Source organism: Microbacterium sp. SLBN-146 (genome assembly GCF_006715145.1).
In the GTDB taxonomy this organism is placed as follows: domain Bacteria; phylum Actinomycetota; class Actinomycetes; order Actinomycetales; family Microbacteriaceae; genus Microbacterium.
On sequence record NZ_VFMR01000001.1, the window covers coordinates 2,916,953 to 3,608,896 of the forward strand.

Annotated in this window: 648 protein-coding genes, 4 tRNA genes, 3 rRNA genes, 2 pseudogenes and 2 riboswitches; of the genes and pseudogenes, 266 read left to right on the forward strand and 391 right to left on the reverse strand. The window is 67.9% G+C overall.

Features of this window, described 5'->3' with window-relative positions:
* The first annotated feature begins 62 nt into the window (after nucleotides 1–62).
* From pdxS to FBY39_RS13100, 10 genes are all read left to right on the forward strand, one after another.
* Nucleotides 63–953: a pyridoxal 5'-phosphate synthase lyase subunit PdxS gene (gene pdxS / locus FBY39_RS13055; protein WP_141932690.1), complete on the forward strand. Its 891-nt coding sequence runs from the start codon at nucleotides 63–65 to the stop codon at nucleotides 951–953.
* The gene (gene pdxT, locus FBY39_RS13060) at nucleotides 947–1,549 is read left to right on the forward strand and encodes a pyridoxal 5'-phosphate synthase glutaminase subunit PdxT (protein ID WP_141932691.1); all 603 of its coding nucleotides are present in this window, start codon (nucleotides 947–949) and stop codon (nucleotides 1,547–1,549) included. Before pdxS ends, pdxT begins: the two co-directional genes overlap by 7 nt.
* Before the next feature lie 72 nt (nucleotides 1,550–1,621).
* Complete coding sequence (locus tag FBY39_RS13065; protein WP_141932692.1) at nucleotides 1,622–2,380, forward strand: YebC/PmpR family DNA-binding transcriptional regulator; 759 nt, start codon at nucleotides 1,622–1,624, stop codon at nucleotides 2,378–2,380.
* A gap of 57 nt (nucleotides 2,381–2,437) precedes the next feature.
* Entirely contained in the window at nucleotides 2,438–3,007 is a 570-nt protein-coding gene (ruvC, locus tag FBY39_RS13070; RefSeq protein WP_396652280.1) for a crossover junction endodeoxyribonuclease RuvC, read from the forward strand.
* A 52-nt stretch (nucleotides 3,008–3,059) separates the two neighbouring features.
* Nucleotides 3,060–3,686 carry a Holliday junction branch migration protein RuvA gene (gene ruvA / locus FBY39_RS13075; RefSeq protein WP_141932694.1) on the forward strand — a complete coding sequence of 209 codons (627 nt, stop codon included), beginning with the start codon at nucleotides 3,060–3,062 and terminating at the stop codon, nucleotides 3,684–3,686.
* Nucleotides 3,679–4,707 (forward strand): Holliday junction branch migration DNA helicase RuvB, encoded by a 1,029-nt coding sequence (gene ruvB / locus FBY39_RS13080; protein ID WP_141932695.1) that lies wholly within the window; start codon nucleotides 3,679–3,681, stop codon nucleotides 4,705–4,707. Before ruvA ends, ruvB begins: the two co-directional genes overlap by 8 nt.
* An 81-nt stretch (nucleotides 4,708–4,788) precedes the next feature.
* Complete coding sequence (yajC, locus tag FBY39_RS13085; protein WP_141932696.1) at nucleotides 4,789–5,244, forward strand: preprotein translocase subunit YajC; 456 nt, start codon at nucleotides 4,789–4,791, stop codon at nucleotides 5,242–5,244.
* A gap of 36 nt (nucleotides 5,245–5,280) precedes the next feature.
* Nucleotides 5,281–7,029 carry a protein translocase subunit SecD gene (gene secD, locus FBY39_RS13090; RefSeq protein ID WP_141932697.1) on the forward strand — a complete coding sequence of 583 codons (1,749 nt, stop codon included), beginning with the start codon at nucleotides 5,281–5,283 and terminating at the stop codon, nucleotides 7,027–7,029.
* Complete coding sequence (gene secF / locus FBY39_RS13095) at nucleotides 7,029–8,018, forward strand: protein translocase subunit SecF (RefSeq protein ID WP_141932698.1); 990 nt, start codon at nucleotides 7,029–7,031, stop codon at nucleotides 8,016–8,018. The genes secD and secF overlap by 1 nt, the downstream gene beginning before the upstream one ends.
* Nucleotides 8,019–8,073: 55 nt before the next feature.
* Complete coding sequence (locus tag FBY39_RS13100) at nucleotides 8,074–10,323, forward strand: bifunctional (p)ppGpp synthetase/guanosine-3',5'-bis(diphosphate) 3'-pyrophosphohydrolase (protein ID WP_141932699.1); 2,250 nt, start codon at nucleotides 8,074–8,076, stop codon at nucleotides 10,321–10,323.
* Here FBY39_RS13100 and FBY39_RS13105 read toward each other — a convergent pair.
* From FBY39_RS13105 to FBY39_RS13115, 3 genes are all read right to left on the reverse strand, one after another.
* Nucleotides 10,302–10,859: a hypothetical protein gene (locus FBY39_RS13105; protein ID WP_141932700.1), complete on the reverse strand. Its 558-nt coding sequence runs from the start codon at nucleotides 10,857–10,859 to the stop codon at nucleotides 10,302–10,304. The genes FBY39_RS13100 and FBY39_RS13105 overlap by 22 nt on opposite strands.
* Before the next feature lie 73 nt (nucleotides 10,860–10,932).
* Nucleotides 10,933–12,651 (reverse strand): DUF349 domain-containing protein, encoded by a 1,719-nt coding sequence (locus FBY39_RS13110; RefSeq protein WP_141932701.1) that lies wholly within the window; start codon nucleotides 12,649–12,651, stop codon nucleotides 10,933–10,935.
* Nucleotides 12,652–12,755: 104 nt separating this feature from the next.
* Nucleotides 12,756–13,076 carry a dioxygenase gene (locus FBY39_RS13115; RefSeq protein WP_141932702.1) on the reverse strand — a complete coding sequence of 107 codons (321 nt, stop codon included), beginning with the start codon at nucleotides 13,074–13,076 and terminating at the stop codon, nucleotides 12,756–12,758.
* Between the two features lie 126 nt (nucleotides 13,077–13,202).
* Here FBY39_RS13115 and FBY39_RS13120 point away from each other — a divergent pair, with 126 nt between their 5' ends.
* From FBY39_RS13120 to FBY39_RS13250, 27 genes are all read left to right on the forward strand, one after another.
* Complete coding sequence (locus FBY39_RS13120) at nucleotides 13,203–14,531, forward strand: replication-associated recombination protein A (protein WP_260837974.1); 1,329 nt, start codon at nucleotides 13,203–13,205, stop codon at nucleotides 14,529–14,531.
* A gap of 184 nt (nucleotides 14,532–14,715) precedes the next feature.
* Nucleotides 14,716–15,345 carry a 30S ribosomal protein S4 gene (gene rpsD / locus FBY39_RS13125; protein WP_141932703.1) on the forward strand — a complete coding sequence of 210 codons (630 nt, stop codon included), beginning with the start codon at nucleotides 14,716–14,718 and terminating at the stop codon, nucleotides 15,343–15,345.
* 109 nt (nucleotides 15,346–15,454) lie between these two features.
* The gene (locus FBY39_RS13130) at nucleotides 15,455–15,730 is read left to right on the forward strand and encodes an ATPase (protein ID WP_141932704.1); all 276 of its coding nucleotides are present in this window, start codon (nucleotides 15,455–15,457) and stop codon (nucleotides 15,728–15,730) included.
* Between the two features lie 59 nt (nucleotides 15,731–15,789).
* On the forward strand, nucleotides 15,790–18,450 hold the full coding sequence (gene alaS / locus FBY39_RS13135; protein ID WP_141932705.1) for an alanine--tRNA ligase: 2,661 nt from the start codon (nucleotides 15,790–15,792) through the stop codon (nucleotides 18,448–18,450).
* Nucleotides 18,447–18,914, forward strand: a complete 468-nt coding sequence (ruvX, locus tag FBY39_RS13140; protein ID WP_141932706.1) for a Holliday junction resolvase RuvX — start codon at nucleotides 18,447–18,449, stop codon at nucleotides 18,912–18,914. Before alaS ends, ruvX begins: the two co-directional genes overlap by 4 nt.
* A 1-nt stretch (nucleotide 18,915) precedes the next feature.
* The gene (gene mltG, locus FBY39_RS13145) at nucleotides 18,916–20,577 is read left to right on the forward strand and encodes an endolytic transglycosylase MltG (protein ID WP_141932707.1); all 1,662 of its coding nucleotides are present in this window, start codon (nucleotides 18,916–18,918) and stop codon (nucleotides 20,575–20,577) included.
* A complete protein-coding gene (locus FBY39_RS13150) occupies nucleotides 20,547–21,410 on the forward strand; it encodes a shikimate dehydrogenase (RefSeq protein ID WP_313901704.1) in 864 nt (287 codons plus the stop codon). Before mltG ends, FBY39_RS13150 begins: the two co-directional genes overlap by 31 nt.
* 4 nt (nucleotides 21,411–21,414) lie before the next feature.
* Nucleotides 21,415–22,647 carry a chorismate synthase gene (aroC, locus tag FBY39_RS13155; RefSeq protein WP_141932708.1) on the forward strand — a complete coding sequence of 411 codons (1,233 nt, stop codon included), beginning with the start codon at nucleotides 21,415–21,417 and terminating at the stop codon, nucleotides 22,645–22,647.
* On the forward strand, nucleotides 22,631–23,155 hold the full coding sequence (locus FBY39_RS13160; protein ID WP_141932709.1) for a shikimate kinase: 525 nt from the start codon (nucleotides 22,631–22,633) through the stop codon (nucleotides 23,153–23,155). Before aroC ends, FBY39_RS13160 begins: the two co-directional genes overlap by 17 nt.
* Entirely contained in the window at nucleotides 23,152–24,228 is a 1,077-nt protein-coding gene (aroB, locus tag FBY39_RS13165; protein ID WP_141932710.1) for a 3-dehydroquinate synthase, read from the forward strand. Before FBY39_RS13160 ends, aroB begins: the two co-directional genes overlap by 4 nt.
* A gap of 23 nt (nucleotides 24,229–24,251) precedes the next feature.
* Entirely contained in the window at nucleotides 24,252–24,707 is a 456-nt protein-coding gene (locus FBY39_RS13170; protein WP_141932711.1) for a type II 3-dehydroquinate dehydratase, read from the forward strand.
* Nucleotides 24,708–24,851: 144 nt separating this feature from the next.
* A complete protein-coding gene (gene efp / locus FBY39_RS13175; protein WP_141932712.1) occupies nucleotides 24,852–25,412 on the forward strand; it encodes an elongation factor P in 561 nt (186 codons plus the stop codon).
* Between the two features lie 4 nt (nucleotides 25,413–25,416).
* Nucleotides 25,417–25,827, forward strand: a complete 411-nt coding sequence (gene nusB / locus FBY39_RS13180) for a transcription antitermination factor NusB (RefSeq protein WP_141932713.1) — start codon at nucleotides 25,417–25,419, stop codon at nucleotides 25,825–25,827.
* A gap of 75 nt (nucleotides 25,828–25,902) precedes the next feature.
* On the forward strand, nucleotides 25,903–27,477 hold the full coding sequence (locus FBY39_RS13185; protein ID WP_141932714.1) for a Rieske 2Fe-2S domain-containing protein: 1,575 nt from the start codon (nucleotides 25,903–25,905) through the stop codon (nucleotides 27,475–27,477).
* Between the two features lie 111 nt (nucleotides 27,478–27,588).
* The gene (pyrR, locus tag FBY39_RS13190) at nucleotides 27,589–28,119 is read left to right on the forward strand and encodes a bifunctional pyr operon transcriptional regulator/uracil phosphoribosyltransferase PyrR (RefSeq protein ID WP_141932715.1); all 531 of its coding nucleotides are present in this window, start codon (nucleotides 27,589–27,591) and stop codon (nucleotides 28,117–28,119) included.
* A complete protein-coding gene (locus FBY39_RS13195; RefSeq protein ID WP_141932716.1) occupies nucleotides 28,116–29,102 on the forward strand; it encodes an aspartate carbamoyltransferase catalytic subunit in 987 nt (328 codons plus the stop codon). Before pyrR ends, FBY39_RS13195 begins: the two co-directional genes overlap by 4 nt.
* On the forward strand, nucleotides 29,099–30,427 hold the full coding sequence (locus FBY39_RS13200; RefSeq protein WP_141932717.1) for a dihydroorotase: 1,329 nt from the start codon (nucleotides 29,099–29,101) through the stop codon (nucleotides 30,425–30,427). The genes FBY39_RS13195 and FBY39_RS13200 overlap by 4 nt, the downstream gene beginning before the upstream one ends.
* Nucleotides 30,424–30,933, forward strand: coding sequence for a hypothetical protein (locus tag FBY39_RS13205; RefSeq protein WP_141932718.1), 510 nt, complete (start codon nucleotides 30,424–30,426; stop codon nucleotides 30,931–30,933). The genes FBY39_RS13200 and FBY39_RS13205 overlap by 4 nt, the downstream gene beginning before the upstream one ends.
* A complete protein-coding gene (gene carA / locus FBY39_RS13210; RefSeq protein WP_141932719.1) occupies nucleotides 30,930–32,102 on the forward strand; it encodes a glutamine-hydrolyzing carbamoyl-phosphate synthase small subunit in 1,173 nt (390 codons plus the stop codon). The genes FBY39_RS13205 and carA overlap by 4 nt, the downstream gene beginning before the upstream one ends.
* Entirely contained in the window at nucleotides 32,102–35,389 is a 3,288-nt protein-coding gene (carB, locus tag FBY39_RS13215; protein ID WP_141932720.1) for a carbamoyl-phosphate synthase large subunit, read from the forward strand. The genes carA and carB overlap by 1 nt, the downstream gene beginning before the upstream one ends.
* Nucleotides 35,386–36,249: an orotidine-5'-phosphate decarboxylase gene (gene pyrF / locus FBY39_RS13220; protein ID WP_141932721.1), complete on the forward strand. Its 864-nt coding sequence runs from the start codon at nucleotides 35,386–35,388 to the stop codon at nucleotides 36,247–36,249. The genes carB and pyrF overlap by 4 nt, the downstream gene beginning before the upstream one ends.
* On the forward strand, nucleotides 36,242–37,138 hold the full coding sequence (gene gmk, locus FBY39_RS13225; RefSeq protein WP_141932722.1) for a guanylate kinase: 897 nt from the start codon (nucleotides 36,242–36,244) through the stop codon (nucleotides 37,136–37,138). The genes pyrF and gmk overlap by 8 nt, the downstream gene beginning before the upstream one ends.
* 128 nt (nucleotides 37,139–37,266) lie before the next feature.
* Nucleotides 37,267–37,521, forward strand: coding sequence for a DNA-directed RNA polymerase subunit omega (gene rpoZ, locus FBY39_RS13230; RefSeq protein ID WP_141932723.1), 255 nt, complete (start codon nucleotides 37,267–37,269; stop codon nucleotides 37,519–37,521).
* Nucleotides 37,522–37,617: 96 nt separating this feature from the next.
* On the forward strand, nucleotides 37,618–38,811 hold the full coding sequence (gene metK / locus FBY39_RS13235) for a methionine adenosyltransferase (protein ID WP_141932724.1): 1,194 nt from the start codon (nucleotides 37,618–37,620) through the stop codon (nucleotides 38,809–38,811).
* A gap of 32 nt (nucleotides 38,812–38,843) precedes the next feature.
* Nucleotides 38,844–40,805, forward strand: coding sequence for a primosomal protein N' (locus FBY39_RS13240; RefSeq protein ID WP_260837979.1), 1,962 nt, complete (start codon nucleotides 38,844–38,846; stop codon nucleotides 40,803–40,805).
* A gap of 7 nt (nucleotides 40,806–40,812) precedes the next feature.
* Nucleotides 40,813–41,736 carry a methionyl-tRNA formyltransferase gene (gene fmt, locus FBY39_RS13245; RefSeq protein ID WP_141932726.1) on the forward strand — a complete coding sequence of 308 codons (924 nt, stop codon included), beginning with the start codon at nucleotides 40,813–40,815 and terminating at the stop codon, nucleotides 41,734–41,736.
* Complete coding sequence (locus FBY39_RS13250) at nucleotides 41,733–43,136, forward strand: RsmB/NOP family class I SAM-dependent RNA methyltransferase (RefSeq protein ID WP_141932727.1); 1,404 nt, start codon at nucleotides 41,733–41,735, stop codon at nucleotides 43,134–43,136. Before fmt ends, FBY39_RS13250 begins: the two co-directional genes overlap by 4 nt.
* 9 nt (nucleotides 43,137–43,145) lie before the next feature.
* Here the strand turns inward: FBY39_RS13250 and glsA are convergent, their stop codons facing one another.
* Genes glsA through FBY39_RS13265 form a run of 3 tightly spaced genes read right to left on the reverse strand, consistent with a single transcriptional unit; the run spans nucleotide 43,146 to nucleotide 47,826 of the window.
* Nucleotides 43,146–44,324, reverse strand: coding sequence for a glutaminase A (gene glsA / locus FBY39_RS13255; protein ID WP_141932728.1), 1,179 nt, complete (start codon nucleotides 44,322–44,324; stop codon nucleotides 43,146–43,148).
* A gap of 35 nt (nucleotides 44,325–44,359) precedes the next feature.
* Nucleotides 44,360–45,427, reverse strand: a complete 1,068-nt coding sequence (locus FBY39_RS13260) for a hypothetical protein (protein ID WP_141932729.1) — start codon at nucleotides 45,425–45,427, stop codon at nucleotides 44,360–44,362.
* Entirely contained in the window at nucleotides 45,427–47,826 is a 2,400-nt protein-coding gene (locus tag FBY39_RS13265) for a metallophosphoesterase (protein ID WP_141932730.1), read from the reverse strand. Before FBY39_RS13265 ends, FBY39_RS13260 begins: the two co-directional genes overlap by 1 nt.
* 166 nt (nucleotides 47,827–47,992) lie before the next feature.
* Here FBY39_RS13265 and rpe point away from each other — a divergent pair, with 166 nt between their 5' ends.
* The 16 genes from rpe to FBY39_RS13345 all read left to right on the forward strand — a co-directional run bounded on the left by rpe (nucleotide 47,993) and on the right by FBY39_RS13345 (nucleotide 64,196).
* A complete protein-coding gene (gene rpe, locus FBY39_RS13270; protein ID WP_141934203.1) occupies nucleotides 47,993–48,679 on the forward strand; it encodes a ribulose-phosphate 3-epimerase in 687 nt (228 codons plus the stop codon).
* Between the two features lies 1 nt (nucleotide 48,680).
* Entirely contained in the window at nucleotides 48,681–49,184 is a 504-nt protein-coding gene (locus tag FBY39_RS13275; protein WP_141932731.1) for a hypothetical protein, read from the forward strand.
* A 40-nt stretch (nucleotides 49,185–49,224) separates the two neighbouring features.
* Nucleotides 49,225–49,488 carry a phosphoribosyl-ATP diphosphatase gene (locus tag FBY39_RS13280; protein WP_141932732.1) on the forward strand — a complete coding sequence of 88 codons (264 nt, stop codon included), beginning with the start codon at nucleotides 49,225–49,227 and terminating at the stop codon, nucleotides 49,486–49,488.
* Nucleotides 49,489–49,533: 45 nt separating this feature from the next.
* Nucleotides 49,534–50,376, forward strand: a complete 843-nt coding sequence (gene hisG, locus FBY39_RS13285) for an ATP phosphoribosyltransferase (protein WP_141932733.1) — start codon at nucleotides 49,534–49,536, stop codon at nucleotides 50,374–50,376.
* Nucleotides 50,376–51,146 (forward strand): imidazole glycerol phosphate synthase subunit HisF, encoded by a 771-nt coding sequence (gene hisF / locus FBY39_RS13290; RefSeq protein ID WP_141932734.1) that lies wholly within the window; start codon nucleotides 50,376–50,378, stop codon nucleotides 51,144–51,146. Before hisG ends, hisF begins: the two co-directional genes overlap by 1 nt.
* Entirely contained in the window at nucleotides 51,143–51,508 is a 366-nt protein-coding gene (gene hisI, locus FBY39_RS13295) for a phosphoribosyl-AMP cyclohydrolase (RefSeq protein ID WP_141932735.1), read from the forward strand. The genes hisF and hisI overlap by 4 nt, the downstream gene beginning before the upstream one ends.
* A complete protein-coding gene (locus FBY39_RS13300; protein ID WP_141932736.1) occupies nucleotides 51,505–52,098 on the forward strand; it encodes a Trp biosynthesis-associated membrane protein in 594 nt (197 codons plus the stop codon). Before hisI ends, FBY39_RS13300 begins: the two co-directional genes overlap by 4 nt.
* Nucleotides 52,099–52,140: 42 nt before the next feature.
* Nucleotides 52,141–52,371: a DUF6704 family protein gene (locus FBY39_RS13305; protein ID WP_141932737.1), complete on the forward strand. Its 231-nt coding sequence runs from the start codon at nucleotides 52,141–52,143 to the stop codon at nucleotides 52,369–52,371.
* A 1-nt stretch (nucleotide 52,372) separates the two neighbouring features.
* Complete coding sequence (gene trpC / locus FBY39_RS13310) at nucleotides 52,373–53,149, forward strand: indole-3-glycerol phosphate synthase TrpC (RefSeq protein WP_141932738.1); 777 nt, start codon at nucleotides 52,373–52,375, stop codon at nucleotides 53,147–53,149.
* Complete coding sequence (gene trpB, locus FBY39_RS13315; protein ID WP_141932739.1) at nucleotides 53,146–54,354, forward strand: tryptophan synthase subunit beta; 1,209 nt, start codon at nucleotides 53,146–53,148, stop codon at nucleotides 54,352–54,354. Before trpC ends, trpB begins: the two co-directional genes overlap by 4 nt.
* On the forward strand, nucleotides 54,351–55,130 hold the full coding sequence (trpA, locus tag FBY39_RS13320; protein WP_141932740.1) for a tryptophan synthase subunit alpha: 780 nt from the start codon (nucleotides 54,351–54,353) through the stop codon (nucleotides 55,128–55,130). The genes trpB and trpA overlap by 4 nt, the downstream gene beginning before the upstream one ends.
* 26 nt (nucleotides 55,131–55,156) lie before the next feature.
* The gene (lgt, locus tag FBY39_RS13325) at nucleotides 55,157–56,116 is read left to right on the forward strand and encodes a prolipoprotein diacylglyceryl transferase (protein WP_141932741.1); all 960 of its coding nucleotides are present in this window, start codon (nucleotides 55,157–55,159) and stop codon (nucleotides 56,114–56,116) included.
* Between the two features lie 69 nt (nucleotides 56,117–56,185).
* Nucleotides 56,186–60,781, forward strand: coding sequence for a glutamate synthase large subunit (gltB, locus tag FBY39_RS13330; RefSeq protein ID WP_141932742.1), 4,596 nt, complete (start codon nucleotides 56,186–56,188; stop codon nucleotides 60,779–60,781).
* Nucleotides 60,774–62,240 (forward strand): glutamate synthase subunit beta, encoded by a 1,467-nt coding sequence (locus tag FBY39_RS13335; protein WP_141932743.1) that lies wholly within the window; start codon nucleotides 60,774–60,776, stop codon nucleotides 62,238–62,240. The genes gltB and FBY39_RS13335 overlap by 8 nt, the downstream gene beginning before the upstream one ends.
* Nucleotides 62,241–62,286: 46 nt before the next feature.
* Nucleotides 62,287–63,729: a pyruvate kinase gene (gene pyk / locus FBY39_RS13340; protein WP_141932744.1), complete on the forward strand. Its 1,443-nt coding sequence runs from the start codon at nucleotides 62,287–62,289 to the stop codon at nucleotides 63,727–63,729.
* Nucleotides 63,730–63,815: 86 nt separating this feature from the next.
* Nucleotides 63,816–64,196 (forward strand): SHOCT domain-containing protein, encoded by a 381-nt coding sequence (locus FBY39_RS13345; RefSeq protein WP_141932745.1) that lies wholly within the window; start codon nucleotides 63,816–63,818, stop codon nucleotides 64,194–64,196.
* A gap of 8 nt (nucleotides 64,197–64,204) precedes the next feature.
* On the opposite strand, the gene FBY39_RS13350 is transcribed toward FBY39_RS13345, so the two are convergent.
* Nucleotides 64,205–64,287 (reverse strand) — tRNA-Leu (locus FBY39_RS13350).
* A gap of 57 nt (nucleotides 64,288–64,344) precedes the next feature.
* Here FBY39_RS13350 and FBY39_RS13355 point away from each other — a divergent pair.
* Nucleotides 64,345–64,953 carry an ANTAR domain-containing response regulator gene (locus FBY39_RS13355; RefSeq protein WP_141932746.1) on the forward strand — a complete coding sequence of 203 codons (609 nt, stop codon included), beginning with the start codon at nucleotides 64,345–64,347 and terminating at the stop codon, nucleotides 64,951–64,953.
* On the opposite strand, the gene FBY39_RS13360 is transcribed toward FBY39_RS13355, so the two are convergent.
* Nucleotides 64,954–65,391, reverse strand: coding sequence for a hotdog fold thioesterase (locus FBY39_RS13360; RefSeq protein WP_141932747.1), 438 nt, complete (start codon nucleotides 65,389–65,391; stop codon nucleotides 64,954–64,956).
* Nucleotides 65,392–65,435: 44 nt separating this feature from the next.
* Between FBY39_RS13360 and polA the strand changes: the two genes are divergently transcribed.
* Genes polA through FBY39_RS13385 form a run of 5 tightly spaced genes read left to right on the forward strand, consistent with a single transcriptional unit; the run spans nucleotide 65,436 to nucleotide 73,060 of the window.
* Complete coding sequence (gene polA / locus FBY39_RS13365) at nucleotides 65,436–68,075, forward strand: DNA polymerase I (protein ID WP_141932748.1); 2,640 nt, start codon at nucleotides 65,436–65,438, stop codon at nucleotides 68,073–68,075.
* Between the two features lie 40 nt (nucleotides 68,076–68,115).
* Nucleotides 68,116–69,789, forward strand: coding sequence for a DUF885 domain-containing protein (locus FBY39_RS13370; protein WP_141932749.1), 1,674 nt, complete (start codon nucleotides 68,116–68,118; stop codon nucleotides 69,787–69,789).
* Between the two features lie 56 nt (nucleotides 69,790–69,845).
* Entirely contained in the window at nucleotides 69,846–70,877 is a 1,032-nt protein-coding gene (locus FBY39_RS13375) for an LLM class flavin-dependent oxidoreductase (protein WP_141932750.1), read from the forward strand.
* A 27-nt stretch (nucleotides 70,878–70,904) separates the two neighbouring features.
* On the forward strand, nucleotides 70,905–72,272 hold the full coding sequence (locus FBY39_RS13380; protein WP_141932751.1) for an MFS transporter: 1,368 nt from the start codon (nucleotides 70,905–70,907) through the stop codon (nucleotides 72,270–72,272).
* A 20-nt stretch (nucleotides 72,273–72,292) separates the two neighbouring features.
* Nucleotides 72,293–73,060, forward strand: coding sequence for an SGNH/GDSL hydrolase family protein (locus tag FBY39_RS13385; protein WP_141932752.1), 768 nt, complete (start codon nucleotides 72,293–72,295; stop codon nucleotides 73,058–73,060).
* Here FBY39_RS13385 and FBY39_RS13390 read toward each other — a convergent pair.
* A complete protein-coding gene (locus FBY39_RS13390; RefSeq protein WP_141932753.1) occupies nucleotides 73,043–73,627 on the reverse strand; it encodes a dihydrofolate reductase family protein in 585 nt (194 codons plus the stop codon). The genes FBY39_RS13385 and FBY39_RS13390 overlap by 18 nt on opposite strands.
* A 152-nt stretch (nucleotides 73,628–73,779) precedes the next feature.
* On the opposite strand from FBY39_RS13390, the gene FBY39_RS13395 reads away from it, so the two are divergent.
* Nucleotides 73,780–74,034 (forward strand): DUF6458 family protein, encoded by a 255-nt coding sequence (locus tag FBY39_RS13395; RefSeq protein ID WP_141932754.1) that lies wholly within the window; start codon nucleotides 73,780–73,782, stop codon nucleotides 74,032–74,034.
* On the opposite strand, the gene FBY39_RS13400 is transcribed toward FBY39_RS13395, so the two are convergent.
* The gene (locus FBY39_RS13400; RefSeq protein ID WP_141934205.1) at nucleotides 74,035–75,291 is read right to left on the reverse strand and encodes a nitrate/nitrite transporter; all 1,257 of its coding nucleotides are present in this window, start codon (nucleotides 75,289–75,291) and stop codon (nucleotides 74,035–74,037) included. It abuts the gene before it with no gap.
* 212 nt (nucleotides 75,292–75,503) lie between these two features.
* On the opposite strand from FBY39_RS13400, the gene chrA reads away from it, so the two are divergent.
* The 5 genes from chrA (at nucleotide 75,504) to FBY39_RS13425 (ending at nucleotide 79,492) form a co-directional block, all read left to right on the forward strand.
* Nucleotides 75,504–76,727, forward strand: a complete 1,224-nt coding sequence (gene chrA / locus FBY39_RS13405; protein WP_260837983.1) for a chromate efflux transporter — start codon at nucleotides 75,504–75,506, stop codon at nucleotides 76,725–76,727.
* Nucleotides 76,728–76,785: 58 nt separating this feature from the next.
* The gene (locus FBY39_RS13410) at nucleotides 76,786–77,460 is read left to right on the forward strand and encodes a dihydrofolate reductase family protein (protein WP_141932756.1); all 675 of its coding nucleotides are present in this window, start codon (nucleotides 76,786–76,788) and stop codon (nucleotides 77,458–77,460) included.
* A 22-nt stretch (nucleotides 77,461–77,482) separates the two neighbouring features.
* Entirely contained in the window at nucleotides 77,483–77,710 is a 228-nt protein-coding gene (locus FBY39_RS13415) for an RNA-binding S4 domain-containing protein (protein ID WP_141932757.1), read from the forward strand.
* Nucleotides 77,707–78,252: a hypothetical protein gene (locus FBY39_RS13420; RefSeq protein WP_141932758.1), complete on the forward strand. Its 546-nt coding sequence runs from the start codon at nucleotides 77,707–77,709 to the stop codon at nucleotides 78,250–78,252. The genes FBY39_RS13415 and FBY39_RS13420 overlap by 4 nt, the downstream gene beginning before the upstream one ends.
* Nucleotides 78,253–78,571: 319 nt before the next feature.
* Nucleotides 78,572–79,492, forward strand: coding sequence for an AEC family transporter (locus tag FBY39_RS13425; protein WP_141932759.1), 921 nt, complete (start codon nucleotides 78,572–78,574; stop codon nucleotides 79,490–79,492).
* A 1-nt stretch (nucleotide 79,493) separates the two neighbouring features.
* Here FBY39_RS13425 and FBY39_RS13430 read toward each other — a convergent pair whose 3' ends face one another.
* From FBY39_RS13430 to FBY39_RS13440, 3 genes are read right to left on the reverse strand one after another with little or no spacing between them, the layout of a single operon-like run.
* Nucleotides 79,494–79,745: a DUF6510 family protein gene (locus tag FBY39_RS13430; RefSeq protein ID WP_260837984.1), complete on the reverse strand. Its 252-nt coding sequence runs from the start codon at nucleotides 79,743–79,745 to the stop codon at nucleotides 79,494–79,496.
* Between the two features lie 8 nt (nucleotides 79,746–79,753).
* The gene (locus FBY39_RS13435) at nucleotides 79,754–80,479 is read right to left on the reverse strand and encodes an FAD-binding oxidoreductase (RefSeq protein ID WP_186337019.1); all 726 of its coding nucleotides are present in this window, start codon (nucleotides 80,477–80,479) and stop codon (nucleotides 79,754–79,756) included.
* Nucleotides 80,476–81,069, reverse strand: a complete 594-nt coding sequence (locus FBY39_RS13440; protein WP_141932762.1) for a sulfite oxidase-like oxidoreductase — start codon at nucleotides 81,067–81,069, stop codon at nucleotides 80,476–80,478. Before FBY39_RS13440 ends, FBY39_RS13435 begins: the two co-directional genes overlap by 4 nt.
* Nucleotides 81,070–81,257: 188 nt before the next feature.
* On the opposite strand from FBY39_RS13440, the gene FBY39_RS13445 reads away from it, so the two are divergent.
* Complete coding sequence (locus FBY39_RS13445) at nucleotides 81,258–81,818, forward strand: HdeD family acid-resistance protein (protein WP_141932763.1); 561 nt, start codon at nucleotides 81,258–81,260, stop codon at nucleotides 81,816–81,818.
* A 63-nt stretch (nucleotides 81,819–81,881) separates the two neighbouring features.
* Here the strand turns inward: FBY39_RS13445 and FBY39_RS13450 are convergent, their stop codons facing one another.
* Entirely contained in the window at nucleotides 81,882–83,864 is a 1,983-nt protein-coding gene (locus tag FBY39_RS13450) for a S9 family peptidase (protein ID WP_141932764.1), read from the reverse strand.
* Nucleotides 83,865–83,867: 3 nt separating this feature from the next.
* Nucleotides 83,868–84,632: an SDR family oxidoreductase gene (locus FBY39_RS13455; protein WP_141932765.1), complete on the reverse strand. Its 765-nt coding sequence runs from the start codon at nucleotides 84,630–84,632 to the stop codon at nucleotides 83,868–83,870.
* 123 nt (nucleotides 84,633–84,755) lie between these two features.
* Here FBY39_RS13455 and FBY39_RS13460 point away from each other — a divergent pair, with 123 nt between their 5' ends.
* From FBY39_RS13460 to FBY39_RS13475, 4 genes are all read left to right on the forward strand, one after another.
* Nucleotides 84,756–85,253 (forward strand): NfeD family protein, encoded by a 498-nt coding sequence (locus FBY39_RS13460; RefSeq protein WP_141932766.1) that lies wholly within the window; start codon nucleotides 84,756–84,758, stop codon nucleotides 85,251–85,253.
* On the forward strand, nucleotides 85,246–86,307 hold the full coding sequence (locus FBY39_RS13465) for an SPFH domain-containing protein (protein ID WP_141932767.1): 1,062 nt from the start codon (nucleotides 85,246–85,248) through the stop codon (nucleotides 86,305–86,307). Before FBY39_RS13460 ends, FBY39_RS13465 begins: the two co-directional genes overlap by 8 nt.
* The gene (locus tag FBY39_RS13470) at nucleotides 86,297–87,091 is read left to right on the forward strand and encodes a glycerophosphodiester phosphodiesterase family protein (protein WP_141932768.1); all 795 of its coding nucleotides are present in this window, start codon (nucleotides 86,297–86,299) and stop codon (nucleotides 87,089–87,091) included. The genes FBY39_RS13465 and FBY39_RS13470 overlap by 11 nt, the downstream gene beginning before the upstream one ends.
* Before the next feature lie 111 nt (nucleotides 87,092–87,202).
* A complete protein-coding gene (locus FBY39_RS13475; protein WP_141932769.1) occupies nucleotides 87,203–87,586 on the forward strand; it encodes an RNA polymerase-binding protein RbpA in 384 nt (127 codons plus the stop codon).
* A 6-nt stretch (nucleotides 87,587–87,592) separates the two neighbouring features.
* On the opposite strand, the gene lnt is transcribed toward FBY39_RS13475, so the two are convergent.
* The 9 genes from lnt to FBY39_RS13520 all read right to left on the reverse strand — a co-directional run bounded on the left by lnt (nucleotide 87,593) and on the right by FBY39_RS13520 (nucleotide 97,525).
* Nucleotides 87,593–89,164 carry an apolipoprotein N-acyltransferase gene (gene lnt / locus FBY39_RS13480; RefSeq protein WP_141932770.1) on the reverse strand — a complete coding sequence of 524 codons (1,572 nt, stop codon included), beginning with the start codon at nucleotides 89,162–89,164 and terminating at the stop codon, nucleotides 87,593–87,595.
* 48 nt (nucleotides 89,165–89,212) lie between these two features.
* Nucleotides 89,213–91,705, reverse strand: a complete 2,493-nt coding sequence (locus tag FBY39_RS13485) for an RNA helicase (protein WP_141932771.1) — start codon at nucleotides 91,703–91,705, stop codon at nucleotides 89,213–89,215.
* Entirely contained in the window at nucleotides 91,702–92,463 is a 762-nt protein-coding gene (tatC, locus tag FBY39_RS13490) for a twin-arginine translocase subunit TatC (RefSeq protein WP_141934208.1), read from the reverse strand. The genes FBY39_RS13485 and tatC overlap by 4 nt, the downstream gene beginning before the upstream one ends.
* A gap of 65 nt (nucleotides 92,464–92,528) precedes the next feature.
* Nucleotides 92,529–92,780, reverse strand: coding sequence for a twin-arginine translocase TatA/TatE family subunit (tatA, locus tag FBY39_RS13495; RefSeq protein WP_141932772.1), 252 nt, complete (start codon nucleotides 92,778–92,780; stop codon nucleotides 92,529–92,531).
* A 104-nt stretch (nucleotides 92,781–92,884) separates the two neighbouring features.
* Nucleotides 92,885–93,850 (reverse strand): YafY family protein, encoded by a 966-nt coding sequence (locus tag FBY39_RS13500; RefSeq protein ID WP_141932773.1) that lies wholly within the window; start codon nucleotides 93,848–93,850, stop codon nucleotides 92,885–92,887.
* Nucleotides 93,847–94,842 carry a YafY family protein gene (locus FBY39_RS13505; protein ID WP_141932774.1) on the reverse strand — a complete coding sequence of 332 codons (996 nt, stop codon included), beginning with the start codon at nucleotides 94,840–94,842 and terminating at the stop codon, nucleotides 93,847–93,849. The genes FBY39_RS13500 and FBY39_RS13505 overlap by 4 nt, the downstream gene beginning before the upstream one ends.
* A 43-nt stretch (nucleotides 94,843–94,885) precedes the next feature.
* A complete protein-coding gene (locus FBY39_RS13510; protein ID WP_141932775.1) occupies nucleotides 94,886–95,833 on the reverse strand; it encodes an FKBP-type peptidyl-prolyl cis-trans isomerase in 948 nt (315 codons plus the stop codon).
* A 4-nt stretch (nucleotides 95,834–95,837) separates the two neighbouring features.
* Entirely contained in the window at nucleotides 95,838–96,845 is a 1,008-nt protein-coding gene (locus FBY39_RS13515; RefSeq protein ID WP_141932776.1) for a tRNA (adenine-N1)-methyltransferase, read from the reverse strand.
* Nucleotides 96,842–97,525: an HAD family phosphatase gene (locus FBY39_RS13520; protein WP_141932777.1), complete on the reverse strand. Its 684-nt coding sequence runs from the start codon at nucleotides 97,523–97,525 to the stop codon at nucleotides 96,842–96,844. The genes FBY39_RS13515 and FBY39_RS13520 overlap by 4 nt, the downstream gene beginning before the upstream one ends.
* A 105-nt stretch (nucleotides 97,526–97,630) precedes the next feature.
* Between FBY39_RS13520 and FBY39_RS13525 the strand changes: the two genes are divergently transcribed.
* Nucleotides 97,631–98,497: a PAC2 family protein gene (locus FBY39_RS13525; RefSeq protein ID WP_141932778.1), complete on the forward strand. Its 867-nt coding sequence runs from the start codon at nucleotides 97,631–97,633 to the stop codon at nucleotides 98,495–98,497.
* On the opposite strand, the gene FBY39_RS13530 is transcribed toward FBY39_RS13525, so the two are convergent.
* From FBY39_RS13530 to FBY39_RS13550, 5 genes are all read right to left on the reverse strand, one after another.
* A complete protein-coding gene (locus tag FBY39_RS13530; RefSeq protein WP_141932779.1) occupies nucleotides 98,498–99,328 on the reverse strand; it encodes an undecaprenyl-diphosphate phosphatase in 831 nt (276 codons plus the stop codon).
* 9 nt (nucleotides 99,329–99,337) lie between these two features.
* Nucleotides 99,338–100,636 carry a M20/M25/M40 family metallo-hydrolase gene (locus tag FBY39_RS13535; protein ID WP_141932780.1) on the reverse strand — a complete coding sequence of 433 codons (1,299 nt, stop codon included), beginning with the start codon at nucleotides 100,634–100,636 and terminating at the stop codon, nucleotides 99,338–99,340.
* Between the two features lie 266 nt (nucleotides 100,637–100,902).
* Nucleotides 100,903–100,987: transfer RNA gene (locus FBY39_RS13540), tRNA-Leu, on the reverse strand.
* Nucleotides 100,988–101,078: 91 nt separating this feature from the next.
* On the reverse strand, nucleotides 101,079–102,167 hold the full coding sequence (locus FBY39_RS13545; RefSeq protein WP_260838071.1) for a VIT1/CCC1 family protein: 1,089 nt from the start codon (nucleotides 102,165–102,167) through the stop codon (nucleotides 101,079–101,081).
* Between the two features lie 127 nt (nucleotides 102,168–102,294).
* Nucleotides 102,295–104,154, reverse strand: coding sequence for a DEAD/DEAH box helicase (locus tag FBY39_RS13550; protein ID WP_141932782.1), 1,860 nt, complete (start codon nucleotides 104,152–104,154; stop codon nucleotides 102,295–102,297).
* Nucleotides 104,155–104,266: 112 nt separating this feature from the next.
* Here FBY39_RS13550 and FBY39_RS13555 point away from each other — a divergent pair, with 112 nt between their 5' ends.
* On the forward strand, nucleotides 104,267–105,124 hold the full coding sequence (locus FBY39_RS13555) for an SGNH/GDSL hydrolase family protein (RefSeq protein ID WP_141932783.1): 858 nt from the start codon (nucleotides 104,267–104,269) through the stop codon (nucleotides 105,122–105,124).
* On the opposite strand, the gene FBY39_RS13560 is transcribed toward FBY39_RS13555, so the two are convergent.
* A complete protein-coding gene (locus FBY39_RS13560; protein ID WP_141932784.1) occupies nucleotides 105,121–105,927 on the reverse strand; it encodes an RNA methyltransferase in 807 nt (268 codons plus the stop codon). The two genes, FBY39_RS13555 and FBY39_RS13560, sit on opposite strands and share 4 nt — an antisense overlap.
* A 69-nt stretch (nucleotides 105,928–105,996) precedes the next feature.
* Here FBY39_RS13560 and FBY39_RS13565 point away from each other — a divergent pair, with 69 nt between their 5' ends.
* Both FBY39_RS13565 and FBY39_RS13570 read left to right on the forward strand, forming a co-directional pair.
* Entirely contained in the window at nucleotides 105,997–106,839 is an 843-nt protein-coding gene (locus FBY39_RS13565) for a Sir2 family NAD-dependent protein deacetylase (protein WP_141932785.1), read from the forward strand.
* 28 nt (nucleotides 106,840–106,867) lie between these two features.
* The gene (locus FBY39_RS13570) at nucleotides 106,868–107,473 is read left to right on the forward strand and encodes a histidine phosphatase family protein (protein WP_141932786.1); all 606 of its coding nucleotides are present in this window, start codon (nucleotides 106,868–106,870) and stop codon (nucleotides 107,471–107,473) included.
* Between the two features lie 8 nt (nucleotides 107,474–107,481).
* On the opposite strand, the gene FBY39_RS13575 is transcribed toward FBY39_RS13570, so the two are convergent.
* The 5 genes from FBY39_RS13575 to FBY39_RS13595 are packed head-to-tail and all read right to left on the reverse strand — an operon-like array spanning nucleotide 107,482 to nucleotide 113,514.
* A complete protein-coding gene (locus FBY39_RS13575) occupies nucleotides 107,482–108,294 on the reverse strand; it encodes a CoA ester lyase (protein WP_141932787.1) in 813 nt (270 codons plus the stop codon).
* Nucleotides 108,291–108,791 (reverse strand): MaoC family dehydratase, encoded by a 501-nt coding sequence (locus tag FBY39_RS13580; RefSeq protein WP_260837989.1) that lies wholly within the window; start codon nucleotides 108,789–108,791, stop codon nucleotides 108,291–108,293. Before FBY39_RS13580 ends, FBY39_RS13575 begins: the two co-directional genes overlap by 4 nt.
* Nucleotides 108,792–108,795: 4 nt before the next feature.
* A complete protein-coding gene (locus FBY39_RS13585) occupies nucleotides 108,796–109,947 on the reverse strand; it encodes an acyl-CoA dehydrogenase family protein (RefSeq protein ID WP_141932788.1) in 1,152 nt (383 codons plus the stop codon).
* A gap of 16 nt (nucleotides 109,948–109,963) precedes the next feature.
* Nucleotides 109,964–111,904, reverse strand: coding sequence for a biotin carboxylase N-terminal domain-containing protein (locus FBY39_RS13590; RefSeq protein WP_313901706.1), 1,941 nt, complete (start codon nucleotides 111,902–111,904; stop codon nucleotides 109,964–109,966).
* A 5-nt stretch (nucleotides 111,905–111,909) separates the two neighbouring features.
* Nucleotides 111,910–113,514: a carboxyl transferase domain-containing protein gene (locus FBY39_RS13595; RefSeq protein ID WP_141932789.1), complete on the reverse strand. Its 1,605-nt coding sequence runs from the start codon at nucleotides 113,512–113,514 to the stop codon at nucleotides 111,910–111,912.
* A gap of 104 nt (nucleotides 113,515–113,618) precedes the next feature.
* Between FBY39_RS13595 and FBY39_RS13600 the strand changes: the two genes are divergently transcribed.
* A complete protein-coding gene (locus FBY39_RS13600) occupies nucleotides 113,619–114,215 on the forward strand; it encodes a TetR/AcrR family transcriptional regulator (protein ID WP_141932790.1) in 597 nt (198 codons plus the stop codon).
* Nucleotides 114,216–114,377: 162 nt separating this feature from the next.
* Nucleotides 114,378–116,168 carry an alkaline phosphatase family protein gene (locus FBY39_RS13605; RefSeq protein ID WP_141932791.1) on the forward strand — a complete coding sequence of 597 codons (1,791 nt, stop codon included), beginning with the start codon at nucleotides 114,378–114,380 and terminating at the stop codon, nucleotides 116,166–116,168.
* Between the two features lies 1 nt (nucleotide 116,169).
* Here the strand turns inward: FBY39_RS13605 and FBY39_RS13610 are convergent, their stop codons facing one another.
* The 3 genes from FBY39_RS13610 to pdhA are packed head-to-tail and all read right to left on the reverse strand — an operon-like array spanning nucleotide 116,170 to nucleotide 119,695.
* Nucleotides 116,170–117,561 (reverse strand): dihydrolipoamide acetyltransferase family protein, encoded by a 1,392-nt coding sequence (locus tag FBY39_RS13610; protein WP_141932792.1) that lies wholly within the window; start codon nucleotides 117,559–117,561, stop codon nucleotides 116,170–116,172.
* Entirely contained in the window at nucleotides 117,558–118,568 is a 1,011-nt protein-coding gene (locus FBY39_RS13615; RefSeq protein ID WP_141932793.1) for an alpha-ketoacid dehydrogenase subunit beta, read from the reverse strand. Before FBY39_RS13615 ends, FBY39_RS13610 begins: the two co-directional genes overlap by 4 nt.
* Complete coding sequence (gene pdhA, locus FBY39_RS13620; protein WP_141934214.1) at nucleotides 118,565–119,695, reverse strand: pyruvate dehydrogenase (acetyl-transferring) E1 component subunit alpha; 1,131 nt, start codon at nucleotides 119,693–119,695, stop codon at nucleotides 118,565–118,567. Before pdhA ends, FBY39_RS13615 begins: the two co-directional genes overlap by 4 nt.
* Before the next feature lie 163 nt (nucleotides 119,696–119,858).
* Between pdhA and FBY39_RS13625 the strand changes: the two genes are divergently transcribed.
* The gene (locus FBY39_RS13625) at nucleotides 119,859–120,332 is read left to right on the forward strand and encodes an Lrp/AsnC family transcriptional regulator (protein ID WP_141932794.1); all 474 of its coding nucleotides are present in this window, start codon (nucleotides 119,859–119,861) and stop codon (nucleotides 120,330–120,332) included.
* Here FBY39_RS13625 and FBY39_RS13630 read toward each other — a convergent pair.
* Entirely contained in the window at nucleotides 120,304–121,302 is a 999-nt protein-coding gene (locus FBY39_RS13630; protein WP_141932795.1) for a DMT family transporter, read from the reverse strand. The genes FBY39_RS13625 and FBY39_RS13630 overlap by 29 nt on opposite strands.
* An 86-nt stretch (nucleotides 121,303–121,388) precedes the next feature.
* Here FBY39_RS13630 and FBY39_RS13635 point away from each other — a divergent pair, with 86 nt between their 5' ends.
* Complete coding sequence (locus tag FBY39_RS13635; protein WP_141932796.1) at nucleotides 121,389–121,943, forward strand: CGNR zinc finger domain-containing protein; 555 nt, start codon at nucleotides 121,389–121,391, stop codon at nucleotides 121,941–121,943.
* Here FBY39_RS13635 and FBY39_RS13640 read toward each other — a convergent pair.
* The 5 genes from FBY39_RS13640 to glgA form a co-directional block, all read right to left on the reverse strand.
* Entirely contained in the window at nucleotides 121,903–122,802 is a 900-nt protein-coding gene (locus FBY39_RS13640; RefSeq protein WP_141932797.1) for an alpha/beta fold hydrolase, read from the reverse strand. The genes FBY39_RS13635 and FBY39_RS13640 overlap by 41 nt on opposite strands.
* A 137-nt stretch (nucleotides 122,803–122,939) precedes the next feature.
* Nucleotides 122,940–124,133, reverse strand: coding sequence for an ETX/MTX2 family pore-forming toxin (locus FBY39_RS13645; RefSeq protein ID WP_222115692.1), 1,194 nt, complete (start codon nucleotides 124,131–124,133; stop codon nucleotides 122,940–122,942).
* 315 nt (nucleotides 124,134–124,448) lie between these two features.
* Nucleotides 124,449–124,700, reverse strand: coding sequence for a type B 50S ribosomal protein L31 (locus FBY39_RS13650; RefSeq protein WP_141932799.1), 252 nt, complete (start codon nucleotides 124,698–124,700; stop codon nucleotides 124,449–124,451).
* A 98-nt stretch (nucleotides 124,701–124,798) separates the two neighbouring features.
* Complete coding sequence (locus FBY39_RS13655; RefSeq protein ID WP_141932800.1) at nucleotides 124,799–125,590, reverse strand: ABC transporter ATP-binding protein; 792 nt, start codon at nucleotides 125,588–125,590, stop codon at nucleotides 124,799–124,801.
* A gap of 10 nt (nucleotides 125,591–125,600) precedes the next feature.
* Nucleotides 125,601–126,794, reverse strand: coding sequence for a glycogen synthase (glgA, locus tag FBY39_RS13660; protein ID WP_141932801.1), 1,194 nt, complete (start codon nucleotides 126,792–126,794; stop codon nucleotides 125,601–125,603).
* A gap of 47 nt (nucleotides 126,795–126,841) precedes the next feature.
* Here glgA and glgC point away from each other — a divergent pair, with 47 nt between their 5' ends.
* From glgC to FBY39_RS13675, 3 genes are read left to right on the forward strand one after another with little or no spacing between them, the layout of a single operon-like run.
* On the forward strand, nucleotides 126,842–128,086 hold the full coding sequence (gene glgC, locus FBY39_RS13665; RefSeq protein WP_141932802.1) for a glucose-1-phosphate adenylyltransferase: 1,245 nt from the start codon (nucleotides 126,842–126,844) through the stop codon (nucleotides 128,084–128,086).
* A 59-nt stretch (nucleotides 128,087–128,145) separates the two neighbouring features.
* On the forward strand, nucleotides 128,146–128,781 hold the full coding sequence (serB, locus tag FBY39_RS13670) for a phosphoserine phosphatase SerB (protein ID WP_141932803.1): 636 nt from the start codon (nucleotides 128,146–128,148) through the stop codon (nucleotides 128,779–128,781).
* Between the two features lie 32 nt (nucleotides 128,782–128,813).
* Complete coding sequence (locus FBY39_RS13675; protein ID WP_141932804.1) at nucleotides 128,814–129,524, forward strand: alpha/beta fold hydrolase; 711 nt, start codon at nucleotides 128,814–128,816, stop codon at nucleotides 129,522–129,524.
* Between the two features lie 12 nt (nucleotides 129,525–129,536).
* On the opposite strand, the gene fabG is transcribed toward FBY39_RS13675, so the two are convergent.
* Nucleotides 129,537–130,247 carry a 3-oxoacyl-ACP reductase FabG gene (gene fabG, locus FBY39_RS13680; protein WP_141932805.1) on the reverse strand — a complete coding sequence of 237 codons (711 nt, stop codon included), beginning with the start codon at nucleotides 130,245–130,247 and terminating at the stop codon, nucleotides 129,537–129,539.
* Between the two features lie 107 nt (nucleotides 130,248–130,354).
* Between fabG and FBY39_RS13685 the strand changes: the two genes are divergently transcribed.
* Genes FBY39_RS13685 through FBY39_RS13700 form a run of 4 tightly spaced genes read left to right on the forward strand, consistent with a single transcriptional unit; the run spans nucleotide 130,355 to nucleotide 132,236 of the window.
* Nucleotides 130,355–130,795, forward strand: coding sequence for a DUF4190 domain-containing protein (locus FBY39_RS13685; RefSeq protein WP_160133134.1), 441 nt, complete (start codon nucleotides 130,355–130,357; stop codon nucleotides 130,793–130,795).
* A 33-nt stretch (nucleotides 130,796–130,828) separates the two neighbouring features.
* Nucleotides 130,829–131,179 carry a DUF3099 domain-containing protein gene (locus FBY39_RS13690; RefSeq protein ID WP_141932807.1) on the forward strand — a complete coding sequence of 117 codons (351 nt, stop codon included), beginning with the start codon at nucleotides 130,829–130,831 and terminating at the stop codon, nucleotides 131,177–131,179.
* The gene (locus FBY39_RS13695) at nucleotides 131,176–131,385 is read left to right on the forward strand and encodes a hypothetical protein (protein WP_141932808.1); all 210 of its coding nucleotides are present in this window, start codon (nucleotides 131,176–131,178) and stop codon (nucleotides 131,383–131,385) included. The genes FBY39_RS13690 and FBY39_RS13695 overlap by 4 nt, the downstream gene beginning before the upstream one ends.
* A complete protein-coding gene (locus tag FBY39_RS13700; protein ID WP_141932809.1) occupies nucleotides 131,382–132,236 on the forward strand; it encodes an SURF1 family protein in 855 nt (284 codons plus the stop codon). The genes FBY39_RS13695 and FBY39_RS13700 overlap by 4 nt, the downstream gene beginning before the upstream one ends.
* 8 nt (nucleotides 132,237–132,244) lie before the next feature.
* Here FBY39_RS13700 and FBY39_RS13705 read toward each other — a convergent pair whose 3' ends face one another.
* The gene (locus FBY39_RS13705; protein WP_141932810.1) at nucleotides 132,245–133,843 is read right to left on the reverse strand and encodes an ABC-F family ATP-binding cassette domain-containing protein; all 1,599 of its coding nucleotides are present in this window, start codon (nucleotides 133,841–133,843) and stop codon (nucleotides 132,245–132,247) included.
* Nucleotides 133,844–133,955: 112 nt separating this feature from the next.
* Here FBY39_RS13705 and FBY39_RS13710 point away from each other — a divergent pair, with 112 nt between their 5' ends.
* On the forward strand, nucleotides 133,956–134,588 hold the full coding sequence (locus tag FBY39_RS13710; RefSeq protein ID WP_141932811.1) for a biotin transporter BioY: 633 nt from the start codon (nucleotides 133,956–133,958) through the stop codon (nucleotides 134,586–134,588).
* A 76-nt stretch (nucleotides 134,589–134,664) separates the two neighbouring features.
* Here FBY39_RS13710 and FBY39_RS13715 read toward each other — a convergent pair whose 3' ends face one another.
* From FBY39_RS13715 to sufB, 12 genes are all read right to left on the reverse strand, one after another.
* A complete protein-coding gene (locus tag FBY39_RS13715; protein WP_141932812.1) occupies nucleotides 134,665–135,693 on the reverse strand; it encodes an ABC transporter substrate-binding protein in 1,029 nt (342 codons plus the stop codon).
* A 20-nt stretch (nucleotides 135,694–135,713) separates the two neighbouring features.
* Nucleotides 135,714–136,529 carry an ABC transporter ATP-binding protein gene (locus tag FBY39_RS13720; RefSeq protein ID WP_186337021.1) on the reverse strand — a complete coding sequence of 272 codons (816 nt, stop codon included), beginning with the start codon at nucleotides 136,527–136,529 and terminating at the stop codon, nucleotides 135,714–135,716.
* A 5-nt stretch (nucleotides 136,530–136,534) separates the two neighbouring features.
* Nucleotides 136,535–137,554 carry an iron chelate uptake ABC transporter family permease subunit gene (locus tag FBY39_RS13725; RefSeq protein ID WP_141932814.1) on the reverse strand — a complete coding sequence of 340 codons (1,020 nt, stop codon included), beginning with the start codon at nucleotides 137,552–137,554 and terminating at the stop codon, nucleotides 136,535–136,537.
* Complete coding sequence (locus FBY39_RS13730; RefSeq protein WP_141932815.1) at nucleotides 137,551–138,561, reverse strand: iron ABC transporter permease; 1,011 nt, start codon at nucleotides 138,559–138,561, stop codon at nucleotides 137,551–137,553. Before FBY39_RS13730 ends, FBY39_RS13725 begins: the two co-directional genes overlap by 4 nt.
* A complete protein-coding gene (locus FBY39_RS13735; RefSeq protein ID WP_260837992.1) occupies nucleotides 138,558–139,502 on the reverse strand; it encodes a siderophore-interacting protein in 945 nt (314 codons plus the stop codon). Before FBY39_RS13735 ends, FBY39_RS13730 begins: the two co-directional genes overlap by 4 nt.
* A 36-nt stretch (nucleotides 139,503–139,538) precedes the next feature.
* Nucleotides 139,539–140,930, reverse strand: a complete 1,392-nt coding sequence (locus tag FBY39_RS13740; protein ID WP_260837993.1) for an MFS transporter — start codon at nucleotides 140,928–140,930, stop codon at nucleotides 139,539–139,541.
* Entirely contained in the window at nucleotides 140,927–142,087 is a 1,161-nt protein-coding gene (locus tag FBY39_RS13745) for a MalY/PatB family protein (RefSeq protein WP_141932816.1), read from the reverse strand. Before FBY39_RS13745 ends, FBY39_RS13740 begins: the two co-directional genes overlap by 4 nt.
* Before the next feature lie 65 nt (nucleotides 142,088–142,152).
* Nucleotides 142,153–142,482 (reverse strand): metal-sulfur cluster assembly factor, encoded by a 330-nt coding sequence (locus FBY39_RS13750; RefSeq protein ID WP_141932817.1) that lies wholly within the window; start codon nucleotides 142,480–142,482, stop codon nucleotides 142,153–142,155.
* Between the two features lie 9 nt (nucleotides 142,483–142,491).
* Entirely contained in the window at nucleotides 142,492–143,262 is a 771-nt protein-coding gene (sufC, locus tag FBY39_RS13755) for a Fe-S cluster assembly ATPase SufC (RefSeq protein WP_141932818.1), read from the reverse strand.
* Nucleotides 143,263–143,589, reverse strand: coding sequence for a non-heme iron oxygenase ferredoxin subunit (locus FBY39_RS13760; RefSeq protein WP_141932819.1), 327 nt, complete (start codon nucleotides 143,587–143,589; stop codon nucleotides 143,263–143,265).
* Nucleotides 143,586–144,770 carry a Fe-S cluster assembly protein SufD gene (gene sufD, locus FBY39_RS13765; protein WP_141932820.1) on the reverse strand — a complete coding sequence of 395 codons (1,185 nt, stop codon included), beginning with the start codon at nucleotides 144,768–144,770 and terminating at the stop codon, nucleotides 143,586–143,588. Before sufD ends, FBY39_RS13760 begins: the two co-directional genes overlap by 4 nt.
* Nucleotides 144,771–146,189 (reverse strand): Fe-S cluster assembly protein SufB, encoded by a 1,419-nt coding sequence (sufB, locus tag FBY39_RS13770; protein ID WP_141932821.1) that lies wholly within the window; start codon nucleotides 146,187–146,189, stop codon nucleotides 144,771–144,773.
* A gap of 247 nt (nucleotides 146,190–146,436) precedes the next feature.
* Here sufB and FBY39_RS13775 point away from each other — a divergent pair, with 247 nt between their 5' ends.
* Nucleotides 146,437–147,411 carry a heme A synthase gene (locus FBY39_RS13775; RefSeq protein ID WP_141932822.1) on the forward strand — a complete coding sequence of 325 codons (975 nt, stop codon included), beginning with the start codon at nucleotides 146,437–146,439 and terminating at the stop codon, nucleotides 147,409–147,411.
* A 93-nt stretch (nucleotides 147,412–147,504) separates the two neighbouring features.
* Entirely contained in the window at nucleotides 147,505–147,888 is a 384-nt protein-coding gene (locus tag FBY39_RS13780; protein ID WP_141932823.1) for a dinucleotide-utilizing enzyme, read from the forward strand.
* Between the two features lie 8 nt (nucleotides 147,889–147,896).
* On the opposite strand, the gene FBY39_RS13785 is transcribed toward FBY39_RS13780, so the two are convergent.
* Complete coding sequence (locus FBY39_RS13785; RefSeq protein WP_141934222.1) at nucleotides 147,897–148,829, reverse strand: heme o synthase; 933 nt, start codon at nucleotides 148,827–148,829, stop codon at nucleotides 147,897–147,899.
* Nucleotides 148,830–149,128: 299 nt separating this feature from the next.
* Between FBY39_RS13785 and tkt the strand changes: the two genes are divergently transcribed.
* Genes tkt through pgl form a run of 6 tightly spaced genes read left to right on the forward strand, consistent with a single transcriptional unit; the run spans nucleotide 149,129 to nucleotide 157,226 of the window.
* On the forward strand, nucleotides 149,129–151,213 hold the full coding sequence (gene tkt / locus FBY39_RS13790; protein WP_141932824.1) for a transketolase: 2,085 nt from the start codon (nucleotides 149,129–149,131) through the stop codon (nucleotides 151,211–151,213).
* Nucleotides 151,210–152,322, forward strand: coding sequence for a transaldolase (tal, locus tag FBY39_RS13795; RefSeq protein ID WP_141932825.1), 1,113 nt, complete (start codon nucleotides 151,210–151,212; stop codon nucleotides 152,320–152,322). Before tkt ends, tal begins: the two co-directional genes overlap by 4 nt.
* Nucleotides 152,319–153,941: a glucose-6-phosphate isomerase gene (locus FBY39_RS13800; RefSeq protein WP_141932826.1), complete on the forward strand. Its 1,623-nt coding sequence runs from the start codon at nucleotides 152,319–152,321 to the stop codon at nucleotides 153,939–153,941. The genes tal and FBY39_RS13800 overlap by 4 nt, the downstream gene beginning before the upstream one ends.
* Before the next feature lie 9 nt (nucleotides 153,942–153,950).
* Entirely contained in the window at nucleotides 153,951–155,501 is a 1,551-nt protein-coding gene (gene zwf, locus FBY39_RS13805; RefSeq protein ID WP_141932827.1) for a glucose-6-phosphate dehydrogenase, read from the forward strand.
* The gene (locus FBY39_RS13810; protein WP_141932828.1) at nucleotides 155,498–156,454 is read left to right on the forward strand and encodes a glucose-6-phosphate dehydrogenase assembly protein OpcA; all 957 of its coding nucleotides are present in this window, start codon (nucleotides 155,498–155,500) and stop codon (nucleotides 156,452–156,454) included. The genes zwf and FBY39_RS13810 overlap by 4 nt, the downstream gene beginning before the upstream one ends.
* Nucleotides 156,447–157,226, forward strand: a complete 780-nt coding sequence (gene pgl / locus FBY39_RS13815) for a 6-phosphogluconolactonase (protein ID WP_141932829.1) — start codon at nucleotides 156,447–156,449, stop codon at nucleotides 157,224–157,226. The genes FBY39_RS13810 and pgl overlap by 8 nt, the downstream gene beginning before the upstream one ends.
* A gap of 30 nt (nucleotides 157,227–157,256) precedes the next feature.
* On the opposite strand, the gene FBY39_RS13820 is transcribed toward pgl, so the two are convergent.
* The 12 genes from FBY39_RS13820 to FBY39_RS13875 all read right to left on the reverse strand — a co-directional run bounded on the left by FBY39_RS13820 (nucleotide 157,257) and on the right by FBY39_RS13875 (nucleotide 172,250).
* Nucleotides 157,257–157,610, reverse strand: a complete 354-nt coding sequence (locus FBY39_RS13820) for an RNA polymerase-binding protein RbpA (protein WP_141932830.1) — start codon at nucleotides 157,608–157,610, stop codon at nucleotides 157,257–157,259.
* Entirely contained in the window at nucleotides 157,610–157,858 is a 249-nt protein-coding gene (gene secG, locus FBY39_RS13825; RefSeq protein WP_141932832.1) for a preprotein translocase subunit SecG, read from the reverse strand. The genes FBY39_RS13820 and secG overlap by 1 nt, the downstream gene beginning before the upstream one ends.
* Nucleotides 157,859–157,965: 107 nt before the next feature.
* Nucleotides 157,966–158,754, reverse strand: a complete 789-nt coding sequence (gene tpiA / locus FBY39_RS13830; protein WP_141932834.1) for a triose-phosphate isomerase — start codon at nucleotides 158,752–158,754, stop codon at nucleotides 157,966–157,968.
* Nucleotides 158,745–159,959, reverse strand: a complete 1,215-nt coding sequence (locus FBY39_RS13835) for a phosphoglycerate kinase (protein ID WP_141932836.1) — start codon at nucleotides 159,957–159,959, stop codon at nucleotides 158,745–158,747. The genes tpiA and FBY39_RS13835 overlap by 10 nt, the downstream gene beginning before the upstream one ends.
* A gap of 8 nt (nucleotides 159,960–159,967) precedes the next feature.
* Nucleotides 159,968–160,978: a type I glyceraldehyde-3-phosphate dehydrogenase gene (gene gap, locus FBY39_RS13840; RefSeq protein ID WP_141932838.1), complete on the reverse strand. Its 1,011-nt coding sequence runs from the start codon at nucleotides 160,976–160,978 to the stop codon at nucleotides 159,968–159,970.
* A gap of 261 nt (nucleotides 160,979–161,239) precedes the next feature.
* The gene (locus FBY39_RS13845; RefSeq protein WP_141932840.1) at nucleotides 161,240–161,860 is read right to left on the reverse strand and encodes a superoxide dismutase; all 621 of its coding nucleotides are present in this window, start codon (nucleotides 161,858–161,860) and stop codon (nucleotides 161,240–161,242) included.
* A gap of 142 nt (nucleotides 161,861–162,002) precedes the next feature.
* A complete protein-coding gene (gene whiA / locus FBY39_RS13850; protein ID WP_141932842.1) occupies nucleotides 162,003–162,980 on the reverse strand; it encodes a DNA-binding protein WhiA in 978 nt (325 codons plus the stop codon).
* Between the two features lie 67 nt (nucleotides 162,981–163,047).
* Nucleotides 163,048–163,923, reverse strand: coding sequence for an RNase adapter RapZ (rapZ, locus tag FBY39_RS13855; protein ID WP_141932845.1), 876 nt, complete (start codon nucleotides 163,921–163,923; stop codon nucleotides 163,048–163,050).
* A 19-nt stretch (nucleotides 163,924–163,942) separates the two neighbouring features.
* The gene (gene uvrC, locus FBY39_RS13860; RefSeq protein WP_141932847.1) at nucleotides 163,943–165,886 is read right to left on the reverse strand and encodes an excinuclease ABC subunit UvrC; all 1,944 of its coding nucleotides are present in this window, start codon (nucleotides 165,884–165,886) and stop codon (nucleotides 163,943–163,945) included.
* 1 nt (nucleotide 165,887) lies between these two features.
* Complete coding sequence (uvrA, locus tag FBY39_RS13865; RefSeq protein ID WP_260838073.1) at nucleotides 165,888–168,797, reverse strand: excinuclease ABC subunit UvrA; 2,910 nt, start codon at nucleotides 168,795–168,797, stop codon at nucleotides 165,888–165,890.
* 328 nt (nucleotides 168,798–169,125) lie between these two features.
* Complete coding sequence (locus tag FBY39_RS13870) at nucleotides 169,126–171,681, reverse strand: bifunctional UDP-sugar hydrolase/5'-nucleotidase (RefSeq protein WP_141932849.1); 2,556 nt, start codon at nucleotides 171,679–171,681, stop codon at nucleotides 169,126–169,128.
* 122 nt (nucleotides 171,682–171,803) lie between these two features.
* Nucleotides 171,804–172,250, reverse strand: a complete 447-nt coding sequence (locus FBY39_RS13875) for a MarR family winged helix-turn-helix transcriptional regulator (RefSeq protein WP_141932852.1) — start codon at nucleotides 172,248–172,250, stop codon at nucleotides 171,804–171,806.
* A 41-nt stretch (nucleotides 172,251–172,291) separates the two neighbouring features.
* On the opposite strand from FBY39_RS13875, the gene FBY39_RS13880 reads away from it, so the two are divergent.
* Nucleotides 172,292–172,540 carry a hypothetical protein gene (locus FBY39_RS13880; RefSeq protein ID WP_141932854.1) on the forward strand — a complete coding sequence of 83 codons (249 nt, stop codon included), beginning with the start codon at nucleotides 172,292–172,294 and terminating at the stop codon, nucleotides 172,538–172,540.
* On the opposite strand, the gene uvrB is transcribed toward FBY39_RS13880, so the two are convergent.
* Nucleotides 172,541–174,622, reverse strand: coding sequence for an excinuclease ABC subunit UvrB (uvrB, locus tag FBY39_RS13885; protein WP_141932856.1), 2,082 nt, complete (start codon nucleotides 174,620–174,622; stop codon nucleotides 172,541–172,543).
* Between the two features lie 62 nt (nucleotides 174,623–174,684).
* Complete coding sequence (gene coaE / locus FBY39_RS13890) at nucleotides 174,685–175,329, reverse strand: dephospho-CoA kinase (RefSeq protein WP_141932858.1); 645 nt, start codon at nucleotides 175,327–175,329, stop codon at nucleotides 174,685–174,687.
* 356 nt (nucleotides 175,330–175,685) lie between these two features.
* On the opposite strand from coaE, the gene FBY39_RS13895 reads away from it, so the two are divergent.
* Nucleotides 175,686–176,537 (forward strand): response regulator transcription factor, encoded by an 852-nt coding sequence (locus FBY39_RS13895; protein ID WP_141932860.1) that lies wholly within the window; start codon nucleotides 175,686–175,688, stop codon nucleotides 176,535–176,537.
* Here FBY39_RS13895 and FBY39_RS13900 read toward each other — a convergent pair whose 3' ends face one another.
* From FBY39_RS13900 to FBY39_RS13925, 6 genes are all read right to left on the reverse strand, one after another.
* Nucleotides 176,538–177,704: a hypothetical protein gene (locus tag FBY39_RS13900; protein WP_141932862.1), complete on the reverse strand. Its 1,167-nt coding sequence runs from the start codon at nucleotides 177,702–177,704 to the stop codon at nucleotides 176,538–176,540.
* Nucleotides 177,701–179,365, reverse strand: a complete 1,665-nt coding sequence (locus tag FBY39_RS13905) for a cell wall metabolism sensor histidine kinase WalK (RefSeq protein ID WP_141932864.1) — start codon at nucleotides 179,363–179,365, stop codon at nucleotides 177,701–177,703. Before FBY39_RS13905 ends, FBY39_RS13900 begins: the two co-directional genes overlap by 4 nt.
* Nucleotides 179,366–179,450: 85 nt before the next feature.
* Entirely contained in the window at nucleotides 179,451–180,899 is a 1,449-nt protein-coding gene (rpsA, locus tag FBY39_RS13910) for a 30S ribosomal protein S1 (RefSeq protein ID WP_141932866.1), read from the reverse strand.
* Between the two features lie 206 nt (nucleotides 180,900–181,105).
* Nucleotides 181,106–181,441 carry a TraR/DksA C4-type zinc finger protein gene (locus FBY39_RS13915; protein WP_141932868.1) on the reverse strand — a complete coding sequence of 112 codons (336 nt, stop codon included), beginning with the start codon at nucleotides 181,439–181,441 and terminating at the stop codon, nucleotides 181,106–181,108.
* Nucleotides 181,438–182,487: a zinc-dependent alcohol dehydrogenase family protein gene (locus tag FBY39_RS13920; RefSeq protein WP_141932870.1), complete on the reverse strand. Its 1,050-nt coding sequence runs from the start codon at nucleotides 182,485–182,487 to the stop codon at nucleotides 181,438–181,440. Before FBY39_RS13920 ends, FBY39_RS13915 begins: the two co-directional genes overlap by 4 nt.
* A 24-nt stretch (nucleotides 182,488–182,511) precedes the next feature.
* Nucleotides 182,512–183,291 carry an isocitrate lyase/phosphoenolpyruvate mutase family protein gene (locus FBY39_RS13925; RefSeq protein WP_141932872.1) on the reverse strand — a complete coding sequence of 260 codons (780 nt, stop codon included), beginning with the start codon at nucleotides 183,289–183,291 and terminating at the stop codon, nucleotides 182,512–182,514.
* 33 nt (nucleotides 183,292–183,324) lie between these two features.
* Between FBY39_RS13925 and FBY39_RS13930 the strand changes: the two genes are divergently transcribed.
* Entirely contained in the window at nucleotides 183,325–184,359 is a 1,035-nt protein-coding gene (locus FBY39_RS13930) for an aromatic acid exporter family protein (protein WP_141932873.1), read from the forward strand.
* Here the strand turns inward: FBY39_RS13930 and FBY39_RS13935 are convergent.
* Nucleotides 184,349–184,717, reverse strand: coding sequence for a hypothetical protein (locus FBY39_RS13935; protein ID WP_141932875.1), 369 nt, complete (start codon nucleotides 184,715–184,717; stop codon nucleotides 184,349–184,351). The two genes, FBY39_RS13930 and FBY39_RS13935, sit on opposite strands and share 11 nt — an antisense overlap.
* Nucleotides 184,718–184,811: 94 nt before the next feature.
* On the opposite strand from FBY39_RS13935, the gene FBY39_RS13940 reads away from it, so the two are divergent.
* Complete coding sequence (locus FBY39_RS13940; protein ID WP_186336956.1) at nucleotides 184,812–185,735, forward strand: 5'-3' exonuclease; 924 nt, start codon at nucleotides 184,812–184,814, stop codon at nucleotides 185,733–185,735.
* A gap of 10 nt (nucleotides 185,736–185,745) precedes the next feature.
* Here the strand turns inward: FBY39_RS13940 and FBY39_RS13945 are convergent, their stop codons facing one another.
* From FBY39_RS13945 to trpD, 3 genes are all read right to left on the reverse strand, one after another.
* Complete coding sequence (locus tag FBY39_RS13945; RefSeq protein ID WP_141932877.1) at nucleotides 185,746–186,741, reverse strand: PHP domain-containing protein; 996 nt, start codon at nucleotides 186,739–186,741, stop codon at nucleotides 185,746–185,748.
* A 34-nt stretch (nucleotides 186,742–186,775) separates the two neighbouring features.
* Entirely contained in the window at nucleotides 186,776–187,279 is a 504-nt protein-coding gene (locus tag FBY39_RS13950) for an aromatic ring-opening dioxygenase LigA (RefSeq protein ID WP_141932879.1), read from the reverse strand.
* A gap of 90 nt (nucleotides 187,280–187,369) precedes the next feature.
* Nucleotides 187,370–188,431: an anthranilate phosphoribosyltransferase gene (gene trpD / locus FBY39_RS13955; protein ID WP_141932880.1), complete on the reverse strand. Its 1,062-nt coding sequence runs from the start codon at nucleotides 188,429–188,431 to the stop codon at nucleotides 187,370–187,372.
* A gap of 197 nt (nucleotides 188,432–188,628) precedes the next feature.
* On the opposite strand from trpD, the gene FBY39_RS13960 reads away from it, so the two are divergent.
* From FBY39_RS13960 to FBY39_RS13980, 5 genes are all read left to right on the forward strand, one after another.
* Nucleotides 188,629–189,270, forward strand: a complete 642-nt coding sequence (locus FBY39_RS13960) for a heme-copper oxidase subunit III (RefSeq protein WP_141932882.1) — start codon at nucleotides 188,629–188,631, stop codon at nucleotides 189,268–189,270.
* Between the two features lie 24 nt (nucleotides 189,271–189,294).
* The gene (locus FBY39_RS13965) at nucleotides 189,295–190,098 is read left to right on the forward strand and encodes a cytochrome c (protein ID WP_141932884.1); all 804 of its coding nucleotides are present in this window, start codon (nucleotides 189,295–189,297) and stop codon (nucleotides 190,096–190,098) included.
* Between the two features lie 39 nt (nucleotides 190,099–190,137).
* Complete coding sequence (locus FBY39_RS13970) at nucleotides 190,138–191,217, forward strand: ubiquinol-cytochrome c reductase iron-sulfur subunit (protein ID WP_141932886.1); 1,080 nt, start codon at nucleotides 190,138–190,140, stop codon at nucleotides 191,215–191,217.
* Nucleotides 191,214–193,034 carry a ubiquinol-cytochrome c reductase cytochrome b subunit gene (locus tag FBY39_RS13975; protein WP_141932888.1) on the forward strand — a complete coding sequence of 607 codons (1,821 nt, stop codon included), beginning with the start codon at nucleotides 191,214–191,216 and terminating at the stop codon, nucleotides 193,032–193,034. Before FBY39_RS13970 ends, FBY39_RS13975 begins: the two co-directional genes overlap by 4 nt.
* A gap of 372 nt (nucleotides 193,035–193,406) precedes the next feature.
* Nucleotides 193,407–193,823: a rhodanese-like domain-containing protein gene (locus FBY39_RS13980; protein ID WP_141932890.1), complete on the forward strand. Its 417-nt coding sequence runs from the start codon at nucleotides 193,407–193,409 to the stop codon at nucleotides 193,821–193,823.
* A 91-nt stretch (nucleotides 193,824–193,914) separates the two neighbouring features.
* On the opposite strand, the gene FBY39_RS13985 is transcribed toward FBY39_RS13980, so the two are convergent.
* The 5 genes from FBY39_RS13985 to FBY39_RS14005 form a co-directional block, all read right to left on the reverse strand.
* A complete protein-coding gene (locus FBY39_RS13985; protein WP_141932892.1) occupies nucleotides 193,915–194,379 on the reverse strand; it encodes a cytochrome c oxidase subunit 4 in 465 nt (154 codons plus the stop codon).
* The gene (gene ctaD / locus FBY39_RS13990) at nucleotides 194,380–196,143 is read right to left on the reverse strand and encodes a cytochrome c oxidase subunit I (RefSeq protein ID WP_141932894.1); all 1,764 of its coding nucleotides are present in this window, start codon (nucleotides 196,141–196,143) and stop codon (nucleotides 194,380–194,382) included. It abuts the gene before it with no gap.
* Nucleotides 196,144–196,145: 2 nt separating this feature from the next.
* Nucleotides 196,146–197,033: a cytochrome c oxidase subunit II gene (gene coxB, locus FBY39_RS13995; protein ID WP_141932896.1), complete on the reverse strand. Its 888-nt coding sequence runs from the start codon at nucleotides 197,031–197,033 to the stop codon at nucleotides 196,146–196,148.
* A gap of 154 nt (nucleotides 197,034–197,187) precedes the next feature.
* Complete coding sequence (gene erpA / locus FBY39_RS14000) at nucleotides 197,188–197,553, reverse strand: iron-sulfur cluster insertion protein ErpA (RefSeq protein ID WP_141932898.1); 366 nt, start codon at nucleotides 197,551–197,553, stop codon at nucleotides 197,188–197,190.
* 86 nt (nucleotides 197,554–197,639) lie between these two features.
* A complete protein-coding gene (locus FBY39_RS14005) occupies nucleotides 197,640–199,034 on the reverse strand; it encodes a dipeptidase (protein WP_141932899.1) in 1,395 nt (464 codons plus the stop codon).
* A 46-nt stretch (nucleotides 199,035–199,080) separates the two neighbouring features.
* Here FBY39_RS14005 and FBY39_RS14010 point away from each other — a divergent pair, with 46 nt between their 5' ends.
* Entirely contained in the window at nucleotides 199,081–199,659 is a 579-nt protein-coding gene (locus tag FBY39_RS14010; RefSeq protein ID WP_186336957.1) for a DUF3043 domain-containing protein, read from the forward strand.
* On the opposite strand, the gene FBY39_RS14015 is transcribed toward FBY39_RS14010, so the two are convergent.
* The 5 genes from FBY39_RS14015 to dnaE all read right to left on the reverse strand — a co-directional run bounded on the left by FBY39_RS14015 (nucleotide 199,634) and on the right by dnaE (nucleotide 207,071).
* Entirely contained in the window at nucleotides 199,634–200,668 is a 1,035-nt protein-coding gene (locus tag FBY39_RS14015; protein ID WP_141932903.1) for a quinone-dependent dihydroorotate dehydrogenase, read from the reverse strand. The two genes, FBY39_RS14010 and FBY39_RS14015, sit on opposite strands and share 26 nt — an antisense overlap.
* Nucleotides 200,669–200,678: 10 nt before the next feature.
* On the reverse strand, nucleotides 200,679–201,152 hold the full coding sequence (gene nrdR / locus FBY39_RS14020; RefSeq protein ID WP_141932905.1) for a transcriptional regulator NrdR: 474 nt from the start codon (nucleotides 201,150–201,152) through the stop codon (nucleotides 200,679–200,681).
* An 11-nt stretch (nucleotides 201,153–201,163) separates the two neighbouring features.
* Nucleotides 201,164–202,465, reverse strand: a complete 1,302-nt coding sequence (gene hisD, locus FBY39_RS14025) for a histidinol dehydrogenase (protein ID WP_141932907.1) — start codon at nucleotides 202,463–202,465, stop codon at nucleotides 201,164–201,166.
* Between the two features lie 9 nt (nucleotides 202,466–202,474).
* Nucleotides 202,475–203,452: a hypothetical protein gene (locus FBY39_RS14030; protein ID WP_141932909.1), complete on the reverse strand. Its 978-nt coding sequence runs from the start codon at nucleotides 203,450–203,452 to the stop codon at nucleotides 202,475–202,477.
* Between the two features lie 100 nt (nucleotides 203,453–203,552).
* Nucleotides 203,553–207,071 carry a DNA polymerase III subunit alpha gene (dnaE, locus tag FBY39_RS14035; RefSeq protein ID WP_141932911.1) on the reverse strand — a complete coding sequence of 1,173 codons (3,519 nt, stop codon included), beginning with the start codon at nucleotides 207,069–207,071 and terminating at the stop codon, nucleotides 203,553–203,555.
* 57 nt (nucleotides 207,072–207,128) lie between these two features.
* Between dnaE and FBY39_RS14040 the strand changes: the two genes are divergently transcribed.
* Nucleotides 207,129–207,599 carry an NUDIX domain-containing protein gene (locus FBY39_RS14040; RefSeq protein ID WP_141932912.1) on the forward strand — a complete coding sequence of 157 codons (471 nt, stop codon included), beginning with the start codon at nucleotides 207,129–207,131 and terminating at the stop codon, nucleotides 207,597–207,599.
* A 34-nt stretch (nucleotides 207,600–207,633) separates the two neighbouring features.
* On the opposite strand, the gene FBY39_RS14045 is transcribed toward FBY39_RS14040, so the two are convergent.
* The 20 genes from FBY39_RS14045 to FBY39_RS14140 form a co-directional block, all read right to left on the reverse strand.
* Nucleotides 207,634–208,554 (reverse strand): RluA family pseudouridine synthase, encoded by a 921-nt coding sequence (locus tag FBY39_RS14045; RefSeq protein ID WP_141932914.1) that lies wholly within the window; start codon nucleotides 208,552–208,554, stop codon nucleotides 207,634–207,636.
* Nucleotides 208,554–209,318, reverse strand: a complete 765-nt coding sequence (gene lspA, locus FBY39_RS14050) for a signal peptidase II (RefSeq protein ID WP_396652282.1) — start codon at nucleotides 209,316–209,318, stop codon at nucleotides 208,554–208,556. The genes FBY39_RS14045 and lspA overlap by 1 nt, the downstream gene beginning before the upstream one ends.
* A gap of 9 nt (nucleotides 209,319–209,327) precedes the next feature.
* Entirely contained in the window at nucleotides 209,328–209,933 is a 606-nt protein-coding gene (locus tag FBY39_RS14055) for a DivIVA domain-containing protein (RefSeq protein ID WP_141932916.1), read from the reverse strand.
* A 123-nt stretch (nucleotides 209,934–210,056) separates the two neighbouring features.
* Complete coding sequence (locus FBY39_RS14060) at nucleotides 210,057–210,359, reverse strand: YggT family protein (protein ID WP_141932918.1); 303 nt, start codon at nucleotides 210,357–210,359, stop codon at nucleotides 210,057–210,059.
* Between the two features lie 3 nt (nucleotides 210,360–210,362).
* Complete coding sequence (locus FBY39_RS14065; RefSeq protein WP_141932920.1) at nucleotides 210,363–210,824, reverse strand: cell division protein SepF; 462 nt, start codon at nucleotides 210,822–210,824, stop codon at nucleotides 210,363–210,365.
* A gap of 32 nt (nucleotides 210,825–210,856) precedes the next feature.
* Entirely contained in the window at nucleotides 210,857–211,561 is a 705-nt protein-coding gene (locus tag FBY39_RS14070; RefSeq protein WP_260837996.1) for a YggS family pyridoxal phosphate-dependent enzyme, read from the reverse strand.
* A gap of 41 nt (nucleotides 211,562–211,602) precedes the next feature.
* Complete coding sequence (gene ftsZ / locus FBY39_RS14075) at nucleotides 211,603–212,754, reverse strand: cell division protein FtsZ (RefSeq protein ID WP_141932922.1); 1,152 nt, start codon at nucleotides 212,752–212,754, stop codon at nucleotides 211,603–211,605.
* Between the two features lie 150 nt (nucleotides 212,755–212,904).
* Nucleotides 212,905–213,906 (reverse strand): FtsQ-type POTRA domain-containing protein, encoded by a 1,002-nt coding sequence (locus tag FBY39_RS14080; RefSeq protein ID WP_141932924.1) that lies wholly within the window; start codon nucleotides 213,904–213,906, stop codon nucleotides 212,905–212,907.
* Between the two features lie 3 nt (nucleotides 213,907–213,909).
* Entirely contained in the window at nucleotides 213,910–215,319 is a 1,410-nt protein-coding gene (gene murC, locus FBY39_RS14085; RefSeq protein ID WP_141932926.1) for a UDP-N-acetylmuramate--L-alanine ligase, read from the reverse strand.
* 55 nt (nucleotides 215,320–215,374) lie between these two features.
* Nucleotides 215,375–215,893, reverse strand: a complete 519-nt coding sequence (locus tag FBY39_RS14090) for a hypothetical protein (protein WP_141932928.1) — start codon at nucleotides 215,891–215,893, stop codon at nucleotides 215,375–215,377.
* 72 nt (nucleotides 215,894–215,965) lie between these two features.
* A complete protein-coding gene (locus FBY39_RS14095; RefSeq protein ID WP_141932930.1) occupies nucleotides 215,966–217,057 on the reverse strand; it encodes a glycosyltransferase in 1,092 nt (363 codons plus the stop codon).
* Nucleotides 217,054–218,310 carry a putative lipid II flippase FtsW gene (ftsW, locus tag FBY39_RS14100; protein WP_141932931.1) on the reverse strand — a complete coding sequence of 419 codons (1,257 nt, stop codon included), beginning with the start codon at nucleotides 218,308–218,310 and terminating at the stop codon, nucleotides 217,054–217,056. The genes FBY39_RS14095 and ftsW overlap by 4 nt, the downstream gene beginning before the upstream one ends.
* A complete protein-coding gene (murD, locus tag FBY39_RS14105) occupies nucleotides 218,261–219,823 on the reverse strand; it encodes a UDP-N-acetylmuramoyl-L-alanine--D-glutamate ligase (RefSeq protein ID WP_260837997.1) in 1,563 nt (520 codons plus the stop codon). The genes ftsW and murD overlap by 50 nt, the downstream gene beginning before the upstream one ends.
* Complete coding sequence (gene mraY, locus FBY39_RS14110) at nucleotides 219,805–220,914, reverse strand: phospho-N-acetylmuramoyl-pentapeptide-transferase (protein ID WP_141932935.1); 1,110 nt, start codon at nucleotides 220,912–220,914, stop codon at nucleotides 219,805–219,807. Before mraY ends, murD begins: the two co-directional genes overlap by 19 nt.
* Nucleotides 220,911–222,323: a UDP-N-acetylmuramoyl-tripeptide--D-alanyl-D-alanine ligase gene (gene murF, locus FBY39_RS14115; RefSeq protein WP_141932937.1), complete on the reverse strand. Its 1,413-nt coding sequence runs from the start codon at nucleotides 222,321–222,323 to the stop codon at nucleotides 220,911–220,913. Before murF ends, mraY begins: the two co-directional genes overlap by 4 nt.
* A 26-nt stretch (nucleotides 222,324–222,349) precedes the next feature.
* Nucleotides 222,350–224,137, reverse strand: a complete 1,788-nt coding sequence (locus FBY39_RS14120; RefSeq protein WP_141932939.1) for a penicillin-binding protein 2 — start codon at nucleotides 224,135–224,137, stop codon at nucleotides 222,350–222,352.
* A gap of 4 nt (nucleotides 224,138–224,141) precedes the next feature.
* The gene (locus FBY39_RS14125; protein WP_141932941.1) at nucleotides 224,142–224,735 is read right to left on the reverse strand and encodes a hypothetical protein; all 594 of its coding nucleotides are present in this window, start codon (nucleotides 224,733–224,735) and stop codon (nucleotides 224,142–224,144) included.
* On the reverse strand, nucleotides 224,732–225,685 hold the full coding sequence (rsmH, locus tag FBY39_RS14130) for a 16S rRNA (cytosine(1402)-N(4))-methyltransferase RsmH (protein ID WP_141932943.1): 954 nt from the start codon (nucleotides 225,683–225,685) through the stop codon (nucleotides 224,732–224,734). Before rsmH ends, FBY39_RS14125 begins: the two co-directional genes overlap by 4 nt.
* 104 nt (nucleotides 225,686–225,789) lie before the next feature.
* Nucleotides 225,790–226,221, reverse strand: a complete 432-nt coding sequence (mraZ, locus tag FBY39_RS14135; protein WP_141932945.1) for a division/cell wall cluster transcriptional repressor MraZ — start codon at nucleotides 226,219–226,221, stop codon at nucleotides 225,790–225,792.
* A 346-nt stretch (nucleotides 226,222–226,567) separates the two neighbouring features.
* Nucleotides 226,568–226,933, reverse strand: coding sequence for a DUF3040 domain-containing protein (locus FBY39_RS14140; protein WP_141932947.1), 366 nt, complete (start codon nucleotides 226,931–226,933; stop codon nucleotides 226,568–226,570).
* A gap of 66 nt (nucleotides 226,934–226,999) precedes the next feature.
* Between FBY39_RS14140 and FBY39_RS14145 the strand changes: the two genes are divergently transcribed.
* Nucleotides 227,000–228,094: a polyprenyl synthetase family protein gene (locus FBY39_RS14145; RefSeq protein WP_260837998.1), complete on the forward strand. Its 1,095-nt coding sequence runs from the start codon at nucleotides 227,000–227,002 to the stop codon at nucleotides 228,092–228,094.
* 9 nt (nucleotides 228,095–228,103) lie between these two features.
* Here the strand turns inward: FBY39_RS14145 and FBY39_RS14150 are convergent, their stop codons facing one another.
* Nucleotides 228,104–228,448, reverse strand: coding sequence for an Rv2175c family DNA-binding protein (locus FBY39_RS14150; RefSeq protein WP_141932949.1), 345 nt, complete (start codon nucleotides 228,446–228,448; stop codon nucleotides 228,104–228,106).
* A 147-nt stretch (nucleotides 228,449–228,595) separates the two neighbouring features.
* Here FBY39_RS14150 and FBY39_RS14155 point away from each other — a divergent pair, with 147 nt between their 5' ends.
* Together FBY39_RS14155 and pknB are read left to right on the forward strand one after the other, a co-directional pair.
* Complete coding sequence (locus FBY39_RS14155; RefSeq protein WP_260837999.1) at nucleotides 228,596–229,777, forward strand: LysM peptidoglycan-binding domain-containing protein; 1,182 nt, start codon at nucleotides 228,596–228,598, stop codon at nucleotides 229,775–229,777.
* 70 nt (nucleotides 229,778–229,847) lie between these two features.
* Entirely contained in the window at nucleotides 229,848–231,782 is a 1,935-nt protein-coding gene (pknB, locus tag FBY39_RS14160; protein WP_141932951.1) for a Stk1 family PASTA domain-containing Ser/Thr kinase, read from the forward strand.
* 53 nt (nucleotides 231,783–231,835) lie between these two features.
* Here pknB and FBY39_RS14165 read toward each other — a convergent pair whose 3' ends face one another.
* The 3 genes from FBY39_RS14165 to FBY39_RS14175 are packed head-to-tail and all read right to left on the reverse strand — an operon-like array spanning nucleotide 231,836 to nucleotide 234,859.
* Nucleotides 231,836–233,176 (reverse strand): class II 3-deoxy-7-phosphoheptulonate synthase, encoded by a 1,341-nt coding sequence (locus tag FBY39_RS14165; protein WP_141932952.1) that lies wholly within the window; start codon nucleotides 233,174–233,176, stop codon nucleotides 231,836–231,838.
* A gap of 51 nt (nucleotides 233,177–233,227) precedes the next feature.
* Nucleotides 233,228–233,914 carry a 1-acyl-sn-glycerol-3-phosphate acyltransferase gene (locus FBY39_RS14170; protein WP_141932953.1) on the reverse strand — a complete coding sequence of 229 codons (687 nt, stop codon included), beginning with the start codon at nucleotides 233,912–233,914 and terminating at the stop codon, nucleotides 233,228–233,230.
* Between the two features lie 3 nt (nucleotides 233,915–233,917).
* On the reverse strand, nucleotides 233,918–234,859 hold the full coding sequence (locus FBY39_RS14175; protein WP_141932955.1) for an ROK family protein: 942 nt from the start codon (nucleotides 234,857–234,859) through the stop codon (nucleotides 233,918–233,920).
* Nucleotides 234,860–235,064: 205 nt separating this feature from the next.
* On the opposite strand from FBY39_RS14175, the gene FBY39_RS14180 reads away from it, so the two are divergent.
* Nucleotides 235,065–236,891, forward strand: a complete 1,827-nt coding sequence (locus FBY39_RS14180) for a long-chain fatty acid--CoA ligase (RefSeq protein ID WP_141932956.1) — start codon at nucleotides 235,065–235,067, stop codon at nucleotides 236,889–236,891.
* 48 nt (nucleotides 236,892–236,939) lie between these two features.
* On the opposite strand, the gene FBY39_RS14185 is transcribed toward FBY39_RS14180, so the two are convergent.
* The 3 genes from FBY39_RS14185 to FBY39_RS14195 are packed head-to-tail and all read right to left on the reverse strand — an operon-like array spanning nucleotide 236,940 to nucleotide 242,486.
* Nucleotides 236,940–237,431, reverse strand: coding sequence for a peptide deformylase (locus FBY39_RS14185; protein ID WP_141932958.1), 492 nt, complete (start codon nucleotides 237,429–237,431; stop codon nucleotides 236,940–236,942).
* Between the two features lies 1 nt (nucleotide 237,432).
* Nucleotides 237,433–239,031 (reverse strand): AAA family ATPase, encoded by a 1,599-nt coding sequence (locus FBY39_RS14190; protein WP_186336958.1) that lies wholly within the window; start codon nucleotides 239,029–239,031, stop codon nucleotides 237,433–237,435.
* Nucleotides 239,032–239,078: 47 nt separating this feature from the next.
* On the reverse strand, nucleotides 239,079–242,486 hold the full coding sequence (locus tag FBY39_RS14195; RefSeq protein WP_141932961.1) for a pyruvate carboxylase: 3,408 nt from the start codon (nucleotides 242,484–242,486) through the stop codon (nucleotides 239,079–239,081).
* Nucleotides 242,487–242,559: 73 nt separating this feature from the next.
* On the opposite strand from FBY39_RS14195, the gene FBY39_RS14200 reads away from it, so the two are divergent.
* On the forward strand, nucleotides 242,560–243,360 hold the full coding sequence (locus FBY39_RS14200) for a ParA family protein (protein WP_141932962.1): 801 nt from the start codon (nucleotides 242,560–242,562) through the stop codon (nucleotides 243,358–243,360).
* Between the two features lie 39 nt (nucleotides 243,361–243,399).
* Here the strand turns inward: FBY39_RS14200 and FBY39_RS14205 are convergent, their stop codons facing one another.
* From FBY39_RS14205 to FBY39_RS14215, 3 genes are all read right to left on the reverse strand, one after another.
* The gene (locus FBY39_RS14205) at nucleotides 243,400–243,945 is read right to left on the reverse strand and encodes a MerR family transcriptional regulator (protein WP_141932964.1); all 546 of its coding nucleotides are present in this window, start codon (nucleotides 243,943–243,945) and stop codon (nucleotides 243,400–243,402) included.
* Nucleotides 243,946–244,035: 90 nt separating this feature from the next.
* On the reverse strand, nucleotides 244,036–244,722 hold the full coding sequence (locus tag FBY39_RS14210; RefSeq protein ID WP_141932966.1) for a MerR family transcriptional regulator: 687 nt from the start codon (nucleotides 244,720–244,722) through the stop codon (nucleotides 244,036–244,038).
* Complete coding sequence (locus FBY39_RS14215) at nucleotides 244,722–245,231, reverse strand: FHA domain-containing protein (RefSeq protein WP_141932968.1); 510 nt, start codon at nucleotides 245,229–245,231, stop codon at nucleotides 244,722–244,724. Before FBY39_RS14215 ends, FBY39_RS14210 begins: the two co-directional genes overlap by 1 nt.
* Before the next feature lie 172 nt (nucleotides 245,232–245,403).
* On the opposite strand from FBY39_RS14215, the gene FBY39_RS14220 reads away from it, so the two are divergent.
* Nucleotides 245,404–245,754 (forward strand): hypothetical protein, encoded by a 351-nt coding sequence (locus FBY39_RS14220; protein ID WP_260838000.1) that lies wholly within the window; start codon nucleotides 245,404–245,406, stop codon nucleotides 245,752–245,754.
* 6 nt (nucleotides 245,755–245,760) lie between these two features.
* Here FBY39_RS14220 and FBY39_RS14225 read toward each other — a convergent pair whose 3' ends face one another.
* Nucleotides 245,761–246,153: a hypothetical protein gene (locus FBY39_RS14225; RefSeq protein WP_260838001.1), complete on the reverse strand. Its 393-nt coding sequence runs from the start codon at nucleotides 246,151–246,153 to the stop codon at nucleotides 245,761–245,763.
* 114 nt (nucleotides 246,154–246,267) lie between these two features.
* Here FBY39_RS14225 and FBY39_RS14230 point away from each other — a divergent pair, with 114 nt between their 5' ends.
* Both FBY39_RS14230 and lpdA read left to right on the forward strand, forming a co-directional pair.
* The gene (locus FBY39_RS14230) at nucleotides 246,268–246,942 is read left to right on the forward strand and encodes a copper resistance CopC family protein (RefSeq protein ID WP_141934239.1); all 675 of its coding nucleotides are present in this window, start codon (nucleotides 246,268–246,270) and stop codon (nucleotides 246,940–246,942) included.
* Between the two features lie 9 nt (nucleotides 246,943–246,951).
* The gene (gene lpdA / locus FBY39_RS14235; protein WP_141932972.1) at nucleotides 246,952–248,349 is read left to right on the forward strand and encodes a dihydrolipoyl dehydrogenase; all 1,398 of its coding nucleotides are present in this window, start codon (nucleotides 246,952–246,954) and stop codon (nucleotides 248,347–248,349) included.
* Between the two features lie 71 nt (nucleotides 248,350–248,420).
* Here the strand turns inward: lpdA and FBY39_RS14240 are convergent, their stop codons facing one another.
* The gene (locus FBY39_RS14240; RefSeq protein WP_141932974.1) at nucleotides 248,421–249,068 is read right to left on the reverse strand and encodes a CYTH domain-containing protein; all 648 of its coding nucleotides are present in this window, start codon (nucleotides 249,066–249,068) and stop codon (nucleotides 248,421–248,423) included.
* Entirely contained in the window at nucleotides 249,052–249,279 is a 228-nt protein-coding gene (locus tag FBY39_RS14245; protein WP_141932976.1) for a response regulator, read from the reverse strand. Before FBY39_RS14245 ends, FBY39_RS14240 begins: the two co-directional genes overlap by 17 nt.
* A gap of 65 nt (nucleotides 249,280–249,344) precedes the next feature.
* On the opposite strand from FBY39_RS14245, the gene FBY39_RS14250 reads away from it, so the two are divergent.
* On the forward strand, nucleotides 249,345–250,076 hold the full coding sequence (locus tag FBY39_RS14250; protein ID WP_141932977.1) for a glutamine amidotransferase: 732 nt from the start codon (nucleotides 249,345–249,347) through the stop codon (nucleotides 250,074–250,076).
* On the opposite strand, the gene FBY39_RS14255 is transcribed toward FBY39_RS14250, so the two are convergent.
* From FBY39_RS14255 to FBY39_RS14275, 5 genes are all read right to left on the reverse strand, one after another.
* The gene (locus FBY39_RS14255) at nucleotides 250,064–251,086 is read right to left on the reverse strand and encodes a YihY/virulence factor BrkB family protein (protein WP_141932979.1); all 1,023 of its coding nucleotides are present in this window, start codon (nucleotides 251,084–251,086) and stop codon (nucleotides 250,064–250,066) included. The two genes, FBY39_RS14250 and FBY39_RS14255, sit on opposite strands and share 13 nt — an antisense overlap.
* A 55-nt stretch (nucleotides 251,087–251,141) precedes the next feature.
* Nucleotides 251,142–251,627, reverse strand: a complete 486-nt coding sequence (locus FBY39_RS14260) for an A24 family peptidase (protein ID WP_141932981.1) — start codon at nucleotides 251,625–251,627, stop codon at nucleotides 251,142–251,144.
* A gap of 267 nt (nucleotides 251,628–251,894) precedes the next feature.
* Nucleotides 251,895–252,701 carry a glycosyltransferase family 2 protein gene (locus tag FBY39_RS14265; RefSeq protein WP_260838002.1) on the reverse strand — a complete coding sequence of 269 codons (807 nt, stop codon included), beginning with the start codon at nucleotides 252,699–252,701 and terminating at the stop codon, nucleotides 251,895–251,897.
* A gap of 52 nt (nucleotides 252,702–252,753) precedes the next feature.
* Nucleotides 252,754–253,746: an aldo/keto reductase gene (locus FBY39_RS14270; RefSeq protein WP_141932985.1), complete on the reverse strand. Its 993-nt coding sequence runs from the start codon at nucleotides 253,744–253,746 to the stop codon at nucleotides 252,754–252,756.
* 85 nt (nucleotides 253,747–253,831) lie between these two features.
* On the reverse strand, nucleotides 253,832–254,752 hold the full coding sequence (locus FBY39_RS14275) for a L,D-transpeptidase family protein (protein ID WP_141932987.1): 921 nt from the start codon (nucleotides 254,750–254,752) through the stop codon (nucleotides 253,832–253,834).
* A gap of 126 nt (nucleotides 254,753–254,878) precedes the next feature.
* On the opposite strand from FBY39_RS14275, the gene FBY39_RS14280 reads away from it, so the two are divergent.
* Complete coding sequence (locus tag FBY39_RS14280) at nucleotides 254,879–255,220, forward strand: TfoX/Sxy family protein (RefSeq protein WP_141932988.1); 342 nt, start codon at nucleotides 254,879–254,881, stop codon at nucleotides 255,218–255,220.
* Here FBY39_RS14280 and FBY39_RS14285 read toward each other — a convergent pair.
* Nucleotides 255,217–256,389, reverse strand: coding sequence for a pyridoxal phosphate-dependent aminotransferase (locus tag FBY39_RS14285; RefSeq protein WP_141932990.1), 1,173 nt, complete (start codon nucleotides 256,387–256,389; stop codon nucleotides 255,217–255,219). The genes FBY39_RS14280 and FBY39_RS14285 overlap by 4 nt on opposite strands.
* Before the next feature lie 44 nt (nucleotides 256,390–256,433).
* Between FBY39_RS14285 and FBY39_RS14290 the strand changes: the two genes are divergently transcribed.
* A complete protein-coding gene (locus FBY39_RS14290) occupies nucleotides 256,434–257,018 on the forward strand; it encodes a helix-turn-helix domain-containing protein (protein WP_141932992.1) in 585 nt (194 codons plus the stop codon).
* On the opposite strand, the gene FBY39_RS14295 is transcribed toward FBY39_RS14290, so the two are convergent.
* The 4 genes from FBY39_RS14295 to FBY39_RS14310 all read right to left on the reverse strand — a co-directional run bounded on the left by FBY39_RS14295 (nucleotide 256,991) and on the right by FBY39_RS14310 (nucleotide 261,328).
* Nucleotides 256,991–258,463, reverse strand: coding sequence for a bifunctional hydroxymethylpyrimidine kinase/phosphomethylpyrimidine kinase (locus FBY39_RS14295; protein WP_141932994.1), 1,473 nt, complete (start codon nucleotides 258,461–258,463; stop codon nucleotides 256,991–256,993). The two genes, FBY39_RS14290 and FBY39_RS14295, sit on opposite strands and share 28 nt — an antisense overlap.
* Nucleotides 258,460–259,086, reverse strand: a complete 627-nt coding sequence (gene thiE / locus FBY39_RS14300) for a thiamine phosphate synthase (RefSeq protein WP_260838003.1) — start codon at nucleotides 259,084–259,086, stop codon at nucleotides 258,460–258,462. The genes FBY39_RS14295 and thiE overlap by 4 nt, the downstream gene beginning before the upstream one ends.
* Before the next feature lie 23 nt (nucleotides 259,087–259,109).
* Nucleotides 259,110–259,919, reverse strand: coding sequence for a hydroxyethylthiazole kinase (gene thiM, locus FBY39_RS14305; RefSeq protein ID WP_141932998.1), 810 nt, complete (start codon nucleotides 259,917–259,919; stop codon nucleotides 259,110–259,112).
* A riboswitch (TPP riboswitch) is annotated at nucleotides 259,911–260,002 on the reverse strand. Its footprint overlaps the gene before it by 9 nt.
* Nucleotides 260,003–260,038: 36 nt before the next feature.
* The gene (locus FBY39_RS14310; RefSeq protein WP_141933000.1) at nucleotides 260,039–261,328 is read right to left on the reverse strand and encodes a wax ester/triacylglycerol synthase domain-containing protein; all 1,290 of its coding nucleotides are present in this window, start codon (nucleotides 261,326–261,328) and stop codon (nucleotides 260,039–260,041) included.
* A 46-nt stretch (nucleotides 261,329–261,374) separates the two neighbouring features.
* Between FBY39_RS14310 and FBY39_RS14315 the strand changes: the two genes are divergently transcribed.
* Both FBY39_RS14315 and budA read left to right on the forward strand, forming a co-directional pair.
* Entirely contained in the window at nucleotides 261,375–262,202 is an 828-nt protein-coding gene (locus tag FBY39_RS14315) for a MerR family transcriptional regulator (RefSeq protein ID WP_260838004.1), read from the forward strand.
* Nucleotides 262,203–262,314: 112 nt separating this feature from the next.
* Nucleotides 262,315–263,031, forward strand: coding sequence for an acetolactate decarboxylase (gene budA, locus FBY39_RS14320; protein WP_141933002.1), 717 nt, complete (start codon nucleotides 262,315–262,317; stop codon nucleotides 263,029–263,031).
* A 90-nt stretch (nucleotides 263,032–263,121) separates the two neighbouring features.
* On the opposite strand, the gene FBY39_RS14325 is transcribed toward budA, so the two are convergent.
* On the reverse strand, nucleotides 263,122–264,414 hold the full coding sequence (locus FBY39_RS14325) for an HNH endonuclease signature motif containing protein (protein WP_141933003.1): 1,293 nt from the start codon (nucleotides 264,412–264,414) through the stop codon (nucleotides 263,122–263,124).
* Between the two features lie 127 nt (nucleotides 264,415–264,541).
* On the opposite strand from FBY39_RS14325, the gene FBY39_RS14330 reads away from it, so the two are divergent.
* The 3 genes from FBY39_RS14330 to FBY39_RS14340 all read left to right on the forward strand — a co-directional run bounded on the left by FBY39_RS14330 (nucleotide 264,542) and on the right by FBY39_RS14340 (nucleotide 266,221).
* Complete coding sequence (locus FBY39_RS14330) at nucleotides 264,542–265,081, forward strand: flavodoxin domain-containing protein (RefSeq protein WP_141933006.1); 540 nt, start codon at nucleotides 264,542–264,544, stop codon at nucleotides 265,079–265,081.
* A 107-nt stretch (nucleotides 265,082–265,188) separates the two neighbouring features.
* Nucleotides 265,189–265,623 (forward strand): DUF5684 domain-containing protein, encoded by a 435-nt coding sequence (locus FBY39_RS14335; RefSeq protein ID WP_141933008.1) that lies wholly within the window; start codon nucleotides 265,189–265,191, stop codon nucleotides 265,621–265,623.
* A 7-nt stretch (nucleotides 265,624–265,630) separates the two neighbouring features.
* Nucleotides 265,631–266,221 (forward strand): DUF998 domain-containing protein, encoded by a 591-nt coding sequence (locus FBY39_RS14340; protein WP_260838074.1) that lies wholly within the window; start codon nucleotides 265,631–265,633, stop codon nucleotides 266,219–266,221.
* Between the two features lie 27 nt (nucleotides 266,222–266,248).
* Here the strand turns inward: FBY39_RS14340 and FBY39_RS14345 are convergent, their stop codons facing one another.
* Nucleotides 266,249–266,824 carry a dihydrofolate reductase family protein gene (locus tag FBY39_RS14345; RefSeq protein WP_141933012.1) on the reverse strand — a complete coding sequence of 192 codons (576 nt, stop codon included), beginning with the start codon at nucleotides 266,822–266,824 and terminating at the stop codon, nucleotides 266,249–266,251.
* Nucleotides 266,825–266,922: 98 nt separating this feature from the next.
* Nucleotides 266,923–266,996 (reverse strand) — tRNA-Pro (locus FBY39_RS14350).
* A 106-nt stretch (nucleotides 266,997–267,102) separates the two neighbouring features.
* On the opposite strand from FBY39_RS14350, the gene FBY39_RS14355 reads away from it, so the two are divergent.
* A complete protein-coding gene (locus FBY39_RS14355) occupies nucleotides 267,103–267,714 on the forward strand; it encodes a GNAT family N-acetyltransferase (RefSeq protein WP_141933014.1) in 612 nt (203 codons plus the stop codon).
* On the opposite strand, the gene FBY39_RS14360 is transcribed toward FBY39_RS14355, so the two are convergent.
* The gene (locus FBY39_RS14360) at nucleotides 267,704–268,888 is read right to left on the reverse strand and encodes a low temperature requirement protein A (protein WP_186336959.1); all 1,185 of its coding nucleotides are present in this window, start codon (nucleotides 268,886–268,888) and stop codon (nucleotides 267,704–267,706) included. The genes FBY39_RS14355 and FBY39_RS14360 overlap by 11 nt on opposite strands.
* A gap of 116 nt (nucleotides 268,889–269,004) precedes the next feature.
* On the opposite strand from FBY39_RS14360, the gene FBY39_RS14365 reads away from it, so the two are divergent.
* Nucleotides 269,005–269,358, forward strand: a complete 354-nt coding sequence (locus tag FBY39_RS14365) for an RNA-binding S4 domain-containing protein (RefSeq protein ID WP_141933016.1) — start codon at nucleotides 269,005–269,007, stop codon at nucleotides 269,356–269,358.
* Here the strand turns inward: FBY39_RS14365 and FBY39_RS14370 are convergent.
* The 17 genes from FBY39_RS14370 to FBY39_RS16615 are packed head-to-tail and all read right to left on the reverse strand — an operon-like array spanning nucleotide 269,355 to nucleotide 285,658.
* Nucleotides 269,355–270,251, reverse strand: a complete 897-nt coding sequence (locus tag FBY39_RS14370) for an NUDIX hydrolase (protein ID WP_141933018.1) — start codon at nucleotides 270,249–270,251, stop codon at nucleotides 269,355–269,357. The genes FBY39_RS14365 and FBY39_RS14370 overlap by 4 nt on opposite strands.
* Nucleotides 270,252–270,308: 57 nt before the next feature.
* Nucleotides 270,309–271,829 (reverse strand): ribosome biogenesis GTPase Der, encoded by a 1,521-nt coding sequence (der, locus tag FBY39_RS14375; protein ID WP_141933020.1) that lies wholly within the window; start codon nucleotides 271,827–271,829, stop codon nucleotides 270,309–270,311.
* Nucleotides 271,822–272,550: a (d)CMP kinase gene (gene cmk / locus FBY39_RS14380; RefSeq protein ID WP_141934244.1), complete on the reverse strand. Its 729-nt coding sequence runs from the start codon at nucleotides 272,548–272,550 to the stop codon at nucleotides 271,822–271,824. Before cmk ends, der begins: the two co-directional genes overlap by 8 nt.
* 7 nt (nucleotides 272,551–272,557) lie before the next feature.
* Nucleotides 272,558–273,691 carry a prephenate dehydrogenase gene (locus FBY39_RS14385; protein WP_141933022.1) on the reverse strand — a complete coding sequence of 378 codons (1,134 nt, stop codon included), beginning with the start codon at nucleotides 273,689–273,691 and terminating at the stop codon, nucleotides 272,558–272,560.
* Complete coding sequence (locus tag FBY39_RS14390; RefSeq protein WP_141933024.1) at nucleotides 273,688–274,461, reverse strand: pseudouridine synthase; 774 nt, start codon at nucleotides 274,459–274,461, stop codon at nucleotides 273,688–273,690. The genes FBY39_RS14385 and FBY39_RS14390 overlap by 4 nt, the downstream gene beginning before the upstream one ends.
* Nucleotides 274,458–275,081: an SMC-Scp complex subunit ScpB gene (gene scpB / locus FBY39_RS14395; protein WP_396652284.1), complete on the reverse strand. Its 624-nt coding sequence runs from the start codon at nucleotides 275,079–275,081 to the stop codon at nucleotides 274,458–274,460. The genes FBY39_RS14390 and scpB overlap by 4 nt, the downstream gene beginning before the upstream one ends.
* On the reverse strand, nucleotides 275,071–275,925 hold the full coding sequence (locus FBY39_RS14400; protein WP_141933026.1) for a ScpA family protein: 855 nt from the start codon (nucleotides 275,923–275,925) through the stop codon (nucleotides 275,071–275,073). The genes scpB and FBY39_RS14400 overlap by 11 nt, the downstream gene beginning before the upstream one ends.
* Nucleotides 275,909–276,814, reverse strand: a complete 906-nt coding sequence (locus FBY39_RS14405) for a ParA family protein (protein ID WP_260838005.1) — start codon at nucleotides 276,812–276,814, stop codon at nucleotides 275,909–275,911. The genes FBY39_RS14400 and FBY39_RS14405 overlap by 17 nt, the downstream gene beginning before the upstream one ends.
* Nucleotides 276,815–276,856: 42 nt before the next feature.
* Nucleotides 276,857–277,780 (reverse strand): site-specific tyrosine recombinase XerD, encoded by a 924-nt coding sequence (gene xerD, locus FBY39_RS14410; RefSeq protein WP_141933028.1) that lies wholly within the window; start codon nucleotides 277,778–277,780, stop codon nucleotides 276,857–276,859.
* A 1-nt stretch (nucleotide 277,781) separates the two neighbouring features.
* The gene (locus FBY39_RS14415; protein ID WP_260838006.1) at nucleotides 277,782–278,351 is read right to left on the reverse strand and encodes an NUDIX hydrolase; all 570 of its coding nucleotides are present in this window, start codon (nucleotides 278,349–278,351) and stop codon (nucleotides 277,782–277,784) included.
* Nucleotides 278,348–280,063: a CTP synthase gene (locus FBY39_RS14420; RefSeq protein ID WP_141934250.1), complete on the reverse strand. Its 1,716-nt coding sequence runs from the start codon at nucleotides 280,061–280,063 to the stop codon at nucleotides 278,348–278,350. The genes FBY39_RS14415 and FBY39_RS14420 overlap by 4 nt, the downstream gene beginning before the upstream one ends.
* Before the next feature lie 17 nt (nucleotides 280,064–280,080).
* Nucleotides 280,081–281,772: a DNA repair protein RecN gene (gene recN, locus FBY39_RS14425; RefSeq protein WP_141933031.1), complete on the reverse strand. Its 1,692-nt coding sequence runs from the start codon at nucleotides 281,770–281,772 to the stop codon at nucleotides 280,081–280,083.
* The gene (locus tag FBY39_RS14430) at nucleotides 281,769–282,758 is read right to left on the reverse strand and encodes an NAD kinase (RefSeq protein WP_141933032.1); all 990 of its coding nucleotides are present in this window, start codon (nucleotides 282,756–282,758) and stop codon (nucleotides 281,769–281,771) included. Before FBY39_RS14430 ends, recN begins: the two co-directional genes overlap by 4 nt.
* Nucleotides 282,755–283,555: a TlyA family RNA methyltransferase gene (locus FBY39_RS14435; protein ID WP_141933034.1), complete on the reverse strand. Its 801-nt coding sequence runs from the start codon at nucleotides 283,553–283,555 to the stop codon at nucleotides 282,755–282,757. Before FBY39_RS14435 ends, FBY39_RS14430 begins: the two co-directional genes overlap by 4 nt.
* Complete coding sequence (locus FBY39_RS16545) at nucleotides 283,552–283,713, reverse strand: hypothetical protein (protein ID WP_186336961.1); 162 nt, start codon at nucleotides 283,711–283,713, stop codon at nucleotides 283,552–283,554. The genes FBY39_RS14435 and FBY39_RS16545 overlap by 4 nt, the downstream gene beginning before the upstream one ends.
* Before the next feature lie 41 nt (nucleotides 283,714–283,754).
* A complete protein-coding gene (locus FBY39_RS14440) occupies nucleotides 283,755–284,789 on the reverse strand; it encodes an HAD-IIA family hydrolase (RefSeq protein WP_141933036.1) in 1,035 nt (344 codons plus the stop codon).
* A complete protein-coding gene (locus FBY39_RS16615; protein ID WP_260838007.1) occupies nucleotides 284,789–285,658 on the reverse strand; it encodes a hypothetical protein in 870 nt (289 codons plus the stop codon). The genes FBY39_RS14440 and FBY39_RS16615 overlap by 1 nt, the downstream gene beginning before the upstream one ends.
* On the opposite strand from FBY39_RS16615, the gene FBY39_RS16620 reads away from it, so the two are divergent.
* Nucleotides 285,632–286,405 (forward strand): hypothetical protein, encoded by a 774-nt coding sequence (locus FBY39_RS16620; RefSeq protein WP_222115693.1) that lies wholly within the window; start codon nucleotides 285,632–285,634, stop codon nucleotides 286,403–286,405. The two genes, FBY39_RS16615 and FBY39_RS16620, sit on opposite strands and share 27 nt — an antisense overlap.
* Before the next feature lie 215 nt (nucleotides 286,406–286,620).
* Here the strand turns inward: FBY39_RS16620 and rrf are convergent.
* The 15 genes from rrf to FBY39_RS14520 all read right to left on the reverse strand — a co-directional run bounded on the left by rrf (nucleotide 286,621) and on the right by FBY39_RS14520 (nucleotide 305,048).
* Nucleotides 286,621–286,737: ribosomal RNA gene (rrf, locus tag FBY39_RS14450) — 5S ribosomal RNA — on the reverse strand.
* Between the two features lie 101 nt (nucleotides 286,738–286,838).
* A 23S ribosomal RNA gene (locus tag FBY39_RS14455) occupies nucleotides 286,839–289,944 on the reverse strand.
* Nucleotides 289,945–290,362: 418 nt separating this feature from the next.
* A 16S ribosomal RNA gene (locus FBY39_RS14460) occupies nucleotides 290,363–291,884 on the reverse strand.
* The 16S, 23S and 5S rRNA genes sit together here, the layout of an rRNA operon.
* 552 nt (nucleotides 291,885–292,436) lie before the next feature.
* On the reverse strand, nucleotides 292,437–293,264 hold the full coding sequence (locus tag FBY39_RS14465; protein WP_141933038.1) for a DUF4184 family protein: 828 nt from the start codon (nucleotides 293,262–293,264) through the stop codon (nucleotides 292,437–292,439).
* Nucleotides 293,265–293,279: 15 nt separating this feature from the next.
* On the reverse strand, nucleotides 293,280–294,590 hold the full coding sequence (tyrS, locus tag FBY39_RS14470; protein WP_260838008.1) for a tyrosine--tRNA ligase: 1,311 nt from the start codon (nucleotides 294,588–294,590) through the stop codon (nucleotides 293,280–293,282).
* A 27-nt stretch (nucleotides 294,591–294,617) separates the two neighbouring features.
* Nucleotides 294,618–295,340: a hypothetical protein gene (locus FBY39_RS14475; RefSeq protein WP_141933041.1), complete on the reverse strand. Its 723-nt coding sequence runs from the start codon at nucleotides 295,338–295,340 to the stop codon at nucleotides 294,618–294,620.
* Complete coding sequence (locus FBY39_RS14480) at nucleotides 295,337–295,984, reverse strand: SatD family protein (RefSeq protein WP_141933044.1); 648 nt, start codon at nucleotides 295,982–295,984, stop codon at nucleotides 295,337–295,339. Before FBY39_RS14480 ends, FBY39_RS14475 begins: the two co-directional genes overlap by 4 nt.
* Before the next feature lie 70 nt (nucleotides 295,985–296,054).
* Nucleotides 296,055–297,485 carry an argininosuccinate lyase gene (gene argH, locus FBY39_RS14485; protein ID WP_141933046.1) on the reverse strand — a complete coding sequence of 477 codons (1,431 nt, stop codon included), beginning with the start codon at nucleotides 297,483–297,485 and terminating at the stop codon, nucleotides 296,055–296,057.
* Nucleotides 297,486–297,494: 9 nt separating this feature from the next.
* Nucleotides 297,495–298,601, reverse strand: a complete 1,107-nt coding sequence (locus tag FBY39_RS14490; RefSeq protein ID WP_141933048.1) for a heparan-alpha-glucosaminide N-acetyltransferase domain-containing protein — start codon at nucleotides 298,599–298,601, stop codon at nucleotides 297,495–297,497.
* A complete protein-coding gene (argF, locus tag FBY39_RS14495; RefSeq protein WP_141933050.1) occupies nucleotides 298,580–299,503 on the reverse strand; it encodes an ornithine carbamoyltransferase in 924 nt (307 codons plus the stop codon). Before argF ends, FBY39_RS14490 begins: the two co-directional genes overlap by 22 nt.
* The gene (locus FBY39_RS14500; protein WP_141933052.1) at nucleotides 299,500–300,708 is read right to left on the reverse strand and encodes an acetylornithine transaminase; all 1,209 of its coding nucleotides are present in this window, start codon (nucleotides 300,706–300,708) and stop codon (nucleotides 299,500–299,502) included. Before FBY39_RS14500 ends, argF begins: the two co-directional genes overlap by 4 nt.
* The gene (gene argB, locus FBY39_RS14505; protein WP_141933054.1) at nucleotides 300,705–301,604 is read right to left on the reverse strand and encodes an acetylglutamate kinase; all 900 of its coding nucleotides are present in this window, start codon (nucleotides 301,602–301,604) and stop codon (nucleotides 300,705–300,707) included. Before argB ends, FBY39_RS14500 begins: the two co-directional genes overlap by 4 nt.
* Nucleotides 301,605–301,617: 13 nt before the next feature.
* Nucleotides 301,618–302,775 carry a bifunctional glutamate N-acetyltransferase/amino-acid acetyltransferase ArgJ gene (gene argJ / locus FBY39_RS14510; protein ID WP_141933056.1) on the reverse strand — a complete coding sequence of 386 codons (1,158 nt, stop codon included), beginning with the start codon at nucleotides 302,773–302,775 and terminating at the stop codon, nucleotides 301,618–301,620.
* Entirely contained in the window at nucleotides 302,772–303,845 is a 1,074-nt protein-coding gene (gene argC, locus FBY39_RS14515) for an N-acetyl-gamma-glutamyl-phosphate reductase (RefSeq protein WP_141933058.1), read from the reverse strand. The genes argJ and argC overlap by 4 nt, the downstream gene beginning before the upstream one ends.
* A 213-nt stretch (nucleotides 303,846–304,058) precedes the next feature.
* Nucleotides 304,059–305,048, reverse strand: coding sequence for an NAD-dependent epimerase/dehydratase family protein (locus FBY39_RS14520; RefSeq protein ID WP_141933060.1), 990 nt, complete (start codon nucleotides 305,046–305,048; stop codon nucleotides 304,059–304,061).
* A 76-nt stretch (nucleotides 305,049–305,124) separates the two neighbouring features.
* Here FBY39_RS14520 and FBY39_RS14525 point away from each other — a divergent pair, with 76 nt between their 5' ends.
* The gene (locus FBY39_RS14525; protein ID WP_141933062.1) at nucleotides 305,125–306,255 is read left to right on the forward strand and encodes an AAA family ATPase; all 1,131 of its coding nucleotides are present in this window, start codon (nucleotides 305,125–305,127) and stop codon (nucleotides 306,253–306,255) included.
* A gap of 6 nt (nucleotides 306,256–306,261) precedes the next feature.
* On the opposite strand, the gene pheT is transcribed toward FBY39_RS14525, so the two are convergent.
* The 10 genes and pseudogenes from pheT to infC form a co-directional block, all read right to left on the reverse strand.
* Nucleotides 306,262–308,769, reverse strand: coding sequence for a phenylalanine--tRNA ligase subunit beta (pheT, locus tag FBY39_RS14530; RefSeq protein ID WP_141933064.1), 2,508 nt, complete (start codon nucleotides 308,767–308,769; stop codon nucleotides 306,262–306,264).
* Nucleotides 308,769–309,809, reverse strand: a complete 1,041-nt coding sequence (gene pheS / locus FBY39_RS14535; RefSeq protein WP_141933066.1) for a phenylalanine--tRNA ligase subunit alpha — start codon at nucleotides 309,807–309,809, stop codon at nucleotides 308,769–308,771. Before pheS ends, pheT begins: the two co-directional genes overlap by 1 nt.
* A 78-nt stretch (nucleotides 309,810–309,887) precedes the next feature.
* Nucleotides 309,888–310,583, reverse strand: a pseudogene (locus FBY39_RS14540) (amino acid ABC transporter permease); the annotation flags it as partial.
* Between the two features lie 239 nt (nucleotides 310,584–310,822).
* Nucleotides 310,823–311,479 (reverse strand): amino acid ABC transporter permease, encoded by a 657-nt coding sequence (locus tag FBY39_RS14545; protein ID WP_141933070.1) that lies wholly within the window; start codon nucleotides 311,477–311,479, stop codon nucleotides 310,823–310,825.
* A 68-nt stretch (nucleotides 311,480–311,547) separates the two neighbouring features.
* A complete protein-coding gene (locus tag FBY39_RS14550) occupies nucleotides 311,548–312,456 on the reverse strand; it encodes a glutamate ABC transporter substrate-binding protein (RefSeq protein WP_141933072.1) in 909 nt (302 codons plus the stop codon).
* Nucleotides 312,457–312,517: 61 nt separating this feature from the next.
* On the reverse strand, nucleotides 312,518–313,309 hold the full coding sequence (locus FBY39_RS14555) for an amino acid ABC transporter ATP-binding protein (RefSeq protein ID WP_141933074.1): 792 nt from the start codon (nucleotides 313,307–313,309) through the stop codon (nucleotides 312,518–312,520).
* A gap of 86 nt (nucleotides 313,310–313,395) precedes the next feature.
* Complete coding sequence (locus tag FBY39_RS14560; RefSeq protein WP_141933076.1) at nucleotides 313,396–314,196, reverse strand: RNA methyltransferase; 801 nt, start codon at nucleotides 314,194–314,196, stop codon at nucleotides 313,396–313,398.
* 149 nt (nucleotides 314,197–314,345) lie between these two features.
* Nucleotides 314,346–314,729 (reverse strand): 50S ribosomal protein L20, encoded by a 384-nt coding sequence (rplT, locus tag FBY39_RS14565; protein ID WP_141933078.1) that lies wholly within the window; start codon nucleotides 314,727–314,729, stop codon nucleotides 314,346–314,348.
* A 30-nt stretch (nucleotides 314,730–314,759) separates the two neighbouring features.
* On the reverse strand, nucleotides 314,760–314,954 hold the full coding sequence (gene rpmI / locus FBY39_RS14570) for a 50S ribosomal protein L35 (protein ID WP_141933079.1): 195 nt from the start codon (nucleotides 314,952–314,954) through the stop codon (nucleotides 314,760–314,762).
* A gap of 70 nt (nucleotides 314,955–315,024) precedes the next feature.
* A complete protein-coding gene (gene infC / locus FBY39_RS14575) occupies nucleotides 315,025–315,660 on the reverse strand; it encodes a translation initiation factor IF-3 (RefSeq protein ID WP_141933081.1) in 636 nt (211 codons plus the stop codon).
* 232 nt (nucleotides 315,661–315,892) lie between these two features.
* On the opposite strand from infC, the gene FBY39_RS14580 reads away from it, so the two are divergent.
* Complete coding sequence (locus FBY39_RS14580; RefSeq protein ID WP_141933083.1) at nucleotides 315,893–316,288, forward strand: DUF1844 domain-containing protein; 396 nt, start codon at nucleotides 315,893–315,895, stop codon at nucleotides 316,286–316,288.
* A 92-nt stretch (nucleotides 316,289–316,380) separates the two neighbouring features.
* On the opposite strand, the gene FBY39_RS14585 is transcribed toward FBY39_RS14580, so the two are convergent.
* The 6 genes from FBY39_RS14585 to FBY39_RS14610 form a co-directional block, all read right to left on the reverse strand.
* Entirely contained in the window at nucleotides 316,381–317,163 is a 783-nt protein-coding gene (locus FBY39_RS14585) for an SseB family protein (protein ID WP_141933085.1), read from the reverse strand.
* Nucleotides 317,147–317,893 (reverse strand): bifunctional 1-(5-phosphoribosyl)-5-((5-phosphoribosylamino)methylideneamino)imidazole-4-carboxamide isomerase/phosphoribosylanthranilate isomerase PriA, encoded by a 747-nt coding sequence (gene priA / locus FBY39_RS14590; protein WP_141933086.1) that lies wholly within the window; start codon nucleotides 317,891–317,893, stop codon nucleotides 317,147–317,149. Before priA ends, FBY39_RS14585 begins: the two co-directional genes overlap by 17 nt.
* Before the next feature lie 54 nt (nucleotides 317,894–317,947).
* On the reverse strand, nucleotides 317,948–318,598 hold the full coding sequence (hisH, locus tag FBY39_RS14595) for an imidazole glycerol phosphate synthase subunit HisH (RefSeq protein WP_141933088.1): 651 nt from the start codon (nucleotides 318,596–318,598) through the stop codon (nucleotides 317,948–317,950).
* Nucleotides 318,595–319,209: an imidazoleglycerol-phosphate dehydratase HisB gene (gene hisB, locus FBY39_RS14600; protein WP_141933089.1), complete on the reverse strand. Its 615-nt coding sequence runs from the start codon at nucleotides 319,207–319,209 to the stop codon at nucleotides 318,595–318,597. The genes hisH and hisB overlap by 4 nt, the downstream gene beginning before the upstream one ends.
* Complete coding sequence (locus FBY39_RS14605) at nucleotides 319,206–320,291, reverse strand: histidinol-phosphate transaminase (protein ID WP_141933091.1); 1,086 nt, start codon at nucleotides 320,289–320,291, stop codon at nucleotides 319,206–319,208. The genes hisB and FBY39_RS14605 overlap by 4 nt, the downstream gene beginning before the upstream one ends.
* An 86-nt stretch (nucleotides 320,292–320,377) precedes the next feature.
* On the reverse strand, nucleotides 320,378–320,728 hold the full coding sequence (locus FBY39_RS14610) for a LysM peptidoglycan-binding domain-containing protein (RefSeq protein WP_141933093.1): 351 nt from the start codon (nucleotides 320,726–320,728) through the stop codon (nucleotides 320,378–320,380).
* Nucleotides 320,729–320,965: 237 nt separating this feature from the next.
* Between FBY39_RS14610 and lexA the strand changes: the two genes are divergently transcribed.
* Together lexA and FBY39_RS14620 are read left to right on the forward strand one after the other, a co-directional pair.
* A complete protein-coding gene (lexA, locus tag FBY39_RS14615) occupies nucleotides 320,966–321,646 on the forward strand; it encodes a transcriptional repressor LexA (protein ID WP_141933095.1) in 681 nt (226 codons plus the stop codon).
* 21 nt (nucleotides 321,647–321,667) lie between these two features.
* Complete coding sequence (locus tag FBY39_RS14620; RefSeq protein WP_222115694.1) at nucleotides 321,668–323,563, forward strand: prolyl oligopeptidase family serine peptidase; 1,896 nt, start codon at nucleotides 321,668–321,670, stop codon at nucleotides 323,561–323,563.
* Between the two features lie 8 nt (nucleotides 323,564–323,571).
* Here the strand turns inward: FBY39_RS14620 and hflX are convergent, their stop codons facing one another.
* Nucleotides 323,572–325,089 (reverse strand): GTPase HflX, encoded by a 1,518-nt coding sequence (gene hflX, locus FBY39_RS14625; protein ID WP_141933099.1) that lies wholly within the window; start codon nucleotides 325,087–325,089, stop codon nucleotides 323,572–323,574.
* 85 nt (nucleotides 325,090–325,174) lie between these two features.
* On the opposite strand from hflX, the gene FBY39_RS14630 reads away from it, so the two are divergent.
* A complete protein-coding gene (locus FBY39_RS14630; protein WP_141933101.1) occupies nucleotides 325,175–325,840 on the forward strand; it encodes a class I SAM-dependent methyltransferase in 666 nt (221 codons plus the stop codon).
* Here the strand turns inward: FBY39_RS14630 and dapF are convergent.
* The 17 genes from dapF to FBY39_RS14715 all read right to left on the reverse strand — a co-directional run bounded on the left by dapF (nucleotide 325,827) and on the right by FBY39_RS14715 (nucleotide 341,699).
* Nucleotides 325,827–326,678, reverse strand: a complete 852-nt coding sequence (dapF, locus tag FBY39_RS14635) for a diaminopimelate epimerase (RefSeq protein WP_141933103.1) — start codon at nucleotides 326,676–326,678, stop codon at nucleotides 325,827–325,829. The two genes, FBY39_RS14630 and dapF, sit on opposite strands and share 14 nt — an antisense overlap.
* A gap of 27 nt (nucleotides 326,679–326,705) precedes the next feature.
* The gene (locus FBY39_RS14640; protein WP_260838009.1) at nucleotides 326,706–327,125 is read right to left on the reverse strand and encodes a GNAT family acetyltransferase; all 420 of its coding nucleotides are present in this window, start codon (nucleotides 327,123–327,125) and stop codon (nucleotides 326,706–326,708) included.
* On the reverse strand, nucleotides 327,122–328,051 hold the full coding sequence (gene miaA, locus FBY39_RS14645) for a tRNA (adenosine(37)-N6)-dimethylallyltransferase MiaA (protein WP_141933107.1): 930 nt from the start codon (nucleotides 328,049–328,051) through the stop codon (nucleotides 327,122–327,124). The genes FBY39_RS14640 and miaA overlap by 4 nt, the downstream gene beginning before the upstream one ends.
* 40 nt (nucleotides 328,052–328,091) lie before the next feature.
* Complete coding sequence (gene miaB / locus FBY39_RS14650; RefSeq protein WP_141933108.1) at nucleotides 328,092–329,639, reverse strand: tRNA (N6-isopentenyl adenosine(37)-C2)-methylthiotransferase MiaB; 1,548 nt, start codon at nucleotides 329,637–329,639, stop codon at nucleotides 328,092–328,094.
* A 75-nt stretch (nucleotides 329,640–329,714) separates the two neighbouring features.
* Nucleotides 329,715–330,329: a regulatory protein RecX gene (locus tag FBY39_RS14655; RefSeq protein WP_260838010.1), complete on the reverse strand. Its 615-nt coding sequence runs from the start codon at nucleotides 330,327–330,329 to the stop codon at nucleotides 329,715–329,717.
* A 101-nt stretch (nucleotides 330,330–330,430) separates the two neighbouring features.
* Nucleotides 330,431–331,480 carry a recombinase RecA gene (recA, locus tag FBY39_RS14660; RefSeq protein ID WP_141933112.1) on the reverse strand — a complete coding sequence of 350 codons (1,050 nt, stop codon included), beginning with the start codon at nucleotides 331,478–331,480 and terminating at the stop codon, nucleotides 330,431–330,433.
* 263 nt (nucleotides 331,481–331,743) lie between these two features.
* Nucleotides 331,744–331,968, reverse strand: coding sequence for a DUF3046 domain-containing protein (locus FBY39_RS14665; protein WP_141933114.1), 225 nt, complete (start codon nucleotides 331,966–331,968; stop codon nucleotides 331,744–331,746).
* A 51-nt stretch (nucleotides 331,969–332,019) separates the two neighbouring features.
* Nucleotides 332,020–332,328, reverse strand: a complete 309-nt coding sequence (locus FBY39_RS14670; RefSeq protein WP_141933116.1) for a helix-turn-helix domain-containing protein — start codon at nucleotides 332,326–332,328, stop codon at nucleotides 332,020–332,022.
* Between the two features lie 181 nt (nucleotides 332,329–332,509).
* Nucleotides 332,510–332,980 (reverse strand): CinA family protein, encoded by a 471-nt coding sequence (locus tag FBY39_RS14675; RefSeq protein ID WP_141933118.1) that lies wholly within the window; start codon nucleotides 332,978–332,980, stop codon nucleotides 332,510–332,512.
* A complete protein-coding gene (gene pgsA / locus FBY39_RS14680) occupies nucleotides 332,977–333,540 on the reverse strand; it encodes a CDP-diacylglycerol--glycerol-3-phosphate 3-phosphatidyltransferase (protein WP_141933120.1) in 564 nt (187 codons plus the stop codon). The genes FBY39_RS14675 and pgsA overlap by 4 nt, the downstream gene beginning before the upstream one ends.
* A 27-nt stretch (nucleotides 333,541–333,567) precedes the next feature.
* The gene (locus FBY39_RS14685) at nucleotides 333,568–336,243 is read right to left on the reverse strand and encodes a DNA translocase FtsK (RefSeq protein WP_141933122.1); all 2,676 of its coding nucleotides are present in this window, start codon (nucleotides 336,241–336,243) and stop codon (nucleotides 333,568–333,570) included.
* A 50-nt stretch (nucleotides 336,244–336,293) separates the two neighbouring features.
* A complete protein-coding gene (locus FBY39_RS14690; RefSeq protein ID WP_141933124.1) occupies nucleotides 336,294–336,788 on the reverse strand; it encodes a GNAT family N-acetyltransferase in 495 nt (164 codons plus the stop codon).
* Between the two features lie 50 nt (nucleotides 336,789–336,838).
* Nucleotides 336,839–338,515: a ribonuclease J gene (locus tag FBY39_RS14695; protein WP_141933126.1), complete on the reverse strand. Its 1,677-nt coding sequence runs from the start codon at nucleotides 338,513–338,515 to the stop codon at nucleotides 336,839–336,841.
* Nucleotides 338,516–338,600: 85 nt separating this feature from the next.
* Nucleotides 338,601–339,578: a 4-hydroxy-tetrahydrodipicolinate synthase gene (dapA, locus tag FBY39_RS14700; RefSeq protein WP_141933128.1), complete on the reverse strand. Its 978-nt coding sequence runs from the start codon at nucleotides 339,576–339,578 to the stop codon at nucleotides 338,601–338,603.
* 38 nt (nucleotides 339,579–339,616) lie between these two features.
* Nucleotides 339,617–340,375 carry an SDR family oxidoreductase gene (locus FBY39_RS14705; RefSeq protein ID WP_141933130.1) on the reverse strand — a complete coding sequence of 253 codons (759 nt, stop codon included), beginning with the start codon at nucleotides 340,373–340,375 and terminating at the stop codon, nucleotides 339,617–339,619.
* A 5-nt stretch (nucleotides 340,376–340,380) separates the two neighbouring features.
* On the reverse strand, nucleotides 340,381–340,899 hold the full coding sequence (locus FBY39_RS14710; protein WP_141933132.1) for a dihydrofolate reductase: 519 nt from the start codon (nucleotides 340,897–340,899) through the stop codon (nucleotides 340,381–340,383).
* Complete coding sequence (locus FBY39_RS14715; protein WP_141933135.1) at nucleotides 340,896–341,699, reverse strand: thymidylate synthase; 804 nt, start codon at nucleotides 341,697–341,699, stop codon at nucleotides 340,896–340,898. The genes FBY39_RS14710 and FBY39_RS14715 overlap by 4 nt, the downstream gene beginning before the upstream one ends.
* 107 nt (nucleotides 341,700–341,806) lie before the next feature.
* Between FBY39_RS14715 and FBY39_RS14720 the strand changes: the two genes are divergently transcribed.
* The 4 genes from FBY39_RS14720 (at nucleotide 341,807) to FBY39_RS14735 (ending at nucleotide 344,242) form a co-directional block, all read left to right on the forward strand.
* Entirely contained in the window at nucleotides 341,807–342,244 is a 438-nt protein-coding gene (locus FBY39_RS14720; protein WP_141933137.1) for a thioredoxin family protein, read from the forward strand.
* A complete protein-coding gene (locus FBY39_RS14725; protein ID WP_141933139.1) occupies nucleotides 342,237–342,821 on the forward strand; it encodes a DUF4395 domain-containing protein in 585 nt (194 codons plus the stop codon). The genes FBY39_RS14720 and FBY39_RS14725 overlap by 8 nt, the downstream gene beginning before the upstream one ends.
* Before the next feature lie 100 nt (nucleotides 342,822–342,921).
* Complete coding sequence (locus FBY39_RS14730) at nucleotides 342,922–343,347, forward strand: OsmC family peroxiredoxin (protein WP_141933141.1); 426 nt, start codon at nucleotides 342,922–342,924, stop codon at nucleotides 343,345–343,347.
* Nucleotides 343,340–344,242: a TIGR01777 family oxidoreductase gene (locus FBY39_RS14735; RefSeq protein WP_260838012.1), complete on the forward strand. Its 903-nt coding sequence runs from the start codon at nucleotides 343,340–343,342 to the stop codon at nucleotides 344,240–344,242. The genes FBY39_RS14730 and FBY39_RS14735 overlap by 8 nt, the downstream gene beginning before the upstream one ends.
* On the opposite strand, the gene FBY39_RS14740 is transcribed toward FBY39_RS14735, so the two are convergent.
* Nucleotides 344,239–344,685, reverse strand: a complete 447-nt coding sequence (locus FBY39_RS14740) for a hypothetical protein (RefSeq protein ID WP_141933143.1) — start codon at nucleotides 344,683–344,685, stop codon at nucleotides 344,239–344,241. The two genes, FBY39_RS14735 and FBY39_RS14740, sit on opposite strands and share 4 nt — an antisense overlap.
* Nucleotides 344,682–345,494, reverse strand: a complete 813-nt coding sequence (gene dapB / locus FBY39_RS14745) for a 4-hydroxy-tetrahydrodipicolinate reductase (protein ID WP_141933145.1) — start codon at nucleotides 345,492–345,494, stop codon at nucleotides 344,682–344,684. The genes FBY39_RS14740 and dapB overlap by 4 nt, the downstream gene beginning before the upstream one ends.
* A 54-nt stretch (nucleotides 345,495–345,548) precedes the next feature.
* Here dapB and FBY39_RS14750 point away from each other — a divergent pair, with 54 nt between their 5' ends.
* Complete coding sequence (locus FBY39_RS14750; protein WP_141933147.1) at nucleotides 345,549–346,025, forward strand: GNAT family N-acetyltransferase; 477 nt, start codon at nucleotides 345,549–345,551, stop codon at nucleotides 346,023–346,025.
* A gap of 30 nt (nucleotides 346,026–346,055) precedes the next feature.
* On the opposite strand, the gene FBY39_RS14755 is transcribed toward FBY39_RS14750, so the two are convergent.
* From FBY39_RS14755 to FBY39_RS14775, 5 genes are all read right to left on the reverse strand, one after another.
* Nucleotides 346,056–346,406: a hypothetical protein gene (locus FBY39_RS14755; protein ID WP_141933150.1), complete on the reverse strand. Its 351-nt coding sequence runs from the start codon at nucleotides 346,404–346,406 to the stop codon at nucleotides 346,056–346,058.
* 72 nt (nucleotides 346,407–346,478) lie between these two features.
* The gene (locus FBY39_RS14760) at nucleotides 346,479–346,814 is read right to left on the reverse strand and encodes a hypothetical protein (RefSeq protein ID WP_141933152.1); all 336 of its coding nucleotides are present in this window, start codon (nucleotides 346,812–346,814) and stop codon (nucleotides 346,479–346,481) included.
* A gap of 56 nt (nucleotides 346,815–346,870) precedes the next feature.
* Nucleotides 346,871–347,473 (reverse strand): histidine phosphatase family protein, encoded by a 603-nt coding sequence (locus FBY39_RS14765; protein ID WP_141933154.1) that lies wholly within the window; start codon nucleotides 347,471–347,473, stop codon nucleotides 346,871–346,873.
* Nucleotides 347,474–347,562: 89 nt separating this feature from the next.
* Complete coding sequence (locus FBY39_RS14770) at nucleotides 347,563–348,594, reverse strand: aldo/keto reductase (RefSeq protein WP_141933157.1); 1,032 nt, start codon at nucleotides 348,592–348,594, stop codon at nucleotides 347,563–347,565.
* Between the two features lie 238 nt (nucleotides 348,595–348,832).
* A complete protein-coding gene (locus FBY39_RS14775) occupies nucleotides 348,833–351,112 on the reverse strand; it encodes a polyribonucleotide nucleotidyltransferase (protein ID WP_141933159.1) in 2,280 nt (759 codons plus the stop codon).
* Between the two features lie 312 nt (nucleotides 351,113–351,424).
* Here FBY39_RS14775 and FBY39_RS16485 point away from each other — a divergent pair, with 312 nt between their 5' ends.
* Nucleotides 351,425–351,601, forward strand: coding sequence for a DUF5302 domain-containing protein (locus FBY39_RS16485; protein ID WP_160133138.1), 177 nt, complete (start codon nucleotides 351,425–351,427; stop codon nucleotides 351,599–351,601).
* A gap of 50 nt (nucleotides 351,602–351,651) precedes the next feature.
* Here the strand turns inward: FBY39_RS16485 and FBY39_RS14780 are convergent, their stop codons facing one another.
* The gene (locus tag FBY39_RS14780; RefSeq protein WP_141933161.1) at nucleotides 351,652–353,109 is read right to left on the reverse strand and encodes a cation:dicarboxylate symporter family transporter; all 1,458 of its coding nucleotides are present in this window, start codon (nucleotides 353,107–353,109) and stop codon (nucleotides 351,652–351,654) included.
* Nucleotides 353,110–353,245: 136 nt separating this feature from the next.
* On the opposite strand from FBY39_RS14780, the gene FBY39_RS14785 reads away from it, so the two are divergent.
* A complete protein-coding gene (locus FBY39_RS14785; protein ID WP_141933163.1) occupies nucleotides 353,246–354,505 on the forward strand; it encodes an ATP-binding protein in 1,260 nt (419 codons plus the stop codon).
* Nucleotides 354,502–355,185: a response regulator gene (locus FBY39_RS14790; RefSeq protein WP_141933165.1), complete on the forward strand. Its 684-nt coding sequence runs from the start codon at nucleotides 354,502–354,504 to the stop codon at nucleotides 355,183–355,185. The genes FBY39_RS14785 and FBY39_RS14790 overlap by 4 nt, the downstream gene beginning before the upstream one ends.
* On the opposite strand, the gene FBY39_RS14795 is transcribed toward FBY39_RS14790, so the two are convergent.
* A complete protein-coding gene (locus FBY39_RS14795) occupies nucleotides 355,186–357,159 on the reverse strand; it encodes a glycosyltransferase (RefSeq protein WP_141933169.1) in 1,974 nt (657 codons plus the stop codon).
* Between the two features lie 139 nt (nucleotides 357,160–357,298).
* Between FBY39_RS14795 and FBY39_RS16805 the strand changes: the two genes are divergently transcribed.
* Entirely contained in the window at nucleotides 357,299–358,762 is a 1,464-nt protein-coding gene (locus FBY39_RS16805; RefSeq protein WP_313901708.1) for a DNA/RNA non-specific endonuclease, read from the forward strand.
* Between the two features lie 65 nt (nucleotides 358,763–358,827).
* Here FBY39_RS16805 and FBY39_RS14810 read toward each other — a convergent pair whose 3' ends face one another.
* From FBY39_RS14810 to FBY39_RS14820, 3 genes are all read right to left on the reverse strand, one after another.
* The gene (locus tag FBY39_RS14810) at nucleotides 358,828–359,478 is read right to left on the reverse strand and encodes a CE1759 family FMN reductase (RefSeq protein ID WP_141933171.1); all 651 of its coding nucleotides are present in this window, start codon (nucleotides 359,476–359,478) and stop codon (nucleotides 358,828–358,830) included.
* 2 nt (nucleotides 359,479–359,480) lie between these two features.
* Complete coding sequence (locus FBY39_RS14815) at nucleotides 359,481–360,686, reverse strand: LLM class flavin-dependent oxidoreductase (RefSeq protein WP_141934256.1); 1,206 nt, start codon at nucleotides 360,684–360,686, stop codon at nucleotides 359,481–359,483.
* A gap of 128 nt (nucleotides 360,687–360,814) precedes the next feature.
* Nucleotides 360,815–361,702, reverse strand: a complete 888-nt coding sequence (locus FBY39_RS14820; RefSeq protein WP_141933173.1) for an alpha/beta fold hydrolase — start codon at nucleotides 361,700–361,702, stop codon at nucleotides 360,815–360,817.
* An 86-nt stretch (nucleotides 361,703–361,788) separates the two neighbouring features.
* Here FBY39_RS14820 and FBY39_RS14825 point away from each other — a divergent pair, with 86 nt between their 5' ends.
* Complete coding sequence (locus FBY39_RS14825; protein ID WP_141933175.1) at nucleotides 361,789–362,949, forward strand: acyltransferase family protein; 1,161 nt, start codon at nucleotides 361,789–361,791, stop codon at nucleotides 362,947–362,949.
* A 51-nt stretch (nucleotides 362,950–363,000) separates the two neighbouring features.
* The gene (locus FBY39_RS14830) at nucleotides 363,001–364,017 is read left to right on the forward strand and encodes an isopenicillin N synthase family oxygenase (RefSeq protein ID WP_141933177.1); all 1,017 of its coding nucleotides are present in this window, start codon (nucleotides 363,001–363,003) and stop codon (nucleotides 364,015–364,017) included.
* Nucleotides 364,018–364,186: 169 nt separating this feature from the next.
* Here the strand turns inward: FBY39_RS14830 and rpsO are convergent, their stop codons facing one another.
* Nucleotides 364,187–364,456, reverse strand: a complete 270-nt coding sequence (gene rpsO / locus FBY39_RS14835; protein ID WP_045276110.1) for a 30S ribosomal protein S15 — start codon at nucleotides 364,454–364,456, stop codon at nucleotides 364,187–364,189.
* A gap of 231 nt (nucleotides 364,457–364,687) precedes the next feature.
* Between rpsO and FBY39_RS14840 the strand changes: the two genes are divergently transcribed.
* Nucleotides 364,688–365,638, forward strand: coding sequence for a DMT family transporter (locus tag FBY39_RS14840; RefSeq protein ID WP_141934258.1), 951 nt, complete (start codon nucleotides 364,688–364,690; stop codon nucleotides 365,636–365,638).
* Between the two features lie 49 nt (nucleotides 365,639–365,687).
* Here FBY39_RS14840 and FBY39_RS14845 read toward each other — a convergent pair whose 3' ends face one another.
* The 3 genes from FBY39_RS14845 to FBY39_RS14855 all read right to left on the reverse strand — a co-directional run bounded on the left by FBY39_RS14845 (nucleotide 365,688) and on the right by FBY39_RS14855 (nucleotide 368,238).
* Nucleotides 365,688–366,245: a YceI family protein gene (locus FBY39_RS14845; protein ID WP_141933179.1), complete on the reverse strand. Its 558-nt coding sequence runs from the start codon at nucleotides 366,243–366,245 to the stop codon at nucleotides 365,688–365,690.
* Between the two features lie 239 nt (nucleotides 366,246–366,484).
* Nucleotides 366,485–366,853 (reverse strand): FKBP-type peptidyl-prolyl cis-trans isomerase, encoded by a 369-nt coding sequence (locus tag FBY39_RS14850; protein WP_141933181.1) that lies wholly within the window; start codon nucleotides 366,851–366,853, stop codon nucleotides 366,485–366,487.
* Between the two features lie 173 nt (nucleotides 366,854–367,026).
* Nucleotides 367,027–368,238 (reverse strand): PrsW family intramembrane metalloprotease, encoded by a 1,212-nt coding sequence (locus tag FBY39_RS14855; protein WP_141933183.1) that lies wholly within the window; start codon nucleotides 368,236–368,238, stop codon nucleotides 367,027–367,029.
* Between the two features lie 62 nt (nucleotides 368,239–368,300).
* On the opposite strand from FBY39_RS14855, the gene FBY39_RS14860 reads away from it, so the two are divergent.
* Nucleotides 368,301–369,164, forward strand: coding sequence for a fumarylacetoacetate hydrolase family protein (locus FBY39_RS14860; protein ID WP_141933185.1), 864 nt, complete (start codon nucleotides 368,301–368,303; stop codon nucleotides 369,162–369,164).
* 59 nt (nucleotides 369,165–369,223) lie between these two features.
* Here FBY39_RS14860 and FBY39_RS14865 read toward each other — a convergent pair whose 3' ends face one another.
* From FBY39_RS14865 to FBY39_RS14885, 5 genes are all read right to left on the reverse strand, one after another.
* Entirely contained in the window at nucleotides 369,224–369,667 is a 444-nt protein-coding gene (locus FBY39_RS14865) for a DUF4190 domain-containing protein (protein ID WP_141933189.1), read from the reverse strand.
* Nucleotides 369,668–369,720: 53 nt separating this feature from the next.
* The gene (locus FBY39_RS14870) at nucleotides 369,721–371,199 is read right to left on the reverse strand and encodes an aspartate ammonia-lyase (RefSeq protein ID WP_141933191.1); all 1,479 of its coding nucleotides are present in this window, start codon (nucleotides 371,197–371,199) and stop codon (nucleotides 369,721–369,723) included.
* Between the two features lie 133 nt (nucleotides 371,200–371,332).
* Nucleotides 371,333–372,241: a phosphodiesterase gene (locus FBY39_RS14875; protein WP_141933193.1), complete on the reverse strand. Its 909-nt coding sequence runs from the start codon at nucleotides 372,239–372,241 to the stop codon at nucleotides 371,333–371,335.
* Nucleotides 372,242–372,273: 32 nt separating this feature from the next.
* Nucleotides 372,274–372,606 carry a peptidase gene (locus tag FBY39_RS14880; protein WP_141933195.1) on the reverse strand — a complete coding sequence of 111 codons (333 nt, stop codon included), beginning with the start codon at nucleotides 372,604–372,606 and terminating at the stop codon, nucleotides 372,274–372,276.
* Nucleotides 372,603–373,850, reverse strand: a complete 1,248-nt coding sequence (locus FBY39_RS14885; RefSeq protein WP_141933197.1) for an inorganic phosphate transporter — start codon at nucleotides 373,848–373,850, stop codon at nucleotides 372,603–372,605. Before FBY39_RS14885 ends, FBY39_RS14880 begins: the two co-directional genes overlap by 4 nt.
* Nucleotides 373,851–374,043: 193 nt before the next feature.
* On the opposite strand from FBY39_RS14885, the gene FBY39_RS14890 reads away from it, so the two are divergent.
* Nucleotides 374,044–376,131 carry a S9 family peptidase gene (locus FBY39_RS14890; protein WP_141934261.1) on the forward strand — a complete coding sequence of 696 codons (2,088 nt, stop codon included), beginning with the start codon at nucleotides 374,044–374,046 and terminating at the stop codon, nucleotides 376,129–376,131.
* A 125-nt stretch (nucleotides 376,132–376,256) separates the two neighbouring features.
* Here FBY39_RS14890 and FBY39_RS14895 read toward each other — a convergent pair whose 3' ends face one another.
* From FBY39_RS14895 to coaBC, 7 genes are all read right to left on the reverse strand, one after another.
* Entirely contained in the window at nucleotides 376,257–377,192 is a 936-nt protein-coding gene (locus FBY39_RS14895; RefSeq protein WP_141933200.1) for a hypothetical protein, read from the reverse strand.
* Nucleotides 377,189–377,494, reverse strand: a complete 306-nt coding sequence (locus FBY39_RS14900) for a hypothetical protein (protein ID WP_141933201.1) — start codon at nucleotides 377,492–377,494, stop codon at nucleotides 377,189–377,191. Before FBY39_RS14900 ends, FBY39_RS14895 begins: the two co-directional genes overlap by 4 nt.
* A gap of 50 nt (nucleotides 377,495–377,544) precedes the next feature.
* On the reverse strand, nucleotides 377,545–378,573 hold the full coding sequence (locus FBY39_RS14905) for a 6-phosphofructokinase (RefSeq protein WP_141933203.1): 1,029 nt from the start codon (nucleotides 378,571–378,573) through the stop codon (nucleotides 377,545–377,547).
* A gap of 98 nt (nucleotides 378,574–378,671) precedes the next feature.
* On the reverse strand, nucleotides 378,672–380,831 hold the full coding sequence (locus FBY39_RS14910; RefSeq protein WP_141933205.1) for a DEAD/DEAH box helicase: 2,160 nt from the start codon (nucleotides 380,829–380,831) through the stop codon (nucleotides 378,672–378,674).
* Nucleotides 380,832–381,027: 196 nt separating this feature from the next.
* Nucleotides 381,028–381,654 (reverse strand): hypothetical protein, encoded by a 627-nt coding sequence (locus tag FBY39_RS14915; RefSeq protein WP_141933207.1) that lies wholly within the window; start codon nucleotides 381,652–381,654, stop codon nucleotides 381,028–381,030.
* A gap of 33 nt (nucleotides 381,655–381,687) precedes the next feature.
* Entirely contained in the window at nucleotides 381,688–382,581 is an 894-nt protein-coding gene (locus FBY39_RS14920) for a glycerophosphodiester phosphodiesterase family protein (RefSeq protein ID WP_141933209.1), read from the reverse strand.
* A gap of 80 nt (nucleotides 382,582–382,661) precedes the next feature.
* Nucleotides 382,662–383,873: a bifunctional phosphopantothenoylcysteine decarboxylase/phosphopantothenate--cysteine ligase CoaBC gene (coaBC, locus tag FBY39_RS14925; RefSeq protein ID WP_141933211.1), complete on the reverse strand. Its 1,212-nt coding sequence runs from the start codon at nucleotides 383,871–383,873 to the stop codon at nucleotides 382,662–382,664.
* Nucleotides 383,874–383,912: 39 nt separating this feature from the next.
* Here coaBC and FBY39_RS14930 point away from each other — a divergent pair, with 39 nt between their 5' ends.
* Nucleotides 383,913–384,629, forward strand: coding sequence for an NRDE family protein (locus tag FBY39_RS14930; RefSeq protein WP_141933213.1), 717 nt, complete (start codon nucleotides 383,913–383,915; stop codon nucleotides 384,627–384,629).
* Between the two features lie 26 nt (nucleotides 384,630–384,655).
* Here FBY39_RS14930 and FBY39_RS14935 read toward each other — a convergent pair whose 3' ends face one another.
* The 9 genes from FBY39_RS14935 to FBY39_RS14975 form a co-directional block, all read right to left on the reverse strand.
* Entirely contained in the window at nucleotides 384,656–385,519 is an 864-nt protein-coding gene (locus FBY39_RS14935; RefSeq protein WP_141933216.1) for an aldehyde dehydrogenase family protein, read from the reverse strand.
* Entirely contained in the window at nucleotides 385,516–386,958 is a 1,443-nt protein-coding gene (locus FBY39_RS14940) for an aldehyde dehydrogenase family protein (RefSeq protein WP_141933220.1), read from the reverse strand. The genes FBY39_RS14935 and FBY39_RS14940 overlap by 4 nt, the downstream gene beginning before the upstream one ends.
* A gap of 46 nt (nucleotides 386,959–387,004) precedes the next feature.
* Nucleotides 387,005–388,012, reverse strand: a complete 1,008-nt coding sequence (gene deoC / locus FBY39_RS14945) for a deoxyribose-phosphate aldolase (RefSeq protein ID WP_141933223.1) — start codon at nucleotides 388,010–388,012, stop codon at nucleotides 387,005–387,007.
* Nucleotides 388,013–388,280: 268 nt separating this feature from the next.
* Nucleotides 388,281–389,054, reverse strand: coding sequence for a hypothetical protein (locus FBY39_RS14950; RefSeq protein ID WP_141933226.1), 774 nt, complete (start codon nucleotides 389,052–389,054; stop codon nucleotides 388,281–388,283).
* Nucleotides 389,051–390,010: a bifunctional riboflavin kinase/FAD synthetase gene (locus FBY39_RS14955; protein WP_141934263.1), complete on the reverse strand. Its 960-nt coding sequence runs from the start codon at nucleotides 390,008–390,010 to the stop codon at nucleotides 389,051–389,053. The genes FBY39_RS14950 and FBY39_RS14955 overlap by 4 nt, the downstream gene beginning before the upstream one ends.
* Nucleotides 390,007–390,435 carry a hypothetical protein gene (locus FBY39_RS14960; RefSeq protein ID WP_141933229.1) on the reverse strand — a complete coding sequence of 143 codons (429 nt, stop codon included), beginning with the start codon at nucleotides 390,433–390,435 and terminating at the stop codon, nucleotides 390,007–390,009. The genes FBY39_RS14955 and FBY39_RS14960 overlap by 4 nt, the downstream gene beginning before the upstream one ends.
* Before the next feature lie 39 nt (nucleotides 390,436–390,474).
* A complete protein-coding gene (locus FBY39_RS14965; protein ID WP_141933231.1) occupies nucleotides 390,475–390,843 on the reverse strand; it encodes a hypothetical protein in 369 nt (122 codons plus the stop codon).
* Entirely contained in the window at nucleotides 390,840–391,733 is an 894-nt protein-coding gene (gene truB, locus FBY39_RS14970; protein WP_141933233.1) for a tRNA pseudouridine(55) synthase TruB, read from the reverse strand. The genes FBY39_RS14965 and truB overlap by 4 nt, the downstream gene beginning before the upstream one ends.
* A gap of 101 nt (nucleotides 391,734–391,834) precedes the next feature.
* The gene (locus FBY39_RS14975) at nucleotides 391,835–392,713 is read right to left on the reverse strand and encodes an endonuclease domain-containing protein (RefSeq protein WP_141933236.1); all 879 of its coding nucleotides are present in this window, start codon (nucleotides 392,711–392,713) and stop codon (nucleotides 391,835–391,837) included.
* Between the two features lie 209 nt (nucleotides 392,714–392,922).
* Here FBY39_RS14975 and FBY39_RS14980 point away from each other — a divergent pair, with 209 nt between their 5' ends.
* The gene (locus FBY39_RS14980) at nucleotides 392,923–393,789 is read left to right on the forward strand and encodes an A/G-specific adenine glycosylase (RefSeq protein ID WP_141933239.1); all 867 of its coding nucleotides are present in this window, start codon (nucleotides 392,923–392,925) and stop codon (nucleotides 393,787–393,789) included.
* Nucleotides 393,790–393,808: 19 nt separating this feature from the next.
* Here FBY39_RS14980 and rbfA read toward each other — a convergent pair whose 3' ends face one another.
* The 5 genes from rbfA to FBY39_RS15005 all read right to left on the reverse strand — a co-directional run bounded on the left by rbfA (nucleotide 393,809) and on the right by FBY39_RS15005 (nucleotide 400,380).
* On the reverse strand, nucleotides 393,809–394,243 hold the full coding sequence (gene rbfA, locus FBY39_RS14985) for a 30S ribosome-binding factor RbfA (RefSeq protein WP_141933241.1): 435 nt from the start codon (nucleotides 394,241–394,243) through the stop codon (nucleotides 393,809–393,811).
* 64 nt (nucleotides 394,244–394,307) lie between these two features.
* Entirely contained in the window at nucleotides 394,308–397,106 is a 2,799-nt protein-coding gene (gene infB / locus FBY39_RS14990) for a translation initiation factor IF-2 (protein WP_141933245.1), read from the reverse strand.
* Between the two features lie 60 nt (nucleotides 397,107–397,166).
* Nucleotides 397,167–397,439: a YlxR family protein gene (locus FBY39_RS14995; protein WP_141933247.1), complete on the reverse strand. Its 273-nt coding sequence runs from the start codon at nucleotides 397,437–397,439 to the stop codon at nucleotides 397,167–397,169.
* 31 nt (nucleotides 397,440–397,470) lie between these two features.
* A complete protein-coding gene (gene nusA, locus FBY39_RS15000; RefSeq protein ID WP_141933249.1) occupies nucleotides 397,471–398,457 on the reverse strand; it encodes a transcription termination factor NusA in 987 nt (328 codons plus the stop codon).
* A 105-nt stretch (nucleotides 398,458–398,562) separates the two neighbouring features.
* Nucleotides 398,563–400,380, reverse strand: coding sequence for a lipase family protein (locus FBY39_RS15005; protein WP_141933252.1), 1,818 nt, complete (start codon nucleotides 400,378–400,380; stop codon nucleotides 398,563–398,565).
* Between the two features lie 89 nt (nucleotides 400,381–400,469).
* Here FBY39_RS15005 and FBY39_RS15010 point away from each other — a divergent pair, with 89 nt between their 5' ends.
* From FBY39_RS15010 to FBY39_RS15020, 3 genes are all read left to right on the forward strand, one after another.
* Nucleotides 400,470–401,975: a sodium:alanine symporter family protein gene (locus tag FBY39_RS15010; RefSeq protein WP_141933253.1), complete on the forward strand. Its 1,506-nt coding sequence runs from the start codon at nucleotides 400,470–400,472 to the stop codon at nucleotides 401,973–401,975.
* A gap of 34 nt (nucleotides 401,976–402,009) precedes the next feature.
* The gene (locus FBY39_RS15015) at nucleotides 402,010–402,828 is read left to right on the forward strand and encodes a DUF1206 domain-containing protein (RefSeq protein ID WP_141933257.1); all 819 of its coding nucleotides are present in this window, start codon (nucleotides 402,010–402,012) and stop codon (nucleotides 402,826–402,828) included.
* A gap of 90 nt (nucleotides 402,829–402,918) precedes the next feature.
* Nucleotides 402,919–403,434, forward strand: coding sequence for a pyridoxamine 5'-phosphate oxidase family protein (locus tag FBY39_RS15020; RefSeq protein ID WP_141933259.1), 516 nt, complete (start codon nucleotides 402,919–402,921; stop codon nucleotides 403,432–403,434).
* 18 nt (nucleotides 403,435–403,452) lie between these two features.
* Here FBY39_RS15020 and FBY39_RS15025 read toward each other — a convergent pair whose 3' ends face one another.
* The 4 genes from FBY39_RS15025 to nhaA form a co-directional block, all read right to left on the reverse strand.
* Complete coding sequence (locus tag FBY39_RS15025) at nucleotides 403,453–405,210, reverse strand: proline--tRNA ligase (protein ID WP_141933262.1); 1,758 nt, start codon at nucleotides 405,208–405,210, stop codon at nucleotides 403,453–403,455.
* Nucleotides 405,211–405,349: 139 nt separating this feature from the next.
* Entirely contained in the window at nucleotides 405,350–406,357 is a 1,008-nt protein-coding gene (locus FBY39_RS15030; protein ID WP_141933265.1) for a 1-aminocyclopropane-1-carboxylate deaminase, read from the reverse strand.
* 406 nt (nucleotides 406,358–406,763) lie between these two features.
* Nucleotides 406,764–407,915, reverse strand: a complete 1,152-nt coding sequence (gene ispG, locus FBY39_RS15035; protein WP_186336962.1) for a flavodoxin-dependent (E)-4-hydroxy-3-methylbut-2-enyl-diphosphate synthase — start codon at nucleotides 407,913–407,915, stop codon at nucleotides 406,764–406,766.
* Between the two features lie 81 nt (nucleotides 407,916–407,996).
* Nucleotides 407,997–409,916, reverse strand: coding sequence for a Na+/H+ antiporter NhaA (nhaA, locus tag FBY39_RS15040; protein WP_141933268.1), 1,920 nt, complete (start codon nucleotides 409,914–409,916; stop codon nucleotides 407,997–407,999).
* A 227-nt stretch (nucleotides 409,917–410,143) separates the two neighbouring features.
* Here nhaA and FBY39_RS15045 point away from each other — a divergent pair, with 227 nt between their 5' ends.
* Nucleotides 410,144–412,078 carry a chorismate-binding protein gene (locus FBY39_RS15045; protein WP_141933271.1) on the forward strand — a complete coding sequence of 645 codons (1,935 nt, stop codon included), beginning with the start codon at nucleotides 410,144–410,146 and terminating at the stop codon, nucleotides 412,076–412,078.
* Between the two features lie 21 nt (nucleotides 412,079–412,099).
* On the opposite strand, the gene FBY39_RS15050 is transcribed toward FBY39_RS15045, so the two are convergent.
* Nucleotides 412,100–413,428 (reverse strand): RIP metalloprotease, encoded by a 1,329-nt coding sequence (locus tag FBY39_RS15050; RefSeq protein WP_141933274.1) that lies wholly within the window; start codon nucleotides 413,426–413,428, stop codon nucleotides 412,100–412,102.
* Between the two features lie 85 nt (nucleotides 413,429–413,513).
* On the opposite strand from FBY39_RS15050, the gene FBY39_RS15055 reads away from it, so the two are divergent.
* The 3 genes from FBY39_RS15055 (at nucleotide 413,514) to FBY39_RS15065 (ending at nucleotide 416,610) form a co-directional block, all read left to right on the forward strand.
* Nucleotides 413,514–414,092, forward strand: a complete 579-nt coding sequence (locus FBY39_RS15055) for a hypothetical protein (RefSeq protein ID WP_141933276.1) — start codon at nucleotides 413,514–413,516, stop codon at nucleotides 414,090–414,092.
* Between the two features lie 86 nt (nucleotides 414,093–414,178).
* Nucleotides 414,179–414,886: a YcnI family protein gene (locus FBY39_RS15060; RefSeq protein WP_141933279.1), complete on the forward strand. Its 708-nt coding sequence runs from the start codon at nucleotides 414,179–414,181 to the stop codon at nucleotides 414,884–414,886.
* Nucleotides 414,887–414,954: 68 nt separating this feature from the next.
* Nucleotides 414,955–416,610 carry a Mur ligase family protein gene (locus FBY39_RS15065; protein ID WP_141933281.1) on the forward strand — a complete coding sequence of 552 codons (1,656 nt, stop codon included), beginning with the start codon at nucleotides 414,955–414,957 and terminating at the stop codon, nucleotides 416,608–416,610.
* 28 nt (nucleotides 416,611–416,638) lie between these two features.
* On the opposite strand, the gene FBY39_RS15070 is transcribed toward FBY39_RS15065, so the two are convergent.
* Complete coding sequence (locus FBY39_RS15070) at nucleotides 416,639–417,727, reverse strand: 1-deoxy-D-xylulose-5-phosphate reductoisomerase (RefSeq protein WP_141934266.1); 1,089 nt, start codon at nucleotides 417,725–417,727, stop codon at nucleotides 416,639–416,641.
* A 53-nt stretch (nucleotides 417,728–417,780) separates the two neighbouring features.
* Nucleotides 417,781–418,734: an FKBP-type peptidyl-prolyl cis-trans isomerase gene (locus FBY39_RS15075; RefSeq protein WP_141933283.1), complete on the reverse strand. Its 954-nt coding sequence runs from the start codon at nucleotides 418,732–418,734 to the stop codon at nucleotides 417,781–417,783.
* A gap of 174 nt (nucleotides 418,735–418,908) precedes the next feature.
* Between FBY39_RS15075 and FBY39_RS15080 the strand changes: the two genes are divergently transcribed.
* Nucleotides 418,909–419,610, forward strand: a complete 702-nt coding sequence (locus tag FBY39_RS15080; RefSeq protein ID WP_141934268.1) for a 1-acyl-sn-glycerol-3-phosphate acyltransferase — start codon at nucleotides 418,909–418,911, stop codon at nucleotides 419,608–419,610.
* A gap of 669 nt (nucleotides 419,611–420,279) precedes the next feature.
* Here FBY39_RS15080 and FBY39_RS15085 read toward each other — a convergent pair.
* Nucleotides 420,280–420,756, reverse strand: a complete 477-nt coding sequence (locus FBY39_RS15085) for an OsmC family protein (RefSeq protein ID WP_141933285.1) — start codon at nucleotides 420,754–420,756, stop codon at nucleotides 420,280–420,282.
* Nucleotides 420,757–420,808: 52 nt separating this feature from the next.
* Here FBY39_RS15085 and FBY39_RS15090 point away from each other — a divergent pair, with 52 nt between their 5' ends.
* Genes FBY39_RS15090 through FBY39_RS15100 form a run of 3 tightly spaced genes read left to right on the forward strand, consistent with a single transcriptional unit; the run spans nucleotide 420,809 to nucleotide 423,359 of the window.
* Entirely contained in the window at nucleotides 420,809–421,798 is a 990-nt protein-coding gene (locus FBY39_RS15090; protein ID WP_141933288.1) for an asparaginase, read from the forward strand.
* Nucleotides 421,799–421,855: 57 nt separating this feature from the next.
* On the forward strand, nucleotides 421,856–422,971 hold the full coding sequence (gene ald / locus FBY39_RS15095; protein WP_141933291.1) for an alanine dehydrogenase: 1,116 nt from the start codon (nucleotides 421,856–421,858) through the stop codon (nucleotides 422,969–422,971).
* A 1-nt stretch (nucleotide 422,972) separates the two neighbouring features.
* Complete coding sequence (locus FBY39_RS15100; protein ID WP_186336963.1) at nucleotides 422,973–423,359, forward strand: PPOX class F420-dependent oxidoreductase; 387 nt, start codon at nucleotides 422,973–422,975, stop codon at nucleotides 423,357–423,359.
* Nucleotides 423,360–423,393: 34 nt separating this feature from the next.
* Here FBY39_RS15100 and FBY39_RS15105 read toward each other — a convergent pair whose 3' ends face one another.
* The 5 genes from FBY39_RS15105 to FBY39_RS15125 all read right to left on the reverse strand — a co-directional run bounded on the left by FBY39_RS15105 (nucleotide 423,394) and on the right by FBY39_RS15125 (nucleotide 430,711).
* On the reverse strand, nucleotides 423,394–424,959 hold the full coding sequence (locus FBY39_RS15105; RefSeq protein WP_141933295.1) for an APC family permease: 1,566 nt from the start codon (nucleotides 424,957–424,959) through the stop codon (nucleotides 423,394–423,396).
* A 32-nt stretch (nucleotides 424,960–424,991) separates the two neighbouring features.
* Entirely contained in the window at nucleotides 424,992–427,904 is a 2,913-nt protein-coding gene (locus FBY39_RS15110) for an FtsK/SpoIIIE domain-containing protein (protein WP_160133141.1), read from the reverse strand.
* Between the two features lie 65 nt (nucleotides 427,905–427,969).
* Complete coding sequence (locus tag FBY39_RS15115) at nucleotides 427,970–428,767, reverse strand: PP2C family serine/threonine-protein phosphatase (protein WP_141933299.1); 798 nt, start codon at nucleotides 428,765–428,767, stop codon at nucleotides 427,970–427,972.
* A gap of 97 nt (nucleotides 428,768–428,864) precedes the next feature.
* Nucleotides 428,865–429,857, reverse strand: a complete 993-nt coding sequence (locus FBY39_RS15120; protein WP_141933301.1) for an aldo/keto reductase — start codon at nucleotides 429,855–429,857, stop codon at nucleotides 428,865–428,867.
* Between the two features lie 80 nt (nucleotides 429,858–429,937).
* On the reverse strand, nucleotides 429,938–430,711 hold the full coding sequence (locus tag FBY39_RS15125; RefSeq protein ID WP_141933303.1) for a large exoprotein: 774 nt from the start codon (nucleotides 430,709–430,711) through the stop codon (nucleotides 429,938–429,940).
* A 171-nt stretch (nucleotides 430,712–430,882) separates the two neighbouring features.
* Between FBY39_RS15125 and FBY39_RS15130 the strand changes: the two genes are divergently transcribed.
* The gene (locus FBY39_RS15130; RefSeq protein WP_141933306.1) at nucleotides 430,883–431,374 is read left to right on the forward strand and encodes a DUF4282 domain-containing protein; all 492 of its coding nucleotides are present in this window, start codon (nucleotides 430,883–430,885) and stop codon (nucleotides 431,372–431,374) included.
* 2 nt (nucleotides 431,375–431,376) lie between these two features.
* On the opposite strand, the gene FBY39_RS15135 is transcribed toward FBY39_RS15130, so the two are convergent.
* The 13 genes from FBY39_RS15135 to prmC all read right to left on the reverse strand — a co-directional run bounded on the left by FBY39_RS15135 (nucleotide 431,377) and on the right by prmC (nucleotide 442,528).
* On the reverse strand, nucleotides 431,377–432,126 hold the full coding sequence (locus FBY39_RS15135) for a YaaA family protein (RefSeq protein ID WP_141933308.1): 750 nt from the start codon (nucleotides 432,124–432,126) through the stop codon (nucleotides 431,377–431,379).
* A gap of 61 nt (nucleotides 432,127–432,187) precedes the next feature.
* Nucleotides 432,188–432,448: a F0F1 ATP synthase subunit epsilon gene (locus tag FBY39_RS15140; protein WP_141933310.1), complete on the reverse strand. Its 261-nt coding sequence runs from the start codon at nucleotides 432,446–432,448 to the stop codon at nucleotides 432,188–432,190.
* Between the two features lie 2 nt (nucleotides 432,449–432,450).
* Nucleotides 432,451–433,896, reverse strand: a complete 1,446-nt coding sequence (gene atpD, locus FBY39_RS15145) for a F0F1 ATP synthase subunit beta (protein ID WP_141933312.1) — start codon at nucleotides 433,894–433,896, stop codon at nucleotides 432,451–432,453.
* A gap of 22 nt (nucleotides 433,897–433,918) precedes the next feature.
* The gene (locus FBY39_RS15150) at nucleotides 433,919–434,818 is read right to left on the reverse strand and encodes a F0F1 ATP synthase subunit gamma (RefSeq protein ID WP_141933315.1); all 900 of its coding nucleotides are present in this window, start codon (nucleotides 434,816–434,818) and stop codon (nucleotides 433,919–433,921) included.
* A 20-nt stretch (nucleotides 434,819–434,838) separates the two neighbouring features.
* Nucleotides 434,839–436,479, reverse strand: a complete 1,641-nt coding sequence (atpA, locus tag FBY39_RS15155) for a F0F1 ATP synthase subunit alpha (protein WP_141933318.1) — start codon at nucleotides 436,477–436,479, stop codon at nucleotides 434,839–434,841.
* Between the two features lie 74 nt (nucleotides 436,480–436,553).
* Nucleotides 436,554–437,345 carry a F0F1 ATP synthase subunit delta gene (locus FBY39_RS15160; RefSeq protein WP_141933320.1) on the reverse strand — a complete coding sequence of 264 codons (792 nt, stop codon included), beginning with the start codon at nucleotides 437,343–437,345 and terminating at the stop codon, nucleotides 436,554–436,556.
* Nucleotides 437,345–437,899: a F0F1 ATP synthase subunit B gene (locus tag FBY39_RS15165; RefSeq protein WP_141933322.1), complete on the reverse strand. Its 555-nt coding sequence runs from the start codon at nucleotides 437,897–437,899 to the stop codon at nucleotides 437,345–437,347. Before FBY39_RS15165 ends, FBY39_RS15160 begins: the two co-directional genes overlap by 1 nt.
* 28 nt (nucleotides 437,900–437,927) lie before the next feature.
* Nucleotides 437,928–438,164: an ATP synthase F0 subunit C gene (gene atpE / locus FBY39_RS15170; RefSeq protein ID WP_141933324.1), complete on the reverse strand. Its 237-nt coding sequence runs from the start codon at nucleotides 438,162–438,164 to the stop codon at nucleotides 437,928–437,930.
* 62 nt (nucleotides 438,165–438,226) lie between these two features.
* Nucleotides 438,227–438,904, reverse strand: a complete 678-nt coding sequence (gene atpB, locus FBY39_RS15175) for a F0F1 ATP synthase subunit A (RefSeq protein ID WP_260838023.1) — start codon at nucleotides 438,902–438,904, stop codon at nucleotides 438,227–438,229.
* A gap of 243 nt (nucleotides 438,905–439,147) precedes the next feature.
* Entirely contained in the window at nucleotides 439,148–439,651 is a 504-nt protein-coding gene (locus FBY39_RS15180; protein WP_141933326.1) for a hypothetical protein, read from the reverse strand.
* Nucleotides 439,648–440,826, reverse strand: a complete 1,179-nt coding sequence (locus FBY39_RS15185) for an MraY family glycosyltransferase (RefSeq protein WP_141933328.1) — start codon at nucleotides 440,824–440,826, stop codon at nucleotides 439,648–439,650. The genes FBY39_RS15180 and FBY39_RS15185 overlap by 4 nt, the downstream gene beginning before the upstream one ends.
* Nucleotides 440,823–441,617, reverse strand: coding sequence for an L-threonylcarbamoyladenylate synthase (locus FBY39_RS15190; RefSeq protein ID WP_141933330.1), 795 nt, complete (start codon nucleotides 441,615–441,617; stop codon nucleotides 440,823–440,825). The genes FBY39_RS15185 and FBY39_RS15190 overlap by 4 nt, the downstream gene beginning before the upstream one ends.
* Nucleotides 441,618–441,658: 41 nt before the next feature.
* Nucleotides 441,659–442,528, reverse strand: a complete 870-nt coding sequence (gene prmC, locus FBY39_RS15195) for a peptide chain release factor N(5)-glutamine methyltransferase (RefSeq protein ID WP_141934271.1) — start codon at nucleotides 442,526–442,528, stop codon at nucleotides 441,659–441,661.
* A gap of 98 nt (nucleotides 442,529–442,626) precedes the next feature.
* On the opposite strand from prmC, the gene cysK reads away from it, so the two are divergent.
* Nucleotides 442,627–443,565, forward strand: a complete 939-nt coding sequence (gene cysK / locus FBY39_RS15200; RefSeq protein WP_141933332.1) for a cysteine synthase A — start codon at nucleotides 442,627–442,629, stop codon at nucleotides 443,563–443,565.
* A gap of 1 nt (nucleotide 443,566) precedes the next feature.
* Nucleotides 443,567–444,136, forward strand: a complete 570-nt coding sequence (epsC, locus tag FBY39_RS15205) for a serine O-acetyltransferase EpsC (RefSeq protein ID WP_141933334.1) — start codon at nucleotides 443,567–443,569, stop codon at nucleotides 444,134–444,136.
* 26 nt (nucleotides 444,137–444,162) lie between these two features.
* Here the strand turns inward: epsC and FBY39_RS15210 are convergent, their stop codons facing one another.
* The 11 genes from FBY39_RS15210 to FBY39_RS15260 form a co-directional block, all read right to left on the reverse strand.
* Complete coding sequence (locus FBY39_RS15210; RefSeq protein WP_141933336.1) at nucleotides 444,163–444,561, reverse strand: phage holin family protein; 399 nt, start codon at nucleotides 444,559–444,561, stop codon at nucleotides 444,163–444,165.
* Between the two features lie 109 nt (nucleotides 444,562–444,670).
* Nucleotides 444,671–445,183, reverse strand: a complete 513-nt coding sequence (locus FBY39_RS15215; RefSeq protein ID WP_141933338.1) for a hypothetical protein — start codon at nucleotides 445,181–445,183, stop codon at nucleotides 444,671–444,673.
* Between the two features lie 607 nt (nucleotides 445,184–445,790).
* Nucleotides 445,791–446,870, reverse strand: coding sequence for a peptide chain release factor 1 (gene prfA / locus FBY39_RS15220; RefSeq protein WP_141933340.1), 1,080 nt, complete (start codon nucleotides 446,868–446,870; stop codon nucleotides 445,791–445,793).
* Between the two features lie 6 nt (nucleotides 446,871–446,876).
* On the reverse strand, nucleotides 446,877–448,937 hold the full coding sequence (gene rho / locus FBY39_RS15225; RefSeq protein ID WP_222115695.1) for a transcription termination factor Rho: 2,061 nt from the start codon (nucleotides 448,935–448,937) through the stop codon (nucleotides 446,877–446,879).
* Between the two features lie 184 nt (nucleotides 448,938–449,121).
* Nucleotides 449,122–450,036 (reverse strand): homoserine kinase, encoded by a 915-nt coding sequence (gene thrB / locus FBY39_RS15230; protein WP_260838076.1) that lies wholly within the window; start codon nucleotides 450,034–450,036, stop codon nucleotides 449,122–449,124.
* Between the two features lie 71 nt (nucleotides 450,037–450,107).
* Nucleotides 450,108–451,196, reverse strand: a complete 1,089-nt coding sequence (thrC, locus tag FBY39_RS15235; RefSeq protein WP_141933346.1) for a threonine synthase — start codon at nucleotides 451,194–451,196, stop codon at nucleotides 450,108–450,110.
* A gap of 1 nt (nucleotide 451,197) precedes the next feature.
* Complete coding sequence (locus FBY39_RS15240) at nucleotides 451,198–452,508, reverse strand: homoserine dehydrogenase (protein WP_141933348.1); 1,311 nt, start codon at nucleotides 452,506–452,508, stop codon at nucleotides 451,198–451,200.
* Nucleotides 452,505–453,926: a diaminopimelate decarboxylase gene (lysA, locus tag FBY39_RS15245; protein WP_141933350.1), complete on the reverse strand. Its 1,422-nt coding sequence runs from the start codon at nucleotides 453,924–453,926 to the stop codon at nucleotides 452,505–452,507. The genes FBY39_RS15240 and lysA overlap by 4 nt, the downstream gene beginning before the upstream one ends.
* A 123-nt stretch (nucleotides 453,927–454,049) precedes the next feature.
* Nucleotides 454,050–454,859, reverse strand: coding sequence for an LmeA family phospholipid-binding protein (locus FBY39_RS15250; RefSeq protein ID WP_141933352.1), 810 nt, complete (start codon nucleotides 454,857–454,859; stop codon nucleotides 454,050–454,052).
* A gap of 4 nt (nucleotides 454,860–454,863) precedes the next feature.
* The gene (locus tag FBY39_RS15255; protein WP_141933354.1) at nucleotides 454,864–456,543 is read right to left on the reverse strand and encodes an arginine--tRNA ligase; all 1,680 of its coding nucleotides are present in this window, start codon (nucleotides 456,541–456,543) and stop codon (nucleotides 454,864–454,866) included.
* Between the two features lie 27 nt (nucleotides 456,544–456,570).
* On the reverse strand, nucleotides 456,571–457,425 hold the full coding sequence (locus tag FBY39_RS15260; protein ID WP_141933356.1) for a transglutaminase family protein: 855 nt from the start codon (nucleotides 457,423–457,425) through the stop codon (nucleotides 456,571–456,573).
* A gap of 92 nt (nucleotides 457,426–457,517) precedes the next feature.
* Between FBY39_RS15260 and FBY39_RS15265 the strand changes: the two genes are divergently transcribed.
* Both FBY39_RS15265 and FBY39_RS15270 read left to right on the forward strand, forming a co-directional pair.
* Nucleotides 457,518–458,309, forward strand: a complete 792-nt coding sequence (locus tag FBY39_RS15265) for an SGNH/GDSL hydrolase family protein (protein ID WP_141933358.1) — start codon at nucleotides 457,518–457,520, stop codon at nucleotides 458,307–458,309.
* A 31-nt stretch (nucleotides 458,310–458,340) separates the two neighbouring features.
* Nucleotides 458,341–458,416: transfer RNA gene (locus FBY39_RS15270), tRNA-Arg, on the forward strand.
* Between the two features lie 556 nt (nucleotides 458,417–458,972).
* Here FBY39_RS15270 and FBY39_RS15275 read toward each other — a convergent pair.
* From FBY39_RS15275 to FBY39_RS15300, 5 genes are all read right to left on the reverse strand, one after another.
* A complete protein-coding gene (locus FBY39_RS15275) occupies nucleotides 458,973–459,878 on the reverse strand; it encodes a triacylglycerol lipase (protein WP_260838024.1) in 906 nt (301 codons plus the stop codon).
* Nucleotides 459,879–460,100: 222 nt separating this feature from the next.
* The gene (locus FBY39_RS15280) at nucleotides 460,101–460,421 is read right to left on the reverse strand and encodes a multidrug efflux SMR transporter (RefSeq protein ID WP_141933362.1); all 321 of its coding nucleotides are present in this window, start codon (nucleotides 460,419–460,421) and stop codon (nucleotides 460,101–460,103) included.
* A gap of 12 nt (nucleotides 460,422–460,433) precedes the next feature.
* Nucleotides 460,434–460,498: riboswitch (guanidine-III (ykkC-III) riboswitch) on the reverse strand.
* 47 nt (nucleotides 460,499–460,545) lie between these two features.
* Nucleotides 460,546–461,415, reverse strand: coding sequence for a CPBP family intramembrane glutamic endopeptidase (locus FBY39_RS15285; protein ID WP_186336964.1), 870 nt, complete (start codon nucleotides 461,413–461,415; stop codon nucleotides 460,546–460,548).
* A gap of 436 nt (nucleotides 461,416–461,851) precedes the next feature.
* Nucleotides 461,852–462,583, reverse strand: a complete 732-nt coding sequence (gene trmB / locus FBY39_RS15295; protein WP_141933365.1) for a tRNA (guanosine(46)-N7)-methyltransferase TrmB — start codon at nucleotides 462,581–462,583, stop codon at nucleotides 461,852–461,854.
* A gap of 25 nt (nucleotides 462,584–462,608) precedes the next feature.
* Complete coding sequence (locus FBY39_RS15300; protein ID WP_141933367.1) at nucleotides 462,609–463,448, reverse strand: DUF3097 family protein; 840 nt, start codon at nucleotides 463,446–463,448, stop codon at nucleotides 462,609–462,611.
* A gap of 176 nt (nucleotides 463,449–463,624) precedes the next feature.
* Here FBY39_RS15300 and FBY39_RS16810 point away from each other — a divergent pair, with 176 nt between their 5' ends.
* The 4 genes from FBY39_RS16810 (at nucleotide 463,625) to FBY39_RS15320 (ending at nucleotide 467,779) form a co-directional block, all read left to right on the forward strand.
* Entirely contained in the window at nucleotides 463,625–465,598 is a 1,974-nt protein-coding gene (locus FBY39_RS16810) for a TPM domain-containing protein (protein ID WP_141933369.1), read from the forward strand.
* Between the two features lie 91 nt (nucleotides 465,599–465,689).
* Nucleotides 465,690–466,427, forward strand: coding sequence for a PspA/IM30 family protein (locus tag FBY39_RS15310; RefSeq protein ID WP_141933371.1), 738 nt, complete (start codon nucleotides 465,690–465,692; stop codon nucleotides 466,425–466,427).
* Between the two features lie 69 nt (nucleotides 466,428–466,496).
* The gene (locus tag FBY39_RS15315) at nucleotides 466,497–467,318 is read left to right on the forward strand and encodes an arginase family protein (RefSeq protein WP_141933373.1); all 822 of its coding nucleotides are present in this window, start codon (nucleotides 466,497–466,499) and stop codon (nucleotides 467,316–467,318) included.
* Nucleotides 467,315–467,779 carry a Fe-S oxidoreductase gene (locus FBY39_RS15320; protein ID WP_141933375.1) on the forward strand — a complete coding sequence of 155 codons (465 nt, stop codon included), beginning with the start codon at nucleotides 467,315–467,317 and terminating at the stop codon, nucleotides 467,777–467,779. Before FBY39_RS15315 ends, FBY39_RS15320 begins: the two co-directional genes overlap by 4 nt.
* 20 nt (nucleotides 467,780–467,799) lie before the next feature.
* Here the strand turns inward: FBY39_RS15320 and FBY39_RS15325 are convergent, their stop codons facing one another.
* The 3 genes from FBY39_RS15325 to FBY39_RS15335 form a co-directional block, all read right to left on the reverse strand.
* Complete coding sequence (locus FBY39_RS15325; RefSeq protein ID WP_141933376.1) at nucleotides 467,800–468,261, reverse strand: SIP domain-containing protein; 462 nt, start codon at nucleotides 468,259–468,261, stop codon at nucleotides 467,800–467,802.
* 77 nt (nucleotides 468,262–468,338) lie between these two features.
* Complete coding sequence (locus FBY39_RS15330) at nucleotides 468,339–469,058, reverse strand: tyrosine-protein phosphatase (protein ID WP_313901709.1); 720 nt, start codon at nucleotides 469,056–469,058, stop codon at nucleotides 468,339–468,341.
* A gap of 14 nt (nucleotides 469,059–469,072) precedes the next feature.
* Nucleotides 469,073–469,549 (reverse strand): carboxymuconolactone decarboxylase family protein, encoded by a 477-nt coding sequence (locus tag FBY39_RS15335; protein WP_141933378.1) that lies wholly within the window; start codon nucleotides 469,547–469,549, stop codon nucleotides 469,073–469,075.
* 47 nt (nucleotides 469,550–469,596) lie between these two features.
* On the opposite strand from FBY39_RS15335, the gene FBY39_RS15340 reads away from it, so the two are divergent.
* From FBY39_RS15340 to FBY39_RS15375, 8 genes are all read left to right on the forward strand, one after another.
* Nucleotides 469,597–470,541 carry an alpha/beta fold hydrolase gene (locus FBY39_RS15340; protein WP_260838025.1) on the forward strand — a complete coding sequence of 315 codons (945 nt, stop codon included), beginning with the start codon at nucleotides 469,597–469,599 and terminating at the stop codon, nucleotides 470,539–470,541.
* Between the two features lie 140 nt (nucleotides 470,542–470,681).
* Complete coding sequence (locus tag FBY39_RS15345; protein ID WP_141933383.1) at nucleotides 470,682–472,190, forward strand: ABC transporter substrate-binding protein; 1,509 nt, start codon at nucleotides 470,682–470,684, stop codon at nucleotides 472,188–472,190.
* The gene (locus FBY39_RS15350; RefSeq protein ID WP_141933385.1) at nucleotides 472,187–473,137 is read left to right on the forward strand and encodes an ABC transporter permease; all 951 of its coding nucleotides are present in this window, start codon (nucleotides 472,187–472,189) and stop codon (nucleotides 473,135–473,137) included. The genes FBY39_RS15345 and FBY39_RS15350 overlap by 4 nt, the downstream gene beginning before the upstream one ends.
* Nucleotides 473,137–474,048, forward strand: a complete 912-nt coding sequence (locus FBY39_RS15355) for an ABC transporter permease (RefSeq protein ID WP_141933387.1) — start codon at nucleotides 473,137–473,139, stop codon at nucleotides 474,046–474,048. The genes FBY39_RS15350 and FBY39_RS15355 overlap by 1 nt, the downstream gene beginning before the upstream one ends.
* Entirely contained in the window at nucleotides 474,045–474,833 is a 789-nt protein-coding gene (locus FBY39_RS15360) for an ABC transporter ATP-binding protein (protein ID WP_141933389.1), read from the forward strand. The genes FBY39_RS15355 and FBY39_RS15360 overlap by 4 nt, the downstream gene beginning before the upstream one ends.
* Nucleotides 474,830–475,636: an ABC transporter ATP-binding protein gene (locus tag FBY39_RS15365; RefSeq protein ID WP_186336965.1), complete on the forward strand. Its 807-nt coding sequence runs from the start codon at nucleotides 474,830–474,832 to the stop codon at nucleotides 475,634–475,636. Before FBY39_RS15360 ends, FBY39_RS15365 begins: the two co-directional genes overlap by 4 nt.
* A gap of 38 nt (nucleotides 475,637–475,674) precedes the next feature.
* Nucleotides 475,675–476,742 (forward strand): M4 family metallopeptidase, encoded by a 1,068-nt coding sequence (locus tag FBY39_RS15370; RefSeq protein WP_141933392.1) that lies wholly within the window; start codon nucleotides 475,675–475,677, stop codon nucleotides 476,740–476,742.
* Nucleotides 476,723–477,061: a protealysin inhibitor emfourin gene (locus FBY39_RS15375; RefSeq protein ID WP_141933394.1), complete on the forward strand. Its 339-nt coding sequence runs from the start codon at nucleotides 476,723–476,725 to the stop codon at nucleotides 477,059–477,061. Before FBY39_RS15370 ends, FBY39_RS15375 begins: the two co-directional genes overlap by 20 nt.
* Here FBY39_RS15375 and FBY39_RS15380 read toward each other — a convergent pair.
* Both FBY39_RS15380 and FBY39_RS15385 read right to left on the reverse strand, forming a co-directional pair.
* Nucleotides 477,058–477,669 (reverse strand): GNAT family N-acetyltransferase, encoded by a 612-nt coding sequence (locus FBY39_RS15380; protein ID WP_141933395.1) that lies wholly within the window; start codon nucleotides 477,667–477,669, stop codon nucleotides 477,058–477,060. The genes FBY39_RS15375 and FBY39_RS15380 overlap by 4 nt on opposite strands.
* A 55-nt stretch (nucleotides 477,670–477,724) precedes the next feature.
* Nucleotides 477,725–478,414 (reverse strand): uracil-DNA glycosylase, encoded by a 690-nt coding sequence (locus tag FBY39_RS15385; RefSeq protein ID WP_141933398.1) that lies wholly within the window; start codon nucleotides 478,412–478,414, stop codon nucleotides 477,725–477,727.
* Nucleotides 478,415–478,483: 69 nt separating this feature from the next.
* On the opposite strand from FBY39_RS15385, the gene FBY39_RS15390 reads away from it, so the two are divergent.
* Nucleotides 478,484–479,959, forward strand: coding sequence for an MFS transporter (locus FBY39_RS15390; protein ID WP_260838026.1), 1,476 nt, complete (start codon nucleotides 478,484–478,486; stop codon nucleotides 479,957–479,959).
* A gap of 186 nt (nucleotides 479,960–480,145) precedes the next feature.
* On the opposite strand, the gene FBY39_RS15395 is transcribed toward FBY39_RS15390, so the two are convergent.
* The 4 genes from FBY39_RS15395 to FBY39_RS15410 form a co-directional block, all read right to left on the reverse strand.
* A complete protein-coding gene (locus FBY39_RS15395; RefSeq protein WP_141933402.1) occupies nucleotides 480,146–480,610 on the reverse strand; it encodes an SRPBCC domain-containing protein in 465 nt (154 codons plus the stop codon).
* A gap of 10 nt (nucleotides 480,611–480,620) precedes the next feature.
* Nucleotides 480,621–480,908 carry a dihydrofolate reductase family protein gene (locus FBY39_RS16755; RefSeq protein ID WP_396652290.1) on the reverse strand — a complete coding sequence of 96 codons (288 nt, stop codon included), beginning with the start codon at nucleotides 480,906–480,908 and terminating at the stop codon, nucleotides 480,621–480,623.
* Nucleotides 480,909–481,263: 355 nt separating this feature from the next.
* Entirely contained in the window at nucleotides 481,264–481,578 is a 315-nt protein-coding gene (locus FBY39_RS15405) for a helix-turn-helix transcriptional regulator (RefSeq protein ID WP_260838028.1), read from the reverse strand.
* 199 nt (nucleotides 481,579–481,777) lie between these two features.
* Entirely contained in the window at nucleotides 481,778–483,877 is a 2,100-nt protein-coding gene (locus FBY39_RS15410) for a hypothetical protein (protein WP_141933406.1), read from the reverse strand.
* Nucleotides 483,878–484,086: 209 nt separating this feature from the next.
* Here FBY39_RS15410 and FBY39_RS15415 point away from each other — a divergent pair, with 209 nt between their 5' ends.
* The 3 genes from FBY39_RS15415 to FBY39_RS16550 all read left to right on the forward strand — a co-directional run bounded on the left by FBY39_RS15415 (nucleotide 484,087) and on the right by FBY39_RS16550 (nucleotide 487,623).
* Nucleotides 484,087–485,364, forward strand: a complete 1,278-nt coding sequence (locus FBY39_RS15415) for a hypothetical protein (protein ID WP_141933407.1) — start codon at nucleotides 484,087–484,089, stop codon at nucleotides 485,362–485,364.
* A 450-nt stretch (nucleotides 485,365–485,814) separates the two neighbouring features.
* Nucleotides 485,815–487,293 carry a helix-turn-helix domain-containing protein gene (locus tag FBY39_RS15420; RefSeq protein ID WP_160133143.1) on the forward strand — a complete coding sequence of 493 codons (1,479 nt, stop codon included), beginning with the start codon at nucleotides 485,815–485,817 and terminating at the stop codon, nucleotides 487,291–487,293.
* Nucleotides 487,294–487,482: 189 nt separating this feature from the next.
* Entirely contained in the window at nucleotides 487,483–487,623 is a 141-nt protein-coding gene (locus FBY39_RS16550) for a hypothetical protein (protein ID WP_186336966.1), read from the forward strand.
* Between the two features lie 38 nt (nucleotides 487,624–487,661).
* Here FBY39_RS16550 and FBY39_RS15425 read toward each other — a convergent pair whose 3' ends face one another.
* On the reverse strand, nucleotides 487,662–488,261 hold the full coding sequence (locus FBY39_RS15425) for a hypothetical protein (RefSeq protein WP_141933410.1): 600 nt from the start codon (nucleotides 488,259–488,261) through the stop codon (nucleotides 487,662–487,664).
* A gap of 266 nt (nucleotides 488,262–488,527) precedes the next feature.
* Between FBY39_RS15425 and FBY39_RS15430 the strand changes: the two genes are divergently transcribed.
* The 5 genes from FBY39_RS15430 to FBY39_RS15450 all read left to right on the forward strand — a co-directional run bounded on the left by FBY39_RS15430 (nucleotide 488,528) and on the right by FBY39_RS15450 (nucleotide 496,754).
* Nucleotides 488,528–491,935 (forward strand): hypothetical protein, encoded by a 3,408-nt coding sequence (locus FBY39_RS15430; protein ID WP_141933412.1) that lies wholly within the window; start codon nucleotides 488,528–488,530, stop codon nucleotides 491,933–491,935.
* Nucleotides 491,936–492,020: 85 nt separating this feature from the next.
* On the forward strand, nucleotides 492,021–492,680 hold the full coding sequence (locus tag FBY39_RS15435; protein WP_141933414.1) for an HNH endonuclease: 660 nt from the start codon (nucleotides 492,021–492,023) through the stop codon (nucleotides 492,678–492,680).
* Nucleotides 492,681–492,911: 231 nt separating this feature from the next.
* A protein-coding gene (locus tag FBY39_RS15440) for an IS3 family transposase (protein ID WP_141932008.1) occupies nucleotides 492,912–494,164 on the forward strand; the annotation gives its coding sequence in 2 pieces (ribosomal slippage) (nucleotides 492,912–493,194 and nucleotides 493,194–494,164; 1,254 coding nt in all).
* A gap of 73 nt (nucleotides 494,165–494,237) precedes the next feature.
* Complete coding sequence (locus tag FBY39_RS15445; RefSeq protein ID WP_141933416.1) at nucleotides 494,238–494,873, forward strand: hypothetical protein; 636 nt, start codon at nucleotides 494,238–494,240, stop codon at nucleotides 494,871–494,873.
* A gap of 414 nt (nucleotides 494,874–495,287) precedes the next feature.
* A complete protein-coding gene (locus tag FBY39_RS15450; protein ID WP_141933418.1) occupies nucleotides 495,288–496,754 on the forward strand; it encodes a glutamate-cysteine ligase family protein in 1,467 nt (488 codons plus the stop codon).
* 10 nt (nucleotides 496,755–496,764) lie between these two features.
* Here the strand turns inward: FBY39_RS15450 and FBY39_RS15455 are convergent, their stop codons facing one another.
* Nucleotides 496,765–497,148, reverse strand: a complete 384-nt coding sequence (locus FBY39_RS15455) for a hypothetical protein (RefSeq protein WP_141933422.1) — start codon at nucleotides 497,146–497,148, stop codon at nucleotides 496,765–496,767.
* Nucleotides 497,149–497,200: 52 nt separating this feature from the next.
* Nucleotides 497,201–497,827, reverse strand: a complete 627-nt coding sequence (locus FBY39_RS15460) for a GNAT family N-acetyltransferase (protein ID WP_313901710.1) — start codon at nucleotides 497,825–497,827, stop codon at nucleotides 497,201–497,203.
* 55 nt (nucleotides 497,828–497,882) lie between these two features.
* On the opposite strand from FBY39_RS15460, the gene FBY39_RS15465 reads away from it, so the two are divergent.
* Nucleotides 497,883–498,470 carry a hypothetical protein gene (locus FBY39_RS15465; RefSeq protein ID WP_141933424.1) on the forward strand — a complete coding sequence of 196 codons (588 nt, stop codon included), beginning with the start codon at nucleotides 497,883–497,885 and terminating at the stop codon, nucleotides 498,468–498,470.
* Nucleotides 498,471–498,527: 57 nt separating this feature from the next.
* Complete coding sequence (locus FBY39_RS15470; protein ID WP_141933426.1) at nucleotides 498,528–499,211, forward strand: hypothetical protein; 684 nt, start codon at nucleotides 498,528–498,530, stop codon at nucleotides 499,209–499,211.
* 20 nt (nucleotides 499,212–499,231) lie between these two features.
* On the opposite strand, the gene FBY39_RS15475 is transcribed toward FBY39_RS15470, so the two are convergent.
* The gene (locus tag FBY39_RS15475; RefSeq protein WP_160133145.1) at nucleotides 499,232–499,774 is read right to left on the reverse strand and encodes an AAA family ATPase; all 543 of its coding nucleotides are present in this window, start codon (nucleotides 499,772–499,774) and stop codon (nucleotides 499,232–499,234) included.
* Between the two features lie 107 nt (nucleotides 499,775–499,881).
* Complete coding sequence (locus tag FBY39_RS15480) at nucleotides 499,882–500,385, reverse strand: helix-turn-helix domain-containing protein (protein ID WP_141933429.1); 504 nt, start codon at nucleotides 500,383–500,385, stop codon at nucleotides 499,882–499,884.
* An 89-nt stretch (nucleotides 500,386–500,474) separates the two neighbouring features.
* Here FBY39_RS15480 and FBY39_RS15485 point away from each other — a divergent pair, with 89 nt between their 5' ends.
* From FBY39_RS15485 to FBY39_RS15510, 6 genes are all read left to right on the forward strand, one after another.
* On the forward strand, nucleotides 500,475–501,794 hold the full coding sequence (locus tag FBY39_RS15485; protein ID WP_141933431.1) for an MFS transporter: 1,320 nt from the start codon (nucleotides 500,475–500,477) through the stop codon (nucleotides 501,792–501,794).
* Between the two features lie 89 nt (nucleotides 501,795–501,883).
* Nucleotides 501,884–502,291: a DUF6228 family protein gene (locus tag FBY39_RS15490; protein ID WP_141933433.1), complete on the forward strand. Its 408-nt coding sequence runs from the start codon at nucleotides 501,884–501,886 to the stop codon at nucleotides 502,289–502,291.
* A gap of 150 nt (nucleotides 502,292–502,441) precedes the next feature.
* Nucleotides 502,442–503,050 carry a dihydrofolate reductase family protein gene (locus FBY39_RS15495; RefSeq protein WP_141933435.1) on the forward strand — a complete coding sequence of 203 codons (609 nt, stop codon included), beginning with the start codon at nucleotides 502,442–502,444 and terminating at the stop codon, nucleotides 503,048–503,050.
* Entirely contained in the window at nucleotides 503,047–503,475 is a 429-nt protein-coding gene (locus FBY39_RS15500; RefSeq protein WP_141933437.1) for a hypothetical protein, read from the forward strand. Before FBY39_RS15495 ends, FBY39_RS15500 begins: the two co-directional genes overlap by 4 nt.
* Before the next feature lie 120 nt (nucleotides 503,476–503,595).
* Nucleotides 503,596–504,594 (forward strand): hypothetical protein, encoded by a 999-nt coding sequence (locus FBY39_RS15505; RefSeq protein ID WP_141933439.1) that lies wholly within the window; start codon nucleotides 503,596–503,598, stop codon nucleotides 504,592–504,594.
* A gap of 502 nt (nucleotides 504,595–505,096) precedes the next feature.
* Nucleotides 505,097–506,479, forward strand: a complete 1,383-nt coding sequence (locus tag FBY39_RS15510; protein WP_141933441.1) for a hypothetical protein — start codon at nucleotides 505,097–505,099, stop codon at nucleotides 506,477–506,479.
* 121 nt (nucleotides 506,480–506,600) lie between these two features.
* Here FBY39_RS15510 and FBY39_RS15515 read toward each other — a convergent pair whose 3' ends face one another.
* The gene (locus tag FBY39_RS15515; protein WP_141933442.1) at nucleotides 506,601–507,086 is read right to left on the reverse strand and encodes a hypothetical protein; all 486 of its coding nucleotides are present in this window, start codon (nucleotides 507,084–507,086) and stop codon (nucleotides 506,601–506,603) included.
* A 440-nt stretch (nucleotides 507,087–507,526) separates the two neighbouring features.
* Here FBY39_RS15515 and FBY39_RS15520 point away from each other — a divergent pair, with 440 nt between their 5' ends.
* Both FBY39_RS15520 and FBY39_RS15525 read left to right on the forward strand, forming a co-directional pair.
* Nucleotides 507,527–507,964 (forward strand): hypothetical protein, encoded by a 438-nt coding sequence (locus FBY39_RS15520; protein WP_141933445.1) that lies wholly within the window; start codon nucleotides 507,527–507,529, stop codon nucleotides 507,962–507,964.
* A gap of 59 nt (nucleotides 507,965–508,023) precedes the next feature.
* On the forward strand, nucleotides 508,024–508,311 hold the full coding sequence (locus tag FBY39_RS15525) for a hypothetical protein (RefSeq protein ID WP_141933447.1): 288 nt from the start codon (nucleotides 508,024–508,026) through the stop codon (nucleotides 508,309–508,311).
* 28 nt (nucleotides 508,312–508,339) lie between these two features.
* On the opposite strand, the gene FBY39_RS15530 is transcribed toward FBY39_RS15525, so the two are convergent.
* The 4 genes from FBY39_RS15530 to FBY39_RS15545 form a co-directional block, all read right to left on the reverse strand.
* Nucleotides 508,340–508,969: a hypothetical protein gene (locus FBY39_RS15530; RefSeq protein ID WP_141933449.1), complete on the reverse strand. Its 630-nt coding sequence runs from the start codon at nucleotides 508,967–508,969 to the stop codon at nucleotides 508,340–508,342.
* 103 nt (nucleotides 508,970–509,072) lie between these two features.
* Nucleotides 509,073–509,378: an NIPSNAP family protein gene (locus FBY39_RS15535; RefSeq protein ID WP_141933451.1), complete on the reverse strand. Its 306-nt coding sequence runs from the start codon at nucleotides 509,376–509,378 to the stop codon at nucleotides 509,073–509,075.
* A 17-nt stretch (nucleotides 509,379–509,395) separates the two neighbouring features.
* Complete coding sequence (locus tag FBY39_RS15540) at nucleotides 509,396–510,259, reverse strand: metal-dependent hydrolase (RefSeq protein ID WP_141933453.1); 864 nt, start codon at nucleotides 510,257–510,259, stop codon at nucleotides 509,396–509,398.
* A complete protein-coding gene (locus FBY39_RS15545) occupies nucleotides 510,256–511,044 on the reverse strand; it encodes an SDR family oxidoreductase (RefSeq protein ID WP_141933455.1) in 789 nt (262 codons plus the stop codon). Before FBY39_RS15545 ends, FBY39_RS15540 begins: the two co-directional genes overlap by 4 nt.
* 104 nt (nucleotides 511,045–511,148) lie before the next feature.
* Between FBY39_RS15545 and FBY39_RS15550 the strand changes: the two genes are divergently transcribed.
* On the forward strand, nucleotides 511,149–512,495 hold the full coding sequence (locus tag FBY39_RS15550; RefSeq protein ID WP_141934282.1) for a bifunctional o-acetylhomoserine/o-acetylserine sulfhydrylase: 1,347 nt from the start codon (nucleotides 511,149–511,151) through the stop codon (nucleotides 512,493–512,495).
* A 61-nt stretch (nucleotides 512,496–512,556) separates the two neighbouring features.
* Here the strand turns inward: FBY39_RS15550 and FBY39_RS15555 are convergent, their stop codons facing one another.
* Together FBY39_RS15555 and FBY39_RS15560 are read right to left on the reverse strand one after the other, a co-directional pair.
* Complete coding sequence (locus FBY39_RS15555) at nucleotides 512,557–512,778, reverse strand: hypothetical protein (RefSeq protein WP_141933458.1); 222 nt, start codon at nucleotides 512,776–512,778, stop codon at nucleotides 512,557–512,559.
* A gap of 52 nt (nucleotides 512,779–512,830) precedes the next feature.
* Nucleotides 512,831–513,778 (reverse strand): hypothetical protein, encoded by a 948-nt coding sequence (locus tag FBY39_RS15560; RefSeq protein ID WP_141933460.1) that lies wholly within the window; start codon nucleotides 513,776–513,778, stop codon nucleotides 512,831–512,833.
* Between the two features lie 48 nt (nucleotides 513,779–513,826).
* Here FBY39_RS15560 and FBY39_RS15565 point away from each other — a divergent pair, with 48 nt between their 5' ends.
* Entirely contained in the window at nucleotides 513,827–514,834 is a 1,008-nt protein-coding gene (locus FBY39_RS15565; RefSeq protein ID WP_141933462.1) for a DUF2332 domain-containing protein, read from the forward strand.
* Between the two features lie 378 nt (nucleotides 514,835–515,212).
* Here FBY39_RS15565 and FBY39_RS15570 read toward each other — a convergent pair whose 3' ends face one another.
* On the reverse strand, nucleotides 515,213–516,118 hold the full coding sequence (locus FBY39_RS15570; RefSeq protein ID WP_141933464.1) for a hypothetical protein: 906 nt from the start codon (nucleotides 516,116–516,118) through the stop codon (nucleotides 515,213–515,215).
* A 517-nt stretch (nucleotides 516,119–516,635) separates the two neighbouring features.
* Here FBY39_RS15570 and FBY39_RS15575 point away from each other — a divergent pair.
* Nucleotides 516,636–517,838: a homoserine O-acetyltransferase gene (locus FBY39_RS15575; protein ID WP_141933466.1), complete on the forward strand. Its 1,203-nt coding sequence runs from the start codon at nucleotides 516,636–516,638 to the stop codon at nucleotides 517,836–517,838.
* 15 nt (nucleotides 517,839–517,853) lie between these two features.
* Here the strand turns inward: FBY39_RS15575 and FBY39_RS15580 are convergent, their stop codons facing one another.
* The 8 genes from FBY39_RS15580 to FBY39_RS15615 form a co-directional block, all read right to left on the reverse strand.
* A complete protein-coding gene (locus FBY39_RS15580) occupies nucleotides 517,854–518,621 on the reverse strand; it encodes an NUDIX domain-containing protein (RefSeq protein ID WP_141933469.1) in 768 nt (255 codons plus the stop codon).
* 42 nt (nucleotides 518,622–518,663) lie between these two features.
* Nucleotides 518,664–519,848 carry an MFS transporter gene (locus FBY39_RS15585; protein WP_186337029.1) on the reverse strand — a complete coding sequence of 395 codons (1,185 nt, stop codon included), beginning with the start codon at nucleotides 519,846–519,848 and terminating at the stop codon, nucleotides 518,664–518,666.
* 88 nt (nucleotides 519,849–519,936) lie between these two features.
* Nucleotides 519,937–520,245 carry a thiamine-binding protein gene (locus FBY39_RS15590; RefSeq protein WP_141933473.1) on the reverse strand — a complete coding sequence of 103 codons (309 nt, stop codon included), beginning with the start codon at nucleotides 520,243–520,245 and terminating at the stop codon, nucleotides 519,937–519,939.
* Nucleotides 520,246–520,259: 14 nt separating this feature from the next.
* Entirely contained in the window at nucleotides 520,260–521,480 is a 1,221-nt protein-coding gene (locus FBY39_RS15595; protein ID WP_141933475.1) for a glycosyltransferase 87 family protein, read from the reverse strand.
* Nucleotides 521,481–521,545: 65 nt separating this feature from the next.
* Entirely contained in the window at nucleotides 521,546–522,367 is an 822-nt protein-coding gene (locus FBY39_RS15600) for an ADP/ATP-dependent (S)-NAD(P)H-hydrate dehydratase (RefSeq protein WP_141933478.1), read from the reverse strand.
* Between the two features lie 38 nt (nucleotides 522,368–522,405).
* Complete coding sequence (locus FBY39_RS15605; protein WP_141933480.1) at nucleotides 522,406–523,461, reverse strand: hemolysin family protein; 1,056 nt, start codon at nucleotides 523,459–523,461, stop codon at nucleotides 522,406–522,408.
* Nucleotides 523,458–524,789 (reverse strand): hemolysin family protein, encoded by a 1,332-nt coding sequence (locus FBY39_RS15610; RefSeq protein ID WP_141933482.1) that lies wholly within the window; start codon nucleotides 524,787–524,789, stop codon nucleotides 523,458–523,460. The genes FBY39_RS15605 and FBY39_RS15610 overlap by 4 nt, the downstream gene beginning before the upstream one ends.
* 245 nt (nucleotides 524,790–525,034) lie before the next feature.
* Nucleotides 525,035–526,495, reverse strand: coding sequence for a GuaB1 family IMP dehydrogenase-related protein (locus FBY39_RS15615; RefSeq protein ID WP_141933484.1), 1,461 nt, complete (start codon nucleotides 526,493–526,495; stop codon nucleotides 525,035–525,037).
* Nucleotides 526,496–526,674: 179 nt separating this feature from the next.
* Here FBY39_RS15615 and FBY39_RS15620 point away from each other — a divergent pair, with 179 nt between their 5' ends.
* A complete protein-coding gene (locus FBY39_RS15620; RefSeq protein WP_141933486.1) occupies nucleotides 526,675–530,409 on the forward strand; it encodes a multifunctional oxoglutarate decarboxylase/oxoglutarate dehydrogenase thiamine pyrophosphate-binding subunit/dihydrolipoyllysine-residue succinyltransferase subunit in 3,735 nt (1,244 codons plus the stop codon).
* Nucleotides 530,410–530,418: 9 nt separating this feature from the next.
* Here the strand turns inward: FBY39_RS15620 and FBY39_RS15625 are convergent, their stop codons facing one another.
* Complete coding sequence (locus FBY39_RS15625) at nucleotides 530,419–531,981, reverse strand: glycerol-3-phosphate dehydrogenase/oxidase (protein ID WP_141933488.1); 1,563 nt, start codon at nucleotides 531,979–531,981, stop codon at nucleotides 530,419–530,421.
* The gene (locus tag FBY39_RS15630; RefSeq protein WP_141933490.1) at nucleotides 531,978–532,556 is read right to left on the reverse strand and encodes a TetR/AcrR family transcriptional regulator; all 579 of its coding nucleotides are present in this window, start codon (nucleotides 532,554–532,556) and stop codon (nucleotides 531,978–531,980) included. The genes FBY39_RS15625 and FBY39_RS15630 overlap by 4 nt, the downstream gene beginning before the upstream one ends.
* Nucleotides 532,557–532,590: 34 nt before the next feature.
* Here FBY39_RS15630 and FBY39_RS15635 point away from each other — a divergent pair, with 34 nt between their 5' ends.
* Together FBY39_RS15635 and FBY39_RS15640 are read left to right on the forward strand one after the other, a co-directional pair.
* On the forward strand, nucleotides 532,591–534,237 hold the full coding sequence (locus FBY39_RS15635; RefSeq protein WP_141933492.1) for an FAD-binding oxidoreductase: 1,647 nt from the start codon (nucleotides 532,591–532,593) through the stop codon (nucleotides 534,235–534,237).
* A complete protein-coding gene (locus FBY39_RS15640) occupies nucleotides 534,234–535,136 on the forward strand; it encodes a diacylglycerol kinase (protein WP_141933494.1) in 903 nt (300 codons plus the stop codon). The genes FBY39_RS15635 and FBY39_RS15640 overlap by 4 nt, the downstream gene beginning before the upstream one ends.
* A gap of 19 nt (nucleotides 535,137–535,155) precedes the next feature.
* Here FBY39_RS15640 and FBY39_RS15645 read toward each other — a convergent pair whose 3' ends face one another.
* Nucleotides 535,156–535,818, reverse strand: a complete 663-nt coding sequence (locus tag FBY39_RS15645; protein ID WP_186336967.1) for a response regulator transcription factor — start codon at nucleotides 535,816–535,818, stop codon at nucleotides 535,156–535,158.
* A 280-nt stretch (nucleotides 535,819–536,098) separates the two neighbouring features.
* On the opposite strand from FBY39_RS15645, the gene FBY39_RS15650 reads away from it, so the two are divergent.
* Together FBY39_RS15650 and FBY39_RS15655 are read left to right on the forward strand one after the other, a co-directional pair.
* On the forward strand, nucleotides 536,099–537,283 hold the full coding sequence (locus tag FBY39_RS15650) for a sensor histidine kinase (protein WP_141933496.1): 1,185 nt from the start codon (nucleotides 536,099–536,101) through the stop codon (nucleotides 537,281–537,283).
* Between the two features lie 92 nt (nucleotides 537,284–537,375).
* Entirely contained in the window at nucleotides 537,376–538,029 is a 654-nt protein-coding gene (locus FBY39_RS15655) for a GPP34 family phosphoprotein (RefSeq protein WP_141933497.1), read from the forward strand.
* A gap of 41 nt (nucleotides 538,030–538,070) precedes the next feature.
* Here FBY39_RS15655 and FBY39_RS15660 read toward each other — a convergent pair whose 3' ends face one another.
* Nucleotides 538,071–538,313, reverse strand: a complete 243-nt coding sequence (locus tag FBY39_RS15660) for a zf-HC2 domain-containing protein (protein ID WP_141933499.1) — start codon at nucleotides 538,311–538,313, stop codon at nucleotides 538,071–538,073.
* Nucleotides 538,310–538,912, reverse strand: a complete 603-nt coding sequence (locus FBY39_RS15665) for a sigma-70 family RNA polymerase sigma factor (RefSeq protein ID WP_141933501.1) — start codon at nucleotides 538,910–538,912, stop codon at nucleotides 538,310–538,312. Before FBY39_RS15665 ends, FBY39_RS15660 begins: the two co-directional genes overlap by 4 nt.
* A gap of 156 nt (nucleotides 538,913–539,068) precedes the next feature.
* On the opposite strand from FBY39_RS15665, the gene aroA reads away from it, so the two are divergent.
* From aroA to bcp, 3 genes are read left to right on the forward strand one after another with little or no spacing between them, the layout of a single operon-like run.
* The gene (gene aroA / locus FBY39_RS15670; protein ID WP_141933502.1) at nucleotides 539,069–540,430 is read left to right on the forward strand and encodes a 3-phosphoshikimate 1-carboxyvinyltransferase; all 1,362 of its coding nucleotides are present in this window, start codon (nucleotides 539,069–539,071) and stop codon (nucleotides 540,428–540,430) included.
* Nucleotides 540,427–541,473 (forward strand): ribosome small subunit-dependent GTPase A, encoded by a 1,047-nt coding sequence (gene rsgA, locus FBY39_RS15675; RefSeq protein WP_141933504.1) that lies wholly within the window; start codon nucleotides 540,427–540,429, stop codon nucleotides 541,471–541,473. The genes aroA and rsgA overlap by 4 nt, the downstream gene beginning before the upstream one ends.
* Nucleotides 541,474–541,510: 37 nt before the next feature.
* Nucleotides 541,511–541,981, forward strand: a complete 471-nt coding sequence (gene bcp / locus FBY39_RS15680) for a thioredoxin-dependent thiol peroxidase (protein ID WP_141933506.1) — start codon at nucleotides 541,511–541,513, stop codon at nucleotides 541,979–541,981.
* A 6-nt stretch (nucleotides 541,982–541,987) separates the two neighbouring features.
* Here bcp and FBY39_RS15685 read toward each other — a convergent pair whose 3' ends face one another.
* On the reverse strand, nucleotides 541,988–542,380 hold the full coding sequence (locus FBY39_RS15685; protein WP_141933508.1) for a histidine kinase: 393 nt from the start codon (nucleotides 542,378–542,380) through the stop codon (nucleotides 541,988–541,990).
* 244 nt (nucleotides 542,381–542,624) lie between these two features.
* On the opposite strand from FBY39_RS15685, the gene FBY39_RS15690 reads away from it, so the two are divergent.
* Nucleotides 542,625–542,873, forward strand: a complete 249-nt coding sequence (locus FBY39_RS15690) for a WhiB family transcriptional regulator (RefSeq protein WP_019182239.1) — start codon at nucleotides 542,625–542,627, stop codon at nucleotides 542,871–542,873.
* A 12-nt stretch (nucleotides 542,874–542,885) separates the two neighbouring features.
* On the opposite strand, the gene FBY39_RS15695 is transcribed toward FBY39_RS15690, so the two are convergent.
* The 3 genes from FBY39_RS15695 to FBY39_RS15705 all read right to left on the reverse strand — a co-directional run bounded on the left by FBY39_RS15695 (nucleotide 542,886) and on the right by FBY39_RS15705 (nucleotide 546,307).
* Nucleotides 542,886–544,373, reverse strand: a complete 1,488-nt coding sequence (locus tag FBY39_RS15695) for a sensor histidine kinase (protein ID WP_141933510.1) — start codon at nucleotides 544,371–544,373, stop codon at nucleotides 542,886–542,888.
* A 66-nt stretch (nucleotides 544,374–544,439) separates the two neighbouring features.
* Nucleotides 544,440–545,684, reverse strand: coding sequence for a hypothetical protein (locus FBY39_RS15700; RefSeq protein ID WP_141933512.1), 1,245 nt, complete (start codon nucleotides 545,682–545,684; stop codon nucleotides 544,440–544,442).
* Nucleotides 545,684–546,307: an SAF domain-containing protein gene (locus FBY39_RS15705; RefSeq protein ID WP_141933514.1), complete on the reverse strand. Its 624-nt coding sequence runs from the start codon at nucleotides 546,305–546,307 to the stop codon at nucleotides 545,684–545,686. Before FBY39_RS15705 ends, FBY39_RS15700 begins: the two co-directional genes overlap by 1 nt.
* Before the next feature lie 111 nt (nucleotides 546,308–546,418).
* Between FBY39_RS15705 and FBY39_RS15710 the strand changes: the two genes are divergently transcribed.
* On the forward strand, nucleotides 546,419–546,700 hold the full coding sequence (locus FBY39_RS15710) for a helix-turn-helix domain-containing protein (protein WP_141933516.1): 282 nt from the start codon (nucleotides 546,419–546,421) through the stop codon (nucleotides 546,698–546,700).
* A 5-nt stretch (nucleotides 546,701–546,705) separates the two neighbouring features.
* Here FBY39_RS15710 and FBY39_RS15715 read toward each other — a convergent pair whose 3' ends face one another.
* Nucleotides 546,706–547,308 carry a hypothetical protein gene (locus FBY39_RS15715; RefSeq protein WP_141933518.1) on the reverse strand — a complete coding sequence of 201 codons (603 nt, stop codon included), beginning with the start codon at nucleotides 547,306–547,308 and terminating at the stop codon, nucleotides 546,706–546,708.
* Nucleotides 547,309–547,431: 123 nt separating this feature from the next.
* On the opposite strand from FBY39_RS15715, the gene FBY39_RS15720 reads away from it, so the two are divergent.
* Nucleotides 547,432–547,872 carry an Rv3235 family protein gene (locus tag FBY39_RS15720; RefSeq protein WP_141933521.1) on the forward strand — a complete coding sequence of 147 codons (441 nt, stop codon included), beginning with the start codon at nucleotides 547,432–547,434 and terminating at the stop codon, nucleotides 547,870–547,872.
* Between the two features lie 26 nt (nucleotides 547,873–547,898).
* On the opposite strand, the gene FBY39_RS15725 is transcribed toward FBY39_RS15720, so the two are convergent.
* Entirely contained in the window at nucleotides 547,899–549,125 is a 1,227-nt protein-coding gene (locus FBY39_RS15725) for a pyridoxal phosphate-dependent aminotransferase (protein ID WP_141933523.1), read from the reverse strand.
* 66 nt (nucleotides 549,126–549,191) lie between these two features.
* Nucleotides 549,192–552,035 carry a preprotein translocase subunit SecA gene (gene secA / locus FBY39_RS15730; RefSeq protein WP_141933525.1) on the reverse strand — a complete coding sequence of 948 codons (2,844 nt, stop codon included), beginning with the start codon at nucleotides 552,033–552,035 and terminating at the stop codon, nucleotides 549,192–549,194.
* Nucleotides 552,036–552,297: 262 nt separating this feature from the next.
* On the opposite strand from secA, the gene FBY39_RS16760 reads away from it, so the two are divergent.
* From FBY39_RS16760 to FBY39_RS15765, 7 genes are all read left to right on the forward strand, one after another.
* Complete coding sequence (locus FBY39_RS16760) at nucleotides 552,298–553,227, forward strand: efflux RND transporter periplasmic adaptor subunit (RefSeq protein ID WP_141933527.1); 930 nt, start codon at nucleotides 552,298–552,300, stop codon at nucleotides 553,225–553,227.
* Entirely contained in the window at nucleotides 553,224–553,961 is a 738-nt protein-coding gene (locus FBY39_RS16765) for an ABC transporter ATP-binding protein (protein ID WP_141934286.1), read from the forward strand. The genes FBY39_RS16760 and FBY39_RS16765 overlap by 4 nt, the downstream gene beginning before the upstream one ends.
* Nucleotides 553,958–555,166 (forward strand): ABC transporter permease, encoded by a 1,209-nt coding sequence (locus FBY39_RS15745; protein ID WP_141933529.1) that lies wholly within the window; start codon nucleotides 553,958–553,960, stop codon nucleotides 555,164–555,166. The genes FBY39_RS16765 and FBY39_RS15745 overlap by 4 nt, the downstream gene beginning before the upstream one ends.
* Before the next feature lie 67 nt (nucleotides 555,167–555,233).
* Nucleotides 555,234–555,845 (forward strand): PadR family transcriptional regulator, encoded by a 612-nt coding sequence (locus FBY39_RS15750; protein WP_141933531.1) that lies wholly within the window; start codon nucleotides 555,234–555,236, stop codon nucleotides 555,843–555,845.
* 119 nt (nucleotides 555,846–555,964) lie between these two features.
* Nucleotides 555,965–557,692, forward strand: a complete 1,728-nt coding sequence (locus FBY39_RS15755; RefSeq protein WP_141934288.1) for a DEAD/DEAH box helicase — start codon at nucleotides 555,965–555,967, stop codon at nucleotides 557,690–557,692.
* A gap of 81 nt (nucleotides 557,693–557,773) precedes the next feature.
* On the forward strand, nucleotides 557,774–559,117 hold the full coding sequence (locus FBY39_RS15760) for a hypothetical protein (protein ID WP_141933533.1): 1,344 nt from the start codon (nucleotides 557,774–557,776) through the stop codon (nucleotides 559,115–559,117).
* Nucleotides 559,118–559,619: 502 nt separating this feature from the next.
* Nucleotides 559,620–561,101, forward strand: coding sequence for an HNH endonuclease signature motif containing protein (locus FBY39_RS15765; RefSeq protein ID WP_141933535.1), 1,482 nt, complete (start codon nucleotides 559,620–559,622; stop codon nucleotides 561,099–561,101).
* Between the two features lie 381 nt (nucleotides 561,102–561,482).
* On the opposite strand, the gene hpf is transcribed toward FBY39_RS15765, so the two are convergent.
* The 5 genes from hpf to mtrA form a co-directional block, all read right to left on the reverse strand.
* On the reverse strand, nucleotides 561,483–562,142 hold the full coding sequence (hpf, locus tag FBY39_RS15770) for a ribosome hibernation-promoting factor, HPF/YfiA family (protein ID WP_141933537.1): 660 nt from the start codon (nucleotides 562,140–562,142) through the stop codon (nucleotides 561,483–561,485).
* A gap of 110 nt (nucleotides 562,143–562,252) precedes the next feature.
* Nucleotides 562,253–562,933: a ComF family protein gene (locus tag FBY39_RS15775; RefSeq protein WP_260838029.1), complete on the reverse strand. Its 681-nt coding sequence runs from the start codon at nucleotides 562,931–562,933 to the stop codon at nucleotides 562,253–562,255.
* A 94-nt stretch (nucleotides 562,934–563,027) separates the two neighbouring features.
* Nucleotides 563,028–564,692 carry an LpqB family beta-propeller domain-containing protein gene (locus FBY39_RS15780; protein WP_141933539.1) on the reverse strand — a complete coding sequence of 555 codons (1,665 nt, stop codon included), beginning with the start codon at nucleotides 564,690–564,692 and terminating at the stop codon, nucleotides 563,028–563,030.
* Nucleotides 564,693–564,696: 4 nt separating this feature from the next.
* On the reverse strand, nucleotides 564,697–566,391 hold the full coding sequence (mtrB, locus tag FBY39_RS15785; protein ID WP_141933542.1) for an MtrAB system histidine kinase MtrB: 1,695 nt from the start codon (nucleotides 566,389–566,391) through the stop codon (nucleotides 564,697–564,699).
* A 7-nt stretch (nucleotides 566,392–566,398) separates the two neighbouring features.
* Nucleotides 566,399–567,079: an MtrAB system response regulator MtrA gene (gene mtrA / locus FBY39_RS15790; protein WP_141933544.1), complete on the reverse strand. Its 681-nt coding sequence runs from the start codon at nucleotides 567,077–567,079 to the stop codon at nucleotides 566,399–566,401.
* 176 nt (nucleotides 567,080–567,255) lie between these two features.
* Here mtrA and FBY39_RS15795 point away from each other — a divergent pair, with 176 nt between their 5' ends.
* From FBY39_RS15795 to FBY39_RS15820, 6 genes are all read left to right on the forward strand, one after another.
* The gene (locus FBY39_RS15795) at nucleotides 567,256–568,587 is read left to right on the forward strand and encodes a glycerophosphoryl diester phosphodiesterase membrane domain-containing protein (protein WP_186336968.1); all 1,332 of its coding nucleotides are present in this window, start codon (nucleotides 567,256–567,258) and stop codon (nucleotides 568,585–568,587) included.
* Nucleotides 568,584–569,255: a DUF4129 domain-containing protein gene (locus tag FBY39_RS15800; protein WP_141933548.1), complete on the forward strand. Its 672-nt coding sequence runs from the start codon at nucleotides 568,584–568,586 to the stop codon at nucleotides 569,253–569,255. The genes FBY39_RS15795 and FBY39_RS15800 overlap by 4 nt, the downstream gene beginning before the upstream one ends.
* On the forward strand, nucleotides 569,252–570,430 hold the full coding sequence (locus FBY39_RS15805) for a DUF4350 domain-containing protein (RefSeq protein WP_260838030.1): 1,179 nt from the start codon (nucleotides 569,252–569,254) through the stop codon (nucleotides 570,428–570,430). Before FBY39_RS15800 ends, FBY39_RS15805 begins: the two co-directional genes overlap by 4 nt.
* On the forward strand, nucleotides 570,427–571,413 hold the full coding sequence (locus tag FBY39_RS15810; RefSeq protein WP_141933550.1) for a MoxR family ATPase: 987 nt from the start codon (nucleotides 570,427–570,429) through the stop codon (nucleotides 571,411–571,413). Before FBY39_RS15805 ends, FBY39_RS15810 begins: the two co-directional genes overlap by 4 nt.
* Before the next feature lie 27 nt (nucleotides 571,414–571,440).
* The gene (locus FBY39_RS15815) at nucleotides 571,441–572,742 is read left to right on the forward strand and encodes a DUF58 domain-containing protein (RefSeq protein ID WP_141933552.1); all 1,302 of its coding nucleotides are present in this window, start codon (nucleotides 571,441–571,443) and stop codon (nucleotides 572,740–572,742) included.
* Nucleotides 572,743–572,851: 109 nt separating this feature from the next.
* The gene (locus tag FBY39_RS15820) at nucleotides 572,852–573,649 is read left to right on the forward strand and encodes an aquaporin (RefSeq protein WP_141933554.1); all 798 of its coding nucleotides are present in this window, start codon (nucleotides 572,852–572,854) and stop codon (nucleotides 573,647–573,649) included.
* 84 nt (nucleotides 573,650–573,733) lie between these two features.
* Here the strand turns inward: FBY39_RS15820 and katG are convergent, their stop codons facing one another.
* The 3 genes from katG to FBY39_RS15835 are packed head-to-tail and all read right to left on the reverse strand — an operon-like array spanning nucleotide 573,734 to nucleotide 577,583.
* The gene (gene katG, locus FBY39_RS15825) at nucleotides 573,734–576,043 is read right to left on the reverse strand and encodes a catalase/peroxidase HPI (protein WP_141933556.1); all 2,310 of its coding nucleotides are present in this window, start codon (nucleotides 576,041–576,043) and stop codon (nucleotides 573,734–573,736) included.
* Nucleotides 576,040–576,540 carry a Fur family transcriptional regulator gene (locus FBY39_RS15830; RefSeq protein WP_141933558.1) on the reverse strand — a complete coding sequence of 167 codons (501 nt, stop codon included), beginning with the start codon at nucleotides 576,538–576,540 and terminating at the stop codon, nucleotides 576,040–576,042. Before FBY39_RS15830 ends, katG begins: the two co-directional genes overlap by 4 nt.
* Nucleotides 576,541–576,587: 47 nt before the next feature.
* Nucleotides 576,588–577,583 carry a stage II sporulation protein M gene (locus tag FBY39_RS15835; RefSeq protein WP_141933560.1) on the reverse strand — a complete coding sequence of 332 codons (996 nt, stop codon included), beginning with the start codon at nucleotides 577,581–577,583 and terminating at the stop codon, nucleotides 576,588–576,590.
* An 18-nt stretch (nucleotides 577,584–577,601) separates the two neighbouring features.
* On the opposite strand from FBY39_RS15835, the gene FBY39_RS15840 reads away from it, so the two are divergent.
* Complete coding sequence (locus FBY39_RS15840; RefSeq protein ID WP_141933563.1) at nucleotides 577,602–578,414, forward strand: RDD family protein; 813 nt, start codon at nucleotides 577,602–577,604, stop codon at nucleotides 578,412–578,414.
* A gap of 6 nt (nucleotides 578,415–578,420) precedes the next feature.
* Here FBY39_RS15840 and FBY39_RS15845 read toward each other — a convergent pair whose 3' ends face one another.
* Entirely contained in the window at nucleotides 578,421–578,627 is a 207-nt protein-coding gene (locus FBY39_RS15845; RefSeq protein WP_141933564.1) for a DUF3499 family protein, read from the reverse strand.
* Between the two features lie 433 nt (nucleotides 578,628–579,060).
* On the opposite strand from FBY39_RS15845, the gene FBY39_RS15850 reads away from it, so the two are divergent.
* A complete protein-coding gene (locus tag FBY39_RS15850; protein ID WP_141933566.1) occupies nucleotides 579,061–579,408 on the forward strand; it encodes a metallopeptidase family protein in 348 nt (115 codons plus the stop codon).
* A gap of 15 nt (nucleotides 579,409–579,423) precedes the next feature.
* On the opposite strand, the gene FBY39_RS15855 is transcribed toward FBY39_RS15850, so the two are convergent.
* The 4 genes from FBY39_RS15855 to manA all read right to left on the reverse strand — a co-directional run bounded on the left by FBY39_RS15855 (nucleotide 579,424) and on the right by manA (nucleotide 585,508).
* On the reverse strand, nucleotides 579,424–580,836 hold the full coding sequence (locus FBY39_RS15855) for a DUF5719 family protein (RefSeq protein WP_141933568.1): 1,413 nt from the start codon (nucleotides 580,834–580,836) through the stop codon (nucleotides 579,424–579,426).
* Nucleotides 580,833–583,682 carry a glycosyltransferase gene (locus FBY39_RS15860; protein ID WP_141933570.1) on the reverse strand — a complete coding sequence of 950 codons (2,850 nt, stop codon included), beginning with the start codon at nucleotides 583,680–583,682 and terminating at the stop codon, nucleotides 580,833–580,835. The genes FBY39_RS15855 and FBY39_RS15860 overlap by 4 nt, the downstream gene beginning before the upstream one ends.
* A gap of 219 nt (nucleotides 583,683–583,901) precedes the next feature.
* Nucleotides 583,902–584,228, reverse strand: coding sequence for a WhiB family transcriptional regulator (locus tag FBY39_RS15865; RefSeq protein WP_141933573.1), 327 nt, complete (start codon nucleotides 584,226–584,228; stop codon nucleotides 583,902–583,904).
* 149 nt (nucleotides 584,229–584,377) lie between these two features.
* The gene (manA, locus tag FBY39_RS15870; RefSeq protein WP_141933575.1) at nucleotides 584,378–585,508 is read right to left on the reverse strand and encodes a mannose-6-phosphate isomerase, class I; all 1,131 of its coding nucleotides are present in this window, start codon (nucleotides 585,506–585,508) and stop codon (nucleotides 584,378–584,380) included.
* Between the two features lie 42 nt (nucleotides 585,509–585,550).
* Between manA and FBY39_RS15875 the strand changes: the two genes are divergently transcribed.
* Genes FBY39_RS15875 through FBY39_RS15885 form a run of 3 tightly spaced genes read left to right on the forward strand, consistent with a single transcriptional unit; the run spans nucleotide 585,551 to nucleotide 589,298 of the window.
* Nucleotides 585,551–586,948, forward strand: coding sequence for an O-antigen ligase family protein (locus tag FBY39_RS15875; protein WP_141933577.1), 1,398 nt, complete (start codon nucleotides 585,551–585,553; stop codon nucleotides 586,946–586,948).
* On the forward strand, nucleotides 586,945–588,258 hold the full coding sequence (locus tag FBY39_RS15880; RefSeq protein WP_260838032.1) for an O-antigen ligase: 1,314 nt from the start codon (nucleotides 586,945–586,947) through the stop codon (nucleotides 588,256–588,258). Before FBY39_RS15875 ends, FBY39_RS15880 begins: the two co-directional genes overlap by 4 nt.
* 53 nt (nucleotides 588,259–588,311) lie before the next feature.
* A complete protein-coding gene (locus tag FBY39_RS15885; protein WP_396652291.1) occupies nucleotides 588,312–589,298 on the forward strand; it encodes a glycosyltransferase family 2 protein in 987 nt (328 codons plus the stop codon).
* Between the two features lie 44 nt (nucleotides 589,299–589,342).
* Here the strand turns inward: FBY39_RS15885 and FBY39_RS15890 are convergent, their stop codons facing one another.
* A complete protein-coding gene (locus tag FBY39_RS15890) occupies nucleotides 589,343–590,089 on the reverse strand; it encodes an ABC transporter ATP-binding protein (protein ID WP_141933579.1) in 747 nt (248 codons plus the stop codon).
* Complete coding sequence (locus FBY39_RS15895; RefSeq protein ID WP_141933580.1) at nucleotides 590,089–590,883, reverse strand: ABC transporter permease; 795 nt, start codon at nucleotides 590,881–590,883, stop codon at nucleotides 590,089–590,091. Before FBY39_RS15895 ends, FBY39_RS15890 begins: the two co-directional genes overlap by 1 nt.
* A gap of 458 nt (nucleotides 590,884–591,341) precedes the next feature.
* On the opposite strand from FBY39_RS15895, the gene FBY39_RS15900 reads away from it, so the two are divergent.
* The gene (locus FBY39_RS15900) at nucleotides 591,342–591,701 is read left to right on the forward strand and encodes a hypothetical protein (protein ID WP_141933583.1); all 360 of its coding nucleotides are present in this window, start codon (nucleotides 591,342–591,344) and stop codon (nucleotides 591,699–591,701) included.
* A 52-nt stretch (nucleotides 591,702–591,753) separates the two neighbouring features.
* On the opposite strand, the gene glf is transcribed toward FBY39_RS15900, so the two are convergent.
* Entirely contained in the window at nucleotides 591,754–592,890 is a 1,137-nt protein-coding gene (gene glf / locus FBY39_RS15905) for a UDP-galactopyranose mutase (protein WP_141933585.1), read from the reverse strand.
* A gap of 91 nt (nucleotides 592,891–592,981) precedes the next feature.
* On the opposite strand from glf, the gene FBY39_RS15910 reads away from it, so the two are divergent.
* Nucleotides 592,982–593,992 carry a glycosyltransferase family 2 protein gene (locus FBY39_RS15910; protein WP_141933588.1) on the forward strand — a complete coding sequence of 337 codons (1,011 nt, stop codon included), beginning with the start codon at nucleotides 592,982–592,984 and terminating at the stop codon, nucleotides 593,990–593,992.
* Nucleotides 593,993–594,004: 12 nt separating this feature from the next.
* On the opposite strand, the gene FBY39_RS15915 is transcribed toward FBY39_RS15910, so the two are convergent.
* Entirely contained in the window at nucleotides 594,005–594,481 is a 477-nt protein-coding gene (locus FBY39_RS15915; protein ID WP_141933589.1) for a GtrA family protein, read from the reverse strand.
* Between the two features lie 128 nt (nucleotides 594,482–594,609).
* Between FBY39_RS15915 and FBY39_RS15920 the strand changes: the two genes are divergently transcribed.
* The gene (locus FBY39_RS15920; RefSeq protein WP_141933591.1) at nucleotides 594,610–595,542 is read left to right on the forward strand and encodes a glycosyltransferase; all 933 of its coding nucleotides are present in this window, start codon (nucleotides 594,610–594,612) and stop codon (nucleotides 595,540–595,542) included.
* On the opposite strand, the gene FBY39_RS15925 is transcribed toward FBY39_RS15920, so the two are convergent.
* From FBY39_RS15925 to FBY39_RS15940, 4 genes are read right to left on the reverse strand one after another with little or no spacing between them, the layout of a single operon-like run.
* Nucleotides 595,496–597,034, reverse strand: coding sequence for a DUF2142 domain-containing protein (locus FBY39_RS15925; protein WP_260838033.1), 1,539 nt, complete (start codon nucleotides 597,032–597,034; stop codon nucleotides 595,496–595,498). The two genes, FBY39_RS15920 and FBY39_RS15925, sit on opposite strands and share 47 nt — an antisense overlap.
* 38 nt (nucleotides 597,035–597,072) lie before the next feature.
* Nucleotides 597,073–598,404, reverse strand: a complete 1,332-nt coding sequence (locus FBY39_RS15930; protein WP_141933595.1) for a hypothetical protein — start codon at nucleotides 598,402–598,404, stop codon at nucleotides 597,073–597,075.
* Nucleotides 598,405–598,435: 31 nt separating this feature from the next.
* Nucleotides 598,436–599,629 (reverse strand): ABC transporter ATP-binding protein, encoded by a 1,194-nt coding sequence (locus FBY39_RS15935; protein ID WP_141933597.1) that lies wholly within the window; start codon nucleotides 599,627–599,629, stop codon nucleotides 598,436–598,438.
* Nucleotides 599,629–600,540, reverse strand: a complete 912-nt coding sequence (locus FBY39_RS15940; protein ID WP_260838034.1) for an ABC transporter permease — start codon at nucleotides 600,538–600,540, stop codon at nucleotides 599,629–599,631. Before FBY39_RS15940 ends, FBY39_RS15935 begins: the two co-directional genes overlap by 1 nt.
* Nucleotides 600,541–600,700: 160 nt before the next feature.
* On the opposite strand from FBY39_RS15940, the gene FBY39_RS15945 reads away from it, so the two are divergent.
* Nucleotides 600,701–601,552: an NAD(P)-dependent oxidoreductase gene (locus tag FBY39_RS15945; RefSeq protein ID WP_141933600.1), complete on the forward strand. Its 852-nt coding sequence runs from the start codon at nucleotides 600,701–600,703 to the stop codon at nucleotides 601,550–601,552.
* Between the two features lie 19 nt (nucleotides 601,553–601,571).
* On the opposite strand, the gene FBY39_RS15950 is transcribed toward FBY39_RS15945, so the two are convergent.
* The 4 genes from FBY39_RS15950 to rfbA all read right to left on the reverse strand — a co-directional run bounded on the left by FBY39_RS15950 (nucleotide 601,572) and on the right by rfbA (nucleotide 606,988).
* Nucleotides 601,572–602,777: an alginate O-acetyltransferase AlgX-related protein gene (locus tag FBY39_RS15950; protein ID WP_141933602.1), complete on the reverse strand. Its 1,206-nt coding sequence runs from the start codon at nucleotides 602,775–602,777 to the stop codon at nucleotides 601,572–601,574.
* A complete protein-coding gene (locus tag FBY39_RS15955; RefSeq protein ID WP_141933604.1) occupies nucleotides 602,774–604,072 on the reverse strand; it encodes an acyltransferase in 1,299 nt (432 codons plus the stop codon). Before FBY39_RS15955 ends, FBY39_RS15950 begins: the two co-directional genes overlap by 4 nt.
* A complete protein-coding gene (locus tag FBY39_RS15960; RefSeq protein WP_160133149.1) occupies nucleotides 604,035–606,032 on the reverse strand; it encodes a rhamnan synthesis F family protein in 1,998 nt (665 codons plus the stop codon). The genes FBY39_RS15955 and FBY39_RS15960 overlap by 38 nt, the downstream gene beginning before the upstream one ends.
* Before the next feature lie 80 nt (nucleotides 606,033–606,112).
* Complete coding sequence (rfbA, locus tag FBY39_RS15965) at nucleotides 606,113–606,988, reverse strand: glucose-1-phosphate thymidylyltransferase RfbA (protein ID WP_141934300.1); 876 nt, start codon at nucleotides 606,986–606,988, stop codon at nucleotides 606,113–606,115.
* 93 nt (nucleotides 606,989–607,081) lie between these two features.
* Here rfbA and rfbB point away from each other — a divergent pair, with 93 nt between their 5' ends.
* The 3 genes and pseudogenes from rfbB to FBY39_RS15975 all read left to right on the forward strand — a co-directional run bounded on the left by rfbB (nucleotide 607,082) and on the right by FBY39_RS15975 (nucleotide 609,811).
* Nucleotides 607,082–608,080, forward strand: coding sequence for a dTDP-glucose 4,6-dehydratase (rfbB, locus tag FBY39_RS15970; protein WP_141933608.1), 999 nt, complete (start codon nucleotides 607,082–607,084; stop codon nucleotides 608,078–608,080).
* A gap of 2 nt (nucleotides 608,081–608,082) precedes the next feature.
* Nucleotides 608,083–608,631 (forward strand): annotated as a pseudogene (locus FBY39_RS16560) (dTDP-4-dehydrorhamnose 3,5-epimerase family protein); the annotation flags it as partial.
* Nucleotides 608,632–608,674: 43 nt separating this feature from the next.
* Nucleotides 608,675–609,811 (forward strand): NAD(P)-dependent oxidoreductase, encoded by a 1,137-nt coding sequence (locus FBY39_RS15975; RefSeq protein ID WP_186336970.1) that lies wholly within the window; start codon nucleotides 608,675–608,677, stop codon nucleotides 609,809–609,811.
* A gap of 75 nt (nucleotides 609,812–609,886) precedes the next feature.
* On the opposite strand, the gene FBY39_RS15980 is transcribed toward FBY39_RS15975, so the two are convergent.
* From FBY39_RS15980 to FBY39_RS16015, 8 genes are all read right to left on the reverse strand, one after another.
* Nucleotides 609,887–613,354 (reverse strand): hypothetical protein, encoded by a 3,468-nt coding sequence (locus FBY39_RS15980; protein WP_141933610.1) that lies wholly within the window; start codon nucleotides 613,352–613,354, stop codon nucleotides 609,887–609,889.
* Nucleotides 613,355–613,467: 113 nt separating this feature from the next.
* On the reverse strand, nucleotides 613,468–614,448 hold the full coding sequence (locus FBY39_RS15985; RefSeq protein WP_160133151.1) for an acyltransferase: 981 nt from the start codon (nucleotides 614,446–614,448) through the stop codon (nucleotides 613,468–613,470).
* 115 nt (nucleotides 614,449–614,563) lie between these two features.
* The gene (locus tag FBY39_RS15990; RefSeq protein ID WP_141933614.1) at nucleotides 614,564–615,676 is read right to left on the reverse strand and encodes a glycosyltransferase; all 1,113 of its coding nucleotides are present in this window, start codon (nucleotides 615,674–615,676) and stop codon (nucleotides 614,564–614,566) included.
* Between the two features lie 3 nt (nucleotides 615,677–615,679).
* On the reverse strand, nucleotides 615,680–617,119 hold the full coding sequence (locus FBY39_RS15995; protein ID WP_141933616.1) for an LCP family protein: 1,440 nt from the start codon (nucleotides 617,117–617,119) through the stop codon (nucleotides 615,680–615,682).
* Nucleotides 617,116–617,583, reverse strand: a complete 468-nt coding sequence (purE, locus tag FBY39_RS16000) for a 5-(carboxyamino)imidazole ribonucleotide mutase (protein WP_141934302.1) — start codon at nucleotides 617,581–617,583, stop codon at nucleotides 617,116–617,118. The genes FBY39_RS15995 and purE overlap by 4 nt, the downstream gene beginning before the upstream one ends.
* Nucleotides 617,584–617,707: 124 nt before the next feature.
* Nucleotides 617,708–618,844 (reverse strand): 5-(carboxyamino)imidazole ribonucleotide synthase, encoded by a 1,137-nt coding sequence (locus tag FBY39_RS16005; protein WP_141933617.1) that lies wholly within the window; start codon nucleotides 618,842–618,844, stop codon nucleotides 617,708–617,710.
* Between the two features lie 99 nt (nucleotides 618,845–618,943).
* Nucleotides 618,944–619,513 (reverse strand): PH domain-containing protein, encoded by a 570-nt coding sequence (locus FBY39_RS16010; RefSeq protein ID WP_141933619.1) that lies wholly within the window; start codon nucleotides 619,511–619,513, stop codon nucleotides 618,944–618,946.
* 50 nt (nucleotides 619,514–619,563) lie between these two features.
* Nucleotides 619,564–620,361 carry a biotin--[acetyl-CoA-carboxylase] ligase gene (locus FBY39_RS16015; RefSeq protein ID WP_141933621.1) on the reverse strand — a complete coding sequence of 266 codons (798 nt, stop codon included), beginning with the start codon at nucleotides 620,359–620,361 and terminating at the stop codon, nucleotides 619,564–619,566.
* 134 nt (nucleotides 620,362–620,495) lie between these two features.
* Between FBY39_RS16015 and FBY39_RS16020 the strand changes: the two genes are divergently transcribed.
* Nucleotides 620,496–622,085: an acyl-CoA carboxylase subunit beta gene (locus FBY39_RS16020; protein WP_396652292.1), complete on the forward strand. Its 1,590-nt coding sequence runs from the start codon at nucleotides 620,496–620,498 to the stop codon at nucleotides 622,083–622,085.
* Nucleotides 622,082–622,303: an acyl-CoA carboxylase subunit epsilon gene (locus FBY39_RS16025; RefSeq protein ID WP_141933626.1), complete on the forward strand. Its 222-nt coding sequence runs from the start codon at nucleotides 622,082–622,084 to the stop codon at nucleotides 622,301–622,303. The genes FBY39_RS16020 and FBY39_RS16025 overlap by 4 nt, the downstream gene beginning before the upstream one ends.
* A gap of 301 nt (nucleotides 622,304–622,604) precedes the next feature.
* Here FBY39_RS16025 and FBY39_RS16030 read toward each other — a convergent pair whose 3' ends face one another.
* The 4 genes from FBY39_RS16030 to FBY39_RS16045 are packed head-to-tail and all read right to left on the reverse strand — an operon-like array spanning nucleotide 622,605 to nucleotide 627,004.
* Nucleotides 622,605–623,639, reverse strand: a complete 1,035-nt coding sequence (locus FBY39_RS16030) for a hypothetical protein (protein ID WP_260838036.1) — start codon at nucleotides 623,637–623,639, stop codon at nucleotides 622,605–622,607.
* The gene (locus tag FBY39_RS16035; protein WP_186336971.1) at nucleotides 623,636–624,964 is read right to left on the reverse strand and encodes a sensor histidine kinase; all 1,329 of its coding nucleotides are present in this window, start codon (nucleotides 624,962–624,964) and stop codon (nucleotides 623,636–623,638) included. Before FBY39_RS16035 ends, FBY39_RS16030 begins: the two co-directional genes overlap by 4 nt.
* Nucleotides 624,964–625,650, reverse strand: coding sequence for a response regulator (locus tag FBY39_RS16040; protein ID WP_141933631.1), 687 nt, complete (start codon nucleotides 625,648–625,650; stop codon nucleotides 624,964–624,966). Before FBY39_RS16040 ends, FBY39_RS16035 begins: the two co-directional genes overlap by 1 nt.
* A 10-nt stretch (nucleotides 625,651–625,660) precedes the next feature.
* Nucleotides 625,661–627,004, reverse strand: coding sequence for a class I SAM-dependent RNA methyltransferase (locus tag FBY39_RS16045; protein ID WP_141933633.1), 1,344 nt, complete (start codon nucleotides 627,002–627,004; stop codon nucleotides 625,661–625,663).
* A gap of 114 nt (nucleotides 627,005–627,118) precedes the next feature.
* On the opposite strand from FBY39_RS16045, the gene FBY39_RS16050 reads away from it, so the two are divergent.
* Nucleotides 627,119–627,796 carry a nucleoside triphosphate pyrophosphatase gene (locus tag FBY39_RS16050; protein ID WP_141933635.1) on the forward strand — a complete coding sequence of 226 codons (678 nt, stop codon included), beginning with the start codon at nucleotides 627,119–627,121 and terminating at the stop codon, nucleotides 627,794–627,796.
* A gap of 78 nt (nucleotides 627,797–627,874) precedes the next feature.
* Complete coding sequence (locus tag FBY39_RS16055) at nucleotides 627,875–629,656, forward strand: biotin carboxylase N-terminal domain-containing protein (protein ID WP_141933637.1); 1,782 nt, start codon at nucleotides 627,875–627,877, stop codon at nucleotides 629,654–629,656.
* A gap of 24 nt (nucleotides 629,657–629,680) precedes the next feature.
* Here FBY39_RS16055 and FBY39_RS16060 read toward each other — a convergent pair whose 3' ends face one another.
* Complete coding sequence (locus tag FBY39_RS16060; protein ID WP_141933639.1) at nucleotides 629,681–631,141, reverse strand: NAD(P)H-quinone dehydrogenase; 1,461 nt, start codon at nucleotides 631,139–631,141, stop codon at nucleotides 629,681–629,683.
* Between the two features lie 100 nt (nucleotides 631,142–631,241).
* On the opposite strand from FBY39_RS16060, the gene FBY39_RS16065 reads away from it, so the two are divergent.
* The 5 genes from FBY39_RS16065 (at nucleotide 631,242) to FBY39_RS16085 (ending at nucleotide 637,361) form a co-directional block, all read left to right on the forward strand.
* The gene (locus FBY39_RS16065) at nucleotides 631,242–632,075 is read left to right on the forward strand and encodes a purine-nucleoside phosphorylase (RefSeq protein WP_141933641.1); all 834 of its coding nucleotides are present in this window, start codon (nucleotides 631,242–631,244) and stop codon (nucleotides 632,073–632,075) included.
* On the forward strand, nucleotides 632,072–633,805 hold the full coding sequence (locus FBY39_RS16070; RefSeq protein ID WP_141933643.1) for a phospho-sugar mutase: 1,734 nt from the start codon (nucleotides 632,072–632,074) through the stop codon (nucleotides 633,803–633,805). The genes FBY39_RS16065 and FBY39_RS16070 overlap by 4 nt, the downstream gene beginning before the upstream one ends.
* A gap of 97 nt (nucleotides 633,806–633,902) precedes the next feature.
* On the forward strand, nucleotides 633,903–635,264 hold the full coding sequence (locus tag FBY39_RS16075; protein WP_141933645.1) for an MFS transporter: 1,362 nt from the start codon (nucleotides 633,903–633,905) through the stop codon (nucleotides 635,262–635,264).
* A gap of 26 nt (nucleotides 635,265–635,290) precedes the next feature.
* Nucleotides 635,291–635,875, forward strand: coding sequence for a GNAT family N-acetyltransferase (locus FBY39_RS16080; RefSeq protein ID WP_141934304.1), 585 nt, complete (start codon nucleotides 635,291–635,293; stop codon nucleotides 635,873–635,875).
* 538 nt (nucleotides 635,876–636,413) lie between these two features.
* Nucleotides 636,414–637,361, forward strand: coding sequence for a hypothetical protein (locus tag FBY39_RS16085; protein ID WP_141933646.1), 948 nt, complete (start codon nucleotides 636,414–636,416; stop codon nucleotides 637,359–637,361).
* 247 nt (nucleotides 637,362–637,608) lie between these two features.
* On the opposite strand, the gene FBY39_RS16090 is transcribed toward FBY39_RS16085, so the two are convergent.
* Nucleotides 637,609–639,528, reverse strand: coding sequence for a transcription antiterminator (locus FBY39_RS16090; protein WP_141933648.1), 1,920 nt, complete (start codon nucleotides 639,526–639,528; stop codon nucleotides 637,609–637,611).
* A gap of 165 nt (nucleotides 639,529–639,693) precedes the next feature.
* Between FBY39_RS16090 and FBY39_RS16095 the strand changes: the two genes are divergently transcribed.
* The 6 genes from FBY39_RS16095 to FBY39_RS16120 all read left to right on the forward strand — a co-directional run bounded on the left by FBY39_RS16095 (nucleotide 639,694) and on the right by FBY39_RS16120 (nucleotide 645,507).
* A complete protein-coding gene (locus FBY39_RS16095; RefSeq protein WP_141933650.1) occupies nucleotides 639,694–640,038 on the forward strand; it encodes a PTS sugar transporter subunit IIB in 345 nt (114 codons plus the stop codon).
* 40 nt (nucleotides 640,039–640,078) lie between these two features.
* Nucleotides 640,079–640,360 (forward strand): HPr family phosphocarrier protein, encoded by a 282-nt coding sequence (locus FBY39_RS16100; protein WP_141933651.1) that lies wholly within the window; start codon nucleotides 640,079–640,081, stop codon nucleotides 640,358–640,360.
* Between the two features lie 4 nt (nucleotides 640,361–640,364).
* On the forward strand, nucleotides 640,365–642,020 hold the full coding sequence (gene ptsP, locus FBY39_RS16105; protein ID WP_141933653.1) for a phosphoenolpyruvate--protein phosphotransferase: 1,656 nt from the start codon (nucleotides 640,365–640,367) through the stop codon (nucleotides 642,018–642,020).
* Between the two features lie 45 nt (nucleotides 642,021–642,065).
* A complete protein-coding gene (locus FBY39_RS16110) occupies nucleotides 642,066–643,742 on the forward strand; it encodes a PTS mannitol transporter subunit IICB (protein ID WP_141933655.1) in 1,677 nt (558 codons plus the stop codon).
* 170 nt (nucleotides 643,743–643,912) lie between these two features.
* Complete coding sequence (locus FBY39_RS16115; RefSeq protein WP_141933657.1) at nucleotides 643,913–644,350, forward strand: PTS sugar transporter subunit IIA; 438 nt, start codon at nucleotides 643,913–643,915, stop codon at nucleotides 644,348–644,350.
* Nucleotides 644,350–645,507 (forward strand): mannitol-1-phosphate 5-dehydrogenase, encoded by a 1,158-nt coding sequence (locus FBY39_RS16120; RefSeq protein WP_141933660.1) that lies wholly within the window; start codon nucleotides 644,350–644,352, stop codon nucleotides 645,505–645,507. Before FBY39_RS16115 ends, FBY39_RS16120 begins: the two co-directional genes overlap by 1 nt.
* 86 nt (nucleotides 645,508–645,593) lie before the next feature.
* On the opposite strand, the gene FBY39_RS16125 is transcribed toward FBY39_RS16120, so the two are convergent.
* From FBY39_RS16125 to FBY39_RS16160, 8 genes are all read right to left on the reverse strand, one after another.
* On the reverse strand, nucleotides 645,594–646,709 hold the full coding sequence (locus FBY39_RS16125; protein ID WP_141933661.1) for an adenosine deaminase: 1,116 nt from the start codon (nucleotides 646,707–646,709) through the stop codon (nucleotides 645,594–645,596).
* 63 nt (nucleotides 646,710–646,772) lie between these two features.
* Nucleotides 646,773–648,065 (reverse strand): thymidine phosphorylase, encoded by a 1,293-nt coding sequence (locus tag FBY39_RS16130; protein WP_141933664.1) that lies wholly within the window; start codon nucleotides 648,063–648,065, stop codon nucleotides 646,773–646,775.
* Entirely contained in the window at nucleotides 648,062–648,463 is a 402-nt protein-coding gene (locus tag FBY39_RS16135) for a cytidine deaminase (protein WP_141933666.1), read from the reverse strand. Before FBY39_RS16135 ends, FBY39_RS16130 begins: the two co-directional genes overlap by 4 nt.
* Before the next feature lie 5 nt (nucleotides 648,464–648,468).
* Nucleotides 648,469–649,755, reverse strand: coding sequence for an ABC transporter permease (locus FBY39_RS16140; protein ID WP_141933668.1), 1,287 nt, complete (start codon nucleotides 649,753–649,755; stop codon nucleotides 648,469–648,471).
* Nucleotides 649,752–651,059, reverse strand: coding sequence for an ABC transporter permease (locus tag FBY39_RS16145; RefSeq protein WP_141933670.1), 1,308 nt, complete (start codon nucleotides 651,057–651,059; stop codon nucleotides 649,752–649,754). The genes FBY39_RS16140 and FBY39_RS16145 overlap by 4 nt, the downstream gene beginning before the upstream one ends.
* On the reverse strand, nucleotides 651,056–652,570 hold the full coding sequence (locus FBY39_RS16150; protein WP_141933673.1) for an ABC transporter ATP-binding protein: 1,515 nt from the start codon (nucleotides 652,568–652,570) through the stop codon (nucleotides 651,056–651,058). The genes FBY39_RS16145 and FBY39_RS16150 overlap by 4 nt, the downstream gene beginning before the upstream one ends.
* A 117-nt stretch (nucleotides 652,571–652,687) precedes the next feature.
* The gene (locus FBY39_RS16155) at nucleotides 652,688–653,800 is read right to left on the reverse strand and encodes a BMP family protein (protein WP_141933675.1); all 1,113 of its coding nucleotides are present in this window, start codon (nucleotides 653,798–653,800) and stop codon (nucleotides 652,688–652,690) included.
* A 147-nt stretch (nucleotides 653,801–653,947) separates the two neighbouring features.
* A complete protein-coding gene (locus tag FBY39_RS16160; RefSeq protein ID WP_141933677.1) occupies nucleotides 653,948–655,063 on the reverse strand; it encodes a mannose-1-phosphate guanylyltransferase in 1,116 nt (371 codons plus the stop codon).
* 253 nt (nucleotides 655,064–655,316) lie between these two features.
* Here FBY39_RS16160 and sdhC point away from each other — a divergent pair, with 253 nt between their 5' ends.
* Genes sdhC through trpS form a run of 8 tightly spaced genes read left to right on the forward strand, consistent with a single transcriptional unit; the run spans nucleotide 655,317 to nucleotide 663,331 of the window.
* Complete coding sequence (gene sdhC / locus FBY39_RS16165; protein ID WP_141933679.1) at nucleotides 655,317–655,754, forward strand: succinate dehydrogenase, cytochrome b556 subunit; 438 nt, start codon at nucleotides 655,317–655,319, stop codon at nucleotides 655,752–655,754.
* Nucleotides 655,754–656,206: a succinate dehydrogenase hydrophobic membrane anchor subunit gene (locus FBY39_RS16170; protein WP_141933681.1), complete on the forward strand. Its 453-nt coding sequence runs from the start codon at nucleotides 655,754–655,756 to the stop codon at nucleotides 656,204–656,206. The genes sdhC and FBY39_RS16170 overlap by 1 nt, the downstream gene beginning before the upstream one ends.
* Nucleotides 656,207–656,255: 49 nt before the next feature.
* Complete coding sequence (sdhA, locus tag FBY39_RS16175; protein ID WP_141933683.1) at nucleotides 656,256–658,082, forward strand: succinate dehydrogenase flavoprotein subunit; 1,827 nt, start codon at nucleotides 656,256–656,258, stop codon at nucleotides 658,080–658,082.
* On the forward strand, nucleotides 658,082–658,867 hold the full coding sequence (locus FBY39_RS16180; RefSeq protein WP_141933685.1) for a succinate dehydrogenase iron-sulfur subunit: 786 nt from the start codon (nucleotides 658,082–658,084) through the stop codon (nucleotides 658,865–658,867). Before sdhA ends, FBY39_RS16180 begins: the two co-directional genes overlap by 1 nt.
* Nucleotides 658,868–658,924: 57 nt before the next feature.
* A complete protein-coding gene (locus tag FBY39_RS16185; protein ID WP_141933687.1) occupies nucleotides 658,925–660,127 on the forward strand; it encodes an MFS transporter in 1,203 nt (400 codons plus the stop codon).
* Nucleotides 660,128–660,136: 9 nt separating this feature from the next.
* Nucleotides 660,137–661,378, forward strand: coding sequence for a YihY/virulence factor BrkB family protein (locus tag FBY39_RS16190; RefSeq protein WP_141933689.1), 1,242 nt, complete (start codon nucleotides 660,137–660,139; stop codon nucleotides 661,376–661,378).
* A gap of 59 nt (nucleotides 661,379–661,437) precedes the next feature.
* Nucleotides 661,438–662,298 (forward strand): exodeoxyribonuclease III, encoded by an 861-nt coding sequence (locus FBY39_RS16195; RefSeq protein ID WP_186336972.1) that lies wholly within the window; start codon nucleotides 661,438–661,440, stop codon nucleotides 662,296–662,298.
* Between the two features lie 28 nt (nucleotides 662,299–662,326).
* Complete coding sequence (gene trpS / locus FBY39_RS16200; RefSeq protein ID WP_141933693.1) at nucleotides 662,327–663,331, forward strand: tryptophan--tRNA ligase; 1,005 nt, start codon at nucleotides 662,327–662,329, stop codon at nucleotides 663,329–663,331.
* Nucleotides 663,332–663,439: 108 nt separating this feature from the next.
* Here trpS and FBY39_RS16205 read toward each other — a convergent pair whose 3' ends face one another.
* Nucleotides 663,440–664,303 (reverse strand): type IV toxin-antitoxin system AbiEi family antitoxin domain-containing protein, encoded by an 864-nt coding sequence (locus tag FBY39_RS16205; protein WP_260838041.1) that lies wholly within the window; start codon nucleotides 664,301–664,303, stop codon nucleotides 663,440–663,442.
* 223 nt (nucleotides 664,304–664,526) lie between these two features.
* Here FBY39_RS16205 and FBY39_RS16210 point away from each other — a divergent pair, with 223 nt between their 5' ends.
* Nucleotides 664,527–665,093, forward strand: a complete 567-nt coding sequence (locus tag FBY39_RS16210) for a GNAT family N-acetyltransferase (RefSeq protein WP_141933695.1) — start codon at nucleotides 664,527–664,529, stop codon at nucleotides 665,091–665,093.
* Between the two features lie 43 nt (nucleotides 665,094–665,136).
* Nucleotides 665,137–665,997 (forward strand): Fpg/Nei family DNA glycosylase, encoded by an 861-nt coding sequence (locus tag FBY39_RS16215; RefSeq protein WP_141933697.1) that lies wholly within the window; start codon nucleotides 665,137–665,139, stop codon nucleotides 665,995–665,997.
* 9 nt (nucleotides 665,998–666,006) lie between these two features.
* On the opposite strand, the gene glpK is transcribed toward FBY39_RS16215, so the two are convergent.
* Together glpK and FBY39_RS16225 are read right to left on the reverse strand one after the other, a co-directional pair.
* Nucleotides 666,007–667,545, reverse strand: coding sequence for a glycerol kinase GlpK (gene glpK, locus FBY39_RS16220; RefSeq protein ID WP_186336973.1), 1,539 nt, complete (start codon nucleotides 667,543–667,545; stop codon nucleotides 666,007–666,009).
* Between the two features lie 52 nt (nucleotides 667,546–667,597).
* Nucleotides 667,598–669,304, reverse strand: coding sequence for a glycerol-3-phosphate dehydrogenase/oxidase (locus FBY39_RS16225; protein WP_141933701.1), 1,707 nt, complete (start codon nucleotides 669,302–669,304; stop codon nucleotides 667,598–667,600).
* Nucleotides 669,305–669,398: 94 nt separating this feature from the next.
* Here FBY39_RS16225 and FBY39_RS16230 point away from each other — a divergent pair, with 94 nt between their 5' ends.
* The 6 genes from FBY39_RS16230 to FBY39_RS16255 all read left to right on the forward strand — a co-directional run bounded on the left by FBY39_RS16230 (nucleotide 669,399) and on the right by FBY39_RS16255 (nucleotide 674,575).
* Nucleotides 669,399–670,358 (forward strand): sugar-binding transcriptional regulator, encoded by a 960-nt coding sequence (locus FBY39_RS16230; protein WP_141933703.1) that lies wholly within the window; start codon nucleotides 669,399–669,401, stop codon nucleotides 670,356–670,358.
* 314 nt (nucleotides 670,359–670,672) lie between these two features.
* Nucleotides 670,673–671,701, forward strand: a complete 1,029-nt coding sequence (ribD, locus tag FBY39_RS16235; protein WP_141933705.1) for a bifunctional diaminohydroxyphosphoribosylaminopyrimidine deaminase/5-amino-6-(5-phosphoribosylamino)uracil reductase RibD — start codon at nucleotides 670,673–670,675, stop codon at nucleotides 671,699–671,701.
* The gene (locus FBY39_RS16240) at nucleotides 671,701–672,393 is read left to right on the forward strand and encodes a riboflavin synthase (RefSeq protein WP_141933707.1); all 693 of its coding nucleotides are present in this window, start codon (nucleotides 671,701–671,703) and stop codon (nucleotides 672,391–672,393) included. Before ribD ends, FBY39_RS16240 begins: the two co-directional genes overlap by 1 nt.
* Nucleotides 672,390–673,667 (forward strand): GTP cyclohydrolase II, encoded by a 1,278-nt coding sequence (gene ribA / locus FBY39_RS16245; RefSeq protein ID WP_141933709.1) that lies wholly within the window; start codon nucleotides 672,390–672,392, stop codon nucleotides 673,665–673,667. The genes FBY39_RS16240 and ribA overlap by 4 nt, the downstream gene beginning before the upstream one ends.
* Nucleotides 673,664–674,140 (forward strand): 6,7-dimethyl-8-ribityllumazine synthase, encoded by a 477-nt coding sequence (gene ribH, locus FBY39_RS16250; protein WP_141933711.1) that lies wholly within the window; start codon nucleotides 673,664–673,666, stop codon nucleotides 674,138–674,140. Before ribA ends, ribH begins: the two co-directional genes overlap by 4 nt.
* A gap of 75 nt (nucleotides 674,141–674,215) precedes the next feature.
* Nucleotides 674,216–674,575 carry a Fe-S protein gene (locus FBY39_RS16255; RefSeq protein WP_141933713.1) on the forward strand — a complete coding sequence of 120 codons (360 nt, stop codon included), beginning with the start codon at nucleotides 674,216–674,218 and terminating at the stop codon, nucleotides 674,573–674,575.
* Between the two features lie 103 nt (nucleotides 674,576–674,678).
* Here the strand turns inward: FBY39_RS16255 and FBY39_RS16260 are convergent, their stop codons facing one another.
* From FBY39_RS16260 to FBY39_RS16270, 3 genes are read right to left on the reverse strand one after another with little or no spacing between them, the layout of a single operon-like run.
* The gene (locus tag FBY39_RS16260) at nucleotides 674,679–675,491 is read right to left on the reverse strand and encodes an ABC transporter permease (RefSeq protein WP_141933715.1); all 813 of its coding nucleotides are present in this window, start codon (nucleotides 675,489–675,491) and stop codon (nucleotides 674,679–674,681) included.
* A gap of 5 nt (nucleotides 675,492–675,496) precedes the next feature.
* Complete coding sequence (locus FBY39_RS16265) at nucleotides 675,497–676,372, reverse strand: ABC transporter permease (protein ID WP_141934309.1); 876 nt, start codon at nucleotides 676,370–676,372, stop codon at nucleotides 675,497–675,499.
* A 32-nt stretch (nucleotides 676,373–676,404) separates the two neighbouring features.
* Nucleotides 676,405–677,346 carry an ABC transporter ATP-binding protein gene (locus FBY39_RS16270; RefSeq protein WP_141933717.1) on the reverse strand — a complete coding sequence of 314 codons (942 nt, stop codon included), beginning with the start codon at nucleotides 677,344–677,346 and terminating at the stop codon, nucleotides 676,405–676,407.
* A 123-nt stretch (nucleotides 677,347–677,469) separates the two neighbouring features.
* Here FBY39_RS16270 and FBY39_RS16275 point away from each other — a divergent pair, with 123 nt between their 5' ends.
* Nucleotides 677,470–679,377, forward strand: coding sequence for an ABC transporter ATP-binding protein (locus tag FBY39_RS16275; protein WP_141933719.1), 1,908 nt, complete (start codon nucleotides 677,470–677,472; stop codon nucleotides 679,375–679,377).
* 170 nt (nucleotides 679,378–679,547) lie between these two features.
* On the opposite strand, the gene FBY39_RS16280 is transcribed toward FBY39_RS16275, so the two are convergent.
* Nucleotides 679,548–681,416, reverse strand: coding sequence for a phosphoenolpyruvate carboxykinase (GTP) (locus FBY39_RS16280; RefSeq protein ID WP_141933721.1), 1,869 nt, complete (start codon nucleotides 681,414–681,416; stop codon nucleotides 679,548–679,550).
* A gap of 120 nt (nucleotides 681,417–681,536) precedes the next feature.
* Between FBY39_RS16280 and FBY39_RS16285 the strand changes: the two genes are divergently transcribed.
* Complete coding sequence (locus FBY39_RS16285) at nucleotides 681,537–682,979, forward strand: XRE family transcriptional regulator (RefSeq protein WP_141933722.1); 1,443 nt, start codon at nucleotides 681,537–681,539, stop codon at nucleotides 682,977–682,979.
* 18 nt (nucleotides 682,980–682,997) lie between these two features.
* Here FBY39_RS16285 and FBY39_RS16290 read toward each other — a convergent pair whose 3' ends face one another.
* The 3 genes from FBY39_RS16290 to FBY39_RS16300 all read right to left on the reverse strand — a co-directional run bounded on the left by FBY39_RS16290 (nucleotide 682,998) and on the right by FBY39_RS16300 (nucleotide 686,254).
* Nucleotides 682,998–684,077, reverse strand: a complete 1,080-nt coding sequence (locus tag FBY39_RS16290) for a winged helix DNA-binding domain-containing protein (RefSeq protein ID WP_141933724.1) — start codon at nucleotides 684,075–684,077, stop codon at nucleotides 682,998–683,000.
* Nucleotides 684,078–684,329: 252 nt separating this feature from the next.
* The gene (locus FBY39_RS16295) at nucleotides 684,330–685,799 is read right to left on the reverse strand and encodes an NAD-dependent succinate-semialdehyde dehydrogenase (protein WP_141933726.1); all 1,470 of its coding nucleotides are present in this window, start codon (nucleotides 685,797–685,799) and stop codon (nucleotides 684,330–684,332) included.
* 158 nt (nucleotides 685,800–685,957) lie between these two features.
* Nucleotides 685,958–686,254: a hypothetical protein gene (locus tag FBY39_RS16300; RefSeq protein WP_141933728.1), complete on the reverse strand. Its 297-nt coding sequence runs from the start codon at nucleotides 686,252–686,254 to the stop codon at nucleotides 685,958–685,960.
* Between the two features lie 183 nt (nucleotides 686,255–686,437).
* Between FBY39_RS16300 and FBY39_RS16305 the strand changes: the two genes are divergently transcribed.
* Entirely contained in the window at nucleotides 686,438–688,087 is a 1,650-nt protein-coding gene (locus FBY39_RS16305; RefSeq protein ID WP_141933730.1) for a thiamine pyrophosphate-binding protein, read from the forward strand.
* Nucleotides 688,088–688,250: 163 nt separating this feature from the next.
* Here FBY39_RS16305 and FBY39_RS16310 read toward each other — a convergent pair whose 3' ends face one another.
* Entirely contained in the window at nucleotides 688,251–690,131 is a 1,881-nt protein-coding gene (locus FBY39_RS16310) for an FAD-dependent monooxygenase (RefSeq protein ID WP_141933732.1), read from the reverse strand.
* Between the two features lie 24 nt (nucleotides 690,132–690,155).
* Nucleotides 690,156–691,541 (reverse strand): MFS transporter, encoded by a 1,386-nt coding sequence (locus FBY39_RS16315; RefSeq protein ID WP_141933734.1) that lies wholly within the window; start codon nucleotides 691,539–691,541, stop codon nucleotides 690,156–690,158.
* A gap of 119 nt (nucleotides 691,542–691,660) precedes the next feature.
* Here FBY39_RS16315 and FBY39_RS16320 point away from each other — a divergent pair.
* Nucleotides 691,661–691,944 (forward strand): fumarylacetoacetate hydrolase family protein (locus FBY39_RS16320; RefSeq protein ID WP_186336974.1); only part of this gene is annotated, 284 nt, incomplete at its 3' end.

A 691,944-nucleotide genomic window follows, 5' to 3' on the forward strand; every position in this document is an offset into this window, starting at 1 on the left:
CCTAGGTCAAATCAGGTGATGTCCGGCGGCATGCTCGCGGCATCCGGGGAAAGGGAATGCACATGACGACTGCCGACACCGGGACCGACCGCGTCAAGCGCGGCCTCGCGGAGATGCTCAAGGGCGGCGTCATCATGGACGTCGTCACGCCCGAGCAGGCGAAGATCGCGGAGGACGCCGGCGCTGTCGCCGTCATGGCGCTCGAGCGGGTTCCCGCCGACATCCGCGCAGAGGGTGGCGTCTCGCGGATGAGCGACCCCGACATGATCGACGGCATCATCGAGGCCGTTTCGATCCCCGTCATGGCGAAGGCCCGGATTGGCCACTTCGTCGAGGCGCAGGTGCTGCAGGAGCTCGGCGTCGACTACATCGACGAGTCCGAGGTCCTCTCGCCCGCCGACTACGTCAACCACATCGACAAGTGGAAGTTCACCGTCCCGTTCGTCTGCGGCGCGACCAACCTCGGCGAGGCGCTCCGCCGCATCACCGAGGGCGCCGCGATGATCCGCTCGAAGGGCGAGGCCGGCACGGGAGACGTCTCCGAGGCGACCAAGCACATCCGCAAGATCCGCGGTGAGATCAACGCCCTCCGCTCCCTGTCGAAGGACGAGCTCTACGTCGCGGCGAAGGAGTTGCAGGCGCCCTACGACCTCGTCGCCGAAGTCGCCGAGACAGGAACGCTCCCCGTCGTCCTCTTCGTCGCGGGCGGCGTCGCGACGCCCGCGGATGCCGCCATGATGATGCAGCTGGGCGCCGACGGCGTCTTCGTCGGATCCGGCATCTTCAAGTCGGGGAATCCCGCCGAGCGGGCCGCCGCCATCGTCAAGGCCACGACCTTCTTCGACGACGCCAAGGTCGTCGCAGACGTCTCGCGCGGACTCGGCGAGGCGATGGTGGGCATCAACGTCTCCGACCTTCCCGCGCCCCACCGCCTCGCCGAGCGGGGCTGGTGACGACCGCCGCACGCGTCGGCGTGCTCGCGCTCCAGGGCGACGTGCGCGAGCACGCACGGGCGCTCGGTCATCTGGGTGCACACGTCACCCTCGTGCGACGGCCGGAGGAGCTCGCGCAGGTGGACGGCCTCGTGATCCCCGGCGGAGAGTCCAGTGTCATGGACAAGCTCGCCCGCGCCTTCGGGATGCAGGAGCCGCTCCGCGCGGCGATCACCGACGGGCTCCCGGTCTACGGCACGTGCGCAGGCCTCATTCTCCTGGCGGATCGGATCACCGACGGCATCGTGGGACAGGAGACCTTCGGCGGTCTCGACATCACCGTGCGGCGCAATGCGTTCGGCGGTCAGATCGACTCGTTCGAGACAGACCTGGCCGTTCCCGCCATCGGCGCGGCATCCGTTCACGCCGTCTTCATCCGTGCCCCCATCGTGGAATCCGTGGGGCCGGATGTCGAACCGCTCGCGGTCCTCGAGGACGGTCGCATCGTCGCCGTCCGACAGGGCGCCCTCCTCGGCACCGCGTTCCATCCCGAGGTCACAGGAGAGCTCGGATTCCACCGGCTCCTCCTCGACCTCGCCTCGCAACGCGCGGCCTGACCCGGGTCACGCACACGTGCTGTCCTAGAATGGACAGCCGGCGGGTTCCGCCGCGAAGCATCCAGGAGCAATATGTCCGGACACTCCAAGTGGGCAACGACCAAGCACAAGAAGGCCGTCATCGACTCGCGTCGTGCCAAGTCGTTCGCCAAGCTCATCAAGAACATCGAGGTCGCCGCGAAGCTCGGCGGGCCCGACCTTTCGGGAAACCCGACACTGTACGACGCCGTGCAGAAGGCGAAGAAGACCTCCGTCCCGAACGACAACATCGACCGCGCGATCAAGCGCGGTGCCGGCATCTCGGGCGAGTCGGTCGAGTACCTCAACATCGTCTACGAGGGCTACGGACCCAATGGCGTCGCCCTCATGATCGAGTGCCTCACTGACAACAAGAACCGTGCCGCGGCCGAAGTCCGCACGGCGCTGTCGCGCAACGGCGGTACGCTCGCCGACCCCGGCAGCGTCGCCTACAACTTCACGCGCAAGGGCGTCATCGTCGTTTCCGGTGAAGGTACGACCGAAGACGACGTCATGCTCGCGGTCCTCGATGCGGGGGCCGACGACGTCGAGCCGCATGCCCAGGGCTTCGAGGTCATCACCGAGGCGACCGACCTCGTGTCCGTGCGCACAGCGCTCCAGGGGGCGGGCATCGACTACGAGTCGGCAGATGTCGAGTTCGTCCCGAACCTCAAGGTCGAGGTCGACGCGGACACCGCCCGCAAGGTCTTCCGCCTCATCGACGCCCTCGAAGACAGCGACGACGTCCAGAACGTCTACAGCAACTTCGACCTGACACCCGAGGTGCAGGCCGAGCTCGAAGCCGACGACTGACCGACGGATGCCGCGCGCCTGACCGGCGTCGCGGACGCGCTCGCCTACCGTGACGTGGTGACCACATCGCGCGGACCCCTCCGTGTGCTCGGCATCGACCCCGGGCTCACTCGCTGCGGCGTCGGCGTCGTCGACGTGGCTCGCGACCGCTCAGCCGTGCTCGTCCACGTCGGCGTGGTGCGATCCGATGCGGGCGCCCCGATCGAGGAGCGCCTCGCGACGATCGCCGCGGGGATCAGGGCGGTCGTCGATGAGCATGACCCCGCCGTCATCGCCGTGGAGCGCGTCTTCGCGCAGCACAACCGCCACAGCGTCATGGGAACGGCCCAGGCGAGCGGTATCGCGTTGCTCGTCGCGGGGGAGCGCGGAATCCCCGCGGCGACCCACACCCCCAGTGAAGTCAAGGCCGCCATCACGGGCTACGGGAGCGCCGACAAGCGTCAGGTTCAGGCGATGGTCGCCCGCGTGCTCCGACTCGATCAGCTCCCTCAGCCCGCCGACGCCGCCGACGCTCTCGCACTCGCTCTGTGCCACGCGTGGCGGGGCGGTTCTCCCGCTTCATCCGACGCGCCGCTCACCCCCGCGCAGCGCGCGTGGGCGGATGCCGAACGGCTCGCCCGGCGCTGACGAACGCGTGTCGGTCGAACAAATCTCCGAAGCGCGACGATAGGCTCGACGCATGATCTCTTCGCTCCGGGGCACGACCGTGCACGTGGACTCCGACAGCCTCGTGGTCGAGGTCGGCGGCGTCGGACTGTCGGTCGCGGTTCCGGTTCAACTGGCCCGCAGCGCCCGCACCGGCGAACCGATCGCGCTTCACACGAGCCTCATCGTCCGCGAGGACGCCCTATCGCTCTTCGGGTTCGAGACGCGCGAGGAGCTCGCTGTCTTCTCGCTTCTTCTCGGCGTCACGGGCGTCGGCCCGAAGTCCGCTCTCGGGGTACTCTCCTCGCTCACCGTCCCGCAGATCGCCCAGGCGGTATCCGACGACGACGACGCTCCGTTCCGGCGCGTCTCCGGTATCGGTCCCAAGACGGCGAAGCTCATCGTCGTGCAGCTGGCAGGCAAGATCGAGCCACCGCGCGTCTCGACGGGGGCACGTCCCGGGGGAGCCGGGCACAGCACGGTCTCCGTGCAGGTCGTCCAAGCCCTCGTCGGACTCGGATGGTCGGAGCGCGTTGCGACGGAGGCCGTCGCCCTCTCGGTGGAGAAGGCCTCCGATACCGACGCTTCCTCCGTCCCTGCCCTTCTGCGCGTGACACTCGCCGCCCTCGGCCCCGCACGGAAGGAGTCCGTCGGTGGATGAGCTTCGCGATGCCGATGAGCCCGTCGACGAGGGAGAGCTCGCGATCGAGGGCGCGCTTCGCCCTTCGTCACTCGCCGAGTTCGTCGGTCAGCAGAAGGTCCGCGGACAGCTGCAACTGCTCCTGGATGCCGCGCGCATACAACAGCGCCCCGCCGACCATATCCTCCTCTCGGGCCCCCCAGGACTCGGCAAGACGACGCTCGCGATGATCGTCGCGCACGAGAGCGAACGGCCGCTGCGGCTCTCGAGCGGGCCCGCGATCCAGCACGCAGGCGATCTGGCCGCCCTCCTTTCGAGCCTCACGCCCGGCGAGGTGCTGTTCATCGACGAGATCCACCGCATGGCGCGATCCGCGGAAGAGATGCTGTACCTGGCGATGGAGGACTTCCGCATCGACATCATGGTCGGCAAGGGCGCCGGCGCAACGAGCATCCCCCTCGATCTCGCTCCTTTCACACTCGTGGGCGCGACGACGCGATCGGGCCTCCTCCCCAATCCGCTGCGCGATCGCTTCGGCTTCACGGCGCACCTCGAGTACTACGAGCCCGCCGAGCTCGAGCAGGTCATCGGACGTTCGGCGGTCATGCTGGGAGTGGAGCTCCCGCCGGTCGCGCGTGCCGAGATCGCCCGCCGGTCCCGAGGAACGCCGCGCATCGCGAATCGACTCCTACGCCGAGTGCGCGACTACGCGCTCGTGCATGGCGATGGCGACGTCGCCACGACCGAGTCCGTGCACGCTGCGCTCGAACTCTACGATGTCGACGCGATCGGACTGGACCGGCTCGATCGTGCCGTGCTCGACGCCGTCGTCCGCCGCTTCCGCGGGGGTCCCGTCGGTCTCTCCACTCTCGCCGTCGCGGTGGGAGAGGAGTCAGACACGATCGAATCCGTCGTCGAGCCGTACCTCGTGCGGATCGGCTTCCTGGGCCGCACTCCGCGCGGCCGGATCGCGACGGCCGACGCCTACACGCACCTCGGCGTGGCGCATGCGGAATCGGTGCTGAGATTCGATGACCTATAATCGCTGGAGGATTCCCTCCTCCCACCCTGCCAGGCACCGCCGCGATGGCGCGCGCCTCACCCGAAAGGTGCTCCTGCTCCCATGAGCTTCGCGGACTTCTTCGCCAATTACGGCCTCATCATCCTTCTCGTCCTCCTCCTGATCTTCATGTTCTGGAGCTCCCGACGCCGGATGCAGAAGCAGAAGGCCGAGCAGGAGGCGAAGGCGCGCCAGACCGTCCCCGGCGCAGAGGTCCTGCTGCAGGGTGGTCTGTACGGCACTGTCGTCGAGTACGACACCGAGAACCTCGACCAGCCGGCCATCATCGAGATCGCTCCGGGCGTTCAGATCAAGGTCCACAGCCAGGCGATCCTCCGCATCGTCGACCCGGCGGAGGGATTCGTCACGGAAGACGAGTTCATCGAGGCCGAGGAGTCCGAGGCGGAGTACATCGCCGGTGTCGCGGACGGCGAGATCACCTCGATCAGCGACGACCGCGCGCGAGCCGCCGAGGACCACCCGCGGTCGCCCGGTGACGACAAGAAGCCCGAAGCCTGACCGGTCGCTCGCGACCCCCCGAGAGAGCGACTGATCGTGGCGACACCCACCCCCGTCCGTCATGCCTGGCGAGCCCTTCTGGGCCTCGTCATCACGACCGCCGTACTGTTCGGCATCAACGCCCTCGGCGTCTACGTCTTCACCGATGAAGACGGCGCCGGACAGAGCTCCTGGTCACCCGAGCTCGCGCTCGACCTCCAGGGTGGAACGCAGATCGTGCTGCAGGCGCAGACGCCCGACGGCGCCGCCCCCACTGAAGAGCAGATGAACCAGGCCGTGACGATCATCCGTCAGCGCGTCGACGCCTCCGGTGTCGGCGAGGCGGAAGTCGCGACGCAGTCCGGCAACCAGATCGTCGTCCAGATCCCCGGGCAGGCCGACGAGGCGACGCGCGAGCGCATCGAGGCCTCCGCCCAGCTGCAGCTCCGCGCTGTGCTCGTGGCCGGCTCGCCCGCGACATCCTTCGTGGGGGAGGACGGCGAACAGACGCCGTACCCGACCCCCGATCCGACACTCCAGGCGACGCCGTCCGCCGCTCCCACCAATGGCAGCGACACGAGCTGGGTCACCCCGCGCCTCGAGGCCGAGTTCCTCGCGTACGACTGTGCCGACACGACCAACGACCCCGCGAACGCACCTGCCGACGAGCCGCTCATCACGTGCGACCCCGAAGGAACCGTCAAGTACATCCTCGGCCCGGTCGAGCTCGACGGGTCATCGATCTCGGATGCGACCTTCGGACTGCAGCAGACCGACGGCCGCTGGGCCGTCAACCTCGTCTTCGACGGCGACGGCACACAGGTCTTCGGCGAGATCAGCCAGCGTCTCTACGGAGCCCAGCCGCCGCTCAACCAGTTCGCGTTCGTCCTCGACGGCTACGTTCTGTCCGCACCGTCGATGAACGGTGTCATCCTCGACGGAAAGCCGTCGATCACCGGCAGCTTCACGCAGGAGACCGCCCAGGTCCTCGCCGACCAACTCAAGTACGGTGCCCTGCCGCTGAGCTTCGCGGTCGTGAGCTCCGACACGATCTCGGCGACGCTCGGTTCGCAGCAGCTCCAGATCGGGCTCATCACGGGCCTCATCGGTCTGATCCTCGTCGCGCTGTACTCGCTGATCGTCTACCGAGCACTCGGTACCGTCATCATCGCGTCGATCATCGTGATGGGAGTGCTCACGTACATCGCGCTGTGCATCCTGGCGTGGCGCATGGGCTTCCGCCTGTCGCTCGCCGGTGTTGCGGGCATCATCGTGTCGATCGGCTTCACGGCGGACTCGTTCATCATCTACTTCGAACGAATACGAGACGAGCTGCGAGACGGCAAGTCGATCACGGGTGCCGTCGAGGACGGGTGGGACCGCGCGAAGCGCACCATCTACATCTCGAAGTCGATCAACGTCCTCGCGGCCGTCGTGCTCTACATCCTCGCCGACGCGACGGTCAAGGGCTTCGCGTTCACGCTCGGTCTGACGACGCTCATCGACGTCTTCATCTTCATCCTCTTCACGCACCCCGTCATGCAGCTGCTGGCGCGGACCAAGTTCTTCGGTTCCGGCCATCCCATGTCGGGGATGGATCCGAAGGCGCTCGGTGCCGTGTACCGAGGCCGCGCGCAGTTCCGCGCACCCTCGGCACCGCCGTCGGGCAGCGGCGCGGGCCGCCGCGCCGCCAAATCCCGCAGTGAGGCGGTACGCCGTCAGACCATCGCCGAGCGCAAGCAGGCGGAGCTCAGCGGAGCTGATGCCACGAGACCCGGTACATCCGGCAAGGAGGGAGACGACTGATGCGCTCCATGAGCCAATTCGGTAACGACCTCTACACAGGCAAGACCTCGCTACCCTTCGTGGCGAAGCGTCGTCTGTGGTTCACGATCGCCGCGATCCTCGTGATCGCCTCGGCCCTCGTTCCGCTCTTCCGACCCATCCAGCTGTCGATCGAGTTCACCGGCGGATCGCAGTTCACCGTCACGAGCCTTTCGAACCCCGTCCAGGCCGATGCGACGGAGGCCGTGCAGTCGGTCGTACCGGATGCCACGACCAAGGTGACGACGATCGGCGGCGTCGCGGTCCGTGTTCAGACCGACCAGATGACGGACGCCGAGACGCGCGAGGTCACCGTCGCTCTGGCGGAGAAGTTCGGCGTCCCCGAGACCGAGGTCGCCGCGTCGTTCATCGGACCGACCTGGGGCGCGGACGTCACGCGGCAGTCCTTGTGGGGACTCGCGATCTTCCTCGCGCTCACCTTCCTGATCCTCGCCCTGTACTTCCGAACGTGGAAGATGTCCGTCGCAGCCATCATCGGCCTCGTCGACGTGCTCATCATCACGATCGGTGTGTACTCGGTCTTCGGTTTCGAGATCTCGCCCGCCGCGGTCATCGGCTTCCTGACGATCCTCTCGTACGGTCTTTACGATACGACGGTCGTGTTCGACAAGATCAGGGAGAACACGATGGAAGACGGAGAAGTGTCGGGCCGCACGTTCGGGGAATCGGTGAACCTGGCGGTCAACCAGACCCTCGTTCGCTCGATCAACACGACGGTCGTGGCGATTCTGCCCACGGGCGCGATCCTGTTCATCGGAGCCCTGTGGCTCGGTGCCCAGACGTTGACCGACATCTCCCTGTCGATCTTCGTGGGAACGATCGTCGCGGCCTACTCGACCGTCTTCGTCGCTGCACCGCTGTACTCGCTTCTCCGTGAGAACGAGCCGGCCATCAAGGCGCGCGATGCGCGCGTGCTCGCGGCGCGCGAACTGGCCCTGACGAACGCCTGAGGAGCCGGGCCCGCCAGTCGGGCGTAGGATTGCCGGACGCGGGGGAGGAGGGCTCATGACGGAGACCTTTCCTCCTGCGCAGACGTCGAGTCTGCGTAGGCTCGTCCCGCGAATCTTCTCCCGTGCGGCGCGGCGCGATGATGTCGAACAGCTCTTGCGGACGGTGCGCACGCACCATCCCAAGGGAGATCTGTCGATCATCGAGCGCGCCTACGGCGTCGCGGAAGGCGCTCACCGGGGTCAAACGCGACAGAGCGGTGAGCCATACATCACCCACCCTCTGGCGGTCGCCCAGATTCTCGCGGATCTCGGTCTCGGGCCGAAAGCGATCGCGGCAGCGCTCCTGCACGACACCGTCGAAGACACGGGCTACGACCTGGACACCCTCACGGCCGAGTTCGGCGACGAGGTGTCGATGCTGGTCGACGGCGTCACGAAGCTCGACAAGGTCAAGTACGGCGAGAGCGCCCAGGCCGAGACAGTCCGCAAGATGATCGTCGCGATGTCGAAGGACATCCGCGTTCTCCTGATCAAGCTCGCCGACCGGCTCCACAACGCGCGCACCTGGGGATTCGTCCCCCCTGCGAAGGCCGCGAAGAAGGCCACGGAGACCCTTGAGATCTATGCGCCGCTGGCGCACCGCCTCGGCATCCAGACGATCAAATCCGAGCTCGAAGATCTGTCGTTCGCAGTTCTGCATCCCAAGCTCTACGCCGAGATCGACTCGCTCGTGAAGCAGCGCACACCCCAGCGCGAAGAGTACGTGCAGAACGTCATCGACGCCGTCGACGGCGACTTGCGTGAGCTGCGCATCCGTGGTCGCGTCATGGGGCGACCGAAGCAGCTGTACTCGGTCTATCAGAAGATGGTCGTGCGCGGCCGCGAGTTCGACGACATCTACGACCTCATCGGCATCCGTGTCCTCGTGGGCAGCGTGCGCGACTGCTATGCCGTCCTCGGGTCGATCCACGCGCGCTGGACGCCGCTCCCGGGCCGTTTCAAGGACTACATCGCCACACCCAAGTTCAACCTGTACCAGTCGCTGCACACGACCGTCATCGGCCCCGGTGGCCGCACGGTCGAAATCCAGATCCGCACGAACGAGATGCACCAGCAGGCGGAGTTCGGTGTTGCGGCGCACTGGAAGTACAAAGAGCGGATGAGCGGCGGGAAGCCCGATGCCAAGTCGGTCGACACCGACATGGCCTGGCTCGCGCACATCTCCGACTGGCAGGCCGAGACCGCCGACCCCGGAGAGTTCCTCGATTCCCTGCGGTTCGAGATCGGGGCCAAGGAGGTCTACGTCTTCACGCCGAAGGGACGCGTGATCGGGCTTCCCGCCGGCGCGACGCCCGTCGACTTCGCGTACGCCGTGCACACCGAGATCGGGCACCGCACGATGGGTGCCAAGGTGAACGGCCGCCTGGTCCCTCTCGAGTCGGAACTGACGAGCGGCGACGTCGTCGAGGTCTTCACCTCGAAGAATCCCGACGCGGGCCCGAGCCAGGACTGGCTCGGCTTCGTCCGCAGCACGCGTGCACGCAGCAAGATCCGCGGCTGGTTCACGAAGGAGCGTCGCGAGGAGGCGATCGAGCAGGGCAAGGAGGCGATCGCCCGCGCGATGCGGCGGCAGAATCTGCCGTTGCAGCGCCTCATGAGCCAGGACTCCTTCTCGGAGGTCGCGGAGCAGCTGCGCTACGAGGACGTCTCCGCGCTCTACGCCGCTGTCGGCGAGGGCCACGTGTCGACGCAGTCTGTCATCGAGAAGGTGACGGCGCTCGTCAGTGCGAACGACACGTCTACCGGCCCCATCGACATTCCGCAGATCGGTCGCTCGCGGGCTCCTCGCGGGGGCGACTCCGGTGTGCTCGTGCGGGGCTCACCCGACATCCTGGTGAAGCTCGCCAAATGCTGCACGCCCGTCCCCGGCGACGACGTCATGGGCTTCGTGACGCGCGGCAGCGGCGTGTCGGTGCACCGCACCGACTGCACGAACGTCGCCTCGCTCTTGAAGGACCCGGAGCGCGTCATCGACGTGGAGTGGGCCCCGACGACCAAGAGCGTCTTCCTCGTCCAGATCCAGGTCGAGGCTCTCGATCGGTCGGGTCTGCTCAGCGACGTCACGCGCGTCTTGAGCGAGCACCACGTCAACATCCTGTCGGCGAGCGTCTCGACCACCAACGACCGGCTCGCGCTGAGCAAGTTTGTCTTCGAGATGGGCGACATCGTCCATCTCGACAGGGTGCTCAACGCCGTGCGTCGCATCGACGCCGTCTACGACGTCTACCGCGTCACCTCCTCCTGAGCGGCGAGGAGCTTCGCGAGCAGCGCGATGCCCGGACGACGATTCCGGATGCCACGATGCTCGGCGAGCCACGCCTCGGCCTGCTCTCCGACGCCCGGCACATCGTGCAAGAGGGTCTGCGCGACTTCGGTGTGCGCATGGTCGCCGATCCGCACGAGGTCTGCGAGGGTTCGGGCCGGCGTCGTGACCCAGACACCACCGATCAATTGCAGGTCGTCGAGTGGGAGCGCAACGTCGCGGTACACGAGGCTCACGCCGATGACGGCGTGAAGTCGGCGGCGGACCGCTCGCTGCACCGTGTGTCGCACCGGTGGGACGAGAGCGGCACCGTGGACCCAGGCGGCCGTGAGGTGCGTCGCGGCCAGAGTGTCCTTCAGCACATACCGTAGCGAGCCGGCGCGCAGCGCTGCCGTCTCGACGGCATCCGCCGGGATGTACGCATCACCGAGTTCGACGACGTGCCCGTCAAGGCGCGCCGCCGACAGTTCGGCGATCGAGAGGCGTTCATCGGCGAAGTACAAGAAGGGTGAAGGCACCCCGAAAGTGTCCCGCAGACGACGTCACGTCGCGGGCGAGAGAGCTCTTCCTGTGGATGGATCCGGCGTGCGCTCAGCCGCCGAGCGCCCGAAGCCAGCCTCGGCGTGCCTCGAGCGCATCGCTCGCGGCCGAGATCTTCTTCTTGTCGCCGGACTTCTTCGCCGTCTCGAGTTCCTCTTCGAGCTTGGCGATGGCGTCGGTGAGCTGACGCGTCATGTCGTTCGCGCGAGCCTTCGTCTCGGGGTTGTTACTCTTCCAGTCCGAGTCCTCACGAGCACGGACACCCTGCTCGATGCGGCGCAGCTCGTCGTCGAGCGACCTCTCGACGTCGCGCGGGAAGATCCGTCCGATCTCATCCCAGCGGCGTTGGACACCGGTGAGAAGAGCCCGGGCCTTCGCGAGGTCCTTCTCGTCGGCGATCGGCGCGGCTTCCGCGAGGAGAGCCCGCTTCTGCTCGATCTTCTCGCGAGACTCCTCGACGTCGGCAGCCTCGCGGTCGGCGCGAGCGCTGTACAGCGCGTCGCCCGCGGCCTTGAAACGCGCCCACAGCGAATCGTCGAGTTTCTTGCCCGCACGACCCGCGGCCTTCCACTGGTCGAGGAGCTCGCGGTAGGACCCGATCCCGTCCTCGCCACGCGGAGCGAGCGCTTCTGCGCGCTCGATGAGCTTCGTCTTGCGCTCCTTGACGATCTTGTTGGCTTCGTCGAGTTCGGCATAAAACTCGCGACGGTGCTTGTCCACCGTCGCCCGCGCGTCGCGGAAGCGCTTCCAGAGCGACTGAGCCGTGTTCTTGGGAAGACGCGGCCCCGACTGCTGCAGGGATTGCCACTGGTCGAAGAGCGAGGTCATCTCGGCGCTCGCCTGCTTCCACTGCACCGACTTCGGGTCGCGCGCCGCGAGAGCTTCGGCCTTCTCCACGAGCGCGGTGCGCTCGCGTACTGCTTCCTCGACGGCTTCGCGCGCCGCGGCAGCCTCTGTTTCGGACGCCGCCGCCACTTCGCCCGTCAGCGCTGCGACGCGCGCTTCGAGCGACGCCAGGTCGCCGACCGCGGCCGCGCCGCTGAGCTTGGCCTGCACCGAACGGACCGCTCCACGAAGGTCAGATGCGGATGCTCCGCCACGACGGTGGCGCGCCTCGAGCAGCGCCACTTCGCCCGCGAGGTCGGCGAACTTGCGTTGGAAGTAGGCGAGTGCCTCGTCGGGAGTCCCGTCGGGGAACTGACCCACGACACGCCACTCGTCGCCTTCGCGCACCGAGACAGTGCCGTCGTCGTCGACGCGTCCCCAGGGAACGCCGGCGTCGGATACGGCAGGTACGACGGGGACGGCGGGCCGGAAAGGGACCGGCTTCGGTGCCGGGACGGGCGCCGGGGGAGCGGTACCGCCCGGCTCCGCGTCGGAGACGGGCTCGACAGCCTGCTCGGCGTCTGCGTCGACCGTCGGCTCAACGTCTGCGTCGACAGCCGGCTCAGCGTCTGCGTCGACAGCCGGCTCGGCGTCTGCGTCGGCCGCGGGTGCGGCGTCTACGTCTGCCGCGGGCTCAGCGTCTACGTCTGCCGCGGGTGCGGCGTCTACGTCTGCCGCGGGCTCAGCATCTGCGTCGGCCGCCGGCTCGACGGCTGCCGTCGGCGTCTCCTCGCTGGGACCAGCGTCATCGCTGCTCGACGACGCGGATGCATCCGAGGCGTCGACGTCGTCGGCGCTTTCGGTCGGCTCCGCGTTCGGTGCGGGATCGTTCGTGGATGCCTCGTCGAGGACGGGCTCGGAAGTGGGGTCTGCGTGGGCAGTCACGGGTAGCACCTCATCGCGGCCTGCGCCGCCTGTGGGGGTTGGACGCGTCCAGCCTAGTACGCAGCCCCGCACGCATCTCGCGTTCTCGGCGCCGCGCCGACGCGTCAGGACGTGGGGGTCGGAGAGGGTTCGGTCGACGGGGAATCGCTCGGCACCGGTTCGGACTGCTCGGGAGCGGGCGAGGGCTCGGTCGACGTCGTCGAGGTGGGCGTCGGCTCGGGCACCGGTGCACCCGGACCGACCGTGAAGAAGAGCGTCTGGACGACGACGATGACGGCGATTGCGAGACCGCCACCGATTCCCGCGATGAGGTTGTCACGGGTGCGTCGACGGTTCTGCCCCTCATGGAAGGTCTGACGCGCCTGATACACGCGTGCCCGCTCGCGGGCTTCTCGCGATTCACGATCCTTGCCTGCCTGTGCCACGGGACCTCCTTGTTCCCGGGTGTCTCCCGGCCGGGTTGATCCTATTCACCCGTGCACGAGCTCAGCAAAACCGAGACCTCCGCCACGGCGGGGCCGCGTGTCGGCGGGCGCGACTAGCCTGGTCGAGTGACAGGTTCGGCGGCGCTCTTCCAGGGGCAGACCCCTCTCGCCGTCCGGATGCGTCCCACTTCTCTCGACGAGGTGGCAGGGCAATCTCATCTGCTGCGGCGCGGGTCGCCTCTCGTGACCCTCGCCGATCCCGACGCGACGCGGACGGCCACGTCGGTCATTTTGTGGGGACCGCCCGGCACGGGCAAGACCACCCTCGCGCAAGCGATCGCGCGGTCCTCGGGTCGACGATTCGTCGAGCTGTCCGCCGTGACGGCCGGCGTCAAAGACGTGAGGGAGGTCATGCAGGAAGCTCTCACGCAGCGTGATCTCTACGGACAGTCGACGATCCTCTTCCTCGATGAGATCCACCGCTTCACCAAGGCTCAGCAAGATGCGCTTCTCCCCGGCGTCGAGAACGGCTGGGTCGTCCTCATCGCGGCGACAACGGAGAACCCCTCCTTCTCGGTGATCTCCCCGCTCTTGTCGCGGTCGTTGCTCCTGACGCTCCGACCGCTCACCGACGACGACCTCGGCGTGCTCATCGATCGAGCCATCCACGACGCGCGCGGACTCGCCGGGTCCGTCTCGCTCGACACCGACGCGAGAGAAGCCATCATCCGGCTGGCATCCGGCGATGCGCGCCGGGCGCTCACGACGCTCGAAGCCGCCGCGTCGCTCGCGGCGGAGACACCCGACGACGCATCTACGCCGGCCATCGGTGCGGATCAGGTCGCGCAGGCCGTGGATCGCGCGCTCCTTCGTTACGACCGTCAGGGCGACGAGCACTACGACGTCATCAGTGCCTTCATCAAGTCGATCCGAGGCTCCGACGTCGATGCCGCGATGCACTACCTCGCGCGCATGATCGAAGCGGGCGAGGACCCGCGTTTCATCGCTCGGCGACTCATCATCTCCGCCGCGGAGGACATCGGACTCGCCGACCCGCACGCGCTTCCCCTCGCGGTCGCCGCCGCCGACGCCGTCCAATTCATCGGGATGCCGGAGGGCCGGATCCCGCTCGCGGAGGCGACGGCCTATCTCGCCACGACAGCGAAATCCAACGCCGCGTATCTCGCGATCGACCGCGCGATCGCCGATGTGCGCGAGGGAGGATTCGGTCGCGTGCCCAACCATCTGCGCGACGCGCACTATCCCGGTGCGAAACGTCTGGGGCATGGCAAGGGATATGTCTACCCGCATGATTCCGACATCGGGATCGTCGCGCAGCAGTACCTTCCCGACGAGCTGCGGAGCAAGCAGTACTACGAACCCAAGGGCCTCGGGACGGAACGCGATCTGCAGGCGCGTCTCGAGAAGATCCGGCGGCTGCTCAACGGAGGGTGACCCGCGATCACACCGAATCGGCGGGATGGTAGACTTGACCGGCTCGAAACGGAGTTTTCGGGCATCCCCCTCTTCTTGACCGACCTTCCGGCATGCCCCGACGTGCAGTCCGGACAGGGCGAAGAGCGGGAGATACGTCCGCGAGCCGTGATCGACACGGCCGCGTCATCGGAAGGAACACTTCGTGGCTACGAAGTCCCAGGACCGCCGCAAGGTCCGCCTCTCGCGCGCGCTCGGCGTCGCGCTCACGCCCAAGGCGGCGAAGTACCTCGAGAAGCGCCCGTACGCTCCCGGCGAGCACGGCCGTACGAAGCGCAAGCAGGACAGCGACTACGCCGTCCGTCTTCGCGAGAAGCAGCGCCTGCGCGAGCAGTACGGCATCCGCGAGAAGCAGATGCGCAACACGTTCAACGAGGCACGCCGCAAGGACGGCCTGACGGGTGAGAACCTCGTCGAGCTTCTCGAGATGCGTCTGGACGCGCTCGTCCTGCGGGCCGGTTTCGCCCGGACGACCGCGCAGGCCCGCCAGCTCGTGGTGCACCGTCACATCCTGGTCGACGGTCAGACCGTCGACCGTCCGTCGTTCCGGGTCACGCCGGGTCAGCTGATCCACGTCAAGGCCAAGAGCGAAGGCCTCGAGCCGTTCCAGGTTGCAGCGCTCGGCGGTCACGCCGACGTCCTGCCCCCGGTTCCGGGCTACATCGAGGTCGAACTCGACAAGCTGCAGGCGCGTCTCGTGCGTCGCCCCAAGCGCGCCGAGGTTCCCGTCGTCTGTGACGTCCAGCTCGTCGTCGAGTACTACGCCGCCCGATAGGGCGCCGTCATCGGCACGCACGAAGGGCGTCGGGAACACCCGGCGCCCTTCGGCGTTTCGGCCTACGATGGGAAAGCCGCGGCCAGCGGCCCAGACGAGGAGTGGTGGCATGAAGAAGTTCGTGTGGTTCGTGCTCGGCGTCGCGAGCGGCTTCGTCCTCGCGCACTTCGTCAACAAGGACCCGCGCGGGCACGAGATCCTCGCCGAAGTCGACTCGCGCATCACGGAGTTCACCGACAGGATCGGCGACGCTTACCGTGAGCAGGAGGCGAGACTCGGCGACCTCGTCGATGACGCGAAGGACGCAGCCGTCTCCGCCGCCCAGAACGCCGTCGGCGCGGCATCCGATGCCGTCGACACCGCGGCGCGCAAGCTCACCGACTGACCCACTCGACCGCACGCCCTGCGGGGATCCCGCGGCCTTTCCCGAGGAACAACACCTATATGAAGACCGCCGAGATCGCCCAGCGCTTCCTCGACTACTTCGAGAAGAACGAGCACGTCATCGTGCCGTCCGCATCGCTGGTCACGGATGATCCCGCCCTGCTGTTCACCGTCGCGGGGATGGTTCCCTTCATCCCGTATCTCAGCGGCGATGTTCCTGCGCCCTACCGCCGTGCCGCCGATGTCCAGAAGTGCCTTCGCACGCTCGACATCGAGGAAGTCGGCCACACGCCGCGGCACGGCACGTTCTTCCAGATGCTGGGCAACTGGTCGTTCGGCGATTACTTCAAGGAAGGGGCTATCCGCTTCGCGTGGGAGCTCCTGACAACACCGGATGCCGAAGGCGGCCTCGGTTTCGACCCCAAGGACTTGTGGGTCACGGTCTACGAAGAGGACGACGAGGCGCACGACCTCTGGCGGAGCCTGACGGACCTTCCGGAGGAGCGCATCCAGCGACTCGGCAAGGACACCAATTACTGGTCGACGGGTCTCCCGGGGCCTGCCGGACCGTGCTCGGAGATCTTCTTCGACCGCGGCCCCGCCTACGGCATCGACGGCGGTCCGGCGACAGACGACGACCGGTACGTCGAGATCTGGAACCTCGTCTTCATGCAGTACGAGATCACCGACGTGCGCTCGAAGTACGACTTCGAGATCGTCGGCGAGCTTCCGCACAAGAACATCGACACGGGCATGGGGCTCGAACGCGTCGCCTTCATCAAGCAGGGCGTCGACAACATGTACGAGACGGACCAGGTGCGTCCGGTCCTCGACAGGGCTGTCGAGCTGTCGGGACGCACGTACGGCGCCGTCCACGAAGACGATGTGAGGTTCCGTGTCGTCGCGGACCACGTGCGCTCGTCGCTCATGCTCCTCTCCGACGGCGTGACCCCGTCGAACGACGGACGAGGCTACATCCTCCGCCGCCTCATGCGGCGCGCGATCCGCTCCATGCGGCTCCTCGGAGTCGACGGACCTACGTTCGGCGCCCTGTTCGCAGCATCCCGTGACGCGATGAAGTCGGCGTATCCCGTCGTCGAGACCGACTACGCGCGCATCGAGCAGTATGCCCTCGCCGAGGAGGCGACGTTCCTCCGCACGCTCGCGGCGGGGTCGGCGATCCTCGACGACTCGCTCGCGCAGACGAAGGCCGCGGGTGGGACGACCGTCGCGGGTCCGGAGGCCTTCCTCCTCCACGACACCTACGGGTTCCCGATCGATCTGACGCTCGAGATCGCGGAGGAAGCCGGGCTCACCGTCGACCGTGCCGCCTTCGACGAACTCATGCTCGAACAGCGCACGCGCGCGAAGGCCGACGCCCGGTCGCGCAAGCGCCAGCTCGCCGACACGAGCGTCTACCGCGATCTGCGTGCACAAGGCGAGACCGTCTTCACGGGATACACCGAGCTCGAAACGGAGTCGCGGGTTCTCGGCATCCTCGTCGACGGAGTCTCGGTCGACCGCGCGACGACCGGCCAGATCGCCGAAGTCATTCTCAGCGAGACCGCGCTGTACGCGGAGTCGGGCGGCCAGGTCGCCGACAAGGGCGTCATCGTCGGGCCGGGCTACGAGCTCGACGTCCTCGATGTGCAGCGTCCCGTGTCGGGGCTCGTGAGCCACACGGTCGAAGTGACCACGGGCGAAGTGGGCGTCGGACAGCCCGCCACGACGGTCGTCGACGCCGCGAACCGCCGCGCGGCGCAGCAGGCCCACTCCGCGACGCACCTGATCCACGCGGCTCTGCGCGACACGCTGGGCTCGTCCGCGACGCAGGCGGGTTCGCTCAACCGTGCCGGCTACATGCGTTTCGACTTCTCGTGGGGTCAGTCGCTGTCGGATGCCACCAAGACGGAGATCGAGGAGATCGCCAACAACGCCGTCCGTGACAACCTCGAGGTGACGACGCGCGTGCTCGCGCTCGACGAGGCGAAAGCGCTCGGAGCCCAAGCGCTGTTCGGTGAGAAGTACGGCGACGTCGTGCGGATGGTCGACATCGGCGGGCCCTGGTCGCGCGAGCTCTGCGGAGGCACGCACGTCGGTCGCAGCGCCGAGATCGGACTCATCAACGTCGTGGGCGAGTCGTCGGTCGGCGCCTCCAACCGGCGCGTGGAAGCGCTTGTCGGACTCGACGCCTTCCGCTCGCTCGCGGCCGAGCGGGCCATCGTGTCGCAGCTCACGTCGAGCCTCAAGACACCGCGCGACCAGCTTCCCGCGCGCATCGCCGAGCTGACTGCCAACCTCAAGGCGGCCGAGAAGAAGATCTCCGCGTTCGAGGCACGCGCCCTTGCGGAGCGCGGACCGGCACTCGCCGACACCGCGACGCGCGTGGGCGCGTATCGCGTCGTCGCGGTCGACGTCGGCTCCGCGTCGAGCGGCGACGACCTTCGCACGCTCGCGCTGCAGGTACGCGACCGCCTCGGATCCGACGCCGGCGTCGTCGCGCTCGGTGCACGTGTGGGGGAGCGCCCTGTCGTCATCGTCGCGACGAACGACGCGGCTCGCGGTGCCGGTGCGAAGGCCGGAGCACTCGCGAAGCTCGCAGCCGGCGTGCTCGGCGGCGGCGGCGGCGGACGCGACGACGTCGCACAGGGCGGTGGGACGGATGCCTCGGCCCTGGCGGCCGCTCTCGACTCCATCACGGCGGGCCTCGAAGCCGCGTGAGCACGTTCCGGCGCGGCATCCGTCTCGGCATCGACGTCGGAAAGGCCCGCATCGGCGTCGCGCGCTGCGATCCGGACGGGCTTCTGGCCACGCCGGTCGAGACGGTGGCCCGCGACGAGGAGGCCATCGGCCGCATTCGGACGCTCGCGAGCGACCTCGAAGCATTCGAGATCCTGGTGGGTCTGCCGCTCAACATGCGCGGCGAGGACACCCCGTCGACGACAGATGCACGCGACTTCGCGAGCCAGCTCGCGGCAGGCGCGACGATCCCCGTGAGGCTCGTCGACGAGCGGCTCTCGACAGTGTCGGCGCATGCCGCGTTGCGACAGTCCGGAAGATCACAGCGTTCTTCTCGTAGCATTGTTGATCAGGTCGCTGCGGTCGTCCTTCTGCAGCAGGCTCTCGATGTCGAGAAGAGCACGGGACGACCGGCTGGACACCCGATTCCCCAGGAGCCCGCCTGAGATGCCCGATTCGCCTTCTGAAGATCCGTTCGCGGATCTGTTCAGCAAACTGCCCGACCCTCGATCGCGCACGGTCTCATCCGACGAGCCGGGTTCCGGCAGTGCGCAGGACAGCGGGCAGGTGACTCCGCCGCTCTCGCGGCGGGCGGCCCGCGAGGCCGCCGCTCGGGATGCCGTCACCGACGACGCACCCGTCGCGGACCAGGCACCGCCCGTCTCCGCTCCGGTCTCCGCCGACCGCCCGGGCAACGCGTACACGGCCTCGTCGAGCCTTCCGAACTCAGCTGACGACCGCGCGATCCCCGGCTATGCACGATCGTCCGGCACCGCTGCGGCATCCTCCCCGCCACCACCGCCGCAGCCCGTACCCGCCGCACGGCCCGCCGACACCGCCGCCGACGCCGCCGCGGGACCCGCTCCCGCGCCGGCCCCAGTGACGTCGGACGCCCGCGCGGCGACGCAGGAGGCTCCCGCGCGTCGCAGCGGTCAGCCCGTGTCCGCCCCCGGGCTGGAAGACCTCTTCGCGGGGAAGTCCACGACCGATGAGCTGGGAATCGTCCCACGCCCGGTCGACAAGAGGCGCCGACGCATCGGAGGCTGGATCGCGTTCGGCGTGGTCCTGGCGATCTTCGGCGGCATCGCCGCGGGCGGCTGGTACGTCTGGTCGACGTACGAGCCCCAGATCCGGGCCTTCATGGGCTGGGAGGAGCCGAAGGACTTCGACGCGGGGCTCGCAAACGGCGAAGCCCTCTTGACGATCGTCTCCGGCGACACGGGCGCGTCGATCTCGCCGAAACTCTTCGAGGCGGGCATCACGAAGACCGATGACGCGTTCTACGACTACCTCGTGACGGAAGGCCTCAATCCGCCCTTCGTTCCCGGGGTGTTCCGGCTGCAACTGCAGATGACGTCCGAAGCGGCTCTCGAGGCGATCCTCAACCCAGAGAACAAGCTCGAGAACACGTCGCAGCTGCGCGAGGGACTCACGGTCGAGCAGTCGCTCCCGATCCTCGCGGACACGATCGGCATTCCCCTCGAAGAGTTCCAGGCGGCTGTTGCCGATCCCTCGGCGTACGGCGTCGCGGCGTCGGACCTCGAAGGATGGCTGTTCCCCGCCACCTATCAGTTCGATCCGGGGGTCACCGCGACCGACGTCATCTCGACGCTCGTCAATCGCACGGTCCAGTCGTTGGATGCCGCCGGCGTCCCCGCCGAAGAGCGACAGCGGATCCTCACCATCGCGTCGATCATCCAACGTGAGGCGCGTTTCGAAGCCGACATGCAGAAGGTGTCGACGGTCATCGTCAATCGTCTCGACCCGGGGAACCAGGAGACGTTCGGCTACCTCCAGATGGACTCGACGGCGCAGTACGGCTACGGCGAGATGCACGACGGCACCGCCAGCTCCTCGCAGGAAGCCCTCGACGACGACAACCTGTGGAACACGTACAAGTACCCGGGACTCCCCGTCGGACCGATCTCCAACCCTGGCGACACGGCGATCTCGGCAGCCATGAATCCCGCCGAAGGTGACTGGCTGTACTTCGTCACGGTGAATCTCGACACGGGCGAGACGGTCTTCACGAGCAACCTCGCCGACCACAATCGCGCCGTCGATCAGTGGATCTCCTGGTGCCGCGACAACCCGGATTCGGGGTGTTGAGCGCGGCGAGACGGCTGGCCGTCTGGGGCGACCCGATCGAACACAGCCGTTCGCCGGGCCTGCACGCCGCGGCCTACGGCATGCTCGGACTCGATTGGGAGTACGGCCGACGACGGGTCGGCGAGGAGTCGTTCGACGAGGCGCTCCGCGGTCTCGACTCCTCGTGGCGCGGACTTTCGCTCACCTTCCCCTTGAAGAGCGCGGCGTTCGCGGCATCCGTCTCCCGCGACCGGCGCGCCGAACTCACGGGCGCCGTCAATACGCTCCTCCTGACGGCCGACGGCCCCGCCGGCTTCAACACCGACATCGGCGGCATCGTGGGGACTCTGCGCGAGTCGGGGCCGGCGCAGCTGCGGAGTGCGCGCATCGTCGGGGCGGGTGCGACGGCGACATCGGCGCTCGTCGCGCTGGCGGAACTCGGCGTCCGGCGCGTGGAGGTCGTCGCTCGCCGACCGGAAGCCGCCCAGCCCCTGCGCGATCTCGGCGAGCACCTCGACGTCGCGGTGACGACGGCGGGGCTGGAGACATCCGGCCTCGCTGACGTCGACGTCACGATCGCGACGCTCCCGGGCGACGCCGCCGTCGACGACGGCAGCGCGGACCGCCTCGCGGCATCCGGGGGCTTCCTTCTCGACGTCGTCTACGGTCACTGGCCGACGCGCCTCGCTGCCGCGTGGGATCGCGCCGGTGGCGAGGCGACTTCGGGGCTCGGGATGCTTCTGCACCAGGCCGTGCTTCAGATCCGGATCTTCGTCTCGGGCGATCCGCTCAGGCCCTTGGATGATGAAAGGGCCGTGCTCGACGCGATGCGCCGCGCCGTCATGGAAGACTAGAGCAATGCTCCGAGTGCTCACTGCCGGTGAATCTCACGGCCCCGAACTGGTCGCCATCATGGAGGGTCTGCCCTCCGGTGTCCTCGTCTCCCGGGCCGCCATCCAGGCCGATCTGGCGCGCCGCAAGCTCGGCTACGGTCGCGGCTCGCGGATGAAGTTCGAAGAGGACGAACTGACGATCTCGTCGGGTGTCGTCCACGGACGGACGCTGGGGAGCCCCATCGCTCTGCGCATCGGCAACACCGAGTGGCCCAAGTGGATCGAGGTCATGAACCCCGAGCCGATCGAGCTGACCGAGAAGTCACGCGGTCGAGGTGCGGCTCTGACCCGCCCCCGGCCCGGTCACGCCGACCTCGTCGGCATGCAGAAGTACGGTTTCGACGAAGCTCGCCCGATCCTCGAGCGCGCGAGCGCACGAGAGACAGCCGCCCGCGTCGCACTGGGCGCCGTCGCCCGCGCCTTTCTTGCGGAACTCGACATCCGGCTCGTCAGCCACACCCTCTCGATCGGGCCCGTGCGCGTGCCGGACGGGTCGCCGCTTCCCCTGCCCGACGACGTCGATGCACTCGACGCCGATCCGCTGCGTTGCTTCGACGCCGAGACGAGCGCCGCGATGGTCGCCGAGGTGGATGCCGCGCGCAAGGACGGCGACACGCTGGGCGGCATCGTGGAGGTCCTCGCCTACGGCCTGCCTCCGGGCCTCGGCTCTCACGTGCACTGGGACCGCCGCCTCGACGCGAAGCTCGCGGAGGCTCTCATGAGCATCCAAGCGATCAAGGGTGTCGAGGTGGGTGACGGCTTCGAGACGACGCGCCGACGTGGCTCGGCTGCCCACGATGAACTGTTCTCGACATATGACGGCATCACGCGATCCTCCGACAAGGCCGGCGGCACCGAGGGCGGAATGTCCACCGGCACCGTGCTGCGCGTGCGGGCGGGAATGAAGCCGATCGCGACGGTTCCCCGCGCGCTGCGGACCGTGGATGTCACGTCGGGCGAGGCGGCGTCGGCGCACCACCAACGTTCTGACGTGTGCGCCGTCCCGGCGGCCGGAGTCGTCGCGGAGGCCATGGTGGCGATCACGCTCGCGGGTGCCGTGCTGGAGAAGTTCGGCGGCGACAGCGTCGCCGAGACCCGGCGGAACCTCGACGGCTACCTCGCCGCGATCCCCGAAACGCTCCGCACGAGCGCGGCGACCGACGCGGCGCTGCTCGCCGAGCATGACGTCGCGCTCTGACGCCGTCGTCCTGATCGGTCCGATGGGCGCGGGCAAGACGAGCATCGGGAAGCGCGTGGCCAAGACGCTCGGCCGCACCTTCTATGACAGCGACGTCGCGATCACGCGTGCGCACGGACCGATCGAGACGATCTTCGCCGAGCAGGGCGAGCCGCACTTCCGCGCCCTCGAGCGCGACGCCGTACGGGCGGGGCTCGCCACGGGCGGCATCGTGTCGCTCGGGGGCGGCGCCGTGACGGATGCCGAGACGCGCGCCGCGCTGCGGGACCAGCGCGTCGTGCTGTTGACCGTCGAGCCCCGCGTCGTCGCGGGCCGCGTGCTCGGCTCGGCCCGCCCGCTCCTTGCGGGTGACGGCGGGCTCGAGCGCTGGAAGGCCATCTATGCGGAGCGCCGGCCGCTGTACGAAGAACTCGCCGACGTCACGTTCGACACCTCGAGCGGTCCGCTCGCGCACGTCGTCGAGAACGTCGTCGCGTGGGTGCGAGACACCGAGAAGGAAGACTCATGAGCACTCCGACCACGATCACGGTCACGGGCGACTCCCGCTACGACGTCACGGTGGGCCGAGGATTGCTCGCGACGCTGGGCGATCGGCTCCCCGACGCCGCACGAAAGGTCCTCATCGTCCACCCTCCGACACTCGCGGCCGCGGCGGAATCGCTCCGCGCGACTCTCGTCGGAGAACGCGAAGTGCTCCTCGCCGAGATCCCTGACGCGGAAGCGGGAAAGCGGATCGAGGTCGCCGCGTTCTGCTGGCAGGTGATGGGCAAGGCCGACTTCACGCGGACCGACGTCGTCGTGGGCTTCGGCGGGGGAGCGGTCACCGACCTCGCAGGTTTCGTCGCCGCGACGTGGCTCCGCGGCGTGGATCTCGTCCAGGTGCCGACTACCGTGCTGGGAATGGTCGACGCTTCGGTGGGGGGCAAGACAGGCGTCAACACAGCGGAGGGAAAGAACCTCGTCGGCGCCTTCTGGGCACCGACGACCGTCGTGTGCGACCTCGACATGCTCGACTCGCTCTCGAGGAACGAGATGGTGGCGGGCTTCGCGGAGGTCGTGAAGGCGGGGTTCATCTGGGCCCCCGAGATCCTCGACCTCATCGAAGCCGACCCCGCCGCCGCGACTGATCCGCGCAGCGACGCCTTCCGACGTTCGATCGAACTCGCGATCGACATGAAGGCCCGTGTCGTGAGCGAGGACTTCCGGGAGGCGAGTCTGCGCGAGATCCTCAACTACGGCCACACGCTCGGCCACGCGATCGAGCATGCTGAGCGCTATCGCTGGCGTCACGGCGCGGCGATCTCGGTCGGGATGGTCTTCGCGGCAGAGCTCTCGCGGCTCGCGGGTCGCCTCTCCGACGACGTCGCACAGCGGCATCGCGATGTCCTCGAACTGCTGGGACTGCCGACCACATATCGCGCGGGAGCATGGCCGCAGCTCCTCTCGACGATGCAGCGCGACAAGAAGTCCCGCGCGGGGATGCTCCGCTTCATCGTCCTGGACGACATCGCACGCCCGACCGTGTTGCAGGCCCCCGATGAATCGCTCCTGTTCGCCGCCTACCAGGAGGTCGTCGGCTGAGCGCCCATGGGTATCGTGATGTCGTGACCGAACGCCGTCTCCTCCTCGTCAACGGACCGAATCTGAACCTCCTGGGTACGCGGGAGCCCGAGGTCTACGGAACGTCGACGCTCGCCGACGTCGAGAGAATCGTCTCGGATGCCGCCGCGTCGCGCGGCTATGCGATCCGTGCGATCCAGAGCAACCACGAAGGCGTCCTGATCGACGGGATCCACGCCGCACGGGAGGACTGCGCGGGAATCGTCATCAACCCCGGCGGACTCACGCACACCTCGGTGTCCCTCCGGGACGCACTCGCGGGCGTCGCCCTTCCCGTCGCCGAGATCCACATCTCGAACCCGCGTGAGCGCGAGTCGTTCCGCCATCACTCCTACGTCGAGGATGTCGCGATCGTCCATGTCGCCGGCGAGGGAGTGGGCGGGTACGAGACCGCGACCCTCCGCCTCATCGACGTGCTGACAGGCCAGGCAGACGGATGAGTCGAGACCCTTTCCTGCGCCTCCGCGAGGCATCCTTTAGACTCGAACGTCGGCGCGTCCCGCGATGACTTCGACAGCCCCGGTGTGCGCACCGCCCCGGGGCGACGCGATCGGCTTCCTCACACGAACGGACTTCATCCAGTTATGGCATCCACCGCAGACATCAAGAACGGCGTCGTCCTGAGCATCGACGGACAGCTCTGGAACGTCATCGAGTTCCAGCACGTCAAGCCGGGCAAGGGTGGAGCGTTCGTCCGCACGAAGCTCAAGAACGTCGTCTCAGGCAAGGTCGTCGACCGCACCTACAACGCCGGGGCGAAGATCGAGATCGAGAACGTCGACCGCCGCGACTTCACGTACCTGTACAACGACGGCGACAACTTCGTCTTCATGGACGTCGAGGACTACGACCAGATCAACGTTCCCGCCGCGACTGTCGGCGACGCATCGAACTTCCTCCTCGAGAACCAGCAGGTGCAGATCGCCCTCAACAACGGCAACCCGCTCTACGTCGAGCTGCCGGCATCCGTCGTGCTCGAGATCACGTACACCGAGCCGGGGCTGCAGGGCGACCGCTCGTCGGCCGGCACCAAGGCCGCGACCGTCGAGACGGGCTACGAGATCCAGGTGCCGCTGTTCGTCGAGCAGGGGACGAAGGTCAAGGTCGACACGCGCACGGGCGACTACCTCGGCCGTGTGAACTGACCGCGTGAGCGCCCGCAGCAAGGCGCGCAAACGCGCGCTCGACATCCTCTTCCAGTCCGACGTCCGCGGCGACGAGCTGGCGACCGTGCTCGCCGCCGAGGCCAAGCGCGCCGCGAGCGAACCGGCGCGCGAGACGTCGTGGCTCTACGCCCGCGAGATCGTGGACGGCGTCATCGACAATCGCGACGCGATCGACGAGCAGATCACGACGTTCGCGAAGGACTGGACCCTCGAACGGATGCCTGCCGTCGATCGGGCGGTTCTGCGCATCGGCGTGTGGGAGATCCTCTTCAACGACGAGGTGCCCGCCGCCGTCGCGATCGACGAAGCGGTCGAGCTCGCAAAGGAGTATTCGACCGACGACTCCGGCGCTTTCGTGCACGGCGTTCTCGGACGCATCTCCCGCTCCGCCTGATCGGGTTTTCCCCGGCGCGACGCCCCGTGCCGGAGCGGACGCCTGCCTACACTCGACATCGGAAGGGATCGACCTATGCGCATCACAGGGCTCGGCCACGCCGGGATGTTCATCGAGACGCGGGGCGGCAGCATCCTCTGCGACCCCGTCATCGGACCCAGCTTCTTCGGGTCGTGGTTTCCCTTCCCCGACAACCGGGGGCTCGACTGGGAGCGTTTCGGACAGGCGGACTTCCTCTACATCTCGCACCGCCACCGCGATCACTTCGATCCGGCGCTCCTCGAGCGCTACGTGCCCAAGACCGTTTCCGTGCTCCTGCCCGACTACCCGACCGACGACCTCGAGCAGGACCTCCGCCGCCTCGGGTACGACAACATCGTCTACACGCAGTCGGGCGTGCCGCTGGAGTACGGCGATCTGAAGATCATGGTGACGCCGCTACGGGCTCCGAGCGACGGACCGATCGGCGACTCCTCGCTCTCGGTGGACGACGGCACCGCGAGCATCCTGAACCAGAACGACTCCCACCCGCTCGATCTCGAGAAGCTGCTGTCGTTCTCGAAGCCCGAGGCGTACTTCACGCAGGTCTCCGGAGCCATCTGGTGGCCCATGGTCTACGACCTTCCCGAGGCGTCGAAGCAGAACTTCGCGCAGCTCAAGCGCGACGCGCAGAACAAGCGGGCGATGTACTACATCGAGAAGGTCGACGCCGAACACGTCTTCCCCATGGCGGGGCCCCCGATGTTCCTCCGCGAAGAGCTTTTCCGGTTCAACGGATACGGACTCCAGAACGACTCGATCTTCACGGATCAGCGGCAGTTCCTCGCTCACATGCGCGAACAACGGCCCGCTCAGAAGGGGTACGAATTCGTCCCCGGGACGCAGGTCGACCTCGACCACGGCGAGCTCGTCGTCTCGCAGACCTTGTACTCGAAAGAGGAGATCGACCGGATCTTCGACGACAAGTGGGCGTACCTCGCGGAGCAACGCGATGCTCGCCAGTCCGAGGTCGTGGCAGAAGAGTCGGCACGCGCCGAGGTTCTTGCGCCCGAGGAGATGCTCGCCGCGATCAAGGAGTGGTGGGAGCCGCTGCTCCGCCGCGCGCGCACCATCCGCAACGGCGTGGGCGGCAACGTGCGTTTCCGGATCGGCGATCTCGACATGGTCGTCGACTTCCCGAAGGCGAAAGTTCGGGAGTACGCGGGCGAGGAATGCGTCTACTGGTACACGATCCCGGCAGACCTCGTGTCGACGAACATCGCCGACCACGAGATCGACTGGTCGAACTCCATCTTCCTCTCGATGCAGTTCGAGGTCGGACGAAGCGGGAAGTTCAATGAGTTCCTCACGACGTTCCTCAAGTGCCTGTCGCGTGACCGCATCGAGTACGTCGAGAACTGGTATGCCGAGCAGACCGACCAGACCGAGGACGCACAGCTCGGCGACTGGACCGTGCAGCGGCGCTGCCCGCACCTCCGCGCGGATCTCACGAAGACGGGCAAGATCGAGGACGGCGTCCTCACCTGCTCGCTGCACGACTGGAAGTGGGACCTCGCGAGCGGGCGCTGCCTGACGACGCAGGGCCACCCCATCCGGTCGTCCCGGGCAGAGGACGACGCGCACGGAGCAGCGTCGAGCCCTGCGGCCTGATCTCCGCCCGATCGCGCGGCTCGGGCGGACAGACGTCGCGACGCCCGGTAGGGTGGAAGGCACCAGAGCAACCTTTAATCCCGTCCTGTGAGGCGGAGAAGGGAGCGGCGGATGAGCACGCGCACCGTGCTGCACCAAGCCGACATCGCCCGAGCGCTGACTCGGATCTCCCACGAGATCCTCGAGTCGAATAAGGGCCCGGAAGGACTCGTCGTCCTCGGCATCCCCACTCGCGGCGCGACTCTCGCGCACCGCATCGGGGCGTTGCTGACCGAGTTCGGCGGCAGCTCCGTCCCCGTCGGGGCCCTCGATGTCACGATGTACCGCGACGACCTCCACCGTCACCCCACGCGATCCCCGCAGCCGACCGAGATCCCCGCGGGCGGTGTCGACGGCAAGGTCGTGATCCTCGTCGATGACGTGCTGTTCTCGGGCCGCACCATCCGCTCCGCGCTCGACGCCCTCCAGGACATCGGGCGGCCGACCGTGGTCCGCCTCGCGACGCTCATCGATCGCGGGCATCGCGAGTTGCCGATCCGACCCGACTTCGTCGGCAAGAACCTGCCGAGCTCACGCGAAGAGCGGGTCAACGTGCGACTCGCCGACGTCGACGGCATCGAGGAGGTGACGATCGAGTCATGAGGCATCTTCTCGACACGCGCACACTCACCCGCGACGACGCGATCGCGATCCTCGATGTGGCAGAGGACATGGCCGACACGCAGCAGCGGGAGGTCAAGAAGCTCCCGACGCTGCGCGGCAAGACCGTCGTGAACCTCTTCTTCGAAGACTCCACCCGAACGAGGATCTCCTTCGAAGCGGCCGCGAAACGTCTCTCGGCCGACGTCATCAACTTCTCGGCCAAGGGTTCCAGCGTCTCGAAAGGGGAGTCGCTGCAGGACACCGCCCAGACCCTGCAGGCGATGGGCGCCGACGCCGTCGTCATCCGCCACGGCGCCTCGGGAGCTCCGCGAACGCTCGCCACGAGCGGCTGGATCACCGCGGGCGTCGTCAACGCGGGAGACGGCACCCACGAGCATCCGACCCAGGCCATCCTGGATGCCTTCACGATGCGCAAGCGCCGCTACGGAGCCGGTAGCCGCGGCCGTGACCTCGACGGTATGACGGTGACGATCGTCGGCGACATCCTGCACTCCCGCGTCGCACGCTCCAACGTCTGGCTCCTCGATGCCCTCGGCGCCCACGTCACTCTCGTCGCGCCTCCCACCCTCGTGCCGCAGAACGTCTCGGACTGGCCCGTGCGTATCGTCTACGACCTCGACGAGGCGATCGCCGCGGCACCCGACGCCCTCATGATGCTCCGCATCCAGCTGGAGCGCATGAATGCCGCGTATTTCCCGACTGAACGGGAGTATTCGCGGCGGTGGGGCCTCGACGCCCGGCGCTCCGCGGCCCTCCCTGCGGGTAGCATTGTCCTGCACCCCGGGCCCATGAACCGGGGTCTGGAGATCTCCGCCGAAGCCGCCGATTCGCCTCGCTCGACGGTGCTCGAGCAGGTGGCGAACGGTGTCTCGGTCCGGATGGCCGTGCTGTACCTGCTGCTGGCGGGGGAGCGACCCGAACGAGAGCAGTCGATGCGCGCAGAAGGCGAGAACCTCGGATGACCGCTGGACAGAACACGCCCCCCGTCATCCTGATCCGCGGTGCTGCGGTCGAGGGCGGCGCCGCGGCAGACATCCTGCTCGAGAACGGTGTCATCGCCGAGATCGGTACGGGGGTCACGCGAGCCGGAGCGACGGTCGTGGATGCCGAGGGCCTCATCGCCCTGCCCGGACTCGTCGACCTCCACACGCACCTCCGCGAGCCCGGCTACGAGGCATCCGAGACGATCCTGACCGGATCGCGCGCCGCCGCCGCGGGCGGCTTCACGGCCGTGTTCGCGATGCCGAACACGTCGCCGGTCGCCGACACGGCGGGCGTCGTCGAGCAGGAGCTCGCACTGGGGGAGGCCGCAGGCTTCGTCACGGTGCAGCCCATCGGCGCCGTGACGATCGGACAGCGCGGCGAGCGCCTGGCAGAACTCGGCGCGATGGCGGATTCGCGGGCGCGCGTCCGCGTCTTCAGCGATGACGGCTTCTGCGTCTGGGATCCGCTCATCATGCGCCGCGCGCTCGAATACGTGAAGGCGTTCGACGGCGTCGTCGCGCAGCATGCGCAGGACCCGCGCCTCACTGAGGGCGCCCAGATGAACGAAGGCTCGGTCTCGGCCGAACTGGGCCTCGCGGGGTGGCCCGCCGTCGCCGAGGAGTCGATCATCGCGCGAGACGTCCTGCTCGCGGAGCACGTCGGATCTCGTCTGCACGTCTGCCATCTGTCGACAGCCGGATCCGTCGACATCATCCGCTGGGCCAAGAAGCGCGGCGTCGACGTGACGGCCGAAGTCACGCCGCACCACCTCCTCCTCACGGACGATCTCGTGCACGGCTACGACGCGCGTTTCAAAGTCAACCCGCCGCTGCGGCGCGAGGAGGATGTGCGCGCCGTCCGCGAGGGCCTGGCCGACGGGACGATCGACATCGTCGCGACGGATCACGCCCCTCATCCGGCCGAGGCGAAGGCCTGCGAGTGGCAAGCGGCGGCCAACGGCATGGTCGGTCTCGAGAGCGCACTGCGCGTCGTGCAGCAGGCGATGATCGAGACGGGCCTCCTCGATTGGGCCGACGTCGCGCGGGTGATGTCGCGAACGCCCGCTCGCATCGGCCGCCTCGCCGGCCACGGAACGCCGCTCGAGGTGGGCGCCCCGGCATCTCTGACGCTTCACGATCCCTCGCCCGTTCGCCCGTTCTCGCTTCAGGATCTGCGAGGCCGCAGCAAGAACTCGCCCTATGTGGGCCGCGAGCTCCCCGGCGAGGTCCGCTGGACCGTCTACCGCGGCCTTCCCACCGTCGTCGACGGGGCAGTCCTGGAACGCCCGGGAGTCCTGTCGTGACGTGGGAAGGTGCCGTGGCCGTCATGATCGGCACGGCCGCTCTCATCGTCGTGCTCGCGGGCATCGCCTGGTGGCGGCGGACGCGCCGCGACGCGGGCCTGCGCGCACCGGTCGGCGAGCTTCCCGACACCGCGGTCATCGTCGGGCGCTTCACCGCGCTGTACGTCGCGACGACGGTGCACGACCAGCCTCTCGAGCGACTCGCGATCGGCGGGCTCGGCTTCCGCTCGCGCGCGGACGTGACGGTGACGGATGCCGGGGTGGCCGTCGATCTGACGGGAAAGCCACGGATCTTCTTCCCCGTCGCGCGGATCACCGACGTCGCGCAGGCGACGGTCGCGATCGACCGCGTCGTCGAGAAGGACGGTCTCGTGCGCCTGTCGTGGCGCCTCGACGACGACACGATCGTCGACTCCTACCTCCGCCCGCAAGATGTGTCGTCGCGAGTACTCGCCGATGCGATCGCGGGCATCTCCCACCCGACCCAGACGGGAAGCGACACATGACACTCTTCACCACCGATCCCGCCGTCCTCGTCCTCGAGGACGGCACCCGGCACGTGGGCCGCGCCTACGGCGCGATCGGCACGACTCTCGGCGAAGTCGTCTTCGCGACCGGGATGACCGGATACCAGGAGACACTGACCGACCCGTCGTACGCCGGCCAGATCGTGCTGCAGACGGCGCCCCACATCGGCAACACCGGCATGAACGACGAAGATCCCGAGTCGCGCCGCATCTGGGTGGCCGGATACATCGTGCGCGACCCCTCGCGCGTCGTGTCCAACTGGCGTGCGGACGAGTCGCTGGACGACGCGCTCGTCTCCGACGGGATCGTCGGGATCAGCGGGATCGACACCCGCGCCGTCACCCGTCACATTCGCGCGGCCGGGAGCATGCGCGGTGGGATCTTCTCGGGAGACGCCGCCGCGATCGACCCGGAGGATCAACTGCGGATCGTCGCCGAGGCGCCCGAGATGACGGGCCTCAACCTGTCGTCCGTCGTCTCGGTGGGAGCGGCAGAAGTCACCCCCGCCCGCGGCGAGCGGATCGGCAACCTGGCGGTGCTCGACCTCGGCGTCAAGCAGGCGACGATCGAGAATCTCGCAGAGCGCGGATTCGAGGTCCACGTCCTCCCGCAGAACGTGACGATCGACCAGATCCGCGCGATCGATCCCGTGGCGGTCTTCTACTCGAACGGTCCCGGCGACCCCGCCGCATCCGGGGATCACGTCGAGCTCCTGCGTGCCGTCCTCGACGACCGTCTCCCGTTCTTCGGGATCTGCTTCGGGAATCAGCTGCTCGGGCGCGCGCTCGGACTCGGCACGTACAAGCTCCCGTTCGGTCACCGCGGGATCAACCAGCCCGTCCTCGACAAAGCCACAGGCCGCGTGGAGATCACGTCGCACAATCACGGCTTCGCCGTCGACGCGCCGATCGAGGGGGAGTTCGAGAGCCCCCACGGCTACGGACGTGTCGAGGTGAGCCACGTCGGCCTCAACGACAAGGTCGTCGAAGGGCTTCGCGCCCTCGACATCCCCGCGTTCTCGGTGCAGTACCACCCCGAGGCGGCCGCAGGACCGCACGACGCGAACTACCTCTTCGACAGGTTCGCCGATCTCGTGCGCGAGAACACCCCGAAGGTTCAGCACCCCGCCGAGGAGGCACAGGGATAATGCCCAAGCGCGACGACATCAACAGCGTCCTGGTCATCGGCTCCGGCCCGATCGTGATCGGCCAGGCCTGCGAATTCGACTACTCCGGGACGCAGGCATGCCGAGTGCTGCGCGAGGAGGGCGTCCGCGTCATCCTCGTCAACTCCAACCCTGCGACGATCATGACCGACCCCGACTTCGCGGATGCGACGTACATCGAGCCGATCACGTGGCAGGTGATCGAGTCGATCATCGCCAAGGAGCGTCCCGACGCGATCCTCCCGACCCTCGGCGGCCAGACGGCACTCAACGCGGCGATCGACCTGCACAAGCACGGCATCCTCGAGAAGTACGACATCGAGCTCATCGGCGCGAACTTCGAGGCCATCAACAAAGGCGAGGACCGCCAGATCTTCAAGCAGCTCGTGCTGGATTCGGGAGCGGACGTCGCCGACAGCCGCATCTGCCACACGATGGACGAAGTGCTCGCGGGGGCCGCGGAGCTCGGCTACCCGCTCGTCGTGCGCCCGTCGTTCACGATGGGCGGCCTCGGATCGGGATTCGCCTACGACGAGACCGACCTCCGCCGCATCGCGGGTGCGGGCCTCCGCGACTCGCCCACGACCGAGGTCCTCCTCGAGGAATCGATCCTGGGCTGGAAGGAGTACGAGCTCGAGCTCATGCGCGACACGGCCGACAACACCGTCGTCGTCTGCTCCATCGAGAACGTCGATCCGGTCGGTGTGCACACGGGCGACTCGATCACCGTCGCGCCCGCCCTCACCCTGACCGACCGCGAGTACCAGAAGCTCCGCGACATCGGCATCGACATCATCCGCGCCGTCGGAGTCGACACGGGCGGCTGCAACATCCAGTTCGCGGTCGACCCGAAGACGGGGCGCATCATCGTCATCGAGATGAACCCGCGCGTCTCGCGCTCTTCGGCCCTCGCGTCCAAAGCGACGGGGTTCCCCATCGCGAAGATCGCCGCGAAGCTCGCGATCGGCTACCGGCTCGACGAGATCCCCAACGACATCACCAAGGTCACGCCCGCCAGCTTCGAGCCGACCCTGGACTACGTCGTCGTCAAGGTGCCGCGCTTCAACTTCGAGAAGTTCCCGGCGGCCGACACGACGCTGACCACCACGATGAAGTCCGTCGGTGAGGCCATGGCCATCGGACGCAACTACGCCTCCGCGCTGCAGAAGGCCCTGCGATCGCTCGAGAAGCGCGGGTCGAGCTTCCACTGGGGTCCGGAGCCGCGCTCCGTGGACGAACTCCTCGAGATCGCGAAGACGCCGACCGACGGACGGATCGTCGTGCTGCAGCAGGCGCTGCGCGCCGGCGCCACGATCGAGCAGGCCTTCGACGCGACGAAGATCGATCCCTGGTTCCTCGATCAGATCGTCCTCATCAACGAAGTGGCGTCGTTCGTCGCGGACGCAGACGAGCTCGACGCGGCGGCGCTGCGGGTCGCGAAGGACCACGGCTTCTCCGACGCCCAGCTCGCGCAGCTGCGGGGGATCACGGAAGCGGAGGTGCGCGGCATCCGTCATGCGCTCGGGATCCGGCCCGTCTACAAGACCGTCGACACGTGTGCGGGGGAGTTCCCGGCGCTCACGCCCTACCACTACTCCAGCTACGACCACGAGACCGAAGTGACGCCGTCCGAACGCACGAAGGTCGTCATCATCGGCTCGGGTCCCAACCGCATCGGCCAGGGCGTCGAGTTCGACTACTCGTGCGTGCACGCATCGTTCGCCCTCTCCGCCGCGGGGTTCGAGACCGTCATGGTCAACTGCAATCCCGAGACCGTCTCGACCGACTACGACACGAGCGACCGCCTCTACTTCGAGCCGCTGACGCTCGAAGATGTGCTCGAGGTCCTCCACGCGGAGTCCCGCTCGGGAGAGATCCTCGGCGTCGTGTGCCAGCTCGGCGGTCAGACGCCGCTCGGTCTCGCGAAGGGCATCGAGGAGGCCGGATACCGCATCCTCGGAACGAGTCCCGCCGCGATCGACATCGCCGAGGAGCGCGAGCAGTTCTCGCAGCTCCTCCACGCGGCCGGGCTCGTCGCGCCCCGCCACGGCACGGCGATCGACGTCGACGGCGCCGTGACGATCGCGGAGGAGATCGGTTACCCGGTCCTCGTACGTCCGAGCTTCGTCCTCGGCGGTCGCGGCATGGAGATCGTGTACGACACCGAGAGTCTGCACGACTACTTCGCGCGGATCGCTGACCAGGCCATCATCGGTCCGGGGCTCCCGCTCCTGGTCGACCGGTTCCTCGATGACGCGATCGAGATCGACGTCGACGCCCTGTTCGACGGTCATGAGCTGTACGTCGGTGGCGTGATGGAGCACCTCGAAGAAGCCGGAATCCACTCGGGTGACTCGAGCTGCTCGCTGCCGCCGATGTCGCTCGGCCGCACCGAGGTCGATCGCGTGCGCGTCGCGACCAGGGCGATCGCCGAGGGAATCGGCGTGCGCGGACTCCTCAACGTCCAGTTCGCCGTATCCGCGGGCGTCCTGTACGTCATCGAGGCGAATCCGCGTGCGAGCCGCACGGTTCCCTTCGTCTCGAAGGCCCTCGGCATCCCGCTCGCGAAGGCGGCGGCGCGCATCATGGCGGGGTCGACGATCGCGGAGCTCATCGACGAGGGACTCCTCCCCGCACAGGACGGGTCACGCGTCCCTCTCGACGCGCCCGTCGCCGTCAAGGAGGCTGTGCTCCCGTTCAAGCGGTTCCGGACGAAGGAGGGCCTCATGGTCGACTCCGTCCTCGGTCCCGAGATGCGCTCCACCGGCGAGGTCATGGGTATCGACCGCGACTTCCCGACAGCGTTCGCGAAGTCGCAGGAGGCCGCGTACGGCGGCGTCCCGCTGAGCGGGACCGTCTTCATCTCGGTCTCCGACGGCGACAAGCGTGCCGCGATCCTTCCCGCCCATCGTCTGCAGGAACTCGGCTACCGGATCATCGCGACCGAGGGCACGGCCGAGATCCTCGGCCGCAACGGCATCGATGTCGAGGTCGTCGCGAAGTACTCGGCGACAGCCGAGACGGGCGAGACCAACGTCGTGGACCTCATCAACGACGGCCGCATCGACATCATCGTGAACACACCGTCGGGAGGGCTCGCACGCGCCGACGGCTACGAGATCCGCGCGGCGGCCGTTGCTGCCGACAAGGCGCTCTTCACGACGATGGCGGTGCTGGGCGCCGCGGTCAGCGCGATCCCGGCGCTGCGCGGCGGCTTCCAGGTCAAGAGTCTCCAGGAGTACGCGGCGGACAGGGCCGCCCGCACATGAATCCCTCGTTCGGGCGGCGACTTCGCGCGACACTCGACAGCGCAGGGCCGCTGTGCGTCGGGATCGATCCGCACGCGCATCTCCTCGCGGAGTGGGGATTGCCGGATTCGGCGACGGGCGTGCGCGAGTTCGGTCTGCGCGTCGTCGATGCCGCCACGGGACTCGTCGGGTTCGTCAAACCGCAGGTCGCCTTCTTCGAACGGTTCGGCTCCGCCGGATACGCAGCGCTCGAGGCGGTCATCGCCGAGGCCCGCGGCAGGGGACTCGTGACGATCGCGGATGCCAAGCGCGGCGACATCGGATCCACGATGGCGGGATACACCGAGGCATGGCTCGCTCCCGGCTCGCCGCTCGAATCGGATGCCGTGACCATCAGCCCCTATCTCGGGCCCGACTCGCTGCGCGACACCCTCACGGCGGCCGTGCGCTACGGCAAGGGCGTCTTCGTCCTCGCCGGCACGAGCAATCCCGAGGCCGCCTCGCTTCAGACGGCACTCACGGTCGATGTCGCCGCGACGGAAGGACAGACCGTCGCGGCGCGAGTCGCGACGGACGTGGCGTGGGTCAACGGATCCGCGGCCTTCGGGGGAGAGCTCGGACCGATCGGGCTCGTCGTGGGGGCGACGGTCGACCGGCTCGCCTTCGGCCTGTCCGACGACGTCGTGCGCGGAGCGCCCATCCTGGCACCGGGGTTCGGGTCGCAGGGGGCCGATCCGGCCGATCTCCCGCGACTCTTCGGCGCCGCCGCAGCGAACGTCATCGCGTCGGAGAGCAGGAGCGTCCTCTCCGCGGGACCCGACGGCCTCGCAGCGCGCATCAGGGAGCGCGCAGCCCTGTACGGTGGGGGTTCCGATGGTTGATTCCCGAACTCCCCCCGAGGTCGATCGCGTCGAAGCATCACGTCGTGCCGTTGCGGCCCGACGTGCGCGCGCGGCCCTCAAGAAAGACGTCGCGACGCGCGTCATCACGCCGCAGGCGCTGCTCGAGCGCGCCCTCGCTGAACCCGAGTCGCCCGCCGGGGCGATGCGTGTCACCGAATTCCTGACGAGCATCCCTGCGATCGGCGAAGGCAAACGCGACCGGATCCTCGCCGAGCTGGGGATCTCTCCCGTCAAGCGACTGGGCGGACTCGGGGCGCGCCAGCGCGTCGATCTGCGCGGGTTCCTGGATGCGCGGTGGCCCGAGACGGCCCCGCGTCGTGGACGCAGCCGGCTTCTCGTCCTCGCGGGTCCGACGGCGGTCGGCAAGGGGACCGTGGCTGCCCAGATCAAGTCCCACCACCCCGAGATCATGCTCTCCGTCTCGGCGACGACGCGCTCACCCCGCCCCGGCGAGGTCGACGGAGAGCACTACTTCTTCGTCGACGACGATGAGTTCGACCGGATGATCGCGGCGGGAGAGCTGCTCGAGCACGCGACGGTGCACAATCGCCACCGCTACGGCACTCCGCGCGCGCCCATCGACGAGGCCCTCGCGGAAGGGCGCACGGTGCTCCTCGAGATCGATCTCCAGGGTGCGCGCCAGGTCCGCTCGGCGGAACCGTCCGCGACGCTCGTCTTCCTGCTGCCCCCGAGCTGGGACGAACTCGTCGATCGGCTCGTCGGGCGAGGCACGGAGGACGATGAGGAACGTGCGCGTCGGCTTCGGACGGCGAAGGTCGAACTGGCATCCCAGTTCGAGTTCGACTATCGCGTCGTCAACGACGACGTGGCGCGCGCTGCGGACGAGATCGCGACGCTCGTCGACTGACGAATCCGACCCGCGCAGACGGTTCCCTCGCGGATGTCCGCTCCCGTCGGGGTCTCGGGTAGAATGGCCGGATGCGTCCGCGCGCTCGCGCGGCCCCAGACATCCACTCGCCTCGGAAGGATTCCGCCATGGCAGGAACGAACCAGGGGATCATCGATCCCCCCATCGATGCCCTTCTCGGGAAGGTCGACTCGAAGTACCAGCTCGTCATCTACGCGTCGAAGCGCGCGCGCCAGATCAACGACTACTACTCCGACCTTCACGAGGGCAACCTCTTCGACAACGTCGGGCCGCTCGTCGACTCCACCGTCGAGGACAAGCCGCTGACGATCGCGCTGCACGAGATCCACGAGGACAAGCTGCGCCTGCGTCACAACGACTGACACCCGTGCGCCGTCTGTGACGGCCCCATGCCCCCGAGAGCGTCGATGTCTGCTCCCGGGGGCATACTGGTTTTGCCCACCCCACCTGGAGAGTCGATGCCCGAGTTGCGCCTGTTCACTTCCGAGTCCGTCACGGAGGGGCACCCCGACAAGATCTGCGATCAGATCTCCGATTCGATCCTCGACGGCCTCATCGCACAGGACCCCCACGCCCGCGTCGCCGTGGAGACCCTCGTCACGACAGGTCTCGTCCACGTCGCGGGAGAAGTGCGCACGGAGGGATACGTCGACATCCCCGGGATCGTCCGCCGCGTCGTCAACCGCATCGGCTACACGTCCAGCGAAACGGGGTTCGACGGTGACTCCTGCGGCGTGACCGTCTCCATCGGCGAGCAGTCGAGCGACATCGCCGCCGGCGTCGAGACGGCGATCGAACACCGCGAGGGCGGATCCGCCGACCCGGTCGACGCGCTCGGCGCCGGTGACCAGGGGATCATGTTCGGGTACGCCACCAACGAGACCCCGCAGCTCATGCCGACCGCGATCTGGGCGGCTCACCGACTCGCCGAGCGACTGACAGAGGCGCGGCGCACGGGGGCGCTCCCGTTCCTGCGCCCCGACGGCAAGACGCAGGTGACTCTGGGCTACGACGGCGCTGTGCCGCGGACCGTCGATACGGTCGTGCTGTCGACGCAGCATCAGCCTGACATCTCTCTCGCCGCACTACGCGCCGCCGTCAAGGCCGAAGTCATCGAACCCGTTCTCCAGATGACAGGCCTCGACACGTCCGGCACGCGGTTCATCATCAATCCGGCGGGTCCGTTCGTCATCGGGGGCCCGAAGGGTGACGCGGGCCTCACGGGGCGCAAGATCATCATCGACACCTACGGCGGTGCGGCGCGACACGGGGGCGGTGCGTTCAGCGGCAAGGATCCGTCGAAGGTCGACCGCTCCGCCGCGTACGCCCTGCGATGGGTCGCCAAGAACGCCGTCGCAGCGGGGCTCGCCGACCGGCTCGAGGTGCAGGTCGCGTATGCCATCGGACAGGCCAAGCCGGTCGGTCTGTACGTCGAGTCGTTCGGCACGGGCCACGTGTCCGACGAGACGATCACACGCGCGATCCTGGACGTCTTCGACCTCCGTCCGAAGGCGATCATCGATCAGCTCGATCTTCTTCGGCCGATCTACGCTCAGACCGCCGCATACGGTCACTTCGGCCGAGAGCTTCCCGACTTCACGTGGGAGCGCACCGACCGTGCCGACGACCTGCGCGCGTCGGCAGGACTCTGACAGAGTCGGCACGAGAGGTGATACCCCGGGCCGTGGCACGGGTCCTCATCGACTCGCCTCTCCCTCAGCTCGATCGCCTCTTCGACTACGCGATTCCGGAGCACCTCGCCGAGGACGTCGTCCGCGGCGCCCGTGTCCGAGTCCCGCTGCGGACGGCCGGCCGGATGGTCGACGCCCTCGTCGTGGAACTGGGCACGGAGGATTCGGCGGACCGGCCTCTCTCCGAAGTCGATGATGTCGTCTCGAGCGTGTCGGTGCTGCCACCGCGTCTGTACGATCTGGCTCGCCGCGTCGCCGATCGCGCAGCCGGTTCCGCGAGTGACATCCTGCGCCTCGTCATCCCCAAGCGCATGGTCCGCGCCGAGAAGGCCGCCCTCGCCGCCGGCAGTCCTGCGGCGCCCGTCATCGAGAGCGAGGCGCTGCGGGTCGCCGACGAGATCACCGCGACGTATCCCGGACTCGTCGACGCCCTCGAGAAGTCCGAACGGATGGCCGTCGAAGCTGTTCCGCGCCTCACTGTCCTTCCGGACGGCACGACCGTCGGCGGGTGGGCGCGACTGCTCGCGGCGAGCGCGGCGCTCACTCTCGCGCGCGGACGCAGCGCCATCATCGTCGTACCCGACCACCGCGATCAGGCTCAAGTGGTCGCCGCCCTCGCGGATCTCGTGCCCGACGGCGGTGTCGTTCAGACCGACGCCCGCCAGAGCGGACCGTCGCGTTACGCGGGATACCTCCGCATCCTCGCCGATGCCCCCGTCGTCGTCGTCGGCAACAGATCCGCCGTCTACGCGCCGGCCCACGACGTCGGTCTCGTCGCGATCTGGGACGACGGCGATCCGCTGCTCTCGGAGCCGTTGAGTCCCGGAGTTCATGCCCGGGACGCCGCGCTCGTCAGACAGGAGATCGAGGGGGCCGCTCTCGTCTTCGCGGGGCACACCCGCACGACCGATGTCGAACGTCTCGTCTCGATCGGGTGGCTGCGCGAGATCGTCTCCGAGCGGCGCGTGACTCCGCGCATCGTCCTGAGCGCGCATCGCGAGGGCGAGTCCCGCGGTGAACGGGTTCCCTCGTCGGCTTTTGCGGCGGCTCGCGAGGCGGTCACGCAGGGGCCCGTGCTGGTGCAGGTCGCGCGCCCGGGATACGCCCCGACTCTCGTGTGCACGCGCTGCCGGCATCCCGCCCGGTGCGCGCACTGCGCAGGGCCGCTGCACGCGAAGCGGCCCCGCGCCACACCGGTGTGCGGCTGGTGCGGCCGGGCGGCGAACGACTGGGCGTGCAGCGAATGCGCGGGGGACACCCTGCGGATGACGTCCTCGGGGAGCGAGCGCACCGCCGACGAGCTGGGCCGGGCGTTTCCCGGCGTCCGCATCATCGTCGCCGACGGCGACCATCCCGTCCTCCACGTCGACGATCGGCCCGCCCTCGTGGTCGCGACAAGGGGTGCGGAACCGATCGCGGCCGCGGGCTACCGGGCGGTCATCCTCCTCGACGGCGACCGGATGCTGCAGGCCGAAGACCTGAGGATCGCGGAGTCCTGTCTGCGATGGTGGTCAAACGCGGCAGCCCTCGCGGCCGCCGGAGCGCCGGTGCATCTCGTCGGGGTGGGCGGGACGATCGCCCGTGCCTTCGCGACGTGGACGCAGCCCGCGTACGCACGTGCGGAGCTGGCAGAGCGCGCCCCCCTGCGGATGCCGCCGACAGTCCGCGTGGCGGCGATCGAAGGGGCGTCCCGCGGCGTGGAGTCGTCGCTCGCAGCACTCCGCTCCGCCGTGCCCCAGCTCGATGCCACCGCCGTTCTCGGCCCCGTCCCGACCGACGCGGGGATGCGCGCGCTCGTCCGGTTCGACTACGCGCTCGGTCCCCGCGTGACGGAGACCCTGCGAGCCGCTGTCGTCGCCGATGCCCTGAGCGCACGGAAGGCCGCGAAAGGTCGACCGCCGACGCCTCGCAATACACTCAGAGTGCGGGTCGATGTGCCCGACCTGAATCTGTGAGGAGAACATGCGTCTCGTCTTCGCCGGCACACCCGAGGCCGCCGTCCCCTCTTTGCGCGCGCTGGCGGAGTCACGACACGAGATCGCGCTCGTCGTCACGCGGACCGACGCACGGGTGGGTCGGAAGCGCATCCTGACGCCCTCGCCGGTCGCCGCAACCGCCGAAGACCTGGGGCTCGAGGTCTACAAGACCGATCGCCTGGACGAGGCGGCTACCGCGCGCATCGCCGACATCGATGCCGGGCTCGGCGTCATCGTCGCCTACGGCGGGCTCGTCCGTGAGCCGCTGCTGTCGTCGCCGACTCACGGCTGGATCAATCTGCACTTCTCTCTCCTTCCACGCTGGCGCGGCGCGGCGCCCGTCCAGAGAGCCGTGATGGCGGGCGACGCCGTGACGGGTGCGAGCGTCTTCCGCCTCGTCCCCGAACTCGATGCGGGCGATGTCTACCGCGACATCGAGATTCCGGTCCCTGCCGGCGCCGATTCCGGCAGTCTCCTCACCACGCTGTCGGATGCGGGCGCGTCGCTTCTGGTCGACGTGGTCGACGCCATCGCCAACGGGACGGCAGTCACGACGCCGCAGAGCGGCGAAGCGACGTATGCGCCGAAGCTCGGCGACGACGACGGACTCGTTTCCTGGACGGAGACGGACGCTCGTGTGCTGTCACGCATCCGTGGAGTCACTCCCGAGCCCGGTGCACGCACGGCGGTCGCAGGTGCGCGCCTGAAGATCCTCGAAGCGCGGGAAGCGGGCGAGGGTGCACCGATGCCGGCCCCCGGCGTGTTCGTCTTCGATGCGGGCCGCGTGTACGTCGGCACCGCCGGCGCACCGATCGAGCTTGTCGCCGTCCAGCCCGCAGGACGCACCGCGATGCGGGCCCCCGACTGGTGGCGGGGCCTTCGCACCGAGACACTGACGGCCGACGCATGAGCCGCTCGGAAGATCAACGGCCGTCTGGACGGACGACGACGCAGACATCGCGCAGGGTCGCGTACGAGACGCTGCGCGCCGTCCACGAGTCGGATGCGTACGCCAACCTGTTCCTGCCGACGGCGATGCAGCGCGCAGGACTCGAGGGGTCCGACGCGGCGCTGTGCACGGAACTCACCTACGGAACCCTCCGCCGCGAGGGAACGTACGATGCCGTCATCGCGCTCGCGGCAGATCGCGACGTCCGCGACATCGATCCCGCCGTGCTCGATGCTCTCCGGCTCGGGGTGCACCAGCTTCTCTCGACGCGAGTCGCTTCGCATGCCGCCGTCAACGAGTCCGTCGAACTCGCCCGCAGCGCAGCGGGGAGGGGAGCGGCCGGATTCGTCAACGCGGTTCTCCGTCGCATCTCGCGTGACACGCCCGGGGAGTGGATGATGCGGGTCGCCGACACCGCGAGGTCCGACGACGAGCGGCTCGGACTCCTGTTCTCGCATCCCGTGTGGGTCGTCCGCGCCTTTCGCAGGGCGCTGGCCGCCGAGGATCGGGCCGACGAACTGGAGGCGCTGCTCACGGCCGACAACGCGTCGCCCCGCGTGACGATGGCCGCGCTTCCCGGCCTCGCCGACGTCCCCGACGATGCCCGGCGGACCCCCTACTCACCTTTCGGCTTCCGTGCCGGCGGGGGAGACCCCGACGCCCTGATCCGTGCGTCCGGAGGCCGACTGCGCGTGCAGGACGAGGGTTCGCAGCTCGCGGCGCTCGCTCTTCTCGCGGCACAGCCCATCCAGCAGGGGGAGCGTTGGCTCGACCTCTGCGCCGGCCCGGGAGGGAAGACGGCCGTCCTCGCGGCGGAGGCGCTCGCCCATCGTGCGACGCTCGAGGCGAACGAGATCTCACCGGCGCGAGCGGGTCTCGTCCGCCGCGCGATCGCCGGTGTTCCACTCGAGGTGACGGTCACCGAGGAGGACGGGCGCGTCCGGGCCGCCGAATCACCGGGCACTTACGACCGCATCCTCGTGGACGCGCCGTGCACGGGACTCGGTGCGCTCCGTCGGCGTCCCGAGGCGCGGTGGCGGAAGGCGCCCTCAGACATCCCCGATCTGACCTCGCTCCAACGCGAACTCCTCTCGTCAGCCATCTCGGCGCTCACGCCCGGCGGAGTCGTGGCCTACGTCACGTGCTCTCCGCATCTCGCCGAGACATCGGGCGTCGTCGCCGAGGTGACGCGCGAGTGGGGCGACGCGGTCGAGGAACTCTCGGCGCGGGATGCCGTCACGGCGGCATCCGTGACCGACCCGGGTCTGCTGCCCCAGGCCGATGGGTCGGGGCGTGCGCAGCTGTGGCCGCACCGCCACAACACCGACGCGATGTCGATCTCGCTCCTGCGCCGGCGGTAGGCCTTCGCGCTACCTCTGCTCGGCCAGTCGGAATCCGTCCGGCATGAGTTCGAACTCCGCGCGGAGCGTGATGAGCGCCGCGGGATGCGTGCGTCCGAGTTCGGACGCATCGACGATCACGACGGCATCGGACGGAAGCGACGCGGCGAGCTCTCGCAGCACGCCCACGACGCGTTCGGTGCCCGCGAAGCCGAGCTCCCCGTCGAGCCGGATGACGCGTCCCTCCGGACTTTCCTCGACGCGGACCGCCGGGGCGGCGATGGTGTCGTGCGATTCCAGGAGATGCATCCCGAACCGATCGGCGAGGGTCTCGACCGCCGCGATGCCCCGCACGCTGTTGCCGTGGGCATCCAACCGCGGACTGAACGCTGCGACGCCGAACTGCGAGGGCGCGACCGCGAGGAGTCCTCCGCTCACGCCGCTCTTCGCGGGTAATCCCACACGAAGGAGCCACTCGCCGGAGTAGTCGTACATGCCGCACGACGCCATGATCGACAACACATCGCGGGCGACGGTCTCGCTCACGACGCGACGCCGTGTGACGGGGTTGATGCCGCCGAAGGCGAGCGTCGCCCCCATGACCGCGAGATCGCGCACCGTGACGAGCAGAGAGCACTGTCGGAAGTATGTCTCCACGGCGACGTCGACGCTGCCGAGGAGAATGCCGTTGGACTTCAGCAGGTGCGCGAGGGCGCGATTCCGGTCTCCTGTCGCGGCCTCCGAGGCGTAGACCGACTCGTCGACCCAGAGTGATCTGCCGGCGAAATCCGAGAGCTTCGCCGCGATGCGCGCCATGCGCTCGTCGACCTCTCCTTCGCCGACGAGGGAGGTCGTCGCGATCGCGCCCGCGTTGACCATGGGGTTCGCGGGGCGCCCCGTGCCCGCTTCGAGGCTGATGGCGTTGAAGGGTTCCCCGCTGGGCTCGACGCCGACGCGCTCGAGCACCGCCTCGCGCCCGCGATCCTCGAGCGCGAGAGCGAGCACGAAAGGTTTGGAGATGGACTGGATCGTGAACTCGTGGCCAGAATCCCCGACGGGACGAACCCGGCCCCGCGGACCCACGACGGCGAGCGCGAATCGATCGGGATCTGCTTCCGCCAACTCGGGGATGTAGTCGGCGGGAGCACCCGTGTCGATGGGGCGGATCTCATCGAGCAGATCGTCGAGCAGAGCGGTGATGGGGTCCACGGCTCGAACCTAGCGGACGGCGTGCCGTGCCTGGATCACACGCTCACTTCCTCTTGCGCCGGCACGGATGCGGAGGGCTCGGCGCCGGCTGTCCGCGTCCGAACGCGACGGATCATCCGAATGACCAGGTACGCGAGCCCCGCGACGACGATCGCGGCGAGAACGAGGACGGGCCATCCGACCGACAGCATCCAGCCGCTCGCCCGGACGGGGTCGAGGACCGCGGTGGGATCGACGAAGGCGTGCGCCTCCACGAGGACGTCGGCGGTGAGGGTGACAGCGGGAGCGGAGATGTCCGCCAGCGGCACGACGACCGTCACCCGATCGCCCGGTCCGAGGACGGGAAGCGGGCCGCCGTCCCACACGAAGACGTCCGTCCGGTCGTCGACGGTCGTCGACCACTCCAGCTCGCGCCCGAGGAGATCGCGGAGTGTGATGGCCGCCGTACTCTGCAGGCGGACGTTGCCCTCGTTGGACACGACGAACGACAGCACGCCGTCTCGCTCGGCGAAGGGGTCTGCCGGAAGATCCGACTCGATCGACACGTCGGAGACGGAGATACCGGGCGAGAGCTCACCGCCCACGCGTACGTAACCGCGGATGCCGAGCCGACGATCCACGGAGACGTCGCCCTCGCCCGCGAGCGACGTCAAGAGAGCGAACGCGTGATCGCCGGGCTCGGCGTCGAAGGGCGGGCTGACTGTGAAGGGCAAGGTCACGGCACTGCCGATGGGCACCTCGATGCGATCCGCCGCGAGTTCGACCCACTCGACACTCGAGCCGGGCAGGGCGTCGCCCTGGGCTCCCGCCGTCGCACTCCCGTCGGTGGCGATCCCCGCTTCGGTCACGTAGACATCGAGCAGGAGCGGGCGCTCGGAGTAGTTGGTGATGAGGACCGCATCGCTGCGCTGGGATCCCGGGGCCCCTTCGAGCGCCAGAGTGGGTCGATCCGTTCCGAGCGGGCCGTCGGCAGGCCGGATTCCCCACGTGACCTGCTCGTCCGCCGACGCGGCTGCCGCCGTCTCCCCGAGAAGGGGAACAGCGGCAGCCGTCGTCAGGGCGAGCACGAACGCCGCAAGACGCGTGCGTGCTCTCGTGCTCATCAGCCGAGCGCCGTGATCGTCATGGTGGCGGTGAAGCGACCCGTGGGGGCGTCCACGGGTACCTCGAGGAGGAGGTCCGCCCCGAGGCTCGTGCTGCCGCGCTCGTGGCCCGACGGCGCGCGTCCGAGAACGGCGGGGGTCGACAGTCCCGTGCCACCCGTGCGCCCCGAGGCGACGGGCGCGCCGGCCATGGCACCGGCGCCGGGTACGAGCACCTGGGGCGTCCACCCGAGGAGGTGTCCACCGAGCATCTCGCCGGACCCCGACGTGAACTCGTCGACCGTGCCGGTCACCGACCATGCCGGTGACGTCGAGCGCGTGTCGGTGACGGTGATGGCGGCGAGCGCGCCTTCCGCCCGCAGGTGGTCTCCCGCGCCCTCGGCCGTTCCGAGGTCGACGGGGCTCTTGTCGTCGACCGTCCAGACGAGCTCGCCCGGCGCGGACTCACCCGCGACGGTGACGGCCAGCTCGATTCCCTCGCCGGACGCGGGGCGACCGATGCCGAACTGGTCGATCACGACGGGTGCGACCTCGGGGGTCTTGACGTTGAAGGCGTATGTCGTCACGAGACCAGAGCCGGTGTCGAATCCCGTGAAGACGGCGAGATCGTTGTTCTGGACGAACGGCTGCGGCTGACCGTCGGTGCCGACGAACGGAGCGACGTTGGGCACGATCGGCTCGAGACCGCCGGGGTTGTTCTGCGCCCAGTAGTTCGCGGCGACCCACGGTGCGGGAGGCACGGGACGGGTCCGTCCGCTCAGCGGGTGGTACGCACCGTAGGTGTTGCCCGTGTTGGACGTCTCCAGCCAGTTGGTCACACCGTTGTCCGAGACGAAGCGGTTCCACAGGTGGCTGTGCCCGTTGTGCACGAGGTCGACGCCCGCATCTTCGAGGAGCGGCTGGAGGTCGTACAGCAGCTCGTTCTCGGTCGCGGGGTACTCGTACCGGACGCCGATGAGGTCGCCGGTGGCGTTGCGCTCTTCGATGCGCTGCGGGTCGGCGAACTGCGGCATGACGTTGTCGCCGAGTCCCTGCGGCCCTTCGTGCAGCATCACGACGCGGTAGCGCGCGTCGGCGAACGCCTCGCTCGCAAGCTCGTCCTGGAGCCACGCGTACTGCTCGCTCGATGCGTCGATCGCCTCGAAGATGTGCTCGCCGTACCCCTGTGCCATGGGGTCTCCGAGGGATGCCGCAGATTCCTGGTAGCGGCTGGAAGCCGTGCGGGCCGCGGGGTCGGGCGTCGCTGTCGTGCCGCGCCAGATGCGCGTCGAGTACAGCGACACGAGACGGACGTCGCCGACCGTCGTGGCGTAGTAGGTCTCGCCGCCGGGGGAGTCGGACGGAAGAGTGAAGATCTCCTCGTAGGTCGTCGTCGAGAAGGAGTTGTCGACGATCCACTTCTCCTTGATCGCCGGATCTCCCGTCGGGTTCACCTCCGCGGCGCGGACGGCGTAAGCCTGCTCCGCGATATCACGCGGGACGGGGCTGTTGAACGAGGAGCCGAGCGATACGGCACCGTCGCGCCTGCCCTGCACCTCGTGGTTGCCGACAGCGGGATACAGCGGAGCATGCTGGACGATCTCGCCACCCGCGTACTGCACGCCGCCGGTGGATGCGCGGCCGCCGTTCCCCTGGAGCGCCGGGAAGAACCCGGAGCCACGCGTGTCGTCGAACCACTCCGAGGCGCGGTCGGGGATGTTGACGAGGTCGCCGGCGAGGAAGACCGCATCGATCGTGCCGAGTGTCTCCGCCGCCTTCGCGAGGTTCGCCGGGGTGTTCACCATCGCCTGGTGGTCGCTCGTCAGCATGATGTTCATGGCCGTTCCCGCGGGGACGGCGGGCTGGACGCTGAAGGTTCCGGATCCCGCGATGCCGCCGAAGCCGTCGATGCTCACGACACGGTAGGGCACGCGCGTGCCGGCTGTCAGACCTGAGACGACGCCCTCGTGCCGCCACACGTCACGGGCGACGATGCCTTCGCTCTGCGCGGGCCGGACAGCGGGATCGATGTTGGACTGGTAGTCCTCGGCGACGCTGCTGAGCTTGCTCGTGGAGGCGACGAAGAGCGTGACCCCGGGGAACGCCTGTCCGCGTCCCGCGGCGGCGAGCTGCGCTGTCGTGAGCGCCTCGACACCCGGTCCGACGAGGACAGCGTGACGGGAGCCGGAGAACTCGGTGAACCACACGACGGAGGCGCCGTCGGCGGTCGGCGCCTGCAGAAGGGGGTCGGTCAGCAGGGCCCGGTCGCCGACGGGGTCGGTGGCCGGCGCCGTGACGGCGGGAGTGGCCGCACCGGCGGCGGGAACCGCGGCGATGCCGACGGCACCCGCGAGGGTAGCCGCCGTGGCCGCCGCGATGAGGGCCCGGGAAACCCGGGCGCGGGGGGAGGTGGTCGTCATCAGATCCTGTCCTTCGGGGGTGACGGAGGTGGTGCTCGATCTCGTCCAGAGTTCCGTCAGGACATGGCAGGCTCACCGCCCGCCCGTGAACGCGGCGGTCCGGCCGTGTGAACGGAACGTGACCGAGACGCCTGCCGCGTTCGCCGTCGCCCGCGATAATGGACCCGTGAACGACAGCGGCATCCGGATCAACCCGAGCATTCTCGCGGCGGACTTCGTCAACATGCAGGCGGAGCTCGCGCGCATCGCGACCGCCGATTTCGCACATGTCGACGTCATGGACAACCACTTCGTGCCGAACCTGACGTTCGGGCCGCAGATGGTCGAGCGCATTCAACAGACGAGCCCCGTACCGCTCGACGTCCACCTCATGATCACCGACCCCGACCGCTGGGCACCCGGGTACGCGGAGCTCGGCGCGGCATCCGTCACCTTCCACCTCGAAGCGGCCGCGGACCCCCGCGCCCTCGCCCGACGACTCCGCGACATCGGGGCGCGCGCGGGGATCGCGGTCAAGCCCGCGACTCCCATCGACGGTCTCCTCGATCTCCTCGACGACGTCGATCAGATCCTCGTGATGACGGTCGAGCCCGGATTCGGGGGCCAGTCGTTCATGCCCGAGACGATGCCGAAGCTCCGCGCCCTCGCTGACGAGGCCAAACGGCGAGGCTCGCATGTGTGGCTGCAGGTCGACGGGGGAATCGGCGAGTCGACGATCGCCCTCGCCGCGGATGCCGGAGCCGACACGTTCGTCGCGGGTTCGGCCGTCTTCGGGGCCGCGGATCCCGATCTCGCCATCGCGGGCCTGCGCGCCGCCGCAGCGCAGCATGCGCACGACCACGGAGCGAAGTGAGATGTCGGACGATCCGCGGCCGCGTCCGCTCCATCGCTTCCTGAGCGCCTACAGCGGAGAGCACGGGGTCTACGGTCTCGTGCTCGTGACGGCTCTCATCGCCGTCGCGTGGGATCAGGACAGCGACGCCGACGTGATCATCTTCGTCACGGGCACAGTCGTGGCCTTCTGGCTCGCACACATCTACGCCGCTGTCGTCGCGAGCCGGGCGACCCGGCCCGCACCGACGCTGAGGCAGTCGATCCGGAACGGTGCGCGGCATTCCTCGGGCATGCTCTTCGCGACCCTCGTGCCCGCCGCACTCCTCTCGCTCGGCACGTTCGACGTCCTCGACGAGTACACCGCGTACTATCTGGCACTCTCGTCAGGAGTCGTCCTGCTCGCGCTCATCGGATGGGCCAATGCCGCACGGAACGGCAGCACGTGGCCGTGGCGGGTTCTCGGAGCCGTCGTCACCACGATGCTCGGGCTGCTCGTCATCCTTCTCAGCATCCTCGCCCACTGAGGCGCGCTCACCACCTCCCGATCCCCGGTACCCTGGCATGGTGAAGACGTTCGACGCGCTGTTCGCCGAGCTCGCGGCGAAAGCTGCCGAGCGCCCCGAGGGATCCGGAACCGTCGCGCAGCTCGACGCGGGTGTCCACGCGATCGGCAAGAAGATCGTCGAAGAGGCCGCCGAAGTGTGGATGGCCGCCGAGTACGAGTCCGACGACGCCGCCGCGGAAGAGATCTCCCAGCTCCTGTACCACCTCCAGGTGCTGATGCTCGCAAAGGGTCTGACCCTCGACGACGTCTACCGACATCTCTGAGCGCTGCCCCCGCCGCTCACCCCTCGACTCCGAAAGTCCCGCCCCATGCTGCGAATCGCCGTGCCGAACAAGGGTTCCCTCGCGGAAACCGCGACTGAGATGTTGCAGGAAGCCGGCTACACCGGTCGCCGGGATCCGAAGGATCTCCATGTCCTCGATCCCGTCAACGATGTCGAGTTCTTCTACCTTCGGCCGAAGGACATCGCGACCTACGTCGGCTCGGGCGCTCTCGATGTCGGCATCACGGGGCGGGACCTCCTCCTCGACGCCCGCATGCCCGGCGCACGCGAGATCGAAGCGCTCGGCTTCGGCGACTCGACCTTCCGCTTCGCAGGTCCCCCCGGGCGCTTCTCCTCGTTGGAGGACCTCGAAGGTCAGCGCGTCGCGACGTCGTATCCGGGTCTCGTCGACGGTTTCCTCGATGAACGCGGTATCGCGGTCGACCTCGTACCGCTCGACGGCGCCGTCGAGTCCGCCGTGCGTCTCGGGGTCGCCGACGCCGTCGCCGACGTCGTCTCGACGGGCACGACGCTCCGCCAGGCCGGGCTGGAGATCTTCGGACCCGTGATCCTCGAGTCGGAAGGCGTCCTGATCGGCGCACCGAACGAGGCCGAGGGCACCCAGACGCTCCTGCGGCGCCTGCGCGGAGTGATGGTCGCGCGGCGCTACGTCCTCGTCGACTACGACCTCCCGGCATCCCTCATCGACCAGGCCGTCGCGCTCGCGCCCGGCATCGAGTCACCGACCATTTCGCCGCTGCGCGACCCCGAGTGGGTCGCCGTGCGCGTCATGGTGGCGCGCAAGAACGTGAATCAGGTGATGGATTCGCTCTACGGCATCGGCGCGCGCGCGATCCTCGTGACCGCGATCCACAACGCGAGGCTCTGATGAGCCTCGTCTGCCGCGTCATCCCGTGCCTCGATGTCGCCGGAGGACGGGTCGTCAAAGGCGTCAATTTCATGAACCTGCGCGACATGGGCGACCCCGTCGAACTCGCACGCGAGTACTTCCGCCAAGGTGCCGACGAACTCACGTTCCTCGATGTCACGGCGACGGTCGACGACCGCTCGACGACGTACGACGTCGTCCGGCGTACGGCCGAAGAGGTCTTCATCCCCCTCACGGTGGGCGGGGGAGTGCGCACGACCGACGATGTCGCACGTCTCCTGGCCGTGGGCGCCGACAAGATCGGCGTCAACTCCGCCGCGATCGCCCGCCCCGCCCTGCTCGATGAGATCGCGGACCGCTTCGGCGCTCAGGTCCTCGTGCTCTCGCTCGACGTCACGAGGGCCGAGACCACTCCCTCGGGCTTCGTCGTGACGACACACGGCGGACGCACGGCGACGACACTGGATGCGCTCGCGTGGGCGCGTGAGGCGATCGAGCGCGGCGCGGGCGAACTCCTCGTCAACTCGATCGATGCCGACGGTACGAAGGCCGGCTTCGACCTCGAACTCGTGCGGCTCATGCGTGAGATCTCGAGCGTCCCCGTCATCGCCTCGGGCGGAGCGGGACGCGCGGAGGATTTCGCGCCGGCGATCGAGGCGGGAGCGGACGCCGTGCTCGCGGCTTCCGTCTTCCACTCGGGACAGCTGACGATCGGCGATGTCAAGGCCGCCATGGTACGAGACGGCATCGCCGTCCGGGAGACATCATGACCGAGTCCCTTCAAGAACGCATCGATCGCGTCGCCTTCAACGGCGACGGACTCGTCGCCGCGATCATCCAGCAGTGGGACACGCGCGAGGTGCTCATGCTCGGATGGATGGATGCCGAGGCGCTGCGGCGCTCCCTCACGGAGGGCCGTGTGACCTTCTGGTCCCGCTCGCGGCAGGAGTACTGGCGCAAGGGCGACACCTCCGGCCACATCCAGCTCGTCAAGGGTGCACGTCTGGACTGCGACGGAGACGCCGTGCTCTTCGACGTGGAACAGGTGGGGGCGGCATGCCACACGGGCACGCGGACCTGCTTCGACAGCGACGACCTCGCGCCCGCGACGAGCGTCGAAGGCGCGCTGTGATCCGACGCGCGCGGCTGCTCGCGATCCTCGCGATCCTCGCGACGGGAGCGATCGGCACGATCTCCTCGACCCAGACATGGCTCACGGTGTCGCTGGGCGACGGACCGCACGACGCCCTCGCGGTACCGGGCGCCTCGGCGATCCCCGTACTGGCTCCGCTGAGTCTCGCCGTGCTGGCCCTCGGGGGAGCGCTCACGATCGTCGGACGCGTTCTGCGTTACGTCTTCGGGGTGCTCACGCTCCTCATCGCGGGAGTGCTCACGGTTCTCACGGGTGCCGTGGTCTTCACGCCCCAGCCGTCCCACGTCGCGAGCGTCGTCACCGAGGCAACGGGCATCACGGGTCGGGACGCGGTTGCCGAGCTCGTCTCGGCCCTCCACTCGACGCCGTGGCCCGCCGTGACACTCGTCGCCTGGATCGTGCTCGCCGCCGCGGGCATCCTCACCCTCGCCACGGGACACCACTGGCGCTCAAGCGGTCGACGCTACTCGACCGACGAGACCGGCGGGTCGGATCGCGCGACATCACGACCGCACGACGCGATCGACGACTGGGACGACCTCTCCCGTGGCCAGGATCCGACCGCCTGACCGCTAGACTCGGACCGTACCGCGTTTCTACGGAGGAGACCCATGAGCAACCAGATCGGCGACCCCGGCCACGGACACTCACCGGCCGCCTGGACTGCCGTCGTCATCATGCTGGTCGCCGTCGCGCTCGGCACGATCTTCTACTGGTTCGATCTGCCGATCCTGGTCTGGGCATCGGCAGGGCTCCTCGTCGTCGGCCTCATCGTCGGCTGGGCCATGGCCAAGGCGGGCTACGGCGTGAACGGCCCGAAGTACTCTTCGAAAGCTCACTGACGTGCTCGCCGACCTCACGGCCGGCGCGGTTCACGACGCGGAGGCCCGCTCCGCGCGACGCCCCCTCGAGGTCGTCGAACGCGATGCGCTGGCTCAGCCTCCTGCCCGAGACGCTCTGGCCGCTCTGGCTCCCTCGGAGCGCGTCAAGATCATCGCCGAAGTGAAGCGCGCGAGTCCGTCGCGCGGTGACCTCGCCGACATCCCCGACCCGGCGCTGCAAGCCCGGCTCTACGAGCAGGGCGGCGCATCGGCGATCTCGGTCCTCACGGAAGGCCGCCGATTCAAGGGCAGCCTGTCCGACCTCGAAGCCGTCAAGGCCGCCGTCAGCGTTCCCGTCCTCCGCAAGGACTTCATCGCCACCGAGTACCAGGTGCTCGAAGCGCGCGCGTCGGGTGCCGACCTGGTCCTCCTCATCGTGGCAGCACTGGCGCAGCCGGTGCTCGCTCGCCTGCACGCCCTCATCCTCGAGCTCGGCATGACCCCTCTCGTCGAAACGCACAGCGCCGAAGAAGTCGACACCGCCGCTGATCTGGGCGCGACGCTCATCGGTGTCAACGCACGGGACCTTTCGACGTTCACCCTGGACCGCGACCTCTTCGGTCGTCTGTCCTCCCGTATCCCCGCCGGTGCCGTCAAGATCGCCGAGTCGGCCGTCCTGACGCCGGCAGACGTCGCGCACTACCGTGCCGCGGGTGCCGACGTCGTCCTCGTAGGAGAAGCCCTCGTGACCAACGACCCGATTTCCACTCTCGCCTCCTTCCTGGGGGCCGGCTCATGAGCCTGCGCGAAGCGGCCGGTCCGTTCTTCGGCGACTTCGGCGGCCGGTACATGCCGGAATCCCTCATCGCCGCGATCGACGAGCTCACCGCCGAATACGAGGCCGCGAAGGCCGATCCCGCCTTCGCGGCGGAGTTCGCCCGCTTGCTGCACAGCTACGCCGGGCGGCCCTCGCCGATCACGGAAGTGCCTCGTTTCGCCGAGCACGCCGGCGGTGCGCGCATCTTCCTCAAGCGCGAAGACCTCAATCACACGGGTTCGCACAAGATCAACAACGTCCTCGGGCAGGCCCTCCTCACGCAGCGGCTGGGAAAGAGCCGCGTCATCGCGGAGACCGGTGCAGGCCAGCACGGGGTAGCGACGGCGACGGCCGCCGCGCTCTTCGGGTTCGACTGCACGATCTACATGGGCGAAGTGGACACGAAGCGCCAGGCGCTCAACGTCGCGCGGATGCGTCTGCTCGGCGCCGAGGTGATCCCCGTGACGACCGGCTCCCGCACGCTGAAGGACGCGATCAACGACGCGTACCGCGACTGGGTCGCCTCGGTCGAGACGACCAACTACATCTTCGGCACGGCAGCGGGCCCGCACCCCTTCCCGGCGATGGTCCGGGACTTCCAGAAGGTCATCTCCGAAGAGGCCCGTCAGCAGCTCCTCGACGAGATCGGACGCCTCCCCGACGCCGTCCTCGCGTGCGTCGGCGGCGGATCCAACGCCATCGGCATGTTCGACGCGTTCCTCGACGATGCCGATGTGCGTCTTTACGGCGTCGAGGCCGCGGGCGACGGCGTCGATACGCCGCGGCATGCGGCATCCATCGGGCGCGGACGCCCCGGCATCCTGCACGGCTCCAAGACCTATGTCCTCCAGGACGAAGACGGTCAGACGATCGAGTCGCACTCCATCTCGGCGGGCCTCGACTACCCGGGCGTCGGACCGGAGCACGCGTGGCTCGCGTCGATCGGCCGTGCGGAGTACATTCCCGCGACCGATGACGAGGCGATGCAGGCGCTGCGCCTCCTGTCCGAGACCGAGGGGATCATCCCTGCCATCGAAACCGCCCACGCCCTCGCCGGCGCGCTGCGGATCGGCCGCGAACTCGGCCCCGACGCGGTGCTCGCGGTTTCGCTCTCCGGTCGCGGCGACAAGGACATGGACACCGCCGCACGCTACTTCGGCCTCTACGACGACGGAGCGCAGTCGTGAGCCGGGTTGCGGATGCCATCGCGAGCGCGCGCGCGGAAGGTCGCGGCGCCTTCGTCGGATACCTCCCGCTCGGCTACCCCGATCTGCAGACGAGCATCGATGCCGCCGTCGCCCTCGCCGAGAACGGCGCCGACGTCCTCGAACTGGGCCCGCCCTACTCCGACCCCGTGATGGACGGAACCGTCATCCAGGAAGCCACCCAGGCGGCCCTCGCCGGCGGCTTCCGGTTGCGCGACACCTTCACGGCGGTCCGCGAGATCACCTCTCGCGTCGATGTCCCCGTCCTCGTCATGACCTACTGGAACCCCGTCATGCAGTACGGCGTCGATCGGTACGCCGACGACCTCCTCGCTGCGGGCGGCGCGGGCCTCATCACGCCGGACATCACTCCTGACGAGGCCTCCGACTGGATCGCGGCGAGCGAGCGCACGGGACTGGATCGCATCTTCCTCGCAGCTCCGACGTCGACCGACGAGCGCCTGGATCTCATCGTCCGCCACTCGACCGGCTTCGTCTACACCGTCTCGACGATGGGCATCACGGGGGAGAGGGCCGAGCTGGATGCCGCCGCCCGCACCCTCGTCGCGCGACTGCGCGACCACGGCGTCGACAACGCGTGCGTCGGCATCGGGATCTCGACCGCCGACCAGGTCGCGGGCGTCCTGGAGTACGCCGACGGCGCGATCGTCGGCACCGCCCTCGTCCGGGCACTGCGCGACGGCGGCATCGACGCCCTCGCGGCAGAGGTCCGCTCGCTGACCGCCGGCGCGGCCTGAGCCCGCGCGCAACTAGGATTCTCGTCATGCCCCTTCTGCCGCTGAGCATTCCGAGCCCGGACGTCAGTTCGTTCCAGCTCGGTCCGATCACGATCCACTTCTACGCGCTCTGCATCATCGCGGGGATCATCGCCGCCGTCTTCCTGACGAACGCGCGTCTGACCAAGCGCGGAGCGGAGCCCTGGGTCGTCATCGACATCTCGCTCCTCGCGGTGCCGCTCGCGATCATCGCGGCGCGCGTCTACCACGTTCTGACGCACTGGAACTTCTACTTCGGCGAAGGAGCCAACCCGCTGTCCGCCCTCTACATCTGGGAGGGCGGAATCGCCATCTACGGCGCGCTCATCGGCGGCGCGGTAGGTGCGTGGCTCGGCTGCAGGTGGACCGGCATCCGCTTCTGGACGTTCGCCGACGCGCTCGCGCCGGGTCTCCTGCTCGCGCAGGCGATGGGACGGTTCGGAAACTGGTTCAACCAGGAGCTGTTCGGTCTTCCGACGGATCTGCCGTGGGGACTCGAGATCGACTACCCCAACTCGGCATGGCCCGTGGGCCTTCCGGAGGGCACGCTCTTCCACCCCACGTTCCTCTACGAAGTGATCTGGAACCTGCTCGGCGTTCTCGTGCTGCTGTGGGCCGGTCGGCGCCTCCGCCTGCAGTGGGGACGCCTCTTCGGGCTGTACCTCGTCTGGTACAGCGCAGGACGCATCGTGTGGGAGTCGATCCGCATCGACCCGAGCGACATCATCCTGGGGCTGCGCACCAACGTCTGGGCCGCCATCGCCGGTGTCGTGCTCGGTCTCGTCATCATCGTCGTCCAGAAGCGCCGTCATCCCGGGATCGAGCCGTCCCCGTACCAGCCCGGTCGCGAGTGGTCGCCTTCGGGCGCGGTACAATCGCAGGACACACCCGACTACGTCGACGTCAGCGAACCACCGACGGACGCCGTCGAAGAGGCCAGCGCCACAAGCACAGTCGCCACGAAGTAATCTCCGCGCACCCCCCGCGCCCGGGCCGACGTCGTCCCATTTCGAGTACCAAATGTGAGGACGGTTGGTATGGCTTCGAGCCCCCGTCACAGCGGCCACGGCACTGTTGCCCTTGGTCCGTCAGGATTCCCCGCGAAGCAGGGAATGTACAACCCTGACTTCGAGAAGGACGCGTGCGGTCTCGCGATGGTCGCGACTCTTCGCGGCCACGCCGGACACGACATCATCGATCTCGCGCTGACGGCGCTGCGCAACCTCGAGCACCGCGGGGCCATCGGCTCCGACGCGGGCACGGGCGACGGCGCCGGCATCCTGACGCAGATGCCCGACGCGTTCCTGCGCGCCGTCGTGGAGTTCGACCTGCCGCCCGTGGGGGAGTACGCCGCCGGAATGGCCTTCCTCCCGCGGGACGACGAGGAGCGCGAGACCCAGAAGCAGGGCATCGAGCGCATCGCGGCATCCGAAGGACTCACGGTCCTCGGGTGGCGGAGCGTTCCCACCGATGACGAGCACCTCGGCAAGCTGTCCTTCGCCGCGCGCCCCGTCTTCGAGCAGCTCTTCGTCGCGGGACACCCCCGAGCCGACGCGGCCCCGCTGTCGGGCATCGCGCTGGACCGCCGGACCTTCCGTCTGCGCAAGCGCTCGCGCACCGAGCTGGGCTCGTACTTCGTGTCGCTCTCGAGCCGGACGCTCGGGTACAAGGGCATGGTCACGACCCTCCAGCTCGAGCCCTTCTACCCCGACCTCTCCGACGACCGGTTCGCCTCCGAGCTCGCCGTCGTGCACTCGCGCTACTCGACCAACACGTTCCCGTCATGGCCGCTCGCGCAGCCGCTGCGCATGCTGGCCCACAACGGCGAGATCAACACGGTCAAGGGAAACCGCAACTGGATGCGTGCACGCCAGTCGCAGCTCGAGTCCCAGCTCGTCGGCGACATCCGGCCGCTTCTCCCGATCTGCACCGAGGGTGCGAGCGACTCGGCCTCGTTCGACGAGGTGCTCGAGCTCTTGACCCTCACGGGCCGCAGCCTTCCGCACGCGATCATGATGATGGTCCCCGAGGCCTATGAGAAGCAGGTCGACATCGACCCGCAGCTGCGCGCCTTCTACGACTACCACTCGCTCCAGATGGAGCCGTGGGACGGCCCGGCGGCCCTCATCTTCACCGACGGCACGCTCGTCGGGGCGACACTCGACCGCAACGGCCTTCGTCCCGGACGGTGGACGGAGACGACCGACGGCCTGGTCGTCATCGGCAGCGAGACCGGCGTGCTCGATTTCGCACCCGAGCGCATCAAGCGTCGCGGACGTCTGCGCCCCGGCCGCATGTTCCTCGTCGACACGGCCCAGCGTCGCATCGTCGAGGACGACGAGATCAAGCGCGATCTCGCCACGATGCACCCCTGGCAGGAGTGGCTCGATGAGGGGCGGGTCCGCCTCGCCGACCTCCCCGAACGCGAGCACATCGTGCACCCCATCGCGTCGATCACGCGCCGCCAGCGCACATTCGGATACACGGAAGAAGAAGTCCGCATCCTGCTCACCCCGATGGGCCAGAACGGCGCGGAACCGCTCGGTGCCATGGGATCGGACACGCCTGTCGCCGTCCTGAGCGAGCGTCCGCGGCTGCTGTTCGACTACTTCACGCAGCAGTTCGCGCAGGTCACCAACCCTCCGCTGGACTCCATCCGCGAAGAAGTCGTGACGTCGCTGTCGCTGGGGCTCGGACCGGAGCGCAACCTGCTCGACTGGGGCGCCGCGCACACGAGGACGGTCACCCTCGACTTCCCCGTCATCGACAACGACGAGCTCGCGAAGATCCAGCACATCCACACGGCTCTCCCCGGACGCTCGTCCGTGACGATCCGTGGCCTCTACCGCGTGGCATCCGGCGCGAAGGGGATGCAGAAGCGTCTCGCCCAGATGTGCGCCGAGGTCGACCAGGCGATCGAAGACGGCGCCGAGTTCATCGTGCTGAGCGACCGCGACTCCAACAAGGATCTCGCGCCGATCCCGTCGCTGCTCATGCTCGCGGCCGTCCACCACCATCTCATCCGCAATGAGACGCGCATGCGCGTGGGCCTCGTGGTCGAAGCGGGCGACGTCCGCGAAGTGCATCACGTCGCGACGCTCATCGGCTACGGTGCCTCCGCGGTCAACCCGTACCTCGCGATGGAGACCGTCGAGTACCTCGTCCGCGCCGGCTACATCACGGGCATCGCGCCCGAAAAGGCGGTCAAGAACCTCATCTACGCCCTCGGCAAGGGCGTGCTGAAGATCATGTCCAAGATGGGCATCTCCACGGTGTCGTCCTACGCGGGCGCGCAGGTCTTCGAAGCCGTGGGGCTCTCGCAGGACTTCATCGACACGTACTTCACCGGAACCGAGACGAAGCTCGGCGGAATCGGGCTCGACGTCATCACGGCCGAGAACAACGCTCGGCACGCCTACGCGTACCCGGAGGATGCCGCGGCGCGGGCGCACGAGCGCCTGTGGACCGGCGGCGAGTACCAGTGGCGACGCGACGGCTCGCCGCACCTCTTCAACCCCGACACCGTCTTCCGCCTGCAGCACTCGACGCGCACCCGCCGGTACGACATCTTCCGCGAGTACACGAAGCTCGTCGACGACCAGGCGAAGGAGCTCAAGACCCTCCGCGGTCTGTTCCGGTTCAAGACGGGAGAGCGCCCGCCGGTTCCGATCGACGAGGTCGAATCGGTGTCCGCCATCGTCAAGCGCTTCTCGACGGGGGCGATGAGCTACGGCTCGATCTCGCGCGAAGCGCACGAGACGCTCGCGATCGCGATGAACCGCATCGGTGGCAAGTCCAACACGGGCGAAGGCGGGGAAGACGTCGACCGGCTCCTCGACCCCGAGCGCCGCAGCGCCATCAAGCAGGTCGCCTCCGGCCGGTTCGGGGTGACGAGCCTCTACCTGACCGAGGCCGACGACATCCAGATCAAGCTCGCTCAGGGTGCCAAGCCCGGCGAGGGCGGGCAGCTGCCACCGACGAAGGTGTACCCGTGGGTCGCTCGGACGCGTCACGCGACGGCCGGCGTCGGGCTCATCTCACCGCCGCCGCACCACGACATCTACTCGATCGAAGACCTCAAGCAGCTCATCTTCGACCTGAAGCGAGCCAACCCGGGCGCCCGTGTGCACGTCAAGCTCGTGAGCCAGTCCGGAATCGGGGCCGTCGCTGCAGGAACCGCGAAGGCACTCGCCGATGTCATCCTCATCTCGGGCCACGACGGCGGAACGGGAGCGAGTCCGCTCAACTCCCTGAAGCACGCGGGCACCCCGTGGGAACTCGGACTCGCCGAGACGCAGCAGACGCTCATGCTCAACGGCATGCGCGACCGTGTCGTGGTGCAGGTGGACGGACAGCTCAAGACCGGCCGCGACGTCGTGATCGGCGCGCTGCTCGGCGCCGAGGAGTTCGGCTTCGCGACGGCACCGCTCGTCGTGGAGGGCTGCATCATGATGCGGGTCTGCCACCTCGACACGTGCCCTGTCGGCGTCGCGACCCAGAACCCCACGCTGCGTGCCCGGTTCACGGGCAAGCCCGAGTTCGTCGTGAACTTCATGGAGTTCATCGCCGAAGAGGTGCGCGAGCTGCTTGCGGAACTCGGCTATCGGTCGCTCGACGAGATCATCGGCCGGACCGATCTGCTCGACGTCGACGGTGCCGTGCGCCACTGGAAGGCGAGCGGTCTCAATCTCGGCCCCGTCCTCGAGGGCCCGCCCTTCGCCGAGGACGAGCCGCGACGCAACATGCGCTCGCAGCAGCACGAACTCGAGGAGCACTTCGACGTGCAGCTCATCGAGCGAGCGGCCGGTGTCATCGCCGACGGTGGACACATCGTCATCGATCTCCCGATCCGCAACACGGAGCGCGCCGTCGGAACGATGCTCGGTCACCACGTGACACGGGCGCACGGCGAGAACGGCCTGCAGTCCGGTTCCATCGAGGTCAACCTGACGGGCTCGGCGGGACAGTCGTTCGGCGCCTTCATGCCGGCGGGAATCACGCTGCGACTGGAGGGGGACTCGAACGACTACGTCGGGAAGGGTCTCTCCGGTGGTCAGATCGTCGTCCGTCCTCCGCGCACCGCGACCTTCGAGGCATCCGAGAACGTCATCGCCGGAAACGTCATCGGTTATGGCGCGACGCAGGGAACGATGTTCCTGAGCGGCGTCGTGGGGGAGCGGTTCTTCGTCCGCAACTCCGGTGCGACGGCCGTCGTCGAGGGAGTGGGCGACCACGCCCTCGAGTACATGACCGGTGGTCTCGCGGTGATCCTCGGAACCACGGGACGCAACCTCGGTGCCGGAATGTCGGGCGGAACGGCATACATCTACAAGCTCGACCCGGACCTGGTCAACCGCGAAGCGCTCGCGAACGGCGAGCTCGAACTCGGGCCGCTGGGCTCCGGCGATGCCGAGATGCTCCGCGACCTGTTGACCCAGCACGTCGGCGAGACCGACTCGCGTCTCGCGGCCTCGCTCCTGGAGAACTTCGAGGCCGAGGTCGACAACTTCGTGCGGGTCATGCCGCGCGACTACGCCGCCGTGCTCCTCACGCGTCAGGAGGCGGCAGCAGAAGGACTCGACCCCGATGGGGATGTCGTGTGGAACAGGATTCTGGAGGTGACGGGTGGCTGACCCCAAGGGCTTTCTCAAGACGACAGAGCGTGAACTGCCGCCGCGTCGACCGGTCCCCGTGCGGATCATGGACTGGAAAGAGGTCTACGAGCCGGGCGACTCGGCGGTGCTGCGCCGTCAGGCGGGGCGCTGCATGGACTGCGGAGTGCCGTTCTGCCACAAGGGATGCCCGCTCGGCAACCTGATCCCCGAGTGGAACGATCTCACGTGGCGCGGCGAGGGCCGCGCAGCGAGTGAGCGCCTGCACGCGACGAACAACTTCCCCGAGTTCACGGGTCGGCTGTGCCCCGCACCGTGCGAGAGCTCGTGCGTGCTCGGCATCAACCAGCCCGCCGTCACGATCAAGCAGATCGAGGTGTCGATCGCCGACGAGGCGTTCTCGAACGGATGGATCGAGCCCGAGCCGCCCGGACGCCTGACGGGGAAGACCGTCGCCGTCGTGGGATCGGGACCCGCCGGACTCGCCGCCGCGCAGCAGCTCACGCGCGCCGGCCACACCGTCGCGGTGTTCGAACGGGACGATCGCATCGGCGGCCTCCTTCGGTATGGGATCCCCGACTTCAAGATGGAGAAGAAGCACCTCGAGGCGCGGCTTCGCCAGATGCAGGACGAAGGCACGCGTTTCCGCGCGGGTGTGGAGATCGGCAAGGACATCTCCTGGAGCGACCTGCGCGCTCGCTACGACGCCGTCGTCGTCGCGACGGGCGCGACGGTGCCGCGTGATCTGCCGATCCCGGGCCGCGACCTCGCGGGCGTGCACTTCGCGATGGAGTACCTCGTCGAATCGAATCGAGCCGTCGCGGGCGACACCGTCCCCCACCAGATCTCCGCAGAGGGCAAGCACGTCATCGTCATCGGCGGAGGTGACACCGGCGCCGACTGCATCGGCACCGCACACCGCCACGGGGCCTTGAGCGTGACGAACCTCGCCATCGGCAAGCAGCCGCCGGCGGAGCGTCCGGAGCACCAGCCGTGGCCCATGACGCCGACGCTGTTCGAAGTGGCCTCGGCGCACGAAGAGGGCGGCGAACGGTCGTTCCTCGCCTCGACGGTCGAGTTCCTCGCCAACGACGCCGGCGAAGTCCGCGCTCTGCGCGTCGCCGAGACGGAGTTCGTCGACGGGCGCCGCGTTCCCAAGAGCGGAACAGAGCGAGAGATCCCCGCCGACCTCGTGCTCATCGCCATGGGCTTCACCGGCCCGGAGCAGGCCTTCATGTCGGACCAGATCGGCTCGCAGTTCACCGACCGGGGCAACCTGCGCCGCGACGACGACTACCAGACCTCGACACCCGGCGTCTTCGTGGCGGGTGACGCCGGCCGCGGCCAGTCGCTCATCGTGTGGGCGATCGCCGAGGGTCGTGCCGTCGCCGCCAGCGTCGACGCCCACCTGATGGGCGAGACCGAACTGCCATCTCCTGTTCGCCCGAACGACCTCGCGATCGGTCTTCAGCCCGCGTAGGCTGAGCCCGGCCCTTCGCCACCCAACCCACTGGAAGAAAGCACGGATGAGACGCGCAAAAATCGTCGCCACCCTAGGTCCCGCCACATCGACGTACGAGATGGTTCGAGCCATCATCGACGCGGGAGTGGATGTCGCTCGGTTCAACCTGAGCCACGGTGACTACTCGGTCCACGACAACAACTTCGCCAACGTGCGCAAGGCCGCAGACGACGCCGGTCGTCCCGTCGCGATTCTCGTGGATCTGCAGGGACCGAAGATCCGGCTCGGCAAGTTCGAGAACGGTCCCCACTTCCTCGCGGTCGGCGACATCTTCAAGATCACCGTCGAGGACATCCTCGGCACCAAGGAGATCGTCTCGACGACGTTCAAGGGCCTCCCGCACGACGTCAAGCCGGGCGACTTCCTGCTCATTGACGACGGCAAGGTCCGCGTCCAGGTGCTCGAGACCGACGGAACGGTCGTGACGACCGAGGTCATCGTGGCGGGTCCCGTCTCGAACAACAAGGGCATCAACCTGCCCGGTGTGGCCGTCAACGTCCCGGCCCTTTCCGACAAGGACGAGGCAGACCTCCGCTGGGGCCTCCGTGCCGGCGCAGACCTCATCGCGCTCTCCTTCGTGCGCGACGCCAAGGACGTCCAGCGCGTCCACGTGATCATGGCCGAAGAGGGGCGTCACGTCCCCGTCATCGCGAAGATCGAGAAGCCCCAGGCTGTCGACAACCTCGAAGAGATCATCGACGCCTTCGACGGCATCATGGTCGCCCGCGGCGACCTGGGTGTCGAGCTTCCGCTCGAGGCCGTTCCGATCGTGCAGAAGCGCGCCGTCGAACTGTGCCGTCGCATGGCCAAGCCCGTCATCGTCGCAACCCAGATGCTCGAGTCGATGATCGACAACCCGGTGCCCACCCGCGCCGAGACGAGCGACGTCGCCAACGCCGTCCTCGACGGCGCGGACGCCGTCATGCTGTCGGGCGAGACGAGCGTCGGGAAGTACCCCGTCGTCGTCGTCGAGACGATGGCGCGCATCGTCGCCTCGACCGAAGAGCACGGCCTCGAGCGCATCCAGCCGCTCAACGCGAAGCCGCGCACACAGGGTGGCGCCATCACGCTCGCAGCCCTCGAAGTGGCGGAGTTCGTCGAGGCGAAGTACCTCTGCATCTTCACCGAGTCGGGCGACACCGCGCGCCGCATGTCGCGGCTGCGTCCGCGGATCCCCATGATCGGCTTCGCACCGGATCCGGCGATCCGTCGCCGCATGGCGCTCACGTGGGGTGTCCAGTCGACGATCGTCGAGCATGTCGCGCACACCGATCGGATGTTCATCCAGGTCGACGACTACTTCCTCGCCAACGACCTCGCTCAGGTCGGTGACAAGGTCGTCGTCATCTCGGGTTCTCCTCCCGGAATCATCGGATCGACCAACGACATCCGCATCCACAAGATCGGAGACGCGGTGCACGGCAAGGCGCCGATCTACCGCGAGTAAGACACGGGTCTGTTGCACGACGGCCGCGCTCGGTACGCTGAGCGCGGCCGTCGGCGTTCACGGCGGCGTGTCGAAAGGACCCGGCCATGTGGGACATCTTCTGGCTCATGCTCTGGTTCGCCTACTTGACGGCCTACATCTACGTCGTGGTGCTGATCATCAGCGACCTCTTCCGCGACACCGCGCTGAGTGGATGGTGGAAGGCGGTGTGGATCGTCTTCCTGGTGTTCGTCCCCTTCCTCACGGCCCTCGTCTACCTCGTTGCGCGCGGGAGCGGCATCGCCGATCGAGCGGGTCGGGGGCGTGGCGTGGTCGCTGAAGCGGACGACTACCGGCCTCGGGCATCAGCGAGCCCCTCGGAGGACATCGCGCAGGCGAAGGCGCTGCTGGATGCCGGGACGATCAGCCAGGGCGAGTTCGAAGCCCTCAAGAGCAAGGCCCTCGGAAACCAGTACTTCGGAGCATGAATCGATCGTGCCGGTGGTGGGAGTCGAACCCACACGCCCTTGCGGGCAACCGAGTTTGAGTCGGTCGCGTCTGCCATTCCGCCACACCGGCGCACGTGTCATCGACGATACCGCAGGAAGTTCGCGACGCTGGCCGTAGGATGTACGAGTGACTGAGCAGGAACAGACCCCGTCTTCAGCCCCCCGCCGCGTCGTCGTGGCCGAGGACGAATCCCTCATCCGACTCGACATCGTCGAGATCCTCCGAGACAACGGCTTCGATGTCGTGGGCGAAGCGGGTGACGGCGAGACCGCCGTGCAGCTCGCGACCGAGCTCCGACCCGACCTCGTCATCATGGACGTCAAGATGCCCCAGCTCGACGGCATCTCCGCCGCCGAGAAGCTCAGCAAGAACCACATCGCCCCCGTCGTGCTGCTGACGGCCTTCAGCCAGAAGGAGCTCGTGGAGCGCGCGAGCGAGGCCGGCGCACTGGCTTACGTCGTGAAGCCCTTCACGCCGAACGACCTGCTTCCCGCGATCGAGATCGCTCTGGCGCGCTACGAGCAGATCATCACGCTCGAGGCCGAGGTCGCCGACATGGTCGAGCGCTTCGAGACGCGCAAGCTCGTAGACCGTGCGAAGGGCCTCCTCAACGAGAAGATGGGCCTCAGCGAGCCCGAGGCGTTCCGCTGGATCCAGAAGGCGTCCATGGATCGCCGACTGACGATGCAGGACGTCGCGAAGGCCATCATCGAGCAGCTCGCGCCCAAGAAGTAATCAGGCGCGTCCGCTCGGCAGGTCGCGGATCATGTTCGTGATGCGGATGGTCGAGCAGCGGCGACCCTGGTCGTCCGTCACCACGATCTCGTGGACAGTCATCGACCGCCCGAGATGAATCGGCGTGCAGACACCCGTCACGATGCCGGATGTCGCGGACCGGGTGTGCGTGGCATTGATGTCGACGCCGACAGCGAGCCGACCTTCTCCGGCGTGCAGGTTGGCGGCCATCGAGCCGAGTGATTCGCCGAGCACGACGTATGCGCCTCCGTGGAGGAGACCCACGGGCTGCGTGTTCCCCTCGACGGGCATCGTGGCAACGCACCGATCGACCGCGAACTCGGTGAACTCCATGCCCATCTTCTCGGCGAGAGCACCCATTCCACGACGTGCGGCCCATTCGAGGCCCGGTGCATCGGAGGGGGAGGTCGCGCTCATCGGTCTCGCTCTCGACTGTCGGAGGCCCTGACTAAAGTGGCAGGGTGACGGACTCCGCAAAGCCTACCCTTCTCGTCGTCGACGGCCATTCCCTGGCCTACCGTGCGTTCTTCGCCCTGCCTGTCGACAACTTCACGACGAAGGACGGGCAGCACACGAACGGCATCTACGGCTTCCTGGCGATGCTGATCAACCTCATCAAGGCCGAGAAGCCGACGCACCTGGCCGTCGCGTTCGATACGTCGCGCCAGTCCTTCCGCACGCGCGAGTACAGCGAGTACAAGGCGAATCGGTCAGAGACGCCGTCAGAGTTCAAGGGCCAGATCCCGCTCCTGCAGGACTGCCTCGCGGCGATGAGCATCGAGGTGCTGAGCCAAGAAGACATCGAAGCCGACGACATCCTCGCGACGCTCGCGACGCAGGGTGCCGAACAGGGCTACACCGTGCTCGTGTGTTCCGGCGACCGTGACACCATCCAGCTCGTCAATGACGACGTCACGCTCCTCTACCCGAACGTCCAGGGTGTGTCGCAGCTCAAGCGCTACGACCGCGAGGCCGTCATCGAGCGCTACGGCGTGACGCCCGAGCAGTATCCCGACATCGCCGCGCTCGTGGGCGAGACGAGCGACAACCTCCCGGGAGTCCCCAAGGTCGGAGAGAAGACCGCCGTCAAGTGGCTCACGCAGTTCGGCTCCCTCGATGCCCTCATCGAAGGCGCCGACTCCATCAAGGGCGTCGTCGGCGGCAATCTCCGCGACCACATCGACGATGTGCGGCGCAATCGCCAGCTCAACCGGTTACTGCGTGATGTCGAGCTCCCCGTGGCGATCTCGGATCTCGAGGTCAAGCCGATGGACGCTCAAGCCGTACGCGACATCTTCGCGCGTCTCGAGTTCAAGACCCTCATCCCGCGTGTCGCCGAGCTCGCGGGGATCGAGCAGCAGATGGCGGCCGTCACGAGTGCCGCCGCCGTCACGGCGCCTGTCGCGGCGGAACTCAGCGCCGATCAGCTCACAGAGTGGCTCGAGCGGGCCGAAGGCGACATCGGGGTCACGATCACGGTCGCGGGAGGCACCCCCCAGCGGGTAGGCCTCGCCGCGGGTGACACGGCGGTCGAAGTGTCCTGGACGCCCGAGACGGCGGCGTCCCTCGGTCCATGGCTCGCGTCCGACGCGCAGAAGATCTTCAGCGACGCCAAGCCGCAGATCAAGGCCCTTGCCCGGTCGGGGATCCGCACCCGCGGTCTGGGGTTCGACACCGTCGTCGCCGGGTGGCTCCTGCGGCCCAGCTTCCCCGACAAGACCCTCGCCGACCTTGTCGACCGCTACCTCGATGAGCGACTGCCCGAGGCCGATCCGACGCAGCTCGTGCCCGAGACGGAAGGCGCGACACCGGGACAGTTGTCCTGGTACGCGCTCCGCGTCGCCGAGGCCCAGCGCGCCGAGATGGCGCCGAGCGTCGAGCGGGTCCTGACCGAGATCGAGCTGCCGACTCTCACGACGCTGGCAGACATGGAGCTCGCCGGCGTCGCGGTATCCCACGACACACTGTCGACGTTCTCCCGCGAGCTGGGCGAGCGCGCCGACGCGATCGCGCGCGAGGCGTACGCGACGATCGGTCGCGAAGTGAACCTGGGGTCACCCAAGCAGCTGCAAGAGGTCCTTTTCGACGAGCTCGAGCTGCCCAAGACACGCAAGACGAAGACGGGATACTCGACCGACGCGGCGGTGCTCGCCGACCTGCAGGAGACCAATCCGCATCCCTTCCTGAACCAGCTGCTGCAGCATCGCGAAGCCACGAAGCTCCGACAGATCATCGAGTCGCTCGATGCCGCGATCGCCGCGGACGGGCGCATTCGCACGACCTATGTCCAGACCGGGAGTCAGACCGGCCGACTGTCGAGCACCGACCCGAACCTGCAGAACATTCCGATCCGCACGGAGGAAAGCCGCCGCATCCGCTCGGCGTTCGAAGTGGGTTCGGGCTACGAGACGCTCCTGACCGCCGACTATTCGCAGATCGAGATGCGGATCATGGCGCACCTGTCGGAGGACCCGGGGTTGGTCGAGGCATTCAACTCGGGCGAAGATCTCCACCGCTTCGTCGGCGCGCGTGTCTTCGGGGTCGATCCGTCCGATGTCACGTCGCAGATGCGCACGAAGGTCAAGGCGATGTCCTACGGTCTCGTCTACGGTCTCTCCGCCTTCGGCCTGTCGAAGCAGCTGAGGATCGAGCAGTCCGAGGCGAAGCAGCTCATGATGGAGTACTTCGCGCGGTTCGGAGCGGTTCGCGACTACCTCCGTTCTTCCGTCGAACAGGCTCGGATCGACGGCTACACCGAGACGATCTTCGGACGCCGACGGCCGTTCCCCGACCTCGCGAGCCCCAACCGCGTGCTCCGCGAGAACGCGGAACGCGCGGCCCTGAACGCCCCGATCCAGGGCAGCGCCGCCGACATCATGAAGATCGCGCTCTTCCACATCCACGACGACTTCACCGCGGCAGGACTGCAATCCCGCGTCCTCCTGCAGATCCACGACGAACTCGTCGTGGAGGTCGCCGCGGGGGAGTGGGATGCCGCCGAGCGGATCGTTCGTGAGCGCATGGGGGACGCCGCGGAGCTCTCGGTTCCGCTCGATGTCCAGATCGGGCGCGGGGCGAACTGGAACGACGCCGGCCACTGACCCGGTGGTCGTGCGACGGCGAGTTGCCTAGGCTCGTCGTATGACTGATGCACCACGGACTCCTACGCCGATCGACGACATCGCCGACGCATGGGTCGACACCCTCGCGGAGCTGGTTCCTTCACTCGCGACCTACATCGGGCGTTTCGAGCACAACGACCGGTTCGGTGACTTCTCTCCCGCGGGCCACGAGCGACTCATCGGTGAAGCGCGTGCGACTCTCGCTGCGCTCTCCGCCGCGGAACCCGTCGACGACATCGACCGTGTCACGAAGCTCGACCTGACCCGGGAACTGGAGCTGGACATCGAGCTCTCGGAGGCGAAGTCCCACTTGCGCGACGTCAACGTGATCGCCTCGCCCGTGCAGGAGATCCGGTCGGTCTTCGACCTCATGCCGACCGATACCCCGGAAGACTGGAGCGTCATCTCGCGGCGGCTGAGCGCCGTCCCGGGCGCCATTCACGGCTACATCGAGACGCTCCGGGCGGGGATCGCGGAGGGCGTCGTTCCGGCCCGCCGTCAGATCACCGAGTCGGTGTCGCAGATCGCACGCTACACGGCGGACACCGGCTTCTTCGCCTCGTTCGCCGCAGAGGCCGCGCCCGCCGAGGGCCAGCTCCCGGCGTCGCTCGCCGTCGAATTGACCGACAACGCCAACGCGGCGCGCGTCGCCTACGACGAGCTGGCGCGTTTCCTCGGGTCGGAACTCGCCCCCGCCGCAAGCGAGAAGGACGCCGTCGGACGCGAGCTGTACGCGCTGCACTCGCGCCGCTTCCTCGGTGCCACGATCGACCTCGACGAAACGTACGAGTGGGGCGTGGAAGAGCTTGCGCGGATGGTCGCGGAACAGACCGCGATCGCGAACGAGATCCTCCCGGGCAGTTCGGTCGAAGAGGCGGTCGCGTTCCTCGAGAAGGATCCCACCCGGAAGCTTCACGGGACGGAAGCGCTCCAGAAGTGGATGCAGGAGACGAGCGACCGCGCAGTCGAGGAGCTCGGACGCACCCACTTCGACATCGCCGAACCGATCCGCCGCCTGGAGTGCATGATCGCGCCCACGAAAGAAGGCGGGATCTACTACACGGGGCCGACCGACGACTTCTCCCGGCCTGGCCGCATGTGGTGGTCCGTTCCCGAGGGCGTCACGGAGTTCGACACGTGGCGAGAGCTCACCACCGTCTACCACGAAGGCGTTCCCGGACACCACCTGCAGATCGCGCAGGCGGTCTACAACCGCGCCGAGCTCAACTCCTGGCGCCGCCTTCTCGCCGGCACGAGCGGTCACGCCGAGGGGTGGGCGCTGTACGCCGAGCGGCTCATGCAACAGCTCGGTTACCTCGATGACGCGGCGGACCGACTCGGCATGCTCGACGGTCAGCGGATGCGCGCCGCGCGCGTCGTCCTCGACATCGGCGTGCACCTCGAGAAGCCGCGACTCGACGGCCAGGGCACCTGGGACTACGAATACGCGCTCGACTTCATGCGCGCCAACGTCAACATGCCCGACGAGTTCGTCCGATTCGAAGTGAACCGGTACTTCGGCTGGCCCGGACAAGCGCCGTCCTACAAGGTCGGACAGCGCATCTGGGAGCAGCTGCGCGACGATGTGCAGGAGCGCGAGGGCACGGACTTCGACATCAAGCGCTTTCACAAGCGCGCCCTCGACGTCGGTGGTGTGGGCCTCGACACCCTCCGGGCAGCTCTCGCCGGCTGACCGGGAGAGACCGGATTGAACGGAATAGGCCGGGGCCGAGCAGGGTTTGCATTCGCATGAATGAGATTCAGCTCGGCCTCGACACGTTCGGCGATGTGACACTGGACGACGACGGCAACCGTCTCTCCGACGCACAGACCATCCGGAACGTCGTCGCACAGGCCGTCCTCGCCGACGAGGTTGGCCTGTCGTTCTTCGGCGTGGGCGAGCACCATCGTCCCGAGTTCGCCGTATCGAGTCCCGAGATCGTGCTGGCCGCCGCGGCATCCGTCACGAAGAACATCCACCTCGGCACCGCCGTCACCGTCCTCTCGAGCGATGACCCCGTGCGTGTCTACGAGCGGTTCGCCACCTTGGACGCCGTCTCGAACGGTCGCGCCGAAGTCATTCTCGGACGGGGATCGTTCATCGAGTCCTTCCCCCTCTTCGGCTACGACCTGAGGGACTACGAAGTCCTCTTCGACGAGAAGCTCGACCTCTTCTCTCAGCTCCTGACGGAGAAGCCGGTCTCGTGGCAGGGAACGACCCGGGCGCCGCTCGAGAATGCCGACGTCTTTCCGAAGACCGAGAACGGCATCACGGCGTGGGTCGGGGTCGGTGGATCGCCCGAGTCCGTCGTCCGCACGGCACGATACGGCTACGGACTCATGCTCGCGATCATCGGCGGACCCGCATACCGGTTCCGTCCCTTCGTCGATCTCTACCACCGCTCCCTCACGTCGTTCGGACGCGAAAGCCTGCCGATCGGCCTCCACTCACCCGGGCACATCGCCGACACGGATCAGCAGGCGTGGGACGAGGCGTATGCCGGCTTCGAAGCGATGAACAACACGATCGGACGCGAGCGTGGCTGGCCGACGTACAACCGTCTGCGCTTCCAGCACGATGTGGGCCCCGAGGGTGCGCTCTACGTCGGGTCGCCCGAGACCGTCGCGCGGAAGATCGTCGACTCCCTGCGGACGCTCGACGCGCAGAGGTTCGATCTGAAGTTCTCGACGGGCACGCTGTCGCATGAGAAGCTCATGCGCTCCATCGAGCTTTATGGCACGAAGGTGGCACCGCTCGTGCGCGAGATGCTCGCGACCTGACCCGTCTCACCGTCCTACGATGAACTCATGACGGATGCCGCCACCGCACCGGCCTCCAGCGCCACGACGTCCGAGCGCCTCGACCGCCTCCCCTTCACTCGTCGGCACCTCCGTGTCCTGACGGGATCGGGGATCGGCTGGGCGCTCGACGCGATGGATGTCGGGCTCATCTCGTTCGTGATCGCCGCGCTCGCCGTTCAATGGCAGCTCGCCCCCGGCGAGACGGCGTGGATCGCATCGATCGGATTCGTCGGAATGGCCGTGGGCGCGACACTCGGCGGTCTGCTCGCGGACCGGTTCGGCAGACGCCAGGTCTTCGCGGTCACGCTCCTCGTCTACGGTGTCGCGACGGGGGCGAGCGCTCTCGTCGGCGGTCTTGCTCTCTTGCTCGTCCTCCGCTTCTTCGTCGGCCTCGGTCTGGGCGCTGAGCTTCCCGTCGCCTCGACGTACGTCAGCGAATTCGCCCCTGCTCGCATCCGGGGCCGGCTCATCGTCATCCTCGAGGCCTTCTGGGCGGTCGGATGGACGGCGGCCGCGCTCATCGGCTACTTCGTCATCCGCGAATACGAGGACGGATGGCGATGGGCTTTCGCGATCGGCGCCGTCCCCGCCGCCTACGCCCTCATCGTGCGGTGGGGGCTTCCCGAATCGGCGCGCTGGCTCGAGCGGCGGGGGAGGCGCGCGGAAGCCGACGCGGTCGTCCGGCAGTTCGAGGAGTCGGCCTCCATCAGCTCCGCTGCGTCCCGGCGATTGACGACCGGGATCATCGAACTCCCGCCGGCGGCTACGAGCGCGCGGGACAGGCTGGCAGCGCTGTGGTCCGCGGAGTTCCGCGTTCGCACGGCGTGCCTGTGGCTCGTGTGGTTCTGCGTCAACTTCTCCTACTACGGCGCCTTCATCTGGATCCCCTCGATCCTCGTCGCGCGCGGTTACGACCTCGTGCAGTCGTTCGGTTTCACGCTCGTCATCACACTCGCCCAACTCCCCGGATACGCCGCGGCGGCATGGCTCATCGAGGTATGGGGGCGCCGCGCGACCCTGTCGGTCTTCCTCGTGGGATCCGCGGTCTCCGCGGTGCTCTTCGGGACGGCATCGGATATCGCCGTCATCATCGGCGCCGGCATGGCTCTGTCCTTCTTCAACCTCGGAGCCTGGGGCGCTCTCTACGCCGTGACCCCAGAGCTCTATCCGACATCGCTTCGCGCGACGGGTTCCGGCTGGGCCGCGGGTGTCGGCCGGATCGCGTCCATCGTTGCGCCCCTCTCGGTGCCGCCGCTGCTGGTCGCGGGCGGCTCGCCGCTCCTCTTCATCGTCTTCGCCATCTTCTTCGCCGTCGCCGCCGCCACGGCCTGGGGGCTTGGCGACCGTCGCGGGCGCGCACTCGACGACAGGTGAACCCGCCGTAGGCTGGGGACGTGGCATCCGTTCGTTTCGTCGCCATCGGCGACTCCTTCACCGAGGGGGTCGGCGACGATCTTCCCGACGGCAGAGTTCGCGGGTGGGCGGACATCACGGCGCAGGGATGGGCTGATGCCACCGGCGAGCCGATCGAGTACGCGAACCTCGCGATCCGAGGGAAGCTGGTCTGGCCGATCGTCGAGGAGCAGCTGGAGGCGGCACTCGCGCTGCGGCCGACGCATCTGTCGTTCAACGGCGGGGGCAACGACATGCTGCGCCCGCGCACGAGCATCTCGCGGATCGTCGCAGCCTTCGACCGGGTGATCGAGCGGTGCGACGAGGAGGGCGTGACGCTCATCCTGCTGTCGGGAGCCAACCCATCGGGCCAACTTCCCCTCAGTCGTGTCGTACAGCGTCGCGGCGATGTGCTGTCAGCCGCAGTGGTCTCGCACATCGCGAACCGCACCGGCATCGTCCGCGCGCTGAACTGGCCGGATCGCGAGCTGTCGACCGCTCCGTATTGGTCGGAGGATCGCCTGCACATGAACTCCCGCGGGCATCACCGCGTATCCGCCCGCGTGCTCACGGCTCTCGGGTTCGAGCCTCCCGCCGCCTGGTGGTCGCTGCCCGCCCTTCCCGCCGCGGGCCCGCGCGGCGTCGCCTACTACCGCGAGCACGTCGGCCCGTGGATGCGACGACGCTTGACGGGGACGTCATCCGGCGACGGACGGGCACCCAAGTACGGCACATGGGTCGAGGTGGCGCCGTCACCCGACGTGGACTGAGCGGTCGGGTGACATCACCCGGTACGTGAGTTCGGCGAAGGCTCCTGCACGACGCACGTCGGTCAGCTCCAGCCGCTCGGAGCCGATCCGGCGGGGGAGGAGCGGTGCACCGGACGGCAGCGTCGCGGGCGCGATCGACACCCGGATCTCGTCGAGGAGACCGGCATCCGCGAACTGACCGGCGAGATCGCCACCGCCGACGATCCAGACGTCACGTTCACCCGCCGAGGCGCGGATCTGGTCCCACGAATCGACGACCTCGCCCCGGGCGAAGCGGATGTCGGCACCCGGAACCGCGGGCAGATCGCGCGACGAGAACACCCACGTCGGGCGCTCGCCATAGAACTCCTGCCATTTCTCGGGATGCGCCAGGAGTTCCTCGTGCTCGAGCACCCACTCATAGGTGGATGACCCCTGCACGAGGACGCCGATGCCGGCGAGGAATCGCTGGAAGTCGTCGCCGCCGCCTTCGCCGCCCGGCACCTGGAAGAGCCAGTCGAGAGAGTGCTGGTCATCGGCGAGAAATCCGTTCAGAGTGGTCGCGGTGTAAAAGATGGCACGCGTCATGACCTGGAGGATAGGGCGAAGCACCGACATCGCACCCGGTCGATCAATGCCGCGCCAGGCCTGTGGTTGTCGAGAGCTTGGCGCGGGCCTCTCGATGCCCCAGACTCATCGGTGTGGACCGGGCCCGACGGGATCCGGAGAAGGAGGCCATCATGAGCATCGGCACCGGTATCGCCTTGTTCGTCATCGGCGCGATCCTCGCGTTCGCCGTCAACATCGAGGTCGAATGGATCGATCTCGACCTGGTCGGTTACATCCTCATGGGCGCGGGCGTGCTCGTGTTCCTGCTGGGGATCGTCCTCCTCGCTCGGCGCCGCCGCACCGAGACGGTCACGAGGAGCACGGTCGATCCGACCGTGGGCGAGCAGGTCACCCGCCGGTCGACGACGAGCGACGACGTGCTCTGATCAGAGGTTCGATCGGGGGCGCCGCGGCGGGTCCATGCCCAGACGGATCCTGGTCTTCTTCCGTTCGATCAGGATGAACGTCGTCCCCAGCGCCCACAGCGGAATCTGGGTGAGGAAGGCGACCCGGAACGCGTCGAGCGTGTAGGTCGCGGGCGTTCCCGCGCCCTGGAGGTCCAGGGCCAAGCCGATCATGAAGATCGCGATGAGCGCGGCGAGGAATCCGCCCGCGTTCGTCACACCCGTCGCGGTGCTCAGTCGGTGGGCGGGGTTATGGGTACGTGCGTGATCGAACGCGATCATGGACGCTGGGCCGCCCATCGCGAGCGCCACAGCGAGCGCGAAGAGGAGCCACAGGGGAGCGGGTCCGGGATAGGCGATGACGGCGATCCAGGCGACCGCCTGCGTCGCGATCGCCGGGAGCACGAGCGCCTTCGATCGCAGATGCGGGATACGGCGCGAGATGTCTCCCATGATGGGGCCGAGCGCCATCCCGACGATGACGTACACCGACAGGATCGTCGCCGCTTCGGCCGTCGTCCTCCCCTCGCCCGCGGTGAGGAACGGCATCCCCCAGAGAAGGACGAACGCCGTGCCGGCGAACGGCGTCGTGAAGTGCGACCAGAAGGCAAGACGCGTTCCCGGGTGCGCCCATGAACCCCTGATCCCGACTCCCGTGTCGATCGCCGACGTCACGACGCGAATCGCGCCCGTATCGGTGTTGACCGCGACATCCGCGTCACGCTCTGGTGGATGATTGCGCACGAGCGCGAACACGAGGATCGCGAAGAGGATGCCGAGACCCGCCACCGAACCGAAGGCGATCGTCCATGACGTGGCGTGCAGGACGGCCGCCAGCGGAGCGAGCGCGATGAGCTGGCCGGTCTGCCCGACGATGCCGGTGAACTGCACCATGAGTGGTGCCCGCTGGGCGGGGAACCACGTCGCGATGAGTCGCAGCACACCGGGGAAGATCGCCGCGTCGCCGGCGCCGAGGAGCACGCGCGCGAGGATCGCGATGCCGACGCTGGGGGAGAGGGCCATCGTGAGCTGACCGACCGCCATGAGCAGCATCCCGATCGTCATGATGGGACGCGCTCCGTAGCGGTCCAGGAGAACTCCGACCGGGATCTGCATACCGCCGTACATCGCGAGCTGCACGACTGCGAAGAGCGAGAGGGTCGCGGCATCCGCCTGGAACCGCTCGGCCGCGTCGACGCCGACAGCACTCAGCGAGCTGCGGTTGGTGACGGCGAGCATGTAGGCGGCCACGCCGACCGTCCAGATGAGCCAGGAGCGCCAACTCGGTCCCGCGAGCGGGGAGCGGGGCGCAGAAGACACCCCTCAACGCTAGCGAGGCCTGGGGGCTTCGGCGGCCACGAGGACGTCGATTGACCAGCATGAGATCGACGATTAGCGTCTTTCGTGGGCGTGCCCTGTGCCCGGATCGACACCCGAGATCAGGAGTCCGAGTGACGACGAGCGCCCCCGAGCAGGCGTCGCCCCGCAGCGCCGGCACCGTTCGCGAAGTCTTCCTCGCCTTCCTGAAGCTCGGGGTGACATCATTCGGCGGTCCGATCGCGCACCTCGGGTATTTCCGCGACGAGCTCGTCGTGCGGCGGCGGTGGGTCTCCGAAAAGAACTACGCCGACCTCGTCGCGCTCTGCCAGTTCCTTCCGGGGCCTGCGTCCAGCCAGGTCGGTTTCGCTCTGGGACTCCTGCGCGCGGGAGCCGGGGGAGCGCTCGCCGCATGGGCCGCGTTCACTCTGCCGTCTGCCATCCTGCTCGTCGGGTTCGCCTTCGGGGCGTCTCTCTTCGACAATCCGGTCGCCGACGGCATCCTCTCGGGGCTCAAGATCGTCGCCGTCGCGATCGTCGCGCAGGCAGTGATGGGGATGGCACGCGCTCTGACTCCCGATGCGCGCCGCGCCTCCATCGCTGTCGGCGCGGTTCTCCTCGCGCTTCTCGTCGGCGGCACAGTCGGTCAGGTTTCGGCCATCGTGCTCGGAGCTCTCGCCGGTCTGTTCCTCTGCCGTGAGGCGGTCGGCACAGCGGCCGCGGATGCTCTGAGGTTCCCCGTCTCGAAGAGAGCAGGGATCACGGCGCTGTCGGTCTTCGCCGCGCTGCTCATCGCCTTGCCGATCGCGGCGACGCTGCTTCACAGTACGGCTGTAGATGTCGCGGACGCCTTCTACCGCGCAGGTGCTCTCGTCTTCGGGGGCGGCCACGTCGTCCTTCCGCTTCTCCAGGCAGAAGTCGTGCCCGCCGGATGGGTCACGCCCGATCAGTTCCTCGCGGGGTACGGCGCGGCCCAGGCCGTCCCCGGGCCGCTCTTCACGTTCGCCGCGTATCTCGGCGCGTTCGCGGCACCCGTCGCGCTCGGCCTCGTGACCGCGGCGATCGCCCTCGTGGCGATCTTCCTGCCCGGGATGCTGCTCCTGGTCGGCATGCTGCCGTTCTGGGCACATTTCCGCGCGATGCCGCGTGCGGGCGCGCTCATGCGCGGGGCCAACGCCGCTGTCGTCGGCATCCTCGCGGCAGCGCTGTACGACCCCGTCTTCGTCACGGCGATCGTGGGGCCGGCAGAGTTCGGGCTCGCGCTCGTCTGCTTCGTCCTCCTCGTCGCGTGGCGGATGGCGCCGTGGATCGTCGTGCTCGTCGCGGCCGCCGGCGGTGTCGTCATCGGATTGCTCTGAGGCCGACGCCGACTGACGACATGTGGACATCGTCCACATCGTCCTCCATGATGGCGTGGTGACCACACTCAGAGTCCACAATCTCGCTATCTCACTCGACGGATTCGCGACGGGGGAGGGCCAAGCGCTCGAGACGCCGTTCGGCCACGCAGGGCACCGCCTCATGGACTGGTACTTCCCGACCCGCACGTTCGTGAGCACGTCGGGCCATGACGCCGAGGCGGTCGGTGCCGGCACACGCGGGGTCGACGACGCTTTCGCGGCGATGGCCTGGCAGGGGATCGGCGCCGAGATCATGGGCCGGCGGAAATTCGGTCCCCAACAGGGCGAGTGGGAAGACGAGTCATGGCGCGGATGGTGGGGCGAGGAGCCGCCGTTCCACACTCCTGTCGTCGTCCTCACGCATCACCCGCGCCCTGACCTCGCCGTCGGGGAGACGACGTTCCTCTTCCGCGATCTGCCGCCCGCCGACGCGCTCGCGCTCGCCGCGGAGCAGGCGGAAGGGCTCGACGTGCGGTTGGGCGGGGGACCCACCGTCGTACGAGAGTTCTTGCAGGCTGGTCTCGTCGATCACCTGCACTTCGTCGTCGTTCCGATCGTGCTCGGCAGGGGAGTGCGACTCTGGGACGGTCTGGAAGGAATCGAGTCGGGCTTCGACATCGAGGTGACCGCGTCACCGACCGGCGTCGTCCACTACGTCTGGACGCGACGCGGAGGAGTCGGATCTGCGTGACTTCGTCGGCTAGCATTCCGGGATGAGTGATTCGGCTCCGGTTGACGATGTCCCGATCGGCAGCGAGTCGATCCGACTCGGCCAGTTCATGAAGTACGCGGGGCTCCTCGACAGCGGCGGAAACGTGAAGGAAGCCATCATCGATGGATACGTGACCGTCAACGACGAGGTCGAACGCCGGCGTGGCCGACAGTTGCAGCACGGCGATGTCGTCGGCTTCGACGACCGCAGGGCCCGCGTCTGCCCATGACTCGACGCCTGTTGGCGGCTGCACTCATCTGCGCAGCCACCGTTGCGACGCCGGCGTGTTCATCGATTCCCGATGCCCCTCGCGTCGTGGGGGAGGACTACCCCGGAACGTGCATGCCGGCGGAGTTGACGTGGCCCACGGACTTCCTGGAGTCTCTGCCGGGGGAGTCGAGCGCCGTGGGCGGGAGCATCGTCGGACTCCGCCTGGAATACCGTGACTCCCGGTGGGCGTGGCGTCTGCGCAGCGTCAGCGCTCAGCGCGACGCATTCGGAGAATCGGTCGCAGACCGGACCTCCGGGCAGGAATCGATCGTCGACGTCCGGACGCTGGAGCTTCTCGCCACCCGCGAGGTCGAGCTGACCGAAGCGGAACAACGGACGGACGCAATCGGTGCCTCTGAGGCAGCGCAGCTCTCCGGAGAAGGATGGCCGAGCCCGCTGATCGTCGACATGGCTCGCGTCATGCAGGGCGAGGAATCCGTGTGGCGCATCACCCTGTGTGACACGGAGGCCAACGAGCTCTCCGTGATCACCCGCCCCTGATGACGAGCACGGTTTCGGGGCGCGTGTCGTCACGTTGGGGCGACAAACTCGCGCCCCGAGCAATGGATCGCGCCCCGCGAGTGAATCGCGCCCCGATGGGCGGCATCGCGCCCCGACCGTGATCACAAGAGGTCTGGGGCGCGTGTCATCACCTCGGGGCGACAGTTTCGCGCCCCAGGGTGAGGGCTCGCGCCCCAAGCGGTGCAGTGGCAGGGATGGCAATCGCCGTTCTGACATAATGTGCATTATCGGCTAATAGATCTGAGGCGCTGCCACCTGTGATTGGGCCCAGGGAGCGCTGCATCCCTAGGCTCGGATCATGCTGGAGTCGCTCACGGGGTTCGTCGTCGTCGGCGTCGCGATCTTCGTCGGATGGATCCTCGGCCGCATCGACCTGCTCGGTGAACACGCACGACCGGTGCTGGCGCGACTGACGTTCTTCGTCCTCTCGCCGTTCCTGCTGTTCGTGGTGTTGGCGCAGGCCGATGTCCGAACGCTCTTCTCGGCACTGCTCCCGGTCGCCGCCATCGCCGCGGTCGTCATCTTTCTCACCTACGTGTCGATCGCACGATTGGCCTGGAAGCGATCCGTCGGCGAGACGGTCATCGGCGCGCTCAGCGCGGGCCAGGTCAACTCCAACAACATCGGCATTCCGCTGTCGCTCTACCTGCTCGGCAGCGCGGCGTTTCCGGCACCCGTCATTCTTCTCCAGCTCCTCGTCTTCACGCCGATCACGATGGCGATTCTGGATGCCGTAACATCGGCGCGCACGTCGATCTGGCGCACGATCGGCCGTACGGCGGTCAACCCGATCGTGCTCGGCTCGGTGCTCGGCACGCTCGTCTCAGTCTCGGGTATCGAGCTCCCGCCGATCGTCCTGGAGCCGCTCGTCCTCGTCGCGAACGCGTGCGTGCCGATTCTGCTCATCAGCTACGGCATCTCGCTGCATGGCCAGCGGGTTCTCGGCCCCTCGGGCCGGCGCCGCGACATCGTCCTCGCGACGATGCTCAAGCTCGTCGTGATGCCCGTCGTCGCGTGGGTCGTAGCCGAGTTCGTGTTCGGACTAGACGCGCAGGACGTCCTCATCTGCGTCGTGCTGGCCGCGCTCCCCACGGCGCAGAACGTCTTCAACTACTCCCAGCGATACGACGTCGGCGAGACGATCGCGCGAGACACCGTCTTTCTCACGACCCTCGGATGCGTCCCCGTGCTTCTTCTGGCCACGGTGCTCCTCGGCTGAGTCAGTGCCCGTCCAGCTCTCGGAGCGACCCGACCACCAACCGCGACCCGTCGCCTGCGCGCAGCACGGTGAAAAGCGTCACCGTACACGCCCGGCAACGCACGATCGCCGCCTGCGCGTCGAGTTCGACGTCGGTCTCGGCGAGCGTCGACACGCTCGCACACTCCCCGCACACGCCGCGGAGCATCGTCACATCACCGACGAAGATCTCGGCAAGCAACCCGGCGACGGCATTGCCGTCGACTCTCGACATGACTCTCATCACGCACCTCCGAAACGCTCGGTCCGAATGCTGCTCGCGGGATGCCCGAGGCGCACGAGCGTGTCCGCGACGTGTTCGACGAATCGCGTCGGGCCGCACACGAATACCAGCGGCTCGTCGTCGGGCCGCCATGACGCCGCGGCGATCCCGGAGTCATCGAGTCGTCCGACTCTTCCCTGCCATCCGTCCGGCGCTCCACGCGTGTACGCCCACGTGACGGGTACTCCCCCGGCCTCCGCATCCCGCGTCAGCTCGTCGCGATATATCGCGTCCTCCGGCGTTCGGACGAAGTAGAGAAGACGACCGGATGCCGCAACACCGGCATCCGACATCGCCCGCGCGATCGCACGCAAGGGCACGATCCCAGACCCGCCCGCGATGAGCTGCACCGGCACCACTCCCCCGGCGCGCCAGACGAAATACCCGCCGAGCGGGCCCTTGACCTCGAGCTGATCGCCGACAGCGACGTCACGAACGAGATACGGAGACACCTCGCCGTCGGGCACTTCGTCGACGGCCAGTTCGATGATGTCTCCCGCTCCGTATGACCCGACCGAGTAGGAGCGTTCCGCTTGATAGCCGTCCTCGGCCGTCAAGCGGATGTCGATGTGCTGGCCGGCGTCGTTTCCCGGCCAGTCGGTCACGCGAACGCGGAGCACACGGGCGTGAGACGACGCGTCGACGACATCGACGACCTCGGCCGGACGCCACCCGCCGACGATCACCAATAGCGCTCCTCGGTCCACGGGTCGCCATGCATGTTGTATCCGTTCTGCTCCCAGAATCCCGGGGCGTCTTCGTCCATCAGGACGAGTCCGTTGACCCATTTCGCACTCTTCCAGAAGTACAAGTGGGGCACGAGGAGTCGGGCCGGCCCCCCGTGCTCGGGGTCGAGCGGCTCACCGTCGAACTCGAAGGCGACCCATGCCTTTCCATCGAGAAGATCCTCGAAGGGGATGTTCGTCGTGTAGCCGCCATAAGAGTGGGCCATTGCGAACTGCGCATCGGTCTCGACCTGCGCCATGAGCGTATCGATCGACACGCCTCGCCACGAGGTGCCGAGCTTCGACCAGCGCGTGACGCAGTGAATGTCGGTCGACACGTCCTCGATGGACATGTCCATGAGCTGGGCCCAGTCCCACGACACGACCTCTCCGTGCTCGTTGCGAATCGAGAACGACCATTCGTCGGTGTCGATGCGAGGCGTCGGTCCTGCCGAGAGCACCGGAAAATCCTCGGTCAGATACTGCCCGGGAGGAAGGTGAGGGTCTGTATCGCGGCGACGCGCGCCGAAGCCTCTCGAGAAGACGGCCATGCTGATCCCTTCGAGCGAGGACGTGTCGGGTTCAGTGTGCCAGGCATGCAGGACATTTGTCATGGCCCTGAGCGGGCCCCCCACGCAGCTTCCCCCACGACACGGGACTTTCGACTCACCCGGAAGTTTGTACGTCGGGTCTAGACTTCGATCGCCCCTCATCAGGAAACTCCCAGGAAGGACATCCCATGTCCACGGAATCCTCTACTGCCAAGGCTGCCGTCAACGGCATCCGCACGGCGCTCGGCATCGGCGGCGTGCTCGCCGTCATCGTCGGAATCCTCATCCTCGTGTGGCCTGGCCGCACCGCCATGGTGGTCACCGCGATCATCGCGATCTACGCCATCGCCGCAGGCCTCGTCTACGCGGGCCTCGGCATCTTCTCCAAGTCCAAGGGCGGATGGGCCCGCATCGGCCACATCGTCCTGGGCGTGCTGTTCATCATCGCGGGCGTCGTCGCCTTCTTCAATCTGGGCGCGACGACGGCCTTCCTCGCCCTGTTCCTCGGCGTCCTCGTCGGCGTCATGTGGATCATCGAGGGCATCGTCTCGCTCTCGACGCTCAGCGACAGCTCCTCGAAGGGCTGGACGATCTTCTTCGCGATCGTGAGCATCATCGCCGGAATCGTTCTGCTGTTCTCGCCCCTCTGGGGAGCCGTCGTCCTGTGGTGGCTCCTGGGCATCTCGCTCATCGTCCTCGGACTCCTCAACGTGGTCCGCGCCTTCACCTTCGGCAAGGGCGACCTGTAAGGATCACACCTCGAACGAACCGACGTCGGCCCCGGGAATCGCTCCCGGGGCCGACGTCTGCGATCAGGATGTCGGAAGCATCCGCGACCACCACTCTGTCACCGCATCGAACCTCTCCAGACGGTGACGAGGGCGACCCGAGCGCGTCAGCTCGTGGTCTTCGCCCGGGAAGATCAGCATCTCGGCGGGTGTCCCTTGGCGCTTCAGCGCGGAGTAGTAGCGGGTCGCCTGTTCGAGCGGACACCGGAAGTCGAGCTCCGAGTGGACGACGAGAGTCGCCGTCGTCACCTGACCGACGACCGCGAACGGGCTCTGCGCGGCGATCTGCTCCGCGTCCGTGCCGACGTATTCGTCGCCGAAGAACGAGCCGATATCGCTCGTCCCCTGGAAAGAGGCGGGATCGAGGAATCCGCGCTCGACGATCGCGCCCGCGAATCGATGGTCGTGCGCGATGATCCACGCTGTCAGGTAGCCGCCGTACGACCCGCCCATGATCCCGAGCCGTCCGCCGTCGAGCCGATCGTCCGAAGCGATGGCCGCTTCCAGGAAGTCGATGACGTCCGTGTGGTCGACGGTGCCCATCGCCTGACGGATGCTGCGCCCGTGCTCGCGACCGTAGCCGGCCGAGCCCCGCGGATTGCAGTAGACGACGGCATAGCCCGCATCCACGAGCACTTGGGTCTCGTCGAACAGATGTATGCCGTAAGACGCATACGGTCCTCCATGGATCTGCAAGATGACGGGAAACGGTCCCGCTCCTGCCGGCATTGCGACCCAGCCGTGGACCGGATACTCATCGCGCGCGTCGACCTCGAGCTCTCGCGGCGTCGTGATGCCGGACCCTGCTGCGTCGGCGCCGAAGGTCGTCAGCGTCACGGCTTCTCCGTCCTCGACCAGGACGAGCTCGCCGGCAGACGCAGGTGTCGCGACGGAAGCGATGACACTGTCGCTGACGGCCGCGTGACCGCCGACCTCGACATCACCGCCGAGGACCTCCGTGACATGGCCATGACGCGTCACACGGAGCAGACGGACGCGCCCGCGCGTGCGGTCCTGGACGAGGAAGTCCGGCCCGACGGCGGTGATGTGGCTCCCCACTTCACCCAGATCGATCGTCTCCTCGTCGGTGACTCTCCGAGGAGACCCGTCCTCGACGATCCACAGCCCCACTCCGGGAGCGATGAAATCGACGTGGGACTCGCCGGGTTCGAATGCGAGCAGAGCCAGCGTTCCGTCGTCCGCCACCGCGACGCCGCTGATCGAGAGGCCCGCCTCCGGAGCGATGATCTCGCGCTCTCCCGCTCCGTCGGCTCGGAGGCCGACGACACGAGAGCGGAGGTCACGACGGTCCGCCTCGATCCTCTCGGAGACCGCGAGGATCTCCTCCCCGTGGAAGACGAGCCCGGAGTAGGAGATGTCGTCTTCGGTGAGGCGAATCGGCTCGTCCGCGACGACGCGCTTCCTCGGCGCTGCATGCCCCTCTTCGAGCACGGCGGGCGCCGGTTCGTAGAACGGCTCGGCGTCGGTCGCGGGCACCGCCGCGAGGAAGACCTGAGAAGGCCGGTCTGCGATGTACCCCAGCCCGTTCGCGTGCCAACGGACGCCGGTGATCCGACGCGGTGACTCTGCGTTGGCGTCCAGCCCTTCCACACTCCCGTATCGCCCCGCTTCCGGCACGCAAGCCGCGTAGGCGATGCGATCGCCGTCCGGCGACCACGCGAACTCCGAGACGCCGAGCGGAGCATCCGAAACCTGGACGGGCTCGCCCCCGCCGGCGTCGACGACGAAGACCTGCGCCGGGCCGGCCGAGGCGGCTCGCAGGAACGCGATCTGCGACCCGTCGGGCGACAGTCGCGGAGCGGAGTCGGCTGTCCCGCGGGTCAGGCGGCGCGGCGTTCCCCCGGGCAGCTCGATTCGCCAGATCTGGCCGACGGCGCGATTGGCGGCGATGTCGGGTCGCGACGTGGCGAACACACCGAACGACCCGTCGGGCGCGATGTCAGGGCGTCCGACGGAGATGAGCTTCTCGATGCCCGCGGCGCGCATCGTTCACTCCTGAGCGAAGGAGCTGATGTCTCCCACGAGTCGGGTGTTGTCAGCGGGGATCGGCTCGACGGCTCCGCGCGCGACCTCGGCAGCGAACTCCGAGACGTTGTAGAGGCGCCCGGCGGACTCGCGCCGGGAAGAGATGGCGCCCGGGTTCGCCCGCTCGAGGAGTGTCGCCGTGATGGTGCCTTCGATCATGTCGCCCGACACGACGACGAATCCGATCCCGCGCGCGTCGAGGTCTGAGATCCGCTCGCGGAGCGCGTCTTCGCCGGCACGCTTGGACAGCGCGACCGGCTCGTACTCGGGCATCGTGGGTGTCGTGCGGATGAAGTGCGCCTGGTGGCTCGTGACGAAGACGACGCGCGCGCCCTCGTCGAGGATCGGAAGGGCTGACTCGAGGACATTCACCTGAGCATCGCGATTCAGCTGCAGCGCGTAGTCGGCGGCCATCCCGGACTCCATGCCGCCCGAAGCGTTGAGAACGAGGATGTCGAGGGAGCCGAACGTGCGCGCGATCTCGTCGATCATGGCCTGCACCGACTCAGGATCCGTGAGATCGGCGCCGACGACGAGCGCCTCGACCCCCAATGACCGCAGTTCCGTCGCGAGCTTCTCTGCGCGCGGCGCCTTGTTCCGGAAGTTGATGACGACGTTCGCGCCGGCTTCGGCGAGGTACCGGACCGTGTCGGCGCCGATTCCGCGGGAGGACCCCGTGACGAGAGCGGTCTTTCCGCTCAGCGAGCCTGGTTCGAGAGTCTGCGACATGGGGATGCTCCTGGAGTTCGAGGTGCCACACGAGGGCCGTGTCGACCCTATCAACCGGCTCCGCCGCGGCCGCTTCGAGCCCACGTCTTGGTAGTGTTCGAGCAGTCGCGCAAAGGGGTGAGGATGCTTCCGGATCTGACGCAGTACCTGTGGATCGCGTGGCTCGTACTGGCCCTGGTCTTCGTGATCATCGAACTCCTGACGCTCGAGTTCACCTTCCTGATGCTCGCCGCGGGCACGCTCGTCGGTGGTCTCGGAGTGAATCTCCTCGGCGGTCCCTGGTGGCTTCAGGTCGCCCTGGCTGCCGCCCTCTCGGGCCTTCTCCTCTTCACGATAAGGCCGCTCCTCCTGCGGCTCCTGCATCGGGGGACGCAGCCCGCTCTCACGAACGTGGATGCGCTGTACGGCATGGGTGCACGCGTGACAAGCCCCTTCGTCGACGGTTTCGGATCCGTGAGACTCGACAACGGCGAGACCTGGACGGCGAAGCTGCCGGACGATGCCGCCGACACGCTGGGCATCGGCACCCGCGTGAAGGTCATGACCGTCCTCGGAGCGACGGTCGAAGTCGCCCCGCTCCCCTCCGCCCCTTCGACTGAAAGGAGCTCCGAACATGGTTGATGTCGGTGCCTTCGTGGGCCAGATCTTCGTGATCGTGCTGCTCGTGGTCCTGGCAATCTTCGTGATCGTCGTCATCTTCCGCTCGATCCGCATCATCCCCCAGGCCTACTCGGGAGTCGTGGAACGCCTCGGCCGCTACCAGCGCACCCTGCAGCCGGGTCTGAATCTGCTCGTGCCGTTCGTGGACCGGCTGCGACCCCTCGTCGATATGCGCGAGCAGGTGGTGTCGTTCCCCCCGCAGCCCGTCATCACAGAGGACAACCTCGTCGTCTCGATCGACACCGTGGTCTACTTCCAGGTGACCGACGCGCGCGCCGCCACCTACGAGATCGCCAACTACCTCAGTGCCGTCGAGCAGTTGACGACGACGACGCTGCGAAACGTCGTGGGTGGTCTCAACCTCGAGGAAGCCCTCACGAGCCGTGACGAGATCAACGGTCAGCTGCGCGTCGTCCTCGACGAAGCGACGGGCAAGTGGGGTCTGCGCGTCTCGCGCGTCGAACTGAAGGCGATCGACCCGCCCCACTCGATCCAGGACTCGATGGAGAAGCAGATGCGCGCAGAGCGGGATCGTCGCGCGGCCATCCTGACGGCAGAAGGCTCGAAACAGTCTCAGATCCTCGAAGCGGAAGGTCGACGCCAGGCCGAGATCCTGCGCGCCGAGGGCGACAAGCAGGCCTCGGTCCTCCGCGCGCAGGGTGAAGCTCAGGCGATCGAGATGGTGTTCAACGCCATCCACGTGGGCGAGCCCGACGAGAAGCTCCTGGCGTACCAGTACCTCCAGACGCTCCCCAAGATCGCCGAGAGCCCGTCGAGCAAGCTGTGGATCATCCCGAGCGAGCTGACGGAGGCACTGCAGGGGATCGGCGACGCGTTCGGCGGGCGAGCTCCGACAGGGCCGTCTTCACCGCGCCCGCGACGTACGCCCTCGACGACGGTCGACACCGCCGACGAGGCTGTTGCCGCCGCGCGGGAAGCGGCATCCGCCGCGGACTCCATCGCGAACGAGGCGAAGGCCGTCACGCCGGACCCGCCGCGGCCCCGTGCCGAGTGACGGCCACCCTACGCGGCATCCGTACTTCTTCCCACCGGGGCCGCGGGTCCTGGCCCATCGCGGGCTCGTTACACGAGAAGCAGCCGAGCTCGGCGTCGTGGAGAACTCCTTCGCCGCCGTCGCGGCTGCGCACGCGGCCGGCGTCGACTACGTGGAGTCGGACTGTCATGTGACGCGTGACGGTGTCGCCGTCCTCTTTCACGACGACGATCTCACGCGCATCGCGGGTGATCCACGACGGCTCTCCGAGGTCACATCGACGGAACTGGAAGCGATGATGTCCGATCGGGGTGGGCTCATCGAGGTCGCGCAGGCGCTGGACGCGTTCCCCACCCTCAGGTTCAACCTCGACGTGAAGGCTGCCGCCGCAGCGGAGACGGTGGGCCGACTGATCGCCCCCAACGGAGAGCGGGTGCTGGTGACGAGCTTCTCCGACAAGAACCGCATCGAGGCGCTGGATGCCGCGAACCGCGCGGGAGGCGAGCGTCCGGCGACCTCTCCGGGAACCGCCACGATGGCACGCCTCCTCGCCGCTGTCGCACTCGGCTCGGACCGCGCCGTGCGGCGGATTCTCGCCGGCGTCGATGCGATCCAGGTGCCGGAGCGCCGCGGACGGGTGCGTGTCCTGACGCCTCGGTTGGTGAGAGCCGCGCACCGCCACGGAGTCGAGGTCCACGTCTGGACCGTCAACGCGCCCGACGACGTGCGGCGCCTCGTGGAATCAGGCGTCGACGGCATCGTCACCGACCATGCGGACATCGCGCTGGAAACGCTTGCGCCCTGACCTTCACCCACCCGCTGAGCATCGTCTGTGAATGCCTCCTGAGGAGGCCTCTCTCGCATGATCTGCCCAGGTCACGACGTTACAACTGGTAACCGTCGAGAGGACCACACAATGGCAGACCGCAGCCTGCGCGGCATCCGACTCGGCGCCCAGAGCCTACAGAGCGAAGAGGGCGTCGTGTTCCATGAGCGCGCACAGCACACATATTCCTGCACGTCCTGCGGACGTGACACCGTCCTGACGTTCGCCGTCGATGCAGAGGTTCCGGAAGCCTGGGAGTGCCGCACCTGCGGTGCCGAGGCGCTCCTCCGCATCGGAGAGGGAACCGCCACCGTCGATCACTCCGGCGACAAGACGCCGCGATCGCACTGGGACATGCTGCTGGAGCGTCGGACGCTTCCTGAACTGGAAGAGCTTCTCGAAGAGCGTCTCGCCTACGTCCGCGCCCGCCGCGGTGCCGGTGGCGACACGTCGATCGACAAGATCAGCGCCTGACGCGAATCACTCCGTCGAGACGCCGGCCCCTTCGGGGGTCGGCGTCTTCTCTGTGCGCCGACGCCGCACCTGAAGCGCGCCCAGAACGACGAGCACGGCGAGGCTCCCCCACCCGAGAATCGCCTGCACCCACGGACCGACGATGACGGCAGGAGTGAGTCCGGTCCGCAGCTCGACGTCCGTCAGCATGTGGCCCGCCTCGTTGGCGGAGAGTCCGTCGATGGTCGTACCGTCCGGCGCGATGACCTGACTCGTCCCCACCGTCGAGATGTTGACGACAGAACGACCCGTCTCGATGGCCCGCATGCGCGCGAATGCGAGCTGCTGCAGGTTCTCGTCGGTGTCACGGAAGTCGGCGTTGTTGGTCTGGAACATGTAGATCTGCGCGCCATCCTGCGCGCCCTGCCAGATGACGTCGTCGTAGATGACATCGAAGCAGATCGCGAGACCGACACCGATGCCGTCGACGTCGAAGAACGGCGGGTTCGTGCCCGGCGTGTACTCCCGCTGGATGAGCCCGATGAGGTCGGGCGCGAGAGCCTCGAAGAACCATCGGTCGGGGACGTACTCCCCCATGGGTACGGGATTCGACTTGTCGTGGAGCTGGACTGCGCCCTCCCCCGCCACCCACAGCATCGACGTGTTGAAGACGTCATCGCCGCGCTGCGTCGCCGCATTCACGATGAGAGGGGCGTCGACCCTCTCCGCGAGCGCGTCGAGCACGGCTGCGGTGCCCGTGTTCGAGAGCGGATCGGAGTCGATGCCGCCCTCCGGCCAGAGCAGGACGTCGATGTCCTCGCCCAAGAGCGGCGCCGTCGCCTCGAGCTGAGCGTTCAGGACGGCGTTGCGTCCACGCTCGTCGAAATAGGCAGACGGGCCATTCCCCTGGACGCTCCCGACACGCAGATCGCCCGCGGGAGTCGTCGGAAACGCCGGCACGACCACGAGGAGGATTCCCGCCACGGCGGCGGGAATCGCCGTCCGGACGTTGCGCTGCTCGGCCGCGCGAACCCACTCGATGACCGCGGCTGTGAAGACGACCATGAGGAAGGTCAGACCCGACACGCCGAGCCACGACGAGAGGTGGGCGAGCGGGCTCTCGGACTGACTCATGCCCAGCCGGCCCCACGGGAATCCCGTGTACGGCCACGAACCCATGAAGAGCTCCCTCGCGGTCCACAGTCCGCCGATCACGACGGGCAGGCCGACCAGCTGCGCCCACCGTCCGGGGAAGACGCGCGGGAACCACCGGTACGCGAGGGTGAGAAGGATCGACCCGACCGCCATGAAAACCGTCTCGAGTCCCGCGAGGGCGAACCACGGCACGACCCCCAGATAGCGCGTGATCCACATGATGTGGATGAGATAGAACGAGGCGCCGAAGATGACGCCGACGAGAAGTGCGCCCCACGCACTGCGCCCGATCAGCGTCACGAGTGCGAGTCCGACGCCCACGAACGCGAGGGGCCACCACCCCACGGAGGGATAGGCGAGGTCGAGAACGGCGCCCGCGACAGCCGCGACGATCGCGGCAGCCCACAGGGGCAGGAGGGGGCGGACTCTGCGGGCATCGGGCACGGGAAAGAGCCTAGTTCGGCGACGCTGAACGCCGGCCGCGCGCAACGGTCAGACCGACGAGTACGCGACGATGCCTCGCCGCACGGCGTCGAGGGCCGTCCGAGCGACGCTCGCGATCTTGCCGTCGGCGACGATCGACAACTGATCGAGCAGATCGATCGTCTGTTTGGCCCAGCGGACGAAGTCGCCCGCCGCGAGATCCGCCTCGTCCAGAACCCTGTCGAGCGGCATGCCGCGCGCCCACGAGGCCATCGCCTGGGCGAGTCCGGCGGAGACGGGCTCCGACCCGGGGAGGTGATGTTCCCGCTCGAGGTCGTCGAGGCGTTGCCACAACTCGTTCGTATCGCTCAGGGCCTGACGGAACGGGCCGCGCGGCAGAGCATGGTCTGCGGGAGCGCCTTCGTCCCGGCGGGGCTCGTAGACGAGACAGCAGGCGATGGCCGCCAGCGACGGCGCATCCAGTCGGTCCCACAGCCCCGTGCGCAGCGCCTCGGCTACGAGGAGATCGCGCTCGCCGTAGATGCGTCTCATGGTGCGGCCGTCGGCGGTCAGGCTCGCCGTCCCCTCCGGCGCGATCCGGACGTAGTCGAGGGCGACGAGCACGTCGACCACACGGTCGAAGACGCGGGCGACAGCACCCGTCCGCGTGTCGATCTGACGCCGGGTCTTGTCGATCGTGCGCTTGAGCTTCCAGTAGCGCTCGGCCCAGCGCGCGTGATTCTCACGGTCGGGGCACGCGTGGGCGGGATGCCGGAGCATCAGCTTGCGAAGGCGCGCGATCTCATTGACCCGCTTGTCACGGGTGGACCTGGATGCCGTGGCATCCTTCCGATTGAGCTTCTCCAGATCGCTCAGCTCACGGCGGATGCCGGAGTACTCCGTGAAATCACCGCGATCGCATGTCATGGCGTTCTCGTACCCGGCGAGCGACTCCTCCTGCTCGCGCACCTGGCGCGCGAGCCCGACGACCGACCTGTCGGCTTGGAACTGTGCGAACGAGGACTCGAGGATCTCTCGTGCGCGGGCACGGCCGAATTGATCGATGAGGTTCACGGCCATGTTGTAGGTGGGCCGGAAGCTGGAGTTCAGCGGATACGTGCGTCGCGAGGCGAGAGCGGCGACGGCCTGAGGGTCGAGTCCCTCCGTCCACTGGATGACGGCGTGTCCTTCGACGTCGATCCCTCGCCGACCCGCACGACCCGTCAGCTGCGTGTACTCGCCGGAGGTGATGGCGACGCGCGCCTCGCCGTTGAACTTCTCGAGCTTTTCGAGGACGACCGTGCGCGCCGGCATGTTGATTCCGAGAGCGAGGGTCTCGGTCGCGAAGACGGCCTTGACGAGCTTCCGCTGGAACAACTCCTCGACGACCTCTTTGAACGCAGGAAGAAGCCCGGCGTGATGTGCGGCGACGCCGCGTTCGAGGTTGTCGAGCCACTCCCAGTACCCGAGGACGGCACGGTCTTCGTCGAGGAGCGTGCGAGTCCTCTCCTCGACGATCGAGCGGATCTCGAGCCGTTCGTCGTGCGAAGTCAGACGCACGCCGGCCCGGCGCACCTGCTGCACCGCCCCGTCGCATCCGGCCCGACTGAAGATGAAGAAGATCGCCGGAAGGAGATTGGCCCGGCCGAGGAGTTCCACCACCTGCGGGCGATCGAGGCGCTCGATGCGTTGCACGTTGCCCGAACGCACGGGCCGCTTCGCACCGCGATGAGGACGCCGCCGCGAGGCCTCGTAGCCTCCGGAGGAGCGGAACTCCTGCGCGCGACGGTCGTTCTCGTACGTCGGACCCTTGAACGAGCGGATCCGCATGAGCTCCTGGTTCACCTGGGCCGTCGCGATCCCGGCCCGGTCGTCGAAGAGCGGCAGGAGATCACCTCGAACGAGAACGTGCTGTTCGAGTGGAACGGGACGCACTTCCGAGACGATCACTTCCGTGTCACCACGGACCGTGTCGAGCCAGTCACCGAATTCCTCGGCGTTCGAGACCGTGGCGGACAGCGAGACGAGTTTCACGGACGGAGGGAGATGGATGATCGTCTCCTCCCATACCGCCCCACGGAACCTGTCCGCCAGATAATGCACTTCATCCATCACGACGAACCGCAGCCCCCGCAGGGCGGCCGAATCGGCGTAGAGCATGTTGCGCAGCACCTCCGTCGTCATGACGACGATCCGCGCGTTTCCGTTGATGTTCGTGTCGCCCGTCAGCAGGCCGACCTGGTCCGGCCCGTACACCTGCTGCAGTTCACGGAACTTCTGATTCGACAGTGCCTTGATGGGGGTCGTGTAGAACGCCTTGTCACCCGGCTCCTGCATGGCCAGGTGGATCGCGAACTCGCCGACGATCGTCTTTCCTGCGCCCGTCGGCGCCGCGACGAGCACACTGCGCCCGGCCTCGAGCGCCTGGCATCCCGCGATCTGGAAGGGATCCAGGTCGAAACGCTGGCTCGCCGCGAAAACACTCGTGGCGGGGAACTCCCGACTCAGGGTCGTCCGCGCGGTCGCGCGGGCATACCGTTCGGCCGGACTGGAGTCACTCACAGGCCGGTCTCGGATGCGAGGAATGCCGCTTCGCGCTTTGCCTTTCGACGATCGAACAGCATGGAGAGTCCTGCAGCCGCGAAGAACAGCAGCACGAGGATGCCGGAGAGCATGAGCATCGAGACGACGTCCGCTGCCGGGGTCGCGAGCGCCGAGAAGATGACGGCGACGAGGATCGCGACCCGCCACCCCTTGAGGATCGCTTTGCCCGACATGACCCCGGCGAAGTTCAGCGCCACGAGGAACACGGGAAGGATGAACGAGACCCCGACGACGATGAGCAGCTTGAAGACGAAGTCGTAGTAGTAGGCGGCGTCGTAGAAGGATGCTCCGCCCTCGGGCACGAAGTTGTTCATGAGCTCGACGATGTGGGGCATGATCAGCAGCCCGACATACGCGCCGGCGAAGAAGAGCGGGATGGCGGCCGCGAGGAATCCGACGGTGTAGCGGACCTCTTTCCTCGTGAGCCCGGGCATGATGAAGGCCCAGATCTGCCAGAGCCAGATGGGCGCGGAGATGAGGATGCCGATCGCGAAGGACATCCGCAGGCGCAAGTCGAAGCCCGAGGTGATCGTGCTGAACATCAGCTCGACCTTGTTCTCTTCACCCTCGCGTTCCGCGATGACACGGATGGGTTCGGTGATGAGGTGGATCACCGGATCGGTGATGAAGAACGCCACGACCATGCCGACGATCAATGCCGCAGCAGCGATCATCAACCGCTTGCGCAGCTCGACGACGTGCTGCCCCAGCGACATGCGCTTTTCCCGCCGCGGAGCTTGTTCGTTGACTGCTCGCGGCGCCTTCGCCGTGGTCACGCCTGTCAGGGTCTGGTGTCGCGTGCCGACCCGCCCGCATCAGAGCGGATATCGGGGTTCGACGGCGATTCGACGGAAGCGGCTGTGTCGGACGAGGCGGGAACGTCTTCGTCCTTCATCGCCTTCATCTCACCTTTGAAGACACGGGCCGACTGGCCCATGCTCTTCGCCAGCGCGGGGAGCTTCGCAGCGCCGAACAGCAGCAGAATGACGGCGAGGATGATCAGGAAGTGCCACCCTGTGAGGCCTTGCAGCATGTCGGTGTCCTTTCGGGGGTCTGATGCCAGTGTAACCCTGGCCCGCACGAATGCGCCGCGACGATCGTCACCGCGTTCACCCGCGCCGACTCAGAGGAGGCGGCTCAGCGATACAGCGCGAGGCCCGCCTGCGCCCACGCGGCGGCCTCCCGACGCGCGCCCTCTGGCTCGATGACCTCCACGGCGCCCGCCCGGCGTGCGATCAGCCGCCGCAGACTCACCTCGTCGGCCACCCGCATCGTGGCCGTCGCGACCCCGTCCGATGTCTGCACGACCGCGCGATCGAGGTAGTCGCCGAGCAGTGGTCCGACCTCTTCGGCGAAACGCAACCGTACGATCACGTCGCCGCTCGATCCTGCCTCGAACCACTCGGGCACCGGCTCTTCGCCGTGGGTGATCGGGATATCGGTCGTGTCGATCGCGCTCACCCTGTCGAGATGGAACGTCCTCATCGCCTGACGCAGATGGCACCAGCCCTGGAGATACCACTGACCGTCGGAGATCAGCACCTTCACGGGGTCGACCGTCCGTGTCGTCGCGGCGGCGTCCGGCGCCTGGTAGGTGAAACTCACGGCCACCCCGCGCGTCAGGGCGTTCGCCACGATGTCGCGCGCCGTATCGACGGGCCCGGGTGCGACGATGACGTCAGCGGGCGTGGAGGATGCTCCGCGCGCGAGTTTCGCGAGCAGTCCGGCGAACACAGCCGTGTCACCGACGCCCGGGATCGTCCGGGCCAGATGGAGTCCGGCCAGAAGCGCGGCGGCCTCACGGGCCGTGAGCCGGGGGGCGCGCTCGAGACCCACGGCGTTGGTGATGACGATGAGATCCCGCTGGTCCAGGAGATCCCAGTCGATGTCGAACAGGTCGTTCGACATCTGCCAGAAGCCTCCCTCACCGGGGAGGCCGATGACAGTGAGCTTCTCGACCATCGCGCGCATCTGACCGGGCGACACGTCGAATTCGTCTGCCGCCTCAGCCACGGAGACCTCGCCCTTGCCGATCAAGTACGGGACGAGCTGGAGCATCAGCGCGGCGCGATCGGTCGCAACGAGGGGTCTGCGGTCGGTCATGACGCTCCCCCGTGCACCCGCGCGACGGCTTCGAGCCGGGCGATCACTTCGTCACGAAGGACCGCCGGTTCGACGACGCGGACCTCGGGACCGTAGGACGCCAGTTCGTCGGCGAAGATGTGGAGATCGACGAACGGCACGCGCAGCCGCTGATCCACAGAGGCTCCCCGCCGGCGGAGACGGAGCGCTGCCTCCGTTCCGGGCGTCACTTCGAGCAGGGCGGAGTTCTGCCGGGCGACATCGTCCAGGCCGGCGAGGGCCCGCTCCCCCGCACCGTCGCGCAACTCGCGAGGGAACGACTCGCGCGTCACCTCCACCGTCCCGACGATGCGCGTGAGCAGGAACGTGCGTTCGGCTGAGATATCGAGGTCGATGCCGTAGACATGCCACCTCGCTTCATACTCGACGAGCGCGAGCGGGCGGATGCGACGGAGGCGCGCGACCGTCTCGCCGGGCTTCAGATAGGAGAATCGAGCCACCTTCGTTTGCTCGATCGCACGCTGGAGCGGTGCGAAGCTCGGCTCCCGCACGCTGATCCGGGGGGAGAACCCGATGATGGGTTCATCGACCGGGATGCCGAGCGCGCGGATCTTGCGGAGTCCACTGCGCGCATCCGCCGAGAGGGAGCTCTCGCTCCACACGCCGCCCGCGAGGTTCAGCAGCGCCAGTTCCGCGGGCGTGAAGCTGATATCGGCGGGGAGTTCGTACTCCGCCGTCGGGACGCGGTACCGCGCTTCGCGGAGATCGTCCGGATCGGCCCAGTCGCCGATCGTCTCGATCGGAACGCCGAGAGCACGGAGGTTCTCCTTGTCACGCTCGAACATCTTCTCGAGTGCGTCCTTCGACGCGCCGGACTCGGCCTGCTCGCGATAACCCGCAACACTGCCGAGGATGGTCTCCTTCGTCAGGCCCTGCTCGGTCGCCATGAGGGCCACGACGAGGTTGACGAGTCGCTCCTCGGGCGGGTTCCTGACGATGGCGTTGGCGGGCACCCACTCATCCTAGGGTCGCCTGCACGGTGGGTCGCGGAGCGGATTACTGCGCGACCGGGTCGATTCCGAGAATGTCGATCACGAACACGCGAGCGGCCTGCGCTGCGGCATCCGCGCTCGCCTCGACCGCCGGCTGCACGACGAGCACCTGCGATCCGACGGTCTGTCCGATGAGGGCATCAGCGAGAGATTCCTGGACGGTCGCGAGGCCGAGCGCGACGGGCTCGGCATCCCACGAAGACTCGAGGACTTCTTTCGTGTCCCAGTCGAGCGTCGTGTAATGGACGCGGATCGAATCCTCTGCGGTGACCTCCGCGCCGTTGCCGCGAATGAGCGTCTGCGACGCGTCGTCGGCGGGAGCCGGGGAATCGGGGATCGTCACACCGGGGCGTCCGTCGGGTGCACGGACGACGGACGGGAGTCCGCCCCCCGCATTGAAGACGAGCGAGCCCTCGGCGTGAGGAAGGTAGACCTTCTGGATGTCGACGACGACGACGGCCGAGTCGTCTTCGGCGAGCCCGAGGTTGACGGCCGCCTCCGCCACGATGCCACCGGGCGCGACGCCGATGATCGTGCGGGAGTCTGCGGTCGCGCAGCGCAGCGGATCGGTCAATGCCGGGATCACTCCCGTCAGTCCTGCGAGGGCCGACGGCGTCGAGGCGCCGGAGTATCCGCTCTCGTAGACGACCTCGCCCGTCTCACCGCTCACGATGGAGAAATCGAGCATGACGACCTGCCCGTCGGTCGTGACGGGAGTCCCCTCGCCGTCGATGACGCGAGCCGACACCGACTCGTCGACGTGGAACGGTGTGTAGACGTCGATCTCGGGCTGCTGACCGACGTCTCCCGTCACCGAGACGAGCTCTGTGAGCTTCGCATCGTCGGCGACCGGACGGCAGTCCGCCTCCGAGCTCTGCGAGCAGCCGACGAGACCGACCGCGACCAGTCCGAGGACGGCGACGGCACCAGGGATGACGGGGACTTTACGCACCGGGCTAGCTTACGGGGTCGTCCGCCGCGCGATCGGCGGCGGCGATGCGCGCGCCGTCGGCAGCCTTCTGCGCCTCGCGAACGCGCTTGCGAAGGTTCTTGTCGGTGATCTGGCGATCTCCCACCGCGCCGGGGGTCCACAGCTCGACGTCTTCGTCACCGTAGCTCGACTTCGACGCACGACGCTTGACCTCGGGGGGCACGGCGCCGGGTGCGAGGCGTCGAGCCCACAGCAGGAACCCCGTGTGCGCGATCATCCTGTGGTCCGGCCGCACGGCGAGGCCCTCGACATGCCAGCCGCGCACCATCGTCTCGTTGGCATCGGGCTCGGTGAACAGTCCCGTGTGGCGGATGTACTCCGCGACGCGGCTCAGCTGCGTCGCGGTCGCGACGTAGCAGAGGACGACTCCCCCGGGCGTCAGCGCGTCGGCGACGACGTCGATGCACTCCCAAGGCGCGAGCATGTCGAGGACGACACGATCGACGGAGCCCGGTTCGACCGCCGTCGGCAACGCATCCCCGAGATCGCCGACGACGATCTCCCAATTCGACGGCGACTCGCCGGCATAGGTGTCGACGTTGGCGCGCGCGACCTCGGCGAACTCCGGGCGGCGCTCGAACGAGATGAGTCGCCCTGACGGGCCGATCGCGCGGAGGAGCCACAGGGACAGGGCGCCCGATCCGACACCGGCTTCGACGACGACGGCGCCGGGGAAGACATCGGCTTCGGCGAGGATCTGCGCGGCATCCTTCGGGTACACGATCGCCGCTCCGCGCGGCATCGACATGACGAAGTCCCGCAGCAGCGGACGCAGGGCGAGATACTCGTGCCCGCCGCTGTTCGCAACGACGGACCCGTCGGGCTGGCCGATCAGCGCCGTGTGGGCCAGCACACCGTGGTGCGTGTGGAGCTCGCCGTCTTCGCGGAGCGTGATCGTGTGAAGACGCCCCTTGGGCCCCGTGAGCTGGACGCGATCGCCGACCCGGAACGGACCGCTCGGACGCCCGGTCACGCGACGCGCTCCCGGCGGCGGTGGGTCGCATGGAAGTCGACGAGGTCGTCGACGGAGCGTCCCGCGAGAGTCGGCCAGACGGCGTGCGCCCCCGCCCCCGTCACGGAGACCATGAGGGGGACGCCGATGACGGCGGCGCCGGATGCAACGGCTGAGCGCACGCCGTTCGGCGAGTCCTCGATCGCGACGACCTCTTCGGGTGTGACGCCGAGAGCGTCGCAGGCCTGCAGATAGGGGTCGGGGAAGGGCTTGGGACGTGTCGAGTCGTCGCCCGCGATGACGACGTCGAAGGCGTCGAAGTTGATCAGGTCTACGACGGTCGTCGCCATCCGGCGGAGGGACATCGTCACGAGACCCGTCTTGATCCCGGCAGCACGGAGGCCCGCGAGAAGTTCCCGTGCTCCCGGGCGGAACGGAACGCCCTCTTCGGAGAGTTGATTCATGACGGCATCCGTGAGGTGATCGACGATGTCGGGCACAGCCATCTTCACGCCTGCGTCCTGGAAGATGCGCGCGGAGTCCTCGAGTCCCAGTCCGACAAGACCGAGTGCCTGCTCGTGCGACCAGGTGCCACCGAATCGCTCGACGAGCGGTCCTTCCGCGGCCATCCAGTACGGCTCGGTGTCGACGAGAGTGCCGTCCATGTCCCAGAGAACCGCGGCGAGAGGAGGCGACGTCATCAGTCCATGCTATCCGCGGCACGGCGCGCGCCCCCACCGCGCCCTCTGTCGTGCGCGACGCCTATTGTGGGAGGAAGCCCGGACAGGCGGGGCGATGGAGGTTGCGTGGACGGACTGGGTCGAAGGATTCTCGTCGCGGCGTTCGACGGTTGGAACGACGCGGGCGAAGCGGCCTCGTCTGCCATCTCGCATCTGCGAGAGCTCGCGGAGTACGAACCGGTGTTCTCGGTCGATCCGGAGCTCTACTTCGACTACCAGTACACCCGCCCCCACATCGAGACCGACGGCGAGGGGCGACGCAGCCTGCGCTGGCCCGAGACGACCATCCTGCGTCCCAAGGATCCGCCGCCAGGACCCGAGCTGTGGCTGCTCACGGGCGTCGAGCCCGCTCGCGCGTGGCAGGCCTTCGCTGGCGAGCTGATCGATGTCGCGCTTCGCGAGGATGTCACCGGATTCGTCTCTCTCGGATCGATGATGTCGGATGTCCCCCACACGCGGCCGATCTCGATCTTCTCAGGCAGCGACAACGAGATGATCAGGACGACGCTCGAACTCGAACGCAGCACCTACGAGGGCCCCGTGGGCATCCTGAGCGTCCTCGGCACCGGCGCCGACGCCGTCGGCATTCCCGCTGCGAGCCTGTGGGCGAGCGTGCCGCACTACGTCGCGGGTCACACCCCCTCGCCGAAGGCGACGCTCGCTCTTCTCGAGCGCCTCGGCGAGCTCACGGGAGCGACCATCCCCACCGGCGATCTCGTGACGCAGGCCGCAGCGTGGGAGGCATCGATCGACGCCGCCGCAGCGGATGACGAAGAGATGACGGAGTACATCCGGCAGCTCGAGCGCACGCGTGACACCTGGGATTCGCCCGAGGCCTCCGGCGACGCCATCGCCCAGGAGTTCGAGCGGTACCTCCGCCGCGGGGGCGAAGGTCCGTCGAAACCCGGTCGCGACGATCCGCCGCGCCGCTGATCAGTACGGCTGCAGCACTCCGACGCTCAGCAGCACGATCAGCAGGACGCCGAGCGCGATGCGGTAGATGACGAACGGCAGGAAGCTGCGCTTCTTGATGTAGCTCATGAGGAACGCGATGACCGCGAGCCCGACCCCGAACGCGACGACTGTCGCGGCACCGGTCTCGAGGAGGTTGTAGGGTCCTCCGGGCTCTTCGAAGCTCTTCAGGAGTTCGTAGAACCCGCTGCCGAAGACGGCGGGGACCGCGAGGAGGAACGCATACTCCGCGGCGGCGGGGCGCGTGTACCCGAGCGCGAGGCCGAGGGTCGTCGTGGCGCCGGATCGCGACACACCCGGCACGAGCGCGAGCGCCTGCGCGAACCCCAGCGCGAGGCCGTGGGGATACGTCATCTGGTTCATCTCGCGCACGCGGCGTCCCCAGCGGTCCGCAGCACCGAGCAGGAGACCGAAGACGATCAGCACGATGGCGACGAGCCACAGGTTCCGGAACGTCCCGCGGATGACGTCCTGGAACAGGAAACCCAGCACTCCGATGGGGAGGGTTCCGATGATGATCAACCATCCCATGCGGACGTCGGGATCGTTGCGCGGGACCTTGCCCGCGAGCGACTGCGCCCACCGCGAGATGATCCGCACGATCGTGCCCCAGAAGTAGACCAGGACGGCCGTCTCGGTGCCGATCTGCGTGATGGCAGTGAACGTCGCGCCGGGATCCTCGGCAGACGGGAGGAACTCACCGACGATGCGCAGGTGCGCACTGGACGAGATGGGGAGGAACTCGGTGAGACCCTGGATGAGCCCGAGGAAGAGGGCTTCGAGCAGTTGCATGGGCGCCTTTCAGTACGTCCGAAGCAGGTCGGTGAGGACGCGCTGTCCGAAGACGAGGGCGTCGAGCGGTACGCGCTCGTCGACACCGTGGAACATCCCGGTGAAGTCGAGCCCCTCGGGGAGCCGCAGCGGCGCGAAGCCGTAGCCGGCGATGCCGAGGGCCGAGAGCGCCTTGTTGTCGGTTCCGCCACCCAGGAGATACGGGATCACCGGCACTCCAGGGTCATGCCGGCCGAGCGCCGCGACCATCGCGTCGACGAGCGCGCCCTCGAAGGGCACCTCGAGGCCGATGTCGCCGTGGACGATCTCGATCTCGATCTCGTCGCCCACGATGCGCTGGATGTCGGCAAGAGCCGCGTCCTCCGTGCCCGGAAGGACACGCACGTCGATGAGCGCCTCCGCCCAGTCGGGAATGACGTTGTGCTTGTATCCAGCCGTGAGACCCGTCGGGTTGGTCGTCGTTCGCAGCGAAGAGCGCAGAAAACCGGATGCCGGACCCGACGCGGACGCGAGGGCATCCGGATCGTCGAGGGAGCCGCCCGTGATGCCGGCGAGCTGCTCGATCATCGCCGTCGTCGTCGCCGTCATCCGGACCGGCCACTCGGTCGCGCCGAGCGCGGCGACCGCTGCCGCGAGCTTCGTGACGGCGTTGTCGCGGTGGACGCTCGACCCGTGCGCTGCGCGTCCGCGCGCGGAGAGGCGGATCCACAGGAGCGCCTTCTCACCCACCTGCAGCAGATACGCCCGTCGATCGCCGATCGAGACCGAGTATCCGCCGACCTCGCTGATCGCCTCCGTCGCGCCGTCGAACCACTCCGGCCGATCGCGCACGACGAGCGCCGACCCTTCTCCCCCACCGTCTTCCTCGTCGGCGAAGAACGTCACGATGATGTCCCGCGCCGGCTTTTCCCCCGCGCGGAGGATGTCGGCGACGGCCGTCAGGATCATGGCATCCATGTCCTTCATGTCGACGGCGCCACGACCCCACAGCATCCCGTCGCGGATCTCCCCCGCGAAAGGATCGACGCTCCAGTCCTCGGCGATCGCGGGGACGACATCGAGGTGGCCGTGCAGCACGAGGGCGGGCTTCGACGGGTCGCGTCCGGCCACGCGCGCCGACACGTTCGTGCGGCGCGGAATCGGCTCGAAGTACTCGGGCGAAAGGCCGAGCGACTCCAAGTAGGCACCGACGTACTCGGCCGCCTCCCGCTCGCCGTGCGCACGCCCGCCGCCGAAGTTGGTCGTGTCGAAGCGGATGAGGTCACGGGCGACCCTGACGACTTCGGGAAGCGAGGAGTCGGCAGGCATGCGGACAAACCTATCGCGAAGGACGATCGCGCAGATGTCAGGCCCGTGTCGTTTCCGATCCCCCGCACCACCCCCTGCCCCATCGCCGCGCGCCCCGATCCGGCGCGCCCCGAACCGGCGAGACTGCATCCTCCGGCCGAGGCTGCGGCCTACACGTGCAGTATCGGCCGGAAGGTGCAGTCTCGCGGTTCGAGCGTCGAAGGCCGGGATGCCGAAAGGCCCCTGTCCCGGGATGTGATCCTGGGACAGGGGCCTTTCGTTCTGTGTGCGCGAGGGGGGACTTGAACCCCCACGCCCTATACGGGCACTAGCACCTCAAGCTAGCGCGTCTACCTATTCCGCCACCCGCGCAAGGTGGTTTCGGTTTTGCAACCGAGGAACGACATTACCACGTCCCCGGGATGGCCACGAACCGCCGCCCAGCATTCGCGATCGACGGGGACTACGCGAGCGAAACGCCGAACGCCAGTCCGAGGAGGTAGGTGAGCCCCGCGGCACCGAACCCGATCGCGAGCTGGCGGAGAGCTCGTTTGAAGGGCGGACCGCCGGAGAGCACGCCGACGGTCGCTCCCGTCGCGAGGAGGGCGATGCCCACGAGCACGAGCGCCGTGACGACCGCGGCGAGTCCAGTGAGACCGAAGATCCAGGGCAGGACGGGGATGATCGCGCCCGAAGCGAAGAACAGGAAGCTCGAGGTGGCGGCTCCCCAGGCTCCGCCGACGACATCGTGGTCGCTCGGCGCGTCGACGAGTCCGCGGTACGGTGCGCCGAGATCGGCTGCCTGAGCTGCCGTGACCACGAGGCGCGCCCGCTCGAGCGCTTCATCCTGCGGCATCCCTCTCGTGCGGTACACGAGCGCGAGTTCGTTCGCGTCGAGGTCGAGATGAGGCAGGGCTGCGTCGGCGAAGTCGCTCGGCTCGGTCGCCGTGAGCAGTTCGCGCTGCGAGCGAACCGACACGAACTCGCCCGCGCCCATCGAGAGGGCACCCGCGAGAAGCCCCGCGATGCCGCTGAACAGGACGAACTGCGGTGCCACGCCCGTCGCACCGATGCCCATGACCAGCGCGAGGTTGGAGACGAGCCCGTCGTTGGCGCCGAACACGGCCGCGCGGAAGGTTCCCGAGAGCCGCCGTCGACCGCGCGCGGCGAGCCCGCGAACGACCTCGTGATGGACCTTCTCGTCCGCCGCCATGGCCGACGTCGCGAACGGCTCGTCGTCGTACGGCGAGCGCGCCTCGGCGTTCTGGGCGAGCGCGAGGACGAAGATCGACCCGAACCGCTTCGCGAGCCAGCCGAGCATGACCGTCCTCGTGTCCGGACGCGGCAACCGCGCGGGCTCGCCGTCGAGGAGGACGAGCCAATGCGCCTCGTGGCGTCCTTCCGCCTCGGCGAGCGCGAGCAGGATCTCCCTCTCCTCCCCCTCTCGGCGGGAGGCCAGTTGGCGATACACCTCCGCCTCGGCGCGTTCGTCGACGAGGTACTGCGCCCAGCGGCGTCTGTCACGGGTCGTGGGTTCGGCGAGCGCTGCCAATTCGAGCCTCCAGGCACGGGGAAAGGGACTCTTCACGCTAACCACCGCACCTCGCCGAAACGGCCGTGGGGCCGAGATTGCCAGCATTTCGGGCATCCGAACAGCTGCAGGGCCGCGGGTCGGGGGGTCAGGAACGGACGCGTGCCCGGAGGACGTCGATGCGCGATTGGAGCTGAGCGACAGTGGCCTGCGCCACGGCAGGACCTCCGCACACTCGACGGAGTTCGGCGTGCACGGCACCGTGCGGTTCGCCGGATTGGCGCGCGTACAGCCCGACGAGGCTGTTCAGGAGCTGCCGCTGTTCCTTGAGCGTGCGGTGCAGCGCGGGGGGCGGGACGTCCGGCGCGCCGGCGGCGCCGTCGGCAGTCTCCTGCGCTTCCCGCGTCCGCCGATGCCGGCTCTGCCGGGCCTGGCGCTGCACGAGCAGCTCGTGGACGTGTTCGGGTTCCAGGAGGCCGGGAAGCCCGAGGAATTCCTCTTCCTCCGGTGTCCCCGGCACCGCGAGCTGGCCGAACTCCTTGCCGTCGTAGAGCACGCGGTCGAAGTGCGCGAGCGACCCGAGCGCCTGGTAGGTGAACTCGTACGTCAACGCATCGGACGCGGAGTCCCCCGTTTCGGCCGCCGCGAGGAGGTCGTCGTCGAGCGCCCATTCGTCGTCGCCGCTGCTCTCACGGTCGAGGGCGTGGTCGCGTTCGATCTCCATGGCGTTCGCGAGTGCGAGCAGTTGAGGCACGTTGGGGAGGAAGACGCTGGCCGTCTCGCCGCGGCGGCGCGCACGCACGAAGCGTCCGATGGCCTGCGCGAAGAACAGCGGCGTCGACGCGCTCGTCGCGTACACGCCGACGGCGAGTCGCGGGACGTCCACGCCCTCGGAGACCATGCGCACGGCGACCATCCACCGTCGCGTGTTGTTGGCGAACTCTTCGATGCGTGCCGACGCACCCTCTTCGTCGGAAAGCACGACCGTTGTCTGCTCGCCCGTGATCGACGTCAGGATGTCGGCGTACGCGCGCGCCGCGGTCTGGTCCGTTGCGATCACGAGACCGCCGGCATCCGGAACCTGTTCGCGGACTTCGGTCAGGCGCCGATCGGCGGAGCGCAGGACAGCGGGGATCCACTGCCCCTCGGGATCGAGGGCCGTTCGCCATGCCTGCGACGTGACGTCCTTCGTGTTGTCCTGGCCGAGTTGCGCCTCCATCTCGTCGCCCGTCTTGGTGCGCCAGCGCATCTGGCCGGCATAGACGAGGAAGAGCACGGGACGAACGACGCCGTCCTCCAGGGCTCTGCGGTAGCCGTAGTTGTAGTCCGTCCGGGAGAGCCGGATCCCCTTCTCGTCGGGGTGGTACTCCACGAACGGTATGGGTGCCGTGTCGCTGCGGAAGGGAGTACCGGAGAGGAGGAGCCTCCGTGTGGCGCGCCCATAGGCCTCGCGGAGCGCGTCGCCCCAACTGAGCGCATCGCCGCCGTGGTGGACCTCGTCGAGGATGACGAGCGTCGGCCGGTCGTGGATGAGTCGCTCGTGGACGGAGGCCTTAACGGCGACCTGCGCGTAGGTCACGGCGACGCCGTGGTACTGACGGGAAGGAAGCCCGTGCCGGTTGCTGAAGCCCGGATCGAGGCGGAGGTTGACGCGGGCGGCGGCGTCAGCCCACTGCGTCTTGAGGTGCTCGGTCGGGGCGACGACGACGATCCGCTCGACGATGCGGCGCCTCAAGAGCTCGCTCGCGAGACGGAGAGCGAAGGTCGTCTTGCCGGCACCCGGTGTCGCGGCGGCGAGGAAGTCGCGAGGACCACCGCCGACGCCGTCGGGACCGTCCATCCCGAAATACAGGTCGAGGGCTTCCGCCTGCCATGCACGGAGCCGCTGCGCCGTGCCCCACGGAGCCCGCTGGGGGTAGGACGGCGAGAGGTGCTCGGCGGCGAAACTGCCGATGTGCTGCTCCGACGAGTCGTCCCGGACGGAGTCCGCCAGCGTCTCCTCGTCCATCGGCCCCCTCCCAGAACTGCCCGAACAGCACGATTGACCACCCTAAGCGCTCCCGGCGACATCGACCGTCGGGCGCTACGCTCGAAGACGTCGAACGATCGAGGGAGGGCGAATGTCCGACACGGATGAACACCGCGCACCTTTCGTCGCGAACGCGCAGCCCCACCCCTGGCGGCGCTACGTCGCGATCGGAGACTCGTTCACCGAGGGGATCGGCGACCCCATCGAGGGCACGTCGGACCATCGCGGATGGGCAGATCGGGTCGCCGAGGTCCTCGCCCGTTCGGTCGATGACTTCGCTTACGCGAACCTCGCTGTCCGGGGAAAGCTCATCGGGCAGATCGTCGCCGATCAGGTCGAGCCCGCGCTCGCGCTGCAGCCCGACCTCATCACGTTCTCGGCGGGGGGCAACGACGTCATCCGGCCGGGCGCCGACCCCGATGCGGTCGCCCAGCTCTTCGAGGACGCCGTCGTCCGCCTCTCGAGCGGTGGAGCGACGGTCGTGGTCTTCACGGGCATCGACACCAACTTCACGCCCGTCTTCCGCGGCATCCGGGGGCGGGTGGCGATCTACAACGAGAACATCCGCGCCATCGCCGAGCGCTACGACTGCATCGTCGCCGATCAGTGGGCGCTCAAAGAGGTGCAGGACATGCGCTTCTTCGACGATGACCGCCTGCACTACAACGCACTCGGTCACCACGAAGTGGCCCGCATGGTCCTCCGCGCACTGAACGTCCCCAACGACCTTCAGCCGATGCAGCCCGATCCGCTGCCTGGTCGCACGTGGCGCGAGGCTCGTGCCGTCGATCTCGTGTGGGCCCGAGAGTACCTCGTGCCCTGGGTGCTCCGGCGGGTGCGCCATCAATCGTCGGGCGACCAGATCACGGCGAAGCGTCCCGAGGCACTCCCCTTCACGACTCCCACCCCCGGAAAAGACGCGTCGGACTCACGCGGCGACAACGTCTAGCGTCGACGCAGCTCCCACAGAGCGACGGCGCTCGCCGCTGCGACGTTGAGCGAATCGACGTCACCCATCATGGGGATCGTCACGATCGAATCAGCCGCAGCGACAGCGCGGCGGGAGAGACCGTCACCCTCGGATCCCAGGAGCAGTGCGACCTTGTCGTGGCCCCTCGTCGCGAACTCGTCGAGCGACACCGCGTCGTCCGACAGCGCGAGCGCGGCGAGGTGGAAGCCGCGCGCGTGCAGTTCCTCACTCGCTCCACGCCACTCGCCGATGCGCGTCCAGGGGACCTGGAAGACCGTCCCCATACTGACCCGCACCGACCGCCGATAGAGCGGGTCGGCGCAACGCGGGCTCACGAGCACGGCATCCGCCCCAAGTCCCGCGGCCGCACGGAAGATCGCGCCCACGTTCGTATGGTCGACGATGTCCTCGAGGACGACGACGAGGCGTGCGCCGTCGACGATGTCAGCGACGGATGCTTCGACCGGCCGGTGCATGGCGGCGAGAACGCCACGGTGCACGGCGTACCCCGTGATCTGCTCGGCGATCTGCGCTTCCACGACGTACACGGGCACGTCCGGATGATTCCGCAACAGGTCGGCGGCATCGTCCAGCCACTTGTCCTGCACCAGGACGGACCTCGGGCGGTGCCCTGCAGCGAGGGCACGCGAGATCACTTTGGCCGACTCGGCGATGTACAGGCCGCCGGCCGGCTCGAGGACCCGCCGCAGGGCCACGTCGGTGAGGTCGCGGTAGTCGGAGATCCGCGGATCGTCGGCCTCGGCGATCCGGATGACTCCCACGCGTCCACTATCGCACGCGTCACACGACGGCAATGCTGCGCGCCTACACTCGGGGACGGAGGTGATCCGATGAGTGCCGAGATCGTGGCCGATGTCGCTGACGCGGTCGCCGCTGCCGTCGATGCGCTCGCGGGTCGACGGATCGCCGTCCTGACGGGCGCAGGCCTGTCCACCGACTCCGGCATCCCCGACTACCGCGGAAAAGGCGCACCCGTCCGCACCCCCATGACGATCGATCAGTACCTCGCGAGCGACGAGGCGCGCCGCCGCTACTGGGTCGGCAGCCATCTCGGATGGCGCGCCTTCGCAGCGGCATCGCCGAATGCGGGGCACCTCGCGATCGCGCGTCTGGAGGAGCTGGGACTCGCGACGGGCGTCGTGACGCAGAACGTCGACGGGCTCCACGTGCGCGCCGGCAGTCGGCGCGTCGTCGAGCTCCACGGAACGATGCGCCGCATCTTCTGCACACACTGCGGACAGGTCTTCGATCGGCGCGACTTCGCCGTGCGCGTCGAGAACGACAACCCCTGGATCAACCAACCCGAGAACATCGAGCTCGGCCCTGACGGCGATGTCCTCCCCGAGAGCACCGAGGGATTCATCGTCCCCTCGTGCACCGTCTGCGGTGGTGTCATCAAGCCCGACGTCGTCTTCTTCGGAGAGTTCATCCCCGCGGAGAAGTTCCGCGAGGCCGAGCAGCTCGTCCGCGGCAGCGAGGCGCTCGTCATCGCGGGCTCGTCGCTCGTGGTCAACAGCGGAATCCGCCTGCTCGAGCGTGCGCGTCGGCGCCGGCTTCCCATCGTCATCGTCAACCGCGGTGAGACCCGCGGCGACGCCCGCGCCACGGTCAAGATCGATGCGGGCGCGAGCGAAGTGCTCGAGCGCCTCGCGACGGACCTGCCCGCACTCTGACCCCGCGGGCGGAGGTTAGGCTCGAAGCGTGACGACCATCATCCTCGTTCGCCACGGCGAGACCGACTGGAATCGCGACCGGCGCATCCAGGGCCGAACCGACATCCCGCTCAACGAGACCGGTCGGGAGCAGGCACGCCACGCGGCATCCGCGCTTCGCGAGCAGCTCGGTGGGATCGCACCCGTCGTCGTGTCGAGCGACCTCTCGCGGGCGGAAGAGACCGCATCGATCATCGCGGAGAGTCTTGGGGTCGACGTCTCGCGCACCTACGCCGACCTCCGCGAGCGCGCCTACGGCGACGCGGAAGGCGTCAGCACGAGCGAGTTCTTCTCGCGGTGGGGCGATTGGTACAGCGCGGATGTGCCCGGGGCGGAGTCGCGCGACGACCTGCGCGAGCGAGCCCTGACCGCATTGCGCCGCGTCGTCCGCGACGCCCGGCGCGACACGGCTCCCGTCTCACCGACCGTCGTGATCGTGGCGCACGGCGCGCTCATCCGCGAAGTCATCCTGCACGCGACGGCCGGCGAGCTTCCCCCCGCGGGTGAACGTCTCGCGAACGGTGCGAGCTTCAGCTTCCTCCTCGAACGAGAGCGGCTCAGCATCCGCTCCTACGCCGGCGCCGCCGTCGCCTGACGAGGGCTTCAGCCGCCGACGCGTGCGAGGACCGAACGCGCATGGCGGAGCACCGGTTCGTCGACCATCGTGCCCTCGAACGAGAAGACGCCACGCGCTGTGTCGGCCGCCTCGAGCACACGTCGCGCCCACGCGATCGTGGCGTCGTCTGGCCGGTAGGCGGCACGGATGACGGCGACCTGGCTCGGATGGATGCACGCCGTCGCGGTGAATCCGGATGCCGCGGCATCCGACGCCTCGGTCGCGAGTCTCCGCGTGTCGGCGATGTCCAGGTCGACCGCGTCGATCGCCGCCTTGCCGCGCGCAGCCGCCGCGAGGAGGACGCGCGAACGGGCATAGCGTGCGATGTCCCGGTAGCGGCCGTCAGGTCGACGGCTCGACGATCCCCCGATGCTCGCGACGAGATCCTCTGCTCCCCACATGAGCGCCACGACGTTGTCGAGGCCCGCGATGCGGTCCGCCTGCGCAATCCCCTTGGCCGTCTCGCACAGCGCGACGACGTCGAACCGTGCGTCGATCCGGCCGAGTCGCTTGGGCGCTTCGGCCTTCGCGACCATGATGCGCCGGTAGTCGGTCTGCGAAAGGGTCGCCAGATCTGCCGAGAAGGCGTCGGTCTGCGGGGGGTTCACCCGCACGATGACGCGATCGGGATCGAGGTCGGACTCGATGAGCGCTCCACGGGCAGCGCGCTTGTCCTTCGGAGCGACGGCGTCCTCGAGATCGAGGATCACGGCGTCTGCGCGGTCGAAGGCCTTCGCGAACCGCTCCGGCCGGTCGGCCGGGCAGAAGAGGATCGCCGGTCCGAGTGTGAAGCGGCTCATCGATCTTCTCCGTCGGTCGGGGCGCACCACAGGAGTGCGACGCGGGTCGCCGTCGCCACGACGGCGTCCTCCTGATTCCGCCCCGTGTGCACCATCGTCACGATCCCCTGCCCGGGGCGCGAGCGTGAGGGACGCGTCTCGGTGATCTCGGTCTCCGAGTAGAGCGTGTCGCCGTGGAAGAGCGGCGACGGGAAGGCGATGTCGGTGAGTCCGAGCTGCGCGACGAGCGTTCCCTGCGTGATCTGTGAGACGGAAGCCCCCACCATCGTCGAAAGCGTCCACATGGAGTTCATGAGTCGCTGCCCGAACGGCTGGTTCGCGGAGAACGCCGCGTCGAGGTGAAGCGCCTGCGTGTTCATGGTCAACGACGAGAACAAGACGTTGTCCGCCTCCGTCGCGGTGCGCCCCGGCCGGTGCAGGAAACGAGACCCCACCTGCAGTTCGTCGAAGTAGAGTCCTCGCTGCACGATGTTCTTCACGATGTCATGGTCCGTCACGAGGTCACGCTACCCCGAGCGCCCGGGCGATCACGAGGAGCTGCACTTCGTTCGTGCCCTCGCCGATTTCGAGGATCTTCGAGTCGCGGTAGTGACGCGCCACCGGGTACTCGTTCATGAAGCCGTTCCCGCCGAAGATCTGCGTCGCGTCCCGCGCGTTGTCCATCGCCGCATCGCTCGACGTCAGCTTCGCGATCGCGGCCTCTGTCTTGAACGGTTTCCCGGCATCCCGCAGGCGCGCGGCGTGGTGCCACGCGAGCCGGGCGTTGTGGACGCGCAGCTGCATGCGGGCGATCGTGAACTGGATGCTCTGACGAGTCGACAGCGCTTCGCCGAAGACGGTGCGCTTGCCCGCATAGTCGATCGCGGCCTCGAGGCATCCTTCCGCGGCACCCGTCGCAAGTGCAGCGATGGCGATGCGTCCTTCGTCGAGGATGTGGAGGAAGTTGGCGAATCCACGTCCGCGCTCCCCCAGGAGGTTCCCCTCCGGGACGCGCGCGTCGACGAACGTGAGGGGATGCGTGTCGGAGGCGTGCCATCCGACCTTGTCGTAAGCGGCTTCGACCGTGAACCCCGGGGTCTCCCGGGGCACGATGATCGTCGAGATCTCCTTGCGCCCGTTCTGCTCGCCCGTGACAGCGGTCACCGTGACGAATCGGGTGATCGGAGTACCGGAGTTCGTGATGAACTGCTTCGCGCCGTTGATGACCCACTCGCCACCGTCGAGGCGCGCCGTCGTGCGCGTCGCTCCCGCATCCGACCCGGCCTCGGGCTCGGTCAGCCCGAACCCCGCGAGAGCGCGTCCTTCCAGGAGCGACGGCAGATACTCCTGCTTCTGCTGCTCCGTGCCGAAGCGGAACACGGGCATCGCTCCAAGACTCACGCCCGCCTCGAGCGTGATCGCCATCGACTGGTCGACCCGACCGAGCGCTTCGATCGCGAGGCAGAGCGCGAAGTAGTCGCCACCCTGTCCGCCGTACTCTTCGGGGAACGGCAGGCCGAACAGTCCCATCTCGCCCATCTGGGCGACGACGTCCATCGAGAGCGTCTTGGTACGGTCGGCCTCGTAGGCCTGGGGCGCGACGACCTCGTCCGCGAAGTCACGGACGAGGCGAGCCAGCTCGCGTTCGTCGTCGGTGAGATTGCTGTGGTCCATGGGGATTCCTCAGGGGTCAGGAGGCAGTCTCGGTAGCCTCGTGGGCGGTGACGTGGGCGATGACCTGATCGCGGCGGACCTGATCGCCCACGGCGACGTCGAGGCGCACGATGCCGTCGTGGGGTGCCACGACAGGGTGCTCCATCTTCATCGCCTCGATCGTGACGAGTCGGTCCCCCGCGGCGACGGTGTCGCCGTCCGCGCGGTGGAGTGCGACGACGGCTCCCGGCATGGGGGCGCGAAGCTCGGGGGCGGTCGCCGCATCCGCGCGTTCGCGGGCGGCGCTTCGCAGTTCGAACGCTTCACGCCGAGTGAGAGGCATGACGCGGTGCGTCTCCCCGCCGACATGCACCCACACCCATCGACCATCGATCGCGGTCACGGCGTGGGAGACGAGAGGCGCTGCGGTGTCCGTCTCTCCGGCGGGGATCGATAGGACGTCGCCCTTCTCGGTCATCACGCGGACCGAGTACGCGGCGGGCGCACGGCCGGCGCGCCAGCCGCTTCCCGATGTCCACAGTGCAGACGCGGCCGGAGCCGAACCGGGAGAGGAGGCGGCACGGGCGGCGCCGACAGCGGCGGCGATCGCGGCGTCGCTGACGGGCGCTTCCGCGAAGGGCGGCAGCCGGTCGATGAGGCCTGTGTCGAGCTCTCCGACGCGCACTGCGGGATCAGCGAGGAGAGCACGGAGGAAGGCGATGTTGGTCTCGACGCCCAGCACGACCGTCTCGGCGAGCGCCTCGTCGAGCCTGCGGAGGGCGTCCGCGCGATCCGCTCCGTGGGCGATCACCTTCGCGATCATCGGGTCGTAGTCGGCTGTCACGACCGACCCCGTTTCGATGGCGGAATCCGTTCGGACCGCCGACGCCGCACGCCACGCCTCGACGCGTCCCGTCGCGGGAAGGAATCCGCGCGCGGGACTCTCCGCGTACACGCGCGCCTCGATCGCGTGACCGTCCAGACGCACGTCTTCCTGCGCGACGTCGAGCGGGAGACCCGCAGCGACGCGCAGCTGCTGCTCGACCAGGTCGATGCCGGTCACGAGCTCGGTCACGGGATGCTCCACCTGGAGGCGCGTGTTCATCTCGATGAAGAAGAACTCCTCGGTGCGGTCTCCCGCCACGAGGAACTCGACCGTTCCCGCGCCGCGGTAGTCGACGGAGGCGGCGGCAGCACACGCGGCCGCTCCGATCCGCGCGCGGGTCGCCGCGTCGACGACGGGTGACGGTGCTTCTTCGATGACTTTCTGGTGGCGCCGCTGGAGTGTGCACTCGCGCTCGCCGAGGTGGATGACGTGGCCGTGGGCATCGGCGAGGACCTGCACCTCGATGTGGCGCGGCCTCTCGATGAGACGCTCGAGGAGGAGGGTGTCGTCACCGAACGCCGACGTCGCGACCCGTCGCGCCGTCGCGAGGGCATCGGGGAGCTCCGCGGCGGAACGGACCACCTGCATCCCCTTACCGCCGCCACCCGCGGAAGGCTTCACGAGGAGCGGATAGCCCGTCGCGTCCGCGGCTTCGGCGATCCCGGCATCCGTCATCCCGTTGGCCGCGAAACCCGGGACGATCGGCACTCCGTGGGCGCGGACCTGCTCTTTGGAGCGGATCTTGTCTCCCATGACGTCGAGAGCGCGCTCCCCCGGTCCGACGAAGACGATGCCCGCCTCGGCGCAGGCACGGGCGAAGGCGACGTTCTCGGAGAGGAACCCGTACCCCGGATGGATGGCCTGCGCCCCCGTGTCACGCGCAGCTTTCAGGACGGCCGGGATGTCGAGGTAAGACGCGGACGCGGCGGCGGGGCCGATGCGGATCGCGATATCCGCCTCCCGGACATGGGGCGCATTCTCATCGGCGTCGCTGTACACGGCGACCGACCGGATGCCGAGACGGCGGAGGGTGCGGATGATGCGTCGGGCGATCTCGCCGCGATTGGCAACGAGGACGGTGTCGAAGGTCATGTGCATCACATCCGGAAGACGCCGAAGCGGGGCTCGGGAAGCGGGGTGCGCGAGACGACGTCCAGCGCGAGGCCGAGGAGATCGCGGGTCTCGAGCGGATCGACGACACCGTCGTCCCAGAGGCGCGCCGTCGAGTAGTACGGACTCCCCTGCTCCTCGTACTGCGCGCGGATGGGAGCTTCGAAGTCGGCCTGTGCCGACAGCGGCCACTCGTCGCCGCGTGCTTCGAGCTGGTCCCGCTTGACGGTGGACAGCACGGATGCCGCCTGGTTGCCGCCCATGACGGAGATCCGGCTCGCGGGCCACATCCACAGGAACCTCGGCGAGTACGCCCGTCCGCACATCGAGTAGTTGCCCGCGCCGAACGAGCCGCCGATGACGACCGTCAGCTTGGGGACGCGCGTCGTCGCGACCGCGGTCACCATCTTGGCGCCATCCTTCGCGATGCCGCCGGCTTCGGCATCCGTCCCCACCATGAAGCCGGAGATGTTCTGCAGGAAGAGGAGAGGGATCCCGCGCTGATCACACAGCTCGATGAAGTGCGCGCCCTTCTGGGCGGACTCGCTGAAGAGCACGCCATTGTTGGCCACGATCCCCACGGGGTGACCGTGGATGCGCGCGAACCCCGTGACGAGGGTCGTTCCGTACTCGCGCTTGAACTCGTGGAACTCGCTCCCGTCGACGAGGCGCGCGATCACTTCCCGCACGTCGTACGGCTGGTTGACGTCGACGGGAACCACGCCGTACAGCTCGCTCGCGTCCTCTGCCGGACTGCGGGCCTCGACGACGTCCCACGCGGGAGCATCGGGCTGCGGAAGGGTCGCCACGATATCGCGGAGGATCTCCAACGCGTGCTCGTCGTCTTCGGCGAGGTGGTCGACGACACCGGACCGACGCGCATGGAGATCGCCGCCGCCGAGTTCCTCCGCCGTCACGACCTCGCCGATCGCCGCCTTCACGAGGGGCGGCCCGCCGAGGAAGATCGTGCCCTGTTCGCGCACGATGACCGTCTCGTCGCTCATCGCCGGGACGTAGGCACCGCCCGCGGTGCACGACCCCATCACGGCGGCGAGCTGAGGGATCCGCGCGGCTGACAACCGCGCCTGGTTGAAGAAGATCCGACCGAAGTGATCCCGATCGGGAAAGACCTCGTCCTGCATCGGGAGGAACGCGCCGCCGGAATCGACGAGGTAGATGCAGGGAAGCCGATTCTCCAGCGCGATCTCCTGTGCGCGGAGGTGCTTTTTCACCGTCATCGGGAAGTACGTGCCGCCCTTGACGGTGGCGTCGTTGCAGACGACCATGACGTGGCGGCCGTGGACGAGTCCGATCCCCGCGATGACCCCGGCCGCGGGAGCCTCACCGGCGTAGAGCCCGTCGGCCGCGAGCGGTGCGATCTCGATGAAGGGGCTCCCCTCGTCGAGCAGTCGCTCGACGCGTTCGCGCGGAAGCAGCTTTCCGCGGGCGACGTGTCGTTCGCGTGACGCCGCGGGTCCGCCGAGCGCCGCCGCCTCGAGTCGCGCGCGAAGATCCGCTGCCAGGTCGCGCTGCGCGGATCGCGCGCTCTCGAACGCCTTGTCACGCTGGATCGCTGACGCGAGTCTCGTCATGTCATCTCCGTCGACGTCACGATCGGATCACGCTTTTGCCGCTGCGCGATCGTTCCGGTTAGTGTTCCCTAACTGGAACTCGATGTTAGCGGGGATTAACTGACATGACAACCCGTGTCACCGAGCGCGAGCGGCAGAAGGCGGACCGGTACTCGGCACTTCTCAGCGAAGCCTCGCGCCTCTTCGCCGAGCGCGGATACAGCGGTGTCAGCCTCGAAGAGCTCGGAGCCGCCGTCGGAGTCAGCGGGCCCGCCGTCTACCGCCACTTCGCGAACAAGCAGGCGCTCCTCGGAAAGATCCTCATCACGGTGAGCGAGCGGCTGCTCGCGGGCGGGACGGCGGTCGTGTCCGCCGAGACGGATGCCGCCGAACGACTGCGATCGCTCGTGCGCTTCCATACCGATTTCGCACTCGCCGATGCCGACGTCATCCGCGTGCAGGACCGCGACCTGGCGAGTCTGAGCGATGAGGACCGCCACACGGTCCGGCGCCTTCAGCGCGCGTACGTCGAAGTGTGGATCGGAGTGCTCGCCGAGGTGCATCCGGACCGCGACGCCGCCGACCTCCGCGTCCGGGCGCACGCGTGCTTCGGCCTCATCAACTCGACACCGCACAGCGTGCGCGGGCTGCGAGGAACCCCCGGCGACGAAGCGGTACGGGGAGTCCTGGAGACGATGGCGATCGCCGCCCTCACGGCATAGAACCGTCTGCCCCGCTCCCCTCTTCGCCCCGCGCCGCTCTATGCTGTTCGCCATGTCACGCGTGCCGCCCTCCGACGCCTCCCCAGGCTCCTCCCCCGGCGCCGACACCCCGCGTTGTCGCCGAGACACCCCGTTGTCTGGCGCGAATAACACGGTGTCTCGATGACAAAGCGGTTTCTCGACGAAGAAGGGGCGACGCCCGGGGAGGGCGAGCGGCCGAACGAGGACGGATCGTCGCGGCGCGACTTCTTGAAGTTCGGCGGACTCACGACGGCCGGCCTCGTTGTGGGTGGCGCGGTCGGGGCGGCGGGGGGCGCCGCGATCGGCCACGCCGCGGGCTACCGCGAGGGGTCGATCGACTTCGGCGCCGTCCCCGCGCGGCACGAACCGGGGTTCGATCACGTCGTCGTCCTCATGGGCGAGAACCGTTCGTTCGACAATCTGCTCGGCTGGCTGTACACACCCGATGATCTCCCCGACGGCGAGACATTCGATGGCCTCGCTTTCGGCGATCACTTCAACGTGGCGCCGACGGGCGAACGCGTCGCGGCGCACGTGTACACGGGTCCGACCGACGAGGTCATGGGTCGTCCCAACCCCGACCCCGGAGAAGAGTTCCCGCACGTCAACACGCAGCTGTTCGGGACCGTGGAACCGGCGGACAACGCGACGAGGCAGGTCGGTGAGATGGAGCCGCCGTTCAACGCGCCTCCCCCCGGCGCGAATCCCAACATGTCCGGCTTTCTCAAGGACTACTGGAACAACATGGAGCGGCTGCGTCCGGGCAAGAAGCCGACGATCGAAGAAGCGTCGCACATCATGGGCGGGTTCTCGCCCGAGCAGCTGCCCGTCCTGTCGACGCTCGCGAAGGAGTTCGCCGTCTTCGACGCCTGGTTCGGCGCCGTGCCCTCTCAGACCTACTGCAATCGCTCCTTCTTCCACGCCTCGACCTCGCACGGCTACGTCACGAACAAGCAGGGCGGCGGCTACGACAAGTGGCTCGACGCCCCCGAGGCTCCCACGATCTTCAATCGGCTCGAGGAAGCCGGGATCACGTGGAAGATCTACTTCGACGAGATCCAGTTCGTCTCGCTGACGGGGGTCATGCATGCGCCCGTGCTCGAGAAGTACTGGAGGACGGGTCACTTCGGACACATGTCCGAGTTCTACGACGACGCGCGCGAGGGAAAGCTCCCCGCGTACGCGTTCATCGAGCCCCGGATGGTCTACAACCACAACGACTTCCACCCGCCGTTCGGCGTGTACCGCTCGAGTGTCGTCGACGGCCAGATGATCGTCGACTCCGCCGTGTCTGACGTCCGCGCGGGCGAGAAACTCGTCGCGAGCGTCTACAACGCCGTGAAGAACTCATCGACGCCGGGAGGCTCCAATGCCGTCAACACGCTCCTCCTGATCACGTTCGACGAGCACGGCGGGACGTACGATCACGTCCCGCCGCCCGCCGCGACTCCCCCGACCGCCGAGGACGAACCCGGCGAGATGGGGTTCACCTTCGATCGACTCGGAGCGCGCGTGCCGGCGATCGCCGTTTCCGCGTACACCCGCCGGAACACGATCGTGCACGACGAGATGCACCACGGTGCCGTCATCGCGACGCTCACGCGCCTGCACGGGCTGCGCCCCCTCACCCGACGGGATGCCAGTGCGAACGACCTCTTCCCGATCGTCAATCTCCAGACGCCCCGCGACCCGTCGACATGGCCCGTCGTGCATCCGATGTACGTTCCGCCGAATCCCGACGAGGACGAGCCCATCGACCTGAAGGACGGAGCTCACAAGGACAAGCCGATCAGCCCTCCCGGGCGAGGGCTTCTCGGTCTCCTCCTGGCGCGGTACGGGTCGTCGGAGGAGGCGGAACCGACCACGTACGCCGAGGCGTACGAGACGATCCACCGCCACGGACTGGGCTTGTTCTACCCGAAGACCGAGTGACCTACCTCAGGAGCATCGCTCGACCGGGCTCGCGGAGGACATCCGCCACGGTCACGAGGAACCTGGAGCCTTGTTCTCCATCCACGAGACGGTGGTCGAACGACAGTGCGAGCGTCATGACGTCGCGCAGCGCGATCTCGCCCCGGTGCTCCCACGGCTGACGCCGGACGGCGCCGAGCGCGAGAATCCCCGCCTCACCCGGATTGATGATCGGTGTCCCCGCATCGACTCCGAAGACGCCGACGTTCGTGATCGAGAACGTCCCACCCATCATCGCGGCCGGCGCGGTCTTGCCCGCGCGCGCCGTTTCGGCGAGGGTGCGGATCTCGTCGGCGAGCTCGACGAGGGTCAGGTCCTGCGCATCGGGGATGTGCGGGACGACCAGGCCACGGCCCGTCGCGGCGGCGATGCCGAGGTTGACGTAGTGGTGGGCGACGATCTCACCGGCATCCGCATCCCACTTCGAGTTCAGTTCCGGATGCCGCGCGAGGCCGAGGCACACGGCCTTCGCCGCGACCGCGAGGATGCCGATGCGGTGATCCTGCAGAGCACGATCGGCCTTGAACGATGCGAGGAGCTCGGTCGTCGCCGTCACGTCGACCGTGAGGAAGGTCGTGACGTGCGGCGCCGTGAAGGCGCTCCGCACCATCGCCTCGGCCGTGTGCTTGCGGACGCCACGAATCGGCGTCCGCGTCGTGCGCGCCGTCGGCTCCGACACCGCACGGAACTCATCGGTCGTCGCTTCCGCGGTCACGGGAGCGATCGGAGCCGCACCGACGCGAGCCGCATAGGCTTCGACATCGGCACGCGAGATGATCCCCTGAGCGCCCGAGGCTTCGACCAGGGCCAGGTCCACGCCGAGCTGCTTCGCGAGCATGCGGACAGGCGGCGTCGAGCGCGGACGTTCCCTCAACCGATCGTCGACATCGGTGGTGTGAACGGCGTCGTGCACGGCATCGTGCGGCGCCGCCTCGAGAACGGCAGTGTCCGCACGGGACGAAGCGGATGCGGCGACGCGCGCGCGGCGCTGTGGACGACCGGACGTCCGCGGCGCGGCGCCGTAACCGACGAGATTGGGCTGAGCAGTCGCGGGCTCGGCACCCTCGTCCTCGGCAGCGTTCGCCGCGGCATCCGGCGGCGAAGCGTCAGCGCCCCCCTCGAGCTCGAACGAGATGAGCACGGAACCCACCTCGACGACATCCCCGGCCGCGGCGTGCAGGGTCCGCACCGTCCCTGCATGAGGCGACGGGAGTTCGACGATCGCTTTGGCCGTCTCGACCTCGGCGATCGTCTGGTTGAGCGTCACGCTGTCGCCTTCCGCGACGAGCCATTGGACGATCTCGGCCTCGGGCAGTCCTTCGCCGAGATCGGGAAGTCGGAAGTCCTGGTTCACAGCTGGACTCCGCTCATGCTGTTGGGGCGGTCGATGACACGGTCGACGGCATCGAGGATCCGATCGAGGTCCGGCACGTGGTGCTTTTCGAGCTTGGCGGGCGGATACGGGATGTCGTGGCCTGTGACCCGCGCGGGGGCAGCCTCGAGGTAGTTGAAGCATCGCTCGGTGACGCTCGCGATCAGTTCCGCGGCGACGCCTGCTTCTCGAGCCGCCTCGTGCGTCACGACGACGCGACCCGTCTTGCGAACGGATGCTGTGATGGTCCGATAGTCCACGGGAGACAGCGACCGCAGATCGATGACCTCGATCGAGACGCCGTCGTCCTCCGCCGCCGTCGCAGCATCGAGGGCGATGGGAACCTGCGCACCGTAGGTGAGGAGCGTCACGTCACGGCCCTCGCGTGCGACGCGCGCGACGCCCATCGGTGGCGCGTCAGCCAGCTCGAGACCCAGATCGACCTCGCCCTTGGAGTGATAGAGGCGCTTGGGCTCGAAGAAGACGACGGGGTCGTCCGAAGCGACCGCCTGGCGGAGCATGACGTAGGCGTCCTGGGGGTTCGAGACGGCGACGACACGCAGACCCGCCGTGTGCACGAAGTACGCCTCGGGAGACTCCGAGTGGTGCTCTGCCGCACCCACGCCGCCCGCCCACGGGATACGGATCGTGATGGGCATCTTGACGTTGCCGCGGGTGCGGTAGTGGAGCTTGGCCACCTGGCACACGATCTGGTCGAACGACGGGTAGACGAAGCCGTCGAACTGGATCTCGACGATCGGACGGTAGCCGCGGAACGCGAGGCCCACGGCCGTCCCCACGATGCCGGACTCGGCGAGCGGCGTGTCGACGACGCGCTGCGCCCCGAACTCGGACTGGAGCCCATCGGTGATGCGGAAGACACCGCCGAGCTTCCCGATGTCTTCGCCCATGATGAGCGTCTTCGGGTCGTCCGCGAGGGCGCGGCGGAGCCCTTCGTTGAGGGCCTTCGCCATGGTGAGCTGCGTCATCGCGCGACCTCCTCGCCCGCGAAGCCGTCGAGGTAGGACGCGAACCACGAGCGCTGCTCCTCGAGACCGGAATGAGGTTCCGCATACACATCGTCGAGCATCTCGATGGCCGGACGCGTGACTGCTCCGAGCGCAGCGGCGCGGACGGCGGCACCGAACTCGTCGGCATCCGCGCCGACCCGGGCGGCGAACTCGTCGTCGAACTCGCCCTCAGTGCGCAGGAGCGCTTCGATGCGCGCGAGCGGATCGCGAAGCCGCCACCGCTCCACTTCCTCCTTGTCGCGGTAGCGCGTGGGGTCGTCGGAGGTCGTGTGGGGTCCCATGCGGTACGTGACGGCTTCGATGAAGGCCGGCCCGTTCCCCTTTCGCGCGTTGTCGACGGCCCAGCGCATCGCGGCGAGGCACGCGAGCACGTCGTTTCCGTCTACCCGCATGCTCGGGATGCCGAACCCCGGTGCGCGGCCAGCGATGGGGAACTTGGCCTGGACCGTGACGGGCTCGGAGATCGCCCACTGGTTGTTCGTGCACATGAAGACGGCGGGTGCACGGAAGGACGAGGCGAACACCATCGCCTCGTTGACGTCCCCTTGGCTCGTGGCTCCGTCGCCGAAGTAGGCCGCGGCTACCTGATCCGTGCCGTCGCGCTGGATACCCATGGCATAGCCGACGGCGTGGAGCGCCTGCGCTCCGATGATGATCTGGGGCGTCGCCGTGTTGATGTCGTAGGGGTTGTACGTCGAGTGCTGTTCTCCGCGCCACGCGAGGACGAAGTCCTGCGGCTTCGCGCCACGGACGAGGTTCACGCCGATCTCGCGGTAGCTCGGAAAGACGAAATCGTCGGCACGGAAGGCGCGGGCGGTTCCCACCTGCGCCGCCTCCTGCCCCTGGCAGGGAGCCCACAGTCCGAGCTGGCCCTGACGCTGCAGGGCCACACCCTCGGTGTCGACGCGGCGTACGAGAGCCATGTCGCGGTAGAGGCTGCGCAAGAATGCGGGATCGACGTCGGCGACCCAGCGGCCGAGCTCGGCATCGTGCACCCGGGTGCCGTCACTCGCGATCAGTCGGGCGACGTCGTCGATGTCCGTGTGGAGATCGGGCGTCGGGGTCAGGGTGTGCGTCATCGTCATCCCTCCTCGGGAGCTGTCCTCGTGGGACAGCTCTGAGCGGTGGCCGGCGTCTTCGCCGGTGAGGGCGACGATACGTCCATCTGTCACCTAGCTCAAGCAATTGCGCTCCCGTTGAGCATGTTGCGCAGGTCGAGCGAAGAGATTCATGCTAACGTTTCGCACTATGAGCGCACTCGATCATGTCGACCTCGAGCTTCTCGCCGCCCTGTCGACCGACCCGCGCGCGACGGTGGTCGCGCTCGCCGACCGCCTCGGGCTGTCGCGCAACACCGTCCAGGCACGCATGGCGCGCCTGGATCGGGCCAACGTGTTCCTCTCCTACGAGCGGGCGATCTCGTCCGCGGCGCTCGGGTTCCCCATCGAAGCCTTCATCAGCGCCATCGTGCGTCAAGCAGAACTGCCGAGGATCACGCAGGAGCTTTCCGCGATCCCCGAGATCGTGCAGGTGCACGGCCTCAGCGGTCAGATCGATCTGCTGGTCCGCGTCGCCTGCCGAGACACGCAGCACCTCTTCGACACCGATGCCCGCATCCTCGCGATCGAGGGCGTCGAGCGCACCGAGACATCACTCGTCATGGGTGAGGTCATCGGACACCGGGTCACTCCGCTCATGGAGCTGGCACGACGGGAACGCTAGCGGCTTCTCCTCGCGGGTTTCCCGAAGACGAGGCATCCGCACGCACGAGGATGACGCCGACGAGGATGAGTGCTCCGCCGACGAACTGCACCGGCGCTGGGACCTCCGCGAGGAACAGCCATGCGAACCCGAGGGCGAAGAGGACTTCGGACAACCCGACGAACGACGCGACGCGGGAGCCGATCCTGGGTACGGCGACGACGCCGAAGGCGTAGCCGAGCGTCGTGGCGATGCCCGCGACCCACAGAAGCGGAACGAACCAGGGGACCTCTGCGCCCGCGAGCACGACCGTGACGGCCGGCGCGTGGAAGGGGAGGATGCCGACGATCAGGAGCATGCCCATGAACACCGCCCCCGTGAGCAGCCCGCCCGCTGCGAGCGCGAGCGGCGGCAGCTGATCGCCCGCGCGCTCCGAGATGAGGAAGTAGGCCATGACGCACACGGCGGCGGCGAGGGCGAACAGGGTGCCCAGCAGATCGAAGCCCGCACCGGAGATGTCCACCACGAGCACGAGCCCGAGGACGGCGACACCCGAGCCCAGCAGCACGAGCCGCGACGGCGCGCGTCTCGTGCGGATCCAGGCGAGTGCGACGAGCATGACGGGAGCGAGGTACTGGATGAGGAGGGCGACAGCAACCGGCATCCGCTGCATCGCCGAGAAGAAGAACAGCTGGCATCCCGCGACGGCCGTCAGACCGAACCCGACGATGAGCGGCCAGTGCCGCCGCAGGAATCCGCGCTGGCGACGCATCGCGAGGAACAGGGCCGGCGAGAGGATGAGGCCCGCGAGTCCGATGCGCACGATGAGCGCCGCGCCGACGGACCACCCCGCCTCGAGGAGCGGCTTGATGAACGGACCGCTGGAGGAGAAGGCGAGGGCCGAGACGACGGCCATCGCGAGCCCCGCGGTACTCACGCGTCGATGTGCGGGTGGGCCGTCGATCACGATCGGTGCCGTGGGAGTGGTCATGCCGTCATCCAAAGGAAGAAGAGGATGTAAGGACCAAGTTGTGCTTACACTGGTGACGCTAGCGTACCCGACTGTCAGGAGTCAACATGGTCTTCATTCGTGACACGCAACAGTCGCTCGTCGCGGCCGCCTACCTCGTGAACACCCTGCCGGGATTCGACGACGAGGACGCGCTCACGACCCTCGAGGACTTCGAGGCCTACCTCGACGTGAACCCGTACACGGGCACGATCCGCCGCGACAGCGACGAGCTCCACGCGGTCCGCGCGATCCGCGGCCGACTGCGCGAACTGTGGGAAGTCGATCGCGAGGGAGCGGTCCCCCTCGTCAATCAGATGCTCCACGACGCCAAGGCGCTCCCCCGGCTCGTCAAGCACGACGGCTACGACTGGCACATCCATGCGACCTCTGACGACGACCCGCTCGCGATGAGGATCCTCGCCGAAGCAGCGATGGCGTTTACCGAGATCATCCGCGCCGACGAGTACGGTCGCGTGCGCATCTGCTCGGCCGATGACTGCACCTCGGTCTACATCGACTACTCGCGCAACGGCTCGAAGCGCTACTGCGATACCGGCAACTGCGGCAATCGGATGAACGTCAACGCGTATCGTCAGCGGAAGGCGCGAGAAAGCGTCTGATCGCCGCGGCCGCCGGTGCCGGCGTCTCGTAGTGAATCAGGTGCCCCACGTCGTCGATCTCGACGAGTTCCGCGGAAGCGAAGAGCGTCGCGAGTTCTCGCTCGGCTTCGATGGGCGTGATGTCGTCGCGCTCGGCGGCGACGAGGAGCGTCGGCACTGCGATTCGAGGCGCGAACTCGCGGACGTCGTGGGAGACGCTCGTGACGAACGCATCATGGAGGACGTCGCGATCGGCGAAGCGGGAGAAGTACGTGTCGTGCTGATCGTGCACGAAGCGTCGCAGGTCGGGATCTTTCGTCTTCGCCATCGTGGCGCTCATGACCCGCACGATGACGCCGTTCCGCAGGAGCGCATCCCCCAGGGGGGCCGGTAGCTTCGCGCCCGCCCAGTAGTAGAAGACGGCGAGTCGGGTGAGGATGCCCCGGGGGCCCTCCAGCGCGGGAGCGCCGATCGGGTTGACGAGAATGACGCGGGGCGTCTCCAACCCCCCTGCCACGGCGGCAGACACGACGATCGACCCGAAGGAGTGCCCGAGCATGACCGCGCCCGGCGCAACTGCGCCGACGAATCCGATGAGCCAGTCCGCGTAGGCCGAGAGGTCGTGGGTCCGACCGGGGAGAGGCGGCGTCTCGCCGAAGCCGGGGAGGTCGGGAGAGATGATCCGGATGCCGGGCAGGTGCGCGACGACGGGCTCGAGCCCGTGATGCTCGCCGCGGAAACCGTGGACCGCGACGATCGTCGTGTCGGCATCGCGCGGTCCGTAGACCCAGTACGCCGTGCGCCCGCCCTCGACCTCGACCTCGTGGCGCTCGACGGGAATCGCGTCGAGCAACGTCGCGTAGGGGTTCGCCGCCAGCATCCGTCGAGTCTACGGGCGAGCGAGGGGGCGTCGCGTTTCGTGGTCCAAGAGTTCGGTGGGGTGCCCGCCGTGGCGAACACCCCACCGGACTGCGACTCACTGCCGGACTCATGCGGCCCAGCGTGGGTCCCCTCCTGTCACCCGAGCGGCTTGGTGGATCGCTTGCTCACGGGGAACGCGATCGTGGGTGAGAGCGTCTGCGACTTGAGCTCTGCGGCCGTCATCGGTCGATCCAAGTTCTCGACCTCCGACTCGAAGAACCCGTTGGCCTTGACATGCTGCGTCGTCTTGACCGTTCCATCCGCCGACACCCACGAAGGAAGGGACTTCTTCGCGTTCGCCAACAGAGATGCCACCGACATCGTGCGAGCGTTCGAACCGTCGCAGTTCGCCACTCTGACCGAACCTTCGAACTCACCGTACGCGGTGACATCGGACTCGAGCTTGGCAGAGAACGCCGTCGCCTTCACGAAACCCACGTAACCAGGCGGAAGGGTGATGTTCTGAGCCGAGATGTTGACGGCCCTCGCCTCGGACGTCGTCCACGACTGCTGATTGCCGAACTGGTAATTGAAGCTCAGCTTCGACGTCGTCTCGAAGTTGGCGAAGACGATGCCCGCCTTCGCCGATGCGGACACCTCCACTCCGCTTGTCACGCTGTGCGTGTTCGTGAGCGTATACGCGCTCAGGAGCGTTTGCGAGAAAGAAGGAGTCGTCAGCGTCTGCGTCTGTGTCTTGCTGAAGTTCTTCAGCTTCGTCGACTCGTACAAGATCAGCTCATTGATGGCCGACACCCGGGTGTTGGCCGACGTGAAGCTGTCCAGGCTCAGCTTGATGTCACGGGTGTCGATACGGAGTCCGGGGTTTCCCGACGTCATCACCGAAGCGATGTCGAAGGTGGTCGCCGTCCCCGCTGGCACAGGCGCGGTCGCACATGGGGCGGTTCCCGAGTACGCGTGCTTGTCGAAGGACACAGTGGCGTTGCCCTCGACGGGGCCGGCGACGACAACGCGGAGTGCGGTGAGGTGGGGGGCGATCTGCAGCGTCTGAGTCCCTCCTCCGTTCGTCGCCTTCGCGGTCAGCACGCGTCGATCGGAGGACATCGAACACTCCATCCGGAAAGGACCGCCGTCGCAGAGCGCAGCCGTGCGCTCCGCTCCCGCCTGGAATACCAGGCCAGGGGGAAGCGTCACGGTGAACTTGTTCCAGTCGTTCGCCTTCCAGGTGTAGGGCGTCGTGGATTTCACGTTCTTGAACGTCAGCGTCCCGGTCTTGCCGATGGCGTCGAAGACGCCGTTGTCGGGCTTGACCCACAGGTCGTACACTCCCACCGGTGAGTCTCCCGGCGCCGCAGACACGGGCGATGCCCCCACCCCAGTCAGCGTGGTCGCAACCGCGAGCACCGCTCCGACCACGCTCATGCGTCGTAGCTTCATTCCATCCCCTCTCGTCGTCATCCGCATCATCATCGACGCGGATGTCCGGGGACACGGTAGTTGCGGGTACCAGCGTTACGGGCGCCCCTAGGCATCTGGCGACCAAGATTGGGCAGCGTCCTCGGGAGAGTTGGGCACAAGGCCCCGCACGATCAGAGCATTGAGGCAAAACGAAAGGCCCCGCCGAAGCGGGGCCTTTCGTGGAGCGGGTTACTTGCCGCCGAAGTTCTTGAAGCGCTGGTTGAACTTCTCGACGCGACCGGCGGAGTCCATGATGCGCTGCTTGCCCGTGTAGAACGGGTGCGATGCGGACGAGATCTCGACGTCGATGACGGGGTACTCGACGCCATCGAGCTCGATCGTCTTGTCGCTCGACACGGTCGAACGGGTGAGGAACGTCTCTCCCGAGCCGAGGTCGCGGAACACGACTGCCTTGTAGGTCGGGTGGATGTCAGTCTTCATGATGGTCCTTAGCCAGTGTTGCCCTGGATTCTGCCAGGACGGGAAAAGTCTGAGGTGCGAGCGCACCAAAGAGCGAGTTTATCAGGTTCCGACGCTGCTCACGAACCCGACGCAGCGCGGGCGGCGTAGCGCCCGTCGTCCTCGGTCAGGACGATCGGCACACCGAACGCTTCGGTAAGCGCGTCGGCGGTGAGAGTCTCACGGATCGGACCGGATGCCACGGCGCGACCTTCACGCAGAAGCAGGACGTGCGTGAAGCCGACGGGGATCTCCTCGACGTGGTGCGTCACCATGATCATGGCGGGCGTGGTCGGAGCCTTCGCATAGCCGCTCAACAGCACGAGGAGTTCTTCGCGAGCCCCGAGATCGAGACTCGCCGTCGGCTCGTCGAGGAGCAGCAGCTCGGGGTCGGTCATGACGGCTCGCGCGATCTGCACGCGCTTCTGCTCGCCGTCGCTGAGCGTCCCGAACGTGCGATCGGCCAGGTGATCGAGCTTCCACTCGGCCAGGACCCGCAGCGCACGGCGTTCGTCGATGTCTTCGTAGTCTTCGCGCCAGCGGCCGACCACCGAGTAGGCCGCCGTCAGCACGACATCGAGGACGGTCTCCTCGGGCGGGACTCGGCGGGCCATCGCCGACGAGGCGAACCCGATGCGGGGCCGCAGCTCGAAGACGTCGGTGCGGCCGAGTCGCTCTTCCAGGATCGTCACGATCCCCGACGTCGGATGCAGCAGCGTGTCAGCGAGCTGGAGGATCGTCGTCTTGCCTGCACCATTCGGGCCGAGCACGACCCACCGCTGGTCGTCCTCGACCGACCAATCGAGGTGGTCGACGATGTCTCGGGCGTTCCTGCGGACGACGACGTCGGAGAACTCGAGCACCTGGGCCATGCATCCCAGCCTATCGGGACGCGGACGCGACCTCCGCGTACAGCGCCTCGGTCTGTCGCGCGATACTCCCCCAGCTGAACGACGATGCCGCGCGCTCGCGGCCGGCACGTCCGAACCGCTTCGCCTGCTCGGGGTCGCTCACCACTTCCGTCAGCACCCGCGCGAGATCCGCGACGAACCGCTCGGGGTCGGTGGGCGTTCCCGTCCCGTCCTGCACCTGCTCGATGGGGACGAGGCGTCCTGTCACGCCGTCGACGACGACCTCGGGGATGCCGCCCGTCGCGGTACCGACGACGGCCGCACCGCACGCCATCGCCTCGAGGTTCACAATGCCGAGAGGCTCGTACACGGAGGGGCACACGAAGGTCGTCGCAGCGCTGAGGATCGTGCACAGCTCGTGCCGCGACAGCATCCGATCGATCCAGACCACGCCATCGCGCGTCTCCTGCAGACGCGCAACGAGACCCTCGACTTCGGCCATGATCTGCGGGGTGTCGGGTGCTCCCGCGCACAGGATGACCTGGACGTCGTCGGGAAGGCGCTCCGCTGCTCGCAGGAAGTAGGGAAGACCCTTCTGCCGCGTGATGCGGCCGACGAAGACGACCGAGGGACGCGACGCGTCGACGCCCAGCCGCGCGAGCAGCTCGGGGTCGTCCACGGGCTTCCAGGCGTCGACGTCGATGCCGTTGTAGATGACGTGAACGCGCGAAGGGTCGAGCGCCGGATAGCTGCGGAGGATGTCGTCGCGCATGCCTCCGCTCACGGCGATGACGGCTGCCGCCGCCTCGTACGCGGTCCGTTCGATGAAGCTCGAGACCGCGTACCCGCCGCCCAGCTGCTCGGCCTTCCACGGCCGCAGGGGCTCGAGCGAGTGCGCCGTGACGATGTGCGGGATGCCGTGGAGGAGCGAGGCCAGGTGACCGGCGAAGTTCGCGTACCAGGTGTGGCTGTGGACGACGTCGGCGCCGGCGACGTCCGACACGATCTCGAGGTCCGTTCCCAGCGTCTGGAGAGCGGCGTTGGCCGCCGAGAGCTCGACAGGCACGCCGTACGACGTCGTTCCGGGCTCCTCGCGCTCCGCCCCGAAGGCGCGCACCTCGACGTCGATGCTCGCGCGCAGCGCTTTCACGAGCTCCGCGACGTGCACCCCCGCTCCGCCGTAGATCTCCGGTGGGTACTCCTTCGTGACGATGTCGACGCGCATGTGTCGAACGCTAGTACACGGCGGGTTTGACGACATAGTGTGGTGCCATGCCTGCAGCGCCGAAGGTCTTCGGAATCATCCTCGCGGGGGGCGAGGGCAAACGACTCATGCCGCTTACCGCGGACAGAGCCAAACCTGCCGTCCCCTTCGGTGGTCAATACCGTCTCATCGACTTCGCCATCTCCAATCTCATCAACTCCGGTCTCCGACAGATCGTGGTCCTGACGCAGTACAAGTCGCACAGCCTCGACCGTCATATCTCCCAGACATGGCGGATGTCGGCCCTCCTCGACTCGTACGTCGCGTCGGTGCCGGCGCAGCAGCGCCTCGGCAAGCGATGGTTCTCGGGCTCCGCCGACGCCATCTTGCAGAGCCTCAATCTGATCAACGACGAGAAGCCCGACATCGTCATCGTGATCGGCGCCGACCACGTGTATCGCATGGACTTCCGGCAGATGCTCGCGGCTCACATCGAGTCCGGCGCGCGCGCCACGGTCGCCGGCATCCGACAGCCGATCTCGCTCGCGAATCAGTTCGGCATCATCGACGTCGACCCCGCAGACCCGTCGCGGATCCGGGACTTCCTCGAGAAGCCGCAGAACCCGGATGGACTGGCCGACAGCCCCGGTGAGGTCCTCGCATCGATGGGCAACTACATCTTCGACACCGATGCGCTGATCGAGGCCGTCGAGACCGACGGCGAACTTCCCACCTCCAACCACGACATGGGCGGCGACATCGTGCCGTACTTCGTCGGACGTGGAGAAGCCGGCGTCTACGACATGAATCGCAACGACGTGCCGGGTTCGACGGATCGCGACCGCTACTACTGGCGCGACGTCGGCACGATCGAGTCGTTCTACGACGCGCACCTCGATCTCATCTCGACACTGCCCGTGTTCAACCTCTACAACACGGATTGGCCGATCCACTCGCAGGCCGTCAACTCGCCCCCGGCGAAGTTCGTCCGCGACGCGGTGGGCCGCATCGGCAATGCGATCGACTCCGTCGTATCGCTCGGCTCCGTCCTCTCGGGCACGCACCTCGAACGCAGCGTCGTCGGTCCGTGGACGCTCGCCGGCGGAGGATCGACGATCACCGACTCGGTGCTGTTCGACCACGTCATGGTCGGCGCGGGAGCACGGATCCATCGGGCGATCCTCGACAAGAACGTCGTGCTCGACGACGGAGCGACCGTCGGCGTCGATCGCGAACGCGATCTCGCGCGAGGTTTCACCGTCACCGACACCGGGATCACGGTCGTCGGGAAGGCCGTCCACGTCACCCGCTGACGTCCACGACGGCGTTGCCCGCGTCGGGCTCCGGTCTCGCGCGCCGCTAGCGTAGGGGAATGCCCCGCACGCGCTTTCTCGTGGTCCTGGACGCCGACTCGACGCTCATCCGCAACGAGGTCATCGAACTCCTCGCCGACGAAGCGGGACGCGGGGCGGAGGTGGCTGCCGCGACAGAGGCGGCGATGCGCGGCGACGTGGACTTCGCCGAGAGCCTGCGTTCTCGCGTCGCAACGCTGGAGGGCGTGCCGACGGATGCGTTCGCGCGGGTCCTCGACCGCATCGAGCCCACGCCGGGCGTGCAGGAGCTGACGGCTGCGATCCACGAGCGGGGCGGGACGGTCGCGGTCGTCTCGGGCGGGTTCCACGAGATCCTCGACACCGTCGCACCCGCACTCGGCGTGGACGTCTGGCGGGCGAACCGGCTCGCCGTCGCCGACGGGGCGTTGACGGGCGTCGTGGACGGGCCGATCGTCGACGCGGAGGGCAAGGCATCGGCGCTGCGGGAGTGGGCGACGGATGCCGGGATCCCCCTGTCGCGCACGATCGCGATCGGAGACGGGGCGAACGATCTCCGGATGATGGCGGTCGCGGGCCTCGGACTGGCCTTCAACGCCAAGCCCGCCGTGCGCGCTCTCGCCGACATGGTGATCGGACGCGTCGACCTGCGTGAGGTCGTCCCGCTCCTCCCCTAGCGATGTCGTGGCCCGAGCGTAGCCTGGGCGCCATGGACATCATTCTCGTTCCGGGCCTGTGGCTCGACGCCTCTTCGTGGGATGCCATCGCACCGGTCCTCGAAGATGCGGGCCACACCGTCCATCCGTTGACGATGCCGGGCGTGGGCGCATCGGCGTCCGAATCCGCCGAGATCGGAATCGCCGACTGGGTCGACGCCGTCGTCGCCGTCATCGATACCCGTGACGACCCCGTCGTCCTCGTCGGCCATAGCGGGGGCGGCAACGTCGTCTACGCGGCTGCCGGCGCTCGACCCGACCGCGTGGTGCGGCTCATCCTCCTCGACACGTTCCCCCCGGCAGAAGGCGGTTCGATCTCGGAGTTCCCCGTCGTCGGCGGTGTGATCCCGTTCCCCGGGTGGGAGTTCTTCGACGAGATGGATGTGTCGGACATCGGAGAAGAAACGCGCGCACGATTGTCGCCGACGATGTCGTCCGTGCCCGCACGGGTCCCGACCGATCCGGTCACACTGGGCGACGTCGCCCGGCGCCGTATCCCCACGACGATGATCACCAACACGGTGCGCCCGTCCGAGATCGCGGAGATCATCGAAGCCGCCCCCGTCTGGGCCGCCGAGCTGGGATCGCTCGACCGGCTCGACGTCGTCGACGTGCGATCCGACGACGAGGAGCCCGGCCACTGGCCGCAGTTCACGAAGCCCGAACGGGTTTCCGCGGCGATCCTCGACGCCGTCCGACGCTGACGGGTGGTGTCGTCAGTGCCCCATGCCGAGTCCGCCATCCACGGGGATGACGGCGCCTGACACGTACGCCGCATCGTCGGATGCCAGCCATGTCACGACGCCCGCGACCTCGCCGGGAGTCGCGAAGCGACCGGCGGGGATGTTCTTCTTGTACTCGGCCTGGGTCTCTGCAGGCAGTTCCGCCGTCATGTCGGTCTCGATGAAGCCGGGCGCCACGATATTCGCCGTGATGCCGCGTCCACCGAGTTCGCGAGTGAGCGAGCGAGCGAATCCGACGAGGCCGCTCTTGGAGGATGCGTAGTTGATCTGACCGGCCGAGCCGTACAGACCGACCACGGATGAGATGAGGATGACGCGACCCCAGCGAGCCTTGAGCATGCCCTTCGACGCGCGCTTGACGACACGGAAAGCGCCGCCGAGGTTCGTCGCGATTACCGAGTCGAAGTCGTCTTCCGTCATGCGCAGCAGCAGCGTATCCTTCGTGACTCCCGCGTTCGCGACGACGATCTCGATGGGACCGAGCTGCTTCTCGACCTCGGAGAACGCTGCGTCGACGGCGGCGGCGTCGGTGACGTCGGCGCGCACCGTGAGCGTTCCTTCAGGTCCCTCCCCCGAACGAGCCGTCACGGCTACGCGGTAGCCTTCGGCGACGAATCTCTCGGCGATGGCGCGGCCGATGCCGCGGTTTCCTCCGGTGACGAGGACGACACGGTCAGTGGGCATGAAAGGCTCTCCTCGTGCGGTGACGGATCCGCACCAGCCTACTGGCGGTGCGGAAAGTCGTCGTCGCTAGGCTGGGACGCGGAAAGAGCACGACGGAAGGGCAGAGCGTGAGCACACCGGATTCACCTTCGACGAACGAGGCGAACGGCGCGACGCAACCGTCGTACGCGCCCCCCGCGGGCTACGGGTACGCGGCTCCCGCGGGTCCACCAGCGCCGCAGTACGCGCCCCCGCCCTATGGAGTGGCGCCGGGATACCCCTACGCGGGAGCCCCCGCGTACGGATATCCGCTCGTCAAGACCAACGTCCTCTCGGTGATCTCCCTCGTTGCGAGCATCGTGGGCTTCTTCTGGATCCTGCCGTTCTTCGGACCGCTCACCGCCGTCATCACGGGACACATCGCTCTCGGTCAGATCCGTCGTCGTGGCGAGAAGGGGCGCGGGATGGCACTCGCCGGCGTCATCGTCGGCTATGTGGGCCTGGCGGTCATCCTCGGCATCGTCTTCCTCATCACGATTTCGGTCATCACGTCTTCGTCGTATCGGTGACCTTCCCCGGTGACCGGCGTAGGCTGGATCATCGTGAGGAACTCGCCGGATCGCCCGTCGGCGACGTCGCTGCCAGCGTCGCCGCACGACGACGCGCACTCGCGCTCACTGCGCTATCTCCTCCTCATGGGGGTTCGGATTCTGTGCTTCATCCTCATGGTCGTCATCACCCCCTACGGGTGGTACACGTGGGTGCTCGCCGCGGCCGCGGTGTTCCTTCCCTACTTCGCGGTGGTGCTCGCGAACGTCGGCGAGACGGCCCGTCGCGCGCCGGTGGATCCGGAGAAGACGTTGCCCATGATCGCCGCACCGGTACCCGAGTCCACGCCCCGCGTCATCCGCATCGAGGAGCGCCGCGAGCTCGACGACAGCGGCTCGCAGTGACGGGCGACGGCGTGCCCGTGATCTGCTCGCGCGTGGGGTGCCGCGAGGACGCGCACTGGCGGATCGATTGGCGGAACCCCAAGATCCACTCGCCGGAGCGGCGGAAGTCGTGGACGGCGTGCGATGAGCACGTCGGCTATCTGAGGGAGTTCCTCTCGGCCCGGTCCTTCCCGCTCGACGTCGCGCCGATCGAGGTCGCCTCGTGAAGCGCTCACCGGTCGCCGTCCGCTGGGCGACCTACACCGCCGTCGCGATCGCCTTCGCGATCGCCTGCGCCTTCCTCGCGAACTGGCAGTTCACGCGAAACGCGGATCGTGCCGCCCAGCTGGAACTCGTCGAGTCGAACTACGACGCTCCCCCGGTCGCCCTGGCCGATGTCATCCCGCCCGGAGGCGAACTTTCGGCATCCGCGGAGTGGCAGCCCGTGCTTCTGAGCGGTGAGTACCTGAACGACGAACAGCTGCTCGTACGTAATCGTCCGCATGGCGGCACAGCCGCCTTCGAGGTGCTCGTGCCCTTCCGTCTAGACGACGGACGGGTCCTGATGGTCAATCGTGGATGGGTGCCGCCGGGCAGGGAAGGACCGGAACCCGATGCGGTTCCGGCCGCGCCGTCGGGGCAGGTCGACGTCCTCGTCCGCGTCCGGCCCGGGGAGCCGCTCCCGTCGTCCGGTCGCACCGCCGACGAGGGTCAGGTGCCGACGATCAACCTACCCTTCATCGCCGATCGCCTTTCTGCGGAAACCGCACAGGAACTCGAGCTCAGCGCCTACGGGATCATGGCGTCGGAAGATCCCGCCCCCGAGACGCGGCCCGTCGCCTTGAGCGCGCCATCCGAAGACCCCGGGCCTCACCTGTCGTACGCGATCCAGTGGATCCTCTTCGCGATCATGGGCTTCATCTTCATCGGCTACATCATCCGCACCGAGATCATGGCCCGTCGAGAAGAGGCCGAAGAAGACGACACGGATGCCGCGCCGCACCCTCCCGCGCCGACGGGCCGCCGCCGCGATCGAGACGCGGAAGACGAGGATGCGCTCCTCGACGCCGCGCGCTGATCGGGTCGCTACGCGAGCGAGATCAGGTCGGCGTAGTCTCGGCCCCAGATGTCCTCGACGCCGTCGGGCAGGATGAGGACCCGCTCGGGATTGAGCGCCTCTACGGCGCCTTCGTCGTGCGAAACCAAGACGACCGCGCCCTCGTAGTGCGCGAGGGCTCCGAGGATCTCCTCCCGCGAGGCGGGATCGAGGTTGTTCGTGGGCTCGTCGAGCAGCAGCATGTTCGCCGACGACACGACGAGGGTCGCGAGCGAAAGGCGCGTCTTCTCCCCGCCCGAGAGCACGCCTGCGGGCTTGAGCACGTCGTCGCCTGTGAAGAGGAAGGACCCGAGCACCTTCCGGGCTTCCGTCGCGGTGATATCGGGGGCCGCCGACATCATGTTCTCCAGCACGGAGCGACCGACATCGAGGTTCTCATGCTCCTGGGCGTAGTAGCCCACCTTGAGTCCGTGCCCGGGCTCGATGACACCCGTATCCGCCTTGTCGACCCCCGCGAGGATGCGCAGCAGCGTCGTTTTGCCTGCACCGTTGAGACCGAGGATGACGACTTTCGAACCGCGATCGATCGCCAGATCGACATCCGTGAAGATCTCCAGCGATCCGTAGGACTTCGACAGCCCGCTCGCCATGAGCGGCGTCTTTCCACACGGCGCGGGCTTGGGGAACCGCAGCTTTGCGACCCGGTCCTCCTGGCGTACATCGTCGAGCCCCGCCAGCAGCTTCTCGGCGCGGGCCACCATCTGATGAGCGGCAGCAGCCTTCGACGCCTTTGCTCCGAATCGGGCTGCCTGCTGCTGAAGCGCCGTCGCCTTCTTCTCCGCGCCGGCACGTTCCTTCTTGCGGCGTTCTTCGTCGGCGACCCGCTGACGGAGGTAGTTCTTCCAGTTCATGTTGTAGACGTCGATCACCTGGCGATTGGCGTCGAGGTAGAACACGCGGTTGACGGTCTCGCCCACGAGCTCGACGTCGTGCGAGATGACGATGAGGCCGCCCTTGTAGCCCTTGAGGAACTCGCGCAGCCACACGACGCTGTCGGCGTCGAGGTGGTTGGTCGGCTCGTCGAGGATCATCGTCTGGGCGTCGGAGAACAGGATGCGCGCAAGCTCGATCCTGCGACGCTGACCGCCCGAGAGTGTCTTGAGGGGCTGATCGAGGATGCGATCGGGCAGGGACAGGTTGTGAGCGATCGAGGCGGCCTCGGCCTCCGCGGCATATCCGCCGAGCGCTTCGAAGCGCTCCGTGAGGTTCGCGTACTTCCGCATGGCTCGCGCCGCGGCCTCGGGATCGTCGTCGCCCATCGCGAGCGACGCGTCGTACATCCCCAGGGCGAGGGTGCCGAGACCGCGAGCATCTAGGATGCGCGTACGGGCCAGCATCTCGGGATCGCCCGACCTCGGATCCTGCGGGAGGTAGCCGAGTTCGCCGGACCTCTCCACCTTCCCGTCGGCGGCGATGAGATCACCCGCGAGGACTTTTGTCAGCGTCGTCTTGCCGGCTCCGTTGCGACCGACGAGTCCGATCTTGTCGCCCGGCGACACGCGGAACGACACGTCGGACATGAGGACGCGGGCTCCGACGCGGATCTCGAGGTCGTGCACGGCAAGCACAGCAAAACGTCCGTTCCGTCAGTGGTGGGGTACAAAGGGCGGCAGAGGGCCAGCCCCCTAGTATAAGTCGAGACCCGCCTCTCGCCGCGGGCGCCGAGATCGAAGGAGCCTCATGTCGCTTGTCGCCGCACCTCCCCGCCGTGTCCTGGCAGATGTGTTCACACGTTCGGGGTCGAGGGGACGCACCTTCGCCGTCGACGCGGCACTCGTCGTCACAGGCGCCGCTCTGGTGGCGGTTCTGGCGCAGGTGGAGATCCCGCTCCAGCCGGTGCCGATCACGGGCCAGACGCTCGGCGTCATCCTCGTCGGCGCAGCTCTCGGTCCGTGGAGGGGTGCCGCGGCGCTCACGACGTACCTTCTCGCCGGTCTCGCAGGACTCCCCGTCTTCGCCGGCTTCACCGGCACCATCGCCGCCGTCATGAAGCCGAGCTTCGGCTTCGTCATCGGATTCATCTTCGCGGCATTCGTCGCGGGCTGGTTCGCGCGCAAGGCGTGGGACCGCAAGCCGGTGCTCGCGTTCGTCGGATTCGCCGCCGCGAGCGTCGTGCCCTTCGTCTTCGGCGTGCCCTACATGGCCTTCATCCTCAACGTCGTGCTCGGCGGCGAGTTCACCTTCGTCCAGATCCTGGAATTCGGCGTCTTCCCCTTCATCGTCGGCGGTGTCGTGAAGGCGGCCGTCGCTGCCGCACTCATCCCCGCGGCGTGGGCTCTCGTCCGCAAGGTCGACGCGCGCTCGAAGGACTGACACCGCGCCGTCCCGTCGCTGATATGAAGAACGCCCCGGCCGCACGGCCGGGGCGTTCTTCATAGGACTCAGGGGATCAGCCCTGCGCGACCGCGGTCGCCGCGGCGAGCTTCTCCACCATCTCCGGCAGGATCCACGGCAGCGTCAGCGCCGTCGGCGAGATCGCTGCGACGTTCTCCTCGCCGACGATCGCCGCGACGGCGCCCGCGGCGATCGCCGGAACGAGCTTCGTCCGGTCCGAGGTGAGGAACGTCTCGAGCGCTGCGTCGTTCTCGACCTGAGTGAAGATCACTTGGGCATCGATCTGATCGAGGTTCTCCGAGCTCACCGTCGTGTAGAAGCTCGACTCACCGTTGTCGAGCGCCGTGACCGACTCGGGCGTGACGAAGCCGAGGTCCTCGAGGATCTCGACGCGCGGGTCGGCGGGAAGGTAGAGGTAGAAGGTGTCGACGTCGTCCGACGGGTAGGCGATCGTCGTGCCCGCGAACTCGGGGTGCTCGGCTGCCGCATCGGCGACCTGCGCGTCGAGATCGCTGAGGAGCTGCTCGGATTCGCTCTCGAGACCGAGGGCGCGGCCCGTCTCCGTGATGACGTCGCGCCACGGCGTCGCCCAAAGAGCCTCTTCGGGCGCGATGACGGCGATACCGGCGCCGGTCACTTCGTCGTACTCCTCCTGCGTCAACCCCGAGTACGGCGCGATGAGGACCTCGGCGTCAGCGGCCAGAAGCTCTTCGACCTTGAGCTCGTAGGTCGCGCTGTCGAGGATGACAGGCTCCTCACCGCCGAGTTCCTCGATCGCGTCCTCGACCCACGGAGTGATGCGGTTGTCACCTCCGCCATAATCCATCGACGCGATCGCAACGGGCACGATGCCGAGGGCGAGGACGGCATCCGTGGCACCCCAGCCCCACGTCGCGATCCGCTCGGGCTTGGTCTCGATCGTCGTCTCGCCGTACATGTGCTCGAAGGTCACGGGGAAGCCATCGGCAGCGGGCGCATCCTCCGTCGGCGACGTGTCGCCGGCGGAACCCGCGCATCCCGTGAGGGCGAGGGCGCCCACGATGGCCAGAGCGCCGAGTGCGGCGAAGCGGGGGGAACGTGTCATGGTGTTTCCTTTCGGTCGCGTCATTCGGTGTCCGGGGCGGCGTGGGCGCCGCCCGGAACAGGAATGACCAGGGGTGTGGAGGTCAGTGGGTCGGGGATCACGAGGGCATCGAGGTCGAAGGCCTCCGCGACGACGGCACTCGTGAGCACATCGCCGGGAGCGCCGTGGGCGACGATGGCTCCGTGGTTCATGACGATGAGATCGTCCGCGTACCGCGCGGCGAGATTCAGCTCGTGGAGCACGACGACGATCGTGGTGCCGTCGGTGCGGTTGAGGTCGCGCAAGAGGTCGAGCACCTCGATCTGGTGACTCAGATCGAGGAACGTCGTGGGCTCGTCGAGAAGGAGGATCTGGGGTTCCTGCGCCAGCGCCATGGCGATCCAGACGCGCTGACGCTGCCCTCCGGAGAGGTCGCCGAGCGGACGGTCAGCGAGGCCGAGAACTCCCGTCTTGCGCATCGCATCGTCGACGCGACTGGTATCCAGTGCGCTCCACCGCTGGAAGAGCCCACGGTGGGGGTAGCGGCCGCGCGAGACGAGTTCGCCGACGGTCAGGCCGTCGGGAGCGAGAGGATGCTGCGGGAGAAGGCCGACACTGCGGGCGAACTGCCGCCGTGGAATCGTCGAGACATCCTCGCCGTCCAGCTCGATGCGGCCCGCAAGCGGGCTGGTGACCCGTGCCAGGGCGCTCAGGAGGGTGGACTTCCCGCACGCGTTCGCACCGATGATCATCGTGATGCGGCCGGGCGCGAATTCGAGGTCGAGTCCCTCGATGACTCGGCGGCCGGGGTAGCCCGCCGAGAGTCCGCGCGCCGCCAATCGGGGGGCGGAGGAGATGTTCGTCACAGCTGTCGTCCTTTCGACGTCGCGAGGAACCACAGGAGGAACACGGCGCCGAGCGCGCCCGTGACGACGCCGACCGGCACCGAGACACCGGGGATCGCGTACTGCGCAACGAGGTCGGCGCTCATCAGGAGGGTCGCTCCGACGGCCGCACTCGTGCCGACGGCGACCGCGCCGTGACCGAGGAGCGGGCGCGCGATCGCCGGAGCGCAGAGCGCGATGAACGAGATCGGCCCGACGAAGGCGCACGTGACGGCGGTGAGCACGACAGCGGTCACGACCGCCGTCATCCGCACGGTCGACGGACGCACGCCGAGCGATGCGGCGGTCTGAGGACCCATCTGTGTGACGGGAAGCCAGCGTCGTGCCGCGATGACGCCCGGCAGTGCGAGGACTGCCGCGACGAGGACGATGAGGACGTTCCACCATGGCGTGGAGGCGAGGCTCCCGGTGAGCCAGATGAGCGCAGACTGGGCGAGTTCGACCTTCGCGCGGATCATGAGGAAGCTCGTGATCGCCGCGCAGAGGAATGCCACGCCGACTCCCGCGAGGATCAGGCGATACCCTCCGTCACCGGCACGATTGCCTGCGAAGAGGAGGAAAGCGGCCACCGCAAGGCCGCCGAGGAACGCGGCGAGAGCGAGGAGCGGGCCCCCGACGCCGAACACGAGAATCGCGAAGACGGCTGCGGCGCCCGCTCCCCCGCTGATCCCGAGGAGGTCGGGACTCGCGAGCGGGTTCCGGAGGAGCGACTGCAGAAGCGCACCCGCGACACCGAGGCATGCCCCGACGACGAGCGCCATGGCGAGCCGCGGGGCGCGTACCTGAAAGACGACGTAGCTCTGAGCGCGGTCCCCCGCGCCCCAGAGGGTCGCCCACAGATCGGCCGGGGCGATCTCGAAGTCACCGACCGAGAGCGACACGGTCGCGATCGTGATCACCACGACCGCGAGAACGGATCCGACGAGAAGACGGCGGCGGCGCAGCCGGACGCGGATGTCGAGAATCGACGGACTCACAGCGCGATCCGCTTCCTGCGGAGCACGAGGCTGACGAGCACGGGCGCTCCTACGAAGGCGACGACGAGCCCGGCCTGCACCTCGCCGGGAGGTGCGATGACGCGCCCGATCACGTCGGCGCTCAGGAGGAGGACTGCTCCCGCCGGGGCACCGATCCACAAGAGCCAGCGGTAGTCGCCGCCGACGAGCGACCTCAGAACGTGCGGCACGACGAGCCCGAGGAAGACGATCGGTCCCGCGATCGCCGTCGCTCCGCCGCACAGCAGCACCGTCGCAACGATCCCGAGGGCGCGCGTCCGGGAGACGTTGTGCCCGAGACCCGATGCCGTGTCCTCACCGAGTGCGATGAGGTCGAGGCCGCGAGCGGAAAGGAGCGCGATGACAGCGCCGACCAGGAGCGGCACCGCGACGACGGCGACGGAATCGAGTCCGCGCGCCGTGAGTCCCCCCACTTGCCAGTACCGGAAGACGTCGAAGGCTGTGATGGATGTCGTCAGGATCAGAGTCGTGATGGCGGTGAGTCCGGCGGTGACGGCCGCGCCCGTCAGTGCGAGCTTCGCCGGATTCGAGGCGTCGGGACCGCGGGCTCCGATGAGGGCGACGACGACGGCTGCCGCGGCGGCGCCCGCGAAGGCGAACCAGACGAACCCGGCGGGCTGCGTGATCCCCAGAAGCGTGATCGCGGCGAGCACCGCGACGGAAGCACCCGCGTTGACGCCGAGCAGGCCCGGGTCGGCGAGCGGGTTCCTCGTGAGGCCCTGCATGAGGGTTCCCGCGAGGGCGAGAGCGGCGCCCGCCGCGATCCCGATGACCGTCCGGGGAATCCGCTGCGTCACGATCACGCTGTGATCGGCGATCGACATGTCGGGTCGCACGAGCGCGTCGATAACGACGGACGGAGCGACCGAGCGTGCGCCGACCATGAGGCTGATGACCGTCATGCCGGCGAGCAGCACGAGCATCACGAGCAGCAGAAGTCGTCCGCGCCGGTCGCGAACCGTCGTCATTCCTGTCGCTCGGACTGTCCGAGCCGCCAGTAGCCCATGAACGCGACCCGCTTGCGGTCGACGCCGCATCCTTGGACGAGGTGGCGGCGCAGTGTCTTGACCATGCCAGACTCCCCCGCGATCCACGCGTAGAACTCGCCCTCGGAATCCTCCGGGCTGTCCCAGATCATCTCGCGGTCGACGTCGACGTCGGCGAGCGGTTGACGACGCGGCGCTGCCGCCTTCGCTAGCACGTCGGTCGACCGTGCCGTCCACGATGTCACGGCGTCGGTGAGTGCCGCGCCGTGGTCTCGGTCATGGCGCGGGATCCACGACACTCGGAATCCGGCAGGCGTCACGATCTCGAGCCGGTCGGCCGCTGTCGGGACCTCGATGAACGCATCGACGTCGAACTCGGGACCCAGTTTCTCCAGGATGCTGCAGATGGCCGGCGCGGCCGTCTCGTCGCCGGCGAGGATGACCCGACGCGCAGTCCCGGGATGCCAGTCCAAGCCGAGCCGCGATCCGTCGCTGCGCTCATCCGGCCCGATGACGAGGAGCTCTTGACCGACCGTCGCGCCTTCGGCCCATGCCCCGGCAGGACCCGGGTCGTGGTGAAGAACGAAGTCGATCGTCAACCGACGTGCGTCGGGATCGATCCTGCGGACCGTGTAGGTGCGGAGCGGGCTGCGGACGTCAGTGGGAACACCGCGCCAGAGGTCGTACCAGGTGCCGGCGTCGAGCGCAGCGTCGTCATCCTGACCGATGTCGGTGAACGTTCCGTCCGCCAACGGCAGGATGAGCTTGATCCGCTGGTCCAGTCCCGCCGTGCCGAAGACATCGAGGTCGGGTCCTGTCACCTCGATCCGGGCGAAGTGCGGCGACAGTCTGGTGACAGCAGCGACCTGCGTCCGGTAGGGACGATACGCGGGCCGAGTCGGCGTCTCTGTCAGAGAAGTCACCCAGTAAGGCTAGCCTTACCTCCTCTCTGCGACAAATCAGGCCGGTTCGGAAGGTACCGATCGCCGCGCGCTCCCCATCCGGAGACCCGGGATGAGAGCGAGAGCCGCGAGGACCGCACCGATCGCGAAGACGACGGGGAATCCGGCATCCGTCGATGCCAGCGCAGTGAACGCAAGCCCCATGACAGCGATCGCCGTCGCCGACCCCACGGCGTCGGAGATCGACAAGGCAGACGAGTTGAAGCCCTGGTTCTGGGCGGTGGAGTATGCGAGTGTCAGCACCGTGAGCCGCGGGTACATGAGTCCCATGCCACCGCCCGCGAGCGCCCAGCCCGCGATCATGACAGCGGGAGGAAGCCCCCAGAGGGCCGTCGCGCCCGAGAGCGCGATCGCCGTCAGCAGCTGACTCGAGCCGATGATCGTGATCCGCGTGTTGCCCAGGCGATCGCCGAACCTCCCCTGCACGTCGGCGGCCGCCGCCCAGGCGAGCGCCGCCGCCGTCAACCCGAGCCCTGCCCACGTCGGCGAGAATCCGTACTCGTCGATGAGAAGGTAGGGGATGTAGATCTCGGTGCCGAACAAGGCGCCGGCGATGAGACCTCGCATCAGGACGACGCTCGGGAGCCCCCGCGCCGCGCGAAGCGTGCCCCTCGGCAGCAGCGGCCGCGAAGCGAACGCGATGAGGACGGCCGATCCCGCGACGACGGCGATGGCGAAAGGGCCGAGCTGACCGGCGAGGCTCAGGGCGAGCGCCCCCGTGGCAACGGCGACGGCACACACGATGCGGGGCCAGATACGCTCCGTCGCGGGATGCTCGGTGCCCAGCGGCTGTCCATGCAGACGCAGCACGACCATCGTGAACGCGACGACGGTCAGAGCGGCGACGCCGAGGAAGACCCATCGCCAGTGCAAGAACTCCGTGACCGCGCCAGCGAGCGCGGGACCGATGAGGGACGGGACGACCCAGGCCGCCGAGAAGGCCGCGAAGACGCGACCGTGGAGGATGGCGGGATACACCCGAGCCACCACGACGTAGAGCGCGACCGTCTGCCCGCCCGTGCCGAGTCCCTGCACGAGCCGGCCGACGACCAACAGCTCCATGGTCGGAGCAGCGCCGGCGAGGACCAGACCCGCGACGAAGAGGACGACAGCCGTCGTGAGGGGCGCCAGGACGCCGCCGCGGTCGCACCACGCGCCGACGACGACCATCCCGATGACACTCGTGGCGAGCGTGCCGGCAAAAGCCACCGCGTACAGCGCGTCGCCGTCGAGGTCGGCGCTCACGACGGGCATGACGGTCGTCACGGCGAGCGACTGGACTGCGGCGAGGAAGATGAGCGCGACGGCGCCCGCGGTCACCCACACATAGCGCGGGCTCCAAACTCCCGTGACGCGGTCGTCGAGCGCGGTCACGACCGGCCGGGTCACGACCGGACCAGCGCGCCGACGCGTTCGATCGCGTCACGCAACAGGTCGGGTGAGCAGCCGAAGTTGATACGGACGTGCCCCTTTCCTTCGTCGCCGAAAAGGGGCCCGTGATGGAACGCGACCTTCGCGTCGCGGAGGATTTTCCTCGCGGGGTTGTCGCCCCACCCGTACGCCGACACGTCGACCCATGCCAGATAGCCCGCGTCAGGCTCGATGTAGCGGGCGAGCGGAAGGTGCGCGCTCAAGAGTTCCGTGAGCACGCGCCGGTTCTCGTCGAGAGCCGCGAGCAGGCTGTCGACCCACGCATCGCTCTCCGGCCTGCACGCCGCGATATGAGCGATCGCGCCGAAGTGGCCCGTCCGCCACTCGACCTCCCACGGGAGGCGGCGGATGAGATTGGCCTGACGATCGGAGCCGCCCACCATGATGGCGCACTTGAGTCCTGCGAGATTGAAGGTCTTGCTCACGCTCGTCACGGCGTAACCGATCGCGCGCGCCGCTTCTGACGCAGCCAAGAACGGCGTGAACACGGCGGGTGCGTGAGTGAGGGGTGCGTGGATCTCGTCGCTGATGACCGGCACTCCGTGTCGTTCAGCGATCTCCGCGAGCCCGCGCAGGCGTGCCGACGAGTGAACAGTGCCCGTCGGGTTGTGTGGATTGCACAGCAGGATCGCGCGCGCCCCACCTGCCAGCGCCGCGTCGATACCGGCGAGGTCGAGCTCCCATCCCCCAGAGGTCCGGGAGAGCGGCACCCGTTCGACGACACCGCCGGCCTCTTCCACGGTGTCGTAGAAAGGGGGATATACGGGCGGCATCACGACGACGCGCTCGCCGGGCTCGATGACGCGCCGAAGGATCTCGACGACGCCCATGATGACATCCGCTGTCCAGAAGACGTGCGAGGGATCCACGGTCCACGCGAGCCTGCGCTCCGCGAACCCGACGAACGTCTCTCTGATGCCGGGTGCCGGCGGGGTGTATCCGGTGTCACCCAGCTCGACCGCGCGCGTGAGCGCACGGGAGATCGCGGGAGCCAGAGCGTAGTCCGTCTCCGCGACGAAGAACGGCAAGATGTCGGCCCCGTACTTCGTCCACTTCGTGCTGGTGCGCTGGCGCAGCAGATCGAGGGGCAGTGCTTGCAACGGGGTGACGCTCACCCTTCGAGCCTACCGACGACCGGCCGCACGAGCCTGCTGGCGGACATCCGCCGACGTCGAATCCGTCAGATGGCGAAGCCGAGGGCGCGCATCATGTCGCGGCCGTCGTCAGTGATCCGCTCGGGACCCCACGGCGGCATCCACACCCAATTGATGCGGAAGCGGTCCACGACCTCGTCGAGAGCTTGAGCGGTCTGCTCTTCGAGCACGTCCGTCAGCGGGCAGCCAGCGGACGTCAACGTCATGTGGATGACGAGCGCATCATTCTCGTCGTCCCACGCGAGGTCGTAGATGAGACCGAGGTCGACGACGTTGATCCCCAGTTCGGGGTCCATCACGTCTTTGAGGGCCTCGGTGACCTCGTCGTACTTCTCAGGAGCGAGCGTTGCGGTCATGAGCCGATCCTACGCGTCGGCATCCGCGAGCGGCTCGACGAAGCGATCGTATCCTTCGTCCTCGAGTCGGTCGGCGAGCTCCGGACCACCCTCCTCGACGATGCGCCCCGCGACCATGACGTGGACGTAGTCGGGGTGGATGTAGCGGAGGATCCGGGTGTAATGCGTGATGAGGAGCAGCCCGAGACCCGTCTCCTCCTTCGCGCGGTTGACGCCTTCGGAGACGATCTTCAGCGCATCGACGTCGAGCCCGGAGTCGGTCTCGTCGAGGACCGCGAAGCGCGGCTTGAGCAATTCGAGCTGGAGGATCTCGTGGCGCTTCTTCTCGCCACCCGAGAAACCTTCGTTGACGTTGCGCTGCGCGAACTTCGGGTCCATGCGCAGGTTCTTCATCGACGACTTGACGTCCTTCGTCCAGGAGCGGATGGACGGCGCCTCGCCGTCGATCGCGGTCTTGGCCGTGCGGAGGAAGTTGGTCACCGTGACGCCGGGAATCTCGACGGGGTACTGCATCGCGAGGAAGAGTCCCGCGCGTGCGCGCTCGTCGACGGACATCTCCAGGACGTCTTCACCGTCGAGCGTGATCGACCCACTCGTGACGGTGTACTTCGGGTGGCCTGCGATCGTGTAGGCCAGCGTCGACTTGCCCGACCCGTTGGGGCCCATGATGGCGTGGGTCTGGCCCGTATTGATGGTCAGTGTGACCCCGTTGAGGATGGGGGTGGTTCCAGCATCCGTCTCGACCGTCACATACAGGTCGCGGATCTCGAGGACAGACATTCAGACTTCCTTCGTGAGGTTCGGGTCGATGAGCACGTCGTCGCCGTCGATCTGAACGACGTAGACGGGGACGGGCTCGTAAGCGGGGAGGTTGAGGGGCTTTCCCGTGCGGAGCGAGAACGCCGAGCCATGAGCCCAGCACTCGAGGGTGTCGCCCTCGACGAAACCCTCGGCGAGCGAGATGTCACCGTGCGTGCAGGTATCGCCGATCGCGTGGATCTCGCCGTTTCCATCCAGGACGAGCGCCATCGGCACGCCATCGACCTCGACACGACGGGCCTCGTCCTGCACGAGATCGCTGACGGCGCAGACGCGCTGCGCCGTCACGACCCGAGCTCCAGCGTGAGTTCGGCCTCGATGGCCGCGATGAGTTCGCCCTCGAGCGCGGGCAGACCGATCTTCTGCACGATCTCGGAGAGGAATCCGAGGACGACGAGGCGGCGAGCCTCGTCTTCGCTGATACCGCGCGCCTGGAGATAGAAGAGCTGCTCGTCGTCGAAGCGACCAGTGGCGCTCGCGTGCCCGGCGCCTGCGATGTCGCCCGTCTCGATCTCGAGATTCGGGATCGAGTCGGCGCGCGCTCCATCGGTGAGGACGAGGTTGCGGTTCGCCTCGTACGAGTCGGTGCCGGTGGCATCCGGACCGATGAGCACGTCACCGATCCATACACTCCGCGCGCCCCGACCCTGCAGGGCGCCCTTGTAGAGGACATCGCCCTTCGTGTGAGGACCCTTGTGATGCAGGTACACCTGACTTTCCAGGTGCTGGCCGGCATCGGAGTAAGAGAGTCCGTACAGCTCGCCACGGGATCCGGCACCGGCGAGCTCGACGGAGGGGTTGACCCGCACGATCGCGCCGCCGAAGCTCACGACGACGTGGCGAAGTGTCGCGTCCTTGTCGACGCGCGCCTGGTGGGAGGAGAGATGAACCGCGTCATCGCTCCACTGCTGAATGGAGACGACCTCGAGGTGTGCACCGTCGCGGACGATGATCTCGACGTTCTGCGCGTGCCATGCGGAGCCGGAGTGACGGAAGACGACCGTGCCGCGGGAATTCGGCATCGCCTCGAGCACGACGTGCGCGTGCGCGAGTCCGCCGTCACCGGCGAGTTCGATGACGATGGGTTCGTCGAGCTCGACGCCCGCCGGAATACGCATGAGGGGCGCGACCGTCTCCTGTGTCCAGGCGATGGCAGCGGGCCGATCCTCCGGAATGAAGACATCCCCGCGGGGAGACTCGCCGATCCGGAGCTCGCTCTGCTCGACCGTCGACGGAGCGCTCACCGTCACGGTCATCGTGCCGTGCGGTCCCGCCTCATCGACGAACAGAGGCGCGAGCTTCGCAACGGGCGTGTACTTCCAGTTCACTTCGCGTCCCGAAGGGATCTCGAAGTCGGCCGGATCGTAGGATGCCGGGCGCTCGGACCGCGTCTGGACGGGAACGAAGGCCCCGTCGGAATGCGCCGTCGAACCCGGCACCACGGGGGGCGCCTGTGTCGTGGTCGTCATCTAGCCGACCGATCCTTCCATGCCCATCTCGATGAGCTTGTTCAGTTCCATGGCGTACTCCATGGGAAGCTCGCGCGCGATCGGCTCGATGAACCCCCGGACGATCATCGCCATCGCCTCGTCCTCGGCCATTCCCCGCGACTGCAGGTAGAAGAGCTGCTCCTCGCTGACCTTCGAAACGGTCGCCTCGTGGCCCAGCTGGACGTCGTCGACGCGGATGTCGATGGCAGGATACGTGTCCGACCGGGATTTCGTGTCGACCAGCAGCGCGTCGCACCGCACCGTATTAGCGCTGTGATGCGCGTTGGCATCGACACGGACTTCGCCTCGATACCCCGCGCGTCCGCCGCCGCGGGCGATCGACTTGGAGACGATCGACGACTGCGTGTAGGGCGCCATGTGGATCATCTTCGCGCCCGCGTCCTGATGCTGGCCCGGTCCCGCGAACGCGACCGAGAGCGTCTCACCCTTGGCGTGCTCGCCCATGAGGAAGATCGACGGGTACTTCATCGTCACCTTGGAGCCGATGTTGCCGTCGACCCACTCCATCGTCGCGCCCTCGTGGGCGACGGCGCGCTTCGTGACGAGGTTGTAGACGTTGTTCGACCAGTTCTGGATCGTCGTGTAGCGAACGCGCGCGTTCTTCTTGACGATGATCTCCACGACAGCCGAGTGCAGGGAGTCGCTCTTGTAGATCGGCGCCGTGCAGCCCTCGATGTAGTGCACGTAGGAGCCCTCGTCGGCGATGATCAGCGTGCGCTCGAACTGGCCCATGTTCTCGGTGTTGATCCGGAAATAGGCCTGGAGCGGGATGTCGACGTGGACACCGGGCGGGACGTAGACGAACGAGCCTCCGGACCAGACGGCGGTATTGAGCGCTGCGAACTTGTTGTCGCCCGCCGGGATGACACTGCCGAAGTACTCCTCGAAGAACTCGGGGTGCTCGCGCAGCGCCGTGTCGGTGTCCATGAAGATGACGCCCTGGGCTTCGAGCTGTTCGTTGATCTGGTGGTAGACCACTTCGGACTCGTACTGAGCGGCGACACCCGCGACGAGACGCTGACGCTCAGCCTCGGGGATGCCGAGCTTCTCGTACGTCTCGCGGATCTCCGCGGGGAGGTCCTCCCAGGACTGCGCCTGCTTCTCGGTCGACCGCACGAAGTACTTGATGTTGTCGAAGTCGATCTCGCTGAGGTCTGCACCCCACGTGGGCATCGGTTTGCGCTCGTAGAGCTGGTGCCCCTTGAGTCGGGTCTTCAGCATCCATTCGGGCTCGGCCTTCAGGGCCGAGATGTCGCGGACGACGGCTTCGTTGATCCCCCGTCGCGCGCTCGCGCCGGCGGCATCCGCATCATGCCACCCGAATTCGTAGACACCCAGGCTCTCGAGCTCTGGGCGGTCGATCAGCACATCCGACATACACACTCTCCTCCGGGCCGCAACGGTGTCATCCGCCCCGACATTCCTGACCAGCGAAGTATTCGCTGGAATGGATGCCGCTGGTGGGCCCTCTCAAGTGGCGCCGAGCTTCGCGCCTAGACTGTCAGTGGACTGCGGTGCCTCCGGCGGCCGCATCCGACGTTAGAGATTCTACAGGTTTCGCTCCCAGGCGCGGGCGGATCCTCGCGCTTCGGCTGATGCCGAGCCGAACTGCCAGGAGGCTCACATGTCCGCCCCGCCGCTCGTCGCCCCGCGACCCGCCTGGCTGCCCGACCGCGTCGACGGACGGATACGCGTCTTCGCGTGGCTGTCCTTCATCGCCGAAGTGCTGATCATCGCGACCGGCGGCGCTGTTCGACTCACGGGATCGGGCCTCGGATGCCCGACGTGGCCGACCTGCACCGCCGACTCCCTCGTCCCGACGCCCGAGATGGGAATCCACGGCGTCATCGAATTCGGAAACCGCACCCTGACGGGACTCGTGGGCATCCTCGCCCTCGTCGTCGTGGTTCTGGTGTGGCGTCTCCGGCGGAAGCGCCGCGACCTCTTCATCCTCGCTCTCGTCGTGCTGGGCGGTGTCGTCGCTCAAGCGATCGTCGGTGGCATCACGGTCCTGACAGGACTCAACCCGTTCATCGTCGGGTTCCACTACGTCGCGTCGCTCGTGCTCGTCTGCGTCACCGCGGCCTTCCTGTCCCGGATGGGCGACGCGCCGGGCCCCCGAGTGCGCGCCGTCCCCGCGTGGTACGCCGTGCTGACGCACATCACGACCCTGGTCCTCGCTCTCACGATCATCTTCGGAGTGCTCACGACGGGCGCGGGACCGCACTCCGGCGACGCGGCGGCGGGGCGCAACGGCTTCAACGCCGAACTCCTCGAGCACGTCCACGCGTGGCCCGGATACGCTCTCTTCGTCCTGAGCCTCATCCTCCTCGTCGGATCCTGGCGGCGTCGATCCTCCGTTCCGAGCCTCGCCCTCTGGACCGCTCTCCTCGTGGTGGTGGAACTGGTCCAGATCGCCGTCGGTCTCTATCAGGCCCGCAACGGTCTTCCCGTCGTCGCCGTCGGCGTGCACATGGTTCTCGCTGCTCTCTCCGCCGCGACGATGACGGTCGTCGTCCTGCATCTCAAGCGACCGCAGCCCGAGATCGATGCCGAACGAGCAGCTCGCGTCGGCGAAGCGGGCGTCCCCGTCTCATAGGGAATTCATCGGTCACACAGAGCTGACGCCCCGACGACTTCGAGAGGCTGGGGTGGCCGCGACCGATTGCGCGGCCTTCACGAAGGAGAACTCATGACCGCTCGCCCCCGCATCGAACGCAGCATCCCCTTCTGGGGCCTTCTCGCCGTCTCCGTGGCGAGTGCTGCCGTCGGCGCCTGGATCATGGCAGATCGACTGGGGACGATGTCCACCGCACTGCTGGATGGAACCGCGACGGGCGTCGAGGTCTACGTCGGACAGTCGCTCGCGGTCGTCGGAGCTGTGCTCGTCGGCGCCGGGGTCGTCGGGATCCTGCTCCTGCTCGCGGTCGCCACGGCGGCATCGCTTCGTCCTGCTGCGGAAATCGTCGTCGTGCCGGTCACTGAAGACGTCGACGAGGTCGACATCGACGTCGTCGACGATCTCGACGAACCGCGCGACGCCGAGACCGACGCTGAGCCGACTCCTGTCCGCTGAGACTCGCCTCAGAAGGGCAGCAGCGGATCGATCGCGATCGCGACGAACAGCAGCGTGAGGTACGAGATCGAGGCGTGGAACACCCGCATCGGCCGCGGCTCGGTCCCTCGTACCGCACGGTTGTAGAGCCGGTGGGACTCGTAGATGAACCAGCCTCCGAAGACGATCGCCGACACGGAGTAGACGAGTCCCATCTGCGCGACGGGGATCAGCAGAAGCGAGCAGACCACCGTCGCCCACGCGTACAGGATGACCTGGAGGCCCACCTGCGAGCCGTTGCGCGTCGCACCGAGCATCGGCACGTGCACCTCTTCGTACTGCTCCTTGTACTTCATCGACAGAGGCCAGTAGTGCGGCGGCGTCCACAGGAAGACAAGCGCGAAGAGGATGACGGGGGGCCACGCGAGCGAGCCCGTGACCGCGCTCCAGCCGATCAGGACCGGGAAGCATCCTGCGATCCCGCCCCAGACGATGTTCTGCTCGGTGCGTCGCTTGAGGATCATCGTGTAAATCACGACGTAGAAGAAGATCGCACCGGCCGAGAGCACCGCGGCGAGCCAGTTCGTCGTGATCAGCAGCCAGAGCGTGGATGCCGCGGCGAGCGACCAGGCGAAGACGAGTGCCCCCCGCGGACTGACTTCGCCCGTGACGAGCGGTCGATTGACGGTCCGCTGCATGTGCGCGTCGATATCGCGATCGAGGTACATGTTGAACGCGGCCGCCGACCCGGCGCTCATCGAGCCGCCGATGACGGTCGCGAACACGAGCCACAGGTTCGGGAAACCGCCCTGCGCGAGGATCATGACGGGCACCGTCGTGACGAGCAGCAGCTCGAGGACCCGAGGCTTCGTCAGTTGGACGTAGGCGCGGATCGTGCGGCCGACCGACCGGCGGGAAGTGCCGTCGGATACCACGGAACCGGCTGCCGTCGTGATGTCCATCGCCTCCGCCATCGCCGTGTGCACAAGTCACTCGAGTCTATGACATCGCCGGGGGAACTCCTCCCGCGGGGTCGCCGCCGACGTGTGTCCGAGGGAAGAAGGGGCCGACATTCTCTCGCTCGGCCGACCGCGGGGCAACCCATCGTCACATAACCGTCGGATAGCCGCAGCGGCATACCGCTTCGCTATGCTGAGGATCACGCGCGCCCCCGCGCCGGCAGCTCTTCCCGTGGTGACGCGGTTCGCACACCGGCCTCCTGGCGGGCGCAACTCCCTCTCTCACATTGGAAGGCGGCCGGGTGTCGGATCTGCGTTGGGACGAAATCGATCGGCGCGCGGTGGACACCGCTCGAGTACTGGCGGCAGATGCCGTCGAGAAGGTGGGCAACGGTCATCCCGGTACGGCGATGAGCCTCGCCCCCGCGGCCTACTTGCTCTACCAGCGGGTCATGCGGCACGACCCGACCGACACGGACTGGCTCGGTCGCGACCGTTTCATCCTGTCCGTGGGCCACTCGTCGCTCACCCAGTACGTTCAGCTGTACCTCGGCGGGTTCGGCCTCGAGCTCGCTGACCTCGAGGCGCTCCGCACGTGGGGCTCCTTGACGCCGGGTCACCCCGAGTTCGGACACACGAAGGGCGTCGAGATCACGACCGGCCCCTTGGGCCAGGGCCTCGCGTCCGCTGTCGGATTCGCGTATGCGGCGCGGTACGAGCGCGGCCTGTTCGATCCCGAGACGGCACCGGGCGAATCGCCGTTCGACCACTTCGTCTACGTCATCGCGGGCGACGGAGATCTCCAGGAAGGCGTGACGAGCGAAGCCTCGAGCCTCGCCGGGCACCAGGAACTCGGCAACCTCATCGCGATCTACGACTCGAACCAGATCTCGATCGAGGACGACACGAACGTCGCGTTCACCGAAGACGTCGCGCAGCGCTACGAGGCGTACGGCTGGCACGTGCAGGTCGTCGACTGGAAGAAGACCGGCGAATACGTCGAGGACGTCGCCGAGCTGTACGGGGCCATCGAGGCCGCCCAGGGCGAGACGGCCAAGCCCTCGCTCATCATCCTGCGCACCATCATCGGCTGGCCCTCGCCCGGCAAGCAGAACACGGGCAAGATCCACGGTTCGGCGCTCGGCGCCGACGAGCTCGCTGCCACCAAGAAGGTGCTGGGCTTCGACCCGGAGCAGTCGTTCGTCGTGGCCGATGACGTCATCGCCCACACGCGCGGCCTCGCCGAGCGGGCGAAGGACGCGCGTGCGTCGTGGCAGGAATCGTTCGACGCGTGGGCCGCGGCCAACCCCGAGCGCAAAGCACTCCTCGATCGCCTCGAGGCGCACGCGCTTCCCGACGACATCGACGACGCCCTCCCCGCTTTCGAAGCAGGCAAGGACGTCTCGACACGAGCCGCCTCCGGCGTCGTCATCAACGCGCTCGCCGAGCGTCTGCCCGAATTGTGGGGAGGGTCGGCCGACCTCGCCGAGTCGAACCTCACGACGATCAAGTCGGCGAAGTCGTTCATCCCTGAGAAGTGGTCGACCCACGAGTGGTCGGGAGACGCCCACGGACGCGTCCTGCACTTCGGCATCCGCGAACACGCCATGGGCGCGATCGTCAACGGCATCGTGCTGCACGGCCCGACGCGGGCATTCGGCGGAACGTTCCTGATCTTCAGCGACTACATGCGTCCGCCCGTCCGCCTCGCCGCGCTCATGAATGTCCCGTCCGTGTTCGTGTGGACGCACGACTCGGTCGCCCTCGGCGAGGACGGACCGACGCACCAGCCGATCGAGCAGCTCGCGACGCTCCGTGCGATCCCCAACTTCACGCTCGTCCGCCCGGCTGACGCCAACGAGACGGCCGCAGCGTGGCTCGAGATCCTCCGCCGCCACGGCGGTCCCGCGGGAATCGCCCTGACCAGGCAGAACATCCCCGTGTTCCCCCGCGGCGAAGACGGCTTCGCAACGACCGACGGTGTCGCGAAGGGCGCCTACGTGCTCATCGATGCACCCGACGGCGCCGAGCCGGATGTCATCCTCATCGCCACGGGCTCCGAAGTGCAGCTCGCCGTGGCGGCACGCGAGACCCTTGCCGGTGAAGGGATCAACGCTCGCGTCGTGTCGGCTCCGTCGCTCGAGTGGTTCGACGAGCAGGATGCCGCCTATCGCGAGTCGGTGCTCCCCAGCGCCGTGAAGGCACGCGTCTCCGTCGAAGCCGGCATCGCGCTCACGTGGCGCAGCATCGTCGGTGACACCGGGCGCTCGGTCTCGATCGAGCACTTCGGCGCGTCCGCGGATTACAAGACTCTGTTCGAGAAGTTCGGCATCACCGCCGACGCTGTCGCGCAGGCGGCACGCGAAACCGTCAAGGAGAATTCATGAGCACCCCCACCGAGAAGCTCGCAGCGGCAGGCGTCAGCATCTGGCTCGACGACCTCTCCCGTTCACGCATCACGTCGGGAAACCTCGCGGAGCTCATCGAGACCCGCAACGTGACGGGTGTCACGACCAACCCGACGATCTTCCAGGGCGCGATCGGCGGCGGCGGAGACTCCTACTCGTCGCAGCTGTCGGAGCTCGCCGCCGGCGGCGCGTCGGTCGATGACGCGATCTTCGCAGCGACGACGGACGACGTCCGCGACGCGGCCGACATCTTCCGTCCCGTCTTCGACGCGACGGGCGGCGTGGACGGACGCGTGTCGATCGAGGTCTCCCCCGATCTCGCGCACGACACGGATGAGACGATCGCTCAGGCCCGGCAGCTCCACGAGCGGGTCGCGCGAGAGAACGTCCTCATCAAGATCCCCGCGACGAAGGCGGGCCTCCCCGCGATCACCGAGGTCATCGCCTCGGGCATCAGCGTCAACGTCACGCTGATCTTCTCGCTCGAGCGCTACGCCGAGGTCATCGACGCGTACCTCACGGGTCTCGAGCGCGCGAAGGACTCCGGCATCGACATCTCGAAGATCCACTCGGTCGCCTCGTTCTTCGTCTCGCGCGTGGACACCGAGGTCGACAAGCGCCTGAAGGCGATCGGCACGGACGAGGCCGCGGCTCTCACGTCGCTCGCCGGCGTCGCGAACGCACGCCTGGCGTACGAGCTGTACGAGCAGAAGTTCGCCGAGGACCGCGCCCGGACGCTCATCGACGCGGGCGCCAACCTTCAGCGTCCGCTCTGGGCTTCGACCGGTGTCAAGGACCCCGCCCTCCCGGACACGCTCTACGTGACCGAACTCGTCGCTCCCGGCACTGTCAACACGATGCCGGAGAAGACGCTGCAGGCGACGTTCGATCACGGTGAGATCGCCGGCGACACGATCACCGGCACCTATGCCGCGGCGCACAAGGTCTTCGACGACCTCGCCGGTGTGGGGGTCGACTTCGCCGATGTGACGCAGGTCCTCGAAGACGAAGGCGTCGAGAAGTTCATCGCCTCGTGGCACGACCTGCAGAAGACGGTGGCCGACGCTCTGGCCGAGGCTACCCGTTGAGCTTCGCGATCCGCGTCACGGGGCACGTCAAGTCGGTCGTCGACGAGACGCTGCCGAGCCTCGTCTCGTCGCTCGTGGCATCCAGCATCACGGCGGGGGACGCATCTCTCTGGGGCCCTTCCGCCGAAGCTGAGGCAGCGAACCGGCTCGGGTGGGTCGACGCCGTCAGCGTGTCGCGCCCCCTCGTACCGCAGATCGAGGCGCTTCGTGCCGAGTTGCTCGCGAAGGGCGTGTCACGCGTCGTCCTGGCGGGCATGGGCGGATCGTCGCTGGCTCCTGAGGTCATCGCCCAGACGGCCGGTGTGCCGCTCGTGATCCTGGACTCGACGGCCCCGGGACAGGTGCTCGCCGCGATCGACGGTGACGCGGAGTCTGGCGGTCTCGACAGGACCGTCCTGGTCGTCGCGTCCAAATCGGGGTCGACGGTCGAGACCGATTCCGCGCGACGCGCCTTCGAAGCCGCGTTCCGCGACCTCGGCATCGATCCCGCGGAGCGCATCGTGGTCGTCACCGACCCCGGTTCACCCCTCGACTCGTCGGCGCGCGCCGACGGCTACACGGTCTTCAACGCGGACCCTGCGGTCGGCGGAAGGTACTCGGCGCTGACGGCATTCGGACTCGTGCCCGCAGGCCTCGCCGGTGTCGACATCGCAGAACTGCTCGACGAGGCCGAGGCGACGCTCCTCGAAGTGGCGATCGACAGCCCCGAGAACCCCGCACTCGTGCTGGCCGCAGCCATCGCGGGCGGACTGCCGCCGCGCGACAAGCTCGGTCTTGTCACGGACGGAACACACATCGTCGGACTCCCCGACTGGATCGAGCAGCTCGTCGCGGAGTCCACGGGCAAGGAGGGCACCGGGATCCTCCCCGTCGTCCTGCTTCCCGTGTCGCCGGAGCTCGAGTCGAAGCCCGCGGACATGCAGGTGGTTCGCCTCGTCGACGAAGCTCACGAGTTCCACCTCTTCGAGCGTCACGAGGGCGAGGTCCTCGTGAGCGGCTCCCTCGCGGCCCAGTTCCTCGTGTGGGAGTACGCGACGGCGATCGCGGGGCGGATGCTGGGCATCAATCCCTTCGATCAGCCCGACGTCGAGTCGGCGAAGATCGCCGCGCGCGGACTCCTCGATTCGCGTCCTGAACCCACCGCGCCCGCGTTCGTCGCGGACGGTGTCGAGGTGCGGGTGAGCGATCCCGAACTGGCTGCATCCGGAACCCTCGCGGGCGTGCTCGACGCGCTCTGGGCGCGTCTGCCCGAGACCGGGTACGTGTCGGTTCAGGCATATGTCGACCGACTCCGTCTGCCGCAGCTGCAGGGACTCCGCGAGCTCGTTGCGGCCGACTCGGGCCGCCCCGCGACATTCGGATGGGGTCCGCGCTTCCTGCACTCGACCGGCCAGTACCACAAGGGCGGGCCCGCCGAGGGCGTATTCCTGCAGATCCTCGAGCAGACGGATGTCGACCTCGAGATCCCCGGTCGGCCGTTCACGTTCGGACAGCTGATCCAGGCGCAGGCCGCCGGCGACGCGAGCGTCCTCGCCGAAGCTCACGGGCGCCCCGTCGTCACCCTCACGCTGACAGATCCGCAGATCGAAGTGCTCACGCTCTTCGAAGCCGCCCAGTAGGAGCCGCACATGCCAGTGGAGATCTCACGGGGACACAATCCTCTCCGCGACGCCGACGACCACCGCCTCAACCGCATCGCGGGCCCGAGCGCGCTCGTGATCTTCGGTGTCACCGGCGATCTGTCTCGCAAGAAACTGATGCCCGCTGTCTACGATCTGGCCAACCGCGGCCTCTTGCCGCCCGGTTTCGCCCTCGTCGGCTTCGCACGCCGCGACTGGGAGGATCAGGACTTCGCTGAGGTCGTGAAAGACGCCGTGCGCCAACACGCTCGGACGGAGTTCCGCGACGAGACGTGGCAGCAGCTCATGCAGGGCATCCGCTTCGTCTCGGGCCAGTTCGACGACCCCGACGCGTTCCGGCGTCTCAAGGAGACCGTCGACAAGCTCGACGTCGATCGCGGCACGATGGGCAATCACGCGTTCTACCTGTCGATCCCGCCCAAGGACTTCCCCCTCGTGGCGGAGCAGCTCAAGACATCGGGACTCGTCGACGACACTGCGGATCAGCCGGAGCGCTGGCGGCGTGTGGTCATCGAGAAGCCGTTCGGCCACGACCTCGCCTCGGCACGGTCACTGAACGACGCGCTGCGTTCCGCATTCCCGACCGACTCGATCTTCCGGATCGACCACTACCTCGGCAAGGAGACGGTTCAGAACATCCTCGCTCTGCGTTTCGCCAACGAGCTGTACGAGCCGATCTGGAACAACAACTACGTCGACCACGTGCAGATCACGATGGCAGAAGACATCGGCGTCGGCGGTCGCGCGGGCTACTACGACGGAATCGGCGCAGCACGGGACGTCATCCAGAATCACCTGCTCCAGCTCCTCGCCCTCACGGCGATGGAGGAACCCATCTCGTTCGATGCGAAGGACCTCCGCGCAGAGAAGGAGAAGGTTCTCGCGGCCGTCACACTCCCCCACGACCTCGCGCGCTCGACCGCACGCGGACAGTACGCGGGGGGTTGGCAGGGCGGCGAGAAGGTCCTGGGCTTCCTCGAAGAGGACGGGATGAACCCCGAGTCCACGACCGAGACGTACGCGGCAGTGACACTCGAGATCAACACACGTCGCTGGGCGGGAGTTCCGTTCTATCTCCGCACGGGCAAGAGGCTCGGTCGGCGCGTCACCGAGATCGCCGTCGTCTTCAAGCGGGCGCCCGAGCTCCTGTTCCCGCGCAGCCAGACGTCCGGGCAGGGGCAGAATGCGCTCGTCATCCGCGTCCAGCCCGATGAAGGCGTGACGATCCGGTTCGGATCCAAGGTCCCCGGTGCCGGTGCGCTCGTCCGCGACGTCACGATGGACTTCGGGTACGGACACGCGTTCACCGAGGCGAGCCCCGAGGCGTACGAGCGGCTCATCCTCGACGTGCTTCTCGGCGATCCCCCCTTGTTCCCTCGCCACGAAGAAGTCGAGCTCTCGTGGAAGATCCTCGACCCCATCGAAGAGTTCTGGGCCGCGCAAGGCGGTCCGCTCGAGCAGTACGCTCCCGGTTCCTGGGGCCCTGCATCCGCAGACGAGATGCTCACCCGTGACGGACGAGCTTGGAGGCGCCCATGATCGTCGATCTCCCCGACACCACTGTCAGCAAGATCTCCCGCGCACTGGTCAACGTGCGCGAGGAAGGCGGCGCAGTCGCCCTCGGTCGCGTGCTCACCCTCATCATCCTCACGAGGGAAAAGGCGATGGAGGAGGTCATCGAGGCGGCGAACGATGCGTCGCGCGAGCACCCGATGCGCGTCATCGTGCTCATCCTCGATCCGAAGAACGGCTCGGACTCCAAACTGGACGCTCAGATTCGCGTCGGCGGCGATGCCGGCGCGAGCGAAGTCGTCACCCTCCGCGCCTTCGGTGAGGCGGGCGAGTCGAACCTCGAGAGCCTCGTCACAGGACTCCTCCTGCCCGATGCTCCCGTCGTCGTGTGGTGGCCGAACAAGACGCCCGATTCCCCGTCGAAGACATCGATCGGCCGCATCGCGCAGCGACGGATCACCGACGCAGCGACGAAGTCGGATCCGTCCGCGTGGGTCGCCGCACTGGGCAAGAACCATGCCCCTGGTGACACCGACCTCGCGTGGACGCGCCTGACGCACTGGCGTGAGCAACTCGCGGCAGTGCTCGATCAGCCTCCCTACGAGTCCGTCACCGCCGTCGAAGTGCGCGGCGCGAGCACATCCCCGTCAACGGCGCTTCTCGCCGCGTGGCTCCGGCTGAGCCTCGACGTCCCCGTCACCTGGCACTACCTCCCCGAGTCGGAGTGGACGGACGGCATCAAGTCGGTCAGGCTCTCCCGTGACAGCGGCGACGTGCTCCTCGAACGCTCGACGCCTTCGATCGCGTGTCTGACCCAGCCGGAGCAGCCTCAGCACGACCTCTCTCTCCCGCGTCGCACGCTCCGCGAATGCCTCGCCGAGGAGCTGCGTCGCCTCGATCCCGACCTCCTGTATGGTCGAGTGATCACCGAGGGCTGGGAGCTCTTGGACCCGCCGGCGACACAGGAGACGCATGGTTGAGTTCTGGGCAGAGAAGCGGGTCGTGATCGCTTCGAACCCGGAAGCGCTCGCGACCTCCGTTGCTTCCCGCCTGCTGAGCCGCGTCGTCAAGCGGACGGAGCGCGGCAAGACGGTTCATCTCTCGCTCACGGGCGGATCGATGGGAGGAGCAGTCCTCGCCGCTGCGGCACTCGACCCGCGCGTGGCAACGATCGACTGGTCTCGCGTGCACTTCTGGTGGAGCGATGAGCGCTTCCTCAGCGGCAGCGACCCGGAGCGCAACGACAGGCAGTCCCGCGTGGCGCTCCTCGACTCGATTGCGGTCCCCTCCGAGAACATCCATGCCGCTCCCTCGTCCGACGACGGCCTGTCGCTCGACGAAGCCGCCGAACGGTACGCAGACGAACTCCTGCGCTTCGGAGCGCCAGATCAGCCGTGGCCGCGGTTCGACGTGTGCTTCCTCGGCGTGGGACCCGACGCGCACATCGCGTCTCTCTTCCCCGACCGCCCCGAGATCCAGATCACCGACCGCTCCGTCGTGGCAGTCCGCGACTCACCGAAGCCGCCACCGGACCGGATCACGATGACGCGTCCCGTCATCAACTCCGCCGAGCGTGTGTGGATGGTGCTCGCGGGCCCCGACAAAGCCGCCGCACTCGGGCTCGCGCTGGCGGGCGCCAGCTACGAAAGCGTGCCCGCGGCGGGAGCGAAGGGTCGAAAGCGCACGATCTTCTTCGTCGACGAGGCGGCGGCCGAGCAGGTACCGCCCGAGCTGATCGACCGCGACTACTGACGTCACGGCGGGGCCGTGGTGCCCGTCAGGTCACTGACCGCGGCGGTCCCGAAGCTGCTGAAGCGCGTCGCCGAGGAGCGCCTCTGCTTCCTCTTCGGTACGACGCTCCTTCACGTACGCGAGGTGCGTCTTGTAAGGCTCGGCCTTGGCGAGAGCGGGAGGATTCTCCTTGTCCCGCCCAGCGGGAAGCCCCGAGTGCGGGGAGTCGATCGTGTCGGGGATCTCTTCGGCGGGAATGCCCGCCGCGAAATAGCGGACGGTCTCGTTTCCGAGTGCATCCCAGTAGGAGACGGCCACGCGATCGGCGTGAAATCCGTGATCCTGCTCCCCCATCGGGCCCGCACCGACGCGAGTGCCCCGTATGGCGTTGCCTCCCGTAGCCATCAGAGACCCTGGAACTTCGTGATGAGGCCGAGCGCCACGATCGCAACGAACCACGCGAGCGCGAGAACGACCGTGAACCGGTTGAGGTTGCGCTCGGCGAGGCCGGAAGAGCCGAGGGACGACGTCATGCCGCCGCCGAACATATCGGAGAGACCGCCACCCCGCCCCTTGTGGAGCAGGATGAGAAGGGTCAGCAGGAGACTGGTGATTCCGAGAAGCACCTGCAGGACGAACTCGAGGATCTGCACTGTCGTAGAAGCCTTTCGTGGCAATCGCTCACCGATCGCACAAGGGTCGAGTATACCGGTCGCGCGGTGGGCGGCGAGGCCACTCGCCGCCCACCGCGCCGGCGGGATCAGACGCCGACGTGCTTTTGGTACCGGATGATGGCTGCGAACTCGTCGACGACGAGGCTCGCACCGCCGACGAGCGCGCCGTCGACGTCGGGCTCCCGCATGAAGCTGGCGATGTTGCCGGACTTCACCGAGCCGCCGTAGAGCACACGCGTGCGGGCCGCGGCGTCCTCCCCCAGCTTCGCGGCGATGACGACACGCAACGCGGCGCAGACCTCCTGAGCCTGCTCAGGAGAAGCGACCTCACCGGTGCCGATCGCCCACACGGGCTCGTACGCCACGACGAACTCAGCGTCCGTCGCGACGCCTTCCAGCGCGACCTCGAGCTGCGCGACGGAGACCGCCGTGGGCCCGGACTCTTCACGCTCACCGAGCGTCTCGCCGACGCAGATCACCGGGACGAGTCCGTGGCGCAGAGCAGCCTGGACCTTGGCGGCGACGACCTCATCGGTCTCGGCGTGGTACTGCCGACGCTCCGAGTGACCGATGATGACGTAGCCGCAGTCGAGCTTCGACAGGAACGCACCCGAGATCTCACCCGTGTATGCGCCCGAGTCGTGCACCGAGACGTCCTGCGCGCCGAGGGCGAACGGGATCTTGTCGGCATCGATCAGCGTCTGCACCGTGCGGAGATCCGTGAAGGGCGGGAACACCGCAACCTCGACGGATCCGTCCTCGTGCTTCGCGTCCTTGAGCGTCCAGTGCAGCTTCTGCACGAACGCGACCGCCTGCAGATGATCGAGATTCATCTTCCAGTTACCCGCGATGAGCGGGGTACGTGTCACTGCCATCCGAGGACCTCCAGTCCGGGGAGCTGCTTGCCTTCCAGGAACTCGAGGCTCGCGCCTCCTCCTGTCGAGATGTGGCCGAACTCGTCGTCCGCGAAACCGAGCTGGCGAACGGCGGCCGCGGAGTCTCCGCCGCCGACAACGGACAGTCCGTCAACCTCGGTCAGCGCCTTCGCCACGACCTTCGTGCCCGCAGCGAACGCGGGCATCTCGAAGACCCCCATCGGCCCGTTCCAGAACACGGTCTTGGACGTACGGATCGCCTCGGCGAAGATCCGCGCCGTGTCGGGACCGATGTCGAGCCCGAGGCCGGTCGCACCGAACGCGGTCTCTTCCAGTGCGTCCGCGGGAGCGACGACGTGCTCCGCATCCGCGCCGAAGGATGCCGCCATGACGGCGTCCACGGGGAGGATGAGCTCGACACCCCGCTCCTCCGCTTCGGTCATGTAGCGGGTCACGGTGTCGATCTGGTCGGCCTCCAGGAGAGACTTCCCGACCTTGAATCCCTTCGCGGCGAGGAAGGTGAAGAGCATGCCGCCACCGACGAGGATCTTGTCCGCGCGCGGCAGGAGGTGCTCGATGACGCCGAGCTTGTCGCTCACCTTGGAGCCCCCGAGAACGACCGTATACGGACGCTCCGGGTTCTCGGTGAGCTTGTCGAGCACGTCGACCTCGGTCGCGATGAGGAGGCCCGCCGCCGAGGGCAGGATCTCCGCGAGTTCATAGACCGATGCCTGCTTGCGGTGGACGACCCCGAAGCCGTCCGACACGAGCGCGTCACCGAGCTCGGCGAGCTGCTCGGCGAACGCACATCGCTCCGCGGCATCCTTCGCCGTTTCGCCCGCGTTGAACCGGAGGTTCTCGACCACTGCGACGTCACCGTCTTCGAGAGCAGCGACCGCCTCATGGGCCGAGTCGCCGACCGTGTCGAGCGCGAACGCGACGGGCTTGCCGAGCAGCTCGGAGAGACGCTGCGCGACGGGAGCGAGGCTGTACTTCGCGTCAGGGGCCCCGTCGGGGCGACCGAGGTGCGAGCACAGCACGAGCCGCGCACCCTGGTTGATGAGGGCGTTCAGCGTGGGAAGCGCGGCACGCACACGGCCATCGTCCGTGATGACGGCGTCCTTCAGGGGGACGTTGAAGTCAACACGGACGATGACGCGCTTGCCTGCCAGCGAACCCAGCGAGTCGAGGGTACGCAGAGCCACGATGGGTCTCAGAGCTTGTCGGCGACGAGCTCGGCGAGGTCGACGAGGCGGTTCGAGTAACCCCACTCGTTGTCGTACCAGGCGGAGACCTTGACCAGGTTGCCCGACACGTTGGTCTGGCCGGCGTCGAAGATCGACGAGTGCGGGTCCTTCACGATGTCGGTCGAGACGATCGCGTCGGTGTTGTACTTCAGGTACCCGACGAGCTCACCTTCGACGGCAGCCTTCTCGTACGCCGCGTTGATCGTCTCGACGGTCAGGCCCTCGGTCGGGGTGATGATCGTGAGGTCGACGATCGAGCCGGTGGGGATCGGCACACGGTAGGACGAACCGCTCAGCTTGCCGTTGAGCTCAGGAAGCACCAGACCGATCGCCTTGGCGGCACCGGTCGACGCGGGGACGATGTTCAGGGCGGCAGCACGGGCGCGGTGGAGGTCGCTGTGCGGACCGTCCTGGAGGTTCTGGTCGGCCGTGTACGCGTGCGCCGTCATCATGAAGCCGCGCTCGATGCCGAAGTTGTCGTTGAAGACCTTGGCCAGCGGTGCGAGGCAGTTGGTCGTGCACGACGCGTTGGAGATGACGTGCATCGTCGCCGGGTCGTACTCGCCGTCGTTGACGCCCATCACGAACGTGCCGTCGACGTCGGTGCCGGGGGCCGAGATGAGGACCTTCTTCGCGCCGCCCGCGATGTGCTTCTGGGCGTCGACCGCCTTCGTGAAGCGTCCGGTCGACTCGATGACGATGTCGACGCCGAGCTCGCCCCAGGGGAGGTTCGCCGGGTCGCGCTCTTCGAAGACCTTGATGGCCTTGCCGTCGACGGTGATCGAATCCGCGTCGTACGACACCTCGGCGTCGAGGCGACCGCCGACCGAGTCGTACTTCAGCAGGTGCGCGAGGGTCTTGTTGTCGGTGAGGTCGTTCACCGCCACGATGTCGAGGTCCGCGCCCTGCGCGAGCGCCGCGCGGAGGAAGTTGCGTCCGATTCGGCCGAAGCCGTTGATGCCGATCTTGACGGTCACGGTGTCTCCCGTAGTCTCGTCGCGCCGGGAACCCCTGATCGGCGTCCCTGCCACGCGATCTCCTTGACAGAGAGGATGCTCAGTCCGCCCGTCTCCGGGCCCTCCGAGGCATCCTCACCTGCCTACGAGACTAGCGCAGTTGGGCCACGCGAACGTAGGCGGAGAGGGGGACGAAGGTCCCGACTTCTCGCCCGCACCAGCGGAAAAGAAGATGCCCGGCACCGCGAAGGCGGCTGCCGGGCATCTTGCAGGTGAACGGGATCAGACGATCAGACCCGCGGTCTTCTCGCGTGCCGTCGCGAAGCGCGTCTGCACGTTGTCCCAGTCGGCGATGTTCCAGAACGCCTTGACGTAGTCGGCGCGGACGTTCTTGTAGTCCAGGTAGTACGCGTGCTCCCACACATCGAGGAGGAGAAGCGGCACGGTGCCTGCGGCGAACTGCGACTGCTGGTCGAAGAACTGCTGGATGATCAGGTTCTGTCCGACGGAGTCCCAGAACAGGCCCGCCCATCCGGACCCCTGGACGCCGAGCGCCGCAGCCGTGAAGTGCGCCGTGAACTTGTCGAACGAACCGAAGTTGTCGTCGACGGCTGACGCGAGGTCGCCCGTCGGCTTGTCGCCGCCGTTGGGAGACAGATTCGTCCAGAAGATCGAGTGGTTGACGTGGCCTCCGAGGTTGAAGGCGAGGTCCTTCTCGAGCTTGTTGACGTTGGCGAAGTCGCCCTTGTCGCGCGCTTCGGCGAGCTGCTCGAGCGCCGTGTTGGCACCCGTGACATAGGCCTGATGGTGCTTGTCGTGGTGCAGCTGCATGATCGTCGCGCTGATGTGCGGTTCGAGAGCCGCGTAGTCGTAGGGGAGGTCGGGCAGCGTGTAGTTCGCCATATTCTCTTCTTCCTATCGGCGCTGCGCGGGAGCAAGCAAGCGTCGCTCCGCGGCGGCGAGGGTGACGGTTTTCATCCTAACGATCCGTAACACGGACGGCAGGGGGTTGCTTCCCGCTGCGGAAGGATCTCGTGCCCGCGGCTCAGTCGGTCATGCCCGCAGGCACAGCCGACTCGGTGTCGGGAAGACCTTCCGCCTCGGCCTTCTTGTCGGCCATCGCGAGCAGGCGCCGGATGCGCCCTGCGACGGCATCCTTCGTCAGCGGAGGATCGGCGTGGTGGCCGAGCTCGTCGAGGCTCGCGTCACGATGCGCGAGCCGAAGATCGCCCGCCTGCTTGAGGTGGGCAGGGACCTCGTCGCCGAGAATCTCGAGGGCGCGCTCCACGCGGGCGCACGCGGCGACCGCGGCCTGGGCGGAGCGTCGAAGGTTCGCGTCGTCGAAGTTCACGAGACGGTTGACGCCCGCCCGCACTTCGCGACGTTGACGCAGCTGGTCCCACTCTGCCGCCGCGCGCGCGGCACCCATCGCCGCGAGCGCGACGCGGATCGCCTCACCTTCGCGGACGACGACACGCGGCACCCCGCGCACCTCTCGTGCCTTCGCGGGGATGCCCAGACGGTGCGCAGCCCCCACCAGGGCCATGGCCGCCTCGGGTGCGGGGCAGGCGATCTCGAGAGCAGCGGAGCGTCCCGGGTCACTCAGCGCTCCGGCCGCGAGGAACGCGCCTCGCCAGATGGCCGCAAGATCGGGGCGCGACCCCGTCGTGAGCTTGTTGGGAAGACCACGGACAGGTCGGCGCCGCTGGTCGAGGAGTCCGGTCTGCCGAGCGAGGGTCTCGCCCCCCTCGATGACGCGCACGGCGTAGTGGCTCCCAGAACGGCCGCCCGAGCCCTGGACATGCACGAGCTCGGGTCGCACTCCGTAGAGTTCCATGAGGTCGCGAGCGACGCGACGCGCGAGCGCGTCGGTGTCCAGCTCGGCTTCCACCGCGACGCGATTGGCGATCGAGTGCAAACCGCCCGAGAATCGCAAGATCGACGTGAGTTCGGCCACGCGGGCGGTCGGGCGAGGGTCTCGCACAGCGGTCAACTCGGCCTTCACGTCGGCAGTCAGCGACACGGGACTCCTCAAAGGTGGGGAACGGGACGATCGTCCAGCCTACTCGCGGTGGCGATCACTGCCCACCTCACTCGCGTCCGAGGTCGCGGTCCTTGACCCTCACCGCAACCCCCGCGACGTTCGACAGGCGATCCGCGAGCTCGCGGGCCGTCACAACCGATCGATGCTTTCCCCCTGTGCATCCGACAGCGACGACCGCATGACGCTTGTTCTCCCGCTGGTACCCCTCGAGCACGGGCACGAGTGCCTCGGAATAGGAATCGATGAACTCTCGCGCACCCGGCTGCGCGAGAACGAAGTCTCGCACGGCCGCGTCCTCCCCTGTGAGCGAGCGGAGATCCTCGTTCCAGAACGGGTTGGGGAGGAATCGCATATCGGCCACCATGTCGGCGTCGGGAGGAAGACCGTACTTGAACCCGAAGCTCATGATCGTCAGCGTGTGCCGCGCCTGACCTTCGTCGGAGAAGAGATCGACGATGCGGGTCGAGAGCTGATGGATGTTGAGGGAGGACGTGTCGACGATGATGTCTGCCCGCTCCCGCACGGACGCGAGCTTGTTGCGCTCCCGCCGGATGCCGTCGAGGATCGTGCCGTCGCCCTGGAGCGGATGCGGACGCCGGACGGCCTCGAACCGCCGCACGAGAACCTCGTCGGACGCATCGAGGAAGATCGACCTGAGCTGCTGTCGGTCACGGAGCGTCCGCATGACGGCAGGAAGCTCGGCGAACATGTCGCGCCCGCGGACATCGACGACGACCGCGATCTTCGGGAGCGCGCCTGCGGCGATCTGCGTCAGATCCAGCATGGGCGTGAGCATCTGCGGGGGGAGATTGTCGACGACGTACCAATCGAGGTCTTCCAACGCGTTCGCCGCCGTGGATCGACCCGCGCCGGACATGCCTGTGACGATGAGGACTTCGGCGTGGCGTGTCGATTCGGTCATGGCCTCTCCCGCGCCCAGCCTAGCGACTCGTCAGGTGCGCATGGATCGCTGCGGCGAGCTTCGGCCCGACTCCGGGGAGTTCCGTGATCTCTTCGGGCGTGGCGCGTTTGAGTGCCGCAACCGAGCCGAAGTGACGCAGAAGCGCCCGGATGCGCGCTTCGCCGAGGCCCGGAACGTCGGCGAGGACGCTCTGGATGTCGCGGCGGCGGCGCTTGCGCTGATGCGAGATGGCGAAGCGATGGGCTTCGTCTCGCAGCCGCTGAAGCAGGTAGAGCGCCTCACTCGTGCGTGGCAGGATCACGGGGTAGTCCTCGTCGGGGAGCCACACCTCCTCGAGGCGCTTCGCGATGCCGCACAGTGCGATCTCCTCGTGGCCCGCGTCGCGCAGTGCACGAGCCGCCGCAGCCACCTGGGGCTGGCCGCCGTCGACGACGAGCAGCTGCGGCCGATAGGCGAAGCGGGGTTTGCGCCGCGTCGACACGACGGCCTCGTCATCGGCCGACGAGGCGCCCGGCTGAGCGACCTCTCCCCCGGCGGTGCGGAGCTCATCCTCCATCGCATCTTCGGGTCGATCCAGATACGCCAGACGGCGTGTCAGCACCTGGTAGAGCGAATCGGTGTCGTCCGTCGTCTCGGCGACGCCGAACGAACGGTACTGGTCCTTGCGGGGCAAGCCGTCCTCGAACACCACCATGGAGGCGACGACGTTCGTTCCGGAGAGATGCGAGACGTCGAAGCACTCGATGCGCAATGGTGCCTCGGCGAGCCCGAGTGCCTCCTGCAGGTCGGTGAGGGCCTGGGTCCGCGCGACGTAGTCGCTCGTGCGACGGGTCTTGTAGAGCATGAGCGCCTGCTGCGCGTTGAGGGTCGCCGTCGCGAGGAGCTCGGACTTGCGACCGCGCTGCGCGACCTGAATCGAGACGTTCCGTCCACGGCGTTCGCGCAGCCAGTCCTCGATGTCGGAGGCGTCATCGGGGAGCACGGGCACCAGCACCTGCTTCGGGATGTCCGCGGGCGCTGCGTCACCGTACGTGCGCTGCAGGATCTGATCGACGAGGTCCGCCCCGGCGATGTCGATCTCCTTCTCGATCGTCGTGGCTCGCACACCGCGCACGCGGCCGCCGCGGATCACGAAGTGCTGAACCGCGGCGGCCAGCTCGTCCTCAGCGATACCGAAGAGATCAGCGTCCGTGTCCTCCGACAGAACGAGCGCGCTTCTCTTGAGGACGGCATCGATCGCCTGGAGGCGATCGCGGTACTGCGCCGCCGCTTCGTAATCCTGAGCGGCGGATGCCTCGCGCATACGTGCCGTCAGTTCGCGCGCGAAACGCTCATCGCCGCCGGCCATGAACGCGACGAAGTCGTCGACGATGGCGCGATGCTCGTCGATCGACACCTTCATCGAGCAGGGACCTCCGCACCGACCGATCTGCCCGGGGAAGCACGGTCGTCCCGTGGCCATGGCCTTGCGATACGAGGCGTCGCTGCAGGTGCGGATGGGGAAGACCCGGATCAACTGGTCGATCGTGTCGTGGACCGCCCACACCTTCGGGTACGGACCGAAGTACTTCGCACCGGAGATGCGCCTGTTGCGCGTCACGATGACCCGGGGTGCCTCGTCTGCAAGGGTCACGGCCATGAAGGGATACGACTTGTCGTCGCGATAGCGGACGTTGAACGGAGGATCGAACTCCTTGATCCACTGGTACTCGAGCTGCAGGGAGTCGACGTCCGTCGCGACGACGGTCCACTCTACGGATGCCGCGGTCAGCACCATCCGACGGGTGCGCTCATGCAGGGTGTGCAGCGGGGCGAAGTAGTTCGACAGTCGAGCACGGAGGTTCTTCGCCTTGCCGACGTACAGGACGCGCCCGTCGCGATCCCGGAAGCGGTAGACACCCGGATTCGTGGGGATCTCCCCCGGGCGCGGCTTGTACGCGACCGTGGGTGCGGACCGGGCCATCTCAGCCGGCCTTGCGCTGGGCTCCGGCCACCCCCAGCACCTCCGCGAGGAACTCGCCGGTGTAGCTGCCCTCGGCGCGCGCAACCTGCTCGGGCGTGCCCGTCGCGACGATCTGGCCGCCGCCCGACCCGCCCTCGGGGCCGAGATCGATGATCCAGTCGGACGACTTGATGACGTCGAGGTTGTGCTCGATGACGATGACGGTGTTGCCCTTGTCCACGAGTCCGTTCAGCACCTCGAGGAGGCGGGCGACGTCCTCGAAGTGGAGGCCCGTCGTCGGCTCGTCCAGAACGTAGATGGAGCGACCGTTGGACCTCCGCTGGAGTTCCGTGGCGAGCTTGACGCGCTGCGCTTCGCCGCCCGAGAGAGTCGTCGCCGACTGACCCAGTCGTACGTATCCGAGCCCGACGTCCACGAGCGTCTTGAGGTAACGGTGGATGGCCTGAATCGGCTCGAAGAACTCCGCGGCCTCCGAGATGGGCATCTCGAGCACCTCGGCGATGTTCTTGCCCTTGTAGTGCACGGCGAGCGTGTCACGGTTGTACCGCTTGCCGTGGCACACCTCGCAGTCGACGTACACGTCGGGGAGGAAGTTCATCTCGATCTTGATCGTGCCGTCACCGGAGCATGCCTCGCAGCGTCCGCCCTTGACGTTGAAGCTGAAGCGTCCTGGCTGATATCCGCGCACCTTCGCCTCGGGAGTGTCGCTGAAGAGCGTCCGGATCCGGTCGAAGACACCCGTGTAGGTCGCCGGATTCGACCGCGGCGTGCGACCGATCGGTGCCTGATCGACGTGGACGACCTTGTCGAGGTTGTCGAGACCCGTCACGCGCGTGTGCTTGCCCGCGACGCGGCGCGCGCCGTTGAGCCGGTTGGCCAGCACCTCGTAGAGGATGCCGTTCACGAGCGTCGATTTGCCCGATCCGCTGACGCCCGTCACGGAGGTGAGGAGCCCCAGCGGGAAGTCGACCGTGACGTTCCTCAAGTTGTTCTCGCGCGCACCGACGACGCTGATCTGCCGCTTCTTGTCGATCTTGCGTCGCTTTTTGGGTGTTGCGATCGCCCGCCGTCCGGCGAGGTAGTCGCCCGTGATCGAGTTGCCGTCCTCGAGCAGAGCCGCGAGCGGCCCGGAGTGCACGACGGCACCGCCTTCGACTCCCGCGCGGGGTCCGATGTCGACGATCCAGTCCGCCGCGTGGATGGTCTCCTCGTCGTGTTCGACGACGATGAGCGTGTTCCCCAGGTCGCGCAGGGTCAGGAGCGTTTCGATGAGGCGTCGGTTGTCGCGCTGGTGGAGACCGATCGAGGGCTCGTCGAGCACGTAGAGCACGCCGGTGAGGCCGGAACCGATCTGCGTCGCCAGGCGGATGCGCTGGGCTTCTCCGCCGGAGAGGGACCCCGCCGAGCGGCTCAGGCTCAAGTAGTTCAGCCCGACCTGCAGGAGGAACTGCAGACGCGCGCGAATCTCGCGGAGAACCGCAGCGGCGATCTTGGCCTCGCGGTCGGTCAGCTCGAGGCGCTGGAAGAACTCCTGCGCCTCAGCGAGGCTCAACCGCGACGCCTGTGCGATGGAACTCCCGTGCACGAGGACGGCGAGGACTTCGGGCTTGAGTCGATCCCCGTTGCAGGCCGGGCACGGTACTTCTCGCAGGTACTCGGACCACCGCTGACGCTGCGTGTCGGACTCGGCCTGGAGATACTGACGCTCGATGTACGGCACGACGCCCTCGAACCCCGAGGAGTACCGCATCTCACGCCCGTAGCGGTTCTTCCACTTCACGGTGACCTTGTAGTTCTCGCCGCGGAGAACCGCGTCGCGGACATCGGAGTGGAGGTCCTTCCACGGCGTGTCGAGCGAGAAGTCGAGATCTGCGGCAAGACCTTGGAGCAGCCGCTCGTAGTACTGGAAGAGACCCTTCCCCTGCGTCGTCCAAGGAATCAGGACGCCCTCGCTGATCGAGAGCTCCTCGTCGCCCAGCATCAGGTCGACGTCGACCGCCATCCGCGTTCCGAGGCCCGAGCAGGTGGGGCACGCGCCGAACGGGGCATTGAACGAGAACGTCCGCGGCTCGATCTCGGTCAGCTGCAGCGGATGGCCGTTCGGACATGCGAGCTTCTCGGAGAAGGACTGCCACGCGTCATCGCCCTCTTCGTCGACGAAGTTCACCTGGACGATTCCCGAAGCAAGTCCCAGAGCGGTCTCCACGGAATCGGTGACGCGGCTGAGGATGTCGGGCGCTGCCACGAGACGATCGACGACGACGGCGATGTCGTGCTTGTAGCTCTTCTTGAGGGTGGGCGGATCCGACAGCTGGATGAGCTCGCCGTCGACGATCGCGCGCGCGTAGCCCTTGGCGCCGAGCTCGCGGAAGAGATCGACGAACTCACCCTTCTTCTGCGAGACCACCGGCGCGACGATCTGATAGCGCGTCTTCTCGGGGAGATCCATGAGTTGGTCCGCGATCTGCTGAACCGTCTGGCGCTGAATCCGCTCGCCGCAGACGGGACAGTGCGGAATACCGATGCGCGCCCACAGGAGACGCATGTAGTCGTGGATCTCGGTGATCGTCCCTACGGTCGATCGCGGATTGCGGTTGGTCGACTTCTGATCGATCGACACCGCGGGGCTCAACCCCTCGATGAAATCGACGTCGGGGCGATCCACCTGGCCGAGGAACTGGCGCGCGTACGCGCTCAGCGACTCGACGTAGCGCCGCTGGCCTTCCGCGAAGATCGTGTCGAAGGCGAGGCTCGACTTGCCCGAGCCCGAGAGGCCCGTGAAGACGACGAGGGAATCCCTCGGAATGTCCAGATCGACGTTCTTGAGGTTGTGCACCCGCGCGCCACGCACGCTGAGTGACCCGCTCGAGTGGCCGGTGGGACGCAGAGAGCGCTCGACAGAAGGCGTCACGGGCGATCCTCCGGGGGTGTTTTCGGGCACGGCGACAGGGACGATGGGCACCCCTCAAGTTTAGGTGCGGCCTCCGACATCGGCTCCGTGGGGCCGTTCGCGGCCCGCGTATGCAAGGATGCGCCGTGCTCGGCGTCACGCCCTTCGTCGACTAACCGCGATCTCGCCGAGTGACCCCGTCGTTGCGTGCAGATAGCGGGGTGCCTCGTCGACAACCCGGTGAGTCGACATCAGGAGGGCAGGGCGTGAGGGGCGGGGCGGGGCGTGAGATGACGGATGCCGCGAGTCGGGGTGACTCGCGGCATCCGTTCCTCACGGTCAGTGTGGGTCAGTTCCCCGCGAGGGTGAAGGTCAGCGTCGTGGAGTTGCCCACGACGTCGTACACCGTCAACTCGTTCACGCCCCGCTTCCCCCCGAACGCGCCCGGAGTCACACCGTTGAGGTCGGACCACGTGTTATCGGTCAGGTTCTTCTCCACACCGTTGAGCGTCAACCGGTCGATCTTGTACTGATCGAACAGCTTGAACGACACCCGCGCATACGACCCGTTGCCCGTCGTCACCGTCTCACCCCGCCCGGTCTTCATCGTCACCGTCGGCCCCGTGACATCCAGAACGAAGCTGACCGTCGTGACATTGCCCGCCACGTCGTACACCTTCAACTCATTCACCCCGGACTTGCCACCGAACACCCCCGGCTTCACACCGTTCAGATCCGACCACACATTGTCGACCAGATCCTTCTCGACACCGTTGAGCGTCAACCGGGCGATCTTCCCCGCATCGAACAACTTGAACGACACCGACCGATACACCCCATCCTTCCCCTGCGACTCCGGCTTCACCGTCACCGTCGGCGCCGTCACATCGGCGGCCGGGAGGACAGGAATCGAGAGCTCGAAGCTCGTCCCGACCGGCGTTGTGATCGACAGCGGTACCTGGGTGGCATCTGAACCAGACCCGACAGCGGCTTGGGGGATCGTCACCGTCAGGGTGGCGCGCCCGGCGCGGTCGGTGAGCGCGACGAGGGATCGATCGATCGGCGCCGATCCGACGGGGATCCCGGCGATCGAGACCGAGACGGTCCCCGCTGCGGTTGCCGTCTGCGTGAAGTCGAGCGAAGAGAGATCGAGCGTCAGCGTGCTACCGGCCTCGTACCCTGCGGGGTTCGACGGCGCTGACAGTCCGACGCCGATCGAACGCTGGGCGAGGTCGGGAGACGCCGATCCGTTCGCCGCGAACCAGTCCACCATGGCCCCGAGATCGACGAGACCCGAGTCGGCGCGAGACGTGCCTGCAGCGAACGTGCCGAAGTTGTCTCCTCCGGATGCCAGGAAGGAGTTGACGACGATCCGGTACGAGGCTGCGGGATCGATCGGCACTCCGTCGAGTCGCAGGTTCGTGACCCGGGATCCGACGGCGGCGTCGTAGTTGGTGACGTACGTCAGGCCCTCGGAAACCCCGAGCTTCAGGAAGGGACGAGATGCAGCGGCGGGCTGCCACTGCTGTTCGAGGACGGCGTCGATCTGCGCGCCCGTCAGCGACATCGTGACGAGCGTGTTGGCGAAGGGCTGCACACCGGCTGCTTCCGCGTACGTGACCACGCCGTCGGCATTGGCTCCCCCGCTGCCCGCGTAGACGAGATCCGCCCGGAGTCCACCGGGGTTCATGAACGCGATCTGCGTCTCCGCTGCGCGCTGCTGGGCAGCCCACAGCTGCACATCGGCGACGAAGTTGCCGAGCGTCGACTCGGCGCCGCGCGCTTCCTCGGTCGTCGCGGGGTTCTGTGCGGTCGGGGTCCGCGGTTGCAGCTCCCGCCGGAAGTCCGCCGTGATGTTCCCCACCGGCTTGGATCCTTCGACGGTTGCGAATGCGACGGCAGCGCGCACGATGGAATCGACGGCGCTCACGACCGGATCCGTGAGGTCTGGAACGATCGTCGGCTGCGGCGGGTTGACCGCCGTGTTCCACATCGCGGTGGTCGTGGTCGGTGCCAACGACACCGCGCCGGTGTCAGGGTTGTACGTGATCGAGGTCTTCTGGAAGCGCTCACCGTACTGCCCTGCCTGCGTCACGCGGAGGGAACCGACGTCGTAGGCGTAGGTCGCATGGGTGTGCGATGTGACGAGCATGTCGACGTCGGCGTCGAGACCCGTCACGATGCTCCCGAGCGGCGTGGACGCGTCGGTGGCGTCCGCCGGGTTCGACGATCCTCCCTCGTGAACGAGGGCGACGACGATCTCGGCGCCGGCAGCTGTCGCCTCATCCGCCGCGGCATTGACCTCGGTCGCGATGTCACGGAACTGCAGGCCCGCGATGCCCGCAGGGCTCACGAGAGATGGCATCTCCTCTGTGACCGCGCCGACGAAGGCGACGTCGATGCCCGCCGCGACCGTGACGATCTCGTACGCCTGGAGAGCGCGCGTGCCGTCTGCCTTGTAGACGTTGGCCCCGAGATACGGGAACTCGGCGCGCGGGATGACTCTGTCGGTCAGGTCGGCGAAACCGGCGTCGAATTCGTGATTGCCGACCGCGCTGACATCCAGTCCCGCGGCGTTCAGCGCATCGATCGTCGGGTTGTCCTGCTGAATGAACGACGTGAACGTGGATGCGCCGATGTTGTCGCCCGCGGAGGCGAAGATCGTGTTCGGGTTGGCTGCGCGAGCCTGCTGCACGGCCGTCGTCAGGGCCGCGGCGCCGCCCGCGGGAGACGATGCTTCCAGACGACCGTGGAGGTCGTTGATCGTGATCAGGTCTATCGTGACGGGATCCGCCGCGTACGCGGGAAGTGCGGAGAGGGTGCCGGCTGACAGCGCCACGAGGGCCGCGCCCGCGAGGAAACGACGGCGGAGAGGGCCGCGATCGGGGACTGATCTGTTGCGCATATGAGTGCTTCCTGTGCAAGGGATTCGGGTGGACGACCCACCGCACAACAACACCGCGCCGAGCCGCACCTTTTCGAGACTAGGTTCGCATCGGGGTTCGCAACACCTTCATGAGAAAGTGTTCACGATCCGGAAACGCCACGTCGTCCCGCGAAGGGAAGAAGCGCATCGCGCAGGCGCTCGAGCGTGTTCGCGTCCACACCCACTGCTTCGAGGACTTTGCCCGGCACGTCGAGAGCGTGGCGGCGCAGCGCCCACCCCGCCTCGGTCAGCGCGATGTCGAGTGCGCGCTCGTCGCCGATCCGGCGCGCACGCGAGACGAGTCCTTGGGCCTCGAGCCTTTTCACGAGCGGCGACGCGGTCGCGGGATCGAACGCGAGTTCCTCCGAGAGGTCGGAGAGCGTGCGCGGTGACTGCTCCCAGAGCGCCAGCATCACGAGGTACTGGGGATGCGTAAGGCCGAGGGGTTCCAAGATCGGTCGGTAGACGGCCACGACGTTCCGTGATGCCGTCACGAGCGCGAAGCACACCTGGTTCTCGAGCCGAAGCAGATCCTCTTGCGCGGGCATGCGAATATCCTAGCCCTCAAATAGTTAGTACACTAAGCAATGTGAACAGTGAGCATGACCCCGAGCGTCCGACGCTGCGGGAACGCGTACGAGCCGCCGGCGGTTGGTACGCCTGGATCAACGCCTCGCTCATCCGCGTCGCGGGACCGGCCGCCGTCGGCCCCTACGAGACCGCGCCCCCGCCGACCGCGGAGGAACGCGCCGACCGCGCGTGCCCTCTGTGCGGGCGGCCGATGACCGAGCACACGTTCGACCGCTCCGGCACGAAACCTCTCATGCACTGCCCGTGATCAGGCGTGCCCTGCGCGTTCCATGGCGCGCAGTTCCTTCTTGAGATCCTGCACCTCGTCGCGCAGGCGGGCGGCGAGCTCGAACTTCAACTCCTCCGCCGCCGCGAGCATCTGCGCGCTGAGATCCGCGATCGTGGACTCGAGTTGCTCGGCACCTTCCGCCGCGATGCCCTCTCGTCGGAGTTGAGGCGTGGGCGCCTTGCCTCGTCCGGACTTCGTCTTCGCGGCGGATTTGCCGCTGAGCATCCGGTCGGTGTCAGACGCCTCGCGCGCCAAGATCTCCGTGATGTCCGCAATGCGCTTCCGCAGCGGCTGTGGATCGATGCCGTGCTCGAGGTTGTAGGCGATCTGCTTCTCGCGCCGGCGATCCGTCTCCTCGATCGCCTTGGTCATCGAGTCGGTCATCGTGTCGGCGTACATGTGCACTTCTCCCGACACGTTGCGGGCCGCGCGGCCTATGGTCTGGATGAGCGACGTGCCGCTTCGGAGGAATCCTTCTTTATCGGCATCGAGGATCGATACGAGCGAGACCTCGGGAAGGTCGAGACCCTCACGCAGCAGGTTGATGCCGACGAGCACGTCGTATACCCCGGCACGCAGCTCGCTGAGAAGCTCGACGCGCCGCAACGTGTCGACGTCGGAATGCAGGTAGCGCACCCGGACCCCGTGCTCGCCGAGGAAGTCGGTGAGCTCTTCGGCCATCTTCTTCGTGAGGGTCGTGACGAGTACGCGCTCGTCACGCTCCGCCCGCACGCGGATCTCCTCGAGGAGATCGTCGATCTGTCCCTTCGAGGGCTTGACGACGATCTGGGGATCGATGAGTCCGGTGGGACGGATGATCTGTTCCACGACGCCGTCGGCGATGCCCATCTCGTAACGCCCCGGAGTCGCCGACAGGTAGACCGTCTGACCGACGCGGTTCTTGAACTCGTCCCACCGCAGTGGCCGGTTGTCGAGTGCGCTCGGCAGTCGGAAGCCGTGCTCGACGAGGGTGCGCTTGCGCGATGCATCGCCCTCGTACATCGCGCCGATCTGCGGCACCGTGACATGCGACTCGTCGATCACCATGAGGAAGTCGTCGGGGAAGAAGTCCAGCAGCGTGTGCGGCGGCTCGCCGGGAAGCCGACCATCCAGGTGACGCGAATAGTTTTCGATGCCCGAGCAGAATCCCAGCTGCTGCAACATCTCGAGATCGAAGGTCGTCCGCATGCGGAGGCGCTGCGCCTCGAGCAACTTGTTCTGCCCTTCGAGCTCCTTGAGACGCTCCTCGAGCTCGTGCTCGATCGTGCCGATCGCCCGCTGCACGGTCTCAGTGCCGGCGGCGTAGTGCGTCGCGGGGAAGATCGGCACGGAATCGAGCTTCTGCACGACATCGCCCGTGAGCGGATGCAGCATGTACAGACCCTCGATCTCGTCACCGAACATCTCGATGCGGACCGCATACTCCTCATACACCGGGATGATCTCGATCGTGTCGCCGCGAACGCGGAAGTTGCCGCGGGAGAAGTCGACGTCGTTGCGGTTGTACTGCATCGCGATGAACTTGCGGATCAATGCGTCACGGTCGTAGCGCTCCCCCACTTGGAGGGCGACCATGGCTCGCAAGTACTCCTCGGGCGAGCCGAGACCGTAGATGCAGGAGACGGTGGAGACCACGACGACGTCTCGTCTGCTGAGGAGTGAGTTCGTCGTCGAGTGACGGAGGCGTTCCACCTCGGCGTTGATCGAGGAGTCCTTCTCGATGAAGGTGTCTGTCTGAGGGACGTACGCCTCGGGCTGGTAGTAGTCGTAGTAGCTCACGAAGTACTCGACCGCGTTGTTCGGCATGAGTTCGCGGAACTCGTTCGCGAGCTGCGCCGCGAGAGTCTTGTTGTGCGCCAGGACGAGCGTCGGACGCTGCACCGCTTCGACGAGCCAGGCCGTCGTAGCCGACTTTCCCGTACCGGTCGCGCCGAGAAGGACGACGTCGGTCTCACCGGCGTTGATGCGTTGCGCGAGCTGAGCGATCGCCTCTGGCTGGTCTCCCGACGGCGAGTATTCACTGATGACTTCGAAGGGGCGGACGGAACGTGTGGTCTGCACATGTCCAGGTTAGGCGCGACCTCCGACACCGGGGCCGGCAGGGCGGATAGTCCCGCCCTGCTTCAGTCCACCGAGAGGTCGGAAGAGCCGGTCTGACGCACCTCGGCGACACGTCGCGGGAGGTCGTTCCACAGCTCGTCAGTCCGGGCGAGGGTGTCCTCCAAAGTGCCGGTCGTATCGATCACGACGTCGGCGATCCGCAGTCGGTCGTCGTCCGCGACCTGAGCCGCGATGCGCGCTGCGGCATCGTCCTCGGACATCCCGCGCAACTCGACGAGCCGTCCCTGCCGCACCCCCGCGGGGGCGTGTGCCACGACGACGAGGTCCCACGGGTCAGCGGCTCTCGTCTCCGCCAAGAGGGGAACGTCGTAGACGACGACAGCGTCGGGGTCCGCATCGAACGCCTCCGCGAAGCGCCTCGCGGACTCGGCCCGCACCGCGGGATGAACGAGCGCGTTGAGGCGCGCGAGCGCCGCCTCGTCGTTGAACACGCGACGCCCGAGGCCCGCCCTGTCCAGCGCGCCTTCGTCTGTGAGGATGTCGGGTCCGAACGCATCGACCATCGCGCCGAGGAGCGGGGAACCCGGCGCCTGGACGTCGCGCACGATGCGATCGGCGTCGACGATGACGGCACCGCGTTCGGCGAGGCGGCTGGCGATGGTGGATTTGCCGGAGGCGATTCCCCCGGTCAGGGCGATGAGCGGCACGTCCACGAGCCTGCCACGGCTGCGGGCTTTCCCGCAGCACTCGCCGTCCGCCTCCCCCCGCACACGACGCACCCTGCGGATATCTCAAGGTGTTCCTGAGGTTCGGCAAAGTCGTCCTTGCGCATTCGCTCCTACTGTCGAATCATCGCCGGACGTCCTGGGGATGTCGGACGGCGAACGAAACGGAAAGGATCCGTGGGATGGCAGGAGGCGACGTGATCGTGGGATGGCGATCACGCGCACGGGACCGGTCTGGGGCCGGATCCCGAGAGGGGCGGGAGGGGCCCGGCCGTGCGGGGGCACGGCCGACCTCCACGCTCCGACGGTGGGCGCTCGTCGAGTGAAGGTGAGACGGCATGCCGGGTGCTGAGTTCAGCAGGGTGTTCTGGGATATCATCGCGGGTGTCCCGGGACCGACCGCCCACGAGCGGAACGACGACAGGAGCGCCAACCTGGACGAGAATCGCGTCGCCGTCGTCATCGAGGACGAAGCCGATATCCGCCAGCTCCTGAGCGACGTCCTGGAGTCGGCGGGATTCGTCGTCTACGCCGCGGCGTCAGGGCTCGAGGGCATCGAACGGGTCCGCGTGTACCAGCCCGTCGTGACGACTCTCGACGTCAGCATGCCGGGGATCGACGGGTTCGAGACCGCCAAGCGCATCCGTGCCATCTCGAGTACCTACATCGTGATGCTCACGGCCCGCTCGGAAGAGATCGACGCCCTCCAGGGATTGGAGTCCGGCGCCGACGACTACATCACGAAGCCCTTCCGTCCTCGTGAACTGCGTGCGCGCATCGAGGCGATGCTGCGCAGGCCGCGCGGCCCGCTCACATCCGAGGTGGAGGTCGCAGCCGCCGACCCCCCCGCTCGCGACGACGACCTGGGCGGATGGCTCGAGCACCGAGGGCTCCGGCTCCAACCGGAGATGCGGTTGGCGATCCGAGCCGACGAGGCGCTCGACCTGACGAGGAGCGAGTTCGACATCCTCGCCGAACTCCTGCGAGCCAAGGGCCGCGTCGTCAGCAAATCGGAGCTGGCTCTCACGCTGCGCGGCGAGTACACCGCCACCAGCGACTACATCAGTGATGCGGATGCTCGAGCGATCGAGGTCCACATGGCGAACCTGCGTCGAAAGCTGGGTGAGTCTCCCGCCAACCCACGGTGGATCGAGACCGTCCGCGGCGTGGGCTATCGCCTCACGCGCTGATCACGGCTCGCCCGCGACGAGGACAGCCGTGTCCGTGCGCAGCGCGGCGGCACGGGCAGCGACGCGGGCTTCCGTCACGAGCTCCGACGGCTCGTAGCCATTCGTCTCGCTGAGGGCGATACCCACTCCCACGATGGGGATCACGGCGCCGACCACGCCGCTCAGCTCATCGAACAGCCCTCGGCGGATCCGCGTCGCGATGCGACGGGCGTCGGCTACCGAATGCGGCTGGATTCCCACGAGGAGCCCCGTCTCGCCATCTTGACCGACGAAGGCGCTCGTAGGGGCGAAACCGCGCACGACACTGCGGAACGCCGTCGCGACACTCGAAGCCGCCTCCGTGCCGAACGCGGTCGCGATCGAGGGGAGGTCGTCGATGCGGAGGGAGATGACGCCGACGAGTTCCGAGCGCCGCCGCGCGCGCGCACACATATCGAGGAGAACGTGCGCGAACGAGACCTCCGGCAGCACATCGTCGTCGCTGAGCGCGAGACGTCGCGCTCCCCGTGCGACATCCAAGTGCCCCCGACCGACGAGGGCCACGGAGGTCACGACGACGGCCACGATCGACAAGACCGAAGCGAGGATGCCGGTCGCGTTCGTGCCGAGCCAGACGAGGAAGAACTCGTCGTCTGGACCCACGGCGAAGAACGCGACGGTGCGGACAGCGTAGTAAACGGCTTCCACACCCAGGACGAAGGCGAGCGCGCGCGTGTTGCGGTCGGCAGCCATCTCACCGCGCAGCGTCTCGACGGTGCCGAGAGTCGCGAAGACGAGGATGCCGGGGAACATGACTTCCGCGCCGGCCCACGCCCCTCCGGCGGGTCCTTCGGCGAGAGCGGTCAGGATCGCTCCCAGGCTCACGATGGCGACGGCGATGCCCGCCGCCATCATCGGACGCTCGTTGAACCGCCGGGCTCCAAGCCACAGGCATCCCGTGCCGCCGACGAATGTCCCGTTGCCGAAAGCGACAGCCCACCACGCCTCCGGATAGACGGTCCACGCGAGATAGCAGACGACCGTGACGAGCGCCCCGAGGAAGGCGAGCCCCCAGACGCGCCCCGCGCCCTCGTCTTTGCGCAGAAGGATGCCGACGACGTAGACGACGCTCGAGACGATGATCACGAGCGCGGTGACCACCGTGAGCGTGAAGGGATCGAGTGTCATGGTGCTCCGATGCTCGTGGCGGGTGTGCGACGGCGCGCGGGGAGGCGTACGACGACCGTGGTGCCGACCCCCTGTTCGCTCTGCAGGGTGATCTCTCCGCCGTGGGAACGGACGATGTCACGGCTGATCGCCAGACCGAGGCCGCTCCCGTGGGTCGACGTCTTACGCACCGATTCCGATCGGAAGAACCGTTCGAACAGCCTCGGCATCTCATCCGGCGCGATGCCCGTTCCCGAATCCCGCACGACGATCCAGGCGTGATCGGCGTCCACCGTCGTGCCGACGGCGATGGAGCCGTCGGCACGGTTGTACTTGACGGCATTCGACAAGAGGTTGTCGAGGACCTGTCGGATGCGCGACGGGTCGACGTAGGCGGTCGCGGACTCCACCCCCGACGTATCGAAGCGGATGCCGCGCTCCGCCGCGCGAGGAATGTGCAGTTCGACCGCCGACGCCACGAGATCCGCAAGGTCCGTCTGCTCCGGCTGGTAGCTCAGTTCGATCGTGGAGCGGTCCGCCGCCGTCGTGGCGAGGATGTCCGAAACGATGGAGAGGAGTCGATGGGCGTTGCGTTCGGCGACCTCGAGGCCCCGTCGCGCCGTCGGCGAGAGATCCTCGTCGAGAACGAGGTCCAGGTAGCCGACGATGGACGTGAGCGGTGTGCGCAGTTCGTGCGAGACCGACGCGACGAGGTCTTCACGCGCGCGGATGGCGCTGAGCTCGGCGGTGATGTCTCGCGAGACGATGACGCTTCCGGCATCCGTACCGTCATCGTCGTGCACACGACGGGCCGTGACGGTCAACGCCCGCCGTGGTGCGCCCGGCTCCCCGAACCAGACGACGGCGTCGTCGAACGTCTCACCGCGCAGAGCGCGGGCGAGCGGCTCGTCGTCTGCGCTGAGTCGTGTGATGCCATCTCGGGCATACGCGGGGAGTTCCTCGTCCGGCGTTGCCCCACCCGCGCTCTGGAGGCGTCCGTGCGCCTCATTTCGGAGCGAGACCCGTCCGTCCACGCCGATCCTGATGATGCCGAAATCAACGGCCTCGAGAACCTCCGTGAGTGTTTCTTCCTGCTGACGGGCACGGGCCAGAGCGGTGGACAAGAGGCCGGTCTGACTATCGAGAAGGCGACGCTGCACGTGCGACCGATGCGTCGTCAGATAGCTGGTGGTCGCGAGAGCCACGATGGTGAACGGGAGGATCACTGTCGCGATGGTCACATCGCGGTCCGGCGCGAGGGCCGGTACGAGATAGAGCGCACAGACCACGCTCACGCCGCCGAACAAGCCAGGAAGCCCGAAGCTCCCGGCCAGCCACATGGCAGGGAAGATCCACAGCAGCTCGAACCCCGACGGCGGACTGGACTCTCGGATCGCCGTGATGGCGAGGATGTCCAGCATCGGCACCAGCGCACTCACCCAGGCGGGGATGCTGTTCCACGGCACGGCCACGGCGGCGGCGGTCGCGAAGAACACAACGAGGACGCCTGCCAGGAACAGGCTCGTGTTGCCGGGAAAGAGCGAGACGAGGGCAATGAGCGCGACAACCATGACGACCCCCGCGAGGAGGACCTGATTGAGGAGGACGGTGCGCGATCTCGTCCGGTCGCCGAACGATCCGGACCGGGCGCGCTGCACCTTCGTGCGCTTCGGTCCAGCCATGGGACGAAACTACCGCTCCTCGCACCCGTGAATGCGCGAACGGGGCCGGAACCCGAAGGTTCCGACCCCGTTCGTCAGCGATGGATCAGCGACCGGAGAGCTTCTCGCGGAGCGCCGCAAGCGCCTCGTCGTCGGCGAGGGTGCCGGCGGAACCGGTCTCGGACGAGAAGGACGGGCTTGCAGTCTCGGTCGGAGCGTTCGCCTCGGCCTCGAGAGCCTTGGTGACCGCAGCCTTGTGAGCCTCCCAGCGCGCGTGAGCGGCAGCGTACTCCTGCTCCCACTTCTCGCGCTGCTCGTCGAAGCCTTCCTTCCACTGGTTGGTCTCGGGGTCGAATCCCTCGGGGTACTTGTACTCCCCGTTCTCGTCGTACTCCGTGGCCATGCCGTAGAGGGCCGGGTCGAACTCGGTGCCGAACGGGTCGACCGACTCGTTCGCCTGCTTCAGCGAGAGCGAGATGCGGCGACGCTCGAGGTCGATGTCGATGATCTTGACGAAGACCTCTTCGCCGACCGACACGACCTGCTCAGCCAGCTCGACGTGCTTCCCGGAAAGCTCCGAGATGTGCACGAGGCCCTCGATGCCGTCTGCGACGCGCACGAACGCACCGAACGGGACGAGCTTCGTGACCTTGCCCGGGGCGACCTGACCGATCGCGTGCGTACGGGCGAAGACCTGCCACGGGTCCTCCTGCGTCGCCTTGAGCGAGAGCGACACGCGCTCGCGGTCGAGGTCCACCTCCAGGATCTCGACGGTGACCTCCTGGCCGACCTCGACGACCTCGGACGCGTGCTCGATGTGCTTCCACGACAGCTCCGAGACGTGGACGAGACCGTCGACGCCACCGAGGTCGACGAACGCACCGAAGTTGACGATCGACGAGACCGTGCCCTTGCGGACCTGGCCCTTGTGGAGGTTGTTGAGGAACGTCGTGCGCGACTCGGACTGCGTCTGCTCGAGCAGGGCGCGACGCGAGAGAACGACGTTGTTGCGGTTCTTGTCGAGCTCGAGGATCTTCGCCTCGATCTCCTGGCCGAGGTACGGCGTGAGGTCGCGAACGCGACGGAGCTCGATGAGCGAGGCGGGAAGGAACCCGCGGAGTCCGATGTCGACGATCAGGCCACCCTTGACGACCTCGATGACCGAACCGGTCACGACGCCGTCGGTCTCCTTGATCTTCTCCACGTCGCCCCACGCGCGCTCGTACTGCGCACGCTTCTTCGACAGGATCAGACGGCCTTCCTTGTCCTCCTTCTGGAGAACGAGTGCCTCGACCGTGTCGCCGACCTTGACGACCTCGTTGGGGTCGATGTCGTGCTTGATGGAGAGCTCGCGCGAGGGGATGACGCCCTCGGTCTTGTACCCGACGTCGAGGAGCACCTCGTCGCGGTCGATCTTCACGACGGTGCCTTCAATGAGGTCGCCGTCGTTGAAGAACTTCAGGGTCTTTTCGACCGCGGCCAGGAAGTCCTCAGCAGAGCCGATGTCGTTGATCGCGACCTGCTTGGTGGCCGGGGCGGTCGTTGCGGTAGTCATATAGTGGGTTGTCCTTGTTGGATGGGTGATCGGGCCCGGCATCCTCTGCCCACGCGAACGCGCGGGATGAGTGAGGAACCGAGGCGAGGCGGATTGTCTTCGTGCGATGTCACAGGGTCAGCAGGCATGGCTGTTGAGCCACAGGAGTGACGTTCCAGGGTAACAGAATGCGCCCGGCGATCGCGAGGGTCGCGCACCTCGAGCCGCTACGTGCTCGCACAGACGACGCAGCGTGTCGCAGTGGGCCGCGCCTGCAGCCGTTCGAGAGGGATCGGCCGCCCGCAGTCTGCGCAGATCCCGTACGCTCCGGCGGTGCGTCGCTCGATCGCCGACTCGACCTCGCGTCGCTCACGCTCGGCGTCGGCGCGAAGCCCCGAGAGACGCGACCATTCCGCCGACAGCGTTGCGCCTTCGGGGTCGTGTTCATCGTCGGCGTTGTCACCCTGCCGGTCGGCGCGGAGTGCCGCGAGCGTGGCGTCGAGCCGTTCGATGCGACCGGACAGCTCGGCGAGCGACCGCTCCAGCGGGTCCGCCGGCGTCACGGCCGCAGCAGGACCTTCACGGCGCGGCGCTCGTCCATCGCCGCATACGCGTCGGCGGCATCCGCGAGCGGCAGCTCCAGATCGAACACGCGACCGGGCTGGATGACACCCGCGCGGACATCGGGCAGAAGCTCCTCGATGTACCCGCGCACGGGGGCCACTCCCCCGTTGACACCCACGTTCCTGCCGAACATCTCCCGGATCGGCAGCTCGGGGCCGCCGTTGGGAACACCGACGAAACCGACCTTCCCACCCGGTCGCGCCGACTTCAGCGCCTGATCCATCGACTCCTTCGTTCCGACGCACTCGAGGACGCGGTCCGCCCCGATACCGTCGGTGAGTGCCCGGACGGCGTCGATGCCCGCCTCGCCCCGCTCCTCCACGATGTGGGTCGCACCGAACTCGCGTGCGAGTTCCTGGCGACGCGGATGCCGCGACATGGCGATGATCGTCGTCGCTCCGAGACGCTTGGCGGCGATGACCGCGCAGAGACCGACAGCACCATCGCCGACCACGACGACGGTGTCGCCGGGCGACACACCCGCCGAGACCGCCGCGTGGTGGCCCGTGCCCATGACGTCGCTGAGCGTCAGAAGGCCGGGGATCTCGTCGTCGGCGACCGGTCCGGGAACGACGGCCAACGTCCCGTCGGCGAGCGGGACGCGCACGATCTCTCCCTGAGCCCCGTCCGCGAAGCCGCCGAAGCGGTCCGCGCTCCCCCACCATCCGCCCTGCAGGCACGACGTGCTGACGCCGTTCCGGCAATTGACGCAGGTTCCGTCGCACACATAGAACGGCGCGATGACGAAGTCGCCGGGTCGGATCGTCCGAACGTCTGCACCGACGGCCTCGACGACGCCGACGAACTCGTGCCCGATGCGGTGGGGTTCCGTCGTCTCCGTGACGCCTCGGTACGGCCAGAGATCGGACCCGCAGACGCACGCGGCGACGACCCGGACGATGGCGTCGGTGCCCGTCGAGAGCTCTGGATCGGGGACCTCTTCGACGCGGATGTCACCGGCGCCGTGAATGACGGTTGCGAGCATGTGTCGAGCCTACGCGCGCGATGCTCAGTTGAGGCCGCGAGTGGATGCCGGAATCGCACCGTCGCGGTAGAGGTCCGCTGCGACGTCCTGAAGCGCCGTGAGGGCGACCCGCTGCGTCATGGGACCGTAAGAGATCCGCGCGACACCGAGGTCTTCGTACTCCTGTGCCGTCAACGCTCCCGGAAGTCCGATGACACTGACCTTGCGAACTCCGATTCCGTCGACGAGAGCCCGGGTCGTCGCGGCATCCAGGATCCCCGGCACGAAGACGGTCGTCGCTCCCGCGGAAAGATAGGCACGGCCCCGGGTGACGGCATCCTCGATCGATTCCTCGAGCGGTCGATCGCCGGCGCGGACGAACGCATCGGTCCGCGCGTTGAGCACGAAGGCAACCCCTTCGCTCTCCCCCGCCGCGACGATCGCCTCGACGGCCGCGGTCGACTCCGCGAGCGGACGGAGGCGGTCCTCGACGTTCGCCCCGACGACGCCCACGCCGATCGCGCGTCGCACCGTCTCTCCCGGATCGCCGAAGCCCGCGTCCAGGTCGGCGCTGACCGGCAGGTCCCCCGCGGCCGAGACGATCCTCGCAACCATGTCGAGCATGAGGTCGAGCGGAATGTGCTCACCGTCGGGGTAGCCGAACGTCGCGGCGATCGAATGGCCCGCCGTCGCGATCGCCCGCGTCTCCGGGAGGGCGGCGATCACCGTCGCCGACACGGCATCCCACACGTTGACGACGCGCAGGATCTCCGGTTCGTCGTGGAGTCGGGCGAGGGTGGTGGCTTTGTCGCTGAGTTCCGTCATGCGTCAACGCTAACCGCGGCCTAGCCTTCTGGCATGCGCTTGACATCCGCGTTCCGCGCGCCCCGCCGGATACCCCTGCTCCAAGTCGTGAAGTCCGCGATCGCCACGGCAGCCGCCTGGCTCGTCGCGGGGTGGCTGATCCAGGGCCCGCCGCCCGTCTTCGCTGCGATCGCGGCGCTCCTCGTCGTGCAGCCGAGCGTCAACCAGTCGCTCACGAAGGCGCTCGAACGTTCCGTCGGCGTCATCGCGGGAGTCGCCATCGCCTCGATCATCGGCATCCTGCTCGGGGGGTCGACGTGGGTCATCCTGCTCGCGATGGTCGCGGGGCTCGCCGTCGCATGGGCGCTGAAGATGACGGCGGGAACAGCCAACCAGGTGGCGATCAGCGCGCTCCTCGTGCTCGCTCTGGGCGGGACGAGCCCCGAGTACGCGGTCGATCGTGTTCTGGAGACTCTCCTGGGTGCCGTCATCGGGATCGTCATCAACGTTTCCCTCGTGCCTCCCCTCGCCCTCGACCCCGCGCGACGAGCGGTCGACGCGCTGCTCCAGGAGGTCGCGGAGTCGCTCGAGCGACTCGCGCGCGCACTCGAGCACCCGCGGTCTCGCGCGGAGGTCGAAGAGCTCCTGCTGGAAGCCCGGCTCATGCGGCCGATGCGCGACAAGGCTGAGACTGCTCTCGCGGATGCCACGGAGTCGCTCACGCTCAGCCCGCGCCGCGCGGGACGCAGCGAGCTCGCGGAGGCGCACGAGCAACTTGCGCGACTGTCGCCGATCGTGACACAGGTGATCGGGATGACGCGGGCTTTCGCCGACCACTACGACCCGTCGATCAGCGCCGAGCCCGTCGTGCGCGACATCGCCACCCAGCTGCGTCGCGCCGCCCACGACGTGCGACTTCTCGTTCGTTCGGTGACCGACGATCGCGCCGACACCGAGCCCCCCGCGCTCACGGCACCGTTGTCCATCACGGCGCCGACATCCGAGCACTGGATGCTCATCGGCTCGCTCCTCGAGGACCTCAGGAGGATCCACGAGACGCTGAGTGCTGATGCGGAGGCTACTCCGTGACGCGCACCGTGAAGGTGACGTCCTGGATACCGCCATCCGTATTCGAGAGCACGACGTCCGTCTCGCCGACGGCGAGCGCCTTCACTCCGGGGTTGAAGGTCGCATCCCCTTCCTCACCCCCGGCGACGAACTCCGCAACCGCGGGATCGGCGACGGTGCCCTCGTAACTGTCCACCGCGAGGTCACCCGTATTGATGTTGAGCACCTGGTCGACGACGAGGTCGATCGTGCGGCCCTGCAGGTCACCGACTTCCTCCGTGACGGGAGCGATGACGTCGCCGTCCGACGACGAACAGGCGCCGAGCGCGAAGGCGGCGGCGAGGACAACAGTGGCGGCGGCGATGCGTGAGAACCTCATGCGCTCAGCATGGCAGGGGCGACGGCGCGAGGTCCACGAGATTTCCTCCACGCTCCCACCGCGACGAGAACCTTCCCGTGACAGGATGACTGCCGTGACCGACCGCCTGATGTTGCTCGACAGTGCCTCGTTGTATTTCCGCGCCTTCTACGGCGTGCCGGACACCGTGAAGGCACCCGACGGCCGGCCGGTCAACGCCGTGCGCGGATTCCTCGACATCATCGCGAAGCTCGTCACGATCTACCGGCCCACGCAGCTCGTGGCGTGCTGGGACGACGACTGGCGTCCGCAGTGGCGCGTCGACCTCATCCCGACGTACAAGACGCACCGCGTTGCGGAGGTCGTCGCGGGATCCGCCGACATCGAGGTCGTCCCCGACCCCCTCGAGGTCCAGGTCCCCGTCATCCGAGAGACCCTCGCCGCCGTCGGCATCCCGATCGTCGGCGCCCCGGAGCACGAGGCGGACGACGTCATCGGAACTCTCGCGACGCGCGCCGCCGTTCCCGTCGACATCGTGACGGGCGATCGAGATCTGTTCCAACTCGTCGACGACGCGCGGGACGTGCGCGTCGTGTACACCGCGAAGGGCATGAGCAACCTCGAGATCATCACGGACGACGTCGTCCGCGCCAAGTACGGGGTCGCGCCCCATCAGTACGCCGATTTCGCGACGCTCCGCGGAGATTCGTCGGACGGGCTCCCCGGCGTGGCGGGCATCGGCGAGAAGACGGCCGCCGGGCTGCTCTCGAGTCACGGCGACCTCGCGGGAATCCTCGCCGCCGCAGACGAGGGCGCCGGAATGACCGCCGGTGTGCGGGCGAAGCTCCTCGCCGGACGCGACTACCTCGCCGTCGCGCCGACGGTCGTCGGTGTCGTCCGCGATCTCGATCTCGCCGCCGTGGACGCGACGCTGCCGAAGCCGGACGCGTCGCGGAGAGCGGATGCCGCATCCCTCGCCGAGCATTGGGCGCTCGGTGGCTCTATGACGCGTCTCCTCGACGCGCTCGACGCGGACTGATCCGACGAGGTCAGCGCTCGCGCGCTGTCCACTCGCGCACACGGTCGAGCGGCCATGTCGTGACGATCCGGTCGGCCGGCACTCCCGCGCGCTGGGCCCGCTCGGCACCGTAATCGAGCAACGACAGCTGGCCAGGCGCGTGCGCGTCGGAGTCGATCGAGAAGAGACACCCTTCAGCCAGGGCGATCGCGATGAGGTCGTCGGGCGGATCCTGCCGCTCCGGGCGTGAGTTGATCTCGACCGCGACGGTGTTGGCGGCACACGCCGCGAAGACGGCTCTCGCGTCGAAGACCGAGGGCGGGCGCGTGCCACGCGACCCTTCGACGAGCCGGCCGGTCACATGGCCGAGCACGTCGACCCGCGGATTCGAGACGGCGGCCACGAGACGTCTCGTCATCGGCGCACGCTCCATCCGGAGTTTCGAATGGGCGGACGCCACGACGATGTCCAGCTCGTCGAGAAGGTCGGGCTCCTGGTCCAATTCTCCGTGGTCGAGGATGTCGACTTCGATGCCGGACAGGAGCGTGAAGCCCTCACCGCTCAACCCCGCGACGATCTTCAGTTGTGCGCGCAGCCGCTCGGCGGTCAGGCCGTTCGCGACGCGCAGTCGCGGCGAGTGATCGGTGAGAGCGAGGTACTCGTGACCGAGTGCTCGCGCCGCGTCCACCATGAGCTCGATCGAGGTGAGCCCGTCCGACCACTCGCTGTGAGCGTGCAGGTCGCCTCGAAGAAGCGTCCGCAAGGCGGATTCTCTCGGGGCGCCGACGCGTTCTCGCAGTTCGGCGAGGTAATCCGGCGTCCGCCCCTCGAGCGCCTGCTGGATAACGGCGAACGACGATTCGCCGATGCCCTTCCGTCGCCGAAGACCCGCGCCGTCCCGGAGCTGTTCGTCGCTCAGCGAGGAGATCGCGTCCGCGGCGGCACGGAAGGCCTTCGACTTGTACCGCGACGACCGCTCCCTCTCGAGGAGGGTCGCGATCTCGGTCAGCGCTTCGTGCGGGTTCACGCGCGGACGGGACCCTCGTGCTCGATGGACACCACTAGGCGGCCGCCGCCTGCCGCGACTGCCGCACCACAACGGGAGCGCTCGCGAGTCGGTGCAGAGCCCACCCGAAGATGATCGCCAGGATGCCGACCCCCATCGCGAACGCCGCGACGCCGAACGAGACGACGGAAGTGAACAGGGATGCGCGCAGGAACGATGCGTTCATCATGACGGCTCGCACGGGATCGTCCTGGTCGAGTTCGGCGTAGGTCTGTCCTTCCGACGCGTGGAGAGCGTGCGTCTGGATGATGTCGGCCTGCACGTACGCCGTGAGGGGTCCCTGGACCGTCTGCCCCTGGAAGGCCATCGCGTCGTCGGGGATCGTGATGTTCTCGGCGCGGAGCTGCGACGAGACCATGATCCAGACGACGATGCCGACCACGATGAGCGCGACGCCGCCGATGATTCCGAGAATGCCCACGACCTTTACGGCACCGAGGGGCCGCGCGGGCGGTTCGATGGTCGCCGACGTGTCTGCGGGAGCGAGCGTCTCGCTCATGAGGTCCTCCTCCGTGAAGCGGATAGTGCCCTCACGGTACTGCGGAGCCTGTGCGCGAGGAAGGGCCTCCGGCCGTGTAAAAACGTGTGGTCAGACCACAAGGGCCTTCGTCGCTGCGACCCAGTCCCGCAGACGTTCGGCCGCGCCCCCGCTGTCTATCGCGGCCGCGGCATCGTCGCGGGCTTCCGCGAGGCGCTCGACGATCGGACGCTGCACTTGCGCGGCATCCCGGAAGAGGCGATACGCCACGAGACCGGCCGCCGCATTGAGGAGGACGATGTCACGGACGGGACCCTGTTCTCCCGCGAAGACGCGGTGCACGACCGCGGCATTGTGCGCGGGGTCACCGCCGAGCAGGTCGTCGATCTGCGCGAGCGGGATGCCCAGGTCGCGCGGGTCCAGATCGTGCTCGTGGATGTCGCCGCGGCTCACCTCCCAGAGTCTGCTGTGTCCCGTCGTCGTGAGTTCGTCGAGCCCGTCGTCTCCCCGGAAGACGAGGGCGGTCGCCCCGCGCGTCTGGAAGACGCCCGTGATGAGGGGAACCCGATCGAGGTGCGCGACCCCGACGGCGTTGGCCTCGGCCCTCGCCGGATTGCACAGGGGCCCGAGGATGTTGAAGACCGTCGGAACGCCGAGCTCCGCCCGCGTCGGACCCGCATGCTTGAAGCCCGGGTGGAACGCGGAGGCGAACACGAAGGCGATGCCGGCGCGTTCGAGGGTTTCCGCGACGGCGTCGGGCGTCAGCGTGAGCTCGACTCCGAGCGCGGCCAGCACATCGGAGGACCCCGAGGACGAACTCGCCGCGCGGTTGCCGTGCTTCACGACGGGCACACCCGCTGCGGCTGCGACGACGGCGGCCATCGTCGAGACGTTGACCGTGCCGAACCTGTCGCCACCGGTCCCGACGATGTCGAGGACACCGGCATCCACCGGCAGCGGGACGGCGGCCTCGAGGATCGCGTCGCGGAACCCCACGATCTCGTCGACTGTTTCCCCCTTCGCGCGCAGAGCGATGAGGAATCCGGAGATCTGAGAGGGCGTCGCGGCCCCCGACATGATCTGCCGCATCGCCCACGTGGATTCCGACACGCTGAGGTCGCGTCGCTCGAGGAGCGCGGTGAGTAGTCCCGGCCAAGAATGCAGGTCCGCCATGACGAGAGAGCCTACTGGTCCCACGCGGACGGACATCGACCGCGGCAACGTTGCACACACCCGTCGATCAGGGCCCTCGCACCGGTCGCACACGGTTCTCGGAGCAGTCTCGCGGCTCGTTCTTAGGGCCTCCTAAGTCGGACCGAGGGCAAATCGTTGTCGTCGAGTGCGAGAATCGCCCGCCGGGATCGGCAATAATGGGAGGCGTGACAACCACCACAGCGACCTACTCCCAGGCGATGCGGTCCGTCAAGAGGCCAGATCCGGTCGCTGTCGGAACCATCGTGTGGCTCGGCAGTGAGGTGATGTTCTTCGCGGGTCTCTTCGCGATCTACTTCACGCTGCGCAGCACGTCCCCCGAGTTGTGGGCGGAGCGCACCGAGCTGCTCAACGTCCCGTTCGCCCTCGGCAACACGATCATCCTTGTGCTGTCCTCCGTGACCTGCCAGATGGGCGTGTTCGCCGCCGAGAGGTTCCAGCCGTACTCGACGAAGAAGCGCGGCATCCTCGGCTGGGGCATGGTCGAGTGGTTCTGGTTGACGTTCGCGCTCGGCGCGATCTTCGTCTCCGGCCAGGTCTGGGAGTACGCGACCCTCGTGTACGAAGGCATGCCGATCTCCGCCGACGCATACGCATCGGCGTTCTACCTGACGACAGGCTTCCACGCGCTCCACGTGACAGGCGGTCTCATCGCCTTCCTCCTCGTGATCGGCCGTGCGTACGCCGTGAAGAACTTCGGGCGCAAAGAGATGACGTCCTCGATCGTCGTGTCCTACTACTGGCACTTCGTCGACGTCGTCTGGATCGCCCTGTTCCTCGTCATCTACTTCCTGCGGTAACAAGAGCGGAGCTGAAACCCCAACATGGCACGAGAGAAGACGCGCCGCTCGACTGGCCGACGCAGCCCCTGGGCGGCAGCCGCCCTCATCGGGCTCGGCCTGCTGGTCACCGGCGGAATCTACGCCGGCGCCTCCGCCGCGATGGCAGCGACCGACGACACCACACAGGCTTCTTCGACCCTGACCGTCGAAGACGGCAAGAAGCTGTTCCAGGCGAACTGTGCGACCTGCCACGGCCTCGATCTCCAGGGCACCGCCGACGGACCCTCGCTCTTCGGTGTCGGTGAACTCGCGGTCGAGTTCCAGATGGCGACGGGCCGCATGCCGCTGCAGATGCAAGGACCACAGGCCCCGCAGAAGCCCGTGCAGTTCACGCAGGACCAGATCCTGGCCATCTCCGCGTGGGTCCAATCGACGTCGCCCGGACCGACCTTCCCGTCCGACGAAGTCCTCGATGGCGAGGGGAACGTGTCGCACGGCGCCGAGCTCTTCCGCATCAACTGCGCGATGTGCCACAACGTCGCCGCAGCGGGTGGCGCTCTGACCGAAGGCAAGTACGCGCCCGGACTCCAGGGCACGAGTGCCCTCCACATGTACGCAGCAATGGTGACGGGCCCGCAAAACATGCCCGTCTTCAGTGACATGAACCTGTCGTTGGAAGAGAAGCGCGACATCATCTCGGCTCTCCTGTTCATTCAGGAGAACCAGTCGCCCGGCGGCTTCTCGCTCGGCTCCCTCGGACCCGTCTCGGAGGGACTCTTCATCTGGATCTTCGGTATCGGCGGCCTCATCGCCCTGACCGTGTGGATCACAGCGAAATCCAACTGACAGACGATCACTGAACCCGAATCACGAACGAGGAGCAGCATGGCACACGAGGACGACCCGCTCGAGCACGAGAGGGCTTCTTGGAAGCCCTCCCCCGGGCTCGCCGTGGCGGTCACCGACCCGGTGCGCAATCCGGAGCTCCCGCCGCACCGCGCGAGGGTCACCGACAAGGACCCGGCCGCCATGAAGCGCGCCGTCCGCACGGTCTACACGCTCTTCTACCTGTCGGTCGCTGCGAGCATCTGGGCTGTCGCCGCCTACATGATCTTCCCGATCGAGAGCGGTCGACTGGTCGACATCCGCAACAACAACCTCTTCATCGGCCTCGGGATCGCGCTCGCGCTCCTCGCGATCGGCATCGGCGCCATCCACTGGTCCAAGGCGATCATGTCCGACAAGGAGCACACGGAGCCGCGTCACGCGACCCGCGGTCGTGACGCGACGCGTGAAGGCGCCATCCAGGTCTTCCGCGACGCCGACGAGGATTCCGGGTTCGGACGTCGCGTCATGATCCGGAACTCCCTCATCGCTGCACTCGCCGCGTCGATCGTGCCCGGCATCACGCTGTTCCGTGGCCTGGCTCCTCAGGACACCCCAGAACACCCCAACGCGGGAAATCCCGTCTATCTCCTCAGCCACACCATGTGGGAAGAGGGCATGCGACTGGCGCGCGACCCCGAGGGGACGCCGATCCGGGCGTCCGAGGTCACGTTGGGATCCGCCTTCCACGTCATCCCCGAGCCCCTCGCCGATCTGTCCCACCACGACGGCTACCTCGAGGAGAAGGCCAAGGCCATCGTCCTTCTTATGCGTCTGCTTCCCGAGCAGTTGCCCGCGGAAACGAACCAGCTCGACTGGACGTACGACGGCATCGTCGCCTACTCCAAGGTGTGCACCCACGTCGGCTGCCCCGTCGCACTGTACGAACAGCAGACCCACCACCTGCTCTGCCCCTGCCACCAGTCGCAGTTCGACGTCGCCAACGGCGCGGCGGTCATCTTCGGACCCGCGGCCCGTCCCCTTCCGCAGCTGCCGATTGCGGTCGACGACGAGGGCTATCTGATCGCGCAGAGCGACTTCCACGAACCCGTCGGCCCGAGCTTCTGGGAGCGTCATTGAGCACCGCCACTGTCACTGAGAAGCCCGAGGCGAAGGATAAGCCTCTCGGCGGCCGCTTCGTCGGGGCCACCGCGAACTATCTCGACGAAAGGACAAGCCTCTCCGGGATCGTCAAGGAGCTCGGCCGCAAGATCTTCCCCGATCACTGGTCGTTCATGCTCGGCGAGATCGCGCTCTGGAGCTTCGTCGTCGTCCTTCTGTCGGGGACCTTCCTGACCTTCTTCTTCCAGGCGTCGATGGTCGAGACGCACTACTACGGCGCCTACCTCCCCATGCGTGGCATCGAGATGTCCGCCGCCATGGAGTCGACGCTGCGTATCTCGTTCGACATCCGCGGCGGCCTGCTCGTCCGGCAGATCCACCACTGGGCTGCGCTCGTCTTCGTCGCCGGCATCGGTGTGCACATGCTGCGCGTCTTCTTCACCGGCGCCTTCCGCAAGCCGCGCGAGCTGAACTGGGTCATCGGATTCATTCTCTTCATCCTCGCGATGGCCGAGGGCTTCACGGGATACTCGCTCCCCGACGACCTGCTGTCGGGCAACGGCCTGCGGATCATCGACGGAATGATCAAGGGCATCCCGCTCATCGGTACATGGACGTCGTTCCTGCTCTTCGGCGGCGAGTTCCCCGGTACCGACATCGTCGGACGCCTCTACACGCTGCACATCCTGCTGCTGCCTCTGATCCTCATCGGCCTCCTGGTGCTCCACCTCATGCTGATGATCATCAACAAGCACACGCAGTTCGCCGGCCCGGGTCGGACGAACAGCAACGTCGTCGGCTACCCGATGCTGCCCGTGTATGCATCGAAGATGGGTGGATTCTTCTTCATTGTTTTCGGCGTGATCGTGCTGATCGCTTCGCTGTTCACGATCAACCCGGTCTGGAACTACGGCCCGTACGACCCCTCCCCCGTCTCGGCGGGAACCCAGCCCGACTGGTACATCGGCTTCGCTGACGGCGCGCTGCGACTCGTTCCCCCGCACCTGGAGAGCGTGATCTTCGACCACACGTGGTCGTGGAACATTTTGCTGCCGCTCGGAGTCCTCGCAGTCTTCATCCTGATCGTGCTGGTCTACCCCTTCATCGAGGCGTGGATCACGGGCGACAAGCGTGAGCACCACATCGCGCAGCGTCCCCGCAACGCCGCAACGCGTACGGCCGTCGGCGCCGCGGGCGTGACGTTCTACGCAGTCCTGTGGGCTGCCGCGTCGTCCGACATCATCGCGACGCACTTCTGGCTCACGATGGAGGGCGTCATCCACTCTCTCCAGGCGGCGCTCATCCTCGGCCCGATCATCGCCTACTTCGTCACGAAGCGCATCTGCATCGCGCTCCAGAAGAAGGACCGCGAGATCGCACTGCACGGGTACGAGTCCGGACGCATCGTGCGCCTTCCCGGTGGCGAGTACATCGAGGTGCACCAGCCCGTCGACGAGTACGAGCGCTTCAAGCTGGTCGACTTCGAGGTCTACGAACCGCTCGTCGTCCGGCCGAACACGAAGGGCCGCATCCCGTGGCACGAGAACGTGCGCGGGTCGATCTCGCGCTGGTTCTTCGAGGATCGCCTGTCTCCCGTCACTCAGTCGGAGATCGATGCAGCGGTTGCCCACCAGCACCACGAGCTCGAGCACATCGCCGCGGAAGAGGATGCCGAGATCCAGGGCGCTCACGAGCGCGCAGGCGTTCCCGATGCGCCCCACGTGCCCATCGACGACGGCCACAACTCCGAGACTGCAGTGCGGCCGTCGAACGTCATCATCCCCGACGAGGGCACCTCGAAGCCCAAGAAGGGTGACAAGAACACGGACGCCTGACCAGCGTCACGCACGACGGGATGCCCCGTGACCATCAGCCTCTCGGCGGATCGTCACGGGGCATTCGCGTGCACCGGCATCGACGGCCGAGAAGACCCAAACTGCTGCGTCTCGTCTCCGAATAGCGCATTCCGCGTCTTCTCGCCCGAGTCCCGTCGCCCACGTCAGGCGTCGCCCATCTTGGCGAAAAGACCCAAACTGCTGGATACCGCTTACGGAATGCGCAGTTCGGGTCTTCTCGCAATACTGCTGAGCCCAGGACGGATGGCGCCGCGGAACCTACGGCGCGGGATGCACGGATCGGCAGGATCGCGACGACGCCTGTCGGTCGGACGCCGCACCATGGACGCGCGACGCGCCTAGGCTGACGGCATGACGACGGATGCTGCACACTACTTCGCCACCAAGCTCGCCCACGAGACGGACGCATCGGATGTCTACGCCGCGCAGAAGGCGGACGAGGACTTCATTCTCGTCGATGTGCGCGGCGACGAGGCATGGAGACAGGGCCGCATCACGGGCGCCATCCACATTCCTTACGCCCAGATCGCGCAAAGAGCCGCCACCGAGATTTCTCCGGGAACGCCGGTCGTCGTCTACTGCTGGAGCCCCGGCTGCAACGCCGGCGCCAAGGGAGCTTTCGAGTTCGCTCGGCTCGGCTACTCGGTCAAAGAGATGATCGGCGGCTACGAGTACTGGGTGCGAGAAGGGCAGCCCACGGAGAACGATGAGGGACCGCTCCCCCGTGTCTTCGATCCGCAAGTGATGGTCGTGCACGACAAGTCGTGAATGACGTTCCTGCGAACAAAGAAAAGCGATCCGGGCGCGACGTGCGCCCGGATCGCTCTCTGCAAACTAGCGGCAGAAGTTCATCGCGTCATCAGCGCGCAAAGTAGCCGCGGTAGTACTCGTAGACCCATCCCACGATGGCGACCACGAAGATGGCGATGCCGATCGGGAACATCCACACACCCACCGCGAGACCGAGGATCGCGATGCCCGCAGCACCGGCGAGAACGATCGGCCACCAGGACCACGGGCTGAACTCGCCCAGTTCGGGGTCACCATCGTCGATGTCCGCCGTCAGAGTGTCTTCGGGGAGCTCGCCGCCCTGGGCCTTGTGCACGCGACCGATATAGAAGGCGATGAAGACCGACATGAGCGTCACGAAGAGCAGCGCTGTCGACCCGACCCACTCGACGGAGAGGGCGATGGTGGTACCGAGCTGCTGCCCTCCCGTCGCATTGGTGTCCCAATGCGCGATCAGGTTCCAGACGGTGTAGAGGATGGTCGTCAGAAGGAAGAACCCGCTGAGGAGCCACCACATCCGTGTGTTGGTGCGCACTTACTTGACCTTTCCCTCGTCGAGGTCGTAAGCGGGCGCATCGGGCGCGTCCTTCGCGGGGCCCACACCGACCGGCACGCCGGCCTCGGGGTGGTTGAGATCGAAGGCCGGACGCTCGCTGCGGATGCGCGGGATCGACGTGAAGTTGTGGCGAGGAGGCGGGCACGACGTCGCCCACTCGAGCGAGCCGCCGTAGCCCCACGGGTCGTTGACGGTGACCTTGGGTGCCTTGCGTGCCGTGATCCAGACGTTGAACAGGAAGGGGATCATGGACGCGCCCAGGATGATCGCACCGATTGTCGAGAGCTGGTTCTGCCACGTCCATCCATCAGCGGCGGAGTAGTCGGCGTAACGGCGGACCATGCCGTCGACGCCGAGCCAGTGCTGGACGAGGAACGTCATGTGGAACCCGATGAAAAGCATCCAGAAGTGCACCATGCCGAGACGCTCGTTGAGCATGCGGCCGGTCCACTTCGGCCACCAGAAGTAGAAGCCCGCGAACATCGCGAAGACGACGGTGCCGAAGACGACGTAGTGGAAGTGCGCTACGACGAAGTACGAGTCGGAGAGGTGGAAGTCGAGCGGCGGCGAAGCGAGGATGACGCCCGTCAGGCCACCGAAGACGAAGGAGACGAGGAACCCGAGCGAGAACATCATGGGGGTCTCGAATGTCACCGAGCCTCGCCACATCGTTCCGATCCAGTTGAAGATCTTCACACCGGTCGGCACGGCGATGAGCATCGTCATGAGGGCGAAGAACGGCAGAAGCACGGCGCCCGTGACGTACATGTGGTGCGCCCAGACCGCGACGGAGAGCGCAGCGATCGCGATCGTCGCGTAGACGAGGGTCTTGTACCCGAAGATCGGCTTGCGGCTGAAGACCGGCAGCACTTCGGAGATGATGCCGAAGAACGGCAACGCGATGATGTACACCTCGGGGTGTCCGAAGAACCAGAACAGGTGCTGCCACAGGAGCACGCCGCCGTTCTGCGGGTCGTAGATGTGTGCTCCGAGCACGCGGTCCGCGGCAGCGGCGAGGATGGCCGCGGCGAGGACGGGGAACGCCATCAGGATCAGGATGCTCGTGACGAGCGTGTTCCACGAGAAGATCGGCATGCGCCACATCGTCATGCCGGGAGCGCGCATCGTGATGATCGTGGTGATGAAGTTCACGGCACCGAGGATGGTACCGAAACCGCTCATGCCCAGACCGAGCATCCAGAGGTTTCCACCGATACCCGGCGAGAAGGTCGCACTCGCGAGCGGCTGATAGGCGAACCAGCCGAACGACGCCGCGCCCTGCGGAGTCAGGAAGCCCGCGACCGCGATCGTCGAACCGAACAGGAACAGCCAGAACGCGAAGGCGTTCAAGCGCGGGAACGCGACGTCGGGTGCACCGATCTGCAGCGGCAGGATGGCGTTGGCGAAGCCCGCGAAGAGCGGCGTCGCGAACATCAGCAGCATGATCGTGCCGTGCATCGTGAAGAGCTGGTTGTACTGCTCTTTCGTCGGGATGATCTGCATGCCGGGCTCGAAGAGCTCCGCGCGGATGATGAGGGCCATCACGCCACCGAGCATGAAGAAGATGACCGACGCGATCAGATACATGTACCCGATCGTCTTGTGGTCAGTGGAGGTGATCCACTTGACGACGATGTTGCCCTTCTGCTCGACGCGGCTCGAGCTCAGCAGAGCGGCCTGTCGGGGCGGGAGGGTCGTCGGGCGACCCGGAGTCGCCTCGTTGAGGGGAAGTGTCGTCGCCATGGTCAGTGGTCTCCCTCGGATGCGGGAGCGCCCGTCCCGGGCGCGTTCTGAAGTCGGTCGTACGCGTCGTTGATGTCGCCGGTCTGACCTGCGGCTTCGAGCGTCTGGAGGTAGTCCTCGTACTCGTCCTCGCTGACGACCTTGACGTTGAAGAGCATCATCGAGTGATATTCGCCGCAGAGCTCTGCGCACTTGCCGGCGTACTCACCCTCGCGGGTCGGCGTGAAGGACCAGTAGTTGTCCTTGCCGATGTACATGTCCTTCTTGTAGAGGAAGTCGATGATCCAGAAGGAGTGGATGACGTCGCGCGACTGGAGCTTGATCTTGACGGTCTTGTCGACCGGCAGGTACAGCGTGGGCAGCTCGCTGACGACGTCGCCGGCGTCGTTGGTCTGAGCTTGAACGCCCATCGACCAGACGGTGTCGTCTTCGGAGTCGCCGTTGTACTGGAAGTCCCACGCCCACTGCTTGCCGATCGCGACGATCGAGACGTCGGGATCTTCCGTCTGGGTCTCGAGGATCGTCTGGTCACGCGCCGTGAAGGCGAAGAAGCCGATGACGAGGATCAACGGCACGACCGTGTAGAAGATCTCGATGGGCATGTTGTAGCGAAGCTGGACGGGAAGGCCCGTCTGCCCGCGGCGGCGACGGTAGGCGATCGCCGCCCATCCCATGAGACCCCATGTGATGACGCCGACGGCGAGGAGGACGATCCACGAATTGACCCACAGGCCGGAGACCATCTCGGTCTGATTCGTGGTGGGGGTGCCGTCCTCGATGAAGCCCGGCAGATAGCCGTTGAGCTCCGTCGGGGTGCAACCGGCGAGAACCGCCGCCGTTGCGATCCCGAGCGGGAGAACGGCCCAGCGGAGGCGTCGTTTCGAGGGCACGGTGCACCTTTCCGGGTCGCGAATGTGTCTTGGTCCAGTCTAGAGCAAGCGCCCAGACGATTCAGGCCATCCACCCAGCTTGTCGAGTCGCGCGAACACGAAAAAGCCGGACCCGGGCCGCGAAAAAGCGGTCGGGTCCGGCTCGTGATCCACGTCAGTGGAAGCTGTCACCGCAGGCGCAGCTCCCCGCGGCATTGGGGTTGTCGATCGTGAAGCCCTGCTCGGAGATCGTGTCCTTGAAATCGATGGTCGCGCCGTCGAGGTACGGCACGCTCATGTCGTCCACGATGACCTCGACGCCGTCGAAGTCGACCGCCTGGTCGCCCTCGAGGTAGCGCTCGTCGAAGTAGAGCTGGTAGATCAGGCCGCTGCATCCGCCGGGCTGGACGGCGACGCGAAGGCGAAGGTCATCGCGTCCCTCCTGCTCGAGGAGCGTGCGCACCTTCAGGGCTGCGGCGTCGGTGAGAAGCACGCCGTGGGCGCGCGTCGTCTGGTCGGTCGACAGTGCGGTGTCGGTCATGTGCGTCCTCCAAAGAGCGTGCGGATGCCACGATTCTACGCCCAGCTATAGCCCAACGGCGTGGAACCACGACGAATCGGGCGGCGTCAGCCGTCCCGCCGGTCGAGCTTCTCGAGGAGCAGCGCTTCGGCGATGAGGGCGTGCCGGAACGTATCGAGGTGAAGTGACTCGTTGGGGCTGTGCGCACGCGCGTGGGGATCCTCGACGCCCGTGACGAGGATCTGAGCGTCGGGGAATTCGCGCACGAGGTCGGCGATGAACGGGATGGAGCCGCCGACACCGAGGTCGACGGCCGCCACGCCGTAGCCCTCTTCGAGGGCGTCTCGCGCCGCGGTGACGGCCCAGCCACTCGTGTCGACGAGGAAGCCGTCACCGAGGTCAAGGTCGTCAAAGCTCAGTCGAGCCCCGAAGGGGGCGTGCGCGCGCAAGTGCGCCTCGATGGCGGTGTAGGCCTCACGCGCTGACTGGCCGGGGGCGACACGCGCACTGATCACGACCGAGACCTCGGGCGTGAGGGTGTTGGAGGCGTTGACGACCGTGGGGACATTCATTCCCGTGACGGTGACGGACGGCTTGTTCCAGATCCGGCTCAGGATCGTGCCGTCGCCGATCGGCCGCACCCCCTCGGAGAGACCGGCCTCGTCGCGCAGCGTCGCCTCCGAGTACTCGGGTGTCGCGGCGTCCCTCTCGAGGAGACCCGCGACGGCGACCGACCCGTCCTCGTTCCACAGTGAAGCGAGCAGGCGGATCGCGGCCATGGTCGCATCGGGGACGGCCCCGCCGAACATCCCCGAATGCGAGGCGTGCTCGAGAGTGCGTACGGTCATCGTGAAGCGCACGTTGCCGCGGAGCGAAACCGTCAGCGCGGGTGTGCGCGCGTCCCAATTGCCCGAGTCCGCCACGACGATGACGTCGGCGCGCAGCACGTCGGCGTTGTCGGAGAGGAACTGTCCGAATGAACGCGAACCCGCCTCCTCCTCGCCCTCGATGAAGAGCGCGATACCGAGGTCGGTGTCGTCGCCGAGCGCCTCGGCGAACGCCCGCAGCGCGCCGATGTGCACCATGACGCCTGCCTTGTCGTCTGCCGCACCGCGCCCGTACAGACGCCCGTCCCGCACCGTCGGCTCGAAAGGCGGCGAGTCCCAGAGCGCGTCATCGCCCGTCGGCTGGACGTCATGATGCGCGTAGAGCAGGATCGTCGGACGCCCGTTGCGCGCCGCACGGGTCGCCAGGACGGCCGGCATTCCGCGGCCCTCTTCGCCCGGAAGAGCCGCGTCGCGGATCTCGACACGGTCGAAGATCCCCACGCCCTCGGCGAGCTGCGCCACGGCCTCGGCGCTCCGCCGCACCTCCGACGGGTCGAACCCCGGGAAGGCGACCGAGGGGATGCGCACGAGGGAGCCGAGGTCGGCGAGTGCTGCGGGGATGCCGGCTGTCGCGGCATCCGTCACAGACTTCTGACGGGAAGGGTCTGATGTCATGCGGGTAATCTTAAGTCCACCCGCCGACGCAGTTCCGAGGATCACCGTGGCCAAGACTCCCGCAGCCCCCGCGCCGAAAGACGCTCCCACCGACGTCGACGCACCCGTTTCCGGTGCCGGAAAGGGGCGCGCGACTCCGACCCGCGCCGAGCGGGAAGCGGCGCGCAAGCGGCCGCTCGTACCGGATACGAAAGAGGCCAAGGCGCGCGCGCGCGCCGAGCTCGCGACTCAGCGCGAGAAGGCGCGCGTCGGCATGGCGGCCGGCGACGACCGCTTCCTCACGGCTCGCGATCGCGGGCCGCAGCGCCGATGGGTGCGCGACCTCATCGACTCGGGCTGGCACCTCGGCGAGGCAGTGATGCCCGCGATGGTCGTCGTCATCATCGCGACCTTCATCCCCGTCTACGGCATCCAGTTCTACTCGTTCATCGCACTGTGGATCTTCATCCTCTTCGTGATCGGCGACATGGTCATCACGTCGATCCGCGTCAAGCGCGCTGCGCGTGACAAGTGGGGCGACAAGATGGAGAAGGGCCTGGGCTGGTACGCCGCGATGCGCACGATCCAGATGCGGTTCCTCCGCCTCCCCAAGCCGCAGGTCAAGCGCGGGCAGCGTCCCGCCTGAGCCCGCGGTTGATCTGGCGGCCCCATAAGGGACCGCGGTAGAGAAAGCCCGTGTAGCCCTGCACGAGGGTCGCGCCAGCATCGAGACGCTCTCGAACGTCTGACGCCGTCTCCACTCCCCCGACGGAGATGACACAGAAGTCGGCCGGAACGACGGCGCGCACGCGCCGGAGGACGTCGAGCGACCGTGCCGCCAGCGGGGCGCCCGACAGGCCGCCGTTGCCTGCGGCGGCGACCGTCGCGGCATCCGTCTTCAGGCCCTCGCGAGAGATCGTGGTGTTCGTCGCGATGAGTCCCGCGAGCCCTACGTCGACGGCGAGGGCCGCGAGTGCGTCAACCTCGTCATCCGTGAGATCGGGAGCGATCTTGACGAGCAGCGGTGTGTCGCCCGCCGCGGCCCGCACCGTCTCGAGAAGAGGGCGGAGCGTTTCGGCTGCCTGGAGTCCGCGAAGGCCCGGTGTGTTCGGTGACGAGACGTTCACGACGAGATAGTCGGCGAGCGGAGCGAGGAGGGTGGCGCTCCGTTCATAGTCGGCCGTCGCGTCACTCACATCGACGACACGACTCTTGCCGATGTTGACACCCAGGATCGGCCTGTTGCGGCGCCTGCGGAGCTTCTCCAGACGACGCGCGGCCGCCTGGGCACCATGGTTGTTGAATCCCATGCGGTTGACGACGGCGCGGTCGGGAATGAGACGGAAGAGTCGCGGACGCGGATTGCCGGCCTGCGGGATCGCCGTCACCGTGCCGACTTCGACGTGACCGAATCCGAGCGCCCACAGACCCTGGGCGCCTGTGACGTCCTTGTCGAAGCCGGCAGCAACACCGAACGGCGACTCGAATGTGAGCCCGAGAGCCGACGTGCGAAGTGACGCGTCGGGGCGAGCCAGAAGGCGCGGGGCCCACGCGAGCGGTCGGGTGCCGAGCATCCGGATGACGACCATCGCAGCGTGATGAGCGGACTCGGGATCCATGCGGGACAGAACTGTCCGGAAGAGAAGCGGATACATCGCTTCCAGGCTAGCGCTCGGCGCTCGCCTCCTCGCGCGGGTGATCGTCTCGCAGCTGGCCGATCGCCGTCTCGAAATCCTCGAGCGAGTCAAAGGCCTGGTACACGCTGGCGAACCGCAGGTATGCAACCTCATCGAGCTCGCGCAGCGGGCCGAGGATCGCCAATCCGATCTCGTTCGCGTCGAGCTGCGAAGCGCCGGTCTGTCGGATCGACTCTTCGACGCGCTGAGCGAGCACGGCGAGGTCTCCCTCTGTCACGGGGCGTCCCTGACACGCCTTGCGCACACCCGAGATCACCTTCTCGCGGCTGAACGGTTCCATGACGCCCGAGCGTTTGATGACGTTGAGGCTTGCCGTCTCGATCGTCGTGAAGCGTCCTCCGCACTCGGGGCACTGACGGCGTCGACGGATGCTGAGGCCGTCATCGCTCGTTCGCGAATCGATGACGCGGGAATCGGAGTGGCGGCAGAACGGGCAATGCATATGACAGAAGACTACGCCGGGAAGCGGGCCTCGATGGCCTCACCGTGCGCCGGAAGCTGCTCAGCCTCGGCGAGCGTGACGATGGCAGCCCTCACCTCGGCGAGAGCAGCGCGGTCGTATTCGATCACCTGTTGCGGACGAAGGAACGTGGATGCGGACAGCCCCGCGGCGTAGCGCGCCTGCCCTCCCGTGGGGAGGACGTGATTCGACCCGGCCAGGTAGTCGCCGAGACTCACCGGAGTGTGGGGGCCGACGAAGACCGCGCCGGCGTGGACGAAGTCGGCGGGGCGCGGGTCCGCGACGTGAAGTTCGAGGTGTTCAGGCGCATAGGCGTTGCTGAAGTCGGCAGCGCGGGCCAGATCATCGACGATGACGATGGCGGACTGCGGGCCTGCCAACGCCGCCTCGACGCGCTGTGCGTGCCGCGTTGCAGCGGCGGCCGCAGCGACGGATTCGCGCACGGCTTCGGCGAGGTCCTCTGATGTCGTGACGAGGACTGCCGAGGCCTGTTCGTCGTGCTCGGCCTGACTGACGAGGTCGGCGGCGACAAGAGTCGGATCGGCGCTCTCATCGGCCACGATGAGGATCTCGGTCGCGCCGGCTTCCGAGTCCGTGCCGACGCGCCCCGCAACGGCACGCTTCGCGGCTGCGACGAAGTTGTTGCCCGGGCCGGTGACGACATCGACGGGATCGAGTCCGATTTCGGGAACACCGTAGGCGAAAGCCGCGATCGCCCCCGCGCCTCCCATCGCATAGACCTCATCCACGCCGAGCAGACGCGCCGCCGCGAGGATCACGGGGTGGACACGACCGTCGCTGTCTCGCTGGGGCGGAGAGGCGAGCCCGATGCGCTCGACGCCCGCGACCTGCGCGGGAACGACGTTCATGACGACGCTCGACGGATAAACCGCCTTGCCGCCGGGAACGTAGAGTCCGACGCGCCGCACGGGTTGCCAGCGCTGGGTGACCGATGCTCCGGGAGCGATGTGCGTCGTGACGGACGGTGGGACCTGGGCGATCGAAGCCGCACGCACGCGCTCGATCGCGGACTCGAGCGCGGATCGGATGGACGGATCGAGAAGCGCGAGTGCTTCTTCAAGGTGCTCGGCGGGCACGCGGATCGCGTGGCCCGTCACTCCGTCGAAGCGCTCGGCCTGGCTCCGCAGCGCGTCCGCACCGTCGGCCTGGACATCCGCCACGAGCCTGGTCGCTGTCTCCAGTGCTTCATTTCGCGCGGCAGCCGCCCGAGGGACAGCCGCAAGAAGCTCAGCTGCGGACAGGTCCCGACCGCGCAGATCGATCGTTCGCATCATTCGTCGTCGTCAGCCCCGAGTCACGCCGTCTGTGTCGTGCAGCCGCCCGACCCGACCGTCTTCGTGACGGACCACGAAGTGATCGTCGTACTCTTCGATGACGAGAGCCCACGCGGTCGGCCCGATGCGGAAGAGTGCGGCTCCGCTGTCGTCGACGACATCGCGCTCCTCGGGGACGAGAGCCCAGAACGCCTGGTGACGGTGCGCCGCGGGCTCGTCCGCCGCGGCCTCGACCTGGTCGACGGGCTCATAGGCACCGGTAACGTCATCGGACATCCACGATTCCGTCGTCGCGTCGACGTCCGCCGAATCCTCGAAGACGACGTGCTCCGATCCCGTGTCGGCTGTCGGCGCTGCGGCAGGAGCAGGAGACGGGTCGGCGGGGCGTGCGGGCCGCGCGGACACAGGGCGGACCGGGCGCGCGTTCCGATGCGCGGGGACCTCGCGGCGACCGACGAAGTCCTGAGCGAAAGGCGGGATGAGGGGCGCGAAGACGGTGAGGAGGACGCCCGCGAGCATGAGGATCAGTTGAGCCCAGATCACCCAAGAACGGAACCAGTCTCCGCCCGCGAGCGTGAACGCCACCGTCTCCCACACGATCTGCAGCCAGACGACGGCTGAGACGGAGAACGCCACCGACGCGAACTGATCGATGCCCAGCGAGCCGACCCGGCGGATCCCGTCGGGCGACAGACGACGCAGGCCGATCAGGAAGACGGCGATGGTCGGGAGGCCGATCGTGAGGATCCAGCCGAGACCTGTCGTCCAGACAGACCCGAATCCGAACAGCAGGCTGTCCCGGCCGACCAAGACGGCGGCGACGGGGAAGAACGACAGCACGAACGCGACGAGCCAGACACCGGCGAGAGCGACCTCGCGCACCGAGAATGGTCCGACGCCGTACTGCGGTGTCTCGTCGAGTCGTACGTCGGAGGAAGCGTTCTGATCGCCCTCGAGGCCGATGTTCTCGTCCTGGTGGTCGCTCACGATGATCCTTCCGATAACGGGCGGGGGTGCACACGATCCTACCCGCGGGGCCGACTCCCGTCGGGATGCACGCGAGATGCGGGGTCGTGTTCGGGGTCGCTCACCCGAGGCATTGCGGGCCGAGCAATCCCTTCAACTCGCCGAACAGATCCGCTGTGATCGACACCGGCATCGGCACCTCGAAGACCTTCGCGGCGGACCCCTTGTGCAGCTTCAGCACGACCTCGGTATCGCCACGATGACGCTCGAGAACAGCCGCGAGCTCCCCGACGACCGGCTCGGTCGCCCGGTGCTCCGGCATGACGAGCACGAGTGGCCCGGACGCCTCCGTGCTCCCGAGGTCCGGAGCGAACACCGACTGCGCATGCAGGTTAAGCCCATCATCGCGGCGTGAGATCCGGCCGCGGACGACGAGAATCGAGTCCGCCTGCAGCATGGAGGCGAATTCGGTGTAGGTCTTGCCCATGAGCATGACGGTGACCTCACCGTCGAAGTCCTCGACCGTGATCATCCCGTAGGGATTTCCGCTCTGTTTGGCGACACGATGCTGGGCATTCGTGACGAGTCCCGCGATCGTGACCTGCTCACCGTCCGCCAGATCCTCATTCGACAGCAGGTCGTGGATCGTCATGGACGCATGTTTGGCGAGGGGGATCTCCAGACCCGCGAGGGGATGATCGGAGACGTACAGACCGAGCATCTCGCGCTCGAAGGCGAGCTTGTCCTTCTTCGTCCATTCGGGGCGTTCGGGCACCTTTGTGACCTGCTGAGGCTCGTCGTCTCCCCACAGACTGTCGAAGTCGAACCCCACCTCGCCGTTGGCCTCGCGTCGTTTGTCGAGGACGGCCTGCTCCGTCGCGTCCTCATGAATCTCGAGGAGTGCGCGACGTGTCGACCCGAGCGAGTCGAAAGCGCCCGCCTTGATCAACGACTCCACGGTGCGCTTGTTCGCCACATGCGCGGGCACTCTGGCGAGGAAGTCGTGGAAGCTCGCGAAACCGTCTTCTCCGCGCGACGTCACGATTCCGTCGACGACGTTCGCTCCCACGTTCCGCACAGCACCGAGCCCGAAGCGGATGTCCTCGTCGACAGCGGCGAAGTATCGGATGGACTGGCCCACGTCAGGCGGAAGCACTTTGATGCCCATGCGCCGGCACTCGTTGAGGTACACGGCCATCTTGTCCTTCGAGTCACCCACGCTCGTCAGGAGTGCCGCCATGTACTCGGCGGGATAGTGCGCCTTCAGGTACGCCGTCCAGTAGGAGACGAGTCCATAGGCAGCCGAGTGCGCCTTGTTGAACGCGTAATCGGAGAACGGGAGAAGGATCTCCCACAACTTGTTCACCGCGTCGTCCGAGTATCCGTTCGCATGCATGCCCGCCTGGAAGCCCTCGAACTGCTTGTCGAGCTCGGACTTCTTCTTCTTGCCCATCGCGCGCCGGAGGATGTCCGCCTGTCCGAGGCTGAAGCCTGCGACCTTCTGCGCAATGGCCATGACCTGCTCCTGATAGATGATCAGGCCGTAGCTCGTGTCGAGGATCTCGGAAAGCGAGTCGGTGAACTCTTTGTGGATCGGGGTGATCTCCTGCTGCCCGTTCTTGCGCAGCGCGTAGTTGATGTGGGAGTTCGCCCCCATCGGCCCGGGTCGATAGAGGGCGATGACGGCCGAGATGTCTTCGAAGTTGTCGGGCTTCAGAAGCCTCAGGAGCGAGCGCATCGGCCCGCCGTCGAGTTGGAAGACGCCGAGCGTGTCTCCCCGGGAAAGGAGCTCGTACGCCGCCGCGTCATCGAGCTCCAGATCTTCCAAGACGAGGGCGGTCCCTCTGTTCGCCTCGATGTTGTCGAGCGCATCGTTGATGATCGTCAGGTTGCGGAGCCCGAGGAAGTCCATCTTGATGAGGCCCAGCGCCTCGCACGACGGATAGTCGAACTGCGTGACGATCTGACCGTCCTGCTCCCGTCGCATGATCGGGATGATGTCGATGAGCGGCTCGGACGACATGATGACGCCGGCGGCGTGCACACCCCACTGGCGCTTGAGGTTCTCGAGCCCGACCGCGGTGTCGAAGACGGTCTTCGCCTCGGGGTCCGTCTCGATGAGAGCGCGGAACTCGCTCGCCTCCTTGAAGCGCGGGTGCTCCTTGTCGAACATGCCGCCGAGGGGCATGTCCTTGCCCATGACGGCGGGGGGCATGGCCTTCGTCAGCTTCTCTCCCATGCTGAACGGGAAGCCCAGAACGCGGCCTGCGTCCTTCAGCGCCTGCTTCGCCTTGATCGTGCCGTAGGTGACGATCTGCGCGACACGCTCGTCGCCGTACTTCTCGGTCACGTACTGGATGACTTCGCCACGGCGCCGATCGTCGAAGTCGACGTCGAAGTCGGGCATCGAGACACGGTCGGGATTGAGGAAGCGCTCGAAGATGAGTCCATGCTGAAGCGGGTCGAGGTCGGTGATCTTCATCGCATAGGCCGCCATCGACCCCGCGCCGGAGCCACGGCCGGGCCCGACGCGGATGCCGTTTCGCTTGGCCCAGTTGATGAAGTCGGCGACGACGAGGAAGTAGCCGGGGAACCCCATCTGCGAGATGACCCCCGTCTCGTACTCCGCCTGTGCCCGCACCGCATCGGGGATGCCGTCGGGGTACCGCTCGCGCAGACCGTTCTCGACCTCCTTGACGAACCACGACTCTTCCGTCTCGCCGTCGGGAACCGGGAATCGCGGCATGTAGTTGGCCGAGGTGTTGAACTCGACCTCGCAGCGCTCGGCGATGAGCAGGGTCGCGTCGCACGCCTCGGGGTGATCGCGGAACACCTGGCGCATCTCGGCCGCGGACTTGACGTAATAGCCGTCGCCGTCGAACTTGAAGCGCTTCGGATCGTCGAGGGTCGAACCCGACTGCACGCACAGCAGCGCCGCATGACTCGTGGCGTCATGCTGGTGCGTGTAATGAAGGTCGTTCGTGGCGACGAGCGGAATGCTCAGCTCCTTCGAGAGCTTGAGCAGATCACTCATGACCCGCCGCTCGATAGACAGACCGTGATCCATGATCTCGGCGAAGTAGTTCTCCTTGCCGAAGATGTCCTGGAACTCGGCCGCAGCAGCACGCGCCGCGTCGTACTGCCCGAGCCGGAGCCGCGTCTGCACTTCGCCCGAGGGGCACCCGGTCGTCGCGATGAGCCCCTTGCTGTACTTCTGGAGCAGTTCGCGGTCCATGCGGGGTTTGAAGTAGTAGCCCTCCATGCTCGCGCGGGACGACAGTCGGAAAAGGTTGTGCATGCCTTCGGTCGACTCGCTGAGGAGCGTCATGTGGGTGTAGGCGCCGGAGCCCGAGACATCGTCGTTGGTCTGCTCGGGCGTCCCCCACCTCACCCGCGCCTTGTCGCTGCGGTGCGTGCCGGGCGTGACGTAGGCCTCGATCCCGACGATGGGCTTGATGCCGGCCTCTTTCGCCGCCCGGTAGAACTCGAACGCAGCGAACGTATTGCCGTGGTCGGTGACAGCGATCGCGGGCATCCCCAGACGGACGGCCTCCGACACCATCGGGCCGATGCGGGCCGCTCCGTCGAGCATGGAGTACTCGCTGTGCACGTGCAGATGAACGAAGGAGTCGGATGCCACGACACGAGTCTACGAAGCCCGTCAGACACTCGGACTGGTTTGCCTAGAGTTGAGCGCATGGCGACTCCCGACTTCATCCTCGAACTGCGGCGCATGATCGGAACCCACCCCCTCACACTCACGGGCGTCACCGCCGTCGTGCTCCGCGGTGACAGCGTGCTCCTCGGTCGCCGAAGCGACACGGGCGCGCTCACGCCGATCACCGGCATCATCGATCCCGGGGAGGAGCCGGCGGTGGCCGCGGCGCGGGAGACGCTCGAGGAGGCCGGAATCGTGTGCCTCGTCGAGCATCTCGCCTGGGTGCACCAGATCCCGCGCATCACGTACGGCAACGGCGACCAGGCGGACTACCTCGACTTGACCTTTCGCTGCAGCTGGGTCTCGGGCGAGCCGGTGCCGGTCGACGGCGAGATGACCGAGGTCGCATGGTTCGACGCCCGTGCCCTCCCGCCGATGGGCGAGGACATGCGTCAGCGCGTCGAGGCCGCGCTCACCGTCCGCGGCGCTGCGAGGTTCGAGTCGCGGTGACCTTCACGCCGCATCCCGCACGAGCCCGGACACCTCAGTCTGCGCGGAGCACCTCGAGAGCGTGCGCGAGATCGGCCGGATAGTCCGACCCGAAGGTGACCCACTCCCGCGAACCCGGGTGCGCGAAAGACAGTTCGCGCGCATGCAGCCATTGGCGCGACAGACCGAGCCGAGCGGAGAGAGTCGGGTCGGCTCCGTAGAGCGGGTCGCCGACGCACGGATGCCGGTGGGCGGCCATGTGCACACGGATCTGGTGCGTGCGCCCGGTCTCCAGATGGATCTCGAGCAGCGACGCGCCCGGGAAAGCCTCGAGCGTCTCGTAGTGGGTGACGGAGTCCTTGCCCTCCGGCGTGACCGCGAACTTCCACGAATGCGTGGCATGCCGACCGATAGGCGCGTCGATCGTGCCCTCGAGGGGATCCGGATGCCCCTGCACCACCGCGTGATAGATCTTCTCGACCTCGCGCGCCTTGAAGGCGCGCTTGAGCTCGGTGTACGCCCGCTCGCTCTTCGCGACGACCATGAGTCCGCTCGTGCCGACGTCGAGCCGATGGACGATCCCCTGCCGCTCGACGGCCCCCGTCGTGGCGACGCGGAAACCGGCGGCTGCCAGTGCTCCGAGCACAGTCGGGCCATCCCAGCCGACCGACGGATGCGCAGCGACCCCGCTCGGCTTGTTGACGACGACGATGTCGTCGTCGTCGAACACGATTCCGAGGTCCGGAACAGCGATCGGCACGACGGTCGGAGGCTGCTTGTCTTCCCACGAGATGTCGATCATCTCCCCCGCGCGCACGCGGTCGGACTTACCCGCCGGCCGTCCGTCGAGGAGCACCCCGCCCGACTCGGCGATCTCTGCGGCGAACGTCCGGGAGAACCCGAGCATCTTCGAGAGTGCTTGGTCGACGCGCACGCCGTCGAGGCCGTCGGGGACGGGAAGGAGTCGCGATGGCATCAGACGGAGCTGTCGCCGGCTCGGCGATCCGCCTCCCGCTCGACCTCGCGCTGCTGAGCCGGAGTGAGCGGGGGAAGCCCGCGCTCGTCAGCGGGGATGCCCGCATCGGCGTCAGCCACGGGGAATTCGTTCCCGAATCCGGCGACGGGGCCGCCCGGCGGAACTTCGTCGCCCTCACCCAGAATGGTGTCGTCGTCTTCGCTGCGGCGACGCGTGTCACGGGTTCCGTCCATGTGAACTCCCAGGATGACCAAGAGGGCGACGACGATCATGTCGCACACGATGAAGATGTCGGCGATGTTGTAGATCGCCGGCGACATACCGGGGAAGAACCACATCCACGGCGTATTGATGAAGTCGATCACGTGCCCGACGGCGAACCCGGGCTCGCGAAAGATCCGGTCGGTCAAGTTGCCCAGGACGCCGCCCAGCAGCAGTCCCATCACGATCGCCCAGACCCGCGACCGCACGCGGGTGGCCGCGAGCCAGACGATCACACCTGCGACCGCAGCGAGCGCGATCGTGAAGATCCACGTCACGCCCTCGCCGAGTGAGAACGCCGCGCCGGGGTTCTTGACGAGGTAGAGGCTGAAGAAATCGCCGAGGACCGGGACGTTCTCCTGAAGTGGCAGATTCTCGAGGGCGAGGAACTTGGTGAACTGGTCGGCGGCCAGCACCACGGCCGCGAGAATCGCGACGATGGTGCCGGCCGCCGCTGCGCCCATGCGCTGTGCGCGCACGATCCGCTCAGGTCCGTCCGACAACAGGCAGGCTCAGAGGCCGATGGCCGACACGGGCGTGGAGCCCGACGTCGTGGCCGTGGTCTCGAGGTCGCGGAGCTTGCCCTCGATGTAGCTGCGGAGCTGGGCGCGGTAGTCGCGCTCGAACGTGCGGAGTTCGGAGATGCGGCCCTCGAGGGCGACCCGCTCGCGATCGAGACGGGCCTTCTCCTCGCGACCGCGCGTCTCTGCGTCGGAGATGATCGCGGCGGCCTGGGACTTCGCGTCCGAGATGAGCTGGTCGCGCTGGGCGATGCCCTCTGCGACGTGCTCGTCGTGAAGGCGCTGTGCCAGCTCGATGATTCCGGCGGTGGCCGTTGCCGAACCGGTCTCATCGGCGGACACGGTCTTCGGTGCCGGAGCGGGCGCCTCTTCGACCTCTTCGGCCTCCACCGGCTCTTCCTCAGCCGCGGCAGGTGCCGAAGCACCCGACTCGTAGGCGGCGAGCTTCGCCTTCAGCTCTTCGTTCTCGGCAAGCGCCTTGCGCCATTCGACGACGATCTCGTCGAGGAAGTCATCCACCTCATCGGGGTCGAAGCCCTCTTTGAACCGGACGTGCTGGAACTGCTTGGTGACGACGTCATCGGGTGTCAATGCCATAGTGATTCCTCTTTCGAGCGCTCAGGTCGCTGGCAAACGGTCTGTGGACGGAGCTGCCCGCGGCAAGCCGTACTCAGCAAGCATAGCCGTGGCGTTCGCCAGGTGTGGAGATGGTGATGGTCGTCACGCCGCCATGAAGGCGCGCGTGACCGAGAGAAGGATGAAGCAGAGGAGCATCGTCAAGGCGAAGCCGAAGTCGATCGCGATTCCACCGACGCGCAACGGAGGTATGAGGCGCCGGAAGAGTCGGATCGGAGGATCGGTCAGCGAGTAGACGATCTCGGCCGCGACGAGCCCTGCGCCGCGCGGACGCCATTCCCGATTGAAGAAGGGCACCCACTCGAGGACGAGACGTGCCAAGAGCACGAGAACGTACAGGACGAGCGCGACGTTGAGGATCGCCGCGACGAAGCGGACGATTTCCACGGATCAGGACTGCGCGAAAGGCACGGACTCAGGGTCCGCCTGCGCGACAGCGCCGTCACCGGACACGGCGACGTTCTCGGGCGAGAGGAGGAACACCTTGCTCGTGACGCGCTCGATGCGGCCGTACAGGCCGAGCGAGAGACCACTCGCGAAGTCGATGAGGCGGCGCGCATCGGCGTCGCTCATCTGCGAGAGGTTGATGATCACGGGCACGCCGTCGCGGAAGTTCTCGGCGATCACCTGTGCGTCGCGGTACTGCTTCGGGTGCACGGTGAGGATTTCGCTGATCGCGGCGGGCGCGGGCTGACGCACGACGGTCGGGCGGTGAATAGGAGTCACGGGTGCTGCCTTCTCGACGACGGCTTCGGTCTTGCGGCCACGTTGCTGCGGCGCGGGCTCTTCATAGGCTTCTTCCTCATCGGCGAGGCCCAGGTACACCATGGTCTTCTTGAGCGGGTTCGACATCGCATCCTCCGTAGTGCTCGTCTGTTCCGAGGTTAACCGCGAATCGGCCGCGGTCCCGTGATTGCCGAGCCGATCCGCAGGTGTGTCGCACCGGCGATGATCGCCTCGGGGAAATCCGCCGTCATTCCGGCGGAGATCCATTTCGCATCGGGTGCGACAGAGCGCACCCGATCGCTGTAGGTGTGAAGCCGCGCGAACGCACTGGCGGGTGCTTCGTCGAGCGGCGCGACGGCCATGATGCCCCGCAGACGCAGGGTCCGGAGCGCTGCGACATGCTCCGCAAGCGCTTCAAGTCCCTCCGGCTGAACCCCGCCACGCGCCGGGTCGTCCGTGAGGTTGACCTGAAGGAGGACATCCAGAACGGGAGTGTCCGCATCCGCGGCGGCGTCGAGAGCGTCGGCCAGCCGTGCTCGATCCACCGAGTGGACGACGGATGCCGCCGCACGCACCGCGCGAGCCTTGTTCGTCTGCGCCTGCCCGACGAAGTGCCAGCGCACGTCCAGCTCAGGGAGCTCCGCCCGCTTGGCCGACAATTCTTGCTGACGGTTCTCGCCCACGTCACCGACGTCGAGCTGAACGAGGTCTGCCACGAGACGAGCAGGGTGGAACTTCGTCACGACGATGCGGACGATGTCGCCAGGCTCGCGGCCGGCTTGGCGGAGCGCGCCGTCGATCCGTTCATCGACGTCAGCGAGGCGCGCGGCGAGCGCGGCGACAGGTTCCGGGGGCGGCAGCACAGTATCTCTCGTCTCCAGAACCCGTCGCCGGGCTGTTGCGTCTACTTCAGGAAATCGGGGATGTCGAGGTCGTCGTCACCGAAAGCCGAGTCATAGCTATCGGGGACGACGGCGCTGACGGACACCTTCTCCGGCTCGCTCGCGACCGGCTCGACGTCGCGGGCGGCATCAGCCGCTGCGGTCGCGGGCACGACGGGTGCAGCGACGACACGGGCGGCCGTGATCGGCTCGATGCGCGACTGGGGCTCACCTCCGTCGAATCCCGCGGCGATGACCGTCACCCGCACCTCATCGCCGAGCGTGTCGTCGATGACGGTACCGAAGATGATGTTCGCTTCGGGGTGCGCTGCCTCCTTGACGAGCTGAGCGGCATCGTTGATCTCGAAGATCCCGAGATTCGATCCGCCCTGGATCGACAGCAAGACACCGTGGGCACCCTCGATCGACGCTTCGAGAAGCGGCGATTCGACGGCGAGCTCGGCGGCCTTGATGGCTCGATCTGCCCCGCGGGCCGAGCCGATGCCCATGAGAGCCGAACCCGCGCCCTGCATGACCGACTTGACGTCCGCGAAGTCGAGGTTGATGAGTCCCGGCGTCGTGATGAGGTCGGTGATGCCTTGCACACCGGCGAGAAGCACCTGGTCGGCCGTGGCGAAAGCCTCGATCATCGAGATTCCGCGGTCGCTGATCTCGAGAAGACGATCGTTCGGCACGACGATGAGCGTGTCGACTTCTTCTTTGAGCTTGGAGACGCCCGACTCGGCCTGCTGCTGACGTCGACGGCCTTCGAACGAGAAGGGCTTCGTGACGACACCGATCGTGAGCGCGCCGATCGACTTCGCGATCTTCGCGACGACGGGGGCACCACCGGTGCCGGTCCCACCACCTTCACCGGCGGTCACGAACACCATGTCGGCGCCGCGCAGCGCCTCTTCGATCTCTTCCGCGTGGTCTTCTGCGGCGCGACGCCCGACCTCCGGATCGGCACCCGCACCGAGTCCCCTGGTGAGTTCGCGTCCGACGTCGAGCTTGACGTCGGCATCGCTCATGAGCAACGCCTGCGCGTCGGTGTTCACCGCGATGAACTCGACACCTCGCAGTCCGAGCTCGATCATGCGATTGACGGCGTTGACGCCGCCACCACCCACGCCAACCACCTTGATGACTGCGAGGTAGTTCTGGTTCTGGCTCATGCCGGCCTCCGTCTCCCGAACCAAACCTTCAACCTCATCTAGAGGTTTAAAGAATTGCTCAGTATGCAATTCCTGACTCGAAAGTAAGCGGGCGTCGCTCCGACTGCCCGCACGCTGCGGGCGTGTCGCGACATCGCTGTCGAGAACCGGTCAGTTGACGACGACGGCCTCGGGTGAGGAGACGTCGTAGACGCTGACGGAGTCGGGGGGACGAGCGATCATGACCCGCTCCAGGACCAGCGCCTTCTGCGCGGAGTCGTCGGCACTCCCCCACACGATAGTTGCGTTGGCACCCCCGAGCGTCAGCCTCACGTCGTCGGGGGTCGTCGCGCTCACGGCGGTCACTTGGGGCCGGATGGTGTCGGGAAGCGAGCGCATGACGCGCCCGGCCGCCTCGAACGCCGGCGTGTCGACGCCCCCCGGGATCGTGAGGACAGGGGCGTCCGAACCGGGCGCGGGGACCGTCGTCAGGCCGACTCCCGCCGCATCCACGAGCGTGAAGCCGGCACGCGTCTCGATGTATCCGATGGGCGTGCGCTCGACGATCCTGACGACGAGTTCATGCGGGGGGCGCGCCTCGAGCGTGTACGACTCCACGAGGGGGAACCCGACGAGGGCGGCCTTGACGTCGCCGTCGTCGACCAGCGCCAGCGGAACGCCGACCTGGTCGCCCAGCGCGGCTTCGACTGCGGCGGTGTCGAGCGAGCTCGCCCCGACGATCGTGATCTCCTCGACGGCGAAGAGCGGACTGTAGGCGGCGCCGAACGTGACAGCGACCAGGACGAGGAAGGACGCGGCGACACCGAGCCATATCGCACGGCGGCGGCGCTGGCGGCCCGTGAACCGCCTGACCTCTGCGCGGAGAGCCTTTCGACGCGCGCGCGCCGCCGTCCACACGTCGCGGGCGCGGATGGTCTCATCCGGGTCGCGACGGTGCTCCGCGGCACCCACGGCATCCGTCGTCGGGTCGGATGTCGCGAACGGCGAGGAAACGGCGGAAGGGGCATCCAAGGGGATGATCGGAGCCGTGAGCTGGGCGTCGACGTCGGCGGCTTCGTCGGCCGTCGCCGCTGCGGGCCGGCGGGACCGCTCCGACGACGGAGCAGCGTCGGGCTGCGTCGGTGACTGCGGGAGCGGGGGCGGTCGGCGCACCAGCTACTCCCCCGTGGTCGCCGTGCGGTCGAGGGCCTCCAGGACCTGCGGGATGATGAGGTTGACGTTGCCGCAGCCGAGCGTCACGACGAAGTCGCCGTCGCGGGCGACGGACGCCGTGTAGTCCGCGGCGTCCTGCCAGTCCGCGACGAACGCCACGTGCGCGGGATCGATGAAGGCTCCGCTCACGAGCGCGCCCGTGACACCCGGAACAGGATCCTCGCGCGCGCCGTAGACGTCGAGCACCACCGTGTGATCGGCGTGCTTCTCCAGGACGTCAGCGAACTCCTGGTACATCGCACGCGTCCGCGAGTACGTGTGCGGCTGGTGGACGGCGATGATGCGTCCGCCACCCACGACCGTTCGCGCCGCGGCCAGCGCCGCTGCCACTTCGGTCGGGTGGTGCGCGTAGTCGTCGTAAACGCTCACCCCGCGCATGACCCCGTGCAGCTCGAAGCGACGCGCCGTGCCCGAGAAACCCTCGACCGCGCGGGCGGCGTCTTCGAACGCGACCCCCAGAGAGAGCAGCACCGCGACGGCGCCGGCCGCGTTGATCGCGTTGTGGATCCCGGGGATCGCCAAGCGCACCTCGGCCTCGTCGCCGCCGTAGCGAAGCGTGAAAGCGACAGGGCCGTCGGTCGTGACGTCCATGACCCGGACGTCCGCGTCGGAGGCCGCACCGAACGTCAGGACCCGCGTATGAGTGAGACGTTCCCGCACGACGATGGCCCCGGGATCGTCGGACGAGATCACGACGGATTCGCTCGCGGTGTCGGCGAACGTTGCGAACGCGTCGTAGAAGGCGTCGCGCGACCCCCAGTGGTCGAGATGGTCGGGATCGACGTTGGTGATGAGGGCGATCGAGGTGTCGTACAGAAGGAAGGTGCCGTCGGACTCGTCCGCCTCGATGACGAACAACTCGTCCGACCCCGTGCCGCTCGAGACGCCCAGCTGCTCGATGACACCCCCGTTGACGAATGTCGGGTCGAGGCCGAGCGCCTGCAGCGCCGTCACGATCATCCCTGTCGACGTCGTCTTGCCGTGCGCTCCCGCGACGGACACGAGACGTCGCCCTCCGATGAGCCAATGCAGAGCCTGCGAACGGTGGATGACATGGAGTCCCCGCGCCTTCGCCTGTACGAACTCGGGGTTCTCGGGCCAGATCGCGCCGGTGTGGATGACCGTGTCGGCGTCGATCGGCAGATGGGCGACATCGTGGCCGACGAAGACCGTAGCCCCGAGAGCCTCGAGCTGACGCAGCCCCGGGCTGTCCGCGCGGTCTGATCCGGAGACGCGAATGCCGCGTTCGAGGAACATCCTCGCGAGTCCCGACATGCCGGAGCCGCCGATACCGATGAAGTGGGCGGCCTCGATCGTCTCGGGGATGGGCAGGCTCAGGTCAGGTCGGATCATGGCCCTACGATCCTAAGTCGGGCATGGGATGCCGCGGCATCGGCGCGCGGCGCGCTCACTGCCCGTTCTCGTCGCCTTCCACATCGGCATCGTCCGTATCGCACCCTCCGAGGTCGAGGACGGCCTGCGCATCAGGGCAGCGAAGATGACTCCACCCGCCGCCGTAGGAGTCCTGCGTCATGTCGACCCAGATCTCCACCGACCCATCCGGATCCGCGCGGTAGTACGTCACGATCGGGTCCCCCTCCGTCGTCGGGGCCGTCACGATGAGTTCCGCTCCATCGGTGCCGGGATCTGCCAGGCACTCGACCGCGGTGTCAGGGATCTCCTGCCCCTGACCGAGCCGTTCGTGACCGCACGAAGGGATGTCGAACCGCTCGAGGAACGTGACCCTGTCGTCCGGCCCGGCGGGGCGGAGCGAACCACCGGGCGACGCAGCATCGGATGCCGTTCCCTCGGTGGCGGGGCTCGGCGGCGACGTCGGAGACACGGCGGGCGGTGACGCGCACGAAGCGAGGCTGAGAGCGAGAAGGACCGCCAGTACCGGTTGTGCGCGCGTCGATGTGGTTCTCATGCGACACCTCCTCGAGCGGTCTCATGTCGAGAGTGTCGACGCCGACCACTTCGTCTCGTGCCCGTCAGGCTCTCACGGGCGTTCCACGCTGTCGATGAGTGCCAGCACGTTCTCAGCGCCCTCTCGGGTGCCGGTGCGGGTGGCCGCATCCGTCATGGTCGCCCGCGCCCTCCCATCGCGAAGAAGGGGAATCACCTCGCTCCGCACTCGGTCGGCCGTGAAGTCGGCGTCCGGGATCAGGAGTGCTGCTCCCGCGGCGACGGCGGACGCTGCGTTCAGGGCTTGCTCGCCGTTTCCGACGGCGTAGGGCACATAGACGGCGGGGATCCCCAGTGCGCTGATCTCGCTGACGGTTGCGGCGCCCGATCTCGCGACGACAAGATCGGAGAGAGCGAACGCGAGATCCATGCGATCGACGTAGCGCCGGAGGGCGTACCCCGGGACCTCGGGATCGGGAAGGTCGGAGCGCTCACCCGTCACGTGGAGCAGTTGCCAGCCTGCGTCGAGCACGTCCTGCCACGCGCCGGCGAGTGCCTCGTTGAGGCGCTGCGCGCCGAGCGATCCCCCGAAGACCAGGAGCGTCGGTCGCTCGGCGTCGAGCCCGAAGTGGTCAGCTGCCTCGGCGCGAGTCGCGGCTCGATCGAGATCGACGATCTCACGGCGGAGCGGCATCCCCACGAGTTGTGCGTTGCGAAGGGGGGTTCCCTCGAACGCGACGCCGACAGCCGCGGCGGACCGGGCACCGAGGATGTTCGCGAGACCGGGCTTGGCATTGGCCTCGTGCACGACGAACGGCACCCTCTCGCGGCGTGCGGCGAGGTAGGCGGGCGCCGAGGCGTACCCGCCGAACCCGACGACGACATCGACGCTCCGGTCGTGGAGCATCGCCCGCACGTCGGCGACGGCACGACGGAAACGGGCGGGAAAACGGGCGGCATCGGCGTTGGCGCGTCGAGGGAACGGCACCTTCTCCACGAAGAGGAGCTCATACCCGCGCTGCGGAACGAGTCGCGCCTCGAGGCCCTCCCGGGTGCCGAGCACGAGGATGACGGCGTCGGGGTCGCGGGAACGCAGCGCATCGGCGACGGCGAGGAGTGGATTGACATGGCCGGCGGTACCGCCGCCGGCGAGGAGATACGTGCGGGACGGGCGGGAAGAACTCACCGAGAGATCTTCGCACGCGCGCCCGAGCGGACTGGCGGCGCGATGACCGAACGGGTCGGCAGCGAGCGAGCGAAGGACAGGAGCACACCGCACGCGACGAGGACGGAGAGGAGCGACGTACCGCCCTGCGACATGAACGGCAGCGGCACACCCAGGACGGGGAAGACCCGCAGCACGACGCCGACGTTGATGAGCGCCTGGCCCACGATCCAAATCGTGATCCCGCCGGAGACGATCCTCACGAACGGGTCATCTGTCTTGCGGATCACGTGGAAGGCCCCGACGGCGAATAGGGCGAACAGCGCGAGGACGACGATGCAGCCGATGAGTCCGAGCTCTTCGCCGACGATCGCGAAGATGTAGTCGTTGGCGGCCGCCGGGAGCCAGTCGTACTTCTCGCGGGAGTTGCCGAGGCCCAGCCCGAAAATGCCGCCGCCTGCCAGTGCCCACACCCCGTGGAGGGGCTGGTAGCACGTCGTGAGGTAGTCATCGAGGCAGTTCGCATTGAACAGGCTCATGATGCGGGCCATGCGGTTGGGGCTCGTGATGGCGTACACAGCGACGCCGATGAGGGCGAGGATCGCGGGCACGAGGAAGATACGCAACTTGACGCCGGAGAAGAAGAGTCCCCCGAGCACGATGAGCGCGAGGACCATCGCGGTTCCCAGGTCCTGGCCCGCCAGCACCGTGCCGATGACGATCATCGAGACGGGCACGACCGGAATCGCGACGTGCTTCCAGGAGGCGAGCAGCGTGCGCTTTCGATACAGGACGAACCCCAGCCACAGCGCGAGGGTGAGCTTCAGAAACTCAGCCGGCTGGAACTGGAAGCCGGCGATCATGGCCCAGTTTCGGTTTCCGTGCGCCTCGACGCCGATGCCGGGGACGAAGACGAGAAGCTGGAAGATCGTCGCCATGATGAGCGCGGGCCACGCGATGCGCTTCCAGAACGAAATGGGGAATCGACTCGCGATGAACATGAGCGGCACGCCGATCATGGCGAAGACGCCCTGTTTGATGAGGCCTTCGAACGGGGACTCCCCCGCCGCGGTCGCGGTTGCGGACGTCGCCGAGAGGACCATGACGAGACCGAAGATCGTCAGGAGCAGCGCCGTCGAGGAGATGAGGAGGAACTCGCTCGGGACAGGGGCGAAGATCCTGCCGAGAGAGACGCGCGCCGCGAGACCGCGAGGGCGCGAGGGATCAGCCGAGGTCGACCTGGGGCCCGTCGGAGCCGACGTCGTTCCCGTCATCGATCCCCCTCCCGAGCCGCTCGCGCACGGCGTCGGAGAATCGACGACCGCGATCGGCGTAGGACGCGAACTGATCGAACGATGCCGCGGCGGGGGCGAGTAGAACCACGTCCCCGTCACGGGCAATTCCGATCGCCAGCTCGACGACCCGCGCCATGACGTCTTCAGTCTCCGTGTCCTCGACCTCGAACACGGGCACCCCGGGCGCGTGTCGCGCGAACGCCTCGACGACCGCGGACCGCTCGACGCCGATCACGATCGCCGCCTTGGACGCGGCGCCACGCCCGGAGACGAGGTCGGAGACGTCGACACCCTTCAACTGGCCGCCGACGATCCAGATCGCGCCGGGGAACGCCGTGAGAGACGATGACGCGGCGTGGGGGTTGGTCGCCTTCGAGTCGTCGACCCACGTGATGCCACCCTCGACCGCGACGACCTCGATGCGATGCGGGTCGAGGCGGAAACCGCGAAGCGCCTCCCGGATCGCCGTCGGCGGCACATCGAGCGAGCGTGCGAGAGCGGACGCCGCGAGGATGTTCGCGACGACGTGCGGTGCTCCCAGGCCCTGCTCGGCGAGTTCCGCGAGCGTCGTGATCTCGAGCGCGCTCGTGCGGCGATCCTCGAGGAACGCCCTGTCCACGAGGATGCCGTCGACGAGCCCGAGGTCGCTCGGGCCGGGGACGCCCAGATCGAATCCGATCGCGCGGGCTCCATCGATGACGTCCGCGTCCTCGACCATGCGACGTGTCGCCTCGTCGGACTTGTTGTAGACGCAGGCGACGCGCGTGCTGTCGTAGACGTGCGCCTTGGCGTCGCGATAGGCCTCGGCCGACCCGTGCCACTCGAGGTGGTCGTCGGCGAGGTTCAGACACACCGAGGCGTGAGGAGAGACCTTCGACGTCCCGGCCTGAAGTCCGAGGTACCACAGCTGGTGGCTCGAGAGCTCGACCACGAGGGCGTCGAAACCCGACGGATCGCGCACGGCGTCCAGGACCGGCGTTCCGATGTTCCCCACGGGAGCTGCGCGCAGTCCACCCGCCACCAGCATGGTCGCGGCCAGGCGGGTCGTCGTCGTCTTGCCGTTCGTCCCCGTCACGAGAATCCACTCCGCGGGCGCGCCGTTCGCCGCCGGGACCTTGTCGCGCACGCGCCACGCGAGTTCGATGTCGCCCCAGAGAGCGATGCCGCTCGCGCGCGCCCACTCGATGACGGGATGCGACGGAGCGAAGCCCGGCGATGCCACGACCACCTCGGGAGCGAACGCCGACAGGGACTCCGGAACTGTCGAGAGCGAGCCGGTCCACAAGCCGGCACCAATGACCGGAAGGAGGCGGGCGTACTCCTCGTCCGCACTCTCGGTGAAGACATGAACATCCGACCCGAGTTCGGCGAGAGTGTCGGCGACCGAGAATCCCGTCACCGAAAGCCCGAGCACTGCGACGCGCAGTCCCCTCCAGTCCGCGTGCCAGCTCGTCAGTCCGTCGAGCCTCTCGCTCACGTCCTCGCCAGCCACTCGACGTAGAAGAAGCCGATGCCGGAAACGGCGAGCATCCCCGCGATGATCCACATCCGCACGACGATCGAGATCTCGGACCATCCGCGCATCTCGAGGTGATGGTGGAACGGGCTCATGAGGAACAAGCGCTTCCCGCGCGTCGCTTTGAAGTACAGGCGCTGCAGGATCACCGACCCCGGACCGATGATGAAGACGCCCGCGACGAGGACCGCGAGGAGCTCTGTGCGCGTGAGGATCGCGAGGGCGGCGACGACGCCGCCGATCGCCATGGAGCCCACATCGCCCATGAAGACCTCCGCCTTGGGCGCATTCCACCAGAGGAAGCCGACGAGCGCGCCGACGAACGCCGCCGAGATGATGGCGAGGTCGAAGGGGTCGCGCACTTCGTAGCAGGCGGCCCCGAGATCGGGTGAGAGCGCTCCGCCCGAGCAGGCCTGATTGAACTGCCAGAACGCGATGAGGCTGTACGCGCCGACGACGAAGATGCCTGCGCCCGCAGCGAGACCGTCGAGGCCGTCGGTCAGATTGACGCTGTTCGAGAAGGCGACGCCGATGAAGGTGACCCAGATGAGATAGACGGCCCAGCCGACGATGAGGCCGAGCGTCATGAAGCCGAGCCACGGGACGTCACGGAAGATCGAGATGTACGGCGACGCGGGCGTCTGCCCCGCGGCGTTGGGGAACATCAGCGCGACGATGCCGAAGGGCACCGTCACGAGGACCTGGCCGAGGATCTTGCGCCACCCGGTGAGACCGAGACTCCGCTGGCTGCGGACCTTCATGAAGTCGTCGATGAAGCCGACGACGCCGAATCCCACCATCATCCAGACGACGAGCCACCCGGAGATCGTCGGCGGATTGTTCCCGGTGTATGTCCCGACGAGGTAGCCGACGAGGGCACCCACGATGAAGATCGTGCCCCCCATCGTGGGAGTGCCGCGCTTCTCTCCGTGGCTCGGATTGTGCACGTTGTCAGGGGTGCGGATGACCTGACCCCAGCCCCACTTGCGGAACAGGCGCAAGAAGACGGGGGTGAGGAAGAGAGTGAAAGCCAGCGAGATCGCCGCAGCAGTCAGAAGAGATCTCACGAGAACGATTCTCCCAGACGATCCCCCAGGAACCTCAGACCGGCCGAGTTCGAGGACTTCACGAGCACCCGGTCACCGTCACGCAGCTCGCTCATGAGGTACTCGTATGCTTCGTCGGCGGTCTCGAAGAACACCGCTTCGTCGCTCCACGAGCCCTGGCCGATCGCCGAGATGTACATGCGGCGCGCGTCGTTGCCGACCACGACGATGCGAGGGATCCTCAGACGCACGGCCAACTCGCCGATGCGGTCGTGCTCTTCCCCCGCGTACTCGCCCAGTTCGCTCATCGCGCCGAGGACGGCGACCATACGCTGACCCGGACCCGTGATCTGGGCGAGAGTGCGGAGCGCTGCGGACATGGAGTCCGGGCTCGCGTTGTACGCGTCGTTGATGATGCGCACGCGCTCCGAGCCGAGAGGCTGCATACGCCAGCGCTCCGCGATCTCGACGGTCGCGAGCCGTTCGATGCACGCGGCGAGCGTCACGCCGAGCGCGAGTGCCGCCGTGATCGCCGCGAGCGCGTTCATGATGTGATGTTCGCCGAGCACCCGCAAGTGGAGGGGAAGGGACTCTTCCCCCGCGACGATGGTGGCCGTCGTGCCGGATGCGGACACCTCGACGGCGTCAGCTCGCACGTCGGCGCCCGGACCACGGCCGAACCAGCGCACCGAGATGCCGTTCTCGGCCGCGATGTGCGCCATGGCTGCGACGCGCGGATCGTCGGCGTTCAGCACCGCGACACCACCCGGGCGCAGCGCGCGGACGAGCTCCGACTTCGCCGCGAAGGTGGACTCGATCCCGCCGAAGCCCGCGGCGTGCGCCATACCGACCATCAGGACGACACCGATGTCGGGCTGAACGAGGCCCGCGAGGCGGGCGATCTCACCCGGCGCGCTCGCGCCGAACTCGCTCACGAGATAGCGGGTCGTCGGTGTGACCCGCAGCATCGTGAGCGGAGCGCCCACCTCGTTGTTGAAGGATGCGCGCGGCGCGACGGTCTCGCCCTCGGCTTCGAGAATCCGCGCGAGCAGGTTCTTCGTCGTCGTCTTGCCGTTGGATCCCGTGATTCCCACGATCCGCAGATCGTCCGCCGCGCGCACATCGGCCACGACGACGCGCGCGAGGTCTGCCAGGGCGGCGACGGCATCGGCGACGACGATCTGCGTGATGGCGGCCGCAACGGGTCGTTCGACGATCGCGACCACTGCGCCGCGCTCGACGGCGGCATCGACGAATCGGTGTCCGTCCGTGGATTCACCCGGCTTCGCGACGAAGATGCCACCCGCCTCGATCAGTCGAGAGTCGGTGTCGACGGTTCCCTGAACGATGGTGTCGGCGGTGTCCTCACCGGCGAGGCGCAGTTCTCCGTCGACGGCAGCTGCGAGACGGGCGAGGGTGAAGGCGATCATCGATTCTCCGGCCGGAGGTCTAGGGCTCAGCCGAACTTCGGGAGCAGCGTCGGTGTTCCGGTCGAAGGCATGACGCGGTAGGTCTTGAGCACCTGCGTGACCGCCTTCTGGAACGCCGTCGCGTTGGCCGCAGACGACTTTACCTTCGAAGGCTCGTCGAGCGTGACGACGATGACGTATTGGGGGTCCTCGATGGGGGCCATGCCGATCATCGTCGTGTAGTACGCACCGCTCTTGTAGCTTCCGGTCTCGGGGTCGAACTTCTCGCCCGTTCCCGTCTTCCCTCCGGTGCGATACCCCGAGACGAGAATCGAATCGGACATGGAGCTCTGGACGAAGACGTTCTCGAGGATGTCGCGGGTTGCGGCGGCCGTCTGCTCGCTGACGACGCGCGTGGGATCCGGGAGCTCCGGTGTCACGACGGTTCCGTCGGCTGTCGTGCACGATTCGACGAGCGACAGCGGCATCCGCACCCCGCCGTTGGCGATCGCCGCGTACGCACCTGCGAGTTCGGGCATGGTCGTGGTGAGTCCCTGCCCGTAGGAGGTGTTGTAGACGGTCTGGTTGTCCCAGTCCGACACCGGGTGGACGACGCCCTTCGCCTCGCCGTAGAAGCCGACCGCGCTGCCGTCTCCGATCCCGAACTTCTTGAAGTAGTCGTAGCGCGTCTCGTTCGAGACCTTCTCGCTGAACTTGGCGATACCGGCATTCGACGAATCCATGAGGACACCGGCGAGCGTGTACGTGTACGCCGCGTGCCCGAAGGCGTCGCGCACGCGGGCGCCGTTCGCGAAGGTCTCGAAACCGGATGCCACGACGGTCGAGGTGGGCGACTGACCCCCGGCATCCATGACGGTCGCCGCCGTGAGCGCCTTGAATGTCGACCCCGGCTCGAACGTGCCGCGGAAGATGCGGCTCGATCGATCCGCCTCGGCAGCCGCCGAGGGGTCGTTGGGGTCCACGGTGGGATACTCCGCGGCGGCGCGGATCTTGCCGGTCGCGGATTCGACGACGAGGATCGACCCGCTCTTGGCCTCCATGTTCTGCGCCTGCTCGGCGATGAGCTGCTGCAGGTACCAATTGAGGTCGCGGTTGATCGTGAGCGTGAGGGTGCCGCCGTCGACGGCGGGCGTTTCGCGCTCCGTGCCCGGGATCGTCACGCCGTCCTTGCCCTGCTGGTACGTGCGCACTCCGTCCGTGGACGCGAGGCAGGAATCGCTTCCGAGCTCGATCCCCTCGAGCGGCTCGCCATCCGACCCGATGAAGCCGACGAGGTTCCCCCCGACAGCCCCGTCGGGGTAGGTGCGTGCGGGGTGCGCGACGCACGCGAGGTAGGGAGCGCCGAGGTCGGCGAGAGCCCGGTACTGCTCGGTCGACACGCCCTTGACGAGTTCGGCGTAGCGCGAGGCCGGGTCCTCGGCGAGTTTGTCGCCGACGATCCGCTGCACATCTTCGAGGGGCTGGCCCGTGATCTCCGAGATGTCCGCCGAGACGGAGGACCACGGCTCGGCGTCGGACTCGCCGGCACCGATCTGTCCGTCGAGCTGCGTGATGAGGAGCGGATCGAGCTGGCAGTCGTACCGCAGGACGCTCCCGGCCAGTGTCTGACCTGTCTCATCCACGATCGTGCCGCGCGAGCCGTACAGCGTCTGCTTTGCGCCGAAGGCCTTCTCGATCGAATCGCTCACGTGCTCGTCGGCATTGACGACCTGGATGTCCACGAGACGGACGAGGAATCCGCCGAGGACGGCGAGGACGATCGCGAGGGCCACGACCGTCCGGCGACGCTGGCTGCGTGTGCTCTTCGTCGTCATGGAATCAGTGTGTACTCGGGATGGGCAGGCCATCCGTGATCGGAGGCGGTGTGTTCGACACTCCACCCGTCATGTCGATCGGGATCTCCTCGGCCGGCGGGGAGCTGATCGTCGCGTCCGGAGAGGTGACGAGCGGAGTTCCGGCGACGAGGGAGTTGCCGACGGCCCCGCGGTTGTACGCGTCGATCGTCGAGACCCATGGTGCGGCCTCACTCGTGCCGAGGAGGGCGCCGTCGCTCAGCCGCAGATAGCTCGGCGACTCCGCGATGACCATGCCGAGCGCCGCCGCGTTCGCGGCGAGATACTGCGGCGAGCTGAGGCCTGCGAGCTCGTCGGAGAGGATCTGACGGTCCCACGAAAGCTGGCGCTGCTCCTTCGCGAGCGAGGAGATCTCGTAGGACGTCTGCGTCGTCAGGATCGACATCCCCATCTGGGCGGCGCCGATGAGGAAGGCTCCGGCGACCGCGACGATGCCGTACACGAGCTTCGGGCGACGCTTCGGGGCCGGCGCGTCGATGACACGGAGCGGACTGCGCGTCGTCGTCGGGCGGACGGGCGCGATCGTGGGGATCGCGTGCTGCGCGGCACCGGCGCTCATGCTGCCTCCCTCACTCGCTCAGCGGCCCGCAGCCGCACGGGAGTCGCGCGAGGATTGGCCGCGCGCTCGTCGTCGGAGGCGAGCTCCGCGCCCTTCACGAGCAACCGGAACTTCGGGGCATGCTCGGGGAGCTCCACGGGCAGGCCGGGAAGGCCCGTCGAGCGTGTCGCGTTCGCCAGCTCACGCTTGACGATGCGGTCCTCGAGCGACTGATAGGCGAGCACCACGATGCGTCCTCCCACGGGGAGCACCCCGAGCGCGGCAGGGATCGCCGCTTCGACGGCGGCGAGTTCTCGATTGACCTCGATGCGGAGCGCCTGGAAGACACGCTTGGCCGGGTGCCCCGTGCGCTGCGCCGCATACGGCGTCGCCGCTGTGAGGATCTCGACGAGTCGACCTGACCGATCGATCGGTGCGTCCGCGCGCGCCGCGATGATGGCGCGGGCGTATCGCCCCGCCAGCTTCTCCTCGCCGTAGCGCTCGAAGATGCGGCGCAGGTCGCCCTCGCCGTATGTCGCCAGGATGTCAGCGGCTGTCGTGCCACTCGTCTGGTCCATCCGCATGTCGAGCGGCGCGTCCTTCGAGTAGGCGAATCCGCGGTCGGCCACGTCGAGCTGCAACGACGACACGCCGAGGTCGAACAGGATCCCGTCGGCGGAGTCGTACCCGGCGGATGCCAGGGCCTCGACGATGCCGTCGTAGACCGTGTGCACGAGGGTGACGCGGTCGCCGAAGCGCGCAAGCCGCTCGCCGGCGATGCGGAGAGCATCCGTGTCGCGATCGAGGCCGACGAGATGCAGTCGGGGGAAGCGCTCGAGGAATGCCTCGGAGTGCCCGCCCATCCCGAGGGTCGCATCGACGAGAACGGCACCATCGCTATCGAGCGCGGGGCCGAGGAGCTCGATGCACCGCTCGAGCAGGACCGGGGTGTGGAGATCGCGGAGGCTCATGGTTTCGGGGCCCTGGGTCCCTCGGTCCTGATCCCCATCCGCTCTGACCTGGCACCGGGGAAGTGTGCCAGGGCGTGAGCGGCTGGGAGTCAGGATCGAGGGCACTAGAACAGGCCCGGAATCACCTCCTGCTCCAGTTCGGCGTAGCTCTCTTCGTTCGCTTCTGCGTAGGCGTTCCACGCCGCGGCATCCCAGATCTCGGCGTGCGCGCCGACGCCCGTCACGACGAGTTCCCTGTCGAGGCCGGCATACGTGCGCAGGGGCTGCGGGATCGTGATGCGGTTCTGACCGTCGGGCTTCTCGGCGCTCGCACCGGAGAGGAACATGCGCAGGAAGTCACGAGCAGGCTTGTTGGCGAGCGGGGCTTCGCGAATGCGCTCGTGCACGCGCTCGAACTCCTCCGTGCTGAACACGTAGAGACAGCGATCCTGACCACGGGTCACCACGACGCCACCACCGAGGTCGTCGCGGAACTTCGCGGGAAGGATGACCCGGCCCTTGTCGTCGAGTTTGGGAGTGTGCGTGCCAAGAAGCATCGATCCACCACTCCCCCCTTTGTCCGGCCCCCGCTGGAGTTGTCACCACTTTACTCCACTTCCCTCCACTTTGCTATCGATTCCGCGACGAATCCTCCCCCGCTCCCCATTCGCCCGCTTTCGGTGAGCGCCGGGGCCGCGAGACTGCACCCTCCAGCCGAGACCGCGCTCCGCGACCGCACCCTCGGCCGGAGGATGCAGTCTCGCCGGGCGAAGGGCGGGCCCGGACGTGGCGGGACGGGCCGGGGCGGGAGCGCGGCGGGAGCGCGGCGGGCACGAAAAAAGCACCGACCCGAAGGTCGGTGCTTTTCACGGGATCCGGTGCGACCGGATCAGCAGAAGAATGTCAGCGTTCGCCCTGACGCTTGTCCCAGCGCTCGTTCATGCGATCCATGAAGGAGCCGCTCGTGGACTTCGGCGGGGTGTCGACGCGCTCCACGGGAGGAGCGCCCAGTCCGCGCGTCGGAGTCACCGCGAGGATCACGCCGCCCAGCATCAACAGGAACCCGATGATCCCGGCGACGATGAGGGGTACGGCAACGCCCACGATGAGACCGCCCAGACCCACGAGAACGAGGATCGTGCCGTAGACGATGTTGCGATAGCTCAGTGTGCGCCCGTCGCGTGGCGCGCTGACGACGTCTGCGTCGTTGCGCATGAGATGGCGTTCCATCTCGTCGAGCAGGCGCTGCTCCTGTTCGGAGAGTGGCATGCATCCCCCTCATTACTGCTGGTGTCCGTCGATTCTACGCGGCGCGTCGATCACTAGGCTAGGCCCGTGTCATTCTCGTCTGATCCGATCGCGGCGATTTCCCAGCGACTCGACACCTTTTTGACGGAGCAGCGACGTGACGCGGCCGACATGGGTGCCGAAGCGGCCCTCTTCGTCGAAGCCGGCGCGGCGGCGCTCCAGGGTGGCAAGCGGCTGCGCGGTCGCTTCTGCATCGCCGGGTGGAGGGCTGTGGAGGATGCCCGCACGCGGCATGCCGAGGTGCCCAGCGCCGTCATCACCGCGGCATCCGCACTCGAGGTCTTCCATGCGGCCGCGCTCATCCACGACGACGTCATCGACAACTCCGACACGCGCCGAGGACGCCCCTCCGCGCATCGCGCGCTCGAGTCGGAACACCGCAGCGCCGGCTGGGTGGGGGACGGTGAGTCGTTCGGTCGCTCGGGCGCGATTCTGCTGGGAGACCTGCTCGTCGCGTGGAGCGACGACTTGTTCGAGGAAGGTCTCGTCTCGGTCGGAGCGGATCGCGCGGCGACCGCTCGCGCCGAGTACTCGCGCATGCGACGCGATGTCACGATCGGACAGTTCCTCGACATCGCGGAGGAGTCGGCGTTTCGCACCGAGCCCGATGCGCGGCACGCGGAGCGCGCACTGCGAGTGGCATCCCTCAAGTCCGCGCGGTATTCCGTGCAGCAGCCGCTCGCCGTCGGCGCCGCCCTCGCGGGCGCCGACGAGGCTCAGCACAGCGCGTTGAGCAGATTCGGCCACCCTCTCGGCATGGCGTTCCAGCTGCGCGACGATGTGCTCGGGGTCTTCGGAGACGAAAGCGAGACGGGCAAGCCCTCAGGCGACGATCTGCGCGAGGGCAAGCGCACGGTGCTCGTCGCCTACACGCGGGAGGCACTGGCGCCGTCGGCGCGGCGCGTCGTGGACGAGTTGATCGGCGACCCGTCCCTGGATGCCGGTCAGATCGGCGCTCTCCAGCGGACGATCATCGAAACGGGAGCTCTCGAACGCGTCGAGAAGCTCATCACCGACTACGCGCGCGAAGCGGAACGCGCCCTCAATGGTGCTCGTCTCGACAACGCCGCCGTCGGGGCGCTTCGCGATCTGGCGCGCGATGCGACGGTGCGTACCACCTGACCCGGCCGGTCAAGCGAGCGTCTGAGCGATGCGTCGCACTTCGCTCTTGCGACCAGCGAGCAGCGACTCGATGGGAGCCGCGCCGATCGATTCCTCGTGCGCGAGAAGCCAATCGATCGCTTCGTCGTCCGTGAAGCCCGCGTCGTGAAGGACGATGACCGTCCCGCGCAACGAAGACAGCGGATGGCCGTCGACGACGAAGACCGCGGGCACCTTGAAAGTGCCGTCACGGCGAGAGCCGATGAGGAAGGAATCGTCCAGCAGGCGACGGACGCGTCCCAACGGCTCGCCGAGGATCTCGACGAGCTGGGGAAGCGTCAGCCACTCCGTGGGGAACGCGGTTTCTGCGGTCACGCCACCACTATTCCATCTTCACGAGGAGCGAATCGACACTCGCCGAAGTCACATCAGCCACTTTCATCACTTCAATCACAGTGATTTACTTGCGTTGACACGCGATAACTTCCGTGACAGCGTGGTCGAAGCCGACTGGGAGGCCTCTTGACTACCGACATCGCACACGCATCCGAACGCGACGTACGCGGCTTCGCCGGACCCGTGGCATTCGCGGGCTCTCTCGCGATTCTCCTGAGCGCCGCGCCCGCTTCTGCCGTGACGCCCGCGTCGGGGGACGCGGCGCATGTGGCTAGCCCGACCGGGCAGCTCCCTCGCCTGGTCGCCCTGCCCCGCGTCGCCAACGCGGCTCCCGACACCTACACGGTCGCGGCCGGCGACACGGTGAGCACCATCGCGGCACGGTTCGGCCTGCGAACCGCTGACGTGCTGGCCCTCAACGGACTCTCGTGGTCGTCCTCGGTCATCTATCCGGGACAGTCCCTCAGGCTCACGGGGGCGTCCTCCCCTGCGCCGCCCGCGGCCTCGACCCCTGCCCCGTCGACGACCATCCAGACCGGCGACACGGTGTCCGCCATCGCCGCGCGCCACGGAGTCTCCACGCAGGCTCTCCTCGACGCGAACGGGCTCACCTGGTCTTCCATCATCTATCCGGGCCAGGCGCTGAACCTACCGGGGAACGCGTCCCAGACTCCGCCCACCCCGCCGGCCCCGGCGCCTGCTCCCCCCGCCGGGGCGTCATACACCGTGCAATCCGGCGACACCATCAGTGCGATTGCGCAGCGTCACGGCGCCTCGACGCAGGCGGTCCTCGACGCGAACGGGCTGACGCGCGACGCCGTCATCTATCCCGGACAGTCGATCGCCCTTCCGGGCGCTATGACGCTCGCTTCGGCACCAGCACCAGCACCGTCGGTCTCCGGTCTCGATGCCGAGCAGGTGGCCAACGCCCGCATCATCATCGAGGTCGGGCGAGAGCTCGGTGTTCCCGACCGGGGCATCGCGATCGCCCTCGGCACGGCGATGCAGGAGTCATGGATCCGCAATCTCGATTGGGGTGACCGCGATTCGCTGGGGCTCTTCCAGCAGCGGCCCAGCACGGGATGGGGCTCGGCGGAGCAGATCCGCGATCCCCACCGATCGACGCGCGTGTTCTACGGCGGACCCGGCGACCCCAACGGCAGCGCGACACGCGGCTTGCTCGACATTCCGGGATGGGACGCCATGAGCTACGCGCAGGCGGCCCAGGCCGTGCAGATCTCGGCGTATCCGGATCGTTACGCACAGTGGGAAGAGCCTGCCTACGCGTGGCTCTCCGCCCTCGGCTGATGCTTCGACGGCACCTGTCCAGGGTGAGCCGTTGCGGGGGCTCACGCCCCATCCTCCGTAGACTTTCCGCGTGAGCACGAGTCAGCAGACGGATCCGCTGATCGGCCGTCTGGTCGACGGCCGATACCGCGTGCGTGCTCGTATCGCGCGGGGCGGCATGGCGACGGTCTACGTCGCGACCGACCTCCGCCTCGAGCGCCGCATCGCGCTCAAGGTGATGCACGGCCATCTGAGCGATGACACTGTGTTCCAGAGTCGGTTCATCCAGGAAGCGCGTGCCGCCGCACGGCTGGCAGATCCGCATGTCGTGAACGTGTTCGACCAGGGCCAGGACGGCGACATGGCCTACCTCGTCATGGAGTACCTGCCGGGTATCACTCTGCGCGAACTCATCCGCGAGCAGAAGCGTCTGAGCGTGCCGCAGGCCATCACGATCATGGATGCCGTTCTGTCGGGCCTCGCCGCCGCACACCGCGCGGGAATCGTACATCGCGACGTGAAGCCCGAGAACGTCCTCCTCGCCGAGGACGGTCGCGTCAAGATCGGCGACTTCGGGCTCGCCCGCGCGACGACCGCCAACACCGCGACGGGCGCACAGCTGCTCGGGACGATCGCCTACCTCGCGCCCGAGCTCGTCACACGCGGCACCGCCGACGCGCGCAGCGACATCTATGCGCTCGGCATCATGCTCTACGAGCTGCTGACGGGTGAGCAGCCCTACAAAGGCGAGCAGCCGATGCAGATCGCCTTCCAGCACGCGACCGATTCTGTGCCGCGGCCCAGCGCGAAGAACCCGTCGATCCCCGAGCAGCTGGACGAGCTCGTCCTCTGGGCGACGGAGCGCTCACCCGACGATCGGCCCGTCGATGCCCGCGAGATGCTCGATCGCCTCCGCGAGATCGAGAGCGAACTCGGCGTCGCCCCCGAGAGAGCGCGGACAGCCACGACGGGGATCATCCGCGACGAAGGCCTCTCCTCCGACGACCTGACCCAGGTGATCCCGGCGACGGGCGGGATCACGACGGTGCCCACGTCCGACGCCGACAACGGCGCGCGATTGCGGCGCGCCACGAAGCGGCGCGCCGCGAAGGGCGTATGGATCGTCCTGCTCGTCCTCCTTCTCGCGGCGGGCGCCGGTGGCGCCGGGTGGTGGTTCGGTTCGGGGCCGGGATCGCTCGTCGTCGTGCCGTCGGTCACGGGCACGTTCGCCGAGGCGCAAGCCCGACTCCTCCAAGACACGCTCATCGCGGTCGAGCGCGAAGAGCACAGCCTCGACATCGCGGCCGGGCAGGTCATCCGCACCGACCCGGGGGCGGGCGACCGGGTCGACCGCGAGACCTCCGTGGATGTCTACGTGTCCCTGGGCCCCGCGCCCGTGACCTTCGAAGCCTTCAGCGGGAGATCCGAGGCCGACGCGCGCACGATCCTCGGCGACGCCTTCATCGACGTGGCCGAGGACAACACGACGTTCTACACCGAGCGCGAAGCAGGGACCGTCGTCGGCGTCATGATCCAGCCGGCCGACGGTTCGGAACCCGTCGAGTGCGGCGACGGCTGCACGGTTCGGCAGGGAGACTCCGCGACACTGTGGGTCTCGCTCGGCGGTCTTCCGTCGGTCGTCGGCGAATCGGCGGACAGCGCACGACGCATCCTCACCGATGCGGGACTGCAGGTGGCCGAGGGCGTCACGGAGGAAGCGAGCAACGAGATCGCCCGCGGCGATGTCATTCGCACAAGCGATCGAGAGGGCGGCGGATGGTGGCGCCCCGGCGACCCGATCTCGCTCGTCGTCTCCTCAGGTCCCCCGCTCTTCCCGATCCCCGATGTCGAGGGCGAGACGCTGGGCGATGCCCGCCGCATGCTCGAGGACGCCGGATTCCGTGTCGCATACAACTCCGCCTGGGACGTCTTCCCGATCGCGCGGGTGACGTCGCAGGACCCTCAGGCGGACACCCAGCACGTCAAGGGGACGACGGTGCGCCTCGAACTGAGCTTCACCGACTGATCGCCGATCCGGCACCGCTCACGGCGGGACCCGAGTCGGCTCGACGACCTGAGTCAGCTCGACTTCTCGAGCTCCTCGGCGACGAGGAAGGCGAGCTCGAGCGACTGCATGTGGTTCAGCCGCGGGTCGCACAGCGACTCGTAGCGTGTCGCGAGAGTCGCCTCGTCGATGTGCTCCGACCCGCCCAGGCACTCCGTGACGTCGTCTCCCGTGAGCTCGACGTGGATGCCGCCGGGGAACGTTCCGACGGACCGGTGAGCATCGAAGAAGCCGCGCACTTCGTCCACGACGTCGTCGAACCGACGAGTCTTGTATCCCGTGGGGGTCGTGATGCCGTTCCCGTGCATGGGGTCGGTGACCCACAGCGGGGTCGCGCCGGAGTCTTTGACCGCTTGCAGGAGAGGCGGAAGGGCGTCGCGGATCTTTCCCGCCCCCATCCGCGTGATGAAGGTGAGTCGGCCGGGCTCGCGCTCCGGGTCGAGCTTGTCGATGAGCTCCAGGACCGTCTCGGGGGAGGTCGTCGGGCCCAGCTTGACCCCGATGGGGTTGCGGATCTTGGAGAAGTAGTCGACGTGCGCGCCATCGAGCTCGCGCGTGCGCTCACCGATCCACAGGAAGTGGGCCGAGGTGTTGTACGGGGTTCCCGTCCGCGAGTCGATGCGGGTCATCGGGCGCTCGTAGTCCATGAGGAGACCCTCGTGGCCCGTGTAGAACTCGACGCGACGCAGCTCGTCGAAGTCGGCGCCCGCGGCCTCCATGAACTTGATCGCGCGATCGATCTCGTTCGCAAGTCGTTCGTACTGCTGGTTGGCGGGGTTCTGCGCGAAGCCCTTGTTCCAGGAGTGCACTTCGCGGAGATCGGCGAAGCCGCCCTGCGTGAAGGCGCGAATGAGATTGATGGTCGACGCTGCCGTGTGGTAGCCCTTGAGCAGCCGCTGCGGGTCGGCCTGGCGTGAGGCCTCGGTGAAGTCGTAGCCGTTCACGATGTCGCCGCGGTAGGCGGGGAGCGTGACGTCGCCGCGCGTCTCGTTGTCGCTCGAACGCGGTTTCGCGAACTGGCCGGCCATGCGCCCCATCTTCACGACGGGCATCGACGCGCCGTAGGTGAGGACGACGGCCATCTGCAGCACCGTCTTGATGCGGTTGCGGATCTGCTCGGCGGTCGCGCCGGCGAACGTCTCGGCGCAGTCGCCGCCCTGGAGGAGGAAGGCGCGGCCCGAGGCGGCACGCGCGAGGCGGTCGCGCAGGTTGTCGACCTCGCCGGCGAACACGAGGGGCGGCAGCGACGCGATCTCGGCGGACACCGCCGCAACGGCGTCGGCGTCGGGCCACGAAGGCTGCTGCTTGATGGGCAGAGTCCGCCAGTGATCGAGCGCGCCGAGGTGCTGAAGCATCCGATCAGTCTATCGCCGGACGACACCCCTCACGGCCGTCGTGACAGGCGTTCACGACCTCGTCTTCAACCGGTCCTTCACGGTGGACGCGTAGACGTCTTCGTACTCCTGCTCCCCCAGCCGCTGAAGGGCGACCATGATCTCGTCGGTGACGGAGCGAAGAATGTACCGGTCGCTCTCCATCCCGGTGAAGCGCGAGAAGTCCAGGGGCTCTCCGATGACGACACCGACGCGCGCGACGCGCGGGATCCGTGTGCCGATCGGCATCATCGTGTCGGTGTCCACCATGACGACAGGGACGACGGGCACGTGTGCTTCCAGCGCCATCCGGGCGATGCCCGTCCGTCCGCGATAGAGCTTTCCGTCAGGGCTTCGCGTGCCTTCGGGATAGATGCCCAGGAGATCCCCGCGCCCGAGAACCTGAAGTCCCGTATTGAGAGAGGCTTCGGACGCCTTACCACCCGACCGGTCGATGGGAAGCTGCCCCGTCGCCTTGAAGAACACGCGGGTCGCCCACCCCTTGAGCCCTTTGCCCGTGAAGTAGTCGCTCTTCGCGAGGAACGACACGGGCCGGTCGATCATCAGCGGGAGGAAGATCGAGTCGACGAACGAGAGGTGGTTGCTCGCGAGGATCGCCGCGCCGGTCGGGGGGACGTTGCGGCGCCCCACGATCCAGGGACGGAAGATCGCCTTGACGACAGGCCCGATGACGACGTACTTCATGAGCCAGTAGAACATCGGCTACTCCCCGGTCGCGGCGAGGTCCGCGACGCCGATGAGTCCGGCGTCGTTGCCGAGCTCCGCGATCGCGAACGATGCCGTCGGGCGTTCTCCGTATCCCGGGAGCGATGTCTCGTACGCCAGCCGGACGGGCGCCAGCAGATCGTCGCCCAGTTGAGCGACGCCTCCGCCGATGACGAACAGCTCGGGGTCCAGCACGGCCTGGAATCCGCCGCACGCTTCGCCGAGCGCCGTGGCGACGCGACGCAGCGCTTCGACGGCACCGGGGTCGCCAGCCAGGACGAGACGCGAGATGGCAGGACCCTTGATCGTCCCCTTCTCGCTTCGCAGCTTCACGAGCTCGGCGCCGATCCCGTGCGGCTCCGCGTCGGCGATCTCGTTGGCCTCGCGCTGGAGTGCGCGACCGGACGCATACTGTTCGAGGCATCCGTTCTGACCGCAGCCGCACAGGCGTCCGTCACGCGTGAAGCGCACGTGTCCGAGCTCGGCTGCGATGCCGTGTCCACCGCGGTACAGCGCGCCGTCGAGGACGACCGCGCCACCCACCCCCGTGCCCATCGTGAGCATGAGCATGTTGTCGACATCCCGCCCTGCACCGAAGCGGAACTCGGCCCATCCGGCCGCATTGGCGTCGTTCTCGATCGTGACGGGAAGAGGGATGCCAGCCTCGAGCGTCGCTTTGAGCGGCTCGTTGCGCCACGCGATGTTCGGCGCATGGATGACGGTCGCACGATCTTTGTCGATGAACCCCGCCGCGGCGACTCCCACAGCTGTCACGTCGTGCGCGCCGATGAAGTGCACCGCCATGTCGATGACGGCCCTCGCGAGCTCTGACGTGTCCGTCGGTGTGTCGACGCGGACCTTGTCGACGATACGGCCGGCGTCATCGACGACGCCTCCCGCGATCTTCGTCCCGCCGATGTCGATCCCGACTCTGAGCACCGTTGTCCCTCTCCGACCGGCGCGGGCGCGACGGCGACAAAAGTCTAGCCGTCGGGCTCCCCCGCTCGTGGCAGCGAGACTCCGGTTCAACTACACTGAGATTCAGTGTCATCGAGATCTTCCCGTCGTGGCGAACCCCGCCGCGATAGACTCGGAGCCACTCGACACACCGCTGTAGAACCACACCGGTACCGAAGGAGTTGCCGTGGTCCAATTCGAAGTACCCGCGATCGTTCCCGCCGATCCGCAGGCAAACATCACCGACCTCCTCGTCGAGAGGGTGAAGAAGACGCCCAACCTGGCGCTCTTCGCCGTTCCTGACGGCGCCGGTTGGAGGGACATCACCGCCGCAGAGTTCCACGCGCAGGTGATCGCCCTCGCAAAGGGTCTCGTCGCAGGGGGCATCGAGCCCGGCGACAAGGTCGGCTTCATCGCGCGGACGACGTACGACTGGACGCTCGTCGACATGGCGATCTTCTTCGCCGGTGCCGTCATGGTCCCCATCTACGAGACGAGCTCTCCCGCGCAGATCCTGTGGAACCTGACCGATTCGGGCGCTGTGGCCTGCATCATCGAGTCCACCGATCACAGCGCTCGACTCGATGAGGTTCGGGCCGAACTCCCCCTCATCCGGTCTGTCTGGGCAATGCACACAGGAGATCTCGACAAGCTCGCCGAGCAGGGCAAGAACGTTTCCGACGAGGAGATCGAGCGTCGCCGGAACCTCGCGGTCGGGGCAGACATCGCGACGCTCATCTACACGTCGGGGTCGACAGGTCGCCCGAAGGGCTGCGTTCTGACCCACAGCAACTTCGTCGAGCTCGTGCGAAACTCCGCGAAGTCGCTCGAAGAAGTCGTCTCGACCCCCGGAGCATCGACGCTCCTCTTCATCACGACAGCCCACATCTTCGCGCGGTTCATCTCGATCCTCGACATCCACGCGGGAGTGAAGACCGGTCATCAGCCGGACACGAAGCAGCTTCTCCCGGCTCTCGGCTCGTTCAAGCCGACGTTCCTCCTCGCAGTCCCCCGGGTCTTCGAGAAGGTCTACAACTCGGCGGAGCAGAAGGCCGAAGCAGGGGGTAAGGGAAAGATCTTCCGCGCTGCCGCCCACACGGCTGTCGAGCACTCGCGTCTGCTCGAAGAAGGCAAGAAGGTCCCGCTCGGCATGCGGATCAAGTTCGCACTGTTCGATCGACTGGTCTACAGCAAGCTGCGGGAGGCGATGGGCGGGCGCGTCGTCTACGCCGTGTCCGGCTCGGCACCGCTCGGCCCCCGCCTCGGCCACTTCTTCCACAGCCTCGGCGTCGTCATCCTCGAGGGCTACGGCCTGACGGAGACGACCGCACCCGCGACGGTCAACCTCGCGAAGAAGTCCAAGATCGGTACCGTCGGCCCCGTGCTCCCGGGTGTCGGTATCCGTCTGGGTGAGGACGGCGAAGTGCAGGTGCGGGGCGTCAACGTCTTCAAGGAGTACTGGCGCAATCCCGAGGCCACCGCCGACGCTTTCGACGGCGACTGGTTCAAGACGGGCGATCTGGGCTCGTTCGACGACGAAGGCTTCCTCAAGATCACGGGCCGCAAGAAGGAGATCATCGTGACGGCCGGTGGCAAGAACGTCGCTCCGGCGGCGCTCGAAGACCCGATCCGCGCCAACCCGATCATCGGTCAGGTCGTCGTCGTGGGTGATCAGAAGCCCTTCATCGCGGCCCTCGTGACGCTCGACTCCGAGATGCTGCCGACGTGGCTCGGGAACAACGGACTGCCCGCCGACCTCTCGCTGACAGACGCGGCGAAGAACCCGGCCGTCCGCGCAGAGGTGCAGCGCGCGATCGATGAAGCGAACAAGCACGTCTCCAGAGCGGAGTCGATCCGCAAGTTCACGATTCTTGCGAACGAGTGGACGGAAGCGAGCGGACACCTGACGCCCAAGATGAGCATCAAGCGCAACGTCATCACCGAGGACTTCGCCGACGAGATCGCAGAGATCTACGCGGTGCCCGTCACGACGACGAACGTCTCGCTCGGCTGACACGGTTCGACACGAAGAGGGCCCGGATACCCGGGCCCTCTTCGCATGTCAGAACCAGTCCGACTCGCGGATCTCCCGCATCGCGATCCGACGAGTCTCGGGCGGAAGTCGATCGAGGAAGAGGGAGCCGTCGAGGTGGTCCGTCTCGTGCTGCAGCGCTTGAGCGAGAAGCCCCTCGCCTTCGAGCACGACCTCGTTGCCGTCGAGGTCGATTCCGACGACCTTCGCCCAGGGGTGCCGGAGGGCCTCGTGCCAGAGTCCCGGAACGGACAGGCAGCCTTCAGCGACCGGCTGCGGTTCACCCGAGACCTCGACGAGCACGGGATTGATGACGTAGCCGATGTCACCGTCGATGTTGTAGCTGAAGGCACGCATGCCCACACCGATCTGGCAGGCAGCGACCCCGGCACGTCCAGGCAACGCCACTGTGTCCAGGAGGTCTTGCACGAGGGCGCGGACACCGTCGTCGATGTGGTCGATCGGCGCGCTGGGACTGCGCAGAACGGGGTCGCCGAAGACACGGATGGGACGTACCGCCACCTCAGGCCGCCGACACGAGCGATCGAAGGCCTTCGACGACGGCGGCGGCGAGTTCTCGCGCCGCCTGGCGCGTGTCGGGATGCAACTCACGGAAGGCGATCGCACTGCCCGCCGCGATGTGCTGGTCGTAGGGCATACGGACGACGGCACGCACCCGCGACGCGAAGTGCGCCTCGAGCTCGTTGAGCCGCACGAGAGGCGTTCCCGGCCGCGCACTGTTGAGGACGACCACGGCATTGCGCACCTGTGCCGAGTACCCGTTCGTCTCGAGCCACGTCAGTGTCTCCGATGCCAGGCGCGCTTCGTCGACGCTGAGCCCCGCCACGATCACGATCGCATCAGCCAGTTCTAGGGTGGCCCCCATGACCGAGTGGACGATTCCGGTCCCCGTGTCCGTCAAGACGATGGAGTAGTAGTGGGCCGCGAGCGATGCGACGTCGTGGTAGTCACGGTCGCTGAAGGCTTCGGAGACACGTGGGTCGCTGTCCGACGCGAGGACATCGAGTCGCGTTTCGTCGCGTGCGACGACGGCGGAGAGGTCGTTGTATCCCACGACGTCGGCCCGCGTCCTCGCGAGGTCGCGCACCGTCTTGCCGCTCTGACGCGAGAGCCGCTCGGCGAGCGTCCCCCGATCGGGGTTCGCGTCGACGGCGATGACGCGATCGTCGCGCGCGTCAGCGAGCGCCATGCCGAGAAGAGTCGTGATCGTCGTCTTTCCGACTCCACCCTTGCGGGAGAGGACCGGGACGAACCGTGCGCCACCCGCGAGCGGAGCCGCGATGCGCCGATCGAGCGCCTTGCGCGCGCGCGCTCGCTTTCCGTCGCCGAGGTTGATGCGCCGCCCCGAGATCGAGTAGACGAAGTGCTGCCAGGGACCTTCGGGCTCGGGCCGCACGATGTGGTGCGGATCGAGAAGCCGGTCGGCCGTCAAGAGGTCCGCGCTTTCGCGATCCGGCTCGAACTCTCCGATGCGCTTGGAGGTGAGCGTGACCTCGGAACGCGTCTGCACTCGTTCGATCGAGTGCGTGTCGGGACGCTCGGGCTGATCAGGATGCTGCGCCTGTCGACGCGTCGTCGGGATGCTGCCTGTTCGCGTCTCGGCGTGATCCACGCCGGCGGCATCCGGGGCGTGCTTCGAGTCGTCGCCGACAGGTTCTGCCTCGTCCACGTTCACGTCGAAGACCTCCTCGTCGTCGTCCTCAGCGGTGTCGTTCGGCGCGTCCGAGTCGTCGGCGACCTCGATGATCTCGGCTTCGACGGTGTGCGGGTCGGGCGACTCGGCGAGGTCGGGCGACTCGGCGAGGTCGGCCGCCTCATGCTCCACTCGCTCGTATCCGTCCTCACCGTTGTCGTGCCCGACGTGCTCCGGCTCGGGGGGCGTCGGCTCGGCGTCGATCGTGTAGACCTCGAAGGGCACTTCGTCGCCGACGACGTCATCGTCGATGTCGTCGTCTTCGGAAGCAGGCGCGAACGAAAGACTGACCTGCTCGGTCGACCCGTCGAGGATCCCCAAACCGGTCGTGTCGATGCTCTCCGTGTGGGAGAGAACGGCGTTGACTGCGTCCTCGTCAGGGGATTTTTCGGCTCGATCGGGCGTCACTGCGGGTACTCCAAAGCGGGTGTGTGGTGCGGGTGCCGCCTTCCAGGCTAATGCGCGGGACGGATCACGACCAAAAGATCTCCTGCGTCGACCTGCGCCGTACCCGGAATCACGAGCCTTTCGACGACTCCGTCGACGGGTGCGGTGATCGCCGCTTCCATCTTCATCGCCTCGATCGAGGCAACGGGATGACCCGCCTTCACCGTGTCGCCGATCTCGGTCTTGAGGGTCACCACACCGGAGAACGGCGCCGCGACCTGACCGGGTTTGGAGGTGTCGGCCTTCTCCGCCTGCCGGGTCTCGACCTTGATACTGCGGTCGCGCACGTAGACGGGACGCAACTGTCCGTTGAGGATCGCCATAACGGTGCGAATGCCCTTCGCGTCCGCCTCGCCGATCGCCTCGAGGCCGACGTAGAGCTGTACACCAGGATCGATCTCGGCGACATGCTCCTCACCGGGCTTGAGCCCGTAGAGGTAGTCGGGGGTGCCGAGAGTCGAGAGGTCGCCATAGGTTTCGCGCATCCGCTCGAATTCCTTTGCGGGCCCGGGGAAGAGAAGGCGGTTGAGCGTGCGTCGCCGCATGGCCGCATCGCCCGCGAGTCCCTCCTTCTCGGGTTCCGTCAGCGCCGGGATCTCGATCGACACCTGCTTGCCGGCGAGTACCTTCGAGCGGAAGGGCTCGGGCCACCCGCCGGGGAGGTCTCCCAGCTCGCCGGCCATGAATCCCACGACGGAGTCGGGGATGTCATAGTTCTGCGGGTTCTCGGCGAAGTCGGCCGGGTCCGCTTTCGCCGCCACGAGTGCGAGGGCGAGATCGCCCACGACCTTGGACGAGGGCGTGACCTTGGGGATGCGTCCGAGGATCCTGTCCGCGGCGGCGTACATGTCCTCGATGAGCTCGAAGTCGTCCGCGAGCCCGAGCGCCATGGCCTGCTGGCGGAGGTTCGAGAGCTGACCGCCGGGGATCTCGTGGTGGTAGACGCGCCCCGTGGGGCCCGGAAGGCCCGACTCGAAGGGGCGGTACAGGTGGCGCACCGCCTCCCAGTACGGCTCGAGGTCGCTGACCGCCTGCAGGTCGATGCCCGTGTCGCGCTCGGTGTGCGCGAGGGCGGCCACCAGGGCAGACAGGGACGGCTGGCTCGTCGTTCCCGACAGCGGAGCCGCGGCGGCATCCACGGCATCGACTCCCGCGGCACTCGCCGCCAGGAGCGTCGCCAGCTGGCCACCCGCCGTGTCGTGCGTGTGGAGGTGCACGGGAAGGTCGAAGCGCTCCCGCAGCGCCGTCACGAGCTTCGCCGCGGCGGCGGGCCGGAGGAGGCCTGCCATGTCCTTGATCGCGAGCACATGTGCGCCCGATTCGACGATCTGCTCGGCGAGACGGAGGTAGTAGTCGAGCGTGTAGAGCTTCTCCGCCGGATCCAGCAGGTCGGCGGTGTAGCAGAGCGCGACCTCCGCAAGCGCAGTGCCCGTCTCGAGCACGGCCGACACGGCGGGCCGCATCTGCGCGACGTCGTTGAGGGCATCGAAGATCCGGAAGACGTCGACGCCCGTGGAGGCGGCCTCGCGGACGAACGCGTCGGTGACCTCGACCGGCCGGGGCGTGTAGCCCACCGTGTTGCGCCCGCGCAGAAGCATCTGGATCGGAATATTGGGGATCGCTTCGCGGAGCGCAGCGAGACGCTCCCACGGGTCCTCGGCGAGGAACCTGAGCGCGACGTCGTAGGTCGCACCACCCCACGCCTCGATCGAGAGGAGCTCGGGAGTCATGCGTGCGACGTGGGGTCCGACACGCGCGAGGTCTCTCGTGCGGACGCGGGTCGCGAGCAAGGACTGATGAGCGTCACGGAACGTCGTCTCGGTGACGGCGAGCGGCACCTGCGCCCGCAGCGCGCGCGCGAAGCCTTCGGGTCCGAGATCGCGCAGCCGCTGGAGGGTTCCGGCAGGCGGCGGCGACGCCAGATCGATCTCCGGGAGCTTGCTTCCCGGGGACACCGACAGGGGCTTCTCGCCGTACGGGCGGTTCACGGTGACATCGGCCAGCCAGTTGAGGAGCTTCGTCGCGCGGTCTCGCGACGGGTGGCTCGTCAAGAGCTGGGGGCGTTCCTCGATGAACGCCGTGCTGAGATCGCCGTTCACGAAGGCAGGGTCGTCGAGGACGGCGCGCAGGAACGGGATGTTCGTCGCGACTCCTCGGATGCGGAACTCCGCCAGTGCCCGCTTGGCACGAGCAACGGCCGAGGGGAAATCGCGCGCCCGACAGGTGAGCTTGGCGAGCATCGAGTCGAAGTGCGGGCTGATCTGCGATCCGGCAGCGGTCGTTCCGCCGTCGAGCCGGATCCCCGCGCCGCCCGGCGAGCGATACGTCGTGATGCGTCCCGTATCGGGTCGGAATCCCTGCGACGGGTCTTCCGTCGTGATGCGGCACTGGAGCGCTGCGCCGCGAAGGACGATGTTCTCCTGCTCGAGGCCGAGATCGTGCAGCGTCTCCCCCGCGGCGATCCGGATCTGCGACTGCACGAGGTCGACGTCGGTGACCTCTTCGGTCACCGTGTGCTCGACCTGGATGCGCGGGTTCATCTCGATGAAGACATGCTGGCCCGCGCGCTCACCCGCCGTGTCGACGAGGAACTCCACCGTTCCGGCGTTGGCGTATCCGATGGACTCCGCGAACGCGACGGCGTCGCGGTGGATCCGCTTCCTCAGCTCCTCGTCGAGGTTGGGTGCGGGCGCGATCTCGATGACCTTCTGGTGGCGACGCTGCACCGAGCAGTCCCGCTCGAAGAGATGGACGGTGTGCCCCGTGGCATCCGCCAGGATCTGCACCTCGATGTGGCGCGGACGCACGACCGCCTGCTCGAGGAAGACACGGGCGTCGCCGAACGCGGCGCCCGCCTCCCGCATCGCCTCCGCGATCGCGGGGGGAAGCTCGTGCTCCGTCTCGACACGCCGCATTCCGCGTCCGCCGCCTCCCGCGACGGCCTTGACGAAGATCGGGAAACCGATGTCCGCAGCCTGCGCCACGAGGACATCGACATCTTCGGACGCTTCGGTGGAGCGCAGGACGGGAACGCCGGCCGCGATGGCGTGCTGCTTGGCCGTGACCTTGTTGCCCGCCATCTCCAGCGCCGATGCCGGCGGTCCGATGAACGTGATGCCGTTCTCCGCCGCGCGAGCGGCCAGCTCCGGGTTCTCGGAGAGGAACCCGTACCCCGGATAGATCGCGTCTGCTCCGGATTCTCGCGCCACACGGATGATCTCGTCGACGTCGAGGTAGGCGCGGACGGGATGTCCTCGCTCCCCGATGACATACGACTCATCGGCCTTCTGCCGGTGGATCGAACCGCGGTCTTCGTAGGGGAAGACGGCAACGGTGCGCGCACCCAGCTCGAACGCGGCGCGGAACGCACGGATGGCGATCTCACCGCGATTGGCGACCAGGATCTTTCGGAACATGAACACCTCGCAGAAGGACCCGTCGGTGGGGCCAAGTGTGCTCTCAGCCTAGGGGACGGTAACGTAGACGATTGTGCACGTACTCTCGGTCAGCTCGCTCAAGGGTGGGGTCGGCAAGACGACCGTGACGCTCGGGCTCGCGTCCGCAGCGTTCGCGCGTGGTGTTCGCACCCTCGTCGTCGACCTCGACCCGCAGTCCGACGTCTCCACGGGTATGGACATCCAGGTCGCCGGCCGACTCAACGTGGCAGATGTCCTCGCCAACCCGAAGGAGAAGGTCGTCCGTCAGGCGATCACATCCAGCGGGTGGGCGAAAGTGCATCCTGGAACGATCGACGTGATGATCGGCAGCCCGTCCGCGATCAATTTCGACGGACCGCACCCGAGCGTCCGCGACGTCTGGAAGCTCGAAGAGGCCCTCGCGACGATCGAGGCCGACTACGATCTCGTGCTCGTCGACTGCGCTCCTTCACTGAACGCCCTGACGCGGACCGCATGGGCCGCGAGCGATCGGGTCATCGTCGTCACGGAACCCGGGCTCTTCTCCGTCGCAGCCGCCGACCGCGCTCTTCGCGCGATCGAGGAGATCCGCCGCGGACTCTCCCCGCGCCTTCAGCCGCTCGGCATCGTGGTCAACCGCGTCCGCCCCCAGTCGATCGAGCATCAGTTCCGCATCAAGGAACTGCGCGACATGTTCGGCCCTCTCGTCCTCACGCCTCAACTGCCCGAGCGCACCTCGCTCCAGCAGGCTCAGGGCGCCGCCAAACCGCTCCACATCTGGCCCGGCGACTCGGCCCAGGAGCTCGCGGCAGATTTCGACGCGCTTCTCGATCGCGTCATGCGAACGGGTCGTATCCCGACCGAGAGCGCGTAGAACGCGACGACGAGCACGTCGTCGCGCGTCCGGTGCGAATCAGGCGGAGCGAGCGGCTCGGCGAGCGGCGAGCTCGTCCTGCGCCTCGGGCACCTGGGGATCGAACTCGACGAGTGTCGACTCGACCTCACGCAGGACCTTGCCGACGGCGATGCCGAAGACCCCCTGGCCGCGACTGACCAGGTCGATCACCTCGTCGTTCGAGGTGCAGAGGTAGACCGAGGCTCCGTCGCTCATGAGCGTCGTGCCGGCGAGATCACGGATGCCGGCGGCCCGCAGCTGCTCGACTGCCGTCCGGATCTGCTGAAGAGAGATCCCCGTGTCGAGAAGACGCTTGACGAGCTTCAGGACGAGGATGTCACGGAAGCCGTACAACCGCTGCGACCCTGAACCCGATGCGCCTCGGACCGTCGGCTGAACGAGTTCGGTCCGCGCCCAGTAGTCGAGCTGGCGGTAGGTGATGCCGGCGGCTCGCGCAGCGACAGCGCCGCGATATCCGACCTCGTCGTCCATCTGGGGCAAGCCGTCGGTGAACAGCAGATCCGCAGCGAACTGCGGTTCGCCCGCAGTGTCACGAGCGTTCATACGCGTTCCCTCCCGACCGTTTCCTCCACGCTAGATGAGCCATGCCTCCTCGGCAACGACATCCGCTTCGGGCGTGTCGCGGATCCCGGCTCAATGGAGGAGTCTGTCGAGCGCGGAACGGATGAAGATCGCGCGGACTTCTTCGAGCCGCTTCGCCAGTTCGGGAGCGACCTCCGCAGCGCGGCCGCGTGATGCGGCGTCCGTTCGACGCAGGAGCGGCGACAGCGCAGACTCGACGAGCGACACGTCGCGTTCTGCGCTCTGACGGAGGGCGCGCACGTGACGCGGCTCGATGCCGTGCCGATCGAGCGCGACGAGCGCACGGAGGAGAGAGACCGCCTGGTCGTCGTAGGTCTCGGCACCCGTCAGGACGCCGGTGCTGATGGCGTCGTTCAAGAGCTGCGGCGCTGCTCCTGCGGCCGCGAGCAGTTCCTCTCGGCGATAGCGCCGTGGCGCGGGCACGATGGACGGAACCGTCGCCGGCGGCGCGGGATCGCGCCCGGCATCGAGGTCCGCGAGGTAGTCGCGGATGACGCTGTGCGGCATGAAGTGGTCGCGCTGCAGCGTGAGCGCCAGACGAAGCCGATCGAGGTCATCGGGCGAGAACTTGCGATAGCCGGATTCCGTGCGCGTCGGCGTGACGATCCCCTGCACTTCGAGGAACCGCAGCTTGCTCGCGGAGAGGCCGGGGAACTCGGGCGTGAGCCTCGCGAGCACCTGACCAATGCTCAGGAGACCCGCGGACGAAGAGCGTTCGCGGGGGGAGGACGCCGGCATCAGCCGTCCGAAGCCTGCGCGAGATCGGCCGGCGAGACGAAGAAGTTGAGGCGGAACTTTCCGACGCGCACCTCTGCTCCGTTGCGGAGCGACGCCCGATCGACGCGCTCACCATCGACGTACGTGCCGTTCAGCGAGCGCTGGTCGACCAGCTCGAATGCTGTGCCCTCGCGCGTGATCTCGGCGTGACGCCGTGAAACGGTCACGTCGTCGAAGAAGATGTCGGCCTCGGGATGGCGCCCGACCGTGGTGACGTCGGCGTCGAGGAGGTAGCGGGCACCCGCTGTGGGTCCGGAGCGCACGATCAATAGAGCGGACTTCGTCGGCAGAGCATCGATCGCGTCGAGCTCCGCCTCCGACAGATCCGCACCGAAGGGCACGAAAGAAAGGTCGGAGTCATGGCCGAAAGTCTGCGTCGTGTCGGAAGAGCGATAGGAGTCGCCAGCCTCGCCTTGCGCACCGGGCGTCCGGTGGATGTCCTCCGGACCGGGTCGACGGTTGTCATCCACGGTATTCCTCCTCTTGCCCTGTCAGCCTAGCCGATGGCATCGCCTGCCCGACCGCCGATATCGCCTCGCTCGGATGTGCGGAGCGCGTGTGTCGGCATGTGTCACGCGGGGTGCCGTGGATCGCGGCTTCGACCTACGGTGGCTGAACGAACCTACTGACAGGAGACCCGTCGTGTCGAGCCCGCGCTTCCACACCCCGCCCGCCCCGGCGCGAGGACGCGCGATCTGCATGTGCGCGACGGGCGGCGTGTGCTCGTCCTTCGCGCCGGGACACGCGCTGCACCTGATCCAGGCGCGACTGGCCTCTGCGACTCCGTCGGAATGGACGGATGCCGTCGTCGAGGTCGCGGATCCCGAATCCGGTCAGCTGACCGTCCGGACGCTCGATGAGGGAATCGTCGTCGAACTCTGGAATGCGTCGGGCGCGGCAACCGAGGCCGAGGTCGGCTATCCCGTTGCCCTGCATTCCCGCTACGGCGTGCTCGCGATCGGGCCCCGCCGGTTCAACTGCGTCGTCGTCTGATCCCGATCACCCACGCGCCAGGACGGCGTCGCGCATCGCCGCACACGCGTCCATGCACGCCTGACAGGATTGCGCACACATCCGGCAGACATCGCTCTCAGCGGCGTGCTCCATGCATTCGTCCATGCACACCTGACACATCGCGATGCACGCGTCGAGCATCGCGACGAGCGCGGCCGGCGTCATGCCCTGCATACGCAGCATCGCGCGCATCATCGTGTTGCACATGTCCGCGCAGTTCATGCAGGCCGGTGCGCAGGACATCATCTGCGTCGAGCACACCGTGCACGCCTGCTCGCATGCCGCGCACGCGTCGAGGCATGCCTGCATGACCGACATGTCGAGGTCGCTCATACCGGGCATCGACATCATGTCCTCCGACATGGCGCCCATCATCATCGAATCCATCTCGCACCTCCTGATCGGTTCCACGAACGGGCGGACGAGCCCGCTCGCGGCCATGCTAGGCCCGCAGGCTTCTCCGCGTAAGGGTGCGGATAGGCTCGGAGTGTGATGTCAACCGCAGTCGGAGCGCTCCCCCGGCGCCTCCTCGTCCTGATTGCCGCGCTCCTCCTGGCCGCAGCGTCCGTCGTGTCGACGGCCGCGCCCGCCGCGGCCCACGACCGACTCCTGGGGTCGGACCCCGCGGCGGAGTCCACCGTCGAGCAGCTGCCGACGACGCTGTCGCTCACGTTCAGCGCGGCGATCGCGGCGGATGCCGGTGCATCCGAGGTCCAGGTGACGGATGCCGCGGGTGCGGCGCTCACCGATGGCGCACCCGTCGTCGATGGGCCGATCCTGAGCCAACCGCTCACACAGGTGACGACAGCCGGCCCGGTCACGGTGCTGTGGAAGGTCGTCTCGAGCGACGGACACCCGATCTCGGGCGAGTTCACCTTCACGGTGACGAGCACCCCGCCCGCCCCGACCCCGACGGACACACCGACGCCGACCGAGACGCCGAGCGTGACCTCATCGCCCGAAACGCCGACCGAGTCCGCCACGCCCGTCCCGACCGACACCGACGCGGCATCGGACTCCTCGTCGTACGTCCCCTGGATCATCGCTGCCGTCCTGGGAGCGCTCGTCGTCGCCGCGACGGCCTACCTCATCGCCTCTCGTGCGAGGCGGCGCAGGGACGGTTCGCAGCCGCCCCACCCTGAGTCCGAGGACCCCACCGACCGATAGACTTGCGGCATGCCTCACTACGACGTCGTCATCCTCGGCGCGGGCCCCGGCGGGTACGTCGCGGCCGTGCGCAGCGCTCAGCTCGGCCTGTCGGTCGCGATCATCGAAGAGAAGTACTGGGGCGGGGTGTGCCTCAATGTCGGCTGCATCCCCTCGAAGGCTCTTCTGCGCAATGCGGACCTCGCGCACGTCTTCCACGACCAGGCCGAGCTCTTCGGCATCTCGGGCGACGTGTCGTTCGACTTCGGGGCGGCGTGGGACCGCAGCCGCAAGGTGTCCGAGACGCACGTCAAGGGCATCCACTTCCTGATGAAGAAGAACAAGGTCACCGAGTACGAGGGTCGTGGCACGTTCGCTGACGCGAACACGATCGACGTCGCCAAGAGCGATGGGTCGAGCGAGCGCCTGACATTCGACAACGCGATCATCTCGACCGGTTCGCGCGTGCGCCTCCTGCCCGGCGTCGAGCTCAGCGACAACGTCGTGACCTACGAGGAGCAGATCATGACCCGGGAGCTCCCCGAGTCGATCGTCATCGTGGGCGCCGGCGCGATCGGCATGGAATTCGGATTCATCATGCGCAACTTCGGAGTGAAGGTCACGATCATCGAGTTCCTCGACCGCGCGCTTCCCAACGAGGACGCCGACGTCTCGAAGGAGATCGCGCGCCACTACAAGAAGTACGGCATCGACATCCTCACCTCGACCAAGGTCGAAACGGTCGTCGATTCGGGTGACAAGGTCACCGTCACCTACACCGGCAAGGACGGCGCGCAGGGCTCGATCGAGGCCGACAAGGTCCTCATGTCGATCGGCTTCGCCACCAACGTCGAGGGCTTCGGCCTGGAGAAGACGGGCGTGAAGCTGACCGAGCGCGGCGCGATCGACATCGACGACCACATGCGCACCAACGTGCCGCACATCTACGCGATCGGCGACGTGACCGCGAAGCTCCAGCTCGCTCACGTGGCCGAGGCGCAGGGCGTCGTCGCAGCAGAGACGATCGGCAAGGCCGAGACGCAGACTCTCGGCGATTACCGCATGATGCCGCGTGCGACATTCTGCTCGCCCCAGGTGGCATCCTTCGGCCTCACCGAACAACAGGCCCGTGACGCCGGCTACGACGTCAAGGTCGCGAAGTTCCCGTTCTCGGCGAACGGCAAGGCCAACGGTCTGGGTGAGCCCATCGGGTTCGTCAAGCTCATCGCCGACGGCGAGCACCTCGAGTTGCTCGGCGGACACCTCATCGGACCCGATGTGTCAGAGTTGCTGCCCGAACTGACGCTGGCCCAGAAGTGGGACCTGACGGCGCTCGAGGCGGCGCGCAACGTGCACACGCACCCCACCCTCTCGGAGGCCGTGCAAGAAGCCTTCCACGGCCTCGCGGGTCACATGATCAACCTCTGATCACGAGACACCGATAACGGCCCTGTCCCCCCGTGGGACAGGGCCGTTGTCTCTCTCGACAGTTCTCGCTCTCAGTGACCCAGGGTCCGCGCGAGCTTGGAGTCGGATGCCGCATCGCGCCCGCCGACGGCACGCACGGCGGAATCGACGGAAGCGAACAACAGCGCACGGGCGTCCGCATCCGTCGGTGCGGCGGGCCCGAGTTCGAACTCCCACTCCCGCCAGCGCCGCTCGATGCCGGCGCGCTCATCGGATGCCGTGACCCGGTCGTCGACGAATTCGGCGACGACTCCCCCGTCGGCGTCCCTCAAGACGTACGCCGTGCGTGTGTTGCGAATGCGAGCGATCGGCATGAGGGCGCCGGTTGCGACCGATGAGACGCGGTCGCGGACGTGATCCGGTACCTCGTCTTCCGCTTCGCCGAGCGGCCAGCCGAGTTCGACCCGAGCATCGCCCACGCGGGGACCCTTGACGTGCCAACCGGCATCCGGGCCTCCCGTGCGCCGGCGCACGGCATACCCGGAACGGGCGAGCGTGAGGGCATCCGTGTCGAAGTACCTGGCGTCGAGCTCGCGCAGTTCGGGAGCATCGACGGCTTCGATCCCGGGCACGAGCCCCCAGTCGGGCAACGGCGTCTCTTCGTCGACGTCGAAAGTCAGCTCGATCTCGACGGAGCGAACCGGGTCGGACCCGCCGACGGTGTCAGTCGTCGCGCCCATCGGGATTGGGATCGATGTCTTCGGTCGCTTCGATGTAGACGAAACGAGCCTCGGTCGGACCGTCGTCCTCACCCTCGTGGATGTCGGATCCCTCGCGGTGGTAGACGAGCTGCCCTTCGCCGTAGGGGACGATGTACGCGTCATCGATCGAGGGGTCGAGCGGAATGACCTGCCCGTCGAGCGGGCCGCCGTGGAGTCGTGCGATAGCCATGTGCCGAGCCTACTCCGCCTGGTCCCGCGTCCGATGAGCCGAGCGCCAACACCTAGAATGCATGGGTGAAACCCTTCGTCCTGCTGGCCACCCGGGCCGAGGATGTCCCCGCCGACGAAGAGTACGCGCTGTTCCTGCGCTACACGGGCTTGACACCGGATGACCTCATCCGCATCCGTCTCGAAGAGCGGGAGATGCCGGCGCTCGACCTCGACGGGCTCTCGGGGATCTTCGTCGGCGGCGGCCCCTTCAACGCCTCTGATCCCACCGAGACGAAGTCTGACGTGCAAGTGCGTGTCGAGCGCGAGTTCGCACGGCTCCTCGACGACGTCGTCGCACGCGATTTCCCCTTCCTCGGGGCCTGCTACGGCATCGGCACCCTCGGCGCGCATCTCGGCGCGCTCATCGACAGGCGCTACGGCGAGCCGATCAGCGTCGTCGATGTGTCGGTGACCGAGGCGGGCGCCGCCGATCCGCTCCTTCGAGGCCTCCCCGACGTCTTCCCGGCCTTCGTAGGTCACAAAGAGGCGATCAGCGAGCTCCCCGCGTCCGCGACACTGCTCGCGTCGTCACCGGCGTCGCCCGTGCAGATGTTCCGCGTCGGCGCCAACGTGTACGCGACCCAGTTTCACCCCGAGCTCGATCTCGACGGGATCACGACGCGGATCCACGCGTATGCCGACTACGGCTACTTCGCTGCGGGCGAGCTGCCGCTGACCCTCGATGCGGTCCGCCGCACGACGGTCTCCCACCCGAGCAGGATCCTCGAGAACTTCGTCGACCGCTACGCGCGCTGACGCTCCTTCTCGACGTCGACGCGCGCCTTCTGCAGCTCCTCGGTTGCGACGCGCACAGAGTCTTCCGCCCGCTGCAGGCGGCGGGTCGCGAACGTGGGGGCTCCGAAGCGCGCGCGCACACGGTCGCGCTCCTCGATATCCGACACGATGATGTACGAACTCGCGATCAGGATCACCTGCGTCGACAGGTTGATCCAGAGGAGGAGCGCGATGAGGGACGCGAAGGTTGCCAGCAACGGGTTGGACGACGCCCCGCCGACGAACCACGTCGAGAGCTGCTGGAGCACAGTGAGGCCGATGCCGCCGATCGCCGCACCGATCAGGAGCGTCCGTGTGGGCACGCGCAGACCCGACAGCGTACGGAAGAGTACGGCCACGACGGCCGTGTCGAGGACGAGGACGATCAGGATGCCGATCGCTCGACCGGAGAACACGGCGAGAGGGTCTTCCGCGCTCATGCCGAACCAGCCCGTGACGATGCCGATGCCCTGGTCGGCGAGGAACATCGCTGCGGCGGCCGCCGCGAGGGCCACGCCGATCCCGATCGCCAGAGCAAGGTTGCGCAGGAGCACCCATACGATGAGCACGTCGTCATGGACGCGGTCGGCGAGAATGAAGAGTGCTGTCCGGAGCGACCCGATGGCGCCGATGGCGGCTCCGACGAGTGCGACGAGCGACAGGATCCCCGCGACCGTGAGCCCTGCGGGCGCCTCGATATCGTCGAGGTCGACGAGACCACCGTCACCGACGAGGCCAGGGACTGCCGCATCCACCGCGTCGACGAGGGCCTGCCACGCTGCGGGGTTGCCCGCGAGCCACAGTGCGGCGACCGAGAACCCCAAGAGCACGCCGGCGAAGAGACTGAACAGCGTGCGGTAGGTGATGCTGTCGGCCAGCACCGGTCCGCGATGCTCGCTGTAGTGCAGGAAGGCTCGGACGGGGCGCATGGCGAGCACGCGCGCGATGATCCGCGGGACGAGACCGGGTGGGGACGAGGTCGAGGAGCCCATGTCGTCAGCGTAGCCGCGCCACGGAACGTGCCCGCGGGTGTTGACAAAGCGCGTGTCATCCGAGCCGGACGACCGATATGACGACGGCGATCCACGCGCCGCCCAGCATGAAGGGCGCGAACGGGATGCGCGAGCTGCGGTCTCCCCGACGAGTCAGCAGGACGGCGAGCGCGAACAGTCCGCCCGACAGGAAACTCGCGAGCGCGCCCAGCGCGACCGCAGACCATCCCCACCACCCGAGCATGAGACCGACGACACCCGCGAGCTTGACGTCTCCTCCCCCCATGCCGGAAGGGCTCACGAGGCGAAGTGCGAGATAGAAGCAACACAGCGCCACTGCCCCGAGGAGCGCCCCGCCGAACCGGCGCCAGTCTGCACCGACGACGCACGCCGACGCCAGAAGCGCGACGATGAGGGGAATCGAGGGAAGGATGAGGCGGTTCGGGACGCGATGCGTCCGGATGTCGATCACGGTCAAGACGCAGCTCAGCGCCGCGAACAGAACGTACACGGCGCTGAGCAAGTAGTCCGCCGCAGTCATGTCCGTCCGCTCGCGCGGACGGAGCAGACCCCCTGTGCGACGTCCTTCCCCATGACGATCATGGGAGCCCTCCCACACGCGGTCAACAGACGAGTCTCACGATCCCATAACGCACTGCCACACGATTCACTTGCGCCCCTCCCTCATCCTGAGCCACCGGCAAAACGGCGTCTCCGATGCCAAACCATAGCGATCACGGGGAAGGAATCCGGCTCGATCTCACCGCCTGTGGACAACTGTCGACGAGGGCGCTCCTCGCTCGAGCGCTCAGCGTCCGAACCCGGGGGCGAGGTCCTCGCCGTCCGCGGACCAGCCGTCGGAAGACGCACGCCGATCATCGTCGCGGCCGTCGTCGTCACGGTGCCAACGCGCGCCTTCGGGCCAGCTGGCGGCGAAGGTCGGCACGACGCGCCAGACGCGCCGCCACAGCCCGCGCTGCGTCACGAGAGGCCGCGACGACACCGGCATCCGGAGGTTCGGGTCGTACCGCACGCCGTCCGAGGCGCGGAGCCGGATGGTGAGGTCGAGGTCGTCGTGGATGCGCGGGTTCGTCCGGTCCACGCGGTCGCGGACGCGCTCCCAGACGCGACGCCGCATGGCGAAATTGGAGCCGAACACGAGGGGGATGCCGAGAACCGCGCGAATCCAGAAATGGCCGCCGCCGATGTACCAGTGCTCGCCGAGATACCGCACGACCGGCCCCGCACCGTAGAACTCGGCGCCGCCGGTGAGCACCCCGAGACTCGCGTCGGTCGCGAACGCACTCTCGAGACGCGCGATCCAGTCGGGGTGCGGGCGGGAGTCGGCATCGAGACGCGCGATGATGTCGGCGTCGGCCCGCGCCTCGTCGTATCCTCTCGCCGCCGCCGGCCAGATGCCCCGGAGCGGCTCGCAGACGACATCCGCGCCATGCCTTCGCGCGACGTCGATCGACTCGTCCGCGCTGCCATTGTCGACGACGAGGATGCGGTCGGCCGGCCGCGTCTGGCGCGCGAGCGCCGTGAGACAGTGGTCGAGCATGTCGGCGTCGTTCCAGCACGGAACGACGACCGTGATGCGGGAGTCGGCGTGCACGCCGCTCAGGATACTCGCGACCCGCCGTCGCGGGGACGCCGCGTCGGGCGCGTCACCACTGCGGGTGGATCGCCTCCCGCAGCATCCGGTCGTACACGTCGCGGACCGCCGCATCGAACCCCGACAGGTCGGTGCCCGCGTCGAGGAGCGTCCCCGCCTCCGCGTTCGACGAGGCCTGGCGGACGTTGCGCGCGCCGGGGATCACCGACGTCATCCCCGGAAGGCCCGCGATCCACGCGAGGGTGACGGCGGGGAGGGACATCCCCGCGGGCACGGCAGCGGCGAGCTCGCGAGCTGCCGCGATACCCACCTCGAAGTCGACCCCGGAGAACGTCTCGCCACGGTCGAACGCCTCACCGTGACGGTTGTACGTCCGGTGGTCGTCGGGCGAGAACTGCGTGTCGGCGGTGTACGCGCCGGAGAGGAGCCCGGAAGCGAGAGGGACGCGCGCGAAGATCGACACGCCTGCCGCCTCGGCGGCGGGGAGCACCTCGTCGAGCGGCTTGAGGCGGAACGGATTGACGATGATCTGCACGTTCGTCACCGCTGGTCGTCGGATGGCCGAGAGCGCCTGCGCGCAGGTCTCGACGGACACGCCGTAGGCGGCGATAGCGCCGTCCGCCACGAGGGTGTCGAGAGCGTCGTATGTCGCGTCGTCGTCGATGACGGCCGACGGAGGACAGTGGAGCTGCACGAGATCCAGCGTCTCGACTCCGAGGTTGGCGCGTGAGCGGTCAGTCCACCTCCGGAAGTTCTCGGGCGTGTAGTTCTCGGGCTCTTGCGGCAGGCGACGCCCCATCTTCGTCGCGACGGTGACACCGTGACCCGGACGCTCGGCGAGGAATCGTCCGATGATCGATTCGCTCCGGCCGTCTCCGTAGACGTCGGCCGTGTCGAACAGCGTCACACCGTGGTCGAGCGAGGCCGCCAGCACGGCGCGCGCGTCGTCCTCCGAGACCGCACCCCAGTCGGCCCCGAGCTGCCAGGTGCCGAGTCCGATGGCCGAAACCTCACGGCCGGTTCGTCCGAGCTGTCGCTGTCGCATGGCAGTCCCTTCGTCGCTGAGTACGCCGTCGTCCAGCATGCCACCTGAAGACCAGATCGGATGCGCCTTGACGGATGAGGGGGACCTACGGCGAGATCGACACGGGAGTGCCGTGTGGAAGCGCCGCAAGGGCCGCGGCGGCCGCGGCGTCGACCCGGAGGCATCCGTTGGAGATCGAGCCGGAACGGCTGTCGTGATAGTGGAACGCCGTGACTGCCGCGTCGGCACCGCCGAACCCGTCGAGGGTCGGCGACTGCACCGAGAGATACGTGATCGGGTTGCCGCGCGTGTAGGCGAATTCGGGCACGACCGCCGTCGTCATGATGAAGGAGCGTCCCGTCGGGGTCGGCGTCGAGTCGACGCCCCACGCGAAGTCGCTCGCGACGAGCTCTCGCGCATCGCCGCGCACGATTTCGATCGTCCGCGCGGAGATACTCACGTCGACGCGAGCATCCTGGGTCGTCACGTCGACGTCGGTGGCCCGCACCCAGCCGGTCAGCTGGCCCGGGTCGCCCGCGGAAGGCGTCGCCTGGCGTCCAGGGAGGAGGACCCGCAGCCAGTGGGCGTGGCGCTCGATGACGGGAACGACCGTGCCGTCGAACTCCTGATCCCGGGCGAGAGCCGCGACGGGCGGCGTCGAAGGGGACGCGAAGACCGGGATCACCTCTCCGCGGGCGCGTGCTGCCTGTCCTGTGAAGGAGCCGGTCGGATCGTCGTCGACCGGGAGCGCCGCCACGACGGCGAAGACGTCGACGCGAGGAAGCGCCGACGTGTCGTAAGCGGTCGCGTCCGGAGGCGGCCCGGTCGGCGTCGGGGTCGATGCGGGGGTCGGCGTGGCGACGGGTGGGGAGGACGAAGCGGTGGGCGATGGCGCGGGAGCTGCGTCGAGCGTCGCGGACGTCAGGATCCAGAACGTCACGACAGCCGTCGCGATGAGCACCCCGAAGCCGACGCTCAGGGAGACGACGATCGGCGTACGCGAGCGCGCTTCGCTGGATTCCCCCATGCCTCCATGCTCGGCGGGGGAAGCGGATCCTGCAAGCCGGGTGTCCCCGCGATCTGTCGGGACAGGTCGCCGACGTGTGAGAATCGCACCGATGCGTCATGACGCAGACACTCTAAGAGGTGACGGATGCCGGTGAACGAAGCGCAGAGCGCGCTGGCCGACCGCGTGCGCGCGCTTCTCTCCGACGAGGCGGATCTCACCGAGAAGGCGATGTTCGGCAGCCGCGCCTTCCTTCTCGATGACCGCATCGCGGTGGCCGTATTCTCCGCGCCGGCGCTCCTTGTCCGCGTCGACGCAGAGGACGCCGCGTCTCTTGCGCTCGAGCCCGGCGCGTCTCCGGCGGTCATGGGCCCGCAGCGACGCGAGATGGGCCCCGGCTGGCTGCTCATCGACAGCGACCACCTGACGAGCGACGAGCAGCTGCTCTTCTGGGTGGACGCCGCGCGCGACTTTCAGCGCCGACGCTAGCGTGGTCGGGTCCCCCAGGCCGCCTCGAAGCGCGATCGCAGATCCGCTAGCCGCTCCACCGGTTCGTTGGCGAAGACGAGACGAAGATAGCGGTCGCCGGACGGGCCCCACCCGTTCATGGGCGTCGCTGCGACACGACCGAGCGCGAAGAGCTTCTCGGAAGCCTCCGTCGGCGTCATGCCGATGCTCGTCGTGTCGATGAGCACCGACCAGCCGCCGTGCGGCGGGACGACGGGGAACCCCCTCAGTTGATCGACGATCGTGTCGCTCCGATCCTTCCAGACGGCAGCGGCGCGGGCGACGTCCTGGTCGGCATCGGGTGCGCTCAGGGCGACGGCGACGGCATCCTGAGCAATCCCGACCTGACAGACGACGTTGCTGAGACCGACGAGGTCGATGTCGCGCACGATGCTCCGCGGACCGACGACCCACCCCACGCGCCAGCCGATCATCCTGAGCTCCTTCGATGCCGCGCCCACCGTGATGGTGCGGTCCTGCAATCCGTCGATGCTCGCAGGGTGAACGGGCGACCGTCCGTCGAATCGGATCCGCTCCATCGCCGCGTCATAGACGAGCCAGGCGCGATGCCCGTCCAGGACCTGGGCGAGCGCAGTCCAGTGGGAGCGGTCGAGGACCGACCCCGTCGGCATCGATGGCGACATCACGAGGACCGCGCCCGTGCGATCGCTCACGGCGGCGGCGAGAGCTTCGGGATCGAGCGTCCATCCCGATGTCGTCGGTCGAAGTGGCACGAAGCGCGGCACGCCACCCGCGAGTCGGACCCGGTTGACGAGACCCGCGTAGATGGGATCCGTCATGACCACTTCGTCGCCCGGCTCGAGGGTCGCGAGGAGAGTGTTGAGGATGCCGTTGAGCCCACCGGCCGTGATGACGCACTCCCCGATCGGGTCGTACGTCCGCCCCGCCATCCTCCCGACATGCGCCGCGGCCGCCTCCCGCAGTGCGACTCCGCCCTGAAACGGCAGGTAGCTGTTGGCGCCGTCCTCGTGGACGGCCTCGAGCGTGCGCGCGATCGCGGCGGGATGCGGGCGAAGATCGGTGTCGAGATTCTCCAATCGGAGCATGCGGTCGTCGCGTTCGCGATCGGCTCTGTCTCCCATCAGATCGACGCCGATCCCCGGAATGTGCTGCAGACGACTAACGGACATGATGACCTCTCTTTGTTCTGTTTACAGAACACTAGACTCAGCACATGCCTCCTCACCAACCGGTCCCCCTCGCCTTCGCCGCCATGACTGCGGAGATCGGTGTCCGCGTGCGCTCACTGCGAGAGGAACGCGGGATCACTCTCAGCTCCCTCGCACTGACGACGGGTCTCGGAAAAGGCACGCTGTCAGAGCTCGAGCGGGGCCAGCGGAACCCGACCTTGGATACCCTCTTCGCCATCACGACAGCGCTCGCGCTCCCCCTCAGTGCCCTCCTCGGCCCCAGTGATCAACCGCAGGTATCCGATCACGACATCGAAGCGACCCTGCTCGCGCGGTGGGAAGAGCACCGGGCGATCGTGGAGGCGTATCGGATGACCGTCGCAGCCGGCACCCGACGGTCGCGCGCACACGCGGAGGGAGTGCAGGAGACGCTGACCGTGATCCGAGGACGCATCCGTGTGGGTCCCGACGACGCGCCGATCGAACTCACCGACGGACAGAGCCACACTTTCCCCGCCGACGTCGACCACCACTATCAGGGCATGGTCGAGTCGAGTTCGACGGTTCTGCTGATGCAGTACCCCGTTCCGGCATCCTCCACTCAGCGGTCGAAGAACGCGAATTCGTGAGCCGCGGACGCCTGGAACGCGGCACGCATCGCCGTTCGGGTGGCGTCGTCCGCCGCGGCGGCCGCCTCCGTGACGGTAGTGATCGCCGCCCGCGTGGCGACCGCGAACGCCTCGTCGGCGTACGTATCGAGCCAGGACAGAAACGGATGGTCTGGGTGGGAGAGCGGATGCAGCCTGCTCCCTAGGTCGTGGTAGAGCCAGAAGCACGGCAGGAGCGCCGCGGTGAGCACGCGATAGTCGCCACGTGCCGCCGTCGCGAGAAGGTGATCGAGGTACGCCGTCGTCGTGGCATCCGGAACACCCACGTCCACGGCGTGCGCCGCGAGCCATCTCTCATGCAGCTGGAGCTCGCCTGTCAACGCCCCCTGCGCGCTCGCCGCCCAGAAGACCTGCTCCTCCTGCGTGGGGGCGAGCCGGCTCGCCTCCGCCAGCACTCGTGCGTAGTCGCGCAGGTAGAGAGCGTCCTGCGCGAGGTACGCCAGAAACCTGTCACGGGCGAGGGTGCCGTCGCCGAGTCCTCGAACGAACGGAAGGCCGTCGATGCCGTCCCTGGTGTCGCGGATGTGCTGCCACCAGTCGGAGGCGACCTCCTCGGCTGTCGGCCTCGTCGTGCTGCCGCCGCGGTTCCACAGTCCGGCGAAGTGGCTGACGGGTCCGTTGCCGCGTCCGACCGCGAGTGCGGACCCGTGACGGATGCTCTCCGTGAGCCACCGCTTGGAATCCGACACCGCATCCGCCCACTCCCCCGAGGCGGCGTAGCGCGTCGCGATCGCCGACGAGAGCGAACATCCCGTGCCGTGGGTGTTCGTCGTCTCGATGCGCGTCCCGGGGAACTCCACGACGGCGACCGTCTCACCGCGGGCATCGACCAGGGCGTCCGGAACGCTCGCTCCGCCCAGGTGACCGCCCTTCGCGAGGACCCGTACCCCGTAGCGACGCGAGACGCGGCGGGCTTGCGCGACGGCCTGGTCCCAATCCGTCGCGGGAGGCTCTTCGGCCAGGATCGCCAGCTCGGGCAGGTTGGGCGTGAGCAGGTCGACATGGTGCGCGAGTTCACGGAGCGCCTGCTCCGCGTCGACATCGAGAAGGCGATCGCCGCTCGTCGCGACCATGACGGGGTCCAGCACGACGACCGGCGGCGAGACGCGCTCCAGCCAGGCGCCCACCGCCGCGACGACGGGTGCGGCTCCCAGCATCCCGATCTTCACGGCGTCGATCTCGACGTCGTCCGAGACCGCGTCGAGCTGCTCGGTCAGAAACGAGACGGGAGGGAGATGCACGCTGCGGACGCCGCGGGTGTTCTGAGCGACGAGCGCTGTGACGACCGCCATTCCGTATCCGCCGTTGGCGGCGATGCTCTTGAGGTCGGCCTGGATGCCGGCACCGCCGGTCGGGTCGGTGCCGGCGATGCTCAGCACACGGGGAATCACGACGCGCGCGGTCATCGGACCGACTCCCATGCGGCGCGGAGCTCGCGCGCCGCATCCGCGGGGTCGGGGGCGCTGCAGATAGCCGAGACGACCGCCGCCCCGGCGGCACCTGCCGCGCGGAGACCTGGAAGGTCCGCCCGCGTCACGCCGCCGATGGCGACAGCGGGGCGTTCGCTCCCCTCGACGAGCCGGGCGAAACCCTCATGCCCGAGGGGAGTGGGCGCGTCCTGCTTCGTCGCCGTCGCATGCAGCGCTCCGATCCCGACGTAGTCAATCAGCGCCGGACTGGACGCGGCGTCCCTCAGCTCGTCTTCCGTCGAGGCGCTCAGCCCAAGGACCGCGTCCGTCCCGATGATCGTCCGGACCGCGTCGACAGGAAGGTCCGACTGTCCCACGTGGACGCCCGCGACACGCACGCCGGCCGCACGCGCTGCGAGGAAGACATCCACTCGGTCGTTGACGATGACGGCGACATGATCGGGAACGATCTCGGCGATGCGGCACACGACGTCGAGGAAGTCGGCGCCGGGGGCGGACTTCTCGCGCACCTGCACGGCGGTGACGCCGCCCTCGACCGCCGCTCGCACGACCTCGACGAGATCGTGCCCCGCGGCGGATGCCAGCCGTGAATCGGTCACGAGATAGAGAGACAGGTCGACATTCACGAGACCACCGCCCGGCGGCGGAGGTCGTCAGCCGTGATCGCTGCCAGCGCATCGAGGAAAGCGGGTGCGAACGTGCCGGGGCCTGCCGCGCGCTCGGCGGCGAGCTCGGCGGCGACCGTGTACACGGCGATCGCCGCGACGGTGGTCGCGAATCGATCCGCGTCGATCGCGGCGAAGCACGCCATCACCGCCCCCAACGCGCATCCGCCGCCCGTGATGCGAGTGAGGAGCGGATCCCCGTTGTGGACGCGCACGATCCGATGCCCGTCCGTCACGATGTCGACGGGACCCGAGATGGCGACGACTCCGCCCGTGGCTTCCGCGAGCGCGCGGGCGATCGGCAGTGCCTCCTCGACCCCGTCGGCTGCGTCGACTCCGCGGCCCCCCGCGCCCGAGCCGGCGAGCGCGAGCACTTCCGATGCGTTCCCCCGCACGATGGTGGGACGGAGCTCCTTCAGCGACACGGCGAGGCGAGTGCGAACGGGGAGCGATCCGATGGCAACCGGGTCGAGCACCCAGGGCGTACCCGCATCGTTCGCGGAAGAGACGGCCTCGAGCATCGCGGCGCGCTGCTCCTCCGTCGGCGTGCCGAGGTTCACGAGCACCCCGGAGGCGACGGCAGCGAATGGTCCCGCCTCCGACGGGATGTCCACCATGGCGGCGGAGGCTCCCAGGGCGAGGAGCGCGTTAGCGGTGAAGTTCACCACGACGCTGTTGGTGATGCAGTGGACGAGCGGTGCGCTCGTGCGCACACCCTCCAATGCGGAACAGGCGAGATCGAGCAGGTTTTCCGGCGTGCGCGTCATGCGCGACATCCCTTCGCTAGTACGAACTAGATCAGGTTCGACGGGTGTCATCTCAGCCCCTGAGGGCACCCCGTGTCACGTGTGTAGGACTCAGCCTATTCGTCTGTCGCCACTGCCACCTACGAGTGATCGAGTGCGGCTCGGCGGAGCGCGTCGTACGCCTTCGCGACGCTGTCCGCGAGGGTCTCGATCCCCGTGATGGCCGTGGGATCGGTGCAGAATCCGATCCCGATGTCGCCGGCGTGCGAGATCGCGGCGATCCGCAGCGCGTGATGAGCGCCCGGCTCCGATGACGAGAACAGGCGGTCGACCCGCCGCCCCGCGACGGCGACAGGACTCCGCGGGCCGGGCACGTTCGAGATGGCGACACTGAACTCGCGTGAGCTGTCCGAGATCCGATGAGCGAGTGCATCCACGCCGGGCACTGCCCCCAGTGCGTGGAACAGGTCGTACAGGAGCGCAGCGTCGCCGGCCTGTTTCTCGGTTCGCGTGAGCGCGCTGATCCGATCGAGACGCTCGAGTGGGTCGTCGACGTCGAGCTGGAGATCCACGTTCATGAAGGAGTCGCGGTTGCCCGCGGACGTGGCATCCTCGTCGCGGTGGTGCAGGCTGACGGGAACTTGCGCGCGAAGGTCGAGATGCGCGGCGATATCGCCCAGCCACGAACGAAGACCGCCCGAGACGACAGCGAGGAGCACATCGTTCACGGTGGCGCGGCGCGGACGCGATGCCCCGATCGCTTTGAGTCCTTCGAGGGGAACGACGGCGAACGCGACGTCTCGGGCCCCCGTGATCGGCCGGTCGAAGGGCGATCGCGAGCCGGGGTGTCCGAGTTCGCGTCCGATCGTCTGCGGGAGACGGGTCACCTCGCTGAGGACGCTGCGGGGAGCGTCGGCCGGGCTCCTGCCGGCGCTCGCAGTGACGGGCTGCGCATCGTGGGGATCCAGGAGGAGGGCATCGAGGAACCTCATGCCCGCGATGCCGTCGACCATCGCGTGGTGCATCCTCGCCGCGATCGCTTCGCTTCCGTCGGCGAGCGGGCCGATGAGATCCAGCGTCCACAGCGGTTTCGAGCGATCGAGGTGCTCGGACATCAGCACGCTGACGGTGCGGCGCAGGTCTTCGCTGGTCGCGCACTCGGTGCCGGCGCGGCGCCGCACGTGGTCGCCGATGTCGAAATGGTCCGCAGCTATCCAGCGTGGCCCACCCTGCGTGTCCACGTCGACGCGCTCGCGCGCGCGAGGGTGACGATCCAGCCGCGCCGAGATCGACGCACGCAGCGCCTCGAGGTCGACCGGTGCGCCGGGACGCAGCACCATCAGCTTGAGCGTGTGGCCTGTGAGAGACGTCGACTCGATCGCGAGGATGCGGGCGTCATCGCCCGAGAGCCGGTCATCGGCATCCGTCATCTTTGTCAGCCCTTCGCTTGACCCTCACACTGTGTCATGGTCGAACGTGGCTTCCATCATGTACACCATCGGAGAATTCGCCGCACTCGGGCGAGTGAGTCTGCGGATGCTGCGCCACTACGACGCGATCGGACTGCTCCAGCCCGCGCGGGTCGACGAACGCACCGGCTACCGTTTCTACGCGATCGATCAGCTTCCCCTGCTGCTTCGCATCGCGGAGCTGCGCGAGCTCGGGGTCGGACTCGACCGCATCGCGGAGCTGAGCCGTGCCGACGACCAGGATGCTGCACTGCGTGACGTGCTCGATACGAGGCGTCGCGAGCTCGAGGCATCCGTCATCGGCGACCGCGCACGCATCGCTCGCATCGAGCGGCGTCTCCGTCTTCTGGAAGGAACCGCCATGTCCGATGTCATCTACAAGCAGGTCGATCCCGTCACCGTCTACGCCGCGAGCCAGTACGCACCCGGCATGGGTCCTGAGAACGTGGGCCCCGTTGTCGGCCCCCTCATCGGAGCGCTGGACGAAGCTCTCATCGCAGCAGGCAGGCCCCTCCTGGAGCCGGGCATCTTCTGGTACGACGCCGAGGGGGATGACCGCTTCGCCGTCCACGTTTCGTACGTCGCCGAGGCGGAGCCCGTTGCCGGACCGGGATACGACGTCGTCGAGCTGCCCGAGCTGCCGATCGCTGCGACGCTGATCCATCGTGGCGACATGAGCGGCATCGGCGAGTCATGGGCGGCACTCATGGAGAAGGCCGTCGCCGACGGCTACCGCGTCGTGGGCGCGTGCCGCGAGGTGTATCTCGAGGCGGACGGCCACGTACCCGGGCCCGACTGGGTGACGGAGCTGCAGGCTCCCGTCGCCCGCGTGTAACCCCGCCGTTCTGAGGAGATCCGCGTTCCTGAGGTCCTTTGCCGCCAGTTCGACCTCAAGATCGCGGATCTCCTCACTTCCGCGAGACCGGCTGCCGGATAGCATGCGTGGCATGACCCGCCCCCGCCACATCATCCATCAGACGAGCGTCATGGCAGCACTCCTGGACGGGGTCTTCGACGGCGAGACGGATGTCGCAACACTTCTCGATCGCGGCGACTTCGGGTTGGGCACGTTCGACGCGCTCGACGGCGAGATGGTGATTCTCGACGGCATGTGCCACCGGCTGACGGCGGACGGCGCGGCGCACCCCGTCGAGGGATCTGCTCGGACACCGTTCGCCGTCGTGACGCGCTTCGTCACGCACGCTCGCGCATCGCTCACCACGGCGCACGACAGGGCGGACGTACGCGCGGTGATCGACGGCATCCTGCCGTCGGCCAACTACATGTACGCCGTCCGGGTCGACGGTCGGTTCTCGTCGATGCGGGTCCGCGCCGTACAGGCGCAGGCGCACCCGTACCCGCGCCTCACCGACGTCACCGATGACCAGGCGACGAGAGAACTCGAGAACGTCGAGGGCACCGTCGTCGGATTCCGGACACCGGCGTTCGAACACGGCATCTCAGTGCCGGGCTACCACGCGCACTTCGTGAGTGCCGATCGCTCGTCCGGCGGGCACATCCTCGACTACACGCTCGACTGCGGCGAGGTCAGGCTGTGCGTCGGGACCGACCTTCATCTCGAACTCCCGCGCACGGAGCTTTTCGCGACCGCCGATCTCGACCCCGACGACCTCGACGAGCAAGTCGACCGCGCCGAGTCGTGACCTCCGGAGGAGGCACCGGGGCGCGCGGCTGATCGACCCCGAGGCGGCCTCGATCCCCACGGCACGCCGCGGACATGTCGCGGCAGGTCGTCAGAAGGGTGCAGCGTGGTTGACGCCCATGTCGGGGTCGGGATCAGTCACCCGGTAGACGGGGACGCGGCGTTCGGGGGGAACGAGGTATCGTCGCCCGGCCGGGGAGGTCCACTCCACCACACCCCCACTGTCGGGAACCTGCCGCAACCCCCACCCACCGTGGTGTTTCACCCGATGATGCCCCTTGCACAACGGCGCCAAGTTCACACTCGACGTGTGCCCGCCGTGTTCCCACGCGACCGTGTGATCGATCTCACACCGTGACGCGGGCACCCCGCACCCCGGCGCCATACACCGATCCGCCCGCCACCTCACCAACCGCCGCAACGACGCCGGCGGGGTGTACCGGTCACGGCCCACCGACAGCACCATCCCCGTCTCCGGATGCGTGAGCACCCGCATCCACTGCCCGTCCCCACCACACAACTCCCGGGCACGGGCGATCGGGATCGGACCGACCCCCTCCACCACCGCCGGATCACACCCCGCACCGGCCACCCCGGCATCATCCGCCTGCAACAACGCCACCGCCGGAACGGTGACAACCACCGACGCCCGGATCCCCCGCGCCTGATCGGGGTGCGACGACACCACCCCGTCGATCAGCAGATCCGCGACCACATCCGCCCGCACCTGATTCAACGTGCGCGTCTCCCCCTCCCCGATGAGGATCGTCTTCGCGATCGCCGTCACCCGGGTCTGGATCGCATGCGCCTCGACCGTCGGACCATACACATGGATCCACGACATCCCCTCCCCCTCGTGCTCCACCCACACCCGCCGACGCGCCAACGCCTCCTCCTGCCGCGCGACCACCGTCACCACCCGGGCAGTATCGATCAGCGTCCGAAGCTTCCGGCGGAACACCCCCACCGGCTCCCCCTCCGCCAACACCAACGCCTCACCCGCCAGCTCGTCTCGCAGGCCGGGTTCCAGCTCGTCCACCCCCGCGACCAGAACCTCGACATGCCGCTCCGTGATCCGCGCCTCCCGCAACGCCACCAACACCTCCGGGTACCGGTTCACCACCGCCTCCGCCAGCCCGATCAGCCTCCCCGCGGCATGCTCCGTGATCCGCAACGCCCCCGCCAACTCCAGCCGCAACCCCCGCAACACCACATCCGTCAACACCCGCCCCGCAGCACCCGCCCGCGCGAGATGAAAATCACGCAACTCATCCACCCGCAACAACCGCTCCGCCGCGAACCCCGCCATCACCCCATCCAGATCCTGCACAACCTCCAACGGACCAGGAACCGGCCAATCCAAAACAGTAGGGTCGTCGTACATACCCCGACAGTAGAACAAACCTCCGACACTCCCCCCGACCACCCCAACACACATCCACAGGACCGAAGCGCGGATCGGCGGGACCTTGGACCCCGTTCTCGCGTCGCACGCGGACGATCCTGAGGGCATGACGAAAGTGCTCGTGGCATACGCCAGCAAGAACGGCTCGACCGAGGAGATCGCCGAGGCGATCGCCGACGAACTGACATCGCACGGACTGGACGTGACGTGTCGATCAGCCCGCGACAGCGACGCAAAGGACGTGGACGCCGTCATCCTCGGCAGCGCCGTCTACGCCGGCCGATGGCTTCGGCCTGCGCGGCGCTTCCTGAAGGCCGAATCCGATCGTCTCCGGCACCTGCCCTTCTGGATCTTCAGCTCGGGCCCGTTCGGTGACCAGGCGGCTCACCCGTCCGAAGAGGATCTGCGCTGGCAGGAGCCGCACAAGATCATCTCGCGCGCACAGGAACTCGGTGTTCGCGGTCATGTCGTCTTCGGGGGCCGACTCCCCCTCGAACCACACGGATTCGTCGAGGCGGCGATGGTTCGCAACACTCCGGGAGAGAACCACGACGCGCGCGACTGGGCGCAGATCCGCGCCTGGGCGACGACCGTCGCCGAAGAGCTCGGAGCACGTGAGCAGGTCGAGGGACCTGAGTCCTCCTGACATCGCCATGAGACAGCGCTCACGCTCTTGACGGCATGCCGGGTCGGAGCACCATACTGTTCGACACGCACCATCCGACATGACGGACCGAGCGAGAGGGCTTCTGAATGGACCCCGCACTGACGACAGATCTGACATCCGCCTACATCTGGTCGACGGTGGGGAGCCTCGTCGCGTACGTCTTCTACGGCTTCGCCGTCATGGCGATCTTCCGCAAGGCCGGGCTGAAAGGCTGGCCAGCCTGGGTTCCGATCTTCAACACATGGCGGATCCTCCAGCTCGGCGGGCAGAAGGGATGGTGGATCCTCATCGGACTGATCCCCCTCGTGGGGACGATCCTCTTTCTCGTCTTCCTCATCATCGCGGGCGTGAAGATCCAGACCGGGTTCGGCAAGCCGGGGGTCTTCTACCTGCTCGCGCTCTTCCTCACGCCGGTCTGGTACGGGATCCTCGCGTGGGACGGGTCGATCTGGCGTCCAGAGCACACTCCTCTCGTCCCCGCCAGCGGTTACGCCGACGGCACGACTCCGCAGGCCGCCTGACGTGACCATGCCCCTTGCGATCATTGCGATCGCCGGAGTCGTTCTCGCCGTCGTCGCCCTCGTCATCGCACACCTCCGCGGAACCGGCCTCTCGCCCCTCCGCGACCCGGTGAGCGCCTACGGCATCTCTGAAGCGGCACCGCTGTATCGACTGCAGACGATCGGAACGGCGGTGGCCGCCTCGGCGCTCGCCGCCGCGGTGGCCCTCTCGGATCTCTCCTCGTCGCTGCCCGCCATCCTCGCGCTGTCTGTGCTCGCCATCGCACGGGCGCTGATCAGCTGGGTGCCTATGGATGCCGCGGGCAGCCCGCGCACCGCAACAGGGCGTGCTCACAACCTCCTCGCGTTCGGCGCATTCGCCGCCGCGTCGGTGGGCGGCTTCATGGTGGGCATCGCGTTCGAGAACTCTCCCGGTCTCGAGGCTTTCGGTGCCACCACTGCCAGCCTCGGCTGGATCATGACGATCGCGAGCGCTCTGACGATCGCGTCGGCGATCATCGCAACGTTGCGTCCCATCTTCGGGCTGGCCGAGCGCCTCATCTACGGGGGGATGCTCACCTGGCTCGCTGTGACTGCCGCTGCGTTCCTCACGCTCTGACGGAGTGAGGGGTCAACACCGGGCCGGTCAGCGAGTTACCGATGCCTGCGTCGGCCGGTACCGCACGACCGTCGCCCCTGATCGGAATTCGCGCCGGTCCACGAGCTCCAGCTCGATGCGCTCGCGGAGACCCGCGAGCAGCGTCGGGCCGTGTCCCGCGAGGATCGGCTGGACGACGAACTCGTACTCGTCGATCAGTCCGAGATCCGCGAGTGCCAGCGGGAGCGTCACACCGCCCACCCACAGTCGGCCGCCCGGTTCCTGCTTCAGCCGGCGCACCGTGTCGCCGAGGTCGCCGTGGACCAGCTCGGCGTTCCAGTCGACCGTGCGCAGCGTGCTCGAAACGACGTACTTCTTCGCCCGGTCGATGTTCTCCGCGAACGTCGTCTCCCACTCCTCCATCCAGTCAGGCCAGAGGCCCGTGGCCGGCCTGCGCCAGGCGGACTCCATCATCTCGTAGGTCACCCGGCCGAACAGGAGGGCGCCCGCCTCCGCCATCTCGTCTGCCCAGTACTGCATCGACTCCGCGTCGGGAGGGAGACCTGCCTCGTGGTGGCAGCATCCGTCGAGCGTGACGTTGATCGAGTATCGAAGTGGTCTCATCGCGTTGCTCCCTCTTGGTGCGCTCGATGCTACGACCAAAGTGGTGCGGGAGCCACGAAAAAGGGCCCGCCATACGGCGGACCCTTCTTCGTCTCCGGTCGGGATGACAGGATTTGAACCTGCGACCCCTTGACCCCCAGTCAAGTGCGCTACCAAGCTGCGCCACATCCCGGAGCTGGCCGCTTGCGCGGACAACTCCACTATCCTACCCGGTCGATGGAACCGCCGCGAACGCACGCGCCATTGAGCGTGTCCGCACCCGGGAGTACGGTCTCGGCATGCCTGAGATCACGATCGAGCCCGCGACATCGTCACGCTTCGACGATGCAGAATCCGCTTTGAACGGAGGGGGTGACGGGCGCGCATGTCAGTGCCAGTGGTGGATGCTGACGAATCGCGGGTTCGATGAGTTGTCGGTCCCCGAGCGCACGGCACTTCTTCACGAGGAAACGAGGAACTCCCCTGCGCCGGGACTCGTCGCCTACGTCGACGGAGTGGCTGCCGGATGGGTGCGCGTGGGGCCGCGGACACGACAGCCACGGCTCTCACGCACGCGCGCGTACGCGTCCGGGTCCGCGGAGGACTGGAGCGATGACGCCGTCTGGGCCGTGTCGTGCTTTTCTGTGCGAAAGGAGCACAGGGGCCAGGGGCTGAACAGCGCGCTGCTGTCAGCCGCCGTCGAATTCGCACGCGACAACGGTGCCCGCGTGGTCGAGGCTTACCCGATCGACCTCGCAGCGCGCCCTGGCACGTCATCGAACGAGCTCTACCATGGCGCCCTCTCGACGTTCCTCGCCGCGGGATTCCGTGAAGTCGCCCGCCCGAAGCCGCATGTCGCCGTCGTGAGTCTCGATGTGGGGCACGAGGCTCAGCTCGGTCTCACGCCCTGACGGCAGACGCACGCTCTCGCCTCGTGGCATCCGTCTCGATGACGATGACGACACCGATCAGGAGCATGGCCGCCACGACGTACTCGCCGACGGGAAGCAGGCCCGCGCCCGCGATCAGGGCGGCACTCGCGAGAACGATCGCCGACGCCCATCCGGCGATCTGGGTCCGGAGCAGGATGAGCCACGCACTCGCGACCACGACCGCGATCGGGACGGTCAGCGAGAGACCTGCAACCTCGGGCGAGACCTCAGCGTGCCCGAGGATCTCGTCGAGCTCGACTTCGACGCCCGCTGAGACCGCTCCGACGGCCGCGAAGATCACGTAGTGCAGATAGCCGAAACCGAACCCGTCGCGCACTCCCCGCAGCCTCCCGTGTTGCTCGCGCGCGAAGTACACCCACCAGATGCCCGCCGTCACGATGAGCCCCGAGGCGGCGAGCGACAGCAGTTCCGGGACGTGCTCGCCTTCCCCCAGCGCGTCGATGATCGCGTTGGCGGATGCCAGCAAGCTCTCGCCGAGAAGCAGGAGCGTGAACAATCCGAACCGTTCGGCGATGTGATGCGGATGCCAGCTGGTCCGCTGCGCCGTCTCACCCCACACGGGCACGAGCAGTTCTGCGGCGACGAGGACGAAGAAGCTCCAGAACTGCGCGCCTCCCTCGAGCAGATACATGCGGGCGACCCAGAACACCTGCACGACAGAGATTCCGATTGCGAAGCGCATCGCGGCGCGACGCATCGACGGATCGGATGCCGCAGCCCTCAGCCACTGCGCGACGAGCGCGAGCCTCATGATGACGTAGCCCCAGGTCACGACGAGGAAGTCGAAGTCGACCATCGCCGCGTGCACACCCGCTGCCAGAACGAGCACCCCGGCCATCTGGACGATCGTGAGGACGCGGTAGAGCCAGTCATCCGTATCGAAGGCCGACGCGAACCACGTGAAATTCATCCACGCCCACCAGATGGCGAAGAACACCATGAGGTACGACAGGACTCCCTGCCCGACATGGTCATCGCTGATGAGGTGGTGGAGGTTCTGCGAGGCCTGCGACACGGCGACAACGAACACGAGGTCGAAGAGCAGCTCGAGAGGCGTCGCCACCCGATGACGCTCACCCGTGTCGCGGGCGGTCATTCGCCGGAGACCGAGCCGACTGATCACGTCTGTCATGCGACGATTATGTCGGCGCGACCGACGACACGGAGGATCATGGCTCGGCTTCGAATCGGCATCACCCGCGAAACGACGTTGCCGGACGCCGAAGCGATCTTCCTGAGGGGAGCCCGATGACGCGGGTGGATGCATGGCTCTGGGCGGTGCGCGTGTACAAGACCCGCAGTATCGCCACGACCGCGTGCCGTGCGGGACACGTGCGCGTCAACGGCGAGCGTGCGAAGGCGGCGCAGCCGGTCAAGCCCGGCGACGAGATCAGAGTGCGCATCTCGGGATTCGACCGCATCCTGGTCGTGAAGCAGACGATCGCCAAGCGCGTCGGCGCGGCGGTCGTGGGCGAGTCGGTCGACGAGCGGACTCCGCCGCGAGACCCCACCCCGATCATGGCTCAACGCGATCGCGGTGCCGGGAGACCCACCAAACGGGAGCGTCGCGACATCGATCGCCTGCGCGGCCGAGACGCCTAGAGCTGATCGAGCAGCCACCGGGCGCCGCGCACCGACGCACCGGCATCCGCCGCGCGCTGACTCAACTCGCGGTCGCTCGTGACGACGATGACCGTCCTCCCGTGGTCGACGAGATCGCGTGCTGTCGCAGCGATCGTGTCATCGCCCTCACCGGGTGCGCGGACGACGTGGATCTCGTCCCGCGCCGCCACGTCGCGGGCTGCGCCCTCGACCACGACGGACCACTCGGGGAACCAGACGTCCTCCGCCAGCCCGAGCTCCTGAGCGCGCACTCCCCTTTCAGCGAGTCCTGCGACACGCTCGAGCAGGCGCGTCGCCGCACCGGGGCGGTCGCGCCACCACCCGTCGGGCACGGAGCCCACGACGTTCGCGGCATCCACGACGATCGCTGGTCGCACCGACAAAGCGGCACGCAGGACGCGCCAAGATGATGCGAAGCCGGGATGCAGCGGGAGCTCGTCGACCTCGTCGATCGGGACCCACGCCAGCTCGTGGCTCTCACGATCGGTGATGACCGCCTCGAAGGGTTCGACGACGTCTGCAACGAGCGTCGTGTAGGACCAGTAGCCCAGGTCGAGGACGCTCAGCAGCCGCGGGCGCGTCGCTCCGTCGGGTACGCCCGCTTCTTCCTGCGCCTCCCGGAGAGCCGCATCGACGGCGGATTCGCCCTCGTGACGGGCTCCGCCCGGAAGCGCCCACGTGTCGCCGAAGTGACTCCACGACACGCGGTGCTGGAGCAGCACGCCGAGAGCGGGATCGATCGCGAGCAGTCCCGCGGCACCGAAGCGTCCCCAGTACTGCTCACCTGTCGGAGCAACGACCCACGCGTCGCCGGGGTCACGCGGACCGAACGGCAGTCGCGGTTCGTCTGCAGCGGGCGGCTCGATCGTCACCCGACCAGCCTGTCACACGCGGGGCCGGCCCCGTGAGCGGGGTGGCGCCGCGCGTCATCAGCGCTGGCGACGCTCGCGAACCCGCATGTTCACGACGATCGGTGTTCCTTCGAAGCCCCAGATCTCGCGGAGGCGGCGCTGGATGAACCGTCGGTACCCGGGGTCGAGGAAGCCCGTCGTGAACAGCACGAAGGTCGGCGGCCGCGTCGAGGCCTGCGTGCCGAAGAGGATGCGCGGCTGCTTGCCGCCACGAACAGGGTGAGGATGCTCCGCGACGAGCTCCGAGAGGAACGCGTTGAACTTGCCGGTCGGGATCCGCTGATCCCACGAGTCCAGCGCCGTCTCGAGCGCCGGAACGAGCTTGTCGAGATGGCGTCCCGTGCGTGCGGAGATGTTGACGCGCGGCGCCCACGCGACGTGCGCGAGATCCTGTTCGATCTCTCGTTCGAGGTACCGGCGACGATCGATGTTCTCCATGTCGTCGTCGTTGAGGCGATCCCACTTGTTGAACGCTAGAACGAGCGCGCGGCCGGACTCCAGCACGAGGTCGATGATGCGGATGTCCTGCTCGCTGAGCGTCTCCGACACGTCGAGGACGACGACAGCGACTTCGGCCTTCTCGAGCGCCGCCGAGGTGCGCAGGGACGCATAGAAGTCGGCGCCCTGCTGCAGGTGGACGCGACGACGGATGCCGGCCGTGTCGACGAACCGCCAGAGCCGCCCGCCGAGGTCGACGATCTCGTCGACCGGGTCGCGTGTGGTGCCCGCGAGCTCGTTGACGACGACGCGCTCCTCCCCCGCTGCCTTGTTGAGGAGCGAGGACTTGCCGACGTTGGGGCGACCGAGAATCGCAACGCGGCGGGGCCCGCCGATCTCCTGCTTCCCCGACGCCGAAACCTCGGGGAGAACCTTCATGATCGCGTCGAGGAGGTCGGCGACACCGCGCCCGTGGATCGCCGAGACGGGATGGGGTTCGCCGAGGCCGAGGTTCCACAGGGCGGCCGCTTCGGGCTCCTGACGGGGGTCGTCGATCTTGTTCGCGACGAGGAAGATCGGCTTGCCGCTCTTGCGCAGAAGACGCACGACGTGCTCGTCGGTCGATGTCGCGCCCACCATCGCGTCCACGACGAACAGGACGACATCGGCGAGGTCGATAGCGACCTCGGCCTGGGCTGCCACCGACCGGTCGATGCCGCGCGCATCGGGCTCCCACCCGCCCGTGTCGACGAGCGAGAACCGCCGATCCAGCCACTCCGCCTTGTAAGTGACGCGGTCTCGCGTCACGCCGGGAGTGTCCTCGACGACGGCCTCGCGGCGGCCGAGGATGCGGTTGACGAGTGCCGACTTGCCGACGTTCGGGCGACCCACGATCGCCACGACGGGGAGCGCGGGAAGGAACTGGATCCCGTCCTCGCCGAGCTCCACTCCCGCGAGGAGGGCCGCGTCCTCATCATCCAGCTCGTAGTCGGTGAGGCTCGCGCGCAGCGCAGCGGCGCGCTGCTCGGCGAGTTCCTCATCGAGGTCGGCCAGGGTCTCCTCGAGGTTGTCGGGACCTGCTTCGAACTCTTGGTCAGACATGATCGTGCTCTCCTTCTGCGCGCCGCGCGACGGCGAGCACGGCCTCCACGGTCTCATCGAAGTCCAGATCCGTCGAATCGACGACGGCGACGCCTGGTGCGGCGGTGAGGAAATCCACGACCTTCGCATCGGTCGCGTCGCGCAGGTGGAGCGCGGCGGCGACCTCGGTGGCATCCTGACCGGTGATCTCCGCGCTTCTGCGCGCGGCTCGCACCTCGGGGGCCGCGGTCAGGAGGATGCGCACCGGTGCGTCCGGGGCCACCACGGTCGTGATGTCCCGCCCCTCGACCACGACACCGGGCCGTCCGCACGAAGCGACGAGCGTTCGGAAGAGTGCATTGATCGACTCGCGAATCGCAGGGACGCGCGCGACGCCGCTCACCGCGTCGGTCACGCGCGGCTGCCGGATGGCCTCGGTGACATCGACGTCGGCGACTCGGACGCTGTACGCGTCGGGATCGAGCGAGATCGACAGCACGAAATCGCCCGAGGCATCGAGGACGGCGGAGGCGTCCGACGTGTCGGCGCCGTGCTCGAGGACGTGCCAGGCGAGCGCACGGTAGGCGGCGCCCGTATCGAGGTAGCCGTAGCCGAGGCGGCGCGCAGCCTGCTTGGAGACGCTCGACTTGCCGCTGCCGGCGGGTCCGTCGATCGCGATGATGACGGTCTCCCCAGGGACATCGGGCGCCACGTCGCCGGGCCGCAGGACGGGATCACTCATGGACGGGTCAGTCATTCGACGTGCTCGCAATCTTCCACCCGCGCGATTCCAGTCCGTCGACGGCGCGGCGCACGACGCCCGGGTCGACACTGATCTCTGCGAGACCGAACTGTGCTCCCGGAGAGTGCTCCAGACGCAGGTCTTCGACGTTGACGTCGAGCTCACCGAGCTCACCGAACAGACGGCCCAGCTGCCCGGGCGTGTCGTCGACCATCACGACGACCTGCTCGAAACGACGATTCTGTCCGTGCTTTCCAGGGAGTCGTTCGACACCCTCGTTGCCTCGACGGATCGTGTCTGCGACGGTCCTTCGGGCACCCGGCGCATCGGGCGCACGGAGAGCGTCGGCGACGGCGGCCAGGTCCCCGGCGAGCGCGTCGAGGACATCGACGACGGGGGCCGAGTTGGCGCCGAGGATCTGCACCCACAGTTCGGGTGCGGAAGCGGCGATCCGTGTCGTGTCGCGCACCCCCTGCCCCGCGAGGTCCAAGGACCCGTCCGCGGCATCGACGAAGCGCCCCGCGAGGAGGCTCGCGACGAGCTGCGGCACGTGCGAAACGAGCGCGACGGCTCGGTCATGCTCTTCGGGTGACATCTCGAGGGGCGTCGCGCCCAGATCGAGCGCGAGACCTTCGACGAGGGCGAGGTCGGCGGCGGACGTCTCCGCATCGCGACAGACGACCCACGGCCGTCCGATGAAGATGTCGGCACGCGCGGAGATCGCTCCGCCGCGCTCGCGACCGGCCAGCGGATGCGATCCGATGTAACGCGTCAGATCGACGCCGCGCGAACGGAGTTCGTTGAGCGGCTCGAGCTTGACGCTCGCGACATCGGTCACGACGGCATCCGGGTAGGCGGCGAGCTCGCGCTGGATGACGTCCGCGGTGACGTCGGGGGGAACCGCGACGACGACGAGCGAGGGCGCGTCGTCTCCGCGCGCACCGCGGCCGGCGCCGTAGTCGATCGCCAGCCGCAGCTGCGAGGGCGACGTGTCGTCGAGGGCGACATCGATGCCCCGTGCCATGAGTGCGTGGCCGATGCTCGCGCCGAGGAGTCCCGCGCCGACGATGCGCACCGTCCCCGTCACGCGCGGCGCGAGCGGGGTCGCGGCGCGCGCGGATGCGACGATCGGTTCGCTCACTCGTTCTCCTGGTCCCCTGCGGCCCCCACCGGCGGGGTGTCGCGCGACAGCGTCAGCAGCGCGCCCCGCTCTAGTTTAGTCAGCTCACGCACCCGCCCCACGGGGAGGGTGCCGAGGTGAAGGGGACCGAACTGGCGACGCACGAGCTCGACGACGGGATGGCCGACCTCGGCCATCATGCGGCGCACGATGCGGTTGCGCCCCGAGTGCAGCGTCAGCTCCACGAGCGACGCATCGGCTCCGGCATCCAGAAGTCGCGCCTTATCCGCCACGATCGGTCCGTCGTCCAGCTCGACCCCCCGGGTGAGCCGCGCGATCGTCTGCGGCGTCACTCGGCCGTCGACCTTGGCGATGTACACCTTCGTCACGCCGAACGAGGGGTGCGCGAGCACGTGCGCGAGGTCGCCGTCGTTGGTGAGGACGAGGAGACCCGAGGTCTCGGCATCCAGTCGGCCGACATTGAACAGACGCTCTTCCCAGTCCTGGACGAACTGTCGCAGATCGGGTTTCCCGCGATCGTCGCGCATCGAGCTGACGACCCCCGTGGGCTTGTTCAACATGACGTAGCGCTTGGACTGGTCCAATTGCACGGCAGTGCCGTCGACCGCGACGAGATCGGTCTCGGGGTCGATGCGCGAACCGAGTTCCGTCACCACTGCACCATTGACCTCGACACGACCCTCGACGATGAGCTGCTCCGCGACGCGGCGAGAAGCGACTCCCGCGTTCGCGAGCACCTTCTGCAGGCGCACGCCCTCAGCATCCGTCATCGGATGACCTCCGCATCGAAACCGGACGCACCGTCGTCGAGGAGCGGTGAGATGGGAGGCAACTCGTCGAGCGAGTTGATACCGAGATTGACGAGGAGTGCATCTGTCGTACCGTAGTTGATCGCGCCGGTCTCGGAGTCGGTGAACAGTTCCGTCACGAGCCCGCGCGCAAGCAGAGTGCGCACAACCGAGTCGACGTTGACGGCCCGGATGGACGCGACCTGAGCACGCGTCACGGGTTGTTTGTAGGCGATGACCGCGAGCGTCTCGAGCGCCGCCTGCGACAGCCGTGACGGTGATTGCGTGTTGACGAACTCGGAAACGAGGTCGTCATGCTCGGCGCGCACGTACAAGCGCCATCCTCCGCCGACTTCGCGCAGCTCGAAGCCGCGACGAGGGCCGCCCGTCTCCCCGTCGTAATCGGCGACGAGCGACTCGACGGCCTGTCGCACGGCAGCGACGGGCGCGCCGACCGCGGTCGCGAGGCTCACGAGGCTCTGCGGCTCGTCGACGATGAGCAGGATCGCCTCGAGCCTGCGCGCGACGGATGCCGGGTCTCGGGGCGCGACGATGTCGTCGGGCTCCTCCCCGTCTCGGGACATGGCTGCGTCATCGGTCATAGTCGGATCCCAACGTGGCGAGGTTCTCATCGGACCATCGTTCTGCGGTCCAGCGGAGGGTGAGTTCTCCGAGCGGCTCCAGCTGCTCGAAGGAGAGCGCGGCGTGCCGGTACAGCTCGAGCACGGAGATGAACCGCGCCACGACGACGCCCTGCTGGGCGACGCCGGACACGAGTTCTCGGAAGGTGAGCGATCCCGCCGAGCGCAGGAGCGTCACGACGACCGCCGCCTGCTCGCGGATGCTGACGAGCGGCGCGTGGAGATGATCGAGCCCGACATGCGGGATGTCCTTGGGCGTCATCGCGAGGAGGGCGAGCGCGGCGAAATCGTCGGGAGTGAGGGTCCAGACGAGCTCGGGCACGACGCGTCGGAACTTCTCCTCGAGGCGCACCGCCCGCACATGCCGGCGGTCTTCGGCCACGAGACGTGTGGCGAACCACCCCGACACTTCCTTGAACGCGCGGTACTGGAGGAGCCGCGCGAACAGCAGATCGCGTGCCTCCAGGAGCGCCACCGACTCGGCATCCACGAGCTCACCCTGCGGCAGCAGGCCGGCCACCTTCATATCCAGGAGAGTCGCCGCGACGACGAGGAACTCGGAGGCCTGTTCGAGCTCCTCGTCGGGACCCAACTCACGCAGATAGGCCAAGAACTCGCTCGTCACCGTCGACAGTGCGACCTCGGTGATGTCGAGCTCGTGCTTGGACAGGAGCGTCAGCAGCAGGTCGAAAGGTCCGTCGAAGACGCCGAGCGTGACACGGAATCCCGCGCTCTCGACCGCATCCCCGGGCTCTGCCCCTGAGTCCTCGGGCTCCGACCCTGACGTGTCAGGCGACGGCACCACGGGCGACCAGTTCCCGCGCGAGACGCAGGTACGCCTGCGCCGCGGCGTGTTCCGGCGCGAACTCCGTGATGGGCATGCCCGACACCGACGCGTCCGGGAACTTCACCGTACGACCGATGACCGTTTCAAGGACGTCGTCGCCGAAGGCATCCACAACACGTTCCAGCACTTCGCGAGAGTGGAGGGTTCGCGGGTCGTACATCGTGGCCAGGACGCCGTCGAGAGTGATCGTGGGGTTCAGCCGGTCCCGCACCTTGTCGATCGTCTCGATGAGGAGAGCCACCCCGCGAAGCGCGAAGAACTCGCACTCCAGCGGAATGACGACGCCGTGACTGGCCGTCAGAGCGTTGACCGTGAGGAGACCGAGCGACGGCTGGCAGTCGACCAGGATGACGTCGTAGTCGTCGGACACCTTGCGCAGCACGCGGGCGAGGATCGTCTCGCGTGCGACCTCGTTGACGAGGTGCACCTCGGCGGCCGACAGATCGATGTTCGCGGGGAGGACATCGAGGCCCTCGACGCGGCTCGTGACGATGGCGTCGGCGGGATCGCGCTTCGTGTCGAGGAGCAGATCGTAGATCGTGGGGATGTCATGCGTCTGGATGCCGAGACCTGCTGACAGCGCGCCCTGCGGGTCGAAGTCGACGGCCAGCACACGCCGACCGTAGAACGCGAGCGCAGCGGCGAGGTTGATCGTCGTCGTCGTCTTGCCGACGCCGCCCTTCTGGTTGCAGAGCGAGATGATCCGCGCGGGACCGTGCCCGTCGAGCTTCGGTGGGGTCGGGAAGCCCTGGTACGGTCGCCCGGTGGGACCGAGGAGCGTGTCCCCTTCGGACACCTTCTTCGTGCCCCGCGTACTGCCCGCCACAGACTCTCCTGACTTCGCCATGCCGTGCACCGATTCTAGTCACCCGCGCCCGCCACTCCGGGTTCAGCGCGCGCGCGGATGCGAGGTCGCGTAGACGTCGCGCAGAGTGTCGACGGAAACGTGCGTGTAGATCTGCGTCGTGGCGACGGAGGCATGGCCGAGAAGCTCCTGGACGACCCGCACGTCCGCCCCGCCCTGCAGCAGATGCGTCGCGAAGGAGTGCCGGAGCGTGTGGGGCGAGACGTGCGCCGTCAGTCTCGCCTTCTCGGCCGCCCCCTGGATGACGAGCCAGGCGCTCTGCCGAGAGAGCGCCGCGCCCCGTGCGCCGAGGAAGAGCTTCGGGCTCGCCCGCCCTCGCGTCGCGAGTTCGGGACGCGCTCGCGTCAAGTAGGCGTCGACGGCGACGCGCGCGTACGACCCGATGGGGACGATCCGCTCCTTCGAGCCTTTGCCGCGTACGCGCAGCACCTCACCGTGAGCGAGATCATCGACGTCGAGCTGGATCACTTCGGACACGCGCGCTCCCGTCGCGTAGAGCAGTTCGACGAGTGCGCGATCCCGCAGCCCGATGAGATCGCCTGGGGCTGCGTCCTCGGGCGCCGGGCCCGCGGCATCCAGGAGCTTGATGACCTGATCGACCGTCAGGGCCTTCGGAAGGCGCTGCGGGAGCTTCGGCGGCCGCAGGCGGCCCGTCGGATCGTCCGGCTCGATGCCCTCTCGCACGAGGTAGCGGTGAAGTCCCCGCACCGACGATTGCAGCCGGGCCAGGCTGGATGCCGCAGCGGGCGGGTCAGCGGATGCGCGGTCGCTCGCGAACGTCACCACGAGGTCCGCTGTGACGTCTCCCGAATCGACGACTCCCCGCTCCTCGAGCCACGCCGTATATGTTGCGAGATCGCGACGGTACGCGTCGAGCGTGTGCTCGGACAGTCCGCGCTCGATCGAACTGTGCCTCAGGAAGGCGTCGACGGCGCGGTCGAGCCGCACGTCAGTCCTGTCGGGAGCGGCGCCGTTCGGCCGCCGCAAGGGCGCCGACCGCGAGAATGCCGTTGCGGAGGCGTCCGGCAAGCACACCGTCGACGACCTCGTGCAGCGGAACCCATTCGATACGGATGTCGGCCTCCTCGTCCTCGCGAGGGTGTGCCGAGCCGACCGGCGTGAGGTGCTCGGCGAGGAACAGGTGCACGACCTCGTCGTTGCCGCCGGGAGTCGTGAAGATGCTCACGAGCGGATCCCACGATTCCGCCTCGAGGTCGGCCTCTTCGGCCAGCTCGCGCCGGGCGGTCTCCAGAGGCGATTCCCCTTCGACGTCGAGGAGCCCCGCGGGGATCTCCCAGTCACGGTGGCGGATCGGATGCCGATACTGCTGAATCAGCAGGACATCTCCGCGCTCGTCGATCGCGACGACCGCGGCCGCCCCCGGATGATCGACATACTGCCGAACGATGTCGTGATCGCCGTATCGGATGGTGTCGCTTCGCACGTCCCAGACACGTCCCTCGTAGACGAGGTCGCTCGCCGTCACCTCGGCGTCGACGGGCTCGTCGCGAAGTGTCACGCCGATGCCTCCACCTGCTCGACGTCGAACAGCTCGCTCGCGCTGTGCCGCTCGAGCGCCGCCGCAACGAGTCCTCGGAAGAGAGGGTTGGCGTCCGTCGGCCGGGAGCGCAGTTCGGGGTGCGCCTGCGTCGCGATGTAGTACGGGTGCACGTCACGCGGCAACTCGACGTACTCGACGAGGTTGCGGTCGGGCGAGAGCCCCGAGAAGACGAGCCCCGCCGCGGCGATCTGGTCGCGATAGCGGTTGTTGACCTCGTACCGGTGCCGGTGGCGCTCCTCGGCACGGCGCGCGCCATAGACGTCGGCGGCGATCGAGCCTTCCGCGAGATCGGCCGGATAGAGCCCGAGGCGCATCGTTCCGCCCAGGTCGCCCGACTCGATGATGTCGACCTGCTCCTCCATCGTCGCGATGACGGGTGCGGTCGTGTCGGGATCGAACTCGCTCGACGACGCGTCGGCGATGCCTGCCACGTGGCGCGCATACTCGATCACGATGCACTGGAGGCCCAGGCAGATCCCGAGGGTCGGGATGCCCTGCTCGCGGGCGAACTTCAGCGCGCCGATCTTGCCCTCGATTCCGCGGATGCCGAATCCGCCGGGGATCACGATGCCGTCGACAGGCGCGAGGGCGCGTTCAGCGCCCTCCGGCGTTTCGCACTCGTCCGACGGGATCCAGCGGATGTTGACGTGCGTCTCCTGCGCGAAGCCGCCGGCCTTGAGCGCTTCGGTGACCGACAAGTAGGCGTCGGGCAGATCGATGTACTTGCCGACGAGTCCGATCGTGACCTCGTGCTTGGGGTTGTGCACGGCCTTGAGGACGCGATCCCATCGCGACCAGTCGACCGCCGCAGCGCGCGACAGCCCCAGCGCGCTCACGATGTAGTCGTCGAGCCCCTGCTCGTTGAGCATCGTGGGGATGTCGTAGATGCTCGGCACGTCCACCGCGTTCACGACCGCGCTCTCGTCGACGTCGCACATGAGGGCGATCTTGCGCTTGTTGGATTCCGTGACGGGACGGTCGCTTCGCAGCACGAGCGCATCCGGCTGGATACCGATCGAGCGGAGCGCCGCAACCGAGTGCTGCGTCGGCTTCGTCTTCTGTTCGCCCGACGCACCCATGAACGGGACGAGGGACACATGGACGAAGAAGACGTTCCCGCGACCGAGCTCATGACGGATCTGGCGGGCCGACTCGATGAATGGCTGCGACTCGATGTCGCCGACCGTTCCGCCGATCTCCGTGATGATGACATCCGGCTTGGGAGTCTCGTCGGCCTGCAGACGCATCCGGCGCTTGATCTCGTCCGTGATGTGCGGGATGACCTGCACGGTGTCACCGAGGTACTCGCCCCGGCGTTCCCGCGCGATGACCTGCGAGTAGATCTGACCGGTCGTGACGTTCGCCGCCTGGCTGAGCTCGATGTCGAGGAACCGTTCGTAGTGACCGATGTCGAGGTCGGTCTCGGCTCCGTCGTCCGTCACGAACACTTCGCCGTGCTGGAACGGGTTCATGGTTCCCGGGTCGACGTTGAGGTACGGATCGAGCTTCTGCATGACGACATGGAGGCCGCGCGCCGTGAGCAGATTGCCGAGGCTGGCGGCGGTGAGACCCTTGCCCAACGAAGAAACGACACCCCCGGTCACGAAGATGTGCTTGGTGGTGTCGTTGGTCGTACCCGCGGAAAGAGCGTCAGCGTCAGGAGTCTGCATCACGGGCTTCAATCCTATCAGTCCAGTTCGGTGCCGAGCTCGAGGAGCTCGCGTGCGTGGGTGAGCGCGGCATCCGAATCGGGCATGCCCGACAGCAGCCGTGCCATCTCCGCCTCGCGTTCCGCCCCCGCGAGGACGCGGACATCGGATGCCGTGACCGCCCCGTCATGAGCTTTGATGACCGACAGATGGTTGGAGGCGAACGCGGCGACCTGCGCGAGATGCGTCACGGCGATCACCTGGGATGACCGGGCGAGTCGCGCGAGTCGGCGCCCCACCTCGATCGCGGCCGCTCCCCCGATTCCCGCGTCGACCTCGTCGAAGACGAACGTGGGTACGGGATCGACGCTCGCGATGACGACCTCGATCGCGAGCATCACGCGACTCAGTTCCCCGCCGGATGCGCCGCGCGAGACCGGACGCAGCTGCGCGCCGGGATGCGGAGCGAGGAGGATGGCGACATCGTCGCGCCCCGAGGCCGTCTCGGTCCCAGGTGTGACGGTGACTTCGACGCGCGCATCGGGCATCGCGAGCTGGCGGAGCTCTGCGGTGACCGCCTCGCCCAGTCGGCGCGCGGCGTCCTGACGAGATGACGTGAGAGCGTCGGCTGCGGCATCGACCGCGGATGCCGCCACCCCCTGCTCACGCGTGAGGCGCTCGACCCGCTCTCCATCGTCGTCGAGTTCTGCCAGGCGCGCCGATCCCGAGTCGAGGAGCGAGATCGCCGCGTCGAGGCTGCCGTGCGTCCGCGCGAGTCCTGCGAGGACGGCGCGACGCTCCTCCACGGCTGCCAGCTCGTGCGGCCCGGTCTCGTCCAGGTCTGCCAGGTAGGCGGCGAGTGCCGCCGCGATGTCGGTGACGCGGTATCCGGCATCGGCGACCTGCTCGGCGAGGTCGGCGAGGGTCGGGTCTGTCACGCGCTCGAGCGCGCGGCGCGCTTCGCCGAGGAGCGAGGCAGCGTCGGGCTGATCGCCGTCGCCGGAGAGCACGTCGTGCGCGGCGGCCGCGGAGAAGCGCAGCTCTTCAGAGTTGGCGAGCCGTTCAGCCCTGACGGTCAGTTCCTCGTCTTCGCCCGCGACGGGTGCTGCCTGCTCGATCTCGGCGAGCTGGTGACGGAGCGTCTCGGCCTCGCGCGCTCGATCGTCGCGCTCGGCGACGAGAGCAGAGAGCTCGTCGTCGATGGCGCGCCGACGAAGATAGGCCTCGCGGTACGACGCGAACGCCTCCGCGACCGAGAGCCCGCCGAATCTGTCGAGCGCGTCGCGCTGGGCCGCTGCGGACTTCAGCCGGAGCTGGTCTGACTGTCCGTGCACGACGACGAGCTCATCCGCGAGTTCGGACAGCACCCCGGCGGGGGCTGCCCGCCCACCGACCGATGCGCGGCCACGTCCCTCGCTCGAGACCGTGCGGCCGACGTAGAGTTCCGCGAGACCGTTGCCGACTGGTTCGACATCGCCCCCGGCATCTCGCACGCGGTCGGCGACGGGACCCGACTCCGGCACGATCCACACGCCGTCGACCGTGGCCTGCGCCGCGCCGGCGCGGACAGCTCCCGAGTCGGCACGCTGCCCGAGGAGGAGCCCCAGCCCTGTGACGACCATCGTCTTGCCTGCACCGGTCTCGCCCGTGATCGCCGTGAATCCGGGTCCCATGGGGAGAGTCGCCTCCGCGATCACACCGAGGTCGCGCAGTCGCATCTCCTCGATCATTCGTCGGGCTCCGGCTCCATCTCGCTCCCGAGCCCGCCGTCGTCCTGCCGCGGGTAGCCGGAGCCGTCGCCGACCGTCACGGGACCGCGCCAGCCGCCGATCGGAAGCCGGAACTTGCGTACGAGGCGATCCGTGAACGCGGCAGGGTGGAGCCGCGCGAGAAGAACGGGCCGCTCGGAGCGGCGCACGACGACGCGGGCACCCGGAGGCAGGTCGTGCGACCGGCGCCCGTCGCACCACAGGATTCCGGTGCCGTTGGTCCGCTCGAGCACTTCGATCGCCACCGAATGCTCGGGACCGACGACGAGCGGCTTGGCGAAGAGGGCGTGCGCGGACAGGGGGACGACGGCGATGGCCTCGACGGTGGGCCAGATGACGGGCCCACCAGCCGAGAAGTTGTAGGCGGTGGAGCCCGTCGGCGTGGACACCACGACACCGTCGCATCCGAACGACGACAGCGGACGGCCGTCGACCTCCATGACGACCTCGAGCATCCGTTCGCGGCTCGCCTTCTCGACCGTCGCTTCGTTGAGCGCCCACGTCTCGTACAGGACGGCGTCCGAGGAATCCTTGACCCGCACCTGGAGGGCGAGACGCTCCTCGACGCGGTAGTCGCGCGCGATGACGCGCCGCACGGCGTCATCCATGTCGTCTCGCTCGCTCTCGGCGAGAAATCCCACATGGCCCATATTGATCCCGAGCACCGGCGCAGAACCGTCTCGCACGAGTTCCGTCGCGCGGAGAATCGTGCCGTCGCCGCCGAGCACGATCGCCAACTCGATGTCGTGCACAGGCACTTCGATGCCGAGTCTCGCGACGCCGGCGAGCTCGGGGAGCGCTTCGGCCAGCTCGAGCGCATCATCGGGCGCCAGAACGGGGCGTGCACCGGCGTCTTGGAGAGCGGTGATGACACGGTCGGCGGCTTCGACGGTATCGTCACGGCGCGCGTGCGCCACGACGAGGATGTTGCGCTGCGGTTCGGTCATGGGCTCCCCGCCAGTCGGTTCACGGTGCTCAACCATTCTGTCGGATTGCCGCGGTCGCCCGGCGCGAGATGAACGACGTACTCGGCGTTGCCGTGCGTCCCGACGATGGGCGATGCGATGATGCCCCGCGTTCCGAGGCCGAGATCCCAGGCCTTCCACAGCACTGCCGCGACCGCATCCGCTCGGATGACGGGGTTGGTGACGAGTCCGCCTTTGACCGCTGTCCGCCCGACCTCGAACTGCGGCTTGACGAGCAGGACGACGTCGCCATCGGATGGCACCACGTCGCGCACCGACGGAAGCACATGAGCGAGGGAGATGAACGAGAGATCTCCCGTCACGACTGCCGGCGGGGCGTCGACACCGGTTGCCGCCGCGAGGGTCTCGGGAGTCATGTACCGAACGTTGAAGCCTTCCACCGCGATGACATCGGGGTCGGCGCGGATGGGAGCTGCGAGTTGGCCGTGACCGACATCGACCGCCAGAACAGGGTTTGCTCCGCGCTCTCGCAGGACCTGCGTGAAGCCGCCCGTCGAAGCACCCATATCCAGCGCGACGCGGCCCGACACATCGATGTCGAACGCGTCGAGTGCCGCGATGAGCTTGTGTGCGGCACGGCTGACGTAGTGGTCGGCGACGGCGACCTCGATCGCAGCGGTCTCAGCGACGGGCGTCGACGGTTTCACGACGGGACGCCCATCGACCGTCACGAGTCCGTCTGCGATCAGACTGGCAGCGTGGGTCCGCGAACGGGCAAGACCACGCCGTGCTATTTCGGCGTCGAGTCGCGCCGTCACGTGCGTGCGGTCGTCGGCATCGATTCCAGCCGTCGCGCAAGGCCGTCATGGAGGCTCTCGTAGGCCGCCGCCCTCTCGGCAAGCGACTGGGCCTCGATGATGTCGAGCCTCGTCAAGAGGTCGTCCCGCTCGTCGTCTCCCGTGCGCAGATCGTCCATCGTCACAGGATATGCCGCCGTGACGTCAAGCGACCGGAGCGTCACGGCCTGTGGAAGGGATCCGCGTAGAGGATCTCCGGCACGCGGAACCCGTAGATGGCGCGCCCGGTGTCCCAGATCGCCTTGGCTCCCGCGCGGAGGAGATTGATCGGCTTGTCACCTTCCGCGAGGATGCGGATGTCGGGACCGTCGATACGCACACGCGCCTGCCCCACCGTCACGACGCCATCGCTGACGACAGCCTCCGGGTACGGCTCGAAGAGCTCGCGCAAGTCGCTGAGGATGTAGGTGGGTTGCGAGCCCGCCGGCGCCGCCAGGACATGCTTCGGTCGATCGATTCCCGTCAGCACGAGGGCTGAAGGGATCTCCGCCCGGTTCGCGCCGAGGATGTCGGTGTCGAGACGGTCGCCGAGGAAGAGCGGATGCTGGGCGCCGAAGCGCGCGACCGCCTCTTGGAAGATGGGCACTTCCGGCTTGCCTGCGACGGTCGCGAGACGGCCGACCGCGGTGTGGACGGCGGAGACGAGTGTGCCGTTTCCCGGCGCGATCCCTCGCGCCTGCGGAATGGTCCAGTCGGTGTTGGTGGCGATCCAGGGGATGCCGCCCTCCTCTTCCGGCGTCGCGAGGGCGAAGGCCGCCTCCGCGAGCTGGGCCCAACCGACCTCGGGTGCGAAGCCCTGGACGACAGCGGCGGGGAGGTCCTCCGCGCTGCGCGTCACGACGAAGCCCGCTCTCTCCACCTCGACGACGAGCCCTTCTCCCCCGACCACCAGAACCGTGGAACCGGCGGGGACGCGATCCGCGAGGAGCCTCATCGCCGCTTGTGGGCTTGTCACGACGTCGCGAGGGGCCGTCTCCAGTCCGAGCTCGCTGAGGTGGCGCGCAACGGAGGCATCGGTCCGCGAGGCGTTGTTCGTGATGTAGCCGAGCCGGCGTCCGTCGCCCGCTCGCGCGAGACTCTCGACAGCGAACGGAAGAGCGTGGGCGCCCGCGTAGACGACGCCGTCGAGATCAGCCAGCACGACATCGACGCCGTCGAGCGGAGTGCGCGCACGATCACGGCCGAAGAGGCCCATCAGATCTCACGCTCATCGGGTTCGTCGATCCCCGCATCCGACAGGATCTCCGCGACCTCATCTTCCACCGTCGCGGCGGGGCTGGAGGCCGCATCCGGGGCAGCCGGGTCGTCCCGCTCCGACGGCTGCGTATCGGTGTGGTCGTCGCCGAATTCCGCGATGTCCGCGGCCTCGGCGTCATCGGACGCGAGGTTGTCTGCCGGATCGTCGTCGGGCTCGCCGATCTCTTCGACGAAGATGGTCTCGAGGTCGGCCGCGCCGCTCGCGGCGTAGAGGGCCTCTTCCGCGATCTCGGCCCGTCGTTGCCACACGGCAGACTCCTCCGTGCGCCCGAGTTCCTCGAGCACGGCCGCGCGCGCAGCGAAGAGAGCAGGGCTCCACTCGAAGGCGCGGTCTGGATCCAGTTCCGGGATGTCGAGTTCGGTGAGAGCGCGTTCGGGCTCATTGAGGTCGAGCCGGGCCCCCGACATCGCGATGGCGAGCTCGACCCGGACCACCGCTGGCAGAGCGCTCCGGTCAACGGCGCGGCCGAGTTCGAGCGCGCGGTCCGGTCGACCGACACCGCGTTCGCTGTCGACCATCATGGCAATCTGATCGTCTCGGCCCGAAATGCGGCGGTAGGTTCGCAGCTCGCGGAGCGCGAGTGCGTAATCCCCTGTCGCGTAGGCCGTGATCGCGAGGGTTTCACGAACAACTGCGATACGTCCGGCGCGACGGGATGCCGACATGGCGTGGCTGTGGGCCAGTTCGGGATCCTCATCGATGAGCTGTGCGGCCATCGCCAGGTGGCGCGCGACCCAATCAGCATTCTCCTTGCTGAGGGTCTTGAGCTCGTTCCTTGCTTGGCCGTTGAGGTCGCGAGCAGTCACTTCCTCCGGAATCTCCGGGTCATCGTGCCGTGGACGAATCGACCGGATCTCTTCGGGACGCGTCGCTCGATCGGGATAGCCTGCACCGCCACGCATCGGCCGGGGCCCTCCGCGATCACCATCGCGACGCTCATACGGCTTACGGTCACCGTCACCCTTCGCGTAGGGGCGGTCGCCATCGCGACGCTCATACGGCTTCCGATCACCGTCACGCTTCACGTACGGCCGATCACCGTCACGCTTCACATAAGGGCGGTCACCATCGCGACGCTCATACGGCTTCCGATCACCGTCACGCTTCACGTACGGCCGATCACCGTCCGGCTTCACATAAGGGCGGTCACCATCGCGACGCTCATACGGCTTCCGATCACCGTCACGCTTCACGTACGGCCGATCACCGTCACGCTTCACATAAGGGCGGTCACCATCGCGCTTCACATACGGCTTCTCACCATCGCGCTTCACGTAGGGCTTGTCACCGTCACGCTTCACGTACGGCCGGTCGCCATCGCGACGCTCGTACGGCTTAGGGTCACTGTCACGTTTAACGAACGGCTTGTCGCCATCGCGCTTCGCGTACGGCTTCCGATCACCGTCGCGCTTCACGTAGGGCTTGTCACCATCACGCTTCACGTGCGGCCGGTCACCGTCACGCTTCACGTACGGCTTGTCACCATCGCGACGCTCATACGGCTTACGGTCAGCGTCACGCCTCGCGGATGGCCGACCGCTGCCGCCTCGTGATGGACGCCCTCCACCATCGGACGAAGCGCGAGCATGCGCACCACGATCATCCGAGGAACGCTGCCCCTTCCCACGCGGGGACGATGCCCCACCTGTACCGTCACGCGGTTCCTGGTCTGTCATGGCACGATCCTCCCCGGAGGGTATCCCTCAGGCAAACTTCCTCGAAAACGCGAAAGGGCCACCCAACGTTGGGTGGCCCTTTCTCGAAAGAAGTCCGGCGGTGTCCTACTCTCCCACAGGGTCCCCCCTGCAGTACCATCGGCGCTGTGAGGCTTAGCTTCCGGGTTCGGAATGTAACCGGGCGTTTCCCTCACGCTATGGCCGCCGAAACACTATTGATGTTTCAGTCTGCACAACATAAATCATTGTCGTGCGGTTCTCGACCGTACATCGAGAACCACTCAGTGGACGCAAGCACCTAAAACGGTGTGTTATCAAGTCATCGGCTTATTAGTACCGGTCAGCTTCACGTGTTGCCACGCTTCCACATCCGGCCTATCAACCCAGTAGTCTGGCTGGGAGCCTCTCGCCCGAAGGCATGGAAGTCTCATCTTGAGGCCGGCTTCCCGCTTAGATGCTTTCAGCGGTTATCCATCCCGAACGTAGCTAATCAGCGGTGCTCTTGGCAGAACAACTGACACACCAGAGGTTCGTCCAACCCGGTCCTCTCGTACTAGGGTCAGATCCTCTCAAACTTCCTACGCGCGCAGCGGATAGGGACCGAACTGTCTCACGACGTTCTAAACCCAGCTCGCGTACCGCTTTAATGGGCGAACAGCCCAACCCTTGGGACCTACTCCAGCCCCAGGATGCGACGAGCCGACATCGAGGTGCCAAACCATGCCGTCGATATGGACTCTTGGGCAAGATCAGCCTGTTATCCCCGAGGTACCTTTTATCCGTTGAGCGACAGCGCTTCCACAAGCCACTGCCGGATCACTAGTCCCGACTTTCGTCCCTGCTCGACCTGTCAGTCTCACAGTCAAGCTCCCTTGTGCACTTACACTCGACACCTGATTGCCAACCAGGTTGAGGGAACCTTTGGGCGCCTCCGTTACTTTTTGGGAGGCAACCGCCCCAGTTAAACTACCCACCAGGCACTGTCCCTGAACCGGATTACGGTTCTAAGTTAGATATCCAGAGTGACCAGAGTGGTATTTCAACAATGACTCCACATGAACTAGCGTCCACGCTTCAAAGTCTCCCACCTATCCTACACAAGCCACACCGAACACCAATACCAAGCTGTAGTAAAGGTCACGGGGTCTTTCCGTCCTGCTGCGCGTAACGAGCATCTTTACTCGTAATGCAATTTCGCCGAGTTCGCGGTTGAGACAGTTGGGAAGTCGTTACGCCATTCGTGCAGGTCGGAACTTACCCGACAAGGAATTTCGCTACCTTAGGATGGTTATAGTTACCACCGCCGTTTACTGGGGCTTAAATTCTCAGCTTCGCCTTGCGGCTAACCGGTCCTCTTAACCTTCCAGCACCGGGCAGGCGTCAGTCCGTATACATCGTCTTGCGACTTGGCACGGACCTGTGTTTTTAGTAAACAGTCGCTACCCACTAGTCTCTGCGGCCTCCAAACGCTTTCGGAGCAAGTCCTAATACGTCGAAGGCCCCCCTTCTCCCGAAGTTACGGGGGCATTTTGCCGAGTTCCTTAACCACGATTCTCTCGATCTCCTTGGTATTCTCTACCTGACCACCTGAGTCGGTTTGGGGTACGGGCGGCTAGAACCTCGCGTCGATGCTTTTCTTGGCAGCATAGGATCACCCACTTTTTATCCGCATTGTGTCTCAGCCTATGTGAGCGACGGATTTGCCTATCGCTCGGCCTACGCACTTGCACCAGGACAACCATCGCCTGGCTTGGGCTACCTTCCTGCGTCACACCTGTTAATACGCTAACCGCACCAGCATGGGGTCGTGCGCTAGCTCCAACGCTCTCACCCCGAAGGGATCGATACAAAGGAATTCGGGCACTTAGCACCACTGGATTAGTTTGGGCGGTTCTTCGCCGGTACGGGAATATCAACCCGTTGTCCATCGACTACGCCTGTCGGCCTCGCCTTAGGTCCCGACTTACCCAGGGAAGATTAGCTTGACCCTGGAACCCTTGGTCTTTCGGAGGACGTGTTTCTCACACGTCATTCGCTACTCATGCCTGCATTCTCACTCGTGTAGCCTCCACGGCTGGTTCACACCGCCGCTTCGCTGGCCACACGACGCTCTCCTACCCATCAACACGGCTGGACCACGAAGGCCTACCAATAATGTCAATGCCACAACTTCGGTGGCGTGCTTGAGCCCCGTTACATTGTCGGCGCGGAATCACTTGACCAGTGAGCTATTACGCACTCTTTCAAGGGTGGCTGCTTCTAAGCCAACCTCCTGGTTGTCTAAGCAACTCCACATCCTTTCCCACTTAGCACGCGCTTAGGGACCTTAGTTGGTGGTCTGGGTTGTTTCCCTCTCGACTATGAAGCTTATCCCCCACAGTCTCACTGCTGCGCTCTCACTTACCGGCATTCGGAGTTTGGCTGACGTCAGTAACCTTTTGGGGCCCATCGGCCATCCAGTAGCTCTACCTCCGGCAAGAAACACGCAACGCTGCACCTAAATGCATTTCGGAGAGAACCAGCTATCACGAAGTTTGATTGGCCTTTCACCCCTATCCACAGCTCATCCCCTCAGTTTTCAACCTAAGTGGGTTCGGTCCTCCACGACGTCTTACCGTCGCTTCAACCTGGCCATGGATAGATCACTTCGCTTCGGGTCTAGGACATGCGACTGAATCGCCCTATTCAGACTCGCTTTCGCTACGGCTACCCCACTCGGGTTAACCTCGCCACATATCGCTAACTCGCAGGCTCATTCTTCAAAAGGCACGCTGTCACAGCTACTAGGGCTGCTCCAACGGTTTGTAAGCAAACGGTTTCAGGTACTATTTCACTCCCCTCCCGGGGTACTTTTCACCTTTCCCTCACGGTACTTGTCCGCTATCGGTCATCTGGGAGTATTTAGGCTTATCAGGTGGTCCTGACAGATTCACACGGGATTTCTCGGGCCCCGTGCTACTTGGGATACTCTTCGCGTCAAGGGAGGCATTTCGACTACGGGGTTGGCACCCTCTTTGACCCGCCTTTCAATGCGGTTCGTCTATACCTTCTTGTAACGCCGACTGTTCGGCAGAACAGTCTGAAAAGTCCCACAACCCCGAATACGCAACTCCTGCCGGATATCACACGTACTCGGTTTAGCCTGTTCCGGTTTCGCTCGCCACTACTAACGGAATCGCGGTTGCTTTCTCTTCCTGTGGGTACTGAGATGTTTCACTTCCCCACGTTCCCTCTACCCGCCCTATATATTCAGGCGGGAGTCACTGGGTCGGCACGCCGCCCAGCGGGGTTTCCCCATTCGGAAATCCTCGGATCAAGGTGTGCTTATCCACTCCCCGAGGCTTATCGCAGATTGCTACGTCCTTCTTCGGCTCCAGATGCCAAGGCATCCACCGTTTGCTCTTAAAGACTTGAAATCACATGAGTTCGTCAAAGAATCGAGTCCGACCGAAGCCGGACATGAAATTGACTAATGATCTAAAAAGATCATCTATGTGAAATGAATCCGAAGATTCATCTCAAAGATGCTCGCGTCCACTGTGTAGTTCTCAAAGTACGGGCGGTACCTTCCCCGCTTGCCGTGATGGCAGCCAAGAAAGGCCCTGAGGTTCGTCTGCTCCCGATCCGTTGATCGAAGCGCATCCGGTCCCTCAGGACCCAACAGCGTGCATGTGCCGGCAGAATCTCTAGAACGTTTCCAGCTGCAAGCAGCGTACTGAGTTCAGGATCTCTTGATCGGCACCTTGTCTAATGTTCCACCCATGAGCTACCAGTCGAGAACATTCGTCTCGAGTCTGGCTCTGGAAGCTCCGAAGAGCTCCAAGTGCTCCTTAGAAAGGAGGTGATCCAGCCGCACCTTCCGGTACGGCTACCTTGTTACGACTTAGTCCTAATTACCGATCCCACCTTCGACGGCTCCCTCCACAAGGGTTGGGCCACCGGCTTCAGGTGTTACCGACTTTCATGACTTGACGGGCGGTGTGTACAAGACCCGGGAACGTATTCACCGCAGCGTTGCTGATCTGCGATTACTAGCGACTCCGACTTCATGAGGTCGAGTTGCAGACCTCAATCCGAACTGGGACCGGCTTTTTGGGATTCGCTCCACCTTACGGTATTGCAGCCCTTTGTACCGGCCATTGTAGCATGCGTGAAGCCCAAGACATAAGGGGCATGATGATTTGACGTCATCCCCACCTTCCTCCGAGTTGACCCCGGCAGTATCCCATGAGTTCCCACCATTACGTGCTGGCAACATAGAACGAGGGTTGCGCTCGTTGCGGGACTTAACCCAACATCTCACGACACGAGCTGACGACAACCATGCACCACCTGTTTACGAGTGTCCAAAGAGTCCCGTGTTTCCACGGTGTTCTCGTATATGTCAAGCCTTGGTAAGGTTCTTCGCGTTGCATCGAATTAATCCGCATGCTCCGCCGCTTGTGCGGGTCCCCGTCAATTCCTTTGAGTTTTAGCCTTGCGGCCGTACTCCCCAGGCGGGGAACTTAATGCGTTAGCTGCGTCACGGAATCCGTGGAATGGACCCCACAACTAGTTCCCAACGTTTACGGGGTGGACTACCAGGGTATCTAAGCCTGTTTGCTCCCCACCCTTTCGCTCCTCAGCGTCAGTTACGGCCCAGAGATCTGCCTTCGCCATCGGTGTTCCTCCTGATATCTGCGCATTCCACCGCTACACCAGGAATTCCAATCTCCCCTACCGCACTCTAGTCTGCCCGTACCCACTGCAGGCTGGGGGTTGAGCCCCCAGTTTTCACAGCAGACGCGACAAACCGCCTACGAGCTCTTTACGCCCAATAATTCCGGATAACGCTTGCACCCTACGTATTACCGCGGCTGCTGGCACGTAGTTAGCCGGTGCTTTTTCTGCAGGTACCGTCACTTTCGCTTCTTCCCTGCTAAAAGAGGTTTACAACCCGAAGGCCGTCGTCCCTCACGCGGCGTTGCTGCATCAGGCTTGCGCCCATTGTGCAATATTCCCCACTGCTGCCTCCCGTAGGAGTCTGGGCCGTGTCTCAGTCCCAGTGTGGCCGGTCACCCTCTCAGGCCGGCTACCCGTCGACGCCTTGGTGAGCCATTACCTCACCAACTAGCTGATAGGCCGCGAGCTCATCCCTGACCGAAGTTCTTTCCAGCTGCTGAAGATGCCTTCGCAGCTCGTATCCGGTATTAGACGCCGTTTCCAGCGCTTATCCCAGAGTCAGGGGCAGATTGCTCACGTGTTACTCACCCGTTCGCCACTGATCCAGAGAGCAAGCTCTCTTTCACCGTTCGACTTGCATGTGTTAAGCACGCCGCCAGCGTTCATCCTGAGCCAGGATCAAACTCTCCGTAAAGAAATTTTGCTGCGATCGAACCGGAATGGGTTCGAAGCAGCGAGTTTGATCTGACGATCGGATGTCATTGCTGACATCTCGTTTAATCTCAAAAGAATCTCATCGATCGGCTAAAGCCGACCGCGAGGTTTTTTGGCATTTGACAAGTGCACGCTGTTGAGTTCTCAAGGATCGGATGCTCCTGCTGGTCAGCCTCTCAGCTTCCCCCGCAGGGCAACTTCTCTATCTTATCCATCTCGTTCCGTCTGTCAAATCGACGCGCCGGGATCTTTCGATCCGGAACGGCAGTCGATGACCGCGGTCCACGAGGTGGAATCCCCATCCTAGACGCAAGGTCTTGTTCTCTCAAGGAGAGGTTTGGGTTGGGGGTGGTTCTCCGCTTGAGGGGGCGAGGCCTTCCGGCCCTTCGCTCTTCCCTGTGGGGCGAACAAGTAATAAGTTACGCGGGATCCCAGGGTTGGGCAAATCCGGCTCGCATCCCGGGCGTGTCGCGCGCTGATTCCGCGGAATTCCGCGGATCTGTACGTTCGAGCTCACACCGGCCCGTGGTCCTCACGAGGTCTCGCGTCGACGTCGCGCGATCTGGATAGCCACTGCGAGCACGAGTGTCGCCACTGCCCACCACGCGCATGTGATCGGCAGCACGCGGTACGCGAGGTGTGCCGCAGTGAAGGTCGACGTGAGCGGACCCCAGGTCGCGAGGCCGATCACCCAGCCGGTCGCGAGCGCTACGGGGAGCGACAGCCACCACACCCAGCGCAACGCATTCGGAACGATGCGAGGAACTGGACCGTCCGTCCGCCGACGTGAGACCCACACGATTCCCCAGACTCCGATGATCGCGAGCCCGATGAAGCTCGACGCGTGCTGCAGCCACTTGTAGCCGGACAGCGGACCCCACATCAGGTCGAGCGCGGGGATCCACTGCACTCCCCACCGTCCTTCGTGCGTGAACAGATCCCAGACGATGTGGCTCACGACCCCCAGCGCAAGCGAAGCGATGAGCAGTGCCACGGCTGACACGGAGGCCCTGGGCCGATCCTTGACCGCACTCCCCCGGGCGACTCCGGCGAACGTCTCACCCACTCCGGCTCGGGCGCCGTGGTCCCACGACGTAGGCAGTCGCTGAGCGAGCCATGCCGGCGAGAGCTCCCGGACAGCCGGTCGCAGTGCGCATCGCCAGACGAGGAGAAGCGCGAGAGCGACACCTACCGTGGCCGGAAGCCACAGGACGTCGTGCGTGCGACCGTACGGAAGCGGGAAGCCTCGCGTGAACAACGCCAGATCAGGTGTCATCGCCCCCACGGCGATCGCAGCGGGGACGAGCCGCGTTCGCACGAACGGCAACGCGATGACGGCGTGGCTCGGCGTGAACGGCATCTGCGACGGTGCCGGTCAGTCCGCGTCGTCTGCAAAGAGCCCGGCGAGCGTCTTCTTTCCGCGTCGGAGCACCGACACCCCACCGGGGAGAGCACCCGTCACGACAGCAGCGTCGTCGTCGACCTTCGCCCCGTCCAATGACACGCCGCCCTGAGCGATCGCTCGCCGAGCCTCGCCGAGACTCGACACGAGACCTGTCTCGACCAGGGCGTGGACCACGGGCGTACCTCGGCGCACCGTCGCGTGCGGGAGTTCCTCCAGCGCGGTTCGCAACGTCGCCCCATCGAGCGTTCCGAGGTCCCCCTGCCCGAAGAGGGCCTCCGAGGCGGCGATGACAGCGTCGGTCGCCTCGGTGCCGTGGACGAACGCGGTCACTTCGCGCGCCAGCCGTCGCTGGGCCGCGCGTCGGAACGGCTCCGACGCCACGAGCTGGTCGTAGCCCTCGATCTCGTCTCGAGTGAGGAACGTGAAGACCTTGAGCCTCGAGACGACATCAGCGTCGTCCGTGTTCAGCCAGAACTGGTACATCCGGTAAGGACTGCACATCTCGGGGTCGAGCCAGATGGCGTTGCCCTCGCTCTTGCCGAACTTCGTACCGTCGCTGTTCGTGATGAGCGGTGTCCCGATGGCATGCACGTGCACGCCCTCGACGCGATGGATCAAGTCCGTACCGCTCGTGAGGTTTCCCCACTGATCGCTTCCACCCGTCTGGAGGACGCAGTCGTACTGCCGGTAGAGCTCGAGGTAGTCCATCCCCTGCAGGATCTGGTAGCTGAACTCGGTGTAGCTGATTCCGGCATCCGAGTTCAGCCGTGCGGCGACAGCATCCTTCTTCAGCATCGTGCCCACGCGGTAGTGCTTGCCGATCTCGCGTAGGAAGTCGATGGCGCTGAGGGGCGCCGTCCAATCGAGGTTGTTGACGATGCGGGCGGCATTGTCGCCGTCGAAGCTCAGGAACCGCTCGACCTGGGAGCGGAGGTAGCCCACCCACTCCTCGACGGTCTCCTTCGTGTTGAGCGTTCGCTCCGCGGACGGCCGCGGATCGCCGATCAGGCCGGTGGATCCGCCGACGAGGCCGAGCGGTCTGTGGCCGGCCAGCTGCATCCTGCGCATCGTGAGCAACTGGACGAGGTTGCCGAGGTGCAGGCTCGGTGCCGTCGGGTCGAAGCCGCAGTAGTACGTGATCGGGTCTCCCGCGAGGAGTGCTCGAAGAGCGTCACGGTCGGTGGACACCTGAACGAGTCCTCGCCACTCCAGCTCGTCCCACACGTTCGCGAACGAGGGATCGTTGGCGGGAGCGGTGGCACTCAGCGCGACGGTCGACACGCTTTTCAGGCTATCAGCGGCGAGAGCTCACGACCGCGCGCCCCACCACACCAGGAAGGCCGCCGCGAAGGCGACCACCCAGCTGACCAGGCTGCCGATGAGGAAGTACTCCGCACGGTTTCCGTCATCGCTGTCGCGGGAGATCTCCGGGAACCGCACGATTCCCTTCGCCGCGAGGACCGCCGCGATGAGGGTGTACGCGCCTGCGAGCGTCAGCGCGAAAACGAGCACTCGTTCGAGAGGCCCGATCAGGCGACCGCCCCTGAGCGTCGGAGCAAGAGCGCTGCCGGCCTGAGCGCCGTCGTCCGTCATCCGCACGTGTTCACTGCTGAGCGCGATGCGCACGATGATGTTGGCCGACTCGAGAAGGAATGCGAGGATGCCGCCGACGAGCACGACCAGGTCGATCGGGACGGCCAGCGCGGGACCGGGGAGAGACCACAAGTCATCGAATGCGACGCTGCTCGAACGGGGACCCAGCAGCACGACCAGTGCTGCGACACTCACTCCGAGGACTCCTGCCGGCCAGAGACCGCCACGGCCACGCCCGTCCGACGGAGTCGTGCTGACCCAGGCAGCAGCGGCCGCGATCGCCACGAATCCCCACACCGCCGCGTCGACGGCAACGGCGACGCCGAACAGAACGAGCGCCGCGACGCCGAAGCCCACCCAGCGAGCGCGCGCTCCGAGGTACTGCCGGACGAGGTCGGCGACGCCGACGCCCAAGAGGATGAGACCGGCGACGATCACGAGGATCGGCCTCCCGTCAGCTCCAGGAATCCCTGGATGAGGGACGCCGCACCGGCTACGGCGAGGGCCTGCGAGACGGCGGACTGCGTGATGCCCTCCGACTCGGCGAGGTCCCGCTGGGCGATTCCGCGGCACCGTCCATACGTGAGGCGTCGCGCCCGCGCGCTCATGGATCCGACGATCTCGTCGCGCGCCAAGAGGTAGGCATTGGCCAGGCGGGTCGTTCGCTCCATGTGAGCATCATCGCGCTCGGCGGCGACGACCCACGTGCGGGCGCGCGGTGCCGTGCGCTTCTGCAGGGAGTGGACCATCTCGATGGCGTCGCGCGCTGCCCACCACCCCGGGCCCTCCGGAATGCTGCCTCCGGCTGCGGGAACGGTCAGAACGTCGCCCACCCCGATCCCGAATCGGCACTCCAGCCCTTCGGGAAGGGTGAGCTGGAGAAGAAGCAATGCAGCCATCGCCGAGTCGAGGTCGGGGTACAGCGCCTGCTGCTCGTCTCCGACGGTGGGCCTGAGCGGGCGCACGAGGTCCGGGAACTCACGTTCCACCTGGGCGATCGCTCCATCCAGGGTGCTCTGTGCCGCGGCGCGATCAGGGAGTCGCCTCGACCCGACGATGTCAGCAAGCACAGCGACGTTCATTAGATCAGCATAGGGCTTATTAAGGAGAAAAAATAGCCTATCGCTAATTCTTTGGAACGATAAGCCCCTGCTACGGAGACCACACGCGGGCTGCGGCCTGAACCCGCTGGACGAGATCCGCACGTTGCTCGGCGACGCGGTCCGGCGCAGTGCCCCCCACCCCCGAACGACTCCCCACGGAACCCTCGATCGTGAGCACCGTTCGAACCGCGGGCGTCAGATGCACCGATACCGCGGCGAGCATCTCGGGAGTCGCGTCTTCGAGACCGATGCCCTGCACTTCGCACGCGCGCACAAGCGCGCCCGAGATCTCGTGGGCGTCACGGAATGGGACACCCTGCTTCACGAGCCACTCAGCCACATCAGTCGCGAGCGAGAATCCCTCCGGTGCGAGGGCAGCCATCCGTGCGACGTCGAACTGCAACGTTGCGATCATTCCCGCGAACGCGGGAAGGACGACTTCGAGCGTGCGGACGGAATCGAAGACAGGCTCCTTGTCCTCCTGGAGATCACGGTTGTACGCCAGCGGGAGGCCCTTGAGCGTAGCCAGGAGCCCGGAGAGATTGCCGATGAGTCTGCCCGACTTGCCCCGCGCGAGTTCTGCGATGTCGGGATTCTTCTTCTGGGGCATGATGCTGGATCCCGTCGAGAATCCATCATCGAGGGTTACGAATCCGAACTCGCGCGTGTTCCACACGATGATCTCTTCAGCGAGACGGGAGATATCGACGCCGATCATCGCAGCGATGAAGGCGAACTCCGCGACGACGTCACGCGCCGACGTGCCGTCTATGGAGTTCTCAGAAGGACGGTCCAGACCCAACTCCGTGGCCACCAGCTGAGGATCGAGGCCCAGTGTCGACCCCGCGAGTGCACCGCCGCCGTACGGCGACACGCTCGCTCGAGCCCGCCAGTCACGCAGCCTCTCGAGATCGCGCACCAGGGGCCACGCATGCGCTTGAAGATGATGCGCCAGCAGCACGGGCTGAGCGTGCTGCAAGTGCGTGCGACCGGGCATGATCGCATCGGCGTGCGCCTCCGCCTGCGAGACGATGGCATCGACGACCCTCAGGATGTCGCGCGCGATCACGCGCGCGTGATCCAGCAGGTAGAGGCGGACCAGAGTGGCGATCTGGTCGTTGCGACTGCGACCTGCACGGAGCTTTCCGCCGAGCTCGGGACCGACCTCGGCGATGAGCGCCTGCTCGAGCGCCCCGTGGACATCCTCGTCAGACTCTGCCGCGGTCAGCGAGCCGTCGGCGACACGCTCAGCAAGCGCATCGAGTCCCGTGTGCATGGCGCGCTCTTCGTCGGCCGAGAGATAGCCCGCGGCGCCGAGGGCGCGCGCATGCGCGTGGGAGCCCGTGAGGTCGTACGGCGCGAGTTCCCAGTCGAAGTGCGTCGATCTGCTGAGAGCCACCAGCTCCGGCGCGGGACCGGACGCGAAGCGGGCGCCCCACAGAGCGCCCTCGTTGGTGCCGTCCGACTTCACATCACTCATCCGACCACCCTACCGACGACGTACGACCAGCCGAGCGACGCGGTCCAACACCCACTCGAGGGGACCCCGACCGACCAGCAGCGCCCACGCGGTGCACGCCGCGAGGAGGATCAGCGTCATGGGCCAGAACGGCTCGAGCGCGCGGAACCCCGTGAGATCGCCGGCGCTGCCGAGGACGGTCGTCGCGATGACGGCCCACGCGACGAGCTGGGCCGTGTAGGCGGTGAGCGGCATGGCGCCGACCGCGCGCAGCGGGAGCACCACCCATCGGATCGCCGTGCGACACAGGAGAAGACTCGCCCCGATCACCGCGAGCGCGAACCCTCCCGAGCCGATGACTTCGAACAGCCCGCTCGAATGCGGCTCGGCCGTCCACGGTGTGGCGCCCGTGCCGAAGGACTCCCCTGCCATGTAGCCCGCGAAGGCCAGCGCCGATCCCGCGAGCAGCATCGCCACCTGCACGGGCAGCCGCGTGATGCCTGCGCGCGCGACGCCCAGCCCCGCCGTGACGAAAGCGATCCATACGGTGAACGGATAGTGCCATCCGATCGCCATCGAGAGCTCGCCGCCGACAGCGGTGTACCAGATCGGAAGCTCCTCGAGCCACACCTGCACGAAGGGCATGACCAACGCGAGTGCGGCTGCCAGAGGAAGGAGGAGGCGTGCACCGAAGGGCACGAGCGGCAGGGCGAGAATGAAGAGGATCGCGTAGGCGGGCAGGATGACGTAGACGGGCACTCCCGTCGCGATCAGCAGCATCCCGATGATCCACAGCAGGAGCGCGCGCACCGCGAGCCGCAGCATCGCCGTCACGAGAGACGCACTGCGCAGCGGAGTGCGGCCACCCGTCACGAGCCCGATCGACACCCCCGCGAGCGTCGCGAACAGGATCGATGACCTCCCCTCGGCCACCGCGATCCACGTCGAAGGGTCACCCCACGCGAACGGTTCCACGATCGCGATGAGGTGTGCCGCCAGCATCCCGATGACCGCGAGTCCGCGAGCCAGATCGACCCCGCCCACACGTCGGGCCCCGTTGAGCCGAGCCCAACGGGAGCGGACCCACGAGGCTTCCTGCGGCGCGGCGTCGGAGGTCACTGCTGGCGGAGGAGCCATACGAGGAGCGCCTTCTGCGCGTGGAGGCGGTTCTCGGCCTCGTCCCACACGACGCTCTGCGGGCCGTCGATCACCTCGGCGTCGACTTCATAGCCGCGGTCGGCGGGGAGGCAGTGGATGAAGATCGCATCGGGGGACGCCATCCCCATCGTCTCCTGCGTGACCTTGTACGCGCCGAGATCCCGCAGTCGTGCGAGCTTCTCCTCTTCCTTCCCCATCGACACCCACGTATCGGTCACGATGACGTCGGCACCCGCCGCGGCCTCGTTCTGATCCGTGAAGAGCGTGACCGAACCACCCGTCTCCGCACCGCGCGCATCCGCCGCAGCGACGACATCCTCGCGCGGCGCATACGCCTCGGGCGATGCGACGCGGACATGCATCCCGGCCGTGACGCCGGCGAGGATGTAAGAGTGGGCCATGTTGGACATCCCATCGCCGAAGAAGGCGAGGGTCAGGCCCGCGAGCTCGCCCTTGTGCTCCCGGATAGTCAGGAGATCGGCGAGCAATTGGCACGGGTGGAAGTCGTCGGAAAGCGCGTTGACCACCGGCACGCGCGTGCCACGGGCCATCTCCTCGAGGCCCGCCTGCGCATAGGTGCGCCAGACGATGGCAGCGACCTGACGTTCCAGCACGCGTGCGGTATCCGAAGGGGTCTCTTTGCCGCCGAGCTGGCTGTTGGCCGTGGAGATGATCAGCGGCGACCCACCGAGATCGGCGATGCCGACGGCGAACGAGACACGGGTCCGCGTCGAGGACTTGTCGAAGATGACCGCGACCGTCTGCGGTCCGGCAAGAGTCTTGTCGGCCCAGCGGTCCTTCTTCAGCGTGAGAGCGAGATCGAGAATCTCCCCCTGCTCGGCCTGGGTGAGGTCATCATCACGCAGCAGATGGCGGGTCATGCGGCTCCTTCGGAAGCGACGGTCAGCTCGGCCTCGACCGCCGCGAGCGACGCGGCGAAAAGTGATGCGAACTCGTCGAGTTCCACATCGCCGATGTTGAGCGGGGGGACGAGGCGGATCGTATCGCTGTTGGGCGCGTTGATGACGAGACCCCGATCCTGAGCCGCTGCCACGAGCGACGCGGCGACGGGATGCCGGAGACCCACCCCCACGAGGAGACCGCGTCCGCGGCACTCCGCGACGAGCGGCGAATCGATCTGCGCGATGATCTCGCGCAGCTGCGCGCCCCTCTCGCGAGCATTGTCGACGAGTCCCGCGCGCTCGATCTCGGCGAGGACCGCATTGGCCACCGCCGTCCCGAGGGCATTGCCGCCGAACGTCGATCCGTGCGTACCGGGATAGAACAGGTCAGCAGCCGTATCGAACGTGATGAGCGCGCCGATCGGGAAGCCGCCACCGACACCCTTCGCGACGGTCACCGCATCGGGCGTGACACCGAAGTGCTGGAAGGCGAACCACTCCCCCGTCCGGCCCGCGCCCGTCTGGATCTCGTCGATGATGAGCAGCGCGCCGTGCCGCTCGGTGAGTTCGCGAGCCGCCTCGAGGTACCCCTCAGGAAGATCGACGACGCCTGCCTCACCCTTGATCGGCTCGACGAACAGGGCTGCGACGCTCTCATCGGTCGCGGCCTCGAGCGCCTCGACCGTCGAGTCGATGAACTCCACGCCCGGAGTCATGGGCAGGAAGGGTTCCTGCATCGAAGGCTTGCCCGTGAGGGCGAGCGTTCCCATCGTGCGACCGTGGAACGCGTTCGTGAGCGCGAGGATCCGGGGCCGGTCGGGACCGCCGTGAAGCCTCGCGAGCTTGAAAGCCGCCTCGTTCGCCTCGGCACCAGAGTTGCCGAAGTACACCCGGCCCCCTTCGCCCGTGCCCGCGAGCCGCTTGAGCCGAGCCGCGAGGGCGAGCTGGGGTGGCGTTGCGAAGTAGTTCGACACGTGCGCGAGCGTCGCCGCCTGCGTCGCGATCGCCTCGACGAAGACGGGGTGGGCGTGTCCGAGGGAGTCCACGGCGATGCCCGCGAGGAAGTCGAGGTATCGGTTGCCGTCGGCATCCCACAGGTAGGCGCCCTCACCACGGACGAACATCTGCATCCGGGGCCCGAAACTGCGTACGAGGTCGCGCCCCGCGTCATCCTGCCACGTCATCCGAGCACCACCTCTGTTCCGATTCCCTTACTGGTGAACATCTCCACGAGCACCGAGTGCGGCACCCTGCCGTCGATGATCGCAGCCGTCTCGACGCCGCCCTCGACGGCCTCGAGGCACGCCGCCATCTTCGGGATCATGCCCGACTCCAGCCGCGGCAGCATCGCGCGCAGCTCGGTCGATGTGAGATGGGAGACGAGCGAGTCCCGATTCGGCCAATCGGCGTAGAGACCCGCGACATCGGTGAGGATGACGAGCTTCGCAGCTCCAAGAGCGACCGCGAGAGCGGAAGCGGCGGCATCAGCGTTGACATTGAGCGAATGGCCGGGGCGATCGAGATCGGGCGCGATCGACGACACGACGGGGATGCGCCCGGCCGCCAGTTGATCCAGGACGGGTTGAGGATCGATCTCGACGACATCGCCGACGCGGCCGAGGTCGTGCTCGACCCCGTCGAGGAGGACGCCGCGGCGCCGTCCGCCGAACAGTCCCGCATCCTCTCCGCTGAGTCCCGTCGCATGCGGACCGTGGGCATTGATCTTCGCGACGAGCTGCGGATTGATCTGACCCGTGAGCACCATCCGCACGACCGAGATCGCCTCGGTGCTCGTCACGCGGTACCCGCCCTTGAACTCGCTCGGGATCGCGAGGCGGTCGAGCATCGAGGAGATCTGGGGTCCGCCGCCGTGGACGACCACTGGCTTGACGCCGACGTAGCGGAGGTAGGCCATATCGGCGGCGAAGGCGTCCTGCAGCTCCTCCGAGACCATGGCGTTGCCGCCGTACTTCACGACGACGACCTGATCGCGGTAGCGCCGCAGCCACGGCAGCGACTCGACGAGCGTGGCTGCCCGCGCGCTCGCCTCTGTGGGATCGGTGTCCTGGATATCGGTCATGAGGTCTGCTCGATCATGAGGAGTATGCACTGTTCTCGTGGACGTAGTCGTGCGTCAGGTCGTTCGTGAGGATCGTGGCCGCGGCGTCTCCGACCCGCAGGTCGATGATGAGCTCCGTGGCTCGGGGCGTGAGGTCGACGTCCTCCCTCGGCCGATCGGGTCCGCCCTCCGTGCAGACGCGGACTCCGTTCATCCAGACGTCGACGTCGTAGGGGTCGAAGGCGGCGTCCGTCGTTCCGATCGCCGCGAGCACGCGACCCCAGTTGGGGTCGTTGCCGAAGATCGCCGCCTTGAAGAGGTTGTTTCGGGCCACCGAGCGACCCACGGTCACGGCGTCGTCCTCGGTCGCCGCATGGACGACGCGGATCGTGATGTCGTGGCTCGCGCCCTCGGCATCCGCCTGCAGCTGCTGAGACAGATCGAGACACACCTCGGCGAGCGCGTCCTCGAAGCTGCCGGGGGTGGGCTCGACACCGGATGCCCCGCTGGCCATGAGCGTCACCTGGTCGTTCGTCGACATACAGCCGTCCGAGTCGAGCCGGTCGAACGTCGTGCGCGTCGCTTCCCGCAGGGCGGCATCGGCCCGCGAGGCATCGATGACCGCGTCGGTCGTGAGGACAACGAGCATCGTCGCCAGGCCGGGTGCGAGCATCCCCGCACCTTTCGCCATACCGCCGATCGTCCAACCATCGCGGGTGATCTGCGCGCGCTTGGCCTTCGAGTCGGTCGTCATGATGGCTTCGGATGCCGCGACGCCTCCGTCCGCGTGGAGCGTCGCGATTCCCTGGTCGACCCCCGCCAGGACCTTCGCGCGGAACACCTCGTCTCCCGTGCCGATGAGACCGGTCGAGCAGACCTGGATGTCGGCCGCACTCACGTCGAGGAGCTCGGCCATCCTCTCGGCGGTCTGGTGCGTCGTCTGGAACCCGAAGCTCCCCGTGAAACAGTTGGCACCACCCGAATTGAGGACGATGGCCTCGACGACGCCGTCTTCGATCGCCTTCTGCGACCACAGGATCGGGTTCGCCTTTGCGCGGTTCGACGTGAAGACCGCGGCACCGACTTTGAGCGGTCCGCGATTGACCACGACGGCGACGTCCGGCTTTCCGGTGGACTTGAGTCCCACGGCCACTCCGGACGCTTCGAAACCCTGGGCTGCTGTGACGCTCACGGTGCGACTCCGTTCACGGTGAGGGCGGTGGGCTCGGGAAGGCCGAGCGCGATGTTCATCGACTGGATGGCGGCGCCCGCCGTGCCCTTGACGAGATTGTCGACAGCGGTCACGACGACGACCCGCCCGGCGGCACGATCGACCGCGAGTCCCATGAGAGCCGTGTTGGCGCCGACCACGTCGGCCGTGCGCGGGAAGACCCCCGGGGGGAGGAGCTGAACGAAGGTCTCGTCGGCGTAGGCAGCCTCCCAGGCATCGCGGATGTCGGCGTCGGTCACCCCGTCGGCGATGGGAGCCGTCGAGGTCGCGAGGATGCCGCGCGCCATCGGCACGATCACCGGTGTGAACGAGATCCGGACGCCCTGATCGGCCGCCTCTGCGCTCGAGTGCGACGCACCTCTCGCGGCGACGAGCGCCTGACGGATCTCGGGGATGTGACGATGGGAGCCGCCCACGGCGTACGGGTTGGCGGATCCGAGGACCTCGCTGGCGAGCAGGTTCGTCTTGAGGCTCTTGCCTGCGCCGGAGGGACCCACAGCGAGGACTGCGACGATATCGGACGGGTCGATAACCCCCGCGGCGACGCCGGGGGCGAGGCTCAGCGAAACCGTCGAGGCGTTGCATCCGGGAGCCGCGATCCGCGACGCTCCGACGAGGCGTTCACGCTGCTTCGCTCCCCCGACGAGAAGCTCGGGCACGCCGTAGACCCATGGTTCGAAGAAGTCGCCGCCGTAGAAGCGGTCCCACTCCGACACCGACTCGAGCCGATGATCGGCGCCGGCGTCGATGACGAGCGGCGTGCTGGCGAGGATGTCGGTGTACTTGCCGGACTGTCCGTGAGGAAGCGCAAGAAACACGATGTCATGGCCGGCAAGAGTGTCGGCGGTCGTTTCCTGGAGCGTGAGGTGCGCCAAGGACCGCACGTGCGGCTGGTGTTGGATGAGCGGCTGTCCCGCACTGGAGTGCGCGGTGACGGTGCGGATCTCGACGTCGGGATGCGCGGCGAGGATGCGAAGGATCTCGCCGCCCGCATAGCCGGATGCGCCGGAGACGGCGACCGAATATGTCATGGATTCCACCTTAGAGTCTGGGGTTCACGGACGGAGGCGGCGACGCCCGCATCGACACCCGAATCGGGTGGATCGCAGGGCCGCCTAGCGTCGGCGAGCGCCCAGACGACGGCGCGCAGGAGCGACACTCTTGGAGAGCGTCGGAAGCACCTGAACGGCCGCGGGCATGCGCCGACCCTAGCGCCCTTCTCAGACGTCGGCCAAATCGAGGGGCTACTCCGTCGCGGCGAGGCGTGCGAGCAGGGCACGCTCCTCCGCGCGGGTGAGCCCCGCACCGCGGGAGCGGTCGAGGCCCCGGTCACGCTCGTCGGCGAGGACGCGTTCCAGCGTCTCGTGGAGCGGCCGCAGTCGTCCGCCGAGCCGCCGATAGAGCGCGTTCGACCTCGTCGCGAACCCCGTCAGCTCGGCGGGAAGCCACAGAGGCAGCGATGATGGCCCTGCCCAGGGAGAGACGTCCTGCGTCGTGAGCCAGGACTCGTCGGCCCTCACGACGTCCCCGGTGTGCCCGCCGACGAGGGCCGCGAGACGGAGGACGTCGACGAGCGGGACGGAATCCCCCGCTGCCGTGACAGACCCCGCCCACCTTTCGCGGCCCATCGCCACGACGAAGTCGGCGAGGTCGTCCACGTCGATCACTTGGGCGCGGGCATGAGGAGCATCGGGCACGAGCACAGGCCCGTCCTCGGCGAGCGCGAACCGCCCCACCCAGTATCCGAATCTGTCGGTCGGATCGCCGGGACCCACGACGAGCCCGGGGCGCACGATGGCCGCGCGGTCTTCGAGCGCCGCACGCACCGCCGCTTCGCACGCGGCCTTGGCGCGGGGATACTCCTCCTCCGACTCCCGTGTGTCAGCGGGTGGGGCGAGCGCGGCAGACTCGTCAGCACCGACCACGTCCGCCTCGGCGTAGACCGAGACGCTCGAGATGTACGTCCAGTGCGCCGCCCGGTCGCCGAGCGCGCGCACCGCCGAGCGTACGTGTGGAGGGCGTGACGAAACGTCGACGACCTCATCCCATTCGCGCATCCGCACGGCATCGTATGCCGAAGGATCTTCACGATCGGCTGCGACGAGCACGGCACCCTCAGGTGCCGGACGACTGCCGCGCGCAAGAGACGTCACCGAGGCGCCGGCATCGATCCAGCGCTGCGCAACCCTCCCGGACAGCCACCCCGTTCCGCCGAGGATGAGAACCTCCGTCATGGGTTCATCACACCAGATCCCGCACAGCGGTGGGTGCTCCTCCGCTCACGGCAGGCTCGACTGCGAGGATGGACGGATGCTCACCACCGTCGCCGTCTCCGGATACCGGTCGATCCGCGACCTCGTCGTCCCCCTCGGCCGGCTCACCGTCATCACGGGGCCGAACGGCTCGGGAAAGTCGAACCTGTACCGCGCCCTCCGGCTGCTCTCGCAGAGCGCGCGCGGGGCGCTCATCTCGGCCGTCGCGCGCGAAGGCGGACTGTCCTCTCTCCTTTGGGCGGGTCCCGAGAACGGCGGCACCGAAGGGACGATGCGCACTCGTCCCCGCGCCGTCCAGCTGGGCTTCGCCTCAGACGAACTGGGATACCTCGTCGATCTCGGCATCCCGCAGGCAGCAGCCGGAAGCCCGTTCTCGCTCGACCCCGAGATCAAGCGCGAGCAGATCTTCGCAGGCCCCATCGCCAAGCCCGCGACGCTCCTCCTCGACCGCCTCCGCGGCGTGGCGCGCGTCCGCGACGACGCGTGGAAGATCGTCGACCAGAGCCTCGCCCCGTACGAGAGCATCATCACCGATCTCGCCGCGGGCGACACGGCCCCCGAACTGCTGGCGCTTCGGCGGACGTTCGGCGGGTGGCGCTTCTACGACCACTTCCGCGTCGACGTGGACGCGCCGGTCCGCCAGCCACAGATCGGGACGCGCACCCCGACGCTGTCGCACAGCGGCGACGACCTCGCAGCCGTCTGGGCCACCATTCAAGATGCCGGTCACGGGGCGGCGCTCGCGGAAGCGGTCGCGGGAGCGTTCCCCGGCGCTGTCGTCCAGGCCGCCCCCGTTGACGGCCGGCTGCGACTCACGATGCGGCAGCCGGGACTTCTCCGCCCTCTCGACAGTGCCGAGCTCTCGGACGGGACACTCCGCTACCTCCTCCTGTGCGCGGCCCTCCTCCCCGCACGTCCCGCGCCGCTCATCGTCCTCAACGAACCCGAGGCGAGTTTGCATCCCGGCCTTCTGGAACCGCTCGCGGACCTCATCGACGCGGCATCCGCGGATGCGCAAGTGGTCGTCGTGACGCACGCCGACGCGCTCGCCACCGCGCTCGAACGGAGCGGTGCGACGACGCACCGCCTCCGCGCAGGGTCCGCGGGCACGGTCGTCGACGGTCAGGGCGTCCTCGACCGCCCCGCCTGGAACTGGGGCAGCCGATAGCGCGGCCTACTCTCGCAGCGTCGCTCCGAACCGATCGGCGGCGAGCGCCACGCCGGCGAGCTTCGCTTCAGTGGCTTCAGCGGCCGTCAGCGTACGGTCGGGCGCGCGGAATCGCAGAGCGAATGTGAGGCTCTTCGCCCCCGCCGGCACGCCCGCGCCGCGGTAGTCATCGACCAGGCGCACCGACTCCAGGAGTTCACCCGAGCCCTCGACGAGCGTCGCGCGAACCTCGGATGCCGAGAGATCGGCCCCGACGACGAGCGACACGTCCTGCGTCGCAGCCGGGTACCCGGAGAGAGACGCCGCCACGACACGCTCGCCCGCGAGGGACAGGAGCAGGTCGAGGTCGATCTCCGCGACCACGACACGACCGTGCAGGTCGGACGCCTCAGCGACGGACGGGAGGACTTCACCGACGTAGCCGACCTCGACGGAGCCGACGGAGAGGACGCCCGCTCGCCCGGGGTGGAGCGCAGCACGCATCCCCTGCGCGACGTCGATCGATACTCCGGAGGCCGCGGCGACCGTGCGAACGGCGTCGAGGACATCCGTCAGGCCGGCTGACACGGGAGTCTGGCCGGGCTGCTTCGCGACGCTGCTCCCCGTCACGAGCACCGCCACGTGGCGGTGCTGCGGCGGGATCGACTCATCGAGCGCAGCCAGGGTGGCGGCATCCGGTCGCACCGCGAGAGGTGGGACGTGCGTCGTTCCGTAGGTGACGCCGGGCTCGGGCAGGAAGACCGTGCCGAGCTCGTACAGCGCCAGATCGACGAGCCCACGGGAGACGTTGCGGTGCGCCACCTGCAGCAGGCCCGGAATCAGCGAGCGGCGCAGGAACGGCGCTTGGCCGTCGAGCGGATTGGCCAGTCGGACCGAGGGAACGTGTTCGCCCGACGCCGATCCGTGCAGATCGTTGTCGGCCTCGGTCACGAACGGGAACGAGGGCGTCTCGACGTACCCCGCCGCGGCGAGCGCATTCGCGACACGCCGTCGGCCCTGCTGCGCCGACGTGAGTCCGCGACCCGACGGCGGAAGCGGAAGCACGGAGGGGATCCTGTCGTACCCCTCGATGCGCGCGACCTCTTCGGCGAGCGTCCACTTGTCGGTCAGGTCGGGGCGCCAGGACGGCGGGATCACGACCCACGATCCGTCCGCCTCGGTGACCTCGGCTCCGATCATCTGGAGCGCCTCGACGATCTCGTCATCGGTGTACTCGACTCCGATGAGACCCGCCACGAAGTCGCGCGGGAGAACGATGCCCTCGATGAAGACCTCGGCGAAGAGGGCCCCACCGAGTTCCGTGTCGAGCGTCCCGCCCGCGTACTCCACCATGAGGTCGGCGACGCGGCGCGCGGCGACGAACGGCACGAGCGGGTCCACACCGCGCTCGAACCGACGCGATGCCTCGGACGGGAGCTTGTGCCGACGCGCTGTCCGGGCGATCGAGATCGTGTCGAACGTCGCCGCCTCGATGAGCACGTTGCGGGTGGCATCCGTCATCTCCGTCGCGCCTCCACCCATGACGCCGGCGAGCCCGATGGGGCCGGATCCGTCCGTGATGAGGAGATCTTCCGGGTCGAGGGTGCGCACCTTGCCGTCGAGCGTCTCCAGCGTCTCTCCCGCGACGGCGCGGCGCACGGTGATACCGCCGGAGAGGCGATCGAGGTCGTACCCGTGGATCGGCTGGCCGAGCTCGATCATGACGTAGTTGGTGATGTCGATGAGGATGCCGAGCGACCGGATTCCGGCGAGGGTCAAGCGCGCGACCATCCACGCCGGGGTGGGCTTGGTCGGATCGACGTCGCGGACGACGCGGGCGACGAACTCGGTCGCTCCCAGCCGACCACGGAGGGGCGCGGCATCCTCAACCGCGATGGGGAACCCTGTACCAGGCTCGACATCGCTCCACGCACGCTCTGCGGGGTCGCGGAAGGATGCGCCCGTCGCGTGGGAGTACTCGCGCGCGACGCCGCGGATCGACAGCGCGTAGCCGCGGTCGGGTGTCACGTTGATGTCGACGGCGACGTCGTCGAGCCCGAGGAGCGCGATGGCGTCCGTTCCCGCGGGCGCGTCGAGGCCGAGTTCGACGAGGCGCAGGATGCCGGAGTGCTCGTCGCCGAGTCCGAGCTCCTTCGCCGACGCGATCATCCCGTCGGATACATGTCCGTACGTCTTGCGCGCGGCGATCGGGAAGGGTCCGGGAAGGACCGCGCCGGGAAGCGTCACGACGACCTTGTCCCCCGCGAAGAAGTTGGACGCACCGCACACGATTCCGCGGACACCGCCGTGATCGGCGCCGACGTCGACCTGGCACCACCGGATCGTCTTGCCGTTCGACTGAGGCTCGGCCTCGAACGAGAGCACCTCGCCGACGACGATCGGTCCCTGGAGGCCGAAGTCGATGACGTCCTCTTCTTCGAAGCCGACGCGCACGAGCGCCGCGAGGACATCGTCGGGCGTCGCGTCCTGCGGGACGTCGACGAACTTACGCAGCCAGGAGAGCGGGACGCGCATCAGACCACCATTCCGAACTGCTCGCTGAAGCGGACGTCACCCTCGGCCATGTCGCGCATGTCCTGCACGTCGCTGCGGAACATCAGCGTCCGCTCGATGCCCATGCCGAAGGCGAATCCCGAGTATTCCTCGGGGTCGATCCCCGCCGCGCGCAGCACGTTGGGGTTGATCATGCCGCAGCCGCCCCACTCGATCCAGCGCGCACCACCCTTGAAGGTCGGGTGCCACAGATCGAGTTCGGCAGACGGCTCGGTGAAGGGGAAGTAGTTGGCACGGAACCGCGTCTTCGCCTCGGCGCCGAAGAGCACCTTGGCGGCGTGATCCAGTGTGCCCTTGAGGTGCGCCATCGTGATCCCCTTGTCGACGACGATGCCCTCGAACTGCGTGAACACGGGGAGATGCGTCGCGTCGAACTCATCGGTGCGGTAGACCCGCCCGGGGCACAGCGCGTAGAGCGGCAGATCGCGCTCGAGCATGGAGCGCACCTGAACGGGGCTCGTGTGCGTGCGCATGACGAGGTGCCGGTCGACGGGATCGACGAAGAACGTGTCCTGCATCTGGCGTGCGGGGTGATCGACGTCGAAGTTCAGTGCATCGAAGTTGAACCACTCGTGCTCGAGTTCGGGTCCTTCCGCGATCACCCACCCCATGCCCACGAAGATGTCGGCCACCTGCTCCTGCAGGAGCGAGATCGGATGCCGCGCGCCGACCCGCGCACGTGACGGGACGGCCGTGATGTCGACGCGCTCCGCCTCGAGCCGAGCCGCGGACTCCGCCTCGACGAGCTGCTGCTCGCGGGCCGCAAGAGCCTGGGTCACGCGACCGCGTGCCTGCCCGACGAGCTTGCCGAACTCGGCCTTCTTCTCGTTCGGGACATGGCGCAGCTGTGCGTTCAGGGCGGCGAGGGGCGAACCCTCGGCGCTGTGCGCACTGCGCACGGCCTTCAGCTCGGCCGTGTCTGCCGCAGCAGCGATCGCGTCGAGCGCGGCCTGCACCGCAGCATCCACCGCCTCAGGGGTGATTTCGGGAGAGTCGGACACGAGGAACGAGTCTACCGACGACAGATGCCGCGCCCCGCCGTGGCGTCACGGTATCGGTCGCGGCATCCGCCGTGAGGCTTAGAACGGAATTCCCTGGCTCTGCCCGCCGTCGAGCCGTCCGCCGCGGCTCTTCCGCTCGCCCTGGGCCGCGATGAGCTCCGTGTCGGTGACCTCCTGCGTCGGCTGATTCGCGCCGACCACCCTGCCGCCCTTGCTGGAGCGCCGCAGCCGCTTCTCGACGGCCGTCGCGACCGACGACAGCACGAGGCACAGAGCGATGTAGATGAGGGCGGCGACGATCGTGGCGGGAACGATGGGAGAACCCACCTGGGACTGGGATCCGAGGTATTTCGCGTAGAAGAGGATCTCGGGGTACGTGATGATGAATCCGAGCGCCGTGTCTTTGAGCGTCACGACGAGCTGGGCGATGATGACCGGCATCATGGCGCGGATGGCCTGCGGGAGCAGGACGAGGCGCATGACGCCCGCCTTGCGGAGCCCGATCGCGTATCCCGCCTCGCTCTGGCCGCGTGGGAGCGATTCGACGCCGGCACGGATGACCTCGGCCAGCACCGACCCGTTGTAGGCGATGAGGGCGATGACGACCGCCCAGTACGACTCCATGCGGATGCCGAGGACGGGGAGCCCGTAGTACAGCAGGAACATGAAGATGAGGACGGGGATGGCTCGGAGCACCTCGACGATCGCCGTGAACGGCACACGCACCCACGCGTGGTCCGACATCCTGCCGATCGCGAGGAAGAACCCGAACGCGAGGGCGCCGACCGCGGCGGCGGCGAACGCGGCGAGCGTCCGTCCCGTCGCTTCGGCGAAGGAGATCCAGACGTTCGTGTAGGTGAACGCCTGCCACTTCTCCGCCGTGAACTGGCCCGTGTCGATGAGGCGCCAGACGAGGAGCCCGATGATCGCCGCGACGACGATGACCGTCACGACACTGAGAATCCGGTTCCGCGCCATCGCGCGAGGGCCGGGGACGTCGTAGAGAACGCTGCTCATCGAGCCACCCTCCATCGGTTCTCGAGTGATCGCTGCGCCCACGAGAGCAGCAGGACGAGGGCGACGAAGATCACCATGACCCACAGGATGACTTCGAACTGGTTGGCTCCGCGCTCGCTGAGGTAGTTGCGGATCGAACCGAGATTGACGACCGAGAATCCTGCCGCCACTGTCGTGTTCTTCAAGAGAGCGATGAAGACGCTCATCATGGGCGGGATGACCGAGCGGAACGCCTGCGGCAACACGACGAGCGTCATGACCTGCCCGAAGGTGAGCCCCATCGCGCGTGCGGCCTCGGCCTGGCCGACGGGGACGGTGTTGATGCCGGAGCGGATGGTCTCGGCGACGTAGGTCGCGGTGTACACGCCGAGGGCGCAGATCGCGAGCGTCACCGAGGTGGCCGTCGTCAGGCGTAGCCCGAGGAGCGGCGGCAGCGCGAAGCTGAACGCGAAGAAGACGAGCGTGAGGGGGGTGTTGCGGATCGTGTTGACGTAGAGCGTGCCGACGCCGCGCGCGATGGGAACGGGCGAGACGCGCATGGCTCCCACGATGATCCCGAGCACGAGGGCGAGCGCGCCGCCCGCGAAGAACAGGACGAGAGTACCGAGGAGGAACTCTCCCCACAGATCGAGGTTGTCAATCAGGACGCCCACGTGGATCCTTTCTCGCCGACGAAGGGAAGGGTCTCAGGGGGCGACGCCGCAGCGCCGCCCCCTGAGGATCACTCGTCGACGTCGGGCTGCGTGCCCGAGATGCCCGCCGGGGCGAGGTGGAGGTCGAACAGTCCGGTCCAGACATCGCCACCGTCGGTGAAGAGGGTGTTGATCCAGTCCTTCAGGGCCGTGTCGCCCTTTTCGAGGCCGACGCCGTAGCGCTCCTCGCTGAAGGGCTCACCGGCGATCTTCAGGGCGTCGGGCTCCTGAGCCACGTAACCGGCGAGGATCGCCTCATCCGTCGTGATCGCGTCGACCGAGCCGGCCTTGAGCTGCTCGACGCACTGCGAGTAGGTGTCGTACTCCACGGTGTCACCCGGGTTGTACTCGTCGCGGATGCGCTGCAGCGGCGTCGAACCGGTCACCGAGCAGACGATCTTGCCCTCGAGGTCGTCGGGGCCCCCGATGTCCTCGTTGTCGGCAGCGACGAGAAGGCCCTGTCCCGTGATGAAGTACGGGCCGGCGAAGTCGATCTGCTCCTTGCGGCTGTCCGTGATGGAGTACGTGCCGACGTAGTAGTCGATGTTCCCGTTGACGATCTCCTGCTCGCGGTTCGCGGAGGGGATCGTGACGTACTCGATCTGGTCCTGGTCGAAGCCCAGGGAAGCCGCGATCCAGCGGGCGACGTCGACATCGAATCCGGTGCGCTCACCCGTCGTGGCATCCTCGTAGCCGAGTCCGGGCTGGTCGTTCTTGACGCCGACGATGACGCCGTCGCGCTCGACCATGCGGTCGTAGGTGGGGCTGTCGGTCAGGTCGACCTCGGTCGCGACCTCCCACAGGCCGGCGCTGTCGCCGCCCGCGTCGCCGCCGTCGCCGCTGGACGTGCCGCCCGGTGTGCCGCTGTTGCAGGCCGTCAGGACGAGCGCTGCGATCGCGAGTCCCGCGAACGCACCGCCGATACGTGTCTTGCGCATGTGATCCTCCTGGGTTACGTATGCGTCTTCATTTCCGTGCGCCCGGTGCAGGGCGCAGGGCCTAGTGAGTGATGAGCTTCGAGAGGAAATCCTTGGCACGATCGCTGCGGGGGTTCGTGAAGAACTCCTCCGGCGTGGCCTCCTCGACGATGAGGCCGTCGGCCATGAACACGACGCGGTCGGCGGCCTTTCGGGCGAAGCCCATCTCGTGAGTGACGACGATCATCGTCATGCCGTCCTGGGCGAGGCCCACCATCACGTCGAGAACCTCGTTGATCATCTCGGGGTCGAGGGCGCTGGTCGGCTCGTCGAAGAGCATGACCTTCGGCTGCATCGCGAGAGCACGCGCGATCGCGACGCGCTGCTGCTGACCGCCGGAGAGCTGCGCGGGAAGCTTGTCGGCCTGATGCCCGACGCCCACCCGGTCGAGGAGCTGCCGTGCCCGCGCCTCGGCTTCCGCCTTCTTGACACGCTTGACCTTGATCGGTCCGAGCGTCACGTTGTCGAGGATCGACAGGTGCGCGAACAGGTTGAACGATTGGAAGACCATCCCGACGTCGGCGCGCAGCGCCGCGAGCGCCTTCCCCTCCTTGGGCAGCTCCTCGCCGTCGATCGTGATCGTCCCGCTCGTGATCGTCTCGAGCCGATTGATCGTGCGACACAACGTCGACTTGCCCGAGCCGGACGGGCCGATCACCACGACGACCTCGCCCCGATTGACGGTGAGGTTGATGTCGGTGAGAGCTTGGAAATCGCCGTAGTGCTTCTGCACATCGGTGATCTTCACGAGCGGGTCTCCGCGTCGCACCGAGATGTTCGACGTCCGGGGCGCAGGATCAGCGGGTGTCGTCATCCCGCCACCCTAGGGTGCCATGGCTCACGAACGGGGAAGGTTGACGCGACCTTTACCGATCTGTAACAGGCCTGGCACGAATCGGTTCAGGCTTCGGCACGCTGCGCGAAAGCCGTCTCGTAGAGGCACACGCTGGCCGCGGTCGCAAGGTTCAGCGACTCCGCCGCGCCGTAGATCGGTAGGCGCAACGTCAGGTCGGCGAGTTGGATGGCGTCCTCTTCGAGTCCCCTCGCCTCGTTGCCGAAGAGCCACGCGGTGGGCTCGGCGAGGACGTGTCTCGACGCGAGGAAATCCTCTCCCCCGACATCGGCGGCGATGACCCTCAGACCGGCGCCGTGTGCGCGCTCGACAGTCGTCGCCAGGTCGGCGCCGACCGAGATGGGCAGGTGGAAGAGCGACCCGGTCGTGGCACGGACGACCTTCGGGTTGTACGGATCGACCGTTCGGCCGGTCAGGATGACGGCGTCGGCCCCCGCGGCATCAGCCGCGCGGATGATCGTGCCGAGGTTGCCGGGATCCCGGACCTCCTCGCAGATCACGACGAGGCGGGGGGATGCCGCGAAGATGTCACGCACGGAAGTCGGCGTCTGGCGGGCCACCGCGACGATTCCCTGCGGCGTCACGGTATCGGCCATCGAGTCCAGCACGGCTTCCGTCGTGAAGACGACCTCGAGGTCAGCGGAGCGCACACCCTCTCGAATATCGGGGTGGCGCTCCAGAGCCGTCGGCGTGGCGAAGATCTCGACGATCGTCTCGGGCCGGTAGGCGAGAGCCTCGCGGGCTGCCTGAGGCCCCTCGAGGAGGAACAGCCCGGTTTCCTGCCGCGCACTGCGCTTGGTGAGTTTCGCGACGGCGCGTACGCGAGGCGAGCGCGGGTTCTCGAGCACGTCTTCATCCTATGGCGACGGCGAACACGACGAAGGGCGCCCTTCCGAAGAAGGACGCCCTTGAATCTCGATACGCGCCTTTCGGCGCTACTCGATCACCGGATCAACCGCGCCTTCGGCGCTACCCGATCACCGGGTGTGTTCCGCTGTCAGGCGCTGCGCGGGGCGTTGACGTTCTCGGGCAGTGCACCCTTGGCCGTTGCGACGAGGCTCGCGAAGACGGCGGGCTCGTGCACGGCGAGCTCGGCGAGCATGCGACGGTCGACCTGAACACCCGCGAGACCGAGGCCCTGGATGAAGCGGTTGTACGTGATGCCGTTCTGGCGCGCTGCGGCGTTGATGCGCTGGATCCACAGGCGGCGGAAGTCGCCCTTGCGCTTCCGACGGTCGCGGTACGCGTAGACGAGCGAGTGGGTGACCTGCTCCTTCGCCTTGCGGTACAGCCGCGAACGCTGGCCCCGGTAACCGGAGGCGCGCTCGAGGATGACGCGACGCTTCTTCTGGGCGTTGACAGCCCGCTTGACTCTAGCCATTTCGTTTCGTTCCTATTCCTGCGACGGCGCTCAGTGGCCGAGAAGCTTCTTGGCGACCTTGGCGTCACCGGGTGCGAGGGCCTTGTCCGCCGACAGACGGCGCGTGCGCTTGGTCGGCTTGCCCTCGAAGTTGTGGCGAAGGTTCGCCTGCTGCTTCATGATCTTGCCGCTGCCGGTGACCTTGAAACGCTTCTTGGCACCCGAGTGGGTCTTCTGCTTCGGCATTTCTCTTCCTTCGTTGTGTTTCCCGCCCAGGCGGGAGTCGTCACCCGCCGCGGCGGGAGTATGCGGGGTCCTACTCGGCCTCGTCGGCCTCGTCAGTCTCCTCGGAGCCGGTGCGCGCCGTACGGGCGGCTTCCTTGTTCGCCGCGCGCTGCGCGTTCTGCTCCGTCTTGACTTCGGACTTGTTCTTGTGCGGTGCGACCACCATGACCATGTTGCGCCCGTCGATCGTGGGATTCGACTCGACCGTTCCGAACTCCGCGACATCCTCGGCGAAGCGGCGGAGGAGGCGTACACCCTGCTCGGGACGCGACTGCTCGCGACCGCGGAACAGGATCATGGCCTTGACCTTGTCGCCCGACTTGAGGAAGCCTTCGGCGCGCTTGCGCTTCGTTTCATAGTCGTGGTTGTCGATCTTCAACCGGAACCGAACCTCTTTCAGAACCGTGTTGGCCTGATTGCGGCGCGCTTCCTTCGCCTTCTGAGCAGCCTCGTACTTGAACTTTCCGTAGTCCATGATCTTGACCACGGGAGGCTTCGAATTTGGTGCCACCTCGACGAGATCGAGGTCGGCATCCTGTGCCAGGCGCAGCGCCACCTCGATACGGACGACGCCGACCTGCTCACCGTTCGGCCCGACGAGACGAACCTCGGGGACGCGGATGCGGTCGTTGGTGCGGGGATCGCTGATGCGGAACTCCTCTTTCATGCGGTTGTGGCCACCGCCTCACGGATGTGACGCGGTGCAGAAGAGGAGAGCTTCACCCGGATCGCGCTCTCGCGCGCGCCTTCCGCACCCTTGCTACCCCCCCACGCTTGCGCGGAGGGGGCGGAGTGCATGACCCGGTAGCCTGGAGCGGCAAGCGCGGGTGGGATCGAATCCTCTTTCGGTCCGGAGCAGAACACTCCGGAACCCGGCATAGTTTAGCAGAGAGATACACGTGGACACGATTCGAGACGACGACCAGCAGGACTCAGCCCGCCAGGCACGCTGGGAGGAGCAAGAGCGCGCCGCCTCCGCGGCCACGCGCGACATCGCGGATGTCCCCGCCGTCGAAGTCATCACGACCGCGTCCGTCCACCTCATGAGCGCGGCCGCGGTCAAGGTCGGGCTCGCCGACGACCCCGAGACGCAGACCGACCTCGACGAGGCACGGAAGCTCATCAACGCGCTGGCGGGACTCATCACCGCCGGCGCCCCCGAGATCAGCGACATGCACGCCCGTTCGCTGCGCGATGGTCTCCGTTCGCTTCAGCTCGCATTCCGCGAGGCATCCACGATTCCCGATCCGATCGGCAAGGGTCCCGGCGAGAAGTGGACCGGCCCCGTCACCTGAGCGCCCCGGGCAGTTCACTTGTCTCAAAGGGCGGGCTCGCGAGTCGCGAGCCCGCCCTTTGAGACAAGTGAACGACGATCGTGCGGTCGAACTCAGCCGCGCGTGAGCTTGACCGTCAACGAGTCGACGAGAACGGCGATGCGATCGTCGCTCGCCCAGCGCGTCGCGAGTCGCGAAAGCACCGCGTCGAGAGCGGCCTTGTCGAGACCATCGACGAGCTGAAGGCGCACGAGCAGTTCCGGCCCCCGGAGGCGCCCGGTCGGGTCGCCCGGAGCCACCTCGAGGTCGAGAACGGCGAGTTCTCCCCCGATGGACGCGCTCAAGCCGGCGAAGACCTCGGGCGAACTGAAGCTCGGCTCCCACGGTTCGGACCGCGCGATCGCCCACACGGCGGGCCTGCGGAGCACGAACTCCGTCTCGGATGTCGGGTCGATCACGATGAGATCGGTGTCGTCGTCGACCGCCGCGAGCGCCGTGCGGACGCCGTCTGCGGGGACAGGGCGCGCCGCGGCATCCCATCTGCCCATCGCCTCGACGGACGTGAAGACGGGGAGGACGCGGCGCCCGTCGGGGGCTGCGACAGTCACGATCGACAGCTCCTGCGTCTTGTCGACGAGCTGCCCGTGGACGCCTACCCCTTCGTCGCCGCGCTCAGCGACGAGCGGGATGAGCAGCCGCGCGGACCGGTACGCGTCGACGATGGCGACCTGATCACCCGATCCGCTCCGGAAGGCGTCGAGCGCCGCGAGGAGAGCCGGATCAGCCGAGCCGTCGTCCGTCGCGTGGCGGTTCGCCTCGAAGCTGCGACCCTCCCACGGGACCCCCGCCGAATCGGCGAGGTGATCGTCGTGCCGACCGTCAGTGTCCGGCGACATCCAGTGCCTCGGCGAGCGTGAAGGCACCCGCGTAAAGAGCCTTGCCGACGATCGCGCCTTCGACACCGAGCGGCACCAGCTCGCGCAGCGCCGCGATGTCGTCGAGGCTCGAAACGCCGCCGGACGCGATGACAGGCTTGGGCGTGCGGGCGGTCATCTCCTGCAGGAGCTCGAGGTTCGGACCGCGAAGGGTTCCGTCCTTCGTCACGTCGGTGACGACGTAGCGGCTGCAACCGGCCGCTTCGAGGCGCTCGAGGACAGTCCAGAGATCGCCACCCTCGCGCGTCCATCCGCGCGCCGCGAGCGTCGTGCCGCGCACATCGAGCCCGACGGCGATGAACTCGCCGTAGCGGCCGATCACGTCCGCCGCCCACTCGGGGTTCTCCAGCGCCGCCGTGCCGAGGTTGACACGGGACGCGCCGCTGTCGAGAGCCGACTCCAGCGAACGGTCGTCGCGGATGCCCCCCGACACCTCCACCTGGACGCCCTTCACCTGCTTGATCACCTTCCGGATCACTGCGGCGTTGTTGCCGCGACCGAACGCGGCGTCGAGGTCCACCAGGTGGATCCAGTCAGCACCCTGGTGGGCCCACTCGAGCGCGGCGTCGACGGGGTCGCCGTAGTTCGTCTCGCTACCCGCCTCCCCCTGCGTCAGTCGGACCGCCTTGCCGTCGGCGACGTCGACGGCAGGTAGCAGGATCAGTTCGGGCGTCGATGCGAAATCGTTCATGGCTCCTCGGGCAGGACAGTCACGCGCGGAAGATGGCCGGCGGACGGCACGATCTCAGAGGTTAGTCCTGCTGAGGCCCTGGACCCAATTCGACAACAGGCGGATGCCCGCCTCCCCCGACTTCTCGGGGTGGAACTGGGTCGCCGCGAGCGGGCCGTTCTCGACGGCGGCGAGGAACGGAGTTCCGTAGTCGCACCACGTGAGCGCCGGCTGGCGGAACGGTCCCTGGACGTCCAACTGCCACTTCTGCGCACCGTACGAATGCACGAAGTAGAACCGCTCGTCTTCGATGCCGGTGAACAGGCGTGACCCTTCCCCGACCTGCACGGTGTTCCACCCCATGTGCGGAAGTACGGGCGCGTCGAGCTCTGTGACGGCGCCCGGCCACTCGCCGAGTCCTTCAGTGTCGACACCGCGTTCGACACCGTGCTCGAAGAGGACCTGCATCCCGACGCAGATGCCCAGAACGGGACGACCGCCCGCAAGACGCCGATCGATGAGCTCGCCGCCCCGGATCTTCTGCAGTGCCGCCATAACTGCCGAGAAGGCCCCCACTCCGGGGACCACGAGGCCGTCGGCGTCCATGACGAGGCCGCGGTCGGCCGTCAGCCGAGCGTCCGCTCCGGCGGCCGCGAGCGCCTTGACGGCGGAGTGGACGTTGCCGGAGCCGTAGTCCAGGACCGCCACGAGCGGTCGTGAACTCACAGCGCACCCTTCGTGCTCGGAACGCCGTCGACGAGGGGATCGAGCGCCTTGGCCTGCCGGAACGCACGTGCGAACGCCTTGTACTCGGCCTCCGCGATGTGGTGCGGGTCGCGGCCGGCAAGGAGCGTGACGTGCACGGTGAGTCCGGCGTGGAACGCGATCGCTTCGAACGTGTGCCGCACGAGCGACCCCGTGAAGTGACCACCGATGAGGTGGAACTCGTAGCCTGCCGGTTCACCCGAGTGGACGAGGTAGGGTCGTCCGCTGATGTCGACGACGGCCTGCGCAAGCGCTTCGTCGAGGGGCACGAGCGCATCGCCGTAACGGGAGATCCCTCGCTTGTCGCCGAGAGCCTCGCGCACCGCCTGTCCGAGCACGATCGCGACGTCCTCCACGGTGTGGTGGGCGTCGATCTCGGTATCGCCGGAGGCGCGCACCGTCAGATCCGTCAGGGAGTGCTTCGCGAAGGCGGTGAGGAGATGATCGAAGAACGGCACCGTCGTCTCGATGTGGCTGCGACCCGTTCCGTCGAGATTCAGCTCGAGCTCGACGGTGGACTCGCTCGTCGCGCGCCGCAGGGAGGCGGTGCGGTGTTCGGCGGTGCGGCTCATGCCTCCGAGTCTATCGACGCGAGCGCATCGAGGAATGCGGTCGTCTCGTCTTCCGTGCCCGCCGTCACGCGCAAGTGGTGCGGGATCGACACGTCGCGGATGAGGATGCCGCGGTCGTAGAGTCGTCGCCATGTGTCGGCGGGATCGTCGACGCCGCCGAAGAGGACGAAGTTCGTCCAGGATTCGTGCGGGAGGTAGCCCAGCGCCTCCAGCGTCGCCGAGATCCGATCGCGCTGCGCCACGATGTCATCCACCATCCGGAGCATCGTGTCGGAGTGACGGAGCGCGGCCGTCGCGGCCGCTTGAGTAAGAGCGCTCAAGTGATAAGGGAGCCGGACGAGCCGAAGCGCGTCGATCACGGCCGGGTCCGCAGCGAGGTATCCGACACGTGCGCCGGCGAAAGCGAATGCCTTGCTCATCGTGCGCGAAACCACGAGGCGCTCACGGCCCGGGAGAAGCGAGAGCGCGGACGGTGTGCCGTGCGGCGCGAACTCGACATACGCCTCGTCGACGACGACGATCCCGCGACTGGCCGCGTACACGGCCTCGATGACGTCGAGGGACAAGGGCGTGCCGGTGGGATTGTTCGGAGAACACAGGAAGACGACGTCCGGATCGGCTGTCGCGACCTGCGACGATGCGGCATCCGCCGTGATCGTGTAGTCGGCCTCACGGGTGCCTGCGATCCAGGCCGCGCCGGTTGCCCGCGCAAGCAGGGGATACATCGAATACGTCGGAGCAAACCCGAAGGCCGTCCGCCCCGGCCCACCGAACGCCTGCAGCAGGTGCTGCAGCACTTCGTTGGAGCCGTTCGCCGCCCAGATCTGGTCGGCAGTGAGTCCGTGCCCCAGGTATTCGGCGAATCCTTCACGAAGTGCGGTGAACTCCCGGTCGGGGTAGCGATTCACGTCTCGTAGTGCGAAGGCGATCGAGTCGAGGATGTCATCCGCGACGTCCTGGGGTACCGCATGAGTGTTCTCATTGACGTTCAACGCAACCGGCAGGGCTGCCTGCGGCGCTCCATACGGCGTCAGACCGCGGAGATCGTCACGTAACGGGAGTCTGTCCAGGCGAGAAGTCACGCACGCAATCGTAGAACGCCTGGATGCCGTCACGGTCCGGTGCGCAGCGACTCGGCGCGGTCGTCACGGCGCGAGACACGCGCGGATCACTGCGCGGTCGAGTACTCGGCCGGGATCGCGATGGTCTGGCCGATCTCGATGAGGCCACCGGGAAGGGCGTTGAGACGCGCGATCGCGTCGACGACGTCTCTCGGATCCGACGTGGGCGCGACCTCCTGGGCGATCGACCACAGCGTGTCGCCGTACGAGACCGTGACAACCGAGAACGGGACCGTTGCGCCGTTGTCGCGCGACGCAAGTGCCGCTCCCCCGCTGATCAGCCCGTACGTGAGGAGGACGGCGATGGGAGCTGCGACCAGGAACGCGAGAACGCGACGGCCACGGACCGTTAGGCGGAGCCGGGTCTCGGGGGCGATGGTGGCGGTGTAGGCGCTCATGGGTTGTCTCCTCGGTACGGGAAGAGGTTCGCATCCGACCTCCGGCCGGGGAGGTCGGATGCGAAGTTCTCTTCCGAAGCTATCTTCGATGTATGCTGATGTCAACACGACGTTCGCGAGTCCGGTATTCGAACGCGACACGCGGAGCAGCTGCTCCGGGTTGTTCTCGAAACCGGATAGCGTTTCGATGAGGTCACCCCACCACAGACCTCCGACATTCGAAGACAGGAGCTGGAGATGAGCGAAGCGGCCGGGCGGGAAAGGCCTCAGACGCGGCGCCGGAAGAGCCTGAGCGACAAGCAGCTCGCGATCCTCGAGGTGATCCAGCGGTCGATCGCGCGTCACGGCTATCCGCCCAGCATGCGAGAGATCGGCGATGCGGTCGGCCTCAAGTCGCTTTCGAGCGTGACGCATCAGCTCAACCAGCTCGAACTGAGCGGGTACCTCCGACGCGATGCCGGAAAGACCCGTGCCATGGAGGTCCTCATCGACCTCCCCGGTACGGCAGGCGAGAATCCCGCCGACACCGCCCCGACGGTCGGCGACGCTGCCCTCGTGCCACTCGTGGGGCGGATCGCGGCCGGTGTTCCCATCACCGCCGACCAGCAGATCGACGAGGTCTTCCCCCTCCCGCGTCAACTCGTCGGCAAGGGCGATCTGTTCATGCTCAAGGTCTCGGGCGAGTCGATGATCGATGCCGCCATCTGCGACGGCGACTGGGTCGTCATCCGATCGCAGTCGACCGCCGACAACGGCGAGATCGTCGCGGCGATGCTCGACGGCGAAGCGACGGTGAAGACCTTCCGCCAGCGCGACGGACACACGTGGCTTCTCCCCCGCAACTCGGCGTTCGAGCCCATCCTCGGCGATGACGCGGTCGTCCTCGGCAAAGTCGTGGCGGTGCTTCGCGCCGTCTGACCCGGGATTAGCGTGGGAGTCGTGACCATTCCCTACGGCTCGTGGCCCTCCCCCCTTTCGGCAGCGAGCGTCTCAGCGGCCTCTCCTCGCTTCGAAGGAGCGCAGTTCGTCGGCGACGACGTCTGGTGGGCGGAGAGCATCGCCGCGGAGGGCGGGCGGACGGCTGTGCGCCGGCGCACGGCATCCGGCGATGTGGAGACGCTCCTTCCAGCGCCCTGGAATGCGCGCTCCCGCGTGCACGAATACGGCGGGGGTGCGTGGACAGCTGTCGGCGACGCTCTCGTCTTCGTCGAGAAGACGGACCAGCGCGTCTGGATACTGCGCCCGGGGTCCGAGCCCATCCCTGCGACGTCCGCGGACCCCACGGCCCGCTACGGAGGTCTGCGCCGCGGCGAGGGCTTCGTCCTCGCCGTCCGCGAGCGCGACATCGGCACCGCCGTCCCCGCGCGAGACATCGTCCGCATTCCGCTCGATGGTGGTGCGACGACGTCGCTCGTGGCGGGAAGCGATTTCGTCGCACAGCCTTCACTGTCCCCCGACGGCACTCGGCTCGCATGGATCGCGTGGAATCACCCCGCCATGCCGTGGGATGCGAGTGAACTACGCGTCGGGACGATCGAAGACGGCAAAGTCACGGCATGGCCGACGCGCGCGGGCGGATCGACGTCCCCGGTTCAGCCCATCTGGCTAGACGACGAGACCATCGTCTTCAGCGATGACCCGACGGATCGCTGGAATCTGTATCGGCTCCGGCTCGGCGAGGAGAACCCGCTGGCCATCGCGCCCTCCGATGCGGACACGGGCGGCGGGCTGTGGGTCCTCGGCGCCCGCTGGTTCGATGTCCTCGCCGACGGGAGGATCGTCGCTCTCCGAACGAACGGCGCCGATGAGACCGTCGTGATCGACCCCGCATCCGGCGCTGTGACTCCGTTGAACACGCCGTTGTCCACGGGGGGCGTCGTGGAGGATGCCGTCGGCACACGCGTCCTCCTGAGTGGATCCACGCGTGTCGACGGCCCCGGACTCTGGTCCGTCGACATCGACACGGGCGACGTGACGACCGTGAGCGGCGCGTCAGCACCCTGGGGAGCGCAGTGGATGCCACAGCCCCGCGCCGTCCGTTTCGACGGACCGAGCGGGCCGATCGAGGCGTTCGACTATCCACCGACGAATCCGCTCTGCGCTGCGCCCGTCGGCGAGAAGCCGCCGTACGTCGTCTTCGTGCACGGTGGCCCGACGGCCCACGTGGGTCCCGCTGCGTCGGGCAAGATCGCCTACCTGACCAGCCGAGGCATCGGGGTTCTTGACGTCAACTACGGAGGGTCGACCGGCTATGGCCGGAGGTACCGCGAACGCCTGCGAGGCGCCTGGGGCATCATCGATGTCGACGACGTCGCCGCAGCCGCGCGCGGTCTCGCGGCATCCGGAACTGCCGATCCGGAACGGATCGCGATCGCCGGAGGGTCGGCGGGCGGTTGGACGGTCCTCGGCGCCGTGACACGCACAGACGCTTTCGCGGCGGGCATCTCGCGATACGGCGTGGGCGACGCGAGGGCCCTGGCGGCCGACACACATGATTTCGAGGCGCGCTACCTCGACGGCCTCATCGGCCCTTTCCCCGAGGCCGAGGCGGTCTACCTCCAACGGTCGCCATTGACACGTCCGGACCTCTTCCGCGTACCGCTCCTGCTGCTTCAGGGTGCGGAAGACGCCGTCGTTCCGCCCGCGCAATCCGAAGCCGTCCGTGACGCCCTCGCTCGCCAGGGCGTTCCGCACGCCTACGTCCTCTACGAAGGCGAAGGCCACGGATTCCGGCGCGCCGAAACCGTCGTCAACGCGCTCGAAACCGAACTCGCATTCCTCGCGGCCGTCTTCGAGTTCTCACCCCCCGACGTCGCCCCCCTCGAACTGGACTGACGCCGGATTCAGCTCGTGAAGGCGCTGAGCTCTGCCGCGAGTCGCTCCCCCACGTGTGCGTGGAGGTACGTGCCGTCGGCTCGGTGCTCCTGCGCGACGATGATGCCGGACTCGTGCGCGGCCGAGATCAGATCGCCGCGGTCGTACGGCACCAGGGCGTGGACCTCGACGGCGGGAAGCGGGAGCGCTTCTTCGATCGCGGTCCGAAGCTCTTCGATCCCCTCTCCGGTCCGAGACGACACGAAGTGAGCCTTCGGCTCGAGCCCCCGCAGAATCAGACGCGTGTCATCGTCGACGAGGTCAGACTTGTTGAAGACGATGATCTCGAGCGTGTCGCGGGCTCCGACGTCGCCGATGACATCGCGGACCGTCGCGAGCTGGGCCGCCGGGTCGGGGTGCGACGCGTCGACGACGTGCAGCAGCACATCCGCGTCGCCGACCTCTTCGAGCGTCGACCGGAACGCCTCGACCAACTGATGGGGCAGATTCCGCACGAAGCCCACGGTGTCGGTCAGGGTGTAGACCCGCCCATCGGCCGTCTGGGAACGACGGACCGATGTGTCGAGGGTCGCGAACAGAGCGTTCTCGACGAGAACTCCCGCTCGGGTCAGACGGTTGAGGAGACTCGACTTGCCGGCGTTGGTGTAGCCCGCGATCGCGACAGCAGGAATCGTGTTGCGCTTCCTCTCGGCGCGCTTGGCGTCGCGCGCGGGAGCGAAATCACGGATCTGGCGCCGCAGCATCGCCATGCGCGTGCGGATCCGACGCCGGTCGAGCTCGATCTTCGTCTCACCGGGACCGCGGGATCCCATGCCCGCACCGCCCGCGCCGACCTGCCCACCGGCCTGGCGGGACATCGAGTCACCCCAGCCTCGAAGGCGCGGGAGCAGGTACTCCAACTGCGCCAATTCGACCTGGGCCTTGCCCTCGCGACTCTTCGCGTGCTGGCTGAAGATGTCGAGGATCACCGTCGTGCGATCGATCACCTTGACCTTCACGACATCCTCGAGCGCGCGCCGCTGGCTCGGAGCGAGTTCCGTGTCGGCGATGACGGTGTCGGCGCCGACAGCGGCGACGATGTCGCGGAGCTCCTCCGCCTTGCCCCGACCGACGTACGTCGCAGGGTCGGGATGCGGACGGCGCTGGAGGATGCCGTCGAGAACGACCGCGCCCGCAGTCTCCGACAGCGCGGCGAGTTCCCGAAGGGAGTTCTCTGCGTCGGTCTGCTCGCCCTGCGGGTGCACTCCGACCAGGACGACGTTCTCCAGCCGCAGCTGGCGATACTCGACCTCGGTGACATCCTCGAGCTCCGTCGACAGACCGGGAACGCGGCGCAGCGCAGCGCGTTCTTCGCGATCCCACTGGTCGCCGTCGGTGTCGGTGCGCGAGACCGTCCGCTCGTCCTGCAACGCCTGCGCACCTCCGAAGACGTGCACCCCCGACCGCGCTTCAGCGCGCGCGAGCACTCGATCCACCGGGTCGATCGCCGGCTCGTCCGTGCTTCGGGGTGTCGTCGTTTCCGTCATGTGTTCCTTTCGGGATGCCGCGAGGGCGGCATCCGTGGATTCTAGCTTCCCCGTCCGACGGGGTCCTCCGCTACGCTCGACACCCATGGGGAGCGACCACTACTTCAGCGCATCCCCCGCGAGCCCCGAGAATCTGCGTCGTATCCGTGTGAACCTCGCCGGGCGCGATGTCGAGGTCACGACAGCGGGCGGGGTGTTCAGCCCCGACCACATCGATGCGGGCACGGGCGTCCTGCTCGCGAATACCCCGCCGCCCCCGCCGGGAGGGCATCTGCTGGATCTCGGAAGCGGGTGGGGTCCGATCGCCCTCACTGTGGCTCTCGAATCCCCGCACGCGACCGTCTGGGCCGTCGATGTGAACGAACGCGCACTCGACCTGGTTCGGCGCAATGCCGAGGCCCTCGGGCTCTCCAACGTCAACGCCGTGCTCCCCGACGATGTTCCCTCCGACGTCACCTTCCGCAGCATCCGCTCCAATCCCCCCATCCGCGTGGGTAAGAACGAACTACACGGGCTCCTCGAGAGATGGATTCCGCGCCTGGATGAGCGGTCGGACGCATGGCTCGTCGTCCAGCGCAACCTCGGCTCCGACTCGCTCCAGCGCTGGCTCGCCGCGACGTTCCACCAGGGCTTCAGCGTGCACCGAGCGGCGACGGGCCGAGGGTTCCGCGTACTCCGCGTCAAGCGCCACGGCGCGCCTCAGACCGGCAGCATCGCCCTGCCGCGAGCGAGCGCGATCAGGCGAGGGTGACTTCGCCCGCGTAGACGAGCGTCGCGGGACCGGACAGCAGCACATGTCCGTCGTGCATGCGGACGCCGAGCGTGCCACCCGGCACGTCGACCGTCCATGCATCCGGCGCCGCGGGACCTGCCCACTCCCGTACCGCGAGGGCAGCTGCGGCGACTCCCGTTCCGCAGCTGAGGGTTTCTCCGACGCCGCGCTCGAACACGCGCATGCGAATCGAGCCCGTGCCGGCGTGGACGAGCGGGTCGCTCGGAACGACGAACTCGACGTTCGCCCCCTTCGCCGGTTCGGGATGCAACTGCGGCACAGCAGCGAGGTCGAGCGCATCGAGCTCGTCGGTGTCGGGCAGAGCAACCACGACGTGCGGGTTGCCGACGTCGATCCCCATACCCGGACGCGGCGCACCAGCACCCTTGGCCCGCACCAGGACGTCACCGCTCTCGACACGCCACGTGCCCAGGTCGACTTCGAAACCGCGGTCGCTGCGCGTGACGTGCTTGACGCCCGCACGCGTCGCGATCGCCAGCGGCTCGTCATCGATGAAGGCCCATCCGGCGTCGACGAGATAGCGCGCGAACACGCGGATGCCATTCCCGCACATCTCCGCAGCGGATCCGTCGGCGTTCCGGTAGTCCATGAACCACTCGGCATCCGCCCCTGCGCCCTCCGGAATCGCCGACGAGCGCACGACGCGGAGCACGCCGTCCGCCCCGATGCCGAAGCGTCGGTCGCATAGGACGGCGACCTGGTCATCGGAGAGATCGAGCGCACCGTCGGGATCGGGGATCACGACGAAGTCGTTGCCCGTGCCGTGACCTTTCGTGAAGGGGATGGTCTGCGGCATTCGTCCAGTCTAGAGTCGCGCCGGCGATCAGTCTTCGATGAGCCGCTTCCCCGTCGCCCACACCTCGAACGGGGTGAACCCGAGATCGTCGTAGAACGGGCGAACGATCCCGTTCTCAGGTCGAACCATGATCTGCACTTTGGGACAGCCGAGCTCGATCAAGAGCGTCTCGGCCTGTTCGACAAGTGCACGACCGATCCCCTGACCCCGATGGGACGGCGCCGCGGCCAAGTAGTACAGCCAGCCACGGTGACCGTCGTACCCGGCCATGACGGAGCCGACGACCTCGCCGGCGTCCTCCGCGACGAGGAACAGTTCTCGCTGCACGGTGAGCTTCCGCGCGATATCGCGGTAAGGGTCGTTCCACGGCCGTGTCAGTCCGCAGGTCTGCCACAGCGAGACCACCATCTCGGTGTCGCGTTCCTCGAATGCTCGGATCTTCGTCACTGGTCCTCCTCCACGAGGTCTGCGAGGGACTCTCCCGCCGCGATCCATCGGACGTCTGCGTAGCGCCGGAACCACGACACTTGACGTCGAGCGTACCGACGCGTCAGCGCCTGGGTCTGTTGAATGGCCTCGTCTTCCGACACCTCGCCGTGGATCTGCGCGAGCGCCTGTGCGTAGCCGATGGCCCTCCGCGCCGTGACACCGCGCTCGAGGCCATCCGTGCGCAGTCGCTCCACCTCCCCGATGAAACCCTCGTCCCACATGTCGTGGACGCGCCTGTCGAGTCGTTCCACGAGTTCCTCGCGCGGCGTCTGCATTCCGACGATGCGCGTCTCGTCGTGCCAGGAGAGCGGTTCTTCCGGCAGGGCGGCTCCATGCGTGGCGTTCCCCGCCAGGAGGATCTCCAGGGCACGCACGATTCGCCGGCCGTTCCGCGGATCCACTCTCTCGGCCGTCGCCGCATCCGCCGTTCGCAGGCGGGCGTAGAGCGCGCCCGGCCCCTCCGCGTCGAGTTCAGCTTCCAGGCGCGCACGAACGCTCGGATCGCGGGGCGGGAAGCGGAAGTCGAAGAGCACACTCGACACATACAGACCCGACCCGCCCACGAGGATCGCGTCCGCACGCCGTGCGTGGATTTCGTCGATGACGGCGCGCGCAGTGTCCTGGTACCACGCCACCGTCGCCTCGTCCGTGACGTCGAGGATGTCGAGAAGATGATGCGGGATGCCGCGACGCTCGTCCTCACGGATCTTCGCGGTACCGATGTCCATACCGCGATAGAGCTGCATGGCGTCGGCGTTCACGATCTCCGCCGGTCGCCCCCGCCGTTCGAGAAGGCTCGCGAGCTCGAGCGACGCTACCGTCTTCCCCGTGCCTGTCGCCCCGACAACGGCCCAGAGTCGTGGGACGCGGAGGGAATCCGTCACGGCCGTGTCCGCGAGTCGAGGCTGCCGCGTCGGGGCGGCGTCACCCGTCGACGCGCAGGGTCGGCAGTCCGAGTGACACAGCGCGCGGAGCACCCGACTCGGCGGGCCCGGGAACAGCGCAGGACTCGGCTTGCGCGCGGTCCCATGCGTCGCCCGAACGCGTGCGGCGGATGCGGAGAGGGGCGCCACTCTGGACGTCTGCAAGGAGGTGGAAGGGAGCCGCGTGCGTCACGACGACCGACACGATGTCGCCGGGTCGGGGAACATGCGACCCCGAGGGGACCTCGAAGTGAACGAGTCGGTTGTCTTCGGCCCGCCCCGTGAGCCGATGTGTCTCGGCATCCTTCTTGCCCTCACCCGTTGAGACCAGGACCTGGAGTTCGCGCCCCAGTTGCTTCTGGTTCTCCTCAAGAGAGATTCGATCCTGGAGCTGAACGAGACGTTCGTACCGCTCCTGCACCACGGCCTTCGGGACCTGGTCGGGCATCGTGGCAGCGGGCGTTCCCTCGCGAATGGAGTACTGGAAGGTGAAGGCGCTCGCAAAGCGGGACTGCTCGACGACGCGGAGCGTGTCCTCGAAGTCTTCGTCGGTCTCGCCGGGGAACCCCACGATGATGTCGGTGGAGATCGCTGCGTCCGGGATCCGGGCGCGCACGCGGTCGAGGATTCCGAGGAACCGCTCGCTGCGGTACGACCGGCGCATGGCCTTGAGGATGCGGTCGCTGCCCGACTGCAGTGGCATGTGGAGCTGCGGCATGACCGCCGGAGTCTCGGCCATCGCGTCGATGACGTCGTCGGTGAAGGCCGCGGGATGGGGACTCGTGAACCGGATGCGTTCGAGACCGTCGATCTCGCCCGCGGCGCGGAGGAGCTTTCCGAACGCCTGCCGGTCACCGAACTCGACGCCGTAGGAATTGACGTTCTGACCGAGGAGGGTGACTTCCATCGCACCGTCATCGACGAGGAGCCGGATCTCATTGAGGATGTCGCCGGGCCGACGGTCCTTCTCCTTGCCGCGGAGGCTCGGAACGATGCAGAACGTGCAGGTGTTGTTGCACCCGACCGAGATCGACACCCACCCGCTGAAGACGTTGTCGCGCTTCGTCGGGAGCGTCGAGGGGAACACCTCGAGGGATTCGAGGATCTCGAGCTCGGCTTCGCCGTTGTGCCGCGCGCGTTCGAGCATGCCGGCAAGGGAACCCATGTTGTGCGTGCCGAAGACGACGTCGACCCACGGTGCCTTATCGAGCACCGCCTGCTTGTCCATCTGGGCGAGACAGCCGCCGACCGCGATCTGCATGCCCTCATGCTTGTCTTTGCGGGATTTGAGGTGACCGAGCGTGCCGTAGAGCTTGCCCGCCGCGTTGTCTCGCACGGCGCAGGTGTTGATGACGACGACGTCGGCTTCAGCACCGGCATCCGCCTTCACGTAACCCGCGCTCTCGAGCGATCCGGACAGCCGCTCGGAATCGTGCACGTTCATCTGACAGCCGAAGGTGCGGACTTCATAGGTACGGCTGCGACCGTCGGCGGCACGCGCCGCGATGGACGGCGCGATCAGTGTCGGCGCTGCGGAAGGGATCGTCATGATGCGCCCATTCTACGATCCGGCTTCAGGACCGGGGCTTGGCCCGCAGTCTGCGGACGTCGGCGGGACGATGCATCAGCGGAATCGCACACCGGATGGCGCCGAATCGACCTCTGTAAGCGCCTGACGGGCCGCATTCGATGCGATGGATCCGCCATAGCCTCTCCGGGCCAGCTGCCCCATGAGTCGGCGGATGGCGGTGTCACGGTCCAGCCCGCTCATCGCACGCGCCTTCGTCCGCGCGAACTCGAGCGCACGATCCAGATCGTCGTCGGGCAGCGCTGCGATAGCGGCATCCGCGACGTCACGCGGAATCCCGCGCTTGTTCAGAGTCTGCGCGATGACGTGACGCCCCTGACCTTTGCGATCGACCGCCGCGTGGACGAGCTGCTCGGCGAGTGCAGCATCGTCGAGGTACCCCAGGCTCTCGACCCTCGCGATCACGGCGTCGACATCGTGCGGGGCAAGGTCACGCTCTTCGACGACGCGGCGCGCTTCGCGAATCGACAGCGAGCGAGAGCGGAGCTTTCTCAACAGGTTCTTCTCTGCGATCTCGCGTTCGATCCCCGCGGACTCATCACCATCGTCGGCCGACTCGTCGTCATGACGATCGTCGACGTCGTCCGTCCACGTGGGATGCCAGGTTGCCGGCGGGACGGTGGGGTGCGGTGCGTGTGCCTCGACCCTCACCCGACCCGAAGACTCCACCGCACCCCCAAAGAGCGGGATGACGGGGGCGAGCCCCTCTGCGGATGCAGGATGGCCCGGGTCGCCCCCGTTCACGTCACTCATCAAGCCGGGCGGCGGGCGGCGAGCTCGTCGGCGGCGGGAGCCTCGGCCTTGGGTTGACCGATCCCGAGCTTCGCCTTGATCTTGGACTCGATGTCAGCCGCGATGTCGGTGTTCTTGAGAAGGAAGTTGCGCGCGTTTTCCTTGCCCTGACCCAACTGCTCGCCGTCGTAGGTGTACCACGCGCCGGACTTCTTCACGATTCCGTGCTCGACGCCGAAGTCGATGAGGCTTCCTTCACGCGAGATTCCGACGCCGTACAGGATGTCGAACTCGGCCTGCTTGAACGGCGGCGCCATCTTGTTCTTGACGACCTTGACGCGCGTGCGGTTGCCGACGGCGTCGGTGCCATCCTTCAGCGTTTCGATGCGACGGATGTCGAGACGGACGGACGCGTAGAACTTCAGCGCCTTGCCACCGGCGGTCGTTTCGGGTGACCCGAAGAACACGCCGATCTTCTCGCGGAGCTGGTTGATGAAGATCATCGTCGTGTTGGTCTGGTTGAGACCACCGGTCAGCTTGCGAAGCGCCTGCGACATGAGTCGCGCCTGGAGTCCGACGTGAGAGTCGCCCATCTCGCCCTCGATCTCAGCCTTGGGCACGAGAGCGGCGACCGAGTCGATGACGACGAGGTCGATTGCTCCCGAGCGCACGAGCATGTCGGCGATCTCGAGCGCCTGCTCACCCGTGTCGGGCTGCGAGACGAGAAGCGCGTCGATGTCGACGCCCAGCTTCTGCGCGTAGTCGGGGTCGAGAGCGTGCTCCGCGTCGATGAACGCGGCGATGCCCCCCGCACGCTGCACATTGGCGATCGCGTGCAGCGTCAGTGTGGTCTTACCCGACGATTCCGGACCATAGATCTCGATGATGCGGCCACGGGGAAGGCCGCCGATCCCGAGGGCGACGTCGAGGGCGATCGATCCTGTCGGAACGACCTCGACGGGAGCGCGATCGTCGCTGCCGAGACGCATGACCGAGCCTTTTCCGAACTGACGATCGATCTGCGCGAGTGCTGACTCGAGGGCCTTCTCGCGGTCGACTGCTGATGGCATGACGTGCTCCTTCTCTCGTGTTCCGTCGCCTGTAGGCTGTCGCGCTCCGCTCCGGCTGGTGCAGATGCTGCGACAAGGCATGAGGTGTCTTTCGACGTTTTCCACGGTAGGGAGGGCCTCCGACATCCGTCGTCGTCCTACCCGAATCTGTGGATACGCGTCCATCGACTCCTGCTGTGGAGGAGCCTACGCGCGCATCGAACACTCTTTCGAGAGCAACACGCCGAGAGGGGAACACATCGAGCGATTAATCTTCGCCCGGCTCACGACCGCTTCGGCTCGAGCCTTCCAGCGCCGTGCCGCCGCGGCACGGGCACGTCGGTCTGGTCGCACAACGCCAGCCAGACCTCACGCGGAGGCACCCCCGCCGACAGCGCTTCGGCGGCGGTGCGGCCGGAGAATGCGCTCAACGACAGGTCTGCGACAAGCGAGTCGGAACGGTCACCGAACTCCGACTCGACAGCACGTTGAAACTCGCTACGTCGCACCGTGGAACCCCTCGGATACCGGGGTCGGGCGCCGCAGAATCGCGACGCGGCTCACCGAAGCGAGAGCTCGGGACCGACTTCGGCGACGAGGTCGTCGGGGACGATGTCGGGGAAGACCTGAATGCCTTCGAGGACGGAGATGCGATCCCCGACCTCGCGCATGATGGTCGAGATGGGGACGTCGAGTGCTTCGGCGACCGACGCGAGGATCTCGCTCGATGCTTCCTTCTGGCCACGCTCGACTTCGCTGAGGTAGCCCAGCGCTACACTCGCACGACTCGCGACCTGGCGGAGCGTGCGACCCTTCTGCTGGCGGAAGTCACGCAGCACTTCGCCGATCTCTTGACGAACCAGGATCATTTCAGGCCCCCTCCCTTTCGCGATTCCCTCGATGCCCGGGTGGACAACGGTACAGCACCCGTGACGCCAATCTAGCCCCGCGGACTGGGGAATAGGTGGGAATCGCCGAATGTAACCGAGGCGAAACACGGCTTGTTCCCGCGGCGTCGAAGTATCTCGAGAACGGCGCGAGTTCGTCGTTTCACAGGCTCTGCAGACACGCGTCGAGAGCCGCTCGCGTCGCCTGCCGGCGTACCTCCGCGCGATCGCCGTCGAACAGGAGCGTCCCGGAAGAACCCCCGTCGGGGGTGACGACGGCGACGCACACGGTTCCCGCGGCTTTGCCGTCCTGCGCTCCCGGACCCGCCACGCCGGTCGTTGCGATCCCGACGTCCGCGCCGAGCACGCGGCGCACGCCCTCTGCCATCTGCTGCGCCACCGCCACGTCGACGGGGCCCTCCGCGGCGAGCAGCGTCGCGTCGACCCCCAGCAGAGTGCGCTTCACGTCGGTCGCGTAGGCGACCACTCCCCCACGCACCGACGCCGAGGCCCCAGGGATATCGACGAGCGCCGACACGACGAGTCCTCCCGTGAGGGACTCGGCGACCCCGACCGTCCAACCACGAAGAGCAAGCCGCTCGAGGATGCCGCTGGCGAGCACCTCCTGCGTCATGTGCGAGCCCTGCGCCCGCGGACTTCCGACACGATGTAGTCGATGCCGCTCGCGATCGTCAAGACGACGGCAATCGTCATCGTCACGACGTTTACCCACCAGATCCACTCACCGACGACGGTGGCGAGCGGGAGGAGCGCGAGCGAGAGGGCGAGGGCCTGAGCGACCGTCTTGAGCTTGCCCATCCACGCCGCGGCGAGGACATGATCGCTCACGACCGCGAATCGGTAGATCGTGATGCCCACCTCCCGGACGAGCACGACGATCGTGATCCACCAGTCGAGCTCTCCGAGGATCGAGAGACCGACGAAGGCGGCACCCGTGAGCACTTTGTCGGCGATGGGGTCGAGGAGCTTGCCGAGATCGGTGACGATGTCATGCCGACGTGCGAGATAGCCGTCGAGCCCGTCGGTCGCGATCGCGACGATGAACAGAACGGCTGCCCACCAGCGCAGCGCCCCATCGGATCCCGCGTCGGCCAAGAGCATCCAGAGGAAGACCGGTGCGCACAGGATGCGGATGATCGTGATCGCGTTGGGCAGCTGCCGAGGAATCGCCACGAGCCGAGCCTACTGAGTCAGGGACGCTCAGTCGCGACCCGTGAGGCCCCACGCGTCTTCGGAGCCGTCCTCGTCGCCCTCGACGACCTCGTATCCGTCGAACTGCCTGTCGACGGCGTCGGCACCGTAGGGGTCGCCCGCGTCGGGGACGTCCTCCCCGCGCATACGAGCGAGCACCGCAGGGAGCTGTTCGTTCGTGACGAGCACATCTCGTGCTTTCGATCCCTCGGACGGACCCACGATCTCTCGGGACTCGAGGAGGTCCATGAGCCGTCCGGCCTTCGCGAATCCGACGCGGAGCTTGCGCTGCAGCATCGACGTCGAGCCGAACTGTGTGGACACGACGAGTTCGGCGGCGGCGAGGAGAAGCTCCAGATCGTCTCCGATGTCGGCGTCGATCTCCTTCTTCTCGGCGACCGCCTGCACATCGGGGCGATAGTCGGGACGCGCCTGGGCCGTCACGTGCGCGACGACCTTCTCGATCTCCTGCTCGCTGACCCACGCACCCTGTACGCGTATGGACTTCGACGTTCCCATCGGCAGGAACAGAGCGTCGCCCTGACCGATAAGGCGATCCGCACCGGGCTGATCGAGGATGACGCGCGAGTCCGTGACGCTCGTCACGGCGAAGGCAAGACGCGAGGGCACGTTGGCCTTGATGAGACCCGTCACGACATCGACCGACGGACGCTGCGTCGCGAGGACGAGGTGGATGCCGCTGGCCCGGGCGAGCTGAGTGATGCGCACGATCGAGTCCTCGACATCGCGCGGTGCGACCATCATGAGGTCGGCGAGTTCGTCGACGACGACGAGAAGGTACGGGTAGGGCTTGAGCACCCGTTCGCTGCCGACGGGCACCTCGACCTCGCCCGCGACGACAGCCTTGTTGAAGTCGTCGATGTGGCGGAACCCGAACGACGCCAGATCGTCGTAGCGCATGTCCATCTCTTTCACGACCCACTGCAGCGCTTCCGCGGCCTTCTTGGGGTTCGTGATGATGGGCGTGATGAGATGCGGGACGCCCGCGTACGAGGTCAGTTCGACGCGCTTGGGGTCGATGAGGACCATGCGCACGTCGGCGGGCTTCGCACGCATGAGCAGGCTCGTGATCATCGAGTTGACGAAGCTCGACTTGCCGGACCCGGTCGAGCCGGCGACGAGAAGGTGCGGCATCTTGGCGAGGTTCGCCACGACGAAGCCACCGCCGACGTCTTTTCCGACACCGATCGTCATGGGGTGCGTCGAGTTGATCGCGTTCTGCGAGCGCAGCACGTCGCCGAGCGTCACGATCTCGCGGTCGGCGTTGGGGATCTCGACGCCGATCGCGCTCTTGCCCGGGATGGGCGCGAGGATGCGCACTTCATTCGATGCCACGGCGTACGCGATGTTGTTCGTGAGGGCCGTGATGCGCTCGACCTTGACGCCCGGCCCCACTTCGATCTCGTACTGCGTGACAGTCGGGCCACGCGAGAATCCCGTCACCCTGGCATCGACCGAGAACTGCTCGAACACGTTCGTGATGGCGCGGACGACCGCATCGTTGGCCTCGGAGCGCGTCTTGTGCGGTGTACCCGGGGCAAGAGCGTCCACCGACGGCAAACGGTAATTGGCGCGGGAGGCATCGCCTTCCGTCCCGATGCCGTCGAGACCCGGGAGGAGGCCGTCATCGCGACCGTCGATGTCGCTGTCGTCGCGGAGAGTCGTCGCCGAGCCCTTCGAGGCTTTCGCCACGCCCGCGAGCACGGACGCGTCGATGACCTCGGTCGCGGCATCGGCCGTCACGATCGGCGACGGCGGCATGGGAGGCGTGATGGCCTGATCGAAGCCGCCCTGGGTGACTCCGGGAGTGAGGAGCTCCGTGAGATCTTGCGACCCGATTCCGTCGTCGGGGTCCTTCTCGCGACCGGTCTTGTTGCGGCGCCACCAGGGCAGGGAGTCGTCGCGTCCGGCCTCCTCGTCGATGGGCGAATCGGCGGAGTCCTCGAAACGCGGCCCATTCGGCTCCGCGCCGAACATCCACGCGTACAGCTCGCCGAGTCGCCTGCCGATGCGGTTCGGCGGTGTCTTGGTGATGATGAGGACGCTCAGCGCAGCGAAGAAGGACAGCACGATGTAGGCGCCGACATCGGTCAGCAGAAGCGCGAGCGGCTCGCCTACCATCCAGCCGAAGAGCCCGCCGGCCTCGCTGAGCGCGGGAAGCCCCGAGCTGGGCTGAGGGCGATCTCCCGCGACATGGCAGAAGCCGGCGATCGTCCAGACGAGGAGTCCGAACCCGATTCCGATCCGGCCGTTGTCATGGACGGACGAGGGATGCCGGAACATCCATCCCGCCAGCGCGAGCAGGAGGACGGGCATGATGAACGCCTCACGACCGACGAGTCCGCCTACCGTGTAGGCGCTGATCGCCGCGGCGACATCGTTGCCGATGAAGAACCACTCATTGACGGCACCCGCGACGGCGAGGAGGACGAGGAGGAACGGGAAGCCGTCGCGCCTCTGCTCTTTCTCGAGAACCTCGGGACCGAAGGCGCGGAAGAGACCGCCGACGCCGTGCGCGACACCGAGCCAGGCCCGCACGGCTGCGGGAGGCTTCTCGGCGTCGCCGACGTACTTCTTGGGCGCGGGCGCGGAGGTCCGAGCGCGCGATGACGACGCTTTCGCGGGCGCGCGACCGTTCTTGGTCGAGCTCGTGCTCCTGGCCATCCCCCCACGGTAGATCGGGCCGACGACATTTCCGGGGAACGACTCGACCTTCAGCGCAGGCGCTTGACCATCGTGTCCCGGCCGATTCCGCTCCGGGTGACAGCGAAGCCCTCGGAGCGATAGAGGCTGACGGCGTAGTTGCCACGCTCCACACTGAGGCTCAGCAGAGCGAATCCCTCGGACCGGGCGTGCTCGCACAGGCGCTGCAGCAGTGTCCGCCCCACGCCGTGGGCACGCCAGATCGGTCGGACCCCGATGATGAGCTCCGGGACACCCGTGCCGACGTAGCCGAAACCGGGGTCGGTACGCGGCAGCATCCGGTACCACGCGGCACCGATCGACTCCCCCTGCTGATTCTGTGCGACGAATCCGGCGTCACCGGGCCGCATCCACCCGGAGAGATATCGGCTGTACTCGTCGCTGGAGATGATCTCGTGGCGCGGCTGAGAGCCCCCCTGACGCCAATTGGCGGCTTCGACCACCATGTCGCCCAGGAAGGCTCCGTCGGACTGACCCGCGGGACGGACGTCGAACGTCTGCGGCATGCGCCAAGCCTAGAGCCGCAGGGCCTTCCCGTGCCTCTGGAGAAGACGGGTCAGGCCTCGATCACGAGCGGCACGATCATCGGTCGCCGGCGGAGCGACTGGTTGACCCAGCGTCCGATCGTGCGACGGACGACCTGCTGCAGCGCATGCGGGTCACGCACGCCCGACGTGGCGGCATCCGCGAGAGCTGCGGCGATCTTCGGCTTGACGCTGTTGAACACGGCGTCGTCCTCGGCGAAGCCGCGTGCGTGGATCTCGGGTCCCGAGATCACCTTGCCCGTGGAGGCGTCCACCACGACGATGACGGAGATGAAGCCCTCCTCCCCGAGGATCCGGCGATCCTTGAGGTCGGCATCCGTGATCTCGCCGACCGTCGAACCGTCCACATAGACGAAGCCGAGGTCGAGCTGACCCGTCACACGCGCGTCGCCGTCGCGGAGGTCGATGACCGTACCGTTCTCGGCGAGGAAGGTGCGCTCGGGCTCGATGCCCGTGTCCTGAGCGAGCCGGGCGTTCGCCATGAGGTGCCGATACTCGCCGTGGATGGGCAGAACGTTGCGGGGCTTGAGGATGTTGTAGCAGTAGAGAAGCTCACCCGCCGCCGCGTGACCCGACACGTGCACGCGCGCGTTGCCCTTGTGGACGACGTTCGCACCGAGCTTCGTGAGGCCGTCGATGACCCGATAGACGGCGTTCTCGTTGCCGGGGATGAGGCTCGAGGCCAGGATGACGGTGTCGCCGGGACCCGGCTCGATCTCGTGATCGAGATTGGCCATACGGCTGAGCACTGCCATGGGCTCCCCCTGAGAACCCGTCGACATGTAGACGATCCGGTCGTCGGGGAGGTCGCGCGCCTTCTTGTAGTCGATCAAGACGCCCTGCGGGACGTGGAGGTAGCCGAGGTCCTCGGCGATCGTCATGTTCCGCAGCATGCTGCGACCGAGGAGTGCCACACGTCGCCCGTGAGCCGCCGCGGCATCCAGAACCTGCTGCACGCGGTGCACGTGACTCGAGAAGCTCGCGACGATGACGCGGCGGGGAGCCTTCGCGATCACCTGCTCCAGAACGGGGCCGATCTCGCGCTCGAGCGGGGTGAATCCCGGCACGTCGGCGTTGGTCGAATCGACGAGGAAAAGATCCACGCCCTCTTCGCCGAGACGCGAGAAGGCGCGGAGGTCGGTCAGCCGACCGTCGAGCGGCAGCTGATCCATCTTGAAGTCACCTGTCGCGAGGACGAGGCCGGCCGGCGTGCGGATCGCCACGGCGAGCGCGTCGGGGATCGAGTGGTTGACGGCGATGAACTCGAGATCGAAGGGTCCGAGCTGTTCCTTCTGACCCTCGCGGACCGTCAGGGTGTACGGCTTGATCCGGTGCTCCTTGAGCTTCGCCTCGACGAGCGCCAGCGTGAGGCCGGATCCGATGAGCGGGAGCTCCCGATTGAGCTTCAAGAGGTAGGGCACCGCTCCGATGTGGTCCTCGTGACCGTGCGTGAGGACGACGCCGACGACATCATCGAGACGGTGCTTGATCGGCTCGAAGTCGGGCAGGATCAGATCGACACCCGGCTGGTGCTCCTCAGGGAAGAGCACTCCGCAGTCGACGATGAGGAGCTTGCCCTCGTACTCGAAGACGGTCATGTTGCGGCCGACCTCGCCCAGTCCACCCAGGGGCGTCACCCGGAGGGTTCCGGGTTCGAGGACGGGCGGTTCGAACGGGCTGGTGGGCATCGTGGCCTCCTCGATAGACCACCTCGCGGTGGCTCTCTTCTTCCGGATGCGCTGGCATCCTGTCTTGTCTGCGTGTGACGGGCAGCTATCTCGTCGTGCCCGAAACCTTCGGAAGTGCTCCGCCGGCAGCCGCGTTCCGGTCCGGCCGGAAGTTGGAGAAGTCGGCCCCCGCGACATCGACGACGAGAGCGAGTTCGTCCTCGATCTTGGCGGCTTCCCACTCTTCGGGGCCGACCAGCGGAAGGCGTACTCGAGGGCTGCTGATCCGGCCCAGCCCGTGAAGGATGTACTTGGCCGAGACCGTGCCGGGCACGTGGGTCATGACGGCCCGCACGAGCGGCTCGAGCTTGCGGTGGGCCGCCGTCGCCGTCGCGAGGTCGCCGGCGTTGACCGCGTCGACGATCGCGCGATACGGAGCGGGGGCGATGTTGGCCGTGACGCCGACGAGTCCCGCCGCCCCGATCGAGAGATGCGGGAGCACGTTGGCGTCGTCTCCGGAGAAGTACAGCAGATCGGTCTGGTTGAGGACGCGGCTGACTTCGGAGAAGTCGCCTTTCGCGTCCTTGATCGCCAGGATGTTCGGATGCTTGGCGAGGCGGAGGATCGTCTCATAGCGGATCGGGACGCCGGTGCGCCCGGGGATGTCGTAGAGGATGACCGGCAGGTCGGTCGCGTCGGCGACGAGGCGGAAGTGCGTCAGGATGCCCGCCTGGGTCGGCTTGTTGTAATACGGCGTGACGATCATGATGCCGTCGGCACCGGCGCGTTCGCTCGCCTTGTAGAGCTCGATCGCGTGCGCGGTCTCGTTCGATCCGCCACCCGTGATGATCTTCGCGCGACCGGCCGCGACCTGCTTGCCGACCTCGACGAGCCTGATCTTCTCGGCATCCGTCAGGGTGCTGGTCTCGCCCGTCGTGCCGGTCACGACGATGCCGTCGGCTCCCGCGCCGATGACGTCGTCGATGTGCTTCTCCACCGCGGGCCAGTCGACTTCGCCGTCGGCGGTCATGGGAGTGACCAGCGCGACGAGGACCTGTCCGAAGGGGTTGCCCGAATGCGTCATGGTCCCAGGCTATCGGGATGCCGGCGGGGCGGACACGCTCACCGTCCGCTCTCCCCCGCCCGGGCGGCGAGCGAAGAGGGCAGGATGCGGGTGAGACCCACGAGGAGCTTGTACTTCAGAGAAGGAACCGAGACGGCCTTGCCTCTCGCGGCATCCCGCAGCGATTCGGCGACCACTCGCGGGGCGTTCAGCCACATCCACCCCGGCACCCCCTCATGACCCGGCGGGAGTCCCGCGCGCTCGTGGAAGTTGGTGTGCGTGAAGCCGGGGCAGACGGCTGTCACCGTGACACCCTTGGGCCCATAGCGACCGTTCGCCCACCTGCTGAAGCTGATGACCCACCCCTTGACGGCGCCGTATGTCGATCTCGGGATGAATCCCGCGACCGACGCGATGTTGAGGATGCGACCGCTTCCCCGCGCGAGCATCGGCGTCAGTGCCGCGTGCATGAGGCGCATGGGCACTTCGACGTGCAGCGCGAGGTGACGGGCCTCCTCGTCGATGTCATTCCGCTCGAACGCGAGCGGCAATCCGTATCCGGCGTTGTTGACGAGGATCTCGACAGGACGATCGGGATCCGCCAGACGCTTCTCGACCTTCGCGCGTTGGTCGGGGTCGAGGAGATCCGCGACGAGGATCTCGATCGCCGCTCCCGATGGCCGCAACTCGGCCGCGACGGCGTCGAGGGCCGCGCCGTCGCGCGCGACGAGGACGAGGTCGGCTCCGCGTGCCGCGAGCTGTCGTGCGTACTCCGCGCCAAGCCCGGAGCTCGCTCCCGTGATGAGGGCGGTCGCCATAGAGGTCAGTCTCCGTGTTCGGAGGGAGAGGGCCGCGCCAACCGGAGGAAGCGGTAGCGGATGCCTGTGCGGGATGTCGCCCATCCCGTGTCGGGCTCCTCCGCCGTGATCTCCCATCCCTCCCGCGAGGGAGCGAACGTGTCGCCCTCCACCTCGAGATCGAGCTCCGTGACTTCGAGGAGGTCGGCTCGTCCGATGGCCTCCCGGAAGAGCCCTCCCCCGCCGATGACCCAGACCCGGCCCGGTCCCGCGAGAGCCAGACCATCGTCGAGGGACGCGGCGGATTCCGCACCTTCACCGCTCCACTGTTCGTTGCGCGTCACGACGATGTTGCGCCGACCGGGAAGAGGTCGGTATCGCTCCGGAAAGCTCTCCCATGTGCGTCGCCCCATGACGACCGGGGCGCCCATCGTCACAGACTTGAAATGGGCGAGGTCCTCCGGGACGCTCCACGGCATTCCGCCGTCGGCGCCGATCACGCCGCCACGCGCCTCCGCCCAGACCAGTCCGACGCTCGTGCTCATACGGCGACGGCGGCCCGGATGGCGGGATGGTGTTGATAGTCCTCGACGACGAAGTCTTCGTATCGGTAGTCGAAGATCGAATCCGGCGTGCGTGCGAAGCGGAGCTTCGGGGCGGGATACGGATCTCGCGTGAGCTGCTCGCGCACCTGCTCGACGTGGTTGTCGTAGACGTGGCAGTCGCCGCCGGTCCACACGAAATCACCCGGCTCGAGTCCCGTCTGCTGCGCGATCATGAGGGTCAGCAGGGCGTACGAGGCGATGTTGAACGGAACGCCGAGGAACATGTCGGCGCTCCGCTGATAGAGCTGGCATGAGAGCTTGCCGTCGGCGACGTAGAACTGGAAGAGCGCGTGACACGGCGCGAGGGCCATGTCGGGGATGTCCGCGGGATTCCACGCCGACACGATGAGCCGCCGAGAGTCGGGGGTCGCGCGGATGTCGCGGACGACCTGCGCGATCTGATCGATCGTCCCGCCGTCCGCAGTCGGCCAGGACCGCCACTGCACGCCGTAGACGGGACCGAGCTCGCCCGCCTCGTCGGCCCACTCGTCCCAGATCGTCACGCCGTTCTCGCGCAGCCAGCCCACATTCGACTCACCGCGCAGGAACCACAGCAGCTCGTACGCGATGGACTTGAAGTGGACGCGCTTGGTCGTGATGAGCGGGAATCCTTCGCAGAGGTCGAATCGGATCTGCCGCCCGAAAACGCTCGTCGTGCCGGTGCCCGTGCGGTCATCCTTGTGCACTCCGTGGGCGAGCACGTCGCGGAGCAGGTCCTCGTAGGGCGTGGGAATCGTCACGCGTGACACGATACCCGCGGCCGGGCGGGGGCGGCCGATCACGCCGCCGCCCGTAACAAATCGGCATCCTGACCTCGCTGCTCCGATTGCGGTTAGTCTGATCGACTGTGAACCACGTCGGCGCCATCATCGCGATCACTGCGCTGCTCGCTGTGACCGTGGGACTCGGCCTCTACCTCCAGTGGCGTCAGAACCGTCCGCAGCGGCACATCCGGCACGAGGTCGTCAAGCCGCAGCGCCTGGGCGCCGAAGCCCTCGGCGAGGTGGCGACGCTCCTCCAGTTCAGCACCGAAACGTGCGCCAAGTGCCCGGGCGTGCACCGCACGCTCTCAGCCATCGCCGACTCACGCGAAGGGGTGCTCCACCTCGACGTCGATCTGTCGCACCGGCCCGACATCGCCAAGCACTTCCACGTGCTCCAGACGCCGACGACCCTCGTCCTCGATCGCGAAGGCGTCATCCGCACGCGCTTCGGCGGGGCGCCCAGCCGCGACGTGCTCGAACTCGAGCTCAATCGCCTGAGCGACGTGGCATCCCGTGTCTGAGGAAACCGCACGGCGGGGCATCGACCCCAGGGGTCCGCGTTTCACCGCCGGGATCACCTCGGTCCTCCTGCTCGTCGCGATCTTCCTGAGTCTTACCGGCCCCGCCGAACCCCCGACCTTCGGGTGGTTCGCCTACCAGCCCCTGTCGGGGAGCGTCTTCGCCCCGAGCGGAGACTTCGCCTTCGTTGCCGGCTACGACAACTTCTGGGCACGCGCAACCACGCCAGCGTTCCTCATGCTGCTCCTGATCGCACTCCTCTTCTTGTGGGGCGTGATCTCGCCGCGAACGTCGCCATGGAGCATCCTGTACCGGAAGGTTGTCCAGCCGCGCCTGCGACCGCCCGCCGAGCTGGAGGATCCGCGTCCGCCGCGCTTCGCGCAGGGCGTCGGACTCTTCGTCGTCGGCCTGGGGCTGGTGCTGCACCTCCTCGGCGTGCCGGCGGCCCTCACGGTCGCGGGGTCCCTGGCGTTCGTGGCAGCGTTCCTCAACGCCGCGTTCGGCGTGTGCCTCGGCTGCATGATGTACCTGCTGCTGCAGCGGTGGGGGCTGGTCGGCCGCGCGCACCCCGCGATCTGACCGTCGACGGCCGCGCTGTCATCGCGTAGGGCGGACCCCGCCGTTAGGCTGACGACGAGGCATCCGGATCACGGGCGCCCGCCGACGAAGGAGGCTCCCGATGACCGTCACGAGCGAAGCAACCACCGCCTGGAACGGCAGCCTGTTCGAGGGATCGGGCGATGTCCGACTCGTCTCCTCGGGTCAGGGCCCCTTCGACGTCAACTGGAAGGCGCGCAGCGAGGGATCTGCCTCGGTGACCACGCCGGAGGAGCTCATCGCCGCCGCGCACTCGTCGTGCTTCAGCATGGCTCTCGCGAACGCCCTGAGCGAGAACGGCACTCCCCCGACCTCGATCGACACGACGGCATCCGTCACGTTCAAGCCCGGCACCGGTATCACCGGCAGCCACCTCAATGTCAACGCGACGGTGCCGGGCCTCGACGCGACGGACTTCGAGCGCATCGCGCAGGCCGCCAAGTCGGGCTGCCCCGTTTCACAGGCCCTCGCCGGCATCGAGATCACCCTCGAGGCGACGCTTGCCTGATCCCGGCCACATCGTCGTCGCCGGGTCGTCCGGCCTCATCGGCCGTGCACTGGTGGATAGCCTTCGCGGTGACGGTATCCGCGTGACCCGGCTCGTCCGGCACGCTCCGACCGCTCCCGACGAGGTGGAATGGCTGACAGACGCCTCTCCCCTCGACCCCGCCGTCATCGAGGGGGCGACGGCGGTCGTCGGGCTCAACGGTGCGACGATCGGCCGCTTCCCGTGGACTCCCCGGTACAAGAACACACTTCTGTGGTCGCGCATCACCCCTACGCGGGCGCTCGCGCGCGCCGTGCGCCAACTCGGCTCCGACGCACCCGCATTCGTTTCCGCCTCGGCCGCCGGCTGGTACGGCTCCGTTCCCGGCGTCCGCCTGACAGAGACCTCGCCGCGCGGGGAGACATTCCTCGCGGACCTCTGCGGTGAGTGGGAGGGCGCGGCCTACGCGGCAGGAGACGATGCGCGGGTCGCGACTCTGCGAACGGCACCCATCGTCCATCGCGACGGTGTCCTCAAGCCGCTCCTTCTCCTCACGAAGCTCGGCGTCAGCGGACCGATCGGCAAAGGCACGCAGGTCTGGCCGTGGATCTCGCTCGACGACGAGGTGCGTGCCATCCGTCATGTCATCGATCACCGCCTCACGGGACCCGTCAATCTCGCAGGGCCGACGGCGGCAACCGCCAACGACCTGGGGTTTGCGCTGGCGGTGCGGATGAATCGTCCGTTCCTCGTGCGCGCGCCCGAGTGGGGGCTGAAGCTCGTCCTCGGAAAGGATGCCACCGAGGGGCTCCTCACGACGGACGCGGACGTCGCACCCGACGTGCTCACGGCATCAGGATTCGAGTTCTCCCACCCTGACGTCACGTCGGCCGTCGCCGCGGCCGTGCCCGCCTAACGCCGGGACGCGGATTCGAGGCGGATCGCCGTGCGCACGGCTTCGCGTGCACGACGACGGTCACCGGCAGCGTCGTAGGCGAGCCCCAACCGGTACCACGCGCGCCAGTCGTCGGGGTTCGCCTCGACCTCGGATCGGTAGCGCGGGAAGACGGCCTCGCCATCGGCGCGGACGACGCGTCCGCTCGGACGGACCATGACCTCGTCATCGGGGAGGGCGTCGTCCTCTTCCAGGCGCCCCGCCAGCTGCTGTGCACGTATGCCGAACCACAACTCGCGCCCGAGAGCCCAGATCGCCACGATCGGCAGGACGATGAGGGCGGCGCCCATCGCGATCCCGATGGGGTCGCCGCTCAGCACGAGCAGGACGGCCCGCTGTCCGACGAGGCCGATGTAGACCACGAGCAGCACCGCCATGACGACGACGCCGATGCGCGCGCTCACGTACTGGTCACGCCCGCGACCTGGCCGGAGACCGCGCCGTCGTCGACGGGTCGCCCCTCCCGCGCGCCGGGAAGGCGCAGGGCGATGTCGAGGAAGGCATCCAGGCCGACAACGACGCCAACGGTGTCACGCGCGGCGGTGAGTGCGATTCGGATGCCGGGGGCATAGGCCTGCGCGGGATGCACCGTGTCGTGCACGATCGAGAGCGCTTCCCCCGGCCCAGACAGGATCGTCTCCTGTCTGGCCACGACGCCGGGGCGCCGCAGGGAGTGGATCGGGACGCTCGCGACCCGCTGGCCGCGTGCGCGCTGGTCGACGTGAGGCGACTCCACGGGGCCCACATCGGAGCGAGCCGCCGCGATGAGCTCGGCCGTGCGGACGGCCGTTCCGCTCGGAGAGTCGATCTTCGTCTCGCGATGAGCCTCGACGATCTCGATGGAGGGAAAGAACGGTGCTGCGGCCGCAGAGAGGGCCGAGCCGAGGACGGACCCGAGTGAGAAGTTCGGGATGAAGACCGCGCCGGTTCCCGCCGCGTCGACGAGCGGGCGAACGAGAGCGATGCGCTCCGCCGACCACCCCGACGTGCCCACGAGCAGGTTGAGTCCGCGCTCGACGGCCGCGCGGACGACGTCGATCGACACAGCCGGCGTCGACGCGTCGATGACGAGGTCCGCCCCGTCGAGTTCTGCGAGGTCCGACTGGGAAGAAAGGACCGCGACGATCTCGAATCCCTCTTCGTTCTCGACGACCTCGCGGATGATCCCGCCGAGCTTTCCCGTACCGCCCACGATGGCTACGCGCGTCGTCATGACCCCATCCTACGGTCGACACCGGTGGTGTCCGCGGCGTCGTAGCCTGGAGGGATGGTCCGCCTCCGCGATGCATCCGTCGACGCGCCCGAGTCGCATGAGCTCCTCTCCGAGTACTTCCACTCACGCGAGCTCGGCTTCGCGCATCAGAACGTCGTCTACACGATCCGCTTCCCCGACCCGGCGCTGTACGTTCCGCCGACGGGAGTCTTCGTGCTCGTGGACGACGACGACGAGCATCCGGTGGGCTGCGGCGGCATCCGCCTGATCCCCGACGGCCCCCACGGACGCCGCTACGAGGTCAAGCACCTATACCTCCGACCGTCCACGCGCGGCCGCGGATGGGGCGCTCTCCTCCTGGCCGACCTCGAAGACCGTGCACGGCAGCTGGGCGCGCAAGAACTCGTGCTCGATACGCACCACTCGCTCGAGGCTGCGGCGGGCCTGTACGCCAAGGCCGGCTTCGTCGCGATCGACCCCTACAACGACAACCCGAACGCGACGCGCTGGTACGGGAAGGTGCTCGAGTAGGGCGGGTCAGACGGGCTGAGCCGGGGAAAGTCACTCATCTGACGAGTCGCTGGTCTGGGAGAGGAACTCGCTCGGGTCGTAGCGCACGTAGCGGATGAACACGATCAGCACCGCGACCAACGCCCCGGCGATCAGGGCGACCGTACCCCAGAGGAACGGGTAGGCGACGGCAAGCACACTCATGACGCCGCCGCTGACGGCCAACACCACCGCGCCGAGGATGCATCCCGCCACGACGGATCCACGGCGGGAGGAGATCCACATCTCGCGCAGCGTGTCCGGACGGCTCAGCCGCCAGTGGACGATCGCGGGGAATGCGACCGAGAGCACCAGGCTCAGGACAACCACCGCCCACGCCCCGACGACCTGAAATGTACTCACGCGAGGGAGCCTAGACTCCGCACGCCGCGCGACGAGCGCCAGGGCGCTCTTGCCGAACCGGCACCAGGCGTCCTAGGCGATGCCGGGGAACTGCATGATGTTCATGACGCACGCGACGAACGTCACGACGAGCGCGAGCAAGAAGAGCACCCAACGGCGCGAGAGGAACGCGAGGACGACATCCCCCGCCGACAGGACCAGGAGGAGGCCGGAAGCGATCCTCCACGCTTCTATGCCCTCCGCATTCACTGTGCCTCCCAGAGCGGCACCGAGCCCGAGACCGAACAGTGCCCACGCTTGCCGAAGGGTGAAGAGCACGATCACGCCGAAGAGCACCCACCCGAGTCGGCCGCACACCATCCTCCATGTCACGGAAGGTACGTCCTCCACGGATGTCGGCGTTGTCATGGCGAGAAGGATGATGTCAGCGCGACGGATTCGGGAGGGTGCTCGGGTAGCCCGGGTCAGACGGGCGGGGCCTCGGGGAGTCCCGTGCGCAGCTCGAACGGCAGGTGCGCGAGGTCGTTGTGCGAGACGAGCGCCCAGGGCCGGCCTTTGCGCTGCGCGAGCACCGTGAGTCCGCAGTTCGCCTGATTCAGCGTCATCCAGCGCCACGCGGGAGCCTGGAGGACCTCTCGTACGAACCAGCTGATGACGAAGTTGTGTGTGATGAGGAGCTCGTGCACTTCGCCGCTCTTACGCACGAGGAACTCGCTGACGGCGTCCTCCATCTGCGCGCTGCCCGCCTCGATCTCGGCCTCAGTGACGCTGCCGAAGAAGGGCTCGAAGACAGCCGGCGTCTCCTCCGTCATCCCTGTCGGGACGCAGTCGAACAAGAGAGCTGACGGCTGGGGCGAGAGCGACGGCATGCGGTCGGCCACCGCACTCGCGGTCTGGGCCGCCCTCATGAGGGGCGAGTGCCACACGGCGTCGAAGGGGACGCCGGACAGTCGGTCGGCGATGAGCGCCGCCTGCCTCCGCCCGCGCGGAGACAGCGGTCCGTCGACCAGGCCGTGCTCGGCATCCTGATGCTCACCATGCCGCACGAGATAGATGTAGTGCGTCACGCGATCACTCCGTCGGAAATCGTCACGCCCGTAGACAGGCGCTCTTCCACCCTATGCCACCGTCTCAGCGGAGGCGGGGAAACACTCACTCACTCCGTCGCGCGGGCGATCTCGGTGAGCTGGGATCGGCTGAGCCGCACGCCGACGCCCTGCACGAGTTCCTCGACGTGCTGCGGCGCATAGGCGTTGACGATGGGTGCGGTGACGAGTTTCTGGGCGAGGAGCCACGCGACCGCGACCGCCGCGTCGGGCACGCCGAGCTCGTCGCCGACCGTGTCGAGCGCCCGTAGCGTGCGGTTGCCCCGCCGATTGAGATTGGCCGCGATCTGGGCACTTCGCACCGAGAGTCCGCCGCGGCTGCGCGAGCGATGACGGCCCGCGAGGAAGCCGTGCTCCAGCGCGTGCGATGGCGTCACGGCCATGCTCTGCGCGTCGGCGACGAGTCGCAGGTCGGGATCGAACTCATGGCGACGGACCACATTGAAGGGGACGTCGAGCACGGTGATCCGCGGGAACCCCGCGGAGGAGAAGATCCTCGCTTCGACGAGTTGCGCCGCGGTGTACCCGGTCGCGCCCACGGCGCGGACCTTGCCGGCGCCGATGAGCCATTCCACCGTCGCCAGGGTGTCTTCGAGAGCCGTCGTCGAGTCCGTCGCCGCGTCGAGGTACAGAACATCGATGCGGTCGGTGCGCAGACGCGTCAGCGATGCCTCCACCGCGCGCACGAGGCTCACCGGCCCCAGTCCGGGATTGTCGGGGTGTCCGCCGATCCGGATGGCCGCAACGATGTCGTCGCGCACGCCGCGTGAGTGCATCCACTGCCCGATGATGTGCTCACTGCGACCCGCGGAGAACCTGTCCGCAGTGTGGATGAAATTCCCGCCGCGTTCCGCGTAGGCATCGAGGATCTCGTGACTGGATTCGAGGTCGACGTTCCAGCCGAACTCCGCACCGCCGAGGATGAGAGGGAAGACGGAAAAGCCGGACTCGCCGAGTGCGACGCGGATGCCCTCACCGATCGAAGGGCCTTGCACGGGAATCGGAGCCGACGGGTGCACGAAAGGAGCCACGACAGCGGGGCTCGGAGAAACGCTGTCGGTGCGTACGCCGAAACTACTCATCTCCACCCCCTGACGCTGCCCGTTGGCATCGTGCCCTTGTGATCCATCGCCCCCCGGCGCCGGTTAATGATGAGGATAGGACAGACCTCCGACCGCGCAGCGACATGCGGCATCCTGTCGGTAAACATTGAATAACGCTTCGGTCACGGCGGGCGAGGTTTCGTCGGTCGTTTGCTCACCCTCACGCACGATGCCCGCCTCCGGATGAGCCGGAGGCGGGCATCGTGTCGAAACGGGATCAGCCTTCGGCGGGCGCCTCGGGGCCTTCGCTCGCGGCGTCGCGACCCTCCTGGTCGGCAGCCTCTTCGACGACCGGCTCGAGCGACAGCTTGCCGCGGTCGTCGATCTTCGTGATCCGGACGAGGAGCTTCTGGCCCACACCGAGGACGTCTTCGACGTTCTCGACACGCTTGCCACCGGCGAGCTTGCGGACCTCGCTGACGTGGAGCAGTCCGTCCTTGCCCGGGAGGAGCGAAACGAACGCACCGAAGGTCGCGATCTTGACGACGGTTCCGAGGAACTGCTCGCCCACCTCGGGGTTGGTCGGGTTGGCGATCGCGTTGACCTGCGCCCGCGCGGCCTCTGCCGCAGGACCGTCGGTCGCGCCGATGTAGACGGTGCCGTCTTCCTCGATCGAGATCTGCGCACCGGTCTCGTCCTGGATCGCGTTGATCGTCTTGCCCTTCGGGCCGATCAGCTCACCGATCTTGTCGACGGGGATCTGGACGCTGATGACGCGCGGCGCCGTCGGAGCCATCTCGTCGGGTCCGTCGATCGCCTCGTTGAGCACGTTGAGGATCGTGATGCGGGCCTCGTGCGCCTGCTGCAGGGCAGCAGTGAGCACCGACGAAGGGATGCCGTCGAGCTTCGTGTCCAGCTGGATGGCGGTGACGAACTCGCTCGTGCCCGCGACCTTGAAGTCCATGTCGCCCAGCGCGTCTTCGGCGCCGAGGATGTCGGTCAGTGCCGCGTAGCGCGTCTGGCCGTCGACCTCGTCGGAGACGAGACCCATCGCGATGCCCGCGACGGGGGCGCGCAGCGGCACACCCGCGTTGAGGAGCGAGAGCGTCGATGCGCAGACCGAGCCCATCGAGGTGGACCCGTTCGAGCTGAGAGCCTCGGACACCTGACGGATCGCGTACGGGAACTCCTCGCGGCTCGGGAGCACCGGCACGAGGGCGCGCTCGGCGAGGAAGCCGTGCCCGATCTCGCGGCGCTTGGGCGAACCGACGCGACCGGTCTCACCGGTCGAGTACGGCGGGAAGTTGTAGTGGTGCATGTAGCGCTTGCTGGTCGTGGGCGACAGCGAGTCGATCTGCTGCTCCATCTTCAGCATGTTGAGCGTCGTGACACCCAGAATCTGGGTCTCACCACGCTGGAAGATGGCCGAGCCGTGCACGCGCGGAATGACCTGGACCTCGGCGTCGAGCGGACGGATGTCGGCCAGACCGCGGCCGTCGATGCGCACGCCCTCGGCGAGGATGCGACCGCGCACGATGGTCTTGGTGACCGACTTGTACGCACCCGAGAACTCGAGCGTCGCGACGGCGGGGAGCTCCCCGGCTTCGACGGCGGCGAGGAGCTGAGCCTTGACGTCGTCCTTGATGGCCTCGTCGGCGCTCTGGCGCTCCTGCTTGTCGGCGATCTGGTACACCGGCACGAGACGGTCGTAGGCGCGACCCGCGACGAAGTCGTAGACCTCCTGGCTGTAGGCCGGGAAGACCGGGTAGGGCTGGATCTCCTTGGCGGAGGTGTTCGCCACGACGTTCTGAGCGGCGACGAGCTCCTTGATGAACGGCTTCGAGGCCTCGAGGCCCTGAGCGACGATCTCCTCGTTCGGCTTCGTCGCGCCGGCCTTGATGAGGTTCCAGCTGTTCTCGGTGGCCTCGGCCTCGACCATCATGATCGCGACGTCGCCGTCGTCGAGCACGCGTCCGGCGACGATGAGGTCGAAGACCGCCTCGTCGACCTGTGCGGCCGTGGGGAACGCAACCCACTGGTCGGCGTGCTCACCGTGACCGGGGATGAGCGCCAGGCGCACACCCGCGATGGGACCGGAGAACGGCAGACCCGAGATCTGAGTCGACAGCGACGCGGCGTTGATCGCCAGCGCGTCGTAGTACTCGCCCGGCGCGATCGAGAGCACCGTGACGACGATCTGGACCTCGTTGCGGAGGCCGTCGACGAACGACGGGCGCAGCGGGCGGTCGATGAGACGGCAGACGAGGATCGCCTCGGTCGAGGGACGACCCTCACGACGGAAGAACGAACCGGGGATCTTTCCCGCGGCGTACGAACGCTCTTCGACGTCGACCGTGAGCGGGAAGAAGTCGAAGCCCTCGCGGGGGTGCTTTCCGGCGCTCGTGGCCGACAGCAGCATCGTCTCCTCATCGAGGTACGCGGCGACCGCGCCCTGCGCCTGCTGTGCGAGGCGCCCCGTCTCGAAGCGGACGGTACGGGTGCCGAAACGTCCGTTGTCGAGGACAGCTTCGGCGGCAGTGATTTCTGGACCTTCCAAGAGGTCTCTCCTTCTTTGTTTTGCCTCGCTCGCCCGTGTGGCGCGCGAGGTTTCGCGAAGGAGCAGGAACAGGCAGATTATGGGCGCGCGACGAATCGTGTCCGCGGGACCGCCTGCACTGGTCACCAGTAGAAAGCCACCCTCCGCACCGGGAGAGGAACCCACCACAGGGGACCAGCTTCCTGCCGGCCTGCTCCATGAGCTCATATGAAATTGAGCGGATGCCACAAGGGCAACCCGCCCAAGCCTACCAGGGGCACCCATGATCGGCGATCAGTGGCGCCCTGCGGACCTCATGATTAGGTTGGGCACATGAGCACCGAAGACAAGACCGCCGCCTCCGAGGAGATGAAGCGCAAGTTCAAGGAGGCGCTCGACAAGAAGAACGCCCAGCACCGGGACGGAGAGGCCCACCTCGACGGCGACTCCGCCGTTCACGGCACCCACGGCGCGGTGACCAAGCGGGAGTTCCGCCGCAAGAGCGGCTGACGCATCAATGAGGGACCGGTCGCTCGCGCGACCGGTCCCTCATTTCGTGTTCAACGCCGGGCGAGTGCCGCCTCGCGTTCGCGCACGCGCTGCTCTTTGGCGGCGGCCTCCGCGACGGCCGCTTCCTCCAGCCCCTGCGTCCCCACGGCGTCCGTCCTCGTCGACATGCCGTCGTGATCGTGCCCGGACATCGTCGACTCGTCGAACGGGCGCTCCCCCGCGAGAACGGCTCGGGCCTGGTCTTTGTCGAATTCCTTGACCCAGGTGCCGATGAGGACGGTCGCGACGGCATTGCCGGTGAAGTTCGTGACGGCGCGTCCTTCCGACATGAAGCGGTCGATCCCGACGATGACGCCGACCCCGTTGACGAGATCCGGACGGAAGGCCTGCAGTCCGCCGGCGAGCGTCGCGAGGCCTGCCCCGGTCACACCGGCAGCGCCCTTGGAGGCGACCACCATGAAGACCAGCAGGCCGATCTGCTCGGGAATCGACATCGGCATGCCCATCCCCGCCGCGATGAACAGCGACGCCATGGTGAGGTAGATCGCGGTGCCGTCGAGGTTGAACGAGTACCCGGTGGGCACGGTGATGCCCACGACGGGCTTCGAAACGCCGAGGTGCTCCATCTTCGCGATGAGTCGCGGCAAGGCGGACTCGGACGACGAGGTGCCGACGATCAGCAGGTACTCGCGCCCCAGGTACTTCATGAGCTTCAGGATGTTGATGCGCGCGACCGCCCACAGGAGTGTGCCGAGGATCGCGAAGATGAACAGCGCACAGGTGATGTAGAACGCGATCATGAGGACGCCGAGGCTGATGATCGCCGCGAAGCCGGTCTTGCCGACGACTGCGGCGATCGCGCCGAAAGCGCCCAGCGGTGCGAGCCACAGGATCATGCCGAGAATGCGGAATACGAGGGTCTGCAGCTGCTTGACGGCGAACATGATCGGCTCGCCGCGCTTTCCGAGCCCCTGGAGCGCGAACCCCACGAGGAGCGCGATGAACAGCACCTGCAGGACGCTCTCACCCGTGAACGCCGAGAAGAAGGTCGTGGGGATGATCCCCATGATGAACTCGGTCGTCGTCTTCGCCTCGACGTTCGAGGTGTCGTACGTCGAGCTCGACATGTCCAGTCCCTCGCCGGGGTGGATGATGTTGCCCACGACGAGGCCGATGAACAGGGCGAACGTCGTCATGATCATGAAGTAGAGGAGCGCCAGCCCGCCGATCTTGCCGACCGTCGCGGCCTTGGCGATGGATCCGACGCCGACGACGATCGTGCAGAAGATGATCGGCGCGATCATCATCTTGATCAGGTTGACGAACGCCTTGCCGATCGGCTCGAGCCCTTCGGCGAACGCCGGCCAGATGAGCCCGACGGCCGCGCCGAGGACCACAGCGATGATCACCGACACGTAGAGCCACGTGTGCCGGTCCCATGAGCGCTTTCCTCGTCGCCAATTGAACCCGGGGATAGTGAAGGATGTGGTGCGGGTCGAGAGAGCCATCGTCGCCTCCTGTCAGCGGACGGTCATCGTCCGGTTTCCGACCTTCGTGGCCGTGACATCAGCGTGGGACTCATCGCACTGCAGGACGATTTGTGGTCGTATTGGTCGCGGATCAGGCAGCGCTCGAGGAGGACGCATGAGCGAAGGATCACGCGCGAGCGGGAGCGCGGCGTCCCGCGTCTTCCTCATCGTCGCTGCCGCTGTCGTGCTGCTCGTCGGCGCGCTCGGCGTCGTTCTCGTCCTCGATGCGCAGCGCTCCGCGCGCGCCGAGGCGGAGGCGGTCACCGCTGCCACGGCGCTCACGCTCGCCGCCGCGCCCGATGTCGCTGCGGCACTCGCGGAGGACGAGTCGACGGCAGCGCTCCAGCCCGTCGCCGAGCGCGTCATGGCGACGGCGGGCGTCGACTTCGTCACGATCATGACCCTCGACGGCATCCGCGTGACGCATCGCGACCCCGGCGAGATCGGTCGGCCGTACATCGGGACGATCCCGGGCGCCGCACAGACGCTCACGGAGGAGTACTCCGGCACTCTCGGACCCTCCGTGCGGACGATCACGCCGATCCTGACCGGCACCGATCAGGTGGGGTGGGTTTCGGTGGGCGTCACGGTCGGCAGCATCGCGTCGGACATCGTCCCCCGGCTCCCCTCGGTGCTCGCGATCGTCGCGGCCGTGCTCGCCGCGGGAATCGTCGGCGCGATCCTCGCCCGGCGCACGACTCGGCGCGTCGCCGGCGATCTCCCTCCCGGGAGCATCCGCGATGCCGTCGCATCCTACGAGTCGATCCGCACGCTCGGCGAGGCGCTCCGCGCGCAGACGCACGAGCACGGCAACCGGATGCATACCGCGGTCTCGCTCATCGAGCTCGGTCGCACGCAGGAGGCGGTGGAGATCCTCACCGAGACCTCCCGCGAGAGCCAGAGCCTCGTCGACCAGGTCGCCGCCCGGCGCGACGGCGATCCGACGGTCGGCGCACTCCTCCTGGGGAAGGCTGCTCAAGCGCGGGAACGCGGCGTCGACTGGCGTGCCGACATCGCCCCCGATGCGCCCCGCAGCGTCCTCTCCCCCGTGGACGCCGTGTCGGTCGTCGGCAACCTCCTCGACAACGCGCTCGACGCCGCCGCCGCCGGTCCGACGCCCCGATGGGTCGACGTGTCGTTCGCACCGGATGCCGCGGGTCTGCGCATCACCGTCACCGACAGCGGCGAGGGTGTCCCCGAGGCGCTCCGCACCCGCATCTTCGAGCGCGGCTTCTCCACGAAACCGGCGGGCGCCGAGGGCCGTGGCGTGGGCCTGGCCCTCGTGCGGTCCATCGTCGACGGCGTCGGCGGATCCGTCACGATGACCGGGGACCCGACGACGTTCGTCACCGTGCTCCCTGCGAGGCGCTCGTGATCGGCGTGCTCCTCGTCGACGACGACGCGCTCACTCTCGAACTGCATCGCTCGTACATCGCACGCGTCGAGGGCTTCGTCGTCGTCGGCGAGTGCACCGGCGCCCGCGCAGCGGTATCGGCGCTCCTCGACCCCTCGCGTGCCGGGCTCATCGACCTCGTTCTGTTGGACATGACAATGCCCGATGGAACGGGGCTCGACGTCCTCCGCCACGTCCGGGCCGCGGGCGCCGACGTCGACGTCATCGCCATCACGGGCGTGCGCGAGGCCGACGTCGTGCGCCAAACGGTGAACCTCGGCGTCGCGCAGTACCTCGTCAAGCCGTTCGCCTTCGCGGTCTTCCGTGAGCGCCTGGAGCAGTACCGCCACTATCGTGAACGCGCGTCGCGCACCGAGGGTGATGCGACGCAGTCAGAGATCGACGGGCTTCTCGGGGCGCTGCGCCCCGCGGCGAGTGCCCCGCTGCCGAAGGGCCTCTCGTCGATGACGCTCGACCGTGTGACCGACGTCGCTCGCGAAGCAGGAGCTGTCTCGGCGCAGCAGACCGCCGAGCTCCTGGGCATGTCGCGTGTCGCCGCGCGCCGGTATCTCGAGCACCTCGCGGATGCGGGGCGCGTCGTCCGCGCACCCCGGTACGGCACTCCGGGACGCCCGGAGACCGAGTACCGCTGGAGCACCTGATCAGACGGCGCGCTCACGCGATCGGATGCCGTCCGCCCGCCGGATGAGGACATAGTCGTCGTGCTTCGCGACGAGTCCGTCTCCGGCGGTGCGGCCGCGGACTCGCCGCCACACCCAGGGAAGCGCGTCGCGTGTGAGCCACCCGCCCGAGACGGGAGTGTCGTCGTCGGCGTGGAGGGCGGCGTCGAGGCCGCCGAGGGCTTCCGCATCCGGGACCCCGAGGGCATCGGCGGCGCGGTACGCGAGGAAGCGGTGCCCGCGAGACCGCAGATGCACTTTGTCATCGGCCCACATGTCGAGCTTCCCGATCGCCGGATGCGCTTCGAGATCAAGAAGGAAGGCTCGATGCGCGGCAGCGATCCGGCGGAGTTCAGAAGCGTAGATCGCGAAGCGCGTCGCGAAGATCCTCGCGGAAAGCCGATGGGGAAGGAACGGCGTCACGACGAGGACGTCGATGTCGCACGCCCGCAAGCGACGGACGGATTCTTCGAACTCCGCGGCGAGCGCGACGGGATCCGCCCGACCAGCGACGAGATCGTTGGCGCCCATGAAGAGAGATACGAGGTCGGGCTTCAGCGCGAGGGCCCGCGGCACCTGGTCGCGTGTGAGGTCGCGGATGCGACGGCTCCGGACGGCGAGGTTCGCATAGCGCAGCTCCGCCCCCGCCGCGTCATCGTGGGCGAGAAGCTGCGCGAGCCGGTCCGCCCACCCGCGGTATGCCCCACCCGGCATTCGCGACGTGTCGCAGAGCCCCTCCGTCAGCGAATCGCCGAGGGCCACGTACTTCTCCCACCCCCTGCGCCTCGAGGATGCTGCGGCCACCGGCGCGGGCCGGGTCGCACCCCGCGCGAGCAGGGCGTCGTCGAGAGGACGCAGCAGACGGGCGTCTTCGTAGTGGGCGACGAGATCGCGACACAGCGACTCCCATGTGCGACCGGCGATCCCCTCGCGCGCGGCGGCCGCGAACGCCCGCCGCTTCGTCTGGTCTCCCGCGAGGTCGGCGACGCGCGCGCGGAGGTCGGCGACGTCCCCCGGCCGGTAGAGCCACCCGTCCACGCTCGATCGCACGAGGTCCACGGGGCCCCCGGTGCCCGTCGCGACGACGGGGACGCCGCTGGCGAGCGCCTCCTGGATCGTCTGGCCGAAGGTCTCGCTCTCGCCCGGATGCACGAAGACATCGAAGCTCGCGAGGGCCTCGGCGAGCGCGTCGCCGGAGAGGTGCCCGAGGAAGACGGCACCGGGGAGGGTCTGCTCGAGGAGCGGCCGAGAAGGACCGTCGCCGACGATGACGAGGCGCACACCCGGCAGATCGTTGAGAGCGGCGAGGTCGGCGACCTGCTTCTCGGGCGCGAGTCGTCCGACGTACCCCACGACGACCTCGCCGGCCGCCGTCGCGGCCCGCCAGGCGTCGCTCCGCTTGGCGGGATGGAAGCGCTCCGCATCGACGCCGCGACCCCACCGGCGCAGCCTGTCGACGCCCATCGTCTCCAGCTGCTGCAGGGACGACGTCGACGGGGCGAGGGTCATCGTCGCCCTCCGGTGGAGGCGTGCGATGTGGCCTGCGACCAGCGAGGTCGCGTGCGGCAGCCCGTACTTCTCGGCGTAGGCCACGACGTCCGTCTGGTAGACGGCGACGGTGGGCACCCGCAGGAGATCGGCGGCCGCGAGCCCCTGCCACCCCAGGACGAAAGGCGAGGCGAGGTGGACGACATCGGGCCCGAACTCGCGCAAGACGGCCGCGAGACGTGCCGCTCGCGCGAAGACGATGCGCACCTCGGGGTATGACGGGAGCGGAACGGAGCGCATGAGCTCCGCACGGGCGCCATGGAGATCCGCCGTCACCGGCCCGGACTTCGGCGCGATCACGAGCGTCTCGTGGCCTGCTCGGTTGAGCTGGCGGAGGATGTGGAGGACGGATCCCGTCACACCGTTCATGTGAGGCAGGAAGGACTCGGCGAGCACCGCGACTCTCATGTTCCCAGGGTGGGCGACGGGAACCGCCCCTCCCGCGCAAATCACGCTCGCACGCACACTGTTCACCGGATGCTCGACGAGGCGTCACCCGACGTCTGCCGTTCCGTCGTCGTTCACCGCGGGAAGGTACGACGTCAGTGTGATCGACGACCTCCTCGCTCAGGCGGCGCACAGCGCGTGGGCCCTCCCGGCCATGTTCGCGCTGGTGCTCGGTGACGCGTTCCTCGTCGTGATCCCCGGCGAAGCCGCGGTGTCGGCATTCGGCGCGCTGGCCGTGACGGCGGGCTCACCGCCACTGGCATCCGTCATCGGGCTCGCCGCTCTCGCCGCTTTCACGGGCGACGCCTGCTGCTTCCTCGTGGGGCGGACGGTCGGCCTCACCCGCTGGCGCTGGATGCGGACGACCCGCGTGCAAGCAGCCTTCGCGTGGGCCCGGGCACGCCTCCACCGCCGCACCGCCGTCGTCGTCTTCACTGCGCGGTTCATCCCGTTCGCACGACTCGCCGTCAATCTCGTCGCCGGCGCCTCCGGCGTCCGGCCGGGCCGCTATCTGGGCATCGTCGCGATCGCGGCGACCGCGTGGGCGGTGTACCAGGCCATCGTGGGCGCTGCTGTCGGCCTGATCCTCCCCGGCGGTCCGCTCGTCGCTGTCGTTGTCTCCGTCACGGTCGCGGTGGGACTCGGGCTGGCGATCGATGCGATCGTCGCGCGTATCGCCGCGCGCCGATCGCCCTCCATGACAGTGGAGCCCCCTGCGGTCTCCCGCACAGCACGAGAGGATGAGCGCATGATGGATGATCAGACCGGGTACGACCCGCGGTTCCTCGAGCGGGAGGTTCCCCTCCCGCTCCCCTCGGACGAGCGCGAGACCCAGGTGCTCACCTACCCGAGGTTCACCGTCGCCCTCGACACGGCGCGGCGGTTCGCGGCGGTGACAGCCGTCAACATCGACGGCGAGTCGCTCCTGGACCTTCCCCGTGCCGGCGAGTGGGACTTCGATCCCCGCATCCCGACGACCGTGCAGGCGGGGAACGACGTGTACCGGAACAACGACCTCGACCGGGGCCATCTCGTACGCCGACGCGATCCCGGCTGGGGCGAACCGGCCGAGGCCCGCGCGGCGATGGAGGCGACGTTCTTCTACACGAACGCCGCTCCCCAGGCAGCGGGGTTCAACCAGTCGAAGGAGCTGTGGCTCGGACTCGAGGACCACGTCCTCGCCTACGCCGAGGCCAACGACCACCGGGTGAGCGTCTTCACCGCTCCCGTGCTGGAAGACGACGACCCGCCGTACCGCGGGATCCGTGTCCCCCGACGGTTCTGGAAGGTCGCGGCATGGAGCACGACGGATGCCGCAGGAGCCCCCGCGCTCGCATCCGCGGGGTTCGTCCTCGATCAGTCGGATCTCGTCGAGGCGGCGACCTCACGAGCCGTCGCGCCCCTGGGCGGCTTCCGCACGTTCCAGGTGCCCGTCGCCGACATCGCCGACCTGGCGGCAGTCGACCTCGGTCCCCTCACCGACGGCGACACGCTGGTCGGAACGTCAGCGCGGGGAGGCTCCGTCTGGGTCCCGCTCGCCGCGCGCGACGACATCACGCTCTGAACCCCGTCGCACACGACGAAGGGGGCCCCGCCGCAGCGGGACCCCTTCGATGTCGCTGATCGGGGTCACTCGCCCGACAGGCCACCCAGCAGATGTCCGAACGAGCGTCCCTCGCCCAGATAGTTCGCCGGATCGAAGGGATCGGTCGACGTCTCGGGGGCTCGCCGAGCAACGGCATCCGCCAGTTCACGGGCACCGCGATCGATGCGCGCGCCCAACGGCGCGACCGCATCGGCGGCCGCTCCCCAGTCGCTCGACGCGGCGAAGACTCCCGTCGACACCGGCTCCGCGTGAAGGTACGTGAACAGGGGCCGGATCGCGTAATCGATCGCGAGCGAGTGCCGTGCCGTTCCGGCGTTCGCTCCGAGAAGGACGGGCTTGCCCGTGAGCGCATCGGGATCGATCACGTCGATGAACGACTTGAACAGCCCCGAGTAACTCGTCGAGAAGATCGGCGTCACGGCGATCAACGCGTCCGCCGAGACAACCGTGTTGATCATCGACTCGAGCGCCGCGGGGGCGAACCCCGTCAAGAGATTGTTCGTGATGTCGTGGGCATAGTCGCGCAGTTCGAACGTGTCGAAAGTCGCGACGATCTCACGATCGGCGAGCTCCTTCGCCGTCGCGGCCGCGAGCCGATCAGCCAGCATGCGGGTGGACGAAGGGTTGGACAGTCCCGCCGAAACGACGGCGATGCGTCGCGGTGCCGTAGTCATCGTCACGCCCCCTGTCGGAGTGCAGCGGCGCCGAACGCAGAGCCGGCAGGAGCCGGCGCGTCCTGATAGGGAGATCCCGCGGTCAGGTTGTCGCCGCGGTTCGCACCGGGTCGAGCCTCGCGGGCCGGTCCGTCACCATAGGCCGCCGCGACGCGGGCCGCGTGGGTCGGCGCGTCGGGGACCTCGGCCGGACGGTTCTTCTGCAGCTCGCGACGCAGCACCGGCACGACGTCGGCACCCAGGATGTCGAGCTGCTCGAGGACGGTCTTCAGCGGGAGCCCCGCGTGGTCCACGAGGAACAACTGACGCTGGTAGTCGCCGTAGAGGTCGCGCATGCCCGCGTAGCGGTCGATGACCTGCTGCGGCGATCCGACCGTCAGCGGCGTCATCTCGCTGAAGTCCTCCATACTCGGGCCGTGCCCGTAGACGGGCGCGTTGTCGAAGTACGGACGGAACTCACGCACCGCGTCTTGCGAGTTCTTCGCCATGAACACCTGTCCACCGAGACCGACGATCGCCTGCTCGGGCGTGCCGTGACCGTAGTGAGCGTACCGCTGGCGGTACAGCGTGATGAGGCGCTGATAGTGCTCGGCGGGCCAGAAGATGTTGTTCGCGAAGAAGCCGTCACCGTAGTAGGCGGCCTGCTCGGCGATCTCGGGGGTGCGGATCGAGCCGTGCCAGACGAACGGAGCGATTCCGTCGAGGGGCCGCGGAGTCGACGTGAAGCCCTGGAGAGGCGTGCGGAACTTCCCCTCCCAATCCACGACGTCTTCGCGCCACAGGCGGTGGAGGAGGTTGTAGTTCTCGATCGCGAGGGGAAGACCCTGACGGATGTCCTTGCCGAACCAGGGGTAGACAGGTCCGGTGTTGCCACGACCGAGCATGAGGTCGACGCGACCGCCGGCGAGATGCTGGAGCATCGCGAAGTCCTCGGCGATCTTGACCGGGTCGTTCGTCGTGATGAGAGTCGTCGCTGTCGACAGGACCAGGCGCTCGGTCTGGGCCGCGATGTACGCGAGGGTCGTCGTGGGGCTCGATGACCAGAAGGGCGGATTGTGGTGCTCGCCGACCGCGTAGACGTCGAGACCGACTTCCTCGGCGTGCTTCGCGATCGTGACGGCGGCGCGGATCTTCTCCGCTTCGCTGGGCGTCTGCCCTGTGGTCGGGTCCTCGGTGATGTCGCTCACCGAGAAGATGCCGAACTGCATTCCCGTCCAGGGCGTGGTGTCGTTCACGATCTCTTCCGCTTCCTGGATGCCTTCCGGCATCCATTTCTATGCAAGTGAATGTATCCCATGAAACGCAGGGCGGCCCGGAGTATTCCCGGCCGCGCCGATCATTCTCCTCCTCGCTCGAACATCCGGATCATGTCGCGGGCGAGTTGGTTCGGCGCCGTCTCGCACGGCGCATGGCCCGTCGGATAGACGGCGAGACGAGCGCCGATGCGCCGCGCCCACGACTCGTGCTGAGCCGTGGGCCACAGATCCTGTTCCCCGACCGCGATGAGAGCCGGGACGTCGATCGCCGCGAGCGCATCCGTGATGTCGGGCATCGTCATCATGAGGCCGACGACGTCGTCGATGCATGCGCGGGACGTCACGGCCATCCGCTCGCGCACGAAAGCGATTCGCTGCGGCGGCGTGCGATTGAGGTTGTAGCGGATGCCCCACAGGATGAGGCCCGCCGCACGGTGCGGCGGCATGTCGGAGATCAGGCCGATGTGCTTGACGCCGCGGAAGACCTGTCCCACGGCGGGCGGTGCGGACATCAGTGTCATGCTCGCGAACAGATCGGGTCGCCGCACGAGGGCGAGCTCGACCACCAGACCCGCGAAGCTGTAGCCCAGGACGTGCGCGGGCGTGCGCCCCGCCTCGAGCACCGCCACGAGATCGTCGACGAACAGGTCGTGGTCGAAGCGCTCACGCGCAGGATCGAGGTTCGCGGGCCCCGCACCGACCGACTCGTAGTGTCCCGCGATGTCGTAAGACTCCACGAGATAACCGGCGGCGGCGAGGACCGGCATGAGAAGGATGAAATCCTCCTTCGAACCCGCGACACCGGGCACGAGCACGACGCGCGGCGCCGACGGATCGCCGAGCCGCACGCGGGCCAGTCGTCCGCTCGGAGCGATGAACTCATCGCGCCTGGTGCCGTCCGGAAAGACGTGCCAGTCGATGTCCCCGATCGCCCGATCGCTGTTCTGCGCCTCATCGATGGTGGTCATGGCGCCGTCGACACTACCGCCGCACGCGCGCCGTTGCGCGAATCCCTCGCGGTGTCGCACGGTCGGGATATGGTGTGGATGCCGTCATGACCGATACATCGACAGCGGCCGAGGCCGCAGCATCCCGATCCCCCGACGCACCCGCGCCAGGAGGCACACGGGGCGCGAAACGACGCGTGCCCTTCTGGGACAACGCGCGATTCGCGTGCATCGTGTTGGTCGTCCTCGGGCATGCCGTCCAACGGCTCACCTACGACTCCGACATCGCGCTCGGGCTCTACCTCGTGGTGTACGCGTTCCATATGCCGGCGTTCGCGATCATCTCCGGCTACTTCTCCAAGTCCGACTCGCCCACGGCGCGCCAGATGGCGCGCGTCATCACCGACATCCTGGTGCCGTACGTCATCTTCGAGATGCTCTGGACCCTCACGAAGTGGCTCGTCGAAGGACAAGGCGACCCCAACCTCACTCAGCCGTCGTGGACCCTGTGGTTCCTGCTTGCGCTCGGGATCTTCCGGCTCGTGCTCCCCTACCTCGCGCTGCTGCGCTGGCCGCTCGCGTGGACGCTCGTGATCTCGATCGGCGCCGGATACCTCCCCAACGTCGGCTCGACGTTCTCACTGGCGCGCACGCTCGGGCTCCTGCCGTTCTTCGCACTCGGCTGGTGGCTGCACGAGCGCGACATCGTGAAGCGCTTCCGACTGCTGCGACCTCGAGCCTGGTGGTCGGTCTCGGCGGCCCTCGCCGTCTTCGTGTGCGCCGGCCTCACCGCGTGGTTCTTCATCGACGAGTGGCGTGCGATGAACCTTCGCGAATGGCTCTTCTATAACGAGAACTACTCGTCGCTCGGTGGCACGGAATGGTGGGCGGGCGGCGTTCGCCTGGCGCTCATGGGCGTCGCCATCCTGCTGTGCACCGCTTTCTTCCTCCTCGTGCCGCGAAAGATGCGCTTCTGGACGCACTTCGGGCAGTACACGATGTACGTCTACCTTCTGCACTCCTTCGTTCTCTACCCCTTCCGTGAGACCGGCGTGCTGCGAGACGCGGAACCCACGTGGTTGTGGCTCCCGCTCGTCCTCGTGGGTTCCGTCCTGATCGCGCTGGGGCTCGCGACGAAGCCCGTCCGCACGGTCTTCCGTCCTCTCATCGAGCCCCGTCCCGCGTGGCTCTTCGCCGACGCGTCGCTCGCGCGACGCGAAGGGCGACGCGCCGACCCCACCGGGTCGCGTCGTCCTCGATCCGGGTAAGACACTGAAACATTTGCCCACGCGGCGAAACGCACACTTAGCATCGTGTGCATGACCGAGCTCAATCTCCCCGTCCTGGATCTCTCGGAACTCGACAGAGGGCCGGAATCAGCGGCACGTTTCCGCGATGACCTCCGCACCGCGACCCACGAAGTCGGGTTCTTCTACCTCACCGGCACCGGCATCCCCGCTGAGCTCGAAGCGCGGCTCCACCAAGCGGCGATCGACTTCTTCGCACTTCCGGAAGAGGACAAGCTCGCGATCGAGAACGTCAAGAGCCCGCACTTCCGCGGGTACACGCGCGTCGGCGGGGAGCGCACGCAGGGCAAGGTCGATTGGCGGGAGCAGATCGACATCGGCCCCGAGCGCGATGCCGAGACCGACCCCGACGCCCCCGACTTCGCCCGCCTCACGGGCCCGAATCTGTGGCCGGACGCCCAGCCCGAACTCCGAGAGATCGTCGACGAGTGGCAGGACTACCTGATCGGGATCGCTCGCAAGCTGCTGCGGGCGTGGGCACTCGCGCTGGGTGCCGACGAGAGCTACTTCGATCAGCACTTCGGTGAGCCGTCGACGCTCCTCAAGATCGTGAAGTATCCCGGGAAGGACGACCCGACGCCCCAGCAGGGCGTCGGCGCACACAAGGACTCGGGCGTCCTCACCCTGCTGTGGGTCGAGCCGGGCAAGGCCGGTCTCCAGGTGGAGAAGGACGGTGTGTGGGTCGATGCCCCCAACGTCCCGGGGGCGTTCATCGTGAACATCGGAGAGATGCTCGAGTACGCGACGCAGGGCTACCTGATCGCAACCAACCACCGCGTCATCTCACCGAAGGCGCCGGCGAACCGCATCTCCGTGCCGTTCTTCTTCAACCCGGCACTCGACGCCAAGCTGCCTCTCATCGAGCTTCCCGCAGAGCTCGCCGCGCACGCGCGCGGCGTGACGCAGGATCCGACGAATCCCATCCACTCGCTCTACGGCGAGAACGCGCTCAAGTCGCGCCTGCGCGCGCACCCCGACGTGGCCGCCATCCATCACCCTGACCTCGTCGCAGCGCGCGCCACGTCCTAGCCGCCTTCCACCCCCGAGACCGGGGATCTCGCCGAGACACAGCGGCGTACCGCTTGGTGTCGGCGAGATCCCCGGTCTCGGCGTGTGAGCGGCGGATGCATGACGAAGGCCTCCCCACACCGTGGGGAGGCCTTCCAAGAATGTTTTGCGCGATTGAACGCGGAGTCGCTTAGCGGCGGAGTCCGAGACGCTCGATCAACGACCGGTAGCGGCTGATGTCGATGTCCTGGAGGTAGCCGAGCAGACGGCGACGCTGACCGACGAGCAGGAACAGACCACGACGCGAGTGGTGGTCGTGCTTGTGCTCCTTGAGGTGCTCAGTGAGGTCCTTGATGCGCTGCGTCAGCATTGCGACCTGCACCTCGGGGGATCCGGTGTCACCGGGGTGCGTCGCGTACTCTTCGATGATCGCCTTCTTGACGTCTGCTTCGAGTGCCATAGATGGGATCCCCTTCCTCTTCGTTGCGCGGCGCCCGGCACCTGATGTGCGAGCTCTCTTTCTCCGCGGCCGATCGAACGGCAACTGCACGAGTCTACCAGCGCCGCCGACTCGTGGCGAACTCGGCGTCACGCAGCAGGACAGCCATGCCTCGGCGGATTTCGGACGATGCATCCCACTGTCCCCCTGTGCCCGCGCGCGGCGCTCTAGAGTCAGCTGGTGACCACGACAATGCCCGTCCCGACGAGAGATGCCGCCCGCGGATCGAACACCTCGATCGCCGTCCAGTTCGTGCTGTGCGGGATCGTCTGGGGATCGAGCTTCCTCTTCATGAAGGTCGCACTGACGGGGATCTCACCCGCGCAGGTCGCATGGTCGCGCCTCATCCTCGGCGGGTTGACTCTCGCCCTCTTCGTGGCGCTAAGGCGGGATCCGCTCCCCCGACGTCCGAAGGTCTGGCTCCACATGGCGGTGCTCGCCGTCTCGTTCTGCGTCATCCCGTTCCTGTTGTTCTCGTGGGCGCAGCAGCACGTCACGAGCGGCCTGGCGAGCATCTACAACGCGACGACCCCGATCATGACCGCAGTCATGGCGTGGCTGGTGTTCCGCGTCGAGAAACTCAAGCCCGCTCAGATCGCCGGGATCATCGTCGGCATCCTGGGGGTGATGGTCATCATCGCCCCGTGGCAGGGTCTCGACCTGTCCCAGAGCCTCGTGGCGCAGTTCGCGATCCTCGGCGCGACGGCCTGCTACGGATTCAGCCTCGCCTACATGCGCAAGTTCGTCTCGAACACCGGCATGTCGGCGCTCGTCTTCTCTTTCCTCAACATCGGCATCGCCGCCGCGATCATGGCCGTGCTCACGCCCGTGCTCGTCCTCGAACCCGTCACGCTCGACCCCTGGATCGTGGGGAGCGTCGTCTTGCTCGGATGCCTCGGCACCGGCGTCGCCTACATCTGGAACCAGAACACCCTGCGGGCGTGGGGGCCGACGCGCGCCTCGACCGTCACGTACATCACTCCCATCGTGGGGGTCGTGCTCGGCATCGTCATCCTGCAGGAGCACATCACGTGGAATGAACCGGTGGGCGCGCTCATCGTCTTCGCGGGAATCCTGCTGGCGCAGAACCGCCTGCGCATCCCGACGCGGCGCAGCACTCCGCGCACCACCGTCTCGGAATGAGACGTGAATGGCCGGGATGCCGAAGCATCCCGGCCATTCACCGGTCGACTCACGCCTGGTGAGCGCCCTGCAGGTCGAGGGAGATCGTCACGTCCTTGCCGACGAGGACGCCGCCCGACTCGAGCGCCGCGTTCCACGTGAGACCGAAGTCCTCGCGGTTGATGACGGTCTTGGCCGTCGCGCCGGCCTTGTAGTTGCCCCACGGGTCCGATCCGAAGCCGCCGAAGTCGACCTCGAACGTGACGGGCTTGGTGGTTCCACGGATGGTGAGGTCGCCATCGACGAGGAAGTCGCCGTCCTCGATGCGCACGCCCGTCGAGACGAAGTCGATCGTCGGGTAGTTCTCGACGTCGAAGAAGTCCGCCGACCGGAGGTGCTGGTCGCGACCCTCGTCCTTCGTCGAGAGCGACGCGGCGTCGACGTGCGCGGTCAGCGAGGCCTCGAGCGGGTTCTCGGGCGCCGTGAGGGTTGCGCTCTTGATCGCGAATGCGCCACGGACCTTCGAGATCATCATGTGGCGGACGCTGAATCCGACCTCGCTGTGCGACGGGTCGAGGACCCAGGTTCCGACCTTGTAGCCGGGGATCTCGATGGTGTTCGTGGTCATAGGTTCTTCTCCTGGTATGTCGGGCCGGCGGTGCGGCAGCTCGAGGGTCCTAACGTCCTACCCTCTCATCTCTATTCCCGTGAATATTTCCTCCCCTGCTCACTTGTCGTGAATGGTGGGTCTCCGCCGCGCGAGGTCGCGATATGAGACGAGTGAACGGAGGGTGGAGCGGAGCTCCTCGGGGAACGCGGAAGGGCGGATGCCGCAGCATCCGCCCTTCGTGATCGTTCGGTGGCGTGTCAGGCGACGTCGATCAGATCGATGATGAAGATGAGGGTCTTTCCGCCGAGGAAGTGCCCGCCCGCGGGCCCGTAGGCGAGGTGCGGCGGGATGACGAGCTCGCGGCGTCCGCCCACCTTCATTCCCGGGATACCGTCCTGCCAGCCCTGGATGAGGCCGCGCAGCGGGAACTGGATGCTCTCGCCACGGCCCCACGACGAATCGAACTCCTCGCCGGAGTCGAACTCCACGCCGGCGTAGTGGACGGTGACGGTGTCGCCGGGCTTCGCCTCGGCGCCGTCACCCACGATGATGTCGCGGATCACCAGGTCGGCGGGGGCGGGGCCCGCGGGGGCGTCGAACTCGGGCTTCGTGCGGTCTGCAGTCATGCATCCATCCAACCCGAGGCGCGGCGCTCGGTCAACGCGACAAGGCCCGCGAGGACCTCTCTTGACACGTCCGGGCCGCTCCCGGCAAGCTGTCGGCAAGCCAACTCAGCGCTCGGTCGTCACGCAGGCATCGCCGCGGCACCGGGCGCTGGGTTCGTCTCTGGGACTTCCGGCTACGGCGCGAACAACGCGGCGCGTGCGGCCGCCGTGCGCGCCAGCAGCGCATGCTCGTCTTCGCGCGCGTGCGGATCCCGACCGGACACGGCCCGCTGGCGCGCGGCAGCCAGACCCGTGGCATCCACGATGAAACCCCGCATGATGGGGCGGCGATCACCGCGCAGCGTTCCCGCCCACGCGAGCGCCGCCTTGCGCCCCGCCGACGTCGCGAGCATGTCGACCTCTTGCCGCGTGAACCAGCCGGCGTCCGCGTAGTCGCCGAGGCGGACGCGAGTGAGCCGCGCCTCCTCTCGACGCAACGCGAGCACACCCAGGATGAACGCCGCGAAGAGCGGAACCTGGAGGGTCCAGTAGAGGCCGAAGAAGTCGCCGAAGACGGCGGAGCCGTTCCAGAGGGCGTGCAGGGCGATGGCGCCGACCAACCCGAGAAGCAGCGGACCGATGGCGCTCTTCGCGCCGCGTCGCGCCGCGAGTCCCAGCGCGAAACCCGTGACGCACGTGAACATGACGTGGGCGAACGGCGAGAGGATCCCTCGGATGAAGAACGTCGCGGATGCATCGGCGGCCCCGCCCTCGAGGAAGCTGATCGCGAAGTACTGGATGTTCTCGGTGAAGGCGAAGCCGGCGCCCACGAGCGCTCCGTAGACGATGCCGTCGACGGGACCGTCGAACGCGCGACGTGCCGTCACGAAGATGATGTACAGGCCCAGCCCCTTCGCGACCTCCTCGACGATCGGGGCCTGAACGACACTCGAGAAGACATCGGAGCCGGGGGCGCCTGCCGCACCGAAGAGGAGCGACAGCGCGAGGTCGACGCCGAGCGCGATGCCGACGGATGCGATCGCGCCCCACGCGACCGCGAAGATCACGAGTCCGCGGGGCTCGGGCTCCCATCGGTCGACGAGCCGCACGGCGATGAGAACGCCGGCGAGCGGAAGGAGGGCGAGGACCATCCCGACGAGCGACGCACCGGGCCCGATCGCATCGAGGAAGTAGGCGACGAGTCCCACGAGGATCAGGACGAGGATGCCGATCGCCCAGATCGGGGCGGTCCGCCCTTTCCGGGGCTGCACCGGCAGCTCGGACGGCACAGTCCCCACGGCGGGAATCGTCGCCGGCGTGGCGACGCTCGGCTGCGCGAGCGAAGACGGGAAAGCGGGCGGAGTCAGCGACGGGCGCGAGCGGGGGGCACCGGGGTCCATCGTCATGCGAAAAGCCTAAAGGCACGCGTCAGGCGCGGGACGACACCACGGGCGGGTAGCGTGGAAGGATGCGCTTCGCCCACGTGATCCCCGCGGGGTCCGCCGAGCCGCGTCTGGCCGTCATCGACGAGGAAGACGCCGTCATCGTCGCCGATCTCTTCCCCGATGCACCGCGGTCTCTCGAGGGCCTCATCGCGGGAGGCGACGATCTGCTCGCACGCGTCCGCGACGCGGCGGCCACGGGCACGCGTCATCCACTTGCCGACATGACGTATGCCTCGGCCCTCCTGACCCCGCCCGTCATCCTCGCGATCGGGCTGAACTACGCTGCGCACTCGAGCGAGCTGGGACTCAAGACGGATTCGACGCCTACGGTGTTCGTGCTCTGGCCGAACTCGCTGACGGGCCACGACGCGACGATTTCCTGGCCGCGCGCGCTCAGCGAGTCGGTCGACTACGAGGCCGAATTGGGCGTCATCATCGGCCGTGCCGCGAAAGACGTCTCCCCCGAGGATGCGCTCGATCACGTCTGGGGTTACACCGTCGTCAACGACATCACCGCACGGGACATCCAGTACTCCGAAGCGCAGTGGTCGAGGTGCAAGTCGTTCGACGGCTTCACTCCCACGGGCCCGTTCGTCGTGACGGCCGATGAGATCGCCGACCCGCAGGATCTGCACGTCTGGACCGTCCTCGACGGGCGCACGATGCAGGACGCCACGACGGGACAGATGGTCCGCCCCGTCTCGCACCTGATCTCGCACCTGTCGAAGTCGGCGACGCTCCTGCCGGGCACCCTCATCTCGACGGGAAGCCCCGGCGGGGCAGGGTACAGCCGCGACCCGCAGGTGTTCCTCCGCGACCGATCGACGGTCACGGTCGGCATCGACGGAATCGGCGAGCTGACGACCCACTGCCGGATCACCGGCTGACATCCACCGGGGTCGACCTCAGACCGATCCTCTGGTCAGCCCTCCGGTCAGCCTTGAGATCAGGACGGGCAGCCCTGGAGCGTCACAGTGGTTCCATCGATCTCGTGGACGCCGTTTCCGTACTCGCTGCACAGACGCAGGAATTCCTCTGTGACAGCGGGGACGATGACGGCGATGACAACGATCGCGACGATGATGCCGATCACGATCAAGATCGAGCTGATGATGATCGCGGCGAGCGCGAACCCGTTCTTCCGGCCCGCCTTCCGGCTCTGCACGAGCGCGACGATGCCGAGAACGAGGCCAACGATCTGGATGAAGAACGACAGCACGAAGGCGACGATGCCGAGGGTCTTGCCGGGCACCGGCGCCGAGGCGGGCTCACCGTACGGAGCCGGCGGTGCGGCGGAGTACTGCGGTGCCGCAGGCGGCGGCGCGGACTGATAGGACGGGGCTGCGGGCGGCGGCGTGGTCGGATCGGACGGCGTGTTCGGATCGGTCATGGAATTCCCCCCTCGAGAATGTGCGACGACGCCAGCGTAGCGACTGGACCGCCTCAGCGCTCGGGAGCCTCGCCGACGACGATGTCCTCCGCGCTCTGGATGACGGGGATCGCGGCCGTGATGGTTTCGAGGCCCGACAGCCGAGCCGGCGAGAGCTGCTTGATCACTTCGTCGCGGCTCATGAGCCCTGCCTCGACGACGAGATCCGCGACGTTGCGGCCGGTGAGGAGTGCAGCCTTCGCGAGGGCGGCCGAAGCGGCATACCCGATGAAGGGAGTGAGCGCGGTGACGACTCCCACAGATGAGCCGACCATCGCGCCGAGACGCTCGCGATTGGCGGTGATGCCGTCGACGCAGTTGACGCGCAACGTGTACATGCCCCGCCGCATCCACGTGATCGACTGGAAGATCGAGTGAGCGATGACGGGCTCGAAGGCGTTGAGCTGAAGCTGTCCGCCTTCGACGGCCATCGTCACCGTGAGGTCCGCTCCCGCGACCGCGAAGGCGACCTGATTGACGACCTCGGGGATGACGGGGTTGACCTTGCCGGGCATGATGCTGGAACCTGCCTGCCGCGCCGGCAGATTGATCTCACCGAAGCCTGCCTGTGGTCCCGACGACAGGAGACGCAGGTCGTTGCAGATTTTCGAGAGCTTGATCGCGTTGCGCTTGAGCGACGACGAGAACGACATGAATGCACCGGTGTCACTCGTGGACTCCACGAGGTCTGTCGCAAGGTCGAGGTCGAGACCACTGATCTCTCTCAAGTGGCGCAGGACCGCGCTGCTGTATCCGGGATGCGTCGTGATACCGGTCCCGATCGCCGTCGCGCCCATGTTGATCTCGTAGAGGAGGTAGGCGTTCTCCCTGAGGCGGCTGTAGTCCTCGCCGAGCGTCGTGGCGAACCCGTGGAACTCCTGCCCGAGCGTCATGGGTACGGCATCCTGAAGCTGCGTCCGCCCCACCTTGAGGACGTCGTGGAACTCGACGGCCTTGGCGAGGAACGCGCGACGCAGCAGGTCGAGTTCATCCAGGAGCGAGCGAAGGTCCAGTCCGAGTCCGACCTTGATCGCGGTCGGATACACGTCGTTCGTGGACTGGCTGCGGTTCGTGTGGTCGATCGGCGACAGGAAGGCGTAGTCGCCCTTCTCGCGCCCCGCGAGCTCGAGAGCGATGTTGGTGATGACCTCGTTGGCGTTCATGTTGGTCGACGTGCCCGCGCCGCCCTGGATGACGCCGACGACGAACTGGTCGTGGTGTTCCCCGTCGATCACGAGTTGCGCCGCGCGATCGATGAGGTCGGCCTTGTCGGGATCGAGCACGCCGATCTCACGGTTCGCTCGCGCAGAAGCCTGCTTGACCATGCCGAGTGCGATGACGAGGTCGCGGTAGACCGAGATCGGACGCTTGGAGATCGGGAAGTTCTCCAGAGCGCGCGCCGTGTGGATGCCCCAGTAGGCGTCAGCGGGGATTTCCAGCGATCCGAGCGAGTCGGTCTCGGTGCGGGTGGGCTCAGCGTCGGTGGATGCCATGTGTCTGTCCTCGTGGGTCACGTCGTCGTGCGGGATGTTTCGAGGGTAGTCCCGACCCCACCCCCTCCTTCCGTACACCACGGAGGATCGATCACCGCCGTGCATACACTCCGTACATCCCGCACGGTATCCATTACGCGGGCTTCCGCGAGAACGCCTCGAGCCGTTGCTCCGGTGTGAGGGCGGCCATGCGCTCGACCCACTCCCGCGTGAAGTGATCCCCCGTGGGCGCTTGGTCGATCGGCACGACCGAATGGGTGATCGTCGAGTCGTACACATGCACGAGGTGGAACGACTGCCCGGCATCCATCCCGTTCACTTCGACCCCCGGGCGCGCCAGGTTCATCGTGTAGCACGTGGCTGCCGCGACGTTCACGGGGATGCCGCCGAACGTCCCGCTCGTCGAGTAGTGCAGGTGACCGCCGAGAATGGCGCGCACGTCCGATCCGGCGAGGACGGCCGCAAGGCGGTGCTGGTCGCGCAACTCGAGGATGTCGAACAGCGGAATGTGCGACGGGAGCGGAGGATGGTGCAACGCGATGATCGTGCCGAGAGGCGCCGGAGTCGTCAACACGTCGCGCAGCCAGTCGAGCTGGCGATCGTCGAGCTCTCCGTGATGCCAGCCGGGCACCGACGTGTCGAGCGCCACGAGTCGCAGCCCGCCGAGGTCATGGACCGACGTGAGCGCCTCCTCGGTCTCCTCGGCCCCCCAGAGCTCTCGCCGCATCGCGGGACGCTCGTCGTGATTGCCCGCGACCCAGACGATCGGCGCCCCGAGTCGTGCGGCGACAGGCTCGACGGCGGCGCGGAGAGCGCGGTACGCCTCCGGTTCGCCGAGATCCGTGAGATCGCCCGTGAAGACGAGCGCGTCGGGGCGGAGTCCTGTCCGCTCCACCGTCTCGAGCGTGCGGGCGAGGTTCGCCGCCGTGTCGATCGTGCCGCTGAGCCGCGCGTCGCCGCCCAGGAGATGCGTGTCGCTCAGGTGCACGATCGTGCGCCCGGCGGGTGGGTACTGACCGAATCGAACGGATGCCGCGTCCATGAAGCCACCCTACGGGGGGCGTGTGACAGCGATCAGTGGTTGAAGACGATGAGCAGGATGCCACCGAGCACGGCGGCCGCGCAGACGCCGAACGACGCGTACGCCCCGACGAGAGCGACGGCCTTCTCGCGCTCGCTCAGAGGGCTCCTCTTCGCCGCCTTGGCAGCCGCCTTCTCGGCTCGCTTCGCGTCCTTGGCGGAGATCACCGTGATCGCGTCGGTGAACTCCGCGGGCGCAACGACGGGCGCCCGCCCCGCGCGCACGAGGAGCCGCAGACCCATCGCGTAGAACGTCACGACGACCACCGCGCCGATCAGGGCTGCCGCGAACACCTGGACGAAGGCGAGCCAGTTGATCTCGATCATGACCGTCGACCTTCCTTCGCGTCCTCGGTGTCGGACGCGCGGGCGTCCTCCTCCTGAGCGGCGCGCCTGCGCCGGGTGGGCGGCGGATTGCGCTTGACCTTGACCGCCGCCCCCGAGTCGGCGACCTCGCTCATGGCATTCCCCGCGTTGACGGCGTTGCGCCGCGAACGCCAGAAGAGGCCCACGATGATCGCGAGCGCGATGAGCGCGTCGATCAGGACGCCCCACGTTCCGAGCCACACGACGACGAGGGCGGCCGCCGCACCGACGGCGCCCGACGCCGGAAGCGTGAGGATCCAGCCGACCATGATGCGTCCGACGGTCCGCCAGCGGATGCTCGAGCCCCGACGTCCGAGGCCGGAGCCGATGACCGATCCGGATGCCACCTGCGTCGTCGAGAGCGCGAAGCCCAGCGCGCTCGAGGCGAGGATCGTCGACGCCGTCGACGCCTCCGCGGAGAAGCCCTGGGCGGGCTTGACGTCCGTGAGTCCCTTGCCGAGGGTGCGGATGATGCGCCACCCGCCCATGTAGGTGCCGAGCGCGATCGTGACGGCGCACGCGACGATGACCCACAGTTGCGGCTCGGGACTCCCCGAGGACTGCCACCCGACAGTGATGAGCGCGAGGGTGATGACACCCATCGTCTTCTGGGCGTCGTTCGTGCCGTGCGCGAGGGCGACCAGCGACGACGTGAAGATCTGGCCCCACCGGAATCCGTCGCGCCCGTCCGGCTTGGCGTCGTAGCGGCGGGTCACGGCGTAGGCGATCTTCGTGACGGTGAACGCGATGATCCCCGCCGTCAAGGGCGCCACGAGGGCCGGCAGGATGACTTTGCTCAGCACGACCCCGAAATCGATCGCCATGACGCCGACGCCCACGAGGGTCGCACCGATGAGACCGCCGAAGAGGGCGTGGGACGACGACGACGGCAGTCCGAGGAGCCACGTCAGCATGTTCCAGGTGATGGCGCCGATGAGCCCCGCGAAGATGATCGCCGGGAACACGCCCGCCGAGATCTCGTCCTCGCGGATCATTCCGCCCGAGATCGTCTGCGCGACTTCCGTTGACAGGAAGGCGCCCACGAGGTTCAGAACGGCCGCCAGGAGCACTGCCGTGCGGGGCTTGAGCGCCCCCGTCGCGATCGGTGTGGCCATCGCGTTGGCCGTGTCGTGGAATCCGTTGGTGAAGTCGAAGAACAACGCCAGCGTGATGACCAGAACGATGATGATGGCTGCGGCTTCCACCCGTTCGCTTTCCGTATGAAGAGCAGGAATGTGGTGCCGACGAGATCGGCGTGACGAACGAACAGTTCACCGTGTGTTCATGAACCGGCAACCGGCCAGAAGGAATCCTCGCACCGGGTCGGGGCCTGGTCAACTCGGCGAGCGTGATCCGCACTAGCGTTGTCGTGTGAACGACACCGGCCCTTCCACACCCATGCCCGTCGCCGAGCCGCGCCCCATGGTGCGGTCGCATCACGGCGACGACGTCGAAGACCGCTACGAGTGGCTCCGCGAGAAGGATGACCCCGCCGTCATCTCGCACCTCGAGGCCGAGAACGCGTACACCGACGCACGGACCGCGCACCTCGCGCCGCTGCGCGAGCGCATCTTCGACGAGATCAAGGGCCGCACCCTCGAGACCGACCTGTCCGTCCCTGCCCGCCGGGGCCAGTGGTGGTACTACGGGCGGACCGTCGAGGGCAAGCAGTACGGCATCCAGTGTCGAGCGCCGCTCGCCGCCGAAGACGACTGGAACCCGCCGACCCTCTCACCCGACGCCGAAGTGCCCGGCGAAGAGGTGCTTCTCGACGCCAATGCCGAAGCGGAGGGGCATGACTTCTTCTCACTCGGGAGCTTCGAGATCACGACGGACGGCACCCGCATGCTCTACGGCGTCGACGTTGCGGGCGATGAGCGGTACACCATCCGCGTCCGCGACCTCGTGACAGGTGAGCAGCTTCCCGATGTGATCCCCGACACCTTCGCGGGGGCGTCCTTCTCGCCCGACGGACGCTTCATCGTCTACACCACCGTCGATGACGCGTGGCGTCCCGACACGGTGTGGCTGCACGAACTCGGCACACCCGTCGCCGACGACCGGAAGCTCTTCCACGAACCCGATGAGCGTTACTGGGTCGGCGCCGGATTCACCCGCAGCGACCGCTACCTCGTCATCGGGCTCGGGTCGTCGATCACGTCGGAGGAATGGCTCCTCGACGCCGACGACCTCCGCGGAGAGCCTCGCGTGGTCTGGCCCCGTCGCGACGGCGTCGAGTACGAGTCGGAACACGCGGTCGTCGACGGCGAGGACGTCCTCTACATCGTTCACAACGACGGTGCGCTCGACTTCGAGCTGGTGCGAGTCGCGGCATCCGACCCCTCCGGCCCGCGCGACGTCATCGTCGCTCACCGACCGGGCGAACGACTGCTCGGAGTCTCGACGTTCCGGGACTGGGGCGTGCTCGGATACCGACGTGATGGCCTCGCGCGGCTCGGTCTCCTGGACTACACCACGAACGCTGTGGAGGAGCTTTCGTTCGACGAGCCTCTGTATGCCGTCGGGACCGCAGGGAATCCGGAGTGGGCGCCACCGCTCCTGCGCCTCTCCTACGGCTCGTTCGTCACCCCCGGCACGGTCTACGACTACGAGGTCTCGACGAAGCAATTCCACCTTCGCAAGCAGCAGCCGGTCCTGGGCGGGTACGACCCTGCCGACTATGAGCAGGCGCGAGTGTGGGCGACCGCGCAAGACGGCGCACAGGTACCGGTCTCGCTCGTGTGGAAGCGCTCGTTCGGCGACCTCGGATCGGCACCGCGACCGCTCCATCTCTACGGCTACGGCTCCTACGAGCACTCGATCGAACCCGGCTTCTCCGTCGCGCGGCTGTCCGAACTCGACCGCGGCGTCGTCTTCGCCGTCGCCCACGTGCGCGGCGGCGGCGAAATGGGCCGTCAGTGGTACGAAGACGGCAAGATGCAGGCCAAGCGCAACACGTTCACCGACTTCGTCGACAGCGCACGGCACCTCGTCGACAGCGGCTACACGACCCCCGACCGGCTCGTCGCCGAGGGAGGCTCCGCGGGCGGACTGCTGATGGGCGCCGTCGCGAACCTCGCGCCCGAGCTCTTCGCCGGAGTGCTGGCCGAGGTCCCGTTCGTCGACGCGCTCACGACCATCCTCGATCCGTCGCTCCCCCTCACGGTCATCGAGTGGGACGAGTGGGGCGACCCCCTTCACGACGCCGACGTGTACGCCTACATGAAGTCGTACACGCCGTACGAGAATGTCCGCAGCGACGTCGCGTACCCGCGGATCCTCGCGGTCACGTCACTCAACGACACCCGCGTTCTCTACGTCGAGCCCGCGAAGTGGGTCGCGCGCCTACGCGAGGTAGGCGCTGACGCCCTCCTGAAGTGCGAGATGGTCGCCGGCCACGGCGGCGTCTCCGGGCGCTACAACTCCTGGCGCGAGCGCGCGTTCGAGCTCGCGTGGCTGCTCGACGTCCTCGGCGTCGCGGACTGACCCGCCGCCCGGCTGCACGCGGCATCCCGAAACACCCAGCCGCCGAGACTCAGGATCTCGCCGAGACCGGGCAGCAAACCGCTCGGTCTCGGCGTATCCCCCGGTCTCAGCGAGCCACGCGCTCCTCATAGCGAGCGCGGGTTCGCGCGGAGCGTGGCCAGCATGCGCCTGTCTCTCGCTCGTGCGGGGGTGAGCCCGGTGCTGCGGAGAACGGCATCGAGCGGATCGGCGCGCATCGCGTCCTTCCACTCCCATCGGGCCACCGGCCCCACGTTCCGGCGGAGCCGGTCCTCACGCCGTTTCTCGCGCACGAGGGCCTCCCGCGCGGAGGCTGTGTCCTCGAGACCGTATTTGCCGTACCCGTCCGACTCGCCGATCGTGCGGCGGGATCGCCAGAAGAAGTCGATACGGTCGTCGACGCCCTCATGTGCGAACTCGACCTGGAGATCAGGCGAGTCGTATCCCAACCACTCGATCACCGCGCGGGAGAGCGACTCCCCTGCCGATTCGGCACGGTCTGTAACGCGCTCCTGAATCCAATCGAGCCGTCGTACCCCGCGGCGGTCCGCCTGCGCGCGGCCGAGATCGGCCACCCTCACGTGGTCGATCCCGAGACGCCGCGCGACAGCATCGGCGACTCCGAGGCCGAAGGCCGGCGGAAGCACGCGAGCAAGGGCGACCGCCGTCGCCTGAGCGGACGTCGCGAGGTTGCCGTCAATCACCTCGATCGGCTTGTCGTCCGTCCATCCGTGCACGACGACATCGCCTTGTCGCCAAGACTTTCCGTCGGCGCTGAGGAGGTGGATCGCACGCGGCTCGCCGAAGACAGGTAGCCCATGCAAGGATGCCGCGGACTCCAGCGCGAAGACGGGATCGCTCCAGGTCTGCGCGACCGCCAGAACGCGAAGGCGATAACGCTCCCAGGCGGGCAGTCCGTCCCATATCGAACTATCGACGTAGACCCCGGACCGGATCCGGTGCAGGCCCGGCGTCCGATCCAGACGCGGCGCTGTGGGCGGATGATGGCGCGCCAACAGCAGCGCGGGGATCTCGAACGTCACGTCGGCATCGTGGCGCATGTGACCACGGCATCCGTCACCATCCACAGGTCAGCGTCGTCGCTCGCCCGCGCCCCGGCCTGTGGAGGAATCGACATCGCCGCGGCTGCACGCCGCTGAGACTGGGGATTCTGCCGAGACAGGGCGGCGTGCCACTCGATCTCGGCGAAACTCCCGGTCTCGACGAAGAGCGCAGGCCGCACCGGATGCCGCATCCGCCGCGCGATCGCACGGTGGGCGAACCGAAGTCGATCCGCATGGCGCGCCGACACCGAGAGTCTCGCCGAGACAGGGCGGCGTGCCACTCGGTCTCGGCGAATCCCCCGGTCTCGGCGAAGAACGCGGGGCGTCGGGGTCAGCCGAAGAGCGCGGCGGCCTCTTCGTAGCGGTAGAGGGGAACCGTGTTCAGCTCACCCAGGGCCTCGGCGAAGGGGACGCGCACGATGTCGGTGCCCTTGAGAGAGACCATCTGGCCCCATGCCTGGTCGACGACGGCGTCGGCGGCGTGGAGGCCGAGCCGTGTTGCGAGCACGCGGTCGAACGCCGACGGCGACCCGCCGCGCTGAATGTGGCCGAGCACCGTCGCGCGCGTCTCGATCCCTGTGATCCGCTCGATCTCGGGCGCGAGGATCTCACTGATGCCGCCGAGGCGCGGGCGGTTGAACGCGTCGAGACCCTTGTCGCTGAAGGCCTCTTCCATGTCGGTGAGCTTGAAGCCCTCCGAGACGACGACGAGCGGGGCTCGTCCGCGATCGTGGGCTCGCGTCACCTGATCGATGATGTCGTCGAGCGAGAGCGGCACTTCGGGGATGCAGATCACGTGGGCTCCTGCAGCGATGCCGGCGTGCAGCGCGATCCAGCCCACGTGGCGCCCCATGACTTCGGCGACCATGCACCGCTGGTGCGAATCGCCCGTCGTGCGGAGCCGGTCCATCGCGTCGGTGGCGATGTTCACGGCGGTGTCGAAGCCGAAGGAGTAGTCCGTCGCGCGGAGGTCGTTGTCGATCGTCTTCGGAACACCCAGAACGTTGATGCCGTCCTTCGAAAGCCGGTCCGCCGCGGCGAGCGTGCCTTCGCCGCCGATCGCGATGATGCCGTCGAGGCGGTGACCGTACATCGTCTTGGCGATGTTCTCCGCTCCACCGCGAGGGCCCTCGTAGGGGTTCGTCCGCGACGTGCCGAGGATCGTTCCGCCGACCTTCGAGAGGCCCTTGACCTCGTGGCGCGTGAGCGGGAAGAAGTCGGCATCGACGACGCCGCGCCAGCCGTCGCGGATGCCGACGAACTCCAAGTCATACGTGGTCGTGCCTTTCAGCACGACGCCGCGGATGACCGCGTTGAGTCCGGGGCAGTCGCCGCCGCTCGTGAGGATGCCGATCTTCATGCTGGATTCCTTGCTGTCGGGTCAGAGGCCGGCGACGGTGCCGTACCGACACTATCGCCGGGAACGCGTGGCTGCCACACGGTCCCGCGACGCGGGGGTCACTCTCCTCCGAGCGCCTGCCGGAGGAGGTGCATGAGCGCCGACAGCTGGACCGAGTCACTCGACTGCGGATCGACGGCCTCGCCGTCGAGCGCGCGAGCGGCGAGCCCCTGCTTCGAGTCGATGAGCTCCGCGATCTTCGTGTCGATGGTGTGCGCCGCGATGATGCGCCATGCCGTCACCGGCTCACCCTGGCCGATGCGGTGCACGCGGTCGATCGCCTGCGTCTGCTCGGCCGCGGTCCACGACAGCTCCGCGAGCACGACGTTCGACGCCGCCTGCATGTTGACACCGACACCGGCCGCGGTGAGAGAGCACACCGCGATTCCGACCTCGGGATCGTTGTTGAACGCGTCGATCGCCTGCTGGCGCGCGGCGGTCGTCTGGTCTCCTCGAAGTGACACCGTCTTGAGACCGGCTCCTCGGAAGTGCGCCTCCGCGGCATCCATGACATCGATGTGCTTCGCGAAGAAGACGACCTTACCGACGGAGCGCTGGAGCTGAGCCGCATAGTCGGCGGCCAGTACCGCCTTGGCCTGGCCGATCCGGCGCACCATCGTGAAGACGTTCTCGGAGCCCGTTCCGGCGGCCTTCGACTCTTCGAGCTCGTTGTGGGCGACGAGGCGCACGATGTCCTCGTCGATCTCGCCGGGTGCGAGACCGCGGTCGCCGCGAGCCTCGATGATCCGGCGATACTTCGCGGCCAGCCGTTCGCCGAGTTCGCGCTCAGCCTGTCGGATCGAGCGCCCGAACTCGTCGTCGAGTTCGACGGGGAGATCGGCGATGAGCTTGTCGGGGAGGTCGGCGGCGACGTCCTTCTTGCGCCGACGGACGATCCCCATCGAGATGACGGCTTCGCGTGCGGCGGGATAGAAGGCCTTGTCTGCCGGCGTCAGTCCCGTCTCGTCGAGCTTCTCCATGAGAACGGGGCCGGGCTTCTCGCCGTTCGTCCATCCCAGGAAGCGCCAGATCGCGTCGAAGTCCTCGACGTCGTTGATGAGCGGTGTGCCGGTGAGGGCGAGCATGAGCGGATCGCGCAGCTGCTCCCGGATCCGCGCCGCGAGCGCGAGGACGTTCTGCGAACGCTGCGACGTGAGGTTCTTGATGAAGTGGGCCTCGTCGACGACCATGCCCTTCAGGCCGATCGAGCTCAACCACGAAAGGTGACGATCGAGGATCTCGTAGTTGACGATGAAGACGTCGGCGAAGGCATCGATGTTCTCACCGTCGCCGGAGATGACGGTCGCACGGCGTTGCGGTGTCCACCGCTCGACCTCGCGCGCCCAGTTCATCTTCACGACGTTGGGCACGACGACGAGAAGCGGGTAGGCGTCGGCGACGGATGCCGCGAGCACCGACTCCGCAGTCTTGCCGAGGCCCGGCTCGTCGGCGAGCAGGAAGGAACGGTGGCCTTCACGCACGGCTTCGAGGAACCGCGACTGGTGGACCATGACTTCCAGCCCCTTGGGCGAGAGACGGTCGAACTCGGGCTGCGGAGGAAGCGGCATCGACGCCGCGCCTCCACCGGCGCCGGTCTCGAAGGCCTTGTAGAGGGGCCCCATGAGCTCCCAGCCATCGAGCCGTCGTCGCGGAGTCTCTTTCGGGACGCGCATCGAGAGGTCGGGGGCGAGGAACGGATTGGCCTCCCGTCGCGCCTCGATCTGCGGCGGAACGACCTGGCGCTCCGCGAGTGCGGCGGGGACGACGGCGGTCACGGCCGGAGCGGCATCCGTGATGATCAATTCGTCGGGCGCGAGCTCTGCGCCCGATTCGATGAGCCAATCGCGACGCATGCGCCGCGCGACGGGGGACGTCGCCTGGTCGACTTCGAGCAGCTGGATGAGGGACGTGTCGCGCGCCGCCGTCTTGGCGAGGATCGTCGCGACCCCGTCGAGCCGCTTGAGCAGCTCGGAGCGGGTCGAGTCGGTGAGTGCTGTATCGGCCTTGACCCGCGCGCGCTCTTCGCGCACGAGGAAGGCGATCACCTGGAACTTCACGCGGTTCGTGGGCCCGAGCTTGCCGCGCTGCGACTTCGCCTCGACCTCGCGCACTTTGCGCGCGAGGATCGGGATGATGGGCGCCTCGTCGTCACGACGTGCGGGCGAAGGCTTGCGGCGGCGCTGAGTCGTTCTCTGCGTCGCGGATGCCGTAGGCGGCATACTCCTCCTCAGGAGAGAATCCGGATGCTCCGGATGGCCGGTCTTCACCGGCGAAGTGCGGGCTCCCGAAGGCGGCAGGGTGGCCGTCACGGCCTCGGGATGGGATGTGCCGCCCCCGGCCGCGGGCACTCACTTCTGCGAGCTGCGACGTCGGATGACGGTATCCCCGCCGACAGTCTAGCCTGTCGGCGAGCGATCATCCCCAGAGCGACGTGACGATGTCCTCGACATATCCTTCGGGGAGGTACTGGATCCAGCGGGTGGAGACCCAGCCGTTGCCGCTCAGGTAGTGCGTTTCGCCGAGGGTGACGAGTTCGTCGTCGAGCGTGATCATCTCCTGCTGGATGCGATGGATGGTGCCGGAGGCGTAATCCTCGGCCGAGAAGCCGGACTGCTCGAACGCGGTGAAGAGCGCGTCGCGCTGCTCGGGGGTGATGATCGTGACGTTCGTTGCGATCCCCCGTTCGGACGGCGGGCCCCACGAGCAGCGGATGGTCTGTTCCGCGGACTCGATGACTCCGATCGCCTCGGCGTTCTCGGTGGAGAGCATCGTCGTTCCCGGATCGTTCATCGGCGGGATGTCGGCCTGGAGGGTCGCGAGCATCCCGGGCGAGTAGAGCTCCTCGCACGCGGCGGGGAGGACGAGGTCGTCGCCGTCGTCGGGTTCGGTCGTCGCACTGCCGCTGGGAGCAGCGGACGACGCGGTCGGCATCGGCGCGGAAGACGAAGAGGTCGGTACCGGCTCAGGAACACACGCTGTGAGCATCCCGGTGACCATCAGCGCTGCGGCGCCGGCGATGAGCGTACGGCGGAGCGGTGACATGAAGACCTCCCAATGCGACGGACGGGTCCGACCCTACCCGCCGCCGGCCGAGACCTGCTGCCACGTCGACAGCGTGCCGGGATCATCCGTGACGATCCCGTCGACGCCGAGAGACGTCGCCTCGTTCCAGTGAGCGTCGTCGTTGAGGGTGTAGACGATGACGCGTCGACCCGCGTCGTGCATCTCGTCGATGATCTCGGGCCTGCGCACGACGGCGGCGCGACTCGCGATGATGCCCCGCGCGCCCGCTTCTGCGGCAGCGCTCACGACGTCGTCGGGGAGATGACGCAGGATGAGGAGGCGCGGGATGACCCCCGACGCGTCGGCCGCGAGCGCGAGCGTGCGGGCGTCGAAGCTCGCGAGCGCGATGCGCCGCGTGAGGGCGCGGGTCTCGAACTCCGTGACGAGAGCGGCGACGGCTGCGGCATCCCACTCCCCCTTCAGCTCCACGATCGCGCGCTGCGTGGTCCCGGCGAGGACGTCGGCGAACTCGGACAGCGTCGGCACCAGGGTGCCGGCGAACTTCTCGTCGAACCACGACCCCGCGTCGAGGCTGCGCACTTCGGCGAGTGTGAGGTCGGAGATGCGCCCGGATCCGTCCGTCGTCCGATCGACCGTCGCGTCGTGCAGGAGCACAGGGTGGCGATCAGCCGTGAGGGCGACGTCGACCTCGACGTAGTCGAAACCCTGCGCGAGAGCGGCTTCGATGGCGGGAAGCGTGTTCTCGGGCGCCGTTGCGCCACCCCCGCGATGGCTCGCGATGAAAGCGGCGTCCCCCGGCATCCGCGGTGTCCCGAGCGCCTCGGTCGCGCCCACCCGCGCGGGAGTCACTCCGAGAAAGGCGATCATGACGCTCGCCAGGCTCAGGACGCAGACGATGGCGAGGGCGTGCGCGCGCGATCGCGGAGGCGCGGAGTGATCGGGCATCGGGCATGTCCTTCGCAACGGTGCGTCGACGTCTTCATCGACGCCGTCCCGTCACTCTACCCGTGGCCGTTACCGTTCTGTTACCTATTTTTCATCCGCATAGCGTGAATCGCGTTCCACAACGCCACGGCGACATCACCCTTGCTGCCGGCGACCGTATCGACGACGCCTCCACCCCGCTCGATGAGCACGACCTCGTTCTCGCTCCGCTCGAATCCCTTCGCCCACCCGACCTCGTTGACGACCAGCAGGTCGGTGTCCTTCCGCGCGGCCTTGCGGCGGCCACGGTCGATGAGCGTCTCGCCGTCGCCCGGCATCTCGGCGGCGAACCCGACGATCGTCTGACCGTCGCGCCGATCCCGCGCGAGGCCCGCAAGGATGTCCTCGTTCTCCACGAGCTCGAGAGTCAGCCCGCCGACGCGGCCCTCCTTCGTGAGCTTCCGAGGTGCGATGTCGGCGACACGGTAGTCGGCGACGGCGGCGGCCATGACGACGACGTCGGCGGTGAGCGCGGCATCCCGCACCGCTTCCGCGAGATCCTTCGCCGTCGCCGCGTGCACGATGCTGATTCCCGGTACGGGGACGAGCACGTCGTCTTCGACGTGTGCGGCGACGAGCGTGACGGATGCTCCTCGGCTCGCCGCCTCGCGCGCCACCGCGATCCCCTGCCGACCGCTAGACCTGTTGCCGATGAAGCGGACGGGATCGATCGGCTCGCGCGTGCCGCCCGCACTCACGACCACGGAGAGCCCCTCGAGGTCTCGGCGGGCGCCGACGACTCCGAGCGCGGCCGAGACGATCTCCTCGGGCTCCGACATGCGCCCGGGTCCGCTGTCCCCGCCCGTCAGCTCTCCTTCCGCAGGGCCGACGATGTGCACGCCGCGCGCACGCAGCAGCGCGACATTGTGCTGCGTCGCTGCGTGCCGCCACATTTCGGTGTGCATCGCGGGCGCGACGACGACGGGCGCGGAGGTGGCGAGCAGAGTCGTCCCCAGCAGATCGTCGGCGAGGCCGGCCGCCATCTTGGCGAGGCTGTTGGCAGTCGCCGGCGCGACGACGACGAGGTCGGCCGCCTGACCGAGAGCGACGTGGCGGACGCGCGCGACGTCGTCATGGACGGAAGTCGTGACAGGATGGCGGCTGATCGCCTCCCACGTGGGAATACCGACGAACCTCACGGCGTCTTCTGTGGGGACGACGTGGACGTCGTGCCCCTGCTTCACGAGGAGGCGCACGATGTGCACCGACTTGTAGGCAGCGATGCCGCCCGTCACACCCACGACGATGAACACCTTCCGATCCTCCCACGTTCCTCAGAGGAGAGCCCTGACATGTGCACGGTCGTGATCCGCGTGCCCGCTTCGTCCGACGAGCCGACCCGGGTTCTCGCGATCCGCGATGAGGACCCCTCGCGTCCGTGGAATCCGCTCGGCCGGTGGTGGCCCGAGTCTCACGATGGCGTGCTCGGTGTCCGCGATATCCGCGCCGGTGGAGCGTGGCTCGCGGCCGACCCCGGCGAGAGCCGACTCGCCGTGCTCCTCAATCGCGCCGATGTCTCGACCCGACCCGAGTCGGAGATCACGTCGCGCGGAAACCTCGTGCTCGATTCGGTCGCGGGCCGCACGATCGACGGCACGCCGACGACGCACGGCTTCAATCTCGTCGAGGTCGACGGGCCCTCCGCGCGCGTCGTGACGTGGGACGGCGAGACCGTACACACGCAGGAGCTCGCCCCGGGCACGCACATGATCGCGCACGATGACGTCGACGACGCCTCGACACCGCGTATCGCGCGCTGGCTCGACGACTTCCGGAGCGCGCGTCTGGAGGACGACGAGCGGTGGTGGGATCCGTGGATCGAGATTCTCGAGCGGACGGCCGAACTCGACAGCACCGACGACGCGGCGATCATCCGCGACAACCGCCCGTACGGTTATCCGACGCTGTCACTCCTGGCGTGCGTCGCCAGCGTGGGCGCCGACACCGTCGACGTCCGCTATGGCGAGCTCAGCGAGCCGGGACGGCTCGACGGACTCGACCTGTCCTGACGTCCGGTCGGGGAACCAGGCCACCGTCAGACGAGGCTCTTCGGATGCCAGACGGTCTTGGTCTCGGTGAACGCCGCGATCCGCTCGAGGCTCGGGGCCGCGGCATCCGGTCCTGATTCCGGTCCGAGGACGCGCGTCAGCGTCTCGGCCGCCGCGATCTGCAGCGAGACCCAGTCGATCTCACCGGCACCCACGAGGTCGAGGCCGTGGACATCGGGGTGCGCAGCGACCCACGGCGCGATCTCGGCCGGCGAACCCGTGAGGAGGTTGACCACCCCCGCCGGTACGTCAGACGTCGCGATGACTTCCGCGAGACTGATGGCCGAGAGCGGATAGCGCTGGGATGCGATGGCGACGACGGCGTTCCCGCTCACGAGGGCCGGGGCGATCGCCGAGACGAGTCCCACGAGCGCCGTGTCCTGCGGAGCGACGATCCCGACGACCCCGGTCGGCTCGGGCACCGAGATGTTGAAGTACGGACCCGCGACCGGATTGCCGTTGCCGGTGACCTGCGCGAACTTGTCGCACCATCCGGCGTACCAGACCCACCGATCGACTGCTTCGTCCACTTCGGATGCCGCGGCCTTCGCCGACACACCGGTCTGCTGCACGATCTCGTCGATGAACTGGGCGCGGCGCCCCTCGAGGATCTCCGCCACGCGGTACAGCACCTGGCCGCGGTTGTAGGCCGTCGCACCCGACCACGACCCGACGGCGCCGAGGGCGGCCGTCACGGCGTCGCGGGCATCCTTGCGCGATGCCGCCGCCGCGTTGGCGAGGAAAGCGCCCTTCGAAGAGAGGACCGGATACGTGCGGCCGGACTCGCTGCGCGGGAACTTTCCGCCGATGTAGAGCTTGTAGGTCTTGGGCACCGTCAGTCGCTCGCTCACGCCGCTCCCCCCTTCAGGTAGGCCAGAAGGCCGTGCTTGCCGCCTTCCCGGCCGTAGCCGGACTCTTTGTAGCCGCCGAACGGACTCGCCGGGTCGAAGCGGTTGAACGTGTTCGCCCAGACGACGCCCGCCCGCAGGCGGTCCGCGACGGCGAGGATGCGCGAGCCCTTCTCGCTCCACACTCCGGCCGACAGCCCGTACGGCGTGTTGTTGGCCTTCGCGATGGCTTCGTCCGGCGTGCGGAACGTCAGAACGGACAGGACGGGTCCGAAGATCTCGTCGCGCGCGATGCGATGACTCGCCTGCACGTTCGTGAAGATGGTCGGCGCGAACCAGAATCCCTGATCGGGGATCGCACAGTCCGCCGTCCACCGTTCAGCGCCCTCTGCCTCGCCGATGCGGCTCAATTCGCGAACGCGCTCGAGCTGCTCGCGCGAATTTATCGCCCCGATGTCGGTGTTCTTGTCGAGCGGGTCGCCCAGCCGCAGGGTCGACAGACGCGCCTTGAGGCGTTCGACGACCTCGTCGTGGATCGACTCCTGCACGACGAGACGGCTCCCCGCGCAGCACACCTGGCCCTGATTGAAGAAGATGCCGGTGACTATGCCGTCGACGGCCTGCTCGATGGGAGCGTCGTCGAAGATGATGTTCGCCGCCTTGCCGCCGAGCTCGAGCGTGACCTTCTTGCTCGTCCCCGCGACCGATTTGGCGATCTCGCGACCCACGGCTGTCGAGCCCGTGAAGGCGACCTTGTCGACGTCGGGATGCCGGACGATCGCGGCGCCGGTCGCTCCCGCGCCTGTCACGATGTTCACCACGCCGGCGGGAAGATCGGCTTGCTGCAGGATCTCCGCGAAGAGCAGCGCCGTGAGGGAGGTCGTCTCGGCCGGCTTCAGCACAACGGTGTTGCCGGCGGCGAGGGCCGGGGCGACCTTCCACGCGAGCATCAGCAGCGGGAAGTTCCAGGGGATGACCTGACCCGCGACGCCCAGAGCACGAGGATTCGCGCCGAGACCCGCGTGATCGAGCTTGTCGGCCCATCCTGCGTAGTAAAAGAACCAGGCCGCTACGAGTGGCACATCGACGTCGCGGCTCTCCTTGATGGGCTTGCCGTTGTCGAGGCTCTCGGCCACGGCGAGCTCCCGGGCGCGCTCCTGGACGAGACGCGCGATGCGGAAGAGGTACTTCCCCCGGTCGCGACCGCTCATGCGCGACCAGACCTTGTCGTACGCGCGGCGCGCGGCGGCGACCGCCGCGTCGACATCTGCATCGGATGCCGCGGAGATCGTCGCGATGTGAGACTCATCGGCCGGCGAGATGGTCGCGAAGGACTCGCCGGTGCCGGCGCGGAACTCGCCGTCGATGAACAGTCCGTACTCGTCTCGGAGGTTCAGGATCGCGCGGGACTCCGGCGCGGGTGCGTATTCGAGGAAGCTCATGTCGTGTCTCTTACTTCGATGGGTGAGCAAGTGCCGAGGTCGACGGTCAGTCGATCGTGACGTAGTCGGTGCCGGTGTAGTGACCGGTCGTGAGCTTCTGCCGCTGACGCAGCACATCGTTGAGCAGGCTCGATGCTCCGAAACGGAACAGGTGCGGCTGGAGCCACTCTTCGCCCACCGTCTCGGCGACCGTGACGAGGTACTTGAGAGCATCCTTCGACGTGCGGATGCCGCCGGCGGGCTTCACGCCGATCTTCTCCCCTGTCGCACGGTGCCAGTCGCGGACGACCTCGAGCATGAGCAGTGTCGTCGGGAGCGTCGCGGCGGGCTGCACCTTGCCGGTCGACGTCTTGATGAAGTCACCGCCCGCGAGGATCGCGAGCCACGACGCCCGCTTGATGTTGTCGTAGGTCTTCAACTCGCCCGTCTCGAGGATCACCTTGAGCGACGCCGACGTGCCGTCCTCGCGGCGGCAGGCCTGCTTGACGCGGGCGATCTGGTCGTAGACGAGACCGTAGCGACCCGACAGGAAGGCGCCGCGGTCGATGACCATGTCGATCTCGTCGGCACCCTCGGCAACGGCCTCGGCCGTGTCGGCGAGCTTGATGTCGAGGGATGCCCGCCCGCTCGGGAACGCCGTGGCGACGGCCGCGACGCTCACGCCGCCGTCATCGGGATCCCCGTGCGCTTCACCCAGCGCGTCGACGGCATACGGCACCATGTCTCCGTATACGCAGACGGCGGCGACGCGCGGACAGGTCTGGTCCGAGGCATCCGGATTGAGCGCCTTCGCGACGAGGGAGCGGACCTTGCCGGGGGTGTCCGCACCCTCGAGGGTCGTGAGGTCGATGAGCTCGACGACCTTGTCGAGCGCCCAGGCCTTGGAGGAGGTCTTGATGGAGCGGGTGCCGAGATCCGCCGCACGCTGCTCGAGTCCGACCGCGTCGACACCCGACAGACCATGGAGATAGCGCCTGAGGGTCGTGTCGTCGGGCTCGCCGCCGAGGAGTTCGACGGCGCGCTCTGGCAGCGTCTGGAGATCGGTTCGGCTCATGGCTCTCCTGTCTCGGATGTTCGGTCGTTCTTGGGGAAGATGTTCCGGCGATGTCACAACGCCAATCTCGGTGGCGGAAATGTTGCCACGGTGATGGGCACGGAACGAGGTGCTGTCGCGTGCACGCGGATCCCGATCCGAGACCGGCGGTGCTCGCCGCGACGAAATCGGACGTGAAGATCAAGCCTACCTCGCCCATCCTGACAGGGCGGTGGAGGGAGGTCTGCGGCGTCCACTCCTCGATGGTAGGACGGTCCGCCGCGGGGATCTACGGGGTGGGACCCGACGGTTCGGTGGGATCCTGCGGCATCCGTCGGTCCGACTCACGCGGAACGGGCGGGAGGCTCGTCAGCATCTCGCTGAGCAACGCATCGGCGGTCGTTCCGCGCTCGCGCGCCGCACGCTCGAGTCGCGCGTGCGTCTCCGCGGCGATGCCGGACGCCGCGGAGCGGTCGCGCAGGAGGAGCGAGATGACGGGCACGACGACGGCACCGAGTGCGGCGAGGATCGCGGCGATGCCCAGCACGCGGGGGAAGATCTCGCCGTCCGTGCGGTCGGGCCACCAGATGACATAGAGGACCATTCCCAGCACCACGGCGAAGAGCCCCAACGTCGCGATCAATCCGATGCGCACCGCCGAGCGGTCGCGATCGGCGAGGAGCAGGAGGAGCGACGCGAGCGAGAACGCAGCGGTCATCGCGATGCCGGACCACGTGATCTGCCAGAGTTCGTCCGGCCAATCCCACTCCGACCATACGAGGGCGATCGCGAACCCTGCGGTCGCGATCGACACGGCGGCCCCGATGAGTCCGAAGGGTTGCAGTCGGCGTCCCACGAGGGCGACGCAGCACAGGACGGCGACGCTGAAAGCGCCCACGATCGCCGTGGTCGAGAGGACGCGCCACGCCGTCTCGTTGAGCTCTCCACCGAGGAGCGCGACGATGCCGCCGAGCGCGGCGAGGCTGAACGAGCCGATGATGACTCCGACGATCACTCGCCGCAGGATCGAAACCGTTCCGCGTCGCGAGCGATCGTCTGTCATGTCAGCGTCTCCCGCACCTTGTCGATGTCGTCGGCCATCTGCGCCTTGAGAGCCTCGACGCCCTCGAACGCGACCATACCGCGCACGCGGTCGGTGAACTGCACCTCCACGCGGTGGCCGTACAGGTCGAGGTCGGTCTCGTCGAGGACGTGCGCCTCGACCTGCCTCGCGACGACATCGTCGAAGGTCGGATTCGTCCCGATGCTGATGGCGGCGGGATACCGGATGCCGGGACGAAGACCGTCGGCGGATCCCTCGTCGATGAGCCACCCCGCATAGACGCCGTCGGCGGGCACGAACCCCTCGAGCTCGGTCGAGAGATTCGCTGTCGGGTAGCCCAGCTCGCGACCGCGTTTCAGCCCGTGGACGACCTCGCCCCAAACGGCCGGAGCGCGACCCAGAAGCCTCGACGCGGTCGCGACGTCGCCCTCGGCGAGGAGTTCGCGGATCCAGGTCGAGGAGACGCGGCGGCCTCCCTCGATGGCTCGCACGTCCTCAACGATCTCCACCTCGAAGCCGAGCTCGTCGCCCAGATCGCGCAGCGTCTCGGGAGTGCCGGCTCCACCCCGCCCGAATCGGAAGTCGCTCCCGACCAGAACGATCGTCACTCCCAGCGCGCCGACGAGCACGTGCTCCACGAACTCGCGGGGCGACAGGTCGGCGAGAGCGCGGTCGAACGTCAGCATGAGCGTCGCGTCCACGCCCGTCTCGGCGAGCATCTGGAGCTTCTGGTGCACGCCGATCACGTTCGGCGGACAGAGGTCTGGACGGAGGAGTGCAAGCGGATTGCGATCGAAGGTGACCGCGACGACGCGAGCACGGCCCGTCGCGGCATCCACTCGCGCCCTGTCGATCACTGCACGGTGCCCCGAGTGGACACCGTCGAACTTGCCGATCGCGACGACCGACGGTCCGAAGCCGGGAGGCACCTCAGCGGGATCGCGGAAGACGATCACGAGACCACCGCGCTGGGCACGCGGGCCGGTGCGTGCGTCATGAGCCACCACAGCCCCAGGAAAGGAAGAACGAGCGGCACGAAGAGATACCCGAGACCGAACCACGACCACACCGTGGGATGCGCGAAGAGATCGGGGAGGACGAGCGAGAGCGTGCCGACCACGACGACACCCACGAGCTCGAAGACGATCGCGATCCACGCGATCCGGTACCACCGGGGGGAACCCGCGAAGATGAGAGCGAGCGTCGCGAGGATGTACACGATCGCCGACACCGCGGAGAGCGTGTAGGCGAGAGGCGCTTCATCGAATTCGCGGACGATCTGGACGAAAGAGCGACCGGTGGCAGCGAGGGCCATGATCGCGTAGACGACCACGAGAACCCGGCCGATGCCGGTCATGCGGGAGCGGGACGGCGACGACATGACCCGTCAATCCTAGGCCGGATGGCAGCCGACCCGCGCTCATGCCAGCTGGACGGTCCAGATGGCATGCATGCGCCAGACCATGATCGCGACCGCGAGAGCAGCGATGCCCATGATCACGGTGCTCCACCGGCTCCGCTCGAGCAGCGCCCAGAAGACGGCGGCGGGCGGAAGGAGGGCGGCGGAGACGAGATAGACCCAGTACTCGAGCAGGCTGCCCGTGGGCGGGTTGCCCGCGAGCGGGGCGATGATCGCCATCACGATCTGAGCCAGCAGAAGGACCTCGACGAGCGCGAGCGAACCGACCGACAGGTCGCTCGGGCGTCGGCCCGCGAGACCCAGGATGACGCAGAGCAGACCGCTCAGCGAGGCGATCGCGACCTGCGCGATCGTGAACCACAGGATCATGACGCCTTCTCCTCCGGCATGTTCATCGTGCTCTTCACATCGGCCCCGCGCTTCTCCACGACTCCGACGAGTCCGCCGTCCGGCGCCACTGCCGCGGCCGGCGACGACGGCAGACGCGCCGCCGCGCCCGACAGGCGCTTCCCGTGCCTGAGGTCACGTGCTTCGTCTGCGCTCACTTCGATGCGGCCGAGCACCGTGGATGCCGCGACCGCAGGATCGATCAGGCACTCCCCCGCGATGTCGTCGACGGACACGGCATCCGTCACGGAGAAGGGACCGATGCGTGTGCGTCGGAGGGCAGTGAGGTGGCCGCCGACGCCCAGCGACGCGCCGAGGTCGCGCGCGAGGGCGCGGATGTAGGTGCCGCTCGAGCAGTCGACGACGACATCGAGGTCGACGACGCCGGTGGCGTCGACCGTCGACCGCCGGAAGGTGAGCACGTCGAAGCGGGACACCGTCACCTCGCGCGCGGCGAGCGTGACCTCCTCCCCCGCACGGGCGAGGTCGTAGGCGCGCCGCCCTTGGACCTTGATGGCTGAAACGCGACTGGGCACCTGCGAGATGCGACCGGTGAGCGGCTCGATCGCGGCACGGACCGCGTCGTCGGCGAGGAACGCGGCATCCGTCACGTTCGTGATCGCACCGTCGGCGTCGTCGGTATCGGTGGATGCGCCGAGACGGATCGTCGCCTCATACGTCTTGTCGAGCCCGACCATGAAGGTCAGAAGGCGCGTCGCCCCGTCCACTCCGAGCACCAAGAGACCCGTCGCCATCGGGTCGAGCGTGCCGGCGTGGCCGACCTTGCGCGTCCCCAGAGCGCGGCGCGCACGCGCCACCACGTCATGGCTCGTGATGCCCGGGGGTTTGTCGACGAGCAGGATCCCAGGCATGCCCACCAGCCTACGGCGGTCGACTCCCCCGCGCGGATTCGAGGAGATCCGCCGTTCTGAGGACGATAGCCGCGCAGATCTCCTCAGAATCGCTGATCTCCTCAGAACCGCCGCGTCGCCCCGGGCCGTTCTCGATGGAGTCCCTGAGCGACAGCCCGCATCACGAGGTCCTGCACCGTGTGCCACTCGTCGACCATCTGGCGGTATCCGACGCGGATGACGTGATAGCCCATGAGGGTCAGGCGGGCATCGTGGGAGATGTCGGACGTGCGCTGAGCCCCCACGTGGTGGCCGCCGTCGATCTGCAGGACGAGGCGGTCGCCGATCAGGAAGTCGACGCGGTGTCCCGCGATCCACACTTGCGGAACGATGGCGACGCCCAGCCAGCTCAACCGTGGCACGACGAACGACTCGAGGCCCGAGTCGGAGTACGGACTCGCGGCGGAGAGGATCTTGCGCGCGGCGGGCGGAAGCGGCATCCGACCCATCTGCGAGCGATCGATGAGATGCGAGTTGAGCGCGGACTCCCACACGGCCAGCGCCGACTCATAAGGCTGACAGCCCGCCACGAGGACGAGTGCGTTCTCGATCGAATCGAGGAGGGCATCGGGATGCCGCGGAACGACGGGCTTCGCCCAATGGACGGTTGCACCGGAAGCACGGAGGCCCCCCGCGTGGGCGGGGGCCGCGACATGCGGACGGTCGAGATCGAGCACCCAGAGACCCCGCCGCCTCGCGAGCGTGATGCACGAGAGCACGACCCCTGCCCGCGCAGCGGCGAGCAGCTCGGGGTCGGCGTCGGGTCGCGCGACCCAGCCCTTGCGCACACGCCACAGCACGCCCTGCGCGACGGCGCGGTCGAGCTGATGACGGCTGAAGCCAGCGCGCTGCAGCGCTCGCACCGGCACGACTCCGCCATCGGCGCGAACGCGCGAAGCGAGATTCTGCGCTCCACGCGCTTGCAACCCCGGCTCGCCCATGCCGTGAGGATTCCACGACGCCGCGTCCGACTGAGGCCACGCCCCCGTTCTGTGAGTCATGGCGCAGATGGCCCTGGCTGGGGAGGAGGCGCCGCGCGCGCAGTCCTGAGGAGATCCGCGATTCCGAGGGCGTTTCCGGGCGTATCGTCCTCACAATCGCAGATCTCCTCGGGATCGCGGGGCCCGCGGGCGCGCATAGGCTGAGTCGCATGCCCGACCTCGCGACGCCACTCATCGCGTGGTACCGCGACAACGCTCGCGACCTCCCCTGGCGGCGCGAAGGCTTCGGCGCGTGGGGCACGCTCGTGAGCGAGTTCATGCTCCAGCAGACACCCGTCAACCGCGTCGTGCCGCACCTCGAGGCTTGGCTGACGCGCTGGCCGACCCCCGCGTCGCTCGCCGCCGAACCCCCTGCGGAGGCCGTGCGTCAATGGGCGAACCTCGGGTACCCCCGGCGGGCGCTCTGGCTGCATCGTGCGGCGACGGAGATCCGGGACCGGCACGGCGATACCGTTCCGGACGATGTCGACGAGCTCCTCACCCTCACGGGGATCGGCGACTACACCGCACGAGCGGTGGCAGTGTTCGCTTACGGCCTGCGGCATCCCGTCGTCGACACCAACACGCGCCGCGTCCTGGCTCGCGCCGTAGACGGACGATCACAGCCGGGCCCGCCGTCGAAAGCCGACCTGACGGCGATGGAGGCGATCCTCCCGGCTTCGACGACGGATGCCGCCATCGTCAACGCCGCCGCAATGGAACTCGGAGCGGTCGTCTGCACGGCCCGATCGCCCCGCTGCGAGGCATGTCCGATCTCGGACAGATGTGCGTGGCGCACCGCCGGCTATCCGGATACCGGCGACTCCCGCCGCCGTCAGGCGACCTACGAGGGAAGCGATCGCCAAGCGCGTGGCGCCGTTCTCAAGGCGCTCCGGGATGCCGGGAGCCAGGGCATCCCCATCGAGGACGTCATCGCGTCGTGGGCGGATGCCGCGCAGCGCGACCGCGCGATCGACTCGCTCATCGCCGACGGCCTCGCCGAAGCCGTCGACGACCACCTCCATCTGCCGCGCTGATCAGCGGGCAGAGCGCGCGTCAGTCCTCGTCGCCGGCTTCGCGCGGCTTGACGTAGGGGTCTTCATCGCCGGCGTACGTCGCCGACGAAGCGAGACCCGCTACTGCCGCGTCGCGTTCCTGCGCCTCGCGGAGGAGCTCCGCGATGTGCCCGGCGTTCTCGGGGAGCGCGTCGGGGATGAACTCGAGCGACGGCGTGAGCCGGGTGTTGAGGTGCTTCCCCACTTCGGAACGCAGCATGCCCGTCGCGGAGCGGAGCGCTTCTCCGGACGCCTCGCGCTCCTCGTCGGAGCCCAGCACCGTATAGAACACCGAGGCGTGCTGAAGGTCGCCCGTCACGCGGACATCGGTGATCGTGACGAAGCCCAGCCGCGGGTCGCGCAGCCCCTTCTCGAGACGCTCGGCGAGGATGACGCGGATGCGGTCGCCCAGGCGTGCCTGACGCTCACTGGCCATGTGTGTTCCTTTCGACGGAGGAGGAGCGCCCCGCGATGAACGGGACGCTCCTCATCGACTTCGATCAGCCGCGCGGCTTCTCGACCATTTCGGTGGTCTCGATCTCGTCGCCGATCTGGATGTCGTTGTACTTGCCCAGTCCGATACCCGCCTCGAAGTCCGTCCGGACCTCGGTGACGTCGTCCTTGAAGCGACGGAGCGACTCGATCGCGAGACCGTCCGCGATGACGACGCCATCGCGGATGACGCGCGCCTTCGCGTTTCGCGTGATCGTGCCCGAGCGGACGATGACACCGGCGATGTTGCCGAACTTCGAGGAGCGGAACACCTCGCGGATCTCGGCGACACCCGACTGGACCTCTTCGTACTCCGGCTTGAGCAGGCCCTTGAGCGACTGCTCGACGTCATCGATCGCGTTGTAGATGACGGAGTAGAACCGGACGTCCACACCTTCACGGGCGGCGCGCTCGCGCGCCTTCGTGTCGGGACGGACGTTGAATCCGATGACGATCGCGTTGTCGATCGTCGCGAGGTTGATGTCGGACTCGGTGATGGCTCCGACACCGCGGTGGATGATGCGCAGCTGCACCGAGTCATCGACCTCGATCTTGAGCAGCGACTCTTCCAGCGCCTCGACGGCACCGGAGACGTCGCCCTTGATGATGAGGTTGAGCGACTCGACCTTGCCCTCTTCGAGAGCACGCGTGAAGTCCTCGAGCGAGATGCGCTTGCGAGCCTTCGCGAGCTGGGCGTTGCGCTCGGCTGCTTCACGCTTCTCGGCGATCTGGCGGGCCGTGCGGTCCTCCTCGGTCACGATGAACGTGTCACCGGCGCGCGGCACGGAGTTCAGACCCTGCACCTGGACGGGACGCGAGGGGTAGGCCTCGTCGACGGCGTCGCCGTTCTCGTCGATCATCGCGCGGACGCGGCCGTAAGCGGTGCCCGCCACGATCGCATCGCCGACGCGCAGCGTTCCCGACTGGATGAGCACCGTCGCGACGGAACCGCGGCCCTTGTCGAGCTTCGCTTCGATCGCGACACCACGTGCCGCCTTGTTGGGGTTGGCCGTGAGGTCGAGACCTGCGTCGGCCGTCAGGAGGACGGCATCCAGGAGTTCCTGGATGTTCGTGCCCTGGCGTGCCGAGACGTCGACGAACATGACGTCGCCGCCGTACTCCTCTGCGACGAGTCCGTACTCGGTCAACTGCTGACGCACCTTGGCGGGATTCGCGTCGGGCTTGTCGACCTTGTTGACGGCGACCACGACCGGCACACCGGCGGCCTGCGCGTGGTTGAGCGCCTCCACCGTCTGCGGCATGATGCCGTCGTCGGCGGCGACCACGAGGATCGCGATGTCGGTGACCTGCGCACCACGGGCACGCATGGCCGTGAAGGCCTCGTGACCGGGGGTGTCGATGAAGGTGATGGCACGATCGATGCCGTCGTGCTCGGTCCACACCTGGTATGCACCGATGTGCTGCGTGATCCCACCGGCCTCGCCGGCGACGACGTTCGTCTGACGGATCGCATCGAGCAGTCGCGTCTTACCGTGGTCGACGTGACCCATGACGGTGACGACGGGCGGACGGATCTCGAGATCCTCTTCGTTCTCCGCTTCGAGCTCGGCATCGAGATCGAGACCGAAGCCCTCGAGGAGCTCCTTGTCTTCGTCCTCGGGCGAGACCATCTGGATCTTGTAGCCGAGCTCGGCGCCGAGAACCTCGAAGGTCGCTTCATCGAGCGATTCGGTGGCCGTGGCCATCTCACCGAGGTTGAACAGGATCGTCACGAGCGTGCCGGGCTGCACCGTGTAGCCGTTGAGAGCTTCGAGCTTGTCGGCGAAGTCGGAGATCGACGCGCCGCGCCGGAGCCGGATGATCTCGCCGTTGCCCTTCTGGACGTTGACGCCACCGACGATCGGCGCAGAGCGCATCTCGAACTCTTGACGCTTCGCCCTGCGCGACTTGCGCTGCTTGGACTTGCCGCCACCCTTACCGAATGCGCCGGCCGTGCCACCGCCGGGACCACGGCCGCGACCGCCGCCACCACCGGGGCGACCCGCGAAGCCACCGCCACCGGGTGCACCCGCACCGGGTGCGCCGGGACGCTGGAAGCCACCGCCGCCACCGGGACGACCGGCACCGCCGGGACGCTGCTGGAACGGAGCGCCGGGACGACCGCCACCGCCGGGACGACCGGCACCGCCGGGACGCGGAGCGCCCGGACGGGGGGCGCCGGGGCGCGGAGCCTGGGGCCTGGGGATGTTGCCGGGGGAAGGACGCTGGCCCATCCCCTGTGCGGACGCGAAGGGGTTGTTGCCCGGGCGCGGTCCTGCCGGACGCTGGCCCATCCCCTGCGACGAGGCGAAGGGGTTGTTACCGGGACGCGGCGTGCCGCCGGGGCGCGGAGGCTGCGGCGTCCCGCCACCGGGCTTGGGGGCTGCGGCCTCGGCAGACGCCGCGGGAGTCTCGGGCGAAGCCTCGGGAGCCGCGGGGGCGGGTGCCGGTGCGGGCGACGCCTTCGGTGCGGCGGGAGCAGGGGATGCTGCGGGGGCTGCGGCCTCCGACGGAGCCGCAGGGGCGGCCGGAGCCGGAGCGGGTGCCGGTGTCGGCGCGGCCGGGCGAGCCGGGCCGGGGCGAGCCGCGGGGCCGGGCCTGCCGGCCGGGCGCGCGGGTGCCGCAGCGGGGGTGTTCGCGCCGTCGGCCTCGAGGGCCGCACGGAGCTTTCGAGCCACAGGAGGCTCGATCGTCGACGAGGGGCTCTTGACGAACTCGCCGAGCTCCTTCAGCTTGGCCAGTGCGACCTTGCTGTCGACGCCGAGTTCCGAGGCGATCTCGTGGACACGGGGTTTGGCATTTGCCACTTGTTGTTCTCCAGTCTGGGGTCTGCCCAGACTGGGCAGACCACTATTCGCGGACGGGACTCATTTCGAGCCGTTCACTTTGTTTCCATAGCCGTTCAGCCGTTTCTCGATGGTCTGCGTGTCGAGCGAGCCCGACACACGGAGTGCGCGTACGAAAGCCCGGCGCCGCACTGCGGCATCCATGCATTCTTGTGTCGGATGCACCCACGCTCCCCGCCCCGGCAGAATCGCTCGCTCATCTATGACGAGGATCGAATCGTGGGAGACCACTCTCAGAAGAGCGGACCGGGATGAGCGCGCGCGACAACCGACGCACGTTCGTACGGGTTCCATGGTACACCTCGACCAGGCCGCGCCGGGCGGCCTAGCCTTCCAGCACGCTGTCGGGCTGGATGTCGATCTTGGCCCCCGTGAGCTTTGCGGCGAGGCGCGCGTTCTGCCCCTCCTTGCCGATCGCGAGCGAGAGCTGGTAGTCGGGGACGAGCGCCCGGACGGCCTTGCTCGACGCGTCGAGGATGAAGCTCGACGTCACCTTGGCGGGCGACAGCGCGTTGGCCACGAACTTCGCGAGTTCGGGGTCGTAGTCCACGATGTCGATCTTCTCGCCGTGCAGTTCCTCGGTGACAGCACGCACACGACGTCCGAGCTCGCCGATGCACGCGCCCTTGGCGTTGATCGAGGGATCGTTCGCCTTGACGGCGATCTTCGTACGGTGGCCCGCCTCGCGCGCGAGCGACACGATCTCGACGAGTCCGTTCGCGATCTCGGGAACCTCGAGCGCGAAGAGCTTGCGGACGAGGCCGGGGTGCGTGCGGGAGACCGTGATCTGCGGTCCCTTCGTGCCCTTCGACACGCCCGTCACGTAGACGCGCAGTCGGGACCCGTGGGCGTACTCCTCGCCCGGCACCTGCTCCTCGGGCGGAAGGATCGCCTCGACGGTTCCGAGGTCGACGTGCACCATTCGGGGGTTCGGTCCCTGCTGCACGATACCCGCGACGATGTCGCCTTCGCGGCCGCGGAACTCGCCCAGCACCGCGTCGTCGGCGATGTCGCGCAGTCGCTGGCTGATGACCTGCTTCGCGGCGAACGCGGCGATGCGCCCGAAGTCCTCGGGTGTGGACTCCTCCTCGCCGATGACGACGTCGTCCTCATCCAGAAGGGGCACGAAGACCGCGACGTGACCCGTCTTGCGATCCAGTTCGGCGCGGGCGCCGTCCGGCAGCGTGCCCGTCGGCGAGGTGTGCTTGGCGTAGGCGGTGAGAATCGCCTGCTCGATGATGCGGACGAGTTCGTCGAAGGGGATCTCCTTCTCACGCTCGACGGTCCGAAGCAAAGCGAGATCGATATCCACGATGGGGCCTCCGTATTCAGCTCTCACCGGCGCGAGTTGCGAGCACCGGAACCATCCCACGTTACCGGATGCCGCCACCGCCGGCCCTGGGAAGGCGCCGAACGGTCATCGCGCGCAGTCGTCGTACGGCTCGCCGTCGCTGCTGAGCACCGTTTCCGTCCACGAGATCAGGACCGGCAGGAAGCTCGAGCCTGGCAGCAGGGTGCCCAGATGGTCGTACCCGCGGTAGACGAGACGCCGCGCCTGTCCGCCTTCCTCGCACACCTGCGCGAAGAACTCCTCCTGGAGGTGCGGGGGGATGACTTCGTCCTCGTCGCCCCACACCATCAGGAGCGGCACGTCCCATGGCCCGGTCGCGGCATTGGCCGCCAACCGCTCACCCAAGGGGCCCCTCGTGAGGTCGCCGACGTAGAGGGGACGGTCCTCGGACACCCCGAGAGCCGTCGCGACCGAGACGACGACACCGGGGTCGCTCGGGCACCGCTGCGTCATCTCACGCACGATGGCTTCCGCGCCGGGAGCGACGTAGCGACCGAGGTCGACGTCGTCGTACGTGTCCGCGTAGGGCACGAGCACCCACGAGGTGAGGATCGACAGGAGCGCGTCATCGGAGCGCTTGGGCAGTTCCTCGGCGAGCGCGAGGGGGTCGGACACGGGTGCGAGCACAGCGGTGCCGCGCATGACGATGTCGGAGGCGTACTCGGGCGCGATCTTCGACATCCACAGCGCCGCATGCCCCCCTTGCGAATGTCCCCACGCGACGGTGCGCCGCGAGAGCACGGGCCCGTCGAGCTCTCGCGCGGCGAGGACGGCGTCGAGCGAAGATCGCGCTTCGCCTCGACCGATGAGGTACGGGAAGACTCCCGGCGCACCTTGCCCGGAGTAGTCGGATGCCACGACGACCCAGCCGCGATCGAGGGCGTCGTTGAGCGCGGGGATCGCCCACCGCGTCGCAGAGGCATCCCGCAGACTCGGCGCGCATCCGCGCGCGACCCCGGTCGTGCCGTGGTTCCAGGCGATGACGGGTCGAGGGCCGGGCGGCGGGTCGTCCGGGACGATCACGAGTGCGCTCGCGACGGCCGGCTGGCCGAGGGCGTCACGCGTCGTGTAGAGGATGCGCGTCACGGAGGCATCCGGTGGATTCTGTCCCTGGAACTCGTCGAAGCGGATCAGTCGTCCGTGGTCGTAGGGCACGAGGGCGGGCGGGTCGTAGAAGGCATCGACCACGGTGGCCCGCTCGAGCAGCCATTCGTTGGCCCACCAGCCGCCCACCGCGGCGGTCACCAGGACGGCGCACAGCGCGTAGCGTCCGGCCGCGGTCCACGCCTGGACTCGTCGCGTGGGCTTCGCCTCGGGAGCATCCTTACCGGCCTGACGAAGCCCACGGACGGCACGAACGATCGTCGTGATGCCGAAGAGGACCGTCCTCACCCCGAAGACGATCGCCACGACGAGGATCGAGACGTCGGGCCATGTGAGCGCGAGGACACCGAACGCGATCTGCGCGCCGCCCCACACCGCGGCGAGAACCCTCCTGCTCGCCCCGCGGACGACGAACGCATCGAAGATCGAGGCCAGCCCGCCCAGCATCAGCAGATACGCCAGAACTCCCGGGAGGAGTTCGAGACTGCGCCCGAGCCCGACGAGGATCGCGACACCGGCGAGTGCCCAGACGGCAGCGAGGATGCGGCGTGCCCATCCTGCGTCTCGACCGGTGAGCTCGGCGATTCCCGATGCGATGGCACTGAGGCCCACGTAGATCGTCAGGACGACGAGGGACGTGAGCGGGCGCGTGACGATGAGCAACCCGAGGAGGAGGGCGAGGGCTCCCACGATGAGCAGCGCGAGCGGAGGGGCTCCGGCGAGCAGCCGCGGCAGAGCGCTCCACCGCGGTCCCCACCGGCTCCGCGACGCTCGTTTCACCGTCCCGATTCTAGATCGGGCGCACGAAGCGGCACGGCCACTCGGTGTCGTGGTGGCGTGGCTCAGGCCTCGACCGCCATACTGACGCCATGAACGAGATCAACGACTGGCTCGTGACGTGGGGCGACAACCTCTGGACGTGGATCGTCCTTCCTGTCGTCGTGGGTCTCGGCATCTACTTCACGGTTCGATCGGGCGTCGTGCAGTTCCGGCTCATCCCCGAGATGTTCCGCACCCTCACCGACAAGACGCCCCGCACGGACTCGGGCGAGCCGCAGTCGGTCTCGGCGTTCCAGGCGTTCACGATCTCGGCGGCCTCCCGCGTGGGCGTCGGCAACATCGCCGGCGTCGGAACGGCGATCGCTCTGGGCGGTCCCGGCGCGGTGTTCTGGATGTGGCTCATGGCCTTCATCGGCGGCGCCTCGAGCTTCATCGAGTCCTCGCTCGCACAGCTCTACAAGACCCGCGACACCGACGGATTCCGCGGCGGACCCGCGTACTACATGGAGCGGGGACTCGGGGCGCGGTGGATGGGCATCCTCTTCGCCGTCATCCTCATCGTCTGCTTCCCGTTCGCCTTCAGCTCGCTCCAGGCCAACACGATCACCGCGACGCTCGCCTCTTCGCTCGGCAGTGACCCCGACGGATGGCTCGCGTGGGTCGTCGGCGGTGCGATCGCCCTGCTGACGGGGCTCGTGGTGTTCGGAGGCGTCCGCCGGATCGCCTCGGTCACCCAGACCCTCGTTCCCGCGATGGCTCTTCTGTACCTGCTGCTCGGACTCGTCGTCGTCGCCCTCCACATCGACCGGCTCCCCGCCGTGTTCGCGGAGATCTTCACGCAGGCATGGGGATTCAACGAGGTCGTGGGGGCCGCCTTCGGCTACATCATCCTGACGGGCATCCGCCGCGGGATGTTCTCGAACGAGGCGGGCCTCGGCTCGGCGCCGAACGCCGGAGCATCCGCCGCCGTCACCCACCCCGTCAAGCAGGGTCTCGTCCAGACGCTCGGCGTGTACTTCGACACCTTCCTCGTCTGCTCGATCACGGCCTTCATCATCCTCGTGTCCGTGCCCGACCTCGCCTCCGCGGAGCGCGGCATCGGTCTGACACAGGGGGCGCTCGTGGGGACCCTCGGCGAATGGTCCAACATCGCGCTCAGCGTCATCATCTTCCTGCTGGCCTTCTCCTCGATCCTCGGTAACTACTACTACGGCGAGTCCAATATCGAATTCATCACGCCGAGGCGGAGCATCCTGACGGCCTATCGGATCCTCGTCATCGTCGCCGTGCTCGCCGGATCGGTCGCGGGCGCGGACCTCGTGTGGAGCTTCGCCGACGGGGTGATGGGCCTCATGGCTCTCACGAACCTCGTCGCCATCGCACTGCTGTCCGGTGTCGCATTCCGTCTGCTCAAGGACTACACACGCCAACGACGCGAGGGTCGCGACCCCGTCTTCACGAGGGATCGGCTCCCGGGGGTCCGCGGTATCGAGCTGTGGGAGGACGAGCTGAGCGTCACGGGTCCGCTCGACATCGTCGTCAAGCGACGCCAGAGCGAGAAGCACCGCGATCACCTGCACGGCCGCGAAGGATGATCGGCGGGGCGCCCGCCTGTTCTAGAGTCCAGGAGTGACCGACGCCGTCAAGGATGCCGCGCGAACCGCTGAATCGAGCGTCGCCTTCCGCGTACTCGCCCGCAGCGGCTTCGCTGCGAACGGTCTGGTGCACCTCCTCCTCGGCACGATCGTGATCGCCGTCGCCCTCGGTGCGGAGGGGAACGCGGATCAAGCCGGCGCATTCACCGCGATCGCGAGAGCACCCCTGGGGTTCGCTGCGCTCTGGCTCCTCGCGATCGGTCTGGTGGCACTCGGCCTGTGGCACGCGGCGGAAGCGATCCTCGCGCGCGCTCCGGGGAAGGACATCACGGCGGATGCCCGAAAGTGGGGCCTTCGCATCTCGGAAGGGGGTCAGGCGCTCATCTTCGCCACCCTCGGCATCCTCTCCGCGGCGGTCGCGCTGGGGGCGCGGCCGAACGGCGAGGAGGCCGCGGAGGGAGCGAGCCGCGGGATCCTCACGGTGTTCGGCGGCTCCATCGTGCTCGGACTCGTCGGACTCGGGATCGGAATCGGGGGGATCTCCTTCATCGTCATGGGCTTTCTCCGCAGCTTCCACAAGAAGGTCGACATCCCACCTGGACCTTTCGGAAAGGGCATCACGGTGCTCGGTGTCGTCGGCTTCATCGCCAAGGGGATCGCGCTCGTGATCGTCGGCATCCTCCTCGGCGTCGCTGCCGTCACGCTGGATCCCGAGACCGCGGGCGGGATCGACGGTGCCGTGCAGGCCCTCCTCGCACTCACTTACGGTCCGTGGCTCGCGGGCGCGGTCGGCGCAGGCTTCGTCGCCTACGCGGTGTTCTGCCTCTTCCGCGCCCGCTACGCGCGGATGTGAGGCGAGCCCTTCGCCGTCCGCTTCGTAGGCCGCGGCATCCCCTGTGTCAATCCCCTGCCGTGAGAACGATGCCGGGCGCACAGTCGTGACATGAGCGAGAACCGACCGAATGAGATCACCGGGCCCGAGACGAGAGCGCGCGTCAAGGAGCTCGTCGAAGACATCGACTTCACGATGCTGACGACGCAGGATGCCGCGGGGAATCTCGTGAGCAGGCCCATGAGCACGCGACAGATGGACGAGGCGGGGAACATCTGGTTCTTCACCCTCGACGACACGAAGAAGGTCGAAGAGGCCGAAGCCGACCACCACGTGGGCCTCTCCTACCTCGACGCGAAGGGCCATCGCTATGTGTCCGTCGCCGGCCGTGCGCGCACCGTCGACGATCGGGCGAAGATGGAGGAGCTCTACTCGCCCTCGCTGGACATCTGGTTCGAAGACGGCCTCGACACCGCGGGAATCACCCTGCTGAAGGTGACTCCCGTCGAGTGCGAGTTCTGGGAGCCTCGGCACGGGACGCTCGCTGCGGCCGCGGGCATGCTGAAGGCCCTCGTGACCCGTGACACCCCTGACGACATGATGAACCACGGCCGGGTCACGTTCTAGACCCGTCCGCGCTGCCGGTCAGGCGGTCGTGAGGCGGCGGACGACGTCGGACGCCTCGACGACCTCGCGCTCCCCCGTCCGGCGATCCCACAGCTCGACGCGGCCTTCGGCGGCATCTCGTCCGACGATGACGATCTGGGGCACGCCGACCAGCTCGGCGTCGCCGAACTTGACGCCGGGTGACACTTTGGGGCGGTCGTCGTAGAGGACGTCGAGTCCGGCGGCATCCAGGTCGGCGCTCAGCGACTCCGCGAGGGCGAACGCCGCGGCATCCCGTCCCGTCGCGACGACGTGGACGTCGAACGGCGCGACCGACGCGGGCCACACGAGACCCTTCTCGTCGTTGTTGAGCTCGGCGATGATCGCCAGGATGCGAGTGACGCCGATGCCGTACGAGCCCATCGTCACCGTGACGAGCTTGCCGTTCTCGTCGAGCACCTTGAGCCCCAGCGCCTCGGCGTACTTGCGGCCGAGCTGGAACACGTGGCCGATCTCCATGCCGCGCGCGAGGGACACGGGGCCCGAGCCGTCGGGTGCCGGATCGCCCGCGCGAACGGAAGCGACCTCGACGTAGCCGTCGGCAGCGAAGTCGCGCCCCGCCACGAGCGAGTGCACGTGCTTCTCGTCGATGTTCGCCCCCGTGATCCAGCTCGTGCCGTCGACGACGCGGGGGTCCAGGAGGTAGCGGATGCCGGTCGCGGATTCCTCTCCGAGGATGGCGCCCGTCGGCGACCACGGACCGATGTAGCCCTTGACGAGAAGAGGGTGACGCGCGAAGTCCTCGGGGGTCGCCGGCTCGACCGCCGCCGGCGCGAAGGCGACCTCGACCCGCTTGTCGTCGACCTCGCGGTCTCCCGGGATGCCGACGATGACGAGCTCGCGGGTGCCGTCGAGGTGCGTGAGGGCGAGCACGACGTTCTTGAGAGTGTCCGCCGCGGTGTAGTCACCGTCGAGGACGGCATTGGCGTGGGCGACGAGGGTGTCGATCGTAGGCGTGTCGGGCGAGTCGAAGACGACGGGCTCCGGCAGGCCGTCGAACGGGATCGGCTCGGGCGCGAGCGTCGTGAAGGCCTCGACGTTGGCCGCGTAGCCACCCTCCGAGCGTACGAACGTGTCTTCGCCGACGGCGGTCGGGTGCAGGAACTCCTCCGATCGCGAGCCGCCCATCGCTCCGGCATCCGCCTGCACGATGACGTACTCGAGACCGAGACGCGTGAAGATCCGCTCGTACGCGTCGCGCTGCGCCTGGTAGCTCGCATCCAGTCCCGCGTCGCTCGCATCGAACGAGTAGGCGTCCTTCATCGTGAACTCGCGACCGCGCAGGAGGCCCGCGCGAGGACGTGCTTCATCGCGGTACTTGTCCTGGATCTGGTAGATCGTCAGCGGCAGGTCTTTGTACGACGAGTACAGATCCTTCACGAGGAGCGTGAAGACCTCTTCGTGCGTGGGAGCGAGGAGGTAGTCGGCGCCCTTGCGGTCCTGCAGGCGGAACAGGGCGTCGCCGTACTCCTCCCAGCGGCCCGTCACCTCGTAGGGCTCGCGGGGCAGGAGCGCCGGGAAGTGCACTTCGTAGGCACCGGCGTTCGCCATCTCCTCGCGGACGACCGCCTCGATCTTGGCCTTCACCCGCAGCCCGAGCGGAAGCCAGGCGAACACACCCGGCGCCTGGCGGCGGATGTAGCCGGCGCGGACCAGCAATCGGTGCGACGTGACTTCGGCGTCGGAGGGATCCTCACGGAGCGTGCGGAGGAAGAAGTGCGAGAGACGGGTGACCACGAGGCACAAGTCTACGGATGCCGCGGTCGGCGCCGCGCCGCAGTCCCGAAGCGGTCCGCGATTCTGAGGAGATCCGCGATTCTGAGGTCGCTCGCGCGGGAGACGCCCTCAGAACCGCAGATCTCCTCAGGAACGCGGGTCAGCGGAAGAGGCCGCTGTAGGCGTTGAGGGCGAGCTGGCCGCCGAGGTGGGCGTAGAGGACGTTGCTCGTCGCGGGGATGTCCTTCGACGAGACGAGGTCGATGAGGCCGGCGAGCGACTTGCCTTCGTAGACGGGGTCGGTGATCATCGCCTCGAGCGACCCGCCGAGACGGATCGCGTCGAGCGTCGACTCCACCGGGATGCCGTAGAGGTCGCCCGCCCACCCCTCGAGGATCGTGATCTCGTCGTCACGCAGGTCACGGCCGAGACCGATGAGCTCGGCGGTGTTGCACGCGATGCGCTCGACCTGCGCCCGCGTCTTCTCGATCGTGGCGGAGGCATCGATGCCGATGACCCGGCGCGGACGCTCCTGCCCCGCGAACCCGGCGATCATGCCGGCGTGCGTCGACCCGGTCACCGTGCAGACGATGATCGTGTCGAAGAACACTCCGAGCTCGCGCTCCTGCTGCTCGACCTCGTATGCCCAGTTGGCGAAGCCGAGGCCACCGAGCCGGTGATCGGATGCGCCGGCGGGAATCGCGTAGGGCTTGCCGCCGTCGGCGACGACCTCGTCGATCGCCTGCTGCCAGCTCGATCGGATGCCGATGTCGAACCCGGCGCTGTCGAGTGTGACCTTTGCACCCATGATCCGCGACAGCTGGATGTTCCCCACGCGGTCGCTGAGGGGATCCGGCCACTCGACCCAGTTCTCCTGCACGAGGCGGGCTTTCAGTCCGAGCTTCGCCGCCACCGCCGCCACCTGGCGAGTGTGGTTCGACTGGTATCCGCCGATCGACACGAGCGTGTCCGCCCCCTGTGCGAGCGCCTCGGGGATGAGGTATTCGAGCTTGCGTGTCTTGTTGCCCCCGAAGGCGAGGCCGCTGTTGACGTCCTCGCGCTTGGCCCAGATCTGCGCACCGCCGAGGTGCTGCGTGAGCCGCGGGAGATGCTGGATGGGGCTCGGACCGAAGGTCAGGGGGTAGCGCTCGAAATCGGTGATGGCCATGGGGCGTCCTCGTCGGGTCGGTGGATGCGGCAGTACCGCCACGCTAGCGCAGCATTTTGCATATCGCATCCACGACAGACCTTCCCCCAGCGGATCGGGACGTGCGATGGCACGCCGAAACACGGCATCCCGCCGAGACATCGCGTCACACCACCCGGCGTCGACGAAATCCCCGGTCTCGGCGAACAACGCGGCATCGGACGGGTGACCGCCGGGGCCGCCGGGGTCGGACGGGTCGCCGCGACGTCCGCTCAGTCCGCGACGTCGGCCGCATCAGGCACGCACGAACGCCGAAACCGAGCATCCCGCCGAGACACGGCGGCACACCGCCCGGTCTCGGCGGAGTCCCCGGTCTCAGCGGGCGCGACGGCGACGGCGCGGTCGCGCCCGCGTACACCGTGCGGCGTCAGCTCGTGATGACCTGGGCGGTTCCGAGAGCGGCGTCGGGGCCCATCTCGTCGGCGATACGGCGGGCTTCTTCGATGAGCGTCTGGACGATGTCGGCCTCGGGCACGGTCTTGATGACCTGACCCTTGACGAAGATCTGCCCCTTGCCGTTTCCGGATGCCACACCCAGATCGGCTTCGCGCGCTTCACCGGGTCCGTTGACGACGCAGCCCATAACGGCCACGCGCAGCGGCACCGTGACGTCCTTGAGGCCCTCCGTGACGTTGTCCGCGAGCGAGTAGACGTCGACCTGAGCACGGCCGCACGAAGGGCACGACACGATCTCGAGCTTGCGTTCCCGCAAGTTGAGCGACTGCAGGATCTGGTGTCCGACCTTCACTTCCTCGGCGGGCGGCGCCGAGAGCGACACCCGAATCGTGTCGCCGATCCCCTCGGAGAGCAGGATGCCGAAGGCGGTCGCGCTCTTGATGGTCCCCTGGAAGGCGGGGCCTGCCTCGGTCACGCCGAGGTGAAGCGGCCAATCGCCGCGTTCGGCGAGAAGCCGGTAGGCCTTGACCATGACGATCGGGTCGTTGTGCTTGACCGAGATCTTGAAGTCGTGGAAGTCGTGCTCTTCGAAGAGGGATGCTTCCCACACGGCACTCTCCATGAGCGCCTCGGGCGTGGCCTTCCCGTACTTCTCGAGGAGGCGCGGATCGAGGGACCCTGCGTTGACGCCGATGCGAAGCGAAACCCCCGCGGCCTTCGCAGCGGCAGCGATCTGCCCGACCTGATCGTCGAACTTGCGGATGTTCCCCGGATTGACGCGGACGGCGGCGCAGCCCGCATCGATCGCCTGGAAGACGTACTTCGGCTGGAAGTGGATGTCGGCGATGACGGGGATCTGGCTCTTCTTCGCGATGATGTGGAGCACGTCGGCGTCGTCTTGGGACGGCACGGCGACGCGGACGATCTCGCAGCCGGACGCCGTGAGCTCGGCGATCTGCTGCAGTGTCGCGTTGATGTTCGTGGTCGGCGTCGTCGTCATGGACTGGACGCTGATGGGAGCGTCGCCGCCGACGAGGACTTTACCGACTCGGATCTGACGGCTCTTGCGACGAGGCGCGAGGATCTCCGGCACGCGGGGCATCCCGATGTTGACAGCTGGCACGTCACCAGCCTACGGCTCAGCGAGGCGCGGGGCCTGGCGTCAAGCTGAACGGATGCCGTGACGGTCGATCACGGAGCCGGTTCATCGACGCTCCTCGCCGCCGTCAACCCCCGCCGGCGCAGACTCCTCGAGGGCGCGGATGAGCGTCTGGGCGTCGAAGGGTCCCGTGTGGCGCACGCCGTTGACGAAGAACGTGGGAACGGACGTGACGTCCATCGCTTCGGCGTCGAGCATGTCGTCGCGTACGCGGTTGGTCACGATCGGCGAGCGCAGGTCCTCCTCGAACCTGTCGACGTCGAGTCCGAGGTCGCGGGCCCGACGGATGATGTCCGACGGCAACTGATGCTCCTGATCGGTGAAGAGGCTGCGTGCGTACTCGGCGAACTTGCCCTGCATCCCCGCGGCCTCTGCTGCCTCGGCGCCCGCGAGCGCATTGGGATGGACGCGTTCGAGCGGCGCGTGCCGCCAGACGTACAGCAGTCGATCGCCCAGCTCGCGGCGGACCTCCTCGATGGACCCGGATGCTTTGAGGCAGAAGGGGCACTGGTAGTCGCCGTACTCGACGATCGTGAGGGGCGCGTCGGCGTCGCCGAAGACGTGGTCGCGGAGGGGATCGATGGGACGTGCGAGCGTGCGGCCGCCGTCGTCATCAGGCCTCCGAGCATCCGAGATCCGGAAGAGGATCGCGCCGAAGGCGAAGGCGATGACGGATGCCGCGAGCACGCCCACCCGCGCTTCGTTCTGGGCCATTTCGTCTTCGATGGCCAGATCGACGATGAAGAGCGAGATCGTGAAACCGATGCCGCAGAGCGCGGCTCCGCCCGCGATGCGATCCAGGGTGAGCCCCGGGCCGAACTCGCCGATTCTGAACACTCGCATGAGCCATGTCGACCCGAAGACGCCGAGGAACTTCCCCGCGACGAGGCCCACGACGATCGCCCACGTGATGGGCGAGCGAAGGGCGGACGCGAGGATCTCGGGCGAGAGCTGAACGCCGGCGTTGGCGAGCGCGAAGAGGGGAAGGATGACATAGGCGACGTAGGGGGCGTAGGCGTTCTGCAGTCGCTCGTTGATCGAGATGGACTCCCGCAGGCTGTTGACCGCGAGGCGCGCATATTCGCTGTTGGGCGACTGCCGGAACGTGCGAGTGAGCTCGAGAGCCTGCTCGACGTCACGGCGGTTGGGTCGGTAGACCGGCACGAGCAGCGCGATCGCGACGCCCGCGAGCGTCGGGTGGACGCCCGAAGCGAGAAATGCGAGCCACACGATGATGGCGAGCGTGCCGTAGACGGGGCCACGGCCGCGCCGCAGATAGCGGGCGAAGTAGATGCCGGCAAGTCCAACGGCGGCGACGAGGAGCGGGAGCGGAGTGAAGTCGGCCGTGTAGAAGAGCGCGATGATGCTGAGCGCGCCGATGTCGTCGACGACGGCCAGCGCGAGCAGGAAGATGCGCAGACGCCCCGAGGCCCTCGGCCCGATGAGTGCGAGGGCTCCCACGAGGAACGCCGTGTCGGTCGAGATCACGACGCCCCACGCGTGCTCGTAACCCGAGCCCTGCGCGATGAGCAGGAAGAGCGCCGCGGGGACGACGAGACCGGCGAGAGCCGCCGCGACCGGGATCAGGGCGCGGGACCAACTCGTCAGCTCGCCGATCGCGAACTCGCGGCGGACCTCGAGTCCGACGGTGAAGAAGAAGATCGCCATGAGGGCGTCGTTCACGAGCGCGTGCAGAGTGAAGTCGAGCTGGATGTCGCCGAGGCCGATCGAGAGGTGCGTCTCCCAGAATTCGCTGTAGGAGCCGGACGACGCGTTGGCCCAGACGATCGCGATGATCGTCGCGATGAGGAGGAGGATCGCACCGATCCGCGCCTCTCCCATCGCGCGGATGCGCGCGGCGATCGACGGGGGTCGTGCAGGCGCCTCCTCGCGGGTGGTCGTCGTCGCCGAGATGACGGGCAGCGGAGTGCGCCCCTCCCGCGATGAATCGGTCTGCTCGCTCATCCGTCTCCCCGAGTCGTTCCACGCGATAGCTCGGCCAGTATCGTGCACGCGCGGCCCCCGCGGGGTGGTTTGGCCGGGATCCGTCATGTGCCGCTGTGGTAGTTTCGGCGCATGCCCGCGAACATCACCTGGTGGCCCGCCTCCTAGGCGGTGTTCGCGTTGTTCGACAGACCGCCCCCGGGCGGTCTTCTTCGTTGGGCGACCGCCCCCACGACGAGAGACCGACGATGACCGGGTCCGATCCCTTCTCCCTGCAGGCACTCGCGATGAGCGGCGCGCCCTTCGCCCTCCTCGCTCGAACTCCCGACACCGTCGAGGTGCTCACCGGTGAGGTGCTCGACGTCGAGCTCCTCGCCGACATCCCCCTGCACGACACGGAGGGTGCTCCGCAGGAGGTTCTCGCACTGGTGCCGTTCCGGCAGGTGCGGGAGCGAGGGTTCGCGTGTCACGACGACGACGCGCCGCTTCGCTGCCTGCTCGTGCGGGAGCACCGACTCGTGTCGCGCGACGAGCTCATCGCCGCGCTCCCCGACGTCGCCGTCCCCCTCGTCGACGCGCGCTTCGACATCGACGACGACTCGTACGCCGACATCGTCCGCCGCGTCATCGCCGACGAGATCGGCCGAGGCGAGGGCGCGAACTTCGTCATCCGACGCGACTTCACGGCAGAAGTGCCGACGGATGCCACGACCGCGGCTCTCACGTGGTTCCGCGCACTCCTGGAGCACGAGCGGGGCGCCTATTGGACGTTCGCGATCGTCACGCCGGGACACGTCGCGGTGGGCGCGAGCCCTGAAGCGCACGTCTCCGCACAGGACGGCGTCGTCACGATGAATCCCATCTCGGGGACCTTCCGTCATCCCGAGGGCGGCGCTACCTCCGAAACCCTGAGCGAGTTCCTCCGCTCGACGAAGGAGACCGAAGAGCTCTTCATGGTCGTCGACGAGGAGCTCAAGATGATGAGCGCCGTCTGTTCGGATGGCGGCCGCATCACGGGCCCGCGCCTCAAGGAGATGTCGCGCCTCACGCACACGGAGTACGTGCTGCGGGGGCGCAGCCGCATGGATCCGCGCGACATCCTTCGCGAGACCATGTTCGCCCCGACGGTGACCGGGTCACCCATGCAGAACGCATGCACCGTCATCACGCGCCACGAGCGAACCCCGCGCGGCTACTACTCGGGCGTCGCGGCGCTGTTCACACCCCGCGATGATGCCGACACTCAGGCAACCGGACGCGGCTCCACCCATGACCTCGATGCGCCGATCCTCATCCGCACGGCCTATCTCGTCGACGGGCGGCTGCGCGTACCGGTGGGGGCGACACTCGTCCGCCACTCCGATCCGTACGGCGAAGTCGCCGAGACGCACGGCAAGGCAGCCGGTGTGCTCGGGGCCATCGGCGCGATCCCCCGCGACCGCGTCGCCGAACGTGCCGCGGCATCCATCGACGAGGACGAGCCGGCCGCCGAGCCGCGACTCGCGGACGATCCAGCGATCTCCGAGCTCCTCGCGTCCCGCAACGCGCGGCTCGCAGCCTTCTGGCTGAACCCGCAGGAAGCCGTCGGATCAGGGCCGTTCGCAGGTCGCTCGGCGCTCGTCGTCGACGCCGAGGATCGCTTCACGACGATGCTCGCCCACCAATTGCGCCACCTCGGGCTCGACACGACAATCGTCGCGTGGAACGACGTCACCGATGCGCAGGTGGACGACGCCGAGCTCCTCGTCGCGGGCCCGGGCCCCGGCGACCCCCGCGATCCCGACTCGGCTCGGATGCAGCGGATGCGCTCGGTCGTCGCGCGCCGTCGCGAGTCGGGCCTTCCTCTCCTGGCCGTGTGCCTCAGCCACCAGATCCTCGCCGATTCGCTCAGCATCGACCTGGCGCCGCTCGCGGCTCCGCACCAGGGACTGCAGAAGAGCGTCGATGTGTTCGGCCAGACCGCGTCGATCGGCTTCTACAACACCTTCACGGCGCGTGTCGCACCGGGTACCGCGTCCGTGGCGGAGGCCGAGCTCGCCACGGATGCCGGGGGCGATGTCTACGCGATCCGCGGAGCCGGGTTCGCGTCGGTGCAGGGTCACCTCGAGTCGATCCTGTCGCGCGACGGACTGACGACCCTCGAGCGACTCGTCGCCCACGCGCTCACTCCCGTCGGCGCCTGACGCGAGCAGCGCCCATCTCGATCAGAGGATCGAGATGGGGTTGAACAAGTCGGCGAGGATCAGCACGCCGCCCATCACGAGCAGCACGATGAAGACCGCGAAGGTCACGGGAACGAGCTTCGTCGCGTCGACGGGGCGAGGCGGTGGACGGCGGAAGAGCTTCGCCCACGTGCGCTTGATGCCGTCCCACAGCGCGACGACGACATGACCGCCGTCGAGCGGCAGCAGCGGGATGAGGTTGAAGACGAAGAGGGCGATGTTGAGGGACGCGAGGAGGCCCACGAGTCCCGCGACCCGGTTGAGCACGGGAGACTCGGATGCCGCGACCTCGCCCGCGAGGCGTCCCGCACCGACGACGCTGAGAGGCCCGTTCGGATCGCGCTCCTGACCTGTCACGAGCGAGACACCCGTGTCCCATACCTTGACGGGAAGCTGCCAGATGATTCCCGCGACGGCGCCGAGATTCTCGGCTGTCGCCTGGGGCCCTGCCCAGATCGGCTGCCGAACGTACTCGACCGTGGGGGCGATTCCCGCGAAGCCGACCTCGACGAGTTCCGGCTCTCCCTCGGCATCCGTGATGGGGTAGCCCCGCTCGTCGGTCGCGGGCTGAGTGACCTCGACGGGTGTGATGCGCAGGGTCTCCTCGACGCCGTCCCGTTCGACGACGAGCGGGATGCTCCGCCCTGCCGACTCGCGGATGACCGCGGATGCCTCCGCGAACGTCGCGACGGCGACGCCGTCGACGGACAGGATGACATCCCCGGGCTCGACGCCGGCGCCCGCGGCGGGCGGGAGCGGGTCGGACGGCTCGCACGCGGCACCCGAGGCGGCCGGCACGCACTCGCTGACGCGCGCGACCGTCGTCGTGGCCGTCTGCACCCCGATGCCGCTCAGGAGGATGCCGAAGAGCACGACGGCGAAGAGCAGATTCATGAACGGTCCGCCGAGCATGATGACGACGCGCTTCCACACGGCGAGGCGGTAGAAGACGCCGCTCTCGTCACCGGCCACGAGGGTCTCGTCGTTCGCGGCGCGCGCGTCCTGCACCATCGTCGCGAAGAAGCCTCCGCCCGCACGCCCTGCGAGCCGGCCCGCGGCGCGCTCCTTCGGAGAGGGCGGGTACATTCCGGCCATCGAGATGTAGCCGCCGAGGGGGATCGCCTTGACGCCGTACTCCGTTTCGCCGTAGCGGCGGGACCACAGGGTCGGTCCGAACCCGACCATGTACTGGCCCACGCGGACGCCGAACCGCTTGGCCGGCACGAGGTGTCCGATCTCGTGGAGCGCGATCGACACGGCGAGCCCGACGACGAGCAGCACGACGCCGACGATGAACGCGAGGATCTCCACACGCTCACGCTACCCGCGCCGGACTTTGAATTGGCTCGGAGCGAACCCCCGGAGTGGTCTACTCTGTGACGCGAGAGAGGAATCCATGACCACGCGATCGACACGTGCCGTACGCGGCGCCGCTGCGGCGGTCATCGCGACGTGGACGGCGGCGGTGTCGCATACGGTCGGCGGCGGTCATGCCCCCTCCCTTCTTCTCGTCCTGGTCGTCGCAGCGTTGGCCCTCCCGTTCGCGGTCGCTCTCGCGGGTCGCCGATCGAGTCTTCTCGGACTCGCGCTGATCGTCGGCGGCGCACAGGTGCTGTTCCACGTCGCGTTCGCGTCGACGGCTCACCTGAGCGGCGCACGCACGGGCCACGTCCACGTGCGGACAGCACCTCCCGCAGGCGGGCGCGCGGCATCCTTCGTCCCCGAGTGGGACATGTTCGTCGCGCACGTCATCGCGGCAGTGCTCACCTTCGCCGTCCTCGCGTACGGCGAGCGCCTCATCCGCGCCATCGCGCGCGGCCTCGCACGCCTCGTCGCGCTTCCCGCCGACGTCGCCCTCCCGCTCCCCTTCCGCGCAGGCCGCGCCATCGAGGAACGTCCAGGGGCAGCACGACGACTCGCGCTCACCTCGAACTTCTCTCGGCGCGGTCCGCCCGCGCTCGTCGTGGCGGCCTAGCCGCTCCCCCGCCCGGTCCTCCCCGCGACCGGGTTTGCTCGCGCGCGGCTGTCGCGCGCGTCCACGACGAATGAAAGAAGACCACCATGTCCCGTACCACCCCCCGCCGCCGTCTGCTCGCCACCGGAATCGTCGGTGGAGTCCTGCTCGCCGTCGCCGTTCCGATCGCCGCGTCCGCCCACGTCACCGTCACTCCGGGCGAGGCCGCCGCCGGCTCGTACACGGTTCTCGAGTTCGCCTTCGGTCACGGATGCGACGGCTCGGCCACGACGGCGCTCACGATCGACCTGCCCGAAGGCCTGGACTCCGTGACCCCCCAGCTCGAGCCGGGCTGGTCCGTCGAGGCCGTCGGCGCCGACACCGGCATCGCATCGCAGATCATCTACACGGCCGACGAGCCCGTCGAGGACGGCTTCCGGTCCACCGTGACGATCCAGGTGAAGCTCGCCGAGGACACGGCGGGCGAGACCCTCGCATTCCCGGTGCTGCAGAGCTGCGTCGAAGGCGAGACGAACTGGGCGGAACTGGCAGAAGAGGGCCAGGACCCGCACGACCTCGATGCTCCGGCGCCCCTTGTCGTCGTCTCAGCGGCGACGGACGACCATGGCGGACACGGCGACGACGAGGCGACGACCGATGAGAGCGCCACCGACGCGTCGGCCGATGGCATGACTACGACGTCCGCCCCGGCGGAGGCCGACCCGGTCGCGCGCTGGCTCGCCGCGGGCGGCCTCGTCGCCGGCATCGCCGCCCTCGCCGTCGTGCTCCTCCGCGGCCGCACGCGCAAGAGCTGATCTCCCGCCGGGGGCGGGCGCTGCTCGCCCCCGGCGCACCCCGCTCGGGGTGGTTAGATGGACAGGCCATGCCCAGCGACGCCTCCCCCTCGAACATCCCGCCGGTCCTCCGGCCCGATGAGCCCCCGGTCCACACCCTCGACGACCTCGCGGGGCACCTCGACGCCCAGGTACAGGGATCGACAGCGGGAGTCACTCTCACGGGCCTCACTCTCGCGACCGCGGATCTCCGCCCGGGCGACGTCTTCGTCGCGCTGCGCGGCGCGACCCGGCACGGAGCCGAGTTCGCGGCGACGGCCGCCGAGAAGGGCGCCGTGGCCGTCGTCACCGACGTCTCCGGTGCCGAACTCGCCGGAGCATCAGGACTTCCCGTCCTCATCGTGGACGACCCCCGCGGCATCCTGGGTGCCCTCTCTGCCTGGGTGTACCGGACGGGACGCGACGACCAGTTGCCGCTTCTCTTCGCCACGACCGGCACGAACGGCAAGACGAGCGTTTCGCATCTCCTCGAGGGCATCCTGGGGCAGCTCGGGGTCGTGACGGGCCTCTCGTCGACGGCAGAGCGCCACATCGCGGGCCAGATCATCGTGTCGCGGCTGACGACGCCGGAAGCGTACGAGATGCACGCGCTCCTCGCCCTCATGCGCGAGCGGGGGGTCGAGGCCGTCGCGGTCGAGGTCAGCGCGCAGGCTCTCAGCCGGCGGCGTGTCGACGGGATCGTCTTCGATGTCGCCGGCTTCACGAACCTCACCCACGACCACCTCGACGACTACGCCGACATGCGCGAGTACTTCGAGGCCAAGCTCCCGCTCTTCCGCCCCGAGCGGGCCCGCCGCGCCGTCATCAGCCTCGACCACGCGTCAGGGTCGGAGGTGCTCGCACGCTGCGAGATCCCCGCCGTCACGGTCGGCACGCCCGACATCGCGGGTGAAGGTGCCGCCGCCGCATCCGCGGACTGGACGGTCGAGATCCTCGACGAGCGCCAGGACGGCACGCGCTTCCGCTTGACGGGACCCGCCGGTTCGCTCACGACGGTCGTCCCCGTGATCGGGCGCCACATGGCCGCCAACGCGGGGCTCGCTATCGTCATGGTCCTCGAGGCCGGCTACGCGTGGGAGCGTGTGCACGACGCTCTCGACGGCGGACGCATCGACGCATACCTCCCCGGGCGCACCGAGCGCGTGTCAGGAGATCGCGGGCCCGCCGTCTACGTGGACTTCGGCCACTCCCCCGACGCGTTCGAGAAGACACTCGCTGCTGTTCGGCGTGTGACCCCGGGCAAGGTTCTCATGCTGTTCGGCGCCGACGGAGACCGCGACGCGACGAAGCGCCACGACATGGGCCGGACGGGCGTCGAAGGAAGCGACATCCTCGTCGTGACCGACCACCACCCGCGATTCGAAGATCCGGACTCGATCCGCGCCGTCCTCATCGAAGGAGCACGCCGCGCGCGTCCCGACGCGGAGATCCACGAATGGTCGCCGCCGGAGCGCGCGATCATCGAAGCCGTCGCGCTCGTCGGCGACGGCGATGCGATCCTCTGGGCGGGCCCCGGTCACCAGGACTACCGTGACATCCGTGGAGTCCGCACTCCCTATTCGGCGCGGGAGCTCTCCCGACGCGCCCTCCGCGCCGCGGGGTGGCCCGTTCCCGAGCCGCACTGGCCGGTCCCCTACCCCGACGATGAGACCCCAGCCTCGGATCCCCTCCGGCCGGTGTACTGAGGTCGGGTCGCTCCTCTGACGGGAGCGGTCACGAAGCGGATGCCGCGATCGCCCGATCCGCTGCATCCCGAGCCCACGATTCCGCCGCCGCGAGCGACTCTCGCGTGAGCTCTCCCGGCGCCTCGTGGGCGTCTACGACACGATCGACCGTCTCGACGATTCCCGGGAAGGAGAGTCTTCCCTCGTGGAAGGCGTCGACGGCCTGTTCGTTGGCCGCGTTGAACACGGCGGGATACGTCCCACCGGCGCGACCGACGCGTTTCGCGAGCGCGACGGCCGGGAAGGCCTCCTCGTCGAGCGGCTCGAAGTCCCAGCGCGAGGTGACGGTCCAGTCGAGCGGCACGCCGACTCCCGCGACACGGTGCGGCCAGTCGAGGCCCAGGGAGATGGGGAGCCGCATGTCCGGCGGCGACGCCTGCAGGATCGTCGACCCGTCGACGAACTCCACCATCGAGTGGACGATCGACTGCGGGTGCACGACGACATCGATGTCGGAGTACGGGACGTCGAACAGCAGGTGCGCCTCGATGACCTCGAGTCCCTTGTTCACGAGCGTCGCCGAGTTGGTCGTCACGACGCGGCCCATGTCCCACGTGGGGTGCGCGAGGGCCTGGGCGGGGGTGACGCCTTCCAGCTCTTCTCGGCGACGACCGCGGAAAGGGCCTCCGGAGGCCGTCAGGACAAGCCTCCCGACTTCCTTGGGTGCGCCGGATCGCAGCGCTTGAGCGATCGCGGAATGCTCCGAGTCGACGGGGACGATCTGGCCGGGAGCCGCGAGGGCCGTCACGAGGTCACCCCCCACAATGAGGGATTCCTTATTCGCGAGAGCGAGCGTCCTCCCCGCCTCGAGCGCTGCGAGGGTGGGACCGAGGCCGACGGAACCCGTGATGCCGTTCAGCACGACATCAGCTTCCACATCCCGCACGAGATGCTCGGCTTCCACCGCTCCCAGCGCCGTGTGCTCGACACCGAAGGCGGCAGCCTGCTCGGAGAGAACGGCACGGTTCGAGCCTGCCGAGAGCCCCACGACCTCGAAGCGATCAGGATTGGCGCGGATGACGTCGAGCGCCTGTGTTCCGATCGAGCCGGTGGAGCCGAGGATCAGGACGCGTCGCAGCATGACCCCAGGCTAACGGAGCACTCTCCCGCCCCGAGCATGCCGCCCGCCGGTCAGGCTGCGGGCGGAGTTGCGGCGGCGAGGATGTCGACGACGAAGACGAGCGTCTGGCCCGTGAGGTCCTCTTCGTTGATCTCGCCCTCGCCGTAGGCAGCCGACGGCGGAAGGATGGCGATGACCTGCGAGCCGACCGTCTCACCGACGACAGCGTCTGCGAAGCCCTGGACGACGCCTCCGCTCGTGGAGAAGCTGAACGCCTGCTTGCCCCAGCTCTCGTCGAAGACCTCGCCCGAGTTCCACGACACACCGTGGTACTGCACGAGCACGCTGTCGCCCGCCTCTACGACGGCACCGTCACCCTTCTTGAGGGTCGCCTTTTCGAACTCGGTCGGGATGTCACCCTCGGGAAGAGTCACGGTGGGCTTGCCCGTCTCGTCGAGAACGACCGTCGGGAAGCCCTCGGGAGCGTCCTGCTCCTCGCCGCTGGCGACAGCCTCGGTCGTGCCCAGCACATCGAGCACCCACACGGCGGCCGGCGAGCTCTCCGATCCGGGGACGGCCATGACGATGCGGCTGCCGATGGGCGCGCAGCCGAAGAACTGGTCGGGACCCGTGCCGACCGAGACCTGGACGGGAAGGAGATCCTCGTCGTACCCCTCGGAAGCGGATTCCTCACCCGTCGTGGCATCGAAGATGGTGAGCGCGTAGTTGACCAGGTCTCCATCGGCGAGAGCATCGCCGTCGCCCTCGACCAGGAGCGTGCGCTCTGCCGCGTCCACCGTCAGGGGTGCGGAGAACTCGACCGTCGCTGCGGAACCGACATCGCCGGTCACATCGACGGACTCGACGGCTTCGCCCGAGGGAGCGGCCGCTGCGCAGAGATCGCCGGCAGCATCCCCCGTAGAGGTCGGCGACGGCGACGCGTCCGGACCGGAGCTGGTGCAGCCGGCGAGGACGAGTGCCGCAGCAGCGGCCAGGGACAACAGGGCGAGCGGGCGAGTGCGCACGGAAAACCTCGGGGTTGGATTGCGGGGGAAACTCCATCCTTCCGTACAAATCCTTTGGTGCGACTGTGAAACGACATTCCGATGCCGGAATGAAATCGGGAGTATCGTCGTCGGGTGACTTCCGAGGCTGCCCCCGCGGGCGATGACATCGAGCCTGTCCACGCTCCCCCGCGCATGGGCATCACCTACGCCGCGGGCCGTTTCGTCATCACTCCTCTCGCGCGACTCGTCTATCGACCGCGGGTCGAGGGCAAGCAGAACGTGCCCCGCACCGGCCCGGTGATCTTCGCGAGCAACCACCTGTCCTTCATCGACTCGATCGCGATCCCCGTCGCCGCGCCTCGTCCCGTCCACTTCCTCGCGAAGGCCAGCTACTTCGACGGATGGGCTTCGCGGCAGTTCTTCACCTCCATCGGAGCGATCCCCGTGCACCGCGGGGCGGGGCAAGCGGCGCTCGACGCCCTCGATCAGCAGCGCGTCCTGCTGGAGGACGGCCGCGCTGTCGCCCTCTATCCCGAGGGCACGCGGTCACTCGACGGTCGCCTCTACAAGGGGCGGACGGGCGTCGCGTTCCTCGCGCTCCAGACCGGAGCGCCCGTCGTCCCCGTGGGACTCATCGGAACCGACAAGGTCATGCCCGTCGGCGCGACCATGCCTTCCCTCACCCACCGCGTGACCGTGAAGTTCGGCGAACCGCTCGACCTCGCCCACCACGGTCCCGCGACATCGGGCAAAGCCCGTCGCCTCGCGACCGACGAGATCATGGCCGCGATCCACGAGCTCTCGGGGCAGGAACTGGCCAACGCCTACAACGAGGCACCCGCTCAGAACCCCATCGACCGCATCAAGCAGGTCCTCCCCCACGAGCGACGCTGACCGCCGAAGTTCGGCACGCCGCGACCAGCGCCCGCGGGGCACGGTTCGTCGCGACGGGGCGCACTTTCCGCGCCCCGTACGACGGATGCCGCCCCAAAGCCATCGCACCGAACCGCGCGGAGCGCCAGAAGTTCCGGACCCGCACCGGCACGCAGTTCGCCGCCGCCCGTCGATGGCGGGGCGCGCTTTGCAACCGCGGGGCGCATTCCACTGGCCCGGGGCGCACTCTCCGCGCCCCATACGACGGATGCCGCCCCAAAGCCACCGCACCGAACCGCGCGGAGCGCCAGAAGTTCCGGACCCGCACCGGCACGCACTTCGCCGCCGCCCGTCGATGGCGGGGCGCGCTTTGCAACCGCGGGGCGCATTCCACTGGCCCGGGGCGCACTCTCCGCGCCCCATACGACGGATGCCGCCCCAAAGCCACCGCACCGAACCGCGCGGAGCGCCAGAAGTTCCGGACCCGCACCGGCACGCACTTCGCCGCCGCCCGTCGATGGCGGGGCGCGCTTTGCAACCGCGGGGCGCATTCCACTGGCCCGGGGCGCACTTTCCGCGCCCCGCAGGACGGATGCCGCCCCAAAGCCACCGCACCGGCCCCACGGATGCCGCCCCAATCCGCCGCACCGGGCACAGCGCGCCGCGACAGCCCGGTGTTCCGCGCGGATGCTACTGGCCCGCGATGACGATCGTCGGTTCGTGCCGCACGGGGAAGTTGACCGAATTGGCGATGAAGCACCAGGCGTTCGCCTGCGCGTGCGCGGCGAGCGCGGCATCCGTCATCGAGGAGTCCACGACCGTCACGCGGGGCCGGAGCACGACCTCGTGGAAGGCGCCGCCTCCCTTGCCGTCCTGGCGCATGACGCCCGTCGCGTGGTCCTCGTAGGCGACGACGACGACACCCGCCGTGACGCACGCGTGAAGGTAGGACAGCAGGTGGCATTCACTGAGCGCCGCGACGAGGAGGTCCTCGGGATTCCATCTCGACGGATCGCCACGGAACGGCTTGTCTGCCGAGGCCAAGAGCGATGGCTTCCCATCGATGTCCATCGTCACCGATCGGTCGTAGTCGCGGTACCCGCTCGTGCCGGTTCCACGGTCTCCGGTCCACGTGGTCCGGACGGAATAGCGATGCTCACCGAACATGCGCAACAGTCTGTCATGACGGCGTAACACGCCTCAGCGATAGGCTTGCGGAGTGCCGCAGACCTTCCCCGTCTCGAGCTCCGTGGAGCTCGCCGTCGTCGAACGAAGCGGGTTCATCGAGTCCCGCCACGCAGGAGCCGCGATCGTGCTCGCGCCGGACGGAACCGTCATCGAGCAGCTCGGCGATGTCACGGCTCTCGTCATCGCACGGTCGAGCCTCAAGCCGCTGCAGGCGCTCGCGTGCCTGACGGCCGGCGCGCAGCTCGACGGCGAGCGTCTGGGACTCGCCACCGCCAGCCACGCCGGCACAGACCGTCATGTCGAGGTCGTGCGTGAGATCCTCACCTCTGCCGGGCTCGGTGAAGACGATCTGCGCTGCCCGCCCGCGTGGCCGAGCGACACCCCGACGCGCGATGAGCTCGTCCGAGAGCTCGTCGGACAGACGCGCATCCGCATGAACTGTTCGGGAAAGCACGCCGCCATGCTCGCGACGTGCGTTGCGAACGAGTGGGACACGGCGACGTACCTCGATATCAATCACCCCCTGCAGATGCACATCCGCGAGGTCATCGAACGGCTGACAGGCGAGAAGATCGCCGCGACGGCCATCGACGGCTGCGGCGCCCCCGTCTACGCGCTGACTCTCGCCGGCGTCGCACGCGCGATCCACCGGGTCGGCACGGCGTCGACGTCGTCCCCCTTCGCCCTCCACCGCAGCGCGGGAGCGCTCGTCGAGGCCGTCCGCGCCCACCCGTGGACGATCGACGGACCGGGTCGACCCGACACCATCGTCAACGAGCGGCTCGGAGTGTTCGCCAAGGGCGGCGCCGAGGGCTTCATGGTGATGGTCGCGCCGGATGGCACGACGACGGCTCTCAAGATCCTCGACGGATCGTCGCGTGCCGCGGCCGCCGTCGGGCTCCGACTCCTCGAGCGAGCCGGTGCCCTCGGGGCATCCGATGTCCTCGATACGCTCGCCAGGCTTTCGCTGTCGGTCTTCGGCGGCGGATCGGTCGTCGGGACTATTCATCCCGCGTTCTAGAGGCGCTCTCACGAGGAGCGCGAACGGCTCCGACGAGGGAGCGGAAAGGACCACACGATGAGGATCAGCGTCCCCACCGAGGTGAAGAACAACGAGTACCGCGTCGCGCTCACTCCCGCGGGAGTGCACGACCTGGTCGCCGTCGGTCACGAGGTCTTCGTCCAGCGCGGCGCAGGCATCGGCTCGTCGATGCCCGATTCGGAGTACGAGGCAGCGGGAGCGACGATGCTCGATGATGCCGCCGAGGTCTGGGACCGCGCCGAGCTGCTCCTGAAGGTCAAGGAGCCGATCGCGAGCGAGTACGCGCACTTCCGCGACGACCTCGTGCTGTTCACCTACTTGCATCTCGCTGCCGACCGACCGCTCACCGACCGTCTGGTGGCCGACCGGGTCACCGCGATCGCGTACGAGACCGTCCAGCTCGCGGGCGGAGGGCTGCCTCTCCTCGCGCCGATGAGCGAAGTGGCGGGCCGCCTCGCCCCGACCGTGGGTGCGGCGACCCTCATGCGGTCAGCAGGTGGGCTCGGCCTCCTCATGTCGGGCGTGCCCGGCACGCGTCCCGCGACCGTGACCGTCATCGGCGGAGGAGTGGCCGGAGCGAACGCCGCGGTCATCGCGGTAGGACTCGGCGCCGATGTCACGATCTTCGACACGAACGTGCAGCGTCTGCGCTACCTCGACGACCACTTCCAGGGGCGCGTGAAGACCGCGGCGTCCAACCCCCTCGATCTCGATCGCGCCGTCATCGCCTCCGATCTCGTGGTCGGCTCGGTCCTCATCCCGGGAGCCAAAGCCCCCAAGCTCGTCACCAACGACATGGTCGCGCGCATGCGGCCGGGCTCCGTGCTCGTCGACATCGCGGTCGATCAGGGGGGATGCTTCGAGGACACACGCCCCACGACGCACGCCGACCCGACCTTCCCCGTTCACGGCAGCATCTTCTATTGCGTCGCCAACATGCCGGGAGCTGTCCCCAACACGTCGACGTCGGCTCTCACCAACGCGACGCTGCCCTACATCCGCCAGATCTCGCGACTCGGCTGGCGGGCAGCGCTCAGGGCCGACTCTGCGCTCGCGGCGGGCCTCAACACGTTCGGCGGCGGTGTCGTGAATCCCGGCGTCGCGACGGCCCATGGCCTCAGCCTCGCACCGCTCGATGCGGCGATCGCCTGACATGGCCTTCCTTCTGACAGACGAGGGCCGTCGTCTCATCACCGACTACCACCTGGCGACGCTGTCTACGATGGAACGGCGCGGCGGCATTCACGTCGTCGCCGTCGGCTTCACCTTCGACGGCGAGTTCGTCCGCATCATCACGTCAGACGGCAGCCAGAAGGTCCGCAACGTCGAACGCGATCCACGTGCGACGGTGGGCCAGGTGTCGGGTCCGCAGTGGTTGAGTATCGCGGGTCACGCGACCATCGAGCGCGACCCTGCGGCCGTCGCTCACGCCGTGGAACTGTATGCCGCGCGCTATCGGCAGCCCCGAGAGAATCCTGCGCGGGTCGTCATCCGGATCGCGCCGGAGCGCGTGCTCGGTTCGGCGGGCATCTGGCGCTGAGGCGAGAGCCCGCCGCTCGTCGCCGGGTCGGGGATCAGATCCGCCCGCCGTCGACGGAGCGTGCGAACTCGCCGGGTTCCTCGGGGACCATGACGGGGGTGTCGCGATTGAGGCTTTCTCCGCGGAAGAACCGCTTCGAACGCGGGAACAGGAACCAGACGAACATGAGCACGACGCCGAGCGCGAGGGCGCCGATGCCGATGACGAAAGTTCCGCCGATCCCGAAGAGCACCGTGTATCCGTAATCGACATCGAACATGTCGATCGCGGACTGCACGAACGCGTAGGTGAGCATGAGCGCACCGAGGAGCGGCAGGACGAGCCGGTACACGACGTTGCGGGCAGAGGTGAAGAGCTCGCGCCGGAAGTACCAGACGCACGCGTACCCCGTGATCGCGTAGTAGAAGGCGATCGCGAGCCCGAGCGACAGGATGGAGTCCTGAAGGATGTTGTCACTGATGAGCGTCATGCCGACGTAGTAGACGGAGGCGACCACGCCCATCACGATGGTCGAGAACGACGGCGTGCGGTACGCGGGATGCACCGTCTTGAACTTCGCGGGAAGCGCGCGGTACACAGCCATCGACAGCGTTCCGCGCGCCGTCGGCAGGATCGTCGTCTGCGTCGACGACACGGCCGAGATGAGGACGGCCACCACGAGGACCCACCCGACGGGTCCGAGAAGCCCGTCCTTGATCGCGAGGAAGAAGTCGTCGGCGTTGGCCTCGTTGCCGAGGCCCGTCCCCGTGTCCCCGAGACCCGCATACATCATCGCGGCGATCGTGACACCGACGTACGTGAAGAGGAGGAGCACACAGGTGAGGAGAGCCGCCAGGCCGGGGATGCGCTTGGGATCCTTCGTCTCCTCGTTGAGCGCGAGGCACGTGTCCCATCCCCAGTAGATGAAGAGTGCGAGGAGGATCGCCTCGGTGAAGCCGCTCCACTCGGTGAAGGCGAAGGGGTTGAACCATTCCCAGTCGAACGGCGTCGGGTTCGGTGCCGTCCCGGCGAAGAACTGCCAGAGGGCCGCCACGACGAAGATCGCCAGTGCGAGGTATTGGATCGCGAGCAGGACGTTCTGAATACGCTCACCGATCTCGGTGCCGCGCCACGAGATGTAGGTCATGAGCGCGATGAACACGACGCCCGTGGCGGTGACGAGCGGCACGTTCTCGGAGAGCAATGCGCCCTCGGGATTGCCGACGATGCCGTCGACGAGGGCCCAGAGGTAGATCCCGCCGATCTGAGCGAGGTTCGCGAGTACGACCATTCCGGCCACCGCGACGCCCCAGCCGCCGAGCCAGCCGACCCACGGACCGAACGCCTTCGTGCCCCACGTGAAGGTCGTACCGCAGTCGGGTACCGCGTTGTTGAGCTCGCGGTAGGCGAACGCGATGAAGAGCATCGGGACGAAGGCGATGACGAACGCGATGGGCGCCTGCGCCCCGACCGCGAGGACGACGAAGCCCAGCGTCGCGACGAGCGAGTAGACGGGGGCCGTCGAGGCCAGACCGATGACGGTCGAGCCCCACAGACCCAGCGTTCCAGCTGCGAGCCCCTTGCCTTCGGGCCGCTCCAGGGAGATCGGGGTTGTTACCACCCCCTGAACGTAGAGTGACGGATCGGTGGGGGTCAAGAGCCGGAGCCACGACGATCCGACCGCACGTCGGCCGGGAAAAGGACGATCCGGACGGGATCGGCTCCCGCGCGGTGGATCCACGCGCGCCCTTCGCCCGGTCGAGCGAAGGGCGGAAGCTCGCGCGACGACGTCAGCACACGGTAGTCGAGCGCGCACGTAGTGTCGATCACGAGATCGTGGTCCGCCCTGACCGATGCGAGAAGACGCCACTCCCGCTGCCATTCGTCGGGGTCGCCGACGATCACGACCCGCCCGTCGGCCGTGACGGCAGGGTCAGCGACGTACGCGTCCACGTCGACGCAGCGGATGCCTCTTTCCGCCCACTCCGGCAGCAGGTCGCGCACGCGGGAGCGGTGGCGCGTCACAAGGCCCGTCAGGGCGGCATCGGGGTGCCAGCAGGGGTCGTCGCGCCTGTCGATGCTCAGCGGCGAGTGCGGGGCCTTCGCTGGTAGCGCGACCTGCACCGCGATCCGCTCGAGTCGTCCACGTCCGGCAGGGGCATCGACCGTGAACGTCGCAGGATCCCCGCCGACCGCGATGTGATCTGCACGACTGGGGAATCCCAGGACCAGGCGCCGGGGGAAGAGCTCTCCGAGCCGGGCAGCGGGTCCGGACAGTCGCTGCGCCGACGCGATCACGAGGCACCCGGAGTCGCCGGCACTCCGGATGACCCGTTCCATACGTTCGATGAGCATGGACGCGTAGTCCGCCGAGACGCGAGATGCGAGGGTGTCGAGGTCGTCGATCACGATGACGCCACCGATCGGCGACGATTCAGCCAGGCGCGTCACGGCGTCCCACGCTCCCTCCCCGTCGGGTGGAATCTCGATCACCTCGGCAGCCTGCCCCGCGAGCAACGCCAGCGCGGTCGATTTTCCCGCGCCCGGCCCGCCGAGGACGAGCAGCCCGCGGTCCTGGACCGTGACACCGACGACACGCTGGGTCTGCCGCTCGGGCTCGTCCGAAAGGCCCAGCACGAGCGTCCGTTCGTCGATGGCATGCGCGGCGGTGAGCTCATCGAGAGCGAGTTCACGTGGGAGATCCGGAAGCCACGGGCGGCGAGGACGAGGGCCACGGGATGCGGCCGCGACGCGCGCGATATCCGCGGCACTGGACAGGGCGACGCGGATCCGTTGAACCCCGTGATCCGACGGACGCCGCACGAGCGCGACACCGCGAGCCTGAACGTCGCCGGGGAGGTGAGCCGCGTCGTCGACGCCGATGATCGCGCGGCTGTCGGCTGGATCGGAGACCCGCAGGCTCAGTCGCAGCGGGCAATTCGCGAGGAGACTGTCGCGCACGACACCGGAGACCCTGTGGGTCCCCAGCACGAGATGGATCCCCAGTGCTCTTCCGCGCGCTGCGACATCGGTGAAGACCGCGTGCAGCTCCGGATGCTCGCCGAGGAGCGCCGCGAACTCGTCCACGACGACGACAAGGCGCGGGACCTCGACGCGCGGATCCCGCACATCGCGCGCACCGTGTCGGGCGAGTTCCGACTCTCGCCAGCGCACTTCCGCTCGCAGACTCTCGATCGCGCGCCGCGCTCCCGAACCGTCGAGATCCGTGATCACGCCCGCAACATGCGGGAGCGGCCGCAGCGCGTCGAACGCGGTACCTCCCTTGAAGTCCGCCAAGAGGAAGCTCACCTCTGTCGTCGCATGCGTCGCCGCCATCGAGAGGACCCACGTGATGAGCAGTTCGCTCTTGCCCGCGCCGGTGACGCCGCTCACGACGGCGTGCGGTCCGTCGGCGACGAGATCGACGCACGCCACTCCCGCGCCGTCGCGGCCGATCGCCGCCACGAGCCCGCCGATGGCGGAGGGAGGGGCGTCGGCAATCGTCTCAGCGAACTCGACCGGGCGATCGTCGACGACCGAAAGCCCGAGGCTCCGCCGCGCCCGCAGCAGCAGCGCCCGCGCGATCTCGCGAGCCTGCGGCACGCTCAACGCCTCGACGGCGACGCGTCGCACGGAACCATCGTGATCGAGGTGGGCTCGATCGATGCTCTCGACCGTGAGGATCGTACGGCATCCGGCAGGAAGCGGTTCTCCCGCCGCGATGACGGCGATGACGATATCCGCGTCGGGGAGGGGGCCGGACTGGATCGACAGGCGCTCCCCCGTCGTCGCGTGACGGTGGGGCAGCTCGTCCGCCCACTCCAGGCCCGGCTCGCCGGCACCCACGAGTCGGATCACACCCGGCGCGAGCGCGAGACAGACTTGCAGGACGAGCGCTCGATGCACCGCAGCGGCGAGGACGGGTGGCCCGACGATCGCCACCCCGCCCGCGAGATCGATCACGATCGGAGCCGCCGACAGAATCGCGGCCCGTGCGCGGATGTCGTCGGACTCGGGGTCACCCACCCCGCCCGTGACTCGCACGCCGCTCGGCGCATCCCCTCGTCCGACGACGATCCGGCCTCCGCGTTCGGGGACGTCACGCCACACGTCGCCGTCGCGGACCAGATAGCCTGCGGCATCGGGGTGCCGAAAGAGACGGCGCCGCCGCTCCGCGTGAAGCCGACGATCGACGTCTGCGCGCACGCGTTCTCGACGCTCGCGGGCCTCGGCCTCGTGGCGCCGGCGGTCGCGGTGCGCCGCTCGACGGCCGTCGAGCACGCTCGCGAGGGCGATCAGCGGGCCCAGGGCCGCGAGAACGAGCGCGAGAGGTGAACTCGTGACGAGCCACAGCACGACGGCCCCCACGATCGGGACGCTCGAGGCGACGAGAGGCACGGGCGGGCGGGCGGGTGCCGACCACGCATCGAGGAGAGCGAGGGGATCCTCCGGGGTCGCCGGCCCATCGATCGTCTCGACGGTCCCGACGACATCGCCGGAGGGCACGGGTGGGACGAGGGGGCCGGGTACGTCGACGGCACGACGCGGTGAGAAGGTCGTGGACACTCCTCGATTCCACACCGAGTCGCTTCACACGGATGCTCCCGTGACGAAGTCGTGGAGAACTCGCCTCAGAGCGCGTCTGGGGAGGAAAGGTCGCCGGCCCAGTCCGCAGCGACATCGAGGACGATGATCGAGACGTTGTCGCGACCCCCGTTCTCGAGGGCGGCGTCGAGCATCGCCTCGACCGCGGCGGCGGGGTCGGCGTTCTCGGCGAGGAAGTGCTGGATCCCGTAGTCGGTGAGTTCTTTCGTCAGCCCGTCGGAACACACGACGAAGCGGTCTCCGTCGATGACGTCGAGCCGAACGTAGTCGGGAGTGACACCGTCGCTGGGACCGACAGCGCGGGTGATGACATTCCCATAGGGGTGGTTCTCTGCCTCCTCGGGGCTGAGCCGACCAGCGGCGACGAGCTCCTGCACGACGGAGTGGTCGGTCGTGACCTGTGCGATCGAGCCGTCGCGAAGGAGATACACACGCGAATCACCGATGTTGAGGGTGACCCAGTGCGGCGCTGAGCCCGCGAGGTCGAGATACACGCCCGTGACGGTCGTGCCGGTCCCGTCATCCGTCGCCTGCGGGTGCGACGCGATGTCCTTGACAGCCCGCGACAGCGCCTTCTCGATCGCCTTGGGCGTCACCGCACTTCCCGGCAGGGAGGAGAGCCTGTCGATCGCACTCGCGCTCGCGATCTCGCCACCGATATGCCCTCCCATGCCGTCGGCGACGACGAACAGCGGGTAGGCGGCGAGCACGGCATCCTGATTGGAATCGCGCCGGCGCCCGCGGTGGGTCACAGCCGCCCACGAGAGCGTCACTTCGCCGGCGGGCGTCGTGACGGCGAGCGACTCGGTGGATACGTCGGGCACAGCCCCTGTCCTCCCGATCGGCCTGCTCACCCGGGTTCGTCCCTCGGACGACGGGCGTCATCACATCCTAGTGGGTTGTCGGCACCTGCCTCCGGCGTCACACCTTCGCCGCGGGGTCTTCAGGCAGGGGGAACATCGCATCGATCGCGGCCAGGTCATCCGCCGAAGGGCTCCACGCCGTCGCCGCGGCGGCATTCGACGTCACCTGCTCGGGGCTCGTCGCCCCCGCGATGACGCTCGTGACGGGGCCTCGTGACAGCAACCATCCGAAGGTCGCCTGGAGCATCGTGATGTCGCGCTCGGCGCAGAACTCCTGGTAGCTTTCGAGCGCATCCCACGGGGCCTCCTCCCACACGTGCGGACGCTGGCGCATGATGCGCGAGTCCGCCGGCGCGTTCTCCCGCGAGAAGCGGCCCGTGAGAAGTCCGTTGTGCAGAGGGAAGTACGGCAGAAAGCCCAGTCCGAACCGCTCCACCGCCGGGAGCACTTCGCGTTCCGCCGCTCGCGCCAGCAGGCTGTAGTGGTTCTGTGCCGACACGAATGGGATGCCTCGGCCCGCCGCCGCGACGTAATCCGCCTCCGCGATCTGCCACCCGGCCAGGTTGGAGTGTCCGATATAGCGCACCTTGCCCTCCCGGACGAGATCGGCGAGGACGTCGAGCGTCTCGGCGATGGGCGTCTCGGGGTCTGGGGTGTGGAGCTGGTAGAGGTCGATCCAGTCGGTCCGCAGTCGCGACAGGGAGCCTTCGACGGCTCTGCGCACGTACGACCTCGATCCCTTCGCGCCGGAGGGGACATAGCCCATGTCGCGGCCGAAGTGACCGAACTTCGTCGCGACGACGAAGCGATCGCGACGTCCTTCCAGCGCCTCACCCATGAGCGTTTCGGAGAGTCCGGGTTCGCGTCCGTACATGTCGGCGGTATCGAGGAACGTCACTCCGGCATCGAGAGCAGCATCGAGGACCGCCCGTGTGCCGTCGATCGTCTCGGTCTTCGTGCCCGGGCGGCCGAAGTTGTTGCACCCGAGTCCGACGGCCGAGACGAGGAGGCCGGAGGGACCGAGACGACGCTGAGGGATGTCGGAAGCCATGTCCCTACGCTACCCGCCGCGTCATAGACGTCATGAGGGCCCTCCCCCACTCGGGAAGGGCCCTCATGACGTGTGGAATGTCAGGGTCGTGGCGGCTCCGACGACGGCGGCTCGGGAGCAGCGGGCGGCTCAGTCGGCGGGGCAGCCGGCGGCTCGGTGGGCGGAGCAGCCGGCGGAGTCACTGGGGGCTGGGGCGCTGCGGCGGGGGGCGGTGCGTACCCCGACGGCGGTGCGGGCGGTGCGTACCCGGCAGGCGGCGCGGGCGGCTGGTATCCGGGAGGGGGCTGGTAGCCCGCAGGCGGGTATGCTCCGGCGGCTCCACCGGCCTGGCCCACGGGTGCGCCCGGCTGGACGGGAATGCCCTGCCAAACGGTCGTGTCCTTCAGGACCGTCGACGCCCACGGCGCGGGGCGAATGGCGGGGTTCCACGGCGACGAGGTGAAAGCGAGGATGCCGAGCCAGATGTAGACGCCGAGACCGGGGATGAGCCAGAGAAGCAGGAGCGGCCAGTCCTTGCCGAGCTTGAGCCCGACACGCCACCCCACCAGGACGCCCGCGGCGACAGCGACGAGTCCGAAGATCCAGCCGATGAAGGGAATCTGCCCCAGGATCGCCGACGCGCCGATCGCGATCAGCATGGCCCACGGCGAGAGATCTCCGAGCTTTGCGAGGACGAGCGTGTTGTAGACGGGGACCCACGCACGCCATTTGCCCTGCACACCGGCCTTCTCGAAGATCTTCATCAAGAAGAACGACGCGATGACGTAGCCGATGATCGAGAGGATGAACAGGATCGGCAACAGAACGAGGTAGAGGGCTACCAGCCCGCCGTACCCGTAGTCGTAATCGGACATGATCGGCCTTCCCACCATGAGTTCGGCGCAGACCGCGCCGGCGGGACGATGGCCCGCGACGCCATGCTAGCGATGACGGGGCCTTCGCGGCATCCGCATGTCACGTGTGTCGTCCGCGGTCCGGAGTGGATAGCCTGACCCCGCACCCTCGCCACCCGGAAGGACACGCCCATGAGCGAGCCCATATCGACACCTCCCCCGCTCCCCCCGCGCCCCGCGGCCGACGTGGCTCGCGAAACATCGGATGCCCGCACGGCGCACCGCGATGGGTATGACCCCGCGACCGACCCGGACGACACGGGTGTGCCGAACGGCCTCGCAGGCGAACCTTCCGACGTAGGGCGCGGCTTCTTCCGTGCCCTGTTCGACCTGTCGTTCCGCACGTTCATCACGCGCCGGCTCGCGAGCGTGTTCTACCTCGTCGGGCTCATCGCAATCGGCATCGGGTTCGTCGTCTATCTGGTCGGCGGACTCGTGCAGGGGGTCGCCGCCCTGTGGTTCAATCTCGGCGCCGGCATCTCGCTCATCGTCGCGACCCTCGTCCTGGTCCCCGTCATCACCTTGCTGGCGATCATCGCGCTGCGATTCGTCATCGAGGGCGTCGTCGCACTCATCGCGATCGCCGAGAACACCGAACGCACGGCGGAGAACACTCGGCGCTGATGTCAGACGAAGAGCTGGAGCTCGCCGGGGGCTCCGTCTGCGACACGGATATCGGCTGAGCGAGCCCACTCCGCGAAGCTGCGACGCGACGTCACGCGCGGCCGTTCGATCGCGAGGCGGCGCACGAGCGCACCCTTGGCGTGCTTATTGAAGTGGTTGAGGGCCCGCGCCGTTCCGTCGTCGGTCTCCGTGACGATGCGCACGTAGGTCGAGGCGACAGAGGTAGGCACGGGGCCGAGACGCTCGTAGGCCTCCGAGCGCAGATCGAGCACGAAGCGCACGCCGCTCTGTTCGATCGCGTGCGAAACGGCAGCAGCCCAGAGCCGGCGCGGATTCTGGAGCCCTGGAAGCGTCGTCGACGCGCCGAGGCGATAGGCGGGGAGAGGATCGAGAGCACTCACCGGTCCGAGGGGCGCCGAGTGGATCGCGACATGGCGACCGAGCCATCGGCGAGCGGAGGAGTCCAGCGTGTCTGCGCCGAGCGCGTCGTACAGGACCCCGGTGTACCGGTCGACCGCCGGCATGGTGGGCGAGGAGCGGAGAGCGGCGTTGTCTGCCACTTCGATGCGCTGGCGCTCACTCAGCTTGAGGACGCGCGCGGCGGCATCGACGTCGTGTGCAAGCTCCACGAGAGCATCCACGACGCGCTGGCGCGCGGGTGCGAGGGACGGATAGGCGAGCCCGTCGATATCGAGCGGCGCCGAGGTTCCGCCCGGACGCTTGGTCTCGGAGGGAGGAAGGAGGATCAGCATGGACAGGCCCCGAACGCGAACGCCGCCCGGCGGACCGGGCGGCGTTCGTGATATGTCGATGTCAGGAGATGAGCGCGGCGTTTCCGGCCACGATCGTCAGTTCGTTCCCCTCCATGGAGAGGAATCCGTCCTGCGCATTCGCGACGATCTTCGTGCCGGAGGTCTCGGTGATCCGCACCTGGCCTTCGGCCAGGATCGCGAGCACCGGCTCGTGCCCGGGCATGAAGCCGATCTCGCCGAGCACGGTCTTCGCGATGACGATCGACGCCTCTCCCGACCAGACCTCCGCATCGGCAGATACGAGACTCACCTTGAGCGCCATGATCAGGCGTTCTCCTTCTGGATCTGCGCCCACTTCGCCTCAACGTCGCCGATACCGCCGACGTTGAAGAAGGCCTGCTCGGCCACGTGGTCGAAGTCGCCCTTCACGATGGCGTCGAACGATTCGATGGTCTCCTTGATGGGCACCGTCGACCCTTCGACACCCGTGAACTTCTTGGCCATGTAGGTGTTCTGCGAGAGGAACTGCTGGATGCGACGTGCACGCGACACGACGATCTTGTCCTCCTCGGAGAGCTCGTCGACACCGAGGATCGCGATGATCTCCTGGAGTTCCTTGTTCTTCTGCAGGATCTGCTTCACCGCTGTCGCGACACGGTAGTGGTCGGCACCGATGTAGCGCGGGTCGAGGATACGACTCGTCGAGGCGAGCGGGTCGACCGCGGGGTACAGACCCTTCGACGCGATCTCACGCGAAAGCTCCGTCGTGGCGTCGAGGTGCGCGAAGGTCGTTGCGGGAGCCGGGTCGGTGTAGTCGTCGGCGGGGACGTAGATCGCCTGGAGCGACGTGATGGAGTGTCCGCGCGTCGAGGTGATGCGCTCCTGGAGGATACCCATCTCGTCGGCGAGGTTCGGCTGGTATCCCACGGCAGAGGGCATGCGGCCCAGCAGCGTCGAAACCTCGGAACCGGCCTGCGTGAAGCGGAAGATGTTGTCGATGAAGAGGAGCACGTCCTGCTTCTGCACGTCGCGGAAGTACTCCGCCATCGTCAGTGCCGACAGGGCCACGCGAAGACGCGTTCCCGGCGGCTCGTCCATCTGGCCGAAGACGAGTGCGGTCTTGTCGAAGACACCCGCTTCCTCCATCTCGTGGATGAGGTCGTTGCCCTCACGAGTGCGCTCGCCGACACCGGCGAACACCGAGACACCACCGTGGTCCTGCGCGACGCGCTGGATCATCTCCTGGATGAGGACGGTCTTGCCGACACCTGCACCGCCGAAGAGGCCGATCTTTCCACCCTGCACGTACGGGGTCAGCAGGTCGATGACCTTGATGCCGGTCTCGAACATCTGGGTCTTCGACTCGAGCAGGTCGAAGCTCGGCGCCTGGCGGTGGATCCCCCAGCGCTCCGTGACCTCGACGGTCTCGCCCGGTGCGCCGTTGAGGATGTCTCCCGTGACGTTGAAGACCTTGCCCTTGGTGACGTCGCCGACGGGGACCGTGATGGGGCCGCCGGTGTTGCGCACTTCCTGGCCGCGGACCATGCCGTCGGTGGGCTTCAGGGAGATCGCACGGACGAGGTCGTCGCCGAGGTGCTGAGCGACCTCGAGCGTGATCTCGGTGGACTCGCCTTCGATCGTGATCGTCGTCTTGAGGGCGTTGTAGATCTCGGGGATCGAGTCGTGGGGGAACTCGATGTCGACGACCGGGCCCGTGACGCGCGCGACGCGGCCGACCGACGTGGCGGTCTTCTCTGCGGTGAGGCTCATGGCTTCTTCTCTTTCGTATGGTCTATTTGCTGGATGACAGAGCATCCGCGCCGCCGACGATCTCGGCGATCTGCTGCGTGATCTCGGCCTGGCGCGCGTTGTTGCGCAGGCGGGTGTAGTCGGTGATGAGCTTGTCGGCGTTGTCGCTGGCGGACTTCATCGCCTTCTGCGTCGCAGCGTGCTTCGCAGCAGACGACTGCAGGAGAGCGTTGAAGACACGGCTCTGGATGTAGACAGGCAGGAGCGCATCGAGCACGACGCCGGCATCCGGTTCGAACTCGTAGAGCGGATACACCTGAGCGGGTCCCGTCGATTCCTCGGCCTCGACGACCTCCAGGGGAAGCAGGCGAACAGTCTCGGGAGACTGCGTCATCATGCTGACGAAGCGGTTGTAGACGAGGTTGATCTCATCGACGCCGCCGTCGTCGCCGCCGCGGTCGTACGCGTCGATGAGCGTCGCCGCGATCTCCTCGGCCGTCGTGAAGTGCGGCGTGTCGGTGTCACCCGTCCACTCCGCCGCGGCCTCCATGCGACGGAACTGGAAGTAGCCGACGGCCTTCCGTCCGACGAGGTAGAACACCGGCTCCTTGCCCTGACTGCGCACGAGCTCGGCGAGTTCGAGTCCCTCTCGCAGGATCTGGGAGTTGAACGCGCCGGCAAGTCCGCGGTCGGACGAGAAGATCACGATCGCGGAGCGACGGATCGTCTCGCGTTCCGTGGTGAGCGGGTGGTCGATGTTGGAGTGCGTCGACACGGCGGAGACGGCCCGGGTCACGGCTCGCGCAAAGGGCGAGGAGGCGCGGACGCGCGCCATCGCCTTCTGGATTCGCGAAGCCGCGATGAGCTCCATCGCCTTCGTGATCTTCTTGGTCGTCTGAGCAGAACTGATCTTCTGCTTGTAGACCCGCAGTTGTGCGCCCATGGTGTGTGCCCTCGACCGCCTTAGCGGCGGCCCTTGACGATCTTCTCCTGGTTCACGTCTTCAGCCTCGGCTGCCGCGACCTCTTCGTGTCCGGGCTTGCCGATCGCCTGACCCTTGCCGGACTGGAACTCGAGGATGAACTCGTCGGTCTTCTTCGCGAGCTCTGCAGCGGTGGCGTCGTCGAGGACGTTCGTCTCGCGGAGCGTGTCGAGGATCGACGTGTTGCGACGGAGGTAGTCGATGAGCTCGCGCTCGAAGGCGAGCACATCCTCGACCTCGATCGTGTCGAGCTTGCCGTTCGTACCGGCCCAGATCGAAACGACCTGCGCCTCGACGGGGTACGGGTCGTACTGCGGCTGCTTGAGGAGCTCGGTCAGGCGAGCGCCACGAGCCAGCTGACGACGCGACGCGGCATCCAGGTCGCTCGCGAACATCGCGAACGCCTCGAGCGAGCGGTACTGAGCGAGCTCGAGCTTGAGCGTTCCAGACACCTTCTTGATCGACTTGACCTGGGCGTCACCGCCGACGCGCGAGACCGAGATACCGACGTCGACCGCGGGACGCTGGTTGGCGTTGAAGAGGTCGGACTGCAGGAAGATCTGGCCGTCGGTGATCGAGATCACGTTCGTCGGGATGTAGGCCGAGACGTCGTTGGCCTTCGTCTCGATGATGGGCAGACCCGTCATCGAACCCGCGCCGAGCTCGTCGGACAGCTTCGCGCAACGCTCGAGCAGACGCGAGTGCAGGTAGAAGACATCACCGGGGTACGCCTCGCGGCCCGGCGGGCGACGGAGGAGGAGCGACACGGCGCGGTAGGCCTCGGCCTGCTTCGACAGGTCGTCGAAGATGATCAGGACGTGCTTGCCGTCGTACATCCAGTGCTGGCCGATGGCCGAGCCCGTGTAGGGGGCGAGGTACTTGAAGCCGGCGGGGTCGGATGCCGGAGCGGCGACGATCGTCGTGTACTCCATTGCACCGGCGTCTTCGAGCGCGCCCTTGACCGACGCGATCGTCGAGCCCTTCTGGCCGATGGCGACGTAGATGCAGCGCACCTGCTTCGTCGCGTCGCCCGACTCCCAGTTGGCCTTCTGGTTGATGATCGTGTCGATCGCGATCGCCGTCTTGCCCGTCTGGCGGTCGCCGATGATGAGCTGACGCTGTCCGCGGCCGACCGGGATCATGGCGTCGATGGCCTTGATGCCCGTCTGGAGGGGCTCGTGGACGCTCTTGCGCTGCATGACGCCCGGCGCCTGCAGCTCGAGGGCACGACGACCGTCGAGGGGAGAGATCGAGCCGAGTCCGTCGATCGGGTTGCCGAGCGGGTCGACGACGCGTCCGAGGTAGCCGTCGCCGACGGGGACCGAGAGGACCTCGCCCGTGCGGGTGACCTGCATGCCGGCCTCGATGCCGGAGAACTCACCGAGGACGACGACACCGATCTCGTGCTCGTCGAGGTTCTGAGCCAGGCCGAGCGTGCCGTCTGCGAAGGTCACGAGCTCGTTGGCCATGACGCCGGGGAGACCCTCGACGTGTGCGATGCCGTCTGCGGCGTCGATGACCGTGCCGACCTCCGTCGCCGCAGCGCCCGTGGGCTCGTACGCGGCGACGAAGTCCTTCAGCGCGTCACGGATGACGTCGGGGCTGATTGACAGTTCTGCCATTGTCTTCCTTCGTTCATGGGGCCTCGGCCCCGAAATCTCCGCCGCGCTCCTGCTGGAGCGAGGTGGGAAGTCTGTTATCCGGCGAGTCGCTGGCGGAGGTCGGCCAGACGGGACGACACGCTCGCGTCGATGACGTCGTCGGCGATCTGCACGCGCAGGCCTCCCACGACGGACCGATCGATGACGGTGTTGATCGCGACGGCGGTGCCGTAGCGCTGGGAGAGCGCCGCCGTGAGGCGGGTGATCTGCGCGTCGCTGAGCGGCACGGCCGTCGTCACCATCGCGACGGTGCGGCCGCGCTGGTCAGCCACGAGCTGCTGAGCCCGTCCGAGGACCTGACGCACACGACGCTCCCGCGAGAGCTGAACGAGCGACGCCGCGATGAGCGTCGTCGCGTCGCTCGTGCGGCCCGCGAGGAGCTTCTCGACGAGCGCGCCCTTCGCGGCGGAGTCGCCGAGACGGCTGCCCAGCGCAAGCTCGAGCTCCGGGTTGGCGGCGACCATCCGCGAGAAGCGGAACAGTTCGCTCTCGACGTCGGCGTTCGGCTCGGCGGTCGCGGCAGCCCGCACGGCGAGCTCCTCGATGCCCTCGACAAGATCGGACGCCGACGACCAGCGCTGATCCACGACGGTCGACAGGAGCGACGTCGTCGCCGGCGAGAACGCCGAGCTGAAGACATCGGAGACGACCTTGCGCCGTGCGGCGGGTGCCGCAGCGGAATCGGCGAGCGCGCCGCTCAGCTGCGACGAGTCGCCCACGGCCCGCGCCGCGGCGAAGAGCTCGCGGGCGACGGCGAGGTCGACACCCGACGCGGCGCCGAGCGCCGCCGTCGTCGCCGCGAGGGCCTGAGTGGTCGCGCTGCCCATTACGCCTTGGCTCCTTCGGAGGCCTCGAGGTCTGCGAGGAAGCGATCGACGACGGCCTGAGCCTTCGCGTCGTCGGAGAGCCGCTCACCGATCACGCCGCCGGCGAGGTCGAGTGCGAGCGATCCGACCTCGCTGCGGAGCGACACGAGAGCGGTCTGGCGCTCCGCCTCGATCTGCGCGTGCGCGGATGCCGTCACGCGAGCGGCCTCGGCCGTCGCGGCGTCCTTCGCCTCGGCGATGATCTTCTTGCCGTCTTCACGAGCCGCGTCGCGGATCGTTCCGGCTTCCTTGCGGGCATCGGCGAGCTGGGCCGTGTACTCGGCGAGCGCGGCCTCGGCCTTGCGCTGCGCCTCGTCGGCCTTCGCGATGTTCCCCTCGATCGCCGCACCGCGCTCGTCGAGCAACTTCTTCATGCGCGGAAGGGCGACCTTCCAGAACACGAACAGGATGACGACGAAGCAGACCGCCGACCAGATGATGTCGTACGCCGCGGGGAAGAGGGGATTGTAAGACTCCCCTTCTTCCGCGGCGTACGCGACAAGAGCGTTCAGCATCCTGTCTCCTTAGGTCGAGAGTGAGTGATCAGAAGCCGAAGATGAAGGCGGTCGCGATGCCGATGAAGGCGAGCGCCTCGGTGAAGGCGATACCGATCCACATGAGGACCTGCAGGCGACCGGCGAGCTCGGGCTGGCGAGCGACGCCCTCGATCGTCTTGCCGACGACGATGCCCACACCGATGGCGGGACCGATCGCGGCGAGGCCGTAGCCCACCGTCGCGATGGAGCCAGAGACCTGGGCGAGAACCGTAGTTGCGTCCACGGGGGTTTTCCTTTCGGTTGAGGGCGGCCCTGGGGTTTGGGTGCAGGGCCGTCCCGCGTTTATCAGTGCTCTTCTGCGACCGCGAGCTGGATGTAGACCGCGGTGAGGAGGGCGAAGACGTAAGCCTGGAGAACGGATACCAGGATCTCGAAGAGCGTGAAGGCGAAGCCGAACGCGAGGCTTCCGGCGGCGAGAGCCGACCACCAGCCTCCGAGATCGAAGAGGAAGAACTGCGTCGCCGCGAAGAACAGGACGAGCAGGAGGTGGCCGACCATCATGTTCATGAGGAGTCGGAGGGTCAGCGTGACAGGCCGGATGACGAACGTCGAGATGAGTTCGATCGGCGTCACGATGATGTAGATGGGCCACGGGACGCCCGAGGGGAAGAGCGAGTTCTTGAAGAAGTTCTTCGGGCTCTTCTTCAGGCCTGCGTAAATGAACGTGACGTAGCTCACGACGGCGAGAAGCAACGGCACGGCGATGATGCTCGTTCCCGCGATGTTCAAGCCGGGGATGATGCCCGTGATGTTCATGAACAGGACCATGAAGAAGATGGTCGTGAGGATCGGCAGGAACCGGTCGCCGTCCTTCTTGCCGAGGAGGTCGTGCGCGATGTTCACGCGGACGAAGTCCAGGCCCATCTCGACGAGGCTCTGGAAGCGGCCGGGCACGACCCTCATGCGGCGCGTGCCGAGCCAGAAGATGAGGACCACCGCGAGCGTCGCGAGCAACTGGATCATGTGGATCCGGTTGAACTCGAACCAGCCGATCGTGAAGATCGCCTCAGGGAAGAATTCCGCGATCGAGGGAGCGTGGAATTCGCCCCCGTCTTCGGCGGCGGCATTGGCGATCAGGGTCGCAGCTTGAGTAAACAGCGCTGGCTCCAGCTTCGGGGCATTGGTCGGGGACCGTTGCGACGATGGTCGATGAGCGTCATCCGCAAGTGCTCGCAAGCGAGCGGGGCGGGCGCAGAATTCAGCCTATCAAACCTTAGGACCACCTGAGTCCGCCGGTCCCTGCCGAGGGGCGTCGTCGTCGGGTGCGACGGTCGGCAGCGTCGTGTCGCTGACGTGCGGAATGCGCATCCGGAGCATGACGACGACATCGATGAGGAGCGACACGACGATGCCCGCCACGATCGCGATGAAGAAGACGACGGGGTTGATCCAGGGCTGTCCGCGCAGGATCACGAGCACCGCGATGAAGACGATGAACTTGAGGATCCAGGCGCCCATGACGATGCCGAAGAAGACGGGGACGTACAGGTCATCGCCGTACCAGCGGTTCGCGATCAGGATGCTGAGACCCGTGATCGCCAGGAAGACCGCCGCGAGGACGACGCCGGCCAGTGCGCTCCAGAGCCCCTCCGGGCCCGCCGCGACGTAGCCGATGAGCGCACCGGCGAGCGCGAGCACCGCCGTCGCGCCGGCGGACCACAGCAGTGTCGTTCGGAGGATCGGCGTGCTGGAAACGGGACTGGGGCTCATCGGGCGTCCTCCTGGACGTGCGGTGGGGCGGGAAGCAGGTCGGATGCCGCGCGTCGTCGCGACGGCAGGAAGGTGAGGACGAGGCAGATCGCGACGCCGACGACGCCGAAGGCGACACCGATGAGGTACTCCCCCGGCCAGTCGGACTGCGTTCCGATGTACATCAGGAGGAACGCGAGGCTGACGACCGCCGTCCACGCGTAGAAGATCAGCACGGCGTCGCGATCGGAGTGGCCCATGTCCAGCATCCGGTGGTGAAGGTGCTTGCGGTCGGGCGAGAACGGGGACTTCCCCGCACCGACTCTGCGGATGACCGCGAGTCCGAAGTCGAGAAGCGGCAGCAGGACGACGACGATCGGCAGCAGGATCGGGATGAAGGCACCGAGGAGCTGCGAGCGGCCGAACGAGTCGTTGTCGTCCACGAGGGCGGGCGGGATGTTGCCCGTGATCGCGATCGCCGACGTCGCCATGAGGAGCCCGAGCATGAGCGCGCCGGAGTCTCCCATGAAGAGCTTCGCGGGACTCCAGTTGAGCGGGAGGAACCCGATGCACGCACCGATCAGAACGGCAGCGATGAAGGACGCGAGGTTGAAGTACGTGCTCGCGCCCGTGTCACGCGAGAAGAGGTACGAGTACGCGAAGAAGACGACGTTGGCGATGAGGCAGACTCCGGCCACCAGCCCGTCGAGGCCGTCGATGAAGTTGACGGCGTTCATGACGACGACGATCGCGAAGACCGTCAGGGTCACGCTCACCCAGCTCGACCAGACCGTGATGCCGCCGATCGGCAGCGCGTAGATCTGCAGTCCCCCGAACCACGCGATGATCCCCGCCGCAAGGAACTGCGCGCCGAGCTTGATGAGCCAGTCCAGATCCCACAGGTCGTCGAGGACCCCCACGACGACGATGAGGAGCGTCGCACCGAGGATCGCCCAGACGCGCTCCGGCTGTGCCCAGATGAGGGAGAAGAAGGGATTCGGTGCTGATAGCAGGACGGCCGTCGCGACACCGAGGAACATCGCGACTCCCCCGAGCCGCGGCGTCGGGTTCTTGTGCACGTCGCGCTCGCGGATGCCGGGATACAGCTTGTATCGCAGGCTCAACCGCCAGACCACCCACGTCAGCACGAAGGTGAGTGCCGCCGTCAGGATGATCGTGAAGATGTACTGCTTCACGCGCGCCCGTCGGACGACACGGCGTCCTCGCCTCCGACTGCGGGTTCTGGTTCGGCACCGGGCTCAGCATCGGTACTGGGCTCAGCATCGGCACCGGGCTGAGCAGTGTGGTCGGATTCTGCACCGGGATCGGGCTCGAGGAGATCGCCGAGCACCTCGCGCAGCTGGTCGCGCGTGATGGCTCCCTCCCGCAGCACACGGACGATGGGGGTCTCGCCGCCGACGAGAGTCGTGGCATCCACGATCGTCGACGAGATGCCGGTGTCGGATGGACCGCCGTCGAGATAGACCGAGACGGCGTCGCCGAGGTACTGCTGCGCCTCGTCGATGAGGACGGACGCGGACATTCCCGTGAGGTTGGCGCTCGAGACGGCGAGCGGACCCGTGTCTTCGAGCAGCTCGAGCGCGAAGCGGTTCGCCGGCATGCGGACGGCGACCGTGCCGTGAGTCTCGCCCAGGTCCCACGAGAGGGATGGCTGGGCGGGCAGCACGATCGTGAGGCCCCCCGGCCAGAACTCCTCGATGAGGCGCTCGACAGGCTCGGGGATCTCCGCGGCGAGGGCGCGCAGCGTATTGACGCCCGGAACCAGCACGGGGGGCGGCGACTGGCGTCCGCGACCCTTCGTGTCGAGCAGGTTCTGGACGGCTTCCGCATTGAAGGCATCGGCCGCGATGCCGTAGACGGTGTCGGTGGGCAGGACGACGAGGTCGCCGCGGGCGATGGCGCGACGGGCTTCGCGCAACCCCGGCAGCAGCTGCGACTCGTCGCGGCAGTCGAAGAGGGAGGACATGACCGGCCCAGTCTACGGGCGCTGACCCGCAGTTCCTTGCGTCAGGGCCGGATGGCCGTCGTCGCGCGGTCGCGCATCGTCAAGTCGGGATGCGTCGCGGCCGCGCGCCATCCGTCCGCCGAGAGAAGCTCACGGATCGGTTCGCCCTGCCACTCCCCGTGCTCGATGACGATGATCCCGCCCGGATGCGCGAGCCGGAGCCCGACCCGGCTCAGCGTACGGACGACGTCGAGGCCGTCCGCACCGCCGTAGAGGGCGGCCGGCGGATCGAAGAAGCGCACCTCGGGGTCACGCGGGATCGCGGCATCCGGAACGTACGGCGGATTGGACACGACGACCGAGACCATGCCGTCGAGCTCAGGGAACGCGTCGGCCAGATCGACGAAGGCGAGGCGCGCGTTGTCGGCGCCGAACCGAGCGAAGTTCTCCTTCGTCCAGAGAAAGGCGTCGACCGAGTTCTCCGCGGCGTGCACCTGCGCGTGCGGCACCTCTGTCGCGAGCGACAGGGCGATCGCGCCGCTCCCCGTCCCGAGGTCGACGGCGATGGGAGCAGGGGATGCCGCGGCCCGCAGCGCGTCGATCGCCAACTGCGCGACGATCTCGGTCTCAGGCCGCGGCACGAAGACCCCCGGCCCCACACTCAGCTCGAGGTGACGGAAGGGCGCCGTACCCGTGAGGTGCTGGAGCGGAACACGCGTCGCACGGCGGGCGACGAGGTCGTCGAACATCGCGGCATCCGCGGGCTCGATGCCGTCACCGCGTACGAGAGCCGCCTGAATCGACCCACGCCCCGTCGAGAGGACGTGGGCAGCGAGAAGCTCGGCGTCGACGACGGGATCGGGCACTCCTGCTCGTGCGAGTGTCTCGGCGGCGCGGCGGAGAGCGGCGGAGAGCGGTTCGGTAGGCGTCATGAGCGGCGTCCAGCCTAGCGCCGTCGTCATACTCGGCCGACCGTCGGGTGGCTCCCCTAGGCTGGATCCCGGCTCGCTCATCCCCCGAAAGGCCCGACATGCCCGGCATCCATCCCGACATCACGACCGCTTTCGGCGACACGCCGCTGGTCAAGCTGAACCGCGTCGCCGAGGGCGTCGACGCGACGATCCTGGCGAAGCTGGAGTTCTACAACCCCGCGGGGAGCGTCAAGGACCGCCTCGGTATCGCGATCGTCGATGCCGCCGAGGCATCCGGCGAACTCCTCCCCGGTGGCACGATCGTGGAGTCCACGAGCGGGAACACGGGAATCGCGCTCGCGATGGTGGGCGCCGCGCGCGGCTACCGCGTCATCCTCACGATGCCGGCGTCCATGTCGAAGGAGCGCCGGACGCTCCTCAAGGCGTTCGGTGCCGAACTCGTCCTGACCGACCCGACGAAGGGCATGTCGCACGCCGTCGACGAGGCCAAGCGCATCGTCGCCGAGACCCCCGGCGCCGTCTGGGCGCGGCAGTTCGAGAACGAGGCGAACCCGGCGATCCACCGGCGGACGACCGCCGAGGAGATCCTGCGCGACACGGACGGGAAGGTCGACTACTTCGTCGCCGGGATCGGCACCGCCGGCACCGTGACGGGCGTCGGTCAGGTCCTCAAGGAGCGGATCCCGGGCGTGAAGGTCGTCGGCGTCGAGCCGTCCGACTCCCCCATCCTCACGAAGGGTCACCCCGGACCGCACAAGATCCAGGGCATCGGACCCAACTTCGTCCCCGCCGTGCTCGACCGCGACGTGCTCGACGAGGTCATCGACGTCGAGTTCGACGACGCCATCCGCCTCGCGCGCGAGACCGCCACGAAGGACGGCATCCTCGTGGGCATGTCCAGCGGCGCGGCGATCTGGGCAGCGCTCGAGATCGCGAAGCGGCCCGAGGCTGCGGGAAAGACCATCGTCGTCATCATCCCCTCGTTCGGGGAGCGCTACCTGTCGACAGCGCTGTACGAGAACCTCTCCGAGGACTGACATGTCGGCGTGGTCGCGGATCCGCGAAGACATCGCCGCAGCGAGACTGCGCGACCCCGCGGCGCGCGGCGGGCTCGAGATCGCTCTGCTCTATCCCGGGCTGCACGCGATCTGGGCCCACCGCGCATGGCACGCGCTCTGGGTGCGCGGCCTGCGCTTCCCCGCGCGCGCCGGATCGCAGGTGACGCGGTGGCTCACGGGCGTCGAGATCCACCCGGGTGCCATCATCGGCCGGCGCTTCTTCATCGACCACGGCATGGGCGTCGTCATCGGCGAGACGGCAGAGATCGGTGACGACGTCATGCTTTACCACGGTGTCACCCTCGGCGGACGTCAGCGCGACGGCGGCAAGCGCCACCCCACCCTCGAAGACGGCGTCGCCGTGGGTGCGGGAGCGAAGATCCTCGGCCCGATCAGGATCGGTGCACACTCGCTCGTCGGGGCGAACGCCGTCGTGACGAAGGACGCCCCCGCCGACAGCGTCCTCGTGGGCGTTCCCGCCAAGCCGCGTTCACGTCGTGCGGGCGAAGACACCCGGGCGATCCTCACGGCCCCGGAGTACGTCATCTAGCACGCACGTGGATGCCTCGTCATCCGTCACGAGCGACGGTCGGCGACCCGCTTCTTGATGAACAGAGGCGGCAGGAGCCATGTCGCGAGCGCCGTGACGAGCCACACGATGAGCGTGCCGATGATCCAGGCGACGGGGCCATCGATGCCGATGCCCGCGCGCGGCACGACGACCGCGATGAGCAGAGCGACGAACGTCGACACCAGGCCGATGCCGCCGATGAGCGCATTGGCGTGACGCCGCGTGATCTTGAACAGCCACGGCGCGAGAACGCTCTGCAGGACGGCGAAGATCACGACGGCGAGGACGAACCCCCACCAGTCGTTCCAGTGGAGGTAGAAGCCCGGCAGGATGAGGTCGGCCGCGATGAGTCCGAGCGCCGCCGACACGACGAAGATGGCCGCGCGGATGAGGAACGTGATCACGCCCCGAGCGTACCGCTGCCGGCATCCCTTCACTTGTCTATCGAGTTGTCGTATATGTCGTGCCCCGAGGGGGTTTGCGCGGCATATACGACAAGTGGATGCTGAGCGCCTAACCGGCGACGCGCAGCGCTTCGGCGACACGAGCGACCAACGCCGATGGTGTGGAGAAGAGCTGCTGGCGGGTCACCCTGATCACGCGCCATCCCGCGCGCACCATGTCGTCGTGTTTGACGATGTCGCGATGCCATTGCGCGGCGTCCGTCCGGTGGTGATCGCCTTCATACTCGATGGCCACACGGAACGCGGGATAGGCAAGGTCGACACACCCGAGGAATTGTCCCCGCTCGTCGTAGACGTCGGTGTCGAGCTGAGGCTCCGGCAGCCCGCCGTCGACAAGTGTCAACCGGACCCACGTCTCCATCCTGGACGCCGAACCGACGCGGACTCGCGGGAGCGCCTCGCGCAGCGCCCTCACCCCGCGCCGGCCCGCCGGGACCGCGGCATCCAGATCGCCGATCGTGGCCATGGCAGCGTGAAGCACCCGACCGGACGGGCCGGGCAGCCGATCGACGCGGACGATGGCATCCGCTGCCGCGATCAGATCGTAGGGATGCCGCAGCACAGCCCCGAGCAGAGCCCATGTCGAAGGAGGGTCTGTGACTGCGAGGGCGAACCGTGGATCCGACGTCGTCTGAAACGAGCCGGGCCTTAGTTGGTGCCCGGTGACGCCCCGGCCCCTCGGCGCACGACTCGGCGCGCACACCGAGACATGAACGGACGACGTCCGCTGGCGCGGCAGCGGGATCCCCCAGAGAATCGCCGCCGTCGCGTGGGAGAAGAACTCACCCGCATGCATGTGCGCGCTGAACTGACGAGCACGCAGCGTGATGAGCTCGTTCATCGCTCTCGCAGGGTCGCGGTCGTCGAACGACGAGATTGGTGCCGCCCGGAGTCCATGGAACGGTCTGTCGAGCGTCCGCGAGTCGATCTGTGCGCGACGGAACCCGTTCAGCCTCGCCCGAGACACGGAGAACGCCGCGCGCGCATCGAAGTTGTCGTCCACCCGGCGACTGTGCCACGCTCGCCACCCTCATGGAGTGACTTTTCCACAGCCTCCGCCGCGTCGCGCCGTCCCGCACCATCCACTTGTCGTAAATGCCGTGGAATCGCGCCGCGCAGGCGACATATACGACAAGTCGGTGGGGAGGGAGGGAAGAAAGCGTGCGGGGTCAGGCGTCGGTGGCGAGGGCGGCGAGGCGCGCCTCCTCGTCGGCGGCGATGGCCGACTCGACGAGGGGGTCCAGTGCGCCGTCCATGACCTGGTCGAGGTTGTAGGCCTTGAATCCCGTGCGGTGGTCCGCGATGCGGTTCTCAGGGAAGTTGTACGTGCGGATGCGCTCCGAGCGGTCCATGCCGCGGATCTGCGACTTGCGAACATCGGATGCCGCGGCGTCCAGTTCCTCCTGCTGCTTCGCGAGGAGCCGAGCGCGCAGAACGCGCATCCCCGCCTCACGGTTCTGCAGCTGCGACTTCTCGTTCTGCATCGACACGACGATCCCGGTCGGGACGTGCGTGATGCGCACGGCGGAGTCCGTCGTGTTCACCGACTGCCCACCCGGACCCGACGACCGGAAGACATCGATCTTCAGGTCGTTCGGGTCGATGTGGATCTCTTCGGGCTCGTCGACCTCGGGGAACACGAGCACGCCTGTCGTGGACGTGTGGATGCGGCCCTGCGACTCGGTCGCAGGAACGCGCTGCACGCGGTGGACACCGCCCTCATACTTCAAGTGCGCCCACACGCCCTGCGCGGGGTCGGTCGAACTGCCCTTGATGGCGACCTGCACGTCCTTGTAGCCGCCGAGATCCGACTCGTTGCGCTCGAGGAGCTCGGTCTTCCAGCCCTTCGAGGCGGCGTACTGGATGTACATCCGCAGAAGGTCCGCCGCGAAGAGCGCCGACTCCGCGCCGCCTTCGCCCTGCTTGATCTCCATGATGACGTCGCGTGCATCGTCGGGATCCCGCGGGATGAGCAGACGCCGCAGGCGCTCCTGCGCCGTCGCCAGGTGCTCCTCAAGCGTCGGGACCTCTTCGGCGAACGCGTCGTCCTCGCGCGCGAGCTCGCGCGCGGCATCCAGATCATCGGATGCCGCGAGCCAGTCCTCGTACGCCTTGACGATGCGCGAGAGCTCGGCGTAGCGCCGGTTCACGCGCTTCGCGCGCGCCGGATCGGCGTGCACCGCCGGATCGGAGAGTTCCTCCTGGACGGCGCGGTGCTCCTCGATCAGTCCTTTGACCGACTCGAACATGCCGGGTCAGCGGATGCTGTTGTCGTTCGCGTGGCTGTGGCCACCGCCGTGCCCGTTCGCGGGCGCCGGGATCGACTTCTGCATCTGCACGAGGAACTCGACGTTGGACTGCGTCTCCTTGAGCTTGCCGAGGACGACTTCCAGCGCCTGCTGCGTGTCGAGTCCCGCCAGGGCGCGACGCAGCTTCCACGTGATCTTGACCTCGTCGGAGGACAGGAGCATCTCCTCGCGACGCGTCGATGAGGCGTTCACGTCGACGGCGGGGAAGATGCGCTTGTCGGCGAGCTGGCGTGACAGACGGAGTTCGCTGTTACCCGTGCCCTTGAACTCCTCGAAGATGACCTCGTCCATCTTGGACCCCGTCTCGACGAGGGCCGTGGCGAGGATCGTGAGGGATCCGCCGTTCTCGATGTTGCGCGCTGCGCCGAAGAACCGCTTGGGCGGGTAGAGCGCCGACGCGTCGACGCCACCCGACAGCACGCGGCCAGAGGTCGGCGCCGAGATGTTGTAGGCGCGTCCGAGGCGCGTGATCGAGTCGAGCAGCACGACGACGTCGCGGCCCAGCTCGACGAGGCGCTTCGCGCGCTCGATCGCGAGCTCGGCGACGGTCGTGTGGTCTTCCGCGGGACGGTCGAAGGTCGACGCGATGACCTCGCCCTTGACCGTGCGCTGCATGTCGGTGACCTCTTCGGGACGCTCGTCGACCAGCACGACCATGAGGTGGACCTCGGGGTTGTTGGTCGCGATGGCGTTCGCGATCTGCTGCAGCACGATCGTCTTGCCTGCCTTCGGGGGCGCGACGATGAGGCCGCGCTGACCCTTGCCGATGGGCGCGACGAGATCGATGATGCGCTGCGTCAGCTTCTCGGGCGCGGTCTCGAGGCGCAGGCGATCCTGCGGGTACAGCGGCGTGAGCTGACCGAACTCGACACGGGTCGCGGCATCCTCGACGGAGAGCCCGTTGATGGCGTCGACCTTGACGAGCGCGTTGTACTTCTGACGGCTCGACTGCTCACCCTCGCGGGGCTGCTTGATGGATCCGACGACGGCGTCGCCCTTGCGCAGGTTGTACTTCTTGACCTGGCCGAGGGAGACGTACACGTCGCTCGCACCCGGCAGGTAGCCCGACGTGCGCACGAAAGCGTAGTTGTCGAGGACATCGAGGATGCCCGCGATCGGAATGAGGACGTCGTCGTCACCGATCTCGGTGTCGAACTCGTCGGTGGGGCCGGACGTCTGACCGCGCCGCTTGTTGCGCTGGCGCGTGCGACCGTTGCCGGACGTCGAGTCGTCGTCGGAATCGGATGCCGCGGGCTGCGGCGCCTGTGCGGGCTGTCCGCCCTGCGCAGCCTGGCGGTTGTTGGCGTTGCCGCCGGCGTTGCTGCTGCCCTCGCCGCCCTGGGCGTTCCGGTTGCGGCTGCGGCTACGGCTGCGGCTGCGGCCGCGACCCGTGCCCTCGGCGGGCGCGTCGCTCTCGCCGGAAGCCGAGCTGTCGGAGTCGGACGCGTCGGACGACGCCTCGTCGGCACCCTCCGCGGCTTCGGCGGACGGGGTCTCCGTCGGCGCGGCTGCTTCTGCAGCGGCCGGGGCGTCCTGCTCCGCCGGGGTCTCGCCCTCGGTCGCTGCGTCCGCAACAGGAGCGGTCTCGGTTGCGGGAGCCTCTGCGGGAGCCTCTTCGGCCGGCGACGCGGGGGCTTCCTCGGCCGAAGCTGCTGCCTCGGCGGGAGCCGCGTCGACTGCGGGCGCTTCCGCTGCCTCGGCGGCGGCGGCAGCCTCTGCGGCCTTCGTCGTCGTGCTCTTCGCACGGCGCGGGGCGCGCTTGCGGACCGGCTTGGTCGGCGGCGCCTCTTCGGCCACGGGCTCTTCGGCCACGGGCTCCGCGGACGCCGGCGCCTCGGCCTGCTCTGCAGCGACCTCGGCGGGTTCTGCGGCTTCGGCAGCGGCAGCGGCCTCAGCGGGCTGCTCCGACGCCTCGGTGTCGGTGGTGGTCACACCCTCGGTGGTCTCGGGCGCGTCGATGCGCTCGTCCGTTGATGCGTCGGTCTGGATCTCGGAGATGGACTCCACGAGTTCTCCCTTGTGAGTACGGATGGATATGCACGAGCGCACGCCGGGAGGCACAGAGGTGTAGCCGTCCGTGCCGGTTTCGGTGCTCTCACGCGCGTCCCGGAGGAAGTGCGGATGCTCAGAGGTCTGGCACGAAAAGCGTGCGGTGGTTTCGCAGAATTGCGACGGAGGCCAGATTCACGATTTACGTGGAACCCTCCGCGTACTCCTTCACTGTACCACCCTTGACGTCGACGGCCAGCATGAGCGCTTCCCAAGGAGTGTCGGCCGATGAGGTCGACGCGACCTCGACGGCGGCGAGTCGTGCGCCGGGTCCGTCTGCCAGCACGAGCACGCTCGGCCCCGCACCCGAGACGACGGCGGCGAAGCCCGCCGCGCGCAGCGACCGCACCAGGAGGTCGGTCGCGGGCATGGCCTGAGCGCGGTAGTTCTGGTGGAGACGGTCGCCCGTCGCGGCGAGCAGAAGCTCGGGGCTCTGGGTGAGCGCGGCGATGAGGAGGGCGGAACGCGAGACGTTGAAGACGGCGTCTTCACGCGGCACCTGCAGCGGCTGGAGACTCCGGGCGATCTTCGTCGACATCGTGAACTCGGGGACGAAGACCAGCGGAGCGACACCGCGATGCACGAGGAGCTTCTTGTGCTGCGGCCCGGTCTCATCCATCCAGGCGATCGTGAGCCCACCGAAGAGGGCAGGTGCGACGTTGTCCGGGTGGCCCTCCAGTTCGGTGGCGAGGCGCAGGAGCGCGTCGTCGTCGATCTCGACGATGCCCTCCAGGAGCCCCTTCGCCGCGAGGAGTCCCGAGACGACGGCTGCGCCCGAGGATCCGAGACCCCGTCCGTGAGGGATGACATTCCGGGCGACGAGCCGCAGCCCCGGGGGGCGCACGCCCATCGCCTCGAACGCGAAGCGCACGGTGGAGACGACGAGGTTCGATGCATCGCGGGGAACGTCCGCTTCGCCTTCGCCCGTGACGAGGATCTCGTACTGGCCGTCGGGGAGCGCCGTGACGACGAGTTCGTCGTACAGGCTCAGCGCGAGGCCGAGCGTGTCGAAGCCCGGTCCGAGGTTGGCGCTCGTGGCGGGAACCCGCACGAGCACCGAGCGGCCCTCGACGACACGCGCGGCGTCGGCGAGATCGGATCCCGCGTTCGACGCGGGCTCAGCTGGTGTCACGCGGTCGCCTCCGCGCGGACGAGGTCGAGAACGGATGCCACTTCGGACGTCGTGGCATCGACGACGGTGGGCTCGACGGTCGTCCCGTCGGCGTTCCGCAAGGCCCACTGCGGGTCCTTCAACCCGTGTCCCGTGACGGTCAGCACGACGCGCGAACCGGCGGGGATGATGCCCGCCTCCGCGCGGTCGAGGAGGCCCGCGACGCTGATCGCCGATGCGGGCTCGACGAACACGCCGACCTCGCCCGCGAGCAGCTTCTGCGCAGCGAGGATGCGCGCGTCGTCGATCGCGCCGAACCATCCGTCGGTCGCATCGCGCGCTTCGAGCGCGAGATCCCACGACGCCGGGTTGCCGATGCGGATGGCCGAGGCCACCGTCTCGGGATGCTTGACGACCTCACCGCGGACGAGCGGCGCCGAGCCTTCGGCCTGGAATCCGAACATGCGCGGAACGCGCGTGGAGACCCCGCGTTCCGCTTCCTCGGCGTATCCACGCGAGTAGGCGGTGTAGTTGCCTGCGTTCCCGACGGGGATGAAGTGGAAGTCGGGCGCGTCGCCCAGCTGCTCGACGATCTCGAAGGCCGCCGTCTTCTGCCCCTCGATACGGTCGGGGTTGACCGAGTTGACGAGGTGGACGGGATAGTTGTCGGCCAGCTCGCGCGCGATCTCGAGGCAGTCGTCGAAGTTCCCGCGGATCTGGATGAGCGTGCCGTTGTGGGCGACGGCCTGCGAGAGCTTGCCCATCGCGATCTTGCCCTCGGGGACGAGGACGGCCGCCGTGATGCCCGCGTGCGCCGCATAGGCGGCGGCCGACGCGGACGTGTTGCCCGTCGATGCGCAGATGACGGCCTTGGCGCCGTGCTCGACGGCGCGCGAGAGCGCCACCGTCATGCCGCGGTCCTTGAAGGACCCCGTGGGGTTCATCCCCTCGTACTTGACCCAGACGTCGGCGCCCGTGCGGCGCGACAGAGCGGGCGCGGGGATGAGCGGCGTGCCGCCCTCCCCGAGGGTCACGACCGTCGAGGCGTCGGTGACACCCAGGCGATCGGCGTATTCGCGGAGGACTCCGCGCCAGACATGAGCCATCTCAGTCTCCTTCCACTCGCAGCACCGAAACGACCCGCTCGACCACGCCCGAATCGGCGAGGCGGTCGACGGTTTCGCTCAGGTCCTGCTCCTTGGCTTTGTGCGTTCCGATGACGAGACGAGCGACAGCGGCTTCTTCGCCGCTCACCGTCTGTTCGAGCGTCGCGATCGAGACGCGTCCGTCGCTGAGGATGCCGGCGACCGTCGCCAGGACTCCCGGCTGATCGGCGACCTCGAGAGTGATCTGGTAGCGCGTCACGACGTGCCCGATCGGCATGACGGGCAGATTCGCGCGCGTCGACTCTCCAACGCCCACTCCCCCGGCGATGTGGCGGCGTGCCGCCGAGACGACATCGCCGAGCACGGCCGAAGCGGTCTGCACGCCGCCGGCCCCCGCGCCGTAGAACATGAGGTCGCCCGCGGCCTCGGCCTGAACGAACACGGCGTTGTTCGCACCGTGGACGCTCGCGAGCGGGTGGTCGCGCGGCACGAGTGCCGGATACACGCGCACCGAGATCGCCTCGGCACCCCCGTCGGCGGCGATGAGACGCTCGCAGACGGCGAGCAGCTTGATGACGTAGCCGGCGTGGCGCGCGGCATCCATCATCGCTTTGTCGATCTTCGTGATGCCCTCGCGGTACACCGCGTCGAGCGGCACCGTCGTGTGGAAGGCGAGGCTCGCGAGGATCGCGGCCTTCTGAGCCGCGTCGTAGCCTTCGACGTCGGCCGTCGGGTCTGCTTCGGCGAAACCGAGGGCCTGAGCATCGGCGAGGACGTCGAGGAACTCGGCGCCCTCGGTGTCCATCCGGTCGAGGATGTAGTTCGTCGTGCCGTTGACGATGCCCATGATGCGCTGGACGCGGTCACCCGCGAGCGAGTCGCGCAGAGGACGGATGATGGGGATCGCCCCCGCGGCTGCGGCCTCGTAGTAGACGGAGGCGCCGACCTGATCGGCCGCGTCGAAGAGCTCGGGGCCGTGGGTCGCGAGGAGCGCCTTGTTGGCGGTCACGATGTCGGCGCCGGAGTTGATCGCCTGCAGGATGTTCGCGCGCGCCGGTTCGATCCCGCCCATGAGTTCGATGACGATGTCGGCCCCCACGATGAGCGTGTCGGCGTCGGTCGTGAAGAGCTCCCGCGGGAGGTCTGCGTCGCGCGGGGCGTCGATGTTCCGGACGGCGATCCCGGCGAGCTCGAGCGTCGCCCCCGCACGGTCGGCGAGCTCGTCGCCGTGTTTGAGGAGGAGGGCGGCGACCTGCGAGCCGACGGCTCCCGCGCCCAGCAGTGCGACGCGCAGACGGCGATAGTCGGTCATGCGATCCCTTCATTCGTGAGGGCGGTGACACCGCAATCGCGGGCGAGCAGATCGTCGATCGTCTCTCCGCGCACGATGACCCGCGCCTCTCCCGCACGCACCGCGATGACGGGCGGCCGGGGGACGTAGTTGTAGTTGTTGGACAGCGAGAAGCAGTACGCGCCCGTCGCCGGCACCGCGAGGAGATCCCCCGGCTCGACATCTGCCGGGAGGTACTCGGCGTCGACGACGATGTCGCCCGACTCGCAGTGCTTCCCGACGACCCGAACGAGGGCGGGCTCCGCGATGCTCTCCCGCGACGCGATACGGGCCGAGTACTGCGCACCGTAGAGGGAGGGACGTGCGTTGTCGCTCATGCCGCCGTCGACGCTGACGTAGAGCCGCGTCGCGCTCGCGGCGAGCGCGACGGGCTTCGTGGTGCCGACCGTGTAGAGCGTCACGCCCGCGGGTCCGACGATGGACCTGCCCGGCTCGAAGGCGAGGTTCGGGATCGGGATGTCGCGCGCGCCGCACTCGCGCGCGACGGCCTCGACGATCCCCGTCGCGAGGTCTTCGATGGGAGTCGTGACGTCGGCGGACGTGTAGGCGATCCCGAAGCCGCCGCCGAGGTTGAGGACGGGAAGGTCGCCCCCCGCGAGGAGGTCGGCGTGGAGAGCGACGAGCCGCGATGCGGACTCGGCGAATCCCGCCGTCCCGAAGATCTGGGAGCCGATGTGGCAGTGGAGTCCGACGAGCCTGAGCCCCTCGATCTCACGGATCCGTGCAGCGACGGCCGGCGCATCGGCGAGGGTGAAGCCGAACTTCTGGTCCTCGTGGGCCGTCGCGAGGAAGTCGTGCGTCTCGGCATGGACGCCGCTGTTGACGCGGATAAGAACGGGCTGCACGGTATCGCGTCCCGCGACGATCGCGGCGAGGCGCTCGACCTCGACGAGGCTGTCGATCACGATCGAGCCGATGCCGACCTCGACGGCGCGCTCGAGCTCGGCGACCGACTTGTTGTTGCCGTGGAAGCCCAGGCGTGCGGGGTCTGCGCCGGCCGCCATCGCGATGGCGAGCTCCCCACCTGTGCAGACGTCGACCGCGAGCCCCTCGTCGGCGACCCAGCGGACGACCTCCGTCGAGAGGAAGGCCTTGCCCGCGTAGTACACGCGCGCCGAGACGCCGTGGCGGGATGCCGCGGACTGGAACGCCGCGAGCGTGCGGCGCGCGCGGAGCCGCACGTCGTCTTCGTCGAGGACGTAGAGAGGAGTGCCGTACTGTTCCGCGAGCGCGACCGCGGAGACGCCGCCGACCGTCACTGCACCGTCGTCGTCACGCCTCGCCGAACCCGGCCAGACCTCGGCGACGAGCTCGTTGGCGTCGGCGGGGCGGACGAGCCACGCGGGAACTGGCGTCGATGCGGACGAAGCGGCGGACACAGTGGAACCAATCGGGGTGGAAGTCTGGGCCTCCGGGGATCGCCCGGTTGTCGGCTGCTGCGGGCGGTGGACGCACGCGCCGGGCAGTGCTAGCAGTCTAGAGCACCCCTGACGCGGGACTTTTCAGCACGTGCCGTTCTCGAGCATCGCAGGATCGTCGATGATCGACCCGTCGATGTCGAACCCCGCGACGAGGAGGTCGCCCTCCACCGTGATGTCACGAAGCACGAGGCCTGCCGGCAGGTACTGGGCGATGCACACGGGCCAATCGCGCAGGACGGCGTTGGAGAGGATGCCGAACTGCCGCCGCAGCTCGTCGGCTGTGACATCCGCGCCCGCGACCTGCAGCGAGGCGGGCGTCAGCACGAGGGAGCCGTCCGTCGCGCCGGGGCTGAGCGACACCCCGACCGGCACGGCCGCGCCGAAGACGTCGAACTCCGTCGACGCGGTCACGAAGGGAGCATCGATCCCGAGGGCATCCGCGGGGAAGCCGTCGACACCGGCCATGAGGCTCCGCAGCTGTGCTTCGTCGACGCGCACGACCGCCGTGGCATCCTGCAACTCCCCTCCTCCGCGGATCGGCACATCGAAGGCCTCGACCGAGATGTCACCCTCGAACGGTCCGAGCGCGACATCCTGCGACTCGACTCTCACCTGGTCGAGAGACCCGCCGATGAGCTGCGGAATGATGACGCCTGGCACGTCGACATCGATCTGCTGGTCGGCGGGCAGCGCGAGGTTCGTGATGATCTGCGAGCGGATCGTCTTGACGACGAGGTCGCGCGCGATCGCCTCGCCCGCGAACCATGCCCCCGCGGCGAGGAGGGCGACGACGGCGAAGGCGACGAGCCAGGGCCACGCGCGACGGCGGCGCGGCTCTTCGGCCGTGGTCCACTCCAGCGGGAGGGTCGGCTGCGTGTCGCCCGCGCTCACGTCGCTACATCCGTTCCGGAGCGCTCACGCCGACGAGGTCCAGGCCGTTGCGCAGCACCTGTCCCGTCGCATCGTTGAGCCACAGACGCGTGCGGTGCACGGCCTCGACGGGCTCGTCACCGAGCGGGATGACACGACAGTTGTCGTACCAGCGGTGGTAGAGGCCCGCGAGCTCCTCGAGGTAGCGCGACACGCGGTGAGGTTCCCGCACCTCCGCCGCGAACGCGACGATCCGCGGGAACTCCTGCAGCGCTCCGAGGAGCGCGGACTCCGTCTCGTGCGTCAGGAGCTCGGGGGCGAACTCGTCACGCGTGACACCGGATGCCGCGGCGTTCCGCGCCACGTTGTGGGTGCGCGCGTGGGCGTACTGCACGTAGAAGACGGGGTTGTCGTTCGTGCGCTTCTGAAGGATCTCGGGGTCGAGCGTCAGGGGCGAGTCGGCCGGATACCGCGCGAGCGAATAGCGCAGCGCGTCGGTGCCGAGCCACTCGCGGAGATCGTCGAGCTCGATGATGTTGCCCGCGCGCTTGGACAGGCGCGCGCCGTTGATCGAGACGAGCTGCCCGATGAGCACCTCGATGTCCTTCTCCGGGTCGTCGCCCGCCGCGCCCGCAAGCGCCTTCAGCCGGTGGACGTAGCCGTGGTGATCGGCCCCGAGGAGGTAGATCTTGTGGGCGAAACCGCGATCCCCCTTGTTGAGGTAGTAGGCGGCGTCGGCGGCGAAGTACGTGTACTCGCCGTTCGAACGCCGGATGACGCGGTCCTTGTCGTCGCCGAAGTCGGTCGTGCGCACCCACACGGCGTCGTCTTCGTCGAAGACGTGCCCCTGCTCGCGCAGGCGGTCGACGGCTTCGTCGACGAGGCTCGGCGCACCGTCGTGGTGCGCGTGCAGCGTCCGCTCCGAGAACCACACGTCGAAGTGCACGTTGAACTGCGCGAGTGAGGCCTGGATCTCACCGAGCTGCATCGCGTAGGCGGCTTCGGTGACGAATGCGAGCTGCGCATCGCGCGGTGCCGACAGCACTCCCCCGGGCGTCCCGTCGAACTCCGCTGCGCGCACGCGGGCGGCAAGGCTCTGGATGTACTCACCGGCGTACCCGTCTTCGGGCGTTTCCTCGCCGAGCACGGCGGCGAGCACGGAGCGGCCGAAGCGCTCCATCTGCGCGCCTGCGTCGTTGATGTAGAACTCGCGGACGAGCGTCGCGCCGCTCGCGAGCAGCAGGCGCGCGATCGCGTCGCCGAGTGCCGCCCACCGCGTGTGTCCGATGTGGAGGGGGCCCGTGGGGTTCGCGCTGACGAACTCGAGGTTGATCGTGTTGCCGCGCTGAGAGTCATTCGTGCCGAAGGCCGCACCGGCGTCGACGATCGTCTTCGCGAGGGCTCCGGCAGCCGCGGCATCCAAACGGATGTTGATGAATCCGGGTCCTGCGACCTCGACGCTCGCGACGCCGTCGACGGCCTCGAGGCCTGCCGCGATCTCGGACGCGAACTCGCGGGGGTTCGCTCCGACCGCCTTCGAGAGCTTGAGTGCCGCGTTCGAGGCCCAGTCGCCGTGATCGCGGTTCTTGGGACGGTCGAGGGGGAAGTCGGACGCGGCGAGGCCCTCGCTGGAGCCCGGACGTCGCGCCTCCGCGAGGGGGACGATGACGGCGAGCAGGGCGGCGGAGAGGGCTTCGGGATCCATAGCCCGACAATTCTAGGCGCGCCGCGCTCAGGCGATCTGGACGAGCTCCGTGAAGTCGTCGGCCGTGGGGGCGAAGACGTCGTCATCGGATGCCGCGATCCCGGAGTTCGTGACGTCGGATGCCTCCTCCGGCATGACCCACGCGTCGACCCGCAAGTGGGCGAGCCCGACGTATCCGCCGTGGTAGCTGAGGAAGGCGCAGTCCGCGGCATCCCTCCCCGTCGCGATGCGCACGAGCGAGCGCCGGTTCGCGAGGCGGGTGCCGTCGATGACGTACCAGGAGCCGTCGAGGTAGGCCTCCGCCACGGCGTGGAAGTCCATCGGGTCGAGCCCCGGCGCGTAGCACGCGGCGTAGCGGGCGGGCATGTCCATCGCGCGGAGGAGCGCGATGACGAGGTGCGCGTAGTCGCGGCAGACGCCCTGACCGGTCATGAGCGTCGTGACGGCGCTGTCGGTGCCGTGGCTGAGGCCGGGCGTGTACGTCGTGCTCGTCGCGACGAAATCCGACACGGCGGCGATGAGATCGTGGCCGGCCAGACCCTTGAACTGCCGACGCGCCTGCGGGAAGACTTCGTCGGACTGGCAGTAGCGACTCGGGCGGAGGTACGTGATCGCCTCGAGGTCGCTCGTCCGCGACGACGCGCTGTGCCCCTCGATCGTCGCTTCGTAGCGGATCTCGAGCCGTCCGGGCTCACCCGTGAGGCGGTGCAGGCGGCTTCCCGACTGGTCGATGATCTCGGTCGGCGTGTAGACGCGATCACCCTGCGTGAAGGTCAGACTCTCGGTGGCGACGGGCATCTGCTGGCCGGCGGTGATCTGGAGGATGAGGTCGACGGAGGCCCCCAGATCGAGGTCCATTTCGGCGGTGACGACGCGTTGCACCGAAGTATCCTCGCATGCCGCGAAGGGTGCTCCGCGCCGCCCGCCGAAGCGCTGTGCACGCGCACCTCCGCGCATCGCTTACCCTCGGATGCATGAACCCGACCGGACGCTCGCGATGGCGGCGTTCATGGCTCCCCCTGGGGATCATCGCGCTCGCCGTCGCGCTCGTCTGCGTGCTCGGCGCCGCGCGTCCGTGGGCCTCCGGACCGGCCCCCGTCGCGGCCCCCGTGGACGCGGCTCCCGCCCCCGCACCGCTCGCGCTCCCCGACGACGCGACCGTCCTCATCTTCGGAGATTCCTGGGTCTACGGCGCCGCCGCGATCACCCCGACGCGCGGGTTCGCCTACCTCACGGGCGAGACCCTCGGATGGCAGACGATCGTCGACGGCGTGAGCGGCAGCGGCTACCTCAAGCCGGGCCTCACAGGACCCGCGTATCCCGAGCGCATCGCGGCCCTCGATCCCGGCATCGATCCCGATCTCATCATCGTGGAGGGCTCGATCAACGATCGGCGTCTTCCCGCCGAGGGCTACCGCGAGACCGTGAACGCCGCGTGGAACGCGCTCGCCGAGAAGTACCCCGATGCCCGCATCGTGATCATGGGGCCCGCCCCGCAGGTCCTCCCCGTCGAGAAGGCGACCGCACGCATCGATCAGGACCTCGCCGAGCTCGCCGCCGCACGCGGCTGGTGGTACATCTCCCCTCTCGCCGACGACTGGATCACGACCGAGAACTACCGCACCGTCATCGACACCTCGGACCTCGGCCGCAACCATCCGTCGACCGAGGGACACGCGTACCTCGCCGAGCGCCTCGTCGACGCGATCGAGCGGCTGAGTGGAGCAGGCACGGTCGCTGCGGACGGCCTCGACCTCGCGGGGTGACGGGCGATCGGATGCTACCCTCGATCGGTACGCCTCCGTAGCTCAGGGGATAGAGCGTTGGTTTCCGGTACCAAAGGTCGTAGGTTCGATTCCTATCGGGGGCACCAGTCGGGACAAGGGATCGCGGGTCACCGCGGTCCCTTTCTCGTCCCCCGCCCCGCGTCGCCGTCCGGCGTCGGCATCCGTTCCTGATGCCGAAACCGGGCATACCGCCGAGACAGGGTGACGTACCACCCGGTGTCGGCGAGGTGCCCGGTCTCGACGGCCCACACCGCGCCCGCGCCGTCCGCGACCCCGCGCCGTCGGCGGCCGATCGCGGCATCCCCGCGGGCCCCGCGCCCGCGCCCGCCCCCGCGCCCGCGCCGATCGCGGCATCCGCGCAGGCCCGACTTCCGCGAGACTGCAACTTCCGGCCGAAACCGCACTCTGCCGCCGCACTTTCGGCCGGAAGGTGCAGTCTCACGGCGGGCGGGACCGCCGCCACCGGATCACGTCCCTACGCCAGTCGCGGCGTCCCGAGAGGCCCGACTTCCGCGAGACTGCACCTCCCGGCCGAAGCTGCACACTGCGCCCGCAGTCTCGGCTGCGAGGTGCAGTCTCGCGGCCACTGGGCCTGCCTCGACCCCCGCCCGGCCACCCGGCCTCGGCGACGCCCGACCGCGGCTACACCGCGAGCGCGGCGTCGATGATCGCGAACGTGCGCGGGTCCCACGTGAGGGCCTTCTCCCACGGCAGGTCGAACCGGCCCGCGAAGAAGATGCTGTGCACGTCGTCGAGCCGGTGCCGCGTCGGGCTGGGCAGTACGGCGGCGGAGACCTCCTGCGCAAGGGCGCTCCGGAGCCCCACAAGTCCGTCGTGCGGCCAGAGCCGACCCGGCTCGGTGTGCGCCGCGAAGTAGTCGCCGCCGACGAGCGTGACGGCGACGTCGTCGAGCGCGCCGCGCTGCGACTCGTTCCAGCCGTCGGGACCCGCGAGGAACGAATGGCTCACCTGATCGGCAGCCCCCTGCGAGACGGTGTCGGCGTAGGTCAGGGACTGTTCGAGGATCGCCATCGTCGCGGCATCCCCGTGAGCATCCGTCAGCTCGATGTCGCCCGCGCGGATGTCGCCGAGGAGCGACCCGGACCACGGCGTCCCCAGCGTGACGAGTCGGCGCACGGGAGCGAATCCGACCGCCGAGCCCGTGCGCGACAACGCGGCCCGGGTGAAGAGCCCGCCCATCGAGTGCGCGACGACATCGAACTCCTCGATCCCGTACTCCGTCGTCAGGCGGGCGAGAAAGCGGCCGAGCGCCGCCCCGGCGTCGTGGATCGTGCCCGCGGAGTTGATCGTTTCCTCGGCGGGCAACTCGATCGGCACGTCGGCGAACCCTTGCCACCCGGCGTCTTCCACGACGGTCCCGGGGCCGATGCGGGCCGGTGCCGTGAAGACGGTGTGCCCGGCGCTCAGCATGTGCGAACGGATCGCCGTCAGCGTGTTGCCGGCGGCCAGCCCCGTGCCGGCCGCAGCGTCGGGAGTGGTGAACGGAGTGACGGCAGCGCCGCCGGAGACGAGGACGAGAGCTCTCACGGGACCACTCTGGCAGCACAAACGATGATCGCCCCGGAGCCGAGGCCTCGAGGCGATCATCAGTACGAACTGCGGTCTCTGTATCCGGTTCCTTGCGGTTCCTTGCGTTTCCGTTTTCTCTTCGTGGAGATGAATGTACTCCGCTCGAATCAGACGTCAAGAGTTCACGCAGAAGTCACTTTCACTTCAGGTTGAAGGTGAGGGATGCGGCATCCCTCGGCGTCACTCGTGACCGACGAGCTTGAGTCCCACGACGCAGCCGACGAGTCCCAGAATGAGCAGCATCTTGACGAACGAGAAGGACTCGTCGCCCGTGATCATGGCGTAGAGCACCGTGAGCGACGCGCCGATGCCGACCCAGACGGCGTAGGCCGTTCCCGTCGAGATCTCCCGCATCGCATAGGCGAGACCGCCCATGCTGGCGAGGAGCGCGACGCCGAAAACGACCGTCGGCCAGAGCTTCGTGAACCCCTCGGACTTGCCGAGAGCTGTCGCCCACACGGCCTCGAGGACACCGGACAGAACAAGGATGACCCACGACATGGGACTCGCCTCCATGGCCAGTCTTGTCGCTCACCGGGTACTGATCCGTCGTCCGGGGATCCGGTCGGGATCCGCGTGCCAGCCTACCCCGCTCCCCTGTGCACCTCCCGGGCAGGCCGGGCTCCTAGACGAGGAACAGGTGGTCGAGGACGCCCGGATTGTGGGCGTGCACCAGCACGAGGAAGACGACGGCGTCGAACAGCAGGTGCACCGTCACGACGTAGGTCAAAGACCGCGTCTTCATGAAGATGAAGGCCTGGAGGAGCGCGAACGGGATCGTGAGGAGCGGGCCCCAGGCCTGATACCCGAGCTCCCACAGGAACGAGACGAACACGATCGCCTGCAGGACGTTCGCCTGCCAATCGGGGAAGTGCCGACGAAGGAGCGCGAAGCACGTGCAGATGAAGAACAGCTCGTCCCAGATGCCGACCGCGCCGACGCCCACGAAGAGTCGCGCGATGAGGTCGGGAGTGTTCACGACGGGCCAGTTCTCGTAGACGCCCGATGTGATGAAGTAGAACGGCAGGATCAGCCAGCCGAGCACGAGCACGGCGACGAGCCACGTCCACTGCAACGTCGTCCACCGACCGCCTCCGCGCCACGGGAAGCGGATCGCGTGATCGCGGTACACCCAGCGCGAAAGGACGTACGGCACGGCGACCGCGCCGCCCAGGGCGATCGTGAACCGCAGGATCGCAAGGTTGTCGAGTTCGGCCTTGAGCGGGATGGCGCTCACGATGAGCAGGCCGATCGCGATGAGCGACAGGTCGCGCAGGAGTCCCGGCGGACGACCGGATGCCACGACAAGCGGCGTCTTCGCGCGTTCGACGAGCCACGCCGACACGAGACCTGCTGCGAGCAGCGTCCATCCGAGCGACGGCAGCAGCAGCACGAAGAAGGCGGGAGCCGCGAGGCACACGAGAAGAGCCGGAACGAGCGCCCACGACACGGTGGGACGGACGACGGCGGGGGCAGCTGCGGGATGCGCGGGCACGCACCCAGTCTCGCAGAGGGTCCGCTCGCCCGTTCCGGGCGGCCTCAGCGTCCGGCCGGGGCGCACTCCGACCCGTCGGGGCGCGCAATCCGCGCCCCGAGCGACAACACGCGCCCCACACCCTGCGACACGCGCCCCGGTGCGACGACACGCGCCCGCCAGCACGCGCCCCACAATCCGGCCCCTCGCGCCAGGCGTCCGACGCATCCCGATCCGGCCAGCCGCAACCCGGACTGGGGCGCACTCCGCCCGCCCGGGGCACACTCCGACCCGCCGGGGCGCACAATCCGCGCCCCGAACGACAACACGCGCCCCACACCCGGCAACACGCGCCCCACACCCGGCGACCCGTGCCCCGAACGACAACACGCGCCCCAATACCCGGCAACACGCGCCCCACACCCCGGCAACACGCGCCCCGAAGGCCGCCCGAGGATCAGCGGGGTGCGACGCGGTAGGTCAGGTCGCGGATGTCCCGGCCTGCGCGCGCGCCCTTGCGCTCGAACGCCGTCAGCACGCGCCCGTCGAAGCGCTCCGCCCAGTCACCCTCGAACCCGCGCTCGAACAGCGGGGACGCATCGAGGACCGTGCGCATCTGGCGGGCGTAGTCCTCCCAGTCGGTCGCGAGGCGCAGGATGCCGCCTTCGGCGAGCGCATGAGCGGCGACGGCCGCGAACTCCGGCGTCACGAGCCGGCGCTTCGTGTGCTTCTTCTTGTGCCAGGGGTCGGGGAAGAACACCCAGAGCTCCGTCGCCGACGCGGGCGGAAGGAGATGCTGGAGCACTTCGGGCGCGTTCGCCTCGGCGAGGCGCAGGTTCCGCACACCCTCGCGCTCGGCGTCGAGCATCGTCCGCGCGAGGCCCGCGCGGAACACTTCGATCGCCAGGAAATCGGTCTCGGGATGCGACATCGCGGCGTGCACGATCGCGTGTCCCTGCCCTGAACCGATCTCGACGATCAGCGGGGCGGTCCTCCCCCAGACATCGACGAGGTCGATCGTCGATCCGGGGAGGATGCTCGTCGCGGCGGCATCCCGCTGCACCGGCAGGAGAAAGTGCGGGGCGAGTTCGTCCCACGCGCGATCCTGCGCGTCGGACATCCGACCACTCCGCCGGACGAACGACACGGGGCGCTCGCGGAAGCGCGGCTCGGGAGTGGCATCGGACATCAAGCCAGATTATCCGCGACGGGACTCACGGCCCGACGGTCGTGAAGTCGATGAGCTCCTCGACGCGTCCGAGGAGTGCGGGATCGAGGTCGCGGTACGTCTTCACGGACGCGAGGATGCGCTGCCACGCGCGCGCGAGATCGGCCTGGTCTCGGGCGGGCCAGCCGAGCGCGCGGCACACACCGACCTTGTACTCGATGCCGCGCGGAACCTCCGGCCAGCGGGCGATCCCGACGGATGCCGGCAGGACGCACTGCCAGACGTCGACGTAGGGGTGTCCGACGATGCGCACGTGAGCTCCGTGCGGCCCTCGCTCGACGGCCTGCGCGATGCGCGTCTCCTTCGATCCCGCGACGAGGTGGTCGACGAGCACGCCGTAGCGGCGTTCGGCCGAGGGAGGATCCTCGTCGAGCATCTCGGCCAGCAGGTCGACCCCCTGCAGGTACTCGACGACGACGCCCTCGGCGCGGAGGTCGTCGCCCCACACCTTCTCGACGAGTTCGGCGTCGTGGCGACCCTCGACGAGGATCCGGCTGGCTCGCGCGACCCGGGCCCGCGACTCCGGCGCCGCGAACGATCCCGAAGCGGTCCGGGCCGGCGCGGCAGGGCCGGCGGGTGCGGGCGGCACGAGCACGACGTCGGCACCGTCGATGAGGAAGCCGGGACCGAGGGGGAAGAGTCGTCGGCGTCCTGCGCGATCTTCGAGCTCGACGTTGCCGGAGGAGAGCCCCGTGACGGCACCGCAGAATCCGTCAGCGGCGACCTCCACGACGAGGTCGCGCTCGACGGGCACGCGAGGGACGACCTTGCGATTGCGTTCCCGCCAGCCCTTCGCCAGCACATCGGCCCCGTAGCGATCGTCCACACGATTCCTCTCGACCGCATGACGCTACGCGAGCGTGGGCGAGCGGATGCCGCGACCCGCCGACGCTATGCGTTCGCTGTGCGCGTGCTCGGGATCGGCGCGGTGGCCTACCGCCCTGCTCGCACGCCTGAATAGACTCGCGGAGGGCAGTCCGTGGGCCCGAGGAGGAGGATTCGATGCGTTCGCGATGGTCGGCGGCGCTGGCGACAGCTCTCCTCCTCACCGCCGTCGGCGCGCCGGCCGCAGCGTGGGCGACCGACCCTGTGACGCTCTCTTCCAGCTACGTCCTCGACGAGGCCGGCGTGCTCGACTCGGGGGCGACCGCCACGGTCGAAGAGCGCCTCACTCGGTTGTCGTCCGAGACCGACGTCGACCTCTGGGTCGTCTACGTCGATGAGTTCACCGACCCGTCGAGCGCAGAGGACTGGGCCAATACGACGGCCGACCTCAACGGCCTCGGCCCGAACCAGTACCTTCTCGCCGTCGCGGTCGACAGCCGCCAGTACTACCTCTCCGGGTATTCGGAAGGACCTGTCAGCTTCGATCAGCTCGGCGTCATCGAGCAGCAGCGCATCCAGCCCGCGCTGAGCGCGGACGACTGGGCGGGGGCCGCGGTGGCCGCCGCCGACGGACTGCAGGATGCCGTGACGACGCAGCCGGGCGGAGGCGTCGGCGGCATCCTCATCGGTGTCATCGTCGTCGTCGCGATCGGCGTCGTCATCTGGCTCGTCGTCCGCGGGAGACGCAAGAAGAAGAGCGCCGGCCCGACCCCGGTCGAGCAGATCAGCACGGCCGAGCTCGCCCGACAGGCGGCATCGGCGCTCGTCGCGACCGACGATGCCCTCCGCACGAGCGAACAGGAACTCGGCTTCGCCCGAGCGCAGTTCGGCGACGCTGCCGCCGCCGAGTTCGCCGACGTGCTCGCGACCGCGAAGGCAGACCTGACCCAGGCATTCACCCTCCAGCAGCAGCTCGACGACGAGGTCCCCGACTCGGAGGAGCAGACGCGCGAGTGGAACGCCGAGATCCTCCGTCTGTGCGAGAAGGCGAATACCGCGCTCGATGAGAAGGCCGCGGCCTTCGACGAGCTCCGCAAGCTCGAGCAGAACGCGCCCGAGGCGCTCGTGCGGATCCAGAGCGAGCGCACGCACGCCCACGACGCGCTCACCGCCGCGACCGCTCAGCTGCAGGAGCTCACGGGCGTGTACGCGCCCGAGGCCCTCGCGACGGTGGCCGACAACCCCGAGCAGGCTCGTCAGCGCATCGACTTCGCCGACGAGCAGATCGCGGCGGCGAGCGCCGCCATCGCCGCCGGAAAGGGCGGCGAGGCCGCCGTGGGTCTCCGCGCGGCCGAGGATGCCATCGGGCAGGCGGAGCAACTCGAGCAGGCGATCACGAAGCTCCAGGCCGATCTTGCCGCGGGTGAGCAGAATGCGGTCGCGTTGCTGGCGGAGCTCGAGAACGACATCGCGACCGCCGCGACACTGCCCGACCCCGACGGACGGCTCGCCGCGACGATCGCGTCCACGCGACAGCGGATCGACACGGCGCGCGGGCACCTGACCGGCAACGCACGCCGCCCGCTCTTCGCCCTGGAGAGTCTCGAGGCGGCGAACCAGCAGATCGACACGCTCGTTCAGGGCGTGAGGGATGCCGCGGCGCAAGAACAGCGCGCCCGCCAGATGGTCGGCCAGTTGATCCTGCAGGCCCAGGGGCAAGTGTCTGCGGCGGAGGACTACATCAGCTCTCGCCGCGGTGCCATCGGCGCGGAGGCGCGCACGAGACTCGCCGAGGCGGGGGCGTCGCTCGTGCAGGCCCAGCAGCTCCAACAGACCGCGCCGGAGCAGGCGATGAGCCACGCGCAGCGCGCGAATCAGCTCGCGGGTCAGGCGATCCAGGCGGCGCAGCGCGATGTCGGCTCCTTCGACGGCGGCGGCATGTTCGGCGGCGGCTCCTCGGGCGGCAACAACAACATGCTCGGGGCAGTCCTCGGCGGCATCGTCATCAACTCCCTCCTCGGCGGTGGAGGCGGCGGCAGCCGTGGGCGTTCATCGGGCGGCTTCGGCGGTTTCGGCGGCGGTGGCGGCATGCGTCCGGGCAGCTTCGGCGGGGGCGGCACACGGTCGCGTCGAGGAGGCGGTCGCTTCTGACGCCCTCGACTTCCCGCATCCCTCAACTCCCGGCATCCGCCGACATCTGAACTCTCATGACCACGAACAACCTCGATAGGAAGGACACCCGATGGCCAAGCAGTCCATCTTCGGTCGCATCTCGACGCTCATGAAGGCGAACATCAACGCGCTCCTCGACTCGGCCGAGGACCCGCAGAAGATGCTCGACCAGCTCGTCCGCGACTACAGCAACTCGATCGCCGACGCCGAGTCGGCCATCGCCGAAACGATCGGCAACCTGCGTCTTCTCGAGCGGGACCACCAGGAAGACGTCCAGGCCGCTGCCGAGTGGGGCAACAAGGCGCTTGCGGCGAGCCGCAAGGCCGACGAGCTCCGCTCGAGCGGGCACACCGCCGACGCCGACAAGTTCGACAACCTCGCCAAGATCGCCCTCCAGCGACAGATCAGCGAAGAGAACGAGGCACGGGCGATCGCGCCGGCCATCGCGTCGCAGACCGAGGTCGTCGACAAGCTCAAGGACGGCCTCAACGGCATGAAGCAGAAGCTCGAGCAGCTGCGCTCGAAGCGCTCCGAGCTGCTCGCGCGTGCCAAGACGGCCGAGGCGCAGACGAAGGTCCACGACGCCGTCAAGTCCATCGACGTGCTCGACCCGACGAGCGAGCTCGGCCGGTTCGAAGACAAGGTGCGCCGCCAGGAAGCCATCGCGCAGGGCAAGCAGGAACTCGCGGCGTCGTCGATCGACGCGCAGTTCAACCAGCTCGAAGACATCGGCGAGCTCACCGAGGTCGAAGCACGCCTCGCGATGCTCAAGACCGGTGGCACGCCGCCGGCAGCGATCGAGAACTGACCCGTCCGAAGGGTGCCGCTCGCGACGGGCGGCACCCTTCGTGGTCCCGACGAGAGGATGATGGGCACCATGACGCGCTACCTCGTGGTCCCGCAGTGGCAGGGAAGTCCCTCCTCGCGGGCGATGCAGCTCATCGACGGCGCCGAAGCGATCGCGGGCGACCTGCCCCGCACAGCGACGACGATCCTCGAAGTGCCCACCGAAGCGGGAGAGTCGCTCGGGACGGGCGTCCACCGCCTCAGTTCCCTCCGGCGCATCGCGGAGCAGATCACGGCAGCGCTCGGGGATCACCCCGAGCCGACGCTCACTGTCGGCGGTGACTGCGGCGTCGCCCTCGCGACGGTCGCCCACGCCGCGAGCCGCACGCCGAACCTCGCCGTCGTGTGGCTCGACGCGCACCCCGACCTCAACACCCCCGACTCGACGCCGTCGGGAGCCTTCGCGGGGATGGTGCTGCGCGCGATCCTCGGAGAAGGAGCGCCCGGCCTGTCGCTCGACGTCGGCACGGTGCCCGCGCAGCACGTCGTCCTCGCGGGTGCACGATCGTTCGACGACGCCGAACTCGACGCGGTCAGCGCTCTCGGCATCCGCTCCCTCTCCGTCGACGACCTGCGACAGCCCGACGCGCTCGCCGACGCTGTGCGCGCGATCGGCGCCGACGGCCTCTACGTCCATGTCGACGTCGACGTGCTCGACCCCGCGGAGCTCGCGGGCAATTCGCACCCCGCACCCTTCGGCATCTCGGTGACCGAGCTCACGCGCGCCATCGGGGCACTCCGCGACGTCGCCCCGCTCGTGGGGGCGTCGCTCACGGGATACTCCCCCGCGTCCAAGGAGTCGGCCACCGACGACCTCGGCGCGCTCCTCCGGGTCATCGGGGCTCTCGCATGACTCCTGTCCCCTCCCCGCCGGACGGATGGCACGAGCGCGCGCATCGCGCCGTACGTCGCGGGTCGGTGCTCGACAGGATGATCCCGCCGTTCCTCCTCGATTCGCCGATCAGTCGCGTGGGCTATTGGTACGGAACGACTGTGGGCTGGATCTGGGGCAGCATCTGGAGCACGGGTCGCGTCGAGAAGCGCGGCGGACTCTGGATCTTCCGCGGCCTGCCGGACTGGGCGTTCGCGCGCGGCGCCGTGTGCGTCGGAGGATGCCTGCTGATGGGAGACGCCCCCGTCACGGAACACCTCCTGCGACACGAAGCCGTGCACAAACGGCAGTGGGAGCGCTACGGCTTCCTCATGCCGCTCCTCTATCTGATCGCGGGGCGCGATCCGCTGAGGAACCGATTCGAGATCGAGGCAGGCCTCGAAGACGGCAACTACGTGCCGAGAGGCGCCGCGCGCGGCTGAAACGACCGGATGCCGCGGCGTCAGCGAGCGGTCGCGAGGCCGAAGCGCTCGGGAGTGTGGATCGCGTCGGGGGCGATGCCGTTGCGAGCCGTCAGGTGATCGACGATGTCGGCCGTGCCGAGATATCCGCCGAGGAGGTGGATACGCGTCTCGTCGTCTTCTTCACACAGCATCTCGTCGGCCCACGCCGTCACAGCGCGAGCGAGCGCCTGACCGGGCGCGCAGCCCTTGCCGGTGCCGGGGAGACCGGAACGCACCGAGCGATCGAGCCACGTGAGCGTCATGCGCGCGGGGACCGTGATGGGGCTCAGGGCCTCGGGATCCGGAATCTCGATGAAGACGCGACCGGTCGAACAGAGCGGCAGGGTCGCAAGCAGCGTCTCGAGCTCGACGAGGGACGTCTCGTCTGCCGTGATGAGGTGCTGAGCGCGTGTGTGCCGCGAGGTGCGGCACACCGCGGCGTTGTGCGCGGTGCCGGTCATGATGGGTCCACTATACCGCGGGTGTAGGCATGCCTAACCTCACAGGACGCCGTGTAAAACACGACTGTGGGTGGACGTCAGTCAGATGCCACCAGGATCCGGCGCAGCTCGACGATCTCGGCATCCGTGATTCCGTGAGCGCGCAGGTAGTCGGCGGGCGAGCCGAAGTCGGCGGCGAGTCTCGCGAGCGCCGCCCGCATGACCGGGGCAGGAGAGCGCGTCGCGAGATCCTCCGCGTGGCGGGATTCCGGATGCCGCGACCGCAGCCACGCGACGATCTCGCGGTTCCGGCGGGCCGGGAGCATCGTCTCGGTGCGCGCGTAGTCGGCGATGACGGCGTCTTCGTCGACTCCCGCGGCTGCGAGGGTGAGGGCGACGGTGACACCGGTGCGGTCCTTTCCGACCGTGCAGTGCACGAGGACGGGCTGGTCGGTGACGATCCCCCGCACGGCTTCGGCAACGGCCGCGGCGGAGTCATCGAGGATGCGGCGATAGAGCTCGTCGAGGCTCACGTCCTCCTCGAAGAAGGAGGCGACCGAGCCGAGGAAGAGCGGGACGCGGAGCGTCTCGGCAGGAAGGTGCTCCGTGAGACTGGGGGCCGTACGCACTTCGTCGTCGTCGCGGAGGTCGATGATGCGGCGGAGCCCCAGACCGGCGAGCGCGGCACGGCCGTCGTCGTCGAGGCGTGCGAGATTTCCCGAGCGGAACAGCACGCCCGACCGTGTGCGACCAGAACCCGCGGCGAGACCTCCCACATCGCGGAAGTTCATCGCCCCCGGGATGGTGGGCCCGGGCACGAGGGCAGGGTCGCTCACTCCTTGGCCCCGGTGCGAGGGGGGACGGGGTAACGTCCGGCGATCGCCACGCGGTTGAACGCGTTGATCGACACGAGCACCCAACTGAGGGCGACGTACTCCTTCTCGCTGAGGATCGCCCCGACCCGGTCGTAGACGTCGTCAGGGATGCCGTCCTCGTGGATGAAGGTGAAGGCCTCCGCAAGCTCGAGCCCCGCGCGCTCGCGCTCCGTGAAGACGCCCGACTCTCGCCACACCGGAAGCTGCGCGATGACATCGGCGTCGACGCCCGCCGCGACAGCGCGATCGACGTGGATCCGCACGCAGTACGCGCAGCCGTTCAGCTGCGACACGTGGATCTGGACGAGCTCCTTGAGGCGTGCGTCGATGTCGGATTCGGCGGCCAGGCCACCGACCGTCTTGGCGAACGCGTCGAGGGCGCCGTATGCCTCGCGGGCCGACTTCGACAGGTGGACGCGTGCCTCGTGGTTCATCCTGTCAGCGTAGCGACGACGTCGCCGGGGTGGGTCAGAATGGAGGCGTGGACGACCCCATAGACGAGTTCTCGTTCCTTCCCGCGCAGGCCGCAGACGCCGGAATCGAGGGCCCTCTCCCCCACGGCGAGCGCCTGACCCTTACCCTCGACGACGGGCGGACGCTGAGCGCACTGCGGTACTCGCCGCCGTCGGCACCGGACGACGTCCCCGTCGTGACATTCCTCCACGGCGCGGGCCTCAACGCGCACACGTGGGACACGACGATCCTCGCGCTCGGCCTTCCCGCCCTCGCGATCGACCTCCCCGGACACGGGGATTCGTCGTGGCGGCCCGACGCCGCGTACGTCGCCCGGACGCTCGCCCCCGACGTCGCGCGAGGTATGGCGGAATGGACGGATCGCCCCCAGCTCCTCGTCGGCCAGTCGCTCGGCGGGCTCACGGCGGCCGCCGTGGCGGCACCCCATCCGGAACTCGTCCGCGAACTCGTCATCGTCGACATCACGCCCGGTCTCGACCCGCGCGGCGGAGTGACGCAGATCCGCCGCTTCTTCGCGGGACCGACCGACTGGGCATCGCGCGAAGACCTCGTCGCCCGTGCCCTCGCGTTCGGCTTCGGCGGATCTCCGGATGCCGCAGCTCGGGGCGTCTTCCACAACTCGCGCGTCCGCGACGACGGGCGCGTCGAGTGGAAGCATCACTTCGCCCACGTGGCGAATCGGCTCGCGGCGTCGCCCGAAGCCGCCGAAGCCGCCGACGCGCAGCAGGACGCGCTCGCCGCGGTCCTCGGCGATGCGGGCTGGGAAGACCTCGCGCGCGTCGAGGCGCCGACGACCCTCATCCGCGGTGAACGGGGCTACGTAACGACCGACGATGCCGCCGAGTTCGCGCGCCGGGTCCCCGCGGCATCCGTCCTCACCGTGCCCGCGGGACACAACGTGCAGGAGGACATTCCCGTCGCACTCGGCGAGCGCCTTCGCACGCTCGCTTAACACTTGTGTTTCTTTCCATCAAGCGCGGTCAGCACGACCCCACCGGGGTGCCTAGGCTTGTCTACCGCACCGGCCGAGTGCCGCCACCCGAATCGCGACACCTCGAACTGCATCCCGATGCACCCGCCGAAAGGACTCGCATGCCCCGCCGCTCAGCTCTGACCGCCACCGCGCTCGTCGTCGTGGGAGGTCTGCTTCTGACAGCCTGTTCGCCGGCTTCGACGCCCGCGCCGACCCCCACGGGAGCCCCCGACCCCGACGCGTCCGTCGCCATCCGGCTCGTGCTCGAGCCCGGCAACCTCGACATCCGTCAGACGGCGGGAGCCGCCGTCGACCAGATCCTCGTCGACAACATCTACCAGGGCCTCGTCTCGCGCACGCCCGAGCAGGACATCGTGCCCGCGCTCGCGGAGGACTGGAACGTCTCGTCCGATGGCCTGACCTACACCTTCACGCTCCGCGAGGGCGTGACCTTCCATGACGGGCAGGAACTGACCCCGCAAGACGTCGTGTGGTCGCTGCAGACCCGCAAGGACACTCCGGACTGGCGCGACTCCGCGCGCCTGGCGAACGTCGAGTCGATCACCGCCGAAGGCCAGGAGATCACGCTGGCCCTCAGCGAGCCCGACTCGAGCCTCCTGTGGAACCTCACCGGCCGCGCGGGCATCATCCTCAAGGAGGGCGACACCGTCGACTATCAGACGGCCGCGAACGGCACGGGACCCTTCGTCCTCGACCGGTGGCGTCAGGGCGACAGCATCACGTTCGCCCGTAACGACGCGTACTGGGGCGAGCCGGCGCTCGTCGCCGAGGTCGTCTTCGACTACATCCCCGACACGCAGGCCGCGCTGAACGCGGCCCTGGCGGACGAGGTCGACGTCGTGACGGGATTCGAGGCGGAGCTCACGCCGCAGATCGAAGCCGACGGCGCCTTCACCGTCGTGCTCGGCGAGTCCACCGACAAGGGCACACTCGCGTTCAACCAGACGTCGGGCCCCCTCGCCGACAAGCGCGTGCGGCAGGCCATCCGGCAGGCGATCGACCACGACGCCTTCATCGAGGCGCTCGGCTCGGGTCAGACGCAGTTCGGCCCCATCCCCTCGCTCGACCCCGGATACGAAGACCTCGCCGACGTCGCGCCGTACGACCCCGAGGCGGCGCGCGCCCTCCTCGAAGAGGCGGGAGCGGAAGATCTCGAGCTCGAGCTCACGATCCCGAACTTCTACAACACCACGATCCCCACGATCCTCGTGTCCGATCTCAACGAGGTCGGCATCACGCTCGAGGTGAACTCGGTCGACTTCGGCACGTGGCTCACCGACGTCTACACGAACCGCGACTACGACCTGAGCTTCGTCCTGCACACCGAGGCGCGTGACTTCGAGAACTGGGCGAACCCCGACTACTACTTCACCTACGACAACCCCGAGGTACAGGAGCTCTACGCCGAGTCGCTCGCGGCGACCGACGAGGGCGAGGCTGCGGAGCTGCTGGCAGACGCGGCGCGCATCGTGGCCGAAGACTCCGCGGCGGACTGGCTCTTCAACGGCGCCTCGGTCGTCGCGGTCGGCACTACGATCTCGGGTATGCCCTCGATCAACGTCAACGAGCGCCTGAATCTCGCGCAGCTGGCCAAGAGCAACGGGTGATCCGATACACGCTGACGAGACTGGCCCTGCTCGCGCTGGGTCTCCTCATCGCCAGCGTGCTCATCTTCTTCACCCTGCGGGTGCTGCCCGGTGACGTCGCGCAGCTGATCGCGGGCGTCAACAGCACACCCGAGCAGATCGCCGCGATCCGGGAGCAGCTGGGTCTCACCCAGCCGCTCCCGGTGCAGTACCTCGACTGGATCGGGGGCGTCTTGACGGGCGACCTCGGCACCTCGCTGTGGACCGGCACCACCGTGGCATCCGAGATCGCCGAGAAGGCACAGGTCACGGTGCCGCTCGGCATCCTGTCCCTCCTGATCGCGGTGCTCTTCAGCATCCCGTTCGGCGTCATTTCCGCTATGCGGCGGGGTCGTGCCGATGGCACGGCGATGAGCGTCGGCGCGCAGCTGGTCGCGGCTGTTCCGGTCGTGTGGGCCGGGATGATGCTCGTCGTGGTCTTCGCTGTGTGGCTCGGGTGGCTCCCCGCTCAAGGCTTCCCGCGGGCGGGATGGCAGGATCCCGGAGCCGCCTTCCGCGCCCTCATCCTGCCCGCGCTCACGATCGGGATCGTCGAGGGCGCGATGCTCATGCGGTTCGTCCGCAGCGCGACGCTGCAGGCGGTCGGGCAGGACTTCGTGCGCACAGCCGCCGCGAAGGGCCTGACACGGAACGCGGCCCTCATCCGTCACGGCCTCCCCGTCGTCGGACTGTCCGTCATCACGGTCCTGGGTCTTCAGGTCGCCGGCATCATCGTGGGCGCCGTCGTCGTCGAGCAGCTCTTCACCCTCCCCGGCATCGGTCGGATGCTCGTCGCCGACGTCGATGCGAGGGATCTTCCCAAGGTGCAGGGCGAGCTCCTGGCGCTCACGGGCTTCGTGCTCATCGTCGGCTTCCTCGTCGACCTCGCACATCGCGCGATCGACCCCCGACAGCGAGAGGCCTCGTGATGGCACGGCGGAACACTTCGGCGCCGTCACGGTGGGCGTGGCTCGCACGGCTCTGGGCTCTGTCGACGGGGCGGTTCGGGATCATCGTCGTGCTCGTCGTCCTCGCGACGGCGCTCGTCGGGATGTTCTGGACGCCGTTCCTCCCGCAGCAGGTCGACATCGCCAACCGGTGGGCACCGCCGGGATGGCCGCACCTTCTCGGAACCGACGGGTCGGGCCGCGACATCCTGAGTCTCCTCATGGCCGGCGCCCGGACGACCGTGCTCGTCGCCGTCGGCGCCGGTGTCGTCGCGACGATCCTCGGTGTCGCCCTCGCGAGTCTCGGAGCGCTCACGACGCGGTGGGTGCGCGAGTCGATCGCCGTCCTCGTCGACATCCTCATCGCCTTCCCCGTCCTCATCATCGCCATGATGATCTCGGCCGTGTGGGGCGGGTCGCTGTGGGTCGTCGTGTGGGCGGTGGGGATCGGCTTCGGCGTCAACATCGCGCGCGTCACGCGTCCTGAGCTTCGCCGCGTTCTGCACAGCGACTTCGTGCTCGCCGGAAGGGCGAGCGGCCTCACGCCCGCGCAGAACCTCTGGCGGCATCTGCTGCCGAACGTCGCGCCCGTCTTCATCGTGCAGCTTTCGTGGGGCATGGCGGTGGCGATCCTCGCCGAGGCCGGGCTGTCGTACCTCGGCTTCGGCGCGCCGCTCACGGAGCCCTCGTGGGGCGGACTTCTGCGCGATCTGCAGCAGTACATCACGGTGTATCCCCTCTCGGTGCTCTGGCCGGGGCTCACGATCACCCTCACGGTGCTCGGGCTGAATCTGCTCGGAGACGGCCTGCGCGAAGCGACCGACCCCACCCTGTCGCGTCGCAGCGGCGCACAGCGCACGGCGCGGACGCACGTGCCGGAGGTGGTCGCGTGAGTCTCGAAGTGCAGGATCTCGCGATCGAGATCGCCGGGCGCCGCGTGGTCGACGGCATCTCGTTCGATGTTCCCGACGGGGCGCGCGTCGGGCTCATCGGCGAGTCGGGCTCGGGCAAGTCGCTCACGGCCCTCGCGATCCTGGGGCTCCTTCCCGACGGCATCTCTGCGACAGGATCCGTGCGCTGGAACGGCCGCGAACTGCTCGGACTCCCCGATCGCGAACTCGCGCGCCTCCGCGGCGACGAGATCGGGATCGTGTTCCAGGAGCCCCGCACGGCGCTCAACCCCATCAGGACCATCGGACGGCAGATCGCCGAGTCCGTCCGCATCCACGAGGGGATCTCGAAGAAGGATGCCGCGGCCCGCGCCGTTGCGGAAGCCCGCCGCGTCGCGCTCCCCGACCCCGAGCGGATCGTCGCGCGCTATCCGCACCAGCTGTCGGGCGGTCAGCGGCAGCGCGCCGCGATCGCGATGGCGCTCGCGTGCCGCCCGCGGCTTCTCATCGCCGATGAGCCGACGACGGCGCTCGACGTCACGATCCAGGCCGAGATCCTCGAACTCCTCCTCTCGCTCGTCGAGAACGACGGCATGTCGCTCGTCTTCATCACGCACGACCTCGCGGTGCTGTCCCGCATCGCGACGCACGGCGTCGTGCTCGAAGACGGCCGGGGCGTCGAGTCCGCGCCCGTGTCGACGCTCCTCACGAACCCGTCGTCCGCCGTGACGCAGGGACTCCTCCGCGATGCGACCGCCACACTGTGGCGACCGGGAGGGGCGGCATGACCTCTCCCCTGCTCCAGGCACGCGGGCTCACGCGGACCTACCGCGTGCCCAAGACCGCGCCGTTCGAGAGAGCGTCGACGATGACGGCGCTCGATGACGCCGACCTCGACGTCGAAGAAGGGTCGGCCGTCGGCATCATCGGCGAATCAGGCTCGGGCAAGTCGACGCTCGTCCGGCTGCTGCTGGGACTCGACGTGCCGACGGACGGGACTGTCGAGTTCGACGGACGCCGCGTCGATGCCCGCGCGCCCGCTCGCGCCCTCCACTGGCTGCGCCGCGAGACGGGCATCGTCTTCCAGGACCCGTACGCGTCGCTCGATCCCCGCATGAGTGTCGGCCGGATCGTCGGGGAGCCGCTGTGGGCGCTGGGCATCGAGGGCGACCGTCGCGCGATGGTCCGGAGCGTCCTGGAGCGCGTCGGGCTCGAAGCCGAGATGGCTGACCGCTTCCCGCACGAGTTCTCGGGCGGCCAGCGGCAGCGCATCGCTCTCGCCCGCGCCATCGTGCACCGCCCGAGGCTGCTCATCGGTGACGAGCCTCTCTCGGCGCTCGACGTGACGGTGCGGGCGCAGATCCTCGCGCTCCTCACCGACCTCCGCGCGCAGGACGGCCTCACGATCCTGCTCGTCTCGCACGACATCGGGGTCGTCCAGAACCTCTGCGACCAGGTTGTCGTCATGAAGGACGGGCGGGTTGTCGAAGAGGGTCCGACCGAGAAGGTGCTGCTCGAGCCGCAAGTGGCCTACACGCGCCGGCTGCTCGCGTCGATCCCCGTCATCGATCCCGGATCCGGAGCATCCTGACAGGTTTCCGTGTCGGTGGGCGGGGATAGCCTCGAACCATGTCGAACGCGATCGTCCCTCCGTATCTGCTGGCTCGCATCGCCTCCGTCCAGGAGCCCCAGTGGGCGCATGCCGCGCAAGCCGCGCGCGCGACGCTCGCCGCCCCACGCAACTACGCTCCCGTCCGCGCGACCCTGAAGCTGTCGATCGACGAGAACGGCACGCTCGTCGCCGAAACGGCGCCCTCCCCCGACCGCACCATCTCCGACGCGCAGTCGCGCGAGATCCTCCCGGGCGTGCGGGTCCGGAGCGAAGACGATCCGCCCACGGGCGATGCCGCGGTCGACGAGGCCTTCGACGGCTTGGGCGCCGCGTTCGAGTTCGCCTGGGACGCGTTCGGGCGCAACGGGCTCGACGATGCCGGCGGTCAGCTGCTCGCGACGGTGCACTACGGGCGCGACTACGACAACGCCTTCTGGAACGGCGAGCGCATGGTGTTCGGCGATGGTGACGGCGAGATCTTCACGGGCTTCACGGGGTCGCTCTCCGTCATCGCGCACGAGCTCGCACACGGTGTCATCGAGGCCGCGGGCGGGCTCACCTACCGCGACCAGTCGGGGGCGCTCAACGAGTCGATCGCCGACGTCTTCGGCGTGCTGGCCGAACAGCACCACCTCGGTCAGACGGCGGAAGAGGCGACGTGGCTCGTCGGCGCCGGCATCTTCACGGATGCCGTCGAGGGCGAAGCGCTGCGATCGCTCGCCGCTCCCGGCACGGCATACGACGACGACGTGCTGGGGAAAGACCCGCAACCGGCGCACATGCGCGACTACGTCGTCACGCGCGACGACAACGGAGGCGTGCACATCAACTCCGGCATCCCCAATCACGCCTTCTACCTCGTCGCGATGGCGCTCGGCGGCAAGGCGTGGGAGCGCGCGGGGCTCATCTGGTACCGCGCTTTCGCGTCGGGAGAGGTTTCGCCCGACGCGTCGTTCACAGATTTCGCCACCGCCACCGTGCACGCAGCGGCATCGGAGTACGGTGAGGAATCGGAGGAGGTCGCCGCCGTCCGGGCAGGCTGGGCGGGCGTCGGGGTACTCGTAGATGGATCCGAAGAGGGCTGATGACCCACCCATCGTCGTCGAGGTGACCCGCAGCGGTGGGTTCGCGGGGCTGAGACGCACGTGGCGTGCCGAGCCCGTCGAGCCCGACGATGCCACCGTCTTCGTCCAGTTGATCGCGGAGTGCCCGTGGGACTCGTGCGACGAGTCACGCGACGAGGATCGGGGGACCGACCGAGGCGCTGACCGCTTCCAGTGGTCGATCGAGGCGCGCTGCGGCGACGAGGACCAGCATCATGCTCGGCTCGGCGACACCGACCTCACGGGCGCGTGGCGCGATCTCGTCGATGCCGTCCGTGACTGGAACAGCCGCGATCGCTAACGCGAGAAGAGCCCGCGCTTCTTGACGGGCTTGAGGGATTTCTGCATCGTGATCGTGCCGAGCCATCGGCCGAACTTGAAGCCCACGCGGCCCATGCGCCCCACCTCGACGAAGCCGAATTTCTCGTGCAGCGCGACGGATCCCTCCGCGCCCTTGTCACTGATGACGGCGACGATCTCGCGGATGCCCGCTTGCTCGCACGCCGTGATGAGCGCCTGCAGGAGCGCGCGCCCGAGACCCTTGCCGGTCGCAGCCTGACCGAGGTAGATCGAGTTCTCGACGCTGAACCGGTAGCCCGACTTCATCGACAGCGGGGCCACGAGCGCGTAGCCGAGGATCTGGCCCGACGGCGACTCGGCGACGATGAAGGGCAGGCCGAGCTTCGCAAGCTGCGCGTACTTCTCGCGCCATTGCCGGATCGACCACTTCTTCTCGTCGAACGTGACGACCGAATTGGTGACGTAGTAGTTGTAGATCTCGCGGATGTCGGGGATGTCGCGCTCTTCCGCGCGTCGGATCTCGAACGAGAAGGCGGCCTCGGGCGCGGGCGCACGTCGGAGGTGGCGGGGCAGGCGGCGACGGTCGCGATCGCGGTCTTCCTCGAGCATGATCGTCAGCCTACGGCCCGACAGAACGTCGTCGCGTTACGACCACGTTGCGGGATCATTCGATCCGCCAGTCGACGGGGTCGGCGCCCTGCTCGCGAAGAAGCTCGTCCACCTTCGAGAAGGGGCGAGACCCGAAGAACCCGCGGCTCGCCGAAAGGGGCGAGGGATGCGCGGATTCCACGATCGGCGTCGATCCGAGAAGGGGGCGGAGGTTCGCGGCATCCCTCCCCCACAGGATCGCGACGAGAGGACGATCACGCTCGACGAGGACGCGGATCGCGTGCTCGGTGACCCGCTCCCATCCCCAGCCGCGGTGGGAGGCGGGTTGCCCCGGCGCGACGGTGAGGACGCGGTTGAGGAGCATGACGCCCTGGTCGCTCCACGCGGAGAGATCTCCGTGCGAGGCCGGCGGGATGCCGAGGTCATCGGAGAGCTCGCGGTAGATGTTCGAGAGGCTGCGTGGAAGCGGGCGCACGTCGCGCTCGACGGCGAAGGAGAGCCCGATGGGATGGCCCGGCGTCGGGTACGGATCTTGACCGACGATGAGCACGCGCACGTCGTCGAGCGGACGCTGGAAGGCGCGGAGCACGCGGTCGCCGGCAGGCAGATAGCCGCGCCCCGCCGCGGTCTCGGCACGCAGTCGCTCGCCGAGGGCGGAGATGTCACCCGCCACGGGCTGGAGCGCCTCGGCCCATGCCGGATCGAGGAGTCCCGACTCGGCGAGTTCGGCCAGGGATTTCGCCACGGGGTCCTCCTGCGGGATCGGCGGGGTTCCTCCACCATAGAGGCGCCGTGATGGTCGTATGCTCGCCTGGTGATACGTACCCTGCGTGGCTCCGCCCTCGGTATCACGGCGGCGCTCATCGGCTGGTTCATCGTCGTCGAGCTCGTCAGCGGCATCCTGCAGGGGTACTACGTGCCCCTGTTCAGCGACATCGTCGTGCACTTGGGGATCCGCGACTCCGACGTCAACTGGTTCGAGGCCGCCCAGCTGCTGCTTTCCTCGATCGTCGTGCCGGTGCTCGCGAAGATCGGCGACATGTTCGGGCACAAGAAGGTGCTCCTCATCGCGACCGTGCTGACCGCCGGGGCGACGTGGTGGGTCGCCTTCGCGGGCGATTTCTGGTCGTTCCTCATCGCGTGGGCGTTGCAGGGCTTCTACGTCGTCTGGCTTCCACTCGAGATCGCGCTCATCTTCGAACGAGGTCGCCGACAGGCGCGCGGGACGTCGACCACTCGGCGCGCGGCGGGTCTTCTCATCGTCGGACTGCAGGCGGGCGCGATCATCGGGGCGCTCGCGGCCGGTCGCGTCTTCGCCGCGACGGGCGAGAACCTCGGCGTGACGCTCCTGATCCCCGCGATCGCGGTGACGGCGGTCTTCTTCGTGATCCTGTTCGGCGTTCCCGACTCCGAGCCGCTGCCGGGGCGCCGACTCGACGTCGGCGGCTTTGCGCTGCTGACGGCGGGATTGCTGCTCATCACGACGGCGCTGACCTTCATCCGGATGCCGGATCTGCCGACCTGGCTCACGTGGATCCTCCTCCCCCTCGGGGTGGGCGTGCTCGTCGTGTTCGTCGCGTACGAAAGGCGGCAAGATGATCCCGCCATCGACATCCGGGTCTTCAAGCGACCCGAGATGTGGCCGATCCAGGTGACGGCGTTCCTGCTCGGCATCAGCGTGTTGGGTGCGCAGGCTCCCCTCTCGACGTTCGTCGGCACCGACCCCGCGCTCGGCTACGGACTCGGACTGGATGCGACGGCTCGCTCGAACGTCATCGGGGTCTACCTCGCCTTCGTGATCTTGGGGGCGGTCATCTTCGCGATCACGTCTCGGAGCCTGCCGCCGCGGATCCTGCTGATCGTCGGAGCGGTCCTGCTCGGCATCGGGTACGGCCTCTTCATCCCGTTCCACGACACGCTCATCCAGGTGCTGACGAACATGGCGATCGCGGGCATCGGATCGGGGGCGTTGCTGGCCGCGCTGCCTGCCGCGGCCGCCGCGGCGGCGCCACGCGGGCAGACGGGTGTGGCATCCGCTCTGACGAACACGACGAAGACGATCGGCGGCACGTTCTCGTCAGCCATCTTCGGCGTCGTGCTCGCGGCGGGAGTCGGCGCGGTCGCGAGCGACACCGCGGCGTCCCTCGGCGGCTACCTCGCGGTGTGGTCGATCTGCGCTGCCGGCGGGCTGCTCGCCGCCGTGCTGTTGTTCTTCGTGCCGAAGGTCGCGTTCGCGGACACCCTCCCCGAGGAGTTGGAGGCAGCAGCGGGCGAGGGTCAGATCGTCTGATCAGGCTGGGCGGGTCGTGTCCGCATGGCGTAGCCCGGTGCGCAGTCTGCCCGGGCGGGCTATACGTGCACTTCGCTCGCGACGCGGGACGCGGCGCGGCCGCAGCCCCCGTCAGTGCCCGATCAACGACCCTCTGCGCGGATGCCTGAGATCGTTGACCTTGATCCCGTGTCCGATAGACGCGGATCACGCTCCGAGGTGTCGTGCGAGCGCCTCGTGTAGGCCGCGCGTGCCGGTTTCTCGCGCCGCCCCGTCGGCCCAGAACTGGTCGAAGAACACCCCCTGCTCGGTGTGCGTCATCCGGGTTCCGCCGTCGATTACCTCGAATTCGATAGACGCGACTGAGGTCGACATGTGCGTTCCATCGAGCCACATGTCGTAGGTGGTCACGATCCGGTGATGTTCGACGATGTCGGTGTACACCGACTCGAAGCGCGAGACAGGTCCACCATGGAACCTTCCCTCGTCGATGTCACGACCTCCAACGCGGAAGTCGAATGCCCACTCGCGCGGCTCGAACGCGTCGTCGTCGCCCGTCCAGTTGCGTTTCTGGTCGGCGTCGGCGAACGCGAACCAGACGGTCTCGACCGGGACGGGATAGTCGCGAGTGAGAGTGAAGCTGGAATGCGCCAGACGGCGTTCGGTGGCCATCGCCGGCTCCCTACCGTGAGAAGGTGACGTGGATGGTGCCGCTTTCCGCGACGACCGTCGACATGGTGTGCGTCTGCTCCAGCCCGCGCAGGTCATCCCACACCCGATTTCCGCGTCCGAGGACGATCGGGGCGATCCCGATGTGCAGCTCATCCACGAGCCCCGCCTTCAGGAAGGAACGGGCGGTGCTGATGCCACCGCCCACGCGAACGTCGCGACCGTCCGCTGCGGCGGTCGCTTCCGAGAGCACGTCCTGGATCGCTCCGTCGCGGAAGTGGAAGGTGGTGCCGCCGTTCATTGCGATCGATGCTCGGGGCGTCGAGTGCGTGAGAACGTAGACGGGGCAACCGAAGGGCGGCTCATCTCCCCACCACCCTCGCCAGTCCGGGTCGTCCGGGTAGGCGTGAAGGCCGAACATCGCGGCCCCATGATCTCAGCACCGATCCCCTCGAAGAACGTCGACGCGAACTCGTCGTCAACGCCCGCCGAGCCTTTCCCCGAGGTATCGCCGAACACCTTGCGCCGGAATGTGCGAGTGGCGGCGTATGCGGCAGTCAGGGCGCCCCAGTCCTCACCCATCGGGTTTCCCGCGGCGGAGTCGGGAGCAGCCGAGTATCCGTCGAGCGACGAGAAGAGGTCGATGCGAACACGGGTCATTGTTTATCTCCTTGATTGCTAGTTCGGGCGAGGTGGATGCCGAGACGGTCCGCGCGTGTCTCGGCGGGCGTGCGCTGCTCCCCGAGCCAGAGATGCAGCACGTCCAGACCTCCCGGTCGCAAAGCGAACGTTCGGACCCGGCCGTGCTTGCTCGACGTCACAACTCCGGCGTTTTCGAGAATCCGCAGGTGCTGCAAAAAGGACGGCAATGCCATCGAGAACATGGCCAGCAGATCAGACACCGCAGCCGGCGACTTCGCCAGACGCTCGACGACTGCCCGCCGCGTCGGATCGGCGATCGCACGGAGCACGGCATCGACGTCCGCCTGATAGCTAGGCATATACCTAACTATTGCATATAAGCGAACGTCTTGCGGGGCGCACACCGCATCCGCTGAGACCGAGATCAACCACGCTGGGGCGCCGCCTCCGCAGGCAATCTGCCCGCGAGTCGTTCTGCGACACGCAAGCGCGCGCAAGCCGACCGGGATGCGTGTTCACGCGCGACAATCAGTCCGGCGCATCCTCGCGGGCGGCGCGCCTGAGCGCCCGCGTCGACCTGCGCCACGCCGAATAGGTGCCGTGGCTGCAAAGGTCTAGTGCGATCCAGGCGGCGGACTGGGCCGGGATGCGCTCGAGCACACCGGAGTCCCAATCCGCGTCGATCAGCCGCCCGACCGCGAGCATGCGGCGCTCGAGGTCGAAGTCGATCGTCGATGTCGAGGCATCGGCTGAGGTGAGGTAGTCGTAGCGGCGGAGCCGGACGCTCATCTCGTCCGCCTCGAACGGGATCTCGTTGGACATCAGGAAGGCGTGCCACAGCGCGAGCTGGGTCACCAGCAGCGGTTGCGTGCCGGAGATCTCCTGCACGCGCGCCATGTCGCGGTATGCGTCGAGCAATGACTCTTCGTCGAGCCGTAGTTCGCTGCGGAACTGCGCACCAGAGCCTGCGACTCCTTCGATTGCCGCCAGGGTGAAGATCGCACACAGCACCCGGTGCCGGATGATGCGGGTCTGGGCCCTCCAGCGTCGGTCGGCGAGGTGCGCGAAGGTCTCGTCTTGCAGCCACCCCTCCGATTCCATGAGCTGTAGCACGTCCAGCGTGTGCGTCGACCAGGCATCGGCGGCGCGTGCCCAGTGAGCGATGCGGGCTGTGGAACCCGGTCGGGACGCGACGCCGGGGTGCTCGACGATCGTCTTCTCCAGGATCCGGGCAAGGGATCCCGCGATTGCCAGAGCTAGTTGATGCTCGGTTTCTGCTTGGGCCCTGTTCACCGAGAACAGGCCAGTGCTGCGGCTCTCTTCGAGGACCTTCATGCCGGATGCCGCGTGCTGGAGCGCATCGTCGAGATCGCCCTTCTTGCCCGCGTCGAGGGCACGATCCCGGAAAACGTAGGCGCCGTATTCGGGGCGGATCGCTGCTGACTGCTCCAGGAATCCGTCGAGGACTTCGAGGTTCGCCTTGCTGGCGACGCCGATCGAGGCCAGATGCACGATCTGATCGGCGAGGAGGAGGACACGCTGCTCGTGGGGGTTGCTTCCTCGCCAGTCGTGGCTGCCGCGGAGGGTGAGGAAGCGAGACAGATCTGATTGAGATTTTGAACGGCGAAACTCCCTGGCCGCCACGAAGACGGCGCGCCCCGCAACGGAGACACCATCGAGATACGCCGGATCGTCGAGCACCGATCGCGGGGCAGTCAGCAGCGTCGGCGATTTTGCCGCCAGCCGGTGATGGCGCCGGCGGACCAGCTGCTCCAACGGGTCGTAACCGCCGAGCGCAATCCGCCACGCGTAGCGGTCCTCGATGATCTCGGCGATCGCCTCCTGGTTCCAGTTCAGGACGGTGTCGTGGAACAGCATGGCGGAGATCGCGGCCTCTGAACGCGCGACTATCCCGGCAGAGCCAGTGGGTTCCGATTCCGCGGCTACGGGTACGGGGGCCCCGTGCAGATCGAGCAGATCCTGATGGAACCAAGTCCGAATAATGCGGTGGCGCAGGTGAAAGAAGCGCGTGTTTGCCCGCGGGTCATCGGACAGATAAGTCATGTGCAGTTCCGCCACGCGGCGGCGGAGCACCTCAAGCATGCCTCGTTCACCAGACGGGAGTAGGGGATGGGTTCCCAGGCTCCGCAGCGCTGATTCAACGAGGCGCGCCCGCTCGCCGGTTGCCGTCGGCGGCCAATCCTTCGGGCGTTCCAGCGGCCACGTGGGATCCGGAGCCGTGACAGCGGAGCCGACGCCGTCGGCCTCTGCGCTGGACAGCCACGTGCCGAGGATTGCCAGCACGCTCTCATCGGCTGCGAGCGCGTCTGCCCATCGCAGGACGCGCCGCCCGTCGGCGCCGGTGTGCTGGGCGGGGAACTCCTCCACGCCCCATCGTCGGCCGACCTCGCGCGCGACATCCCTGACGTCGGTGTTTTTATAGAACGTGAGATCGCGCGACCACACGGCGGTGCGCAGCACGAGGCGCAGGAGGTCTCGCATCCGCGCGAGGTAGTCATCGCGCCATCGGCCGTCCGTGCTTAGCAGGACGCCGGCGAGCGGGCCAAGTTGTACCTCCTGCCCGGAGGGAAGGGTCCCGAAAATTGTCTGCCTGAACTGCTCGGCCATTGCGACAATGTGAGCCGCCCGTAGCGTTTCGTGCACACGGCAAGTATCTAGCTTGCGCTGATCTGCGTCAAGCGCTGCGCCGCGGTGCCGGACTTTCTTTTCCGCACGGGGTGGGAGGGGGTAGTAATAAATGTCGCGGGGTGATAGAAAGGCATCACGATCAAGCCTGCGGACTAGTTCCCGTGTGACCCCCGAAGAGGAGGCATCGCATGAGCAAGAAGACAAAGATCCGCGCGGAGGTCGACGAGCCTGAACCGGCGAGCTCCCGATCGTTCACCGTCAACGACCTCAAGAAGCTCGCGTGGGTGGGCGCCCTGGTCACTCTGGTTCTCGCCGCGATCTCGTCACTCGCACAGTGGCTGCAGGGCGTGCACATCCTGGCCGTGGTGGGTTCGCTCGTGCTCATGCTCTTCTCAATGACGTTCGTGTACGTCAATGTGGTGCGCAAGTGGGACCGGTGCTCGTCGGCGCAGTTCGATCGCCGCGCGACGATGTCGCTCATTGTGGTCGGCGCCGCGCACGGTGCGATCGTTGCGCTTCTCGTGGTTCTCGACCCGCCCGACCTGGGATCAATGTCCTTCACGTTCGCCGGGATGTGGATGGTGGTGACCGCATTCGTGGTGTCGGCGGCGAGGGAGCGCGCTGCTCAGCAGGTCGTCGCGCAGAGGCTGTCCGTCGTCGCCTTCCGTTCCGGACTGACCACTATCGGGATGACGGTCGTGGCGCTGGCGTGCGGGGATGGCGGCCTCATGATCCGCGAGCTCATGCGCGACAACGCACCGCAGGCGGTGTTCTTCTTCTTCCAGACGACGTTCCTGGTGGCGTTGGCGTTCTTGCTGCTGCAGGGGCGTCGCCGCGGCGTCGGGATTGGGTTCGTCGCGGTCGGCGTCGCGCTGCTCGGAACAGGTGTAGACCTGCTCGTACGGGGCGCGTTGGAGTTCGGCGTGTCCTTCATCCTCCTGAGCGCCGCCACGATCATCCTGGGTGCAACGGCTCTCCGACGCGCGAGCTACGGGTTCGGCGCGGCGCTGTGCCTGGCGGGGATCGCGGTGGGCGTGCTCGGTTTCGCCGCCCGCGCCGATGGAGTGCTGCCGTTCTTCATCCTCTACGTCTTCGCCGGAGCATCCGTTGTTCTCGTCGGACTGGTAATCCTTCTGTTCCCCGATGCGGTGGTCTGGAACATGTCGGCGCGCACCGGCAGGGCAGTCTTCGCGCTCTCGCTCACCGCATCCGTGACCGTCAGTGTTCTTTCGGCCGTCATGCTGGCGTACTGGCTGTCGCTGGAGTGGTTCGGGCTGGCGATCTCGTTCACGGGATACGTCGTAGCCGCGCTCATCCTCGCCGGAGGTGCTATCTGGGGGCGCCTGAGCGGAATCCCGCTCCCGAAGGGCCGGCACGTTCCGCCCCGCTCGATGGCTCCCCATTGCAACAGCGCCAAGAAGTCGTGTGCCGCGTGCCCCCGCCGCGAAGACGCAGTGACGGCGTAGAGGCGCGCGCGCCCGTCGGCCAACGCCGCGGGTCAGCCGCAGGATAACGAGGCCGCCGAGCTTGCGGGCCTTTTGCTGGTGCCTCAAGAAGGCGAAGGTTGGTGTGATTCGAGGCGTCACTGCCGTTGACGTCGCCACCCGATCTCGGGTTAGCGTGGAGATGGCGAGCTGGCGCATGAGAACGTCGAGCGGCAACGCGATTCGCGACGCATGCGTCACATGTGGAGCAGTACCGGGAGCTCGCTTGTCCGGGTCTCGACCGCCCGTGCGAGCGTCAAGCGCACGCCCCCGCGGTGCCCTGGGGAGCGCAGCATCCGGGTCGAAAACCGCGCCCCAGCGCGACCCACGCGGGCAATGCTCGCTTGGGGACCGGCGTACGCGCGCAACCGTGTTGGGTGAGGGGACTCGCAGAGCGACGGGCCGCGCCGTGCTCCCATGTACGCTCCCGCTATGTCAATGAGCGTTGATCTTGACCGCCTCCGTGCGCTGCTTGCGCGCGGCGCAGAGTCCGACGACCTCGACTTCAAAGTCACCTGGGACCCGCAGCGCAAAGCCGAGCTCATCGAGCTGTGCAAGGACATCGCGGCCATGGAGTCCTTGTCTGCCGGTGGTTACATCGTCGTAGGCGCTGATGACCAGGGAGCGCCGAGCGGCAAGTTCACGCCCGAGCCGGCCCGCGACTTCGATGAGCAGCGCGTGCGATCGAAGATCGCCTCGGTGCTCGGCGAACCCATCAATTTGAGCGCTGCGCTCCACAACATCGAGTCGAACGACTTCCTGTTGATCGGTGTCGGCCCCAACGTGGACGGCATTCGAATCATGTCGAAAGACGGCGAACATGAGAGTAGGACCGTTTGGCGCGCCGGCGATGTGTTTGTGCGTCGAGGCACCTCGAGCGTTCGATGGAACCAACACGAGGCGCGCGGCGTCATCGAGCGAGTGATCGCAGCCCGCAAGGAGGAATGGCGACGGGACATTCTTGAGACTGTGCGTGCCGCATCCCCCACGTTTGAGCCCGGTGGGTTCGTTAACGTGAACGTCGAGATGCCAGCGGCATCGTTTAGTGCGGCAGTTAGAGAGTTGATCCGCCGTGGCGACGAAGTCGGTCTGGATCTCCTCCTGCGTAAGACGATCAGCAACGCCGTGGAGGTCGTTGATACTGCCACGGGGAAAGACGCTCGCGCCGTGGCGTCTGAGCTGGGCGATCAGCTCGACCGGCTAGACATCATCGCCGCGCTCTCCGCACGCTACCCAGCTGGAGCGACATTCGCCCGAGTGATCGAGGGCTACCGCGAAATCTACGAGGCGGTCGATGAAGACTTCGTCAGCCAGCCACGCCGGTTCCCGCTCGGCCATAAGGAGGTGCTTATGCACCTTTATGCTGTCGGTGCCGTTCTCGTGCAAGAAAGGCAGTGGCAGGACTTGGCGATCCTGGTCCGCCTGACTCCGATCAGCACGCACGGTGGCTACTGGAAGTCGTTGCTTCGGAAGGCTGAGGTCATGGTGGCTCGAGCGGAGCTGCTGAAGGACGATGAAGGCACGCGAACAGGCGTAATCGAGGCAGCAAAGGCCGTGACCGCCCACCTGTTTGAGCTCATCGGTGAGCGCCCACCTCGGGATCTGACGAATCTGCTCGTCGAGTTTGATGTCTATCGCGGCATCGCCAACGCCGGCCGAGACGAGAATGACAAGCTCGGCGCTTACACCAACTTCGCCCTCTACTACTCCACGCGGTCCGAGCCTGCCTTTCTCACGGTGCTGGACGATCCACTCGCCCGCGCCGCACTCTTTGATGGCACCGACGTCCAGCTCGCTGCGGTGTACCGCCACATGAATAAGGCGGCGCTGCGTGAGGCTTTCGCCTACAACGGCTGGGACGGGTTCGAGAATCCGCGCCTCGTTTCGTTCGCCGGCATCTCAGACAACTAGCCCGCGGGCGGGGTCGAGAAGAGCAAGGCGTATCGCGCGGGCTTGCGGGTTCAGTCCGGATACCCATCCGAGCCGCGCGATAGCCGCTCATCACGACAGACACCGGACTCCGCGCCGATTTCTGGACGGTGATGGACCGCGCTCCGGGCGCGGATTGCGCGAACTCGCGGGAGATGAAACCGTCGAGACGTGGATTCATTCACCGGCACCGCCCTCATCGTCACCGTTGCCGCAGTATCGCTCTATGCGCTCTACTGGGTCATCCGCAAGGCAGTAGCAGCGGGGATCAGGGACTCGCAGCGCGCGGCGCGTCGATCGCAGGGTCACTGACGGAACATCTGCCCTCTGATGGACCCGCCCGCGTGCGCTCAGTCATTGTCTGGGCCGCCGTATGTCCAGGTCGCGGTTCCGTGCCAATCGCCCTCCAGTTCACCCAGGAGCGCCGTCCTCCAGGTCGTCTGTCCGGCAAGGTAGCCACGCGCCGCTCGAACCTTCCATATCGCGGCCACGAGGGCGTTGACCGTGTCGATCGCGTCGTCGAGAACGACGTGTGTGACGGCGGCGGAGTTCTGTTTCGAGGCAAGCCGGAGCAGGTAATACTCGTTGCGCTTATCGATAAGCGTCGGGTCTGGAAGCAACTCGTCAGCGAGATCCGCGGTGAGGAGGTCATGCATGTACCGGTTGCGTCTCTCGTAGGCGATTGCCGCTTCATCGAGTGCCTTGCCGATGGCAGCTCGAATGGCTGACTCTTCGACCGCCGCGCACGCCGTCATGGTTCGACACTGGTCGACGGCCTGCGTCCAGTTCACAGGCGCGGACAACAACGCCTCGACGCTGTCCAACCCTCTCAGCTGAGCATGGAGACCCCGCAGTGCTGCGTCGAGCTCGACGGACGTCTCCACGATCCGGCCGCGGACGAACGTCCATCGGTCTGCTAGCGGCAAGGCCCCCAACACGTCAATGTCCACCGCGTCAGTTTGCCCTGCGGCATGGCATCCGGGCGAGGTGGCGCCTACGCCGCCATCTCCTTCACAGACCTGTCGCTCACTAACGTGATTCAACGCCTGCACGATTTCCTTCTAGGCAACGTCGCCTAGGGCATTGACTTCGAGCACCCAATCCGACGGCACCGACACGCGACGCCCAGGGTACGCGAGCAGGGGCGGAGGAGGCAGCACAATTGGGAGACGCGCGAGACTCGCGGCGCGGAAACACCAATCCAGGGGCTTAGGTGATGGCACAAACCAACGCAGCTCGCGCCAACCTTTCAGGCGCCTTGAGCGCTCTACGGCAGTCGCTCAACATGGGCGCTGTCGCGGTTGTCGGCGCAGGCGTGTCGATCGCTGCACGGTTCCCCGCGACCGCGGGCCTCGACGCCTTGCTGTATGAGTCACTGGGGAGGCCGTTTCCGACGCGCCCGGACACGTCGCGCGACTCTTCTCGGGCATGGGAATCGCTGGCGGGTAGCGCAAGTTCGCGCGCGCGATTTCAATCCCAGTTTGCGGCGATCGACAGGGATCGCAGCACTCAACCATCACGAGCTCATGAAGCGCTGGCTCGCTTGATTCACGCCGACATTATCGAGACAGTCGTATCGCTCAATTGGGACACAGCCCTCGAACGGGCATACGAACGTCTGTACGGTACTGCCATTCCGGCGGGCGTGCTCTTCAAGCCTCACGGAGACGCGGCCGATCCTGATTCAGAGTGGATCTTGCCCCACGAGGATGGCACCGTGACCGCCGCTGTGCGGACCCGCATAGATCAACTTGTCGTCGACCACGCCCGCACGCTCGTCGTGGTCGGCTACTCAGAGAGTGACGAAACGATCTCACGCGAGTTGATCAGCCCGCTTGACACCCGTTGGAGAACCATCCGGATCGGGCCGAGCGTGACCGGCGATTACGACATTCCCCTCACGGCAGATGAAGCGCTCGGTCGCATCACCACTGACCTGCTGCACGCTGAAGAATCCAGCAGTTGGCACAGCGTCACCTTTGGCGGCAGCCGCGGGATCGAGGCGGCGTTGGCCGGCGAGCGCCTTGGCCCCTCCGACGTCGACGCGTGCCCGGAACTATCCGAGGTAGACCGGGTCGTCTCTGCGCTGGTCCATCAGCGCGCTGTGGTCCTGAACGGTCCGAGCGGAAGCGGCAAGTCCATCACGTCCTATCAGTCGCTGCGAAAGATGTCGCGCCGAGGGTATGAGATCCTCCGCCTCCGCGATTGTGCCCGCGGACAGAGCATTGGGTCCTGGATTGGAGACCTGAAGACCTTCCCCCATCGGAGGGTCCTCTTCATAGACGATGCGCAGGATCTGCCAGCGGATGTCGTCCGCGAGCTTGCCGAGTCTGCTACCCCTGATCGGCTTGTCCTCATCGTAGGCGTCGATCAGGTGGCGGGCGGTGTGAAGACGATCAACGTAAGCGGAATCGCCGCCGTCGCACGGCTAGCCCACCACATACGTGACAACTCGGACACATTCATCCCGCTCGTGGAAGCTTTGGATGACCACGTAGGCAATCTGCCGACGCAAACGCCGCTTGAGTTTCGGCTAGCTGTGGCGGAGCGAGAGAGCTCTCCGTGGCAATTCTTCTATGTGCTTACGGGAGGCTGGCGGCGCGCTCGACGGCTCACGCTCGACCTCCGCGAACGAAACCGCGCCGACGTCGCACTCACTGCTGTCGCGATTGCACAGATCGCAGGGGTCGACTCTGGCGTGACACGGTCCGAGCTTTCAAACCTCCTCGACATACTCGATCGAGATCAGGCATGGCTGGACTCGGCGCTGGAGATCTTGCTGTCGCAAAGGGCGATCATCGAGTCAGACAGCAGGCTGCGCTGCCCTCACTTGCAGGCTGCCTATCACGTCGTTGGATGGATGTTGCACCCGCCGTTCTATAGTCACACCCCTCAGAAGTCCGTCGCGGTCCGCCCAATCGCCTCCGCCGAGCGAGAGTTGCGGACGCCCGCTCGACCGTCTGGGGTCGAGATTCAGCGGCCTCCCGAACTGCCCGAAGCAGAAGCGCGTCGAGACCAAACCCTCGCGTCGGCGCTAATCGCGCACTACCTCGACCTGACCTCGACGCCGCTGCGCGGGTGCAGTTGGCTGATCGGGCGAAACCTGGTCGGAGAATCTCAATGGGTGCTGCGCTACAAGACGCAGGTCCTGAATGCGGCACGGTGGGCACAATTGGCGCGCAAAGCCATCGACAGCTCGGCCGATAGCACCGCAGAGGGAGCCCAGCTTCTGACCGAGACGCTGACATGGTGCCCCGAGGTGGTGCTGCCGATCGTTCGGGAGCAACATGACTCGATCGCGGCTTGGCTCCGTCAGTTGACCCCGCAGAACGCTTGGTCACTTGGAGACCTAATCAACGCTCTCTACAATCACGACCACCGCGAGCGGAATCGGTTCTCCGCTCAACTCGTCTCCCACGCCGACCCGACGCGGTTGGCGACCCTTGTGCTTGAAGGCGGCTGGGGCCACATCTACTCGACCTCGCGTGGCGTGAACCGGATCCTGACCGCAGCAAATGGCGAGCTGCGCGAGGCAGCCGCGCTCGAACTCGATAAGAACGCCTATCGAGGTTTTTTGGGGGGGAAGAGCACTGATCTCGATGCGATGGCTGAACTGATCAACGCCCTCGCCTCCATAGACCATGCGTTTGCAATCGACCTCTTCGACAACGCCGCGTCGACGTTCGCGCGACTGTACTCGGCCGACCCGATCCACAGCTGGTCGGACATCTTCGACGTCCTAGCATTCGTCCTCGGGTTCGCTCCGCGATTCCTGCGTGGCCGCCGTAGGCCTCCGAGGGAGGCCCTCGCAGCGGCTCGCCACTTCTCGGACGCACTGGAGACCGAGGCCATCGCGAAGGCACTCGCGGGCCCGGCAGCTGAATGGGGCCGGACGAACTTCCCGGAGTTACTTGTCTTCTTGCGCGAGGTTAGTCCGCCTGTGCTTCGCCGCATCGCCGCGTCCGTGGATCTCGCTGAGTTCGAGCGGAACCTGCTTGCTGTGGAGAACCCGAGCGATGACCACTTCTACGTCGTCACCGAACTCTGGGAGTGCCGCCCCGACGAGGTGAATGGAATTCTTGAGAGACTCGAGCCCAGACTCACGAGACTAAGCCTCTACTTCCCGCTCATGGCTCCGGAATTGACCTTTCGCGCAATGCTGCGCGGAGTTCCCTTCGACCTCGGCTTGCAGCATCAGCGCTGGGACTACGCCGCCGCCGCGATATCGCGCCTCGCCGATGTCAATCGTGAGCTGACTGGCGAGCTGATGGAGAGCAACTTTTCCGCAATGGTGGAGGGGCTGTCCGGCAATTTCAGTGACCCGTTTGAAGGGCTAGCGGCATGGTCTGCAGCCGCCGATAACGTCGACCCGACCTACATCGATCGTGTCATCATCGCGCTACCGGAAGGGGCTGTCAGCGATTGGTCGCGCGCGATCAGAAGACCAAGGAAGTACGGACATGCGAGGCGCCGCGAGATTGCGCCGCTCGTGTTTCGCGCCCTAGATCTCCGAGGACATGCGGCAGAGGAAGCGAGAGAACTCCTCCAGAAGTTCCCTTCGCTCGCCAAACTCGATCCACTCAGCGAGTCCCGAGCGCCCAAGCAATACACGGAACCCAACTGAAGGTGGGGACTGACATCCGATCTGGCTTGCGCGAAGAGATTCGCTATGCGGGCATTGCCCGGATGGGGATGGATACAGTGGCGCCGTGACCGCCATCCTTACCCTCGACCTCGAGGACTTAGACAGATACGCCGACGCGCTCAGGGCAGCGGCGGGAGCGATCGTGAGCGGCGACCTCGAGGGCGCTCGGAGCGGCATCGAACCGATCACGTTCGAGCGTTGGGAAGGACGGCTTCGCTACGCAGCGGAAGCTGGACCAGCGACCGACCCCGCCGAACGCCGGTCTCGCGACGTCACCGATCCCATGCGCGCGCAGGTCTTCCTGCGTGATGAGATGACCTGCACGTATTGCGGTGGACGATGCGTCCCGCGGAACGTCCTCGTCGCGTTCAGCGACCTGTTCCCTGATGAGCTGCCGTACCACCCCAACTACCGTCACGGAGCGATCCACCCGATGTACTGGGCACTCGCTCCCGAAGCGGACCACAAGTTCGCCCACGCCCGCGGAGGCACCGGCGACATCGCGAACCTCACGACGCTCCACACCATGTGCAACGCCCGCAAATCCGACGCGCTCGTGACCGACCTGCCAGCGGTTGATCGGCCCGAGCACGTGATCGGATGGGACGGGCTTCTTGCGGCTTACCCGCGGATCATCGCCATGGGCGATTCCCACGGACGACGACACTCGGCTGCGAGCTACCACGACCGCTGGCTACGGCACTTCTCGCGGAAGCCTGAATAGGCGAGGTGACCGAGCCGCTCGGTTCAGGGCACCGGTCGGGCACCTCATGGCCCGCCCGCGACGCCCCACCAACGGACATAGCCCGGATGGGGATCCGGGACCACCCAAGGCGCAGGCTGGAGTCGCTGCGATCCGTTTCGGCGCTGGTGACCCAACAGTGATCCCGCACGGGGAAGGGCGTGAGTCACCCCGGTGTGTCCGGAGGGCAGATTCCTTGGAAGGATCTGTCTTATGGGACGTCCCAGTAAGTATCCGCGTGAGCTTCGTGAGCGCGCTGTCCGTATGGTCGCCGAGGTGCGGCCCGATTATCCGAGCGAGTATGCCGCGATGGCGGCGGTGGCGGGGATGCTCGGTATCGGTTCGCCGGAGACGATCCGGACGTGGATTCGCCGGCGTGAGGTCGATGCCGGCGACCGGCCGGGTGTCACGACCGACGCGCAGGCCGAGATCAAGAAGCTGAAGCGGGAGAACGCCGAGTTGCGGCGGGCGAACGAGATATTGAAGGCGGCTTCGACTTTCTTTGCGGCCGAACTCGACCGGCCACACCTGCGTTAGTCGCCTTCATCGAGGCGCACAAGGACCGCCGTGATGGTGGGCTGCGATGGGGTGTCGAGTCGATCTGCGCCGTGCTCACCCAGCATGACGTGAAGATCGCCCCATCGACCTACTACGACGCGAGACGGCGCGGCCCCTCCCCCCGGGAGGTGTCGGACGAACGGTGGAAGCCGATCATCCTGATCACCTGGCAGAAGCAGCGAAAGCTCCTCGGCGCCCGGAAACTCTGGCTGAGGCTCCGTCGTGACGGGCACGATATCGCCCGCTGCACGGTCGAACGCCTCATGCGCGACCTCGGGATCGCCGGTGTGATTCGCGGGCGCCGGAAGCGCCCGGTCGATGCGGACCCGCGGGAGACCAGACCAGCTGATCTCGTCGACCGGCACTTCGCGAGATTCCGCACGAACCAGCTCTGGGTGGCGGACTTCACGTATGTCTGGACGTGGTCCGGGTGGGTCTACGTCGCGTTCGTGTTCGACGCGCACTCCCGCCGCATCCTCGGCTGGCGCGCCGCGACCTCGATGACGACCCCGCTCGTTCTGGACTGTCTCGAGATGGCGCTCTGGACCCGCCGGCGCGAAGGCGTCACCGGATTCGCCGGTCTCACCCATCACACCGACGCCGGGTCCGTCTACACGTCGATCGCGTTCACCGACCGGCTCATCGACGAGGGCATCGATCCCTCCGTCGGGTCCGTGGGCGACGCCTACGACAACTCCCTCGCGGAATCACAGATCGGACTTTACAAGTCCGAACTCATCCATCACGAGGGCCCCTGGCGCGACGTCGATCAGGTCGAAGTCGCGACCGCGGACTGGGTGCAGTGGTTCAACACCGAACGCACCCACGGCTCGATCGACGACCTGACACCCGTCGAGCTCGAACAGCTCGACTACGCTCACACAGAACCCCTCGAACGAGCGGGCTAACACCAACAAAACGCTCTCCGAACATGCCGGGGCGACTCAGGCGCGTATGTCGGCTCCGACTAGAGTCGCGTCCGTGACCGAATCGCGCGTGCCGTCTCCGCACGCGGAGTATGACCGATACATGGAGAGGCAGAACCGACGGCGCGCGTGGTGGCGTCGGTTTGGTCAGCTCGCGTTCTACGTGATCGGCAGCGGTCTCGCGCTCGTCTTCGCGGCGCTCCTCGTTGCCGGGGTTCTCGACCTGGGGCAGCCACGGATCTGGGGCACGTTCACGCAGACTGACTGTGAGCCGCGATGGCGAGGCGGCTGTCGCCCGGTGGGGACATGGGTAAGCGACGATGGCAACATCGTCAAAAGTGGCGTCTATCTGGACGGATGGACCGACGACACGGGTACCGCACGTGCGGGCTATCAGCCGACCGCGATCATCAGCGACGAAGCCAACAACATCGTCCACACCCCAATGTGGACCGGTGCCGGAGCCTGGCTGACAGGACTCGTTCTGCTTTGGTGCGTGGGCTACATGCTGTTCAAAGCAGCCTCGTGGGGAGACATCACTCTCCCCAGTCGCCGACGCGCGCGCCGTCAGGCGCAGTCGGCGACGCGATCGGCCGGCTTGGCCACTCGTGGTTCGCCCCGACGCCAGTACCGCCGAATGCTCGAGCAGGGCACCCTATCGAGTGATCAGGAGGGCGACGGTGGCGCCTGAGCGCGCGGACTATCTCCACGTCGCCATACAGCAGCTGGCAGGCGCAGCGACCCGAACGCACCGAGCTCGGTAATGGGGCCGAGCATGTTGAGAGCCGCAGAAGTCACCGACCCATCATCCTTGATCGTCTCGGTCCGATCTGACCGCCTGTCATTCGCCGCGGCGCGAGACGGGGTCAACTCGTGCGCGTCAGTCTTAGCGGCCATCCTATGCCGCGAACTCCAGCGCAGACGCGTATGCTTCCTCGCCACCTGCCAAGCACTCCGCTCGCGGTAGACCGCGTTGGAGTCGAGGACCCCGAGTCGTGGCGGTGCACCCCGTTGCGAGGTGAGGTCCTGCGCGCATCCCGGAACACCGTGTCAACCCCCGGCATCCGTTTCGAACCGTTCGCGAGCGCCGGTCTATCGTGGCGGCATGGGCGAAGAGGTCACGGCACAGGAGTTCACCGGAGCGGACCGCACACACCATCGCGAGAAGATCCGCCGCAACCTCGACGTGTTCGCTCGGATGCTCCGCGAAGCGCAGTTCGACACCGAGGATCCATTGACGGGTCTCGAGCTCGAGCTCAATCTCATCGACGACGTCGGTGACCCGGCGATGCGCAACGAGGAGGTGCTGCAGGCGATCGCCGACCCGTCGTTCGTCACCGAGCTCGGTCGCTTCAACATTGAGCTCAACCTCCCGCCTGCACGTCTCAGCGAGGGCGGACTGGCAACCTTCGAAAGCTCGCTGCGTACCGATCTCAACACCGCCGATGCGCGGTCATCCCGCGTCGGGGCGCACCTGATGATGATCGGCATCCTCCCGACCCTCGCCGAAGGCCACCTGAGCCGCAGCGCCATCACCGCCAACCCCCGTTATCGTCTGCTCAGCGAGCAGGTGCTTGATGCCCGCGGCGAAGACATCACGATCGATATCGCGGGCCGCGAGCGCCTGACGACCACGGCGGATTCGATCGTCCCCGAGGCGGCGTGCACGAGCGTGCAGTTCCACATCCAGACCTCCCCTGCCGATTTCGCGGCGTACTGGAACGCCTCGCAAGCGATCGCCGGCGTACAGCTCGCCGTGGCGGCCAACTCGCCCTACCTGTTCGGCCGTGAGCTCTGGCGCGAAACCCGCATCCCGCTCTTCGAGCAGGCGACCGATACTCGCAGCAACGAGCTCAAGGCGCAGGGTGTGCGACCACGAGTCTGGTTCGGAGAGAGGTGGATCACCTCGGTGTTCGACCTCTTCGAGGAGAACGTGCGCTACTTCCCCGCACTGCTGCCGATCGTCGACGACGAAGACCCGCTCGCGGTGCTCGACGGAGGCGGAGTGCCGAGCCTTGCCGAGCTTCGGCTGCACAACGGCACCGTCTACCGCTGGAACCGGCCGGTCTACGACATCGCCGATGGGATGCCACATCTGCGCGTGGAGAACCGCTTGCTCGCCGCGGGCCCCACGGTCGCCGACACCGTCGCCAACGCCGCGTTCTACTTCGGACTCACGCGCGCGCTCGCGGAAAGTAGCCGGCCGGTGTGGTCTCAGATGTCGTTCGCCGCTGCCAGGGAGAACTTCCAGGCCGCCGCCCGCGACGGCGTCGACGCCGAGCTCTTCTGGCCCGGCGCGGGCAAGGTGCGCGCGACCGATATGATCCTGCGCACGCTCCTCCCACTCGCATCGCAAGGTCTGGACGCGTGGGGCGTGCCGGCCGCGGATCGGGATCGCTACCTTGGGATCATCGAGCAGCGATGTCTCACCGGGGTCACAGGCGCCAGCTGGTTCGTGGGAAAGATGAACGCCCGCGACAAGATGGAGCGCTTCGACGCGCTGCGCGCCACCCTGCTCGAGTACCGCGAGGCCATGCACACCAACAATCCGGTGCACACCTGGGAAGGATGACAGGGGTCAATCACGCAGGCGGTAGATCCGCTTCCGGCGCTGGACGACCGGACGTGACGTGCGGTTGCTCTACCTCGTCGGGGCGCGGTCGGCTGCGCACCCAGGCCAGAGCCCACCGCGCGGCACCCAGCAACATCATGATCGCCAAAACGCCGAACGCGATCGTCCCGAAGATGGGGGCTCCGGAAACTCCGAGGAAGATGACGAATCCCGCGAGCATCACACCGAGACAGAAGAATCCACCAGCGCGAAACGCAACCCCGACTCGTTCGGCCGCTCCCTGAAACTCGTCCATGCGCGTTATGTCGAACGCTTCAATCTTGGTGAAATCGAATCCCACGAGCCAAGTATCGAACGCCGCCATGTCTGCCAGCAAGCAGTTGCCCATTGCCATAGCTCTTCGACTTATCGGTGCAGTACGTGCGACTCCGCGAACTCCCCCACCGTTAAAGAGCGAGTTCGAAGTAGGCGCTGCTCGCGTCGTCGGTGTAGTCGGCGAACGGCCCACGGGATCGGAATCCGTATTTCGCATAAAGGGCGCGCGCAGGCGCGAAATAGTCCTGCGTTCCGGTCTCGAGATAGAGCTCGCGCACACCCCGGGCCCGGCATTCCTCGAGGATCGCGGCCAGCACTGCGCTTGCCACACCGCGACCGCGTGCTGCGGCGCTCGTGCGCATCGACTTCAGCTCACCCATCGTCGCGTCGTGCTGCTTCAAGGCTCCGACACCGAGAAGTTCGCCGGTCTCCGCGTCGCGCGCGGCCCAGAAGGTGATGCTTGGATCGGTAAGCGCCTCGGGATCGAGCGCATGCACGCTTTCCGCCGGCGATGACGCGAACATGTCTCGCAGATGCTCCTCCAGCAGGGCGAGGACGTCCGGCGCCTTCGGATCATCAATCCCAATCAGCACGCCTCCGAGATTAGCGATCGAGCCGATCGTCGCGGGACGCGTCGAGCAGATGACACTCGCACGTAGGTCTATCAACGAGATTGCTACTCTCATACGCGAGTGCGGTTGCCGGTCAACCAAAGATGCGCCAAGACCCGTCGTGCTCAGCTTTGCGGCAGTCGTCACCGCCGGTTGCGACTCGCAAGCCGGAGCGGTGACCCCATCCGGCTTGAGGAGTCAGATGCAGAAGAATGGTTCCGGCGCACGCCTCGCAGTGATCTGGGTGGCCGCAGTTGCGGCTTTCGCCACCATCGTCGGCGCGGCGGTCGTGCTCTTCACTGTGGTCACGGCACCGAGTGCGGTGCCGACAGCGACGCCCACGAACGACAACCAGCGCGCTGTCATCGCGACGGTCGAGGCGTTCATTGAAGCGTGGCGCGAGGAGGACTGCGCGGCATATCTGGTGATCACCACTCAGCGCGAGCAGGAAGAGGCGGGCATCACCGATTGCGCGAGCTTCGATGCCCGAGCCAGCGCCTTCTCGGCGATCGTCGCGGATGCCGAGATCGTGGTCACCGACGTCCGCGGACCTGAGTACCAGTACACCGTAGAGACCCGCGAGCGCTATCTCGTTCAGCGCGACCCTGACGGGGTTTCACTCTCAGAACCGCAGCATGTCGTGGTCGAGTACGCGTACGACGTCGTCCCGCACGACGACCAGTGGGCGATCTATTGGTGGTTCGAATCCAGAGACTGCGGCTATTGGTCTTCCGCACTCACTACGACTCGCGGCGGCGGCGGGTGTGTACTAGGCGATCTCTACTCGTAGACTCAGAATCTGCCGGGCGGAGGGCGGCATGATGCGCTTGCTAGCGTCGTCGGTGACATGAGCGCACCAGACCGCAAGCGCGACACCGACGGCCGCGCCATCCGCCTGTCGGCGGCGCTCGCCGCCATCACCTCTTCCGTCCTGGGCTTGCCGCTCGGACTGTTGGCCATCGATTTGCTCCGCGACGAGCTGCACATCCAGTGCTCGACGATCGACATGGGAGGTCCGGGCGGCAGCGAGTGGGCATGTAGCGACGGAATCGGCTACATCGGTTTCGGTCTATTCCTCTTCGTCGTCTGGCTCGCTACCGCGATCGCCGGACCGATCATCGCGATCCGTGTTCGGGACGGCCGCGACGCACGCCGCTGCCTCGTCGCCCTCGCGACCGTGTCCGCGGTGTGGATCCTGGCGGGCACCTTCGGCGCAGCTGCGACGCTCGTGGACGACGAGCTCTCACCCGTCAAAGGACCGGAGTTCTGGATCGCGGCGGTTGGCCCGTTAGCGATCCTCACCTCGGCAGCCATCGCCTCGGCGATCATTGCCCTGTTCCTCGAGGGAGCCGCTGCAAGAGTGCTCCTGATCGCGGGTGCGCTTGTGATCATCGTCGCGACCGTGCTCCAACCCGGCATCGGGATCAATGTGCTCCCCGCCGCAGGGCTGCTGGCGGCAGCCGGCATCCGATCCAGCATCCGGCTGCACCGGATCACCGGCGAGAACTCCGGGCACCCGCTGCAGACCTGAGCCGTCTGCTAACTGAAGGGTTAGCGCCCACGATCGACAGGCGATGAGCCCTCCGCGGGCGCGTTCAGCTGCGACGCAATGACGCTCGTGATGTGCTGGATCGACTCGCTCGCATCGACCCGCAGGTGCACGTCCGGCCAGGGCTCGAAGGACGCGCGACGGCTGCCTACGTCATCCCAGCTCGGCTCGAGCACGTTCTCGAGGTTTCGACGCCGCCCTTCCAACCGACGACGATGCTCTTCCGTGTCATCCAGAGTGAGGAGAACGAACACCAGCGGGACGCCCGCTGCCGCGGCGGCGCGACGCCACGTGTCGCGCGCGGGCTCGCTGTCGTTCACGGCGTCGACCACGACGGTGCGCCTGAGATGCAGGTTCTGCTCCGCCGCGGCCCGCACAGCTTCGTATGCAGCGACGCCCGTCGTCCACGAACGAGGAAACCCGGCGCCGAGAAGCGCGTCCTCCACCGTGTCGATGGAAAGGTGGACAGCTACGGCTCCGCGAGCAACCTCGGCGGCAACGGCGGTCTTGCCCGTGCCAGGCAGTCCGGAGATCACAACAAGCATGAGCCCATTGTCCGACGCCGGGAGCTGCGAGCGACGACCGACTAAGGCGATCCCGGCGACCCGCCTCGCGCCGTCGTGCTCACCAAAGGCAAGCTGTTGCAGGCGTCTCAGTTGACCTCGGCGAGAACTCCCGCGGGTTGGAGTCGATCGCGGGTCTCTTTCCACGGCTTCACCCAGGTCATCTGGTCTGCGGTGAGTTCTTCGCCGCACGCGCTGCATGTGTGCGCACCCTTGGTCTCGTTTCCGCACCGCTCGTGGATCATCGCCATGTGACCGCCGCCGTCAGGCATCGGCGTGTGACGTTCACCCCAGATCGCGAGCTGTTGCAGCACCGGCAGCAACTCGGTCGCCGCCTCCGTCGCAGCGTAGCCCTGGCGCACACGCCCGCCATCTCGGTAGTCGACCTGAGTGAGGAGGCCAGCCTCGACCATTGCGGACAGCCGCCTGCTGAGCACGGCCTCCGAGATCCCGAGGTTGTCGCGCAGAGAATCGAACCTTCCGCGACCGTGCAGCGCGTCGCGAATGATCAGGAGGACCCACGGGTCGCCGAGCACGTCGAGAGAGCGACGGATCGGGCAGTACTCGCCGGACCAATCGGAACGAAGTGGCATGGGAACGCTCCTCGGAGTGGCACCCTCACGAGCACCTGATGTAGCTTTCTTCAAGAAAGTCTAAGCAAGACCGCCCCCGGAGGCCACTGATGACTCGCGAGAAGGGCAACGCGCTGCCAGACCTGCCCGCCTCCCCCGTGGGCGACCCACCATCGCGACGTCATCGGATACATCCGGCGTGGTGGGTCGCGGCCGTCGCCTTCCTCGCACTGCTGGCCGCAGCCGGCTTCCGCGCAGCCCCCGGGGCCCTGATGGTGCCTCTCAACGAGGAGTTCGGCTGGTCGACGACCGTCATGTCTCTTGCCGTCAGCGTCAACCTTCTCCTCTACGGGTTGACCGCACCCTTCGCTGCCGCACTCATGGACCGCTTCGGAGTCCGGCAGGTCGTCGCGACTGCGCTCACCCTGGTTGCTGTCGGCGCCGGCGGGAGTGTGCTGATGACAGCCTCCTGGCAGCTGCTGATCTTCTGGGGCGTGCTCATCGGACTCGGCACCGGCTCCATGGCCCTCGTGTTCGCAGCCACCATCGCCAACCGGTGGTTCATCAAGCGGCGCGGACTTGTCATCGGCATCCTGAGTGCCGGATCGGCAACGGGTCAACTCATCTTCCTTCCCCCGGTCGCCCAACTTGCTGAGACCGCGGGATGGCGTACAGCGTCGCTTCTCATCGCCGCCGTCGCCCTGGCGGCCGTCCCCGTCGTCTGGTTCGTCCTGCGCGACTATCCCGAAGACAGAGGCGTACTCCCCTACGGCGCCGACCCGGCGACCCATAGTGCCCCCATCAAAGCGACCGGGAACGCCGCACGCCGTGCACTCGAGGGCCTCGCGTTCGCGTCGAAACGGCGATCCTTCTGGGCGCTCGCCATCGCGTTCGCGATCTGCGGAGCCACGACGAACGGCCTCATCGGCATCCACTTCATTCCCTCGGCCCACGACCATGGCATGGCCACCACCACCGCGGCGGGTCTCCTCGCCGTCGTCGGCATCTTCGACATCGCCGGAACTATTGCCTCAGGCTGGCTGACCGACAAGTTCGACCCTCGAATCCTCCTCGTCGCGTACTACGCCTTCCGCGGCGTCGGACTCGTCCTTCTGCCGTGGCTGCTCTCCGACACGGTGCACCCCAGCATGATCCTGTTCGTCGTGATCTATGGGCTCGACTGGGTCGCGACCGTCCCCCCGACGGCCGTCCTCTGCCGTGAGATCTTCGGCGACCGCGGGACCATCGTCTTCGGCTGGGTGTTCGCCGCCCACCAGGTCGGTGCTGCGGGCGCGGCACTCGGGGCCGGCATCATCCGCGACTCTTTCGGCACCTACACCTACGCCTGGTGGGGCGGCGCAGCGCTTTGCGTCATCGCCGCAATCCTCTCGATCACAGTGAAACGCACGCCGCACCTCGCCCCTCGGTGACGCGGAACGTCACGCGAACACGTACGCAGGCTCTGGGATCGTCGACGGCTTGCTGACTCTGATTGGCCGGATGCGGCATCATCGTGAGCATGCCAGAAGCGCGCATCGGAGGCCCGTCAGAGTACCTCCTCTTGACGCCACCCGCACCGGACGCCCCTACGCAAGCGGTCGCGGTGTTGGCCCTCAGCGGACTGAACGCAGTGATCGCGATTGAAGAGGATTTTCGGGGAGGCCTTGAGGGTCTCCGGACGTTCTTCGGCTCGATGGAGAAGTCCTGGCGTGGCTGGCGGGGAACGCGGAACTGGGAGTCGCTGGAAGGCGAGCTGCGTCTGGCCGCGACCCACCAGGGCAGTGTCATCCAGCTGAAGGTCACGATTCGACGAGGACTCAATCAGGGAAACGATGGCTGGACAGTTGAAGGCGACTTGATCCTCGAGCCGGGCGAGCAGCTGACGCGGATAGCGCGAGAAGTCGCCGCTTTCGGGGTCCGGGCGTAAGCGAAAACATGCCGAGGTACGGCACGGCCTGCGTGCTTCAACCGCACGCGGTCGGACCGACCCCTTAGGTACACGGGATGGCCGAGCGGTCGCAGTGCAGACAGGTCGCTGAGAGACTGGCATACCCGTCCCGCACTCCGGAAGGACCGTATGCGCAAGCTCGTCTACTACGTCGCGACGACCCTCGACGGATTCATCGCCGGACCTGACGGTGGCGACCCGAGCGGGCAGGAGTACTTCCCGGTCACTCCCGATCTCGTCCAGTTCATCATCGCGAACTATCCGGAGACACTTCCCGCGCCCGCGCGGCAGGCGCTGGGCATCGACGGTCCTCCCCTGGTCTTCGACACCGTCGTCGAAGGGCGAAGCTCCTACGAGATCGGACTCGCCGGCGGGCTGACCAACGCCTATCCGCACCTTCGGCACATCGTCTTCTCCCGCACGATGACAACCAGCCCGGACCCCGACGTCGAGGTCGTCGGGTCCGACCCGGCTGACTTCCTGCGAGAACTCAAATCGGCACCGGGCAAAGACATCTGGCTCGTCGGCGGCGGCGGGAAGATCGCTGCCGCGCTCCTCGCCGAAATCGACCAGCTCGTCCTCAAGCAGAATCCATCCGTCATCGGGTCAGGAGTCCCGCTCTTCGACGGGCCATTCGCTCCGCACCACTTCCAGCCCGTGGATGAGATCCTGCTCGACGGGGACGTGCGCATCCTGACCTACAACCGCCGAGTGCAGGAGACAGGAGCTGACGGATGACAGCCCGTCCGGTTCGAGCCGCAGCCGCGGCGCTCAGCGGCATCGCCCTGCTGACGCTGACGGGATGTGTTGGGATGCCGTTCGCGTGCCCGGCCATCGGGTGGAACAACGTGCTGACCGTCGAACTGGCGGGTGACACGACCACCGTCGCGAACGTCCAGCTGTGCACCGATGATGGCTGTGCTCCGGGAGAAGATATCGCCGCCGACAATCCGCTTCAGCTCGTCGCCCTCACCGAAAAATCGGGCGACACGTGGACGTTCGCGACCGACATGCTCGTCCTGGAGGAAGTCACGGTCCGCACCCTCGCGTCGGACGGCGCCATCCTCTCCGAAGACACCGTCCGGCCGGATTGGGAGCGCGTCGGCGGCAGCGAGCAGTGCGGGGGCCCCGCTGCAGCCCTCGTCTCGATCTCTGTTCGCTAGCCCGTACGACACTGGACCGCCGTCGCCGCCCGGCTGTCAAGGCATCGACAGCCCTATTCGACCGCGCATAGATTCGCGGAAAGCCATCACGCCGATATGCGATCCATCAGGGGAAACTGGATGCCACCGACACGAGCAGCAACCACACTCCGAGTCACCTTCGTCGTGGGGGCGATCACCGTCACAGCGGTTCTCACTATGGCGGCCATGTTCCTCGTCGTGGTGCACTCGCCACGGATCGATGGGTGGTTGGTGGCGCCCTCCCTCGCGCTCGTCGGCACGCTCATCGGCCCCCTCGTGCTCGGGGCTCTCCTGGCGTTCTGGGATGTCGAATCGTCCACCGAGGCACGCCGCTTCTACCGCCGAGCGCTGAGTCTCGTTGTAGGGATCCAGGTCATCGCGGCAGTCGCCATGACGGTCTATTGCGCCGTCGCGGATGCTCCGATCTGGATGGCCGTGGCATTCACCGGAGTAGGGATCGGGCTCACGGCGGCAGCGGTCACGATCGGACCAGCGGCGCAACGAGCGGAAGAACGCCGAGCTGTCGGAGCGCATGCCGCCTGGCAGCCCTACACGTCACCTGAATTCCGCAGCGATCTAAGGAAAGCGGCCTGGACAGCCACGATCACGTTCGTCGTCACTGCGGCACTCATCGTCGTCATGGTCATCTCTCTGGGCATCGATGTGTGGAACTTCATCGCTTGGCCGCTCATCTTCGCCGTCATCTCAGTCGGCATCGTCTGCACGCTCGTCGTCTTCCGGCTCGCTCAACGCCAACGCGATGCCGTCGGTACGGATCTCGGTCGCGTTCGCATGATCGGCAAGGCGGTTCTTCGAGGAAAGAGCGACGAGCTTTCCGAAGCAGACCAGCCTGCAGCCGCCAAGTTCGCCGATCTGTCATGGGTCACCCAGGGCTATCAACTCGCGTCCCAGACCTGCATCTACGTCGCACTATCGGCCATGCAGATCTTCTCCCTGACCTCGGGTATCCCCAACCCGTTTACTGGCTGGATTCTCGCCCTGTTCGTCCTCCTGTGGATCGTGACCACACCGATCGCGATCATTCAGCTTCGCCGCACACGGCGGTACGCCGAAGGCCACCGCGAACTCATCGCGTGAGCGGCCCCGCAATGGGGCACGGCGAGTGCATCGGACGCAGAATCCCTGCGTGATCGAGCCGAGCGAGTTCAACCAGGAGGCGGTCCGGACTCGCTTCGCCGCGCCCTGCGGATGAAGATCAGATTCCCGATCGATGTCACGGACAAGAGAGCCATTGCCACCACCGTGAACCATAGCCCGGAGCCCGACCGGCCGAACGCGATCAACGCCGCGCATGCGATGCCTAGAACAACCGCCAAAGCAAGCAAGCTCCACCACGTCGCCTCGGATTGAGCTACTCGCTTCATGCAGCAATGATCCCCAGTTCAATGAATTGACGCACGCCCAACCTCATCCCGCCATATCACAGAACGGGATGCGCGATTTGATTCTTTTCTCGCTGATAGCGTCGCCTTGAGGCGCGCATTCATTTGGGTGGCGTGGCTCTGAGTTCGTCACTAGTTCAGCTCGCCATCGAGGTTCCAATGGTGCGGGCGATTCCATCGGATTGAAGAGGTCGAAGATGTCCCGTTCATTGTTCTGGCGAAAAGCGCTGGCCATTCCAGCCGCTCTCGCTCTCGCGATCGGAGGCATCGCGCTCGGTGCGGCTCCGGCATCTGCGTCAGCCACAGACGTCGTGGCCACGAGCCCGACGGAGGAGCAGACCGGCGGCCCAACGGCCACGAATGGTGACGACGAAGGCGACACTGCCCCGTCGCCCGTCCCAGTCGACGACCTTGCCGAGCCGGCGCCTTCGGACGAACTTGTCGTTTCCGCGATGGCCGCCGACTTCGCGGTCCTCGCGCCGACGAACGGTCAGCTTCTCGACTCCCGCACGGTGATCTTCGCCGGAACGGGCACCGACGGCTCGACCGTCAACGTGCTCGACACCGAGGGCAACCGCATTCCCGGGACGACGGCAGCCGTCGTCACAGACGGCGCGTGGTCGACCACGGGAACCTACGCTGCAGATGCGGATGTCGCACAGACCGTCGCCATCAACCAGGTCACCGGAGGCTCAGGGGACGGTGAACAGACGGTGACTTTCACACTTCCCCCTGCGGAATCCGCGCCCCTGGCGGCACCGGTCATCACGAGCCCTGCTGACGGCGAGACCATCGACGGGTCACAGGTCACCTTCGCGGGCACTGGACAGCCGGGCGCCTTCATCGGGCTGGTCGCGCTTCCTACCGCGCTCGTGGAAGGAGACCTCCCTCAGCAGCGCATGGCGGCAGACGGGCCTGCGCCTACCGACCCGATCCCGGTCGACGAGGACGGCAACTGGACTGTCACCGTCTCACTGGCGCCCGAGGCCTATACGGCCATCGCGATCCAGTCCGAGAATGCCGATGGAACCGGTGAGATCTCCGAACCGTCCGAGCCCGTCACCTTCACCGTTCTCGCGACGCTCTCCGCTCCCGTGATCACCAGCCCGACAGAGGGCGAGACCGTGACCGGCACTCAGGTCACCTTCACCGGCACGGGTGAGCCCGGCGCGTTCATCGGCCTGCTGGCCGTTCCCACCGCCCTGGTCGAAGAGGCGCTGCCCGAGCAGCGCATGGCCGCCGCGGCGGAGCCCGTTCCGGCCAACCCCGCCGATCCCATCCCCGTCGATGAGAACGGCAACTGGAGTGTCACGCTCGCGCTGCCGCCCGAGGCGTACACGGCGGTCGCCATTCAGTCCGACACCGCGGAAGGCACCGGGAACATCTCCGCTCCGTCCGAGCCTGTGAGCTTCACGCTGGCCGCATCCGTCCCCGCACCCGCCGGGTCGGCCTCGGGCGCCAACGCGCTCGCGGCAACCGGCGGCACGGACGGCACTCTCCTGACCGGCCTCGCCACCCTCGCACTCATCGCGGGAGTCGGCGCCATCATCGTCGGGAAGCGTCGCCGCGTGACGGCGTAGTGCACTGATGTCAGAGGGGTGGTCACGACTCGGAGTCCAGACCACCCCTCTTTCTCAGTTGAGCGCTTCTTGGCACTAGTCAGCGACGGCATTACGGACGCAGTCGAGTCGTCTTTCGCCGCTACTCAGCGCCCGCCAGCGATCCGAGGAAGACACCGATGCGGTTACCGTCCTTGATGAACTTCAGCGCGGCGTCCGGAAATTGCGTCCGCAGTTCTGGCGGCGAAGCGCTGTCGACACCCAGCGTGATCGACGCCGGAAAACTGCCGACGCGACATGCCGAGTACACGGGACCCGATAGGGAGTAGCCGTTCTGAACGTTCTCGTCCTCTGCCGGCAAGTCGGAACTGAGCACGACCGCGAAGCAATCGCTTCCGCCCCCGTTCATTCCGGTCGTCGTTTCGAACAGTGTCAGACCGTAGAACGTGTACGTGGCGGAACTAGCGCCAGCGCCGAACCAGCCAGCCGGTACCGTCCTCGTCGAGTCGGGCTCGAGCGCGGCGATCTGTTCGGCTCCCTCGGACACCGCCACCGGAGCGATGCTGACGAGCCCGTAAGTCGCCGCAGCCGCAATTGCGGCCACCGCGACGAGCGAAGCGATCCACACGGCCCCCACGATGCGAGACACCCGTCGATGTGGGCGATCGCCGAGTCGACGTACGCGACGGGCGACAGGGCGCACCGGCTCGTTGGGCGGGGTCTCCTCGGGTGAGCTTTCATCGGCAGCGACGGGTTCGGGAAGGTCGGGCGTCGCAGCCACCGGCTGCGGCTGCAATGGCGAGGCGGACGCATCGACAGGCGCTTCGGCGAACGAATTGTCGGACGAGGGGCGTCGAGTCGAATCCTCGAGATCCGCCAGCCTCCGCAGCGCGTCCGGATCGTCAGCGATGTCCGCCCGAGGACCGTAAGCGCGGTAGCGCAGCTCATCCAGTTCTGAACGGGCAGAAGGCTTCACGCTCTCGATCGTCTCACGATGAATTGACTCGCCGCAGATCGCACCGAAACGGCGTGGTCGTGGACGGGTGACTACGGCCTACATTGGGAACGATGAGCCTCGAACACGAAGACCCGGATGCCGAGGTGCCGCCGCTGATGAGCGTGCCCCGTTGGTACAACCCCGCCATCATCACGCTCGGGCTTGCTGGATTCGCCACCTACATCGTCACTCAGGGTCGTTTCGACTGGGTGATGGCGATCGCGCTTATCGCGGGGATCGCACTCTTCCTCTTCCTGTGGTGGGTTCAGCGGAGATTGAACAAGGGCAACTCACCCATCGACCGACGAGCGACGTACAGCTCGTCGACGGTCTTCGGCGCGATCTGGGTTGCGCTCGGCATCGTCCAGGCTGCTCTGATCGATCAGTACGTGCTGGGCGGGTTCATGATCCTGTTCGGCGTGATCACTCTGGCCGCCTTCGGCCCGCCTCTTCTTCGTGAACGTGCGGCCCGACGAGCAGCGGATGCCGAGGCCGGCGAGCAACGCTAGCTCGAAGTTCCGTCTACGGACGGAGGCGTCGCAGCGTCGGCACGCCTACCGTGTGAGTCATGGGCGATGTCATGGGGTGGGCAACGATCGTGATCGTGCTGGCCGTTCCGATCGTCTTCGCCGGCGTCGGACTGTCGACGCGCTTCCGCCAGAGGTCCGGCGATCAGTCGGCCCCGTCGTCGGGCGGACTGATGGGAATCGACGAGCTCTTCCATCCCTCAGCGCACAACGCCCGGCTCGTGTGGGATGCGGAGCAGGTGATTCCGATCCCCTCACCGACTCCCGACAAAGGGCCCGGGGTCATCGAACCAGGGAATCGGATCGTCATCGACGTGCCGTCCAGGTGAGCCGTGTCCGACCGGCGGACGCTGCACTTCAGTCCCCGCGGTGCGACAGCCGGGTGAGGACGACTCCCGCAATGACCGCCAGGATCAGCTGGGCGCCAGCGATGATCGCTGCCCAGATCGGGTCACTGCCCGCTGCTACGAGAAGACCCGCGACGATCGTGCCCGCCCCCGCAGGGGCGATGAACGCAAGATCAGCGCTGCGCGGAAGCAGACGTCGCGGCGCAGTCAGACGCTCAATGATCCAGGCAGGGAGGAAGAGAGCCGTCAGCAGACCGAAGATCATCAGTGCTCGCACGGCGATGTCCATCCAGAGGTCAAGATCGACGGCGGGCATGTCGTAGGCAAAGGTCCACGCACCGGTCAACATCGCGATGACGAACAGACGAGCACTCACGGCCCATGGAGTCGTTCCCCAGCCCACGTCGTTGAGCCAGCGCCAGAAGGAGATGCCAGGATCGGGCACAGTGAGGGGGTCGTCAGCGCCGAGGACGCGCGGCGAACGCTTCGCCCTTCCGCCCACCTCGGCGGCGAGCTTGATCGCCGCGTGCACGGCAAGCACGACTCCTACGGTGATGCTGACGGTGCCGAGGATCGCGCCGCGCGGAAATGAGGCCACGATCACGCCGAGAATCACGAGTCCGACGCCGGCAACCAGCACTGCAACTCGCTGATTCTCCATGGGCCCCCCGCCCTGACTCCTCGACCATATCGATCGAAGCTCGCCGGGCGCGCTCGCGCCCGACACCGACAGAGCCGAACCGCTAAGCGAACACGGGTGAGAGGAACCGCCGCTCGTAGCGACGTATGCAGCCCGTCGTGCGCGCGAGTTCGAAAGCCGCCTGGCACTCCGGGTCCGTCTTCGAGGCGTTCCGGTAGATCTCGTACTCCGCCAGTGACGGGAAGGTGAACAGCGCGAACGCCTCGTCGCTGTCGCCTTCACTCGGCATGAAGTACCCGTGGTGAGTACCGCCGAGCCTGTTGACGAGGTGGATCCATGCTCGGCCGTATTCGGTGAAGTCGTCGAGCTTGTCGGGGTCGATCTCGTAGCGGAGATGCACAGTGATCATCGAGGTTCCTTCCGCGTTCAGCGGGCCGGTGTCGCCGTTGTCGTCATGACGACCTCGATGCCACCCTCGACAGCGGATGCCACGAGCTCGACGCCCACCGAACCGAGCTCTGCGAGCGACGCGACGTGCGTTCCGCCGCACGGGATCCGGGCCTCCGCGTCGGGCAGCGTGCAGACCCACGTCCTGCGGTCGGCGAGCGTGCCTCCGTCGCGGTCGATCCGCACGTCTCCCCCGGCGGCCACCCACTCCGCGAGGAGCGCGTCGATCTGCGACGAGAGGGCCGGCAGGTCATCGAGCGCCGCGGGATCGAACCCCTTGCGGCGGAGCGACTTGCCGATGCGGTAGACGTCGTGCGAGCCGTCGGGATGGATCCGCGACTCTTGGATCGCGAGCGCGTCGAACGCCGGCATGCCGAGCGCATCCAGCGGCGCGTCCTTCTTCCAGGCGCCCGCGAGCGCGGCATCCAGAGCGAGCGACGCGAGGTGGCACGCGGTGTGGCCCCGCGAGAGGGCCGCACGGTAGGCGGCATCCGCTTCGACCGACACCTTCTCCCCCACCGACACCGATCCCTCGATGACGTGGGCGACGACGAAGGTCCAGCCTTCCGTGCCCGTCCGCACCGGCACGTCAGCCCCGAAGACGAACTCGCCGCCCTCACTCGCACCGACGACGGCGTCGACGATCGGCACCTCGGTGCCGTCGGCGAGGCGCAGACTCCCGCGGTCGGCGGGCTGATCCGGCCAGGCCGTGTCCACGGGATGGAAGGCGGTCAGGTCGAGCACGACAGCCGACCGGGCATCGCCGAGAGGCGTCACCTGAAGCACCGTCCCCGTCGACGACGTCTCGCCGTCGGGGTACGTGACAACGGTTCCGGGGATCACGCGCCGACGTCCGAGCGCGGCCGGAGTTCACCGCGGGCAAGAAGGTGCTGCGCAGACTGGGCGACAGGGCGCATCGTGACGAGGTCGAGGTTGACGTGCCCCGGCGCGTTGAGCGCGTACGCGATGACGTCCGCGACGTCGTCGGCGGTCAGCGGGTTCTCGACGCCTTCGTAGACGCGGTCGGCCGCGGCCTGATCCCCGCCCAGGCGGTTCACGGTGAACTCGGGCGTGTAGACCATCCCCGGTGCCACCTCGATCACGCGGATCGGCTCGCCGTTCAGTTCGAGCCGCAGCGCGTGAGCGAGCATCGCTTCGCCGGCCTTCGCGGCGTTGTATCCCGCACCACCGGCGTAGGCGGTCTGCGCCGCGGTCGACGTCACGAAGAGCGTGTCGGCGTGGCCATCGGATGCCGCGGCATCCCGCAGGAGCGGAAGCACAGCCGCGACGAGCCGCTGCGTCGCGAGGACGTTGACCTCGAACATCCACTGCCAGTCGTCGGCGCGTCCGTCCTCGATGCGGTCGGCTCCGCGTGCACCGCCGGCGACGTTCACGACAGCATGCACAGGACCCGTCTCACTAAGCCAGGCGGCGAGCGCGTCCACGTCGGCCTGCCGCGTCAGATCCGCGGCGTAGGCCACGATGCCCGTCTCGAGCTCGAGCGCGGCGAGCCGCTCGGCCCGGCGTGCGACGCCGACGACCTCCCAGCCGCTCGCCCGCAACGCTCGCGCGGCGGCCTCACCGATCCCCGAACTCGCACCCGTCACGACAGCTCGCCTGGTAACCATGTCTCCACGCTACCCGCCGAGGTTACGTAACATTTCCCTCCCATTGTCGGGCGCGGCGCGGCATCCTACGCTCCTTGAAGACGCACGACCGATGGCCGGCCGACATGCGAGACAACAAGGAGCACACGATGTCCGCACCCGAGAACTGGCGGTTCGAGACCAAGCAGATCCACTCGGGCGCCGCGCCCGACCCGGTCACCAAGGCTCGCGCGACCCCGATCTACCAGACGACGTCGTACGTCTTCGACAACGCCGACCACGCTGCGAACCTCTTCGCGCTCGCCGAGTTCGGCAACATCTACACGCGCATCCAGAACCCGACGCAGGCGGTCGTGGAGGAGCGTCTCGCCGCGCTCGAGGGTGGCACGGGTGCCCTCCTCGTCGCGAGCGGCCAGGCCGCCGAGACCTTCGCCGTGCTCAACATCGCCGAGGCGGGCGACCACATCGTGTCGTCGTCGTCGATCTACGGCGGCACCTACAACCTCTTCAAGTACACGCTCGCGAAGCTCGGCATCGAGACGACCTTCGTCGAGAACCAGGACGACCCCGAAGAGTGGCGCGCGGCTGTCCGCCCCAACACGAAGCTCTTCTTCGCCGAGACGATCGGCAACCCGAAGATCAACGTCCTCGACATCCGCACGGTCGCCGACGTCGCTCACGAGTCGGGCGTGCCGCTCATCGTCGACAACACGATCGCGACCCCGTACCTGATCCGGCCCTTCGAGCACGGCGCCGACATCGTCATCCACTCCGCCACGAAGTTCCTCGGCGGCCACGGCACCGTCATCGGCGGCGTCATCGTCGACGGCGGCACGTTCGCGTGGTCCGAGAACGTCGACCGTTTCCCCGGTCTGACGCTTCCCGACCCGTCCTACCACGGCGCTTCGTACACGGCCGCGGTCGGCGACGGCCTCGCCTACATCATCAAGGCACGCGTGCAGCTGCTGCGTGACCTCGGCGCCGCCATCGCTCCGCAGAGCGCATGGCTCCTCATCCAGGGCATCGAGACCCTGTCGCTGCGCATCGAGCGTCACGTGCAGAACGCGCAGGAGATCGCCGAGTGGCTCGAGAACCATGACGACGTGGCATCCGTCAACTACTCGGGACTCCCCACCTCGCCCTGGTACGCCGCAGCGAACCAGTACGCCCCGAAGGGCGTCGGCGCGGTCCTGTCGTTCGAGCTGAAGGGCGGCGTCGCGGCCGGCCGCGAGTTCGTCAACTCGCTGACGCTCTTCAGCCACCTCGCGAACATCGGAGACGTGCGCTCGCTCGTCATCCACCCCGCATCGACGACCCACTCGCAGCTGACCCCCGAGCAGCAGCTCACGTCGGGTGTCACGCCGGGGCTCGTGCGACTGTCCGTAGGTCTCGAGAACATCGACGATCTCAAAGCGGATCTCGAGCAGGCGCTCGGGGCCGCACGTCGCGTGTCGGAAGCGGCTCGCGCGTAACAACACCCGTGCAAGGGATGTGAGTCATGCCCCGGCCCCACAAAGGCCGGGGCATGTCACGTCAGTCGCCGAGATCCTCGGCGAGCTCGGCGGCCGTGAGATGGTCGCCGGGGCTCGGGGCGTGGAACGGTGGCGGCGGGGCGTCGTGATCGATCACGAGCGGGGCCTCTCCGTCAATCGGACGGTCGAAGACCACGTCGGTGTCATGATCGATGTCTCGCGCGGTGGGCGGCGGCTCAGACGCGGGTTCATGGGCGGGCATGAAGGGCTCGACTGTCGACATGACGCGCATCATTCCACATCCGGATGACGGCGCGACGGACGGATGCCGCGCATCAGGCCGCCGCACCTGCCCACCTCAGCACGCGGAGGGCCCGCAGGGTCACCCAACGGCTCGGAAACCCTTCGTGCTCGCCCTGCATCCCGAAGAGCGTCGCACCCTCGTGCGCGAGCTCGAGCGGGAACAGGCCGTTCGGCAACTGCTTCGAGCGGAGCATCTCGATCGCTTCCGCGCAGCGATCGTCACCGGCGGGTCGCGCAAGCCGGAAGTAGTCCAGGGCGCGCAGCACGTCGTAGTACCACCGCACGGGCGACGACAGCATCGTGAAGCGCGGATCGACGAGGGTGCCATCCGACTTGCGACGCAGGAGGGCGCGGTCCAGCAGGTACTCCTCTCCGCGATGCCGCGCGGCCTCGGTCGCCCCCGTGCCGCCCGTTGCCGCCTCCCACGCTCGCAGCCCTTCGAGGGCGCAGATCGTGGGGTGGAACGACGACGGGCTCGTGCCGTCTTCGTCCCAGCAGTTCCAGCCGCCGTCAGGCAGTTGAGTCCGCAGGAGCGTGTCGGCGATGCGGTGCCCCTCCTGTCCGAAGTACGCCGCCGACGACAGTGCAACCCCGTTGATGCACGGTTCGACCTCGCCATCGAAGTACCGCTCGCCATCGTGCTCCCAGCGGACGTTGTCCCGCACGAGCGCGATCGCGTGATGCACCGCATGGTCGTGCGGGTCGACGCCGAACTCGACGAGCGACTGCACGCTGAAGTGCGTCGCGGTCCAGGCGTCGAAGAACGGACGGTCGGGGTGCGCCCATCCGGGCCGATACGTCCCGCCATCCCACCGCCCGTCCGCCGCTTGGAGCGCGAGCAGTTGTGCTCCCCACCCCTCGCGAGCGACGCGGGCGCGCTCGGCGAGCACCTCGGCCTCACCGGCATCCGTCAGGTCTCGAAGGACCTGCCACCGGATCGCGGGATCGCCCTGCAGCAGATAGTCGATGACCTCGTCCATGCCACGCATGCTAGACCGGCCCGGCGACATGCGCCCTAGGGTGGCCTCATGATTGAGGCCATCGCCGCGTACTACGACGACTTCGGCCGTCGCTGGGCGCACGGCACGTCGCCGCTCTACGAGGAGTGGGCGCTCGGCATCGCCCGAGACGAACGGATGCTCGCGCGGATCGCCCCGCTCGAACCGCGCCTCCGCCAGGCGAACCTCCTCTTCGCGGCTGCCCGATGGGCGGGCTGCCCTCTTGCTCCGTATCCCGAGTGGTCGGCGTGGGTGACCGCGCATTGGGATGACGTGATGACCGTGGCATCTGCGCGAGCGACGCAGACGAATGAGCCGGGTCGCTGTGCGACGCTCCTGCCAGTACTGTCGCGGATCGATGGCCCGGTCGCGCTCCTCGAGGTCGGCGCCGCCGCGGGATTGTGCCTGCTGCCCGATCGATACAGCGTCGTGTACGAGGGGCCGTCAGGTGCCGTGCGGCTCGATCCCGTTGCGGGTCCTCCCCCGTTCGTTCTCGAGTGCCGCATCGACGACGAGGCGCTGATCCCGGATCGGATGCCGGAGATCGTGTGGCGTCGCGGCATCGACCTGCGGCCCATCGACCCGTCCGATCCCGACGCCGTCGAGTGGCTCGCGACGCTCATCTGGCCGGGGCCGCACCACGACTCCCGCGTCGCCCGGCTTCGCGGGGCCGCGGCCGTTGCGGCATCCGATCCCCCGCGGATCGAGCGCGGAGATCTGCTCGAGCGCCTTGCCGAGGTGGCCCGCGAGTCGCCGCCTGACGCGACCCTCGTCGTGTACCACAGCGCCGTTCTGCTGTATCTGTCGCAGCCGGACCGCGAGCGCTTCGCCGACCTCGTGCGGGGTCTCGGTGCGGCGATCGGTCGGCGCGTGAGGTGGCTCTCGAACGAGACAACGGGAACCTTCGCCTCCGTCGATGCCCAACTGCCGGCGGAGGCGGCGACGGACCACCGGTTCGTGCAGACGGTCGACGGCCGGGTCGTCGCTCTCGCCGGCCAGCACGGCGCTACGTACGAGACGCGCGGGCTCGGGGCCTGACCCGCCGCGGTACGTTCCGGGGCGGCATCCGTCGACCGGGGCGGCATCCGGGTGGCACGGATCGCGGCTCGGTACCACCCCGGGGCGCGCTCCCTCACCCCGGGGCGCGCGATCAGCGCCCCGGAACCGCAAACCGCGCCCCAAGGCAGCGAAACCACAGCGGCTCCCGATCGGGGCGCAATCCGTCACCCCGGGGCGCAAATCGTCCGCCGGCCACCACCCCGGGGCGCATTCCACCGCCCCGGGGCGCGAAATCAGCGCCCCGGGGCAGCAACCCGCGCCCCAACCCAGCGAAAGCGTGCCGCGAGCCGCCCCGAGAACGCGCCGCGAGTCGCTGAGACCACGCCCGAAGACGCAGGGCCCGCGAGGCGCACCTGCTCAGGCGGCCTTGCCCCAGCCGCAGGTCATCGGCTTGACGTCGAGCTCAGCCGAAGACGCCCCGATGAACACCACGAAAGCCCAGCCCTCGACCGGAACCCCGATCGCCGCGAGCAGCGGTGCCGGGTCGCTCACGGGCGGGAAGACCCCGGCGGGCGACGACGCGTCGTTCACGACGACACTGCCTTCGCGCGGGAACGCGAGAAGCTCGACGGTGGATGCTTCGGTGTCCCACCAGCTGGTCCCGGGGCAGATTCCGCCCCATGCAGACTCCGGAGCCGTCTGAATCGGAAGCGCGAGCGGATCTCCCGCATCTCCGTCGATCATGATGACCCGGCTCTCCCTGCCGGAGCCCGGGTCGGAGCAGGCCAGCCCGTCGTCCACGAGCGGGATACGCAGGACCACATCCACCGCGAACCCACCGCCGGGCGCTGCGCCGGTCGACTCGACACCATCGCCGCATCGGGCCGCGCGGGCAACGGGCACGGCGACCTGCGCTGCACCTCCGTCACCATCCGCGAGGAAGACGTACCAGAGTGACTCCCAGCCGTTTCCGTCGAGGCGTTCGATCGCGACGAGCGCGTCGTCGATGCCGTCGCCGTTCGCGTCGGCGTAGACCGGCTCCTTCATCGTGTAGCTACCGAGGTCGTCGCTGCCCGTCCCCGCTTCGAGCGCGACAACGACCGGCGCCGAGAATCCCCCACTCGAGAACATCACGTCGCCCGTCGCGAGATCGATCTCCCGAATGTCGATGGGCGTGGGCGTGGGACTCGGCGTGGGTGTCGGGCTTTCGGCATCCGCTGTGGATGCCGCAGGTGTCGCGCTCCCGGCGCAACCCGTCAGCGCGACGGCGACGAGCGCGGAGACGGCGACCAGATGGAGCGATGAGCGTATGCGGCGTGACATGGACTCTCCTCGTCTTGACCCGGAGTCGTCGATCGTCGCCGACGCGTCCGGCGTTCGGGGCGCGGTCCGTAGCGCTGGGGCGTGCAATCCGAGCCCCAGCCGAGCGAATCACGCCCCGTGCTTCCCCAGGAAGGCCGCGTCCTCAGATGCCCGCGGCCACTCCGCCACTCTTGCGCACGTGGCTCGCCCCTGTCTAGCGCCGAGCCCGCGGCATCCGGTGCAACCTGGACTCTGCGAGGCGGGCACGGCTTTGGGGCGCCATCCGTCGCCACGGGGCGCACAATCCACGCCCCACCCGAACGAAACCCGCCCCACCCACCTCCCACCACCCGCCCGCTCCCCCGGGGCACCATCCGTCCCGACGGGGCGCACAATCCACGCCCCACCCGAACGAAACCCGCCCCACCCGAACGCGCCACGCCCCACCCGCACGAAACCCGCCCCACCCCCGTAACACGCGCGAACGGAGCCCCGCAGCGACGTAGCCTGGAAGCTCCCGCGAAAGGCAGCTGTACGCATGGACTGGCAGACCTCCGAAGACACGGTGCCCTCGTCGCCCGTGACGGAGGCCGACGTGCGCTCGCTGCTGGGCCGCCCGCCGGCGACGGGCGCATGGCGCGACGGCGACCCGGTCGGCGACCGCCGCTTCGCCGCCTTCGGTGCGTTCCGCACGGAGGGGGGCGCCGAGCTCCCCTCGTACCGCCTCGCCTACGAAACGTGGGGCGAACTCTCCCCGCGCCGCGACAACGCGGTCCTCATCCTGCACGCGCTCACCGGCGACAGCCACGTCCGCGGACCCGCGGGTCCCGGCCACCCGACGACCGGCTGGTGGGATGACATCGTCGGACCGGGCGCACCGATCGACACCGACCGCTGGTTCGTCATCGCCCCGAACATGCTGGGCGGATGCCAGGGGTCGACCGGCCCGTCGAGCATCGCCTCCGACGGCTACGAGTGGGCCTCGCGCTTCCCGTATCTCACGACGCGCGATCAGGTCGCTGCGCAGGTCCGCCTCGCCGACGCACTCGGCATCGACGAATGGGCGGCCGTCATCGGCGGCTCGATGGGCGGCATGCACGCTATGGAGTGGGCGATCGGGTATCCCGAGAGGGTCGCACGCGTCGGCATCCTCTCCGCCCCACCCGTCAACACGGCCGACCAGATCGCCCTCAACTCGGTGCAGCTGGAGGCCATGCGGATCGATCCGCGCTTCCAGGGCGGGCAGTACTACGACGCCGCGGACGGCGACGGCCCCCACCGCGGACTCGCGCTCGCGCGCCGCATGGCTCTGCTCAACTACCGCTCTCCGACGGAGCTCAATCAGCGGTTCCAGCGCTCGTGGCAGTCGGGAGTCAGCCCACTCGGCCACGGCGGCCGCTTCGCCGTCGAGTCGTACCTCGACTTCCACGGCAACCGCTTCACGCGCCGGTTCGACGCCAACAGCTATCTGACGCTCGTTGAGGCGATGAACTCCCACGACATCGGACGCGACCGCGGGGGTGTCGAAGAGGCCCTTGCCCGTGTGACGGCGACGGCGCTCGTACTCGGCATCGACAGCGACCGACTCTTCCCCGTCGACGGGCAGCAGCGGATCGCCCGCGGCATCCGAAACACGATCGACGACGAGGCCGTCGTGCTCGTGAGCGACTTCGGCCACGACGGTTTCCTCATCGAGACGCCTGCTGTCGGACGCCACCTGGAGCGCCTGCTCGCGACGTGATCAGCGTCGGCGGCGTCAGTCCGAGCGCGTGTAGATCCACGGCAGCGCGCCGATCTCGAGCCGATGCCGCGACGCACCGTCTGCGCCGGGCGCCTCGTACTCGGCATCCTCACTCCACAGGAGCATGGGACCCGACTCGGCGCGGCGCGCGATGCTGTCGAAGCGGCGGACGCCCGACAGTCGCGTCGCGTCGACGAGAGAAGAGACGGATGCCGCATCCGCCAACTCATGGAGCGTGACCCACGTCGGCGGGTACAGCATGAGATCGCCGCGGCTGTGCCGCGCGATCGCCTCCGCGGGATCGATCCACTCGGCGCGAACGGCCTCCTCTGCCTGGAGTCGGATGCTGCCTTCCGTCGGCGCCGCGGCGACGAAGAACCACGTGCGGATCCGCACCGCGATGCCCGGCGGCGGATCCCATACCGAGACGGTCACGAGCGTGTCGGTATCGACGACGAGGCCGGTCTCCTCGAGGGTCTCGCGGACAGCGCCGCGCCGCGCGGCATCCTCCTCCGCCTCGACCTCGTGACGGTCGGTGTCTTCGAGCTTCCCGCCCGGGAAGACCCACGCGCCCGCGAACGAGCCGCGATCGGGGCGCTCGATCATCAGCACCTCGATGCCGGCGCCGGTGTCACGCAGCAGCACGAGCGTCGCGGCGACCGGGATGGCGGGGTCGGTCGCGTCGTCGGCGACGCGCGGACGGGAATCGCTCACGATGTCGGTCAGCACGCGCGTCGCCCGTGCTGCCGTCGTGTCGGGTGAAAGGGAGGACGGCTCTGTCACACCGCCAGCCTAGATCCGTCAGGGCGCGGCCCGGCATGGACCTCAGACGCGCGCGAGCGACCGGGAGCGTTCGAGCGTGATGCTCACGACGGCGATTCCCAGCCCGCCCGCCGCGAGCGCGACACCGACCCAGACGGGCGCGACGAAGCCCCAGCCGAGCGCGATGACGACGCCGCCGAGGAACGCGCCGAGGCTGTTGCCGAGATTGAGCGACGAGTGATTGACGGCGGCGGCGATGGACTGGTTGTCTTCGGCGACGTCCATGAGCCGCGTCTGGATCGTCGGGCTGAGCGCTGCCGAAACAAGCCCCGTCGCGAAGACGAAAAGCGCGAGAGTCCAGATCCACGCCGCCGTCAGCGCGAGGAGCACGAGCACGACAGCAAGCGTGAGGAGGCCCCCGACGAGGGTGCGGGTCAGGTGCACGTCGGCGAGGTGACCGCCGATGAGATTTCCCACCGTCATCCCGACACCCATGAGTACGAGCACGATCGGGACGGCCCACTCGGGAGCGAGCGCCACGTCGGTCACCATGGGCGCGACGTAGCTGTAGACGGCGAAGAACCCGCCGAAGCCGATAGCTCCCACGCCGAGCGCGAGCCAGACCTGACCAATCCGGAAGACCTTGAGCTCGCGCCGGAAAGTGCGTTCCCGATCGCCCGCGTGGGCCGGCACGAACAGCGCGATCGTGACGGTCGCGAGCGCGAAGATCGCCGCGACGATCATGAAGGCGATACGCCAGCCGAACTGCTGCCCGAGGAAGGTGCCGAGCGGTACTCCGACCACGTTCGCGAGGGTGAGCCCCGTCAGCACGAACGCGACCCCCTTGGCGCGCTTGCCGGGGCCGAGCACGTCGGCTGCGACGAGCGCGCCGATCCCGAAGTAGGCGCCGTGCGGAAGTCCGGCGAAGAAGCGGGATGCCGCGACGAGCTCGAACGTCGGAGCGATGAAGGTGAGGGCGTTGAAGATCGTAAGTGCGGCAGCGAGGCCGATCATGACGAGGTGGCGGGGATACTTCGCGACGACTCCGGCGATGGTGGGCGCGCCGATGACGACGCCGAGGGCGTAGAGCGTGATGAGCCAGCCCGCCGTCGCGATCGCGTCGGCCTGATTCGTCGACCACATCGACGGCAGGAGATCCTGCGCGATGTTCGGGAGAAGGCCCATGACGACGAACTCGGTCATGCCGATTCCGAAGCTGCCGATGGCGAGGGAGAGAAGCGCCCACATCGCCGCACTCTTCCTCAGGGAAGAGGAGGTCACCGCGCTATGTTAGCCGCGCTCCCGGCATCCTGTCGAATCGATTCGAGAAGCCCGATCAGTCCAGGTCGTCGATGGCCCGCTTGAGGCGTTCGATCTTGCCGTCGATCTCACCCGTACGGCCCGGGCGGATGTCGGCCTTCAGCACGAGCGACACTCGCGACCCGAAAGGCATCACGGCCTCGGTGGCGCGCTTGACGACACCCATGACGTCATCCCACTCGCCTTCGAGCTCGGTGAACATCGAGGTCGTGCGGTGCGGCAGGCCGCTCTCGCGAACGACCTTCACTGCGGCGGCGACCGCGTCGTGGACGCTGCCGTCGGCGTTGCCGGCACCGCTCGGGGCGACGGAGAAGGCGATGAGCATGGGAGACCTCCGGTTCAGGGGGTGGTATCGGTGGCGGCAGCGTGCGCGCGAGCATGCACGGGCGCACGCACGACGTGGATGAGGGTCCAGACGAGCAGAGCGACGAGAAGCAGATTGCGCGCGGTCAGCACAGCGACGGCGAGAACATCGGCGTTGAGCAGAAAGTTGTAGGTGATCGGGTAGACGATCTGGGTGAGAGCCGCGGTCACGAGAGCCCCGATCGCGAGCGGAGACCAACGGTTCCGGTCGAGCACGAGTCCGAGCACGATCGGCGCGATGATCCATGTCAGATACTGCGGCGACCCCACCTTGTTGAACACGATGAAGACGAGCACGAGGCTGAGCGCCAGCGCAGGAAAGAGGCCTGCGAAGCGCGCGCCTCTGCGCAGCTGAACCGCGCCGAGTGCCGCCACCGCCACGAGCGCGACCATCAGGAGCGGAGTCATGACAGCGATGACGCCGTCCACCTGTGGGCCCGTCACCTGGAACGTCAGGATGTTGCGGTCGTAGTAGAGGTACGAGCCCTCGACTCCCGCGACGGCCTGCCACAGGTAGAACATGCTCACGGGCGCCTCGAGCTGGAGCCCGCGGTCGGTCTGCCCCGACACGAAACCCAGCGCATGCTCGGCACCTCCGGCCAACACGACGACCAGCAGTATGGCGGCACTCGCGACGAGCGCCGTCGTGATGATCGAAAGCCGTCGGCGCACCGCGATGACCGCTGCAGCGAGCAGCGCCGCGGGCCACACCTTGATCCACGTCGCGATCGTCAGGAGAGCGGATGCCACGGCGGGGCGTCCGACGAGCCACAGGCATCCCGCGATCGCGAGCGGAACGGTCAGGCCGTCCAGGCGGTACATCCCGACAGGGCCGAGCAGCAGGATGAAGGCGAGCCAGAACCACGCCCCGACCGAGCGGCCACGCGAACGGGCGTGCCCCACCAGGAGGGCGAACGCGAGCGCATCGCATGCCGTCACGAGCAGCGCCCACGCGACCTCGTATCCCGCGATCCACTCGAGACCCACGGCGAGCACCATCGGCACGAGAGCGACCGGCGGATAGATCCACTGCTCCGTGACTCCCGGTATGCCGCCGCCGCTCAGCGCCTGCAGCGCCCAGGGTTCGTAGACGAGATACACGTCGCCCATGGGCTGGTTCGGGAGCCGGAAGCCGAGCACGGCGACGACGACGTGCACGAGCGCGAACCCGATCCACAGCACCGCCCGCCTCGACACGCTCACCATCGTATGGGCCGCCGCGGTGCGCGCCGTCCCCACCCGGCCGGCGCGGAGGATGGTCGTCAGAGGCCGGCGATCACCTCGGCGACGGCGCGGGGAACCGTCGCAGCGACATCGAGGGCCGTGATCGGACCCCCGTGACGGCCCAGGTCGGATGCCGCCAGCGCGGCCGCGCGCCCGTGGAGCCAGGCGGCCGACGCGGCGAGTTCGAGGAGATGCTCCGGCTCGTCGTCCGCGAAGGATGCCGCGACGAGGGCACCGAGGATCCCGCCGAGCACGTCCCCTGTCCCCGCGGTGGCGAGCCACGGGACACCCGGCCTCACGACGACGCTCCGCCCATCCGGATCGGCGACGATCGTGGTCGCGCCCTTGAGCAGAACGGTGCCACCCAGTGCGCGCGCCGTCTCCGCGACCGACGCCGCACTGCCATCAGACGGTTCCAGGTCGAGCGCCGACCGCAGACGGTCGTGCTCGCGGCTGTGCGGTGTCACGACGACGGGTGCCGCGCTCCCCGGCGCGAGGTCCAGGGCCCCCGCATCCACGACGACCGGGACGACGCCCTCGAGGATACCGCGGAGCGCCGCCGTCTCGTCGGAGCCGCGGGTCGCGGCATCCGTGCCCGATCCGATGAGCCAGGCCTGTACCCGTCCGTCGGCCGTGACGGTCTCGGGTCGCCGCGCCAGCACGAGCTCGGGAGCCGGTCCGACGTACCGGACCATTCCGAGTCCCGTCCGCCACGCGGCTTCCACCCCGAGCACCGCAGCGCCGGGGTAGAGCACGGAGCCCGTGCGGACGCCGAGCACTCCCCGCGAGTACTTGTCGTCGGAGTCCTGAGGGATCCGCACGACTTTCGCGACGTCGCGCGCCGCCCACTCAGCATCCATGGCGCCACCCTATCCACGAGGGCGCCGAGGACCCCCGCTCAACGCCGGCGACGGGTGGCGTCCTGCACCTCGCCGACGAGCTCCTCGATGATGTCCTCCAGGAAGAGGACGGCCGTCGTCTCCCCCGTCTCGTTCCGTACCTGCGCCAAGTGACGCCCGTCGCGTCGCATGACGGCCAGCGCATCTTCGAGATCGGTGGACTCCATGACGGGCACCATGTGGTGGATGCGTTTGGCGGGAAGCGGACGGACGACGTCGGATGCGGCATCCGGACCCTCTGCGGCGCGCAGGATGTCCTTGAGGTGGACGTATCCGACCGGCGCTCCGTCGGTGTCGACGATGACGTAGCGCGAGAACCCGTGCTTGGCGACGGCGCGCTCGATCTCGTCGGGCGTCGTCTGCTGAGGCAGCGTCACGAGGTCGGACAGCGGCACGGCGACATCCATCGCCTTCTTGTCGGTGAACTCGAGGGCCGCCGACAACGTACCGGCGCTGTCCTCGAGGACGCCTTCGATGCGCGACTGGTTGACGATCGTCGTCACTTCTTCGAGCGTGAAGGTCGATGCCGCCTCGTCCTTCGGCTCGACGCGGAACAGGCGAACGATGTGATTGGCGATCCAGTTGAGCGTGAAGATCACGGGGTGGAACACCTTCGACACCCAGACGAGCGGCGTCGCGAGCATGAGCACGGCGCGGTCGGGCACGGAGAACGCCAGGTTCTTCGGCACCATCTCGCCGAAGACGACGTGCAGGTACGACACGATGAGCAGCGCGATGACGAACGCGATGACGTCGACGGTCGCCTCGGCGAGCCCCGTCAGCGCGAGCGGCTCCGCGAGAAGGTGGTGGATGGCGGGCTCGGAGACGTTGAGGATGAGGAGCGAACAGATCGTGATGCCGAGCTGGCTCGTCGCCAGCATCAATGTCGCGTGCTCCATCGCGTAGAGCGCCGTCTTGGCGGAGCGCACGCCCTTCTCGGCGAGCGGCTCGATCTGCGAGCGCCGCGCGGAGATGACGGCGAACTCGGCGCCGACGAAGAAGGCGTTCGCGATGAGGAGAACGAACAGCCAGGCAAGTCCGGCCCAATCGCTCATCGGGACTCACCTCCCTCGGTCAGGGCGTCTTCGCTCGGAACGGGGGCCGGCGTGAAGCGCACGCGGTCGACGCGTCGACCATCCATGCGCTGCACCTCGATGGTCCCGTCATCCGTCTCGACGGAGTCTCCCGTCGCGGGGATCCGCTCCAGGACGCTCATGATGTATCCGCCCACGGTGTCGTACACGTCGCCTTCCGGAATGCGGATGCCCGTCCGGTCGAGCAGTTCATCGGGTCGGAGCTCGCCGGGGAACGAGACGGAATCGGCCGAACGCACGACTCCCGCCCGCCGTCGGTCGTGCTCGTCGAGGACCTCGCCGACGATCTCCTCGACGAGGTCTTCGAGCGTCACGACGCCTGCCGTGCCGCCGTACTCGTCGACGACGATCGCCATCTGGTAGCCGCGAGCGCGGAGCTCCGACACGAGCGCGTCGAGGTGAACGGCCTCGGGAACGCGGAGGGGTTCTGTCGCGAGCGCCGCGGCGGGAACGTCGGCGCGGCGGTCCCGCGGCACTCCGACGGCCGCCTTGAGGTGGACGATGCCGGTGATGTCATCCATCGAGTCGTCGTACACGGGGAAGCGACTGTGCCCCGTGCGGCGCGCGAGCTGGACCACGTCCTCGGCGGACTCCTCGGCGGACAGGGCGTGGATGCTGGGGCGCGGGGTCATGACGTCGGCCGCCGTCAAGCGCGCGAACCGCAGAGTGCGGTCGAGCAGCGATGCCGTGTCGAGTTCCAGCAACCCCGCGCTCGCCGAACGCCGAACGAGGCTCGACAGTTCCTCGGCCGTGCGGGCACCGGACAGTTCTTCCTTGGGCTCGATCCCCATGGCGCGCAGAACGCCGTTCGCGCTGCCGTTGAGCACGACGATCGCGGGGCGGAAGACGGCCGTGAAGGCGGCCTGGAAGGGGATGACGAGCTTCGCCGTCTGGCGCGGGACGGCCAGCGCGAAGTTCTTCGGCACGAGCTCGCCGAGGATCATGGAGAGGATCGTCGCGGACGTGATCGCGATCACGACGGCGAACGGACTCGCGAAGCCCTCCGGCCATCCCCAGGCCGCGAAGACGGGGCGGAGGAGGTTCGAGATCGCCGGCTCCATCGTGTAACCCGTGAGGAGGGTCGTCAACGTGATGCCGAGCTGCGCGCTCGAGAGGTGCGTCGAGGTGATCTTCAACGCGTTGATCGTCATCGACAGGCGGGTCTCACCCGCGGCGCGCCGAGATTCGAGGTCGGCACGGTCGAGGTTGACGAGCGCGAACTCGCTCGCAACGAAGAGACCCGTTCCGATCGTGAGCAGGAGCCCCACGCCCAACATGACGTAATCCATCACGCGTCACCCCGCTTCCGGGGCGCGAGAACGTGGGGCGTCTGTCTACTGGGAGGGTCGTCCATCGTGCGAAGAGTCTACGGGACGCCAGCCCCACGGATGCCTGGAGCCCCAGCATCCGTGCGCATCTCCCGTCGACTAACCGGCATCTCGCCGACCCACCCCGTTAGATGCGCGCAACGACGGGGTGTCTCGGCGACAAGCCGGTTTCTCGACGAGGGGTCTGGACGAGGGGGCGCGGGGCGTCACCAGCTGACGGGGAGCGCCTTGCCCTCTTCGTATCCGGCGGCGGACTGCAGGCCCACGCGGGCGCGTTCGTGGAACTCCGCGACGGAGGAGGCACCCGCGTACGTGAAGGACGACCGAACGCCCGATGTGATCATGTCGAGGAGATCCTCGAGGCCCGGTCGCAGCGGATCGAGGTAGATCTTCGACGAGGAGATGCCCTCCGCGAAGAGCTCCTTGCGCGCGAGGTCGTAGGGGTCCAGCCGCCCGAAGCGGTCGTGCACGGCCTTCGTCGAGGCCATCCCCCACGATTCCTTGTAGGCGCGCCCGTTCTCGTCCGTGCGCAGCTCCCCCGGAGCCTCGATCGTGCCGGCGAACCACGAGCCGATCATGACGGATGCCGCACCCGCCGCCAGAGCGAGGGCGACGTCACGCGGGTACCGCACGCCGCCGTCGGCCCAGACGTGCGCGCCCATGACCCGAGCGGCCTCGGCCGTTTCGAGTACGGCGGAGAACTGCGGCCGACCGACGGCGGTCATCATGCGGGTCGTGCACATCGCGCCCGGTCCGACACCGACCTTGAGGATCGTGGCGCCGGCGGCGACGAGATCGTGCGCGCCTTCGGCCGTCACGATGTTGCCCGCGGCGATGGGGATGCCGAGATCGAGCTGCGAGACCGTGTGAAGCGCGCGGAGCATCCCCTCCTGGTGTCCATGCGCCGTATCGACGACGAGGACGTCGACGCCCGCGGCGGCGAGCGCCTTCGCTTTCGAAGCGACGTCGCCGTTGATGCCGACAGCAGCCGCGACGATCAGACGACCGTCCGCATCGACCGCGGGCCGGTAGAGCGTCGAGCGCAAGGCACTGCGCCGCGACAGCGTTCCGACCACGTGCCCGTGGTGGAGGACGCAGACCGTCTCGGCTTCCGCCGCGACGAGGAGGTCGAACGCGTGACGGGCGCTCTCGACGTCCTCCGCGTCGATCGAGGCGGTGCGGCCGCGCGCAAGATCGCCCAGACGCGCGTCGGGCAGGGCGGTCCCGAGCCTCGAGGCCGGAACGATCCCGAGGACCTCGTCGATCCCGAGCGCCTCGCCGCTCGACCGCTCGGCGACGACGATCCCATGGCCGTCGGTCGCGGGCATGAGCCGCGAGGCATCCGCGACGGTCGCGTCGGGCGGCAGGACGAGAGGCGTGTCCCACGGCACGGGCTGGGACTTCACCCAGCGGATCGCCGCATCGAGTTCCTGGAGAGGCATGTCCTGCGGCAGCACCCCGAGTCCGCCGCGGCGCGCGAGGGTCGCCGCGAGGCGAGCGCCCGTGACGGAGTTCATGTTCGCCGAGACGAGGGGGATGGTCGCTCCCGTGCCGTCCCCCGGGGAGAGATCGACATCGAGGCGGCTCGTGATCCCGGAGCGTCGCGGAACGAGGAAGACGTCGGAATACGTCAGATCGACTTCGGGCTCTGCACCGTAGAACTCCATGTCCATCAAGGGTAGTGACACTTCCTGTGCGGCGGGGGGTCGGCGATCTCCCAGGCACGGGATCCTGATCGGCCCGGAACCGCGGCTCAGACTGGGTTAGGCTTAACAGTCGTGTGCGAGGGCGGTCGGATGTCTCGCATGCGTCCCACGACTTCACCGACGAAAGCAGGCGATCCAGCGTGTCGAGCCAGGTGACGGGCCTCGGGGTTTCGAACGAAGGAGAGTTCGGAGCGAACGAGTGGCTCGTCGAAGAGCTGTACGAGCAGTTCACGATCGACCCCAACTCCGTCGACAAGGCGTGGTGGCCCATTCTCGAGGCCTACCGCCCGGTCGACTCCGGCAAGGCGGAGGGCGCCGCACCGGCGTCCACTCCCCCTGCCCCCGCAGAGGAGAGGCGCGCTGAACAGCCTGCGCCTCCCGCACCGTCGCCCGACGCGCACCCCATGACGGCCCCTGTACCCGTCATCGGCACCCAGCCCGTGGCGCGGACGACGACGAGGCCCGCTGCCGCGCAGCCGATCCCGGCGCAGGCGCCCAAGGTCGTCCCGTCGACGACCGACGAGAGCCCCGAGGCCGACAAGGTCACGCCGCTGCGTGGGCTCCCGAAGACGCTCGCGGCGAACATGGACGAGTCGCTCACGGTTCCGACCGCGACGAGCGTCCGGACGGTTCCCGCGAAGCTCATGATCGACAACCGCATCGTGATCAACAACCACATGTCCCGCACGCGCGGCGGCAAGGTCAGCTTCACGCACCTCATCGGCTGGGCGCTCATTCGGGCCCTCAAGGAGTTCCCGAGCCAGAACGTTTTCTACGCCGAGGTCGACGGCAAGCCGTCCGTCGTCGCCCCCGCGCACGTGAATCTCGGGATCGCGATCGACCTTCCCAAGCCCGACGGGACCCGAGCTCTCCTCGTTCCGAGCATCAAGCGCGCCGACACGCTGACGTTCAGCGAGTTCCTCGCCTCGTACGAAGACCTCATCAAGCGCGCCCGCGGCAACAAGCTGACGGCGGCCGACTTCCAGGGCACGACGCTGTCGTTGACCAACCCCGGCGGCATCGGCACGGTGCACTCCGTCCCGCGTCTCATGACGGGACAGGGATGCATCGTCGGTGCGGGTGCGCTGGAGTACCCCGCCGAGTTCCAGGGCTCGAGCGAGAAGACCCTCGTCGAGCTCGGCATCGGCAAGACGATCACCCTGACGAGCACGTACGACCACCGCGTCATCCAGGGCGCGGGCTCGGGCGAGTTCCTCAAGAAGGTGCACGAGCTGCTCATCGGCCAGCGCGACTTCTATGAAGAGATCTTCGCGGCGCTGCGCATCCCGTATGCGCCGATCCACTGGGCGAGCGACATCAATGTCGACCTCGCGGAGCGCGTCGACAAGACGGCGCGCGTGCAGGAGCTCATCAACTCGTTCCGTGTGCGCGGCCACCTCATGGCCGACACCGACCCGCTGCAGTACCAGCAGCGCACGCACCCCGACCTCGAGATCGAGAACCACGGTCTGACCTTCTGGGACCTCGACCGAGAGTTCGTGACGGGCGGTTTCGGCGGCAAGCGCCAGATGAAGCTGCGGGAGATCCTCGGTGTCCTGCGCGACTCCTACTGCCGGACGATCGGCATCGAGTACATGCACATCCAGGACCCCGGCCAGCGCGCGTGGTTCCAGGAGAACGTCGAGGTCAAGTACCAGAAGCCCGGTCACGACGAACAGCTGCGCATCCTCGACAAGCTGAACCAGGCCGAAGCCTTCGAGACCTTCCTCCAGACGAAGTACGTCGGACAGAAGCGCTTCAGCCTCGAAGGCGGCGAGTCGCTCATCCCGCTTCTCGACGAGATCCTTCAGGGGGCGGCCGAGGCCGGCATGGACGGCGCTGCGATCGGCATGGCCCACCGCGGACGACTCAACGTCCTCACGAACATCGCCGGAAAGACGTACGGCCAGGTGTTCCGCGAGTTCGAGGGCTCGGTCGCGATCGGATCCAAGAGCGGCTCCGGCGACGTCAAGTACCACCTCGGCACCGAGGGCACGTTCGTCGCCGACGGCAAGTCGGAGCTGCCGGTCTACTTGGCCGCGAACCCCTCGCACCTCGAGACGGTCGACGGCGTGCTCGAAGGCATCGTGCGCGCCAAGCAGGACCGCAAGGCCATCGGCACCTACGCGTGGCTCCCGATCCTCGTGCACGGCGACGCCGCGTTCGCCGGTCAGGGCGTCGTCGTCGAGACGCTGCAGATGTCGCAGTTGCGCGGGTACCGCACGGGCGGAACGATCCACGTGGTCGTCAACAACCAGGTGGGCTTCACGACGACCCCCCAGGATGCCCGCAGCTCGGTCTACGCGACGGATGTCGCCAAGACGATCCAGGCCCCGATCTTCCACGTGAACGGCGACGACCCCGAAGCCGTCACGCGCGTCGCGCAGGTCGCGTTCGCTTACCGCGAGCGTTTCCACCGCGACGTCGTCATCGACCTCGTGTGCTACCGCCGTCGCGGCCACAACGAGGGCGACGACCCGTCGATGACGCAGCCCCTCATGACGAACCTCATCGAGGCGAAGCGCTCGGTCCGCCGCCTGTACACCGAGTCGCTCGTCGGTCGCGGCGACATCACCGAGGAAGAGTACGAGAAGTCCAAGCAGGACTTCCAGAACCGCCTCGAGATCGCGTTCGCCGAGACGCACGCGGCCGAGACCGGTGCGTCGTCGGTCGTGTCGACGGATGCCGTCGTGGAGCCGGCGATGGGAGAGCCCGAGACCACAGGCGTGACCCGCGAAGTCGTGCACCTCATCGGCGACACGTTCGTCAACAAGCCCGAAGGCTTCACGGTCCACACGAAGCTCCAGCAGCTCCTCGACAAGCGCCTCGACATGAGCCGCAACGGATCGATCGACTGGGGCTTCGCGGAGCTCCTCGCGTTCGGCTCGCTCCTCCTCGAGAAGACGAACGTCCGCCTCGTCGGTCAGGACGCGCGACGCGGCACCTTCGTGCAGCGCCACTCCGTGCTCCACGACCGCGCCAACGGGCAGGAGTGGCTGCCGCTCACGAACCTCTCCGAGGATCAGGGACGCTTCTGGGTGTACGACTCGCTCCTCAGCGAGTACGCCGCGATGGCGTTCGAATACGGCTACTCGGTCGAGCGCCCCGACGCTCTCGTTCTGTGGGAAGCGCAGTTCGGCGACTTCGCCAACGGTGCACAGTCGGTCATCGACGAATACCTCTCGTCGGCCGACCAGAAGTGGGGCCAGCAGTCGAGCGTCGTCCTGCTCCTCCCCCACGGCTACGAAGGTCAGGGCCCCGACCACTCGTCGGCTCGCATCGAGCGGTATCTGCAGATGTGCGCACAGGACAACATGACGGTCGCCCGGCCGTCCACCCCGGCGTCGTACTTCCACCTCCTGCGACGCCAGGCATACGCGCGGCCGCGTCGTCCGCTCATCATCTTCACGCCGAAGGCGATGCTGCGCCTGCGGGGCGCGACGAGCTCCGTCGACGCCTTCCTGTCAGGACGCTTCGAACCCGTGCTCGACGACGACCGTGGCATCGACCGGTCGGCCGTGACCCGCGTCCTCCTCCACTCCGGCAAGATCCACTGGGATCTGCGCGCAGAGCTCGAGAAGAACCCGAATCCGGCCGTCGCCCTCGTCCGGCTCGAGCAGTTCTACCCGGCGCCGATCGACGAGCTCAATGCCGTCATCGACACGTACCCGAACGCCGAACTCGTGTGGGTGCAGGACGAGCCCGAGAACCAGGGCGCGTGGCCGTTCATCGCTCTCGAGGTCGTCAAGCACCTCAACGGGCGCGCGATCCGGCGGATCTCGCGGTCGGCCGCAGCGTCGACGGCGACGGGGTCACCCAAGGTGCACGCTCTCGAGCAGGCTGCGATCCTGCAGGAGGCGGTCGGACGCGGCTGAGCCTCGCGCTCAGATGTCGATCGGATCCACGGCGGCGCGTGCGAACGCGGATGCCGCGGCATCCGTCGACGCCTCCGCGTCGGCCGTGACGAGCCCGAGCCTCGTCCGTCGCTCTAGGAGATCCTGGATCGTGAGAGCGCCCTCGACACGGACGCCCCACTCCAGTTCTCGAGCCGTGACACCGCGTGCGGCGGGCGCGCCATCGGCAAGCGATGCCACGAACGGCGCCTCGGCTCCGTAGCGGCGGACCCATCGTGGCGGCGCGACGATCTCGGCGATCCGGTCCCTCGGCCATGCTCCGACGAGCGGCAGCGTCCTCGTCCGGGACGCCGGAACGGCGCCGTCTGCGAATCGGAGATCAACCGCCCTGTCGACGCCGTCTTCGGCCATACGTCGGTAGGTCGTGAGCTTCCCGCCCACGACACTGATGATTCCGTCTGCCGACACGACCGTCGCGTGGCGACGCGAAAGGTCGCTCGTCTCGCCCTCGGCCGCGGATGCCAGCAGCGGCCGGAGACCCGAGAAGGTCGCGAGGACGTCGTCGCGACCGAGCGGATGCCGCAACGCGACGTTCACGGTATCGAGGAGCATCGCGATCTCCGCCTCGGTCGCCTGCGGCTCATCGACGGGGAGTCCGTCAGCGGGCACATCCGTCAGTCCGATGTAGGCGCGACCGTGGGGTGCGGGGACCGTGAACACGAAGCGGCTCGAGGATCCCGGCACCGGCACGGTGAGAGACACATCGGCATCCGCGAGCCTCGCGCCGTCGACCACGAGGTGCGTGCCGCGACTGGGCCGGAGGCGCACGGCGGAGTCGAGCTCCCCCGCCCAGACGCCCGTCGCGGCGATGACCGCGCGCGCAGCGACGGTGATCTCGGCACCCGTGACGAGATCACGGAGCACTGCCCCCTCACCCGTCGCCGACACCGCCTCGACGCGTGTCAAGACGGACGCGTCATATCCGGCCGCCGTCCGCGCGACGGCCACGACGAGCCGCGCGTCGTCGAAGAGCTGACCGTCCCACCCGCGCAGCCCGCCTCGCAATCCGTCAGGTTTCAGCGCCGGCATGAGGCGCAGGATGTCGTCCCGTCCGACCACGCCAGGTGATCCGAGCACGGCATTCGGGGTACCGACGACGCGCCGGAGCCCGTCGCCCAGACCGTACCCGAGGCCGACGTAAGCGCCCCGCGCGACGTGTCCCGGGGCGTAGAGGGGAAGCACCTGCGCGAGTGGTCGCGTGAGGTGAGGCGCGAGGCGCGTCATCAGCAGGTGCCGTTCGAAGGCGCTCTCGTGGGCGATCGCGAACTGACCGGATGCCAGGTAGCGAAGGCCGCCGTGGACGAGTTTGGAACTCCACCGGCTCGTCCCGTGGGCGAGGTCGCGCCGCTCGACGAGAAGCGTCTTCAGGCCCCGGGACGCGGCATCCAGCGCGATTCCGGCACCCGTGATCCCGCCGCCGATCACGAGGACATCGACGACGGGATCGTGCGCGAGGGCGTCGAGCTCGCGAGCACGCCGGTGCGCATCGAGCGCCGATGACACCGGCGTCCGCCCGACGATGCGCGGACTCATGAGCGATCCGTCGCGAGGTATCCGCCAAACGCGTGCCCGAGCTCTTCGCGCCAGTGGTCTCCGCTCAGCCACTCCGCGACGAGAGGCGCGGACTGAACCGCGGACTGCGCGATGAGCAGGACCATCGCGGCGATTGCTGACGGATCCCCGCTGCGGACGAATCCATCGGACTGCCCGTCGGCGATGCGGCGCCGGAGCTCATCGTGGATGGCACGCTGGCTCGTTCCGATCCGCTCGAGGATGTAGCGCGCGAACAGCTCCGGATCGGTCTCGCGGAGCCTTTCCACAAGCGGCATCCGCCGGACCTCGTCTGCCGTGTCGACGAGGAGCGTCACGAGCGCGGCGAGCGACGCGGCTCGCGGCGCCGCACCGGGGAGCGCTCGGACGAGCTCGCGCGTCACGAGCGCCGCGAACACCGACTGGGCGTCGGGCCAGTAGCGGTAGAGGGTCTGCCGGGAGACGCCGGCGCGCCGGGCGATGTCGGAGGCGGTCGTCCTCCGGATGCCGTGCGCGAGCACCTCGGCGTGCGCGGCATCCAGAAGCGCCGTCGCAGTATCGGGGACCCCATCGACCATGTGACAAAGATACAGAATGTGTCATACTGTCGCCATGTCTGCGACGATGCCGTCGACGCCCGCACGGGAGCCCCGAACTCCGCTGGCCACTCCCTCACCAGCGCCACGCTCCGAGTGGGATGCCTGGGGAGATCGGCCGTCGCCGCTGCCCGTCGGCGCGAAGGCGTTGATCACGACCCTGCTTCCCGGCAAGCCGCACCCCGTCCCCCGCCGTCCGCGGCCGCGCCTCACCGCGAGCCGCTTGACCGACGGTGACACGGATGCTCTCGCCGCCGTGGTCGGATCAGAGCACGTCCGCCGCGACGACGACGGACGTCTGCTGCACCTCGGCGGGAAGAGCACTCTGGACCTCTTGCGGCGTCGGCTCGTCGATCCGCAGTCGGCGCCCGACGCCGTCGTTCGACCCTCATCGCATGACGAGGTCGCGGAAGTGATCTCGGTGTGCGACGCACGCGGGATCGCCGTCGTCCCCTTCGGCGGCGGAACGTCCGTCGTCGGTGGCGTCGACCCGACGGGAGGGCCGCACAGCCGCGTCATCTCGCTCGACCTCGCGCGCACCGCTGCCCTCATCGATCTCGACGCGACATCGCTCCTGGCGACGTTCGGGGCCGGAACGACGGGGCCGCAGGCCGAGGAGATGCTGGGGGCGCGCGGCTTCACCCTCGGCCACTTCCCGCAGAGCTTCCACTACGCAACGATCGGCGGGTTCGCCGCGACCCGTTCGAGTGGTCAGGCCTCCCGTGGATACGGACGATTCGACGACATCGTCCATGGTCTTCGCATCGCGACCCCCGTCGGCGACCTCGATCTCGGGCGCGCCCCGGCGAGCGCCGCGGGACCCGACCTGCGCGAGCTGTTCCTGGGCTCGGAGGGTGCGTTCGGCGTGCTGACCGAGGTGACCGCCCGCATCCGGCCGCTCGCCACCGCGACGGGCTACGGCGCGTGGACCTTCCCCGACTTCGCCTCCGGCGCCGCGGCTGTGCGCGAGGCGACGCAGTGCGGCATCCGTCCCACGGTTCTGCGGCTCAGCGACGCGACCGAGACGACCGTCAATGCGACGCTCGGCGGTCACTTCACGCGCCTGCGCGGATGCCTCGCGATCGCCACGTTCGAAGGGCGCACCGACGCAGAAGCGCAGGCGGTGCGAACGTCGCTCGACGCGGTCTTCGCGCGGCACGGCGGAAAATCCCGCGGCGAGGACCCCGCGCGATCATGGGAGCGCGGTCGCTTCGCGTCTCCGGCTCTGCGGGACACCCTCCTGGACGCCGGCGTCCTGGCAGAGACCCTCGAGACGGCGACGACCTGGTCCCGGCTCGCCGGCCTCAAGACGGCCGTGACGGACGCACTCACCGAGGCCCTCTCCGCGACGGGCACGAAGCCGCTCGTGCTCTGCCACATCTCCCACGTCTACCCCGCGGGCGCTTCGCTCTACTTCACGGTCGTCGCGGCCCTCACGACGACCCCCATCGAGCAGTGGACGGCAGCGAAGGATGCCGCATCACGCGCCATCGGCAGCGCGGGCGGGACGATCACGCATCACCACGCCGTCGGCCGCGACCACCGCGACTACCTCGAAGCGGAGATCGGGTCCCTGGGCGTCGCCGTTCTGCGCGCCGTCAAGCGCGAGCTGGACCCGCGCGGCATCCTCAACCCCGGCGTCCTCGTGGAAGCCGACGGATGACCGTCGCGCTGCTGGTCAATCCGGCCGCACGCGCCGGGGCGCACACGGGAGCCGCGCCGCGGGCGGCCGAGTTGCTGCGAGATCACGGGATCCAGACGACGATCGTCAGCGGCGGAAGCGCGGCGGAATCGAGCCACCTCCTCCGGACGGCGATCGAGCTCGGCGCGGAAGCCGTCGTCGTCGCGGGCGGCGACGGAACGGTCGCTCTCGCCATCCAGGAGGTCGCGAGAACCGGCATCCCCCTCGGTATCATCCCGACCGGTACGGGCAACGACTTCGCCGCGATGCTGGGACTCGCCGAGCTCGATGTCGCGGCAGCGGCGGACGCCATCATCGGCGGACGCACGCGGGATGTCGACCTCGCGCGGGTGACGCGCGACGACGGCACGACGGCGTACTTCGGTTCCGTCCTCGCGAGCGGCTTCGATTCCCGCGTGAACGACCGCGCCAACGCCATGCGCTGGCCGCGCGGCGGCTCTCGGTACAACATCGCGATCCTGATCGAGTTCGCGAGGCTCGCGGGCCTCCCCTACGAGGTCGACCTCGAACTCGCCGACGGCACGTCGCAGCGCATCGTGGGTGACCTCGTCATGGCGACGGTCGCGAACGGTCGCACGTATGGCGGCGGCATCCCCATCGCCCCCGACGCCGATCCGACCGACGGACTCCTCGACGTCGTCCTCGTCCGCCCCGCGGGAAGGATGCGCCTGCTCCGACTGCTCCCCCGTGTCTACCGTGGCACCCACACGAACGTCGCCGAAGTATCGGTCTCCCGCGTCCGCGCGGTGCGGCTGGCCGCGCCCGGGGTGACGGCGTACGCCGACGGGGATCCCATCGGCGCCCTTCCCCTCACGATCGATGTCGCCCCCGGAGCCGTCCGCGTCTTCCTCCCGCGCTGACGACGGACCCTTCGCCGGATCACTCGAGGCGCACGAGCCCCGCTCGAACGGCGCGGATCAGCACCTGCACGCGGTCACGGACGCCCCACTTGGCCATGACACTGCTCAGGTGGGACTTCACCGTCGCCTCCGACACGCCTGTGCGCTGTGCGATCTCGGCGTTGGACAACCCCTCGGCGACGAGTTCGACCATCTCGGCCTCACGAGGCGTCAACTGCTCTCCCTCGGCCAGCGGTGCAGACGGTTCCGGTGATGAGGATGACGCGACCGACGAGACCAGCAAGGACGTGACGGCGGGCGAGAGCACCCGGAGCCCCCGATGCGCCTCGCGAACAGCGGCCACGATGTCGGCGGGATCGGAGTCCTTGAGGAGATAGCCGGCCGCACCCGCGAGCAGCATGGGAAGAATCGTGTGGATCGATCCGAACGTCGTGACCGCGAGCACGCGGGTCTCCGGAGACTCCTTGCTCAGCCGCGCCGTCGCCGCCACCCCGTCGAGGTTCGGCATCTGGATGTCCATCAGGACGACGTCCGGGCGGTGAAGACGCACCTTCTCGATGGCATCCGCCCCATCGACGGCCGTCCCGACGACCTGAATGTCCTCCGCCTCCTCGAGAAAGAGGGTCAGCGCGCGACGGAGGAGATACTCGTCATCGACGACGAGGACGAGTATCGGGTTCACGAACCAATCCTAAGAGTGGGACAACGTCGCGCAACGATCTGCGGCCACGTCCCCCAACGAAAGGCGGAGACATCACCGCCGTTGGGGCGATGCGCCGAAGGCCCGTCGCCTGGAAGGATCATCCTGTCGGTAGTCGCCCGCACCCGGAGAGGAGGACAGCCATGTTCGCTTCTTCGATCTGGACCGCGCTCTGCAAGCTGCTGCGCGCCTGCAGCTGATCCCGAGACACGTCTCTCGGCTTCCCGCCCCGTCCTGGTCCGACGGGCGGGATAATGAAGCGATGATGCGCCGCTCCTTCGCGCGACTGCGCGCCCTCCGCCCGTTCTGGGCGGCCCAGCGGCCGACGCGCGTAGAGCGTTGGGCGCTCATCGTCGTCGTCGCGGTGGCGGTCGCGGCATCCGTCTCCCTCGGCTTCGTGGAGGGATTCGACGACCCCCGCGAGTTCACCCTCGAGATGCTCCTCACGCTGGCGTTCGTCCTGACGCTGTGGAACGCGTCACTCACGGCGCTCGCGCTGCTCGTCCTGATGGGACTCTCGCCGCTCCTGCACGCGCAGCAGGTCGCACTGCTCGCTCTCGCCGTCGGATGCCTCGTGGTCGTGCGGTACTCCTCGGCATGGGCCCAGGCGGCCTATCTCGGCATCTTCCTCGCGGTCGCGGCAGCCGTGCACGGTCTCGACCCCGCGACGGGCTCCGTCGCGACGCTCAGCGCGGTCCTGCTCGTCGCCGCGGCGGCGAGCGCGACCGGAGTCGTGCTGCGGGCGCTCGTGATGAGGGCGACCCGCACGCGAGAAGAGCTCCTCGATGCCCGCAGGATCAACGCCGACCTCGTACAGGAGGAGCGCCAGCGGATCGCCGACGACCTGCACGACGTCGTCGCCCACGACCTCACGGTCATCGCGATGCACGCGCGCCTCCTCGAGCGCACCGACGACCCCGTCGAGCGTGAACGATCCGAGCAGGCGATCCTCGCCTCGGCACGCCAAGCGCTGGTGGACCTCCGGCGGGTCGTGAGCTTGGCATCCGACGACGTCGCAGATGGGCCTTCGACGCTTTCGGGAGGACTCGCCGTCGTGGTCGAGGACTTTCGGGCCGGACTGGAACGAGCGGGGTACGACGTCACGGTCGACCTGGATCAGCCCGCGACGGAAGAGCTCGACCGCCTCACGGTCAGCGCGATCGAGAGGACGATCCGCGAAGCGGGGACGAATATTCTCAAGCACGCCCCTTCGCCGGAGCGGGTGTCGCTGAGTCTGCAGTCCATCGACGGCGCGGTGCGGCTGCGGATCTGGAACTCCCTGAGCAGACGCGCGAAGACGTCGCTCGTGCCGAGCGGCGGTTACGGGACCGCCCGGATGAGAGAGCGGATGGGTCTTCTCGGAGGCGGATGCTCGGTCGGACCACGCGACGACGGATGGCTGCTGGACGCATCCGTACCCGTGCGCGATGTGCCGACTCCGGCGTGAGACCCCCTACTTTCGGCGGACGAGGTCGTCCCTTCGTCGACTAGCTGGGGATGCGGCCGGATCCTTAACCTCGAAGGTGGGGAAGGAGGAGTATGACCCGATCTGTCGCGGAAGAACTCCTCGTCCTGACCGCAGACGAGCGCGGACGGCTGCAGCGCACCGAGGTCACCGAGGCGCTGGTAGGCGGAGCTGTGCTCGCCGAGCTCATCGTCACGGGCGTCGTGTCGATCGAACCCACCGGGCCGGACGCGAGCGTCGTTCGGGCGACGTCGGCGTCGGATGCCGCGCGGCTCGGCACGGCCGTGGATGCCCTGTCGGGGAGCGCGGTGCTGACACCCGAGCTCGTCGAGATCGTCGGCTGGGCCGCGTACGACGTCGAGGTGGAGCGTCTCCTGGCGTCGGGAATGCTCGTGCACGAGCCGACGCGGTTCCTCGGCCTGGTCCCCCGCGTCTACCTTCGACTCGTCCAGGTCTCCGCAGCGGAGGACGCGTGGGCGGATCTCCGCCGCGCGATGGGCGATCCGGACGGAATCGACCGCCGAATCGCGACGATGATCGCGCTGCTGGACGGCGTCGGCGCCCTCGACGACATGATCGGAACCCGGGCTTCCGCCATCCGACCGCGGTCCTGCGGGACGCCCGCCTCCGAGAAGGTCGCGGGGCTCCTGCGCGAAATCTCCAGCGTCGCAGGAGCCGCGAGCGCGGCTGCCACGGCCGCCGCGGCCGCCACGCCGTCGCTACGCTGATCTCCCGAGCGGGAGGCTCAGTGCTCTCCCGATCGGGAAGATCAGTGCGTCGCTTGGACGGCGCGGAGCCGGGCGAGGACCTGGTCGCGCAGTTCCTCCGGAGCGGTCTCCTTGCAGGCGCGCGCGACCACGTCGGTCAGCGTCTGCGCGACGAGCGCCTCGTCTCGGCATCCGGGACAGTTGTCCAGGTGCTCCTTGATATCGGAGTGCTCCGTCTTGCACACCTCGTTGCGCAAGTACTCCTCGAGGTCGCGCCTGGCCTTCTCGCAGCCGCAGTCCGTCATTTCTTGCTCCTCGTGGCGGGCGCGGTCTCGATGCCGCGCTCCTTCGCGTAATCGGCCAGCAGCTCACGAAGCATTCGCCTGCCACGGTGCAGACGGCTCATGACGGTGCCGATGGGGGTCTTCATGATGTCGGCGATCTCCTGGTAGGCGAAGCCCTCGACGTCGGCGAGGTACACCGCCAGCCGGAAATCCTCGGGGATCGACTGCAGCGCGTCCTTCACGACGGACGCCGGCATGTGGTCGATCGCCTCCGCTTCGGCAGAACGCGTGCTCGACGCCGTCGTGGACTCGGCGCCGCCGAGCTGCCAGTCCTCGAGTTCGTCGATCGTGCCCTGATAGGGCTCGCGCTGCTTCTTGCGGTAGGTGTTGATGTACGTGTTCGTCAGGATGCGGTAGAGCCACGCCTTGAGATTCGTGCCCTGCGTGAAGGTGCGCCACGACGCGAACGCCTTGACGAACGTCTCCTGAACGAGATCTGCAGCATCCGCGGGGTTGCGGGTCATGCGCATCGCCGCGGCGTACAACTGGTCCATGAAGGGCAGCGCCTGCTCTTCGAACTGCGTGCGGGGGTCTTGCGCGACATCTGGCTGCTCGCTCATCACCCGCAAGTCTACGGCGGGCTCCCGCCACGCCTGTTCGAGGCTGTGCAACGACGCCTCGTCGGTCGCACGTTCGAGAATCGCGGTCACGTGCACTCCCGTCTGATCGGATGTCCTCCGCGGCGGTGTCGACGCGGTTCAGTAGGGTAGAACCCGATGACCGCCGACGCGTATTCCCCGTCCTCCACGACCCGCGACCGCAGCCCTTGGGCGGCGCCCGTCGCGGAGTCGCCGGTGCGCGCGACCGTGACGGTGCCCGCATCGAAGTCGCTCACCAATCGCGAGCTGATCCTGGCCGCTCTCGCGGACGGCTCGAGCCGCCTCTTGAATCCCCTGCATTCCGACGACTCGCGGCGAATGATCGAGGCACTGCGAACCCTCGGCGTGGGCGTCGAAGCCGTCGAAGGCAGCGGCCCGTTCGGCGACGATCTCGTCGTCACCCCCGCCTGGCCCCTCACCGGCGGAACGACGGTCGACTGCGGGCAGGCGGGAACGGTCATGCGCTTCGTCGCGCCTCTGGGCGGCTTCGCGAAGGGCGATGTCGCACTGACCGCGCATGAGAGCGCGCTGCACCGGCCCATGGGCGCCATGATCACGGCCCTCCGCGACGTCGGCGTCGACATCGACGACGGCGGCACGTGGTCGCTTCCCTTCTCGGTGCGCGGTCACGGACACGTACGCGGTGGCGAGATCACGATCGACGCGAGCGCCTCCAGCCAGTTCGTGTCGGGTCTGCTGCTCTCCGCGCCGAGATTCGACGTCGGACTCCACCTCGTCCACACCGGCGCACGCCTGCCGAGCATGCCGCACATCGACATGACGATCGAGTCGCTGGCGCACCGCGGTGTGCACGTCGAGTCCCCCGCCGTCGGCGAGTGGGTCGTCCCCGCCGGGCCGATCCGCGGCAAAGACGTGGCGATCGAGCCAGACCTCTCCAACGCCGCGCCGTTCCTGGCCGCCGCGATGATCACGGGAGGCTCCGTGTCCGTCACGGGCTGGCCCGCACATTCGACCCAGCCCGGCCACCTGCTCACCGACATCCTCGCGGTGTTCGGCGCACGCACGTCGCGTCGCGGCGGCGTCCTGACCGTCACGTCGGGCGGCAGCATCCACGGGGTCGACATCGACCTGTCGGCGGCCGGCGAGCTCGCGCCCACCATCTTCGCCCTCGCGGCGTTCGCCGAAGCGCCCACGACCCTCCACGGAATCGGGCACATCCGCGGTCACGAAACCGATCGCATCGCCGCGCTCGTCGGCAACCTGCGTGCGATCGGTGGCGACGCCGAAGAGCTTCCCGACGGCATCCGCATCGTTCCGCGGCCGCTTCACGGCGGCGAGTGGAAGGCGCATCACGACCACCGCCTCGCGACGACGGGCGCCCTCATCGGCCTGGCCGTTCCGGGTATCGAGATCGACGACATCGGCACGACCGCCAAGACGATGCCCGAGTTCCCCCGCATCTGGCACGGGATGCTCACGGATTCGGCTTCCGATCCCGAGGCGCAGCGGGCATCGTGAGCTGGCTCGAGCCGGACGACGAGGACGACGAACCGGAGTTCGACGAGCAGGACGTGCGCGTCCGCCCGAATCCCAAATCCAACCGGCCGCGGACGAAGCGGCGACCGACGCACAGCGATGCGCGAATGGCGCGGGTCCTCGGTGTCGACCGCGGCAGGTACACGGTTCTCGTCGACGAGGACGGCCCTGACGAGCACACCGTCCTGTCCACGCGCGCCCGGGAGCTGCGGAAGACATCGATCGTCACCGGTGATCGCGCGCGCGTCGTGGGTGACGTGTCCGGTGACGATGGGACACTCGCGCGCATCGTCGGCATCGAAGAGCGCACGTCCCTTCTCCGCCGAAGCGCCGACGACACCGACCAGGTCGAACGGATCGTCGTGGCCAACGCCGACCAGATGCTCGTCGTCGTCGCTGCCGCCGACCCCGAGCCTCGTGCTCGGCTCGTCGACCGCTACCTCGTCGCGGCGCTGGATGCCGGCATCCGTCCGATGCTCGTCGTGACCAAGACCGACCTGGCCGACCCCGCGCCGTTCCTCACGCACTTCGACGGTCTCGATCTGGAGGTCTTCACGAGCGCGCAGGAGGAGATGCCGCTCGAACGCGTCGGGGCAGCGCTCGTCGGCCACTCGACGGTGTTCGTGGGCCATTCCGGCGTCGGGAAGTCGACGCTCGTGAACGCGCTCGTTCCCGACGCGAAGCGCGCGACAGGCCACGTCAACGTCGTGACGGGTCGAGGACGCCACACGTCGAGCTCGACCGTGTCCTTGCGCTACCGCGGGCCGGACGGCTCAGGGTGGGTCATCGACACACCGGGAGTTCGCTCTTTCGGACTCGGCCATGTCGATCCGGCGAACATCCTGAAAGCCTTCACCGAGCTCGCACTCGTGGCGGAGGAATGCCCACGTGGATGCACGCACCTTCCCGACGCACCGGACTGCGCGATCGTCGAAGCCGTCGAGGAGGGCCGCCTCGGACCGACGGGAGCCGCACGGCTGGACTCGCTGCAGCGCCTTCTCGAGACGTTCTCCCACCGCCCGTGAGGTCGTTCTGGCGCGCCTGCTGTCCTATCGTTGAGGGGTGACCTCCTCGAGACTCGAATCCGGCGCCCCCGCTCCCCTCTTCACTCTCCTCGACCAGGACGAGAACGAGGTGTCGCTCGAAGCCCTTCGCGGCGGGCCCGTCATCCTCTTCTTCTACCCCGAGGCGATGACTCCGGGCTGCACGACCGAGGCGTGCGACTTCCGCGACAGCCTCGCACCGCTGCAGGCTGCGGGATACACCGTGCTGGGGATCTCGCGTGATCTACCCGAGAAGCTCCGGCGGTTCCGCGAGCGGGATGGACTGGACTACCCGCTCCTCAGCGACCCCGACCGCTCCGTGCACGAGCAGTACGGTGCGTGGGGCGAGAAGACGAACTACGGAAAGGTCGTCGAGGGCGTCATCCGCTCGACCTTCGTCATCGACGCCGACGGTCGCATCAGCCACTCCTTCTACAACGTCAAGGCCACCGGCCACGTCGCCCGCCTGCGCGCGCAGCTCGGGGTCTGACGACCGTCACTCCGCCGCAGCGGATGCCGCGCGCCCGGCCGCCCTCGCGGCGAAGACGAGCAGCACGAACGTCACGAGAGCAGGAACGGCGAGCGCGAGCCCGATGAGCGGGTGCGCGTAGGCTCCCGTCGCGGCCCCGAGAGCAACGGCGAGAATCAGGAGTTGGGTCACGATCCCGCCGGAGCGGCCCCACGATCGGCCGCGCACGATCGCGACCGAGAAGGCGATGACGGCCACCGCGCCGACGAGCGTCAGAACAACGAGGGCGATCGCACTCGCGATGAAACCGGTGTCACCTGCCGCGATCGCGGCGAGCTGCCAGACGACGATGCCGACGAGGGCGAGCCCTTCGGCCCCGACCAGAACGCCGGCGATCCGTTCGACGGTCCCTGTGCGCATGCCTCAACAGCCCTTCTCATCGAGCGGCGGGATCTGTGTCGATCCTCCACACCTCGGAGGCGATCCCCAGCAAACGGCTCAGAAACCTGCTCGTAATCTCTTGATCAAGCCGATGTGCTATGGGACGATGGCTTAAGCCGTGTGCTCCCACAGCGCCGTGGGGCGAGCGTTCTGCTCGCACACCCACAAGGGTACCCGACCCGAACGGATGCCCGTAAATCACTACCCCGCAAGGAGCACCTCCATGGACTGGCGCGACAAGGCTGCCTGCTTGACCGTCGACCCCGAACTGTTTTTCCCCGTGGGGAACACAGGACCGGCGGTCGACCAGATCGAGAAGGCGAAGTCCGTCTGCGCCCGGTGCACCGTCACCGAGATCTGCCTCCAGTACGCCCTCGAGTCCGGTCAGGACTCGGGCGTGTGGGGCGGACTTTCCGAAGACGAGCGTCGCGCGCTCAAGCGCCGCGCCGCTCGCGCTCGCCGCGCTTCCTGACCGGCCCCCGCGCTACGCGCGAGGAACCGCGATGTAGCGCAGGGGAATGTCGATCGTCACTTCCGTGCCCGCCCCGACGGCGGTGTGCCAGTCGATCGTCCCCCCGAGCTCACCCTGGATGAGGGTTCGGACGATCTGCGTTCCGAGCCCTCGTCCGACCTGACCCTCCGGCAGGCCCACACCGTTGTCGCGGACGGTGACGGCGAGGTGATCCTCCGAGCGGTCCGCGAGGATCTCCACCTCTCCCTCTTTGCCGGCGAGGCCGTGCTCGACAGCGTTCGTGACGAGTTCCGTGAGCGCGAGCGCGAGCGGAGTCGCGTACTCGCTGGGCAGGGTGCCGAAGCGCCCCGTCGTGCGGGTCTTCGCGCGCGTGCTCGGCGCCGCGGCCACCTCGGCGATCAGCTTGAGGGCGCGATCGAACACGTCATCGAAGTCGACGTTCTGCGCGAGCCCCTCCGACAGGGTGTCGTGGACGACGGCGATCGCCGAGACCCGCCTCATCGCCTGGGTCAGCGCCTCGCGAGCTTCGTCGGAGTGCGAGCGCCGCGCCTGGATCCGAAGGAGCGAGGCGACGGTCTGGAGATTGTTCTTCACCCGGTGATGGATCTCACGGATCGTGGCATCCTTCGTGATGAGCTCCTGCTCCTGGTGACGGATCTCGGTCACGTCGCGGCAGAGGAGGATCGCACCGATGCGGTGGCCGTGGTCACGGAGCGGGATCGTGCGCAGCGACACCGTGACGCCGCGCGACTCGAGATCAGCGCGCCACGGTGCGCGACCCGTCACGACGACCGGGAGGGACTCGTCGAACTGGCGCTTGACCGGGAGGATCTGGGTCACGACCTCAGCGAGGGACTCCCCTTCGAGCTCGTCGTCGAACCCGAGGCGGTTGAACGCCGAGAGCGCGTTGGGGCTCGCGAACGTCGTGATCCCGTCGACGTCGAGACGGATGAGTCCGTCCGAGGCACGAGGCGCACCACGGCGCGGCGCCGTCGGTGCTGAGAGATCGGGGAACTCGCCCGACGCGACCATGCCGAACAGATCGTCGGCGCAGTCGTTGAACGTGATCTGCTGCCGGCTGGGCGTCCGCGTCTCACCGAGGTTCGTGTGCCGCGTCAAGACGCCGATCGTCTCGCGGGGGTGACCGTGCTGGGCACGCACGATCGGGACGGCACGGACCCGCGTCGGGGTCTCCTCGAACCAGTCCGGCGATGCCGAGTCGACGATGCGCGCTGTCTGGAAGGCTTCGCGCACCTGTGTGCGCCACTGGGGACGCACCCGGTCTCCCACGATGTCGCGGTAGAACAGGGTGGCTGCGCCGCTCGGGCGGGTGTGCGCGATCGCGACGAACGAGTCGTCGCCGGTCGGGACCCAGATGACGATGTCGGCGAAAGCGAGGTCGGCGAGGAGCTGACCGTCACCCGCGAGGCGGTGGAGCCATTCGACATCCGCTTCGCTGGAACGGCCCTGGGCATAGACGAGATCGCTGAGGGTCGACACCCCTCCAGCGTACGGCCGCGCACACCCGTCCCGCGGCGCACCTCCCCGACGGTCGGTGAGTGGCACTCACGCGGCGCCACCCCGGCCCCGACGTCGGCGACTGCGGGAGGGAGCACGGTCGGGAGGACGAACGAGCGCCTCTCCGACGAAGCGCCGTACGGCGAGGGTCAGCGGCGACTTCGGCGCGACCTCGGCGATCGGGCGCGCAGCGAGGAGCGCGGCGTCCGCGGATCTCGGGTCGTGGGGAAGGAACCACACGTCGCGGAGCCCTGTGAACCGCTCGATAGCTCGCCGCACCTGACCGCGCGCATCGAGGCCGAGTGTTCCCGGACGGAGCCGATTCGCGACGACGAGCAGCTCACTCCCTCCGATCGTCGCCCGTAGGTCGGGGACAGCCCGGACGAATCGCGAGATCCCGAGAGGGTCCGCCGACACCACCGCGACAACCGCATCGGCGACCTCCAGCGCGGCGAGCGTCGCGGCGTTCCGACGCGGGCCCGCGAGATCGCTCACGATCTCCTCGTCGCGCTCGAGAGATGCCGCGACGTCGACCACGGTGAAGTCGGTCCACGTCCTGCAAGTCTCCAGGGCCGCACGCACGCGGGTGTCGGAGAGCTCCGGCCACCGCGACGGGCGATTGATGCCCGTCAGCACGTCGACGCCCATCGACTCGATCGGGAGACTGATGCGGGTCAGCTCGGCGGCGTCGAGCGAGCCCAGCTCCGCCTGCCGGCATGCGGCCGCGAAGCCCGGGCCTTCGTCGGGCAGCCCGAGAGAGAGCGCGAGGGATGCCGCGTGGGAGTCTGCGTCGACGAGGGCCGCGCGCCGACCCCCACGGGCGAGTTCGACTGCCAACTCGGTAGCCACCGTCGAGCGTCCGGGAGCACCGGCCGGCCCCCAGACGACGATCGAGCGCGGATCCTTCGAGCGCACCGCACCGCGTACCGGCGCGAGCGGTGCTGCGAGGATCTCGACGAGACGCCACGCCTCGATGTCGATCGGCCGGAGAGGCTCGAGTCCGTACAGCGACACCGCGTGCTCGGCGTCAGCCCCGGCCCCGAGAGGGACGATCCGCACCCCCGATCGATCGCACAGGCCGACGAGCTCTGCCGAGACGACGAACCGATCGACCGCGATGACGAGCGCGTCCGCCGCGACGAACGCGCGAGACAGCACGGGGTCGTCCTCGTCCAGGAGCCGAGAGACGGGCACGGATGCCGGGACGCTCGCCGTCACCTCGATCCCTTCTGCCGCGAGGTCCGTCGTCAGCCGGGCGCCGTGGGGGTCGTCGACGGCGACCATGACCCGCATCAGTCCCCTCCGAACGTGGGAACGATCGAGAGAGCCGCTTCCTCTGCGACCGCCGCGAGCGTCGCACCGATCTCGGTGCGCGGTATCGCCACCTCGAGTCCCGCCGCTCCCCCACCCAGGAGAGAGTCGTCGCGTGTGACGGAGATGACCGTCGCGTCGACGACGAGCACCCTCGGATCCTCGTAGCGCCCGCGCTCGATGAGCGGTGCTGCCCAGATCTCGACGCGCGCACCCTTCTCGACGCTCGCGGGGACGTCCGCGCTACGGAGGACGACGCTCGTCGTGGCCGCGGCCGAAGCGCTGCCGATCGCGGACGCCGGGACCAGTTCGCCTTCGTTGATCGTCCGCGTCGCGATGGACCCCGCCTCGAGCTCATCCGGGACGAGGTACGCCCCCACCGACTGACCGAGGGAAACCTCCACGAGGAGGAGGTCCGTCGCCTCGACGGGTGCTCCCGCCGCAAGCACGTGAGCGGCGATGTAGACAGGCGTAGTCTGGCGCGCGCTCGCGATGACCATCCAGACGCCGCCGACCGATGCGCCGATCAGGAGGATCCCCAGCACGAAGCGCAGGTCGCTCCACGGAGCGCGGCGGGACGGACGGGTGGTCGCGGGACGAGTCATGAGGACATCGTGCAGTACGACGCCCACCGTCCACCGTCGTTATCCACAGGGTCACCGACGTTGATCGACGGCCGTTGATCAACGGCTCGGGGCGGCGGGATAATGGTACCCATGCCCAAGATCCCCCCATCTGAGGTGCGTCTTCTCACCCCCGCTCAAGTCGCCGAGATCATCGCGATCTCGATCGACGATGTCATGTCGCTCGTCCAGAAGGGCGAGCTTCGCGGCATGCGCGTCGGCTCACCAGGACAATGGCGGATCGAGGAGGCGAGCGTCGGTGAGTACCTCGACGCGCAGATCGAGCTGACACGTCGCGCGGCCCTCTGGCAGCAGTCGCAAGAAGCCAGCTTCCCGGAGCTGTGGGGTACGGGGGAAGTCCGCCACGACGATTGACGTGCTCATCGCACGGCGGGGTCGTCGAACCTCACCCACGCGAGGGCGGTGAGCGGAACGAGGCGATGTCCTGTCACGACGTCGTTCCGCCTCGGGGCTCCGCGATCATGCAGCGCGAGGTCGAGGTGATCGGCCCCCGCTCGGTCGATCGTGCCCGTCAGCGCCCGCCCGTGAACGAGGCCGATGGCGACCCCGACTCGTCGGCGCACGAGGTCGCGGAGCATGAAGCCGAACGTCATGCGATCGGACAGGTTCGTCGGTCGCGGTGCGGGTCGTGCGCTGCGAAGAACCTCGACGTGCGGCATCCCGACGGACAGGATCGATGCGAAGGGGATCAGCACAGCATCCCGGCCGCCCTCGTCCGCCTGCAGGGCGACCCAGTCCGCACCCACCCCCGTGACGCGGCACCGCAGGACGCTGCGGTCGGAGAGCTCGATCGAGATGGGGACCGCCGCGGCCTCCGTGCTCGCGAGGACGGTGAAGCGTTCGCGCAAAGTGACGCGTGAGAGCCGCAGCCGCTCGGCTTCGGTGTCGAGCGCGGCTCTCTCGGCCTCCCACTCGGAGGCCAACTGGTCTTCGAGATCGTCGAAGAATCGGTCCCAGCGCACTCGGGCAGGCTAAGGCACAGGTGATCCTTGGGGCGGACTTATCCACAGGATGCCGGACCCTCCGCAGCCGCCGAACGCACTGTGCTGTACTTCTCCCGAATCACCTTCCGGAGAGAGGCACGCATGGCAACGTCGCGACCGAATCCCGCTGGCGCTGCGCCCTCACCGCTCAGCGCGATCGATACGATCGGCTACTTCGCACCGCAGCGAACCCCCGCGATGCACCTGCCCGACCCCGAGCCGCTCCTGCGCAATCTCACGCGCGGTGTCCTCGAAGTCTTCGGCGGCGTGCGAGAGGTGGATCAGCTCGCACGTTGGCTCACCGAAGACGCCTACCGACGGCTTCTTACTCGCGCCAACCTCGCCGCGAGAGCGCGCTCGGCTCGCGGTCTCCCCGTCAAACGCCCCGTCCATCGGATCCTGTCGGTGCACCAGCAGTCACCAGACGACGGCGTCGTCGAGTCCGTCGTGATCGTCCAGGGTCCCGCGCGGACCCGTGCCGTGGCACTCCGATTAGAGGGGGTCGACGGACGCTGGCGCGCGACGTCGCTCGCCCTCCTCTGAGCGCGAACTCGTCGCGCCGACACGACCTACTGGCGGTACGACGCCAGGAAGTTCCCGAGCCGCTCGACGGCTTCCGTGAGGACACGCGCCTCGGGCAGCGTCACGATGCGCAGATGATCCGGAGTCGGCCAGTTGAAGCCGGTTCCCTGGACGAGCAGCACGTGCTCCGCGACGAGGAAGTCGTAGACGAGCTTCGCATCGTCGTGGATGTCGTGCACCTCGGGGTCGAGCCGCGGGAAGGCGTAGAGCGCCCCGGAGGGCTTGACGCACGAGACACCGGGAATCGACTCGAGCGTCTCCCACGCGGCATCCCGCTGCTCGAGGAGTCGTCCGGCGGGACCGATGAGCATGTCGATCGACTGCACGCCCGACAGCGCGGCCTGCACGGCGTGCTGCGCGGGGACGTTCGGGCACAGCCGCGTCGATGCGAGCAGCGTGATCCCCTCGATGAAGCCTCGCGCATGGCCCGTCGGTCCCGTGATGACGAGCCACCCTGAGCGGTATCCCGCCACACGGTACGTCTTCGAGAGGCCGTTGAACGTGAGCACGAGCAGGTCGGGTGCGACGGAGGCCATCGGGATGTGCACGGCGTCGTCGAAGAGGATGCGGTCGTAGATCTCGTCAGCGAGCACGAGCAGCGAATGCTCGCGCGCGATGTCGGCGATCCCCTCGAGGATCTCGCGCGAGTACACCGCGCCCGTCGGATTGTTGGGGTTGATCACGACGATCGCCTTGGTGCGCGGCGTGATCTTGGCCCGGATGTCGTCGAGATCGGGCTGCCAGCCGTCGGCCTCGCTCGCCACGTAGTGCACGGGAGTCCCGCCGCCGAGGCTGGTCATGGCGGTCCACAGGGGATAGTCGGGAGCCGGGATGAGCACCTCGTCACCCTCGTCGAGCAATGCCTGCATGACCATCGTGATGAGTTCGGAGACCCCGTTCCCGAGATACACGTCGTCGGGCCCGAACGAAGGGAACGTGGGGTCCTGCTCGTACCGGTAGACGACGGCGCGTCGGGCCGACATGATGCCCTTGCTGTCGCTGTAGCCGTGCGCGTGCGGAATCGAGTCGATCATGTCGCGCACAATCTGGAAGGGCGCCTCGAAGCCGAAGATCGCGGGGTTGCCGGTGTTCAGCTTGAGGATCGTGTGCCCCTCGGCCTCGAGCCGATCGGCGGCGACGAGAGCCTGCCCGCGGATCTCGTAGAGGACATCCTTGAGCTTGCCGGACTGATCGAGGGGGCGGAGCGGACTCATCGGATCAGGATATCGACAGGATGCCGAGGCCAATCGCCATGCGGTGGCACGGCCCGGCTCCTGTCGTCACTTCTTCTTGTCTGCCGCCCGGCGCTCCGCACGGTTCTGGGGCGATGCCCCGCCGGCTGCGCCGTCCGTCCGCTGACCGAACGCGCCGCGCTGCGGGGCAGCCTCGGGTGCCGGCGTCGGCGTGCCGTCAGCGGACTGAGAAGCGGCGGCGGCAGCGGCGGCCTGGCGGAGGCGGTTGGTCGCCGCCTGCTGCACCTGGCCACGGTCGTTGCGCACTTCGACTTCGCCCGCGTCATTGGCGGCCGAATACTGCAGGCGCTGTCCTTCGACGGGGGCCGCCGTGAGTCCCTTGGCGTCGACCTCGACCTCGGCGACCTCGCCGCTCGCATCGCTCGGGCGGCGAACTTCGACCTCGAGGTTGTAGAGGTAGCCGACGGACTCCTCCTTGATCTGCCCCATCATCGACTGGAACATCTGGTACCCCTCGCGCTGGTACTCGATGAGCGGGTCGCGCTGGGCCATCGCGCGCAGGCCGATGCCGTCCTTGAGGTAGTCCATCTCATAGAGGTGGTCGCGCCAGCGGCGGTCGAGGACCTGCAGCACGACGCGACGCTCGAGCTCGCGCATGGCCGGCTCGCCGAGCGATTCCTCGCGCTTGCGGTACGCGATCCGCGCGTCGGAGATGATCTCGCGCTTGAGGCCTTCCGACGTGATCCCGCCCTTGCGGCCCGCGCCCTCGGCGACCACCTCGTCGATCGTGACGTCGACCGGGTAGAGCGTCTTGAGCTCCGTCCACAGGGCGTCGAAGTCCCAGCTCTCGTTGTGTCCGGAACCGGTGTGGTCCTCGATGACCGCCGTGATGGCGTCCTCGATGAAGTGCTCGACGCGCCCCGCGATGTCGTCGCCCTGAAGGATGTGACGACGGTCGGAGTAGATCGCCTCGCGCTGGCGGTTCAGGACGTCGTCGTACTTGAGGACGTTCTTGCGGATCTCGGCGTTGCGCGCCTCGACCTGCGACTGCGCGCTCTTGATGGCACGCGTGACCATGCCCGATTCGATCGCGACGTCGTCGGGGAAGTTCGTGCGCGCCAGGATCGCCTCGGCCGCGCCCGACTGGAACAGCCGCATGAGGTCGTCGGTGAGCGACAGATAGAAGCGGCTCTCGCCGGGGTCGCCCTGTCGGCCGGCGCGACCGCGCAGCTGGTTGTCGATGCGGCGCGATTCGTGACGCTCCGTGCCGAGCACGTAGAGACCACCGGCGGCGACGACCTTCTCGGCCTCCGTCGCGACGATCTCCTTCGTCGCTTCGTACACTTCGTCCCACGCGGCTTCGTACTCGTCGGGAGTCTCGACGGGGTCGAGCCCCTTCGCCTTCATCTCCTGAACGGCGAGGAACTCGGCGTTCCCACCGAGCATGATGTCGGTACCACGGCCGGCCATGTTGGTCGCGACCGTCACACCGCCGAGACGTCCCGCGCGGGCGACGATCTCCGCCTCCCGTGCGTGGTTCTTCGCGTTGAGGACCTCGTGCTTGATGCCCTTCTTGGCGAGGAGGCGCGAGAGGTACTCGCTCTTCTCGACGCTCACGGTGCCGACGAGGACGGGCTGGCCTGTCGCGTTGCGCTCGGCGATGTCCTCGACGACCTGGGCGAACTTGGCCTGCTCGTTCTTGTAGACGAGGTCCGACTGGTCCTTGCGGATCATCGGCTTGTTGGTCGGGATGGGGACGACGCCGAGCTTGTAGGTCGACATGAACTCGGCCGCCTCGGTCTCGGCGGTACCGGTCATACCGGCGAGCTTGTCGTACAGGCGGAAGTAGTTCTGCAGCGTGACGGTGGCGAGCGTCTGGTTCTCAGCCTTGACCGGCACGGCCTCCTTCGCCTCGATCGCCTGGTGGATGCCCTCGTTGTAGCGGCGTCCGACCAGGATGCGACCCGTGTGCTCATCGACGATCATGACCTCGTCGTTCATGACGACGTAGTCCGAGTCGCGCTTGAAGAGCGCGAGCGCCTTGATCGAGTTGTTGAGGAACGAGATGAGCGGCGTGTTGGCGGACTCGTAGAGGTTGTCGATGCCGAGGTAGTCCTCGACCTTCTCGATGCCGGGCTCGAGGACGCCGATCGTGCGCTTCTTCTCGTCGACCTCGTAGTCGACGCCGGGCTCGAGGGTCTTGGCGATCTTCGCGAACTCGACGAACCAGCGGTTCGCCTCCCCCGAGGAGGGACCGGAGATGATGAGCGGCGTGCGAGCCTCGTCGATGAGGATCGAGTCGACCTCGTCGACGATCGCGAAGAAGTGACCGCGCTGGACGAGGTCCTCCTTGCGCCATGCCATGTTGTCGCGCAGGTAGTCGAAGCCGAACTCGTTGTTCGTGCCGTACGTGATGTCGGCGTTGTACTGTTCGCGACGCACTTCGGGGGTCTGACCCGCGACGATGATGCCCGTCGTCATGCCGAGCGCGCGATAGATGCGGCCCATGAGCTCGGCCTGGTACGACGCGAGGTAGTCGTTGACCGTGATGACGTGCACGCCCTGGCCCGCGATCGCGTTGAGGTAGACGGGGAACGCGCCCGTGAGCGTCTTGCCCTCACCGGTCTTCATCTCGGCGATGTTGCCGAGATGAAGGGCTGCGCCACCCATGATCTGAACGTCGTAGGGGCGCTGACCGAGCGTGCGCTTGGCCGCCTCGCGGACGGCGGCGAACGCCTCGGGCATGAGCTGGTCGAGCGACTCGCCGGCTTCGTACCGGGCACGAAGCTCGACGGTCTCGCTGCGCAGCTCCTCGTCGCTCAGCTGCGCGTAGTCCTCTTCGAGGGCGTTGACGGCCTTCACGACCTGCTGGAGGCGCCGGAGGATGCGTCCCTCACCGGCGCGGAGCAGTTTCTCGAGGGGGTTGGCCACGGAGCATCTCCATCTTGTCGGGTGCGGCGCCGATCGGCGCCCGTGCCGCACGGGCGCGTGAGCACCCGGGCATACCCGGCCCATGTTACCCGCCCGTGATCTTTGCGTGGGCTGTGGGATGCCGAGGGTGAATTCGCGTGAGATCTCCGGGTCATCCCGGACACTTCACCTGAGATGACCCTGACCCGCCCTCGTCGCGCTTTCTCGCGCCGCTAGGGTCATGTCGACATGCTCCCCGGCGACGGGGACGAGAGGAGTGCACGTGATCGTCTGGCGCCGGTGGATCTTCCCCCTTTTGATGGTCGTCATCTTCGGGGCCGTGGCGGCCGCGCTCGTCAAGCTCGCGTTCTTCCCCGAGGCGAGCGATGCCGCTGTCACACCGTCGGCGGGCATCTCCGAGTCGGTCGTGGCGGTCGAGCGCGGGGAGGTCGTGAATGCGCTGAGCCTCACGGGGACGGTCGCGCGCGACGAGTCCTTCCCTCTCCGTTCCGAGATCGACGGCGTCGTCACGACGGTCCATGTGGGCGAGGGGCAGGCGGTCGCCGCCGGGCAGGTGCTCTTCACGATCAAGCAGAACGACCCCGTCCGCTCGATCGACGTCAAGGCTCCCGAAGCCGGCGACGTCGGCGAACTCGCGGTCGTGAAGGGCCAGCCGACCTCTGTGGGCGGCGAACTCGCGACGCTGACGCCCGCGCGATTCCACGTGCTGAGCACGGTGGAGCCCGTGCAGCTCTACCGATTGCTCAACGCTCCCAGCGAAGCATCCGTCACGATCCAGGGCGGGCCGGCACCGTTCGTGTGCACGGGACTCAAGGTTCAAGTGGCCGAGGACGGCACGACGAGCGTCCGTTGTGCCATTCCCGGCGACCAGGTCGTCTTCGCGGGACTCCAGGCGACGCTCGACATCACCGTGGGAACCGTGCAGGACGTCCTCGTCGTCCCGACGACCGCCGTGCGGGGAGGAGCGGGATCCGGCGTCGTGTGGGTCGACGCGGGCGACGGTTCGGATGCCGAGGAGCGCGAGGTCACGCTCGGCGTCGGCGACGGCACCATCGTCGAGGTGACCGGCGGACTCGAAGAGGGCGAACAGATCCGCCAGTTCGTGCCGGGCCTGGCCGCGACGACCGAACCGGTCTGCTACGACGACGGAATGGGCGGGGAGTACTGCGAGGAGCAGGGGTGGAGCTGGTGACCCTCGTCCGGCTGGACGCCGTCACGAAGGACGTCGTCCTTCCCGACGACACACGCCTGGAGATCCTCCGGGGAATCGACCTGGAGGTCGCGGCGGGAGACCACGTCTCGATCGTCGGACGCAGCGGTTCAGGCAAGTCGACGCTCCTCAACCTCCTCGGGATGCTGGATGCGCCGACGAGCGGCACGGTGTCGTTCCTCGGCGATCCGGTCGGCCGGATGCGCCGCGGGGCGCTCGACCGGCTTCGCGGGAAGAATGTCGGGTTCGTCTTCCAGCAGTTCAACCTCCTCGCGGGGCGGACGGCCACGGAGAACGTCGAGATGCCGCTGAGCTACGCGCGCGGCACGATGTTCTGGTCCCGCCGACGACTGGCGCACGAGATGCTCGACAGGGTCGGCCTGTCGCATCGCCTGGATTCGACCCCCGAACAGCTCTCGGGGGGCGAGCAGCAGCGCGTCGCGATCGCCCGCGCGCTCGTGCGACGGCCGTCGCTCATCCTCGCCGACGAGCCCACGGGCGCGCTCGACGTCGAGACCGGGGAGGCTGTCATGACGCTCCTCGACGACATCGCCGCCGAAGCACAGGCCGCGCTCGTCACGATCACGCACGACGTGCACGTCGCCGCTCGCGCTCGCCGCCACTTCCGGCTCGAAGAAGGCAGGCTCGAACCCGTGCGGCTCGATCTCGCGTTCCGCGAGACGGCGCTCGGCTCCGTCACGGGCACCGCCTCGTGAGCGCGTTCATCGGAGCGCTCTCCGAAGCGTGGTCCGAGCTGCGCCACCACAAGCTGCGTGTCCTGCTGAGCCTCATCGGCATCGCGGTATCGGTCGCCGCCATCACCGCCGTCGTCGCCTTCGGCGAATACCAGCGGCAGTTCACCGCCGAACAGTCGGACCGCTCGGGCGGGCGTGTCGCGACGATCGCGGTCTCCCCCACCCGTACCGATGGTCTGCCGATGGACTGGGAGTCGTTCGACGAGCGGTTCGATCGCGTCGCGGAGCGGTTCGACTTCTCGCACTCGACGCGCGTCTTCAGCGGTCTGCAGATGCAGCTCCAGACGCCGGAGTACGTCCGCCCCGTCACGACGCGCCTCGTCGATCCCGCGTATCCCGTCATCCACCGGTCGCCGATCGCGGAAGGACGCTGGTTCCGCGACTCCGACGCCGACCTGCTGTCGCCGCCCGTCGTCCTCGGGGAAGCCCTGTGGGAGTCTCTCGGTGAGCCGAGCGTCGACGCGGGGACGACGGTCACGTTCGTCGGCGACGGCGGCGGCACCTACACCGTCATCGGCGTCGAGCCGCGGCAATGGGCGGGCGACGAGGAGAAGACGGCGACGATCCTCTATGACAGCTACGCGAGCCGCGTCGACCGGCTGTCGCCGGACATCTTCGGCTCGTGGGAGGTCTGGGTTCCCGCGGGCATCGTGGCCGAGCTCGGTCCCGTCCTCGCGATGGATCTGCGCGCGGGTCTCGATGACATCGATGTCGGGGTTTCGCGATCGGACTGGGGATCACGCCCCGAAGCGGCGTCGGCCGCGCTCGTCTTCGAGCTCGTGACGGGGGCGATCGCCGCCCTCGTCCTCCTCCTCGGCGGGCTCGGGCTCGTCAACATCCAGCTCGTCGCGATGCGGCAGCGGATCCGCGAGATCGGCGTCCGCCGCAGCTTCGGCGCATCGGCAGGACGGATCTTCACGACGGTCCTGCTGGAGAACGTCGTCGCGACGGCCGTCGCCGGGGTCGTGGGGATCGCTATCGTCATCGCGGTGCTCCGGGCGCCCTTCATCCTGGAGATGTTCCCCGGGATGCAGGACATCCCGCCGTTCCCCGTGCGGGCCGCCGTGACAGGGCTCGTCGCGGCCGTCGCGATCGGCGCGATCGCCGGGTTCCTGCCCGCACTCGCGGCCGTGCGCGCGAAGGTGATCGACGCCCTGCGGTTCTGACGGGGCGGCCCCCGGGCGACCCGGGGTGCATATACTCGGCAACGCGTTCACACAGGGGGGAGAACGGATGTCGGTACGCCAGAGCCTGCTCGCGATCCTCGATCGCGGACCGTGCTACGGCTACCAGCTCCGCGCCGAGTTCGCCCGCCGAACCGGTTCGACCTGGCCGCTCAACGTCGGCCAGATCTACAACACCCTCGATCGACTGGAGCGCGACGGGATGGTCGTCCGCGACGACGTCGACGAGCACGGGCACGTGTACTGGCGGATCACGGATGCCGGATCTGCCGAAGCCCACGCGTGGCTCCGCGCGCCGGTCGTGCGTCCGCGCGGCACGAGGGACGAACTGGCGATCAAGCTCGCCCTCGCCGCGACCCTCCCCGGTGCGGACGTCGCGACCTTGATCGGTGCACAGCGGACAGCCTCCGCGGAGAGATTGCGATCACTCGACGACTCGGCCGACGAACAGGACGGAGGCGCGGCACCGGAGGATGTCGCCCGCACGCTCGTCCACGCGTCGATGAGATTCGAGGCGCAGGCGGAGCTGCAGTGGCTCGACCATGTCGAGGAGCAGTTGGCGCGGCATCCGGATCATGTCCTGGCGCTCGAGCTGTCGTCCGAGCGCCCCAAGCGCGGCCGACCGGCCGCCGCGCACGGGCCCGAGCAGGTGACGGACTGATCGCCCCCTCGGCGGCGCGGCGCGGCATCCTGTCGCCTCCCAGGCCGGACGCACTATCCTGAAGCGTGTCCACAAGCGATGACCCGATCGAGGCAGCGGCTCCCGCAGAAGCCCCCGCGATGACTTTCTCCGACCTCGGACTGGGCGACGCAGTGCTCAAGGCCCTGCGCGACGTCGGCTACGAGACCCCCTCCGCCATTCAGGCCGCGACCATCCCCCCGCTCCTCGCGGGGCGCGACGTCGTCGGTCTCGCCCAGACGGGCACGGGCAAGACCGCCGCGTTCGCGCTCCCCATCATCGACCGGCTCGATCTCTCGCAAAAGACGCCGCAGGCCCTCGTGCTGGCACCGACGCGCGAACTCGCCCTGCAGGTCTGCGAGGCGTTCGAGAAGTACGCCTCGCACCTCAAGGGCGTGCACGTGCTCCCCGTGTACGGCGGGCAGGGCTACGGCGTACAGCTCTCGGCGCTGCGTCGCGGCGTCCACATCGTCGTCGGCACCCCCGGACGCATCATGGATCACCTCGAGAAGGGCACACTCGACCTGTCCGACCTGTCGTACCTCGTGCTCGACGAGGCCGACGAGATGCTCAAGATGGGCTTCGCGGAAGACGTCGAGACGATCCTCGCCGACACGCCGGACTCCAAGCAGGTCGCGCTCTTCTCCGCGACGATGCCCGCGACCATCCGCCGCATCTCGCAGCAGTACCTGCACGACCCCGAAGAGATCACGGTCAAGACGAAGACCACGACGTCGGCGACGATCACGCAGCGCTACCTCGTCGTCGCCTGGCAACAGAAGATGGATGCCCTCACCCGCATCCTCGAGGTCGAGAACTTCGACGGGATGATCGTCTTCGGGCGTACGAAGATCGTCACCGAGGAGATCGCCGAGAAGCTGCGCGCACGCGGCTACTCGGCCGCCGCCATCAACGGCGACGTCGCGCAGGTTCAGCGCGAGCGGACCGTGAACCAGCTGAAGTCCGGAAAGCTCGACATCCTCGTCGCGACCGATGTGGCCGCGCGCGGCCTCGATGTCGAGCGGATCTCTCACGTCGTCAACTTCGACATCCCGACCGACACCGAGTCGTACGTGCACCGCATCGGCCGCACCGGTCGCGCAGGGCGTTCGGGCGACGCGATCAGCTTCGTCACGCCCCGCGAACGCGGACTCGTCCGCGCCATCGAGCGCGCGACCCGGCAAGAGCTCACCGAGATGCAGCTGCCGAGCGTCGACGAGGTGAACGTCACGAGGCTCACCCGGTTCGACGACCGGATCACGGAAGCGCTCGCCTCGACCGAACGCATCGATCGCTTCCGCGACATCATCGCGCACTACGTCCGTCATCACGACGTACCCGAAGTCGACGTCGCGGCAGCTCTCGCGATCGTCGCGCAGGGCGAATCGCCCCTTCTCCTCGACCCGGCTGCCGAGCCCGAACGCCCGGCCCGCGTCGAACGGACGCGCGACCGTGGCGACGACGACCGGGGCGAACGGCGTCCACGCACGCCCCGCGGCGGCATGGCGACCTACCGGATCGCCGTCGGAAAGCGACACCGCGTCGAACCCCGACAGATCGTCGGCGCACTCGCCAATGAGGGCGGTCTCCGACGCGACGACTTCGGCGCCATCCAGATCCGACCGGACTTCTCGCTCGTCGAGCTGCCGGCAGACCTGCCGCAGGCGACGTTCGATCGACTGACCGACACCCGGATCTCCGGCCGACTCATCGAGCTCCGTCTCGACACGGGCGGACCCTCGCGCCGCCCGCGCGAAGACCGAGGGGACCGACCGTCGTACGACGACCGGGGCGAGCGGCCCGCGCGCAAGCCGAGGCACAAGGACTGACCGCCCCGCGACGCCTGAGCGTTCGCCGACGGCGTCGCTCAGGCTGGCGGTCGGCCTTCGCGACCATCGTAGGATCGAGGCATGGCGGGATTCTGGGGCAAGCGCAAGCGCGAGCAGGAAGAACTTCAAGCCCAGGACGCTGACCTGGCGCGGAAGGCGCAGACCTCGCTCGTCTCGGCGGACGAACGGATCCGCGTGACGACCGACGAGCTCGTCTTCGCGGAGGCCGAACTCGGTCCCGAGTCGACGAAGGAGCTGCGCGAGGCCCTCGCTGCCGTCAAAGAGCACCTCGGCGAGGCGTTCCACCTCCACCAGCTCAATCACGACGAGATCCCCGACACCCCCGAAGAGTTGCGCACGCGCAACGCCCGCATCGTGCAGCTCTGCGATTGGGCCGAAGATCTGCTCGACGATCGCACGTCGTCCCTCGCCGAACGCATCGCACGCGCGCGCCGCGCACCCGAGATCATCGCCGGCGTGCGCGCCGACGCCGCTCGACTGCGCACGCGCGTGCCCGGAGCACGCGAGACCGTGCAGCGACTCGCGTCGCGGTACTCCGCCGAGGCGCTGTCGCAGGTCGATGCCAACCCCGGTGAGGCGGATCAGCTGCTGAACTTCGCGGAGCACAGCGCCTCCGTCGCCGAGCGTCGCCGCGAGGCCGGGCAGCGCGAGCAGGCGAATCTCGCGCTGGAGGCATCGACCGAAGCGGTCCGCCGTGCGGCCACGCTGCTCGATGCCGTCGAGACGTTCGAGGTCGAGGCGCTGCGTGCGGAATCCACGCTCTCGGCGATCATCGAGGACTCGCGCGAAGACATCGCCGTCGCCCTCAAGGAGCCGCACTCCCCCGCCGTCTCGGAGGCGATCGGCAACCTGCAGGCGGCCCTCGCGGCCCTGCCCGGAGCAGGTGTCAACACCGACCCGTTCGCGCTCCTCTCCCGCCTGCGCGAAGCCAACTCCGCGCTCGATGAGGCGATCGCGAAGGCGCGCGCCCGTGCCGCCCGCCCCATCCCGCCGCTCGAGCACGTGCGACACTCCATCGATGACGCCGACCGTCAGCTCGCCGTCACGAGAGACGTCATCTCGGGGCATCGCGGATGGATCGGCGCCGACGCGCGGACGCGGATCGCCGAGGCGGAGCGCGTGCGCATCGACCTCGACCGCTACCTCGGCACGTCTGCCTCCGCGGCGACGAACATCGACGAGGACCACCGCGAGCAGGCGATGGCAATGGCGCGCCGTGTCGCGTTCCTCTCTGCGGAGGCGCTGCAGCTTGCGCAGCGCGACATCGACTCCTCGCGGCCGCAGCAGGGTCCCGACCAGTGGGGCCGGGGTGGCGGCCGCGGCGACGGCGGAGGCGGAAACCTCATGGGCGGCATCCTCGGCGGCCTCGTCATCGGAAGCCTGCTCGACGGCATGTTCGACTGACCCGCTCGCGCCCGCTCGCTTGTCTTGAATGGCGGGGCGGGATGCCGTGATGTCGCCCTTTGCGACAAGTGAGCCGGATGGCCGGTGCGCGTGACGGTTCCGTTCACTCGTCTTGAATGGCGGGGCGGGATGCGGCCGGGTCGCCGTTTGCGACAAGTGAGTCCCCGGGGCTGGATCGCGATTCAGTTCACTTGTCGTGAATGGCGGGGTGGGATGCCGTGAGGTCGCCCTTTGCGACAAGTGAAGCGGCTAGGGGGTACGCGTCGCGGTTCCGTTCACTTGTCGTGATTGGTGGGGTGGGATGCCGCGAAGTCGCCCTTTGCGACAAGTGAGCGTCCGGGGCTGTGCGGGGGTCGACCCTGCTCCGTCGCCGGGGTCGCGGGCTCGTTTGTTTGTCGTGAATGGTGGGGTGGGATGCGGCGGGGTCGCCGTTTGTGACAAGTGAAGTTGGGGGTGTGGATAGTTTCGGGTGAGTGTCGGTGGGGGTCGCTAACCTTGGAACATGCATTCGAAGCGGCTGGTGGTCTTCACCGACGGTGACGCGGCGATCCTCGCCGAGGTTGTTGCCGAGGTGCAGAAGACGCAGGCGGTCATCGCCGCCGCGCAGGCCGCGCAAACCCGGGCGCTCGCCCGGGCCGGGGACCTTGCCCGCACCCAGGCGGTACGCAGCCGGCGGAACGTGCGTGATCACGACATGGCGTTACGGGGCATCGCCGCTGAAGTCGCCGGGGTGATGAGACTCGCCGACCGGTCGGTGCAACGGCAGATCGGGGATGCGCTGAACCTCGTCGAAGAGTACCCGCAGACAGTGGACGCATGGGAAGCCGGGGAGATCACCCGCGGGCACGTACGAGCGATCGTCGACGCGGGAGCACCGTTGCCGCCCGAGGCGCGTGCCGGGTTCGAACACGAGGCGCTGCGACGATGCGAGGGGCAAACCCCCGGCCGGGTGCAAGGCGAACTGCGGTTGCTGGCCGAACGGCTGCACCCCCGGACGCTGGCCGAGCGGCACGTCGAGGCGTGCGAGACGCGTTCGGTGCGTGTGATCCCGGTCGGGGACGGAATGTCCGACCTGTGCGCGACAGTCCCGTCACTGTTGGCGGATGCGATCTACGACCGGCTCACCCAACAAGCGCGGAGCATCGTGGATGTGCGGGGACAGGCTGCCGCCGACGCGCGCGCCGCGAACCAGGCGCCCGGTACCGGCGGCGGAAAGGACGGTGGGGAGGACTCCGAAGCAGTGTCGCGGCTTGAGCTGATCGGATCGGACACGCGCACGATGGACCAGTTGCGGGCGGATCTGCTCACCGACATGCTCCTCACCACCCAACCCGGCGCTGACCCCACCCGCACCGACGACGGCCCCGGAGCCCTCGGCGCCATCCGTGCGAAGGTGCAGGTCGTCGTGCCGGTCCTCAGCCTCCTCGGCCGTGATGACGCACCGGCCGACCTCGTCGGACACGCGCCCATCGACCCCGCCACCGCCCGGCAACTGGCCGGGTCCACCCGGTCACCCCTGGAGCGGATCCTCACCCACCCCGTCACCGGGGCCGTGCTGCACGTCGACACGTACCAGCGGACCGCGGCGATCGACCGGTACCTGCGCGCCCGCGATCAGCACTGCCGATTCCCCGGATGCCGGCTCCCCGCCATCCGCTGCGAAGTCGACCACACCATCGACGCCGCCCACGGCGGGCCCACCCACGTCCGCAACCTCGCGCACCTGTGTCAACGACATCACAGCATGAAGCAATTCACCGCCTGGAAAGTGACACAACTCCCCGGCGGCATCCTGCAATGGACCTCACCCCTCGGCCACCACACCCTCGACCACCCACCCTCACTCGGCGTCCACTTCCGACCCACCGACGACCCACCCACCGGCGACCCGGTCGACACCGGTGACCCATCCGGCGCCGACGATCCGCCCGACACTGACGACCCACCACCGACGGCGTCAGGCCATACTCGCGCACCGTTCTGACACAGCACCGTTCTGACACAGCCCCCTTCCGACGCGGCACCGTACCGAGGCGCCGCTGTGAGGGCTTCGCTCGTCGAGTCGCCGCTACGGCACCCACCCCGCGACGGCTTTGGCGGGGAACGCGCGAGCCCGCAGCCGCTGAGCGCAGCCTCGCAGCGCGCAGCCTGCAGCCCGCAGCCCGCAGCCCGCAGCCCGCACCCCGCACCCCCGCAGGGCGCCACCCCGCACCCCCGCAGGGCGCCACCCCGCAACCCCGCTCCCCCACAACCCCCGCCAGCGCCCGCACGCTCACCAAAGAAGAACGGATGCCGCGACCCGAAGGCCGCGGCATCCGCCTGTCCCGTACGGCTCAGCGACCGTGCGCAGTGCTGAGCCGCCGGGTCACGACGCGACAGCGTCGGGGACAGCCTGCGTCGTCAGGGAGATCACACCGTAGTCCCAGCCCTTGCGGCGGTAGACGACGCTCGGGTGGTCGGTGCGGGCATCGATGAAGAGGAAGAAGTCGTGTCCGACCAGCTCCATGCGGTCGACGGCGTCTTCGACGGTCATCCACTCCGGTCCGAACTGCTTCGTGCGGATGACGACGGGGGTGTACTCCTCCTCGTCCTCGGGTCCCGTGACGATGGGAACCTCGCCCGTCGCAACGGCACGGAGGACATCGACGGATGCCGGCTGCACATCCACTCCGCGCAGCGATCCGCTCTCCTTGTCGAGCACAGCTCCCCGTGGGTGCTTCCGCGCGTCGATGCGCTTGTCCTTGGCGCGGCGCAACTGCTCGGCGAGCTTGTCGACCGCCATGTCGAGAGCGGCGAACTTGTCGCCGTCGACGGCCTCCGCCCGTACGACCGGCCCCTTGCCGGTGAGCGTGAGCTCCACGGTCTCGTCTTCCATTCGCCCGTTGTGATACGCGCGGTGGGTGACCTTGACATCGAGCCTCTGCGCACGCGGCGCGAGGGTCTCGATGCGGATGGCCTTCTCTTCCACAACGCCGCGGAATCGGTCGGAGATGCTCACTCCCACGCCGACGATGCTGGTATCCATCCTTGACCTCCTTGTTCCGGTCCACCCGGTCAAGGGCGGACCATCAGTCGCCTTGGACTCTCCACGCTATCCCCCGGCCACCCCCCTGTCACCTATGAGTTGGGCGTGTGTCATCTTTGCCTGCGATCCTTGTCGGCTCTCCGGGGCGTCGCGGCGATCGTGACCGCGCCCGCCACGTCCACACCGACGGCCCGGAGCGCGCGCACCGCCTCGGAGAGAGTCGCCCCGGTCGTCATGACGTCGTCGACGACGACGACGCGGCCCGTCGGGACGCGCGTCACCGCAAGGCTCCCCTCGACGTTGCGGCGACGATCCGTGGCATCCAGTCCCCGCTGATCGCGAGGCTGACGCACGTAGCGGAACAGCCGCGCGGTCGGAAGCCCCGCCCGGCGAGCCACGAGCTCGACGACGCGGTATCCGCGGCGGCGGAACGATGCGCGCGACGTCGGAATCGGCGCGAGGGTGACGTCTGGGACGGATGCCGCCGCCGCGGCCGCGAACGCAGGGGCGAGGTCCCGCGCAAGTCCCGTGCGCCCGTCCTCCTTGAGAGCCCGGATGACGCGAGCCGCGACGTCATCGAAGACGAGACCGCTGTGAACGGGCACACCGTCTAGATCACCCCTCAGCGGCGTCGGCGCCAGGGAGGAGCGGCACACATCGCACAGGGACACGTCCGGCAGGCCGCATCCCGCGCACGAGACGGGGAGCACGAAGGCGAGCGCCTCTGCGAGCGCGCGACGGGTGCGCAACAGCGCGGGCGCGGGCGCGGGCGCAGGTGGTGGCATCGACATGGAGCCAGACTCGCGGCATCCCGCGCGTCACCCTGACCGCCCAGCGCACAACGTGGAGAGTTGCCCAGGACCGGCCCCTGGGGAGGACTCGACGCTACTCGGGCATGCCCTGCTGTGTCGCGAGCACGAGCACTCCACCGGCGATCTCCTGCCAGTTCTGCCCGCGACGGACGAACAGCGTCCCGTCCGACCCGAGCACCCTCGTCGTCGCGAGGGTCGCACCACCCGCGATCGACACGGCTTCGCCGGGCCCTGCACCCGCCGAGCCGGGGCCGCCGACGAGCTGCTCGAGCACGCTCATCGACCCCGAGTCACCCGAGAGGACGCCGAGGGTCGTGTCGTCGAGCCACGCGAGTCCGCGGCCCGCCCCCGTCGCCGTCCCGAGTTCGAGTGGCGCGCCGAGAAGCCATCCCGTCCCTCCGCCTGTCCGCACGATTCCCGAGACGAGGACGATCGTGCGACCACCGGCCGTCACGACGGCGGCCATCCGGGCACCGTCGCGGGACACCGCCATCGCCGAGATCTGACTGGCTTCGGGCCATGCGTCGCCGACCGAGATGACACTCCCGTCGGGAAGCTGCGCGCGAAGCGCCTGCGGGTCTTCCCGCGGCACCGTCCAGATGACACCGAGCGGATCGATCGTGGGAGAGATGACACCGGGCCGGTCGTCGACGAGCGTGTCCTCGCCGACGGCGGGAATACGCCACACGGCGCCGTCTGCGAGTTGCACGGCTGCCACGTCGCGATCGGGGCCGACCTGCACGGAGACGGCATCGAGGCTCCCGATCTTGCCGGACAGCCCGGGGATGGGCGTGAGCCCGGACGCCGAAAGGAAGCCGAAGCCCTCGTCTGTCGAGACCAGCGCCTGCCCGGCGATCGTCGTCCGGCGCACGGGAACCGCCTCCGCGGCGAGCGTCGTCGTGCCCACGAGCATCTCGACCTCGCTCACTCCCGCACCGCTGAGACTCTCCTCGAGCTGCGTCTGCATGCGGTCCCACGTCTGCTGGTCCAGGGCGAGGGCCGCGTCGCTGAGCTGGACGGTCGCGACGCCGGCGTTGACGGGGGCGGAGACCACTTCCACCCCCTCGAACGCGGACACGACGGATGCCGCGAGCCATTCGCTCTCCGGACGGTTCACGAGCGCTTCGGTGATGCGCGTCACGACGCGGGACCGCGTGAACCAGCGGACGTCGGGCACGAGGTGGTCCCACGAGGGGTCGAAGTAGGCGAGGGAGTAGGGTCCGAAGACGGACGGGAACAGTGCCCGGTCGAGGACGATCCCGTCGGGTGCCTCGATGATCCGCCACTCGCCGTCCGACTGCTGCGCGAGCTCGAATGTCAGGGCTGTCGTACCCTCGTCGACGCGCTCGTAGGAGCCCTTCTCGTCGACGCGCGCGACCTGCGACGCGAGCACCGAGACGGTGTCCTCGTCGAGCTCTCGCGTCGTGCGCGTTCCCAGCACATCGATCGTGACGCCTGCCTGCGGCTGCCATTCGACACGGAACGCCGGTGAGAGGAACTCTCTCGCTCGGGCCCAGTCATCCTGCGGGCCCGACCCCGCCCGCAGGAACCCGTCGACGATCTCGGCGGGCGACGCCCCGGGACGCGGCGGGTCAGGCACGAGCGAGAAGTCGGGAGGCTCGACGTCGCCACCGAGAACGCGGCCCTCGTTGACACCGCCGGCGGTCGGGATCCCGGCGCACCCCGTGAGCACGAGCACCGTCGCGGCGGCGACGAGCACAGTCAGCATCCTCTTCATCTCGTCACCCCTTCGCCGGTTCGATGGGGCCGCCACGGACGACCTCGATGGGCTGGGTGCGGCCGAGGTCGTCGAGGTCGATCGCGTCACCGCCGGGGTCGAGGGGCAGGGGCGACGACGGCGTCGTGAGGCCGGCGTCCTGGCGCGGGAGGGTCAGGACGAAGTTCGAGCCGAGGCCCAGTTCGGACCACACCGCGAGCGTTCCCCCGTGGAGCCGGGCGTCTCCCAGCGCGATGGACAGGCCGAGACCCGTCCCACCGATCGTGCGGGTCCGCGCGGGGTCGGCCCGCCAGAAACGGTCGAAGACGCGCTCGACGTCTTCTGCACGCATCCCGAGACCGAAATCGCGAACGCCGAGGGCGACGGCGTGCGTGTTGCTGTCGACGGTGACGACGATGGGCCGTCCCTCGCCGTGCTCGATGGCGTTGCCGAGAAGATTGCGCACGATCCGACGGATGCGACGCGGGTCCATGTCGACGGGCGAGTAGCCACCCGGCGCGACGAGACGCACATCGCTCCCGTGCTGCTCGGCCAGCTGCCCCATCGACTCGATGACGTCTTCCGCGAGGTGCGCGAGACTCGTCGGCTCGAGCTCGAGCTGCACCGATCCGGCGTCGTAGCGACTGATCTCGAGGAGATCCGTGAGCAGCGTCTCGAAGCGCTGCACCTGGGCGTTGAGGAGTTCCGCGGCACGCGCCGTCGCGGGATCGAACTCGTCGCGTCGATCGTTGATCATGTCGGCGGCGAGGCGGATGGTCGTGAGCGGCGTGCGCAGTTCATGCGAGACGTCCGAAACGAACCGCTGCTGCACGAGCGAGAGGTCGGCGAGCTCCTTGATCTGCGACTCGATGCTGTCGGCCATGGCGTTGAACGAGCGCCCGAGCGTCGCCAGCTCATCCTCACCGCGGACGGGCAGTCGCACGTTGAGTCGACCCGCCGCGAGCTTGGCGCTCGTGTCGGCCGCTTCGCCGATCGGCGTCGTCACCGAGCGCAGCACGAACCAGGCGATGCCGCTGATGAGGAGGACCAGGGCGATCCCGACGCCCCACAGGGTGGCCTGGACGAACCCGAGCGTCTGCGAGGCCGTGCTGAGGTCGTAGGCGACGTAGACGGCGTAGGGCCCCACGTCGGCGACGGGGATCGACAACTGCTGTCCCACGATGATGCCGGGCACCTGCGTACCGTCCGCGCCGGTCAGCGCGACCGACTGCCACCACTGCTGACTCTCATCCTGCTCGACGCTGGCGATGAGATCCGGGGTGATGGAGGCTTCGAAAGCGAGTCCTGCGCGGGTGTCCTGCGGGGCGATTTGCGACGGCGCCGTGTCGATGCGGGCCACCTCGATGCCGTCGCCCGCGGCCTGCAGCAGGAGGCTCTGCGACACCGTCGTCATGAGGTTCTGCAACTGGACGGCATCCCCCAGGACCGCCGAATTGAGAGTCGTCTGCGCGGCCGTGGTCGCACGCAGGGAGTCGCTCAAGATCTGGTCCTTGCGCGATTCGAACAGGTCGTTCTGAATCGAGATCGCCATCCACAGACACGCGATGACGACGGCGAGCGCCGTCAGGGCGAGCGTCACGAGGATCGTGCGGAATCGCAGCGACCGGCGCCACAGACCCGCGAGGTTGTCGGGCCATGCCCGCCAGTCCCGCCAGTTCGGCGCCAGGGCCCGGGCGATCGACCCCGTGTCCGCCGTCATGCGCGCCTCAGACGACAGCGCCCGCGCGGTAGCCGACCCCGCGGACGGTCGTCACGATCTTGGGGTTGTCGGGATCGAGCTCGACCTTCGCCCGGAGTCGCTGTACGTGCACGTTCACGAGGCGCGTGTCGGCCTTGTAGTGGTATCCCCACACCTGTTCCAGGAGCATTTCGCGCGAGAAGACCTGCTGCGGCTTCGAGGCCAGCGCCACGAGCAGTTCGAATTCGAGCGGCGTGAGGGCGATGATGTCGTCGCCGCGGCGCACCTCGTGGGCCGCGACATCCACCGTCAAATCGCCGATCCGCATGACATCGGCCGCGGGCGCGGATGCCGGCCGGAGGCGCGTCCGGATACGCGCGACGAGCTCCTTCGGGTTGAACGGCTTGACGATGTAGTCGTCCGCCCCCGATTCGAGTCCCTTCACGACGTCGGCCGTGTCGGTGCGCGCTGTGAGCATGATGATCGGGATGCCGGACTCGGCACGCACCCGCGTGCAGATCTCGATTCCGTCCATCCCGGGAAGCATGAGATCGAGGAGGATCAGGTCGGGACGCTCGGCACGCCAGACGTCGACGGCCTGGCTCCCGTCGGCGCAGAAGACCGTGTCGAATCCCTCCGTGCGCAGCACGATGCCGATCATCTCGGCGAGAGCGGTGTCGTCATCGACGACCAGGATCCGTGATGTCATCTAACGCGTTCGTCCTTTGCGTCCATAGCCGGACGTCGCTCGAGCGACCCCCATGCTCCCCACAGAGTAGTCGACGCGGTCTGGACGCACGCCGAGCATGTGCCGCACTGTCAGGAATCGTCGATGTGACACGATGGACGTGCCTGCGGGCCGACCACCCACAAGGAGGACCCCGAGTGACCGCGTATCCCTCTTGGACCCCGGCCTCGCGCCCTGGCATCGTGCCGCTGCATCCGTTGTCGTTCGGCACGATCCTCGGACGATCGTTCGTCGCGCTGCGCCAGAACCCGAAGGTGCTCCTGGGCTTCGCGCTCGTCGTGCAGACGCTCGCGTACATCGCCGTGCTCGTCCTGATCGGGCTCGCCAGCTTCGCGACGTTCTCGCGTCTGGACACGCTGCGACCGGGCACGGAAGAGTTCGAGACGGTGCTCGCGGGCTCTATCGCACTGCTCGTGATCGTCTCGTTCGTCCTGAGCCTCGCTGCCGGGGCCGTCTCGGTCGTCGTGCAGGCCGTCGTCGTCGTCGAGGTGACACACGCCGTCGTGGCGGAGAAGCTCACCCTCGGCGCGATCTGGCGGCAGGTCAAGCCCAGCGCGTGGCGCCTCATCGGCTACTCCGCACTCCTCATGCTCGTGATCGGCGCGGGGCTGGCGATCCTCGTGACCGCGGTCCTGGCGCTCGCTGCCGCTGCCGCACCGGCCGCGATCGTCCTCACGATCTTCGGCATCCTCGGTGCGATTCCGCTCGTGTGGTGGCTCACGATCAAGCTCCTGCTCGTCCCGTCCGCCATCATCATCGAGCGCGCCACGATCCGCGGTGCCCTCGCCCGGTCCTGGCGGCTCACGCGCGGACGCTTCTGGCCGGCGCTGGGCGTCATCATCCTCATCTCGCTGACCTTCAGCGTGCTCGGGCAGATCGTCAGCATCCCGTTCAGCTTCCTCTCCCTCGGCGTCTCGACGATCATCGCCCCGACGGGCGACGTCGATACCGAGGCGATCATCGGATTCCTCATCTCCACGATCGCGACGTACGCCGTCCTTCTGGTCATCCAGTCGGTCGCCCTCGTCGTCCAGTCCACCGCGACGGGCCTCATCTACGTCGACGCGCGGATGCGCAAGGAGGGGCTCGACCTCGATCTGCTCGAGTACGTCGAGAAGCGGGATGCCGGAATGAGCGACCTTCCCGACCCGTACCTCGTCCACATCGGCCGTGATCTGTCGGCGCGCTTCGCTCCCGTCGCCTACGCGCAGCCGGGCTACCCGCAGGGATACCCGCCCCAGGCACCCCAGGGCTACCCGCAGGCTCCGCCGCAGGCGCCGCAGGGATACTCGCCGCAGGCACCCCAGGGGTATCCGCCTGCTCCGCCGCAGGCGCCCCAGGCATCCCCGCCCCAGGCATCCCCGCCGCAGACGTACCCGACGGCACCGCCCGCGGCCCCCGCAGCTCCTCCCGCATCGACGGCGTGGCAGGCGCCCGGCGCTTCCGACAGCGAACCGCCGCGCCCGTGAGATCCGCGTCGCAGCTCGCCGCGGCCATCCCCCTCGTCCCTGACGGCGACGAGGCGCGGCGCTGGGCGGAGCGCGAACTGACCGACCCCGTCTACGAAGCAGCCGAGCCGACATTCTTCGACCGCATGGCCCGCGCCGTCTTCGAGTTCTTCGAGAACCTCTTCAATGCCGAGGTCGACGGACAGTGGGGGCTTCTGCTCGCACTGATCGCGCTCGGCATCCTGATCATCATCGTCGTCGCGGCGATCGTGGTGTGGGGTCTTCCCCGCTCGACCCGCCGCGTCCGTGCCGCCACGGGTTCGCTCTTCGGCGACGATGACGAGCGGACCGCGGCGGAACTCCGGACAGCAGCGGCGGCGCATGCCGCGCGGGGCGAATGGGACTCCGCGATCATCGTCAGGTTTCGCGCGCTCGCGCGAGGTCTCGCCGAGCGCGGGATCGTCGAGACCCCACCAGGAGCCACGGTGCACGCCTTCGCCCGGGCTGCCGCGTCAGCATTCCCGGCGCACACGGATGCTCTCGAGGATGCCGCAGCCGCGTTCGACGACGTGCGCTATCTCCGTCGCCCTGGCACTTCCGACCTCTACACGCGGGTCGCTTCCGTCGACGAGGCGGTCGCCGGCGCACGCGCATCGACGCACTCCGAGCGGGCCGAGGTGTTCGCATGAGCACGAGCATCGAGATCCGCGAGACGTCGCGCGGACGCCGCGTGTCGGTCTGGATCGCGATCGGGATCGTCGTCATCCTGATCGGCATCCTCGGCGGAGTCCTCAGCGGTCTCGGTGCGTGGAATCAGCGGAACGCCCTCGATCCGGAGTCGCCCGCCCCGCTCGGCACGCGGGCCGTCGCCGAGCTGCTCCGTGAGCAGGGCGTCGACGTGATCATCGCGCGCGACCGCGTCACGGCTCTTGAGGAACTGTCCGCGCGCGACGCGACACTCGTCCTCCCCGACGCCCCTGCACTGTCGGACCGTGGCGTCGAAACGCTCGTCGACGCCGCGATGGATGCCGTGCTCATCCAGCCGCGATCGAGAGACCTCCGCCTCTTCCTTCCCGGGTCGACGCCGACGGGAGTCGCAGAGGCCGCGCCCGTCGAGCCGCAGTGCGATCTGCCCGAGGCCGAGCGCTCGGGCGCCGTCGTCCCGGGACGGGTCTTCGCCCCGAGCGGCGGCGCGGTCATCGCGTGCTACCCCGCGGAGAACGAGAGCTACGGACTCCTCGTCCAGAGCGACGGTGAGCACCGCGTCGCCGCCGTCGACGGGGCGGCGCTCTTCGTCAACGAATCCCTCGCCGCCGATGGCAACGCCGCGCTCGCTCTGAACCTCATGGGGCGCCACGCCGTCCTCGTCTGGTACGTCCCGAGCCTCTCCGACACCGATCTCGCCGATACGACTCCCTCGCTCGGCGACCTCACGCCGCCGTGGGTGAGCCCCGCGATCCTCATCCTGATCGCCGCCGGGATCGCTGCCGCCGTCTGGCGGGGCCGCCGATTCGGACCGCTCGTGGCCGAGCGCCTCCCCGTGACCGTCCGCGCGTCCGAGACGACCGAGGGCCTGGGACGGCTCTACGCGGGCTCCCGCGACTCTGTCCATGCCGCCGAGCAGCTGCGGATCGCCGCTCTCACACGGCTCGCGCGCCGCCTGTCGCTCGGCAACGGCGCAACGCCGACGGAGATCGCGGATGCCGCCGCCGCCCGCATCGGCGCGGACCGCGGCGTCGTCCGCGGCATCCTCGTCGACGACGCGACACGCACCGACACCGACCTCCTCACACTCCGCGCGCGTCTCCGCGACCTCGAAGACGCCGTGTACGCGGCCGTCCGACCCGAAGGGAATCCCCGATGACCGACACTCCGCCCAGCGCTCCGCGCCTCGACGACACGGAGCTCCGCGACGCGATGAACCGGGTCCGCATCGAGGTCGGCAAGGCCGTCATCGGTCAGGACGGTACCGTGACGGGTCTTCTCATCGCCCTGCTCGCGGGTGGACACGTGCTCCTCGAGGGGGTTCCCGGCGTCGCGAAGACCCTGCTCGTCCGCTCCTTCTCGACGGCGCTCGGGCTCGACACGAAGCGGATCCAGTTCACCCCCGACCTCATGCCGGGCGACGTTTCGGGATCGCTCGTCTACGACGCCAAGACGGGCGAGTTCGAGTTCCGCGACGGTCCGGTGTTCACCAACATCCTTCTCGCCGACGAGATCAACCGGACGCCGCCCAAGACCCAGGCCGCGCTCCTGGAGGCGATGGAGGAACGTCAGGTGTCGACCGACGGCGTGTCCCGGCCGCTCCCCCACCCGTTCCTCGTCGCGGCGACGCAGAACCCCATCGAGCACGAGGGCACGTACACGCTTCCCGAGGCGCAACTCGACCGGTTCCTCCTCAAGCTCATCGTGGGCATGCCCGCTCGCGACGCCGAGCTCGCGGTGCTCCGCCGTCACGCGGAGGGCTTCGACCCTCGAGATCTCGCGGGCGCGGGGCTCACGGCCGTCGCGACGGCGGACGAGCTGCGGGCGGCCCAGGCTGCCGCGGCATCCGTCTCGGTGTCGGACGACGTCCTCGGGTACGTCGTCGACCTCGCGAGGGCCACGCGAGAGAGCCCGTCGGTCCAGCTGGGAGTGTCTCCTCGCGCCGCGACGGCACTCCTCGCCGCGGCGAAGGCGTGGGCGTGGCTGGGCGGCTATCCGGCCATCACCCCCGACCACGTGCAGACGATGCTCGTCCCCGCCTGGCGCCACCGGATCCGGCTGCGGCCCGACGCCGAGCTCGAGGGTGTCTCCGTCGACGCCGTCCTCGCGTCGGTCGTGCAGCAGACCCGCGTTCCCATCTGACCCGTCGGATCCGATCACGGCAACCGCATGTTCCTCACCGCTCGTACCCCCGTTCTCGTCGCCCTCGGCGTCGTGCCCGTCATCGCACTCTCGGTGGCGGGCGGGGATCCGTGGCTCGTCGCCGCGGCCTGGATCGCGCTGTGCGTCATCCTCGCGCTGACGGATGCCGCGGCGGCCCCCGGCGCACGCCAGGTCACGGTCGAGCGCACGATTCCGCGGAGGGTGCTGCTCGGTCAGAACGTCGCCACGACGGTGCGGCTGCGCAATGGCGGTCGCCGCCGCATCCGCGGTGTGGTCCGAGACGCGTGGCAGCCGACGGCAGGGGCGCCCGCCACGCGGTACACCGTCGACATCCCTCCCGGTGAGAGCCGCGCGGTGACGGTCCCCCTGCTTCCCCGACGTCGCGGCGAACTCAGGTCGGCGTTCGTCGCCCTGCGCACGCGTGGCCCGCTGGGGCTCGCCGGACGCCAGTCCCGCCTCGACGCTCCCGGCGCGCTCCGGGTCCTCCCTCCCTTCACGTCGCGGCGCCACCTTCCTTCGCGGCTCGCGCGGCTTCGCGAGCTCGACGGATCGACGAGCGTGCAGGTCCGCGGCCAGGGGACGGAGTTCGACAGTCTTCGCGAGTACGTGCGCGGCGACGACGTGCGCTCGATCGATTGGCGCGCGACGGCACGGTCGTCCCACACCATGATCCGCACGTGGCGGCCCGAGCGGGATCGGCACGTCGTGATCGTCATCGACACGGGGCGCACCGCCGCCGCACGCGTCGGTGACGGCGTCCGACTCGACGCCGCGATGGAAGCTGCTCTCCTCCTGTCGGCCCTCGCGAGCCGCGCGGGCGATCATGTCCACCTCGTCATGTTCGATCGGACGACGCGGGCCCGCGTGACACGCGTCGACGGACCGGGTCTCCTGCCCGCCCTCGTCGATGCGATGGCTCCCGTCGAGCCGCAGCTCATCGACACCGATTGGGATGCCGCCTTCGCCCACGTGCGCACGCTCACATCGCGACCGTCTCTCGTGGTCCTCCTGACGGCGCAGGACGCCGTCGATGCCTCCCGCGGTTTCCTCGGATCACTCCCCGCCGTCACCGCCCGCGCGCACGTTCTCGTGGGGACCGTGACCGACGAGCCGCTCCCGTCCGTCGAGCGCCCCGACGCGACCGATGTCTACCGCGAAGCGGCCGCCGAGCGGACGGCGCGCGAGGCCGCTCGCGTCGCGTCGGCCGTCGCACGCGCGGGAGCCGAGGCCATCACCGACACACCCGAGTCGCTCCCGCCGCGGATCGCCGACCGCTATCTCGCGCTCAAAGCCGCGGGAAGGCTCTGACCCGCGACCTCCTTCGCGGCATTCGTGCCGCCCTGCCGCACGCAGCGCGTCGGATCTGGGAAAACGCTGTGCATGGGTCTACTCTTCGGATCGAAGAAAGGAGGCCGTCATGACGGACACACCCAGTACCGAGCCGACCACGGCCAACAAACTGGTCGCCGAAGCGCTCGGCACCTTCCTGCTCGTCTTCGGGTCGATCGGCACGGCGCTCTTCGCCGCCGACTTCGGCACGGGTGCCGCGGGGACATCGCTCGGCGTCGGCTTCGTCGGGGTCGCGCTCGCCTTCGGCCTGACGCTCATGGCCGGCATCTACGCGTGGGGCGGGATCTCGGGAGGCCACTTCAATCCGGCCGTCACGCTCGGTCTCGCCGCGGCGGGCCGCTTCGCTTGGAAGGACGCGCCCGGCTACATCATCGCGCAGATCGTGGGTGGCGCCGTCGGCACGACCCTGATCGTGCTGATCGGCATCTTCGGACCCGCTGACTGGCTGTCACAGGCGCAGGCGGGGGGATTCGCGAGCAACGGATACGGTGACGGCGCCTTCGGGTCCCCGGGCGGATTCGGCCTCGGCGCCGCCATCATCGCCGAAGTGCTCTTCACGGCCATCTTCGTCCTCGTGATCCTCGGCGTGACGAACGCACGACGCGGCAACGGAAACGTCGCGGGCCTCTCGATCGGGCTGACGCTCACCGTCATCCACCTCGCATCGATCCCGATCGACAACACGTCCGTGAACCCGGCGCGTTCGATCGCGACGGCCATCTACGGTGGGATCGACCCACTGGCTCAGCTGTGGGTCTTCATCGTCTTCCCGCTCGTCGGCGGCATCCTCGCCGGATGGCTCCACCGCGCGCTCTTCGAGCCGACGAAGCTCCCGACGATCCAGAGCGAGGGCCGCGTGCGCTGACGCATACGCCCGAGACAGAGGAGCGGCCCGCCCCCGGATTCCGGGGCGGGCCGCTCTCTTCGTCAGCGCTGTTGAGCCGTCGGCTCAGCGCAGGTCGAACCGATCGAGCTCCGTGACCTTGCCCCACGCCTCCACGAAGTCGCGGACGAACTTCTCGTGCGCGTCATCGGAGGCATAGACCTCGGCCAGCGCACGCAGCTCGGAGTTCGATCCGAACAGCAGGTCGACGCGCGTCCCGCGTCCGAAGACCTCACCGGAGCCGTCGCGCGTGCCCTGGAAGGCGTGCGACCCGGGATCGAGAGGCTTCCACGTCGTGCCGAGGTCGAGGAGGTTCACGAAGAAGTCGTTCGTGAGCACGCCCGGACGGTCGGTGAAGACGCCGTAGGCCGAGTCGTCCCAGTTCGCACCGAGGACGCGGAGGCCTCCCACGAGCACCGTCATCTCGGGAGCCGTGAGCGTCAGGAGGTTGGCGCGGTCGAGCAGGTGGTACTCGGCCGGCATCGAGGCGAGCGGACCCTGGTAGTTGCGGAAGCCGTCCGCCGCCGGCTCGAGGAACGAGAACGACACATCGTCGGTCTGCTCCTGCGACGCATCCGTACGGCCCGGGTGGAAGACGACGTGCGCCTGCACTCCGGCATCCGCTGCCGCCTTCTCGACGCCCGCGTTGCCGGCGAGCACGATGAGATCGGCGAGCGAGACCTTCTTGCCGTCGGTGCGCCCCTCGTTGAAGGACGCCTGGATGCCCTCGAGAACGCCGAGCACGCGAGCGAGCTGCTCGGGCTTGTTGACCGACCAGTCCTTCTGCGGCGACAGGCGGATGCGGGCACCGTTCACGCCGCCGCGCTTGTCGCTGCCGCGGAACGTCGAGGCCGCGGCCCACGTCGTCGCGACGAGCTCGGCGACCGTGAGGCCCGAATCGAGCACCTGCGCCTTGAGGTTCGCGGCATCCGCGTCGTCGATCAGCGCGTGGTCGACGGCGGGTACGGGGTCCTGCCAGATGAGCTCCTCCGTCGGCACCTCGGGTCCGAGGTAGCGGGCGATCGGTCCCATGTCGCGGTGCGTCAGCTTGAACCATGCACGGGCGAAGGCGTCGCCGAACGCGACGGGGTCGTCCTTGAAGCGGCGCGAGACCTCGTCGTAGGCCGGGTCCATCCGAAGGGCGAGGTCACTCGTGAGCATGCGCGGCTCGCGGCGACCCGACGAGTGCGCCATCGGCACCATGTCGGCTCCGCCGCCGTTGATGGGACGCCACTGGTGTCCCCCACCCGGACTGCGCATGAGCTCCCACTCGTAGGCGTACAGGATGTGGAAGAACTCGTTGTCCCAGCGGGTGGGGTGATACGTCCACGTCACCTCGAGGCCCGACGTGATCGTGTCATCGCCCTTCCCTGTGCCGAAGTTGTTCTTCCAGCCGAGACCCTGATTTTCGAGACCCGCCGCTTCGGGGTTGTCCTCGACGTTCGTGTCGGGTGCGGCGCCGTGGGTCTTTCCGAACGTGTGACCGCCGGCGATGAGGGCGACGGTCTCCTCGTCGTTCATCCCCATGCGACCGAACGTCTCGCGGATGTCGCGCGCCGAGGCGAGCGGATCGGGGTTGCCGTTGGGACCCTCGGGGTTGACGTAGATGAGACCCATCTGCACGGCTGCGAGGGGCTTCTCGAGCTCGCGGTCGCCCGAGTAACGCTCGTCGCCGAGCCACGTCGTCTCGGGACCCCAGTACACGTCGTCGTCGGGCTCCCAGACGTCGGGACGACCGCCGCCGAAGCCGAAGGTCTCGAACCCCATCGACTCGAGCGCGACGTTGCCAGCGAGGATCATGAGGTCGGCCCACGAGAGCGACTGACCGTACTTCTTCTTGACGGGCCACAGGATGCGGCGCGCCTTGTCGAGGCTCACGTTGTCGGGCCAGCTGTTGAGGGGGGCGAAGCGCTGCTGTCCGGCACCGCCGCCTCCGCGGCCGTCCGTGACGCGGTACGTTCCGGCGCTGTGCCACGCCATGCGGATCATGAGGGGGCCGTAGTGACCGAAGTCGGCGGGCCACCAGTCCTGGCTCGTCGTGAGGGTGTCGGCGATGTCGGCCTTGACGGCGGCGAGATCGAGCGACTCGAAGGCTGCCCGGTAGTCGAAGTCCTCCCCCAGCGGGTTACGCACCGCGGGGTTCTTCGCGAGGATCTTGATGTTGAGCTGGTTGGGCCACCAGACGCGGTTCGCCGACCCGCTGGTCGGGTGCGGCTGTCCGTGGACGACGGGGCAGGTCGCGTCGTCGGGGTTCGGGCTCGGACGCGTCTCGCCGTCGGCACGCTCGTCGACGGGAGTGTCGATGTCGGTGACCGACTGATCGATGTCGGTCGGGTTGTTGCCGATGCCTGTCGCGCTGTCGTCGATGTGGCTCATGGACTTCCTTCCTCAGGGGCTTCTGTGGTCTGTTCAGGTGTGGTCTGTGGGGTCGCGGTCTGCGTCGTCGCACAATCGGCGCAGAGGCCCCAGTAGGTGACTTCGGCGGTGTGGATGGCGAATCCGTGCGCATCGGACGGCGTCAGGCACGGAGCGTGGCCGACGCTGCAATCGACATCCTCGACCGCGCCGCACCCCGTGCAGACGAGATGGTGGTGGTTGTCGTCGACGCGCAGCTCGAACAGTCCCGGGCGTCCGGCCGGCTCGATGCGCCGGACGAGTCCCGCGTCGGCGAAGTCGCCGAGGGCGTTGTAGACGGACTGCAGGCTCGTCTGCGGAACCGACGCTGCGACCCGCTGGAACACGGCGTCCGCGCTCGAGTGCGGCTGCGCGCGCAGGGCGTCGACGACGGCGCGTCGAGAATCGGTGACGCGGAGTCCCGCACCGCGGATCAGGGTCGCGGCATCCGCTTCGGGATGCGACGCGGGCGAGACCATGACATCACTCTACGCGCCTGTTTTGATCTCTTCAAAAGAAGTCCGGGCTACCCCGCGACGAGGGTTGGCGTTCCCGCCTCGTACTCCGTGAGATCGCCCGTCTCACCCTGGCGATAGGCACGACGGCCCACCACGAGCATGTAGAAGAGGAAGACCCCGAGGGCCGCGGCACCGAGCGCGATCTTGACAGCAGCGGGCCACGACTGGGGAGTCACGAAGCCCTCGACGAGCCCCGCGAGGGCGAGCGCGAAGACGAGCCCGATCGCGATCGTGCCGAGGGACCTTCCGGCGGCGGCGAGCGCTTCGCCGCGTGAACGCGCGCCCGGCGCGACGAGAGCCCAGAAGATCTGCAGACCCGCAGCGCCCGCGACGAAGATGCACGTGAGCTCGAGGAGGCCGTGCGGAAGGATGAAAAGAAGGAAGACGTCGCCGCGGTCGAAAGCGAGCATGACCGCGGCCGAAGTTCCGATTCCGACGGCGTTCTGCACCAGCACCATGAGCGGCCAGAATCCCGTGATGCCGAAGAGCACGCACTGCGCCGCGATCCAGGCGTTGTTCGTCCACACCGTCCCGGCGAAGATGGCAGCCGGATTCTCGCTGTAGTAGCCCGTGAACTGCTCCTCGGCGTAGTACTCGAGCTGCGCCTGGGGGCCGAGCGTCGCGATGAGGGCGGGGTCGCCCGAAATCCAGAAGGCGACGAGCGTCGCGACCGCGATGAACGAGAGCGCGATGACGAGGGTCGTCCACCGCACGCGGTAGAGCGCCGCGGGAAGCTGCAGCACGAAGAAGCGCGGGATCTGGCGGAGCACGTTCTCGGGGGCGCCCGTCAGTCGAAGACGGGCCCGCGCGAGGATCGTCGAGACGTGGTCGCCCTCTGGCGTCCTCCCCGCCGACGTCTTGAGATCGGCGAGGTCGGCCGACGCGGACTGGTAGCGCGTCACGAGTTCGTCGGCCTCGGCCCCCGAGAGCCGGCGCGCCCTGCTGAGCTGATCGAGCCGAGCCCACTCGTCGCGTCGTGCGGCGGTGAGGGCGTCGAGATCCATTTGAGGTTAACTGTACGCATGACGTCGCCCGCGGCCCGTATCGTCACGATCCATCAGGACGAGATCCTGACGGGCGAGGCCGTCGCGCTGGACGTGCAGCCGATCGGGTTCTTCCTCCGCGCACTCGGAACCGTCATCGACATGATCGCGGGACTCATCCTCCTGGCGCTGTTCTCGCTCGCGGCGACCTTCCTTCTGGGCATCGATCTCATCGCCGACTCCGCTGGCCGGATCGTCGCGATCGCCCTCGTCGTGATCGTGATCGTCGTGATCCCGACGGCGGTCGAGACCTTCACGCGGGGGCGGAGCCTCGGCAAGCTCGCGGTTGGAGGCCGTATCGTCCGCACCGACGGCGGAGCGAGCGGGTTCCGTCAGGCGCTCATCCGGGCCCTCGTCGGCGTCCTCGAGCTCTGGTTCACCTTCGGCGCGGTCGCCGCGCTCGTCGGCGCTTTCACTCCGCGCTCGCAGCGGCTCGGCGACCTCCTTGCGGGGACATACTCCGAGCGCACGCGGACCCCCGCCCTCCCCGCGCCGGCACCCGGGCTTCCGCCGGCGCTCGCGGAGTGGGCGACCGTCGCCGATGTGGCGCGGCTCCCGGAACGCCTCTCGCGGCGCATCGCGCACTTCGCGCGTCAGGCGTCGGGCCTCGACCCCGCCGCGCGGGCGCGCGTTGCGGCATCCCTCGCCGACGAGTGCCTCCCGTTCGTCTCTCCCGTCCCGCCCGTCGACCCGGAGACGTTCGTCTGCGGGGTCGCGGCGATCCGTCGCGACCGGGAGCTCCGCGCCCTCGTGCTCGAGACCGAACGCGTCGAACGGCTCACCGCGGGCTGAGCGCTGTCAGACCCGCAACGTCTCGTGGCGGACGACGACCCACCCCTTGGGCACGGAAAGTCGATCGGTGTGGATGGCGCAGAGGTCGTGCGCGTGCGGATCCGTCCCCCCGCCCAGGGGACCCAGCGCCGCCATCTGGTCGCCGTAGTCGAACGTGAGGGTCGTCACCGCCTCGCGGGCGCATGCCACCTTGGAACACAGTCTCTCGCGCATCGGTGAAACCCTATCCGCGCGGTGACCCTCACCCCCGCAGGCCGCGCCGACGCGAACCCGGTCCGCCAGGTTCTCCCGCCGGTTGGGGCGCATCCCGACGCCCGGGGCGCACAATCCCCGCCCCGCGCGTACAACCCGCGCCCCACCAGACCAAACCACGCCCCGCACCCGCACTGCACCGCGCCGCTGACCGCCCGACCACCCATGCGCAGCTTGGGGCGCATCCCGACGCCCGGGGCGCACAATCCCCGCCCCGCGCGTACAACCCGCGCCCCACCAGACCAAACCACGCCCCCGCCACGCTCGTGGGCGGAGAGCCTTCGCGAGAACCTAGGATGGGCGCATGCCTTGGCGACGCACTCAAAGCCCGGCTCCGCCCGTGCGACGTCCCTCCCGACACGGCCGGCATGGTCGCCAGGGACGCAGCGCCGTCGTGAGACCACCCCTGCCGCCTCTGGACACACGCGTCGAACGCTTCGACCTCGCCGTCGGCACGGCCGCCGAATTCCTGCGGTCGGCGTGGACGGAGCTGCGCGACGTGAGCTTCGAGATCGCCGACATGCCCCTCGGGCCAGACCCCGACGGGATCCCCCGTTGGCGCGTCCTGACGGCCGAGAAGCGCATCATCATGTTCCGCATCCCGATCGAGCGACTGAGCCACCCCCACCGCGACGACGACCTGCATCGCCGCATGATCGTCGAAAGTGCGGTGTTCCGCGCCGCTGCGCAGTATCTCGACCGCGATCCGTGGGATCTCGGTCCGGAGCGCTTCCGATTCTGACGGTCTCGACTCGCGCTACGGGAAGACGGTGACGGCGGGCGCCGCAGCATCCGCGGGCCACACGGCGAAGGCCGCCAACTGGTCGGGCGCCGCCATCGTGACCGCCGCCCGCAACGGGGCCCCACCGCCGTCGAGCAGATACACCTCGCGTCGGGTGAGGGAGAACGACGTGCTCTCGCCGGGACGCAGCGTGAAATCGACGATGGCGGATCCGTCGCGCCGCGAGACGGTGCCGGTCGCCTCGACATCGCCCGTGTTCTCGAGCGTCATCGTGGCTTCGGGGCCGCCCGGGACGGCGAACAGCGTCGGCACGTCGATTTCCGGAGACGGCGTATGCCACGCGAAGTCGACACCCGCACCGAAGCCCGTCGTGTGCCAGGCCGCCGCGACGACCGGCGCCGTCGCGGTGATGTCGAGGATGTAGTCACCAGGGCTCAACGTTTCGAGCGCGAGCTCCGTCGGAACACCCGCCACGAGCGGCACGGTGAGGGGCGACACCGCGTCAGCCGACTCGCCGACGCCACGCACCGTCACGGTCGCTTGCGCATCGGCGGTGGCGGAGAGGAGCCGGATGAGCGTCGGCGATCCGTCGGAGGCGTCGTCGTCGTCCCCCACGACGATGCCGAGGATCCGCTGCGTCGTGTCGGACGCCGCGATTGCGCTCGCCTGGTCGACACCGCCCGGTTCGAGGACGCGCGAGATGCTCGACTGCACGGCGGCCTGTACGGGTGCCCCGCGGGAATTGATCCGGATGACGGGGCTCTCCTCTCCCCGTGCGAGGCCGGCGATCGACACGACGCGCTGGGAACCCGCTGCGACGACGATGTCCGCGCCGCCGGGAGGGACCTGCGGGCCTGACGCACCGTAGACGGTGAGCTGGACGGTCGCCGCAACGGTTCCGGGGTTGGTGAGGATCACGAAGTCGGCGGCCCCCGTCGCGCCGGACCCTGCGACGAGCCACGACTCCATGAGCGGAGGACGGCAGACCGACGCGGCGAAACCGACGAGGTCGTCGAAGGCCGCGACGGCGGACCCGGATGCCGCGAGGTCGGTGCGGCCGCTCGGCCCGGGCTCGGCGGTGAACGCGAGGGGGCCGAGACCGCTCGCGACGTCGGAAGCGGCGAGCTGGGCCGTCACGGGCTCCGGTGCACCGGGGAGAACGCCCGAGGTGACCGTCTGGACGGCGGCGACCTCGATGGCGCCCGCGGCGTCGAGGTCGCGTGCCTGGACGAGCAAGCCGCCGTCGCACGAGACGGTGCTCGCGGCGGGCGCGGGCGTCGCCTCGATGGAGACCGGCTCCCGTGTCAACGTCGGCCAGGGGATCGAGATCGCGGTGACGACACCGACGACGGATGCCGCGGCGACGACCGTCCCCACGAGCACACGGGCGCTCGTGGTCGCCCACCGGAACACTCTGCGATCGCTCAACGCCCCTCCTCCCAGTGCGGACCGACGACGCGCGGCATCCGTCGCGCCTCTCGGCGCGACGCCGCCGTCGGGAAGGCGAGGAGGAGCGACACGGCGACGACCCCGAGTTGGATGCCGGCGATCATCGTCGCGGTCCTGTCCACGACGGCTGAGGTCGCCGGCCTGTCGGCGACATCCCCGATGACGCGCCAGAGCACGCCCCGCGCAGTCTCGCCGACGGGTTCGAGTCCGTCCCGCTGGTCGATCGCCGACGAGGACGACAGGCGCAGCGCGCGGGCCGCATCCGTCTCCTGCTCCGTATCGCCTTCGTTGAGGAGGACGAAGCTCACACCCCGCGACGCGAGGGACGCCACGAGGTCGTCCGCTGATCCCGTGACGAGGCCCGCAGCGACGGCAGCGATCTCCTCATCGTCGCCCGATGGAGATGTGCGGGTGGCTACGACGGTGCTCTGCGCGCCGAGGGTCTCGCTCCCGCCCCAGACGACGCGCGCCGACAGCGCTCCCGAAGCCTGCGGCGTCAAGACCAGCGTCCCGACGTCAGGGTCGTCGGCGCCTCGCACCGCGACGTACGCGGGCAGCGTGCTGACCGGGGCCCCGGCGATGAGCGTCGTGTCTCGGGCGACGGCCGTCAGCGCAGGCATCGACAGGGCAAGGATTCCCGCGGCGACCACCGCAACGACGGCGCCGCGGAGCATCGCGACCCGCGGGGCGAGGCCCGCGTCGAGCGTGACGAGGGCTCCGCCGAGGACGCCGAGCCACGCGAGGCTGAGCCCCGTCCCCGGCCACAGGGCGACGACCGTCGACTGGGAGAACGCGACCGACACTCCCACCGCGGCGAACGCCGTCGCCAAGCCGAGTGCCGTCACGCCGAGGAGCGTCGCTCCGACCGCCCAACGCTGCGTGAGCGGTGCGACGAGCGCAAGGACCGCGATCGGTGCGGCCAGGAGCGGCACCCACCAGAGGTGCGCGTCGGGGAGGAACGTCGCCCAGCCGGCGAAGTCGGGGGTCGGGATACCCGCCGCCAGGAGTGCCCGGCCCGCGGCATCCGCTGCGACCTGTGGCCCGGCCCACGGGACGCCCGGATCAGCGAGGAGAGTCCACAGCCCACCGCCGCGCACGGCGTGCCAGACGAGCGGGGCCGCGAGGGCGATCGAGGGGACGATGACCCAGATGATCCGCCCGATTCCGCGGCCCGCACGCAGGATCGCCGTCAGTACGAGCACGCTGAGCCACAGGATGACGAGTGCCGGGGTCAGGGATGGTGCGCACGCGATGACGCCGGCCAGCAGGAGGGATGCCGCACCCGCTCCGGCCCAGGACCGGTGGGCGACGACTCCGGCGTAGAAGAGCCACGGCAGCAGAAGGTGCGCGAGGAGCGCGGCCGGCCGCCCCTGCGTGAGATCGGCGAGGAACGTCGGTGCAAGCGCCCACACGGCACCGCCCAGGATTCGCAGCGACGAGCGGTCGGTGACGCGCGTCGCCGCGAACCATCCGCCGAGCGCCGCGAGCGGGAGGGCGAGCAGCCACAGGACGACGAGTCCCCGGGAGGGATCGGCGGGCCACAGGGACCCGACGATGGCGATGACGGCCGAGAACGGATCGGCGGGCGCGATCGTGTCGAGTCCGAGCGCGCGCTGACCGAACAGGGTGTCGGCCCAGAGCTGCGCGGGGGTGTTCCGGAGCGGCTGGAGCCCCCCTCCGCCGAGAACCGGCCAGGCGAGGAGCGCGGGGAATGCGACGACCGAGGTCAGGAGTGCTCCGAGGACGAGCCACGCGCCGCCGCCCGCGAAGAAGCGGAGCTCCGTGCGCACGCGACCGCCCGGTTCGATCGGATCGTCGCCGAACCGAGCGCGCAGCTGACTGTTCGTGACGCGCAACGACGTGAGCTGCGACCAGGGGGCGCGGCGCGTTCGAGAAATCCTCCGCCGCGCGCGAGCGACCGCGACGAGCTGCACGAGGACGACGGCTGTCGCAGCCCATTCGGGCCCGATGAGGGACGGATGCTTGCGCACGAGGTGCGAGACGGTGCGGGCGACGGCGAGGGGCAGCAGCGACAACCACAGCAGGGGCAGCGCCCACGCCGGAGAGTAGACGAGTCGCCGATGCAGTCGCGCCGCGCGCCGTGCGAACGCCCGGCGAGCCCGGTGAGCCGCCGTCGTCGGGAAGGGCATGCCGGCGACACCGTCGCCGGAGACGCTGACGATCGCCGTCGGCGCGAGCGCGACGCGTCCGCCCGCGAGACGTGTGCGAACCCCCAGATCGAGCCCCTCGTCGGCTCCGTGCAGCGCGGGGTCCAGTCCGCCGAGAGCGCGCCACGTGTCGACGCGCACGAGGACACCGCGGATATCCGACCCCAGGACGTCTTCCGTCGCGTCGTGCTGGCCCTGGTCCAGCTCGCCGTCTGCGAGACCGACCGAGCGTCCGGTTGCCGTCATCGACACACCGAGGGAGACGATCTCGCTTCGGTCGTCGGCACGAACGAGCTTGGGCGCCGCGAATCCGACCGACGGCGACAGCTCGAGGGTGCCTGCGAGACGCGCGAGGGCCTCGGGGTCGGGGGTCGTGTCCTGCGCGAGCAGCCAGACGGCGTCCGCCCCCTCCGCGGGACTCGCGAGAGCGAGCGCATCGGCGAAGCGCGTCGAGGCGGACGCCTCGACGACGGTTCCCGCGCGCGAGATCCTCGCCGCCTCGACGACGCCGGGCTCTTGGCCGCACAGCACGATCGTGAGGCTGTCGACCGGACGGGTCTGCACCGCGAGCGCCGCCAAAGTTCGCCGCAGGTGGTGCGCGGCGGGCGTGCGGCCGTCGGGACGCACCACGAGAAGAGCGTGAACACGGGCGGGCATGACGTCGTCAGCCTAGGCGCGCATGCGAGCGAGTCGGTGAGTACGCGCCGGGAACTTCGGATGCCGAGAAGACCCGAACTGCTGCCCTCAGTGCCGATTTCGGACGGTCTGCGTCTTCTCGGCGAAGGGGGAGATCGGCCTGTGCAGCCGGTCATGCCCCTCGGAGCAACCGGTCGTTCGGAACCGCCGTTGCTTCGGAACAGTCGTCGCTTCGGGGCGTCAGCCGGCGCGGCGCTTGAGCTTGCGGCGCTCGCGCTCGCTGAGCCCGCCCCAGATGCCGAAGCGCTCATCGTTCTGCAGCGCGTACTCGAGGCACTGGTCGCGGACGTCGCACGTCGTGCAGATGCGCTTCGCGTCGCGCGTCGACCCGCCCTTCTCCGGGAAGAAGGCCTCGGGGTCGGTCTGCGAGCAGAGGGCGTCGGTCTGCCACGAGAGCGGATTCTCGTCCTCGACTTCGAGGGGGCGGCGCACGCCCGGAACCCCGAGATTGACGGGATCGACGAACCAATTGTCGGGAACGCCAGAACGATACTGCGAACCGGTCATCTCGTTCTCCCCCCGGAGGTATTACTCGTCACGCTGGTTTGCGTGTACAGGTAATTACACCCGTGTAGTTCGCCCCGGTCAAGTCGCGGATCGTAAACCCTCACCTCCGAGTTGAACGTTCGCGACGCGCCGTCGGCGTGTCGCGAACCTCAGGAACCGGGCGTCGCGACGAAGAGCTCGCCCTCACCGGACACCCGAACGGATGCCTCGTCGGCGGTCGCGAGCGCCGCCGCGCCCGGCACCAGCACGATCTCCCCCGCCGCGCCGGTGACCGTCACCCGCCCCGCCGTCGCGAGCAGGATGGCTGTCCCGGGAAGCGTCACGTCGATCTCCGAACCGGTGGGGCGGACGACCCGCAGCGCGAAGTCGGCGATCGGCACGTCGTATCCCTCGACGCCGTCGGCGAGCGCCGCGGGGCGGAGGACCGGCGCGGGACCCGTACCTGCGTCGAGGACCGAGACGAGTTCGGTGACGTCGATGTGCTTGGGCGTGAGGCCTCCGCGCAGCACGTTGTCGCTCGCGGCCATGAGCTCGACGCCGAGGCCTTCGAGGTACGCATGGAGCACGCCGGCCGGCACGAACAGCCCCTCGCCGCGCGAGAGCGTCACGAGGTTCATGAGGAGTGCCACGACGATGCCGGGATCCCCGGGGTACTGATCATCGAGGAGACGGACAAGGTCGAGCTCCGCGGCGAACTCCGTCGAGGAGGCGTCGCGAGCGGCACCGATGATGGCGCGCACGTCGTCTCCCGCCGCGGGAGACAGCACCCAGGCGAGGGCGTCGGCCGTCGCGGCATCCGATCCGTCCAGACGCGACGTCAGCCCCGCCGCCGCGTCGCCGATGACAGCCAGCAGGCGGCGCGTGTCGGCGAGCGGTCGGAGCCCCGCGAGGGCGCGGAACTCGGGCGAGATCGCCACGACCAGCTCGGGCTTGTGATTGGCGTCGCGATACGTGCGCTCGGCCGCATCGCGCGGGATGCCGGCGGCATCCTCACGATCGAATCCCTCGCGCGCCTGCTCCTTCGACGGGTGGGCCTGGATCGACAGGGGGGATCCCGCAGCGAGAAGCTTCAGCAGGTAGGGAAGCTGCCCCTGCCCCTGGGCTGCAAGCCAGGCGTCGAGCGTCGACCCGTCCCCCGTCAGCGCGGGATTGCCGGGGTGGTCGCCGAACCACACTTCGGCCTCGGGAGCACCGGACGGGGCTCGCCCTTCGAGGTCGGCGATGAGCGTCTGCGAGCCCCACGCGTAGTCGCGGGGCGTGTTCGAAAGGGAGACGAGCATGCCTCCGAGGGTATCGGGAGGACCGAGTACCCTTGGGAAACGATGGCCGTCCATTCGAAGCACCCGGCCTCGGCCCCGCCGACAGCCCCGGTCCGAGAGAAGACCGGGCATCTCATGCTGCGGGGGTGGTGCACCTTCGTGCTCTTCACGGCGCTCGCGGGCGTCGCATGGGTCCACGCCTTCGGTGAGATCGTCGCGGGTGTCGTCGCCGTCGGGGGGATGCTCGTCTCGATCATCCTGTGGTTCATCGTGCGTCCGCCCGTGCAGTGGCGGCGCCTTCCCTGGTTCGGGGTGGCATACATCACCTGGGCGACAGCGTCCGTCCTGTGGTCGGCGTGGCCCGCGGCATCCGCGCTCACCCTTCTGCTGCTCTACGTCACGACCGTCCAGGCGTTCTTCGTGGGCGCCGTACTGACGTGGCGAGAACTCGTCCGCACGATCGCGTCGGCTCTCAAGTGGGTCATCGCACTGTCGATCATCTTCGAGCTGTGGGTGTCGCTCGTGATCCAGGCGCCGGTGCTCCCCGGATTCGTCGTGGAAACGGCGTCCGACCCGATCCTGTACTGGTCCCGCGACAATCTGTTCGACGGCGGGCGACTCCAGGGGATCATGGGGAACGCGAATCTCCTGGGCCCCGTCGCGCTCGTCGCGATGATCGTGTTCGCGATCCGGTACGCCGCCCGCGCGCCGCGTCGCTCCCTGCTCTTGGGCTGGATCGCCCTGTCGGCGTTCCTCTTCGTGCGTGCGGCCTCGGCCACGGCGTACGTCGCGGCAGCCGCCGTCGTGCTGGTCCTCGCCACCGTCCTCCTCATGCGCCGGACAAGACACCCCGGCGAGCGCACCAAGTACTACGTCGGCTACGCCGTCATCGGCGTCGGCGGCGCCCTCGCACTCTGGCTCCTGCGCGACACGATCTTCACGTCGCTCGGACGAAGCGCCGACCTCACGGGACGCGAGGGCATCTGGAGCGCCGTCCTCGAGCGGGCCTCCGAACGCCCGTTCGCCGGCTGGGGCTTCGCGACGCCGTGGCCTTCGTGGGAGCCGGCATTCGACGGCTGGATCATCGACCACGACCAGACCGTCATGCAGGCCCACAACATGTGGATCGACGTGTACTTCCAGCTCGGCGTCGTCGGGGTCGTGCTGCTCTCGCTCCTCTTCTTCGCGTACGTCTGGCGGACGTGGTTCTTCGCCGTCGACCGGCCACGGTGGGACCTCCGCGCCGACCGCCCCTACTCTCCTCTCACGCTGCTTCCGACGCTCGTCGGCACGATCCTTCTCGTGCAGGGGTTCGCCGAGTCCACGCCGCTCCTGCTGTGGGGCTGGATGTTCCTGCTCATGTTCGGCTTCAAGATCAAGCAGTCGCCCCACATCGGCGTGGGTCCGGCCGAGCAGAGCGCGGCGATCGAGCGCGGCGAGCCGACGAAGCAGGACGCGTGAGCGCGGCCGGCGCTCCGCGGCCGACCTGGCTCGGGACGCTGCTGGCTTCCGCCGCGTTCGCGCGGGCGTACACCGTCACGGTCCTCGCGGCCGTCCTGTCGTCCTTCGCGATCGAACGGATGTCGGGACGCGTCACCTACGTCGCGATCATCGCGGGGCTCTGCGTGCTGGGCATCGGTGTCCTGATCGCCCGTCGCCGAGAGATCTCGTTCGTCCGCCTCGTACCGACGACCCTCGTCGCGTTCGTCGGGTGGGCGCTCGCGAGCGTCTTCTGGAGCCTCGACCGCACCGACACGTGGTGGAGTTGGGTCGCGATGGCGGGGATCGTCTTCCTCGCCGTCGTGATCGGACACATCCGCGACACGCTGCAGACAGTCAGGGCGCTCGCGGACGTCCTGCGTGTGCTCCTCGGCGTCTCGCTGGGGCTCGAGATCCTCTCCGGCATCCTTCTGGACATCCCCTTCCGCTTCCTGGGCATTCAGGGGAACATCGCCGATCTCGGACCCATCCAAGGCATGTTCGGCACCCGCAACATGCTCGGCTTCGTCGCGGTGATCGCGCTCATCACGTTCATGATCGAGTACCGGACTCAAGCGGTCCGACCGGGGGTCTCGCTCGCCTCGGTCGTGCTCGCCGGGTCACTCGGCGTGCTCTCCGATTCCCCCACCGTCCTCGTACTGGGTGTCGGCATGGGGCTCGCGACGGGAGCCCTGACGCTCGTCCGCCATGCCCGCCGCGAGCAGCGGAGCGCGCTCCAATGGGCGCTCGGCTCGCTCGTCGTGGTGGGGGTCATCGTCGGGTACCTCGCGCGGCATCCGATCATCGCCTTCATCAACGCGGGGCGGGATTTCTCGCTGCGCGTCGATCTCTGGAACGTCATGCTCGACTACGTCGTCCGCCGGCCCGTGCAGGGCTGGGGATGGTACGGGCCGTGGCAGGAGACGGGGATCCCCTTCGCGAGCATCAACTACCAGCTCGGCGAGGTGTACGGCACGGGGTTGAACGCCTTCTTCGACGTGCTCCTGCAGCTCGGATGGGTGGGGCTCATCCTCTTCATCGGGCTCGTGGGCACGGCCCTCGTGCGCTCGTGGCTCGACGCGAGCGAGCGCCGCTCGGTCGTCTACGCGTGGACTCCGCTCATGCTCATCGCACTCATGATCGACTCGTTCTTCGAGAGCTTCACCCTCACGGGCGCGGGACTGATGCTGCTCGTGCTGTGCGCCGTGCGGGCAGGTCAGTCGCGGTCCTGGCGGGAAAGGGTGGACCGCGGAAGGGACGCGGGCCTGCCGCGCGTGCCCGCGGGCGGGTGAGTCACTCGGCGTTCAGGCTTTGTAGCGCTCGCTCAGGGTAGGATTCACGGGCCATGCCCCCAGCATCCGACAGCCCCGCCATGACGCCTGCCGAACACTTCTCCCCCGCCTCCGCCACGATCGCCGTCGTCACGTACAACCGATCAGGGCTGCTGACGCGTCTCCTCGAGAGCATCGCGCGGATGGATCCGAAGCCCGGCCACGTCGTGATCGTCGACAACGCGTCCACCGATGACACGGCCGATGTCGTCGAAGCACACCGCGACCTCGTCGGCACCGAGATCGTCTACCGCCGACTCGACACCAACACGGGCGGCTCCGGAGGCTTCAGCGAAGGCACGCGCATCGCCTACGAACTCGGCAGCGAGTGGATCTGGCTCATGGATGACGACGTCGAGGTCCTCCCCGATGGCCTGGCCAAGATGGGCAAGTGGGCACCGCGGTTCAAGAGCATCCAGGGCCGTCGCTACGACTACGACGGCAGTGAGTTCTACTGGCAGTACCGGATCGCCGAGCCCCTCGGCATCCCCATTCCGTTCGCTCCGTCCGGATTCGACGCGTCCGGGTACAAGGAGATGAACTCGGGATGCTTCGAGGGCATGTTCATCCACCGCGACATCGTCCAGCAGATCGGCCTCCCCGACCCCCGCTTCTTCATCTACTGGGATGACCAGACGTACGGGTGGCTCGCGTCGAGACTCACGACCTCGGTCATCGTGGACGAGTTCGTCCTGCGTCGCACGCGCGAGATCAAGCAGTGGGACATGGGCATCCGCCACATGAACGCGTCGAGCGACGCCTACCGCTACTACATCATGCGCAATCGGGCATACATCAAGCACTACTACCGGACGCTGGGCGTCTACAACCCGATTCTCTTCGGCCTCGGCACGGCGCTGACCTTCGCGAAGGAGCTCGTGCGGTTGCTGTTCGTCGAGCGTAAGGTGCGCGGGACCTCGAACCTCTTCCGTGGACTCCGCGACGGCGGGCGCATCTCGCGCGATGCTCTGTGGCGTCCGATGACGCCGCTCGAGGCATAGAATGGCGCGCTGACGACCGTTCGAACCTCGCGGACGCGCCCAGGTCAGCCCGTCGGGTGATCGGCGTTGTAGCGATCCAAGACCTCGTTGATGGGAGCGTCCATCGCGAGCCGGTGTGCATCGAGGTACAGGCCGCGCGTGCAGAATCGGCGGAGATCGCGCTCGCTGTGCGAAACGAAGAAAAGGGTGCGGCCCGCGGCGAGAAGCTCGTCGATGCGCCGGTAGCACTTCTCGCGGAAGGCCTTGTCGCCGACGGCGAGAACCTCATCGACGAGGAGGATGGGCTCCTCCAACTGAGAGACCACGGCGAAGGCGAGGCGCACCTTCATTCCGTTGCTCAAGTGCTTGTAAGGGGTGTCCACGAAGTCGCGCAGTTCGGCGAACTCGATGATCCCGTCGAACCGTCGTTCGACCTCGGCACGCGACATCCCGTGAAGACCCGATGTGAGGCGAACGTTCTCGCGCACCGTGAGATCTCCGACGAAGCCCCCCGTGATCTCGATCAGCGGTGCGACTCCTCCATTGACCTTGACGTCCCCCTCATCGGGAAGCAGAACCCCGGCGACGAGCTTGAGGAGGGTCGACTTACCCTGACCGTTCCGCCCCACGACGCCGATCGACTCCCCGGGCTGGACGGTGAAAGTCACGTCCCGCAGTGCCCAGAACTCATCGGGGCGCGTTCGTCGCGAGGAGGTCGAGAACAGGTCCTTGAGGCTCCGGCGACCACGACGGTTTCTACGGAAGCGCACGCCAAGATCCTCGACCTCGATCGCGAGGCCAGATGTCGTCATCACAGCTCCTTCAAGACGGACCGCTCGAGCTTGCGGAACGCCGCGATTCCGACAGCGAGGAACGCGAAGCACATGACGGCGCTGATCGAGATTACCCACGGATCCCACTCCTCGGGGAAGAACCCGACGCGGTAGAGGGCGAAGATCCCGGCCAGCGGATTGAACGCGGCGAACGTCTCGAACGCGCCCGGCAGATCCGACACTCCGTAGATGACGGGGGAGGCGTAGAACAACGCGCGGAGGATGAGCTTCGTCGTCCTCTCCAGATCGCTCCACAGCACGCACAGGGGCGCGATGAGAAGCCCGAGACCCACGAGCAGGACCGTTTGGAGCAGCATTGCGACGGGGAAGAGCAGCAGTCCCCAGTTGAGCTCCACGGCCGGCCGCGAGAGCACGATGAAGACCGCGAGGACCGGAAGCGAGAAGAGGAACTCCACACCTTTGCTCAGCACGATGCGGTTGACCCAGATCGATCGCGGAATCGATGTCGAACGCACGAGCCGAGCATCCTTGCTGAACGCACGTGTGAAGTCGGAGACCGCCGAGTTGAACCACACCCAGGGAAGCAGCGCCGAGATGAGGAAGACGATGTATGGCTCGTGCCCCACCGAGCGCTGGAAGATCTGCGTGAAGACGAACCAATAGATCGCGCTCATCACGAGGGGGTCCAGGACCGACCAGAGATAGCCGAGCGCGCTGGTGGCGTATCGCACGCGCAGATCACGCGCGGAGAGCAGCCACAGCGAGTGGAGGTAGCGTCGGGGCGAGCCCGGAGCACCGACGGTGGCTGTCACATCTCGATTCTAGGCGGGTGCCCCACACGCACAGGATTCGGTTCGATACACACGCGTGACCTTCGTCGCGTGTGCCGCCGTCAGGCTACTCCTATGCTCGAACTATGAAGCGCATCGCCGCAGGAGGACTGCTCGCCGTCTGCATTGTGCTGTCCGGCTGTGCGACGACGAGTGACACCGGGACTGCTCAGCAGTCGAGTTCCCGCAGCCCCGTGTTGCCGACACCGTCGGCGACACCGTCGAACCCGAGCCCGTCCCCGACGAGCCAGGCGTCGGATTCCTCTTCCTCAGTCTCCGCGTCCCCGGCGCCATCCGCGCCACCCGCCGAGTCTCATGCCGTTCCCGTTCCGCAGGAATCAGATTACCTCGCGCCACCGCGTCCGCTCGACGAGGTCGACCCCGTCGGCTACGTTTCCCACGCGATAGACCGCCAGAACGGGAACGTTCCGCTTCCCGGGGTGGAATTCCGCAGTGAGGACGGCCGGATCGTCTGCGGCATCATCACCGTCGGCCACTTCACCACGACGCCGGGGACCGCGTCGTGCACTGTCGATACGTTCGCCGATATCCTCCCGCAGCCTTACCCGGACACCGGGCCGTACGTTCAGTCCGTGATGGTGACTCCGTACATGGGAGCGTCTCACCTCTACCCGAACTGGTTCGGGTACCCGGAGCGCTCGATCCCTGTGGTGCCCGCCGGGATGAGCATCCGCTACGAGGGCACGCGCTGCACGGTGTCGAACGACGACGTGACGTGCCGCGTCACCGCCACCGGAGAGGGTTTCACTCTGTCGCCCGGTGGATTCACGTTCCACTGAACCGCGAGGGATCGCACTCCCGGCACCCGCTGAGCCGTCCCAGCTCGACGACTCAGGCGAGCAGGTTGTTCCACATCGACAGAGCCGACCCGATCGCCATATGCATGTCGAGGTACTGATACGTCCCGAGACGACCGCCGAAGTAGACGCTCGGCTCTCCCTTCGCCAGCTCGCGGTAGGTGAGCAAGCCCTCACGGTCGTCGGCCGTGTTCACCGGGTAGTATGGCTCGTCCTCACGGGTCGCAAATCGCGAGTACTCGCGGACGATGACGGTTCTGTCTGCGGGATAGCGATCCGCGCGCTCCGGGTGGAAGTGTTTAAACTCGTGGATGCGGGTGTAGGGAACCTCGGCATCCGCGTAGTTCATCACGGGGGTCCCTTGGAAGTCGCCGACCGGGACCACTTCCTGTTCGAAATCGAGCGTGCGCCACGAGAGCGTTCCAGCTGCGAAGTCGAAGTAGCGGTCGATGGGCCCCGTGTATACGATCGGCACCTGTCCGACTGTCGCTTTCCTGTTCAACGGCTGACTCTCGTCGAAGTAGTCCGTTGAGAGCCTGACCTCGATGTTCGGATGATCCGTCATCCGCTCGAGCCACGCGGTATAGCCGTCGACGGGGAGGCCCTCCCACGTGTCGTTGAAGTAGCGGTTGTCGTACGAGTATCGGACCGGGAGGCGACCGATGATCTCCGCAGGCAGTGCGGTGGGCTCGGTCTGCCACTGCTTCGCCGTGTATCCGCGGATGAATGCCTCGTAGAGCGGGCGTCCGATCAGGGCGATCGCCTTCTCTTCGAGATTGGCCGCACTTCTCGCATCGAACTCCTCGGCCTGAGCGCGCACGAGAGCGCGCGCCTCGTCGGGTGAGTACGCCGCCTGAAAGTACTGATTGATCGTGCCGAGGTTGATCGGCAGCGGGAAGACCACACCTTTGTGCGTCGTGTAGACGCGATGGACGTAGTTCGTGAACTTCGTGAAGCGGTTGACGTACTCCCACACCGTCCGGTTCGACGTGTGGAAGAGGTGTGCACCATATCGGTGCACCTCGATTCCCGTTTCAGCCTCGAGCTCGCTGTAGGCATTGCCGCCGAGATGGTCCCGCCGATCGATGACGACGACCTTGCGGCCGGATGCCGCCGCGCGCTCCGCGATGGTGAGTCCGAAGAAGCCGGAGCCGACGATGAGAAGATCCATGGCGCGCTCCGCGAGGTGATGGCTGTGCGGGCGGTTCACCCTGGAGCGAGTTTAGCGCGGCCCTCACCCCGATGCTCGCTACCATTGCGGGGTGACAGACTCCGCGCCAACGGCTGCCCTCGTCTCGATCATCGTTCCGGTATACAACTCCGAACGCTATCTGCACGCGTGCGCGACCTCGATCCTCGCGCAGACGCACAGGAACATCGAGGTGCTCCTGATCGACGACGGTTCGACGGACGGGTCCGGTGCCATCTGCGACGCGCTCGAGTCCTCGGACCCTCGAGTCGTCGTGGTTCACCAAGCGAATGGCGGAATCGCCAGCGCCCAGAATCGAGGGCTGGACATGGCCCGCGGGGAGTTCATCACCTTCTGCGACAACGACGATCTCATGCGGCCGCACCTGGTGGAGCGACTCGTCGGCATGCTCGAGAGCGAGAAGGCCGACATGAGCTGCTGTCGATGGGTGAACGTCGGGGCGAGCGGCGCATCTCAGGAACTCGCACGAACCGTGACGGGAGCGACCGGGAAGACGATCTCCTTCGACAATCCGGCCCGAAGCTACCAGATGGTCTTCAGCAAGCTCGTGAGGCGTCTCTTTCGCCGTGAGCTCATGTACTTCAGCGAAGCCAACTGGGGGAAGTTGTATCGAGCGGAGTTGTTTCAGGGAATCCGGTTCCCCGAGGGCCGCTTCGCTCAGGACGTCGCCGTCGCCATGGACCTCTATCTCCGTATGACGAGCGTGGCGTCATGCAGCGATGACCTCTATCTCTGGCTGCAACGCGGGGACAGTGTTTCGCATCAGCTTCGCTCGACGTCCTACTACCACGACATCATCCTCGCGCACGGGCGTTGCTTCGAGCTTTCGCTCGAGGCCGGGATCCTTCCCGCCCGCGCCTACTACGGCTTGAGTGCCATCCGCTTCGCTCGCGCGAGTGCGCTGTCCGCCGACGATCAGCTCCTCTGCCAGAACGACGAGGCGTACATCCGATCGCTCAAGAGGAGGCTGAGCGTGCCGCAGCGATTCGTCTGCGCGATGTTGGCGACTGTCCGCCGCTGTGAAACGTGGGTCTACGATCGCACGGTGCATCGACGGTCGTGAAGGCCGGGCGATCTACGCCTGCTCGATGACCACCTGCTTGGCATGGCCACCGTCGTCAGGAAAGACCCACCGCCCATACGTCACGTAGCGGAACGCCGTTGCCAATACCTGTCCGACCAGGGTGCCCGCGATGTTGTCCGCGACGACCCCCTCCAGGCCGAGGACGTAGCGGGAGAAGGCCAGACAGCCGAGCTGGATCGCGGTCGCCGCGATGTTGAGCGCGATGAAGATCACATAGCGGGAGAACGTCTGGGTCACCGACCGTTTGCCGTACGTCCAGAATCGGTTGCCGACATATGTCACCACGGTCGCGATGACGATCGCCACCGTCTTCGCGACAAGCGGCAGGTCGAAGAGAGGCCCCCGCCCATCTACTCCGAAAGCGAGAAGGTTGAACGTCACCGCGTCGACGAGGAAGGCGACGCCGCCGACGACGAGGAAGGCCCCGCCCTGCCGGAGCTGCGTAGAGATCCGAGCCGCAAGAGTCATTGGTGCGCTCACTGCCTTCCCGCGATGACTGTTCGCGTCCGAGGCCTAGGAACGGCCCATGATAGCTTAGAGCCCGCTTGCGCCGGCTGAGGGTCGCGAGCGAAACACGCCGAGGAGTACTTTTAGTGATGAGCCCTGCCCCGACGATCGCCGCGATCGTTCCCTGTCATAACGAGGAAGCGGCTATCGCTCAGGTGATCAGTGATCTGCGGGAGGCTGTTCCCGAGATGGCGATCTACGTCTACGACAACAACAGCACCGATCGCACCGCGGAGATCGCCGAGGCTCATGGGGCGCACGTGCGGCGCGAGTCCTCCAAGGGCAAGGGGAATGTCGTGCGACGCGCGTTCGCGGACGTTGACGCCGAGGTCTACGTGTTGATCGACGGCGACGACACGTACGCGACGGCGGACCTCCCCCGGATGATCGAGGCGCTGCACAGCGGGCCCTACGACCACGTCCTGGGTGTTCGTCAGCAGACGACCACGAGCGCGTACCGTCCCGGTCACGAACTGGGCAACCGCGGGTTCAACCAGCTGGTGGGCAGCGTCTTCAAGTCGCCTGTCAGCGACATGCTGAGCGGGTATCGCGTGTTCTCTCGTCGCTTCGTCAAGAGCTTCCCTGCGCTCTCTCGGGAGTTCGAGATCGAGACCGAGCTGACGGTGCATGCCATGAGTCTGCGAGTACCGCAGATCGAAGTGCCCGTCGGTTTCAAAGACCGCCCCGAGGGCAGCGAGAGCAAGCTCCGGACGTATCACGACGGATTCAAGATCCTGTCACTCATCGTTGGCCTGATCCGGCACGAGCGACCCATGATGTTCTACGGCGTCGTGGGCGCCATTCTCGGGCTGCTGGGTGTCATCCTGGGCCTTCCCGTCGTCTTTGAGTTCTTCGCGACCGGGTTGGTCCCGCGATTCCCCACCGCGATCTTGGCGATGGGTTTCGTGATCCTCGCGTTCCTCGCGTGGCTGATCGGATTGATCCTCGACGGCGTACTGAAATCGCGACGCGAGTTCAGTCGGCTTCACTACCTGTCGCTGCGCGCGCCGGACTTTCGCTGATCGGCTGCACAGCGTCGAGCGATCGTGACCAGCGTCGCACCACCCAGATGACCGACGCCCAGCACGCCACCTGAACCCCGACGATCAGCACGACTGGGATCAGTGGGGCCCAGGGGTTCGGGATCAGTTCCGTCCACGGTCCATTAGCGCCGTTGACGTACCGGTGGATGTTGACGACGACAGCCCACACCTGCAGAATCGCGACCAGTGCGGCCACCGTTCGCACAAGTCCGGCTGAGGCACGTGTCAGAGCATCCGCACGCGCCGCGATAAAGCCCGCCAGGACGGGGGCGAGCATCGCGATAGGCAGAATGTACTTCCCCTGCCACACGATCCCCGACTCCCTGAAGCTTGCGACCTGGAGAGCGATCGGTGTGACGATCGATGCGAGGACGACGAGCGTCAGCACCGAACGTTCGCGCCAGGAACCGAAGGCCATCGCCAGGATTCCCAGAGCGAGAGCGACTCCGCCGATGCCGATGAGCAACAGCATGGGCAGGTGCGTGTCGCCCCATCCGAAGGTTCCGAGAATCTGCTCGAGGTAGTAGTCGGTGCCCCTCAGCATGGTGGTGACGACGTCACGAGCCGTCAGGGTGGGGTCCGGATAGACGACTCCGAGCGCCAAGCTGCCCGAGGCGAGCGTGTAGACGACGCCTACGAGGGACAGACCGACGCACGCCGCGAGTGGTCCCCAGAAACGACGGTCTTTGATCGTGTCCCACACGGTGACGAAACGCGGTGCGGCCAGCACGACGAAGACGATGATCATCAGAAGATAGGCCGGGCTGAGGCCGCGCGCGAGTACGAAGAACGCGGTACCGATCACGAGAACCCAACCTCGGTGCCGAATCCGGTCGGGATCGGGATCGAAGACCAGGGCCAGAAGACTCACGGCGACCAGGAGGGAGCCGAACACCTCCGGTCCCTGCGGTGTCATCGAGCCGCCGATGAAGAACGTCATCGGCGTCATCGCGGCCAATACTCCGAAGAGCGGGAGGAATGGTCGACGGAGACCAACGACGACCGTGATGGTGAGGGCGATGAGGAACGCGTTGATGAGCGCGCTCACGAGTCGCATCGATGCGAACGTCCACTCACTCAGCGGGGCGAGTGTCGGAGTCCCGATGAGCGCGTAATACACCGGGTTGTATCGGGCGACGTGAGATGTCACGTCCGTGATCCGCTCGAGATCGCCGCCGATTTCCGGTGAGCAGCTCGCGGGCGTGTCGGGCTGGAAGGCGAAGCACGTCTGGTTCCACGCCTGATCGAACAGCGCCGGAAGCTGGAAGTTGCCGCGACCGGCGTTGAACTCCGATTCGTCCGCCACGAACTGTCCGCGAACGGTCGCGGCGGCCTTCGCAGCGTGGGCGGGCTCGTCGGGAGAGGCCATGTGCGGACTGGCGAAAGACCAGGCACCCAGGAGCAGGAAGGAGATGGCGAAAGAGAACCAAAATGCCCGCGCAGGGAATCTGGTGGTGCGGCTCGAACTCACCCATCTACCCTAGGCGACGAGCGAAAGACCACCCGTCGTCATTGCCTCAGTTGCGCGCAGCTGAGGGAGATCTCCCGCAATGGTGCGATGGGCAACCTCCTTCGCTCATCGGGGTGACCGTCGAGACAGCTCGCGCGTTGCGTCTGCACGCTGTAGGACCATGTCGCCTCTACCCAGCCGCGTGTCGAGATCGCGCGGGTCGACGCGACCGACATCGTGAGGATGAGGCCGCTGACGGCGAGCCATGCGACGCTTCGCAGTGCGACCGCGGCTCGGGGGACTCGAGCGGCACGCGCATGGACAATGGCAGCCGCCAGAGGCACGAGCGCTGCAAGGAGCATTCCCGAGCTCACTCCGTACCGGATGTTGACCGCGCGTTCCCAGATCGGCATCGCGTCATCCGCGTAGTGGAATCCCGCGCTGCCGTCGATGGTCACTCCGCCTGCATAGATTGCGAACGATGCGGCGGCGAGAGCGATGGCCAGGAGCCGTTGCCTGCCGCTCCCCCACATCATCGCGACGACGAAGGCGATCACGAAGAGCAGCAGGATCACCGTGGGGATGATGAGGCCGCTCTGTTCGAGCCGTGCGCGCACCGAGTCCGGCGCGACGAAGAGCAACGGCATGACGGTGTTCACCAGGTACCCGCCCAGGAGAGAGGGTATGCCGAACCACTCGGAGTTGGAGCCACGCTCGACAGTGATCACCGTGACGATCTGCCAGATCGAGCCGATCACGGCGCCAACGGCGATGGGGAGTGTGCGCGGCTGTGACCGTCTCACCACGAAGGGCAGGAGCAACAGGAACAGTACGGCCTGGACCTCCGTCATGAAGACCGCGAAGGCCACGACCCCCCAGAGCGTCGCCGACCACCATCGTCGGGGTCGGGACAGAAGGAGCCACGGAGCAAGCCACATCGCGTAGGAGTGCAGATCGGCGAGATTGCCGATCACCTCTTGCATGGCGAGGGGCAGGACGAACGTGATGAGTCCCAGAGCGATCCGCGCGGGAATCCAGGGAACTATGTCTCGGCTGAGCCAGTAGACGGCCGCGCCGGCGAGCCCGGTCAGCAGGGCGCATATCGCGAAAACTGCGAGCGGGTATGCCCAGAGAGGAGTGGATGGGACCGCGACCGCCGCGGCCAATCGCGGCACGAAGTGCTGGTATCCGGCATATCCGCGAAACAGCGTCGACCAGAACCCGTCATCGAGGTGCTGACGCAAAAAGATCTCGCCATCCTCGGCCCAGACGATGTCAAGGTGCTCGGACGGGACCCGCACGTAGCAGGACACCACGCCGACCACGACGAGGAGCCCCACGATGGCCGGGTCGAGCCATCGCGGTCTCAGGGATCTCGGGAGATCTGTCAACGGCCGGCTCCGGATGGTGCCATGGAGTTCGTCACGCTGCCGTGATGCTGGCCGCTACCGTACCGAGGTTGCGATGATCGCCCGTGATGGTGAAGCGCGCACCCTGCCAGAGGACATGAGTGTCGATGTCGATGACCTCCGACACATTCGCATTCACGAAATACTGACCCGGTCCGAAGTGCGCGCTCTCGACGACGAACTCCATCGAGGAGGCGCCCGCAGGTATGGGAGGGAGCTCCACTCCGAGGCGATCGGTGTTCGAGGCGAGCACCATCTGACCGATCGGCGTGTCGATGCTGAAGCCGACCGCCCACGTGGACATGGCCTCGCGTGCGTTCACGTGGATCTTGAGTCGAAGGAGCTCGCCCACGGGGTACTTCTTGCGCTCACGTCCCGACTCGTCGAGAACCTCGATGCGGGTGACCTCGATGGGCTTCACGGGCTCCGGCGGAGGCAACTCCCCGACACGACGCCCTTCCAGAACGTCGCGCAGAGCCGAGATCGCATCCATGGTGTCACCATCGAACACGACCTCTCCCTCCTTCAAAACGATGCCCCGATCGCAGAGTTCCTGTACCTGAGCGGCGGAATGCGAGACGAGGATGATCGTGCGCCCCTCGCGCCGGAATCGCGCAATGCGTTCCATACATTTGCGCTGGAAAGCCTCATCACCTACGGCGAGGACCTCGTCGACCAACAGCACATCGGGATCCGTATGCACGGCCACGGCGAACGCGAGACGCACGAACATGCCTGACGAGTAGAACTTGACCTGCGTGTCAATGAAGTCGCCGATGCCGCTGAACTCCACGATGGACGCGAACTGATCCTCTGTCTCGGTGCGTGTCATGCCCAGGATCGACGCGTTGAGGAAGACGTTCTCGCGTCCGCTGAGATCGGGGTGGAAGCCCGCTCCGAGTTCGAGAAGTGCCGCCATCCGTCCACGCGTATGTACCTTGCCATCCGACGGCGACAGGATGCCACCGATCAGCTTGAGGAGTGTGCTCTTGCCGGATCCGTTCGGACCGAGCAGGCCAACCGTTGTCCCGGCCTTGATCTCAAAGGAGACACCGTCGACCGCGGTGTAGGACTGGCGATGAGTTCGACCTCTGCGACCCAAATGCACGACGCGCTCTTTGAGGGTGTTGTCCTTCCGAACGACGAAGTGCTTCGTGACGTCCTCGATACGGACGACGACGGGACCGATCTGCTTGGGGCGAGCCATCACATCTCCTGCGCGAAGTTACCCTGCAGCCGGGTGAACACCCGGTGCGAGATGAACAGAAGAACAAGGCCTACCGCACCTGCGATACCGATGCGCAGCATAAGGTCCTCGGGATAGTCGGCCGCCGTCCCTGCCCCCCAGAAGGCCTTTCGAAATGCGAGGACACCGAGCGTGATCGGGTTGTTGGTGTAGATCTCCAGGGCCCATGACGGGAGTCCGAGGGTTCGGAACGCGTCACTCACCATCGTCCATGCATAGACGATCGGAGAACCCCACATTGCCAGCATGATCACGACGTCGGTGACGTACTGAACATCGCGCAGATAGACGTTGAGCGCCGAGAGCAGTATCCCGAAGGCCAGCCCGTAGATGAGCAGCAGCAGCACAGCAGGGAAGAACCACAGCATTGCGACTGGCTGAGGCAGTGCCTGGAAGATGATCGCGCCCCCGAGCAGGACGAGGCACTGCACCAGGAACATGAAGCCGGCCGCGCCGACACTCGCGAGTGGAAAGATCTCGCGAGGAAGGTAGATCTTCTTCACGAGGCCCGCGTTCGCGAGGATCGACGTCGTGGAGCCCTGCACCGCCTCAGCGAAGAAGGCGTAGATAGTCAGCCCTGCGAAGAGGAAGATCGCGAACTGCGGAATACCCTCGGCCGCACGCAGGAACTGCCCGAGGACGAGGTAGTACATGAGAAATTGAACAATGGGGCGGATGAGCGTCCAGACGAATCCCAGGACGCTGTCGCGATAGCGCGCCTGAAGATCGCGCCGCACGAGAAGCCCCAGCAGATCACGACGTTCCCAGATCTCGCGGAACTTTCCGCCGCGGACGGGGAGTTCGAGTCCTCGCGCGTCCGTTGTCGTGAAGGGGGTCTCGGCGAGCCGGGCGAACCGATCAGTCGTGTCCAAGTGCTCCACCTACGTATGCCAACTGCAACACTATACCGAGGACTCGGCTGGCAATTCGTCGCACGCCACCGTCCGGATATCCTCGACATAGCCCACCTCGAGGCGGGCGGTCGGTCGGAGGAGCCGCGGCCCCGCGCCTCGCACGAAAGGATGATCCGCCATGTCACGAGTCGTCGTCACGGGAGCTGCGGGCTACCTCGGTCCCCACGTCGTCACGGCGCTCGCCGACCGGGGTCACGAGGTCGTCGCGGCAGTCCGTCCGGGCCGTGGATCCGAACTCGATCCTCGGGCGACCGTCGTCGAAGCAGACATCCTCGCCCCCGATTTCGACCCGGCAGTGTGGGGTCCGACACCGCACGCCGTCGTGCACCTCGCGTGGAAGGACGGCTTTCGTCACAACTCCGCGGCGCATATGTCTCAGCTGTCCGCGCACTTCGATCTCCTGACCCGACTGGCCGATCGCGGCGTCAGACGGATCGTCGCACTCGGAACAATGCATGAGGTCGGCTATTGGGAGGGCGCGATCCAGGGAGACACCCCGACAGCCCCCCTCTCGCAGTACGGCATCGCGAAAGACGCACTCCGCCGCTCCCTCGCCCTTGCGCTCCCCGCCGAAACGTCCCTCGCTTGGGCGCGCGCGTACTACATCTACGGCGACGACCGCCGAAGTCAATCGATCTTCCGCAAGCTCCTCGACGCGGCCGATGAGGGGCGGAGCGAGTTTCCCTTCACGACCGGCAAGAGCCTCTACGACTTCATCCGCGTCGAAGAGCTCGGCCGCCAGCTCGCCGCCCTCACGGACGCGGCAGACGTCTCCGGAACCATGAACTGTTGCACGGGCGAGCCCGTTTCACTCGCAGACCAGGTCGAGAAGTTCATCGCCGACAACGACCTCGGTCTTCACCTGAAGTACGGCGCTTTCCCCGACCGCCCCTACGACTCCCCCGGCGTCTGGGGCGACGCGACCGTGATCCGTGAGGTCATGGCGCGCGACTCCGCCGCGTCCGCCTGACGACGCGCGGGCGAGCGCGTCAGTATCCCGTCGTGATTCCGGGGGCGGGCGCGTTGACGAGATGACGCTCCGCGAGCTGGACGATCACGACGTCCGGCTGGTGCTGGTCCACCAGCGCGCGGTAGTTCGGCGGGTTGGACCAGTCGTCGTACCGGTGCTGAATCTGCTGCGTCTCGAGGAACGACTGACCCCAGAACGGAGTGAGCGCGTTCCCCATGGAATCGCGAAGGATGAGAGCCTTCCGATCGCTCCGTGCATTCTCGGTGCGCGTCGATGCCGGCAGCATGCCGAGATCGACCTGCGTCACGCCGTCGGTCATCGTCACTGTCCCATCGGCAGCCGTGACCTGCACGTCCGCGAACGGTTCGGCGTAGACGGGAACGGTCCACGCGGGCTCCGCGTCCGGGATGCCGGACGCGGCGTACTCGTTGAAGACACGCGTGCTCTCGACGCCGTCGACCTCGGGAACCCACAGCGGCGCGTCGGCCGGCTCAGAGGCCGCGTGGCATGCCGCGTACGTCTGCCACGCCACATAGCCACCCCAATCGGTCCAGTGGCTGTTGACGGGAGTGTAGACGGCGTCGGATTCTGCGGCAGCACGAAGGTCGGCGCGGAAGTCCACGATGGGCAGATCCGCGGACGCGGCGAGGAACTGGTCGAGCGGCGTCGAACCCACGATGCCGTCGGTCCACTCCGGGAGTTGCTCGGGGTACACGCTGGTCGCTGACGGGCTGATCTGGATCGACAGCTCGATGCCCTGCTCCCGGAGGGCCGAGTCGAGCGTCACGAAGTACGTGTGCCAGGCCTCGACCTCGGCGACCGTCAGGTAGCGGCGGCCCACGGCCTGCGAGAAATTCTCCTCGACCTGGTCGTTGTAGAACGCCCACCCATCACGACCGGTCACGACGGGCCCGGCGAGGGCGTCGGCGTTCGCGGCCCATACCTCCGCCGCGGATCCGTCCGCCTCGATCCAAGGCTGCCCATCCGGTGGAGCGATCGACGCGCGGCACGCGGCGGCGGCCGCCCCGTCGACGCGGGACGCAGATTCCACGGCGGCGGGCGCCGATGCGGCCGTATCGAGACGATACTGCGTGACCCACCCGATGACGGCAGCGGCGACGGACAGGATTGCGAGGACGACGAGCGGGATGTCTCGGTAGCGGCGCCACCAGCGCGGGCTGGGGATCTGCGCACCGTGGACGATGTCGGGGCCCGTGGCGGTCATGCGCCACCGTCCCGCGGACGGGTGATCGCAAGATCCGGCCCACCCACTGCCGGGGGCGTCGTCGTCACGCCGTCCGCGAGAAGCGGCATCGCAGCGACAGCGCCGGCGTCAGCAGAGCGCGCGGCCTTGGCCGACGCGCGTGCCGGGTCCAACCAGTCCAGCGCCGCGTGTCTCGGTTTCTGCGTGCGGGCGAGCAGCGACTGCAGCCACTTCGGCGTCCAGTCCTTGAGCTGCAGCGCAGGTCGCTCGATGAGATGCCAGCTCAGGTAAGCGTAGATGTGGCATCCCGCGACGATGACGAGGTGATAGACCAACCATCCCGCGTTCTGCAGCCCGAAGTATGCCCCGAACTGCATCAGAGGCCAGGCGATGATGTAGATGCCGTACGAGAAGTCCCCGTGCTTGTCCCAGTTCTTGAGGAACTGGACCTTGATGGCGAACCAGATGAGCAGGTAGCAGAAGGCGTACTGGCCGACGACAAGCCAGCCGCCCTTTGCGTAGGTCCATCCCGCGATGAGGACGCACGCGATCGCGAGTCTGTTGTCGATGGGGATCTTCTCGCCGAAGAGAGCGAACAGGATGCCGAAGGCGAACGGCGCGTAGAGGAGCAAGACGCGATAGTCGCCGAACGCAGGAGTGAGGGACGCGATGTTGCCCATGCCCAGCCACTGCATCATCGCGAGCAGAATGATCCCGGTCGCGATGATTCCGCCGATGAGTCGGTTGGAGAGGGCCCCGATGATCCCGAGGATCGCCACGAGGATGTAGCAGCCGAACTCGAACGCGAGAGTCCACGCAGACCCGTTCCACTCGAACCCGCCGTGGATCGTGTAGAAGGGAAGGCTCGTCCCCATCTCCGCGATGTTGTGCTGCATGAGGGGAAGCCACATGTTGTTTGAGAAGTAGGTCAGCGGCGATTCGATCGCGGCGTTCCAGAACCCGTCCATCGTCCCGTTCTCGCGCATCCACGCGATCGGCGCGAGAACGTAGGCTGTGACGATCAGGACGAGGAACCATGCCGGGAAGATGCGCATGATCCGACGCCAGAAATAGCGGGGGGTCGATGATCGACCCATCTTGCTCTTCGTGATCAGGAAGCCGGAGAGGAAGAAGAACCCCGCGACCGCCACCCCGCCGAGCGACTGCTCCGTGCTCCACTGCGTCCCGAGGTCGTGACCTCCGTAGAAGCCGGCGAGCGGGCCTGCGTGGGAGAAGATGACCATGAAGGCCATGAGCCAGCGCAGGAAGCCGATGCTGTTACTCCGCGGGTCGAAGCTCGCCTTCAGTGAGGTCACCTTCAACCTCCTCGCGGTATCTCTTGATCTCTCTGTAGTGACGAAGTCGCCAGATCCACGCGTGTGTCATACGTGCAGGTCGATCGAGGGGCCGCAGTGCTGCCGCCAGTTTCGGGTGATTGAGCTTGAGGTAGACCCGGGTCAGTGCGACGATCCCCCCGTGCCCCAGCCAGCCCGCGCGGTGGAGGAACTGGATCTGATCTATGGGGTAGCCCGGCATCGTGGCGCCCATCTGGTCGAGTTTGAAGTCCAGCGCCGCGTGACTGATCGCCGTGTGCTCTGTCGTGGAGATGGTGCGGGTGTGGTAGCCGCTCTCGGCGGCTGCATAGGCGATGAGCCGCTCTTGCACGTGCGCAAGGCTGCCGTCCATGTGCTTGTTCGGCGCGGCGTACTCTTCGTACTTCCACTCTCGATCCGTGAGGACCTTGAGCGCCTCCGGTCGCGCGAACCAGAAGCAACCGTAGGGGGCCAACGGCGAGATCTCGTCGAAGGGCACCTTGATTCCGAGTTCCTCCGCGAGCTTCTCCGCGGGCACCTTGTTCGCGTACCACCCTCGGCCCATCGTCGGGTAGCCGATGTGGATCATCGGCGGGAAGGCCAGTCCCAGACCGCGCTCCTTCTGGAAGAGCGCCACGGCGTTGGCCGCATATCCCGGCGAGTGCAACACGTTGTCGAGCTGCTGGTACTTGAAGTAGCGACCGTGGTTGAAGGAGTCCTGCACGGTCTTCTTGGAGTGGATCTTGACGATGAGGTCGTACCGCCCGACCTCGAGGACGTCCCGGCACGCGATGAAGAAGGCCGAGAGATCACGACCGCGATTGGACGGGAGGACGCGGATCTCGGAGTGTCCCACTTTTTCATCGGCCCGCCGGTCGAGCACGTGGCGGATCGCGTCCGCCTTCGTCTGATCCGTCGTCGTGATGTAGAGGTCGAAGGTGTCCGGCAGCATGATGAGCCGATCCATCAGCTCGTCCGTCATGTCGTCGTAGAAGATGTGCACGACCGCCGCCATACGCAGGGGTTTCGACGCGTCGTATGACACGTCGACGTCTGGCAACACTTCCATCATCGAGGCATCGGCGTACAGCGACTTGGGAGGCGAGTTCTTCGCGAGATTCTGGAACATCATCTCGACGGGGTACCCGTACCCCGCCGCCTTCTCGATCGTCCAGCGACCGATGACGGCATGCTGATCGAGGTATGGCGGGTAATGGAAGAACGCGCGACGTTTGAGCGCGGGGCAGCCGTCATCGATCAGCAGATCGGCGTTGAAGAGCGCAGGGTGCCGCGACGGGTAGTCCTCCCACGAGTAGGCGACACCGTCGATGAACCCGAGTTCCTCGAAGTGGTGGGTGAATCGCGTCTCGTGATTGAGGATCGAGTCGACGTAGGTCGTGATCATGGGCATCGTGTCCCAGTAATCGCGAAAGTGAGGACTGGTGAACATCGCCCGGCGGACGGCGATCCAATGCGACTGGATGTGCCGGTGCATCTCCCCCGTCCGGGTATACGGGTTCGGCTTCTCGCCGGGATAGTCCGTCATTCCCCAGAAGTGCACACGTTCGGCGTCCATGCGCTCGAACAACGGCGCGAAAGAGCGCACAGGCCCGAACCACGTGTAGTTCATCAGGATGAGTTCGTCGTACTCGGCGAGGCGATCCGCGCCGAACTCCGCCATGGCTTCTTTGTAGCCCCACACGTCGAACCCGATGTTCTCTCGCACCCACACCGTGTCGGCGACGGACTCCAGTCGGGCGTGGCCCGCATCGGTGAGCTGCCCGTTGACGACGACGAAGATGTGTTCTGCGAAGGGCCGGAGTTGGGACAGCTTGTAAACGATGTAGTCGTCGACATCCCCGCGGGTGTCGTGCAGGAGATAGAAGACGACCCGCCGCCCGTCCTGCGGGAAGGGAATCGGATCCGCCACCTCGGCGCGCTGTTCGATATGCAAAAAGCTCACTCCTCGATACGGCGGTCTTGTCGCGCGCAAATCGAAATGCAGCGGTGCTTTCACCGCCGACCAAAGGGGATTCTACCCGTCTAGCTGTGATGACCCTGCGCTAGCACTTCCAGAAGGTAGCGGCCGTAGCCGCTCTTGACGAGAGGCTCGGCACGCGCGCGCAGCTCGTCGTCGGAGAGGAAGCCGAGACGCCACGCGACCTCCTCGGGTGAGCCGATCGAGAGGCCCTGCCGCTTCTGCACGGTGCGGATGAACTCCGTCGCCTCACTGAGCGAGTCGAATGTGCCGGTGTCGAGCCAGGCGGTTCCTCGCGGAAGAACCTCGACTTGAAGTCGACCGTGCTCGAGGTAGACGCGATTGAGGTCGGTGATCTCGAGCTCTCCTCGCGCCGAGGGCGTGAGGCTCTTGGCGATCTCGACGACGTCGTTGTCGTAGAAGTAGAGGCCGGGGATCGCGTAGTGGCTGCGCGGCTTTTCGGGCTTCTCCTCGAGGGTCAGCGCGCGACCAGACTCGTCGAACTCGACGACGCCGTATGCCGTCGGGTCGGCGACCCAGTAGCCGAAGACCGCCGCGCCCTCGAGGTTCTCGTAGCGACGCAGGCGTGTTCCCATGCCCTGCCCATAGAAGATGTTGTCGCCGAGCACGAGGGCAGCCGAGTCCGAGCCGATGTGCTCCTCGCCGATGACGAACGCCTGCGCGAGGCCGTCCGGCGAAGGCTGCTGGGCATACGTGAGCGAGATGCCGAACTGCGATCCGTCGCCGAGGAGGCGCTCGAACTGCTCCGCATCGTGCGGCGTGGTGATGATGAGGATGTCGCGGATGCCGGCGAGCATCAATGTCGACAGGGGGTAGTAGATCATCGGCTTGTCGTACACGGGGACGAGCTGCTTCGAGATCCCGAGAGTGATGGGGTGGAGGCGTGAGCCGGTGCCACCGGCTAGAACGATGCCGCGCATGGTGCCATTGTCTTGCATGGCGAGGGCCGAGACAAACGCGCTGCTCATCAGGTAGAGCAAAGATGCACCTCGTCACCGGCTAAACTCGGGCAAATGGAAAGACTCCTCGTGACCGGCGGCGCAGGGTTCATCGGATCGGACTTCGTCCACTACGTCCTCACCCACACCGATAAAAAGGTGACCGTCCTCGACAAGCTGACTTATGCCGGAAGCCTTGCCTCGCTCGAGGGGCTCCCGTCCGAGCGTTTCGAGTTCGTCCGCGGCGACATCTGCGACACGGAACTCGTGACAGATCTCTTCAGCCGTCACGACGCCGTGGTGCACTACGCCGCCGAGTCGCACAACGACAACTCGCTGAGCGGCCCGGCACCCTTCGTCCAGACCAACCTCGTCGGCACGTTCACGCTCCTGGAAGCAGCCCGCGCGACGGGCATCCGCTACCACCACATCTCGACCGACGAGGTGTACGGCGACCTCGAACTCGACGATCCCGAGCGGTTCACGGAAGACACCCCCTACAACCCGTCGAGCCCGTACTCGTCGACGAAGGCGGGCTCGGATCTGCTCGTCCGCGCATGGGTCCGTTCGTTCGGCGTCCAGGCCACGATCAGCAACTGCTCGAACAACTACGGGCCCCGCCAGCACGTCGAGAAGTTCATCCCGCGACAGATCACGAACGTCATCGACGGCGTACGCCCCCGCCTGTACGGCGACGGCCGCAACGTCCGCGACTGGATCCACGCCGACGACCATTCGTCCGCCGTCCTGCGCATCCTCGAGCGCGGCGCGATCGGCGATACGTACCTGATCGGCGCGGATGGCGAGAAGTCCAACCGCGACGTCGTGGAGATGATCCTCGAGACCATGGCCCAGCCCGCCGACGCCTACGACCTGGTGGTCGATCGCCCGGGCCACGACCGCCGTTACGCGATCGACTGGTCGAAGCTGCGCGACGAGCTTGACTGGCAGCCCGAGTTCCGCGACTTCCGCGCCGGCCTGGAGGCCACGGTCGCCTGGTACCGCGACAACGAGGACTGGTGGAGGCCGCAGAAGGCCGAAGCCGAGGCGAAGTACGCGATCGCAGGGCAGTGACGATGGAGTACGGCAAAGCGCTCGCAGCTCACGAGACGACAATTCCCGGCCTTATCCTGTTCGACATCCCGGTTCACGGCGACAATCGCGGGTGGTTCAAGGAGAACTGGCAACGCGAGAAGATGACGGACCTCGGGCTGCCCGATCTCGGTCCCGTCCAGAACAACATCTCGTTCAACCGCAACGTGGGCACGACCCGTGGCATCCACGCGGAGCCGTGGGACAAGTTCATCTCGGTGGCCACCGGTCGGGTGTTCGGTGCCTGGGTGGATCTCCGCGAGGGCGAGGGATTCGGTCGGCTCTTCACCGCCGAGATCGACCCTTCGACGGCCATCTTCGTGCCGAGCGGCGTCGGCAACGCGTTCCAGACGCTCGAGCCCGACACGGCGTACACGTATCTCGTGAACGACCACTGGACGCCCGACGCCCACTACACGTTCCTCAACCTCGCTGACGAGACGACGGCGGTGCCGTGGCCGATCTCGCTCGATCGGGCCGACCTGTCCGAGAAGGACCGTCAGCACCCACGACTCGCTGACGTCGTTCCCATTGCGTCCTGATCCTCCGATTCTCGACCTGTAGGAGCCATCACTCATGCCCGAGCACGTCCTCATCACCGGCGGCGCCGGGTTCATCGGATCCGCGCTCGCGCGGAGGCTGGCAGATTCGAATCATCGGGTCACCGTCCTCGATTCCCTGGTCGCGCAGGTGCACGGGGACGAGCCTCGGACGACGTCTCCTCTCCTCCGCTCGCTCGACGGAATCGCCGACGTGCGCATCGGCACCGTCACGTCGGTGGAGGACCTTCGCTCATCGCTCGACGGCGTGACCGTAGTCGTGCATCTCGCGGCGGAGACCGGCACCGGGCAGTCGATGTACGAGATCGACCGCTACGTCGACACGAACGTGGGCGGCACGGCGAAACTCCTCAACATCCTGACGAATGAGCCGCACACCGTCCGGCGCATCGTGGTCGCGTCCTCGCGTTCGATCTATGGCGAAGGCGCCTACCGCACCGCGTCGGGTGACGTCGTATTCCCCCCGCACCGCTCGGCCGACGATATGGCGGGCGGCGATTTCGACGTCCACATGAACGGGCACGACGAGCTCACGCTCATCCCCACCCCCGAGACGGCGCTCCTCCACCCGTCATCCGTCTACGGGATCACGAAGCAGTCTCAAGAGGCGCTGATCATGACGACGGCGCCGACCATCGGCATCGAGCCGGTCGCGCTGCGGTACCAGAACGTCTATGGGCCGGGCCAGTCGCTGAAGAACCCCTACACCGGGATCCTCTCGATCTTCTCGACGCTCATCAGGCAGGGGAAGTCGATCAACATCTTCGAGGACGGCCAAGAGAGTCGCGACTTCGTCTATATCGACGATGTCGTCGAAGCGACGTTCCTCGCGTGCGTGGCTTCCGACGCCGGAGGCACGGTGGCCAACATCGGATCCGGCGTGCAGACGACCGTCGTCGACGTCGTGGACGCGCTGTTCCGCGCGTTCGACACGACGGTACCCGTGACGATCTCGGGCAACTTCCGCCTCGGCGACATCCGCCACAACGTCGCAGACACGACCCGCGCACGCGAACTCCTAGGATTCGAGGCGCGCGTCCCGTTCGAAGACGGCATCGAACGATTCGTCGCGTGGGTGCAGTCCGAGCCGCTCGAAACCGACGGCTACGAGCGGTCGCTCGCCGAGATGGCGGAACGCAAGCTCCTCAAGTAGCACAGGAGGCGCACCGAACGACGGCGCCCTTCGATGCTCCGACGAGCGTCAGAGGGCGCCGTGCGTTTCCGCGCGTCAGCCGAGCGTGCCGTTGGGCACGACCCACACCTTCGACGGCACACCATACGCGGCTGAGATCCACGCGCGCGTCGCCTCATCTGCCACGGCGCCGAGACCGCCCGACGCGAGGTACACCTGCGTGTCTGACTGCTCCCGCACGAAGTGCGCGCCTCCCGCGGTGCCAGCCGAGGGCAGCCCCAGGTTCGCGCGCGGACCGAGCGCCATGAAGGTGTTCGGTGTGTAGGCGGTCTTGTCGACAGCGAGCCAGCCCTCCGTCGTGAACACATACGACTGGGCGCCCGCAGTCATCCGCGTCGGCAGATCGCGTGGGGCCGTCAGCAGGTCGATCGACGCGGGCGACATCGTCCGAGCCGCTGCGACGACGGATCCGATTCGGCTCGCGGCGGGAACCGTGAAGGTCACTCCGTCGCCTGTCAGGACACGCACGTCGCCCGCACGGTCGTCATAGACGCCCGGTGCAACGACGGGAGCTCCGAGACGAATGCCCGCGATGAGCTTCGCCGACACTGACGTCGTCGCACCGCCGATGCCGTAGACAGCCAGCACGCTGGTGTCCGGCACCTCGCGGCGCGTACCGCCCTGGATCAACCACGCGTAGCCCTCCGGCGACCGGAGGAGGGGCGCGAGGCTCCCGCCATCCGTCAGCGCCGCGATCTGGGACGCACTGAGAACACGAAGCGTCGCGCAATCTCGGCCGAAGTCGGGCACCGCGCCGCACCCGCTCATCTTGTAGCGTGTCGCACCATCGATGAGGTAGACCGCGCCCTGTGCGTCCTTGACGACCATATCGTGATTGATCTTTACCCCCGAGAGGGCACCGCTGACGACGGGCCACACCTGCGGGGGGACACCATAGGCGCGCGTGATCAGCGCGCGCTCTGCGGCGCCGGCCACGGGCTGCGCCGCACCGCTGGACACGAGGTACTCCTGACCGCTCGCGTCGTCCCTGATGAAGTGCGGACGCTGTTCGTTCGCCGCGACCACGATGCCCTGGTGTGCCTGCGAGGAGAGCGCCGCGAACAGCCCGTCACCGCCGTAGGCCGCCGCCGACACTTCGAGCCAGCCTTCGCGCGTGAGCACGAACGATCGGCCGTCGCTGCGGAGCCGGGTCGGCATCGCCCCGTCCACCGTGATCTTCGTGAAGCTCGCCCGGGTGAGTGCGCGAACGGAACCCGCCACGACACCGACCGCCTGCTCGGCCGTCAGAGTGAACTCGCCGGCGCGGTTGGCCACGATCCGCCCCGCTCCTCCGTCCGAGTACACGCCGGTGGCGAGGACCGGCTCGCCCACGGGAAGTTTGTCGGCCGTCGCGGCCGAGACCGCACTCGGGGCGGACGAAATGCCATAGACCGCGAGGATCGCAGGATCCAGAACCTGACGCATCACGCCGTTCTGCGGGAGCCACGTCGTCCCCGCGGGTGTGCGAACGAGGTCGCGAAGCGTTCCGACGTTCGCGTAGCCGTTGATCTTGGCGTTGGCGACCAATGGGAGGGATGCACAGTTCCCTCCCCACGCAGCAACCTGCGCACAATCACGCATGCGATACGCGCGCGCACCGTCGAGCAGGTACGCGTCGCCCGAGGTGCTCCGCACGAGTCCTTCCGGTGTCGTCGCCTCACCGATCACCCCGTCGAGGACGATCCAGACGCGCGAGCCGACGCCGTACGTGCGTGTAATCCACGCCTGGTCCGCGGACGATACGGCTTGGACCGTGCCTCCCGAGACGAGATACGCCTGGTCCGATGAGCGTTCGCGGATGAAGTGGGGGCCGGACACCCGCCCGGCGGACGCGAGACCTGAGGCCGCGCCGGCGGGAAGCGATGCGAACCCGAGACTCGCCGGGTAGTCAGACACGGCCACCTCGATCCAGCCATCCTCACTCATGACGAATGAGCGCCCGCTCGACGTCATTCGCACCGGCATGTTCTCCGACGCCCGCAGGAACGCCAGGGACTCGTCGGTGAGCCGCGAGGCCCCGCGCGCGAGAGCCGTGTCGCCGGCGGCGGCGGGCAGAAGGTAAGTACCGGCATCTGTTCGCAGCCGGAAGTCAGCCGACGACCCGCGGTAGACACCGACTCCGACCACCGGGGCGGCCGTGGCGTACCCGGACAGCATCGTCGGCGAGATGCTCGACGACAGCGCGGGGATCCCGAAACGCGGCAGGATGCCGAGATCGACGACCTGACGCTTGGAGCCGCCTTGAATCAGGTATGACTGGCCGTCGGCGCTCACCGTACGTTCGAGCCAGCCACCGTCGCGGTAGCGCGCGACCTGTCCATCACTTGCCAGCGGAAGCGCGCCATAATCCCACCCGAAGTCGGCAACCTGGTTCACGTCACGGGCGCGCAGCCGAGCGCCGCTGTCGAGCAGATAGACGGCGCCACTATCCGTCCGTACCGCGCGCGCGGCATTCCCGCGATCTTGGAAGGCGTCGAGCTGCGCCCGGGTGACCTCTCGCAGGGCAGAAATCCACTGGAACTGGGCGGCGATCTCCGCCGTCGCAAGCTTCCATCGCCCACCCATGCTGACGATGTATCGCTCAGACGTCCCCGACACCTGCAGAAGCTGCAGCATCTCGCCCTGTACCGAGCCGAACCAGTCCGTGAAGTAGTTGTAGAAGTTGCGGTTGCCGTACGACGAGCATGGATCGTTCGCCGCCGCGTATCCGGCCGCGAGCGCGGCCGCGTTGGGCTGATACGGCGTGTAGTAGTAGAGTGCCGCCGTCGCCTTGTTCTGGATGTAGACGGGCGTCGATCCGCAGGCAGCGTTGGGGTGGAACCGCACGTTCCACGTCTTGCCCGGCGCGTACCACGTGAAGTACTGACTCGTGCCGGGCGGGTTGCCGTACCGCTTCAGCTGCCAGGCCGCGCCGTAGACCTGATTGAAGAACCCGTAGTAGCGCGTGTCGCATGCCGCGGTGTCGGGGCACCCCTGCCCCATCGCGATGGTGTAGCGGCTCGTGCTGGGCCACGTGTGGGTCACGAGACCCTGCTCCTTCTGCAGCGTCACGAGGATCGCCTGGGGGTTGATCCCGCACGCCTGCGCCACCCGGTAGATGATGGTCGACGCGCGTTCGCGGCCTCCCCCGGGGTAAGCCGCGCACATCGCGTCGGCGTTCGTGGCGCGGGTGGTGTCGTACCAGTCCTTGAGGCATGTGTACCCGGACTGGCACGAGGGGACCTTCGACTGCAGGAAGGTCTGGATCTGCGCTTCCGACATCGTCCCGCTGTTGTAGAACACCTCATCGCTGATGATGTTGCCGGGCCGGAACTGCGACAGATCGGCCGTCTTCACCGGCGAACCCAGGGCGTTCGCACTGAGCGCGGTATCGACCGGGCCGGCAGGCGCGGCCGTCGCGGCAGGTGCCACAAGCAGTCCGGCGAGGAGGGCCACGGACGAGGCGATGACGGTCACGGTACGACCGAGCTGCGCACGGATGAGCGACACACGAGAGGGACTCATGTGAACAGTGTGACTGAAGTTGCGCCTGAGTACCACCTCTCGCCACGAGTTGACTACAGCGACGCGCCGAAGTCGCACATCTCACAGGGAGGTGTGCGTCGAGGTGCGCGCCGTCAGAAGGAGCGCCGCGTGAGGCCGCGGGGCCGGAGAGCATCCTGATCGGACGCGCCCGGCCAGGGCATCACGAACAGGGCATCGACGACGGCGAAGCGGCGCAGCCAAACCAGAGCGGCGCCCACGACGAGCGGCGCGAGAACGCCGAGTCCTACGTGGAGCTGCCAATCCCACAGCCAGGCCGCTCCCAGCAGGCTCGTCACGATGATCTGGATGGGGTAGTGGACGAGGTAGAAGACGACCGAGTTGCGCCCGAGGTACCGCAGAGGCCCAGTCCACCGATCGGCGATCTTGCGCGCGAGCAGGATGAGTCCCCCCACGCCGAGGATCGTCGCGGGCGCGTAGATGAGCTCTTCATTGCGCAGCGGGATGAGGAAGACGACACCGCGCTCCTGCAGCACGTATGCCGCCGACAGTGCGAGCGTCACGACCAGCGCGGCCACGGTCACCTTCGGACTGTCGAACCGGCGCAAGGAAGCCCGATAGGTCCACAGGGCGTGGCCACCGAAGAAGTAACCGGCGTACAGGAAGAATCGCGTCCACTCCGGATCGGGCACGACCGCCGAGATCGCCCAGAGAAGAAGCGGCGAGAGCCAGGCGGGTACGCGGACGACCACGGGTGCGATCGCGAAGTAGACCGCGAGGAAGAAGATGTACCACAACCAACTTGTGGCGACCCAGTCCTGCCACGCCGGGAACTGCGGCGGCCAGACGACCAGCCAGTAGATGGCAACCCACACCACGTACGGCCACACCAGTGCTCGGATCTTCCCCAGCGCATAAGGCCACGGACGCTTCTTCAGCGCGCGGCTCAGCAGCATTCCCGACAGCGCCATGAGCATCGGCATGCGGTACGGCGTGACGGCGGCGTTCAGATAGTCGAACACGCGCGGCGACGGGACTCCGGACAAGAGTGCCGGAAGAGCGATCGCGTGTAAAACGACGATGAGCAGGATCGCCACGCCACGGAGCGTGTCCATCCATGTGAGTCTCATGGCGTCCTTCGGGCAGGTGTCGACAGTCGCTTCGGGCAGGTGTCGACTATCGAGTTAACTCCCTCAGCAGGCAGAACGCCAAACACGCGGGCCGAGAGGTTCACAGATCGGCGTGCAGGCCCCAGACCTTGTCGGCCGCCTCGCGCCACGAGAAGACCTTCCCGCGGTCACCCGCCATCACGGCGAGGCGATCGGCGGATGCCGTCGACGACAGCCCTTCCGAGAGTGCGGCTCCGAGGGCCTCGGCATCCGTGGCATCCACGAGCACTCCCCCGTCGACCACGACCTCACGGTGCACGGCGGAGTCCGACGCGATGACCGGCACGCCGAGCGTCAGTGCGTCGACGACGCGCCACGGGAAGCTAGCGCGGCGTGACGGGGCGACGAACGCGAGAGCGGCCCCGTACACGGCGGCACGGTCCCCCTGCTCCAGCGCGCCGCGCGCGTGCACGCGACGCTCCGGGATGCCAGCAGCCGACGCGAGGTCGACGACGGCGGGTTCGAGCCCCTCGGGCACGTCGATGACGACGACAGGCAGATCGATTCCGGATGCCGCGATCCCGGCAAGTCCCGCCGAGAGCTCGTGCGAGGGCATCGGGCCACCCGACAGCAAGAGGTACCCCTCGGGAACGCTCAGGCCTCGACGTCGTCCGATCTCGTCTCGCGGCACGGCGAAGTCGAGCGGAGACGCCCCAGAGATGACGCGGAGCCGATCGCCGAGCTTCGGCGCGATCTCCCGCACGCGCTCGGCGAGTGCGTGCGTGGGGACCACGACGGCATCCGCGAACTTCACCGCACGCTTGAGCATCGCCTTCTGCCACATCGCAGCGCCCCGCGGAAGCTCGGCGCTCGATTCCCACGCACGGACGTCCCACACGGACACGACGGTCTGGTCGTTGCCGTGGACGCGGTCGTGGCGGACGAGCGGGGCGAAGAGCGTCGGTGAGTGGATCATGCCGCCGCCGATGCCTGTAGCCACGCCCATCTGCAGTGCCGTCGCGAGCTCTCGGCGGGGCAGCGCCGCCCGGTGGACACCGGCCAGACCGGGGACCCCCTCGACCTCGTCCTTGCCCGCAGGCGCGATGGCCTCGACCTCGCACCCCGCGGGGGTCGCGAGCACGAGGGCGCGCGCGAGTTCGCGCGACGCCTCGACGAGCTCCGGATCCGTCGGCGCGACGAGCTGGTCGAGCACGACCCGCAACGTGGCGACCATGGCTCAGCCCTCCGGTTCGGCGGTCGGTGTCGGCGGGTGCAGTGCCGTACGGACCATCTGCTGCACGTAGCCGAAGTCGGGTTCGTACTCGTTGACTCCGCCATCCGGCGTGAGCTCGATCGTCGTGACGGGTTCTTCCTGCGCCTTGACCGCGAGCTCCGCGAGGAACGGGATGAGCGACTGCGGCAGGTCGGTCTGGACGATGTCGGCTCCCGCCGCCGCGACGTCCTGGAACCTCGTGAGAACCGTCTGCGGCGTGAACTGGGCGAGCATCGCCTGCTGCAGGATCCGCTGCCGCTGCATCCGATCGAAGTCGCTCGTCGTGTAGCGCGACCGGGCGTACCACTGGGCGGTGTCGCCGTCCATGTGCTGGGGGCCCGCCTCGATCCATCCGATCGCCCACTCGTCGGCCGGCTGCCCTTCGTACTGCGGCCCGCCACCCTTCGGCAGGCGCTCGGCGACGTCGATGTCGACACCACCCAGCGCGTCGATGAGCGATGCGAATCCGTGCATGTCGATGAAGACGTAGTACGGGATCTCGATGCCCATGATGCCCTCGGCGGCATCCTTCGTCGCCTCGATCGCCGGTGCTGAGCCATTCGCCGTGGCATCCGGATACAGCAGATTGCCGTCCTGGCAGACCTCGACCTCGGTACGGAGCTGATTGATGCCGCTCCCCCACCCGCACGTCGGGTCGGCGTGACTCTGATGGCCGTTCGGGTACTTGTCGGCCATCGGCCCGGGGGCGAACGGGAAGTTCGGCATGTCGCGGGGGATGCCCGTGATCGTCGTGCGGCCGGTGACGGCGTTGACGGAGACGACGGAGATGCTGTCGAACCGCATGGAATCGCGTCCTTCGCCGCTGTCGGCGCCGAGGAGCAGGATGTTGTAGTAACCGTCGGACGGCGGGACGGGCGGCCCGCTCTCGCCGAAGATGATCTGGATCGTGTTGCGGGTGACGCCGGCGAGATTGCCCGCGTAGGCGGCGCCGCCGGAGGCTGCGACCATGAGCACGATCGCGAGCATCGCGATGCCGAACCTCGCGATGTTCCCCGTCTTGACAAGCCGCACGAGGCGCAGAGTGTCGATCGTGAGCACGATCCACAGCACCGCGTATCCCCAGAGGAGGATCTGCGCGGCCGTGAGCGCGAACCAGTTCGTCCCCAGCGTGAAGAGGACCGGCTGCCACAGGAGCGCGCAGAGCACCGCGAGGACGAGCAGGATCCACATGACGATGGTCGCGCCGAGCCCGAACCTGCCGAGTCGCCGGTTTCCCGCGAGGACCTGCGCCGACCCCGGGATCAGGAAGTTGAAGAGAACGAGCCACCAGCCACGGCGTGACATGAACTGAGGCGACCGCGTGTCGGGGTGGCGGAGCGGCCGGTCCTCGATGAGGTGCGACTGCCGCGCTTCGCGGGGCCGAGGCGGGCTCGCAACACTCATAGAGAGCCCTTCAAGCGCAGGTTCTTCTCCTCGACCTGCGCCTCGAGGTCGCGGGCGTACGCCTCGACGGCATCGGCGAGCGCGGCATCCGACGTGCCCAGCATGCGGACGGCGAGAAGTCCCGCGTTCTTCGCCCCGTTGATCGAGACGGTCGCGACGGGGATACCGGCGGGCATCTGCACGATGCTGAGGAGGGAATCGAGGCCGTCCAACGTCGAGAGCTGAACGGGGACGCCGATGACGGGAAGCGCCGTGAGAGAGGCGAGCATGCCGGGAAGGTGTGCCGCGCCGCCCGCGCCGGCGACGATCGCGCGGATGCCGCGGCCTCGTGCCTCGCGCCCGTAGCGCACGAGTTTGTCCACCGTGCGGTGGGCCGAGACGACCTCCACCTCGTGCGGAACCCCGAAGTCGGTGAGGATCTGGGACGCGTCGCTCATGACGCGCCAATCGGAGTCGGAGCCCATGACGACGCCGACCAGGGGCGCGTCGGAGGAATGCAGCGGCCGGGTCACCCGACCAGGCTAGAGCGCGGGGCTGGAAGATCCCCGCAACGGCACGGCTCCGCGCCGAGTCGATGCGGCATCCGGATCAGTCGAGGAAGTGGGATGCCGCGGCCCGTGCCTCGTACGTGACGTCGTCAAGGTCGTCGCCGGCGACGTTCACGTGGCCGACCTTGCGGCCGGGGCGCGGCGCCTTGCCGTAGGTGTGGATCTTCGCCGTCGGATGCTCGGTCATCGCGGAAGCGAACCGGTCGGCGAGTCCCCCCTCGACCGGTCCGCCGAGGATGTTGATCATGACCGTCCACGGAACGCGTGGCGACGGGTCGCCGAGCGGAAGATCGGCGACGGCGCGCAGGTGCTGCTCGAACTGGCTCGTGACGGCGCCGTCCTGACTCCAATGTCCGCTGTTATGCGGGCGCATCGCGAGCTCGTTGACCAGCAGGCGCTCGTCGGTCGTCTCGAAGAGCTCGACCGCGAGCATCCCGGTCACGCCGAGTCCTTCCGCGATCGTCACGCCGATCTCGCGGGCGACCTCCGACAGGCGCTCGCCCGCGCGGGGGGCCGGGGCGAGGACTTCGGCGCAGACGCCTCCGCGCTGCACGGTCTCGACGACCGGGTAGGCGCGCACGTCCCCCGACGGTCGACGCGCCACCTGCTGCGCGAGCTCTCGCGAGAAGTCGACGAGTTCCTCCACGAGGAGCGCGCCGCCGCGGGCATCCTCCTCGAGGGCCGCGAACCAGTCCTGCGCCTCCGTCGCAGCCGCGACGACCCTGACGCCCTTCCCGTCGTACCCGCCCCGCGGGGTCTTCACGACGGCGCGACCGCCGTGCGAGTCGATGAAGTCCTGGAGCTCGGTGGCGTTGACGACGGCAGCCCAATCGGGCTGCGGCATCCCGAGTTCCTGCAGACGAGCACGCATGATGAGCTTGTCCTGGGCGATCGCGAGCGCATCCGGCCCGGGGTGCACGCGGACGCCAGCCTCAATGAGCTGTGCCAACACATCCTGCGGGACGTGTTCGTGGTCGAACGTGATGACGTCGACCGTCTCCGCGAAAGCCAGCACGGTGGCCGCGTCACGGTAATCCCCCACCGCCGTCGCGGCGAGGGCGGCCGACATCCCCTCTTCCTCCGCCAGCACGTGCAGCTCGATACCGAGCTCCACGGCGGGCGCGATCATCATGCGGGCAAGCTGCCCGCCACCGACGACTCCGACTCGCACTGTCATGCGTCCATCATCCCAAACCTGACCCCCCTCGTTCACTTGTCTCAAAGGGCGAGGTTCGCCCGCGCCAGGCCGCCATTCAAGACAAGGGAACGTGCGTCGCTAGGCGGGGAGGGGAGGCATCGGCGGCGTGCCGGGCGGCAGGGGCGGCTGCGCGTCGCGGTGCGCGAGGATCTGGTTCACCTCGACCTGATCCACGAGAGCTTCGTGGACGAGGCCGATGCTCGGGATGTTCCGCAGGCGCAGCGGCTCGTCGATGCCGTTCGTCAGGGTGAGCGTTCCTGCGCCCCACATCCGCTGGACGATGCCGCGGCGCACCTGGATCGAATAGCCGCGCACGTGCGTGAGTTCGCGCTTGCGGACTCCGAGGATGCCGGACCGCTCGATGACCCGCCGCGTCGTGATCGTGTAGACGTGGGACCACCACGCGAGGAACGGCAGGAGGACGAGCAGGAAGACGACGACGGCGGCTGCGGCGAGGAGCATCCAGTTCTCGAAAGGCGCAGGAAGGTTGCCGTAGAAGAAGCCCGTCGCGCCCGCCACGGCGATCAGCACGAGCGCTGACCAGAAGAGTCGGCGGGCGTGTCCGCGGAAGCGCGCGACACGCAACTCGGGCGTCGGCGCCCCGGGCGCCGGTGTCAGGGGGCGCCCGCCGTAGATCGGCTGCGTCATGGTTCCATCATGGCGTGGAGCGGTCTCCGGCGACGCGCGCCACGTCGTACTCAGCGCACGTGCACGACGTCGCCGGCAGAGACGGCGGTCTCGATCCCGAGGCTGTCGGCCACGACGAGGCGCCCGTCAGGGTCGATCCGCTGCGCTCGTCCCGCGAGCTGCGATCCGTCGGGGAGCAGGACGACGACGTCCTGACCGAGCGTCGCGCAGAGCGCCTCGACCTCGGCGACGATGCCGGCCTGCGCAGCGTTGCCAATCGCGTCCGCGAGCGCCGTCAGGTGCTCGTCGAGCGCCGTGAGGTAGTCGGCCAAGAGGCGATCCTCGTCGCACTCCAGGCCGACGGCGGCGAACGACGTCGCTGTCGTGACAGGGAGGTCGACGCGCGGCATCCGCGTATTGACTCCGGTGCCGACGACGATCGCATCGGGATCTCCGGGGAGGACTTCCGCGAGGATGCCGCAGATCTTGCCGCCGTCGACGAGCACGTCGTTCGGCCACTTGAGTCGGGCCGTGTGGCCGGTGCCGACCAATTGCGCAGCGATCGCACGCGTCATCGCGGCCCCCGCGACGAGCGGGATCCAGCCGCGAGCGGCGTACGGGATGCGCGGAACGAGCACGAGCGTCGACACGGCGAGCGCCTCGCCGGGAGGCGCCGTCCAGGTGCGGTCGAGACGCCCCCGCCCCGCGCGCTGGTCCATCGTGAGGACGAGTGACAGATGGGGCCACTCGTCGGGGAGCTCGGTGGCATGCCGCACGACGTCGGCGTTCGTCGAGTCCGTCGCCTCGACGACCTGGACACGCGGACTGATCGCTGCGGCGAGGGGATACCCCTCTTCGGGAATCGACATGCACGCCACGCTACCCGGATGGCGTCGCGGCACGCAGAGGTGCAGCGTGGCACACGGCACCGAACAGCGGATGACACGGCTCGTTGTGCGAACCCTCCAACCGCCTGGCGACCGGCGTCGATAGGGTGGAATCCGTGACCGACCAGCCCGATCTCTTCACGACCGCCGGCAAGATCGCCGATCTGCGCGCCCGATACCAGGAAGCCGTCCTCGATGCCGAGGCGGTCGCGCAGCAGAAGCAGCACGCGAAGGGCAAGGGCACGGCGCGCGAGCGCATCGAGTTGCTCGTCGACCCTGGCAGCTTCGTCGAGCTCGACGAATACGTGCGGCACCGCACGACCGCCTTCGGGATGGATCGCTCGCGCCCCTACGGCGACTCGGTCGTCACCGGCGTGGGAACGATCCACGGCCGGACGGTCGCGGTCTACGCCCAGGACTTCTCCACGTTCGGGGGTTCGCTCGGCGAGGTGGCCGGCGACAAGATCATCAAGGTCATGGAGTTCGCGATGCGCAGCGGCATCCCCATCGTGGGCATGCTCGACTCCGGTGGCGCGCGCATCCAGGAGGGCGTCGTCGCCCTCGGCAAGTACGGCGAGATCTTCCGCCTCAACACGGCGGCATCCGGTGTCATCCCTCAGATCTCGATCATCATGGGCCCCGCAGCCGGGGGCGCCGTCTACTCCCCCGCTCTCACCGACTTCGTCGTCATGGTCGACAAGACGAGCCAGATGTTCGTCACGGGTCCCGACGTCATCAAGACGGTCACGGGCGAAGACGTCGGCATGGAGGAACTCGGCGGAGCGCACACCCACAACACCCGGTCGGGCGTCGCCCATTACCTCGCCGAGGACGAGGACGACGCGATCGACTACGTGCGTACGCTTCTCGGCTTCCTCCCCGACAACAACATGTCGGAGATCCCTGCCTACGAGGCGGGTTTCGAGTTCGAGACGACGGATGCCGATCGTGCCCTCAACACCGTCATCCCCGACTCACCCAATCAGCCCTACGACATCCACGACGTCATCCGGCGGATCGTGGACTCGGAGGAGTTCCTCGAGGTCCAGCCGCTCTTCGCACCCAACATCGTCATCGGCTTCGGTCGCATCGAAGGACGCAGCGTCGGCATCATCGCCAATCAGCCGTCGCAGATGGCGGGAACCCTCAACATCGAGGCGGGCGAGAAGGCGAGCCGGTTCGTGCGCTTCTGCGACGCGTTCTCGATCCCGATCGTCACTCTCGTCGACGTGCCGGGCTACCTCCCCGGCACGGATCAGGAGTGGACGGGCGTGATCCGTCGCGGTGCCAAACTCCTCTACGCGTATGCCGAGGCGACCGTCCCCCTCGTGACGGTGATCCTGCGCAAGGCCTACGGCGGCGCCTACATCGTGATGGGGTCGAAGCAGCTCGGCGCCGACATCAATCTCGCGTGGCCGACGGCGGAGATCGCCGTCATGGGCGGTCAGGGCGCCGTCAACATCCTGTACCGCGGAGAGATCAAGAAGGCCGAAGAGGCCGGCGAAGACGTCGCCGCCGTCCGGCAGCGCCTCGCGAACGAGTACACGTACAACGTCGCCTCGCCCTTCCTCGCCGCGGAGCGGGGAGAGCTCGACGGCATCATCGAGCCCGCGCAGACGCGGGTCTCCATCGCGAAGGCCTTGCGCGCCCTGCGCGGCAAGCGCGCGGCGATGCCGCCGAAGAAGCATGGGAACATCCCGCTGTGAGCGCGGCTCAGGACGAGACCGTCGCCGTCGAGGTGCGTCGGGGCGACCCGACTCCGGAAGAGCTTGCGGCTCTCGTCGCCGTCGTCACCGAGGCATACGAGCGCGAGGCCGAGACGGCCGTGGTCGATGAGACGCGCAGGCCCTCCGCGTGGTCGCGCTCGCAGCGCGCACTCCGCACACCGCTGCGCCGTGACATCGGCTGGAGCCCCTGGGCTTGACACCACCGGCTTGACACCACCGGCCGGACGCCACCGGCCCGACATCACCGCGCTTGTCCCCCGAAATACCTACAGACAAACGTCGGCGGTGCGCCCAGACTGAGTCCGCTGGAACGCAATCTGCGCTCGGCTGACCTGTCGTCTTCGCAGACGACCCAGGCTCAGCTGCGCGAGCGGTTTTCGGGTAACTGCTCGCCTGGCGAGGGGCGGGCGGCTTCGCCGCCCCTCGCCTCCTTCTCTCGTTCGCTCCCCGACCCGGTATCCCCTCCCCCGCCGGGCCGGGGAGCGAGACGCACCCCGGTTACGGGTGCTGTATCTCCGACCACAGGTCGACGGCGTCCTCGTCGCTGAGTCCCTGATCCGAACCGGAGCGCCCCACGACCGTCACGGCGATGCTCTCGTGCGGCGATGTGCGGATGTAGAGGCGATCGGATGCCGCATTGCGCAGCGTTTCGGCGAGCTGATGGCGGATCACGGCGAGCGAGTCCTCGTCGAGGCCGTCGAGCCCTCCTTCATCGAGAACCGTGACGGATGCCCCGCGCCGGCGCGCACGCTCGAGTTCGGCCCGAACGTCGTCGTCGAGGAGCCGAGGCCCGCGGAGCTCGTCGCGCAGACGCCCTTCCGCCAGACGCGCCTCGAGCCGGTCGTCGACGTCGAGAAGTCCGCCCGTCGCGACGACCCGCGCGAGGACGGGCCCCGCCACCGCGAGCGCCTGCTGCACCTGGACGCGACGCTCGCGCTGACGCACGAGCTGCGACGCCTGCCAGGCCGACGCCGCGCGCTGCAGCTGGGCCAGCTGGGCCGTGTCCCTGGCAGCGCGGTCGAGGGAGTATCGGACCAGATTCGCGACGATGACCCACACGACCGATCCGACGAGACCCAGCGCGAGCGCGGGGCCGGGACCCATGAAGATCATCGATTCCACCGCCAGGATCGCCAGGCCGATCCATCCGATCCACGGTCTCCGCCGAACGACCACGACGACCATCAGCGCGCCGATCCCCCCGAGGTACCACGTCGCGAATGTCGCCGTGCGCCATTCTTCGCCGACGCCGATCGCGAGCGCGAGCGGAACGAGGGCGGCGTTTCCGAGGGCGAGAAGAGCGACCCACATGGGCAGCTTGTCGGATCGCTGGCCCGGCGCGTCGGGCGGACGAGCGTCAGGTCGTCGACGCGGACGCCAGAAGATGCACAGCAGCGTCGTGAACTGATAGAAGACGAAGGCCGCGTAGATGAGCGTCGGCTGGGGCACGGGCTCGGTGATGACGAGTGCGCGTGCCGACAGATACACCGTGAAGGCGGCCGCGAGAGCGGCGAGGATGTTCCGGACGCTCACGATGCATCCTCCTCAGGGCCCGCGACGACGTCACCCTCGGCCGCCGCAGGTGAGACGTCGCCATCGAAGGGTGCCGTGCGCCGTGCGGCAGCCGCGGGCCACTCCAGCACGACGACGGTTCCCGCCTTGCTGGAGCGGAGGTCGGCTGTGCCACCCACGGCAGCGACACGCGCGATGATCGAACCGCGGATGCCCAGGCGATCGTCGGGGACGCCGGCGAGGTCGAAGCCCTCGCCCGCATCGCGGACCTCGATGCGCACGCGGCGCTCATCGCCGTCGACGAGGATCGACAGGCCTCGCCCGCCCGCATGCTGAACGGCGTTCGCGATCGCCTGCGTGGCGGCGAGCACGAGCGCTCGTGCGACGCGTCCGGGCACCGAGGGCGCTTCGGGCGACACCTGCCGCTGAATCGCGACGTGGACACCGACCTCGCGGGCGGCAGCCTGGATGTCGTCCGCGACTCCGGCAGGGCTCCGCGGTGCGTCGCTCCCTTCCCGGGCGTCCTGCTCGGCATTGGCGAGCCGCGTGAGGGCTTCGCGAGCCATGCCGACGGCGAGCGTCCGGGCACGCGGGGTGTCGGCGCGCTCGGCTGCGATGAGCGCGGCGAGCACGCTGTCATGCATGAGCGCCGCGACGGCGACCCGCTCCTTCTCGGCAGCATCCGCCGCCGCTGCCCGCGCGTACGAGTCCACCGCCTGCGCGCGCGCTTCGTCGACACCCACCGCGATCGAGCGCAAGACCCAACCGAGCGACAGCAGGACGCCGCCGAGGATGAGCGCGAACGACACGTCCACGAGCACCGCGTACAGCACGGCTCCCTCGAAGCCGCCCTGCACGAGGCGGACGACTCCGAAGAGAAGAGGGGCGAGGACGGTCCAGACGATCTGGAGAGGCAGCGTGAAAGCGAGGACCGCCGCAAGGGTGGCGATGTTGACGAGGTACCAGATCCATGGCGCCTCCGTCGCCGGGAGCGTCGAGCCCACCGAGGCGAGAGGCCACACCGCGAGGCTCACGACGTACACCACCGCGAACGTCCCCGCTCCGAGCTTGACTCCGCGCCCGAGCAGGCATGTCGTGATCATGAGGATGAGCGTCCCGAAGACCGCGATGAGCAGGACGTCCTGCCAGCCGCGGAGCTCCTCCCGCTGACCCAACGCCGACACGAGCGCCTGCGCTCCGAGGATCGTCGAGCCGATCCCCGAGGAGACGGAGATGATCCTCTCGACACGCTGGCGTGTGAAGGCGCCGATCCCCGCGGTCGCCTCTCGCGAATGCGGGATGTGGCCCCACGCGTCGTCGATGATCGACGAGGGACCGCTCGCCATCACCGCGGGCGCCCCGCGGACGGGGCCGAGGGCGGCTGCTCGGGCGAATCCGCGAGGATCCCGTCCTCCATCGCGCGCCGGAGGAGGTCGACCTTCGTCGGCGCTGGACGCCCGACCTCGACGTACTTGATCCGCACGCGTGTGATGTTCTCTTTCGCCGTCGAGTACGCCACGCCCAGACGATCGGCGACGACCTTGAGGGGAAGTCCCGCCGCGTACAACCGCAGCACATCGCGTTCACGCGCAGACAGCTGCGCGTCGGCGAAAGCGCGATCCCCTTCGACGGCGCTGGCCCATTCGACATTGTTGAGGGGTTCACCGAGCGCGACCGTTCGGATCGCGGCGATGACGTCATCGATCCGAGACGACTTGCTCACGACGCCGGCTGCCCCTGCCGCGAGCGCCTCGCGGACGGCAGCGGGCCGGTCCGCAACCGAGTGGATGATGACGCTCGAGCCGTCACGGATGAGCTTCGTGACGTTCTCGGTGACGGTCGTGCCGTCGCCGAGAGTCAAGTCGAGCACGACGACGTCGGCGGGCGGCGCGGTGCTGAACGCCCGCCAGTTGAGGTATTCGGTGACGCTCGATCCCGAGAAGACGACGTCCTTCGTCGCGGCGCGTGCGCAAGCGGCCTCGAGGCCCAGCCGAACGGACTCGTGGTCGTCGATGAGTGCGACGCGCGTCATTGCACCCACTCTAGCCTCCGGCCCCCGCGCGTCGCAGGGTCGCGACGGCCTCGATGTGATGCGAGTGGGGGAAGAGATCCAGACCGTCGACGCGCACGGTCTCGTAGCCTTCCGCACGGAACGTCCCGAGGTCCCGGCCGACAGCGACGGGATCGCAGGCGACGTAGACGACGGTCTCGGGACCGAGGGCAGCGATCCCCCGCACGACGTCGCGTCCGGCGCCCGACCGCGGCGGATCGAGCAGGACCACGCCGCGGGAGATCCGCTCGCGCTCCGTGGCGGATGCCGCCTCCGCGAGCCGCGCGATCCAGCGGTCGACGCGATCGGTCTCGGCCCGCGCGCCGACCCACTCCGCGAGGTTCTCTCCGGCGTGCTCGGTCGCCCGCACGTCGGACTCGACCGACGTGATGCGCGCGGTCTGGCCTGCGAGCGAGGCGAGCGTCGCAGCGAAGAGCCCGACCCCGCCGTACAGGTCGAGGTGCAGGGCTTCGGGATCGAGGACTGCACCGGTCGCGTCCGTCCCCGCGACGTCGCGAAGGGTCGTGGCCACACGACGCGTCAGCGTGTGCGCCGCGAGTCGGTGCACCTGCCAGAAGCCCCCGGCATCGACGCGGAAGTCGCGACCGTCGACCCGCTCGACGACGACCTCGCGATCAGGATCCTTGGCGCGGTCACGGGGCGCCTTCCGGCCGCCCCGCGAGCGGCTCTGCTCGGGGCGCGGGATCACGCGGACACGACCGTCGCCCGGCTCGACGAGATCGATCCGACCGGGAGCGCCCTCCGTCAGATGGAGTGCGGCCCGCTCGATGCCGGGAGTCGCGAGCGGAAGGTCGTCGACGGGGATGACACGGTGGCTGCGCGCCACGTAGGGGCCGACGCGCCCGGCTTCGTCGACGTGCAGGCTCACGCGGGTGCGCCAACCGGTTCCGTCGTCCGTCTCTTCGGCGACCGTGCGGCCGTCGTGCCCGACGACCGCCTCGGCACCGGACATCTCGATGGGAAGCTCGACGCCGCCGAAGCGGCGAAGGGAATCGGTGAGCACCTCGAGCTTCAGCATCCGCTGTTCACGAAGGTCGATGTGACCGAAGTCGGCTCCCCCCGGACGGAGGTCGGGCGCGACGTCGACATCGGCTTGGCGCCATACGTGCGGTTGCCGGTGCGGCGACGCGTCGAGCACCTCGAGCGTCTCCGCTCGCCAGAACGAGCTCTTCGAGGCATCCGTCACGCGAACCCGCACCCGCTCCCCGGGGATCGCGTCGGACACGAAGACCACGCGACCCTCGTGCCGGGCGACGAAGACGCCGCCGTGAGCGACACCCGTGATGTCGAGGTCGATCAGGTCGCCGGAGTCCATCCTTCGATTCTCTCTCACGCGGCGTCGTGAGTGAACCTCGGTCCGCCCCCTTTTCGGGGGACACGGACGTGCTTTCCGTCGTCGGCGAAGAATCGTCCGGTCTAGCGTGGAGGCATGCGCGTGTGCCTTGCCTCGACCTCTCCCGCCCGCCTCATGCTGCTCGGGCAGTTCGGCATCCGGCCGCTGACGATCGCACCGGCCGTCGATGAGGAAGCGGTGATCGAGGCCGTCGAGTCGGCCGAGGCGCGCACGCTCACCCCCGACGAGCACGTTCTGCTGCTCGCGCGCCGCAAAGCCGCCGATGTCGCCGTGCGTCTCGCCGACGACATCCCCGACTTCGACGGCATCGTCATCGGCGGCGATTCGATGTTCGAGCTCGACGGCGAGATCCTGGGCAAGCCGTACACGCCCGAGAACGCGATCGCACGCTGGCAGGCCATGCGCGGACGCACGGGTGTCCTGCACTCGGGGCACGCCGTCGTGCGGGTCGGCCCCGGGCAGCAGGCTCGTGAAGTGCACGCGGTGGCCGCGGCATCCGTCACCTTCGCCGCCGATGTGACGGATGCCGAGATCGAGACCTACGTCGCGACAGGTGAGCCGCTGCATGTCGCGGGTGCCTTCACCGTCGACAGCCTGGGGGGAGCCTTCATCGAGCGCGTCGACGGCGACCCGTCGACCGTCGTCGGGATGTCGCTGTCGACCCTCCGAGGGCTCGTCCGGGAACTCGGCGTCGACTGGACGTCGCTGTGGAATACGACGGACCCCTCGCTCGAACCCTCCACACCGTTGTAGTAGGACGCCCACGTTTTCCATCGGTTCTTGTACGAACCGGTCAAAGGGGCCTTGCACCTCCTCGGTAGGCTGGCATCCATGCCTCAGACCGCTTCGGCGAAGATCCAGAAGGTTCTCATCGCGAATCGCGGTGAGATCGCTGTCCGCATCGCACGCGCCGCCCGCGATGCCGGCAAGTCCGCCGTCGCCGTCTACGCCGACCAGGATCGGGATGCCCTGCACGTCAGGCTCGCCGACGAGGCGTACGCGCTCGACGGCTCCACGAGCGCCGACACCTACCTGTCGATCGACAAGCTTCTCTCCGTCGCTCGTCGCTCCGGCGCCGACGCCGTGCACCCCGGCTACGGCTTCCTCGCCGAGAACGCCGACTTCGCGCGTGCCGTGATCGGCGCGGGCCTCATCTGGATCGGCCCGTCGCCCGACGCGATCGAAGCGCTCGGCGACAAGGTCACCGCGCGGCACGTCGCCGAGAAGGTCGGCGCCCCGCTCGCCCCCGGCACGCCCGGACCCGTCGACGGCGCCGACGAGGTCATCGCCTTCGCCGAGGAGTTCGGCCTTCCGATCGCCATCAAGGCCGCATACGGCGGCGGCGGGCGCGGGCTCAAAGTCGCCCGCACGCTCGAGGAAGTCCCCGAGATGTTCGACTCCGCGACGCGCGAGGCCATCAGCGCCTTCGGACGCGGGGAGTGCTTCGTGGAGAAGTACCTCGACAAGCCGCGCCACGTCGAGACCCAGTGCCTCGCGGATGCCGCGGGCAACGTCGTCGTGATCTCGACGCGCGACTGCTCGCTGCAGCGCCGCCACCAGAAGCTCGTCGAGGAGGCCCCCGCGCCGTTCCTCAGCGACGAGCAGGTGAAAACCCTCTACGACGCCTCGAAGGCGATCCTCCGCGAGGTCGGGTACATCGGTGCGGGAACGTGCGAGTTCCTCATCGGCGCCGACGGGACGATCTCGTTCCTCGAAGTCAACACGCGCCTGCAGGTCGAGCACCCCGTCTCGGAAGAGATCACGGGAACGGACCTCGTCCGCGAGCAGTTCCGCATCGCCGAGGGCGAGGAGATCGGATACGACGATCCCGTCGCGGAAGGCCACTCGATCGAGTTCCGGATCAACGGCGAAGACCCGGGTCGCGGGTTCCTCCCGCAGCCCGGCCCGATCCACGTCTTCAAGACGTTCGGGGGCCCCGGCATCCGTCTGGATTCCGGCGTCACGGCAGGCGACACCGTCTCGGGAGCGTTCGATTCGCTGCTGGCCAAGATCATCGTGACAGGACGCGACCGCGCCGAAGCGCTGCAGCGCGCACGGCGGGCCCTCGACGAGTTCGAGGTGGCGGGTCTTCCGACCGTCCTGCCCTTCCATCGCAAGGTCGTCCGCGACCCCGCCTTCACCGCAGAGGACGGCCGGTTCGGCGTCTTCACGCGATGGATCGAGACGGAGTTCGTCAACGACATCGCGCCGTGGGATGGCGAACTCGAAGCCCCCAAGCCCGCCGAAGCGCGCCACACCGTGGTGGTCGAGGTGGCCGGCAAGCGCCTCGAGGTGAGCCTCCCCGATCGACTCCTCGCCTCACCCGGAGCGGTGGGTCGACCCGCGGTCGTGCCGCCGTCCCGCCGCTCGCACGCGACGTCCGTCGTCGCAGGAGCCTCGGGAGACGCCGTCAAGGCCCCCATGCAGGCGACGATCGTGAAGGTCGCCGTCGAACACGGACAGCAGGTCGTCAAGGGCGACCTCGTCATCGTTCTCGAAGCGATGAAGATGGAGCAGCCGATTCAGGCCCACAAGGACGGCGTCATCGGCGCGATCGACGCCGCCCCCGGCACGACGGTCTCCGCCGGCCACCAGCTGCTCACGATCAGCTGACGCTGCCGCCGCGGCATCCCGCGGTCACGCCTCGCCGTAGATCGTGTGGTCGACGACGTGCATGGCGCGGGCGGCGTCAGTGATGCTCGCCGCGAGCGACGGATACACCGCGAAGACACGCGATACCTGGTCGACCGTGAGGCGCCGCTCGACGGCGATCGCGATGGGATAGATCAGCTCCGACGCGCGCGGGGCGACGATGACACCGCCGATGACGCTCCCCGACCCCTGCCGCGCGATGAGCTTGACGAAGCCGTCCTTGACGCCCATCATCTTCGCGCGGGGGTTCGCGGCGAGCGGCAGCTTGTGCACGACGCCCGCGATCTTGCCGTCTTCGATGTCCTTCTGCTGCCAGCCGATCGTCGCGATCTCGGGCGACGTGAAGATGTTCGAGGTGATGCGGCGACGCTCGAGAGGGATGACGACGTCACCGAGGGCGTGGAAGACCGCCGTCCGCCCCTGCATCGACGCGACCGAGGCGAGGGGCACGAAGGTCGTGCAGTCACCCGCGGCGTAGACATTGGGCACGGAGGTGCGCGCGACCCGATTGACCTGGATGTGGCCCGACTCGGTCATCTGGATGCCCGCTTCTTCGAGCCCGATCCCGGCCGTGTTGGGGATGGAACCGACCGCCATGAGGCAGTGGCTGCCTTCCACCGTGCGTCCATCGGAGAGGGTCGCGACGACCCGATCGCCGAGATTCTCGACCTTGTCGGCGCGCGACTTCGACAAGAGTGTCATCCCGCCGCGCTTGAAGACGCGCTCGATGACGGCCGCCGCGTCGGAATCCTCACCGGGGAGCACCTGGTCGCGGCTCGAGATCAGGGTCACCTTGGACCCGAGGTTCATGTAGGCGCCCGCGAACTCCGCGCCCGTCACACCGGACCCCACGACGATGAGGTGCTCGGGGATCGACTTCATGTCGTAGAGCTGGGTCCACGTCAGGATGCGGTCGTTGTCGGGCTTCGCACTGGGGAGCTCGCGGGGGGATGCCCCCACCGAGACGACGAGCGTGTCGGCCTCGATGCGATCGAAGTCGGTGCCGCCGGGGCCCGTCGAGACGATGACGCCGCGGTCGCCTTCGAGCCGGCCGTGGCCCGAGATGATGCGGACGCCCGCTTCGACGAGCGACGCCCGCATGTCGTCGGACTGCTGCCGCGCGAGGGCGAGGAGCCGACGATTGACAGCGGCGAGGTTGATCGCGACCTCGGGCTGGAGCGGCTTGCCGTCGCCGCCCTTCGCGAAGAGCTGGACGCCCAGATCACCCGCGCTGCGGGCGGCGACCGCGGCATCCGCCGTTGCGATCAGCGTCTTGGACGGGACGACGTCGGTGATGACGGCCGAGCCACCCACCCCCGCCCGCTCGACGAGGGTCACCTCGGCGCCGAGCTGCGCCGCGGCGATCGCCGCTTCGTAGCCCCCGGGACCTCCGCCGACGATCGCGACGGACTGCGTGCGCTCGAAGCTCAACGTCATGTCGTCCATTCTCCCCCCGACGGACGCCGTCGCGCGACGCGCTGGTCGACCGCCGCGCCGATCGGCGCGCGGACTGGCCACACGGACCGCGCGTTCATAAGGTGGGCACATGTCAGTCACCACCGATAACCCCCTCGACGACCCGATTGCGGACCCGTTCGCGATCGCCGCCGAGGCCGCCGCCGACATCGCCCGCCTGACGGGCGTCGCGCAGCACGACATCGCTCTCACCCTCGGAAGCGGGTGGGGCAAGGCGGCCGAGCTCATCGGAGAGACGACGGCCGTCGTGTCCGCCACCGACGTCACGGGCTTCAGCAAGCCGGCGCTCGAGGGCCACGTGGGAACACTCCGGAGCGTCCGGACCCCGAAGGGTCGGAACGTGCTCGTGATCGGCGCTCGCACCCACTTCTACGAGGGACACGGCGCGCGCCGTGTCGTCCACAGCGTCCGCACGGCCGCTGCGACCGGCGCGCGGACGATGGTCCTCACCAACGGCGCGGGCGGAATCCGGCACACGTGGAAGCCGGGACAGCCCGTCCTCATCAGCGATCACATCAATCTCACCTCCGCGTCTCCCCTCGAGGGTGCGACCTTCATCGACCTCACCGACCTGTACGCGACGCGTCTGCGTGACCTTGCCCGCTCGATCGATCCCTCGCTCGACGAAGGCGTGTACTGCCAGTTCCGCGGCCCCCAGTACGAGACCCCCGCCGAGGTGCGGATGGCCAAGGCGATCGGCGGAGACATCGTCGGCATGTCGACCGCACTCGAAGCGATCGCCGCCCGGCAGGCGGGCATGGAGATCCTCGGCTTCTCGCTCATCACCAACATGGCCGCCGGCATCCAGACGACTCCCCTGAGCCATCAGGAGGTGATCGAGGCGGGCCGCGAGGCGGAGCCCGTCATCTCATCGCTCCTGGCTCGAGTGATCGGCGAGCTGTGAGCGCGGCAGCGGCGAACGACGCCGCGGGAACGGATGCCACGACGGCGGACTCTGCCCTCCTCGACGCGGCGCGCGCGTGGCTCGCGCAGGATCCCGACGGGGAGACGCGTGCGGAGCTGCGCGAGCTCATCTCCGCGAGCGAGGCGGGCGATGCGACGGCCACCGCCGACCTCGCCGATCGGTTCTCCACGCGCCTCGCCTTCGGCACCGCAGGGCTCCGCGGCCGGCTCGGGGCCGGGAGTAACCGGATGAACCGCGTCCTCGTCGGGCAGGCCGCCGCCGGTCTCGCGGCGTTCCTGCGTGGGCGCTGGGAGGAGGGCTCGGACGCGCCGTGCGTCATCGTCGGATACGACGGACGCCGCAACTCCGACGTCTTCGCGCGCGACTCGGCCGAGATCTTCGCGGGGGCGGGGCTTCGTGCCATCCTCCTCCCGAGGCTCCTTCCCACACCCGTCCTGGCCTTCGCCGTGCGCCACCTCGGCGCCTCCGCCGGCGTCATGGTGACGGCATCCCACAATCCCCCCGACGACAACGGCTACAAGGTGTACCTCGGAGGCGCAGACGAGGGATCCCAGATCGTCGCCCCGTCCGATGCCGAGATCGCCGCGCACATCGCCCGAGTCGCCGAACGCGGCGACCTCGCCGCCATCCCGCGCTCCCTCGGCTACGAGATGGCGCCCGAGTCCGTCGTGGAGGCCTATGTGCAGGCGACCGCGGCGGTCGCGCCGGCGGGCCAGGGCGCCGAGGGGCTCACCTGGACCTACACGGCGATGCACGGTGTCGGCTGGGAGACGCTGTCCCACATCCTCGAGGTCGCGGGCTACCCCGCCCCCGTCGTCGTCGAGGCGCAGATCGAACCCGACGGAGCGTTCCCGACGGTCTCCTTCCCCAATCCGGAGGAACCGGGCGCGATGGACCTCGCCTTCGAGACGGCCCGGGAGGCCGGAGCGGAGTTCGTCCTCGCGAACGATCCCGACGCCGACCGGCTCGCCGTCGCGATCCCCGATGAGCACGCCGAGGGCGGGTGGCGACAGCTCACCGGGAACCAGGTCGGTCTGCTCCTCGGCTGGCGCGCAGCACGCCTGGCGGCCGAACTGGGCACGACGGATGCCGCATCCCTCGCCTGCTCGCTCGTGTCGTCGCCCGGGCTGGCCGCCGTCGCCGAGCACTACGGACTCGGGTTCCACGCGACGCTCACGGGCTTCAAGTGGATCTCGCGCGCCCCCGGGATGATCTACGGCTTCGAGGAAGCCCTCGGCTACCTCGTGAACCCCGAGACGGTTCGCGACAAGGACGGCATCTCGGCAGCCGTCGCGATGCTCGGGATGGCGACGGAGGCCCGCGCGCGCGGCGTCGGCATCGCGGGTCTTCTCGCGGAGTTCGACGAGACGTTCGGTGCCTTCGCGAGCGACCAGATCTCCGTGCGCGTCGACGACGTGTCGTCGATCGGGCGGATCATGGCCGCTCTGCGCGCCGAGCACCCGACGGCCGTCGGCGATGTCGCGGTCGATCGCGTGGACGACCTGCTCGAGGGCGTCGACGGATTCCCGCCGGGCGACGTGCTGCGCCTGTGGCTCACCGACGGGTCGCGCGTCATCGTCCGACCGAGCGGAACCGAGCCCAAGCTCAAGCTCTACCTCGATGTGCGCGGCGATTCGGCCGACGACGCCCGCGGGCGGATCGCTGCACTGTCGGCGGGAGCCCGGCAGCTGCTCGAGGCGCTCGGCTGACTCTTCTGCACGCGCCTCGGGATGTCCGGGGCGCGTGCTAGCGTGACGCCGCACGCCATCCGAGCGTGTCCCGAGGTGTTCTGGAACAGAGGCGGCGATGAGCGACGACGTGAGTGCGGACGCCCGTGAAACGGCATCCGATCCCCCGCGCTGGCTGCGGAACACGATCCTGTTCCTCGGCGGGCAGACCGCGAGTCTCTTCGGGTCGATGCTCGTGCAGTACACGGTGTTCTGGTACCTCACGATCACCTACCAGTCGGGCCTCATCATGGCCCTCGCCGCGCTCTTCGGTTTCCTGCCGCAAGCGATCGTCTCGATCTTCGGCGGCGTCTGGGCCGACCGGCATAACCGCAAGTTCCTGATCATGGGAGCCGACGCGGCGATCGCCGCGACGACGCTCGCACTCGCCATCGTCATGCTGACGGGCTACGCCGAGGTATGGCTGATCTTCCTGACGATGGCGATCCGTTCGGCGGGCGCCGGCATCCAGACACCCGCTGTCTCCGCGCTCCTCCCCCAGATCGTGCCCACCCGGAACCTCATCCGGGTCAACGGCGTGAACGGCTCGATCCAATCCGCGATGGCACTTCTCGCTCCCGCGGTCGGCGGGGCGGTCTTCGCCTGGGCCTCCGCCGCCTACGACGGGTCCGCGGCGGCGCTCATCCCCATCTTCTTCATCGACGTCGTCACCGCGATCATCGGGATCGGGCTGCTCGCACTCGTGCCCGTGCAAGCCGTCCGAACCGCCGCCGACGCGCAGACCGGCTACTTCGCAGACCTCGTCGACGGCGTGCGCTACATCGCGCATCACGGGTTCGTCCGGTGGCTTCTCATCGTCTTCGCGATCGTGTTCGTGCTGACGGTCGCCCCCTCGAACCTGACGCCGCTCATGCTCGTGCGAACCTTCCCGGCAGGAGAGACCCAGAACGTCGTGAACCTCGCCGTGCTGGAGGTGTCGTTCAGCATCGGAATGGTCCTCGGCGGCATCCTGATCGCGTCGTTCTTCGCTTCGCGGAGCCGCATCGCGCTCATCGTGGTCTCGTCGCTGCTCTTCGGTGCGCTGTCGATCGCGCTCGGTCTGTCCACCAACATCTGGGTCTTCTTCGCCTTCATGTTCCTCGTCGGGCTCGCCGTGCCGTTCTTCTCCACCCCGTCGATGACGCTCCTCCAAGAGACGGTGGAACCCGAGCGGCAGGGCAGAGTCTTCGGATTCCTCGGGATCGTGATGGCTCTCGCGATGCCGATCGGGATGGTCGTGTTCGGTCCACTCGCCGACGTCATGCCCATCGAGATCCTGCTGATCGGGGCGGGGGTCCTGACGTTCATCGTCATCGGGCTGTCCGTCCTGCTCCCCGCCGGACAGCGGGCGATCACGGCCGCGCGCGCCGCCTCGGGTGCCGCAGACCCTGCCGCTGGCGCCGCCGCCGTGGAGAGCGCCATGAACGACGAGAGAGAGTGACCGTGGACGACTTCCCGCGCGAACGGATGCTCCTGGGCGAGCCGATCGCTCTCGAGAACTCGTGGGTGAGACTCGAGCCACTGTCGAATGATCACATCGCGGATCTGGCCGCGGCATCCGTCGGCCTGGAGCATGCCTGGTACACGAGTGTGCCCTCCCCTGACCGAGTGGCGGATGACGTCGCCCAGCGCCTCGCGTGGGTGGCCGAGGGTTCCATGAACGCGTGGGCGGTCCGCCACCTCGAGACCGGGCGGGTCGTCGGGACGACCACGTTCTGCAACATCGATCAAGCGAACCGCCACGTCGAGATCGGGCACACCTGGCTCGGACTCGAGGCCCAGCGCACCGCGGTCAACACCGCGGCCAAGCTGCTGCTCCTCGCGCATGCGTTCGAGGCGTGCGATGCGATCGCGGTGGAGTTCCGCACGCACTGGCACAACCGCCAGTCGCGCGCGGCGATCGCACGGCTCGGGGCGAAGCAGGACGGCGTGCTGCGCAATCACCGTCTCGGCCCCGACGGCACCCTCCGCGACACCGTCGTCTTCTCGATCCTGCCGGGCGAATGGCCCGCCGTGCGCCTCGGCCTCGAGTCCCGCCTCCGCCGCGGCTGAGCCAGGGCTCGCCCACGACCGCGGGGCGCACTCCCCCGCCCGCGGCGCACTCCCCCGCCGCGGGGCACCCCGCCGCCATGGGGCGCACTCCCCCGTCCCGGGGCGTGGAGCGCGCGCCCCGCGGGACGTTTCACGCCCCAGCACCATCCGGCGCGCGTAGCTGCCCTCCCCGCGGCACGCCGCGCTCTGCCCTCCCGGGGCGCACTCCGCCGTCGCGGGGCGCACTCCGCCCTCCCGGGGCGTGAAACGCGCGCCCCGCGGAACGTTTCGCGCGCCAACCCCGGCACCACCCGGCGCTCGTATCCCCCGCTCCTGCATTGCTCCCGCGCACTGGGGCGCCATCTCGATGTCCGGGGCGCGTCTTGCGCGCCCCGATCGACGAATCGCGCCCCGGCAGCCGGCCGGAGGCTCTCCTCCCAAAGCGCAGTCGTCGCTCCGAGCCCGCATCAACTCCTCCCGACGCGCTCCGAGAGGCGAGCTGTCCACCGAGCGAGCCAACGGCACTCCACGCTGCCGAGTCCTGGGCGAAACTGCATCCATGCCGACACTCCGACTCCGCCGTCGCGACGAGGTCCACGCCGAGGGAGTCACTCCCGGGCGTCTGACAACGCTCGTCCGAACAGGGGCACTCCTGCGCGTGCGAGCCGGCGTCTACGTCGACGGCGAAGCATGGCAACGCACGACCGACACCGACCGCACGCTCGCGCGTGCACGAGCGCTCGCGATGACGTCGCAGCGCGCTCCGATCTTCGCCGTCCACACCGCCGCAGCGCTCCACGGGATGCCGCTCTTCCGCCCTCCGACGTCGATACACGTCATCGCCCCAGTAGAGCGTCCGGGGAGAGCCCGCGGGGTCGTGCGGCATCGCGGCATCCTGAACGAATCGGATGTCGTGACGATCAGCGGACTCTCGTGCACGTCGCTCACGCGCACCTTGGCTGATCTCGCTCGGATCGGCACCTTCGAGCAATCGGTCACGGTCACGGATGCCGCCCTTCGACGACAGTTCCTCCACCGGCAGCACTATGACTCGGACGGCGCTGCCGCTTTCATCGAAGACGTTCTCGCGGTGGTCGGGGAGTCAGCCCGCGGGCGAGCGAAGGCACACCGTGCCCTCGGGTTCGCCGACGGGCGCGCAGAGCTCCCGGGCGAGAGCATCAGCCGGATCCGTCTGCACCAGGCGGGCTTCGCGCCGCCGGAGCTCCAGGTTTGCGTCGCGGGGCCAGGGGGCCAGGACTACTTCGTCGACTTCGGCATCGACGAAGCAGAAGCCTTCGGCGAGTTCGACGGGGCAGTCAAGTACGTCGACGGCCGGATGCTGGACGGTCTCTCCACTGCGGAAGCGTTTCAGCGCGAGAAGCGCCGCGAGGACTGGATCCGCGGCATCACGGGGAGGCGCTTCGTCCGATGGGGATGGCAGGACATCGCGACGCCCGACGCGCTCGCCTCGAGGCTCGCGCAGTTCGGCGTCCGCCCGTCCCTCTAGCCAGGAGCGCCGCGCGTGCGTGTCTGGGGTACGGTCCGTCGTCCGGGGCGCTGCGCGTCCCCCTGGGGCGCAGAACACACGCCCCACCGCGACACAATGCGCCCCACGACCACCAACCCACCCGCATCCGCCCGCGCAGGCCGACCGAACGCCCGCCGGGCCGCGGTCCGTCGGCCGGGGCGCACCATCCGCCCCCCGAACGTACGGAACCCGCCCCAAACCGGCCGCCCGGGCCGGGCGAAGGGGGTCAGCCGTCGATGACGGCGACGAGTTCGTCGAGGAACGCGGCGAAGTCGGTGCCGCGGCGCACGATGCGCTGCACGGAGTCCCGCTCGCTGAAGACCTCGACGAACTGTTCGAAAACGGTCTGGAACGCTTCGCGGTCGGTCTCGGAGAACGCCACGAGAGCGACGACCTGCACGCGGCCTTCGCCCCAGGCGATCGATGGCTCTGCAATGCCGATCGCGATCGCGGTCCGCGTCGCCGTCATCCCCATCGCGTGCGGCACGGCGAGCGCGTCGGTGAAGGCCGTCGACGAGAGCGCTTCGCGCTGGATCGCGCGCTCGACGTAGTCGTCGTCGATGACGCCCTGCGCAACGAGAAGCGCTCCCAGACGCCGGATGACGGCATCCGAGGACGCACCTTCGAGGCCTCGCACGAATCCCGAGGGCGAGAAGTACCGCTCGAGCTCGGTCCGAAGCCGCGCGAGACGGCGCGCCCGGCGGATGCGGCCGGCGGCGGCCTGCACGCGCTCGACGTCGGCATCCGTCAGGAACGGCTGGATCCGCACGAAACGGTCGCCGCCGGGAGCGGGATCGATCGTCGTGAGGATGAGGTCGCTGTCGATCGATGCCCAGTCGGGGTCGACGCGCGTCTCGACGCCGACGACCTCGATGGCCTGCCCGAGAGACCGGTCCACCGACGAGCGCAGAAGCTCGTGCAGCTCGTAGTAGCCGGGGCACACGATCGTGGCGGTCAGCAACTGGTCGGCACGCCGACTCCGCTCGAGACGCCCGCCGACGTGCATCGCGATGTAGGCGATCTCGTCGTCGAGGAGTGGGATGCCGAGCCGCTCCTGCAGACCCGACGCGATGTACACGGCGACTTCGAAGATCATCGGATACGTCGACTTGAGCGAGCGCGTCAGCGGGTTGCGCGACCACGCCTGCTCTTTCGAGCGGTGGAGCAGATTCTGTACGTGCAGGGCGAGCCGCAGGATGAAGTCCTCGTGCGCGATGTCGACGAGGAACTGGGATGCCGCGAGCTCGACGACCGCACGGACGGCCGCCTCGACCTCGGGCTCGAGGCGGGAACGGGCGTGGTCGTCGCGTCCGCCCATGCCCGGAGCGACGACGCGTGTCAGCACGAGCGTCGCGAGGTGCTGGAGGTCGCCGGCACCCAACTGCACGCCCAGGTGCGTGTCGGCGAGCCGCGAGATGACCGCGGCGACCTCCTGCTGCGACGGCCGCGCGTCGGCCGCGCCGCCCTCGAGTCCGCGATCGCGCGACACCCGGTCGGCGGCGATCGCGATATGCATAACGACGTCGGCGATCCCGAACTCGTTGACGAAGTAGCCGAGGGCGCCGAGGTCGGCGACGAGGTCGGTCTTGAACGGCCCGAACGCACGCGCCCCGATCGACTCTGCGCCGAGCGTGCGCCGGAGAGCCTCGAGGTCGAACGATCCGGCATCCATTTCGTCGTGCGCGAGCCTCGAGAGGAGACGGCGCTGAGCCATCTCGGTGCCCCGCAGCCGCGCCGTCGAGGCGGACCGTTCGAGCGTGAGCTCGGTGCCTCCGAGGAGGCTTCGCACGCGCGCGAGGTCGGCGTCGAGCGTCGCGGGACTGACGAACAGCCGGTCGGCCGTCTCGAAGACGTCGATGCCGTCGGGTGACTCCAGGAGTGTCCGGACGAGGGAATGCAAGCGGTCGCGCGGTGCGTCCGCGCCGCTCGTGGTGCGCAGGGCAGCTGCGGCATCCGTTCCCGCGCGGTACCCCTGGGGTCCTGACTCGATCGCGGCACCGGAATCGACGCGAGCGTTGACCGCCGTCACGTAGGACCGGATGCTGCGCGGTGTGACACCGAGCGTGTCGGCGAGGCTCGCGGCCGTCGCCCAGTCCCCGTCGCGGACGAGCAGCCCGAGCAGGCGGTCCTGTCTCGCTCTCGTCACAGTGCTCCTCTGATGCCTCGACGCCGTCGTCGCGTCGAGGCCAGTCAATCACGCGTCGCGCCGACGAGGCCCGGCCGACGGCGCCGCGTTTCCGCCCCCGCGGAAGAAGGACTGGTTGTCCGCTCCCAGGCATTTCACAAGAATGTCCAGGAAGGAGGCGGATCGATGAGGATCCTCGTGGTCTGTGGAGCGGGTGCGTCCAGCACGTTCGTCGCTCAACGCGTGCGTCATGCGGCGCACGACCGGGGTCTGTCGTACGCCGCCTTCGCCGGCACCGAAATGTCGCTCCCGATCGACTTGGATGCCGCGGACGTCGTCCTCGTCGGACCGCACCTCGCTCACGCCCTGGAGGGAATCCAGCGGGATGCAGCGATGCGCGGCACGACCGTGGTCCTTCTGCCGCCGGACATCTTCACGGATCTGGACGGCACGCGGACGCTCGACCTCGTCCGCGCCGCGGTCGGAGACACCGGGGGGTCCTCTCCGGCCGCGGACCCCCGCCACCCCTGACACTCAGACTCCACCGAGAACGACTCCCGAAAGGACGGACATGCCACCCCTCACCAGAACGGTACGGATCGGCTCCTCCCACGGACTCCACGCACGCCCCGCGAAGATGTTCGCGCAGGCGGCGAAGGAGACCGGCGTCCCGATCACGATCGCGAAGGACGCGGGCGCGCCCGTCAACGCCGCGAGCATCCTCGGAGTCATCGCCCTCGGGATCGAACAGGGCGACTACGTCACCCTCACGATCGACGGTGGCGGAGACGGCGCGGAAGCCGTCCTCGACCGCCTGGCCGAACTTCTTGCCACCGACCACGATGCGGAGTGACGACATGACAGAACTGCGAGGAGTAGGAATCGGACTCGGCGTGGCCCAGGGCCCCGTCGCGAGGATGGCGGAGCCGCTTCCGGCTCCGAGCGACACGCCCAGCACCCTCACGTCCGACGAGGAGAAGACGCGCGTCCGTGAAGCCGTCGCCGCTGTCGCGCGCGAGCTCGAGGAGCGCGGCGCACAGGCGGGCGGGGCAGCGCAGGACGTCCTCGAGGCCCAGGCGATGATGGCCGAGGACCCCACGCTCGAAGCCGAGATCGACACGAGACTCGGAGCCGGGTCGACCGGCGAGTTCGCCGTCCACGACGCCTTCGCGTCGTTCCGAGACCAGCTCGTGGCGATGGGCGGCTACCTCGGCGAGCGCGCCGCCGACCTCGACGACGTCGCGCAGCGCGTCATCGCGCGCCTCCGCGGCGTTCCGGCTCCGGGTGTGCCCGACCCCGGGCATCCGTTCGTCCTCGTCGCGAAGGACCTGGCTCCCGCCGACACGGCGCTCCTCGACCTCGACAAGGTGCTGGCGCTCATCACGACCGAAGGCGGTCCGACATCGCACACGGCGATCCTCGCTCGCGAGAAGTCGATCGTCGCGGTGGTCGGCGCCGTCGATGCGAAGAACCTCGTCGAGGGCGAGACGGTGATCGTGGATGCCGCGAAGGGCGTCGTCACGACGCAGCCGAGCGCCGAAGAGCTGGCGCAGGCCGAAAACCGCGCGCACGCACGCGCCAATGCGGCATCCGCCCCGATCACCGACGGTGCGCTGTCAGACGGGACGCTCGTGCCGCTCCTGGCGAACCTCGGGAAGCCCGAGGCCGCCGCGGAAGCTGTCGAGCTCGGAGCCGAGGGCGTCGGCCTCTTCCGCACGGAGTTCCTGTTCCTCAGCTCGAACCATGCCCCCACCGTCGAGCAGCAGCGAGAGGCGTACACGAAGCTCCTCGCGGCCTTCCCCGGCAAGAAGGTCGTCGTGCGCGTCCTGGACGCCGGTGCCGACAAGCCCCTCGCCTTCCTCAACGACGCGCACGAGGAGAACCCGGCACTGGGACTCCGCGGCATCCGCGCCCTGCGGGCCAGCGAGGACATCCTGCGCGAGCAGCTGACGGCTCTCGCTGAAGCGGATGCCGCGACGAGCGCCGACCTGTGGGTCATGGCGCCGATGGTGGCGACCGTCGAGGAGACCGAGTACTTCGTCGCGATCGCCAAGGACTACGGCATCAAGACGGCCGGCGTCATGGTCGAGGTACCTTCCTCTGCCCTCCTCGCGGATCGCGTCCTTGCTCAGGCTGACTTCGCCTCGATCGGAACCAACGACCTGACGCAGTACGCGATGGCGGCCGACCGGCTCCTGGGCTCGGTGGCGTCGTTCCAGGACCCGTGGCATCCGGCCGTCCTCCGCCTGATCCGCGAAGTGGGTGCCGCCGGGCAGGCCACGGGAAAGCCTGTCGGCATCTGCGGCGAGGCAGCGGCCGATCCGCTCCTGGCGGTCGTGCTCGTCGGTCTCGGCGCCACCTCCCTGTCGATGGCCCCCACGGCGCTCGCAGACGTGCGCGCGACCCTGCTCCAGCACTCCCTCGACGATGCGCGCAGCATCGCCGAGGCCGCCCTCGCCGCGAACGACGCGGCATCAGCACGAAGCGCGGCGCAGGATGCCGCAACCCGATAGGCCGCCCGTGCGGCCGCGACTGACCCAGAGAAAGAGAGCCCAGTCATGACAACGGCGTCTACACCCGCGAAGAGCGGGGCAAGCAGAGCGCGAGTCGGAGTTCAGCGCTTCGGCACGTTCCTCTCCGGCATGATCATGCCGAACATCGCAGCCTTCATCGCGTGGGGCTTCATCACGATGCTCTTCATCACCGACGGGTTCTTCGGAGCGCGGAGCCCGTTCGGATGGCACTGGTACCCCGTCGCCGAGATCATCGGCGGGGGCGGCGATTCCGCGCTCATCGGGTGGAACGGAGCGATGACGGCCCTTGCGGAGGCGGACGGAGTGAACTTCTTCGCCTACGTCGGACTCGTCGGACCGATCATCACGTACCTCCTCCCGCTGCTGATCGCGAACACCGCGGGCCGCATGGTGTACGGCGAGCGCGGCGGTGTCGTCGCGACGATCGCCGTCATGGGTGTCATCGCTGGCACGAACATCCCGATGTTCCTCGGTGCGATGATCATGGGTCCGATCGCGGCCTGGATCACGAAGCAGATGGACCGGCTGTGGGACGGCAAGATCAAGCCGGGCTTCGAGATGCTCGTCAACAACTTCTCCGCCGGCATCCTGGGCATGATCCTGGCGGTGATCGGATTCTTCGCGTTCGGCCCCCTCTTCCTCGGGATCAGCGCGTTCCTCGGAGGCGTCGTCGGCTGGCTGGTCGAGTTCAACCTCCTGCCGCTCCTGTCGATCATCGTCGAACCGGCCAAGGTGCTGTTCCTCAACAACGCCATCAACCACGGCGTGTTCACGCCCCTCGGCCTGGAGCAGGTCGCAGAAACCGGCAAGTCGATCCTCTTCCTCATCGAGGCGAACCCTGGCCCTGGCCTCGGTCTGCTGCTGGCGTTCACGTTCTTCGGCGTCGGCGCGGCGAAGTCGTCGGCACCGGGTGCGATCATCATCCAGTTCTTCGGTGGCATCCACGAGATCTACTTCCCGTACGCGCTCAGCAAGCCGATGACGATCCTCGCGCTGATCGCGGGTGGTGCGACCGGTGTCACGACGAACATGCTGCTCGGTGGAGGCCTCGCGTTCCCCGCAGCCCCTGGCAGCATCATCGCCGTCACCGCGGCGGCCGTCGGCGGTGGCGTCGGCAACCTCCTCGTCGTGTACCTCTCGGTGATCCTCGCCGCGACGGTCACCTTCCTCGTCGCGGGTGTCATCCTGCGGGCATCGCGCAAGCGCGACCTGCTCGCCGAGGCCGACACGTTCGGAGCGGCGATCGCTCAGACCGAAGCGAACAAGGGCAAGTCCTCCGCGGCGATGGACGCTTTGCGCGCCTCCGACGGCAATGATCGTCGTGCCGTGAGGGACGCCAACGAAGCCGTTGATCTGCTCGAGACCGAGGCCGAGACGGGCGGGCTCGCGAGCGGCGGACTGCTCGCCACCAAGACGGTCAAGAACATCGTGTTCGCGTGCGACGCGGGTATGGGGTCGTCGGCGATGGGTGCGAGCGTCCTGCGGAACAAGATCAAGAAGGCGGGCATCGAAGGCGTGACGGTCGTCAACAAGGCGATCGCCAACCTCGATGACTCGGCCGACCTCGTCATCACGCAGAACCAGCTCACGGACCGTGCTCGGAAGCAGACGCCGGACGCGATTCACGTCTCGGTCGACAACTTCATGAACTCGCCGAAGTACGAAGAGGTCGTCGACCTCGTCCGCGACCAGCAGAGCTGATCAGTCAGGTCGGGTCACGTCCTCATTCGGGGCAGGTTCTGAATCCGACACACCGCGAAGACCGGCGTGTCGGGTGAAGAACCTGCCCCGAACAGGCATCGCACGGCGCCGGCCCGATACGTTCAAAGACAGAGCCCGCGGCATCCGTGGGAGAGAGAAAGGCGAATCACATGGCACTCGACGTCCTGAACCTCGGCCAGGTCCGGATCCACTCCGGAGACGCCACACGCGAAGAAGCGATGAAGGAGGCCGCTGACATCCTCGAAGCCGCCGGCGCTGTCACGAGCCGGTACTTCGACGCGATGCAGCAGCGCGAAGAGACCGTCTCGACGTACATGGGCAATGAGCTCGCGATCCCCCACGGCACGAACGAGACGAAGGACGAGATCCTCGCCTCGGCCCTGTCGGTCGTCCGCTACGACGGCGGCGTGGATTGGGGCGGGGAGCCCGTCACCTTCGTCATCGGGATCGCCGGCCGCGGCGACGAGCACCTCGAGATCCTCTCGCAGATCGCGATCCTCTTCTCCGACGAAGACGAGGTCGCCAAGCTCAAGGCCGCGTCGAGCCCCGAGGAGCTGTTCGCGCTCGTATCGGCCGCGGGCGTCTAATGCTCGCGGTCCATTTCGGAGCGGGGAACATCGGTCGCGGCTTCGTCGGCCTGCTGCTGCACCAGGGCGGCTACGACGTCGTCTTCTCCGACGTGTCGGCTCCCCTCGTTGACGCCATCAACGGCGTGTCGGAGTACACGGTGCACGAGGTCGGCGACGGCGGCGTCGACACGGTCGTCACGGGCTTCCGTGCGATCAACTCGGCGGACCATCCGCAAGAGGTGATCGACGCGATCGCCTCGGCCAACATCGTGACGACGGCGGTGGGCCCGACCATCCTGAAGTTCGTCGCGCCGCACATCATCGCGGGCCTTGCGCTCCGCGACCCGTCGTCTCCCCCGTTGCAGATCATGGCGTGCGAGAACGCGATCAATGCGACGGATCTGCTGCGCGACGAGATGAAGGCCGCGGCGGGTGTCGCGTGGGATGCCCTCGAAGCCAGCGCGGTGTTCGCGAACACCGCTGTCGACCGGATCGTGCCAGCTCAGCCGCCCGGTGCCGGGGTCGACGTCACGGTCGAGCCGTTCTACGAGTGGGCGATCGAGCGGCCGCCCTTCGGTTCTGCGCCTCCGCACATTCCGGGCGCGCATTTCGTCGACGACCTCGCCCCCTACATCGAGCGGAAGCTCTTCACCGTCAACACGGGCCACGCCACGACCGCCTACTTCGGCGCCCAGGCGGGCGTCGAGACGATTGCGGAGGCCCTGTCCGACCCGGTGATCGCGACGAAGGTGGAGGCTGTCCTCGAAGAGACCTCAGCCCTTCTCGTCGCCAAGCACGAGCTCGATCCCGATGCGCAGGCGGAATATCGCGCCACGATCCTGCGCCGCTTCCGCAACGCCGCGCTTCCCGACACCGTGTGGCGCGTCGGACGCCAGCCGCTGCGCAAGCTCTCCCGTCATGAGCGCTTCGTCGGTCCCGCCGCGGAAGCCGTCGAGAAGGAGCTGCCGGTCGACGCGCTCGTGAATGCGATGGGCGCCGCGCTGGCCTTCGACGACGCCGAGGACCCGCAGTCCGTCGATCTTCAACGCCTCCTGCGGGAACAGGATGCCGCGGATGTCACGGCATCCGTCACGGGGCTCGAGCCCGAGCATCCGCTCTTCGCGCGCGTCCGCGCTGTCGTCGAGGCCCGTCAGGCCGAACTCGCCGCCCTGTAAACCTGCCGCTCACTTGTCGCAAAGGGTGGGTAGCCGCGCCTCCCGACCGCCATTCGCGACAAGTGAGCGGGAACGCTCGGAGTGCCCTAGCGGTCGAAGCCCTCGCCGATGAGCTCGATGAGTTCCTCGCGCTCCTCCACGGGGAGGAAGGCGCCCGCGGCGGCGTTGAGCTGGAACGCTTCGAGGTCGTCGAGCCCGTAGTCGAATGTCTCGGCGAGGAGCGCGAGCTCGCGCGTGAGCGACGTGCGGCTCATCGTGCGGTTGTCGCAGTTCACCGTCACGGCGAAGCCGAGCTGGTAGAGCAGATCGAACGGATGGTCCTCGAGCGTGCGACCCCAGCGCTCGACGGCGCCCGTCTGCAGGTTCGATGACGGCGAGAGCTCGAGCGGGATCTCCCGGTCTCGCACCCAGCGGGCGAGGTTGCCGAACTTGACGTACACCTCGTCGCCCTCGCTGGAGACGACATCGAGGTCTTCCGCGATGCGCACGCCGTGGCCGAGTCGCACCGCACGCCCGTCGATCAGCGCGCCGCGGATCGACTCGAGTCCCGCTGCTTCGCCGGCGTGCACCGTCGTGGGGAAGAACTCCGACGCGAGGTAGTCGAAGGCCGCGCGGTGGCGGGACGGGAGGAAGCCGTCCTCGGGCCCCGCGATATCGAAGCCGACCGCGCCGCGTCCGCGCCACGCCACCGCGAGCTTCGCGATCTCGAGCGACCGGTCGTGCTGGCGCATCGCCGTGAGCAGCTGACCGACGCGGATGTCGCGGCCGTCGCGTTCTGCGGCGTCCTCTGCTTCCTCGATGCCGTCCTGGACGGCCTCGACCGCCTCCTCGAGGGTCAGACCGCCGGAGAGGTGCTGCTCGGGCGCCCATCGCACTTCGCCGTAGACGACGCCGTCCGAAGCGAGGTCTTCGACGAACTCGCGCGCGACGCGCGTCAGGCCCTCGCGCGTCTGCATGACGGCGATCGAGAGGTCGAACGTCTTCAGGTACTCGACGAGGGAGCCCGAGTCGCTCTGGTCGGCGAACCACTCGGCGAGGTCGTCGGCGTCGTCCTCGGGAAGGTCCAGGTCGATCTCATCGGCGAGCTCGATGATCGTCTCGGGGCGCACGCCGCCGTCGAGGTGGTCGTGCAGCGCGACCTTCGGCAGGCTGCGGATCGAAAGACCCTGAAGAACGGCATCGCCGTGCTGATCGATGGGCATGTGGCGCTCCTCGGGTTTCGGGTGTCTTGCGGGGTCAAGTCTGCACGCTCTGGGCGCCCCCCGTCACGCGGTGATGCGCTCCCGCACGATCGGATGCGTCGCCGGTGCCTCAGCACCGACCTCCCATGCCCCGTTGAGGGCGTCGAGAGCGCGGTCGAACCGCGAGGCGTCCTGCCCGAGGAGCGTGAACACCGGCTGTCCCGCCGCGACATGATCGCCGGGCTTGACGTGCAGGTCGATCCCCGCCGCGTGGAGGACGGGATCCTCGGCCCGCGCGCGTCCTGCGCCCAGGCGCCACGCCGCGATACCGAAGGGCAGAGCGTCCATCCGCGTGACGAACCCCGTCTCGGATGCCACGACGGTGTGGGTTTCGCGGGGCGCGGGGAGCGCGGCATCCGGATCGCCGTCCTGCGCGCGGATCATGGCGCGCCAGGAGTCCATCGCACGTCCGTCGCGAAGCGCGGCCTCGACATCGGCGTCGGGCTGACCTGCGAGGGTCAGCATCTCGCGAGCAAGTGCGACGGTGAGCTCCACGACATCGGACGGGCCGCCCCCCGCGAGCACCTCGACCGACTCGCGCACTTCGTTCGCGTTGCCGATCGCGAGACCGAGCGGCGTGTCCATGTCGGTGAGGAGCGCCGTCGTCGCGACGCCCGAATCGGTGCCGAGCGCGACCATCGTGCGAGCCAGCTCACGGGCCCGGTCGGGGTCCTTCATGAACGCCCCCGAGCCGAATTTGACGTCGAGCACGAGAGAGTCGGTGCCCTCGGCGATCTTCTTCGACATGATGCTGGACGCGATGAGCGGGATGGCCTCGACCGTCCCCGTGACGTCGCGCAGCGCGTAGAGCTTCTTGTCGGCGGGGGCGAGACCCGAGCCGGCGGCGCAGATGACGGCTCCGACGTCGCGCAACTGGGCGAAGAGTTCGTCGTTGTCGAGAGCCGCGCGCCAGCCGGGGATCGACTCGAGCTTGTCGAGCGTGCCGCCCGTGTGGCCGAGACCGCGACCGGACAGCTGCGGCACGGCGACACCGAAGGATGCCACGAGCGGAGCCAGCGGCAGGGTGATCTTGTCGCCGACGCCGCCCGTCGAGTGCTTGTCGACGGTCGGCTTGCCGAGACCCGCGAAACTCATCCGCTCGCCGGAGGCGATCATCGCGTCGGTCATGACGCGGATCTCATCCCTCGTCATGCCGTTGAGGAGCACCGCCATCGCGAAGGACGCCATCTGCGCGTCGGCGACGTATCCGCGCGTGTACGCATCGACCATCCAGCGGAGTTCAGCCTCGGGCACGAGCCCGCCGTCGCGCTTCGCGCGGATGACGTCGACGGCGTCGTAGGGCTCGAGGCCCGTCATCGTGCGGCATCCTCGAGGTCACGCGGCCCGAACGCGTCGGGGAGCACTTCGTCGATCGTGCGGATGCCGGAGACGGTCTCGAGCAGCATGCCGGGAAGCGCGAACTCGTACAGCAACTGTCGGCAGCGCCCACACGGCATGATCGTCTCACCCTGACCGTTGACGCAGACGAACGCGACGAGTTGCCCGCCGCCCGACATCTGCAGGTCGCTGACGAGTCCGCATTCGGCGCACAGGCCCACGCCGTAGGAGGCGTTCTCGACGTTGCATCCCGTCACGACGCGTCCGTCGGAGACGAGGGCGGCGGCCCCCACCTTGTAGCGCGAGTACGGCGCATAGGCGCGTGTCATGGCGTCGGTTGCTGCGACGCGTAGCTCGTCCCAGTCGATATCGGTCACGTGGGTCACCCCTTGATGTATGGCTTTCCGGCGGCTGCTGGCCCCCGGATCTGTCCCGCGAAGCCCGCGACGGCGATGATCGTCACGACGTACGGAAGCATGAGCATGAACTCGCTAGGAATGGGCGTACGGAGGATCGTCAGCAGGTTCTGCAGGTTCGTGACGAAACCGAACATGAGGGCTGCGAGCGAGGCCCGGATGGGATCCCAGCGTCCGAAGATGACCGCGGCCAGCGCGATGAAGCCGAGGCCCGCCGTCATCTCCTTTCCGAACTGAGGAACCGACACGAGCGTGAAGTAGGCACCGCCGATGCCGGCGATGGCGCCCGCGAGCGAGACGTTCCAGAACCGGGTCGCGTTGACCTTGATGCCCACGGTGTCGGCCGCTTGCGGGTGCTCGCCGACGGCGCGGAGGCGCAGGCCCCAGCGGGTGCGGTAGAGGCCCCACGCGACGAGCGGCACCGTGATGAACATGAGGTACACGATGAAGGTCTGGTTGAAGAGCACGGGACCCAGGATGGGGATGTCGCCGAGCAGCGGGATCTTGATCCGCTCGAACCTCACGGGGTTGTTGAGCTGCGCCTCGTTCGGAACGAGAAGCGCCCCGTAGAGGAAGCCCGTCAGGCCCGTCACGAGGACGTTGAGCACGACACCGACGATGACCTGCTCGACGAGGTACTTGATCGCGAACGCGGCCAGGACGAACGCGACGAGGACGCCGCCGATCATGGCGCCGATGAGTCCGACGAAGGGGTTGCCGGTCAGGCTCGAGAGCATCGCAGCCGAGAAGGCGCCCAGGAGGAACTGGCCCTCGATCGCGACGTTGACGACACCCGCACGCTCGCCGATGACACCGCCGAGGGCGCCGAACACGAGCGGCACCGACAGCGACACCGCACCGACGAGGAGGCTCGAGACGGGAACGAGGCCACCTGCGCCCGCCCAGACGAGGAAGGCGAAGACACCGAATGCGCCGTACGCGACGGTGAGCCAGAGCGGGACGCGGCGGTACGACCAGGCCTCCCAGAACTCCCATGCCGTCAGGATCGCCAGCAGTGCCAGCATGACCCAGCACGTCAGAGCCGTCGGCAGGACGATGTCGGGCAGAGCGATGACGGACGATGCGTCGCCGAGTCGGAAGGTGCTCTCACCCGATCGCGGCACGAGCGCGAACAGCGCCCCGAGCAGCACCGTGACGACGATGAGGACGATCGGCACCTTCAGGTGGCGCACCTTGACGGTCGTGAGCGGCATCCGTCCGTCGTCGATCATCGTGGAGGTCGAGGCGCTCATGCCGACACCGCCTTCTTCGACGCCTTGGCTCTGGCCTTGGCGGCCTTCTCGGCGTCGCTCTTGGGGAGGAAGAAGATCGTGCGCAGGAGCGGCGGCGCAGCGATGAACAGCACGATGAGCGCCTGCACGACGAGCACGATGTCGACGGGGATCCCCTGGGCCTGCATCGAGAAGGAGCCCGACTTGAGAGCGCCGAAAAGGATGCCGGCGGCGAACGTGCCCCATGCGCGGCTCCGACCGAGGAGCGCGACGGTGATGGCGTCGAAGCCGATGCCCGCGTCGATCGTGCCGGAGAATCCGGTCGTGACGGACCCCTGGATCTGGTTCATCGCGGCCAGGCCTGCGAGGCCGCCCGCGAAGAGCATCGCGTAGACGTAGATCCGCTTGACGCTGATGCCCGCGGCGAGCGCTGCGTGGGGGTTCTCGCCGACCGCGCGAAGGCGGAGGCCGAGGCTCGAGCGCTCGATGACCCACCACACGAGGAGGGTCGCGAGCACGACGATCACGAAGCCCCAGTCGAGTGCCGGGAAGGCGGGACCGAGAAGGTCGGGGAACTGGGCGGACTCCGGCGTCGCAGCGGAGATCGGCTGGTTCGTCCCCTCTTTCTGCAGCAGTCCGGGCGTGCGGATCATCCACAGGAGCAGGTAGTACGCGACGTAGTTGAGCATGATCGTGAGGATCACCTCGTGCGCGCCCGTCACCGCCTTGATGACTCCGACCAGGCCACCCCAGAGCGCGCCGCCGACGATGCCCGCGAGGAGCGTCGTGGGCAGGTGCAGCCACATCGGGAGGTCGAGGTTGAAGGTGAAGAACGCGGCGAAGATCGCACCCATGAGCATCTGACCGCGTGCGCCGATGTTGAACAGGCCGACGCGGAACGCGAGTGCGACACCGAGACCTGCAGCGATGAGGGGCGCGGCGAACCCGAGCGAGTTCGTCAGCGGACGGATCTGGGCGGCGAAGTCGGCGCCGCGGGCGTTGAAGACCGCCCCGCGGAAGAGCGCTTCGTATCCCCCGTAGACGGCGTTCCAGATGGCGGCGAACGTGTCCCCCGGCTGGGCGAAGAAGTATCCCGCCGCTTCCTGCACGTCTTCATTCGTGACCGCGATGAGGATGCCGCCGACGAGAAGCGCGAGAACGATCGCGAGGAAGGTCGTCACGGCGCTTCCGCGCAGGAGCTCCTTGAGGAACACGCTGCTGCGCGGAGGCGGAGGCGGGTCCTGGCCCGTGAGCGGACCCGTGGCGCGGGGAAGCTGCCCGCCGGGCTGCATCACGTCGTCGGTGCCGGGCGTCGTTCCGCTCATGCTGCTGCTCCCGCCTCGGTCGCGCCGGCCATCATGAGACCGAGGACGTCTCGGGGCGTGTCGCCGGGGACGATGCCGACGATGGCGCCCCGGTACATGACGGCGATGCGGTCGGCGAGCGCCGTGACCTCGTCGAGCTCCGTCGAGACGACCACGACGGGGATGCCGCTGTCGCGCGTCTCGACGATGCGCTTGTGGATGAACTCGATCGATCCCACGTCGACACCGCGGGTCGGCTGCGCCGCGACGAGCAGCCGCAGTTCACGACTCATCTCGCGCGCGATCACGACCTTCTGCTGGTTGCCGCCCGACAGAGAACCAGCGGGAGACGCCGGGCCCTGCGTGCGGATGTCGTACTCGGTGATGCGCTCGCGGGCGAACTCGTCGAGGGCATCGCGTCGGATCGTGCCGAAGCGCACGAACTCCGCATCGCCGGAACGGTCGAGGATGAGGTTCTCCGCGACCGAGAACGCGCCGACGAGTCCGTCCTCCGTGCGGTCCTCGGGAACGAATCCGACGCCCGCATCCAGGATGCCGCGGACGCTCCGACCCGCGAGCTCGACGCCGTCCAGGCTGATGGAGCCCTCCATGCGGGGCTCCAGTCCGACGATCGCCTCGACGAGCTCCGTCTGCCCGTTCCCCTGGACGCCCGCGATCGCGAGGATCTCGCCGGGTCGCACGTCGAAGTCGACGTCGTCGACGACGACCGTGCCGTCAGCCGTGAAGACGCGCAGACCGCGGACTTCGAGCCCGCCGTCGCCGAGCCTCGGGGGGTCCTTGTGCACCGTCAGCTCGACCGCGCGACCGACCATGAGAGAGGCCAGTTCGGCGTTCGTGGCGGTGGGCGAGGCGGTGCCGACGACCTTCCCCAAGCGGATGACGGTGATCTCGTCCGCCACTTCGCGGACTTCCCGGAGCTTGTGGGTGATGAAGACGATCGAGGTGCCTTCGTCTCGGAGCTGGCGCATGATCGTCATGAGCTCGTCGGTCTCCTGCGGCGTGAGCACAGCGGTGGGCTCGTCGAACACGAGCACCTTCGCGTCGCGCGAGAGCGCCTTGATGATCTCGACCCGCTGCTGGACGCCGACGGGGAGATCCCCGACGAGGGCGTCGGGGTCGATCTGGAATCCGAAACGATCCGCGACGTCGCGCACGTGCTTTCGCGCTGCGGCGAGGTCGAGGGCCCCGAGGGCCTTCGTGTTCTCGTGACCGAGCATGACGTTCTCGGCGACCGTGAAGACGGGGATCAGCATGAAGTGCTGATGGACCATCCCGATCCCTGCGGCCATCGCGTCACCGGGGCCACGGAAGTGCTGGACGACGTCGTCGAGCAGGATCTCCCCCTCGTCGGCCTGGTAGAGGCCGTAGAGGACATTCATGAGCGTCGACTTGCCCGCGCCGTTCTCACCCAGGAGCGCCTGGATGCGGCCCGGCTGGACGACGAGATCGATGTGGTCGTTGGCGACGAGACTGCCGAATCGCTTCGTGATTCGCCGTAGCTCGAGCTTCATATGTGCACCCTACCCGTGGCCCTCTCCGGTGAGGAGGAGCGATCCGACACCCCAGTCGACGCCGATCGGGGCGAGTGACGGCGGACCGTCACTCGCCCCGATGCGGACTCTGCCCGCTTACGGGGAGTTCGGCGACTCCACCACGATGTCACCCGAGATGATCTGCTCCTGCAGAGCCGTGAGCTCGTCGAGGAGACCATCGGGCAGCTGCGACTCGAAGTCGTGGAAGCTCGAGAGCTTGACGCCCTCGTTCTCCAGCGTGCCCACGTAGGGCGCGACATCGAACTCGCCGCTCGCGGCCGCAATGGTCGCGTCGTAGACGGCGACGTCGATGGCCTTCATGATCGAGACGAGCGTGATGTCGGCAACGCTTTCGTCGGCGACGACCAGGTCGCTGTCGACGCCGAGCATGGCGACCTCGTTGCTGCCCTCGGAGATGGCCGCGGCAGCGCTGACGTAGATCGGTCCGCCGACGGGGAGGAGCACGTCGACACCCTGGTCGAGGATGCCCTGCGCCGTCTGCTTGGCGGTGTCGTTGGCCGCGAAGCCGCCCGTGAAGGCGCCTTCCTGCGTCGCGATGTCCCAGCCGAAGACCTCGACCGCTCCACCCATGTCTTCGTTGTACTTCTCGACACCGAGCTGGAAGCCGTCCATGAACACGGCGACCGACGGGATCTGCATGCCGCCGAAGGTGCCGACCTTGTTCACGCCGCTCTGCGCCGACCATGCGGCCGATGCGTAGCCACCGAGGTAGGCGGCCTCCGCCGTGTTGAAGACGAGGGGCTTGATGTTCGGGGCATCCGTCGTGCCGTCGAAGTCGTTGTCTGCGTAGTCGTCGATGATCGCGTAGTCCACGTCGGGGTTCGCGAGCGCCGACTCGACCGTGGCGGCCGAGAGGTTGAACCCGACCGACACGATGAACGTGCAGCCTTCCGAGACGAGGGTCTCGAGGTTGGGCGCGTAGTCGTTCGGCGTGGTCGACTCGAGCTCGATGCCGTCGACGTCGAGTTCCTCGAGCGCGCGGTCCATGCCCTCCTTGGCCGACTGGTTGAACGAGCGGTCGTTCCAACCGCCCTCATCCGAGATGAGGCAGGGGAGGAAGTCCGAACCGGCTTCGGGTGCCGTCGTGCCCTCCTCCGTCTCGGGAGCTGCTCCACAGCCCGCGAGGGCGAGGGCGATGCCTGCGGCCGCCGCGACGCCGGCGAGCTTCTTGGTGCGTGAGATGGTCAACTCAGCCTCCACATCCTTCCCCCGCGTCTCTCACGGGGACGGTAAAGATTACCTAGTGTGACGCGGTGGTTGCGCACGCTCCCGGCCCCCTGAGGCCAATGGTTACAAAGACGCAACAGAGCCGATACGGATGCCGCGGGATCCGCGTCAGAGGACGTCGCCGCGCCCCGTGAGCTTGAGAGCGTCGACGACACCCTTGACCCGCTGCGCGTGCTCGGTCGTCGTGACGAGCAGTGCGTCCGCCGTGTCCACCACGACGATGTCCTTCACGCCGATGACACTGATGACACGGGGGGTGTTGCTCACGACGATGCCGGTTGCGGCATCCGCGAGGATCCGCGCGTTCTCGCCGAGGATCGCGAGGTTCTCGGACCGACCGCCCGAGTTGAGTTTGGAGAGGCTCGCGAAGTCGCCGACGTCGTCCCAGTCGAAGTGGCCGGGGATGACGGCCAGTCGGCCCTTGGCGGCAGCCGGTTCGGCGACCGAGTAGTCGATGGCGATCTTCTCGAGGCCGGGCCACACGCGGTCGACGACAGGCCCGCGGGCTTCGCGGTCGTCCCACGCCTCGGCGAGTTCGAGGAGTCCCGCGTGCAGCTCGGGACGGTTGGCGGCGATCTCGGACAGAAGCACGTCGGCCCGCGTGATGAACATGCCGGCGTTCCAGAGGTAGGAGCGCTCGGCGAAGTAGGTCTTGGCCGTCTCCAGGTCGGGCTTCTCGACGAAGCTCTCCACGAGAGCTGCCTCCGGAGCGCCCTCGACGATGAGTTCGTCGCCCTTCTTGATGTAGCCGAAGCCCACGGACGGCTCGGACGGCTGGATGCCGATCGTCGTGATGTAGCCCTCGCGAGCCGTCGCGACTGCTTGACGCACGGCCCACTCGAAGAGGTGCGGCACGCGGATCACGTGGTCCGCGGCGAAGGATCCGATGATCACCTCGGGATTGCGGCGCGCGAGGATCGCCGCCGCGAGGCCGATCGCCGCCGTGGAGTCGCGCGGCTCGGACTCGAGGAAGACGTTCTTGTCGGGGATGCCGGGAAGCTCCCCCTCGACGGCCGCGCGGTGTGCTCGACCGGTGACCACGGCGATGCGGTCGGCTCCCGCGAGAGGCTCCAGCCGATCCCATGTCGCACGCAGCAGCGACCGACCGGAGCCGGTCAGGTCGTGGAGGAACTTCGGCGCGTCGGCACGGGACAGCGGCCACAGGCGGCTCCCGATGCCTCCGGCGGGGATGACGGCATAGAAGTCGGGGATCGGATCGGTCATGGCCTCCAACCTAGTCAGCGCGCGGGGGATGCCACGGCGCAGAGCCACGGCATCCCGAAACTTCACACGATCTTTCCTCCGACGAAATCCCTCCGGAAGAAGGGACCATAAGGGTCGCCTTCGTCGCCCCTCTCCCGGAACCGGGAATAGGATGGACGCAGCGCCCGCGTGACGCCGGTGACCGTTCCCTGAGACCGGTCATCCCGGGGCATGGACCTGCCCCTCACCCGTGTTCGAGCCAGGGAGGACGACCGTGTCGGCACCAACCCGCGTCGCACCGTCGGTATCAGAGACCACGTCGCGCGTCCCCCGGGGGACGCTGTACCGAGGCAATGAAGGAATGTGGTCGTGGGTGCTTCACCGCATCACCGGCATCGCGATCTTCTTCTTCCTCCTCGTGCACGTGCTCGACACCGCACTGATCCGCGTATCGCCCGAGGCGTACAACGCCGTGATGAGTTCGTACAAGAACCCGATCATGGGCATCGGCGAAGTGGTGCTCGTCGCCGCCGTCGCCTACCACGCCTATAACGGGCTGCGCATCATCCTCGTTGATTTCTGGTCATGGGCCACCCGGCACCAGCGCCAGCTCTGGTGGGGCGTCATCGGGCTGTGGCTCGCGACCATGATTCCCTTCTCGGTCCGCCACCTCTCGATCGTGTTCAGCACAGGCTGGGGAGGAGAGCACTGATGGCCACCATCGCCGATCCCCGCGCCCCGCGCGCCTCGGTCCGCCGCAAGGGTCCGAACCTCGAGAAGGCCGGCTGGATCTACATGCGCGTCTCGGGCGTGCTGCTCATCGTGCTGATCTTCGGACACCTCTTCATCAACCTGATGGTCGGCGAAGGCATCCACGGCATCGACTTCGCGTTCGTCGCGGGCAAGTTCGCCACGCCGTTCTGGCAGTGGTGGGACGTGCTGATGCTCTGGCTCGCACTCATCCACGGCGCCAACGGCATGCGCACGATCGTCAACGACTACGTCGCGGGCGAGACGACGCGTCGCGTCCTCGTCTGGGCGCTGTGGATCTCGGCCGGCTTCCTCATCCTCCTCGGCACGCTCGTCGTGTTCACCTTCGACCCGTGCATCGGGATCGAGACGAGCACGACCGACTGGCTGATCGAGAAGTGCTCGGCCAACTGAGTCGCGACATCCGCCCCCTCCGCATCGAAACGACAGAGGCAACCCACCTGTGAGCACCCAGACGACCGACAGCTACGTCAAGGACGGCGTCCACTACCACGAGTTCGACATCGTGATCGTGGGCGCGGGCGGGGCCGGCATGCGCGCCGCGATCGAGGCGGGATCCGGCGCCCGAACCGCCGTCATCACGAAGCTGTACCCCACGCGTTCGCACACGGGCGCGGCGCAGGGCGGCATGGCCGCGGCGCTCGCGAACGTCGAAGAGGACTCGTGGGAGTGGCACACTTTCGACACCGTCAAGGGCGGCGATTACCTCGTCGACCAGGATGCCGCTGAGATCCTCGCGCGAGAGGCGATCGACGCCGTCATCGATCTCGAGAACATGGGCCTGCCGTTCAACCGCACGCCCGACGGCAAGATCGATCAGCGGCGCTTCGGCGGCCACACCGCCGACCACGGCAAAACCCCGGTCCGCCGGGCCTGCTATGCCGCCGACCGCACGGGTCACATGATCCTGCAGACGCTCTTCCAGAACTGCGTCAAGCTCGGCATCAACTTCTTCAACGAGTACTACGTGCTCGACCTCATTACCGTGAAGAAGGATGACGGTTCGACCGAGATCGCCGGCGTCGTCGCCTACGACCTCGCGACGGGAGACCTCCACGTCTTCCACTCGAAGGCCGTCATCTTCGCGACAGGCGGATTCGGCAAGATCTTCAAAACGACGTCGAACGCCCACACCCTCACGGGAGACGGCGTCGGCATCATCTGGCGCAAGGGCCTTCCTCTCGAGGACATGGAGTTCTTCCAGTTCCACCCGACAGGACTCGCGGGCCTCGGCATCCTCCTCACGGAGGGCGCGCGCGGAGAGGGCGCCATCCTCCGCAATGTCTCGGGCGAGCGCTTCATGGAGCGGTACGCCCCGACGATCAAGGACCTCGCACCGCGTGACATCGTGAGCCGCTGCATGGTGCAGGAGGTCGCGGAAGGTCGCGGAGCCGGCCCCCACCGCGACTACGTGCTCCTCGACTGCACGCACCTCGGCGCCGAAGTGCTCGAGACGAAGCTCCCCGACATCACGGAGTTCGCGCGGACCTACCTCGGGGTCGACCCCGTCGTGGAGCCGGTGCCCGTCATGCCCACGGCGCACTACGCCATGGGCGGCATCCCCACCAACAACGACGCACAGGTGCTGAGCGACAACACGACCGTCGTGCCGGGCCTCTACGCCGCCGGCGAGTGCGCGTGCGTCTCGGTCCACGGCTCGAACCGCCTGGGCACGAACTCGCTCCTCGACATCAACGTCTTCGGCAAGCGGGCTGGCAAGAACGCCGTCGAGTACGTCAAGACCGCCGAATTCGTTCCGCTGCCGGAGGACCCCGCGAAGGAGGTCCGCGAGCTCATCGAGGGCCTGCGCGCCAACCAGGGCACCGAGCGGATCGCCGTACTCCGCAAGAAGCTCCAGGATGAGATGGACCGCAAGGCCCAGGTGTTCCGCACCGACGAGTCGCTCGGTGAAGTCCTCGACGTCATCGAGGAGCTGCGCGAGCGCTACAAGAACATCCACGTGGACGACAAGGGCAAGCGGTTCAACACGGATCTGCTCGAGGCGGTCGAACTCGGGTTCCTGCTCGACATCGCCGAGGTCGTCGTCGTGACGGCGCGCAACCGCAAGGAGAGCCGCGGCGGTCACATGCGCGACGACTTCCCGACGCGCGACGACGAGCAGTACATGCAGCACACGATGGCCTACCTTTCGGGCGATGCCGGCTCCTCGCACTCCGAGGACCACATCCGCCTCGACTGGAAGCCGGTCGTGTTCACGAAGAACGAGGCGGGCGAGTTGCGGTACCCGCCGTTGGAGAGGAAGTACTGATGTCGACAGCACTCGTCGAGCCGGACGCGATCGAGCAGATCGACGCCGAGACCGCAGACGACACCGGCATCCAGTCGTTCCTCGTCACGTTCATCATCCGCCGGTTCAACCCCGAGATCGACGAAGAGCCGCGCTGGGTGGACTACGACGTCGAGCTCTACTCGACCGACCGCGTGCTGGACGCCCTCCACAAGATCAAGTGGGAGGTCGACGGCTCGCTGACCTTCCGCCGTTCGTGCGCCCACGGCATCTGCGGGTCCGACGCGATGCGGATCAACGGCCGCAACCGTCTGGCGTGCAAGACGCTCATCAAGGACCTCGACATCTCGCAGCCCATCTACGTCGAGGCGATCAAGGGGCTGCCGCTCGAGAAGGACCTCGTCGTCGACATGGAGCCGTTCTTCGCCTCTTACCGCGAAGTGCAGCCGTTCCTCATCTCGAGCTCGAAGCCCGCGCCGGGCAAGGAGCGCATCCAGTCGATCGTCGACCGCGAGGTCTTCGACGACACCACGAAGTGCATCCTCTGCGCCGCCTGCACGTCGTCGTGCCCCGTCTTCTGGACCGACGGGCAGTACTTCGGTCCCGCGGCGATCGTCAACGCGCACCGCTTCATCTTCGACTCCCGCGACGACGCCGGCGACGTGCGCCTCGACATCCTCAACGACAAGGAAGGCGTCTGGCGCTGCCGCACGACCTTCAACTGCACCGAGGCCTGCCCCCGCGGCATCGAGGTGACCAAGGCCATCGCCGAGGTCAAGCAGGCCGTACTTCGCGGTCGTTCCTAAGCTACGAGCCTCCCAGGGGGCTGTGCCGGAGCGACGGTGTCGTGGCACGATGAGCGGATGCCGCATGCCTCCCGCGCACGACTCCCCCTGACGCCTGCGACGGAGCGCCTCGCGCGAGTGGCGGTGACGGGCGCGTACGCGGCTCAGGGTCTCGGCTACGCCGTCGTCGTGACGTCGCTTCCGGCGCTCAAACTCCGGCAGGGCGTCGACGACACGGTCGTCTCGCTCATCGTCCTCGGCGTCGCGCTCGCGGCGGCGGGCGGATCCGTTCTCGCCAATGCCGTCGCGGTGCGCTTCGGGAGCCGCGCGTCGCTCGTCCTCGGGCTCGTCGTGCAGAGCATCGCGCTTCCCGTCATCGCCTTCCCGACGCCCTTCGGCGTCTTCGTCGCGGCATGGGCCGTCTTCGGTATCGGACTCGGCTGCGTCGACGCTGCGGCTGCGATGCAAGGCGTCACCGTGCAGCGCAGCTACGGACGCCACCTCCTCGGAAGCTTCTTCGCCGCCGCCACCGTCGCGGCGATCATCGGCGCCCTCCTCGTCTCGGCGATCGCGCTCTCGGCAGCCGCGGCCGGCATCGCGATCGTGACCGCCGCCGTCGTCGCCCTCGCCGCGGCGCTCTTCGGTGCGCGGCATTTCGCACGCGACGAGCCGGTCGACGAAGCCCTCCCCCGCGCCGAGCGATCGATCCTCCCCCGCGCGGGGATCTGGGCCTTCGGACTCGTCATCCTCGCCGTCTTCATCGCCGACTCCGCCGTGAGCACATGGAGCACGGTCTACCTCGCAGACGACCTCTCCGCGCTCGCCTGGGTGGCTCCCCTCGGCTACGCCGCGTATCAGGGCGTCGTCCTCATCTCGCGACTCGCGACCGACAGGCTCATCCCGCTCGTCGGACGGGCACGGCTCGTGGCATCCTCCTCGGTCCTCGCGGCGATCGGCTGCGCACTCGTCGCCCTCGTGCCGGTGCCCGCCGTCGCAATCGCCGGCTTCGCGATCGCGGGGCTGGCCAGCGGCATCCTGCTCCCCGTGACCTTCGGCGCAGCGGGCGACCTCGACCCCGCTCACAGCGACCAGGTCATCGCGCGCGTCAATCTGTTCAACTACGCCGGATCGATCCTCGGCGCCGTCGTGCTGGGCCTGCTGGCGGATGCACCGGGGCTCGGACCGGCGTTCCTGCTTCCGGCCGTCGCACTCGTGGCGATCCTCTTCTTCGTACGCTGGTTCCGCGATCCGGCGAGGGCTGCGGCATCCGCTCCTCGCTAATCTGGCAGGGTGACTGACCGCCGATCGCCGAATCCGTCGAAAGACGACGACGCGCGCGCGGTCGACACCACGGACGACGCGACGCTCCGCGCGCGGTGGGAAGCGACGCAGGAGAGCCTGCGCGAGCGCTTCGACGCGCCGATCAGCCGCGCGACACTCATCACGAAGCGGACGCTGGGCTGGTTCCCCGTCCGCGTGTGGCGGCATTTCCTCCAGCACAACGGCTTCCTCCTCGCCGCGGGGGTGAGCTACCAGGCGCTCTTCGCGATCTTCGCCGCGATCTACGTCGGCTTCGCCGTGACTGGTCTTTGGCTCGGCGGCAGCGAGGAAGCCATCGATGGCCTCATCAACGTCATCAACAGCTACATCCCCGATCTCATCTCCGACGACCCCGGCACGGGTCTCTTCACGACGGCACAAGTGACGCAGATCGCGACGGAGAGCGCCGGCGTCCTTGGAGTGACGGGAATCATCGCGCTCGGGACGGTCATCTGGACCGCGATCGGATTCGTGACCTTCGCGCGCCGGGCCGTGCGAGACATCTTCGCGATCCCGCCCGATCGCCGCAGCTATTTCCTCCTCAAGGCCCGCGACCTCCTCGCCGCCGTCATCTTCGGAATAGCGCTCCTCCTGGGTTCCGCGGCGACGTCGATCGGCACGTGGGCGCTGAGCCTCATCTTCGATCTCTTCGGAGTCTCGCTCGACACGCAGTGGTACCAGGTGAGCCTTCGCCTGGCATCCATCGTCGTCTCCTTCGTGCTCTACTCGAGCGCACTCGCGGCCCTCGTGAAGTTCCTCACGGGGGCTTCTCTGCACTGGCGGCAGGTGTGGCCGGGCGCCCTCCTCGGCGGCGGGGCCGTCACCGTCCTCCAGGTCGGTGCGGGATTGCTCCTCAGCTACACGCCGACCAACCCTCTGCTCGCCACGTTCGCGATCTTCGTCGGTCTGCTCCTCTGGTTCCGGATCGTCGGCGTCATCATCCTCGTGGCATCCGCGTGGATCGCCGTCGCGGCATCCGACAAGGACCTGCCACTACTGGAACAGACGGAGGAGGAGCGGCGGGCCCGCGAGCACGAAGCCCTGATCGTCGCGGCGCGGGTGCGGCTGCGGACGGCACGGGAGGAGCGCGAGAAGGCCCCGTGGTACCGCAAATGGCGAGCCGAGCGCGCCGTGCAGGATGCCCGCGAACGCCTCTCCGACCTCGAGGCGTCGGCACCGCCGCCTCCTCGACGCGGTTCACTCTTCGACTGACGCGGATGCCGACGCCGGTGTCGGTGCCGGTGTCGGTGCCCGCGGCTAGGCTGGCGGGCGTGTCTCGCCGTGTCCGCATCGCCTCTGTCAACGTCAATGGAATCCGCGCCGCCGCCCGCAAGGGCATGCTCGCCTGGCTCGAGGAGGCAGACGTCGACATCATGGCTCTTCAAGAGGTTCGGGCGACGCGCGACGAGCTCGCGACCGCTCTCCCGGGCTGGAATCTCGTCAACGACGAGGCGCTCGCCAAGGGTCGCGCCGGTGTCGCGGTGGCATCGCGGTCCGAGTGGCTCGACGTCCGGCGCGTCCTCGGTGATGACGAGGCCCTCGATTCCGCCGGGCGGTGGCTCGAGGTCGACTTCGACGTCGAGGGCGAGCGCCTCGCGGTCGTGAGCGCCTACGTTCCGACGGGCGAGGCCGACACCGCCAAGCAAGATGCGAAGTGGGCGTTCCTCGATGCCATGGAGAAGCGGATGCCGCAGCTCGCCGCCGCATCGCCCCTGGCCGTCGTGATGGGCGATCTCAACGTGGGTCATCGCGAGTTCGACATTCGCAACTGGCGCGGGAACGTCAAGAAGGCCGGATTCCTCCCCCGCGAGCGCGCGTACTTCGACCGGTTCCTCGGGGAGGCCGGCGAACCCGTCGTGGGCGTCGACGGTTCGTCCGGACTCGGCCTCGGCTGGGTCGACGTCGGCCGGCGGTTCGCGGGCGATGTCGACGGCCCCTACACGTGGTGGTCCAACCGGGGCAAGGCGTTCGACAACGACACGGGCTGGCGGATCGACTACCACCTCGCGACTCCGCTGCTCGCCGATCGGGTGAGCAGCTACCGCGTCGTCCGCGCCCCGTCGTGGGACACGCGGTGGAGCGACCATGCGCCCGTCGTGGCCGACTACGCGCTGGGGCTCGCGGCATCCTGAGTCACGCCGCCGCCCGTAGGATCGAGGAGTGAATAAACCGCGTCTCTACTCCGGTATGCAGCCCTCTGCCGACTCCCTCCAGGTCGGCAACTACATCGGCGCTCTCCTGCAGTGGCGCGATCTGCAGGAGTCCTACGACGCCTTCTTCTCCGTCGTCGATCTCCACGCGCTCACGCAGCCGAACGATCCCGCAGAGCTGCGCGAGAAGACGCGGCGAACGGCGGCTCAGTACATCGCGGCGGGGATCGAGCCCTCGAAGTCGACGCTCTACGTTCAATCGCATGTGTCCGCCCACCCCGAGCTCGCGTGGGTGCTCTCGACGATCACGGGGTTCGGCGAAGCAGGGCGCATGACGCAGTTCAAGGACAAGTCGACCCGCTACGGCTCCGACGCCACCTCGGTGGGGCTCTTCACCTACCCCGTCCTCATGGCGGCCGACATCCTGCTCTACCAGACCGACATCGTGCCGGTCGGTGACGACCAGAAGCAGCACGTCGAACTCACGCGAGACCTCGCGGAGCGGTTCAACTCACGCTACGGCCAGACGTTCACGGTCCCGATGCCGGTCATCCAGCAGGACACCGCGCGCATCTACGACCTGCAGAACCCGACGTCGAAGATGTCGAAGTCGGCCGAGTCCGATGCGGGAACTCTGTGGCTCCTCGATGACCCGTCCGTCTCGGCGAAGAAGGTCATGCGTGCCGTGACAGACTCCGATGGAACGGTGCGCTACGACCGGGAGAACAAGCCGGGCGTCTCGAACCTCCTCGTGATCTATGCGGCGCTCACCGGTCGGCAGATCCCCGCGATCGAGGACGAGTATGCCGGTCGCGGCTACGGCGACTTCAAGAAGGGCCTCGCCGAGGTCGTCGTGAACGAGTTCGGTCCCGTGCGCCAGCGCGCGCTCGATTTGCTCGACGACCCCGCAGAACTCGATCGCGTCCTCGCCGCCAACGCGGCGAAGGCCCAGGCCGTGGCCGACGAAACCCTCTCGGACGTCTACGACCGCGTCGGCCTGCTCCGTCGCCGCTGACTCGCACCACAACTCCGCCTGACTTCCGGGCCCGGCCCGGCGCACCTCTGAAACTGACAGGCTTGCCGGGCTGTCATCGAAATCCAGGCGGAGCTATGACACGCTGCGTCAGAACACGCGACATCCGTCGTGCACGCGAAGCAGCCCCCGGAGCGCGGCGAGGACGTCGGCGGGGCGATACATGATGTCGGCGGCGGTGAGCCGCAGGGTGACGTAGCCGTAACTCGCCATCACGAGGTCTCGATTGCGATCCTTGATCTGCTGCTGCCAGTCCGAGTGGAACTGCTTGCTGTCGCATTCGATGACCAGCCAGTCATCGACCAAGATGTCCACGAACCCAACCCTGTCGAACGACGCCTGTAGCTCGACCTGGCAGCCCAGGGCCCGCAGAATGAGCCGCACCAGCGTCTCGGGACCGGACTGTGCACGACCGTCGATCAACCCCCGCAGTACCGCGAATCGTCGTGGTAGGGCACCGAAGATCGTGTCGATGTCGTCCGGCGACACCAGTCCGAGGTTCAGGGCGCTGTCGATGGTCGCAACCGCATGGCGCGGCGGGAGACAGTGCACGGCCTGCAGGACGGCATCGACGAACGACACACGCGCCCCGGTCGAGGCGTCCGGCTCGAGAAGGGGCAGCCAGTGAAGTCGCTGTGAACGGACCGCGCGTGGCTCGAGTCGGGGAACGGATCGGTTGGCCGAACGGAGACGACTGGCCCCGGCGAGCGCATGCACATGCACGCGCTCGTTCGCGAAGACGAACACTCCGTTCATCTGAAGGAGGCTCAGGCAAGTGAGCCGCCCGCCAATCCGGACGGCGTCTTTGAGTGGCTCCGGCGCATCAGGGTGCACGTACCTGTCACGGCGCAGGCGCACGAGTTCGCCGGACGCGAGCAGACGAGCGAGGGACCGGCGCGTGATCCCCATCGCCAGCAATGCCTCGCGCGTATAAACGTCGTGGTTCGCGATCATGGGTCCCACCGTGGTGGCCTCAGGGTCCGCGCGGGCGGGGTGAGGGCGGATCTGGGGATATCCGGACCCGCACCCAGGACTGTGGAGAAGGCGACGGGTGTGTCACAACTCCGCCTGGAATTTCACAGCACCCACCCCGATCGCCGAGATCCCGCCTCCGCCTCAGGGTGCCGATGCGGGCGAGGCGGAGTTGTGGCACAGTGCCGCCGGGTAGCCTGGCGGCGTGGAACCCGTGACCCTGCACACCGAACGTCTCGTCTTGTCCGTTCCCGTCGAGGGCGATATCGACGCCATCTTCGAGGCCTGCCAGGACGCCGAGATCCAGCGCTACACGACCGTCCCGTCGCCCTATGAGCGCTCGCACGCCGAGGGTTTCGTCTCCACGGTCGCGGGCAGGTGGGAGAGCGGCGTCGAGCAGACCTGGGCGATCCGCGACGGCGACGAACTCGCCGGGATGATCGGCCTGTACCACCACGGTCGCGGCGCCGTCGAACTCGGCTACTGGGTGTCACCGGGCTCGCGAGGACGTGGGGTCCTCACCGAGGCGGCCGCAGCCGTCGTCGACTGGGGATTCTCGCCAGAGGGCCTGAACCTCCCACGCCTCGAGTGGCGTGCCGTCGTGGGCAACATCGGGTCGGCGCGCGCCGCGCGACGTCTGGGGTTCCGCTACGAGGGCCTCCTCCGGCAGGGGCTCTCGAGCCATCGCGGACGTGACGACGGGTGGATCGCCGGCCTCCTCGCGACGGACGACCGGACGCCGCAGGACTGGCCCGTCCTCGACGGCGCCTGACGACAGCCGCACCGGCGTCGGAGCCGCGTGGCAGGATGGGCCCATGCCCGAGATGCCCGAGGTCCAAGGGCTCGTCGACTTCCTCCGCGAGCGCCTCGTCGGACGCACCATCACGAAGGTCACCGTCGCGAACATCGCGGCACTGAAAACATACGACCCGCCGATCGACCGGCTCGTCGGGTGCGAGGTGACGGATGCCGTGCGCCACGGCAAGTTCATCGATCTGGCCACGACGGGGCCCCACCTCGTTTTCCACCTCGCGAAGGCCGGATGGCTGCGGTTCACGGACCGGATGCCGCCGACGGTCATCCGCCCGGGGAAGACCCCCATCGCGCTGCGGGTCGTCTTCGACGACGACTCGGGGTTCGACCTCACCGAGGCAGGCACGAAGAAGTCGCTCGCGATCTCCGTCGTCCGCGAGCCCGACAGCGTGCCGGGCATCGCCCGGCTGGGTCCCGACCCGCTGGCCCCCGACTTCGATCGCGAGACGTTCGGACGCTTGCTCGAGGGCCGCCGCACGCAGATCAAGGGCGTGCTCCGCGACCAGTCGATCATCGCCGGGGTCGGCAACGCCTACTCCGACGAGATCCTCCACGCCGCGAAGATGTCGCCGTACGCGATGGCCGCGAACCTCTCCGACGCCGATATCGACCGGCTCTTCGCCGCGCTGCAGTCGACTCTCGCGGAGGCGGTGGCCGCGGCATCCGGCAAGCCTCCCGCCGAGTTGAAGGACGCGAAGCGTCGAGGGATGCACGTGCACGGACGCCGCGGAGAAGCGTGTCCCGTGTGCGGCGACGAGGTGCGGAGCGTGTTCTTCGCCGACAACTCGCTCGAGTACTGCCCCACGTGCCAGACGGGCGGGAAGATCCTCGCCGACCGGCGGCTCTCGCGGCTGCTGAAGTAGCGGAGAGAGTCAGTCGCCCGTCGTGCCCATGAGGGTGCGGGCGTCGTCGTCGACCCAGTCGAGCGACTTCGAGACCGCCTTCTTCCACTGGCGGTAGCGGCGCTCCCGCTCGTCCTCGTCCATCTGCGGCTCGAACCTGCGGTCCTCACGCCAGTGGGTGCGGAGATCGTCGAGCGAGTCCCAGACCCCCGTCGCGAGTCCCGCGGCATAGGCAGCGCCGAGCGCGGTCGTCTCGACGACGCGGGGACGCACGACCGGGATGCCGAGGATGTCGGCCTGGAACTGCATGAGGGTGTTGTTCCGCGTCATCCCGCCGTCGACCCGCAGCTCGGTGAGATCACGGCCGGAGTCGGCGGCGACCGCCTCGATGACGTCACGGCTCTGGAAGGCCGTCGACTCCAACGCCGCGCGCGCGATGTGCCCCTTGTTGACATAGCGCGTGAGGCCGACGAGGGCCCCCCGCGCGTCGGGGCGCCAGTACGGGGCGAAGAGCCCGGAGAAGGCGGGCACGAAGTACGCACCGCCGTTGTCCTCCACCGTGGCAGCGAGTGCCTCGACGTCTTCCGAGCGCTGGATGATGCCGAGGTTGTCGCGCAGCCACTGCACGAGCGAGCCCGTCACGGCGATCGATCCCTCGAGGGCGTAGTGGGCCGGCTCGTCGCCGCGGCGGTACGCGACCGTCGTGATGAGACCGTGCTGCGACCGGACGATCTCGGTGCCGGTTCCGACGAGGAGGAAGTTGCCGGTGCCGTAGGTGTTCTTCGATTCGCCGTCGCCGAAGGCGGCCTGGCCGAAGGTCGCCGCCTGCTGGTCGCCGAGGATGCCGGCGATCGGGATGCCCCGCGCGACGCCGGGAAGCTGCACGTCGCCCACGATCTCGGACGACGACCGGATCTCGGGCAGCATCGCGCGCGGAATGCGCCAGACGGCGAGCATCTCGTCGGACCAGTCGAGCGTCTCGAGGTCCATGAGGAGAGTGCGGCTCGCGTTCGTGACGTCCGTCACATGGATGCCGCCGCGGCTTCCGCCCGAGAGGTTCCAGACGACCCACGTGTCGGGCGTCCCGAAGAGGAGGTCCCCCGCCTCCGCGGACTCACGCGCGCCCGGGACGTGGTCGAGGATCCACGCGAGCTTGGACGCCGAGAAGTACGTCGCGAGGGGAAGGCCCGTCGTGCCGGCGAAGCGGTCGACACCGCCGTCGGCGATGAGCGCGTCGATGCGCGGCTGCGTGCGGGTGTCCTGCCAGACGAGTGCATTGTGGACGGGTCGCCCCGTGCGTCGGTCCCACACGATGACCGTCTCACGCTGGTTCGTCACTCCGGCGCCGGCGATGGCTCCCGCCGACAGGCTTGCCTGCGACAACGCGGAAGCCACAACCCACTCGGTGTTCGTCCAGATCTCGACGGGGTCGTGCTCGACCCGCCCTGCGCGGGGAAGGATCTGCTGGTGCTCCCGCTGGGCCGTCGACACGATGTGCCCCGCGTCATCGAAGATGATCGCGCGCGTCGACGTGGTTCCCTGATCGATCGCCAGAACGTGGTCTGCCACTGGTTCTCCTCTTCGAGTTGCGCCGTCGAGCCAGGCTACCGACGTCGAGCGGTCACGCCTGCGCGTTCTCGGCGAGCCACGCCGGGTCGGCGGCGTGAACCCGCGCGAGCCCGCGGTCGACTTCGGCACATGTCGTCTCGGCATCCCAGCCCATGACCGGCGCGATGGCCTCGGCGATCTCGCGGGCCGATTCGGCCGTCACGGCACCCGTGAACGCGAGGCTCGTCCGTCGCAGGAGGACGTCGTCGAGGTGCACGACCTGCTCGCTCCGCGCGAGGTGTCGCAGCTCGCCGCTGCTGTAGGCCGGCACGGTCGTGAGCGGCGCGTCGTCGGCGTCGGCAGCGATCGCCTCGATCACCTGCGCCGCAACGGTTCCGTAGCGGTCGAGCAGTGTCGCGGTCCGCACCATTCCGAGGCTCTCCTCGTGGTCGGCGACCCACTGGTGACGCGCGCGCTCGGTCGTGGGGTAGCCGCGCCCGCCGCCGATGGACAGCCCTCGCGTCGACCGGCGGCGCGGCCGGGCCAACAGGTCGAGCGCACGATCGGCGAGATGCTCGGCGGATGCCCGGAAGGTCGTCCACTTGCCGCCGACGAGGCTCAAGACGGTCGCGCCGTCGCTGCCCTCGAGCTGCTGCGACTCGACGCGGTAGTCCCTCGAGACGAAGCCCGGCGCGACGTCTCCGTGACCGGGAAGAGGCCGCACGCCCGAGAAGCGATAGACGATCTTCGAACGGTCGACCTTGATCCTCGGAAGGACGTGCGAGATGAGCGAGAAGAAGTAGTCCACTTCCTCTTCGGTGCAGACGATCGGGTCGGCCATGTCGTGCTCGAGATCCGTCGTTCCCACGAGGACGCGCCCCTTGAGGGGGTAGATGAGCACGATCCGGCCGTCTTCGTGCTCGAAGAACAGCTCTCGTCCTCCCGTTGCGGCGAGGAGCTCGGGATCGTCGATGACGATGTGCGATCCCTTCGTGCCGCCCATGTAGGTCGTGGGGTCGTCGAGCGCCGCGTTCGTGAGGTCGGTCCATGGCCCCGAGGCGTTGACGATGACGGATGCCGCGAAGGCGACGTCCTCACCCGTCTCGTCGTCGCGCAGGACGACCTTGCCGTCGCGGGTTCCCGCTGCAGCCGTGTAGTTCGCCGCACGTGCATTCGCGCCACCGGCCTCCCGGCCGTCGCGGAGCAGGTCGAGGGCGAGCCGCTCGGGGTCGTGGAGGGAGGCATCCCAGTAGGTGGCGGTGTACTTCACGGCCGGATTGAGGTGCGGCAGAAGCGACAGGGAACGGCGGCGTCCGTGGAAGGCGTGCCGCGGAACCCGGCCGCCACCGCGCGAGAAGGAGTCGTAGATGACGAGGCCGACCTTGATGAGCGCGGCGCCGCGCTCGCGCGGCTTGCCGCTGCCGTGACGAAGGAAGCGCAGGGGTGCGCTGAGGACCCCCGAGAACGTCGAGTAGATCGGGATCGTGGTCTGGAGCGGGCGAACGTAGTGAGGTGCCGTGCGCAGGAGGGCGTTGCGCTCCGTGACCGCTTCGTGCACGAGACGGAACTCGCCGTTCTCGAGGTAGCGGATGCCGCCGTGGATCATGTGGGATGAGGCCGCCGAGGCGCCGCTCACGAAGTCCGCACGGTCGACGAGAGCGACGTCGACCCCCTGCAGCGCGAGATCGCGGAACGTCGCGAGGCCGTTGATTCCGCCCCCGATGATGAGGACGTCGGCGTAGGGCCGGTCCTTCAGCTCGTCGAATCCGCGACGCGTCATGCTGCACTCCCGTGTCTCGTGGTGGCTTCGTGGTCCATTGTCACACCGATGGTCGTTCTTGCATCCACCTTGCACATATGTGCAGGATTGCCTTATGGAGGACATCGACGACTCAGGGCTCACGCAACGCGCGCTCACCGCTGCGCACCTCTACTACGTGCAGGAGCGCACGATGGAGGCCATCGCGGCGGAGCTGGCGACATCCCGCTCGACGGTGTCGCGTCTGCTCGCACACGCGCGGGCGACGGGCATCGTCGACATCCGGGTCCGCTCGCCGTTCGACGCACCGCAGCGGCTCGAGGAGAGCATCGCACGCCGGTTCGGAGTCGTCGCCCACGTCGTCCCCGTCGCCGATGACGCGAGCGAGGTCGACCGACTCGAACGCGTCGCCGTTGCCGCGGCGCACCTCCTGGGTGAGATCATCCACTCCGACATGACGATCGGCGTCGCGTGGGGGGCGACGACCGCCGCGATGAGCCGCCGGCTGGTTCCCAAGTCGGTGCGCGGGACGACGTTCGTGCAGCTCAACGGGTCGGGGAACACGAAGACCACGGGACTCCTCTACGCCAGTGAGATCCTCAGTCGGTTCGCCGCTGCCTACGGAGGGAGCGCGCAGCAGTTCCCCGTCCCCGCCTTCTTCGACGACCCCGCCACGAAGCGGGCGATGTGGCGCGAGCGCAGCACACGCCGGATCCTCGCGCTGCAAGAGGCGATGGATCTCGTCGTCTTCAGCACCGGATCGGCGGATTCGCGTGTGCCGAGCCACGTGTACTCGGGCGGCTACCTCGAGCCGCGCGACCTCGAACGACTCGAGGCGCAGTCCGTCGTCGGCGATGTCGCGACGGTGTTCTACCGCGCCGACGGTTCGAGTGACGGCATTCCGCTCAACGACCGCGCCACCGGTCCCCGCTTCGACGTCCTCCGCCGTGTCGAGCGCCGCGTCTGCGTCGTGTCGGGGGTCTCCAAGCTCGCGAGCCTCCGCGGTGCCCTCGCCGCCCGCCTCGCGACGGAGATCGTGGTCGACGAGGCGACGGCACGGGCGCTCACAGAGTGACGACACCGCTCTCTGTGGTCATTCACGGTCACGGAATGAAACCGCGCTACCGGCGTTGACTACACTCGTGAGCATCGACGTGCTCCGGGGTCGGTGAGAATCCGAACCGGCGGTGATAGTCCGCGAGCTGTGGCATCAGCATCCGAAAGGATGCCGCCACGGCTGACCCGGTGGAAATCCGGGACCGACGGTGATGCGATGGGAGACCATCGCTAGTCCGGATGGGAGGCAGCACGAGCGGCACCGGCGAGCCCGGGCGCCGAGCGTTCCCCTTTTCCGGATCCGTCGGTCTGAAACCTGGACGGGGAGAACGGATGCCGGCGAACACCGCGGAGAGCGCTGCGATGGAGCGCGCGTTCTCGCTCGCCCTTCGAGGCCCTCGCGGCATCAATCCGCAGGTCGGCGCGGTCATCCTCTCGCCCGACGGTGACATCCTCGCCGAAGGCTGGCACCGCGGTGCCGGGACGCCGCACGCCGAAGTCGACGCCCTCTCGAAGCTCGCGCCCGGTGAGGCCGGCGGAGCCACCGCCGTCGTGACGCTCGAGCCCTGCAACCACACGGGTCGCACAGGCCCCTGCTCCGAAGCGCTCCTCGACGCGGGCGTGGCGCGCGTCGTCTACGCCGTCGATGACCCCGGCGACGCGTCCTCCGGTGGGGCCGAGCGCCTCCGCGCGGCGGGCGTCGAGGTCGAGGCGGGCGTGCGCGCCGACGAAGGCCGTGCGCTGCTCCGCGACTGGCTCGAGGTCCAGCGGCTGGGCCGCCCGCGCGTGACCGTCAAGTGGGCGCAGAGTCTCGACGGCCGAGCGGCTGCCGACGACGGCACGAGCAAGTGGATCACGGGACCGGTCGCGCGCGCCGACGTGCATGTGCGGCGCGCCGGGGCCGACGCCATCGTGGTCGGCACGGGCACGCTCCTCGCCGATGACCCGGCCCTGACCGCGCGACAGCCGGACGGAAGCCTCTCCGATCACCAGCCGCGGCCGGTCGTCCTGGGCGCCCGGGCTGTTCCGGCGGCCGCCGCGGTGCACCGGCATCCGCTGCCCCTCCTGCACCGCGACGGCCGCGATCTCGCCGCCGTTCTCGAGGAACTCGGCGGCCTCGGTGTGCAGCGCGTGTTCGTCGAAGGAGGTCCCACGCTCGCGAGCGCCTTCGTGCGCGCAGGCTTCGCCGACGAGGTGCTCGCCTACATCGCTCCCGTGCTCCTCGGCGGAGCGCGACTCGCACTAGGAGATCTCGGCGTCGACACGATCGCGCAGGCGCGTCGCCTGTCCGTGGCATCCGTCGAACGACTCGGCGACGACCTGCTCATCGTCGCCACCATGCAGCATGAAGGAGAGAACTGATGTTCACGGGAATCGTCGAAGAGGTCGGCGAAGTCACCGCCGTCACGGCATCGGGCGACGGCGTGCGACTCACCGTTCGCGGGCCGAAGGCCGTGACGGACGCCGCGCACGGCGACTCGATCTCGGTGTCCGGCGTGTGCCTGACCGTCGTGGAACAGGGCCCCGACTGGTTCACGGCCGACGTCATGCGCCAGACGCTCGACATGTCGACGCTCGCCTATGTGAGCCCCGGGCGTCGCGTCAACCTCGAACGCGCGACACCCGCGCACGGACGTCTGGGCGGCCACATCGTGCAAGGCCACATCGACGGCACCGGCGAGGTCCTCGAGGTGCGGCCGGGCGCGGAGTGGCAGGTGCTCCGCATCGCGCTTCCCGCCGAACTCGCGCCGCTCGTCGTCGACAAGGGCTCGATCGCTGTCGACGGCGTTTCGCTCACGGTGAGCGCCGCTTCGGACGCGCCGACGGATGCTGCATCGGCGGCGACCGACGCGTGGTTCGAGGTCTCCCTCATTCCCGAGACGCTCGCCGCGACGACGCTCGGCGACCGCACCGCCGGCGAGAGCGTGAATCTCGAGACCGACATCCTCGCGCGCCACGTGCAGCGCCTCCTCGCCTTCGCTCCTTACACACCCACGACCGATCCGATCGCCACGAAAGACCGGACCGCCACGAAAGAAGGGGGCTCGAAATGAGCCTTTCCGCCATCCCCGACGCTCTCGCCGCGCTCACCGCCGGGCGACCCGTCATCGTCGCCGACGATGAGAACCGCGAGAACGAGGGCGACATCATCCTCTCGGCCGAGCTGGCCACGCCCGAGTGGCTCGCCTGGACCATCCGGTGGTCGAGCGGGTTCATCTGCGCACCCATGCCCGCCGACTGGGCGGACCGCCTCGATCTGCCTCCCATGGTCGCCAACAACGAGGACTCGCGAGGCACCGCCTACACGGTCAGCGTCGACGCGGCCGACCGCGCGTCGACCGGGATCAGCGCGTCCGACCGCGCCCACACTCTCAACGTGCTCGCCCACCCGGGATCGACGCCGACGAGCGTCATCCGGCCGGGACACATCCTTCCGCTGCGCGCCGTCGACGGTGGCGTCCGGGAACGCGCCGGCCACACGGAGGCCGCCGTCGAGCTCATGAAGCTCGCGGGACTCTCCCCCGTCGGCGCGATCGGCGAGGTCGTCGACGAGGACGGCAGCATGATGCGTCTGCCGGGTCTCATCGAACTAGGCGAGCGGGAGAACATCCCGGTCATCACGATCGAGCAGCTCATCGACTACCTGAACGAGACGGACCCGACGGATGCCGCGGAACACGCGACCGCCCGTCGCCGCGTGAGCCTCCGCGCCGAAGCCAAGGTGCCGACCTCGCACGGGGAGTTCCGCTTCCTGGCCTACAAGGACCGCGTAACCGGTACGGATCACCTCGCGATCGTCTCGGGCGAGCTGAACGATGACGCGCCGCTCGTCCGCGTGCACTCCGAGTGCTTGACGGGCGAGGCGTTCGGCTCGCTGAAATGCGAGTGCGGACCTCAGCTCGACGCGGCGCTCGACGCCATCGAACAGGATGGCGGCGTCGTCATCTACATGCGCGGACACGAGGGTCGCGGCATCGGACTCATCAACAAGCTGCGCGCCTACAGCCTGCAGGAGCGCGGACTCGACACCGTCGACGCGAACCTCGCACTCGGTCTCCCGGCCGACGCCCGCGACTACGCCGCCGCAGCAGGAATGCTCGCCGACCTCGGCATCAGCAAGGTGCGTCTGCTCACGAACAACACCGACAAGGTCCACCAGTTGCGCGGCCTCGGCCTCGACATCGTCGAGCAGGTGCCGCTCATCGTCGGGGTCGGCCCCAACAACCACCAGTACCTCGAAACGAAGCGAGACCGCATGGGACACATCATCGACGAAGGCGAGCTGCGCAACGCCCTCGCTCAGCTCCACGAGGGAGTCGAGCGATGAGCGCGTCGGGAGTCCCCCAGCCGGGCGAACCCGTCGACGCGAGCGGACTCGACGTCGTCGTGATCGCCGGAACATGGCACGACGTCATCACCGACGGGCTGATCGGCGGCGCGGAACGTGCCCTCGTGGCATCCGGAGCCTCGTGGCGACTCGTGCGCGTTCCGGGTTCGTTCGAACTCCCCGTCGCAGCGAAGGCTGCCCTGGATGCCGGTGCGGATGCCGTCGTGGCGCTCGGCGTCATCATCCGGGGTGGCACACCGCACTTCGAGTACGTGTCGTCGGCGGCGACCGACGGATTGACGCGCGTCGCGATCGACACGGGCAAGCCCGTCGGCTTCGGCGTGCTGACACTCGATGACGAGCAGCAGGGGCTCGACCGCGCGGGTCTCGAGGGATCGCACGAGGACAAGGGCTACGAGGCCGCCGACGCCGCCGTGCGCACGGCGCTCGTCCTGCGCGCACTGCGCGGCTGAACCGAACGGCTGCCCCGACGCAGCTGAGGCGGGCCTTGCTGGCGGGAAGGCGGGCGGAGGCCTACCGTGACGAGTATGGAAATCCTCCGCCACATCGTCGTGTTCGTGCACCTCACCGGCTTCGCGCTCCTTTTCGGCGCATGGGCCGTCGAGGCGTTCAGTCGTCGGTTTCAGATCAACCCCGTCATGAACCTGGGGCTCATCCTCGCGGCCGTCGCGGGGCTCGCTCTTGCCGCGCCGTGGGGCATCTCCTACGACCTCAACTACGCCAAGATCGGCGTCAAGCTGGTCGTCCTCCTCGTGATCGGGGCGCTCATGGGCATCGGAGCGGCCCGCGCGCGAAAGAGCGGCAACGGCGCCGTCGCCCCCGCGGTCTTCTGGGCGATCGGACTTCTCACGCTCGCGAACGCCGCGATCGCCGTCATCTGGCGCTGACCCTCCCCCTCCCCCCAACGGCAATCGACTTGTCGTATATGCGCCGCACGATGACGGTTTCGACGGCATATACGACAAGTCGATTGTGTGTATGGGGAGGAGGTTAGTCGAGGAAGAGAGCGCGGAGGCGCTTCGTCGTGAAGACGAGGCCCGCCGCGATCATCACGACGAAGTACAGGATGTGCCAGAGCATGGCGGCGCTCAGGTATCCCGTCGTCAGCCCTCGCACGAGTTCGACACCGTGCCACAGCGGGAACGCCATGATGACCCCCTGCACCCACTCGGGGTAGATCGTGATGGGGTACAGCGTCGCCGAGAAGAGGAACATCGGCAGCAGCACGAAGTTGATCCAGTCCATGTGCTGGAAGGTCTTCATGTAGCTCGTGACGGCCATCCCGACGCTCGCGAACCCGAACGCGATGAGCAGGACGGCGGGGAGGGCGAGAAGCGCCGTCCACGCGAGGTTGAGACCGAGCAGCTGCATCACGACCATGAACCCGGTCGCGTAGAGGGCGCCGCGGAGGAGCGCGTAGAGGATCTCGCCGAGAGCGACGTCGAGTGGTCCGAGCGAGGTCGCGAGCATCCCCTCGTACAGCCGCCCGTAGTGGAGCTTGAAGAACACGTTCCAGGTCGAGTCGTAGATCGCGCCGTTCATCGCCGACACCGCGAGCAGGGCGGGCGCGATGAAGGCCGCATAGGGAACCTCGATGCCGCCCGACGTCTGCACATCGCCGATGAGGACGCCGAGTCCGAGGCCCATGGATGCCAGATAGAAGACCGGCTCGAAGAACCCCGACAGCACGACGACCCAGCTCGAGGATCGGGCCGCGACGAGTCCGCGCTGGACGACCGCCTGAGGGTTTCCCGCCCAGAGCGACCGCACGCCGCCCGAACGGGTCGCGGTGCCCATCGTCATCGTCGTCACTTCGCGAGCCGCCTTTCGAACAGCCGCCGGGCGACGATGAGCCCGCCGAGCGTGAGGAGCAGCAGGTATCCGACGTGGACCGCGATCATGCCGGGCGCGGCCTCTTTGCCGTAGGTCACGATGCGGCCGAGCTCGGTCGCGTGCCAGAGAGGCGAGATCCATCCGATCGACTGCAGCCAGAGCGGAAGGGTCGCGAGCGGATAGAACGTGCCCGAGAAGAGGAACATCGGCATGAAGATGAAGCGCTGGACGAGTGCGAACTGCCCTTTGTCGTCTTCGATCGATGCCGCGTATGCCATGAGGGGAATGCCGAAGGAGAGTCCGGCGACGAGGCCGATGACGACCGAGATCCACGCCGTCGCCGGCCGGATCGCGTCGGGCTGCAGCCATGCGAAGAACAGCACGATGAAGCCGAAGTAGAGGACGACCGTCACGGCCATGCGCGCGGCCGCGCCCAGCACGACGCCGTTCGCGATCTGCCCCGACGACAGCGGGGAAGCGTTGAAGCCGTAGAAGTAGCGCCGCCACTTGAACCCCGCCATGACGGGGTACGTGAACTCTTCGGATGCCACGGCGATCGCCGACGTCATGAGCAGAGCGGGTGCTACGAACACGAGGTAGGGCACCTCCTGCCCGCCGTCGACGACCGGCACGTCGATGATCGCGGCGAGCCCGACGGCGAGGCCGAGGAGGTAGAGGACCGGCTGGCCGAAGGCGCCGACGATGATCGTCCACCCGTACGCGCGCATGGCGCGCACCATGTGCTCCGTGACGTACCAGGAGCCGCGGGCGCGCGGCTTGCGGCCCCACTCCAGCGCCTCCGCGCGGAGCTCGTCGAGCGTCGGGCTCTGTACGGCCGCGGGCTGCGGCATCCGTGATCCGGCTGCACCTCCCGAGAGATCGCTCATTCGATCAGCGACCTTCCCGTCAGACGGAGGAAGACGTCTTCGAGGCTCGAACGACGCACGAGCGACGTCACGGGGTGCAGCTCACGCTCCGTGACCTGTTCGAGAGCGGCCTCGCCGTCGTGCGCGTACACGAGCACCCGGTCGGGCAGCACCTCGACGCGATCGCCGATTCCCTCGAGCTGCGGCGCGACCTGTTCGTTGCGGTCGGAGCCGAAGCGCACCTCGAGGACCTCCCGGCTCGAGTACTGCCGGATGAGCGACGCCGGCGTGCCCTCCGCCATGATCCGGCCCTTGTCGACCACGACGAGTCGATCGCACAGCTGCTCGGCCTCATCCATGTAGTGGGTGGTCAGAACGAGCGTCGTGCCGCGCTCCTTGAGTCGGAACAGGCGGTCCCACAGCACATGACGGGCTTGCGGATCAAGACCCGTCGTGGGTTCGTCGAGGAGCAGGATCCGTGGGTCGTTGATGAGGCCACGAGCGATCGTGAGCCTCCGCTTCATGCCGCCCGACAGCTGATCGACCCTGCTCTTCGCCTTGTCTTCGAGCTGCGCGAAGGCGAGCAGTTCGTCGGCCTTCTCGTGGCACACCTTGGCGGGGAGCCCGAAGTAACGGCCGTAGATGAAGAGGTTCTCGCGCGCGTTGAGCTCGCCGTCGAGGTTGTCCTGCTGCGGAACGACGCCCAAGCGCGAGCGGATCTCGGGACCGTGGCGGTCGGGATCGAGGCCGAGGATCGAGAGGTCGCCCGACGTCCGTGTCGAGACGGCGCCGACCATCTTCATGGTCGTCGACTTTCCCGCACCGTTCGGGCCGAGAAGGCCGAAGGACTCACCCGGTGCGACCTCGAAATCGAGGCCGTCGACGGCCGTGAACGCGGGCTTGCCCTTGACCTTGTAGGCCTTGACGAGGTTCGCTGCGGCGATGACGGGTTCTGGCACCGGATCACACTACCTCCGGCCACCGACACCGTCTCGTCGGCTCGTGCTCCCCTCGTGTCGAAGCACATCGTCCACACGAAGTACGGTCGAGGGTGAACCCTGCCGCACCACCGAGGGAGAACCATGTCGATGACCCGTCCGGGGCGCGGTCGCCGTGCCGCGCAGGAAGGCCCGCGCGCGAGCCTGAAGCAGCTCCTGCCGTTCCTTCTCGAACAAAAGCGCGTCCTAGTCGTCGTCGCGCTCCTGAGCATCGTCGGCGCCGTCACGACGCTCGCCCAGCCGGCGCTCGTAGGCCAGGTCATCGAGCGCGTGCAGGAGCAGCAGCCCCTCGAGAGCCTCGTCTGGCTCATCGTCGGACTCGTCGTGGCATCCTCGCTCATCTCGGGATACCAGCACTATCTGCTGCAGCGGACCGGCACCGCGGTCGTCTACTCGAGCCGCCGCCGGCTCATCTCGCGCATCCTGCACCTGCCGATCTCCGAGTTCGACGCACGACGCACGGGTGATCTCGTGTCGCGGGTCGGCACCGACACGACGCTGCTGTACGCCGTTCTGACGCAAGGACTCGCCGACGCGATCGGCAACTCGCTGATCTTCCTCGGGGCGCTCATCGCGATGGCGCTCATCGACTGGGTCCTCCTGGCGCTCATCGTCCTCGTCATCGGGGTGTCGATCCTCGGGGTCACCGTGCTGTCCGGGCGTATCCGCGCCGCGACGGCCGAGCAGCAGGTCAAAGTCGGCGAACTCGCATCGGGCGTCGAGCGAGCCGTCGGCTCGATCCGCACGGTGCGCGCGTCGGGGGCGACGGAGCGCGAAGTCGCGTCGGTGACCGAGCGAGCGACCGACGCCTACCGTGTGGGGGTCCGGATCGCGAAGGTCTCGGCGCTCGTCGTGCCCGTCGCGGGCATCGCGCTGCAGGTGTCGCTCCTCGTCGTCCTAGGCGTCGGCGGCTTCCGCGTGGCATCCGGAGCCATCACGATCGCCGCTCTCGTCACCTTCGTGATGTTCCTCTTCCTCCTCGTCGGTCCGCTCGGTTCGTTCTTCGGCGCCATCACGTCGGTCAATCAGGCGCTCGGGGCACTCGGTCGGATCCAAGAGGTGCTCGATCTGCCCACCGAAACCGACGACGACGCTGCCATCGCCGCGCGCGTCCCGGCGGAGTCGACGTCGGGATCGGCCCCCGCGCTCGAGTTCCGCGACGTGCGCTTCGCGTACCCCGCAGACGTCGTTGCGGCGCGGCGCAAGGTCGAGACCGAGGCGTTCGCGATGCTCGAGTCCGCGCACGTCGACACGTCGGCGGTCACCCTTCCGGATTCTGCCCGGCCCGCGGCATCCCCCGCCGACGACTCTCACGACGTCCTGCGGGGGGTGTCGTTCTCTGTGCCGCGGGGCGCCCGCGTCGCGCTCGTCGGCCCCTCGGGCGCCGGAAAGAGCACGACGCTGTCGCTCATCGAGCGCTTCTACGACCCGACGGACGGGGCGATCCTGCTCGGCGGTATCGACGTGCGAGCGCTCGATCGCGACGACCTGCGGGCACAGCTCGGGTACGTCGAGCAGGATGCTCCGACTCTCGCCGGCACGATCGGCGACAATCTGCGGCTCGCGTCACCGAACGCGACCGACGCCGAGTGCGAACGGGTTCTGCGCGCCGTCAATCTCGGCGATGTGCTGGATCGGAGCGAGCTCGGGCTCGACGCGCCGGTCGGCGAGTCGGGCGTCATGCTCTCGGGCGGCGAGCGTCAGCGGCTCGCGATCGCGCGTGCCCTCCTCGCCGCTCCCCCGATCCTGCTGCTCGACGAGTCGACGTCGTCGCTCGACGGGCTCAACGAGCAGCGGATGCGCGAGGCGATCGACGCCGTAGCATCCGGGCGAACGCTCGTCGTGATCGCCCACCGCCTGTCGACCGTCGTCGACAGCGACCTCATCGTCGTGCTCGACCAGGGGCGCGTCGTCGGCCAGGGCACCCACTCGGAGCTCGTCGCCTCGACCCCGCTCTACCGCGACCTCGCGAAGCACCAGCTCCTCGTTTGACGCACGCGCATCCCGCGGTTCACTTGCCTCAAAGGGCGAGGTGGGATGCCGCGAGGCCACCATTCAAGACAAGTGAACGCCGTCCCGCCGCACGCGCGCATCCGCTCACTTGTCTCAAAGGGCGGGGTTGCCCCCTCGGAACCCGCCCTTTGAGACAAGTGAAGCGAGGGTCAGGCGCGCTGGAGGCGGTAGCGGAGCGCCGCGAGTTCGGCCCACAACGGCGCGGGCACGCGGCCCTCGAAGGTCTGGAAGAACTCCTCCGTCAGGTCCGCCTCGCGTAGCCACGATGCGGGGTCGATCGCGAACAGCTCGGCCATGTCGGCATCCGTCACGGCGATGCCCTCGATGTCGAGGTCTTCCGCTCGCGGAAGGCGTCCGATCGCGCTGTCGATCCCGGGAACCTCGCCCTCGATACGGCGGATGATCCAGTCGATGACGCGGGCGTTGTCTCCGAAGCCGGGCCACAGGAAGCGACCGTCCGACCCTTTGCGGAACCAGTTCACCTGGAACACGCGCGGCGCACGATCGAATCGCAGCTTCTGGCCGATCTTGAGCCAGTGGCCGAAGTAGTCGGCCATGTTGTAGCCGCAGAACGGCAGCATCGCGAACGGGTCGCGGCGGAGCTCCCCGACGGTGCCCTCGGCGGCGGCAGTGCGCTCCGACGAGATCGTCGAACCGAGGAAGACGCCGTGGGTCCAGTCGGTCGCCTCGACGACGAGCGGGACGTTGGTCGCCCGTCGACCACCGAAGAGGATCGCATCGAGGGGCACGCCCTCGGGCGAGTCCCAATCGGCGGCGATCTGCGGGCACTGCGCCGCGGACACCGTGAAGCGCGAGTTCGGGTGCGCCGCGGGGCGTCCCATCGCGGGGGTCCAGGGGTTGCCCTGCCAGTCGGTGAGCTCGGCGGGCGCCTCGTCGGTGAGCCCCTCCCACCACACGTCACCATCGGGTCGGAGGGCGACGTTCGTGAAGATCGTGTTGCCCCACAGCGTCTCGACCGCCGTCTGGTTGGTCGACTCGCCCGTACCCGGAGCGACTCCGAAGAAGCCCGCTTCGGGGTTGATCGCCCACAGGCGTCCATCCTCCCCCGGGCGGAGCCACGCGATGTCGTCGCCGAGCGTCTCGACGCGCCAGCCCGGAATCGTGGGCTTGAGCATCGCCAGGTTCGTCTTGCCGCACGCGGAGGGGAAGGCTGCCGCGACGTGGTACCGGCGCCCCGCCGGATCGATGACGCGGATGAGGAGCATGTGCTCGGCGAGCCACCCCTCGTCGCGTCCGATGACCGAGGCGATGCGCAGGGCGAAGCATTTCTTCGCGAGGATCGCGTTTCCGCCGTATCCCGACCCGTACGACCACACCTCGAGCGTCTCGGGGAAGTGCACGATGTACTTCTCGTCGTTGCACGGCCACGCATCGCTCTTCTGTCCCGGCTCGAGGGGGGCGCCGACGGAGTGCACGGTCTTCACCCACGGCGCTCCGCCGGCGATCTCGCGCAGCACGTCGGTTCCGACGCGCGTCATGACCTCGATGGATGCCACGGCGTAGGGGCTGTCGGTGATCTGCACTCCGATGTGCGAGAGGGGTCCGCCGACGGCGCCCATGGAGAAGGGCACGACGTACATCGTGCGGCCCTTCATCGAACCGGCGAACAGCGGCGTGATGGTGGAGCGGATGTCGTCGGGTGCTGCCCAGTTGTTGGTGGGTCCGGCGTCCTCTTCGCGCTCCGAGGCGATGAAGGTGCGCGCCTCGGTGCGAGCGACGTCGCTCGGGTGCGAGCGGGCGAGGTACGAACCCGGGCGCCACTCGGGGTTGAGCTTGATGAGGGTGCCGTCCTCGACCATCTGGCGGAGGAGGGCATCGTTCTCGGCGCGCGAGCCGTCGACCCAGTGGATGCGGTCGGGCTGCGTCAGCGCGGCGATGTCGTCGACCCACGCCGTCAACCCCTCGAGGCCGGTGCCGAGGGGTCGCATGCCGAAGGCGCGCGGGCTCGCGGTCGCGGCGGAGTCGGCGGGACGGGTGAAGATGTCGGCCAGGGCCATGGGACGCTCCTCTATCGATTCGGGGACAGAACCGTGTTCTCCTCCACTTTGACGAGAGATTGAGAGAATTTCTGGCATTCTGGATCGAAAGAATCGCAACTCTTTCGCTAGGATCAAGGAATGACCGCCACCTCGCTCGAGCTGTCGACCCTAGGTCACCGCATCCGTCACCAGCGTCAGTCCCGCGGACTCACCCTCGACGAACTCGGCGAGCGCGTCGGCATCGCGGGCAGCCAGCTGAGCCTCATCGAGAACGGCAAGCGCGAGCCGAAGCTCTCGATCCTGCAGGCCATCGCGGCGGCGACGGGAGTCGAGGTCACGAGCCTCCTCTCGACCGAACCCCCCAATCGCCGCGCGGCGCTCGAGATCGAACTGCAACGTGCCCAGTCGAGTCCCGTGTTCCGTCAGCTGGGGATCGCGCCCGTCAAGGTGACGAAGGGCATGTCCGACGAGACGATCGAGTCGATCCTCGGTCTCCATCGAGAGCTCCAGCGTCGCGAGCGGGAGGCGATCGCGACTCCCGAGGAGGCCCGGCGCGCCAACACCGAGCTGCGCCTCGCGATGCGCAAGGTCGACAACTACCTCCCCGACATCGAGAAGCTCGCCGAGAAGCAGCTCCGCGCCGCGGGGCACGTCTCGGGCGCCCTGACCCACCGTTCGGTGAGCATCATGGCTAAGCAGCTGGGGTTCGACCTCCTGTACGTCAACGACCTTCCGCATTCGGCGCGGTCGGTGACGGATCTCGAGCACGGCCGCATCTACCTTCCGCCGGCGTCGATCCCGGGAGGGCACGGGCTGCGATCGATGGCGCTCCAGGCGATGGCGCACCGTCTGCTCGGGCACCGTCCGCCGACCGACTACGCCGACTTCCTGCAGCAGCGTCTCGAGATCAACTACTTCGCCGCCTGCTGCCTCATGCCCGAGACCGCCTCCGTCGCCTTCCTCGCACAGGCGAAGAAGGACCGGAACCTCGCCGTCGAGGACTTCCGCGACGCATTCGGCGTCACGCACGAGGCCGCGGGGATGCGCATGACGAACCTCCTCACGCGCCACCTCGGTATCGCGCTGCACTTCCTGCGCGTCGACGGATCGGGCTCGATCTCACGCGTCTACGAGAACGACGATCTCCCCCTGCCGCAGGACGTCACGGGAGCCGTCGAGGGCCAGATCGTCTGTCGCCACTCGCTCGCGCGCGCCGCGTTCGGCGAGCAGAACCGCACGACCGAGCACTACCAGTACACGGACACCCCCGCGGGGACGTTCTGGTGTTCGACGCAGACAGGAACGACGGCGGAGGGCGAATTCTCCATCACCGTCGGCGTGGGCTTCGACGACGCGAGGTGGTTCCGCGGACGCGAGACGCAGAAGCGCGGTGTGTCCACCTGTCCCGACGAGGCATGCTGCCGACGCGCGTCGCCGGATGTCGCAGATCGCTGGTCGGGCAAGGCATGGCCGTCGGCCCGCGTGCACCGTCACATGTTCTCGCCGCTCCCCCGCGGCGACTTCCCCGGCGTCGACGACAGCGAGGTCTACGAATTCCTCGACCGGCACTCCCAGGTGTGACGAGCGGATGCCGCGGGGTCAGGCCGTGACGAAGCGCCGGTAGCGGTCGAGGGCCGCCGCGACCTCGGCGGGGGTCGCGGCATCCGGAGTGAACAGCTCGAGAAGCGGCTCATCGGTGTGGCGCCCGACCGCGAGCGAGTGCGACCAGACGCCGACGGCTTCACCGTGGGCGACGATGATCGGGCGGACGACGCCGTTCTTGCTGGGACCGATCGAGGCGAGGAACTCGGGCGCGCAGGCGGCCGTGCGATCGGCGTAGGAGAGGTAGTACTCCTCGAACGGCGGCAGGGCGAGCACGTCCGGCACGGCTGGAGAACGGCGAGGCGGAGGGGCTGCGGCGACGTAGAGCGGCTCGGGTTCGTTCTCGACGATGCGCAGGCGATCGGATGCCGCGTCGGCGGCGTCCCGCGAGAGGCCGAGCGGCAGGCCGGCCCACCACGCGAAGTCGCGCACGCCCGCTGGGCCATGCGAGGCGATGAAGCGCACGAAGAACTCCGCGAGGGGATCGGCCGGGGTCGCGGCGTCCTGGATCCACTCCTCGGCCAGGACGATGTACTGCTCCCGCGTCGGCCCGCCCGTGCGCGGCACGACAGGCCCTTGGCACACGACGCCACGGAGCGAGAGCTGCACGAGGAGGTGATACCCGCGCTGGCCCGCCGTCGCGGCACCCGCCGCGTCGAGGACGGCGAAGAGCTCCTTGCGGGCGAGGCGGTCGCCGCCACGGAGAGCAGCGCGCACGGCCCGCTCGGCGCGGACGATCTCGGCGTCGTCGATACCTTCGCGGCGGTGGACCGCCGCAGCCTGCCGCCGTTGACGCTCGCCCGTGACCGACAGCACCCACGCGAGGTCGCGACCGGGGATCGCATGGATGGTGCCGCGCATCGTCCACGAGCGCACGATCTCGCCGCGGTCGAAGGCGGCGTCGACATCGCGGATGCTCGGCTCACCGCGCGTGCGGACGGCGAGCGCCCACCGGCCGCCCCAGAACTCCTGCGCCTGCGTCGCGAGCATGTGCCACGCCGCCTCCGCAACGGCCGCCGCGGGCGCGGAGAGTCGGTGCGACCTCATGCGCAGCGCGCGGAGCTTCGCGGCATCCATGGGGCCCATCCTCCTCCCCCACCCGGACGGATCCTGTCCGCGTTGAACCGCGGCCCGGTTGCCGAGAAGACGCAGAACGCTGCCCTGGGACCGGATCCCCGACAGTTCGGGTCTTCTCGGCAGATCGGAGCACGACCTTCGAGCGCGGCCGACCCGCTCCCCGGCACCGCCAGGTCGCCGAGAAGACGCAGAACGTCGCCCCGGGGCCGGATTCCCGACAGTTCGGGTCTTCTCGGCGGATCGGGGCCAGGGTCAGAAGGGGTTGGGGGTCAGGGTGTACTTCGTCTGGAGGTACTCGTGGATGCCCTCGGCGCCGCCCTCGCGGCCGAGGCCGGACATCTTCCAGCCCCCGAACGGAGCGGCGGCGTTCGAGACGACACCGACGTTGAGGCCCATCATGCCGGTCTCGAGCCGCTCGATCATGCGCTGTCCCCGCGCGAGGCTCTCGGTGAAGACGTACGAGACGAGCCCGTACTCCGTGTCGTTCGCGAGCCGCACGGCGTCGTCCTCTGTGTCGAAGGGCACGATCGCGAGCACGGGGCCGAAGATCTCCTCGCGAAGGATGCTGCTGCCCGGCTGCACGTCCGTGATGACGGTCGGCTCGTAGAACGTGCCCTCACCCTCGACGCGCTCCCCGCCCGTCCGGAGCGTCGCACCCCGGCCGACGGCATCCCGCACGAGCTCTTCGGCCTTCGCGACCGCGCGATCGTCGATGAGGGGTCCGATCTGGACGCCCTCCTCCGTGCCGCGCCCGATCCGCATCGCCTGCACGCGCTCCGTGACGCGCGCCGCGAACTCGTCGGCGACGGAGCGATGCACGATGAAGCGGTTCGCCGCCGTGCAGGCCTGACCGATGTTGCGGAACTTCGCGAGCATCGCGCCGTCCACGGCCTTGTCGAGGTCGGCGTCGTCGAAGACGACGAACGGGGCGTTGCCGCCGAGCTCCATCGACGTACGCAGGACTCCCTGCGCCGCCTGCTCGAGGAGCCGCTGCCCGACTCCCGTCGAGCCCGTGAACGACAGCTTGCGCAGGCGCGGGTCGCGAATGATCGGCTCCGACACGGCGCCGGACGTCGAGGTCGTGAAGACGTTCACGACGCCCTTCGGGAGCCCCGCGTCCTCGAGCAGCTTCGCGAAGGCGAGCGTCGTGAGGGGCGTCAGTTCCGCGGGCTTGATGACGACGGTGCAGCCGGCCGCGAGCGCCGGCGCGATCTTGCGTGTGGCCATCGCGAGGGGGAAGTTCCAGGGGGTGATGAGGAAGCACGGGCCGACGGGATGCTGCGACACGATCATGCGTCCCGTGCCCTCGGGGTTCGCACCGTAGCGCCCCTGGATCCGCGCCGTCTCCTCGCTGAACCACCGGAGGAACTCGCCGCCGTACGCGACTTCGCCGCGCGCCTCGGCGAGGGGCTTCCCCATCTCGATCGTCATGAGCAGGGCGAAGTCCTCCTTGCGCTCCTGCAGCAGATCGAACGCGCGGCGCAGGATCTCCGCCCGCTCGCGCGGCGGTGTCGCCGCCCACGCGGGGAACGCGTCGACGGCAGCATCGAGAGCCGCCTTGCCGTCCTCGGGCGAGGCGTCGGCGATCGTCTTGACGACCTGGCCCGTCGCCGGATCGAACACGCGCAGGGTGCGATCGTCGGTCGCCGCCCGCCATTCGCCGCCGATGAACAGGCCATCGGGGACGGACTCCAGCAGGGCGGTTTCGCGGTTGTCGGTCACGGGGACTCCCTCGTCGTTCCGGATGCCGCACCCCGCGGCATCCTCGGATCGTATACGATCCTACGGTTCTGCCGTCCCATTCTGCCGTGCGGATACCTGCGCACTCCATGTACATGATGTACATCCGAGGGGCATTGCTCGCCTCTGAGGCGAGCCAATCAGAAGGACTGCACGAACCGGATGTTGTACTCGGCGACGCGCTGCGGGACGCCGTCGAAAGCGGCGGCCCGCTCGGGCGAGGCCATGTACGTCTTCTCGAGCGCGAGGAATGCGTCTTCGTCGCCGTCGGCGGTGACCGCCCACACGAACTCGTTTGTCTCGGGGATGCCGTAGGCGAACTCCACCGTGAAGCCCGCCTGCGGCCGCACGATCGGCATCGTGGACTGCCACCAGGCGACGAACGCGTCGTACTCCCCATCGACGAGCGTGTACCGGCGCAGCTGTGTCGTCTTCATGTCTCCATCATGCCGCCCGCGAGTGCAGCACCGGGCCCGACACCGTGCCTATACTCGGAACGTCAGGCGGCTTCTTCGGCCGCCCGGTGCCCGAAAAAGGGGCACGCAGCCGCTCCGGCAAGGAGCCGGGCGCGCGAGACACATACGGCATCCACTTCCGATCCGTCTCGCAGGAGCTTCGTCATGCCCACCGTCTCTGCGCACGTCGCCGTGACCCTCGCCCGCCACATCGACCACGTCTTCGGCGTCATGGGGAACGGCAATGCCTGGTTCCTCGACGCCATCGAACGCATCACTCCCGCGACCTTCACGGCCGTGCGTCACGAGGCGGGGGCCGTCGTCGCGGCCGATGCGTTCCACCGTGCGTCGGGACGCCTGGCCGCCGCGACCACCACGTACGGCGCGGGGTTCACCAACACGCTCACGGCTCTCGCGGAGGCCGTGCAGGCGCACGTGCCGCTCGTGCTCGTCGTGGGTGACGAGCCCACGTCGGGCCGCCGGCCGTGGGACGTCGACCAGATCGCGCTCGCATCGGCGGTCGGGGCGCGCACCTACACCGTCGGACGAGCGGATGCCGCGGCGACGACCGTCATCGCGATCGAGCACGCCCTGACGTACCGGGTTCCGACCGTCCTCGCGATCCCCTACGACGTCGCGACGCTCGACGCGGGCGAGGTGCCCGAGACGCTCGAGCCGCGCCTGCCCGCCGCCGTCCAGCCGACGCCGTTCGCCCGCGAGTCGATCTCCGAGCTCGCACGCGCCCTCGCGGCGGCGAAGCGCCCCCTCCTCCTCGCGGGCCGCGGTGCCTGGGTCGCGGGCGCGGGCGACGCGCTGGGCGCCCTCGCCGACGCGACCGGTGCCGTTACGGCGTCGACGGCCCTCGGGCGCGGGATCTTCCCCCGTGCGGAGTTCGACCTCGGCGTGACGGGCGGCTTCGGTGCCGAGGGGGCGATGGACCTCATCCGCGAGGCCGATGTCGCGGTCGTCTTCGGCGCCTCGCTCAATCAATTCACGATGCGCTTCGGCGCCCTCTTCGCACCCGGGACGCGGGTCGTGCAGGTCGACGTCGCCCCGACCGCGACCCACGCCCACGTCGGCGCCTACGTGCGCGGCGATGCGCGCGTCGTCGCCGAGCACCTCGTCGCCGACCTCGCGGCTCTCGGCGCAACGCCGTCGGGATGGCGCGAGACGGTCGCCCTCGACGAAGCCCGGGCGCTCGAGGCCGGCGACGGCGTGGCATCCGACGGCAGGCTCGACCCGCGAACGGTCGCGAGCCGCGTCGCGGAGCTGCTTCCCGAGGGCCGCGTCGTCGTGTCGGACGGTGGCCACTTCATCGGCTGGGCGAACATGTACTGGCCCGTCGCGTCGCCCGACCGGATGATGATGATCGGCACGGCGTACCAGTCGATCGGGCTCGGATTCCCGTCCGTCCCGGGCGCCGCGCTCGCTCGACCCGATTCGACCGTCGTCCTGACGACCGGCGACGGCGGCGGGCTCATGGCCCTCGCAGACCTCGAGTCCGCCGTGCGGGTCGCGCGCGGTCGCGGGCTCGCGGTCGTCTGGAACGACGGCGCGTACGCCGCCGAAGTGAACCTCTACGGACTCAAGGGCGTCGCGACGGGACCCATGATGATCCCGGAGGTGGACTTCGCGGGACTCGCCGACGCGGTCGGAGCCGAGGGCGTCGTCGTGCGCGAGCTCGCCGACCTCGACCGCCTCGGAACGTGGTCGGCGGAAAACCCCGACACCCGCCCGTACCTCCTGCTCGACATCCGCATCTCCCCTTCGGTCATCGCCCCGTACCAGCAGGAGATCATCCGCGTGAACTCCTGACGCGCAGCATCCCGCCACGCATCATCCCGCCACGCAGCATCCCGCCACGCAGCATCCCGACCGCCACCACGTCGAGACACCGCGATCTCGCCGAGCGACCCCGTAAATGGGCGCAAACAACGGGGTGGGTCGGCGAGAACCCGGGGTCTCGACGAAGGGGGGGTCAGGCGGGGGATGCCGGGAGGAGGTGCGCGGCGAAGAACGACGCCAGCTCCGACGTCGCCGTGAGCGGCAGGACCGCGGCGACGTACTGGTCGGGGCGCACCACGACCACGACGCCGTCGCGCGACAGCGACCGCTCCTCGAAGATGTCGGTCGTCGTCCAGGCGCTCGGGGCAGCGGCGAAGACCTTCTCCCAGTCCGTCAGCCCGAGTGGTCCGCTCGCGGGCCGGAAGATCGCGGGAACGGATGCCACGTCCACCTCGTCGTACCCCTGCTGGTAGACGACCTTGACGTCGAACACCGCGTCGATGTCGGCCTCCGCGGGCGTGTGTCGACGCACGGGCGACTCGTCCGACGACGAGAGCCACGTCGCCCACTCATCGAGGGCGGATCCCGTGGCATCCGCGAACGCGTAGATCCGCCACCGCCCGTCGGCCCGGGCATGGTGGCCGAGGTGCACGCGGTTGCCGTCGGCGACAAGCACGACCTCGGAGCTCTTGAACCGCTTCCCGACCGGGAAGCCCTCCGCGAGCGCCTGGTACTCGCCACCACCCACGATCGCCGACGGGCCGTACTGCGTCATGAACCCCGAGGGGAATTCCGCCGTCGCGAGGTAGTACGTCGCGAGATCCTGCGGGTCGGAGATCTCCTCGGGCTTCCGCGCCATGAGCGAGGACCACTCCTTGTCGAAGTCGATGAGCTGCTGCGCGACCGGCTTCCGTTCGGCCGTGTAGGTCTTGAGGAGCGACGCGGGACTCCGGCCGGTCAGGACCGAGCCGAGCTTCCACCCGAGGTTGAACCCGTCCTGCATGGAGACGTTCATCCCCTGCCCCGCCTTCGCGGAGTGGGTGTGGCACGCGTCGCCCGTCAGGAAGACGCGGGGATCGCGGTCGGACCCGTCTCCCGCGTCGTCGAAGCCATCGGTCACCCGGTGGCCGACCTCGTAGACGCTGTGCCACGCGACCTCCTTCACATCCAAGGAGTACGGATGCAGGATGTCGTTCGCCTTCGCGATGATCGCCTCGATCGGCGTCTGGCGGACCCGGTGATCGTCGTCGGCGGCGACCTCTCCGAGATCGACGTAGATGCGCGAGAGGTAGCCGCCTTCACGCGGAATGTGGAGGATGTTCCCCGCCGTCGAATTGATGGCGCACTTCGTCCGCCAGTCGGGGAAGTCGGTGTTGACGAGGACGTCCATGACCCCCCACGCGTGGAGTGACACGCCGCCCACGTGCACGCGGCCGATCGCCTCGCGCACGCCGCTGCGGGCACCGTCGCATCCGACGACGTAGGCGGCCCGGATCGTCCGCTCTTCGCCGGCACGCGCTCCGAGGGCATGGCGCACCCGCACGTCGACGCCGTCGTCCTCCACCGTGAGACCGAGGAACTCGACGCCGTAGTCGGGCACGATACGGCCGGGCCCGTCGGCGGCGGCTTCGGCGAAGTAGTCGAGCACGCGTGCCTGATTGACGATGAGGTGCGGGAACTCGCTGATGTTGAGCGCGTAGTCCTCCGTGCGGGTCGTCCGGATGATGTTGCGCGGATTCTCCGGGTCGGGCCCCCAGAAGTTCATATACGCGATGTTGTAGGCCTCCGCGACGATCCGCTCGGCGAACCCGAAGGCCTGGAACGTCTCGACGCTGCGCGGCTGGATGCCGTCGGCCTGACCGAGCGGCAACCGTCCCTCGCGACGCTCGATGATGCGCGTCGTGAGCTCGGGGTACTGCGACAGCTGCGCGGCCAGCAGCATCCCCGCGGGGCCCGAGCCCACGATGAGCACGTCGACGACGTCGGGGAGCTCCGTCGGGCGGTCGACGCCCGTGCCCGCGGCGGGCTGCACGCGAGGGTCCCTCGAGACGTACCCGTGGTGATGGAACTGCATGAGACCTCCCGGTCGGAATCGACGTTACGCCTGGGCGCGGCCGTAGATGGGGCTCGCGGACTGCTCCTCCTCGTGGTCCGGACCGAGGGGGATGCCCGAGCGATCGCGGAGCAGGAGCGACCCGACGAGGCCGAGGGCGACCATCCCCGCGAGGTACCACGTGACAGCCATCGTCCCGCCCGTCGCCTGCACGAGCGCCTGCGCGATGGTCGGAGCAAAGGCACCGCCGAGGATCGCGCCGATCGCATACGAGATCGATACTCCGGAGAAGCGGATGGATGCCGGGAACAGCTCCGTGTACAGCGCCGCCTGAGGTCCGTACGTGAAACCGAGGCCGACCGTGAGGATGATGAGCCCGAGTGCGAGGAGCATGACGTTGCCCGTGTTGACGAGCGGGAAGACGGCGAAGACGCCGACGAAGAGCGCGATCCAGCCGATGATGTAGGTCGTCCGGCGGCCGATCAGATCGGAGAGCCAGCCCGCGATCCACGTGAAGACGAGCCACGTGACGGCGGAAAGGGTCACGGCTCCCAGGACATCGGCGGTCGTCAGTCCGACAGGGCCCGCGGGGTCGGTCGCGTAACGCTGGATGTATCCACCCGTCGTCATGTAGCCGACGGCGTTGTTGCCCGCGAAGACGAGCGCCGCGAGCAGCACGAGGAGTGCGTGGCGCTTGAAGAGCTGGACGATCGGCATCCGTGTCTGCTGCTTGCGCTCGGCGAGCTCGACGAAGACGGGGCTCTCCTCGACGCGGCGACGGATGTAGTAACCGACGAGGATCAGCACGAACGAGAGGAGGAACGGAACGCGCCAGCCCCACTCGAGGAACGCCTCGCCGGGGGCGATGACCGCCATGAGGCCCATGATGCCCGACGCGAGGAGCAGGCCGAGCGGAACACCGATCTGGGGCGAGGCGCCGAAGAGCCCGCGCTTTCCCTTCGGTGCGTGCTCGACCGCCATGAGGACCGCCCCGCCCCACTCGCCACCGGCCGAGATGCCCTGCAGGATGCGCAGGACGATGAGGAGGATGGGCGCGGCGATGCCGATCGCGGCGTATGTCGGGAGGAGACCCACGAGCGTCGTCGCAACGCCCATGAGGATGAGTGTGAGCATCAGCACGAGGCGGCGTCCGTACTTGTCGCCCAGGTGGCCCGCGAGGAATGCGCCGAGCGGGCGGAAGAGGAAGCTGATGCCGACCGTGATGAACGCGAGGATCTGAGCGAAGCCCGTGCCTGCCGGTTCGAAGAAGAGCGTCGCGAAGACGAGGGCGGCCGCCTGCGCGTAGATGAAGAAGTCGTACCACTCGACCGTCGTGCCGACGACGGTCGCGAAGACGACGCGGCGGCGATCCTTGTGGGTTGCGATGGTTCCCGTAGGGGTGAATCCCACGGGGGACTGCGGTGCGCTCATGAGGTGACTCCTTCGTCGTCCGACATCTCTGTGCGGTTCTCGGGCGGCTCCAGGGGATGCTTGCCCGATGCCGACCGATCATATACGATTTCGGATACGACGCAAGAGCGAGGGGGCTCATGAACGACTCGACCACGGTGGATCCGCGTTTCGCGGGGCTGCCCGGCCGTCCCGGCAAGATCATCGCGATCCACCTGAGTTACGCCTCACGTGCCGATCAGCGGGGGCGCAGGCCGCAGCATCCGTCCTACTTCCTGAAGCCCTCGAGCTCCGTCGCCGCGACGGACGGTACGGTCGAGCGCCCAGCCGGCACCGAGCTGCTCGCCTTCGAGGGCGAGATCGCGCTCGTGATCGGCGCCACCGCTCGCCGCGTCGACGAGGCCGACGCGTGGCGCACGTCGCG

Coding starts and splice junctions, on each gene's coding strand:
- pdxS (WP_141932690.1), top strand. CDS start 63: ATGACGACTGCCGACACCGGGACCGACCGCGTCAAGCGCGGCCTCGCG.
- FBY39_RS13065 (WP_141932692.1), top strand. CDS start 1,622: ATGTCCGGACACTCCAAGTGGGCAACGACCAAGCACAAGAAGGCCGTC.
- ruvA (WP_141932694.1), top strand. CDS start 3,060: ATGATCTCTTCGCTCCGGGGCACGACCGTGCACGTGGACTCCGACAGC.
- yajC (WP_141932696.1), top strand. CDS start 4,789: ATGAGCTTCGCGGACTTCTTCGCCAATTACGGCCTCATCATCCTTCTC.
- secF (WP_141932698.1), top strand. CDS start 7,029: ATGCGCTCCATGAGCCAATTCGGTAACGACCTCTACACAGGCAAGACC.
- FBY39_RS13100 (WP_141932699.1), top strand. CDS start 8,074: ATGACGGAGACCTTTCCTCCTGCGCAGACGTCGAGTCTGCGTAGGCTC.
- FBY39_RS13130 (WP_141932704.1), top strand. CDS start 15,455: ATGAAGAAGTTCGTGTGGTTCGTGCTCGGCGTCGCGAGCGGCTTCGTC.
- alaS (WP_141932705.1), top strand. CDS start 15,790: ATGAAGACCGCCGAGATCGCCCAGCGCTTCCTCGACTACTTCGAGAAG.
- mltG (WP_141932707.1), top strand. CDS start 18,916: ATGCCCGATTCGCCTTCTGAAGATCCGTTCGCGGATCTGTTCAGCAAA.
- aroC (WP_141932708.1), top strand. CDS start 21,415: ATGCTCCGAGTGCTCACTGCCGGTGAATCTCACGGCCCCGAACTGGTC.
- FBY39_RS13160 (WP_141932709.1), top strand. CDS start 22,631: ATGACGTCGCGCTCTGACGCCGTCGTCCTGATCGGTCCGATGGGCGCG.
- aroB (WP_141932710.1), top strand. CDS start 23,152: ATGAGCACTCCGACCACGATCACGGTCACGGGCGACTCCCGCTACGAC.
- efp (WP_141932712.1), top strand. CDS start 24,852: ATGGCATCCACCGCAGACATCAAGAACGGCGTCGTCCTGAGCATCGAC.
- FBY39_RS13185 (WP_141932714.1), top strand. CDS start 25,903: ATGCGCATCACAGGGCTCGGCCACGCCGGGATGTTCATCGAGACGCGG.
- pyrR (WP_141932715.1), top strand. CDS start 27,589: ATGAGCACGCGCACCGTGCTGCACCAAGCCGACATCGCCCGAGCGCTG.
- FBY39_RS13195 (WP_141932716.1), top strand. CDS start 28,116: ATGAGGCATCTTCTCGACACGCGCACACTCACCCGCGACGACGCGATC.
- FBY39_RS13200 (WP_141932717.1), top strand. CDS start 29,099: ATGACCGCTGGACAGAACACGCCCCCCGTCATCCTGATCCGCGGTGCT.
- carA (WP_141932719.1), top strand. CDS start 30,930: ATGACACTCTTCACCACCGATCCCGCCGTCCTCGTCCTCGAGGACGGC.
- carB (WP_141932720.1), top strand. CDS start 32,102: ATGCCCAAGCGCGACGACATCAACAGCGTCCTGGTCATCGGCTCCGGC.
- pyrF (WP_141932721.1), top strand. CDS start 35,386: ATGAATCCCTCGTTCGGGCGGCGACTTCGCGCGACACTCGACAGCGCA.
- gmk (WP_141932722.1), top strand. CDS start 36,242: ATGGTTGATTCCCGAACTCCCCCCGAGGTCGATCGCGTCGAAGCATCA.
- rpoZ (WP_141932723.1), top strand. CDS start 37,267: ATGGCAGGAACGAACCAGGGGATCATCGATCCCCCCATCGATGCCCTT.
- metK (WP_141932724.1), top strand. CDS start 37,618: ATGCCCGAGTTGCGCCTGTTCACTTCCGAGTCCGTCACGGAGGGGCAC.
- fmt (WP_141932726.1), top strand. CDS start 40,813: ATGCGTCTCGTCTTCGCCGGCACACCCGAGGCCGCCGTCCCCTCTTTG.
- FBY39_RS13250 (WP_141932727.1), top strand. CDS start 41,733: ATGAGCCGCTCGGAAGATCAACGGCCGTCTGGACGGACGACGACGCAG.
- FBY39_RS13260 (WP_141932729.1), bottom strand. CDS start 45,427: ATGAGCACGAGAGCACGCACGCGTCTTGCGGCGTTCGTGCTCGCCCTG.
- FBY39_RS13265 (WP_141932730.1), bottom strand. CDS start 47,826: ATGACGACCACCTCCCCCCGCGCCCGGGTTTCCCGGGCCCTCATCGCG.
- FBY39_RS13275 (WP_141932731.1), top strand. CDS start 48,681: ATGTCGGACGATCCGCGGCCGCGTCCGCTCCATCGCTTCCTGAGCGCC.
- hisG (WP_141932733.1), top strand. CDS start 49,534: ATGCTGCGAATCGCCGTGCCGAACAAGGGTTCCCTCGCGGAAACCGCG.
- hisF (WP_141932734.1), top strand. CDS start 50,376: ATGAGCCTCGTCTGCCGCGTCATCCCGTGCCTCGATGTCGCCGGAGGA.
- hisI (WP_141932735.1), top strand. CDS start 51,143: ATGACCGAGTCCCTTCAAGAACGCATCGATCGCGTCGCCTTCAACGGC.
- FBY39_RS13305 (WP_141932737.1), top strand. CDS start 52,141: ATGAGCAACCAGATCGGCGACCCCGGCCACGGACACTCACCGGCCGCC.
- trpB (WP_141932739.1), top strand. CDS start 53,146: ATGAGCCTGCGCGAAGCGGCCGGTCCGTTCTTCGGCGACTTCGGCGGC.
- lgt (WP_141932741.1), top strand. CDS start 55,157: ATGCCCCTTCTGCCGCTGAGCATTCCGAGCCCGGACGTCAGTTCGTTC.
- gltB (WP_141932742.1), top strand. CDS start 56,186: ATGGCTTCGAGCCCCCGTCACAGCGGCCACGGCACTGTTGCCCTTGGT.
- pyk (WP_141932744.1), top strand. CDS start 62,287: ATGAGACGCGCAAAAATCGTCGCCACCCTAGGTCCCGCCACATCGACG.
- FBY39_RS13345 (WP_141932745.1), top strand. CDS start 63,816: ATGTGGGACATCTTCTGGCTCATGCTCTGGTTCGCCTACTTGACGGCC.
- FBY39_RS13360 (WP_141932747.1), bottom strand. CDS start 65,391: ATGAGCGCGACCTCCCCCTCCGATGCACCGGGCCTCGAATGGGCCGCA.
- FBY39_RS13370 (WP_141932749.1), top strand. CDS start 68,116: ATGACTGATGCACCACGGACTCCTACGCCGATCGACGACATCGCCGAC.
- FBY39_RS13375 (WP_141932750.1), top strand. CDS start 69,846: ATGAATGAGATTCAGCTCGGCCTCGACACGTTCGGCGATGTGACACTG.
- FBY39_RS13380 (WP_141932751.1), top strand. CDS start 70,905: ATGACGGATGCCGCCACCGCACCGGCCTCCAGCGCCACGACGTCCGAG.
- FBY39_RS13390 (WP_141932753.1), bottom strand. CDS start 73,627: ATGACGCGTGCCATCTTTTACACCGCGACCACTCTGAACGGATTTCTC.
- FBY39_RS13395 (WP_141932754.1), top strand. CDS start 73,780: ATGAGCATCGGCACCGGTATCGCCTTGTTCGTCATCGGCGCGATCCTC.
- FBY39_RS13400 (WP_141934205.1), bottom strand. CDS start 75,291: ATGCTCGCCGTCACCAACCGCAGCTCGCTGAGTGCTGTCGGCGTCGAC.
- FBY39_RS13415 (WP_141932757.1), top strand. CDS start 77,483: ATGAGTGATTCGGCTCCGGTTGACGATGTCCCGATCGGCAGCGAGTCG.
- FBY39_RS13420 (WP_141932758.1), top strand. CDS start 77,707: ATGACTCGACGCCTGTTGGCGGCTGCACTCATCTGCGCAGCCACCGTT.
- FBY39_RS13425 (WP_141932759.1), top strand. CDS start 78,572: ATGCTGGAGTCGCTCACGGGGTTCGTCGTCGTCGGCGTCGCGATCTTC.
- FBY39_RS13430 (WP_260837984.1), bottom strand. CDS start 79,745: ATGTCGAGAGTCGACGGCAATGCCGTCGCCGGGTTGCTTGCCGAGATC.
- FBY39_RS13440 (WP_141932762.1), bottom strand. CDS start 81,069: ATGGCCGTCTTCTCGAGAGGCTTCGGCGCGCGTCGCCGCGATACAGAC.
- FBY39_RS13445 (WP_141932763.1), top strand. CDS start 81,258: ATGTCCACGGAATCCTCTACTGCCAAGGCTGCCGTCAACGGCATCCGC.
- FBY39_RS13450 (WP_141932764.1), bottom strand. CDS start 83,864: ATGCGCGCCGCGGGCATCGAGAAGCTCATCTCCGTCGGACGCCCTGAC.
- FBY39_RS13455 (WP_141932765.1), bottom strand. CDS start 84,632: ATGTCGCAGACTCTCGAACCAGGCTCGCTGAGCGGAAAGACCGCTCTC.
- FBY39_RS13460 (WP_141932766.1), top strand. CDS start 84,756: ATGCTTCCGGATCTGACGCAGTACCTGTGGATCGCGTGGCTCGTACTG.
- FBY39_RS13465 (WP_141932767.1), top strand. CDS start 85,246: ATGGTTGATGTCGGTGCCTTCGTGGGCCAGATCTTCGTGATCGTGCTG.
- FBY39_RS13475 (WP_141932769.1), top strand. CDS start 87,203: ATGGCAGACCGCAGCCTGCGCGGCATCCGACTCGGCGCCCAGAGCCTA.
- tatC (WP_141934208.1), bottom strand. CDS start 92,463: ATGTCGCTGGGGCAGCACGTCGTCGAGCTGCGCAAGCGGTTGATGATC.
- tatA (WP_141932772.1), bottom strand. CDS start 92,780: ATGCTGCAAGGCCTCACAGGGTGGCACTTCCTGATCATCCTCGCCGTC.
- FBY39_RS13500 (WP_141932773.1), bottom strand. CDS start 93,850: ATGACCGACCGCAGACCCCTCGTTGCGACCGATCGCGCCGCGCTGATG.
- FBY39_RS13520 (WP_141932777.1), bottom strand. CDS start 97,525: ATGACGTCGCCTCCTCTCGCCGCGGTTCTCTGGGACATGGACGGCACT.
- FBY39_RS13530 (WP_141932779.1), bottom strand. CDS start 99,328: ATGCAACTGCTCGAAGCCCTCTTCCTCGGGCTCATCCAGGGTCTCACC.
- FBY39_RS13535 (WP_141932780.1), bottom strand. CDS start 100,636: ATGCCTGCCGACTCCTCGCTTCCCGAAGTCGTCAGGGTCGCCCGTGAC.
- FBY39_RS13550 (WP_141932782.1), bottom strand. CDS start 104,154: ATGGACGAGGAGACGCTGGCGGACTCCGTCCGGGACGACTCGTCGGAG.
- FBY39_RS13555 (WP_141932783.1), top strand. CDS start 104,267: ATGTCCGACACGGATGAACACCGCGCACCTTTCGTCGCGAACGCGCAG.
- FBY39_RS13565 (WP_141932785.1), top strand. CDS start 105,997: ATGAGTGCCGAGATCGTGGCCGATGTCGCTGACGCGGTCGCCGCTGCC.
- FBY39_RS13575 (WP_141932787.1), bottom strand. CDS start 108,294: ATGAGCCGCTTCACACTCGGACCGGCGATCCTCTTCTGCCCGGCCGAC.
- FBY39_RS13585 (WP_141932788.1), bottom strand. CDS start 109,947: ATGGACCACAGCAATCTCACCGACGACGAACGCGAGCTGGCTCGCCTC.
- FBY39_RS13590 (WP_313901706.1), bottom strand. CDS start 111,904: ATGACCTTCGACACCGTCCTCGTTGCCAATCGCGGCGAGATCGCCCGA.
- FBY39_RS13595 (WP_141932789.1), bottom strand. CDS start 113,514: ATGACGAGACTCGCGTCAGCGATCCAGCGTGACAAGGCGTTCGAGAGC.
- FBY39_RS13600 (WP_141932790.1), top strand. CDS start 113,619: ATGACAACCCGTGTCACCGAGCGCGAGCGGCAGAAGGCGGACCGGTAC.
- FBY39_RS13605 (WP_141932791.1), top strand. CDS start 114,378: ATGACAAAGCGGTTTCTCGACGAAGAAGGGGCGACGCCCGGGGAGGGC.
- FBY39_RS13615 (WP_141932793.1), bottom strand. CDS start 118,568: ATGACGCAGCTCACCATGGCGAAGGCCCTCAACGAAGGGCTCCGCCGC.
- pdhA (WP_141934214.1), bottom strand. CDS start 119,695: ATGACGATGACGCACACCCTGACCCCGACGCCCGATCTCCACACGGAC.
- FBY39_RS13625 (WP_141932794.1), top strand. CDS start 119,859: ATGAGCGCACTCGATCATGTCGACCTCGAGCTTCTCGCCGCCCTGTCG.
- FBY39_RS13630 (WP_141932795.1), bottom strand. CDS start 121,302: ATGACCACTCCCACGGCACCGATCGTGATCGACGGCCCACCCGCACAT.
- FBY39_RS13635 (WP_141932796.1), top strand. CDS start 121,389: ATGGTCTTCATTCGTGACACGCAACAGTCGCTCGTCGCGGCCGCCTAC.
- FBY39_RS13640 (WP_141932797.1), bottom strand. CDS start 122,802: ATGCTGGCGGCGAACCCCTACGCGACGTTGCTCGACGCGATTCCCGTC.
- FBY39_RS13650 (WP_141932799.1), bottom strand. CDS start 124,700: ATGAAGACTGACATCCACCCGACCTACAAGGCAGTCGTGTTCCGCGAC.
- FBY39_RS13655 (WP_141932800.1), bottom strand. CDS start 125,590: ATGGCCCAGGTGCTCGAGTTCTCCGACGTCGTCGTCCGCAGGAACGCC.
- glgA (WP_141932801.1), bottom strand. CDS start 126,794: ATGCGCGTCGACATCGTCACGAAGGAGTACCCACCGGAGATCTACGGC.
- glgC (WP_141932802.1), top strand. CDS start 126,842: ATGCCTGCAGCGCCGAAGGTCTTCGGAATCATCCTCGCGGGGGGCGAG.
- serB (WP_141932803.1), top strand. CDS start 128,146: ATGCCCCGCACGCGCTTTCTCGTGGTCCTGGACGCCGACTCGACGCTC.
- FBY39_RS13675 (WP_141932804.1), top strand. CDS start 128,814: ATGGACATCATTCTCGTTCCGGGCCTGTGGCTCGACGCCTCTTCGTGG.
- fabG (WP_141932805.1), bottom strand. CDS start 130,247: ATGCCCACTGACCGTGTCGTCCTCGTCACCGGAGGAAACCGCGGCATC.
- FBY39_RS13710 (WP_141932811.1), top strand. CDS start 133,956: ATGTCGCTTGTCGCCGCACCTCCCCGCCGTGTCCTGGCAGATGTGTTC.
- FBY39_RS13715 (WP_141932812.1), bottom strand. CDS start 135,693: ATGACACGTTCCCCCCGCTTCGCCGCACTCGGCGCTCTGGCCATCGTG.
- FBY39_RS13730 (WP_141932815.1), bottom strand. CDS start 138,561: ATGACGACGGTTCGCGACCGGCGCGGACGACTTCTGCTGCTCGTGATG.
- FBY39_RS13750 (WP_141932817.1), bottom strand. CDS start 142,482: ATGACCGCAACGCTCGCTCCTGAGAAGTACGACGAGGTCACCGAGGCC.
- sufC (WP_141932818.1), bottom strand. CDS start 143,262: ATGTCTGTCCTCGAGATCCGCGACCTGTATGTGACGGTCGAGACGGAT.
- sufD (WP_141932820.1), bottom strand. CDS start 144,770: ATGACGACCACGACACAGGCGCCCCCCGTGGTGCCGGGTTCGACGGCG.
- sufB (WP_141932821.1), bottom strand. CDS start 146,189: ATGTCGGATGTGCTGATCGACCGCCCAGAGCTCGAGAGCCTGGGTGTC.
- FBY39_RS13775 (WP_141932822.1), top strand. CDS start 146,437: ATGTCCGCCCCGCCGCTCGTCGCCCCGCGACCCGCCTGGCTGCCCGAC.
- FBY39_RS13780 (WP_141932823.1), top strand. CDS start 147,505: ATGACCGCTCGCCCCCGCATCGAACGCAGCATCCCCTTCTGGGGCCTT.
- FBY39_RS13785 (WP_141934222.1), bottom strand. CDS start 148,829: ATGGACATCACGACGGCAGCCGGTTCCGTGGTATCCGACGGCACTTCC.
- tal (WP_141932825.1), top strand. CDS start 151,210: ATGAGCACCCCCACCGAGAAGCTCGCAGCGGCAGGCGTCAGCATCTGG.
- zwf (WP_141932827.1), top strand. CDS start 153,951: ATGCCAGTGGAGATCTCACGGGGACACAATCCTCTCCGCGACGCCGAC.
- FBY39_RS13810 (WP_141932828.1), top strand. CDS start 155,498: ATGATCGTCGATCTCCCCGACACCACTGTCAGCAAGATCTCCCGCGCA.
- pgl (WP_141932829.1), top strand. CDS start 156,447: ATGGTTGAGTTCTGGGCAGAGAAGCGGGTCGTGATCGCTTCGAACCCG.
- FBY39_RS13820 (WP_141932830.1), bottom strand. CDS start 157,610: ATGGCTACGGGAGGCAACGCCATACGGGGCACTCGCGTCGGTGCGGGC.
- tpiA (WP_141932834.1), bottom strand. CDS start 158,754: ATGGCAGTGACACGTACCCCGCTCATCGCGGGTAACTGGAAGATGAAT.
- FBY39_RS13845 (WP_141932840.1), bottom strand. CDS start 161,860: ATGGCGAACTACACGCTGCCCGACCTCCCCTACGACTACGCGGCTCTC.
- rapZ (WP_141932845.1), bottom strand. CDS start 163,923: ATGACCGAATCGACACGCCACGCCGAAGTCCTCATCGTCACAGGCATG.
- uvrC (WP_141932847.1), bottom strand. CDS start 165,886: ATGGCCCGGTCCGCACCCACGGTCGCGTACAAGCCGCGCCCGGGGGAG.
- FBY39_RS13870 (WP_141932849.1), bottom strand. CDS start 171,681: ATGCGCAACAGATCAGTCCCCGATCGCGGCCCTCTCCGCCGTCGTTTC.
- FBY39_RS13875 (WP_141932852.1), bottom strand. CDS start 172,250: ATGCCCGCGCAAGAGGATCTGCTTCGGCTCGAGAACCAGGTGTGCTTC.
- FBY39_RS13895 (WP_141932860.1), top strand. CDS start 175,686: ATGCCGGGTGCTGAGTTCAGCAGGGTGTTCTGGGATATCATCGCGGGT.
- FBY39_RS13900 (WP_141932862.1), bottom strand. CDS start 177,704: ATGACACTCGATCCCTTCACGCTCACGGTGGTCACCGCGCTCGTGATC.
- FBY39_RS13905 (WP_141932864.1), bottom strand. CDS start 179,365: ATGGCTGGACCGAAGCGCACGAAGGTGCAGCGCGCCCGGTCCGGATCG.
- rpsA (WP_141932866.1), bottom strand. CDS start 180,899: ATGACTACCGCAACGACCGCCCCGGCCACCAAGCAGGTCGCGATCAAC.
- FBY39_RS13920 (WP_141932870.1), bottom strand. CDS start 182,487: ATGCTCGCAACCGTCATTCACGGCGCCGGTGACATCCGCGTCGAAGAG.
- FBY39_RS13925 (WP_141932872.1), bottom strand. CDS start 183,291: ATGACGGAACTCAGCGACAAAGCCACCACCCTCGCCCGACTCCACGAC.
- FBY39_RS13930 (WP_141932873.1), top strand. CDS start 183,325: ATGCGCTTGACATCCGCGTTCCGCGCGCCCCGCCGGATACCCCTGCTC.
- FBY39_RS13935 (WP_141932875.1), bottom strand. CDS start 184,717: ATGAGGTTCTCACGCATCGCCGCCGCCACTGTTGTCCTCGCCGCCGCC.
- FBY39_RS13950 (WP_141932879.1), bottom strand. CDS start 187,279: ATGAGCGAGACGCTCGCTCCCGCAGACACGTCGGCGACCATCGAACCG.
- trpD (WP_141932880.1), bottom strand. CDS start 188,431: ATGGCGGACCTGCATTCTTGGCCGGGACTACTCACCGCGCTCCTCGAG.
- FBY39_RS13960 (WP_141932882.1), top strand. CDS start 188,629: ATGGGAGGCGTGACAACCACCACAGCGACCTACTCCCAGGCGATGCGG.
- FBY39_RS13965 (WP_141932884.1), top strand. CDS start 189,295: ATGGCACGAGAGAAGACGCGCCGCTCGACTGGCCGACGCAGCCCCTGG.
- FBY39_RS13970 (WP_141932886.1), top strand. CDS start 190,138: ATGGCACACGAGGACGACCCGCTCGAGCACGAGAGGGCTTCTTGGAAG.
- FBY39_RS13980 (WP_141932890.1), top strand. CDS start 193,407: ATGACGACGGATGCTGCACACTACTTCGCCACCAAGCTCGCCCACGAG.
- ctaD (WP_141932894.1), bottom strand. CDS start 196,143: ATGGCGACGACACTTCCCCTCAACGAGGCGACTCCGGGTCGCCCGACG.
- erpA (WP_141932898.1), bottom strand. CDS start 197,553: ATGACCGACACCGCACTGTCGACCGACCAGACGACGCGCGCCCACGGC.
- FBY39_RS14005 (WP_141932899.1), bottom strand. CDS start 199,034: ATGACATCAGACCCTTCCCGTCAGAAGTCTGTGACGGATGCCGCGACA.
- FBY39_RS14015 (WP_141932903.1), bottom strand. CDS start 200,668: ATGTATCCGCTTCTCTTCCGGACAGTTCTGTCCCGCATGGATCCCGAG.
- nrdR (WP_141932905.1), bottom strand. CDS start 201,152: ATGCATTGCCCGTTCTGCCGCCACTCCGATTCCCGCGTCATCGATTCG.
- hisD (WP_141932907.1), bottom strand. CDS start 202,465: ATGATGCGAACGATCGATCTGCGCGGTCGGGACCTGTCCGCAGCTGAG.
- FBY39_RS14040 (WP_141932912.1), top strand. CDS start 207,129: ATGGCGACTCCCGACTTCATCCTCGAACTGCGGCGCATGATCGGAACC.
- FBY39_RS14045 (WP_141932914.1), bottom strand. CDS start 208,554: ATGCCATCGCGACTCCTTCCCGTCCCCGACGGCCTCGACGGCGTGCGC.
- FBY39_RS14055 (WP_141932916.1), bottom strand. CDS start 209,933: ATGGCATTGACACCCGATGACGTCGTCACCAAGCAGTTCCAGCACGTC.
- FBY39_RS14065 (WP_141932920.1), bottom strand. CDS start 210,824: ATGTCGAACCCGCTCAAGAAGACCATGGTGTACCTGGGCCTCGCCGAT.
- ftsZ (WP_141932922.1), bottom strand. CDS start 212,754: ATGAGCCAGAACCAGAACTACCTCGCAGTCATCAAGGTGGTTGGCGTG.
- murC (WP_141932926.1), bottom strand. CDS start 215,319: ATGATCCGACCTGACCTGAGCCTGCCCATCCCCGAGACGATCGAGGCC.
- FBY39_RS14090 (WP_141932928.1), bottom strand. CDS start 215,893: ATGAGAACCACATCGACGCGCGCACAACCGGTACTGGCGGTCCTTCTC.
- ftsW (WP_141932931.1), bottom strand. CDS start 218,310: ATGACGGGAACGACGTCGGCTCCGACGGGCCCCAGGTCGACCTCGGCT.
- murF (WP_141932937.1), bottom strand. CDS start 222,323: ATGATCGCCTTCACCCTCGCCCGTCTCGCAGCTGCCGTCGACGGAGAA.
- FBY39_RS14120 (WP_141932939.1), bottom strand. CDS start 224,137: ATGACGACGAAGAGCACACGCAGCCAGCGTCGCCGGACGGTCGTGGCC.
- FBY39_RS14125 (WP_141932941.1), bottom strand. CDS start 224,735: ATGAGCGCCGGTGCCGCGCAGCACGCGATCCCCACGATCGCGCCCGTC.
- rsmH (WP_141932943.1), bottom strand. CDS start 225,685: ATGAGCCTCCGCGATCTCCACACCCCGGTCCTGCTCGAGCGGTGCATC.
- mraZ (WP_141932945.1), bottom strand. CDS start 226,221: ATGCTTCTTGGCACGCACACTCCCAAACTCGACGACAAGGGCCGGGTC.
- FBY39_RS14140 (WP_141932947.1), bottom strand. CDS start 226,933: ATGCCACTCTCCGAACAGGAGCAGCGCCTGCTCGACGAGATGGAACGC.
- FBY39_RS14165 (WP_141932952.1), bottom strand. CDS start 233,176: ATGCTTCAGCACCTCGGCGCGCTCGATCACTGGCGGACTCTGCCCATC.
- FBY39_RS14170 (WP_141932953.1), bottom strand. CDS start 233,914: ATGTTCTACTGGCTCATGAAGTACGTCGTCATCGGGCCTGTCGTCAAG.
- FBY39_RS14195 (WP_141932961.1), bottom strand. CDS start 242,486: ATGTTCCGAAAGATCCTGGTCGCCAATCGCGGTGAGATCGCCATCCGT.
- FBY39_RS14205 (WP_141932964.1), bottom strand. CDS start 243,945: ATGAACGCTCGTGACACTGCGGGCGAACCGCAGTTCGCTGCGGATCTG.
- FBY39_RS14210 (WP_141932966.1), bottom strand. CDS start 244,722: ATGCCGGCGTCCTCCCCCCGCGAACGCTCTTCGTCCGCGGGTCTCCTG.
- FBY39_RS14225 (WP_260838001.1), bottom strand. CDS start 246,153: ATGATGATGGGCGCCATGTCGGAGGACATGATGTCGATGCCCGGTATG.
- FBY39_RS14230 (WP_141934239.1), top strand. CDS start 246,268: ATGTCAACCGCAGTCGGAGCGCTCCCCCGGCGCCTCCTCGTCCTGATT.
- lpdA (WP_141932972.1), top strand. CDS start 246,952: ATGCCTCACTACGACGTCGTCATCCTCGGCGCGGGCCCCGGCGGGTAC.
- FBY39_RS14240 (WP_141932974.1), bottom strand. CDS start 249,068: ATGGGCGCGACGACTGACACCGTCGGCGGGTCCGACCCGGTTCGCTCC.
- FBY39_RS14245 (WP_141932976.1), bottom strand. CDS start 249,279: ATGGCTATCGCACGACTCCACGGCGGCCCGCTCGACGGGCAGGTCATT.
- FBY39_RS14255 (WP_141932979.1), bottom strand. CDS start 251,086: ATGGGCTCCTCGACCTCGTCCCCACCCGGTCTCGTCCCGCGGATCATC.
- FBY39_RS14260 (WP_141932981.1), bottom strand. CDS start 251,627: ATGACTGCGGCGGACTACTTGCTCAGCGCCGTGTACGTTCTGTTCGCG.
- FBY39_RS14270 (WP_141932985.1), bottom strand. CDS start 253,746: ATGCGACAGCGACAGCTCGGACGAACCGGCCGTGAGGTTTCGGCCATC.
- FBY39_RS14275 (WP_141932987.1), bottom strand. CDS start 254,752: ATGGGGGAATCCAGCGAAGCGCGCTCGCGTACGCCGATCGTCGTCTCC.
- FBY39_RS14280 (WP_141932988.1), top strand. CDS start 254,879: ATGCCGGTGAACGAAGCGCAGAGCGCGCTGGCCGACCGCGTGCGCGCG.
- FBY39_RS14285 (WP_141932990.1), bottom strand. CDS start 256,389: ATGTCCGTTAGTCGTCTGCAGCACATTCCGGGGATCGGCGTCGATCTG.
- FBY39_RS14290 (WP_141932992.1), top strand. CDS start 256,434: ATGCCTCCTCACCAACCGGTCCCCCTCGCCTTCGCCGCCATGACTGCG.
- FBY39_RS14295 (WP_141932994.1), bottom strand. CDS start 258,463: ATGACCGCGCGCGTCGTGATTCCCCGTGTGCTGAGCATCGCCGGCACC.
- thiM (WP_141932998.1), bottom strand. CDS start 259,919: ATGACGCGCACGCCGGAAAACCTGCTCGATCTCGCCTGTTCCGCATTG.
- FBY39_RS14310 (WP_141933000.1), bottom strand. CDS start 261,328: ATGACGGATGCCGATGACCGGCTCTCGGGCGATGACGCCCGCATCCTC.
- budA (WP_141933002.1), top strand. CDS start 262,315: ATGACCCGCCCCCGCCACATCATCCATCAGACGAGCGTCATGGCAGCA.
- FBY39_RS14325 (WP_141933003.1), bottom strand. CDS start 264,414: ATGTACGACGACCCTACTGTTTTGGATTGGCCGGTTCCTGGTCCGTTG.
- FBY39_RS14330 (WP_141933006.1), top strand. CDS start 264,542: ATGACGAAAGTGCTCGTGGCATACGCCAGCAAGAACGGCTCGACCGAG.
- FBY39_RS14335 (WP_141933008.1), top strand. CDS start 265,189: ATGGACCCCGCACTGACGACAGATCTGACATCCGCCTACATCTGGTCG.
- FBY39_RS14340 (WP_260838074.1), top strand. CDS start 265,631: ATGCCCCTTGCGATCATTGCGATCGCCGGAGTCGTTCTCGCCGTCGTC.
- FBY39_RS14345 (WP_141933012.1), bottom strand. CDS start 266,824: ATGAGACCACTTCGATACTCGATCAACGTCACGCTCGACGGATGCTGC.
- FBY39_RS14355 (WP_141933014.1), top strand. CDS start 267,103: ATGCCTGAGATCACGATCGAGCCCGCGACATCGTCACGCTTCGACGAT.
- FBY39_RS14360 (WP_186336959.1), bottom strand. CDS start 268,888: ATGACAGACGTGATCAGTCGGCTCGGTCTCCGGCGAATGACCGCCCGC.
- FBY39_RS14365 (WP_141933016.1), top strand. CDS start 269,005: ATGACGCGGGTGGATGCATGGCTCTGGGCGGTGCGCGTGTACAAGACC.
- der (WP_141933020.1), bottom strand. CDS start 271,829: ATGTCTGACCAAGAGTTCGAAGCAGGTCCCGACAACCTCGAGGAGACC.
- cmk (WP_141934244.1), bottom strand. CDS start 272,550: ATGAGTGATCCCGTCCTGCGGCCCGGCGACGTGGCGCCCGATGTCCCT.
- FBY39_RS14390 (WP_141933024.1), bottom strand. CDS start 274,461: ATGACGGATGCTGAGGGCGTGCGCCTGCAGAAGGTGCTCGCGAACGCG.
- scpB (WP_396652284.1), bottom strand. CDS start 275,081: ATGACCGATGACGCAGCCATGTCCCGAGACGGGGAGGAGCCCGACGAC.
- FBY39_RS14405 (WP_260838005.1), bottom strand. CDS start 276,814: ATGGCGAAGTCAGGAGAGTCTGTGGCGGGCAGTACGCGGGGCACGAAG.
- FBY39_RS14420 (WP_141934250.1), bottom strand. CDS start 280,063: ATGCAGACTCCTGACGCTGACGCTCTTTCCGCGGGTACGACCAACGAC.
- recN (WP_141933031.1), bottom strand. CDS start 281,772: ATGATCGAGGAGATGCGACTGCGCGACCTCGGTGTGATCGCGGAGGCG.
- FBY39_RS14430 (WP_141933032.1), bottom strand. CDS start 282,758: ATGACCGAACCGCAGCGCAACATCCTCGTCGTGGCGCACGCGCGCCGT.
- FBY39_RS16545 (WP_186336961.1), bottom strand. CDS start 283,713: ATGGACGATCTGCGCACGGGAGACGACGAGCGGGACGACCTCTTGACG.
- FBY39_RS14440 (WP_141933036.1), bottom strand. CDS start 284,789: ATGGGCCTCTTCGGCCGTGATCGTGCGCGCACTCCGCTCGACGGCGTC.
- FBY39_RS14465 (WP_141933038.1), bottom strand. CDS start 293,264: ATGCCGTTCACGCCGAGCCACGCCGTCATCGCGTTGCCGTTCGTGCGA.
- FBY39_RS14480 (WP_141933044.1), bottom strand. CDS start 295,984: ATGAACGTCGCTGTGCTTGCTGACATCGTCGGGTCGAGGCGACTCCCT.
- argH (WP_141933046.1), bottom strand. CDS start 297,485: ATGAGTGATGTGAAGTCGGACGGCACCAACGAGGGCGCTCTGTGGGGC.
- FBY39_RS14490 (WP_141933048.1), bottom strand. CDS start 298,601: ATGGCTCCTCCGCCAGCAGTGACCTCCGACGCCGCGCCGCAGGAAGCC.
- argF (WP_141933050.1), bottom strand. CDS start 299,503: ATGACCCGCCATCTGCTGCGTGATGATGACCTCACCCAGGCCGAGCAG.
- FBY39_RS14500 (WP_141933052.1), bottom strand. CDS start 300,708: ATGACGTGGCAGGATGACGCGGGGCGCGACCTCGTACGCAGTTTCGGG.
- argB (WP_141933054.1), bottom strand. CDS start 301,604: ATGACCGATATCCAGGACACCGATCCCACAGAGGCGAGCGCGCGGGCA.
- argC (WP_141933058.1), bottom strand. CDS start 303,845: ATGACATATTCGGTCGCCGTCTCCGGCGCATCCGGCTATGCGGGCGGC.
- FBY39_RS14520 (WP_141933060.1), bottom strand. CDS start 305,048: ATGACGGAGGTTCTCATCCTCGGCGGAACGGGGTGGCTGTCCGGGAGG.
- FBY39_RS14525 (WP_141933062.1), top strand. CDS start 305,125: ATGCTCACCACCGTCGCCGTCTCCGGATACCGGTCGATCCGCGACCTC.
- pheT (WP_141933064.1), bottom strand. CDS start 308,769: ATGCGCGTCCCGCTCTCCTGGCTGCGTAAGTTCGTCGACGTCCCGCAG.
- FBY39_RS14550 (WP_141933072.1), bottom strand. CDS start 312,456: ATGCGCAAGACACGTATCGGCGGTGCGTTCGCGGGACTCGCGATCGCA.
- FBY39_RS14555 (WP_141933074.1), bottom strand. CDS start 313,309: ATGACGACACCCGCTGATCCTGCGCCCCGGACGTCGAACATCTCGGTG.
- rplT (WP_141933078.1), bottom strand. CDS start 314,729: ATGGCTAGAGTCAAGCGGGCTGTCAACGCCCAGAAGAAGCGTCGCGTC.
- rpmI (WP_141933079.1), bottom strand. CDS start 314,954: ATGCCGAAGCAGAAGACCCACTCGGGTGCCAAGAAGCGTTTCAAGGTC.
- infC (WP_141933081.1), bottom strand. CDS start 315,660: ATGAAAGAGGAGTTCCGCATCAGCGATCCCCGCACCAACGACCGCATC.
- FBY39_RS14585 (WP_141933085.1), bottom strand. CDS start 317,163: ATGTCGCCGGACACTGACGGTCGGCACGACGATCACCTCGCCGATTCG.
- priA (WP_141933086.1), bottom strand. CDS start 317,893: ATGAACGATTTCGCATCGACGCCCGAACTGATCCTGCTACCTGCCGTC.
- hisB (WP_141933089.1), bottom strand. CDS start 319,209: ATGAGCCGCACCGCCGAACACCGCACCGCCTCCCTGCGGCGCGCGACG.
- FBY39_RS14610 (WP_141933093.1), bottom strand. CDS start 320,728: ATGAGCGCCTACACCGCCACCATCGCCCCCGAGACCCGGCTCCGCCTA.
- lexA (WP_141933095.1), top strand. CDS start 320,966: ATGAGCGAAGCGGCCGGGCGGGAAAGGCCTCAGACGCGGCGCCGGAAG.
- hflX (WP_141933099.1), bottom strand. CDS start 325,089: ATGACGGAAACGACGACACCCCGAAGCACGGACGAGCCGGCGATCGAC.
- FBY39_RS14630 (WP_141933101.1), top strand. CDS start 325,175: ATGGGGAGCGACCACTACTTCAGCGCATCCCCCGCGAGCCCCGAGAAT.
- dapF (WP_141933103.1), bottom strand. CDS start 326,678: ATGCCGCAGACCATCCCCTTCACGAAAGGTCACGGCACGGGCAACGAC.
- miaB (WP_141933108.1), bottom strand. CDS start 329,639: ATGACGATCCCTTCCGCAGCGCCGACACTGATCGCGCCGTCCATCGCG.
- recA (WP_141933112.1), bottom strand. CDS start 331,480: ATGCCATCAGCAGTCGACCGCGAGAAGGCCCTCGAGTCAGCACTCGCG.
- FBY39_RS14670 (WP_141933116.1), bottom strand. CDS start 332,328: ATGATCCTGGTTCGTCAAGAGATCGGCGAAGTGCTGCGTGACTTCCGC.
- FBY39_RS14675 (WP_141933118.1), bottom strand. CDS start 332,980: ATGACGCAGGAGGTGCTCGCCAGCGGCATCCTCGAGCGGCTTGCTCTT.
- FBY39_RS14685 (WP_141933122.1), bottom strand. CDS start 336,243: ATGGCCAGGAGCACGAGCTCGACCAAGAACGGTCGCGCGCCCGCGAAA.
- FBY39_RS14690 (WP_141933124.1), bottom strand. CDS start 336,788: ATGCCGCAGACGTTCGACGTCCGTCCCGCGGGTCAGTCCGACGGAGCC.
- FBY39_RS14695 (WP_141933126.1), bottom strand. CDS start 338,515: ATGCCCACCAGCCCGTTCGAACCGCCCGTCCTCGAACCCGGAACCCTC.
- dapA (WP_141933128.1), bottom strand. CDS start 339,578: ATGACGCATTCGGGCAACCCCTTCGGACAGGTCCTCGTCGCGCTGGTC.
- FBY39_RS14705 (WP_141933130.1), bottom strand. CDS start 340,375: ATGGCGACCGCCCTCATCACGGGAGCGAGCTCCGGGCTTGGCGCGGAG.
- FBY39_RS14710 (WP_141933132.1), bottom strand. CDS start 340,899: ATGAGCACGAGCGTCGGACTGGTCTGGGCGGAGGCGCGTGGCGGCGTG.
- FBY39_RS14730 (WP_141933141.1), top strand. CDS start 342,922: ATGACCGTCACGAGCGAAGCAACCACCGCCTGGAACGGCAGCCTGTTC.
- dapB (WP_141933145.1), bottom strand. CDS start 345,494: ATGACGACGCGCGTAGCCATCGTGGGCGGTACGGGAAAGCTCGGCGGG.
- FBY39_RS14750 (WP_141933147.1), top strand. CDS start 345,549: ATGGTCCGCCTCCGCGATGCATCCGTCGACGCGCCCGAGTCGCATGAG.
- FBY39_RS14760 (WP_141933152.1), bottom strand. CDS start 346,814: ATGACAACGCCGACATCCGTGGAGGACGTACCTTCCGTGACATGGAGG.
- FBY39_RS14770 (WP_141933157.1), bottom strand. CDS start 348,594: ATGAGTAGTTTCGGCGTACGCACCGACAGCGTTTCTCCGAGCCCCGCT.
- FBY39_RS16485 (WP_160133138.1), top strand. CDS start 351,425: ATGAGCACCGAAGACAAGACCGCCGCCTCCGAGGAGATGAAGCGCAAG.
- FBY39_RS14780 (WP_141933161.1), bottom strand. CDS start 353,109: ATGGCTCTCTCGACCCGCACCACATCCTTCACTATCCCCGGGTTCAAT.
- FBY39_RS14785 (WP_141933163.1), top strand. CDS start 353,246: ATGAGCGAAGGATCACGCGCGAGCGGGAGCGCGGCGTCCCGCGTCTTC.
- FBY39_RS14795 (WP_141933169.1), bottom strand. CDS start 357,159: ATGAGAGTCGCGGTGCTCGCCGAGTCCTTCCTGCCTCACATGAACGGT.
- FBY39_RS14810 (WP_141933171.1), bottom strand. CDS start 359,478: ATGACTACGGCACCGCGACGCATCGCCGTCGTTTCGGCGGGACTGTCC.
- FBY39_RS14815 (WP_141934256.1), bottom strand. CDS start 360,686: ATGCAGTTCGGCATCTTCTCGGTGAGCGACATCACCGAGGACCCGACC.
- FBY39_RS14820 (WP_141933173.1), bottom strand. CDS start 361,702: ATGACCACCATCGATGAGGCGCAGAACAGCGATCGGGCGATCGGGGAC.
- FBY39_RS14825 (WP_141933175.1), top strand. CDS start 361,789: ATGACCGATACATCGACAGCGGCCGAGGCCGCAGCATCCCGATCCCCC.
- FBY39_RS14830 (WP_141933177.1), top strand. CDS start 363,001: ATGACCGAGCTCAATCTCCCCGTCCTGGATCTCTCGGAACTCGACAGA.
- rpsO (WP_045276110.1), bottom strand. CDS start 364,456: ATGGCACTCGAAGCAGACGTCAAGAAGGCGATCATCGAAGAGTACGCG.
- FBY39_RS14840 (WP_141934258.1), top strand. CDS start 364,688: ATGCCCGTCCCGACGAGAGATGCCGCCCGCGGATCGAACACCTCGATC.
- FBY39_RS14845 (WP_141933179.1), bottom strand. CDS start 366,245: ATGACCACGAACACCATCGAGATCCCCGGCTACAAGGTCGGAACCTGG.
- FBY39_RS14850 (WP_141933181.1), bottom strand. CDS start 366,853: ATGACTGCAGACCGCACGAAGCCCGAGTTCGACGCCCCCGCGGGCCCC.
- FBY39_RS14855 (WP_141933183.1), bottom strand. CDS start 368,238: ATGACGATGGACCCCGGTGCCCCCCGCTCGCGCCCGTCGCTGACTCCG.
- FBY39_RS14860 (WP_141933185.1), top strand. CDS start 368,301: ATGCGCTTCGCCCACGTGATCCCCGCGGGGTCCGCCGAGCCGCGTCTG.
- FBY39_RS14865 (WP_141933189.1), bottom strand. CDS start 369,667: ATGACCGATCCGAACACGCCGTCCGATCCGACCACGCCGCCGCCCGCA.
- FBY39_RS14870 (WP_141933191.1), bottom strand. CDS start 371,199: ATGGCATCCACCGACGCTGAGCCCACCCGCACCGAGACCGACTCGCTC.
- FBY39_RS14875 (WP_141933193.1), bottom strand. CDS start 372,241: ATGGACGCGGCATCCGTTCGATTCGGTCAGTACCCACCCGCCGGGCGC.
- FBY39_RS14880 (WP_141933195.1), bottom strand. CDS start 372,606: ATGATCGAGATCAACTGGCTCGCCTTCGTCCAGGTGTTCGCGGCAGCC.
- FBY39_RS14890 (WP_141934261.1), top strand. CDS start 374,044: ATGCCCGTCGCCGAGCCGCGCCCCATGGTGCGGTCGCATCACGGCGAC.
- FBY39_RS14905 (WP_141933203.1), bottom strand. CDS start 378,573: ATGAAGATCGGCATCCTCACGAGCGGCGGCGACTGCCCCGGACTCAAC.
- FBY39_RS14910 (WP_141933205.1), bottom strand. CDS start 380,831: ATGCCGCCTACGGCATCCGCGACGCAGAGAACGACTCAGCGCCGCCGC.
- FBY39_RS14915 (WP_141933207.1), bottom strand. CDS start 381,654: ATGTCACCGCTCCGCCGTACGCTCATCGCCGGCGCCGCAGCGCTGATG.
- FBY39_RS14920 (WP_141933209.1), bottom strand. CDS start 382,581: ATGCCCGATCACTCCGCGCCTCCGCGATCGCGCGCGCACGCCCTCGCC.
- FBY39_RS14930 (WP_141933213.1), top strand. CDS start 383,913: ATGTGCACGGTCGTGATCCGCGTGCCCGCTTCGTCCGACGAGCCGACC.
- FBY39_RS14940 (WP_141933220.1), bottom strand. CDS start 386,958: ATGAGCTTCCTCGAATACGCACCCGCGCCGGAGTCCCGCGCGATCCTG.
- deoC (WP_141933223.1), bottom strand. CDS start 388,012: ATGAGCCGAACCGATCTCCAGACGCTGCCAGAGCGCGCCGTCGAACTC.
- FBY39_RS14950 (WP_141933226.1), bottom strand. CDS start 389,054: ATGACAGACGATCGCTCGCGACGCGGAACGGTTTCGATCCTGCGGCGA.
- FBY39_RS14960 (WP_141933229.1), bottom strand. CDS start 390,435: ATGTCGTCGCCGTCCCGCTCCCGCATGACCGGCATCGGCCGGGTTCTC.
- FBY39_RS14965 (WP_141933231.1), bottom strand. CDS start 390,843: ATGATCCTGTGGTTCACGATCGCGCAGGTCGCGATCGCCTCGCTGAGC.
- truB (WP_141933233.1), bottom strand. CDS start 391,733: ATGCCTGGGATCCTGCTCGTCGACAAACCCCCGGGCATCACGAGCCAT.
- FBY39_RS14975 (WP_141933236.1), bottom strand. CDS start 392,713: ATGGGCGAGCCGGGGTTGCAAGCGCGTGGAGCGCAGAATCTCGCTTCG.
- FBY39_RS14980 (WP_141933239.1), top strand. CDS start 392,923: ATGCCCGACCTCGCGACGCCACTCATCGCGTGGTACCGCGACAACGCT.
- rbfA (WP_141933241.1), bottom strand. CDS start 394,243: ATGGCCAGTGAGCGTCAGGCACGCCTGGGCGACCGCATCCGCGTCATC.
- FBY39_RS14995 (WP_141933247.1), bottom strand. CDS start 397,439: ATGGAACCCGTACGAACGTGCGTCGGTTGTCGCGCGCGCTCATCCCGG.
- FBY39_RS15010 (WP_141933253.1), top strand. CDS start 400,470: ATGAACGAGATCAACGACTGGCTCGTGACGTGGGGCGACAACCTCTGG.
- FBY39_RS15020 (WP_141933259.1), top strand. CDS start 402,919: ATGAGCGAGAACCGACCGAATGAGATCACCGGGCCCGAGACGAGAGCG.
- FBY39_RS15030 (WP_141933265.1), bottom strand. CDS start 406,357: ATGGCCATCACCGATTTCGAGCGCTACCCCCTGACCTTCGGTCCGAGC.
- nhaA (WP_141933268.1), bottom strand. CDS start 409,916: ATGAGCGAGCAGACCGATTCATCGCGGGAGGGGCGCACTCCGCTGCCC.
- FBY39_RS15045 (WP_141933271.1), top strand. CDS start 410,144: ATGACCGGGTCCGATCCCTTCTCCCTGCAGGCACTCGCGATGAGCGGC.
- FBY39_RS15055 (WP_141933276.1), top strand. CDS start 413,514: ATGACCACGCGATCGACACGTGCCGTACGCGGCGCCGCTGCGGCGGTC.
- FBY39_RS15060 (WP_141933279.1), top strand. CDS start 414,179: ATGTCCCGTACCACCCCCCGCCGCCGTCTGCTCGCCACCGGAATCGTC.
- FBY39_RS15065 (WP_141933281.1), top strand. CDS start 414,955: ATGCCCAGCGACGCCTCCCCCTCGAACATCCCGCCGGTCCTCCGGCCC.
- FBY39_RS15080 (WP_141934268.1), top strand. CDS start 418,909: ATGGGCATCACCTACGCCGCGGGCCGTTTCGTCATCACTCCTCTCGCG.
- FBY39_RS15085 (WP_141933285.1), bottom strand. CDS start 420,756: ATGTTCGGTGAGCATCGCTATTCCGTCCGGACCACGTGGACCGGAGAC.
- ald (WP_141933291.1), top strand. CDS start 421,856: ATGAGGATCAGCGTCCCCACCGAGGTGAAGAACAACGAGTACCGCGTC.
- FBY39_RS15100 (WP_186336963.1), top strand. CDS start 422,973: ATGGCCTTCCTTCTGACAGACGAGGGCCGTCGTCTCATCACCGACTAC.
- FBY39_RS15120 (WP_141933301.1), bottom strand. CDS start 429,857: ATGGCTTCCGACATCCCTCAGCGTCGTCTCGGTCCCTCCGGCCTCCTC.
- FBY39_RS15125 (WP_141933303.1), bottom strand. CDS start 430,711: ATGTCCGATTACGACTACGGGTACGGCGGGCTGGTAGCCCTCTACCTC.
- FBY39_RS15130 (WP_141933306.1), top strand. CDS start 430,883: ATGAGCGAGCCCATATCGACACCTCCCCCGCTCCCCCCGCGCCCCGCG.
- FBY39_RS15135 (WP_141933308.1), bottom strand. CDS start 432,126: ATGCTGATCCTCCTTCCTCCCTCCGAGACCAAGCGTCCGGGCGGAACC.
- FBY39_RS15140 (WP_141933310.1), bottom strand. CDS start 432,448: ATGGCGCTCAAGGTGAGTCTCGTATCTGCCGATGCGGAGGTCTGGTCG.
- atpD (WP_141933312.1), bottom strand. CDS start 433,896: ATGAGCCTCACCGCAGAGAAGACCGCCACGTCGGTCGGCCGCGTCGCG.
- FBY39_RS15150 (WP_141933315.1), bottom strand. CDS start 434,818: ATGGGCGCACAACTGCGGGTCTACAAGCAGAAGATCAGTTCTGCTCAG.
- atpA (WP_141933318.1), bottom strand. CDS start 436,479: ATGGCAGAACTGTCAATCAGCCCCGACGTCATCCGTGACGCGCTGAAG.
- FBY39_RS15160 (WP_141933320.1), bottom strand. CDS start 437,345: ATGGGCAGCGCGACCACTCAGGCCCTCGCGGCGACGACGGCGGCGCTC.
- FBY39_RS15165 (WP_141933322.1), bottom strand. CDS start 437,899: ATGCTGAACGCTCTTGTCGCGTACGCCGCGGAAGAAGGGGAGTCTTAC.
- atpB (WP_260838023.1), bottom strand. CDS start 438,904: ATGATCCAGTTGCTCGCGACGCTCGCGGTGGTCCTCATCTTCTGGCTC.
- FBY39_RS15180 (WP_141933326.1), bottom strand. CDS start 439,651: ATGAGCCCCAGTCCCGTTTCCAGCACGCCGATCCTCCGAACGACACTG.
- FBY39_RS15190 (WP_141933330.1), bottom strand. CDS start 441,617: ATGTCCTCCCTCTTCGACTGCCGCGACGAGTCGCAGCTGCTGCCGGGG.
- prmC (WP_141934271.1), bottom strand. CDS start 442,528: ATGACGCCTACCGAACCGCTCTCCGCCGCTCTCCGCCGCGCCGCCGAG.
- cysK (WP_141933332.1), top strand. CDS start 442,627: ATGCCCGGCATCCATCCCGACATCACGACCGCTTTCGGCGACACGCCG.
- epsC (WP_141933334.1), top strand. CDS start 443,567: ATGTCGGCGTGGTCGCGGATCCGCGAAGACATCGCCGCAGCGAGACTG.
- prfA (WP_141933340.1), bottom strand. CDS start 446,870: ATGTTCGAGTCGGTCAAAGGACTGATCGAGGAGCACCGCGCCGTCCAG.
- thrC (WP_141933346.1), bottom strand. CDS start 451,196: ATGGCTCATGTCTGGCGCGGAGTCCTCCGCGAATACGCCGATCGCCTG.
- FBY39_RS15240 (WP_141933348.1), bottom strand. CDS start 452,508: ATGACCGACTATCGCCGTCTGCGCGTCGCACTGCTGGGCGCGGGAGCC.
- FBY39_RS15255 (WP_141933354.1), bottom strand. CDS start 456,543: ATGGATCCCGAAGCCCTCTCCGCCGCCCTGCTCGCCGTCATCGTCCCC.
- FBY39_RS15265 (WP_141933358.1), top strand. CDS start 457,518: ATGAACCCGACCGGACGCTCGCGATGGCGGCGTTCATGGCTCCCCCTG.
- FBY39_RS15280 (WP_141933362.1), bottom strand. CDS start 460,421: ATGTCGTGGGTCATCCTTGTTCTGTCCGGTGTCCTCGAGGCCGTGTGG.
- trmB (WP_141933365.1), bottom strand. CDS start 462,583: ATGTCCGATGCCACTCCCGAGCCGCGCTTCCGCGAGCGCCCCGTGTCG.
- FBY39_RS16810 (WP_141933369.1), top strand. CDS start 463,625: ATGCGTTCGCGATGGTCGGCGGCGCTGGCGACAGCTCTCCTCCTCACC.
- FBY39_RS15310 (WP_141933371.1), top strand. CDS start 465,690: ATGGCCAAGCAGTCCATCTTCGGTCGCATCTCGACGCTCATGAAGGCG.
- FBY39_RS15315 (WP_141933373.1), top strand. CDS start 466,497: ATGACGCGCTACCTCGTGGTCCCGCAGTGGCAGGGAAGTCCCTCCTCG.
- FBY39_RS15320 (WP_141933375.1), top strand. CDS start 467,315: ATGACTCCTGTCCCCTCCCCGCCGGACGGATGGCACGAGCGCGCGCAT.
- FBY39_RS15325 (WP_141933376.1), bottom strand. CDS start 468,261: ATGACCGGCACCGCGCACAACGCCGCGGTGTGCCGCACCTCGCGGCAC.
- FBY39_RS15335 (WP_141933378.1), bottom strand. CDS start 469,549: ATGAACCACGAGGCACGCGTCCACCTGTCGAAGTCGGCCCGCGAGGCA.
- FBY39_RS15345 (WP_141933383.1), top strand. CDS start 470,682: ATGCCCCGCCGCTCAGCTCTGACCGCCACCGCGCTCGTCGTCGTGGGA.
- FBY39_RS15355 (WP_141933387.1), top strand. CDS start 473,137: ATGGCACGGCGGAACACTTCGGCGCCGTCACGGTGGGCGTGGCTCGCA.
- FBY39_RS15365 (WP_186336965.1), top strand. CDS start 474,830: ATGACCTCTCCCCTGCTCCAGGCACGCGGGCTCACGCGGACCTACCGC.
- FBY39_RS15370 (WP_141933392.1), top strand. CDS start 475,675: ATGTCGAACGCGATCGTCCCTCCGTATCTGCTGGCTCGCATCGCCTCC.
- FBY39_RS15375 (WP_141933394.1), top strand. CDS start 476,723: ATGGATCCGAAGAGGGCTGATGACCCACCCATCGTCGTCGAGGTGACC.
- FBY39_RS15380 (WP_141933395.1), bottom strand. CDS start 477,669: ATGCTCGAGGAAGACCGCGATCGCGACCGTCGCCGCCTGCCCCGCCAC.
- FBY39_RS15395 (WP_141933402.1), bottom strand. CDS start 480,610: ATGGCCACCGAACGCCGTCTGGCGCATTCCAGCTTCACTCTCACTCGC.
- FBY39_RS16755 (WP_396652290.1), bottom strand. CDS start 480,908: ATGAACGGCGGCACCACCTTCCACTTCCGCGACGGAGCGATCCAGGAC.
- FBY39_RS15410 (WP_141933406.1), bottom strand. CDS start 483,877: ATGGCCGAGCAGTTCAGGCAGACAATTTTCGGGACCCTTCCCTCCGGG.
- FBY39_RS15415 (WP_141933407.1), top strand. CDS start 484,087: ATGAGCAAGAAGACAAAGATCCGCGCGGAGGTCGACGAGCCTGAACCG.
- FBY39_RS15420 (WP_160133143.1), top strand. CDS start 485,815: ATGTCAATGAGCGTTGATCTTGACCGCCTCCGTGCGCTGCTTGCGCGC.
- FBY39_RS15430 (WP_141933412.1), top strand. CDS start 488,528: ATGGCACAAACCAACGCAGCTCGCGCCAACCTTTCAGGCGCCTTGAGC.
- FBY39_RS15450 (WP_141933418.1), top strand. CDS start 495,288: ATGGGCGAAGAGGTCACGGCACAGGAGTTCACCGGAGCGGACCGCACA.
- FBY39_RS15455 (WP_141933422.1), bottom strand. CDS start 497,148: ATGGCAATGGGCAACTGCTTGCTGGCAGACATGGCGGCGTTCGATACT.
- FBY39_RS15465 (WP_141933424.1), top strand. CDS start 497,883: ATGCAGAAGAATGGTTCCGGCGCACGCCTCGCAGTGATCTGGGTGGCC.
- FBY39_RS15470 (WP_141933426.1), top strand. CDS start 498,528: ATGAGCGCACCAGACCGCAAGCGCGACACCGACGGCCGCGCCATCCGC.
- FBY39_RS15475 (WP_160133145.1), bottom strand. CDS start 499,774: ATGCTTGTTGTGATCTCCGGACTGCCTGGCACGGGCAAGACCGCCGTT.
- FBY39_RS15480 (WP_141933429.1), bottom strand. CDS start 500,385: ATGCCACTTCGTTCCGATTGGTCCGGCGAGTACTGCCCGATCCGTCGC.
- FBY39_RS15485 (WP_141933431.1), top strand. CDS start 500,475: ATGACTCGCGAGAAGGGCAACGCGCTGCCAGACCTGCCCGCCTCCCCC.
- FBY39_RS15490 (WP_141933433.1), top strand. CDS start 501,884: ATGCCAGAAGCGCGCATCGGAGGCCCGTCAGAGTACCTCCTCTTGACG.
- FBY39_RS15495 (WP_141933435.1), top strand. CDS start 502,442: ATGCGCAAGCTCGTCTACTACGTCGCGACGACCCTCGACGGATTCATC.
- FBY39_RS15500 (WP_141933437.1), top strand. CDS start 503,047: ATGACAGCCCGTCCGGTTCGAGCCGCAGCCGCGGCGCTCAGCGGCATC.
- FBY39_RS15505 (WP_141933439.1), top strand. CDS start 503,596: ATGCCACCGACACGAGCAGCAACCACACTCCGAGTCACCTTCGTCGTG.
- FBY39_RS15510 (WP_141933441.1), top strand. CDS start 505,097: ATGTCCCGTTCATTGTTCTGGCGAAAAGCGCTGGCCATTCCAGCCGCT.
- FBY39_RS15520 (WP_141933445.1), top strand. CDS start 507,527: ATGAGCCTCGAACACGAAGACCCGGATGCCGAGGTGCCGCCGCTGATG.
- FBY39_RS15525 (WP_141933447.1), top strand. CDS start 508,024: ATGGGCGATGTCATGGGGTGGGCAACGATCGTGATCGTGCTGGCCGTT.
- FBY39_RS15535 (WP_141933451.1), bottom strand. CDS start 509,378: ATGATCACTGTGCATCTCCGCTACGAGATCGACCCCGACAAGCTCGAC.
- FBY39_RS15545 (WP_141933455.1), bottom strand. CDS start 511,044: ATGGTTACCAGGCGAGCTGTCGTGACGGGTGCGAGTTCGGGGATCGGT.
- FBY39_RS15550 (WP_141934282.1), top strand. CDS start 511,149: ATGCGAGACAACAAGGAGCACACGATGTCCGCACCCGAGAACTGGCGG.
- FBY39_RS15555 (WP_141933458.1), bottom strand. CDS start 512,778: ATGTCGACAGTCGAGCCCTTCATGCCCGCCCATGAACCCGCGTCTGAG.
- FBY39_RS15560 (WP_141933460.1), bottom strand. CDS start 513,778: ATGGACGAGGTCATCGACTATCTGCTGCAGGGCGATCCCGCGATCCGG.
- FBY39_RS15565 (WP_141933462.1), top strand. CDS start 513,827: ATGATTGAGGCCATCGCCGCGTACTACGACGACTTCGGCCGTCGCTGG.
- FBY39_RS15570 (WP_141933464.1), bottom strand. CDS start 516,118: ATGTCACGCCGCATACGCTCATCGCTCCATCTGGTCGCCGTCTCCGCG.
- FBY39_RS15575 (WP_141933466.1), top strand. CDS start 516,636: ATGGACTGGCAGACCTCCGAAGACACGGTGCCCTCGTCGCCCGTGACG.
- FBY39_RS15585 (WP_186337029.1), bottom strand. CDS start 519,848: ATGTGGGCGCTTCTCTCCCTCGCCATCGGCAGCTTCGGAATCGGCATG.
- FBY39_RS15590 (WP_141933473.1), bottom strand. CDS start 520,245: ATGCTCATCGCCTTCTCCGTCGCCCCGAGCGGTGCCGGCAACGCCGAC.
- FBY39_RS15600 (WP_141933478.1), bottom strand. CDS start 522,367: ATGGATGCTGAGTGGGCGGCGCGCGACGTCGCGAAAGTCGTGCGGATC.
- FBY39_RS15605 (WP_141933480.1), bottom strand. CDS start 523,461: ATGAGCGATTGGGCCGGACTTGCCTGGCTGTTCGTTCTCCTCATCGCG.
- FBY39_RS15610 (WP_141933482.1), bottom strand. CDS start 524,789: ATGGATTACGTCATGTTGGGCGTGGGGCTCCTGCTCACGATCGGAACG.
- FBY39_RS15615 (WP_141933484.1), bottom strand. CDS start 526,495: ATGGAGTTCTACGGTGCAGAGCCCGAAGTCGATCTGACGTATTCCGAC.
- FBY39_RS15625 (WP_141933488.1), bottom strand. CDS start 531,981: ATGAGTCCGCGCATCGTCGGGCGGACGCCGGTGTCATCGGCGCTCGAT.
- FBY39_RS15630 (WP_141933490.1), bottom strand. CDS start 532,556: ATGGTCGATGGGGTCCCCGATACTGCGACGGCGCTTCTGGATGCCGCG.
- FBY39_RS15635 (WP_141933492.1), top strand. CDS start 532,591: ATGTCTGCGACGATGCCGTCGACGCCCGCACGGGAGCCCCGAACTCCG.
- FBY39_RS15640 (WP_141933494.1), top strand. CDS start 534,234: ATGACCGTCGCGCTGCTGGTCAATCCGGCCGCACGCGCCGGGGCGCAC.
- FBY39_RS15650 (WP_141933496.1), top strand. CDS start 536,099: ATGATGCGCCGCTCCTTCGCGCGACTGCGCGCCCTCCGCCCGTTCTGG.
- FBY39_RS15655 (WP_141933497.1), top strand. CDS start 537,376: ATGACCCGATCTGTCGCGGAAGAACTCCTCGTCCTGACCGCAGACGAG.
- FBY39_RS15660 (WP_141933499.1), bottom strand. CDS start 538,313: ATGACGGACTGCGGCTGCGAGAAGGCCAGGCGCGACCTCGAGGAGTAC.
- FBY39_RS15665 (WP_141933501.1), bottom strand. CDS start 538,912: ATGAGCGAGCAGCCAGATGTCGCGCAAGACCCCCGCACGCAGTTCGAA.
- aroA (WP_141933502.1), top strand. CDS start 539,069: ATGACCGCCGACGCGTATTCCCCGTCCTCCACGACCCGCGACCGCAGC.
- FBY39_RS15685 (WP_141933508.1), bottom strand. CDS start 542,380: ATGCGCACAGGGACCGTCGAACGGATCGCCGGCGTTCTGGTCGGGGCC.
- FBY39_RS15690 (WP_019182239.1), top strand. CDS start 542,625: ATGGACTGGCGCGACAAGGCTGCCTGCTTGACCGTCGACCCCGAACTG.
- FBY39_RS15700 (WP_141933512.1), bottom strand. CDS start 545,684: ATGCGGGTCATGGTCGCCGTCGACGACCCCCACGGCGCCCGGCTGACG.
- FBY39_RS15705 (WP_141933514.1), bottom strand. CDS start 546,307: ATGACTCGTCCCGCGACCACCCGTCCGTCCCGCCGCGCTCCGTGGAGC.
- FBY39_RS15710 (WP_141933516.1), top strand. CDS start 546,419: ATGCCCAAGATCCCCCCATCTGAGGTGCGTCTTCTCACCCCCGCTCAA.
- FBY39_RS15720 (WP_141933521.1), top strand. CDS start 547,432: ATGGCAACGTCGCGACCGAATCCCGCTGGCGCTGCGCCCTCACCGCTC.
- FBY39_RS15725 (WP_141933523.1), bottom strand. CDS start 549,125: ATGAGTCCGCTCCGCCCCCTCGATCAGTCCGGCAAGCTCAAGGATGTC.
- FBY39_RS15750 (WP_141933531.1), top strand. CDS start 555,234: ATGTCGGTACGCCAGAGCCTGCTCGCGATCCTCGATCGCGGACCGTGC.
- FBY39_RS15755 (WP_141934288.1), top strand. CDS start 555,965: ATGACTTTCTCCGACCTCGGACTGGGCGACGCAGTGCTCAAGGCCCTG.
- FBY39_RS15760 (WP_141933533.1), top strand. CDS start 557,774: ATGGCGGGATTCTGGGGCAAGCGCAAGCGCGAGCAGGAAGAACTTCAA.
- FBY39_RS15765 (WP_141933535.1), top strand. CDS start 559,620: ATGCATTCGAAGCGGCTGGTGGTCTTCACCGACGGTGACGCGGCGATC.
- hpf (WP_141933537.1), bottom strand. CDS start 562,142: ATGGATACCAGCATCGTCGGCGTGGGAGTGAGCATCTCCGACCGATTC.
- FBY39_RS15775 (WP_260838029.1), bottom strand. CDS start 562,933: ATGTCGATGCCACCACCTGCGCCCGCGCCCGCGCCCGCGCTGTTGCGC.
- FBY39_RS15780 (WP_141933539.1), bottom strand. CDS start 564,692: ATGAAGAGGATGCTGACTGTGCTCGTCGCCGCCGCGACGGTGCTCGTG.
- mtrB (WP_141933542.1), bottom strand. CDS start 566,391: ATGACGGCGGACACGGGGTCGATCGCCCGGGCCCTGGCGCCGAACTGG.
- mtrA (WP_141933544.1), bottom strand. CDS start 567,079: ATGACATCACGGATCCTGGTCGTCGATGACGACACCGCTCTCGCCGAG.
- FBY39_RS15805 (WP_260838030.1), top strand. CDS start 569,252: ATGAGCACGAGCATCGAGATCCGCGAGACGTCGCGCGGACGCCGCGTG.
- FBY39_RS15810 (WP_141933550.1), top strand. CDS start 570,427: ATGACCGACACTCCGCCCAGCGCTCCGCGCCTCGACGACACGGAGCTC.
- FBY39_RS15815 (WP_141933552.1), top strand. CDS start 571,441: ATGTTCCTCACCGCTCGTACCCCCGTTCTCGTCGCCCTCGGCGTCGTG.
- FBY39_RS15820 (WP_141933554.1), top strand. CDS start 572,852: ATGACGGACACACCCAGTACCGAGCCGACCACGGCCAACAAACTGGTC.
- katG (WP_141933556.1), bottom strand. CDS start 576,043: ATGAGCCACATCGACGACAGCGCGACAGGCATCGGCAACAACCCGACC.
- FBY39_RS15830 (WP_141933558.1), bottom strand. CDS start 576,540: ATGGTCTCGCCCGCGTCGCATCCCGAAGCGGATGCCGCGACCCTGATC.
- FBY39_RS15835 (WP_141933560.1), bottom strand. CDS start 577,583: ATGGATCTCGACGCCCTCACCGCCGCACGACGCGACGAGTGGGCTCGG.
- FBY39_RS15840 (WP_141933563.1), top strand. CDS start 577,602: ATGACGTCGCCCGCGGCCCGTATCGTCACGATCCATCAGGACGAGATC.
- FBY39_RS15845 (WP_141933564.1), bottom strand. CDS start 578,627: ATGCGCGAGAGACTGTGTTCCAAGGTGGCATGCGCCCGCGAGGCGGTG.
- FBY39_RS15860 (WP_141933570.1), bottom strand. CDS start 583,682: ATGCCCGCCCGTGTTCACGCTCTTCTCGTGGTGCGTCCCGACGGCCGC.
- FBY39_RS15865 (WP_141933573.1), bottom strand. CDS start 584,228: ATGACCGGTTCGCAGTATCGTTCTGGCGTTCCCGACAATTGGTTCGTC.
- manA (WP_141933575.1), bottom strand. CDS start 585,508: ATGCTCGTCTCCCTTTCGAACACGCCCCGCGACTACGCGTGGGGCTCG.
- FBY39_RS15875 (WP_141933577.1), top strand. CDS start 585,551: ATGGCCGTCCATTCGAAGCACCCGGCCTCGGCCCCGCCGACAGCCCCG.
- FBY39_RS15885 (WP_396652291.1), top strand. CDS start 588,312: ATGCCCCCAGCATCCGACAGCCCCGCCATGACGCCTGCCGAACACTTC.
- FBY39_RS15890 (WP_141933579.1), bottom strand. CDS start 590,089: ATGACGACATCTGGCCTCGCGATCGAGGTCGAGGATCTTGGCGTGCGC.
- glf (WP_141933585.1), bottom strand. CDS start 592,890: ATGGATCTTCTCATCGTCGGCTCCGGCTTCTTCGGACTCACCATCGCG.
- FBY39_RS15915 (WP_141933589.1), bottom strand. CDS start 594,481: ATGACTCTTGCGGCTCGGATCTCTACGCAGCTCCGGCAGGGCGGGGCC.
- FBY39_RS15920 (WP_141933591.1), top strand. CDS start 594,610: ATGAGCCCTGCCCCGACGATCGCCGCGATCGTTCCCTGTCATAACGAG.
- FBY39_RS15935 (WP_141933597.1), bottom strand. CDS start 599,629: ATGGCTCGCCCCAAGCAGATCGGTCCCGTCGTCGTCCGTATCGAGGAC.
- FBY39_RS15945 (WP_141933600.1), top strand. CDS start 600,701: ATGTCACGAGTCGTCGTCACGGGAGCTGCGGGCTACCTCGGTCCCCAC.
- FBY39_RS15950 (WP_141933602.1), bottom strand. CDS start 602,777: ATGACCGCCACGGGCCCCGACATCGTCCACGGTGCGCAGATCCCCAGC.
- rfbA (WP_141934300.1), bottom strand. CDS start 606,988: ATGCGCGGCATCGTTCTAGCCGGTGGCACCGGCTCACGCCTCCACCCC.
- rfbB (WP_141933608.1), top strand. CDS start 607,082: ATGGAAAGACTCCTCGTGACCGGCGGCGCAGGGTTCATCGGATCGGAC.
- FBY39_RS15975 (WP_186336970.1), top strand. CDS start 608,675: ATGCCCGAGCACGTCCTCATCACCGGCGGCGCCGGGTTCATCGGATCC.
- FBY39_RS15980 (WP_141933610.1), bottom strand. CDS start 613,354: ATGAGTCCCTCTCGTGTGTCGCTCATCCGTGCGCAGCTCGGTCGTACC.
- FBY39_RS15985 (WP_160133151.1), bottom strand. CDS start 614,448: ATGGACACGCTCCGTGGCGTGGCGATCCTGCTCATCGTCGTTTTACAC.
- FBY39_RS15990 (WP_141933614.1), bottom strand. CDS start 615,676: ATGGTCGCCACGTTGCGGGTCGTGCTCGACCAGCTCGTCGCGCCGACG.
- FBY39_RS15995 (WP_141933616.1), bottom strand. CDS start 617,119: ATGAGTGTTGCGAGCCCGCCTCGGCCCCGCGAAGCGCGGCAGTCGCAC.
- purE (WP_141934302.1), bottom strand. CDS start 617,583: ATGGGCTCCGACTCCGATTGGCGCGTCATGAGCGACGCGTCCCAGATC.
- FBY39_RS16005 (WP_141933617.1), bottom strand. CDS start 618,844: ATGACAGTGCGAGTCGGAGTCGTCGGTGGCGGGCAGCTTGCCCGCATG.
- FBY39_RS16010 (WP_141933619.1), bottom strand. CDS start 619,513: ATGACGCAGCCGATCTACGGCGGGCGCCCCCTGACACCGGCGCCCGGG.
- FBY39_RS16015 (WP_141933621.1), bottom strand. CDS start 620,361: ATGTCGATTCCCGAAGAGGGGTATCCCCTCGCCGCAGCGATCAGTCCG.
- FBY39_RS16035 (WP_186336971.1), bottom strand. CDS start 624,964: ATGGCGAGCGGTCCCTCGTCGATCATCGACGACGCGTGGGGCCACATC.
- FBY39_RS16040 (WP_141933631.1), bottom strand. CDS start 625,650: ATGACGCGCGTCGCACTCATCGACGACCACGAGTCCGTTCGGCTGGGC.
- FBY39_RS16045 (WP_141933633.1), bottom strand. CDS start 627,004: ATGGACTCCGGCGACCTGATCGACCTCGACATCACGGGTGTCGCTCAC.
- FBY39_RS16050 (WP_141933635.1), top strand. CDS start 627,119: ATGCGCGTGTGCCTTGCCTCGACCTCTCCCGCCCGCCTCATGCTGCTC.
- FBY39_RS16055 (WP_141933637.1), top strand. CDS start 627,875: ATGCCTCAGACCGCTTCGGCGAAGATCCAGAAGGTTCTCATCGCGAAT.
- FBY39_RS16060 (WP_141933639.1), bottom strand. CDS start 631,141: ATGGACGACATGACGTTGAGCTTCGAGCGCACGCAGTCCGTCGCGATC.
- FBY39_RS16065 (WP_141933641.1), top strand. CDS start 631,242: ATGTCAGTCACCACCGATAACCCCCTCGACGACCCGATTGCGGACCCG.
- FBY39_RS16075 (WP_141933645.1), top strand. CDS start 633,903: ATGAGCGACGACGTGAGTGCGGACGCCCGTGAAACGGCATCCGATCCC.
- FBY39_RS16080 (WP_141934304.1), top strand. CDS start 635,291: ATGCTCCTGGGCGAGCCGATCGCTCTCGAGAACTCGTGGGTGAGACTC.
- FBY39_RS16085 (WP_141933646.1), top strand. CDS start 636,414: ATGCCGACACTCCGACTCCGCCGTCGCGACGAGGTCCACGCCGAGGGA.
- FBY39_RS16095 (WP_141933650.1), top strand. CDS start 639,694: ATGAGGATCCTCGTGGTCTGTGGAGCGGGTGCGTCCAGCACGTTCGTC.
- FBY39_RS16100 (WP_141933651.1), top strand. CDS start 640,079: ATGCCACCCCTCACCAGAACGGTACGGATCGGCTCCTCCCACGGACTC.
- ptsP (WP_141933653.1), top strand. CDS start 640,365: ATGACAGAACTGCGAGGAGTAGGAATCGGACTCGGCGTGGCCCAGGGC.
- FBY39_RS16110 (WP_141933655.1), top strand. CDS start 642,066: ATGACAACGGCGTCTACACCCGCGAAGAGCGGGGCAAGCAGAGCGCGA.
- FBY39_RS16115 (WP_141933657.1), top strand. CDS start 643,913: ATGGCACTCGACGTCCTGAACCTCGGCCAGGTCCGGATCCACTCCGGA.
- FBY39_RS16120 (WP_141933660.1), top strand. CDS start 644,350: ATGCTCGCGGTCCATTTCGGAGCGGGGAACATCGGTCGCGGCTTCGTC.
- FBY39_RS16125 (WP_141933661.1), bottom strand. CDS start 646,709: ATGCCCATCGATCAGCACGGCGATGCCGTTCTTCAGGGTCTTTCGATC.
- FBY39_RS16130 (WP_141933664.1), bottom strand. CDS start 648,065: ATGACGGGCCTCGAGCCCTACGACGCCGTCGACGTCATCCGCGCGAAG.
- FBY39_RS16140 (WP_141933668.1), bottom strand. CDS start 649,755: ATGAGCGCCTCGACCTCCACGATGATCGACGACGGACGGATGCCGCTC.
- FBY39_RS16145 (WP_141933670.1), bottom strand. CDS start 651,059: ATGAGCGGAACGACGCCCGGCACCGACGACGTGATGCAGCCCGGCGGG.
- FBY39_RS16150 (WP_141933673.1), bottom strand. CDS start 652,570: ATGAAGCTCGAGCTACGGCGAATCACGAAGCGATTCGGCAGTCTCGTC.
- FBY39_RS16160 (WP_141933677.1), bottom strand. CDS start 655,063: ATGACCGATCCGATCCCCGACTTCTATGCCGTCATCCCCGCCGGAGGC.
- FBY39_RS16170 (WP_141933681.1), top strand. CDS start 655,754: ATGGCCACCATCGCCGATCCCCGCGCCCCGCGCGCCTCGGTCCGCCGC.
- FBY39_RS16180 (WP_141933685.1), top strand. CDS start 658,082: ATGTCGACAGCACTCGTCGAGCCGGACGCGATCGAGCAGATCGACGCC.
- FBY39_RS16185 (WP_141933687.1), top strand. CDS start 658,925: ATGCCGCATGCCTCCCGCGCACGACTCCCCCTGACGCCTGCGACGGAG.
- FBY39_RS16205 (WP_260838041.1), bottom strand. CDS start 664,303: ATGATCGCGAACCACGACGTTTATACGCGCGAGGCATTGCTGGCGATG.
- FBY39_RS16215 (WP_141933697.1), top strand. CDS start 665,137: ATGCCCGAGATGCCCGAGGTCCAAGGGCTCGTCGACTTCCTCCGCGAG.
- FBY39_RS16225 (WP_141933701.1), bottom strand. CDS start 669,304: ATGACGCGTCGCGGATTCGACGAGCTGAAGGACCGGCCCTACGCCGAC.
- FBY39_RS16230 (WP_141933703.1), top strand. CDS start 669,399: ATGGAGGACATCGACGACTCAGGGCTCACGCAACGCGCGCTCACCGCT.
- ribD (WP_141933705.1), top strand. CDS start 670,673: ATGCCGGCGAACACCGCGGAGAGCGCTGCGATGGAGCGCGCGTTCTCG.
- FBY39_RS16240 (WP_141933707.1), top strand. CDS start 671,701: ATGTTCACGGGAATCGTCGAAGAGGTCGGCGAAGTCACCGCCGTCACG.
- ribA (WP_141933709.1), top strand. CDS start 672,390: ATGAGCCTTTCCGCCATCCCCGACGCTCTCGCCGCGCTCACCGCCGGG.
- ribH (WP_141933711.1), top strand. CDS start 673,664: ATGAGCGCGTCGGGAGTCCCCCAGCCGGGCGAACCCGTCGACGCGAGC.
- FBY39_RS16255 (WP_141933713.1), top strand. CDS start 674,216: ATGGAAATCCTCCGCCACATCGTCGTGTTCGTGCACCTCACCGGCTTC.
- FBY39_RS16260 (WP_141933715.1), bottom strand. CDS start 675,491: ATGACGATGGGCACCGCGACCCGTTCGGGCGGCGTGCGGTCGCTCTGG.
- FBY39_RS16265 (WP_141934309.1), bottom strand. CDS start 676,372: ATGCCGCAGCCCGCGGCCGTACAGAGCCCGACGCTCGACGAGCTCCGC.
- FBY39_RS16275 (WP_141933719.1), top strand. CDS start 677,470: ATGTCGATGACCCGTCCGGGGCGCGGTCGCCGTGCCGCGCAGGAAGGC.
- FBY39_RS16280 (WP_141933721.1), bottom strand. CDS start 681,416: ATGGCCCTGGCCGACATCTTCACCCGTCCCGCCGACTCCGCCGCGACC.
- FBY39_RS16285 (WP_141933722.1), top strand. CDS start 681,537: ATGACCGCCACCTCGCTCGAGCTGTCGACCCTAGGTCACCGCATCCGT.
- FBY39_RS16290 (WP_141933724.1), bottom strand. CDS start 684,077: ATGGATGCCGCGAAGCTCCGCGCGCTGCGCATGAGGTCGCACCGACTC.
- FBY39_RS16300 (WP_141933728.1), bottom strand. CDS start 686,254: ATGAAGACGACACAGCTGCGCCGGTACACGCTCGTCGATGGGGAGTAC.
- FBY39_RS16305 (WP_141933730.1), top strand. CDS start 686,438: ATGCCCACCGTCTCTGCGCACGTCGCCGTGACCCTCGCCCGCCACATC.
- FBY39_RS16310 (WP_141933732.1), bottom strand. CDS start 690,131: ATGCAGTTCCATCACCACGGGTACGTCTCGAGGGACCCTCGCGTGCAG.
- FBY39_RS16315 (WP_141933734.1), bottom strand. CDS start 691,541: ATGAGCGCACCGCAGTCCCCCGTGGGATTCACCCCTACGGGAACCATC.